The sequence below is a fragment of the Mycobacterium sp. HM-7 genome, from assembly GCF_053852335.1.
Genome location: NZ_CM132657.1, coordinates 4,250,267 through 5,159,247 on the forward strand (window position 1 = coordinate 4,250,267; position 908,981 = coordinate 5,159,247).

878 protein-coding genes, 5 tRNA genes, 8 pseudogenes and 1 riboswitch (2 of these 892 running past the window's edge) are annotated in these 908,981 nt (G+C 66.8%); of the genes and pseudogenes, 335 read left to right on the forward strand and 556 right to left on the reverse strand.

Features of this window, described 5'->3' with window-relative positions:
* The 8 genes from ACWW1C_RS20470 to ACWW1C_RS20505 all read right to left on the reverse strand — a co-directional run.
* Positions 1–1,446 carry the 5' portion of a fatty acid--CoA ligase gene (locus ACWW1C_RS20470; RefSeq protein WP_110797519.1) on the reverse strand. The gene continues 168 nt to the left of window position 1, outside the view, so only the first 1,446 of its 1,614 coding nucleotides appear in the window; its start codon is at positions 1,444–1,446; its stop codon lies beyond the left edge, outside the window.
* Positions 1,447–1,472: 26 nt separating this feature from the next.
* Positions 1,473–2,126 carry a transglutaminase-like domain-containing protein gene (locus ACWW1C_RS20475; protein WP_071289743.1) on the reverse strand — a complete coding sequence of 218 codons (654 nt, stop codon included), beginning with the start codon at positions 2,124–2,126 and terminating at the stop codon, positions 1,473–1,475.
* Positions 2,123–3,577 carry a cytochrome P450 gene (locus ACWW1C_RS20480; protein WP_061001200.1) on the reverse strand — a complete coding sequence of 485 codons (1,455 nt, stop codon included), beginning with the start codon at positions 3,575–3,577 and terminating at the stop codon, positions 2,123–2,125. The genes ACWW1C_RS20475 and ACWW1C_RS20480 overlap by 4 nt, the downstream gene beginning before the upstream one ends.
* Positions 3,578–4,489: 912 nt before the next feature.
* Complete coding sequence (locus ACWW1C_RS20485; protein ID WP_083420679.1) at positions 4,490–5,446, reverse strand: alpha/beta hydrolase; 957 nt, start codon at positions 5,444–5,446, stop codon at positions 4,490–4,492.
* Between the two features lie 5 nt (positions 5,447–5,451).
* Positions 5,452–6,957, reverse strand: coding sequence for a flavin-containing monooxygenase (locus ACWW1C_RS20490; protein WP_083420677.1), 1,506 nt, complete (start codon positions 6,955–6,957; stop codon positions 5,452–5,454).
* Positions 6,958–7,035: 78 nt separating this feature from the next.
* Positions 7,036–8,502 (reverse strand): flavin-containing monooxygenase, encoded by a 1,467-nt coding sequence (locus tag ACWW1C_RS20495; RefSeq protein ID WP_083420676.1) that lies wholly within the window; start codon positions 8,500–8,502, stop codon positions 7,036–7,038.
* Positions 8,499–9,422 carry a reductase gene (locus tag ACWW1C_RS20500; RefSeq protein WP_071289557.1) on the reverse strand — a complete coding sequence of 308 codons (924 nt, stop codon included), beginning with the start codon at positions 9,420–9,422 and terminating at the stop codon, positions 8,499–8,501. Before ACWW1C_RS20500 ends, ACWW1C_RS20495 begins: the two co-directional genes overlap by 4 nt.
* Positions 9,423–9,439: 17 nt before the next feature.
* Positions 9,440–10,291 (reverse strand): SDR family NAD(P)-dependent oxidoreductase, encoded by an 852-nt coding sequence (locus ACWW1C_RS20505; protein WP_071289556.1) that lies wholly within the window; start codon positions 10,289–10,291, stop codon positions 9,440–9,442.
* 132 nt (positions 10,292–10,423) lie between these two features.
* Here ACWW1C_RS20505 and ACWW1C_RS20510 point away from each other — a divergent pair, with 132 nt between their 5' ends.
* Positions 10,424–11,053 (forward strand): TetR/AcrR family transcriptional regulator, encoded by a 630-nt coding sequence (locus ACWW1C_RS20510; protein ID WP_110783688.1) that lies wholly within the window; start codon positions 10,424–10,426, stop codon positions 11,051–11,053.
* A 608-nt stretch (positions 11,054–11,661) separates the two neighbouring features.
* Here the strand turns inward: ACWW1C_RS20510 and ACWW1C_RS20515 are convergent.
* Positions 11,662–12,129, reverse strand: coding sequence for a PaaI family thioesterase (locus tag ACWW1C_RS20515; RefSeq protein ID WP_060999849.1), 468 nt, complete (start codon positions 12,127–12,129; stop codon positions 11,662–11,664).
* A gap of 482 nt (positions 12,130–12,611) precedes the next feature.
* Positions 12,612–13,451 (reverse strand): annotated as a pseudogene (locus tag ACWW1C_RS20520) (IS256 family transposase); the annotation flags it as partial.
* A 364-nt stretch (positions 13,452–13,815) separates the two neighbouring features.
* On the opposite strand from ACWW1C_RS20520, the gene ACWW1C_RS20525 reads away from it, so the two are divergent.
* On the forward strand, positions 13,816–14,847 hold the full coding sequence (locus ACWW1C_RS20525; RefSeq protein ID WP_260939884.1) for a TIGR03617 family F420-dependent LLM class oxidoreductase: 1,032 nt from the start codon (positions 13,816–13,818) through the stop codon (positions 14,845–14,847).
* Between the two features lie 442 nt (positions 14,848–15,289).
* Here the strand turns inward: ACWW1C_RS20525 and ACWW1C_RS20530 are convergent, their stop codons facing one another.
* Entirely contained in the window at positions 15,290–15,880 is a 591-nt protein-coding gene (locus ACWW1C_RS20530; RefSeq protein WP_061004411.1) for a TetR/AcrR family transcriptional regulator, read from the reverse strand.
* A gap of 461 nt (positions 15,881–16,341) precedes the next feature.
* On the opposite strand from ACWW1C_RS20530, the gene ACWW1C_RS20535 reads away from it, so the two are divergent.
* Positions 16,342–18,174 carry a fatty acyl-AMP ligase gene (locus ACWW1C_RS20535; RefSeq protein WP_260939885.1) on the forward strand — a complete coding sequence of 611 codons (1,833 nt, stop codon included), beginning with the start codon at positions 16,342–16,344 and terminating at the stop codon, positions 18,172–18,174.
* 1,041 nt (positions 18,175–19,215) lie between these two features.
* A pseudogene (locus tag ACWW1C_RS20540) lies at positions 19,216–20,453 on the forward strand (IS4 family transposase).
* A gap of 234 nt (positions 20,454–20,687) precedes the next feature.
* On the opposite strand, the gene ACWW1C_RS20545 reads toward ACWW1C_RS20540, so the two are convergent.
* Positions 20,688–21,365, reverse strand: coding sequence for a TetR/AcrR family transcriptional regulator (locus ACWW1C_RS20545; RefSeq protein WP_071286876.1), 678 nt, complete (start codon positions 21,363–21,365; stop codon positions 20,688–20,690).
* A 218-nt stretch (positions 21,366–21,583) separates the two neighbouring features.
* Between ACWW1C_RS20545 and ACWW1C_RS20550 the strand changes: the two genes are divergently transcribed.
* The 4 genes from ACWW1C_RS20550 (at position 21,584) to ACWW1C_RS20565 (ending at position 26,006) form a co-directional block, all read left to right on the forward strand.
* The gene (locus ACWW1C_RS20550; RefSeq protein ID WP_061000995.1) at positions 21,584–22,156 is read left to right on the forward strand and encodes a TetR family transcriptional regulator; all 573 of its coding nucleotides are present in this window, start codon (positions 21,584–21,586) and stop codon (positions 22,154–22,156) included.
* A 90-nt stretch (positions 22,157–22,246) separates the two neighbouring features.
* Complete coding sequence (locus ACWW1C_RS20555) at positions 22,247–22,684, forward strand: DUF6188 family protein (protein WP_061000993.1); 438 nt, start codon at positions 22,247–22,249, stop codon at positions 22,682–22,684.
* Positions 22,681–25,755 (forward strand): MMPL/RND family transporter, encoded by a 3,075-nt coding sequence (locus tag ACWW1C_RS20560; RefSeq protein ID WP_204354752.1) that lies wholly within the window; start codon positions 22,681–22,683, stop codon positions 25,753–25,755. Before ACWW1C_RS20555 ends, ACWW1C_RS20560 begins: the two co-directional genes overlap by 4 nt.
* Positions 25,752–26,006, forward strand: coding sequence for a hypothetical protein (locus tag ACWW1C_RS20565; protein WP_071286865.1), 255 nt, complete (start codon positions 25,752–25,754; stop codon positions 26,004–26,006). The genes ACWW1C_RS20560 and ACWW1C_RS20565 overlap by 4 nt, the downstream gene beginning before the upstream one ends.
* A gap of 506 nt (positions 26,007–26,512) precedes the next feature.
* On the opposite strand, the gene ACWW1C_RS20570 is transcribed toward ACWW1C_RS20565, so the two are convergent.
* Genes ACWW1C_RS20570 through ACWW1C_RS20580 form a run of 3 tightly spaced genes read right to left on the reverse strand, consistent with a single transcriptional unit; the run spans position 26,513 to position 29,940 of the window.
* Positions 26,513–27,331: a hypothetical protein gene (locus tag ACWW1C_RS20570; RefSeq protein WP_061005090.1), complete on the reverse strand. Its 819-nt coding sequence runs from the start codon at positions 27,329–27,331 to the stop codon at positions 26,513–26,515.
* Positions 27,328–29,700 (reverse strand): hypothetical protein, encoded by a 2,373-nt coding sequence (locus ACWW1C_RS20575; protein ID WP_162563563.1) that lies wholly within the window; start codon positions 29,698–29,700, stop codon positions 27,328–27,330. Before ACWW1C_RS20575 ends, ACWW1C_RS20570 begins: the two co-directional genes overlap by 4 nt.
* A gap of 3 nt (positions 29,701–29,703) precedes the next feature.
* On the reverse strand, positions 29,704–29,940 hold the full coding sequence (locus ACWW1C_RS20580; protein ID WP_162563562.1) for a hypothetical protein: 237 nt from the start codon (positions 29,938–29,940) through the stop codon (positions 29,704–29,706).
* A 94-nt stretch (positions 29,941–30,034) separates the two neighbouring features.
* Between ACWW1C_RS20580 and ACWW1C_RS20585 the strand changes: the two genes are divergently transcribed.
* On the forward strand, positions 30,035–30,298 hold the full coding sequence (locus tag ACWW1C_RS20585; protein WP_061005084.1) for a hypothetical protein: 264 nt from the start codon (positions 30,035–30,037) through the stop codon (positions 30,296–30,298).
* Positions 30,299–30,305: 7 nt separating this feature from the next.
* Here ACWW1C_RS20585 and ACWW1C_RS20590 read toward each other — a convergent pair whose 3' ends face one another.
* Together ACWW1C_RS20590 and ACWW1C_RS20595 are read right to left on the reverse strand one after the other, a co-directional pair.
* Positions 30,306–30,608: a hypothetical protein gene (locus ACWW1C_RS20590; RefSeq protein WP_162563561.1), complete on the reverse strand. Its 303-nt coding sequence runs from the start codon at positions 30,606–30,608 to the stop codon at positions 30,306–30,308.
* An 11-nt stretch (positions 30,609–30,619) separates the two neighbouring features.
* Positions 30,620–30,958, reverse strand: a complete 339-nt coding sequence (locus ACWW1C_RS20595; RefSeq protein WP_061005082.1) for a hypothetical protein — start codon at positions 30,956–30,958, stop codon at positions 30,620–30,622.
* A gap of 2,048 nt (positions 30,959–33,006) precedes the next feature.
* Here ACWW1C_RS20595 and ACWW1C_RS20600 point away from each other — a divergent pair.
* From ACWW1C_RS20600 to ACWW1C_RS20610, 3 genes are all read left to right on the forward strand, one after another.
* Positions 33,007–33,681 carry a helix-turn-helix domain-containing protein gene (locus ACWW1C_RS20600; protein WP_083420346.1) on the forward strand — a complete coding sequence of 225 codons (675 nt, stop codon included), beginning with the start codon at positions 33,007–33,009 and terminating at the stop codon, positions 33,679–33,681.
* 177 nt (positions 33,682–33,858) lie between these two features.
* A complete protein-coding gene (locus ACWW1C_RS20605; protein ID WP_226522216.1) occupies positions 33,859–33,999 on the forward strand; it encodes a helix-turn-helix domain-containing protein in 141 nt (46 codons plus the stop codon).
* Positions 33,996–35,309 carry a site-specific integrase gene (locus ACWW1C_RS20610; RefSeq protein WP_083420344.1) on the forward strand — a complete coding sequence of 438 codons (1,314 nt, stop codon included), beginning with the start codon at positions 33,996–33,998 and terminating at the stop codon, positions 35,307–35,309. Before ACWW1C_RS20605 ends, ACWW1C_RS20610 begins: the two co-directional genes overlap by 4 nt.
* 441 nt (positions 35,310–35,750) lie before the next feature.
* Here ACWW1C_RS20610 and ACWW1C_RS20615 read toward each other — a convergent pair.
* From ACWW1C_RS20615 to ACWW1C_RS20625, 3 genes are all read right to left on the reverse strand, one after another.
* Positions 35,751–35,824, reverse strand: a tRNA-Met gene (locus ACWW1C_RS20615).
* 154 nt (positions 35,825–35,978) lie between these two features.
* Positions 35,979–38,969, reverse strand: coding sequence for a UPF0182 family protein (locus ACWW1C_RS20620; protein WP_455980003.1), 2,991 nt, complete (start codon positions 38,967–38,969; stop codon positions 35,979–35,981).
* Between the two features lie 95 nt (positions 38,970–39,064).
* Positions 39,065–40,090, reverse strand: coding sequence for a YlbL family protein (locus ACWW1C_RS20625; protein WP_455980004.1), 1,026 nt, complete (start codon positions 40,088–40,090; stop codon positions 39,065–39,067).
* A gap of 89 nt (positions 40,091–40,179) precedes the next feature.
* On the opposite strand from ACWW1C_RS20625, the gene ACWW1C_RS20630 reads away from it, so the two are divergent.
* From ACWW1C_RS20630 to ACWW1C_RS20640, 3 genes are read left to right on the forward strand one after another with little or no spacing between them, the layout of a single operon-like run.
* Positions 40,180–41,550, forward strand: a complete 1,371-nt coding sequence (locus tag ACWW1C_RS20630; protein ID WP_455980005.1) for a zinc-dependent metalloprotease — start codon at positions 40,180–40,182, stop codon at positions 41,548–41,550.
* A 56-nt stretch (positions 41,551–41,606) separates the two neighbouring features.
* Positions 41,607–42,464 (forward strand): TOMM precursor leader peptide-binding protein, encoded by an 858-nt coding sequence (locus tag ACWW1C_RS20635; protein WP_455980006.1) that lies wholly within the window; start codon positions 41,607–41,609, stop codon positions 42,462–42,464.
* Between the two features lie 46 nt (positions 42,465–42,510).
* Positions 42,511–43,833 carry a macrolide-binding ATPase MABP-1 gene (locus tag ACWW1C_RS20640; RefSeq protein ID WP_455984369.1) on the forward strand — a complete coding sequence of 441 codons (1,323 nt, stop codon included), beginning with the start codon at positions 42,511–42,513 and terminating at the stop codon, positions 43,831–43,833.
* Positions 43,834–43,961: 128 nt separating this feature from the next.
* Here the strand turns inward: ACWW1C_RS20640 and ACWW1C_RS20645 are convergent, their stop codons facing one another.
* The 3 genes from ACWW1C_RS20645 to ACWW1C_RS20655 form a co-directional block, all read right to left on the reverse strand.
* Positions 43,962–44,225 carry a WhiB family transcriptional regulator gene (locus ACWW1C_RS20645; protein WP_043392947.1) on the reverse strand — a complete coding sequence of 88 codons (264 nt, stop codon included), beginning with the start codon at positions 44,223–44,225 and terminating at the stop codon, positions 43,962–43,964.
* Positions 44,226–44,374: 149 nt separating this feature from the next.
* Positions 44,375–44,647, reverse strand: a complete 273-nt coding sequence (locus ACWW1C_RS20650; protein ID WP_455980007.1) for a hypothetical protein — start codon at positions 44,645–44,647, stop codon at positions 44,375–44,377.
* 162 nt (positions 44,648–44,809) lie between these two features.
* Positions 44,810–46,933: an ATP-dependent DNA helicase UvrD2 gene (locus tag ACWW1C_RS20655; protein WP_455980008.1), complete on the reverse strand. Its 2,124-nt coding sequence runs from the start codon at positions 46,931–46,933 to the stop codon at positions 44,810–44,812.
* A gap of 155 nt (positions 46,934–47,088) precedes the next feature.
* Between ACWW1C_RS20655 and ACWW1C_RS20660 the strand changes: the two genes are divergently transcribed.
* Complete coding sequence (locus ACWW1C_RS20660; RefSeq protein ID WP_455980009.1) at positions 47,089–47,325, forward strand: mycoredoxin; 237 nt, start codon at positions 47,089–47,091, stop codon at positions 47,323–47,325.
* Positions 47,326–47,331: 6 nt separating this feature from the next.
* Here the strand turns inward: ACWW1C_RS20660 and nudC are convergent, their stop codons facing one another.
* Both nudC and ACWW1C_RS20670 read right to left on the reverse strand, forming a co-directional pair.
* Positions 47,332–48,258 carry an NAD(+) diphosphatase gene (gene nudC, locus ACWW1C_RS20665; protein ID WP_455980010.1) on the reverse strand — a complete coding sequence of 309 codons (927 nt, stop codon included), beginning with the start codon at positions 48,256–48,258 and terminating at the stop codon, positions 47,332–47,334.
* Positions 48,259–48,266: 8 nt separating this feature from the next.
* On the reverse strand, positions 48,267–49,346 hold the full coding sequence (locus ACWW1C_RS20670; RefSeq protein WP_455980011.1) for a potassium channel family protein: 1,080 nt from the start codon (positions 49,344–49,346) through the stop codon (positions 48,267–48,269).
* A gap of 60 nt (positions 49,347–49,406) precedes the next feature.
* On the opposite strand from ACWW1C_RS20670, the gene ACWW1C_RS20675 reads away from it, so the two are divergent.
* Positions 49,407–49,814 (forward strand): DoxX family protein, encoded by a 408-nt coding sequence (locus tag ACWW1C_RS20675; RefSeq protein ID WP_455980012.1) that lies wholly within the window; start codon positions 49,407–49,409, stop codon positions 49,812–49,814.
* On the opposite strand, the gene ACWW1C_RS20680 is transcribed toward ACWW1C_RS20675, so the two are convergent.
* Both ACWW1C_RS20680 and ACWW1C_RS20685 read right to left on the reverse strand, forming a co-directional pair.
* On the reverse strand, positions 49,797–53,054 hold the full coding sequence (locus ACWW1C_RS20680; RefSeq protein WP_455980013.1) for a UvrD-helicase domain-containing protein: 3,258 nt from the start codon (positions 53,052–53,054) through the stop codon (positions 49,797–49,799). The two genes, ACWW1C_RS20675 and ACWW1C_RS20680, sit on opposite strands and share 18 nt — an antisense overlap.
* On the reverse strand, positions 53,045–56,176 hold the full coding sequence (locus ACWW1C_RS20685) for an ATP-dependent helicase (RefSeq protein ID WP_455980014.1): 3,132 nt from the start codon (positions 56,174–56,176) through the stop codon (positions 53,045–53,047). The genes ACWW1C_RS20680 and ACWW1C_RS20685 overlap by 10 nt, the downstream gene beginning before the upstream one ends.
* Before the next feature lie 58 nt (positions 56,177–56,234).
* Here ACWW1C_RS20685 and ACWW1C_RS20690 point away from each other — a divergent pair, with 58 nt between their 5' ends.
* Positions 56,235–57,041: an alpha/beta fold hydrolase gene (locus ACWW1C_RS20690; RefSeq protein WP_455980015.1), complete on the forward strand. Its 807-nt coding sequence runs from the start codon at positions 56,235–56,237 to the stop codon at positions 57,039–57,041.
* 2 nt (positions 57,042–57,043) lie between these two features.
* A complete protein-coding gene (locus ACWW1C_RS20695; RefSeq protein WP_455980016.1) occupies positions 57,044–57,340 on the forward strand; it encodes an MGMT family protein in 297 nt (98 codons plus the stop codon).
* A gap of 12 nt (positions 57,341–57,352) precedes the next feature.
* Here the strand turns inward: ACWW1C_RS20695 and ACWW1C_RS20700 are convergent, their stop codons facing one another.
* The 6 genes from ACWW1C_RS20700 to ACWW1C_RS20725 all read right to left on the reverse strand — a co-directional run bounded on the left by ACWW1C_RS20700 (position 57,353) and on the right by ACWW1C_RS20725 (position 63,431).
* Positions 57,353–58,312: an isopenicillin N synthase family dioxygenase gene (locus ACWW1C_RS20700; protein WP_455980017.1), complete on the reverse strand. Its 960-nt coding sequence runs from the start codon at positions 58,310–58,312 to the stop codon at positions 57,353–57,355.
* Positions 58,309–58,761 (reverse strand): nucleoside deaminase, encoded by a 453-nt coding sequence (locus ACWW1C_RS20705; protein ID WP_455980018.1) that lies wholly within the window; start codon positions 58,759–58,761, stop codon positions 58,309–58,311. The genes ACWW1C_RS20700 and ACWW1C_RS20705 overlap by 4 nt, the downstream gene beginning before the upstream one ends.
* Positions 58,746–60,140 carry a purine-cytosine permease family protein gene (locus ACWW1C_RS20710; RefSeq protein ID WP_455980019.1) on the reverse strand — a complete coding sequence of 465 codons (1,395 nt, stop codon included), beginning with the start codon at positions 60,138–60,140 and terminating at the stop codon, positions 58,746–58,748. The genes ACWW1C_RS20705 and ACWW1C_RS20710 overlap by 16 nt, the downstream gene beginning before the upstream one ends.
* Positions 60,141–60,197: 57 nt before the next feature.
* The gene (locus tag ACWW1C_RS20715) at positions 60,198–61,052 is read right to left on the reverse strand and encodes a TIGR02569 family protein (RefSeq protein WP_455980020.1); all 855 of its coding nucleotides are present in this window, start codon (positions 61,050–61,052) and stop codon (positions 60,198–60,200) included.
* 36 nt (positions 61,053–61,088) lie between these two features.
* On the reverse strand, positions 61,089–62,267 hold the full coding sequence (moeZ, locus tag ACWW1C_RS20720; RefSeq protein WP_455980021.1) for an adenylyltransferase/sulfurtransferase MoeZ: 1,179 nt from the start codon (positions 62,265–62,267) through the stop codon (positions 61,089–61,091).
* 120 nt (positions 62,268–62,387) lie between these two features.
* Entirely contained in the window at positions 62,388–63,431 is a 1,044-nt protein-coding gene (locus ACWW1C_RS20725) for a DUF3152 domain-containing protein (RefSeq protein ID WP_455980022.1), read from the reverse strand.
* 257 nt (positions 63,432–63,688) lie between these two features.
* On the opposite strand from ACWW1C_RS20725, the gene ACWW1C_RS20730 reads away from it, so the two are divergent.
* On the forward strand, positions 63,689–64,366 hold the full coding sequence (locus tag ACWW1C_RS20730; protein WP_455980023.1) for a TetR/AcrR family transcriptional regulator: 678 nt from the start codon (positions 63,689–63,691) through the stop codon (positions 64,364–64,366).
* Positions 64,367–64,438: 72 nt separating this feature from the next.
* Here the strand turns inward: ACWW1C_RS20730 and ACWW1C_RS20735 are convergent, their stop codons facing one another.
* Positions 64,439–64,675, reverse strand: coding sequence for a DUF3107 domain-containing protein (locus ACWW1C_RS20735; protein WP_455980024.1), 237 nt, complete (start codon positions 64,673–64,675; stop codon positions 64,439–64,441).
* Positions 64,676–65,048: 373 nt separating this feature from the next.
* Here ACWW1C_RS20735 and ACWW1C_RS20740 point away from each other — a divergent pair, with 373 nt between their 5' ends.
* Entirely contained in the window at positions 65,049–66,002 is a 954-nt protein-coding gene (locus tag ACWW1C_RS20740) for a hypothetical protein (RefSeq protein WP_455980025.1), read from the forward strand.
* 36 nt (positions 66,003–66,038) lie between these two features.
* Here ACWW1C_RS20740 and ACWW1C_RS20745 read toward each other — a convergent pair whose 3' ends face one another.
* Complete coding sequence (locus ACWW1C_RS20745) at positions 66,039–66,752, reverse strand: ferritin-like fold-containing protein (RefSeq protein WP_455980026.1); 714 nt, start codon at positions 66,750–66,752, stop codon at positions 66,039–66,041.
* A gap of 297 nt (positions 66,753–67,049) precedes the next feature.
* On the opposite strand from ACWW1C_RS20745, the gene ACWW1C_RS20750 reads away from it, so the two are divergent.
* Together ACWW1C_RS20750 and ACWW1C_RS20755 are read left to right on the forward strand one after the other, a co-directional pair.
* Entirely contained in the window at positions 67,050–68,606 is a 1,557-nt protein-coding gene (locus tag ACWW1C_RS20750) for a DEAD/DEAH box helicase (protein ID WP_455980027.1), read from the forward strand.
* A gap of 20 nt (positions 68,607–68,626) precedes the next feature.
* Positions 68,627–69,841, forward strand: a complete 1,215-nt coding sequence (locus ACWW1C_RS20755; RefSeq protein WP_455980028.1) for an Rv3212 family protein — start codon at positions 68,627–68,629, stop codon at positions 69,839–69,841.
* A gap of 9 nt (positions 69,842–69,850) precedes the next feature.
* Here the strand turns inward: ACWW1C_RS20755 and ACWW1C_RS20760 are convergent, their stop codons facing one another.
* Positions 69,851–70,654 (reverse strand): ParA family protein, encoded by an 804-nt coding sequence (locus tag ACWW1C_RS20760; RefSeq protein ID WP_455980029.1) that lies wholly within the window; start codon positions 70,652–70,654, stop codon positions 69,851–69,853.
* A gap of 98 nt (positions 70,655–70,752) precedes the next feature.
* Between ACWW1C_RS20760 and ACWW1C_RS20765 the strand changes: the two genes are divergently transcribed.
* The 5 genes from ACWW1C_RS20765 to ACWW1C_RS20785 all read left to right on the forward strand — a co-directional run bounded on the left by ACWW1C_RS20765 (position 70,753) and on the right by ACWW1C_RS20785 (position 76,521).
* A complete protein-coding gene (locus tag ACWW1C_RS20765) occupies positions 70,753–71,340 on the forward strand; it encodes an acid phosphatase (RefSeq protein WP_455984370.1) in 588 nt (195 codons plus the stop codon).
* 35 nt (positions 71,341–71,375) lie between these two features.
* On the forward strand, positions 71,376–72,422 hold the full coding sequence (locus ACWW1C_RS20770; protein WP_455984371.1) for an isochorismate synthase: 1,047 nt from the start codon (positions 71,376–71,378) through the stop codon (positions 72,420–72,422).
* 13 nt (positions 72,423–72,435) lie between these two features.
* Positions 72,436–72,927 (forward strand): N-acetyltransferase family protein, encoded by a 492-nt coding sequence (locus ACWW1C_RS20775; protein WP_455980030.1) that lies wholly within the window; start codon positions 72,436–72,438, stop codon positions 72,925–72,927.
* 70 nt (positions 72,928–72,997) lie between these two features.
* Complete coding sequence (locus ACWW1C_RS20780) at positions 72,998–75,124, forward strand: adenylate/guanylate cyclase domain-containing protein (protein ID WP_455980031.1); 2,127 nt, start codon at positions 72,998–73,000, stop codon at positions 75,122–75,124.
* Entirely contained in the window at positions 75,124–76,521 is a 1,398-nt protein-coding gene (locus ACWW1C_RS20785; protein ID WP_455984372.1) for a mechanosensitive ion channel family protein, read from the forward strand. Before ACWW1C_RS20780 ends, ACWW1C_RS20785 begins: the two co-directional genes overlap by 1 nt.
* A gap of 4 nt (positions 76,522–76,525) precedes the next feature.
* Here the strand turns inward: ACWW1C_RS20785 and ACWW1C_RS20790 are convergent, their stop codons facing one another.
* Both ACWW1C_RS20790 and aroQ read right to left on the reverse strand, forming a co-directional pair.
* Complete coding sequence (locus tag ACWW1C_RS20790) at positions 76,526–76,915, reverse strand: hypothetical protein (protein WP_455980032.1); 390 nt, start codon at positions 76,913–76,915, stop codon at positions 76,526–76,528.
* Positions 76,912–77,355, reverse strand: coding sequence for a type II 3-dehydroquinate dehydratase (gene aroQ, locus ACWW1C_RS20795; RefSeq protein WP_455980033.1), 444 nt, complete (start codon positions 77,353–77,355; stop codon positions 76,912–76,914). The genes ACWW1C_RS20790 and aroQ overlap by 4 nt, the downstream gene beginning before the upstream one ends.
* Positions 77,356–77,433: 78 nt before the next feature.
* Here aroQ and ACWW1C_RS20800 point away from each other — a divergent pair, with 78 nt between their 5' ends.
* From ACWW1C_RS20800 to whiB1, 3 genes are all read left to right on the forward strand, one after another.
* A complete protein-coding gene (locus ACWW1C_RS20800) occupies positions 77,434–77,790 on the forward strand; it encodes a YchJ family protein (protein ID WP_455980034.1) in 357 nt (118 codons plus the stop codon).
* A gap of 52 nt (positions 77,791–77,842) precedes the next feature.
* Positions 77,843–78,802 (forward strand): diacylglycerol/lipid kinase family protein, encoded by a 960-nt coding sequence (locus tag ACWW1C_RS20805; RefSeq protein ID WP_455980035.1) that lies wholly within the window; start codon positions 77,843–77,845, stop codon positions 78,800–78,802.
* A gap of 250 nt (positions 78,803–79,052) precedes the next feature.
* The gene (gene whiB1 / locus ACWW1C_RS20810) at positions 79,053–79,307 is read left to right on the forward strand and encodes a transcriptional regulator WhiB1 (RefSeq protein WP_043392449.1); all 255 of its coding nucleotides are present in this window, start codon (positions 79,053–79,055) and stop codon (positions 79,305–79,307) included.
* Positions 79,308–79,441: 134 nt separating this feature from the next.
* Here whiB1 and ACWW1C_RS20815 read toward each other — a convergent pair whose 3' ends face one another.
* Complete coding sequence (locus ACWW1C_RS20815; protein WP_455980036.1) at positions 79,442–80,935, reverse strand: sensor histidine kinase; 1,494 nt, start codon at positions 80,933–80,935, stop codon at positions 79,442–79,444.
* Between the two features lie 29 nt (positions 80,936–80,964).
* Positions 80,965–81,180 (reverse strand): biotin/lipoyl-binding carrier protein, encoded by a 216-nt coding sequence (locus ACWW1C_RS20820; RefSeq protein WP_036421130.1) that lies wholly within the window; start codon positions 81,178–81,180, stop codon positions 80,965–80,967.
* A gap of 137 nt (positions 81,181–81,317) precedes the next feature.
* Between ACWW1C_RS20820 and ACWW1C_RS20825 the strand changes: the two genes are divergently transcribed.
* Positions 81,318–81,392, forward strand: coding sequence for a 50S ribosomal protein bL37 (locus ACWW1C_RS20825; protein WP_085976028.1), 75 nt, complete (start codon positions 81,318–81,320; stop codon positions 81,390–81,392).
* 51 nt (positions 81,393–81,443) lie between these two features.
* Here ACWW1C_RS20825 and rsrA read toward each other — a convergent pair whose 3' ends face one another.
* Positions 81,444–81,755, reverse strand: coding sequence for a mycothiol system anti-sigma-R factor (rsrA, locus tag ACWW1C_RS20830; protein ID WP_455980037.1), 312 nt, complete (start codon positions 81,753–81,755; stop codon positions 81,444–81,446).
* Complete coding sequence (locus ACWW1C_RS20835; RefSeq protein WP_455984373.1) at positions 81,755–82,381, reverse strand: sigma-70 family RNA polymerase sigma factor; 627 nt, start codon at positions 82,379–82,381, stop codon at positions 81,755–81,757. Before ACWW1C_RS20835 ends, rsrA begins: the two co-directional genes overlap by 1 nt.
* 221 nt (positions 82,382–82,602) lie before the next feature.
* On the opposite strand from ACWW1C_RS20835, the gene ACWW1C_RS20840 reads away from it, so the two are divergent.
* Together ACWW1C_RS20840 and ACWW1C_RS20845 are read left to right on the forward strand one after the other, a co-directional pair.
* Complete coding sequence (locus tag ACWW1C_RS20840; RefSeq protein ID WP_455980038.1) at positions 82,603–83,094, forward strand: aminoacyl-tRNA deacylase; 492 nt, start codon at positions 82,603–82,605, stop codon at positions 83,092–83,094.
* A gap of 23 nt (positions 83,095–83,117) precedes the next feature.
* The gene (locus ACWW1C_RS20845) at positions 83,118–83,966 is read left to right on the forward strand and encodes an SDR family oxidoreductase (RefSeq protein WP_455980039.1); all 849 of its coding nucleotides are present in this window, start codon (positions 83,118–83,120) and stop codon (positions 83,964–83,966) included.
* A 14-nt stretch (positions 83,967–83,980) separates the two neighbouring features.
* Here the strand turns inward: ACWW1C_RS20845 and ACWW1C_RS20850 are convergent, their stop codons facing one another.
* The 5 genes from ACWW1C_RS20850 to ACWW1C_RS20870 form a co-directional block, all read right to left on the reverse strand.
* On the reverse strand, positions 83,981–85,144 hold the full coding sequence (locus tag ACWW1C_RS20850) for an NDMA-dependent alcohol dehydrogenase (RefSeq protein WP_455980040.1): 1,164 nt from the start codon (positions 85,142–85,144) through the stop codon (positions 83,981–83,983).
* On the reverse strand, positions 85,141–86,685 hold the full coding sequence (locus ACWW1C_RS20855) for an aldehyde dehydrogenase family protein (protein WP_455980041.1): 1,545 nt from the start codon (positions 86,683–86,685) through the stop codon (positions 85,141–85,143). The genes ACWW1C_RS20850 and ACWW1C_RS20855 overlap by 4 nt, the downstream gene beginning before the upstream one ends.
* Before the next feature lie 80 nt (positions 86,686–86,765).
* Positions 86,766–87,017, reverse strand: coding sequence for a hypothetical protein (locus ACWW1C_RS20860; protein WP_455980042.1), 252 nt, complete (start codon positions 87,015–87,017; stop codon positions 86,766–86,768).
* On the reverse strand, positions 87,017–87,901 hold the full coding sequence (locus ACWW1C_RS20865; protein ID WP_455980043.1) for an oxygenase MpaB family protein: 885 nt from the start codon (positions 87,899–87,901) through the stop codon (positions 87,017–87,019). The genes ACWW1C_RS20860 and ACWW1C_RS20865 overlap by 1 nt, the downstream gene beginning before the upstream one ends.
* Positions 87,898–88,134, reverse strand: a complete 237-nt coding sequence (locus tag ACWW1C_RS20870; RefSeq protein WP_455980044.1) for a hypothetical protein — start codon at positions 88,132–88,134, stop codon at positions 87,898–87,900. The genes ACWW1C_RS20865 and ACWW1C_RS20870 overlap by 4 nt, the downstream gene beginning before the upstream one ends.
* Before the next feature lie 31 nt (positions 88,135–88,165).
* Between ACWW1C_RS20870 and ACWW1C_RS20875 the strand changes: the two genes are divergently transcribed.
* Positions 88,166–88,924 (forward strand): class I SAM-dependent methyltransferase, encoded by a 759-nt coding sequence (locus tag ACWW1C_RS20875; protein WP_455980045.1) that lies wholly within the window; start codon positions 88,166–88,168, stop codon positions 88,922–88,924.
* 15 nt (positions 88,925–88,939) lie between these two features.
* Here the strand turns inward: ACWW1C_RS20875 and ACWW1C_RS20880 are convergent, their stop codons facing one another.
* Positions 88,940–90,409 (reverse strand): DUF7059 domain-containing protein, encoded by a 1,470-nt coding sequence (locus ACWW1C_RS20880; protein ID WP_455980046.1) that lies wholly within the window; start codon positions 90,407–90,409, stop codon positions 88,940–88,942.
* Positions 90,406–91,206: an SOS response-associated peptidase gene (locus tag ACWW1C_RS20885; protein WP_455980047.1), complete on the reverse strand. Its 801-nt coding sequence runs from the start codon at positions 91,204–91,206 to the stop codon at positions 90,406–90,408. Before ACWW1C_RS20885 ends, ACWW1C_RS20880 begins: the two co-directional genes overlap by 4 nt.
* An 18-nt stretch (positions 91,207–91,224) precedes the next feature.
* Here ACWW1C_RS20885 and aroA point away from each other — a divergent pair, with 18 nt between their 5' ends.
* Both aroA and rsgA read left to right on the forward strand, forming a co-directional pair.
* Complete coding sequence (gene aroA, locus ACWW1C_RS20890) at positions 91,225–92,511, forward strand: 3-phosphoshikimate 1-carboxyvinyltransferase (RefSeq protein ID WP_455980048.1); 1,287 nt, start codon at positions 91,225–91,227, stop codon at positions 92,509–92,511.
* Position 92,512: 1 nt separating this feature from the next.
* Positions 92,513–93,490, forward strand: coding sequence for a ribosome small subunit-dependent GTPase A (gene rsgA / locus ACWW1C_RS20895; RefSeq protein WP_455980049.1), 978 nt, complete (start codon positions 92,513–92,515; stop codon positions 93,488–93,490).
* A 1-nt stretch (position 93,491) separates the two neighbouring features.
* Here the strand turns inward: rsgA and ACWW1C_RS20900 are convergent, their stop codons facing one another.
* The 6 genes from ACWW1C_RS20900 to ACWW1C_RS20925 form a co-directional block, all read right to left on the reverse strand.
* A complete protein-coding gene (locus tag ACWW1C_RS20900) occupies positions 93,492–93,950 on the reverse strand; it encodes a hypothetical protein (RefSeq protein ID WP_455980050.1) in 459 nt (152 codons plus the stop codon).
* A 14-nt stretch (positions 93,951–93,964) separates the two neighbouring features.
* Positions 93,965–95,227 (reverse strand): fatty acid desaturase family protein, encoded by a 1,263-nt coding sequence (locus tag ACWW1C_RS20905; protein ID WP_455980051.1) that lies wholly within the window; start codon positions 95,225–95,227, stop codon positions 93,965–93,967.
* Positions 95,228–95,322: 95 nt separating this feature from the next.
* Positions 95,323–96,465 carry a ferredoxin reductase gene (locus ACWW1C_RS20910; protein ID WP_455980052.1) on the reverse strand — a complete coding sequence of 381 codons (1,143 nt, stop codon included), beginning with the start codon at positions 96,463–96,465 and terminating at the stop codon, positions 95,323–95,325.
* A 111-nt stretch (positions 96,466–96,576) separates the two neighbouring features.
* Positions 96,577–97,098, reverse strand: a complete 522-nt coding sequence (locus tag ACWW1C_RS20915; RefSeq protein ID WP_455984374.1) for a DUF6912 family protein — start codon at positions 97,096–97,098, stop codon at positions 96,577–96,579.
* Between the two features lie 6 nt (positions 97,099–97,104).
* On the reverse strand, positions 97,105–97,938 hold the full coding sequence (gene ppk2 / locus ACWW1C_RS20920; RefSeq protein ID WP_455980053.1) for a polyphosphate kinase 2: 834 nt from the start codon (positions 97,936–97,938) through the stop codon (positions 97,105–97,107).
* Positions 97,938–99,350: a WS/DGAT/MGAT family O-acyltransferase gene (locus ACWW1C_RS20925; protein WP_455980054.1), complete on the reverse strand. Its 1,413-nt coding sequence runs from the start codon at positions 99,348–99,350 to the stop codon at positions 97,938–97,940. Before ACWW1C_RS20925 ends, ppk2 (ACWW1C_RS20920) begins: the two co-directional genes overlap by 1 nt.
* A gap of 185 nt (positions 99,351–99,535) precedes the next feature.
* Here ACWW1C_RS20925 and ACWW1C_RS20930 point away from each other — a divergent pair, with 185 nt between their 5' ends.
* Positions 99,536–100,024 (forward strand): Rv3235 family protein, encoded by a 489-nt coding sequence (locus ACWW1C_RS20930; protein ID WP_455980055.1) that lies wholly within the window; start codon positions 99,536–99,538, stop codon positions 100,022–100,024.
* Here the strand turns inward: ACWW1C_RS20930 and secA are convergent.
* The 3 genes from secA to ACWW1C_RS20945 all read right to left on the reverse strand — a co-directional run bounded on the left by secA (position 100,021) and on the right by ACWW1C_RS20945 (position 104,531).
* The gene (gene secA / locus ACWW1C_RS20935) at positions 100,021–102,789 is read right to left on the reverse strand and encodes a preprotein translocase subunit SecA (protein ID WP_455980056.1); all 2,769 of its coding nucleotides are present in this window, start codon (positions 102,787–102,789) and stop codon (positions 100,021–100,023) included. The two genes, ACWW1C_RS20930 and secA, sit on opposite strands and share 4 nt — an antisense overlap.
* 136 nt (positions 102,790–102,925) lie before the next feature.
* Positions 102,926–103,558, reverse strand: a complete 633-nt coding sequence (gene hpf / locus ACWW1C_RS20940; RefSeq protein ID WP_455984375.1) for a ribosome hibernation-promoting factor, HPF/YfiA family — start codon at positions 103,556–103,558, stop codon at positions 102,926–102,928.
* A 343-nt stretch (positions 103,559–103,901) separates the two neighbouring features.
* On the reverse strand, positions 103,902–104,531 hold the full coding sequence (locus tag ACWW1C_RS20945) for a ComF family protein (protein ID WP_455980057.1): 630 nt from the start codon (positions 104,529–104,531) through the stop codon (positions 103,902–103,904).
* A gap of 92 nt (positions 104,532–104,623) precedes the next feature.
* Here ACWW1C_RS20945 and ACWW1C_RS20950 point away from each other — a divergent pair, with 92 nt between their 5' ends.
* The 5 genes from ACWW1C_RS20950 (at position 104,624) to ACWW1C_RS20970 (ending at position 112,960) form a co-directional block, all read left to right on the forward strand.
* Positions 104,624–105,454, forward strand: a complete 831-nt coding sequence (locus tag ACWW1C_RS20950; RefSeq protein ID WP_455980058.1) for a WXG100 family type VII secretion target — start codon at positions 104,624–104,626, stop codon at positions 105,452–105,454.
* Positions 105,455–105,456: 2 nt separating this feature from the next.
* Entirely contained in the window at positions 105,457–105,741 is a 285-nt protein-coding gene (locus ACWW1C_RS20955; RefSeq protein WP_455980059.1) for a WXG100 family type VII secretion target, read from the forward strand.
* 19 nt (positions 105,742–105,760) lie between these two features.
* On the forward strand, positions 105,761–110,761 hold the full coding sequence (locus tag ACWW1C_RS20960) for a hypothetical protein (RefSeq protein ID WP_455980060.1): 5,001 nt from the start codon (positions 105,761–105,763) through the stop codon (positions 110,759–110,761).
* Positions 110,762–110,782: 21 nt separating this feature from the next.
* Positions 110,783–111,703 (forward strand): immunity 49 family protein, encoded by a 921-nt coding sequence (locus tag ACWW1C_RS20965; RefSeq protein WP_455980061.1) that lies wholly within the window; start codon positions 110,783–110,785, stop codon positions 111,701–111,703.
* Positions 111,704–111,835: 132 nt separating this feature from the next.
* Positions 111,836–112,960 (forward strand): hypothetical protein, encoded by a 1,125-nt coding sequence (locus ACWW1C_RS20970; protein WP_455980062.1) that lies wholly within the window; start codon positions 111,836–111,838, stop codon positions 112,958–112,960.
* Between the two features lie 4 nt (positions 112,961–112,964).
* Here ACWW1C_RS20970 and lpqB read toward each other — a convergent pair whose 3' ends face one another.
* From lpqB to ACWW1C_RS20990, 4 genes are all read right to left on the reverse strand, one after another.
* Positions 112,965–114,713 (reverse strand): MtrAB system accessory lipoprotein LpqB, encoded by a 1,749-nt coding sequence (gene lpqB, locus ACWW1C_RS20975; protein WP_455984376.1) that lies wholly within the window; start codon positions 114,711–114,713, stop codon positions 112,965–112,967.
* 8 nt (positions 114,714–114,721) lie between these two features.
* Positions 114,722–116,374, reverse strand: coding sequence for an MtrAB system histidine kinase MtrB (gene mtrB, locus ACWW1C_RS20980; protein WP_455980063.1), 1,653 nt, complete (start codon positions 116,372–116,374; stop codon positions 114,722–114,724).
* A 7-nt stretch (positions 116,375–116,381) separates the two neighbouring features.
* Positions 116,382–117,068, reverse strand: coding sequence for a two-component system response regulator MtrA (mtrA, locus tag ACWW1C_RS20985; protein ID WP_020102929.1), 687 nt, complete (start codon positions 117,066–117,068; stop codon positions 116,382–116,384).
* An 87-nt stretch (positions 117,069–117,155) separates the two neighbouring features.
* On the reverse strand, positions 117,156–117,785 hold the full coding sequence (locus ACWW1C_RS20990) for a dTMP kinase (RefSeq protein WP_455980064.1): 630 nt from the start codon (positions 117,783–117,785) through the stop codon (positions 117,156–117,158).
* Between the two features lie 98 nt (positions 117,786–117,883).
* On the opposite strand from ACWW1C_RS20990, the gene dctA reads away from it, so the two are divergent.
* The gene (gene dctA / locus ACWW1C_RS20995; RefSeq protein WP_455980065.1) at positions 117,884–119,290 is read left to right on the forward strand and encodes a C4-dicarboxylate transporter DctA; all 1,407 of its coding nucleotides are present in this window, start codon (positions 117,884–117,886) and stop codon (positions 119,288–119,290) included.
* A gap of 34 nt (positions 119,291–119,324) precedes the next feature.
* On the opposite strand, the gene ACWW1C_RS21000 is transcribed toward dctA, so the two are convergent.
* Entirely contained in the window at positions 119,325–121,076 is a 1,752-nt protein-coding gene (locus ACWW1C_RS21000) for a DUF222 domain-containing protein (RefSeq protein WP_455980066.1), read from the reverse strand.
* A 92-nt stretch (positions 121,077–121,168) separates the two neighbouring features.
* Between ACWW1C_RS21000 and ACWW1C_RS21005 the strand changes: the two genes are divergently transcribed.
* The 3 genes from ACWW1C_RS21005 to ACWW1C_RS21015 all read left to right on the forward strand — a co-directional run bounded on the left by ACWW1C_RS21005 (position 121,169) and on the right by ACWW1C_RS21015 (position 122,890).
* A complete protein-coding gene (locus ACWW1C_RS21005; RefSeq protein ID WP_418001499.1) occupies positions 121,169–121,513 on the forward strand; it encodes a transposase in 345 nt (114 codons plus the stop codon).
* A 125-nt stretch (positions 121,514–121,638) separates the two neighbouring features.
* Entirely contained in the window at positions 121,639–122,463 is an 825-nt protein-coding gene (locus tag ACWW1C_RS21010; RefSeq protein ID WP_455980067.1) for a transposase, read from the forward strand.
* A 127-nt stretch (positions 122,464–122,590) separates the two neighbouring features.
* Entirely contained in the window at positions 122,591–122,890 is a 300-nt protein-coding gene (locus ACWW1C_RS21015) for a hypothetical protein (protein ID WP_455980068.1), read from the forward strand.
* Positions 122,891–122,898: 8 nt separating this feature from the next.
* On the opposite strand, the gene ACWW1C_RS21020 is transcribed toward ACWW1C_RS21015, so the two are convergent.
* From ACWW1C_RS21020 to ACWW1C_RS21080, 13 genes are all read right to left on the reverse strand, one after another.
* Positions 122,899–124,743: a CocE/NonD family hydrolase gene (locus tag ACWW1C_RS21020; protein WP_455980069.1), complete on the reverse strand. Its 1,845-nt coding sequence runs from the start codon at positions 124,741–124,743 to the stop codon at positions 122,899–122,901.
* A gap of 16 nt (positions 124,744–124,759) precedes the next feature.
* Positions 124,760–125,281 (reverse strand): hypothetical protein, encoded by a 522-nt coding sequence (locus ACWW1C_RS21025; RefSeq protein ID WP_455980070.1) that lies wholly within the window; start codon positions 125,279–125,281, stop codon positions 124,760–124,762.
* Positions 125,282–125,534: 253 nt separating this feature from the next.
* Entirely contained in the window at positions 125,535–126,995 is a 1,461-nt protein-coding gene (gene ahcY / locus ACWW1C_RS21030) for an adenosylhomocysteinase (protein ID WP_455980071.1), read from the reverse strand.
* Positions 126,996–127,115: 120 nt separating this feature from the next.
* A complete protein-coding gene (gene alkX, locus ACWW1C_RS21035) occupies positions 127,116–127,772 on the reverse strand; it encodes a TetR family transcriptional regulator AlkX (RefSeq protein ID WP_455980072.1) in 657 nt (218 codons plus the stop codon).
* Positions 127,769–127,954, reverse strand: a complete 186-nt coding sequence (locus tag ACWW1C_RS21040) for a rubredoxin (RefSeq protein WP_061004460.1) — start codon at positions 127,952–127,954, stop codon at positions 127,769–127,771. The genes alkX and ACWW1C_RS21040 overlap by 4 nt, the downstream gene beginning before the upstream one ends.
* Positions 127,951–128,154, reverse strand: a complete 204-nt coding sequence (locus ACWW1C_RS21045; protein WP_455980073.1) for a rubredoxin — start codon at positions 128,152–128,154, stop codon at positions 127,951–127,953. The genes ACWW1C_RS21040 and ACWW1C_RS21045 overlap by 4 nt, the downstream gene beginning before the upstream one ends.
* Positions 128,151–129,383 (reverse strand): alkane 1-monooxygenase, encoded by a 1,233-nt coding sequence (locus tag ACWW1C_RS21050; protein WP_455980074.1) that lies wholly within the window; start codon positions 129,381–129,383, stop codon positions 128,151–128,153. Before ACWW1C_RS21050 ends, ACWW1C_RS21045 begins: the two co-directional genes overlap by 4 nt.
* 117 nt (positions 129,384–129,500) lie before the next feature.
* Complete coding sequence (locus ACWW1C_RS21055; RefSeq protein ID WP_455980075.1) at positions 129,501–130,412, reverse strand: cation diffusion facilitator family transporter; 912 nt, start codon at positions 130,410–130,412, stop codon at positions 129,501–129,503.
* A 23-nt stretch (positions 130,413–130,435) separates the two neighbouring features.
* Complete coding sequence (gene manA / locus ACWW1C_RS21060; protein ID WP_455980076.1) at positions 130,436–131,662, reverse strand: mannose-6-phosphate isomerase, class I; 1,227 nt, start codon at positions 131,660–131,662, stop codon at positions 130,436–130,438.
* 5 nt (positions 131,663–131,667) lie between these two features.
* Entirely contained in the window at positions 131,668–132,759 is a 1,092-nt protein-coding gene (locus ACWW1C_RS21065; protein WP_455980077.1) for a TobH protein, read from the reverse strand.
* The gene (locus tag ACWW1C_RS21070) at positions 132,756–134,135 is read right to left on the reverse strand and encodes a phosphomannomutase/phosphoglucomutase (RefSeq protein WP_455980078.1); all 1,380 of its coding nucleotides are present in this window, start codon (positions 134,133–134,135) and stop codon (positions 132,756–132,758) included. The genes ACWW1C_RS21065 and ACWW1C_RS21070 overlap by 4 nt, the downstream gene beginning before the upstream one ends.
* 100 nt (positions 134,136–134,235) lie before the next feature.
* Positions 134,236–134,400, reverse strand: a complete 165-nt coding sequence (locus ACWW1C_RS21075) for a hypothetical protein (protein ID WP_455980079.1) — start codon at positions 134,398–134,400, stop codon at positions 134,236–134,238.
* Positions 134,401–134,467: 67 nt separating this feature from the next.
* On the reverse strand, positions 134,468–134,884 hold the full coding sequence (locus ACWW1C_RS21080) for a DUF3499 domain-containing protein (RefSeq protein WP_455980080.1): 417 nt from the start codon (positions 134,882–134,884) through the stop codon (positions 134,468–134,470).
* Between the two features lie 119 nt (positions 134,885–135,003).
* Between ACWW1C_RS21080 and ACWW1C_RS21085 the strand changes: the two genes are divergently transcribed.
* Positions 135,004–135,426, forward strand: a complete 423-nt coding sequence (locus ACWW1C_RS21085; RefSeq protein WP_455984377.1) for a metallopeptidase family protein — start codon at positions 135,004–135,006, stop codon at positions 135,424–135,426.
* 30 nt (positions 135,427–135,456) lie between these two features.
* Here the strand turns inward: ACWW1C_RS21085 and ACWW1C_RS21090 are convergent, their stop codons facing one another.
* Complete coding sequence (locus tag ACWW1C_RS21090; protein ID WP_455984378.1) at positions 135,457–135,720, reverse strand: WhiB family transcriptional regulator; 264 nt, start codon at positions 135,718–135,720, stop codon at positions 135,457–135,459.
* 536 nt (positions 135,721–136,256) lie between these two features.
* On the opposite strand from ACWW1C_RS21090, the gene cofD reads away from it, so the two are divergent.
* From cofD to ACWW1C_RS21105, 3 genes are read left to right on the forward strand one after another with little or no spacing between them, the layout of a single operon-like run.
* Entirely contained in the window at positions 136,257–137,249 is a 993-nt protein-coding gene (cofD, locus tag ACWW1C_RS21095; protein WP_455980081.1) for a 2-phospho-L-lactate transferase, read from the forward strand.
* Positions 137,246–138,595: a coenzyme F420-0:L-glutamate ligase gene (locus tag ACWW1C_RS21100; protein ID WP_455980082.1), complete on the forward strand. Its 1,350-nt coding sequence runs from the start codon at positions 137,246–137,248 to the stop codon at positions 138,593–138,595. Before cofD ends, ACWW1C_RS21100 begins: the two co-directional genes overlap by 4 nt.
* Positions 138,592–139,137, forward strand: coding sequence for an NUDIX hydrolase (locus ACWW1C_RS21105; protein WP_455980083.1), 546 nt, complete (start codon positions 138,592–138,594; stop codon positions 139,135–139,137). The genes ACWW1C_RS21100 and ACWW1C_RS21105 overlap by 4 nt, the downstream gene beginning before the upstream one ends.
* Here the strand turns inward: ACWW1C_RS21105 and manB are convergent.
* Together manB and ACWW1C_RS21115 are read right to left on the reverse strand one after the other, a co-directional pair.
* The gene (gene manB, locus ACWW1C_RS21110) at positions 139,119–140,222 is read right to left on the reverse strand and encodes a mannose-1-phosphate guanylyltransferase (RefSeq protein WP_455980084.1); all 1,104 of its coding nucleotides are present in this window, start codon (positions 140,220–140,222) and stop codon (positions 139,119–139,121) included. The genes ACWW1C_RS21105 and manB overlap by 19 nt on opposite strands.
* 23 nt (positions 140,223–140,245) lie before the next feature.
* Positions 140,246–141,163, reverse strand: a complete 918-nt coding sequence (locus ACWW1C_RS21115) for a glycosyltransferase family 2 protein (RefSeq protein ID WP_455980085.1) — start codon at positions 141,161–141,163, stop codon at positions 140,246–140,248.
* A 135-nt stretch (positions 141,164–141,298) separates the two neighbouring features.
* On the opposite strand from ACWW1C_RS21115, the gene ACWW1C_RS21120 reads away from it, so the two are divergent.
* Together ACWW1C_RS21120 and ACWW1C_RS21125 are read left to right on the forward strand one after the other, a co-directional pair.
* Entirely contained in the window at positions 141,299–142,735 is a 1,437-nt protein-coding gene (locus ACWW1C_RS21120) for an LCP family protein (RefSeq protein WP_455984379.1), read from the forward strand.
* 2 nt (positions 142,736–142,737) lie between these two features.
* Positions 142,738–143,466 carry a TIGR03089 family protein gene (locus ACWW1C_RS21125; protein WP_455980086.1) on the forward strand — a complete coding sequence of 243 codons (729 nt, stop codon included), beginning with the start codon at positions 142,738–142,740 and terminating at the stop codon, positions 143,464–143,466.
* A 9-nt stretch (positions 143,467–143,475) separates the two neighbouring features.
* Here the strand turns inward: ACWW1C_RS21125 and ACWW1C_RS21130 are convergent, their stop codons facing one another.
* The 4 genes from ACWW1C_RS21130 to ACWW1C_RS21145 are packed head-to-tail and all read right to left on the reverse strand — an operon-like array spanning position 143,476 to position 147,242.
* The gene (locus ACWW1C_RS21130; RefSeq protein WP_455980087.1) at positions 143,476–144,636 is read right to left on the reverse strand and encodes an acyl-CoA dehydrogenase; all 1,161 of its coding nucleotides are present in this window, start codon (positions 144,634–144,636) and stop codon (positions 143,476–143,478) included.
* 56 nt (positions 144,637–144,692) lie between these two features.
* Complete coding sequence (locus tag ACWW1C_RS21135) at positions 144,693–145,517, reverse strand: class I SAM-dependent methyltransferase (protein ID WP_455980088.1); 825 nt, start codon at positions 145,515–145,517, stop codon at positions 144,693–144,695.
* Between the two features lie 11 nt (positions 145,518–145,528).
* Complete coding sequence (gene purE, locus ACWW1C_RS21140; protein WP_455980089.1) at positions 145,529–146,044, reverse strand: 5-(carboxyamino)imidazole ribonucleotide mutase; 516 nt, start codon at positions 146,042–146,044, stop codon at positions 145,529–145,531.
* Complete coding sequence (locus ACWW1C_RS21145) at positions 146,037–147,242, reverse strand: 5-(carboxyamino)imidazole ribonucleotide synthase (protein ID WP_455984380.1); 1,206 nt, start codon at positions 147,240–147,242, stop codon at positions 146,037–146,039. Before ACWW1C_RS21145 ends, purE begins: the two co-directional genes overlap by 8 nt.
* A 141-nt stretch (positions 147,243–147,383) precedes the next feature.
* Between ACWW1C_RS21145 and ACWW1C_RS21150 the strand changes: the two genes are divergently transcribed.
* Positions 147,384–148,001 carry a GtrA family protein gene (locus ACWW1C_RS21150; protein WP_455980090.1) on the forward strand — a complete coding sequence of 206 codons (618 nt, stop codon included), beginning with the start codon at positions 147,384–147,386 and terminating at the stop codon, positions 147,999–148,001.
* On the opposite strand, the gene ACWW1C_RS21155 is transcribed toward ACWW1C_RS21150, so the two are convergent.
* From ACWW1C_RS21155 to ACWW1C_RS21210, 12 genes are all read right to left on the reverse strand, one after another.
* Positions 147,956–148,474, reverse strand: coding sequence for a PH domain-containing protein (locus tag ACWW1C_RS21155; RefSeq protein WP_455980091.1), 519 nt, complete (start codon positions 148,472–148,474; stop codon positions 147,956–147,958). The genes ACWW1C_RS21150 and ACWW1C_RS21155 overlap by 46 nt on opposite strands.
* 21 nt (positions 148,475–148,495) lie before the next feature.
* Entirely contained in the window at positions 148,496–149,299 is an 804-nt protein-coding gene (locus ACWW1C_RS21160; protein WP_455980092.1) for a biotin--[acetyl-CoA-carboxylase] ligase, read from the reverse strand.
* Positions 149,289–150,518: a lipase family protein gene (locus tag ACWW1C_RS21165; RefSeq protein WP_455980093.1), complete on the reverse strand. Its 1,230-nt coding sequence runs from the start codon at positions 150,516–150,518 to the stop codon at positions 149,289–149,291. Before ACWW1C_RS21165 ends, ACWW1C_RS21160 begins: the two co-directional genes overlap by 11 nt.
* Positions 150,519–150,555: 37 nt before the next feature.
* Positions 150,556–152,037: a sugar transferase gene (locus ACWW1C_RS21170; protein WP_455980094.1), complete on the reverse strand. Its 1,482-nt coding sequence runs from the start codon at positions 152,035–152,037 to the stop codon at positions 150,556–150,558.
* A gap of 155 nt (positions 152,038–152,192) precedes the next feature.
* Positions 152,193–152,768: a YdcF family protein gene (locus ACWW1C_RS21175; protein ID WP_455980095.1), complete on the reverse strand. Its 576-nt coding sequence runs from the start codon at positions 152,766–152,768 to the stop codon at positions 152,193–152,195.
* Positions 152,755–153,651 carry a sialate O-acetylesterase gene (locus ACWW1C_RS21180; RefSeq protein ID WP_455980096.1) on the reverse strand — a complete coding sequence of 299 codons (897 nt, stop codon included), beginning with the start codon at positions 153,649–153,651 and terminating at the stop codon, positions 152,755–152,757. The genes ACWW1C_RS21175 and ACWW1C_RS21180 overlap by 14 nt, the downstream gene beginning before the upstream one ends.
* Complete coding sequence (locus ACWW1C_RS21185) at positions 153,623–154,861, reverse strand: lipase family protein (RefSeq protein ID WP_455980097.1); 1,239 nt, start codon at positions 154,859–154,861, stop codon at positions 153,623–153,625. Before ACWW1C_RS21185 ends, ACWW1C_RS21180 begins: the two co-directional genes overlap by 29 nt.
* The gene (locus ACWW1C_RS21190) at positions 154,862–156,091 is read right to left on the reverse strand and encodes an acyltransferase family protein (protein ID WP_455980098.1); all 1,230 of its coding nucleotides are present in this window, start codon (positions 156,089–156,091) and stop codon (positions 154,862–154,864) included. It abuts the gene before it with no gap.
* Positions 156,088–157,341, reverse strand: a complete 1,254-nt coding sequence (locus ACWW1C_RS21195) for an alpha/beta fold hydrolase (RefSeq protein WP_455980099.1) — start codon at positions 157,339–157,341, stop codon at positions 156,088–156,090. The genes ACWW1C_RS21190 and ACWW1C_RS21195 overlap by 4 nt, the downstream gene beginning before the upstream one ends.
* Positions 157,338–158,006 (reverse strand): YveK family protein, encoded by a 669-nt coding sequence (locus tag ACWW1C_RS21200; RefSeq protein ID WP_455980100.1) that lies wholly within the window; start codon positions 158,004–158,006, stop codon positions 157,338–157,340. Before ACWW1C_RS21200 ends, ACWW1C_RS21195 begins: the two co-directional genes overlap by 4 nt.
* Positions 158,003–159,286, reverse strand: coding sequence for a lipase family protein (locus tag ACWW1C_RS21205; protein WP_455980101.1), 1,284 nt, complete (start codon positions 159,284–159,286; stop codon positions 158,003–158,005). The genes ACWW1C_RS21200 and ACWW1C_RS21205 overlap by 4 nt, the downstream gene beginning before the upstream one ends.
* Positions 159,286–160,791: an AAA family ATPase gene (locus ACWW1C_RS21210; RefSeq protein WP_455980102.1), complete on the reverse strand. Its 1,506-nt coding sequence runs from the start codon at positions 160,789–160,791 to the stop codon at positions 159,286–159,288. The genes ACWW1C_RS21205 and ACWW1C_RS21210 overlap by 1 nt, the downstream gene beginning before the upstream one ends.
* 132 nt (positions 160,792–160,923) lie before the next feature.
* Between ACWW1C_RS21210 and ACWW1C_RS21215 the strand changes: the two genes are divergently transcribed.
* Positions 160,924–162,342, forward strand: a complete 1,419-nt coding sequence (locus tag ACWW1C_RS21215) for an O-antigen ligase family protein (RefSeq protein ID WP_455980103.1) — start codon at positions 160,924–160,926, stop codon at positions 162,340–162,342.
* A 51-nt stretch (positions 162,343–162,393) separates the two neighbouring features.
* Complete coding sequence (locus tag ACWW1C_RS21220) at positions 162,394–163,932, forward strand: cellulase family glycosylhydrolase (protein ID WP_455980104.1); 1,539 nt, start codon at positions 162,394–162,396, stop codon at positions 163,930–163,932.
* Here ACWW1C_RS21220 and ACWW1C_RS21225 read toward each other — a convergent pair.
* The 6 genes from ACWW1C_RS21225 to ACWW1C_RS21250 are packed head-to-tail and all read right to left on the reverse strand — an operon-like array spanning position 163,923 to position 170,388.
* Complete coding sequence (locus ACWW1C_RS21225; RefSeq protein WP_455980105.1) at positions 163,923–165,065, reverse strand: glycosyltransferase; 1,143 nt, start codon at positions 165,063–165,065, stop codon at positions 163,923–163,925. The two genes, ACWW1C_RS21220 and ACWW1C_RS21225, sit on opposite strands and share 10 nt — an antisense overlap.
* A complete protein-coding gene (locus ACWW1C_RS21230; protein WP_455980106.1) occupies positions 165,062–166,204 on the reverse strand; it encodes a hypothetical protein in 1,143 nt (380 codons plus the stop codon). The genes ACWW1C_RS21225 and ACWW1C_RS21230 overlap by 4 nt, the downstream gene beginning before the upstream one ends.
* Positions 166,205–166,235: 31 nt before the next feature.
* A complete protein-coding gene (locus ACWW1C_RS21235; protein WP_455980107.1) occupies positions 166,236–167,363 on the reverse strand; it encodes a glycosyltransferase in 1,128 nt (375 codons plus the stop codon).
* Positions 167,363–168,040 (reverse strand): acyltransferase, encoded by a 678-nt coding sequence (locus ACWW1C_RS21240; RefSeq protein WP_455980108.1) that lies wholly within the window; start codon positions 168,038–168,040, stop codon positions 167,363–167,365. Before ACWW1C_RS21240 ends, ACWW1C_RS21235 begins: the two co-directional genes overlap by 1 nt.
* Positions 168,041–168,094: 54 nt before the next feature.
* Positions 168,095–169,240, reverse strand: coding sequence for a glycosyltransferase (locus ACWW1C_RS21245; RefSeq protein WP_455980109.1), 1,146 nt, complete (start codon positions 169,238–169,240; stop codon positions 168,095–168,097).
* Positions 169,240–170,388 (reverse strand): glycosyltransferase, encoded by a 1,149-nt coding sequence (locus tag ACWW1C_RS21250; RefSeq protein WP_455980110.1) that lies wholly within the window; start codon positions 170,386–170,388, stop codon positions 169,240–169,242. Before ACWW1C_RS21250 ends, ACWW1C_RS21245 begins: the two co-directional genes overlap by 1 nt.
* Before the next feature lie 444 nt (positions 170,389–170,832).
* Here ACWW1C_RS21250 and ACWW1C_RS21255 point away from each other — a divergent pair, with 444 nt between their 5' ends.
* From ACWW1C_RS21255 to ACWW1C_RS21300, 10 genes are all read left to right on the forward strand, one after another.
* A complete protein-coding gene (locus ACWW1C_RS21255) occupies positions 170,833–171,561 on the forward strand; it encodes a class I SAM-dependent methyltransferase (protein WP_455980111.1) in 729 nt (242 codons plus the stop codon).
* A 59-nt stretch (positions 171,562–171,620) separates the two neighbouring features.
* On the forward strand, positions 171,621–173,249 hold the full coding sequence (locus ACWW1C_RS21260; RefSeq protein WP_455980112.1) for an acyl-CoA carboxylase subunit beta: 1,629 nt from the start codon (positions 171,621–171,623) through the stop codon (positions 173,247–173,249).
* Entirely contained in the window at positions 173,246–173,503 is a 258-nt protein-coding gene (locus ACWW1C_RS21265) for an acyl-CoA carboxylase subunit epsilon (RefSeq protein WP_455980113.1), read from the forward strand. Before ACWW1C_RS21260 ends, ACWW1C_RS21265 begins: the two co-directional genes overlap by 4 nt.
* A gap of 28 nt (positions 173,504–173,531) precedes the next feature.
* A complete protein-coding gene (locus tag ACWW1C_RS21270; RefSeq protein WP_455980115.1) occupies positions 173,532–174,167 on the forward strand; it encodes a Maf family protein in 636 nt (211 codons plus the stop codon).
* A gap of 74 nt (positions 174,168–174,241) precedes the next feature.
* Positions 174,242–175,555 (forward strand): NAD(P)/FAD-dependent oxidoreductase, encoded by a 1,314-nt coding sequence (locus ACWW1C_RS21275; protein ID WP_455980116.1) that lies wholly within the window; start codon positions 174,242–174,244, stop codon positions 175,553–175,555.
* Complete coding sequence (locus ACWW1C_RS21280; protein ID WP_455980117.1) at positions 175,552–176,274, forward strand: DUF1365 domain-containing protein; 723 nt, start codon at positions 175,552–175,554, stop codon at positions 176,272–176,274. The genes ACWW1C_RS21275 and ACWW1C_RS21280 overlap by 4 nt, the downstream gene beginning before the upstream one ends.
* Positions 176,271–177,560, forward strand: a complete 1,290-nt coding sequence (locus tag ACWW1C_RS21285; protein ID WP_455980118.1) for a class I SAM-dependent methyltransferase — start codon at positions 176,271–176,273, stop codon at positions 177,558–177,560. Before ACWW1C_RS21280 ends, ACWW1C_RS21285 begins: the two co-directional genes overlap by 4 nt.
* Positions 177,557–178,195: an ECF RNA polymerase sigma factor SigK gene (sigK, locus tag ACWW1C_RS21290; RefSeq protein ID WP_455980119.1), complete on the forward strand. Its 639-nt coding sequence runs from the start codon at positions 177,557–177,559 to the stop codon at positions 178,193–178,195. Before ACWW1C_RS21285 ends, sigK begins: the two co-directional genes overlap by 4 nt.
* Complete coding sequence (locus ACWW1C_RS21295; protein ID WP_455980120.1) at positions 178,188–178,934, forward strand: anti-sigma factor; 747 nt, start codon at positions 178,188–178,190, stop codon at positions 178,932–178,934. Before sigK ends, ACWW1C_RS21295 begins: the two co-directional genes overlap by 8 nt.
* A complete protein-coding gene (locus ACWW1C_RS21300) occupies positions 178,934–179,887 on the forward strand; it encodes an SDR family NAD(P)-dependent oxidoreductase (RefSeq protein ID WP_455980121.1) in 954 nt (317 codons plus the stop codon). Before ACWW1C_RS21295 ends, ACWW1C_RS21300 begins: the two co-directional genes overlap by 1 nt.
* Positions 179,888–179,902: 15 nt before the next feature.
* Here the strand turns inward: ACWW1C_RS21300 and ACWW1C_RS21305 are convergent, their stop codons facing one another.
* The 5 genes from ACWW1C_RS21305 to ACWW1C_RS21325 all read right to left on the reverse strand — a co-directional run bounded on the left by ACWW1C_RS21305 (position 179,903) and on the right by ACWW1C_RS21325 (position 184,868).
* Positions 179,903–180,334 (reverse strand): SRPBCC family protein, encoded by a 432-nt coding sequence (locus tag ACWW1C_RS21305; RefSeq protein ID WP_455980122.1) that lies wholly within the window; start codon positions 180,332–180,334, stop codon positions 179,903–179,905.
* A 10-nt stretch (positions 180,335–180,344) separates the two neighbouring features.
* The gene (locus tag ACWW1C_RS21310) at positions 180,345–181,709 is read right to left on the reverse strand and encodes a TIGR01777 family oxidoreductase (RefSeq protein WP_455980123.1); all 1,365 of its coding nucleotides are present in this window, start codon (positions 181,707–181,709) and stop codon (positions 180,345–180,347) included.
* Between the two features lie 65 nt (positions 181,710–181,774).
* Positions 181,775–182,533 (reverse strand): DUF4333 domain-containing protein, encoded by a 759-nt coding sequence (locus tag ACWW1C_RS21315; RefSeq protein WP_455980124.1) that lies wholly within the window; start codon positions 182,531–182,533, stop codon positions 181,775–181,777.
* 18 nt (positions 182,534–182,551) lie between these two features.
* Positions 182,552–183,532 (reverse strand): NAD-dependent epimerase/dehydratase family protein, encoded by a 981-nt coding sequence (locus ACWW1C_RS21320; protein ID WP_455980125.1) that lies wholly within the window; start codon positions 183,530–183,532, stop codon positions 182,552–182,554.
* Positions 183,525–184,868, reverse strand: a complete 1,344-nt coding sequence (locus tag ACWW1C_RS21325; protein ID WP_455980126.1) for a nucleotide sugar dehydrogenase — start codon at positions 184,866–184,868, stop codon at positions 183,525–183,527. Before ACWW1C_RS21325 ends, ACWW1C_RS21320 begins: the two co-directional genes overlap by 8 nt.
* 123 nt (positions 184,869–184,991) lie before the next feature.
* Between ACWW1C_RS21325 and ACWW1C_RS21330 the strand changes: the two genes are divergently transcribed.
* Complete coding sequence (locus ACWW1C_RS21330; protein ID WP_455980127.1) at positions 184,992–185,888, forward strand: sulfurtransferase; 897 nt, start codon at positions 184,992–184,994, stop codon at positions 185,886–185,888.
* Entirely contained in the window at positions 185,885–186,337 is a 453-nt protein-coding gene (locus tag ACWW1C_RS21335; RefSeq protein WP_455980128.1) for a SufE family protein, read from the forward strand. The genes ACWW1C_RS21330 and ACWW1C_RS21335 overlap by 4 nt, the downstream gene beginning before the upstream one ends.
* 58 nt (positions 186,338–186,395) lie before the next feature.
* Here ACWW1C_RS21335 and ACWW1C_RS21340 read toward each other — a convergent pair whose 3' ends face one another.
* Positions 186,396–187,127, reverse strand: coding sequence for an acyltransferase (locus ACWW1C_RS21340; protein ID WP_455980129.1), 732 nt, complete (start codon positions 187,125–187,127; stop codon positions 186,396–186,398).
* A gap of 181 nt (positions 187,128–187,308) precedes the next feature.
* Here ACWW1C_RS21340 and ACWW1C_RS21345 point away from each other — a divergent pair, with 181 nt between their 5' ends.
* The gene (locus tag ACWW1C_RS21345; protein WP_455980130.1) at positions 187,309–189,108 is read left to right on the forward strand and encodes an acetyl/propionyl/methylcrotonyl-CoA carboxylase subunit alpha; all 1,800 of its coding nucleotides are present in this window, start codon (positions 187,309–187,311) and stop codon (positions 189,106–189,108) included.
* A gap of 56 nt (positions 189,109–189,164) precedes the next feature.
* Positions 189,165–189,482 (forward strand): hypothetical protein, encoded by a 318-nt coding sequence (locus ACWW1C_RS21350; protein ID WP_455980131.1) that lies wholly within the window; start codon positions 189,165–189,167, stop codon positions 189,480–189,482.
* Here ACWW1C_RS21350 and ACWW1C_RS21355 read toward each other — a convergent pair.
* From ACWW1C_RS21355 to ACWW1C_RS21370, 4 genes are all read right to left on the reverse strand, one after another.
* A complete protein-coding gene (locus ACWW1C_RS21355) occupies positions 189,479–189,829 on the reverse strand; it encodes a hypothetical protein (RefSeq protein WP_455980132.1) in 351 nt (116 codons plus the stop codon). The genes ACWW1C_RS21350 and ACWW1C_RS21355 overlap by 4 nt on opposite strands.
* Positions 189,830–189,868: 39 nt before the next feature.
* Entirely contained in the window at positions 189,869–190,180 is a 312-nt protein-coding gene (locus tag ACWW1C_RS21360) for an ArsR/SmtB family transcription factor (RefSeq protein ID WP_455984381.1), read from the reverse strand.
* A gap of 11 nt (positions 190,181–190,191) precedes the next feature.
* Entirely contained in the window at positions 190,192–190,623 is a 432-nt protein-coding gene (locus tag ACWW1C_RS21365) for an SRPBCC domain-containing protein (RefSeq protein WP_455980133.1), read from the reverse strand.
* A gap of 66 nt (positions 190,624–190,689) precedes the next feature.
* Complete coding sequence (locus tag ACWW1C_RS21370; protein WP_455980134.1) at positions 190,690–191,121, reverse strand: hypothetical protein; 432 nt, start codon at positions 191,119–191,121, stop codon at positions 190,690–190,692.
* Between the two features lie 73 nt (positions 191,122–191,194).
* Here ACWW1C_RS21370 and ACWW1C_RS21375 point away from each other — a divergent pair, with 73 nt between their 5' ends.
* Positions 191,195–191,740, forward strand: coding sequence for a restriction endonuclease (locus tag ACWW1C_RS21375; RefSeq protein ID WP_455984382.1), 546 nt, complete (start codon positions 191,195–191,197; stop codon positions 191,738–191,740).
* Here the strand turns inward: ACWW1C_RS21375 and lat are convergent.
* Together lat and ACWW1C_RS21385 are read right to left on the reverse strand one after the other, a co-directional pair.
* A complete protein-coding gene (lat, locus tag ACWW1C_RS21380) occupies positions 191,726–193,057 on the reverse strand; it encodes an L-lysine 6-transaminase (protein ID WP_455980135.1) in 1,332 nt (443 codons plus the stop codon). The genes ACWW1C_RS21375 and lat overlap by 15 nt on opposite strands.
* Before the next feature lie 49 nt (positions 193,058–193,106).
* Positions 193,107–193,565 carry an Lrp/AsnC family transcriptional regulator gene (locus tag ACWW1C_RS21385; RefSeq protein ID WP_455980136.1) on the reverse strand — a complete coding sequence of 153 codons (459 nt, stop codon included), beginning with the start codon at positions 193,563–193,565 and terminating at the stop codon, positions 193,107–193,109.
* Positions 193,566–193,592: 27 nt separating this feature from the next.
* On the opposite strand from ACWW1C_RS21385, the gene hglS reads away from it, so the two are divergent.
* From hglS to ACWW1C_RS21410, 5 genes are read left to right on the forward strand one after another with little or no spacing between them, the layout of a single operon-like run.
* The gene (gene hglS / locus ACWW1C_RS21390) at positions 193,593–194,792 is read left to right on the forward strand and encodes a 2-oxoadipate dioxygenase/decarboxylase (protein ID WP_455980137.1); all 1,200 of its coding nucleotides are present in this window, start codon (positions 193,593–193,595) and stop codon (positions 194,790–194,792) included.
* Positions 194,789–196,339: an L-piperidine-6-carboxylate dehydrogenase gene (gene amaB, locus ACWW1C_RS21395; RefSeq protein WP_455980138.1), complete on the forward strand. Its 1,551-nt coding sequence runs from the start codon at positions 194,789–194,791 to the stop codon at positions 196,337–196,339. Before hglS ends, amaB begins: the two co-directional genes overlap by 4 nt.
* 26 nt (positions 196,340–196,365) lie before the next feature.
* The gene (locus ACWW1C_RS21400) at positions 196,366–197,175 is read left to right on the forward strand and encodes an SDR family oxidoreductase (protein WP_455980139.1); all 810 of its coding nucleotides are present in this window, start codon (positions 196,366–196,368) and stop codon (positions 197,173–197,175) included.
* Between the two features lie 48 nt (positions 197,176–197,223).
* Positions 197,224–201,720: an ATP-dependent helicase gene (locus tag ACWW1C_RS21405; RefSeq protein WP_455984383.1), complete on the forward strand. Its 4,497-nt coding sequence runs from the start codon at positions 197,224–197,226 to the stop codon at positions 201,718–201,720.
* Positions 201,721–201,753: 33 nt separating this feature from the next.
* The gene (locus tag ACWW1C_RS21410; RefSeq protein ID WP_455980140.1) at positions 201,754–202,302 is read left to right on the forward strand and encodes a hypothetical protein; all 549 of its coding nucleotides are present in this window, start codon (positions 201,754–201,756) and stop codon (positions 202,300–202,302) included.
* 43 nt (positions 202,303–202,345) lie between these two features.
* Here the strand turns inward: ACWW1C_RS21410 and ACWW1C_RS21415 are convergent, their stop codons facing one another.
* Positions 202,346–203,290, reverse strand: a complete 945-nt coding sequence (locus ACWW1C_RS21415; RefSeq protein ID WP_455980141.1) for a MerR family transcriptional regulator — start codon at positions 203,288–203,290, stop codon at positions 202,346–202,348.
* Between the two features lie 220 nt (positions 203,291–203,510).
* Here ACWW1C_RS21415 and ACWW1C_RS21420 point away from each other — a divergent pair, with 220 nt between their 5' ends.
* Together ACWW1C_RS21420 and nei2 are read left to right on the forward strand one after the other, a co-directional pair.
* Positions 203,511–204,482 carry an NAD(P)H-dependent flavin oxidoreductase gene (locus tag ACWW1C_RS21420; protein WP_455980142.1) on the forward strand — a complete coding sequence of 324 codons (972 nt, stop codon included), beginning with the start codon at positions 203,511–203,513 and terminating at the stop codon, positions 204,480–204,482.
* The gene (nei2, locus tag ACWW1C_RS21425) at positions 204,482–205,282 is read left to right on the forward strand and encodes an endonuclease VIII Nei2 (protein ID WP_455980143.1); all 801 of its coding nucleotides are present in this window, start codon (positions 204,482–204,484) and stop codon (positions 205,280–205,282) included. Before ACWW1C_RS21420 ends, nei2 begins: the two co-directional genes overlap by 1 nt.
* On the opposite strand, the gene ACWW1C_RS21430 is transcribed toward nei2, so the two are convergent.
* Entirely contained in the window at positions 205,184–206,329 is a 1,146-nt protein-coding gene (locus ACWW1C_RS21430; protein WP_455980144.1) for a fatty acid desaturase family protein, read from the reverse strand. The genes nei2 and ACWW1C_RS21430 overlap by 99 nt on opposite strands.
* 38 nt (positions 206,330–206,367) lie before the next feature.
* Positions 206,368–207,432 carry a ferredoxin reductase gene (locus ACWW1C_RS21435; protein WP_455980145.1) on the reverse strand — a complete coding sequence of 355 codons (1,065 nt, stop codon included), beginning with the start codon at positions 207,430–207,432 and terminating at the stop codon, positions 206,368–206,370.
* A gap of 145 nt (positions 207,433–207,577) precedes the next feature.
* Between ACWW1C_RS21435 and ACWW1C_RS21440 the strand changes: the two genes are divergently transcribed.
* A complete protein-coding gene (locus ACWW1C_RS21440; RefSeq protein ID WP_455980146.1) occupies positions 207,578–208,258 on the forward strand; it encodes a TetR family transcriptional regulator in 681 nt (226 codons plus the stop codon).
* Between the two features lie 95 nt (positions 208,259–208,353).
* Entirely contained in the window at positions 208,354–209,886 is a 1,533-nt protein-coding gene (locus tag ACWW1C_RS21445) for a sigma-70 family RNA polymerase sigma factor (RefSeq protein ID WP_455980147.1), read from the forward strand.
* 67 nt (positions 209,887–209,953) lie between these two features.
* Here the strand turns inward: ACWW1C_RS21445 and ACWW1C_RS21450 are convergent, their stop codons facing one another.
* Positions 209,954–210,307, reverse strand: a complete 354-nt coding sequence (locus ACWW1C_RS21450) for a hypothetical protein (protein WP_455980148.1) — start codon at positions 210,305–210,307, stop codon at positions 209,954–209,956.
* Between the two features lie 181 nt (positions 210,308–210,488).
* Between ACWW1C_RS21450 and ACWW1C_RS21455 the strand changes: the two genes are divergently transcribed.
* On the forward strand, positions 210,489–210,857 hold the full coding sequence (locus ACWW1C_RS21455; protein WP_455980149.1) for a hypothetical protein: 369 nt from the start codon (positions 210,489–210,491) through the stop codon (positions 210,855–210,857).
* 26 nt (positions 210,858–210,883) lie between these two features.
* Positions 210,884–211,657, forward strand: a complete 774-nt coding sequence (locus ACWW1C_RS21460) for an enoyl-CoA hydratase/isomerase family protein (protein WP_455980150.1) — start codon at positions 210,884–210,886, stop codon at positions 211,655–211,657.
* A 15-nt stretch (positions 211,658–211,672) separates the two neighbouring features.
* On the opposite strand, the gene ACWW1C_RS21465 is transcribed toward ACWW1C_RS21460, so the two are convergent.
* Genes ACWW1C_RS21465 through ACWW1C_RS21475 form a run of 3 tightly spaced genes read right to left on the reverse strand, consistent with a single transcriptional unit; the run spans position 211,673 to position 215,468 of the window.
* The gene (locus ACWW1C_RS21465; RefSeq protein ID WP_455980151.1) at positions 211,673–212,119 is read right to left on the reverse strand and encodes a hypothetical protein; all 447 of its coding nucleotides are present in this window, start codon (positions 212,117–212,119) and stop codon (positions 211,673–211,675) included.
* Positions 212,116–215,025, reverse strand: coding sequence for an MMPL/RND family transporter (locus ACWW1C_RS21470; protein WP_455980152.1), 2,910 nt, complete (start codon positions 215,023–215,025; stop codon positions 212,116–212,118). Before ACWW1C_RS21470 ends, ACWW1C_RS21465 begins: the two co-directional genes overlap by 4 nt.
* Complete coding sequence (locus tag ACWW1C_RS21475) at positions 215,022–215,468, reverse strand: MmpS family transport accessory protein (RefSeq protein WP_455984384.1); 447 nt, start codon at positions 215,466–215,468, stop codon at positions 215,022–215,024. Before ACWW1C_RS21475 ends, ACWW1C_RS21470 begins: the two co-directional genes overlap by 4 nt.
* Before the next feature lie 141 nt (positions 215,469–215,609).
* On the opposite strand from ACWW1C_RS21475, the gene ACWW1C_RS21480 reads away from it, so the two are divergent.
* Positions 215,610–216,218 carry a TetR/AcrR family transcriptional regulator gene (locus ACWW1C_RS21480; protein WP_455980153.1) on the forward strand — a complete coding sequence of 203 codons (609 nt, stop codon included), beginning with the start codon at positions 215,610–215,612 and terminating at the stop codon, positions 216,216–216,218.
* 7 nt (positions 216,219–216,225) lie between these two features.
* On the opposite strand, the gene ACWW1C_RS21485 is transcribed toward ACWW1C_RS21480, so the two are convergent.
* The gene (locus ACWW1C_RS21485; RefSeq protein WP_455980154.1) at positions 216,226–217,371 is read right to left on the reverse strand and encodes a GTP-binding protein; all 1,146 of its coding nucleotides are present in this window, start codon (positions 217,369–217,371) and stop codon (positions 216,226–216,228) included.
* A gap of 125 nt (positions 217,372–217,496) precedes the next feature.
* On the opposite strand from ACWW1C_RS21485, the gene ACWW1C_RS21490 reads away from it, so the two are divergent.
* Positions 217,497–218,042 (forward strand): YceI family protein, encoded by a 546-nt coding sequence (locus ACWW1C_RS21490; RefSeq protein ID WP_455980155.1) that lies wholly within the window; start codon positions 217,497–217,499, stop codon positions 218,040–218,042.
* A gap of 30 nt (positions 218,043–218,072) precedes the next feature.
* On the opposite strand, the gene ACWW1C_RS21495 is transcribed toward ACWW1C_RS21490, so the two are convergent.
* The 3 genes from ACWW1C_RS21495 to ACWW1C_RS21505 all read right to left on the reverse strand — a co-directional run bounded on the left by ACWW1C_RS21495 (position 218,073) and on the right by ACWW1C_RS21505 (position 220,025).
* Positions 218,073–218,711 carry an HD domain-containing protein gene (locus tag ACWW1C_RS21495; protein WP_455980156.1) on the reverse strand — a complete coding sequence of 213 codons (639 nt, stop codon included), beginning with the start codon at positions 218,709–218,711 and terminating at the stop codon, positions 218,073–218,075.
* 122 nt (positions 218,712–218,833) lie between these two features.
* The gene (locus ACWW1C_RS21500; RefSeq protein WP_043397744.1) at positions 218,834–219,100 is read right to left on the reverse strand and encodes a UBP-type zinc finger domain-containing protein; all 267 of its coding nucleotides are present in this window, start codon (positions 219,098–219,100) and stop codon (positions 218,834–218,836) included.
* 28 nt (positions 219,101–219,128) lie between these two features.
* Positions 219,129–220,025, reverse strand: a complete 897-nt coding sequence (locus ACWW1C_RS21505; RefSeq protein ID WP_455980157.1) for a LysR substrate-binding domain-containing protein — start codon at positions 220,023–220,025, stop codon at positions 219,129–219,131.
* Positions 220,026–220,127: 102 nt separating this feature from the next.
* Between ACWW1C_RS21505 and ACWW1C_RS21510 the strand changes: the two genes are divergently transcribed.
* From ACWW1C_RS21510 to ACWW1C_RS21520, 3 genes are all read left to right on the forward strand, one after another.
* The gene (locus ACWW1C_RS21510; protein ID WP_455980158.1) at positions 220,128–221,057 is read left to right on the forward strand and encodes an NADP-dependent oxidoreductase; all 930 of its coding nucleotides are present in this window, start codon (positions 220,128–220,130) and stop codon (positions 221,055–221,057) included.
* Positions 221,054–221,491 carry a cupin domain-containing protein gene (locus tag ACWW1C_RS21515; RefSeq protein WP_455980159.1) on the forward strand — a complete coding sequence of 146 codons (438 nt, stop codon included), beginning with the start codon at positions 221,054–221,056 and terminating at the stop codon, positions 221,489–221,491. Before ACWW1C_RS21510 ends, ACWW1C_RS21515 begins: the two co-directional genes overlap by 4 nt.
* 96 nt (positions 221,492–221,587) lie before the next feature.
* A complete protein-coding gene (locus ACWW1C_RS21520; protein ID WP_455980160.1) occupies positions 221,588–222,769 on the forward strand; it encodes a geranylgeranyl reductase family protein in 1,182 nt (393 codons plus the stop codon).
* Between the two features lie 12 nt (positions 222,770–222,781).
* Here ACWW1C_RS21520 and ACWW1C_RS21525 read toward each other — a convergent pair whose 3' ends face one another.
* From ACWW1C_RS21525 to ACWW1C_RS21540, 4 genes and pseudogenes are all read right to left on the reverse strand, one after another.
* Positions 222,782–223,552, reverse strand: coding sequence for an SDR family NAD(P)-dependent oxidoreductase (locus ACWW1C_RS21525; RefSeq protein ID WP_455980161.1), 771 nt, complete (start codon positions 223,550–223,552; stop codon positions 222,782–222,784).
* Between the two features lie 32 nt (positions 223,553–223,584).
* Positions 223,585–224,448, reverse strand: a complete 864-nt coding sequence (locus tag ACWW1C_RS21530) for a pseudouridine synthase (RefSeq protein ID WP_455984385.1) — start codon at positions 224,446–224,448, stop codon at positions 223,585–223,587.
* A 2-nt stretch (positions 224,449–224,450) separates the two neighbouring features.
* Positions 224,451–226,208: a glycerol-3-phosphate dehydrogenase/oxidase gene (locus ACWW1C_RS21535; protein WP_455980162.1), complete on the reverse strand. Its 1,758-nt coding sequence runs from the start codon at positions 226,206–226,208 to the stop codon at positions 224,451–224,453.
* Positions 226,201–227,698 (reverse strand): annotated as a pseudogene (locus ACWW1C_RS21540) (NAD(P)H-quinone dehydrogenase). The gene ACWW1C_RS21535 and the pseudogene ACWW1C_RS21540 overlap by 8 nt, the downstream one beginning before the upstream one ends.
* Before the next feature lie 60 nt (positions 227,699–227,758).
* Here ACWW1C_RS21540 and ACWW1C_RS21545 point away from each other — a divergent pair.
* Entirely contained in the window at positions 227,759–228,226 is a 468-nt protein-coding gene (locus tag ACWW1C_RS21545) for a gamma-glutamylcyclotransferase (protein ID WP_455980163.1), read from the forward strand.
* Between the two features lie 142 nt (positions 228,227–228,368).
* Here the strand turns inward: ACWW1C_RS21545 and ACWW1C_RS21550 are convergent, their stop codons facing one another.
* The 3 genes from ACWW1C_RS21550 to ACWW1C_RS21560 form a co-directional block, all read right to left on the reverse strand.
* Positions 228,369–229,256 (reverse strand): hypothetical protein, encoded by an 888-nt coding sequence (locus tag ACWW1C_RS21550; protein ID WP_455980164.1) that lies wholly within the window; start codon positions 229,254–229,256, stop codon positions 228,369–228,371.
* Positions 229,257–229,472: 216 nt separating this feature from the next.
* Positions 229,473–230,642, reverse strand: a complete 1,170-nt coding sequence (locus tag ACWW1C_RS21555) for a M20 family metallopeptidase (RefSeq protein ID WP_455980165.1) — start codon at positions 230,640–230,642, stop codon at positions 229,473–229,475.
* Entirely contained in the window at positions 230,639–231,850 is a 1,212-nt protein-coding gene (locus ACWW1C_RS21560) for a M20 family metallopeptidase (protein ID WP_455980166.1), read from the reverse strand. The genes ACWW1C_RS21555 and ACWW1C_RS21560 overlap by 4 nt, the downstream gene beginning before the upstream one ends.
* An 87-nt stretch (positions 231,851–231,937) precedes the next feature.
* Here ACWW1C_RS21560 and ACWW1C_RS21565 point away from each other — a divergent pair, with 87 nt between their 5' ends.
* The 3 genes from ACWW1C_RS21565 (at position 231,938) to ACWW1C_RS21575 (ending at position 234,873) form a co-directional block, all read left to right on the forward strand.
* Positions 231,938–232,744, forward strand: coding sequence for a purine-nucleoside phosphorylase (locus tag ACWW1C_RS21565; RefSeq protein ID WP_455980167.1), 807 nt, complete (start codon positions 231,938–231,940; stop codon positions 232,742–232,744).
* The gene (locus tag ACWW1C_RS21570) at positions 232,741–234,261 is read left to right on the forward strand and encodes a phospho-sugar mutase (protein ID WP_455980168.1); all 1,521 of its coding nucleotides are present in this window, start codon (positions 232,741–232,743) and stop codon (positions 234,259–234,261) included. The genes ACWW1C_RS21565 and ACWW1C_RS21570 overlap by 4 nt, the downstream gene beginning before the upstream one ends.
* A 75-nt stretch (positions 234,262–234,336) precedes the next feature.
* Positions 234,337–234,873 carry a hypothetical protein gene (locus tag ACWW1C_RS21575; RefSeq protein ID WP_455980169.1) on the forward strand — a complete coding sequence of 179 codons (537 nt, stop codon included), beginning with the start codon at positions 234,337–234,339 and terminating at the stop codon, positions 234,871–234,873.
* Here the strand turns inward: ACWW1C_RS21575 and upp are convergent.
* Positions 234,870–235,493, reverse strand: a complete 624-nt coding sequence (upp, locus tag ACWW1C_RS21580; protein WP_455980170.1) for a uracil phosphoribosyltransferase — start codon at positions 235,491–235,493, stop codon at positions 234,870–234,872. The two genes, ACWW1C_RS21575 and upp, sit on opposite strands and share 4 nt — an antisense overlap.
* A 50-nt stretch (positions 235,494–235,543) precedes the next feature.
* Here upp and ACWW1C_RS21585 point away from each other — a divergent pair, with 50 nt between their 5' ends.
* The 7 genes from ACWW1C_RS21585 (at position 235,544) to ACWW1C_RS21615 (ending at position 242,928) form a co-directional block, all read left to right on the forward strand.
* Complete coding sequence (locus ACWW1C_RS21585; RefSeq protein WP_455980171.1) at positions 235,544–235,846, forward strand: hypothetical protein; 303 nt, start codon at positions 235,544–235,546, stop codon at positions 235,844–235,846.
* Positions 235,846–236,943: a C40 family peptidase gene (locus tag ACWW1C_RS21590; RefSeq protein ID WP_455980172.1), complete on the forward strand. Its 1,098-nt coding sequence runs from the start codon at positions 235,846–235,848 to the stop codon at positions 236,941–236,943. The genes ACWW1C_RS21585 and ACWW1C_RS21590 overlap by 1 nt, the downstream gene beginning before the upstream one ends.
* Complete coding sequence (locus tag ACWW1C_RS21595; RefSeq protein ID WP_455980173.1) at positions 236,940–237,146, forward strand: hypothetical protein; 207 nt, start codon at positions 236,940–236,942, stop codon at positions 237,144–237,146. The genes ACWW1C_RS21590 and ACWW1C_RS21595 overlap by 4 nt, the downstream gene beginning before the upstream one ends.
* A 10-nt stretch (positions 237,147–237,156) precedes the next feature.
* Positions 237,157–238,446, forward strand: coding sequence for a protein export chaperone SatS (gene satS / locus ACWW1C_RS21600; protein ID WP_455980174.1), 1,290 nt, complete (start codon positions 237,157–237,159; stop codon positions 238,444–238,446).
* 45 nt (positions 238,447–238,491) lie between these two features.
* Positions 238,492–239,331, forward strand: coding sequence for an alpha/beta fold hydrolase (locus ACWW1C_RS21605; protein WP_455980175.1), 840 nt, complete (start codon positions 238,492–238,494; stop codon positions 239,329–239,331).
* Between the two features lie 199 nt (positions 239,332–239,530).
* The gene (locus ACWW1C_RS21610; RefSeq protein WP_455980176.1) at positions 239,531–239,974 is read left to right on the forward strand and encodes an MmpS family transport accessory protein; all 444 of its coding nucleotides are present in this window, start codon (positions 239,531–239,533) and stop codon (positions 239,972–239,974) included.
* Positions 239,971–242,928, forward strand: a complete 2,958-nt coding sequence (locus ACWW1C_RS21615) for an MMPL/RND family transporter (RefSeq protein WP_455980177.1) — start codon at positions 239,971–239,973, stop codon at positions 242,926–242,928. Before ACWW1C_RS21610 ends, ACWW1C_RS21615 begins: the two co-directional genes overlap by 4 nt.
* Here the strand turns inward: ACWW1C_RS21615 and ACWW1C_RS21620 are convergent.
* Genes ACWW1C_RS21620 through ACWW1C_RS21635 form a run of 4 tightly spaced genes read right to left on the reverse strand, consistent with a single transcriptional unit; the run spans position 242,907 to position 246,674 of the window.
* Positions 242,907–243,998 carry an adenosine deaminase gene (locus ACWW1C_RS21620; protein WP_455980178.1) on the reverse strand — a complete coding sequence of 364 codons (1,092 nt, stop codon included), beginning with the start codon at positions 243,996–243,998 and terminating at the stop codon, positions 242,907–242,909. The two genes, ACWW1C_RS21615 and ACWW1C_RS21620, sit on opposite strands and share 22 nt — an antisense overlap.
* 28 nt (positions 243,999–244,026) lie before the next feature.
* Positions 244,027–244,848, reverse strand: a complete 822-nt coding sequence (locus tag ACWW1C_RS21625) for a dienelactone hydrolase family protein (RefSeq protein WP_455980179.1) — start codon at positions 244,846–244,848, stop codon at positions 244,027–244,029.
* A 51-nt stretch (positions 244,849–244,899) separates the two neighbouring features.
* On the reverse strand, positions 244,900–246,219 hold the full coding sequence (locus ACWW1C_RS21630) for a thymidine phosphorylase (RefSeq protein WP_455980180.1): 1,320 nt from the start codon (positions 246,217–246,219) through the stop codon (positions 244,900–244,902).
* Positions 246,220–246,278: 59 nt separating this feature from the next.
* Positions 246,279–246,674, reverse strand: a complete 396-nt coding sequence (locus tag ACWW1C_RS21635; protein WP_455980181.1) for a cytidine deaminase — start codon at positions 246,672–246,674, stop codon at positions 246,279–246,281.
* A 225-nt stretch (positions 246,675–246,899) separates the two neighbouring features.
* Here ACWW1C_RS21635 and sdhC point away from each other — a divergent pair, with 225 nt between their 5' ends.
* From sdhC to ACWW1C_RS21655, 4 genes are read left to right on the forward strand one after another with little or no spacing between them, the layout of a single operon-like run.
* On the forward strand, positions 246,900–247,337 hold the full coding sequence (gene sdhC / locus ACWW1C_RS21640; protein ID WP_082761931.1) for a succinate dehydrogenase, cytochrome b556 subunit: 438 nt from the start codon (positions 246,900–246,902) through the stop codon (positions 247,335–247,337).
* Positions 247,338–247,396: 59 nt separating this feature from the next.
* Entirely contained in the window at positions 247,397–247,816 is a 420-nt protein-coding gene (locus tag ACWW1C_RS21645; RefSeq protein ID WP_455984386.1) for a succinate dehydrogenase hydrophobic membrane anchor subunit, read from the forward strand.
* A gap of 40 nt (positions 247,817–247,856) precedes the next feature.
* Positions 247,857–249,611, forward strand: coding sequence for a succinate dehydrogenase flavoprotein subunit (gene sdhA / locus ACWW1C_RS21650; RefSeq protein WP_455980182.1), 1,755 nt, complete (start codon positions 247,857–247,859; stop codon positions 249,609–249,611).
* A gap of 1 nt (position 249,612) precedes the next feature.
* Positions 249,613–250,389 carry a succinate dehydrogenase iron-sulfur subunit gene (locus tag ACWW1C_RS21655; RefSeq protein ID WP_455980183.1) on the forward strand — a complete coding sequence of 259 codons (777 nt, stop codon included), beginning with the start codon at positions 249,613–249,615 and terminating at the stop codon, positions 250,387–250,389.
* A 71-nt stretch (positions 250,390–250,460) separates the two neighbouring features.
* On the opposite strand, the gene ACWW1C_RS21660 is transcribed toward ACWW1C_RS21655, so the two are convergent.
* The gene (locus tag ACWW1C_RS21660; RefSeq protein WP_455980184.1) at positions 250,461–251,309 is read right to left on the reverse strand and encodes a hypothetical protein; all 849 of its coding nucleotides are present in this window, start codon (positions 251,307–251,309) and stop codon (positions 250,461–250,463) included.
* Positions 251,310–251,444: 135 nt separating this feature from the next.
* Here ACWW1C_RS21660 and ACWW1C_RS21665 point away from each other — a divergent pair, with 135 nt between their 5' ends.
* Together ACWW1C_RS21665 and ACWW1C_RS21670 are read left to right on the forward strand one after the other, a co-directional pair.
* Positions 251,445–252,437, forward strand: coding sequence for an AurF N-oxygenase family protein (locus ACWW1C_RS21665; protein WP_455980185.1), 993 nt, complete (start codon positions 251,445–251,447; stop codon positions 252,435–252,437).
* A complete protein-coding gene (locus ACWW1C_RS21670; protein ID WP_455980186.1) occupies positions 252,437–253,867 on the forward strand; it encodes an FAD-dependent oxidoreductase in 1,431 nt (476 codons plus the stop codon). The genes ACWW1C_RS21665 and ACWW1C_RS21670 overlap by 1 nt, the downstream gene beginning before the upstream one ends.
* Here the strand turns inward: ACWW1C_RS21670 and ACWW1C_RS21675 are convergent.
* The gene (locus tag ACWW1C_RS21675) at positions 253,843–254,577 is read right to left on the reverse strand and encodes a TetR/AcrR family transcriptional regulator (RefSeq protein ID WP_455980187.1); all 735 of its coding nucleotides are present in this window, start codon (positions 254,575–254,577) and stop codon (positions 253,843–253,845) included. The two genes, ACWW1C_RS21670 and ACWW1C_RS21675, sit on opposite strands and share 25 nt — an antisense overlap.
* 75 nt (positions 254,578–254,652) lie before the next feature.
* Here ACWW1C_RS21675 and ACWW1C_RS21680 point away from each other — a divergent pair, with 75 nt between their 5' ends.
* Together ACWW1C_RS21680 and ACWW1C_RS21685 are read left to right on the forward strand one after the other, a co-directional pair.
* Positions 254,653–255,231 (forward strand): carboxymuconolactone decarboxylase family protein, encoded by a 579-nt coding sequence (locus ACWW1C_RS21680; RefSeq protein ID WP_455980188.1) that lies wholly within the window; start codon positions 254,653–254,655, stop codon positions 255,229–255,231.
* 94 nt (positions 255,232–255,325) lie between these two features.
* Complete coding sequence (locus tag ACWW1C_RS21685) at positions 255,326–256,117, forward strand: 3-oxo-5-alpha-steroid 4-dehydrogenase (RefSeq protein WP_455980189.1); 792 nt, start codon at positions 255,326–255,328, stop codon at positions 256,115–256,117.
* An 84-nt stretch (positions 256,118–256,201) separates the two neighbouring features.
* Here the strand turns inward: ACWW1C_RS21685 and ACWW1C_RS21690 are convergent, their stop codons facing one another.
* A complete protein-coding gene (locus tag ACWW1C_RS21690; RefSeq protein ID WP_455980190.1) occupies positions 256,202–257,107 on the reverse strand; it encodes a sigma-70 family RNA polymerase sigma factor in 906 nt (301 codons plus the stop codon).
* Positions 257,108–257,187: 80 nt separating this feature from the next.
* On the opposite strand from ACWW1C_RS21690, the gene ACWW1C_RS21695 reads away from it, so the two are divergent.
* The 4 genes from ACWW1C_RS21695 (at position 257,188) to nagA (ending at position 262,446) form a co-directional block, all read left to right on the forward strand.
* Positions 257,188–258,897 carry an APC family permease gene (locus tag ACWW1C_RS21695; protein WP_455980191.1) on the forward strand — a complete coding sequence of 570 codons (1,710 nt, stop codon included), beginning with the start codon at positions 257,188–257,190 and terminating at the stop codon, positions 258,895–258,897.
* Positions 258,898–258,941: 44 nt separating this feature from the next.
* The gene (locus ACWW1C_RS21700; RefSeq protein WP_455980192.1) at positions 258,942–259,940 is read left to right on the forward strand and encodes an SMP-30/gluconolactonase/LRE family protein; all 999 of its coding nucleotides are present in this window, start codon (positions 258,942–258,944) and stop codon (positions 259,938–259,940) included.
* Positions 259,941–260,036: 96 nt separating this feature from the next.
* The gene (locus ACWW1C_RS21705; protein WP_455980193.1) at positions 260,037–261,284 is read left to right on the forward strand and encodes a D-alanyl-D-alanine carboxypeptidase family protein; all 1,248 of its coding nucleotides are present in this window, start codon (positions 260,037–260,039) and stop codon (positions 261,282–261,284) included.
* A gap of 13 nt (positions 261,285–261,297) precedes the next feature.
* Positions 261,298–262,446 (forward strand): N-acetylglucosamine-6-phosphate deacetylase, encoded by a 1,149-nt coding sequence (gene nagA, locus ACWW1C_RS21710; RefSeq protein ID WP_455980194.1) that lies wholly within the window; start codon positions 261,298–261,300, stop codon positions 262,444–262,446.
* On the opposite strand, the gene ACWW1C_RS21715 is transcribed toward nagA, so the two are convergent.
* From ACWW1C_RS21715 to ACWW1C_RS21735, 5 genes are read right to left on the reverse strand one after another with little or no spacing between them, the layout of a single operon-like run.
* Positions 262,443–264,008, reverse strand: coding sequence for a radical SAM protein (locus ACWW1C_RS21715; protein ID WP_455980195.1), 1,566 nt, complete (start codon positions 264,006–264,008; stop codon positions 262,443–262,445). The two genes, nagA and ACWW1C_RS21715, sit on opposite strands and share 4 nt — an antisense overlap.
* Positions 264,005–264,430, reverse strand: coding sequence for a hypothetical protein (locus tag ACWW1C_RS21720; RefSeq protein WP_455980196.1), 426 nt, complete (start codon positions 264,428–264,430; stop codon positions 264,005–264,007). The genes ACWW1C_RS21715 and ACWW1C_RS21720 overlap by 4 nt, the downstream gene beginning before the upstream one ends.
* Positions 264,411–265,220, reverse strand: a complete 810-nt coding sequence (locus tag ACWW1C_RS21725; protein ID WP_455980197.1) for a prolipoprotein diacylglyceryl transferase — start codon at positions 265,218–265,220, stop codon at positions 264,411–264,413. Before ACWW1C_RS21725 ends, ACWW1C_RS21720 begins: the two co-directional genes overlap by 20 nt.
* A 29-nt stretch (positions 265,221–265,249) precedes the next feature.
* Positions 265,250–266,377: a sensor histidine kinase gene (locus ACWW1C_RS21730; RefSeq protein WP_455980198.1), complete on the reverse strand. Its 1,128-nt coding sequence runs from the start codon at positions 266,375–266,377 to the stop codon at positions 265,250–265,252.
* A complete protein-coding gene (locus ACWW1C_RS21735) occupies positions 266,374–267,084 on the reverse strand; it encodes a response regulator transcription factor (protein WP_455980199.1) in 711 nt (236 codons plus the stop codon). The genes ACWW1C_RS21730 and ACWW1C_RS21735 overlap by 4 nt, the downstream gene beginning before the upstream one ends.
* Before the next feature lie 84 nt (positions 267,085–267,168).
* Between ACWW1C_RS21735 and ACWW1C_RS21740 the strand changes: the two genes are divergently transcribed.
* Together ACWW1C_RS21740 and ACWW1C_RS21745 are read left to right on the forward strand one after the other, a co-directional pair.
* Positions 267,169–267,708, forward strand: a complete 540-nt coding sequence (locus ACWW1C_RS21740) for a DM13 domain-containing protein (protein WP_455980200.1) — start codon at positions 267,169–267,171, stop codon at positions 267,706–267,708.
* On the forward strand, positions 267,708–268,205 hold the full coding sequence (locus ACWW1C_RS21745) for a DoxX family membrane protein (protein WP_455980201.1): 498 nt from the start codon (positions 267,708–267,710) through the stop codon (positions 268,203–268,205). The genes ACWW1C_RS21740 and ACWW1C_RS21745 overlap by 1 nt, the downstream gene beginning before the upstream one ends.
* A gap of 6 nt (positions 268,206–268,211) precedes the next feature.
* On the opposite strand, the gene ACWW1C_RS21750 is transcribed toward ACWW1C_RS21745, so the two are convergent.
* The 4 genes from ACWW1C_RS21750 to trpS form a co-directional block, all read right to left on the reverse strand.
* Positions 268,212–269,303, reverse strand: a complete 1,092-nt coding sequence (locus ACWW1C_RS21750) for an NmrA family NAD(P)-binding protein (RefSeq protein ID WP_455980202.1) — start codon at positions 269,301–269,303, stop codon at positions 268,212–268,214.
* 63 nt (positions 269,304–269,366) lie between these two features.
* Positions 269,367–269,810, reverse strand: a complete 444-nt coding sequence (locus ACWW1C_RS21755) for a MarR family winged helix-turn-helix transcriptional regulator (protein ID WP_455980203.1) — start codon at positions 269,808–269,810, stop codon at positions 269,367–269,369.
* Between the two features lie 50 nt (positions 269,811–269,860).
* A complete protein-coding gene (gene yhjD, locus ACWW1C_RS21760) occupies positions 269,861–270,889 on the reverse strand; it encodes an inner membrane protein YhjD (protein WP_455980204.1) in 1,029 nt (342 codons plus the stop codon).
* Between the two features lie 75 nt (positions 270,890–270,964).
* Positions 270,965–272,005, reverse strand: a complete 1,041-nt coding sequence (gene trpS / locus ACWW1C_RS21765) for a tryptophan--tRNA ligase (protein ID WP_455980205.1) — start codon at positions 272,003–272,005, stop codon at positions 270,965–270,967.
* Between the two features lie 139 nt (positions 272,006–272,144).
* Here trpS and ACWW1C_RS21770 point away from each other — a divergent pair, with 139 nt between their 5' ends.
* On the forward strand, positions 272,145–273,152 hold the full coding sequence (locus tag ACWW1C_RS21770) for an SIS domain-containing protein (RefSeq protein ID WP_455984387.1): 1,008 nt from the start codon (positions 272,145–272,147) through the stop codon (positions 273,150–273,152).
* Between the two features lie 30 nt (positions 273,153–273,182).
* Here ACWW1C_RS21770 and ACWW1C_RS21775 read toward each other — a convergent pair whose 3' ends face one another.
* On the reverse strand, positions 273,183–273,605 hold the full coding sequence (locus ACWW1C_RS21775; RefSeq protein ID WP_455980206.1) for a MarR family winged helix-turn-helix transcriptional regulator: 423 nt from the start codon (positions 273,603–273,605) through the stop codon (positions 273,183–273,185).
* 51 nt (positions 273,606–273,656) lie between these two features.
* Between ACWW1C_RS21775 and ACWW1C_RS21780 the strand changes: the two genes are divergently transcribed.
* Positions 273,657–274,256: a TIGR03086 family metal-binding protein gene (locus tag ACWW1C_RS21780; RefSeq protein WP_455980207.1), complete on the forward strand. Its 600-nt coding sequence runs from the start codon at positions 273,657–273,659 to the stop codon at positions 274,254–274,256.
* Positions 274,257–274,425: 169 nt separating this feature from the next.
* Here the strand turns inward: ACWW1C_RS21780 and ACWW1C_RS21785 are convergent, their stop codons facing one another.
* The 3 genes from ACWW1C_RS21785 to ACWW1C_RS21795 form a co-directional block, all read right to left on the reverse strand.
* Complete coding sequence (locus tag ACWW1C_RS21785) at positions 274,426–277,743, reverse strand: helix-turn-helix transcriptional regulator (protein ID WP_455980208.1); 3,318 nt, start codon at positions 277,741–277,743, stop codon at positions 274,426–274,428.
* A gap of 58 nt (positions 277,744–277,801) precedes the next feature.
* Positions 277,802–278,605: an exodeoxyribonuclease III gene (locus tag ACWW1C_RS21790; protein WP_455980209.1), complete on the reverse strand. Its 804-nt coding sequence runs from the start codon at positions 278,603–278,605 to the stop codon at positions 277,802–277,804.
* A gap of 106 nt (positions 278,606–278,711) precedes the next feature.
* A complete protein-coding gene (locus ACWW1C_RS21795; RefSeq protein WP_455980210.1) occupies positions 278,712–280,949 on the reverse strand; it encodes an NADP-dependent isocitrate dehydrogenase in 2,238 nt (745 codons plus the stop codon).
* Positions 280,950–281,210: 261 nt separating this feature from the next.
* Positions 281,211–281,331: riboswitch (SAM riboswitch) on the forward strand.
* A gap of 117 nt (positions 281,332–281,448) precedes the next feature.
* On the opposite strand from ACWW1C_RS21795, the gene ACWW1C_RS21800 reads away from it, so the two are divergent.
* The 3 genes from ACWW1C_RS21800 to ACWW1C_RS21810 are packed head-to-tail and all read left to right on the forward strand — an operon-like array spanning position 281,449 to position 284,635.
* Positions 281,449–282,786, forward strand: a complete 1,338-nt coding sequence (locus tag ACWW1C_RS21800; protein WP_455980211.1) for a bifunctional o-acetylhomoserine/o-acetylserine sulfhydrylase — start codon at positions 281,449–281,451, stop codon at positions 282,784–282,786.
* Positions 282,783–283,922, forward strand: coding sequence for a homoserine O-acetyltransferase MetX (gene metX / locus ACWW1C_RS21805; protein WP_455980212.1), 1,140 nt, complete (start codon positions 282,783–282,785; stop codon positions 283,920–283,922). Before ACWW1C_RS21800 ends, metX begins: the two co-directional genes overlap by 4 nt.
* Positions 283,919–284,635, forward strand: a complete 717-nt coding sequence (locus ACWW1C_RS21810; RefSeq protein ID WP_455980213.1) for a class I SAM-dependent methyltransferase — start codon at positions 283,919–283,921, stop codon at positions 284,633–284,635. Before metX ends, ACWW1C_RS21810 begins: the two co-directional genes overlap by 4 nt.
* Here ACWW1C_RS21810 and ACWW1C_RS21815 read toward each other — a convergent pair.
* Entirely contained in the window at positions 284,632–285,141 is a 510-nt protein-coding gene (locus tag ACWW1C_RS21815; RefSeq protein WP_455980214.1) for a winged helix-turn-helix transcriptional regulator, read from the reverse strand. The genes ACWW1C_RS21810 and ACWW1C_RS21815 overlap by 4 nt on opposite strands.
* Before the next feature lie 82 nt (positions 285,142–285,223).
* Here ACWW1C_RS21815 and ACWW1C_RS21820 point away from each other — a divergent pair, with 82 nt between their 5' ends.
* Entirely contained in the window at positions 285,224–285,643 is a 420-nt protein-coding gene (locus tag ACWW1C_RS21820) for a nuclear transport factor 2 family protein (RefSeq protein WP_455980215.1), read from the forward strand.
* Here the strand turns inward: ACWW1C_RS21820 and ACWW1C_RS21825 are convergent.
* Positions 285,633–287,159: an FAD-dependent monooxygenase gene (locus tag ACWW1C_RS21825; RefSeq protein WP_455980216.1), complete on the reverse strand. Its 1,527-nt coding sequence runs from the start codon at positions 287,157–287,159 to the stop codon at positions 285,633–285,635. The genes ACWW1C_RS21820 and ACWW1C_RS21825 overlap by 11 nt on opposite strands.
* Positions 287,160–287,161: 2 nt before the next feature.
* Positions 287,162–287,797 carry an acyl-CoA-like ligand-binding transcription factor gene (locus tag ACWW1C_RS21830; protein ID WP_455980217.1) on the reverse strand — a complete coding sequence of 212 codons (636 nt, stop codon included), beginning with the start codon at positions 287,795–287,797 and terminating at the stop codon, positions 287,162–287,164.
* 121 nt (positions 287,798–287,918) lie between these two features.
* Here ACWW1C_RS21830 and ACWW1C_RS21835 point away from each other — a divergent pair, with 121 nt between their 5' ends.
* The 6 genes from ACWW1C_RS21835 (at position 287,919) to ACWW1C_RS21860 (ending at position 292,255) form a co-directional block, all read left to right on the forward strand.
* Positions 287,919–288,527, forward strand: a complete 609-nt coding sequence (locus tag ACWW1C_RS21835) for a TetR family transcriptional regulator (protein WP_455980218.1) — start codon at positions 287,919–287,921, stop codon at positions 288,525–288,527.
* 129 nt (positions 288,528–288,656) lie between these two features.
* Positions 288,657–290,180 (forward strand): VWA domain-containing protein, encoded by a 1,524-nt coding sequence (locus ACWW1C_RS21840; RefSeq protein ID WP_455980219.1) that lies wholly within the window; start codon positions 288,657–288,659, stop codon positions 290,178–290,180.
* The gene (locus tag ACWW1C_RS21845) at positions 290,177–290,983 is read left to right on the forward strand and encodes an AAA family ATPase (RefSeq protein ID WP_455980220.1); all 807 of its coding nucleotides are present in this window, start codon (positions 290,177–290,179) and stop codon (positions 290,981–290,983) included. Before ACWW1C_RS21840 ends, ACWW1C_RS21845 begins: the two co-directional genes overlap by 4 nt.
* 37 nt (positions 290,984–291,020) lie before the next feature.
* Positions 291,021–291,149: a hypothetical protein gene (locus tag ACWW1C_RS21850; protein ID WP_256370088.1), complete on the forward strand. Its 129-nt coding sequence runs from the start codon at positions 291,021–291,023 to the stop codon at positions 291,147–291,149.
* The gene (locus ACWW1C_RS21855) at positions 291,146–291,835 is read left to right on the forward strand and encodes a hypothetical protein (protein ID WP_455980221.1); all 690 of its coding nucleotides are present in this window, start codon (positions 291,146–291,148) and stop codon (positions 291,833–291,835) included. The genes ACWW1C_RS21850 and ACWW1C_RS21855 overlap by 4 nt, the downstream gene beginning before the upstream one ends.
* A gap of 9 nt (positions 291,836–291,844) precedes the next feature.
* Positions 291,845–292,255, forward strand: coding sequence for a hypothetical protein (locus tag ACWW1C_RS21860; protein WP_455980222.1), 411 nt, complete (start codon positions 291,845–291,847; stop codon positions 292,253–292,255).
* A gap of 61 nt (positions 292,256–292,316) precedes the next feature.
* Here ACWW1C_RS21860 and ACWW1C_RS21865 read toward each other — a convergent pair whose 3' ends face one another.
* Positions 292,317–292,691: a DoxX family protein gene (locus ACWW1C_RS21865; RefSeq protein WP_455980223.1), complete on the reverse strand. Its 375-nt coding sequence runs from the start codon at positions 292,689–292,691 to the stop codon at positions 292,317–292,319.
* A gap of 108 nt (positions 292,692–292,799) precedes the next feature.
* Positions 292,800–294,272 (reverse strand): amidase, encoded by a 1,473-nt coding sequence (locus ACWW1C_RS21870; protein ID WP_455980224.1) that lies wholly within the window; start codon positions 294,270–294,272, stop codon positions 292,800–292,802.
* Positions 294,273–294,342: 70 nt separating this feature from the next.
* Here ACWW1C_RS21870 and ACWW1C_RS21875 point away from each other — a divergent pair, with 70 nt between their 5' ends.
* A complete protein-coding gene (locus ACWW1C_RS21875; protein ID WP_455980225.1) occupies positions 294,343–295,362 on the forward strand; it encodes an AraC family transcriptional regulator in 1,020 nt (339 codons plus the stop codon).
* On the opposite strand, the gene ACWW1C_RS21880 is transcribed toward ACWW1C_RS21875, so the two are convergent.
* Together ACWW1C_RS21880 and ACWW1C_RS21885 are read right to left on the reverse strand one after the other, a co-directional pair.
* Positions 295,359–295,682, reverse strand: coding sequence for a DUF3017 domain-containing protein (locus tag ACWW1C_RS21880; protein ID WP_455980226.1), 324 nt, complete (start codon positions 295,680–295,682; stop codon positions 295,359–295,361). The two genes, ACWW1C_RS21875 and ACWW1C_RS21880, sit on opposite strands and share 4 nt — an antisense overlap.
* Positions 295,679–296,530 carry a bifunctional methylenetetrahydrofolate dehydrogenase/methenyltetrahydrofolate cyclohydrolase gene (locus ACWW1C_RS21885; RefSeq protein ID WP_455980227.1) on the reverse strand — a complete coding sequence of 284 codons (852 nt, stop codon included), beginning with the start codon at positions 296,528–296,530 and terminating at the stop codon, positions 295,679–295,681. Before ACWW1C_RS21885 ends, ACWW1C_RS21880 begins: the two co-directional genes overlap by 4 nt.
* Before the next feature lie 100 nt (positions 296,531–296,630).
* On the opposite strand from ACWW1C_RS21885, the gene ACWW1C_RS21890 reads away from it, so the two are divergent.
* Positions 296,631–299,333: an FHA domain-containing protein gene (locus ACWW1C_RS21890; protein ID WP_455980228.1), complete on the forward strand. Its 2,703-nt coding sequence runs from the start codon at positions 296,631–296,633 to the stop codon at positions 299,331–299,333.
* 4 nt (positions 299,334–299,337) lie between these two features.
* Here the strand turns inward: ACWW1C_RS21890 and ACWW1C_RS21895 are convergent, their stop codons facing one another.
* Complete coding sequence (locus tag ACWW1C_RS21895; protein ID WP_455980229.1) at positions 299,338–299,907, reverse strand: pentapeptide repeat-containing protein; 570 nt, start codon at positions 299,905–299,907, stop codon at positions 299,338–299,340.
* 19 nt (positions 299,908–299,926) lie between these two features.
* Here ACWW1C_RS21895 and ACWW1C_RS21900 point away from each other — a divergent pair, with 19 nt between their 5' ends.
* Positions 299,927–300,676 (forward strand): DUF1906 domain-containing protein, encoded by a 750-nt coding sequence (locus ACWW1C_RS21900; protein WP_455980230.1) that lies wholly within the window; start codon positions 299,927–299,929, stop codon positions 300,674–300,676.
* Here the strand turns inward: ACWW1C_RS21900 and ACWW1C_RS21905 are convergent.
* The 5 genes from ACWW1C_RS21905 to ACWW1C_RS21925 all read right to left on the reverse strand — a co-directional run bounded on the left by ACWW1C_RS21905 (position 300,673) and on the right by ACWW1C_RS21925 (position 305,314).
* Positions 300,673–301,251: a GTP-binding protein gene (locus ACWW1C_RS21905; RefSeq protein WP_455980231.1), complete on the reverse strand. Its 579-nt coding sequence runs from the start codon at positions 301,249–301,251 to the stop codon at positions 300,673–300,675. The genes ACWW1C_RS21900 and ACWW1C_RS21905 overlap by 4 nt on opposite strands.
* Entirely contained in the window at positions 301,232–301,618 is a 387-nt protein-coding gene (locus ACWW1C_RS21910; protein WP_455980232.1) for a DUF742 domain-containing protein, read from the reverse strand. Before ACWW1C_RS21910 ends, ACWW1C_RS21905 begins: the two co-directional genes overlap by 20 nt.
* Positions 301,619–301,626: 8 nt before the next feature.
* Positions 301,627–302,025: a roadblock/LC7 domain-containing protein gene (locus ACWW1C_RS21915; RefSeq protein WP_061001428.1), complete on the reverse strand. Its 399-nt coding sequence runs from the start codon at positions 302,023–302,025 to the stop codon at positions 301,627–301,629.
* The gene (locus ACWW1C_RS21920; protein ID WP_455980233.1) at positions 302,022–304,718 is read right to left on the reverse strand and encodes an ATP-binding protein; all 2,697 of its coding nucleotides are present in this window, start codon (positions 304,716–304,718) and stop codon (positions 302,022–302,024) included. The genes ACWW1C_RS21915 and ACWW1C_RS21920 overlap by 4 nt, the downstream gene beginning before the upstream one ends.
* A 233-nt stretch (positions 304,719–304,951) precedes the next feature.
* Entirely contained in the window at positions 304,952–305,314 is a 363-nt protein-coding gene (locus ACWW1C_RS21925; protein ID WP_455980234.1) for a DUF4345 domain-containing protein, read from the reverse strand.
* An 88-nt stretch (positions 305,315–305,402) separates the two neighbouring features.
* Here ACWW1C_RS21925 and ACWW1C_RS21930 point away from each other — a divergent pair, with 88 nt between their 5' ends.
* Positions 305,403–306,026 carry a TetR/AcrR family transcriptional regulator gene (locus ACWW1C_RS21930; RefSeq protein ID WP_455980235.1) on the forward strand — a complete coding sequence of 208 codons (624 nt, stop codon included), beginning with the start codon at positions 305,403–305,405 and terminating at the stop codon, positions 306,024–306,026.
* 122 nt (positions 306,027–306,148) lie between these two features.
* Positions 306,149–306,553 (forward strand): tRNA (cytidine(34)-2'-O)-methyltransferase, encoded by a 405-nt coding sequence (locus tag ACWW1C_RS21935; protein ID WP_455984388.1) that lies wholly within the window; start codon positions 306,149–306,151, stop codon positions 306,551–306,553.
* A gap of 18 nt (positions 306,554–306,571) precedes the next feature.
* Here ACWW1C_RS21935 and ACWW1C_RS21940 read toward each other — a convergent pair whose 3' ends face one another.
* From ACWW1C_RS21940 to ACWW1C_RS21955, 4 genes are all read right to left on the reverse strand, one after another.
* Positions 306,572–307,213 carry a nitroreductase family protein gene (locus tag ACWW1C_RS21940; protein ID WP_455980236.1) on the reverse strand — a complete coding sequence of 214 codons (642 nt, stop codon included), beginning with the start codon at positions 307,211–307,213 and terminating at the stop codon, positions 306,572–306,574.
* A gap of 95 nt (positions 307,214–307,308) precedes the next feature.
* Positions 307,309–307,878, reverse strand: coding sequence for a TetR-like C-terminal domain-containing protein (locus ACWW1C_RS21945; protein ID WP_455980237.1), 570 nt, complete (start codon positions 307,876–307,878; stop codon positions 307,309–307,311).
* An 81-nt stretch (positions 307,879–307,959) separates the two neighbouring features.
* Entirely contained in the window at positions 307,960–309,513 is a 1,554-nt protein-coding gene (locus tag ACWW1C_RS21950) for a succinic semialdehyde dehydrogenase (RefSeq protein WP_455980238.1), read from the reverse strand.
* A 199-nt stretch (positions 309,514–309,712) separates the two neighbouring features.
* A complete protein-coding gene (locus ACWW1C_RS21955) occupies positions 309,713–313,012 on the reverse strand; it encodes an error-prone DNA polymerase (RefSeq protein ID WP_455980239.1) in 3,300 nt (1,099 codons plus the stop codon).
* A gap of 110 nt (positions 313,013–313,122) precedes the next feature.
* Here ACWW1C_RS21955 and ACWW1C_RS21960 point away from each other — a divergent pair, with 110 nt between their 5' ends.
* Positions 313,123–313,551, forward strand: a complete 429-nt coding sequence (locus ACWW1C_RS21960; protein WP_455980240.1) for a BlaI/MecI/CopY family transcriptional regulator — start codon at positions 313,123–313,125, stop codon at positions 313,549–313,551.
* A gap of 21 nt (positions 313,552–313,572) precedes the next feature.
* On the opposite strand, the gene ACWW1C_RS21965 is transcribed toward ACWW1C_RS21960, so the two are convergent.
* The 5 genes from ACWW1C_RS21965 to ACWW1C_RS21985 form a co-directional block, all read right to left on the reverse strand.
* Positions 313,573–314,001 carry a nitroreductase/quinone reductase family protein gene (locus ACWW1C_RS21965; RefSeq protein WP_455980241.1) on the reverse strand — a complete coding sequence of 143 codons (429 nt, stop codon included), beginning with the start codon at positions 313,999–314,001 and terminating at the stop codon, positions 313,573–313,575.
* Between the two features lie 148 nt (positions 314,002–314,149).
* Complete coding sequence (locus ACWW1C_RS21970; protein WP_455980242.1) at positions 314,150–314,347, reverse strand: Lsr2 dimerization domain-containing protein; 198 nt, start codon at positions 314,345–314,347, stop codon at positions 314,150–314,152.
* 135 nt (positions 314,348–314,482) lie between these two features.
* Positions 314,483–315,724 (reverse strand): GNAT family N-acetyltransferase, encoded by a 1,242-nt coding sequence (locus ACWW1C_RS21975; protein WP_455980243.1) that lies wholly within the window; start codon positions 315,722–315,724, stop codon positions 314,483–314,485.
* Between the two features lie 162 nt (positions 315,725–315,886).
* Positions 315,887–316,537: a DUF998 domain-containing protein gene (locus ACWW1C_RS21980; RefSeq protein WP_455980244.1), complete on the reverse strand. Its 651-nt coding sequence runs from the start codon at positions 316,535–316,537 to the stop codon at positions 315,887–315,889.
* A gap of 31 nt (positions 316,538–316,568) precedes the next feature.
* Positions 316,569–316,985, reverse strand: a complete 417-nt coding sequence (locus tag ACWW1C_RS21985; protein WP_455980245.1) for a DUF2784 domain-containing protein — start codon at positions 316,983–316,985, stop codon at positions 316,569–316,571.
* Between the two features lie 162 nt (positions 316,986–317,147).
* Here ACWW1C_RS21985 and ACWW1C_RS21990 point away from each other — a divergent pair, with 162 nt between their 5' ends.
* The 3 genes from ACWW1C_RS21990 to ACWW1C_RS22000 are packed head-to-tail and all read left to right on the forward strand — an operon-like array spanning position 317,148 to position 320,400.
* On the forward strand, positions 317,148–318,368 hold the full coding sequence (locus tag ACWW1C_RS21990) for an iron-containing alcohol dehydrogenase (protein ID WP_455980246.1): 1,221 nt from the start codon (positions 317,148–317,150) through the stop codon (positions 318,366–318,368).
* A complete protein-coding gene (locus ACWW1C_RS21995) occupies positions 318,365–319,747 on the forward strand; it encodes a MadS family sensor histidine kinase (RefSeq protein ID WP_455980247.1) in 1,383 nt (460 codons plus the stop codon). The genes ACWW1C_RS21990 and ACWW1C_RS21995 overlap by 4 nt, the downstream gene beginning before the upstream one ends.
* Positions 319,744–320,400, forward strand: a complete 657-nt coding sequence (locus tag ACWW1C_RS22000) for a MadR family response regulator transcription factor (RefSeq protein WP_455980248.1) — start codon at positions 319,744–319,746, stop codon at positions 320,398–320,400. The genes ACWW1C_RS21995 and ACWW1C_RS22000 overlap by 4 nt, the downstream gene beginning before the upstream one ends.
* Positions 320,401–320,453: 53 nt before the next feature.
* Here the strand turns inward: ACWW1C_RS22000 and adhP are convergent, their stop codons facing one another.
* On the reverse strand, positions 320,454–321,521 hold the full coding sequence (gene adhP / locus ACWW1C_RS22005; RefSeq protein WP_455980249.1) for an alcohol dehydrogenase AdhP: 1,068 nt from the start codon (positions 321,519–321,521) through the stop codon (positions 320,454–320,456).
* Positions 321,522–321,877: 356 nt separating this feature from the next.
* On the opposite strand from adhP, the gene ACWW1C_RS22010 reads away from it, so the two are divergent.
* The 3 genes from ACWW1C_RS22010 (at position 321,878) to ACWW1C_RS22020 (ending at position 325,339) form a co-directional block, all read left to right on the forward strand.
* Positions 321,878–323,272, forward strand: a complete 1,395-nt coding sequence (locus ACWW1C_RS22010; protein ID WP_455984389.1) for a TIGR00366 family protein — start codon at positions 321,878–321,880, stop codon at positions 323,270–323,272.
* Positions 323,273–323,375: 103 nt separating this feature from the next.
* Entirely contained in the window at positions 323,376–324,677 is a 1,302-nt protein-coding gene (locus ACWW1C_RS22015; protein WP_455980250.1) for a PucR family transcriptional regulator, read from the forward strand.
* Positions 324,678–324,733: 56 nt separating this feature from the next.
* Positions 324,734–325,339, forward strand: coding sequence for a TetR/AcrR family transcriptional regulator (locus ACWW1C_RS22020; RefSeq protein ID WP_455980251.1), 606 nt, complete (start codon positions 324,734–324,736; stop codon positions 325,337–325,339).
* Between the two features lie 4 nt (positions 325,340–325,343).
* Here the strand turns inward: ACWW1C_RS22020 and ACWW1C_RS22025 are convergent, their stop codons facing one another.
* Positions 325,344–326,342, reverse strand: coding sequence for an alpha/beta hydrolase (locus ACWW1C_RS22025; protein WP_455980252.1), 999 nt, complete (start codon positions 326,340–326,342; stop codon positions 325,344–325,346).
* A 145-nt stretch (positions 326,343–326,487) separates the two neighbouring features.
* Positions 326,488–327,039 carry a DUF1707 domain-containing protein gene (locus ACWW1C_RS22030; RefSeq protein WP_455980253.1) on the reverse strand — a complete coding sequence of 184 codons (552 nt, stop codon included), beginning with the start codon at positions 327,037–327,039 and terminating at the stop codon, positions 326,488–326,490.
* Positions 327,040–327,420: 381 nt separating this feature from the next.
* Here ACWW1C_RS22030 and ACWW1C_RS22035 point away from each other — a divergent pair, with 381 nt between their 5' ends.
* Both ACWW1C_RS22035 and ACWW1C_RS22040 read left to right on the forward strand, forming a co-directional pair.
* Positions 327,421–327,804, forward strand: coding sequence for an STAS domain-containing protein (locus tag ACWW1C_RS22035; protein WP_455980254.1), 384 nt, complete (start codon positions 327,421–327,423; stop codon positions 327,802–327,804).
* A 41-nt stretch (positions 327,805–327,845) separates the two neighbouring features.
* On the forward strand, positions 327,846–328,298 hold the full coding sequence (locus ACWW1C_RS22040; RefSeq protein WP_455980255.1) for an ATP-binding protein: 453 nt from the start codon (positions 327,846–327,848) through the stop codon (positions 328,296–328,298).
* Between the two features lie 7 nt (positions 328,299–328,305).
* Here the strand turns inward: ACWW1C_RS22040 and ACWW1C_RS22045 are convergent, their stop codons facing one another.
* The 6 genes from ACWW1C_RS22045 to ACWW1C_RS22070 all read right to left on the reverse strand — a co-directional run bounded on the left by ACWW1C_RS22045 (position 328,306) and on the right by ACWW1C_RS22070 (position 333,286).
* On the reverse strand, positions 328,306–328,749 hold the full coding sequence (locus ACWW1C_RS22045; protein WP_455980256.1) for a response regulator: 444 nt from the start codon (positions 328,747–328,749) through the stop codon (positions 328,306–328,308).
* Positions 328,746–330,323, reverse strand: coding sequence for a sensor histidine kinase (locus ACWW1C_RS22050; protein ID WP_455980257.1), 1,578 nt, complete (start codon positions 330,321–330,323; stop codon positions 328,746–328,748). Before ACWW1C_RS22050 ends, ACWW1C_RS22045 begins: the two co-directional genes overlap by 4 nt.
* Entirely contained in the window at positions 330,320–331,513 is a 1,194-nt protein-coding gene (locus ACWW1C_RS22055) for a PP2C family protein-serine/threonine phosphatase (RefSeq protein ID WP_455980258.1), read from the reverse strand. Before ACWW1C_RS22055 ends, ACWW1C_RS22050 begins: the two co-directional genes overlap by 4 nt.
* A gap of 167 nt (positions 331,514–331,680) precedes the next feature.
* Positions 331,681–332,436 carry a SigB/SigF/SigG family RNA polymerase sigma factor gene (locus tag ACWW1C_RS22060; protein ID WP_455980259.1) on the reverse strand — a complete coding sequence of 252 codons (756 nt, stop codon included), beginning with the start codon at positions 332,434–332,436 and terminating at the stop codon, positions 331,681–331,683.
* Positions 332,433–332,852: an ATP-binding protein gene (locus tag ACWW1C_RS22065; RefSeq protein ID WP_455984390.1), complete on the reverse strand. Its 420-nt coding sequence runs from the start codon at positions 332,850–332,852 to the stop codon at positions 332,433–332,435. The genes ACWW1C_RS22060 and ACWW1C_RS22065 overlap by 4 nt, the downstream gene beginning before the upstream one ends.
* 278 nt (positions 332,853–333,130) lie before the next feature.
* On the reverse strand, positions 333,131–333,286 hold the full coding sequence (locus tag ACWW1C_RS22070; protein ID WP_455980260.1) for a hypothetical protein: 156 nt from the start codon (positions 333,284–333,286) through the stop codon (positions 333,131–333,133).
* A gap of 272 nt (positions 333,287–333,558) precedes the next feature.
* On the opposite strand from ACWW1C_RS22070, the gene mbp1 (ACWW1C_RS22075) reads away from it, so the two are divergent.
* Entirely contained in the window at positions 333,559–333,804 is a 246-nt protein-coding gene (gene mbp1 / locus ACWW1C_RS22075) for a microaggregate-binding protein 1 (RefSeq protein WP_267318314.1), read from the forward strand.
* A gap of 240 nt (positions 333,805–334,044) precedes the next feature.
* Positions 334,045–334,722: a hypothetical protein gene (locus ACWW1C_RS22080; RefSeq protein WP_455980261.1), complete on the forward strand. Its 678-nt coding sequence runs from the start codon at positions 334,045–334,047 to the stop codon at positions 334,720–334,722.
* Between the two features lie 18 nt (positions 334,723–334,740).
* On the opposite strand, the gene ACWW1C_RS22085 is transcribed toward ACWW1C_RS22080, so the two are convergent.
* From ACWW1C_RS22085 to glgX, 3 genes are all read right to left on the reverse strand, one after another.
* The gene (locus tag ACWW1C_RS22085; protein ID WP_455980262.1) at positions 334,741–335,187 is read right to left on the reverse strand and encodes a response regulator; all 447 of its coding nucleotides are present in this window, start codon (positions 335,185–335,187) and stop codon (positions 334,741–334,743) included.
* Between the two features lie 187 nt (positions 335,188–335,374).
* On the reverse strand, positions 335,375–336,034 hold the full coding sequence (locus ACWW1C_RS22090; RefSeq protein WP_455984391.1) for a TetR/AcrR family transcriptional regulator: 660 nt from the start codon (positions 336,032–336,034) through the stop codon (positions 335,375–335,377).
* Between the two features lie 192 nt (positions 336,035–336,226).
* Positions 336,227–338,380, reverse strand: coding sequence for a glycogen debranching protein GlgX (glgX, locus tag ACWW1C_RS22095; protein ID WP_455980263.1), 2,154 nt, complete (start codon positions 338,378–338,380; stop codon positions 336,227–336,229).
* 168 nt (positions 338,381–338,548) lie between these two features.
* On the opposite strand from glgX, the gene ACWW1C_RS22100 reads away from it, so the two are divergent.
* From ACWW1C_RS22100 to mbp1 (ACWW1C_RS22110), 3 genes are all read left to right on the forward strand, one after another.
* Entirely contained in the window at positions 338,549–338,704 is a 156-nt protein-coding gene (locus ACWW1C_RS22100; RefSeq protein ID WP_020104292.1) for a hypothetical protein, read from the forward strand.
* Between the two features lie 134 nt (positions 338,705–338,838).
* Positions 338,839–339,969: an AI-2E family transporter gene (locus ACWW1C_RS22105; RefSeq protein WP_455984392.1), complete on the forward strand. Its 1,131-nt coding sequence runs from the start codon at positions 338,839–338,841 to the stop codon at positions 339,967–339,969.
* A gap of 157 nt (positions 339,970–340,126) precedes the next feature.
* On the forward strand, positions 340,127–340,372 hold the full coding sequence (gene mbp1 / locus ACWW1C_RS22110; RefSeq protein WP_455980264.1) for a microaggregate-binding protein 1: 246 nt from the start codon (positions 340,127–340,129) through the stop codon (positions 340,370–340,372).
* A gap of 63 nt (positions 340,373–340,435) precedes the next feature.
* Here mbp1 (ACWW1C_RS22110) and ACWW1C_RS22115 read toward each other — a convergent pair whose 3' ends face one another.
* The 5 genes from ACWW1C_RS22115 to ACWW1C_RS22135 form a co-directional block, all read right to left on the reverse strand.
* Complete coding sequence (locus tag ACWW1C_RS22115) at positions 340,436–343,573, reverse strand: hypothetical protein (RefSeq protein ID WP_455980265.1); 3,138 nt, start codon at positions 343,571–343,573, stop codon at positions 340,436–340,438.
* 14 nt (positions 343,574–343,587) lie between these two features.
* Entirely contained in the window at positions 343,588–344,034 is a 447-nt protein-coding gene (locus ACWW1C_RS22120) for a hypothetical protein (protein WP_455980266.1), read from the reverse strand.
* A 284-nt stretch (positions 344,035–344,318) separates the two neighbouring features.
* Positions 344,319–345,089 (reverse strand): hypothetical protein, encoded by a 771-nt coding sequence (locus tag ACWW1C_RS22125; protein WP_455980267.1) that lies wholly within the window; start codon positions 345,087–345,089, stop codon positions 344,319–344,321.
* A gap of 7 nt (positions 345,090–345,096) precedes the next feature.
* Positions 345,097–345,417 carry a DUF732 domain-containing protein gene (locus ACWW1C_RS22130; RefSeq protein WP_455980268.1) on the reverse strand — a complete coding sequence of 107 codons (321 nt, stop codon included), beginning with the start codon at positions 345,415–345,417 and terminating at the stop codon, positions 345,097–345,099.
* Positions 345,418–345,558: 141 nt separating this feature from the next.
* Positions 345,559–347,364, reverse strand: a complete 1,806-nt coding sequence (locus tag ACWW1C_RS22135) for a helix-turn-helix domain-containing protein (protein WP_455980269.1) — start codon at positions 347,362–347,364, stop codon at positions 345,559–345,561.
* Between the two features lie 106 nt (positions 347,365–347,470).
* Between ACWW1C_RS22135 and ACWW1C_RS22140 the strand changes: the two genes are divergently transcribed.
* Genes ACWW1C_RS22140 through ACWW1C_RS22165 form a run of 6 tightly spaced genes read left to right on the forward strand, consistent with a single transcriptional unit; the run spans position 347,471 to position 354,053 of the window.
* Positions 347,471–348,961, forward strand: a complete 1,491-nt coding sequence (locus ACWW1C_RS22140) for an aldehyde dehydrogenase (RefSeq protein WP_455980270.1) — start codon at positions 347,471–347,473, stop codon at positions 348,959–348,961.
* A 31-nt stretch (positions 348,962–348,992) separates the two neighbouring features.
* Entirely contained in the window at positions 348,993–350,348 is a 1,356-nt protein-coding gene (locus tag ACWW1C_RS22145; protein WP_455980271.1) for an MFS transporter, read from the forward strand.
* A complete protein-coding gene (locus tag ACWW1C_RS22150; protein ID WP_455980272.1) occupies positions 350,345–351,535 on the forward strand; it encodes an FAD binding domain-containing protein in 1,191 nt (396 codons plus the stop codon). The genes ACWW1C_RS22145 and ACWW1C_RS22150 overlap by 4 nt, the downstream gene beginning before the upstream one ends.
* Before the next feature lie 27 nt (positions 351,536–351,562).
* On the forward strand, positions 351,563–352,000 hold the full coding sequence (locus ACWW1C_RS22155; RefSeq protein WP_455980273.1) for a hypothetical protein: 438 nt from the start codon (positions 351,563–351,565) through the stop codon (positions 351,998–352,000).
* On the forward strand, positions 351,997–352,965 hold the full coding sequence (locus tag ACWW1C_RS22160; protein ID WP_455980274.1) for an amidohydrolase family protein: 969 nt from the start codon (positions 351,997–351,999) through the stop codon (positions 352,963–352,965). The genes ACWW1C_RS22155 and ACWW1C_RS22160 overlap by 4 nt, the downstream gene beginning before the upstream one ends.
* On the forward strand, positions 352,965–354,053 hold the full coding sequence (locus ACWW1C_RS22165; RefSeq protein WP_455980275.1) for an NADH:flavin oxidoreductase/NADH oxidase: 1,089 nt from the start codon (positions 352,965–352,967) through the stop codon (positions 354,051–354,053). The genes ACWW1C_RS22160 and ACWW1C_RS22165 overlap by 1 nt, the downstream gene beginning before the upstream one ends.
* A gap of 120 nt (positions 354,054–354,173) precedes the next feature.
* Here the strand turns inward: ACWW1C_RS22165 and ACWW1C_RS22170 are convergent, their stop codons facing one another.
* Positions 354,174–354,635: a nuclear transport factor 2 family protein gene (locus ACWW1C_RS22170; protein WP_455980276.1), complete on the reverse strand. Its 462-nt coding sequence runs from the start codon at positions 354,633–354,635 to the stop codon at positions 354,174–354,176.
* Between the two features lie 91 nt (positions 354,636–354,726).
* Between ACWW1C_RS22170 and ACWW1C_RS22175 the strand changes: the two genes are divergently transcribed.
* A complete protein-coding gene (locus tag ACWW1C_RS22175) occupies positions 354,727–355,287 on the forward strand; it encodes a TetR/AcrR family transcriptional regulator (RefSeq protein ID WP_455980277.1) in 561 nt (186 codons plus the stop codon).
* A gap of 16 nt (positions 355,288–355,303) precedes the next feature.
* Here the strand turns inward: ACWW1C_RS22175 and ACWW1C_RS22180 are convergent, their stop codons facing one another.
* The gene (locus ACWW1C_RS22180; RefSeq protein WP_455980278.1) at positions 355,304–355,720 is read right to left on the reverse strand and encodes a DUF5313 domain-containing protein; all 417 of its coding nucleotides are present in this window, start codon (positions 355,718–355,720) and stop codon (positions 355,304–355,306) included.
* 188 nt (positions 355,721–355,908) lie between these two features.
* On the opposite strand from ACWW1C_RS22180, the gene ACWW1C_RS22185 reads away from it, so the two are divergent.
* Complete coding sequence (locus ACWW1C_RS22185) at positions 355,909–356,385, forward strand: MarR family winged helix-turn-helix transcriptional regulator (protein ID WP_455980279.1); 477 nt, start codon at positions 355,909–355,911, stop codon at positions 356,383–356,385.
* 46 nt (positions 356,386–356,431) lie between these two features.
* Here the strand turns inward: ACWW1C_RS22185 and ACWW1C_RS22190 are convergent, their stop codons facing one another.
* The 10 genes from ACWW1C_RS22190 to ACWW1C_RS22235 form a co-directional block, all read right to left on the reverse strand.
* Positions 356,432–357,169: a TetR/AcrR family transcriptional regulator gene (locus ACWW1C_RS22190; RefSeq protein WP_455980280.1), complete on the reverse strand. Its 738-nt coding sequence runs from the start codon at positions 357,167–357,169 to the stop codon at positions 356,432–356,434.
* A 109-nt stretch (positions 357,170–357,278) separates the two neighbouring features.
* A complete protein-coding gene (locus ACWW1C_RS22195) occupies positions 357,279–358,877 on the reverse strand; it encodes a GMC oxidoreductase (RefSeq protein ID WP_455980281.1) in 1,599 nt (532 codons plus the stop codon).
* A complete protein-coding gene (locus tag ACWW1C_RS22200; protein WP_455980282.1) occupies positions 358,864–359,883 on the reverse strand; it encodes an NADP-dependent oxidoreductase in 1,020 nt (339 codons plus the stop codon). Before ACWW1C_RS22200 ends, ACWW1C_RS22195 begins: the two co-directional genes overlap by 14 nt.
* Positions 359,880–361,358: a class I adenylate-forming enzyme family protein gene (locus ACWW1C_RS22205; protein ID WP_455980283.1), complete on the reverse strand. Its 1,479-nt coding sequence runs from the start codon at positions 361,356–361,358 to the stop codon at positions 359,880–359,882. The genes ACWW1C_RS22200 and ACWW1C_RS22205 overlap by 4 nt, the downstream gene beginning before the upstream one ends.
* Positions 361,359–361,373: 15 nt before the next feature.
* Positions 361,374–362,270 (reverse strand): alpha/beta hydrolase, encoded by an 897-nt coding sequence (locus tag ACWW1C_RS22210; RefSeq protein WP_455980284.1) that lies wholly within the window; start codon positions 362,268–362,270, stop codon positions 361,374–361,376.
* Positions 362,267–363,247: an enoyl-CoA hydratase/isomerase family protein gene (locus ACWW1C_RS22215; RefSeq protein ID WP_455980285.1), complete on the reverse strand. Its 981-nt coding sequence runs from the start codon at positions 363,245–363,247 to the stop codon at positions 362,267–362,269. Before ACWW1C_RS22215 ends, ACWW1C_RS22210 begins: the two co-directional genes overlap by 4 nt.
* A 139-nt stretch (positions 363,248–363,386) precedes the next feature.
* A complete protein-coding gene (locus ACWW1C_RS22220) occupies positions 363,387–364,247 on the reverse strand; it encodes an SDR family NAD(P)-dependent oxidoreductase (RefSeq protein ID WP_455980286.1) in 861 nt (286 codons plus the stop codon).
* 30 nt (positions 364,248–364,277) lie between these two features.
* Positions 364,278–365,141 (reverse strand): alpha/beta fold hydrolase, encoded by an 864-nt coding sequence (locus ACWW1C_RS22225; RefSeq protein WP_455980287.1) that lies wholly within the window; start codon positions 365,139–365,141, stop codon positions 364,278–364,280.
* A 61-nt stretch (positions 365,142–365,202) separates the two neighbouring features.
* Positions 365,203–366,036: an alpha/beta fold hydrolase gene (locus tag ACWW1C_RS22230; RefSeq protein WP_455980288.1), complete on the reverse strand. Its 834-nt coding sequence runs from the start codon at positions 366,034–366,036 to the stop codon at positions 365,203–365,205.
* A 43-nt stretch (positions 366,037–366,079) separates the two neighbouring features.
* A complete protein-coding gene (locus tag ACWW1C_RS22235; RefSeq protein WP_455980289.1) occupies positions 366,080–367,327 on the reverse strand; it encodes an NADH:flavin oxidoreductase/NADH oxidase family protein in 1,248 nt (415 codons plus the stop codon).
* Positions 367,328–367,425: 98 nt separating this feature from the next.
* Here ACWW1C_RS22235 and ACWW1C_RS22240 point away from each other — a divergent pair, with 98 nt between their 5' ends.
* Positions 367,426–368,010: a TetR/AcrR family transcriptional regulator gene (locus tag ACWW1C_RS22240; protein ID WP_455980290.1), complete on the forward strand. Its 585-nt coding sequence runs from the start codon at positions 367,426–367,428 to the stop codon at positions 368,008–368,010.
* 59 nt (positions 368,011–368,069) lie between these two features.
* Here the strand turns inward: ACWW1C_RS22240 and ACWW1C_RS22245 are convergent, their stop codons facing one another.
* From ACWW1C_RS22245 to ACWW1C_RS22270, 6 genes are all read right to left on the reverse strand, one after another.
* Positions 368,070–368,741 (reverse strand): HAD family hydrolase, encoded by a 672-nt coding sequence (locus ACWW1C_RS22245; RefSeq protein WP_455980291.1) that lies wholly within the window; start codon positions 368,739–368,741, stop codon positions 368,070–368,072.
* Positions 368,742–368,866: 125 nt separating this feature from the next.
* Complete coding sequence (locus ACWW1C_RS22250; RefSeq protein ID WP_455980292.1) at positions 368,867–369,604, reverse strand: cutinase family protein; 738 nt, start codon at positions 369,602–369,604, stop codon at positions 368,867–368,869.
* Positions 369,605–369,880: 276 nt separating this feature from the next.
* The gene (locus tag ACWW1C_RS22255; RefSeq protein ID WP_455980293.1) at positions 369,881–372,778 is read right to left on the reverse strand and encodes an MMPL/RND family transporter; all 2,898 of its coding nucleotides are present in this window, start codon (positions 372,776–372,778) and stop codon (positions 369,881–369,883) included.
* Positions 372,775–373,200, reverse strand: coding sequence for an MmpS family transport accessory protein (locus tag ACWW1C_RS22260; protein ID WP_455980294.1), 426 nt, complete (start codon positions 373,198–373,200; stop codon positions 372,775–372,777). The genes ACWW1C_RS22255 and ACWW1C_RS22260 overlap by 4 nt, the downstream gene beginning before the upstream one ends.
* A gap of 236 nt (positions 373,201–373,436) precedes the next feature.
* A complete protein-coding gene (locus ACWW1C_RS22265; protein WP_455984393.1) occupies positions 373,437–373,901 on the reverse strand; it encodes a DUF5078 domain-containing protein in 465 nt (154 codons plus the stop codon).
* Positions 373,901–374,272: a DUF732 domain-containing protein gene (locus ACWW1C_RS22270; RefSeq protein ID WP_455980295.1), complete on the reverse strand. Its 372-nt coding sequence runs from the start codon at positions 374,270–374,272 to the stop codon at positions 373,901–373,903. Before ACWW1C_RS22270 ends, ACWW1C_RS22265 begins: the two co-directional genes overlap by 1 nt.
* A 132-nt stretch (positions 374,273–374,404) precedes the next feature.
* Between ACWW1C_RS22270 and ACWW1C_RS22275 the strand changes: the two genes are divergently transcribed.
* On the forward strand, positions 374,405–375,073 hold the full coding sequence (locus ACWW1C_RS22275; RefSeq protein ID WP_455984394.1) for a TetR/AcrR family transcriptional regulator: 669 nt from the start codon (positions 374,405–374,407) through the stop codon (positions 375,071–375,073).
* Between the two features lie 206 nt (positions 375,074–375,279).
* Here the strand turns inward: ACWW1C_RS22275 and ACWW1C_RS22280 are convergent, their stop codons facing one another.
* A complete protein-coding gene (locus ACWW1C_RS22280; protein WP_455980296.1) occupies positions 375,280–376,797 on the reverse strand; it encodes an APC family permease in 1,518 nt (505 codons plus the stop codon).
* Between the two features lie 466 nt (positions 376,798–377,263).
* A complete protein-coding gene (locus ACWW1C_RS22285; protein ID WP_455980297.1) occupies positions 377,264–378,760 on the reverse strand; it encodes a gamma-aminobutyraldehyde dehydrogenase in 1,497 nt (498 codons plus the stop codon).
* Positions 378,761–378,873: 113 nt separating this feature from the next.
* Between ACWW1C_RS22285 and ACWW1C_RS22290 the strand changes: the two genes are divergently transcribed.
* Positions 378,874–379,395 carry an Lrp/AsnC family transcriptional regulator gene (locus tag ACWW1C_RS22290; protein WP_455980298.1) on the forward strand — a complete coding sequence of 174 codons (522 nt, stop codon included), beginning with the start codon at positions 378,874–378,876 and terminating at the stop codon, positions 379,393–379,395.
* A complete protein-coding gene (locus tag ACWW1C_RS22295; RefSeq protein ID WP_455980299.1) occupies positions 379,392–380,777 on the forward strand; it encodes an aspartate aminotransferase family protein in 1,386 nt (461 codons plus the stop codon). The genes ACWW1C_RS22290 and ACWW1C_RS22295 overlap by 4 nt, the downstream gene beginning before the upstream one ends.
* A 41-nt stretch (positions 380,778–380,818) precedes the next feature.
* Here the strand turns inward: ACWW1C_RS22295 and ACWW1C_RS22300 are convergent, their stop codons facing one another.
* Positions 380,819–381,709 (reverse strand): helix-turn-helix domain-containing protein, encoded by an 891-nt coding sequence (locus tag ACWW1C_RS22300; RefSeq protein WP_455980300.1) that lies wholly within the window; start codon positions 381,707–381,709, stop codon positions 380,819–380,821.
* A 126-nt stretch (positions 381,710–381,835) separates the two neighbouring features.
* Between ACWW1C_RS22300 and ACWW1C_RS22305 the strand changes: the two genes are divergently transcribed.
* Positions 381,836–382,741 (forward strand): MBL fold metallo-hydrolase, encoded by a 906-nt coding sequence (locus ACWW1C_RS22305; RefSeq protein ID WP_455980301.1) that lies wholly within the window; start codon positions 381,836–381,838, stop codon positions 382,739–382,741.
* A gap of 25 nt (positions 382,742–382,766) precedes the next feature.
* The gene (locus ACWW1C_RS22310) at positions 382,767–384,203 is read left to right on the forward strand and encodes a carboxylesterase/lipase family protein (protein ID WP_455980302.1); all 1,437 of its coding nucleotides are present in this window, start codon (positions 382,767–382,769) and stop codon (positions 384,201–384,203) included.
* 98 nt (positions 384,204–384,301) lie between these two features.
* Here the strand turns inward: ACWW1C_RS22310 and ACWW1C_RS22315 are convergent, their stop codons facing one another.
* The 3 genes from ACWW1C_RS22315 to ACWW1C_RS22325 all read right to left on the reverse strand — a co-directional run bounded on the left by ACWW1C_RS22315 (position 384,302) and on the right by ACWW1C_RS22325 (position 386,835).
* Positions 384,302–385,645, reverse strand: coding sequence for a PucR family transcriptional regulator (locus ACWW1C_RS22315; protein WP_455980303.1), 1,344 nt, complete (start codon positions 385,643–385,645; stop codon positions 384,302–384,304).
* A 252-nt stretch (positions 385,646–385,897) separates the two neighbouring features.
* Positions 385,898–386,356 carry a DUF3237 domain-containing protein gene (locus ACWW1C_RS22320; protein ID WP_455980304.1) on the reverse strand — a complete coding sequence of 153 codons (459 nt, stop codon included), beginning with the start codon at positions 386,354–386,356 and terminating at the stop codon, positions 385,898–385,900.
* A complete protein-coding gene (locus tag ACWW1C_RS22325; protein ID WP_455980305.1) occupies positions 386,353–386,835 on the reverse strand; it encodes a nuclear transport factor 2 family protein in 483 nt (160 codons plus the stop codon). The genes ACWW1C_RS22320 and ACWW1C_RS22325 overlap by 4 nt, the downstream gene beginning before the upstream one ends.
* Before the next feature lie 288 nt (positions 386,836–387,123).
* Between ACWW1C_RS22325 and ACWW1C_RS22330 the strand changes: the two genes are divergently transcribed.
* The gene (locus tag ACWW1C_RS22330; protein ID WP_455980306.1) at positions 387,124–388,173 is read left to right on the forward strand and encodes an NADP-dependent oxidoreductase; all 1,050 of its coding nucleotides are present in this window, start codon (positions 387,124–387,126) and stop codon (positions 388,171–388,173) included.
* A 216-nt stretch (positions 388,174–388,389) separates the two neighbouring features.
* Here ACWW1C_RS22330 and ACWW1C_RS22335 read toward each other — a convergent pair whose 3' ends face one another.
* Positions 388,390–389,889 (reverse strand): long-chain-fatty-acid--CoA ligase, encoded by a 1,500-nt coding sequence (locus tag ACWW1C_RS22335; protein WP_455980307.1) that lies wholly within the window; start codon positions 389,887–389,889, stop codon positions 388,390–388,392.
* 263 nt (positions 389,890–390,152) lie between these two features.
* On the opposite strand from ACWW1C_RS22335, the gene ACWW1C_RS22340 reads away from it, so the two are divergent.
* On the forward strand, positions 390,153–390,863 hold the full coding sequence (locus ACWW1C_RS22340) for a TetR/AcrR family transcriptional regulator (RefSeq protein ID WP_455980308.1): 711 nt from the start codon (positions 390,153–390,155) through the stop codon (positions 390,861–390,863).
* A 48-nt stretch (positions 390,864–390,911) separates the two neighbouring features.
* Here the strand turns inward: ACWW1C_RS22340 and ACWW1C_RS22345 are convergent, their stop codons facing one another.
* From ACWW1C_RS22345 to ACWW1C_RS22360, 4 genes are all read right to left on the reverse strand, one after another.
* Positions 390,912–391,778 carry a mycofactocin-coupled SDR family oxidoreductase gene (locus tag ACWW1C_RS22345; protein ID WP_455980309.1) on the reverse strand — a complete coding sequence of 289 codons (867 nt, stop codon included), beginning with the start codon at positions 391,776–391,778 and terminating at the stop codon, positions 390,912–390,914.
* Between the two features lie 82 nt (positions 391,779–391,860).
* A complete protein-coding gene (locus ACWW1C_RS22350) occupies positions 391,861–392,286 on the reverse strand; it encodes a VOC family protein (RefSeq protein ID WP_455980310.1) in 426 nt (141 codons plus the stop codon).
* Positions 392,283–393,788: a CoA-acylating methylmalonate-semialdehyde dehydrogenase gene (locus tag ACWW1C_RS22355; protein ID WP_455980311.1), complete on the reverse strand. Its 1,506-nt coding sequence runs from the start codon at positions 393,786–393,788 to the stop codon at positions 392,283–392,285. The genes ACWW1C_RS22350 and ACWW1C_RS22355 overlap by 4 nt, the downstream gene beginning before the upstream one ends.
* Positions 393,789–393,839: 51 nt before the next feature.
* Positions 393,840–394,403 carry a cupin domain-containing protein gene (locus ACWW1C_RS22360; RefSeq protein ID WP_455980312.1) on the reverse strand — a complete coding sequence of 188 codons (564 nt, stop codon included), beginning with the start codon at positions 394,401–394,403 and terminating at the stop codon, positions 393,840–393,842.
* A gap of 253 nt (positions 394,404–394,656) precedes the next feature.
* Between ACWW1C_RS22360 and ACWW1C_RS22365 the strand changes: the two genes are divergently transcribed.
* The 8 genes from ACWW1C_RS22365 (at position 394,657) to ACWW1C_RS22400 (ending at position 400,950) form a co-directional block, all read left to right on the forward strand.
* Positions 394,657–395,115, forward strand: coding sequence for a DUF3237 domain-containing protein (locus ACWW1C_RS22365; protein WP_455980313.1), 459 nt, complete (start codon positions 394,657–394,659; stop codon positions 395,113–395,115).
* Positions 395,116–395,242: 127 nt separating this feature from the next.
* Positions 395,243–396,100, forward strand: coding sequence for an alpha/beta hydrolase (locus ACWW1C_RS22370; protein WP_455980314.1), 858 nt, complete (start codon positions 395,243–395,245; stop codon positions 396,098–396,100).
* Positions 396,101–396,238: 138 nt separating this feature from the next.
* Positions 396,239–397,111, forward strand: coding sequence for an LLM class F420-dependent oxidoreductase (locus ACWW1C_RS22375; RefSeq protein WP_455980315.1), 873 nt, complete (start codon positions 396,239–396,241; stop codon positions 397,109–397,111).
* A gap of 160 nt (positions 397,112–397,271) precedes the next feature.
* A complete protein-coding gene (locus ACWW1C_RS22380) occupies positions 397,272–398,732 on the forward strand; it encodes an FAD-dependent monooxygenase (protein WP_455980316.1) in 1,461 nt (486 codons plus the stop codon).
* Positions 398,733–398,784: 52 nt separating this feature from the next.
* Positions 398,785–399,492 (forward strand): DUF899 family protein, encoded by a 708-nt coding sequence (locus ACWW1C_RS22385; protein ID WP_455980317.1) that lies wholly within the window; start codon positions 398,785–398,787, stop codon positions 399,490–399,492.
* The gene (locus tag ACWW1C_RS22390) at positions 399,489–399,974 is read left to right on the forward strand and encodes an SRPBCC family protein (protein ID WP_455980318.1); all 486 of its coding nucleotides are present in this window, start codon (positions 399,489–399,491) and stop codon (positions 399,972–399,974) included. Before ACWW1C_RS22385 ends, ACWW1C_RS22390 begins: the two co-directional genes overlap by 4 nt.
* Before the next feature lie 235 nt (positions 399,975–400,209).
* Positions 400,210–400,665: a DUF5994 family protein gene (locus ACWW1C_RS22395; protein WP_455980319.1), complete on the forward strand. Its 456-nt coding sequence runs from the start codon at positions 400,210–400,212 to the stop codon at positions 400,663–400,665.
* An 81-nt stretch (positions 400,666–400,746) separates the two neighbouring features.
* Positions 400,747–400,950, forward strand: a complete 204-nt coding sequence (locus tag ACWW1C_RS22400; RefSeq protein WP_455980320.1) for a cold-shock protein — start codon at positions 400,747–400,749, stop codon at positions 400,948–400,950.
* A gap of 54 nt (positions 400,951–401,004) precedes the next feature.
* On the opposite strand, the gene ACWW1C_RS22405 is transcribed toward ACWW1C_RS22400, so the two are convergent.
* Positions 401,005–401,457: a DUF5994 family protein gene (locus ACWW1C_RS22405; protein WP_455980321.1), complete on the reverse strand. Its 453-nt coding sequence runs from the start codon at positions 401,455–401,457 to the stop codon at positions 401,005–401,007.
* Positions 401,458–401,677: 220 nt separating this feature from the next.
* Here ACWW1C_RS22405 and ACWW1C_RS22410 point away from each other — a divergent pair, with 220 nt between their 5' ends.
* Positions 401,678–401,809 carry a hypothetical protein gene (locus ACWW1C_RS22410; protein ID WP_455980322.1) on the forward strand — a complete coding sequence of 44 codons (132 nt, stop codon included), beginning with the start codon at positions 401,678–401,680 and terminating at the stop codon, positions 401,807–401,809.
* 28 nt (positions 401,810–401,837) lie between these two features.
* Here ACWW1C_RS22410 and ACWW1C_RS22415 read toward each other — a convergent pair whose 3' ends face one another.
* A complete protein-coding gene (locus tag ACWW1C_RS22415) occupies positions 401,838–402,704 on the reverse strand; it encodes a MaoC/PaaZ C-terminal domain-containing protein (protein ID WP_455980323.1) in 867 nt (288 codons plus the stop codon).
* A gap of 88 nt (positions 402,705–402,792) precedes the next feature.
* On the opposite strand from ACWW1C_RS22415, the gene ACWW1C_RS22420 reads away from it, so the two are divergent.
* Both ACWW1C_RS22420 and ACWW1C_RS22425 read left to right on the forward strand, forming a co-directional pair.
* A complete protein-coding gene (locus ACWW1C_RS22420) occupies positions 402,793–404,805 on the forward strand; it encodes an SDR family oxidoreductase (RefSeq protein WP_455980324.1) in 2,013 nt (670 codons plus the stop codon).
* Between the two features lie 122 nt (positions 404,806–404,927).
* Positions 404,928–405,932 (forward strand): nucleoside hydrolase, encoded by a 1,005-nt coding sequence (locus ACWW1C_RS22425; RefSeq protein ID WP_455984395.1) that lies wholly within the window; start codon positions 404,928–404,930, stop codon positions 405,930–405,932.
* Positions 405,933–406,002: 70 nt separating this feature from the next.
* Here ACWW1C_RS22425 and ACWW1C_RS22430 read toward each other — a convergent pair whose 3' ends face one another.
* From ACWW1C_RS22430 to ACWW1C_RS22440, 3 genes are all read right to left on the reverse strand, one after another.
* Complete coding sequence (locus ACWW1C_RS22430; protein ID WP_133427590.1) at positions 406,003–406,425, reverse strand: organic hydroperoxide resistance protein; 423 nt, start codon at positions 406,423–406,425, stop codon at positions 406,003–406,005.
* Between the two features lie 52 nt (positions 406,426–406,477).
* On the reverse strand, positions 406,478–406,909 hold the full coding sequence (locus tag ACWW1C_RS22435; protein ID WP_455980325.1) for a MarR family winged helix-turn-helix transcriptional regulator: 432 nt from the start codon (positions 406,907–406,909) through the stop codon (positions 406,478–406,480).
* 67 nt (positions 406,910–406,976) lie between these two features.
* Positions 406,977–408,281 (reverse strand): alpha/beta hydrolase family protein, encoded by a 1,305-nt coding sequence (locus tag ACWW1C_RS22440; RefSeq protein ID WP_455980326.1) that lies wholly within the window; start codon positions 408,279–408,281, stop codon positions 406,977–406,979.
* A gap of 88 nt (positions 408,282–408,369) precedes the next feature.
* On the opposite strand from ACWW1C_RS22440, the gene ACWW1C_RS22445 reads away from it, so the two are divergent.
* Genes ACWW1C_RS22445 through ACWW1C_RS22455 form a run of 3 tightly spaced genes read left to right on the forward strand, consistent with a single transcriptional unit; the run spans position 408,370 to position 410,641 of the window.
* Positions 408,370–408,957, forward strand: a complete 588-nt coding sequence (locus tag ACWW1C_RS22445; RefSeq protein ID WP_455980327.1) for a TetR/AcrR family transcriptional regulator C-terminal ligand-binding domain-containing protein — start codon at positions 408,370–408,372, stop codon at positions 408,955–408,957.
* Positions 408,954–409,892, forward strand: a complete 939-nt coding sequence (locus ACWW1C_RS22450; RefSeq protein WP_455980328.1) for a fumarylacetoacetate hydrolase family protein — start codon at positions 408,954–408,956, stop codon at positions 409,890–409,892. Before ACWW1C_RS22445 ends, ACWW1C_RS22450 begins: the two co-directional genes overlap by 4 nt.
* Positions 409,889–410,641, forward strand: a complete 753-nt coding sequence (locus tag ACWW1C_RS22455; protein WP_455980329.1) for an MBL fold metallo-hydrolase — start codon at positions 409,889–409,891, stop codon at positions 410,639–410,641. The genes ACWW1C_RS22450 and ACWW1C_RS22455 overlap by 4 nt, the downstream gene beginning before the upstream one ends.
* Here the strand turns inward: ACWW1C_RS22455 and ACWW1C_RS22460 are convergent, their stop codons facing one another.
* Both ACWW1C_RS22460 and ACWW1C_RS22465 read right to left on the reverse strand, forming a co-directional pair.
* A complete protein-coding gene (locus ACWW1C_RS22460; RefSeq protein ID WP_455980330.1) occupies positions 410,642–412,213 on the reverse strand; it encodes a DNA polymerase Y family protein in 1,572 nt (523 codons plus the stop codon). It abuts the gene before it with no gap.
* Position 412,214: 1 nt separating this feature from the next.
* Positions 412,215–412,910 (reverse strand): hypothetical protein, encoded by a 696-nt coding sequence (locus ACWW1C_RS22465; RefSeq protein WP_455980331.1) that lies wholly within the window; start codon positions 412,908–412,910, stop codon positions 412,215–412,217.
* A gap of 219 nt (positions 412,911–413,129) precedes the next feature.
* On the opposite strand from ACWW1C_RS22465, the gene ACWW1C_RS22470 reads away from it, so the two are divergent.
* From ACWW1C_RS22470 to ACWW1C_RS22495, 6 genes are all read left to right on the forward strand, one after another.
* Positions 413,130–414,524, forward strand: coding sequence for a cytochrome P450 (locus ACWW1C_RS22470; RefSeq protein WP_455980332.1), 1,395 nt, complete (start codon positions 413,130–413,132; stop codon positions 414,522–414,524).
* Positions 414,525–414,549: 25 nt separating this feature from the next.
* Positions 414,550–415,359, forward strand: coding sequence for a hypothetical protein (locus tag ACWW1C_RS22475; RefSeq protein ID WP_455980333.1), 810 nt, complete (start codon positions 414,550–414,552; stop codon positions 415,357–415,359).
* Between the two features lie 31 nt (positions 415,360–415,390).
* Positions 415,391–416,023: a TetR/AcrR family transcriptional regulator gene (locus ACWW1C_RS22480; RefSeq protein ID WP_455980334.1), complete on the forward strand. Its 633-nt coding sequence runs from the start codon at positions 415,391–415,393 to the stop codon at positions 416,021–416,023.
* A 90-nt stretch (positions 416,024–416,113) separates the two neighbouring features.
* Positions 416,114–416,377 (forward strand): hypothetical protein, encoded by a 264-nt coding sequence (locus tag ACWW1C_RS22485; protein WP_455980335.1) that lies wholly within the window; start codon positions 416,114–416,116, stop codon positions 416,375–416,377.
* A 59-nt stretch (positions 416,378–416,436) separates the two neighbouring features.
* Positions 416,437–418,059 carry a S53 family peptidase gene (locus ACWW1C_RS22490; RefSeq protein ID WP_455980336.1) on the forward strand — a complete coding sequence of 541 codons (1,623 nt, stop codon included), beginning with the start codon at positions 416,437–416,439 and terminating at the stop codon, positions 418,057–418,059.
* Positions 418,056–419,966: a zinc ribbon domain-containing protein gene (locus ACWW1C_RS22495; protein ID WP_455980337.1), complete on the forward strand. Its 1,911-nt coding sequence runs from the start codon at positions 418,056–418,058 to the stop codon at positions 419,964–419,966. The genes ACWW1C_RS22490 and ACWW1C_RS22495 overlap by 4 nt, the downstream gene beginning before the upstream one ends.
* On the opposite strand, the gene ctaD is transcribed toward ACWW1C_RS22495, so the two are convergent.
* The 4 genes from ctaD to ACWW1C_RS22515 form a co-directional block, all read right to left on the reverse strand.
* A complete protein-coding gene (ctaD, locus tag ACWW1C_RS22500; protein ID WP_455980338.1) occupies positions 419,938–421,680 on the reverse strand; it encodes an aa3-type cytochrome oxidase subunit I in 1,743 nt (580 codons plus the stop codon). The two genes, ACWW1C_RS22495 and ctaD, sit on opposite strands and share 29 nt — an antisense overlap.
* Before the next feature lie 149 nt (positions 421,681–421,829).
* Positions 421,830–422,114: a hypothetical protein gene (locus ACWW1C_RS22505; RefSeq protein ID WP_455980339.1), complete on the reverse strand. Its 285-nt coding sequence runs from the start codon at positions 422,112–422,114 to the stop codon at positions 421,830–421,832.
* Between the two features lie 131 nt (positions 422,115–422,245).
* Positions 422,246–423,805 (reverse strand): glutamine-hydrolyzing GMP synthase, encoded by a 1,560-nt coding sequence (gene guaA, locus ACWW1C_RS22510; RefSeq protein WP_455980340.1) that lies wholly within the window; start codon positions 423,803–423,805, stop codon positions 422,246–422,248.
* Between the two features lie 9 nt (positions 423,806–423,814).
* Positions 423,815–424,372, reverse strand: coding sequence for a TetR/AcrR family transcriptional regulator (locus ACWW1C_RS22515; RefSeq protein ID WP_455980341.1), 558 nt, complete (start codon positions 424,370–424,372; stop codon positions 423,815–423,817).
* 67 nt (positions 424,373–424,439) lie between these two features.
* Between ACWW1C_RS22515 and ACWW1C_RS22520 the strand changes: the two genes are divergently transcribed.
* The 3 genes from ACWW1C_RS22520 to ACWW1C_RS22530 all read left to right on the forward strand — a co-directional run bounded on the left by ACWW1C_RS22520 (position 424,440) and on the right by ACWW1C_RS22530 (position 428,479).
* Positions 424,440–425,306, forward strand: coding sequence for a TauD/TfdA dioxygenase family protein (locus tag ACWW1C_RS22520; protein WP_455980342.1), 867 nt, complete (start codon positions 424,440–424,442; stop codon positions 425,304–425,306).
* A 71-nt stretch (positions 425,307–425,377) separates the two neighbouring features.
* The gene (locus tag ACWW1C_RS22525; RefSeq protein WP_455980343.1) at positions 425,378–426,112 is read left to right on the forward strand and encodes a beta-phosphoglucomutase family hydrolase; all 735 of its coding nucleotides are present in this window, start codon (positions 425,378–425,380) and stop codon (positions 426,110–426,112) included.
* Positions 426,113–426,118: 6 nt separating this feature from the next.
* Positions 426,119–428,479: a glycoside hydrolase family 65 protein gene (locus ACWW1C_RS22530; protein ID WP_455980344.1), complete on the forward strand. Its 2,361-nt coding sequence runs from the start codon at positions 426,119–426,121 to the stop codon at positions 428,477–428,479.
* Here the strand turns inward: ACWW1C_RS22530 and ACWW1C_RS22535 are convergent.
* The 3 genes from ACWW1C_RS22535 to guaB form a co-directional block, all read right to left on the reverse strand.
* Complete coding sequence (locus ACWW1C_RS22535) at positions 428,466–430,190, reverse strand: GMC oxidoreductase (protein WP_455980345.1); 1,725 nt, start codon at positions 430,188–430,190, stop codon at positions 428,466–428,468. The genes ACWW1C_RS22530 and ACWW1C_RS22535 overlap by 14 nt on opposite strands.
* Before the next feature lie 67 nt (positions 430,191–430,257).
* A complete protein-coding gene (locus ACWW1C_RS22540) occupies positions 430,258–431,397 on the reverse strand; it encodes a GuaB3 family IMP dehydrogenase-related protein (RefSeq protein ID WP_455980346.1) in 1,140 nt (379 codons plus the stop codon).
* Between the two features lie 47 nt (positions 431,398–431,444).
* Positions 431,445–432,986 (reverse strand): IMP dehydrogenase, encoded by a 1,542-nt coding sequence (guaB, locus tag ACWW1C_RS22545; RefSeq protein ID WP_455980347.1) that lies wholly within the window; start codon positions 432,984–432,986, stop codon positions 431,445–431,447.
* Positions 432,987–433,129: 143 nt separating this feature from the next.
* Between guaB and ACWW1C_RS22550 the strand changes: the two genes are divergently transcribed.
* Positions 433,130–433,534: a DUF5319 domain-containing protein gene (locus ACWW1C_RS22550; protein ID WP_020102483.1), complete on the forward strand. Its 405-nt coding sequence runs from the start codon at positions 433,130–433,132 to the stop codon at positions 433,532–433,534.
* 201 nt (positions 433,535–433,735) lie between these two features.
* Here ACWW1C_RS22550 and ACWW1C_RS22555 read toward each other — a convergent pair whose 3' ends face one another.
* The 3 genes from ACWW1C_RS22555 to ACWW1C_RS22565 form a co-directional block, all read right to left on the reverse strand.
* Positions 433,736–434,959 carry an anti-sigma-D factor RsdA gene (locus ACWW1C_RS22555; protein ID WP_455980348.1) on the reverse strand — a complete coding sequence of 408 codons (1,224 nt, stop codon included), beginning with the start codon at positions 434,957–434,959 and terminating at the stop codon, positions 433,736–433,738.
* Positions 434,952–435,530, reverse strand: coding sequence for a sigma-70 family RNA polymerase sigma factor (locus ACWW1C_RS22560; RefSeq protein WP_455980349.1), 579 nt, complete (start codon positions 435,528–435,530; stop codon positions 434,952–434,954). Before ACWW1C_RS22560 ends, ACWW1C_RS22555 begins: the two co-directional genes overlap by 8 nt.
* An 88-nt stretch (positions 435,531–435,618) precedes the next feature.
* On the reverse strand, positions 435,619–436,443 hold the full coding sequence (locus ACWW1C_RS22565) for a hypothetical protein (RefSeq protein ID WP_455980350.1): 825 nt from the start codon (positions 436,441–436,443) through the stop codon (positions 435,619–435,621).
* Positions 436,444–436,855: 412 nt separating this feature from the next.
* On the opposite strand from ACWW1C_RS22565, the gene ACWW1C_RS22570 reads away from it, so the two are divergent.
* Complete coding sequence (locus ACWW1C_RS22570; RefSeq protein WP_029105464.1) at positions 436,856–437,146, forward strand: WhiB family transcriptional regulator; 291 nt, start codon at positions 436,856–436,858, stop codon at positions 437,144–437,146.
* 3 nt (positions 437,147–437,149) lie between these two features.
* Here ACWW1C_RS22570 and ACWW1C_RS22575 read toward each other — a convergent pair whose 3' ends face one another.
* Positions 437,150–438,646 (reverse strand): potassium/proton antiporter, encoded by a 1,497-nt coding sequence (locus ACWW1C_RS22575; protein ID WP_455980351.1) that lies wholly within the window; start codon positions 438,644–438,646, stop codon positions 437,150–437,152.
* Between the two features lie 94 nt (positions 438,647–438,740).
* Here ACWW1C_RS22575 and ACWW1C_RS22580 point away from each other — a divergent pair, with 94 nt between their 5' ends.
* Positions 438,741–439,400, forward strand: a complete 660-nt coding sequence (locus ACWW1C_RS22580; RefSeq protein ID WP_455984396.1) for a potassium channel family protein — start codon at positions 438,741–438,743, stop codon at positions 439,398–439,400.
* Here the strand turns inward: ACWW1C_RS22580 and ACWW1C_RS22585 are convergent.
* Positions 439,397–440,068, reverse strand: a complete 672-nt coding sequence (locus ACWW1C_RS22585; RefSeq protein WP_455980352.1) for a hypothetical protein — start codon at positions 440,066–440,068, stop codon at positions 439,397–439,399. The two genes, ACWW1C_RS22580 and ACWW1C_RS22585, sit on opposite strands and share 4 nt — an antisense overlap.
* A gap of 4 nt (positions 440,069–440,072) precedes the next feature.
* A complete protein-coding gene (locus tag ACWW1C_RS22590) occupies positions 440,073–440,546 on the reverse strand; it encodes a nuclear transport factor 2 family protein (protein WP_455980353.1) in 474 nt (157 codons plus the stop codon).
* 92 nt (positions 440,547–440,638) lie between these two features.
* On the opposite strand from ACWW1C_RS22590, the gene ACWW1C_RS22595 reads away from it, so the two are divergent.
* Entirely contained in the window at positions 440,639–441,250 is a 612-nt protein-coding gene (locus tag ACWW1C_RS22595; RefSeq protein WP_455980354.1) for a TetR family transcriptional regulator, read from the forward strand.
* A gap of 87 nt (positions 441,251–441,337) precedes the next feature.
* Here ACWW1C_RS22595 and ACWW1C_RS22600 read toward each other — a convergent pair whose 3' ends face one another.
* The 3 genes from ACWW1C_RS22600 to ACWW1C_RS22610 form a co-directional block, all read right to left on the reverse strand.
* On the reverse strand, positions 441,338–442,285 hold the full coding sequence (locus ACWW1C_RS22600; protein ID WP_455980355.1) for an aldo/keto reductase: 948 nt from the start codon (positions 442,283–442,285) through the stop codon (positions 441,338–441,340).
* Between the two features lie 63 nt (positions 442,286–442,348).
* Positions 442,349–443,071 carry an isochorismatase family protein gene (locus ACWW1C_RS22605; protein ID WP_455980356.1) on the reverse strand — a complete coding sequence of 241 codons (723 nt, stop codon included), beginning with the start codon at positions 443,069–443,071 and terminating at the stop codon, positions 442,349–442,351.
* 102 nt (positions 443,072–443,173) lie between these two features.
* Positions 443,174–443,767 carry a TetR/AcrR family transcriptional regulator gene (locus ACWW1C_RS22610; protein ID WP_455980357.1) on the reverse strand — a complete coding sequence of 198 codons (594 nt, stop codon included), beginning with the start codon at positions 443,765–443,767 and terminating at the stop codon, positions 443,174–443,176.
* Positions 443,768–443,890: 123 nt separating this feature from the next.
* Between ACWW1C_RS22610 and ACWW1C_RS22615 the strand changes: the two genes are divergently transcribed.
* Together ACWW1C_RS22615 and ACWW1C_RS22620 are read left to right on the forward strand one after the other, a co-directional pair.
* The gene (locus tag ACWW1C_RS22615) at positions 443,891–444,268 is read left to right on the forward strand and encodes a nuclear transport factor 2 family protein (protein ID WP_455980358.1); all 378 of its coding nucleotides are present in this window, start codon (positions 443,891–443,893) and stop codon (positions 444,266–444,268) included.
* 27 nt (positions 444,269–444,295) lie between these two features.
* Entirely contained in the window at positions 444,296–444,775 is a 480-nt protein-coding gene (locus tag ACWW1C_RS22620; protein WP_455980359.1) for an OsmC family protein, read from the forward strand.
* Here ACWW1C_RS22620 and ACWW1C_RS22625 read toward each other — a convergent pair.
* From ACWW1C_RS22625 to ACWW1C_RS22640, 4 genes are all read right to left on the reverse strand, one after another.
* A complete protein-coding gene (locus tag ACWW1C_RS22625) occupies positions 444,756–445,856 on the reverse strand; it encodes a ferritin-like domain-containing protein (protein WP_455980360.1) in 1,101 nt (366 codons plus the stop codon). The two genes, ACWW1C_RS22620 and ACWW1C_RS22625, sit on opposite strands and share 20 nt — an antisense overlap.
* Before the next feature lie 78 nt (positions 445,857–445,934).
* A complete protein-coding gene (locus tag ACWW1C_RS22630) occupies positions 445,935–446,708 on the reverse strand; it encodes an enoyl-CoA hydratase (RefSeq protein ID WP_455980361.1) in 774 nt (257 codons plus the stop codon).
* Positions 446,708–447,991, reverse strand: coding sequence for an adenylate/guanylate cyclase domain-containing protein (locus ACWW1C_RS22635; RefSeq protein WP_455980362.1), 1,284 nt, complete (start codon positions 447,989–447,991; stop codon positions 446,708–446,710). The genes ACWW1C_RS22630 and ACWW1C_RS22635 overlap by 1 nt, the downstream gene beginning before the upstream one ends.
* 38 nt (positions 447,992–448,029) lie before the next feature.
* Positions 448,030–448,398, reverse strand: a complete 369-nt coding sequence (locus ACWW1C_RS22640) for a group I truncated hemoglobin (protein WP_455980363.1) — start codon at positions 448,396–448,398, stop codon at positions 448,030–448,032.
* A gap of 166 nt (positions 448,399–448,564) precedes the next feature.
* Between ACWW1C_RS22640 and ACWW1C_RS22645 the strand changes: the two genes are divergently transcribed.
* Both ACWW1C_RS22645 and ACWW1C_RS22650 read left to right on the forward strand, forming a co-directional pair.
* Entirely contained in the window at positions 448,565–448,735 is a 171-nt protein-coding gene (locus ACWW1C_RS22645) for a hypothetical protein (protein ID WP_455980364.1), read from the forward strand.
* Positions 448,736–448,795: 60 nt separating this feature from the next.
* On the forward strand, positions 448,796–450,106 hold the full coding sequence (locus tag ACWW1C_RS22650; RefSeq protein WP_455980365.1) for a carboxylesterase family protein: 1,311 nt from the start codon (positions 448,796–448,798) through the stop codon (positions 450,104–450,106).
* A 50-nt stretch (positions 450,107–450,156) separates the two neighbouring features.
* On the opposite strand, the gene groL (ACWW1C_RS22655) is transcribed toward ACWW1C_RS22650, so the two are convergent.
* Positions 450,157–451,776, reverse strand: a complete 1,620-nt coding sequence (gene groL / locus ACWW1C_RS22655; protein WP_455980366.1) for a chaperonin GroEL — start codon at positions 451,774–451,776, stop codon at positions 450,157–450,159.
* Positions 451,777–451,854: 78 nt separating this feature from the next.
* Positions 451,855–452,157 (reverse strand): co-chaperone GroES, encoded by a 303-nt coding sequence (gene groES / locus ACWW1C_RS22660; RefSeq protein WP_029367666.1) that lies wholly within the window; start codon positions 452,155–452,157, stop codon positions 451,855–451,857.
* Positions 452,158–452,547: 390 nt separating this feature from the next.
* Between groES and ACWW1C_RS22665 the strand changes: the two genes are divergently transcribed.
* A complete protein-coding gene (locus ACWW1C_RS22665) occupies positions 452,548–453,981 on the forward strand; it encodes a DUF222 domain-containing protein (protein WP_455984397.1) in 1,434 nt (477 codons plus the stop codon).
* On the opposite strand, the gene ACWW1C_RS22670 is transcribed toward ACWW1C_RS22665, so the two are convergent.
* The 4 genes from ACWW1C_RS22670 to ACWW1C_RS22685 all read right to left on the reverse strand — a co-directional run bounded on the left by ACWW1C_RS22670 (position 453,978) and on the right by ACWW1C_RS22685 (position 458,617).
* Positions 453,978–454,751, reverse strand: a complete 774-nt coding sequence (locus tag ACWW1C_RS22670) for a universal stress protein (RefSeq protein WP_455980367.1) — start codon at positions 454,749–454,751, stop codon at positions 453,978–453,980. The genes ACWW1C_RS22665 and ACWW1C_RS22670 overlap by 4 nt on opposite strands.
* Before the next feature lie 5 nt (positions 454,752–454,756).
* Positions 454,757–456,178: a hypothetical protein gene (locus ACWW1C_RS22675; RefSeq protein WP_455980368.1), complete on the reverse strand. Its 1,422-nt coding sequence runs from the start codon at positions 456,176–456,178 to the stop codon at positions 454,757–454,759.
* Positions 456,175–457,164, reverse strand: coding sequence for an Abi-alpha family protein (locus tag ACWW1C_RS22680; RefSeq protein ID WP_455980369.1), 990 nt, complete (start codon positions 457,162–457,164; stop codon positions 456,175–456,177). The genes ACWW1C_RS22675 and ACWW1C_RS22680 overlap by 4 nt, the downstream gene beginning before the upstream one ends.
* A 184-nt stretch (positions 457,165–457,348) precedes the next feature.
* Positions 457,349–458,617: a PucR family transcriptional regulator gene (locus ACWW1C_RS22685; protein WP_455980370.1), complete on the reverse strand. Its 1,269-nt coding sequence runs from the start codon at positions 458,615–458,617 to the stop codon at positions 457,349–457,351.
* A gap of 143 nt (positions 458,618–458,760) precedes the next feature.
* Between ACWW1C_RS22685 and ACWW1C_RS22690 the strand changes: the two genes are divergently transcribed.
* The 3 genes from ACWW1C_RS22690 to ACWW1C_RS22700 are packed head-to-tail and all read left to right on the forward strand — an operon-like array spanning position 458,761 to position 462,468.
* Positions 458,761–459,735, forward strand: coding sequence for a PDR/VanB family oxidoreductase (locus tag ACWW1C_RS22690; protein WP_455980371.1), 975 nt, complete (start codon positions 458,761–458,763; stop codon positions 459,733–459,735).
* Positions 459,732–460,763, forward strand: coding sequence for a Rieske 2Fe-2S domain-containing protein (locus ACWW1C_RS22695; RefSeq protein WP_455980372.1), 1,032 nt, complete (start codon positions 459,732–459,734; stop codon positions 460,761–460,763). The genes ACWW1C_RS22690 and ACWW1C_RS22695 overlap by 4 nt, the downstream gene beginning before the upstream one ends.
* Before the next feature lie 10 nt (positions 460,764–460,773).
* The gene (locus ACWW1C_RS22700; protein WP_455980373.1) at positions 460,774–462,468 is read left to right on the forward strand and encodes a GMC oxidoreductase; all 1,695 of its coding nucleotides are present in this window, start codon (positions 460,774–460,776) and stop codon (positions 462,466–462,468) included.
* On the opposite strand, the gene ACWW1C_RS22705 is transcribed toward ACWW1C_RS22700, so the two are convergent.
* The 10 genes from ACWW1C_RS22705 to ACWW1C_RS22750 all read right to left on the reverse strand — a co-directional run bounded on the left by ACWW1C_RS22705 (position 462,455) and on the right by ACWW1C_RS22750 (position 471,729).
* A complete protein-coding gene (locus ACWW1C_RS22705; protein WP_455980374.1) occupies positions 462,455–462,907 on the reverse strand; it encodes a nuclear transport factor 2 family protein in 453 nt (150 codons plus the stop codon). The two genes, ACWW1C_RS22700 and ACWW1C_RS22705, sit on opposite strands and share 14 nt — an antisense overlap.
* The gene (tsaD, locus tag ACWW1C_RS22710; RefSeq protein WP_455980375.1) at positions 462,904–463,941 is read right to left on the reverse strand and encodes a tRNA (adenosine(37)-N6)-threonylcarbamoyltransferase complex transferase subunit TsaD; all 1,038 of its coding nucleotides are present in this window, start codon (positions 463,939–463,941) and stop codon (positions 462,904–462,906) included. Before tsaD ends, ACWW1C_RS22705 begins: the two co-directional genes overlap by 4 nt.
* Complete coding sequence (rimI, locus tag ACWW1C_RS22715; RefSeq protein WP_455980376.1) at positions 463,938–464,411, reverse strand: ribosomal protein S18-alanine N-acetyltransferase; 474 nt, start codon at positions 464,409–464,411, stop codon at positions 463,938–463,940. The genes tsaD and rimI overlap by 4 nt, the downstream gene beginning before the upstream one ends.
* Entirely contained in the window at positions 464,408–465,031 is a 624-nt protein-coding gene (gene tsaB, locus ACWW1C_RS22720; RefSeq protein WP_455980377.1) for a tRNA (adenosine(37)-N6)-threonylcarbamoyltransferase complex dimerization subunit type 1 TsaB, read from the reverse strand. Before tsaB ends, rimI begins: the two co-directional genes overlap by 4 nt.
* Positions 465,028–465,489: a tRNA (adenosine(37)-N6)-threonylcarbamoyltransferase complex ATPase subunit type 1 TsaE gene (tsaE, locus tag ACWW1C_RS22725; protein WP_455980378.1), complete on the reverse strand. Its 462-nt coding sequence runs from the start codon at positions 465,487–465,489 to the stop codon at positions 465,028–465,030. Before tsaE ends, tsaB begins: the two co-directional genes overlap by 4 nt.
* Positions 465,482–466,573 (reverse strand): alpha/beta fold hydrolase, encoded by a 1,092-nt coding sequence (locus ACWW1C_RS22730; protein ID WP_455980379.1) that lies wholly within the window; start codon positions 466,571–466,573, stop codon positions 465,482–465,484. The genes tsaE and ACWW1C_RS22730 overlap by 8 nt, the downstream gene beginning before the upstream one ends.
* A 5-nt stretch (positions 466,574–466,578) precedes the next feature.
* Positions 466,579–467,724 carry an alanine racemase gene (alr, locus tag ACWW1C_RS22735; protein WP_455980380.1) on the reverse strand — a complete coding sequence of 382 codons (1,146 nt, stop codon included), beginning with the start codon at positions 467,722–467,724 and terminating at the stop codon, positions 466,579–466,581.
* Between the two features lie 23 nt (positions 467,725–467,747).
* A complete protein-coding gene (locus tag ACWW1C_RS22740; protein WP_455980381.1) occupies positions 467,748–469,169 on the reverse strand; it encodes a glutamate decarboxylase in 1,422 nt (473 codons plus the stop codon).
* Positions 469,141–470,553 carry an NAD(P)H-hydrate dehydratase gene (locus ACWW1C_RS22745; RefSeq protein WP_455980382.1) on the reverse strand — a complete coding sequence of 471 codons (1,413 nt, stop codon included), beginning with the start codon at positions 470,551–470,553 and terminating at the stop codon, positions 469,141–469,143. Before ACWW1C_RS22745 ends, ACWW1C_RS22740 begins: the two co-directional genes overlap by 29 nt.
* A 102-nt stretch (positions 470,554–470,655) precedes the next feature.
* On the reverse strand, positions 470,656–471,729 hold the full coding sequence (locus tag ACWW1C_RS22750) for a zinc-dependent dehydrogenase (RefSeq protein WP_455980383.1): 1,074 nt from the start codon (positions 471,727–471,729) through the stop codon (positions 470,656–470,658).
* Between the two features lie 287 nt (positions 471,730–472,016).
* Here ACWW1C_RS22750 and ACWW1C_RS22755 point away from each other — a divergent pair.
* The 3 genes and pseudogenes from ACWW1C_RS22755 (at position 472,017) to ACWW1C_RS22765 (ending at position 476,110) form a co-directional block, all read left to right on the forward strand.
* Positions 472,017–473,918 (forward strand): annotated as a pseudogene (locus tag ACWW1C_RS22755) (PTS mannitol transporter subunit IICBA).
* Between the two features lie 24 nt (positions 473,919–473,942).
* Positions 473,943–474,701, forward strand: coding sequence for a DeoR/GlpR family DNA-binding transcription regulator (locus ACWW1C_RS22760; RefSeq protein WP_455980384.1), 759 nt, complete (start codon positions 473,943–473,945; stop codon positions 474,699–474,701).
* 170 nt (positions 474,702–474,871) lie between these two features.
* Positions 474,872–476,110, forward strand: a complete 1,239-nt coding sequence (locus tag ACWW1C_RS22765) for a DUF222 domain-containing protein (protein WP_455980385.1) — start codon at positions 474,872–474,874, stop codon at positions 476,108–476,110.
* 62 nt (positions 476,111–476,172) lie between these two features.
* Here ACWW1C_RS22765 and glmS read toward each other — a convergent pair whose 3' ends face one another.
* Complete coding sequence (glmS, locus tag ACWW1C_RS22770; RefSeq protein WP_455980386.1) at positions 476,173–478,041, reverse strand: glutamine--fructose-6-phosphate transaminase (isomerizing); 1,869 nt, start codon at positions 478,039–478,041, stop codon at positions 476,173–476,175.
* 85 nt (positions 478,042–478,126) lie between these two features.
* Here glmS and ACWW1C_RS22775 point away from each other — a divergent pair, with 85 nt between their 5' ends.
* A complete protein-coding gene (locus ACWW1C_RS22775; protein WP_455980387.1) occupies positions 478,127–478,978 on the forward strand; it encodes a dienelactone hydrolase family protein in 852 nt (283 codons plus the stop codon).
* Here ACWW1C_RS22775 and ACWW1C_RS22780 read toward each other — a convergent pair.
* The 16 genes from ACWW1C_RS22780 to ACWW1C_RS22855 form a co-directional block, all read right to left on the reverse strand.
* On the reverse strand, positions 478,975–479,232 hold the full coding sequence (locus tag ACWW1C_RS22780) for a DUF7218 family protein (RefSeq protein ID WP_455984398.1): 258 nt from the start codon (positions 479,230–479,232) through the stop codon (positions 478,975–478,977). The two genes, ACWW1C_RS22775 and ACWW1C_RS22780, sit on opposite strands and share 4 nt — an antisense overlap.
* A 74-nt stretch (positions 479,233–479,306) precedes the next feature.
* Positions 479,307–480,680 carry a hypothetical protein gene (locus ACWW1C_RS22785; protein ID WP_455980388.1) on the reverse strand — a complete coding sequence of 458 codons (1,374 nt, stop codon included), beginning with the start codon at positions 480,678–480,680 and terminating at the stop codon, positions 479,307–479,309.
* Positions 480,681–480,682: 2 nt separating this feature from the next.
* Positions 480,683–480,979 (reverse strand): type VII secretion target, encoded by a 297-nt coding sequence (locus ACWW1C_RS22790; protein ID WP_455980389.1) that lies wholly within the window; start codon positions 480,977–480,979, stop codon positions 480,683–480,685.
* Positions 480,980–481,055: 76 nt separating this feature from the next.
* Positions 481,056–482,909, reverse strand: coding sequence for a putative nucleotidyltransferase substrate binding domain-containing protein (locus ACWW1C_RS22795; RefSeq protein ID WP_455980390.1), 1,854 nt, complete (start codon positions 482,907–482,909; stop codon positions 481,056–481,058).
* 19 nt (positions 482,910–482,928) lie between these two features.
* Entirely contained in the window at positions 482,929–484,515 is a 1,587-nt protein-coding gene (locus ACWW1C_RS22800) for a GMC family oxidoreductase (protein ID WP_455980391.1), read from the reverse strand.
* Positions 484,516–484,566: 51 nt separating this feature from the next.
* Positions 484,567–486,087: an APC family permease gene (locus ACWW1C_RS22805; protein ID WP_455980392.1), complete on the reverse strand. Its 1,521-nt coding sequence runs from the start codon at positions 486,085–486,087 to the stop codon at positions 484,567–484,569.
* Positions 486,088–486,099: 12 nt separating this feature from the next.
* Positions 486,100–487,584 (reverse strand): aldehyde dehydrogenase family protein, encoded by a 1,485-nt coding sequence (locus ACWW1C_RS22810; RefSeq protein ID WP_455984399.1) that lies wholly within the window; start codon positions 487,582–487,584, stop codon positions 486,100–486,102.
* A gap of 104 nt (positions 487,585–487,688) precedes the next feature.
* The gene (locus tag ACWW1C_RS22815) at positions 487,689–489,596 is read right to left on the reverse strand and encodes a putative nucleotidyltransferase substrate binding domain-containing protein (RefSeq protein WP_455980393.1); all 1,908 of its coding nucleotides are present in this window, start codon (positions 489,594–489,596) and stop codon (positions 487,689–487,691) included.
* 23 nt (positions 489,597–489,619) lie between these two features.
* On the reverse strand, positions 489,620–490,414 hold the full coding sequence (locus ACWW1C_RS22820) for a metallophosphoesterase (RefSeq protein WP_455980394.1): 795 nt from the start codon (positions 490,412–490,414) through the stop codon (positions 489,620–489,622).
* An 83-nt stretch (positions 490,415–490,497) separates the two neighbouring features.
* A complete protein-coding gene (locus tag ACWW1C_RS22825; protein ID WP_455980395.1) occupies positions 490,498–491,862 on the reverse strand; it encodes an MFS transporter in 1,365 nt (454 codons plus the stop codon).
* A 220-nt stretch (positions 491,863–492,082) separates the two neighbouring features.
* Complete coding sequence (locus ACWW1C_RS22830) at positions 492,083–493,210, reverse strand: aromatic ring-hydroxylating oxygenase subunit alpha (protein WP_455980396.1); 1,128 nt, start codon at positions 493,208–493,210, stop codon at positions 492,083–492,085.
* A gap of 55 nt (positions 493,211–493,265) precedes the next feature.
* Positions 493,266–494,465 carry an NAD(P)/FAD-dependent oxidoreductase gene (locus ACWW1C_RS22835; RefSeq protein ID WP_455980397.1) on the reverse strand — a complete coding sequence of 400 codons (1,200 nt, stop codon included), beginning with the start codon at positions 494,463–494,465 and terminating at the stop codon, positions 493,266–493,268.
* Entirely contained in the window at positions 494,465–494,770 is a 306-nt protein-coding gene (locus ACWW1C_RS22840) for a bifunctional 3-phenylpropionate/cinnamic acid dioxygenase ferredoxin subunit (RefSeq protein WP_455980398.1), read from the reverse strand. Before ACWW1C_RS22840 ends, ACWW1C_RS22835 begins: the two co-directional genes overlap by 1 nt.
* A 353-nt stretch (positions 494,771–495,123) precedes the next feature.
* Complete coding sequence (locus ACWW1C_RS22845; RefSeq protein ID WP_455980399.1) at positions 495,124–495,906, reverse strand: IclR family transcriptional regulator; 783 nt, start codon at positions 495,904–495,906, stop codon at positions 495,124–495,126.
* Positions 495,907–495,957: 51 nt separating this feature from the next.
* On the reverse strand, positions 495,958–496,635 hold the full coding sequence (locus ACWW1C_RS22850) for a GntR family transcriptional regulator (RefSeq protein ID WP_455980400.1): 678 nt from the start codon (positions 496,633–496,635) through the stop codon (positions 495,958–495,960).
* A 99-nt stretch (positions 496,636–496,734) separates the two neighbouring features.
* Complete coding sequence (locus ACWW1C_RS22855; protein ID WP_455980401.1) at positions 496,735–497,415, reverse strand: GntR family transcriptional regulator; 681 nt, start codon at positions 497,413–497,415, stop codon at positions 496,735–496,737.
* A gap of 117 nt (positions 497,416–497,532) precedes the next feature.
* On the opposite strand from ACWW1C_RS22855, the gene glyA reads away from it, so the two are divergent.
* The 5 genes from glyA to ACWW1C_RS22880 are packed head-to-tail and all read left to right on the forward strand — an operon-like array spanning position 497,533 to position 503,808.
* Positions 497,533–498,849, forward strand: a complete 1,317-nt coding sequence (gene glyA, locus ACWW1C_RS22860) for a serine hydroxymethyltransferase (protein ID WP_455980402.1) — start codon at positions 497,533–497,535, stop codon at positions 498,847–498,849.
* Positions 498,846–500,084 (forward strand): sarcosine oxidase subunit beta family protein, encoded by a 1,239-nt coding sequence (locus ACWW1C_RS22865; protein WP_455980403.1) that lies wholly within the window; start codon positions 498,846–498,848, stop codon positions 500,082–500,084. Before glyA ends, ACWW1C_RS22865 begins: the two co-directional genes overlap by 4 nt.
* Before the next feature lie 16 nt (positions 500,085–500,100).
* Positions 500,101–500,379, forward strand: coding sequence for a sarcosine oxidase subunit delta (locus ACWW1C_RS22870; protein WP_455980404.1), 279 nt, complete (start codon positions 500,101–500,103; stop codon positions 500,377–500,379).
* Positions 500,376–503,225 (forward strand): 2Fe-2S iron-sulfur cluster-binding protein, encoded by a 2,850-nt coding sequence (locus tag ACWW1C_RS22875; RefSeq protein WP_455980405.1) that lies wholly within the window; start codon positions 500,376–500,378, stop codon positions 503,223–503,225. The genes ACWW1C_RS22870 and ACWW1C_RS22875 overlap by 4 nt, the downstream gene beginning before the upstream one ends.
* Positions 503,218–503,808 carry a sarcosine oxidase subunit gamma gene (locus ACWW1C_RS22880; protein ID WP_455980406.1) on the forward strand — a complete coding sequence of 197 codons (591 nt, stop codon included), beginning with the start codon at positions 503,218–503,220 and terminating at the stop codon, positions 503,806–503,808. The genes ACWW1C_RS22875 and ACWW1C_RS22880 overlap by 8 nt, the downstream gene beginning before the upstream one ends.
* A gap of 401 nt (positions 503,809–504,209) precedes the next feature.
* Here the strand turns inward: ACWW1C_RS22880 and ACWW1C_RS22885 are convergent, their stop codons facing one another.
* Genes ACWW1C_RS22885 through ACWW1C_RS22895 form a run of 3 tightly spaced genes read right to left on the reverse strand, consistent with a single transcriptional unit; the run spans position 504,210 to position 508,020 of the window.
* Entirely contained in the window at positions 504,210–504,842 is a 633-nt protein-coding gene (locus ACWW1C_RS22885; protein WP_455980407.1) for an MBL fold metallo-hydrolase, read from the reverse strand.
* Positions 504,839–505,924 (reverse strand): S-(hydroxymethyl)mycothiol dehydrogenase, encoded by a 1,086-nt coding sequence (locus ACWW1C_RS22890; protein WP_455980408.1) that lies wholly within the window; start codon positions 505,922–505,924, stop codon positions 504,839–504,841. The genes ACWW1C_RS22885 and ACWW1C_RS22890 overlap by 4 nt, the downstream gene beginning before the upstream one ends.
* A gap of 47 nt (positions 505,925–505,971) precedes the next feature.
* On the reverse strand, positions 505,972–508,020 hold the full coding sequence (locus ACWW1C_RS22895; protein WP_455980409.1) for an oxidoreductase: 2,049 nt from the start codon (positions 508,018–508,020) through the stop codon (positions 505,972–505,974).
* A gap of 164 nt (positions 508,021–508,184) precedes the next feature.
* Between ACWW1C_RS22895 and ACWW1C_RS22900 the strand changes: the two genes are divergently transcribed.
* Both ACWW1C_RS22900 and ACWW1C_RS22905 read left to right on the forward strand, forming a co-directional pair.
* Positions 508,185–509,582, forward strand: coding sequence for an L-serine ammonia-lyase (locus ACWW1C_RS22900; protein WP_455980410.1), 1,398 nt, complete (start codon positions 508,185–508,187; stop codon positions 509,580–509,582).
* 27 nt (positions 509,583–509,609) lie between these two features.
* Complete coding sequence (locus tag ACWW1C_RS22905) at positions 509,610–509,849, forward strand: hypothetical protein (RefSeq protein ID WP_455980411.1); 240 nt, start codon at positions 509,610–509,612, stop codon at positions 509,847–509,849.
* Here ACWW1C_RS22905 and glmM read toward each other — a convergent pair.
* The 9 genes from glmM to ACWW1C_RS22950 form a co-directional block, all read right to left on the reverse strand.
* On the reverse strand, positions 509,846–511,183 hold the full coding sequence (gene glmM, locus ACWW1C_RS22910) for a phosphoglucosamine mutase (RefSeq protein ID WP_455980412.1): 1,338 nt from the start codon (positions 511,181–511,183) through the stop codon (positions 509,846–509,848). The two genes, ACWW1C_RS22905 and glmM, sit on opposite strands and share 4 nt — an antisense overlap.
* Before the next feature lie 87 nt (positions 511,184–511,270).
* Complete coding sequence (gene rpsI / locus ACWW1C_RS22915; RefSeq protein WP_455984400.1) at positions 511,271–511,747, reverse strand: 30S ribosomal protein S9; 477 nt, start codon at positions 511,745–511,747, stop codon at positions 511,271–511,273.
* Between the two features lie 11 nt (positions 511,748–511,758).
* Entirely contained in the window at positions 511,759–512,202 is a 444-nt protein-coding gene (rplM, locus tag ACWW1C_RS22920; protein WP_064859820.1) for a 50S ribosomal protein L13, read from the reverse strand.
* 188 nt (positions 512,203–512,390) lie between these two features.
* A complete protein-coding gene (locus tag ACWW1C_RS22925) occupies positions 512,391–513,665 on the reverse strand; it encodes an HAD family hydrolase (RefSeq protein ID WP_455984401.1) in 1,275 nt (424 codons plus the stop codon).
* Between the two features lie 25 nt (positions 513,666–513,690).
* Positions 513,691–514,467 carry an ethanolamine ammonia-lyase subunit EutC gene (gene eutC, locus ACWW1C_RS22930; protein WP_455980413.1) on the reverse strand — a complete coding sequence of 259 codons (777 nt, stop codon included), beginning with the start codon at positions 514,465–514,467 and terminating at the stop codon, positions 513,691–513,693.
* Positions 514,464–515,873, reverse strand: a complete 1,410-nt coding sequence (locus ACWW1C_RS22935) for an ethanolamine ammonia-lyase subunit EutB (protein WP_455980414.1) — start codon at positions 515,871–515,873, stop codon at positions 514,464–514,466. Before ACWW1C_RS22935 ends, eutC begins: the two co-directional genes overlap by 4 nt.
* The gene (gene eat / locus ACWW1C_RS22940; protein ID WP_455980415.1) at positions 515,870–517,315 is read right to left on the reverse strand and encodes an ethanolamine permease; all 1,446 of its coding nucleotides are present in this window, start codon (positions 517,313–517,315) and stop codon (positions 515,870–515,872) included. Before eat ends, ACWW1C_RS22935 begins: the two co-directional genes overlap by 4 nt.
* Before the next feature lie 204 nt (positions 517,316–517,519).
* Positions 517,520–519,043, reverse strand: a complete 1,524-nt coding sequence (adh, locus tag ACWW1C_RS22945; RefSeq protein WP_455980416.1) for an aldehyde dehydrogenase — start codon at positions 519,041–519,043, stop codon at positions 517,520–517,522.
* Between the two features lie 112 nt (positions 519,044–519,155).
* On the reverse strand, positions 519,156–520,448 hold the full coding sequence (locus ACWW1C_RS22950) for a GAF domain-containing protein (RefSeq protein WP_455980417.1): 1,293 nt from the start codon (positions 520,446–520,448) through the stop codon (positions 519,156–519,158).
* A gap of 183 nt (positions 520,449–520,631) precedes the next feature.
* Here ACWW1C_RS22950 and ACWW1C_RS22955 point away from each other — a divergent pair, with 183 nt between their 5' ends.
* Positions 520,632–522,035, forward strand: coding sequence for an ABC1 kinase family protein (locus ACWW1C_RS22955; protein WP_455980418.1), 1,404 nt, complete (start codon positions 520,632–520,634; stop codon positions 522,033–522,035).
* Between the two features lie 91 nt (positions 522,036–522,126).
* On the opposite strand, the gene ACWW1C_RS22960 is transcribed toward ACWW1C_RS22955, so the two are convergent.
* The 4 genes from ACWW1C_RS22960 to eccCb all read right to left on the reverse strand — a co-directional run bounded on the left by ACWW1C_RS22960 (position 522,127) and on the right by eccCb (position 527,542).
* Positions 522,127–522,423: a WXG100 family type VII secretion target gene (locus tag ACWW1C_RS22960; protein ID WP_455980419.1), complete on the reverse strand. Its 297-nt coding sequence runs from the start codon at positions 522,421–522,423 to the stop codon at positions 522,127–522,129.
* Between the two features lie 12 nt (positions 522,424–522,435).
* Positions 522,436–522,759, reverse strand: coding sequence for a WXG100 family type VII secretion target (locus tag ACWW1C_RS22965; RefSeq protein ID WP_455980420.1), 324 nt, complete (start codon positions 522,757–522,759; stop codon positions 522,436–522,438).
* Positions 522,760–522,833: 74 nt separating this feature from the next.
* The gene (locus ACWW1C_RS22970; protein WP_455980421.1) at positions 522,834–523,973 is read right to left on the reverse strand and encodes a type VII secretion-associated protein; all 1,140 of its coding nucleotides are present in this window, start codon (positions 523,971–523,973) and stop codon (positions 522,834–522,836) included.
* Positions 523,970–527,542: a type VII secretion protein EccCb gene (gene eccCb, locus ACWW1C_RS22975; RefSeq protein ID WP_455980422.1), complete on the reverse strand. Its 3,573-nt coding sequence runs from the start codon at positions 527,540–527,542 to the stop codon at positions 523,970–523,972. The genes ACWW1C_RS22970 and eccCb overlap by 4 nt, the downstream gene beginning before the upstream one ends.
* A gap of 109 nt (positions 527,543–527,651) precedes the next feature.
* On the opposite strand from eccCb, the gene eccD reads away from it, so the two are divergent.
* Together eccD and mycP are read left to right on the forward strand one after the other, a co-directional pair.
* Positions 527,652–528,908 carry a type VII secretion integral membrane protein EccD gene (gene eccD / locus ACWW1C_RS22980; RefSeq protein WP_455980423.1) on the forward strand — a complete coding sequence of 419 codons (1,257 nt, stop codon included), beginning with the start codon at positions 527,652–527,654 and terminating at the stop codon, positions 528,906–528,908.
* A complete protein-coding gene (gene mycP, locus ACWW1C_RS22985; RefSeq protein ID WP_455980424.1) occupies positions 528,905–530,215 on the forward strand; it encodes a type VII secretion-associated serine protease mycosin in 1,311 nt (436 codons plus the stop codon). Before eccD ends, mycP begins: the two co-directional genes overlap by 4 nt.
* A gap of 145 nt (positions 530,216–530,360) precedes the next feature.
* Here the strand turns inward: mycP and ACWW1C_RS22990 are convergent, their stop codons facing one another.
* The 4 genes from ACWW1C_RS22990 to ACWW1C_RS23005 are packed head-to-tail and all read right to left on the reverse strand — an operon-like array spanning position 530,361 to position 533,282.
* Entirely contained in the window at positions 530,361–531,410 is a 1,050-nt protein-coding gene (locus ACWW1C_RS22990; RefSeq protein ID WP_455980425.1) for a zinc-binding alcohol dehydrogenase family protein, read from the reverse strand.
* Positions 531,411–531,442: 32 nt separating this feature from the next.
* Positions 531,443–532,150 carry a haloacid dehalogenase type II gene (locus ACWW1C_RS22995; protein WP_455980426.1) on the reverse strand — a complete coding sequence of 236 codons (708 nt, stop codon included), beginning with the start codon at positions 532,148–532,150 and terminating at the stop codon, positions 531,443–531,445.
* Positions 532,147–533,019: an alpha/beta fold hydrolase gene (locus tag ACWW1C_RS23000; protein ID WP_455980427.1), complete on the reverse strand. Its 873-nt coding sequence runs from the start codon at positions 533,017–533,019 to the stop codon at positions 532,147–532,149. The genes ACWW1C_RS22995 and ACWW1C_RS23000 overlap by 4 nt, the downstream gene beginning before the upstream one ends.
* Before the next feature lie 35 nt (positions 533,020–533,054).
* Positions 533,055–533,282 carry a hypothetical protein gene (locus ACWW1C_RS23005; protein WP_455980428.1) on the reverse strand — a complete coding sequence of 76 codons (228 nt, stop codon included), beginning with the start codon at positions 533,280–533,282 and terminating at the stop codon, positions 533,055–533,057.
* Positions 533,283–533,368: 86 nt separating this feature from the next.
* Here ACWW1C_RS23005 and ACWW1C_RS23010 point away from each other — a divergent pair, with 86 nt between their 5' ends.
* The gene (locus ACWW1C_RS23010) at positions 533,369–533,560 is read left to right on the forward strand and encodes a hypothetical protein (protein WP_455980429.1); all 192 of its coding nucleotides are present in this window, start codon (positions 533,369–533,371) and stop codon (positions 533,558–533,560) included.
* Here ACWW1C_RS23010 and ACWW1C_RS23015 read toward each other — a convergent pair.
* From ACWW1C_RS23015 to ACWW1C_RS23030, 4 genes are all read right to left on the reverse strand, one after another.
* Positions 533,549–534,661, reverse strand: a complete 1,113-nt coding sequence (locus ACWW1C_RS23015) for a glutamate--cysteine ligase 2 (RefSeq protein WP_455980430.1) — start codon at positions 534,659–534,661, stop codon at positions 533,549–533,551. The genes ACWW1C_RS23010 and ACWW1C_RS23015 overlap by 12 nt on opposite strands.
* A 44-nt stretch (positions 534,662–534,705) precedes the next feature.
* Positions 534,706–536,055: a type VII secretion protein EccB gene (gene eccB, locus ACWW1C_RS23020; protein ID WP_455980431.1), complete on the reverse strand. Its 1,350-nt coding sequence runs from the start codon at positions 536,053–536,055 to the stop codon at positions 534,706–534,708.
* A gap of 55 nt (positions 536,056–536,110) precedes the next feature.
* On the reverse strand, positions 536,111–537,577 hold the full coding sequence (gene glpK, locus ACWW1C_RS23025) for a glycerol kinase GlpK (protein ID WP_455984402.1): 1,467 nt from the start codon (positions 537,575–537,577) through the stop codon (positions 536,111–536,113).
* 156 nt (positions 537,578–537,733) lie between these two features.
* A complete protein-coding gene (locus tag ACWW1C_RS23030) occupies positions 537,734–538,288 on the reverse strand; it encodes a CGNR zinc finger domain-containing protein (protein ID WP_455980432.1) in 555 nt (184 codons plus the stop codon).
* Positions 538,289–538,363: 75 nt separating this feature from the next.
* Between ACWW1C_RS23030 and ACWW1C_RS23035 the strand changes: the two genes are divergently transcribed.
* The 5 genes from ACWW1C_RS23035 to ACWW1C_RS23055 all read left to right on the forward strand — a co-directional run bounded on the left by ACWW1C_RS23035 (position 538,364) and on the right by ACWW1C_RS23055 (position 542,253).
* On the forward strand, positions 538,364–539,386 hold the full coding sequence (locus tag ACWW1C_RS23035; protein WP_455980433.1) for an EamA family transporter: 1,023 nt from the start codon (positions 538,364–538,366) through the stop codon (positions 539,384–539,386).
* 15 nt (positions 539,387–539,401) lie between these two features.
* The gene (locus ACWW1C_RS23040; protein WP_455980434.1) at positions 539,402–540,070 is read left to right on the forward strand and encodes a cutinase family protein; all 669 of its coding nucleotides are present in this window, start codon (positions 539,402–539,404) and stop codon (positions 540,068–540,070) included.
* Between the two features lie 111 nt (positions 540,071–540,181).
* Entirely contained in the window at positions 540,182–540,793 is a 612-nt protein-coding gene (locus ACWW1C_RS23045) for a cutinase family protein (RefSeq protein ID WP_455984403.1), read from the forward strand.
* Between the two features lie 114 nt (positions 540,794–540,907).
* Positions 540,908–541,513 (forward strand): cutinase family protein, encoded by a 606-nt coding sequence (locus ACWW1C_RS23050; protein ID WP_455984404.1) that lies wholly within the window; start codon positions 540,908–540,910, stop codon positions 541,511–541,513.
* A 20-nt stretch (positions 541,514–541,533) separates the two neighbouring features.
* Positions 541,534–542,253, forward strand: coding sequence for a cutinase family protein (locus ACWW1C_RS23055; RefSeq protein ID WP_455980435.1), 720 nt, complete (start codon positions 541,534–541,536; stop codon positions 542,251–542,253).
* Positions 542,254–542,255: 2 nt separating this feature from the next.
* Here ACWW1C_RS23055 and truA read toward each other — a convergent pair whose 3' ends face one another.
* The 8 genes from truA to infA form a co-directional block, all read right to left on the reverse strand.
* The gene (truA, locus tag ACWW1C_RS23060) at positions 542,256–543,119 is read right to left on the reverse strand and encodes a tRNA pseudouridine(38-40) synthase TruA (RefSeq protein ID WP_455980436.1); all 864 of its coding nucleotides are present in this window, start codon (positions 543,117–543,119) and stop codon (positions 542,256–542,258) included.
* 16 nt (positions 543,120–543,135) lie between these two features.
* Positions 543,136–543,687, reverse strand: coding sequence for a 50S ribosomal protein L17 (rplQ, locus tag ACWW1C_RS23065; protein WP_455980437.1), 552 nt, complete (start codon positions 543,685–543,687; stop codon positions 543,136–543,138).
* A gap of 62 nt (positions 543,688–543,749) precedes the next feature.
* Positions 543,750–544,802, reverse strand: coding sequence for a DNA-directed RNA polymerase subunit alpha (locus tag ACWW1C_RS23070; RefSeq protein ID WP_020101463.1), 1,053 nt, complete (start codon positions 544,800–544,802; stop codon positions 543,750–543,752).
* 79 nt (positions 544,803–544,881) lie between these two features.
* Positions 544,882–545,487 (reverse strand): 30S ribosomal protein S4, encoded by a 606-nt coding sequence (rpsD, locus tag ACWW1C_RS23075; protein ID WP_043401870.1) that lies wholly within the window; start codon positions 545,485–545,487, stop codon positions 544,882–544,884.
* A 32-nt stretch (positions 545,488–545,519) separates the two neighbouring features.
* Entirely contained in the window at positions 545,520–545,936 is a 417-nt protein-coding gene (gene rpsK / locus ACWW1C_RS23080; protein ID WP_020101461.1) for a 30S ribosomal protein S11, read from the reverse strand.
* A 4-nt stretch (positions 545,937–545,940) separates the two neighbouring features.
* On the reverse strand, positions 545,941–546,315 hold the full coding sequence (gene rpsM, locus ACWW1C_RS23085; protein ID WP_043401867.1) for a 30S ribosomal protein S13: 375 nt from the start codon (positions 546,313–546,315) through the stop codon (positions 545,941–545,943).
* Between the two features lie 156 nt (positions 546,316–546,471).
* Positions 546,472–546,585, reverse strand: coding sequence for a 50S ribosomal protein L36 (rpmJ, locus tag ACWW1C_RS23090; protein WP_003879483.1), 114 nt, complete (start codon positions 546,583–546,585; stop codon positions 546,472–546,474).
* Positions 546,586–546,634: 49 nt separating this feature from the next.
* On the reverse strand, positions 546,635–546,856 hold the full coding sequence (gene infA, locus ACWW1C_RS23095) for a translation initiation factor IF-1 (protein WP_003886926.1): 222 nt from the start codon (positions 546,854–546,856) through the stop codon (positions 546,635–546,637).
* Between the two features lie 265 nt (positions 546,857–547,121).
* On the opposite strand from infA, the gene ACWW1C_RS23100 reads away from it, so the two are divergent.
* Genes ACWW1C_RS23100 through ACWW1C_RS23115 form a run of 4 tightly spaced genes read left to right on the forward strand, consistent with a single transcriptional unit; the run spans position 547,122 to position 552,065 of the window.
* Entirely contained in the window at positions 547,122–548,822 is a 1,701-nt protein-coding gene (locus tag ACWW1C_RS23100) for an FAD-dependent oxidoreductase (RefSeq protein ID WP_455980438.1), read from the forward strand.
* A gap of 12 nt (positions 548,823–548,834) precedes the next feature.
* Positions 548,835–550,313: an ATP-binding protein gene (locus ACWW1C_RS23105; protein ID WP_455980439.1), complete on the forward strand. Its 1,479-nt coding sequence runs from the start codon at positions 548,835–548,837 to the stop codon at positions 550,311–550,313.
* A gap of 57 nt (positions 550,314–550,370) precedes the next feature.
* A complete protein-coding gene (locus ACWW1C_RS23110; RefSeq protein WP_455980440.1) occupies positions 550,371–551,201 on the forward strand; it encodes an LLM class F420-dependent oxidoreductase in 831 nt (276 codons plus the stop codon).
* Positions 551,202–551,216: 15 nt separating this feature from the next.
* Positions 551,217–552,065 carry an LLM class F420-dependent oxidoreductase gene (locus ACWW1C_RS23115; protein WP_455980441.1) on the forward strand — a complete coding sequence of 283 codons (849 nt, stop codon included), beginning with the start codon at positions 551,217–551,219 and terminating at the stop codon, positions 552,063–552,065.
* A 9-nt stretch (positions 552,066–552,074) separates the two neighbouring features.
* On the opposite strand, the gene ACWW1C_RS23120 is transcribed toward ACWW1C_RS23115, so the two are convergent.
* From ACWW1C_RS23120 to ACWW1C_RS23130, 3 genes are all read right to left on the reverse strand, one after another.
* Positions 552,075–552,662 carry a hypothetical protein gene (locus ACWW1C_RS23120; RefSeq protein ID WP_455980442.1) on the reverse strand — a complete coding sequence of 196 codons (588 nt, stop codon included), beginning with the start codon at positions 552,660–552,662 and terminating at the stop codon, positions 552,075–552,077.
* Positions 552,663–552,785: 123 nt separating this feature from the next.
* A complete protein-coding gene (locus tag ACWW1C_RS23125) occupies positions 552,786–554,249 on the reverse strand; it encodes an RNA polymerase sigma factor (protein WP_455980443.1) in 1,464 nt (487 codons plus the stop codon).
* Between the two features lie 202 nt (positions 554,250–554,451).
* Positions 554,452–554,715 carry a hypothetical protein gene (locus ACWW1C_RS23130; RefSeq protein WP_455980444.1) on the reverse strand — a complete coding sequence of 88 codons (264 nt, stop codon included), beginning with the start codon at positions 554,713–554,715 and terminating at the stop codon, positions 554,452–554,454.
* A 151-nt stretch (positions 554,716–554,866) separates the two neighbouring features.
* On the opposite strand from ACWW1C_RS23130, the gene ACWW1C_RS23135 reads away from it, so the two are divergent.
* Positions 554,867–555,580 carry a hypothetical protein gene (locus ACWW1C_RS23135; RefSeq protein ID WP_455980445.1) on the forward strand — a complete coding sequence of 238 codons (714 nt, stop codon included), beginning with the start codon at positions 554,867–554,869 and terminating at the stop codon, positions 555,578–555,580.
* Positions 555,581–555,765: 185 nt separating this feature from the next.
* Here ACWW1C_RS23135 and ACWW1C_RS23140 read toward each other — a convergent pair whose 3' ends face one another.
* A complete protein-coding gene (locus ACWW1C_RS23140; RefSeq protein ID WP_455980446.1) occupies positions 555,766–557,079 on the reverse strand; it encodes an RNA polymerase sigma factor in 1,314 nt (437 codons plus the stop codon).
* 18 nt (positions 557,080–557,097) lie between these two features.
* Complete coding sequence (locus ACWW1C_RS23145) at positions 557,098–557,427, reverse strand: hypothetical protein (RefSeq protein WP_455980447.1); 330 nt, start codon at positions 557,425–557,427, stop codon at positions 557,098–557,100.
* 272 nt (positions 557,428–557,699) lie between these two features.
* Here ACWW1C_RS23145 and ACWW1C_RS23150 point away from each other — a divergent pair, with 272 nt between their 5' ends.
* The 4 genes from ACWW1C_RS23150 to ACWW1C_RS23165 all read left to right on the forward strand — a co-directional run bounded on the left by ACWW1C_RS23150 (position 557,700) and on the right by ACWW1C_RS23165 (position 562,389).
* Entirely contained in the window at positions 557,700–559,232 is a 1,533-nt protein-coding gene (locus tag ACWW1C_RS23150) for a CoA-acylating methylmalonate-semialdehyde dehydrogenase (protein WP_455980448.1), read from the forward strand.
* Positions 559,233–559,247: 15 nt separating this feature from the next.
* A complete protein-coding gene (locus ACWW1C_RS23155; RefSeq protein WP_455984405.1) occupies positions 559,248–560,414 on the forward strand; it encodes an acyl-CoA dehydrogenase family protein in 1,167 nt (388 codons plus the stop codon).
* A 22-nt stretch (positions 560,415–560,436) separates the two neighbouring features.
* A complete protein-coding gene (mmsB, locus tag ACWW1C_RS23160) occupies positions 560,437–561,309 on the forward strand; it encodes a 3-hydroxyisobutyrate dehydrogenase (protein ID WP_455980449.1) in 873 nt (290 codons plus the stop codon).
* 108 nt (positions 561,310–561,417) lie between these two features.
* On the forward strand, positions 561,418–562,389 hold the full coding sequence (locus ACWW1C_RS23165) for a hypothetical protein (RefSeq protein WP_455980450.1): 972 nt from the start codon (positions 561,418–561,420) through the stop codon (positions 562,387–562,389).
* An 87-nt stretch (positions 562,390–562,476) separates the two neighbouring features.
* Here the strand turns inward: ACWW1C_RS23165 and ACWW1C_RS23170 are convergent, their stop codons facing one another.
* Positions 562,477–563,247, reverse strand: coding sequence for an HAD family hydrolase (locus ACWW1C_RS23170; protein ID WP_455980451.1), 771 nt, complete (start codon positions 563,245–563,247; stop codon positions 562,477–562,479).
* A 176-nt stretch (positions 563,248–563,423) separates the two neighbouring features.
* Between ACWW1C_RS23170 and ACWW1C_RS23175 the strand changes: the two genes are divergently transcribed.
* Positions 563,424–564,104 carry a response regulator gene (locus ACWW1C_RS23175; protein ID WP_455980452.1) on the forward strand — a complete coding sequence of 227 codons (681 nt, stop codon included), beginning with the start codon at positions 563,424–563,426 and terminating at the stop codon, positions 564,102–564,104.
* Entirely contained in the window at positions 564,101–565,303 is a 1,203-nt protein-coding gene (locus tag ACWW1C_RS23180; protein ID WP_455980453.1) for a GAF domain-containing sensor histidine kinase, read from the forward strand. The genes ACWW1C_RS23175 and ACWW1C_RS23180 overlap by 4 nt, the downstream gene beginning before the upstream one ends.
* A 1-nt stretch (position 565,304) precedes the next feature.
* Here the strand turns inward: ACWW1C_RS23180 and ACWW1C_RS23185 are convergent, their stop codons facing one another.
* From ACWW1C_RS23185 to secY, 10 genes are all read right to left on the reverse strand, one after another.
* Positions 565,305–565,793 (reverse strand): MarR family transcriptional regulator, encoded by a 489-nt coding sequence (locus tag ACWW1C_RS23185; protein ID WP_455980454.1) that lies wholly within the window; start codon positions 565,791–565,793, stop codon positions 565,305–565,307.
* A 30-nt stretch (positions 565,794–565,823) separates the two neighbouring features.
* The gene (locus ACWW1C_RS23190) at positions 565,824–566,867 is read right to left on the reverse strand and encodes a pyridoxal phosphate-dependent aminotransferase (RefSeq protein WP_455980455.1); all 1,044 of its coding nucleotides are present in this window, start codon (positions 566,865–566,867) and stop codon (positions 565,824–565,826) included.
* Positions 566,864–567,883 (reverse strand): 3-oxoacyl-ACP synthase III family protein, encoded by a 1,020-nt coding sequence (locus tag ACWW1C_RS23195; protein ID WP_455980456.1) that lies wholly within the window; start codon positions 567,881–567,883, stop codon positions 566,864–566,866. Before ACWW1C_RS23195 ends, ACWW1C_RS23190 begins: the two co-directional genes overlap by 4 nt.
* Positions 567,884–567,890: 7 nt before the next feature.
* A complete protein-coding gene (locus ACWW1C_RS23200; protein WP_455980457.1) occupies positions 567,891–568,550 on the reverse strand; it encodes an SRPBCC family protein in 660 nt (219 codons plus the stop codon).
* Positions 568,531–570,246: a thiamine pyrophosphate-binding protein gene (locus ACWW1C_RS23205; protein ID WP_455980458.1), complete on the reverse strand. Its 1,716-nt coding sequence runs from the start codon at positions 570,244–570,246 to the stop codon at positions 568,531–568,533. The genes ACWW1C_RS23200 and ACWW1C_RS23205 overlap by 20 nt, the downstream gene beginning before the upstream one ends.
* Positions 570,247–570,320: 74 nt before the next feature.
* Positions 570,321–571,043, reverse strand: a complete 723-nt coding sequence (locus ACWW1C_RS23210) for a zf-HC2 domain-containing protein (RefSeq protein WP_455984406.1) — start codon at positions 571,041–571,043, stop codon at positions 570,321–570,323.
* Between the two features lie 2 nt (positions 571,044–571,045).
* On the reverse strand, positions 571,046–571,570 hold the full coding sequence (locus tag ACWW1C_RS23215; protein WP_455980459.1) for a sigma-70 family RNA polymerase sigma factor: 525 nt from the start codon (positions 571,568–571,570) through the stop codon (positions 571,046–571,048).
* Between the two features lie 51 nt (positions 571,571–571,621).
* Complete coding sequence (gene map, locus ACWW1C_RS23220) at positions 571,622–572,425, reverse strand: type I methionyl aminopeptidase (RefSeq protein WP_455980460.1); 804 nt, start codon at positions 572,423–572,425, stop codon at positions 571,622–571,624.
* Between the two features lie 28 nt (positions 572,426–572,453).
* The gene (locus ACWW1C_RS23225; protein ID WP_455980462.1) at positions 572,454–572,999 is read right to left on the reverse strand and encodes an adenylate kinase; all 546 of its coding nucleotides are present in this window, start codon (positions 572,997–572,999) and stop codon (positions 572,454–572,456) included.
* Positions 572,996–574,318 (reverse strand): preprotein translocase subunit SecY, encoded by a 1,323-nt coding sequence (gene secY, locus ACWW1C_RS23230; protein ID WP_455980463.1) that lies wholly within the window; start codon positions 574,316–574,318, stop codon positions 572,996–572,998. The genes ACWW1C_RS23225 and secY overlap by 4 nt, the downstream gene beginning before the upstream one ends.
* A gap of 328 nt (positions 574,319–574,646) precedes the next feature.
* Here secY and ACWW1C_RS23235 point away from each other — a divergent pair, with 328 nt between their 5' ends.
* Genes ACWW1C_RS23235 through ACWW1C_RS23250 form a run of 4 tightly spaced genes read left to right on the forward strand, consistent with a single transcriptional unit; the run spans position 574,647 to position 578,378 of the window.
* Positions 574,647–575,576 carry a class I SAM-dependent methyltransferase gene (locus ACWW1C_RS23235; RefSeq protein WP_455980464.1) on the forward strand — a complete coding sequence of 310 codons (930 nt, stop codon included), beginning with the start codon at positions 574,647–574,649 and terminating at the stop codon, positions 575,574–575,576.
* A gap of 21 nt (positions 575,577–575,597) precedes the next feature.
* A complete protein-coding gene (locus ACWW1C_RS23240) occupies positions 575,598–576,530 on the forward strand; it encodes a class I SAM-dependent methyltransferase (protein WP_455980465.1) in 933 nt (310 codons plus the stop codon).
* Between the two features lie 13 nt (positions 576,531–576,543).
* Positions 576,544–577,455 carry a class I SAM-dependent methyltransferase gene (locus tag ACWW1C_RS23245; RefSeq protein WP_455980466.1) on the forward strand — a complete coding sequence of 304 codons (912 nt, stop codon included), beginning with the start codon at positions 576,544–576,546 and terminating at the stop codon, positions 577,453–577,455.
* Positions 577,456–577,460: 5 nt separating this feature from the next.
* Positions 577,461–578,378, forward strand: a complete 918-nt coding sequence (locus ACWW1C_RS23250; RefSeq protein WP_455980467.1) for a class I SAM-dependent methyltransferase — start codon at positions 577,461–577,463, stop codon at positions 578,376–578,378.
* 12 nt (positions 578,379–578,390) lie between these two features.
* Here ACWW1C_RS23250 and sppA read toward each other — a convergent pair whose 3' ends face one another.
* Entirely contained in the window at positions 578,391–580,178 is a 1,788-nt protein-coding gene (gene sppA, locus ACWW1C_RS23255; protein ID WP_455980468.1) for a signal peptide peptidase SppA, read from the reverse strand.
* A gap of 105 nt (positions 580,179–580,283) precedes the next feature.
* Here sppA and ACWW1C_RS23260 point away from each other — a divergent pair, with 105 nt between their 5' ends.
* On the forward strand, positions 580,284–581,516 hold the full coding sequence (locus ACWW1C_RS23260; RefSeq protein WP_455980469.1) for a serine hydrolase domain-containing protein: 1,233 nt from the start codon (positions 580,284–580,286) through the stop codon (positions 581,514–581,516).
* 94 nt (positions 581,517–581,610) lie between these two features.
* On the opposite strand, the gene rplO is transcribed toward ACWW1C_RS23260, so the two are convergent.
* From rplO to ACWW1C_RS23345, 17 genes are all read right to left on the reverse strand, one after another.
* Positions 581,611–582,054 (reverse strand): 50S ribosomal protein L15, encoded by a 444-nt coding sequence (rplO, locus tag ACWW1C_RS23265; protein ID WP_455980470.1) that lies wholly within the window; start codon positions 582,052–582,054, stop codon positions 581,611–581,613.
* Positions 582,054–582,233, reverse strand: a complete 180-nt coding sequence (rpmD, locus tag ACWW1C_RS23270; protein ID WP_020101428.1) for a 50S ribosomal protein L30 — start codon at positions 582,231–582,233, stop codon at positions 582,054–582,056. The genes rplO and rpmD overlap by 1 nt, the downstream gene beginning before the upstream one ends.
* Before the next feature lie 2 nt (positions 582,234–582,235).
* Positions 582,236–582,901, reverse strand: a complete 666-nt coding sequence (gene rpsE / locus ACWW1C_RS23275; RefSeq protein WP_455980471.1) for a 30S ribosomal protein S5 — start codon at positions 582,899–582,901, stop codon at positions 582,236–582,238.
* Positions 582,902–582,935: 34 nt separating this feature from the next.
* Positions 582,936–583,337, reverse strand: a complete 402-nt coding sequence (gene rplR, locus ACWW1C_RS23280) for a 50S ribosomal protein L18 (protein WP_043401775.1) — start codon at positions 583,335–583,337, stop codon at positions 582,936–582,938.
* Positions 583,338–583,339: 2 nt separating this feature from the next.
* Positions 583,340–583,879 (reverse strand): 50S ribosomal protein L6, encoded by a 540-nt coding sequence (rplF, locus tag ACWW1C_RS23285; RefSeq protein WP_455980472.1) that lies wholly within the window; start codon positions 583,877–583,879, stop codon positions 583,340–583,342.
* A gap of 12 nt (positions 583,880–583,891) precedes the next feature.
* Complete coding sequence (gene rpsH, locus ACWW1C_RS23290) at positions 583,892–584,290, reverse strand: 30S ribosomal protein S8 (protein ID WP_138232191.1); 399 nt, start codon at positions 584,288–584,290, stop codon at positions 583,892–583,894.
* Positions 584,291–584,627: 337 nt separating this feature from the next.
* Complete coding sequence (locus ACWW1C_RS23295) at positions 584,628–585,377, reverse strand: class I SAM-dependent methyltransferase (protein WP_455980473.1); 750 nt, start codon at positions 585,375–585,377, stop codon at positions 584,628–584,630.
* An 81-nt stretch (positions 585,378–585,458) separates the two neighbouring features.
* A complete protein-coding gene (locus ACWW1C_RS23300) occupies positions 585,459–585,644 on the reverse strand; it encodes a type Z 30S ribosomal protein S14 (RefSeq protein ID WP_005197641.1) in 186 nt (61 codons plus the stop codon).
* A gap of 2 nt (positions 585,645–585,646) precedes the next feature.
* A complete protein-coding gene (gene rplE / locus ACWW1C_RS23305) occupies positions 585,647–586,210 on the reverse strand; it encodes a 50S ribosomal protein L5 (protein WP_455980474.1) in 564 nt (187 codons plus the stop codon).
* Position 586,211: 1 nt separating this feature from the next.
* On the reverse strand, positions 586,212–586,529 hold the full coding sequence (gene rplX / locus ACWW1C_RS23310; RefSeq protein ID WP_020101421.1) for a 50S ribosomal protein L24: 318 nt from the start codon (positions 586,527–586,529) through the stop codon (positions 586,212–586,214).
* The gene (rplN, locus tag ACWW1C_RS23315) at positions 586,529–586,897 is read right to left on the reverse strand and encodes a 50S ribosomal protein L14 (RefSeq protein WP_020101420.1); all 369 of its coding nucleotides are present in this window, start codon (positions 586,895–586,897) and stop codon (positions 586,529–586,531) included. Before rplN ends, rplX begins: the two co-directional genes overlap by 1 nt.
* Before the next feature lie 292 nt (positions 586,898–587,189).
* Entirely contained in the window at positions 587,190–588,320 is a 1,131-nt protein-coding gene (locus tag ACWW1C_RS23320; protein ID WP_455980475.1) for a YeiH family protein, read from the reverse strand.
* Between the two features lie 4 nt (positions 588,321–588,324).
* The gene (locus tag ACWW1C_RS23325) at positions 588,325–588,450 is read right to left on the reverse strand and encodes a hypothetical protein (RefSeq protein WP_455980476.1); all 126 of its coding nucleotides are present in this window, start codon (positions 588,448–588,450) and stop codon (positions 588,325–588,327) included.
* A gap of 124 nt (positions 588,451–588,574) precedes the next feature.
* Positions 588,575–588,727, reverse strand: a complete 153-nt coding sequence (locus tag ACWW1C_RS23330; protein WP_455980477.1) for a hypothetical protein — start codon at positions 588,725–588,727, stop codon at positions 588,575–588,577.
* Between the two features lie 23 nt (positions 588,728–588,750).
* Complete coding sequence (locus ACWW1C_RS23335; RefSeq protein WP_455980478.1) at positions 588,751–589,464, reverse strand: hypothetical protein; 714 nt, start codon at positions 589,462–589,464, stop codon at positions 588,751–588,753.
* A 9-nt stretch (positions 589,465–589,473) separates the two neighbouring features.
* A complete protein-coding gene (locus ACWW1C_RS23340) occupies positions 589,474–591,825 on the reverse strand; it encodes an arylsulfatase (RefSeq protein ID WP_455980479.1) in 2,352 nt (783 codons plus the stop codon).
* Positions 591,826–591,939: 114 nt separating this feature from the next.
* Positions 591,940–594,498 (reverse strand): LuxR C-terminal-related transcriptional regulator, encoded by a 2,559-nt coding sequence (locus ACWW1C_RS23345; RefSeq protein ID WP_455980480.1) that lies wholly within the window; start codon positions 594,496–594,498, stop codon positions 591,940–591,942.
* A gap of 247 nt (positions 594,499–594,745) precedes the next feature.
* On the opposite strand from ACWW1C_RS23345, the gene ACWW1C_RS23350 reads away from it, so the two are divergent.
* Positions 594,746–597,256, forward strand: a complete 2,511-nt coding sequence (locus ACWW1C_RS23350) for an arylsulfatase (protein ID WP_455980481.1) — start codon at positions 594,746–594,748, stop codon at positions 597,254–597,256.
* A gap of 72 nt (positions 597,257–597,328) precedes the next feature.
* Here the strand turns inward: ACWW1C_RS23350 and ACWW1C_RS23355 are convergent, their stop codons facing one another.
* The 3 genes from ACWW1C_RS23355 to ACWW1C_RS23365 are packed head-to-tail and all read right to left on the reverse strand — an operon-like array spanning position 597,329 to position 600,708.
* Complete coding sequence (locus tag ACWW1C_RS23355) at positions 597,329–598,111, reverse strand: SDR family NAD(P)-dependent oxidoreductase (protein WP_455980482.1); 783 nt, start codon at positions 598,109–598,111, stop codon at positions 597,329–597,331.
* Positions 598,112–598,140: 29 nt separating this feature from the next.
* Positions 598,141–598,902 carry an SDR family NAD(P)-dependent oxidoreductase gene (locus tag ACWW1C_RS23360; RefSeq protein WP_455980483.1) on the reverse strand — a complete coding sequence of 254 codons (762 nt, stop codon included), beginning with the start codon at positions 598,900–598,902 and terminating at the stop codon, positions 598,141–598,143.
* 21 nt (positions 598,903–598,923) lie between these two features.
* Complete coding sequence (locus tag ACWW1C_RS23365) at positions 598,924–600,708, reverse strand: DUF3556 domain-containing protein (RefSeq protein WP_455980484.1); 1,785 nt, start codon at positions 600,706–600,708, stop codon at positions 598,924–598,926.
* A 188-nt stretch (positions 600,709–600,896) separates the two neighbouring features.
* Between ACWW1C_RS23365 and ACWW1C_RS23370 the strand changes: the two genes are divergently transcribed.
* Positions 600,897–602,171: a PucR family transcriptional regulator gene (locus tag ACWW1C_RS23370; RefSeq protein WP_455980485.1), complete on the forward strand. Its 1,275-nt coding sequence runs from the start codon at positions 600,897–600,899 to the stop codon at positions 602,169–602,171.
* A gap of 29 nt (positions 602,172–602,200) precedes the next feature.
* Here ACWW1C_RS23370 and ACWW1C_RS23375 read toward each other — a convergent pair whose 3' ends face one another.
* Both ACWW1C_RS23375 and ACWW1C_RS23380 read right to left on the reverse strand, forming a co-directional pair.
* Positions 602,201–603,748 (reverse strand): DUF1254 domain-containing protein, encoded by a 1,548-nt coding sequence (locus tag ACWW1C_RS23375; protein ID WP_455980486.1) that lies wholly within the window; start codon positions 603,746–603,748, stop codon positions 602,201–602,203.
* Between the two features lie 46 nt (positions 603,749–603,794).
* Entirely contained in the window at positions 603,795–605,384 is a 1,590-nt protein-coding gene (locus ACWW1C_RS23380; protein ID WP_455980487.1) for a DUF1254 domain-containing protein, read from the reverse strand.
* Between the two features lie 278 nt (positions 605,385–605,662).
* On the opposite strand from ACWW1C_RS23380, the gene ACWW1C_RS23385 reads away from it, so the two are divergent.
* From ACWW1C_RS23385 to ACWW1C_RS23400, 4 genes are read left to right on the forward strand one after another with little or no spacing between them, the layout of a single operon-like run.
* The gene (locus ACWW1C_RS23385; protein WP_455980488.1) at positions 605,663–606,838 is read left to right on the forward strand and encodes a lipase family protein; all 1,176 of its coding nucleotides are present in this window, start codon (positions 605,663–605,665) and stop codon (positions 606,836–606,838) included.
* Complete coding sequence (locus ACWW1C_RS23390; RefSeq protein WP_455980489.1) at positions 606,835–608,193, forward strand: alpha/beta hydrolase; 1,359 nt, start codon at positions 606,835–606,837, stop codon at positions 608,191–608,193. Before ACWW1C_RS23385 ends, ACWW1C_RS23390 begins: the two co-directional genes overlap by 4 nt.
* A gap of 1 nt (position 608,194) precedes the next feature.
* Positions 608,195–608,638 carry a hypothetical protein gene (locus ACWW1C_RS23395; protein ID WP_455980490.1) on the forward strand — a complete coding sequence of 148 codons (444 nt, stop codon included), beginning with the start codon at positions 608,195–608,197 and terminating at the stop codon, positions 608,636–608,638.
* 17 nt (positions 608,639–608,655) lie between these two features.
* Positions 608,656–609,093 (forward strand): hypothetical protein, encoded by a 438-nt coding sequence (locus ACWW1C_RS23400; protein ID WP_455980491.1) that lies wholly within the window; start codon positions 608,656–608,658, stop codon positions 609,091–609,093.
* Between the two features lie 5 nt (positions 609,094–609,098).
* Here ACWW1C_RS23400 and ACWW1C_RS23405 read toward each other — a convergent pair whose 3' ends face one another.
* From ACWW1C_RS23405 to rpsJ, 18 genes and pseudogenes are all read right to left on the reverse strand, one after another.
* Positions 609,099–610,781, reverse strand: coding sequence for an ABC transporter (locus ACWW1C_RS23405; RefSeq protein WP_455980492.1), 1,683 nt, complete (start codon positions 610,779–610,781; stop codon positions 609,099–609,101).
* Positions 610,778–612,265 carry a glycosyltransferase gene (locus ACWW1C_RS23410; protein ID WP_455980493.1) on the reverse strand — a complete coding sequence of 496 codons (1,488 nt, stop codon included), beginning with the start codon at positions 612,263–612,265 and terminating at the stop codon, positions 610,778–610,780. Before ACWW1C_RS23410 ends, ACWW1C_RS23405 begins: the two co-directional genes overlap by 4 nt.
* A complete protein-coding gene (locus ACWW1C_RS23415; protein ID WP_455980494.1) occupies positions 612,262–613,755 on the reverse strand; it encodes a hypothetical protein in 1,494 nt (497 codons plus the stop codon). The genes ACWW1C_RS23410 and ACWW1C_RS23415 overlap by 4 nt, the downstream gene beginning before the upstream one ends.
* Before the next feature lies 1 nt (position 613,756).
* The gene (locus ACWW1C_RS23420) at positions 613,757–615,661 is read right to left on the reverse strand and encodes a hypothetical protein (protein WP_455980495.1); all 1,905 of its coding nucleotides are present in this window, start codon (positions 615,659–615,661) and stop codon (positions 613,757–613,759) included.
* A gap of 254 nt (positions 615,662–615,915) precedes the next feature.
* Complete coding sequence (locus ACWW1C_RS23425) at positions 615,916–616,602, reverse strand: anti-sigma factor (RefSeq protein WP_455980496.1); 687 nt, start codon at positions 616,600–616,602, stop codon at positions 615,916–615,918.
* Positions 616,599–617,162, reverse strand: a complete 564-nt coding sequence (locus ACWW1C_RS23430; RefSeq protein WP_455980497.1) for a sigma-70 family RNA polymerase sigma factor — start codon at positions 617,160–617,162, stop codon at positions 616,599–616,601. The genes ACWW1C_RS23425 and ACWW1C_RS23430 overlap by 4 nt, the downstream gene beginning before the upstream one ends.
* A 30-nt stretch (positions 617,163–617,192) precedes the next feature.
* A pseudogene (locus ACWW1C_RS23435) lies at positions 617,193–618,365 on the reverse strand (cytochrome c biogenesis protein/redoxin); the annotation flags it as partial.
* A gap of 123 nt (positions 618,366–618,488) precedes the next feature.
* Positions 618,489–618,785 carry a 30S ribosomal protein S17 gene (rpsQ, locus tag ACWW1C_RS23440; protein WP_020101408.1) on the reverse strand — a complete coding sequence of 99 codons (297 nt, stop codon included), beginning with the start codon at positions 618,783–618,785 and terminating at the stop codon, positions 618,489–618,491.
* A 2-nt stretch (positions 618,786–618,787) separates the two neighbouring features.
* Complete coding sequence (gene rpmC, locus ACWW1C_RS23445) at positions 618,788–619,018, reverse strand: 50S ribosomal protein L29 (RefSeq protein ID WP_455980498.1); 231 nt, start codon at positions 619,016–619,018, stop codon at positions 618,788–618,790.
* Positions 619,018–619,434 (reverse strand): 50S ribosomal protein L16, encoded by a 417-nt coding sequence (rplP, locus tag ACWW1C_RS23450; RefSeq protein ID WP_020101406.1) that lies wholly within the window; start codon positions 619,432–619,434, stop codon positions 619,018–619,020. Before rplP ends, rpmC begins: the two co-directional genes overlap by 1 nt.
* 2 nt (positions 619,435–619,436) lie before the next feature.
* On the reverse strand, positions 619,437–620,252 hold the full coding sequence (gene rpsC / locus ACWW1C_RS23455; RefSeq protein ID WP_455980499.1) for a 30S ribosomal protein S3: 816 nt from the start codon (positions 620,250–620,252) through the stop codon (positions 619,437–619,439).
* Between the two features lie 32 nt (positions 620,253–620,284).
* Positions 620,285–620,719, reverse strand: a pseudogene (rplV, locus tag ACWW1C_RS23460) (50S ribosomal protein L22); the annotation flags it as partial.
* Positions 620,719–621,000: a 30S ribosomal protein S19 gene (gene rpsS, locus ACWW1C_RS23465; RefSeq protein ID WP_043401734.1), complete on the reverse strand. Its 282-nt coding sequence runs from the start codon at positions 620,998–621,000 to the stop codon at positions 620,719–620,721. The gene rpsS and the pseudogene rplV, both read right to left, overlap by 1 nt.
* A gap of 18 nt (positions 621,001–621,018) precedes the next feature.
* Positions 621,019–621,858 (reverse strand): 50S ribosomal protein L2, encoded by an 840-nt coding sequence (gene rplB, locus ACWW1C_RS23470; RefSeq protein ID WP_455980500.1) that lies wholly within the window; start codon positions 621,856–621,858, stop codon positions 621,019–621,021.
* 29 nt (positions 621,859–621,887) lie between these two features.
* Positions 621,888–622,190 carry a 50S ribosomal protein L23 gene (rplW, locus tag ACWW1C_RS23475; RefSeq protein ID WP_029119743.1) on the reverse strand — a complete coding sequence of 101 codons (303 nt, stop codon included), beginning with the start codon at positions 622,188–622,190 and terminating at the stop codon, positions 621,888–621,890.
* Positions 622,190–622,837 (reverse strand): 50S ribosomal protein L4, encoded by a 648-nt coding sequence (gene rplD, locus ACWW1C_RS23480; protein ID WP_455980501.1) that lies wholly within the window; start codon positions 622,835–622,837, stop codon positions 622,190–622,192. Before rplD ends, rplW begins: the two co-directional genes overlap by 1 nt.
* Positions 622,837–623,490: a 50S ribosomal protein L3 gene (gene rplC / locus ACWW1C_RS23485; protein ID WP_455980502.1), complete on the reverse strand. Its 654-nt coding sequence runs from the start codon at positions 623,488–623,490 to the stop codon at positions 622,837–622,839. The genes rplD and rplC overlap by 1 nt, the downstream gene beginning before the upstream one ends.
* 13 nt (positions 623,491–623,503) lie before the next feature.
* On the reverse strand, positions 623,504–623,809 hold the full coding sequence (rpsJ, locus tag ACWW1C_RS23490; protein ID WP_003883485.1) for a 30S ribosomal protein S10: 306 nt from the start codon (positions 623,807–623,809) through the stop codon (positions 623,504–623,506).
* 606 nt (positions 623,810–624,415) lie between these two features.
* Between rpsJ and ACWW1C_RS23495 the strand changes: the two genes are divergently transcribed.
* Positions 624,416–624,889 (forward strand): hotdog fold domain-containing protein, encoded by a 474-nt coding sequence (locus ACWW1C_RS23495; RefSeq protein WP_455980503.1) that lies wholly within the window; start codon positions 624,416–624,418, stop codon positions 624,887–624,889.
* Here ACWW1C_RS23495 and ACWW1C_RS23500 read toward each other — a convergent pair.
* Both ACWW1C_RS23500 and ACWW1C_RS23505 read right to left on the reverse strand, forming a co-directional pair.
* The gene (locus ACWW1C_RS23500; RefSeq protein ID WP_455980504.1) at positions 624,886–625,239 is read right to left on the reverse strand and encodes a nuclear transport factor 2 family protein; all 354 of its coding nucleotides are present in this window, start codon (positions 625,237–625,239) and stop codon (positions 624,886–624,888) included. The genes ACWW1C_RS23495 and ACWW1C_RS23500 overlap by 4 nt on opposite strands.
* A gap of 64 nt (positions 625,240–625,303) precedes the next feature.
* Positions 625,304–626,941 (reverse strand): carboxylesterase/lipase family protein, encoded by a 1,638-nt coding sequence (locus tag ACWW1C_RS23505; RefSeq protein WP_455980505.1) that lies wholly within the window; start codon positions 626,939–626,941, stop codon positions 625,304–625,306.
* Between the two features lie 125 nt (positions 626,942–627,066).
* On the opposite strand from ACWW1C_RS23505, the gene ACWW1C_RS23510 reads away from it, so the two are divergent.
* Positions 627,067–628,317, forward strand: coding sequence for a cytochrome P450 (locus ACWW1C_RS23510; RefSeq protein ID WP_455980506.1), 1,251 nt, complete (start codon positions 627,067–627,069; stop codon positions 628,315–628,317).
* Here ACWW1C_RS23510 and ACWW1C_RS23515 read toward each other — a convergent pair.
* Positions 628,283–628,924: a TetR/AcrR family transcriptional regulator gene (locus ACWW1C_RS23515; RefSeq protein ID WP_455980507.1), complete on the reverse strand. Its 642-nt coding sequence runs from the start codon at positions 628,922–628,924 to the stop codon at positions 628,283–628,285. The two genes, ACWW1C_RS23510 and ACWW1C_RS23515, sit on opposite strands and share 35 nt — an antisense overlap.
* Positions 628,925–629,007: 83 nt before the next feature.
* On the opposite strand from ACWW1C_RS23515, the gene ACWW1C_RS23520 reads away from it, so the two are divergent.
* A complete protein-coding gene (locus tag ACWW1C_RS23520; RefSeq protein ID WP_455980508.1) occupies positions 629,008–630,573 on the forward strand; it encodes an MFS transporter in 1,566 nt (521 codons plus the stop codon).
* A gap of 69 nt (positions 630,574–630,642) precedes the next feature.
* Here ACWW1C_RS23520 and mftG read toward each other — a convergent pair whose 3' ends face one another.
* From mftG to mftA, 7 genes are all read right to left on the reverse strand, one after another.
* Positions 630,643–632,040 (reverse strand): mycofactocin dehydrogenase MftG, encoded by a 1,398-nt coding sequence (gene mftG, locus ACWW1C_RS23525; RefSeq protein WP_455984407.1) that lies wholly within the window; start codon positions 632,038–632,040, stop codon positions 630,643–630,645.
* Positions 632,041–632,045: 5 nt separating this feature from the next.
* The gene (gene mftF, locus ACWW1C_RS23530) at positions 632,046–633,464 is read right to left on the reverse strand and encodes a mycofactocin biosynthesis glycosyltransferase MftF (protein WP_455980509.1); all 1,419 of its coding nucleotides are present in this window, start codon (positions 633,462–633,464) and stop codon (positions 632,046–632,048) included.
* Positions 633,465–633,477: 13 nt separating this feature from the next.
* A complete protein-coding gene (gene mftE / locus ACWW1C_RS23535) occupies positions 633,478–634,248 on the reverse strand; it encodes a mycofactocin biosynthesis peptidyl-dipeptidase MftE (RefSeq protein WP_455984408.1) in 771 nt (256 codons plus the stop codon).
* A gap of 138 nt (positions 634,249–634,386) precedes the next feature.
* Complete coding sequence (gene mftD / locus ACWW1C_RS23540; RefSeq protein ID WP_455980510.1) at positions 634,387–635,562, reverse strand: pre-mycofactocin synthase MftD; 1,176 nt, start codon at positions 635,560–635,562, stop codon at positions 634,387–634,389.
* A 2-nt stretch (positions 635,563–635,564) separates the two neighbouring features.
* Positions 635,565–636,788: a mycofactocin radical SAM maturase gene (gene mftC, locus ACWW1C_RS23545; RefSeq protein WP_455980511.1), complete on the reverse strand. Its 1,224-nt coding sequence runs from the start codon at positions 636,786–636,788 to the stop codon at positions 635,565–635,567.
* Positions 636,785–637,165, reverse strand: coding sequence for a mycofactocin biosynthesis chaperone MftB (gene mftB, locus ACWW1C_RS23550; RefSeq protein WP_455980512.1), 381 nt, complete (start codon positions 637,163–637,165; stop codon positions 636,785–636,787). The genes mftC and mftB overlap by 4 nt, the downstream gene beginning before the upstream one ends.
* Positions 637,150–637,245, reverse strand: coding sequence for a mycofactocin precursor MftA (gene mftA / locus ACWW1C_RS23555; protein WP_020101386.1), 96 nt, complete (start codon positions 637,243–637,245; stop codon positions 637,150–637,152). The genes mftB and mftA overlap by 16 nt, the downstream gene beginning before the upstream one ends.
* Positions 637,246–637,347: 102 nt before the next feature.
* On the opposite strand from mftA, the gene mftR reads away from it, so the two are divergent.
* The 3 genes from mftR (at position 637,348) to ACWW1C_RS23570 (ending at position 639,870) form a co-directional block, all read left to right on the forward strand.
* Entirely contained in the window at positions 637,348–637,977 is a 630-nt protein-coding gene (gene mftR / locus ACWW1C_RS23560; protein WP_455980513.1) for a mycofactocin system transcriptional regulator, read from the forward strand.
* 76 nt (positions 637,978–638,053) lie between these two features.
* On the forward strand, positions 638,054–638,596 hold the full coding sequence (locus ACWW1C_RS23565) for an RNA polymerase sigma factor (RefSeq protein WP_455980514.1): 543 nt from the start codon (positions 638,054–638,056) through the stop codon (positions 638,594–638,596).
* Positions 638,593–639,870 (forward strand): VOC family protein, encoded by a 1,278-nt coding sequence (locus ACWW1C_RS23570; protein WP_455980515.1) that lies wholly within the window; start codon positions 638,593–638,595, stop codon positions 639,868–639,870. The genes ACWW1C_RS23565 and ACWW1C_RS23570 overlap by 4 nt, the downstream gene beginning before the upstream one ends.
* Here ACWW1C_RS23570 and ACWW1C_RS23575 read toward each other — a convergent pair.
* The 3 genes from ACWW1C_RS23575 to ACWW1C_RS23585 all read right to left on the reverse strand — a co-directional run bounded on the left by ACWW1C_RS23575 (position 639,852) and on the right by ACWW1C_RS23585 (position 642,676).
* A complete protein-coding gene (locus tag ACWW1C_RS23575) occupies positions 639,852–640,931 on the reverse strand; it encodes a tellurite resistance/C4-dicarboxylate transporter family protein (protein WP_455980516.1) in 1,080 nt (359 codons plus the stop codon). The genes ACWW1C_RS23570 and ACWW1C_RS23575 overlap by 19 nt on opposite strands.
* Positions 640,932–640,962: 31 nt before the next feature.
* Positions 640,963–642,138: an NAD(P)/FAD-dependent oxidoreductase gene (locus ACWW1C_RS23580; RefSeq protein ID WP_455980517.1), complete on the reverse strand. Its 1,176-nt coding sequence runs from the start codon at positions 642,136–642,138 to the stop codon at positions 640,963–640,965.
* Positions 642,139–642,214: 76 nt separating this feature from the next.
* The gene (locus ACWW1C_RS23585) at positions 642,215–642,676 is read right to left on the reverse strand and encodes an Lrp/AsnC family transcriptional regulator (RefSeq protein ID WP_455980518.1); all 462 of its coding nucleotides are present in this window, start codon (positions 642,674–642,676) and stop codon (positions 642,215–642,217) included.
* A gap of 121 nt (positions 642,677–642,797) precedes the next feature.
* On the opposite strand from ACWW1C_RS23585, the gene ddaH reads away from it, so the two are divergent.
* The 3 genes from ddaH to ACWW1C_RS23600 are packed head-to-tail and all read left to right on the forward strand — an operon-like array spanning position 642,798 to position 645,685.
* Positions 642,798–643,676 carry a dimethylargininase gene (gene ddaH / locus ACWW1C_RS23590; RefSeq protein WP_455980519.1) on the forward strand — a complete coding sequence of 293 codons (879 nt, stop codon included), beginning with the start codon at positions 642,798–642,800 and terminating at the stop codon, positions 643,674–643,676.
* Positions 643,670–644,908 (forward strand): ornithine--oxo-acid transaminase, encoded by a 1,239-nt coding sequence (gene rocD / locus ACWW1C_RS23595; RefSeq protein WP_455980520.1) that lies wholly within the window; start codon positions 643,670–643,672, stop codon positions 644,906–644,908. Before ddaH ends, rocD begins: the two co-directional genes overlap by 7 nt.
* Positions 644,909–644,917: 9 nt before the next feature.
* The gene (locus ACWW1C_RS23600) at positions 644,918–645,685 is read left to right on the forward strand and encodes a hypothetical protein (RefSeq protein ID WP_455980521.1); all 768 of its coding nucleotides are present in this window, start codon (positions 644,918–644,920) and stop codon (positions 645,683–645,685) included.
* A 1-nt stretch (position 645,686) separates the two neighbouring features.
* Here the strand turns inward: ACWW1C_RS23600 and ACWW1C_RS23605 are convergent, their stop codons facing one another.
* The 9 genes from ACWW1C_RS23605 to ACWW1C_RS23645 form a co-directional block, all read right to left on the reverse strand.
* Positions 645,687–646,538, reverse strand: a complete 852-nt coding sequence (locus tag ACWW1C_RS23605) for a mycofactocin-coupled SDR family oxidoreductase (protein ID WP_455980522.1) — start codon at positions 646,536–646,538, stop codon at positions 645,687–645,689.
* An 88-nt stretch (positions 646,539–646,626) separates the two neighbouring features.
* Positions 646,627–647,457: an SHOCT domain-containing protein gene (locus tag ACWW1C_RS23610; protein ID WP_455980523.1), complete on the reverse strand. Its 831-nt coding sequence runs from the start codon at positions 647,455–647,457 to the stop codon at positions 646,627–646,629.
* A gap of 52 nt (positions 647,458–647,509) precedes the next feature.
* Complete coding sequence (locus tag ACWW1C_RS23615; RefSeq protein ID WP_455980524.1) at positions 647,510–648,229, reverse strand: PP2C family protein-serine/threonine phosphatase; 720 nt, start codon at positions 648,227–648,229, stop codon at positions 647,510–647,512.
* Positions 648,230–648,375: 146 nt separating this feature from the next.
* Positions 648,376–649,566, reverse strand: a complete 1,191-nt coding sequence (gene tuf / locus ACWW1C_RS23620; protein ID WP_166555597.1) for an elongation factor Tu — start codon at positions 649,564–649,566, stop codon at positions 648,376–648,378.
* Between the two features lie 83 nt (positions 649,567–649,649).
* Entirely contained in the window at positions 649,650–651,701 is a 2,052-nt protein-coding gene (gene fusA / locus ACWW1C_RS23625; protein WP_455984409.1) for an elongation factor G, read from the reverse strand.
* Between the two features lie 160 nt (positions 651,702–651,861).
* Positions 651,862–652,332 (reverse strand): 30S ribosomal protein S7, encoded by a 471-nt coding sequence (gene rpsG / locus ACWW1C_RS23630; protein ID WP_020101372.1) that lies wholly within the window; start codon positions 652,330–652,332, stop codon positions 651,862–651,864.
* The gene (gene rpsL / locus ACWW1C_RS23635; RefSeq protein ID WP_133759556.1) at positions 652,332–652,706 is read right to left on the reverse strand and encodes a 30S ribosomal protein S12; all 375 of its coding nucleotides are present in this window, start codon (positions 652,704–652,706) and stop codon (positions 652,332–652,334) included. The genes rpsG and rpsL overlap by 1 nt, the downstream gene beginning before the upstream one ends.
* Positions 652,707–653,004: 298 nt before the next feature.
* Positions 653,005–654,129 (reverse strand): SecDF P1 head subdomain-containing protein, encoded by a 1,125-nt coding sequence (locus ACWW1C_RS23640; RefSeq protein ID WP_455980525.1) that lies wholly within the window; start codon positions 654,127–654,129, stop codon positions 653,005–653,007.
* Positions 654,130–654,142: 13 nt separating this feature from the next.
* Positions 654,143–654,784, reverse strand: coding sequence for a TetR/AcrR family transcriptional regulator (locus ACWW1C_RS23645; RefSeq protein WP_455980526.1), 642 nt, complete (start codon positions 654,782–654,784; stop codon positions 654,143–654,145).
* 240 nt (positions 654,785–655,024) lie between these two features.
* On the opposite strand from ACWW1C_RS23645, the gene ACWW1C_RS23650 reads away from it, so the two are divergent.
* On the forward strand, positions 655,025–655,393 hold the full coding sequence (locus ACWW1C_RS23650) for a DUF3060 domain-containing protein (protein ID WP_455980527.1): 369 nt from the start codon (positions 655,025–655,027) through the stop codon (positions 655,391–655,393).
* A 48-nt stretch (positions 655,394–655,441) separates the two neighbouring features.
* A complete protein-coding gene (locus ACWW1C_RS23655; protein ID WP_455980528.1) occupies positions 655,442–655,873 on the forward strand; it encodes a DUF3060 domain-containing protein in 432 nt (143 codons plus the stop codon).
* 3 nt (positions 655,874–655,876) lie between these two features.
* Here ACWW1C_RS23655 and ACWW1C_RS23660 read toward each other — a convergent pair whose 3' ends face one another.
* The 8 genes from ACWW1C_RS23660 to ACWW1C_RS23695 form a co-directional block, all read right to left on the reverse strand.
* Positions 655,877–656,641, reverse strand: coding sequence for a crotonase/enoyl-CoA hydratase family protein (locus tag ACWW1C_RS23660; protein WP_455980529.1), 765 nt, complete (start codon positions 656,639–656,641; stop codon positions 655,877–655,879).
* The gene (locus tag ACWW1C_RS23665) at positions 656,638–657,354 is read right to left on the reverse strand and encodes a PaaX family transcriptional regulator C-terminal domain-containing protein (RefSeq protein WP_455984410.1); all 717 of its coding nucleotides are present in this window, start codon (positions 657,352–657,354) and stop codon (positions 656,638–656,640) included. Before ACWW1C_RS23665 ends, ACWW1C_RS23660 begins: the two co-directional genes overlap by 4 nt.
* 14 nt (positions 657,355–657,368) lie before the next feature.
* On the reverse strand, positions 657,369–658,259 hold the full coding sequence (locus ACWW1C_RS23670) for a crotonase/enoyl-CoA hydratase family protein (protein ID WP_455984411.1): 891 nt from the start codon (positions 658,257–658,259) through the stop codon (positions 657,369–657,371).
* Positions 658,260–658,333: 74 nt separating this feature from the next.
* Positions 658,334–659,962 carry an acyl-CoA dehydrogenase family protein gene (locus tag ACWW1C_RS23675; RefSeq protein ID WP_455980530.1) on the reverse strand — a complete coding sequence of 543 codons (1,629 nt, stop codon included), beginning with the start codon at positions 659,960–659,962 and terminating at the stop codon, positions 658,334–658,336.
* Between the two features lie 51 nt (positions 659,963–660,013).
* Positions 660,014–661,426: an amino acid permease gene (locus ACWW1C_RS23680; RefSeq protein WP_455980531.1), complete on the reverse strand. Its 1,413-nt coding sequence runs from the start codon at positions 661,424–661,426 to the stop codon at positions 660,014–660,016.
* Positions 661,427–661,456: 30 nt separating this feature from the next.
* Positions 661,457–662,206 carry a deoxyribonuclease IV gene (locus ACWW1C_RS23685; RefSeq protein WP_455980532.1) on the reverse strand — a complete coding sequence of 250 codons (750 nt, stop codon included), beginning with the start codon at positions 662,204–662,206 and terminating at the stop codon, positions 661,457–661,459.
* A gap of 69 nt (positions 662,207–662,275) precedes the next feature.
* Entirely contained in the window at positions 662,276–662,992 is a 717-nt protein-coding gene (locus ACWW1C_RS23690; RefSeq protein ID WP_455980533.1) for a sensor domain-containing protein, read from the reverse strand.
* On the reverse strand, positions 662,989–663,717 hold the full coding sequence (locus tag ACWW1C_RS23695; RefSeq protein ID WP_455980534.1) for a sensor domain-containing protein: 729 nt from the start codon (positions 663,715–663,717) through the stop codon (positions 662,989–662,991). Before ACWW1C_RS23695 ends, ACWW1C_RS23690 begins: the two co-directional genes overlap by 4 nt.
* A 359-nt stretch (positions 663,718–664,076) precedes the next feature.
* Between ACWW1C_RS23695 and ACWW1C_RS23700 the strand changes: the two genes are divergently transcribed.
* Genes ACWW1C_RS23700 through ACWW1C_RS23710 form a run of 3 tightly spaced genes read left to right on the forward strand, consistent with a single transcriptional unit; the run spans position 664,077 to position 666,665 of the window.
* Positions 664,077–665,135, forward strand: a complete 1,059-nt coding sequence (locus ACWW1C_RS23700; RefSeq protein WP_455980535.1) for a type III polyketide synthase — start codon at positions 664,077–664,079, stop codon at positions 665,133–665,135.
* A 4-nt stretch (positions 665,136–665,139) separates the two neighbouring features.
* A complete protein-coding gene (locus tag ACWW1C_RS23705; protein WP_455980536.1) occupies positions 665,140–665,649 on the forward strand; it encodes an isoprenylcysteine carboxyl methyltransferase family protein in 510 nt (169 codons plus the stop codon).
* The gene (locus tag ACWW1C_RS23710) at positions 665,646–666,665 is read left to right on the forward strand and encodes an NAD(P)/FAD-dependent oxidoreductase (protein ID WP_455980537.1); all 1,020 of its coding nucleotides are present in this window, start codon (positions 665,646–665,648) and stop codon (positions 666,663–666,665) included. The genes ACWW1C_RS23705 and ACWW1C_RS23710 overlap by 4 nt, the downstream gene beginning before the upstream one ends.
* Before the next feature lie 52 nt (positions 666,666–666,717).
* Here ACWW1C_RS23710 and ACWW1C_RS23715 read toward each other — a convergent pair whose 3' ends face one another.
* The 8 genes from ACWW1C_RS23715 to ACWW1C_RS23750 all read right to left on the reverse strand — a co-directional run bounded on the left by ACWW1C_RS23715 (position 666,718) and on the right by ACWW1C_RS23750 (position 679,775).
* A complete protein-coding gene (locus ACWW1C_RS23715) occupies positions 666,718–670,674 on the reverse strand; it encodes a DNA-directed RNA polymerase subunit beta' (protein ID WP_455980538.1) in 3,957 nt (1,318 codons plus the stop codon).
* Positions 670,675–670,711: 37 nt separating this feature from the next.
* Positions 670,712–674,197 carry a DNA-directed RNA polymerase subunit beta gene (rpoB, locus tag ACWW1C_RS23720; RefSeq protein ID WP_455980539.1) on the reverse strand — a complete coding sequence of 1,162 codons (3,486 nt, stop codon included), beginning with the start codon at positions 674,195–674,197 and terminating at the stop codon, positions 670,712–670,714.
* A 614-nt stretch (positions 674,198–674,811) separates the two neighbouring features.
* Complete coding sequence (locus ACWW1C_RS23725; protein WP_455980540.1) at positions 674,812–675,837, reverse strand: ABC transporter ATP-binding protein; 1,026 nt, start codon at positions 675,835–675,837, stop codon at positions 674,812–674,814.
* A 259-nt stretch (positions 675,838–676,096) separates the two neighbouring features.
* A complete protein-coding gene (gene rplL / locus ACWW1C_RS23730; protein ID WP_455980541.1) occupies positions 676,097–676,483 on the reverse strand; it encodes a 50S ribosomal protein L7/L12 in 387 nt (128 codons plus the stop codon).
* A gap of 60 nt (positions 676,484–676,543) precedes the next feature.
* Positions 676,544–677,068, reverse strand: coding sequence for a 50S ribosomal protein L10 (gene rplJ / locus ACWW1C_RS23735; RefSeq protein ID WP_455980542.1), 525 nt, complete (start codon positions 677,066–677,068; stop codon positions 676,544–676,546).
* Positions 677,069–677,357: 289 nt separating this feature from the next.
* Positions 677,358–678,254, reverse strand: a complete 897-nt coding sequence (locus ACWW1C_RS23740; RefSeq protein WP_455980543.1) for an ATP-grasp fold amidoligase family protein — start codon at positions 678,252–678,254, stop codon at positions 677,358–677,360.
* Positions 678,254–679,210 carry a methionyl-tRNA formyltransferase gene (locus tag ACWW1C_RS23745; protein WP_455980544.1) on the reverse strand — a complete coding sequence of 319 codons (957 nt, stop codon included), beginning with the start codon at positions 679,208–679,210 and terminating at the stop codon, positions 678,254–678,256. Before ACWW1C_RS23745 ends, ACWW1C_RS23740 begins: the two co-directional genes overlap by 1 nt.
* Before the next feature lie 127 nt (positions 679,211–679,337).
* Positions 679,338–679,775 (reverse strand): anthrone oxygenase family protein, encoded by a 438-nt coding sequence (locus tag ACWW1C_RS23750; protein ID WP_455980545.1) that lies wholly within the window; start codon positions 679,773–679,775, stop codon positions 679,338–679,340.
* Positions 679,776–679,854: 79 nt separating this feature from the next.
* On the opposite strand from ACWW1C_RS23750, the gene ACWW1C_RS23755 reads away from it, so the two are divergent.
* Complete coding sequence (locus ACWW1C_RS23755) at positions 679,855–680,283, forward strand: winged helix-turn-helix transcriptional regulator (protein ID WP_455980546.1); 429 nt, start codon at positions 679,855–679,857, stop codon at positions 680,281–680,283.
* Here ACWW1C_RS23755 and ACWW1C_RS23760 read toward each other — a convergent pair.
* Genes ACWW1C_RS23760 through ACWW1C_RS23775 form a run of 4 tightly spaced genes read right to left on the reverse strand, consistent with a single transcriptional unit; the run spans position 680,184 to position 686,909 of the window.
* Complete coding sequence (locus ACWW1C_RS23760; protein ID WP_455980547.1) at positions 680,184–681,092, reverse strand: ROK family protein; 909 nt, start codon at positions 681,090–681,092, stop codon at positions 680,184–680,186. The two genes, ACWW1C_RS23755 and ACWW1C_RS23760, sit on opposite strands and share 100 nt — an antisense overlap.
* Before the next feature lie 9 nt (positions 681,093–681,101).
* A complete protein-coding gene (locus tag ACWW1C_RS23765; protein ID WP_455980548.1) occupies positions 681,102–681,713 on the reverse strand; it encodes a DUF7158 domain-containing protein in 612 nt (203 codons plus the stop codon).
* The gene (locus tag ACWW1C_RS23770) at positions 681,710–685,906 is read right to left on the reverse strand and encodes a glycoside hydrolase family 38 N-terminal domain-containing protein (RefSeq protein WP_455984412.1); all 4,197 of its coding nucleotides are present in this window, start codon (positions 685,904–685,906) and stop codon (positions 681,710–681,712) included. Before ACWW1C_RS23770 ends, ACWW1C_RS23765 begins: the two co-directional genes overlap by 4 nt.
* 40 nt (positions 685,907–685,946) lie before the next feature.
* Positions 685,947–686,909: a helix-turn-helix transcriptional regulator gene (locus ACWW1C_RS23775; protein ID WP_455980549.1), complete on the reverse strand. Its 963-nt coding sequence runs from the start codon at positions 686,907–686,909 to the stop codon at positions 685,947–685,949.
* A 61-nt stretch (positions 686,910–686,970) separates the two neighbouring features.
* On the opposite strand from ACWW1C_RS23775, the gene ACWW1C_RS23780 reads away from it, so the two are divergent.
* Both ACWW1C_RS23780 and ACWW1C_RS23785 read left to right on the forward strand, forming a co-directional pair.
* Positions 686,971–687,498 carry a DinB family protein gene (locus ACWW1C_RS23780; protein ID WP_455980550.1) on the forward strand — a complete coding sequence of 176 codons (528 nt, stop codon included), beginning with the start codon at positions 686,971–686,973 and terminating at the stop codon, positions 687,496–687,498.
* Between the two features lie 2 nt (positions 687,499–687,500).
* Positions 687,501–688,097, forward strand: coding sequence for a DinB family protein (locus ACWW1C_RS23785; protein ID WP_455980551.1), 597 nt, complete (start codon positions 687,501–687,503; stop codon positions 688,095–688,097).
* A gap of 58 nt (positions 688,098–688,155) precedes the next feature.
* Here ACWW1C_RS23785 and ACWW1C_RS23790 read toward each other — a convergent pair whose 3' ends face one another.
* Positions 688,156–688,758 carry a TetR/AcrR family transcriptional regulator gene (locus tag ACWW1C_RS23790; protein WP_455980552.1) on the reverse strand — a complete coding sequence of 201 codons (603 nt, stop codon included), beginning with the start codon at positions 688,756–688,758 and terminating at the stop codon, positions 688,156–688,158.
* Between the two features lie 74 nt (positions 688,759–688,832).
* Here ACWW1C_RS23790 and ACWW1C_RS23795 point away from each other — a divergent pair, with 74 nt between their 5' ends.
* The 4 genes from ACWW1C_RS23795 (at position 688,833) to ACWW1C_RS23810 (ending at position 693,344) form a co-directional block, all read left to right on the forward strand.
* A complete protein-coding gene (locus tag ACWW1C_RS23795) occupies positions 688,833–689,837 on the forward strand; it encodes an oxygenase MpaB family protein (RefSeq protein WP_455980553.1) in 1,005 nt (334 codons plus the stop codon).
* 67 nt (positions 689,838–689,904) lie between these two features.
* Positions 689,905–691,257 carry an ABC1 kinase family protein gene (locus ACWW1C_RS23800; RefSeq protein ID WP_455980554.1) on the forward strand — a complete coding sequence of 451 codons (1,353 nt, stop codon included), beginning with the start codon at positions 689,905–689,907 and terminating at the stop codon, positions 691,255–691,257.
* 51 nt (positions 691,258–691,308) lie between these two features.
* Positions 691,309–692,235 carry an alpha/beta fold hydrolase gene (locus ACWW1C_RS23805; RefSeq protein WP_455980555.1) on the forward strand — a complete coding sequence of 309 codons (927 nt, stop codon included), beginning with the start codon at positions 691,309–691,311 and terminating at the stop codon, positions 692,233–692,235.
* 212 nt (positions 692,236–692,447) lie between these two features.
* Positions 692,448–693,344 carry a cyclopropane mycolic acid synthase family methyltransferase gene (locus tag ACWW1C_RS23810; protein ID WP_455980556.1) on the forward strand — a complete coding sequence of 299 codons (897 nt, stop codon included), beginning with the start codon at positions 692,448–692,450 and terminating at the stop codon, positions 693,342–693,344.
* A gap of 73 nt (positions 693,345–693,417) precedes the next feature.
* Here the strand turns inward: ACWW1C_RS23810 and ACWW1C_RS23815 are convergent, their stop codons facing one another.
* A complete protein-coding gene (locus ACWW1C_RS23815; RefSeq protein WP_455980557.1) occupies positions 693,418–695,067 on the reverse strand; it encodes a cellulase family glycosylhydrolase in 1,650 nt (549 codons plus the stop codon).
* Between the two features lie 273 nt (positions 695,068–695,340).
* Here ACWW1C_RS23815 and ACWW1C_RS23820 point away from each other — a divergent pair, with 273 nt between their 5' ends.
* Positions 695,341–696,285 carry an endonuclease/exonuclease/phosphatase family protein gene (locus tag ACWW1C_RS23820; RefSeq protein WP_455980558.1) on the forward strand — a complete coding sequence of 315 codons (945 nt, stop codon included), beginning with the start codon at positions 695,341–695,343 and terminating at the stop codon, positions 696,283–696,285.
* Position 696,286: 1 nt separating this feature from the next.
* Here ACWW1C_RS23820 and ACWW1C_RS23825 read toward each other — a convergent pair whose 3' ends face one another.
* The gene (locus ACWW1C_RS23825; protein ID WP_455980559.1) at positions 696,287–696,949 is read right to left on the reverse strand and encodes a M15 family metallopeptidase; all 663 of its coding nucleotides are present in this window, start codon (positions 696,947–696,949) and stop codon (positions 696,287–696,289) included.
* A gap of 78 nt (positions 696,950–697,027) precedes the next feature.
* Positions 697,028–697,729 carry a TetR/AcrR family transcriptional regulator gene (locus ACWW1C_RS23830; RefSeq protein ID WP_455980560.1) on the reverse strand — a complete coding sequence of 234 codons (702 nt, stop codon included), beginning with the start codon at positions 697,727–697,729 and terminating at the stop codon, positions 697,028–697,030.
* 307 nt (positions 697,730–698,036) lie between these two features.
* On the opposite strand from ACWW1C_RS23830, the gene ACWW1C_RS23835 reads away from it, so the two are divergent.
* The 5 genes from ACWW1C_RS23835 to ACWW1C_RS23855 are packed head-to-tail and all read left to right on the forward strand — an operon-like array spanning position 698,037 to position 703,843.
* The gene (locus ACWW1C_RS23835; RefSeq protein ID WP_455980561.1) at positions 698,037–698,891 is read left to right on the forward strand and encodes an SDR family NAD(P)-dependent oxidoreductase; all 855 of its coding nucleotides are present in this window, start codon (positions 698,037–698,039) and stop codon (positions 698,889–698,891) included.
* Positions 698,891–699,754 (forward strand): SDR family NAD(P)-dependent oxidoreductase, encoded by an 864-nt coding sequence (locus ACWW1C_RS23840; RefSeq protein ID WP_455980562.1) that lies wholly within the window; start codon positions 698,891–698,893, stop codon positions 699,752–699,754. The genes ACWW1C_RS23835 and ACWW1C_RS23840 overlap by 1 nt, the downstream gene beginning before the upstream one ends.
* 11 nt (positions 699,755–699,765) lie before the next feature.
* Entirely contained in the window at positions 699,766–701,292 is a 1,527-nt protein-coding gene (locus ACWW1C_RS23845; protein WP_455980563.1) for a flavin-containing monooxygenase, read from the forward strand.
* Complete coding sequence (locus tag ACWW1C_RS23850) at positions 701,289–702,818, forward strand: flavin-containing monooxygenase (protein ID WP_455980564.1); 1,530 nt, start codon at positions 701,289–701,291, stop codon at positions 702,816–702,818. Before ACWW1C_RS23845 ends, ACWW1C_RS23850 begins: the two co-directional genes overlap by 4 nt.
* Positions 702,815–703,843, forward strand: coding sequence for an alpha/beta hydrolase (locus tag ACWW1C_RS23855; RefSeq protein WP_455980565.1), 1,029 nt, complete (start codon positions 702,815–702,817; stop codon positions 703,841–703,843). Before ACWW1C_RS23850 ends, ACWW1C_RS23855 begins: the two co-directional genes overlap by 4 nt.
* A gap of 79 nt (positions 703,844–703,922) precedes the next feature.
* Here the strand turns inward: ACWW1C_RS23855 and rplA are convergent, their stop codons facing one another.
* From rplA to ACWW1C_RS23910, 11 genes are all read right to left on the reverse strand, one after another.
* On the reverse strand, positions 703,923–704,633 hold the full coding sequence (rplA, locus tag ACWW1C_RS23860) for a 50S ribosomal protein L1 (RefSeq protein ID WP_455980566.1): 711 nt from the start codon (positions 704,631–704,633) through the stop codon (positions 703,923–703,925).
* 80 nt (positions 704,634–704,713) lie between these two features.
* The gene (rplK, locus tag ACWW1C_RS23865) at positions 704,714–705,145 is read right to left on the reverse strand and encodes a 50S ribosomal protein L11 (protein WP_138232256.1); all 432 of its coding nucleotides are present in this window, start codon (positions 705,143–705,145) and stop codon (positions 704,714–704,716) included.
* 70 nt (positions 705,146–705,215) lie between these two features.
* Positions 705,216–706,067, reverse strand: coding sequence for a transcription termination/antitermination protein NusG (gene nusG, locus ACWW1C_RS23870; RefSeq protein ID WP_455980567.1), 852 nt, complete (start codon positions 706,065–706,067; stop codon positions 705,216–705,218).
* Between the two features lie 52 nt (positions 706,068–706,119).
* Positions 706,120–706,581 (reverse strand): preprotein translocase subunit SecE, encoded by a 462-nt coding sequence (gene secE / locus ACWW1C_RS23875; RefSeq protein ID WP_455980568.1) that lies wholly within the window; start codon positions 706,579–706,581, stop codon positions 706,120–706,122.
* Between the two features lie 63 nt (positions 706,582–706,644).
* Positions 706,645–706,717, reverse strand: a tRNA-Trp gene (locus ACWW1C_RS23880).
* Between the two features lie 144 nt (positions 706,718–706,861).
* The gene (hadC, locus tag ACWW1C_RS23885; RefSeq protein WP_455980569.1) at positions 706,862–707,374 is read right to left on the reverse strand and encodes a (3R)-hydroxyacyl-ACP dehydratase subunit HadC; all 513 of its coding nucleotides are present in this window, start codon (positions 707,372–707,374) and stop codon (positions 706,862–706,864) included.
* A gap of 3 nt (positions 707,375–707,377) precedes the next feature.
* Positions 707,378–707,806 carry a (3R)-hydroxyacyl-ACP dehydratase subunit HadB gene (gene hadB / locus ACWW1C_RS23890; RefSeq protein ID WP_455980570.1) on the reverse strand — a complete coding sequence of 143 codons (429 nt, stop codon included), beginning with the start codon at positions 707,804–707,806 and terminating at the stop codon, positions 707,378–707,380.
* Positions 707,793–708,269: a (3R)-hydroxyacyl-ACP dehydratase subunit HadA gene (gene hadA, locus ACWW1C_RS23895; RefSeq protein ID WP_455980571.1), complete on the reverse strand. Its 477-nt coding sequence runs from the start codon at positions 708,267–708,269 to the stop codon at positions 707,793–707,795. Before hadA ends, hadB begins: the two co-directional genes overlap by 14 nt.
* Positions 708,270–708,278: 9 nt before the next feature.
* Positions 708,279–708,446, reverse strand: coding sequence for a 50S ribosomal protein L33 (gene rpmG, locus ACWW1C_RS23900; RefSeq protein WP_003881823.1), 168 nt, complete (start codon positions 708,444–708,446; stop codon positions 708,279–708,281).
* 36 nt (positions 708,447–708,482) lie between these two features.
* Positions 708,483–708,559 (reverse strand) — tRNA-Met (locus ACWW1C_RS23905).
* A 67-nt stretch (positions 708,560–708,626) separates the two neighbouring features.
* A tRNA-Thr gene (locus ACWW1C_RS23910) sits at positions 708,627–708,699 on the reverse strand.
* 247 nt (positions 708,700–708,946) lie between these two features.
* On the opposite strand from ACWW1C_RS23910, the gene ACWW1C_RS23915 reads away from it, so the two are divergent.
* From ACWW1C_RS23915 to recD, 6 genes are all read left to right on the forward strand, one after another.
* The gene (locus tag ACWW1C_RS23915) at positions 708,947–709,660 is read left to right on the forward strand and encodes an MBL fold metallo-hydrolase (RefSeq protein ID WP_455980572.1); all 714 of its coding nucleotides are present in this window, start codon (positions 708,947–708,949) and stop codon (positions 709,658–709,660) included.
* A 99-nt stretch (positions 709,661–709,759) separates the two neighbouring features.
* Positions 709,760–710,596: a hypothetical protein gene (locus ACWW1C_RS23920; RefSeq protein WP_455980573.1), complete on the forward strand. Its 837-nt coding sequence runs from the start codon at positions 709,760–709,762 to the stop codon at positions 710,594–710,596.
* Positions 710,597–710,673: 77 nt separating this feature from the next.
* Entirely contained in the window at positions 710,674–711,372 is a 699-nt protein-coding gene (locus ACWW1C_RS23925) for a crotonase/enoyl-CoA hydratase family protein (RefSeq protein ID WP_455980574.1), read from the forward strand.
* A gap of 47 nt (positions 711,373–711,419) precedes the next feature.
* A complete protein-coding gene (gene recC, locus ACWW1C_RS23930; protein ID WP_455980575.1) occupies positions 711,420–714,722 on the forward strand; it encodes an exodeoxyribonuclease V subunit gamma in 3,303 nt (1,100 codons plus the stop codon).
* Positions 714,722–718,030: a UvrD-helicase domain-containing protein gene (locus ACWW1C_RS23935; protein ID WP_455984413.1), complete on the forward strand. Its 3,309-nt coding sequence runs from the start codon at positions 714,722–714,724 to the stop codon at positions 718,028–718,030. The genes recC and ACWW1C_RS23935 overlap by 1 nt, the downstream gene beginning before the upstream one ends.
* Before the next feature lie 29 nt (positions 718,031–718,059).
* Positions 718,060–719,781 (forward strand): exodeoxyribonuclease V subunit alpha, encoded by a 1,722-nt coding sequence (gene recD / locus ACWW1C_RS23940; protein ID WP_455984414.1) that lies wholly within the window; start codon positions 718,060–718,062, stop codon positions 719,779–719,781.
* Here recD and ACWW1C_RS23945 read toward each other — a convergent pair.
* Positions 719,778–720,248, reverse strand: coding sequence for a carboxymuconolactone decarboxylase family protein (locus tag ACWW1C_RS23945; RefSeq protein ID WP_455980576.1), 471 nt, complete (start codon positions 720,246–720,248; stop codon positions 719,778–719,780). The genes recD and ACWW1C_RS23945 overlap by 4 nt on opposite strands.
* 81 nt (positions 720,249–720,329) lie before the next feature.
* Between ACWW1C_RS23945 and ACWW1C_RS23950 the strand changes: the two are divergent.
* Both ACWW1C_RS23950 and ACWW1C_RS23955 read left to right on the forward strand, forming a co-directional pair.
* Positions 720,330–721,295: pseudogene (locus ACWW1C_RS23950) on the forward strand (pirin family protein); the annotation flags it as partial.
* An 18-nt stretch (positions 721,296–721,313) separates the two neighbouring features.
* Complete coding sequence (locus ACWW1C_RS23955; RefSeq protein WP_455984415.1) at positions 721,314–721,643, forward strand: GNAT family N-acetyltransferase; 330 nt, start codon at positions 721,314–721,316, stop codon at positions 721,641–721,643.
* Positions 721,644–721,655: 12 nt separating this feature from the next.
* Here ACWW1C_RS23955 and usfY read toward each other — a convergent pair whose 3' ends face one another.
* The 5 genes from usfY to ACWW1C_RS23980 all read right to left on the reverse strand — a co-directional run bounded on the left by usfY (position 721,656) and on the right by ACWW1C_RS23980 (position 725,681).
* Positions 721,656–721,961 (reverse strand): protein UsfY, encoded by a 306-nt coding sequence (usfY, locus tag ACWW1C_RS23960; protein WP_455980577.1) that lies wholly within the window; start codon positions 721,959–721,961, stop codon positions 721,656–721,658.
* A gap of 122 nt (positions 721,962–722,083) precedes the next feature.
* Positions 722,084–723,400: a L,D-transpeptidase gene (locus ACWW1C_RS23965; RefSeq protein WP_455980578.1), complete on the reverse strand. Its 1,317-nt coding sequence runs from the start codon at positions 723,398–723,400 to the stop codon at positions 722,084–722,086.
* A 353-nt stretch (positions 723,401–723,753) separates the two neighbouring features.
* Complete coding sequence (locus ACWW1C_RS23970; protein ID WP_455980579.1) at positions 723,754–724,806, reverse strand: hypothetical protein; 1,053 nt, start codon at positions 724,804–724,806, stop codon at positions 723,754–723,756.
* 120 nt (positions 724,807–724,926) lie between these two features.
* On the reverse strand, positions 724,927–725,397 hold the full coding sequence (gene cynS / locus ACWW1C_RS23975; RefSeq protein WP_455980580.1) for a cyanase: 471 nt from the start codon (positions 725,395–725,397) through the stop codon (positions 724,927–724,929).
* 56 nt (positions 725,398–725,453) lie between these two features.
* Entirely contained in the window at positions 725,454–725,681 is a 228-nt protein-coding gene (locus ACWW1C_RS23980; protein WP_455980581.1) for a hypothetical protein, read from the reverse strand.
* A gap of 104 nt (positions 725,682–725,785) precedes the next feature.
* Between ACWW1C_RS23980 and cynR the strand changes: the two genes are divergently transcribed.
* The 5 genes from cynR (at position 725,786) to ACWW1C_RS24005 (ending at position 728,816) form a co-directional block, all read left to right on the forward strand.
* Complete coding sequence (gene cynR, locus ACWW1C_RS23985) at positions 725,786–726,715, forward strand: transcriptional regulator CynR (protein ID WP_455980582.1); 930 nt, start codon at positions 725,786–725,788, stop codon at positions 726,713–726,715.
* 177 nt (positions 726,716–726,892) lie between these two features.
* Entirely contained in the window at positions 726,893–727,321 is a 429-nt protein-coding gene (gene arr, locus ACWW1C_RS23990; protein WP_455980583.1) for an NAD(+)--rifampin ADP-ribosyltransferase, read from the forward strand.
* Positions 727,322–727,393: 72 nt separating this feature from the next.
* Positions 727,394–727,714: an ArsR/SmtB family transcription factor gene (locus ACWW1C_RS23995; RefSeq protein WP_455980584.1), complete on the forward strand. Its 321-nt coding sequence runs from the start codon at positions 727,394–727,396 to the stop codon at positions 727,712–727,714.
* Positions 727,711–728,187 carry an SRPBCC family protein gene (locus ACWW1C_RS24000; RefSeq protein ID WP_455980585.1) on the forward strand — a complete coding sequence of 159 codons (477 nt, stop codon included), beginning with the start codon at positions 727,711–727,713 and terminating at the stop codon, positions 728,185–728,187. The genes ACWW1C_RS23995 and ACWW1C_RS24000 overlap by 4 nt, the downstream gene beginning before the upstream one ends.
* Before the next feature lie 2 nt (positions 728,188–728,189).
* The gene (locus ACWW1C_RS24005) at positions 728,190–728,816 is read left to right on the forward strand and encodes a maleylpyruvate isomerase family mycothiol-dependent enzyme (RefSeq protein ID WP_455980586.1); all 627 of its coding nucleotides are present in this window, start codon (positions 728,190–728,192) and stop codon (positions 728,814–728,816) included.
* Here ACWW1C_RS24005 and ACWW1C_RS24010 read toward each other — a convergent pair.
* The 3 genes from ACWW1C_RS24010 to ACWW1C_RS24020 all read right to left on the reverse strand — a co-directional run bounded on the left by ACWW1C_RS24010 (position 728,813) and on the right by ACWW1C_RS24020 (position 731,195).
* Positions 728,813–729,982 carry a permease gene (locus tag ACWW1C_RS24010; RefSeq protein ID WP_455980587.1) on the reverse strand — a complete coding sequence of 390 codons (1,170 nt, stop codon included), beginning with the start codon at positions 729,980–729,982 and terminating at the stop codon, positions 728,813–728,815. The genes ACWW1C_RS24005 and ACWW1C_RS24010 overlap by 4 nt on opposite strands.
* 112 nt (positions 729,983–730,094) lie before the next feature.
* Complete coding sequence (locus tag ACWW1C_RS24015) at positions 730,095–731,012, reverse strand: alpha/beta fold hydrolase (RefSeq protein WP_455980588.1); 918 nt, start codon at positions 731,010–731,012, stop codon at positions 730,095–730,097.
* A gap of 100 nt (positions 731,013–731,112) precedes the next feature.
* Positions 731,113–731,195: transfer RNA gene (locus tag ACWW1C_RS24020), tRNA-Tyr, on the reverse strand.
* A 115-nt stretch (positions 731,196–731,310) separates the two neighbouring features.
* Between ACWW1C_RS24020 and ACWW1C_RS24025 the strand changes: the two genes are divergently transcribed.
* Positions 731,311–731,802 carry a YajQ family cyclic di-GMP-binding protein gene (locus ACWW1C_RS24025; protein WP_138250539.1) on the forward strand — a complete coding sequence of 164 codons (492 nt, stop codon included), beginning with the start codon at positions 731,311–731,313 and terminating at the stop codon, positions 731,800–731,802.
* Positions 731,803–731,805: 3 nt separating this feature from the next.
* Here ACWW1C_RS24025 and ACWW1C_RS24030 read toward each other — a convergent pair whose 3' ends face one another.
* Positions 731,806–732,291 (reverse strand): hypothetical protein, encoded by a 486-nt coding sequence (locus ACWW1C_RS24030; protein WP_455980589.1) that lies wholly within the window; start codon positions 732,289–732,291, stop codon positions 731,806–731,808.
* A gap of 28 nt (positions 732,292–732,319) precedes the next feature.
* Complete coding sequence (locus tag ACWW1C_RS24035) at positions 732,320–734,167, reverse strand: alpha/beta hydrolase (RefSeq protein WP_455980590.1); 1,848 nt, start codon at positions 734,165–734,167, stop codon at positions 732,320–732,322.
* Positions 734,168–734,311: 144 nt separating this feature from the next.
* On the opposite strand from ACWW1C_RS24035, the gene ACWW1C_RS24040 reads away from it, so the two are divergent.
* Positions 734,312–735,337, forward strand: a complete 1,026-nt coding sequence (locus tag ACWW1C_RS24040; protein WP_455980591.1) for an NAD(P)H-dependent glycerol-3-phosphate dehydrogenase — start codon at positions 734,312–734,314, stop codon at positions 735,335–735,337.
* Positions 735,338–735,377: 40 nt separating this feature from the next.
* Here ACWW1C_RS24040 and ACWW1C_RS24045 read toward each other — a convergent pair whose 3' ends face one another.
* The 4 genes from ACWW1C_RS24045 to ACWW1C_RS24060 form a co-directional block, all read right to left on the reverse strand.
* Positions 735,378–735,935 (reverse strand): hypothetical protein, encoded by a 558-nt coding sequence (locus ACWW1C_RS24045; RefSeq protein ID WP_455980592.1) that lies wholly within the window; start codon positions 735,933–735,935, stop codon positions 735,378–735,380.
* 49 nt (positions 735,936–735,984) lie between these two features.
* Positions 735,985–736,281: a hypothetical protein gene (locus tag ACWW1C_RS24050; RefSeq protein WP_455980593.1), complete on the reverse strand. Its 297-nt coding sequence runs from the start codon at positions 736,279–736,281 to the stop codon at positions 735,985–735,987.
* Positions 736,282–736,419: 138 nt separating this feature from the next.
* Positions 736,420–737,991, reverse strand: coding sequence for a sensor histidine kinase (locus ACWW1C_RS24055; protein WP_455984416.1), 1,572 nt, complete (start codon positions 737,989–737,991; stop codon positions 736,420–736,422).
* 19 nt (positions 737,992–738,010) lie between these two features.
* The gene (locus ACWW1C_RS24060; RefSeq protein ID WP_455980594.1) at positions 738,011–738,793 is read right to left on the reverse strand and encodes a response regulator transcription factor; all 783 of its coding nucleotides are present in this window, start codon (positions 738,791–738,793) and stop codon (positions 738,011–738,013) included.
* Between the two features lie 455 nt (positions 738,794–739,248).
* Between ACWW1C_RS24060 and ACWW1C_RS24065 the strand changes: the two genes are divergently transcribed.
* Entirely contained in the window at positions 739,249–741,426 is a 2,178-nt protein-coding gene (locus ACWW1C_RS24065) for a SulP family inorganic anion transporter (protein ID WP_455980595.1), read from the forward strand.
* A gap of 90 nt (positions 741,427–741,516) precedes the next feature.
* On the opposite strand, the gene ACWW1C_RS24070 is transcribed toward ACWW1C_RS24065, so the two are convergent.
* The 3 genes from ACWW1C_RS24070 to grcC1 form a co-directional block, all read right to left on the reverse strand.
* Positions 741,517–742,227: a DUF1326 domain-containing protein gene (locus tag ACWW1C_RS24070; protein WP_455984417.1), complete on the reverse strand. Its 711-nt coding sequence runs from the start codon at positions 742,225–742,227 to the stop codon at positions 741,517–741,519.
* A 229-nt stretch (positions 742,228–742,456) separates the two neighbouring features.
* Positions 742,457–743,320, reverse strand: a complete 864-nt coding sequence (gene htpX / locus ACWW1C_RS24075; protein WP_455980596.1) for a zinc metalloprotease HtpX — start codon at positions 743,318–743,320, stop codon at positions 742,457–742,459.
* A gap of 85 nt (positions 743,321–743,405) precedes the next feature.
* Positions 743,406–744,413 carry a nonaprenyl/(2E,6E)-farnesyl/geranylgeranyl diphosphat synthase gene (grcC1, locus tag ACWW1C_RS24080; protein ID WP_455980597.1) on the reverse strand — a complete coding sequence of 336 codons (1,008 nt, stop codon included), beginning with the start codon at positions 744,411–744,413 and terminating at the stop codon, positions 743,406–743,408.
* 21 nt (positions 744,414–744,434) lie between these two features.
* On the opposite strand from grcC1, the gene menJ reads away from it, so the two are divergent.
* Positions 744,435–745,655, forward strand: coding sequence for a menaquinone reductase (menJ, locus tag ACWW1C_RS24085; protein ID WP_455980598.1), 1,221 nt, complete (start codon positions 744,435–744,437; stop codon positions 745,653–745,655).
* Here the strand turns inward: menJ and ACWW1C_RS24090 are convergent.
* From ACWW1C_RS24090 to ACWW1C_RS24105, 4 genes are all read right to left on the reverse strand, one after another.
* Positions 745,648–746,706, reverse strand: coding sequence for an alpha/beta hydrolase (locus tag ACWW1C_RS24090; RefSeq protein WP_455980599.1), 1,059 nt, complete (start codon positions 746,704–746,706; stop codon positions 745,648–745,650). The genes menJ and ACWW1C_RS24090 overlap by 8 nt on opposite strands.
* 78 nt (positions 746,707–746,784) lie before the next feature.
* The gene (ppnP, locus tag ACWW1C_RS24095; RefSeq protein ID WP_020101275.1) at positions 746,785–747,069 is read right to left on the reverse strand and encodes a pyrimidine/purine nucleoside phosphorylase; all 285 of its coding nucleotides are present in this window, start codon (positions 747,067–747,069) and stop codon (positions 746,785–746,787) included.
* Positions 747,070–747,199: 130 nt separating this feature from the next.
* Positions 747,200–748,135, reverse strand: coding sequence for a CobW family GTP-binding protein (locus ACWW1C_RS24100; protein ID WP_455980600.1), 936 nt, complete (start codon positions 748,133–748,135; stop codon positions 747,200–747,202).
* The gene (locus ACWW1C_RS24105; RefSeq protein WP_455980601.1) at positions 748,132–748,818 is read right to left on the reverse strand and encodes a demethylmenaquinone methyltransferase; all 687 of its coding nucleotides are present in this window, start codon (positions 748,816–748,818) and stop codon (positions 748,132–748,134) included. The genes ACWW1C_RS24100 and ACWW1C_RS24105 overlap by 4 nt, the downstream gene beginning before the upstream one ends.
* 85 nt (positions 748,819–748,903) lie before the next feature.
* Here ACWW1C_RS24105 and ACWW1C_RS24110 point away from each other — a divergent pair, with 85 nt between their 5' ends.
* On the forward strand, positions 748,904–749,728 hold the full coding sequence (locus tag ACWW1C_RS24110) for an SDR family oxidoreductase (RefSeq protein WP_455980602.1): 825 nt from the start codon (positions 748,904–748,906) through the stop codon (positions 749,726–749,728).
* A gap of 7 nt (positions 749,729–749,735) precedes the next feature.
* Complete coding sequence (locus ACWW1C_RS24115) at positions 749,736–750,014, forward strand: hypothetical protein (RefSeq protein WP_455980603.1); 279 nt, start codon at positions 749,736–749,738, stop codon at positions 750,012–750,014.
* Between the two features lie 169 nt (positions 750,015–750,183).
* Here the strand turns inward: ACWW1C_RS24115 and ACWW1C_RS24120 are convergent, their stop codons facing one another.
* Positions 750,184–751,311 (reverse strand): glycosyltransferase family 4 protein, encoded by a 1,128-nt coding sequence (locus ACWW1C_RS24120; RefSeq protein WP_455980604.1) that lies wholly within the window; start codon positions 751,309–751,311, stop codon positions 750,184–750,186.
* 122 nt (positions 751,312–751,433) lie between these two features.
* Here ACWW1C_RS24120 and ACWW1C_RS24125 point away from each other — a divergent pair, with 122 nt between their 5' ends.
* Complete coding sequence (locus ACWW1C_RS24125) at positions 751,434–752,117, forward strand: DsbA family protein (protein WP_455980605.1); 684 nt, start codon at positions 751,434–751,436, stop codon at positions 752,115–752,117.
* On the opposite strand, the gene ACWW1C_RS24130 is transcribed toward ACWW1C_RS24125, so the two are convergent.
* From ACWW1C_RS24130 to ACWW1C_RS24185, 12 genes are all read right to left on the reverse strand, one after another.
* The gene (locus ACWW1C_RS24130) at positions 752,114–752,617 is read right to left on the reverse strand and encodes a DUF3592 domain-containing protein (RefSeq protein WP_455980606.1); all 504 of its coding nucleotides are present in this window, start codon (positions 752,615–752,617) and stop codon (positions 752,114–752,116) included. The two genes, ACWW1C_RS24125 and ACWW1C_RS24130, sit on opposite strands and share 4 nt — an antisense overlap.
* On the reverse strand, positions 752,614–754,257 hold the full coding sequence (menD, locus tag ACWW1C_RS24135) for a 2-succinyl-5-enolpyruvyl-6-hydroxy-3-cyclohexene-1-carboxylic-acid synthase (protein WP_455980607.1): 1,644 nt from the start codon (positions 754,255–754,257) through the stop codon (positions 752,614–752,616). Before menD ends, ACWW1C_RS24130 begins: the two co-directional genes overlap by 4 nt.
* Before the next feature lie 21 nt (positions 754,258–754,278).
* Positions 754,279–755,085 carry an alpha/beta fold hydrolase gene (locus ACWW1C_RS24140; protein ID WP_455980608.1) on the reverse strand — a complete coding sequence of 269 codons (807 nt, stop codon included), beginning with the start codon at positions 755,083–755,085 and terminating at the stop codon, positions 754,279–754,281.
* Between the two features lie 22 nt (positions 755,086–755,107).
* Positions 755,108–755,821 (reverse strand): DJ-1/PfpI family protein, encoded by a 714-nt coding sequence (locus tag ACWW1C_RS24145; protein ID WP_455980609.1) that lies wholly within the window; start codon positions 755,819–755,821, stop codon positions 755,108–755,110.
* A 9-nt stretch (positions 755,822–755,830) separates the two neighbouring features.
* Positions 755,831–756,799, reverse strand: coding sequence for a GlxA family transcriptional regulator (locus ACWW1C_RS24150; RefSeq protein ID WP_455980610.1), 969 nt, complete (start codon positions 756,797–756,799; stop codon positions 755,831–755,833).
* Between the two features lie 68 nt (positions 756,800–756,867).
* A complete protein-coding gene (locus tag ACWW1C_RS24155) occupies positions 756,868–757,197 on the reverse strand; it encodes a heavy-metal-associated domain-containing protein (protein WP_455980611.1) in 330 nt (109 codons plus the stop codon).
* A gap of 9 nt (positions 757,198–757,206) precedes the next feature.
* Entirely contained in the window at positions 757,207–761,361 is a 4,155-nt protein-coding gene (locus ACWW1C_RS24160) for an AMP-binding protein (RefSeq protein WP_455980612.1), read from the reverse strand.
* Entirely contained in the window at positions 761,348–761,593 is a 246-nt protein-coding gene (locus tag ACWW1C_RS24165) for an acyl carrier protein (protein ID WP_455980613.1), read from the reverse strand. Before ACWW1C_RS24165 ends, ACWW1C_RS24160 begins: the two co-directional genes overlap by 14 nt.
* Positions 761,586–763,085, reverse strand: coding sequence for a fatty acid--CoA ligase FadD10 (gene fadD10 / locus ACWW1C_RS24170; RefSeq protein ID WP_455984418.1), 1,500 nt, complete (start codon positions 763,083–763,085; stop codon positions 761,586–761,588). The genes ACWW1C_RS24165 and fadD10 overlap by 8 nt, the downstream gene beginning before the upstream one ends.
* Before the next feature lie 14 nt (positions 763,086–763,099).
* Complete coding sequence (locus ACWW1C_RS24175; protein WP_455980614.1) at positions 763,100–763,645, reverse strand: FcoT family thioesterase; 546 nt, start codon at positions 763,643–763,645, stop codon at positions 763,100–763,102.
* On the reverse strand, positions 763,642–764,511 hold the full coding sequence (gene scoE / locus ACWW1C_RS24180) for a (3R)-3-[(carboxymethyl)amino]fatty acid oxygenase/decarboxylase (protein ID WP_455980615.1): 870 nt from the start codon (positions 764,509–764,511) through the stop codon (positions 763,642–763,644). The genes ACWW1C_RS24175 and scoE overlap by 4 nt, the downstream gene beginning before the upstream one ends.
* A gap of 148 nt (positions 764,512–764,659) precedes the next feature.
* Complete coding sequence (locus tag ACWW1C_RS24185; RefSeq protein ID WP_455980616.1) at positions 764,660–766,105, reverse strand: PPE family protein; 1,446 nt, start codon at positions 766,103–766,105, stop codon at positions 764,660–764,662.
* Positions 766,106–766,245: 140 nt separating this feature from the next.
* Here ACWW1C_RS24185 and ACWW1C_RS24190 point away from each other — a divergent pair, with 140 nt between their 5' ends.
* Complete coding sequence (locus ACWW1C_RS24190; protein ID WP_455980617.1) at positions 766,246–767,055, forward strand: class I SAM-dependent methyltransferase; 810 nt, start codon at positions 766,246–766,248, stop codon at positions 767,053–767,055.
* On the opposite strand, the gene ACWW1C_RS24195 is transcribed toward ACWW1C_RS24190, so the two are convergent.
* The 3 genes from ACWW1C_RS24195 to ACWW1C_RS24205 all read right to left on the reverse strand — a co-directional run bounded on the left by ACWW1C_RS24195 (position 767,048) and on the right by ACWW1C_RS24205 (position 771,260).
* Positions 767,048–767,968 carry an o-succinylbenzoate synthase gene (locus ACWW1C_RS24195; RefSeq protein WP_455984419.1) on the reverse strand — a complete coding sequence of 307 codons (921 nt, stop codon included), beginning with the start codon at positions 767,966–767,968 and terminating at the stop codon, positions 767,048–767,050. The two genes, ACWW1C_RS24190 and ACWW1C_RS24195, sit on opposite strands and share 8 nt — an antisense overlap.
* A gap of 77 nt (positions 767,969–768,045) precedes the next feature.
* A complete protein-coding gene (locus ACWW1C_RS24200) occupies positions 768,046–769,620 on the reverse strand; it encodes a long-chain-fatty-acid--CoA ligase (RefSeq protein WP_455980618.1) in 1,575 nt (524 codons plus the stop codon).
* 29 nt (positions 769,621–769,649) lie between these two features.
* On the reverse strand, positions 769,650–771,260 hold the full coding sequence (locus tag ACWW1C_RS24205) for an amidohydrolase (RefSeq protein WP_455980619.1): 1,611 nt from the start codon (positions 771,258–771,260) through the stop codon (positions 769,650–769,652).
* A 108-nt stretch (positions 771,261–771,368) separates the two neighbouring features.
* On the opposite strand from ACWW1C_RS24205, the gene fadD8 reads away from it, so the two are divergent.
* The gene (gene fadD8 / locus ACWW1C_RS24210; protein ID WP_455980620.1) at positions 771,369–772,970 is read left to right on the forward strand and encodes a fatty-acid--CoA ligase FadD8; all 1,602 of its coding nucleotides are present in this window, start codon (positions 771,369–771,371) and stop codon (positions 772,968–772,970) included.
* 12 nt (positions 772,971–772,982) lie between these two features.
* On the opposite strand, the gene ACWW1C_RS24215 is transcribed toward fadD8, so the two are convergent.
* Positions 772,983–773,654, reverse strand: coding sequence for a FadR/GntR family transcriptional regulator (locus ACWW1C_RS24215; protein ID WP_455980621.1), 672 nt, complete (start codon positions 773,652–773,654; stop codon positions 772,983–772,985).
* A 47-nt stretch (positions 773,655–773,701) separates the two neighbouring features.
* Here ACWW1C_RS24215 and ACWW1C_RS24220 point away from each other — a divergent pair, with 47 nt between their 5' ends.
* On the forward strand, positions 773,702–774,970 hold the full coding sequence (locus ACWW1C_RS24220) for a CynX/NimT family MFS transporter (RefSeq protein WP_455980622.1): 1,269 nt from the start codon (positions 773,702–773,704) through the stop codon (positions 774,968–774,970).
* On the opposite strand, the gene ACWW1C_RS24225 is transcribed toward ACWW1C_RS24220, so the two are convergent.
* A complete protein-coding gene (locus ACWW1C_RS24225) occupies positions 774,971–775,714 on the reverse strand; it encodes a hypothetical protein (RefSeq protein WP_455980623.1) in 744 nt (247 codons plus the stop codon). It lies immediately after the preceding gene.
* Positions 775,715–775,785: 71 nt separating this feature from the next.
* On the opposite strand from ACWW1C_RS24225, the gene ACWW1C_RS24230 reads away from it, so the two are divergent.
* Positions 775,786–776,238, forward strand: a complete 453-nt coding sequence (locus tag ACWW1C_RS24230) for a nitroreductase family deazaflavin-dependent oxidoreductase (protein WP_455980624.1) — start codon at positions 775,786–775,788, stop codon at positions 776,236–776,238.
* 74 nt (positions 776,239–776,312) lie between these two features.
* Here ACWW1C_RS24230 and ACWW1C_RS24235 read toward each other — a convergent pair whose 3' ends face one another.
* Positions 776,313–776,588, reverse strand: a complete 276-nt coding sequence (locus ACWW1C_RS24235) for a hypothetical protein (RefSeq protein WP_061004016.1) — start codon at positions 776,586–776,588, stop codon at positions 776,313–776,315.
* A gap of 100 nt (positions 776,589–776,688) precedes the next feature.
* On the opposite strand from ACWW1C_RS24235, the gene ACWW1C_RS24240 reads away from it, so the two are divergent.
* The 5 genes from ACWW1C_RS24240 to ACWW1C_RS24260 all read left to right on the forward strand — a co-directional run bounded on the left by ACWW1C_RS24240 (position 776,689) and on the right by ACWW1C_RS24260 (position 780,143).
* Entirely contained in the window at positions 776,689–777,606 is a 918-nt protein-coding gene (locus ACWW1C_RS24240; protein WP_455980625.1) for a 1,4-dihydroxy-2-naphthoyl-CoA synthase, read from the forward strand.
* A gap of 120 nt (positions 777,607–777,726) precedes the next feature.
* The gene (locus tag ACWW1C_RS24245; RefSeq protein WP_455980626.1) at positions 777,727–778,194 is read left to right on the forward strand and encodes a DUF4383 domain-containing protein; all 468 of its coding nucleotides are present in this window, start codon (positions 777,727–777,729) and stop codon (positions 778,192–778,194) included.
* A 19-nt stretch (positions 778,195–778,213) separates the two neighbouring features.
* Positions 778,214–778,867: a 5,6-dimethylbenzimidazole synthase gene (gene bluB / locus ACWW1C_RS24250; RefSeq protein ID WP_455980627.1), complete on the forward strand. Its 654-nt coding sequence runs from the start codon at positions 778,214–778,216 to the stop codon at positions 778,865–778,867.
* A gap of 9 nt (positions 778,868–778,876) precedes the next feature.
* Positions 778,877–779,749: an SDR family oxidoreductase gene (locus ACWW1C_RS24255; RefSeq protein ID WP_455980628.1), complete on the forward strand. Its 873-nt coding sequence runs from the start codon at positions 778,877–778,879 to the stop codon at positions 779,747–779,749.
* 4 nt (positions 779,750–779,753) lie between these two features.
* Positions 779,754–780,143: a VOC family protein gene (locus ACWW1C_RS24260; RefSeq protein ID WP_455980629.1), complete on the forward strand. Its 390-nt coding sequence runs from the start codon at positions 779,754–779,756 to the stop codon at positions 780,141–780,143.
* A 31-nt stretch (positions 780,144–780,174) separates the two neighbouring features.
* Here the strand turns inward: ACWW1C_RS24260 and ACWW1C_RS24265 are convergent, their stop codons facing one another.
* Genes ACWW1C_RS24265 through ACWW1C_RS24275 form a run of 3 tightly spaced genes read right to left on the reverse strand, consistent with a single transcriptional unit; the run spans position 780,175 to position 782,076 of the window.
* Positions 780,175–780,510 (reverse strand): DUF3349 domain-containing protein, encoded by a 336-nt coding sequence (locus ACWW1C_RS24265; protein ID WP_455980630.1) that lies wholly within the window; start codon positions 780,508–780,510, stop codon positions 780,175–780,177.
* Positions 780,511–780,795 (reverse strand): hypothetical protein, encoded by a 285-nt coding sequence (locus ACWW1C_RS24270; protein WP_455980631.1) that lies wholly within the window; start codon positions 780,793–780,795, stop codon positions 780,511–780,513.
* A 45-nt stretch (positions 780,796–780,840) separates the two neighbouring features.
* Positions 780,841–782,076 (reverse strand): anion permease, encoded by a 1,236-nt coding sequence (locus tag ACWW1C_RS24275; protein WP_455980632.1) that lies wholly within the window; start codon positions 782,074–782,076, stop codon positions 780,841–780,843.
* 271 nt (positions 782,077–782,347) lie between these two features.
* On the opposite strand from ACWW1C_RS24275, the gene ACWW1C_RS24280 reads away from it, so the two are divergent.
* The 3 genes from ACWW1C_RS24280 to ACWW1C_RS24290 all read left to right on the forward strand — a co-directional run bounded on the left by ACWW1C_RS24280 (position 782,348) and on the right by ACWW1C_RS24290 (position 785,650).
* Positions 782,348–782,671, forward strand: a complete 324-nt coding sequence (locus ACWW1C_RS24280) for a DUF3349 domain-containing protein (RefSeq protein ID WP_455980633.1) — start codon at positions 782,348–782,350, stop codon at positions 782,669–782,671.
* A 50-nt stretch (positions 782,672–782,721) separates the two neighbouring features.
* Positions 782,722–783,816 (forward strand): o-succinylbenzoate--CoA ligase, encoded by a 1,095-nt coding sequence (gene menE / locus ACWW1C_RS24285; RefSeq protein ID WP_455984420.1) that lies wholly within the window; start codon positions 782,722–782,724, stop codon positions 783,814–783,816.
* A gap of 133 nt (positions 783,817–783,949) precedes the next feature.
* Complete coding sequence (locus ACWW1C_RS24290) at positions 783,950–785,650, forward strand: DUF4407 domain-containing protein (RefSeq protein WP_455980634.1); 1,701 nt, start codon at positions 783,950–783,952, stop codon at positions 785,648–785,650.
* A 125-nt stretch (positions 785,651–785,775) separates the two neighbouring features.
* Here ACWW1C_RS24290 and ACWW1C_RS24295 read toward each other — a convergent pair whose 3' ends face one another.
* The 3 genes from ACWW1C_RS24295 to ACWW1C_RS24305 are packed head-to-tail and all read right to left on the reverse strand — an operon-like array spanning position 785,776 to position 788,041.
* Complete coding sequence (locus ACWW1C_RS24295) at positions 785,776–786,891, reverse strand: NAD(P)H-dependent flavin oxidoreductase (RefSeq protein WP_455980635.1); 1,116 nt, start codon at positions 786,889–786,891, stop codon at positions 785,776–785,778.
* A gap of 49 nt (positions 786,892–786,940) precedes the next feature.
* The gene (locus ACWW1C_RS24300; protein WP_455980636.1) at positions 786,941–787,717 is read right to left on the reverse strand and encodes an S-methyl-5'-thioadenosine phosphorylase; all 777 of its coding nucleotides are present in this window, start codon (positions 787,715–787,717) and stop codon (positions 786,941–786,943) included.
* Positions 787,718–787,720: 3 nt separating this feature from the next.
* A complete protein-coding gene (locus ACWW1C_RS24305) occupies positions 787,721–788,041 on the reverse strand; it encodes a hypothetical protein (RefSeq protein WP_455980637.1) in 321 nt (106 codons plus the stop codon).
* A gap of 35 nt (positions 788,042–788,076) precedes the next feature.
* Here ACWW1C_RS24305 and ACWW1C_RS24310 point away from each other — a divergent pair, with 35 nt between their 5' ends.
* Positions 788,077–788,949 carry a 1,4-dihydroxy-2-naphthoate polyprenyltransferase gene (locus tag ACWW1C_RS24310; RefSeq protein WP_455980638.1) on the forward strand — a complete coding sequence of 291 codons (873 nt, stop codon included), beginning with the start codon at positions 788,077–788,079 and terminating at the stop codon, positions 788,947–788,949.
* Between the two features lie 15 nt (positions 788,950–788,964).
* Here the strand turns inward: ACWW1C_RS24310 and ACWW1C_RS24315 are convergent, their stop codons facing one another.
* Positions 788,965–789,255, reverse strand: coding sequence for a DUF4229 domain-containing protein (locus tag ACWW1C_RS24315; protein ID WP_455984421.1), 291 nt, complete (start codon positions 789,253–789,255; stop codon positions 788,965–788,967).
* Positions 789,256–789,331: 76 nt separating this feature from the next.
* Between ACWW1C_RS24315 and ACWW1C_RS24320 the strand changes: the two genes are divergently transcribed.
* Positions 789,332–789,475 (forward strand): hypothetical protein, encoded by a 144-nt coding sequence (locus ACWW1C_RS24320; RefSeq protein WP_020101230.1) that lies wholly within the window; start codon positions 789,332–789,334, stop codon positions 789,473–789,475.
* A 7-nt stretch (positions 789,476–789,482) separates the two neighbouring features.
* Here the strand turns inward: ACWW1C_RS24320 and ACWW1C_RS24325 are convergent, their stop codons facing one another.
* The 9 genes from ACWW1C_RS24325 to ACWW1C_RS24365 form a co-directional block, all read right to left on the reverse strand.
* Positions 789,483–790,559, reverse strand: a complete 1,077-nt coding sequence (locus tag ACWW1C_RS24325; RefSeq protein ID WP_455980639.1) for a MinD/ParA family ATP-binding protein — start codon at positions 790,557–790,559, stop codon at positions 789,483–789,485.
* A 9-nt stretch (positions 790,560–790,568) separates the two neighbouring features.
* Positions 790,569–791,537 carry a c-type cytochrome biogenesis protein CcsB gene (ccsB, locus tag ACWW1C_RS24330; protein ID WP_455980640.1) on the reverse strand — a complete coding sequence of 323 codons (969 nt, stop codon included), beginning with the start codon at positions 791,535–791,537 and terminating at the stop codon, positions 790,569–790,571.
* A gap of 31 nt (positions 791,538–791,568) precedes the next feature.
* Entirely contained in the window at positions 791,569–793,065 is a 1,497-nt protein-coding gene (locus tag ACWW1C_RS24335) for a cytochrome c biogenesis protein ResB (protein ID WP_455984422.1), read from the reverse strand.
* A gap of 107 nt (positions 793,066–793,172) precedes the next feature.
* A complete protein-coding gene (locus ACWW1C_RS24340) occupies positions 793,173–793,943 on the reverse strand; it encodes a cytochrome c biogenesis CcdA family protein (RefSeq protein ID WP_455980641.1) in 771 nt (256 codons plus the stop codon).
* Positions 793,940–794,551 (reverse strand): TlpA disulfide reductase family protein, encoded by a 612-nt coding sequence (locus ACWW1C_RS24345; protein ID WP_455980642.1) that lies wholly within the window; start codon positions 794,549–794,551, stop codon positions 793,940–793,942. Before ACWW1C_RS24345 ends, ACWW1C_RS24340 begins: the two co-directional genes overlap by 4 nt.
* The gene (locus tag ACWW1C_RS24350; RefSeq protein WP_455980643.1) at positions 794,548–795,156 is read right to left on the reverse strand and encodes a histidine phosphatase family protein; all 609 of its coding nucleotides are present in this window, start codon (positions 795,154–795,156) and stop codon (positions 794,548–794,550) included. The genes ACWW1C_RS24345 and ACWW1C_RS24350 overlap by 4 nt, the downstream gene beginning before the upstream one ends.
* On the reverse strand, positions 795,153–796,457 hold the full coding sequence (hemL, locus tag ACWW1C_RS24355; protein ID WP_455980644.1) for a glutamate-1-semialdehyde 2,1-aminomutase: 1,305 nt from the start codon (positions 796,455–796,457) through the stop codon (positions 795,153–795,155). Before hemL ends, ACWW1C_RS24350 begins: the two co-directional genes overlap by 4 nt.
* A gap of 90 nt (positions 796,458–796,547) precedes the next feature.
* Complete coding sequence (locus tag ACWW1C_RS24360; protein ID WP_455980645.1) at positions 796,548–796,934, reverse strand: nitroreductase family deazaflavin-dependent oxidoreductase; 387 nt, start codon at positions 796,932–796,934, stop codon at positions 796,548–796,550.
* 15 nt (positions 796,935–796,949) lie between these two features.
* Complete coding sequence (locus ACWW1C_RS24365; RefSeq protein WP_455980646.1) at positions 796,950–798,278, reverse strand: aminotransferase class III-fold pyridoxal phosphate-dependent enzyme; 1,329 nt, start codon at positions 798,276–798,278, stop codon at positions 796,950–796,952.
* Between the two features lie 127 nt (positions 798,279–798,405).
* On the opposite strand from ACWW1C_RS24365, the gene ACWW1C_RS24370 reads away from it, so the two are divergent.
* A complete protein-coding gene (locus tag ACWW1C_RS24370; RefSeq protein ID WP_455980647.1) occupies positions 798,406–798,786 on the forward strand; it encodes a nitroreductase family deazaflavin-dependent oxidoreductase in 381 nt (126 codons plus the stop codon).
* Here ACWW1C_RS24370 and ACWW1C_RS24375 read toward each other — a convergent pair.
* Positions 798,783–799,169, reverse strand: coding sequence for a carboxymuconolactone decarboxylase family protein (locus ACWW1C_RS24375; protein ID WP_455980648.1), 387 nt, complete (start codon positions 799,167–799,169; stop codon positions 798,783–798,785). The genes ACWW1C_RS24370 and ACWW1C_RS24375 overlap by 4 nt on opposite strands.
* Positions 799,170–799,325: 156 nt before the next feature.
* Here ACWW1C_RS24375 and ACWW1C_RS24380 point away from each other — a divergent pair, with 156 nt between their 5' ends.
* Both ACWW1C_RS24380 and ACWW1C_RS24385 read left to right on the forward strand, forming a co-directional pair.
* Positions 799,326–799,667, forward strand: coding sequence for a DUF485 domain-containing protein (locus ACWW1C_RS24380; protein ID WP_455980649.1), 342 nt, complete (start codon positions 799,326–799,328; stop codon positions 799,665–799,667).
* Positions 799,667–801,298 (forward strand): solute symporter family protein, encoded by a 1,632-nt coding sequence (locus ACWW1C_RS24385; protein WP_455980650.1) that lies wholly within the window; start codon positions 799,667–799,669, stop codon positions 801,296–801,298. The genes ACWW1C_RS24380 and ACWW1C_RS24385 overlap by 1 nt, the downstream gene beginning before the upstream one ends.
* On the opposite strand, the gene ACWW1C_RS24390 is transcribed toward ACWW1C_RS24385, so the two are convergent.
* The 12 genes from ACWW1C_RS24390 to ACWW1C_RS24445 all read right to left on the reverse strand — a co-directional run bounded on the left by ACWW1C_RS24390 (position 801,295) and on the right by ACWW1C_RS24445 (position 811,336).
* The gene (locus tag ACWW1C_RS24390; protein ID WP_455980651.1) at positions 801,295–801,891 is read right to left on the reverse strand and encodes a TetR/AcrR family transcriptional regulator; all 597 of its coding nucleotides are present in this window, start codon (positions 801,889–801,891) and stop codon (positions 801,295–801,297) included. The two genes, ACWW1C_RS24385 and ACWW1C_RS24390, sit on opposite strands and share 4 nt — an antisense overlap.
* Positions 801,881–802,738, reverse strand: coding sequence for an oxygenase MpaB family protein (locus ACWW1C_RS24395; RefSeq protein ID WP_455980652.1), 858 nt, complete (start codon positions 802,736–802,738; stop codon positions 801,881–801,883). The genes ACWW1C_RS24390 and ACWW1C_RS24395 overlap by 11 nt, the downstream gene beginning before the upstream one ends.
* A gap of 191 nt (positions 802,739–802,929) precedes the next feature.
* Positions 802,930–804,141, reverse strand: coding sequence for an acyl-CoA dehydrogenase family protein (locus ACWW1C_RS24400; protein WP_455980653.1), 1,212 nt, complete (start codon positions 804,139–804,141; stop codon positions 802,930–802,932).
* Positions 804,142–804,151: 10 nt separating this feature from the next.
* Positions 804,152–804,394 (reverse strand): hypothetical protein, encoded by a 243-nt coding sequence (locus tag ACWW1C_RS24405; protein ID WP_455980654.1) that lies wholly within the window; start codon positions 804,392–804,394, stop codon positions 804,152–804,154.
* On the reverse strand, positions 804,391–804,891 hold the full coding sequence (locus ACWW1C_RS24410) for a DUF3093 domain-containing protein (RefSeq protein ID WP_455980655.1): 501 nt from the start codon (positions 804,889–804,891) through the stop codon (positions 804,391–804,393). The genes ACWW1C_RS24405 and ACWW1C_RS24410 overlap by 4 nt, the downstream gene beginning before the upstream one ends.
* A complete protein-coding gene (locus ACWW1C_RS24415) occupies positions 804,888–805,292 on the reverse strand; it encodes a hypothetical protein (protein WP_455980656.1) in 405 nt (134 codons plus the stop codon). The genes ACWW1C_RS24410 and ACWW1C_RS24415 overlap by 4 nt, the downstream gene beginning before the upstream one ends.
* Before the next feature lie 143 nt (positions 805,293–805,435).
* Positions 805,436–805,918, reverse strand: a complete 483-nt coding sequence (locus ACWW1C_RS24420; RefSeq protein ID WP_455980657.1) for a hypothetical protein — start codon at positions 805,916–805,918, stop codon at positions 805,436–805,438.
* The gene (gene hemB, locus ACWW1C_RS24425; RefSeq protein WP_455980658.1) at positions 805,915–806,895 is read right to left on the reverse strand and encodes a porphobilinogen synthase; all 981 of its coding nucleotides are present in this window, start codon (positions 806,893–806,895) and stop codon (positions 805,915–805,917) included. The genes ACWW1C_RS24420 and hemB overlap by 4 nt, the downstream gene beginning before the upstream one ends.
* 20 nt (positions 806,896–806,915) lie before the next feature.
* On the reverse strand, positions 806,916–808,607 hold the full coding sequence (locus ACWW1C_RS24430; protein WP_455980659.1) for a uroporphyrinogen-III synthase: 1,692 nt from the start codon (positions 808,605–808,607) through the stop codon (positions 806,916–806,918).
* 3 nt (positions 808,608–808,610) lie between these two features.
* Positions 808,611–809,570: a hydroxymethylbilane synthase gene (hemC, locus tag ACWW1C_RS24435; protein ID WP_455980660.1), complete on the reverse strand. Its 960-nt coding sequence runs from the start codon at positions 809,568–809,570 to the stop codon at positions 808,611–808,613.
* A 6-nt stretch (positions 809,571–809,576) separates the two neighbouring features.
* On the reverse strand, positions 809,577–810,947 hold the full coding sequence (locus tag ACWW1C_RS24440) for a glutamyl-tRNA reductase (protein WP_455980661.1): 1,371 nt from the start codon (positions 810,945–810,947) through the stop codon (positions 809,577–809,579).
* Between the two features lie 176 nt (positions 810,948–811,123).
* Positions 811,124–811,336, reverse strand: coding sequence for a glutaredoxin family protein (locus tag ACWW1C_RS24445; protein ID WP_455984423.1), 213 nt, complete (start codon positions 811,334–811,336; stop codon positions 811,124–811,126).
* A 90-nt stretch (positions 811,337–811,426) separates the two neighbouring features.
* Between ACWW1C_RS24445 and ACWW1C_RS24450 the strand changes: the two genes are divergently transcribed.
* Together ACWW1C_RS24450 and ACWW1C_RS24455 are read left to right on the forward strand one after the other, a co-directional pair.
* Positions 811,427–812,335, forward strand: coding sequence for an HAD family hydrolase (locus tag ACWW1C_RS24450; RefSeq protein ID WP_455980662.1), 909 nt, complete (start codon positions 811,427–811,429; stop codon positions 812,333–812,335).
* Positions 812,336–812,377: 42 nt separating this feature from the next.
* Entirely contained in the window at positions 812,378–812,908 is a 531-nt protein-coding gene (locus ACWW1C_RS24455) for an FAS1-like dehydratase domain-containing protein (RefSeq protein ID WP_455980663.1), read from the forward strand.
* A gap of 190 nt (positions 812,909–813,098) precedes the next feature.
* On the opposite strand, the gene ACWW1C_RS24460 is transcribed toward ACWW1C_RS24455, so the two are convergent.
* From ACWW1C_RS24460 to ACWW1C_RS24495, 8 genes are all read right to left on the reverse strand, one after another.
* The gene (locus ACWW1C_RS24460) at positions 813,099–814,175 is read right to left on the reverse strand and encodes a lysophospholipid acyltransferase family protein (RefSeq protein WP_455980664.1); all 1,077 of its coding nucleotides are present in this window, start codon (positions 814,173–814,175) and stop codon (positions 813,099–813,101) included.
* Between the two features lie 15 nt (positions 814,176–814,190).
* Entirely contained in the window at positions 814,191–815,309 is a 1,119-nt protein-coding gene (locus ACWW1C_RS24465) for an SDR family oxidoreductase (RefSeq protein ID WP_455980665.1), read from the reverse strand.
* Positions 815,310–815,348: 39 nt separating this feature from the next.
* Positions 815,349–815,450 carry a 30S ribosomal protein bS22 gene (locus ACWW1C_RS24470; RefSeq protein ID WP_003402602.1) on the reverse strand — a complete coding sequence of 34 codons (102 nt, stop codon included), beginning with the start codon at positions 815,448–815,450 and terminating at the stop codon, positions 815,349–815,351.
* 216 nt (positions 815,451–815,666) lie between these two features.
* Entirely contained in the window at positions 815,667–815,891 is a 225-nt protein-coding gene (locus ACWW1C_RS24475) for a cell division/environmental response transcriptional regulator (RefSeq protein WP_029105159.1), read from the reverse strand.
* 139 nt (positions 815,892–816,030) lie between these two features.
* Positions 816,031–816,894, reverse strand: coding sequence for a pyrroline-5-carboxylate reductase (gene proC / locus ACWW1C_RS24480; RefSeq protein ID WP_455980666.1), 864 nt, complete (start codon positions 816,892–816,894; stop codon positions 816,031–816,033).
* A 29-nt stretch (positions 816,895–816,923) separates the two neighbouring features.
* Positions 816,924–817,769 (reverse strand): sugar phosphate isomerase/epimerase family protein, encoded by an 846-nt coding sequence (locus ACWW1C_RS24485; protein WP_455980667.1) that lies wholly within the window; start codon positions 817,767–817,769, stop codon positions 816,924–816,926.
* 11 nt (positions 817,770–817,780) lie between these two features.
* Positions 817,781–818,935: an FUSC family protein gene (locus tag ACWW1C_RS24490; protein WP_455980668.1), complete on the reverse strand. Its 1,155-nt coding sequence runs from the start codon at positions 818,933–818,935 to the stop codon at positions 817,781–817,783.
* The gene (locus ACWW1C_RS24495) at positions 818,932–819,918 is read right to left on the reverse strand and encodes a Ppx/GppA phosphatase family protein (protein ID WP_455980669.1); all 987 of its coding nucleotides are present in this window, start codon (positions 819,916–819,918) and stop codon (positions 818,932–818,934) included. The genes ACWW1C_RS24490 and ACWW1C_RS24495 overlap by 4 nt, the downstream gene beginning before the upstream one ends.
* 25 nt (positions 819,919–819,943) lie before the next feature.
* On the opposite strand from ACWW1C_RS24495, the gene ACWW1C_RS24500 reads away from it, so the two are divergent.
* Positions 819,944–820,762: a hypothetical protein gene (locus ACWW1C_RS24500; RefSeq protein WP_455980670.1), complete on the forward strand. Its 819-nt coding sequence runs from the start codon at positions 819,944–819,946 to the stop codon at positions 820,760–820,762.
* Positions 820,763–820,772: 10 nt separating this feature from the next.
* Here ACWW1C_RS24500 and regX read toward each other — a convergent pair whose 3' ends face one another.
* The 6 genes from regX to ACWW1C_RS24530 all read right to left on the reverse strand — a co-directional run bounded on the left by regX (position 820,773) and on the right by ACWW1C_RS24530 (position 826,730).
* Entirely contained in the window at positions 820,773–821,459 is a 687-nt protein-coding gene (gene regX / locus ACWW1C_RS24505) for a two-component sensory transduction protein RegX (RefSeq protein WP_455980671.1), read from the reverse strand.
* The gene (locus ACWW1C_RS24510) at positions 821,456–822,673 is read right to left on the reverse strand and encodes a sensor histidine kinase (RefSeq protein WP_455980672.1); all 1,218 of its coding nucleotides are present in this window, start codon (positions 822,671–822,673) and stop codon (positions 821,456–821,458) included. Before ACWW1C_RS24510 ends, regX begins: the two co-directional genes overlap by 4 nt.
* A gap of 124 nt (positions 822,674–822,797) precedes the next feature.
* Positions 822,798–823,541, reverse strand: coding sequence for a phosphoglyceromutase (locus ACWW1C_RS24515; RefSeq protein ID WP_455980673.1), 744 nt, complete (start codon positions 823,539–823,541; stop codon positions 822,798–822,800).
* Positions 823,542–823,592: 51 nt separating this feature from the next.
* Positions 823,593–824,099: a YbjN domain-containing protein gene (locus tag ACWW1C_RS24520; protein WP_455980674.1), complete on the reverse strand. Its 507-nt coding sequence runs from the start codon at positions 824,097–824,099 to the stop codon at positions 823,593–823,595.
* Positions 824,096–825,382 carry a D-inositol-3-phosphate glycosyltransferase gene (gene mshA, locus ACWW1C_RS24525; RefSeq protein ID WP_455980675.1) on the reverse strand — a complete coding sequence of 429 codons (1,287 nt, stop codon included), beginning with the start codon at positions 825,380–825,382 and terminating at the stop codon, positions 824,096–824,098. The genes ACWW1C_RS24520 and mshA overlap by 4 nt, the downstream gene beginning before the upstream one ends.
* Positions 825,383–825,431: 49 nt before the next feature.
* Positions 825,432–826,730 carry an ROK family transcriptional regulator gene (locus ACWW1C_RS24530; RefSeq protein ID WP_455980676.1) on the reverse strand — a complete coding sequence of 433 codons (1,299 nt, stop codon included), beginning with the start codon at positions 826,728–826,730 and terminating at the stop codon, positions 825,432–825,434.
* A 236-nt stretch (positions 826,731–826,966) separates the two neighbouring features.
* On the opposite strand from ACWW1C_RS24530, the gene ACWW1C_RS24535 reads away from it, so the two are divergent.
* Positions 826,967–827,728 (forward strand): SDR family oxidoreductase, encoded by a 762-nt coding sequence (locus ACWW1C_RS24535; protein ID WP_455980677.1) that lies wholly within the window; start codon positions 826,967–826,969, stop codon positions 827,726–827,728.
* 88 nt (positions 827,729–827,816) lie between these two features.
* Here ACWW1C_RS24535 and ACWW1C_RS24540 read toward each other — a convergent pair.
* Positions 827,817–829,094 (reverse strand): annotated as a pseudogene (locus ACWW1C_RS24540) (L,D-transpeptidase); the annotation flags it as partial.
* A 35-nt stretch (positions 829,095–829,129) separates the two neighbouring features.
* Complete coding sequence (locus ACWW1C_RS24545; RefSeq protein WP_455980678.1) at positions 829,130–830,200, reverse strand: UDP-N-acetylmuramate dehydrogenase; 1,071 nt, start codon at positions 830,198–830,200, stop codon at positions 829,130–829,132.
* Positions 830,201–830,226: 26 nt separating this feature from the next.
* Here ACWW1C_RS24545 and ACWW1C_RS24550 point away from each other — a divergent pair, with 26 nt between their 5' ends.
* Genes ACWW1C_RS24550 through ACWW1C_RS24570 form a run of 5 tightly spaced genes read left to right on the forward strand, consistent with a single transcriptional unit; the run spans position 830,227 to position 834,586 of the window.
* A complete protein-coding gene (locus tag ACWW1C_RS24550) occupies positions 830,227–830,733 on the forward strand; it encodes a DUF2505 domain-containing protein (protein ID WP_455980679.1) in 507 nt (168 codons plus the stop codon).
* A gap of 21 nt (positions 830,734–830,754) precedes the next feature.
* Positions 830,755–831,564, forward strand: coding sequence for a class I SAM-dependent methyltransferase (locus ACWW1C_RS24555; RefSeq protein WP_455980680.1), 810 nt, complete (start codon positions 830,755–830,757; stop codon positions 831,562–831,564).
* 24 nt (positions 831,565–831,588) lie between these two features.
* On the forward strand, positions 831,589–832,770 hold the full coding sequence (locus ACWW1C_RS24560; protein WP_455980681.1) for a glycoside hydrolase family 3 N-terminal domain-containing protein: 1,182 nt from the start codon (positions 831,589–831,591) through the stop codon (positions 832,768–832,770).
* Positions 832,771–832,784: 14 nt separating this feature from the next.
* A complete protein-coding gene (locus ACWW1C_RS24565) occupies positions 832,785–833,606 on the forward strand; it encodes a carbon-nitrogen hydrolase family protein (protein WP_455980682.1) in 822 nt (273 codons plus the stop codon).
* Positions 833,603–834,586 (forward strand): LmeA family phospholipid-binding protein, encoded by a 984-nt coding sequence (locus tag ACWW1C_RS24570; RefSeq protein ID WP_455980683.1) that lies wholly within the window; start codon positions 833,603–833,605, stop codon positions 834,584–834,586. Before ACWW1C_RS24565 ends, ACWW1C_RS24570 begins: the two co-directional genes overlap by 4 nt.
* A gap of 73 nt (positions 834,587–834,659) precedes the next feature.
* On the opposite strand, the gene deoC is transcribed toward ACWW1C_RS24570, so the two are convergent.
* From deoC to ACWW1C_RS24600, 6 genes are all read right to left on the reverse strand, one after another.
* Positions 834,660–835,340, reverse strand: a complete 681-nt coding sequence (gene deoC / locus ACWW1C_RS24575; protein ID WP_455980684.1) for a deoxyribose-phosphate aldolase — start codon at positions 835,338–835,340, stop codon at positions 834,660–834,662.
* The gene (locus ACWW1C_RS24580) at positions 835,340–835,771 is read right to left on the reverse strand and encodes a DUF2599 domain-containing protein (protein ID WP_455984424.1); all 432 of its coding nucleotides are present in this window, start codon (positions 835,769–835,771) and stop codon (positions 835,340–835,342) included. Before ACWW1C_RS24580 ends, deoC begins: the two co-directional genes overlap by 1 nt.
* A gap of 3 nt (positions 835,772–835,774) precedes the next feature.
* Complete coding sequence (locus ACWW1C_RS24585) at positions 835,775–836,059, reverse strand: DUF2516 family protein (RefSeq protein WP_020101171.1); 285 nt, start codon at positions 836,057–836,059, stop codon at positions 835,775–835,777.
* Between the two features lie 42 nt (positions 836,060–836,101).
* Positions 836,102–836,782, reverse strand: coding sequence for a heparin-binding hemagglutinin (locus ACWW1C_RS24590; RefSeq protein WP_455980685.1), 681 nt, complete (start codon positions 836,780–836,782; stop codon positions 836,102–836,104).
* 32 nt (positions 836,783–836,814) lie between these two features.
* Positions 836,815–837,270 (reverse strand): helix-turn-helix domain-containing protein, encoded by a 456-nt coding sequence (locus ACWW1C_RS24595; RefSeq protein ID WP_455980686.1) that lies wholly within the window; start codon positions 837,268–837,270, stop codon positions 836,815–836,817.
* A 98-nt stretch (positions 837,271–837,368) separates the two neighbouring features.
* The gene (locus tag ACWW1C_RS24600; protein ID WP_455984425.1) at positions 837,369–838,733 is read right to left on the reverse strand and encodes a DUF445 domain-containing protein; all 1,365 of its coding nucleotides are present in this window, start codon (positions 838,731–838,733) and stop codon (positions 837,369–837,371) included.
* A gap of 74 nt (positions 838,734–838,807) precedes the next feature.
* On the opposite strand from ACWW1C_RS24600, the gene ACWW1C_RS24605 reads away from it, so the two are divergent.
* Positions 838,808–839,512, forward strand: coding sequence for a TetR/AcrR family transcriptional regulator (locus ACWW1C_RS24605; RefSeq protein WP_455980687.1), 705 nt, complete (start codon positions 838,808–838,810; stop codon positions 839,510–839,512).
* A gap of 4 nt (positions 839,513–839,516) precedes the next feature.
* On the forward strand, positions 839,517–840,377 hold the full coding sequence (locus ACWW1C_RS24610; protein WP_455980688.1) for a polyphosphate kinase 2 family protein: 861 nt from the start codon (positions 839,517–839,519) through the stop codon (positions 840,375–840,377).
* Between the two features lie 54 nt (positions 840,378–840,431).
* Here the strand turns inward: ACWW1C_RS24610 and ACWW1C_RS24615 are convergent, their stop codons facing one another.
* From ACWW1C_RS24615 to ACWW1C_RS24630, 4 genes are all read right to left on the reverse strand, one after another.
* Positions 840,432–841,307 carry a cyclopropane mycolic acid synthase family methyltransferase gene (locus ACWW1C_RS24615; RefSeq protein ID WP_455980689.1) on the reverse strand — a complete coding sequence of 292 codons (876 nt, stop codon included), beginning with the start codon at positions 841,305–841,307 and terminating at the stop codon, positions 840,432–840,434.
* Between the two features lie 163 nt (positions 841,308–841,470).
* Positions 841,471–842,286, reverse strand: coding sequence for a 3-hydroxybutyryl-CoA dehydrogenase (locus tag ACWW1C_RS24620; protein ID WP_455984426.1), 816 nt, complete (start codon positions 842,284–842,286; stop codon positions 841,471–841,473).
* Between the two features lie 197 nt (positions 842,287–842,483).
* Complete coding sequence (gene aceA / locus ACWW1C_RS24625; RefSeq protein WP_455980690.1) at positions 842,484–843,776, reverse strand: isocitrate lyase; 1,293 nt, start codon at positions 843,774–843,776, stop codon at positions 842,484–842,486.
* Positions 843,777–844,051: 275 nt separating this feature from the next.
* On the reverse strand, positions 844,052–844,888 hold the full coding sequence (locus ACWW1C_RS24630) for an acyl-ACP thioesterase domain-containing protein (protein WP_455980691.1): 837 nt from the start codon (positions 844,886–844,888) through the stop codon (positions 844,052–844,054).
* A gap of 125 nt (positions 844,889–845,013) precedes the next feature.
* Here ACWW1C_RS24630 and ramB point away from each other — a divergent pair, with 125 nt between their 5' ends.
* The 5 genes from ramB (at position 845,014) to ACWW1C_RS24655 (ending at position 849,376) form a co-directional block, all read left to right on the forward strand.
* Positions 845,014–846,435: an acetate metabolism transcriptional regulator RamB gene (gene ramB, locus ACWW1C_RS24635; RefSeq protein WP_455980692.1), complete on the forward strand. Its 1,422-nt coding sequence runs from the start codon at positions 845,014–845,016 to the stop codon at positions 846,433–846,435.
* Between the two features lie 35 nt (positions 846,436–846,470).
* Positions 846,471–846,764, forward strand: a complete 294-nt coding sequence (locus tag ACWW1C_RS24640; protein ID WP_455980693.1) for a type VII secretion target — start codon at positions 846,471–846,473, stop codon at positions 846,762–846,764.
* 5 nt (positions 846,765–846,769) lie between these two features.
* Positions 846,770–848,248, forward strand: a complete 1,479-nt coding sequence (locus ACWW1C_RS24645; protein ID WP_455980694.1) for a hypothetical protein — start codon at positions 846,770–846,772, stop codon at positions 848,246–848,248.
* 11 nt (positions 848,249–848,259) lie between these two features.
* Entirely contained in the window at positions 848,260–848,787 is a 528-nt protein-coding gene (locus tag ACWW1C_RS24650; protein WP_455980695.1) for a hypothetical protein, read from the forward strand.
* Positions 848,788–848,848: 61 nt separating this feature from the next.
* A complete protein-coding gene (locus tag ACWW1C_RS24655; RefSeq protein ID WP_455980696.1) occupies positions 848,849–849,376 on the forward strand; it encodes a hypothetical protein in 528 nt (175 codons plus the stop codon).
* Here the strand turns inward: ACWW1C_RS24655 and ACWW1C_RS24660 are convergent.
* Together ACWW1C_RS24660 and ACWW1C_RS24665 are read right to left on the reverse strand one after the other, a co-directional pair.
* Complete coding sequence (locus ACWW1C_RS24660; protein WP_455980697.1) at positions 849,356–850,687, reverse strand: DUF5933 domain-containing protein; 1,332 nt, start codon at positions 850,685–850,687, stop codon at positions 849,356–849,358. The genes ACWW1C_RS24655 and ACWW1C_RS24660 overlap by 21 nt on opposite strands.
* A gap of 67 nt (positions 850,688–850,754) precedes the next feature.
* Positions 850,755–851,993: a hypothetical protein gene (locus ACWW1C_RS24665; protein WP_455980698.1), complete on the reverse strand. Its 1,239-nt coding sequence runs from the start codon at positions 851,991–851,993 to the stop codon at positions 850,755–850,757.
* A 59-nt stretch (positions 851,994–852,052) separates the two neighbouring features.
* On the opposite strand from ACWW1C_RS24665, the gene ACWW1C_RS24670 reads away from it, so the two are divergent.
* On the forward strand, positions 852,053–852,601 hold the full coding sequence (locus tag ACWW1C_RS24670; RefSeq protein ID WP_455980699.1) for a carboxymuconolactone decarboxylase family protein: 549 nt from the start codon (positions 852,053–852,055) through the stop codon (positions 852,599–852,601).
* Between the two features lie 66 nt (positions 852,602–852,667).
* On the opposite strand, the gene ACWW1C_RS24675 is transcribed toward ACWW1C_RS24670, so the two are convergent.
* Both ACWW1C_RS24675 and lpdA read right to left on the reverse strand, forming a co-directional pair.
* Positions 852,668–852,877: a hypothetical protein gene (locus tag ACWW1C_RS24675; RefSeq protein ID WP_455980700.1), complete on the reverse strand. Its 210-nt coding sequence runs from the start codon at positions 852,875–852,877 to the stop codon at positions 852,668–852,670.
* Positions 852,878–852,944: 67 nt separating this feature from the next.
* The gene (gene lpdA, locus ACWW1C_RS24680) at positions 852,945–854,351 is read right to left on the reverse strand and encodes a dihydrolipoyl dehydrogenase (protein WP_455980701.1); all 1,407 of its coding nucleotides are present in this window, start codon (positions 854,349–854,351) and stop codon (positions 852,945–852,947) included.
* A 106-nt stretch (positions 854,352–854,457) separates the two neighbouring features.
* On the opposite strand from lpdA, the gene ACWW1C_RS24685 reads away from it, so the two are divergent.
* Positions 854,458–855,321 (forward strand): cyclopropane mycolic acid synthase family methyltransferase, encoded by an 864-nt coding sequence (locus tag ACWW1C_RS24685; RefSeq protein WP_455980702.1) that lies wholly within the window; start codon positions 854,458–854,460, stop codon positions 855,319–855,321.
* 22 nt (positions 855,322–855,343) lie between these two features.
* Here the strand turns inward: ACWW1C_RS24685 and ACWW1C_RS24690 are convergent, their stop codons facing one another.
* A complete protein-coding gene (locus ACWW1C_RS24690; RefSeq protein ID WP_455980703.1) occupies positions 855,344–855,832 on the reverse strand; it encodes a DUF779 domain-containing protein in 489 nt (162 codons plus the stop codon).
* A gap of 35 nt (positions 855,833–855,867) precedes the next feature.
* On the opposite strand from ACWW1C_RS24690, the gene ACWW1C_RS24695 reads away from it, so the two are divergent.
* On the forward strand, positions 855,868–857,886 hold the full coding sequence (locus ACWW1C_RS24695) for a prolyl oligopeptidase family serine peptidase (protein WP_455980704.1): 2,019 nt from the start codon (positions 855,868–855,870) through the stop codon (positions 857,884–857,886).
* Between the two features lie 51 nt (positions 857,887–857,937).
* Here ACWW1C_RS24695 and ACWW1C_RS24700 read toward each other — a convergent pair whose 3' ends face one another.
* From ACWW1C_RS24700 to ACWW1C_RS24730, 7 genes are all read right to left on the reverse strand, one after another.
* Entirely contained in the window at positions 857,938–858,819 is an 882-nt protein-coding gene (locus ACWW1C_RS24700; protein WP_455980705.1) for a hypothetical protein, read from the reverse strand.
* Between the two features lie 27 nt (positions 858,820–858,846).
* Positions 858,847–859,713: a polyphosphate kinase 2 gene (ppk2, locus tag ACWW1C_RS24705; protein WP_455980706.1), complete on the reverse strand. Its 867-nt coding sequence runs from the start codon at positions 859,711–859,713 to the stop codon at positions 858,847–858,849.
* Positions 859,714–859,774: 61 nt separating this feature from the next.
* Entirely contained in the window at positions 859,775–861,292 is a 1,518-nt protein-coding gene (locus ACWW1C_RS24710) for an aldehyde dehydrogenase family protein (protein ID WP_455980707.1), read from the reverse strand.
* A 69-nt stretch (positions 861,293–861,361) separates the two neighbouring features.
* On the reverse strand, positions 861,362–861,937 hold the full coding sequence (locus ACWW1C_RS24715; RefSeq protein WP_455980708.1) for a PA-phosphatase: 576 nt from the start codon (positions 861,935–861,937) through the stop codon (positions 861,362–861,364).
* On the reverse strand, positions 861,934–862,467 hold the full coding sequence (locus ACWW1C_RS24720; protein ID WP_455980709.1) for a mycothiol transferase: 534 nt from the start codon (positions 862,465–862,467) through the stop codon (positions 861,934–861,936). The genes ACWW1C_RS24715 and ACWW1C_RS24720 overlap by 4 nt, the downstream gene beginning before the upstream one ends.
* A gap of 26 nt (positions 862,468–862,493) precedes the next feature.
* A complete protein-coding gene (locus tag ACWW1C_RS24725; RefSeq protein ID WP_455980710.1) occupies positions 862,494–862,877 on the reverse strand; it encodes a VOC family protein in 384 nt (127 codons plus the stop codon).
* Positions 862,878–862,961: 84 nt separating this feature from the next.
* Entirely contained in the window at positions 862,962–863,573 is a 612-nt protein-coding gene (locus ACWW1C_RS24730; protein ID WP_455980711.1) for a hypothetical protein, read from the reverse strand.
* A gap of 134 nt (positions 863,574–863,707) precedes the next feature.
* Here ACWW1C_RS24730 and ACWW1C_RS24735 point away from each other — a divergent pair, with 134 nt between their 5' ends.
* Both ACWW1C_RS24735 and ACWW1C_RS24740 read left to right on the forward strand, forming a co-directional pair.
* Positions 863,708–865,444: an N-acyl-D-amino-acid deacylase family protein gene (locus tag ACWW1C_RS24735; protein WP_455980712.1), complete on the forward strand. Its 1,737-nt coding sequence runs from the start codon at positions 863,708–863,710 to the stop codon at positions 865,442–865,444.
* Positions 865,445–865,468: 24 nt separating this feature from the next.
* A complete protein-coding gene (locus ACWW1C_RS24740; protein WP_455980713.1) occupies positions 865,469–865,819 on the forward strand; it encodes a pyridoxamine 5'-phosphate oxidase family protein in 351 nt (116 codons plus the stop codon).
* 179 nt (positions 865,820–865,998) lie between these two features.
* On the opposite strand, the gene ACWW1C_RS24745 is transcribed toward ACWW1C_RS24740, so the two are convergent.
* The 11 genes from ACWW1C_RS24745 to ACWW1C_RS24795 form a co-directional block, all read right to left on the reverse strand.
* The gene (locus ACWW1C_RS24745) at positions 865,999–867,435 is read right to left on the reverse strand and encodes a hypothetical protein (RefSeq protein WP_455980714.1); all 1,437 of its coding nucleotides are present in this window, start codon (positions 867,433–867,435) and stop codon (positions 865,999–866,001) included.
* Between the two features lie 198 nt (positions 867,436–867,633).
* The gene (locus ACWW1C_RS24750) at positions 867,634–868,641 is read right to left on the reverse strand and encodes a hypothetical protein (protein ID WP_455980715.1); all 1,008 of its coding nucleotides are present in this window, start codon (positions 868,639–868,641) and stop codon (positions 867,634–867,636) included.
* Entirely contained in the window at positions 868,638–869,687 is a 1,050-nt protein-coding gene (locus ACWW1C_RS24755; RefSeq protein WP_455980716.1) for a VWA domain-containing protein, read from the reverse strand. The genes ACWW1C_RS24750 and ACWW1C_RS24755 overlap by 4 nt, the downstream gene beginning before the upstream one ends.
* Positions 869,684–870,748 (reverse strand): hypothetical protein, encoded by a 1,065-nt coding sequence (locus ACWW1C_RS24760; RefSeq protein WP_455980717.1) that lies wholly within the window; start codon positions 870,746–870,748, stop codon positions 869,684–869,686. Before ACWW1C_RS24760 ends, ACWW1C_RS24755 begins: the two co-directional genes overlap by 4 nt.
* A complete protein-coding gene (locus ACWW1C_RS24765) occupies positions 870,739–871,212 on the reverse strand; it encodes a hypothetical protein (RefSeq protein ID WP_455980718.1) in 474 nt (157 codons plus the stop codon). The genes ACWW1C_RS24760 and ACWW1C_RS24765 overlap by 10 nt, the downstream gene beginning before the upstream one ends.
* Positions 871,202–872,101, reverse strand: a complete 900-nt coding sequence (locus ACWW1C_RS24770) for a DUF58 domain-containing protein (protein ID WP_455980719.1) — start codon at positions 872,099–872,101, stop codon at positions 871,202–871,204. The genes ACWW1C_RS24765 and ACWW1C_RS24770 overlap by 11 nt, the downstream gene beginning before the upstream one ends.
* Positions 872,102–872,104: 3 nt before the next feature.
* Entirely contained in the window at positions 872,105–873,115 is a 1,011-nt protein-coding gene (locus tag ACWW1C_RS24775) for an AAA family ATPase (protein ID WP_455980720.1), read from the reverse strand.
* Positions 873,116–873,143: 28 nt separating this feature from the next.
* A complete protein-coding gene (locus ACWW1C_RS24780) occupies positions 873,144–874,391 on the reverse strand; it encodes a hypothetical protein (protein ID WP_455980721.1) in 1,248 nt (415 codons plus the stop codon).
* A 165-nt stretch (positions 874,392–874,556) separates the two neighbouring features.
* The gene (gene groL / locus ACWW1C_RS24785) at positions 874,557–876,182 is read right to left on the reverse strand and encodes a chaperonin GroEL (protein ID WP_455980722.1); all 1,626 of its coding nucleotides are present in this window, start codon (positions 876,180–876,182) and stop codon (positions 874,557–874,559) included.
* 224 nt (positions 876,183–876,406) lie between these two features.
* Entirely contained in the window at positions 876,407–877,243 is an 837-nt protein-coding gene (locus tag ACWW1C_RS24790; protein WP_455980723.1) for an LLM class F420-dependent oxidoreductase, read from the reverse strand.
* A gap of 10 nt (positions 877,244–877,253) precedes the next feature.
* On the reverse strand, positions 877,254–877,820 hold the full coding sequence (locus ACWW1C_RS24795; RefSeq protein WP_455984427.1) for a TetR/AcrR family transcriptional regulator: 567 nt from the start codon (positions 877,818–877,820) through the stop codon (positions 877,254–877,256).
* Positions 877,821–877,922: 102 nt separating this feature from the next.
* On the opposite strand from ACWW1C_RS24795, the gene ACWW1C_RS24800 reads away from it, so the two are divergent.
* Positions 877,923–878,828, forward strand: a complete 906-nt coding sequence (locus ACWW1C_RS24800; RefSeq protein WP_455980724.1) for an SDR family NAD(P)-dependent oxidoreductase — start codon at positions 877,923–877,925, stop codon at positions 878,826–878,828.
* An 82-nt stretch (positions 878,829–878,910) separates the two neighbouring features.
* Here ACWW1C_RS24800 and ACWW1C_RS24805 read toward each other — a convergent pair whose 3' ends face one another.
* Positions 878,911–879,240: a pentapeptide repeat-containing protein gene (locus ACWW1C_RS24805; protein ID WP_455980725.1), complete on the reverse strand. Its 330-nt coding sequence runs from the start codon at positions 879,238–879,240 to the stop codon at positions 878,911–878,913.
* Positions 879,241–879,995: 755 nt separating this feature from the next.
* Here ACWW1C_RS24805 and ACWW1C_RS24810 point away from each other — a divergent pair.
* On the forward strand, positions 879,996–884,603 hold the full coding sequence (locus ACWW1C_RS24810) for a PGRS repeat-containing protein (RefSeq protein WP_455980726.1): 4,608 nt from the start codon (positions 879,996–879,998) through the stop codon (positions 884,601–884,603).
* A 77-nt stretch (positions 884,604–884,680) separates the two neighbouring features.
* Here ACWW1C_RS24810 and ACWW1C_RS24815 read toward each other — a convergent pair whose 3' ends face one another.
* Together ACWW1C_RS24815 and ACWW1C_RS24820 are read right to left on the reverse strand one after the other, a co-directional pair.
* The gene (locus tag ACWW1C_RS24815; protein WP_455984428.1) at positions 884,681–885,358 is read right to left on the reverse strand and encodes a M24 family metallopeptidase; all 678 of its coding nucleotides are present in this window, start codon (positions 885,356–885,358) and stop codon (positions 884,681–884,683) included.
* A gap of 31 nt (positions 885,359–885,389) precedes the next feature.
* A complete protein-coding gene (locus ACWW1C_RS24820) occupies positions 885,390–886,151 on the reverse strand; it encodes a polysaccharide deacetylase family protein (protein ID WP_455980727.1) in 762 nt (253 codons plus the stop codon).
* Positions 886,152–886,286: 135 nt separating this feature from the next.
* On the opposite strand from ACWW1C_RS24820, the gene ACWW1C_RS24825 reads away from it, so the two are divergent.
* Positions 886,287–886,784: a cupin domain-containing protein gene (locus ACWW1C_RS24825; protein WP_455980728.1), complete on the forward strand. Its 498-nt coding sequence runs from the start codon at positions 886,287–886,289 to the stop codon at positions 886,782–886,784.
* A 289-nt stretch (positions 886,785–887,073) separates the two neighbouring features.
* Positions 887,074–888,495 (forward strand): hypothetical protein, encoded by a 1,422-nt coding sequence (locus ACWW1C_RS24830; protein ID WP_455980729.1) that lies wholly within the window; start codon positions 887,074–887,076, stop codon positions 888,493–888,495.
* Between the two features lie 70 nt (positions 888,496–888,565).
* On the opposite strand, the gene ACWW1C_RS24835 is transcribed toward ACWW1C_RS24830, so the two are convergent.
* Positions 888,566–891,316, reverse strand: coding sequence for an AAA family ATPase (locus ACWW1C_RS24835; protein ID WP_455980730.1), 2,751 nt, complete (start codon positions 891,314–891,316; stop codon positions 888,566–888,568).
* A 113-nt stretch (positions 891,317–891,429) separates the two neighbouring features.
* Here ACWW1C_RS24835 and ACWW1C_RS24840 point away from each other — a divergent pair, with 113 nt between their 5' ends.
* The gene (locus tag ACWW1C_RS24840) at positions 891,430–892,071 is read left to right on the forward strand and encodes a TetR family transcriptional regulator (protein WP_455980731.1); all 642 of its coding nucleotides are present in this window, start codon (positions 891,430–891,432) and stop codon (positions 892,069–892,071) included.
* 30 nt (positions 892,072–892,101) lie between these two features.
* Entirely contained in the window at positions 892,102–893,820 is a 1,719-nt protein-coding gene (locus ACWW1C_RS24845) for a DEAD/DEAH box helicase (RefSeq protein ID WP_455980732.1), read from the forward strand.
* A gap of 3 nt (positions 893,821–893,823) precedes the next feature.
* On the opposite strand, the gene ACWW1C_RS24850 is transcribed toward ACWW1C_RS24845, so the two are convergent.
* Positions 893,824–894,639: an HAD-IIA family hydrolase gene (locus tag ACWW1C_RS24850; protein ID WP_455980733.1), complete on the reverse strand. Its 816-nt coding sequence runs from the start codon at positions 894,637–894,639 to the stop codon at positions 893,824–893,826.
* A 67-nt stretch (positions 894,640–894,706) separates the two neighbouring features.
* Here ACWW1C_RS24850 and ACWW1C_RS24855 point away from each other — a divergent pair, with 67 nt between their 5' ends.
* From ACWW1C_RS24855 to ACWW1C_RS24875, 5 genes are read left to right on the forward strand one after another with little or no spacing between them, the layout of a single operon-like run.
* A complete protein-coding gene (locus ACWW1C_RS24855) occupies positions 894,707–895,627 on the forward strand; it encodes an SDR family NAD(P)-dependent oxidoreductase (RefSeq protein ID WP_455980734.1) in 921 nt (306 codons plus the stop codon).
* Positions 895,628–895,631: 4 nt separating this feature from the next.
* Positions 895,632–896,819 (forward strand): molybdopterin molybdotransferase MoeA, encoded by a 1,188-nt coding sequence (moeA, locus tag ACWW1C_RS24860; RefSeq protein ID WP_455980735.1) that lies wholly within the window; start codon positions 895,632–895,634, stop codon positions 896,817–896,819.
* A gap of 29 nt (positions 896,820–896,848) precedes the next feature.
* Complete coding sequence (locus ACWW1C_RS24865) at positions 896,849–897,577, forward strand: phosphatidylserine decarboxylase (RefSeq protein WP_455980736.1); 729 nt, start codon at positions 896,849–896,851, stop codon at positions 897,575–897,577.
* Complete coding sequence (gene pssA / locus ACWW1C_RS24870) at positions 897,574–898,464, forward strand: CDP-diacylglycerol--serine O-phosphatidyltransferase (protein WP_455980737.1); 891 nt, start codon at positions 897,574–897,576, stop codon at positions 898,462–898,464. The genes ACWW1C_RS24865 and pssA overlap by 4 nt, the downstream gene beginning before the upstream one ends.
* Complete coding sequence (locus tag ACWW1C_RS24875; protein WP_455980738.1) at positions 898,461–900,686, forward strand: AAA family ATPase; 2,226 nt, start codon at positions 898,461–898,463, stop codon at positions 900,684–900,686. The genes pssA and ACWW1C_RS24875 overlap by 4 nt, the downstream gene beginning before the upstream one ends.
* On the opposite strand, the gene ACWW1C_RS24880 is transcribed toward ACWW1C_RS24875, so the two are convergent.
* On the reverse strand, positions 900,683–901,261 hold the full coding sequence (locus tag ACWW1C_RS24880) for a TetR/AcrR family transcriptional regulator (protein ID WP_455980739.1): 579 nt from the start codon (positions 901,259–901,261) through the stop codon (positions 900,683–900,685). The two genes, ACWW1C_RS24875 and ACWW1C_RS24880, sit on opposite strands and share 4 nt — an antisense overlap.
* 98 nt (positions 901,262–901,359) lie before the next feature.
* Between ACWW1C_RS24880 and ACWW1C_RS24885 the strand changes: the two genes are divergently transcribed.
* On the forward strand, positions 901,360–901,986 hold the full coding sequence (locus tag ACWW1C_RS24885; protein WP_455980740.1) for a hypothetical protein: 627 nt from the start codon (positions 901,360–901,362) through the stop codon (positions 901,984–901,986).
* Here ACWW1C_RS24885 and ACWW1C_RS24890 read toward each other — a convergent pair.
* The 3 genes from ACWW1C_RS24890 to ACWW1C_RS24900 form a co-directional block, all read right to left on the reverse strand.
* Positions 901,949–903,463 (reverse strand): zinc ribbon domain-containing protein, encoded by a 1,515-nt coding sequence (locus tag ACWW1C_RS24890; RefSeq protein ID WP_455980741.1) that lies wholly within the window; start codon positions 903,461–903,463, stop codon positions 901,949–901,951. The genes ACWW1C_RS24885 and ACWW1C_RS24890 overlap by 38 nt on opposite strands.
* Positions 903,460–904,803: a S53 family peptidase gene (locus ACWW1C_RS24895; RefSeq protein ID WP_455980742.1), complete on the reverse strand. Its 1,344-nt coding sequence runs from the start codon at positions 904,801–904,803 to the stop codon at positions 903,460–903,462. Before ACWW1C_RS24895 ends, ACWW1C_RS24890 begins: the two co-directional genes overlap by 4 nt.
* Positions 904,804–905,073: 270 nt before the next feature.
* Entirely contained in the window at positions 905,074–905,358 is a 285-nt protein-coding gene (locus ACWW1C_RS24900) for a hypothetical protein (RefSeq protein WP_455980743.1), read from the reverse strand.
* Between the two features lie 350 nt (positions 905,359–905,708).
* Between ACWW1C_RS24900 and ACWW1C_RS24905 the strand changes: the two genes are divergently transcribed.
* The gene (locus ACWW1C_RS24905) at positions 905,709–906,335 is read left to right on the forward strand and encodes an LGFP repeat-containing protein (RefSeq protein ID WP_455980744.1); all 627 of its coding nucleotides are present in this window, start codon (positions 905,709–905,711) and stop codon (positions 906,333–906,335) included.
* On the opposite strand, the gene ACWW1C_RS24910 is transcribed toward ACWW1C_RS24905, so the two are convergent.
* Together ACWW1C_RS24910 and ACWW1C_RS24915 are read right to left on the reverse strand one after the other, a co-directional pair.
* The gene (locus ACWW1C_RS24910; protein WP_455980745.1) at positions 906,336–906,785 is read right to left on the reverse strand and encodes an SRPBCC family protein; all 450 of its coding nucleotides are present in this window, start codon (positions 906,783–906,785) and stop codon (positions 906,336–906,338) included. It abuts the gene before it with no gap.
* A gap of 41 nt (positions 906,786–906,826) precedes the next feature.
* Positions 906,827–907,840, reverse strand: a complete 1,014-nt coding sequence (locus ACWW1C_RS24915) for a VWA domain-containing protein (RefSeq protein WP_455980746.1) — start codon at positions 907,838–907,840, stop codon at positions 906,827–906,829.
* Between the two features lie 192 nt (positions 907,841–908,032).
* Between ACWW1C_RS24915 and ACWW1C_RS24920 the strand changes: the two genes are divergently transcribed.
* On the forward strand, positions 908,033–908,981 hold the 5' end (the start) of the coding sequence (locus tag ACWW1C_RS24920; RefSeq protein ID WP_455980747.1) for a Na+/H+ antiporter subunit A. It continues 1,892 nt past the right edge of the window; only the first 949 of its 2,841 coding nucleotides appear in the window; the start codon lies at positions 908,033–908,035; its stop codon lies beyond the right edge, outside the window.

Sequence of the window (908,981 nt, forward strand, 5' to 3'; positions counted from 1 at the left end):
CACCTCAGAGCCCGGGTGAACTACCACAAGAGCCAAGGGCCTCTCCTGCCATTTGTCGTCAGGAACTCCGATGACCGCTGCTTCGTAGATTGAGGGATGACCGATAAGCGCGTTTTCCAGTTCTACCGACGAGATCCATTCGCCGCCAGATTTGATCACGTCCTTTGAACGGTCCGTCAGGGTGAGACATCCGTCCGGATCGATGCGGCCGACGTCACCGGTACGCAACCATCCTTCGTCAAATTTGTCCGAGTCGAAGTCACCGAAATATGAGCCGGTTATCCACGGCCCACGCGCCTGAATCTCCCCAACTGATTGTCCGTCCCACGGCACGTTTTTACCGTCGTCGTCCCGCAGACGGATTTCGACACCGCAGATCGGCCGACCTTGACTGGCCCGCATCTCCCATCGTCTCGTCTCGTCAGCGTCGCGATTCGGACGTGCAACGGTAGCCAGCGGAGACGTTTCGGTCATGCCCCATGCCTGCACGATGGGCACGTTGTACTTTTCTTCAAACCCACGAATCAGGGAAATCGGAACAGCCGATCCTCCGCAAGCGACCAAACGTAGCGAAGATATATCCCGCCCAGGATGCGAATCCAGATATCGGTCGACATCATTCCAGATCGTCGGCACCGCACCAGCGACGGTCGGCCCGGTGTTTTCGATGAGCGATACCAATGGTTCGGCTTGGAGATACCGGTCAGGCAGCACCAGATCCGCACCGGACATCAACGCTGCATAGACAAGCCCCCACGCATTGGCGTGAAACATTGGGACGATGGCCAACAGACGGTCGGCCTCGCTGATCGACAACGCATTAGCGGTGCACGCGGTCAGGGAGTGCAAGTAGGTGGAACGATGACTGTAGACGACGCCTTTGGGATCTCCCGTGGTGCCGCTGGTGTAACACATGGCCGCGGCAGACAACTCGTCGAGAACCGGCCACTCAAATGACTCTTCCTGGCCGGCAAGCACTTCCTCGTAACACAGAACTGTTTTTCCGCTTCCCTGCAACGGGGCAAGGTCGCCCTGTCCTGTAACGATGACGGTGTGCACCGACGTCATTGCAGGGAGCGCGGCAGCCAGCAACGGCGCGACCGACGCGTCTACTATCACAATCTGGTCGTTCGCATGATTGGCGATGTACGCGAGTTGCTCTGGGGCCAAACGAATGTTCAAGGTATGCAGGACCGCACCCATGGAGGGAACCGCACAGTAGGCCTCCAAATGTTCCTGGTTGCTCCATTGGAAGGTGGCCACGCGTTGATCTGCAGTGACGCCAAGGCTGCGCAGAGCGTTGGCGAGTTGAGCTACTCGCGGCAGCATTCCGCGATAGGAAGTCCTGCGATAGCCAGCTCCGGTTTGAGTTATGACCTCGCTATCACCGTGTATGGCTGCCGCATGCTGAACGATTGCCGAGACCGTGAGGGGAACATCTTGCATAGTGCTTTGCATCGTGTAGTGCCCTTTCAGGCGAAGAGGTCGGGACTGCTGTTCGGCTGGTCGATGAAACTGCCATAATGCGATTTCAGTGCTTGCAGGATGTCTGCTAGGGGTAGATCGTCGTAGGCTCCCCGATCGCACAGATACTCCATGTGCTGGGTGCCGTCACCCGTAAACCCATGTAGCAGTGCGTCACTACGACCATCGAAATCTATCGGCGAGACACCGAAACGCGCGCACAACTCACGATTGAACGCCGGAGTGGCCTTCACCCAGGCACCGTTGAGAAACATGAGACTGTAACCGTGATAGACAAAGACGTCTGTACCACCCATCCGCTCGCGCAATGTCTTGGTTTGGAGGTGGTTTCGAACGTCGGCGAACCCCAGCCGCGCCGGAATTCCAGCCGCTCGGCACGCTGCCGTCAACAGCACGGCCTTCGGGACGCAGTAGGCGCGTCCGGATGTCGCGACGGTACTGGCGCGATACGCGTCCGGGTTATCGGTGACTGTGTAGGGGTCATACCAAATGGAGTCACGGACCGCGGTAAAGATGCCTATCGCTTTCGTAATGTCGTCAGCGGCGCCCCGGATCGCCGACGACACGAAGCCACGTACCGCATCATGTTGCCAATCTAGAAATTCCGTGGTTTCGAGATAACGCCTGTAATCGTCAGTCATCGGCGTCTCATCTCCAACGGAAGTCCGTCCACCGGAATAGGAAGCGAGGTGTTGTCCCACCGGACCTGATAGTTCTCCGGAACCGTCCAGATGAACGACCGCAGCATCCGGTGCAGGATCGCTTTGACCTCAAGAGTTCCGAATTGCATGCCGATACACTTATGCGCTCCTCCCCCGAAAGGTACCCAGGCGAATCGGTGGTGTTGATCCTCGCGCCGAGGCTCGTCAAAACGTGAAGGATCGAACCGCTCAGGATCACTCCAGATCGTTCGATCGAAGTGATTCACCGCAGCTGTTATGGCACAAACGGTGCCCACTGGGATGTGATATCCGTCGATGGCGACATCTCGAACCGTCTTGCGCATCACCAGCGGAACAGGTGCAACCAATCTGAGCGCTTCCTTGATCACAAGGTCGATAACCGCCATCTTCTCTAGGGCCTCGATGTCTGGCAACCCGTCACCGACGGCCTCGGCTTCCGCCGCCGCCGCCTCCTGCCACACCGGATTCTTGGCGAGGAAATAGGCGACCGCAGTAGTGGTGATCGTCGATGTGTCGTGAGCCGCCATCATCAAGAAGATCATGTGACTCACCACATCCTCGTCGGAGAACCGCTCCCCGTCTTCGGTGGTGGCTTGACAAAGAGCAGCGAACAGATCGTCCGTTTCACCGGCTCGCGCGGCCGACAGATGCCGGAAAAAGTAGTCCTCCAAGACGCGCCGGCCTCGCACACCAGCGCGGAATCTAGTTCCCGGAAGCGGAACACGCACAAGGGAGCTCGCTGCACGCACCGCAGCGACGAACGCCTTGTTGACAGCATCACTCTCCTCCTTGCCGCGGCCACCCATGAAAACGTCGGTGGCTACATCGAGGGTGAGTTCCTTCAGCAGTGGATAGATTCGAGTCGACGAGCCCGTCGGCCACGCGGGCACTGCTGAGCGAACGCATGGGGTTACTTGCTCGACATATCCGGTCAGGCGCGGACGCGTAAACGCCTCCTGCATGATGCGTCGGTGCATCAAGTGCTCATCAAAGCTCATGAGCATCAATCCGCGATGAAAGAAGGCGTCGATCAAAAAGGACCAGCCATCCTGAGAAAATGCCTTCGCTTCGCTCGTGAAAGCCTGCCGGGTGGCCTCCGGACCGGCGATGACCACCAACTTGGTGCCGAACGCGCCCATCCACGACACAGAACCCAGACGGTCGTAGCGCTCTCGGCTGAAATCCGACCCGAATCGGATGTAGTCGAGCGTATGACCGACAAGAGGCAGGCCTGAATCGCCGAGCACCGGTTTCAAGCCACTTCCGGACGGCACAACAGCGAGTTCACAGACCGGCCAGCCTCGGCACCATCGACGCCAACTCTCGTCAACGACACGCGGCGCGGGCGCAAGCAGGACGGACGACAGACTCTTTCTGGCTTCAATCACAGGCTCAACAAGCGGGTTCACAACAGCTCCTCCCAGTCACGGCGTACCTTGACCGCACTCGCCACCAGTTTTTACATATTGGATGTAAATGTCAATATCTAGACAGATGTGATATTTTGTCATCAGCAGCGGCTGAATCTCGGCCTCGTCACATGCCGTTCGACTGACACCGCCAGGCTGGACTTCAGACCAACGAGCTCACGCTCCAGCAAGAGTGCCAACGCTCGCCTGGTTTCCGAGTCAGGATCCGTTACACGAACGTCGATCCCGGCCTGCGCGCGCCGGAATTTCACCGCTCGGTGCGCGGCGCCGACTGGGCACAGAGTGCCCAAGCTGACCACGGCAATAGTTCCCTCAAACCTTTGCATAGCCAGACTCATCGTCGGGCGTCAGTTTGCCGCAACAATGGGATGGCTACCTACCGATGTATCTGGCATCGCGTAGTAGCACTGATGCGCAATTTCGCAGCTAAGCCTGCCTCCTGATCTGGTGGCGAAATACCACCGACCAGCCTGCCGGCAATCGACAGCGCCGCAATCTCAGTCTCCAAACGACGACGGCGATCAAGCCCACCGCACATCAAAGACGCGTTGCTATATGCCTTCATCCCTGATTAGTCGCGGTAGTCCCTCGCCCATCGGAGATTTCGACAGATACGACGACGAACAATGCACTGATGCCATATCGCTGACCGCCACGAGATTAGACGTTATTCCGACAAACACTACAGATACGCCCAGCATTATCCACGGTGGCAAAATTTCGCAACCGACACTTTCCGAAGGACGAGGTATAGCTACACCGGCAACGCCGACACCCACCACAATCTGCACCGGATCGTATCCATGCCGTTTAGAAAGAAAATTTTCACCATATTTCGACAGAGACCAAAAGGTCACTGAAATTGACATCAAATCACTAGTTCGGCGCTTTTCATTTCGATGCAGCTTCTTTGAGGAATCTACCTGCACATTCAATTGCTTCGCGCGCCTCGGGCAAAACTCTGAACATAGCCTGGAAAACGTGAATTTGTCCTCGATACACCTGGATTTCGACCGATGAGCCGTCGGCTCGAAGATACTTTCCGAGCGTCCGCGAATCATCGATCAGCATTTCTCGACCACCGACTTGAATCAAGGTCGGTGGCATGCCGCAAAGGTCGGCAGTAAGCACGCTAACTCGAGGATCGCTGGGATCTGCCCCAGCTACGTACAACTGGAGCGCCCGTGCCGCCGACCGTGCAGACGCGAAAGGGTCTGAGCGCCGGACTTCGCGTGCTCGCGCTAGTTTGCAGCTGAGGTCCAGCACCGGGGACATCAGGAGCAACGAATCCGGGACTGGCAGCATCTCGTCTCGCGCGCTTAGCGCAGTCGCCATCGAGAGCTGCCCTCCTGCGGAATCTCCAGCCAAAGCCACAGAATCTCGCCCTCCAGATGAACTCGACCGATGCGCAAGCCAGCGGTACGCATTCAATGCGTCGTCAGCTGCGGCCGGGTACGGGTAGCGCGGCGCTAGTCGGTACTTGACGGCGAAGATCGGCCGACCGCTAGCTGAGGCCAGCTCACCGAGAAGTCCGCGATGCGTACCTGGAGAACACATCGAATAGGCGCCGCCGTGAATATAGAGCACAGGCGGTGCGTGAGGATCAACAGCGGACGATGTGACCCATTCCCCGCAAATCCGACTTCCAGCAAACTGGGCATCCACCTGTTCGACTGTCACCCCACGGCGTGGCCACGAGGTGGCAAGTGCGATACGCAGCACTCGATCCAAGACAGCAATTCCATAGGCATTCGGAGGGAGAACTCTGGCCAGCGGGCGAATCGTAATCTGCGACGAGAGAGCGAGCAAGTAGCTCGCAATACTGGGCCGCCAGTCCGGCGCCTTCATATCCGTCACGACGAGGCCACCGACCCTCGCCTGTCAAATCGGTAACTAGACAATGGAAAGGTTCGGCTTCGCAGAGATGTCTCGAGTGTCGTCGACGGGCGGAGCGGCACATCTCCATGTTGGTCGAAATAGTAACTATTTGCCGCCGAACAGGTGGGTTGCCAGAAAACTTGTCGGTGGCGTCGCCGGAGCACATCAGCAAAATACCGATCATTGGCCTCATCAGTGACCTCTATATAATTCGATCCCGACGCGCGAGCATGCCGAAGGCATCGGACAATGTGCCGACTCTGCGCTTCGATTAGGGCGAAATAAGAAGAACCGTTGTAACCATATGGACCAAAGATGTTGAAATGATTCGGAAATCCCGGGACGCTCACGCCCTCAAAAGCCTGGAGGCGGTGCTCGTCCCACCAAGCCGCCTGTTCGAGTCCACCGAGGCCTTTAAGCATATATGTCGGCATGTTGCCCGGCTCCATCACCTTGAAACCCGTCGCGAGTACTAGAACATCAATCGGATAGGTTTCACCGTTGATCGTGTGAATTGATTGGCCATCTATGCATGAGATTCCATCCGTTTCGAGCGAAACATTGCGTCTATTGTAAGTCGCTAGATATGAATTGTGGAAGCTAGGCCTCTTACATCCGAGAGCATATTTTGGAATAAGACTTTCCCTCGTGCGTGCGTCATCTACTTGATTGCGCATATAGCGCTTCGCGAGGTCCTCCATCGCAGTCGACATGGGAAGAATCGTGTGAAAGTGAGCCGCGATCGGAAACGTCAGCTCGACAAATGCTTGACTACCTATGCGCGTCGCAAACTGCACGCCCGGAAAATGGCGTAATGCAGCGCGAGCCCACCTAGGTACCCGAAAATCCGGCTTGGGCAAACAATAGATGGGCGTACGTTGAAACACCGTCAAACTTGCCGCAGTTTTGGCGACTTCAGGAATCAGCTGTACCGCTGAAGCTCCCGTACCGATGACTGCCACTCTCTTGCCCGCGACGTCCTTAGAATGATCCCATCGAGCGGTGTGCAGGGTGACACCAGCAAAGCTTGCGATGCCCGGTATCTGCGGCCATTTCGGGCGACTCAAAACACCTGAACAGTTGATGACGAAACGTGCGGCTAGCTTCTCTCCAGCCGCAGTCCGCAATTGCCATAGATTTACAGACTCATCATAACAAGCTTCAATAATGGTCGTATTGAAGCGAATTCTTTCGGCAAGCCCATACTTCTCTACACACTCGACCGCATAGTCCTTAAGCTCATTTCCGTGTGCATATGTGCGCGACCAATCAGCCCGTTTTTCGTAGGAAAATTGATAGCTATACGACGGAATATCCACCGCGATACCGGGATAAGTGTTCCAATGCCAAGTGCCACCTACACCGCCAGCATCATCTACGATTAAGAAGTCGGAAAATCCCGACTTTTGCAGGCTGATCGCGGTGCCGATACCCGAGAAGCCCGCTCCCACGATTATTATCTCACTATCAAAGACCTGCATATAAATTCATCGCTTCCTAAGACTGATCTATGGGCATTGTCATCCGACGCTTTTTGAGAAGCGCCGAATGATCGGCTTCTATCCATCATTACCAGTGACGATATAGTCATGCATGTCGAATTGAGAGAGTTCTCTTCTGAATTGGGTGGCAAAACCCGGATACATCGTACCGTTGTATCCGTCCTCGGTTAGGTACCAACTTGTGCATCCTGAATTCCAAGTCGTCCGCTTAAGGCGACGTTGGATGTCCGCGTGGTAGGCACTTTGCCGGTCATTTCGAACATCCAGCGTGCGCACACCTTGAGCTTGGAGCACTTTGATCGCCTGGACGATGTAGTCGATGGCCGCTTCCATATAGATAAGAGCTGAATTATGGCCCGGACCGGAATTCGGTCCAAAAGTGAAGAATAGGTTCGGATAGCCGGCGACGTTCACACTTTTATAGGCATACGTTCCCCGAGACCATTCATCGTCTAGCTTTCGCCCGTTTAGACCTCGCACCGGGAAGGGTGTGCCCTGCTTACAGACATCGAATCCGGTTGCAAAAACTATACAGTCGACCTCATGCTCGACACCATCGGCTGTCCGAATACCGTTAGGAGCCAGAGTAGCAATTGGCCAACTAATGAGCTTGCAATTACTAGCTTGCAGGGCTGGGTAGTACTCGCTGGTCATCAGCATCCGTTTGCACCCCGGCCTGAAGCTAGGGGTCAACTGGCGTCGAAGCCAGCCGTCCTTCACCTGCCGACGCAGATTAGATTTCGCCGCTATTTCGATGACTGTCGTTGCAGCCGTATCCCACACCATGCCGACAGCCATGACCTCGTGCGCCCAAAACCATATTTGTCGCCCAGCTTGTTCGAATGAAGACGAACGACGGAACATGGATCGCAACCAGCCCGGGTGCGTGAAATTCGCCCTTGGTAGAACCCAACCGGGCGTTCGCTGAAAGACCTTGACTGATTTAGCGCATTTCACCAATTCTGGCACAATCTGGACTGCACTCGCACCTGTTCCGACCACGGCAACACGTTTGCCTGACAAGTCATAGGCGTGATCCCAGCGAGCGCTGTGCATCTTTTTGCCTTCGTATGAATCAATACCCCTGATGTCCGGGAGACTCACATTCGCAAGTGGCCCACTCGCAATGACGATCGACCGACCCGCGTATCGCCGGCCATCCCTTGTGTCAGCAAACCAGGTAGCGCTTTCTTCATCGAATTCAATCGAACTCACTTCAGAACTAAAATTGATGAATCGAGTAAGATCATACTTTGCAACGATTCTTTCAATATATTGCAGTATCTCGGCGCTACCCGAGTACGCTTGCGACCAGGAAGGGTTCTGTTCAAAGGAGTAAGAATAGAGCAATGAAGGAATGTCGCAAGCCGCTCCGGGGTAGCTGTTATCCCGCCAGGTTCCTCCGATGCTATCGGAACGCTCCAGTATAACGAATTCGTCCATGCCCTCCTGAATCAGCCGAACAGCCGTGCCGATACCAGCGAATCCGGCGCCAATTATTAGAGTGGTCTTTACTCCTGTCATTTCGCTACCGGCTCATAAGTCAGCTCGTCAGTCCATGAAGGTGGTCGACCTAGAACTCGAACGGGGAAAACATCGATTGCGTCGCCCAGGCGCTGTGATATGAAATGCAGGGGTTGGGATCGTTTAATCGAAGACGACATGTGAGCCTTCAGAATGTGATATCCGGGAACCCTCCGAGTGTGTTCACTGCGATCACCGACATTCGCGTAACGTGTTACGGCGTTGTATAGTTTTTCTTCCGACAAGCCCATGGCATTGAGATTCATCAGCATTCGCGTTAGGAGAGGTACATAGAGTAACCCGCCAGCCAGGATTCTTGGATCAATCAGCGCGCCAGCTGTTTGGATTGCGTGGACTCGCATCGGGCTGGCACCCAGATCATTGAGGACCTGAAAACCTACGGCTAGATGCCTCGACTCGTCGCTGTTCACTTTATTGAAAACCTCGGCACAAAGCGGGTCCGCGACCTCGTCCAATAGAAATTTGAGCAAAGCTCCGTCGAGGGCGGTTTCCAGAGCGGGAATCGCGGCACCAATCACCGTTAATGGTAGAGCTTCAGCATATCGATCTAGCCATTCTATCACCAGCCGGATATTTTTGTTCGGAACGGGCTTTTCGTCCCTTTCCAGCATCCCCCACCGCCGCATGAGTGCTAGCTCAACGTTGGCGTGGCGCTGCTCTTCAGCGTGAAAGTACCGGTAAATGTCACCCAGAGCTTCGAACGGAGCTTTTGGTGCCATCGCCGCGAATGCCCGCGCTCCGACATGTTCAATCCATACTACGTCAGCCATGAACTGCTTGAGCTTGGGACGCTGCTCATCCGTGATGAGCTCAGCACCCGGAGCATCCCAATCGATATCCGCCAGCGCCCATTGCTTACTTTTTATAGTTTCGAGCATATCGCTATATGCGAAAGACATTTCCTTACGCGCTTTCTCTAGACGATCTGTTTCCAGGAAGCCACTTGATCCATCAATCCCAATGCACGTGTGAAAGTGCTCGGTAGTGTTCTTTTAATCTGCCACAGCACTTTTGCATCGATCTGAGGCACGACGTAGATTTGCCCCCGGTCATGTGCGTCGAGTGTTTTCCGTGCGACAGACTCCGGCGATACGCCGGTCCACTTCATCAGCGTGCCCGCGAGTCTGGCAGCAGACTCTTGGATTTGAGGATTATCTACGATGTTGGTTTTCACAAATGTCGGACAAAGCACGGTGACATTGACATCGGTACCAGAAAGTTCGGCTGCTAATGTCTCTGATAGAGCCAGAACGCCCGCTTTGCTCACGTTGTAGGCGCCCATACGCGGCGCGGCGCCAAAACTTGCCGCGGACGCAACGTTGATTACACCGCATCGGCGATTCTCGCGCATCCGAGGGACAAAAGTCTCGCAACCGTAGATAACACCCCAAAGGTTCACTGAGATCGCGGCAGTCCAGTCGTTTATCGATGTTGCACCGATAACGTTGCCACCCGCGCCGATTCCGGCGTTATTGATCACCAAGCTGGCGGGCTTTCCGAACCAACTCTCACCCGTCTTTGCCAACAGCCGTACCTGGTCGAGTTCGGTCACATCGCATTCGATGTCGAGGCCTTCGCCGCCCGCCTGGCGCACCAGTTCGGCCGACTCCCGCGCTGTGCTCAGATTTCTGTCCGCACATATCACCCGGCCACCGCGACGCGCGAGCTCCACAGCAAAGGCGCGCCCGATGCCACTGCCCGCCCCCGTCACGACAGCGTCGGCTCCGTAACTCCGACCTGGCGTTCGGCCAAGAACCGACAATTTCATGTGACCTTTCCCTATTTGATTTGGCGGCCGCAGAGCGATTGCGACGCAACTCACTTCTGGTGGCGGCTGCCACCATTGGTGGCAGATGACACCAGTTTGTCCGTCGCTTGTCCCGTTTGTCAAGATGGTGGTGTGCGGTCTCAAAACAAGCGGTGGGGTGGGCGCACAGGCGCGGAACGGCGGGCAGAGCGGCGCCAGAGGTTCATCGAGGCGGCGACTGAAATATGGACCGAGAACGGCTGGGCTGCGGTAACCATGCGCGGCGTGTGCGCAGCCACCGGGCTCAATGATCGATACTTCTACGAAGAGTTCAAGACGCGCGACGATTTGCTCGTGGCAGCGTGGGACGGTGTCCGGAGTGAGGTGCTAGGCGAGCTCTCGACTCTGTTCAACGAGCGGATCGATCGGCCGGCGATGGAGACGATTGCCGCGGCGATCTCCATCGTGGTTGACCGGATCGCTTCCGATCCAGGCCAAGCCCGCATCCTTCTCGCCCACCACGTCGGCAGTTCTCCACTTCAGGATCGCCGCGCACTCGCATTGCAAGACGCAACGCAACTCGTCGTGGAGGCAAGCCGACCCCATTTGCTTGATGACGTAGACGAGGCAGCGCTCCGAATGGATACCTTGGTTGCCGTAGGCGGTTTCGTCGAAGTCATCACCGCGTGGCATTCTGGGCTGCTCGATGTGTCGAAGGACGAGGTGATTGTGCATACGAGCCGACTAGCCGAGATTCTCGCGCAGCGTTACCTGGCTGATTGATGGCACGGTGATGTAGCTGGTCGACTCGTTCTGCTCCGTCGAACTAGGTAGTTCGACGAAGGCGATGTGCGCGACGGGGTCACCAGACACATGGCCTGGGGAACCGTCTGCTTTTGCGATCACACGAATGATGTCGAGTACGATGGACCGCTGCCACCGAACTCCAGCGGCAATCCACCGACAGCACTGTGCGTATTGCTACGGGTCGCCGAGGTTGACAATTAAGACCTCACCAATCGATGGGCGAAGCACCGAAGGTGCCCGGTGGACGAGAATCTGACTAGGCTGGCGCCGATGCCCTGCGCCACCGCAGTCGGGAACCGACCCCGCTCACCAATTGGTCGACCGGGACGAAAGCCCTTGTCTTCGCCTTGATGAGCGTCGGGTTATTCAGTCTCCACCCATAGTCGGCGAATCGGCCGTTCGAGCCGAAGTGCGCGGACCTGTTCATCGTCCCAGTCCAATCAGCGGTTGTCCCTCGGGACTCTAGAGCGCCGCAGCTGCCAGAAGAACGACGAGGCGATCGCATCGATGGTTTCAACTCATACCGATTACGGCTGTCTGTGATCGGGTGCGGAAGGCACGAACGCGGCCTGCCGCAAACAGGTTCACTGCACTTCCTGTTGATGAGCCCCGTTGTCTGCACGGCGAACGAGTTCCGCGAATAGTTCGCCGAATCCCTTGATGTCCCCATGCGCAGCGAAGTGCCCTACTTCCACTGCTATGAAGACCGCTTCAGCAGTGAAGCGCATAACGCCGTCAGCACCAATTCCGGCGCCGGTGACGTGGATGGCACGGCCATTGCGTTCAGTAATACGCGCGGCGATCCTATGGGCATCATGCAGCGGAACCGGCTGCAAGTACTCGACGGTCAGCCTGCGTGTGACAGCCGGCGTTCCGGCGATCCACAACGTGAAGCCAAACAAGTCATCGCACGCGGCGGCGATGGCCCCGCCGTGGGCGAGACCTGGCGCGCCGACGTGCCGTTCATCGAATGTGACGTCCGCGTACACCTCCTCCCCTCGACGGAAGACCGAAAGGTGCAGTCCATGCGGATTGTCTGGCCCACAGCCCATACACGTCGGAGTGTGCGACGGTAACCGCTGCACGTCCGGTGGATTCGAAATGCTCACAAAGACCTCTTCTCGTCACTGGTGGTAAGTACCACGATCGCTGGCGCTCGAATGCGGGCCGGCTGCTCTGCTCGCTATCCCGAAGACGGGCAAGGGCACCGCACCGATGACGCCGAATGGGATTCCCTTGTCGCACAACCGGGCACGAAAACTCCTCGTTACTTCCAGCGGAGACTCATCGACGCGTCTGTCGAACGCGAACGCCCGCCTCGCGACCTGCGAATCCTCACTAAGCCGGAAGCAACATGCTGTATTCAGCGTAGCCAGCAGCGTAATCCACCAGTACTCACGAGAGTGCCGGAACGCTGGCTACCTGACAGTCAATGTTCACATTCCGAGCAGCACAATCCGTACAGTTAGTTTCCCTACGCTACATTGAGTAGCATAGGGAATGCAATCGCTTATTCAACCGGGGCACCGACACAAAACCGCATCGAGTTGCGGCTCAGCTTCGCCGCGCACGTCTGCACCGCGGTGTGTGACCGCATGGTCGCGATCGCGTCCGGGAACCCAGTGAGCCCGCCGCAGCACACGGTCAACACATCCTTGACCCCGCGATTGGCCAAATCGGCGGATACCAACACCTAGAACGAAGCGCCTTCGTTCGGCTGATCCCAGATCCCCCGAACGCGCTTGATCCCGGTCATATCGACGCCCACAGCGATGTGGCGCGGCCTTGTTGGGGGTGTGGCCGCCGTCTTTGACCTTCACAATCATCGCGTCGAGGTAGATCACCGGATACGACGGTTCCAGCGGTCGGCGCTGCCATGCCAGGACCCCGTCGGAGATCTCGTCGACGGTATTGGGGATCGTCTCTCGCGATGCCTGCGTCCCGATCGCCGAACTAAATCCGAAATCGGATGTCCCGCAAATTGATTCCGCACCGCATATCGGGAGATGGCCATGTCATCGAGCCTGCCTTCACCACGCTGGCCGATGGGTACCAGCGTCGGGGTCAACGAACCGCTGCGGTCTCGCGGCACCTCCAAGGGTAACGGGCCGGCCTGGTGAGCACCGTCTTGAGTGGGCCGCCGTTTCACCCGCCTGATCAGATCGCCGTTCTCGTCACCAAGGTGAGCGGTGAGTTCGGCGCCAGCCCACGTTGAAGGACGAGCTTGATCAACCCCGGCAGCAGCCCGCCATCACCGGTCAGCGCCACCTCGCAGTTATCGATCGGCGCCAGCAGTTCATACACTGACCCCCGAAGCACGAAGCGCGTCGGCCATCTCGACCGTAGGGCTGGCGGCAACCAGCGCCGCATCCATTGCCCTTTCATGTCGTCACGTCCTGCGATCCTTCCGTTAAGAGGATTTACACAGTCCATCTAATGCGCCCACGGACCGCCCGCCACGCCGAGCGGGTCTTCGACTCAGTACGCGCCACACGCCAGACTCGTGGACGATGCGCGCCAACGACGCCGTGAACGAGACCCGTTCGAGGCGACCCTCGGGACTGAAGTGTCACCATCAAGACCACCGGAACTGTCATAAATGAGATGTGATCGGTCCCATGGTGAGGTGCCATCACTTGCGGGTCGAAATGCCGGGGGTGCGGGCAGAACTGCGCGACAAGGAGATTGGCGCTCGGCACTTCCCATCGTCGCTAACATCCAACGCGTAGGCTCCCGGTGTGCATGTCGACGTGATGACCGTTCCGCAGCCTTTGGCCCAGATGGGCACGCTTGCCCAGCGCACCCAGGCGGCCGGTTTCTCCGGCCTCCTGCTGACCGAGACCGGCCGAACCGCCTATCTGAGCGCAGCGGTCGCATCCCAGGCCGCGCCCGGGCTCGAGCTGTCGACCGGTGTCGCAGTAGCTTTCCCGCGAAGTCCATTCATCACCGCGGCATCAGCGTGGGAACTGCAGGAAGCCACCGGGGGCAAATTCCGGCTCGGGATCGGCACCCAGGTACGCACGCACGTGGTGCGGCGCTACGGCATGCCCTTCGAACAGCCTGGACCACGGCTGCGCGACTATGTTCGCGCCGTGAAAGCGTGCTTCACGGCGTTCCGGACCGGCAAGCTCGACCATCACGGCGACTTCTACGACCTGGATTTCATCACGCCGCAATGGAGCCCCGGTCCCATCGACGCCCCCGATCCCAAAGTCGATATCGCGGCGGTGAATCCGTGGATGCTGCGCATGGCCGGCGAGGTGGCCGACGGCGTGCACATTCACCCGCTCGGTGAGCCGGGCTACATCGCCCGCCACGTGCTGCCGAACGTCGCCGCCGGTGCCGAGAAGGCGGGCCGCTCCCCTGCCGACATCGACACGATCATCCCGGCCATGACGATCGTCGGCGACAGCGACGAGGAACGGCACAACGAGCGTGAATTCGTCCGGGCCAGCATGAGCTTCTACGGCAGCACCCCGAACTACGCATTCATCTGGGACGAGGCCGGATTCGAGGGCACCACCGCACGCCTGCGGGAGAAGCAGAAGGCCGGCGACATGGCCGGCATGATGGCGCAGATCACCGACGACCACATCGCCGCGTTCGCCACTGAATCCACCTGGGATGAGCTGGCGGACAAGCTCATTGCCAAATATGGCGGCGTCGCCACTCGCATCGTGCTCTACAACGCCCTCGGCGGGTCAGACCGTTTCGAACGGTACGGCGAGATCGCGCGGCGACTGTCGGCGGCCTTGCCCCGGTTTGACTGACATCAAAACAATCTCACGATCGTACCCGGAGACTTCATTTCCGCAATGAGATGAGGTGCCTCTATGCATTCTCGAGATCGGCCTCATAGGTCATTACGACTACACCCACTGCCGCGCTCGAGTCAGGAGATCCTGTTGATTTTCAACATCGGGTTGACGGCGCACCGGGACAGTGCCATTGCCATGCCGCCTAGCGCTCAGCGCTATCAATTGTCTGACAGCGAGAGCCATGTACGGCCGCTGCTCGCCAAGTTCCCAGATCAGTCCGCGCTAGCGCCGAAGGCGCGGCCTCCACTGCCGCCGCTAGTCGGCCGTAATGCCACTACGGGTTTCGTAAACCCCACACCATCTTCGATATCCGTAGGAGCTCCCGAATCTGCCCGGCGCCGCAAGTGCACCACCGCGTCACGAATTCTCGTTTCTGCACCTCACTCCTCGGCGGCTACACACTTCCCGACGGCTTCACAACTGCCGACAGCAAGTTGGGAGTATTTAGCAGATGCTGCGCGTAGTCGAGAAGCACACGATGGAGCAGCTCGTCGGGCACGTCCAGCAACCGCGCATCGGTTACAACGCCGGAAACTCCGCCGATGATCATCGACGTCCCGATATGGTGGGCGACGTCCGCGTCGGGGCCATCTAGCAACGTGATCAGCTTCACGACGGCGTTCTCCAACTCGACATGCGTCTTCGCCAGCGTGCTCATCGCCGGGTCGTTCTGCACAATTGCGCTGAGGCCCCTATGACGCACCGCCAGTTCGACAAAGCCACTGACGGCGACTTCGCGCCGCGAATTGGGGTCGGGAAGCGCGTCGGCGATACGTATTACGCGAGCGATGTCCTCGAGTAACGGCTGCGCGACAGCCCTCACGATCTCGTCTTTGGTGTGAAAGTGGTAGTACACAGCGGCTTTGGTCACCTCAAGCCGATCGGCGATCATCTGCAGGGTAGTGCCCTTGACGCCGTACTCAGCAAACAATTCCAAAGCCGCCTGAACGATACGGTGACGTAGGAAGCCACGTGATGACGTCAAGTTTCCTCTGCCAACCTTTCGGGGAGTTTATGCGGGCTGCGTGCGCACTGGATGAATGATGCTACATCGGCGGATGTGATGTCACTCACCTCCGACCGGGTTGCACATAGTTAGCCATGGAAGCTAAATTAACCTGCTAGTTGGCAAGTTAAATTTGTTATCGCGGCTAGAAAGCAGCACTCAGTCCCGTTGGAGCCGATGTGCGAATCATTCAGACCATTTCGTTACGCCTGAATCGCCTGCTCGACATGTTGGTCGCCCCAAAGCGGCCGATCGCGGCAGTCATCGGGGCGTACTTCTGGTGGCCATACGGTGTTTGCTTACCGCCCAAACGCCAGCAGTCGACCGGACGCGCACCCGCAGCTGATCAGTCTGCAGCACGGCACGTCTAGACAGTAGGAGCGCAGACACTGTGACGCTGTTTCCTTTGGGGCCAACGGCGAGAAAGGCCAAGGGTCAACATGACTTCGAGGACACGCAAAGCGTTGAGCGACAATGCTATTGGACATACAGCGTCAGCCGAAAATTCCCTTCACTCCGATGGCAGCATTGTCATACCGGACGGCATCACGCTGACGTCGTTCCTTGAACGCAACCGCGCAGCGATGGGCGAAGAGCCGTCGTACCGGTTCATCGACTACGCGCAGAACCCCGACGGCGAGATCATCGAACTCAGCTGGAACGGGCTCTGGGCTCAGGTCAACGCCGTCGCCGCCCGGCTCCAACAGGTGACCCAGCCACGCGACCGCGTGGCCATCCTCGCGCCCCAGGGCGTCGACTACGTCGCGGCGTTCTTCGCCGCCGTCCACGCCGGAAACGTCGCCGTGCCGCTGTTCGCGCCGGCCCTCGCCGGGCACACCGAACGACTGGCCGCTGTGCTGTCGGACACCAAACCGTCCGCGGTGCTCACCACGACCGCGGCCGCCGAAGCGGTCCGCGCGTTCATCAAGACACTGCCCGCCGCCGAGCGTCCGCGGGTCATCGCCGTCGACGCCGTCCCCGGCACGCTCGCCGAGATGCACGTCGACCCCGATTCTCGCACCGACGACGTCGCCTACCTGCAGTACACCTCGGGCTCCACCCGCACCCCCGCCGGTGTCGAGATCACGCATCGCAACGTGTGCACCAACGTCATTCAGATGATCCTGGCCGGTGGCCTGGACACCGACATCCGCAGCGTGAGCTGGCTGCCGCTGTACCACGACATGGGTCTGATCATGATCATGTTCCCCGCGCTGTGCGGCGGCCAGATCAGCCTGATGGACCCGATGGCGTTCGTCCGCAGGCCCTACCGCTGGATCCGGCGGCTGGCCGACGAAGCCGCACACGGCCGGACTTTCGCCGCCGCACCGAATTTCGCCTTCGAGTTGTGCGCACAGCGCGGGCTGCCGCCGGCCGGCGAGCCGCTCGACCTCAGCAACGTGGTGACCCTGCTCAACGGGTCCGAGCCGGTGACGCTGCCGTCCATCGAGCTGTTCATGGAGGCCTTCAAGCCGTACGGACTGCCCGAGACGGTGGTCAAGCCGTCGTACGGCATGGCCGAGGCCACACTGTCAGTGGCCAGCATCGGCGCCGACGAAAAGCCAAGCGCCACTTATCTGGACCGTGAGGAACTCGCGGCAGGCCGAGCCGTCGTCGTGGGCCGCCATGCCGACGGCGCAGTCCCCCACGTGTCGTGCGGGCGGGCCATCCCCGACCAGTGGGTGGCCATCGTGACCCCCGACGGCGACGAAGCCGCCGACGGCACGGTCGGCGAAATCTGGTTGCACGGCAACAACATCGGGCAGGGCTACTTCGGCCGGCCCGAGGAGTCCGAGCGGGTGTTCGGCAACAAGCTGCAGACCCGGCAGACCGTCAGCCACGCCGACGGCGCCGAGGACAACGCATTGTGGTTGGCCACAGGCGATCTGGGCGTTTACGTGGGCGACGAGCTGTTCGTCACCGGCCGGATCAAGGACCTGGTGATCGTCGACGGGCGCAACCACTACCCGCAGGACATCGAGGCGACGGTCAGCCGTGCCTCGTCCGCGGTGCGCTCGGGCTATGCGACAGCCTTTGCTGTACCTGGTGATTCGGGTGAACAACTGGTCGTCATCGCCGAGCGCGCGGTCGGAGCGGGCCGCGCGGAATTGGAGCCTGTCGCCGAGGCCGTACGGGCCGCGGTGGCGCGGCATCACCAGGTTCGCGTCGCCGAAGTGCGACTCGTTGCGGCCGGACGGATCCCGCGCACGACGTCGGGAAAGCTGGCCCGCACCGCCTCGCGGGCAGAGTTTCTGAACGGTCAATTCGACTGACGTCCTGCTGAAGAATGACAGCTCCTAGTCAGAGTTCAGCACCGCCCGAACCGATGAAACAGATAGATGGTGACGGATGACTACGGATGACTTCGCTCAGACCGAAGATTTCCATGGCTGGAATCGCTGTTGCAGAATTCAGCCTCGATCACGGACCGACCGCTACCCCTCCCACCGCAAATATGGTGGTCCGCATCTGAGACACGAAACCCCGCCCCGGGAGTGCCCCCAGCCAGCGACGCACCTAGAGCGCGTAGAACTAGCCCATCAAACCGTGACCTGGCGCTCACCCTGGATGGGCAATCGCACGACGTTCGTCGTGAAGTACCTGAACGAGCACTACCGAATACACCTACCTCGAGCGATCGCACGTGGAATCGTCGTCGAGTACCTTTACCTGGTCGCCGACCATTTCAGGATCGACCGCTACCGCGCACAACGATTCTTGACCGACGAAGCCTTGCGCGCGAGCGCTTTCGACATCCTGGGATCACCACGCACCAATGCTCGAGCTTGGACTGATACGAATGAGGACCATGTCGTCGAAACGCACGCTCCCTATAATTCTAGAGACTGATGGGCCCCGGGGTTTCGCGCAGTCAGTTTGCTTGACTTTTGCTCACGACATCCATCGAGGAACCGGCCAGACCATCTACTGCTGCCGCAAATAGGAACTTATGGGGAGCTGCCAGCTGACATAGAACACCACTAGTGCCGATTGCGCGCCCGACTCTTCACACTACCTGGTAAGCCGATCAAATCAAAGACCTCGACCCGTGTCGCAGGCGGACAAGTCCCCCGTCGGACACACGACTGAGCCGAAGGGTGAATCGCCCCGGGTTTGATGCCAATGTCGTTAACTTTGGCGTTGTTGCAGGTCAAGGCGATGTTGTGGCGAAAGCTGTTGCGCCTGCTCTACTTTGATGAGCGTTGATGGGCTGATTCAGCGAAGGTGATGTGGTGGCCGCGCCAGTTTTCGTTCCTCAGATTGGCTTTGAGAAGTATTGTGCAGCAATGGATTACACGTATTTCTTATTACCTGTGGCCGACGCGAATTCAGGTGGCGAATGTGGTCGGTCAGACCAGTTGACCGACCGGATCGGTCTGGGTGTGCTGACGCGGCTGGTGCACCGCGACCTGGTCGACGAGGTGCTCGCTGACACAGGCAAGGTCGAGCGCCGTCGTCGCCTGCTGCCGGCTCGGGTGGTCGTGTACTTCGTGCTGGCGGTGACCCCGTTCTTCGATGACGCCTACGAAGAAGTGATGCGCAAACTCGTCGATGGTCTGCGATTCCTGCGCGCGCGGAATGACGATTGGCAGGTGCCCACGTCATCGGCGCTGTGTCAGGCCCGGGCCCGACTCGGCGCCGAGCCGCTGCGCGAGCTCTATGAACGGGTGGCCCGGCCGCTGGCCGGTGCCGGCACCCCGGGTGCCTGGCTGGCCGATTTGCGCGTGATGGCCATCGACGGCGTTCAACTCGATGTCCCCGACACCGCCGACAACGATGACGAGTTCGGTCGCAGCGCCAGCAAGGGACTCGACGGTCCCTACCCGAAGGTGAAAGTCCTCGGCTTGGGTGAATGCGGCACCCACGCCGTGATCGACGCACACCTCGGTGGTGTCCATGTCGATGAACGCGACCTGGCCCGCCCACTGCTAGCCAGCATCGAACCCGGAATGCTCGTGCTGGCTGACCCCGGTTCTACAGCCGCCAGTTCCGGCAAGAGGCCGCAGCGACCGGTGCCGAACTGTTGGGGCGGGTGCAGTCGACACTGCTCCTGCACCCGGTGACGGAACTGGCCGACGGCTCGTATGTGAGCGTGCTGCTGACCACCATCGAACGCCAACGCATCCGCCGCCACCAGGCCCGCGGGCTGGCCACGGTGCCGCAAGGCCCGATGGTGCGGGTTATCGAGTACGACATCGCCAACCGCGACACCGACGACCGGTCGCCGATCCGGTTGATCACCACCATCTGCGACCCTGAGCGGGCGTCGGCCGCCGAACTTGCTGCGGTCTATCACCAGCGCTGGGAGTTCGAATCCAGCCTGGCCGAGATAGAAACCCGCCAACGCGGCAGCTACCGAGTGTTGCGTTCGCACAGTCCCGACAGGGTGCGCCAAGAGATCTGGGCACTGCTGCTCACCCACTACGCGATCCGGGCGTTGATGGTCGAGGCCACTGACCCCGACGGGCTCGATCCACTGCGGATGTCGTTCATCCGAACCCTGCGCACCGTCCGCCGCCACGTCACCGGGCAGGCAGGAATTTCCCCCTGACCGGCTGGCGACATGCCTGCGTCACGCCATCGCCGAAATGCTCGAGCGACCCAACCCGGCCCGGCGCCACTGCACCTACCCCCGCGTCACCAAACGAGCCGCCGCCACCAAATTCCCACGAAAAACATTCGGCCACAAGAACATCAACCACCGAGGCCCACCCAAAATCAGACTCACCCGCACACAAAGGACCGCCACTACGGGACTCCCTGAGCGTGACCGCGCCGACGCAGGTCAGGCACGTGTGGCGTCGGGACTTTCGGTGGGTGCCGGCGAGGTGCGGCGGTGGGCGGTGAGGAAGTCATCGACGATGGCGGCGCAGTCGTCGTGGCTCATGACGCGAAACCCGGTCATGCGGGCGAATGCCAAGGGGCCGATCAGTTGGCAGAGCACCCGTTCGAGGTCGAAGTCGCCCAGTTCGGCGCGGGCTTGGTCGCTGTGCAGCAGGGCGTCGAACGGTTGGCGGTACTGGTCGATGACCAGGGTCCGGACGGCGCCGGCCGGGTACTGGTCCTCGGTGTCGGGTTTGGTGGTGGTGGGGCCCAGGGCAAGCCAGGCCAGTGTGGTGATGTGCAGCGGGGCGTCGTTGAACAGCGTTGCCTGCCGGGAGAGCAATTCGATGAGCTGCTCACGCAGGGGTCCACTGCGTGGTGCCGGTGGGGTCACCTGGGGCAGCAGCCGCTCGAAGGTCGCGGCCAGCAGGTGCGAGGAGGTCTTGAAGTGGCGATACAGCGTGGTGCGGGCCACCTTGGAGGCTTTGGTGACCGAGTCGACGGTGACCGCTTCCACGCCGCCGGCGTTCAGCAGGGCCGCGGCCGCCTCCAGCAGCCGGTTGCGCGAGCGGATACGTCGCGGATCGACGTCGTCGTCATCATCAGTGCCGTCGGCGTTGACGTCGGGCCACTCACTCACAGTCACTCACTTTATTGTCCGCCGCCTCCGGTGTGGCCAATCGTCGATTCTCCACACCCCAGGGCAGTTATGCTACCGCGTGTAGCGCAGCGAAACCGCCTATACCAGGAGATGTGGGATTTGTCTGATCGCACCTGGCTGTCAGTGTTTTTGGCGCAGCACACCCCGATCCGGTGGGGATGGCGGTCATCGCATCGGCGCCGGCTCGGGGCGCAGCGATGACAGGTGCGCCGGGCCTGGCTGCTCGTGATGGCCGGGACATCGCGATCCTCGATGCCGCCGTGTCGGTCGCCTCGGTCGGCGGCTACGAGGCAGTACGCATGCGCGCGGTCGCCGAGCGCGCGGGTATCGCCGTCGGCTCCATCTACCGCCGCTTTCCCTCCAAGGCGTATTTGCTGGTCTGCGCACTCACCCGCGAGGTCGAGCAGGTCGAGGCCCTGCGCGATTGGTCGGCGGTGCCCGGTGGCCCCCAGCAGCGACTTGTCGCGCTCAGTGACTGCCTGCATGAGCAGTGGCAGCGTGATCTGCCGCTGACCGAGGCGCTGACCCGGGCGCTCGTCGTTGCCGACAGCGCCGCGGCCGCCGAGGTCGAGCGAACCATGACGGTGCTCAACCGGCTGCTCGCGGCCGCACTGGGCGGCCCGTCCCCATCGCTGCGCGACCAGCAACTGGCCTGCCTACTCGGCGACGTGTGGCTGGCCAACCTGGCCGCCTTCATCAGCGGCCGGGTGCCCGCCGCCGCAGCCCGGGACAGCATCGACCGGGCCATGGCCCTCATCCTGCGCGTCTAGCCCGACACCATTGCCCCGAAACGCTACACGGTGTAGCGTTGCGATACTGCTTAGTATCGATTTGCTGGGGCGGAGACAGGGGACGCGATCATGCTCGATCAGTGGATTGAACGGTGCACCCTGCAGCGGGTATCGCTGCATGAAGGCCTGGTGCTCAGCTTCGAGGACTACAACGAGGTGGTCATCTCCCGGCCGCTGCGCCTGGGGTTGCCGCCGGTGGGTCCGTACCCGGCCGAGGTGGTGGTGCTGGACCCGCTGAACATCGCGCCGGCGCACCGCGCCCTTTTGGACCTGGCCGGGTCGATGTGCGTGCGAGCGCACAGCGACGACGATGGGGCCCTGCACCTGCAGTTCTCGGACGGTCACTCCATCGACGTGGAGCCCGACGCGCATGTGGCGGCGTGGGAACTGTACGGAAAGCGCCACGGATACATGGCCTGCATGCCCGGAGGCCAGGTGCGGATGGTCCGTCATGATCTGCCCGCCGCGGACAACGCCGACTACGACACGGCCCCGGCCAGCCCGTGAGCGATCCGCTGCACGGGGGACCGACCCTCACCGCCGCACCCGGGCCACCGCGCCGCCGGCGCGCACGCGCCCAGACCGCGCCGTCGAGTGAATACAGTCCCGCGCTGGCCCGCCTGGGGGCGTTCACCCTGCGCCACAAGGCGCTGGTGATCGGACTGTGGATCGGGACCGCGGTGGTGCTGGCGGTGCTTTTTCCGCAACTGGAAACCGTGGTGCGCCAACAGTCGGTGGACTTGGTGCCCCACGACGCGCCGTCGTTTCTGACCGTCGACCGGATGAGTGCAGCATTCGGCGAACAGGGGTCCAAGACCGTGCTGTTCGTCGCGTTCGAGGACCCCGCCGGCCTCACCCCGCCCACCCGCCAGAAATACGCGCAGCTGGTCTCGGCGCTGCGCGCCGACCCCGGCCATGTCCTGCTCGTGCAGGACCTGCTGGCCGACCCGGTCACCGCACCGCACGCCATCAGCGCCGACCGCCGCGCGTGGTACCTGCCGGTCGGCGTCGCCGGCACCCTGGGCGATCCGACCGCCGCCGAATCGGTCAGCGCCGTGCGCGCCATCGCTGACCGCGTCTTCGCCGCCAGCACCACCACCGTGCGCGTCACCGGGCCCGCCGCCACGTTCAGCGATCAGATCGCCAGCGCCGAACACGATCTGCTGTTCATCTCCCTGGCCACCGCCGGCCTCATCGCCCTGATCCTGCTGCTGGTCTACCGGTCAGCGTTCACCGCGCTCCTGCCCCTGCTGGTCATCGCGCTGAGTTTGGCGGTCGGACGGGGGGTGCTCTCCGCCCTCGGTGAATGCGGCCTACCGGTATCGGAATTCACCGTGGCGTTCATGACCGCGATCCTGCTGGGCGCCGGCACCGACTACACGGTGTTCCTGATCAGCCGCTATCACGAACAGCGCCGCGCCGACATCGCCCCGCCGCAGGCCGCGATCTACGCCACCGCCAGCATCGGACGGGTCATCCTGGCCTCCGCCGCCACCGTCGCGCTGGCCTTCCTGGCCATGACCTTCGCCAAACTCAGCGTGTTCGCCGCGCTCGGCCCCGCCTGCGCCGTGGCCGTGATGGTCGGATTCCTGGCCACCGTCACCCTGCTGCCACCGGTACTGGCGCTGGCCGCCCGCCGCGGCATCGGAGACCCCCGACCCGACCGCACCCGCCGCTACTGGAACCGCATCGCCGTCGCCGTCGTGCGTAAACCCGTCCCGCTGCTCACCGTCAGCCTGATCATCCTGCTGGCCCTGGCCGCGGCCGCCACCACCATCAAAATCAGCTACGACGACCGCAAAGGCCAACCCGCCGACACCGCAAGCAACCTGGGCTACCAGCTGCTCAACCGGCATTTCCCCACCGACATGGTCTTCACCCAATTCCTCGTCGTGGAAAACCCGACCGACATGCGCACCGGCAAAGGCCTCGCCGACCTCGACGAAATCGCCTCCCGCATCGCCCAACTACCCGGCGTGAGCAAAGTATCCGGCGTCACCCGCCCCGCCGGCACCCGACTCGAACAAGCCCAATTGTCCTGGCAGAACGGGCAGATCGGCGACAAGATGGCCACCGCAGCCGCCGACGGCAACGCCCGCAAAACCGACCTGGCCCAACTCACCGGCGGCGCCGACCAACTCGCCAACGGCCTCGCCCAACTCGACCGCACCCTACGCACCGCGCTGACACCCCTGAGCGCCCTGCTCAACCAAGCGCACACCGCCAACAGCCAAATGCAGCGATTCACCCCGCTGCTGCACCAACTGTCGGCCACCGCCCCCGACATCGACCACGCCATCCAAGCCGGACCCGGACTGCGCCCCGAGGCCGAACAAGCCCGCAACGCCATCGCCGCCGTCTCACCACTGCGCGACATCCTCGACACCGCACCCTGGTGCACCACCACACCGCAATGCACCGAACTGCGCGACCAGATGCGGGTCCTCGACGCCCTGCGCACCAACGGATTCTTCGACCACATCGCCGAGTTGGGCGACCACTACAACCCCACCACCAACGCCACCGTCACCGCCACCCTCACCGACGTCCAAACCTCCATCACCACCCTGCAACACGCCCTGGGCACCCTGGGTGACCCCGCCGACATGGCCACCAACATCGCCCGCCTGCAACACGGCATCAGCCAACTCGCCTCCGGCGCACAAGCACTGGCAACCGGCGTGCACGCCCTGGCCGACAGCAACATTCAAATGCTCACCGGGATGAGTCAGATCGCCGCACAACTACAAAACTCCGCCCGCGCCAGCGCCAACTCCGACACCGCCAGCGGCTTCTACCTACCCCCAACCGCCTTCGACAACCGCCAATTCGCCGACGTCGCCAAACAATTCATCGCCCCCGACGGCAAAACCGCCCGCTTCATCATCGAATCAACCTTCGACCCCTACAGCAGCGCCGCCATGGAACTGGCCCACCACATGGTCACCGTCGCCGAAGCCGCCCGACCCAACACCTCCCTGACCAACGCCACCATCTCCGTAGCCGGATTCCCCGCCGTCAACGCCGACATCCAGCACCTACTCCAAGCCGACTTCATCCAACTCGCCGTCGCCACCCTCGTCGTCGTCGGACTCATCCTGGTCCTGCTGCTGCGCGCCGCGCTGGCCCCGCTCTACCTCCTGGGCACCGTCGTGCTGAACTACCTGGCCTCCATCGGCCTCGGCGTCGTGGTGTTCCAATGGATACTCGGCTACCAAATCGCCTGGCCCGTACCACTATTGGCGTTCATCATCCTCGTCGCGGTCGGCGCCGACTACAACATGCTGCTGGTATCACGACTACGCGAAGAATCCGAACACAACATCCGCGTCGGAGTCCTACGCACCGTCGCCAAAACCGGCTCGGTCATCACCTCAGCCGGCCTCATCTTCGCTGCCAGCATGTTCGGACTGATGGCCGGCTCCATCGCCATCATGATCCAAGTCGGCCTCATCGTCGGCTGCGGACTACTGCTGGACACCTTCCTCGTGCGCACCCTCACCGTTCCGGCCATCGCCACCCTCCTGCGCGAAGCCAGCTGGTGGCCCCAAAAACAACCCACACGGCCCCGGCCATGAAAACGCTACTCCCACACCGGCATCAAGCCGCCACGACCCGAACCCAGCCCACCATCGACAGCGCCCCCGCCGACCAACCCACCCGCGCACCAACGAGCACCAACACCACCGCACCGGACAACACCAAGGGCCGCCGCCGCTGCCCGATCCACTGGCCCCGCCTCCTACACGGCAAGTACCCCTACTTCCACGGCGAGCACGAAAAACTATTCCGAGAAGCAGCCATGGAACGCGAAATGTACCGGCTCTAAACATCACAACCCCGAAGCGCCAACCGCCACCACACAACGCCAACACAACCCGCACGCGCCAGCGACCACAACCGCCGCAGACGAAAGCGGGAACACCCCCAACCACGACTGTTCCCGCCTACCTCAAACCCACCACCATCACCTCAGCGGGAACAGCAATACACGGCCGAATTCAACCCCAGATAACCAGCGCGTTGTGGGACGCGATCAGCGCAGTTCTGGACGCACTCGTGGTCGAAGAACGCGGGTAGGGCAGAGAGACGTCGCTAGCTCAACGGCGGTTTTCGGGGGCGCACACAGCGCGCTTCGGAAATGAAAAACCCGCCCCCTGCCGGGGAACGGGTGGTATTTGATCACTATACAACCGGCAGGAGCGTACGGACGGAATCCCTTGCCGACGGGGATGCGCTTCAGGCTTCGTCGATGGGGAGCTTGAGGTCGCCGGGGTTTCTGATGACGATGGTGGCGTCGATGCGTCCAGCCAGACGAACAATGTTTCGTTGGGATCACCACACTGGCCGAAAAGGATTGGTCTCGTCCCGGACTGGCGAATATGTACCCGTTCGCGCCCGAAACGCCGCAATACTCGCCGATCGAATGCGGCCCGCCTCGGCACCATGCGCATACCCGGGCGCCGCGTACGCACGCTCACGTTCACCCAACACCGCATCACGCTCACAGAGGGAGAACCTGGCCTGCTCCAGAGCGTCCATCCACCGAGCGATGGTGTAGGAGCCCGCCAGGGCAGCCGCATCAATGGTCGGCTCCTCAGCGGAAAGGCCCACCAGCAGGCATGATTCGTGCTCACACCGCGCCAGATCACGGTACGCATCGTGAACAGCACGCCAGGCCTTCATCACAGCAACCGTCACCAGCGCGACGCTGAGATTGACATTCGGCTCCACACCCGCGTCGTGCTGTGCCACGCATCGCGCAACGTCATGCAGGCACGACGCATGTGATGCGTGGATCAAATCCAGTTGTAACACAACGCCTTCAGAAAGTGACCCCTCAAGAATCCGGTCACGACTTGCCATGCAGATGTCGGAAAAGACGTCATCGAGTTCGGTCGCTGCGCGCAGATCGAACGTGCCGGCCCAGCGTTCACCGATGATCCAGCGCATGGTGTCCCGCCACCGGTCCGATGCTGCGCGAAACTCAGCGAAAATCTCCACCAACAAGTCGGCGTACCTTGCTCGTATGGGCGGCATCATGTCCACCTGCGCCGCCCACAACTCCGCGGCGCACAACACGGCCGCGATCGACCGCTGCTGCTCCCCGGCCGCCTGCACCAGCTCGAAACACCGCTGCTTAGCGTCACTCACAGCCGCATCTCCAAAACCCGCAGCATTGGGCTGATGAACTCGACAAAATCGCCCGGATAAGCCACTCCCGCCGCATAAATCATGTTCCCCAACGGCTCAGGCTGAAACTGAAATCCCCGCAGCACCTCCATCGTGCGAGCGATCAGCCACTGCTGCTCGTATACGTCCCGAGGTGTTGCGTCATCGCCGGGGTCTACATCTTTAGCACCCGGTCGATATACCGCTGCGGTCCAGTACTGATTGTTCGCCGTCGTGTTAAATTCTTGCCAAATCTCTTGGCTTACAGCTTCATTCGATAGCAGACGCTCCCACATGTCCCGCAACGAGACCGGGCACATCTGCTGGCCACCGAATACTCCCTGCATCATCTGGCCAGCCAAAACCTGTACCACCTCATCGAGGACTCCCTGATGATCAGCCGCACGGAGGCGCTGCACCCGAGCCGACAAGTCGGGATAGGTCGCTTCGAAGCGGTCTACATGCACCGCGTCGAGCACCGGGCCTGTCGGCGGTGACTGCGCATAGTCTTCGCGTTTGCATAGTGCATGCTCGATACCAGCTGGCTTAAACGGTTCGATGCGGTTCGTGGCTGCCGCTGCGACAAGCCGACCGCCCCCAAGCTGGGCTCGCAGAGCGGCGTATTCGACCAAAACCCGGGACGGGTCCGACCAGCCTGTCCACCGCTTCTCAAACCCCGTTTTCACGATGGGATCGCTCGCCAGGAGCCGGACACCGCGCGGCAGAAACACCCCCCACGGGATGTATCCGAACCCCTCGCTGGACATCACCACCGTCTCGGGTGTCGCCGAACTGTCAGCCCGGAACACTCCCACGGCCCATTCGACGACCGGGTAATGGACAAAGTCGCTGTCTCGCCGAAGCTTCGCCGCTAACGCCCGTGCCGTCCGCAGCTCCGCAGACTCAGTGCGTGCAGCGCCCGCAGCCGCCACCGGCGTCAACACACCGGCCGGAACCATCGTCGGCGTATTAGGTACCCCACCCCCAGCCGAACCCGCACCACCGGCACTACCTGACGAACTGCTACCACCGGACGCAGGAACCACCGGCGCCCCAATAGAACCCGCAGCCGCGGGAGCCCCCATCCCTGGCGGCGGAACCATCATCGCCGGACCAGGTGCCGCGGCACCTGTTGGCACACTGACTGGCGCGGGCGCGGATGCGACCGGTGCAACATGTGCGCCTGCAGCGCCAAGCCCCGACGACGGCGCGATACTGGACGCTCCAGCCGCGGGCACCTTTGCAGCACCACCCGCCGAACCGAGCGAGCTCACCCCAGTTGTTGTCGCTGGCGACAATGGCGCCAGCGGTGCCGCGCCGCCACCGACACTCGCAGCCAACGACTTCGCGATCGCAGCCCCCGGCGACTGCCCCATTTGCGCTGCCTGAGCCGCCTGTGCGGCCGCATTCGGCATCGATGCACCGTTGGCCAAACCGCCCAACCCAGCCCCCGGCTGGCCCAAACCAGATGTCAACGACGACAAGGGATTACCGCCGCCCAATAGTCCACCACCGGGCACGCCACTCGGCGCTCCACCCCCGGCAAAAGGGGGTGCACTGACCGATGGCCGCGGCGACACAGCTTGGATAACAGCCGGCATCTCAGCGTCGGAGTGAGTGCCTGCTGCTGTTGGTCCGCTTCCTGCGACTGCCGAATTCCCGCTGGTGTCGCCGTGCATTCCCGTGTGCGGCTGGATGGCTTCTTGCTTCGTACCCTTCGTCGTTGGGTCCGAGTGCGAACCGGCGGTTTCTGTGCTCGTATCTTCTTGTTGTGACCCTTCTGGTTTCGGATCTTTGTGGCTGCCAGAATTATCGAGTGCCTGAGCGCTGTTGTTTTCGTCTTTAGGGATGTCTCTACCGAGAATGGCCGTCAGCGGCTGACTGAGCTGCGCTACGGCCCGGCTGTGGGTGCTTTCGACCGCGGCCGCGAACATGCTGTGCGCAGCTACAGCCCGGGTATAGCCAGCCGCGATGATCGCTGCCCGGACAGCAGGCAGCACCGGACCCGCCGCCTCGATCTCCTGTTGTGTCTCGTGGTGTATCTGGTCCAGCTTCGAGTTGAGCGCACGCCCCAGCCCGACAACCTTTTTCTGGCCCTTGGCTAACTCGTGTTGCACCTCGACGCGCATATCGTGCTTCCGGGCGCGTATGTGGTGCGCGATCACCATTTCATCGATGGTCGCACCGGAGTTCGTCGATTCGAGTTCGGCGGCTGCCCTGCGGTAAGTCCTTGCTCGCTCCTCGTAATACGTTGCAGCGTAGGCGAATTCGTTACCTTGAGCCTCGATGGCATCGAGTCCGGTAGCCCGAAGTTCTGGATAGGCGCCACTACCCCCACCGACATCAGACATATGTCACGACACCCCGCAAGCCGTTCGTATTTTGTCCGCCGCTGCATTGACCCGGCCAGCGGCATCGTTTGACACTGCGGCACGCTGGCGTTGGCCATCTGCTGCAATCATGTCGACATTCGCGGCGATAAAGTCACGGACCTCATCTGCGACCGCAGGTGGAGTGACGGGCACCAAGTGTTGTCGCAGGTATTGGACCTGCGTCAGAATGCCCGCCTGCGCAGCGTTGAAAGCATCCACGATCGCTGGATCGCTCCACTCCCAGGCGCCCTGCGTCCTATCGAGAAATGGTTGCCGGGCGGCAACCATTGCGCTCGAAGCCGCCGCCCACGCGGTGCATGCTTCCGATTTCGCCGCCGCTACAGCGGCCGGGTCCGGGGCCTGCGCCGCCGACGAGGTAGCGGTCGACGACGTGACCGATGCCGGAGAAGTCGTCGGGGTGTGCCGGCCGAGCGCAAACCCGCCCGTCACCGCGCTGGCCACCGCAACGACAAGACCCGTCGCGGCCAACGCCCAGCTGCCACGCGAACGCGGCGCCGGGACGTTCCCCAGCTGGCCCGTGAGCGGCCCTGGCGCCCGAAAACTGGGCGGCGAGTAAGGCTTCGTCATTCGGTCCTCACCGCACTCAGGTCCCCTGCATTCTTCTCGTTGATGCCGTCGAGCACGGTGAATCCCGTTGCGCTGACAGCACTGACTGTCGTATCGCCCCCGAGTGCTTCACCGCCAATCGCCTCATGCACCAACCGTGACCAGGCATCAAACCCGAGGGCAGCAATGTCGAATACAGTCTTTGGCGCTGGCAAGGCGGGCGCACCGGCTGACAAAGGTGCCCGGCATGCCTCAGCGCCAGCGGCCGCCGTCACGCTCGGTGCCGTTGAGTCGATCCGTAGTAAGCGGGTATCGGCCATCATTGGCTCCTTCACCGGTTCTCGTGATGCTCGGTCTGAGCACGGGCAATATCGTCCGGAACCGATACCCCGAGGTGCTCGGCGGTGCGGATCACCTCATCCACGACGGCTACGGTCAGGGCGCGGTCGACCATCACAGACCGGGCCGAGGTCGCTGTCGTGGCTGTGACAACGTCAGTCCACATCGATTCCGGCTGAGGGGCCGACTGGTCGGCATCCGCTATAAGCTCCGTTTTTGCAAGTAGCTGCCGGACCGATTCGAATTCAAGAGCTGTGGATGTCCGGACAACTTCCGGCCACTGTTCGGCGGCTTCGATTCCCGCTCGGATTTCTTCTCCCCCGATAGACATATTTTTACGGTAGCCGGGGGCACCGACATCACGCCAGCAGTAGGCCCAGATTCAACCGGATTCCGCAGCGCTCGTTGATATTCGGAGCTGCGGATAGGTGAGATTGCGTGAATATGAGTGACTTGATGAGTGATTATGAGTGACTTTGGCGCTTATAAACCTGACGACTCAGTATTTGGCGACGACGTAGTCGACCTGGCGGTGCAACTCGTCGATCTCCCCGTGAAGCACCATCGGACTCCCGCGGCGTAATAAAACTCACCCACGCGATTCTGCCAACCGCCACCGATAGTCCCCCGCGCTAGCTCGGCCAACAGTGCGCGGCCCAGTCGGAGCGCTTACTAATCGGAGTGCGTGCCATGCTGTGAACGAAATTCTTGACAGCCCTTGGCGTGTTCCACCATTGAAGGTACCGCTCGGCGGTCCGGTACGCATCGGCCATGGCCATCCAGACTGCCGACACGGTGATAATTCATGTGCGATCTGACCGACGGTCTTGATACTTCAGAAACGAGTCCACGGCCTGCCTGGAGACTCCCAGCTGTCGACCAATCCACCCAAGGCTGCGGCCTCGGTCGACCAACCGCTGTGCTGCAACTCGCCTCCGCTCCCGCGCATCGGCGAGTTCATTAGTCAGGCGGTTCAGCTCCGCGTGAGCTGCCAAAAGCTCCAGCAGCTCGCCGTGTTCATCGTTCACCGGTCTAATCCTGCCCCAATTCCAATGACAAGCCTCGAATCATTCCAGACTGTCGCGAAACACGATGGGGGCTATGAGGTCGCTCGTTCCCCTCCGGACGCAGCGACTTTCACCGCGCGGCGCACAGTGTCATTGATGAGGCGTTCCAACACTGCCCACTCACAATGGGAGGACCATTCTTCAGCCAGCTCAATAGATCGCAGCCGTCCCCGATCATCTACCCACACGGTGACCTCATCCAATTCACTGGATGCACAGAACCATCTGCCCCGTGCGCACCGCTCAAGAGCAATGGTCGTCTCCCGAACCCGGTTCACCTGGTCAAGCACCGCTGCAATCGGTAGTTCGTGAGTCTTCATCGCTGTACTCCCGCTAGAAGTCGATCGTTTGCGCGTATGCCTCAACCTGACCAAAGGTCGGCGTAAATCGTGAATTGCACTGACCATCGAATGCCTCGGCAGTCGACTGCTGGCGTCGCAGATACGCCAACGTGTGCAGTCGCATTATCTGAGCGACCAACTCGACGGCCGAAACTTCCGCCGCGGCTGAACTCAACCTCACCCGCATCGGCGTGCCTTCAGGTCCGACCCAAACCCTGAGTCCACATTCCGCATCTGCAGATTCATAGACGTTCACACGACAACCCTCCATAGCGTCAAGACTGCCTTGACAGTATGGTCGCCCCCCATGCAATGTCAAGACTGTCTTGACGTTGTATGAGGCGACAGTCCGCGGATTCCGCATATTGCCTGTGTCATGTCAAGCCCCGCGTGGACCACTGGCCTCCTCGGAGGTTTTGTCGCCCGGGCCTTTATTACTGAACGAGTTCCATATTCGGCAGAATGCTGTTGCCTACCAGCAGCTTTCCGAATTCTTGGACTGTTCCAGCCCCCAGCAAGAGCCGTTCTCCATGGCACCTGCAGCAGGCATCAGAACATGACGACACCATCGCCAATAGAGGCGTCGAACGCGTAGCCCCAGATCAGATCGATCCAGTTCGGGGTGTAGGGAGCTGTTGGACGCAGGAGCTACCGCTCAAGAAGCCACCGAGCCCAGTCGGCCGCTCACCCGCTTAATTCAACATGTTTCTTCACCCGGTGATGAAACATGTTGGACCTCATCGACTTCCAATTTCGCGTGAATGTGGTCGAGTTGATGGACTGGACGCAGAACACCGACCTACGTTCAGCGCCATGAGAGACACCACGCAACGCGTCAGACAGCTCGCGACCCGGCGGTACGCGGTGGTGCTACAGGCGATGCCAGAGACCCCACAGAACTCAGGGAGCCGAACTATGGAGCGGCCGATTGACGTCCCCAACGTCGCAACACGATCAGCCGGTGCATACGCATGAGTTGGAAAGCAGTGGACTGGGCAACTGACCTGAAGATCTCCAAATCGACCACTAAGTTCATCCTTATCCTGCTCGCGAACAAGGCAGATGAAAACTTCTCCTGCTATCCCTCCATCCAGACGCTCATGGAGGAATCCGGAGCTGGACGAAGCACGGTATTCCGGGCAATCGACGAGCTCGAAGCCTGGGGATACGTTACGCGCCAACCACGATTCCACGATTCCGGTGCACAAAGATCGACTCGCTACTACCTGAATCACCCGCCCGCACCTCATCTCGACCCCGGTCGCAATCCGACACTCCCCCGTCCCGATTTGGCACTCCCCTCGTCTCACAGTGACACCCCCCGGGTCCTAAAGGGACACCCTCCGGGGGTGTCAAATCGAGACTCCTCGAACCCCTCATCAGAACCCTCAACCGAACCACCCACCGTCACAGGAATTTTGGACTTGCTGTCGCCAACGTGGAGACTTCACCGCCCGGCAGGACCAGAACTGACATCCGGCTTGCAAGCGGCTCTCGCGCGGGGCTGGACTCAAGAAAGCCTGACGGCGCACCTCGCCTGCAACCCGCGTGGAGTACGACACCCTGAAAAAGTCCTGCTACATCGCCTGGCTCAACTACCAAGCCCACCATTTCCGCACCTCAGATCCAAGCCGTGGTGCGGGTAGTGCGAAGACCCAACCGCCCGCACCGTCACCATCACCCACCCAGACGGAACAGAGGCCGCCGCCTTCTGCCCACAATGCAGCCCACAGGCTCAACGCCAGTCCCACCTACTGTTCAACGAATCGAGGTGAATCAAATTGGAAAACAACGTATTTAAAGACCTCCCGCTACTCCTCACAGTGCCCGATGCAGCGGCACTGCTTGGGATCGGCCGAGGCGCCGCATACAGGCTCGTGAACTTGGGCGAGCTGCCAGTCCGCCGTCTCGGCGGCCGAATCTACGTCGTCACGGCAGGCATTCGCGACCTGATGGCGTCATGAAAGGGTCCGTCTATCAGCGCGGGAAAACCTGGACCTACCGGTTTCGCGGTCCCCAAAAGGACCCCGCCACAGGGGAATACCCCACCATTTCGAAAGGCGGGTTCGATACCGAGAAGGAGGCATGGAAGGCTTGCCGCGAAGCCATGCGGCAAGCGGACACAGGGCGAGTCGTCAAGCCATCCGCACGGACGGTGTCGCAATTCCTCGACGAGTGGTTTAGCGCTGTCGAGGCAACGTTCGACGGCACCACATGGCAAAACTGGAAAGACTATGCCCGCGTGTATGTCATCCCACGCATCGGCGAGGAGAAGCTACAACGCCTCGATGAACCGCAGCTGCTGAAGTTGTACGCCGCACTTCGCACCGACGGGCGAATCAAGCTGGATCACAACAGCGAGATGTTCGCGTACTGGACGGCGAGTGTTGCGCGAGGTTGCGCCGCCACACCCCGCCAAATTTCGGAAGCATGTGGAACCACAATCCATGCCGCCCGCAAGGCAGTACGGCGGTACCAGTCTGGGATCACGCCGATACCGCAGCCAACAGGATTGGCGCCGAAGACAGTTCGCAATATTCACGCGATGATTCACCGTGCACTCAGCGATGCTGTCGCCTGGAAATATATGGCGTACAACCCTGCGAGCAACATCAAGCCCCCTAAGAAACCGCGAGCCCTACGAACCGTATGGAATCCCGATCAGATCCGGATGTTCCTCCGTTCCATCCGTCATGACAGATTCTCCGCGCTGTTTCTCCTCGAGCTGACCACCGGTGTCCGCCGCGGCCAAATCTGCGGTCTCCGATGGTCCGAGGTCGACCTGGTCGCGGGGGAAATCACCGTCCATAACAACCGCGTCGTCATCGACGGCCATGCAAAAGACAAAGCCGGCGGCAAAACGCGCAACGCCGACAAGACCATCTCACTGGACCGCGCCACCCTCTCCGCACTCCAAAGTTGGCGCGAACATCAAGACAAAGAGCGCGAGTTCTATGGGGCCGATTATCACCCGGGCGGCTACGTGTTCACATTCGAAGACGGCCGACCTCCACACCCTGACACCATCAGGCAAAGGTTCGATCGTCTGGCTGCAGCCGCAGGCCTGTCACGGATCACTTTCCACGACCTCAGGCATTCCTACGCAACGGGGGCCCTGAAAGCCGGCGTCAATCCCAAAGTCATCAGCGAACGAATCGGCCACGCCGACGTCGGATTCTTCCTCCAGACCTATGCCCACGTGATCAAAAACGACGACCGCGAAGCGGCAGAACAGGCGGCAGCATTCCTCATCGGCGACGATTGGCCGGTATGACAGGCCATTGGCCGAAATGACAGAGCGGCAGGGCGCAACAGAATCGATGGCAGCACCGCGTGACTGACTGACCACGCGACCGCAGTAGAGCCGCCATCGAGGTCCACACTGCGCACATGCGCGCCGAACTCCGGAGCATCGTATGGTGCCGTCGCCTACCGCTTCGTACGGGTCGACGTTGCGCTCGACGAGCAGGTCGATCATGTAGTCGAACGCGGTCGATAGCTCGACCTCGTTCTCGCGGTCGTATACCTCCCAGCAGCGAAGTTTCGGAGCGAACAGGTTCGAGTCGACTACGGCCATCAATTCGTCGACAGGGCTAGACCGCAGGATCTGCGCTGAGCCGCCGATCAATTATTAGCAATGCTAACGTTCACAAATCCGTTCACAACCGAATAGAAAACGGCTCCCGGAGAGTCGTCCGGGGGCCGTTTTCGCTAGTAGCGGGGACAGGATTCGAACCTGCGACCTCTGGGTTATGAGCCCAGCGAGCTACCGAGCTGCTCCACCCCGCGTTGGTGAATACAACGTTACCCAACGCTGCCGAATGAACCAAATCGTATGGTCAGACAGGGTTTTTGGAACCGGATGCCGAACTCCACCGGACACAGAACTGCCCAACCCCCGGAGGAATTGGGCAGTTTTGTGATTGTTGACACCGCGACTGGACTACTTGACCTCGCGGTACTTGGCCATGGCGTCGTCCAGCTTCTGCAACGCGGCGCCGTACTGGCCGAAATTGCCGCTCTGCTGGGCCGCACGCAGGCCGTCGAGGGCTGCATTGACATCTTGTAGCGCAGCGGCTTTCGCGGGCGACAGGGTCAGCGGGACACCCGGGGACGCCACGGCTGCGGGCGCCGGAGGCTGCGGTCCCGCGGCTGGCGGCTGGACTGCCCCCGGAACGGCCGCAGGAGGCGGCGTCCCGGCCGGCACGTCGGTCGGGGCCGGACCTGTCGCGGTGGCACCCGCACCCGGCCCGAAGATGCCGTTGAGAGCATCACGGACCGTCGGGCCGTAGCCGACCTTGTCGTTGTACATCATCGCCACGCGAATCAATCGTGGGTAGGACGAGGCCGCGTCACTGGCGCCCGGCGAAGCGTAAACCGGTGCGACATAGAGCAACCCACCCTGGCCGACGGGCAGCGTCAAGAGGTTACCCCACCGGATCCGGTTCTGATTGTCCCGGCCGATGACGCCGAGGTCCTGGCTTACCGCGGTGTCCGTGCTGATCGCATTGAATGCCAGCTTGGGGCCGTTCACCTGACCCGGGATGGTCAACACGGTGATCTTGCCGTAGGTGGCCGGATCGGAGCTGGCGCTGATGTACGCCGCCAGGAAGTCCCGGCGGAACCGGTTCATCGCCGTGGTCAGCTGGAACGACGACGAATCACCACCCGTGGCAAGGTCTTTCGCGACGATGTAGTACGGCGGCTGGAAGCTGCTGGCCGTCGGGTTCGGGTCCAGCGGCACATCCCAGAAATCTGACGTCGAGAAGAACGTCACCGGATCGTTGACGTGATACTTGGCCAGCAGCATGCGCTGGACCTTGAACAGGTCCTCCGGGTAGCGCAGGTGCTCGGAGAGTTCCTTGGAGATCGCGGACTTCGGCTTCACCGTGTCCGGGAACACCTTCATCCACGCTTGCAGCACCGGGTCGTGCTCGTCCTGCTCGTACAGGGTGACGGTGCCGTCGTAGGCGTCGACCGTGGCCTTCACCGAGTTCCGGATGTAGGACACCTGCTTGTCCGGCAACATCCGGTTGACCGCAACCTCATTCGAATCCGCGGTCGCGCTCGACAGCGACGTCAGCTCCGAATACGGGTAGTTGTCCAGAGTCGTGTAGCCGTCGACGATCCACACCATGCGCTTGTTGACGATCGCCGGGTAGACCGTCGAATCGGTGGTCAGCCACGGCGCCACCGCTTCGACCCGGTGGGCCGGGTCGCGGTTGAACAGAATCTTGCTGTTCGGCCCGATCACGCTGGAGAACAAGAAGTTTCGCTCGGCGAACTTCGCGGCGAAGACCGAGCGGGACAGCCAGTTGCCGATGTCCACACCGCCGGTACCACCGTAGGTGTAGTTCTTGGTCTCGGTGTTGGTCTCGTAGTCGTACTCGCGGTCGGCGCCGTTCTTGCCGACGATCGCGTAATCCGATGGCGCGCTGGCGATCACCGGGCCGAAGTACACGCGCGGCTGATCCAGGGGCGCCGGGCCGGGCGACACCGCCGCACCGTTGGCGCCGACCACGCTGGCCAGGAACTCCGGGTAGCCGCCGTTCTGGTTGGGATCGTTGGCGATGCCACGCACCGTGTTGGCGGGCGACGCGATGAAGCCGTTGCCGTGGGTGTAGACCGAGTGCTTGTTGATCCAGTCGCGCTGGTTGTCGATCAGCCGGTCGGGATTCAATTCCCGTGCCGCCACAACGAAGTCACGCAGCTTGCCGTCAGGACCGTTGTAGCGGTCGATGGACAGCTGGTCGGGGAAGCTGTAGAAGTTCTTGCCCTGCTGGAACTGGGTGAAGGCCGGTCCGACAATGGTCGGGTCGAGCAGGCGGATGTTCGACGTCGTGTTCCGGTCGGCCGCGACCTGCTCGGCAGTAGCCGGCGCGTTGCCGCTGTAGTCGCGGTAGGTCACCGCGTCACCGGTCAACCCGTACGCGTCTCGCGTCGCCGTGATACTCCGACTGATGTAGTCGCGTTCCTTCTGCGCGGCATTGGGTTTGACGCTGAACTGCTCGACCAGCATGGGCCAGCCGGCGCCCACGATCACCGAGCTCAGCAGCAACAGGACCAGGCCGATCGCCGGAATTCGCAAGTCCCGCAACACCAGCGCCGAGAACACGGCCACCGCGCAGATCACCGCGATCGCGAGCAGGATCAGTTTCGCCGGCAGCACCGCGTTGATGTCCGTGTAGCCCGCACCGGTGAACGGTTTACCGGCACGGGTGTGGCTGAGCAGCTCGTAGCGGTCGTACCAGTAGGCAACAGCCTTGAGCAGCACCAGGATTCCCACCAGCGCCACCAGCTGCATGCGCGCCGCACGGCTGAGTGCGCCCTGGCGGCCCGACAAGCGGATTCCCCCGAACACGTAGTGACCCAACAGGTTCCCGACCAGCATCAGAAAGACCCCGACGAACAGATAGCCGAGGACCAGCCGGTAGAACGGCAGGTCGAATGCGTAGAAGCCCAAATCCTTGCCGAATTCAGGGTCGTTGATGCCGAACGAGCCCCCGTGCAGGAACAGCTGCACCCGCACCCAGTAGGTCTGCGCCACGAATCCGGCGAGCAGCCCGATGAACGCCGGGACACCGATGGCGAACAGCCGTAGCCGCGACAGCACGGTGGCGCGGTAACGGGCCACCGGGTCGTTGGGTCCGGACGCCGGCACGAACACCGGCCGCGACCGGTACGCCAGTGCCATTCCACCGAACGCCACGGCACCGATGAACACACCGGCCACCAGGAAGACGACCAGGCGCGTCACCAGGACGGTGCTGAACACCGAACGGAAGCCGATCTCACCGAACCAGAGCCAGTCCACGTAGGCGTCGACCAGTCGCGGGCCGACCATCAACAAACCGACGATCAGCAACGCGATCCCGACCAGGATTCGGCTTCGTCGCGTCAGCTTCGGCATCCTCGCCGCAGGCCGCATCCCCACTCGTCAGCTCCAGTCTCTTGAAAGTCCGTTGAAAATCCGAAAAGGCCAGCTTGTGCTTGTGCTACGACTCTACGCATCCAGGCGTGATCGCACGCTCAACAGCGGGGAGGTTCGCCACCAGCGGACACGGCGTGCAGCGCGTCGACCGCGCCGGTGAGGTTCTCGACCTTGATCAGCCCGAGTCCGTCAAGGTGGGCCGACACCGCTTCGGCGCAGTTCTCGGCGGGCACCATGAACACCGTCGCACCCGCCTCACGCGCAGCCAGCATCTTGTGCGTGATGCCGCCGATCGGGCCCACCTTGCCGTCGTCGGCGATGGTTCCGGTACCCGCAACGAACTTGCCGCCGTTGAGATTTCCGTCGGTCAGCTTGTCCACCACGGCCAGGCTGAACATCAGACCGGCCGAGGGACCGCCGATGTTCGCCAGGTTGAAGTCGATGGCGAACGGCGCCCACGGCGCGTTGAGAACAGTGGTACCGAGGTAGCCGTAGTCACGATCCTTGTTCGAGCCCAAAGTGATGGTCGTGACGCCGATCCCGGCGTTCTTGCGCCGGTAGTCGAGCACGACATGGTCACCCGGCTTGGTTTTCTTCAGCAGTGACGTGAACTCTTCGACGTTGGCCACGGGAACGCCGTTGACCATGTCGATGGCATCGCCGGGGCGCAGCTGACCGGCCGAGGGCCCGGGATCGGCGACGGCCTGGACCGTCACGGCCTTCGGGTACTTCAGGTAGCTCAGCGCCGCGTACTCGGCGTCTTCCTCGGAGTTCTTGAAGTCGGCGTTGTTGGCCTTGTCCACCTGGTCCTTGGACTTGTCCGGTGGGTACACCAGATCGCGCGGCACCAACTGTTCGCGGCCCGACATCCACAGCGCCAGCGCCTGCCCCAGCGTCAGCCCGTCGCTCTGCGACACCGTCGTCATGTTGAGGTGCCCCGACGTCGGGTGCACCTTGATGTCGCCCTTGATGTCGACGACCTTCTTGCCGTCGACCTCACCGAGCGTGTCGAACGTCGGGCCGGGACCCAGCGAGACGAACGGCACGGTCACCACTGACACCAGCACGACGAACACGATGATCGGCACCAGAGCGACCACGAGCGTAGAAATCCGCCTGTTCACGCCGCCAACAGTAAGGCTCGTGGCTCGGTTCGCTGACAGCATGACCCGCGAAGGCACCCGTCGGCCGTCCTGGCAGTACCGTTGACGGTATGGCTGACCTGCCTTTCGGCTTCTCCAGCGGCGACGACCCCGACCGCGACAAATCGAAGAAAGAGCCTGGACCAGGTTCTTCCGGTGGCTCTTCGGACCCGTTCGGGTTCGGTGGCGCCGGCGGTGCCGGCATGCCCGACCTGGGCCAGATCTTCACCCAGCTGGGCGCGATGTTCAGCGGCGCGGGCGCGTCGATGAACAACCCGCAGTCCGGCCCGGTGAACTACGACCTGGCCCGCAAGCTGGCGTCGAACTCGATCGGGTTCGTCAAGCCCGTGCCCGAGCAGACCGCGACGGCCATCTCCGATGCGGTGCGGCTGGCCGAAACCTGGCTCGACGGCGTCACTCCCCTGCCGGCCGGTACCACCCGCGCGGCGGCCTGGACACCGAGCGACTGGCTCGACAACACCCTGAATACCTGGAAGCGGCTGTGCGACCCGGTCGCCGAGCAGCTGTCGAGCGTGTGGGTGTCCGCATTGCCCGAGGAGGCCAAGGCCATGGCCGGCCCGCTGATGGCAATGATGTCGCAGATGGGCGGCATGGCCTTCGGCTCGCAACTGGGCCAGGCCCTGGGCACCCTGTCCAAGGAGGTGCTGACCTCCACCGACATCGGCCTCCCGCTGGGGCCGTCGGGCGTGGCCGCGCTGATGCCCGAAGCCGTCGAGGCGTTCGGTGAAGGCCTCGAACAGCCGCGCAGCGAGGTGCTGACATTCCTCGCGGCGCGGGAGGCGGCCCACCACCGGTTGTTCAGTCACGTGCCGTGGCTGGCCAGCCAGCTGCTCAGCGCCGTCGAGGCCTTCGCCAAGGGCATGAAGATCGACATGAGCGGGTTCGAGGAAATGGCCTCCGGCCTGGACCCGGCGTCGCTGATGGGCGACCCGGGCGCCATGGAGAAGCTGCTCAGCCAGGGCATGTTCGAGCCGAAGGCCACCCCCGAACAGGCGGCGGCGCTCGAACGCCTGGAGACGCTGCTGGCGCTCATCGAGGGCTGGGTGCAGACCGTCGTCACCGCCGCGCTCGGTGACCGGCTGCCGGGCACGTCGGCGCTCAGCGAGACGCTGCGCCGTCGTCGTGCCACCGGCGGACCGGCCGAGCAGACCTTCGCGACCCTCGTGGGCCTGGAGCTGCGGCCGCGCAAGATGCGTGAAGCCGCCACGCTGTGGGAGAAGCTGACCGAGGCCGTCGGCGCCGACAAGCGCGATGCCGTCTGGCAGCACCCCGACCTGCTGCCCGGTGCCGCCGATCTGGATGAGCCCGCGGCCTTCATCGACCGGGCGCTCGGCGGCGACACCACGGGCCTTGACCAGGCGCTGGCCGATTTGGAGAAGGATCTGAAGCGGGACTCGGGAGACGACTCAGCCGAGGGCTGAACTTGCCTGTGGATAACTAATTCGCCGAATCTGCGCGCCATTGGCACAGTTGGGCGATGACTGCGCCCCGTCAGACCTTGAACCCGGCCATGCCGGTTCTGCGGCGCCCCGACGGGACGGTGCAGCTCGGCTGGGACCCGCGGCGCGCCATCGGCATTCGGCCCCCGGACGGGTTGTCTGTCGGTGCCCTGGCAGATCTGCTGCGCGGCATGCAGAGCGGCGTCGACACCGAGAGCAGCCGGTCCCTCGCCCTGGCGGCCGGTCTCACGGACGTCGACGGCTGGACCGGGCTCCTCGGCGCTCTGAGCTCAGCGGGGCTGCTGCAGACGGCGCCCGATGCCGGCCGCCGGCCGGTGTCGGTACGCATCCATGGCAGCGGGCCCCTGTCGGACCTGCTGGCCGGCGCCTTGAACTGTTCGGGAACCCGGGTGCGCACCAGCCGATTCGGCCACGTGGCGGTCACGCGGGCGGCCGCCGATCTGGTGGTGCTGTCCGACTTCCTGGTGGCCGACCGGCGCCTGGTGCGCGACCTGCACCGTGCCGGGGTGCCGCATCTGCCGGTGCGGATCCGCGACGGCACCGGGTTGATCGGCCCACTTGTCTTGCCCGGCGCCACGAGTTGTTTGAACTGTGCCGACCTGCACCGCTGTGACCGCGACGCGTCGTGGCCGGTGCTGGCGGCGCAGCTCGAGGGCAGCGTCGGCAGCGCTGACCGGGCCACCGTCCTCGCCACCGCGGCGGTGGCGCTCAACCAGGTGGACCAGGTGATCGATGCGATTCGCGGCGGTGGCGGCCGCGCAGAACCACCGCCGACACTGGACGCCACCCTCGAATTCGACATCGGCTCGCGGACCACCGCCGTGCGCCGATGGTCCCGTCATCCGCTGTGTGACTGGTGCGATCGACCTTCGTGACAACGTGCGTTGCCATGTCGCCGCCGTGCACTCAGCAACGTCGTGGATGATGTTGAACGTGGCTGATATCAAACGGGGCAGTGTGGCACGCAACGCGAAGCTCGCCGGCTTGGCCGGCGGCATGGCGGGACGGGCCGCGCTCGGCTTCGGCAAGCGCCTGGCGGGCAGGTCCAAGGACGAGGTCACCGCCGAACTGATGGACAAAGCCGCCAACCAGCTCTTCACCGTGCTGGGTGAGCTCAAGGGTGGCGCGATGAAGGTGGGCCAGGCCCTGTCGGTGATGGAGGCCGCCATTCCCGAGCAGTACGGCAAGCCGTACCGCGAGGCGCTGACCAAGTTGCAGCGGGAGGCTCCGCCGCTGCCTGCGGCCAAGGTGCACCGCGTCCTCGACGCGCAGCTGGGCACAAAGTGGCGCGACCGCTTCCAGTCCTTCGACGACACGCCGGTGGCGTCGGCCAGCATCGGCCAGGTCCACAAAGCCGTGTGGTCCGACGGCCGCGAGGTCGCGGTCAAAATCCAGTACCCCGGCGCCGACGAGGCGCTGCGCGCCGACCTCAAGACCATCCAGCGCCTGGTCAGCGTCTTCAAGCAGCTGGCGCCCGGCGCGGACGTCCAGGGCGTCGTCGACGAACTGATCGACCGCACCGAGATGGAATTGGACTACCGGCTCGAGGCAGACAACCAGCGCGCGTTCGCCAAGGCCTACGCCGGTCACCCGCATTTCAAGGTGCCGGGGATCGTGGCGAGCGCGCCGAAGGTCGTCATCGCCGAGTGGATGGACGGCATCCCGATGTCGGTCATCATCCGGGAGGGCACCGTCGAGCAGCGCGACCTCATGGGCACCCGACTGTCCGAGCTCACGTTCGACGCGCCCGCCCGCCTGCAGATCATGCACGGTGACACCCATCCCGGGAACTTCATGCTGCTGTCCGACGGCCGGATGGGCGTCATCGACTTCGGCGCGGTGGCGCCGCTGCCGGGTGGGCTGCCGACCGCGATCGGCGAGATGATCAGCCTGGCGCGGGACAAGAACTACGACAAGCTGCTGCCGTTGATGGAGGATGCCGGGTTCATCCAGAAGGGCGAGCAGGTCCCGATCGACGAGGTCGACGACATGCTGCGGCAGTACGTCGAGCCGATCCAAACCGAGGTCTTCCACTACACACGCCAGTGGATCATGAAGATGGCCGCAGGCCAGCTCGACAACGGCGTGGCCCAGATCAAGATGGCCCGGCAGCTTGACCTGCCGCCGAACCTGGTCATCCCGCTGCGCGTGATCGCGTCGACCGTCGCGATCTGCTGTCAGCTGGACGCCCACGTGCCGGTGAAAGCCATTGCCACGGAACTGGTTCCGGGCTTCACGCCGTAGCTCGCGGTCATTACGCGGCCGCTCGGCGCCTGCGAGCGGCCGCGTAATGCACACCAAACGCGGCGTGTCTGCGTACAGACACGGCCGCTCGCGGGAAGTACCCCCAAGGACGGATCGGGGGAAGTGAGCTAGGCCGCGACGACGTCCTTGCGCGGACGGCCGCGCGGACGCTTGCGTGCGATGACGGCACCCCGTTCGAGGATCTCCCCTCCCCAAACACCCCACGGCTCTTCACGTTCCAGCGCCTCGCTGAGGCACTGGCGCCGGATCGGGCAGTCGGCGCACAGCGCCTTGGCCTGTTCCAGCTGAGTGGGGCTGTCCGCGAACCACATATCGGGGTCGCCGACATGACATGGCACCGCCAGCCTTTGTCGGCAAGTCTGGCTAGTCATGTCCTCATCACCTACTTCCTGGTCGTCTTGCGTCTCATCTGTCTGATGGATCGGTGACCAGGTGGTGGTTTTGAGGTTGTGCCCCAAAAACTTTGGCCACGGATCCGGTGGTTTCGGGTCCGTGGCCAGGTGGCTTGCGTGGGCTCTACCTAAGTAGTGCCCCGCTTCACGGACGCGAAGGTCTTGGCGTTGCGCTTGTGCTGCGGGAGGGCGGCGACATGTCCAGACGTCGCGAGACGTGCCGCCGACATAGCGGCGGCGGCGACAGCAGCGGCAGGAACAGCCGGAGCAGCGGGAATCTCAACGTTCTGATGCCAACCTGCACCGACGCGCGATACCGCCTCATAGGCGGCAGCGGTCAACGGCGCACGGGAGCCGGCGACAGCGAGGACAGCGCCTCGGGACGCGTCAAAACTGATCATCGGGGCCACCTCCTCAGCGGTCGACTACGGATTCACACATTGCGAATTCGCGGGATTTCGTTGCGGCTTCGAGGCTAGACGTTACCACCGAAATATGACAAGCGATTTTTTGACCAGCGGTTTTGGCGCAATTTGCGTCATGTTTGGCGCAATTTAGGTGGGCTAATGGGAAGCGTTGACCAACGCCAGCACATCCGCGCCGTATTGCTCGAGCTTGCGCGCCCCGATTCCGGGAATGGCCACCAGCGCCGCATTGTCGGCCGGCAGGGCCTCGGCAATCGCTATCAACGTGTTGTCGGTGAACACCACGTAGGCAGGCACCTTCATCTCCTGCGAGGTACGCAGGCGCCACTCCTTCAGGCGACCCAGCAGCTCCTCGTCGAGGTTCGACGGGCACGATTCGCAGCGCCGCAACAGGATCGCGGTCGACGTCGTCAACGCCGAATTGCAGACCCGGCAACGCGGGGCCGGGCCCCGTTTGCGTTGCGGCTGTTGGGGTTCGCGGCGGCTCTGTGGTGTCAGCCCACTCAGGAACCGCGAGGGCTTGCGGCTCTGCCGACCGCCGGCGGCCCGCGCCAGCGCCCACGAAATCGTCAGATGCACTCTGGCCCTGGTGATTCCGACGTAGAAGAGACGCCGCTCCTCCTCGACCGGTTCACTGTCCGCGCCGTGCGACAACGCATGTGAGATGGGCAGGGTGCCGTCGACCAGACCGACCAGGAACACCGCATCCCACTCGAGGCCCTTGGCCGCGTGCAGCGACGCCAGCGTCACACCCTGCACCACCGGTGGATGCCGGGAGTCAGCGCGCTGACGCAGCTCGACGAGCAGGCCCTGCAGATCCAGGTCGCCGCGTATCGCGACCTCCTGCTCGACCAATTCGACCAAGGCCAACAACGCATCCCAGCGTTCGCGGGCCTTGGTGCCCGACGGCGGCTCGGCGGTCAGCCCCAGCGGTTCCAGCAGATCCCGCACCAACTGGGGCAGCTCGACGCCGGCGACATCACCCTGGTGCCCCGCGGCGCGCTGCAGCGCCAGCAGCGCCTGCCGAATCTCCTGCCGGCTGAAGAAGCCCTCGCCGCCGCGGACCTGGAACGCCACACCCGCCGCGGTCAGCGCCTCCTCGTAGACCTCTGACTGCGCGTTGATGCGGTACAGCACGGCGATTTCCGAAGGGGCAGTACCGGATTGGATGAGCTTCTTGATGGCGGCGGCGACCGCATTGGCCTCGGCGACCTCGTCGGGATGTTCCCGGAACACCGGTTTGGGCCCGGGCTCGCGCTGACCGATGAGCTGCAACCGGCTGGCTGCCATGCGGCCGGAGGCTGCCGAGATCACCTGATTGGCCAGCGACACCACCTGCGGCGTGCTGCGGTAGTCGCGCTCCAGCCGGATCAGCGCCGCATCGGGGAACCTTCTGGAGAAGTCGAGGAGGTACTGCGGGGTGGCGCCGGTGAACGAGTAGATGGTCTGGTTGGCGTCACCGACGACGGTCAGGTCGTCGCGCTCCCCCACCCAGGCGTTGAGCACCCGCTGCTGCAGCGGGGTGACGTCCTGGTACTCGTCGACGACGAAGCAGCGGTAGCGGTCCCGGAACTCGCCGGCGACGGCGGCGTCGTTCTCGATGGCGGCAGCGGTGTGCAGCAGCAGGTCGTCGAAGTCCAGCATTGCCGATCCGTCGCGGCGGGCCTTGAGGCCCTCGTACCCGGCGTACACCGCGGCGACCTTCGCAGCGTCGAACGGGATGTCCCGCTCGATCTTGGCGACCTGCTCCGGGTACTGCTCGGGACTGATCAGGGACGACTTGGCCCATTCGATCTCACCGGCCAGGTCGCGCACGTCGTCGGTGCTCGCCTGGATGCCCGCCCGGTTGGCCGCCTGCGCGACGACCGCGAACTTGCTGTCGAGCAGCTCCCAGCCGGTGTCGCCGACCACCCGCGGCCAGAAGTACCGCAGTTGCCGCAGTGCCGCGGCGTGGAATGTCATGGCCTGGACGGCTCCGGAGCCTGGGGAACCGGCAAAAGTGCCGTCGTCCGCGTGATCCAGGCTGCGGAGCCGGCTGCGCATCTCGCCCGCGGCACGCTGGGTGAACGTCACGGCCAGCACCTGACCCGGCGCGACGTGGCCGGAAGCGACCAGATACGCGATGCGGCGGGTGATGGTCCGGGTCTTACCCGTGCCTGCGCCGGCCAGCACGCAGACGGGCCCGCGGGGCGCGAGGACGGCCTCGCGCTGTTCGTCGTCGAGGTCCTCGAGGAGTGTGGACGGTGGGGCCTCGGCTGGCATGGCCTCCATCATGGCAGGCGGGTGTGACACGTCGGCGGGCCGACCATATGACACAGTGGCGGGCCGACCATGTGACACATTGGCGAGCCGACCATGTGACACACAAGGCACCGCCAGTCGGCATGCCGCGCCCATCGGATACGTTGAGTCGCGTTATGAGTGCACTGATCATGTACAGCACGACCTGGTGCGGCTACTGCAAGCGGCTCAAGACCGCGCTGAAGGCCGAAGGCATCTCTTACACCGAGATCGACATCGAGCAGGACCCGGCAGCGGCCAAATTCGTCGGTTCGGTCAACAACGGCAACCATGTGGTTCCGACGGTCAAGTTCCCCGACGGCTCGACGCTGACCAACCCCAGCATCAAGGACGTCAAAGCCAAGCTGAGCTAGGCGGCGTTACTGGGCGGCCCAGGACTCGATGATCTCCCGGGCGATCGAGATCGAGCCGGGCAGCAGCAGTCGGGTGTCCGACGTGCTGTTCCAGTCCCCGTGCTCGAGCGCCTCGCGCACTTCGGCGCGGGTGAACCAGTCGGCCTCGGCGATCTCGCCGTCGTTGAACGAGAACGGCTGCTCCGGATCGCCGATGGCGTGGAACCCGACCATCAACGAGCGCGGGAACGGCCAGGGCTGACTGCCCAGGTACTTGACGTCGGTGACGGCCAGGCCGATCTCCTCGGAGATCTCGCGCACCACGCAGGACTCGAACGACTCGCCGGCCTCCACGAACCCCGCCAGCAGCGAGAACAGCCGCTCGGGCCAGTTCGTCTGCCGGGCCAGCACGGCGCGATCATGGCCGTCGTGCACCAGACAGATGATCGCCGGGTCGATGCGTGGGAATTCCTCGTGGCCGCCGATGCTGTTGACCCGCGCCCAGCCGCCCTTGACCGACTTGGTGGGGGCGCCGTCGATGGCGCTGAAGCGGGCGCTGTCGTGCCAGTTCAGCAAGGCCGTCGCCGTCGAGACGAGCTGGGCGCTGACGTCGTCGAAGATGGTCCCGGCCCGGCGCAGGTCGAGCACCTCGACGGGATTGTCCGACGGGTCCACTGGGTCTTCTAATGCGCCGCGGATGCCCCACACGTGCCGGCCGTCGGGCATCCGGCCGAGGAACACCGCATGCTCGTCGGGCTTGTCCCCGAGTTCGGCCGCGCGACCGAGCACCACCTGGCCGCCGGAGATCAGCACCTGGTTGCGGCGGTCCACCCGCAGCAGCAGCGCGTCCTTCCAGCCGGCGATCGCGGCATCGACGTCGGTGCGCAGCGTGTCGGCGCGGTCGGCGCCGACCCGGGACAGCAGCGGGACATTGCGCAGGGTGAAATCGCTCATTGTGGCGGTTACCGTTCGACTTCGGCGTTGCGGATGTAGAGCAGCCGGTCCCCGGCCGCCAGGGCGTCGACCTCAGGGGCGTCGACGCGCAGCAGCTGCCCGTCCCGCACCACCCCGAGCACGATGTCCGTCAGATGCCGCGGCGAGCCGCCGAGTTCCTTGACCTCGACCTCGCGCTCGGAGATCGCGAAGCCGGCATCGGGGGTCAGCAGGTCCTCGACCATCTCGACGACGCTCGGGGTCTGGGTGGCGATGCCCAGCAGTCGGCCGGCGGTCTCCGAGGAGACGACGGTCGAGTCGGCACCGGATTGCCGCAGCAGATGCTGGTTCTCGGCCTCCCGGGCCGAGGCGACGATCTTGGCCTTGGGCGCCACCTCCCGCGCGGTCAGCGTGACCAGCACGGCGGTGGCGTCCTTGTCTGTCGCCACGACGATCGACTTCGCGTGCTGGGCCCCGGCCAGGCGCAGCACCTCCGACTTGGTGGCGTCGCCGACCACGGTGACCAGGCCGGCGGCGCGCGCCCGGTCCAGTGCCGCCGGGTTCTCGTCGACGACGACGATGTCCCCTGGGGCGACCTCGTCACCGACCATGGCCTGAACCGCGGTGCGGCCCTTGGTGCCATAACCGACGACGATGGTGTGGTTGCGCACGGTGCTCCTCCATCGCTGAATCTTCAAGGCTTGGCGAGACTGCGTGGTCAGCGTCTCGACGGTCGTACCGATGAGCACGATCAGGAATGCGATGCGCATCGGGGTGATCACCAGGACGTTGACCAGGCGCGCGCTCGGGGTGAGCGGCGTGATGTCGCCATAACCGGTGGTCGACAGCGACACCGTCGCGTAGTAGATGCAGTCCAGGAGCGACATCTCGTTCTCCTGCGCATCGCGGTAGCCGTCGCGGTCGAGGTACACGACGAGCACCGCGGCGGCGAGCACCAGCAGCGCGTAGATCACCCGGCGCACGATCCGGCGCACCGGACTGACGAATCTCTCCGGAATCTGCAGCACATCAACCAGATCCGCGTTCTGGCGGCTGGTGAGGTTCTGTTCCATCGCGGCCATGCGCCGCGACAATCTAACGCGAGCCATGAAGAGCCAATATCTGGCAGAGGCTCACCACGGGACGGCTCGGCACAGCACTATGTAACCATGACCGCTCCCAGTCGCACCGACAACGCCACCCCCAGTCAGGCCCCCGCGTACCGAATGGGCGCGATGCTCGTCGGGATGGGGGCCCTGCATTTCGTCGCGCCCAAGCCGTTCGACGGCATCGTCCCGGAGGAACTGCCCGGCACTACGCGGTTCTACACCTACGCGTCCGGCGTCGCCGAAGTCGCCACCGGCGCCGCGCTACTCCTGCCGCGGACGCGAAAGCTGGGTGCGCTGGCCGCCATCGCGCTGTTCATCAGCGTGTTCCCGGCGAACGTCAACATGGTCCGGCTGTGGTGGCCCAAGGGCTGGCCGGCCCGCATCGCGGCGTTGGCCCGGCTGCCGCTGCAGGTGCCGATGGTGACCCAGGCGCTCAAGGTCTACCGCAATTCACCCGAGGCGAACTAGCGCCGCGAGTTCGTCGGCGCCGGGCAGACCGGTAGGCGCGATCGTCTGTCCGGCGCGCACGTAGTGGAAGACCGCCCGCACCGAATCGACGGGGACGCCCTGGATCGACGACCAGGCCAGGCGGTATACCGCGAGCTGAATCGCCTTGTTACGCATGGTTTCCGGGGTGGTCGGCGGATCACCGGTCTTCCAGTCCAGCACGGTGTAGCCACCGTCGGCATCGGCGAACACCGCGTCGATGCGCCCGCGGATCACGCGGTCGCCGATCACCATGTCGAACGGCACCTCGATGTCGATCGGCGTGCGGGCCGCCCACTCCGACAACGCGAAAGCGGCCTGCAGGTCCGCCAGCTCCTCCGCGACGGCCTGGCCCAGCTCGGCGTCGACCGCCCCGGGAAGGTCGTCCAGGTCGAACAGCCGCTCGGCCGAGAAATACCGCTGCACCCAGTCATGAAACGCGGTGCCCAGCAGCGCCTGCGGGTCCGGGCGGGACGGTAGCCGTCGCTGCAGCCGTCGCAATGCACCGGACCGGTCGCTGCCCAGGTCGACCAATGTGCTGACCGACAGCTGCGGCGGCAGATCGAGGGGCGCGGCCGCCTGGGCCCGCTCGCGTTCAGCGAGTAGGGCATCCACGTCGGCGGCCCAACCGTGCCGGTCGTCGAAATCGTCGACCGCGGCGGTGAGCGCTTGGGCGACCAGGGCCGCACCCCGGTCTACGTCACCGCGGCGGGATCCGGCCGGATCGGTGGGCCATGAACATTCGACGACGTTGTCCCGCAAAGGGTTGACGGCGCTCTCGGGTGGCGCGGGTGCCCACTGCTCGATCTCGCCGCAGGGATCACCGTCAACGGCGGCACGCTCGATGATGTCGCGCATCTCGATCAGGAAGTCGGAAGGCCCCGCGGGCTTCGCGGCCGTCGTCCCCCAGTGGTACCCCGACAACAGCAGGGTGTCCTCGGCACGGGTGAGGGCCACGTAGAGCAGACGGCGTTCCTCGTCGGTGCGCCGCTGGTCGAGCAGGGCCTTGTGCGCGGTGATCTTGTCCGCCAACACCTTTCGGTCGTTGACATCGGAGGTGTCGAGCACTGGAACGCCATGTTCGGACAGCTCGGCGCGGTCGCCGCGCAGCAGCGGCGGCAGGTCCCCCGCGTCAGTCAGCCAGGTGCGCTGCGACGCAGTGGACGGGAACACGCGGGCAACCAGGTGCGGCACCGCGACAACCTGCCACTCCAACCCTTTGGCCGCGTGCACCGTCAGGATCTGCACGCGGTCCGAGGCCACCGTCACCTGCGCCGGTGCCAGCCCGTTCTCCACCTCCGCGGCGGCGGTCAGATACGCCAGCAGTCCGACGATGGGTGCCGACGTCTCGAAGTCGCCGGCCGGCCGGGCGGCGTACCCCGCGACCACGTCGGCGAACGCATCGAGATGCTCGGTGCCGCGCCAGCCCTCGGAGACCCCACTGGCCGCGCGGGTTTCGGCGTCGATCCCCAGAACGCGGCGCACTTCGGCGACCAGATCCGGCAGCGGCTGATGCAGGTGCGCGCGCAGCTGGCTCAGTTCGGCGGCCAGGGCCAGCAGCCGGCGATGCCCTTCGGGTGAATAGCGGTCGGCCGGGCCAGGATCACTGATCGCGTCGGCCAGGCAGGCCTGGTCGGCGTCGGGGGCGACGTGCGCGACGGCCAGCTCGGCGGGCGACCCGGACGTCCGTGCCGCATCGGGCGCATCCAGCTCCGAGGCGCGGCGCCACAGCGCGGCCAGGTCGGCCGCCCCGAACCGCCACCGCGCGCTGGTGAGTACCCGCATCGCGGCGACGCCGGCAGTCGGCTCGGCGACCAGACGCAACATGGCAACGACGTCGGCGACCTCGGGGATGGCCAACAGCCCGGCCAGCCCGACCACCTCGACGGGTACCCCCCGCGCGTTCAACGCCTCCGCGATGGGCGCGGCGTCGGCGTTACGGCGCACCAGTACCGCGGCCGTCGGGACCGGTTCGCCCGCCGCGACGGCGCCGTGGTACCGGCGAGCGAGGTGATCGGCAACCCAATCACGTTCGGCAACAACATCTTCCAACAAGGCGCACTGGACGGTCCCCGGCTCGGCGCCCGGCCGCGGCAGTAGCTCGCGCACGCTCACCGAACGACGACGGGCCTCGGCAGAGACCTCATTGGCCAGCTTCAGCGCCCGCGGCGGGTTACGCCAACTGGTCCGCAGTTCCAGGGTCGGGGCCGGCGAACCGTCCGACAGACGGAAGTCGGTGGTGAACCGGGGCAGGTTGGTCGCCGACGCGCCGCGCCAGCCGTAGATCGACTGGATCGGATCCCCGACCGCCGTCAGCGCCAGACTGTCGTCGGCACCGCCGCCGAACAGCGACGACAGCGCCACCCGCTGGGCATGCCCGGTGTCCTGGTATTCGTCGAGCAGGACAACGCGATACCGCTCTCGGAGCTGCGCGCCGACCTGAGGGAAACGCTCGGCCAAGCGCGCCGCTGCGGACATCTGGGAGCCGAAGTCCATCACCTGCGCATCCCGCATCCGCTGATGCACCGCGTCGATCAGCGGCACCAGTTCAGCCCGCTCGGTCTGGGTCGCCAGCAGATTCAGCAGCCACTGCGTGGGGCCGCCCCGCTGACCCGGACCCCCGGGGAGCGTCAGGATGAGCCGTTCCAGCTCCTGATGGGTGTCCCGCACGGCATCGGTGTCGACGAGATGCTCGGACAGCTGGCCGGCCAGGCGCAGCACCATCTGGGTGATGGCGGCCGGGGACTTGTCGGTCCGCAGCTGCCCCGGAAAATCGGACACGACCCGAAAAGCCAACTGCCACATCTCGGTTTCGGTGACCAGCCGCGTGGCCGGTTCGATGGGCAACAGCAGCCCGTATTCGCGCAGCAAGGTGCCGGCGAAGGCGTGATAGGTGCTGACGGTGGCGTGTTCGTCGGCCAGCGAGACGCCGGGCAGCAGACCCGAGCCGGCCAGGCGCGCCAGCCGGGTGCGCACGCGGCGCAACAACTGTCCGGCGGCCTTGCGCGTGAAGGTCAGGCCCAGCACCTGCGACGGGGTGGCGTAGCCGTTGGCGACCAGCCACACCACGCGCGCGGCCATGGTCTCGGTTTTCCCGGCGCCGGCACCGGCGATCACCACCAATGGTCCCGGTGGGGCGGCGATGACCGCGGCCTGCTCGTCGGTGGGTGCGAACAGCCCGAGCGCCTCGGCAAGATCGGTGGGGCTGTACGTCACGGGCATCCCCCTTTCGTACCTTGCGCCGGGCACATGGCCCGCACCGGGCAGATGGCGCACCCGGCGCCGACCCGCGCGACGAAGTTCGGCCCTGCCGTCGCAGTGGCGGCATCGGTGACCCGCTGCCGCCACTGCGCCTGCGCCGTCTCCCCCATCGGATCCTGTTCGCGCTCGGTGGCGCCGGCCTTGGCGGGTTTCGCCGGATACACCAGCCGCCCCCCGCCCGGCTGATCACCTTGCGGCACAACACCTTCGGCGATCGCCAGCTGATACAGCGCGAGCTGTGCGTGCTGCTGAGCGTCGGCCTTGGTGGCCGGGCTCTTGCCGGTCTTGACGTCGACCACCACGAGGCGGCCGTCGCGGTCACGTTCGAGCCGGTCGATGCGTCCCTTCACCTGCACCCGCGGACCGGCCTCGATGATCGTGCCCGCGACCTCGAGTTCGGTACCGACCTCGGTGAGCTCGCCGCGGCTCTCCTGCCGCCACGTGGTGAACGTGGCCAGCATCTCGCGGTACCGCTCCAGCTCGTTGTCGGCATACCAGTTCGAATCGAAAGGCATTTGCTGCCAGACTTTTTCGAGTTCGCCACGCAACTGGGCCTCACTGCGACCGGAATCGGCGACCAGGGCGTGCACCAGGGAGCCTAGGGCCGAACGCAGGTCGCGGCCATCACTGCCGCCGTGGCGTTCGAGCATCCAGCGCAGTGGACAGTCGGTCAGGGTCTGCACCGTCGACGGCGACACCGTGACGATGTGGTCGTCGCCGGACCACAGCGGCTCGACAGTGGAGAGTTCCGTGCTGCCATACCACTGCGCCGGGTCGGCACCCGGAATGCCGGCCTCGGCCAGCCGGGCCAATTGCGCCGCGGCACAAAGCCGGTCGGTCTCCTCGACGGCACCGTCCGGGGCGCACACCACCGACCGCAACCGGCCGACCAGCGCCGCCGGGGACAAGACCGCGGGCGCATGCACCGGCAGCTCGTCGGCGTCGGGTGCGGTGCCGCCGGCCAGTGCCGCCAGCTCCTCGAAGAAAGTCGACGGCAGCAGCGCCTCGTCGCCGTTGTCACTGTCGACGGCCGTCACCAGCACCCGGTTGCGGGCCCGTCCCAGTGCGGCGACCAGCAGCCGCCGTTCCTCGGCCAGCAGCGGCGCGGTGGCCGACATGCCGCGGACGTCACCCACCCCGTCGACGATGTCGAGCAGCTGCTGGGTCCCCAGCACGCCCCCGCGCGGAACTGTGTTGGGCCACAGCCCTTCCTGTAGGCCTGCGATGACCACGAAATCCCATTCCCGGCCCAGGGCGGCATGCGCACTGAGGACCGCCACCTCGTCGGCCTCGGCGCGCTCGGGCGTCGAACCCGACCAGGACAGGGCACGGACGTGGTCGATCAAGCCGGCGAGAGACGCGGCCGCGGTGCGGGCCACGTACTGGTCGGCGATGTCGAACAGTACGGTGACGGCGTCCAGGTCGGCGCCTGCCGCGATCCCGGCGGAACCCGGGCGGCCGGCCGCGGACTGCCATCTGCGGGACAACCCACTGGTGTGCCAGGCCTGCCACAGCACGAACCGTGGATCCTGGCCCGCAGTCGCCGAGCGGCGCGCCGCGTCGAGGACCGCGCGGACCCGTCGCACCGGACGTGCCAGCTGATCAGACAGCGGGAGCTTGCAGTCAGGGCTCACGGCCTCGACGAGCAGCTCGCCGAACTCACGTCCGCTGCCGTCTGCGCGGCGCAGCGCGCGCCGCAACTGGCGCAGCGACACCGGGTCGACCCGGCCGATGGGACCCGTCACCAGCGCCAGCGCGCGGTCGCCGGTCACCTCATCGGCGACACAGTCGAGCACCGTGAGCAGTGCGCCCACCGCCGGATGCTGGGCCGGCGGCGCGGTATGGGCTTGCTGCTGCACCGGGACCCCGGCCGCGGTCAGGGCCCGGGCCAGCGCGGTGCCGGCCCGCGGCACCGACCGCACGATGACGGCCATCTGTGACCACGGCACGCCGTCGACCAGATGGGCGCGGCGCAAGGCATCGGCGATCAATGCGGACTCGGCGTGCGGCGAACCCGCGACGCGCACCGCGAGCGAGCCGAGCTCATCCGACGTCGCCGAGGTCAGCGCGCGGGACGCGTCCACGCCGGGGAGGCGCCGCGCCACGGCGGCGACCGCGCCCGCCACGGCGGGCGCGCACCGATGCGACTCGGTAAGGACCACCTGCGGCTGATCCTCGGGGCCGTACAGCAACGTCGGCTCGGCACCGCGGTAACCGAACACCGTCTGGCTCGGGTCACCGCCGATGACCGTCAGCTGTGCGCCGGCGGCCAGCACCCGCACCAGTAGGGCGGCCTGCGGATCGAGGTGCTGCGCATCGTCGACGAGCAGCAGCTTGATGCGGGAGCGTTCGGCGTCCAGCAAGGCGGGATCGACGGCGAAGGCCTCGAGCGCGGCGCCGACCAGCTCAGCCGCGCCCAGCGCCGGCACTGTCGCCTGCGGCGCTGCCATGCCGACGGCGCTGCGCAACAACATCACCTGCTCGTAGACCTGTGCGAACCGGGCCGCGGCCACCCACTCCGGGCGGCCGGCCCTGCGTCCGATGCGGCGCAGATCCGCGGCGTCGACGCCGCGTTCGGTGCAGCGCGCCAACAGGTCCCGCAGTTCGGTGGCGAACCCGGCAGTGGCCAATGCCGGGCGCAGGTGCAGCGGCCAGTCCACGCCGGCCTCGTCGCCGTCCTCGAGATCGCCGGCCAGGAGCTCGCGGATGATGCCGTCCTGCTCGGCGCTGGTGATCAGCCGCGGCGGCGGGTCACCGGCGCGCTGGGCCGCCTGGCGCAACACGGCGAATGCGTACGAGTGCAGCGTGCGAACAAGGGGCTCGCGGGTGACCTGGCCGGAATCACCGAGCAGTGCCGACGTGATGGCACCGCGGACCCGGCTGCCGAGCCGCGCCGAACCCGTGAGCAGGAGCACCGACTCCGGATCGGTCCCGGCCGCGATATGCGTTGCCGCCGTGCGGATCAGCAACTCGGTTTTCCCGGTTCCGGGGCCGCCCAGCACCCGCACCACACCGCGCTGGCCGGGCTCGGTCAGGGCATTAACCGAACCGGGTGCGGTGAGTGCGAAGTGCGGGGCGGCCATGGCAGGCATGCAACCACGGGGGTACGACAAACACGGCCGACGACGGCGTTCCACCGTAATGTCTGGCAGCATCAACGGCGTGAGCTTGCAGGTGTACCGCTACGGACCGGCACGGCCGGCACAGATCCTTGCCCTGCACGGCCTGACCGGCCACGGCAGGCGATGGCAGACCTTGGCGGACGAGCATCTGCCCGAATACGCCGTGCTGGCACCGGACCTCCTCGGACATGGCCATTCCTCGTGGGCGGCGCCGTGGAACATCGACGAGAACGTCGCGGCCCTGGCCGCCCTGCTGCACGACGAGGCCGACGGTCCCGTCGTCGTGGTCGCGCACTCGTTCGGCGGCGCGATAGCGCTCAATCTCGCTGCCGCGCACCCGAATCTCGTGTCGGGCCTGGTGCTGCTGGACCCGGCCACCGGTTTGGACGGCAGCTGGATGAGCGAGATCGCCGACGCCATGCTCGGCTCGCCCGACTACCCGGACCGGCAGGAGGCCCACGCCGAGAAGGTGAACGGATCGTGGGGCGAGGTGTCGGTGAAGCACCCCGGGGAACTCGAACGCGACCTCGACGAGCACCTGGTCGCGCTGCCCGGTGGACGCGTCGGTTGGCGGATCAGCCTGCCCGCCATGATGTCCTACTGGAGTGAGCTGGCCCGCCCGATCGTGTTGCCGCAGCCGGGCACACCCACGACGCTGGTCCTGGCGAAACGGACCCACCCGGCCTACGTCACCGGTGAGCTGGTGTCCGCCTTGCAGGCCCGCCTCGGCGCTGACTTCGTGCTGACCGAATTCGACTGCGACCACATGGTGCCGCACGCCATGCCCGCCGAAACCGCCGACGTGATCCGGCGTCACCTGGTCTGATCATGGCCGCTGTCACGGACGAACAGGTCGAGAACGTGCGGGACCTCGTCGCCTCGATACCGTCGGGCCGGGTGTCGACGTACGGCGACATCGCCGATGCCGCAGGACTTTCCAGCCCGCGGATCGTCGGCTGGATCATGCGGACGGATTCCTCTGATCTGCCCTGGCACCGGGTGATCCCCGCGTCGGGCCGGCCCGCGCCGCATCTCGCGACGCGGCAACTGGAAAACCTTCGCGCCGAAGGCGTGCTGGCGGTCGACGGCCGGGTTCCGCTGCGGCAGTATCGGCACGAGTTCTGATGGTGGAGACACTCACCCGACGGTGATGGCGTCCAGCCGTTCCTTGATGAACTCCGCGGAGACCACCGGCGCCAACCCGGACACCGCTCCGATGGGCGGCTGCAACGGGGTGATCAGTGCATCGTGGTTGGCTTCGTAGAAGTAGATCAGCGACACCAGGTCTTCTTCCGGTGCGTGGGGTTGCGGCGGCAGCACGCGATGCCGGCCGGACGGCCAGCGTCGTCCGCTCCAATACTCCAGCAGGTCCCCGATATTCACCGTCAGCGCACCGGGTTCCCAGGGGGCGTCCGCCCAGCCCTCGGCGTCGGAATACGCCTGCAGCCCGCCGGCGCCCGGCTCCCGGTCGAGCACGGTGACGGTGCCGAAGTCCGTGTGCGGGCCGATGCGGAACTGCCCGGGCTCGGGTTCACCCACGACGCTGACCGGCGGGTAGTGGTTGATGTTCATCGTCCACGTGGGCCGATCTGCCAGCGCGGCAAAAGGATTCGCCGGTAACCCGAGCGCGTGTGCGAACAGGGCCAGCAGATCGTCGGACAGCCGGCGCATCTGGGCGGTGTATTCATTGACCAACGTCTGCAATGCGGGCACCTCGGCGGGCCAGACGTTGGGGGCGAACCAGATTCGATCCACCTCCGGCTCCCCCGTCGAGGTTTCCGCGCCCAGACTGAAACTCTCTTTCAGATCGGGTGGCGTCTCGGTGCCTTCGGCGTAGCCGTTGGCCTCGGCGCCGGGGCCGATCCAGCCGTGCCCGCCCACCGGCACCGAATATCGCCGCTTCACCTCGTCGGGCAACGCGAAGAATTCCCGGCTGACCGCGCGGACCGCGGCCGCCAGTCCCTGATCCACCCCGTGGCCGGTGACGACGATGAAACCGGCGCGCTGTAGACCCGCGTCGACTTCGGCGGCCACCGCATCAGCCTCGGCTCCGCCGGCGTACCAGCGGGAGATGTCCACTGTCGCAATGGCACTCATTCGCCGATGTCCTCCGCCCACAATTCCGGACTGGTTCGGATGAACTCGTCCATCATCGCCACGCACCGCTCGTCGTCCAACAGCGTGACCGTCACACCATGTTCGGCCAGCCAATCATGCCCACCGTAGAACGTGCGGGCCTCCCCGATCACCACCGCGCCGATGCCGAACTGCCGAACCAACCCGCTGCAATACCAGCACGGCGAGAGCGTCGTGACCATGATGGTCGAGCCGTAGCCGCGCTGACGTCCGGCCGCGCGGAACGCGTCGGTCTCGGCGTGCACCGACGGGTCATCGCTCTGCACCCGGCGGTTGTGGCCGGCGCCCAGGAGTTCACCATCGGCACGAAACAATGCCGCACCGATCGGAATACCACCTTCGGCCAACCCTTTTCGCGCTTCGGCGACCGCAACGTCGAGCATCTGCTCAGGGGTCACGCGGACGCGCATTCCGCGGCGATTTTCGACCGACACAGCACCAGGTACGCGGCACCGGCGATGAGAAAGCCTACGAAGAAGGTGATATCGCCGAGTTTCGGCACCGCCCGGGCGATAAAGCCGACGAACTTTTCTTGGTTGGAGAACAACAGCACCGATAGGCCCAAGCCCAGCGCGAAGGACAACAGCCCCGGCCAGTTCGTGTACGAGCGGTCGTAGAGATACCCGGCGATCTGTTGTCCGCGGCGCAGATACTGATCGGCGAAGACCACACCCAGCCACGGTCCGATCCAGTAGGCGATCACCAGCAGGAACGCCTCATAGCTGTGCGCGGCATCGGGCAACGCCCACCACGCGATGAGGAAACCGGCCACGCCGAAGAATACGGTCACCAGCGCCCGCGCGATGTGCGGCGGTAACGTTATGCCGATGGTCACGAAAGCCATTGCCCCAGAATAGATATTGAGCGCATTGGCGGCGATCGCACCGATCGCGATGGCCAGCAGGGTCGCCTTGGCCAGCCACGGCCCGAGCTCGGCGGTGAACGACCCGGTCGGATTGCCCAGGCTCGCCGCGCCGAACGTCGTCGATGCGGCCCCGACGATCTCGAGCGCCACACACGAGACGAACAACCCGGTGGAGGCGAAGAACCCCGTCGCGAAAGTGGAGACCGCCGACGGCAGATAGCGGGTGTAGTCCGCGGCGTACGGGGTCCAGCCGGCGGCGTAGCCGAACGCGGTGCCGACGGTGAGCAGGAAGCCCCCGAGCCCGCCAACCCCGCCCGACGGCGCCGGCGCACCCAGATCTGCATGCGCGAAAATTCCCACCGCGGCCGCGCCGAAGACGATGACGAGCGCCGGGAACGACCACCGCTCGAACGCCTGCACCAGATTGTGGCCGAAGAACGCGAACGCGGTCTGCAACACCACGATGATGATCAGGCCGACCAGTGGTCCGAAGCCGAACAAAGTGGACAAGGCAAACGCACCGCTGACACTGTTGGTGGCGAACCAGCCGACGCCCGCGGTGATCGACATCAACGTCGCAGGCAGAGCGTTTCCCTTGAACCCGAACGCCATTCGCCCCAGCACCATCTGCGGCACGCCGTGCAGCGGTCCACGCGCGGACAGGAAATAATGCGCGATGGCACCCAGCCCGGTACCGATGATGATCCCGGCGACCGCCTGCCAGAAGCTCATGCCGAACGCGAGGACGGCCAGCATGCCGACGAACACCGTCGCGAATTCCATGTTGGGTGACGTCCACGTCCAGAACAGCTGGCTCGGCTTGCCGTGTCGGTCCGCCTCGGCGATGAACTCGTTGCCGCCGGGTTCGACCGCAGCGATCCGGTCTTTGTAAGTTCCGTCAGTGGTGGGCTCAACAGCCGTCATGCAGGGTAACTTTCCCACCGAACGGCGCACGCTGCCATTCGAACGCCGGTACGCCGGCTACAGCACCAGACGGACCAAGGCTGCGGTGCGGGCCAGACCCGGGAAGGCCGCCGCGGTCGACCGGGGGTGCAGCGCATGCACCGCGAGCCGGAAGATCAAGGCGCGCAACAGCATCTGTGGCCACTCCGGCAGCGATGCCCAGCGCTCGATGAGACCGTCGTCGGCTTCACCCCACGACAGCGCGTCGACGACGACCACACCGGCGGCCCACGACGCCGGACGCCAGTACGGCGTGATGTCGGTGATGCCCGGCGCGGCGGTGCCGGCGAACAACACGGTGCCGTAGAGGTCGCCGTGGACGAGCTGGCTCGGGTTGCGGGTCGGCTTGCGCAGCGACGCAAGCTGATTGATCAGTTCGACCGAACGGCGACCGTCGGTCGTACCCGGCACCACGCGGGCACCCGGCGGCAACGACTGCAGCGGCCGGTCTTCCCAGGCAGCCCGGTCGGCGGCGATGAACACGTCGACGTCGCTCCATGGCACCGCGGGGGGCTGCGTCAGGAACCGCGGACGCTCGAGCTTGGCGGTCGCCTCGTGCAGCCGCACTGCCGCCGAGACGATCTCGTCGTGCCGCGGTTCGGGGGTACCGGTGACGAACGTGTCGGCGCGCCAGCCGGCGACGACGTAGCGACCGTCGGTCGCGCGCACCGGGCGGGCCAGCCGGACTCCGTCGACGAACAGCGTCTCGCGCACCTTGGCCGACCACGAGGCCCGGGCGTTGTCGGCGACCATGGACAGCACGACCTCGCCACAGCGCCAGCCGCCCTCCCAGCTCGAGCCGAGCGGCACCGGCCGGAGACCGGTCAGGCCGAACGCCGTGAGCACATGTTCGGGAGGACGGTCGACGGTCACCCGATCAGACTAAGGTGTGCCCGGCCGTACCTGACGTCAGTACATGACCATGTCGGGTTCGAGTTGCCTGGCCCAGGCCACGATTCCGCCCTGCAGGTGCAACGCGTCGGCGAACCCGGCCTGCTTGAGGGCGAGCAGGGCCTCGGCCGACCGGATCCCGGTCTTGCAGTACAGCACCGCAATTCGGTCCTGTGGCACGCGGGCCAGCCCGGCCCCGGTGTCGAGCGTCGACTTGGGGATCAGTTCGGCGCCCTCGATGTGGTTGATGGCCCACTCCGCGGGTTCCCGCACGTCGATCAGTGCGATGGGCTTGCCGGAATCGAGCATGTCCCGCAGCTCCAGCGGGGTCACGGTCGCGTCCGCCGCTGCCGCAGCGGCGTCCTCCGAAACCACGCCGCAGAACGCGTCGTAGTCGATGAGCTCGGTGATCTTCGGCGTCGCCGGATCCTTGCGAATCGCGATGGTGCGATAGGTCATGTCCAGGGCGTCGTAGATCATCAGCCGGCCGAGCAGAGAATCCCCGATACCGGTGATCAGCTTGATGGCCTCGGTGCTCATCACCGAGGCGACCGAGGCGCACAGGATCCCCAGCACCCCGCCCTCGGCGCACGACGGCACGGTGCCGGGGGCCGGTGGCTCCGGGTAGAGGTCGCGGTAGTTCAGCCCGCGCCCGTCGGGGGCGTCCTCCCAGAACACCGACACCTGGCCGGCGAAGCGGTAGATCGAGCCCCAGACGTACGGCTTGTGGGCCAGCGCTGCGGCGTCGTTGACCAGGTACCGGGTGGCGAAGTTGTCGGTGCCGTCGAGGATCAGGTCGTACTGCTCGAAGAGCGGCACCGCGTTGTCGGTGTCGAGCCGGAACTCGTGCAGATGGACGGTGACCAGCGGGTTGATCTCCAGGATCGACTCGCGGGCACTCTGCGCCTTGGACTGGCCGATGTCGGACTGGCCGTGGATGATCTGGCGCTGCAGGTTCGATTCGTCGACGACGTCGAACTCGACGATGCCGATGGTGCCGACGCCGGCCGCCGCGAGATAGAGCAGCGTCGGGGACCCCAGTCCCCCGGCGCCGATCACGAGAACCCGCGCGTTCTTCAGCCGCTTCTGCCCGTCGACGCCAAGGTCGGGGATGATCAGGTGGCGGCTGTACCGCGCCACCTCATCGCGGGTCAGTTCGGCCGCCGGCTGCACCAGCGGCGGCAACGGGGATGCCATGCCCTCAACAGTAATCAGCGGGTTCGCATGACATTTCGGGGCCGCTCGGCGGCGACGAGCGGGCGCTGCGTGTACGCGAATTGCGGCGTGTTGCTGTGCAAACACGGCCGCTCGCGGGGGTCAGGGAATGGGGTACGGCCAGGAGTTGACGTGGCAGGTCTTGCCGTCGGCCTTGACCGACTCCGGGTCGAACTTGGCGTCGTCGTTGTTGTTGGTCGAGAAGGTCTGCTGCATCATGATCGGCGCCAGCCCGCCGTTGTCGCCGCACGGCTCGTGCATGCGGAAGCCGAGGGCGTGCCCGACCTCATGGTTGATCAGGTACTGGCGGTACGAGCCGATATCGCCCTGGAACGGCACCGCGCCGCGCACCCAGCGCGCCTCGTTGATGAACACGCGGGACTGGGCCTTGCCACCGTCGGCCGGGAAGTACGCCGGGTTGAAGCACGACGACTCCAGCTGGATGTCGTAGCCACAGCCCTCGCGCACCGTCATGGGCGAGGTCAGCGAGACCCGGAAATCGGGCTTCTCCGGCGAACTCTCGTCGAGGCGGGTGAAGGCGAACTTCCCGTCGTGCGTCCAGCTCTTCGGGTTGGCCAGGGTTTCGGCGACCATCCGTGCGAACGCCTCGTCGCCGCCGAAGCTGGTGGTGTCGACGCCGTCCTCCACCTCGACGGTGTAGGTCACCGCCTTGGTGGTGCCCTGACCGATCTTGGGAGTGGTGCCAGGCACGATGTGCCAGGCCTTGGCGCCGGCCTCGGTGATCGGCCCGCCGTCGGGGAGGATGCCGGTGGGCAGGTTGACGTCGAACTGGGTCAGGCCCTTGGGTGGTGCGCCGACGATCGCGGTGCTCGCCGAATTGGTGGGCTGACCGACCAGCGGGACGTGCGGATGAGTCGGTGCGATCGCCTTGGGGCCGGAGATTCCCTGGTAGACCACGATTCCGGTGACGACGGCAAGAGCCGGCAGCGCGTACGCGCGCCAGCCGTACGTGGAGATGAAGCGACCCAGCCAGGACTGCTTGCGCCACTGCTGGCGGTCGTCGCGGTTCGACCGGAGCCGCCCGGAGTCCTCGGCCACCGGATCCCGCTGCGCGCGCAACGGCTCATGCCACTCGTTGCGCACCACAGGGACGCGACCGGTGCCTCGGCCCGGGTCGTAGGTCACCGAACCAGGATGGCATAGAGCTGCGCGAACGCCTGCCACGGCACGCCACCGGCCGTTCAAGTGCCGCAGACGCAATCGCCGAACCGCTGGTAGCGCGCAAATGCCCGCCAACTAACGGTAGTAGTGTCGTGGCGATAAACTGCCGGGTCGGTCAACCTGAACAGCAAGTTGGGCGGCCATGAACAACGGGGTCCAGGCCGGGCCCTGAACAGTTGGTCACGGACACGTGTGCCGGACAATGCCAGATTGAGGACGTGATGAGCGAGGTTGCCAACACCTCTGACGCCAGGGGAACGCAAGCCGGAACCGACGGCGCGCAGGGCGGCCCGACCACGAGCCGGCGAGGCAACCGACTGCCGCGGGACGAACGGCGCGGCCAGCTGCTGATCGCGGCCAGCGATGTCTTCGTGGACCGCGGCTATCACGCCGCCGGTATGGACGAAATCGCCGAACGTGCGGGCGTGAGCAAACCGGTCCTGTACCAACACTTTTCGTCGAAGCTGGAGCTGTACCTGGCGGTGCTGCAACGGCACGTCGACAACCTGCTGCAAGGCGTGCGGGGCGCACTGAGCGCCACTACCGACAACCGGCTGCGCCTGCGCGCCGCGGTCGAGGCCTTCTTCGACTTCATCGAGCACGACAGCCAGGGCTACCGGCTGATCTTCGAGAACGACTACGTGACCGAGCCGCAGGTGTCGGCGCAGGTCAAGGTGGCCACAGATTCGTGCACCGACGCGGTGTTCGACCTGGTCAGCAGCGATTCCGGGCTGGAGCCCCATCGTGCCCGGATGATCGCCGTCGGCCTCGTGGCCATCAGCGTCGACTGTGCCCGCTACTGGATCAACAACGACCGGCCGATCTCGAAGGACGCCGCGGTGGACGGCACGGTGCAGTTCGCCTGGGGCGGACTGTCACACGTTCCACTCACTCGCTGACGCGGCCCGACCGAACAGAAAAGCTGCCCCCTTCCGAGCGGAAGGGGGCAGCTTTTTGCTTGCGGGCTGGTGTCAGTCCTTGCCGGTGACGCCGAAGCCGACCCGGCGAACGTCGGCCGCGCCGATCTCGACGTAGGCGATCTTGGCGGTCTGCACCAGGAACCGGCGGCCCTTCTCGTCGGTCAGCGCGAGCACGCCCGACTCCTGGCCGAGCGCGTCGGTCACCAGCTTCTCCACTTCCTCGGGAGTCTGCGCGCTGTTGAGGAACAGTTCGCGCGGGCTGTCGGTGACCCCGATCTTGACCTCCACGCTGACCCCTTTCATTCGTTTCAAGACTTCATTCGAGCTGCGATCGAACTCTCCCAGGAGGCTAGTGGACGACGACGGCCGGGGTACCCGGGGGCACGTTCGCCGTAGGCGAACCACGTGCGGAGGCCGCCCGTAGGCGAATCAGCGCGCAGGACCCTTGGACGCCGCCGGCGAGGTCACGACGTCGTCACAGTTGTCGGCACGAAAACACCGCGCGGCGGCACCTCTTTTCGAGGTCGCGGCGGGTCGGCTCGGCACCGTCGACCGAACCGAGTCCCGACCGTTACCGGGCGGCCAGCGAGCCGACCTCATCCGTAACTTCGGCACCATTAGCATCGTTGAGGTAAGTGATACTCGACCGGGGAAAGTCGCCATGAGCAGGACATATTCGCGATATTCAGCACCGTCGGGGGCGTCCACCGGCAGCTACGGGGACACCCCGAGCCACCAGGGCTACGACCGCGGCTACAGCTACGGCTCCAGCTACGGCTCCAGCACCGGGTACGGCAGCACCGACTACGCCAGTGACCGCACCCGCTCGTACGGCTCGTACAGCTCGTACAGTTCAGCCACCGACCTGGCCGACCGCCCGACAGGCGAGTACACGGGCACCTACAGCGACACCGACCGGTTCACCGCGGCCGACGCGGAGTACGCCGGTGGCGATGCCGACGCCGCGTACGACGACTACGACGACTACGACGACTACGACGACGAGATCTACGAGTACGACGACGCCATCGACCGGCGCTGGGTCTGGGTGGCCGGTGTCGCCGGCGCCATCCTGCTGGTCGCGGTCATCTGCACCGTCGTGATCCTCGGCGGCGGCGACAGCGGGCCCGTCACCGCGCCCATCACGCCGCCCAGCACCAGCCAGGCCGCAACGCCGACCGCCTCAGCCGCGCCGTCGGCCGCTCCCCGCCCCCGCGTGACGGCGGCGCCGCCGAGCGCGTCGCTGGCACCCGAGACCGTCACGACGGTCACACCGACCGCGCCGGCCCCGACGGCCGAGGCCGTCCCGCCGGTCGACCCTGCGGCCGTGCCGGCCGCACCGGTCCCGAACACCGTGACGTACCGCGTCGCAGGCACCAAGTCGCTGCTGGACCTGGTGACGGTGATCTACACCGACGGCCAGGGCGCGCTGCAGACGGACGTCAATGTGGCGTTGCCGTGGGCCAAGACGGTCACGCTGAACCCTGGCGTGGCACTGAGCTCGGTGACTGCCACCAGCGTCACCGGTCAGCTGAACTGCTCGATCAGCGACGGGTCGGGCGCAGTGGTCGCCCTGCAGAACAACAACACGATGATCACCACCTGCACGAAGTAATCACCGCAACTGCACCACGGAACCGGGTGCGTGAACTCAGCCGAGGCCGAGTTCGCGTACCCGGTTTTTGTGTGTCTCCTGCAGGCGCTCGAAGAACTCGGTCATCTGGGTCAGGCCCTCGCCGCTGGACAGCACCAGGTCGACGAGTTCGTCGTGCTCGGCCATGACGAACTGTGCCTGGGTGATCGCCTCACCCAGCAGCCGCCGCGACCACAACGCCAGCCGGTGCCGCTGTCGGTCGCTCGCACTCACGGCGGCCCGCACCTCGGCCACCACAAACTGGGAGTGGCCGGTCTCCGACAGCACCGCGCGCACCACGTCGGCGGCCTCGGCCGGCAGCGAGCCGGCGATCTCGAGGTAGAAATCCGCCGCCAGGGCGTCGCCGACGTAGGTCTTGACCAACGCCTCCAGCCAGGTGCTCGGAGTGGTCAGCCGATGGTAATTCTCCAGTGCCGGAGCGTATTTCGTCATCGCCGGGACGACGTCGACCCCGCGGCGCAGCAGCGCCTCGCGCAGCACGTCGAAGTGGCCCATCTCGGCCGCGGCCATCCGCGCCAGGTTGATCCGGCCGGCCAGGTTCGGCGCCATCCGCGCTTCCTCGGTCAGCCGGTAGAACGCGGCGACCTCGCCGTAGGCCAACAAGGCGAACAACTCGTTGACACCGGGATGATCGCCGGACACCGCCGGCTGCACCGGAGTTGCCGTCTGCTCGGGCAGCGCCTGGGACCTCGAAGGCGACGGGGAAGGCATGGCCCCAACTGTAGACCGCGACTCGCATCACAGCCGACCGGCGATGCGACCAGCTACAATGGTCTCGGCTGCAGCCAGATCTATACGAGATCGGGCGCAACCAAGGAAATGTGCGTGCACGTGTTGGCCCGCCTCCATCCGCGACCGACGCGGTAGGCGGTTCTCCAGCTCGCCGGAACACCCGGCTGAATCGGCAGAATCGCCCCGAGGGCCCAGTGTTGATCGTCAGACTCGTGCGCGCGTGGACAAACAGCGAGCACAGACTCCGATGACACTGGAAGGCATCCACGCCACCTCATGACCGCATTGACTGCAAAGACAACAGAAGAAAAAACATTCGCTGACCTCGGCGTCCGGGACGAGATCGTCCAGGCGCTCGCCGAAGACGGCAAAGCCCACCCGTTCGCCATCCAGGAGCTGACCCTGCCCCTGGCGCTGGCCGGCGACGACCTCATCGGTCAGGCCCGCACCGGTATGGGCAAGACCCTGGCGTTCGGTGTGCCGCTGCTGCACCGCGTCGCCTCCGACCCGTCGCTGCCGCTGACCGGCACGCCCCGCGCTCTCGTCGTCGTCCCGACCCGCGAGCTCTGCATCCAGGTGTACGGCGACCTCACGATGGCCGGCAAACACCTGAAGGCCGGCGGAGCCGGGGAACGCAAACTCCGCGTCGAAGCCATCTACGGTGGCCGTCCCTACGAGCCCCAGATCGAAGCCCTGCAGCAGGGCGTCGACGTCATCGTCGGCACCCCGGGCCGGCTCCTCGACCTGGCTCAGCAGGGCCACCTGCAGCTCGGCGGCCTGAGCGTCCTGGTCCTCGACGAGGCCGACGAGATGCTGGACCTGGGCTTTCTGCCCGACATCGAGCGCATCCTGCGGCTGACCCCGGATTCGCGTCAGGCCATGCTGTTCTCGGCCACGATGCCCGACCCGATCATCACGCTGGCCCGCACCTTCATGAACCAGCCGACGCACATCCGGGCCGAGGCCCCGCACTCGGCAGCCACCCACGACTCCACCAAGCAGTACGTCTACCGCGCCCACGCGCTGGACAAGGTGGAGATGGTGACCCGGATTCTGCAGGCCAACGGCCGCGGCGCGACCATGATCTTCACCCGCACCAAGCGCACTGCCCAGAAGGTGTCGGACGAGCTGGCCGAGCGCGGCTTCAAGGTCGGCGCCGTGCACGGCGACCTGGGCCAGATCGCCCGCGAGAAGGCGCTCAAGTCGTTCCGTAACGGCGACATCGACGTGCTGGTCGCGACCGACGTCGCGGCCCGCGGCATCGACATCGACGACATCACGCACGTCATCAACTACCAGATTCCCGAAGACGAGATGTCGTACGTGCACCGCATCGGTCGTACCGGCCGCGCGGGCAAGACCGGTATCGCCGTCACGCTGGTCGACTGGGACGAGCTGACCCGGTGGTCGATGATCGACAAGGCCCTGAATCTGGATTGCCCGGACCCGGCCGAGACCTACTCCCGCTCGCCGCACCTGTACGAAGAACTGGACATCCCGACCGACGTCACCGGCTCGATCGGGGCGTCCCGGGCCAAGCCGGCGAAGAAGTCGGCAGCCGAACCCGAGCTCAAGCGCGAATCGAGCGCCGACAAGGATCGCCCGGCCCGCGGCCGCAGCCGGTCGCGCCGCCGCACCCGCGCCGGAGAGTCGGCCACGGGTCATGTCGAGACGTCCGGTGCAGCCGAGGGCGACACCGCCGACGCCGGTGCGCCGGCGGGCGACAGCCCCGCCGAATCGAGCCACTCCGGCCGCCGCCGTCGGCGTCGTCGTCCGAGCAAGGCCGGGGCTGCTCCTGAAGCCGCGGCCGTCGCAGCACCTGCCGCCGAATAGCCGCAGGTCGTCGGCGCCTTATGGTCAAACCGGAACGACGTACCAAAGCTGATCTGATCGCCGCCACCGCCATCGTGGCGGCGGTCGCGATCGGCGCTGCGCTGATCTGGTGGAACAGCGATGCGCGGGCCACCGTCAGCCGTCCCGCCGACCGTCCCATCCCGGCGTTGCACGCCGCGAAGTCGGTGCCGTCAACTCTGCGCGAACTGTGGACAGCGGCCAGCGGCAAGACCGCCCAGCCGGCAGTCGTCGGCGGCGTCGTGGTGACCGGTGACGGCGATGAGATGCTCGGCCGTGACCCGGACACCGGCAACACCCTGTGGAGCTACTCCCGCGACCGTGAACTGTGCGGTGTCACCACCGTGTACCAGTTCGCGGTGGCCGTGTACCCCGACGGCCGCGGCTGTGGGCAGGCCAGCGCCATCGACGCGAGCACCGGGCGCCGCGGCCCCGCCCGCAGCAGCCTCGCCGACGCCGAGGTGAAGCTGTCCACCGACAGCACGACCATCCTGTCGTACGGCGACAGCCGGCTGGAGCAGTGGCGCTCGGACCTGGTGCGGATGATCAGCTACGGCTACCTCGATGCGGTCGTCAAACCCGGCGTCCCGGCCTCTCCCCTGTGCCGATTGACGTCTGCCGCAGCCAGCCCGGCGTCGGTGGCCGTCATGGAGGCCTGCCCCAAGCAGAACGACCTGCGGCTGACGCTGCTCAAGGCCGGCAAGGAAGAGGACCAGCCCGACGTCAAACGGGTCGCGCTGCCCGGTGTCAGCGTCGACTCCGAAGCGCAGGTGATCGCGGTGTCGGAGACCAAGGCGGCGATCTATCTGCCGACACCGCAGCCGTGCGTGAACGTCATCGACGAAACCGGCAACACCATCGCCAGCACCTTGCTGCCGCGTCCCGCTTCGCCGGTGACGGCGACGACACGCGTCGGTGACATCGTCACCTGGTACACAGGCGACTCGGTGCTCGTCTTCGATGCCAGCGGACTGCGCTACCGCTACACCGTCAGCGCGCAGGGCGGCCAGGCGCCGATCGGCCCGGCCACCATGCTGGCCGGGCATCTGCTGGTTCCGGTCACCAGCGGCTACGACACGTTCGACGCGCAGAGCGGTGCCGGCCAGACGCACATCGCGCTGGCCCGGAAACCAGTCAACACCGCGGTCATCCCCGCCATGGCCGGCCCGACGCTGCTGGAACAGCGCGGCGGCCAGCTGGTCGCGTTGGGTCAGTGACCCGCGGCATCACACCTCGGGGGTGAAGACGGGCAGCGCCTTGTTCTTCTTCCAGTGCTTCAGCAGCGACTCCGCCAGCTCGCGATAAGCGATGGCGCCCTTGTTTTTTCGGCCCGCGAGGACCGACGACCCGGAGGCGCTGGCCTCGGCGAACCGCACCGTCCGCGGGATCGGCGGGGCGAGCACCACCAGGCTGTAGCGGTCGGCGACGTCGAGCAGGACGTCCCGGCTGTGGGTGGTCCGGGCGTCGTACAGCGTCGGCAGCGCGCCCAGCAGCCGCAGGTCGGGGTTGGTGATCTGCTGTACGTCGGTGACGGTCCGCAGGAACTGGCCGACGCCGCGGTGCGCCAGTGTCTCGCACTGCAGCGGCACGACGACGTCGTCGGCGGCGGTCAGGCCGTTGAGCGTCAGTACGCCCAGTGACGGCGGGCAGTCGATGATCACCACATCAAACTGGCCGGCGACCTTCGCCAGCGCACGCTTGAGCGCGTACTCCCGGCCGGCCCGCATCAGCAGCATCGCCTCGGCGCCGGCCAGGTCGATGTTGGCCGGCAACAGCGTCATGCCCTCTGCCGTCGAGACCAGGGCGGTGTCCGGCTCCACGTCACCCAGCAGCACCTCGTGCACCGATACCGGGAGCTTGTCCGGATCCTGGCCGAGGGAGAAGGTCAGACAGCCCTGCGGATCGAGGTCGACGAGCAGAACCCGCTGACCTTCCTCGGCCAGCGCTGCGCCCAGTGATGCCACTGTCGTCGTTTTTGCGACCCCACCTTTTTGATTGGCGACCGCAAGTACCCGTGTCACGGTGCCCATCCTGACACGCGGCCATGTGGCGCCGCTCACCGTGGGGCAGAATCTCGGGCGTGAGTATTGGAGTCGACCCGGCAGGCCAGCTGCTGACACACCGGCTCATGCTGCTTCGGCACGGGCAGACCGAATGGTCCCGCAGCGGCCGGCACACCGGTCGCACCGACCTCGAACTGACCGCGGAAGGCCGCCAGCAGGCCGTCAGCGCCGCCTCGGCGCTGGCCGCGCTGAAGCTCGACGACCCGCTGGTGATCAGCAGCCCACGGCAACGGGCCGTGGTCACCGCAGAACTGGCCGGGCTGGACGTCTCCGAAACCACCGAACTACTGGCCGAGTGGGACTACGGCGACTACGAGGGCCTCACCACACCGCAGATTCGCACGCAGGTCCCCGACTGGCTGGTGTGGACGCACGGCTGCCCCGGCGGCGAGAGCCTGGCCGACGTCAGTGCCCGCGCCGACCGCGCCGTGGCGCTGGCCCTGGAGCACATGGCGACGCGCGATGTCGTATTCGTCGGGCACGGCCATTTCTCCCGGGCCGTGATGACCCGGTGGATGGAGCTTCCGATCACCGACGGGATCCGCATCTCCATGGCGGCGGCCTCGATCTCGGTGTGCGGCTTCGAGCACGGCGTGCGCCAGTTGGTCGCGCTCGGGCTGACCGGCCACCCCAACCCGTGCCTGCCCGAGTGACGCCGCTTTTCGTGCTGGCCGGTCCCGACGGGGTCATGCTGGCCGACGGCCCTGCCGAGGCCTTTCCGGATCTGCGCGTCGCGCGGCAGGCATTGGCCGACGACGAGGTGCCGATCCTGGTGGGCGCCTTGCCTTTTGACCTCGACGCGCCCGCGGCGTTGATGGCACCCGCCACCGTGACCTACGCGCACACGCTGCCCTTCAGCGACGACCGGCTGCCGGCGGTCCGGATCGCCGCCAGCCTGCCGTCGCCCGACGAACACCGGGCTCGGGTGGCCGCGGCGGTGCAGGCCCTGCGCGACCCCGCGGCCGGCTTGCACAAAGTGGTACTGGCCCGGGCGCTGCAGCTCGTCGCCGACGACGCGCTTGACCCGTATGCGGTGCTGAGCCGTCTTGCCGAGGACCACAGTGCCACCGCATTTTTCACCGATCTCAGCGCCGCCGGCGCGCCGTACTCGGGCACCGCGCTGCTCGGCGCCAGCCCGGAACTGCTGGTGGCACGCCGCGGCGACGTGGTGACGTGCAGGCCGTTCGCCGGCTCGGCACCCCGGTCCGCCGACCCCGAGACAGATGCCGCCAACGGCGCGGCGCTGGCGGCGTCGGCCAAGAACCGGCACGAGCACCAGCTGGTGGTCGACATCATGCGTGAGGCTCTCGAACCGCTGTGCTCCGAGCTCGACATCGCTGCCGAGCCGCAGGTGAGCGCCACCACGGCCGTCTGGCATCTGAGCACGCCGATCGTCGGGCGGCTGCGCGACGCCTCCACCACCGCACTGGATTTGGCCATTGCGCTGCATCCGACGCCGGCCGTCGGCGGAGTGCCGACCGCGGCGGCGGCGCGCCTGATCAATGAGCTGGAAGGCGACCGCGGTTTCTATGCCGGCGCGGTCGGCTGGTGCGACAGTGTCGGCGACGGCCGGTGGGTGGTGTCGATCCGGTGCGGCCAGCTGTCCGCCGACCGGATGTCGATCGATGCCCGTGCCGGCGGCGGTATCGTCGCCGAATCCGACCCCGATGACGAAGTCACCGAGACCACAACAAAATTCAGGACCATGCTGACGGCGTTGGGAGTAGCGCAATGACGGGACACCACAAATGACGACGACCATCCGCCCCGCCGTGCCCGGCGACGAAGTCGAGATCACCGCGATGATCCACGAACTGGCCGCATTCGAAAAGGCCGCCGACCAGTGCACGGTGACCGAAGCCCAGATCCGGACCGCGCTGTTCGGGGGCGCCGAGTCGGGACAGGCCGCCGTTTCCGGTCATGTCGTCGAAGTCGACGGCCGGGCGGCGGCATTCGCGCTGTGGTTCCTGAACTTCTCCACGTGGGACGGGGTATCCGGCATCTACCTCGAAGATCTCTTCGTGCGCCCCGACTTCCGGCGTCGTGGCCTGGCCCGCAAGCTCCTCTCGACGCTGGCTCAGGAATGTGTCGAACGTGGGTACTCGCGCCTGCAGTGGGCGGTGCTGAACTGGAATGTCAATGCCATCGCCCTGTACGACGAGGTCGGCGGCAAGCCGCAGACCGAGTGGACCACCTACCGGGTGTCCGGCCCCGAACTGACGGCGCTGGCCCAGGGCTGACCTTTCGAACACCGGGTTGCACCAGCAACTTCGGTGTTAATCTGCGGCCGGGTCAACCGGAGGGACGGCAATGCGATTCCAGCGTCGGCAACTGCTGTCCAGAGTGAGCATCCAGTCGAAGCTCGTGGTGATGCTGGTGCTGTGCACGATCGTCGCGGCGACCGTCGTCGGTGTCATCGGGTTCCGGGCCGGTCGAGCCTCCCTGCGGGACTCGGTTCTCAACCGGCTCACCGAACTTCGGCAGTCGCAGTCCCGCGAGCTGAAGGATCAGCTGTCCGATCTGAAGAACTCGATGATCATCTACGCGCGCGGCGCCCACACCCAGGCCGCGCTCGTGGACTTCACCGCCGGATTCGACGCGCTGGCGGACAAACCCGTCAGTCCGGCGCAGTCACAGTCGATCACCGACTACTACACCAACACATTTCTCAAAGAGGTGCAGCAGTCCAGCGGCGCCAAACTGAATGCCGATCAACTGCTCCCGAGGGACAACGCGCAGCGATACCTGCAGGCGAACTACACCGCCGCACGGAAAGACGACGACACGGCGGTCAAGATCGACGACGCCCATGACGGCAGCACCTGGTCAGCGGCGAACGCCCGATACCAGGATTTCTTCCGGCAGATCGTCACCCGGTTCGAATTCCAGGACGCCATCCTGCTCGACAACCGCGGCAACATGGTCTACACCGCGTACAAGGACGTCGACCTGGGCACCAACATCCTGACCGGTCCCTACAGCGGCTCCAAACTCCGTGGCGCATACGAGAAAGCGATGTCCGCGAACTCTGTCGACTATGTGGGCATCACCGATTTCGAGATCTACCAACCGGCGGAGAACCAACCCACCTCCTGGATGGTCACCCCGATCGTGACGGCGGGACGCGCGATGGGTGTGCTCGCCCTCCAGTTCCCGATCTCGAAGATCAACCGGCTGATGACCTTCGACAAGCGCTGGAACGAATCGGGTCTGGGCAACACCGGTGAGGTCTTCCTCGTCGGGCCCGACGACCTGATGCGTTCGGATTCCCGGATGTTCCTGCAGAATCCGCAGCAATACAAGCGCGACGTCGTCGCGGCGGGAACCCCGGCCGACGTCGCCGACCGGGCGATCCAGTTGGGCGGCACCACACTGGTGCAGCCGGTGCCGTCGGAGACGAACCGGCAGGCCTTGCGCGGCGAGTCGGGCACCCGCCTGTCCACCGACTACCTGGGCCACGAGGTGCTACTCGCCTACGCCCCCATCGTGATTCCCGACGCCGAACTGCACTGGACCATCATCGGCAAGATCGATACCGCGGAGGCCTTCCAGCGGGAGACCGCATTCACCCGGACCATGGTGTTGACGACGGTCGGGATCATCTTCGCCGTCTGCATCGCGGCGATGTTCCTCGCTCAGCTTTTCGTCCGGCCGATCCGGCGGCTCGAAGCCGGCGCGCAGCGGATCAGCGCCGGCGACTACAACGTCACCGTACCCGTCGAGACGCGAGACGAGATCGGTGAGCTTACAGCGGCTTTCAACGAGATGAGCCGAAGTCTGACCGTGAAAGAGGAGCTCCTCGTCGAACAGCGCAAGGAGAACGCCAAGCTCCTGGCGCTCCTGATGCCCGAACCGGTCGCCGAGCGTTACCAGCAGGGCGAGGAAATCGTCGCCGAGGAGCATCAGAACGTCACGGTGATCTTCACCGAGATTCTGGGGCTGGACCGCTTGCAGGCCGAGCTTACGTCCGCCGGTTCACTCGCGGTGGTCAACGAGATCGAGCGCCAATTCGACGCGGCCGCAGACAGTCTCGGCATCGAACGCGGCCGCCCGATCCGCAACGGCTACCTGGGCAGCTGCGGACTCAACGTGCCGAGGCTGGACAACGTCCGGCGGACCGTCGACTTCGCGCTGGAATGCCAACGGATCATCGAACGATTCAACAGTGAAACGGACAACCACCTGAGCCTGCGAGCCGGCATCGACACCGGCACCGTCAGCAGCGGCCTCGGCGGTCAGCACTCCGTCGTGTACGACATGTGGGGCGCCGCGGTGAACGTCGCCTATCAGGTCAAGAGCGGTTCGCCGCAACCGGGAATCGACGTCACCGACCGGGTTTATCAGGCGCTGCAGGCCACCATGACGTTCACTTCTGTCGGCACCATGTCCGTGGACGGGGCGGACGAGCCGATCTGGAGGCTGGTGGCACCGCAATGATCGCCGACGTTTTCACCTCGGCCTGGTTCTACTGGGCCGTGGGCATCGCGGTCGGATTGCCCATCGGGCTGGTCGCGCTCACCGAATGGCAGCACGCGCTGCGCCGCAGACAGAGCTTCCTGCTCCGGCCGGTGACCGTGCTGCGCAACTACCTGCTGCCCCTGGGCGCGCTGCTGCTGCTGTTGACCGAAGCCCGCCAGGTCCCGGCCGAAGCCACCTCGGTCCGCACCGTCGCAACACTTTTCGCGTTCGTCGTGCTGATCCTGCTGCTGTCCGGGGTGAACGCCACCCTGTTCCAGGGCGCCCCGGCCGGGACATGGCGCAAGCGGGTTCCGACGATCTTCGTCGACGTCGCCCGGTTCGTCCTCATCGCCGTCGGCCTGGCGGTGATCTTCTCGTACATCTGGGGAGCGAACGTCCGCGGCCTGTTCACCGCGCTGGGCATCACCTCGATCGTCATCGGCCTGACACTGCAGAATTCGGTCGGCCAGATCATCTCGGGCCTGTTGATGCTGTTCGAGCAGCCGTTCCAGATCGGCGACTGGCTGGACACCACCGCAGCCCGGGGCCGGGTGGTCGAAGTCAACTGGCGTGCAGTGCATCTGGAGACCGGCGCCGGAACGCTGATCACCCCCAACTCGGTCCTGGCCGGCGCGTCGTTCACCAATCTGAGCCGGCCCGCGGACGCGCACTCGATCACCGTGACGACGATCTTCTCGCTCGACGATCCGCCGAACCAGGTGTGCGCCATGCTGACCGGGCTGGGCGCCGAACTGCCCATGCGCCGCCGCGAGGGCACCGTGTCGTCGACCCCTGCCGGCGGGCTCCAATATCAAACCACCATTCCACTGCACTCCCCCGCCGACGATGCACACGCGAAAACACTTTTCCTGCAATGGGTCTGGTACGCCTCCCGGCGGACTGGCCTGCACCTGGACGAAGCCGACGACGAGTTCTCCACGCCCGAACGGCTCGCAGAGGCTGTCAGGCGCGTCATCGCGCCGACGCTGCACCTGAGCGACGAAGAGCAGACCGAACTCGCCCCGGCGGCGACCCTGGAACGCTACGCGATCGGCGAAGCGATCCAGCGTTCCGGCGAGGTGCCGGAAGGCATGCGATTCATCGTGTCCGGTCGCATCCAACTGACCACGGGCACCACCGATGAGCCGGGCGCGGTGATCGGAATCCTCGACGAAGGCGGCTATCTCGGTCAGAGCACGCTGACCCGCCAACCGGTCATCGGCAATGCACACGCCCTCGACGAGGTCACCCTGGTACACGTCGAGCGCGACCACATCGAGATGGTGGTGCAGCGAAATCCGGTGCTGTTACAGGAATTCGGCCGGGTCATCGAGGACCGCCGGGCCCATGCCCAGCGTGCCTTGAGTGCTGACTGAAATCTCAGTCCCGCTTCGAGATCCACTCCACGGTCGATGGGCTGAACAACAACGCGAGCGTGACGATGGCGACGAGCCCGACCACGATGGCGTACTGCAGCTGGCCGGATTGGAAGACGTACCAGGCGACGCCGAGCAGCAGCAGGTTGGCGAACACCCCGATGCCGCGGCCCCAGCGTCGACCGGTGATCAGCGCCCAGCCGCCGGCGAGCACCGCCCCGCCGATGCACACCAGCCAGATCGCATTGCCGTAACCATTGACGATGTGCTGGTCGGCACCGGCCAGCCCGCGCACCACGTACACTGCGGCCCCGATCAGTCCGAGCACGCCTTCGGCCGCGACCAGGAATCCGGCGCGGCGTACGGACGGCGGATGGATCGTCGGTTCGCTCACCGCGACAACCGATCTGCCAGGTACCGCACCGCCAGCTCGTAGCCGATGGGCCCCGCGCCGGCGATCACGGTCTCGGCAACAGCCGAGACATACGAGTGGTGCCGGAAGGCCTCGCGCTTGTGGATGTTGCTCAAATGCACTTCGGCAACCGGCAATTCGGCCGCAGTCAGGGCGTCGGCGATGGCCACCGACGTATGGCTGTATGCGGCGGGGTTGATCACGATGCCGACGCAGTCGGTACGCGCCGCCTGGATCGCATCGACCAGCTCGCCCTCGTGATTGCTCTGCACCGCCCGCACGGAGTAGCCGAGTTGTGCGGCCAGGTCGGTGACGGCCTGCTCGATCTGCGCCAGGGTGGTCGAGCCGTAGATTTCCGGCTGGCGAGTGCCCAACAGATTCAGGTTGGGCCCGTTGACGAGGAGCAGGCGGCGATCGGTCACCTACTCACGGTACCGGCTGCGAACAGGCAGAATTGCCGGGTGCCGACCAACAATGAACCGTGTCGCTGCGATACCGGGATGGCATACGCCGACTGCTGCGGCCCGCTGCACCGCGGCGAGCGGCCCGCTGTCACCGCGGTAGCGCTGATGCGTTCGCGGTTCACCGCGTTCGCTCTCGGCGACGTCCACTACCTGCTGACGACGTGGCACCCGAGCGCCCGGCCGGCAGACCTCGACCTCGATCACGACGTCGTCTGGCGCCGGCTGCAGATCGTCGACACCGAGGCCGGTGGTGCGGACGATCAGGCCGGCGTGGTGCAGTTCCGCGCCCAGTACGTGCGCGACGGCAGTCGGCACATCCTGCACGAGCGCAGCCGCTTCACCCGCAGCCGAGACGGCCGTTGGCTGTACGTCGACGGCGATTTCGTGGAGTAGTACCCCGGCGACCGAGTTGCCGACGGTCGCGACGCGGATAGGCTCGTCACCCGTGCGTGCCGTGCTGATCGTGAATCCGAACGCAACCTCGACGACCCCGGCAGGCCGGGACCTACTTGCCCACGCGCTGGAAAGCCGCGTCGACCTGACGGTGGCGCATACCGACCATCGGGGCCATGCCATCGAGATCGGCCACCAGGCCGCCGCTGACGGCACCGACGTCGTGATCGTGCACGGCGGCGACGGCACGGTGAACGAAGTGGTCAACGGCATCCTCGGGCACGCGGGTGGGGTGCCCGGCGCCTCCAACACCGCCGTCGGCGTGGTGCCCGGCGGTTCGGCGAACGTCTTCGCCAGGGCCCTCGGCATCAGCCCCGACCCGTTGCAGGCGACCAATCAGCTCGTCGACCAACTCAGCGAATACCGTCGAGGCGTGCCCTGGCGGCGCATCGGGCTGATGGACTGCGGTGACCGCTGGTCGGTGTTCACCGCCGGCATGGGGGTGGACGGCGAGGTCGTGGCGGCCGTCGAGGAGCAGCGGGCCAAGGGCCGCAAGGTGACCGCGTCGCGGTACATCCGGGTGGCGATCCGCGAGGCCGTCGGCAGCGCGCGGAAACCCCCGCGGCTGACGTTGCACCTACCGGACCGCGAGCCGATCCCGGGCGTGCACTTCGCCTTCGTCTCGAACGCCAGTCCGTGGACCTACGCCAACAGCCGGCCGGTCTGGACCAACCCCACAACGACATTCGAGACGGGGCTGGGTGTATTCGCGACCACCAGCATGGGCATCTGGGCCAACCTTCGATTGCTGCGACGGATGCTGTCGCGTACGCCACAGATCGAAGGTCCCCATCTGATCCGTGACGACGACCTGCCATGGCTGCGCGTGACAAGTGACACACCTATTGCGTGCCAAATTGACGGAGATTTCGTTGGCCTGCGCGAAAGCATGACGTTCACGTCGGTTCCGGCGGCGCTCAATGTGGTCGCGCCACCAGCGATAGCACAGTGACCAGCGATCTTGATAACACTTTGCAAAATTTAGGGCGCAGGTGGGCCAAGTGTAGTACAACTGGTTTAGGGGCCTGCCAACCCGGGTCCGCAGTGACATTGCCCACGAGTTAACGCGCCGCTATTGACATCTGTCCAGCCTGTGAAAACATCAGATGCAACAGTGCAGAAACATTTCGTGTGCACCCGTTAACAGCCGAAGTGAAAAAACCTTGCGCGCTTTGCTGCGCGCCCAGTGAGGAGTGTTGACCATGGATTGGCGCCACAAGGCGGTCTGTCGCGACGAGGATCCGGAACTGTTCTTCCCCGTGGGAAACAGCGGCCCGGCCATCGCGCAGATTGCTGACGCGAAGCTCGTGTGCAACCGCTGCCCGGTGACCACGGAGTGCCTGAGCTGGGCACTGGAGTCCGGCCAGGACGCGGGCGTCTGGGGCGGTATGAGCGAAGACGAGCGTCGCGCGCTGAAGCGTCGCAACGCGCGCACCAAGGCTCGCACCGGCGTCTAGCCACCACGGCATTCGAAAATGACCCCGGCGACGAGCCGGGGTCATTTTTTGTCTGTCGAGACCAGCCGCACCGCGAAATATATTGCGCGGCTGGGTTATTGCGCCATACCTATTGCGTAGCCCTACCGCGGTGCCTATTGCGCGGCTCGGCCGCGGCGACCGATCGGGACGCGCAACACCACATCCGTACCGCCGCCGGGCGCCGCATTCATGCTCAGCGTGCCGTCGAGCACCGACGACACCTGTGTCTGCACGATCTGCAACCCCAGGCGGTCCGAGTTCTCGAGGGTGAACCCCTCGGGCAACCCGTGCCCGTCGTCATGCACAACGACGTCGAGCCAGCGCGCGGAGCGGTCGGCCTTGATGGTCACGCTGCCGGGCTCGGTACTCGGGTCGAAAGCGTGCTCGATGGCGTTCTGCACCAGTTCGGTGATGACCATGATCAGCGCGTGTGCCCGGTCGGCGTCCAGCACGCCCAGATCGCCCTCCCGCCGCACCCGAATGGGTGTCCCCAGCGACGCCAGGTCGTTCATCATCGGCAGGATGCGGTCGATCACCTCATCGAGGTTCACTTCCTCGTCCACCGACAGCGACAGGGCATCGTGCACCAGCGCGATCGACGACACCCGGCGCACCGAATCGAGCAGCGCCTCGCGCGCCTCGGCGTTGTTCATACGGCGGGACTGCAGCCGCAGCAGCGCGGCCACCGTCTGCAGGTTGTTCTTCACCCGGTGGTGAATCTCGCGGATCGTGGCGTCCTTGGACAGCAGGGCACGGTCGCGGCGCTTGATCTCGGTGACGTCGCGGACCAGAACCGCCGCGCCCACCGCGTTGCCCCCGACAGACAGCGGGATGGTGCGCAGCAGCACCGCGGCCCCGCCGGCGTCGATCTCCATGCGCATGCTGGAGCCGCCCGCCAGCAGGTCGCGGACGTGGTTCGCCAGTTCCTGCGCGTCGAAGGGGTCGGAGATCAACGGACGGGTGACGCTGATCAGGTTCTGGCCGTCGAGCTCGGTGGCCAGCCCCATGCGGTGATAGGCGGAGATGGCGTTGGGGCTGGCGAAGACCACCACCCCGTCGACATCCAGCCGGATCAAGCCGTCGCCGACGCGGGGACTCGACCGCGACATCGGCACATCACCGACGTTCGGGAACGTCCCCTCGGCGAGCATGCGCAGGAGATCGCGCGCACAGTCCAGATAGGCCTGCTCCAGGGGCGCGACCTTGCGACGGTCGGCCAGGGCGGTCTGGTGGGTGAGCACCGCGACGACGTCGTTGCCGTAGCGGACGGGTACGGCCTCGAGATTCAGCCGCGAATCACCTTGTGCGGCAGAATTTTCCTTGCCGCGGCCGATGAGCCCGGTTTCGAAGGCCGCGGTGACGGCGGGCATGTCGGCAGCAGAGTTGGTGGTTCCGACCGCGTCGGCGAACAGCACCGTCAGCGCCGTGTTGGGCCGAATCTGGGCCACGCACACCAGCGCCCCGTCGTCGCGCCGGACCCACATGAGGTAATCGGCGAACGACAGGTCGGCCAGCAGCTGCCATTCACCGACCACGGCGTGCAGGTGGTCGACGGCATTGCCGGGTAGGACAGTGTGCTCGGCGAGCAGGTCACCGAGAGTGGACATGTCGCGCTATCCGCTTTTTTGGGGGGCGCCTAGCCGATGACGGCGATCAGATCGCCGGCCTGGATCACGTCGCCGACAGCCACGTTGACGGATGTCACCGTGCCGGCGACCTCGGCCAGCACCGGAATCTCCATCTTCATCGACTCGAGGAGCACCACCGTGTCACCCTCGCCGATCTGGTCGCCCTCGCGAACCACGACCTCGAGCACACTGGCCACGATTTCAGCGCGAACGTCCTCGGCCATCTTCACCCCACTCGTCTACGTATCTGTCCGCAGGCGGTGCCTGCGGCCTCTATTGCACCACAGCACCACGGTTTGCAATTGGGTGGCGTGGCCGTGCGACACTGTAGGGCGAGCAACCGAACCTTTGGAGGACCATCATGGCCAAGCGTGGCCGCAAGAAGCGTGACCGTAAGCACTCGAAGGCCAACCACGGCCGGCGTCCCAACGCCTGACCCACCGCCTTCCAAAACCGCCCGGCTCCCCAGAGGAACCGGGCGGTTTTTTCAGCCGCGGATGATGGTGGTGCGGCTGATCTCGAGCTTGAGCCGCGCACGCAGGCCCTCAGGGGCCTTCTCGCCGCTGCACTTGGTGGCGATCAGCGCCTTAACCCGCTCCTCCACGCCGTACTGGCGCAGGCAGGTGGGGCATTCCTCCAAGTGGAACCGCAGCTTGTCGCGCGTCTCGCTGGTGCATTCCCCGTCGAGCAGGGTCCATACCTCGGCGATCACCGCGGCGCATTCGGGGTGCTCAGGGTCGACCGGGCCGATCGGCGGCTGGAAATCGTGCCCGTCGGGCCGGGTGAACTCGTCGCCCATCAGGACACCTCCTGGGTGTCGAGGCTCTCCCCACGGAGAAAGCCGCGATCCCGGGCAACGCCCGACAACAGTTCACGCAGCTGCTTGCGGCCACGGTGCAGGCGGGACATCACCGTCCCGATCGGGGTATCCATGATTTCGGCGATCTCCTTGTACGGGAAGCCCTCGACGTCGGCGTAGTACACCGCCATCCGGAACTCCTCCGGCAACGCTTGCAGCGCTGCCTTGATTTCAGTGTCCGGCAGCGCTTCGAGCGCCTCGACCTCGGCTGAGCGCAGACCGGTCGACGAGTGCTCGGCGTTGGCCGCCAGCTGCCAGTCGGTGATCTCGTCAGTCGGGTACTCCGCCGGCTGCCGCTGCTTCTTGCGGTAGCTGTTGATGTACGTGTTGGTCATGATCCGGTACAGCCACGCCTTGAGGTTCGTGCCCTCACGGAACGAATGGAAAGCCGAATAGGCCTTGACCATGGTTTCCTGCACCAGATCCTCGGCGTCCGCGGGATTGCGCGTCATGCGCAGCGCGCCGCCGTAGAGCTGATCCAACAGCGGAATGGCGTCGCGTTCGAAACGCGCCGTCAGCTCCGCATCGCTCTCGACTGCGGAACCCAGCCCGTCTATGTCGGTCATCGTGGTCGAGACCGTCCCTTCTGTCGCGGCGCCACGCAACAGGTCCGGCAACTCGACCGGACGTTCCAGACATGCCGTTGGCACCTGTGTCCCCTTCCGTCCGATCCTAGAGGCTGCGACCGACAAGTACGTCAGCCATTAATTGACCATGCTGACGGGAGTAACAGCAGCGCACCGCCGCGTTGTTCCCAACGAGGTTCCCGCCCCTACCCTTGGACGCCATGGCGAGCGCGGCAACCCCGGCGATCAAGGCCCTGCAGGCCGCCGGAATCAGCTACGAAGTACGGCAGTTCCGGCACGACCCGCGGGCGACGTCGTTCGGCGACGAAGCCGTCACCGAACTCGCCGCGGGAGGGTTCGTCGCAGCCCAGATCTTCAAGACGCTGGTACTGGCGATTCCCGGCGGTCTGGCCGTCGCGGTACTGCCCGTGCCCGCCAAGTTGTCGTTCAAGGCCGCGGCGACCGCGCTCGGCGTGCCCAAGACCGAGATGGCCGAGCAGGCGGCTGCGCAACGCTCGACCGGATACGTCGTCGGTGGCATTTCGCCACTGGGACAACGCAAATCGTTGCCGACGGTTGTCGACGAGTCGGCGCTGGGCTGGGACCGGGTCCTGTGCAGCGCAGGCAAACGCGGACTGGACATCGTGCTGGCCCCGGCGGACCTGGTGGCCGCCACCTCGGCAGTGACCGCCGCGATATGTACTCCGCGGTAACTCCGGCGACATAGGGTGTGCGCATGACACTGTCCGGGAAGACCATGTTCATCTCCGGTGCCAGCCGTGGCATCGGCCTGGCCATCGCCAAGAAGTTCGCGGCCGACGGCGCCAATGTGGCCCTGCTCGCCAAGACCGCCGAGCCCCATCCCAAACTCGAGGGCACCGTGTACACCGCGGCCAAGGAGATCGAAGAGGTCGGTGGCCAGGCGCTGCCGATCGTCGGCGACGTGCGCGACCCCGACTCGGTCACCGCCGCGGTGGCCCAGGCCGTCGAGCAGTTCGGCGCCATCGACGTCTGCGTGAACAACGCGTCGGCCATCAACCTCGGCTCCATCGAGGAAGTGCCGATGAAACGCTTCGATCTGATGAACGGCATCCAGATCCGCGGCACCTACGCCGTCTCGCAGGCCTGTATCCCCCACATGAAAGGCCGCGAGAATCCGCACATCCTGACCCTGTCGCCACCGCTGCGACTGGAGTCCGAGTGGCTCAAGCCGACCGCCTACATGATGGCGAAGTACGGCATGACGTTGTGCGCGTTGGGCATCGCCGAAGAAATGCGCGAGGCCGGCATCGCCTCGAACACCCTGTGGCCGCGCACCCTGGTCGCCACCGCCGCAGTACAGAACCTGCTCGGCGGTGACGAGGCGATGGCCAAGGCCCGCAAGCCCGAGGTGTACTCCGACGCCGCCTACGCCGTCTTCAACAAGCCGGCCCGCGAATACACCGGACAGAGCCTGCTGTGCGAGGACGTGCTGCTGGACTCCGGCGTCACCGACCTGTCGGTGTACAACTGCGTGCAGGGCGGCGAACTCGGCGTCGACCTGTGGGTCGACACCCCCAACCCGCCCGGATACACCGGTCCCTGACCGGCCACTGACGTCTAATCGAACTCGATGATGCCGCGGATGTTGCGGCCTTCCCGTAGATCGGTGATGGCGTCGTTGATCTGATCGAGGCGGTACCGCTTGGTCACCAGCTCGTCGAGTTTGAGGTGACCATTGCGGTACATGTCCAGCAGCATGGGCGTGCTCGCTCGCGGATTCATGCCGCCATAGAGCAGGCCTTTGAACGTCTTGCAGTTCTGCAGCATGTCGACCAGCACCATCGGCACCATGCCGAGCTCGACTTTCGGGACGCCCGTCATCAGGCAGGTGCCGCCCTTGCGGGTCAATGCCAACGCAGGGGCCACCATCTCCGGACGAACCACGCTCGGGGTGAGCACCACGCGGTCGGCCATCACCCCCTTCGTCAGCTGCTGGACGAGCGGTATCGCCTCCTCGATCGACGGGCAGGTATCGGTCGCACCGAAGAACTTTGCCGAATCGCGTTTGAATTCAACGGGATCCACTGCGATCACCAGATTCGCTCCGGCGGCACGGGCACCTTGAACCGCATTGATCCCCACTCCCCCGGTGCCGACGATGACGACGGTGTCGCCGGGCAATGTACCGACGCCCGTGGTCCCTGACCCCCAGCCCGTCGTCACGCCGCAGGACACCAGCGATGCGGCCTCCAGCGGAATCGCATCGTCGAGTTTGATCACCGATGCCTCTGCCAGGACGGCATACTCGGCGAACGTGCCGAGCTGCGCGAAAGCCATCAGGTCCTCGTCGCCCACGTGGCGGCGCACGGTGTTGTCGGTGACCATCTCCTTGGACAACATCAACGCGCCGTTGTCGCAGAGGTACGTCATGCCCGACACGCACCAGCGGCAGGTGCCGCATGCGGCGATGAACGACAGCCCCACGTGGTCACCCGGTTGCACCGACCGAACGCCCGGCCCCACTGCCTCGACGATTCCGGCTCCCTCGTGTCCGCCGAGCACCGGGAAGTAATCCGGCACGGGAATACCCATCGCCTCGTACATCGCGATCAATTCCGGCGGAGCCACCATGTCGCCGGTCGCGAAATGGTCGTCGGAGTGACAGATTCCGGCCACCGCCATCTTGACCAGCACCTCGTCCTCCCGCGGCGGGTCGAGCGTGATCTCTTCGATCTCCCAGTCTCTTCCGACTCCGCGCAGCACCGCACCACGGCATTTCATCGGTCTGCTCGCTTCGGGCTGATACCGACCCGACGCAGGCCGTGTGAGGCCGCCGCGCGCAACAGACCCAGGGCAAAACCGGTGCGCCGGCGCGACGCCGGATACCACATCGGCTCGGTCGCCAGTTCGGGTAGGCGCGCCGAGGTGATCGCCTGGGCGCGGCAGTACTTCCTGATTCCGTGTGCGCCACCGCCGCGGGCGCCGATGCCCGACTGCTTCCAGCCGCCCATGGGTATCTCCGACGCAAAGCCGTTGGCCAGCACGTCGTTGATGTTGACCGCGCCGGTGTCGAGTTGGCGCGCAACCCGTTCGGCCCGTTCCTTGTCACGCGACCACACGGTGGCCGACAACCCGTACATCGAGTCGTTGGCCAGCCGGACCGCCTCCGCCTCGTCGGCCACCTTCATGACGGGCAGGGTGGGGCCGAATGTCTCCTGCGTCATGCAGGCCATGGAATGGTCGACGTCGACCAGCACCGTCGGTTCGAAGAAAGTCCCTGTGCCGCTGGGCTTTCCACCCGTCACCACGCGCGCCCCGGAAGCCACCGCCTCGTCGACATGCCGGGTGACGATGTCCCGTTGCGCCATGGTGGCCAGGGCGCCGACGTCGAACCGCCAGCCCCGATCATCCTGGCCCTGCCGCAGCGCCTTGACCTTGTCGGTGAGCTTGGCGACGAACTCGTCGTACACCGGGGCCTCGACATAGACGCGCTCGACCGACACACACACCTGACCGGCATTGAGCATGCCGCCCCAGACGATGCCGTTGGCCGCCCGCTCCAGGTCGGCGTCGGACAGCACCAACGCCGGATCCTTGCCGCCCAGTTCCAGGCTGCAGGGGATCAGGCGCTCCGCACACGCGACCGCCACCTTCCGGCCCGTCGCCGTCGAACCCGTGAACTGGACGAAGTCCGAGTTGGCGATGACCGCAGCACCCGTCTCGCCGTATCCGGTGGCCAATTCCAGTACCGGTGGCGCACCCACCTCCGACCAGCCGCGCGCGAACTCGACGGCGCTGAGCGGAGTCATCTCCGACGGTTTGATCAGGATCGAGGCGCCGGCCGCCAGGGCGGCGACCCCGTCATAACCCGGCATCATCAGCGGGAAGTTCCACGGCGTGATCACCCCGACCACCGGATACGGCCGGTACACCGTCGTCAGATGCTTCGTCGCGGCGATCGGATTCCACGACCGCGGGTGGTCGTCGGCGAGGTAACGCCCGGCATGCCGGGACCAGAAGTCGAGCATGCCGGCCACCATGGTCGGCTCACTCGAAGCGTCAGCCCGGCTCTTTCCGGTCTCGGACTGGATCACGTCGATCAGCTGCTCACTATGGTCCAGCACCCAGTCCTGGAACGCCAGCAGCCATCGTTTGCGCCCGTCCGGGCCGAGCGCTTCCCACTCCGGCTGGGCCGCTCGAAGACGACGGGCCTTGTCCGCCACCACCTCTGGTCCGTCGATGGGCACCTGGCCGACGGTGGTGCCGTCAGCGGGGTTACCTACCGTGATGGTGGCCGGACGAATGGACTGGACTGCAGTCATGGTTCTACCTCCGCTGGGGACTCGACCTGCAGTTATGAGTGTCCGGCGAGGGTTGTTGCGCGTCTAGAGTAGGCGGCTACTCAGTTCCAGTCGGCCGCCGGACAGATCGCGACGCCCGCGATCATCGGTGGCCACGCCACCGTCACCTCGATGAGCGCGGCCAGCGGCGCGACGGCGGGGAACGCCCGGTCCCACTGCTTCTGCACCTGCTCCACCGCGTGCGGGTGCAGGAACGTCCACACCATGCCCACCAGCAGGTACGGCAGCGCCAGCCACAGCAGGAACTCGGCCATCGCCCCGACGCTGACCCGTCGGCTGAGCAATCGGCGCATCAGATCAACTCCCCATCACGGCGAATCTGCCTGCGTACGTAGGCCAGCAGCACGTAGCTGCCGGCCTGCCGGATGAACAATGGCAGGAACCGGTTGACGAAAGCGACCAGCCGGAACAAGGTTTCGAACAGATACTGGCGGCCGCCTCCCCACGACATGCGCATCGCGTTCCTGAACACCGGCGCCAGGAAGCCGCCGGTCAGGAACTGCAGCAGGGGCCGAAACGGCAGGGCCAGAACAGGATTGATCATCTTGAGCCGTACCAGGTCGGTCAGGTAGGCGCGGACGGTGTCGTCCATGGCCACCTTGGCGCAGGCCGCGGTCCAGTAGTCGTCGAATTCAGCCCGGGTGGGCGGCCACTGATCGTCGGTGACCTGCAACGTGGTGCCGAGCGGGGCCGCGGACCGGTAGAACTGCTCGGACAGCTCAGGGGTCAGCTCGCCACGCAACAGTTGATAGACGTCCTCCATGCCGACGAACAGACAGGCGGCCACCCACATCTGCAGATCACGGTCAAAAGCGTTGTAGCGCACCGGGCTGTCCGGCCCGGACCGCACCTGACGGTGCGCCGTGTCGACCGCCTTGCGCATCGCGGCGCGGTCCTCCTCGGTGCCGAGGATGGCCACCGCGAGGTACTGGAAGGTGGTGCGCGCCCGCTTCCACGGATGCTTGAGCAGGTTCCCCGAATCGACCTTGCTCTCCACCACGCCATGCCCGACACCCGGCCAGGACAGCTGCATGACGACGTTGGCGGCACTGGCCGCGGCACCCCAGAAATCGGCGGCATCGGCGATGCTCACCGGGTAGTCGTCCCAGCGCGCGGTGCGGTGCCGAATCTGGATACGGCAGTCCGCGAGAGTGAGTGCCGGCGTCTGACCGGTCATGGCAGGCACATGCTCGTCAGCAGCAACATCGGCCAGAACACCACGGTCCGAACGAAGACGAGCACGCGCTCTGGGCCGTGCGCCGCCTCGAACGCGCCGGTGTGGGTCACGGCCCACAGCACGCCGAGCACGAGATACGGCGCGGCGAGCATGGCTGCGGTGCCCAGCCACTCGGCGATCGTCATCTCGAAACCGAGTAGGCCGCCGGCCACACGTTCTTCGTCGTCGGTCATGGTGACCTAACCGTAGGCATACAGTGGCGGCATGTCGACGTGGTCAGTCGGACGGTATGAGGCCGTCGCCGAATTCATTGCGCCCATCGCCGCGGAGGTCGTCGCCGCCGTCTCCGCGGGACCCGGCACCGCTCTCGTCGATCTGGCCTGTGGGACAGGTAACGCCGCGCTGCACGCCGCGGACCTCGGCGCGCGCGTCACCGGTGTCGACCTCACGCCGGAGTTGCTGGCCTTCGCCGCCGCCAAGCCCGGTGGCGACGCGGTCGAGTGGCTGGCCGCCGACGCGTCCGCCACGGGCCTGCCCGACGCCGCCTTCGACGCGGCGGTGTCCAACATGGGCACCATCTTCGTAGAGCCGTCCGCCATGGTCGCCGAGCTCGCCCGGCTTCTGAAGCCCGGCGGCACACTCGGTTTTTCGGCGTGGGTCAAGGCCGCGGACAACCCGTTCTTCACCCCGGTCGTCGAGGTGCTCGGCCAACCGCAACCTGGCCCGTACTCACCCGAGCAGTGGGGCGTACCCGAGTTGGTCCACGAACGGCTGGCCGCCGACTTCACCGGTGTGGACATCGAAAACCGAACGCTCGTCTGGAAATTCGGGTCACTGGATGACGCGGTGCGGTTCGTCACCGAGGAATCCCCGGTCCACGTCACCACCTTGACCTACCTCGACGACACCACCCGAGCCCGGCTCGTCGACGCCTTCACAACGGCGTTCACGGCCCACCGATCATCCGACGGCACCGTCGCCTTCGACGCACCGTACGCGGTGATCACTGCGCAGCGCCGGTAAGGGCTGCCACTGAATTCAGCTGGCCTGGTAGAGAATTCCCCGGCCGATCGCCTCCCGGATCTCCGGTAGCGCCGCTTCGGCGAGGGCGTCGGCGTCGACGCCGTGGTGCACGGCCAGCAGTCCGATGAGCGTGCCCAGCGGCACCTCACCGCGGCAGCCGGCCAGTAACGCGGTGAACACCTCGTCCACCCCGAGCACCGCGCCCGGCCCGCCGGGGCGACGGACCGCACACCCGATCTCCTGCCAGCCGTCCGGTCCGGGCAGCGAATGCTGCTCCAGCAGGACCGGCGCGGTGGACAGGCGGGCGGCCAGCAGGGCGTCGTCCGAGGTGTCGCGCAGGTAGGCCCGGCGCGCGAAGAACGCCTCCACCTCAATACCCGTGACGGGTTCATCGGTGATCTCCTCGAGTATCTGCTCGGGCGCCTCACCAGCACGCGGCACCCGCAGCGAGATCAGGCCCATGCCGATCCCGGTGATGCCCTCGGCGTCGAACCAGTCCAGCCAAGCCGCGCCGCGCTCGGCGATCTGTTCGGCGGACTCGCCCGCGTCGGCCAGCCACAGCGACACATAGCTGACCGGGTCGGCGAGTTCCCGCTGCACCACCCAGGCGTGCAGCCCGGTGCCGGCCAGCCAGTCCTGCACCCGGATCCGCCAATCGTCGCCGCGGACAATCCAATTGGCCATGATCTGGGCGGTGCCACCGGGCGTCAGGTAGTTGCCGACGTTCTCGATGATGGTGCGGCACAGCCCATCGCCGGCCACACCCGAATCGCGGTAGATGTAGTCCTGGGCACCCGCGCCCACCACGAACGGCGGGTTGGACACGATCAGGTCGAACCGCTCCCCCGCCACCGGCTCGAACAGGCTGCCGGCCCGCAGATCCCACGACATGTCGTTGAGTCCCGCAGTGGCCTGCGCGAGCTTCAGCGCCCGCGGGTTGGTGTCGGTGGCGACGATGTCGGCGCAGTGCCCGGCGAGGTGCAGCGCCTGGATGCCGCAGCCGGTGCCCAGATCGAGTGCCCGCTGCACCGGGGTCCGGATCACGGCGCGCGCCAACGACATCGACGCGCCGCCGATGCCGAGCACATGCTCGTGCTCGACCGGACCGCTGCGCAGTGCCGCGTCCTGGTCGGAGACGACGTAGAAGTCTCGTTGCCCGTCGCTGTGCGGGCGGATGTCGAGGGCGGCGCGGGCGGTGCCGGTGACGTCCAGGACGCCGGCCGCCGCCAGTTCGCCGAGGGTGGTCGACGGGAACGCCGCCTGCACCTGTTCGGCCGGCTCGTCGGTGCCCAGCAGGAACAGCCGCACCAACGTGGCCAGTCGGCCGCCGTCGGCAGTCGCCCGCAATGCCGGCCACCACACGCCTCGGCCCAGCGCCGCGTTCGCGTCGTCGCCGAGCAGTTCGGCGACCCCGTCGGTGGTGTATCCGGCAGAGCGCAGATCGGCTCCGAGGGCTTCCACCAGCAGCGGGTCCAGGTCGGTCAAAACAGCGTCCCTTCGGGTTCGTCTTCGGCGGGCTCGATCAGTTCGGGGCCATTGTTGCGAATGCTGTTGACCAACTTGGACACCTCGCGGGTGACGATGCGGTCCAGGTCGCCGTGCCCGCGCAGCAGGCCTTCGTCGATGGGCGCGTCGGGGTCCAGCCAGCGGTCCCAATCGGCGGCGCTGATGGTCAGCGGCATGCGGTCGTGGATGCCGGCCAGCGGCCCGACCGACTCCGTCGTGATGATGGTGCAGCTGACCAGTGGGGTGTCCTCCCGGCTCGCCCCTTTCGGTCGCCAGGTCGTCCACAGCCCCGCCATGAAGAGCAGGTCGTCATCGGCGGCGTGCATGTAGAACGGCGTCTTGGTGGCCTTCTTGCCCTCGGCCGCGGGGTTGGGCCGCCATTCGTACCAGCCGTCCATCGGGATGAGGCAACGCTTCGATTTGGCCGATCCCCGGAACGCGGGTGACGTGGTCACCGTCTCGGCGCGCGCGTTGATCAGCAGCGGGCCCTTGGTGTCCGGCGCGCCGTCAGCCGTGGTCTTCACCCACGGCGGGATCAACCCCCACCGCATCGACCGGACGCGGCGGGTGGGCTCGTCGTCCGGCTCGGAATGCCGCCGCACCACGGTGCTGATTGTCGTCGTGGGCGCCACGTTGTAATTGGCAGACGGCATGGTGCTGCCCTGCTCACCGCTGTCTTTCGCGGTTTCGGACGCCTTGGCGGCACTCTCATCCAAGGCCTGGATTTTCTCGGCCAGCAGCGCCGGGTCGGTGGTGACTGCAAATCGCCCGCACATACCAGGCAGGATAGGGGCATGGAACTCTGGCCCGCACCGTCGGTGACCGGTCCGGTGCAGGCCACCGTCACCGTGCCGGGATCGAAGTCGCAGACCAATCGGGCGCTGATCCTGGCAGCCCTGGCGACAACATCAGGCAACGCGCAGGGCTCGTCCATGATCAGCGGCGCCCTGCGCAGCCGCGACACCAACCTGATGATCGGGGCGCTGCAGGCTCTCGGCGTGACGATCACGGGTGACGGCACCGAGCTGACTGTCGGTGGTGCCATCTCCCCCGCCGGCGACGTGCGCATCGACTGCGGGCTGGCCGGCACCGTGCTGCGGTTCGTCCCGCCCGTGGCCGCGGTCGGCCATCGTGTCGTCACCTTTGACGGTGACGAACAGGCCAAGACCCGCCCCATCACGCCCCTGCTCGACGCGATGCGTGGTCTCGGCGTCGACATCGACGGCGACGGCATGCCGTTCACCGTGTCCGGCACCGGCTCCGTCGCGGGCGGCGAGGTTCGCATCGACGCGTCGTCGTCGTCGCAGTTCGTGTCGGGACTGTTGTTGTCGGGAGCGACGTTCCGTGACGGCCTGACCGTCATCCACACCGGCGCGACGGTGCCGTCGCAACCACACGTCGAAATGACCATCACGATGTTGCGGGAGGCGGGCGTCGAGGTCGATGACAGCGCGCCGAACCGCTGGCACGTGTCGGCGGGCCCGATCGCGGCGCGACACTGGGCCATCGAACCCGATCTGTCGAACTCGGTGCCGTTCCTGGCCGCCGCCGTGGTGACCGGCGGCACGGTGCGGCTGGCCCACTGGCCGGAGCAGAGCGTGCAGCCGTCCGGCGACATCCTCGAATTGCTCGGCAAGCTGAATACCATTGTCCAGGTGGTCGATTCACACTTGGAGGTGCGGGGCGCAGAAAGCTACCCGGGCTTCGACGCCAACCTGAAAGCCGTCGGCGAGCTCGCGCCGTCGATGGCGGCGCTGGCCGCACTCGCCAGTCCGGGTTCGGTGTCGACGCTCTCGGGCATCGCGCATCTGCGGGGGCACGAAACCGACCGCCTCGCCGCGCTCACCAACGAGATCAACGGACTGGGTGGCCAGTGCCGCGAGACCGAGGACGGCCTGGTGATCACGGCAGTGCCGTTGCACGAAGGGGTTTGGCAGTCCTACGCCGACCACCGGATGGCCACCGCAGGCGCGATCATCGGGCTGCGGGTGCCAGGCATTCAGGTCGAGGACATCGGCACCACAGCCAAGACACTGCCCGACTTCCCGGGTATGTGGGCAGACCTGCTGGCCGGGAAATAGCTTGCGGGAGTACGACGAATCCGATGTCCGAGTGCGCTCGGGCAAGGGTTCGCGTCCCCGCACCAAGAACCGGCCGACCCATGCCGACGCCCGCGAGGCCATGGTCGTCACCGTCGACCGCGGGCGCTGGGGCTGTGCGCTGGAAGGCAATCCCGACCACATCGTCACCGCGATGCGGGCCCGCGAGCTGGGCCGCACGCCGATCGTCGTAGGCGACTCTGTTGGCATCGTCGGCGATCTGTCGGCCAGGCCCGACACCCTGGCCCGCATCGTCCGCCGGGACGAACGCCGAACCGTGTTGCGCCGCACCGCCGATGACACCGACCCGACCGAACGGGTGGTGGTCGCCAATGCCGACCAGTTGTTGATGGTGGTCGCGCTGGCCGATCCGCCGCCGCGCACGGGGCTGGTGCAGCGGGCTCTGATCGCCGCGTATGTCGGTGGGCTGCGGCCGATCCTGTGCCTGACCAAGAACGATCTGGCGCCGGCCGAGCCGTTCGCCGCCGAGTTCGCCGGCCTCGACCTGACAATCATCACTGCCGGCCGCGACGATCCACTCGACGCGGTGGCGCCACTGCTCGAAGGTCAGATCACCGTGCTGCTCGGCCATTCCGGAGTCGGCAAGTCCACGTTGGTGAATCGCCTTGTGCCGGCGGCGGACCGGGCCACCGGTGACGTGTCGGGCGTCGGCAAGGGCAAGCACACCTCGACACAGTCGGTGGCGCTGCCGCTCGATGACGGCTGGGTCGTCGACACCCCGGGCATCCGGTCCTTCGGGCTCGCGCACATCAAGCCCGACGACGTGCTGCTGGCGTTCTCGGACCTCGCCGAGGCCATCGAGGACTGCCCCCGCGGCTGCGGGCACATGGGGCCGCCGGCCGACCCCGAGTGCGCTCTGGATACGCTCACCGGCCCGGCCGTGGACCGTGTCGCCGCGGCCCGTCGTCTGCTCGTGGTGCTGCACGAGCCGACGTATTAGGTCAGCGGACCACCAGGATCGTGGCCCGGTAATCCTGGAGCGGGATGGTGCCGGGAGTCTCGGGATACGGCTCCAGCGCACGTAATTCGACGGTGTACCCGCCGGCCGTCCCGGTCATGTGGGTCTGCCCCGGCGCCGGGTTGGTGTCGAACTCGATCGTCGTCGGTGGTTGCCCGTCGGGGGTGACGATCATCGCGACGTGGGCGGCACCGGTCCAGACACACGACACCCGCTTCGGGCAGCGCGAATCATCAAGCACCCGATCGAATTTCAGCCGCATCCCGGCGCCGTCGACCACTGCCTGCTGCCCACCGCCGAGCACGAACTCATGCCCCAGTTGCGCAGTCGTGGTGTCGGGCCGCGCCTCCCCCGGCGAGCAGCCGACGGCGATGGCCGCCCCCAGCACCACGATCCAAAGACGCGAAAACCCCCAAAACCGGGTGGTTTTGGGGGTTTTCACCGAGGCACTTACCGCTACACGGCGGCGGCGGCGCGCTTGGCCCGACGGCGGCCGCGCACGGTGGCGATGGCCGTCTTCAGACCGCGCTTGTTACCGGTCGCCGGGTCGACGGCGCCGAAGCTCTCGTCGAGCTCGACGAACATCCGCTCGCTGCGAGTCTCCGGCGCATCGTCCGCGGTGTCCTGCAGGAACTTGTCCGGCAACGACAGCTTGGCGATGGTGCGCCAGGTCTTGGCGTACTGCACCAGGAACGGCCCGGTGGTGTACGGCAGGTCGTACTTCTCGCACAGCGCCCGGACCCGGACCGAGATCTCGGCGTACCGGTTGCTCGGCAGATCCGGGAACAGGTGATGCTCGATCTGGTGGCTCAGGTTGCCACTCATGAAGCGCAGCACCGGGCCCGAGTTGAAGTTGGCACTGCCCAGCATCTGGCGCAGGTACCACTGACCGCGCGACTCACCCACCATGTCGGTCTTGGTGAATTTCTCCGCACCGTCCGGGAAATGGCCGCAGAAGATCACCGCGTTCGACCACACGTTGCGGATGACGTTGGCCACCGCATTGGCCTTGAGCGTCGACTTGAACGTGGCACCCGGCGACAATGACGTGAGCGCGGGGTACGCGACGTAGTCCTTGGTCAGCTGCTGCGCAGCCTTGACGCCGAATTCCCGCACCCGAACCATCGTGGCCTTGCGGTCGTCGCGGCCCTTGAAGATCTTGCCGAGCTCCAGGTGCTGCAGGCCGACGCCCCACTCGAAACCGATCGCCAGCAGCGTGTTGAAGAGCAGATTGCCGTAGAGGTTGAACGGCCGCCACTTCGCATCGCGGGTGACCCGGATGACGCCGTAGCCCACGTCGTCGTCCATGCCCAAGATGTTGGTGTACTTGTGATGCATGAAGTTATGGGTGAACCGCCAGTGCTTGGACGCGCCGCTCATGTCCCACTCCCACGTCGAGGAGTGAATCTCGGGATCGTTCATCCAGTCCCACTGGCCGTGCATGACGTTGTGGCCGATCTCCATGTTCTCGACGATCTTGGCCACGCCCAGCGTGCTCGCCCCGGCCCACCAGAACGACCGCTTCGAGCTGCCCAACAACAGCAGGCGGCCGGCTACCTCGAGAGCACGCTGTGCCGCGATGGTGCGGCGGATGTATCGCGCGTCGCGGACGCCGCGGGATTCCTCGATATCTTGTCGGATCGCGTCGAGCTCATTGCCCAAAGCCTCGATATCAGCTTCGGTCAAGTGCACGAATTCCGGTACATCAGTCACTGCCATTGTCGACCTCCTTCCCAACTACCTACGCTAGCGTAACCTACGGCATAGTAGGTTTCTAGCCAGCTAACTCTAGATTTCTCATATCTGCTGCTGGGTTAAATATCCAACACACAGTCGCCGGCCGCAGCCGAAATGCAGGTCTGCACCCGAGTCCCGGGCTCCCGTTCCTCACCCGTGCGCAGATCTCGCGCGTGACCGTCCAGCAAACTCACCACACACGACTGGCAGATCCCCATCCGGCAGCCGAACGGCATGCGGACGCCGGCCTGTTCACCGGCCTCCATCAGTGACGTCGCCGCATCGGCGACGACGGTCTTTCCGCTGCGCTGGAACGTCACCGAACCACCGGTGCCCTCGACCGCAGCCCGTGAGGCCGCGAAACGCTCCAAGTGCAACCGCACCCCGAGCCCCGCCGCCTCGTACTCCCGTTCCGCGTCGTGCAGCATGGCCTCCGGACCACACGCCCACGCCTCCCGCGTCTGCCAATCGGCGACCTCGTCGTCCAGCTTGGACAGGTCCAGGCGACCCTCGGTCCGGGTGGCCCGCACCCGCAGCTGGTAGCCGGGGTGATCCTTGGCCAGCTGCGCCAACTCGTCGGCGAAGATGACGTCGGCCTCGGTCGGAGCCGAGTGCAGGTGGACGATGTCGGTGATCTGATCGCGACGCGCGAGGGTGCGCAGCATCGACATCACCGGGGTGACACCCGAGCCGGCGGTCAGGAACAGCACCTTGCCCGGCGCCGGGTCCGGCATGACGAACTCGCCCTGCGGCGCGGCCAGCCGCACGATGGTGCCCGGCGCGACGCCACCGACCAGGTGGGTGGACAGGAAGCCCTCGGGCATGGCCTTCACGGTGATGGTGATGGTGTGGTCGCCGCGGGACTCCACCGGGCTGGAGGTCAGTGAGTACGACCGCCACCGCCAGCGGCCGTCCACGAGCAGCCCGATGCCGATGTACTGACCGGGGTGGTAATCGAACGAGAAACCCCAGCCCGGCTTGATCACCAGCGTGGCCGAATCCTCGGTTTCCCGGCGAACCTCGACCACCTTGCCGCGCAACTCGCGCGCCGACCACAGCGGATTGACCAGCTTGAGATAGTCGTCCGGCAGCAGCGGTGTGGTGATGCGCCCGACAAGGGTGCGCAGCGCGTGCCAGCCCGGCCGCTGCTTGGCGCCGGCAACCTTGGGCCGCACCGTATCGACGACATTGGCCGAGACCTTGATGGTGTTCTTGGCCACGTTCACTCCCGCTCAGGTGGTCACTACTGATCGCGTCCCGACCAGCTCGTCCTAACCTACGGTACCGTAACCTACGCGCAGGTAGCTACCCCTGCGAGCCAGGCGCAAGGGCTACAGCAGCTCCAACAAAAACGGTAACTCTTGAGCGGCGTACCACGCCAGATCATGATCCTGGGCATCTCCGACGGTGAGCTCCGCGTCCTCGTCACCGAGGTCGGCAGCATCCACCACACCCACCGCAGCAAGCACCGCAGGCTCGGCGGCCGAGTTGTCGACGTACGCCGCGATCACGTCGACCAGCTTGACCGGCCCGGCCAATCGCACCACCGCGTCATCCAGATCGGGACGCACCGTCACGTCCTCGGCCTCGGCCACCAACACCGCCCGCCGCGGCGGCAACCCGGCTTCCTCGCCGAGCCCTTCGCCGACCCCTTCGCCGGCGAGCAGCCGCAGTGACGCCAGGGCCGCTTCCTGCAGCGCGATCTCGCCCAGCTCGTCCTCGTCGCCGTGCGCATAGGCCTCACGCAGGGTCGGCGTCACCGCGAACGCGGTACCGCTGCGGGCCGGCATCACCCCGTCTGTCACGAGTTGCGACAGCATGGCCAGGGTCGCCGGAATATAGACACGCACCAGGGAACTCTAAAGGGATCTCTCGGGATCGCCCATCAGCTCGGCCACGTGATCTGGCACATACGTGGTGAGCTCACGCGATGGCCGGACGTACGTGCCCGAGACCACGGGACGCTGCGGCAGTTCCACCTTCGCGTGGTCGACCGCGGTATACGGGATCGTCGACAGCAGATGGGAGATCATGTTCAGCCGCGCGTGCTTCTTGATATCGGATTCGACGACGAACCACGGGCTCTGCGGCGTATCGCAATGAACCATCATCTGGTCCTTGGCCCGCGAGTAGTCCTCCCAGCGGTATACCGACTCCAGGTCCATCGGTGAGAGCTTCCACTGCCGGACCGGGTCGTTCAGCCGGGACCGGAACCGCTTCAGCTGTTCACTCTCGGACACCGAGAACCAGTACTTGCGCAGCATGATGCCGTCGTCGATCAGCATCTGCTCGAATATCGGGGTCTGCCGCAGGAACAGCGCATGTTCCTGCGGGGTGCAGAACCCCATCACCGTCTCCACCCCGGCCCGGTTGTACCAGGAGCGGTCGAACAGCACGATCTCGCCTTTGGCCGGCAGGTGTGCGATGTAGCGCTGGTAGTACCACTCGCCCCGTTCCCGGTCACTCGGCGCCGGCAGGGCCGCGACCCGTGCGATGCGCGGACTGAGGTATTCGGTGATGCGCTTGATGGTGCCGCCCTTGCCGGCGGCGTCGCGTCCCTCGAAGACGATGACGACGCGGGCACCGGTGGCGCGGACCCACTCCTGCAGTTTCACCAGCTCCGTCTGCAGCCGGAAGATCTCGGCTTCGTAGACGTCATTCGGGATTTTGCGGGCCTTCTTCCTGGTGGCCATCAGCGCGCCGCCTCCCGCAGTTCGTCGAGCGCTTCGCGCAGCAGACTGGGAAACACGTCGACGTCGCTCATGGCCTCGCGGTCGGCGTTGATGCCGTAGTAGAGGCTGCCGTTGTACGACGTGATGCCGAGCGCCAGCACCTGATTGTTCAGCAGAGGCGGCACCGCGTAGGTGTCGAGCAGCTTGGTGCCCGCCACGTACATCTGCTTCTGCGCCCCCGGCACGTTGGTGATCAACAGGTTGAACTGGCGCGCCGGGAAACTCGTCGCGACCCGGGTGCCCATGGCGTGCAGCGTCGGCGGCGCGAACCCCGACAGGGTGACGATGGTGCGTGCATCGACGGGGGTGGTCGTGGTCGCCTGAGTCTCGGTGGCGTGCGCGATCTGGGACAGCCGGACCAGCGCGTTGTTCTCACCTACCGGCAGATCCACCAGGAACGGCGTCACCTCACTGATCGCCTGCCCAGGGCCGGCGGTCTCCAGATGGTCGGTTTCGGGGTACACCGACATGGGCGCCATGGCCCGCACCGTCAGACCCGTCGACACCGATTGGCCGCGGGACATCAACCAGTTCCGCAGCGCGCCGGTGACCACCGACAGCACCACGTCGTTGACGTCGCACTCGAAGCGGGTCCGCAGCTGGCGGTACTCCTCCAGCTCGTGCTTGGCGACGGTGAACCGCCGGTTGCGGGAGACCGTCGCGTTCAACGGGCTGCTCGGGGCGGTACCGCGCACCATCGTGCGGGCCACGTCGATGACCCGCCTGCCGGCCTCGACGAACTGCTCGGTGCTGGAGATCATGTCCGCCGCCGCGGACTGCACCGCGGCCAACTGCGCCGTCGGCCGGGTGATCCACTCCCCGATGGCGCCCAACAGCAGCGAGACGTCGCTGGGCTCGCGTCCCGGGATCCAGATGTCCTCGCCGAACTCGGGCGGCTTCTGGGTCCGGTCGGCGATGACGTGCCCGACCTCCAGCGCCGTCATGCCGTTGACGAGGGCCTGGTGGGTCTTGGTGTAGATCGCGAGGCGGTTGTCGGAGAGCCCTTCGACCAGGCACATCTCCCACAGCGGCCGCGTCTTGTCCAGCGGCCGCGAGCCCAGCCGGGCCACCAGATCGTGCAACTGGGCATCACTGCCCGGAGACGGCAGCGCCGAGCGCCGGATGTGATAGGTGATGTCGAAGTCGCGGTCGTCGACCCAGACCGGCCGGGCCAGGCCGAGCGTGACCTCGCGGACCTTCTGCCGGTAGCGCGGGATCTGCGGGAGCCGGGCCTCGACGGTCGCCAGCAGCGTCTCGTAGCTCAGGCCGGCGCGTGGCCGGCGCAGGATGGACAGCGTCCCGACGTACATGGGTGTCGATGAGTCTTCCAGCCCGTAGAACGACGCGTCCGACGCCGACAACCGGGTCACCATGCAGCCCGCTCCTCCTTCACCCCTGCCGGAACGACCCCGTCACGGTATCCCCGGGACCCGTCCCCCGCAGCACCGGATCGACGAATTGGCGTCGAGCGCCTGGTGAAACCGGTGCGATGATTTAGCGGTCTGCGACTCTCCAGCAGATGCGCCTCACGTACGTGACCGACCGCTGGAGAGATTTCATGACCGCATCGACCCGCATCGACCTCGATCTGACGGCGCCGATCGTCGACTACGAGCCGCCGCCGCTCGAGACGGACGCGACGGTGCGTGCCCTCGCCCGGCTGCACGTGGTGGCCGGTCCGGTCCCCGGATCGGCTGTCGATCACCAACTCGAGGTCGCCCCGCCCACAGCCGCACTGGTGTTCGCCGATACCGCGCTGCGCCGGGTCCTGGAGGTCAGCGACCGTCGCCGGCCGGCGGCGCAGTTGCGTCCGCTGGTCACCGCCACGTTGTTCGACGCGATGTCGTCATGGCCCCGCCGCACCCGGGCCGACGGCGCGGGCGTGTTGCGGCGCGTACGGCTACGCACCGCCCGCGAACGGGACGGGCTGGCCACGGCGATCGAGGTGTTCGCCACCTTCAGCCGCGGGCCACGACTGCACGCCGCCGCCGGGCGCATCGAAATCATCGGCGGGCGTTGGCAATTCGTGGCCCTGCAGCTGGGCTAGCGCTTCTTCTGCTTGCGCGCGGCCTCGCGACGCTCCCGCCGGGTGCCCGCGCCGGCCGCGTGCCGGCCACCCTCGCGACGAACCTCCGCGGACCCGTCCTCAGCGGGGCCGCTGTAGGTCATGGCCGGCGCCTTGTTGTCAATTCCCTTGGCGCGCAACGCTGCCGGTGCGGCCTGCTCTTCAGCGGCGTTCTGCTCGGCCTCGGCGGCGAACTGCGCCAGCCCCTGCGGCGCGGCGACCGGAGCCACCTGCGGCGACTGCTGCGCCTCGACCTGCACGTTGAACAGGAAGCCGACAGACTCTTCCTTCAGCCCTTCGAGCATGCCCGTGAACATGTCGAAGCCCTCGCGCTGGTACTCGACCAGCGGGTCGCGCTGCGCCATGGCGCGCAGGCCGATGCCCTCCTTGAGGTAGTCCATCTCGTAGAGGTGCTCGCGCCACTTGCGGTCGATGACGTTCAGCAGCACGCTGCGCTCCAGCTGGCGCATGGCGCCGGGGCCCGCGATGGCCTCCAGGTCGGCTTCACGCTTGGCGTAGGCCTTTTCGGCGTCGGCGATCAGCGCCTCGCGCAGCTCATCCTGGGTCAGCTCACCGGGCTCGCCGACCGCGTCGGAGTCGATCAGGCTGTGGTAGTCCAGGCCCACCGGGTACAGCGTCTTGAGCGCCTCCCACAGCTTGGCCAGGTCCCAGTCCTCCGCGTATCCCTCGGCGGTGGCGCCGTCGACGTACGCGGTGATGACATCCACCAGCATCTTGTGCGCCGTGTCCTGAACGTCCTCACCCTCCAGGATCATCTTGCGCTCGCGGTAGATGACCTTGCGCTGCTGGTTCATCACCTCGTCGTACTTGAGGACGTTCTTGCGGACCTCGAAGTTCTGCCCTTCGACCTGGGTCTGTGCGCTCTTGATCGCGCGGGTCACCATCTTGGCCTCGATCGGCACGTCATCCGGCAGGTTCAGCCGGGTCAGCAGCGCCTCGAGGGTGGCACCGTTGAAGCGACGCATCAGTTCGTCGGACAGTGACAGGAAGAATCGCGACTCACCCGGGTCTCCCTGACGGCCGGAGCGGCCGCGAAGCTGGTTGTCGATACGACGGGACTCGTGGCGTTCGGTGCCCAGCACGTAGAGGCCACCGACCTCGCGGACCTTCTTGGCCTCTTCCTCGACGAGCTGCTTGACCTTCGGCAGCTCCTCGTGCCACGCCGCTTCATACTCCTCGGGGGTCTCGACCGGGTCCAGACCGCGCTTGCGCAGGCGTGCGTCGGCGATGAAGTCGACGTTGCCGCCCAACACGATGTCGGTACCGCGGCCGGCCATGTTGGTGGCGACCGTGACGGCCTTCAGCCGGCCCGCCTCGGCGATGATGCTCGCCTCCTGCTCGTGGTACTTGGCGTTGAGCACGTTGTGCGGGATGCGGCGCTTGGTGAACTGCTTGGACAGGTACTCGGACCGCTCCACGCTGGTGGTACCGATCAGGACCGGCTGGCCCTTCTCGTACCGCTCCTGCACGTCGTCGACGACGGCGATGTACTTGGCCTCTTCGGTCTTGTAGATCAGGTCGGACTGGTCCTGGCGGATCATGGACCGGTTGGTGGGGATCTGCACCACACCGAGCTTGTAGATCTCGTGCAGCTCAGCGGCCTCGGTCTCGGCGGTACCGGTCATGCCGGACAACTTCTCGTAGAGGCGGAAGTAGTTCTGCAGCGTGATGGTGGCCAGGGTCTGGTTCTCGGCCTTGATCTCGACGTGCTCCTTGGCCTCGATGGCCTGGTGCATGCCCTCGTTGTACCGGCGGCCGACCAGCACGCGGCCGGTGAACTCGTCGACGATCACGACCTCGCCGTCGCGGACGATGTAGTCCTTGTCGCGCTGGAACAGTTCCTTGGCCTTGATGGCGTTGTTCAAGTAGCTCACCAGCGGCGAGTTGGCGGCCTCGTAGAGGTTGTCGATGCCGAGCTGGTTCTCCACGAACTCCACACCGGCTTCGTGCACACCGATGGTGCGCTTGCGGATGTCGACCTCGTAGTGGACGTCCTTCTCCATGAGCGGCGCGATGCGCGCGAACTCGGTGTACCAGTTCGACGCGCCGTCGGCGGGGCCGGAGATGATCAGCGGGGTTCGGGCCTCGTCGATGAGGATCGAGTCGACCTCGTCGACGATCGCGAAGTTGTGACCCCGCTGGACCATGTCGTCGGTCGAGTGCGCCATGTTGTCGCGCAGGTAGTCGAAGCCGAACTCGTTGTTGGTGCCGTAGGTGATGTCGGCGTTGTACGCGGCGCGACGCTCCTCCGGCGTGAGCTGCGACAGGATCACCCCGACCTCCAGGCCGAGGAAGCGGTGCACACGGCCCATCCACTCACTGTCGCGCTTGGCCAGGTAGTCGTTGACGGTGACGACGTGTACACCCTTGCCCGCGAGTGCGTTGAGGTAGGCCGGGAGCACACAGGTCAGGGTCTTGCCCTCACCGGTCTTCATCTCGGCGACGTTTCCGTAGTGCAGCGCGGCGCCGCCCATCACCTGGACGTCGAAGTGGCGCTGGTCCAGCACGCGCCAGGCCGCCTCGCGGGCGACGGCGAAGGCCTCGGGCAGCAGGTCGTCGAGCGACTCGCCACCGGCGATGCGCTTCTTGAACTCTTCGGTCTTGCCGCGCAGCTCGTCGTCCGACAGCTTCTCGACGTCATCGGACAAGGTGTTGACATAGTCGGCGACCTTTTGCAGGCGCTTGACCATGCGGCCTTCACCGATGCGGAGCAACTTCGACAGCACGCTTTTCCCCTGTGGGTCTGGAACGGTTATACGTCGGCGGGTTAGACGTGACCATCGTAGGTGACCGGCGGAATCGGCAGATAAGAGTGCGCCCCCGGCGGTTCGGCCGGGGGCGCATCGCTGTATCTGCTGGACGTCAGGACAGGCGGATCAATCCGTAGTCATAGGCGTGTCTGCGGTAGACCACGGTCGGCCGGTCGCTCTCCTTGTCGTGAAATAGGAAGAAATCGTGCCCGACGAGCTCCATCTCGTAGAGCGCGTCGTCGACCGTCATCGGGTTGGCAGGGTGTTCCTTGACGCGGACCACCTGACCGGGAACATGGTCATCGAGGTCAGCGGACGCCGCCTGGCCCGGCTCCGCGGGCAAGTCCTCGGGCGGCACGATGGACGTCGCCTCGGCGAGCCCCACCGGGGTCTTGTCGCCATAGTGAATCTTGCGGCGGTCCTTGCTGCGCCTGAGCCGGTTCTCGAGTTTGCCGACGGCCGATTCGAGGGCGGCGTAGAAGCTGTCCGCGCAGCCCTCGCCACGCACGACCGGTCCACGGCCGCGGGCGGTGATCTCGACGTGCTGGCAGTTCTTGCGCTGGCGCCGGTTCTTCTCGTGGTCGAGTTCGACGTCGAACAGATAGATGGTGCGATCGAAGCGCTCCAACCTGGAGAGCTTCTCGGAAACGTAGATGCGGAAATGTTCGGGGACTTCGACGTTACGGCCTTTGACGACGACGTCGGCGTGCGGTTCCGGCGCAGCCTCGGTGTCGTCGGCAAACATGGTCGAGCGGGCAGAATCCACGGATTGGGTTGACATGCTTAGCAACTCGCTTCTCTCTCGCAGTGCACGTGTGGCTCTTCTTGCACACGGTCTGAACTACGCGCCGAGCGGGTCTGCAAGTCGCCGCAGCCCGGCGCAAGGTGTTGAGTACTCACCTCCTACCGCTGTCAGCGATTTGGCACCGAGTGAATATGTCGGTACCGCCGTGAGGCTTCACGGGTGGTTGCAGCCGACGGTAGTCCGAGTTCACCTAGTCGTGCCACCGATTTCGCATACCGGTTTTGAGATCTTCATATCGAGTTGATGTAGGTAGTTCGCGAGCCGTGTCCTCCCCTCGCGAAGCTCAAGCGTGTGCTATCGCGAGCACAGCCGAAACCTGTGCTCCGGATGTTTGCAGGACCCGAACCGCCTCGGCCGCCGTCGCACCCGTGGTCACCACATCGTCGAACACCACCGTCTCCCCACGCACCGGAGTCCGCTGCCGGACCCGGCCGCGGACGTTGCGTTGTCTTTGTGCACTGGAGAGGCCGACCGAGTCGCGGGTGAAGGCCCGCATGGCCAGCGCCGGCTCGACCGTGATTCCGGGCAGTCCCGCGGCCGCGGCGCGGGCGATCTTCGCGACGGGGTCGCCGCCGCGCTTTCGTGCCGCCAGAGATCTGGTTGGCGCGGGCACCACCGTCAGCGGCGGCACGATCAGGCCCCAGGCGAGCAGAGTTCGCAGGGCCGCGGTGACCGCGTCGGCCAGTGGCGCGACGAGATCGGTACGGCCGTGTTCTTTGAGCCCGACGACGGCCCGCCTACGTGCTCCGGCATAACGCCCGAGCGCGAACACCGGCACGCCCGGGTCTTCACGCGGCGTGACCACGTGCGGCTCGTCGGGGCGGACGGTCAGTTCGGCCGCGCAGGCCGGACACCAGCGGGTTGCCGGCGCGCCACAACCACCACATTCGATGGGCAGGACCAGGTCGAGCATGGCGTCAGCATGACTCGGGGGTACGACACCAGTTGGCGTCGGTGCGTCCCCGATTCTGGCCATATCCTGGGAATCAACTGAATGGGGGGCAGATGGGGCGGCTCGAAGTTGAGGTGTCGGCGTTGGCGGCTGCCTCGGCACGGTTCAAAGACGCGGCGCAACAACTGCAGGACGGGCTTTCCAGCGTGGATTTGGAAACCACGCAGTTGTTGGGATCGGGCTGGAAGGGCGGCGCGGCAACGGCTTTCGGGACAGCATGGGACGGCTGGCACAACGGGGCGGGCCAGGTTGTGCGCGGTTTGCAGTCGATGGGTGACATGTTGTCGCTGGCAGGCAAGGAATACGCCAAGACCGACTCGGACAGTGCGGGTGCGCTGAACTCGACGATGGGAGGCGCAGGCAGCGGCGGGGGCAGTGCTGCCGGCGGTGCTGGTCTTGGCAGTAGCTCACCTTCTGGCTCCACCGCGGGCTCGGGTTCGGGTGCCGGTGCGGCCCAGTCCGGCGGAGCCGGTGGAGCCGAGCAGTTGGCGAGTCTGGCCCAGCAGATGGTCGGGGCGCTGGGACAGGTCGGCCAGTTGGGCGAAGGGTTGTCCCAGGCCGTCGGACAGGCCGCCCAGTTGGCGACCGGGATCGTGCAGACCTCGACGCAGGCTGCGGCGCAAGGCCAACAAGGTGGCGCGGATCCCGCCGGCAAGGATGTTGTCGACGAGGGCAAGACCGCCAAAGACGAAGACGGCAGGGACAAAGACGAGAAGGAGAAGGCCGAGGAGGACCGCGACAGCGAAACCGATGGCGCGGCAGGGCCATCGGTAGAGCAACCGGGATTGAAGGCTCCCGTCGATGGCCCGTCCGATGTCGCAGCACCCACTGGACCACTTCCAGCCCGGCCGCAGACACGACCCGCTGACGACCGGGAGGTGTGAGCGTGCTTGTCGTCGATTTCGCGGCAATGGAGGGCGCGATCACACATTTGGAGCAGTTCGGGAAAACCGTCCAGGAAGTCTTGGAGGACGTCGACCAGGCGATGGCGGTGTTGCACGCCACCTGGCATGGCGAGGCCTCGGACGCCCAGGCCCAGTTCCAGCTGCAGTGGGAAGACGGCGCTCGCCTGATGAACGAGCAGCTGACGAAGTTGAAGGACGTTCTGGCCGGAGCGAAGAAGAACTACAACAGCGCCGTCGCTCAAAACGGAGAGATGTGGAAGCAGTAGCGGACTGGGGGGGTGTGCAGTGCCCGGCCGCATTGAAGTTGAACCCGATGCGCTGATCGCCGCGGGCCAAATTGTGCTGGCTGCCGGCGAGCAGTTGGGCGCGCTGTCGGAGGCGGTCAAGCCCATGGTCGCCGAAGGCTTGGCCTCGGGGATCGACCTCGCTGGGTTCAACGTCGGCGTGCAATATGGGCGGCAAAGCCAGGAATTCACCAACGCGTTGGCCGGCGCGGCGAACGCATTCAAAAGTGTCGGCTACCGGCTGATGGCCTCGGGCCACAACTACCGCGATGCTGATGCGGCATCCACCATAGGTGGGGCAGGGCCGTCGGGAGGACTCGGCCCCGCGCCACAGGAATCTCACCCTGGCGACGCCGCGCGGGTGCCACAGAACTTGCTGGTTCCGCCACCGCCGAAGTGGTCGTTGATCACCTTGTTCTTGCCGACGTCGATGTGGCCGAACGGTCATGCCGGGTTGATGAAAGTCACGGCCGCGCAATGGCACAACTTCACCAATGGGTTCAAAGTCTTCGATTCCATGCTCGCCGCGCCGAAGGCCGTGGTCGGCGGCCAACACATCGACGAGTCCGGGAAGATGCAGGACGAGCTCACCAAGCTCGGCAACAACATCGCCTACTTGACGCAGGTTTCCGGCGACGTTGCCAAGTTGGTCGACGATTACGCCAATGGGGTGCAGGAAACCCAGAACGCGATCCGCAGCATTCTGGACCGGCTATCCCTGGACGGCCTGTTCGATGCCGCAAAAGACATCCTCACCGGTGACGGCATGAAACTTGTGCGGGAGGTCGCCAACGACATCAAGGCGTTTTGGAATTACTTCCAGCGGAACGTCAAGGCGGTCACCGGACTGCTGAGCGAGGCGATCACACTGCTCGGCGAAGCGGCCGATGAGTTCCAGAAACTGATCCGCCCGGTGCTGATCGCCGCGTTCGGCGAGGACATCGGCGGCGCGTTGGCCGAAGGGATCAAGTTCTACACCGATGTGCAGGTCGGCCTGATATCAGGGCTGGTCGGGACCGTCTCAGGGCTGGTGTCGCTGGGTGATTTCGACACCTGGAAAGGGATGTACGACGTCGCCACGATGATCGCCAAAGATCCGTCCAAGACCGACGACGTGCTCATCGCCATGGGGAAACAGTTTGTCGCGTGGGACAAATGGTCGGGCGATCATCCCGGGCGCGCGTTGGGTGAAGCAGGCTTCAACATCGGGTCGTTGTTCGTGCCCGGCGGCGCGCTCAGCAAGACCGGATCGGTGGCCAAAGGTGCAAAGCTCGCCAAAGATCTGGCCAGCGGGGAACGCAAGCTGTCCGACCTCGCCAAGTTCGGATCTCGCGGCCGCGGTTCGGTTGATGCCGGGGACCACGACGGTCTAGAAGGCCTCAGCGATCTCGGCAGCCATACCCAGCCCCCACGCTTTGACGCCGGAGCGATGCCCGAGATCGGTGACGCCCCAAGGCCTCCCACGATCGGCGACTCACCTGGGGGTACACCGCGCGGGCTGGGTGGGCCGCCGGACCCACCCGGTCCTGACCACACCCCGGTACGGCCCGGCGGGGACGGACCTGGACAGCATTCCGGCCCACCGGAGCGCACGTCGGGACCCGCCGATTCAGGGCCGTCGCGTCACGAGGGTCCTCAGTCCTCAGGTGGGCCAACACATTCCGGCGACGGGCCGCAATCGAGTAGCGGTCCCAGCTCCGACGGGCCGCGATCGAGTGAACCGCCCGCCGCTGCCCACGCTCCATCTGATTCGTCTTCTGGGCCATCGCAATCGCAGCATTCGCCGCAGAACTCGACGGACACAAGCACACACGATCAGAGCAACAATTCGCCGGCCAACGATCAGCGGGGCAACCACGACACCGCCGACTCCCGCGACACTGGCGGACACGCGCCGAGCGACACCAGCCACCGCGGTGATGCCGACACTCGCTCCGGTGATCACACCTCCGGCGCCGAGCGCCACTCCGGCAGTGGCGAGCATCCCGGTAGTGGCGAGCATCCCGGTAGTGACGAAACGCATTCCCCCACAGATCATTCCAGCACTCACCACTCGCCCACCACCGACGGTGCGCACCGCACCGACCACACCGCGCCGTCGCACGTGACCGATGTTCCTGCTCACCGTGACACTGACACCAACGCCTCCACCAACTCGCTGGCCAACGCGATGAACATGGGCGGCCCCATGGGCCCCGTCGGCCACCACGCACCCGGTGGCCACAGCGCGAACCCGACCAGTAGTCACACTCCCACCCCCAACACGGAGAGACCCGCGGGGACCCCGACACCACGCGACGCGACCGCGAAGAACCCGCCGCCGCAGCGGCCAACCGAACGCGATGCTGCCGGCCCGGCCCGCGACACCAATCCCAGCCCGCCGGTGAAACCCGCTGCGGTGCAGGGAGAATCACATGCTCCCGAGCGCACGCAGCCTGGCTCCGAGCAACCTCAGCGACCCTCGGGCCCGAGAGAGCCTGATCATGATTCGGGCCCCCGCACCGGTCAGGGCGCGGAGAATCTACGGCCCGCGGCCGAACATTCACGACCCGCCGCCGAGCACCCTCAGACCGCACCGACGGGTCCGCACCCGGAGGACCATGCCCCGAGCGCCGCACCCAACCATGCCGGCGACGGACCTGATGCTCCGCGCCCCGACCCGGTTGATGCGGTCACACCGGTACTCGACCGGCACGGGGTGACCCTCGACGAGTTCATCGATTGGCAACGAACAGCCGCGGTCGTCGGCCGCGAACATCTGGCCGAACATTTCACTCGCGAGCAACTTCAGGTGATGTACGAGGCGCGGATGGCCCATCCGCACCCTGGCCCCAATGACACCATCCAGAAGGTCGTTGGCGAAGGAGCCGTCAAGTCGATTCTTGACCAGATCGCCAACCCTGGCTCGAGTTTCGGCGGCGGCGGCGAGTACAGAGCCAATAGTGCGGGTGGGTGTGTTTCGGTCGCCTCCGACGCAACGAGACTTCGTACTCCGTCAGATCTTTTGCACGCCTTGCGGCTGGACTATGGAGACGGGTCGCCCTACGAGGTATTCACTACCACTGATCACGCTTACGTTGTCGAGGGACGAGTAGCCACCGGGGAACTCCGAGTGCCTAACGGTCGGATTACCGATCACCTCGGCATCGTTGACCCTTACACCAGGGACCTACGCTTTGGCGACCCTCCGCATACTGGCACCGGCTACACGGGCGCCGGCCATGGGCTCAACCCGGAATACCAGCTGATCGACGGCCAGTGGGCTCCGGGTGCGGAGTTGGTCCGCATCGATGCCGACGGATCGCGACACACGGTGGCGCGTCTGGCGGACGAGGACAACTGGGTACCTGCCAAGGCCCCAGACGATCACGTCGTCGATGGCTGGCCGCAGCACAAGGGCGGCGACTGGGTCTTCCCGGATTCCACACAGCATGGGCCACACCCAGAACCGCCCGACGCCACACACCGCGGTCCCGAACTGGGCGACACCGGGCCCCCACCTGATCGACATTCCAGCGCCGGCGCCTCAGATGCGTTCCGGCACTACACTTTCGAGACACCCGCGGGCGCCGCATTCTTCGATCCAGCGGATGCACACATGCGGTCTGCGGCCGGCGATGTTCCGAGATTCCCCGGCGAGTTCACCGTCGACGTACACGGCGATCACCACAGCGTCTCGGTGTACGACGGCGCCGGTAATCAGCATCGGCTCTCGCCGCACGATTTCGCCGATGTGATTCGCCACAGCGGATGGGACGGGCAGACGCCAATCCGACTGATGTCCTGTGACACCGGCAGTGGAAACCATTCGTTCGCCGCTGACCTTGCCCGCGAACTCGGAGTGCGGGTCACTGCGCCGGACCGGCCGGTATGGAGCTACCCCGATGGGCGCCAACCAGTGGTCACCGGTTTCGACCGCGGCCCCGACGGCGAACGTGTGCCGCGGATCCCACCCGATGGCAGTTGGCACCAATTCGAACCTGACGGCACCACACGGCGGGTACTCGACTCGCCAGGACCGCAGCACGTCCAGGCAGACACTCATCACGCCGGCGAGAGCGCCGAGGGCGCGGACCCACAGAGCCGCGCCGGGCGGGAGATTCCCGACCATCCGATCGATGGCTTGGAGGGGCGGCACCCACTGGCTGGGCTGCAGGAAAAGGTCGACGATCCACGCTATCGGGACAAGTATTACGACGAGGTGCGCACTCGGGATTCGTTGCGTGAGGGCAGCACATCCGCCGAACCGGAATACCGGCGCAGAAACGAGAACCAACTCGACTTCGACGGTGACCAGGTACCCCTCATCCGCCGCGACGAAGGCGGCGCCCCGGTCGCCGTGCCCGACGGCTACGAGCGCGCCACCTTCGCCGACGGCGAGACGCTGGTCCATGAGGCCAATCCACAAGAACGCCACGCCGCGCAAGAGCTGATCGACCGACGCGAAGCTGCGCGCGAACACGTTGTCACCGCGGATGCCGCTTACCAGGCGGAGCGAGCCGGCGGTGGTGAGGCGTCCCCGGCGGCGATCAGTGAGCGTCAGGCCGCGTTCACCGAGCAGACCGCCGCCGGTGAGGCGTTGGGCGAGCACGCGGCCACCCACGCCATGGAGAACACGTTCCCCGGCAGCCAGTTCGACGTGACACCATTACACGAAGAACTAAAGGGCCCAGGCACTTTCGACCACGTCTACGAAGTTCTGGACCGTGAGAGCGGCGAAACACGTGTCGTCGTCGTGGAGGCCAAAGGGCCCAGCGGACACCTCGGCACACGCCTAGGGTTCGACGGGGTCAGCTACCAGCAAGGACATCGCGAGTATGCCGTGAGTGTCATCGATGCAATGAGGAACCATGGGCCGGAAGGACGACAAATGGCGCGTGATCTGGACGCGGCACTGCAAACCGATCGGCTCGATTACTATTTGGTAAGGGCACGGGTAGATATCACGCCAGATGGCGCCGAGTACGGCGGATTCCGCATGGACCGATTCGCGTTGGACTAGAACGGGGCGAGTGAAATTGCAATGGTAGTGATAACTCGGCACCAGATCGACCTGGATGACATTGAAGAGAGAATCCAAGAACTCGTCGAAGATATCGATTTCACCCGAGGTCTGATCGAATCAAAACCTCGATTGACGGAGCGGCTCTTTAGCTATTCAAGCTGGATCGCGGCCTATTCATCGGTCGACGACCCCGACGCGGCACTGCTACGCATCTGGGATGCAACGTGGATGGCGATGCAGGCCGGCTCAGCCATGTTCCTCAACGCAAACAACAAAGACCGCAAGATCGAGTTGACGATCGGCTTCGACGACAAGGTCACCACCGTCGGCACCGGTCCGAACTCAAGCGCGACAGCCGGAAAATGGCTCGCTGCAATGTACTTCGCGATCGTCTGCCGCCGACATGACCGCATAATGACGCTCTGCGCCACCCCCGTCGAGACACTACGAGCCTCCGGTGCGGTGTACGACGAGTATATCTACGACTGGGTGAACGCTTTTCAGAAGTTCTTCCACCGCGACGAGGACGTTGTTCGAGCGATCATCACCGCAATGGAGGGCGCAGACCCGGAACGCGTGGAGATTGCCAAACCAGAACTGCTCTTGCTATTGCTGTACCCGCCGATCGAATTGCTGTATTTCGTCACCCAGGGCAACGCCGAAGAATTCAACGCCCGGTTGGCTCGAGCAGTCGAAGACCACAAGAAATACTGGTCGAAAACCGCCGACCGGCGCCGAGACGTCGAAGGATTCATCGCGTGGGGCCCGCTGGCAATGGCGTGCATCGCCCACGACATGGGCACGGCGATTACCGTCGAAACGCCGTACCTACCCAAGCACCTCATACTCGGGAACCGCGCAACCGAATCACAATTCATGAGGGAAAGCCGTAAACGCCGAGAATCATCGGCGAATGACCAGGCCGAAGGAGACATGTAGGTGACAAAAGCCTTATCAGTGTCCCGGCCCGATCCCGGTGCGCCAGATGGAGTTTCGCCCGACGCTTCGCTCCCCCGGCTCTCACGCGAGGACGCCGTACGGGTCGCCGACTATCTCGACGCGGGTGCGGTCGTGGCACGCACCACCGCACGGGCCATCGACCCCTGGCTCAACCCGCCCGCAGCCCGAGTTCCATTGACCAAACGCACCGACGGCACCTGGCGCTGGGACGACGAAGTCAGTTACTACGTCCGCAACTACGGGCTCTCCCCGGGAGCCGAATTCCTCGCGTACTTGCACCAACGCAACTTCACCCCACCCACTGTCAGCCCCGAACAGGTCAGCGCCGTCATCGATGAACTCTTCGGCAATCCGACCCAAACGCCACAACCCCGGCTCGCTCTGGACGGCACACAACTACTAGCCCGTAGCTATTACTGCATTTATCAGGGCCAAGCTTTCCGCTGTGACGTCAACGCTTCGCAAGTCACATTATTCGTTCCCCCGGGAGAACCTGTGCCTGAAGGGTTCGAGCACAAGGATGACCGCGATCAGTTTGTTCAGGCGATCGCCCACAAGCGCGTGCCCGCTAATGACGTCGGGGCTCTATACCGTGCGATCACGAGTTGCTGGTACAAGGGCGACCCATACTCAATCCGGCGAATTGACGGGCCACGCCTGCGACTCAGCCTCGATGGCGGACGTCGGATAAAGCGCACTATGCCCGAGCCGCCACACCCAACACTCAAGGAGATCGCGCAGTTCCCGAACACCGAGGTTCTGGGCCAAGGTGACGTCTGGGCCACCATCGACATTCAGGAGGCCGCCCGTCTCACCATGGCGATCGTCCCGTACCACCAAGTCGGTGGCTACTTGAAGCCGGTTCGGGACGTGACAGGCGCAGGGGTAGCCGTACCGAAAGCCGACGAAATCTTCTATTTCCCGTCGCCGCTCGACAGTCCCTTCCTCCCCGGAAAAGACGCCGTCGCCACCGTCTCCGCTCACCTCGCCGTACACGACCCCAGCTACCCAACCTCCGGACTCACGCCCGAACGACTACGCGACGGATGGCGCCTCAACCCCACCACCGAGACACCAACGATCTACTACATCACCGACGACAGCCACATCATCACCGCGCCGGCGACCACACCCACCGCATACATCGCCAGCCAAATGTCCGCAGAATTCCGCAACCGCCACCCCGTCGTGAACCCACCACCAGCCCACGACACGGGAACCGACATCTTCGACTGAACGATCACCCAGGCAGCACCGGCAGCGCGCCGGCGACCATCAGCGGCCGGATATCGGTCCACATCAGATTGTTGTCGGCTGCCGAGCCCGACAGCTGCAGAATCCCGCGCTGGTCGGCGAGGTACACCGTCGAGGTGTTGGCCGCCACGGTCGAAACCGGAACGACCAGGTTCCGGGTGGGACCGTCGGAGTTCACGCCGTCGAGGTTGACGTACGAGACGGGATGCGCGCCGTCGGTGCGGGTCACCACGATGTCGTCGCCGGTGCGCCAGGACAGCGACAGCGCCGTGTTGCCCAGACCGAAACCGAGCCGGCGTGGGTACGTGAGCGCGAGCTGGCCGCCCTCACGCTGCTCGACGCTGGCCAGGATCACCTGGCCGTTGATCACCATGGCGGCGCGGGTGGCGTCCCGGGACAGCTGCAGTGCGCTGATCGGGCCGGGGAATTTGGTGGCCACGGCCGACGAGTCGACGGGGATGCGGGCGGGTTGGCCGGACGCCGCCTCCTGGATCGCCCGCACGACGTTGATGCCGTCGACCACGATCCAGATGGCGTCGTCGAGTGACCAACTGGGGCGCGTCAGGGTGTGCGCGTCGAGTGCTTGCCCGGCGTCACCGTTGATGGGCCCCACCCACAGCGACTGCGCCATGTCCGGCGCACCGGGCCGCAACGTCACGACCGAGGCGACCTCCTGCCCACTGCGTGACAGGGCGGCTGACGTCTGCCCGGGCAATTGGCCGAACGCACCGGCGACCCGCGGCGCATTGTCACCTTCCAGCGACACCAGCGAACCCCCGGCCAGGGCGTGCAGCCCGGCCGCGGCACCCGGGTCGGCACCCGGGTCGGTCGCCGCGACGTCGGAGGTGTTCCAGCCTTCGGCAAAACGATCATCGAGAGCGGCGCCGTCGGCGCTGATCACGTACGGGCCGTTGACTCCGGCCCGGAACAACGTCCAGATGATCTGTGCGGCAAGCAATTGCCGGCTGTGCGGGTCGGTGGTCGACAGGCTCTCGAGGTCGATGCGGGCGCCGCCATACCCGCGTCCGACACCGGTCTTGCCGCCGTCGGCGCGGGTAACCGGGCCCCGCAGCCGCAACGGCGCAGCCATCAGATTCCGCACGCTGCTGGCCATCTCGGGCCGTGGCCCGGACAGCAGCTTGGTGACGAGTTCGGTCGCCAGCTGGTCGGGATCGGAGACCGCGACGTAGCGCGGGTCGGGTACGACGGTCTTGCCGGTCGGGTCGACGAAGTACAGCGTGTCCCGCTTATAGGTGGACTGGAACTGCTGCCAGTCCAGGAAAACCCCGTTGGGCAGCTTGTCGATCCGCCAGCCGCGCGGCGTCTTCACCAGGTCGATGGGACCAGGATCGGGCAGCGCGCCCTCCCCCGTCTCGAACACCCCGACATCCGACAGCGAGCCCAGGATGTCGGCATGCATGGTCACCGAAACCTTGTCCGTGCCACGGGTTTCCACGAAAACGACGCGGTCGATCAGCAGGGCGCTGCCGGCGTCGTCCCAGGATCGGGAGGCCGATTCGGTGAGGAATTGACGTGCTGCCAGGTGCCGGTTCGCGGGATCGGCGGTGGCCTTGAGGAATTCGCGCAGCAGCAGGTCCGGGTCCATGCCGGGCGACGGTGTCGGCAGATTGCGCGGCGCCGGCCGGTCGACGGTGCCCACGGCTTGTGGCGCGGACGAACTCGGCACACCGGCGCACCCTGTCAGCACCAGCAGCAGCACCGCGCAGACCGCCAAGGTGCCTTTCACGACGTCTCCGCCGCGGGCAGTTCCCCGGCCGAGAGGGCGGTGACCGATTTGGGCCCAGTGGGTTTGAGCGGCAGCGGACTCGTGGTGACCTTGTGGCCGCGTACCAGCGGCAGCGTGAGCCGGAAGCAAGCGCCGTGGCCGGGCTCGCCCCAGGCCTCCAGCCGCCCCTGGTGCAGGCGGGCATCCTCGATACTGATGGCCAGGCCCAGGCCGGTGCCGCCGGAGCGACGCACCCGCGAGGGGTCAGAGCGCCAGAACCGGCTGAACACCATCTTCTCCTCGCCCGGTCGCAGACCCACGCCGAAATCGCGGACCGTCACCGCCACGGTATCCACGTCGGCGGCCATCTTGATCTGAACGGGCTTCTTCTCAGCATGGTCGATCGCGTTGGCGATGAGGTTGCGCAGGATGCGCTCGACGCGGCGCGGATCCACTTCGGCGATGACGGCCTCGTCCGGAAGGTGCACGGCGAGTTTGATATTGGCGTCGTCCGCCAGGTGCCCGACGTTGTCGAGCGCGCTCTGCACGGTGTCGCGCAGGTCGACCGACTCCACCGACAGCTCGGCCACACCGGCGTCGTGCCGGGAGATTTCCAGCAGGTCGGCCAGCAGCGTCTCGAAGCGGTCGAGTTCGTTGACCATCAACTCCGTCGAGCGCCGCAGCGCCGGGTCGAGTTCCTCGCTGTGGTCGTAGATCAGGTCGGCGGCCATGCGGACCGTGGTGAGTGGCGTCCGCAGCTCGTGGCTGACGTCAGAGGTGAAGCGGCGCTGCAGGTTTCCGAACTCTTCGAGCTGGGTGATCTGCTTGTGCAGGCTCTCGGCCATGTCGTTGAACGACACTGCCAGGCGCGCCATGTCGTCCTCACCACGCACGGGCATGCGCTCGGTGAGATGCCCTTCGGCGAATCGTTCGGCGATGCGCGACGCCGACCGCACCGGCAGCACGATCTGGCGGGCCACCAACAGCGCGATGGCCGCAAGCAGGCCCAGCAGCACGATGCCACCGGTGGCCATGGTGCCGCGCACCAGCGCGATGGTGCTCTCTTCGTTGCTCAGCGGAAAGATCAGGTACAGCTCGAGGTTGGTGACCTGCGACGACGTCGGGCTGCCGACGATCAGCGCGGGACCCGAGAAGCCATCGGTGTGCACCGTGGCGTACTGGTAACTGACCTGACCGGCTTTGACGAAGTCCCGCAACGAGTTCGGGATCTCTCCCACCGGGCCGGCCGAGGTGGCCGCACGCGGACCGTCACCGGGCACCACGAGCACGGCGTCAAACGCGCCGGCCAGTCGTGAGCCCGAGTCGACCTTGCGGTCGATGAGGGTGTTGCGCGCCAGCTGCAGGCTGCTGTTGAGCGAGCGCGTCTCCTCGCCACCGACGATGCCGCTGACCGTGGTGCGGGCGTGCTCCATCTCCTCGGTGCCGGCGCGAACCTTGGCTTCGAGGATGCGGTCGGTGATCTGACTGGTCAGCACGAAGCCCAGCACGAGGATGACGGCAAGGGACAACCCCAGCGTCAGAGACACCACACGCAGTTGTAGTGAGCGACGCCAGGCGTAGCCGACCACTCGGCCGACAGCGCCCAACCCGCGCACGAAAGCGCCCGAGCCGAAACCGCCACGGATACGCCGTCGGGATCCCCAGATCACCGTCGGATCACGGCGGTCCGGCCTTGTATCCCACTCCTCGAACGGTCAGCACCACCTGCGGGTTCTCCGGGTCCTTCTCGACCTTGGCCCGCAACCGCTGCACGTGGACGTTCACCAGGCGGGTGTCTGCCGGGTGACGGTAGCCCCACACCTGTTCGAGCAGCACGTCACGAGTAAACACCTGGCGGGGCTTGCGGGCGAGGGCGACGAGCAGGTCGAATTCCAGCGGCGTCAGCGAAATCTGCTCACCCTGCCGGGTCACCTTGTGGGCCGGCACGTCGATGTCGACGTCGGCGATGGACAGCATCTCTGCCGGCTCGTCGTCGTTGCGGCGCAACCGCGCCCGCACCCGCGCGACCAGTTCCTTCGGCTTGAAGGGCTTCATGACGTAGTCGTCGGCGCCGGACTCCAGCCCGAGCACCACGTCGACCGTGTCGGTCTTGGCGGTCAGCATGACGATCGGCACACCCGAGTCGGCCCGCAGCACGCGGCACACGTCGATGCCATTCATTCCAGGCAGCATCAGGTCCAACAGCACCAGATCCGGGCGCAGCTCGCGGACCGCAGTCAGCGCCTGGCTGCCGTCACCGATGACGGCGGTGTCGAAGCCTTCACCCCGCAGCACGATGGTGAGCATCTCGGCCAGAGATGGGTCGTCGTCGACGACCAGAATGCGTTGCCTCATGGCGTCCATGGTGTCACCAGATCGCGATAAAGCTGTGATCTCCGATGGGTGTTTTGCCTCTTGCCTGACAACTTGCTGCTAGAGACCCCGGCCCGATCAGCCCAACAGCCGGTCGGCCAGCTCCCCCGGGTCGACGTCCGGAGCGACCAAAGCCCAACGGCCGACCCAGTTTTCAGCGGCCAGCGCGGTGTAGACCGCGCCAGTGCGGCCCTGTAGGCCCCCGTCACGCTCGTAGACGTCGCGGGTCCGGGCCGCATCCTGGGCTTCCCGGCGCGCCGCCCGCTCAGCGGCCAGCTCCGTGGGCACGTTCAGATAGAGCTGCCAGTCCGGCACCGGTAGCGCCAACCGCTCGAACTCCAGGTGCCGCACCCAGGCGACCACCTCCCCGCCCGCGCCCTGATGGAGCCGGGCCGCGCTGTAGGCGGCATTGGAGGCGACGTACCGATCGAGGATCACCACATCATGCGCGTCGCTCAATTCTGCGATCTCGGCTTTGGCGCCGGCGCGGTCGAGCGCGAACAGCATCGCCATGGCGTACACCGACTCGGCGAGGTCGCCGTGCTCGCCATGGAGTGCTTCGGCCGCGATGTCCGCCTCGACCGAGCGGCCGTACCGCGGGAACGCCACGGTGGTCACCGACTTGCCACGGGATTCGAACTGCGCCCGCAGCCCTTGGGTCAGAGTGTTCTTCCCTGCCCCATCGACGCCTTCGATTGCGATCAGCACGTGGCGAGACTAATTGCTGAATTCGATATATCTGCGGCGCGACGTCACAGAAACATCGCAGAAATCGCGCGGTGACGCCCGATCAGTACTTTCGCGCGATGGCGACCAAGATCGAACCACCGAAAAGCGAGATGATCCGGCTCGCCAACAAGCCACCGTGGTACTCGTCGCTCTTCGTGCAACTGCTCGTCGCGATCATCGCCGGAATCCTGGTCGGCTGGCTGCAGCCGAAAGTCGGCGCGGACCTCAAGCCGCTCGCCGACGGCTTCATCAAGCTGATCAAGATGCTGATCGCGCCGATCATCTTCTGCACCGTCGTGCTGGGCATCGCACACGTCGGCGACCTCAAATCAGTCGGCCGGATCGGCGTGAAAGCGTTGATCTACTTCGAGGTGGTGACCACCTTCGCACTGCTCTTCGGCCTGTTGGTCGGCAATATCGTCAAACCCGGGGCAGGTTTCCACGTCGACGCCGGCACGCTGGCGACGGGGGCCGACGCGATCGCGAAGAAAACCCAGAACAAGGAATTGCCGCACACCGTCGACTTTCTGCTGAACATCATCCCGGAGTCGGTGTTCAAGGCGTTCACCGATAACAACCTGCTCCAGGTGCTGTTCTTCGCCGTCTTGTTCGGGCTGGCGTTGGCAAAGTTCGGCGAGAAGGGCCCGCCCGTCATCCTGGACATCGTCGACCACCTGAGTCACCTGTTCTTCACCGTCATCGGCTGGGTGATGCGGCTTGCGCCGATCGGCGCATTCGGGGCGATGGCCTACATCATCGGCCAGTACGGCATCGGCTCCCTCGGCAGCTTCGCGAAGCTGATCGGCTGTTGCTATCTCGCGGCCGCGCTGTTCATCGTGGTGCTCGGGGCCATCGCGAAGGTCTTCGCCGGGGTCAACCTCTACAAGTTCGTCGTGTACATCAGGGACGAGCTGTTCCTTGCGCTGGGCACCGCGTCCACCGAGGTCGTGCTGCCGCGCATCATGGCCAAGCTGACCAATGCCGGTTGCTCACGCACGACAACAGGTCTGGTGGTGCCGACCGGCTATTCGTTCAATCTCGACGGAGCGACCCTCTACCTCGCGATCTGTGTGCTGTTCCTGGCCCAGGCGTTGGGCGTGAACCTGAGCCTCGGTGAGCAGATCACCGCGGTACTGGTGCTGATGCTGACTTCGAAGGGCATGGCCGGGGTCCCCGGCTCGTCGTTCCTCGCGCTGTCCGCGACCGTCGCCGCCATCGGCCACGGGGCGATCCCGGTCGCCGCGGTGGCCCTGCTCCTGGGCGCCGACCGCATCATGGACTCGATGCGCGTGTCGGTGAACCTGCTGGGCAACTGCGTCGCGACGTTCGTGGTGGCCGCGTGGGAAGGACAGCTCGACAAGGACCGGATGCGCAAAGTGCTCGACGGCGAAGACGTTCCGCCGCTCGACGAGTCTGACCCGATGGTGGATACGGCTGCGCTCGGTCATACTCGTCCCGCGAGAGACAAGCGTGAACACCCCTGAAAGTCTTGCTGTTCCAGGGGTATTCACGTGTCTCTCAGAGTGGCGGCGGGATGTCAGTGCCTGCAGGCGGGTGCTCGGTCGTCTGCTGCGATTGCTGTTGTTCTTCGGCTTCGCGGGCAGCTTCGCGTTCTTTGCGTTCTTTGCGTTGGCGGTCGAAGGCTTCTTGTGCGGCCTCGCGTTCGTCGATGTCGGCTTGGTTGAGGGCGCGTTCGTAGGCGATGCGCTGGGCTCGGTCTTGGGCGCGGGTGCGGCGGCGGATGGGCATCATGATGTCCCGGCCGGGAGCCGTGGTGCTATCCAAATCGGCGGCATCCGGTGGCGGATTCGGCAACGGTGTGTCAGTGTCCTTGCGGGGAAACAGGATTCGGCTTCCGGGCACGCTGATGTAGGTGTGGCCGGTGGGTGCGGTCCACACGATGGTGCCGTCGGGTTGTTGACGGTCCTGCCAACCGTCAGGCCCGCCGTAGAAGGTTTTGAGTAGGTGGTGTTTGCGGCATTTCGGGCTCAGGTTGCCCGGATGGGTCGGCCCGGCCGGCCACGGGATCGTGTGGTCAATATCGGAGGCGGTGGCCGGGTGATCGCAACCGGGGAACATGCACGTCATGGCCCGCATGCGGACGAATTCATCCATCGTGGCCGAGGGCCGGTACCGCGGCACCCCAGCCAGATCACTGGCGGAGGCAACGGTGCAGACTTTCGCGCCGCGGGCCACCAGGTCAGCCAACACCGCCGGAGGGACGACGCCGCCGCCGAGGACATAACCGACCGGGGTACGCACCGGCGCCGGAGGCTTCGCGGAGGTCGGCACGGGAGCTGACGCAGGAGGACGTGGCGGCACCGACTCGGACGCGGCACCGGACGCGGGCGCAGGCTGCGGCTCGGGTGCTGGCTCAGGCTGGGGTTCGGGCGCAGGCGTGGGCACCAACGGCGCGGCCGGATCCCCGCTCAGCAGCGGATCAGCCACCGGCGCCGGCAGTGCGCCGGTCAGCACATGAACCAACACCGCCGCCGCCCGCGCGTCAGGCCCGGCCGCCGGGCAATCCGGGACACCACACTGGCAGACCAGTCGGTCGCCGCGGGCCGCCAACACCCCCAAGGCGTCAGCGCGACGTTGCCCGAAGGTACGCGGATCGTTGTCGCACACCTGCCGAGCCATCTCGGTCAACACCCGATCCAACAACTCCGCATCAGTGGCCAGCAGCGCACCCCAGATCGACGCCACCCCGGTCTCATCATCAGGCTTGCCCACCCCGACCCCACGGCGACGGGCAGCCGAGCGCACTTTCAGGACAGCGGCCGGGTCGAACTTCTGCACCCAACCGTCGATCTTCTTCTCGATCTTCTTGCGCGACAACCCCGCCCACTCACACAACGCCCCCGCCAACGCCGCGTCGATCACCGCCAGGGTGTTGGGGTCCTCCACCAGACGGGTACGCCAACAGATCGCGCCCACCGTCCGCGCCGACACCCCACCATCGGCGAACACCGCCGCCACCCGAGGAAGGCGGAACCGCAACGCGACCGCAATCGACAACTGCCCCGACGCTTCACGCTTCCCGATACCCAAGGCAGCTCCGACTTCCGCGACCGCAGCGTCCCAGCCGTCACAGGCCCACCACTGCCGGCCGTCCTGGTCATCGACACGCAACGCCACCAGATCCGCGATGGCCCCGAACTTCCCGGACTCGGCGACATTGGAGACCCGCGCGAAATGAATCAGGGAGTCGACCACGCCGACATCGTGGACCGGCGCACCGCCGGCCCCGATACCAGAATGTTCGAACATACGTTCGAGTATATCGCCATCTACTGACTCAAACTTTTTGGCAGGGTCGCGTTATCCACAACGAGGCCAGGGTTGAGGAGGTTGAGTGAGTCATGGCCAGATCGCGACGGACGAAGATCCCTGCCGAAGAAAAGACCCGACTGGTGCTGGCCGTGTTGGCCAACGAAATGACGTGCGGGGAGGCCGCACGCCGCAGCGGGGTCTGCCGTGAAACCGTGACGAAGTGGAAGCATCAGTTTTTAGCCGCTGGCGCCGAGCGGCTTGAGGAGGTGCCCAGCGGCCCGGCCGGGGCTAAGGGCACACCCGAACAGCGGCGCCTGCAGATCGAAAACGAACAACTCAAACTGGCGCTGGCCGAAGCCACGGTGCAGCTTCGGATTTGGCAGCGCGGTGCGGCGCTGATCGATCAGGTCCCTTCCAAGACCTCGAAGCCCTAAGAGAGGCGGCGGGGCTGCCGGTTTCGAGGTTCGCGGTACTGGCAGACATCCCCGAACGCACCTATCGGCGGCGGTTGGCCCGATTGCGTCATGGCGCCGCGGATAGAGGTCCGTGGCCGGCGCCGGTGGTTGATCGCATCGAAGGCCTGGCTGCCAAATACGCCGAAGCATGGCCAGCCTGGGGCTACCGCAAGATCGCCGCCATGATGCGCGCCGACGGCCACGACGTCACCAATTCCTCAGTGCAACGAGCACTGAAACGACGCGGCTTGTTGCTGCCCCAGGGATTTCGCGCCGACCGCAAATCCTGGGCGATATTGCGCCGCAAAGTGTTCCGCGACCCACCCACCGAACGCAACCGGGTCTGGCAGACCGACTTCTCCGAATTCGAAACCACCAACGGCGGCATCTGGAGGATCAGTGCCGTCATCGACTACGCCACCAAATACTGCCTGGCGATCACCGTCACCCCCACCAGCCGCGGCATCGATGCCGTGCGCTGCATACAACTGGCCATCGACGAAGCCCAACGCATCCTGGAACTCGACCACCTACACGATGACCGCGCCCTGATGGACGTCCTCGACGCCCACGACAACGTCATCGGCCAGACACCCGCACCGATCGCCATCGTCACCGACAACGGCCCCTGCTACCGCGGCAAGGACTTCGGGGCACTGTTCGCCGACCACACCGACCCACTGCTGCGGCACGTGCGAACCCGGATCAAATCCCCACAAACCAACGGCGTCATCGAACGGTTCTTCGGCACCCTCAAATACGAACACCTATTTCGCGGATACATCGGCGACGGCGACGCCCTCGACATGGAAGCCCACCACTTCCGAACCATCTACAACACCATCCGACCCCACCAAGCCCTCGGCGACCGCACCCCCAAACAGGCCTACCTAAACTCGCCGAACCCACAAAACCTGCCAACTTCTTGACGCAAGACAGCCAGATCCGACATTTGTCACGAAAACGCGGGCCGCACCGATAACCCAGTCAGGACACCATCGAACGTTTTCCACCACCCCTACGTGTCATTGGGTATAGGACCGGAAGGACCCTGAGATGCGTACTGCACTAATAACTCTCATAACTCTCACTGCTACTGCCGCCATACTGGCCCCGGCCGCGCCGGCCGCCGCCGAGTCAGCGATCGTCACGATCGGCCAGTTGGAAGCCGAGGGATTCCACGTCAACGTCGACCGGGTCGGCAGCGCACCGCTGGATCGGTGCGTGGTGACCAGTGTCCGCAACCCGCAGGAACAGACCAGGCTCATCAGGGTCGATGGCCCCGGCAACCGAGATCAGATCATCCGCGTGGTGGTCCGACGGACCATCACCGTGTCACTGGACTGCAGCAGGTAACGCCGGCCTCAGTTCCCGATCACCGGCAACGTGATCGACGACGGATGCGCGGGATCATGCAGGATCGTCTGCGTCGCCACGACGGTCGCGGCATCGCGCCCGAACGGTGCGCCAGTGTTGGGATTCGGTGCGAACTGTGGAGAGTCGCTGCTGGAAATCTCCACCCGCACCCGGTCACCCGGGCTGAGTTGGTAACTGGTGGGCCAGATTTGGATGCGGTACTGGTATGCCTGGCCGGGGACGATCGGTGTCGGCGCCGAAAGTGAGTCGCGGAACGACGCCCGGAGAATCCCGTTGTTGAGGTTGATGGCCGTCCCGTCGGGCTTGACCACCACCAGCTTCGCCGTGAAATCGGTATCCACAGCTGAAGATTGGGCCCACAGCGTGACGGTGGCCGCCCCGGTGATCTCGGTCTTGTGGGCTACCGGGTCGCCCGTATAGACCAGCACGTCGGATCGTTGCTCGACCGGCGTCTGGTCATACGGTCCCTGCGGACCGGAGCGCGCGCCGCAACACGAATGCCCGCCCAGGCTCGGTGCCGGGTTCAGCGGATCGTAGGTGTAGGTGTCCGGTGGCTGCGGACCCGGCAGCACCGGCAGCAGCTTCCCGTCCCGGTCCGCGATGCCGCCGGCACCGGACAGGTAGTAGTTGATCCATTGGGTCTGCGGCAGTGGCCAATTGGTGGCCGTCTTCCATGCGTTGGCGCCCATGGTGAAGTAGTCGACGCGCGGCTTGCCCGCCACGCCGTTGTCGACGCCCTTCAGAAAGTGATCGAACCAGGCGAGCATCAGCTCGTTGATCGGGCTGTTGCCCGCCGGCCCGATGTCTTTGAGCATCGGTGCGGGCTCGGAATCGGGCCGCCCCCAAGCCACATGGTCCCACGGCCCGATCACCAGACGCTGATTCTTCCGGGCGAATTCGTTGCCGCCGTGCGCCACCATCCCGGCGAAGTTCTCCACGCCGCCGGCCAGGAAGGCGTCATACCAGCCCTCGAAGTGCAGCACCGGAATGCGCACCGCCGGATATCGGTCGCGAATGCTGAGCTGCTGCCAGAAGGCATCGCGTGTGTTGTGCTTGACCCAGTCGAAATACCACGGCGCCACCGCCGGATTGTTCGGCTGCATCGGCGGAAGGTCCTGCTGCGGACGGAAATTCAGCCATCGAGTCGGGTCAGCCGCAGCGTCCCGCAACAGCCGTTCGGCGACTACGTCCCGGCGGTTCTCGGCGGCACCGAGCGCGATCGACTCGATGGCCCACGGCTGCACGAACGCCAGCCGGAACTCGCCGCCCTCGTAGGTCCAGCCGTCGTAATAGTCGGACGCGGTGTTGGCCGGCGCGATCGTCACCAGATGTGGCGGCGCCGTCACCGCCGCAAGCCATTGCGTCGCACCGACATACGACGATCCGTACATGGCGACCTTGCCATCGGCACCGGGCAGGCCGGCGGCCCATTCGACGGTGTCGTATCCGTCGGCCATGTCGTTGGTGAACTCGCTGAACACGCCACCGGAACTCCCCTGGCCCCGGACATCTTGCACCACAACGAGATAGCAGTGCGAGGCGAACCAATCCGGTGGCTCGTACCGGTCGGGTGAGGTCTGTGCACCGGACTTGCCGTACTGCGTGCGCATGAGCAGCACCGGCACGGGGTCAGAGGTCCGCGGCCGGTAGACATCGGCGCGCAGCACGACACCGTCGCGCATGGTGGCGCCGACGTCGCGTTCGGTATCGACGGCGCACGAGCCGCGACCCGTCGCAGCAGGAAATGGGGAAACAGGCGGACGGTCCGCACCACGGGCAGCCAGCACAGCCAGCACCACCACGAACGCCGTCACGCGGATCAGAGCGCGCACCACACCACGCTAGTGGTTACGACAGCCCGCGCGCACCAGACGTCGTCGTCAGCACCAGGACGTTCTGATCCCGGTCGAGGAACGCCTGGGTGGACATCCCCGGGCTGGAGAAGTGCTTGTTGAGATCGGGCCCTGCCAGGTACGGACCGTCGGGCAGCTCCGACTGCAGAATCTTCTGCACCGCCGGCTGCCGATCGGTGGCGACCGGGTGATATTCCGCCAACAACCGAGTGGTCTCCGCGGGTGACAGCTTGATCACCGCGTCGATCCAGTTCACCTTGCCGGCCACACTCGGATCGGCGCTGTTGTTCCAGGTGACCCACGCGGCTTCGTCGGGCTTGCGCAACTGCGGGAACTGCCAGACCAACTGCTGCACGTCGTGCCGGACCATCTCCGGCGGCACCGGAGGGCCTTTCACCGCCGGCGATGCGGAACCGAGGATGCCGAGACTGCCCAGATTCACGCCGTCGCAACCCGTCAGCGTCGCCCCGACAACAGCCAGCAACGCGATGCGTGTTGCCCATCGGTGCTTCTGCATGGCCGACGTCCCTTCACGAGGGTGCCCTGGTGTGCACAAATTCTAGCGCCGAGATCCGCTCGCCAGCAGATCTTCAGCAAACACCTACATCGCGTTGCGCAAATCGTAATTGTCGCCCGTTACAAAATAATTACCGGCGGTAAAACTCCGATCAGCTAACTCACCGATATGTGCCAGGGCCCGGCAGTCGCAAAAACCCCCAATTCCCGTGAGAATTGGGGGTTTTCGCGAGTGCTAGCGCAGAGCTGGCTACTTAGTAGCGGTAGTGCTCCGGCTTGTACGGGCCGTCGACGTCGACGCCGATGTACTCGGCCTGGTCCTTGCTGAGCTTGGTCAGCGTGCCGCCGAGCGCCTCGACGTGGATGCGCGCGACCTTCTCGTCGAGGTGCTTGGCCAGGCGGTAGACCTCGTTGTCGTACTCGTCGTTCTTGGTCCACAGCTCGATCTGGGCGATGACCTGGTTGGAGAACGAGTTCGACATCACGAACGACGGGTGGCCGGTCGCGTTGCCGAGGTTGAGCAGGCGGCCCTCGGACAGCACGATGATCGACTTGCCGTCCTCGCCGAACACCCACTCGTCGACCTGCGGCTTGATGTTGAGGCGCTTGGCGCCGGAGCGCTCCAGGGCGGCCATGTCGATCTCGTTGTCGAAGTGGCCGATGTTGCCCAGGATGGCCTTGTCCTTCATCGCCTTCATGTGGTCGAGGGTGATGATGTCCTTGTTGCCGGTCGAGGTGACGACGATGTCGGCGTTGCCGATCGCCTCCTCGACGGTCACGACGTCGAAACCGTCCATCAGTGCCTGCAGCGCGTTGATCGGGTCGATCTCGGTGACCTGCACGCGGGCGCCCTGGCCGGCCAGCGACTCGGCGCAGCCCTTGCCCACGTCGCCGTAACCACAGATCAAGACCTTCTTGCCACCGATCAGCACGTCGGTGCCGCGGTTGATGCCGTCGATCAGCGAGTGGCGGGTGCCGTACTTGTTGTCGAACTTGCTCTTGGTGACCGAGTCGTTGACGTTGATGGCGGGGAACGCCAGCTCACCGGCAGCGGCGAACTGGTAGAGCCGCAGCACGCCGGTGGTGGTCTCTTCGGTGACACCCTTGACCGACTCGGCGATCTTGGTCCACTTGGTCTTGTCGTTCTCGAAGCCGGTGCGCACCAGCTCCAGGAAGACCTTCCACTCGGCCGAGTCGTCTTCCTCGGCCGGGGGCACGACGCCTGCCTTCTCCCACTGCGCGCCGCGCAGCACCAGCATCGTGGCGTCGCCACCGTCATCCAGGATCATGTTGCAGGGCTCGCCCTCCCAGGTGAGCATCTGCTCGGCGCACCACCAGTACTCCTCCAGCGTCTCGCCCTTCCAGGCAAAGACCGGGGTGCCCTTGGGCTCCTCGGGAGTACCGTGCGGGCCGACGACGATGGCCGCCGCCGCGTGGTCCTGGGTGGAGAAGATGTTGCACGACGCCCATCGAACTTCAGCGCCGAGAGCGGTCAGCGTCTCGATCAGCACCGCGGTCTGCACCGTCATGTGCAGCGAGCCGGAGATGCGCGCGCCCTTGAGCGGCTGCACGTCGTGGTACTCGCGGCGCAGCGCCATCAGCCCGGGCATCTCGTGCTCGGCGAGCCGAATCTCCTTGCGGCCGAATTCGGCCTCGGACAGGTCGGCAACCTTGTAGTCGATCCCGTTACGGACGTCTGCCTTCAATTCCGTCATGGATAGAGCCCCATTCAGTCGTGATTTGCATATGGGTGCACCGAGTGCACCGGAAACACCCATAGCCTGCGGGCTCGCGGGACAGGCGCCAGGAAAACTGCTCGGATGGCGCGCTGACGGCTACGGCGTATCCCCACTACCGTAACGGTCGGCGAACGGCGTCATGAGCCGGGCCAGGTCAGCGGCCACATCGTGGTCCGCTTCCGGTGGCATTGACACGTAGCTGATCGCCAGCCGGACGATCGCGCGCGCCAGCACCCCGGCGTCGTCGTCGGAAATCCGCACCCAGCTGCCGCGGAACGCCTCGGTCAGGCGCTGCGAGCAGTGCGAGATGATCGGCGCGCTGTCGGTGGTGATGATCTGCAGCAGATCTGGTTTGGCCACGCCGGTCAGCAACGAGATGACGAGCGGGTCGGACGCCGACTCGGTGAAGAACATCCGGAAGCCCTGCAGGAACGCCGACTGGATATCACCGACATTGGCGTAGATGGCGTGCTCGACGGCGTCGACGAGGCGGTCGGCGAGGCGCATCGCGTACCCCTCGGCCAGGCCCTGCCGCGAGCCGAACTCGTTGTAGATGGTCTGCCGGCTGATGCCGGCCGCACGCGCGACATCGGACAGCGTGATCGAGGACCAGTCCTTGGCCAGCAACAACTCTCGCATGCCGTCCAGGATCGAATGCCGCAGCAGGACCCGCGAGGCCTCGGCGTACGGCACCCGAGGTGCCGCGGGCCGCTGCCCCTCGGGTCCGTCCGGTACTGCGGCCGCGGCGGTCACGACGCCACGACCTCCACCATTTCGAAGTCGGCCTTGGCGGCGCCGCAATCCGGGCAGCTCCAGTCTTCGGGGATGTCGGCCCAGCGGGTACCCGGGGCGATGCCGTCCTCCGGCCAGCCCTTCTCCTCGTCGTACTCGAAGCCGCACTGCAGGCAGACGAACTTCTTGAACGGCTCGCTCATGAACTCACTCCTCTGGTCTTTCCCGTCGCTTCGCTCGCCTCGAAAGATTCAAAATCGACCTTCTCGCGCACCGCACAGTCCGGGCAGCACCAGTCGTCGGGGACATCGTCCCACGCCGTGCCTGCCGGGAATCCTTCACGCGGAGCGCCTTTGGCCTCGTCATAGACGTAACCACAGCCCGGGCAGGCGTACGCACTCACGCCGCCACCGCCGCCCCGTACTTGGCCATCACCTTGTCGCGGACCCGCGGGTGGACGTTGACCTTGGTGATGTCGCCGTCGTAGTGCTCGATGACCCGGTGATCCATCATCCGGCGCCACAGCGGCGGGATGTAGGTCAGACCGATCAGGGTCGCGTAGCCGCTCGGCAGGTTCGGTGCGCCATCGATGCTGCGCAGTGTCTGGTAGCGACGCGTCGGATTGGCGTGGTGGTCACTGTGCCGCTGCAGGTGGTACAGGAACAGGTTGGTGACGATGTGGTCGGAGTTCCAGCTGTGCACCGGGGCGCAGCGCTCGTAGCGGCCGCTCTCGGTCTTCTGCCGCAGCAGGCCGTAGTGCTCCAGGTAGTTGACGGACTCCAGCAGACTGAATCCGTAGATGCCCTGGATCACGACGAACGGGATGAGCGCGGGACCGAAGACGGCGATCAGGATGCCGAAGAACACCAGCGACATGAGCCAGGCGTTGAGGACGTCGTTCTTGAGGTAGGTGCGGGGATCCCACGGGCTGCGTCCGAGGCGACGGATGCGCTGGGCCTCCAGCTCGACCGACGACTTCAGAGCGCCGAACACGGTGCGCGGCAGGAACTCCCAGAAGGTCTCGCCGAAGCGAGCCGAGGCGGGGTCCTCCGGGGTGGCGACGCGGACGTGGTGACCGCGGTTGTGCTCGATGTAGAAGTGGCCGTAGAACGTCTGCGCCAGGGTGATCTTGGCCAGCCAGCGCTCCAGGTTCTCCTTCTTGTGTCCCATCTCGTGCGCGGTGTTGATGCCGACGCCGCCCAGGACGCCGACCGACAGCGCGACACCGAGCTTGGCCCACCAGGCGAGCCCGCCCTCGAAGCCGAGCCAGCTCAGGTCCTTGGCCGTGAACAGATACGCACCCAGGATGACGCTGGCGTACTGGAACGGGATGTAGACGTAGGTGCAGTAGCGGTAGTACTTGTCGTTCGCCAGCTGCTCCATCATCTCGTCGGGCGGGTTCTCCCCGTCGGGCCCGAACTTCAGATCGAGGATCGGCAGCAGCACGTAGAGCAGGCCGGGGCCGATCCACAGCGGGACCTGCGCGAGCGCGTGCCATCCGGCCTGGTTCAGCGCCCAGATCAGCGGGAGCATCACGAACAGCGCAGTGGGCGCGATCAGGCCCATGAGCCACAGATGACGCTTGCGATCGCGCCACTGCGGGGCGTTGACGTCGGATACCTCGACTGACACGGGTCCACCTCCATTGGTTGAGCCGACAACTTGTGATCTTGACTATAGACCGCAATTTGTCGCCGGTCTAGACAATGGAGGCGACTTTGTAAAACGGCTTGTGGCAGCCGTCACCGGCTAACCGCGGTAGAGGTCGGGCTCGATGTAGATGATGCGGGCGTTCGGCACCGCGGCGCGGATGGCGACCTCGGCGGCGTCGATCGTGGCGGCGACGGTCGCCAGATCGGTGTTGGGCGCCAGCGCGATCTTCACGCCGACGAGCATCTCCTCCGGCCCCAGATACTGGGTGCGGAGGTGGATGACGCGGTCGATGTGCGCCGTCTGCTCCAGCGCGCCGCGGATGGCGCCCGTCTCGTCGACCGTCGCGCCCTCACCGATCAGCAGACTCTTCATCTCGACCATCAGCACCACCGCGATGATGCCGAGCAGCACACCGATGGCCGCGGTGCCGATGCCGTCCCACACCGGGTCGCCCGTCAACATCGACAGGCCGACGCCACCCAGGGCCAGCACCAGACCGATCAGCGCGCCGGAGTCCTCCAGCAGCACCACCGGCAACTCCGGGTTACGCGAGGTCCGGATGAACCGCCACCAACTGCCCGAGCCCTTGAGCGGACGCGATTCCGTCACCGCGGTATAGAAGCTGTAGCCCTCCAGCCCGATGGCCACGACCAGAATGGCGACGGCGACGACGGGCGACGACAGCGGCTCCGGGTGAGTGATCTTGTGGTAGCCCTCGTACAGCGCGAACATCGCACCCAGGCTGAACAGGACCAGCGCCACCACGAACGAGTAGAAATAGCGGCTGCGGCCGTAGCCGAACGGATGCAGATGGTCGGCGTCTTTGCGCGCCTGGCGCTGACCCCAGAGCAGCAACCCCTGGTTGGACGTGTCTGCCAGCGAGTGCACCGACTCCGCGAGCATCGACGAACTGCCCGTGATCAGGAAGCCGACGAACTTCGCCGCCGCGATCCCGGCATTGGCCAACAGCGCCGCGACGATCGCGCGCGCACTCCCCGAGGCCGACATGACCTGCCCTTTCGTAGGTTTTTCTAAATCCCCACCGTCGCACGGAACACCGTCGACGGCTCGTCAGCCACCAATCGCACGGGGCCCTCCCCCGCGGCGATCCAGGCGGCGGCCCCCTTGTTCAGGGTCACCTCGCCACCTGCGGAATGCACCTGCACCCGGCCCTGCGTACCCAGCAGAATCTGCGGGCCGCCATGCCCCCGGGGCACCTCTACGGCCCGGCCCACCCGGTCGTCGTCGATCCGCAGGATCGATACCGCGAATTCCGGTGCAGGCGTGTCGAAAACCTCCTCGACGCCGTCTTCGGCCGGCCGCGGACGGATCGGCCGACCGTCCGTCGGAGTGAAGTCGAGCACCCGAAGGAGTTCCGGCACGTCCACGTGCTTGGGCGTCAGGCCACCACGTAACACGTTGTCGGAGTTGGCCATGACCTCGAACCCCAGGCCGTGCAGGTAGGCGTGCAGATTGCCGGCGGGCAGATAGATGCCCTCCCCCTCGACCAGGCTGATGCGGTTGAGCAGCATGGCGGCCAGCACCCCGGCGTCGCCGGGGTACCGCTCACCGAGTTCGAGCACGGTCTTGGCCTCGGCCGCGAATTCCTTTGCCCCCGAACGGATGTAGTTCACCGCGCCGTCGAGCACGGCAGGCACCAGCACGTCGAGATCGGGCTGCGGCAGGGTGATCCAGGTGGTGAAGACGGCTCGCAGCCCAGCCGCGTCCGACTGACCGGCGAGCAGGTTGATGTACGGATCGAGGTCGGACACCGCCAGCGCCCGCATCAACTCGACGGTGCGCGCCACCGGCCGGAATCCGGCGAGGGCCTCGAATGGACCGAGGGCCACGATCAACTCGGGTTTGTGGCTGCGGTCCCGGTAGTTCCGGTTGCGCGCGTTCAGGGCAATGCCTTGGCGCTCTTCACGATTGAAGCCCTCGGCCGCTTGCTCGGCACTGGGGTGCGCTTGCAGCGACAACGGCTCGTCGGCCGCCAGCACCTTCGCCAGGAACGGCAATGCCTCACCGAACCTGGCGCGAACGTCCGGTCCCAACTCGCCGGCCGGATCGGCCCTGATGACCTCCAGCAGCGACAGCTCACCGTCGGCCGTCTCCAGCAACGCGGGGTCCCCCGGGTTCGCACCCAACCACAATTCGGCCTCGGGATGCGGTGTGGGACTGGGCCTTCCGGCGAAATCGGCCAAGGCGGTACGCGACCCCCAGGCGTAGTTCCTGACCGCGCCTCGTAGCAGATGCACTATGTCTAACCTCGAACCAGTTTCAGATACACGGCCGTCATCTCCAGCCGGACCGCCAGCATCGCGATCTGTTGTTCCAAGCGGCTACCCGGTACCTGCAGCCCGGCGTCGGGCACGTCATCGGCGCTGAGCACGTCGACATCGCCACCGAGCGCGTCCATCCGGGCGATCACGCCGGGACGCTCCTCGTCGGCACACAGCACCACGGTGCGGACCCGGGCCGGCACCGGCCCGTCGATCTCGGGGTCGTGGAAAAGCGAGTCCTCGTAAGACATTTCGACGGTCTGCCGGCCGAGCCCACCGTGCAGCGCCACCAGGGCGTCGGCCCCGCTCGTCGCGGTCACGAGCTGATGGGCCACCCGTAACAGCACCGTCGCGGCATGGCGCACCAGCGCCAGCATGGCCGCGCCCTCACCGGCCAGCACCACCTGCCGGCCGGACATCCGCTCGGCCAGGTTCTTGGCCGGGTTGGTGAACACCTCGCGGGCCGCGCTGTTGCGCAGGGCCTCGGCATCCAATTCGTCGGCCAGTGCATCCAGGTCGATGCGCAGCGCCGGGTCGACGACCATCATCGTCGCGAGCCCCGCCGCCAGGTAGCGGGTGAGGCCGAAGTCGTCCGGTACCGACAGCCGCGGCGGCAGCACCACCGCGCGGCCGGCGGCTGCGTCGCGCAGCGGACCGTCGTTGGGCGCCACCACGATCACCCGCGCCCCGCGGCGCACCCCGGTCGCGACCGCGGTCACGAGCGCCGGGTCGGCGGCGTCGTCCCCGGCCACGACCACAACGTCCAGCGCGCCGATCCACGGCGGTACGTCCGGGGTGACCACGAGCGGGATCGACGACGTCGCCCCCAGCGCCGCGGCCAGCACGGCCCCCGCCGCACCGGGCGCGCCCGATGCCCCGCGCCCGCACACCCAGGTGACGGTCCGCGGGCGTTGATCCGAGCGCAGGTCGTCGAGTTGGCCTTCGGTGAGTGCCGCGGCGACCGCGCGGGTCTGTGCGCCGGCCATCGACGCGGCCCGCAGCAGGCCGTCGCGGTCGGCCGCGATCAGACCGTCGACATCGTCGAGGTCGAGGGTCGCCGGGGCGGCACTCATGGTGTCGACGCCCTGATCTGCGCTCCGATGTGCTCCACGATCTGGTCGACTTCCACCCGGGTGCGGGCTTCGACGTTGAGCCGCAACAGCGGTTCGGTGTTGGAGGTGCGCAGGTTGAACCAGCGCCCGTCGCCGAGGTCGACGGTCACGCCGTCGAGTTCGTCGGTCGACCGGATTTGTCCGTCGTATGACGTGAGCACCGCGGCAACGCACGCCGGCGCATCGGCAACGGTGAAGTTGATCTCGCCGGACGCCTCGTACCGCTGGTACTTGGCCATCAGCTCCGACAGCGGACGGTCCTGCTCCCCGAGCGCGGCCAGCACGTGCAGCGCGGCCAGCATGCCGGAGTCGGCACCCCAGAAGTCGCGGAAGTAGTAGTGCGCCGAATGCTCGCCGCCGAAGATCGCGTTGCTCTCGGCCATCAGCGCCTTGATGTACGAGTGACCGACGCGCGAACGCACCGCCGTGCCACCACGCTCGGCGATCAGCTCCGGCACGGCGCGTGAGGTGATCAGGTTGTGGATGACGGTGGCGCCGGACTCACGGGCCAGCTCGCGATCGGCGACCAAGGCCGTGACCGCGGACGGCGACACCGGGTCGCCCTTCTCGTCGACGACGAAGCAGCGGTCGGCGTCACCATCGAACGCGAGGCCGATATCCGCGCCGTTCTCGATGACATGCTTCTGCAGATCCACCAGGTTGGCCGGGTCCAGCGGGTTGGCCTCGTGGTTGGGGAACGTGCCGTCGAGCTCGAAGTACAACGGCAGCAAGGTGATCGACCCGACGGTGCCCAGCACGGCCGGCGTGGTGTGCCCGCCCATGCCGTTTCCGGCGTCGACCGAGACCCGCAGCGGACGCAGCGCCGACACGTCGACCAGCGAACGCAGGAAGGTGCCGTACTCGGCGAGCACGTCGCGCTCCTCGACCGTGCCGGTGGCGCCGTCGTGACCGGGCACGCCGTCGATGACCTCATTGCTGATGTCGGTCAGACCGGTTTCCTTGCCGACGGGCTTCGCGCCCGCCCGGCACAACTTGATGCCGTTGTAGGCGGCCGGGTTGTGGCTGGCCGTGAACATGGCGCCCGGGCAGTCGAGGAGACCCGAGGCGAAGTAGAGCTGATCGGTCGACGCCAGCCCGATCCGGACCACGTCCAGGCCCTGCGCGGCGACCCCATCGGCGAATGCCGTGGCCAATGACGGTGAGCTGGGCCGCATGTCGTAGCCGATCGCCACCCGGGTGGCGCCCTCGGCGCGCATCAACCGGGCGAACGCGCCACCGACGTCGGCGACGAACGACTCGTCGATCTCCTCGCCGACCAGCCCGCGTACGTCATATGCCTTGATGACGCGCTGTACAGAGGCAGCAGGCCGAGACATAGCCCTCCCGATCTCATCGTTCGCAGACCGCTGCATTACCGAGGGTCTGTGACAGTCAGCCTATCGGCACACCCATGTGCTCGCGGGTGGTCGGTGGCGTTCAGTGAACATTCATTGCGGCGGTACGGCGCGCGAGGAACTCGTCCCACCCGTGTTCGCCCGTCAAGGTGACGAGGTTCTGCGCCCGCTCGCTGAGCGCCGCCGCGGCATCACGCGAGAAATGCATTGGGTCGGTGGCGGTTTCGGGGGCGGGACAGGTGTTCATCTGGCGACGCTGCAGTGCGCATCCCCAGAGTCCCCGGCCGTCGAGAAATCGGCGGCTGCCTTCGTGCTCAGTCGGCGGGATCGGGCAGAACCCGGAGATGGCCGCGGCGGCGGCCGTTTTGCTGCGTGCGTGGTGCCGGCGGCGCCATGACCGCGCCACCGTGGACACCGGTCGTCGGATCGGTGAATCCGGTGGGGATGCCGCCCCGGGACGGCGAGTCGCGACCTTCGCGCACGGCATCGGCGAGTGCGACGAGGTCGTCGTCGTCAGACGGCGTGGGCAGCGGGCCGGCGTGACGTACCAACTCCCACCCGCGGGGCGCGGTGATGCGGCTGGCGTGTGACACGCACAAGTCCCACGAATGCGGCTCCGACACCGTGGCCAACGGACCTACGACTGCCGTGGAATCCGAGTACACAAATGTCAGCGTCGCCACGGCGTAGTGCGGGCAACCTGGCCGGCAGCAGCGACGGGGAACATTCACTCGGCGAGATTATCGCGCCGCCGACGCGCCCACTGCCGGACACGCGCGTCACGGGCACGTCGATCTCCAACCGTTACTATCGGCCGATGGCCCACTCGCGTGTGCGCCGCCGTCGCGGCATGCGCGGCCCGCTCCTCCCCCCGACCGTCCCCGGATGGCGCAGTCGCGCCGAGCGATTCGACATGGCGGTGCTGGAGGCGTACGAACCCATCGAGCGTCGCTGGAGCAGCCGGGTGTCCGGACTCGATGTCGCAGTGGACGAGATCCCGCGGATCTCCCCCAAGGATCCTGATGCGATTCAGTGGCCGCCCGAGGTGATCGCCGACGGGCCGGTGGCGCTGGCGCGGCTCATCCCGGCCGGGGTGGATGTTCGGGGCAATTCGACGCGGGCGCGAATCGTCTTGTTCCGCAAACCCATTGAACGGCGGGCGAAGGACTCCGTTGACCTCGCCGACCTGTTGCACGAGATTCTCGTGGCGCAGGTAGCCACTTATCTCGGTGTGGAACCGTCGGTCATCGACCCGACCATCGTGGACGACTAGGCCGGTCGATCTACCCGCGGGCGCGGTACGTCAGATGACGCCGCGCTTGATCCGCCGGCGCTCGCGCTCCGACAGACCGCCCCAGATGCCGAAGCGCTCGTCGTGCGCCAGGGCGTACTCGAGGCACGCGTCACGTACCTCGCAGCCCAGGCAGATGCGCTTGGCTTCGCGGGTCGAGCCACCCTTCTCAGGGAAGAAAGCCTCAGGGTCGGTTTGCGCGCACAGGGCGCGCTCCTGCCACTGCTCGTCCGTGAGCTCGGGTTCGGCGTCGATGTGTTCAGGCACCAGACTCAGCTGTGGCCGTCCGGCGACGACGTGCTGAACAGGTCCGGTGTTCGTGTGCGGTGCGGTCCCAATAGAGCCGAGCATCCGCCCGTCGAATGGAACGACATGATCGAAATCCGCGTGTTCGTAAGACATTTGCCGCCTCCTCCCCTGCTTTACGTAGTTCTCAAAACGGAGTCCAACTACTTGCCCTGCGTGCCGTGAGTGGCGATCAAAATTCGAACAAACGGTCGAATCTCAGTCTGCTGCACCGGAACCGGTAAACAAACCGGGAATGACACTGTTGTGATTACACACGGGTTAGCTGCCACGGTCAAGCGGATGAAGCGCATTTCCTACCATCTTGTGACCTGAATACGGCGCGTCGTTACCGCGGCGTGTCGCGATAGTGACCAATAACACGCTGCCGCACAACGTAGTTGGAAATGCCGATAACTGATGCGCCTGTTACTCAAGTGAATAATGAGGTTTAAAGTTTGCTGCGCGCCAAATTGCCCGCCGGGCGCGTCATTCCACCCCCGCGTCATCGCCTAGGGTGAGTCGACGTGAAGGTGACGGTTCTGGTCGGTGGCGTCGGCGGCGCTCGTTTTCTGCTCGGCGTCCAGAAACTGCTGGGGTTGGGTCAATTCGCCGAACCCGGAGCGGACCCCTCCCCGCATGAGCTCACCGCGATCGTCAACGTCGGCGACGACGCGTGGATGTTCGGCGTCCGCATCTGCCCCGACCTGGACACGTGCATGTACACCCTGGGCGGTGGCATCGACACCGAACGCGGCTGGGGCCACCGGGACGAAACCTGGCACGCCAAGGAAGAGCTCGCCGCGTACGGCGTGCAGCCCGACTGGTTCGGACTCGGCGACCGCGACCTGGCCACCCACCTGGTGCGCAGCCAGATGCTGCGGGCCGGCTATCCGCTGTCCCAGGTGACCGAGGCGCTGTGCGACCGCTGGCAGCCCGACGCCCGGCTGCTGCCCGCCAGCGACGAACGCAGCGAAACCCACGTGGTGGTAACCGATCCCAAATCGGGCGATCAGCGCGCCATCCACTTCCAGGAATGGTGGGTTCGCTACCGCGCGCAAATCCCCACCCACAGCTTCGCCTTCATCGGCACCGAGAAGGCAACCGCCGCACCGGGAGTCGCCGACGCCATCGCCGGCGCCGACGTGGTCCTGCTGGCCCCCTCGAATCCGGTCGTGAGCATCGGCGCGATCCTCGCGGTGCCCGGCCTGCGCAGCGCGCTGCGGTCGACCCCGGCACAGGTGATCGGGTACTCCCCGATCGTCGCCGGAAAGCCGTTGCGCGGGATGGCCGATGACTGCCTCAAGGTGATCGGGGTCGACAGCACCTCGGAGGCCGTGGGCACGCACTACGGCGCCCGCAGCGCGACAGGCATCCTCGACGGCTGGCTGATCGACGAGGGCGACCACGCCGAGATCGACGGCGTCAACGTCAAAGCCGTGCCGCTGCTGATGACCGACCCGGCCGCCACGGCCGAGATGGTCCGCGCCGGACTGCAGCTCGCCGGGATCTCGTGGTGACCGAGCATGGCGCCGCGGCCGCCATCGAAATCCTCCCGGTGCCGGGGCTTCCCGAGTTCCGCCCCGGCGACGACGTGGCCGCCGCCATCGCCGCCGCCGCCCCCTGGCTGCACGACGACGACGTGCTGGTGGTCACCAGCAAGGTGCTCTCCAAGTCCGAGGGGCGGATCGTCGCCGCGCCTACTGACCCCGACGAGCGGGACGCCCTGCGCCGCAAACTGATCGACGACGAGGCCGTACGAGTGCTGGCCCGCAAAGGCCGCACCTTCATCACCGAGAACGCCATCGGGCTGGTCCAGGCCGCTGCCGGCGTCGACGGATCCAACGTCAGCACAACCGAATTGGCCCTGCTGCCGGTCGACCCGGACGGCAGCGCCGCCCGGCTTCGCTCCGGCCTGGCCGAGCGGCTGGGCGTGACCGTCGCGGTCGTCATCACCGACACCATGGGCCGGGCCTGGCGCAACGGGCAGATCGACGCCGCCATCGGTGCGGCCGGACTGGCTGTGCTGCACGGATATTCCGGCGTCCAGGACCCCCACGGCAACGAACTGCTGGTGACCGAGGTCGCCATCGCCGACGAGATCGCGGCCGCCGCCGATCTGGTCAAGGGCAAGCTGACCGGCATCCCGGTCGCCGTGGTGCGCGGCCTGTCACCGCGCGACGACGGTTCGAACGGACGGACCCTGGTGCGCGCCGGCGAGGAAGATCTGTTCTGGCTGGGCACCGAGGAGGCGCTGGCGCTGGGCCGCAGGCAGGCTCAGTTGATGCGCCGGTCGGTGCGCACGTTCAGCGCCGAGCCCGTGGCACCGGAACTCATCGAGGAATCCGTCGCCGAGGCCCTCACCGCGCCCGCGCCGCACCACACCCGTCCGGTCCGTTTCGTCTGGGTGCAGGACCACGACGCGCGAATCCGGTTGCTGGACCGGATGAAAGACAAGTGGCGCACCGATCTGACCGGCGACGGCCGCCCCGCCGAGTCCGTCGACCGGCGGGTGGACCGCGGCCAGATCCTCTACGACGCACCGGAACTCGTCATCCCGTTCCTGGTTCCCGATGGCGCGCACAGTTATCCGGACGCGGCCCGCACCGAAGCCGAGCACACCATGTTCACCGTCGCGGTGGGCGCGGCCGTGCAGGGGCTGCTCGTGGCCCTGGCCGCACGGGACGTCGGCAGCTGCTGGATCGGGTCCACGATCTTCGCCGCCGACATCGTGCGCGCCGAGCTCGACCTTCCGGCCGACTGGGAACCCTTGGGCGCCATCGCCATCGGACACTTCCCGGAGAGCGACGAGCCGCGCGGGCCGCGGCCGCCCGTGGCGACCGACGAGCTGTTGATCCGCCGATGACCGACACCCTCCACGCTTCGGTGGTCTCCGCGCTGCGGGACTGGCCGGCCCCGGACGCCGATCAGGACGCCCTGCGGCACGCCGTCGCGGCGTTCGTCGCCGCCCGCCCCGACGCCTGCCGGCGCGCCTGCGAACCCGGGCACATCACGGCGTCGGCGCTGGTGCTCGACCACACCCGGACCAGGGCCCTGCTCACCCTGCACCCGCGACTCGGCCGCTGGGTACAGCTCGGTGGGCATTGCGAGGACGTGGACACCGATATCCGCGCCGCGGCCCTGCGTGAGGCCACCGAGGAATCCGGCATCACCGGACTGGAGATCGCCGAGCTGCCGGCGGCACTGCACGTGCACGCGCTGACCTGCTCGCTGGGCGTGCCGACCCGGCATCTCGACGTGCAGTACCTCGCCGTCGCGCCGGAGCACGCCGAAATTCATTGCAGCGACGAGTCACTCGACCTGCAGTGGTGGCCCCTGGACGCGTTGCCGGGACCCGACCCCGGCCTGGAGCGGCTCGTGCGGGCCGCTCAGACGTCCGTGGAGTAGCGAATACCGCCGTCGGGGATGGTGACTCCCGGCCACACCCGCGCACCGCGCAGGAGCTCACACCGGGCGCCGATGTTGGCACCGTCGCCGATCACACCATCGCGGATCAGCGCGCGCGGGCCGATCCGGGCGCCGAACCCGACGATGGACCGCTCGATGACCGACCCGGCCTCGATCTTCACGCCGTCGAAGATCACCGCGCCGTCCAGCCGGGCGCCGGCGCCGATCTCGGCACCGCGGCCCACGACCGTCCCGCCGATCAGCAGCGCGCCCGGCGCCACCGCGGCACCCTCGTGCACCAGGCTCTCGCCGCGGTGCCCGTCGAGCACCGGCGACGGCGCGATACCCCGCACCAGATCCGCTGAGCCACGCACGAAGTCGTCGGGCGTGCCCATGTCACGCCAGTAGCTGGCGTCGACGTAGCCGCACACCTTGAAACCGTCGGACAGCAGCTTGGGGAACACCTCACGTTCCACCGATACCTCGCGACCGGTGGGGATCTCGTCGATCACCGCACGCTGGAACAGGTAGCAGCCCGCATTGATCTGGTCGGTCGGCGGGTCCTGCGTCTTCTCCAGGAACGCCGTCACCACGCCCTCGGAATCGGTTGGCACACAACCGAATGCGCGTGGGTCGCTCACCCGGACCAGGTGCAGCGTGACATCGGCCTGCCGTTCGCGGTGGCTGGCGACCATCGCGCCGAGGTCCAGCCCGGAGAGGACGTCACCGTTGAACACCATGGCGGTCGGGTGGCGCAGCTTGGGCGCCACGTTGGCGATACCGCCGCCGGTGCCCCGGGCCTCCTCCTCCACCACGTACTCGATCTCCAGGCCCAGCTTGGAGCCGTCGCCGAATTCCGCCTCGAAGACCTCCGCCTTGTACGAGGTGCCCAGCACCACGTGGCGGATGCCGGCCGCCGCGATCCGGGCGAGCAGGTGGGCCAGGAACGGCACGCCGGCCGTCGGCAGCATCGGTTTGGGCGCAGACAGCGTCAGGGGGCGCAGCCGGGTGCCCTGCCCACCCACCAGGATGACCGCGTCGACGTCAACCGGATTCACCGCGTCACTCAACTCGCGTCCTTTCATGCCTCGAGGTCATCGCCGGTAGCCTAGTTCGCCCGACGGCGCTTACGCCTGGAATTGCCCACCACCGCGCGTTCGCGCGCGCCCAGGGCCGACTTGATGGTCCATCGCAGCGGGGCCTGCCACCAGCGCGGATGCCGGTCGGCCAGGAACGTATAGGTACTGCGGTGGTGCGCGGCCAGATTGCGGGCCGGATCGCGACCCGTGGAATGTCCCTTGTCGTGCAGGATTTCGGCGGACGGGACGTACACGTTCTGCCAGCCGCCACGACCCAGCCGGTCCCCCAGGTCGACGTCCTCCATGTACATGAAGTAGTTCTCGTCGAACCCGCCGATCTGCCGGAACGCCTTGGTGCGCAACAGCAGACACGAGCCGGACAACCAGCCGACCGCACGTTCGCTTGGCTCCAGCCGGTCCTGGCGGTAGGCCGCCGTCCACGGGTTGGATTTCCAGAACGGACCCACCACCGCATGCATGCCGCCGCGGATCAGGCTCGGCTGATGCCGGGCCGAGGGATAGACCGAGCCGTCGGGGTCGCGGATCAGCGGACCCACCGAACCGGCGGCCGGCCACCGCGCCGCGCCGGCGAACAGCTCGTCGATACTGTGCGGTCCCCATTGCACGTCCGGATTGACCACCACGAAGAACTCTTGGTCGACGACGCTGTCGGGCGTGTCGAGATACGCCGCCACCGCGCGGTTCACCGCGGTGCCGTAGCCGAGGTTGCCGCCGGTGTGGAACAGCTCGACGTCGGCGTACCGCTCCAGCGCCGCCTCGGGCGCGCCGTCGGTCGACCCATTGTCGGCCATCACCACCAGCAGCCGGCGCTCGGTGGCGTGGGCCAGCGTCTTCAGGAAACGGTCCAGATGCTGCCCGGGTGAATAGGTCACCGTCACCACGAGCAGCGGGCGGTCCGATTCCGCTCCGGATGGCTGCTCGATCACGGCCTAGAGGTTAGCGGGCCGACGGCCGCGCCCGCACCAGGGTGTGACCCGCCGAACCCCGGGCTACCGGCCACGGCAACCGCTCACCAGTAGCCTGTCCTGGTGCCAGGTCGACTGTTCCGCATCCTCGCCGTCATGGCGACGGTGCTCGTGATGGTGGGCACCGGCGTGGCCTGGAGCAGCCTGCGTTCGCTGGAATCGGGCATCAACCGCATCAGCACCGCGGCTCTCGGTGGCGGGGGCGACGACGGTGCCGTCGACATCCTCCTGGTGGGTATGGACAGCCGTACCGATGCGCACGGAAACCCCTTGTCAGAGGACGAACTCGCCACGCTGCGGGCCGGCGATGACGTGTCCACCAACACCGACACGATCATCCTGGTGCGTATCCCCAACAACGGGCGCTCGGCCACCGCCATCTCCATCCCGCGCGACTCCTACGTGCAGGCGCCGGACCTGGGCAAGACCAAGATCAACGGGGTCTTCGGTCAGGTGAAGCTCGAGAAGATGAAGGAGCTCGTCGAGCAGCAGGGCGAGGATGCCGCCACCGCCGAGCCGAAAGCCGTCGAGGCCGGCCGCGAAGCGCTCATCAAAACCGTGGCAAAGCTCACAGGCGTCACCGTCGATCACTACGCCGAGGTCGGGCTGCTGGGCTTCGCCTTGATCACCGACGCCCTCGGGGGCGTCAACGTGTGTCTGAAGAACCCCGTCGATGAACCGTTGTCGGGAGCCAACTTCCCGGCCGGCTGGCAGAAACTCAACGGCCCGCAGGCCCTGAGCTTCGTGCGGCAACGCCATGATCTGCCCCGCGGCGACCTGGACCGGGTGACCCGCCAGCAGGTGTTCATGGCGTCGCTGGCGCACGACATCATCTCCGGGCAGACCCTGTCCAGCCCCAGCACCCTGAGCCGGCTGCGGAACGCCGTGCAGCGGTCGGTGGTGCTGTCGGACGGCTGGGACATCATGGATTTCGTCCAGCAGATGCAGAAGCTCGCCGGCGGCAACGTCGCGTTCGCCACCATCCCGGTGCTGGCCGAGGACGGCTGGAGCGACGACGGTACCCAGAGCGTCGTGCGCGTCGACCCCGCACAGGTGCAGCAGTGGGTCGCCGGTCTGCTCCAGGACCAGGCCGAGGGCAAGACCGAGAAGCTCGCGTACACCCCGGGCAACACCACCGTCGACGTGGTGAACGACAGTGACATCAACGGACTGGCCGCGGCGGTGTCGGAGGTCCTCACCGAAAAGGGCTTCGTCGCAGGCAAAGTCGGCAACAACGAGGCCGACCACGTGACGGCGAGCCAAATCCAGGCCGCCAAGTCGGACGACCTCGGGGCGAAGGCCATCGCCGAGCAACTCGGCAATCTGCCGGTGGTCGAGAACGCCTCGGTGCCGAGCGGTGCGGTGCGGGTGGTGCTCTCGCACGACTACGCGGGCCCCGGTTCCGGCCTGGAGGGCGGCAGCCACACGGTGACGCAATCCGCTTCCGACACCACCGATTCCGGCACGACCACACCGGTCCCGCCGTCGCCGATCATCACCGCGGCCGCGGCCGATCCGAAGTGCGTCGACTGATCATGACCAATCTGTCCAGCGCGATCCTCGACCCGTTGCTGCGCGCCGACCCGGCCGGGCCGCGCATCACCTATTACGACGATGCCACCGGCGAGCGCATCGAGCTGTCGGCGGTGACCCTGGGCAACTGGGCCGCCAAGACCGCCAACCTGCTGCGTGACGAACTGGGCGCGGGCCCGGGCAGCCGCGTCGCGGTGCTGCTGCCCGCACACTGGCAGACGGCCGGTGTGTTGTTCGGCATCTGGTACATCGGCGCGGAAGTGTTGCTGAAAGACACCGTCGGAGAATCGATTACATCCGACTGCGACATCGCGGTGTGCACGGCCGACCGCATCGACGCGGCCGACGAGACCGGCGCCGGCGAAGTCGTGGTGCTGTCCCTCGACCCGTTCGGCAAGCCCGTCCCCGACCTGCCGATCGGCGTCACCGACTACGCCACCTCCGTCCGCGTGCACGGCGACCAGATCGTGCCCGAACGCACCCCCGGCCCGGCGCTCGCCGGCCGCTCGGTCGACGACGTCCTCGCCGAAGCCAAGAACAGTGCTGCGGCAAAGGGATTCACCGCCGGCACGCGGCTCCTGTCGACGGCGCCGTGGGGCAGCCCCGATGACCTCGTGACCAACCTGTTGGCGGTGTTCGCCGGCGGCGCGTCCCTGGTACAGGTGGCCAACCCCGACGCGGGCGCGCTGGACCGGCGCCGCGCGACGGAGAAGGTCACCGCCGACCTGTAGCGCCCGGCCTCAGCGCAGCAGGGCGCGGGACATCACGACCCGCTGAATCTGGTTGGTGCCCTCGTAAATCTGGGTGATCTTGGCGTCGCGCATCATGCGCTCCACCGGGAAGTCGACGGTGTAACCGGCACCGCCGAACAGCTGCACAGCGTTCGTGGTCACCTCCATTGCCACGTCCGAGGCGAAACACTTCGACGCCGCCGAGATGAATCCCAGGTTGCCCTCACCGCGCTCGGCGCGGGCCGCGGCGTTGTAGACCATCAGCCGGGCGGCCTCGGTCTTCATCGCCATGTCCGCGATCATGAACTCGACACCCTGGAACTGGCTGATGGCCTTGCCGAACTGCTTGCGGTCCTTGGTGTAGGCGATCGCGGCGTCCAGCGCACCCTGCGCGACACCGACGGCCTGCGCGCCGATGGTCGGACGGGTGTGATCGAGCGTCGCCAGCGCGGTCTTGAAGCCGGTGCCCGGCTCGCCGATGATGCGGTCACCGGGGATGCGGCAGTTCTCGAAGTACAGCTCGACGGTCGGGCTGCCCTTGATGCCGAGCTTGCGCTCCTTGGGGCCGATGGTGAAGCCCTCGTCGTCGATGTGCACCATGAACGCCGAGATGCCGTTGGCGCCCTTGTCGGGGTCGGTCACGGCCATCACGGTGTACCAGGTCGACGCGCCACCGTTGGTGATCCACGCCTTGGCGCCGTTGAGGATCCAGTCGTCACCGTCGGCCTTGGCACGGGTGCGCATGGCGGCGGCATCACTGCCGGCCTCGCGTTCGGACAGCGCGTACGACGCCAGCTTGCCGTCGACCAGGTCCGGCAGCACCTTGCGTTTGAGGTCGTCGGAGCCGTTCAGGATCAAGCCCATGGTGCCGAGCTTGTTGACCGCCGGGATCAGCGACGCCGACACGTCGACCCGGGCCACTTCCTCGATGACGATGCAGGCGGCGACCGAGTCCGCGCCCTGGCCGCCGAACTCCTCGGGCACATGCACGGCGTTGAAACCCGACGCGGTCAGCGCGTCACTGGCCTCCTGGGGGAACCGGGCCTGCTCGTCGACCTCGGCGGCGTACGGAGCGATCTCCTTCTCGGCCAGCGCCCGGATGGCGGCCCGAAGCTCCTGATGCTCTTCCGGCAGCTGAAACAGATCGAATGACGGGTTACCGATAGACATTGATGGCTCCTTGCCTGCCCATGTGGCGAGATGCGGGTTGCTACTCGCCGGTAACTTTACCGCCCCTGACCCGACACCTTCTGCAGCCCACGGACCAACTCGCGGTAAGTGCGGTGATAGACGGTGCGCAACGTCTCGCTGCGTCGCAGCACGTCGACGGCCGTCACCGGGCCGAGCAGCAGCACCGGATGCCCGGCGAAAACCGAGGTGGTGTGCTGGATCCGCGCCGAGCGGTGCGCCGCCGACTCCAGTTCGGCCTGGTAGTAGTCGCAGTACTCCGGCTGGGTGAAGAACACCTTGTTGAAGCCGATCGCGAACGGGGCCAGCCCGGCTCCGTCGTCGAGGTACTTGAGCGTGCCCACCGCGACGCCAGGCCAGAACTCGTTGAAGACGTCGTCGGCGATCACGATGCCGCCGTCGGCCAGCGTGGCCTCGGCCAGCTGCATGTCGCTGTAGACGATCTCCTCGGTGTGCCCACCGTCGACGCTGAAGAACCGGACGGGCCCGCCGGCCTCCTCCAACAGCACCTCGGGTGCCAGCTTGGTGGAGTCGCCCTGGTGGATCACCACGCCGTCCATCGACGACCAGACGTCGACGTTGCTGGTGAACTTCGCCAGGTCGCCGGCCCCGGAACCGTCGATGTTGAGGTCCTGGTCGCCGAAAATGTCGATGGCGACGGACTTTTCGTCGTCCCGCTGCAACAGGTTCAGACCGATGAACAGCTTGCCGTGGTGCACGCCGATCTCGGCGACCGCACCGCCGACGGACCTCGCCCGCTGGGCCTCGTCCAGCGCGCCGGCGACCAGGAGCACCTCAGGCTCCATGAATCCCGTGACGAGTTTGTGACCGACGCTGCGGTACCGCGCGAATGAAGATTTCATCGTTGGTGAGCTTACTTGCCCAGCAACCGATTCCGTAGCGCCTCATCCTTGTCGAGCACCATCTGCTCCAGCTCCTCCTGGAACCGCTGCATCCGGGCCCGCAACCCGGCATCTGCCGACCCCAGGATGCGTACCGCCAGCAGGCCCGCGTTGCGCGCGCCGCCGATCGACACCGTGGCCACCGGCACACCGGCCGGCATCTGCACGATCGACAGCAACGAGTCCATACCGTCGAGGCGGGCCAGCGGCACCGGCACCCCGATGACCGGTAGCGGAGTCGCCGACGCCACCATCCCGGGCAGGTGCGCCGCGCCACCGGCGCCGGCGATGATCACCTCGACGCCGCGGTCCGCGGCGGTCTTGGCGTAGTCGAGCATGCGCTGGGGGGTGCGGTGCGCCGACACCACGCCGACCTCGAACGGCACCCCGAACTCGGCGAGCGCGGTGGCCGCGTCCTCCATCACCGACCAGTCGCTGTCACTGCCCATGATCAGGCCGACCCGGGGGCCTCCCGCGCGTTCACTCATGTCCACTCCATCCGTCGGTCCACTCAGCGTGCGACAACCAATGCGCGGCCCGGACGGCGCGCTCGCGCACGTCCGCCACGTAGTCCTCGTCGTCGAGCGAGCCGCCCGGCGCGCCGACGATGTTGACGTGGCCGATCTTGCGGCCGGGCCGCTCGCCCTTGCCGTACAGGTGCACCCGCGCCTCGGGCAGCCGGCCGAACAGGTGATGCAGCCGCTCATCCATGGACATCTCCGGCTGTGCCGGCGCGCCCAGCACGTTGGCCATCACCGTCACCGGGGCCAGTGGCGCCGTCGACCCCAGCGGGTAGTCCAGGACCGCGCGCAGGTGCTGTTCGAACTGGCTCGTCGTCGCGCCGTCCATGCTCCAGTGCCCGGAGTTGTGCGGCCGCATGGCCAGCTCGTTGACGACAAGGCCGGCACCGCGCTCCTCATCGAAGGTCTCGAACAGCTCGACCGCCAGCACGCCGACCACACCCAGCTCGTCGGCGATCCGCAGCGCGAGCTGTTCGGCTGCGGTGGCCACCGCGGGGTCCAGCTGCGGCGCCGGCGCGATCACCTCGACACAGATGCCGTTCTCCTGCACGGTGTGCACGACAGGCCAGGCCGCGCCCTGCCCGAACGGCGAGCGCGCGACGAGCGCGGCCAGCTCGCGGCGCATGGCGACCTTCTCCTCGACCAGAACGGCGACGCCGTCGGCCAGGTAGCCCTCGGCGGCGGCGCGGGCCTGCGCCACGTCATCGGTCAGCGTCACGCCCTTGCCGTCGTAGCCGCCGCGGCTGGCCTTCACCACAAGTCCGCCGCCGACCTGAGCGGCGAGCTCGTCAATGGCATCGAGGTCGGCAAGCGAGGCCACCTCCCGATAGCGCGGCACCGGCGCGCCGAGCTCGGCCAGCCGGCGCCGCATCACGAGCTTGTCCTGGGCGTGCACCAGCGCCGACGGCGGCGGAGCCACGTTGACCCCGTCCGCGACGAGGGCCTGCAGCAGCTCGGTCGGAACGTGCTCGTGGTCGAACGTCAGCGCCGACGCACCGGCCGCGACCCGGCGCAGCGCCTCGAGGTCGGTATGGGAGCCCAGCACCACCGCGGGACTCACCTGGGCGGCCGGCTCGTCGGCAGAAACCGCCAGGACCCGCAGGGTCTGGCCGAGCGCGATGGCGGCCTGATGGGTCATGCGGGCCAACTGGCCGCCACCGATCATCGCCACGACGGGGGGTTGCGTCACGGCGCCTAGTTTGTCACGCACAGCGGGTGTCCCCCGAATCTGCCTATGCCGCCTAGCTACCGCCTGCTACCTGCACGGGTACGTGAAATGCAGGTACTTTCCGTAAACTGGCCGCTTATGTCGTTCACCGAGGCCACCATCGCGCGGCTCCCGCGAGTGATCCGGCCGTTTGCCGAACGTCATCACGAGCTCATCAAGTTCGCCATTGTCGGCGCCACCACCTTCGTCATCGACTCGGGCATCTTCTACACACTGAAGCTCACCGTCCTTGAGCCCAAGCCGGTGACGGCCAAGATCATCGCCGGCATCGTCGCGGTCATCGCGTCGTACGTGCTGAACCGCGAATGGAGCTTCCAGAACCGCGGCGGCCGCTTGCGTCACCACGAGGCGCTGCTGTTCTTCGCCGTCAGCGGCGTCGGTGTGCTGCTGAGCATGGCCCCGCTGTGGGTGTCCAGTTACGTGCTGCAGCTGCGCGTGCCGAACGTGTCGCTGACCGTCGAGAACATCGCCGACTTCGTATCGGCCTACATCATCGGCAACCTGCTGCAGATGGCGTTCCGATTCTGGGCGTTCCGGCGCTGGGTGTTCCCGGACGAGATGGCGAAGCACGCGCCCGACATGACGCTCGAGGCGACGATCACCGCCGGTGGTTTCGCCGAGGCCTACGACGAACTCGGCGACGACGATCCTCAGCTGGGCGACTCCTCGGAACCCAAGGTGTCGAAGACTTCGTGATACAGCAGCGAGTGGACCTGTTCCACCCGCGGAATGTCATGGAATTCCAGGGGATCCTGCGATGCCGACTCGATGATCAGGGTGCCGGTGCGCAATATCCGGTCGAGTAGTCGGTGCCGGAACTCCACACTGTTGATGCGTGCCAGCGGGATATCGATGCCCGAGCGCGTCAGCACACCGCGCCGGAACATCACCCGCCGGTCGGTGATCACGAAATGCGTTGAGCGCCAGTTCAGGAACGGCCAGACGGTGAGCCAGCCGACCACCACCAGCCAGACAATGCCGATCACCGCGAAGATGATGTTCTTGGCGTTCGAATCCCAGTTGGTGTGATTGACCACCGCCGCGACGAACGCGGCCAGCGCGGTCCCGACCAGCAGCACCAGCACCGGCCCGATCAGTCGCTTCCAGTGCGGGTGCCGATGCAGCACCACATTTTCGTCGGCCGCCAGCACGTTGTCCGGGTAACCCATACCCCAGACTCTAAGCGGTGCTCAGCTGGTGGCGGGCCGCAAATGAATGACGTCACCGGCTGAGACCGCGACGACGCCGTCGGCCGAATCGATCACCAGTGCGCCATTGCCATCGATGTCGGTGGCCTGCCCGACCACCTCGCGGCCGCCCGGCAGCTCGGCCCGCACCGACTGGCCGAGGGTGGAGCTGTGCTTGCGGTAGACCGCCAGCAACTCGACGTTTCCGCCCACGCGCCACTCGGCGATCCTGGCGTGCAGCCGGTTCAGCAGCGCCACTGCGAGCCGCTGCCGATCCGGTTGTGCCACACCGAGACTCAGCAGCGAGACGGCCGCCGGGTCGGGCAGTTCGTCAGCCGCGAGCGACACGTTCAGGCCGATGCCGACGACGATGACGGGCGAACCGCCACCCGGTGCCGCGACTTCCGCGAGGATGCCGGCCAACTTGCCGGTGGCGACGAGCACATCGTTGGGCCACTTGAGCGCGGCTTGCACGCCGGACACCTCGGCGACGGCCTCGACGGCGGCAACTCCGGTCGCCAGTGACAGCAGTCCCCAGGTCTCGCTCGGCACATTCGTGGTGTCCACGCCGATCGAGACCAGAATCTGCGACCTCGGCACCGCCGACCAGGTGCGGCCCTGGCGTCCCCGGCCTTCGGTCTGGTCCTCGGTGAACAGGGCTACACCTGCGACGTTCTCGCCGGCCTGTGCCCGGGCCGCGAGATCGGCGTTGGTGGAACCGGTTTCGGCGACCACCTCGACCCGCCAGTCCGCGCCGGCTTCGGCCTGGATCGCCGTGGCGTCCAGCGGCGGCAGGTCAGCAGTCATTGGTTACCTTCTTCCCGGCGAACCGATCCGCCATCCAGTCGAGCATCTCCTGCGCCGCGGGCGGGTTGTGTCCGCCCTTCGGGTCGAACACCGTCGTCACCGTGCCACCGAGCGTGCAAGCCCGCCCGATCGCCGCCTTGGTCCAGGCGGCATCGATGAAGGGGTCCTGACCGCCGTACCAAACGTACAGCGGCGCGGTCAGCCTTCGTTGTGGAATCGCCCACGCCTGCAACAGGTTCTGCAGCCGCTGAGCGGCGTCCGGCGAGACCGGGAGGAAATCGCGCGGCCCGAGTTGCCCCGCGGCGACCGCGCGCTTGTAGACCGCGCCGCTACTGCAGTCCGTCAGGACGTTCCAGTAGCGGGCGGCCCCGCCGTGCCGGTAGTCGTCGCGGTTCAGATCCGGATGCAGCCGGGCCAGCGATTCGATCAGCGCCTGCAGCACCGGCCGCTGCTCACTGGTCAACGTGCCCGTCTGCGATTTCGCCACCAGGCCACTGACATCGGCGGCGGGCGCGACGGCGACCGCACCGACCAGTGTGAGCTCCGGGGCGTAAGGCTCGGTCTGCTCGTCGGCCGCCCAGGCCGCGGCACCACCCTGGGAGTCGCCGAAGGCCGCCCATGTCGTCGAGACGTCACCGAACACATGCCGCGCCGCACGGACCGCATCGATCAGGTTGAGTCCGGCGGTACGGGCGTCCGAGTACGGGTGCACGCCCTTGACGCCCAACCCCTGGTAGTCGGGCAGCGCCACGGCGTACCCGAGGTTGATCACCACTTTCGCGATGGGCAGCAGGTTCATCAGGGTCGGTGACAGCGACGGGCCGCAGTTGTTGTCGATGCCCAGGGTGCCGTGGCCCAGGGCCACCACCGGCCAACCGCCCTTGGGCGGCTGGCCCAGCGGGGTGAGCACCGCACCCGAGACGACGGTCGGGGCACCGGTGTCACCCGAGGTCGAGTGGTACACCACGCGTGCCGCGCGCATCCCCTGCCCGGTGAAGGTGCTGGTGACCCCCGGCATGGTCGTCGCCGACAGCACGGTGCCCGGACCGGAGCCGGTGAGATCGGCCGAACCGATCGGCTCGGGAGCGCCCGAGAGCGGGATGAACATGTCGAGAGCCTTCGAGGCTCCGATCAACGCGAGTGGTCGCAGGTAGGTCGCGGCGGTGAGGCCACCGACAACCAGGACGGCCACCACGATCCACGGCAGGGCTTTACGCATCAAAGGGGATTATTCACCGGCGGTCGCCCGCCCGGGCTCAGTAGGCGCCAGAACCGCCGATGATGGTGCGGAACGTCTTGGCCGCGATCAGCAGATCGTTGGTGATGGACCAGTTCTCGACGTACGACAGGTCGAGCCGCACCGAGTCCTCCCACGACAGGTCGGCCCGGCCGCTCACCTGCCACAGTCCGGTGATCCCGGGGAGCACCAGCAGCCGGCGGCGAACCTGCTCGTTGTAGGTGTCGAATTCACGGCGCAGCGGCGGCCGCGGTCCGACGACACTCATGTCGCGGCACAGCACGTTGAAGAACTGCGGCAGTTCATCGATGCTGTACCGCCGCAGGTACTTTCCGACCATGGTGACGCGCGGGTCCTCGTGAATCTTGAACAGCACCCCGCTGCCGCTCTCGTTGAGGTCCAGGCTGATCAGGTCGTCGACCATGCGGTCGGCGCCCTGCACCATGGTGCGGAACTTCGTCATCTGGAACGGCTTGCCGTCCAGGCCGATTCGCTCGGAGCGGTAGAAGATCGGCCCGCGGCTGGTGAGCTTGATGGCGATGGCAGACAGCACCATCAGCGGTGAGGTCACCGTGAGCGCGAACAGGGCGACGAAGACGTCGAAGGCGCGCTTCTGAAGCTTCTTGGTGCCGCTGTACTGCGGCCGCTCGACGTGGATCAACGGCAGCCCGGCGACGGGGCGCATGGTGAGGCGGGGGCCGGCCACGTCGATGACGCTCGGCGACACGACCATGTCGATGCCCAGCTTGTCGAGCTCCCAGGACAGCTCACGCATGCCTTCGGGCCCGAGGTGGTCGGTGGTGGTCAGGGCGACGGCATCGAAGGCGGCCGTGGCGATGGCGTCGGAGACCTGGGCCTCGTTGCCGAGCACCGGCAGCTCACCGACCCCGGCGACGTCGAAGGTGCCGCCCGCCGGGCGTCCGGTGAGGCAGACGCCGCGGACGGAGTAGCCGTACCACCATTCGCGATGCAGGGACTGCACCAGGTTGGTCACGGCGCGCGGGTCACCGACCGCCAGCACCGAGGCGACGCATTTGTTGTTCCGGCGGAGCCGGGCCAGGACCCGCCGGCAGACGGTCCGGCCGACGACCAGGCCGACGAGACCGAGCGGCAGCGCGACGGCCAAGTAGCCGCGGGCGTATTCGGGGCGGAAGATCATCAGTGCGACGGCGATGATGCCGACGGTGGCCAGCGTCGCGGAGAACACCCGGCGGTACTCCTCCACGCCGGCGCCGACGATGCGCGGCGACCGGGTGCGGTACGCGGCCAGCATGGCCAGCCAGATGACGGCGACGAACAGCGACAGCACCGAGTAATACGAGAAGACGTGCAGGTACGTCGAAGTGAATTCCAGAGAGGCATCGGGTGTACCGAGCTTGACGAACTGCGCGCTCGCCAGAGCCAACACGACCACGACCAGATCGAATGCGATCAGGCACCAGCGGTAGCGCGTCTGCCACGCCCGGTCAGCTAAAGGCGCGACAGCCCGTATCGGAGACACGGGAGAAGCCTTTGGAACGAAGAGTTCTTCTGCCACTGACACTGACGGCTACTCCCTCCGATTTGCTGGCTGTTCGCTATAGCCCCCGCTCAGCGAACTGCGACTACTATCGCATCGTTTGCTCGAAAATACCACCGATCAGAAAAATAGGCAGGTCAAGCGCAGCGTCCCTGCAGGACGGCCTTAGCGAACCCGGCAAACTGATAGAAGAACGTCAGCTCCCACCCGATCGGCGAGAAGTCATAGTCCCTGGGCAGGGCCACCGCAACCACCGAACCACGGTCCGCCGAATAGCACTGCCGGAAGATCAGGCGGGCGCGCGGTAGGTGATAGCGCCAGCTGACCACGATGATCCGATGCCAGGAACGGCCCTCGGAGAGCTGGCGCATCATCATGGCCTCGCCGCGCGTCGTCAGGATTTCCGGCTTCGGGCAGATCACCTCGACGTCCTTCGCCGGCGCGCAGGCGCTCTTCATCTGCGGGTCGCCCGGCACGTACGGGTTCGACAGCACGACCGTGCGCGCCCAGCCCTGCCGGGCCAGGCTCAGCCCGTACTGTTCGCGGCCGTCGTGCTCGCCGGCCAGCACGATGATCGCGTCGGCCCGCTGCAGCTGATCGGACTTGGCGTTGGCGAACAGCGCCACCCCGGCGAGCCCGACATCGACGAGCAAGACGATCGTGACCACAGCGATGACACGACGAATGGTGCGGCCGAGTTCACCGCGTGCCATAGTCCGCCAGTTGTTCACCACACATCTCGCTGTACTGCTGCCACATGCGGCGGCCCAGCTCCCGCTGCCCGGCGGCGCTGTAGTGCCGGTCGTCCGGGCTGTTGTACGAATCGCGCGGCCCCGGCACGAAGGTGCTCAGCGGCCACCGGTTCGGGGTGTCGGCGTGCACGGCGTCGATCGCGGCATAGGGCTTGCCGCTCAGCTCCATCTCCTCGGGCACCATCTGCCCGAGGACGAACGGCAGACTCGCGCCGTACCGCGTGCGCATGTCCCCGATCAGCGAGTCGAGCTTGGCCTGATACTGCGCGCCCGAGATCAACGGCACGTCCGTCTCCCCCTGGTGCCACAGCACGGCGGCGATCTCACTGCCGGGAAAACGCGCCAGCGCCGCATCGATGGCGGCCACCGCCCGCCGGTACAGGTTCACCCGGGTCTTCCGGTCGGCCGGATCCCAGGTGTGCCCGTTCTTCGGGGTGAACGACGTGTCACCCCGGGCGCCGGGGATCAGCAGCACCGGACGTCCGGTGGCGTCGGCCAGCCGTTTGGCGAAGGTCGGGCCGAAACCGACGTATTTGCACGGTATTTCGTGCAGCAGCGGTTGCGTCGCGAGCACCGCGGTGCCCTTCGACGGCCCACACATGGCCCACTGGTGCACCAGCGGATGGGGCCGGTCCAACCCGTCGGGCTCGACGGGCAGCCCCATGCCGAACGCGTTGGACTGTCCCAGGATGGGCAGGATCAGGTACGGCCGTTCGGGGTCACCGACGGCGGTGCCGCGGGGCGCGATCAGTCGCTTCACGATGCATTTCGCGTCGATCAGCAACTGCTGATGAATCGGGCTGTCGCCGTCGGGATTACGTGGTCCCCTGCGCAGGACAGTCATTGACCGCCTCGCCTCCCCTGAATCGTTCTGCCAGCCACCGCAATTGACCCGGTCCGTCAATGTCGGCATGTCCACCGTCCGGCTGGAAATTCCAGACCACCGTACCGCCCAGCGAACATGCGCGGGCGATGGCGGCTTTCGTCCATTCCGGGTCGAGGAAAGTGTCCTTGCCGCCGTAGACCACCGACATGGGGGCCGACAACGGCCGCTGCGGCAGCGCCCAGTCCTGCAGGTAGCGACGCAGCCGGTCGGCAGCCGCCGCATCTACCGGCGCCAGGTCGGTCGGCCCGAGGGCATCGATGGCGGTGGCGCGGTAAGCGACATCGGGTCCCGAGCACGCCGACAGCACCTTCCAGTACCTGGCCGCCGCGCCCCGGCGGTAGTCGTCGCGGTTCAGGTCGGGATGCAGCCGGGCCAACGACTCGACGATCGCCTGGAACGCCGCTTGCTGGTCCTTGGTCAGGCTGCCGGAGACGGCCTTGTCGACGATGCCCGCCACATCGGCCGACGGCACGCTGGCGGCGGCGCCGATCAGATCGAGTTCGGGCGCATAGGTGCGCGCCTGCTCGTCGGCCGCCCACGCCGCGCCGCCGCCCTGCGAGCCGCCGAACACGGCCCAGCGGTTCGAGATGTCGCGGAACGTGTGGCGCAGGGCCCGCACCGAGTCGATGACATTGCGGCCCGCGGTGCGGCTGTCGGTGTAGGGATGGACGCCGGGCGCACCCAGCCCCTGGTAGTCGGCGAGGGCTACGGCGAAGCCGAGGTTGACGAAGCCCTGCACGAACACGACGTTGCCGAGCAGATTCGCCGACAGCGACGGCGCGCACGGCTGGTCGATGCCGGTGGTGCCGTGTGCCAGCGCGATCACCGGCCAGCCGCCGTCGGGCGCCTTGCCCCGGGGCGTGAACACCGACCCCGACACCACCGTGGGCGCATCGGTGTCACCGGAGGTGGATCGGTAGACCACGCGCGCGGCCTGCAGGTCCTTGCCCTCCACCGAGTTGGTCAGGGCCGGCATCGTCATGGCGCTGATCAGGCTGCCCGGACCGGACCCGGTGAGGTCGGCGGTCCGGATCGGCACGGGATCCCCGATGCCGCCGTGCCGCAGCTTGTCCAGGGCCCAGCTACCGACCTGCCACATCACCGGCAACGACGCCGCGATCAGGAGCAGCGCGGCGACCGCGGCACCCCACTGGATCGCACGACGCATTCAGGACCACCTGGTGCGGTACCGCTTCGCGAATTTCATGACGGGGTCTTCCACTGCGTAGTACGTGACGGCCGAGACCACCAGTGTCACCGCCAGGACGAGCGCGACGTTGCGCAGCATGCCGGGCAGGTTGTCACCGGCCATCAGGCCCCAGCGACCCATCAGCAGCATGAGCGGGAAGTGCCAGAGGTACGCCGACAGCGAGACCTTGCCGACGAACCGGAACGGCGCGGTGTCCAGCAGCTCGGCCAGCCCGGACCGTTCGCCGCGGAACAGCGGCGCGACGATCACCAGGATGCCCAGTGCGCACAGCACGGCCAGGGCCGACGTAGCGTACGGATTGGCCAGCGCGATCAGCCCGAGCATCACCACACCCGCCGGGAACATCGCCAGGAAGCTGTACAACCGGACGCGGCGGCTGAGCTTCTCGCGAATCACCTTGTGCTCCATGGCCACGACCAGCACCGCGGCGGCCATGCCGAACGCGAAGGTGTCCGAGTTGGTCAGGAACGTCTTGGTGTAGACCGCGACCCAGTTGGCGCCCCAGTTGATCTGCGTGGGATCGGTCAGGTGCAGCGCCGAGATCAGCGACGGTACGAAGGCCCGGCCGATGAATCCGAGCGCGATCAACAGCGCAGGCCCCAGCGACACGACGAGCCACGGCCGCAGGTTCGAGCGCCTGCCGAGGGCGAACAAGAGCATGCCGAGCAGCGGGATCGACAGGTAGAAGGCGTATTCCAGCGTCAGTGACCACGACGGGTTGAGACCCGTCTGGAAGTACTTCGGGATGTACGACTGCGTCAGGGTGAGGTTGGCGATCAGTTGCCACGGGTCGGTGATCATGCCGGTCCCGTCTTCGGTGCGGGTCGGCTGCAGCGACGCGTTCTGGATGTAGACGATCTGCAGCAGGTAGTTGCACAGCAGGAAGATCACCAGGTAGCCGGGCAGGATCCGGGCGATGCGGTGGACGGCGAAATTCGCGGTGCTGGGCAGTTCGCGCTGCTCGATCAGGTTGCGCACGTACGGCAGGAACAGCAGGAACCCGCTGAGTGCGTAGAAGAAGATCAGCGACAGCCCGACCAGGTTCGTCTTCCAGTGGTAGGCGGTCTGGGGTGAGTAATGACCGGTGACGTGCATGACGGCCACGCCCAGGCACGACAGCCCGCGGGCGCCGTCCAGCCCGATGATGCGGGCCCGCGTCCGGACCGGTGCCGAGGTCGGCGCGTTCACTGTCCTGCTCCCTGCGTGGAATTGAACGACGGACAACTGTTCGGGGCGGGAACGCCGTCGAAGCGGTCCTTGATCCAGTCGTAGGACATCGCGACGTCGATGTCGGCGTGCCCCTTGGTCGGCTGGAACATGATGTCGATGACGTCGCCGAGACGGCACGCGGCCGCGAGTGCCTTGTTCGTCCAGTCCGGCAGCAGCAGCGTGTCCTGGCCGCCGTACAACACGAGCATCGGCGCCGACGTCGGCTCCTTGGGCAGGCTCCGCTTGGCCAGCAGTCCCTGCAGCGTCGTCTCCGCCTGCGGGCTCGCGGGCCGCAGGTCGTCGGGCGTGATCTTGTCGATCGCCGCGGCCCGGGCGGCGGCGTCCTCGGTGCGGCACGAGGCGAGGACGTCCCAGTGGTCGGCGACCTCACCGCGGCGGTAGTCCTGCAGGTTCAGCGACGGGTTCTCCGTCGCGAGGGAAGCGAGGATCAGCTGCAGGATGGCGCCCTGCTCCTTCGACAGGCTGCCGGCCGCGGCACCGGTGGCCAGGCCGGTGAGATCGGTGGCCGGCGACAGGCTGACGGTGCCGACGAGCGTCAGCCCCGTGCCGTAGCGTGCGGCGAGTTCGTTTGCGGCCCAGGCAGCTTGACCACCCTGGGATACCCCGACTGCCAGCCAGCGGTCCGACGAATCCGGCACCAGCTTGTGCGCCGCGCGCGCCGCGTCGATGACGTTGTAGCCGACCGTGGTGGCGTCGGCGTACGGATGGCCCGCGGTGCCCGGCCCGAGACCCTGATAGTCCGGCAGGCTCACCACATAGCCGGCCTTGACCAGCGTGGTGATCGGCATGGACAGCCCCTGCAGCGTCGACGACCCGGACGGCCCGCACTCCCGCTGCATGCCCGACGTGGCGTGGCCGAAGACGATGATCGGCCAGCCGCCCTGTGGCGGCGTCCCGTTCGGCACGAACACCGAACCCGACACCTCGGTGTGCTCGCCGGTGATCCCCGACGTCGACGTGTACGTGAGGCGGGCGGCCAGCGAGACCGCCGATTTCAGTCGCAGGTCCAGCGTGGGGAACGTCGAGGCCGACACCAGCGCCCCGGGCACCTCGCCGGCACCCTTGGTGTCAGGTTTGAGATCGATCCCCGGAACCGTAAGTGGCCCGGCCTTTTTCGGCGCCGAGTCACTCTGGCAGGCCGGCGCCGTCAGGCACACCGCGGCGAGCAGGCCCACCGCGGCGACGCGCCGCAGCCGCCACGAGTTCATCCCGACGTCCCGGCACTCGCGTCGCCGATCACCCGCTCGAGGTGCCGGCGACTCTCCACCCGGTCGAAGATCAGGGCCCGGGCGATCACCGCGATGACGCACAGCGCGAAACCCAGCACCGTCCCGGTCATCACGTAGGACGCCACCCCGCCCACCCGCTCGGCGGGACTGGCGTCGTCGATGACGACGAGCGTCGCACTCGTACCGGCGACCAGCGCCAGCCGGTTGCCCACCGCGACCATGTCGTTGACGACCTCGTGCGCGATCTGCGTGGTCTGGTCGGCATCGCCGCCGGTGACCGTGACGTTCAACATCGCTGTGGCACTGGGCAATATGACGATCCGGGCGGCGAGTTCCTTGTCGGACTCGATCAGGCCCAGCTTCTGGATGATCGGCGCGGTGACCTGCGAGCTGGTGGCCAACTGCCGGTAGGTCTCCATGAGGCCGAGCATGTCGGCGTCGCCGTAGTAGGCGTCCAGTGGCGACGCGCTGCCCTCGGTCCGAACGAACACCGATGCCGTCGACCGGTATTCGGGCTTGGCGTGGTCCCAGCCCACCCAGCCCACCAGTGCGCTCGCGATGGTGGTGACCAGCACCAGCATCCAACTGTTCTTGACGAACAGCACGTAGTCGCGCACCCGCGGCACTCCGGTCGGGGTGATCACGTCGCCCCCACACAGACATCGGCCAGGCGCTCGCCGTCGAACCGCGCCTGTAGCCAGGCCAGCGCATTCTGCATCGTCTGGTCGTTGATCTGGCCGGTGTCGCCGACGCCGCGCATCACCACGATCTGCTGGCCGCGGGCGCAGGCGGCCGCGGTGGCCGTCAGCACCCCGGCCGGCGGATTGACGGTGTCGGCGGAGCCGAAGGCCACCAACACCGGTGGATCATTCGGTCCCGCAGCGGAACTCGGCAGCGCGACAGCACCCAGACGGCGCTTGAGATCCGCTGCCGCGGCGGCGTCCTTGGCCTGGAAGTCGTTGGGAGTCAGCTGATTCAGCGCCAGTTGGGCGGATGCGACATCGCGCGGCGCACAGTCGACCAGCAGGTCCCACTGGTCCTTGAGTTTCGCCGAGCGGTGCGCGTCGAGGTCGAAGTCGGGCTGCATGGTTTCCAGGCTCTGCAGCGCCCGAATCTGCAGCCGGTACTGGTCCGCGGTCGCCAGCGCGGCGGTCCGCTCCGGGTCGGCGAGCGGCGCCAGGTCGGCGATCGGGTTGACCGCCACCGCGCCCACCATGTTCATGCCGGCGCCGTAGGCCCCGTTGCGTTCGGCCGCGGCCCACGCGGCCAGGCCCCCTTCACCGGCCCCCAGCGCGCCCCAGTTGGTGCTGGTGGACGGCACGGCGCGATGGATCGCGCGGGCGGCATCGATGATGCTGTTCCCCAGGCTGGCCGCGTCCAGAATGGAATGTTGCCGGGCGCCCGAACCCGGGTCGAGGCCCAGCCCCTGATAGTCGGACAGGGCGATGGCGAAGCCACGCCGCAGATACACCGACATGCCGGTCGAATAGCCCCAGAACTGCGGGGCGAGGGTCGGCGCGCACTTGGGCAGCAGCCCGGTGGTGTCGTGCCCGAACGAGATGATCGGCCAGCCACCCTTGGGCGCCGGCCCCGGGGGCACCGCGATCAGTGCGCTGACCTGCATGGGACGCCCGTCCACACCGCTGGTCGAGCGGTAGACGATGCGCGCGGCGGTGGCGCCGGCCTCATCGAAGCTCCGGTCGCCTTTGACGGGCTTCAACTCCACCAGGGAACCGGGGCCGTCGTCGGTGAGGTCGGGCGCCGGGAGCGCTTCGGCGCCCGGGAACATCGGGGTGAGGTCCCGGGTGGGACGAGCCTCGTCACCCGGTCGCGGCGACACCGGGCCCGACTGGCCGCACGCAGCCACGGTGACCAGCACCGCAGCCAGTGCCAGTACCGTGCGCCGCAACTCAACGTGACGCATCACGGCTTCTGGTGCGCCGCCGTCTTGGCCTCGGACTGGGACGCAGCCTGGGGTGCCGCCGTGGGCGTGGCCTTGGACGTGGCCTTGGCCTTGGCCTTGGCCGAACCCTTCTTGCCGCCACCGGATTTCGGGCCGTCGGCCCCACCGATGTGCATCTTGAACTCGACGGGTTCATCGGTGGCGACCGAGCCGATCAGCACCGCGTTGGCGGACTTCAGCGTCTGCACCGCCCGGGTGAGCGCGCTGCTCGTGGTGTGGCGGATGCGGCCGACCAGCAGTGCACCGTCCGACAGCGCGGCGGCGACGGCACCGTCGTTGTACTTGCCCAGCGGCGGCGTATCGACGACGACGTAGTCGAACTGGCCGGACAGCTTCGCGAACAGGCTCTCGGTGTGGTCGCCGGCCCACAGCTCCCCGGGACGCGGGGTGGCCGGGCCGGCGGGCAACACCGCGATGTGGTGCTGGCCAACGGGAACCTCGGGGATCAGGCCTTCGGCGACGGTGTTCTCGCCGACCAGCACGGTGCTCAGGCCGCGATCGGCCGCCCCTTGGCGGGCCGCCGGGGTCAGGTCCAATCGCTGTGCGACAGCGGGGTTGCGCAGGTCACCGTCGACCAGGACCACGCGTTTGCCGGTCTCGGCGAGCACGGCAGCCAGATCGATCGCAACCGTCGTGCGTCCGTCGGCCGGCGACGGACTGGCCACCGCGATCACCCGGGCGGGTTCATTGCGGTTTGCCGGCACGGCGAACCGCAAATTGTTCCGGAGCTCGCGCAGGGACTCCGCGTAGGCGCCCTCTGCGGTCAGGTCGGCCACCGCGGCCTTGCCGCGGGCCGAGTCTGCGGGCAGCGCACCCATGAGCAGCGAACCGCTGACGTCGGCCACCCGCTCACGGCCGCGCACCCGGCGGTCGATGACGCCGAGCACGATTGCTGCCAGGAGACCGAGGACCGTGCCGCCGGCGATGCCCATGCCGATCCGGGTGATCATCGAGTACCCGAGGGGCTTGGTCGGATAGCCGGCCTCGTCCACCACGATGGCGCCGGCGGCCGGACTGCCACCGCGACGGGAGGTCTCCAGTTCCCCGACCAGTCCGGCGAGCTGATCGGCTACCGCGCTGGCGTAGGTCTGCGCCTGGCCGGGGTCCTTGTCGGTGACCGCGACCTGCAGCAACACTGTCTTCGGCAGCGGGACGGCGGTGACCTTCGCGCGCAGTTCGTTGGCCGAGATGGTCGCCTTCAGCTGGTCCACCGCGCGGGCCGCCACCTGCTCGCTCATGGCGAGGGTGGCGTAGGAGTTCACGCGGTCCTGGGAGAACAGGTTGTTCTGGTAGGCCTCGGTGACCGACGTGCCGTTCTGGGTCGCCACGAACAGCGTCGCGCTGGACTGGTACTCGCGATCGCCGAATTCCCACCACGACCAGCCCGCGACGCCGCCGACAATCGCCAGCGCCACGATCGCCCACCAGTACCGGCCGAATATCCGCAGGTACTCTTTGATCTCCAAGGTCGTGCCCCTTATTTCAGCAATGCGACAGCTCACAGATTAACGGCTGGGAACCGGACCGACCATTCAGACGCGCCACGGGTCCGGGCAACCTGCTTGAGCTTAGCTGGTCGAGCTGAGAACATAGTCGGCATGAACGCCCGTGTGGGTCAACTTCGCAATCTTAAATCATCGGCCGTGATTCTGGCCGGGATCGTGGGGTTGGTCTGGTTGGCAACGTCTTTCGGCCAGGTCACTTTGTTGGGCATTGTCGCTATTGCCGCGGTGGTTGCCGGCATCTATGTCGGTTTGCGGCATCCCCTGTGGTTCTTGTACGTATTGGCGGTCGTCACGGGCGCGCTCCCATTCGGATATTTTCCGGGAGTTCACGTCCCCTTATATCTGCCGTTCGCATTCGGCGCGGTGGTTGCGCTGTTCGTGCATCCCCGACTCGCCCGCCCCATTCACCCGCTGGAATGGTCGATCATCGCCCTGGTGCTCACCTCGATCGCCTCCGTCGCGGTAACCGGCGTCGGCGTGGGCGACATCATCCAGATCGTCCGGTGGTCGGTCGTGACCCTCGTCGCGATCGCGCTGAGCAGCCTCTCCGGTGCACATCTCGAGAAATTCGGCCGCATATTCGTCTACTCGACGTTGGCGAACGCCGTATTCGGCTTGTACATCGTGGCGTTCGACCCCAACCAGACCTCATTCAAATATCTGCGGGTCTTCGGCTATGCCGCGGAATACACCGCCACCCGCTTCGCCTTCGCCGAAGGCGGCGCCGAACGATCGATGCGGCTGGGCGGCACGTCAGTCGACCCGAATGCCGAAGGCATCGCGCTGGTCGTGGCCATCGCGGTCGGCATGGTCGTGCTGGCCGGCTGGCAGCGCATCGTGGTCGAGGGCGTTTTCCTCGTCGCGCTGCTGCTGACCTTGAGCCGGGCCGGCATGTTCACCATCGTCGCGGGCGTGCTGCTGGTGCTGGCCTTCCACAACATGCGGTCGCGGGACCGCGGGTGGGCCCTCGCCGCGATGGTCGCCGCCGTCGGAGCCGCGGCGTCGATACCGGAAGTGCGCACCAGGTTCGCGCATTCGTTCAGCAGTGACGACGTCGGCTCCACTTCCCGAATTGATGCCATCCGCGAATTCCCCGACACCATGGCCGGTTACTGGCTCTTCGGAAAAGGGTGGAATCGCCTCGAATTCCGGGACGGAAACTATGCCTTCGTGCTGAACCACGTCTCCAACGCGCCATTGCTGACGATTTACCGCGGCGGCATCTTCACCGGTCTGGCGTTCTTTGCGATCATGCTGATCGGTTGCGTCATGAGCTACCGGGCCATCCGCTCCAATTCATTTCCCTGGGCGGTGTATGGCGGCGTCTTCATCGGATTCTGCGTTGTGGCGCTCCAACTGGACCACCCAGTGGTGGGTATCCCGCCGGCCACGCTCAAATTCTCGATTTTGCTGGCATTCCTGGTGCATATCGACCGAGAACGCCAAGACGAGATAAGGCGGCGACACGCCCAAGCAGATTCACAGCAAATCCCCATTGCTGCTGCACACTGAGTGCGCGTTTGCGCCTCGCGACGCACTTCATAGGTGAAGGGCGGTTGCGTGATGCCCGGGAAGCGCCCCCGCCGATCTGCCCGCTTCTCGAGCGTGGCATCGGCGATCGCCGGCAGCATGGTCTGCGCCCTCATCGCCCTGACGGGCATCCCCGGCGACGCCCCTGAGCGGGTCGCCATAGCCGAGCGGGCCAATGTCGTCTCCCTGCCGACGACGATCGGATTCGCCGACTCCGACATCTACGGCCTGTCGCAGGACGACGTGAACCGGACCCTGGCGCTGATGGCCAACAACCGGGTGAACACCATCAGGTTGATGATTCCGTGGGCCGGGGTCGAGCCGATCCTGGGCCAACTCGACTGGAGTCTGGTCGACAAGACGGTGAATGCCGCTGCCGCCATGAACATGTCGATCATCGCGTTCGTCAACGCCACCCCGCCCTGGGCCATGTCGCAGGGCGGCCTGCCGCTGAGCAGTCGGCCCAAGGACCCCGACGCCTACGGGAATTTCATGACGAAGGTGGCCACCCGCTACAAGGGAAAGATCTCCGCGTACGAGATCTGGAACGAGCCGAACGCGGTGTTCTTCTACAGTCCCGCACCGGATCCCGCCGGCTACACCGATCTGCTGAAGTCGGCCTACCCACGCATCAAGGCCGTCGATCCGGACGCGACGGTGATCGGCGGCGTCGTCGGCGCCGTGGTGGACTTCGGCTCGTGGTCGATCAACCCGGTGCGCTTCATCGCCGGCATGTACGCCGCGGGCGCCAAGGGCAACTTCGACGCGCTGTCGTTCCACCCGTACAACTACAACCTCAAGTTCTCCGACGGCATGCTGATCGCGAATTCACCTGTCCTGCAACTTGTTCAGATGCGTCAGGTGATGATCGACAACGGCGATGACGAGAAGCGGATCTGGGCCACCGAATACGGCGAGCCCACCTCGGTGGTGAACGAGACCACCCAGGCCGCATACCTGAAGGACATCTACACCAAGTGGCAGGAAATGCCGTACACCGGCCCGCTGATGATCTACACCACGCGTGACCGGAAGACCGGAAGCAACCAGGCCGACGCCACCGTCGGGCTCTACCGCAGCGACTGGACCCCGAAGCCGGCAGCGGCCGAGCTGGCCGCCACCATCGCCGCCGGGGTACCGAAATCACCGGAATTCCAGCGCTTTTCGCAGATCACCGATCCGGCACACGGCTCGGTTCTGAGCCCGGTGTTCAAAGCCACCAAGACGGTGTGGGCGCAGGTGCGCACGATCAACACCATCTACGAGATGCCGAGCGGCTACGTGTCGTCGCCGCGTCCCGTTGCCGACATTGCGATGCAGCGCAATTCAGTGCCCGCGAGCATCTTCGCCAATGGCCAGCAGGACTTCACCGGCGGCTCGGCGTTCCGGGTCTGGTGGTCGCCCGAGACCGGCGCCCACTGGGCGTCCAGCGCTTTCGCGCAGGCCTGGAAGCCGCAATTGGGGCTGGCCACCAGCGACGAGCGCTACGTCAACGGCTCCAACCGCGTCGACTTCCAGCACGGATACATGGTCTGGGCACCGTGGGTCGGCGTGAAGGTCTACTACACCTGACGGTCGCCGCGCAGCAGATCGGCCACCGCCCGGTGCGGCAGCCGGTCCTGCCATCGCTGACGGTTGATCTCGTACAGCTGGTTTCCCAGGTCGACCGCGGCCGGCACATCGGTGAGCAGCCGCCGGCACTCGGCGATGAACGCGGCGTCGTCGTCCAGCGGACGCAGCCCGAAGATCGGCCCGAGTGACCCGATGGCCGCGGTGGTGGCCACCGCCGGCAGCCCGATCCGGATGGTGTCGAGCAGCTTGACCCGGACTCCCCCGCCGGTGCTGATGGGTGCGATCAGGGCACGGCAGGTGCCGAGGAACGCCCCGAGGTCGTCGACGAATCCGAGGTCGCGCACCCCGTCGGGGTAGACGGGGTCGGCCGCACCGGGTTTCTTGGCGCCGATGACGCACAGTTCGGCGCCGGGGATCCCGGCCGAAATCCGCGGCCACAGTTCGAGTGCCCGCAGGAACCCCTCCTGGTTGGGTGGCCAGTCCCGGGTGCCCATGAAGACCAGCCGCGGCGGCGACGCCGCGACGTCGACCTGGGTGCCGGGCGGCATCGTGATGTCCATGAACCGGGCGTCGCGGACGCCGTTGTCGCGGTAGTACTCGGCTTCCTCGGCGTCGTACGTGCTGACGGCGTCGGCATCCCGCGCGACGCGCAGTTCGTCGCGGATCAGCCGCGGTTCCTCGATACGACCGAGCGCGCCGCGCGATGCCCGCCAGACCAGCGATTCACTCACGTTGGTGTTGACGACGAGTCGCTTCTTCCCGAAATGCTTGCTGCGGAAGAATGATTCGGCCATGTAGCTGTGCTCGGCGACGAACACGTCGGCATCGCTGCCATCGATGGCGCGGACCAGTTCGTCGGTGTCGAAGCGGACGTGCACCAGGCTGCGACGGCGCCGCAGAGAGTCGATGAGCAGCCGGTGCGGGCGCACGGCCGGCTTGTGGATCCGCGCCAGCGGCAGGCCGCCGGGAATCAGCTCTGCGGTGACCGTGCCGGGCTCGGGCGACAGCGCGATCGCCGAGACCTCGAACGAGTCGGCGGCCAGCTGCATCAGCATCCGGGCGAGCGCGACGTCACCGGTGTGTTCGAGCACCGGGTCTTTCGACAGGATGAACGCGGTCTTAGGTGTGGTCATGATTCCTGGGTCTCCACCTGGCGCGGCCGGTAGACCGCCCACGTGAACCCGGTCAGCATGATCGCGTCGGCGACGGTGGCCGCGATGGCCGCGCCAACCGCGCCCAGCGGGGTCAGCGTCGCGAGGGCGGCGACCATGCCGAGTTTCACCGGCACCAGTCCGACGGCGATGGTGAGACGGAAGACGTCGCGCCGCTGGGTGTACAGGATCACCTGCAACACGAAGATGCAGATGCGCAGCGCGGCGAAACCGCCCATGATCATCATCGTCGTGGCCAGTTGGGCAGGAGCCCCGAAGGCGAACAGGCAGCCACCGATCACCAGGAGCAGCGAGCCGCCGAGCGCCGCCATCCGTAGGATGTTGCGCAGCGGTGGGGCCGCGGAAAGGTCACCACCGCTCTCCCGCAGCGGCTCGTGGTACGTCATGCCGAAGGACTGGCCGGCCGCAGCGACCGCGGCGGCCACCACCCAAGCGAGCTGGTAGTAGCCCGCGGCCTTGGTGTCCACCAGAGTGCCCAGCAGCAGCACGTCGCCGCCGAGATACAGCGTGGTGCCGAGCATTTCGCCGGTGAGCGCCGCGATCAACCGTGGCGGGCCGGGCTGTGCGGGCCGGTGACCGATGGCCAGCTTGGCCCCGACCAGCAGGGCCAGCACATAGGGCGTGCAGTACAGCAGTGACGCGTGGATCAGCGTCGGGTGCGCCGACGTGTACAGGTACACCGCGCCGACGCCGGCACTGGTGAACTGCCTCGCGGTGTCGAGCCGATACACCTTGTCCGGGTGGCCATCTCGCGCTGATCGGCTCTTGACCACATTCATGGCGATCTCGCCGCCGGCCACCATCAGGCCGAAGCCGATGACGTAGTTGACGTCGAACGTCGCCGCGCCGGCGGCGACCAGCCCGACCGCGATGAGGTAGCGCATGGTGCGCTCGCGCAGGAAGTGCTCCTCGGACTCCCGGATGGCCCGGACCGCGAAGGCGTTGTCGACGGTGTTGCCGACGATGCCGTTGAGCACGGTCGCCATGGCATACAGGCCGTATTCGGAGACGCCAAGGCGCTGAACGAGGATCAGGGTCCACAGCAGGCCCACCCCACGGCCGCCATAGATCCAGACCAGGGAGATGAGCGTCTTCGCCACATTGCGAGTGGGCGCTTCGGGGGCAGTCAGGTCACACGCTCACAGACGATCGGGACAGCAGGTCGGTCCACACGCGGCCGAACGCCTCGGCCGTCCGCGGCCCGGAGCAGGCCTCGCGGTAGGCCTCGACGTGCCGGCCGAACTCGGCCAGCCGCTGATCGTCGTCGACGAGGGACACGATGGCCGCGGCCAACGAAGACGCCACCTGTTCGGCGTTCTGGTCGCCGATCCGGACCACGAGGGCCCCGGCGCGCTCGTCCAGTTCGGCCAGCGCGCCGTAGTCGGTGCAGACCACCGGCGTCCGGTACGCCATGGAGTGGGCCACCGAGCCGGATGCGGGGTAGGTCTCGGCGTAGAAATGGCGCTTGCCGTACGGAATCACCACGGCCCGCACCGAATCGAAGAAGGCATCCTCGGCGGGACCGTCGACGGGGCCGACGATCTCCACGCCCGGACCACCGGTCAGTGCCTCGGTTCCGCGACCCGCCACCCGGATCACGATGTCCTCGGGCAACTCCCGCCGGATCCGGGCGATCTGCTCGAAACCCTTGCCCCGGTACACATGCCCGAAGAAACCCACCGCCTTCGGCCGCTCGGTCAGCGGACGCAGCTGCGGCCGTTCGGAGATGATGTGCGGCACGGCGGCGACCGTGGTGTCGGGGTACGTGGCCTTGATGGAATCCGCGCCGATCTGACTCAGCGCGACCATCGTCCGGTCACCATTGACGACACCTTCGACGACCCGCGACAGCGGACGCAGCGGGTAGTGCAGACCATGCATGACGAGCCGGTGCCGCGCCACGAACCGGGTCCGGGCCGGCCACCAGATGCCCTGCGGCGGGTCATGAACCGTCGCCGTCACCGGCACCCCGCGCAACCCGGCGATGGACCAGAACGCCGACACCGCGCCGGCCGCCAGTTCCGCGTGCACCAGCACCCGGCCCGGCTTACCGCCTGCCACCAGATCGGCGACCGCGCGCCGGTGTCCCCGCACCTGGGCCACCGTCTCGGCGCCCGGACCCAGGGTGCGGCGCTGCACGACCTCACCGAACAGTGGCTGTACGGCGTTGACGAAGTTCTCGGCGTAGTCGCCGACCGCCGTCTGGCCTTCGGCCGGCCCGATGTAGACCAGCCGGTACTCGCGTAGATCGACCGGCATCAGCAGAACAAGGGCCGGTACTTCGCGCTGTAGCCCAATGCATCCGGATTACGCTTGGCGAACACTTTGGCGGGGTTTCCGCCCACCACGTCGAGTGGGGCCACATCCTTGACCACGAGCGCCTGCGCGGCGACGACGGCACCGCGGCCGATCAGCGCCGGCAGCACCATGGCCCGGCTGGCGATCCAGACGTAGTCCTCGATGACCGTCGGGATCGGGATGGGCAGAAAGTCCGGGTGGTTGATGTCGTGGCCACCGCCGAGCAGGTGCACATCGCTGGCGATCGTGACGTTGTCGCCGATCCACAGGCCGGCCCGCGCGTCGAGCAGGCAGCGGAACCCGATGGTGGTGCCGTTGCCGATCGTCAGGAATTCGATGTCCAGGATCGTGGTGCCGCGCATGATGGTCGACCACTCACCGATGGTGGCGCCGAACAGCCGCAGGAAGCCCTGGCGGATGGTGTGCGACGGAATGTGCGTGATGAACATGTTGAACAGCAGTTCGCCAATTCGGTTGCGCGCCTTACGGCGAACATCCATGGCCTGCATCTTGTAGTAGGTGACGCGGCCGTCCTCGCCGAGCTCCCACTCCGGCTCCGGTGGCAATTTCAAAGTCGGCGCGGCGGCTTTCTTGCGTGCCACATCTGCCGGGTCTGCCGTTGCCGGCTCGCCAATCACGTTCTTCGCTCCCGTCGTCCCGGATTCTGAGTTAACCACAGCGTTTCGGCCCCGTCAGCGCAGTCGGCCCTGGCGCGTCAGCATCTCCGACCACTTTGCCGCGTAGGCAGCGGCGACGTTCTCCGCAGAGCGTTCCTGGCGCGTCCGGTCGGCGTTCGCCTCGAGCTGCTTGAGCCGGATTTCGTCGTTGAGCAGCGATGCGATGGCTGCCGAGAACCCGGCGGGCAGCGCCTTCGGGTCGTCGGAGTCCATCGGGACGACGACGGCGCCGGTCTCGGTACCGAATTCGGCCAGGGAGCCGTAATCGGTACACACCACCGGGGTGCGGTAGGCCATGGCGTGCGCGGCGACAGAGGACGCGGGGTAGGTCTCGGCATAGAAGTGCCGCTTGCCATAGGGAATCACGACCGCGCGCACCGAATCGAAGAACGCGTCCTCGGCGGCGCCGTCGACGGCACCGACGATCTCGACGCCGGGCTCGGTCGGCAATGCCTCGGTCCCCCGGCCCGCCACCCGGATCACGATGTCGTCCGGCAACTCGCGGCGGATTCGGGCGATCTGCTCAAAACCCTTGCCCCGGTACACATGCCCGAAGAAACCCACAGCCTTCGGCCGCTCGATCACGGGACGGACCTTGGGCCGGTCGCAGACGAGGTAGGGGGCGTACGCCACATCGGTGTTCGGGTACACGTCGCGAATGGACTGGGCGCCGATCTGGCTGAGCGCGAACAGCGTCCGGTCGCCGTTGACCATGCCCTCGAGCATCCGGGACACGGGACGCAACGGGTAGTGCAGGCCGTGCATCACCAGCTTGTGCCGCGCGACGAACCGGGTCCGACCGGGCCACCAGATGCCCTGCGGCGGATCGTGCACCGTCGCCGTCACCGGCACCCCGCGCAGCCCCGCGATGGACCAGAAGGCCGATATCGCCCCGGCCGCCAACTCCGCGTGCACCAGCACTCGGCCGGGCTTACCGCCGGCGACCAGGTCGGCCACCGCACGACGGTGCCCCAGTACTTCCATCGCGCTGTCCGAGCCCGGACCCAGCGTGCGGTGCTCGACCAGCTCACCGACGTGCGGCCGCAGCGCGCGCGTCAGGTTCTCGGCATAGTCGCCGACCGCGGTCTCATGGTCCGCCGGCCCGACATACACCAGGCGGTAGTCCTTCAGCGTGGCGACCGGGGTCGCGTCTGGTGCCATCAGTACCCGGCCAGCTTGTCGACCGCTTCATGCAGCCGCGCGCTGAATGCGTCCTCGGTGAACTGGGAGACGTGGTGCTTGATCTTCTCCTGGTCCCACGTCGCCGACTCGAATCGGTTGAGTGCCTCGCGCACCGAATCTGGTTGCGGCTCATCGAAGTACAGCCCCGTGACACCTTCGTCGATGGTGTCGAGGAAGCCACCGAAGCGCAGTGCGACACTCGGCCGGCCCCATACGCCCGCCTCGATCGGAGTCAGGCCGTAGTCCTCGAAGCTCGACGACATCAGCGCCCGGCAGTTCTTGTAGAGCCAGGCCATCTGACCGTCGGTGAGGTTGTGGAGCATGGTCACATTGTCGGTCTTCATCGACCGCAGGCGCTCGGCTTCCGGCCCGTTGCCGACGACCACCAGCTGCCGGTCGCTGCCCGCGAACGCCCGCACGATGACGTCTACGTTCTTGTAGGGCAGCAGTCGGCACACCACCAGGTAGAAGCTGCCGTCCGGATCGCTCAGATCCACCTTGTCCTCGAGCTCCTCGACGGGCTCGACCGCGTACGACCGCGACATCGCCACGGGCGCGAACATCACCTCGGCGTCGATGTCGTAGGCCTTCTTGACGTAGCCGCTGATCATCGTCGAGATCGCGAGGTACTTGTCGGCGGCGAGGGCCTGCCGGCGGTCCCAGTCCAGCAGGCGCTTCTTGGTGAGCTTGAGACCCAGGGTCTTGAGCGGGTTGGCGTGGTCGCCGAGGTAGGCCTCGGTCTGGTACAGCCAGCGCGCCGGGTTGTAGCAGTAGACGAGCTTCTTGCCGTTGGTGCGGAAACCGTGCGACCAGCCGCTGCAGCTCGCCAGGACGATGTCGGCGTCGATGTACATCGACTCGGCGACGCGTGGATAGATCGGGAGCGCGGCGCGATGGTACTTGCGGGCCAGGCCCACCTTGTTCAGCGCGGACACCCGGATGTCGAGGTCGGCAAACTCCGGATAGGTCAGCTCCGGGTCATACAACATCGTGTAGAGCGGGGCGTCCGGGAACGCTTTGGTCATGGACAGCACAACTTTTTCCGCGCCGCCGAACTGGGTCAGATAGTCGTGGGCGAGGGCCACCTTCGGCCCGTCCACTCCGTCGTACTTGCGCGTCGAATGCACTGTTGAATATCCCCTTGCGCCGATCTGCTGATCGTTTCGCGGTCGTGAAGTCAGCTGCCCGAAAACAGCGGGCACGCATATCGAACCGCAAACTTACGCAAATGACAAGCTAAATGCATCGCGCCTGCGCAGGACCCACTGGCAGCGGTGCTCACGCGCCGGCTCAGCTAAGCGCAAGTCGGTACCGGGAGTCCGCCTTCGACGGCGCGGGTTGCGGGCGGTGGCACATGCTCACCGCCAGCCCCACCAGGCAATTCACGGCCACCGCCGCCGCGCCGGGCGCAACCGGGCTCACGGCCCGCTCAGCAAATACCAGCCGCTGAACGGTGTTCAACGCGAGTTACGGGCGGGACCACCGCGCGGAGTGTATATTTACCTACCAGCAAACTGCTGACCCAGGACGCGCAAGCCGCGGGGGCGGAAAAATCTATGAACGGTGCGCAGATGAGCGGTACACACGTGGACGTCGAGTACAAGGACCTGGACACCCTCTGGCAGGGCTACGACGATTCCGTGCGGAATCTGGCCGAGCGCGAGGGCGTCAAGGCCGTCGCCGAACTCGGTGGCGGCGCCAACCCGATCATCGGCAGCGACGACTGGAGCTTCGCCGATGAACGCGTCGTCATCGACATCTCGGCCACCGAACTGGCCAAGGCCAACAGCCGGGTCCACACGCGTGTCGCCGATCTCTGCAAACCGATCGACAACGAGTTGAACGCCTACGACCTGGTGTTCTCCAAGATGCTCTGCGAGCACCTGCCCGACGCCCGCACGTTCCACGAGAACTGCTTCAAACTTCTTCGCCCAGGCGGACTTTCGGTGCATTTCTTCCCGACCCTGTTCGCGTTCCCGTTCGTGGTGAACCTGCTCATCCCCGAGCAGGCGGCGCGGACCGTCATCAGCAAGCTGCAGCCCGGGCGGTTGCAGAACCCGCACCACGAGAAGTTCCCGGCCTACTACCGCTGGACCACCGGTCCCACGCAGAAGGCCATCAAGCGCTACGAAAGCGTCGGTTTCGAGGTCGAATCCTGGTCCGGCGCCTACGGCCACGGCTACTACCGGGTGCTTCCGCCGCTCGACGCGCTCGAGCGCGCGAAGAGCCGTTTCCTGCTCAAGCACCCGGTCCCGGCACTCACGAGTTTCGCGGCGGTCGTCCTGCGCAAACCGGCGTGACCCGCCGAGCGAGCACCCCAACTTCACAACTTTCTTAGAGAACCGTTAACATCGTCGCCATGACGAGCGTGACCGAGCCAACGGTGGACAAGGCGATCGACATCCACACCACCGCAGGCAAGCTGGAAGACCTGCGTAGGCGTACCGAAGAGACCCTGCACCCCGTCGGCGAGGCCGCGGTGGAGAAGGTCCACCAGAAGGGCAAGCTCACCGCTCGCGAGCGCATCCTGGCGCTGCTGGACGAGGGTTCGTTCGTCGAGCTCGACGCCCTCGCCAAGCATCGCAGCACCAACTTCGGCCTGGGTGACAAGCACCCGCTCGGCGACGGTGTGGTGACCGGCTACGGCACCATCGACGGCCGCGAGGTCTGCATCTTCAGCCAGGACGCCACCGTCTTCGGCGGCAGCCTCGGTGAGGTCTACGGCGAGAAGATCGTCAAGGTCCAGGAGCTGGCCATCAAGACCGGCCGCCCGCTGATCGGCATCAACGACGGCGCCGGCGCCCGCATCCAGGAGGGTGTGGTCTCGCTCGGCCTGTACAGCCGCATCTTCCGGAACAACATCCTGGCCTCGGGTGTCATCCCCCAGATTTCGCTCATCATGGGTGCCGCGGCCGGTGGCCACGTCTACTCCCCCGCGCTCACCGACTTCATCGTCATGGTCGACCAGACCAGCCAGATGTTCATCACCGGCCCGGACGTCATCAAGACCGTCACCGGTGAAGAGGTCACCATGGAGGAGCTGGGTGGCGCCCACACCCACGAGGCCAAGTCCGGCACCGTGCACTACGTCGCCTCCGGCGAGCAGGACGCCCTGGACTACGTCCGTGACCTGCTGAGCTACCTGCCCCCGAACAACTACGCCGAGCCGCCGCGCTTCCCCGCGCCGCCGCACCCCGGCGCCATCGAGGACAACCTCACCGACGAGGACCTCGAACTCGACACGCTGATCCCGGATTCGCCGAACCAGCCGTACGACATGCACGAGGTCATCTCGCGCATCCTCGACGACGACGAGTTCCTCGAGATCCAGCAGGGCTATGCGCAGAACATCGTCATCGGCTTCGGCCGCATCGACGGCCGCCCCGTCGGCATCGTGGCCAACCAGCCGACCCAGTTCGCCGGCTGCCTCGACATCAACGCCTCGGAGAAGGCCGCGCGGTTCATCCGCACCTGCGACGCCTTCAACATCCCGATCATCATGCTGGTGGACGTCCCGGGCTTCCTGCCGGGCACCGAGCAGGAGTACAACGGCATCATCCGCCGCGGCGCCAAGCTGCTGTACGCCTACGGTGAGGCCACCGTCGCCAAGATCACCGTCATCACCCGTAAGGCCTACGGCGGCGCGTACTGCGTCATGGGCTCCAAGGACATGGGTTGCGACGTCAACCTGGCGTGGCCGACGGCCCAGATCGCCGTCATGGGTGCCTCGGGTGCGGTGGGCTTCGTCTACCGCTCCGAGCTCAAGGCCGCCGCGGCGAGCGGCGAGGACGTCGACGCCCTCCGCCTGCAGCTGCAGCAGCAGTACGAGGACACCCTGGTGAACCCGTACGTCGCCGCCGAGCGTGGTTACGTCGACGCGGTCATCCCGCCGTCGCACACCCGCGGCTACATCGCCAACTCGCTGCGCCTGCTGGAGCGCAAGGTCGTCCAGACGCCGCCGAAGAAGCACGGGAACATCCCACTGTGAGTAATGACGTGCAGACTCCCGAAACCGAAGCACCCGCAGAGGCGCCCGTCGCGCCGCTGTTCCAGGTGGTCAAGGGCAACCCGTCCGACGAGGACCTCGCTGCTCTGGTGACGGTGCTGGCGAGCGCCTCCGGCGGCGGTGCCGCCGACAGCGGTGACCGCAACGACTGGGGTCACCCGGTGTCCAAGCTGCGGTACGCGTACACCAGCTGGCAGCTGGTGACCCTGGTGGAGCGTACGTTCATCCGTCGATGAGCGCTTGCGCGAAGAGCATCCGGCACCGATGAGGCTCGTTCTCGGCTCGGCCTCCGCCGGCCGGCTCGGTGTGTTGCGCAAGGCCGGCGTCGAACCGGTCGTGCTGGTGTCCGATGTCGACGAGGACGCGATCATCGCGTCTCTCGCCGACGCCGGCCCCGGTGACGTCGTGCAGGCCCTGGCGACGGCCAAGGCACAGCGGGTCACCGAATTGCTCGACGCCGACCTGTCGTCGGATTGCGTTGTGATCGGCTGTGATTCGATGCTCGAGTTCGACGGCCGGTTGACCGGCAAACCGGGCTCCCCCGAAGTGGCACGCCAGCAATGGCATTCGATGGCCGGCCGCAGTGCGATCCTGCACACCGGCCACTGCGTCCTGCGTCTGACCGACGGTGCCGTCAGGAATCGGGTCAGCGAACTGGGTTCCACCACGGTGCAGTTCGGCGACCCCAGCCCGACGGACCTGGATGCCTACGTCGACACCGGCGAACCCCTCTGGGTCGCAGGTGCTTTCACGCTCGACGGCCTGGGCAGCTGGTTCATCGACGGCATCGACGGCGACCCGTCCAACGTCATCGGGCTCAGCCTGCCGCTGCTGCGCCGGATGCTGGCTCGGCTCGAGGTGTCCGTCGCCGACCTGTGGGCGGCGAACAGTCCCGGATAGATTTCTCCCGAAGCCACCTATCCGCACCGCAATCCGCACCGAATTCCTGGTGACCAACCAGGAAGGACGGCACGGTGCGGCGGATTGCAGTGGTCGGCAGTGGCATATCGGGACTCACCGCGGCGTGGGTGCTCGCGCGCGACGCGGAAGTCACCCTGTTCGAGGCACAACCGCGATGCGGTGGCCACGCCCACACCCACGAGTTGGCCGCTCGCCACGGCAGTAGCGACACCGTCGGCGTCGACTCCGGCTTCATCGTGCACAACGACCGGACCTACCCGACCCTGCTCCGACTGTTCGCCGAACTCGGCGTCCGGACACAAGAATCCGACATGTCGATGTCGGTCTGCTGCGAAGGGTGCGGCCTGGAGTACGCCGGGGCGAAAGGGCTGTCAGGTCTCTTCGCCGCTCCGGGTTCGTTGTTCTCCCCGCGTTATCTGCGCCTGCTCACCGAGGTCACGCGCTTCCACCGGCTCGCCCGGGCGGAACTCGCGCGCGGCGTGGAGGACGGTCGAACCCTCGGCGAATTCCTCGGCGCGGCAGGCTTTTCCAGCTACTTCGTCACGCACTTCATGGTGCCACTGGTCGCTGCGGTCTGGTCGTGCCCGCCGGACGTCGCTCTCGACTATCCCGTCGGTTATCTGCTGGCCTTCCTCGACCACCACGGGATGCTGACGGTGTTCGGTTCGCCGACCTGGCGGACGGTGACGGGCGGCTCCGCGCGATACGTCGAGGCGATCACCGCGCGGTTGCCGTCGGTGCGCCTCGGGGTGCCCGTGCGTACCGTCAGCCGCAACCCGGACGGGGTGACGGTCCGTGACGATGCGGATCGGGTCGAACAGTTCGACGCGGCGGTGCTCGCGACGCATCCGAATCAGGCCCTGTCGATCCTGGACCAGCCGACGGCGAACGAGATCGGGACTCTCGGCGCGTTGCGGTACTCGATCAATCAGACTGCGCTGCATACCGATACGTCGCTGCTGCCACGGCGTCCCGGCGCCCGCGCGTCGTGGAACTACCGGATGCCGGCCTGCGACGTGACCGCAGACCAGGTCCTGGTCAGCTACGACCTGACCCGCCTACAGCGACTCGACGGAATCACCGACCGCCGCTTCGTGGTGACGCTGGGCGGCGCCGGTCGGGTCGACCCCGACCAGGTCATCGCCACCATGCTCTATGACCATCCGCAGTACTCCCCCGAGTTCCGCGCGGCGCAACAGCGCCTGCACACACTCGGCGATCACCGGCTGGCGTTCGCCGGCGCCTACCACGGCTGGGGTTTTCACGAGGACGGTGCGGTGTCCGGCGTCGTTGCGGCGCAACGACTCGGCGGCAGGTGGAGTGGTCCGGTGCCACCGCTGCGCCATCCGGCGGGGAATGTGGCATGAGCCCACCACAGATCGTGCGAACCCGCATCCACCATGCTCGCGCCGTACCGGTGCGCCATGCATTCACCTACCGCAGCTACAGCTGGCTGGTCGACCTCGACACGCTACCCACGTACCCCCGCCTGCTGCGTCCGCTGGCCGGGTTCCACGCCGCTGACCACGTCGGCGATCCGCACCAGACGCTGCGCGAGAACGTCGACTCCTATCTCGGCGAACACGGAATCGACCTCGGCGGCGGCCACATCCGAATGTTGGCCAACGCCAGAGTGTTCGGCTTCGTGTTCAATCCACTCACGCTCTACTGGTGCCACGACGCCGGCGGCGCACTGGTCTGTGCCATCGCCGAGGTACACAACACCTATGGAGAGCGGCACCGCTACCTGCTGCGCGCCGATCATCGCGGCGAGGTGACGGTGCCGAAGGCGTTCTACGTCTCGCCGTTCAACCCGGTCAGCGGCCGATACGTGCTGCGCGTTCCCGAGCCGACCCGGGACGTGCTCTCCGTGGCGATCACCCTGCTCGATCCGTCCGGCGGGCTCGTCCTGACCGCCACCTGGACCGGGTCGATTCATCCTGCGCACCCCACAACCGTTTTGGCCACCGCACTGGCAGCGCCGTTGGCGCCGCTGCTGGTCGCAGCACGCATCCGCTGGCAGGGTGTGCGCCTCTGGGCGCGCGGACTGCCACTGCACCCCCGCCCCCAGGAGGCCGCCTCATGACGAACCAACTACACGACGGTGCCGCATACGATCCGTTCCTACCGGCCAGGTGGGCCGAAATCGCCGAGGTGCCAGGCGGTCTGCGCACCAGACTCGGCACCCCGGTCGCCCGTGCGTTGTTCCGGGCCGCGGTACGGGATCTGCCGCTGCGGGTCGAGTATCCGGACGGCACCGTGCTGGGCGCGGCCGGTGCGGCTGACCCGACCGCACCGCGAATGTTGTTGCACCGTCCCGATGATTTCTTCGGCCGGATCGCGGGCAGCGGTCTGATCGGCTTCGGCGAGGCATACATGGTCGGCGACTGGTCGGCGCCCGAGCTCACCGCCGTACTGACCGCCCTGGCGTCCCGCATCGACACCGCCGTGCCGGCCATGTTGCAGGGACTGCGCTCGGTCGTGCTGCCGCGGACACCGCGCAACCAGCGCGGGGCGCGGGCGGACACCCAAGCGAACATCGCGCATCACTACGACCTGTCGAACGAGTTCTTCAGCATGTTCCTCGATCCGACGCTGACCTACTCGTGCGCGCTGTTCGACACCCTCGACCCACCACCGGCCTGGCCCGACCTGGCGGCCGCACAGCACCGCAAGATCGACCGGCTGCTGGATGCCACGGGCGTCGGCTTCGGCACACGCCTGCTGGAAATCGGCACCGGCTGGGGCGAACTGGCGATCCGGGCGGCACAGCGCGGAGCGCTCGTACACACCGTGACACTGTCGCGCGAGCAGCAGCTGCTGGCCCGCGAGCGCATCACCGCCGCAGGGCTGTCGGACCGCATCACCGTCGAGCTGTGCGATTACCGGGACGTCACCGGTACGTACGACGCGATCATCTCCATCGAGATGATCGAGGCCGTCGGGTATCGCTACCTACCTGCCTATCTGCGCACGCTCGACAGCCTGCTCGAGGCCGGCGGGCGCATCGGCGTGCAGCTGATCACCATGCCGCACAAGCGCATGCTCGCGTCCCGCGACACCTACACCTGGGTGCACAAGTACATCTTCCCGGGCGGGTTCCTGCCGTCGGTCAAACTCATCGAACGCTCCATCGCAGCGCACACGGAACTCCGGATCACCGACCGCCACTCATTCGGGCCGCATTATGCCCACACCCTCAGACTGTGGCTGCAGCGATTCACCGCCAACAGCGCCGGTGCCGACGCACTGGGATTCGACCGAGTTTTCCGGCGGATGTGGCGCTTCTATCTCGCCTACTCCGAAGCCGGCTTCGCGTCGGGCTACCTGGACCTGCATCAACTGGTGCTCCGCCCGAAGGCACGAGCGTGAGCACGGCATCCGGATCCGACGGGTTACGCCAGACGGACACGGTTCGCGCGCGCTCGTGCGACGATTCCCGAATGGAGGGCGAGGCGGACCGCGCAACACTCCTGGCGGCGATCGCGGACGGCGACGCTGGGGCTTTCACCGAGTTCTACGACCTGACCTCGGCCCGGGTGTACGGCTTGGCCTATCGCGTCGTGCGCAACAAGACACTGGCCGAGGACGTGGTGCAGGAGGTGTTCCTGCAGGTGTGGTCGGCGGCAGCACGGCAATACGACCCGGCGCTGGCCAGCCCCATCGGCTGGCTGCTGACGCTGACCCACCGGCGAAGCGTCGACCGGGTGCGCTCCGAGCAGTCGGCCGCGGACCGCAACCACGCCTACGGCGCCTCGAACCTCGGCCGCGAACACGACACCGTCGTCGACCAGGTGGGCCAACGACTCGATGAGCAGGAAGTCACCGAGTGCCTCGACGGATTGACCGCCATCCAGCGCGAAGCCATCGGCCTGGCGTACTACAGCGGCCACACCTACCGGGAGGTCGCCGAGCGCCTCGACGTCACGCTCCCCACCATCAAGGCGCGTATCCGGGACGGCCTGATCCGCCTGAAGAACTGCTTGGGGGTGGGCACCGATGCCTGACAGCTACACCGACGACGAACAGCAATTACTCGATCTGGCATACGTATACGCGCTCGACGCGGTGTCCGAAGCCGAACGTTCGGACATCGCCGGCCGCCTCGGCGTTGCCGCGCCGCACACCGCGCAGGAATTCGCCCGCATCGTCGGCGACACCCAGGAAACGATGGCCATCGTGACCGCGAGCGACGCCATGGCGCCGCCCGCCGAACTCCGCGTGCGCATCCTGCAGGCCATCGGTATCCAGTCGGCAGGCGACAGTTCAGATGAACTGGCACTCAGGCGCATTCGGCGACGGCGATTGATCGTCCGCGTGGTGGCAGCCGCCGCGGCGGTCTGCGCGATCGTCATCGGCACGACTGTGGTCGCCGAGCGATTCACGAATCACCCGGCGCAACAGACGGTTTCGCAGGTTCTGGCCAACCCCGACATCCGCACGTACTCCGCTGCGGTCGCCGGCGGCACCATCACGCTCAGCGCCTCACAACAGGCGAACGCCGTCGTCGTGGCCATGTCCGATGTGCCTGCGCCACCGACAGGCCACGTCTATCAGATGTGGTTCATCCCGGCGTCCGGGGCGCCGCGGTCCGCCGGGACGATGAGCGCCGACACCATGCCGCCTCCCGGCGGCGAGGTGATACCGGCGCTGAACTCGGCCGCCAAGGTGGCTGTGACCGTCGAGCCCGGGACCGGGTCGAGCCAACCGACGAGCACCCCGGTGGTCGTCGTCTCTCTCACCTGATGACGACCGCCGGGGCGTTCTTCGACCAGCTGCTCGACCGCACCGTCGTGCTCGGGTATTCGCGGGTGGGTTTGGCTGTACGGCAACGGTTCTGGCCGGCACCCGACTTCTCCGCCGACGCACCTGCCGGCGGCACCGTGATGGTCACCGGCGCGAATTCGGGCATCGGCAAGGCCATCGCCGGGCAGCTCGCCGAACTCGGTGCGACGGTCCTGCTGACGGTGCGCGACCGGGACCGCGGCGAGGCGGCGCGGCACGACGTGCTCGCCGCCGCGCCCGGCGCCGACGTGGCCGTCGAGGTGTGCGACGTGTCGAACCTGGCCGCGGTCCGCTCGTTCGCCGCGGACCTGCTGACACGGCGCCCACGACTGGACGCCGTCATCCACAACGCTGGAGTCATGCCGGAGCACCGCACCGAAAGCGCGGAAGGACATGAACTTTCGCTCGCCACCCACGTTCTGGGCCCGCTGCTGCTGACCGAGCTGCTGCTGCCCGCTCTCACCGCCGCGCCCGACCCACGGGTGGTGCTGATGTCCTCGGGTGGCATGTACTCCCAGCCGCTTCCGGTCGACGACATCGAATACCGGCGTGGGCAGTACCGCGGTGCCACGGCCTACGCTCGCAGCAAACGCATCCAGGTGGCGTTGACTCCGCTGCTGGCGCGGCGTTGGTCCGGCATGATGGTGGCCGCCATGCATCCCGGCTGGGCCGATACCCCGGGGGTCGCGCAGTCACTGCCCGGATTCCGCCGCGTGACGCGCCCGATCCTGCGGACGTCCGAGCAGGCCGCCGACACCGCGGTCTGGTTGACCGCAACCAAACCGACCCCGGTCTCCGGACAGTTCTGGCACGACCGACGGATCCGGCCCGCGCACTACCTGCCCACCACCCACTACACCGACACGGAGCTGGAACAGGTGTGGCAGTACTGCACGGCCGCCGTCGGTTTGTGAGGGCTTGTCGCGCAGTCAGATTCGGGCGAGTTCGCGGCGAAGGCCGCGCGCCCCGTCGTCGAGCAGATGCGTCACCGCGAGCCGGAGCAGGGGCTCGAGCCACCGCAGCCAGCCCTGGAACGCAAACCTGATCCGGTAGGTGACCTGAGTGCCGTCCGCGTGCGGGCTCACCGTGATGGTGTCCCGCGCGATCAGGTGCGGATTGACCCCGCGCAGCTCGATCGACTGCCCCGGCGTCAGGCTGGTCACTTCGTAGGTGATCTCCGAGGTACGGCCGGCGAAGCGGGACGTGTTCGCGTAACGGGTACCCACGCCGCCGTCGCCGCCGATCCGTACGGTGCGCACGGTGCCGGGGTCCCACTGCTGCGTGGTGGTGAAGTCGGCCAGGTAGGCGAATACGGCGTCCGCGGGCGCGGCCACCACCACCTGTCGCTGCGCGTCGATCACCGGGCCGCCCTCACGAGGTCTCCTCGAGATGACCCAATTGGTGGCGCAGGCACTGTTCCAGGTCGGGGCGCCGGAACCGGTGCCCGGCCTCGATGAGCCGGGCGGGGACCACCCGCTGACTCGCCATGGCCAGCTCACGGGCGCCTTGACCGCCGAGCAGTAGCGCCGGCCCCACGGCCGGGACGGGCAGCACCGCCGGACGGTGCAGCACCGCGGCCAGCGATCGGGTGTAGTCGATGTTTCGGACCGGTTGTGGCGCAACCGCATTCACCGGGCCGGACAATCCCGCATCGACCAGCGCGCGGTGATACACATCGATGAGGTCCTCGATGTCGATCCAGGACAGCCACTGCCGCCCGTCCCCCAGCGGGCCACCGAGCCCGGCCGCGAACAGGGGCCGCATGAGCTGCAGCGTGCCGCCGCGCGGCGTCTGCACGATCCCGGTCCGGACAGTCACCACCCGCAATCCGGCGGCGGCCGCCGGTGCCGTCGCCGCTTCCCACTCGGCGACGACATCGGCCAGGAACCCGTCGCCCCGCTGCGCCGACTCGTCGAGTTCCTCGTCGGCCCGGTCATGTCCGTACCGGCCGATCGCCGACGCGCTGACGAAGACGGCGGGCCCGTCCGCCGCCCGTACGGCACACTCGGCCAGCCGGCGCGTCGGCTCGATCCGGCTGTCGCGCACCGCTTTCTTGTGCGAGTCGGTGAACCGTCCGGCGATCGATGCACCGGCGAGGTGCACCACGGCATCGATGCCGTCGAGCAGGCCGGCGGCGGGCGACTCGGGATCCCAGCGGCGTTCGGTGTCGTCACGGGGTTCGCGGCGCACCAGCCGGACCACCCGGTAACCGCCCGTCGACAAGAACGCCGTCAGCGCGCTGCCGATCGATCCCGACGCCCCGGTCACCGCCACCGAGCCGGGCCGCTCGCCCAGCCCGCGTGCCCATTGGTGCGCGGTCAGATCGTCGCGCAACTGGCGGTGCCGGTAGCGGAACGTCTGCCGCAGCAGCGGCCCCGGCACCGGCGCATCGACGCGATCGGTGACCCGTGTGCGGCGGTCGTCGACGGCGTCGAAGAGGTGTTCATGCCGCCAGTGCCCGACCAAACCCGTTGGCAGCGAACGCAAGCCGTCGCGAACCAATTCGTCGACGAACCGTGCGGGCGGCGCGTAGTCGGCGGAATTGTGTTGCGCGCTCCAGCGCAAGCCACCGGGCAGGGCGAGTACGGCGCGGCCGTCAGCCAGCGACGCCGCTTCCGCGACCACACTCATCGGCTGCCACGGCGGCAGCAACCGGTGGATGGCCCCCGGCCGCGCATGCCAGGCGAACACCTCGTCGCGCGGCGCGTCGACGACACTGCTGTACTCGATTCCCATGAAACCTCCGACTCGAATCGGCCTCTCGTGGGATTCGGAGCCAACCGCCCGGCGGATGGGTCCGGTCAGTTGACGGGCTTGTAGCTGAACGACACCTTGCCGTCGGCGACATCGGTGACCGTCAGGGTGTAGTCACGGCTCTGCCCGCCGACGACGGCGGTGCATCGCTGGGTCGCGCCGACCTTGCTGTCCACATCTCCGGCGCACTTGACCGCCCCCGCACCCTGGCCCAGTTGCGCCGCAAGGGAACTCTCCGCAACGGACTTCTCCAGCACGGGTGTGAGCCCGTAATTCATTGCGAGCCCGGATACTTCGCTCACCAGCGCGGTACGCCGGCTCGTGAACCCGTCGTCGACGATGTCGCAGAACGCGACCGCACCCTGCTTGCCCTCCAGCCCCGACAGGCATGTCACGGAGTCCGGCGCGGCCTTGCGCGCCCGGGTCACCATGTCCGCCACGGCCGCCTCCAACTGCGTCTTGGAGACCGCCGGGGTCATCGAATAGCTGACCTTGCCGTCGTTGACCCCGGACACCGTGACGGTCGGCTGGATGCCGTAGGCGGGCGACATCGTCACGTCGCAGCGCGTGCTCTGCCCGACCCGGGCGATGAGCCCGCGCTCGCAGATCACCGCCTGCGGCGGCTGGCTCGTGAACGCGTCGTGGATCGCCCGCTCGAGCGACGCCTTGTCCACCATCGGCAGCTGTGCCGACGGTTTGGCCTGCACGGCTTCCTGTTCCGGACGGGTGAGGGTGAAGATCAGCGCCGTCAACCCGGTCACCACCAGCCCGGCGATGACGACCAGTGCCAAGATGCGCGCCCTCATACCGCCATTCTGCCTGGGCTACATCAGGTCATTTGCGGGCACGTCATTTCGGTGCTCGCGGTACCACGCGACGGTGCGCGCCAGGCCATCGTCCAGGGCCACCTGCGGCGACCAGCCCAGCGCCCGCATCTTCGAGATGTCCGGGCACCGGCGCGGGGTGCCGCCGGCCTGCAGCTCGCCGGGCTTGATCTCGAGTTCGACGCCGACAGCCCGGCCGATCCGCGTCGCCAGCTCCCGGACGCTGAGTTCCTCGTCGCTGCCGATGTGGTAGACCTCGCGGTGCCCGCCCTTCTCGTACATCGTCAAGATGCCCTGGACGATGTCGTCGACGTAGCAGAACGAGCGCGTCTCGCTGCCGTCACCCTGGATCGGGAAGGTCGGGTCACCGGCCTCCTCGCAGCCCAGCGCCCGCAGGATGAACTGCGGCTCGACGTGCTTCCACCCCATGTTGGGCCCGAACACGTTGTGCGGCCGGAAAACCTGCACCTGCCGGTAGTGGTCCTGCCCGTAGTTGAAGGCGATCAACTCGCTGACGATCTTGCCGCCGCCGTACGAGTACCGGGGGTTGAGGCTGTCCGGCAGCATCAACGGGATGGTCTCGGGCGTCGGGATGATCGCGGGCGTCTGGTAGACCTCGGCGGTCGAGGCGACGATGAGGTCGGGTACCCCCGCCGCGCGGCCGGCGTTGGTCACGGCGAGCGCGCCGCGCAGGCCGACGTCGAGCACCAGCTCCGGTTGCTTGTAGAAGTTCTCGGTGCCGTTGATGGCGGCCAGGTGCATGACCACCTCGGCGCCGGCGAATGCCTTCTCGAGGGCGTCCTGATCACGGACGTCACACGTGAAAAGCTCGACGTCCGAAGCGACTTCGGCGAATCGACTGGCATCACCGCGGACCATGGAGTCCACCACCGCGACCTGCCAGCCGTCCCGGACCAGCCGCTTGACCAGGTAGGCACCGATGAATCCGCCACCGCCGGTAACCACGACCCGCTTAGACACGCTCGACGACCTTTCCGCTGCGGCCCACCGCGAAGTAGTTGTCGCCGAGTTCGGTGGCCGGCAGGTGGCTGTAGTGGTTCCAGTAGTCGAAGACGAAACCGTCGGGGCTGATGAACTCGCTGATGGTGCGCGGCGAGATGGTGCCGAGCGACGGGTGGTTGTTGCCGAGGACGACGACGTCCGCGCCACTCACCGCGTCACCGAACCGGTTGTAGACCTTGTGACCCGGGAACGCTTCGGCCAGCACGTCATTCGGCGTCACCGGGTCGTAGACGCCGATCTCGGCGTCCGGATGCGCGGCCTTCAGTTCGTTGAACACCTTGATGGACATCGAGCCGCGCAGGTCGCTGGTCTCGGGCTGGCCCTTGAACGCCATGCCGAGCAGGTTGATTCGCAGCGACCCTTCGGCGCCCAGCTTCCGGCGCGCGATCTCGCTGCTGATGAAGCGCACCGTCTCGGCGGGCTGGCGCTCGTTGACCAGACGGCCGGCCGCCGTGATGTCCAGCGTGACGCCGCGCTCGCGCACACTCTCCATGAGGATGTGCGGGTCCTTCTCCAGGCACGGCCCACCCACCAGACCCGGCAGCGGGATATTGGTGCGGTTGTATCCGAGTTTGCCCGCGGAGATCACCTCGTAGGCGCTGACGCCGAATGCGTCGCAAATCCGGGCGACTTCGTTGGCAAACGCGAACTGAACATCGCGGAACGTGTTGCTGACCAATTTGATGATCTCGGCGGTCTCGATATCGGAGACCAGCACGATCGAACTGGTGAGCTTGCGGAATACCGCGGCGGCCCGGTCGGCGACCGCGGGGTCGTCGGCGCCGACAATCTGCGGCAGCTCGCGCAATTCCTGCAGCGCCTTGCCTTCCAGGGTGCGCTCGGGGCACATCGCGATGTCGAAGCTCTTGCCGCTGGCGGCCAGCATCGGCGCCACCACGTCGCGGGTGGTGCCGACCTTGACCGTCGAACGCAGGATGACCAGCGCGCCATCCTGCATGTTCCCGGCGATGTCACGGGCCGCGGCCTCGATCATGTCGACGCGCGCCACCCCGTCCGGCGACAACGGGGTACCGACGGTGATGATGTACGTGTCGCACGAGAAGCTGTCGTCAAACGCGGTGACGGCCTTCAGTTTCCCGAATCGGGTCACGCCCTCGAGCGCGTCGGGCAGGCCGGTCTCGGTGAAATGCGGCAAACCCTGATTGGTCATATCGACCAATTCCTGGCGGGTCTCGATTCCGATTACGGAGTTCCCGGCTTCGGCCAGCACGGTGGCCAGCGTCAGGCCCACATATCCGAGGCCGATGATTCCGACGTCGTATTTCTCTGGCAAATCCTCAATCCCTCCGGTCAGCCCTGTGGGAGACGGCTGATTTCATACCGCAGCGGCTGTCTCGCAAACAAGTTTCGACCTTACGGGTCTGCGGCGCATTTTGGGCCTAGGTACGCTCACTGTGTGCCGCTGCCCGCAGATCCACATCCCGCTTTCGCCACCTATGCGCATCCCGATCGCCTGGTCACCGCCGACTGGCTGTCAGGCAACATCGGACGCCCCGGTTTGGCCATCGTCGAATCGGACGAAGACGTCCTGCTGTACGACACCGGCCACATCCCCGGCGCGGTGAAGATCGACTGGCATACCGACCTCAATGACCCGCATGTCCGCGATTACATCGACGGTGCGCAGTTCGCCGCGCTGATGGATCGCAAGGGCATCAGCCGGGACGACACCGTGGTCATCTACGGCGACAAGAGCAACTGGTGGGCGGCCTACGCGCTGTGGGTGTTCACCCTCTTCGGGCACCCGGATGTGCGCCTGCTCGACGGTGGCCGCGATCTGTGGATCACCAACGGCCGGGACACCAACCTGGACGTCCCGAGCAAGCAGACCACGGGGTACCCCGTGGTCGAGCGCAACGACGCTCCGATCCGTGCCTTCAAGAACGACGTCCTCGAGATCCTCGGCAAAGAGCCGCTGATCGACGTCCGCTCGCCGCAGGAGTACACCGGCGAGCGCACCCACATGCCCGACTATCCGGAGGAGGGTGCGCTGCGCGGCGGTCACATCCCCACCGCGCGGTCGATCCCGTGGGCAAAGGCCGTCGACGACAGCGGCCGCTTCCGCAGCCGCGCCGAGCTCGACGAGCTGTACGGCTTCATCTCCCCCGACGACAAGGCCGTCGCCTACTGCCGCATCGGCGAGCGCTCGAGCCACACCTGGTTCGTGCTGACGCACCTGATCGGCCTGCCCGCCGTCCGCAACTACGACGGTTCCTGGACCGAGTGGGGCAACGCGGTGCGGGTCCCCGTGGCCGTTGGTGAGGAACCGGGGTCGGCACCGGGCTCCGCATGACCGTCCCCGGCCCCATGCCTGCAGCCCTGGCCGAGGTGGTGTCGGATTTCGCCGACGTCCAGGGACAGGACAAGCTGGCGCTGCTGCTGGAGTTCGCGGGCGAACTCCCGCCGCTGCCGGCGACGCTCGAAGAAGCCGCGATGGAGCCGGTGCCGGAGTGCCAGTCGCCGTTGTTCCTGCACGTCGACGCCGAGGATCCCGAGCACGTGCGGCTGTACTTCAGTGCGCCGGCCGAAGCACCGACGACGCGTGGCTTCGCGGCCATCCTCGCGGCCGGTCTGGACGGGCTGCCGGCGTCCGAAATCCTGGCGGTGCCCGACGACTTCTACGCGGACCTGGGTTTGGCCAAGCTGATCAGCCCGCTGCGACTGCGTGGCATGTCGGCGATGCTGACGCGCATCAAGCGCCGCCTGCGTGACGATCAAGCGGCGAGGTACGAGCCGCGTTGAGGAACGCGGCAAATCAGACACCGCCTGCGGGAAGCGGCGTAGGCAACCGGGCCGCGGCTCAGAAGAACGGCAGCTTGAACTTGCCGCTGTAGTGCAGCGCGTCCGGGTTCCGCTGACCGATGATCTTGCCGGGCACGCCGCCGACGATGCCGAACGGCGGCACCTCCTTGTTCACGACGGTGTGCGCGGCCACCACGGCGCCCCGGCCGAGCAGCGACGGCAGGACGATCGCGCGGGTCGCGATCCACACGTGGTCGTCGATCACGATGGGGTCGGGCGGGTTCGGCGCCGGCACGAAGTTCGGGTGATTGATGTCGTGTCCGCCGGCGATGATGTGCGTATCGCTGGCGATGACGACGTCGTTGCCGATCGCGATGCCCGCGCGCGCGTCGAGAACGCACCGGAAGCCGATCGAGACGCGGTCACCGATCACCAGGTAGGGAATGGACCAGACGCTGGTGCCGCGGTTGATCGCGGAGCCCTTGCCGATCTTCGCGCCGAACAGCCGGAGGTAGCCCAGCCGGATGAAGTGGAACGGGATGTGGGTGACGACCGAGCTGTAGAACAGTGCGGCGTAGGTGTCCCGAATCCGGTGCCACAGCGTCTCCCCGGGCAGTTCGTGCTTGAGGATGTTGCCGTCGTCGTCGGTGACCCATTGCATCTTCGGTGGGATGCGGACGTTCGGGTTGACCGCCCGCTTGCGTGCGATCAATTCCGGGTCTGATGCCTGCGGCTCGACGAACAACGGTGTCCCCTTACTCGCGGCTCCCTGGCGGGACCGGTGCCGCATCAGTATTACGCAAGCGGTCGGACGCGGCAGAAAGTGCCGGTGAAACCGGCTGATTCGGTGATTTCTAAGAAAATCTCCTGACGACCCGCTACCCGAATCGGGGATCCACCTGTATTGGCCTTACACTGCACCCGATACATTCTTAAAGACATTTCTTAGAGAACCGCCGTCAGGAGGCACTGTGGCCAACCACGCCAGTTCCAAGATCTCCAAGGTGCTAGTCGCCAACCGTGGAGAGATTGCCGTCCGGGTCATCCGGGCTGCCAAGGACGCCGGACTGGCCAGCGTCGCCGTTTACGCCGAGCCGGACGCCGATGCACCGCACGTGCGGCTCGCCGACGAGGCCTTCGCGCTGGGCGGCCAGACTTCCGCCGAGTCCTACCTTGTCTTCGACAAGATCCTGGACGCCGCTGCCAAGTCGGGCGCCAACGCCATCCACCCGGGCTACGGCTTCCTTTCCGAGAACGCCGACTTCGCCCAGGCCGTCCTCGACGCCGGCCTGATCTGGATCGGACCCAGCCCGCAGTCCATCCGCGACCTGGGTGACAAGGTCACCGCGCGCCACATCGCGGCCAAGGCCAACGCGCCGCTGGTGCCGGGTACCCCGGACCCGGTCAAGGACGCCGACGAAATCCTGGCGTTCGCCAAGGAGTTCGGCCTGCCGATCGCCATCAAGGCCGCCTTCGGCGGTGGTGGCCGCGGCATGAAGGTCGCCCGCACCATCGAAGAGATCCCCGAGCTGTTCGACTCGGCCACCCGGGAGGCCGTCGCCGCCTTCGGTCGGGGCGAGTGCTTCGTCGAGCGCTACCTGGACAAGCCGCGCCACGTCGAGGCTCAGGTCATCGCCGACACGCACGGCAATGTCGTCGTCGCCGGTACCCGCGACTGCTCGCTGCAGCGCCGCTTCCAGAAGCTCGTCGAGGAGGCCCCCGCGCCGTTCCTGACCGACGCGCAGCGCAAGGAAATCCACGAGTCCGCCAAGCGCATCTGCAAGGAAGCCGGCTACTACGGCGCGGGCACCGTCGAGTACCTGGTCGGCCAGGACGGCCTGATCAGCTTCCTCGAGGTCAACACCCGTCTGCAGGTGGAACACCCCGTCACCGAGGAAACCTCGGGCATCGACCTGGTGCTGCAGCAGTTCAAGATCGCCAACGGCGAGGCCCTGGACATCACCGAGGACCCGACCCCGCGTGGCCACTCGTTCGAGTTCCGGATCAACGGTGAGGACGCCGGTCGCGGCTTCCTGCCCGCCCCCGGCCCCGTCTCGAAGTTCGAGGCCCCGACCGGCCCCGGCGTCCGCATGGACTCGGGTGTCGAGAGCGGCTCGGTCATCGGCGGCCAGTTCGACTCGATGCTGGCCAAGCTGATCGTCACCGGCGCCACCCGCGACGAGGCCCTGGCCCGCTCGCGTCGTGCGCTGGCCGAGTTCAACGTCGAGGGTCTGGCCACGGTCATCCCGTTCCACCGCGCCGTGGTCTCCGACGCCGCTTTCATCGGTGACGGCGACAAGTTCGACGTGCACACCCGCTGGATCGAGACCGAGTGGAACAACACGGTCGAGCCGTTCACCGGTGGCGAGCCGCTGGACGACGAAGAGGCCACCCCACGGCAGAAGGTCGTCGTCGAGGTCGGTGGCCGTCGCGTCGAGGTGTCGCTGCCCGGCGATCTGGCCATCGGCGGTGGCGGCGGTGGTGCTGCCACCGGCGCGATCAAGAAGAAGCCGAAACCGCGTAAGCGTGGCGCTGCCGGCGGCAAGGCCGCCTCGGGTGACTCGGTGACCGCACCGATGCAGGGCACCGTCGTCAAGGTCGCCGTCGAGGAGGGCCAGCAGGTCTCCGCGGGCGACCTGATCGTGGTGCTCGAGGCCATGAAGATGGAGAACCCGGTGACCGCGCACAAGGACGGCACCGTGACCGGCCTGTCGGTCGAGGCCGGCGCCGCCATCACGCAGGGCACCGTCATCGCCGAGCTGAAGGACTAGTTCTTTCTGTCCGCCGAGTGGCCAGTCAGCTGGCCACTCGGCGGATTTTTTTACTCATGGAAGCCATCGAGATCAACGCAGGCAACTGGTATCTGCGTGCCCTGCGCGCCGATGACCGGATGGACGACCGGCCGTCCTTGGCCGATCTGGGTGAGTACTCCCCCGATCACGTGGAAACCCGCACGGCGCAATGGGAATCCGACACGTTGTACTCGTGGGCAGTGTGCGAGCCGACGACCGGCGAGCTGCTGGCCGAGATCACCCTGGACCCCGCCACGCGGGAGATTTCGGTGCGGACCCGGGCCGGGTTCGACGAGGCCGCGGCGACGGGGGTCGAATCGGTGCGCCGTTTCGCCGCCGCGATGTTGGATTAGAAGAGCAGCACCGGCAGGCTCATCGTCAGCACGATGGACATGAGCAAGAGCAGGAACCAGCCGGCGCCCTGCCAGGCCCACCACACCTGGTCGCCCCGCCAGGCCCGATAGGTCCGGACGAAGGCCCACACCCCGCTGCCGAACAGGAACAGCGGGCCGGCCAGCGCCAGCACGGTGCGGTACGGCATGCTGCACGCCGCCGTGTCGTAACCACTGCAGTGCCGGACCCACACGGCCGCCAGCACCATGAACCCCACGCCGAGGCTGCCCATCACCAGGCCGAATCGCGCGGCCTGATGCACGCTGGGATCGTCGTCGCGGAAGCGATCGGTTGTCGGGCTGAGCATGAATATCACCGCCAAACCCCAGTATGCGCCCGGTTGACGCTAGGGCGCCAGTCCGTCCTCGGCGATCGTCTTGATCGCAGCGAGGCGCCGATCCCATTGTCTGCCAAGGGTTTCCAGCTCGTTGCCCAACGCGCTGAGCTTGGCCCCCAGCGCGCGGTAGCGAATCTCCCGGCCGACTTTGACGGGCTCGACCAGCCCCGCGTCGGCCAGCACCGACAGATGCTTGGCGATGGCCTGCCGGCTCACCGGTAATCGGCCGGCCAGGGCGCTCGCCGACAGGTCATCGGTTCCCAGCTCGGTCAGGATGCGCCATCGGGTCTCGTCGGCGAGCACCGCCAGCACTGCCGGCATCCGAGTGTCGGTCACACCGACGCCTGCAGGTACACCACCAGGTCGTCGAGTTCGGCGGTCCAGCCGCCGCTGTTCTCGGCATGCGCGGTCTGCGGGTCCGCCAGGTTCTCGAAGCCCGTCTCGCGCAGGTCGAGCCGGGTGCCGCCGTCGATCTCGGTGAGGTCGAAGCGCACGACGGTCGAATTCTGCGGGGTCGGGTCGGCATCGGTTTCGCGGTGCGCCCACCGATAGACCAGCGTGTGCGGCGCCTCGGCGCTTTCGACCACGACCCGGAACTTGCCATGGGCATTCCAGCCGAAGAACCCCGTGCCACCCGGGATCGCCTCGAGTTCGGCCGCATCACCGAACCATTGCGCGATGAGCTCGGGCTTCGTCAGGGCGTCCCAGACCCGCCGGATCGGCGCGTTGATGTCGATGGATCGGGTGATGTCCAGCGTGTCCATGATTCCCCTTCGAGCGGCGGTAAGTGCAACTCCACAGTTGCATACTTACCGCATGTAGTGCAACCCTCAGATTGCAGTTGGGGTCACGCGCCGTTGCCGCAACAGCACCAGGCCGATCGTGCCGAACACCAGGTTGGCGGCGATCTCCAGAATCGCGGTCACCCACGAGAACGCCGTCACCCGCGCCCACGGCGGCGCATTGATGAAGCTGTCGCTGAAGAATCCCCATTTCGGAAGTAGATGTGCCGCAGTGAATCCCACCGCGCCGGCGTAGCCGATCCCGACGGCCGCGAGCGGCGCCCACCTGTTCCGCTTGAACACCAGCGCGATAGTCACCGCCGCGAGGATCAGCTGCAGGGTGCCGCCCACCATCACCGCAGGCGGGATGACGCTCATCCCCCGCCTCATGTGATCAGCGCCGTGCAGCAGTAGCGCCACGGCCAAAAAGCCTGCGGCCCAATCGAAGTTACGTTGCCAATTCCTGGAGTCACCAGTCATCCGGATCACCTCTACTACGCACGGTAGTAAATCAATCGCATCCTGTAAAGACCTGTCAGTGGCTGGCCCTACGATGCCTGGCGTGCGGATGAAACTCTTGGGCGCGGCAGGGCTGATCGCCGGCGGCGCGGCGTATCTGCACGGTTGGATGTGGGAGCCGGCACTGGCCGTGGCCGTCGGCGTCCCGTTGCTGCTCGCCGCCATCCCGCACGTCGTCACCGGGATGCGTACCCCGAGCCGGCACGAGGACCCGGTCCATGACATGTCCGGCACCGAGTTCGAGGACTACGTGGCCCGAATCGCCCGGTCCTGTGGCGTGCCCGTCATCATGACGGAGCTGTCCGGGGACTGGGGCGTCGACCTGATCGTCGGCACGCGGCCCAATCGCCTTGCCATTCAATGCAAGAGGCTGTCCCGGCCCGTCGGTCCCGGCGCCGTGCAGGAGGTGGTCGCCGGCGCGCCCATGCAGGACTGCGCGCACACCATGGTGGTCACCAACAACGACTTCACCCCGGCCGCACGGAAATTGGCCGAGTTGCACGCCTGCACGCTGGTCAGCGGAACCGAATTGACCCGGCTGCGCGGGTTGATCCGCCAGCAGGTCCTAGAGCGTCGCTAGCACGTCCCGCACCGCCTGGACGGCTTCGTCGATCTCACTGCGCGACACCGTGAGCGCCGGCCGGAACCGCACCGAGTCGGCGCCGCTGGCCAGCAGGATGACATGGTGCTGCCACAGCCGCCGGATCACCTCGTCACGCTGGGCAGCCGACGGCATGCTGAACGCGCACATCAGGCCACGACCGCGCGGGTCGAGTACCAATGACGGGAATTCACTTGCCAGACAACGTAACTGACCCACCAGGTACCAGCCCATCCGCACGGCATTGTCGATCAGCCTGTCGGCTTCGATCACCTCGAGAATGCGGCGGGCCCGCACCATGTCGGTGAGGTTGCCGCCCCAGGTGGAGTTGATCCGCGAGCTCACGCGGAAGACGTTGTCGGCGACGTCGTCGACTCGGCCGCCTGCCATCACCCCGCACACCTGAGCCTTCTTGCCGAACGCCACCACATCGGGCGTGACGCCCAATTGCTGGTAGGCCCATGGAGTTCCGGTCATCCCGACACCGGTCTGCACCTCGTCGAAGATCAGGAGCGCGTCGAACTCGACGCACAAATCCCGCATCGCGGCGAAGAACTCAGACCGCATGTGCCGGTCACCGCCCTCACCCTGGATCGGCTCGGCGAGGAAGCAGGCGATGTCGTGCGGATGGGCCTCGAAGGCCGCCCGGGCCTGCCGCAACGATTCGCGTTCCAGCGCAACGATATCCACACCGGGCGCCACCACGGGCGCATCGATGCGCGGCCAGTCGAACTTCGGGAAACGGGCCACCTTGTTGGGGTCGGTGTTGGTCAGCGACATCGTGTAACCGCTACGGCCGTGAAACGCGCCGCGCAGGTGCAGCACGCGCGTACCCAGCGCCGCGTCGATCCCGCGTGATTCATTGAGCCGGCTCTTCCAGTCGAACGCGACCTTGAGCGCGTTCTCCACAGCCAGCGCGCCGCCGTCGACGAAGAACAGGTGCGGCAGCGCCGGGTCCCCCAGCACCCGCGCGAACGTCTGCACGAAGCGCGCCATCGGCACGCTGTAGACATCGGAGTTGCTCGGCTTGTTCACCGCCGCCTGCGCCAGCTCGGCACGGAAGGCGGCATCGGTCAGCGCCGGATGGTTCATGCCCAGCGCCGACGACGCGAAGAACGTGAACATGTCGAGGTACCGGGTGCCGTCGCGCGCGTCGACGAGGTACGAGCCGCCCGACCGGTCGAGATCGAGCACGAGGTCCAGGCCATCGGTCAGGATGCTGCGGCCGAGCATGTCACGGACGTCGCCGGCACTGGCGGCCGACAGTCCGTCAGCAGATGTCAGAACAGCGGTCATGCCACCATCCTAACGTAATATTTACAGTTATGACCACCTTTAACAGGAACTATTCCGGTAGCGACACTTGATCATCGTAAAAAGTCTGTAAGATGACAGTGCTTCGCGTGCGAACGTTGGCGACGGTCCGGATCCGCTGCAGCAGACCCTCCAGCGCCCGCGCGGAGGCGACACGCACCAGCAGGACATAGCTCTCTTCACCGGCTACCGAATGGCAGGACTCGATTTCGGTGAAATGCTGCAGCTGGGCCGGGGCATCATCGGGTTGGGAAGGATCGAGCGGGGTGATTGCGACGAACGCCGACAGCATGTGGCCGACAGCCTCGGGATTGATCCGCGCGGTGTACCCCGTGATCACACCGCGCGACTCCAGCCGGCGCACCCGCGACTGCACCGCCGAGACCGACAGACCCGCGGCCGTCGCCAGATGCGCCAGCGTGGCCCTGCCGTCGGTGATCAGCTCCCGCACCAGGATTCGATCGACGTCGTCAAGCTCCGCTTCGGCCATGGCCGGAGACTACCGTCAGGGGGCGTCATGACGGTCGAAACGTGGCGGCTGCGCGCTGCGTTCGCCGCCGCCCTGTCCCAGATGTACGGCGCCGAGGTGCCCGCCTACACCACGCTGGTGGAGGTGAGCACGGCGGTCAACCGGGATCGCGCCACCGACGGCCGGCTCGGTTCCCTCGACCGCGTCACCGCGGAACGCCACGGTGCGATCCGGGTCGGCAGCCCCGCCGAGCTCGCCGACGTCGCAGACCTTTTCGCGGCCTTCGGCATGTATCCCGTCGGGTTCTACGACCTGCGCGCGGCCGTGTCACCGGTCCCCGTGGTCTCTACCGCATTCCGTCCCATCGACGCAGAAGAGCTGGACCGCAACCCATTTCGGGTGTTCACCTCGATGCTGGCCACCGACGACGCCCGCTTCTTCTCCCCCGGTCTGCGAGCCCGCGTGCAGCGCTTCGTCGGGCAGCGCCGACTGTTCGACCGGGCACTGATCGCCCAGGCCCGCCGCGTCGCCGCCGACGGCTGCCCGGAAGCCAACGCCGACGAGTTCGTGCGACGTTGCACCGCGACGTTCGCGTTGTCCCGAGCGCCGATCGACAAGACCTGGTACGACGAGCTCAGCACCGTCTCCGCCGTGGCCGCGGACATCGCCGGCGTCAGCACCACCCACATCAACCACCTGACGCCCCGGGTACTCGACATCGACGAGCTGTACCGGCGGATGACGGCCCTGGGCATCACCATGATCGACGCGATCCAGGGCCCACCGGCCACCGACGGTCCGCCGGTCCTGTTGCGGCAGACGTCGTTTCGGGCCCTGGCCGAACCGCGCACCTTCCGCAACCCGGACGGCACCGTGTTCGACGGCAGCCTGCGGGTGCGCTTCGGCGAGGTCGAGGCCCGCGGGGTGGCGCTGACCCGCGCGGGCCGGGAGCGCTACGACGCCGCGATGACCGATCAGACACACTGGGACCGGTACTTTCCGGCCACCGACGCCGAGATGGCGGCACAGGGCCTGGCCTACTACCGCGGCGGTGACCCCACGAAACCCGTTGTCTACGAGGACTTCCTACCCGCGTCCGCGGCCGGCATCTTCCGGTCGAACCTCGACCGCGATACGCAGCCGGCCGCCGCAGACGACCACTCCGACTACCGCCTCGACTGGATGGCCGGTGCCATCGGACGGCACATCCATGACCCTTACGACCTCTACGAGAAAGCGGCATCATGACTCCCCTTCAGCCCCAAGTGCGGACACCCTTGCCCACCGCCGATCAACTTCGTGACCGCGTGCGGACCGCGCTGCAGGCCGTCGGTGCTCACGTCACGCTGGGTGAGCCCGGCGACCACGGCCTACCCGCCAGCACGCCCATCACCGGTGAGGTCCTCTTCACCATCCCGGAGAGCACCGTCGCGGAGACGGACGCCGCGATTGCCGAAGCGGCGCTGGCCTTTGTCCCCTGGCGCACCACGCCGGCGCCGGTACGCGGCGCGCTCGTGGCGCGCCTGGGCGAGCTGCTCGTCGAGCACAAGGCCGATCTGGGCACCCTGGTGACCATCGAGGCCGGCAAGATCACCTCCGAGGCACTCGGCGAGGTGCAGGAGATGATCGACGTCTGCCAGTTCGCCGTCGGCCTCTCGCGCCAGCTGTACGGCCGCACCATCGCCTCCGAACGGCCCGGGCACCGGCTCATGGAGAACTGGCACCCGCTCGGCGTCGTCGGTGTCATCACCGCGTTCAACTTTCCGGTCGCCGTCTGGGCGTGGAACACCGCCGTCGCGCTGGTGTGCGGCGACACCGTGGTGTGGAAGCCCTCCGAGCTCACCCCGTTGACCGCGATCGCCTGCCAGGCGCTGATCGAACGCGCCGCGGCCGATGTCGGAGCGCCGAGCTCGGTCGCCCGGTTGGTGCTGGGCGGGCGCGAGATCGGCGAGCAGCTGGTCGACGATCCCCGGGTCGCCCTGCTGAGTGCGACCGGGTCGGTGCGGATGGGCCGGCAGATCGGTCCGCGCGTGGCCCAGCGCTTCGGGAAGGTGCTGCTCGAACTGGGCGGCAACAACGCCACCGTCGTCACGCCGTCGGCCGATCTGGATCTCGCGGTGCGCGGCATCGTGTTCGCCGCCGCCGGCACTGCCGGCCAGCGGTGCACCACGCTGCGACGGGTCATCGCACACCGCAGTGTCGTGGACACGTTGGTGCAGCGCATCGTCACCGCCTACCAGAGCCTGCCGGTGGGCGACCCCGCCGCCGAGGGAACCCTGATCGGGCCGCTGATCCACGAGCGGTCCTACCGCGACATGGTGGGCGCGCTGGAACAGGCCCGCGCCGAAGGCGGCGAGGTCACCGGCGGCGAACGCGTGCAACTGCACCCCAGCTCGTACTACGTCACGCCCGCGGTGGTGCGGATGCCCGGGCAGACGGCCATCGTGCACCAGGAGACGTTCGCGCCGATCCTGTACGTGCTGACCTACGACACTCTCGACGAGGCCATCGCCCTCAACAACGCGGTACCGCAGGGTCTTTCGTCGGCGATCTTCACCACCGACATCCGGGAAGCCGAGCGCTTCATGGCCGCCGACGGATCGGACTGCGGCATCGCCAACGTCAACATCGGCACCTCCGGCGCGGAGATCGGCGGGGCGTTCGGCGGCGAGAAGCAGACCGGCGGCGGGCGCGAATCGGGCTCGGATTCGTGGAAGGCCTACATGCGCCGGGCCACCAACACCGTCAACTACTCGTCCGATCTGCCGCTGGCTCAAGGAGTTCAGTTCGGCTGAAACCGTGATGCGGTAGACATGAGCCCGTGAAGATCGAGGGTGCGGTGGCTGTGGTCACCGGGGCGGGTTCGGGTATCGGGAAGTCCATCGCGACGGCGCTGGCCGCGGCAGGCGCGTCTGTCGTGGCAGGCGACATCAATGCCGAAGCCGCCGCCGAGACCGCCGCGGGATTCGGGGGTGTCGGCGTCGGTGCCGACGCGTCCGCCATCGACGGCATCGCGACCCTGCTCGACACCGCGCGCGAGGCGTATGGGCCGGTAGACATTTACGTCGCCAACGCGGGCATCACCGGGGAGTCCGGTCTCGGGGACGACGAAGCCGGCTGGGACCGCATCATCGACATCAACCTGCGGGCCCATGTCCGTGCCGCCAAAGCTGTTGTGCCGGAATGGGTCGAGCGCGGCGGTGGCCACTTCGTGGCGGTTGCCTCGGCCGCCGGCCTGCTCACCCAGCTCGGTGCGGCCGGCTACAGCGTCACCAAGCATGCCGCCGTCGGTTTCGCCGAGTGGCTGACCATCACCTACGGCGACAAGGGCATCGGCGTCAACTGCGTCTGCCCGATGGGCGTGGACACACCGCTGCTGCGCGGCATGACCGACTCCGACGACGACGCGATCCGGGTGGCCGGCAACGCCGTGACCCACGCGGGGAACGTCGTCAGCCCCGATGACGTCGCCGCGCTCGTGATCCAGGCCATCGAACAAGACCCGGCGGACGGCTCCTTTCTTGTCTTGCCCCACCCCGAGGTCTTGGAGATGTACCGGCAGAAGGGCGCAGACTACGACCGCTGGATCGCCGGCATGCGGCGGTATCAGCGAACCCTCAACCAGTCGTAACTTGTCGGACCCACCAGGCAGGATGGACGCGTGGCCCCGGACAACCCGATGGCCCGGTTCAGTGACCTGACCCGGGAGTGGTTCGCGGCTGCCTTCAGCACGCCTACTCCGGCCCAGGCCGAGGCCTGGCAGGCCATCGCCGACGGTCACAACACGCTGGTCATCGCCCCCACCGGGTCGGGCAAGACGCTCGCTGCGTTCCTCTGGGCCATCGATCAGCTGGCGCAGGAGCCCACCGATACCAATGACGGCAAGGGCACCCGGGTGCTCTACGTCTCGCCGCTGAAAGCCCTCGCAGTCGACGTCGAGCGCAACCTCTCGACGCCGCTCACCGGCATCACCCGGGTAGCTGAGCGGCTGGGCGCGCCCGCTCCCGAGATCACCGTCGGTGTGCGGTCCGGCGACACCTCCCCGGCGCAGCGGCGCCAGTTGATCGCGACGCCGCCGGACATCCTGATCACCACCCCAGAGTCGCTGTTCCTCATGCTGACCTCGGCGGCCCGGGAGACATTGGCGACGGTGCGGACCGTCATCGTCGACGAGGTGCACGCCGTCGCGGCCACCAAACGCGGCGCGCACCTGGCCCTCTCGCTGGAACGTCTCGACGAGTTGCTCGACAAGCCGGCTCAGCGCATCGGGTTGTCCGCCACCGTCAAGCCCCCCGAGGAGGTCGCGCGCTTCCTGTCGGGAGCGGCCCCGACCACCATCGTCAAGCCGCCCGCCGCCAAGACCTTCGACCTGACCGTCGAGGTTCCGGTTCCCGACATGGCCAACCTCGACGGCGGCACCATCTGGCCCGACGTCGAGGAACGCATCGTCGACCTGATCGAGTCGCACAACTCGTCCCTGGTGTTCACCAATTCCCGGCGGCTGGCCGAACGGCTTACGGCCCGGCTCAACGAGATTCACGCTGCCCGCTCCGGCATCGAACTGCCCAACGAGCGCAACCCGCAGGTCGGTGGCGGCGCGCCCGCCACCCTCATGGCCAGCGGCCAGACGTTCGGCGCACCGAGCCTGCTGGCGAAGGCACACCACGGCTCGGTCAGCAAGGAAGCGCGCGCCGCCGTCGAAGAGGACCTCAAGAGCGGCCGGCTCAAAGCCGTGGTCGCCACCTCCAGCCTGGAACTCGGCATCGACATGGGTGCGGTCGATCTGGTCATCCAGGTCGAAGCGCCGCCATCGGTGGCCAGCGGGCTGCAGCGCATCGGCCGCGCCGGACACCAGGTCGGTGAAATCTCCGAGGGCGTGCTGCTGCCCAAACACCGCACCGATCTCATCGACTGCGCCGTCACCGTGCAGCGCATGCGCGCCGGCGAGATCGAGACCCTGCAGGTACCCACCAACCCACTCGATGTGCTGGCCCAGCACACCGTCGCGGCGGCCGCGCTGGAACCGCTCGACGCCGACCGCTGGTTCGACGCCGTCCGTCGCAGTGCGCCGTTCGCCGCCCTGCCGCGCAGCGCCTTCGAAGCGACGCTGGACCTGCTGGCCGGCAAGTACCCGTCCACCGAGTTCGCCGAGCTGCGGCCGCGTCTGGTGTATGACCGCGACACCGGAACCCTGACCGCTCGTCCCGGCGCACAACGATTGGCCGTCACCTCCGGCGGCGCGATTCCGGACCGCGGCATGTTCACGGTGTACCTGGCCACGGGTGACGAAAAGCCGTCACGGGTAGGTGAACTCGACGAAGAGATGGTCTACGAGTCACGGCCGGGCGACGTCATCTCCCTGGGCGCCACCAGCTGGCGCATCACCGAGATCACCCACGACCGGGTGCTGGTGCTGCCGGCGCCCGGACAGCCCGCCCGGTTGCCGTTCTGGCGCGGCGACGCGGTCGGTCGGCCGGCCGAGCTGGGCGCGGCGATCGGCGCCTTCACCGGAAAACTCTCCGGGCTCCCCCGAGCCGAGTTCGACGAGTACTGCGCCACAACGGGTTTCAACGGCTACGCCACCGACAACTTGTGGCAGCTGCTCGACGAGCAGCGGCAGGCCACCGGCACGGTCCCCACCGACACCACCTTCGTGGTGGAAAGGTTCCGCGACGAACTCGGCGACTGGCGAATCGTCCTGCACTCCCCGTACGGGCTGCGGGTGCACGGGCCGCTCGCGTTGGCGGTGGGCCGCCGGATCATGGAGCGGTACGGCATCGACGAGAAGCCCACCGCTTCCGACGACGGTATCGTGCTGCGGCTGCCCGACACCGGGGAAACCCCGCCCGGCGCAGACATTTTCGTCTTCGACGCCGACGAGATCGAGGCCATCGTCACCGCCGAGGTCGGTGGGTCGGCACTGTTCGCATCCCGGTTCCGGGAGTGCGCGGCACGGGCGCTCCTGCTGCCGCGGCGTCATCCGGGTAAGCGGTCGCCGCTGTGGCACCAGCGTCAGCGAGCCGCCCAGTTGCTGGACATCGCCCGCAAGTATCCGGATTTTCCGATCGTGCTGGAGACCGTGCGTGAATGCCTGCAGGACGTCTACGACGTCCCGATGCTCACCGAGGTGATGCGACGCATCGCACAGCGCCGGATCCGGGTGCTCGACGTGCAGACCGCCACGCCGTCCCCATTCGCCGCGTCATTGTTGTTCGGATATGTCGGCGCTTTCATGTACGAGGGCGACAGCCCGCTCGCCGAACGGCGCGCTGCCGCACTGTCTTTGGACGCCACACTGCTCGCCGAGCTGCTCGGCCGAGTGGAACTGCGCGAACTGCTCGACCCCGACGTGGTGGTTTCGACCAGCAGGCAGCTGCAGCATCTGACCGAGGACCGTGCCGCGCGCGATGCCGAGGGCATCGCCGACCTCCTTCGACTGCTCGGACCGCTGAGTACCGCGGAACTCCAGCAACGTTGCACCGCAAGCGACGTCGAGGCATGGTGCGACACCCTGCAGGCCGCCAAACGCGCGGTCCGGGTGACCTTCGCGGGCCAGAGCTGGTGGGCCGCCGTCGAAGACATGGGGCTGCTGCGCGACGGCCTCGGCGTCGCGGTACCGGTCGGGGTGCCGGCCAGTTTCACCGCGGCGGTGGCCGATCCGCTGGGCGAGTTGCTCGGCCGCTACGTCAGGACCAACGGGCCGTTCACCACGACCCAGGCGGCGGCCCGGTTCGGCCTGGGCCATCGGGTTACTGCCGATGCGTTGAGCCGGATGGTGTTGGACGGCAAACTCATTCGTGGCGAGTTCACCGATGTTCCGGACAGTGTCGACCAACAGTGGTGTGACGCCACGGTTCTGAAGATTCTGCGCCGCCGGTCACTGGCCGCGTTGCGGGCGCAGATCGAACCGGTGAGCACCGCCGCGTACGCCCGGTTCCTGCCGGCCTGGCAGCAATTCGGAGACGCCCGCGGCATCGACGGCCTGGCGGCAGTCATCGAACAGCTTGCCGGCGTGCCGATTCCGGCATCCGCGGTCGAGCCGCTCGTGTTCGGCCAGCGGGTGTCGGACTACCAACCGGCGATGCTCGACGAGCTGCTGGCCTCCGGTGAGGTCACCTGGTCGGGTGCCGGCCAGATCGGCGGTAGTGATGGCTGGGTGGTCTTCCACCGGGCCGACACCGCGCCGCTGTCGCTGGCGCCGGGCACAGAGATCGAGTTCACCGACACGCACCGCATGATCATGGATACCCTGAGTGCAGCTGATGGTCCTGGCGGTGCCTACTTCTTCCGGCAGCTCGCATCCGAGGACAACGCCGACGCCAAACAGGCGCTGTGGGAACTGATCTGGGCCGGCTGGGTCACCGGAGATACCTTCGCCCCGGTACGGGCGATGCTCGGCAACGCCGGTCGAAAGCCCGGCGGTGCGCACCGACAGCGACAGCAGCGCCCGCCCCGGCTCAGCCGCTACAGTGTCGCCCGGCCGCAGGCGCGCGCCGTCGATCCGACGGTCGCCGGCCGGTGGTCGGCGTTGCCGCCCGCCGAACCGGAATCCACCATGCGGGCGCATTTTCAGGCCGAGCTGCTGCTGGGCCGCTACGGCGTCGTCACGCGCGGTGCGGCCGACGGTCTGCCGGGCGGATTCGCCACGCTGTACAAGGTGCTGACGGCTTTCGAGGAGGCCGGACGCTGCCAGCGCGGGTACTTCATCGAATCGCTTGGCGGCGCGCAGTTCGCGGTGGCGTCGACAGTGGACCGGTTGCGCAATTATCTCGACAGTGTCGATCAGAGCAGCCCCGATTACACCGCCATCGTGCTGGCCGCCACCGACCCGGGGAATCCGTACGGCGTTGCCCTCCCCTGGCCCGAGGTCGCCGGTCACCGACCAGGCCGCAAGGCGGGCGCACTGGTGGCATTGGTCGACGGCGAGTTGGTGTGGTTCCTGGAACGCGGCGGAAAGTCGTTGTTGTCGTTCGACGCCACGCCGGAACAACAACGCGCCGCAGCCGGTGCGCTGGCCGAACTGGTGAGCACCGGGCGGCTGCAGGGGCTGTTGATCGAGAAAGTCAACGGCGAGCCCGTCCTGGCCCCCACGCCCGATGCCACGCAGGCAGCGGTCCACACCGCACTGACGGGCGCCGGTTTCTCCCGCACACCGCGAGGTTTACGGCTCCGTTAGGCCTCCGGCGGCGCGTTCGGCAGTATCGACCGCATGGACAACGGGTTGTCAGACGCCGCCATCGCCGCGATGACGCCGGCTCAGCGCCACGACCTGATCACGCGGCTGCAGCGTCCGCTCGACGAAGTGTTTCCGCCCGCAATGGCCAGAAGGATGCGGCGCATCCGCCTGACGGTGATGACCGGCAGCTGCATCGTGCTGATCCCGTGGGTCGTCTACCTCGGATTCACGCTTCCGGGCAACTACACCGCGCACAACTGGCCGGCTACCTGGATCGGCTTCGATGGTCTGCTCGTCGCCTTCATGGCCACGACCGCGGTGTTGGGTTGGTTGCGGCGCCAGTTGGTGCTGCTCACCGCGTTCACGACCGGAGTGCTGTTGGTATGTGACGCCTGGTTCGACGTCATGACTTCTGATTTCGGCCACGACGCGACCATCCCATTACTCACCGCGGTGTTGGTCGAGCTGCCATTGGCCGTTCTGATGATGACCGGCGCCATCCGGATTCTGCGCCTGACCGCGACGCGGCTGTGGTTCCTCGAACCCGGCGCGCCACTGTGGCGGCTGCCGCTACTCCCCTGATGCGAAGTGCGCCATGGGGATCCGTCTACACATTTCGGACCCGCTACGCGGGGTGTGCGCGCAACCAGGCGAGCACCTGCTGCGCGTGGGTGTTCGGTGGAAAGATCGGATAGAAGACGTGCTCGATCCGGCCTTCCCGAATCACCAGCGTGAGCCGGGTGTAGAGCCTCGGATGCCCGTCAGCCGCAAACGTCGGCAGGCCCAGAGCGTCCCCCAGCGCGAAAGTCTCATCGGACAGCATGTGGAACGGCAGTCTCAGCCGGCGCACCACTTCTGCCTGATAGTCGACATCCTGACTGGACAAGCCCCAGACCTCTTCTACGCCGGCATCTTTCAGCTCCGCGAAGTGGTCACGGAAATCGCACGCCTCGGTCGAGCAGCCACGTGCTCCCGGAATTGCGTCCCACCCCGCGGGGAGGTCGGCGCCGGGACGACCGGTGAGCGGGTACAGATACAGAATCGTTCGTCCCGCCGGCAGAGTCCCCAGCCGGACGGGGCCACCACCGCTCGACTTCAGCGTGATGTCGGGAACCCACAGTCCCACCAGATGGTCTGCCGCGCCGTCGTTTTCGGGGACCGGAAGACCCGCGGGAAGTGTCGTGTAGTCCGTCACCTGCTGATACTCCTCATCGAATTCGCGGCACGCGGCAGCATTGAGCCGCGCCGTGAGGTCCTGCCGTCGCTGCGTCAACGCCGCGATGGTCTCGTCGAGAACCGCGATGCTGTCCCGGTACGCCGCCAGCGACTCGGGGCACTCGTCGCTGCGTTCGTGGCCGTGCCGAAGACAGTCGATGAACGGCCCGGCCTTCGACGGGGGGATGCCGACCGCGGCGAGCGCTCGCACCTCGCTCACGATCTGGACGTCTTCGTCGGAGTAGTCCCGGTACCCATTGGGCAGGCGCGACGGCTCCACCAGGCCGAGGTCCTCGTAGTACCGCACGGCCTTGGTCGACGCGCCCGTCCGCCGGGCCAGCTCAGAAATCTGCATGGTCATGTCCTCAGCCCAGAGGGTAAACATTGCCGCCGGGGGCAAGGTCAACTTCCGAGCCCGCTGGACCCACTGACGCCGATTCCCGGCCCTGTGGCGAGTGTGCAGCTTTTGTCCGCGTGGACGTACCAGATCGAGCCGAAGCTGCACATTCGCCGTAGGGCCCGCCGCGACACATGACGACTCCGAGCCGTGCTCGACCAAGTCATAGAGTGAAACCATGGCCCTGCACACCCCGCTGACGGATCTGTTCGGCATCGACCATCCGATCGTCCTGGCCCCGATGGGCGATGTATCCGGTGGCCGGCTGGCGGCCGCGGTGTCCGAGGGCGGCGGACTCGGCTTGATCGGCGGCGGCCGCGGTGATCTCACGATGCTCGCCACCGAATGCCAACTGGCCAGGCAGAGCACCGAAAAGCCCTGGGGCGTGGGCCTACTCACCTGGGCGGTGAATCAGGACATCATCGACTGGGTCATCGCGCAGCAGCCCGCCGCCATCATCTTGTCGTTCGGCGACCCGGCCCCGTTCGCCAAAGCCATCCACGATGCCGGCATCCCGCTGCTGTCCCAGGTCCACAGCCTCGACGAAGCCAAGCAGGCACTCGACGCGGGAGTGCAGGTGCTGGTCGCCCAGGGCCGGGAAGCCGGGGGCCACCACGGCGGCCGCTCGACGTTGCCATTCGTCCCCGCGGTCGTCGACCTCGCGCACGGCATCCCGGTGCTGGCGGCCGGCGGGATCGGTGACGGCCGCGGCCTGGCCGCCGCACTGACGCTCGGCGCCGCGGGCGCCATGATCGGCACTCGATTCGAGGCCACCCACGAGTCCCTGCTCAGCGCCGCCGAATCGAAGGTCATGCTCAGGGCGAAGGCGGCGGACACCACCAGCGGCCGCGCCATCGACATCGCCGCCCGACCCGTCGAGACGCGTTGGCCGGCGGAGTATCCGGCGCGCACCTTGCGCAGCGTCTTCACCGACGAGTGGCAGGACCGGGACGCCGAACTCGACGCGGATCCCAAGGCCCAAAAGGAGTTCCGCGACCGCACAGCCGAGCTGGACATGGAATACGTGCCGATTTGGGCCGGCGAGGCCCTCGACCTGATCGACGAGCTGGAGCTGGCCGCTCCCTTGGTCCAGAAGATCGCACATGACGCCGAACGCGCGCTGACCCGGGCCCACGCCCACATCCGCTGATGCCCGAAGGCGATACCGTCTGGCACACCGCAGCCGTCCTCCGCGAGGCGCTGCAGGGAAAGACGCTGACGCGCTGCGATATTCGCGTTCCGAAGTTCGCCACCGTCGACCTCACCGGCCAGACGGTCGACGAGGTCATCAGCCGCGGCAAGCACCTGTTCATCCGCACGGCCGAGGCCAGCATCCACTCGCACCTCAAGATGGAGGGCAAGTGGCAGGTCAACACCAGGCCCCGCCGACCTGACCACAAGACCAGAATCATCCTGGAAGCGGGCGACGTTCAAGCGGTGGGCTCCGAACTGGGCACCCTGGAAGTCCTCCACCGGGACCACGACGAGGAACCCGTCAAGCACCTCGGCCCGGATCTCCTCGGCCCGGATTGGGATCCGCACCGAGCAGCCCAGAATCTCACCCGGGACCCCGACAGGCCGTTGCACGAAGCGCTACTCGACCAACGCAACCTCGCGGGCGTCGGCAACGTCTACGCCAATGAGCTGTGCTTCATCGTCGGCCGACGCCCGACGGCGCCGGCCGGCACAGTGAAAGACCCGCTGCGGCTGGCGCAGCGGGCCCGGGACATGTTGTGGCTGAACAGAAACAGATGGAGCCGGACCACAACGGGCGATACCCGGCCCGGCCGTCAACTCTGGGTGTACGGCCGGGCCGGGCAGGCGTGTCGTAGGTGCGGGACGCTGATCGAATCAGCCGGCCGACACCGGCACGAGAACCTCGACGTCGTCGGCGACCTCGACAACCTCACGGACCGGATCACCTTCTGGTGCCCGCTTTGTCAGCCATGAGTCCGGCAGGGCCAGGCGGCAGATCTTCTTGACCACCGAGAAGAATTGCTTGTGGATCGGCCCGCTGTTGTAGGGCAGGTCGTATTTCTCGCACAGCGCCTTGACCTCCGGCGAGATTTCCGCGTAGCGGTGCGCCGGGATGTCGGGGAACAGGTGGTGCTCGATCTGGAACGACAGGTTGCCGCTGAAGATGTGGAACCACTTGCCGCCGGTCAGGTTCGCCGAACCCAGGAGCTGGCGGTAGTACCACTGCCCGCGCGTCTCGCTCTTGGTCTCCTCGACGGTGAACTCGTGGGTGCCCTCGGGGAAGTGACCGCAGAAGATGATGGTGTAGGACCACACGTTGCGCATCAGGTTGGCGGTCATGTTGCCGGCGAACACGAACGGCAGGAACGGCCCGGCCAGCAGCGGGAACGCCACGTAGTCCTTGACGGTCTGCTTGCGGACCTTGGCCCACATCTCACGCAGCATGTCCTTCTTGTCACGCAGGCGGATTTCACCGGTGCGGATACGCTCGGCCTCCAGCTCGTGCAGCGCGACGCCGTACTGGAAGAACACCATCAGCAGGAAGGCGTAGACCGGGTTGCCCAGGAAGTACGGGCTCCACTTCTGGTCCTCACTCATCCGCAGGATGCCGTAGCCGATGTCACGGTCCATGTCGACGATGTTGGTGTACGTGTGGTGCATGTAGTTGTGCGAGTGCCGCCACTGGTTGGACGGGCAGGCCGAATCCCATTCGAAATTCTGGCCACGCAGCGCCGGGTCACCCATCCAGTCGTACTGGCCGTGCATGACGTTGTGGCCGATCTCCATGTTGTCGAGGATCTTCGACAGCCCGAGCATCACGGTGCCGATGGGCCAGGCCGGCGGCAGGAACAGCAGGGCGCGGCCACCGACCTCGAGCTTGCGCTGCATGGCGATGATGTTGCGGATGTAGTCGGAGTCGCGATCACCGAGGTCGGCCAGGTGGCGTTCGCGGATGGCGTCGAGCGCGCGGCCGAACTCGTCGAACTGCTCGGGGGTCATGGGGGCGGGACGTTGAGCCATGGTTCGTCTCCTTTGGGTGTGTGGGCTGGTGGGGTGGACTAGAGGTCGATCTGGACGTCACCGCACGGGGCGGTCACGCAGATTTCGATGTTTTCGTCGGGCGCGGTCGAGACGGCGCCGGTGATCAGGTTCTTCACCGGGCCACTGATCTTCTTGCGGGTGCAGGTGTGGCAGATGCCCATGCGGCAGCCGCTGGTCGGGTTCAGACCGGCGGCCTCGGCCTGCTCCAGGATCGAGCGGCCGTCGTCCACGACGTCGACCTTGCTCCCGGTGAATGCGACGTTGCCGCCGGAGGCATCGGTCGGGACAGCGATGACCGGCGGCACGAAGCTCTCGGACTGCGCACCCGGCAGCAGGTCCTTGACCGAGTCGACCAGTGCCGGCGGGCCGCAGACGAACACCGCGTCGGGGTTGGGCATCGCGGCGGCCAGGTGATCCGGACCGAAGTGGCCGCTGAGGTCACCGCGGTTGGACCGGGTGTAGCTGTGCAGCACCTTCACGCCGGGAGTCGCCGCCAACTCGGTGGCGTACGCCGCCTCTTCGGGGTTGCGGGCGTAGTGGAGGAACGCGACCTCGCCGTCGAAGTTCTCCTCCCGCAGCGTGCGCAGCATCGACAGCACCGGGGTGATGCCGCTGCCGCCGGAGACCAGCAGGATGCGGCGGGGGCGCGAGTCGGGCGGGCCGCCCGGAAGAGTGAAGTCGCCGCCGACGGAGTCGAGGTGAACGACCATGCCCGGCTCGGCGTGCTCGAACAGATGAGTGGAGACCAGGCCGCCGTCGTGCAGACCGACGGTCAGCTCGATGACCGGGCTGCCCTCGGAGTTGGCCGGCGAGTAGCACCGGGTGCGCCGACGGCCGTCGATCTCGACGGTCAGGTTGATGTGCTGGCCAGCTTTGAAGCCCTGCCAGGCGGCATTGGGCTGCAGGGTCAGGGTGACGCTGCGCGGCGTCTGCCGGCGGACCGCGACCACCTTGGCGCGGGCATCGTTGACAGTCCAGGTGCGGTCGAAAACCTCGGTGTACCGGTCCACGCCATGCGGGCCGGTGAGGATGCCAACCAGGGCGGAGCGCCGAACTCGGCGGCTCAAAGTTTCGGTGAACATGTGTACACAGTGAACGACTTCAACCGTTCGCGTCAAGACTTAAATCCCAGGTTGTTGCTGGGATCACACAGTGAACATCCGTACCCACATGTCATACACATCTGTATCGATCTGCGGTTGCGGCACGCTGTGTAAACTTTGGTCGGTGAACAGTCGTACCCCTGGTTCACGCGACCGGAGGTCCAGCCGCTCATCAAGCTCCCGCGTCCAGGACAACCTCTCGCGCGAAGAGCGCAAGGAAGCCACCCGCCGCGCGATCATCGCGGCCGCCCTCAAGCTGCTCGACGAGGACAGTTTCAGCGCGCTCAGCCTGCGTGAGGTCACCCGCGAGGCCGGCATCGTGCCGGCCGCCTTCTACCGGCACTTCGAATCCATGGACGCCCTCGGCCTCGTGCTGATCGACGAGTCGTTCCGGGCCCTGCGGGAGATGCTCCGCGGTGGCCGCGCCGGCCAACTCGATCCCAAGCGCATCATCGAGTCCTCGGTCGACATCCTGTTCAGCAGCGTCGCCGAACGCCCCGAACACTGGCGCTTCATCAGCCGCGAACGCAACAGCGGCGTCACCGCGCTGCGTTACGCGATCCGCACCGAAATCCGATTGATCACCTCGGAGCTCGCGATCGACCTGGGTCGGCTGCCCGGGCTCACCACCTGGAGCGCCGAGGACCTGAACATCGTGGCCGGACTGTTCGTCAACACGATGATGACCACCGCGGAATCCATCGACGACGCCAACGACGCGAAGGCACTGGACGACGTCAAACGGACCGCGCGCAAGCAGCTGCGCATGATCGCCGTCGGCGTGGCTGGGTGGCACAGCGCCTGATTCGGCGCACAAAAAGTGTGGGATTCAGGGCAGCTGGTTGCTCCTGACTGGTGAGACAGCCATGATGAATTTCTTGACTTTGCCGGGAGTCCGCCGTGACCAGTGCCCACGCGAGGTCGGCAGCAGCCGACGACGACGACGACGCCGCGCTGGCAGTTGCTGCCGCGGCTGGTGACCGGGCGGCCTTCGCCGCCATCTATGACCGCTATGCCAGCCGCTTGTACGACTTCTGCATCGGCATGCTGCGAGACCGCGATGCCGCTGCGGACTGCGTCCAGGACGTCTTCGTCACGGCCGCCAGCCGTCTCGATCAACTCCGCGAGCCCGATCGTCTGCGTTCCTGGCTGTATGCCGTCGCCCGCAACGAGGCGCTCGCCCGGATCCGGGCCCGTCGCCGCGAACAGCCCAGCGACGAGCTGCCCGAAATCGTCAGCGGGGAACCGGATTTGGCGACCCTCGCGGCACGCAGCGAGCTCGCGAAACTGATCGGCGACGCCTGCGGCGGGCTCACCGATCGCGATCAGTTGGTACTCGAGTTGTCCTACCGCCAAGGATTGAGTGGCCCCGAACTTGCTGAAGCGTTGGGAGTTTCAGCGAAAAATGCCAACACGTTGGTCGAACGGTTGCGGGAGACCATCGGCCGATCCCTGGGCGCACTGTTGGTATGTAGGCAGGTCCGCGCCGACCCGCAGCGGTGCCCCGAACTGGCCACGATCCTCGACAAGTGGGATGGCCAGTTCACGGTATTGATGCGCAAACGCGCCGCGCGACACATAGATTCCTGCCCGGTGTGCGAAGAGCAGCGCGCCAAGCTGGTCACTCCCACCGCCTTGCTGGGCAGTGCACCGCTGCTCATCCCGGCGCCCGAGTGGCTGCGCCAGGCGACGCTGGCACCTGCGGGCGACGTCCTTACGGGCGCCGGCTCGGGTGGATCGCCCGCTGCAGACGGCTCGTGGTGGCCACCGCACGACGTGGACGTCTCGGATCTGCCCGATGCGCAAAGAGATTCACGGCCCGGCTATCTCAGACGCCACGCCCTGGCGGTGACGGGGGTCGCCGCACTCGTGGCGGCCGGCGGTGCTCTCTACGTGAGTACGCCGCAGGTCTTCAACGTCGATCACACGAGCGTGACCGGTCGCCCGTCGTCTTCGGCACCGTCATCGGCACCGTCGTCGGCACCGAATACCGCTGGCCGGACACCGCTTTTCAAACCTGCTCCGCCCAGCCCGACGGAGCCGTCGGGCAACACCGAACGGACCGCACTACCAACTGATTCGACCGGACCCGTGGCGCCGCCGGTCAGCCAGGCGCCGATCATTCTGCCGGGCAATCCCGATCCGCCGGTGGCACCTCCGCACCGCTCCCGGCCGGTCCCGCCGGTGCAACCCCCGAGCACGCCGCGTGGTCCTGTCACGCCCTCGGGTGGTGACGAGGGCCCCGTCACGCCGCCGAAATCCGGACCGATCGTCGACCCCGGCCCGCCCAAGCCGCCCAAACCGCCATCGACACCGCCGACGGCGTCGACCGGACGAGCACCGGCCCCCGGACACCTCCCACCACGCCAGGAAGGCGGCTCGAACAACTGTGTCCCGCCGGCCTGCCTCCAACCGTCGGGACCGCTCGGATAGCACTGTCGCACAAACGAATTCGGCCCGTCACCTCGGGGATGGCGGGCCGTCTTCGATCTCGACAAGTTCAGTGGATCACCGCCAGCGGATGCGGCGCGCCGATGGGGTTCTGGATGAAGGTCTGCCGCGTGTAGTCCCCCAGCCAGTTGCCGTTGGGATGAAAACCCGCCGCGCCGTACAGCGAGCAGATCTGGTCCATCTCCTTACCGGGGACGACCTCCAACCGGTACGAGCCGCGGACCGCGCCCGCGGCATAGGCGCCCGGGTTGGTGAGGCACGACTCCTTGAAGGCGTCGAACTGCGCGTCGGCCTGAGCGAAAGGCGACAGCGCCGTGGCACCGGCGGCAACGACGCCGGATGCGATGACGAACTTGGCGGCCGCAGCGAGGATGCGGTGACGGGGTGATGTGGTGCCGGCCATGATGGTCTCCTTCGGGACGTACCCGGCCCTGTCGGCCGCGTTCATGTACTAGGAGCGCCAGGACGCCGGGATTCCCACACTTTTTTTCGGAGGAAGAAGAAAGTGTGGGAATTGTCGAGGCTGTCCGCTCCTACCAGGTGAACGCAGGCCATGGGGCCTGGCATCACACCTGGAGGCAGCCATGACCCACAACAACAACACCCACGCCCGGAAGCTGTCGTTGGCAGCAGTCGCGCTCATGATCGCGACGCTCGGGCTCGGCACCGCGGCGACGGCCGGCGCCGTCGACAACAACCAGGGCGAGGGTGGGTTCCTGGCCTGCTACAAGGAGATGATCAGCCATGCTCCCCACGATCCGCCCACCCAGGAGGACGCCGACATCGCCACACACGACTGCTGCCTCAACACCGGCGGATCGTGGAGTTCGAGCGACTACCACCACGGCTTCTGCATTTGGCCGCCCGCCGACTCGCAGTCGGGACAGCACCCCAAGCCCGGCACCAGGCTGATCCCCCGTGGCGCGCCGCTGCCGACCAGGCAGCTCTCCTAGCAGACGGTGCGGTTAACGTCAGTCGTATGCCGCCGCTGTCGCTCGCGTATCCCCGCCCCGATATCGCCGTCCTCACCCTGGACCGGCCGGAGAAACTCAATGCGCTGAATCTCGAACTGGTCGAAGCCCTGCACAGCACCCTTGAGGACATCCACCGGAACAACGAGTGCCGCGTCGTCGTGCTCACCGGCGCCGGCCGCGGATTCTGTTCAGGCCTGGACCTTTCCGATCCCAACCCGCCGGAAGCCGGTGGTGGCCTGGAATTTCCGCGGTCGGGCATGCGCTGGCAAGAGCGTATCGCCGAACTGACCACCCGCATCCAAAACCTGCGACAGCCGGTGATCGCCGCCGTCAACGGTCCCGCGTACGGCGGCGGGTTCGCCATCGCGCTGGCCGCCGATATCCGGATCGCCGGACCCAACGCCCGGTTCTGCACGCAGTTCATCAAGTTGGGCATCGGCGGCTGCGACATCGGGGTGAGCTACACGCTCCCCCGGATCGTCGGCGCCGGGCAGGCTTTCGACCTGATCCTCACCGCCCGAACAGTGGAGGCCGACGAAGCACTGCGCCTGGGTCTGGTCTCCCGATTGTCGGAGAACGACGTCGTCGCCGATGCCCTTGCGATCGCCGAGACCCTTTGCAGCTATGGCAAATTCGGCGTCGAGTCGACCAAGCAGGTGCTGTGGGCCAACCTCGAGGCCCCCAGTCTGCAGGCCGCGCTGCACGTCGAGAACCGCAGCCAGATTCTCGCCGCCTCGGCCCAGATCGATTTGGCATCAAAGGCGTTCGGCAACCGGTAGCCGCGGCGGTCCGGGTCAGGCCACCAGCGACGGACTCGTGGGCACGCGCTTCTTCAGTCGTGCCACCCGGTGCAACTGACCGAAGATGTTCAGCGAGGTCAGCATCGGGATGCCCCCGACGAAGGTGCGAAACGACGGATGGCCGCCGTGCACCTGCAGCTCGTAGAGACACCCTACGACGTAGAAGAAGCCCATGGTGAAAAGGACTGCCGGTATCGCGTAGGCGAGCGGCGAGCCGGCGTCCGACACCAGTTCGTTCGCATAGTCGATCTCGTCCTGCGACATCGGTTGGCCCTCACGCACTTTGGTCAGCACCGCTTTGTGGGCACCCACCTGTTCGCCCAATACCGCGGGTGGGCGCCGCTCCAGCCCCCGCACGTACACGAAGACACACGCGAGAAAGGTCAGTGCCATCAGCCCGGCAAGGACGGTCAGGCCGCCCCACAGTTCGATACCGGTCATGCCTTTTCTCCGTGACTTCGCGAGCCTGCACCCGATCCACTGACCGCCGGATCGCCGTCCTCCCACAGCAGCAACTGCCGCACCGACTGCCGCGATCCGTAGGGCTGCAGCATCTGGCTGGCCGGTCGCGGCCGGACCTTCAGCGGCCACCAGAACCACCGCCCGAGCAGCACGGCGATGGCCGGCGTCATGAACGACCGCACGATCAACGTGTCGAACAGCAGCCCGAGTGCAATGGTCGTGCCGATCTGACCGAGAACGCGTAGATCCGCGAACACGAAGGACGCCATGGTCGCGGCGAACACCAGTCCGGCCGAGGTCACGACCGCGCCGGAGCCGGCCATCGCGCGGATGATGCCCGTGTTGATGCCGGCGTGGATCTCTTCCTTGAACCGCGAGATGAGCAGCAGGTTGTAGTCCGACCCCACCGCCAGCAGCAGGATGACGGCCAACGCCAACACGATCCAGTACAGGTCGATGCCGAAGATGTCCTGCCAGATCAGCACGGACAGCCCGAACGAGGCGCCCAGCGACAGTGCCACCGTGCCGACGATGACCAAGGCGGCGACGATGCTCCGGGTGATGAACATCATCACCAGCAGGATCAGGCTCAGCGCTGCGATACCGGCGATCATCAGGTCGTACTTGGCGCCCTCCTGAATGTCCTTGTAGGTGGCCGCGGTGCCGGCGAGGTAGATCTTCGAGCCGCCCAGCGGGGTGCCTTTGACGGCCTGTTGCGCGGCGTGCCGGATGGCGGCGATGTGCGAAATACCCTCCGGCGTAGCGGGATCGCCGTCATGCGTGATGATCATGCGGGCGGCCTTGCCGTCCGGCGACATGAACAACTTCATACCGCGCTGGAACTCGGGGTTCGTGAACGCTTCTGGCGGCAGATAGAACGAGTCGTCGGTTTTCGACGCGTCGTAGGCCTGCCCCAGTGCGGTGGCGTTCTGCAACGACGCGGCCGCCTGATCGTTGAGACCCGAGTTGGTGGCGTAGTTCGTCATCGTCAGATCGCGGTTGGTCTCCTGACTCGCGATCTGCGGCGGAATCAAGGCGAGCAGCTTCGGTTGCAGCGCATCGAGTTTCCCGATACTGCCGGCCACGTCTCCCAGTTGATCGGTCAGGTCATCGATGCCGTCGAGCGCGTCGAAAATCGACCGCAGCGCGGCGCACACCGGGATGTCGTAACAATGCGGCTCCCAGTAGAAGTAGTTGCGCAGCGGCCGGAAGAAGTCGTCGAAGTTGGCGATCTTGTCGCGCAGGTCCTTGGCGGTGGCGACGGTGTCCTGAAATGCCCTGGCCTGCTCGTGGGTGAGGGCACCGGATTGCTGTTGCAGCGAATACTGTTGGCGCAGAATATCGATCGACTTGTTGATCACCGCAACCTGCTTGAGCAGGTCAGCGCTACGCGCCTGCTGGAATGGCAGGTTGTTGATCTGCCCGGAGTTCCCGGCGCTGATCAGGAACGGGATCGATGAGTGGTCGAGCGGCGTGCCCAGCGGCCGGGTGATCGACTGCACCTGCGCGATGCCGTCGGTGTGGAAGACCGCCTTCGCGACACGTTCCAGCAGGATCATGTCGGTGGAATTGCGCAGGTCGTGGTCGGCTTGGATCATCAGCAGTTCGGGATTGAGCCGGGCCTGCGAGAAGTGCCGTTCCGCGGCGGCGTAGCCGATATTGGCCGGGGCGTTGGCAGGCATGTACGGGCGGGTGTCGTAGCTCGTCTGGTACCCGGGCAGCGCGATCAGGCCGATGAGGGCCACCGCGACGGTCACCACCAGGATGGGACCTGGCCACCGCACAATGGCGGTGCCGATGCGTCGCCAGCCCTGCGTCTGGAGCTGCCGCGCCGGCTCGAAGAGACCGAAGTGCCTGCCGATGCACAGCAGCGCGGGCGCGAGCGTCAACGCGGCGACCACCGCGACGAGAACACCTGTGCCGGCCGGAATTCCGAGACTCTGGAAGTACGGCAGCCGGGTGAACGTCAGGCAGAAGACCGCACCGGCGATGGTCAGGCCCGATCCCAGGATGATGTGCGAGGTGCCGTGATACATCGTGTGGTACGCCGTCACCCGGTCCTGTCCGGCATATCTGGCTTCATGGAAGCGGCCGAGGATGAAGATCGCATAATCCGTGCCGGCGGCAATGACCAAGAGCGTCAAGAGGTTTGTCGAGTACGTCGACAGTTCGATGATGCCGGCGTTGGCGAGCGACGCAACAACGCCGCGCGACGCCGTCAACTCCATCATCACCGTGAAGATCACCATGATGACGGTGGTGAAACGGCGGTAGAGCGAGAACAGCATCACCATGATCACGCCGATGGTGATCAGCGTGGTTTTCAGCGTGCCGTGGCGGCCCACCTCGAACTGGTCGGTGATCAGCGGCGCGGCGCCGGTGAGATACACCTTCAAACCCGCTGGCGGCGGGGTGTTCTCGATGATCCGGCGGACCGAGTCGACGGACTCATTGGCCAGCGACTCACCCTGGTTGCCGGCGAGGTACACCTGCACCAGCGCGGCCTTGCCGTCGGCGCTCTGCGAACCGGCCGCGGTCAGCGGGTCGCCCCAGAAATTCTGCACGTGCTGGACGTGTTTGGTGTCGGCGGTGAGCTTGTCGATCAGGCCGTCGTAGTAGTGGTGCGCGGCCGCGCCCAACGGCCGGTCGCCCTCCAGGACGATCATGGCCGAACTGTCGGAATCGAACTCGTGAAACACCTGGCCGATCTGTTTCGCCGCCTGCAGCGATGGCGCGTCGGTGGGGCTCAGCGACACGTTGTGTGATTCGGCCACCGTCTCCAACTGCGGCACAAAGACATTCGTGACGACGGCCAGAGCCAGCCAGAAAAAGGCGATGAGCACCGAGTATCGCCTGATGAAGTCCGGAACGCGGTTGGCGCTCATCCCGATTTGTCCAGACAGTAGGTGAAGGCGTGCACGGTGTTCACCGTTCTCTCGTCCTTGACGGCATCGTCAATCGTGATGCGGCAGCCGATCGAGTCGCTGTCGCCCTGGGCCTGGACGTTGACGAACACCGCCGGCTGCGTGGTGGTCGTGTCGTAGGACCACGGCAACCTGACGGCGTCGGCGCGCTGCGGCTGGGCGTTGACGTCCAGATAGGTGATGGTGGCGACGGTGCCCGACGGACCGAAGACCTCGATCACCACATGCTTGGGGTTGAACGGGACGATGTCGTTCACCGCACCGCTCGGGGTCGACGTGACGTCACGGGAGGCGAAGATGCCGTGCAGGCGAAGCACGGTGAAGCCGGCCACCACGATCACCACCACCGCCACGCCATACATCCAGTGGCGACTCAGCTGGCGTCTGACCGAGAAGCGCTGCATCCGTTGCCCTTTCGCTCCGGCATCCGTCGGCTGCACGGAACGTCTCCCTAGCGTGGCTAATCAAGAAGGTTGACGGTATGACAGTAAACCCGGTGAGGCTATAATTCAACACGTAAAGAATTCTGTGAACTTGGGAGTCGAATGACCCAGCGCCCCTCCCGCGGTGGCCGCCGCCCGGGACCCAACGGCACCCGCGAGGCGATCGAGGAATCCGCGCGAAAGCTGTTCGCGGAACTCGGATACGAGCGGGCCTCCCTGCGCCAGATCGCATTGCAAGCCGGCGTCGACCCCGCCCTGGTCAGCCACTTCTACGGCAAGAAGCGGGACCTCTTCCTCGCGGTTGTCGAGCTTCCCGTCGAACCCGCCGTGATCATCGAACGGGTACTCGACGGCGACAAAGACGGAGCAGGCCTCCGGTTGGCGACGTTCATCCTCGACGTTCTCGACGACGAGGTCCGGCGCCGCCCCATGATCGGCATGGTGCGCGCAGCCACGGCCGAACCCGAGGCCGCGAAGCTGGTCCGGGACTTCCTGGCCCGCAAGATCATCGCGCCCATCGCCGAAGGCCTGGGCTCCGCGGACGCCGACTACCGCGCCGCCCTGGTCATGTCACAGGTCAACGGCTTCGCCTTGGCGCGTTACGTCATCGGCCTCGAACCGCTGGCCAACCGCTCGAACGAACAGCTCGCCGCCGACCTCGGCGTGACGCTCCAGCGCTACCTGCTGGGCGATCTCGCGCCCGGCCGGTAGCCACCACTCACACGTGACTGTGCGCCGCCGTCCACGCCGGCAGAGGATCCGCGTAACGCAGCCAAGCACTCGTGCCGGCCGCCATTTCGTCGTCGGTGAGGAGCGCTGAGTCGAGAAGTGCTCGTACCGAACTTGTTTCGAGGCGGATACCGATGAAGACGATCTCCTGACCCGGCTCGATGTCGGTGCTCGTCCAGTACTGAGCGGGTTCGATGGTGAGGTTGGGCCCGGCCTGCGACCAGATGGCGGCGATGTTCGGCCGGGTGGCGATCCAGCAGAAACCCTTGCTACGCAACAGGCCTCGCACCTGGTCGAGGGCCTCGGCGAGACGCCCGGGGTGGAACGGACGATCCGCGCGGAACGTCATGCTGCTGATGCCGTACTCGTCGGTCTCGGGAACATGCCCGTTGGCGATCTCCTCATCCCACCCGGGCGCATCCGCGGCCAGTTCCGGATCGAACAACCCGGTGTCCAAAACGGTTGCCAGCGGGACGATTCCGCGCTCGGTGCGGTCGATCCGCGCCTTGGGGTTGAGGCGTCGAGCGACCGCCTCGACCGTCGCAACCGTTTTGGCGCTGACCAAGTCGGTCTTGTTGATCAGGATCACGTCGGCGAACTCCACCTGATCGACCAGCAGGTCGGCGATGTTGCGCCCGTCGCCGTCGGCCACTGCCAGGTTGCGATCGGTGAGCGCCTCTCCGCGCGCCAACTCGGGCAAGAAGGTGCACGCATCGATGACGGTGACCATCGTGTCGAGTCGGGCGAGCTCGGACAGGACGAAGCCGTCCTCGAACTCCCAACTGAAGGTGGCCGCCACGGGCATCGGCTCGGAGATGCCGGTCGATTCGATCACGATCTGGTCGAATCGGTTCTGCCGCGCCAGCTCCGCGACCGCGGTGATGAGGTCTTCACGCAGGGTGCAGCAGATGCACCCATTGGTGAGCTCGACCAGCTTCTCTTCGGTCCGGTCGAGGTGACCCTGACCCGCGATCAGGGCCGCATCGATGTTCACCTCACTCATGTCGTTGACGATCACCGCCACGCGGCGGCCGTCGCGGTTGGCGAGGATGTGATTGAGCAGGGTGGTCTTCCCGGCTCCCAGGAAGCCTGAAAGCACGGTCACGGGGATCAGATCAGCGGTCGTCGAAGGCATGCCGCTAATGATAATGATTTTCATTAAGGAGCGCGACCCACGGTGCGGAATAATCCGGACTACGGTCCGGTTGGCCAATTCAGGGTCCGGACCAGCCGGCGCTCACACCAACCAAGGACGGGTACATGACCACCGCAACCACTCCCATCAGCGTCGGCACCTGGGCGATCGACACCGCCCACTCCACCGTCGAGTTCTCGGTACGCCACCTGATGGTCAGCAAGGTCCGTGGCAAGTTCGAGAACTTCAGTGGCGCCATCACCGTCGCCGCGGACGGCACCCCGTCGGTCACCGCCGAGATCGACGTGACCTCCCTCAACACCGGCAACGAGCAGCGCGACGGCCACATCAAGTCAGCTGACTTCTTCGACGCCGAGAGCCACCCGGTGGCGACCTTCACCTCGACCGCCGTCCGACCCAACGGCGCGTCGTACCTCCTCGACGGCAACCTGACCATCAAGGGCAACACCCGTCCGGTCACCCTGAGCCTGGAATTCAACGGCGTGAGCCCCGGGATGGGTCAGGGCGAAGTTTCCGGTTACGAAGCCTCAGTTGTCATCAACCGCAAGGATTTCGGCGTCGACCTCGACCTGCCGATGGAGACCGGCGGCGCCGTCGTCGGCGACAAGGTGACGATCACCCTCGACATCGAAGCCGTCAAGCAGGCCTGATCCAGGGACGACGCCGGGCCGGGTGACCATTCACTCCGGCCAGGCGTTGTCCTGAATGAGGTCAACGAGATTCGTCCGCCTGAACGACGGATCGAAGTGCGCCAGCACATCGTCGTTCATGGTCCCGAACGTCGTGTCCGGACGATTGACCATGCCGTCGTTGAACGCCCGCAGGATCCGGTTCTTGAATTCGGGACGCGGATGGGCGGCGACCACCTCGGCACGCTGTGCGACGGAGATTTCGTCGAGACCCAGGCCGATGACATCGGTTTCGACACCCAGAATCACCACAGCGACTTCGGGCGCCAGGTGATGCGGGACCTCCGGCGTGGTGTGCAGGGCGATCGCCAGCCACACGTTCATTGCCTCCTGCTCGCTACGGCCGAAGTCCAGCAACAGTTTTCGAGCCAAGTCGGCTCCGTCGATCTCGAACCGCTGATGGTTGGTGCCGTACTCTGTCGTCAGCCCCAGATCGTGGAACATGCCGCCGACGTAGGCGAGTTCCGGATCGACCTCGAGTCCTCGCGCCGCGGCCTTCAACGACCCCCACAGAAACACCCGGCGGGAATGGTTGAACAACGTGTCGTCGGTCGCCTTCCGGACGATGGAGGTGGCCTCGCGGACCAACTCGGTATCCGGAATCGTCACTCCTGCAATGACTTCGGTCATGGTTGCCAGCTTTCCTCGAACTAAATTGGATACATTCCATTTTGTCCGAGAATCGGCTGCACCCACAGGGCGCGATCCGCCAGGCATCCCACAAATTAGGACATCGAAATCCGCGCGAGAGCTCAGACGTACTTCTCGTGCACGTAGCACCACCGCCAGTTCTCGCCCGGCTCGAACGACTGCACGATCTCGTGGCCCGGGGTCTGCGCATGGGCACTCGCGTGACGCATCGGCGACGAGTCGCAACAACCGACATGGCCGCACGTCAGGCACAGCCGCAGATGAACCCAGCGGGTACCGGCTGCAATGCAGTCCTGACATCCCTTGGTGGTCTGAGGGGTGACGAGGCGGACGTTTTTCAGGTGGGAGTCGCCGAAGATCGATGCCACGCCTCCACGGTAACCCCGCACCGCAGAATTACTGCGCGCCGAGCTGGACGTCGGCCAGGAACATCTCGGCCAATTTCGCGCTGGCCGGTCCGATGTGCGACCGCTCGGCCGATGCCAGATAGACCTGCCACACGATCGCGGGCCGAATCTCTATGGCGCGCAAGTCCGGAAAGCTCGCGGCTTCGCTGCCCGGCATGATGATGGTGCCGAGACCATGCCGAACCAGCCTGGCGGCGATCGCGTACTCGAGCGCCACTTCGTGCGGTGTGCGCGCGGTGACACGAGCCGCAGAGAAGGCTGCCTCGACGAGGCGCCTGAGACCGAACTCGGGCGGAAAGCCGATGAGGTCCTCGTCGCAGAGCTGTTTGATGTCCACCTGGCGATGCCGCGCAAGCCTGTGGTCGGCACGGCACACGAAAACCATCGGTTCCTGGCACATCAACTGCATCTGAATCCGCGGCGGGAATCGATCGGGTGCGGACACGAATGCGAGATCGAGTGAGCCTTCCGCGATTGCAGAAAGGTAAGCGGCCGATCCGGTTTGGCTTTGCCTCAGGCGAATCTGGACAAACGGATAGGTCCGGTGGAACTCCCCCAGCACCTTCGGCACGTCCAAGGTGCCGAACGAGATGAGCGACCCGAGGTCGACCGTACCGGACAGCTCACCGCGGTATTCGCTGAGTGAATCCTTCGCCAGCCGCGCACTCTGAATGACCTTGCGGGCATGCTCACGAAACAGCTCGCCGGCCGGCGTGATCTTGATTTGCTGCTTGGAGCGGTCGAACAACTCGACGCCGAGTTCCTTCTCGAGCTTTCCGATCGACATGGACAGCGCGGACTGAACGACGTGCGCCTGCTGTGCCGCGCGCGAGAAGTTCATCTCGCCGGCCACCGCGAGGAAGTGTTCGAGCTGGCGGAGTTCCATTCCGCCAAACTATCAATGACACTGATCGAACACATCAAATCTGGTCATTGGACTTGATGGGTTGCGCTTGCTCTGATGGAGGTAGACCAAGGAGGAATCGCCATGCAAGCCATGACCGTCAGCGACCCCGATGCGGGTGTCAAAGGCATGTCCATGATGGACCTGCCCTACCCGCACGCCGCCGAGAACGATGTCGTCGTCCGCGTTCATGCCTCCGGCTTCACCCCCGGCGAGCTCGATTGGCCCAGCACCTGGACCGACCGCGCCGGTCGCGACCGCACCCCGAGCGTGCCCGGCCACGAATTTTCCGGCGTGGTCGCCGAATTGGGCTACGGCACAACCGGTCTGACTGTGGGACAGCGCGTGTTCGGGCTGACCGACTGGGCGCGCAACGGGACACTCGCGGAATACACCGCCGTCGAGGCCCGCAACCTCGCGCCCCTGCCGGCCGGCATCGACCACGTCGTCGCCGCCGCATTGCCGATCTCCGGACTGACGGCCTGGCAGGGCCTGTACACACACGGACATCTCACCGCAGGCCAGACGGTCCTGATCCACGGCGCCGCAGGCGGCGTCGGGTCGATCGCGGTTCAGCTCGCCCGCGAAGTGGGTGCATTCGTCATCGGCACGGGCCGCACGGCCGACCGTGACCAGGTACTCGCTCTCGGCGCCGATTCATTTCTCGACCTCGAGACCGAAGAGCTGGAAGCCGCCGGCGCAGTCGACGTCGTGTTCGACGTCATCGGAGGCGACATCCTCGCCCGCTCAGCGTCTCTCGTGCGCGAAGGCGGCACCCTCGTCACCATCGCCGAGCCGGCTCAGGTATTGCCCCGGAACGGCCGCGCGGTTTTCTTCGTCGTCGAACCCGACCGCTCCCAGCTGATCGAGCTCGCCGCCCGGTTGCGCGATGGGCGTCTCAAACCCGTCATCGGCATCGTCCGGCCCCTTGCCGAAGCCATAGCGGCATTCGCTCCGGGCCGGCGCGCCCGCGGGAAAACCATCGTCCAAATCACCGAAGGTGCCGTCGCGTGATCGGAAAATACTGCGCCATGGCACTTTTGGTGGCGGCCACGTTCACCGGGACCACAGGGTGCACGTCGCAGACGAAGCACGCCACCGCGGAGCCGCCCGCCGAAACGCTGAGCCCACTGATCGAGCAGGCGCTGCCCAACGTCCCGGGTAAGACGTTCACCTCTGCGGTCGTCGAGTTCCCGCCCGGCGCACACGCGGCGCCACACCGGCACGGCAACGCATTCATCTACGCCTACGTCCTCGAAGGAGCCGTGCGCAGCCAGGTCGACGACTCACCCGTCACCGAGTATCACCAGGGCCAGAACTGGGTGGAGCAACCGGGCGCCCACCATGTGCTCACCGAGAACACCAGTGCGACGGAACGCGCCAAGCTACTCGTCGTCTTCGTCTCGAACACCGGGGACAAGCTGAAAGTCGATGACCCCCATCAGTAAATAGCCGCTGCCCGGAGCGCGTCAGCTGGCGGCTTCGCGTGAAAACTGGTGAACTGGACCCGATTCGGGACAGATGGGCGGACATGGGCGGACACGGTGACACCACGCTATGACATCGTCGTCGCCGGTGGCGGACCGTCGGGCTCCGCCGCGGCCTGGCACGCGGCGCACGTGGGCGCCAAGGTGCTGATCGTGGACAAGGCGGAGTTCCCCCGGGACAAACCGTGCGGTGACGGATTGACCGCCCGCGCCGTCAGTTACCTGCAGAAGATGGGCCTGGCCGACGAAGTCTCCACCTTCCACCGGGTCAACCGGGTCACGGTGTTCAGCCCGAGTCGGTGGGAGATGTCCTTCCCGAGGCGCCCCGGCATGCCCGACCACGGACACACCGTCAGCCGTACCCACTTGGACGCGGTCTTGCTCCGGCATGCCGAGAAGGCCGGGGCCGAAGTTCGCGAAGGTGCCGAAGTGGCCGGACCGGACCTCGACGCCGACGGTCGGGTGGTCGGCGTGGTCCTCAAGACCGGGGAGAAGATCGCGGCAGATGCGGTGATCGCCGCCGATGGCGCGTACTCACCCGTCAAGCGGGCACTGCACATCGATTCGCGGTACAACGGCTACGCGGCCATCGCGATTCGCGCGGAGATGCACGCCGACCGGCCGGACAACGATTCGCTCGACATCTACCTCAAACTGCAGTTCCAGGGCGATCAGCTGCCCGGCTACGGCTGGGTGTTCCCGATGGGCAACAACAGGTTCAACATCGGCGTGGGCTACGTCAACTGCTACCGGAACTGGCAGGCCATCAACGCCACGCACTTGCTCGACGATTTCCTGCGCTCCCTGCCGCGCGAGTGGCACCTGCCGCCGATTGCGGACCTGAAGAAGAGCAAGAGCGTGCGGGCGTGGCGACTGCCGATGGGTTTCACCGCCTGGCCGCCGTGGCGTCCGGGCGTGGTCTTCACCGGCGACGCACTCGGTGCCGCCAAACCTGTTTCGGGTGCGGGCATCTCGAAGGCACTCGAATCCGGATTGGTCGCCGGCGAAAGCGTGATCGCGGCGCTGCAGAACGGCGGCCCAAACGACTTCACCAACTACACCCAGCGCCTGGAGTCGGCCTGGGGCAGGGAGTACCGCATGGGCCGCTACGGCCACAAGCTCGCCGGCATTCCTGCCATTCCGAACACCGGCATCAAGCTCCTCGACAAAGGGCTCGTACGCGACTGCGCACTCAGGGTGATGTACGGGAAATCGCACGGTCCCCTGCATACGTACTGACAGGCTGCGGCCCTACCGCGGCGTCCCGCCGCCGTCGACGATGACGACCTGCCCGGTGATGTAACTGCCTGCGCCCGAACACAACAGCAGCGCCGTACCCACCATTTCGTCGGGGTTCGCCAGCCGCTTCATCAGGGTGTTGCCGGCCATCACATCGATCACCGCCTGCGGGTTGTTGCGCACCATGTCCGTGTCGACGGGGCCGGGGGCGATGGCATTGACCCGGATGCCGTCGGCCACGTAGGCGGCGGCCATCGACCGGGTGAACGACAGCAGCGCCGACTTACCCGCGGCATACATCGACACGAACGGGGCGAACTGGAACGCGCCGACCGACGACATGTTGAGGACTGCGGCGGCCGGGCTGGTCTTCAAGTGCGGCAACGCTTTCTGCACCAGGAACACCGGACCACGCAGGTTGGAGTCGTACGACTTGGCCCACCCTTCGGGCGTCATCTCCCCCAGCGGTTGGGCGAGCGCGTTCGCCGCGTTGTTTACCACGACGTCGATGCCGCCGAACTCCGCGACGGTCGCCTCCACCAACCGATCGAGGTCGTCGAGGTTGCCCATGTTCGTGGGCACGCCGATTGCCTTCCCTCCCAGTCCGCGCAGGTGCTCGGCCGCTGTCTCGCAGGCGTCGGGCTTGCGGCTCGCGACCACCAGATTGGCGCCCGCGAGCACGAACCCCTCGGCCATCGCGAGGCCGATACCACGCGTCCCGCCGGTCACGATGACGGTGCGGTCGGTCATGTCGAACAGGCGGTCAAAACTGGTGCGGTCCATGACTAGCAGTAGAACACAGGGGTTTGGACCCGTCAGGAGAGCCTGTGCCGCTCCAGTCGGCGCTCGCTCACGAACTCCCGCGCCACCCCGGTCACAGGATCGACGAACGCGAGCCGGTGCGCGAGCAGCTGTAGCGGCGTCGAGAAATCGCCGGGTGCGACGTCAAGCACCGTGGGGTACAAGGGATCCCCGTCGATCGGTAGTCCCAGCGAGTTCATGTGCACCCGCAGCTGATGGGTACGGCCGGTGGACGGCGCCAGCCGGAACAGCCCGTCCCCCAACGGCGAAACCATCGTCACCGCATTCACCTCGCCGGGCTCCACGACAGCCTGTAAAGACCCGCGCCGCTTCACAATTCGGTTGCGTATTTCGACCGGCTCGGCCAGCGTCCCAGCCGACGACCGTGCCAGATACGTCTTGGACACCGCGCCCGCGGCGAACATCGTCTGATACGCGCCGCGTACTTCGCGCCGCGCGGTGAACACCAGCACGCCCGCCGTCAGCCGGTCCAGCCGATGTGCCGGCGAGAGTTCCCACAACCCCAGTGACCGTCTCAGTCGCACCAGCGCCGTCTGCACCACATGCCCGCCGCGCGGCATGGTCGCCAGGAAATGTGGCTTGTCGACCACGACGATGTTCTCGTCGCGGTACAGCACCGGCACGTCGAACGGGACGACGACCTCGTCGGGCAGGTCCCGGTACCAGTAGATGAACGCGCCGGCCGGCAGCTCCGTCATATCGGAGACAACCGAGCCGTCAGCGCAAAGCACCTCGCCGGCAAGCACTTTCGCGGCCGCGTCGGCGCCGAACCGGGACCGCAGCTCAGTCAGTACCGGCCCGCCGTGCACCCGCAGCCGGGCAGGCCCGATCCCCTCGTATCCGGGGCGGACGGGCAGGCTCAATCGAGCGGCACCGGCTCGAGGATCTCCGCGCGGGATTCGGGGGCCGCCGCTCGCAGCGCGTCGGCCGATTCGTCGTCGGGCTGTGTCTGCGACAGCACCTCGGCTTCGACGCGAGCCAGGTACGTCGCGACCTCACGGTCGATGTCCTCGGCGCTCCAACCCAGTACCGGCGCAATGACTTCCGCGACCTCGCGGGCGCAGTCCACACCGCGATGCTGGTATTCGATCGAGATCCGCATGCGGCGGGCCAGGATGTCCTCGAGGTGCAGGGCGCCCTCGGCCGCGGCGGCGTACCAGGCCTCGACCTTCAGGTAGACGGGCGCCTCGGTGATGGGCTCCAAAAGATCAGGCCGGACTGCGGCATTCTCGCGGGCCATGTCGAGCACCTCGCCGATCAGCGACCCGTAGCGGTCCAACAGGTGGCGCACTCGGTACGGATGCAGCCCGTAGTGCTGGCCGACGTGTTCGGTCTGGTTGATCAGCGCGAAGTAGCCGTCGGCGCCGAGCAGCGGCACCTTCTCGGTGATCGACGGCGCCACCCGCGTCGGCACGAACTCACTTGCCGCGTCGATGGCGTCCTCGCCCATGACCCGGTAGGTGGTGTACTTGCCGCCGGCGATGGCGACCAGGCCCGGGGCCGGCACCGCGACGGCGTGCTCGCGGGACAGCTTGGAGGTCTCTTCACTCTCACCGGCCAGCAGCGGGCGCAGGCCCGCGTAGACGCCGTCGATGTCGTCGTGGTTGAGCGGGGTGGCCAGCACCTTGTTGACGTGCCCGAGGATGTAGTCGATGTCGGCCTTCGTCGCCGCCGGATGCGCCAGGTCCAGGTTCCAGTCGGTGTCGGTGGTGCCGATGATCCAGTGCGTGCCCCACGGGATCACGAACAGCACCGACTTCTCGGTGCGCAGGATGATCGCCACCTCGCTGACGATGCGGTCCCGCGGGACGACGATGTGCACGCCCTTGGAGGCGCGGACCCGGAAGCGGCCGCGCTGCTTCGACAGCGCCTGAATCTCGTCGGTCCACACCCCGGTGGCGTTGACCACCACGTGGCCGCACACCTCGGTCACCGCACCGGTCTCGGAGTCGCGGACCCGCACGCCGGTGACCCGGTCACCCTCGCGAAGCAGCGCCACGACCTGCGTCGAAGTGCGGACCACGGCGCCGTAGTGCGCCGCGGTGCGGGCGACGGTCATGGTGTGCCGGGCGTCGTCGACGACGGTGTCGTAGTAGCGGATCGCGCCGATCAGTGAGCTGCGCTTGAGGCCCGGAGCCAGCCGCAGCGCCCCGGCCTTGAGCAGGTGCTTCTGCGCGGGCACCGACTTGGCGCCACCCAGCTGGTCGTACAGGAAGATGCCGGCGGCGATGTAGGGGCGCTCCCAGAGCCGCTTGGTCAACGGGAACAGGAACGGCAGCGGCTTCACCAGGTGCGGCGCCAAGGTGGTCAGGGACAGTTCACGCTCGTACAGCGCCTCGCGCACCAGGCCGAACTCGAGCTGCTCCAGGTAGCGCAGGCCGCCGTGGAACATTTTGCTGCTGCGGCTGGACGTGCCGGAGGCAAAGTCGCGTGCCTCGACCAGGGCGACCTTCAGGCCGCGCGTGGCCGCGTCGAGGGCCGCACCGGCGCCGACGACGCCGCCACCGATCACGATGACGTCGAACTGCTCGGAGCCCAAGCGGTTCCACGCGGTGTCGCGCTGCACCGGACTCAGCAGGGTCTGCCCATTGCCCGGACCGGGAATCGGGTCACTCACGGCGGAACTCCTCGTGGTTACTCGTCGGTAGGCCTTGCCTGACCGAGCCTACGTGGTCGGCCGATATTCGTGCGTCAGTCCAGATCGTCGTGAGCCATGAGCCGGCGGGCCGTTTCGATGATCGAGCCGGACAGCGACGGGTAGACCGACAGCGTCTGGGCCAGATCGGTCACCGAGATGCGGTTCTGCACCGCCAGCGCGATCGGCAGGATCAGCTCGGACGCGATCGGCGCGACCACCACACCGCCGATCACCACGCCGGTGGCCGGACGGCAGAAGATCTTCACGAAGCCGTGCTCGAGCAGCGACATCTTGGCGCGTGCGTTGGTGTTCAGCGGCAGCATCAGGGTCCGCGCCGGGACGGTGCCGGCGTCGATCGCGGACTGCGGCACGCCGACCGCGGCGATCTCCGGGCGGGTGAACACCGCCGCCGCGACCGTGCGCAGCTTGATCGGCGAAACCCCTTCACCCAGTGCGTGATACATCGCGATGCGGCCCTGCATGGCGGCCACCGAGGCCAGCGGGAGCAGGCCCGTACAGTCACCCGCGGCGTAGATGCCCGACGCTTTGGTGCGCGATACCCGGTCGACCGTCAGGTAGTTGCCCGGACCGAGCTCGATGCCCACCTTCTCCAGTCCCAGGCCCGAGGTGTTGGGCACCGAGCCGATGCTCATCAATGCGTGGCTGCCCTCCACCACACGGCCGTCGGCCAGGCTGACCTTGACGCCGGTTTCGGTGCGGACCACCGAGTCGGCGCGGGCGTTCTTGACCAACGTCACACCGCGCTCGGAGAACACCTCTTCCAGCACGGCGGCGGCATCGGAGTCTTCGTGGGGCAGGATCTGGTCGCGGCTGGCGACCACCGTGACCTTGACGCCCAGTTCGGTGTAGGCGTTGCAGAACTCGGCGCCGGTGACGCCGGAGCCCACGATGACCAGGTGCTCCGGCAGGTCGGTGAGGTCGTACAGCTGACGCCAGTTCAGGATGCGTTCACCGTCTGGCACTGCGTTGGGCAGCACCCGCGGGCTGGCACCGGTGGCGATCAGCACCACGTCGGCCTTCAGCACGCCGGAGCGCCCGTCGGGGGTCGTGACCTTGACCCGGTGGTGCGCCATTCCCGGGATGCTGTCGACGAGCTCGCCGCAGCCGGCCACCACGTTGACCCCCGCGCGCAGCAGCTGCCCGCCGATGTCGACCGACTGGCTGCGCGCGAGCGTCTTGACCCGGTTGTTGATCTGCGGCAACGAGATCTTGGCGTCCTCGATCTTGATGTCGAAGCCCAGCCCGTCGGCGCGGCGCAGCTCGGTGCGCACGCCGGTGGACGCGATGAAGGTCTTTGACGGCACACAGTCCCAGAGCACACAAGCGCCGCCGATACCGTCACGGTCGATGACTGTGACGGCGGTTGCCTCAGGGCCGTAACCGGCGGCAACGAGGGCTGCTTCATACCCGGCGGGACCGCCGCCGATGATCACGATGCGGGTAACCACGGCTACATCTAACCCCGAGTTGGGTGTTGGTCGCCGGACAACAAGCCGTAGGCTTGCCCGGTGCCGCTCTACGCCGCTTACGGATCGAACATGCATCCGGAGCAGATGCTTCAGCGGGCCCCTCATTCTCCGATGGCGGCCACGGGGTGGCTGCACGGCTGGCGGCTGACGTTCGCCGGCGCCGACATCGGCTGGGAGGGCGCGCTGGCGACGCTGGTCGAGGATCCGCTCTCGAAGGTCTTCGTCGTGCTCTACGACATGACCCGCGAGGACGAGGACCGCCTCGACCGCTGGGAAGGCTCCGAGCTGGGGATCCACAAGAAGATCCGCTGCCGGGTGCACCGGGTGTCGTCGGACACCTCGACCGACCCCGTGCTGGCCTGGATGTACGTCGTCGACGCCTGGGAGGGCGGGCTGCCCTCAGCCCGGTACCTCGGCGTCATGGCCGAGGCTGCCGAGATCGCCGGCGCCCCCGCCGACTACGTCCACCACCTCCGCACCCGCCCGTCCCGCAACATCGGCCCCTAGCTTTTCCCGCGAGCGTGCGCGCAACCCCCTCCCCGCGAGCGTGCGCGCAACCCCTCCCCGCGAGCGTGCGCGCAACCCCCTCCCCGCGAGCGGCCGTGTTTGTACAGCGACACACCGTGTTTCGCGTGCAATTCGAGGCCGCTCACGCGGCGCGAGCGCGACCGAACTGCGCGTTGATCCGGGCGACGAGATCCTCCGGGCGGTAGCGGACGTCCTCGAACACGATCGAGATCGCGGTCCAGCCGACGTCCATCAGCGCCGAGGCCCGCGCCCGGTCGGCCAACATCGCGTCTGCTCCGCTGTGCCAATCCAAACCGTCGTACTCGGCAGCCACCTGGTACTGCGGCCACGCGAAATCGAGTCGACGCAGCTGTCCCCGGCCATCGACGACCTCGTACTGCAGTTCGGGCATCGGCAAGCCGAAATCGATCATCACCAGCCGTGCCTCGCTCTCCATCGGCGACTCAGCGCGGGGATCCGCGACAGGCAACAACTCCCTCACCACGACGATCCCACGACGTCCGGCCTGTTTGGTCACCGCCCGCGACAGCTCCACCCGGTCGCAGGTACCCGAACGCAACGCGGCGTCCAGCGTCGCCAACACCCGTGGCCGTCGCAGCGAACGTGCGACTTCAATCGCCGTCCACGCCGGCGCAGTAGCGGGCCGCCCCTGGGCGATTGCCATCGGTGCGCCGTCGCGGCGATGGATCACCAGCCCGTCTGCATGCCTCAGATGTGAACCCACCGGGTTCAGCACATGCAAATCCTTCGGCTCCTCGGTATCGAATCCGTAGAGCGCCGCCGCCGTGCCCAGGCAGACGGGCACCGGTTTGCCTGCTGCGAGGTCGAGCCCGCGGAGCCGAGTCCAGTCGTCAGGTTCGCTCCGCGAATAGATGCCTTGCCAAATGCGTTCCAGCGCACCTGTTCTCAGGTGGGCGTCAAAGGTCCTGCGCGACAGCGTCTGCAGAATCTGGGCGCTGGTCGCAACGCCGTCCTGGCGGTCGAGCAGGGCTTCGAGGTCGACGTTCACGACACCGATGGTCGGCGTCCATGGGCCGGACCGAAAGGCGCTTCAGGCGATCTGTGGATCAATCACGAACTGTGCAATTTCACGACCGACGGATCAACGCGCACTTTCGTCGCGCTCGTCGGCCGCGAGCGACCCCGAAATGAACGCGAAATGCGGCGTGTCGGCGTACAAACACGGCCGCTCGCGGGAGGTGTGTCCCCGCGTGCAGGCTCGCGGTTAAAAGGCGGCGGCCTGCTCGATGATGTTGACCAGGACCTGGACGCCGACGCCGAGCGCGCGCTCGTCGAGGTCGAAGGTCGGCTGATGGAGATCCAGCTGCGGGCCGACGCCGGGCCAGACGCCCAGACGCGCCATGGCTCCCGGCACCTCTTCCAGGTACCACGAGAAGTCTTCGCCGCCACCGGATTGCTTGGTGTCGGCCAGGGCCTCCGCACCCAGCGCCTCGATGGCGTGGGTCATGATCCGGGTCGAGAGCTCCTCGTTGACCACCGGCGGGACGCCACGGCGGTACAGCACCGTGTGATCGACGTTCAGCGGCGCCAGCAGCGACGAAACAATCTCGCGGACAATCGATTCCATCTCCACCCAGGCGTCCCGACTGGCGGTGCGGATGGTCCCGGCCAGGGTTCCCGTCTGCGGAATGGCGTTCGACGCGAAACCGGCGTTGACCGCGCCCCACACCATCACGGTGCTGTGCCGCGGGTCGACGCGACGCGACAGGACGCCGGGCACCCCGGTGATCAGTGCACCGAGCGCGTAGACGAGATCACCCGTCAGATGCGGGCGGGACGTATGCCCACCCGGCGAGTGCAGGGTGATCTCCATCTGATCGGCAGCCGACGTGATGGGCCCCGGAATCGTGGCGACCTTGCCGACCTCGAGCCGCGGATCACAGTGCAGCGCAAAGATTCTCGACACACCGGCCAGTGCGCCCGCAGATATCGCGTCCAGCGCGCCACCGGGCATCAGCTCCTCGGCCGCCTGGAACACCAAGCGCACGCCGACCGGCAGCGTCGGCGCCGACGCGAGCGCCAACCCGGTGCCGAGCAGCACCGCGGTGTGGGCGTCGTGCCCACACGCGTGTGCCACGTTGGGGACTGTCGAGGCGAACGGCAGGCCGGTGCGCTCGTCCATCGGCAACGCGTCCATGTCGGCGCGCAGGGCGATCCGCGGTCGGTCCTCGGGGCCGAAATCACACGTCAGGCCGGTACCGCCGGGCAGAATCTTCGGGTTCAAACCGGCCTCGGCCAGCCGCGTCGCGACGAACTTGGTGGTCTCGAACTCCTGCCGGCCCAACTCGGGGTTGGCGTGCAGATGCCGCCGCCACCCGACCAGGTCACCGTAGTTCGTGGCCAGCCAGTGCTCGGCGTGGTCCGAGAGGGTCATCCGCGCCCTGCCTTCACTTGTTGCTGAACCGCTGCCCGGTCCGCCATCTTCTGCAAAACCCGGGCCCGCTCGCCAGGTGCCTGTGCGAGGGCAACCACGGTGCGCGCCAACATGATCGAACCTTCGGTGACGGCCTTGTCCGCACTCGGTCCGGCCGCGGCCGCGGTGAACTCCGGTTGGTGGATCGATGCCCCGTTGGCCTCGATCCCGACCACGGGATGGATACCCGGCATCACCTGCGTGACGTTACCCATGTCGGTACTGCCAAGGGGCACAGACACTTCCAAATCGATCGGCAGCGGGGTGCGGCCGAGGCGCTCCATCTCGGCACGGAACACCGTCGTCAACCACGGATCGGGCGTCAGCGCGTCGTACCGCGGTGACACCTCCGTCACCTCGTGCGTGCAGCCGGCCGCCAGCGCGCCGGCCGCGAAGCACGAGAACATGCGCACTTCCAGTTCGTCCAGCGACGCCGAGTCCGTGGCCCGCATCGTGTAGAGCAATTCCGCATGCGCCGGAATGACATTCGGCGCCTGACCGCCGTCGGTGACGATGCCGTGCATCATCTGGCCGGGCGTCAACTGCTGACGCAGCAGCCCGATCGCCACCTGCGCGACCGTCACCGCATCAGCGGCGTTGATGCCCAGGTAGGGCGCGACGGCGGCGTGCGACTCGCGCCCGCGGTACGCCACCGACACCTCGGACAGCGCCAGGGAACGCGCTCCGGCGATGTCCACCGGACCGGGGTGCAGCATCACCGATGCCGCCACGTCGTCGAACACGCCGGCGTTCAGCAGCAACGCTTTTCCACCACCGGCCTCTTCGGCGGGTGTGCCGATCAATGCCACGGTAATGCCGATGTCGTCGGCGACCTCGGCCAGCGCGAGCGCCGTGCCGACCGCCGACGCGGCAATGATGTTGTGCCCGCACGCATGTCCGATGCCTGGCAACGCGTCGTACTCGGCACAGATGCCGATGACCAGCTCGCCGCTGCCGTAGTCGGCGCGGAACGCGGTGTCCAGCCCTCCGGCGGCCGGGGTGACCTGAAAGCCCCGCTCGGCGACGAGCGCCTGGGTCTTGGCGCAGCTGCGGTGCTCCGCGAAAGCCAATTCCGGCTCGGCGTGAATCGAGTGAGACAGCGAGATCAAATCGGCACGGTGACGCGCGACGGCATCGGTGACCGTCTGCAGTGCGTCGCCAGTGGGCATCATGGAAGTATCGCACCGGCCGGTTCGGCCGCGGCTGGCAACTGTCGGGGGCGAGCGAAGCGACGGGAGAGACCTAAGGTGGACGCCGTGACCGATCCACAGGCCACCCCTGACATCGCCGCCGCTGCGGCCGCCGCCGCCATCCGTGACCGCACCGGAATCGCCGGCTTCGATGTCGCCGTCGTACTCGGTTCGGGCTGGGCCCCCGCCGCCGCGGTGCTGGGCGAGCCGACCGCCGCCGTCGCCATGGGTGACCTGCCCGGATTCACCCCACCGACCGCGTCGGGACACCGCGGGCAGGTGCTGGCCCTGCAGGTCGGCGGCCGCAACGTGTTGGTCCTGCTGGGCCGCATCCACGCCTACGAGGGGCATGACCTGCGGCACGTGGTTCACCCGGTGCGCACCGCCATCGCGGCGGGCGCTCGGACGGTGGTGCTGACCAACGCCGCCGGCGGCCTGCGTGCCGAGTACTCCGTGGGCCAACCGGTACTGATCGGTGACCACCTGAATCTGACGGGCCGCTCACCCCTGGTCGGCGCGCAGTTCGTCGACCTGGTCGACGCCTACTCGCCGCGACTGCGGGCATTGGCCTGCGAGGTCGACCCGACGCTGACCGAAGGTGTGTATGCCGGGCTGCCCGGCCCGCACTACGAGACGCCCGCCGAAATCCGGATGCTGCGCACCCTCGGTGCCGATCTGGTCGGGATGTCGACGGTGCACGAGACCATCGCGGCCCGCGCCGGCGGCGCCGAAGTGTTGGGCATCTCGATGGTGACCAATCTGGCCGCCGGCATGACCGGCGAGCCACTCAGCCACGCCGAGGTGCTGGAAGCCGGACGCCAGTCCGCGACCCGGATGGGGACGCTGCTGGCCGAGGTGCTGGCCCGGCTGTGACGGTGACACCCCTGACCTTCGGCACCGCGGGCCTGCGCGGCCCCATGCGGGAAGGCCTCGACGCCATGAATGTCACCACCGTCAGTCGTGCGACGTGGGCGGTGGCGAAGGTGCTCAAGGATCGTTGCCTGGGCGGGTCGACGGTGGTGGTTGGTCGCGACGCACGGCACCATTCCGACGAATTCGCTGCGGCGACCGCGGAAATCTTTGCCGCCGAGGGGTTTTCCGTCGTCCTCCTCCCCCATCCCGCACCGACCCCGGTCGTGGCTTACGCGGTGCGTCAGCTCAATGCTGTTGCCGGTGTGCAGATCACCGCGTCGCACAATCCGCCGGCCGACAACGGATACAAGGTGTATTTCGACGGCGGCATCCAGATCGTCCCGCCGACCGATCGGGACATCGAACTGGCCATGCGAGAAGCACCGACCGACATCGCCCGGCAGCCTGTCACACCCACGGACGACATGCTCATCGAGCGGTACGCGCGACAGGCGGGGTCGCTACGCCGGACCGAGGGCGACCTTCGGGTGGCACTGACCGCCATGCACGGTGTCGGCGGCACCCTGGCAATCGATGTGCTGAATCGGGCCGGCATCACCGACATCCACACCGTGGCATCGCAATTCGAGCCCGACCCCGACTTCCCCACCGTCGCGTTTCCCAACCCTGAGGAACCCGGCGCCACCGACCTACTGCTTACGCTGGCCGCCGAGAATGACGCCGACGTCGCCATCGCCCTGGACCCCGATGCCGACCGCTGTGCCGTCGGCATCCCGACCGCACACGGCTGGCGCCTGCTGTCCGGCAACGAAACCGGTTGGCTGTTGGGCGATTATCTGCTGTCTAACCTGGCCCCCGAAGACGCCGAGAAGACCGTAGTGGCCAGTTCGATCGTCTCGTCGCAGCTGCTCGCCGCGATCGCGGCCAACTACGGCGCCCACCACGTCGAAACCCTCACCGGCTTCAAATGGCTGGCCCGCGCCGACCAGGACATCCCCGGCGCCACGCTGCGCTATGCCTACGAGGAGGCCATCGGGCACTGCGTCGACCCCGGCACCGTACGCGACAAGGACGGCATCAGCGCGGCGGTCGTGTTCTGCGATCTGGTTGTGGCACTGCGGAATCAACGGCAGACAGTGCAGGACCGGTTGGACACCCTGGCAGCGGAGTACGGCGTCCACGTCACCGGCGCGGTCTCGGTCCACACCGACGCCGACGCGGTGATGGCGCGGCTTCGTGCCGAACCGCCGACTCAGATCGCCGGTATCTCCGTCAGCGTCGACGACCTGGACCAGCTTCGCGGTCAACGCCGCACGGACGCCTTGATCTTCACCGGCGAGGGCTTACGCGTCGCCGTGCGTCCGTCGGGCACCGAGCCGAAGGTCAAGTGCTATATCGAGGTCAGCAGGCAACCGACTGCCGATGTCGCAGCCAGCAACACCGCAGCCGGGTCCGAGCTGCGCGCCGTCGCGGACGTGGTCGCCACCCTGCTGGCACCGCCGGCCGGCAAATCATAGGGAAATCCCTGATATCCGGGGGAGCCGCGCCCACCTAGCGTCGACTCATCACGTTGATGAGAAAGAGGTGTCGGCATGTTGGACAAAGCACTCGCTCGACGTTGCGGTAGCGCTGCGGCTGCCATGATCGGCGGAATCGGCACCGCGGGTATCGCCCTCGCACCGCCCGCGGCGGCCGTCCACGCCGAGCAGTACATCTCGACCTACTGTCGGCCGGCGACCGTCCAGGACTGCCGGCAGCCGGCGGTCCTCAGATTCGACCTCCCGAGTGACGACTGGGTACAGCCGTCGTTCACGAATGCCGCGGACGGTTGTTCCGATATCTCGGTTCGCTTCTCGGTCAGCGCCGCGGGCACCCCGGGCACGCTGAGCAGCAGCTACCGGCTGAGCCCGGGTCAGACCGCGGTGGGCCCGCACGCCCACATGCCGGCAGGCGCAATGCAGGTGAGCGTCTTCGCCACCGGCATCGAAGGCGGCTGCAACACAGGTGCTCTCATGGCCTGGGGCGGCACGGTGTCCGTCGACTCGACCGGCAAGCCGAACCTGCCCGACGCCGGCCCGCGGCCCACCCAAACTCCGATACCGACCCCGACCGGCCCGGTCGTCCACTAGCGCGGACCGAACTGCCGGTCCCCCGCGTCGCCGAGGCCCGGCACGATGTAGGCGTCGTCGTTCAGCTCGGCGTCGATGGTGGCGGTGAACAACTTCAGCGACGGAACTGCCTTCTCCACCAACGCAATTCCCTCGGGCGCACACACAACGCACACGGCGGTGATGTCGTCGGCGCCGCGGTCGACAAGTAGTTGCAGGGTGTACGCCAGCGACCCGCCGGTGGCCAGCATCGGGTCGAGCACCATCACCGGCCGGCCACTCAGGTCGGCAGGCAACGATTCCAGGTACGGCGTCGGTTGGTGCGTGGACTCGTCACGCGCCATGCCGACGAAACCGACTTGAGCCTCCGGAATCAGCGCGTGCGCCTGATCGACCATGCCCAGACCGGCCCGCAACACCGGGACCAACAACGGCGGGTTCGCCAGGCACGACCCGATCGTCGACGCCACCGGCGTCTGCACCGGCAGCTCCGCGCAGGCCAATGAGCGAGTGGCCTCGTAGACCAACATCAGCGTCAGGTCACGCAGCGCCGCCCGAAACCCGGCGTTGTCCGTGCGCTCGTCGCGCAGCGTGGTGAGCCGCGCTGCAGCCAGTGGATGATCGACGACCCGGACGTCCATGGGCGCCAAGATTAGTGGAACCGAACGGGCCCGACGTCCGTCTTATCCACATGATCCGAAATCTGACCGCGGACCTGCCGGCCCTGCACGCTCTTGCCGCGGACTACCGCGGTCACAGCACCGAACTGGCCGCGCATGGCGCGAACCTGACCGCGATCGCGGGACAGTTCGACGTGTTCGGCCCGGTCGGTGCGACCTTCGCCGCCGCCCTGGCACAGGCAACGCATCACCAGGCCCGGCTGGCACACCGCCTCAGCGCGCATCTCGATACCGGAGGTGCAACGGCCATCGCCACCGCGGCGGGTTTCGCGGACAGTGACCGCGACGCGGGCACCCGCATCGGAGCCTGGTGATGACGGGCTCACTGGTGACGGCCCTGGCTGCGCCGATCCGGGAAGTGCAGGCGTTGGTCGGTCCAGGCGGCCCGGATCCGGCCGAGGCCCTCCGCTCGGTGCAGTCCGGACTCGACGGTGTCGCCGCTGCCGCCGACGGGGCGTGGCAGCAGGCTCAGGGCCAGTGGACCGGCGCGGCGGCGGGCAGCGCAGGTCAGTTCGCGAACGCGGCCGTCACGGCCATCGTGGCGATGGCGATGACCGCCGGTCAGCTGAGCACGCACACCGAACTGTCCACTGCCGCCGTGGCACGGGCACGCGAACGACTCGACGCCATTCTGCGAAATTTCGAGGCCAGGGCCACCGAGCTGGAAGCCACCCTCGAATCCCCCACTGACGCCGCAGCACTCATCGACGAAGCCGGCCACGCTCTCGATGAGGCCATCACCGTCGTCGACGAGCTGCACACCGAACTCGCCGCGCAGGCCGGCGAGGTCACCGCAACGGCGAGTACCCCGCCACCTCAGACCTACGGATCCCCGTGGGAGACAAGCGCATCCGGGGCCGGCACCGGCGCCGGCATGAGCCTGCCCGGCCTCGGCACGTCCGCGGGTCAGGGTGCAAATTGGGCCGGTGGACTCGGCGCGCTCGCCACCCCCGCGGCCCACGCGGCCCAGGCCGCGCTCACCAACCGCCGATCGCCCGACCCCGGAAAATTCGGCACCGGTGAAGCCGTCACACTGCCTGACGGCAGCACCGCCACCGCACCCAACAAGGTCGCGGCCGACGCGGTGCGGCACGCCCTCACCCAGCTCGGCGTGCCCTACGTGTGGGGTGGCACGACGCCCGGTGTGGGACTGGACTGCAGCGGCCTGACCCAGTGGGCGTACCGCGAGGCCGGCCTGGACCTGCCGCGGCTCGCGCAAGAACAGGACATCGGCGCAGCCGTCGACCGCGGCTCGCTGCGCCCGGGCGACCTCGCGGTGTGGGACGGCCATGTCGCGATGGTCGTGGGGAACGGCCTCATGGTGGAGGCAGGCGATCCGGTTCAGCTGTCACCGATCCGAACCACCAATCTGAATCAAGGTTTCCACGGCTTCTTCCGCCCGACGGCATGACCACTGCCGAATACGACGACGCAATGGCCCGTGCCCGTGCTGCGCTCGCGGTGTTCAGGCGTGCGGCTGCCGAACTGTCGACAGCCGACGACACCGAAGCCGTGGCAGCCGTCCTCCACAACCTGCGCGACGATCTGCAACACAGCGCGCCCACCACCCGACGACAAGATGCCCCCAGCGTGGCCCGACCCGCACGTCGATAGGCTGTGCCGCATGGCTGCTGACATCGTGCCGGTTCGGCTCGGGTTGACCAATGGCGATCTGTACACCCTGTGGGCGCCGCTGTGGCGTGACTCCGACGACGAGTGGGAAGCGTTCCTCGGCCACGACGAAGACCTGTACGCCTTCGAATCGGTCGCCGACCTGGCCGCATTCGTGCGCACCAACACCGACAACGACCTCGCCGACCACCCGAAGTGGAAGGCACTCGGCGAGGCCAACGCGCACCGCTTGAACCCTGACGACAGCCACCTCCACGACCTCGTCGGCGTGCCGGAACTGGTCGCCGAGAAGCCCACCGAAGAGTCCGTCACCTCGCTGCGACGGACGCTCCAGGTGGTCGGCGCGCTCGGTTCTGTCTGCGACCTGATCGCGGTTGCGAAGTTCTTCAACGGCAACCCCGTGCTGTCGACGCTCGGCGGCGGCGCCGACGCGTACTCGGGCCGTGCCGGCCGCAAGCGCTGGGCCGACATCGAGGCCGCCGTCGGCCGCAGCTGGGACCACGTGCTCGACGCGATCGACGCGCTCGTGACCACGCCCGAGGTCGACGCCAAGGCCGCCGCCAAGGCCCAGGCCGAGCTCGATGAGCCCGCGCCCGAGCCCGAGGAAGACGAACTCGACGAGGTCGAGGCGAGCGACGACTCCGGCGAGGATGTGGTCATCGAAGACGAGGTGGACACCGACACCGAGGAGGCGGCCCTCACCGCACAGGCCGAGCGCCAGCTGCTCGGCAGCGACGAGGACTTCTGGGAGCGCGTCGGCATCGACCCGATCCGCATCATGACCAAGGGCGGCACCTTCTACACGCTGCGCTGCTACTACAACGACCAGCCGCGGTTCCTCGGCCGTAACGGCCGCATCAGCGTCTTCGGCTCGGAGCGCTCCCTGGCCCGCTACCTGGCCGACGAGCACGAGAGCGACCTGTCCAGCTTCGAGGCCTACAGCGACATCCGCACCGCGGCCACCGACGGCTCGCTGCAGATCCGCGTCACCGAGGACAACGTCTACGTGCTCAGCGGTCTGTCCGACGACATCGCCGACGGCCCCGACGCCGTCGACCGCGAGCAGCTGGACCTGGCAGTCGAGTTCGTTCGCGACGTCTGCGACTACGCCGAGGACGGCACCGCCGACAAGTCGCTGACGACCAGCCAGCCGCTGGGCAAGTTCGTCGGTCACGTGCTGGAGCCCGAGACCGTCGGCGCCCCGTCGAAGCCGTACGCCGAGGCCGTCGCGCAGTGGGAGACGCTGGAGCGCTTCGTCGAGTCCCGGCTGCGTCAGGAATAACGCGCCGAACGATGAGTTCGGGGTGCGCACCCGGTCTGCACTGACATGACCCAGACCAGCACCCAGCCGCTCATCCGTCGTCTCGCCGTGCCTGGCGCCACCCTGCACTACGAAGTTCGTGGGTGCGGACCGGTGCTCGCCGTCATCGGTTCGCCGATGACGGCGTCCGAGTTCACGCTGGTGGCCGACGCCCTGGCCGTCGACCACACCGTCGTCACGTACGACCCGCGAGGCCTGGGCGCCAGCCCCATCGACGACCCGGCGCAGGACTCCACGCCCGAACTTCGGGCCGACGACGTCGCCGCGATCCTCGACGACCTGGACGCCGGGCCGGCCGACATATTCGGCTCCAGCGGCGGCGCGGTGACGGGTCTCGCGCTCGCTGCCAGACACCCGGGCCGGGTGCGGACGCTGGTCGCGCACGAACCGCCGCTGCTGGAGCTGCTGCCCGAATCGGAAGCCGCCGAACAGCGCGCGGCGACGCACGACATCATCGCCACCTTCCACAGCGACGGGCCCGGCGCGGCGATGGCGAAGTTCATGGCCACCGCGGGCTTCGACGAGGCCGAGGACGGGGCGCCCGCTCAGCCGGGACCACCGCCCTCCTCCGACGAGATGACCAGGCAACTCGCCGACCTGTCCCGGTTCTTCAACCACGAATTGCTGTGCACCACAACGTATGTGCCGGACACCGAGGCGCTGAAAGCGGCCCGGGTGATCGTGGGTGTCGGCGCCGATTCCGAACACCTCATCACCCACGGCACCTCGACGGCGCTGTGCCGCCTCCTGGGCGTCGAGCCGGTCGTGTTCCCCGGCGATCACTGTGGCTTCATGGCCGCGCCCGCCGAATTCGCCGATGCACTGCGGGCCGTCCTGCCCGACTGAAACCCCGTTCACCTGCCACAACAGGACCCCGGTTCCCAGCAGCTAAGAATTCGCGTTGCAAAATTAGTTAGCAAGGCGTAAGAATTTCCCAAGAATCCGCTGAGTGAGCGGAGCCACCTGCCGACGGCAGGTGAGGGCAGCAGCTTGATCGTCGGGGATTCGGTCAGCGGGTTGAGCGGAAGGTGGTCGGGTGCGGTCGATGTCGTTTGGTCGCCTGCTGAAGAAGGTCTGGATACCGATTCTTCTGCTGATTGTGTTGTCGGTGTCGGGCCTCGTGGTGTCCCGCCTGCACACGAAATTCGGGTCGGAGAACCTCAACGCCCACGCCGGCGCCGGGATCGAGATCGTCCAGTTCAACCCCAAGGTCCTCGTGTACGAGGTCTACGGACCGCCCGGAAGCTCGGCCGAGATCAGCTACTTCGATCCCGACGCCAACGTGCACTCGGTCAGCGCGTCGCTGCCCTGGTCGGTCACCCTGTCCACCACGCTGCCGACCGTCAGCGCGAACTTGATGGCCCGCAGCGACAGTGAGCAGAGCAGCGACCACATCGGTTGCCGCGTCACCGTCAACGGCACCGTCCGCGAGGAGCAATCCGCCGATGGCGTCAACGCCCAGACCTACTGCTTGGTGAAGTCCGCATGACCGAAACACTTGAGGCACAGCACAACACCGCGGGAAAGCGGCCGAAGTTCGCTCATGCGCTGCGCATCCTGTCGGTGCCGATCATCCTCTTCTGGATCGCGATCGCCGTTCTGGTGAACGTGGTCGCGCCGCCACTTGAGGTCGTCGGCGAGCTGCACGCCGCACCCATGGCGCCCGAGGACGCCCCGTCGATGCACGCGATGAAGTTGATGGGCGCCAACTTCAAGGAGTTCAACTCCAACAGCACGATCATGGTCGTCGTCGAGGGCAAGGAACCGCTGGGTCCGGACGCCCACAAGTACTACGACGAGATCATCCGCAAGCTGCAGCAGGATCCCGAGCACATCCAGCACATCCAGGATTTCTGGGGTGACACGCTGACCGCGGCCGGCGCGCAGAGCGCCGACGGCAAGGCGTCGTACGTGATGATCAACCTCGCCGGCGAGCAGGGCATGACCCTCGCCAACGAAGGCGTCGACGCCGTCCGCAAGGTCATCGACGAGACCAAGGCCCCGCCGGGAGTCCAGGCGCACGTCGCCGGCCCCGCCGCGTTGACCGACGACCTGCACGTCATCGGTAATGCGAGCCTCATCATGATCACGGTGATCACGCTGGTCGCGATCGCCGGCATGCTGCTGATCGTCTACCGCTCGGTCAGGACCACGCTGGTCCAGCTGTTCCTGACGTTCCTGGCGCTGCTGACCGCACGCGGCGTGGTCTCGGTCCTCGCCACGCACGACGTGTTCGGCCTGACCACCTTCGCGGGCAACATCCTCACGATGCTGGCGATCGCCGCCGCGACCGACTACGGCATCTTCATCTTCGGCCGCTATCGCGAGGACCGCGGCATCGGCCTGGACCGCGATGACTCGTACTACGCCACCTTCAAGTCCGTCGCACCCGTGATCGTGGGCTCCGGCCTGACCATCGCGGGCGCCACCTACTGCCTGAGCTTCTGCCGCCTGCCCTACTTCACCACCATGGGCGCCCCCGTCGCGATCGGCATGCTCGTGGTGGTGGCCATCTCGGTCACGCTCGGCCCCGCCGTCCTGTACCTCGGCAGCCGCGTCGGCATGTACGAGTCCAAGAGGCCTCCGCAGAGCCGGTTCTGGCGGCGCATCGGCACAGCCGTGGTTCGTTGGCCCGCACCGATTCTGGTGGCCAGCCTGTTCGTCGTGCTGGTCGGGATCGTCGCCATCCCCGGCTACAAACCCGCCTACAACGACCGCTACTACCTGCCCGAGGACGCCAAGGTCAACATCGGCTTCGCCGCCGCGGACCGGCACTTCACACAGGCCCGGATGAACCCGGACATCCTGATGGTCGAGTCCACCCACGACATGCGCAATCCCGCCGACATGCTGGTGCTGAACAAGATCTCGAGCAACGTGATGCACACCGACGGCATCGCGATGGTGCAGAGCATCACCCGGCCGCTGGGCATTCCCATCCAGCACAGCTCGATTCCGTTCCAGACGAGCGTCTCGGGCCAGACCAGCAACATGAACCTGCCGTTCCAGCGCAAGCAGCTCGAAGACCAGCTCCGCATGGTCGACGCGACCAACACCTCGATCAGCATCCTCGAGAAGCAGTACGCGCTGTCCCTCGAGCAGACCAAGCTGACCCAGGATTCGGACCGCAAGTCCCAGGAACTGCTCAAAGTGACCGAGCAGATGCGCGACAACATCGCCAACTTCGACGACCAGTTCCGGCCGATGCGCAACTACTTCTACTGGGAACCGCACTGCTTCGACATCCCCATGTGCGCTGCGATCAGATCGGTGTTCGATTCCCTGGACGGCATCGACGAACTCACCGACCGGACCGCAGACGTCCAGGTCAACACCGACAGGCTGGCCGACCTGGCACCGAAGCTCACGGCGCTGCTCCCGCAAACCATCGCGTCGATGAAGACCAGCAGGGACCTCTCGCTGGCGTCGTACAACTCGCAGAAGGCCCTCATCGACCAGATGCAGGCCATGAACGACACCGCGCTGTCGATGGGTGCCGCCTTCGACGGCGCCAAGAACGACGACCTGTTCTACCTGCCGCCCGAGGCCTTCCAGAATCCGGATTTCCAGCGCGGTCTGAAGATGTTCATGTCGCCGGACGGCAAGTCGGCGCGCATGTTCATCACCCATCAGAGCGACCCGGCAACCGTCGACGGCATCGCCCGGGTCGACTCCGAACGCAAGGCCGCGCAGGAAGCCTTGAAGATGTCGTCGCTCTCGGACGCCAAGATCTACCTCGGCGGCGTCGCAGCGACCTACAAGGACATGGCCGACGGTGCCCGCTACGACCTGATGATCGCCGTGGTGTCCTCCCTGACGCTGATCTTCATGATCATGCTCATCCTGACCCGCAGCGCCGTTGCGGCGTTGACGATCGTCGGCACCGCGGGCAGCTCCATCGCCGCGTCGTTCGGCATCTCGGTGCTGCTGTGGCAGGACCTGTTCGGGATCCAGGTGCAGTGGCTGGTCATGCTGATGTCGGTCATCATCCTGTTGGCGGTCGGCTCGGACTACAACCTGCTGCTGGTCTCCCGGTTCCAGGACGAGATCCACGCCGGCTTGAAGACCGGCATCATCCGGTCCATGGCCGGCACCGGCGGCGTCGTCACCTCGGCGGGACTGGTGTTCGCGGCCACCATGGCCGGCATGATGGCCAGCAAGCTGATCGTCCTGGCGCAGATGGGTTCGACCATCGCCATCGGCCTGCTGATCGACACCTTCATCGTGCGGTCACTGCTGATGCCGTCGATCGCGGTGCTCCTCGGCCGCTGGTTCTGGTGGCCGCAGGTGGTGCATCCGCGCGGCAGGTACAACACCGAGAAGTTCGTGCCGAAGGCGTTCCAGCAGCCGCGCCAGCAGGAGCAGGTGTCCGCGGGCGCCGCCGGGCGCTCCGGCTTCGTCGACGACGCCCCGACCGACAGCTACCCGACCAGCACGGCGTAACGCGGTTTGATGATGTCGTCGATGATCGCCAGCCGCTCGTCGAACGGGATGAAGGCCGACTTCATGGCGTTGATGGTGAACCGCTGCAGGTCGGTCCAGCCGTAGCCGAACTCGTTCACCAGGAGCGCCATCTCCTGCGTCATGGTGGTGTCGCTCATCAGGCGGTTGTCGGTGTTGACGGTGACGCGGAAGCGCAGCCGCGCCAGCCGGTCGAACGGGTGCTCGGCGATGCTCGCCGCGGCGCCGGTCTGCACGTTGCTGCTCGGGCACATCTCCAGCGGAATTCGCTTGTCCCGCACGATGTTCGCCACCCGACCCAGCCGGAAGGCGCCGTCGGGCCCCGCCTCGATGTCGTCGACGATGCGGACACCGTGCCCCAGCCGGTCGGCGCCGCAGAAGGCGATGGCCTCGTGGATGGACGGCAGCCCGAAGGCCTCCCCGGCGTGAATGGTGAAGCGCGCGTTGTTGCCCCGCATGTATTCGAAGGCATCGAGGTGACGGGTTGGAGGGTAGCCGGCCTCGGCACCGGCGATGTCGAACCCGACCACGCCCCGGTCGCGGAACCGGATGGCCAGCTCGGCGATCTCGCGGGACCGGGCGGCGTGCCGCATGGCGGTGACCAGGCACCGGACCGTGATGGGACCGCCGCGCCCATCCGCACTGCAGGCCTTCTCGCCGTCCGCGAACCCGGCCAGCACCGCGTCGACGACCTCGTCGAGCACCAGACCGTCGGCAATGTGCAGCTCGGGGGCGAACCGGACCTCGGCGTAGACGACATTGTCGGCGGCCAGATCCTCGACACATTCGTACGCGACGCGGTACAGCGCGTCGGTGGTCTGCATGACGCCGACGGTGTGTGCGAACGGCTCCAGATAGCGGACCAGCGATCCGCTGTGCGCCTGGGTGCGGAACCACTTCGCGAGTTCGTCGACATCCATGGTGGGAAGGTCGCCGTAGCCGCTCTGCTCGGCCAATTCCACCACCGTGGCGGGCCGCAGGCCGCCGTCCAGGTGATCGTGCAACAGCGCTTTCGGTGCCTGCTTGATCTGATCCAGCGTCAGGGTGGTCATCAATCCATCTTGCGCCGGATGGTGGCTTTTAGCCCGCCGGTTCGTCCGCGTGCAGCAGCCGTGTCCGGAACAGGTCCAGAACCTGGTCCAGGGCGGCTCGCGTGGCCTGGCCCGGCTCGTCGATCAGGTGCTCGGTGACCACCGAGTGCGGGGCGAGGCGCGCATCCGGATTGGCATCCGCGTCCTCGAGTTCGACGGCGATGAAGGCGTCACCCAGCTGCTCGCGCAGGAAGTCGAAACGTTCTGCGGGCACCAGCTTGTCGCTCTTGAACCGCATGCCGATGACGTTGAGCCCCGCGGCGCACCGACCCTTGACGACCTCCAGGTCCGCCGGCGAGATGTCGATGTTGCGGCGCTGCTTGGCGGTCAGGCCCAACGGCAGCGACGGCTGCGACAGCACCGGCGCCAGGATGACGTCGTCGGTGGCCATCGCCAGGGCGTAGCCGCCGGTGAAGCACATCCCGATGGCGCCGACACCGGGGCCCCCGCAGCGCTCGTGTTCGGCGCGGGCCAGTGCCCGCAGCCAGTCGACCACCGGCGAGGTCTTGCCGGTGGCCAGAATGGTGAATTCCTTGCTGATGCACGACGGCAGCGCCGACCCCATGCCTTTGAGCGCTGCCAGGTTGCTGGCGTTGGGGTCCAGTCCGGGGATGCCGAACAGGTGCGGCAGGACGGCGGTACAACCCAGGTCGGCGACCTTGCGGGCGAAGTCGAGGACCTTGGGCGTGATGCCGGGGATCTCGGCGATCACGATGACGGCCGGACCGGTCCCGCGGCGGAACACGGTGCGGGTCGTGCCATCGTGGGTGAACTCGGTGCGCTCGAAGTCGCGGAGGTCATCGTCAGCCATGCGGACGACCCTAGTGGCGGGCGGGGTCGCTGGCCACCGTTGGTTTCGCGGCTATTCGATGCGGTCGAGCACCACGGGTCGCCGCGGTGGCGCCGCGTCGTCGACGGACCAGCCGCCGTCGAGTTCGGCCAGCGCCGACGGCAGCCGCTCGGGGGTCTCGGTGTACAGCGTGAACAGGGTCTCACCCGCAGTGACGGGCTCGCCGCTGCGACGGTGGACGTACAGCCCCGCACCGGCTTGCACCGGGTCGCCGGGCTGGGCCCGTCCCGCGCCGAGCCGCCACACCGCCATCGCCACCGCCATCGCGTCGATGTCACCCATCACCCCTGCACGTGACGCCACGACCGTCTCGGTGTGTGTGCCCATCGGCAGGGACGCCTCGGGGTCGCCGCCCTGCGCCGAGATCAACTGCCGGAAGCAGTCCATCGCGGTGCCGTCGGCCAGGGTCTGCGCCGGGTCGACGCCGTCGATGCCGGCGACGTCGAGCATCTCGCGGGCCAGCGCGAGGGTGACGGCGACGACGTCGTCGGGCCCGCCGCCGGCCAGCACGTCCAGCGACTCGGCGACCTCGATGGCGTTGCCGACCGCGCGGCCCAGCGGCCGGTCCATGTCGGTGAGCAGCGCCCGGGTCGGGACGCCGTAGGCGGTGCCGAGGTCGACCATGGTGCGCGCCAGCTCGCGCGACTCGGCCTCGGTCTTGAGAAACGCGCCGCGGCCGACCTTGACGTCGAGCACCAGCGACCGGGCGCCCTCGGCGAGTTTCTTGCTCATGATCGAGCTGGCGATGAGCGGCAGCGACTCCGTCGTGCCCGTGACGTCGCGCAGCGCGTAGATCTTGCGGTCGGCGGGCGCCAGGTCCCCGGCCGCGAAGATCGCCGCGCCGACATCGGAAAGTTGTTGACGGATACGGGTTTTGGACAGCTCGGCAGTGAATCCGGGGATCGCTTCCAGCTTGTCCAAGGTGCCGCCGGTGTGCCCGAGGCCGCGGCCGGCGGCCTGGGGGACGGCGCCACCGCAGGCCAGGATGACGGGTACCAGCGGGATGGTGATCTTGTCCCCGACGCCGCCGGTGGAGTGCTTGTCCACCAGCGCGAGTGGTCGGCCGTCCCGCCGCAGCTCGGTGAAGTCGAAGCGCTCCCCCGAGTCGACCATGGCCGCGGTCCAGCGGGCGATCTCGGCCGGTGCCATGCCGCGCAGGAAGATGGCCATCAGCAATGCCGACATCTGCGCATCGGCGACGCGCCCGTGGGTATAGCCGTCGATCACCCAGTCGATCGCGGCGTCGGACAGCACCCCGCCGTCGCGTTTGGTGCGAATGATGGACGGTGCATCGAGATGCGACCCGTGATCCAGTGCGTCCGACGACACCATCGAAACCTCCCGTTGAGTTGGTTACCGGCGGGTAACCAGAAGCGTTGCCCCGCTTGGCGTTACCGGCGGTTCAGGTCATCCGGCCCGAACGCGTCGGGCAACAGTTCGGCCAATGGCCGCGGACCCGACGCGTGGTCGATCAACATCGTCGGCCCGCCGTGCTCGAGAAGCACTTGCCGGCAGCGCCCACATGGCATCAGTACCGCCCCCGAGCCGTCCACGCATGCCAGCGCGAGCAGCCGTCCACCCCCGCTGGAATGTAGGGCGCAGACCACAGCACACTCCGCGCAGAGGCCAAGGCCATATGAGACATTTTCCACATTGCAGCCCACCACGATTCGGCCGTCGTCGACCAGCGCCGCAGCCCCCACCGGGAAGTTCGAGTAGGGCGCGTACGCACCCGCAGAGGCAGCTATCGCCTTGTCCTGCAACAGTTTCCAGTCAATTTCCGACATCGCCGACACCCCGTTCCCGCCACCTCGGCACCGCTCCGAAGCCCGACCCGACCACCCAGTAAGTTAATGTAGGCAAACCTAATTTCCGGCGCGGGTTCACCATTCCCCCCACACGCTAGTTCTGACTGTGCGCAAATTGGGATTAGAGTCGCCCCGAGGTTTGGGCTCGGCACGCGAAAAAGTTGCTGCCGGGTCACGCGTCCACCGACGGCGTTGGAGGTCGAAATGAGTACAGCGGCAGCCGCGGAATCCGCCATACCCGCGCCGCGTTCAGCACCACAGAAGAGGCGCACCCTGTATCGCGGAGACCCGGGCATGTGGTCCTGGGTGCTACACCGCATCACCGGTGCCACCATCTTCTTCTTCTTGCTGGTCCACGTTCTGGACACGGCTCTGGTCCGGGTCAGCCCCGAGGCCTACAACGAGGTGATCAACACCTACAAGACGCCGATCATCGGGTTCATGGAGATGGGCCTGGTCGCGGCGGTGCTCTACCACGCCCTCAACGGCGTGCGAGTCATCCTGATCGACTTCTGGCAGCAGGGCCCCAAGTACCAGCGGGTCATGTTGTGGACCATCCTGGCCATCTGGATCGCGGTCGTCATCGCCGCAGTTGGGGTAGAGGGCATGCACATGGTTGAGCACTACGGGTGGCTCAAGTGACCACGCATACCGATTCCGGCGCCGCTGAGGCGCGCCGCGGAGGCCGTCCGGCCCCGGTCATGGAGCGCGAGTACGACCGCCCCGCCGCCCTCGATCACCCGCGCGCCCCGCGGCGCGCCCGTGGCATTCCGTACTTCGAGAAGTACGCCTGGCTCTTCATGCGCTTCTCCGGCGCGGCGCTGGTGCTGCTCGCCCTCGGCCACCTGTTCATCGGGCTGATCTGGGCGAACGGCGTCTACCGCATCGATTTCAACTACGTCGCACAGCGGTGGGCCTCCCCGTTCTGGCAGATCTGGGACATGGCCCTGCTGTGGCTGGCGCTGGTGCACGGCGCCAACGGCATGCGCACCATCATCGGTGACTACGCCCGCAAGAACACCACCAAGTTCTGGCTGAACTCGATTCTGCTGCTGGCCACCGGATTCACCCTGGTGCTGGGCAGCTACGTGCTGGTCACCTTCGACGCGAACATCAAGTAAGCGGCCGGGCGAGCGAAGCGACGGGATAAAGGAACGAAAGATGATTCAGGAACATCGCTACGACGTCGTCATCGTCGGTGCCGGTGGCGCAGGTATGCGCGCGGCCGTGGAGTCGGGCCCGCGCGTGCGCACCGCGGTGCTGACCAAGCTGTACCCGACGCGCTCGCACACCGGTGCCGCGCAGGGTGGCATGTGTGCCGCGCTCGCCAACGTCGAGGACGACAACTGGGAGTGGCACACCTTCGACACCGTCAAGGGTGGCGACTACCTCGCTGACCAGGACGCCGTCGAGATCATGTGCAAGGAAGCCATCGACGCCGTGCTGGACCTCGAGAAGATGGGCATGCCGTTCAACCGGACGCCCGAGGGCCGCATCGACCAGCGTCGTTTCGGCGGTCACACCCGTGACCACGGCAAGGCCCCGGTCCGCCGCGCCTGCTACGCCGCCGACCGCACCGGCCACATGATCCTGCAGACGCTGTACCAAAACTGCGTCAAGCACGACGTGCAGTTCTTCAACGAGTTCTATGCGCTCGACGTCGTCCTCACCGAGACGCCCGGCGGCCCCGTCGCCACCGGCATCATCGCCTACGAGCTGGCCACCGGCGACATCCACATCTTCCACGCCAAGGCGATCGTCTTCGCCACCGGCGGCTCGGGCCGGATGTACAAGACGACCTCCAACGCCCACACCCTCACCGGTGACGGCCTGGGCATCATCTTCCGCAAGGGACTTCCCTTGGAGGACATGGAGTTCCACCAGTTCCACCCGACAGGCCTGGCCGGCCTGGGCATCCTGATCTCGGAAGCCGTGCGTGGTGAAGGTGGGCGTCTGCTCAACGGTGAAGGTGAGCGCTTCATGGAGCGCTACGCCCCCACCATCGTCGACCTCGCGCCGCGTGACATCGTGGCCCGCTCGATGGTGCTCGAGGTCCTCGAGGGCCGCGGCGCCGGACCGCACAAGGACTACGTCTACATCGACGTGCGCCACCTGGGTGCTGAGGTGCTGGAGGCCAAGCTTCCGGACATCACCGAATTCGCCCGCACGTACCTCGGTGTCGACCCCGTCACCGAACTGGTGCCGGTGTACCCGACCTGCCACTACGTCATGGGCGGCATCCCGACCACGATCAACGGCCAGGTGCTGCGCGACAACGTCAACGTCGTCCCGGGTCTGTACGCCGCCGGTGAGTGCGCCTGCGTCTCGGTGCACGGCGCCAACCGCCTCGGCACCAACTCGCTGCTCGACATCAACGTGTTCGGCCGTCGCGCCGGTATCGCCGCCGCCGAGTACGCGCAGAACCACAACTACGTCGAACTGCCGGACAACCCGGCCGACATGGTCGTGGGCTGGGTCGGCGACATCCTGTCCGACCACGGCAACGAGCGCGTCGCCGACATCCGCACCGCGCTGCAGCAGTCGATGGACAACAACGCCGCGGTGTTCCGCACCGAGGAAACCCTCAAGCAGGCGCTGACGGACATCCACGCGCTGAAGGAGCGGTACAGCCGAATCACGGTGCACGACAAGGGCAAGCGCTACAACAGCGATCTGCTCGAGGCCATCGAGCTGGGCTTCCTGCTCGAGCTGGCCGAGGTCACCGTCGTCGGTGCGCTGAACCGCAAGGAATCGCGTGGCGGCCACGCCCGCGAGGACTACCCGGACCGCGACGACACCAACTACATGCGCCACACCATGGCCTACAAGCAGGGCGCCGACCTCCTGTCCGATATCCGGTTGGACTACAAGCCTGTCGTCCAGACCCGGTACGAGCCGATGGAACGGAAGTACTGACATGACTGCTGTTCTGGACAAAGGGACCGACCAGGCCCTGCCCCCGGTGCCGGACGGCGCCGTCATGGTCACGCTGAAGATCGCCCGGTTCAACCCGGAGAACCCGGACGCCGCCGGCTTCCAGAGCTTCCGCGTGCCGTGCCTGCCCAGCGACCGGTTGCTCAACCTGCTGCTGTACGTGAAGGGCTACCTGGACGGCACGCTGACGTTCCGCCGGTCCTGCGCGCACGGTGTGTGCGGTTCGGACGCCATGCGGATCAACGGTGTCAACCGCCTGGCCTGCAAGGTCCTCATGCGCGACCTGCTGCCGAAGAAGGCCGGCAAGGACCTCACCATCACCATCGAGCCCATCCGCGGCCTGCCCGTGGAGAAGGACCTCGTGGTGGACATGGAGCCGTTCTTCGACGCCTACCGCGCCGTGAAGCCGTTCCTCATCACGTCGGGTAACCCCCCGACCCGTGAGCGCATCCAGTCGCAGACCGACCGCGCCCGCTTCGACGACACCACCAAGTGCATCCTGTGCGCCTGCTGCACCACGTCGTGCCCGGTGTACTGGAGCGAGGGCTCGTACTTCGGCCCCGCCGCGATCGTCAACGCGCACCGGTTCATCTTCGACTCGCGTGACGAGGCGGCCGCCGAGCGCCTCGACATCCTCAACGAGGTCGACGGGGTGTGGCGCTGCCGCACCACCTTCAACTGCACCGAGGCCTGCCCCCGCGGCATCCAGGTGACCAAGGCGATCCAGGAAGTCAAGCGCGCCTTGATGTTTGCGCGGTAAGTCTTTCCCGCTGCCGAAACTGAGCTTGTGTACCAAATCTCGCAAGGATTTGGGACACAAGCTCATTTTCGTCAGTAGGGTCCACCGGCAGCGCGTAGTGCCGCCCGGGTGCGAGCAATGATGATCGGTTGGCGGTACCGCAACAGGTCGGCGCCCACCCGGATGATCCGCCAGCCGAGGTCCTCGTACTCGACGGTCTGATCGATGTCGCGGGTGCGCTGACGTGGGTCCTCCCAGTGCTGGATGCCGTCGTACTGGACGCCGACCTTCCACTCAGGCCAGCCCATGTCGATCCGGCCGACGAGGTATCTGCCGTCGTAGACCTCGATCTGGGTGTGCGTCGGACGCATGCCGTGCTCGGTGAACAGCAGTCGTAGCCGGGTCTCCTGCGGTGATTCGGAGCCGTAGTCGGCGCGGTCGAGCACGTTACGTAACTGACGAAGCCCTCTAACGCCGGGATGCCGGTCAATAAGTGCTTGCACGTCAGGGAGTTTCAACTGCGTGGCTTGAACTAGCGCGTCGAGGCGGATGACGGCCTGCGCCTGTCCCTTCCGACGGCCCAGATCGAATGCCGTCCTGGCAGGTGTTGTGGCCCGCATCCCTCGGACCAGGCAAATCTCGTCCTCGGCGAGCTGGTCGCTGTGCAATACAATTCCGGCTTCCCCATGGAGGCTCGCCTGATTGAGTTCCGCAGGCTCGTGGTCGCCGATCCAGCGGGAACCGTGCAGGGCCGACGCCGACAATCCGGCCACCACACCTCGCCGGCCTGACCACAACCAAGCCGCGATGGCCTTGTCGACGGGTGTGATTACTTGCCCGAGCGGGGCGTAGACGTCGCGATAGACGTGCTGGTAGCGGGTTCGCAGTTGATAGCGGTTAGCGGCGCCGGACGCCCGCGCCTCAGAGCCCAAAAATGGCATACGGATATGACGGCCGCGCGACCTGCGCGGTTCCAACCACGCCGAACATGAGCTTGTGTGCCAGATCCTTGCCGCTCGTGACACACAAGCTCATGTTGGGCGCAGGTATTTACTGGGACCATCGTTCCCGGTAAATTGGATCTCATGACGGTCCCCAATGCTGTGGAGCCCAGCTACCAGAACCTGTTGGACGTGTTGTCCGAAGGCTCCGTGCGACGCCGCTTCGACCCGTACCTCGACATCGCGTGGGATTCCCCGGAGATGGCGATTGACCTGCAGGATCGACGCTGGGTGCTCTCCCCCACCATCGACCCGCTGGGCGCCACGCAGTGGTACCAGAGCCAGCCGCTGGAGCGGCAGATCGAGATCGGCCGGTGGCGGACGCTCAACACCGTGAAGGTGGGTGCGGCATTCGAGAGCATCCTGATCCGCGGGCTGATGGCGTTCATCATGAAGCTGCCGAACAACTCCCCCGAGTTCCGGTACGCGCTGCACGAGATGACCGAAGAGTGCAACCACATCCAGATGTTCCAGGAGCTGGTCAACCGCTCCGGGACCGATGTGCCTGGCATGCGCAAGCTGTTCTTCCGGCTGTCGCCGTACATCGGGCTGGTCGGTCAGTACTCGCCGACGGCGTTCATGGCCGGCATCCTCGCCGGTGAAGAGCCCATCGACCACTTCCAGAAGGGCATGATCCGCGAGGGCGCCAGCCTGCCGCCGGCGGTGCTGCGGACCATGCAGATTCACATCGCCGAGGAGGCCCGGCACATCTCGTGGGCCAACGAATTCCTCAAGACCCACATGCCGGAACGGTCGTGGCGCTTCAAGGCGTTCGCCACCGTGGCCTTCCCGCTGACGCTCCGGTGGCTGGCGCACGAGATCATGGCGTCGCCGAAGTCGTTGAGCAAGCAGTTCGACATCCCGAAAGACGTCATGCGGCAGGCATTCTGGCGCAGTCCGCAGTCGCGCAGGATCATGGCGAGCTATTTCGACGAGACCCGGGGCCTGGCCGAGGAGATCGGCCTGATGAACCGTGTCGGCCGCTGGATGTGGAAGCGCTGCGGCATCGCCGGTGAGACGGCGCGCTACCGCAGCGCCCCCGACCGCGAGGCACAGCTGATCTCCTGATGCCCCACGTCATCACGCAGTCCTGCTGCAGCGACGCGTCCTGCGTCTACGCCTGCCCGGTCAACTGCATTCATCCCACGCCCGACGAGCCCGACTTCCACACCGCCGAGATGCTCTACATCGACCCGGTCGAGTGCGTCGACTGCGGCGCGTGCGTGACGGCCTGCCCGGTCGACGCCATCAAGCACGACGGTTCGCTGGACCCGGCGGAGAAGGTCTTCCTCGAGCTCAATGCCGACTTCTATCGGGAACCGCGGCCCCGTCCGCTGCTGGCGCCCGTCGTGCCGCCGCTGCAGGTGCGGGCGCCCGGCGCGCTGCGCGTCGCCATCGTCGGCTCCGGCCCGGCAGCCATGTATGCCGCCGACGAGGTGCTGACCATCCCGGCCGCGCGCGTCCGGATGTACGAGCGGCTGCCCCAGCCCGGCGGCCTCGCGCGGTTCGGCGTGGCACCCGACCACCAGCGCACCCGGGGTGTGTCCCGGCAGTTCGACGCCATCACCGCGAACCCGCGGCTGGAGCTGATGACCGGGGTCGAGGTCGGCACCGACGTCACCCACGAGCAGTTGCTCGCCGACCACGACGCGGTCATCTATGCGGTGGGCGCATCCACGGACCGTCCGCTCGAGGTGTCCGGCGCCGACCTGCCCGCCGTCAGTTCGGCCACCCGTTTCGTGGCTTGGTACAACGGCCACCCGGACTTCGCCGACGCCACGTTCGATCTGTCGCAGCCGCGTGCCGTCGTGATCGGCAACGGCAACGTCGCGCTCGACGTGGCTCGGATCCTGACCACCGATCCAGAGCGCCTCGCCGCCACCGACATCGCACCGCACGCGTTGAAGGCCTTGCGGCAGAGCAAGATTCAAGACGTGGTCGTCGTCGGGCGACGCGGACTCGCGCAGTCGGCGTTCACCGTGCCGGAGCTGGTCGGTCTGACGTCCATGCCCGATGTGGACGTCGTCGTCTCCGATGAGGATCTCCAGGCGCTGCCGGAGACCGACCCTCGCGCCCGCATCCTGCGGGACCTGCCGCGACGGCCCGGCAACCGCCGCATCGTGTTGGAGTACCTGCAGTCGCCTACCACCATCAGCGGCGCTCCCGACGGCGTGGCAGTCGAGTTCGCGCGCAACGAACTGGTGGCGGCGCCCGACGGGACTACCAAGGTGAAGCCGACCGGCGACCTGCACACCGTCACCGCCGGACTCGTGCTGACTTCGATCGGCTACCGTGGCCGGCCCGCGGTCGACCTGCCGTTCGACGACGCGCGTGGCACCATCCCCAACGACGAGGGCCGGGTCGTGGGCGTCGCGGCGACGTACGTGACCGGCTGGATCAAGCGCGGGCCGACGGGGTTCATCGGCACCAACAAGTCCTGCGCGCAGGAGACCGTGCGCAGCCTCGTGGCCGATTACAACGCGGGGTTGCTTGCCTGACGGTTCGCCAGCGCGGCGACCACGGCGACGAGCGGTTCGTCCCGGCTGACCTCGAAACCGATGGCCCGTGCGGCACCGTCGATGACGTACCAGGTGAAGTCGGCCAGGTGCGCGATCATCTGTTCGCGGGTATGTGTCGGCGCCGGACTGCGCACCCACGCGAACAGTGTCTCCTCCACCATGGTCACGATCGCCAGCGGGACGAGTTTGAACGCGCTGTCGTCGACGCCGATGGCGAGCGTGATGGCGCCGATGATGCCGTCCGCGCGTTCGATGATGCGCAGCTTCAGTTCGCCCACGGCGTCGAGCGTCTCGTCGCCCTCGAACGACGGACCGTTGCGGGCGAACTCGTTCAGCCGCGGATGGTCGATCATCCAGTCGGCGACCGCCTCGATGGTGCGGGTCAGAATCTCCCGCAGCGAGCCCTCGGTGATGTCGAGCTTGCCGACCAGGACAGAGCCGAAGTCGTCGATGAGGTACGACCGCACCCGGCGCTCGAGTTCCTCCTTGCCGGAGGTCTGCCGGTAGATCACCGACTTGGCGACGCCCGCGCGCTTGGCGATCGCGGCGACGGAGATGTCGGCGCCCGACGGGCTCTCCTCCAGCAGCTCGATCATCGCGAGCAGGATCTGGGACCGGCGTTCGGCGTTGTGCTGCTCCCACCGCGCCTCGTAGCCACTCACCGACGCGGGGTTCGGGGCCACGGACATGGGCTCTACCGTAGCCGCTGCCGTGATGCGCACCACGCGCCGTCACACCTCGCCACGCTGTCTCGTCCGACAGATATGAACCAGACACCACGCATCGCACCCCTGCCCCCGCAAAAGGCCGGCCTACTGACCCGGCTCATGTACCGCTACGCCAAGCGTGAGTTCGGCGAGGTGCCCGAGCCGTTCGCCGTAGCGGCGCACCACCCACGGCTGCTGGTCGCCAACGCCGTGCATGAGGGCCTGTTGAAGAGCGGTTCGAAGACGCTGCCCGACTCGGTCCGCGACCTGGCCGTGTTGTGGACCGCCCGCACCGTGGGCTGCTCCTGGTGCGTCGACTTCGGCACCATGCTCATGCGCCTGGAGAGCCTGGACACCGAACGGCTCAAGCACATAGACAGTTATGCGACATCCGATTTGTTCACCGGCGACGAACGGGCCGCGATCGCCTACGCCGACGCGATGACCACCGATCCACACAACGTCACCGACGAACAGGTCGACGACCTCAAGCGCCGGTTCGGCGAGGCCGGCGTCATCGAGCTGACCTACCAGGTCGGCGTCGAGAACATGCGGGCCCGGATGTACGCGGCGCTCGGCATCACCGAGCAGGGCTTCAGCTCGGGCGACGCGTGCCGGGTGCCATGGGCTGAGTGAGCCGCACTGGCCCCAAGGACGGAGCAGGTGGTAGAACACGTTACAGAAATAGCGGCAAGGGCCGCTGAAACCACCTGTTCAGCGAGGAACCGCCATGCATTGGTACACCGGCAACACGTTCTATGACACGGTGCTGACCGCGGCGTTCGCGTTCGCCGCGTTCGTGATCATCGGCGGTTTCTTCGCGCAGAGTTCGTACGGACGGTTCTCGACGACAAAACTCGGCCTGAACCTCAACCCGAAGCTCGGCTGGTGGCTGATGGAGATCCCGGCGACCGTCGTGTTCCTCGTCAGCTACCTGGCCGGACCACACCGGTTCGAGCCGACGTCGCTGGTGCTGGCCGGCATCTGGCTGCTGCACTACGCCAACCGGGGTTGGTTCTTTCCGCTCGCGATCCGCCAGGCGCCCGGCAAGCGCGGCACCTTCAACGTGTCGGTGATCGTGATGGGCATGCTCGTCACGTCGATGCACGGCTACCTCAACGGGACCCTGTTCAGCCACGACTTCTTCGGGCAGTACACCACCGCATGGCTGACCGACCCGCGGTTCCTGGTGGGACTGGTGGTCTATCTGTGCGGATTCGCCCTGCTGGTCAACTCGGAATCGATCGTGCGGAACCTGCGCGACAAGAACAACCCGGGCGGAGCTGAATACCGCATTCCCTTCGGCGGCGGCTTCCGGTATGTGACCAGCCCGGCGTACCTGGGCGAGCTCATCGCCTGGTCCGGTTTTGCGCTGCTGACCTGGGCGCTGCCCGGCCTGGCCATCCTGTTGATCACGGCGGGCAATCTGATTCCCCGGGCGCTCGGCACCCACACCTGGTACCACAAGAAATTCCCCGAGTACCCCACCGACCGCAAGGCGCTGATTCCGTACGTCCTCTAACGCGAGCCGCTAGTCAGGCCGCAGCGGCGAGCCGCTAGTCAGGCCGCAGCGGCGAGCCGCTAGTCCGACCGAAGCGGCGAGCCGCTAATCAGACCGAAGCGGTGACGCCGTGAACTTGTCCGGGTTCGCGATGTCCCACAACGCGACGACTTTGCCATCCCGCACGGTCATCGCGGTGACGCGCGGCAGCATCTCGGGGTGCCCGCCGTCGGCGGGCAGGCCAGGGGTGTACGCGCCGAGCTCGCCGTTGATGAGCGCGAGTTGCGACGTCGAAAGCCATTGCGGCCCATAGCGCCTGGCCAAGCCGAACAGGAACCGCGCCACCTTGTCCGCGCCGACGATGGTGCGCGGCGCCGTCGGTGCCCGACGGTTGGAGTCGCCGGTGAACGTCGCGTCGGGGTGCAGCAGTTCGACGACGGCGGCCATGTCGCCACTGGCCAGGGCGGCCATCAGCTTGCCGACGACCTCGTTGTGGCCGGCATCCGGCGGCGGCGCCGGCGCCGCGGACACCGCGCGCCGGGCTCGGGACGCGAGCTGGCGCGCACCGGCATCCGTCACGCCGAGCACCGATGCGATCTCCGAGAACGGCACCGCGAAGCCGTCGTGCAGCACGAAGGCCACCCGTTGGTCGGGCGTCAGTCGCTCCAGCACCACCATCGCGGCGAAGCGCGCGTCCTCGCCCGCGACCACCGCGGCCAACGGGTCGGACGCGTCGAATCCCGTCACCACCGGTTCGGGCAGCCACTCACCGAAATACGCCTCGCGGCGGTGCGCGGCGGACCGCAGCCGGTCCAGGCCGAGACGACTCACGACGGTCGTCAGCCAGGCCCGGGGCTCCACGATGGTGTCGACATCGGCGCTGTGCCAGCGCAACCACGCGTCCTGCACGATGTCCTCGGCGTCGGCGTACACACCGGTCAGCCGGTAGGCGACGGACAGCAGATGCGGGCGCAGCCGCTCGAATTCGTCGGTGTCCTGCGCAGTGGTCACCACACAAACGTACGACGCCGGGTGCAGGCCGGCGAACCCGTAGCATCTTCTGGTCGATCAACCGGATGAGCAGGGAGCAGATGACCACGACAGCGCCAGACATCGTCGCCCGGGACAAAGGCCTCAAACGGGGCGCCCTCGGTCTGGTGTCCAGCGTGGTGGTCGGGCTCGCGTCCACGGCGCCGGCCTACAGCCTCGCCGCGACGCTCGGCCTCGTCATCGCCACCAGTGGCACGCTGCTCGCCGGGGTGAAAGCCCCTGCGATCATGCTCATTTCGTTCGTGCCGATGTACCTGATCGCCGTCGCCTACCAGGAGCTGAACAAGGCCGAGCCCGACTGCGGCACCACGTTCACCTGGGCGGCAAGGGCTTTCGGGCCGGTGGTCGGCTGGCTCGGCGGCTGGGGCATCATCGCCTCCGACGTCATCGTGATGGCCAATCTGGCGCAGATCGCCGGGTCGTATTCGTTCACGTTCGTCGGTGACCTCGGTTGGCATTCGGCCGCCGGCCTGGCGAGCAGCACGCTGTGGTCGACGGTGGCGGGCGTCATCTGGGTCGTCCTGATGACGTACATCTGCTACCGGGGTATCGAGGTGTCGGCCCGGTTGCAGTACGTGCTGTTGAGCGTCGAGGTCGTGGTGCTGATCGTGGTGTCGGTCGTGGCGCTGGTGAAGGTGTACACCCACCACGGGCACGCGTACTCGGTCATGCCGTCGTGGTCCTGGTTCTGGCCTGGCGGAATGGATTTCGGCACGGTGATCGCCCCGGCGGTACTGGCCACGATCTTCATCTACTGGGGTTGGGACACCGCGGTGGCGTGCAACGAGGAGTCCGACGATCCAGGCCGTACCCCGGGCCGCGCCGCCGTCATCTCGACATTCCTGCTGCTGGCCACCTACGCGTTGGTGACCGTCTCGACCATCGCGTTCGCGGGCGTCGGCACCGAGGGCATCGGACTGGGCAACCAGGACAACGCCAAGGATGTGTTCACCGCCATCGGGCCATCGTTGTTCGGCGACAGCGTGATCGGGAAGATCGGAATGCTGCTGCTGTCGGCGTCGATCCTGACATCCGCGGCCGCCTCGACACAGACCACCATCATGCCGACAGCGCGCACCACCCTGTCCATGGGCGTATACCGCGCGCTGCCACAGAGTTTCGCGAAGATTCATCGGCAGTACCTGACGCCGACCACCTCGACCATCGTGATGGGCGTGTTGTCGGTGCTGTGCTACGTGCTGTTCACCGCGATCAGTGCCGATCTGTTGACGGCCCTGATCGGCTCGGTCGGCCTGATGATCGCGTTCTACTACGCGCTGACCGGGTTCGCCTGCGCCTGGTTCTACCGAAAGACGTTGACCCGGAACACTCGTGACTTCGTGATGCGCGGCCTGCTGCCACTGGTCGGCGGCATCACGCTGTCCGTGGTGTTCGGCTACGGCCTGGTCCAGTACAGCAAGCCGGACTGGCTCAAGGACGAAAACCACCACGACGTCACCATTTTCGGCTTCGGCGCGGTGGGTGTGGTCGGCGTCGTCGGGCTGTTGCTGGGCGTGGTCCTGATGTTCGTGTGGCGCGTCGCGCAGCCGGAGTACTTCCGTGGGCTGACGTTGCCCCGGCGCCATGACCTGGTGCTGGACACCGCGGCCTCCGGTCATTCCGGATCGGTGCATTTCGGGTTGCCGGACTCCGGCGACATGCCCACGGTCATCGCGCCCGATCTGTCGAACCTGCCGCCGGGCGAGACCGCGGTGGACTCCGCGACCGGCAAGGAATTCCGTCGCGACTGACGAATCCCGCTCAGCGGTGCACCGATTGGCGATACCGTCAACGCGTGCCGAACAAGCCGTCCATCAATCCCGTGCGCTGGACCCCGCCGCCGGTCGACGCACTCCCTGACTTCCCCTCCCCCGAACTCACCATCGTGCCGATGCCCGGCGACGCCCCGGAGGACGTCGTCGTCGGCGCCGACGGCGCATTGTGGACGGGTCTGGTCGACGGCCGGATCGTGCGGATCTCCCCCGACGGCGACATCCAGGTGGTGGCCGACACCGGCGGTCGGCCGCTGGGTCTACACGTCGCGCGGGACGGGCGGCTGCTGGTCTGCGACAGCTATCGGGGGCTGCTGTCCCTGGACCCCGGCACCGGTGCATTGGAGGTGCTGGTGCCCGACATCGACGGCCGGCCGCTGCGGTTCTGCTCGAACGTGACCGAAACCGATGACGGCACAATCTATTTCACCGAGTCGACGAGTTCGTTCCACTACGAGCATTTCCGCGCGGCCATCCTCGAGGCGCGCGGCGACGGCGGCCTCTACAAGCTGGCGACCGACGGCACGGTGAGCATGCTGCGCGACGGCCTGTACTTCGCCAATGGCGTCACCGTCACCGCCGACGGCACCGCGCTGGTGTTCGCCGAGACCCAGGGCCGCCGACTGTCGAAGTACTGGCTCTCCGGACCGCGGGCCGGAGCCGTCACCCCGTTGGCGGTCAACCTGCCCGGAATGCCCGACAACATCTCGACGGGCGCCGACGGCCGGATCTGGGTCGCGTTCGTCACCCCGATCAATGGCGCCGCCGAGTGGCTGGCCCCGCGGCCGACCATTCTGCGCCAGTTGGTCTGGCGGTTGCCGGAGGCGCTGCAGCCACAGATGCCGCTGGAGGTGTGGGCCGTCGCGTTCGACCCGGACACCGGTGCGGCGGTGGCCGGCGTGCGTGGGAAGCACCGCCAGTTCGGACAGGTCACCGGACTGGTCGAGCACGACGGGCGGCTCTGGATGAGCTCCATCGGGGTCCCCGCGCTTGCTCACTGCGCGCTGCCCGAGCGTCGGTAACCCTCGGTCAGCTAATTCACATTTGTAACTTCAACCCCAATTGTCACAGCGCGGCTACCCCGAATCCGGTGGTCCGTCGCCTAATCTGACGACACCATGGCGACCACCCGATCCACGTCACAACGCGCTGCAGCCCTGGCAGCGGCGTTTTTCCTGACGGCCGCACCGGCGCTGGCCTATGCCGAACCCGATCCGCCCGCCGCCGATCCGTGCCCGTACCGGGTGAATACCCCGCCCGCCGTCGACCAGTCCGAGGTGCCCAAGGCCGGCGACCCGCCGGCCCCGATCCCGGTGCCGGCCACGCCGCTCGGCGGGGACCTCATGGGCGGCTGCGGCGTCGTCGCCGCACCGGACATGCCGCCACTGCCCGGTGATGTCTCGGCTGACGCGTGGATCCTGGCCGACCTCGACAACGGCGACATCATCGCCGCCAAGGATCCGCACGGCCGCCACCGCCCCGCCAGCATCATCAAGGTGCTGATCGCGACGCAGGCACTGCGCGAACTGCCCGTCAACAAGCGCGTCACCGGCACCCCCGACGACGCGGCCGCCGAAGGCACCCGGGTCGGCGTCGACGACGGCGGCATCTACACCGTCAACGACCTGCTGCACGGCCTGCTCATGCATTCGGGCAACGACGCCGCGCACGCCCTGGCGATGCAGGTCGGCGGCATGGACACCGCGGTCGGCAAGATCAACGACCTGGCCTCGAAGCTGGGCGGTCGTGATACCCGCGCCGCCACCCCGTCCGGCCTTGACGGCCCGGGCATGAGCACCTCGGCCTACGACATGGGCCTGTTCTACCGCTACGCCTGGCAGAACCCCACGTTCGCCTCGATCGTCGCGACGCAGAAGTACGAATTCCCCGGGCACCCGGCCAAGCCCGGCGAACCCGGCGACCACCCCAGCTATGAGCTGGAGAACGACAACAAGCTGCTCTACAACTACCCGGGCGCGCTCGGCGGAAAGACCGGCTACACCGACGACGCCGGGCAGACGTTCGTCGGTGCCGCCGACCGCGGTGGACGACGGCTGGTCGCGATTCTGTTGCACGGCACCAGGGTTCCGATCGCGCCGTGGGAACAGGCCGCACACCTGCTGGACTACGGGTTCGCCACCCCGCCGGGCACCAAGGTCGGCACGTTGATCGAGCCGGACCCGTCGCTCATCCAGCGCAAGCCCGACGCCAAGCATCCGGCGGCCGCGCAGGCCCTCGACGGCCTGCCGCCCATCGATGCGGTGCCGATCCGGGTCGGAGTCGGCGTGGTCGGGGGCGCGGTGGTGCTCTCGCTGATGATGGCCGCCCGTTCCATCAATCGGCGCCCACAGCACGCCGACCGGTAGAGACTGACGGGCGATGACGCTCATCTCTGCCGGCACGATGGTGCTCGGCGATACCGTGTGCCGGCCCGGGTGGCTGGAGATCAGTGGTGACCGCGTCGTGGCGTGCGGCAGCGGCGCCCCGCCCCGCGGCGTCGACGTCGACTTCCCCGACGGTGTCGTGGTGCCGGGCCTCGTGGACATGCATGTGCACGGCGGCGGTGGATTCTCCTACGGCACCGACGATCCCGACGATATAGCGCGGGCCGTCGAGTTTCACCGCGCCCACGGGACCACCACGACGCTGGCCAGTCTGGTCACCGCCGCGCCGGATGTCCTGTTGGCTCAAGTTCAGACCTTGGCCGACTCGGTACGCGACGGCGTCGTCGCCGGGATTCACCTGGAGGGTCCGTGGCTGAGTTCGGCGCGCTGTGGTGCGCACGACGTGACGCAGCTGCGTGACCCCGACCCCGCGGAGATCGACTCGGTGCTCGCCGCAGCCGACGGTGCGATCCGGATGGTGACGATCGCCCCGGAACTGCCCGGTGCCGACGTCGCGATCGAACGGTTCGTCGCCGCGGGAGTCATTGTCGCCGTGGGCCATACCGATGCCAGCTACGAAGAGACCAAACGGGCGCTGCAACTGGGCGCCACCGTCGGCACCCATGTCTTCAACGGCATGCGTCCGCTGCACCACCGCGACCCGGGACCGGCGCTCGCCCTGCTGGAAGACACCCGGGTGACGGTTGAGCTCATCGCCGACGGCGTCCACCTACATCCCGCGCTGGTCCACCAGGTGGCCAGCACCGCCGGCTCGGACCGCGTCGCGCTGATCACCGATGCGATGGCGGCGGCGGGCATGCCCGACGGGGCCTACCAGCTGGGCGGGCTCGACGTCGAGGTCAGCGGCTCGGTCGCGCGCCTGCGCGAGCGGTCGACCATCGCGGGTGGCACCGCGACCATGGACGCGCTGTTCCGCACGGCGGCAACGGGTTTGGAGCCCGCGTCGGATGCGTCGCTGCGGCACGCGATAGCGATGACGGCGACGACGCCGGCGCGCACGCTGGGCCTCGGTGATGTCGGCGTGCTGGCGCCCGGTATGTCCGCCGATCTGGTGGTGCTGGACAAGAAGCTGCATGTTCGTGCGGTGGCGAAGCGCGGCGTGTGGATGGCAGGCCGCGGCTAGATCACCGTGAGCGGCAACGCCTTTCCCAGGTCACTACCCGCGGCGATCGACATGCGCTGGCGCCCCAGCGCCGGCCACGCCTGCACCGCACAGAACGGCGCGCACTGGTCCTGGTCGGCGCGGGTGCCGACATGGACACAGCACTGCACCAGGCGCTCTTCGATCATGGTCGAGATGTCCATGAACGGCTTGACGGTGATGCGAACCACCCGCTCGCCCAACAGCTTCCGCACCCGGCTCTTCCCACCCGGCAGGGCCGACGACGCGAGCGCCAGCAAGGTCGGCATGCCCAGATCGCAGTTCTGGCAGATGGTTCGCCAGACATCGCCGATCCCGGGGTGCGACAGCGAGGACTGCTCCGATAGCAGGCCCAGCAGCGACTCCCGGACCGCGAGCTGCAGTTCCTGTGGCAGCTCGCTATCGGCAATCCTGTTGGACACCAACCCGAGTCGGTCTTTGAGGACGTCGTGCCCGATCAACGAGACCAGCGAGCGCCAGTGCCCGGAATCGTCGCGCAGCACGTAGCCGACCGAGCAGCAGTGCGGATGCGAACACGGTAGCGCGGTGAGGTCGCGCCAGGTCATCAGGCCATCGGTCTGAGGGCCGAGCCTGTTGAGCACGCCGGTGTGGGTCAGCCGGTCGAGCGCGTCCAGGCTCCCCGAGCGTCCCGAGCCGAACTGCGGCTGGATGGTGATGCCGCCGACGTAGGGGGTGTTCAGCGCCAGCTGCACCATGTCGCCGATCTCGTTGTCATTCACGCCGAGCGCCGCGGCCATCACCAACGTCGTGAAAATCTGGCGCTCCGAAAGGCGCTGCAACACCTGCCGTTTCATCCTGCGGAGGTCGCCGCCGCGGTGGTGCCGGTGCGCCGCCTCGGACAGCCCGTCGTACTGCAGGTACACCTCGACGCGGTGCCGGTGGGCGCTCAGCAGCTCGAGCAGCGCATCATCCGTGGCGATCCGGATGCCGTTGGTGTTGAGCAGGATTCGGGTGATGGGCCGGCTGGTCAGCTCGTCGAGCAGCTCGGCCAGGTCGGGATGCAGGGTCGGTTCGCCGCCGGAGAGCATCAGCACGTCCAGCCGCCCGTTCTCGCGGGCGAGCCGCTGGTCGACGTTGGCGAGCACCTCGGCGACCGGCACCACGTTGCGCAGATCGGGCGATGAGTCGGTGAAGCAGGTGGGGCACCGCAGATTGCAGACCTCGGCGATGTCTTCGAGCAGGATGCAGGTGTGCTGGGTCTGCATCTCGGGCAGCCCGCGCAGATAGGCGGAGGGGATCGGATCGAAATTGCCTGCGACGTCGGGCATGTGCGCCTTGGTCGGGGCGGTCCACTCCTCCAGATACGACAGAATCTCTGGGCTCTCGTCGTAGAGCGTACTCACCAGGCCGTGCGCCGGACAACCGCGCTCCAGCCACACTCTGCCGTCGCGCTCGACAAGCCGGCCGGACAGCCGCGACACGTCGCGCAGCGGCCGTTCGGGGGCCTCGTGGTGGCAGTGCGGGCAGTAGGCCGTCACATAGCGGAGTATCCGGTCCCCGCGCAGACCCATCCCCGCCGTCATGTGTACATCGCGGGGTTCAGGCCGGTGCAGTAGCCGACGGTCAGGATCGAGGTGAGCGCCCAGCCGATCATCAGGCCAAGCCCCAGCCCCTTGGACCCGGGGTTACCCGTCTTCCACAACGCGTAGCCACCCCCGAAGGCGAGGAGAGCCAGCAGCGCGGCCCCGAAGGCCAGCAGCACCTTCTGCTGATCGGCGAGCATCACCGTGAGGAAGCCCACGCCGACGTTCAGCACCGGAAAGAGGATCACCCCGCAAACCACACCGCCTCCCGAGATCGCCTTGGGGTTCGGCGGTGGATAACCGTACTGCGCGTACTGCGGATGCTGGGGATATTGCGGGTACTGCGGGTACTGGGGATATTGCCCCGGTGGCACGCCATGCGCAGGCTGATCCTCGGGTGGTTCACCTGGCTGCTGGGACATGGTCACCCTCCCTGTCTGCCGACGAAATCCGGTAGTAGCCACGGCAATAACCACGCCAGATCCGAAAACCCAAGAGCGCCAATGATGGCAGCAGCACCCATTGCGGCCGTGTCAGGTCCAGCCACACCGTCTCGTTGGCGCGCACGAACTCCACGAAGAAGCGGAATATCGCGTAGGCCGCCACGTAGATGACGAACAACTCGCCGGGATGCGTGATCCGCGGCCGCAGCCACATGAGGACCGCGAAAGCCGCCAACTGGAACCCGATTTCGTACAAGAACGACGGGTGCATGGCCAGCCCGGCCACACATCCCGGGCACTCGGGGGTACTCGCCGGCGCATGTATCCCCCACGGCAGCGTCGTCGGGCGTCCGGGCGCTTCCGTCAGCAGACACCCGATCCTCCCGATCGCCATCCCCAAGGCGACCGCCGGCGCGAACAGGTCGCCGGTCTTGCCCCGGTACCCCCCGAGACGTTTGGCGATCAGCACGCCCACGTAGGCGCCGAACAGCCCGCCGAGGATGCTCTTGGAGCCGTATTCCCACGCCTGCGAGACGGTCGGGTTTGCGCTGAAATCGAGATGGCGTGTCAGGCCCGACAGGCGCATCCCGATCGCGCCGCCGACGAGCGCCCCGGTGACGGCGACCAGCGACTGTTCGTTCACCGCACCGCGGCGGCGCGCCTCGTGGACGAATACGAGCACCGCGGCCAGCACACCCAGGCCCACGAACAGACCGTGCACCGGGACGTGCACCGGTCCGATTTGCCACTGGGAGATCGCCGGGATCACAGTGGCAAAGCTACCGGCAAGAGGCCGGATCACATCGTCGGAAGCGTCACATCCAACCGGAATCCGCCCGGCACGTGGGCGGCGGACACCTGCCCGCCGTGCGCCTCCACAATGCCCCGGACGATGGCCAGACCGATGCCGGCGCCCGAACCGTCGGCCTCCGGGGTGCGGGCCTGCGTACCGCGCCAGCCCATGTCGAACATGCGCCCGAGGTCGTGGGATTGGACGCCGGGGCCCTGGTCCAGCACCGTGAGCACGATCCGGTCGCCGTCGAGGTGGTGGGTCGACACCTGGATCTCGGAATTCTCCGGCGCATGTCGAATACTGTTGACCAGCAGGTTCGACACCACCCGGGACAGTTCGCCGGGATCGGCATACAGCACTTGATCGGTCATTTCCGCGTGCGTGATGGTGATGCCGCGGGTCGCCGCGAGGGCTTGCAGGTCGGACACGACGTCGGACACCAGGTCCAGGAGCACCACTGGCTCCTTGCTGAGCTTCAGCATGCCGCTCTGAATCTTGGACAGCTCGAACAGCCCGTCCACCATGCCGTTGACGGCGTCCACCTGATCGCGGATCTGCCGGATGTACTCGGCCGGTTCATCGACCACGCCTTCCTCGAGCGCTTCGGCCATCGCCCGCATCCCGGCCAGCGGTGTCCGCAGATCGTGCGACACCCAGGCGACCAGCTGACGGCGTGACGCGTCGAGCTGCTCGACCTCGGCGCGGGCGGCCGCCAATTGTGCTGACGACTGCGCGAGCTGACCGGACAATTCGGCGAATTCCCGGGAACTTTCGACGTCCGCGGTGACGACTTCGCCGCTACCGATTTGTCGGGCCGCGTGCTGCAGCCGCGCCAGTGACCGTCGTAGCCGGCGCAGCAGGAACCCGGCGGCCAAGCCAGCCATGAGCGCCGAGACGGCGATCACCGACAGCAGTACTTGTAAGTCGTGCGACGACAGGTACATCTCGATCGAGATCGCCACGGTGGACGCGACGATGGCGACGATCGTCGCGCAGATCAGGGCCGCCACGTGCGTGCCGATGGATCCGCGCCGATTGAGCTGCATCACGAGGACGGCCGCACCCGTGGCCACCGAGGTACAGATCAGGGCCGTCACCGCGATGATGACGAGGTCCAGCGCGCCGAGGATCATGACGACCTCCCCGACGGTGTGAATCGGTACCCCGTACCCCACTCGGTGCGCAGATACGTGGGATCGCGTGGGTCGGCCTCGATCTTCTCGCGGAGCCGCCGGATGTGCACGGTCACCGTCGACGCGTCGCCGGAGCTCCAGCCCCACACTTCGCGCAGCATCTCGTCGCGCGAGATCACGCGGTCGGGGTTCTTGAGGAGAAAGAGCAAGAGCTCGTACTCGCGTCCGGTCAGCTCGACATCGGCACTGCCGCAGGTGATCCGGCGCACCGTCGGGTCGATCCGAAAGCGGCCGACCACGAAGGGAGCAAGCGGTGACTCGTGGGAGACCCTGTGCCGCAATAGTTTCGAGATACGCAGTTGCAGCTCACGAAGCGCGAACGGCTTGGCCAGGTAGTCGTCGGCGCCGAGTTCGAGGCCGTCGATCCGGTGCCCGCTCGCGCCGAGCGCGGTCAGCATGATCACCGGGACATCCGAGCGGGTGCGGATCTCGCGCAGCAGGTCGTCACCGGACAACCCCGGCAGCATGCGATCGAGCACGAGTACGTCAGGCGTCGAACGCCGCACCGCGTCCCGCGCGGCTTCCCCGTCGGAGAACTCGTCGATCCGAAACCCCTTGGCGCGCAGGTACGCCGCCACCGCGGTCCGCACCCGCTGGTCGTCTTCGACCAGCACGACGTGCGCTCCGCCGCCGTCGTCGGAACTCACGGGCGCACCCACATCGCACCTCTCATGGTGCTGAGCCTAGACAGCCGGCGGCGTGACGGGCCGGTTCTTACGGTTCTGAAATGTTTGTCGAACGCGCCCGGCGCGCTCCCTAACTTCATCGACGACGGGGTGATCGGCACCCCACGACGCTCGAAGGAGTTCCACATGGTCATCAAGCCGATCGCAGCGACAGCAGCTGCGGTGTTCGCCCTCACGCTCACCGCATGCGGTGCGAACGAGATGAAGTCGGCCGGTTCGTCCAGCCCCTCCAGTTCCGTCATGTCGTCCGCGATGACATCCGCGATGACCTCATCGAGCGCCGCAGCGCGCACGGGCCACTTCACCGGCCTCAATGGCAAGCACGTCGCCGGTACGGCGACCGTCAGCGGGATGAATCTCGAATTCACCGACTTCTCCTCCGACGAGGGACCGGACCTGCACGTGTACCTGACCAAGGGCTCCACCGAGTCCGACGTCGCCGCGGGCAAAGAGATCGCCGCCATCAAGTTCGACCAGGCCACACAGTCGTTCCCGCTGACCGGCATCGACACCATGGGCTACACCACCGTCGTCATCCACTGCGACAAGGCGAAGGCAGTGTTCGGCGCTGCCTCGCTGATGTGATGACCGGTCTGATGACCACCCGCGCACTGACCACGCGCGACCGCGCCGACCTGGCCGCGTCGATACTCTTCGGCGCGGTCCGGGTCGGGCTCGGACTACTGTGGCTCCACGAGGGCTATGTGAAGTTCCGGGCGCACTTCGGGCGCGCGGACATCTTGCTGGTCGTCGACGGCGCATCAGCGAATTCGCGTGTGCCGGAGTACTTTCGCTTCGTGGCCGAGCACTTGCTGCGGCCGATGGCAGACCTGGCCGGCATCATGACGCCGCTGACCGAAGTAGTGCTGGGGCTGGTCCTGGTGCTCGGCGTGTTCAGCACGCTGTCCGCGGTCGCGTCCGCGGGATTGCTTGCGGTCTACTGGAGTTCGGACCAGCTCATCGCGCAGTACCCGATCATGGCGGTGCTGAGCGTGGGCGTCCTTGCCGGACAGGGATATTCGTATCGCTGGACGATCAAGGCACTGGTGCACCGCCGGCCGAATCTCGAGAAAGAGGAATGACCGGCGTCAGAGCTTTCCGACGCGCAAGTCTTGGCTGCTCTTCAAAACGGCCGACTCCAGGCTCCAGTTCTCCGGCTGGACCCGCTCCCAGAGGCCGCCCTTGCCGGCCGCACTGCCGAGTTCGTCCTCGCGCCGGAACCACTGCTCTGCGGTGCGAATCCGGTTCGGGTGGATTTCGTCCAGCAATGCGTAGTTGCGCTTGACGATGCCGTCTTTCCACAGCTGCCAGAAACCGGTGAAGTTCTGCCGAAATGTCATGGTGCTCGGATCATTTGGGTCCGCGTTGTATCCGGCAGGACTATCGGCGACGCCGCCGAGCGGCCCCTGCCAGTAGGCGTCCATGGCCGTGTCGACGTATCGGGCGGGATGCCCGGTGACCGTCTCGAACGCCCGGGCCAGCTCGCGATACGAGATGTGGTCAATGGCCACCTCGAGGTCCATGCCGTTGGACCGGTGGGTGTTGTCGAAGAGCCAGCGGACGTAGTAGCCGCAATCCTCGAGTGAGACATGGGGTACTGCGCCGTCGCCGAGTGGCACCCGCCAGGTGACGACGCCGTCCTCCACGCTGGGCGCCATGGGGGTCAGGGGCGAGATCGCCATCTCGATGTACGGCCCCGACGTGAAGATGGCGGCACCCATCCGAGCCGAATTCGCTTGATTCTGCAGCAGGATCCATTCGGCGATGCGCCCCTTGCCGTCGTAGTGGCCGACTCGGTACTTGGAGTCGTAGCCCGCCTTCTTGAGCCCGTAGTCGAGGTTGCCGTACACGAAGAACTTGATGCCTTCCTCGATGGCGATCTCGTAAGCGCGCATCGCCCAATACATCTCGGTCTTCTCACCGGTGTTGAATCCGTCGATGTTGACGAACGCGCCATCGCACCCGCGAAAGCCTTCCCGCAGCACGGTTTCATCGGCGAAGGTGCCTTCGAGTGCCGACACGTTGCCGAGTTCGAGCAACGATTCGGCCCGAGCACTCGTGGCGTCACGAGTGAGAAATCGAACGGAGTACTTCCCGTCGGCGACGAGCGCGCGGGCGACCGGAAGACCCTGGGCCCCGGTCGCTCCGATCATGAAGATCTTCGAAGTGGGATGTGACATGGCAACTCCTCCAGTTGGTGTATATACAACATTCGGGCATCGGCAAAAGCCGATCCCAACCGATTACTGGCCGCCGGGCGACAGACCGACGCTCACCGCGAGGTCCCGGACCGCCGCGACGCCGCCGGCCCCCAGGAGGTCCGCGGCCTCCCGCTGCGCCCGCCGCCATGCCGGCATCACGGTCTCGAGCTTCTTGCGACCCGATGCGGTCAGCGCAACCTCTCGCACCCCTTTGGCGTTCGCAGACACCGCCTCCACCCAGCCGTGTTTCATCAACAGACTCAGGTTGCGACTGACGGTCGACCGCTCCAGCTGCAGCACCTCGCCGATCCGAGCTGGCGAGGACGGACCCATCTTCCCCAGCGCCGCCAGGAGATTGACCTGGGCGATGCCGACGCCGTGCTCTTCGAGAGCCTGGTCGTACAGGCTCGTCACCGCTCGGCCCAGCATTCGAACGCGGACGGCCAGGCAGTTACCGGCGATCTCCTCGACAGCGGCATTGACCATGCCATCATTGTTGCATATACACCATTGTCGAGCAATCGCCGCCCGCCGAGCTATCCCCTGCGGCGTCGCAGCAACCGCGAAAGACCAAGCCCGCCAAGCAGGCCCACCGCCGCACCGACCGCCACGCTGTTCGCATCGACGCCCTCGGGTTCGCGATAGCGAGTGACGATCGCGGCCGGTCCCGGCGGCGCCACAGGTACCAGCGCCATGGTGTCCCGCGCCGTCGCCGCCCACGCCGTCGAGAACAGGATCAGCCGCGCGGTGATGTACGCGAAAACCATCAGACCCAGCACGGGGCCGAACGTCGCGCCCGCCGGTCCGTGCATGACGGTCCGCAGATAGATCGACGCGACCTGCTTGAACAGTTCGAAGCCCACCGCGGCGATCAGGGCGGCGCGGGCCGAGCTGCGAAGGCTCACCTTCTCGCGCGGCAACCGGGCGATGATCCACGTGAACATCAGCCATGCCACGGCGAATGACACCGCGATCGACGCCACCCGCAGCAGCGCATTGAGGCCCGGGACGTGCCCGACACCGAACCAGTGCAGCACCGTCGTCATCAACCCGGTGTCGCCCAGGGCGGTCAGGCCGATGGTCACGACGATGGCCACGAACGCCGAGACCAGCGCCAGCAGGTCGGACAGCTTGGTGCCGACCCAGCCGTCGGGTTCGCTCTGCTGCTCCCACATCTCGGTGAGGGCCTTGCGCAGATTCGCCATCCACCCCAGGCCGGCCCAGGCCGCAGTCGCCAGGCCGATGACGCCCACCGACGTGCGCGATTTCACGGCCGAATCCATCAGCCCCACCAACTGGTTGCCGAAGTCGCCGGCGACCGCCGACCGGATGTGCACCTCGAGCTCTGCGAGCAGGTCAGGACGGGACGCCAGCACGAAGCCGCCCGCGGCAAAACCCACCATGAGCAGTGGGAACAACGCGAACACCGTGAAGTAGGTGATGCCGGCGGCGTAGAAGTCGCCGTTGCAGTCCTGGTAGCGGTCCTGGGCCCGCATGATCCGATCAAGCCACCGATGCCGCTCACGCAGTCGGTCGAGCAGGCCCGGCTGGTCCGAGTCCGTCATTTTCGGCAAACCCCCTTGTTTGCCGAAAAGCCTAGTGTGCGACGCCGCGGGTGTCCCGGTGCGGCGTCCGCAACGTCAGCGCAACCGCGGCAGGAAGCCCAGGCGGTCGTTGACCCGCTGCAGCGTCTTGAAGGCCACCTGCTCGGCGCGCTCGGCGCCCGCGGCCAGGACCGACTCCAGTTCGGCCGGGTCCGCGAGCAGCTCGTCGACCCGGTTCTTGATCGGGGTGACGTACTCGACGACGGCTTCGGCGGTTTCTTTCTTCAGGTCGCCGTAACCGCGGCCCTCGTACCCGGCCACCAGCGTGTCGACGGGGGTACCGGTGACCGCGGACTGGATGGTCAGCAGGTTCGAGATACCGGGCTTGGCCTCGGTGTCGAACCGGATCTCGCGCTCGCTGTCGGTGACGGCCGAGCGAATCTTCTTGGCGCTCTTGGCGGGATCGTCGAGCAGGTTGATCAGTCCGGCGTCGGTGGCGGCCGACTTGCTCATCTTCGCGGTCGGGTCCTGCAGGTCGTAGATCTTGGCGGTGGCCTTGGGGATCATGGCCTCGGGCACCACGAAGGTGTCGGGGAAGCGCGCGTTGAACCGCTGTGCGAGGTCGCGGGCCAGCTCCAGGTGCTGCCGCTGGTCCTCGCCGACGGGCACCAGGTCGGTGTCGTAGAGCAGGATGTCGGCGGCCATGAGCACCGGATAGGTGAACAGGCCGATCGTGGTGGCGTCGGCACCCTGCTTCTGCGACTTGTCCTTGAACTGTGTCATCCGCGATGCCTGGCCGAAGCCGGTGAAACAGCCCAGCAACCACGCCAGCTGGGTGTGTTCGGCGACATGGCTCTGTACGAACACCGTGCTGCGGGCCGGGTCGATGCCGAGCGCCAGGTACTGCGCGGCCGTCACCAGCGTGCGACGCCGCAACGTCTCAGGGTCCTGCGGGACGGTGATGGCGTGCAGGTCGACGACACAGAAGAACGCGTCGTAGCCGTCCTGCAGGTGGGCCCAGTTCTGCACCGCGCCCAGGGCGTTGCCCAGGTGAAGCGAGTCGGAGGTGGGCTGTGCCCCGGAAAAGACGACGCGCTTGTCTACAACTGTCTCGCTGCCTGCACCGCTGTTGCTCATGATGGGTTCGATTTTCGCACTGCTGTCATCCGGTTTTGCCCGGGGCTCGGTCTACGCTGGGGAAAGTGGGTTCCAGTGCGATGCCGACCTCCGACAAGGTGACGAAGTGAGCGCCGATCCAACGCCCCCCGGCCACCTGATGGCGGCCGAAATCGCCGAACAGCCGCAGGTGTGGCGCCGGCTGCTGGACGATGGCCGCGATCCCATCCGGGCCGCCGCCGCTCAGATCGCGGCGGCCGCGCCGCGATTCGTCCTGTTCGTGGCACGAGGCACGAGTGACCATGCGGCGCTGTACGCGAAATATCTCGTAGAGATCAACCATGGCCTGCCCGCAGGTCTGGTCTCCCCGTCAACCATGACCGTCTACGGCGCCCAACCCGATCTGCACGACGTGCTGTATGTAGCGGTGAGTCAGTCCGGGGGTTCACCGGACCTGGTCCGCTCGGTGGAGGTGGCCCGCGACCGGGGCGCGCTCACCGTGGCCGTCACGAACAACTCCGCGTCGGATCTGGCTGCGGCAGCCCAGATTCACCTCGATGTCCTGGCGGGCGCCGAACAGTCGGTGGCCGCGACCAAGTCCTACACCGCTGAGTTGCTCGCCCTGCAGCTGCTGCTCGGCCGTGACGTTCCCGGCGTCGACGCGCTGCCCGATCTCGGTGCGCAGGTACTCGCCGCCGGGGAGCTGGTCCGCGACGTCGCGCAGCGGTACCGGTTCGCACAACGGCTCATCGCCACCGCCCGCGGCTACTCCTACCCCACCGCCCGCGAGGCCGCCCTCAAGCTGATGGAGACCTCTTACCTTTCGGCGCAGGCATTTTCGGGTGCCGATCTGCTGCACGGGCCACTGGCCACCGTCGACCCCCAGGTGCCGGTGCTTGCAGTGGTGCCCGAAGGCGCCGGCGGACAGGCCATGGCGCCCGTCCTGGAACGGTTGGCCGAACGCCATGCCGACGTGTTCGGGGTCGGAGCGCCCTCGGCATTGGCCGGCCTGGCGGCCGGTATCGCGCTGCCCGGCGGAGTCAGCGACGAATTGTCCCCGATGCTGGAAATCCTTCCGCTGCAACAGCTTGCGTTGCACCTGGCGCTCGCCCGCGGCGGCGACCCGGACCAGCCGAGAGGGCTGCGGAAGGTCACGGAGACGTTGTGACGTTCCGCGCCGCACGTCGGGTGGCCACCCTCAATCGGGGGCTGGCGCCAGGCGTTGCAGCACCCTGAGAAAGACGCGCCGCTCCTCGGTGCTCAACTCGCCGAGCCATTGCTCCTCACCGCGCTGAATGTCAGCTTGCACCGCGTCTTTCAGTCGCCGCCCGGCTCCGGTGATCGACAGTAGGCGGACCCGGCGGTCATCGGGGTCGGGTGTGCGCTCGATGTAGCCGCGATCCTGGAGGTCGTCGAGCGTGCGGATGATGCGGGTCTTGTCGGCGCCGATCGCCTGCGCCAGCACAGCTTGCGACCGCATCGGGGTCTCGTCGAGTGCCAGCAATACGACGTAACCCCACATGCTCACGCCGTGGGCGTCCAGCACGGGTTGCTCGGCTGCCATGAGCTCGCGCAGCAGCGGCGCGAGCAGCGCGGCGAGGTCGGGACGCTTGGCGGACATCGACTCATCGTAGGCATTGCAATATCGTATGCACCTACCTACGATAGGTGCATGCCTACATTATCCACCGATCTTCTCGGCGCCCATCGGGTGGCCGTCCTTGCGTCAGTCGACATCGTCGATTCCATCGGAACCGGTGATCTCGCCCTTTCCACCCCGTGCACCGGTTGGGATTTGGCCGACCTCCTGGCCCACATGACCGTCCAGCACCGCGGTTTTGCGGCGGCTGCCCGCGGCGGCGGCCAGGACCTCGCGCTCTGGGATCCGGCCGGTCTCCGCGACACGCCCGATCCCGTGGCCGAATACGCCGCGGCCGCCCACGAGGTACTGGATGCGTTCGCCGCCGCGGACCCCGAGAGTCAGTTCGCCCTACCAGAACTCGGCACAACCGTGCCCGCCGAGATGGCCGTCGGCTTCCACCTGATCGACTACGCAGTGCACGGCTGGGACGTCGCCGCCAGCCTCGGCAGCCCCTTCACCCTGCCCGACGACGTCGTCGCTGCCGCGCTCCCCCTGGCCCTCGCCGTGCCCGACGGCGACTTCCGCAGCATGCCCGACGCACCGTTCGGGCCGGCTCGAAATGGTCTGGACACCAACGACTTCGATCACCTGCTCCGGCACCTGGGGCGCGACCCGCAGTGGAGCGTCTAGGCCGCGGCGTGTCCGGGGTTGGGCCACGATCGGCGTGTCGCCTCTCCCTTGGACGTGTGCGATCTGAACGTGTCAGCTTCGGCTGACGTTGTCAGCCCATGGTGACAACGTCAGCCGAAGGTGACGACTCGGGGCGCGGACTCGTGCGGGAGGCCGCGCGATAATCCGGTCACGCGTGGCGCGCCGATTCCTGCGCGAGCTGCATCCGCGACGTCAGCCCGAGCTTGTTGTAGACGTGCGTGAGGTGAGTCTGCACCGTGCGCGGTGACACGAAAAGCCTTGCGCCGATGTCCTTGTTGGACAGCCCTTCGTTGACGAGTCGGACGACATCCAGCTCGGTCGGCGTGAGCGATGCCCAGCCGCTCGCCGGACGCTTGCGTTCGCCGCGGCCACGTTGCGCATAGGCTACGGCCTCCTCCGTGGACAATGCCGCACCCGAGGCCCATGCAGTCGCAAAGTCGCTCTCACCCATGGCAGTACACAGCGACTCACGAACAGCGTCATGACCGGCCTGGTAGATCTGGAATCGGACCTCGCCCGTGCGTCGCCGCATCGCGGCCGCAGCACCGAAAAGCCTGGCCGCCTCAGAACGTCGGCCGGAGTCAGCAGCCAACTCTGCCAGGCAGTCGATCACGTCAGCGATACCAAGACAGGCTTGAACCTCGACACCACAGGCCAGCGCGGCATGCGCATCGCGCTCGGCCTGCCCACATTGCCGCTGCGCCATGGCAACCCGCGCACGCAACGTCAACGCCACCATCTTGTGCCACCCGTTTGTGGTGCCGACGGCCTCGTCGGCCAACCTGTGGGCAGCGCTCAGATCGCCCTCTATCAGGGCTACCTGGATCATCGGGGCAATGAAGGTTGCTGCGACGTCTGGCTGCGCACTGAGCTCCGGCCAGCCTGCCTGCGTCGCGGAGGCCGCCGCCGCGACATCGCCGCCGGCAAGTGCCGCATAGGCGAACGCACAGTGAGCAACCCCCGGATAGATCCCGCCGGCCGCCGCTCCCGCTTCGATGGCTGCTTGCCCCACTGCGTGGCCCGCGTCGATGTCACCGCGATAGGCCAGGGCCTGCACCTGGCATTCCAGGGCAATTGCCTTCACCACGGCATCCGCACAGGCCTCCGCCTCGGCGGCGACCTCACTGAATCTCGCGATGGCCCCGGTCAGATCGCCGTGCCACAGCAGCACCCACCCGAGGTAGAAGCGGCACATCCGCGAGACGAACGGATTTCCGATCGCGTCCGCGAGCTCACCCCCCTCTTCGGCTGCCTCGCGCACCGCGACCGGGTCGCCCGCGACAAACCCGCCGAGCCCCTGCCACGTCAGGATATGACTCAGCGTCCAGTCGTCACCCAGCTCGCGGACCAGGCCGATCGCCTCGGCGAAGTACGGCCGACCGGCTTCCGAGATGAAACCGCTCGCATACGCGCAGACGGTGAGGGCGCGCGCGAGGAGAGCCCGGTCGCCCACCGACCGGGCCAAAACCAGTGCTGCGTGGGCCCGTTCGACGCTGTCCCCAAAACCCCACTCGCCCATCCAGGTGTCGATCAGCGCCTTGTCGGCGAGGGCGCGCGCCCACACCGCCGTCGAGACGGCGGTGTCATCGCGACCGACTTCGGTGAGGATCGAGTCGAACCACGACATCCCCTCTCTCAGCCGCCCACGACCGAACCAGAGTCGCTGAAGCGACGACGCCAGTGCCAGCGCCGGCTCGATCTGGGCTTGTTCACGACTCCACGCGAAGGCCGCCCGCAAGTTGTCGATCTCACTCTCCACCAGCGCGAGGAGCTGCACGTTGGTGGTTCGCGTCGCCGAATCGAGTTTGGTGGCCAACGCCGTGTAGTAGTCGCGGTGCCGCCCTCGGACGGCTTCCGCCTCACCGGACTCGCCCAACTTTTCCAGGGCGTATTGGCGCATCGTCTCCAAAAGCCGATACCGCGTTCCGCCATTGCTGGACTCGGCCACCACGAGCGACTTGGCAACCAGCAACGCAAGCTGATCGAGTACCTGGAAGCGCTCCAGTTCGCCGCCGGCGACGACAACCTGTGCCGCGCGGAGGTCGAAGCCGCCCATGAACGCGGCCAGCCGGCGGAACACCATCCTTTCGGGGTCGGTCAGCAGGGCATGAGACCAGTCCGCCGAGGCGCGCAGCGTCTGCTGGCGCTGCACCGCGGTTCGCGCACCGCCGGTCAACAGCCGGAAGCGATCATGAAGGCTGTCAACGATTTCCGTCAGCGACAGCGCTCGTACCCGGGCTGCGGCCAGCTCGATCGCCAGCGGCAAGCCGTCGAGGCGTTTACATATCTCCGTGACCGTCGCGGCGTTGTCGTCGGTGACGGCGAAGTCGGGGCGAACGAGACGAGCCCGGTCGGTGAACAGTTCGACCGCTTCGTCCGCCAGCGGCAGCGACGGCAGCTGTCGAGTCATCTCGCCGGGCGCGCCGATGGGCTCACGGCTGGTGGCCAGGACTCTCACCGCCGGACCGGCCCCGAGGACACCGACAGCCAGTGCCGCGCTCGCATCGAGCAGATGCTCGCAGTTGTCCAACACCACGAGAATGTCGCGGTCCGCCACGAAGCGCGTGAGCGTCTCCATCGTGGAGCGGCCCGGCTGGTCCGGCAGCCCCAAGGCACGGGACGCCGCGATGGGCACGACATCCGATTCAGTGATCGGCGCCAGGTCGACGTAACAGACACCGTCACGAAGGCCGGACGCCAGCTCCGCCGCAACCTCGATCGCAAGCCGGGTCTTGCCTGCGCCGCCGGCACCGATGAGTGTCACCAGCCGACTGTCCGACAGGAGCCGCACTACGTCAGCCATTTCGGCCCTGCGCCCGATGAAATTCGTCAGCTGCGCCGGAAGATTAGGTGCACCAACGACTTTCGCTGTACGCAGCGGTGGGAATTCGTTGCGCAGACCGGGATGGCACAGCTGCACCACGCGCTCGGGGCGAGGCAGATCCCGCAGTGCGCACACGCCGAGATCCATCAGGTACGTGTCGGCGGGCAGCCGATCGATCACCACATCGCTTGTCGTGCCGGACAGTACCGTCTGGCCGCCGTGCGCGAGGTCCCGCAGCCGGGCAGTCCGATTGATGGTGGGGCCGGCATAGTTGCCCTCATCACGCAGCTGAATGTCACCGGTGTGCACCCCGATGCGCAATCGGATCGGCGCCACCGATGCCCGCTGCAATTCCAGCGCGCAGGCCACCGCGTCACCGGCGCGGGAGAAGGCCGCGACGAAGCTGTCACCCTCCCCCTGTTCAACGGGGCGCACCCCACCATGGGCCGCGATGATCTCGGATATCCGGTGATCGAACGCAGCCACCGCGACTGCCATCTCGTCCGGTTGGGCCTCCCATAGCCGCGTCGAGCCTTCGACGTCGGCCAGCAGCAACGTCACAGTCCCAGTAGGCAGCAACCCACTCACGGCCAGATCGCTCCAGTTCAACGGCAAATCCGCAGGTGAATCAATCTGGCTCATGCTAGCCAGCATCGCGCCGCGCCGGGCGCATTACATCAGCGCAAGCGCGTAGAAAAGCTCAGCTGTACTCGACCGTGACCGGCGCGTGGTCCGACCAGCGCAACGCATACGCCGCTGCCCGCTCCACGCGCGCCGCAACGGCTTTGGGCGCCAGCTTGGCGTTGGCCAGGTGGTAATCGATACGCCACCCGGCGTCGTTGTCGAAAGCCTTGCCACGCCACGACCACCAGCTGTACGGCCCCGCGACGTCGGGGTGCAGCTCGCGCACCACGTCGATCCAGCCGGCGGCCATCAGTTCTGCCAGCCATTGCCGCTCGCTGGGCAGGAACCCGGACTTCTTGACGTTGGCCTTCCAGGCCTTGAGGTCCAGCTCCGTCGCGCAGATGTTCCAGTCGCCGCAGATCACGACGTCGCGGCGCTTGCGGCTCAGCTCGGCCATGCGGCCGGCGAGCGCCACCATGAAGCGCTCTTTCTCCACCTGCTTGTCGGTCTCCGCCTCGCCGGTGGGCACGTACACGCTGGCGACGGTGGCGCCGTCGGTGTCGGCCTCCAGATACCGCCCGTGCGCGACGAATTCGCAGTCCGGGGTCAGCCCCACCCGCACCGCGGTGATCGGGGCCCGCGACAGCACCGCAACCCCGTTGCGGCCCTTCGCGGACGGCTCAGCCGACGCCAGGTGCCAGCCCGCGTCGAGGGCGGGCGCCAAGGCCTGGGCCAACTGGGCGTCGTCGGCGCGGGTCTCCTGCAGGCAGATGACGTCGGACGTGGTCTCCTTCAGCCACGGCAGCAGTCCGAGGTTCTCCGCAGAGCGCTCTTTGACCGCAGCACGGATGCCGTTGACGTTGATGGTGGTGACGATCACGATGCAGAACTCTAACGTCGGGGTCCGACAGGCCTGAAACGCCGAACGTGAGCTCGCGTGCCAGAAATCGACGAGATCTCGCACACGAGCTCACGCTCGAACCGAATTACCCCTGCGCGGATTCCAGCGCGGCGTTGAAGGTGGCGCTGGGCCGCATCACAGCCGTCGTCTTCTCCGGGTCCGGTGCGTAGTAGCCGCCGATATCGGCCGGGCTGCCCTGTGCGGCAGCCAGTTCCGCGACGATCTTCTCCTCGTTCTCGGCCAGCGTCTTGGCCAGCGGAGCAAAGTGATCGGCGAGCGCTTTATCTTCAGTCTGCTCGGCCAGCTCCTGCGCCCAGTACATGGCCAGGTAGAACTGGCTGCCCCGGTTGTCCAGCTCGCCGGTGCGCCGCGACGGAGACTTGTTCTCGTCCAACAGCTTTCCGGTCGCGCTGTCGAGCGTCTTGGCCAGCAGCAGAGCCTTGGCGTCGTCGGTCTTGTTGCCCAGGTCGTCCAGGCTCGCGCCCAGCGCGAGGAACTCGCCGAGCGAATCCCAGCGCAGGTGATTCTCCTCGACCAGCTGCTGCACGTGCTTGGGCGCCGAGCCGCCGGCACCGGTCTCGTACAGGCCACCGCCGGCCATCAGCGGCACGATGGACAGCATCTTGGCGCTGGTGCCCAGCTCCAGGATCGGGAACAGGTCGGTCAGGTAGTCGCGCAGGATGTTGCCGGTGGCGGCGATGGTGTCCTGACCACGCATGGCCCGCTCGACGGTGTGCCGCATGGCGCGTTCCTGCGACATCACGGAGATGTCCAGGCCCTCGGTGTCGTGATCCTTGAGATAGGTCGCGACCTTCTTGCGCATCTCGGCCTCGTGCGGACGCTCCTGGTCGAGCCAGAACACCACCGGCATGCCGGAGAGCCGGGCCCGCGTAACGGCCAGCTTGACCCAGTCGCGGATCGGCGCATCCTTGACGACGGGCATGCGCCAGATGTCGCCTTCCTCGACGGTCTGGCTCAGCAGCACCTCGCCGCTGTCCACGTCGACGATGTCGGCGACGCCGTCCTCCGGGATCTCGAAGGTCTTGTCGTGGCTGCCGTATTCCTCGGCCTTCTGCGCCATGAGGCCGACGTTGGGGACGGTGCCCATGGTCCGCGGATCGAACTGGCCGTGGGTCTTACAGAAGTTGATGATCTCCTGGTACATCCGGGAGAACGTCGACTCGGGGTTGACGGCCTTGGTGTCCTTGAGCTTTCCGTCGGCGCCGTACATCTTGCCGCCGAGCCGGATCATGGCCGGCATCGAGGCGTCGACGATCACGTCGGACGGCGAGTGGAAGTTGGTGATGCCGCGGGCCGAGTCGACCATGGCCAGTTCCGGCCGGTGCTCGTGGCACTTGTGCAGGTCGTCGACGATCTCGTCGTGCAGCGATTTGGGCAGCGTCGAAATCTTGTCGTACAGGTCGGAGAGCCCGTTGTTGACGTTGACGCCCAACTCGTCAAACAGCTTCTGGTGCTTGGCGAATGCGTCCTTGTAGAAGATCCGCACGGCGTGGCCGAACACGATCGGGTGGCTGACCTTCATCATGGTCGCCTTGACGTGCAGGGAGAACATGACGCCCGTCTTGTAAGCGTCGTCCATCTGCTCTTCGTAGAACTCGATGAGCGCCTTCTTGCTCATGTACATCGAGTCGATGATGTCGCCGGCGTCGAGCTTGACCAGTGGCTTGAGGTCGATGGTCTTGCCCGTCTTGGTCGTCAGGACCATCTTGACGTTGCGCGCCTTGTCGAGCGTCATGGACTTCTCGCCGTGATAGAAGTCGCCGTGCTTCATGGTGGCGACGTGCGTGCGCGAGGCCTGCGACCACTCGCCCATGCTGTGCGGGTGCTTGCGCGCGTATTCCTTGACGGCCTTCGGCGCACGACGGTCCGAGTTACCTTCGCGCAGTACGGGATTCACCGCGCTGCCCAGGCACTTGCCGTAGCGCTCCTTGATCGCCTTTTCCTCGTCGGTCTTCGGGTCGCCCGGGTAGTCGGGCAGGTTGTAGCCCTTGTCCTTGAGCTCCTTGATGGCGGCCACGAGCTGCGGCACCGAGGCGCTGATGTTCGGCAGCTTGATGATGTTGGTTTCCGGCACCTGGGTCAGCCGGCCCAGCTCGCCGAGGTTGTCGGGAACCTTCTGCTCATCGGTCAGGTAGTCGCTGAACTCGGCGAGGATGCGGGCCGCCACCGAGATGTCACTGGTCTGGATGTCGATGCCGGCGGCCCCGGCGAAGGTGCGCACCACCGGCAGGAAGGCGTACGTCGCGAGCAGCGGCGCCTCGTCGGTCAATGTGTAGATGATGGATGGTTTCTCGCCACTCATGGTCACTCTCCCGGCGTCACGGACGGTACGTACGAAATCTATGTCGAGTCCGGCGTCTGCACATGACTACCCCGTCGCACGACGGTTACGAAGTTACCGTGACCGGCGAGGCAAGCTTCCGGTGGTCCGGTCTCAAACGCAGGGAACTGGATCGATACGGAGAGGCCGCCCGCACGCCGGCCGCCAGCGGCATACCGTCTCCCGCCCACGCCGGCGGCACCAGCTAGCAGTTGCCCAGCTACTTGAGATACCCTCGAATCCGGTCATGAGTGCCAGCGTCAAGCCCCGGCTTGCTGGCCGGCAACCCTCCATCCGCGGTGGGGTGCCCCGGGAGACGACCAGGTTGAGCAGTCAAGCATCGGCTGCGAGGCAAGCGCGGGTCCGCCACACGGACCCGGATGACTGGGTGAGTGGAGGCTTCTATGTGTCGCTGTCCGTGATTCGCAGAGTTCGCGAGCCCATTCGTCGTACCTAAAAACTCACAGGAGACACCCCCAACATGACCACTGAGGCCATCGACCCCACCGCGCGCTGGAGCTTCGAGACGAAGCAGATCCACGCAGGTCAGAACCCCGACAGCGCCACCAGTGCCCGTGCGTTGCCGATCTACCAGACGACGTCGTACACGTTCCGCGACACCGACCACGCCGCCGCGCTGTTCGGGTTGGCCGAGCCGGGCAACATCTACACCCGCATCATGAACCCGACCACCGACGTGGTCGAGCAGCGCGTCGCCGCTCTCGAGGGCGGCGTGGCCGCGCTGTTCCTGTCCTCCGGACAGGCCGCCGCGACCTTCGCGATCCTGAACATCGCCGGCACCGGCGACCACATCGTGGCCTCGCCGCGGCTGTACGGCGGCACCTACAACCTGCTGCACTACACACTGCCCAAGCTGGGCGTCGACGTCAGCTTCGTGGCCGACCCCGACGACCTCGAGTCGTGGCGGGCCGCGGTCCGGCCGAACACCAAGGCCTTCTTCGCCGAGACCATCTCGAACCCCAAGATCGACATCCTGGACATCCCGGGCGTCTCCGCGGTGGCCCACGACAACGGCGTCCCGCTGATCGTCGACAACACCGTCGCGACCCCGTACCTGATCCAGCCGCTGGCCCACGGTGCCGACATCGTCGTGCACTCGGCCACCAAGTACCTGGGCGGACACGGTTCGGCGATCGCCGGCGTCATCGTCGACGGTGGAAAATTCGACTGGACCAACGGCAAGTTCCCGGGCTTTACCGAGCCGGACCCGAGCTACCACGGTGTGGTGTTCGCCGACCTCGGCGCACCGGCCTACGCGCTCAAGGCGCGGGTGCAGCTGCTGCGCGATCTGGGCAGTGCCCTCGCGCCTTTCAACGCCTTCCTGATCGCGCAGGGATTGGAAACGCTGTCGCTGCGCGTTGAACGCCATGTGTCCAACGCGCAGAAGGTCGCCGAGTACCTCGAGGGCCGCCCCGACGTGCTCTCGGTGAACTACGCCGGCCTGCCGTCGTCCCCGTGGTACGAGCTGGGCCGCAAGCTGGCCCCCAAGGGCACCGGTGCGGTGCTGTCGTTCGAACTGACCGGCGGTGTCGAAGCGGGCAAGGCGTTCGTGAACGCCCTGACGCTGCACAGCCATGTCGCCAACATCGGCGACGTCCGGTCGCTGGTGATCCACCCGGCGTCGACCACCCACCAGCAGCTGACCGCCGAGGAGCAGCTGGCCTCCGGAGTCACCCCCGGCCTGGTGCGCCTTGCTGTCGGCATCGAGGGCATCGAAGACATCCTCGCCGACCTGGAGCAGGGTTTCGCTGCCGCCGGCTCGGTGGGGGGTGCCGACCGAAAGGCGGCCTTGGTGTGACGATCATCGACGTGCCCGTGTCTGACATTTCCGCAGCGCCGCTGCTGCCTGCCGAAGGCGAGACCGGTGTGGTCAACATCGGCTCGCTGACGCTGGAGAGCGGCATCGTGCTGCCCGACGTGTCCATCGCGGTGCAGCGCTGGGGTCAGCTGTCGCCCACCGCCGACAACGTCGTGATGGTGCTGCACGCCCTGACCGGTGACTCCCACGTCACCGGTCCGGCCGGGCCCGACCATCCGACGGGCGGCTGGTGGGACGGCGTCGCCGGCCCGGGTGCCCCGATCGATACCGACCGCTGGTGCGCCGTCGCCACCAACGTGCTCGGCGGCTGCCGCGGGTCGACCGGCCCCAGCTCGCTCGCTCCCGACGGAAAGCCCTGGGGCTCACGGTTTCCCGCCATCACCGTGCGGGACCAGGTGAATGCCGATCTGGCGGCCCTGGCCGCGCTCGGCATCACCCAGGTGGCCGCGGTCGTCGGCGGCTCGATGGGCGGCGCGCGGGCGCTCGAATGGCTTGTGGGACACCCCGATACGGTGCGGGCCGGACTCGTCCTGGCGGTCGGCGCCCGTGCCACCGCCGACCAGATCGGCACCCAGTGCGCACAGGTCGCGGCCATCAAGGCCGACCCGAACTGGGCCGGCGGCGACTACTACGGGACGGGCCTCACCCCGGACGACGGTATCCAGATCGCCCGCCGGTTCGCGCACCTGACGTACCGCGGCGAGAAGGAACTCGACGACCGGTTCCGCAACACCGCGCAGAACCATGAAAAGAGTTCCACCGACGGCCTTTACGCCGTCGAGAGCTATCTGGAGTACCAGGGCCGCAAGCTGGCCGCGCGGTTCGATGCGGGTACCTACGTGGCGCTGACGGACGCGCTGAGCAGTCACGACGTCGGTCGTGGACGGGGCGGGGTCGCGGCGGCGTTGTCCAGGTGCCCGGTGCCGGTGATTGTCGGGGGCATCACCTCCGACCGGCTGTACCCCATCCGGCTGCAGGAAGAGCTCGCCTCGTTGCTGCCGGGCTGTCCGGGTCTCGAGGTCATCGAATCCGACTTCGGCCATGACGGTTTCCTGGTCGAGACCGACAAAGTGGGTCTGCTGATCCGCCAGACGCTGGACTTGGCCTCGCGGTGACGGGCGAACGCTCGCTGTCCTTTGGGGAGCAGGCCGCCGCCTACGAGCGGGGGCGCCCCTCATATCCGCCGGAGTCCATCAACTGGCTGCTGCCCACCGGAGCAGTCGACGTCCTCGACCTCGGTGCCGGTACCGGCAAGCTGACGGTCCGGCTGGCGGAACGCGGGCTGGCGGTCACGGCCGTCGATCCCATCCCCGAGATGCTCGATGTGCTCAGCGGGTCACTGCCGTCGGTGCCGGCCCTGCTCGGTACGGCCGAGGAAATCCCGTTGCCGGACAACAGCGTCGACGCGGTCCTGGTCGCGCAGGCCTGGCACTGGTTCGACCCGGACCGGGCGGCGGCCGAAGTGGCCCGGGTGCTGCGTCCGGGCGGCCGACTCGGCCTGGTCTGGAACATCCGCGACGAGCGGCTGGGCTGGGTCAAAGAACTGAACCGCATCATCGGCTGCGAGCACGACCCGTCCGCCGAATCGCTGTCGGATACGTTCACCGACATCGAGACTCACCGCTTCGAGTGGACGAGTTACCTTACGCCGCAGGCGCTTCTGGACCTCGTCGCGTCACGGAGCTACTGCATCACCTCGCCCGCCGACGTGCGGCGCAAGGTGCTGGGTGAAGTGCGTGAGTTGCTGAGCACGCATCCGGCGCTGGCCAGCAGCACGGGGCTGGCGTTGCCGTACGTCACGCATTGCGTGCGGGCGACCCTGGCCTAGGCCTCCGGTTCGCCGGGAATCAGAAACTCTCCGATGACCGCGGTACCCGGGCCGACTCGCGCCCCGGGCCCGGGTACCGCGGTCGTCGACAGCGCCTCGAGTTCCCCGCCGCATTCGGAACACACGGTCTTTGCCGTTGTGACACAGCCGCATTCGTCATGAAGCAATAGCGCCGGGGGCCCGTCGTCGCCGGCGGCCCACTTGTCGCCCCACGCGAGCAGGGTCACGATCACCGGGTAGAGGTCCCGCCCCTTGTCGGTGAGTACGTATTCGAAACGCGGTGGCGCGCTCTGGTATTGGCGCCGTGCCACGATCGCGTGGCGTTCCAGCTCGTCGAGACGCGCAGCCAGGACGTTCGAGGCGATGCCGAGATCGCGTCGGATGTCCTCGAACCGGGCCATGCCCGCGAACAGGTCTCGCAACACGAGGGCCGCCCACCGTTGGCCCACGACGTCGAGCGCGCGCGCGATCGAGCAGGAAATGTCGCCGAAGGACTGTTTGGACACCGGACAAGCGTAGTCCATTGCTTTTCACCATGGACTCTGTTTAAGTGGGTTGCAAATCGCAAGCGACCCGCAGGGGGTTCTGATGACGACAAGCACGGATTCGGTCGCGGCGTTCTGCGCCGCCACCCGCAACGGGGATGTCGACAGGTACCTGGCCGCACTGGCTCCCGACGCCGAGTTGACCTCTCCTCTGTCGGGACGCATGGTGTTCCGCGGCCGGGACGACCTCCGCGTCCTGCTGACCGCGGTCTACTCCGGTATGCGAGACCTGGAGTGGGAGAACGCCATCGGCGACGGAACGACGCGCGTCGCGGTGAGCCGGGGCCGTATCGCGGGCCTCACCATCACCGATGCCCTGGTGTTCGAGCTCGACGACGCCGGGTTGATCCGGCGGCTGCGCCCGCACCTGCGGCCCTGGCTTGCGGTGACAATCTTCGCCCTGCTTCTCGGGCCCAAACTCGCCGCCCACCCCGGCGTCGCGCGCCGCGCGCTCAGGCGCTGATCTCGGCCGGACCGAACCAGCGCTCCAGCGCCGCGCGCAGGTTGTCGGCATCCGTCGCGGCGAAATCGTCTGCGGCCCAGGCGACGTAGCCGTCCGGCCGGATCAGCACGGCGGCGGGTCCGTCGGCCATGACGGCGACCACCGTGTCCACGCGGCGACCCCACGGTGTGGCGACCGCCGCCACCGCGCCGCCCGAGAGGTCGAGCAACACACCCCTTCCGCTGTGCAGCAGATCCGTGAGACGACGTCCGTCGTCCAGCTCGGCCTCCGGCACCATGTATCCGGTCAATCGGTGCGGGACGCCACCCATGTCGTAGCGAACGTCCGCACCGGCCAGCAGTCCGGCCATATGGGCGGTCGCATCGGGCAGCTGGAAGAGTTCGCCGAGAAGCGTGCGCAAGGCACGCACCTCGGGCCCGGGCGCGGTGAGCGCGATCTGGGCCAGTGAGTGCATCATGACGCGCTCGCCGACCGGATAGCGCTCGGACTCATAGGTATCGAGCAATTCCGCAGGGGCCCAGCCATTGACGACGGCACCCAACTTCCAGCCCAGATTCAACGTGTCCTGCAGACCGAGGTTGAGTCCCGGACCGCCCATCGCCGAATGCACATGTGCGGCGTCACCGATGAGCAGGACGCGGCCGGCGCGGTACGCGTCCGCCTGTCGGGTGTTCTGGCCGTCGATGCGGCGCATCGCAAAAGGACCCGGCCCAGCCGGCGGTTCGAACGGCACGTCGACGCCGAGTACCCGACGCAGACTCTGCCTCAGCTCGTCGTGCGTCAACTCCCCGGCCGCGCCGTCCGGCTCGGGACGGAACTCCATGGTGCCCAACATCGGCGGATCGCCGTGGGCCTCGAAGAACATCACCATGCCGGTGTCGTAACGGTTGTGCCCGAAAGGAATCGGCCCGAAACCCGGAACGTCGAACGCGCCGTCCGCGGTGCGGAATTCATCAGGAACCCGCACGTGCGCCAACCGCGCGACTGTCGGTGACGTGTGGCCGGGGAAGCCGATACCCGACTGCTTGCGGACAGTGCTGCGGCCCCCGTCGGCTCCGACCAGCCAATCCGATTCCAGCACATAGGCGCCGTCAGGCCCGGCCACCTCGACCGTGACGCCGTCGGACCCTGCCGACAAAGCGGTCACGGCGTGTCCCCATCGGACCTCGATCCCGAGAGCTTGCGCCCGCTCATACAGCAACTGCACCAGGCGCGGTTGCTTCATCAGCACCGCACGCATCGGATTATCCTCGACACCAACGAAATTCAGTGGCAACCCGGCGAACATCCAGCCGTAAGCCGGCTGCGGCGGGTTGGGATCGCCCATGAATGCCTGGTAGAGACCACGCATGTCGAGCTGCCGGATCACCTGTCCGACAAGGCCGTTGGCCTTGGGCTCGTCGCCCGGTCCGGGCAGCGCATCGAGGATGACCGGTTTGATGCCGGCGAGGGCCAGTTCGCAGGCCATCATCAGGCCGTTGGGTCCGGCGCCGGAAATCACGACGTCAGCGGGCATGGTCACTCCTTCGTTCTGGTCGGTTCAGGCAGTCCCGCGATGACGGCGTCGAAACCCGCACGCATCAGGCCGGTGATGGCCACCGGCGGATCGGCGTTCGCGTACGCCTCCATCGCGGTGTCCCCGATGGCGCGCACCACGGCCACCACGAGGCGCGGGTACATGTCGTCGGGGCCGAGACCCGTGCGCTCGGCGATGGCCGCCACCCAGTCCTGGTAGAGGATCTGCGGGACCGCGTTACGAACTTCGGTTCGCATCATGAGTTTTCGCACTTCGACGAGCTCGCGGCGGTCTGGGATGAGATCGGCACCGGTGATGTCGACCATCTCCTCCTCGAGGGTGCCCGTCACCGCCTCGATGATCGATGTCCACAGCGGCTCGTCGACCGGCCGCGACCGAAACACCGCGACACTGCGCCGCATCCGCTCGGCGATGCGGTAGGCCAGCGCCTCGTACTTACCGGCGAAGTAGTTGTTGAACGTCCGCAACGACACTCCTGCCAGCGCCGCGATCTCCTCGCGCGTGACGGCGTCCAGCCCGCCGCGGTCGAACGCCAGTTGCAGCGCCGCGTCACTGAGCGCCCGACGGGTGTCGAGCTTCTTTCGTTCGCGCAGACCAGTTTCAGCTGATTCGGGCATGCCGCCACCGTACAGATAATTTTGCACACCGGGCAACTTTGCCCAGCAGGCAATTTCCTGTGAATATGACTGACTCAAGTCATTGACTCAGGTCAGTAAAGCGGGTACAACTTGAGCCACCATGACCCGCGCCACCGCCAAACCGTCGCTGCGAGAAGCCAAACGTCTCGAAACCCGCCAGCGCGTCCTTGATGCCGCGATCACCGAGTTCAAGCGCGCGGGTATGGCAGATGCCGACGTCGGAGCCATCATCAGATCGGCCGGCGTCGCACACGGCACGTTCTACTTCCACTTCCCGACGAAGGAGCACGTGCTCTTCGAGCTCGAACGTCAAGCCGAGGAATCCGCCGGCCGCGAGCTCGCCGCGTTCCTGCAGACGCCGCACACCCTCGAAGAGGCACTGAACGAGGTGGTCCGGGTCATCGTGGCCGTCGAACAACGGCTCGGCCGGCTGCTCTTCAAAGACGTACTGGCCCTGCACTTCTCCTCGAACCGCCCGCTCGACGATGAATGGACCGACCACCGGGTGATCGTGCTGGTCGTCCAGGAGATCGAGCGGGCGCGCCAGGCCGGTGAGGCAGACGCGGATGTCGACCCGTTCCACAGCGCGGTGTACTTCCTGCTCAGCCTCTATGCCCTGCTGACCACGAGCCGTGGCGCGGACCAGATCCGCACCGCGCTGCTCGACAACTTCGTCAACACCGCGCTGCGAGGTATCGCAGCCCGATAACCGGAGGAGACAGCATGTGGCAGGAGATCGCCCGGCTCGCCATCGCATGGGGAGCCATGGCCGCCCTCATCGCGTTCTGGTACTGGATGTTCTCGAACATCGGCACCTTCTGAGCCGGCCGGTCCACAAGTGTCCCAGTCGATTACTGCCGCAGAACTCGAACGTGCCTGCGCGCTGACCGCGGTGGCGCTGTCCGAGCGGCGGCGGGCCGGCGTGCGGCTGATCTCCGGCGAGCAGCGGCGCTTCGGGCTGAGCGCGAGCCGCGCTGTCGTCCACGTCCCGTACCCGGCGCTCGTCCCCGACTGGTCACTGCGGACCTACACCTGTGGTGTCGCCCTACAGTGCGCACCGTCGAAGGACCGGATCGCGCGGTACCCGCTGCACCGGTTGTCGCAGCGCGAACTCGGTGCGCTCCGCCAGGTCGAGGGTGGGGTCGCGCTGGGCTGGGTGGCCGCGCGCTGGCCCGGCCTGCTCCCCGAGGCACGTCGGGTACTGCCCGGACTGGAGCCGGCCGCTCCTGAACTCGACGTGAGCGAAATCCTCAGCCGAACAGACACATTGGCGCGATCCGGTGCGCGCCTGGCGGACTACCCCCTACTCGGGGCACCGCCCCTGAGCGCGGCGGCGGGCCGCACGCTGGCGAGCGCGATGCGGCGGACGCTCGGGCGCATGCCGTGGTCCTCGTCCCGCTCGGACACCCAGCGCCTCATGTCGATCCCCGTCGGCGGCGAAGGCGGAGTGCGCAACGCCAACCTGCCCCCGGCCAGCCGGCCCGAGGACGACGACCTCGACGTCCGGCCCGGGCAACGCGCCGGAATCCCCTACCCCGAATGGAATTCGTGGCGCGGGGCGTTCTTGCCCGACCACGTCGCGGTCCTGGAGCGCCGGCAGACCCGGCACGACCGGCGCGGCGGCGCGTCGCCCGACATCCGGCGCTGGTTCGACGAACCGACGCATCGCACGATGGTCAACCGATTGGAGGACGGCAGCGACCTCGATGTCGACGCCTACGTCGCGGCCTACGCGGACGGACGGGCCGGGTCGCAGCAGGACCCGAAGGTGTTCCGCGCCCTGCTGCCGAGCACACGCGACACCGTCACCGCGGTGCTCATGGACGGCAGCTCCTCGTTGGGCGTCCATCAGGGCCGGGTTTTCGACCTCGAATTGTCCTGCGCCGACGCGCTTTCGCGGGCCATGACGGTCGCGCGCGAGCGCCACGGGATCTTCGTCTTCAGCGGCAACACCCGGCACCGCGTCGAGGTTCGGTGCCTGAAAGACTTCACCGACAACCACTTTGCGTTACCCAGCCGGTCCGGCCTGACCACAGGCGGGTACACGCGCCTCGGCGCACCCATCCGCCACCTGACCAGCCGCCTGCTGAGCCAGCCCGCCGGGCGTCGGCTTCTCATCGTGATCGGCGACGGCCTGATCTCCGACGAGGGGTACGAAGGCCGATATGCGTGGGCCGACGTCGCACACGCTGTCGATGAGGCCGCCGACGCCGGCGTCGGCGTCTACTACCTCGGTCTGGGACCCGTGCGGGTCGATCCGTTGCCCGAGGTCTTCGGGCCGCGGCGGTCCCGGCGGATTCGCCACATCGAGGAACTCCCCCGCGTCCTGGCGCACGTCCACCGAGAGTTGGTATCCGCATGAAGGATTGGGCCGCAACCGATTCGCCGTACCTGCCCGCAGGCAACGAAGTGACCACCTTCAGCCAGGCGTATCAACGGCGGCTGCCGGTCATGCTCACCGGGCCGACGGGCTGCGGCAAGACCCGCTTCGTCGAGCACATGGGCACTCTGCTGCGACGCCCCGTGGTCACCATCAGCTGTCATGACGACCTCACAAGTTCGGACCTGGTCGGCCGGTTCGTCGTCGCCGGTGGCGACGTCCGCTGGACCGACGGGCCATTGACCCGCGCCGTCAAAGACGGCGCCATCTGCTACCTCGACGAGGTGGTCGAAGCGCGCCACGACTCACTGGCGATCCTGCACTCGCTCACCGATCACCGACGCACCCTGTATCTGGATCGCGCCGGTGAGGTGGTGCCCGCACCCGAGTCTTTCCTTCTGGTCTGCTCATACAACCCGGCTTACCGGCATTCGCTCAAGGACCTCAAGCCGTCGTTCCGGCAGCGGTTCGTCACCATCGCGATGACGTACCTGGCGCCCGATCGCGAGGCCGAGGTGCTGGTGGGCGAAACCGGTGTCGATATCGGAACCGCACAGCGGCTTGTGCAGTGCGCCAACAGCATTCGCCAGGCCGACGACGCCTTCCATTTCGAGCCGCCGTCCACCCGGGTGTTGGTCACGGCGGCGCATCTGATCGCCGCCGGCGCCGACGAGATGTCGGCCGTCGAAACCGCGGTGCTGGCCCCACTGAGCAGCGACGGGGCGATCGGCGACGGCCTGCGCGAGGTCGCCGCGGCCTGCCTGCAACCAGCGGGCATCCGCTGACCACGAATATCCCCGTCAGAAAAGGAGTTTCACGGCCATGAACGAGCAGGATCGCAAACGCAAACGGGCATTGATCGTCTTCCAGCTGTTCGCCTACGGCTGGCTGCTGGCGATGTTCCTGATCCAGCTGCACATGTCGATCGTCCGGGGCTGGTGGTCGCTGTGAGTACGACGGCGGTCCCGTCGGTCAGTTACGACCAGCACCACGACGAATCCCGGCTGGCGCAACGGCAGGCGGACCGCTGGCTGATCACCGGCACGCTGTTGATGGGGTCGATGTTCATCGGCTTCGTCGGGCTGCCGTTCTTCCTGCGCGGCGTGTGGCTGCAACGGCGCGCGCAGAAGGCCGGGCTGTCGGTGCGGCCCATCATCGTGACGCTCATCGGCTATCTGGTCATTCTCGACGCCGCGCTCAACAGCATCGGGTGGTCACTGGATCTACTGGCCAACCACACGCTGCTGAACCGCACCATCATCACGGCATGGGGCAACATGTTCGACGCCGGCTACTTCTGGCACTACAACGAACTGTGGATCGGCGGGGCCGGCGCGCCGGGCGAAAAGGCCTGGGAGGTGGCGCTGATCCTGACGGTGTTCACCATGCGCATCGCCGCCGGTATTGCGTTCCTGCAGATGAAGCGGTGGGGCCATCAGTGGCTCATCATCACCTGCTGGTTCGGCATCGTCATCTGGATCGGCTACACGTTCAACATGACGATGTTCGCCGACATCCGTTACGCCGGTGTGGTTTTCCCGGTCGTCGGCTGGTGGCTGTACGACATCTTCTACATCACGCCGTTCCTGGCCATCCCGTATCTGCACACCGTCAATCGCGAAATCTTCAGCGACTAAAGGAATTCCATGACCACTACCGAAGCAGAATCGACGGATGCCCTCCCCCTGGGCACCACACCGGTCTACGCCAACATGCACAAGTGGCTCAAGCGCGGGCTTTTCGTATGCCTGTTCGGACTCGTCATCGAGGGGTCGTTCACCATGCCGGCGCTGGCCGTCTGGTACGGCTGGCCGACGCTGTCGTTCAGTCAGATCTGCAGCGAGCTGATGAAGGTGCGCTATTCCGACGACACGGTGGAATGCAAGTTCCCGTATGACTTTTCGGGTGCGCCGTTCGGTGGACCCGCAGAAGCGACCGGGCAGAAAACCGCGCAGGACACCTGGGGCGTGCAGCCGGTGCCGCACTATCATCGACTGGGCTTCCGCGAGCTCGTGAAGATTCACGAAGACCGGCTCGCTCGCACCGGCGGCCACTGACAGCGATTTGTGCACGATTTTCCGCGGCAACCGCGGAAAATCGTGCACAAACCCCGGTGGATCAGAAGGCGTAAGCGCCGAACCGGCCCCAGGCCACGAACAGCGCCAGGCCGAGCAACACCACGTTGACCGCGACGTTCGGGTACTCCTTGCGCCGACCGTGCGTGACAATCGCACCAACCATCACCAGCGCCAGCCCGACCGCGGCCAGTGGGGCCAGCACCGGAAGGACGTGCACCAGCGGCGGCACGATCAGACCGATCGCACCGAGAACCTCGGCCACGCCGATTCCACGGATGGCGTTCGGATCCACGTCGGCAAGTCCGCCCAGGCCCTGTGCCACGAGCTTTTCCTTGGGGACGACCAGCTTCATGACGCCGCTTCCGGCGAAGACGAACGCAAGTACGCCGGCGACGATCCACAGTGCTGTGTTCATGACGAGCTCCTCAGGGCTGAAGTTTCACGGTCGGAATGACCCGACCGATTTAAACGGACTTTAGTCCGATTTCATTCCCTGTGCGAGCGCGGCGTGAACGCGTCGCCGCTAAAGCGGCGCCACCCGGTCGGCCCACGGCACCGCCTGCTCGAGTTGAGCGGCCAGTTGGATGAGTAGCGATTCACCTCCGAGTGGAGCCACGAACTGGACACCCAGTGGCAGCCCGTCCGCGGTCCAGTGCAGCGGCAACGAGATGGCCGGGCGGCCGGTCAGATTCGCCAGTTGCGTATACGGCACCCAGCCGAGGTTCTTCTCCACCATGTCGTCGACGATCTTCGTGTATCGCAGTAGGGATGCGGTGCGGGTCTTGAGCAGTACGTCGACCGCGGGCCGCAGCGCGGCCGGCAGATCGAACTCGCCGATCTTCGGGGGCGGGGTCGCCAACGTCGGCGTCAGTAGCAGGTCGTAGGACCCGAAGAACGTGGTGAGCCGGCGGGCGTGGTCGTGACGGCGCTGGACTGCGTCGACGTAGTCGACGCTGCTCGTCGCGCGACCGAGCGCGGCCATGATCAGCGTCTCGCGCTCGAATGAATCATCGCCCGCACCCGTCAGTCGTTTGGCATCTGCGACCTCCCAGGCCAGGAAGACGAACCAGGTGAGCAGGAAGTCTCGCGCCAACTCGCTGTCGTCGAACGGCGCCTGTGGCAGTTCCTCGACGTGGTGGCCGAGCTCGGTCAGGGTTCGCACCGTTGCCGCCACCGCCGCGAACGCCTCAGGGTGCGGCGCCGGCGTGATCGCCGACGGCACCCGTACGCCGATTCGCAGTTTCGGAGGGTTCTCGCCCACAGCCGACGCGAACGACGACGGCGGCAAACCTGGAACGTAGGGCCCCCAGGGCTCGCCGCCGGTGATCACGTCGAGCATCGCGGCGGTGTCACGCACGGTCCGCGATACGACGCCCTGCACCGCGGCACCGTGCATCAACTCGCCTCCTGCGGGACCAAACGGTGTCAGCCCGCGTCCGGGCTTCAGCCCGACCAGTCCGCAGCACGCCGCCGGGATACGCGTTGATCCGCCACCGTCATTCGCGCCGGCGCAGGGCACGATTCCCGCGGCAACCGCGGCAGCCGAACCGCCCGACGATCCGCCCGGCGTTCGCGTCAGGTCCCATGGATTGCGGGCGGGACCCCAGACCTCCGGTTCGGAAATCGCCTTCGCGCCGAACTCCGGCAGGTTGGTCTTGCCGAATATCACCAATCCCGCGTCGATCCAGCGCTGCACGATTGTCGCGTGTTCCTTGGCCGGCAGCGACTTCAGCGAGCGGGATCCGTGTGAGCTCGGCGTGCCCGCATAGTCCTGCGCCAGGTCCTTGATCAGGAAGGGCACACCCGCGAATGGACCACTGAGCTCCTCGGACGGTTTCGTGGCAGGCACATCGCGGACGATGGCATTGATCTTGGGGTTCACCGCCGCGGCCCGTTCCCGGGCCAGCGTCAACAGTTCCGCCGCCGATACTTCTTTGTCGGCGACCAGCTTCGCCAGCCCGGTGGCGTCGTATCTGCGGTACTCATCGAAGTTCACGGACTGATCTTCGGTCCGGCCGGGAACTCGCTCTTGACATATCGAGACACTGATTTCGACACTGACGAACGTGGACGAGTCGATCAGAGCCGGTGTGTTGCGGGGTTTCGCCCCGTTCATCCGGGACCTTGGCGGCGATCCCGACCGGTTGTACACGCAAAGCGGACTGGACCCGGACGCATTGCATGATGCCGAATCCATGGTGCCCCTCGCCGCGGTCGCGCTCCTGCTCGAGAATGCCGCCCGGCAGCACCGACTGCCCACGCTCGGCCTCCGGCTGGGAAGCCGCCAGGATTTGTCGATACTGGGCCTGCTCGCCGTGGTCGTGCAGAACAGCGACACAGTGTACGAGGCGACAGCCAACGCATCCCGGTACCTGTTCTTTCACAGCCCCTGCTACGAGTTGGTCATCGAGGACCCCAGTCCTCATCTGCCCGGCTGCATCACGGTGCGTTTCGACGTCCAACTCGAGCGCGCGGTCCCGCAGCGACAGCTGATCGATGCTTACCTGTCGTCGACATACCGGATGGCACAGACTCTTTCGCCGATTCCACTGCGCCTGCGAGGCGTGTCCCTCCCGCACTCGCCGGTGGGAGAACGCAGTGCCTACCGCGCGCATTTCGATGCACCCGTCGCTTTCGAACAGCCCTACGCGGCAATACATTTGGATCGCGATCTGCTACAGGCCCGGATCCAGTCCATCAAGCCGCACCTGCGCAGCCAGGCGATCGCGTACATCGCCACGCGTCATCCCGCACCCGGACAAAGCCTTTCGGAATGCGTACAGCGCACATTGAAGAGCACCATAGGTGCCAATCGGGGCACGAAAGCAGAGATCGCGGATCTTCTCAACATGCATCCGCGGACGTTGCAGCGACGACTGTCGGACGAGCACGCCACTTTCGAGGACATCCGAGCCGATGTCTACCGGTCGGCGACGCGCCGGCTTCTGCTCGAAACCGAGCTTCCCCTGAGCCAGGTCGCCGCCGTCCTCGGCTACTCCGAACATTCGTCCATGACGAGGTCGGTCAAGCGATGGTTCGGTGTCACCCCGGCACAGCTGCGCAAGGACGGCCCGGTGGCAACCTAGGCAGTACCCAGTGGGTTGATGGTCCACGCGACGTACAGCATCACGGCGCTCACCGAGGCTGTCGTCGCGATGTCGATGATCCGGCTGCGCACCACGAGGAGACCCGCGCGGTCATCGGTCAGCAGCAGCCGCATGGCCGCGGCGATCCCGACACCGATCGCCATCACCAGCGCGCCGCGGCGCCAGTAGCCGCCGATCACCAACGCGAAGGCCACCACAAAGAACACGCCCACCGACAGGATCGGCCACTGGCCGCGGAGCACCTTTCCCGTCGCTCCGCTCGCCTCGACCACCTTGCGGGCGAATTCTTTTGCGGTCAAGACAGTTTCGCCTCTTCCGCCTCGACCACATTGGCCAGCAGGAAGGCTCGGGTAAGCGGACCGACGCCGCCGGGGTTCGGCGAGATGGCACCGGCCACCTCCCACACATCGGGGTGCACGTCGCCCGCGAGCTTGCCGTCGACCCGGCTGACGCCCACGTCGACGACGGCCGCGCCCGGCTTGACCATCTCAGCGGTCAGCATGTGCGGCACGCCCACGGCGGCGATGATGATGTCGGCCTGCCGCGTCAGCGCGGCCAGGTCGCGAGTTCCGGTGTGGCACAACGTCACTGTCGCGTTCTCCGAACGCCGGGTGAGCAGCAGGCCCATCGGCCGGCCCACGGTGACGCCGCGGCCGATCACCACGACGTGTGCGCCGGCGATCGGTACGTCGAAGCGGCGAAGCAAGTGCACGATGCCGCGCGGCGTGCACGGCAGCGGCGCGGGCTCGTTCAGGACGAGCCGGCCCAAGTTGGTCGGGTGCAGTCCGTCGGCATCCTTGTCGGGATCGATGCGCTCCAGCGCGGCGTTCTCGTCGAGGTGCTTGGGCAGCGGCAACTGCACGATGTAGCCGGTGCATTCCGGGTTGGCGTTCAGCTCGTCGATGACGGCGTTGAGCTCGTCCTGGCTGATGTCGGCGGGCAGGTCCCGGCGAATCGAGTTGATACCGACCTTCGCGCAGTCGGCGTGCTTGCCCCGCACGTAGGCGTGCGAGCCCGGGTCGTCACCGACCAGCACGGTGCCCAGACCCGGCGTCCGGCCGGCAGCGGTCAGCGCCGCCACCCGCTTGGTCAGGTCGGTGAAGATCTCGTCGCGTGTGGCCTTGCCGTCCAGCGTGATTGCACCCACGACGAACATTGTGTCAGGCACTGCGTGGTCACCGGCAAGCCGGACTCCTGACCCAGCGGGTCCCCAGGAAAGTCGTCGGCAACAGATAGAGTTGCCTTCGATGACTGGACCAGCCGCATTGCCAGCGCTCACCGTTCGCCACGACGCCACCACGCGTACGTTCGCTCCGGGAAACGACGTCGTCGTCGGCCGCGATCTGCGCGCCGACTTCCGTGTCGCACACCCGCTGATCTCGCGCGCGCACCTGATGCTGCGCTTCGACCACGGCCGCTGGGTCGCGGTCGACAACGGCAGCCTCAACGGCATGTACGTCAACGGGCAGCGTGTCCCGGCCGCCGACCTGCACAACGGCTCGGTGGTGAACATCGGTAACCCCGACGGGCCGCTGCTGACCTTCGAGGTCGGCCAGCACCTCGGACCGGCCGGCACGCCGCCGACGACGTCCATGCCCGTCACCCCGGCGCCGTCGACCAACCACCGGCCCAGCGCCACCTGGCCGAGCCAGCAGCCGTACACCCCGCCGTCCGCGGCGCAGCAGCGCTACCCGAGCGGCCCCCAGACCTTCAGCCCGTCGGGTCCGCAGCCGCAGTACCCGAGCGGGCCGCAGCCTCAGTACGGCCAGCCTCAACAGCCCCGTTACCCGTCCGCGCCCCAGCAGTACGCGCCGCCGTCGGCGCCGATGTCCCGACCCGCGCCGGCACAGGTCGCGCCGACCCACGACGAATCGAGCGCGCCGGCCACGCAGTTCGGGCCGACTGCCATGGCACGGCCGAGCGAGAACAACCTCGGCACGACGATGCTCAAGATCCTGCGGCCCGGCCGCAACGCCGAGGTGCCGGCGGGCGCCATCAAGATCGGCCGCGGCACCGACAACGACATCGTCATCCCGGACGTCCTGGCGTCCCGGCACCACGCGACCTTGATTCCGTCTGCCGCCGGCGGCGCGCAGATCATCGACAACCGGAGCATCAACGGCACCTTCGTCAACGGCCAGCGGGTCGAGGAGGCGATGCTGCGGGACGGCGACACCGTCACCATCGGTAACGTCGACCTCGTCTACAGCGGCGGCACCCTCGCCCGCCGCACGGTCACCACAGCCGATACCCGCACCGGCGGTCTCGAGGTCCACGGCCTGACCTGGACCATCGAGGGCAACAAGACCCTGCTGAACAACATCTCGCTGGACGCGCGTCCCGGCACCCTGACCGCGGTGATCGGCCCGTCGGGCGCCGGCAAGTCGACGTTCTCCAAGCAGGTCGCCGGCCTGACGCACCCGACCAGTGGCACCGTCACTTTCGAGGGCCACGACATCCACGCCGAGTACGCCTCGCTGCGATCCCGAATCGGCATGGTGCCGCAGGACGACGTGGTGCACGGTGATCTGACCGTCCGCCAAGCCCTGATGTACGCCGCCGAGCTGCGGCTGCCACCGGACACCACGAAGGAAGACCGCGAGCAGGTCGTCATGCAGGTGCTCGAAGAGCTCGAGATGACGAAGCACCTGGATACCCGGGTGGCGAAGCTTTCCGGCGGTCAGCGCAAGCGTGCGTCGGTGGCCCTCGAGCTGCTGACCGGGCCGTCGTTGCTGATCCTCGATGAGCCGACGTCAGGCCTGGACCCGGCGCTCGACCGGCAGGTGATGACGATGCTGCGCCAGCTGGCCGATGCCGGCCGGGTCGTTCTGGTGGTCACACACTCGCTGACCTACCTGGACGTCTGCGATCAGGTGCTGCTGTTGGCGCCTGGCGGCATGACGGCATTCTGCGGCCCACCGAGCCAGATCGGTCCCGAACTCGGCACCACGAACTGGGCCGACATCTTCTCGTCGGTGGCCGGCGATCCAGAGGCGGCCCACCAGCAATTCCTGCAACGTTCCGGGCCACCCCCACCGCAGCCACCCGCGGCGACACCGGCCGATCTGGGCGCGCCGGCGAAGACGTCGCTGCTGCGACAGTTCTCCACCATCGCGCGGCGACAGGTGCGGCTGGTCGTGGCCGACCGCGCCTACACCGCGTTCCTGCTGTTCTTGCCGTTCATCATGGGCGTGCTGTCACTTTCGGTGCCCGGTGGCGGCGCGAACAAGTCCGGTGTGGGCTTCGGCAAACCACTCGCGGCCGGCCCACCTGATTTCGGCGCCGCGCCGAGCGAACCGGGCCAGATCCTGGTGATGATGAACGTCGGCGCCATCTTCATGGGCACCGCGCTGACCATTCGCGCGCTGATCGGTGAGCGGGCGATCTTCCGCCGGGAACAGGCCGTCGGCCTCTCGACCACCGCGTACCTGGGGGCCAAGGTTGCGGTGTTCACCGCATTCGCGATCGTCCAGTCCTCGATCGTGGTGGCCATCACGATCATCGGTAAAGGCTGGGGCCCCGGCTCGGTCACCAACGGTGCGGTGATACCCGGACGCAGCCTCGAGATGTTTGTCGACATCTCCATGACGTGTGTGGCCGCGGCCATGACCGGTCTGGCGTTGTCCGGTTTGGCCAAATCCGCCGAGCAGATCATGCCGTTGCTCGTCGTGGCGGTGATGAGCCAGCTGGTGTTCTCCGGCGGCTTGATCCCGGTGACCGGCCGGGTGGTGCTCGATCAGTTGTCCTGGCTCACCCCGGCACGATGGGGTTTCGCGTCGTCGGCCTCGACGATCGATCTGACCAGATTGGTCCCCGAGCCGGTGCTGCCCAATGACAAGTTCTGGCACCACACCACCGGCGCTTGGTGGACCGACATCGGCGCCCTGCTGCTGCTCTCGGCGTGCTATCTCGGCTTCGTGCGCTGGCGCATCCGCCTCAAAGCCGACTGACGCGTCAGGACGACAAATCCAGGCCGTGGGCGACCGCGTAGGCGATGGCCTGGTCGACATCGATGCGCGCGCCCCGCACCGCGGCGGTGGTCCAGAACGTCGCGTCGGTCCGTGCCGCACGCAGGTCCGCCTGTTCGAACTTGGCGTTCTGCACCCGCGCGCCGCGTAGATCGGCGGCACGCAGGACGGCCTTGCGCAGGTCCGTGCCGACCAGCGACGCCTCGGACAGCCGGCAGTCGGTCAGATCCACCGCTCGCAGATCGCAGCCGGCCAGCACCGCGAGCCGCAGGTCGACCTCGACCATGGTGATGGGGCGCAGGGTGCACTCGGTGAACGTCGATCCCAGCATGGTGCAGTGCCGGAAGGTGCTGTGCGCCAGCGAGGTCCGCCGGAAGGTGCAGTTGCGGAACGCCGAGCCGGAATGCTCGGACTCGGTCAGGTTGACGCCGCTGAAGTCGCAATCGGTGAAGACGACCCGCTCGGTGCGCAGCCGGCTCAGGTCGCCGTCGTACTCGTCGCGAAAGACGACTCCGGTGAATTCCTTGTCTTGCCAGTGCTCGTCGGGAACCGTCACGAGTTCGTACGATAGCCCGATGCAGGTATCGCGCCGCGGCTTCCTCGCGGTATCAGCCGCCACATTGGCCGCGGGGCTCGCGGCGCCGACGGCCAAGGCCGACAACGGCAAACTGATCGACTTCACGCATCTGCAAGTGCCCGTCGACCAGGTCGTCGCAGCCGGCTATGCCGGCGTCATCGTCTACGTCTCCGAACTACGGCCCGGCGCCACCTTCGACTTCAAACCGGTCGCCCGCAGCTACGCCGACGCCTTGCGGGCCGCGGGCCTGCACGTGGTCAGCGTCTACCAGTACGGCAAGCCCGGCTGGGTGAACAGCCCGTCGGACTACACCCGCGGCTTCGACGGCGGCGTGGCCGACGCCCGCACCGCGCTGAGCCTGCACGCCGCAGCCGGTGGGCCGGACACCGCGCCGATCTTCTTCAGCGTCGACGAGGACATCTCCACCGATACGTGGAAAAACGTTGCGCTGCCATGGTTCAAGGGCATCAATTCGGTGCTCGGGGTGCAGCGCACCGGAATCTACGGTGGTGCCCGCCAGGTCACCTGGGCGGCCGACGACGGCGTCATCGGCCGCTCCACCACCCCGGGTCACCGCTGGGCCTGGCAGACGCGGGCCTGGTCCGGCGGCGCCCGGGCGCCGATGGCCGTCCTGTATCAGGCGACGGTGGTGACAGCCTCGGACCCAGGCACCATGATCGGCGACTACCACGTCGACGAGGACGACATCCTGGCCGCTGACTACGGCCAGTGGGACCTCAGCCGTTAGGCCGGGGCGCCCAAACTCGTCAGCGCGTATTCGGTGACGGTGATCAGTGCGTCGCGCGCCGACTGCCGCTGCCGCGCGTCGACGGTGACGACCGGGATGTGGTCGGGCAGGGCCAGCGCCTTGCGCACCGCGTGACCGGGATGCCTTGGTGCGCCGTCGAATTCGTTGACGGCGATGATGAACGGCAGACCCCGCGCTTCGAAGAAGTCGACGGCGGCGAAGCTGTCCTGCAGGCGGCGCACGTCGACGAGGATGATCGCGCCGATGGCGCCGCGGACCAGGTCGTCCCACATGAACCAGAACCGGCGCTGCCCCGGCGTGCCGAACAGGTAGAGCACCAGGTCGTCCGCGAGGGTGATGCGGCCGAAGTCCATGGCGACCGTGGTGGTGTTCTTGTCGGGCGTGCCGGCAAGGGCGTCGACGCCGACCGAGGCGTTGGTGACGATGGCCTCGGTGCGCAGCGGCATGATCTCGGAGACCGCGCCGACGAACGTCGTCTTACCGGCACCGAACCCACCCGAGATGACGATCTTCGTCGACGCGGGGGCGTGCCGATTAGAGAGCCCGTAGGCCACGCAGTGTCCTCCCGATCAAGTCGCGCCTGTCGTCGACGTTGGTCGTCGTGCCGAGCGTGGCGTGTACTTGAAGATAACCCTGCGTGACGAGGTCGCCGATCAGCACACGCGCAACACCGAGTGGTATTGCTAACTTTGCCGCGACCTCGGCCACCGAGGGCCGGGTGGAACCGAGCTTGATGATCTCGCCGCGGACGTCGTTGCCGGGCCACTGCGACACCGGGGCGGCCGCGAGCGGGTAGATCGGCGCCTCCATGGGCAGCTCGATCTCGGTGGTGGTTCGGCCCGCGGTCAGCGTGTAGGGCCGCACCAGGCTGGGTTGCTCCGCGGTGAACGCGGACTCCCAGGCGTCAGATGTCGGCTCCATGAGGTGTCCTATCGGGTCCTGCGGGCGGACTGGACGACGGTCCCCACCCGTTCGACGAGTATCGCCATCTCGTAGCCGATCTGGCCGATGTCGCACGAGCGGGTTGCCAGCGTCGCGAGGTTCGATCCGTCGCCGACGCGCATCAGCAGCAGATAGCCGTGCTCCATCTCAACGACGGATTGCAGCACGTGCCCGCCGTCGAACAACTGGGAGGCGCCGGTGGCCAGGCTCGCGAGCCCGGAGGCGACGGCGGCGAGCTGGTCGGCGCGCTCGGTCGGCATCCGCGAACTGGCAGCCATCAGCAGACCGTCGGCCGACACCAGGATGGCGTGCGCCACCCCCGACACCTCGTCGGCGAATTTCGTGACGAGCCAGTCCAGGGACTCGCGCTGAGTGGTCCGCGTCATCGCCGGTCCCCCGTGTCCCGGGACTGCGACCGACCGGCGTGCACGCCACCGAAATGCCCGCTGATGCTGGCCCGGACCGCGGCCGGGTCACGCAGTGGCTGCTGCCCCGCTGCCGCCGGGTCGCCCTGGACATCCTCGTCAGGCGAACCGGGGATCAGGCGGGCACCGGGCTGCCGGACCGGCAGGCCCGCCTCGGTGTGCTCGACGACCGGCGCGTTCTGCGCGGCGGCCGCCGCCGACCAACCCTGGTCCCACACCGTCTGCCAATCGAGATCGGTGCTGTTGGCCAACTGCGTGGGATCGTCGATCAGCCATTCCGAGAGCATCTTCTGGTAGATGGCGTCCTCACTTCCGGCGGTGGTGCTCGGCTGGGGCGTCGGAGCGGGACGGACCGGCTGCACGGGTTCGGGAGCCGGACGCACCGGCTCGGGCTGCGCGGGCGGTGCCGCCGGCGGCGTCTGAGCCCGGGCCGCGAAGAACGACGACGTGTCGGACGGCGCCGGCGCGGGCCGCTCGATGGGCGACTCGGCGTGGCCCGCGATGCCGCTGGCGCCCGGATTGCGCTGTGGGAGGTGGACGCCGCTGAGGTCACCGGCATCGGCGGGTCCGGCACCGAAGCCGTTGCGCTGCTGGGGCTCCACGAACGCCGGTTCCACCGGCGGAGTGGGCGGCGCCGGCGGCTGAGCGAAGGGCTGCTCGACCGCGCCGAACGTCGCGAATCCGCCGGTGTCGGGACCCAGACCCGGCAGGTCCGTCACCCCGGTCTCCGCGGTCGACGAGCCATCCCAGTAGGTACCGAAGTCCGGAATCGCGGGCAACCCGGTCTGCAGTTCGACGGGGATATAGATGCCGGCGGTGGTGCCCGAATCGGGATCACCCTCGACGGTGTCGCGCAGCCGGACGACCAGACCGTGCTGGGTGGCCAGCCGGCCGACCACGAACAGGCCCATGTGCCGCGCGGTGTATGTGTTGACCTCGCCGCCCGAGCGCAGTCGGCTGTTGGCCATGCGGAGATCGGCTTCGGTCATGCCGAGGCCGCCGTCGCTGACCTCGACCACCAACGCGCCGTTGGGCGCATGCAGCGCGGAGACCTGCACCTCGGAGCTCGGCGGCGAATACCGCAGCGCGTTGTCCAGCAGCTCGGCCATCATGTGCACCAGGTCGCCGGCGATCGATCCGTGAATCTCGGTGTCGGGGGCGGCGACGATGGCGATGCGGGTGTAATCCTCGACCTCGGAGGCCGCGGCGTTGATCACCGCGGTCACGGGTACCGGTTCGCCCTGCTCATGCGGCACATTCGTGCCGGCCAGCACCAGCAGGTTGGCGCCATTGCGCCGCATCCGCGCGGCCAGGTGGTCCAGCCGGAACAGCTTGGCCAGGCGCTGCGGGTCCTGTTCGTCGCGCTCGAGCTGGTCGATGACCGTCAGCTGCTGGTCGATCAAGGAACGACTGCGCCGGGACAGCGTCTCGAACATATCGCTGACCTGCAGCTGCAGCCGCGCCTGCTCGCCGGCGAGCAGCACGGCCTGTTCGTGCAGCTCGTCGACCGCGTGCGCGACCTGGCCGATCTCCTCGGTGCTCTGCACCGGCAGCGGCCGGACCGTGACGTCGGCGCCGGACCGGACCTCGTCGAGCTCACGGACCAGGTCCTCGTGGGCGACCTTGAGTGCACTCGTGCGCAGCCGGCGCAGCGGCCGGATGAGCGTGCGGGCCATGTACAACACGATGAGCAGGGCCAGCACCATGACCGCGCCGACGATCGCCGAGTCACGGATGGCTTCGGTGCGCTTGGCGACGGCCTGGTCGTCGACCGCCGAGGTGACCTTCGCGGACACGCCGTCGATCAGTTTCCCGGCGACGCTGCTTGTGGTCTGGATCGACTCGCTGAGCTCGGGATTGTTGACCAGCTGCACGTTCGGATCGGACATCATGGACATCCGTTTGACCATTTCCTGAGCCAGCTTCAGCGCTTCGGGCGAACCGACACCCAGCACTTCACTCATGCCGAACAACGTCGACGGCTCGGTGCCGGCCAGGGTCGTCATCGAGCTGCGCAGTTCGGCATCCGGCAGTTCGCCGCCGAGGGTGACGAGCAGCTGCTGCATCATCATCTGGCCGCGGGCGCCGACGGCCCGGCTGAGGCCCTGCGTCTGAGCACGGATCTTCTCGTCGTCGATGCGTACCGAGCCGGTGATGGTGTCCTCGGCGGTCAGCAGGATCGGCGCGTACAAAGTGACACGCTCGCGCAGCCCGATGCTGTTGGCCGCGACCTTGTTGAGCAGGCCCTGACCGCCGTCGAGCAGGGTCTTGATGCCGGTTCGGACGTCGGTCGCGACGTCGGTGTCCGTCAGCCGGTGCTGTAGCCGCCGTTTGCTCTCGTCATAGGCGCTCAGTGCCTGTTGGGCGTCGCCACCGGTGGAACTGGCGAGCATCGCCGCGTCGAAGGTCGCCATGTAGTTCTCGATGACCGGCACCATTTCGGCGCGGTCGGCCGCGCGACGCAAATCCGCCGCGTCGGTCCAGCCCGAATAGATACGCATTCCACCGAACGTGCCGGCGAGCACCAATGGCACGAAGGCGATGGCGAAAACTTTCCAGGCGACCGGCCAATTCGACGGGGCGAAGCGCGACGGTCGTTTCGCGGGCGCGCGGGTGATTTGATCAGCTGCCGAAAACTGTTGCGCAGCAGTCATCGCGGCTCGGCTTTCCCGCCGGCCATGGGGCCGCAATCAGTTAAAGGCGCATGTTTCATATTGGTGTTCCCCGCCGGATCATCAGCCCACTCGGGCACGGGAAATCCGCCTGGCAATCTGTCGCAGTATGACAGCGATGAGCAGCCGTTTCCATGCTTCACATCCAACGGACAGTGTTCGTGACCGATGTGTTGCACAGTTGTGTGGTAAAAGCGCGCTATCCGATGTGCCGCTCAGCCAATTCGCTTGAGCAGAACCCAGTTGAGTGCCGGGACAGCGATCTCGACAACGATCAGCAGCAGATAGAAGGCATTGGGCGCCCCGGTCTGCCAGATCGCGAGTAGTCGAGCCACGCCGCCGGCCAGGAACAGCCCGCTCAGCACATGCACCAGCGTCGAGCGCCGGGCAAGATCGGCGGCGGCCCAGATGAATCCCGCACCGAAACCGATGAAGAGCACGGCATAAAACCGCAGTTCACTGTCGATGGTGGCGTTGACCAGGCCGCCGGCGATGATCGATGGCGGGCCGAACAACGCGTGCACGAGCCCGATCGCCATGCACGCGACGCCGAAGACTCTCAACCACCACTTCGTCACCACACCCCACCACCACTATTAGATGTAATCTAATAGCAGGCTAGCGGGCATGCGCGGCCGTGGTCAACAGGTGAATTACAGTGCCTGAATGGCACGGAGTCGGTTAACCCCCGACCAACGCCGGGATCAGATTCTCGATCTCGGTATGGCGGCGTTCTCGGTCACGCCTTTCGAGCAGGTGTCGATGGAAGACATCGCGGCGCAGGCCGAAATCTCGCGGGCTTTGATCTACCACTACTTCCCCAGCAAGAAGGAATTGTTCGCGGCGCTCTGGGCGCGGGCCCACGAGCAACTGGCCGCGGGTTCGCATTTCACCTCGAGCGGCACGGTGCGAGACCAGGTTCGCGCCGCGCTTGTTACTTACTACTTGTTCTACGAACGCAACCTGACCCTGGTCATGATCGCGAACCGCAGCGCCATCGCCGCCGATCCCGTGGTGCGCGACCCCATCACCATGGAGCTCACGGGCCTGCGCGACCGCATCGTGAACTCGCTGGACCTGACCGAGAGCGGCCGCGACGTGATAACCGTCGCCCTGTCCGGCTGGCTCGCACTCGTCCGCGAGGTCGCACTGGAATGGCTTGGGCTACAACAAATTTCTCGCGATGCCGCGGTCGACCTCTGCATGTCGGCGCTCGAGGGCCTGGTGAGCCCGCACGCCGATCTGAACCAGCTGCCCCGCGGAGTGGCCGGTTCCGCCGCCGCGCAGTAACCCACCTCAGCCCGTGGTTGACTCTCTCCCGACGACACCGACGCAAGGGAGGCAGCAGGGTGGCACTGAAGGTGCTGTTCTACTCACCGCGCATCGCACCGAACACCGGCAATGCGATCCGGATGGTCGCCGCCACCGGCGCCGAACTGCACCTGGTCGAGCCGCTCGGCTTCGACCTGTCCGAGCCGAAGCTACGTCGTGCCGGCTTGGACTACCACGATCTGGCATCGGTGACGGTCCACCCTGATCTGCCGACCGCCTGGCGGGCACTGATGCCGGCGCGGGTGTTCGCCTTTACCGCACATGCGAATTCGTCGTTCGCCGACGTGACCTACCAGGGGAACGACGTCTTGATGTTCGGACCCGAACCCACCGGCCTGGACGCCGAGACCCTCGCCGACGCGCACATCACCCAGCAGGTCCGAATCCCGATGATCCCGGGCCGGCGGTCACTGAACCTGTCCAACGCCGCGGCCGTCGCGGTGTACGAGGCGTGGCGTCAGCTCGGCTTCGCCGCAGGCAGCTAGCCGAGCTGACGCGTCAGCTCACCAGGTGTCCCAGTGCGCGAGCTGCTCGGCCGGCAGCCGCTGCGCCTTCTTGAAGTCGGTGCCCTTGGTGTAGGCGATCGGGAACAGCCCGGCCTGCGTGTACCGCTCGAATGGGATGCCCAGGAGTTCGGCAGCCTGCCGCTCCCCGTCCCCGAGCAGGTGCAGCGTGGTCCAGGCCGAGCCCAGACCCCGTGAGCGCAGCGCGAGCATGAAGCTCCATGCCGCAGGCAGGATCGAGCCCCAGTACGACGCCTGCATGCCGGCTTCCGCGCGGTCGGGCCGGCCCTCGAGGCACGGAATCATCAGTACAGGAGCCTTCTCGAAGTTCTCGTTGAGGTACTCCGCCGAGCTCTTCACCGCGCCGGCCCGGTCGTCCCGCATGTCGCCGCGCTGAGGGGCATCCATCGCGAGGTACGGAGTGCCGTTGGTCCGGTAGATGTCGGCCAGCGCCTTCTTCTTCGCCGCGTCCTCGACGAAGACGAACTGCCAGCCCTGGTTGTTGGAGCCGGTCGGCGCCTGCAGCGCCAGATCCAGACACTCCATGATCACCTCACGCGGCACGGGCTTCTCGAAGTCGAGTCGCTTGCGCACCGATCGGGTGGAGGTCAGCACTTCGTCAGCGGTGAGGTTCAGCGTCATAGCCGCACCTTACCGCCGGTCGAATTGCAGCGGTTCGGACCGTGGTCGATCCGTCGCGGGCATCACCAGTCAACTTGGTGGGCAACGACTTTCAGCTACCCCGGAGCGACGGCGCGGCACACCATGTCGACCAGCGTCCGGCGGTACTCCTCGTCGACCGGCTCGTGGGTGAGCAGCAATCGCATGTTGATGGGTGCCATCAGCATCTGCAGGACTATCCGCGAATCGAGGTCGGCCCGCATTTCATCGCGGGCCACGGCCCGGTCGAACACGTCCTGCATCGCCGACGCCCGGCGCTGCCATACCTTCTGGCGAACGTCGACGCGCATCCCCGAGCGATTCGGAATCACCAATGCGCTCTGAATCCGGCGCCCTGAGTCCGAATTGAGGTAGGCGGCCATGGCGAGCACAAGAATCGCCAGATCGCCGGCGAGCGAACCGGTATCCGGCGGGCCCAAGGTACGTCCCGGCCAATCGAGCAGCACGTCAAGGAGCAACTCTTCATCGTCGGGCCAATGTGCCGCGATCGCCGTTCGGTCGATGTCCCTCCGTGCCAGCAGGTTTTCCACACTGAAACGCTCGATGCCCCACTGGGTCACCTCGTCCAATGCGGCGGCAAGTATCTGCTCACGCGTCGGAGCTGAGACGGTCCCCGGATTGTCCACGACGGCCCCTCCCCGACACGTGTGTCAATAATCGACACAGTGATACCACAACGCGTCGCGACCGCGACGGCGTTGTTGCGCCTAATGCCGGGGCAGCTTGGTCACCGCGCGCACGATGGGCACCAGCGACTTCTGCCACAACGACTTCGACAGACCGAACGGCGGGTCGAGGTTCAGCACCTTCGACGTCGAAATAGTCTGGGACTCGGTGTATTTCAGCAGGCCTTCGGCGCCGTGCCGGCGACCCACACCCGAAATCCCCATACCGCCCATGGGCGCACCGAGGCTGCCCCAGGCCAGGGCGTAGCCCTCGTCGACGTTGACCGTGCCGGACCGCAGGCGGGAGGCGATCTGCTCGCCCTCCTCGATCGAGGCGGCCCACACGCTGGCGTTGAGCCCGTACTCGGTGTCATTGGCCTTGGCGATGGCCTCATCGACGTCGGCGACGGGGTAGATCGACACCAACGGACCGAAAGTCTCGTTGTTGGCGCACTCCATGTCGGAGGTGACGTCGGTGAGCACGGTCGGCTCATAGAACAGCGGACCGATGTCCGGGCGGGCGTTGCCACCGGCAATCACCTTGGCGCCCTTGACCTTTGCATCGTCGACGTGGCCGGAGACGGTCTTGAGCTGACCTTCGGAGATCAGGCTGCCCATGTCGACGGTGAAGTCGTACGTCGTGCCGAGCTGCATCTTGCGCACCTGGTCGCCGAACTTGCGGGTGAACTCGTCGGCGATGTCGCGGTCCACGTAGATGCGCTCGATCGAGATGCAGAGCTGACCGGCATTGGAGAAGCAGGCGCGGGTGGCAGCCTTGGCGACCTTGTCGAGGTTGGCGCCGCGGGCGACGATCATGGCGTTCTTGCCACCGAGTTCGGCAGAGAACCCGATGAGGCGACGGCCGGCGTGCTCGGCGAGGTGGCTGCCGGTGGCCGACGAGCCGGTGAACATCAGGTAGTCGCAGTTGTCGGCGATCGCGGTGCCGACCACCGAACCCGGCCCGGGGACCACGGCGTAGAGCGCGCGCGGCAGACCGGCGCGGTAGAGCAGTTCGGCGCAGGCGAGCGCGCAGTACGGGGTCTGGCTGTCCGGCTTGAGCACCACGGCATTACCCGCGAGCAGGGCAGGCACGGCGTCGGACACGGTCAGGGTCATCGGGTAGTTCCACGGCGAGATGACGCCGACGACGCCCTTGGGCTGGTAGGCCACGGTGGTCCGGTTCAGGCCCGGCAGCAGGGGTGCGACCCGGCGGGGCTTGAGCAGCTTGGCCGCGACCTTGGCGTAGTAGTCCGCGTTGGCGAAGAGGTCGATGATCTCTTCCTGGGCCGCCCACCGCGCCTTGCCGGCTTCGGCCTGCAGCAGGTCCATCAGGAACTCGCGGTTCTCCAGCACCAGGTCGCGGTAGCGCGCGATCACCGCGGCCCGCTCGGCTACCGGCCGCTTGACCCAATCCCGCTGTGCCGCACGCGCTTTGGCGAACGCCTTCTCGGCGTCTTCGGCGGTCGCGACCGGGATGGTGGCCAGCGGCTTGCCGGTGAAGACCTCATCGATGGTGCGGGTCGGCCGAGCGTCGACGTTCTCAATGGCGGCCAGTTGGCGCAAACGATCGAAAACCTGCGCTGACGGTGCGGGCATACTGGCTCTCCTGAGTCGATCACGGGTGCGCGGTAATTTTGCGGTACCGGCGGTCTCGGTAAGACTACTCGACAGCCTGCGGCTGCCATAGATCCAGCTTTTTACAAATCGGCCGATATGTCAATGAACTGGGCAAAATTACCCACTTCGTCCGACAGTGGGTCAGTCATCGGGGTGATGCCGGCGCGGATCATGGCTCTCAACGGAAGTCCCGGGATTTGGCCGCTACCCGCAGATCGAGACGGCCCATCCGGTCCGCGATCACGGTGACCGCCCCGCTGGCGTTCTGGACGATGCCGCGCACCAGCAGCGCCGGTGCCGTCTGTGCCAGTTTGCGGTGCCGGGACCACACCCCCGGTGCGCACAGCACGTTGACCATCCCGGTTTCGTCCTCCAGGTTGATGAACGTCACCCCCTGCGCGGTGGCCGGACGCTGCCGGTGCGTCACCGCACCGGCCACCACGATGCGGGTGCCGTCGGGCACCTCCAGCAGCCGATTTGCCGGGACCACGTCCAGTGCGTCGAGGCCTTCCCGCAGGAATTGGGTCGGGTAGCTGTCCGGCGAGATGCCTGTGGCCCACACATCGGCGGCCGCCAGCTCCAGTTCCGTCATGCCGGGCAGCGCCGGAATGCCGCCGGCCGACCCGACGCCGGGCAACCGGTCGGGGCGTTCCGCGGCCGCCGCCCCGGCCGCCCACAACCCCTCCCGCCGGGTGATACCGAAACACCCCAGCGCACCTGCGGTCGCCAGCGCCTCGGCCTGCGGCACCGACAATTGCACCCGACCGGTCAGGTCGAGCAGAGACGTAAACGGCCCGCCCGTTTTTCGTTCGTCGACGATGCGCTGCGCCAGCTCGTCCCCGATGTGCCGGACCGTTCCCAACCCCAACCGCACCTCGGTGCCGCGGTTCTCGCACGTCGCGTACGCCAGGCTGGCGTTCACATCCGGCCCGTGCACCAACACCCCGTGCCGGCGGGCGTCGGCCACCAGCGACTGCGGCGAGTAGAAGCCCATGGGCTGGGCCCGCAGCAATGCCGCACAGAACACCGCGGGATGGTGCAGCTTGAACCACGACGAGGAGAACACCAGCGACGCGAAACTCAGCGCGTGACTCTCCGGAAAGCCGAAATTAGCGAAGGCTTCGAGCTTTTCGTAGATCCGCTCGGCTGTCGGTCCGGTGATGCCATGCAGTTCCCGCATGCCGTCGTAGAACCGCCCGCGCAGCTGCCGCATCCGTTCGGTGGATCGTTTGGACCCCATGGCCCGGCGCAGCTGGTCGGCCTCGGCCGGCGTGAAGCCGGCACAGTCGACGGCCAGTTGCATCAGCTGCTCCTGGAACAGCGGCACGCCCAGGGTCCGGTCCAACGCGGGCTTCATCGACTCGTGCTCGCAGTCCGGCTTCTCCAGTCCGTTGTGCCGCCGGATGTACGGGTGCACCGAGCCGCCCTGGATCGGGCCGGGCCGGATCAGCGCCACCTCGACCACCAGGTCGTAGAACTTCTTGGGCTTCAGCCGCGGCAGGGTGGCCATCTGCGCCCGGGACTCGACCTGAAACACCCCGACTGAATCAGCGCGCTGCAACATCTCGTACACCGCGGGTTCGGTCAGATCCAGCTTGGCCAGGTCCACCTCGAGGCCCATGTGTTCTCTGGCCAGGTCGATCATGTAGTGCAGCGCCGAGAGCATGCCCAGCCCGAGCAGGTCGAACTTCACCAAACCGATTGCCGCACAGTCGTCTTTGTCCCATTGCAGCACGCTGCGCTTTTCCATCCGCGCCCACTCCACCGGACACACGTCGGCGATCGGGCGGTCGCAGATCACCATGCCGCCGGAGTGAATTCCCATGTGCCGCGGCAGATTCCTGATCTGCAGTGCCAGGTCGATCACCGCCTCGGGAACGTCCTCGACATCCGGGGAGTCGGCCAGCCCGTTCCACCGACTGATCTGCTTGCTCCAGGCGTCCTGCTGCCCCTGCGAAAAGCCAAGGGCCCGAGCCATGTCCCGCACCGAACTGCGGCCGCGGTAGGTGATGACGTTGGCCACCTGCGCCGCGTAATCGCGGCCGTACTTCTCGTAGACGAACTGGATGACGTTCTCGCGCAAGTCCGATTCGATGTCGATGTCGATGTCGGGTGGACCGTCGCGCGCCGGGGACAGGAACCGCTCGAACAGCAGCTCGTTGGCGACCGGGTCGACATTCGTGATCCCCAGGGCGTAGCAGACCGCCGAGTTGGCGGCCGATCCCCGACCCTGGCACAAGATGTCGCTCTCCCGGCAGAATTCGGTGATGCTGTGCACCACCAGGAAGTAGCCGGGGAATTCCAGCTGCTCGATGATTTTGAGCTCATGCTCGATCTGCCGGTACGCCTTCTCCCTGTCCGCATCCGGCTTCCAGCCGTAGCGACGGGTCGTCCCCTTCGCCACCAACTCGCGCAGCCAACTGATCTCGGTGTGCCCTTCCGGCACGTCGAACGGCGGCAATTTCGGTGCGATCAGCCGCAATTCGAACGCACACTGCTCCCCCAGGTCGGCGGCGTTCGTAACCGCACCCGGATGGTGCGCGAACAGCCGGGCCATCTCTGCCCCGGACCGCAGATGGGAACCGCCCAGCGGGGCCAGCCAGCCTTCGGCCTCGTCCATCGAGTGGCGGGCCCGGATGGCGCCCATCGCCATCGCCAGTTTCCCCCGCGACGGTGCGGCGAAATGCGCGGCAGTGGTGGCGATGACGTCGAGACCGAACCGCGGCGCCAGCGCAGCCAGCGTGGCATTGCGTTCGTCGTCGAGCGGGTGCCCGTGGTGTGTCAGTTCGACAGTCACCCGGTCCGCACCGAACCGGTCCACGAGGTCTTTCAGGGCAGCCGCTGCCGCATCCGGGCCACCCACCGACAAGGCTTGGCGGACATGACCTTTACGGCAACCGGTGAGAATCTGCCAGTGTCCGCCGGCGGCCTCGGTGAGGGTATCCAGGTCATAACTCAGCACCCCCTTCTCGCCGCCGGCCAGATGCGCCCGGGCCAGTTCCCGGGACAGCCGCCGATACCCCTCGGGTCCGCGGGCCAGGACCAGCAGATGTGGACCGGGCGGGTCGGGCAATTCGGTGCGAGCCGTGTTGCTGAGCGAGAGTTCGGCGCCGAAAACCGTCGCCATGTCGAGTTCTTTGGCGGCCTCGGCGAATCGCACGACGCCGTAGAGCCCGTCGTGGTCGGTCAGTGCGATGGCCCGTAGATCGAGCCGGACGGCCTCCTCCACCAGTTCCTCCGGAGTGCTGGCGCCATCGAGGAAGCTGTACGCGGAATGGGCGTGCAACTCGGCGTACGGCACCGACGGAACCGGCCGCGCCGGGCGGTTCACCGGTTGATAGTCACCGCGTTTGCGCGACCAGGCCGGGCTGTCACCGCCGTCGGCCGGCGATTCCGGAGAAGCACCGGCCACCCGAGGTTTACCCTCGAGCACCCGCTGCATCTCCGCCCAGCTCGGCGGCCCGTTGTGCCAGCCCACCACCCCACAATATTCGAAACTTTGTTCGACCGCCAGATGCGCAAGCCCACGGGAACTCCGACCGGCTCGCGCGCGACTAAATCCCCGAGGGCGTCGGAGAGGGACGGAAGATGACCAGGCTGAAGCACTTGGGCAATCTGGAACGTGAAGTGATGGATCACCTCTGGGCCGCGGACGGGCCGCAGACCGTCCGCGAGGTTCACCAAGCCATCTGCGCGGAGCGCAGACTCGCGTACACCACCGTCATGACGGTGCTGCGCAGACTTGCCGGCAAGGGCGTGGTCCTACAACTGCGCCACGATCGCGCGCACCGCTACGTCGCCGCGCACAGCCGCGATCAGCTGGTGGCCGGTCTCATGGTCGACGCGCTCGGACAAGCTGCCGAGCAGAGCGACCGGCACGCGGCGCTGGTGCATTTCGTCACGCAGGTCGCGGCCGACGAGCTCGACGTACTTCGCCGCGCCCTCACCGCCGTCCACCCCAACGCACACGAAACCGACAGTCGCCCAGCGCGTTTGAGTCCCCGACTCAGCGCCTGACCGGGCGACGTCCGTATCCGCTCAGTCGGTGAAGTCGATCCGGACGGATACCGGAGTGGTTTCCAGCGCCTTCACCATCCCGGCCCCCATTCGACCGAATTTCCGGCCGCGCGCGACGACATCGTCATCCGGCCTGAATTCCGCAACGCCGGTGCGCCACCGATTCCCTTGGCGCACGCGGACATTCGGATTGCCGGTGATGTTGCTGCCCCAACCGGACCGCGTACCGTGCTGACAGATCACCCAAGCACCGTCGCCGTCGAACTGGGCTGATACCGGAACCCGACGCAACTGTCCGGTCTTGCGACCGATCGTCTCCAGTTCCGTGGCCAACGCAGTGTGCACACCCAGCCTGGTGAGCCCCTTCACCACCGGGTTGAGCACATAACGGCCGATGGCACGTTCCCTGCGGAACTTGCGCAGCGTCTTGTCCGGGCTGGCATTACTCATGACCGTCTCCGTACTCGAAGGCCCGACCACCTGTTGGTGACCTCCCGAGCAGCTTAGTAGACCGATCGGTATACATCAACGTTGGTCATGACGCCCGATCTCATGGCCGTTCATCCGCAGGCACTCCACATGACGGCTGTTCCAGACGTCAGCTCGTTCGGACGCGCCGACGGCTGGCCTTGCTGGCCACCCGGATGTAGGGCTCGAACGTGCCGCGCATCCGTAGCGCGTTCGCGTCGGACAGATCAATCGCGTACGTGACCCCATCGATGGAAAACTCGATCGTCTCTGCGGCGGCCGAGCCGTCCAGATCATCGGTCCATGTCGTTGAATATCGTTTCGCCACCGGAACATTCACCCCTGTAAACCACGACAGCCTGCAACGTCTCCCCGGAGAAGCTAGCGGAGCGTCACGCGACGGACTACGCGCTTTCGCCTCTTTTATTTCGGCTGGTCAGGTGGTAAGGGCACGGGCACCGGACTAGAAGTCGTCGGGCACGCCGGGTGCGACAGGCCAGCCGAACGCCACCGCGATCCGGTGCACGGCACCCGGGGTCAGCTCTTCCACCAGGCCCGCGGTCGCCAGCGCCTGCAGACTCACACCGCCGAGGTAGACAGCACCGAGCTCACGCGTGGCGATCGCGATATCGGCCGGCGCGGTGGTGGTTTCGCATTCGGCACCGTCAGGGCCGCCACGCAGACGCCACCGACCGGTGTTCCACGCACAGACCTCGTCGACGACATCCAGCACCACATCGACAGGAGCGGCGTAAGCGCGCAACGTCAGTGCGCGAGGCACGTCGACCAGCCTGACGTAAACACCGTCTCTGACTTCGCACGCCAGGGCGCGCTGGTCGGCCACCAGACTGCGGAGCGGCTCATCGACGGCAGCACCGTCGTAAGTGACGGTCCTGACCAGATCCATATCCAGGAGATAACGCCAAATCTTGGCGTACGCACGGTGATTGGTCGCCTGTACTTCTTGAACCTGGAGTTCACTGTTGGGCTGGCCGCGGTCTGTCCACCTGTTTTTAGGCCGGTAGATGGCGAATCCGCTCGCGGTGCCGTCGGCCTCGTGATGCAGGAGGAAGCGAAGCTTGCCGGCATCCTTGCGCCGCACCTCGTTGTCGTGGATCCAGTTGTCCCACCACGGGCGCGGCCGCTCCATCAGTCCGGGCCGCCGCATCATCGCCCGCTGGTGGATCTCGGGTCCCCTCGCCATCAATGTCTCGGCGTCGACGTGCGTCACCGAGCCGTCGCCCAGCTGGACATCCGGCCGGAATCCCAGTTCACGTACCTTGCCGGAAAGCTCCGCCACCGGCACTGCCATCCCATAGCCGAAGCGCCCATAGATGGTGGCCTCAGACGCGAACAGCATTGCCAGCGCCTCGGTTCCACGCGCCCGGATGTCCTCGAGCTGGTGGCGCATCATCGCCGAGAGCAGGCCGCGGCGCCGATTGCTGGGCGAGACGGTGACCATCGTGACGGCGGCCACTGGTGTTGTGCCACCACCGGGCAGTACCACTTGCTTCCTGAACGCCCCGGCAGTGGAGACCCAGTTGGTGCCGTCGTGGAAGCCGAACGTGCGGTCGTACTCGGTGAAGGCGCGCATCAGGTCGATCTCATCCTGCTGCGGATCCTGCAAGAACACCCCGTAGGACGTCGCCATGAACGCATCGAAATCATCGCTGTCGCTCACAGAGCGCAGCGTCAAATCAGTCATGCACCAACGGATATCACAGGGGCGCATGGCGAGTCATCTGAATTTCCTTGCAGCAAAGAAAGACTGAGCGCGCAGTCAAGCCGGTGACGCATACCCAGCACGGCCGACAGCTATGAGATGCCGATGATTGCATCGCGACCGCAATCCCCAATCGCGCGCCGGCTACGCCGCGTCGGCGTGTGACCCCACTTCCGGTAGCGATCTCGAATCGAATACGTTTGCGCGGAAGGGGATTGGGGTAACGGCGTTTCCGGCAGCCGTGTATGTGTTCCGCTGCCTCGCAAACACCACGACCACCAGCGGCCACGCCAGCTCCGCCACCGCCGTCAGCCGTTCGGCCAGGCCGAGAAAGACACCGTGGTTGGCCTCGAAATACACCCACAGAACCAGGGCACACAGCACCAGCGTCGCGGTCAGCGCCCAACGAGGACGGCATACCAGCGGTGTGGTCGACGCGCTGCTCATACCCAGAATCGGCACCAGCGCCAACGCGATGAGGCCACTCGCGGCCGCCAGCAGATGGGTACTTTCATTGGCGCTCACCGTGACCGGGAAGGCTGCGACGACAAGCCCGCAGCACCCGGCGATCGCCAGTGCAACCCGGGCAGACAGTCGCAGCACACGCAGCCCCATGGCTGTCGCGATCTGACAGACCGCGCTCAACATGAATCCGGCAGTCATAATCCCTTGGCCACTGCCTCGTCCCGCGAGAACACTCAGCGTTTCCGACAGCGGGTCATAACTCGTCGTGAGGACGTCCCTGGCGACGACTGCTGCCGCCACCAGTACCGCAGGAGCCCCCGCGGCGGTCACCAAAGTCCACCCGGCAACTCGGCGTTCTTGCTCAAGCAACATGAGAACGGCTCGGCATTCGATTGTGGCGGCGCCACAGTCCGAGCCATGACACCAAAATGACCGCACACACTGCCATTCCGGCAAGGACCCCCCACCCGCGGGGATACAGCACACCCGCGACGTGGTCGTCGATGAACCCCGCGCGCGGTAGCGGTGCCATGCCGCCGGCGTCGCGCGCCCACCGTTCGATGGCGGTCAACGGACATTCGACGACACCGGTGAGGATGATCAGGGTCCAGCCGACGATGAGCGCGTGCAGCCAGATCGTCACGGGCCAACGCCACGCCAGGAACCCGCCGGCGACGAGATAGCCGAGGAAGGCGAAATGCGCGGCAACCGCCGCTACTGCGATCGCGGAATACGGCATCGTCCCGACCTCTTCGAACTGGCGTAGCTGCTGCGACATGGATACCCGGCCGGCAAACCGGCAAACCGGCAGAGCAACCACCGCGCCCGTCGACCCGCGCTACCTACCCGATCGGGTAGGTACTGACCTACCCAGGCGCACATTGGTCCAGACCGCGGCACGCCGTAGGCTGGGCGTGTTACCTGGATCACAGGATGAGGGATGGGTCTGGTGAGACTCGATGTGGTGGCGCCCGCGCAGATCGCGGCGACGACGGCGGCGACGGCTGTGCCGACGCGGCTGTTGAAGTTCCACGCCCCTGAGATTGTGTTCGGCATCGACTCGATGGCGGAGGCGGCGCACGCCGCCGTCCGCCTGGGCGGGCTGCGGCCCATGCTCGTCACCGATCCCGGCCTGATCGAGGCCGGCTGGGTGGCCGAGCTGGTCGGGCACCTGCGTGCCCAGTGCGTCGAGGCGCACGTGTGGAGCGCTCTGACCCCCAACCCCAAAGACCACGAGGTCACCGCCGGCCACGAGTTCTACCGGTCGCACGGCTGCGATGTGCTCATTGCGCTGGGCGGCGGCTCGGTGATCGACGCGGCCAAAGGCATAGCGATCCTGGCGGCCAACGGCGGCCACATCCTCGACTACGCCGGCGTCGACAAGGCGACCGCGCCGATCCCGCCCCTGGTGGTGCTGCCGTCCACCTCGGGCACCGGCGCCGACGTCTCGCAGTTCTGCATCGTCACCGACACCACCCACAACACCAAGATCACCATCCTGGGCCGTGCCCTGGTCCCCGACATCACCGTCATCGACCCCCGCCTGCTCACCACCATGCCCGAATGGCTCAATGCGGCAACGGGTCTGGATGCACTGACGCACGGCATCGAAGCGTTCGTATCGCTGGGCCACAACCAGCTGACCGACCACCACGCACTGCGGTCGGTCGTGATGGTCACCGAAAACCTGGTCAGCACCATCGAGCGACCGCAGGACATGCCGGCGCGGGTGCTGATGGCGCAAGCCGCGTTGGAGGCGGGCCTCGCGTTCACCAACGCCATCCTGGGCGCCGCGCACGCCATGAGCCATCAGGTCGGCGGGCTTCTCGACTTGCCGCACGGCGTCATCAACGGCGTGCTGCTCCCCCACGTCGTGCGGTTCAACGCCGAGGCCGATCCAGCACCCTTCGCCACCATCGCCACCTGCCTCGGAATCGCCGACAAGCGGGCGCCGGAACTGGAATCCGCGCTGGCACTTGCCGATCGGCTCCAAGAGCTGGCCAGGCAGGTCGGCGTGCCGCGCGGACTGGCCGAGCTGGGCGTGCGCGACACCGACGTCCCGGTGCTGGCCCGCAACGCCCTTCAGGATGCGTGCCTGACCACCAATCCCCGCCCCATCGACGAAGCGCAATTGCGCGCGCTGTTCCGGGCTGCGCTATGACGACACTGCCCGGCAACCCGGTGGTGGCGCGACGCGCGTCCGCACCGGATCTGGACCAGCTCACCGGCGTGCGGTCGGGCAAAGGGACGTTCTATCCCGAGTTCCGGGTGGCCGCGCAACGCACCGAACGGGTGGTCGCGGCGCTCGACGCCATCTCCCGCGCTCTGGTGCAGACCGTCAACGGGCCCGAGAATCTGGTGCGGGCCGTCGCCGAGGCAGCCCGCACCCATCTCGGTGCCGAATGGGTACTGCTGGCGCTGGCCGACGGCGCTCTGCCGGAGGCCCGGCCCCGTCACCTCATCCTCGACGCCGACGGGCACGCGTATTCCTTCGAAGGCCTGTCGGGCACCAAACATCCGGTGCCGCACCTGCCCGATGCGGTCCTGAACCGGCTCAACGACGTCCTTCGCGGTCAGCTCGCCCAGTTCCGGGTGCCGGTGATCGAAAGCCACCATTCACATGTCCCGATCGAACTCGACGGCGGTGTCGTCGGAGCGTTCGCGGCCTGGACACCACCGCACCGGCTGCTCGACGGTATCGACGAGGCGGTGATGCGAATCCTGGCCAGTCAGACCGCGGTTGCGCTACAGAACTGTGAACTGTTCCAGCGCTCGCAAACCCTGCTGGCACAGTCCGAGGCACGCAATGCACAGCTGCTGGCCACGCAACGCGAACTCGGTGCGGCACAACGCCACCAGGTGCTGGACTCCGAGCGACAACGGATCGCGAGGGAACTGCACGACAGCGTCACACAAACCGTCCTGTCGGCGGGCATGCAGATCGAGGTCTGCCGAAGTGAGGTCGAATCACGTTCCGGTCCAGCAAGTCTCGTCGAACGGCTGGACACGGCCAAGACGTTGACCCGATCCGCGATCGACCAACTCCGGTCGGCCATCTACGCGCTCAACCATTCCTCCGACGCCGACCGGTCCAGCCTCCCCGAACTGCTCGAACAGCTCGCCACGGTGCACATGCCGAAAGATCTACGGGTGACGCTGCGCGTCAACGGAGATATCACCGAACTGCCCAGCGCTGTGGAACGGAGCCTGCTGCGGATCGCCGGGGAGGCACTGTTCAACACTGCGATGCACGGCCGCGCCTCACGCGCCATCGTGCGACTGAATTACCGCGCCGCCGGGGTCACCCTGTCGGTGTCCGACGACGGCACCGGTGACCCGGACAAACTCCGGCTCAGACTCCGGCTGGCCGACGTCGCGGACCTCGACGGCCATCATCGCGGGCTGGCGAACATGCTGGCACGGTGCCGCGAATACGGCGGCACCTTCACCGTCGGCCGGTCTCGCATCGGTGGCGTGCGGGTGGTGGCCACCATCCCGCGGGACCCAGAAGGAATTCGGGGCGAAGGAGTCGTGCCATGACCGTAGAAACCAGAACCGGGACCATCCGCCTCGCACTGGTGGACGACCACGCGATCCTCCGCCAGGGGCTGCGATCATTACTGGAACGCGAGGACGATCTCGTAGTGGTGGGTGAAGCTTCCAGCGAGCCGGAAGCAGTGGCCATGGTCGCGGCGACACTACCCGATGTGGTGCTGGTCGATCTCAAGCTCTCGGCAGGGTCGGACTTCGAGGGATTATCTTTGTGCACCAAGCTTTCTGGAGCCCACCCTGACGTCGGTCTGCTCGTGCTGACCACATTCCTCGATGAAGACCTCGTGGTACGCGCGGTACATGCCGGAGCGCGCGGCTACGTGGTCAAGGACGTCGACACCACGGAACTGGTGCGGGCGATCCGGGCCATCTCCGCCGGGCAGAGCGCGTTCGACTCGCGCAGCGCAGCCGCCGTGGTCCGTTCGCTCGGCGGGCGCGGCGATCAACGCGAGAAACTCACCGACCGAGAGATCGAAGTGTTGCGGTTGCTCGCGACGGGCCTGTCCAACCACAAGATCGGTGAGCAGCTGTACATCTCGGCGACCACCGCCAAGTTTCACGTCAGCAACATCATGCGCAAACTCGACGTCAGCCGGCGCGCCGAGGCCGTCTACGCAGCCAGTAAACGCGGGCTGATCTAGGCCGGCGATCATCGCCGGCCTAGATCAGATGTGCGGAACGCCCCTATGTGCCGCTAAGCATTTCGGTAATCGATGACGACGCGGCCGTCGATCTGTCCGTGCTCCATCCGCGCGAACACCTCATTGACCTCATCGAGGCGCGCACTGGTGACGGTCGGCTTGATCAGGCCCCGCGCGTAGAAGTCGAGTGCTTCGGCCATGTCCTGCCGCGTTCCGACAATCGATCCCCGAATGGTGAGCCCTTTGAGCACGATGTCGAAGATCGGTGCCGGGAAGTCGCCCGGCGGAAGTCCGTTGAACACGATGGTGCCACCGCGACGGGCCAGGGCGATTGCCTGACCGAACGCCTGCGGGTGCACGGCGGTGACCAGCACACCATGCACACCGCCGGTGGCCTGCTGCACCGACTCGACGACGTCGGCGGTGCGGGCGTTGATGGCGACCTCGGCGCCGAGTCGGGTGGCGAGTGCGAGTTTGGCGTCATCGACGTCGATCGCAACCACACGTAGACCCATTGCGCGGGCATATTGAACTGCGATGTGCCCCAGCCCGCCGATGCCGGAGATCGCTACCCACTGGCCCGGCCGGGTATCGGTGACTTTGAGACCCTTGTAGACGGTGACGCCGGCGCAGAGGATCGGCGCGATCTCCAGCGGATCGGCGCCGTCGGGGATCCGTGCCGCGTAGTCCGCGTTGACCAGCATGTAGGTGCCGAAACTTCCGTTCACGGAGTACCCGCCGTTGCGCTGGCTCTCGCACAAGGTCTCCCAGCCCGTCCGGCAGTATTCGCAGCGGCCACAAGCCGACCACAACCAGGCGTTACCGACCTTGTCCCCGACCGCCAGGTCGACCACGCCCTCGCCGAGCGCCACGACCGTGCCATAGCCTTCATGCCCCGGCACGAACGGCGGCTGCGGCTTGACCGGCCAATCGCCGTGCGCGGCATGCAGATCCGTGTGGCAGACACCGGACGTCTCGAGCTTGACCAGGGCTTCGCCGTAGCCCGGTGTCGGCAGTTTCAGGTCGTGCACCTGCAGCGGCATGCCGAAGTCCGTGACGACGGCGGCCCGCATGGTGTCAGTGTGTCCCGCCACGGTTTCAGTGGCCAGTGTCTGTGTCATCGATTCGCTCCATTCGTGAGAATTGTTCCAGGAAAAGGTCTTTGAGGATCGCGGTGGGGTAAAGCTGATAACACACAACGCTATTGACGGCTACGTGCCGGCGCATGCCCCGATCGGGCCGAGTACCGGACCCGCCCGGGCGGGTCCGGTACTACCCATTCGGACAGGGCCCTCGGGCGTCGACCAGACGATCCCGGACGGACGAAGCCGTTGCACAAAGGCGCCACCCTGACGCCACTCGCCCGCCATGATGAGTGCCGTAACCAGATACTGCGAAGGTGGATCACGTGGCAGCGAGCGAACATCCGAAGGGCCCGGGTACCGCGTCGGACACGAAGCCCGAACGCCGCGGCGTCATGCAGGCCCTCACGGCACTGTGTGTCCGCTACGTCGAACGGCTGATGCCCGACCCGTATCTGTTCGCCGTCATCCTGACCATCCTGGTCGCCGGAATGGTTGCACTTCTGGTGCGCGGCGCCACCCCTGGCGGCATGCTCAAGGCCTGGTACGGCGGAGTGTGGGGTTCGCAGAACATCTTCACGTTCGCCTTCCAGATGGTGCTGATCCTCGTGACGGGCTACACGCTCGCTGAAGCGCCCATCCTCAAGCGGGCCATCGTCCACATCGCGGGCAAGCCGAACAACCAGGTCCAGGGCGCCCTGCTCTGTTTCAGCGTCAGCGCCGTGCTGTCCCTGCTGAACTGGGGCCTGGGCTTGGTCGCCGGAGCACTGGTCGCGCGGCAGGTCGCAAAACGTTTCGCCGATGCACATTTCGGCTACCTGATCGCGGCCGCCTTCATGGGCTTCATCGTCTGGACGCAGGGACTCTCGTCATCGATCGCCCTCGCCAACACCGACAGCAGCAGCCCGATCAACGTGATCCACAAGTTGACCGGCGTCACTGTTCCGTTGAGCCAGACCATTTTCCAGCCCTACAGCTGGCTGTCGGTGATCGCGGTGCTCGCACTGCTCGCGCTCGCGATCTGGCGGATGGCTCCGGCGCAGAGCCTGGCACCGGATCCCGCGGTGTTCGAGGACGAAGACCTGTCGGACGCCGCAGCCAAAGCCGCATCGCCGGCTTCGCCGACAACGCACAAGAGGACCTTCGCCGAGTGGCTCGAGAACCTCTGGATCCTCAACGTCCTCGTATTCGCCGCCGGCATGGCCTATTTCGTGCTCAGTGGATTCGCCCTGAACATCTCGTCGATGATCATGCTGTTCACCATCACCAGCGCGCTGCTGCACCACACACCGATCCGCTTCATCCGGGCGTTCACCGGCGCCGCCAAGGTATCCGGCCCACTGCTCCTGCAGTATCCGCTGTACGGCGGCCTGGTCGGCCTGCTCGGTTATCAAGCGACGAAGACCGACAAGCCGCTGCAGACGCTGCTTGCCGAGGCCCTCGTCAACGGCGCGACGGAGCACACGCTGCCATTCCTGACGTTCATCGGTTCATTGATCATCAGCCTGTTCGTCCCGTCCGGCGGCGGGCACTGGGCGGTGCAGGGCCCGATCGCGGTCGACTCGGCGCTGGCGGTCGGCCGGGATTCCCCGGCGTACCTGGGGTTGATCTCCATGGCCGTCGCCGTCGGTGAGGGAGTCGCGAACATGATCCAGCCGTTCTGGTTGTTGCCCCTGCTCGCCATCGCAAAACTGAACGTCCGCCAGGTCATGGGCTTCACCGTCGTCGCATTCCTGATCGGCGTGGCGGTGTTGGGCGCCACCACCCTCATCGCGCCGTATGTGATCTGACGCCGAAACGCCGCGCGGGTGGTGACAAAAATCGGCGGCACTTTTGGTGCCGGAAACAAAACTTGATGCGATTTGTCCCACCATCTTCCGCGACCCTGTTGTGATGGATCACAATCGGCACGTGCCGTCCCCCGCCGAACTGCCGCCGATCCCGGCGGACGCACCGTTGCGGAAGGTGATCGAGGACCGGATCGACGAGATCGCCACGTCACTTCTCCACGAGGCCGTCCAATCCATCGAATGGCCCACGCCCATGCCGATCGAACATTTCGACGGCGAGGTCACTCCGTACATCATCAGCGGATTCCTGTACGGGCTTGACCTGATCACCGAAGGACGCAGAGTGACCCGTACCGACGCGGCGACCTTCGTGCTGCCCGTCGCGGAGCGGCATGCCGAGGACGGGATCCCGTTGCCTTTCCTCTTCACCGCGCTCCATGCCGGCATCCGAAAACTGTGGGAGATCGTGCTGGAATCGGCCTCTGAAGGCGACTCGGAAACGATCGCCGCGCTGGGCATGTACCTCGCCGACTTCACGGGGACCATCAGCGTGCTGATGACCGAGGTCTACCAGGACTCGGATTTCGCGCTCCGGGCCACCGCCCGCCATCAGCTCAGCGCCCTCTGCGCCGGCCTCATCGACGGCGAGCCCGGCAGCGACGTGCTCGCCAAACAAGTAGGTATCAAGCTCAGCGACCACTACGACGTGTTGGTGATCCGGGTGGACGCCGACGAACCGCGCACCACCCATGAGACATTGGCGGCGCGCCGGCGGTTACGGCTCGCCAACCAAGTGTTCTACGGGCGCGGCGCCGGCGAAATCCTCAACACGTTCGACGGTCACACGGGCGCCATCTTGCTGCCCTCGCCCATCGTGGAACCGCGCGACGACGCCGCCATGGACGCACACCTGCGCGCTCTGGTCGACGCGCTCAGCGACCGACTCGATGTCGCGATCTACGCTGCGTATCATCCCGGCGCCACGCTGGGAACCATTCCTGCTGCGGTCTCGGAAGCCGACGAAATCACTCGCCTGGCAAGGCAACTGAACAGAGAACCCGGCATCTATCAACTGGCCGACGTCTTGTTCGAGTACCAGTCGACACGCCCCGGGCCCGCCCGCGACCTGCTCGCCCGCCACATCGCGCCGCTGCGCGATCACCCGGGGCTACTCCAAGCACTCCAAGCACATCTGCGGCACGGGGCCGACCGGAAGGCCGCCGCGGCAGAGCTTTTCATTCATCCGAACACCTTGACCTATCGCCTGCGGCGCGTCCAGGACATCACCGGAGCCGACCCCACCGATCCCCACCAATCCCGCTTGCTTGCTGCCGCGATGACCATCTACGCCGTCGACCATGCCGGCCCGCCGATCACCGCGACCGACGCAGACAACCCCGGCTAGCACGACCAGACATCGGTCATCGAACTCGAGTCATTCGTATCCCTACGGAACGAGATGTGAATCCAGTAGTGAACTATCAAGAGTTGGAGCGCACCCATATCCTGTGCACCGCAAGGGAACTGGTTGACCACTCGGGCTGGCAAGTGGTGCAGCTCGAGGACGTCCTGCGGCACGCCGGCGTGTGCGACCGGAGCTTCCGTCGGCATTTCAGTTGCCTGGACAGCCTGTTTTCCGAGTTGCTGGCAGACGAACTCCGCAGCGCGGCAAGACAGTTGCGGCACGCGGCCATGCCGGGCAAGCGCCCGATCGAACGCGTTCTGTCGTACACCGCGACGATGATCGACTACGCCTATCCGGTGGAGCGCCGCGGCAGAGCCTCCGCGCTGGCGACCATCTGGCTCGAGCGTTCCGGACACCACGTCGACCAGAACGATGCGCTGGTGGACGAGTTGATCGAGCCGCTGCGCGAGGCGATTCACGCCGGATGCCGGACCGGCGAGATGTCGTCACAGTGCCCGGATGACGATTCGCAGTCGATCTTTCATCTGGTCACCGGCGTGATCCTCACCCAGGCGGCGCTCGGCAGGTACGCCGTTCCGGAGCACCTCAAGGAGGCGACGATGGACGCGGTCGCGCACGCTCTCGGATTCACCGAACAATGAGCGTCTAGGCAGACTGCTCCTGCGTTGCGCTTCGCGCGAAGGCCGACTCGACGAACTCCGTCACCTCACGAAGGGCACGCGCCGCTTCCGGGACGATCGAAGCCGCGGCCTGGAACACGTGGACCTGGTCCCGCCACACCTGTAATTGATGCGGCACACCGGCCTTCGTCAGTTCGACGGCCAGTTGCTCGGCGTCAGGGCTGAGCAGTTCAGTAGAACTCACCTGGATCAACGACGGCGGAAGCCCACCCAGGTCGGCGTCGAGCAACCGATGATCCTCTTCGGGCGGGCTGTGCCGCATGACGAACTGATGGAACGCGCGGGCAAAGGCCTTCGAGAACAGCACATCGGTTGATCCCGAGGGCGCGTCGATCTTGGCCTGCAGATCGAAGTCGGTCAGCGGCGCCATCGAGACGATGGCGCCGGGCATCGGCAGTCCACGCTGAGCCGCGAAAAGGGCCGTGATGAAGACCAGGTAGGCGCCGGCCGAGTCACCGATGAATGCGATGTTCTCAGGCGCGATGCCTCGTCCGAGTGCGAACCGATAAGCATCGATGCAGTCCTCGATACCGTCGGCGATGGTGTGCTCGGGCAGTTTGCGGTAGTCCACCGCAACGATCTCGCTCTGCAGCGACGCGGCGATCCGCGAGATCATCTGTCGGTGCAGGTGCCGGCCACCGACGAGAAAGGCACCGCCGTGCATGTACACGACGTAGCGGTCTCCGCGCATGGACGCCGGGCGTGTCGTCTCGGCAGCGCAACGCCCCAGCCTGACAGGCCTTCTGGTGGTGCCCGCGACCGACCGCAACACGCGACCGACGTGATCGACCGCGCGGTACGGCCAGGGCAGACCGGGCGCCATCGCCCAGACCGTCAATACCGGCTTGACCGTGGCGTTCAGCGTCAACGCGAGGAGGCGGGACTGGATGCTGCCGCCTTCGAACTCGACGCGACGGGGGTGACCCAGGTCCAGCGGGAACAGATTCTCGGGTGCGGCAACCACGTTGTAGCCCTCCTGTATCAACGAGCCCCGTTCGGTGGCTGCGGCAGCGCCGATGCTGCCTCGTTGTCCGAACCAGTATCGACGTCCCGGTGACCGCCGTCTCTACACCGAGGGCAGAAGTATCAGACTCGTCGTTTGTGACGAGTCACAAACGACGAGGTAGGCGGTCGGACGCGGTGCCGCAGGACCGCCGCCGGGCGGCCGGCGCGGCCGCCTTCGAACCTCCTCCGGCCTGGCTCCCACCACTGGCCAGTACGCCAATTGCACTGGGAATCAACAACGCGCATCCCCAGGGGACGGCGACCCAGAACGGCCAGAAGTAGCCGGCGCCGGTGCTGAGCCAGATCGCGACGCACAGGATGTTCACCGCGACCCACGGCAGCCACATGATGACGACCCATGCCGGAATCGTGTACTTCCGTTCCTGTTTCGGCTCACCGCGAGCGTCGGATCGCGGTAGGTCCGAGACGATTTCGGCGAGCTCGCCACGGGTTTCGGCCCGGTAGAGCGTTTGCAGGCGGGTGTCGTACTCGGTGAGGTTCAGCCGGCCATCAGCGACCGCATGGCTGAGCCGGCGGGCAATGACGTCGCGCTCGGCATCGCCGGCGCGGATGTGATGGCCCAGGGTGTCGGTCGCGGCGCCGCCGGCGCTGGGGTGCGCCGCCTCGGGCATCGGGAAGTACTCATGGTGGTGCATGGTGCAACTCCATTCGCCATAACGGTGTTATGGACATTCATAACACCGTTATTTCCAGATGGCAAGGGGAATTCAGCTCCCGACGCCCACGCACACCCCGCAATACAATCCGCAACGGCGACCAACTCACGCTGCCTGGGCAATCGATTTGCGGCACAATCGGATTGAGCATCGGTCCGGCCCGCGGTCGCGGTGGTTCAGGGACGGCACCGGCCCACAAAATCGGCCAATATCAATACCCGCCGATGATCCGGGCGAAACATGTTATTTGCCACACCGACGGACAGGCGGTGTCCTACTAGGTTTGGTGCAGCGGGCAGCAAAAGCGCCGATAGTATTTGGAACTGTCGGCTCACGTGTGTGAGCCCCTCGGAGGTGACAATGACAGGCCAGCCAGTCCAGGGAAGCGGCAACCCTGCCGCGGCGAGCTGCGCAGTCGAACAGAGCCAGATCGGCGCGGTCAGCGTGGTCACGGTATCCGGAACGGTGGACATGCTCACCGCTCCGCAGCTCGAATCCGCGCTGAACCCGGCGGCTGTCGGCACAGCCCAGGCGGTCGTCGTCGATTTGAGCGGCGTGGACTTCCTGGCCTCGGCCGGGATGGGCGTGCTGGTGGCGGCGCACGCGGACTTGTCGCCGGCGGTAAGGCTCGTCATCGTCGCCGACAGCCCCACCACCAGCCGGCCGCTCAAGCTGGTCGGCATCGCGGACCTGATCGAGCTGTTCGCCACGCGAGACGAGGCCCTCGCGGCTGTCACCGCCTAGCGCGGTCGTTGTCAATCGGAAGGTAGGTCGAGCAGGTCGTTATGACGGAGCCGGACCAGTCGAGCAGCGGGGCACGTTTCAGTAAGAAGGACGTGGTGGCGATCCCCGAACATGCCGCATCCGTCCGTCAGGAGTTCTCGACCTGGTTGACGGGCCACTTCGCACTGGACCGCGTCAAAGCCAGCGACATCGTGCTCGCCGTCAACGAGGCATTGGCCAACGCCGTCGAGGCCGCGTATGCCGATGCACCGTCGCCCGGTGTCATGCACGTTCGCGCCGACTTCGACCGCGAGTCACGACGGCTGACCGTGACGGTGACCGACGAGGGCACGTGGCGCCCCGCCACAGCCCAGCTCGCGAACTCTGCCCGCGGACGCGGAATTCCATTGATGCGGGCGCTGACCGATCATGCCTCGATCGAACCGACCGACGCCGGTACCGAGGTGCGCCTGCAATGGGATGTCATCGACGCCGTGCCCGCCGGCGGCGGGTGACCCTCGCTTACTGCGGCAGCCGCACCACCTGGACGAAGAACTCGTCGATCTCCCGCACCGCCTTCATGAACTGATCGAGGTCGACCGGCTTGGTCACGTAGGCGTTCGCATGCAGTTTGTAACTGCGGAGGATGTCCTCCTCGGCCGACGACGTGGTCAGGACGACGACCGGGATGTGACACAAATCGGCGTCGGACTTGATCGCCTCCAGCAACTGCCTGCCGTCGTACTTCGGCAGATTCAAGTCGAGCAGGATGAGGTCCGGGGTCGGGGCGTCCGCATGGACGCCGCGCCGGTAGAGGAAATCCAGACCTTCTTGACCGTCGCGAGCGACATGCAGAGTGTTCTTGATCTTGTTGTCCGCGAACGCTTCACGGGTGATCAACTCGTCCCCTGCATCGTCCTCGACCAACAGGATGTCGACCACTCGGCCGGCTGACGACGCATTCATGGATTACTTCCTCCCGGCTGCTCTGATGCGATGACGTTCGGTTCGGTGATCGGGGTAGCCGGCAAGGTGAACACGAACCGCGTGCCATCGGTGTACGACGTGTCGATCCCGATGGTGCCGCCGTGATGTTCGACGATCTTCTTGCACAGCGCCAAGCCGATGCCGGTGCCGCTGTAGGCGTCGCGGCCGTGCAAACGCTGAAAGATGACGAACACCTTGTCCACGAACTCCTCGGCGATCCCGATACCGTTGTCCGTCACCGTGAATACCCAGTTGTCGGCGTCCTCACCCGTTCCCGGTGTGCATTCGATCACGATCCGGGGCGATTGACCCTCGCGCCGGAACTTCACCGCGTTGCCGATCAGGTTCTGCCACAGCATCGTGAACAAGGTGGGGTCGCCGTCGACGCGCGGCAGGCCCGCGGGTGGCATCAGCACCTCTGCTCCCGACTCTGAGATCGAGGTCGCGAGGTTGTGCATGGCCGACGCCACAGCCTCGCCCAAGTCCACCTCGGTGTGCCTGGCGTTGAGCCGGCCGACGCGGGAGAAGGTGAGCAGGTCGTTGATCAGCACCTGCATACGTTTGGCGCCGTCGACCGCGAAATTGATGTACTCGATCCCGCGGTCATCGAGCTGATCGCCGTACCGCTTCTCGAGCAGCTGGCAGAAGGACGCCACCTTGCGCAGCGGCTCCTGCAGGTCATGCGAGGCGACGTAGGCGAACTGTTCGAGTTCGGCGTTGGATCGACGCAACTCCTCGGCTTGCTCGTCGAGAGCCAGGCGGGCGAACTGGGAGGCGTCGAGTTCCTCGACGATGCGCTGCCGCATCTCCTCGACGTCAGCGGCGATCGCACGAATGTCCGTGGGCCCCTGGGGAACTATTCGCTCATCGAAGTTACCCTGCGTGATCCGGCGGCACGCGGCAGCGAGTGCGCCCAGCGGGCGGGTGACCGAGCTGCGCACCAGCATGGCCAGCACCACCGCCATGACGACAAAGGCGCCGACCATGGTGGCCAGCACCCGGTCGCGCCATTGGCGTATCGACTCCAGCCGAGCGGTGTCGACATCGCGCGCCTGCGCCAGGTCCCGGTTCTGCGCGTCGAAGAGCGCGCGGAGATTGTCGAACTCTTTCTTGCCGTACTCATTGGTGCGGCTGTCGACGACGGCAGGATGTCCCACGACGACGCTCGCGATCAACGGCTGGGCATAGGTGGCGCGCCAGGTACCGGCAGCTCGTTCGATGGCATCGAGGTCGGCCATGAGGTCAGCGTGACCGCCCAGCAGCCGCCGAATATCCTGCACCGCAGCAGTTTCAGCGCGTTGTCCGTCCTCATACGGCGCCAGGAATTGGCTGTCGGCGGCGCTCGTATAACCACGAACCGCGGTTTCCTGATCACGCAATCCGGCCTGCAAGCGGTAGGCGGCCACGCGCGCTGGTTGCAACTGCTCGATCAGTTCGCTCGACACCGTGTCGGTCCGGTTCATCAGAAGCGCACCGCCGACGGCACCGGAGAGCACCACCACACCCATCGCGGACAAAACCAGGTTCTGCCAGCCCTGCACCGTCAACTTCATCGAACCGAGCGCTCCACCCGTATAACGGCGATGTCGTCGGTGAGACCCCCGAACGGCTCGGCCCGCGCTTCCACCTCGCTTATCAGCGCCTTGACGAACTCGGTGCCGGGCAGGCGCGCCAGTGAGCGGGCCGTCGCCAGCAGTCCTTCCTCGCCGAGGCGTTCACCCCCATCCCCTGCGGCTCCCTCGAACAAGCCGTCCGTCAACAGCATCAAACCGTCGCCCGGCCGCAACTGCAGACGGTTGACCGGCCATTCCCTGGCTCCGAGGCCGAGTGCCGGACCGGCGGTCGGTTCGAGCCAGTCGACGGTACCCGTCCTGTGCATGAGCAAGCCGGGATGACCTGCCCGCACCACGTCGAACTGCCCGGTATCGGGTGTCAGTGCCACACTCAGCAGGGTCGCGAAGGTGCCGCGGCTCGGACGCTCGGTGGTCAGGATGCGGTCGAGCTGACGCATCCGCTCGTTGCCCCGCAGGCCAGCGAAAGTCAGTGCGCGCCAACCGATTCGCAGCGCCACCCCCAATGCGGCCTCGTCCGGTCCGTGGCCGGCCACGTCACCGATCATGACGTGGACGGTGCGGTCGGGCGTCTGCACGACGTCGTAGAAGTCACCGCCGATCAGCGCGTCACGCCGGCTCGGCAGCGACTGAGTGACGATCTCGACGCCCGGACTGTCCGCGAGCAGGGGCGACGGCAGCAGACCCCGCTCCAGTCGGGCATTCTCCTGAGCACGCAGTCGACTGGCATGCAGATCCACCGCGGTGACCTCGGCACGCTTGCGTTCGATCGCGTACAGCACCGCACGGCGCAGCGTGTCCGGGTCCACCCGGCCCTTCACGAGGTAGTCCTGCGCACCGGACGCCATGGCAGAAACGCCGAAATGCTCGTCGTTCAGACCCGTGAGAACGACGATCGGCAGGCTCGGCGCCAGGGCGCCCAAGCGATCGAGAGCGTCGACGCCCCCGGCATCGGGCAGGTTCAGGTCGAGCAGCACGCAGTCCGGCCGGATAGCCTCTAGCGCGGCCGCCGCCTGGGTCAATGTGGACGACCAGTGGAAGTCGATCTCGATCGCCGCATCGGCGATCAGCTCCTCGACCAGCAGGGCATCGCCCCGGTCGTCCTCTACCAGCAGCAGCGACAGCGGCCGGTCTCCGGGAGGCCCCGCCTTCGGGGAAGTGGAGCGGTTCATCCGCGGATCCGCCGGCATGGACAAGTGGTCACATCCTTCGCCAAGGGGCCACCTACCTCGTGCTGACCTTCTTGTTTCGCTTGTGCTTACCGTCGCGGACGTTACCAGTTGGTCCACACCACTCCGGGCCATTGACGCGCAGCACGTCGCGGGGCGCAGCCCGCGGACTACTCCAGCTTCTCCCGAAGCTGCGCCAGGGTTTTCGCCAGCAACCGCGAGACGTGCATCTGGGAGATGCCCACCTTGGCCGCGATCTGAGACTGCGTCATCGATTCGAAGAATCGCAGCACCAGCACGGTCCGCTCGCGCTCCGGCAGTTCCGCCAGCAGCGGCCGGAGCGCCTCGCGGTACTCGACCTTCTCCAGGCCGGGGTCGACGTCGCCGAGCGTCTCCGCGAGTGACGGGCGGTCCTCGCTGCCGCTCCCTGCGGCCCCATCGATCGAGGTCGTTTTGTACGAGCTCCCGGCGATCAGGCCGTCGAGGACCTCATCGCGCTCGATGTCCAACTCGGCGGCCAGTTCAGACGCAGTGGGTGCGCGCCCGAGGCGTTGCGACATCTCGGCGCTGGCCGTGCCGATCTGCAGGTGCAGCTCTTTCATGCGCCGTGGGACTTTGACCGACCAGCTGTTGTCGCGGAAGTGGCGACGCAGCTCTCCCATGATCGTCGGGACCGCGAAAGAGGCGAAGTCCGAACCCATTTCGACGTCGAAACGTTTCACCGCGTTGATGAGGCCGATGCGCGCCACCTGCAGCAGGTCATCGCGCGCTTCGCCCTTGTTCTCGAAGCGCCGCGCGATGTGGTCGGCCAACGGTAGGCAGCGCTCGATGATCGCATCGCGCTGCTCGATGTAGTCAGCTGAGCCCTCGGTTGTCCGCTGGAGCTGACGGAACATCTCGAGAACGTCCGCATACTCCGCCGTCACCGCTGCAGACTCACTCGCCTCGAAGTCAACGAAACACCCAGCACCTGGGTGCCGTCGATAGCCTGCTCGTCGGCGAACGTCGACACCTCGTCGGCCAGCGAGTTGAGCACGTGCCAACTGAAGCTGTCCGGCTTCACGACCGCACTGCCGCGACTGTCGTCGGCTGTGCAGCGTGCCGAAGCGCGAATCATCACAGCATCATTCGCCGGATCGACGACGACCCGCAGGCTCGACCCCGGCACCGCAGCCCGGATGAGCCCGGTACAGGCCTCGTCGACCGCCAGCCGGATATCGGCGATGGCGTCCAGATCGAAATCCTCGAAGGCGGCCACCGCTGCCACGAGGGTCCGCAGGACAGCCAGGCTTTCCGGAGACGCCGCCACGATCAGTTCCACGGACCGGTCACCGGACGCCATGTTCCCCTGTCCTACTGCCTCAACCACGTATTTCCTCCAGCGTCCCTGTGCAGGCCACTCCACGTCGCACTTTGTGTACCCATTGTCCATGTCTGCTCAAACAAACGTGCATCGCCCGCCGCCGCCTGTTGTCGGCGGGGGCAATACCCGAAGGCGACTGACCGCGTCAGCACGCTTCGCGGCTTGCGCGGCCGTCCGATTCATCTTGTACCGCAAGCCATCTCGCCGATCCGCGGCGGCTCTCGACCGCCAAGGTGAACGCACGCGGGCACAGCCCGCTAGTACCAGTAGCGGCGGCGGGCGATCGGCCGTCCTGTCGCCCCAAGCAGCCAAAAAACCGCGCCCACCACCAACACGACAACGCCGGCTACCCACAAGGGGTAGATATTGAAGATCAGCCCGAGAGCGAGCAGTACAGCCCCGACCAGAATCATGGTGCCTCTTTCCGTTGTGGGCAGCGCACGCGCGAAGTCGTGGTGCCTGCCCCGTCTGACCTAGCCGGCCAGCGGCAGTCCTTCCGTACCCACGGGGATCAGCTGCCCAAACATTTCCGAACCGAGCACCGGAATGCCCTGTGGGGCACCCACATCCGTGTGGCGCATATCGCAATACCCGCCGTTTGACGTGCGCCCGAGCTGGGAATTCTCGGCAGGCGTGGGGAACGGTTCTCCGTGCGATCATCCGATCCGTGAGCGGAAGGGCAGCCATGAGCGAGGACAAGAACACCGGACCCGAAGAAGCCATCCGGGGCGTCGTCGAAGGCGTCAAGGGCAAGGCCAAGGAAGTCATCGGCACCGTGGCCGGACGTGACGACCTGGTCCGTGAAGGCCAGGCTCAGCAGGACAAGGCCGATGCGCAGCGCGACGCCGCGAAGAAGGAAGCCGAGGCCGACGCCGCACGCGCGGGCGCCAAGGCCGCTGAGGCGCGCGAGCGAGCCGAGCAGCAGAACTAGGCGACGGGCAAGACTGCAGCGCAGTTCCACGGCCCAGTCCAGCGGCATGCTGGACTGGGCCGCTCTCGTCTGTGTGGGCTTTGCCCGGAAGCCCCAGCGTTGAAAGAGCTTTCGATACACCAAGGACAACGGCACCCACAAAGCCCGCCGCACCATCTGAGTGTTTGCCGCTCCGATGGACTGGGTAACTGTGAAGTCAGCTGACGCACTCGCGCGTTGCCCGACTCGAAGGAATCAGGGATGGCAATCGAACTGATGGCGGCGCCACGAAGTGCGGACGAGACGGCGGTGAGGGTTGAGCCCGTGCCCGGCGAGGCCGCAGCACCCGGCGTGGCTGTCCACCTGCCGGTATTGCTGGTGGGCCTGCGCTGGCTGTTCGACACCGAGCAGCCGGCGGGCGCCGTCCAGTGCCCCGCCGGGGACAGCCTGCCGTCGGTGGACGGACGCGCTTTCCGGTTCATTCCCGTCGACCGCGACGGTCGGGCGGCCCTAGGCATAGCGGTGACCACCGGCATCGCCGGCGACGCGATCGGTGGCCATGAGGCGGCCGACTTCATCGATCTGCTCGAGGGTATGGGCGAAGAGGTTCTCGCCATCAATTCCGTCGCGGCGGGGGCGTTCTACGTGCTGACCTTGGCACGACCCGCGCATCCGACGTTGCGAAGCGCGGTCGTCCGCTACCGCGCTCGGCACCATGCCGACTCCACCGCCTCACCGTTCGGCCCGGCGCAGCATCCCAATGACGTCAGCCCGCTGAGCGCGACGGACCTGCAGCGACAGCTGGCCGCGAGCGCTGCCGAGCAGCACAGTGAGCCATTGGCCGGCGACACCGGCGACGTGGAGTGGATGGACCGCTTCGGCTTCCCGACGCCCGCAGCGCTACCGGGCACCGAGTTGTGTCTGGCCATGCAGGTCTAGAGACCGAGCCGGCCGCTGTCAGGCCCGCGGCAACCGGACCACCTGAACGAAGAAATCGTCGATCTGGCGTACTGCGCGCAAAAACTGCTCGAGATCGACCGGCTTCGTCACGTAGGCGTTCGCATGCAGCTTGTAGCTGCGCAAGATGTCTTCCTGAGCCGACGACGTGGTGAGCACGACGATGGGAATGTCGCACAGTTCGATGTCCGACTTGACCTTCTCGAGCAACTGCCGGCCGTCATATTTCGGCAGATTCAAGTCGAGCAGGATCAGGTCCGGTCGCGGCGCCCCCACATGGGCACCGCGTCGATAGAGGAAGTCCAGGCCTTCCTCACCATCGTGGGCGACATGCAGAACATTCTTGATCTTGTTGTCCGCAAAGGCTTCCCGGGTGATCAACTGATCGCCGGGGTCGTCCTCGATCAACAAGATGTCGATCGCCCTGCTGTCGCGCGGCACGGTCACGTGCACACCTTCCCCACCTATACGTAGATGACGTTCGATCCATCGTCGGGCCGCGCCGGGAATGTGAAACACGGCGGGTTCGGCAGCTCCTACCGACAGCCTCCTGCCATGGCGCACATCCCCGAACACCATCAGTTTACATTGTAAACAGGCCTGCCGTCCCCCGGGCTGCCGTCGTACGCCCGCTTCAGTGTCGCGGCAGGTTCGACTCGATCCGATCCAGCAACGCTTCGAGCGCTTCCTCGAACTCGGCCTCCCCGTAGTCCTCCGACAGCAAGGGTTGCAGCCGCTGCAACTGCGGAAAGTCCGACAGCTTGGCCCTCGGGCGGTCGGCTTCTTCGAGGATCGCCTCCGCGGGACTCAACTGGGCGCCGAGGGCCGACACCTCCAGCAAGAGCTGCCCCACCAAGAACGTCGTGTAGGCCCGATAGGCCGCCACTGCAGCGGCATCATCGAACCCGTAAGAAAGCAAGGTGTCGAGGAAACTCTCCATCCAGCGCATGCTGCGCAGCGGGGGGCGCACCCAAGGCGCTTCCGGTGCCTGCGTGGCCACCAGCGGGAAGAGTTCGGGATGCTGCAGCGCGATCTGGCGCACCCCGTGAGCAAGCCGGATCAGATAGTCCTGCCAGCCGTCTTCTTGCCGACGGGCCGCCAACTGCTCGGCGTACAAGCGGTCGACGACATGTTCGACCACGCCGGTCAGCAGGTCGCCCCTACTGTGTACATACCGGTACAGGGCCATCGCTTCCACACCGCATGCCGCGCCCAACCGGCGCATGGTCAGCTTGTCCAGCCCATGCTGGTCGATGAACTCGATCGCGGTGTCCAAGATGAACTCGCGGGACAACGATGCCGGGTGGCCGTCACGCAAGCCGTCACCCGGCACTGCGTCAGAGTCGCCCGCAGCTGCGGAGACATCAGAGTCACTGGTTCCCGTCACCGCGCCCGACCTCCCAGCACTTCGTGGATACCGGCAGCAACGCTAGCTGGCGGACGCGACCAAACGGTGAAGCGTCACCGCAGGCTGCGCTTGTTCGCTTCACGAAACAGACCGAAATACCGTGAGGGCACGGCCCTCGACCGTCACCGTGGCCTCCGCCGCCAGCGGCGTCGTGTCGGCGTCGACGTCAGCCAAACCACTGGCGGTGTCGAGTACGAGTTGCCAACTCGAGCCGAATTGTCCTGGTGGCAGCGTGAATTCGATGGCGTCGTGGTGGGCATTGAAACACAGCACAAATGAGTCGTCGACGACCCGCTGCCCACGCTCGTCGAGGTCCGGTATGCCCTGTCCGTTGAGGTACACCGCGACGGACTTGCCGAAGGCGGTGTTCCAATCGTCGTCGGTCATCTCGGAGGCGCTCGGGGTGAAGAAGGCGACATCCGGCACGTCCTGCGAGCCCCGGGCTCGCACCGGCCGACCGGTGAAGAAGCGACGACGCCGAAAAAGCGGGTGCGCGGTGCGGATGGCGGCGACGCCACCGACGAACGCGGTCAACTCGGCGTCGGCGGATTCCCAATCGATCCAGGTGATTTCGTTGTCTTGGCAGTAGCCATTGTTGTTTCCCCTTTGCGTGCGGCCCAGCTCGTCGCCGTGGGAAATCATGGGCACGCCCTGGCTCAGCAGCGTCGTGGCCAGAAAGTTGCGCTCCTGGCGCCGACGCAAGAGCTCGATGTCAGGATCGTCGGTCGGACCTTCGACGCCGCAGTTCCAAGATCGGTTGTTCGATTCGCCGTCGGCGTTGTCGTCGCCATTGGCCTCGTTGTGTTTCTCGTTGTAGGAAACCAGGTCCCGCAACGTGAAACCGTCATGGGCGGTGACGAAATTGATCGAGGCGACCGGCCGGCGCGAGGTGTGCTCGTAGAGGTCCGCCGATCCCGTGAGCCGCGAGGCGAACTCGCCGAGCGTGGACTCCTCACCGCGCCAGAAGTCCCGAACGGCGTCGCGGTACTTACCGTTCCATTCCGTCCACTGCGGTGGGAAGTTCCCGACCTGATAGCCACCGGGCCCGACATCCCACGGCTCGGCGATCAACTTCACCTGGCTGATGACCGGATCCTGCTGCACCATTTCGAAGAACGTCGAGAGCCGATCCACGTCGTAGAACTCCCGCGCCAGCGTCGATGCCAAATCGAAACGGAAGCCGTCGACATGCATCTCGGTGACCCAGTAGCGCAACGAGTCCATGATGAGCTGCAGCGCGTGCGGATGACCGGCATTGAGACTGTTGCCCGTGCCCGTGTAGTCCATGTAGAACTTCTGCTCTCCATCGACCAGTCGGTAGTAGGCGGCGTTGTCGATCCCCCGGAAGGACAGCGTCGGGCCCAGATGGTTGCCTTCCGCGGTGTGGTTGTAGACCACATCGAGGATCACCTCGATGTCCGCCTGATGCAGGTCGCGGACCATGGCCTTGAACTCTTGGACCTGCCCTCCGGGAGTCGCCCCCGACGTGTACTTGGGGTCGGGTGCGAAAAACCCGATCGTGTTGTAACCCCAGTAATTCGACAGGCCTTTGTCGATCAGCACCGAGTCGTTGGCGAAGTGGTGCACCGGCATCAACTCGACGGCGGTGACACCGAAGCTCTTCAAATGGTCGATTATCGCGGGATGTGCGACGCCCCCGTACGTGCCGCGGTCGCGGTCGGGAACATCGGGGTGAAGCTGCGTCAGCCCCTTCACGTGGGTCTCGTAGATCACCGAGTCGGCGTACGCGCGCTGCGGCGGCCGGTCCGTCCCCCAGTCGAAGTACGGGTTGATCACCACCGACTTGGGCATGCGGGCGGCAGAGTCATCGTCGTTCCGGCTGTCCTCGTCACCGAAGTTGTACCCGAAGAGCGTCTGGTCCCAACGGAATTCGCCGTCGATCGCCTTCGCGTAGGGATCGATCAGTAGTTTGTTCGGGTTGCAGCGCTGCCCCGCGGCCGGATCGTACGGCCCATGGACCCGATAGCCGTAGCGCTGTCCGGGTACGACGTCGGGGAGAAATCCGTGCCAGATGAACCCGTCGACTTCTGGCAGCACTACCCGCGTTTCGGTGCCGTCCTCGGCGAACAGGCAGAGCTCCACCCGCTCTGCGGCCTCACTGAAGAGGGCGAAGTTCGTTCCGACGCCGTCATAAGTCGCGCCCAGCGGGTATGCCTTGCCCGGCCATACCTCGGTGCGACGGTTGTCCTCCGAGCCGGCGGACTCTGTCATGTGCTCTCCTCGAGCGAGAGGGGTGAGTGGGAGGATAGCCCGGATCACCGCCATCCAATCATCGCTGCGGTCCGATTGCTCGGTTGGTTTGACGGAGCACCGACATGGGTACCTGAAAGCCGCCGGCCTTGACGAACCCGTCAACGCCCTGAGCGAGGAGCGCAGCACATGATCATCTTGGGCATTATCTTGCTTGTTCTGGGATACGCCTTGGCGGTGCCGATTCTGGAGACCATCGGTGCGATCTTGGTCGTGATCGGCGCGGTCCTGTGGATCCTGGGCGCCGTGGGGCGGCCGGTCGCAGGACGCAAGGTGTGGTTCTAGCCGGGTCTTAACCAGGCCTGTACACCGCGGGCACTGTGGTGACGCGTGCCAGCCCCGACGCCAGGGGCCAACCGAGCAGCAACGCGAAAAACGTTGAGACAGTAGACGATGCCGGCCAGCCGGCGCACCACGACATGGTGGCGCAGCCGCACGGCACAGCCGAGGAGCCCATAGCGGCCGCCGAAGCTGTCGCCGCGGAGATGAAAACCGATGCGCGTCCGCATGGCGAACTGGGCCGGCGGTTCGATCGGCATTCGCCCTTCTTCGTCGGGATGACGGCGGCGGCGGGCGTTGCCGTGATCTACGGCGCCGTGCACATGCTGGTCGCGGCGCAGTCGGTGCTGGTGCTGATCGGCGTGGCATTCTTCCTGGCGTTGGGGTTGGAGCCCGCCGTCTCCTGGTTCGTCAACCACCGTCTGCCGCGCTGGCTTGCCACGACAACCGTCTTCGTCATCTTTCTCGCGCTGATGGCGGCTTTCGTCGCAGCGGCCATTCCGCCGCTGTCGCAGCAAGCCACCCAGCTGATCCATCAGGCGCCGCAGTACATTCAGCAAGCCCAGAGCCATTCGTCCACGATCGGAAAGCTCAACGACCGCTTCCATATTCAGCAGCGGATCACCGACACGATGAACGGATCGGGCGGCTCGATACTCAACGAGATCGTCACCGCCAGTTCGGCTGCTTTCGCCGCATTGGCCGATGTGCTCATCGTCATCGTGCTCACCGTGTACTTCCTCATCGACTTTCCCCGCATCCGCGCAACCCTCTATCGCCTTGTGCCCCAGACCCGTCGACCGCGGGCGATCCTCATCGGTGACGAAGTCTTCGCCAAGGTGGGTGCCTACGTACTGGGCAACGTGGCGATATCCGCGATCGCCGCAGTGGCCACCGCGGTGTGGCTGACCGCGTTCGATGTGCCCTATCCGCTGTTGCTCGGCATCTTCGTCGGGCTTTTCGATCTGGTGCCGGTCGTGGGCTCGACCATCGCCGGAGTGGTGGTGGCGGCGGTGGCTCTAACGGTGTCATTACCCGTATGCCTCTCTACCGCAGTATTTTTCATCGTATTTCGAGCTCTCGAGGACTACCTGCTGGTCCCCCGCATCATCGGGCATGCCGTCAAAGTGCCCGCATTGGTCACCGTGGTGGCGGTACTCATCGGAGGCGCGCTGCTCGGCATCGTCGGGGCCTTGGTGGCCATTCCGGTCGCTGCCGCCGTACAGCTGATCGCACGCGAGGTGTTGTTCCCGCGTCTCGACGCCACCTGACGACCAGATGTCCCCTCTCACCCGGAACACACGATGTACGGCAGGTCACAACGCCGCCGCGTTTCGAGTCCGGGCAGACCGGAAACTCTGCTAGCAGGGCGCGGCACACGGATACCGCTCCTGACGAATCCATCCATCGGTAGTGGAAGGGGAGACAATGACCGACAAGCAGAACACTGGACCCGAGGAAGCCGTCCGCGGCGTGGTGGAAGGTGTGAAGGGCAAAGCCAAGGAAGTCATCGGCACGGTGACGGGCCGAGACGACGTGGTTCGCGAGGGCCAGGCCCAGCAGGACAAGGCCGACGCGCAACGCGACGCCGCGAAGAAGGAAGCCGAGGCGGACGCCGCACGGGCGGGCGCCAAGACCGCGGAGCAGCGACAGGAAGCTGAGCAGCGCCGCTGACCTGACGTTTCGACGATTGGCCCAGCCGGGATTACCCGGCTGGGCCAATTGCGCTGCGCACGCTCATGTTCCCTTGCAGCCCGGCGGCTTCCCGGTTTCGTGGCTGAACCAGCGTCCGACGATTTCCACGGAGCACCGGTTGTACTTGTTCTCCAGTTGGTGGCCCAGAGATCTCTGCGACCGCTCGGACAGGGTCCAGCCGAGCGGGGCTTCGACGCCGGGCTGTGCGACGGGATAGAAGTCGACGACGTTCGGCAACAACCAGTCGGGCCGCGCCGCGCCAGGCGCTGTGTCACCACCGCACCGGCCAGGCGGGAAGAACTTCTCGAAATCCAGGGCTGCGGTCTGCCGGGCAGCAGCCGAGCGAGCATTGCCCACCGCCCCGAACGCGGTAAGCGGCGCAATGAGCCCGGGCGGTCGATTGGGTACCTCTGATTTCGTTGACGTCACATAACCGTTGTCGATGAGGATCAGCTTGGGAGCGAAGCACTTTCCGTTCCGCTCCGCACGCGCCAACCACTTCACGACCTCCGGCCACGCCAGTGCCAGCGGGGCCGCCGCGGACGCGTCGATCAGTCCCCCGTCAAGGTCGAACGTCCGTACCGCCCGGTCCTTGCACCAGTACAACGTCCCGTTCGGCGACACGTACGGGAACCGTGCGCTGAGCAACGCCGCCGTCGACAATGCCAGGTCTTTCGGTTCGCCGGGCTTCTTGGCGTCCGACGGACACATGCTGTCGAACGCGTCCTTGGTGGCAGCCAGCGTTTGCAGTTGAGTGTGCGCCCCGTCGATCGGCGTCACCACGCGATCGAGCGACAAGCAATCGCGGGACGCGGCGTCCGTGTCGGCCAACTTGACCGCTGACACCGTCACTCGGCAGCCGTCGGTGACCGAGGTGCCGCTGAGCGCCAAGACCGGAAAGTCAAGGCGGTCAGGTGTCGACCACGCCGTGGCCAGGAATCCCGACTCCAGATCACCCTTCGCGTCGCGAACCGATTTCTCCCACGACTTTTCCAACACCGCCGCACTGTCGCGGCCGTCCACCCGTAGGCGCAGAAAGGCGTTGGGCAGGTCGCGAAAGGCGACGCCGGCCACCGTAGGTCCGAGGAAATCCTTGCCGAGAGGCTCCGACCACGGGCGCCCGGGGGCGTCCTTGAACGCCTTGGTCACCGCGAGGCCGAGACTTCCGCCCGAAATTCCACTGGCGAGAAAGATCGAATCCATCGACATCGGTTGGGTGCAAACGTTGTTCATGTCCATACCGATCGGCTTCCAGCCGCCGACACTCTGGCCTTTGACAAGACAATTCAGCACGATCGTCGTCCAGTAAGCAGCTCGAATACCGCCGCCGGCGGAGGCGACGAACACCAACGGAATCGGCTCAGGCTTGGCCGGTTGGGTTGGGGTGACCTCCGTCTGCCTTCTGCCCCATTGATCGAGCGCCTCATCGATGGTCACCCGGCTGCCGGCAGCTGCATCCTTCAACCGGACGGAGTGGTACGTGGACTGGTCATCGGTCAATGACGTCGCCACCGCGCTGATCAGGATGATCGCGATCACCGGCAGGCGGCGTAATCCACTGGCGGCAAGCACGTTTCCGGGATAGTAGGCATCGCTGAACAACACCAGCGCGGTGACGCCGAGCGTCAGCGCGAAGACCAGGGCGAACAACACGCCCCAGGGCCCGAGCGCATTCCCCGTCATCTGCGGCGAGTAGCCAAGGACCACAAACGCCATCGCCGATGCCGCGGCAAGCGCCAGGCATCGACACAGGGACGGATCCTTCGTCTGGCCGGTGTCGTGGTCACACAGGTTGGGCGACCAGTGGACAATCGCCGCCACCACCACGATGCAGACCACCATGCACAGTGCCAGCCACCATCCGGTGCCGTCCTTGACGGCGAACAGACGAACGCCGTTGCGCATCGACAGCGCGAACAGCACTGCGAATGGGGCCGCCGACAGCGCGCCGGCAACCCGCGCACCCCACTGGGTATTCATGGGAATCTCGTCCAGCCGGTCGTCGACGGCAGCGTCGCGTTTGAACCCGAACAATCCGAGAAGGAGTGCGATGGCCCCAGGTACGAACGCCACCTGCCCGAGGGGCCAGTGGAGAGCAATGGCGGCGCCGCCAATGACCATGGCGCCCAACCCAATAGAAAGGATGATCTTGTTGGCCTTCTTGGTCTGGGCAGCAGTCGGCACCGACGGTGCCGACTGATATGCATGCAGGACCGAGCGAGCGGTGAGTACGAGCGTGCCGGTGGCAACGACCGCAGCGACCAATGTCGCGATCACCAAGTACGCATGGTGAGGTTCGAACAGCAGGAGAAATGCGTCATCGAGCTGGCGGCCCAAGTCAGAGCCCAGGGCAAGTAGCGCGATGAGGATCAGGGCGAGACCCAGATGTGCGCGCAGCGCGACCACCGCACGGCGGCGACTCACTTTCTTCGGGTAAGCCGGCGGTTCAAGCGTTCCAGCCAACCCTGCGGCACAGCCGAGGGCAGCAGTGAACAGGAAGAGAAGTTTCGCTGCCGACATCATGCCTGCGGCCGGGACCGCCCAGTCGACATGCTGAATGAGCCAGTGGACCCCAAAGGTGTTCGGCCCCTTCGCCAGATCGGGATTGAGGAGCACCGTGATACCCAGCAACACAACGTCTTCGATGACGTCGAAAGCCAGATACACAGCCGTGGCGTACGAGGCGAACCGCAGCGGCTGCGCCAGGCCGGCGCGCCAGTCGGCGGTAGACGCCAATGCAAGGTGGTCTTCGGAATATCTCACCGCGCCGAGCAGCAGTAGCGTGACCGGAAATGCGATGAATACGACGTCCACGGCCAGGTACATGAAGGCCAGGCCGAACGGGGACACCACGTCCTGACCGAAGTGGTCGTTGAAGTATGTATTCCAACCCCACCATTCGCCGATCGCCGTCGCATTGGTGCTGGCGTTGCTGTGCGCGATCGATGATGGCGACAGAATGGCAGACGCCGATACCGAAGCATGGCCCGGCTTGTGCATGAGCGAAAGCGTGTCGTCGATGACCGACAGGGCGCCGAAGCCTGCGTACAGCAGGAACAACGCCATCAGGGCAGTCCGCACCCCCGGCTTCGTGAGTCGGGACAGCAGTGTCCGCTTGTCTTGGTCGCCCGGACCCGCTGGTGCATCGTCAGGTTGAGTATCCGGCGTTGTGGTCGTCATACCGCGACTCCTGATCAGAACTTGCACACACGGGTGTAGGTGGCGCCGTAGTCGCGTGTCGCGGACAACGCAGACGCGACCCGATCCACTGCCTTGTCGACGACCGCCCTACGGAGCTTTCCAGCGGTCAATTCGGGTGTAGCGGCATAGATCTGGGATCTCCACTGATCGGTCGTTTGTGTCGAATCGGTGGACTTGCGCATGGCGGTACACGTGGCGAACTTGACCACCCGCTCTTCCTGGCTTCCGGTTGCGAAGCGGGTCAGGAGCTGGTCGAGCGATCCGGTGGGCGGCAGGACGGCCGGCACTCCGACAGCCGGCAAGTCGGGATGCCCGGGTCTCGGCAGCCCGGACGGCACTTCGATCTTGGGCACCGGCACCGGATGGAATTCGTGGGCCACTTCGGTGCCGACCTGGGCGGCGCGCTGACATCCGCCAACCAACGTCAGGACGGCGGCCACCGCTGCCAATAGTGTTGTACGAGAACGTATGCGGCCAACGGAACCGGTCATGAGGCGCCTCGCCTTGCCGTGGATGCCTACTGTGGGGCCGCCGGCCCCGGATTCAGGACTGCCAGAAGGGTTTCCAGCACAGAACCAGCCCCCCGCCCCGTCGTCCACCCTGCGCGAATCACTGCAAACGCATCCACCATCGTAGGACTCCCACAGCAGCTCCTACGAGAACCCGCAGCAAATTTCATACGTTCGACGTACACGGCGCGGGTCGCGCGCACCGCGCCGCGGCCTCAGTCGACAAGTTTGGTCAGGCAGTACACCCGCTTCGGGGATGTGAAGACCATCGCCTTCGCCGCAGTGGCACAGGCCGATTCATCGATGCTGCCATCGATGCGCTGGGCCACCTTGAACACGCCGGTGTGCGAATTGGCGATCGTCGGAGCCTGCGCGCAGTCGATGTTCCGGATGCTCTTGCCGGTGAGATCCAGCGCGTAGCAGTCACCCTCGTGCAGGTTCAGCGCGAAGCACAAACTTGCGGCCTTGGGGTCATCCTGATTGCTGGTGGCGTAGAAGTACGGGCCCTCCGACGGCGCCTTGCCGTCCGGGCACAGTCCCTTCGAGGTCTCGCCCGCCAATTCGTAGACAGCATCCGAGGATTCGCAGCTGGTCGAGGTGAAATGAAACTTCTCGTAGTCGGCGGTGGTGACGCACTGCCCCGTTTTCAGCTGGGCGCCGAAGGCCGTGGTGGTGTGCAGTCCCTTGCGCGCAACGTTGCCGATGCCGCCGAGCACGATCAGTAGCAGCACCACACCCACAATCCACATCCACGGCTTGAGCCCCGACTTACGCGGTGGCGGCGGATAGCCCGGCAATGGGGTCTGCGGACCGTAGTACGGCTGCTGTTGGCCGGCCCAGGGTTGCGGGTTCGGCGCCGGCCAGCCCGGCTGAGGCTGCCATGCCGGCTGCCCCGGTGCGGGCGGGACGGGTTGCCCGGGTGCACCGGCCGGCGGTCGGTGCTGTGGGTCGCCCGACGGGCCGTGCTGCGGTGGTGGCTGCGTCACAGGCTGGTCAGTTCGGGGCCGACGTGCACAGGATGCCGTGCGCAGCTTTCGCGAGCGCCCCGGCCGGACCCGCGTCAGCGCCGTACTGCCCTGCCAGCGCGCCGATGACATCGGGACGCGACTGGCCACTGAACGCCATCTGGCATGCCTGCAGCCCCGCCTGCATAACCGCGTCGTCGTCACCGGGGAAGCCCGCATTGCGGGCCTGGTTGATGAACCGCTGCTGTTCCGGCGTGACCGGTATCGGCCATGCCGATGCAGACCCCGCGCCGGCGACGGACAACACCGAGACTGCGGCAACCGCGCCGGCTGCCAGGCGAATTCTCACGGACATCTCTCCCCCAAGTGTCTGATCCCGCGGGTCACGGAACGTCAACATGACTGAGCCTAATGGCCTCGGACCAGTCCGCGGGACCGATATTCTCCGCTCCGCCCGCGGGCGGACCTCACACGTCGGATGCACGGACGGTCAGTATCCGCCTTGGCCTTGCTCCGCGATGTCGTACACGATGAGCGCGGACGAGAACTGGACGCTGATGGCCGGATCGGCCAGGTGCACTGCGCACAGCGACTCGATGCGCCGCAGCCGCTGGGCGACCGTGTTGGGATGAATCAACAGCTTCTCGGCCGTCGCGGTGCGGTCTTGTTTGCCGGCGAAGTGGGCTCGCAGCGTGGCAATGAGGTCCGTGCGGTGTTTGGCGTCGTAGTCGACGATCGGCGCCAGCGTCCGGTTGGCGAAGGCTGTCAGCTTGGCCGGGTCATCGAGCTGCAGCAGTAGACCGACGATACCCAGATCTTCAAGGCTCACAACGGAATCGGTGCGGCCCGAGCGCAGGGAGATCTCCAGTGCACTCTTGGCGATCCGGTAGGCGTCACCGTAATCGGAGCCGTGGACGGGCGACACCGCGACAGTCGCGGAGATGTTCGGCGCGATCCTGGACAACTCCCGCTGGACGACGACACCCGCAGACTCATGGCTGTCGCCGGCTTCGGGCCAGAGCGCGACCAGCGTCCCGCCATGCATCGCCACCAGCGGGCGCGGCTGATGTCCCGATGCCAAATCGGTGACAACGGAGAGCGCACGTTGCCACGCACGGCGGGTGACCGACTCGCTGGGACCGGCCAGCGTGGCGACGACGGCGACGTGAGCGGCGGACAGATCGTGGCCCAAGCGTCGGGCACGCTCCCGAATCTGGCCCGACGGCTGACCGCTGCCGGTCAGCACATCGGTCAGCAGCTCGCCACGTACCCGTCGCTCGACCTCGGCCGCGGTCTGTGTCCGCAGCAACTCCACCGAGATGACGATGGAGGCGTGCTCTACCGCCCGAATCTGCAGGGGGTCAAGCAAATCGGCGTCTCCGGGGAACCAGATGCGGGCTGCGACCTCGCTGCCCAGACGCACCCGCGCGACGAGCCAGCCAGTCGAAACGCCCTGATCATCGACGGCCTCACCGACCGTCGCCGAGGTAGCCGCGGACTCGGCATCCGCCGTCGCGTTCCGGGTCGCAACGGCCGGGTAGTCGATGCCGTCGCCGGAGTGCGCGAGCTCGGTCTGGCGGGCGTCGTCGATGAGCACGGGCCGGCCGATCAGATCGCTCAGCGCCGCGGCGATCCCGCTGACGCCTCCCGAGCGCAGGGTCACCGCGAGCAGACGTTCGTGGATCTGTTCCGAACGCGCGAGCGCATCGCGTTGCTCGCGTAGCGATGTGGTCAGGGTGCGCAGTTCATCGAGCCGGCGCGCCGACGTCACCGCGATGGCGGCATGATTGGCGAGCAAGGTCAGCCGCTCGATCTCATAGCGGGTGAAGGTGTGCACCGAGGCGTAGTAGCCGTTGAGTGTCCCCAGCACCTCGGTGCCGGCGATGAGCGGCACGGCAATGATCGCCCGGTAGCCCTGCTCTTGCGCCACGCCGGCCCAGAGGGCGAATTGCGGTTCGATCCGCACGTCGCGGATAGCCACCGGTTCGCCGGTGTGGAAAGCGCGACTCGACGGCGAGGTGCTGTCCAGCCGGATGGGGCGGTCGGAGTTCACCCGTCCTACGTACTCATCCGACAATCCGCTCCAGCCCCGCACGAGCAGTTGGTCGCCGCTGTCGTCGGGGATGAGCACGCCGCAGAAGTCGAAGCCCAGCAGCGTGCGTGCGGTATCGGCGACGAGGCAGAGCACCTCGGCCAGATCGGTCTCGGCGCAGGCCAGGGCACTGAGGGTGCGCAGCGCTGCCAGCCACGTGACCAATTCCGCGCCCGGCCGTTCGCGGCCCGTCGACGTCGTCATCCGATCAGTGTGCACCACATTCGTGTGTAGCTACACACATATTCAGCCAAAAAATATGTCTTGCACGACATTGAACGCGGGTGGCGCTGTGATGAGACTCATTGGCATGACCCAAGTCTCACCGGCCCCCACCGTGGTCACGGATGCGCCCCTCAGCCCTACCCGCCAGATTCTCAGCCCCGCCACCGGCGCGGTGATCGCCACCGTCCCGGAGCAGGGGGCGCGTGAGGTCGATGCCGCGGTGGCCAAGGCCCGCGCGGCGTTCGAAGACGGGCCGTGGCCGGCCATGGTCCGGAGCGACCGCGCCAAGCTGCTGCTGCGCATCGCCGACGCCATCGAATCCGCGAGCGAGAAGCTCTACACCCTCGAGGCGCAGAACAACGGACGGCCGATCACCGAGACCCGGGCCCAGCTCTCCCGCGTGCCGGAATGGTTCCGGTACAACGCCGGACTGCTGGCCGCCCAACGCCAGGCCGTGCTGCCGGGCGACGGGCCATACCTCACCTACCAACAGCGGCTACCGCTCGGTGTGTGCGGCATCATCACGCCGTTCAACCATCCGATGCTCATCCTGGCGCGGAGCCTGTCGGCCGCACTCGCCAATGGAAACACGGTGGTGGTCAAGCCATCTGAGCTGACACCACTGACGACGCTGGCCCTCGCCGAGATCGTCGCCGCCGCCGGGCTACCCGACGGCGTGCTCAATGTGGTGACGGGCGCACGTGAGGCGGGCGTGCGCCTCACCGGTCATCCCGACATCGCCAAGATCACTCTCACCGGCGGCACCGAGGCCGGGAGATCGGCAGCGGTCGCGACGGCGTCCCGGTTCGCGCGCATCACCGCCGAGCTGGGCGGCAAGACGCCGGTGCTGCTCTTCGACGACGTCGACCCCCAGATCGCCGCCGAGGGCGCGGCCTTCAGCGCGTTCGTCGCGGCCGGCCAGTCGTGTGTCGCCGGATCGCGATTCCTGGTGCAGCGCGGCATCTACGACGAGTTCGTCACCGCCCTCACCGCGCGGGCCCGGGCCATTCGGGTCGGAGACCCGGCCCTGCCGGACACCCAGATGGGACCGCTCATCAGCGCCCGGCAGCGCGACAAGGTCACGGCGCTGATCCAGACCGGTGTGGATGAAGGCGCGACGTTGCAGGCCGGCGGCCAGATACCCACACTGCCAAGCCCTTTCGACGGCGGCTTCTATCTCGAACCCACCGTGTTGTCCGACGCCACCATGGGCATGACGGTCGCCCGCGAGGAAATCTTCGGGCCGGTCGCCGTGGTCATCCCGTTCGACAGCGAGCACGACGGCGTGCAGATGGCCAACGACAACCCGTACGGACTCGGCGCCGGAGTTTGGACCACCGATGTGAGCCGCGCCCACCGCGTGGCGGCGAGCATCAACGCGGGCATGGTCTGGGTCAACGACCACCACCGCCTGGAACCGTCCCTCCCCTGGGGCGGAATCAAGGAATCCGGCTCCGGAAAAGACGCCGGCACAGAGTCTTTCGACGACTTCTCCTGGATCAAGACGGTCGTGGTGCGCACCGCTGCCGAGCCCGTCGACTGGTACGGCGGGCAGCCCCAGCGCCGCCTCAACTGACCCCCGTTCCGACGGCCCGAAAGGCACACCCATGTCCGCAGCACGCTGGCATCACGAAATCACCCGAACGCAATGGCTGGTCCTGGCGGGCACCACACTGGGTTGGGGCCTGGACGGCTTCGCCGGCAGCCTCTATGTCCTCGTCCTGGGCCCGGCCATGAACGAGCTGCTCCCCAACAGTGGCGTCGGCACCGACGCCGCTGCCATCGGGTTCTACGGCGGCCTGACCGTCGCGCTCTTCCTCATCGGATGGGCAACCGGCGGAATCCTTTTCGGCATACTCGCCGACTATTTCGGCCGCACCCGGGTGTTGTCGGCGGGCATCCTCACCTACGCGGCGTTCAGCGCGCTCGCCTTCTTCGCCGACACATGGTGGCAGCTGGGCATCCTGCGATTCATCGCAGGCCTCGGATCGGGTGTCGAGGCGCCGGTGGGTGCCGCCCTGATCGCCGAGACCTGGCGCAACCGATTCCGGGCCCGCGCCGGCGGAGTGATGATGGCCGGATACGCCGGCGGCTTCTTCATGGCGGCCGCCGCCTATGCACTGCTGGGTGACCACGGATGGCGCGCCATGATGCTGCTCGCCGGCATCCCGGCCCTAGTGGTGTGGTTCATCCGCCGCTATGTACCCGAGCCACCCGAGATCGGCGCCCACTTGCAAGCACGTAAAGAGCGGAAAGCACTGGGCCACAATCATGTCCACGATCGATTCGTGCTGCGACGCCTGTTCGGCCCGCCACTGCTGCAGCCCATGCTGGTCTGCACCGCACTGGCCACCGGCGCGCTCATTGCGTTCTGGAGCGTGTCGACCTGGTACCCGCAGATCATCCGGCAGGCGACCAAGGCCGAAGGCCTCCCTTCCGGCGTGGCCGATCACCGGGTCGCGGTGGCCGCGATGCTGTTCAACGCCGGCGGCATAATCGGCTACGCCGCATGGGGTTTCGTCGCCGACGCGATCGGGCGCAGGAGCGCCTTCGCGATCAGCTTCACGGTGTCGGCCGCCACCATCGCGTGGACGTTTCCGTTCGACCGCAGTCACACCGAGCTGCTCATCGCGATGCCGCTGTTGGGCTTCGGTTTGTTCGGCGCCCTGTCGGGCACCTTCATCTACGGTCCGGAACTGTTCCCACCCAGTGTGCGTGCCACCGCGCTGGCCGTGTGCAACAGCGTCGGCCGTTACGTCACCGCTCTCGGGCCTCTCACTGCCGGGGTGATCGCCTCGTCGTGGTTCGACGGCAACCTCGGCATCGCCACCGCCTCGGTGTCAGCGGTAGGCCTGATCGCCGTCATCGGCCTGGCCTTCGCCCGCGAAACCCGCGGGGAACCCATGCCCGTCGACCACCCCACCACCCAAACCAGCCGGTTGAGCGAAAAGAGCGCGTCATGACCGAATACTCCACTGCCTCGGCGATCGTCGTCGGCGGATCCATCGGCGGCCTCACCACAGCACTGTTGCTGCGCGACTTGGGATTCCACGTCGACGTCTACGAACGCACCCCCACTCCCCTCGACGGTCGCGGCAGCGGCATCGTCCTGCAACCGGACACCGTGCGCTGGTTCGCCGAACGCAGCCGCCAGCCCGTGGCCGACCTGCACACCGCCACCTCGTACGTGCAGTACCTCGACCATAGCGGCGCCACCGTGCACCGGGAGCCCGCCCGCTGGACCTACACCTCCTGGGGCACCTTCTACCGGGCGCTGCTCGCAGACTTCGGCACCGAGCACTACCATTACGGCGAATTCGCCTGTGGTTTCAGTCAAGACGAGCACACCGCCACGGTGCGGTTCGTCAGCGGCAAGACGGCCAGCGCCGACCTCGTCGTCTTCGCCGACGGCATCACCTCGCCGGCACGCGAACATTTCGATCCCGATGCCGCGCTCACCTACTCCGGCTACGTGGGCTGGCGCGGAACCGTTCCGCTGTCCGAACTGACCGCCAGCACGCGTGATGTGCTCGGCGACGCCATCACCTACACCGTGATCCCGAACTCCCACATCACGATGTACCCGATCCCCGGCGAACAGAGCCTCGACGACGCCGACCGCCTGATGAACTATGTCTGGTACCGCAACGTCCCGGCGGGGCCCGAACTCAGCGAATTGCTCATCGACAAAAGGGGATTCGCCGGATCGGTGTCTGTCCACCCCGGCCAGGTGCAGGACCGCTTCGTCGACGAACTGCGCACGGCGGCGGCTGCACAGCTGGCGCCCGCGGTGGCCGAAGTGGTCGTCAAGACTCCGCAGCCCTATCTGCAGGTGCTATCGGACGTGCGGTCCTCGCGGATGGCTCTCGGCCGGGCGGCGCTGATCGGCGACGCAGCGTGCGCCTCGCGGCCTCATGCGGCCGCCGGCACCGCAAAAGCCGCCGCCGACGCCTGGGCGCTGGCCGAGGCACTGTCCACCGCGGCGGGCGACATCGTGTCGGCCCTGGCCAAATGGGAACCGGCGCAGCTGCAGCTCAGCGACAGCTTGCTGCGCCGCGTGGTGGACATGGGCGAACGCTCACAGTTCCGGAATAGCTGGACACCAGGAGACCCCGATCTGCGATTCGGCCTCTACGGCCCCGGACGCTAAAGCCCTTACGAAGAAAGGAATTAGACGATGACCGACAACAACTATCTGACCGACCTGCCGCTCGCCGGTGAACTGGTGGCCACCGACTTCGAGAGCTGGCCAGGCTGGCTCAAGACCGAGTTCGCCGAGCATGCCTTCGACGGAAACGTCGGATCCCGCTTACTGAGCGAGGACTCTCGGGTTCGGGTGTGGGAGATCCGGCTGGCGCCCGGCGAGCGCTGGCACGCACACCGGCACGTGCTGGACTACTTCTGGACCGCCGTCAACGCGGGCAGCAGCCGCCAACACACCCACGACGGCACCGTCCGCGAAGTCTCCTATCAGGCCGGCGAGACCCGCCACTTCCATTTCGGCCCAGGCGAATTCCTGCTGCACGACATCGAGAACATCGGCGAAACCGAGCTCGTCTTCACCACCGTCGAGCACCTCGACAGCGACAACGCCGCGCTGGAGATCCCGCGATGAGCCCGCGCATCCCCGACGGGGTCATCGACGTCCACGCCCATTGGTTGCCCCGTACCCTGTTCGCGTTGCCACCCGGCGCCCCGTACGGCCCGTTGAACGACCGCGACGGCCGGCTGCACCTCGGCGACCTCCCCCTGTCGATCGCCACCGATGCCATGAGCGACGCGGCCGCGATCACCGAGGACATGGACCGCGCCGGCGTCGCGGTTCGGGTACTTTCCGCGCCACCGTTCGCTTTTCCACTCACTGGCGCCGGAGCCGAGTACGCCGGCGCCTTCAACACCGCACTGGCCGACGTCGTCGAGACATCGGGCGGACGGTTCCTCGGGCTGGGCATCGTGGCCCTGGGCGAACCCGAGGACATCACCTCGCAGTTGACGGCGCTGCGTGGCATCGCAGGCATCGGCGGCGTAGCAATACCGCCGGTGGTCGACGGCGACTCCCTGCATCGGGGAGCGTTGCGGCACATCGTTTCCGAGGCCGCGCGCCTCGATCTCGCCGTGCTGGTGCATCCCATGCAGATCGGCCGGTCGGAGTGGAGCGACTACTATCTGGCCAACCTCATCGGCAACCCCGTCGAAACCGCCACTGCGGTGGCCAATCTCGTGCTGAGCGGTCTCAAAGACGAACTGCCCGCGTTACGCATCTGCTTCCTGCACGGCGGCGGCTGCGCACCAGGCCTGCTCGGCAGGTGGGACCATGGCTGGCGGGCCCGTGCCGATGTCCGCGCCGCAGGCAGCCGATTGCCGTCCGACGTCGTGGCCGAGCTGTATTTCGACACCGTCACCCATGACGCGCCGCAACTCGAACTGCTCGGGAAGGTCGCCGGTAAGGACAAGGTGGTCTGTGGCAGCGACTATCCCTTCGACATGGCCGAATCGGACCCGGTACGGTTCGCGGTCAAATACGGACCCGATGAGGAGGCGTTGGCCCGTGCGGCCCGAACCTTCTTGGGAATGAACTGATGTCGACGCTCTTCACACCGTTGACCCTTCGCGATGTCACCTTCGCGCACCGCGCATGGATGTCGCCGATGATGCAGTTCTCCGGCGTCGCCGACGGACCGGAAGCCGGCACCCCGACCGACTGGCACCTACAGCACTTCGGTTCGCGAGTCGTCGGCGGCGCCGCCCTGGCGATGGTCGAGGCGACGTCCGTGGACCCCGTCGGACGCAGCAGCGTCTACGACCTCGGATTGTGGAACGACCGGCAGATTCCGGCATTTCGACGTTTGACGCACTTCATCACCGCGCAGGGCTCGGTGCCCGGCATCCAGATCGTGCACGGCGGCCGCAAGGCGTCCACCGGGCGCCCCTGGCCGGACCCCAGCCGGACTCCCGAATCCTGGACGACACTGGGCCCCAGCGCCATTGCGTTCGGACATCGTCCCGTACCCGCCGAACTCGACGTCGATGACATCGAAAGAATCGTGGCAAGCTTCGCCGATTCCGCCCGACGAGCCGCCGCGGCCGGCTTCCAGGTCCTCGAAATCCACGGTGCACATGGCTATCTCATCCACCAGTTCCTGTCGCCGCAGTCGAACACGCGCACCGATGCGTACGGCGGGTCACTCGCCAACCGGATGCGATTCGCACTACAGGTCGCCGAAGCAGTGCGCGCCGCGTGGCCACAGCATCTGCCGTTGTTCTTCCGGGTTTCCGCCACCGACTGGCTTGCCGGTGACACTGACGACCCGCGCCCGGGCTGGACCGTCGAGGACACAGTCGCCCTAGCCGCCGGTTTGAAGAAAGCCGGCGTCGACCTCATCGACGTGTCGACCGGCGGCGCTGTTCCCGACGCCCGCATCCCGGTCGCCCCCGGCTATCAGGTGCCATTCGCGAAAAGGGTTCGCGCCGAGGCAGATATCCCCGCCGCGGCGGTCGGAATGATCACCGAGGCCGAACAGGCCGAAGCGGTCGTCTCCGGCGGCGAGGCCGACGCCGTCTTCATCGCGCGTGCCCTGCTGCGCAATCCCAACTGGGTCCGCGACGCCGCACAACACCTCGGGGTGACACTGCCGCACCCGCCTCAGTACTCACGGGGATTCGCGTGAGTCCCCGCGGCGGGCAGGTTCACCTGCCCGCCTTGCCGGCCAATCTGGCCCACGTGCTGGCCTGGGGCGTTTCTCTCGCCTCGGCATGCAGCGAGCCGGCGAACGACGGCGGCACGGCACCTACTGGAGCGGAAGTTCGACTCCACGCTCGCCCTCGGGCCGGGGGCCGAAGATGCGCCGATCGCTCTCGTTGATCCGCATGTCGTTGATGCTCGCCTCGCGGCGTTCCATCAAACCGTCGGTGTCGAACTGCCAGAGTTCGTTGCCGTAGCTGCGCCACCACTGGCCCGTGGCATCGTGCCACTCGTACTGGAACCGCACGGCCATGCGGTTACCGCGGAACCCCCACAGCGCCTTGCGCAGGGCGTAGTCGTGCTCGCGCTCCCACTTGGCGGTCAGGAACTGGACGATTTCTTCGCGACCGGTGACGAACACGTCCCGGTTACGCCAGACCGAGTCCGGCGTATACGCCAGGGCGACGCGCTGCGGGTCGCGGGTGTTCCAGGCATCCTCGGCCGCTTGCACCTTCTGGAGTGCGGTTTCTGGGGTGAATGGCGGGACGGGCGGGCGCTGTTCGCTCATGGTTCCTTCTTCCAGCTATCGAGAACGTGCGTTCTCTACGTGACTCGACTATCGTAGGGAACGAACGTTCTCAACGTCAAGGATGGATTCGATGCCCGCGCCGATCAGCGACGAACAGAAGTCCCGCGACCGGGAAGCGCTGCTGGACGCCGCCGAGGCGCTCTTCTACGAGCGCGGCATCCAAGCCGTCGGCATGGATGACATCCGCGCCGCAGCAGGGATCGCGCTGAAGCGAATCTACGGATTCTTCGCGACCAAGGAAGATCTCGTCGTCGCCGTGCTGCAGCGCCGCGACCGGCGATGGCGCGGCAGCCTGACCAACTACGTCGAACAGCACGCGGACCCACGAGAACGAGTTCTCGCGGTCTTCGACTGGCTCGGGAGATGGTTCGCCGAGCCCGATTTCCGCGGCTGCGCGTGGATCAACGCGTACGGCGAACTGGGCGCCAGCTCTCCCGCCGTCCTGACCGAGGTCCGTGCCCACAAACAGGCGTTCCACGAACAGATTGCCGGCTGGGTCGCCGCCGCCACCGACGCGCCGGCGGAGCCCTTGTGCCTGTTGGCCGAAGGCGCGATGGTGACCGCCGCCATCAGCGGAGACGTCACGGTGGCGCAGCGCGCCCGGGAAGCGAGCAAAGCCCTCCTGGGATGACGACGCCCGCCGGCCGTCAGAACGGCCGGCTGTTCGCCTGCCATTTGGCCGATTCCGGCCGCGGGCCGAAGCGTTCGGCATAGCGGTCGTGCATCTGCGACTGCTTCTGCCGCAGGACTTCGTCGATCAGGTTCGGGTCGAGACCGTGCTGGCTCAGGCGGTAGCGGCGCCACACCTTGTTGAGCACGAATGCCATCACCAGGGCCCAGAAGTAGATCGGCAGCGTCATTTCAGAGTGCACGTACACCGACGCCGGCAGCAGCCACAGCGGAGCCAGTACGAAGATCGGCGGGATCGCGTATCGGATCATGTGCCGGCGCACGGCGCCGTCGTCGGTCAGGTCCTGACGAACCCATTCCCGCAAGTGATCCGGTAAGCGACGGCCGTAGGCATAGGTGATGCGCTGCCAGAACGTCGGACTGTCGGCGACCATGACGACTCCTTTGACTGATCGGATCGACGAGCACCATGCTCTTCGTACCCTAATAGTTAGGACACTATCAGTTAGCTCGCTATTCCACCGCGGCCGAAGTCCAGGCGGATCGACACCCCACACCGAACCGGCCCCTGACATCACGGGCGCAAACAGTTAGGGCCCTAATTGGTAATAAGCTGAGCAGCATGACCGCTGCCTCCCAAGATGTCGACCCCCTGGCCCTGGAACGGCAGGTCTGCTTCGCGCTGGCCATCACCAACCGTGCAGTACTTGCGATCTACCGGCCGCTGCTCGAACCACTCGGGCTGACGCATCCGCAATACCTGGTGCTGCTGGCGTTGTGGGACAACGCGAAAGCCAAACAGGAACCGTTGACCGTCAAGCAGATCGCCGCGCTGCTGCAGATGGATTCGGCCACCGTGTCGCCGATGCTCAAACGCCTCGAGACGCTCGAGTTCATCCGCCGCACGCGCAGCGCCACCGATGAACGCACCACCCACATCACGCTGACGCCGAAAGGCGTCGCGCTACGCCGCCGTGCCCTGAAAATTCCGCCCGCGGTTGTCGAACAACTCGGCGTGGGTCTCGACGAGCTGGAACGCCTGCACACGGTGCTGACCAGAATCAACGCGGCTGCGGTCGCCGCCGGCACGTTGAGCTGACGGTTGGGCAGCGAAACCCATCGCTGCTCGCTATTGATCGATCAGATTAGAACGGGTTGGGATTCGACCGGCGCGATGCCTCAATGGCGTCAGCATTCGATGCGGTTGCCCGCTTCGGATCGTCGCCCAGCCCTACCACGAGGTTGACCATCATCGGCGAGAAGACCTGGCGGACAGGGTCTTTGAACGTAGATAGGTGGCCGCCAAGGTCAAGGGTGACGAAGCCGTGAACGGCACTCCACAGTTGTGGCGCAATCACTTCGGGGTCCTCATCCGGACGTACTCGGCCACTGGCGACCAGCCGGGTGCAGCCTTCGGTCAAATGTGCGTACGCGTCCTCGAAGCCGGCGGAACGGCCACGGTCGGTGGCCGTCACCGGCCGGTAGCTACCGCGGGCGGACAGCCCGAACATGAGGTCGTAGAGGTGCGGATTGCCTTGGGCGAACCGGTGAGCCTCCAGCGCCATCGCGAACAGTGACGTGACCGGGTCATCGCTGGCAGGTGCGCCGAGGAAGACATCACCGAGATCTTTGAAGCCGCGATCCACCACGGCCTGGATCAGTTCCGGTACGCCACCGAGGTGGTGATACACCGCCATCGTCGAGAGCCCTGCAGCGTCAGCGACGGTCCGTGCCTTGACCGCGGCGGGCCCGTGCTCGGCCAACAGTGCGGTTGCGGCGCCGACCAACTGAGCGACAGCCTGCTCACGGTCCAACCGCGGCGCCGCCTCTTTCTCGGCCTTGGATGTGACACCGGCCTTGGCAGGTCGGGGCATCGCGCTCATGCACCTCCGTTCAGTTGACGTCGCCAGTTGAGAGTACAAGCGACCGCCCGGTGCGAATGGTCATGCAAGCCCTCTTCCATCGATCGTGTTTGCGCTGCGCTGAAGGTGTTCACGCGGTCCCGGTGCGTGCGCGAATCTGTGCCATGGCGTATTCGGCGAGCGCGGTGATGGTCAGGGCCGGGTTGACACCGGGGTTGGCCGGCATCGCCGAGCCGTCGCAGACGAGCATGTTGTGATACCCGAATACCCGTAGGTTCGCATCAACCACTCCCATGGCGCGACTGGCGCCGATGACGGCCCCGCCCAGCAGGTGCGCGGTGGAGGGGATGTTGCCCAGAGCCTCCAGGACGTTGCTCTGGGCGATGCCTCCGGTGCGCTCGGCCAGCCAGCGCGCAGCTTGATTGCCTTTGTCGATGAAGGTGGGGGCGGGGTTGTCCGTGTTCTGGACGGTGGACAGTCGATAGCCATTGCCCCATCGGTGTTTTCGGGCACGAAAGGAGATCGCGTTGTCGCGCGACTGCATCACCAGCAGCATCGTCATGCGTCGGCTCCAACCCACCGGCCACAGCGTTGCCAGCCAGCGTCGTGGGTGTCGCGCGATCGCCGCAATCCATTTCAGTGGCCTGGTGATCCGGGTACCGTCACCCACCAGCATGGTGTAGAGCAGGCTGAGCATGTCGGCGTTGGGCCCGTAGGTGAGCAGTTCGATGTGCGTGTCGGCATCGACGTGCACGCTGCTGCTCGCGGTGACATCGCGCCAGCTTTCCTGATCCTCCGGCAGCAGCACGGTCAGCACGGATTCGCTGTTGGTGCGCACCAATTCACCCAGGCGGTCGCTGAGGTTCGGCAGTGAACCGCCGCGCTTGCAGTTGGCCAGCAGTTCGTTGGTGCCCAAGGCCCCGCCGGCGAACACGACGCCGCGTGTGGTGTAGATCTGGCGGTGCCCGCCGGCAGGATGGATGGTGGTGACGTGATAGCCGTCGCGTCCGTCCGGGTCGCCGACGGGGGTCACGTCGATCGCCTGATGCTCGGGCAGGATGTGCACGCCGTTGCGTTCGGCGAACCACAGGTAGTTCTGGGTCAGCGAATTCACCGCTCCGACGCGGCAGCCGACCATGCAGGCACCGCAGCGGGTGCAGCCGGTGCGGTCGGGCCCGGCGCCGCCGAAGTAGGGGTCGGGCACGGTTTTCCCGGGCTCTCCGAAGAACACCCCGGTCGGTGCACGGCTGACAGTATCTTCCGTGCCGAAGTGTCGGCCCATTTCCCGAATCCATTGTTGGTGAACCGAATCGAACGGGACCAGTGCCGCACCGAGCATCCGTTCAGCGGTGTCGTAGTGCGGCCGCAGGCGCTGCTCCCAGTCCCCAAGGTCGCGCCACTGGGCGCCGTTGAAGAACTCGTCCTTTGCGCGGTACAGCACACCGCCGTAGACCAGGCTACCGCCGCCGACGCCGCTCTGGGAGGGGAAGAAGATGTGTCGGAACATCGAGATTCGCATGATACCCAGCTTGCGCAGCCGCGGCGCCCAGAGATATTTGCCGGACTGCCACGCCGACGCGGGTAGGTCCTGTGGGGCGTATCGGCGCCCGCGTTCGACTACACCGACCCGGAACCCCTTCTCCGACAGGCGTAATGCCGATACGCTGCCGCCGAATCCCGACCCGATCACCAGCCAGTCGTAATCGAAGTCCCGATCAGGACTGTTCACGGTCACCCGTGACAGTGATGACGACTTTTCCTGTCGCGCGGCCATTCTCGACATATGCCAAGGCGTCGAGGGTGGCGTCGAACGGGAACAGCCGATCGATGACCGGACGGATGACACCATCGTCGACCAAGGCGGCCAGGTCTTGGAGCTGGTCTCCATTAGCGGTCATGAACAGGAACGAGTAGTTCACAGAACGTCGTTTGGCCTTGCGTCGCACCGAGAAACTCAAGGCGCGCATCCCTTGGACCAGCAGCCAGTTGGCCCCGAACTCGCGGGCGAATCCGGGGTCGGGCGGCCCGGCTACCGAGATGACCGCGCCGCCGGGTTTGACGACCGAGAGCGACTTCTCCAGGGTCACACCGCCCTGAGTGTCCAAGACGACGTCGTAGTCGCTCAGTTCGGCCGCGAAATCCTTTGTCTTGTAATCGATCACGATGTCGGCGCCGAGTGCCTTGACCCATTCCACGTTCTTGGTACTCGTGGTGGTCGCGACCGTGGCCCCCAGGTGTTTGGCCAATTGAATGGCGATGGTGCCCAGGCCGCCGGAGCCGGCGTGGATGAGCACCTTCTGTCCGGGCCGCAAGTGCGCCTTGTCGACCAGCGCCTGCCAGGCGGTCAGGCCGACCAGCGGCAGCGCGGCGGCTTCGTTCATGGTGACGGTCTTGGGTATACGCGCGACGTCGTCCTCGTTGACGGCGAGGTATTCGGCGAAGGTGCCGATGCGGTCCTGGTTGGGTTTGGCGTACACCGCATCGCCAACAGCGAAGCGTCGCACTCGCGGCCCCGTCTTGACGACGACACCGGCCAGGTCATTACCGAGGACAACCGGAAGTTTGTACGGCAGTAGTGGTTTGAGTTCGCCGTTCCGAATTTTGAGGTCCAGTGGATTGACGCTGGTGGCGTGGATCTGAATCAGGACGTCATCGTCGCGCAGGTCTGGCACCGCACGTTCCATGACGCTGACGTTGTTCTTCTTGCCATAGCGGGTGAGTGCAAAAGCTTTCATGACATTGCCTTTTCGGTGTTCTTGGTGGCCGCCAGGTGGGCGGCGCGCAGTGGCGCCTTGTCGGTTTTTCCGACCGGATTCTTGGGGATCGCGTCCAGAATCAGGATTTCGGTCGGCCGTTTGTAGCCGGCCAGGTTGAGCGCGCACAGCGCCTGCAGGGCGTTGATGTCGATAGCGGTACCGGGACGTGGCGCGACGTATGCCACCACCACTTCACCCCATTTTGCGTCAGGGACCCCGATGACCGCGACATCAAGGACATTCGGCTCGCTGGAGAGGACGTCCTCGATCTCGCGGGGATAGATGTTCTCACCGCCCCGGATGATCATGTCTTTGGACCGCCCGGCCAGGGTCAAGTAGCCCTCGGCGTCGAGGTGACCGATGTCGCCGGTGTGCAGCCAACCACCGACGATGGTGTGGGCAGTGGCTTCAGGGCGCCCGAGGTAACCACGCATGACGTTGGGTCCGGCGATGATCACCTCACCAGTTTCCCCGGTGGGAACGTCGTCACCACGGATGTCGATGATCCGAATCCGTTGCCCGGGAAAGGGCTTCCCCGCACCTCGACGCGGGCCGTCGATGGGGTTGATGGTCGATGCGCAGGTGCCTTCCGACAGTCCGTAGCCTTCGACGAGCGGGAACCCGAAGCGAGTTTCAAAGCGGTTCAAAAGTTCCGGCGATGCCGGTGCGGCTCCGCAGATCGCGAAGCGCAACGAGGACGTGTCGGGGATGACGTCGCCGGGCAGGGCGACAAGCATGGTGTAGACGGTGGGCACCGCACTGAAATAGGTGGGTCGCTCGCGTTCGATGACGTCGAAGAAGGTACCGGGCGAGAAGCGGTCGGCGATGACGACGCTGGCGCCGGCCAGCAGTGGCGTGATCACGCTGACGACAATGCCGTTGACATGGAACAACGGCAGGATCAGCAAGCATCGGTCGGCCGGCCCGATCTGCAGCGCCTGACGTCCCATCTGGGCCATCGCGTCGAGGTTGGCGTGATCGAGCATGACACCTTTGGGTGCGCCGGTGGTGCCGCTGGTGTAAATCAGTAGCGCCAGGGCCGAGACATCCACGTGCGGCGGCTGATCCGCTCCCCCGGGCTCAGTGTCCAAGTCAGCGACGGCAAGGGTGGGCACCACGGTGGTGATGGTGAGGTCGTCGTCGATGACCAGCAACCGGGCCCCGGAATCGGTGAGTTGGCGATTGACCTCATCGTCGGTGAGGCTGGGGTTGACCGGTGTGATGGCGGCGCCCACGCGCCAGGCGGCGAACAACAGCACAACGAACTCGACGCGGTTACGCAGGGCAACGGCCACCACGTCGCCGGTACCGATCCCCATGCCACGCAATTGCTGTGCGGCAGCCTGCACGCGGTCGCGCAGTTGGGCATTGGTCAGCGCTTGGCGTGCGTCGGCCAGAGCGGGCCCGTGCGGATCGTGCTCGGCCCGGCGGTCGGGCAGTGCGGGGAGCTTCATAGGTGTCCTGGTTGCTCAGAGGTGCCGGGTCAGGAAGTCGATCTGATCGGTGACCAACTGCTCGAAAGGATCGCCGTGGTAGAACGCGAAATGTCCGGCGCTGTAATGCTTGATCTCACCTCGGGGTGCCGAGCGTGCATAGCGTTCGGTCTCCGCGGGTGGGGTGACGGTGTCGGTGTCGCTGATGCAGAACAGGATCGGAAATGCGACTTTCTTGGCGGCCCGCCCCGGCCGGTACATCATGATCGTGGGTGCCACGCGCGCGGCGACCTCGTTGCGGAAGCTCGAATTCGCCGGCAGGAGGGCCTGATAGCCGGGCAGTGCATCCGGCGCGTTCATCAACGCCAGCGTCCCCGGGGCGCCCGCCAGCGGAATCATCACCGGCTCGCGTCGTCTCACGATCGAGGCATAGTCCCGGGCCACCAACGGCAACACATTGATCGTGGCGGCCGGGCCGAGAGCCACTGCGGAAGCCAGCCCGTCGGTGAACGGGCATTGGGCCACCGCAGCTTTCAACTCAGGATGCCGCGACGCAACCGTGATGGAATGGCCGCCGCCGAACGAACTGCCCCACACCGCGATCCTGGTGCCGTCGATCTCGCGCCGGCCCTTCGCGTAGGCTATCGCGGAATCCCAGTCGGCGAGTTGACGTTTGATCGACAGGAGCTGGCGGGGTTGACCGCTACTGTCACCGAAGTGCCGGTAGGTGAACGCCAATGCGGCGATGCCGGCCCGCGCGAAGCGCTCCGCGTAGGCGTCCAGACGCATCTCCCGTGTCGCGCCCAGGCCGTGGCCCAGGATCACCACCGGCGGCGAGGTCACACCGGTGGGCAAGTAGAGCCATCCGGCACAGGTGTCCTTCCCCGAGGTGAAGGAGATATCTTGGCGCGTAAACGGCTGTGCCGAAATCATTTCCGCGCCACCGCCGCTCCGTTCGTGCCGACGGCGGGCACCGCGCCCGCTTCGAGCGCGCGGTCGTAGACGTCTTCGTGATACAAGGGCAGTTCGCCCGAGGACTCGATATCGGCGAGGTACTGCAGCATCAGTTGCTGGCCTTCCGTGGATTGATCAGTACCGAGGAACTCCGTGCGCTCGACGTGCAGGCCCTCCTGCAGTGACATCGACCCGCCGAAATAGACCGACCGTTTGATCGCCTCGACCGAGCCTTTGGCGCGTTTGCCGAAGTACTCAGCGACTTCGATGGCCCGCGTCACGACATCCTCGGTGGCCACGACCTCGTCGACCGCACCGTTGGCCAAAGCCTGCGCCGGAGTGAACGGCCTGCCCTCCAAAATGGCGACCAGTGATTTGTGGGTGCCGATGAGGCGGGTCAGGCGTTGGCTGCCGCCCCCACCGGGCATGATGCCCAGCAGCACTTCGGGTTGGCCGATGAAGAAATCGTCGTCGGCCATGATCCGCAGATCGCATGCCCACGCGAATTCGGCGCCCAGCCCGAGCGCCGAGCCGTTGAGGGCGGCCACGAAGATGACGCCGCTGGCATTCATCTTCAGGAAGGTCGCGTGGAGTCGATCGAGTTGTGCGACGCCGCGCAGCGGCGTTCTCTGCACAACCGGGTTCAGGACCCGGACGCGGTCCATGCCGCGGGCCACGCGCAGGGCGGCCGACGCGCTGCGTCTGCCCATCTCAGGTACGGCAGCGCCCTCCGCCTGTAGCCATCGCACGTCGGCGTGGCTGACGAACCGACCCGGACGTGCGCCGGTGAACACCACGGCATGCACTCCCGGGTCGCGATCGACCCGATCCACCAATGCCTCGAGCTGATCGGCGATTTGGACGCCGAACAGGCTGTGCGGGCCACCATCCACTCGGGCGACGAGCACCCGCCCGCGATCCTCGATCACCAGATCGCCTCGTACCTGCTGCGTCATCGCCATCCTCTCGAGCGAACGTTCTATAACGAAGTTATATTCAGACTATAACGAGGTTATAGTCGATAGGCAAGCTTTGCCGCAGATCCGAATATATTGCGACTCAGCACTTTTCGCCGACAGCCAGCTATGCACGACGCTATCCCCCACGTCGTGCATCGAGTTCGGACAACGCGCGTTGCACTCCGACGTCACGCGCCAGTCGTCCATCGACCAAAGGACCGAGGACACCGCGCAATGCCGATACGGGGCGCCAGCGCGCCGGCGCAGAGACGGTCCGTCGACGTTGCTCGAGGCCATTGACAATGGCTGCTGCGGCCGTGGTCGGCTGGATGCGTTTGAGAATGAACTTCGGCATCGCCGAGAGCAGGGCCTGTACGTGTGGATCTTCGTCGATGCCGTGCTGAATCATGCCGGTCTCGATGAGCGAGAAGTATGCGGTCATTGCCGCAGCACCGTGGTTGGCCAGTTCGACGGCGAGGGCGCGGCCGGCTTGCTCGACCGCGGCCTTGCTCATCGCATAGGGCATGGCTCCGGCACCATTGAGGTAGGCGAAAACCGAACTGATGAGGGCGATCTGGCCGCGGTTTTGGATGACCGACTCGATCGTCGCCGACACCGTGTTGAGCACGCCGGATACGTTGACCGACAGCACGCGGTCGACCTCATCGGTCGACAAGGTGCGCAATGTTCCGCCGCGTCCCATCAAGCCCGCATTGGCGATGGCGACGTCGACGGGCCCGAACCTGTCCTCGACCTCGCGCACGGCAGCGTGGACGGAGTCGATCGCCGTGACGTCGCAGTGCACGGGTAGGACTTGTCCCGGTGGCAGCATTCGGGCGGTTCGTTCTGCGGCACGTAGGTCGATATCGGCAAGGGCAACCCGTGCGCCGCGCTGGGTCAGTGCCGAGGCGGTCGCCGCGCCGAGACCGCCGGCGGCGCCGGTGAGGAACACGGTCTTGTTGTTCAATGAGTAGCGCCGCTGACGCGGATGAGCCATTGCGAAATTCTTTCTGCTGGATCAGATTCGCTACTTTTCGCCGTCGGCGAGGAATGCCGCGGCGACGGGGGCGAACTGCTGGTGGTACTGGAAGATGCCACCGTGCCCGGAGTTGGGATAGATGATCAGTTCTGATCCCGCGATGCGGCGATGGAGATCCTCAGATAGCGCCGTTGGCACCATGCGGTCATGGTCGCCGTTGGCGATCAACGTCGGCAGGGTGATCTTCGACAGATCCGACGGCCTGGACCGGCCGTAGGCCTTGATCGCTTTGAGCTGAGTCAGGAGCGCACTGATTTTGATGTCCTTGTCGCGATCGGTGGTGCGCTCCTTGAGCCGGTTGACAAACTCCTTCCCGGCGCGCTTACCTACTGCGTCTCGGTTGAAGAACAAGAACTCCTTGGGGTCGGAACGATTCAGCTTGGCCCGCAGCATGTCCCAGTAGGTGACCCCCGCGACCTTGTCGATGTCCTTGCCGCCGCGCGGCCCGGTCCCGGTCAAGACCAGCCTGCGCACCAGTTGAGGGTGCTTGAGCACCAGATCCTGCGCGATCATGCCACCCATCGAGAACGAGAACACGTCAATGGTGTTGAACCCCAACGCCGTGATGAAAGTGTAGGCATCGTCGGCCGCTTCTTCGATGGTGCCGGGAACCGACCCGCTGGACCCGCCGACGCCCTTGTTGTCGAAGGCGATCACGTGGCGGGTCTTGGCGATCGGGTCGATGATGCTGGGATCCCAATTGTCCAGGGTCGCGGCAAGGTGCACGAAGAACACCACCGGGACGCCGCCTTTGGGACCGAGTTCACGGTAGGCGTAGGTGGTGCCGCCGGCGGTCACGGTGCGCGACGGCGCCTGGGCGTAGGAGGTGACGGCTTCACTGATGTTGTTCATGAGGTACTCGATTCTTCGATGGTGCTGCTATGCAGGAGATTTACGTCTACCGAACTGACACTCAGCCAGCGAGGAATTCGAGCGCGTCAGGGACGAAGGTCGTGTGATGCTGGAAGATGCCGCCGTGTCCCGAACTCGGATAGATTTTCAACTCCGAGTTGGGGATTCGGCGCGCCATATCCGCCGACAGGCTGCTTGCCACCATGAGGTCGTTATCGCCGTTGGCTACCAGGACGGGTACCGCGATCCGCGACAGGTTGTCGGGTGCGGCCTTGCCGCCGTTGACGATTGCTTTGAGCTGCGCCAGCCGCGCTTGCATCGAGATCTTCTTGTCCCTGTCGAAGGTTCGCTCCTGCAAACGGGTGAAGTAGTCGGAGGCGGCCCGTTTACCTTCCGCGGTTCGGGGAAAGAACAGGTACTCGCGCGGGTCCTTGCGCGTCAGGAACGCCTTGGCGTAGGCGACTGCGACTATCTTGCGCATCGCGTCGATCCCACCGCCACCGCGAGGGCCGGTGCCCGCCAGGATCATTCGGCGAACCAGGTCGGGTGACTTCAGTGCCACCACCTGGGCGACGGCACCGCCGAGCGAGAACCCGAGCAGATCCACCTTCGTCAAGCCGAGCGCTCGGATGAACGCGATCGCATCGTCGGCCATCTGATCGACGTTGTCCGGGACCTTTGATCCAGATGCCCCGATGCCCCGGTTGTCGAAGGCGATGACGCGATGACGGGTCGCAATACCGTCGACGACTCTCGGGTCCCAATCGTCGAGCACAGCGGTGAAGTGATGCAAGAACACGACGGGGACGTCGGATTCGGCGCCGAGTTGCCGGTATGCGAACGGCACTCCGTTGACGTCGATTGTCTTGGTGGGTATGTCTTTCCAGGCGAGCATGTGAATCCTCATTGCGTTGGTGGGAGTCGGGAGATCGGAGGTGTTACCGGATGCCGCGTTTGGGACGCATCGATGCCGTTCCGTTGCGCTTGAGCATCGCGAGAGTGGTGGCAAGTCGACCGCGGTTCGGATCCGGCTCGAGCCCGGCGCCGAGCCGGTGGAGCTGATCGGTGCTCCAACTGATGTTGAGCACACCGTCAAGAGCTTTGACATCGACGAATCGACCTATCAGACTTCGCATTCCGTACTTGAGTTCGCGCGTCGGAAGGACGTCGAGCCGGCCGGTCAGTATTGCCTCGGCGGCATCGGGCATGGTCACCGTCGGGCGGGCCAGGCCGACCACGTCGCAGTCTCCCGATTCGACCGCCTGTGTCATGGCCTCCTGCGACCGGAAGCCGCCGGTGACCGCGAGCGGTACCTGCCCTGCCGCGGCGCGTACGGTACGGGCATATTCGAGGAAGTAGGCTTCGCGGGCTCGTGTGCTGGCCGCTGCCGATCCCGACATGGCCGGCGATTCGTAGTTCCCGCCACTGATTTCGATCAAGTCGATGGCCTCATGAGCCAGGGTGCTCACCACGTCGCGCGAGTCGTCCTCGGTGAATCCACCCCGTTGAAAGTCAGCCGAGTTGAGCTTCACACTCACTGCGAATGCCGGTGAGACGCGGGCTCGGATACCGCGGATCACTTCCAGCAGGAAACGCATTCGGCGCTCACTGTCACCGCCCCACTCGTCATCACGCAGATTGGTCAATGGCGACAGAAACTGGGTGACCAGATATCCGTGCGCAGCGTGGATCTGCACGCCGTCGAATCCCGCCGCCTCGCACACCGACGCTGCGGTCGCGAAGCGTTCGACGATGTCCTCGATCTGCGGCCCGGTCAGTGCGCGCGGCGTGGGCGCGCCCGGCAGGCTCAGAGGCACGGCACTGGGCGCGACAGGCGTATGGCCGATCGCCAGCGGATTGGATTGCCGCCCAGGATGGTTGAGCTGCGCCCAGATCGGCACCCCCGCGTCATGAGTGGACTTGACCCACCGCGACAGCGCCCCCAGATCTCGGTCGTCCTCGATCACCACGTTCCCCGGCTCCCCCAACTGGGTGCGGTCGACCATCACGTTGCCGGTGATGAGCAGCCCGTAACCACCGCGACTCCAGCGGTCGTAGAGCCGCACCAATCGCTGATCGGGCGCGTGATGCGCATCGGCCAGCGCCTCGCTCATCGCGGCTTTCATGATCCGGTTGGGCAACACCAGGCCGTTGGGTAGCTGAAGTGGTTCGTACAGTGCGTTCATCAGGGCCTCTCGCCGCGGTGCTTGATATTACGATCATAATATTATGACTGTATTATCATCGTCAAGAGACGTCGGCAACACAAGCGGAGGTGGGTTCCATGGCCAGGTATGGAGCGGAACACAAGATGGAGACGCGTCGGCGCATCATCACGGCGGCCAGCCGGCGGCTCAAGCAGGACGGCATCGACGGCTCGGGGATCGCGGCGGTGATGTCCGACGCCGACCTCACCAATGGCGCGTTCTACGCACACTTCGGTTCCAAGAACGATCTGGTCGCGAACGTCGTCGCCGATCAACTCGAAGAGCAGCGTGCCGCGCTCAGCGCCATACCGTCTGATCGGGACTCACTGGAGGGCTACATCCGCGGCTATCTGTCCACCGAGCACCGGGACAACCAACCCGAAGGCTGCCCGACGGCGGCCTTACTGAGTGAGATCGGACGTTGCGATGACGTCGTCAGGAACGCCTACTCCGCGGGGGCACAGTCGATCGTTCAGGAGATTGCCGTGCATCTGCCAGATCTCGCCTCTGAGGCGGATCGAACACAGGCAGCGTGGGGCCTCTTCAGCATTCTGGTGACGTCTCTGCAACTCTCCCGAGCGATCGCTGACCCTGACGTTTCCGCTCAAGTGCTCGACGCCGGGATCAACAACGCGCTTCGGCTACTCGATACTCTGCAGTGACGCCGCGAGGACCGCAGGCGATCAGTCACCACGGTGCGGAGCCGGCGATTCGCTGCCACTCAGGCGAGCAAGGCGCCGATGGCGCTCTCCGGCAGGTGGGCCAGTAACGCACGAGGGTCATCGAAGACCTCGACCACCCCGGCCGCACGCAGTTCATCGTCGCCCACTCCGCCGCTCCGGACGCCGATGCACCTGACCCCTGCTCGCGCACAAGCCTCTGCATCCCAGACCGCGTCCCCCACAAAGACCGCCTGCGCCGGACCGACACCGGCCTTGTCGAGCGCCACCTCGATGATGCCTGGCTCGGGCTTGGCCGTATCGACGTCGTCGGACATGGTCACTGCCGATACGACGTCGTCGCAGTCGAGGACCCGACGCGTCAGCTCCAGCTCGTCCTCGGGCGCTGACGTCGCCAGGACCACCTGCAGACCGAGGTCGGCCACCTTGTGTAGGAGTTCGCGCGCGCCCGGCAACGGCCGCATCAATCCAGCCGCCTGACGGTAGTAGCGACTGTGCAGTTGCTTCAGCCGCTGCCCGATCTCGTCGGGCACATCGCCACACAGGTCATGGATCAGTGCCGTCCCGTCCATGCCGATGCGCCGGTGCACGCGCCATGCCTCCACCGGCAGTTCTTCCTCGGCAAACGCGCAGAGCCACGCGTGTACGTGCAGATAGTTCGAATCAACCAAGGTGCCGTCGACATCGAACAGAACCGCGGGGGGTTGCGTCATGCGGGAGGGAATACCCCGTTTGTGGCCGCCTACGCAACAACGAGACATCAACGTCGACAGACGGCCCGTCCGGTTACCGAGCCTCCCACCGATTGCCTTGGCACTGTTGCGATTACGACGCTCGGTTAGTTGAGCCCGGAGGCCTGCGCGGTCGCCTGGGCCGGCCTGGCGGTGCCGCCGAGCCGGCTCACCGCAAAGTCGGCGGCCCGGTCGGTCAGTCCGCGGGCCGGGTACGCACCGTGGGCGCCCTGATCGTTGCCGGTCGGCGAGCACACCGGATCCTCGGGGATGCACACGTCGTCGGTCTTGCTCGTGTAGCGCGGGCCAACGGTGATGGGCGGCGCGCCCGTGTAGATCATCTGCAGGAAACCGCTGGACGGCTTCCCGAACAGGACGACCGCGGCCACATGGTCGGCCGTCGAGGCCGGCATCGGCCCGGTCAGACCCGGCGGCAGAGTGAAGCCCTGCGGCACGCTGTCCTCGGTGATGTACGCGGCGACCGCCGCACCCTGCGAGTAGCCGCCGAGCACGACCTTGGTGTTCGGGCAGGCGTTCGCGGTGGCGGTGACCTTGTTCCGCGCGTCGATCACGCCGTCGGCGGCGGTCGCGAAATCGAGCGACGCAGGGTAATCGACGGCGTAGACGTCGACCGACTTTCCCGGCGTCTTGGCGCGGAGCGAATCCACGAACGCCTGCCCGACGCCACCGACGCCCGCGGGCTCGAAGGTGCCTCGGGCGAACACCACCTGTACGTCGGGGCACGCCTCCGCGGCAGCGTGCCCGGCAGTGGCGACGCCGCCTGCACCTGCCGCGATCAACGCCGCCGCACCGACAGCCATCAACGATCGATCATTTCGCTTCATCTGGACGCGCCCCCAACTCGACATGAAAGTCGCAGGGGCGATGCCCCCGCGGTCACCTTATTCATCTCTACCCCATCTGCATCGGTCGAATCCTCCGCGGTCGCGTGATTCACACCACGCACCCCCGGGCCGCCGAACGAAACCGGCTGGCCCGAACCAGGACTCACCATGACCGACCCTTCGAACTATCAATGCGCAGCATTGACCGCGTGTATCGCCGTAGGTCTACAGCTACCCCGTCAGATGTCACCGACGGGGTAGCTGTAGGCACGGGCCTCAGACCGACGCCAGGTCGGATTCGCGCGGGACCGGCTTCGGCCAGGGCTGCGGAATCGGGCGCTGACGCACGCGCTGCGGCCACCAGAACCAGCGTCCGAGCAGGCTGGCGATCGACGGCGTCATCAGCGACCGCACCACCAGCGTGTCGAACAGTAGCCCCAGACCGATGGTCGTACCGACCTGGCCGATGATGATCAGCTTGCTCACTGACATGGACATCATCGTGAAGGCAAACACCAAGCCCGCCGAGGTGACCACAGAGCCGGTACCGACCATGGCGCGGATGATGCCGGTGTTCAGCCCCGCATGGATTTCCTCCTTGATGCGGGAGACAAGCAGCAGGTTGTAGTCCGCGCCCACCGCCAGCAGCACGATGACCGACATCGGTAGCACCATCCAGTGCAGCGGAATACCCACGATGTGCTGCCACAGCAGTACCGAAAGACCGAAGGCCGATGCCAGGCTGAGTACCACGGTGCCGACGATCACCGCCGATGCGACGACCGCACGGGTGAGGACGAGCATGATGATGAAGATGAGGATCAGCGCAGCGGCCGCGACGATCATCAAGTCGTAGTCGGCGCCGATCTGCATGTCGTTGTACATGGCTGCGCTGCCACCGAGATAGATCGAAGAGCCCTCGAGCGGCGTGCCCTTGATCGCGTCGGCCGCCGCGACCTTGAGCGGTTCGATGCGCGAGGTGCCCTCCTGCGTCAACGGGTTGCCCTGGTGAATGATGGTGAACCGCACCGCATGTCCGTCGGGCGACATGAACAGCTTGAGGCCCCGCTGGAAATCTGCGGTCTCGAAGGCTTCCGGCGGCAGGTAGAACGAATCGTCGTTCTTGGCTGCGTCGAACGCCTCGCTCATCGCGGTGCCGGTCTGCTGCATCGCGATGGTCTGATCCTGCTGTGCCTTCTGCATCTGGTACTGGTTCAGCAGCACCTGCTTCTGATGCTTCATCGACGCGATCTGCCTGGGCATCGTCGCGACCATCTTCGGCATGAGGTCGGCCATGCGCTGCATGTCGGGCACCAGGTCCTGGAAGTCATCGGACATCAGGCTGATGCCGTCGATGCTCTCGAAGACCGACCGCATGGACCAGCACACCGGGATATCGAAGCAGTGCGGCTCCCAATAGAAGTAGTTGCGCATGGGCCGGAAGAAGTCGTCGAAGTCCGACAAGTGATCCCGAGTGTCAGCCATGTCATTCGAGGTCGTCTTCATCTTGTCGGCCATGCGTTGCGATACCGCTGCCAGATCTTTCTGGACGCTCATCATCTCGGTCATCGCATCGATGCTGGTTTGCAGGTCGTCGGCCTGAGAGAGCAGATTGTCCAGGTTCGTCTGCGTGTAATCGTTGTTCATGAGCTGCGTGGAGCCGCTCTGTCCGACGGTGTACGGGATCGTCGAGTGCTTGATCGGGTCACCGTCAGGTCGGGTGATGGTCTGCACCTGTGCGATTCCGTGCACGTTCTTCAGCGCCTTGGCGATCTTGTCGATCACCAGGAAGTCCGCCGGGTTCCGCAGATCGCGATCGGACTCGACCATCATCAGGTCCGGGTTCATCTTGGCCTGCGAAAAGTGCCGGAACGCAGCGTCATAGCCGACGTTGGCGGGGATGTCCTTCGGCAGGTAGATCCGGTCGTCGTAGATGGTGTGATAGCCCGGTAGCGCGATCAGACCGACCAGTGCCGCCACCACGGCGCCGACCAGGATCGCGCCGGGCCAGCGCACCGTCGCGGTGCCGACCCGATGCCAGCCGGCGGTTCTCGTGTTCATTCGGGGCTCGAGGACCCGGCGGAAGCGGGTTGCGACCGAGATCACCGCGGGCCCGAGGGTCAGCGCCATCGCGACCACCATCACCATGCCGATGGCCAGCGGGAAGCCCATGGTCTGGAAGTACGGCAATCGGGTGAAGTGCAGGCACAGGGTAGCGCCGGCAATGGTCAGGCCGGAGGCCAGCACCACGTGCGCAGTGCCGTGAAACATGGTGTAGTAGGCCGATTCTCGGTCTTCTCCGGCCCGCCGGGCTTCTTGATAGCGACCGATCAGGAAGATGACGTAGTCCGTCGCCGCGGCGATCGCCAGCGTCACCAGCAGGTTGGTGGCGAAGGTGGTCAGCCCGAAAACGTTGTGGTAGCCCAGGAATGCCACCAGACCTCGCGCCCCGGAGAGCTCGAGCACCACCATCACCAACACGATCAGGGTCGCGATCACGGATCGATAGACCAGCAAAAGCATGACCGCGATGACGCCGAAGGTGACGAGTTCGATCAGCTCCATGCTCTTGTCGCCGACGACGTTCTGGTCGGTGCTCGTCGCTGCGGGACCGGTCACATAAGCCTTTACCCCTGGCGGAGCGGGACTTTCGGTGGCGATGTGGCGCACCGCGGCGACCGAGTCGTTGGCCAGCGTCTCCCCTTGGTCGCCGGCGATGTAGACCTGAACGTAGGCCGCCTTGCCGTCGCGGCTCTGCGCACCCTTGGCGGTCAGGGTGTCACCCCAGAAGTCCTGGACATGCTGGACGTGGGTGGTATCGGCGCGCAGGTCGGCGACCATCTTGTCGTAGAAGGCGTGCGCGTCGGCTCCCAGCGGATTGTCGCCTTCGAGCACGATCATCACCGAACTGCTGGTGCTGTATTCGTCGAACACCTTGCCGACGCGTTTGGTGGCGATCATCGACGGCGCGTCGTTCGGGCTCATGGACACCGCGCGCAACTTGCCGACTTCCTCGAGCTGCGGAACGACGGTGTTCAGTGCGGCGATGACCCCGATCCAGGCCAGGATGATCAGCACCGCGAACCGGCGGAGGAATCGCGGTATCCCCTTGTGCCCCTTGTTCTCTACCACCGGGATGGCGTCGGTCTGGGCCTCGTCGGCCGGCGCGCTCATGCGGCCTTCACAAAGCAGAAGGTTTCGGCGTTCATACCGGTGGCGGTCCTCTCTTCTTTGACCACGTCATCGACACTGACCCGGCAGCTGATGCTGTTGCCGTCGCTCTGGGCCAGAATGTTGGGCTGCACCGAGGGCAGCGTGGTCGACAGCGTCAACGTCCACGGCAACGAAACCCCTGCGGCGCGCTGGGGCTTGCCTTCGAGGTCCATGTAGTTGACGACGGCTGTGCTACCCGTGCCGAAAATCTCGTACTTCACGAATTTCGGGTTGAAATCCTCGGCGTTGTCCGAGCTCTTCTCGGTGATCACAACAGGATTCGAGCCGAATACCTGGCGCACGTTCGACACGATCACCACACCGGCAGCGACCGCGACGATCACCAATAGCGGTAGCCATGCCCGCCGAAACACTGTTGTCATCGCTGCCTTCTTCAGAAGTTGCCGACCGCGCGGTCGTCGGGCATGCGGAGACGCACCACCATTGGCGGGCCCCGTACATCTAGCTAGGTAACCTAACGGAAAAAGTGGATAGAGTCCATCCATTTAAGTGTCGTCTTCGTTACAACCCGACGCAGGCCTGCCGCATTCCTGCCGTGGGCGAGTTGGCGTGAATTGCGCCGGAAAACACGTGGCCCGAAAACCCAGGCCCACGCCACTCAGCTATTGGACGCGAAGTCCCAGACCTGCATGTTGCCGGCCGGGTAGCTCAGGCACACGTCGGTGGCCTTGGCGACCACGCCCTTGTTGTTGAAGAACACCTTGGCCCAGTTACCCCAGTGGGTGGCCACCTGCTCGTAGTAGACGTTGGTGGCGGTGTCCTCGGAGTACTGCCGGCGGGCGGCCGGATCCAGGGAGAAGAACCAACGAATACGATCCTCGGCCATCTGCTGGATATCGACGGGCCGGTTGTTCCGATCGATCATGTAGCGCTGGTAGTACACCGGACTGGTGTCACGCACCGCCTGCAGGTACTGCTCGGCATCGCAGGTGGTGACGATGATCCGGTGCGGGATCGGGTAGTCGTCGCTCGCATCAGCGGCAGCGGGACCGGCCAGCGGCAGAGCGGCCGCCGCAAGGCCAAACATCATGGCAGCCAACCCGATACGGAGCGAGGGCGACATCATGCGGGGGCTCCCATTTGCGACTGATGCGCGGCAGCTTCCAGCACAGAGCGCTTATCCGGGCAGTAGTAATCTATTGCGGCACCGAGGAACTGCCAGTTCTGCTGAGTAGCGTTCTGCCGGGACAAGTTGGCGGCGAGGAACTTCGCCGACTGGTAGGCGTCATGGTCGACGTTGTTACTCAACCGCTGGCAGGCGATCTTGCCCAGCCAGGCGTTGTAGTCCTTCGGGCCATAGATCCCATAGGTATGTAGCTGATTGGCGAAGTCTGTATCGGGATCAGCGTACGCAGGTCCTGAATTGGCCACTGCCACAAGAAGTCCGATACCGGCGGCGGCCAACGCAGGTACGGCCCGGTGATGTCGCGTCATGCTGCGCGCCCTCCTGATCGCGGAGCACCACAACCGTGAGTCGATCGCAGCGTCCGGCATGAAGTTATTCAGGCAAGTGGATGAAGTCAATCCACTTACCGTAAGAGTGTCTCGGATTACACTGCGTAGGTGATGACCCGCCCGACCACAGATCGACCGCTGCGCAAAGATGCCGTGCGCAACCGTCAGCGCGTGATCGACGCAGCCCGCGATCTGTTCGCGACGCAGGGCCTGAGCGCGACGCTCAACGAGGTGGCACATCACGGCGGAATCGGCGTCGGCACGGTATATCGCAGGTTTCCCACGAAAGAAGAGTTGTTCGAGGCCATCTTCGAGGATGCGATCGACGAGATCGCCGCGGTGGCCGACGAGGCATTGGCATTCGACGATTCCTGGCAAGGCTTCGCCTGGTTCGTGGAACAGATGTGCCAGCAGACGGCCACCGACCGCGGTCTGAGAGAAATCCTGTACAGCCAGAACGGCTGCGGCAATCGGGTGGACGCGGCACGTACCCGCCTGGTCCCGAAGATCGCGAAACTTGTTGAGCGCGCGCAGAAAGACGGCTATCTGCGACCGGGCATCTCCGACAGCGACATGCCGATCCTGGGTCTCCTGGCGGGCACCGTCAGCGAATTCGCCGGGCACGTCGACGCCGATCTCTGGCGGCGGTATGTGGCGATCTTCCTCGACGGCCTGCGCGCTCGCGATGGACAGGACAAGCTGCCGGTCGATGCCCTTGATGACGACCAGGCCGCGATCGCCATGACCACGTCACCGCCGGGGTCCTGCTTCGACAGGTAGCCGCACACCGGGGCAATGCGGCGACTGGCCGGATCGTTGCGCGATGAGCGCCAAAACAGCGCCGCCCTAAAGGGTTCAGCGCTGAGATGGCGGACATCGCTTGCGGCTTCACCGACTTGGCTCCCGACCCCTTCCGGAGCAATGGAGTTGGTCACGCTGTTACCCGGAGGCCTCCTGTCTCCGTATCCGATGGAGTGCCTTGAGCCTCACCTCGCGGGCTCGGGCGCCGGCTCCGCTGCCACCGACGATTCGCGGGTCTGCCTGCGGGCGATGCGGGCCGGTCCGGCGACATACCACGCGGCCGCGGCAAGCAGCACTGCCAAAAAGATCCACGGCATCAAGGCTGCGGGCCAGGCCGGGAGCGGATACACGTTGCGGTAAAAGACATACCCGAGGCAGCACGTGACGGTCATCCCGATTATGACGGCGGCACCAATGCCGGCCTGTGGGGTCAGGCGTCGCACCAGAATCGGAATACCCAATCCCATCAGCATGTAGGCAATCATGTAGCCAAAGGTTCCCAAGGTACCGGTGTAGGAATACACATCGAGTTCGTTGATTCCGCTGATTCCCAGGCCAAGTGCCGCGATCAGGGCCGCCACACTGAGCAAGATGATCGCAACATGCGGGGTCTTGCGAATGGGATGCGTCGCCGCCATCTTGCGGTGCACCAGCTGCGACTCCCCCATCGATCGCAGTACCCGACTGGCCGCCGTGAGCGAGCCGGTGACGCAGGCGAAGTTCGAGGCCACCGCGCCCAGATCGATGCCCAACGCAAGCCAGTGGAAGCCAAGGCCATCGGCCAATGTATTCAATGGCGTTGCATCGGCGGCCAGGTTGTCAGCACCGCCGAATCCGACAATCTGCGCGTAAGACGCGTACAGGTAGAGCGCGCCGGCTAGGAGCGCACTGCCCGTGACAGCCCGTGGGATTGTGCGCTGTGGGTCTTTGGCCTCGACGGACAAACACGCGGCCGACTCGAACCCGACGAAACCCAAGGTCGCCAAGACCATGCCGCTGACCACCTGTTGCACCGTGATTCCGGTGGGCATGAGCGGCGCGAGACTGAACCCATGATGAAGGAGAACCATGGTGCACACCAACAGAATTGCTCCGATAGAAAGCACCTCGAGCACCACACCGGTCCATGCGGAGATCCGGACGCCGCGGATCATCATCCATGCCGCGCAGACCACGCACAGGATTTCCAAAACCACCGTGACCGAAATCGAGGTAGCGGGCGCTCCGGCGCTCACCGGTGGAGCCACTCCGAGAAGGGGTTTGGTGTACTGGGAGAATTGGGCGACGCAGCCGACGGAGATGAGCAGGTACCCGAGAGCGAGACCGGTCGACCCGACGAACCCGACCGCTCGACCGAACGCGGCGGTGATATGTGAGAGCAAGTCCTCTCCCGGACGCAACCGCGCGGCCCGGGATACACACCAGCCCACCAAGAGCAGCACGCACAATGAGACGGCGTAGGAATACAAGGTGCCTGCGCTGGCGCTGGCAGCCACAAGGGTTGCGCCGGAGACCATTACGGCACTTGGCGCGATGCCGGCAGTCGACTGCGCGACGAGCTCGACACCGCTCATGCTGGCAGCCGCAAGTCCGGTATCTGCATTCTGCTGAGCGTCTCTGAGTTCCTCGAGCCGCTCGACATTGGATATTGACGGCATTGATCGCCTCCTCAATGATGATTGGTCGGTCCATGAAGACGCCACGGATCGCATGCCGGCTACGGCGCCGACGGCTGATGTTTGTACAAGGCGGAGCGACCAAGCGGGACAGCCACTTTCGGTTCACCATCACCCTTGGAAGACTTTAGGGTCGGGGTGTTACAGGAAGCGGCAAAGAATGTTACATGCACTAACGGAATCGCCGGCTTGCGTAACAGTCGTGAGAGAAATCCGTCATTGTTGGTCAGCCTTGAGCGCATTCCCGATCACATTCGCCCACCGACTATCAGGACGCTAAACAATCCAACCGAACATGGCACTCAAACCATTGATCTGATTAGCCCTCAGCTGGTTCAGCAGAGACATTGGAGACCAGTGACCACAGACTGAATAGCGTTACAACACAGCCATATCCGGACAGAGTCCGTCGAGTCTGAATTCCGTGGAATTTATCGCGTGAAATGCTCCGCAGGGCTTTGCGCCCGCAGTTGGCGTCGACAATCGCGCGGGGCTATTGCCTCTTGGCGAAAATAATTCGATGCCAGTCTTTTGCGGCAACCGAGGTGATGTCGCTCATCACGTGTTTGATGGTCAGGTATTCCTCAAATGAGTAGGCGCTCATGTCTTTGCCGAACCCGGAAGCGCCGACACCACCATGTGGCATTTCGGAGATGATCGGGATGTGATCATTGATCCACACACAGCCGGCATGGATTTCACGCGCTGCCCGCTGGGCCCTGTACACGTCGCGAGTCCATGCCGATGCCGCCAGCCCGTACTCGGTGTCGTTGGCCTGCCGCAGCGCATCGTCGTCACCGATGAAGGGCCGCACGGTCAGAACGGGGCCGAAGATCTCGTCGCGGTACACCTCGGAGCCCTCGGCGACATCGGCGATCAACGTGGGCGGGTAGAACGAACCGGGCCCCTCCGGCAAGGCACCGCCGGTGACGATCCGGCCGCCCTGCTGCGGCGCCCGGTCCACCATCGCTGCGATCTTGGTCCGGTGTGGCGTCGAGATCACCGGTCCCAGATCGGTATTCGGGTCGTACGGGTCGCCGGTCACGACCTTGCCGAACAGTTCGGCGACGCCGGCCACAAAATCGTCGTACAACGGTTGCGCCACGATGGCGCGCGTCGCCGCGGTGCAGTCCTGGCCCGTGTTGATCAGGGACGCCGCCACCGCGCCATGAATGGCCGCATCCAAGTCTGCGTCGTCGAACACCACGAATGGCGCCTTGCCACCCAGTTCGAGCTGAGTGCGGTGGCCGTGTGCCGCTGCCGTCGTCATCACTCGGCGACCAACTGCCGTCGAGCCGGTGAACGTCACCATGTCGACATCACGGTGCCCGGCGAGGGCTGCGCCGACGTCCGCGCCCAGCCCGGTCACCACATTGAGCACGCCTTCAGGCAGCCCGGCCTCGATTGCCAGCCTGGCCAGCGTGAGCGTGGTCAGCGGGGTGATCTCGGCAGGCTTGATCACCACGGCACAGCCAGCCGCCAACGCGGGCAACGCCTTCCAGACCGCCATCTGCAGCGGGTAGTTCCACGGCGTGATGGTGGCGATCACGCCGACCGCCTCACGTCGGATGCTTGACGTGTGATCGGCCGAGTACTCGGCAGTGGCCTTGCCCTCGAGATGCCGGGCGGCACCGGCAAAAAAGTCGATGTTGTCAACGCTGCCCGGCACGTCGAAGTTTGCCGCCAGCCGGACCGGTTTACCGGTCTGGCTCACCTCCTGGCCCACGAACTCGTCAGCGTTCTCGGCGACCAGTCGGGCCAACCGAGCCAGAACCGTGGCCCGCTCGGCCGGAGTTGCCCGGGCCCAGCTCGGCTGTGCGGCACGGGCCGCGGCCACTGCAGCGTCCACATCAGCCGGCGTCGCCAGCGCATATGACGCCGCGACAGCACCCGTCGCCGGGTTGATCACTTCGAATGGCCTACCGCCCGTTGTCACGGACCTCCCGTTGATGAAACTACCGGCGACGACCTGGCCTGCACCTGCGCTCACGATCTTGCACGCTACCTCAACATTGTTGCGGTTTCCACTTGAAATCAGAGCTATGACGATTGATTCCGTCGTACATCTTGTCTTCAACAACGAAATCCGTGCATGATGGACCTATGGCCATCCCAGACGCACCTCCTGATGCCACGGCGATGTCTGGGCGAAGCAACCCAACTCGTGGCAGCGCCGCATTCCAACTCGACGAGCTCTCGAAAGAGATCATCGAAAAGCTGCAGCAGGATGGCAGGCAGTCCTACGCCGCCATCGGCAAAGCGGTCGAACTGTCGGAAGCGGCCGTGCGCCAACGTGTTCAGCGCATGATCGACGCCGGTGTCATGCAGATCGTCGCCGTGACGGACCCGGTTCAGTTGGGCTTCGGACGCCAGGCCTTGATCGGCGTTCGATGCACCGGCGATACCACCAAGGTCGCCGACAAACTGGCCGCCATCACGTCCGTGGACTACGTGGTGCTGACCGCCGGAACCTTCGACATCATCATCGAGGTCGTCTGCGAAGACGACAGCCACCTGCTCGACCTGCTCAACAGCAAGATTCGAGCGGTACCGGGGGTGCTGTCCACTGAAACGCTGGTCTACCTCAAACTCGTCAAACAGCAATACAACTGGGGCACGCGATGACAACAATCAATGCAGCGCAATCACTTTCAACCGACCTGGCGGCCAAGGCCAAACGGCATCTGTGGGGTCATTTCGCCCGTCATGGGACCGATATCGCCCCGCCCATCATCACCCGCGGTGAGGGGATCACGATCTTCGACGACCGCGGCAAAAGCTACATCGACGGGCTTTCGGGCCTGTTCGTCGTGCAGGTCGGGCACGGCCGCGAGGAACTTGCGGCGGCGGCTGCCCGCCAGGCCGAGCAACTGTCCTTCTTCCCGTTGTGGTCCTACGCGACTCCGCCCGCGATCGAACTGGCCGAGCGCATCGCCAACTATGCACCGGGCGACCTGAACCGAGTCTTCTTCACCACCGGCGGCGGCGAAGCAGTGGAGAGTGCGTGGAAGCTGGCCAAGCAGTTCTTCAAGTTGACCGGAAAACCCGGTAAACACAAGGTCATTTCGCGCTCCATCGCCTATCACGGAACCCCTCAGGGCGCCCTGGCGATCACCGGCATCCCGGCATTCAAGGCGCCATTCGAACCGCTCACCCCCGGCGGCTTTCGCGCACCCAACACCAACTTCTACCGTGCGCCCGACGCCTACGCACACGACCAGGAGGCATTCGGCCGGTACTGCGCCGACCGCATCGCCGAGGCCATCGAATTCGAAGGCCCCGATACCGTCGCCGCGGTATTCCTGGAGCCAGTGCAGAATGCAGGCGGATGCTTCCCCCCACCACCGGGATACTTTCAGCGAGTCCGTGAGATCTGCGACCGGTACGACGTACTGCTGGTGTCCGATGAGGTGATCTGTGCCTACGGCCGCATCGGTTCGATGTTCGCCTGCGACGATTTCGGCTACGTCCCCGACATCATCACCAGCGCAAAAGGTTTGACATCCGGCTACTCCCCGATCGGCGCGATGATCGCCAGCGACCGCCTGTTCGAACCCTTCAACGACGGCAAGACGATGTTCGCCCATGGCTATACCTTCGGCGGGCACCCGGTGTCGTCCGCCGTGGCGCTGGCCAACCTCGATATCTTCGAGCGTGAGGGCATCAATGCCCACGTGAAAGCGACCGCCCCGATGTTCAGGGCAACACTCGAGCAGCTGTACGACCTTCCGATCGTCGGCGATGTCCGCGGTGAAGGATTCTTCTACGGCATCGAACTCGTCAAAGACAAGGACACCAGGGAGACCTTCAACGGCGAAGAGTCCGAGCGCCTGCTGCGCGGCTTCCTGACCCCCGCACTGTGGGAGGCGGGTCTGTACTGCCGCGCGGACGATCGCGGCGACCCGGTGATCCAGCTGGCTCCACCACTGATCAGCGGCCAGAAGGAGTTCGACGCGATCTACGACATCCTGCACAACGTCCTCGAGGAAGCCGGGCGTCGCCTCTAGACGCTTGTGGCGTGGGTGGCCGGTTCGCCGACCCGTGAGCCTCAGGGGCGCGACTTCTCGGGCAGCTCACGCTCATGCACGGATGTGCCCAGAGTCCGCAGCAGCGCCAGCGCCCGTTCCGATGGTGACCCCGCGGTCGTGGTGACCACGATCAGGCTCTGCCCGGGCGAGCGCGCGATGGCCAGCGTCTGCTGGGTGACAGTCAGGGCGCCGACTGCAGGATGGTGCAGGTCGTAGGACGCGGCGTCGCAGGGAGTGATCCGATGATCGCCCCACATGTTGACGAACTCCGGGCTCTTCATCGTCAGCTCACCGATAAGGGCGGCAAGGTCACGGTCGTCCGGGTACCGACCCACGGCGATACGCAGATTGCCCACCACCGCCCGCGCCTTGCGTCGCCAGTCTGTGTACAGCTCGCGCTTGTGTCGGTCCAGGAACACCATCCGGCTCATGTTGGGCCGGTTCGCCGGATCGTCTACGGCGGACCGGTCCACATGTCCAGCCAGCAGTGCGTGCCCCAGGTGATTCCAGGCCAGGACATCGGTGCGCCGGCCCAGAACCAGCGCCGGCGTCCCGTCGAGGGCACGCATCAGATCCCGCGTCTCGTCGCTCACCTTCTCTGACCGCGGGCGTCGCGGCCGCGGTGTCCGCCGGGCAGCCCCGGCCAACCGTTCGAGGTGGTCACGTTCGTGCGTATCTAGTTGCAGCGCACCAGCGATCGCTTCCAGGACCTCAGGTGATGCGCCGCGGGAGATCCCCTGCTCGAGCCGCGTGTAGTACGACACGCTGACTCCCGCCAGGTGTGCCACCTCGTCGCGTCGCAGACCCTGCACGCGCCGGCGCGTACCGAGGTCCTGCACGCCGATGTCTTCAGGGCGGGTACGTGCGCGCCGTGCCTGGAGGAACTCTCCGAGCGGCCCAGGTCCGTGCATTTCTTCAGTATCCGTGCGCAGCCGGATCCCAGCCACCCCCTGCCAGGGATAGGACCGACGAGGTGTGGCCGCCCCCCGTGCGCGTCGACAGACTCGGGTGAGCACCGCGATGTCCAAGGGAGTCAAATGGAACAGATCGAATTGGGCGACGTCACCGTCACCCGTGTCAAGGAGTACTACGGCTCCGTGCAGATGGGGCCCGACGAGTTCTTCCCGGACAGCACCGACCACGATTGGGAAGCCAACAGGAACTGGCTGGCCCCGGATTTCTGGGATCCTGTTACCGATCAGTGCATCTCGGCGATCCAGACCTGGGTGCTGCGCAGCGAGGGACGCACCATCCTGGTCGACACCGGCGTCGGCAACCACAAGGACCGGCCGTATGTCCCGGTATGGAACCACCTCGACACCGCGTTCCTCGACAACCTGGCCGCCGCAGGCGTCGCACCTGAGGACGTCGACCTGGTCATCAACACCCACCTGCACATCGATCACGTGGGCTGGAACACCCGACTGGACGGTTCGACGTGGGTGCCCACCTTCCCGAAGGCGACTTATCTGATGCCACAACGGGATTTTGACTTCTGGAACCCGGCCAATGGCCACCAAGCCGCCGCCAGCCGCGGAAGTATGAATGTGTTCGAGGACAGTGTCGCCCCGATCCACCAAGCCGGGTTGACCCAGTTGTGGGACGACACCTACCAGATCGACAAGAATCTGCGGCTGGAGCTCGCGCCCGGACACACCCCCGGTTCGTCGGTCTTGACATTGGCATCCGGCGGAGACCGTGCGGTGTTCGTCGGCGATCTCATCCACACCCCGCTGCAGATCGTCACACCGCACACCAACAGCTGCTTCTGCGAAGACCCCGCGGAAGCGCGCAACACCAGGCACAAGCTGTTGGGCCGCGCCAGCGACGAGCATGCGCTCCTCTTCCCGGCGCACCTCGGCGGACACGGCGCGGCCGAAGTGGTGCGGGACGGTTCGAGTTTCGCCATCAAGGGCTGGGCCGACTTCGCCCGTATCAGTTGATCGACCCATCATCTCAGGAGAACCCTTGTCTCAGAACAACACTCCCGTCGTCCGCACTCCTTCCGGCGCGGTGCGCGGCGTCCGCGACCAGAGCGGCGAGCACTACCGCGGCATCCCCTATGCCGCCACCCCGACCGGAGCGGCCCGCTTCGCTCCGCCGGCACCGCACCCGGGTTGGCACGGCGTCCGCGACGGGACGGGTCCCGGGGCGACGGCGCCCCAGCCTGTCCGCGACTTCGGTGCACTCGACATGCGCCCGTACTTCGGCCCCGGGTGGGTGCGCGGCACGGACTATCTGACGCTCGATGTGCACACTCCCGCCGCCGACGACGACGCGCGACCGGTGATGGTCTTCGTCCACGGCGGCGGATTCGTCACCGGGTCGTCGCGGGCCGCGCTGTACGACGGCCGGACATTCGCCCGCGACGGCGTCGTGCTGGTCACCCTCAACTACCGCTTGGGGGTATCGGGATTTCTCGATGTCCCCGGAGCGCCGCGCAATCGTGGCCTACTCGATGTGCTGGCTGCACTGAGGTGGGTACGCGACACGATCAGCGTCTTTGGCGGTGACCCGGCAAATGTCACCCTATTCGGTCAGTCCGCCGGCGCCACCTTGGTGGGAGCCCTGCTCGCCACACCGGAAGCCACCGGATTGTTCGGCCAGGCTGTCATGCAAAGCGGTAGCGGCACAGGTGCATTCACGCCGGAGCAGGCTGCCCGAGTCACCCGCGCGGCGGCCGCCGAATTGGACGTTGAACCCACCGTGGACGGGCTAGCGGGCATTCCTGACGAACAGTTCGTCGCCGTGATTCCCACGCTGGCAGGCCTTGACCTGCGTACCGCCACCGCCACAGACCCACTGGTGGGCCTGAGCCCGTTCAGCCTCGTCCTCGACCGGCAGCCCGCCGACGCACTGACTCTCGGCCCGGCGGCCGACGTCGCCCTGCTCATCGGCACCAACGCCGAGGAGGGCAACCTCTATCTCGTACCTCAGGGCTCCTTCGATACGTCGCAGCACGGCGATGTCGTGGCCGTTGCGGCCCAGGCACATTCGGACTCCCAGGCCACGGTGGACGACCTGGCCGCCCGGCTGCCCCGTGCCACTCACGGCGAGCTGCGTTCGGCCCTGCTCACCGACGCGCTCTTCGGCTCCGGCTCCGCGCGGATGGCGCGGGCGCACTCGCTGGTCTCGGTGCGCGGTACCTACGTCTACCGTTTCGGCTTCCGCTCGAGCGCGCTCGACGGCAAGCTCGGAGCTGCGCACACCGTCGAGCTGCCCTTCGTCTTCGACATCGCCGATTCACCGTGGCTGCACGGGAAGACGGGTCTGCTGGGGCCCGATCCGGTTCCGGAGGATCTGGCCCGCCGGATGCACAGTTCGTGGGTGTCGTTTGCCCGCAACGGTTCTCCTGGATGGGATGACTATCGCGTCGATGGCACTGCGGTGCAGCACTTCGAGTAGTGGAAGCTCACTGGAGCGTCACCGTCGCGAATGTTCCCGGCCGCCTGCGTGCGCAGCCCGGACCCCGCTCGACGACCGGCCGTAGGGCGCCGCCTGGCTTATGCGGTCGAGCTACGCAATGTCGCAGTTGTTGCAGCTGGACGTCCGCCACTGTTCACGGGCTTGGCCGGGCTCAGAACTGCCCTGCCGTACCAATGGCATAGCAGCAGCGCGACTTCCACATCAAGGTGATCGTTCTCGATCGGCCTACCCCGCCGTTCGAGGGCGCGGTGTACGCGATACTTCACCGAATTGACATGGATGTGCAGCTCGTACGCACTGGCTTTGAAGCTCGATCTGTTGCGCAGGAATTCGGACAACGTGTCCCGCAGCCGCTCGTCGCTGTCATTGTCCGACGCAAGTGGGCCCAGGACCTGCGCCACCCATGAACGGGCGTTTTCCAAGTCGGAGCTGAACTGTGCTGCGACGACGAGGCCGGGTTCGTTGGCCGCGGTCACTCGCCGTAGCGGTGCGCCCGGCGCGAGCGCCACGGTGCGGGCAGCAAACGCCTGGCGATGTGACTGTCGGAACCCGGCGAGACCAGGCAACGCATTGCCGGCGGCGAGCCACGGAGGGTTCGAATGCAGCCGTACGAACTCTTGGAGCCGGCCCATCGCATCGCCGGCCGCTGCGTCGGCAGTGAGCGGAATCCACGCCCACCCGGTGATGCGATCGGAGGCGACAAACACCGGACGCTCCCGAGCGCCCAATGCGACGGACAACTCGACGACGAACCGCTCCATGGTGTCCAGTTCCTCGCCATCTTCCTGTTCAGGGCACCAGAGAACGAGCGCGAGATGAACCCGGCGCAACGGATAGCGGATAAGAAGGGACGTTTCGTCGATATCGAGATCGTCGTCGCCGTCGAGCACCTCGCGTACCCGCAGTGACCGCGTCTGGTTTTGATTGGCCAGCCACCGATCACGTTCTTCCTGATAGGCGTTGACTACTTGATGCGACACGCGATCCAGATAGGCGAATGAGCTCGCCGATAACTGCGCGAATACCAGCAATCCCAGGTGGGCCTCAAGCTGTGCCGCCTGAATTTCATCGAGGATGATGGTGAGGAAATCTTGGTAGCCGAGCCAATAGGCCCGGACCAATTCTTCGACATGGGTACCGCGTTGCGCCATCCGACGCGCATGCTCGAGGGCTGCGGTAGGCGCCACTATGCGGTCAATGGGAATCCCGTGGCGGATGGCGGGGAAGAACGTTTCAAGGTTGCTCTGGACCGTGTCGTAGAGCAATGCCAGCAACTCGCCGTCGCCCGCCATCTCCGACTGTTCCCGACACAGCATCTCCTGAATGGACAGCGACGTCGCCGGGAGTTTCTGGCTCAACCGATCCATGATCATGGCGGCGGCCTCCGCGGCAAGCGTCCCAGTAGCGGTTATTTGCAACATGATTCGCCCCTCTGCGCGGCTATGTACCGACAGCCATCCGCCGCAGTTCGTGCGACAACGTCGTAATCAACTGCAGTCCAATCAGCTTGGGAACACAGCGCCGCCGAACCGGACGCGGTCGCCCGCGCAACGACGTACGCCCGGTCGGCGTGCACGCAACAGCGTAGGCATCCGCCGATTGGGTTCCAGCCTCGGCAACAACGGTGGCAGAGCGGGCGCCCCACCGTTACCGCGTTGATGAAACCCGTTCTGTTACAGCGCGACTCGGAAGACCTGGAATTCGACGACGGGTCCGGGTTGGATGCGTCCCTGTCCGACGAAGATGGTCTGGTTGACCCAGGCGTACCTGGGGTCTCCGCATTCCAGGCGTGGGGTGGTGACGAAGTAGTGGTCACCGAAGTCGGTGCCGCCGCCGGCGCCGCCGAGGGCGGCTGCGGCTGCTTCGTTGACCTCGACCAGTCCCTGGTAGCTCATGTAGATCACCGCGCCGTCGTCGGTGTAGAACTGGGCCCGTACGTCGAGCCGGCCGTAGCCGTCGTCGCCGGCCAGCAGCCAGTCTCCGCCGCCGGGGGCGGCGGTGCCGCTGAACCGGTTTCCGGTGACCTTGCCTCCGGTGACGGCGAGGACCTGCCGCAGTCCGTACGGGCCCGGGCCCACGATCTGCGGTTCGGCAAGCTCTGCGGTGTAAGCGAACTCCGGCTCCAACTTCACTGTGCAGCCCCCACTCCGGCGGCTGCCATCACAGCAGACATGCCCTCGGCGATCACGTCGCGTCCAAATGCTTCCAGAACCACATTGGGATTGAAGTACTCGCGGATCAACACGACCTTGCCGTCCCGGATGCGCATGTGTGTGCAATAGGTGTTGGCGTAGATCTTGCCGGTCTGCGTGACCGTCGCCTTTCCGTGCAGTTCCAGAATGAAGAGTTCCGGGTCGGTCGTGTCGTGCACGACAAGTGAATCGATCCGGAGGTCGGGCACCGAGGCGAAGAACCAGTCGATGAAATGACCGATCAGGTGTCGGCCGGGAACGGTATCAGCGAGCGGCTCGGGTGCGAACGGCATCTCCCAGACGCCGTCTTCGGCAAAGTTCTCCTTCCACACCTCCAGTGCCTCACCGCGAGGCGGACCGTCATCGAGGGCCCCCCAGAATCGCTCAACCGTCGCGCGGTTGTCCGTTTGTACGCTCATGCGCCCGCCTCCATCTCTCGGTCGACTGCGATCACAGTCGGATGCCAAGATCGAGAGTGCACCACATGTCGTTGATAGTCAACACTATGTCGATACCACTGTATCCGTTGGCCCCGAACGCGACTGGCTACAACCGACGCGAAAACCACTCACCTATTCGACAGAGCGTTGATTAATAACGACTATGCGTTTACAGTCGATACAGGGCCTTGCCGTCATCCCTGCCGATGCGGTGCCGCACGCCCCGACGACCACCATTTCAGTCACCGCCGACGATGAGGATTCGCCATGACAACGCCCACCAACCGACTGTTCCGTCTACGGAGGCGGCCGCAAGGCCAGGTCACCGAACAAGATCTCGAGTGGGTCGAAGAGTCCATCCCCGATATCGCGGAGGGACAGGCATTGATCCGCACGCTGTACCTGTCACTCGACCCAACGAACCGCGTTTGGATGAGCCAGTTGCGTTCCTACATCCCGCCGGTCGAACTGGGTGCCGTGATGCGTGGCCTCGGCGTCGGACAGGTGGTCCAAAGCAGGCGAGACGATCTGCCCGTGGGCGCAATTGTCCTGGGCTTCACCGGCTGGCAAGACTACTGTGTCGCTGACGATTCCGTTCTGGAGATTCCGTTCACGGTTCTTCCTGACCCATTGCCGGCGCCGCTTCCCGCGTTCCTCGGAGTACTTGGCCACACCGGTATTTCAGCGTTCGTCGGTATCGAGCTGGGCGATCCCCAGCCCGGCGAGACGGTCGTCGTTTCTGCCGCAGGAGGCGCCGTCGGTTCAATCGCCGGTCAGTTGGCAAAACAGCGGGGCGCCCGCGTGGTCGGCATCGCCGGCGGCGCCGAGAAGTGCCGACACCTCGTGGAGGAACTGGGCTTCGACGCATGCGTCGACCGACACTCGGACAACTGGCGTGAGCAGCTCGACGAAGCTACCCCAGCGGGCATAGACGTGGACTTCGAGAATGTGGGCGGCCCGATCATGGATCACGTCCTGGGCCGGTTGAATATCGGGGCACGGGTATCGCTGTGTGGCCTGATCTCGGAGTACGACACCTACAACGACGACGGCGACCAACCGGGCCTGCGCAACGCAAACCAGTTGCTCATGCAACGGGCCACCCTGCGCGGCTTCATCGTCACCGACCACATCGACCGCTACGCCGAGATCATCGGTAAGCTCGCCGCGGCGCTGGGCGAAGGTTCGTTGACTTACGACGAGACCATCGTCGAAGGACTGGAGAACGCCCGGGACACGCTCAACCAAGCATTGTCCGGCGGAACACGAGGAAAAGCGGTCATCAAGGTCGCGTCTGACCCCTCTCCCGTCGGTTGATACGGCGAGAACGCTTGACCCGGTAGAGGATTCACCGGTTTGGCGTACACCTGGAGTCGTTGTCGTCCACAGATCCGCAGTACCCGGAAGTGGAAACCCGACTGCGCGAGCTGCTACCGGCAGTTCGCGCAGTCGGGTTGTTCGACGTACTCCAGCCCCGCTCTCCCACGCTCGCAGCGCTGGTCGACTACGATTTGAGACGAAAGCTACACTCGCTCAATCGATTCTGGTCGGGCTCTGAGGTTTCACCTCGCGTCGGAGGATCTTTCCCGTCGGGCCCTTGGGTACGGAGTCGACGAGCCATATCTCGCGCGGGTATTTGTATGCGGCGAGTCGGTCTCGGACAAAGGCCTTCAATTCTTCGGGTTCTGCGTGCGCCCCGCGTTTGAGGGCGACAGCCGCGCCGATCTCCTCGCCGAGGGATGCGTGCCTGATGCCGATCACCGCCGCTTCGGCCACAGCGGGATGTTCGTAGAGCACTTCCTCGACTTCGCGGGGATAGACGTTGTATCCACCCCGGATGATCAGATCTTTCTTCCGGTCGACAATGGTGTAGTACCCGTCGCCATCACGGGTGGCGATGTCCCCGGTCCGGAACCACCCATCGGGAATGGCTTCGGCCGTCGCCTCGGGCCGGTTCCAGTACCCCTTCATGACATTTTCACCCCGGATGGCGATCTCGCCGGGCAGGCCGTCAGGGACGTCCTCGCCGTGATCGCCGACGATCCGCAGCGCACAGCCCCGCACAGGTACGCCGATGGTGCCGGGCCTGCGCTGACGCCCGGGTTGGTTGAAGCAGGCGATGGGTGCCGTCTCCGAAAGCCCGTAGCCTTCGTAAATCTCGCAGTCGAACTTCTTCTCGAACGCCTTGAGAATCTCGACAGGCATGGGTGCGCCGCCAGTGATACACGTACGTAGCGAGGACATGTCGGTGTCATCCGCATCGGGTGAGTGCAGCATCGCGGCATACATGGTGGGCACGCCCTCGAGAACGGTCACTCGATCGCGGGACACAACCTGCAACGCCTTGACGGCGTCGAAGCGGGGTACGAGGGTGAGGAGGGCGCCTGCCTTGACCGCCGCATTGAGTCCGCAGGTGAGGCCGAAGACGTGGAACAAGGGCAAGCAACCAAGGATCACGTCTTCGGGCCCCACGTGGATCAATGTGTCCACTGTCGTCGCGGCGTTCGTCGACAGGTTCCGGTGGGTGAGTTCCGCTCCCTTGGGTTTCCCGGTGGTCCCGGAGGTGTAGAGGATGACGGCGGTGTCGTCGTCGCTTCGAACGGTCGCGTCATGGATTGGGCTGCCGGACAATTCGATTGGACCCGTGGCGGGTACTGATACCGAGCGAATCCCGACCTTCGCCGCCGCGGCCGCGACGACGGCATCGCCGTTGTCCAACCCGTACACCACTGTCATGCCCGAGTCGGTGAGGTAGTACTCGATCTCGCGCGCATTGAGCAGCGGATTCATGGGTACTACGACTGCGCCGGCCAGGAGAGCGCCGTAGAAGAGCACTGGGTAGGCAGGGACGTTGGGAAGCACGAGGCCCACCCGGTCGCCCGGAAGCACACCATGGGCTCGCAGTTCTCCGGCCACCGCCGCGGCCTGATGATGCAGCTGCCGGTAGGACAGGACGTAGTCGTCGAGTTTGACGGCCGGCCGGTCCCCATATTCGTGCGCAGTGGCGACGAGATTGGCTGCGAGATTAGTCACAGGTGACCCCTATTTCGAAATCGAGAGCGCGCATGCGATTTCCCACCCGGGGCGCGAATCTCGTTTGAGCGCAGGCAGAACGGCCGAATACGGGTAAGTCGGTTCGGGTCCGCGTGGCCTTCGAAGGCGAAGGCCGTTACAGCCAGCTTATACGGCATGTGCATTATAATCAACACGATGTCGATTATGGGAACTTGCGCGGCTGGTGCCGCGCGGTACACACCACCGCCGGTGTACCCCCTGCGAGGAGGACCTGACCTATCATGCTTCCTATGGCGTCCACTTCATCTTTCAGCCTGAGTGCAGCAGAAACGCGGGTGGGACGACGAAACATCAAGGGCGATAAACGCGAACAAGCCATCCTCGAAGGCGCTTACGACATGTTGCGCACGGTACCCCTGCGCAACATCTCCATCGACGATCTCACCAAGCGTGCGGGGCTTTCGCGGTCATCGTTCTACTTCTACTTCGAGTCCAAGTGGCAGGTCCTGTCTGCGCTGCTCTCGCGGGTCACAGCCGATGTGTTCCAGGCGTCGCAACTGATTTTCGAGCGCCCGGCCGGCATGCCGCCGGAAGCGGCCATCGAGCATGCCGTGAACGAGGTCATTCAGGTCTGGGAGCGGCATGGTCACGTCCTTCGTGAAGTAGGCGACGCCGCCGCGGCCGAGCCGGACCTACAGACGCAGTGGGACACGATTCTCGGTCGGTTTATCGATGCCGCCGCCGCAGGCATCGAGCGAGACAGAGAGACCGGCGTGGCCATCGACGGGCCACCGGCCAGGTCGTTGGCTGCCGCGTTGATGTGGATGGGTGAACGCAACCTCGGATTGATGAGTCTGCGCAGCGAGAACGCAATCCCGTTGGAGGACATGGCCGAGACGGTGACCACGATCTGGCTGCGGACGGTGTACGGCCTGGAGTGGAAGCCGCGTAAGGCCGCCAACAAACGCCGCAAGCCCTCTCCGAAGGCGTGATCGACGTCTGGGGAGAGGGCCTGCTGGACTTCTGGTGTTGCTCGGACCTTACTGGTTGTCCAGCGCCATTTTCGTCATGTTCAGCCCGGGCATGAGCATGTGGCCGCCTTCGACCAACATCTCCAGGCCTGTCGTCCAACGTGAGTCGTCGGAGGCAAGCCACAGCACAGCTTCGCTCATGGCCTCAGGCGGCAGCAGCCCCACGTCGCGCAGCAGCGCCCAGTACCTCGCGCCCTGCAGGTCTTCCTTCACGCCGTTGCCGGGTCCCTTTCCCGCACAAAGGTCATAGCCACCTTGCCAATCCAGGGCGGGCGTGTCGGTCGGTCCGGGAAGCAGCGAGTTGACCCGGATGCCGTACTGACCGAACTCGAGTGCCGCGCTCTTCGCCAACCCGAGCACGCCGTGTTTCGATGCCACGTAGTGGACGTAATGGGGAGATCCCTCGACGCCATTGCCCGACGACGTGATGATCACCGAACCACCTCCGCGCTCCTTCATGGCGGGAGTTACCGCCTTCAGAGTGCGCCAGGGTCCCATGATGTTGACGTCGAGCACATCCAGGAATTCGTCCTCGGGAATGTCCGCGAACGGGTGCACAGTCCAGATGCCGGCATTGGCGACTGCGACGTCGAGTCCGCCGAAGGCCTTGACGCCCTCAGCGACCAATTTGTCCAGCGGCGCCTGCTCGCGGACGTCGCCCTGGTGCGCGATGATTCGCCGACCCAGTGACTCGACTTCCTTGACGGTGATCTCGAGATCGGCCGCCGTACCAACGGGATACGGGACCCCTCCGTTGGCCGGGCAGTCGAAGGCGAGGATGTCCGCGCCTTCCTGGGCAAGGCGGATGGCGTGTGCTCGCCCCTGTCCCCGCGCCGCTCCGGTGACCAGCGCGACCTTTCCTTCCATGCGTCCCATGTCTACTCCTTTTCCTAGTTGTTTTATGTTGCGTTTCGTCCGGCGAGATCAGCTGTGGTGCAACGGATATCGGGCCAGCACCTCACTGGCTCGGCCGGATCAGCTGGAGCAGAACATCGATTCCGGGAGGCTCGGTCCAGACATGGGTGGCATCGCCCATCGGGATCGGCGCCGCGATCGGCTCTGGCCGCCCGGGCCCTCGGATGGCACAGCCCGCAAGTTCGGGACCATCGGCGTGGAGTAGCCGAAGTGCCAGGTGATCAAGTTTTGCCGGTGCTCCGCCCAGCGCCAGGTCAAGCGCACCCACATCGTGCATCGTGTACAGCTCGACCTCGGCGCCGGAAACGTTGAGGAATGCCGCGCTGAGGTTCATTGCCGGAATCTCGACCGCCCGAGCAACCTCGACCCCAAACCGATTGCACCAGTGCGTGAGTGCCGAGTCCAGGTCGCGTACCAGGATGCCGACATGGTCGAGTCGAGGGAGGTCGGCATCGGAAGGCGAGGTCATTGGCGGCCGGCCGCAACGAAGTTCGGAGCGAGGCCGCGCTTGGGTTCGGTCCAACGTTGGGTCACGACTTTGGACCTCGTGTAGAACCGGTAGCCGTCGTAGTTGAGCCCGTCGTCTCCGAAGCGCGAATCACCCCATCCGCCGAACCCGAACCAGGAAATCGGCACCGGGATCGGCACATTGATCCCTACGCTGCCCGCCAGGACGCCCCGGCTGAATCGGCGAGCAGCCGTCCCACTACCTGTGAAGATGACAGCGCCGTTCCCGTACGGATTGTCGTTGACGATCCGCAGCGCCTGGTCGAGATCTTCGGCGCGCACCACACTCAGGACCGGTCCGAACACTTCGTCGCGGTACAGATCGCTCTCGACGCTGACACCGTCGACCAGACTCGGGCCGATGAAGTAACCCGCTCCAGGTGTAGGCCGTTCGCGGCCGTCGACGACCAGTCGGCCGCCTTGTTCGACGGACCGCTCCAGCGCCCCACGGACCCGATCGAGAGCGCCCGCGGAAATCAACGGACCCATGTCGGTACCCAGCGCCGCACCTGGCCCCACCCTGAATGTGGTTGCGCGCTCGGCGATCTTGGCCACCAATGCATCTGCTGCCGAACCGACGGCGACCGCGACCGTCACGGCCATGCATCGCTGACCAGCGGCCCCGTAGGCCGCCGACACCAGCGCATCGGCGGCAGCATCGAGGTCGGCGTCGGGCAACACCACCAGATGGTTCTTGGCGCCTCCCAGTGCCTGCACCTTCTTGCCGGCCTCGGCCGCGCGCCGGTAGATCGCCCGCGCGACGGGGGTCGATCCGACGAACGACACCGCCGCGACATCTGGGTGGTCGATGAGCGCTTCGGCCGCCTCTATACCGCCGTGCACAACGTTGAGTACGCCGTCGGGCAATCCCGCATCGCTCGCGATTTGCGCCAATCGCACCGCTGCCGACGGCACCTGCTCACTTGGCTTGAGCACGAACGTGTTCCCGCACGCAATGGCGGCCGCAAACATCGACACCGGCACCATCACCGGAAAGTTGAACGGTGTGATACCGGCACACACGCCGAGCGGTTGCCGGAAGGAATACGTGTCCACGCCGTTCGCGACCTGCTCGGCGTACTCCCCTTTCAGCTGCTGCACAACGGAAAGCGACACGTCGACAGCTTCGATCGAGCGCGCCAACTCTCCCCGGGCATCGTCGAGCGTCTTGCCCTGCTCGGCCGTGATGATCCACGCCAAGTCGTCGATCTGCTCATGCAGCAACACCCGGAAGCGGTGCAGTATCGATGCGCGAGCAGGGCCTGGCGTGTCGCCCCAGGCCACCGCCGCGGTTCGCGCACTGGCGACAGCTTCGTCCACGACATCGGCACCTCCCAACGCCACTGTGCCGATCACGCGCCCCGTAGCGGGATCGTGGATCTCGGTTCGCGGCCCCGCTGCCGAGGAGACGGCCGCGCCGGCGATCCAATGCGGCACGGTGTCAAGGGAAATGTCGATGGTCACTGCAACTCCAATGGTCGAATGGCTGGAAACTGCTAGATACTCGAGACCGACTCACGCCTGCTGGGCGCGCGGGTGCGGCAGCTCCGGGAACATCTCCAGGCCGTAGTTGACCTTGAGGTTCTCGACCTCGGCCTGCACCTGCTCGGGCGTGCGAAGCTCACGGTTGCGCGCTTCGTAGAAGTACTTGTCGATGCCGCCGTTGGGCTCGAAGCCGTTGCTGTCGGGGCCGGGCACGAACACCACCAGAATCCGGGCTTCGTCACCGACCACCTCGTAGGTGTGCCGCTGATCCTTACGCCCCCAGACGAATTGGCCCTTTTTGGCGTTGTATGAACCGGCCTCGGTGTGAATCTTGATTTCGCCGTCCATCACGAAGAAGCCCTCTTCTTCGCGGTGGTGGATGTGCCACACCGGCTCGGTACCAGCCACCCAATTCGTCTCGATGACGATCAGCTGGCCGTTGGTGGATTCCCCGGTCGCGTGAATCCAAAAATCCACGCCCGTCATGAAGTCACCGGTCATGTTGAAGTGGATGTCCTCCCGGTGGGAGACGTAGCTCTCGCCGTCACGCGAAGTGGTCGGCTGGATCTGGTCGACGTCCGATGTCGTGGTCATGTCAATCCCTCTTCTGTCGTGTCGCTCCGTGCGCCGGTGCTCGGCGTCACGGCTTGGCAAAGTTGAGACTAGACTCACAGTCGATAGTAGTCAACGTAGTGTCCACTTTTGACGATTGCGCGGCCGCGGGCAGACGTCGGCTTGTCGCATCATCCTGCAATTCGACAATGTGTTGACTATTACAGACGCTTAGTGCACTCTCGGATCTATCGCGGGACGGAAAGCGGTCCCGCTCGAAAATGAGGATGAGACAATGAAGTTGGAGCCGGAGTTCGCTTACACCGCAGAGCTTGCCGAACCACAGATCGTGGGACCGGGCCCGTACGGACTGCGTCAGGTCCTCGCCGTCACCGGAGGCAAGGTCACCGGAAACCGGTTCAGCGGCACCGCCGCCCCCGGCGGCGGAGACTGGCTACTGGCCGGCGAGGACGGCTACGGCCGGCTCGACGTACGGGCCCAGTTCTACACCGACGACGGCGCGGTGATCTACATGAGCTACCAGGGACTGGTCGAGGTCAACGAAGCAGCCGCAGCCGCCCTCGGCGGCGCCGGCGGCGGCACCGACTTCGGTGACCACTACTTCGTCACCACCCCACGCCTGGAATGCGGAGACCCCAGGTACGCCTGGGTCAACCAGACCATCTTCGTCGGACAGGGACGCATCCAACCCGGACCCGTCGTCGAATTCCAGGTCTTCCGAGTCGCGCTGTGACATCGACCGACAGCCCGTCCGACTCTGGCGCACGCGGAGGACGACGGCGCGTATGAATGGGCTCCATCCGCAGGCCCAGCAGCTCGTGGACTCCCTGTCCGCACGCCCATCCGTACCACCTTGGGAGATGTCGATCGCGGCCTACCGGGAGGCCGGCGAGAGATTGATCGCGTTGGCGGGCACCGTCGATGAGCGTTGTACGGTAAAGGATTTGACGATCCCGGTGCGCCACGGGTTCGTCGCGGCACGCAGCTACCACCCACTCGGCAAGGCTTCCGCGCTGCCGGGCGTCGTTTATCTGCATGGGGGCGCTTTTGTCCGGGGCAGTCTGGACACGCACGATCGGTTCTGCCGAAAACTGTGTGTGCAGGGTGAACTCGTCGTTGTTTCCGTTGCATACCGGCTGGCACCAGAAGACAAGTTTCCCGCCGCCCACCACGACGCTGTCGACGCCACCTCTTGGGTCAGTGAGCATGCCGACAGACTCGGCATCGACGTCGAATCGCTTGCGATCGCGGGCGATTCGTCGGGAGGTGCACTGGCGGCAAGCGTCGCGCTCACGTCGCGGGAACAGGGCACCCCGATCAAAGCCCAGGGTCTGCTGTGTCCCGCACTCGATGCGACGATGAGCAGCGACTCCGTCGCGCGGCACCGCGAGGGCCCGTTCCTGACCCGGCCCGCACTGCAATGGGCGTATGACATGTACGTGCCTGACGTCGACGACCGTCATTCGGAGCTTGCCTCACCATTGCTGACGCGCGACCTCGTGGGTGCCCCGCCCGCGGTGATCGTCAGTGCTCAGATCGATCCTCTTGCCGATGACGCAGACCGCTACGGCAAAAGACTTGCCGCGGCAGGCGTCAAGGTTCGCGCCCACGAGTACGAGGGGATGCCACATGCCTTTCCGTTGCTGGCGGGCGTGCTCGACGCGGGCGATCATGCCATCACCGTATTCGCCAGAGAACTCGCAACGTTGCTCAGATAACAGTCCGTACGACTCGTGCCAAAGAGTCGCCGACTGATCAAACACGCACCGACACCGGGATTTACCGCACACGGCGTTGCGCCATTCTGGGCGCGGCGTCCCCTCAAACGGTAGTCCTGCATACAAAACGGAGTATCTGTGAGAACACGGCACGTTGATCGAGCCACGACCAAACCCGCTCTGGGCGCCTATGGCGTATTCGGGCTTTTGCAGCAGTGGAAACAACTGACCGCCAAACAGCTGCGGGAGATCGAGGCGCTCGGCTATGGCGCCATCTGGGCAGGCGGCTCACCGCCGGCCGAACTCGACTGGGTTGAGCCGATCCTTGAGCGGACCGAGAGGCTGACGGTGGCAACCGGCATCGTCAACATCTGGTCCTCGCCCGCCGGTCCGGTCGCCGAGTCGTTTCACCGCATCGAAGCAGCCCACCCAGGACGATTTCTGCTCGGTATCGGGGCCGGACATCCCGAGCTGATCGCCGAGTACAAGAAGCCCTATGACGCGCTCACCGAGTATCTGGACAAACTCGACGAATACGGCGTGCCCAGGGACCGGCGCGTCGTCGCCGCACTGGGCCCACAGGTGCTCAAGCTGGCCGCCCGCCGCAGCGCGGGAGCCCACCCCTACCTGACCACCCCACACCACACCGCTGAGTCGCGCGCATTGGTCGGACCGGATGCCTTCATCGCCCCGGAACACAAGGTGATCCTGACCACCGACGCCGCCGAGGCAAGGGCCGTCGCCAGCAAGGCGCTCGATGCCTACCTCAAAGGGACCAACTACGTGAACAACTGGAAGCGGTTGGGGTTCAACAACACCGACGTCGCCCCGCCCGGTAGCGACGCCCTGATCGACGCGCTCGTTGCCTATGGAAACACCGATGCCGTCGCAGCCAGACTTAGGCAACATCTGGCCGCCGGCGCAGACCACGTGCCCGTGCAGGTCCTCACGGGGGTCGACAAGCTGATTCCTGCGCTCGCCGAACTGGCCGGACCGCTGGGCCTCAACTGATCGAGCGCAGTCCCGACTCCGTGAAGGCGAGCCCGAGAAGTAACACCACCCCTCAGCTTCAACATATAGCGCACCCCGGGGCTTGTGGCAAGACCCCCCTCATGCTTCAGAATCGCTGGGCTGCAACGTAACTGCAGCTTGATCGTCTTGAGGGGGACGCATGACTGATACCGACGTGATCATCGTGGGCGCGGGACCGACGGGCCTGACGCTCGCCACCGAACTCTGCCTGGCCGGGGTCAAACCGCTTGTGCTGGATAGGCTCGCCGACATCCGCGAGGTCGCCAAAGCCGGGGGCATCGGTGGCCAGATCCTGAATCTGCTGCGCTACCGCGAACTCGGGGACCTGCTCAATGACGCGGCCGGCGAACCCGTCACCGCCAAACTTCCGTTCGGCGGTATCCACGTCGATCTCACGCAGCTGGACGAGTCACCGATGCAGGTGCAGCGCCTTCCCCAGCCTCAGCTGGAAGCACTCCTGCAGAACTACGCGCAAAATCTCGGCGTCGAGGTCCGACGCGGCCACGAAGTCACCGGTCTGAAGCAAGACGACGAGGCCGTGCACCTCGACGTCGTAGGCCCGGACTGTCCGTACCGCATCAGTGCGCAATACGTGGTCGGCTGTGACGGGGTCCGCAGCCGCATCCGGGAGCTGGCCGGCATCGGATTCCCGGGCACCGTCTATCCCGAGATCCACCGGCTGGCCACGGTTACCTGGCCGGCCGAGATCACGGTCCGCGACGATGACGCCTACGACGTCCCGGGTTACGGCCGGCTGCCGTGGGGCTACAGCCAGTTCGAGGGCGGCATCTTCGCCGTCGCGTCATCGGAACCCGGGCAGCTGGGGCTGTACACCAGCGAGGCCCCCGACCGCGAGTACGACGACGCCGTCCCGATGACACTGGAAGAATTTCGCGACAGCGTCCGCCGTGTACTTGGTGCCGACATTCCGCTCGGCGAGCCGAAACGGCTGACCCGCTTCACCTACGCGGCCCGGCACACCGAACGCTACGCGGCGGGCCGGGTGCTGCTGGCCGGTGACGCCGCGCACCAGATTCCGACCGGTGGCGTGGCGGTCTCGGCCGGAATGCTCGACGGCGTGAACCTCGGCTGGAAACTCGCCGCCACGCTGCAGGGCTGGGCACCGCCCGGGCTGCTCGACACGTACCACTCCGAACGCCACCTCGCCGGCGAGCGCCTACTGCTGCACTCCCAGGCGCAGGTGTCGTTGCGGCGTGGGCACGATCCTGCCGACGAGGCACTGCGAACAGTATTCAGCGAATTGGTTGCTGACGCGCCGGCCCTCGCACGGGTCGGCGCGATGATCGCCGCCTCCGACGTCCGTTACCCGATGCCCGGCACCGAGCCGCACTCCCTGGCCGGAGCCTTTGCGTCGGGCCTGCCCGACGACGTCGTACAGGCCCTGCGCGCGGCGCGACCCGTCTTCGTCGGGCCGCCCGAACTGTGCGAGGTCGCGGCGCCATGGGCGGACCGCGTCGACATCCTCACCAGCGATGCCGAGGCCCAGCTGATCCGCCCGGACGCGCACATCGCCTGGGCGGGCGCCTCGGCTTCGGGGCTGCGGGAGGCGCTGACGTATTGGTTCGGCGAACCGCGATGAATATTCGGTTCCGCCCCGGTCTACCCAATGAACGCAACCCTCAGGAGGCAACATGACGGAACAGACCGCCCTGCCACCGGTGGTCGACCAGGACACCTGGCGGGCCGCCCTCGACGACCTGCGCCGCCGCGAAAAGGCCGCGACGCGCGAACTCGACGCCATCGCCGCGCAACGACGCAAGCTGCCGATGGTCGAGCTGCCGGAGTACACGCTGGTCGGCGCTGACGGTCCGGTCCGGCTGGCCGATATCTTCGACGGCAGGTCGCAACTGATCGTCTACAACCACATGTGGACCAACGGCGCCGAGTGGCAGTGCTCCGGATGCACCGGCTACACCTCGCAATTCACGCGCCTGGATTTCCTGGCCAACTACGACGCCCGGTTCGTCGTCGTCACCAACGGACCTATCGAGGAAGCCCTGGCCTACAAGGCGAAAGTGGGCAACAAGATGGACTGGTACTCGTCGTCCGAGAGCAGCTTCGGGTCCGACATGGGCGCCCCGCCCGGCGCGGGCTTCGCCGTCAATGTGTTTCTGCGGCATGGCGATACGGTGTACCGCACCTGGCACACCGATGGCCGCGGCTGCGAACAGCTGGGCCACAGTTTCGCGTTGATCGACGTTCTGCCCTACGGCCGCCAGGAGCAGTGGCAGGATTCGCCCGACGGCTGGCCCCAGTCGCCGACGTACTCCAAATGGGCCAGTTCGCAGGACATTGCCCGCGCATACGGATCGAACGCACAGAACGGACAGAACCGATGACCAGCAACTCGACGACACAGGAACGCTACGTCGCCACCCGCACCATCGCCGCGCCGCCCGCGGCGGTCTTCGCCGTGCTGGCCAACCCTGCCCGGCACAAGGAGACCGAACCGGGCGACTGGGTCCGCGACGCCGTCGACTCCGCGCCGATCACGGGTGCGGGACAGGTGTTCGCCATGAACATGTACCTCGATCAGGCCGGCGGCGACTACGTCACCTACAACCGGGTGACGGAGTTCGACAAGGACACGACGATCGGCTGGTCGACCGGCACCCTGAACGAGTCGGGTGAGCACAACCCCGGCGGTTGGTGGTGGCGGTACGACCTGGCCCCGAACGGCGACGGCACAGACGTCACCCTGACCTACGACTGGGCCGGGACGCCGCAGGCCTTCCGCGACCAGATCGGCGGTATGCCGCCGTTCCCGATCGGATTCATCGAGGAGTCGCTGGCCGCCCTCGATCGTGCGGTGACGGGCTAGAACCCGAGGTCCTGCGCTGCCCGCCTGTGTACGACGCGACCCCTTGTGCCACAAGGAATTCGCCGGATCAGGCGGGCAGCTTCATCTCGCGTTCCACCCGACGACATTTGGACAGCCACGAATTCCGGGTATGCTTGTGACCGTTGGCGGTATTTCGTCGCGTGGCTGGTCAAAGCCACGCCGTCGCCGATTCGATGAAGTTTGACCGGTTCGCGGTCAAGGCAGGAGCGTCGGAATGGCGCCGCAACATGACCAAACGACCCTAACCCACCGCACATCACCCGAACACACACCGCGATTACGGTTGAAGCCCAAGGCTCCCCACAGCGGATATGTGGACGGGGCATGGTGGCCCCACACCAGCAATCTCAGCAACGAACTGCCGGACCTGTTGGCCGTGCTGTCTGTTCGCCTCGGAAGGATCGACCGCGTCTTGTACAACGTCGACGAGTGGTCGGCCACCCCCGCCAAACTCGCGACCGGCGGACGACGCGTGCACCTCGACGGATACCAACGTCAGCCGCGGAACACTGTCGAAGTTGTCGGCCTCGACCGCGACAAGATCGTGCTCCTGACGGTCCCAGCCAACACAGATGCGGCAGAAGCCCATTCAGCGCTCATGAGCGCCGCGCGGCCCGACAACCGCTCAAGGGTGCTGGACATCCTGGCAACGGCGCAGCACGCCGACTGACTCTCCCAGGGATTTTTCCTGTGGCGCAATAGATTTGGATGCAAAAAATCGCATTCATCATGAAAAGAAAGCAGTTATCGCATGACCGAAGGAACCGTGAAGTGGTTTAACAACGAAAAGGGCTTCGGCTTCATCGCCCCAGATGGCGGTGCGCCGGACGTTTTCGTTCACCATTCCGAGATCCAGACCGGCGGCTTCCGCTCGCTGGAAGAAAACCAGCGCGTGAAGTTCGAGGTCACCGCAGGAGCCAAGGGCCCGCAAGCCGTAGGCGTCACCGCTCTCTGAGCGTCACTGACTGAGCAACACTGAACCCTTGGATTGATACGGCGTTATCCCGTATCAATCCAAGGGTTTTTCCACAATCCGCTGCCGCCGCGCGGCGGTCAAGATTTCTTCCGCAGTCTGCAGCATCGTGTCTTCGCCGCGACGTGGCTCAACCGGTAGTCCGGCCGCGCGCCGCAACACCATGCCGGCCAGCGCGCTGTTGGTTGTGCTCGGCACGATAAGCAGATTCGCACTGGCGTCCGATCCACCAACGACAATGATGTGTTGCGGCTTGGTGCGCCAGTCCCGCCAGTTGAGATTCGGCGGATTGTGCAATGGCGACCAATTGAGGCTGACGTCAACGACTTTCCCCAATCGGCTTTCCAGAACCCCGATCATGCCGGCCAATTCATCGGCGAGGGCCGCGGTGTACGGCCACCACGCACCGTCGATCCGACGACCGAGATCGTATGCCAGGCATAGCCGAATGGGTTTCTCGGGCCGACGTCTTTGCGTGAGATACGCCATCAGATCACCGTGGAACGCGGGAGCAGGTGGGCGCGCCATCTCATGGAGAATCCTTACTTCGATGCCGCGACCACCCCACCGCCAGCATGGCGACCGGCAGTCACACGACTTCCATCACCAACGCTACGCCGCATACGTCAACGCAATGCTCAACCCACGCCCCGAGTAGACGTAGACTCAACAGATGGCGCCGAAATGCCCCCGATGCGGCAGCACCGGCATGTATCCACTGACAAACATCATCCAGAAACCCGCCGCCACCGGCGGGCGGCGATGGGAATGCGTTGATTGCGGCAAGAACGTCTACCGCAATGGGCCCGACCCCGATACGCCCGCGGCAGACGGCCACTGAGACTTCACGCCGCTGACGCGCGGAGTTATCAGTCGCTGTACTCCGCAGTCCCGTCCTCGAGAACCAGCCGGGCGTTGCTGCCGTCGGCCCCGGCCGCCTCGGTGCGGAACACCGCGTGTCCGGGCTCGGTGCGCCAGACCGATGTCGTCAACGTCTCGCCCGGGAACACCGGAGAGGTGAAGCGCGCTCCGACGGCCTTGATCTTCGACGCGTCGCCACCACCGAGTTCGGCGACCAACACCCGGCCGGCCACGCCGTAGGTGCACAGGCCGTGCAGGATCGGCTTCGGAAAACCGGCCAGGGTCTGTGCGAACCACGGGTCGCTGTGCAGCGGGTTCCGGTCGCCGGACAGCCGGTAGATCAGCGGCTGGTCCTCGGTGGTCGCCAACGCCACCACCGCGTCGGCCGGACGGTCCGGAATCTCCGGAGCCGGAGCCCGTTCCCCTGGCTGTCCACCGAAGCCGCCCTCGCCACGGATCACCGCGGTCGACAGGGATTCGGCGATCACGTTTCCGTCGTCGTCGGTGCCGGTGCCCTTGAACGTCAGGATGGCGTTCTTGCCCTCACCCTTGTCCTGGATGTCGACCACCTCCGAGGTGACGTTGAGCCGTCCCGACGGTGGCAGGGGCGCATGCAGCCGAATCTGCTGGCTGCCGTGCAGCAACTTGCCGAAATTGAAGCTGCCGACCTCTCCGACAGCACCCCAGGCCGGGCACGCGATCACCGCATAGGTGGGCAGTACCTGCTGGTCGATGTCGTGGCTGTTCTCGGTGGTGAAGGCCAAATCCTTCGTCCCGCAACCGACTCCGAGTGCATAGAGCAGGGTGTCGCGTTCGGTCCATTCGAAAGGCTGCGGTGCGGTCTTCGCTCCGACGGCATCGGGGTTGATCGGCATTCGGCGGTTCTCCCTCAAGAGTGCGTGTGACAAATTCGGACCCTACGCGCTATTGACCTCGGCGCGCGACAGGTTCACGATGACTCGCATGCGATATGTCGTTACCGGCGGTACCGGGTTTATTGGTCGCCGCGTCGTCAGCCGGATTCTGGCTCAGCACGACGAAGCCGAAGTGTTCATTCTCGTCCGTCGGGGCTCACTGGCCCGATTCGAGGAACTGGCCGCGGACTGGGGTGACCGGGCGAAACCGCTGGTCGGCGACCTCACCTCCGCGGGTCTGGGCCTGTCCGATCTCGCCGATCTGGGCCCGGTCGACCACGTGGTGCACTGCGCCGCGATCTATGACATGACCGTCGACGCCGCCACTCAGCGGGCCGCCAACGTCGAGGGCACCCGGGCGGTGATCGAGTTGACCCGCGCCCTGAATGCGACCCTGCACCACGTGTCGTCGATCGCGGTGGCGGGCAACTACCCGGGAATTTTCACCGAGGACGACTTCGACGTCTCGCAGGAGCTGCCGACGCCGTACCACCAAACCAAGTTCGAGGCTGAACAACTCGTGCACGCCACCCCCGGCCTGCGCTACCGGGTGTACCGCCCGGCCGTGGTGGTCGGAGACTCCCGGACCGGTGAGATGGACAAGGTCGACGGTCCGTACTACTTCTTCGGGGTGCTGTCCCGACTGGCGGCGCTCCCCAAGTTCACGCCGATGATGGTGCCCGACACCGGCCGTACGAACATCGTGCCCGTGGATTACGTGGTGGACGCCTTGGTCGCGCTGATGCACGCCGACGGCCGCGACGGCCAGACATTCCACCTGACGTCGCCGAAACCGATTGGGCTCAAAGATATCTACCGCGGCGTTGCTCAAGAGGCCGGTCTGCCACCGTTGCGCGGCACGCTGCCGAAGGCCACCGCAGCCCCGGTACTCAAGGCGACCGGCCGGGCCAAGATCCTGCGCAACATGGCGGCCACCCAGCTGGGCATCCCCGGCGAGGTGCTCGACGTCGTCGACCTGGCGCCGTCGTTCGCCTCGGAGAAGACCATTGCAGCGCTGCAAGGCACCGGCATCGTCCTGCCCGAATTCGCTTCGTACGCACCGAAACTGTGGCGTTACTGGGTCGACCACCTGGACCCGGACCGGGCCCGCCGGGACGATCCGCGTGGCCCGCTGGTCGGCCGCAACGTGATCATCACCGGCGCCTCGAGCGGCATCGGGCGGGCCTCGGCCATCGCCGTCGCCGAACGCGGCGGCCGCGTGTTCGCGCTCGCCCGTAGCGCCGAGGCGCTCGATGAGCTGGTCACCGAGATTCGCCAATTCGGTGGTGAGGCATATGCTTTCACCTGCGATGTGGCCGACGGCGGCTCGGTCGAGCACACCGTCAAGGACATCCTGGGACAGTTCGGCCACGTCGACTACCTGGTGAACAACGCCGGCCGCTCGATCCGTCGTTCGGTGGTCAACTCGACCGACCGCTTCCACGACTACGAGCGCGTGATGGCGGTCAACTACTTCGGCGCGGTCCGGATGACGCTGGCGCTGCTGCCGCACTGGCGCGAACGCCGGTTCGGTCACGTGGTCAACGTGTCGAGCGCCGGCGTGCAGGCCAACAGCCCGAAGTACAGCGCGTATCTGCCGAGCAAGGCGGCGCTGGACGCCTTCTCGGAAGTGGTTGGCACCGAGACCCTTTCGGATCACATCACCTTCACGAACATCCACATGCCGTTGGTGGAGACGCCGATGATCGCACCGTCGAAGCGGCTGAACCCGATGCCGCCGATCACCCCGGAGCACGCCGCGGCGATGGTGGTGCGTGGCCTGGTCGACAAACCGGCCCGCATCGACACCCCGATGGGCACGCTGGGTGATCTCGGAAACTACTTCACCCCCAAGCTGTCTCGCCGCGTCCTGCACCAGCTGTACCTGGGTTACCCGGATTCGGCGGCGGCCCGCGGTGTCACCGAAACCCCGCCTCCGGCGCCGGTGGCCGACCGTCCGCGCAGTCCCCGCCGACCCAAGCGGCCTCTCGCGGTCAGGAGGGTCAGGGTGCCCCGACCGGTCAAGTCCGCGGTGCGCCTGATCCCCGGCGTGCATTGGTAGCCGGCGTGCACCGGTAACGGCCCGGCTCTAAGGTTGGCGACGTGACAGGGGGCCTACTTCCCGCCGGCCGTGCGAGGGTGCAACCGGTTTTTGCTGACGTCGACACCGGCGTAGACGACGCGATGGCGCTGGCCTACCTACTGGCCAGCGCCGACGCGGATTTGGTCGGCATCGCATCGACGGCCGGCAACGTCCCGGTCGACCAGGTATGCGTCAACAATCTCGGGTTGCTGCAGCTGTGCGGCGCCGGCCCCATCCCGGTGTCGCGGGGCGCGAGCGTCCCACTGGTCGCGCCGCTGCGGACTGCCGAGGACACCCACGGCCCGCAGGGTCTCGGCTACGCGGAACTACCCGAGCCCAGTGCCGAGCCGGAATCCGGCGGTGTGCTCACCGAGTACGACGCCGCCGAGGCCTGGATCCAGGCCGCACGCGAATACCCGGGCGAGTTGATCGGTCTCGTCACCGGTCCACTGACCAACTTCGCATTGGCGCTTCGCCTGGAACCGTCGCTCCCCCGACTGCTACGACGGCTCGTGATCATGGGCGGGGCCTTCGACTACCGGGGCAACACCACGCCGGTGTCCGAATGGAACATCAGCGTGGACCCCGAAGCCGCGGCCGAGGTGTTCTCGGTCTGGGGCGCGGCGTGGGGTCTGGAGGTCCCGGCTCATCTGCCAATTGTGCTGGGGCTCAACCTGACCGAGAACGTCGCGATGACGCCGTCACTGCTGAGCCGGCTGTCGACCGCCGCGGGGGGACCGTCATCGCCGATGAGCGTGTTGGATGATCGCGGCACGCGGTCGACGTCGTCCAATCCGCTGATCCGGGTACTGGAAGACGCCATGCGGTTCTACTTCGAGTTCCATTTCGACCAGGGCGAGGGCTATCTGGCGCACCTGCACGATCCGCTCGCGGCAGCGGTCGCCCTGGACCCGGACATCGTCCGGTACCAGCGGGCGACGGTCGACGTGGAGCTACTGGGCACCTTGACCCGCGGCATGACGGTCGCCGACTGGCGTGGGCACTGGGGGCGCCAGCCCAACGCCTACATCGGGGTCGAGGTCGACCCGGTGGCGTTCTTCGACCGGTTCATCGAGCGCGTCGGGGCCTTCGCATTCAGTCTGTAACGCCGAAAGGCCACCTATGACACCGAAGTTCGCGATTCTCGTGTCGTAGGTGGCCAGTCGGCGCCGAAGGTCAGTCGTCGGTGACGGTGATCTTGACGTCGATGTTGCCGCGGGTGGCGTTGGAGTAGGGGCAGACCTGGTGCGCCTTGTCGGCCAGCTCTTGCGCGGCGTCGTGGTCCAGGTTGGGCAGGGTGATCTCCAGTTCTACCGCCAGGCCGAACCCGCCGTTGTCCAGCTGTCCGAGCGAAACCCGGGCGCCCACAGACGAATCGGTGACATCCGCCTTGGCTTCGCGGGCGACCAGCCGCAGCGCCGAGTGGTAGCACGCGGCGTAGCCGATGGCGAACAACTGCTCGGGGTTGGTGCCGTTGCCGCTGCCACCCATCTCCTTCGGGATGGCCAGGTCCAGGTCCAGCTTGCCGTCCGAGGTGCGGCCGTGGCCGTCGCGGCCTTCGCCGGTGGCCAGGGCTTCTGCGGTGTAAAGGGTCTTCATGTCGATCTCCTTGCGGTGGTTGGTGCACGGTGACGCGGGATGCGTCGGTGAATCAGTGCGATGCGGTGAGCGCATCGGTCAATCGGCGGATCGCGTCGCGCAGGTCCGCGGCGTCCTGCTCGGTGATGCCGGCCCGGGCGCCCAGCTGTTCGGGAATGCACTGGGCCTTGGCTTCGAGCTTGCGGCCGGCCGGGGTGAGGCTCACCTCGACCTGACGTTCGTCCTGCAGCGACCGTTCACGACGGATGAATCCGCCCGCTTCCAGCCGTTTCAGTAGCGGTGAGAGAGTCCCCGAATCCAGCTGCAGCCGCTCGCCCAACCGCCCGACCGTCGCCCGATCCTCTTCCCACAGCACCAGCAGCACCAGGTACTGCGGGTAGGTGAGGTTCAGCTCGGACAGGATCGGCCGGTAGGCCGCCGTCATCGCCCGCGACGCCGAGTACAAGGCGAAGCAGAGTTGGCGGTCCAAGGCGAGTGCGTCCACATGAAGAACTATAGACCACGATTTAGTTGTGCACAACCATTATCTCTCGGGCGGCCCGGCGCGCACCTCAGCCGAGGTGCCGCTGGAGCCAATCGACGCTCGTGGCGAGCCATTCGCTGTAGTGCCCCATGGCGCAGTGGTCGTCATTGGGATACAGGATCAGTTCGCCGTTCGGCACCGCGTCGGCGAGGTCGACGGAGTCTTGCGTCGAGACGAGGGTGTCGGTGTCACCGTTGATCACGAGCAGCGGCACCGTGAGGTCGGGATAGAGGGCTTCGAGCGACAAGGCGTGCAGTCGCCTACCCAGATCGATGAGACTCGTTGCGCCGGTGGTGTTGCGCAGGGTTTCCAGAATGATCGCGGGCTTACCGAAGGTGGCCGTCGGCCTGAAGCTGCGGTGATAGAGGCCGCCGTTGGCGACCGCCGCCTTGATTCGCTTGTCCCGCGCGGCCATTCGCGCCGACCAATGTGCGCCGAAGCTGACGCCGACCATGCCGATTCTGTCGGCGTCGACGCGAGGGTGTGCGGCCAGGTGATCAAGCATTGCCGCGTATAGGTTTTCAGATTCGACAGAGAGCGGCTTACGGTAGGCGTAGGTGCTGGGCATCTCCATCGTGACGACCGCCATGCCGTTGTGGCGGTACTTCAGGATCGGGATCGCGACCTCCTGGATGGCGCCCTCCAGACCGTTGGTGATCAGGACCGTCGCCGCGGGTTCGCTCCCGGCCGGGAACGCCGCGTAGCCCTTGATGGTTTCCCCCTCGGCATGCAGCGTGATGACCTCGACGTCAATGCCCATGGCCGGCGCCAGCGCGCGGATCAGCGAGTCGAACAGGCAGTGCGACTCGGCGTAGGCCTGCAGTCGCCGCGGCGTCCAGCCCGGCCACGACGCGACGAACAGGTAGGTCATGGCTTTGACCAGTTCGTCGATGACGACGGCGGCATCGACGTGGTCGGGGTTGCCGGCGATGAACGACGTAACCACTTGCCCGACGGTTTCCGGTGAGCGTTCGGCGAAGACATCGACCGCCGGCGCCAGCACGTCGCCGAGCCGAGCGACCAGGTCATCGTCGGCCGGTACGAGCAGCTCGCTTGGGGCGGGGCCACCCAACCGCTCCAGCGCGGGCGCGGCGATATCGAGGTGGTCGACGGCGAGTGCGCGCCAGTAGTCCGACCACGCTTCGTCGTCGAACGAACGACATTCCCGCAGCTGGATTGCAAAGAGCCGCTTGTCGATTCCACCCATGTTGGCGAACCGGTCGACGGTCAGCTCCGGTAGGAAATAGCCGACACCGAATCGCCGCGCGGCTTGTTCGGTTGTGCCTGTCAGCGCGCAGAGGCTGACGATCAGATTCTTGGCAACGCGTGACATGAGGGGCCTCCGGTCGGGGTGTGACAGTGCACCGATGGTAGACAGACATTTCCCGTTAATGCAATGATCTTTGCGTTACACTGGGGGCATGGAGGAACCGAATGAGGTCTCACGCCGCCCCGGTGGACGCTCCGCGCGCATCCGCACCGCAGTCCTCGAAGCGGCCCTCGGCCTACTGGAGACCGGTGTCACTTCATCGAGCCTCCCCGAGCTGGCAGCCCACGCCGGGGTGGCGCCGTCGTCGATCTATCGCCGTTGGGGCACCTGGGAAAACGTCGTCGCCGACGCCCTGCTGGCCAGCAGCGAAGCCGCGATTCCCGTCTCCGACACCGGCCACGTGCGCCAGGACCTGATCGAATTCGCCACATCGCTGGCGAAATACCTGGAATCGCCGCGCGGATACGCGTTGACCCGCGCGGCCAGCTCCGTCGGCGCGGACTCCCCGGGCGTCGCCGAGGCCCGGGGACGGTTCTGGGCCGAACGGTTTCAGGTCGCCGAGGCGATCATCACGCGCGGCATCGACCGCAACGAGCTGCCCGCGACCGCCGACGCGGCGCTCATCATCGAAACCATCATCGCGCCACTGCATTTCCGGCGTCTGGTCACTCACCACGACGTCGCGCACGGACTTGTCGCGCGGATCGACCTGGTGCTGAAAGGAGCACAGACCACATGATCGACGAAACCCAGGTACAGGCCATGCGACGACGGCATGCCGACGGCGCCACCATCGTCGAGGTGCGGTTGGACGATGACTGGCACCGATGGACGAATGACCAACTACCGCTTGGACTTCCACCGGTTCCCGAGTGGCGCGACGTGGCGTTGGACGGTCTGGCGACCGATCTGCGACTGCCATTCGCCCCCGTATCCTTCCGGGACTTCATGCTCTACGAACAACACGTCATCGACGCGTCACGCGCGATGGCACGCCGATACCTGCCTGGCCGCTACCGGGTGACGGCAGCGTATGAGCGCATCACCGGATCGACGTTCCCGATGTTCAAACCGAACCGGCTGTGGTTCGAGCAGCCGATCTACTACATGAGCAACGCACTGACGTTCATGCCCAGCGGAACCCCGGTCACCGCACCGGCTTACACCCGTGACCTCGACTATGAGCTCGAGCTCGGTTTCATCATCGGCCGCCCGCTACGCGACGCCACGCCGGCCGAAGCCGCCGCGGCGATCAGCGGCTACGTCGTCCTCAACGACCTGTCCGCTCGTGACGTCCAAATCGCCGAGATGCGTAGCGGTTTCGGACCGCAGAAAGCCAAACACTTCGCCAACTCCATGTCCGACACCGTGGTCGCGGCGACGTCGGACATCGACCCCGCTGCCCTGGACGCCGAAGTCAAGATCAATGGTGTCACCGTGACGCGAAGCTCCACGAGGGGCATGCGGTACTCACTCGGCGAAGCTCTGGCCCACGCCTCAAAGGGCGAACAGCTCTATCCAGGAGAGCTTTTCGGCACCGGCACGTTGCCGGGGTGCTCGGGCATCGAGTCCGACCATCTCCCCCAAGACGGCGACAGAATCGAGCTGACGATCCACGGCATCGGCGCCATCACCCACGAATTCCGGTGCGACGCCGAACGACACCACGCATGAACATCATCCAGGTGAATGACCAGGCGCACATGGTCACCGGCACCAACGTCAACTGGGCGCTGGTCACCGACGGTGACGCGGTGACGGTCATCGACAGCGGCTATCCCAACGACGGTGCCCTCCTGCTCGCATCCATCGAGCACATCGGACGCCGGGTCGAGGACGTCCAAGCCATTCTGCTCACCCACGCACACCTCGACCACGTCGGTGGCATTCCCGCCCTGCGTGCCCGCCACCACGTGCCGGTGCTGACCGGCGCCGAGGAGGCACGTCATGCACGACGCGAATACGTTGAGCAGATCACGCCACGTCACATGCTGCAGCAGTGCACTCGCCGCGCAGGCCGACGGTGGGTACGGCAGACGCTGTGCGCCGTCCTGCCGCACATGTCGATCACCATCGGCGACGTCGAGCCTGTACCTGCCGATGTGCCCCTCGACCTGCCCGGCGCCTTGGTACCGATCGCCACACCCGGCCACACCAGCGGACACACGGCGTGGCTGATGCCCGCCACGGGTGTGCTATTCACCGGCGACGCCCTCGTCACCGCGCACCCGCTGTCCACACTCGGTTCAGGCCCGCAGCTGCTGCCCGCGGTGTTCAACGAAGACGAGCCCACCATGCGCGCCAGCCTGTCTCACATCGCGCAATTGCCCGCCGACACAATCATTCCCGGCCACGGACCGCTCTGGCGCGGGCCCTTGCCTGAACTGGTCGAACAGGCTGTCGCCGCCGGCCAGACGAACTAACTATTCATAAACCCCCTCCACATACCACCGCCGCTGCCGGTAGCACAGCAGCAGCGCACGGCTCTCTCCCCCGCCGCCCCCGAGCAGCACCTGAGCCCGAGCCGTGCGGCCCTTCCCCCGCTCCGGATCCCACCAGCGTTCGTCGACCGGCCACGGCCCCGCCCACCACCGCAACGCCCCGCGATAACCCGAACCCGTCAGCCGCACCGGATCGGTGGAGAACATGCCCCGGTCCGTCACCCGAACCGAATCACCGCGTACGTCAACAAGTTCCACCGGGTCGTCCAGCAGGATCACCGGCGCCGGCTCCGGCAGCCGTCCCGGCCAAGGCTGGGTCGGATCACTGCGCGGCACCACCTCATCCCCCAGCGGGGTGAGCGTGATGCGCTCGGCCGGCCCCCGCCCACCACTGAGCACCGGCACCTGCACCGCCTCCGGCCCGAGCAGACCCTGGACCCGCACCAGAGCCCGTCGCGCGCGCATCCGGTCGTCATCTCCGGAAGATCCCCACAACGGCAACTGCAGCGCCGCGGCCGAGACCACCTCGACCGGATGCAGCCGCAACACCGTGATGGGCCCGGTGGGCCCAGCCCCGCCCAGCCCCCGTCGGGTCAGCCAACCGTCCAACTGCCACCGCACCCGGTCCGCGGTGGCGTCCTCGGTCAGCGGCTCGGCACACCGCCAAACTCGTTGCAGTTCCTCACCATTGGCGGTCACCGCATCGATGGCCAGCCGGGTGCACCCCACCCCGGCAGACTCCAAGCTGCGGTGCAACCGGCCCGCCAGCGAGCGCCCGGCGAACGCCGCCGCATCCACCCGGTCGATCGGCGGGTCGCAGTCCATCACGGCATCGAGGTCCGCCGGCGTCTCCGGCCCCGACGGGCGGCGCGCCGGTTCACCCCGCGAAAACCGGTGCGCGACCACGGCATCGGTACCGAACCGGGATGCCACATCCGCCCGGGACAGCGCAGCGAACTGCCCGATGGTTCGGATACCCATGCGCCACAACAAATCCGCCAGTTCTTCCCGCCCCTCGCCGGACAGGCTCGGTTCCGTCGCCAACTGCCGGATGGACAATTCAGCGAGAAATTGCGCATCCTCACCCGGCGCGAGGATGCATCCCGCCCGGGCCGCGAAGACCGCGGTAGGCAGCTGATCGGCAACCCCCACCTGACATTCGACCCCGGCCGCGCCCACCGCATCGACCAACCGCTCGGCCGCGGTCTGTTCCGACCCGAAATACCGGGCAGCTCCACGCACCGGCAACACCAGCAGCCCCGGTCGCAGCACCTCCGCGCGCGGCACGACCTCGTCCACCGCGGCCGTCACCCCCTCGAAATGACGGGCGTCCCGCGCCGGATCGGCTGTGGCGACGTGCAATTGAGGACAGCGGGCCTGAGCTTCCCTGCGCCGCAAACCCCTTCGCACCCCCGATGCCCGGGCCGACGCCGAGCAGGCCGCCACCCGGTTCGCCAGAGTGACCGCCACGGGCTCGGTCACCGGCAGCCCGGCCGCCACTGCTGCCGCCACCGCGGGCCAGTCCATGCACCAGATGGCCAGTACGCGGGACATCTCATCCACCCACTGCTCGGAGCGGGCGCATCGAGCGGCCGCGAGCCCGCGTGTCCAGCTGCACCCGGCCGATTCGTCCGCACCCCGGCACCGGGTCCCCGGCACCCGCGCCGACCACCTCATACCCGCGGACCCTGGCCTCCAACCGGGCCGTCGCCCCGGGCCAGTCGCCATCGGTGACCAGCAGAGTGCACTCACGCTGGCGGGCCCGGGACGCCACCACCCGCGCCCGGCCGGCCGGGACGGCTTTGCCGCCCAGGCCGAGCAGCACCAGGTCGAGCCCGTCCATGAGCACCGCGGCCACCTCGACCGGGTCCGGACCCGGATCCGGGATCAGCGCGATGCGTTCCAGGTCGGCCCCCATCTCCACCGCCGCCAGGAGCCCCACCTTGGGCTGACCGACGATGGCCGCATAACCACCGGATGCCGTCACCGCCGCCACCATCCGCAACGGCAGCGAGCGGGCCCCGGAGAGCACCGCGACCGTACCGCGGGGCAACACATCGGGCAGCAGCTCAGACTGCAGATCCGACGGTTCCAGCAAACTTTCAACCACCTTCGGGGCCGGCTCCGGCCGCCCCCGGTCCCGGCCACGCAATCCCGCCGGACCGGACATCTCGGCGATCTTGCGCCGGAGCTGTTCCAGCTGGTCAGCACGGTCAATCCGACCGTCCGCCAGGCTAGTCACAGCCGCCACAACAACACCTCCCACACCATCAGTCGCTATCGCTATTCGAATATTTGTTCGATACCGTGAGTAAACACCCACCCACCGACACGGTCAAGCCGCGGCCACCCCGTCCCGCCTCAACCCTTGCGATACCCATAAGGCGTCGATAGTCTCATTTGAGACTTTTGATCTATCTAGAGTCTCATTCGACCAACCGGCACCTTGCCCAACGGAAGCGAGCCACAGATGACGCGATCCATGCAACGACACCCCCACCCCGGGAAGGGAACGTCACCGCGTGCGACCAAGCTGCCACCCGGGCCGCGCGGGATCCCCGGACTCGGGATCGCGCCACAACTGGTTCGCGACATCTACGGCTATCTGCCATCGGTGGCACGCAAGTACGGTGACGTCGCACGACTACCGGTCCCCGGCCAGGACCTCATCCTCGTCAGCCATCCCGATCACGTCCATCACGTGATGACCCGCAATTCCAGCGGTTACGGCAAGGGCTCGATGAACATGGAGCTCATCGACGGCGACGACCACGCCCCGCTGCCGGTCGCCGACGGCGAGCAGTGGAAGCGCATGCGCAGGCTGCTGAGCCCGAAATTCACCGCCCGAAGCATGCAGGAACTCAGCGACAAGGTCGTCGTCGACATCATCCGCCATCTCGACGACACCTGGGATCCCGCAGCAGCATCCGGTCAACCGGTAGACCTAGAAGACAACCTGGCCACGATGGCGCTGTCCGTGCTGCTGCGCGGCGCCTGTTCCCAACCGGACCTCGATGACCACACCATCGAGCGACTGGCCGAGGAGATCCGCAGCTATGCGCTGTACGCCGGGTCGCGCATGGTCATGCACTCGATGCCGGCCGCGCTACCCAGGCCATTCACCAAGCGCGGCAAGGCTGCTCGCCACTATCTGGACGAATTCTCCGAGGCCGCCATCAACGAACGGGTCGCCAATCCCCGGCCCGACACCGACATGATCTCCCTGATTCTCGAGGCCCGGTTCGACGACGGGAGCCCGATGACTGTCACGCAACTGAAATCAGAACTGGGCGGCCTGATCTTCGGCGGCTTCGAAACCACCTCGTCGGCCTTGGCCTGGACGTTCACCCTGCTGGCCCAACACCCGGATGTCGAAGCGCGTGCACGCGCCGAAGTCGACGTCCTCGGCCTCCTGGGCCGCAAACCCGGCTACGCCGACCTGGCCCAATTACCTTTTGTCCGGGCTTGTTTCGATGAATCGATGCGCATCCAGGGCGGACCCATGTACCTGCGGGAAGCTCTCGCAGAGGACGAAATCGGCGGATACCGGATTCCCAAGGGCGCCACGGTGATCGTGTCGCCGACCGTGCTGCACAACGATCCCCGATTCTGGAATGCACCTCAGCGATTCCACCCGGACCGTTTCCTCACCGACAACATCGACAAGAACGCGTTCATCCCGTTCAACATCGGGCAACGCAAATGCCTCGGCTACCAGATGGCATACATGGAAGCGATATTCACCATTGCACTGGTTCTGGCGCGGTACCGGCTGCACCTGCCCGCCGGGTTCGAACTACGCCCCGCGTTCCGCGTCTCGACCGGCATCAAAGGCGGCGTCGCCGCGAAGATCACTGACCGCTGACCACACAGACAAGGACTCACCGAGCATGTTCCATCACCCCCGCGTGCCCACCGAAATGGTGGCCGATCAAACCGCATCGTTGCTCTTCCTCGCGTTCACCGCGCTGTCATTCCTGGGCGTACTAGCCTGGGCCACAAGGCATTTCCTTCGTACACAGGACAGGCTGCCCCTCATCTTGATGATCGGCGGCGCACTCTGCGGATTCCTGGAGCCATCCGGCGACCTTCTCGGCGCGACCTTCTACCCGCGGAACACGCCGCTGCTGGTGTTCGAAGCATTCGGACGACAAGTTCCGCTCTTCGTGTTCGTCGGGGAATCGATGTTCTTCGCCTCCGCGGTCTACATCGCCTATCGGTTCCTGCGCAGCGGCATGCCCACCCGCAAACTGCTCACCATCATCGTGGCCTTCAGCGCGTTCGACGCCGCGATGGAGATGACATGCATCCACTTCCATGTCATGACCTACTACGGCAACAACCCGCTGCTGGTCCTGGGACTGCCGTTGTACGTCATCGTGCAGAACGGTGCACTCGCGGTGGTCGGCGGCTGGACCATCCTGGTCCTCGAGCCGAAACTCCGAGGCCGCCGAGCCTGGTGGCTGGCCCCGATCGTCCCCATCAGCTTCGGCCTGCAGGCGGTCGTCGCCACCTGGCCCATGTACCTCGGATTGAACAGTGACTTCTCGCGGCCCACCATGCTTGCGCTCGGCTTGGTATCGACCGCGTTGAACCTGGCGCTGCCGATGTGGTGTATCTATTCGCCACAAGCAACGGCCGCACGACGATCCGCCCCGGCACAAATCGATCTCGGCGAAAGGCTGCCGTACGTGAGCTGACCCCCGATGAAGCACCTAGGGTGGTCAGATCATGACGACGTCGCAGCCGAGCACGACGGAGCTGGCCGCCCAAGGCCAGCTTTTCGTCGAGCTGCTCGCCACCGAAGACGACGCCGTCGACGCACGCGTCCTGGATGCCGCGGCCGAACTGATCGGCGAGTACGGCGAGCAGGTCGTGACCATGACCGACATCGGCGAGCGCTCCGGCGTGGGACGCGCCACCATTTTTCGGAGGTTCGGTTCGAAACAGACCGTCATCGACCGCATGTTGCAGCGTGAGCTCCGCAAGTTCGTCGTCGACCTGATCAACGCCTCCGCGGAGTGTGAAACACGCTCCGATGTCCTCACCGAACTGCTCGTCCAGGCCGTGTCATTCGCCCGCACCAATCCGGTCGTCCGGCACCTCGTCGCCAGTGAACCCGAAAGGCTCGTGCAATTCGCCCGGTCGGAAGAGTCTGCGTCGATGCTGATCGCGCGTGCGCTGATCCTGGGCCTGGTCAAACGCTTCGAAGCCCCGTCAGCCGCAGCCAACGACATGGAACACGTGGCCGATGTCGTCGCACACCTCGCGATCGGTTACGCCCTCGTACCGAATTCCAGCATCGACCTGACCGACGAGGACCACCTGCGCCGGATCATCCGCGCGATCCTGTCCGGGCTCTGATGCGCTGAACAGCGCTCCTGAGCCGATGAAGCGGTACGCTCGAATCTGGAACCGATCAGAAGTTCGCGTCAGTTGAAGGGACACACCGACATGCGATCAACCCGTCTGGTACACCGGATCGCCGCCGCTGCCGGTGGCACCGCCCTCATCGCGATGATCGGCCTCACCGCCGGCTGCGGTGAACAGAAGAAGGCCCCCGAGCCGTCGTCGACGACCACCACGACCACGTCCACGACCACATCGGCGGTCACCCCGACCGAGAAGTCGCTCAGCCCGAACGGCGGCAACCTCTTCACCCCGTCGGTCACCGCCAACCCGGCGCCCACCGCCACCCCGGGCACCCACCGCAACTGACACCCGACCCCGGTAATCCAAGGGCTCAACAGAATCCGGGTTGGCGCTACCGTTGCTACATGCCACCGCCGACTCGGACACCGTCAAAGCGATGGCTGCTGGTCCTGGCCCTGGTCGCCACCCTGACCCTGGTCTTCAACCTGCCCATCCCGAGTCGGCAAACAGACCAACCGTCAGATGCCATCGACGGCCCCTTCGCGTCATTGCTGGCCGCCTCGACCGATCTCGGACTCGCCCATCCGCAACGCGTCCAGCTGACCGCCGCCCTCGACGACGACTACCGGCCGGATGCGCTGATCAACTGGGCTGAGCTGCAACGGCTTTCGGTGCGCTGGCGGCCGGGCGACAACTGGGCCGTCGTCGAAGGCGATCCCGATCGCATGAGCGCCGCATTCGGCGTCGAGGTGCACGATTACCGAAGTCGACGGGGGCAGGAGTTCTACGCCGCACCGCAACAGCCCCGGATCCCCACCGAGTTGCACGGCACCGTCAGCGAATTGGGCCGGATCCTCAGCTACACCCCGCACCACAATTCCGCACCGCCGGACCCACCACTGGGCGTCCCGGAACGCGGTCTGACCCCGAGCCACCTGCTCAGCGCCTATCACGCCGACAAGTTGGCCGCCGCCGGCTACACCGGCAAGGGCACCACGGTGGTGGTCTTCGCTTTCAACGGCTACGACCAGGCCGACCTGGACCAGTTCTCCACCACCTTCGGCCTGCCCAAATTCACCCCGACCCTCGTCGGCGGGCAGCCCGGCGACGAGCGGGGCGAGACCACCATGGACCTCGAAGTGATCCATGCCATCGCCCCCGACGCCCGGCTGGTCGTGGTCAACGCGCGCCCCACGGTCACCGGCGACGGCGCGTATCTCAAGATCGGCGAGATGTTCGAGAAAACCGACCGTGATTTCCCCGGCGCGATCTGGAGCCTGTCGATCGGCTGGGGCTGCGACAAATTGACCACCGCAGCAGACCTCGCGCCCGTCCGGTCCGCGTTGGCCGCCGCGGAAGCGCACGGCACCACAGCTTTTGACGCCAGCGGCGACCTGGCCGGACTGGAATGCAAGGGCGGCGACGACTGGGATTCCCCGCCCGGCCCGGCCGACATCGGACTCGATTCGGTGGCGTCGCTGCCCGAGATGACCAACGTCGGCGGCAGCACCCTGTCCACCGATGCCGACGGCAGGTGGGTGGACGAACAGGCCTGGTTCAATGTCCCGCTCTCCCAGGGCACCGGCGGCGGGGTTTCCGCTCTGTTCGACCAGCCACGCTGGCAGGATGCCGCGGCCACCCAGGTCGACCCGAAACGCAGTGCCGGGAAGCGCATGACACCGGATATCTCGGCGGTCGCCGATCCCTACACCGGCGTGCGGATCGTGGTGGACAAAGAGATCGTCGTCGGTGGCGGCACCTCGCAGTCCGCACCGATCTGGGCCGGACTGACCGCCGTCATGACGCAGTACCTCACCGCCAACGGCGGGCGCCCCATCGGTGCGCTGAACCCCCTGCTGTACCGCATCGCCACCGGTGCCCCACGACCGGCATTCCGCGATATCACCCTGGGCGGCAACGCCATCGACACCGCAGGCCCGGGCTACGACCTGGTCAGCGGCCTCGGTACCCCGAACCTGGAGAACCTGGCGGAAAACCTGTTGTTGCTGCAGAAGGTGACGCAATGAGCACCCAGCTCGAAGACCGACCGATGATGGAGTGCGAGGTCTGCCAGCTGGACGTGCCGGCCGGCGAGTACTGCGGGCTGTGCGGCGCACCGTTGAGCCAACACAGCCACGACGGACCGCATTGGTTGCGGGCGCGGTCGTTCAGCGCCGCGCCGGGCCAGCACCTGCTCCGCCTGTCGATCACCAGCTCGCTGTTCCCGCACCTGTCCCCGCGGTCGCGGACGTCGTTCATGCTCGGGCTCATCGCCCTGGTGCTCGCTTTGGTCGCCACCGCGATGCTCCGCCTGCCCGGCGCGCTGGTCGCGGTCGCCGTCCTCGGGCTGCCCGTGATCTTCGGAATCTATCTCCGGGAATCCGAATTCAACCGGGACGCACCCCGCGGCAATCTGTGGATGACCGCCGGCCTCGCCGTCGCCCTGGGCGTCGGGTGGGCACTGCTCACCGGAGCGGTGGCCGCCCGGTCCTATGGCATCCCCCTCGGTGCGGGTATCGCGGCGGCCCGCATGCTGCGCACCGGCCTCGGTGCCACGCTCGGTGGCCTGATCCTGATGCAGGTGCCCGCGCTGGTGATCCGCCTGGTCCGGCCAGGCCATCGAGAAGCTCTGCACGGCTACGCCATTGGGGCCCACGCCGCCATCTATTTCACCGCGGCCGCAACCCTGACCCGACTGGCCCCGCAGTTCGGCACCGGCATGGTCAACCGCGATCGCCCGCTGCAGGGCCTGTTGGTCGAAGCCGGCATCCGCGGCCTGTCCACCCCCATCATCGCCGCCACCGTCGGCGGCCTGATCGGTGCGGCGCTGTGGTTCATCCGGCCACCGAACAAGGCACACCAACATCGCGGTTACGTGCGGCTGACGCTGACCCTGATCGCGGTGATCGTCGCCGTGGTCTATGCCTTGCTCGGCCTGATCGATGTGGTCCAGCTGCCTCAGTTGGTCCAGCTGGCAATGTATTTCGCGCTCACCCTGGTGGCGCTGCTGGCGTTGCGCGTCGGACTGCACCTGGCGCTCCTGCACGAGGCCCACGACGACTACAACATGGACGAGCCGCTGCTGTGCACCCAGTGCGGCCACGTGGTGCCCGACGCGCCGTTCTGCGCGGCCTGCGGCGCCGCCACCCGGGCTTCGTCACGGGCCTCGCGGCACGGCCAGCGCGCCGACCGGCCGGCACCCGCCGACACCATGACGGTGGGGCTCCTGCCCGGCTACTCGCTGCATGCCTCCGCCTATTCGGCAGCGCCGACCCGAACCACGAAACGCGTTCAGGTGACACTGATCTTCGTCCTGGCCGCCGTGGTGATGGCCGCGCTCCTGGTCGGGGTGTCCGGACTCCTGGAGAAACCAGCCGTGCGGTACGTGTGCCCGCCGGAATGCGGCCATCCGCCCATGGGCCAACCGGTGACCATCAACCCCCGGTTCACCGCACCCGACGGCTCGTTCAGCGTCGCCTACCCGGCGACCGGATCGGCGTACGACGTCACCAAGGACGACCACGGCGTGCTGGCCAAACTACTCGCCGGCGACGGCGGGATGCTGCAGTTGTTCAGCCGGCCTGCGGCCGGACGTCAGCCGAAAGACATTGCGGCCGAACTGGTCACGTCGACCTACCCGGACGCCAAGACCGCGTACGAGATCCCGAACGCCATGGTGGGCTACCAGTCGGGCTACGGCATCGTCGCCGACTGGTATCCGCAGGGCGCGAGCCGCCAATTCGCCCGAATGCGGCTGCTGGTGCTCGTCGCCGTCAAGAACGACCTGGCACTGATCGCCGCGGCCTCGGGTCCGTACCACCGCTTCGGGCCGGAATTCGGGTCCGGAAAGCCGTCCGCCGTCGGTCTGCAACTGGCCCTCGACATGGGCCAGTACGTCAACAGCTTCAGCTGGCGGGGCGACCCGCCGCGGTGAGCGTCGACGGTTCATCGGTCGAGTGGCGCCGGCCCACATGGGCTTCTGCGCGCATCCGCTCGACCATGTGCGGGTAGTGCAGCTCGAACGCCGGGCGCTCCGAACGGATCCGGGGCAGCTCGGTGAAGTTGTGCCGCGGCGGCGGGCAGCTGGTCGCCCACTCCAGGGAATTGCCGTAACCCCACGGGTCGTCGACCAACACCGGTTCGCCGTAGCGCCAGCTCTTGAAGACGTTCCACACGAAGGGCAGCGTGGATACGCCGAGGATGAACGCCCCGATCGACGAAACGATATTGAGCGTGGTGAAGCCGTCGGTCGGCAGGTAGTCGGCGTAACGACGCGGCATACCGGTATTGCCCAGCCAGTGCTGCACCAGGAACGTGGTGTGGAAGCCGATGAAGGTCAGCCAGAAGTGCAGCTTGCCCAGCCGCTCGTCGAGCAGACGGCCCGTCATCTTCGGGAACCAGAAGTAGATGCCCGCGTAGGTGGCAAACACGATGGTGCCGAACAGCACGTAATGGAAATGCGCCACAACGAAATACGACTCGGTGACGTGGAAGTCCAGCGGCGGGCTGGCCAGCAGCACGCCCGACAGACCACCGAGCAGGAAAGTCACCAGGAAACCCGCGGTGAACAACATCGGCGTCTCGAAGGTGAGCTGGCCCTTCCACATGGTGCCGATCCAGTTGAAGAACTTGATACCGGTCGGCACCGCGATCAGGAACGTCATGAAGGAGAAGAACGGCAACAGCACCGCACCGGTGGCGTACATGTGATGCGCCCAGACACCCATGGAAAGTGCTGCGATGCTCATGGTGGCGTAGACCAACGTCGTATAGCCGAAGATCGGCTTGCGGGAGAACACCGGGACGATCTCGCTGACGATGCCGAAGAACGGCAACGCGATGACGTACACCTCGGGATGCCCGAAGAACCAGAACAGGTGCTGATAGAGCATCATTCCGCCGTTGGCGGGGTCGTAGATGTGCGCGCCCAGGTGGCGGTCGGCGGCCAGGCCGAGCAGCGCGGCGGTCAGCAGCGGGAAGATCATCAGCACCAAGATCGAAGTGATGAAGATGTTCCAGGTGAAGATCGGCATGCGGAACATGGTCATGCCCGGGCAGCGCAGGCAGACCACGGTGGTGACCATGTTGACGGCACCGAGGATGGTGCCGAGACCACCGATCGCCAGGCCGACGATCCACAGATCGGCGCCGGCGCCCGGTGAGTGGATCGCATCCGACAGCGGGGTGTATGCGGTCCAGCCGAAGTCAGCGGCGCCCGTGGGAGTGATGAATCCGGAGAGCGCGATCAAGGCCCCGCATACGAACAGCCAGAAAGACAGTGCATTCAGGCGCGGGAAAGCGACGTCCGGCGCGCCGATCTGCAGCGGGAGCACCAGGTTGGCGAAGCCGAACACGATCGGCGTCGCGTAGAACAGCAACATCGCCGTGCCGTGCATGGTGAACAGCTGGTTGTACTGCTCGTTGGACAAAAACTGCAGTCCGGGCAGCGCCAGTTCCGCGCGGATGAACAGCGCCATCAGGCCGCCGATGAAGAAGAAGATGAAACAGACGACGCAATACATGATGCCGATCATCTTGTGATCGGTGGTCGTCACCAGCTTGTAGATCAGGTTGCCTGTGGGTCCCAGACGTTCCGGGAATGGCCGGCGCGCCTGAAGTTGTGCGACCGGAGGCGCTTCGGCCGTCATGAGAGCCCACCAGCAACCGGACTACCGCTGCGACCTCGACCACTATCCCATCGCACCACCACAACCACCCTTTCTGAATCGCGCTACCGAGAACGCTATTGAGCGATTGGGCAGTCGGGGCAGGGTCAAAAGTCCCAACACGAGTCAGATCAGAAGTTGTGATGCACTCCGGGCAGCGCCGTTTGCGGCGGCGGCGCCAACACCGAGGGCGTAAACGAATTCGGTCCCGACGGGTCGATCGACTTCTGGGTCGGCGACACGGAGACGGGCGACGTGGTGGTGGTGGTCGTCGTCGTCGACGTGGTGTTGCCCGGCGGGGATTGGTTGCCGCCGCAAGCGGTGGTGAGAACGCCTAGCGCGACAACCGCGACGGCCTTGGGCGCGTAGCGTCGAAATCCGCTTGCCGGACAAGCAAATTCAGCAATTTGACCCATCGGAACACCTCGACCTCCCGCGTTGCCCGCAGTGCCATCGGCACGGACACCAAGCAATGCCTCTTCATGGTTCCGCCAACGAGAACGACACTGAAAGGGAAGAAGGTCATCAACCCGATAGAGCTAAGACCTCACTCCCACTCGATGGTGCCCGGCGGCTTGCTGGTGATGTCCAGCACCACGCGGTTGACCTCGGGTACCTCGTTGGTGATCCGGGTCGAAATGCGTTCCAGCACTTCGTAAGGCACGCGAGTCCAGTCGGCGGTCATGGCGTCCTCGCTGGACACCGGACGCAGCACGATCGGATGTCCGTAGGTGCGTCCGTCACCCTGCACGCCGACCGAGCGCACGTCGGCGAGCAGCACCACCGGGCACTGCCAGATGCTCTGGTCCTGGCCGGCCGCGGTCAGCTCCTCGCGCGCGATCGAGTCGGCGCGGCGCAGCGTATCGAGCCGGGGACCCGTCACCTCGCCGACGATCCGGATACCCAGACCGGGCCCCGGGAAGGGTTGGCGCCCAACGATTTCCTCGGGCAGGCCGAGCTCGCGGCCGACAGCACGCACCTCGTCCTTGAACAGCAGCCGCAGCGGCTCGACCAGTTTGAACTTCAGATCCTCGGGCAGTCCGCCGACGTTGTGGTGGCTCTTGATGTTGGCGGTACCGGTGCCGCCGCCGGATTCGACGACGTCGGGGTACAGCGTGCCCTGCACGAGGTACTCGATCTCGGATTCGCTGCTGCCGAGGGCGCCGCGCACCGCGCCCTCGAAAGCGCGGATGAACTCGCGGCCGATGATCTTGCGCTTGCCTTCGGGGTTGGTCACCCCGGACAGCGCGTCGAGGAAGCGGTCGGCCTCGTCGATGGTCACGAGCTTGGCGCCGGTGGCGGCGACGAAGTCGCGTTCCACCTGCTCGCGCTCGCCCGCCCGCAGCAGGCCGTGGTCGACGAACACACAGGTGAGCCGGTCACCGATGGCCCGCTGAACCAGCGCGGCGGCCACCGCCGAGTCGACGCCACCGGACAGGCCGCAGATGGCCTGGCCGTCGCCGATCTGCTCACGCACCTGCTCGACCAACTGGTCGGCGATGTTCGCGGCAGTCCAGGTCGCGCCGATACCGGCGAAATCGTGCAGGAAGCGGCTGAGCACCTGCTGCCCATGCGGCGAGTGCAGCACCTCTGGGTGGTACTGGACGCCGGCCAGCTTGCGGGCCCGGTCCTCGAAAGCCGCGACGGGAGCGCCGGGGCTGCTGGCCACGACGTCGAATCCGGCGGGCGCCGCGGTGACCGCGTCACCGTGGCTCATCCACACCGGCTGCGACGCGGGCAGTCCCGAATGCAGTTCTCCGCCGGCGACTTTCAGCTCGGTCCGGCCATACTCACTGGTGCCGGTGTGCGCGACCGTCCCGCCGAGTACCTGCGCCATGGCCTGAAATCCGTAGCAGATACCGAACACCGGTACGCCGAGATCGAAGATCGCCGCGTCCAGTTGCGGAGCGCCTTCGTCGTAGACGCTGGACGGCCCACCGGACAGCACGATGGCCTGCGGGTTCTTGGCCTTGATGTCCTCGACCGTCGCGGTGTGCGGCAGCACCTCGGAGAACACCCGAGCCTCGCGGACCCGGCGAGCGATCAGCTGCGCGTACTGCGCACCGAAGTCGATGACCAGAACGGGCTGTGAAGCTGGTGTTTGCACCCGCCCAGTCTAGTGGTGGGCAGCCGGAGGCTCTGCCAACCGCTCGACGGCCGCGCCCACGGCGGTGCGGACCTCGTCGTCGGTCATCGCACCGAGTCCCAGTGCCGACCGCAGAAATGGTCCGAGCAGTCGCCAACCAAGCTGCAGCGCAATGATGTTGCCCACCGCGAGCCGGGCCTGGTTCTCGTCGGCGTACCGGGGCAGGAAGTCGTCGAGCAGGCGCGTCATGTTGGGAAACGTGGTCTGCAGCTCCCCCACCGGGTAGCCGTCGAGAGCGGCCCGGGCGATCACGCGCAGCTGCTGATCAAGCGCCGCGTCGATCACCTCAGCCGGCGCGTCCGCCTCGATCAATTCTTTGAGCCGCTGCCCCAGATGGTCCAGCACCGCGCCGACCAGCTTGTCCTTCGAGCCGAGGTGCCGGAAGACCAGACCATGGTTGACGTTGGATTTCGCGGCGATGTCCCGGATCGACGTGGCCGCGGGTCCGCGCGCGGCGAACAGCTCCGATGCCGCCTCGAGGATGGCGGCGACGACCTCGTCCCGGCCCACTGGCACGCCTGTAGTCATATGGCTACACTAGTCCTCATGCACCGTAGTCAACTGACTACGGTGCGCATCTTCCGAAAGGCTTCCCATGAACATCACCAAACTGACCAGCAAGATCGGCGCCGTCGTCGACGGTGTGCGGCTGAGTGGTGAGCTGTCCCCCGAGACCGTCGCCGAGATCCGTGCCGCGCTGCTGGAACACAAGGTGATCTTCTTCCGCGGCCAGGACCACCTCGACGACGCACAGCAGCAGGCCTTCGGGGAACTGATGGGTGATCTGGTCGGCCATCACTCGATGAAGCGCGCCGGCGCACCGAAGATCACGCCCATCGATTCCGAATACGGCAAGGCCAACCGCTGGCACACCGACGTCACCTTCATGCCCGACTACCCGTCTGCCTCGGTCCTGCGGGCCGTCACGCTGCCGACCTACGGCGGTTCGACCCTCTGGGCGTCCACCGTCGCGGCCTACGACGGACTGCCCGCGCCGCTCAAGGCGCTCGTGGAGAACCTGCGGGCCGTGCACTCCAACCGGTTCGACTACATCAAGGACGTCACCGTGGATACGGCCGACCTGACCGACGAACAAAAGGGCTACCAGGCCGAGTTCCAGAAGCCCGACTTCCGAACCGAGCACCCCGTGGTGCGCGTGCACCCGGAGACCGGCGAGCGCGCCCTGGTGGCCGGCCAGTTCGTGCGCGGCTTCGTCGGCCTGGACAGCTACGAGTCAGCCGCCCTACTGGAGCTGCTGCAGCGCCGAATCACCTTGACCGAGAACACCGTTCGCTGGGATTGGCAGCCGGGCGACGTGGCGATGTGGGACAACCGGGCCACCCAGCACCGCGCCGTCGACGACTACGACGGCCAGCACCGGCTGATGCACCGCGTCACACTGACCGGTGACGTCCCGGTCGACGTGCACGGAACACCGAGCCGCGTCATCAGCGCGGCGTAGCGTCAACGAATAACCGGCGCGAAAAACGGGAAAGGACACAGCAGCACCACTCCCCGACCGAAAGAGCAACCATGCTGGGTCTCCCCGACGCCGTGCACGCCTGCCTGTTCGACCTCGACGGTGTCCTGACCGACACCGCGAGCGTGCACAAGAAGGCGTGGAAGGCGATGTTCGATGACTACCTGCGGCAACGCGCCGCACGCAACGACGAACAGTTCGTCCCCTTCGACAGCCACGACGATTACCTGCAGTACGTGGATGGGAAGCGGCGGGAGGACGGCGTCCGGTCGTTCCTGCGGAGCCGCGGTATCGACCTGCCCGACGGCGACCCAGATGATCCGCCGGACGCCGAGACGGTCGCCGGCCTGGGGAACCGCAAGAACGACATGTTCCAGAAAGTGCTGCACGACGAGGGTGTCGAGGCGTTCAGCGGGTCCCGGCGATATCTGGAGGCGGTTACCGCGGCGGGACTCGGCGTCGCGGTGGTTTCATCGAGCGCCAACACCCGTCAGGTACTCGATGCCACCCGGCTGGCTCCGTTCGTCCAGCAGCGCGTCGACGGACTGACCCTGCGGGACGAGCACATCGCGGGTAAACCGGCGCCGGACTCGTACCTGCGGGCGGCGCAGCTGCTGGGCGTGGAACCGGGAGCGGCCGCTGTCTTCGAAGACGCGTTGGCCGGCGTCGAAGCGGGACGGAACGGCCGGTTCGGATATGTCGTCGGCGTGGACCGGGCCGGGCAGGCCGCCCAACTGCGCGACAGTGGCGCCGACGTCGTGGTCACCGACCTGGCCGACCTGCTGTAGGCGACCATGATCGCCCAAGACACCTTTCCTGTCGAGCCATGGCAGGTCCGGGAAACTCAGCTGGATCTCGATCTGTTGGCGCAGTCGGAGTCCGTGTTCGCCTTATCCAACGGACACATCGGCCTACGCGGAAATCTGGACGAAGGGGAACCGCACGGCCTGCCCGGCACCTATCTCAATTCGTTCTACGAGACCCGGCCGCTGCCCTACGCCGAGAGCGGATTCGGTTACCCGCAGGGCGGCGAGACCATCGTCGACATCACCAACGGCAAGATCGTGCGCCTGCTCGTCGACGACGAGCCGTTCGATGTCCGGTACGGCGAACTCCTCGACCACGAACGAACACTCGATCTGCGCGCCGGAACGCTCTCCCGTACGGTCCACTGGCGCTCCCCCGCCGGAAAGCAGGTGCAGGTCAAGTCGGTCCGGCTGGTCTCGCTGGCCCAGCGCAGCGTCGCGGCCATCGAGTACGTCGTCGAGGCCATCGACGAGTTCTCCCGCGTCACAGTGCAATCGGAGCTGGTCGCCAACGAGGACCAACCGCAAACGGCGTCGGATCCACGCGTCGCGGCAGCCCTTGCCAATCCACTGCAGCCGATACACCACGAACACAACCACCATGGCGGCCTGCTGATCCACCAGACAAAGCGCAGTGGCCTGATGATGGCCGCCGCGATGGAACACGAGATCGAGGTCCCGGGACGCGTCGAGGTGGCCACCGACTCGCGCCCAGATCTGGCTCGCACCACCGTGATCTGTGGGCTGCGACCGGGACAACAACTGCGCATCGTCAAGTACCTGGCCTACGGCTGGTCGAGTCTGCGGTCGCGACCCGCGCTGCGCGACCAGGTCGCCGGCGCGCTGGCCGGCGCTCACTACAGCGGGTGGCAGGGTCTGCTGGACCTGCAGCGCACCTATCTCGACGAATTCTGGGACAGTGCCGATGTCGAGGTCGACGGCGACCCTGACTGCCAGCAGGCCGTGCGGTTCGGGCTGTTCCACGTGCTGCAGGCCAGTGCCCGCGCGGAATGCCGCGGCATCGGAGGCAAGGGACTTACCGGGACCGGCTATGACGGTCACGCTTTCTGGGACACCGAAGGTTTCGTGCTCCCGGTACTCACCTACACGAAACCGCATGCCGTCGCCGACGCCCTGCGGTGGCGCGCGTCGACACTGGAAATGGCGAAAAGCCGTGCGGCAGAACTCGGTTTGCGCGGCGCCAGCTTCCCCTGGCGCACCATCTCCGGCCCCGAGTGCTCGGCCTACTGGCCGGCCGGCACCGCGGCGTGGCACGTCAACGCCGACATCGCGATGGCGTTCGAGCGCTACCGCAACGCCACCGGAGACGAATCCCTGGAACTCGACTGCGGACTGTCGGTGCTGGTGGAGACCGCTCGGCTGTGGATCTCACTGGGACACCATGACCGGCACGGGGTTTGGCATCTCGACGGCGTCACCGGACCCGACGAATACACCGCGATGGTGCGCGACAACGTCTTCACCAATCTGATGGCGGCACACAACCTGCGGGCCGCCGCCGACGCGTGCTCGAGGCACCCGGACAACGCCTATGCCATGGGCGTGACCACCGAGGAGACTGCCGCCTGGCGCGATGCCGCGGCCGCCGCGCACATCCCGTACGACGACGAACTGGAAGTGCATCCGCAGTGCGAAGGCTTCACCACCTTCGCGGAATGGGAATTCTCGCCCGACACCGCATATCCGCTTTTCCTGCACAACCCGTACGTCCGGCTGTACCCGGCGCAAGTGATCAAGCAGGCCGACCTGGTGCTGGCCATGCAGTGGCAGAACCACGCGTTCACCGCCAAGCAGAAGGCACACAACGTCGACTACTACGAGCGGCGCACCGTTCGGGATTCGTCGCTGTCGGCATGCAGCCAGGCAGTGATGTGCGCCGAGGTCGGTCACCTCGAACTGGCGCATGACTATGCCTATGAGGCCGCCCTGATCGACTTACGCGATCTGCACCACAACACTCGCGACGGGCTGCACATGGCGTCCCTGGCCGGCGCCTGGATCGCTCTGGTCGCCGGTTTCGGTGGTCTGCGCGACGACGAAGGCGTGCTCGCGCTCGACCCTCATCTTCCCGACAGCCTGTCTCGACTCCGGTTCCGGTTGCGGTGGCGAGAGTTTCGGCTCACCGTCGACGCCACACACGATGAGGTGACCTACACCCTGCGCGACGGTCCCGACTCGACCCTGAGCATCCGGCATGCCGGATCGGACCTCAGCCTGAGCACCCGCGAGCCGACCGTCGTCGACGTGCCGCCACGAAAGTCCCTGCTACCCCCGCCGCCGCAGCCGCCGGGCCGGGCGCCCACGCACCGGCGATTCAGACCGGGGTGATAGGCAGTCGGCGCAGCGCGCCGGGCGCGTCGGCCGGCACGACGGGACGGTCCGGTGCCACCGGCTCGATCCGCCGGTACGGCTCGCCCTGGGCCGGCCGCGCGTCGTCCTGGCCCTTATTCGGCCACAGCGACGCCGCGCGCTCGGCCTGCGCCGCGATCGAAAGCGACGGATTCACACCGAGATTCGCCGAGATCGCGGCACCGTCGGTGACGAACAGCGTCGGGTAGTTGTAGACGCGGTGGTACGGGTCGATGACGCCCGTCGCCTGGCTGTCACCGATCGCCGCGCCACCCAGGAAGTGCGCGGTCAGCGGGATGTTGAACAGCTCGCCCCAGGTGCCGCCGGCGATGCCGCCGACCTTTTCGGCCATGCGCCGGGTCGCGTCGTTGCCGACCGGGATCCAGGTCGGGTTGGGCTCGCCGTGGCCTTGCTTCGACGACATGATCCGGATGCCACCGGGCCCACGCTTGGTGAAGGTGGTGATCGAGTTGTCCAGGTGTTGCATCACCAGCGCGATGACGGTGCGCTCGCTCCACCGCTGCGGGTTGAGCAGCCGGATCAATTCACGCGGATCCTCACCGGCCTGGTTCAGGAACTGCTTCCACCGCGGCACGTCGGTGCCCTGCGGGCCGGCGCCGTCGGTCATGAGCGTCTGCAGCATGCCCATCGCGTTGGAGCCCTTGCCGTACCGCACCGGCTCGATGTGGGTGTCGGGCGTCGGGTGGATGGACGACGTGATGGCCACACCGTGCGTCAGGTCCATGTCGGTGGGCACCTCGCGGGTCTGTGCACCCACGATGGACTCGGAGTTGGTGCGGGTCAGCACACCGAGCTTGTCCGAGAGCTTGGTCAGGCGTCCGGTGTCGCGCACCTTGAACAACAGCTTCTGGGTGTTGTACGTACCGGCCGCCACGATCAGGTACTTGGCGGTGAAGGTGCGCTTGCCGCGCCGGATCCGGCCGTTGGTGCGTCGGGTCGACACCTCCCACAGCCCGTCGGCGCGCTGCTCGAAACTGGACACCGTGGTCAACGGATGTACCTGTGCCCCAGCCTTTTCCGCCAGGCCGAGGTAGTTCTTCACCAAGGTGTTCTTGGCACCGTGCCGGCAGCCGGTCATGCACTCGCCGCACTCGATGCAACCGGTGCGGGCCGGGCCCGCCCCGCCGAAGTAGGGGTCCGGCACCGTCTTGCCCGGGGTCTTCTCGCCGTCGGGCCCGAAGAACACGCCGACGGGTGTCGCCACGAAGGTGTCGGCGCAGCCCATGTCCTCGGCGACCTCTTTGATGATCTTGTCCGCGTCCGTGAAGGTCGGGTTCTTCACCACGCCGAGCATGCGCTGAGCCTGCTCGTAGTGCGGCATCAGCTCGGCGCGCCAGTCGGTGATGTCCTTCCACTGCGGGTCGTTGAAGAACGGGTCCGGCGGGATGTAGAGGGTGTTGGCATAGTTCAACGAACCGCCACCGACGCCCGCGCCGGCCAGGATCATCACGTTGCGCAGCAGGTGAATCCGCTGGATGCCGTACATGCCGAGCTTGGGCGCCCACAAGAACTTTCGCAGGTCCCACGAAGTCTTGGCGAAATCGGCGTCGGAATACCGGGGGCCGGCTTCCAAAACGCCGACGCGGTAACCCTTCTCAGTGAGTCGGAGGGCACTGACGCTGCCTCCGAAACCCGAACCGATGATCAAGACGTCGTAGTCAGGCTCCATGGCAAAAGTATGGACCTACCGCTCGGTAACCAGCTACCAAGGTATGCCTAACTCGCTACCGCCGGTACTAGCTACCGACGGTGAGTCCGACCTTCTGGAACTCCTTGAGGTCGCAATACCCGGCCTTGGCCATCGAGCGGCGCAGACCACCGACCAGGTTGACCGAACCGAACGGGTCATCGGAGGGGCCGTTGAGCACGTGGTCCAGCGACGGACGCTCGCCGAGCGCGACCCGCAGCAGGGCGCCACGCGGCAGCGACGGGTGCGCGGCGGCGGCCGGCCAGAACCAGCCGTCACCGGCCGCCTCGGCGGCAGCGGCCAACGGGGTACCCAGCAGAACGGCGTCGGCGCCACAGGCGATGGCCTTGGCCAGGTCGCCCGAGGTGTGGATGTCGCCGTCGGCCAGCACGTGCACGTAGCGGCCGCCGGTCTCGTCGAGGTACTCGCGGCGCGCGGCGGCGGCGTCGGCGATCGCGGTGGCCATGGGCACGCTGATGCCCAGGACCTCGTCGCTGGTCGTCGCACCGTAGGTCGAGCCGTAGCCGACGATGACGCCGGCCGCGCCGGTGCGCATCAGGTGCAGCGCGGTGCGGTGGTCGAGCACCCCACCGGCGACCACGGGCACATCGAGCTCGGAGATGAAGGTCTTCAGGTTGAGCGGCTCGCCGTCGGAAGCGACGCGCTCGGCCGAGATGATGGTGCCCTGGATGACCAGCAGGTCGATCCCGGCCGCGATCAGCGTCGGAGTCAGGGCCTGGGCATTCTGCGGGCTGACCCGCACCGCGGTGGTGACGCCGGCCTCCCGGACGCGTGTCACGGCGGCGCCCAGCAGCTCCGGGTCCAGCGGGGCCGCGTGGAGCTGCTGCAGCAGCCGGACGGCTTCCCTGGATGCGAGGTCGGGGTCACTTTCTTTCGCCGCCAGCTCGACCACCTGCGCGAGCTTGTTCTCGACATCGCGGTGCCGGCCGATCAGGCCTTCACCGTTGAGCACGCCGAGGCCGCCGAGACGGCCCATCTCGATGGCGAACTCGGGCGACACCAATGAGTCGGTCGGGTGCGCCAGGACCGGAATCTCGAACCGGTAGGCGTCCAGCTGCCAGGCCGTGGACACGTCCTGGCTGGAGCGGGTACGCCGCGACGGCACGATGTTGATGTCGTCGAGTTCGTACGTACGACGAGCGGTCCGGCCCATGCCGATTTCAACCATGTCGCGCATTGTTTAGTCGTTTCCCTGTTAGTAGGTGCGCCTGGCAGTCAGCGCGAGGAATAGTTCGGTGCTTCGACGGTCATCGTGATGTCGTGCGGGTGGCTTTCCTTCAAGCCCGCCGCGGTGATCTGCACGAACTGCGCCTGCTGCAGTTGTTCGATGGTGGCCGAACCGGTGTAGCCCATGGCCGCCCGCAGACCGCCGGTGAGCTGGTGAATGACGGTGGACAGCGGACCGCGGAACGGCACCCGGCCCTCGATGCCTTCGGGCACCAGCTTGTCCTCGGAGAGCACGTCGTCCTGGAAGTAGCGGTCCTTGGAGTAGGACTTGCCCTGACCACGGCCCTGCATGGCGCCGAGCGATCCCATACCCCGGTAGCTCTTGAACTGCTTGCCGTTGACGAAGATCAGGTCGCCCGGCGATTCGGCGGTTCCGGCCAGCAGCGAGCCCAGCATCGCGGTCGACGCGCCGGCGGCCAGCGCCTTGGCGATGTCGCCCGAGTACTGCAAACCACCGTCGGCGATCACCGGCACGCCGTAGGGCTTCGTCGCCGCTACAGCTTCCAAGATCGCGGTGATCTGCGGAGCGCCCACACCGGCGACCACGCGGGTGGTGCAGATCGAGCCGGGCCCGACACCCACCTTGACCGCGTCGGCACCGGCCTCGCACAGCGCGGCGGCCGCGGATCGGGTGGCGACGTTTCCGCCGACGACCTCGATCTTGTCGCCGACGGCCTTCTTCAGGCGGGCCACCATGTCCAGCACGCCACGGTTGTGGGCGTGTGCGGTGTCGACGATCAGCACGTCGACGCCGGCGTCGGCCAGCGTCATGGCGCGGGTCCAGGCGTCGTCGCCCACGCCGACGGCGGCGCCGACCAGCAGTCGGCCGTCGCTGTCCTTGGTGGCCAGCGGGAACTGCTCGGTCTTGACGAAGTCCTTGACGGTGATGAGGCCGGTCAGCTTGCCGTGTCCGTCGACGATCGGCAGCTTCTCGATCTTGTGCCGGCGCAGCAGGCCCAGCGCGGCCTCGGCCGACACGCCCTCCTGGGCGGTGATCAGCGGCGCCTTGGTCATCACCTCGGCGACGGCCTTGTCCTGGTCGACCTCGAAGCGCATGTCGCGGTTGGTGATGATGCCGACCAGCTGGCCCCCGGTATCCACGACCGGCAGGCCGGAGATGCGGAACCGGGCGCACATCGCGTCGACCTCGGCCAGGGTGTTGCTCGGCGAGCAGGTGACCGGATCGGTGACCATGCCGGCCTCGGAGCGCTTGACGGTCTCGACCTGCGCGGCCTGCTCGCTCAGCGGCAGGTTGCGGTGCAGCACGCCCATCCCGCCGGCACGGGCCATCGCGATGGCCATCCGCGACTCGGTGACGGTGTCCATGGCCGAGCTGACCAGCGGCACCCGCAGCCGGATGTTGCGCGTCAACTGGCTGGACGTGTCGGCGGTGGCCGGGATGATGTCCGATGCCGCGGGCAGCAGCAGGACATCGTCGAAGGTCAGCCCGAGCATCGCAACCTTGGTCGGATCGTCACCGCCGGTCGGCACCGGAACGGAGATGGGAACGCTGCTTTCAGCGATCGACATGGGTGGGGCCTCCAGGGCAGACACAGTCGTGGAACTAAAAAGCCATCCTATCGGCCCAGACTGTGTGCATCGAACCCCACTCTGCGGCGGCACGCCGGGGTAACGGCTGGCGCATCGCCCGGGGTGATAAGTAGGGTGGACCTGTGCGTGACCACCTGCCGCCGGGCTTGCCACCCGACCCGTTCGCCGACGATCCCATGGACCCGTCGGCTGTTCTGGACGCGCTGGAGCCGGGACAACCCCTTGACCCGCAGGAACGCATGGCCGTCGAGGCCGATCTCGCCGATCTGGCGGTGTACGAAACGCTGTTGGCACACAAGGGCATTCGCGGCCTCGTCGTCTGTTGCGACGAATGTCAGCAGGACCACTACCACGACTGGGACATGCTGCGGGCGAACCTGCTGCAGCTGCTGGTCGACGGCACCGTCCGCCCGCACGAGCCCGCCTACGATCCCGAGCCTGATGCTTACGTGACGTGGGACTACTGCCGCGGCTACGCGGATGCGTCGCTCAACGAAGCGACCTCCGAGCACGACGGCTACCGCTGATTTTTTCTGTTGACGTGCCGGGCATCACGTCTGGCTGTTGATATTGCGCTGAGGGCGAAATTCGCCGAGCGCACAGCGCCGCGATTACAAGGTCAGCGCCGGACCCCGCCGAATTCCGTTGACCCTGCACTCAGGGCGCAAAAAGTCGAGTAAGCAGCGCCGCCATTACTGGATCAACGACCGGATGACCGCCGCATGGCTTCAGTGCTGCCCGCGGCCCGATCCCGATCCCGACGGCGCTTGCGTCGTCGTCACGACTGACCGTTCCCGTGTGGGCTCCGGCTGCGCTTCCTTGGTTGTCGGAGCGACGGTTGGCTGCACTGCCGGGACCGTCGGTGCCGGTGTGGTCACCGAGGGCACTGTGGCTGTCGGGGCGACAGTCGTCACGGTCTGCGCGGGCTCCGGGTTCGGCGTCGGCGATGGCGCGACGGTGGCCGTCGGCGACGCCGTGGCCGGGTGGGTGACGACCGGTTCGGTGGACGGCACCGTCGACGGGGCCGAGGTCGCCGTTGACACCGAGGACGACGACGTCGACGTCACGGTCGAACTGCTCGAGGCCGTCGACGACGGGGGCTCCGTCGCGGATGTGGCGCTCGATGAGGTCACGGTCGACGAGGCAGACGTGGTCGTCGGCTCCGAGGGCGAGGTCGACGCACTGGTCGACGTCGTGGACGTGTCGGTCGAAGTGGCCGTGGTGGACGACGAGGTGGTCGTCGACGTGCTGGACGACGTGCTCGACGACGACGTCGTCTCGACCGCCGGGACCGGCAACAGGGTCAGCGGCGAGGACGGCAGGATCGGCAGCGGCTCCCCCGGCGGCGGCAGGGTGGCCGCAGGATTTTGCTCAACCACCTTGTAGGTCAAGGCATTCCACTGCTGGATGAGCTGTTGCTTGTGCTCGGGAGCGTCGACGCTCTGTACGGTCGGGCTCAGCGCCTGGAGCTTGTCCTGCGCCTGCTGCCACTGCCCGTTGTCGATCAGCTGCTGCACCTGTTGCATCTCGGTCTGCGCGGCGAGCATCACCTGGTCGTCGCGGCTGGCCTTCTCGGCGCCGAACATGGCGGTGTGCAGGCCGTACAGCGAGGAGTCCGGCCCGGCCGCATAGATCGCGGTGCCGAAGCCGCCGAGGCACAGCAGCGCGGCCGCAACCGAGCCGACGATCGTCAGCGAGGTCCGAGACTCCTTGCGGTGCAACCCGTTCTGCAGCGCCGCCACCGCGTCGCGAGCCGTGACGGGTGTCGTCACCGCGGGTTCGCGGATGCCGTCGCGCCAGTCTGCCAGCAGGAAAGCCAGCTCGGCTTCGGTGGAATCGGTCGAGTACGCGTGCTGGTCAGCGGCGAGCGCGTCGAAGAATCGGTCGACACGTCGAATCTCGTTGAGCGAGGGGTCGCCGCCGTTTGGCGACCATTGTCCGGAGTCAGGCATGGCCGCGCTCCGTCGAACCGATCTCGGTCTTCAACCGCGCCAACGCCCGGTGCTGCGCGACCCGGACCGCGCCGGCGGTGCTGCCGACGGCCTCGGCGGTCTCCTCGGCGCTCATGCCGACGACGACACGCAGGATCAGGATTTCGCGCTGCTTCTCGGGCAACACCGACAGCAACCGGTTCATCCGGGCGGCCGCGTCGGCGTCGATCGCCATCTGCTCCGGACCCAGTTCCGTCGACGGGCGGTCCGGCAGATCGTCGGTGGCCTCAGCCCGGTTGCGGCCGGCGGCACGATGCGCGTCAGCAACCTTGTGAGCGGCAATGCCGTACACAAAAGCCAGGAACGGCCGTCCCTGATCCTTGTACCGCGGCAGCGCCGTGATCACAGCTAAACACACCTCCTGAGCCACATCGTCTGCGGAAACACCCTGTCGTTCGCCGACCCCGAATCGCGCACGGCAGTACCGAACGACGATCGGGCGGATGGTTTCCAACACCTTGCGGAGCGCGTCGCGATTGCCGGCAACTGCGTCAGCAACGACAGCATCGAGACCATCTCCCGAAAATGTCATCGTGTGCGCAATCTCCAGCGTTACGGACGTGGCAGAGCCGTGGTTGGTATGTCAGGACAACATTAATGACTACTGCGGGCGGTCAGATTCATCCCGCCCATCGCCCGCCGCGCTCAACGACGGTGGCGGCCGCGACGTCGCGGATCAGCGCCATCGCTTCCGGGCTGTGCTCAGCGCTCCCGATATCGCTCAACAAGCAGCCCAACGCCCAGGTCAGCGGCACCAATCCGAATTGCCGCGTCCGCGCCAACGCGGCGTCGGCGACGCGGCGGGCCTCGTCGAACCGGCCCGCGCTGCACAGTGCCGCCGAATACACGACGTCCGTCTTCACGGCGTGGCGCGGCGAACCCAGGTCACCGACGAGCTCACGGGCGCGTTCGGCATGGGCGACGGACTCCTGGCCGCGACCACTGACCATGGCCAACTCGGAACTGACCCAGGCCAGGCGGACTCGTTGACGCGGCACCCCGCTGTTCTCCGTGTCGGCGGCGGCCCGCTCGAGCAGCCGCTGCGCGACCGCGAATCGGCCGATCCCCAGGGCGTCCGCCGCCAGACCGACAAGCGCGTCGGCCCGCGCCTCCGCGGCGTCGGGCTGCTGCGCGACCAACGCCCAGGCCCGGCCGTCGGCGACCCGGGCCGAGCGATGCCAACCGAGCTGCCGGAGAAACGACGCACGGGTGCTCTGCGCCAGCGACAGCAACGAACCGCGGCCTCGCCGGGCCACGGCGTCGAGGTCCGCCGTCGCCGCGGCGTACCGGCCCTGACCGCCCGCGGCCACGGCGTGCAGCCACAGTTCGCCGACCGAGCGGGCCGCAGGGAGCGGCCAACACGGCAGATCGTTGCCAAATGCGGCGTCGTACAGATCGACGGCTGGCTGCTCATCGGGCAGCGCCCTGGTCCCGGTTGCGGTCATCGACTCAGCACGGTATCAATGCCGCCCTTTCGGATGGCCGCCTTCTCTCGCCGTGCGAGTTCGGCAGCTTTCGTTAATAATTAATGCTGGCCGTGTTAACAACATGTCAATTTGAATCAATTCCGCCACATATTGACAGACGTGGCGAACTGCCGCGAACAGCCGAAACAGGTAACCTCCGACAATTTCGCCACCACTCGTTTCGTTTCCAAGGCATCGCGCAGATGAACGTGATGTAAATTCTTGACCTGCGCTTATGGTGTTTCGCACAGACGGTGGCTATTGACGGAATTTGCCCAATCCTTCTACGTTGTGTGCACGAGTTGTCATCGGCGACAAGTTCTCGGGTCATTTGCACATCAACGCGCATCCACAGATTGCGAATAGGGCGCGCGGGGAGGAGTCATTCCCAATGCCACAGCCGCAGCAGCTTCCCGGACCCAACGCCGATATGTGGGATTGGCAGATGCACGGCGTTTGCCGTGGCGTCGACTCCGCGGTGTTTTTTCACCCCGATGGCGAGCGTGGTCGCGCTCGGGCGCAGCGTGAAATGCGCGCCAAGGAGATGTGCCGGGCCTGCCCGGTGATCACCCAGTGCCGCTCGCACGCACTGGCAGTCGGCGAGCCCTACGGCATCTGGGGCGGGCTCAGCGAAGGTGAGCGCGAACTGTTGCTGAAGCGGGGCATCCGTCGCGCGTCGTAGCCGTCAGTCCGGCTCACCATATTCGTCGAACCAATAGGCAAGCTTCCCCCGACGGCTCACCGCGCGCAGTCTGCGCTCGGTGGCCTCGCGGGTGGTGCTGGTGCTGACGATCAGCAGTTCATCACCGGCTTCCAGACGAGTGTCGGGCTGCGGCACGAAGGTATTGCCGTTGCGGATGATCAGGGTGATCACGCTCGGGTCGGGTAGCCGCAGTTCCAGCACCGTCACGTTGTGCAATCGCGACTGGGGCAGCACCGTGAGCGTCAGCAGCTCCGCGTCGAGCACATCCAGCGGCGCGGCTTCCACCTGAATCTCCCGCGTGACGTCCCGACGGATCAGCCCGAGCCGGTGCGCGATCGGCTTCAGACTCGGGCCTTGAACCAGCGTGAACACCACCACCAGCACGAACACGATGTTCAGCAGCCGCTGACTGTCGGGCACTCCGGTGACGATCGGGTAGGTGGCCAGCACGATCGGGACGGCGCCGCGCAGTCCGGCCCACGACAGGAATGCCTGCTCCCGCCAGGGCACCCGGAAGCCGATCAGCGACAACACCACCGACAGTGGCCGGGCCAACAGCAGCAGAACCAGACCGATGACGACGGCCGGCACCAGATCGTCGCCGAGCTGGCTGGGTGTGACCAACAGGCCGAGCAGCACGAACAGCCCGATCTGCGCCAACCAGCCCAGCCCTTCGGCGAACGACCGGGTGGCCGCGCGGTGCGGCAGCCCGGAGTTCGCGAGCACCAGACCGGTCAGATAGGCGGCGAGGAACCCGCTGGCGTGCGTGACGCCACACGCCGCGAAGGCCACCGTGCCCAGACCGAACGTGGCGAGGGGGTACAGGCCGGACGCCGGTAGCGCGATCCGGCGCAGCGTGACGGCGCCGAGGTAACCGCACAGCAGGCCGATCGCCGCGCCCACCGCCAGTTCGTAAACCAGGTTGACCAGCCCATGCCCCGGGTCGAAGGCCAGCGGAACGACGCTGAACATCAGGACCAGGATGACGGCGGGGGCGTCGTTGAGGCCGGACTCGGCCTCCAAGAGTCCCGCCAGCCGACGGGGCAACGGCAGCACCCGCAGCACGGAGAACACCGCCGCGGCGTCGGTGGACGAGACGATGGCCCCCAGCAGCAGCGCCAGCTGCCAGTCCATGCCCAACAGCAGATGCGCGCCCGCCGCGGTGACGGCCGTGCTGACGGCAACGCCGAGCGTGGCCATCACCGCGGCCGGCGCCAGACTCTTGCGGACGTCGCCGAACTTGGTGGTCAGACCACCTTCGATGAGGATGATCGCCAGCGCCGTGGTCCCCAGGTCCTGGACCAGCGCGACGTCGTCGAACCGTAGCCCGAGGCCGTCTTCGCCGACCAGTACGCCGAGGCCGAGGAACAGCAGCAGACTGGGCAGGCCGACGCGGGTCGCGAGTCGTGTGGCCACGATGCTGGCCAACAGCACCAGGGCACCGATGAGCAGCACCCGGTTCAGCTGCTCCAGTGTCATCCATCCCCCATTCCGGTGTGCGGCCGAAGCAAATGTATCTGGGAACCTGCGACGGGCGGCGGTAGGCGACAATGACTGCGTGAGCACCCGGGGCATGCGCGTGGCGATCGCCGGCGCCGGCGCGGTGGGCCGGTCGGTGGCGCAGGAACTCGTCGCCAACGGACACAAGGTCCTGTTGATCGAGCGCGACATCAACAAGTACGAGCCCCACACCGTCCCCGAAGCCGACTGGCTGTGGGCCGACGCCTGCGAGGTGGCCTCACTCGAGGAATGCAGCGTCGAGATGTGCGACGTCGTGATTGCCGCGACCGGCGATGACAAGGCGAATCTCGCGATGGCCCTGTTGGCGAAAACCGAGTTCGGTGTGCCGCGCGTGGTCGCGCGCGTGAACAACGTGGCCAACGAGTGGTTGTTCACCGACGACTGGGGTGTCGACGTCGCGGTGTCCACGCCGCACGCGATGGCCGCCGGGGTCGAGGGGGCCATCGACGTCGGCCACCTGGTGCGGCTCATGGGGCTACGGCAGGGTCACGCGAATCTGACGCAATTCACGCTGCCACCCGACAGTCCGTTGGTCGGACGGACGATCCGGGACATGACCCTGCCGCAGAACACGATGCTGGTGACGGTGCAGCGCGGCTCCAAGATCATCGTGCCGAAATCAGGAGACCGCTTCGAGGGCGGCGACGAATTGCTTTTCGTCGCAGACGAATCCGTCGACGGCGACATCCACGACCTCATCCACGGCAGCTAGAGCGCGTAGCAGTACCTGCTCGTCGGCACCGAGTCGAGATTGGTGTGGGCGCCGAAGCGCGTCACGCTCTCGATCATGAGAGTCATGCGGCGCTGCAGTTCCGCGTCGTCTCCCCCGCTGCCGTAGAACGCGTGCACGTCCGTCATGGCGGCCATGTGGAACAGTTCCTCCACGACGGCGTCGACCCGCTCGCTGCCGTGCACCGTCCGCAGGACGCGGTTCTGCACGTAGCCGAACGTGTCCTGGGTGTCGATGGCGACGCTGGTGTGCTGTCCCTGCCAGATCTGCAGCCAGTCCGCCGGATCCAGATCGGCCGGGATGCGCAGGAAACCGATCTGCGCCAACGCCGTTGTCCGAACCCCGTTTTCCACGGCAGGCGGGTCCAGTCGCACCGTCTCTTCGACTTCCCACCCGGCGCTGCGCTGAGAGATCGCGGCCAGCAGGTCGGAAATGGGTTCCGGATCGACATCGGCGTCGGTCCACACGCTGACCACCGCCGGGACCGGGTTGTCGAAGGTGGTGATGCGCAGCATGGCCGCCTCGACGTCGACGTCGTCGACGTTGATCTGCAACCGGCGCACACCCGCGGCCTGCAACAGTACGTGCAGTTGTGTCGACTGCAGAGCAGTGTCAAAACCCGAGCCCCACAGGGCGTAGATGAGCTTCACGTCGTCAGCCGTGCTTCGCTGCCATGGGCTCGGCCTGCATGACGCCGCCGGCCTGGAGCCACTCGCCCACCGCGCGGGGTGCGTCCCGCACGGGGTTGTAGACGTCCTCCTCCGAGGAGAACAGGTTGTCCCCCGCGTAGACCAGGCGGGTGATGTTGGGGAAACCGAATACCTTGCCGGGCTCCGTCGGATGGTCGAGGGCGTTGATGATCTCGGTGACGATTGCGCCGTTCTCCTCGTCGACCGCGACCCAGGTGTGCGGGAATCGCATGTGCGGGAACGGCTTCATCACACCGACGATCCATTCGCGGACCACCTCGCGGCCATGCATCTCGCCGTAAGCGTGCTCGATGTAGTGCACGTCCTCGGTGAACAGATCGGCGAACGGCGCCCAGTCCCCCGTGCTCGAACAGACCTCGACGACCTTGGTGTAGTGATCGAGTGCGGCCATCAACTCGTCGCGGCTGAATCGTGGCATGTGCGGACCTCCCAGATAACTAGAATCAATTTCAGTTTCCGGACTCTACCGAACAACTAGAATTCGTTCCAGACCCAGAAAGGAGTTGCGCCGTGGCAAGAATCGCCGATCCGCGCCCCGCCGCCGAGCCGGGCTCCGCGGTACAGCAACAGCGTCGTGCCGCGATCCTGCAGGCCACCGCAGCCCTGTCTACGCAGAAGCCGGCCGACCAGGTCCAGATGAACGAAGTAGCCCGCGCCGCCGGGGTCGCCCTGGGCACCCTGTACCGCTACTTCCCGTCCAAGACCCACCTGTTCGTCGGCCTCATGGCCGAGCGGGTGGATCGGATGCAGGACGGCGTCCACCGCCGCAAGGCACCGGCCGGCACCGCCGCCGACCGCGTCTTCGACGTCCTGTCCCGCGCCACCCGCCCGATGCTGCGTCAACCCCACCTGACCGCCGCCATGCTCAATTCACTGAACACCGCCGACGCGACGGCCGTGGCCGAGGTCGGACACATCGACCGCCAGGTCCGCAGCATGCTCCTGACCATCTGCGGAGTGGATGATCCGGGGCCGCAGGAAATTTCGCTGATGCGGTTGGTCCAGCACACCTGGCACGGCATCCTGCAGTCCAGCCTCAACGGCCGGATCGACGCCGACGAGACCGAGGACGAAATTCAACTGGCATGCCAGTTGATCCTGGCCCCGCTGTCCGGCGCCTAGGCCCGAAAGCAACCTTCGATATGGCCGTTCTCGATTCCCGCTGCCTGCATGAACGAGTGCGCAACCACTGCCAGCCGCATCGATCTTTCATCTGACGCCTGAGGGGACTTCGACAAATCCCGGTTCTCCGCCATCGACGACGGAATTGAACCGGATGCGCGTATCCAGCTCGTTGATTTCCTCGATCGCTCTGTCTGGAAGCGCTGTGACATCGAAGTTCTCGGCGATCCGAGAGGGCGTGACCGATGCGGTGAGAACCGCGCTGCCGCGCTGAATCCCCCAGGCCAACAACACCTGCGCCGGCGTGCTGCCGAACCGGTTCGCCAGCGAGACGATCAGCGGGTCGTCGAGCAGACGCGGTTCCAGAGCATGCCCCAGCGGCGCGAAGGCCAACAAGATGGTTCCGTGCGCCTTGGCGAGCTCGTGCAACTCCGATTGGGGGTGGTACGGATGCGACTCGACCTCGACAACCGCCGGTTTGATCCGCGCGTAATTCAGGACCTGCGCGGTCTTTTCAGCGCCGATGTCCGAGAGACCGATCGCTCCGACGAGTCCCTCATCGACAAGGCTTTCCATGGCGGCCCAGGTTTCGGCCAAGGTGACCCCGTTGTCATAGATCACGTTTCCGTGGGCATCGCGCGGATCTTGGTCGTCGCCGGGTTGGAACGCGAATGGGGTGTGCACCAGATACAGGTCAAGCGTGTCCAGCCCCAGCCGATTCAGGCTGGCCTGCAAGGCAGGCTTCACCCGTTCCGGGCGGTGATTGTTGTTCCACAGCTTGCTCGTCACGAACAAGTCTTCGCGGCGGACGGTGCCGTTCGCGAACAGCTCCCTGAGCGCCGCGCCGACCTGCGCCTCGTTGCGGTACCGCTCGGCCGCATCGAGGTGGCGAAAGCCTGCTTCAACGGCAGCCTTGACCGCAGTCTCGGTCTTCGTGCTGTCGGACAGTAAAGTCCCGAATCCGAGGGCCGGCATTGCGCCGCCGCCGTGGTTCAACGGGAAGCGGCGCTGCCGTAACTCGTCGTTCGATGTCATGTTCTTGGTCTCCAGGTTCGATCACGATTTTGGAAAGTGTTCGGGGGAAAGGTGTTTCGAATTTCAGCGACTGCCATCGGCACTCCCGCCGATGACGGCGACCGCCTGGGCGGTGGTCCATACCGCGCTGGCCAGGTAGCGAAAGTTCACCAAGGCAGCCAGGTACCCGTCGCCTTCGGGCAGGCGCGGACCGGCCGTCGCGTCCTTGACCACGGCGACCTCGAAGCCCTGTTCGACGAGTTCGCGCAAATGGCCTTCGACGCACAGGTTGGCGGCCATGCCGGCCAGGATTACTTGCGCCACTCCGCGCTTACGTAACTGCAGCACAAGGTCATTCGACTCAGGACCCACGATCTTGTGCGGTGAGGTGATGACGGTACGGCCGTCATGGATGTGGTGCCGGTACGACGGCAGGAAGTCCGCGCCGGATTCGGCGAAGCCGTCCATGGTGTAGGCACCGGCGCGCGCGAACATGCCGACACCGCCCATGAATTGCTCGAGCGGGTCGCCGAACCGCCACTGCCCATCGGTCGGATAGAAGTAGTGCGGCGACACCGCGACGGTGAGCTCCGCACGCTTGGCCGCATCGAACAGTTCGCCGATATGGGTGCCGGTGTTGTTCTCTTCGACGCTCGCGCCGAACACCGACCACGCCACTCCGCTCGGACTGAGGAAGTCGATCTGCGGATCGGTGACGACGAGCGCCGCGCGTGCGTGGTCGAGCACGAAGCCGGAGTTCGGTAACGCGGGATGGAGCGGCTCGGCGTAGTTCGCCTGGTCTGCCATGGGATGGCCCTTGCGGTCGGGGATGTGGGTACTCCTCAAATATAGATGACCGGTCGTCTATATATCAACAGTCGCCGATGGTGGTGTGCGCAACAGATCAGCTCAGCGCAACAACAACGCCGGCAGCGTGACAGCTTCGAATCGGTCGTACGGACCGCGGCTACGGGTGACCTTGCCCCGTAGGGCGGCACCCTCCCAGGCCTCGATCAGCGCCGACGCCAGTTCGGACGCTCCGACATCCGTGACGATCTCACCAGAACTCCCCTGCCCCGATCGCACAGTGTTCGCAAGCGCGTCATCCCAGCGGCCGAGGATGCGGGTCAGTTCGGCGCGCACCGGCTCGCTGGAGCCGCCCAGCTCCAGCGACATGTTGCCGACCAGACAGCCGAGCAGGAAGTCTGCGGATTCATGCTCATCGGCAAGCGCGTGAAAAAACCGGCCGATGCGCTCGTGCGCCGATCCATCACCGTCGAGCAGCGGCAGGATCCGCGCCTCGATATCGGACCAATAGTGCTCGAGGATCGCGGCCGCGAACACTTCCTTGCTGGGGAAGTACGCGTAGAACGAACCTTTCGGCACGCCCGCGGCGTCTGTGATCTCCTTGACGCCACTGGCCGCGAAACCCTGCGCATGCACCAGATCGAGTCCCGCGGCCAGCAAGCGGCGGCGGACTTCGGGGTTCGATGGGCGGGGCACTCCCGCAATGTTAGTCGACCGGTCGGCTATAGCGCCGAGCCGCAATTGGCGATTGATCGAAGGCGGCAAGGAAACCGGCATCCCGCGGCTAATGTCGTCGCCGAAGCACTAAGGAGAAGCTCGATGCGAGACGACGACGTGGAAGCCGCACTGCGGGAACACTGGGCTGCATCCGACGTCAACGACTTCGAAGCGGAGCACGAAATCTACCGTGACGACGCAGTTCTCGAGTATCCGCAGTCGGGTGAGCGAATTCGCGGACGGCACAACATCCAGGCATCGCGAGCCGCACAACCGAACGTCAAGCACTTCGAGGTGCGGCGCATCGTCGGTGCAGGCGAGCTGTGGGTCACCGAGCTGGTGATGACGTATGACGGGCAACCGTTCTATACCGTCAGCATCATGGAGTTCTCCGGCGCCGAAGTCGTGCGCGAGACCCAGTACTTCACAGAGGCTTTCGAACCTGGTCCGTCGCGCGCCCAATGGGTCGAACGAATGTGATGCCAACCGACCGATGAGGAGACTCCCATGACCGAACCAGCCGACCAGACCGACTCACCCGAAGGCACCGTCACCGTTGCCGAGAGCGGAGCAGGAACCTACACACAGGAGATCATCGCCGGCGGACACCGGTTGGTCGCCGACGAGCCAAAGCCTTTCGGCGACGACGCCGGGCCGTCGCCGTACGACCTCCTGCTGTCCGCTCTGGGCGCGTGCACCTCGATGACGGTGCGGATGTACGCAGACAAGAAGGGCCTACCGCTCGAACAGGTGCGAGTCTCACTGCGGCACTCGCGGATTCACGCGAAGGACTGCGCCGACTGTGACACCTCGGCCACGGGCATGATCGACCACATGGACCGCGAAATCGAATTGCTCGGCGCCCTCGACGATGACCAGCGGGCGAAGCTGCTCGCGATCGCCGAACGCTGCCCCGTGCACCGGACGCTGACGTCGACGGTGCACGTCACCACGTCGTTGCGGCCGGCTAGCTCGCCGCCTGCGTGATGATGTCGTCGACTTCGGCTGCCCGGACGGCCATTTCGGCGTGGGCCTTGTCGAGCGCTTCGGCCTGATCCTCGTCGGCCTTCATCATCGACTCGATGTCGAAGCCCGCCATGTCCAGCACGCCCATGTCCGCGAACGCCTTCTGCACCTTCGGGCCCCACAGTCCAATGTCCTTGACAATGGGTACGATTCGGCTGAACAGATGCGACCGGAACTGGCTCAGCATCGGCGCCGTCTCGACCCAGTCGACGCAAGCTTGAACATCGAGGCCGAGCGTCTCGTAGACCTCGTCACCCCGAAGGCGGTCGCGCATCAGGTAGCAGGCGTCCACGACGAAGTCTTCGCGCTCGTTCCGCTCGGCGTCACTGAGTTGGGAGTAGTAGTCCTTCAACGAAATTCGGCCGAAGGCGACGTGCCGGGCCTCGTCCTGCATGACGTAGGCCAGCACCTGTTTGGCCAATGAGTTTGGCGCCGCCAGGTCGCGCTGCACGCCGAACGCGGCGAGCGCCAGGCCTTCGATGAGCACCTGCATGCCGAGATACGGCATGTCCCAGCGGGAGTCCCGCAGGGTGTCCTCGAGGAGCACGGACAGATTCTTGTTGACCGGGTAGACGAGGCCGACCTTCTCCTGCAGGAACCGCGAGAACGTCTCGACATGCCGGGCCTCGTCCATGGTCTGGGTGGCGGCATAGAACTTCGCGTCCAGGTCGGGCACGACCTCGACGATCTTCGCCGCACACACCATCGCCCCCTGCTCGCCGTGCAGGAACTGTGAGAACTGCCAGGCCTGCGAATGCTGGCGCATCTCGGCGCGCCGTTTCTCGTCGGCCGACTCCCACATCGGGCTGCCGAACAGCGGATGGAACTCGTCTGGCAAGCCGATCGGGTTCATCGGATCGACGTCTTGCGCCCAGTCGATACGCGACTGGGCGTCCCACTGCTTGTCCTTGCCCTTCTGATACAGGGACAGCAGGCGCCCGCGGCTATCGTCATATTCCCAGGTGAAGCGCGCGTCGCCGCCACTAGGCACGTCCCAGGAGAGGGGCGAGGGCACCGTCGTGTACTTGTCCTTGGTCGTCATGAACGGCCGCCTCTCTGCGCGCATGTGTCCGGACGGAAATATGACCTGTATCACAGTGCGCCGCAGACGGCCGGACCGTCAACTACCGGGTTGGCGTTTCTCGATGAACGCCAGCACGCCCTCCAGCGCGCTCGGGTCCATCATGTTGCAGGCCATGGTCGATCCCGCATCCGCATACGCGGCTTCGATGCCGACTTCGATCTGGCGGTAGAACAACGACTTGCCCATCGCGACGGCGACGGCGGGCTTGGCGACGATGCTCGTGACGATGGCTTCGACCTCGCCGTCGAGAGCCTCCGGCGCGGCGACCCGGTTGACCAACCCCAGCGCTTTGGCCTCGTCCGCTGAAATGAATTCGCCGGTCACGAGCATCTCGAAGGCGGCCTTCCGCGGGACATTGCGCGACAGCGCGACTCCCGGTGTCGCACAGAACAATCCGACGTTGATGCCGCTGACCGCGAACCGCGCGTCATGGCTCGCCACCGCGAGGTCGCACATCGCGACCAGCTGGCAGCCGGCAGCGGTCGCGATCCCGTGCACCCGCGCGATCACCGGCACTGGTAATCGCTGGATCGCCAACATCACGTCGGTGCACTGGGCGAACAGTTCCTGGTAGTACTCGAGAGATGGCTCGGCGCGCATTTCCTTGAGGTCGTGGCCGGCGCAGAACGCCTTGCCGGATGCCCCGAGCACGACGGCCCGCACCGCCGCGTCACCCGCGAGTCCGGCAAAGGCCTCCCCCAACTCCGTGAGCATCGCCTCGGACAATGCGTTGAAGGCCTGCGGACGGTTCAGCGTCAGCGTCACGACACCACGGTCATCGCGGTCGCAGCGCAACAGTGGTTCGCTCATCAGCGCGCGCCCTCAAGGAAGTACGTCGTCATGGGTCCTTTGCCTTTGACATCCACCAGCTGCGGGTCGCTGAATTCATAGCGGTGCGCGAGCAACGAATGCGTGGATGCCGACACCTGGATGCGGTGCGGGAGGCCGCTGGACTCCATGCGGCTCGCTGTGTTCACGGTGTCGCCCCACAGGTCGTAGATGAACTTGCGCTGCCCGATCACGCCCGCGACCACCGGGCCCGACGAGATGCCGATCCGCATCGAGATCGGACTCGGCCAGTTCGACGACAGAGCGGTGACGGTGCGTTGCATGTCGAGGGCCAGCTCGGCCATCGATGCCGCGTGGTCGTCATCGGGATTGGGCAGACCGGCAACCGCCATGTAGGCGTCACCGACCGTCTTGATCTTCTCGATGCCACGCCGGTCGCAGAGCTCGTCGAAAGCCCGGAACAGCGTGTCCAACAGCTGCACCAGCGCCTCCGGTGTCAGCGTCTCGGACAAGGGCGTGAACCCCACGATGTCGGAGAACAGCACGCTGACGCTCGGCGCCGAGTCGGCGATGGTCGGCGCGCCGTCGCGCAGCCGGTCGGCGATCGGGGCCGGCAGCACGTTATAGAGAATCTCTTCGGTCCGGGCCCGCGCCTGTTCGACTTCGCGCTGCCGGAGGAAGTCGATACGCCGTAGCCGCTCCAACGCATAAGCGATGAGCACGCTGATCGCCGCCAGTCCGGCGATCTGCGGCGCCATCGTGCCCAGATCGTCCAGGCTCCCCCGCGCGCTCGGCAGCTCCAGGCACACCGCGACGAACACCACGGTGTTGGCGACCGCCGCGTGCATGCGCAACCTCAGCAGACCGACGGCGCCCAGGAGGGTGACGGTCGCCGAGGTCATCAGGTACTGGGTCGGGAAATCGCCGACGCGGGCCAGTACCGGCACCAGCAGCACCTGCACGACCGTCAGTTGCGCGACAGTGCCGACCTGCAGATGGTCCTGGAGCGTTCGAATCCGGCGGATTGCCACGATCCCCAGCAGGAAGATGCCGATGGTGATTGCGCGGACGATCAGGGCGCCGGGGACGAAACCGCGCAGGACCAGGAAGTCCACGGCCGCGTAGACGACGGTGAAGAGGATGCCGACCACTTGCGCGAAGGTCGCCGCGCGCAGCCCGTTCGCGTCGTCGTGCGCCCGGAACGCCCGCTCCGCGTCCTGGTCGTCGAACTCCAGCATCCACTTGCGCATGTGGAGCTGGGCATGCGTGTGCTGCACCCAGCACCGCACCGCTTGCGCATCCACAGGGCGAAAATAGCGGAGACGGGGGTCGGCCGAGACCGCTATTCGACGATGTCGCCGCGGTAGCGCTCGAAAAGCGCCAGGAATTCCGCTCTTTCGGTCTCCGCCGCGCCATTCTTGATCAGCGCGGCGTCGGCGTACTCCATGTTGGTGTCCCACTCCGCGGCCGAGATCGCCAGGCCCGCATGCGAAGTCTTCATGTCGCGGCCGATGTAATAGCACGGCCCGCCGGTGAGCTCGCACATCTGGTCGACGAGGAGCTGCCGGGCCCGCAGGTGCGAATCCGCGCTACGACCCGACGCGAATCGCGCAAACGCCGGGTCGGCCCGCAGCGTCTCGAACAGGTCATCGATGATCGCGGCGATCACGTCGTAGCCGCCGAGCCGTCGATACAGCGATGGCGTCGTCATGAAACAAGCATCGCGCTGCGTGCACAGCCTAGGTAGGGAATCGGCCAGATTTCGCCAAAGAGTTAATTCTGCCAACCGTGCATCAAATCCTGCCGATCGGAATGCTTCTGCCGCACAACCGGTTTCAACGATCAGAGCACCACAACAACCGAAAAAGGGGTTCAAAATGAAGAAGTTCGGCTTTGCCACACTGATCGCATCGAGCATGACCGCCGCAGTTCTGGGCCTGGCCGTTCCCGCTCAGGCCACCACCGGAACCCCGGTCGGCCCGCACTACAGCGTCGACAACCACGGCAACACCTACACCACCAACGGGTTCTACGACCAAGCGTTCTGACGACCCGTTGAAGGGACCCCCGATCCGCTCGGACCGGGGGTCCTTTCATATCGTGACCTCATGGCGGTCAGGCGTATCGACATCGACGGCACCACCCTGCGGGCGACCGAAGACGACGGCGTGGTCGTCGCGCGCGGCATTCTCTACGCCCGCGCCGACCGGTTCGCCGCCCCGGAACTGGTCTCCGCCGGCGCGGTGGTGGTCGACGCAACCGAGCGCGGGCCTGCGTGTCCGCAACTGCCCTCCCGTCTGCAGTCGGTCACCGGCCCCGTGGTCGACGGCCTCACGATCAGCGAGCAGTGCCAAGTTCTCAGCGTCACCGCACCCACGAATGCCGACGGACTGCCGGTGATGGTTTGGTTCCACGGCGGCGCCTACGTGTCGGGCGGCGGTGAATCCCCGAAGTACGACCCGCACAGACTCGTGACCGAGGGGCAGGTCGTCGTCGTCACCGTCACCTACCGGCTCGGCATCTTCGGGTACTTGAACATCCACGACCCGGACACGCAGAACCTCGGGCTGCGTGACCAGATCTGCGCGCTGCAATGGGTCCGCGACCACATCTCGGCGTTCGGCGGCGATCCTCACCGCGTCACGGTGTTCGGCCAATCCGCCGGCGGCGATTCCGTTCTGTCGCTGATGTTGTGCCCGGAAGCAGCGGGACTTTTCGACCGGGCCATCCTGCAGAGCGCTCCGCTCGGCCTGCCACGCGAGCGCACTGCGATGGCCGCGGCGATGCGCGAAGCGGCGCTGGCGTCGTTGAAGGACGTGCCGGCCATGGAAGCCGACATCGACCAACTGCTCGCGGCACAGCTTGCTGCATTGACCGCCGCCCAGCGGTTCGGCCGGCTCGGCATGATGGCCTTCGCGCCGATTCTCGGTCACGCTCCGCTGGTTTCCGCTGAACACTTTGAGTCGCAGATCGCTGCTGCGGCAGCACATATCGAGATCCTCGTCGGCTACACACGCGACGACGGTCGGCCTTTTGTGGCGATGGATCCGCGCGGCGCCCGCGTCCAACGGTTCGGACCGCTTGGCGCCGCACTCGCGGCGCTGATCGGGCGCAACCTGACGCGCACCGAATTCGCCAGGCCGGCAACCGATCTCGCGCGCACCTGGGAGCGAGCGGGCGGACGATCGGCGACATTCCGCGTCGACTGGGCACCACCGGGAGCGCCGCTGGGCGCATGCCATTGCATCGAGCTTCCGTTGCTTTTGGGCGCGGTTGGCGCGTGGCGGGACGCACCGATGCTCGGCCCCGAGCCGCGCACCGTTGACGAAGACCTGGGGCGTGAGATGCGTTCCACCTGGGCAGGTTTCGCGCATGACGGCGTCGCCGCCCTCGGGCAGAGACGGCTTGTCTTCAAGTGAGACGAGAACACCCCCGGTCCTCGGGACCGGGGGTGCTTCGTTGGAACTACTTAGTGGGCGTGGCCGTGATGGCCGTGCCCGTGATCGGCTTCCTCAGCCGGCTTCTCCACGACGGCCGTCTCGGTCGTCAGGATCATCCGGGCCACCGAAGCGGCGTTGAGCACCGCGGACCGGGTCACCTTGGCGGGGTCGACGACACCGTCGGCCAGCAGGTCACCGTAGGTCAGCGTCGCGGCGTTGAAGCCGTGGCCGACGGGCAGCTCCGACACCTTGTTCACCACGACGGGGCCATCCAGGCCGGCGTTGGTGGCGATCCAGTACAGCGGGGCCGACAGCGCCGAGGAGAAGACCTCGAGGCCGAGCAGCTCGTCGCCGGTCAGCGAGCCACGCAGGCTGTCCAGAGCGGTGCGAGCCTGGACCAGAGCGGCGCCACCACCGGTGACGATGCCCTCTTCCACCGCAGCCTTGGCGGCGGCGACGGCGTCCTCGACGGCTTCCTTGCGCTTCTTCAGGTCGGTCTCGGTGGCCGCGCCGACCTTGATGACGGCCACGCCGCCGGCCAGCTTGGCGAGGCGCTCTTCGAGCTTCTCGCGGTCCCAATCCGAGTCCGAGGCCTCGATCTCGCTGCGCAGCTGCGCCTTGCGGCCGTCGATGGCCTCGGCGGTGCCGCCACCGTCGACGATCACGGTGCTGTCCTTGCTGACCACGACGCGTCGGGCGGTGCCCAGCACGTCCAGGCCGGCGTCGCGCAGGACCAGGCCCACGTCCGGGTTGACGACCTGGCCACCGGTGACGACGGCGAGGTCCTCCAGGAACGCCTTGCGGCGGTCACCGAAGAACGGCGCCTTGACCGCCACGGCCTTGAGGGTCTTGCGGATGGCATTGACGACCAGGGTCGACAGGGCCTCCCCCTCGATGTCCTCGGCGATGATCAGCAGCGGCTTGCCGGCCTGGGCGACCTTCTCCAGCAGCGGCAACAGGTCGGGCAGCGAGCTGATCTTGTCGCGGTGCAGCAGCACCAGCGCGTCCTCGAGGACGGCTTCCTGGGCGTCGAAGTCGGTGACGAAGTACGCCGACAGGAAGCCCTTGTCGAAGCCGACACCCTCGGTGACATCGAGCTCGGTGTTCAGGGTCGAGGACTCCTCGACGGTGACGACGCCATCGGTACCGACGCGGGTCATGGCCTCGCCGACCAGCTCGCCGATCAGTTCGTCGCGCGAGGAGACGGTGGCCACCTGCGCGATGGCGGTCTTGTCGGAAACCGGCTTGGCCGCGGCCAGCAGGGCCTCGGACACCGCGTCTGCAGCCTTCGAGATGCCCGCGCCGAGCGCGATCGGGTTGGCACCGGCAGCGACGTTACGCAGGCCGGCCTTCACGATGGCCTGCGCCAGCACGGTGGCGGTGGTGGTGCCGTCGCCGGCGACGTCATTGGTCTTGGTCGCGACGGACTTGACCAGCTGGGCACCCAGGTTCTCGAACGGGTCTTCCAGGTCGATGTCGCGGGCGATGGTGACGCCGTCGTTGGTGACCTGCGGGCCGCCAAAGGCCTTGGCCAGCACGACGTTCCGGCCACGCGGGCCGATGGTGACGCGGACTGCGTCGGCAAGCTTGTCGACACCGGCTTCCATGGCCCGGCGCGCAGCTTCGTTGAATTCAATCTGCTTGCTCATAAGAGCCTTTCGCTGATACGCATACCGCCCCGGACATCACCCGCGCATGCGGGGATGACCGGGGCGGGACACGAATGCTTACTTGGAAACGACAGCCAGCACGTCGCGGGCCGAGAGAATCAGGTACTCCTCGCCGTTGTACTTGATCTCGGTGCCGCCGTACTTGCTGTAGATGACGGTGTCGCCCTCGGCAACGTCCAGGGGGATCCGCTTCTCGCCGTCCTCATCCCAGCGGCCGGGGCCAACTGCGACGACGGTGCCTTCCTGCGGCTTTTCCTTGGCGGTGTCAGGGATGACCAGACCGGAAGCGGTCGTGGTCTCGGCCTCGTTGGCCTGAACGAGGATCTTGTCCTCGAGTGGCTTGATGTTGACTGCCACGATGGAAGCCCTCCACTTGGTTGGTATGTCGATCCAGGGCCAATCCCCGGATGCCAGGTTGTTCGGCAAGCGTCCTGGCCACACACCGTCGTCGCGGGTGCCGGAGCGCGGTTGGCCGCGTGCCACCTAGCACTCTATACACGCGAGTGCTAGCGCTCAAGGGTGGGGCAGTGCCGGGTTCACCGAACTCGCTGTGGGCTGAAGAAGTGGGCGTCGTCGACGCTTAGCCAGGCTGCGCAATTCCGGGGGCGCGGAGGGGGAAGGAGTCCAGCGAGATTAGGTGACCTAAGCGCATCGCACAGAAAATCGCCGCCGTCAGCTAGCTGCCCTAATCACATTCGACCGACACCTGGAGCAGGTTTCGACGCCGCCGCAACGTGTCACACCCGCGGTATAAAATCGCACACATGTTCGAATCGAGGAGCGCTCGCGACCGCCGCGGCCGCGGCGGTCGACGCGATCACCGCTGCTACGCGGGAAGAGAACGCCGCCGGCGCCCGCCGACTGACGGCGATCGGGGACCTGTACGCGTTGCGAGCGCCCGACGACGATGTGGAGAGACAGCACTGGGTGATCGATGGATTCACCGGCCTGGTGGTCGAGGTCGCAGCGGCATTAGGAGTATCGCGGTGCCGGGCCCGCGCGCAGGTCGAGCGAGCGGTCACGCTGCGTGAGCGGCTCCCCAAAGTCGCTGAGATCTACGCGCGCGGTCTGGTCGACGCGGTACTGATCGCCATGATCGTCTCCCGCACCGATCTGATCATCGACGACGAGGCGGCCCTCCAGGTTGATGCCGAGCTGGCAGCGAAAATGGTGCGCTGGGGCCGGTTGTCGAAACCGAAGATGGAGCAACGGATCGACGCGATCATCGGCCGTATCGACGAATTGGCCGTGCATGGCCCGCGACCGCCGTCGCAAGCGCGCTATCTGGACTTCCGGGCCTCAGGCCCGGGGACGGCCTCGGTGTGCGGTGCGCTGGACGCGGCGACCGCCGCAGTGGTGGACGCCGCGCTCGACACGCTGGCCCGCGGGGTCTGCGCCGATGATCCGCGCAGCCATGATGAGCGTCGCGCCGCCGCTCTCAAGGCGTTGGCCACCGGCGCCCGGCTGCGCTGCGACTGCGGACTACGGCACTGCCCGGCCGCCGACGACGCCGAACGCACTGCCGGACTCGGCGCGAAAGCGGTCATCCATGTGATCACCAATCCCGACGCCGAGGCGGCAGGGTATCTGCCGGGGTACGGACAAATCCCTGCCCAGCAGGTCCGGCAACTCGCCGACGGCGCGTCGGTGCGACCGGTGCAGACCCCACCCGATACGGCCGAAGCCAGGTACCGGCCCTCGGCCAAGCTCGCGGAGTTCGTGCGCTGCCGAGACCTCACCTGCCGATTCCCCGACTGCGACCGGCCCGCCGAGGACTGCGACATCGACCACACCGTGCCCTACCCGGCAGGGCCGACGCATCCGTCGAACCTCAAGTGCCTGTGCCGATTTCACCACTTGCTGAAAACTTTCCACGACTGGACCGACCACCAATACCCCGACGGGACCGTGGTGTGGACAGCCCCGACCGGACACACCTTCATCACCAAACCCGAAGGAGCGCACTGGTTCCCAGCGTTGGGGCAACCCACCGGGGTGCCGGATGTGGCCGAAGCGCCGGCCGGACAACCAGGGCGGGGGCGCTGCATGCCCACCCGCAAACGCACCCGAGTTCAGGAGCGCGGCGACCGCATCTACCGAGAGCGGTACCTCAACGACGTTCGCATCATCGAAGAATTCTTCGATCAAGAAATGGCCGCCGACGCGGACCCGGCACCGTTCTAACTACCGGTGTTGACCAGGAGCAGGTTGGAGGTGGCTCGATGAGTAATGGTGTTGGCCGTGGACCCGAGGACCCGGGCGAAGCCCGCCATGCCACGGTTCCCGATCACAACGAGGTCGTATTCGGCGGCCGAGAGCACGTCGGCGGGGTCGCCGACCAGCGCATGCCTTTCCAACGAGCCGGCGATTACCAGCTGGCTTTCGACGTTGTTCAGGGTCTCCTCGGCCGCGTCGGCGTCGCCGGCGACAGTCACGAGCGTCGGCCGGGCACCGAGTGCGGCCGCCAGGTCGTAGCCGGCACGAACGGCGCGCACCGAGGTTTCGGAGCCGTCGGTGGCCAGCGCGATCGTCTGTATTGCCGCGACCGGCTTGCGCACGAAGAGGACGTCCACGGGACTGTGGTGCGACAGCTCGTTCGAGGTACTCCCCCACAAGCGGCTGGCGGTCTGGCCGAGGCCTGCCGCACCGACGACGATCAGCGGGCGCTCCGACTGGGCCGCGGCGTCGACCAATGCGTCGAACGCACTGCCCTTCACCGGAATCTTCTCGATCACCGCGACCCCCAACGCGGTGAGATCGACATCGGCGCCCTCTGCCGTGAGGTCCGCCCACGGTTGTTCCCGTCCCCCTGGCACCGAAACGCTGGGCTTCCAGGCCGTGACGACGGTGACCGGCGCGCCGAGGGCAGCCGCCACCACACCGGCGACGCTGACCGCGTCGGTCGCCTCGTCGGACCCGTCGGTGCCGACGATGATTCTGGAATAGGTGGTCATGGCGGTCACGCTCCGAAGATGAGGATGTGGACGGCACCGACGAGGATGCCCAGGAGTCCACCGTGGGCGTACAGCAGCCAGGCGTCCTGCTCGATGGCCGAGTACAGCATCTCGCCGAACTTGTCGGGCGGCAGCGCCCGGAACTTCTCTGTCGCGAACGTCTCGATCTTCTTGGCCTGGGTCTTGTTGAACCCGGGGTCGTAGAGGACGCTCGGGGCGAAATCGACCAGCTTGTCGCCGGCGCCGCGTTGCAGCCCTTCGACGTCGACGACACCGAACGAGTTCCGGGCGACGACCAGGTACGGACCCAGGATGCGCTCGGCCTCTTCGCCGACCGCGGTCTGGATCAGCGCGCGGGTCTTGTCGGCGCTGGCACCGTTCAGTAATTCGTGCGCGAAGTTCTTGACCGTGAGGACCTGCAGCGACAGCATCGTGGCGAGTTCGTGGGCAGCCTGGTGCTGACGCCGTGCGAAAAGCCCTTGCTTCCAAAGGTATTTGTAGCGGGGCTGCGGTTCGCCGGGCTCGAACACCACCTTGATCGCGATGATGTTGACGATGATGCCGATCACCGCGGCACCGCCCAGGACCCACAGCCACGTCGGCAGGAAGTGCAGGATCGAGTCGAGGACTCCCGACAGGTGGATGGCGAAACCGCCATGGGCCGCAGCGTGTTCGCGCGCCTCATCGCTGGAGTAGTAGATCAGCGACAGCCACAGGGCGAGCAGCACACCGAAGGGGAAGCCCAGCGCGCCGATGCGCACCATGAACCGCAGTTCGGGCACCGCCATGCCTTTGATGATGTCCCGCAACACTTCTGGGTTGCGGCGCAGGAAGTTGACGGTCATCAGCTTGACGTTGAGCAGCTGGTCGATGTTCTCGCCGATCTTGGCGAAGGCGCGCTTCGAAATGGTCGGCAACTCGGCGTCGACGGTCTGCAGCACCTCGTCTTTCAACGGCTGCGGAAGAGACCGCCACATCTGCGGATGCCGGGCTTCGATGATCTCGGTGGTCAACCGGCCGATATCCGGTCTGGCCGCCACCGCAATGGCTTTGGCGAGTTTGTCGGGATTGAGCTGTTCATAGAAGTCCGAGATCTTGCCGATCCGGGCTATGGAGGTGTCGACGATGAGGCTGGCCATCTTCTCGGCGCGACAGGGAATGAATCCCTGAAAACCCAGAATTCCGTTGGGCGCGAAGGTGGGCAGAATCTGGACCTTGCGTGGCAGAAAGGGAAATATCCGTTTCAGGCCCGGCACATAGAACCCGGTGAACCGCACGGGCGCGAACAACATGATGACGCCGGTCCAGTTGGTGATCAAGCCGGCGATCGCGCTGAAGATCGGCACGCTGATGATGTCGACGATGAATTTCGATTGTCCGGTGAGCTCCTCCCAATCAAGAAAGGGACCGGCGGCGAGCGTTGTCATGGAATGTTCCTATGTGCGGCGGGGTTGGGCGGGCCGTTGCCGATGATCTTGTCGCCACGCTCATCGGTGGCCCATCCGCCGGCGTTGTAGCCGTCGGTGTCGATGCAGACCTCGCAGAACTGTTCGCCGAATTCCGACAGATAGATGCTGCGGTACACGCTGATCGTCTTGGGTATCACCTCGGCCACCTCGAGCGCCCGCGGTTGCACCTCGAGGAGCGCATAGCGCCGGTAGTCGGCCACCGGCTCTGACGAAAATCGCACCAGGCCAAGACGATTCAAATTTGCGAGATAGCGCTGGTCGGCCTCCGGCCAACGGCAGCCGGCCATGTCTGCGATCATGTTGACGCCGCTGACGAGCCGCTCCGAACCGACCTGGAACATCGTCTTGGTCCGGATGTCGATGGACGGCTGGACACCCGCAACAGCCAGGAAGCGCAGCATCCGAACTTCGTCGGGCGCCAGTTCGCTGAGGATTTGCTCGAATGCCGGATGCCGGTGCGCCGGTTTATGTGTCGGCTTCTGCGACTTCGCGATCAGTTCGTCGCCGTGCCGGCGGAGGTCGGCGTCGTTGTCGTGTTTCGCGGCCTTCTTGTCACCGTCGCGATGATCGGACTTTATCTTGCCGGCGTCCCCAGGGCCGCCCATTACCCGTCGCACCGGGGTGACGGCCGCGCGCTTCAGGCCGCCGAGGATTCCTGGGTTCTCGACAGGCAGCACAGCGGTTGGGGCAGCGGCATTTTCGTCGTCATCGTCAATATCTACGGTGTCGTCGGCCGGCTCCGGACGTGCCTCGCGTCCGGGCAGCCGGCTCAGAATATTGACGACCTTGAACAGATCGCCCGCGGCGGCCCGGGTCGATTGCACAGCGGCGGCGATGTCACGCGCGGTGTCGATGCCCAGCTTGGTGAGCGGATCGACGATGGCCCCCAAGGGATTACCGCTCTCCTCTTGACCGCGCTCATCGGACTTTGGATCATCGCCCATAATTCGCCTCCGTCGGACTGTGCGAGTAATTATCCAAAGGACCGGCTCGCTGACATGCGTTTCGCAGTGATCCAAAAGCTACTCACGGCACGGCAAGCGAACTACGTCGCAAACAGCCAAAGTTCGTACAGCACGCAGGGCGTGCGTTGTCGACGGTCCACAAATGGCCCGCCGCCACGAATTGTCAGTTCAGAACTGCCTGCCCGAACCAGTGGCACAACAGCAATGCGACCTCGACCTCGATGCGGTCGTCGACAATGGGAGTGCCCCGGCGACTGATCGCGCGGTTCACCCGGTACTTGATCGAATTCGAATGCAGGTGCATTTCGTCGGCGGCCGCCTTGAAACTCGAGCCTGTCCGCAGGAATACCCGCAACGTCTCGCGCAGCCGTTCGTCGTTCTCGGTGTCGCTCGCGAGCGGACCCAGGATTTCGGCCACCCACGCGCCGACCGCGCCGACGTTGTCTCCGAGCAGCGTCGCGACGGGCAGACCCGGGTCGCTCGCCGCGATGATGCGACGTTCCACCGAGCCCGACACCACCGCCACCGCGCGGGCATCTACCGCCTGCTCATGCGAACGCCGGAACCCCTCGATGCCTGGCAACGGATTTCCCAGCGCGATGCATGGCGAATCCTGTTGTGTCGCAGCGAATTCACGGATCCGGTCCGATGCACCCCCCGCGCCCCGCGCCGACAGCGGCAGCCAGACCCAGGCGGTCAGGTGGTCGACCGACAGGAACAGCGGCGGCTCATGGGTGCCCAGCGACGTGGCGAGGTGGTTGGCGAAACGCTCCATGCGGACGAGCTCGTCGCCGCTGTTGCCGGCGGGGTACCACAGCGCCAGCGCCAGATGCACGCGCCGCAGCGGGTAGCGGATTTCTTCGGTGAACTCGTCGACATCACCGCTGGCGGCGGTGAGAATGGCGCGAACCCGCTGCGCCCGCATGCTGTTGCGGTTTTCCACCCACCGGTCGTACTCCTGCTGGTAGGTGGTGAGGATCTGCTGCGAAATCCAGTCGATGTAGCCGAACGACACCGTCTGGAAGTACTTGAACACCTCCAGACTCCACCGCGGGTCCAGGTCGGAGGCCGCGATCTCGTCGAGTACGAAGTTCAGCACTTCCTGGTGCCCCAGCCGGTAGGCGCGCACCATCGCATTTGCGGGCACGCCGCGCTGCGCCATCCGCCGCGCATGTTCGAGCGACTCCGTCGGCGGTTCGACGTCCTCGATCGGAATTCGGTGCCGAATGGAGGCGAAGACAGTTTCGACATTGGCTGCGACGGTGTGCGCTTGCAAATCCATCAGTTGCGCGTCCTCGCTGAGCTCGGCAATCTCGGTGAGGAGGATCTTCTGGATCGACTGCGTGATGTCGTTCAGCTTTCCGTCGAGCGCGCCGATCACCTCCGCTGCGCGCGCGACGACAGCAGCCTCGTCGACGCGTCTTTCCGGCATGAAACGACGGTAGATCACCGGGCGCTGAAGTTGCTGCAAATCGGGCTTTGTCGCCGCAGGACAACGACGCTCCGGAAACGCCCCGAGAGTTGGTCGTCGCGAGACGTCGATCCGAACCGCCCCGGTGAATAGCTTTCGTACCCATGAACAACGCCGCATACCGGGAAGTCGAGGTCGACCTCGAGGTGCGCCGGCGCGAGCAGTCCGCGGACGGTGTAGTCACGCTGACCCTCGCCGACCCCTCGGGCGCCGACCTGCCTGAGTGGACCCCCGGCGCTCACATCGATCTCGTCATGACGCCGTCACTGACGCGCCAGTACTCCCTGTGCGGCAGCACCGCCAGCCGCACAGAGTGGCAGGTGGGCATCCTGCTGGACCCGAACAGCCGCGGTGGCTCGCAGTTCGTCCACGACAAGCTGCACGAAGGCACCACGGTGCGGGTGCGCGGGCCGCGCAACCACTTCGCGCTCGTGAACTCGCCGCGCTACCAGTTCGTCGCGGGCGGGATCGGCATCACGCCGATGCTCCCGATGATCGAGGCCGCCGAGGCCACCGGCGCCGACTGGCAGCTGATCTACGGCGGCAGCGCCCGCTCGTCGATGGCGTACCTGCAGGCGCTGGACCGCTTCGGCGACCGCGTCACCATCTGTGCGCGCGACGAGGAAGGCGATGCTTTCCGGACAAAGCTGGCGGCGGTGTTGGCGGCTCCGCAGGCGAACACGCTGGTCTACTGCTGCGGGCCCGAGGGTCTGCTGGACGCGGTCGAGAAGGGTTGCGCGGCATGGCCCGACGGCAGCCTGCACCTCGAGCGCTTTTCGGCCAAGACCGTCGAAGCGCCGTCGGACGCACTCGACACGTTCGAGGTCGAATGCCAGCGGTCCGGCATCACGCTGACCGTGCCGTCGGACAAGACGATCTACGACGTCGCCGAGGAAGCCGGCCTCGACGTGCTGGGGTCGTGCATGGAAGGCGTCTGCGGCACTTGTGAATGCGAAATCATCGCCGGCGACGGCGACCACCGCGACTCGGTACTCACCGACTCGGAGAAGGCCGCCAACCAAACCATCATGATCTGCGTCTCGCGCTCCCGGTCCGAAAGGCTGGTGCTCGACCTATGAGAACCAACTATCCGTTGAACTGCTGGTACGTGGCCGCACTCAGCGACGAGGTCGGCGACGGGCTGCTGGCCCGCCGTCTGCTCGGCAAGCACGTGGTGCTGTATCGCCGCACGTCCGGTGAGGTGGTGGCCCTCGAGGACCGCTGCGCGCACCGTGCGTATCCGCTTTCGGAGGGCCGGCTCGACGGCGACCGTCTGGTCTGCGGCTATCACGGCCTCAGCTACGAGCCCGACGGCTGTCTGGCCGCCGTGCCGTCGCAGGAGAACGTGCCGCCCGGCGCCAAGGTCGCGTCGTATCCGGTTATCGAGACCGCCCCGTTCGTCTGGATCTGGCTCGGAGAGCCGCGGGCCGCGGCTCTGCGTCCGCCCCCGCGCGTGCCGTGGTACCTGGACGGTTCCGGGTGGACCAGCTCCACCGAGGTACTGCGGGTGGAGGCGAATTACCTGCTGCTGCACGAGCATTACCTCGATCTGACCGATGTGTTCGTGACGCATCCCGAGGTCGTTCCGCCCGACATTCAGCAACTGCCGCCGCTCAACGAGGTCGAGATCTCCGAACGGTCGGTGGCGTACACCCGGTCGACGCCCCCGAGCCGACTGGCGCCGTGGGAATCCGCGGTCACCGGGTTGCCGGAAGAGTCGGTTGCCACCCGCCGCGAAGAGGGGACTTTTGTGTCGCCGGCCCTGCACGCGCAGCACTACGCCATCGAACTCGAAGACGGAGAATCGTACGGGCTCTTGCGCATTCACGGGTTCACGCCCGAATCGCCGGGCTCGACGCACGTCTTCCTGCAGATGGCCCGCAATTACGCCGGCGCCGAGGACACCGTCACCGAGTACCTGCGAATCATGTTCCACGAGTGGGCCGTTCGCGATGCAGCCATCCTGGAGACGATTCAGCGACGGCTCGATGAACCCGGCGCACGCCGACGCGACCTCAACGTCAAGGCCGACCGGGCCGCACTCCGGGCACGGCGCATCGCCATGGACATGGTCGACGACGAAACCAGCCGTTTCACCGCCAATTGAGGAGAAGTACATGTCCAACACCGACTATGACGTGATCGTCGTCGGGTCCGGATTCGGGGGCAGCGTCACCGCGCTGCGGTTGACCGAGAAGGGCTATCGCGTCGGTATCCTGGAGGCCGGGCGCCGGTTCACCGACGACCAGTTTCCGAAAACCAGTTGGGACGTCCAGAAATTCGTGTGGGCGCCCAGGCTGGGGTGCTTCGGCATTCAGCGCATCCACATGCTGCGTGACGTCATCATCCTGGCCGGAGCGGGCGTCGGTGGTGGGTCGCTGAACTACGCGAACACCCTTTACAAGCCGCCCGCGACATTCTTCAACGACCCGCAGTGGGCTCACATCACCGACTGGTCCGAAGAGCTGTCGCCCTTCTACGACCAGGCCAGGCGCATGCTCGGGGTGGTGATCAACCCGAGCATGACTCCGGCCGACGACATCATGAAATCGGTCGCCGACGACATGGGTGTGGGCGACACGTTCGTCCAGACGCCGGTCGGGGTGTTCTTCGGCGAACCCGGCAAAACGGTCCGGGATCCGTTCTTCGGCGGCGCCGGGCCCGACCGCACCGGGTGCATCGAATGCGGTAGCTGCATGACGGGCTGTCGCTACGGCGCCAAGAACACGCTGCTGAAGAACTACCTCGGCCTCGCCGAGAATGCCGGCGCCACAGTGCATCCGCTGACGACGGTCGACTCCGTACGGCAGAGCCCGAGCGGCATCTGGGAGATCGACACCGTGCGCACCGGCCGCACCCTGCGTACGAACCGTCGTACCTTCACCGCGCGGCACGTCGTCCTGGCGGCCGGCACCTGGGGCACCCAGAACCTGCTGCACAAGATGAAGGACAGGGGCACCCTGCCCCAGCTGTCGGACCGGCTCGGGGTGCTCACCCGCACCAACTCCGAATCCATCGTCGGCGCAATGAAATACAAGGTCGACCCGGCGCTGGACCTGACGCGCGGCGTAGCCATCACGTCGTCGTTCCACCCGACCAGCGACACCCATATCGAGTCGGTGCGCTACGGCAAGGGCTCCAACGCGATGGGTCTGTTGCAGACCTTGATGACCGACGGCGGCGGCCGGTGGCCGCGCTGGCTGAAGGCCCTCGGCCTGGCGGTGAAGCATCCGCGCGCGCTGCTGCGGGTGCTGACGGTCGGCAATTGGAGTGAGCGCACGGTGATTTCGCTGGTGATGCAGAACCTGGACAACTCGATCACCACGTTCACCAAGCGGGGGCTGCGCGGCCGGCACCTGTCGAGCAAACAGGGACACGGCCAGCCCAATCCGACATGGATCCCGGCCGGCAACGACGCGACCCGCAGGGTCGCCGAGAAGATCGACGGCGTCACGGCAGGCACGTGGGGTGAGCTGTTCAACATCCCCATGACGGCGCATTTCCTCGGCGGTTGCGCCATCGGCTCGGACCCTTCGCAGGCCGTCATCGATCCGTACCACCGGGTCTACGGCTACCCGACCCTGAGTGTCGTTGATGGGTCGGCGGTTTCAGCGAATCTCGGGGTGAACCCGTCGCTGACCATCAGCGCTCAGGCGGAGCGGGCGGCGGCGATGTGGCCCAACAAGGGCGAGGTCGACCCGCGCCCCGAGCAGGGGCAGCCCTACCGCCGGGTCGAGGCCGTCGCGCCCGTCAAACCCGTCGTACCTGAAGGCGCTCCGGGGGCGTTGCGCCTGCCGCTCATCCCAAAGTGATGTTCAGGTGGTCGGACACGTTGCCGACCATCTGAACATCCACGACGCGTTCGGTGAAGTACCAGCCGGCGTCGTCGCGCGCGAACGTGTCGACATACCGGCCCACCACGATGGGTTGCAGCGGCACCGTATCGGTCTCCTGCACCACGCAGAACGTCGACCGCGCATGGGCGGTATCACCGTCGAGTTCGACGATCGGGTTGAGCACCAGATGCCGGGTCCGCGGCGTGTTTCCGTGCTCGGGGAACCGGCGGGTGGTGCGGGCGAAAGTGTTGGCGATCAAGTGCCGGCCCTCGACGCTGCCGGACGTCGGCCCGCCGAACCGGCTGCGTCCCAACAGCTCTCCCACCCCGTCGAAGTCGCCGGCATCGATCAGTTCGGCATACCGGTACAGCAGTTCGGTGATGGCCAGCTTGTCTGCCAGATCTTGCAGGCTCACGCGATCTGACCCTTCACGACCGGTAGCCCCGGGTCGCTCGGCACGTCGAGACGCGACGGCTTGGCTCCCGCCGCGATCAGGTGCGCGGCGAACGAGGCGATCATGGCGCCATTGTCGGTGCACAGTCGCGGCCGCGGCACCCGAAGCGTCAAACCGGCCTCGGCGCAACGCTCTTCGGCCAGCTCACGCAGACGCGAATTGGCGGCCACTCCCCCGGCGATCAGCAGCGTCGACACCCCGAGGTCAGTGGCCGCGCGAACGGCCTTGCGGGTCAACACATCCGCGACAGCCTCCTGGAAACCGGCCGCCACGTCGGCATGCGAGGCGTCCGGGTGTTTCTCCATGTGGCGTGCGACGGCGGTCTTGAGACCGGAAAAGCTGAAGGCGTACGGGTCATCTCGCGGCCCGGTCATGCCGCGCGGGAACACGATGGCGTCCCGGTCGCCCCGGCGGGCCAGTTCGTCGAGTACCCGGCCGCCGGGGTAGCCGAGGCCAAGCAGTCGGGCCACCTTGTCGTACGCCTCACCGGCTGCGTCGTCGACGGTGCTGCCGAGCTCCTCGATGGGCTCACCCAGCGATCGGACGTGCAGCAGATGCGTGTGGCCACCCGATACCAGCAGGCCGACGCTCTCGGGCAGCGGGCCGTGGTCGTAGACGTCCGCAGCCAGGTGCCCGCCGAGGTGGTTGACGCCGTAGAAGGGCACACCCCACGCCGCCGAATAGGCCTTGGCCGCAGCCACACCCACCAACAACGCCCCGGCCAGGCCGGGTCCGATGGTGGCCGCAACCACGTCGGGCCGGTCGATACCGGCGGTTTCCAACGCCCGGCTCATGGTGGGTCCCAACGACTCCAGGTGCGCGCGCGAGGCGATCTCGGGAACCACGCCGCCGTAGCGGGTGTGTTCGTCGACGCTCGATGCAACCTCGTCGGCCAACAACGAAACGCGTACCGACCCGTCCTTCTCTACGGCCAGCTCGCAGATGCCGACGCCTGTTTCGTCACAAGAACTTTCGATTGCCAAGATGATTGTCATGAGACTGAATCGCTCCTCACATCCGCGTCCCGCCGCATGGTGTACGCGTCCGCGCCGCTGATCCGGTAATACCGCTTGCGCACACTCATCTTCACGAACCCGACGCTTTCGTACAGCCCGATCGCCGCATCGTTGTCGGTGCGAACCTCCAGGAACACGGTGCCACCGTCGGCGATGGTCAACAGCCGCGCCAGCAGCGCCCGGCCGATCCCCTGCCCCTGATACGCCGGATCGACGCCGATGGTGTGCACCTCGTACTCGAACGGCGGTTTCCGGCCCAGCCGGCTGATGCCGGCATATCCCACCAGAAGCTTGCCGTCCCGCGCCGCGACGTAGTGGTTGTGGTCCGAGTCGAGTTCGCGGATGAACGCCACGGCCGGCCACGGGTCGTCGCCCGGGAACAGCAGCGCTTCCAGTTCGCCGCACCGGTCGGCGTCACCGACCGTCAACGGCCCGTATTCGGCGGTCACGAGAGTCCCCGCTCGGCAAGCGTTTTCGCGTCGGGACGGCGCAGGTACAGCGGCACCAGCGCGGCGGGCGGCTGGTCCCAGCCGGCGGCGGTCACCAGGCCGGTCACGGTCGGGTACTCGACCGCCAGCGACGGCAGCGAGAACAACGCGGCCTGCGTGGCCGGACCTGCGACCGAACCCGACCCCGGGGCGACGTCCGCCGCGGCGCTCACGGCTGGCCCGTCGACGCGTACGCCGTCGCGGTACCGCGCCCAGTACACCTCACGGCGACGGGCATCGGTTACCACCAACAGTTCTCCGGGCGTCTCGGGGGCGATCGCATCCAGGCTGCACACGCCGTACACCGGGATACCGAGTGCCTGTCCGTATGCCGCCGCGGTGGCCATGCCGACGCGCAGCCCGGTGAACGGACCCGGCCCACACCCGACGACCACGGCGTCCAGGTCGGCGAACGTGATACCGGCATCAGCAACGGCGGCAATCACATTGGGCGTCAGCTGCTCGGCGTGCGCGCGGGCATCGACGGTGATCCGTTCGGCCAGCACGTCGACGCCGGCCGCGGTGCGCCGAGCGACTCCCGCGGTCACCGCGGGGGTCGCAGTGTCGATAGCCAGAATCATGCGCGGCTCCAATGCCAGACAGCGGTGCGGGTGTCGTCGTCGGCGCGCTCCAACCGGATGTCCAGATGGCTGGCCGACAGTCGCTCGGCCAAACCCTCGCCCCATTCGACGACCACCACGGCGTCATCGAGGTCGGTGTCGAGGTCAAGCGAGTCGAGTTCTCCGAGCAGGTCGGTGCTGCCCGAGTCGAGCAGCCGGTACATGTCGACGTGCACCATCGCGGGGTGCCCGGCGCGACGGGCGGGATGCACGCGGGCCAACACGTACGACGGTGACGTCACCGCACCCTCGACGTCCATACCCTGCGCAATACCCTTGGCCAGCATGGTCTTTCCGGCGCCGAGCGGGCCGGTGAGCACCACGACGTCGCCGACCCGCAGCTCGGCGCCGAACCGGGCACCGAGGGCCTTGGTGTCGGCCTCGGTCGGCAGGTGCACGGTGCCGTGCGAATCATCCATTGCGCTTGGCCTTTCCACGCAAATGCCGGGTCAGCGCCACCAGACGTGATGGCGTGGCGTGCTCGACGAAGCGCTCCAGCGCCTCGTTGATCAATTCAGGTTGCTCCATGTGCACCATGTGTCCCGCCCCTTCGACGATCACCAGCTCGGACTTCGGCAGTTGCCGGGCCATCGCCTGGGACTTGGCGAGCGGGGTGAGCAAATCGTGGTCGCCGCAGGCGATCAGCGTGGGTACGTGCTGCAGCACCGGCAGCGCACCGGCCTCGTCATGGGTTTCCAGTGCGTGCAGGAACTCGACGGTCGTCCGGATCGACGTGTTGTGCGTCATCTTCTCGACATACCGCGCCACCGACGGGCTGACAGCGTCATCACCGAACGACGCGGCTTTGAGCACCGGGCCGATGACGGCCTTTGCCGCACCACGGCCCGCACTGACCGCTCCGGGCGCGAACCGCACCGCCGCCTTTGCCGCCTCGAGCGCCGGGTTCTGCAGCACCTCACCCAACGGCGATCGGGTAACCCCTTGTGCGGCAGAAGCGAGGATCGCCACGCCACACACCCGTGCCGGGTAGTTGTGCGGGAATTGACGGGCGTGGGACAGGACCGTCATACCGCCCATCGAATGGCCGACCAGCACCACGGGACCACGCGGCGCCATCACCCGCATCACCGATTCGAGGTCCTGCCCCAGTTGCGGCACGGTGTACGAATCGGTGGGGCCCGCCGAGGACCGGCCGTGACCACGCTGGTCGTAGAACACCATCCGGACCTGATCGCCCCACCGCTCGGCCAGCCGGGCGCGCTGAAAATGGAAGGAGCCCATGCTGTTACAGAAACCGTGCGCGAAGAGCACCGTCAATCGGGCCTCTTTCGGGCCGACCTCGCGCACCGCCAGTGGCACGCCGTCGGTGGCCGTCACGACGTATCCGCGGTCGGCATCCAGCGTGGCGAAATCCTCACCGGCGTAGGGGTCTTCGCCACCACGTCGGCGCAGTGAACGAGCCACGCTGATCCCGGCGACCGACCCCACGGCAGTGAGACCGGCCATGCCCGCCAGCCACCGGGCATTATTGTTGTCGCTCATGGACGTCAGCCTGTCGACTCACGGTAAGTCCGGGCGATCCTGCCGCGTGGACTGGTCACGACTTCGTAGTTGATGGTGCCCAGCAGTTCGGCCCAGTCCTGCGCCGTCGGCTCACCGGAAGCGCCCGAGCCAAACAGCACCGCCTCGTCGCCCACCTCGACGCCGGCACCGTCGGGCCCGAGGTCAACGACGAACTGGTCCATACAGATTCGCCCGACATTGCGGTACCGGGTGCCGTTGATGCTGACGTCGATGCGTCCGCCCAGGCCGCGGAAAACCCCATCGGCGTAGCCGAGCGGGATCAGCCCGACGGTGGTGTCGCGATCGGCGATCCAGGTGTGTCCATACGACACCCCGTCACCGGCCTTGATCGAACGGACCGCGGCGACAGGGCATTTCAGCGTCATGACGGGCCGCAACCCGAAATCCCCGAGTGCGGGAATCGGCGTCTGCCCGTACACCGCGATACCGGGCCGCACCACATCGAAATGCAGATCGGGCCGGGTCAGCGTCGCGGGCGAGTTGGCCAGGTGCGCCACCTCGAAGTGCACGCCGGCGGCCGCCGCCTGTTCCCGGGCCGCGGTGAGGCGGGCGGCCTGGGTGTCGTTCATCGGGTGCCGCGGGTCGTCGCCGCACGCGAGGTGGCTCATGATGCCGCGGGGGCGCACCGCACCGTCGGCGGCGGCCCGCGCGATGGCGTCGAGCAGATCCGGGTACTCCGCCGGGCTGACCCCATTGCGGCTGAGGCCGGTGTCGACCTTGACGGTCAGGGTGGCAGGCGCGCCGCTGCGGCGCACCGCATCGAGCACGTCGCCGAACTGACGCACCGAAGAGACCGCGACTTGTACATCGGCGGCGAGCGCCGGGGCGAAGTCGGTGCCGGGCAGGTTCAGCCAGGACAGCACCGGCGCCTCGATCCCGGCCTGTCGCAGTGCCAGCGCCTCAGTGACGTTGGTGACACCCAGTTCGGCGGCCCCGGCGGCGAGGGCGGCGCGCGCGACCTGCGGCGCACCGTGCCCGTAACCGTCGGCCTTGACCACCGCCATCACCGCGGCGCCGGCTGCGCGCTCCCGCAAAAGGCGCACGTTGTGCGCAATTGCGCCCAGGTCGATGACGGCCTGGGCAGCAGGTTGGGGATCGGGCGAGCTCATATCGCTTCCGATTCTCCCAGACGCTAATGCGCGAAGGGCTGCACGTCGTCGAACTGGCCTTTCGGCTTGAGCTCATCCAAGCTGTTCAGGACCGTGATCAGGTCGTCTCGCAACGCACGGGCCAGATCCGCGGAGAAGCCTTCCCGCACCACCACGCGCAACACCGCGATGTCCGTCGCACCCTCGGGCATGGTGTAGGCCGGCACCTGCCAGCCGTAGGCGCGCAGCGCGTGTGACACGTCGAACTCGGTGTACGGCCGCCTGCCCTTGAGCCGACAGGCGAGCACCGGGATGGCCGAGCCGTCGGTGATCACCTCGAAGTGCTCGCTCTTGCGCAGCTCGTCACCGATCCAGCGCGCGGTGTCCGACAGGCAGTGCATGATCTGCGAGTAGCCGGCCCGGCCGAGACGCAGGAAGTTGTAGTACTGGCCGACCACCTGGTTGCCCGGCCGGGAGAAGTTCAGCGTGAAGGTCGGCATATCGCCGCCGAGGTAGTTGACCCGGAAGACGAGGTCCTCGGGCAGGTGCTCCGCGCTGCGCCAGACCACGAACCCGATGCCGGGGTACGTCAGCCCGTACTTGTGGCCACTGACGTTGATCGACACCACCCGCGGCAACCGGAAGTCCCACTGCAGATGCGGGTGCAGGAACGGGACCACGAAACCACCGCTGGCGGCGTCGACGTGCACCGGCACGTCCACCCCGCCGTCGGCGGCGAGCTTGTCCAGGGCCTCGCAGATCTCGGCGATGGGTTCGAGCTCACCGGTGAAGGTGGTACCCAGGATGCCCACGACGCCGATGGTGTCCTCGTCGACATTGGCGAGCACCTGTTCGGGGGTGATGACATAGCGGTCCTCGGCCATCGGCAGGTACCGCGGCTCGACGTCGAAGTAGCGGCAGAACTTCTCCCACACCACCTGGACGTTGGCACCCATCACCAGGTTGGGTGTGCGCCCCTTCCAGTCGCCCACCTTCTCTCGCCACCGCCACTTGAGGGCCAGACCGGCCAGCATCACCGCCTCGCTGGAACCGATGGTGGACACCCCGCACGCTGACGACGGGTCGTCGTCGCGCAGGTCGTCGGCGTGGAACAGGTCGGCCACCATGGACACCGTCCGGGCCTCGATCGCCGCGGTGGCCGGGTATTCGTCCTTGTCGATCATGTTCTTGTCGAACGTCTCGGCCATCAGCTTCTCGGCCTCGGGGTCCATCCACGTGGTGACGAACGTGGCGAGGTTGAGTCGGGAGCTGCCGTCGAGCATCAACTCGTCGTGGATGAAGCGGTAGGCGGCCTGCGGATCCATCGGATCGTCGGGCAGGCGCAGTGACGGAACCGGCGCCGTGGAGAGTCTGCCGGTGTAGGCGGGGCTCATCACGGATGCGCGAACATGCTTGTGCGACACAAAAATTCCCTTCTCAGAGCGATGCGATGGCAGCCCGGACATGGGCCAAGATGCGGTGCGCCGATGTCGGCGCGGGGCGAGGACCCGGATCATGCGCGGCGAGATCCGCCGCGCGGGCGTGGACGAACGCCGCCATCGCCGCCGCCTCGCCGGGTGCGATGCCGGACGCCAGCAGGGCGCCGATGATGCCGGACAGCACATCTCCGGATCCGGCTGTGGCCGCCCAGGATTGGCCGGCCGGGTTCAGGTACGTGGCGCCGTCCGCCGCCGCGATGACCGTGACGTTGCCCTTCAACAGGACCGTTGCTTTGAGACGGTCGGCGAGTTCACGGGTCGCGGCCACCCGATCGGAGCCCGGCGGATGCCCTGCGAGCCGGGCGAATTCACCGGCATGCGGGGTCAGCACAGTCGGCGCTGTGCGGTCGGCGACCAGATCGAGATCAGCGGACAGCAGCGTCAAGGCGTCGGCGTCGACGATCACCGGCAGATCGGTGGCCAGCGCGAAGCGCAGTGCCTCATCGCCGGCGGTATCGGTGCCCAACCCCGGGCCGACCACCCAGGCCTGCACCCGCCCCGCTGCCGTCGCATCCGGCGCCGCAACGACTTCCGGCCAGTGTGACACCACCTCGGCGTGCGCGGAGCCGGCGTACCGGACCATGCCGGAAGTCGCGGCTACGGCGGCGCCGGTGCTCAGGATCGCCGCGCCCGGATACGTCGCCGACCCGGCGAGAACGCCCTTGACGCCCTGGCTGTACTTGTCATCCGACGGGTGCGGCACTGGCCAGCGACTGCGGACGTCATGCGCGTCGAATCCGAGGAATGCCGGCTCTGGCAGGTCCAGACCGATGTCGATCAGTTCGACGCGGCCGCAGTCGGCCAGTCCGTGCACGGGTTTGAGCCCCCCGAAGGTGACGGTCAGCGCGGCCCGCACGTGGGGGCCGTCGGCTGCGCCGGTCTGGACGTCGATGCCACTGGGCAGGTCAACGGCGACGACGGGCGCGGTGTTGGCGTCGAAGACGGCGGCGGCAGCCGGCCGCAGTGGTCCGGTGGCGCCGATACCGACGACGCCGTCGATCACCAAATCCGTTGTCGGCTGGATGGTTTCAACGATGCGGCCACCGGCCTCACGGAAGGCTGCCAGCGCCTTGGCATGCGTGCGGTCGGGGCTGAGGAGCACGGCGGTCGCCGCGGCACCGCGCCGACGCAGGAAGGTCACCGCCCACAACGCGTCGCCGCCGTTGTCCCCCGAGCCCACCACGGCGCAGACCTGACGGCCCGCGACGCCGCCCGTACGGGCCTTGAGTTCGGTGGCGATCGCGGTCGCCAATCCGTACGCGGCCCGGCGCATGAGCACGCCGTCAGGCAGGGACGCGAGCAGCGGCGCCTCGGCCGCGCGAATCTGTTCGGCGGTGAAATAGTGCCGCATAGCTCCGAAGGTTACGCAGATCCGCCCGGCAGGGGTTGGCATGTGCGTCAAATTCGGGCACCGAGCCCGAGCCGACGGCCGTCTGCCGTCGGCGACTCAGGCTCAGACGAGCACCGCGCTGGGCTCCACCGTCACCTTGATCGCCTCGCCATGTTGGACGATCCGGAACGCATCGAGAACCTCGTCGAGCGCGATGTGCCGGGTGATCAAGTCCTTCACCGGTACCTGACCGGTCGAGATGTAGTGCAGCGCACGCTTGTTGTGCTCGGGCGCAGAGCCGTTGGCGCCATGGATGTGCAGCTGCCGGTAGTGCACCACGTTGGAATCGCAGGTGATGGTCGGGTTGGTCTTGGGCAGGCCGCCGAAGAACGAGATGCGGCCGTTGCGCGCGGCCATCGCGATGGCCTGCTCCTGGGTGATGTTGGCGGCGGTCGCGGTGATCACCACGTCGGCGCCTCGTCCACCCGTCAGCTCCAGCACCCGCGCCACCACGTCGGTGTCGGCCGCGTTGATCACCTCGTCGGGGTGTACCGCATCGGCCGACATCTTCAACCGGGCGTCGTTGACGTCGACGAGGTACACCGGCCCGCAGTCGTGCACGCCGCGCGCGATGCGGATGTGCATGCACCCGATGGGGCCGGCACCGAACACCACGACGGTGTCGCCCGGCTCGATGCCGAGCAGATCCTGCGCATTGATGGCACAGGCGAACGGTTCCGCCGCCGACGCCTCGTCGTATCCGACATTGTCCGGAATCCGGTTCAGCCCATCGACTTTGAGCACCTGGCGCGGCACGATCATGTACTCGGCGAACCCGCCGTCGTACTGGTAACCCATGGACGTCTGGTTCTGGCAGACCGCCATCCAGCCCTTGGCGCATTCGTGACACTCGCCGCACGGCACGGCGGCGATCACCTGAACCCGGTCGCCCTCGGCCCATTCGGTGCCGTACGTGGCGTTGACGTTGGCGCCGACGTCGACGATGTCGCCGGCAATCTCATGCCCGATGGTCCGCGGCGGGGTCAGGTTCTGATGCCCGTTGTGCAGGATTTTGACATCGGTGCCGCAGGTCGAACAGTTGCGAACCCGGATCTTGATCTCGTCGGGCCCGCACACAGGCTCGGGCACATCCTCGAGCCGGACGTCCTCTGGTGCGTAGTAGCGCAGCGCTTTCATGGCGTTCCTTCCGGTTCTCCGGCCTGGCCGGCGGGTGTGTCGTGGTTCACGCTGCGGTCACTCTAACGGCAATTCGGGCAGAAATACAAACATTAGTCTGCCCACTTTTGCCCATTTCCTTGCGATCATGCCCACATATGGGCTTTACTCATAGCACACGGTGATGTGACGGGCATCACCTTCAGGTGGTCAGGCGGAGGTCCAGCACAGTGACTGCAACGACGGAAACACCGCAGCGCGTCAGTCTGCGCGTGCGTGTACAGCAGCTCGGCACCGCGCTGTCGAACATGGTGATGCCGAACATCGGTGCCTTCATCGCGTGGGGCTTGATCACCGCACTGTTCATCAAGACCGGCTGGCTGCCCGGCCTCTTTCACACGCTCCAGAACCCGGATGGCTGGGTGGCCCACATCGGTGGCTGGGGAGCCTACGAAAAGGGCGGCATCGTCGCGCCGATGATCACCTATCTGCTCCCGATCCTCATCGGATCCACCGGCGGCCGGATGGTGTACGGCACCCGCGGAGCCGTCGTCGGCGCCATCACCACCATGGGAGTGGTGGCCGGAGCCGATGTTCCGATGTTCATGGGCGCAATGATCATGGGGCCCTTGGGCGGCTGGGTCATCAAGAGGCTGGATGCGTTGTGGGACGGAAAGATCCGCCCCGGCTTCGAGATGCTGGTGAACAATTTCTCAGCCGGGATCGCCGGCCTGGCGATGGCCGTCATCGGGTTCTTCGGTGTCGGTCCGGTGGTATCGGCCTTCACCCGCGGCGCCGGCCACGTTGTCGACTTCCTCGTCGGCCACGACCTGCTGCCACTGACCTCGATCTTCATCGAACCTGCCAAGGTGCTGTTCCTCAACAACGCCATCAACCATGGCGTGCTCACTCCACTCGGCACCACCCAGGCGCTCGCCACCGGCAAATCCGTCCTGTTCCTACTGGAAGCCAACCCCGGCCCCGGCCTGGGAATCCTATTGGCGTTCATGGTGTTCGGCCGCGGCGCCGCCAAGGCATCGGCGCCCGGCGCCGCAATCATCTAGTTCCTCGGCGGCATTCACGAGATCTACTTCCCCTACGTTCTGATGAAGCCGAAGCTGATCGCCGCCACCATCCTCGGCGGGATGACGGGCGTCTTCGTCAACGTCCTGTTCGGCTCCGGCCTGCGCGCCCCGGCCGCGCCCGGTTCGATCATCGCCGTCTACGCCCAGACCGCGACGGGTAGCTACGTCGGCGTCACATTGTCGGTGCTCGCGGCGGCAGCCGTCTCGTTCGCAGTGGCCTCTGTACTGCTCAAGACCGACCGCGCCACCGATGAGCCCGACCTGGCCGCCGCCACAGCCGAAATGGAAACACTGAAGGGCAAGCGGTCCAGTGTCGCCGCGGCGCTGGTCGGTGGCTCGACCGCGCCCATCACCAATATCGTGTTCGCCTGCGACGCCGGCATGGGTTCGTCGGCGATGGGCGCCTCGGTGCTACGCAAGAAGATCCGAGACGCGGGATTCACTGGCGTGACGGTGGTCAACCAGGCAATCTCCAATCTCACCGACACCTACGGGCTGGCTGTCACCCATCGTGATCTCACCGACCGCGCCCGGCAGAAGACGCCGTCGGCGATCCACGTCTCGGTCGACGACTTCATGAACTCGCCGCGCTACGACGAAATCCTCGAACTGCTGGGCCGCACCAATGGCGCCCCTCAGCCCTCCGGCGAATCCGCCACGCCCCCAACCGAACCCGCCGCTGCCGACGCTCAGTCCGACGATGTGCTGTCACTCGATTCGATCGTACTGGCCGGCTCGGCCACCACCGCCGAGGCCGCGATCACGGAGGCGGGCCGACTGCTGGTCGCCGCCCGGGCCGTGGACGAGGCCTACGTCGACGCCATGCACGAGCGGGAGAAATCGGTATCGACCTATATGGGCAACGGCCTGGCGATACCGCACGGCACCAACGAAGCCAAGGGCGCGATCCGCCACTCCGGGATCTCGTTCGTCCGCTATCCCGAACCCATCGACTGGAACGGCAAGCCCGCCGAGTTCGTGGTCGGAATCGCCGGCGCCGGCAAGGACCACATGGCGCTTCTCACCCGGATCGCCCAGGTGTTCCTGGACAAGGACGAGGTGGAGCGGTTGCGCCGGGCCGGCACCCCCGAGGAGATCCGGGCGGTGCTGAGCGAAGCCCGGTGAGCGAGGACCGCAAGAATGTCATCCGTGGATTCAGACAGCCGCCAGCGCCGCATCGTCGAGTTCGCCCGCACCCGCGGGCGGGTCGAGGTGCTGGCCCTGGCCGAAGAACTGAACGTGGCGTCGGAGACCATCCGCCGCGACCTGAAGGTGCTGGCCGGACGGCGCATGCTCAAACGGGTCCACGGCGGAGCCATACCGCTGGAGACCGCAGCGTTCGAATCGACGGTGGAGTACCGGAGCCAGATCGACCTGGCCCAGAAACACCGGGTCGCGGCCGCGGCCGCCGATCTGCTCCACGGAGCCGAAACCGTTTATCTGGATGAGGGTTTCACCCCGCGACTGATCGCCGAGCGGCTGGCGGACCAGGAGCTGACTGTGGTGACGTCGTCGCTGTTGGCCGCCGAAGCACTCGCCCACAGCGAGACCGTGACGGTGTTGTTGCTCGGCGGACGAATGCGCGGACGAACCCTGGCCACGGTCGACAACTGGGCAGTGGAGCGATTACGCAGCCTGGTCATCGACGTCGCCTACCTCGGCACCAACGGCATCACCCCCGAGCACGGGCTGACCACCCCGGATCCCGCTGTGGCGGCGGTCAAGCAGACGGCCGTTTCAGTCGCGATGCGCCGCATCCTGGTGGCCGCGCACTCCAAGTTCGGTGTCACCAGCTTCTGCCGGTTCGCCGACGTCGGCGATTTCGAAACCATCGTGACCGGCACCGAGTTGCCCGCCGCAGACGCACACCGTTACGAAGCCTTGGGGCCGTCGATCGTGCGTGCCTGAGCATCGCAACCGAACCGCAGGCGACCGAATGGACACCGTCGGACCGGACGGCCGCTACCGAGCCCGCGGGCAGGACTGCCTCCACCAAGATCGCCCAACCTGTCACCGATGTGCTCATCTGGGGCCGAAAAATTGGTTGCGATTCGAACATTTGTTCGATACAATGTGTTATGGGAATCGCACCGGATCTCCACCCCCTTCTCGACCGCCTGCGTGACGTCGTCGTCCCCGATGACATCGACGGGAACGACGCCGTGGAAGCGACGAAGTGTGTGATGACGCTGCGGAATGTGGTCGATCATCTGGCGGCGGTGCTGACCGGAGTTCTGGACCGCAGTGGTGTTGCAGCGGCGCAGGGCCGCACGGTGCGGGAGCTGTTGATTTCGTTGGGGTGTGCACCGTCGGTGGCTGACCGGCTGGTGCGTGTCAGTGGCGCGCTGCCGTTATTGCCGACCCTGGCGGCGCATGCCGGCGATGGGGTGGTCTCCGGTGAGCATGTCGATGCGATCGTGAAGGGCATCAACCACATTCAGGCGCGTGCACCAGGTCCGGTCAGCGAGGAGGCCAGGTTCGCGCAGGTGACGGATTTGTTGGGGCAGTTCTTCTCAGGTGCCACTCCGGCCGCGATCGGTGACCGAGCCCGGCGCCTGGGCAACCGGCACGCGGCCGCCGAGGGTGGGTTGCCGGCGGCGGAGGACCGCTCGATCAACACCCTCGATCACCGCGTCACCAGTGACGGCCGCCTGCAGGTGCGGGCCGATCTGGATGCCGAAGTGGGCGCCAAGTTGGTGGCCGCGGTCGAAGAGCTGTCGGCGCCGCGCCCCGAACCGGACGGCACCCCCGACACCAGGTTGGCTTCCCGGCGGCGGGCCGACGCCCTCGAAACCGTGTTGGACATCGCCGCCCGCGGCGGTGACATCGCCTCCGCTCCGCGGACCCAGCTGTTGGTGACGGTGCCCGCCGACACCCCGGACCTCGCTCAGTTGGAGTTCATGGGGTCGATCAGCACCATGACCCTGGAGCGGTTGACCTGCGACACCGCGGTGACAACGGTGATCGTGGACGGCGAGCAGGTACCCCTCGATATGGGCCGGGACAAGCGCCTGTTCCCGGCGCCTCTGCGTAAAGCCCTGTACCTGCGGGATCAGTGCTGCATCAAATGCGGCGCCCCACCCGGGCGTACCCACGCCCACCACATCGTGCACTGGACCCACCACGGCGAAACATCACTGGCCAACGGATGCCTACTGTGCCCGGCCTGCCACGCCAACGTCCACCACGACGGCTGGGACGTCGTCATGGGCCTGGACAAACACCCCTGGCTCATCCCACCCGCGACCGTCGACCCACAGCGACAACCCATCCCCGCCTACAACCGCCGCACCATGCGACTGGACGTAGCTGCCTAGCGCGCAGCCTGAAAGCGTTGTGCACCTTGACAACTCAACAGTGACGGCGCCGATTCGGCGACCTACTCGACAGTGACCGACTTCGCCAGGTTGCGCGGCTTGTCCACGTCGTAACCCCGCTCGCGAGCGACCGACGCCGCGAACACCTGCAGCGGGATGGTCGACAGCAGGGGCTGGAACAGCGTCGAGGTCGACGGCAGCTCGAAGATGTAGTCCGCGTACGGCCGCACCGTCTCGTCGCCCTCCTCGGCGATCACGATGGTGACCGCGCCGCGGGCCTGAATCTCGCGGATGTTGCTCAGCAGCTTGGCGTGCAGCATCGACGAGCCCTTGGGCGACGGCATCACCACGATCACCGGCAGATCGTCGTCGATCAGCGCGATGGGGCCGTGCTTGAGCTCGCCGGCGGCAAAGCCCTCGGCGTGCATGTACGCCAGTTCCTTGAGCTTGAGCGCACCCTCGAGGGCCACCGGGTAGCCGACGTGCCGGCCGAGGAACAGGATGGTCGGCGACTGCGCGAACTGCCGACCCAGATCGGCGATCGGCTGCAGCCGCTCGAGCACCTGCTCGACCAACGCCGGCATGGACTCCAGCTCGCGGTACTCGCGGGCCACCTCATCGGGGTACTTGGTGCCGCGGGCCTGCGCCAGCGCCAGGCCGACCAGGTAGTTCGCGGCGACCTGCGCCAGGAAGGTCTTGGTGGCGGCGACGCCGATCTCCGGCCCGGCCCGGGTGTAGAGAACGGCGTCGGCCTCGCGCGGAATCTGCGAGCCGTTGGTGTTGCAGATGGCCAGCACCTTGGCCTTCTGGCCCTTGGCGTGCCGGACGGCCTCCAGGGTGTCGGCGGTCTCGCCGGACTGCGAGATGGCGATCACCAGGGTGCTGCGGTCCAGCACGGGGTCGCGGTACCGGAACTCACTGGCCAACTCGACCTCGACCGGCAGCCGGGTCCAGTGCTCGATGGCGTACTTGGCGAGCAGGCCGGAGTGGTACGCGGTGCCGCAGGCGACGATGAAGACCTTGTCGACGTCGCGCAGCTCCTGGTCGGACAGCCGCTGCTCGTCGAGCACGATCTTGCCGTCGATGAAGTGACCGAGCAGGGTGTCGGAGACGGCCGTGGGCTGCTCGGCGATCTCCTTGTACATGAAGTAGTCGTAGCCACCCTTTTCGGCAGCCGACAGGTCCCAGTCGATGTGAAAAGGACGAGCGCGGTCGGACGCGTCGTTGCCGTCGAAGTCCAGCACCTGGTAGCTGTCCGCGGTGATCACCACGGCCTGGTCCTGCCCGAGCTCGACGGCGTCGCGGGTGTATTCGATGAACGCCGCGACGTCGGAGCCGATGAACATCTCACCGTCGCCGACACCGACCACCAGGGGAGTGGACCGGCGGGCCGCGATGATGGTGCCAGGGTCGTCGGCGTTGGTGAACACCAGCGTGAAGTGACCTTCGAGCCGGCGCAGCACCGCGAGCACCGACGCGACGAAGTCGCCGGCCGTCGGCCCGCTCCGGTAGGCCTGCGCCACCAGGTGGACGGCGACCTCGGAGTCGGTGTCGCTCTGGAATTCAACGCCGTCAGCTTCCAGCTCGGCGCGCAGTCCCGCGAAGTTCTCGATGATGCCGTTGTGGACCACCGCGAGCTTGCCGCTGGCATCGCTGTGCGGATGCGCGTTGCGGTCGGTCGGGCGGCCATGGGTCGCCCAGCGGGTGTGCCCCATGCCGGTGGTGCCGCCGAGATCGGCGGGGTCGGTCTCGGCCAGCGCCTCTTCCAGATTGGCGAGGCGGCCGGCGCGCCGCCGGATGGTCAGGCCCCCGTGGCCATCGGCCAGCGCGACGCCGGAGGAGTCGTAGCCGCGGTATTCCATCCGTCGCAGCGCGTCGACCACGATGTCGCGGGCGGGACGTTGCCCGACATAGCCGACGATTCCACACATGGTTATCCAGGGTAGTGCAGCCGCCCGAGTGCCGGACCGTGCATGCGTGACGCACAAACCAGGGCCACTGCGCTAACGTCATCGCGTGGCCAAGACGAAGAAGCTCTTCGGCGCCCTGACGCGCCGCGGCCCGCACCGCGTTCTGCGCGGTGACCTGGGTTTTGCCGGTCTGCCGGGCACTGTTTACACCCCGGAGTCGGGGCTGAATCTGCCCGGCGTGGCATTCGGCCACGACTGGTTGCAGGGTGTCGGACGTTACAACGGCATGCTTGAGCATCTGGCCTCGTGGGGCATCGTCGCCGCCGCGCCCAACACCGAGACCGGCATCGCGCCGTCGGTGCTGAACCTGGCGTTCGACCTGGGCACCACCCTCGACATCATCACCGGAGTACGGCTGGGTCCCGGCAAGATCAGCGTCCACCCGACCAAGCTGGGACTGGTCGGGCACGGTTTCGGTGCGTCCGCCGCGATCTTCACCGCCGCTGGTCTGGGGTCGTCGGCCAACCCGCTCAAGGCCGTCGCCGCGGTGTTCCCGACCGCCAGCAAGCCCGACGCCGATCAGCCCGCGGCCGGTCTGCGCGTCCCGGGCCTGATTCTGAACGCGCCGGGCGCCGAGGTGACCATCCAGTCCAACGCCACCGAGCTGGCCGCCGCGTGGCGGACGGCCACGGTGCGGACCGTCGACAAGGCCGTCCCGGGCGGGCTGGCCGAGGGCTTCCGGCTGTCCAAACTGGTGGGGATGCCCGGAGCGGATCGCCGCACCCAGAAGACGGTGCGGGCCCTGCTGACCGGCTACCTGCTGTTCCAGCTGACGGGCGACAAGGCGTACAAGGATTTCGCCGACGCCGACGTAGTGCTGCCGAAAACCACCGTCGCCGATCCCGACGCCGAGAGCCCGGCCCTCGAAGACAAGGTCGCCGCCCTGCTGAAGGGCTAGTGGTTGCGCAGCGCGCTGATCAGTTCCCGCTTCTTCAGCGACGAGTACCCCGTCAGCCCCAGCTCTTTGGCGCGCTTTTTCAGATCCTGCACCGTCCAGTCGTCATACGAACCGGACTTTCCGCCTTTGCGGCCGACCGATGAACCGCCGCGTGCGGCCGCAGCATTCGAAATTCGCGCTGCTTTTTCTTTCGAATCACCCTGCTTGCGCAGTTCTTCGTACATCTTCTCGTTCTTGATCGAGGAATTGGGCACGGCCATGGCTCCTTCGCTGTGAATTGCACAGGCAGAATGCCCTGGCCGCATGCGATTGAAACGCCGGACGAGTTTCACTCCCCCACTTGTGGCAACTCGTCAGCGGCGATCTCACACGGTGTCTTGGCCGTCGGGTTCTCCTGTCCGGCAACAGGTTCCGGAGGCAAGGAGACCGGCGCCGGAGGTGGGGTGGGCGCCGGCGTTGGCTGCTCCGGATCGGCCTGGGGTTGTGCGACAGCCGGATCGCCCGCTTCTGCGGCTACCTCGCCGGCGCTTTCGTCTTCTGCTTCGACCTCATCTTCGGCTTCCTCGTCGGCCTCGTCTTCTGCTTTGTCCTCGTCCTCGTGGTCCTCGTCCTCGTGGTCCTCGTCGAGGACGCCGTCATCGCTGTCGGCGGTCCCGTCCTCGATGCCGTCGAGCCCGTCCAGTCCGGACGCGCCGGGCGACAGACCGGCCATCGAACCCAGCGCTCCCCCGACGGCGTCGGCCAGCTGCTGGCCCAAACCGCCCACAGTCGAACCCAATCCGGGATCCCCGGCCAGGCCGGCCGCGGCGGGGGTCGCCGCGGCGGCCCCGAGAGCCGGCTCGGGAACTCCGGACGTACCCATCGAGGGAGCCGCAACGGGTTCGGCCGGCGGGGGCGGCGTGGCCGGCGCGGGTGGAGCCGACGGCGCCCAACTCGCCGCGTTGCCCAATGTCCCGAGCGGCGCTGCCGCAGCGGCCTGATATGCCGGAGGGCCGGCGCTGAAAGACGCCGCCGGAGGCGCCCATCCCGGTGTCATCACGAATGGCACGGCGAACGACACCCCCGCCGGGGTGACCGTCGCGATCGCCGAACCATACGCAGCCGCAACAACATCGGAGGCCTCCTCCAGCGTGGGCACCAGGTCCCCGGACACCACCTGCAGAACGAAAGGCTTCACCTGCTGATCGACGATCTCGCTGGCGGCCGCGACGTCGCCGGCCCCGCCGAGGACCGCGCGGGCTGCCGCGCTCCACTGGTCGCGGTGCGCGGCGGCTTGCGCATCGGCCCGCAGCACCGCGTCGACCTTGGTGTCCACGGCGCGCCACAATTCGTCCCGCAGCGTCGTCAGCGCCTGTGCGCTGCGTTGCAGATGTGCGACCACGTCCTCAGCGGCGACCGTCAGGGTGCGCAGAAACCCTGCGGCGCCGTCCCCACCCATACCGGACCACTGCGACGCCAGCTCCCGATATCCGTTGCCCTGCAACCGTAAAGCGTCGTGCCCGGCGACCACCGCGGCGTCGAGCGAGCGGGCATCGGCGGACAGCGCGGCAAGGTCCAAGCCGCTCTCGGCGCGATACAACTCGGGCAACGACGCGGCAGACGGCAAGCCCAGCACCTGGCACGCCGCCACGTACTCGTCGAGGACCGTCAGCGCCCGGTCACCCTCCGAGAGCCGCCCGGCGACATCGAACGCAGCTGCCATCATCAGACCAACCGGCCGGCAAGATCGGCGTCGGCGTCCTCGTAGCGCGCCGACGAAACCCGCAATGCCGCTGCGGCTTCCGTCGACGCGGACGCCCACGCGCGAAGCTGGTCGGCCGACTGGTCCAGCGCGGCGCGCAAGGCGGCGGCGCGGGCCGCGTGGTCACGGCCGCCACAGAACCCGTCGAAGTACCACCGCAACAGCGGCGCCACCGCCAGGGCGTCGGCGACCGATTCACACCGCTGCGCGATGTCCCGCACCGCCGAGGGGTCTATCCGAGCGGCATCACGTTCTCCCATGACTTGCTATGACGCACAGCAGGGCCGTTCGGTTCCATCGAAGTCGAAAAAGCGGTGGATTGCCGGTCGAGCGAACTCAGCGCAGCCCGGGATGCGTTCCCGATTGCCGCGCCCGCCGCTGTACCGCGGCGATCTCGCGCAACCCGTCACCCAGCAGGCTCCGGTTGAGTGGCGAGAGGTCACCGACGGTGACGACGTCGTTCGGCGTGCGACCGTCGGCGATCAGCTCGACCTGGTGCGCCAACCGGATTCGCTGCAGCATGACGAAAACCTCTGTGAGAGTTCGAGAATCCCGTTCCGTCAGCGCGCCTGTGCTGGCTGCCGCGGCAAGCCGCGCCGGAGTCGACGCCGAGGTCACGTCGGCCGTGAGGCCACCCCACCGGGCCAGATTGACGATCGGCGTCACCGCATGCGTCTTCAGGTCGAAGGTGCCACCGCGCCGCGCCAGCACATCACGCAGCGACCAGGTGCGCACCTTGCCGGACAGCGCGTCCAGCAGCTGCAGGCGTAAGGCGTTCGGATGTTCGTCACGCATCCTGCGGAACACCGTGGGTACGGTGTGCAACGCCCGGTTGCCCCACACGACGCGGCCGTCGATCAGCAGCGAGGACAGGATCAAACCCTTGCCGCGCAACGGGTCGTCAAGCCAGCCTTCGGCGGCCTGCACCCAGTCCGTGGCCGAGCGCCCGAAAGCCTGGTGCGACGCGACCGCACCGTTGCTGTCCGCCGGCAGACCACAACCGTCGAGGATGGCGTGCGCACGGGCCGCGATGGCCCGCAATTGCGCGCATTCGGTATCACAGCTGTCAGCCCAACTGAGCGCACTGTCCACATCGGAGGACGGCATGGCCTCCCGGCGGGCGATGCTGCCCAGAGTGAGCCACGCGAACTGGTCCTGTGTCGGCCCGGGGCCGGCTTCGGCCAGGGCGAGTTCCAATGCCTTACGTACCAACGCGTCCAGCACGATCGATGCAATGCTGCTCGCGGCCGACGCCTTCGTCCCGGTACGAAACAGATCGACCGCGATGTGGGTCACCTCGCGGCCATGGCGTTGGAGCGCAGCGGCATCGGGCGCCTGCGCGATCGCCCGGCGCAGCACGAAGCTCTGGCGAGCCGACGCGGCCAGCAGGTCGACGTCCTCCAGGACGCCCAGCACCTCACCGCGTGGCGACAGCACCGGCATGTGGCGCATGCCGCTCTCCAGCATGTCCAACAGCACGGTCTCGGCGGTTCGATCGGCGGTCACCGTCTGGGCGGGCGCACTCATCACCTCGGTGATCGGGGCATCGACGGGCAGCCCTGCCGCGACCACGCGAGTCCGCAGGTCACGATCGGTGAAGATGCCGATACCGCCGTCGCGCAGCCGGATCAGCGCGTAGGACACCCGCTGATCGCTCATCTGCACGACAGCGTCGCGCACCGAGACGCCGGGGTCGACGATCAGCACGTCGCCCCGCACCAACTCGCTGACCGATCGCGAATCGGCGGCGAGGGCCGCCGGTGCGTGCGGCGCCGGCGAGGCGGACGAGGCCAGAAACCGGAGTCCCGCGGGCTTGGCGAACTGCGCGCGGACCAGTTCGCCACGAAGTCGCAACGTGGTGGTGGATTCCGTTGCGCGGGCGAGGAATTCGACACCGCCACCGGTCAGCATCGGAACATAGCCGAAGATGCCGCCCGGCTCGATGGTGTCGAACACCTGCCCACCGCCCGCCCCGCCGGCCTCCTGCAGGTTTACCGAGCCGGTCAGGACCATCCAGATGTCATCGGGCACGTGGCGGGAGAAGTCTGCGATGACCACCCCGGTCGAGTGCGGTTCCAGGGTCGACTGCGCCACCAACTCGAGCAACTCGGCGTCACCGGCCGTCTGGAACGGCGGATGCGCGCGGAGGAAATCCACCAGCTCCACAGCCGATGCGGGAGATGCGGTCACCCCGCCATCGTGCCCCAACTCAGGTCGTACGAAGCAGATCGACGCATTTCTCCGCCATGGTCATCACGGTGATGTTCGGATTCACCACCGGCAGCTTCGGCATCGCCGAGGCATCGACCACCCGCAGCCGGCGCACACCCTTGACGCGCAACTGGGGGTCGAGCACCGCCATCGGATCGTCCACCGCACCCATGCGCGCGGTCCCGGCCGGGTGGTACACGGTGTTGTGCGTCTTGTAGATGTACGCGAGCAGCTCCTCGTCGGTCTGCACATCCGGTCCGGGCGCGAGCTCGCGGCCAATCCACTCCTGCAGCGGTTCCTGCTCGGCGATCTTGCGGGCCAGCCTGATACCGGCCAGCATCACCTTTTCATCGTGACCTTCCGGGTCGGTGAAGTAGCGCGGGTCGACCTTCGCCCGGTCCCGGAAGTCCCGCGAGGCCAGCCGGACGGTTCCACGTGAACGCCCTTGTGTCACATTGGGAGTCAGACAGAATCCGTTGTCGGTGGTGGGGTAACCGTGCCGCAGCGTATTCATGTCGAACGGGACGCTGCCGTAATGCATCATCAGGTCGGAGTGATCGGCGTTGTCGCCGGCGACCTCGGTGGTGGCGAACAGCCCGATCTCCCACCACTGCGTGGAATCGGTGACCATCGGCTTGGCCGCCTGCCAGAACACCAGGCCCTCGACGTGGTCGTCTAGGTTCTCGCCGACACCGGGCGAGTCGACCCGCACCGGCACCCCGACCTCGTTCAGGTGGTCCGCCGGCCCGATTCCGGAGAGCATCAGCAGCTTCGGGGTATCGATGGCCCCGGCCGTGACCACGACCTCGCGGGTCGCGTTCACCACGTCGTAGCCGGTGAGGTCAGGGCGCTGATACCGCACGCCCGTCGCGACCGGCTCGTCCCCGGAGTCGTCGAACAGGACCTCGGCCACCCAGCAGTTGGTCAGCACCGTGAGGTTGGGCCGCGACTCCAGGATGGGGTGCAGGTACGCGTGCGAGCTGGACATCCTCTCGCCGGCCTCGTTGGCGTTGATCTGCAGCCAGCCGGCCGCATTGAGGGTCCAGTCGCCACGGTTGAACTGCACGGTCTCCAGGCCGACTTTGGCCGCGGAGTCGATCACCGCCTGGCCGCACGGGTCGTTCGGCGGCACGTCGCGAAGGCGGACCGGTCCCGAATCCCCGTGCGGTACACCCTGATACGTGCCGGTGGCGGTGTTGTTCTCCACCTTGGCCGTAAATGGCAGTACGTCCTGCGGTCCCCACCCGGTGGCGCCCATCGCCTCCCAGTCCCGCAGCCCCTGCGCCAGCGGCCAGAACGCGATGCAGGAGTTGTGCGACGAACATCCGCCGAGCACCTTCGCCCGCGCGTGCCGCATGAAGCTGTTGCCCTTCTCCTGCGGTTCCACCGGGTAGTCCCAGTCGTAGCCGGAGTCGAGGAGGTGCATCCACTCCGACAACTCCAGGATGTTGCGGTCACCCACATCCGACGGCCCGGCCTCCAGCAGACACACGCTGACATTCGGGTCCTCGGACAAGCGCGCCGCGACGATACAGCCGGCAGTGCCGCCGCCGGCGATCACGTAATCGTAGGTGTCATCGGACATGTGCGAACTCCTCGAAAAGTGGTCAGGCTGAAGAGAATCAGGAAGAGCGGGTCACTCGGCGGTGAATGCCGAGTGGGAGGCAAGTGTGCCAATGTGCTTGCGGCCCTTGACGAAATACCAAAGCAAGCCCAGCCCGAGGATGACGCCGATGTAGACGAACGCGCCCCAGGTGTTGTACCACGGGTCACCGTAGATGGCGACGCGCGGCCAGGCCAGGTTGATCGCCATGCCGACGCCCCACACCACCGCGAAGATGTTGACCGGCAGGCCCCACTTGCCCATCGTGAAGTAGCCACCCTCCGCGAGGTCCTTCGGCGGCCACTCTCCCCGTAGCCGCTTCTTGAGCAGTGGGCCCGTGACCATCAGGTAGGCCAGGTAGATCATGATGATCGCGATCGAGGTCAGCACGGTGAAAACCTTTGGCTGCCCGAGATTGATCACGAGGATCAGGGCCGCGATGATGCCGATGACGACGGCCGGCACGATGGGCGCCTGAGTCTTGGGGTGCACCTTGGCGAGCTTCTCACCGAACGGCAGCGCGTTGTCGCGCGCCATCGCGAACGTCAGCCGGATTGCCGCGGTGTGCACCGCCAGCGAACACACCGTCACCGCAACCACGATGCACACCAGGAAGATGGTGCCGAGCGGTCCCCACATCACCTTCTCGACGATGGACTGCAGGCTGCCGTCGGGACTGCCCAGGGCCGGGTCGTTCAGATCCGGGGTGGCCATGATGGCGCCCGCCAGGATTGCACCGCCGATCACGAACGAGGCCAGGATCGCGCGGAGGATGGCCTTGGGCGCGGTGCGCCGGGGTTCGACCGTTTCCTCGCCGAGCGAGCTTGCCGTGTCGAACCCGTACATCACGTACAGCGACGCCACCGAGGCCACCAGAAAGGCGCCGAAATATCCGCCGGGCAGCCCGGCGCCGTGGCCCTGGGTGTCGAAGAACACGCTCGGCCCGCGCTTGATGTTGAACAACAGGATGACCGCGATGAGCACGGCCGCAATGAGTTCGATGAATACGCCGGCGCTGTTGATCATCGCCATCAGCCGCACCCCGAAGGCATTGATGACGGTCGTGAACGCGATGAGGACGGTACCTAGCAGGATCGCGTTGCCGGCGAAGTCATAGGGCCCGGTGCCGTCGCCGATGATCTGGAATCCGTGCCAGAGCCGCGGCAGGTTCAACTGCAGGGCCAACACCACCGCCGACAGTGTGACGATGGAGGCCGTCAGCATCAGCCATCCCGAACTCCAGCCCACGATGCGACTGCCCAGCTTCTTCGACCAGTTGTAGACCGAACCCGCGACGGGATACTTCGCGGCGAGTTCCATGAAACACAATGCGACTGCCATCTGCCCGATGAAGACCATGGGCCACGACCACAGATAAGCCGGGCCGCCGTTGCCGTAGCCGACATAGAACAGCTGGAAGGTACCGGTCAGGATCGAGATGTAGCTGACCCCGGCCGCGAAGCTCGCGAATTTTCCGATACTGCGGTCCAGTGATTCCTTGTAGCCGAAATCTTCGAGTCCGCCGCTGTCGGTGTCAGTGAGGTTCTGAGTCATGAAGTTGTGTCCCTAGCCTTCGCTGGCAGCGTCGAACCAGCCGGCCGGCGTTGGCGCGGTGTTGTGCCAGATATGTTTGAGCTCTTGATATTCCGCGAGGCCCGAGGGACCGAGCTCGCGGCCGTTGCCCGACTTCCCGAAACCGCCCCACTCCGCTGCCGCGGTGTAGTAGCCGAAGTCGTTCAACCACACCGTCCCGTGCCGCAATGCGCGCACCACACGTTCGCCCCGCGCGGGATCAGAGGTTCGCACCCCTGCCGCGAGACCATACTGCGTGTCGTTGCCGAGTCTGATCGCCTCGGCCTCGTCGGTGAACCGCTCCACCGTCATGATCGGCCCGAAGGTCTCCTCCGTGACGATCCGCATCGAGCGGTCACAGCGGTCGAAGATGGTCGGCAGGAAGAAGTAGCCGTCCGCCAGCGCCGGATCACTGGGCCGGGTCCCGCCGGTGATCAGCTTTGCCCCTTCCGAAATACCCAGGGCCACAAACGATTCGATCTTGTCCAGTTGTTGTTTGGACACCAGCGGGCCGGTCTCGCTACGCGGGTCGGTGCCGTCGCCCATCCGGATCTTCTCGGCGCGCTCGGCGAGCTGTGCGACGAAGTCGTCGGCGATCGACTCCTCGAGGATCACCCGGGTGCCTGCCGAACAGACTTGACCCGAGTGCAGGAACACGCCGGTGAGGACCTGGTCGACGGCGGCGTCCCAGGCCTCGCCCCGTCCGATGTCGGCAAAGACGATGTGCGGGTTCTTCCCACCGAGTTCCAGAGCCACCTTGCTCACATGCGTGGCCGCGCTCCTGGCGATGTTCTGTCCCGTGCTCAGACCGCCGGTGAACGAGATGAAGTCGACGTCGGGGTTGTCGGTCAGCGCCGCCCCCACGGCGGCGCCACTGCCCTGGATCAGGTTGAGCACGCCGGCGGGCACCCCCGCTTCCTGGGCCAAGCGGACGAAGGCGATGGTCGAAAGCGGTGTCACTTCACTGGGTTTGGCCACCATGGTGCAACCGGCCGCGAGTGCCGGCGCGATCTTCCACGAGATCTGCAACAGCGGATAGTTCCACGGGGCAATCAGCACGCACACCCCGATGGGCTCGTGCACCACCCGGCTGATGACGGTCGGATCGCCCACGTCGACCAGCCGGTCGGCCTGCGTCGCCACCAAGCGGGCGTAGTAGCGGAACACCGAGATCACATCGTCGATGTCGATCCGACTCTCCGCCAAGGTTTTTCCGGTGTCGGCGGTCTCCACCGCAGCCAACGACTCCTTGTCGCGGGCCAGCAGATCGGCGATGCGCTCGAGTAGCGCGGCGCGCTCGGCGACCGGCGTGGCCGGCCAGTCACCGGCGTCGAAGGCGGTGCGGGCCGCGGCTACAGCCGCGAGCGCGTCGCCGTGGGTGGCCTCGTCAACCGTGGCGAAGACCTTGCCGGTTGCGGGATTGACGATTTCGCGGATACCGCCGTCGGCCGAATGCCGCCAGTCCGATCCGATGAGCAGATCCGGTGCACCGTCCACGTTGCCTCCTCGTCGCAAACTAATATATTACAGGTTGATCAGAAAATCCGCGTGTTCGAGATTTTGATTCGACGAGTTTCCGGGCGCTATCTGACCTTCCTCGACGGCGACCCCGGTTGGCCCCGTTTGACGAGTTCGGCACCCGAATTCATGTGCGCGACGCGGCCCATGCGGCGCTGCACATCGGCGATCTCTTTGACGGTCTGCTCGATGGTGCTGCGGTCGATGGGTGAGAGCTCGTCGAGGTCGATGATGTCGTCGGGACGCTGGCCTGCCTCGATCTGGCGCAGCTGGTGTTCCAGCCGCAGAAGTTGGAGCGCGTCGAACGCTTCGATCAGTCGGTTCGCGGAACGGTTGGTGAGCACCTCCGATCCCGCGGCGACGCGGAGCCGGTCGACGGTGTGCAACTCCGGGGATCCGACGCTGAGCGAGGCCCACCTCGCGACGTTGACGATCGGCAGCAACCCGCGGCCTTTGATGTCGAACTTCTCGTCGCGCCCGATGATCCGGTCCCGCACCGAGAGCAGGCGAGCGCGGCGCGAGAGCGAATCCTGCAGCAGGAGTTCGACGGTCGCGGGATGCCGATTGAAGTCGCGGAAGACGCGCGCGGGCTCCGGCAGCGCCGGGTCGCCGAAGATCGGCCGGGCGTCGACGAGCAGCGAGGCCATGATGGTGCCCTGGTTCTGCTGGGGCTTGCTGAGCCAGCCTTGCGCCGCCTCCCGCCACTGCGAGTCGGTACGCGAGAACCCCGGGTGCGACGGGAACGCATGATGAGCGTCGACGCCGATGCCACAGAGCTGGAGCACGTCCCCCACGACGCTGAAGGCTTCGCGGTAACGCGGGATCTGACTCTCGTACGAATCCGCGAAAGTCACTGCGGCATCGACGTCGGACGAGGGCACCGCTTCCCGCCGGCCGATGCTGCCGAGGGAGAGCCAGGTGAAGGCGTCGATCGACAGGTCGTTGAACTCCTCGTGGTCGAAGACCAAGAAGATCGCGCGGCGGGTGATCGAGGCGATCAGCGCCGAATGAACGGCGATCACCCGATCGGCCGTCAGGCCGCGCGCCAGGATGTCGGCAAGCATCGCCGGAACCCGAAGCGCATACGTGATCAGGCCATCGATGCTGCGGGCCTGCCGGATCTGTGCGTTCAGGCTGACACCGGCAGTGGTGGGCGCGAGCATGAAGTCACGCTCACCCACCGCGCCTTTCAGGCGGCCGTCATCACCGGTGACAAGCAGGAACGAGACGCTGTAGTCGAGCAGCATGATCAGGGCATCAGCCGACGACATACTCGCCGACGCGGTGATCGCGGGAAAGTCCATCACTGCACTCGCGGGCGATTCCCGCGGCAGGCCTTCCCCAATCACCTTGCGACGCAAGGCTTCATCTGTCACCAAACCGAACTGGCCGGCACCTGCATCGACGGCGGCGTAGGGCAGGCCCAGCTCGGTCATGCGCGCTGCCAGCGCGGTCACCGACTCGTCGGCCCGCACGACGAGTGGGTCTCGGTAGACCAGGTCGGACAGCAGTGTGTACCGCGGCTGAGCGGCGGTGAGCCCACGCACGTGCGCGATTTCGTCAGCCAGGAAACGTGCGCCGCTGCGGGACGCAAACGCCGGAAGGACGATCTCGGACGGCAGGCTCGCAACGACCGCCTTGGTCTTCGCCTCGACCCGCGGGCCGACGGGTCGCCCCGCCAGCGCTGAGGTGAATCCGATCGGCGCGCCACGGGTGAACTTGTCGGCGGGCCCCTCCCCGATTCGTTCGGGGTCGAACCAGAGATTGATCTCTCCCGACATCACCAGTCCGATGCTCGTCGGCATCGTGGTGAAGGCATCCAGGATCAGGTCGCCCGGCTGGTATTCCTCGATGTGCGCCGCGGCCAACGCGCCGGCGCGATCGGCTGGACTCAGCGAATCGAACGGCGGGCATTGCGCCAGCAGGTCGGCCAAGTCGGCCAGCTCGGCCTCGGTCCCGGTCTCAGTCGACATGCCGCAGTCCTCTCAGGGGTCGCTCACGCGACCGTGGGCCGGGAGGCGGTCGCGACGACGAAGGCGCCCCACACCGGGGTCGCTTCGGCGAGGTGGCCGGGGTCGATGCCGATGAGACGGCCACCCGGGAAACGCGTCTCTTCATGATGCAGCCGCGCATCGTAAGTGGTTGTCGGGTGGTCGGACTCACCATGCGAGCCACTGTGCCCGTGCACCTGACTGAACGGGAGGGTCGTGCCTTCCCACCCGGGAACCAACTCATCATTGCGGCTGGCCCATAGCGGGCCCGCCATCGGATTCGGCGGGCCGAGCATGGCACCGCCGCCGTACAGCGTCGGGCATCCCGTGCGGGCCAGGCTGTTGATTCGGCGCGCGGCCTGCCGCGCGGTAGCGGGAGCCAGGAGGTGCTCGCGCCAGAACTGCTCGGTGACCCCGGCGTGCGTCACCAGGAAATCCTCGTCGCGGGTCTCGACGGCGACCGCGGCGTGCAGCTTGCCGTCGGCCCACCACTTCTTCAGGATGCGCTGTTCCAGGTAGCCGATCCGGTCCTCCCACAGAAAGCTGTTCGGCCGCAGATACAGGGCCTCGTGATTGCCCGCCAGCTGAACCCACTGCCCGGGATAGGCATTGAGGTAATAGTTGACCAGACGAACGACCGCTTCGGAGTCCGGCCCGCGGTGCACCAGGTCCCCCACCTGGATCACCACGAGATCGTCGGGCAGCACGCCGGTTTCGGAGGCGCCGAGTGCCCGCAGTTCTCGACGCAGCTCCTCGACGTGCCCACCCACGTCACCGATCACGGCCACCCGGATCGTCATGTACCGAATTGTCCTCCCGCCTCGCGCCGCACCTGGCCGAGTCCGCAGAGGCGTGACCGAGACCCGGCCTGTACGGCGTGCGCTCAGTGGCTCATGTCCAATTCGCTCAGCGACTTGCCGCTGGTCTCCGGAGCCAGGACCTGCGACACGATCGCGCCGGCGAAGGCGATGATTCCCGCGAAGACCATGGTCCAGGTGAAACCGAGGTGCTTCATCGAGAGCGGGATCAGGAACAGACCCGCAGCGGCACCGAGGCGGCTGATCGCCGCCGCGAACCCGGTACCGATCGCCCGGACCTCGGTCGGGAAGACCTCCGCGGGATAGATTTGAGTAAACGCGGTGTACATCGCGTTGACGAACGAGTACGCCAGGAACAGCGCCAACATCAGCATCGACATCACACCGACCTGCTCCACCGGAAGCACGAAGCTGCCGAGGACGGCGATGGCGACCAGCAGACCGCCTGCGATCCACTGGGTCGGAACGGTCATCTTGCGCCGCCCCCAACGGTCGATCATGAACATCGTGAAGATCACGCCGAACCAGGCGACAACCGAGAGAACCACTCCGCGCATCAGGCCCTTCATGCCGATATCGCCCAGCAGGCCGTCGGCGAAGGTCGCGATGGCGAAGTACGGTGTCACCGCGCAGGCCCAGAACACGGACATGAAGACCGTCGAGCGCCACACCGCCGGTGAGAACAGCATCTTGAAACTGCCCTTCGCGCCGCCCGCAGTGGCTTTCATCATGTCGGTCTGGTACGCGGTGTCCAGATACCCGACGACCAGTCCGTGCGCCTCTTCGGTCCTGCCCTTTGCCCACAACCAGCGCGGCGACTCGGGCAACCCGAGCCGGCCGATCAGCAGCGCGGCTGCGATGAACGTCGTAGTGCCCAGCGTGACCCGCCAATCCACACCGGCCTGGTCCATGAAGTAGCCGATGACGAACGCGATCATGAAACCGCCGTACCAGGCGACCAGGGTCAGGGCCAACAGTTTGCCGCGGAGGTGGGTCGGCGCGAACTCCGCCAGCATCGGCAAGCCGACCGCGTACTCGATGCCGACGGCCAGGCCCATCAACAGACGAACGGCGAAAAGCTGTTCGGGTCCGTCGACGAAGAACTGCAAAGCCGAAAAGGCCGTGAACAGCGCCAGATCCCAGAACAGAATCGGCTTACGGCCGAACTTATCGGCCAGCCACCCGCCCAAAGGCGAGCCGACGAGAATGCCGAACATCGCCGAAGCGGCCTCCAGCCCGATCCAGACGGTGGTAAACCGGGGGTCCAATTCGATGGTGTGCGTGACCGGACCGATGCTGCCCAGGATGTAGCCATCAAGGAACATGCCGCCGACCAACACGACGATCATCCGCGTCATGAACCGGCGCTTACGCGCCAGCACGGCCGGGTCGTCGGAGAACGCCGTCTTGGCGCCGTCGCTCACAGACATGGGACATGCTCCTGGGGAATCGGTGTGCAGGGCATCGCTACTCCTTTGATCGAGATTCCCGAATGGGGAAGTCGTGGGCCTGACCGCGCTGCCCGGCCTCGGTGTGGTGGTGTCCCGGTCCGCCGCGGCCGCCTCTCCAGCCGGCCCGGCGGACCGGGACCCGCGCCGACTCCGCGAGTATTCGACGCCCGGCCGGTTGCCGGGAGCCGAATGCCCGCATCTAGTCGGCGAGTTTGTTGCGCAACCAGTCATGGAAGTCGCCGAGATGATGTTCGCTGGGCACCAGCACACCGCCCTCGCGATAGACACGTGAACTCATGGCTGGCTGGCAGCGCTCGCACGCGTCGAAGTCCTGCTGGTTGACGCGGTGGAACAGCTCCACCGACTTGCTGACGTCGCGCCCGGATTCGACGACGCCGGGCAGGTACAGCCAGTCGCATTCGACGATGGTGTGGTCCGCCGCAATCGGGAACATCCGGTGGATGATGACGTGGTCGGGCACCAGGTTGACGAACACCTGCGGACGTACCGTGATGGCGTAGTACCGCCGGTCCTGATCCTCGGTGACCCCGGGGATGTGCTCGAAACCTTCTGAGCCATCGATGGTGAAGCCGGCGACGTCGGCACCGAACTCCGCGCCGTGGCCGACGTAGAACTGGGCGGCGTAGCCGTCGGCGAACTCCGGCAGCACCTCGGTGAGCTCGGGGTGGATGGTGGCGCAGTGGTAGCACTCCATGAAGTTCTCGATGATGAGCTTCCAGTTGGCCTTGACGTCGTAGACGATGCGGCGACCGAGGCTGAGGTTGGCCACCGTGTAGTGGTCGATCGACTCGACGTCGCCGAGGCGATCGACGATCTCCTGCATGACGGTGTCTTCGAACGACGGTGGCTCGTCGGCCAGGCACACCCAGACATAGCCGAGCCACTCCCGGACCGAGATCTTGCGCAGGCCGTACTCGACGCGGTCGATGTCGGGCATCTTGGTCAGGTTCGGCGCCGCGATGAGCTTGCCGTCCAGATCGTAAGTCCATGCGTGATAAGGACATTGGAACGCGCGCTTGACCTCACCGCTGTCCTCGGTGCACAGCTGCGCGCCGCGGTGCCGGCACAGGTTGAAGAATGCGTTGATGTCGCCCTTGCGGGACCTGGTCACCAGAACGCTTTCGCGACCGACCTGGACGGTCTTGAACGCACCCGGCTTGTCCAGATCCGCGGCGCGCACAACGCAGAACCACATGGTCTCGAAGATCTTCTCCTGCTCGAGGGCGAAGACCTCCGGATCTGTGTAGTAGTGCCCTGCCAGAGTGGAAATGAGGCTTTCCGGCAGACTTGGCACGGTGGCGGTCATCGAGCTCCTTTGCGGTGTCTTGTTGTGAGTTTGATTGGGGTGCAACAACTTCGGTTCAGACCGCAGTCGGCGTCGGGACCAACTGGCGGCGCCACCGGGTGAAGAGGCGGGGTTGATCGATACCGAGGACCGCGACCAGGCGGCCGTCGCGCCGATAGGTGGCGAGCAAGCAACGGTCCGCGCAGCTGCCCTCCTCGATGGTGACCTCGTCGTCAGGGCGGGCGAGGCCGGCGAACTGGATGCGGGAGCCGTATTGATCGGACCAGAAATACGGCGGCTTCACCGTCGACTCCTGCCGGAGACCACTTCCCAGCAGCGCGGCGACAGCCATGGCAGGACGCTCCAGCGCGCCGGTCCAGTGTTCGACCCGGTGGTGGGCACCGGTGGCGGCGTCGAGCCATCCCGCACAGTCCCCCACAGCGACGACATTCGGCAGGGCGGTCTGACCATGGGTGCCGCACAGCACGCCGTTGCCGAGTTCGAGCCCACTGCCCTGCAGCCAGTCGATGTTGGGCACGCCGCCGATACCCACCACGACGACGTCGGCCGGCAGATGGCGTCCGTCGGTGAGGTCGACGCCGGCCACCCGCCGCACGCCGTTGGGTGTGCGCAGGGCGCGCTCCTCGCCGACGAGTCCGGCAACGCCCACACCGCAGATCAACGTCGTGCCGTTGGCGGTGTGCGCACCGGCGACGACACCGCCGAGCCACCTGCCGAGCTGCATCTGCAACGGAGTCGGGGCGGCCTCGACGACGGTCACATCCAGGCCCAGCTTGCGGGCCGTCGAGGCGACTTCGGCGCCGACGAACCCGGCACCGATGACGACCAGTCGAGCGCCAGGCACAAGTTCTGCACGCAACGCAACGGCGTCGTCGATGGTGCGGATGACGTGCACGCCGGCCATGCCCTCGCAGCCGGGCCAGCGGCGCGCGCGGGAACCAGTAGCGATCACCACGCCGTCGGCGTCGATGCGCGTTCCGTCCGCGAGTTCGATTGCGCCACAGCGGCTATCGAGCTTGGCCGCGGCGACGCCCAAGCGCCAGTCCGCCTGCAGATCGTCGTCGTCGGATTCCAGGGCGAGATCGGCTTCGGAGACGTTGCCGCAGAGGAAGTCCTTCGACAGCGGCGGGCGGTCGTAGGGCCGCTGCGCCTCGTCGCCGATGACGGTGAGCTGTCCGTCGAAGCCCTGCGCCCGCAGCGCCCTGGCCGCGGACAGGCCCGCGAGGGACGCTCCCACGATCGCGACGTGCTTCATCACTGCCCCGCGCCCAGTCGAGCCCGGATGTCGGGCGGCAGGTTGGGCTTCTCGGTGCTCAGCTCGACGTGGACGACTCCGTCGGAGATCACGACGGTGTGCGTGCGGACCGGCAACTTGGCCGGCGGCGCGTCGACCGCTCCGGTGCGGAGGTTGAACCGCGAGGCATGCAGCGGGCACTCGACATCGCACCCCTCCAGCCAGCCGTCGGCCAGCGAAGCGTCCTGATGCGAACACGTGTCGTCGATGGCGAACACCTCGCCGTCCTCGGTGTGGAAAACCGCGATGGGTGGGTCCGTTTCCACCCGCCGAGCTTCGCCGGGCGGGAGTTCGGAGAGCGGACAGATCTCAAGCATCAGGTGTGTGCCCTCTCAGATCGTTTGACGCGACTGACGCAACAGCATTCGTATTATGCAACAGTGTGGCGACAGTCACATGCCCCTGTCAAGAGCAGAACCGCACCGTTTACACAGTCGGAACAACTGCCTCGAGGTGACCGAAAACCCAGGTCAATTCGATTTGCGCCGAACCGGCGGACGCCGACTTGAAGTTCGCCACCGGGGACGGGGACCTCCCGGCGGCGAACGGTTGATATATTAGATCGCGACGATCTGATATGCAGCGTGAATCGAAAATTCCCGCAGCGGGGCGCGAACGATCAGCCCTGGTATCCCATCCGGCGGCTGACATCGTCAGCCGCCGAGACCACCACCGGCGCAATATCCCGCGTGCGTTCCGCGGTGAGTCGATACGCCGGACCGGAGACGCTCAGCGCCGCGATCACCACACCGCCGTGATCGCGAATCGGGGCGGCGACCGCGTTGAGCCCCGGCTCGAGCTCTTCCAACGACACCACGTAACCGTCCCGTGCCACGTCTCTCAGCTGGGCTTCCAACTTCTCGGACGACGTGATGGTGTGCTCGGTGAGCCTCTGCAGCCCGGCTTCGGCCAACAGGTCCCGGCGCGCATCCGCAGCCATGAAGGCGAGCAACACCTTGCCACTCGATGTCGCATGCAACGGCGTGAGCTCACCTACCCAGTTGTGCGTACCGATGGCGGACGGCCCGCGTGCCTGGTCGACGTTCACCGCATACTCCGACCGCAGTACCGCGATGTTGACGGTCTCACCGACCTCGAGGGCCAGCCGCTCGCAGATCTCCCGCCCCTGCCGCGTGACGTCGAGGCGGCCCGACACCGCGTTGGCCAGCCGCAGGATGCCGAATCCAAGTCGATACTTGCCGCGCTCGAAGGCCTGCTCGACGAGTTCGCGATCCTCCAGCGCCGCGAGTAGGCGCGAGACCGTCGATTTGTGTACCCCGATGTCCGACGCCAGCTCGGTTACTCCGGCCTCACCCCGGCGGGCGAGGAGTTCCAAGACCGACAGCGCGCGGTCGACGGACTGCACGCCGCCATTGCCAGAATCAACACCGCTGTTGCTCATTACGCAACAATAACCACATTGTGAATCGTGTGGTCGCCTTCGTCGGACGCGTCAAACGATGGCGCGGATCGCTTTCTCGAATCCCGTGACGTGGTCGAGCGCTATCTGCGCGGCGGCATCCCCGTCGCCGCCCGCAATCGTCCGCAAGAGTTCGGCGTGCTCGCCCACGTGCTGGGCCACGGTCGGCAAGCGGTCGAGAAACAAGCAGAAGATACGGGTCGCAAGGTTGTCGTAGCGGATCAACACGTCTTCGAGATGGGGGTTTCCGGTGGCCCGGTAGATCGCGCGGTGCGCCCGCAGGTCCCACCGCATCAGCTCGTCGCGCTGAATGTTCTCGACATCGAGCGCTTCGGTGAGATCGGCCAGCTTGAGCAGGCCCGCACGTACGTCGGCAGAGGCCCCCTCAGCGGCCGCGCGCGCAGCGACGGGTTCCAGATTGACCCGAATCTGCGAGATATGACGGAGGTCGGCGACGTCGACCCCCGTGGCAAACGTGCCCCGGCGCGGAAACGACACGACCAGTCGGTCCACTTCCAAGCGTTTGAGGGCCTCCCGGACGGGCGTCCGGCCCAGCTCGAGCTCCGCGGCCAGATCGTTTTCCACGATGGCTTCATTCGGGCGGATGTCCAGCATGATGAGCTTGTCGCGGATCACCAGGTACGCCCGGTCGGCAAACGACATCTCCTCGGAGACAACGTCATCGAGCTGTTCCACACCCGCAACACTCATGCCCGCCCCGCCTTCCCGACATCGCCGACCACACAAATCGGCAACTGACCTGATCCGGTCAGGTCAATGATATATCAGGGCCGGTGGCCTTCAAGGACGTCACAGCAACGCGCGGATCGCTTTCTCGAAGCCGCAGACATGGTCCAGCGTCAAGGCCGCCGCCGTGGCCTCGTCGCCGCCGACGATGGCCTCCAACAGCTCGATGTGTTCGCGGACATGGCCGGCAACGCCCGGCAGCCGGTCCAGGAACATGCACCAGATCCGGGTGGCATGCGCGTCGAGGCTGACGAGGATCTGTTCCAGATGCGGGTTGCCCGAGGCCCGGTAGATCTCGCGGTGCACATGGACGTCGTGCCGCAGCACCTCACGGGGATCGTCGGTGTCCTCGATCCCGGCGATCGCCTGCGCAAGTGCCGTCAGCCGGGTCCGGGTGTCCGGCGCCGCGACCCGGGCGGCACGGGCGGCCGCCGTCGGCTCCAGCAGCTTGCGAATCTCTGAGATGTCGGCCAGGTCCGTCATGTCCACAGCCGCGGCGAACGTGCCCCGGCGTGGGTAGGCAACGACGAGACGGTCGCGCTCAAGGCGTTTGAGGGCCTCTCGCACGGGAGTACGGCCAAAGCCGAGCTCGGCCGCCAGCCGGTCGTCGTTGATGGGCTCCCCCGGCCGGATGTCCAGCATCACCAGCCGTTCGCGCACGATGTCGTAAGCGCGGTCGGCATTGGTCTCGGCAACAGCCGGCGAGCCGTCGGGATCGCCGAACGACAACTCCGTCAGGGTCATCGCCACTCCTTCAAAAGTGTCTTCGGCCTACCTATTGACGTGGCCACGAGCTGATCCTAATCTAACCTACAGCTGATATATTAGTCCACCACACACTGCAATGTCAGAAAGGTCCAGATGACCCTCGACACCGCACCGACGGCCACGAACCCCACGCTGAGCGCCAGCCTCGCCGAACTGGATCCAGAAGTGCACCAGGCCATCGCCGCCGAGTTGCACCGTCAGCAGAGCACGCTCGAGATGATCGCCAGCGAGAACTTCGCGCCGGTCGCCGTGATGCAGGCGCAGGGCTCGGTGCTGACCAACAAGTACGCCGAGGGCTACCCCGGCCGCCGGTACTACGGCGGCTGCGAATACGTCGACGTCACCGAACAACTCGCCATCGACCGCGTCAAGAGCCTGTTCGGCGCCGAATACGCCAACGTGCAACCGCATTCCGGGGCGCAGGCAAATGCCGCGGCCATGGCGGCGCTGCTCTCCCCCGGCGACACCATCCTCGGTCTCGACCTCGCGCACGGCGGCCATCTCACGCACGGGATGAAGCTCAACTTCTCCGGCAAGCTCTACGACGTCGCCGCGTACCACGTCGGGGAAAGCGACCACCGGGTCGACATGGCCGAGGTCGAGCGGGTGGCCCGGGAGCGCCGTCCGAAGCTGATCCTGGCCGGCTGGTCCGCCTACCCCCGGCAGCTCGATTTCGCCGAATTCCGGCGCATCGCAGACGAAGTCGGCGCGTACCTGATGGTCGACATGGCCCACTTCGCGGGCCTCGTCGCCGCCGGCCTGCACCCCTCCCCCGTGCCGCACGCCCATGTGGTCACCTCCACCACGCACAAGACACTGGGCGGCCCGCGCGGCGGCATCATCCTGACCAACGACCAGGCACTGGCCAAGAAGTTCAACTCGTCGGTGTTCCCCGGCCAGCAGGGCGGGCCGCTCGAGCACGTCATCGCCGCGAAGGCCGTGTCGTTCAAGCTCGCAGCCGCGCCGGAATTCCGTGAGCGCCAGCAGCGCACCCTGGACGGCGCGGCGATCCTTGCCGAGCGCCTGCTGCAAGAGGATTCACGCACCGCGGGCATCAACGTGGTGTCCGGCGGCACCGACGTCCACCTGGTGCTGGTCGACCTGCGGGAGTCCGAACTGGACGGCAAACAGGCCGAGGATCGGCTGCACCGCGTGGGAATCACGGTGAACCGCAATGCCGTTCCGTTCGACCCACGACCGCCGATGGTCAGTTCGGGCGTGCGCATCGGTACCGCCGCGCTCGCGACCCGCGGCTTCGACCTGGACAGCTTCCACGAAGTCGCCGACGTCATCAGCCATGCACTGCGACCCGACACCGACGACGCCGCCCTGGACGCGCTGCGCGCCCGCGTGGAAGTGCTTGCCGACCGTTTCCCGCTGTACCCCGACCTCACGGAGGCCTCGCTGTGAGCGCGCCAACGATCCCACCGGGTGCACACCTGCCCGACCACCCCGAATTTCTCTGGCGCACACCGGAACCCAAGAAGACGTACGACGTCGTCATCGTCGGCGGCGGCGGTCACGGTCTGGCGACCGCGCACTACCTCGCCAAGAACCACGGCATCACCAACGTCGCGGTCCTCGAACGGGGCTGGCTGGCCGGCGGCAACATGGCCCGCAACACCACCCTGATCCGATCCAACTATCTGTGGGACGAGAGCGCCCAGATCTACGAGCACGCACTGAAGCTCTGGGAGGGCCTGGAAGAGGACCTGGACTACCCGATCCTGTTCAGCCAGCGTGGCGTACTCAACCTGGCGCACAGCCTGCAGGACGTCCGCGACAGCGTCCGACGCGTCGAGGCCAACAAGCTCAACGGCATCGACGCCGAGTGGGTGGAACCCAAAGAGGTCAAGGACCTCTGTCCAATCGTCAACATCTCGAGTGACATTCGCTATCCGGTGCTGGGTGCCACCTATCAGCCACGAGCCGGCATCGCCAAGCACGACTACGTCGCCTGGGGCTTCGCCCGCCGGGCCGACGAGGCCGGCATCGACATCATCCAGAACTGCGAGGTCACCGGATTCGTCACCGATGGCGACCGCGTCACCGGGGTGCGCACCACCCGCGGCGACATCGGGGCCGGGCAGGTGGCGCTGTGCGCCGCCGGGCACACCTCCACGCTGACCGACATGCTCGGCATCCGCACACCGCTGCAGAGCCATCCACTGCAGGCGCTGGTGTCCGAACTGCTCGAGCCGGTGCACCCGACCATCGTGATGTCGAATGCGGTGCACGTGTACGTATCTCAGGCCCACAAGGGTGAACTCGTGATGGGCGCAGGCGTCGATTCGTACAACGGCTACGGCCAGCGCGGCGCGTTCCACATCATCGAACGCCAGATGGCCGCCGCGGTGGAGTTGTTCCCGGTCTTCGCCCGGGCGCACCTGCTGCGGACCTGGGCCGGCATCGTCGACGTCTGCCCGGACGCGTCACCGATCGTCGGCCGGGTCGGCTACGACAACCTGTACCTCAACGCCGGTTGGGGAACCGGCGGTTTCAAGGTGACACCGGGCATCGGCTGGTGCCTGGCCGACACCATCGCCACCGGCCGCGAACACGACTACGTCGCCCCTTTCAGCCTCGACCGGTTCGTCACCGGAGCCCTGGTCGACGAACACGGCGCCGCCGGCGTGGCGCACTAGAACCAGAGGAGCCCCAATGCAACTCATCGAGTGCCCGTGGTGCGGGCCCCGCGAGGAAACCGAATTCCACTACGGCGGCCAGGCACATGTCGCCTACCCCGAAGACCCGCAATCGCTGACCGACGAACAGTGGGCGCACTACGTGTTCTTCCGCGCCAACCCCAAGGGGCTGTTCGCCGAACGCTGGACCCACAGCGCCGGCTGCCGGCGCTGGTTCAACGCCATCCGTGACACCGCCACCTACCGATTCGACCGCGTGTACCGACTCGACGAGCAGAGGCCGACGATCAAATGAGCACATCGCTGCGTACCGAAACCGGTGGCCGGATCGACCGGAACACGGTGCACACCTTCACTTTCAACGACCGGCAATACATCGGCCATGCCGGCGACACGCTGGCGTCCGCGCTGCTGGCGAACGGGGTGCATCACGTCACCTCGAGCATCAAGATGGGCCGGCCCCGCGGCTTCACCTCGGCGTGGGCCGAGGACACCGGCGGTCTGGTCCAGATCGAGTACCCCTTCCCCGAGCCCATGCTGCTGGCCACCACCGTCGAGCTGTACGACGGTCTCGTCGCGCGCGGTATCCCAGGGCAGGGCCGACTCGCCGAGATCGCCGACACCGCGCGCTACGACTCAACCCATGTGCACGCCGACATCCTGGTCGCCGGGGCCGGGCCCGCCGGTCTGGCAGCCGCCTTGACGGCCGCCCGCGCCGGCGCCCGCGTCGTGCTGATCGACGAACAGAACGAGGCCGGCGGCGCCCTGCTGGGCAGTGCCGACACCATCTCCGGGCGTCCCGCGTCGGAGTGGGTCGCCGACGCGGTCGCCGAGCTCGCCACCTATCCCGACGTGTTGCACCTGCAGCGCACCACCGCGTTCGGACACTACGACGACGGCTTCGTCCTTGCGCTGCAACGGCGTACGGACCACCTCGGCGCCACCGCGGCCGCCGGAGCCAGCCGTCAGCGCGTGTGGCGGATCCGGGCCCGGCACGCCATCGTCGCCGCCGGCGCGCACGAACGTCCGGTGGTGTTCACCGACAACGACCGGCCCGGCATCATGCTCGCGGCCGGTGCCCGCACCTTCCTGCACCGCTATGGCGTCAAGGTCGGCGAGCGGGCCGTGGTGTTCACCACCAACGACAGCGCCTATCAGGCCGCGCTGGATCTGCACGACGCCGGCGTGGCGATCACCGCGATCGTCGACGCCCGGGACGCGGTCGCCACGGACCTGCGCGAGGCGTGCGCCACCCGCGGCATCGAATTGCGAACGGGATCGGTCGTCAGCGGCACCCGCGGTGAGAACCGGGTCAGCGCCGCCGTCGTCATCGGTGCGGGCGGCACGTCCGATGAGCTGGCGTGCGACGTGCTGCTGATCAGCGGCGGCTGGAATCCAGCGGTCCATCTCTTCAGTCAGGTGCGCGGGCCCCTGCGGTACGACGCCGCCCTCGGCGCGTTCGTTCCCGGTGCCGAACTCGACGAGGTGAGTGTCGCCGGCTCGGCCGCAGGCACCTTCAACCTGCCCGGTTGCCTGCGCGACGGTCGCGCCGCCGCTACCCGCGCCCTTTCGGGTCTCGGCTTCACCGCGGCGGCCGATCCGATTGCCGGAGAATCGGATTCGATTCGAGCTACGGGTGCACCCCTGGTGCTGTGGCGGGTCCCCGACGCCGACGGAATCACGCAGTTCGTCGACGTCCAGCGCGATGCGACGGTGGCGGACCTGGTCCGCGCGGTCGGTGCCGGCATGCGATCGATGGAACACATCAAGCGCTACACCACCATCGGCACCGCGCACGATCAGGGCAAGACCTCGGGCGTCGTCGCCTCGGGCATCACCGCCGAACTGCTCGGCGTCCCCGTGGCCGATCTCGGCGTCACCACGTTCCGCCCGCCGTACACGCCGGTCGCGTTCGCCGCGCTGGCCGGCCGCAACCGTGGCCGGATGTTCGACCCGGAACGCGTTACCGCAGTGCATGATTGGCATGTCGCCCGCGGCGCCGTCTTCGAGGATGTCGGCCAGTGGAAGCGTCCCCGCTACTACCCGCTGCCCGGCGAAGACATGGACACCGCCGTGCTGCGCGAATGTGCCGCCGCCCGAACAGGTGTCGGCATCCTCGACGGCTCGACGCTGGGCAAGATCGACGTCCAGGGCCCCGATGCCGGCGCATTCCTCGACATGCTCTACACCAACCTGATGAGCACGCTCAAGGTCGGCATGCTGCGGTACGGCGTCATGTGCGGCGTCGACGGCATGGTGATCGACGACGGCACCGTCATGCGTCTGGCCGATGACCGCTTCCAGGTGTTCACGACTACGGGCGGCGCCGCCCGCATCCTGGAGTGGATGGAGGAATGGCTGCAGACCGAGTGGCCGCACCTGCGCGTGCGCCTCACGTCGGTCACCGAGCAGTGGCACACCTTCCCGGTGGTCGGCCCGCGTTCGCGGGACGTCATCGGCACGGTGTTCCCGGGAGTCGACGTCAGCAATGACGCGTTCCCGTTCATGGCCTGGCGCGATACACAGCTTGACGGAGTCCACGTCCGGATCGGCCGAGTCAGTTTCTCGGGCGAGCTCGCCTACGAGGTCAACGTCATGGGCTGGTACGCAACGGCGGTGTGGGAGAGCCTGATCGACGCCGGCGAACCCTTCGGCATCACGCCCTACGGCACCGAGACCATGCACGTGCTGCGGGCCGAGAAGGGTTACCCGATCATCGGCCAGGACACCGACGGCACCGTCACGCCGCAGGACCTCGGGATGAACTGGGTGGTGTCGAAGAAGAAGCCCGACTTCGTCGGGAAGCGCTCATTCACCCGCGCCGAGAATCTGAATCCTTTGCGCAAGCAGTTCGTCGGACTCCTCCCGGTCGATGCGCGGACAGTGCTGCCCGAAGGCGCCCAGATCATCGAGACCCCGGCCGACGGCACGTTGCCACCCCCGCCGGTTCCCATGCTCGGGCACGTCACGTCGAGCTACCGCAGCGCCGAGCTGGGCCGCCCGTTCGCGCTGGCATTGGTCAAGGGCGGTCACGCCCGCATCGGAGACACCCTCACCGTTCCCGTGGACGGTGCCCTGGTGGCCGTCGAGGTCACCGGTTCCGTCCTCGTCGATCCCGAAGGAGCACGCCGCGATGGCTGAAACCCTCACTCGCCGTAGCCCATTGCAGGAATGGTCGGCCCCGTTCGCAGCGACTTCGCTGGCTGCGAACCTCACCGAGGAGCCGTTCGTCACGATGGTCGATCTGTGGGTCGACCCGGCCGGAGCCGGCGGCGCCGAAGCCGCCCGGCTCCTCGGCCTGGCCGCGCTGCCGACGACACCGGGCTCGTGTGCCACCGGTCCCGATTCGACGGTGATCTGGTTCGGCCCGCAGGAGTGGCTGGTGACGTCCACGCAGCGCGGCGGGGAGGCGCTTGAGGCGCAGCTGCACGAGGCGGTGGCCGCCGACGGCGGCGCTGCCGTCGACGTCTCCGCACAGCGCACCACGATTCGGCTGCGCGGGGCAAACGCCCGCGACGTACTCGCCAAGGGTTGTTCGCTGGACCTGCACCCGCGGGTGTTCGGTCCCGGTGCTGCGGCCCAGACGATGCTCGCGTTGGCGGCCGTCGTGCTGATTCCGTTGGACGACAAGGGAACCGACTACCGGATCATCGTCCGCTCGTCGTTCGCCGGCTATCTGGCCGACTGGCTGCTCGATGCCGCGGAGGAATTCGGCGGCAACTGATAGGCCCGCACCACGAGCGTGCACACAGATCGCAAACCTGTCTCGCGGAATGCTCTGTGTGCACGTTGGTGGTGCGCCTTGCGCGTCTGCCGTGCCTTCGCGCCGGCCGCTATCGTGCCCTGGTCGCAGGGTCAACGGCCGCCTTGTTGACTCTGCGTCAGCGGCGTTCGGCACTCGACCTTTCCCGCCGCAACCGCTGGATCAACCCGACACCCGGATCGACTCTGCGGCCAGGGCAGCGTCCACTCGACATTCGTAACACTCAGCACAGGATCAACCCGAACACGAACGTGCACCTGGCTCTGCCCGTTCGACACACAAATATGCGGCGGCAACTCAGCAGAGTTGCCGCCGCACAGTGCTTTTGATTCAGTGCCCGGCCGGATGGGCCACTTCCTTCGTCAGTGGCCGCGGGCGATCCATTCCGCCAGGTGCGGAGCCTCGGCACCGACCGTGGTGTGGTCACCATGGCCGGTGTGCACCCGGGTCTCCTCCGGCAGCGTCAGGATCGAATCCCGGATGGAGTCGATGATCGTCGGGAAATCGCTGTAGGACCGCCCGGTCGCACCGGGTCCGCCGTTGAACAGAGTGTCGCCGGAGAACAGCGCACCGGCCTCCGGCAGGTACAGGCACACCGACCCCGGCGAGTGCCCGGGCGTGTGGATGACCTCGATCTCGGTCCCCGCGACACCGACCCGCTGGCCGGCGTCGAGATTCCAGTACTTCTCGTCGGGATGGCTGGCCTTCCAGAGCATGTCGTCGCCCGGGTGCAGCAGGATCGGAGCATGCAACTCGTACGCCAGATCCGGGGCCACGGTCACGTGGTCGTTGTGCCCGTGGGTCACGACGACGGCCACCACGTTACGGCCGGCGACGGCGTCGATGATCTGGGGCGCGGTGTGGGCGGCGTCGACGATGACCACCTCGGAGTCATCGCCGATCACCCACACGTTGTTGTCGACGTCCCACGTCCCGCCGTCGAGGCTGAAGGTGCCCGAGGTGACGACGCGGTCGATGCGGAGCTGTCCACTCACAGCACGACCACCGAGCGCAGGACGTTGCCCGCGTGCATGGTGTGGAACGCGTCCTCGACCTCGTCGAGCTTGATTCGTTCGGAGACGAAGCGCTCCAACGGGATTCGCCCCTGTTGGTAGAGGTCGACGAGCATCGGGAAGTCGCGCTCGGGCAGGCAGTCGCCGTACCAGGAGGACTTCAGCGAGCCACCGCGGGAGAAGAAGTCGACGAGCGGCATCTCCAGCGTCATGTCCGGGGTGGGTACGCCCACGAGGACGACGGTGCCGGCGAGGTCACGGGCGTAGAACGCCTGCTTCCAGGTTTCCGGGCGACCGACGGCGTCGATCACGACGTCGGCACCGAATCCGCCGGTGAGTTCCTGCACCGCCTCGACGGTGTCGGTCTCGGCGGCGTTGACGGTGTGGGTGGCCCCGAGTTCCTTGGCCCACTCCAGCTTTCGCGGATCCCGGTCGACCGCGATGATCTTGCCGGCACCCGCCAGCCGGGCACCCATGACGGCAGCGTCGCCGACGCCACCACAACCGATCACGGCCACCGAGTCGCCACGGGAGACGTTGCCGGTGTTGACCGCCGCGCCCAGGCCGGCCATCACGCCGCAGCCCAGCAGGCCGACCACCGCCGGATCCGCGGTGGCGTCGACCTTGGTGCACTGCCCCGCGTGGACCAGCGTCTTGTCGGCGAACGCGCCGATGCCCAGCGCCGGGGTCAGCTCGGTGCCGTCCTCCAGCGTCATCTTCTGGGTGGCGTTGAACGTGTCGAAGCAGTACTGCGGACGACCGCGCTTGCACGCCCGGCACTGACCGCACACCGCGCGCCAGTTGAGGATCACGAAGTCGCCGACCGCCACCGATTCCACACCGGGCCCGACCTCTTCGACGATGCCGGCGGCCTCATGGCCGAGCAGGAACGGATACTCGTCGTTGATGCCGCCCTCACGGTAGGTCAGGTCCGTGTGGCAGACGCCGCACGCCTGGATGTTCACCACCACCTCGCCGGGGCCAGGGTCCGGGATCACGATGGTGGTGACTTCGACCGGTGCTCCCTTGGAGCGGGCGATGACACCTCGAACTTGCTGCGGCATAGAGATACTCCTTGTTTGGTCAGGGATGTTTCAGGGGACGTGGGTGATCAGAGAACGAGGCAGAGCCGGAACGCGTCGTAGATCGCGGCGTGGATGTTGCGGCTGGCGACGGCGTCACCGATCCGGAACAGCTGGTAGCCGCCGTCGGTGTTGCGGACGACGTCCTGCGGTTGCAGGTTGAGCAGGGCCTGCTGGTCGACTTCGCCGAGGTTGGTCGAGCCGGCGACGAGCCCGAAGTAGAGCTCGTCGGACGGCAGGGTGCCGTGTTCGACGACGACGTGGTCGACCATCCGCTGCCGGGTGGCGTGCGCATATTCGTTGTAGAGGTCCACTTCGAGCCGACCGTCCTTGCGGCGCACCGCGGTCAGCCGCTCGTTGAGCGTGACGTGTACGTCGTGCTCGGCGAAGACCTTGAAGTAGCCGGGGTAGTTCACGCCGCCGACGTCGGGCGCCAATGTCCGTTCGGGAGTGACGAACTCGAGGGCAACGCCGCTGCGGGCCAGCACCTCCGCGGCATCCAGTCCCGGGTGGCCACCGTTGTCGTCGTAGAGCATGACCTCGCCGCGCGGATGCACCGCACCGCATAACACATCCCAACCATCGGTGACCAGATTGGCTCCCTCGGTGAGGAATTCGGTGTTGGGGACACCGCCGGTGGCGACCACCACGATGTCGGGGTTCTCGGCCAGCACTTCGTCGACATCGACGTAGCGGTTGGTGCGGATGTCGACGTCGAGCAGCTTGCACTCGTCCAGCCGCCACTCGATGATGCTGATGAGATCGCGCCGGCGCGGCGACGAGGCCGCGATCCGGACCTGACCGCCGGCCACGTCGGCGGCCTCGAAGACGACGACGCGGTGGCCGCGCTCGCCGAGCACCCGGGCGGCCTCCAGGCCCGCCGGTCCCGCGCCGATGACCACCGCCGTGCGCGCCGGCCCGGTTGCCTTCGACACGCGATGTGGCAGCCGATCCTCGCGGCCGGTGGACGGATTGTGCACGCACTTGGCGTCGCGGTTCTGGTAGATCTCGTCGAGGCAGTAGGTCGCGCCGACGCAGGGACGAATGCGATCCTCCTCGCCCGCTTGGATTTTCGCGACGATGTGCGGATCAGCGATATGCGCGCGCGTCATGCCGACGAGGTCGAGCAGGCCGTCGCGGATCGCATGCCGCGCGGTGGCCACATCATTGATCCGGCTGGCATGCATGACCGGGATTCCGAGCTCCTTCTTGACCTGCCCGGCGAAGGACAGGTGCGGGGCGACCGGCGTACCCATCGGCGGGATCACGCGCGACAGCGCCTCGTCGCTCGCCATATAGCCCTTGATCACGCTGATGAAGTCGATGCCCTCGGGCACCAGGCGCTTGGCGATCTCGATGCCGTCTTCGTACTGCAGCCCGCCGGGCAGGTCCTCGTCGAGCGACATCCGGATGCCGACCGCGAAGTCCGGTCCGGCGGCCTCGCGCACCGCGCGAATCACCCTCAGCGGGAAGCGAAGTCGATCCTCCATGCTCCCCATGCCGTACTCGTCGTCGCGGTGGTTGGTCAGCGGCGACCAGAATGCATCGAGCAGATGGGTGTAGGCCTCGAGTTCGATACCGTCCAGGCCGGCCGCCCGGCACCGCGCGGTGGCGTCGGCGTAGGCCTTGACGATGCGGTCCATGTCCCATTCCTCGGCCACCTTGGGGAAGGACCGGTGGGCGGGCTCACGGATCGCCGACGGGTACACGACCGGCAGCCAGTCGCCGTCGTAATTGCTCGTGCGCCGGCCCAGGTGGGTGATCTGGCACATGACGGCGGCGCCATGCTCATGGACGCCGTAGGCCAGCTCGCTGAGCCAGGGCACGATCTCGTCCTTGTACACATGCAGATTGCCGAACGCGGACGGGCTGTCGGGCGCGACCACCGCGGAGCCGCCCATCATGGTCAGCGAGATGCCGCCCTTGGCCTTCTCCTCGTGATAGAGCCGGTAGCGGCGCTTGGGCATGCCATCTTCGGTGTAGGACGGCTCGTGCGATGTGCTCACCACGCGATTGCGCAGGGTCATGTTCTTCAGCCGGAAGGGCTGCAGGAGCGGATCGATGAGCTGATGCGCCATGGGCGAGTCCATTTCTTTCCGATGGTTCGGACGTGGTTCACACGGCGTCTGCGACCCCACAAGTACCGCTTGACCAGGTACAAATGCTGATCTACCGTATGTGACGTAACTAATATATCACTCGTCTATCAGCCCGTCTATGGACATCGAAAGGGGAAATTCCGATGACCATCAGCGTGTTCGACCTGTTCTCCGTCGGCATCGGTCCGTCGAGTTCACACACCGTCGGACCGATGCGGGCCGCCGCCCGCTTCGTCGACGATCTGCACACCATCGGCGCCTTCGGCGGTGCTGCCGGGGTGGCGGACGTCCGGGTCGACCTCTTCGGCTCACTGGCCGCTACCGGCGCCGGCCACGGCACCATGACCGCCATCCTGCTCGGACTCGAAGGCAACCGCCCCGAGGAGATCCGGACCGACATCATGGAACGGCGCGTCGAGGAGATGCGGGCCAGCGGCCACATCATGCTCGGTGGATTGCGGGCAATCGCGCTCGCCGAATCCGACATGATCCTGCGCCCGTTGACCGTACTGCCGTTCCATCCCAACGGCATGACGCTGACCGCACGCGATGCCCACGGTGCCGAGCTGCACAAGCAGACCTACTTCTCCATCGGCGGCGGGTTCGTCGTCACCGAGGCCGAAAGTCTGGAACCGGCCGCACGAGCCGTCACGGCCCAGACGCTGTCGTTTGACTCCGCCAAGGAACTGCTGGAACTCTGCCGCCAACGTGACTGCCGCGTCAGCGATCTCATGATGGCCGTCGAATGCGAGACCCGAACCGCCGACGAAGTCCGGGCGCGGCTGCTGCACATCCGCGACGTGATGGTCGAGTGCGAAGTGCGCGGCATCGCGCGCGACGGTTACCTACCCGGACCCATGCGAGTGCGCCGCCGCGCGAGAGACTGGTTCGAGCGTCTCAATGCCGAGGACTGGAACAAGCAGCCCGAGTTCGCCGAGGACTGGGTCAACCTCGTCGCACTGGCCGTCAACGAGGAGAACGCATCCGGCGGACGCGTCGTCACCGCTCCCACCAACGGCGCGGCAGGCATCGTGCCCGCGGTGATGCACTATGCCGTGCACTACACCCGGGCAGGCAAGCAGGATCCCGACGGCACCGCGGTGCGGTTTCTCCTGACCGCGGGAGCCATCGGTTCGCTCTACAAGGAGCGGGCGTCCATCTCCGGCGCCGAAGTCGGCTGCCAGGGCGAGGTTGGGTCCGCCGCATCGATGGCCGCCGGCGCACTCGCCGAAATCCTCGGTGGCACAACGGAACAGGTCGAAAACGCGGCCGAGATCGCGATGGAGCACAGCCTCGGACTCACCTGCGATCCCATCCAGGGGCTCGTCCAGGTTCCGTGCATCGAGCGCAACGCGATATCGGCCGGCAAGGCGATCAACGCGGCCCGCATGGCGCTGCGCGGCGACGGCGCCCATTACGTCTCGCTGGATCAGGTCATCGAGACCATGCGGACCACCGGCGCAGACATGCTGTCGAAGTACAAGGAAACCTCCACCGGCGGCCTCGCGGTCAACGTGCCGGTGAACTATGTCGAATGCTGAATCATGTTGCAGGAGAGGGAGACAACGATGCACCTTGATTGGTACGACCGCGGAATCCTCACCTTTGTGCTGGGCTGCGCATCGGGTGCCGAACCATCCAACGACGCGTCCCTGGCGCAATTCGGGATCACCACACCTCGGGTAATGCGTCGATTCGACGCCGTCCTCGATGCCGTGAGATCACATCAGTTCCCGCTCGATGACGCCGACCTGACGCTCGTGGATCAGGCGGCCGACTACCGCGACCACATGCCGCGCACCGGCTAGGGCTGGTCGCTCACCGACTCGGCCACCCGGAACGCCACCATCCGCGCGGTGTCCTCGTCGGCCGCCTCCACCATGACCCGGACCACCTGCTCGGTTCCGGAGGGCCGCAACAGAATTCGGCCGGTGTCGCCGAGTTCGGCCTCGGCCTCGGCGACTGCGGTCTGCACCGCCGGCGCCTGCGCGACCGTGGCTTTGTCGGCCACCTGGACGTTGATCAGCACCTGCGGCAGCGTCTGCATGGGCGCACACAAGGCGGCCAGCGACTCCCCCGTCTGCGCCATCCGCGACATCAGCCGCAAGCCGGTGACGATGCCGTCGCCGGTGGTACCCAGCTCGGGCATCACGATGTGGCCGGACTGCTCGCCGCCCAGCGAGAAGCGGCCCGCGCGTAGTTCTTCGAGCACGTACCGGTCGCCGACGCCGGTGGTGCGCACCTCAATGCCTGCCTCGCGCATGGCCAGGTGCAGACCGAGATTGCTCATCACCGTGGCCACCAACGTGTTCGAGACCAGCTCACCGGCGTCGCGCATGGCCAGCGCCAGCACCACCATGATCGCGTCACCATCGACCAGGGCGCCAGACGCATCGACGGCCAGACAGCGGTCGGCGTCACCGTCGTGGGCCAGACCCAGGTCGGCTCCGTGCTCGATGACGGCCTGCTGCAGCTGCGCCATGTGGGTGGAGCCGCAGCCGTCGTTGATGTTGAGGCCTGTCGGCTCGGCGTTGATCGCGATGACGGTCGCGCCCGCGGCCCGGTACGCCTGCGGTGCGGCCGTCGAGGCGGCGCCGTTCGCGCAGTCGACGACCACGGTCAGCCCGGCCAGCGGGGCGACCGCGGCCTTGGCGGCATGCGTGAGGTAGCGGTCCAGTGCGTCGGGGGCGTCGAGCACGCGGCCGATGCCGGCACCCGTCGGCCGGGTGCCTGGACCGGCGGCGACCAGTTCCGCGATGCGGTCCTCGGTGTCGTCGTCGAGCTTGTGTCCGCCGGTACCGAAAATCTTGATGCCGTTGTCCGGCATGGGGTTGTGCGAGGCGGAGATCATCACGCCGAGCTGCGCGTCGTACGAGGCCGTCAGGTAGGCCACCGCCGGGGTCGGCAGCACGCCAACCCGCAACACGTCGACGCCCTCGCTCGTGATGCCGGCGATGACCGCGGCCTCCAGCATCTCGCCGCTGGCCCGGGGGTCGCGTCCGACGACCGCGACGCAACGGCCGGCTCCCGAGGTCGAGCAGAGCCGACGAGCGGCGGCTGAACCCAGCGCCAGCGCCAACTCCGCGGTCAGATCACGGTTTGCGACGCCACGGACGCCATCGGTGCCGAACAGCCGACTCATGGACCTTCTTTCTCCAGCGATGCCCTCATGAAACGCCGAAGGCGGGCGTGTCCAGACTGCGACACGCCCGCCCACGAGCAGAAACGATCAGCGCTTGCTGTACTGAGGCGCCTTACGGGCCTTCTTGAGGCCGTACTTCTTGCGCTCGATGGCACGCGGGTCACGGGTCAGGAACCCGGCCTTCTTGAGTGCCGGACGATCCTCGGGCTGAACCAGGATCAGCGCACGGGCGATGGCCAGACGCAGCGCGCCGGCCTGACCCGAGGGGCCGCCACCGTCGAGGTGGGCGTAGATGTCCACCGTGTCGACGCGGTCGACGGTCACCAGCGGAGCCTTGATCAGCTGCTGGTGCACCTTGTTCGGGAAGTACTCCTCGAGCGAACGGCCGTCCAGGTTGAACTTGCCGGTGCCGGGCACCAGGCGAACGCGGACAACGGCTTCCTTGCGGCGGCCAACGGTCTGGATCGGGCGGTCGATGTAGACGGGCTCGCGGGGAGCCGACTCTTCGGTCGCCTCGAACTCAGGAGCCTCGGCAACTTCGGTCACCTCGGTCACTTCAGTCACGTCAACTTCAGTCACTGGGCCACCTGCTTGATCTCGAACGGAATCGGCTGCTGCGCGGCGTGCGGATGGTCGGGACCCGCGTACACCTTCAGCTTCTTCTGCACCTGGCGGGACAGCTTGTTGTGCGGGAGCATGCCGACGATCGCGTTCTCAACGGTGCGGGTCGGGTGCTTCACCAGCTGTTCGCCGATGGAGCGCTTGCTCAGACCGCCCGGGAAACCCGAGTGACGGTAAGCAAACTTGTCGGTGAGCTTCTTGCCCGACAGGGCAATCTTCTCGGCGTTGATGATGATGACGAAGTCACCTTCATCGGAATTGGGCGTGAACGTCGGCTTGTGCTTGCCGCGGAGCAGCTTGGCTGCTTCCACGGCGAGCCGGCCGAGCACCACGTCTTGGGCGTCGATGACGTACCACTTACGCGTGGTGTCACCCGCCTTCGGCGTGAATGTAGGCACAGCTATACCTCTTCTTCTCGGGTTGAGTCCCGGTGCTATCCGGGTGCCGGCCAAGTGCGCGACCTGGTATTTCCCGGCGACCGACGGTGACCCGGGAACCACTGGCCTGACGGCCTGCAGCGCACCAACGATGGAGCTTACCTGCGGGCGTCACCGCAGGTCAAAACGCGGGTGGCGGCCGCGAGGCCTCAGTACACCCGGTCCTGCTGATCGGGCACGACGCTGCCGTCCGGCCGGTGCAGCGGGGCTTTGACTCCCGACGGCTCGATGTACCCCTTGGTGGCGCAGGCGTACGGTCCGCCCTGCTTCTTCGGGTCGATGAACATCGGGTTGACCAGCCAGTTTCCGCCCGCGTTGTCGTAGGCCGTGCACATCAGCTCGGTCTTGTTCCGGTTGAGCACCAGGCGCAGCGCGGTCGCGTCGGTCAAGAACGTGACGTCGGTGTCGGAATCACCCGCGGCGAACGCGGCCCGCTTGGGCTCGGGCTGTTGATCGAACGCGGCCGGGCCGCTGACCCCGAACACCTCTTCGTTGACCCGGCAGCGCTTGCCCTCGATGTAGGTGATGGCCACTTCGCCGCCGCACGGCACCAGCCGCGCGGTCAGCACATCGCCGTCGTGCTCGGTCCGCACACCCATCACGTGATCGGCCGGGATCCCGAGCTCTTCGGCCCATACCCGGGCCACCGGCTCGGCCGAAGCCGAGATGATCCGCACGTCGAAACCGTTGGCGTGCAAGGTTTCCACCAGGTCGCGCATCTGCGGGTAGTAACGGACCCACCCGGTCTGCATGCCGCTGCCGACCTTCTGTTCGGTGCCCTCGGCGGCATCGAGGTTCTCCTTGCGGGCAGTCTGCGCGAACCCGATCACATCGGATTCGCGCCACCCCGCCTGCATCTGCGCCGCCCAGGCGTACGCCGGTTCCATGCGGCGCGCGTTGAACCCGGCGAATGCGGGCTCTCCCGCCGTCGTCTTGGCATCGGTGTAGATCGACACGAGTTCGTCGGCGCAAGCGGTGTCGGTGTCGGTCGGCATCGGCTGCCCCGGCTTGGCCGCGGCGCAGGCGCGACTCAAAGCCGATGCGGCCTGCGGCGTCAGGTAGGGGCTGGTGCCGACCCAGCTGCCGCCTGGGCCGTCTGCGGGGGCCCGCAACTTGCCGTTGCGCACCATCCAGAAGAACGTGGCGTCGCCGATGTCGTTCTTGACGATGGTGTTGTCCCAGTCGAACAACGCCAGCGGCGCACCGGCGGTCACCGAACCGGCGGCGCCGCAGGTGCCCAGTTTGGCGAGCATCGCGTCGATCCGATCCCGGTTGTCGCCGTACCAGGCCGAGTTCTGCGCCAGCGTCCGGCAGGAGGCCTTGCTGGTCGACGACTGTGCCGCCGGGGTGCTGTCGTTGCTGCTGCTGCAGCCGGACACGGCGAGGAGGCCGGCCAGCGCAGCGGCGGAGGCCAGTCGGGTCATGCGGGTCACGCTTCTCCTGTGGGTGTCAGGTGAGTTCGGCGGCGCCGGGCGCCTCGAGCGAGGTGTCGCGGGAGGTGTCTTTGAGGTCGACGCCGGAGCGGCCGAGGGCACGGGCACCGGACACCAGCCCCGCCGCGACCTTCGCGGCCTCGGTGTAGCCGAGCCCCTCGGGCGGGTGGATGTTCGAGATGCAGTTGCGGTCGGCGTCGGTGCGCCCCGGCATCGGCAGATGCGTCAGGTAGATACCCAGGCTGTCCGCGACGGACAGGCCGGGCCGCTCCCCGATGATGACCAGCAGGGTGCGCACCTTCGCCGCCGCGCCGACGTGGTCGCCGAGGGCCACGCGGGCCTGCGTCGCGATGACCGGCGGCGCCAGCGTGTAGTCGTCGCGCAGCACGGCCACCAGTTCGGTGAGGAGCGCCGGACCATGTTTGGCGAGCGCGTACGGCGAGAGTCCGTCGGCCAGCACGAACCCGATGTCCGCCGGGGTCTCCGGCACGTCCATGGGCTGGGCCGGGAGCCGGCCGAGGTCGGGACGGCGCAGGTACTCGCTGCGGGACTCGGCCTGGCTGGAAACCACAGCCGGTTCGCCGATGCCGATCTCCCGGACCCGCGCCGCGAGGGCTTCGACGTCGAGCGGCTCGTGCACGGCGTCGCGGGCCGCGGCATGGGCCGCGGCCAGTTCGAGGACCTCGCGGGTGGGCAGTGCGTTGCCGGCGCGGCCCAGCCCGATCCGGGCCTGGGTGGTCTTGCGGAGCTCGTCCCAAAACTCTTGGATTGCAAGATCTTCGGTCATCGTCATCCCGCCGCGGTGAGCGCCCGCAGCGCCGAGCGCTGCAGATCGAACTTGGTGAGCTTGCCAGCGTCGTCGGTCATCCCGACCTTCTTGAGCCAGGCGTCGAATTCCGGAGCCGGCTTCAAACCGAGGGTGCGACGGACGGCCACGACGTCGTGGAAGGACAGGCTCTGGTAGCCGAGCATGACGTCGTCGGCACCCGGCACCGTGATGACGAAGGCGCAGCCCGCCGCCGCCAGCAGCGTGAGGAGCGTGTCCATATCGTTCTGGTCGGCTTCGGCGTGGTTGGTGTAACAGACGTCGACGCCCATCGGCAGGCCGAGCAGCTTGCCGCAGAAGTGGTCCTCGAGCCCGGCCCGGATGATCTGCCGGCCGTCGTACAGGTACTCGGGTCCGATGAAGCCGACGACGGTGTTGACCAGCAGCGGGTCCAGAGCGCGGGCGACGCCGTAGGCGCGGGTTTCCAGGGTCTGCTGATCGACGGGCCGGCCGCCGGTACCGAGGTGGGCACCCGAGCTGAGCGCCGAGCCCTGCCCCGTCTCCAGGTACATGACGTTGTTGCCGACGGTGCCGCGGTTCAGGGACCGGCCGGCCTCGTTGCCTTCACGCAGCAGCGCCATGTCGACGCCGAAGGCCTTGTTGGCGCCCTCGGTACCCGCGACGGACTGGAACACCAGGTCCACCGGGGCGCCGGCCTCGATGAGGCCGATGGTGGTGGTGATGTGCGACAGCACGCAGGACTGCGCGGGGATGTCGTAGCGGCTGCGGATGTTGTCGAGCAGGTGCAGCAGGTCGGCGGTGGCCTGCGGCGAATCGGTGGCCGGGTTGATGCCGATGACAGCGTCGCCGCAGCCCATCAGCAGTCCGTCGAGCACGGCGGCGGCGATGCCGCGCGGATCGTCGGTCGGGTGGTTCGGCTGCAACCGGGTGGCCAGCGTGCCCGGCAGCCCGATGGTGCTGCGGAACGCCGCGTGCACCTGAGTGGCCGCGGTGACGGCGATCAGGTCCTGGTTCCGCATGATCTTCGAGACCGCTGCCGCCATCTCCGGCGTGATACCGGGTGCGACGGCCGCGATCTTCGTGGCGGCGTCGTCGCCGGCCACCGCGTCGAGCAGCCAGTCCCGGAAACCTCCCACCGTCAGGTGGGAGATTTCGGAAAACGCCTGCTGGTCATGGGAATCCATGATCAGGCGGGTGACCTCGTCGGTCTCGTAGGGCACCACCGCGTCGTTGAGGAAGGTGTCCAGCGGAAGCTCGGCCAGCGCCCACGCCGCGGCAGCCCGTTCGGCGTCGCTCCGGGCCGCGCACCCGGCGAGTTCATCACCGGAGCGCAGCGGCGTGGCCTTGGCCATCAAGTCCACAAGCCCGTCGAAGGTGTAGTTCACCCCCGAAACCCGCTGGTGGTACTTCATTTCAGCTCGTCCTCGGCTTCTGCGAGCATCGCGAACTCTTCATCAGGAGAGTTTGCCACCAAACGGTGCCGGCTGTAGACCGCGAAGTAGAGCATGAAGGCGCAGAACACCAGGAGGCACAGCCCCGCGGCGACCGGGTTCACCAGGAAGGTCGCGATGACCGCGACGACGGCGATGACGAGAGCGAACGACGTGGTCGCGATGCCGCCCGGGGTGCGGTAGGGCCGCGGCATGTTGGGCTCACGACGGCGCAGCACAATGTGGCTCACCATCATCAGCACGTAGCTCACGGCAGCGCCGAAGACGGCCATGTTCAGCAGCAGGTCGCCCTTGCCGGTCAGCGACAGCAGGAAGCCGATGACGCCGGGGACGATGAGCGCCAGCGTCGGCGCCTTGCGCGAGTTGGTCACCGACAGCTGGGTCGGCAGGTAGCCCGCCCGGGACAGGGCGAACAGCTGGCGGGAGTACGCGTAGATGATCGAGAAGAAGCTCGCGATGAGGCCGGCCAGGCCGATGTAGTTGACCAGCTTGGCGCCGGTGCCGGACCCGAGGGCCTCGACCAGCGGGTTGCCCGAGGCCGACATCTGTTGGGCGCCACCGACACCCGTGGTGAGGAACAGCACGACGGCGCAGGTGACCAGCAGGATCGCCATCGCCGCGATGATGCCGCGGGGCACGTTCTTCTCCGGGTTGGCGGTCTCCTCGGCGGCCAGCGGCACGCCCTCGATGGCCAGGAAGAACCAGATCGCGAACGGGATGGCCGCCCAGATGCCCAGGTAACCGTGCGGCAGCACCATGGATGATCCGGCCGCTCCGGTGTCCACCACGATGTTGGTCAGGTTGGCCATGTCGAATTGCCCGATGGCACAGACCGCGAAGATCACCAGGCCCAGCAGCGCGATGGCGGTGATCACGAACATCACCTTGAGCGCCTCACCGACACCGGAGAGGTGGATGCCGATGAAGAGGGCATAGGCCGCCAGATATACCCACCAGCCGTTGTGAATTCCGAAGAGTCCCAACGATTCCACATACGCGCCGATGAACGTCGCGATGGCCGCCGGGGCGATCGAGTACTCGATCAGGATCGCGGTGCCGGTGGCGAAGCCGCCCCATGGGCCGAGGGCGCGGCGGGCGAAGGTGTAGCCGCCGCCCGCGGCGGGCAGTGCCGAGGACAGCTCGGCCATACCGAGCACCAGAGCCAGGTACATGCCGGCGATGATCACGGCAGCGATGGCCAGGCCACCGAAACCGCCTTGTGCCAGACCGAAATTCCAGCCGGAGTAGTCGCCGGACACCACGTAGCTGACACCGAGGCCGGCGAGCAGCAGCCAGCCGGCCGTGCCCTTCTTCAGCTGCCGCTTCGCGAGATATTCGTTGCTCTCGACGTGCTCTTCGACACCGCGAGCGGAGTGCTCACTGGGTGGGTTGGTGATGGACACTGGAAACTCCTGAAAATGGGATGGCTGATGCCGAACTGGCCTGCCCCCAGGAGTCGTCTGGTGCTGGCCTTGATCATTATGTCGCCGAACGTATTTGAGATACGCCGACCGGAGAATAGAAGCGAGCGCCCGCGCATTCGGGGGGTACGCGGGCGCTCGCGGTTCGTGGGAGCTACGCGCTTCGTTTGCTCGCGCGCAGGCTCATCAGAAGAAGCCCTGGGCCTTCGTCGAGTACGAGACGAGCAGGTTCTTCGTCTGCTGGTAGTGGTCCAGCATCATCTTGTGGTTCTCCCGGCCGATGCCGGACTGCTTGTAGCCGCCGAACGCGGCGTGCGCGGGGTACATGTGGTAGCAATTGGTCCACACGCGGCCGGCCTTGATGTCGCGGCCCGCCCGGTAGGCGACGTTGCCGTTGCGCGACCACACGCCGGCGCCCAGGCCGTACAACGTGTTGTTGGCGATCGAGATCGCGTCGTCGTAGTCCTTGAACGACGTCACCGACAGCACGGGTCCGAAGATCTCCTCCTGGAAGATCCGCATGCCGTTGTGGCCGGAGAACACCGTCGGCGTCACGTAGTAGCCACCGTTGAGGTCGCCGCCGAGCTCGGCCCGCTCACCACCGGTGATCAGCTGTGCGCCTTCGGATTTGCCGATCTCGATGTAGGACAGGATCTTCTCGAGCTGGTCGTTGGAGGCCTGCGCGCCGATCATGGTCTCGGTGTCCAGCGGGTCGCCCTGGCGGACGGCCTTGGTGCGGATCGCGGCCAGCGCCAGGAACTCGTCGAAGATGTCGGCCTGGATCAGGCTGCGCGACGGGCACGTGCAGACCTCGCCCTGGTTCAGCGCGAACATCGTGAAGCCTTCGAGCGCCTTGTCCTGGAAGTCGTCCTCGGCGGCCATGATGTCGCTAAAGAAGATGTTCGGGCTCTTGCCGCCCAGCTCCAGGGTGACCGGGATCAGGTTCTGGCTGGCGTACTGCATGATCAGCCGGCCAGTGGTGGTCTCGCCGGTGAAGGCGATCTTGGCGATGCGGTTGCTCGACGCCAGCGGCTTGCCGGCCTCGACACCAAAACCGTTGACCACGTTGACAACACCCGGCGGCAGCAGGTCGCCGATGACCGAGAACAGGAACATGATCGAGGCCGGGGTCTGCTCGGCGGGCTTGAGCACGATGGCGTTGCCGGCGGCGAGCGCGGGGGCCAGCTTCCACACGGCCATCAGGATCGGGAAGTTCCACGGGATGATCTGGCCGACGACGCCGAGCGGCTCGTGGAAGTGGTAGGCGACGGTGTCGTCGTCGATCTCGGAGATCGAGCCTTCCTGCGCCCGCAGCACGCCCGCGAAGTAACGGAAGTGGTCGACGGCCAACGGGATATCGGCGTTCAGGGTCTCGCGGACCGGCTTGCCGTTGTCCCAGGACTCGGCGACGGCGATGGCCTCGAGGTTCTGCTCGATGCGGTCGGCGATGAGATTGAGGACGCGGGCGCGGGCGGCCGGCGAGGTCTTGCCCCAGGCAGGCGCGGCGGCGTGCGCGGCGTCCAGCGCCTTCTCGATGTCGGCTTCGTCCGAGCGGGCAATCTCGATGAACACTTCACCGGTTACCGGGGTACGGTTCTCGAAGTAACGTCCGGCAGCGGGGGCCACCCATTCGCCGCCGATGAAGTTGTCATAGCGGGCCGGGTAGGTCATCACCGAACCCTCGGCACCGGGACGCGCGTAAACAGTCATGGGTTCACTCCTCGCAGTGGGTCAAACACAAATGTGCTGCTGGTCACTAACGCTACGCAGAAGTGGGTTGCAACACAGTTGCATCGTTGAACGCGGCGGGGCAGAAACCGCATCAGCCGAGGTCGGCGTCCAGTCCGGCCAGATGCCCGACCGCTTGCGCCCGTACCACGGCATCCGCCGACGGATGGTTGCGCAGCAGCTGCCAGCCGTGCCGATCGTCGCGGCCGTCGGGCAGGGCCAGCCAGCGGCGCAGCAGGCCGACCTGCCCGGCCGCGGACGCCGACAGCACCGCCGTGCGCAGGCTCTCCCCCAGCTCGGTACGCAACCGGGCGATCGCCGGCGACACCGACTGCGGCAGGAGCGCACCCGAGTAATGGGACAGGGCGGCGTCGACGTCGCCGCGATGCAGCGCGGCGAAGACGTCGGCGACGTCACTGCCGATGGGGGTGAGCAGCCGGTAGGGCCGCGAGGCGACGTACTGCGCGCCGATCACGCGGCGCAGGCGGGACATCTCGACGCGGATGGTCACCGAGTCAAGGTCGTTGTCGTCCAACAACATTGCGAGATGATCAGCGCTGAGGCCCTCGGGATGACGGCTCAGCAGGACGAGGATGTCGGCGTGCCGGCCGCTCAGGGTGTGCTGGTGCGGCTGTCCGTCGTCGCCAGTGGCCACCCAGCGCGGACGGTCACCGCCCAGCACCGTCAGGCGGGCCATGGTCGTCGGGTTGGGTGCCGGCTGCAGCAGGCGTTGCAGGGCCAGGTGGTTCTCGATCGCCATCACGGTGGCGCGCACCAGGCCCAGGGTCTGCGCCGAGGCGATCTGGCTGTCACCGGTCAGGTCGACGCAGCCGATCAACTCGCCCGTCGTCGGGTCGTGCACCGGCACCGCCGTGCAGGTCCACGGCTGCACCAGGCGGGCGAAGTGCTCCGAGCCGTGGATCTGCAGTTCCCGATCCAGGGCCAGCGCGGTGCCCGGGGCGTTGGTGCCGGCGCTGCGCTCGCTCCAGTTGGCGCCGGGCACGAAGTTCATGGCCTCGCCCTTGCCCAGGGCCGTCTTGTCGCCTTCGACCCACAACAGGGTGCCGTCGGCCGAGGCCACTGCCACCATGACGCCGCTGTCCCTGGCATCCTCGACCAGCAGCTTGCGGATCACGGGCAACGCGGCGGCGATGGGCTGTTCAGCGCGGAGCTGGTCCAGGGTCTTCGGCACGACGGGCGTGAACTGCGCACCGCCCAGGTCCGGGTCCACCCCGGTGGCCAGGCTCCGGCGCCAGCTGTCCGCGATGACGGGACGCACGGCCGCTGGGTCCAGGTGCTTGGCGTCGATCTCGCCGGTGACGAACCGCTGGTGTACCGCGCGCAGCGTCGAGCCCGCCGGCGACCCCTCGGTGCGGCTGGTTCCCACGACACTCACACTCCTCGCAGGTCGGATACACACCTGCGTGGCCGCCAGGGTAGTCGACCTGGGTCTTTCGCGGTACGCGCTTCCTCGTTCAGGGCAATACAAAGGCTGCATACTCGGTGTGCTGCGGGCCGCAAAAATATCGATCGCCGTCATTTCGACTGGTCGCTGTGGGACCGTGACGTGGTGTCGGATATTCCGCGGCGCACGCTCGGGCGAGGCGCAAAACTGGCTGGACTGTCGGTAGGTGCGGCCGGCCGGGCGGTGCTGGGCTGGGGTCAGCGACTCGGCGGCGCCGACCCGGAGTTGCTCTCCGAGCAGTGGTCTGCACGTAGCGCCGAACAGGTATTCGCGGTGCTTGGTGAGCTCAAAGGCGGAGCAATGAAGTTCGGCCAAGCGATGAGCATCTACGAAGCAGCGATACCCGAGCAATTCGCGGCACCGTATCGGGACGCGTTGACCAAGTTGCAGGCATCGGCGCCACCCCTTGCCGCCGACCGGATACATCGTGTGCTCGACCGCCAACTGGGAGTGGCGTGGCCGGACCGGTTCGCCGAATTCGATGACGAGCCAGTCGCAGCGGCCAGCATCGGGCAGGTCCACCGCGCGGTGTGGCACGACGGTCGGCCAGTGGCAGTCAAAGTTCAATATCCCGGGGCCGATACCGCCCTGCTGTCCGATCTACGTCAACTCGGCCGGTTCAGCCGGCTCATCGAGCCGCTGTTCCCCGGCCTTACCGTCCGCCCGATGATCGACGAGCTACGCGCACGGATGGCCGAGGAGCTTGACTACCGGCACGAAGCCGACAACCAAAGGCGGTTCGCGACCGCCTTCGCCGACGATGCGCGGTTCCTGGTACCCAAAGTGGTGGCGTCCGCGCCGAAAGTGCTGATCTCAGAGTGGGTTACCGCACGCCCGCTGTCCGAACTGATCACTCACGGGGACCAGGAATCTAGGAACGAGGCTGCGCGCCTATTGTTCGATTTCTGCGGCGCCTCGATGTCACGACTCGGGTTACTGCACGCTGACCCACATCCCGGCAATTATCAGGTGACTACCGACGGCAGGCTCGCCGTAGTCGACTTCGGGGCGGTCGCAAAGACCCACCGCTCGGCCCTGACATTTCTAGACAGCTTGCGCCTGGCCGAAATCGCCCGTTCGGTGGAGCTGTCGGCAGTGCGAGATCCGGAGCTACAGGCACTCGTGCTGGACGAGCTCGCCATCGCGATGCACACGATCGGGTTCTCCGACCCCAACACCCAGGTACAGCCTGAGGACGTGCTGTCCTATTTCGGCCCGTTCGGAGAACCATTGTGGGCCAAGCGATTCCAGTTCAACCGGCAATGGATGGAGAGCGTAGCCCCGCGCATCCCAGGTTTGGCGCGCGGCCAAGACTTTCTCGCCGGCTCAGCGCTGGCCATCCCGTCCGAGCACGTGCTCATGTTCCGCACTCTCGTCGGCATCGTTGCGGTCACCTGCCAGCTCGAAGCCGAAGTTGCACTCCGCGAAATCGTCACCCGGTGGTACCCCGGATTCGAAGACCTGAAGATTCGCTCAGAGCTCGCGCATGCGCTCGGCCTCCCCAACTAGCACTGCGCACCAGCATCTCCCGGCCGAATGACTGTGTGGCCCTGCCCCCGGCTCTCCTCCAGGGGCAGGACCACACAGGGCTTGTGGCGGTCTAGAAGACCCAGTCGCCGGCCGCGCGCCGGTCGGTCGCCGCGATATCGTCGGCGCCGTCGCGGACGGCGTTGCCGAGGCTGTGCAGAATCTCGTTGAGGGCGGCCGCCGACTGGTTCCAGCGGGCCTGCTCGGCCTGGAATGCTTCGGCCGCCTGGCGGGTCCAGGTCTGTTGCAGTGGCGCGACCAAATGCCGGAGTTCTTCCAGCGACGTGTTCATCCGCGCCGACGTGGCATGGATCTGTTGGCGGACGGTGAACTCGATCTCGCCGAAGTGGTACGACAGTGCCGGTTGCATGCGTCTCCCCCGTCAGATCGCGTGGCCGGTGGCGCCGATGCGCTGGGCGTGGGCGTCGGCTGCCTGGCTCAGCACCGCGGCATTCGATCGGATGGTCTCGGCGATGCGCAGAAGTGACGCGTGCAGTTTCATCGACTCGCCGTTCCACCGATTCACCACGTCCTGGAATCGCGTCGCTGCGGCACCGCCCCACACAGTCGGCGGGATGGCTGTCATCTGACCGATGAAGTTTCCGAGCATGGCCCGGATCTCCTCGTTTCGGACCTCGACCTTGCCGGCGATCCCCGTCATCAGATCGAAGTCTGTGGCGAGAGTGCCGCTTTCCGGAGCTGTCATGATTTCCTCTCCATTGGGTTTGATTGTTCAGACGTTTGCGGAGAGCATTCGGTTCCATTGCCGCCCAATATTTTTCAATCTGTTCGGCGGGCCGAACGAATCGCGGTGTCACAGGCTGAGCGGACTGACACACCCTCGCAACCCACGGCGATCCGGACCGATCCGTCGAGCACCACCGACCACTCGACCGTCCGCCCGGCTCGCACCTCGCGATACCACACGGCCGAGCGTCCGGCGCTGATCCCGGCCTCCTGGAAATCCATGATGACCCCGTCGGGCAGCTTCCTCGCCGCCTCCCGCAACGACCGCGCCGCCCCTTCGAGCGTCTGCTCCCGGGGCGCCACCGATTGGGTGAGGTGGATGATCTGGCCGCGATCCTCGGGCGAAATGATCTGCAGCCGAGCTGATCCCGCGCCTGCGAGCGCCCGATCGACCGTCCAGCGCGCCGGGACCTGCACCGCCACCCGGCCCTCGACGAGCCACGTGAATTCCCGATCCATGGCAGTGGCGATCGGAGGCGCCGGGCCGTCACGGTTGGAAAGACCCATGGCAAGGGCGCCGACGATCGAGACGGCCGCCGCAACGGCAATCGCGATACGCGCCCGCGAGCGGGTTCCGGTCGCGACGTGGGTGCTGTCCGCGTCAGCATCGTCGAGCAGGTCGTCGCAACTCAGAATCTGCGTCGTGACGCCTCGGTCCCGCAGCAGCACTTGGATTTCAGCGGCCAGCGCAGCGGCGCCGGGCACACCGATCGGTGCGTCGATCGCGGCGTGGGTGCCCCACGTGGTGCGTGCAATGACGGTCTGCCCGGTCGCACCGTCGGTGCGGCGCACGACGATCCGCGCCGTTCCCGGCCGGGAGATCGTCACGAGGTCCTCCCCCAGTTCGATGACCGCGCAGTCCGGTTCGCCGGCGGCCGCACGCAACGCAGCGGTCCTGCGCTGCAGGACGACGTACGCGGCGCTCGCGCGGGCAGCTGCCCGGACCCGGTCGACTCGCGACGCCGACCACCACGTCGGGCACACCACGGTTACCGCTGGTGCGCCACCGATCACCGCGGTCATGGCATCGCGCCAGATGCGTTCGGCGGGACGGACCGTCTCATCGAGCAGGCCCAGCTGCTCATCGATACATTCCAGCGCCGCCGAAACCAGTTCGGCGTCAATGTTTCCCGGTCCGCGGATGGCAGCCGGACCGACCACCACGACCGTCACGGCGGATCGGTCCAGCCGAGCTGGACCAGCTGGTCGGGTTGGCCGCGGCGTACCACGACGGCGCGGCCGGGTGGCAGCGTCATCGGCCGCGCGGAGCCCAGTAGCGGTCCTTCTTCAGGGCTGGTGCTCATGATGATGCCTGTTGCGCCCAGGTCCCGCATGCGTGCCAGGAGCGGGTCGAACATCGCGCGTGCGGCACCGCCCGAGCGGCGAGCGACGGTCACTTGGAGCCCGATGTCCGACGCGTGCGGCAACAGGTCGAGCAAGGGGCTCAATGGGTTTCCCGCGGCACCGGCGACCAGGTCGTAATCGTCGACGACGACGTGGAGTTCGGGGCCGGACCACCAGGATCGGTCACGCAACTGCTGCTGCGTGACCCCGGGCCCCGGCAGCCGGGCGGAGAGCAGGGACAGCGCGGCGCTCAGCTCTGCTGTGGTCGTCACGGTCGACATCGCGTAGCCGCACAGGTGCGGCGGCTCCACCACACCCAACAACGTCCGCCGAAAGTCGACGATCAGCAACCGGGCCTGAGCCGCATCGGCCTGCCCGATGATCGCGCGGCACAGCGTCCGCAGCGCGGAGGTCTTCCCGCATGCCGTGTCACCCAACAGGATCAGGTACGGATCAGCGCCCAAGTCCAGCGCGAACGGCTGCAGATCCTCTTCGGACATGCCGATGACATAGCGCGGCGGTCGTTCGGCGACGGCCGCCAGTTCGGCGTAATCCACGTGCAGTGGCAGCAATTCGATCGCGGGTGCCGCGGCCGCGGGATGGTCGGCAGTTCGGTCGAGCTGCGGCCGCGCGATCACGAACTCCTTCCCGTCTTTGGTGAGACCTCTGCCCGGCGGGCGGGTGGCGAGCAATTGGGCGCGGCGACGGTCCATTTCGGACTCGGCCGGATCCCCGAGCCGCAGTTCGATGCGGGTGCCGATGTGGTCTTTCAGCATCGGCCGTAGCTCCGCCCACCGGTTCGCGGTGAGTACCACGTGGACCCCGACCGACAGGCCCTGCGCTGCCATCACGGTTATGGGTTCCTCCAGCGCATCGAATTCACGACGCAGGGTGGCCCAGCCATCAACCGCCAGGACGACCTCATCGTAATTGTCCGGAAAGGGCACCTCGGGTCCGTGCTGCTGCCGAAAGTCCTGGCGACGGCGGCACAGGGAAAAGAGCTGGGACACGATGCGGCGCAACAATTCCGGTTCGTTCCGCCCGGCGACCGTCCCGACCCGAGGATGCCGCCGTAGCGCCGTCAAGGCACCGTCACCCAGATCCAGGCCGTAGACGCTCGGCCCGCCCGCCGACGCGGCGGCCAGACCGAGCAACAGCGTCTGCAACGCAGTCGATTTTCCCGAGCGCGGGCCGCCGACGATCGCCACGTGTCCACCGGCCCCGTTGAGGTCGACGACCAGCGGGTCGCGGCGCTGCTGAAACGGATTGTCCACCAGGCCGACCGGGGCCCGCATCGGACCACGCTCGGCGTCGACCGCCAATAGCTCGGACAATGCGGGCGAACCCACCAGGGGCGGCAGCCAGACCGGATGTGCTTTCGCACCGAGACCGGTCAGCCGGCGCAATGTCGTATCCATCAGGGTCGGTCCGGACGGCGGTTCGGATGTCACGGCCGGGACGTCAACGGTGAACAGGCGAGACGCCGGAGGACCGTCGTCGCTCGCCGGGACCGGCCCCGAGACGAACTCCGCGTGGAAGCGCACCAGTTTTCCGTCTGCGGTCCGCAGCAATCCCGCGCCCGGTGTCCCGGGCAACTCATGCGCGTCGGTGACCCCGATGACCGCCCGGGACTCCGTCGCCGAGAACGTCTTGAGGCAGACCCGGTACGAGAGGTGCGTATCGAGTCCCCGGAGGCGGCCTTCGTCCAGCCGCTGGCTGGCCAGCAGGAGATGTATACCCAACGAACGGCCGAGCCGTCCGATGGCGACGAACAACTCAGCGAAATCCGGATGTTGACTGAGCAATTCGGAGAATTCGTCGACCACGATGAACAAGGCGGGCAGCGGTGGCAGCCCGGCGTCCGCCGCGCGCGCCCGCCGATAATCGCCGATACCGGACAGGTTTCCGGCCGCCCGCAACAGCCCTTGACGCCGGGTCAGCTCGCCGGCGAGTGCGTCGTGCATCCGGGCGACCAGATGTGCCTCCTGCGCCAGGTTGGTGATGACGGCCGCGACGTGGTTGGCCTGTTCGAAGCCGAGAAACGTGGCGCCGCCTTTGAAGTCGACGAGGATCAGGTTCAGTTCGTCCGGCGAGTGCGTGCTGATCAGGCCCAACGTCAGGGTCCGCAGAAATTCGGATTTGCCGGAACCTGTTGCGCCGATACACAAGCCGTGCGGCCCCATGCCGTGCTCGGCCGGTTCCTTGAGGTCGAGTTCGACCGGCGCCCCGGTGGCATCGGTGCCGATCGGCACGCGCAGGCGATGGCGAGCCGGCCGAAGCGGCCAGCTGTCCCCGGCGAGGGCAGTGCTGACCGGCGTTGCCCAATCATGTTGCCGCCGTGCATCGTCCACCCTGCCGGCCGGTCGGTAGCGCGCCAGTCGGCGTGCGCAGGTGTCCGCTTGCTCGACCGTGAGCACGTCGGGAGTCGAGCACGACGGCAGCGTCGACGCCGAACCTGGAGCACCGACCACCAGCAGTGTCACCGCGTCCGTGTCCGCGAACACGGCGGCAGCCGAAGTGTCGACGAGCACCACCACATGACAACCAGCGACGGGAGAGACGGCACCGAGTTCCGCGAAACGCAGCGACGGCCCGCCGACGACACCCGAACAGTAGTGATGCGGTAGCCATTTCAGCCAGTCCCACTCGGCCGATCCGGTGACTGCGGCGATCCTCAGCTGGTCGGGTCCGTGCGACACCGCCAGCTGGCACACCATGGCTCGTACTCGTCCGCGCGGATCGTCACCGCCGACGTCGATGCGCCGATGCTGATTCACGGCGACAGTCATCGGGACATCGGGCACGGTAGCGAAGGTTCGCAGCAGCCGATCGAGCGCGGATTCGGTCAGCGGGTCAGGTGCACCGTCACCAGCGGCCGGTGTCGGGACCAGCCTGGTGCGGAGCGGACGCTCGCCGATCCCGATACGGATCTCGGTGAAATCGGCGTCGTTGCAACGGCGTTGCCACATCCGGTCGGTGCCGACCAGGGTCCACAGCGCGTCGGGCGGCGGGTGGTTCTCATGGAGCCAGCGATGCTGTTCGACTGCGGTTCGGCCCGCGCACGCGTCGATGGACTCGAGATACACCAGGTATTCGCGCCGATCAGCGTCGATCTCGCCCGCCCGGCGCGCACCGCGCGACCCGAGGACGGTGCTACCGACCAGCGACAGCACCATCATCGCCGGAAACAGCAGGAACATCGGATTCCGGCCGGCCACCGAACCCGAACGGAAATAGAACACCATCATCCCGGCCATCGCCAGCAGCATGACCAGGGGTGCCACGCGGGTGACGACGTTGCCCGACGACAGTCGTGGCACCTGTGGTGGCGTCCGGACCTCGATGTCCCCGTCAGCCGGTTCGGCTACCGGAGGTCGTGCGGCTCTCGTGAATTCCATCGAACTATCAGACGTATCCGAGCACCGTTCGGTTCCATCAAATTTCGTGTCAGGCAGGGCGCCCCGGTGCGGCTACCGTGGGATCGGGCATGTCGATCCGGGGGGTGCGATGTCCGAATCTGTATGTCGTCTCTCAGTACGGTCCGACAGCGAGATCACAGATCTCGTCGTGCCCGCGGTGGCCGCCGTCGACTCGCTACTACCCGACATCGTCGCGCTGGCTCATCCGCAAGCGCCCGACGGCGTGAGTTGGTGTCTCGATCGAACCACCGGTGGTCCGATCGACGGGTCATTGTCGCTGCGGCAAAACGGAGTTCACGACGGCGACGTCCTACAGCTGCTGCGAGGTACGACGCCCGAACTCGGCGCGCAGCGGGCGCACACGGCGACGATGGCCGCCGGCCAAGCACCCGCCGACCCGACCGGCCACCTGGTCGGACCGGTACTCGGATTGTGGGCGGCGATCGTCGCCGCCCTCATGCTCATCTCGTCGGCCCTGCACGGCGATCACACCACGGCAGCCGCCATCAGTTGTGGTGGCGTGCTGGCGGCCTTGATGATGTCGTGGCGGACCGCCGGGGCGGCATGGCCTGCCGCCGCGGTCGTACTCGCTTTCGCGGCCGGATTCTCGGCCGTACCAGGCGGGCCGGCCGCTCCGAACGTCCTACTCGGATCCGCGGCGGCACTCGCGGTGGCTCTCGTTCTTCTGCGGGTCAGCGCCTATCGCATATCTATTGCGGCGGCAGCATTTTCGGTGCCGATGATCGTGGCAACGGCAGTGGCGAGCTCCTGGTCGGTTCCGCCGACCAGTACCGGCGTCACCGCCACCGTGGTGGCGTTGGTGGTGTTGTCGGCCGCGCCCCGGTGCGCGATCACCGTCGCGGGTCTCGCGCCACGGTCAGCGAAGGTCGTCGACGGCGACGGTCAGCGGGTCGAGGTGGCGCATCTGGTGCTCACGGCGACGGTCATCGGTGCGGCCGCTGCCACGGCGGTCGGCGCGGTCCTGGTGGCGGTGGCCGCCGTCCACCAGTCCAGTACCTCGACCTTGGTGTTCGGCTGGGTGGTGGCCGCGGCGATCGCGCTACGGGCACCGTCCTATCGGCATCCCGTACGCCGGTGGGGCGTCCTGATCGCGGGACTGGTGTGCGTCACTGCCGCTTTGGCCATCACCGTGATGATGTTCCCGCCCTGGACGGCCTGGTTCGGCGCCGGCGTCATCGCGACAGTTGTCGGCACCCGACGGTTAGGGCAGGTGAACGCCACGGTGGCCCAGCGCCTGGTGTATTTCGAGTACGCGGCCCTGGTTGCCGTGCCGCCGTGCGCGTTCTGGGCCGCCGATGTCTTCCGATTGGTGCGTGGCGGATGAGCACCCTGCGCCGGGCCATCGCAGTCGCGTCGACGATTGCGCTGACATCGGCCGCGCCATGTGCGTACGCCATCGCTCCGAAGCCGGTCGACCACGCGCAGCTTCCCGGGCCTGCGGCGCCGGCACCGCCCGGCCGGACCGAACAGTCGGAGCGGTGCGCAACGGCGAAACCCGTCGCTTCCCGTCCCGCACACCAACTCGACATGCTCAATCTGGCTGCGGCGTGGCCGCTTTCGCGTGGTGGTGGGCAGGTGGTGGCGGTGATCGACACCGGCGTGGCCCGGCACCGATTGCTGCCGCATTTGGTCGCAGGCGGGGACTACGTGTCGTCGGGCGACGGCACGCAGGACTGCGACGGCCACGGCACGGCGATCGCCGGCCTGATCGGTGCCACCGCCTCGGACATCGCCCCCGGCACCTTCAGCGGCGTGGCACCCGACGCCACCATCATGGCGATTCGCCAGTCCAGCAACAAGTTCCGACTGTCCGACGATCACGAGATATCCGGCGTCGGCGACGTCGAGACCCTCGCGCGCGCGGTCCGCTCGGCCGCCGACGCGGGCGCCACCGTCGTCAACATCTCGTCGGTGGCCTGCATGCCCGCCGCCGAACCACTCGATGACCGGTCGTTGGGCGCCGCACTGGCGTACGCGGTCGATGTCCGCAATGTGGTGGTGGTTGTCGCGGCCGGCAACGCCAGCGGTGAATGCGCGGGGCAGAATCCGCTGTCCGATGCCAAGCGCCCGGGCACCCCGGACTGGGACGCCGTCCACACCGTGGTCAGCCCAGCCTGGTACGACGACTACGTGCTCACCGTTGGGTCGGTCAGTCCGACCGGGACGCCTTCGGAATTCAGTCTGGCCGGACCATGGGTCGACGTCGCCGCGCCCGGCGAATCGGTGGTGTCACTGAGCGCCGAGGGCGACGCGCTCGTCGACAGCCGGCCCGACGGGCGGCCGCTGTCCGGCAGCAGCTACGCCGCGCCCGTCGTCAGTGGTGTTGTCGCACTGGTCCGTTCGCGACTACCTCAGCTCTCGGCCCGACAGGTCATGGCCCGCATCGAAGACACCGCGCATCATCCGACCGACGGTTGGAATGCCCAGGTGGGACACGGGCTGGTCGATCCGTTGGCCGCGGTCAGTGGCAGTGCGCCGACGCCCGCCCCGGCGCTGCTCGGCGCTGCGCCGGCAGCGCCGGTATCCGGCCCCGATCATCAGCCGTCGCGGCGCATCGCCTTTCTCGGCACCGCCATCTGCATCGCGGTGGCGACCTTGTCCGTCACCGGGCGCCGGCGGTCACGGCGATAGCGGTCGGCTCTGACATGGTGTCATCGCTGGGGCCCTGAAGTGCGTGGATGGATCCATTGTCGTTTCTCCAAGCTGTGTCACCTTTCGTGGCTGCCGGGCCGTAGCCGTCGGTGGAATTGGTCCGCAGGCGGAGCGGCCGGTGACTTCAATCGACAACGACGACCATCTTTCCACCGGCCTCCGCTGCCTCCATGACCTGGTGCGCCTCCTGGATTTGGTCAAATGAGAAGATGCGCGTTGGCGCGGCATCGAGGCGGCCGTCGCGCACTTTGTCGGCAATCTCCTGAAGCGGTACATCCGACAACGGGAATCCTTCGGTGCCAAACACGAAGCTGCCGAAGAACGTCAGGTTGACGCCGCTGGACATCTGCAGAAGAGGGTTGAAGTCGGCGATCGGATCGAGGCCTCCGAGCCAGCCGGCCAAACATGCGGCGCCACCGCGGCGCAACATCGTTAAGGAGTCCAAGATGGTGCTGTTTCCGACGAGGTCGAGGACAGCGTCGATGTGCTTGGCTTCGGTGATGTGGGCGCCGAGATCGGGAACTTCCTGCTCGACTCGGTCGACACCGAGGGCGTCAAGCAAACCAAACCGTTCTCGTTTACGGGTGGTGGCGATGACGTGTGCTCCCGCCTCCACGGCCAATTTGACGGCAGCTTGGCCGAATGATGATGTCGCTCCACGGATTACGATTGTCTGGCCAGCGACAAGGTTGAGATTGCGGAACAGGCAGGTCCACGCGGTTGCGTAGGTTTCCGGCAGCGCCGCCAGTTGGTCCCAGGGCAGATCTGATTCGATCAGCGCAACGTTCCCGGCGCTCACACGTGTGTATTCCGCGTAGCTGCCGTTGACGGTTCGGCCCAGCCCGCCCATCAGTGCCGCAACTTTGGCGCCGACGGGGAATTCCCCGCTGGGACAGGCATCGACGATTCCGACGCATTCGATTCCGCTGACTTCGGCCGCCTCGGCCCATTCCCCGCGACGCATGTGCATCTCGGCGTGGTTGATTCCGAACCCTTTGACCTTGATGACGACTTCGCCGGGCTTGGGAAGCGGCTTGGGAATGTCGGTGTAGGTCAGGACGTCCAGGCCGCCGAACCCGTCGAGCACAATGGCACGCATGGTTGGTCCGCCGGCCTGCTCGCGTACCACGGCGGGTGTGGTGGGAATGGCCGGCGAGTTTGTCGTGGCGTTCATTTCAGTATCTCCTTCGAATTGATCAGCGTTGTCTATTTTTCGAATACGTGTTTCAGCTGCTGCGCCAGATCGATGACATCTCGCGCGATGAACTCTGGCTGGTGAACTCCCCCGGTACGCAGGGGTGCATTTCCCTCCCGGGTGATGAACGCGCCGCCAAATCCGGCGGCTTGTGCGCCTATGGTGTCCCAGGCGTGTGCGGCGACCATCATGCAGGACGAGGGTGGGACGCCGAGCTCTTGCGCGGTGTAGCTATAGAGCGATGTTGAAGGCTTGAATGCCCGCAAGGTATCGACACTGAGTTGTCGTTCGAAATACCCTGCCAGGCCGGCGTTCTCCAGAGGGGTGGGTCGCCCCGGGCGGGGCGGGGAGTTTGTCAGAGCGACCAGCCGATATCCGTCGCTCTGTAGTTGCGAAAGCCCCTGTGCGACATCGGGGTGCGCGGGCATGGTGGCCATCTTGCTGGTCAGCGTGGCGATATCTTCTGCGCTTAGTTTGATGCCGTGTATCTCGGCGAGCATCTGCAATACAGCTTCTCCGAGGGAGAAGAAATCGATGTAGCAGTCTGACAAGGTCAGGGTCATCGAGTACATGATGAGCAGTCCGAACCACTCCCTGAGCACGTCGCGATCGCCGAAGAGTTCTGCGAAGTGAGGCTTTAAGGCCTCAATGTCGATGAGCGTTTCATTGACATCGAAGACGAGCACGACGGGTCGCTGCCGGACAGAACGGCCGCTCATTTCGCGGCAACCCGATACAGGAAGTCTTTGACCAAGCCGGCGACTTCATCGACTGCGGTCTCCAGGAGGAAGTGGCCACCGTCGAGCAGGTGAATTTCGGCGTCGGTGGCATCGCGCTGAAATGCCAGAGCACCTTCGGGCGCAAAGATCGGGTCGTGCCGCCCCCACACGGCGAGCACTGAGACGCCACTGGTGCGCAAGTACTCGTGCAAGCTGGGGTACATCAGCGGATTGGTCGCGTAGTCCCGGAACAAGGTGAGCTGAATTTCGTCGTTGCCCGGTCGAGACAGCAGTGCGCTGTCCAAAGTCCAGGTGTCCGGGCTCACCTGAGCTTCGTCCGGTGCGCCCGTGACGTACTGCCATTTGACAGATTCGATATCCAGGGCGGTCCGGATGGCCGCCTCGGTCTGCGGGGTCTGCTCGCGCTGGTAATTCCAAACGGTTTCCCAGAAGCTGTCGATGAATCCCTCGTTGTAGCCGTTGCCGCTTTGGGTGACGATTGCCGTGATGGCGTGGGGATCACGCAATGCCAGCCTCCAGCCGATCGGTGCGCCATAGTCCTGGACGTAGATCGCGTACCGGGTCAGGCCGACCTGATCCAACAATCTTTGCGTGAGGTCGGTGAGTGCGTCGAACGTGTAGTCGAATTCGGACACGGTTGGCATGTCCGAGTATCCGAAGCCCAGATGATCCGGCGCGATGACGTGGAAGTCAGTGGCCAGGCGTCCGATGAGGTCGCGGAACATGTACGAGCTGGTTGGAAAGCCGTGCAGCAGAACGATCGCGGGCGCATCGCGGTGGCCGGCTTCCCGGTAGAACAATCGGCGACCTTCGACTGTGGCGTAGAGGTGTCGGACAGAAGCAACCATGACTAACTCCTTATCGCAGTTTTACTGGTTACAAGTCAAGCATCGGCAGCATAACCTGTCAATACGCTTTTGAAGGTTAGGTAAATCTGACGGTGGCAGGACCCGACGACGAGCAGTTCCTGCTTGATCTGCTCAACACCACCCCCGTGATGGATGGCGTGCCACGGCGGCCATGGGCTCGCCCGCCGGACATCCCCCTTTTCGGCGAAGTGCTGAAAATTCCGCGATCCCGGATCCAGATGCACGTCAGCGACGACCGTCACGCAGGACCAAGACACACACGTAGGTCGCCAGTGATGTTGTCGGACTGGTACGTTCGCGACTACCGGAACTCTCGGCCCGGCAGGTGATGGCCCGCGTCGAAGACACCGCGCATCATCCGGCCGAGGGTTGGAATGCCCAGGTGGAGCCCGGAGTGATCGATCAGTTGGCCGCGGTCAGCGGCGGTGCGCCAACGCTTGCCAAGGCCTTCCTCGGCACCGCCATCTGCATCGCGGTGGCGGCCGTCGCCGTCACGGGACGCCGGCGGTCACGGCGATAGTTGGTCGAACGTCGTTGTTGCCCCGGCCAATTCGGAGATGACGTCGGCGACCTCTCCGCGGCGTCGCCAGGCACGGCGTTGCCGCATGGCGCCATTGCCCTGCTCAGCGATCCGCGCCAACTCGTCACGCGCCATGTCATAGTCGCCCAGCGCCTCGAGGGCCGGGCGGAGACGCTCGATGAATCCGGCGAGCAGAACCCGGGCCGGTGCCGTCGAACAGTCGCCCGCCAGGTCGATCGCCTCGCCGTCGAGGCCATCGCGTGCGGCCTTCCAGTGCGCGGCGCGCAGCGTCCAATCAGCAAGGTGTGGCACCGGTTCCCCGCGCTCCTTCGCGTCCAGCGCCATCATCACCGCGGCCCGGGTGAGCGTCGCCAGCAATACCGTCTCGGCCACTGTGGCGGGTACATCCGCCACCCGCACCTCGACGGTCGGAAAGTTCGTCGACGGCCGCACATCCCAATAGAGCATGCCGTCGTCGAGCACCGCACCGGCCCGCGACAGCGTGTCGGCCACGGCGTCGTAGCTCTCGACCGAGTCGAAGTACGGCGGCGGCCCCGCGCTCGGCCAGCGGGTCCACAACACGCTGCGGAAACTGGCGTAACCACTGTCGGTGTTGCGGTAGATCGCCGAGTTCGCGCTCAGCGCGAGCAACAGGTGCAGGTAGGGCCGGAGCCGGTTGCTGACGTCGACGGCCGCGGCCCGGTCGGGCACTTCGACGTGCACGTGGCACCCGCAGATGCCCTGTTCATGAGCGATCATGCCGAACCGATCGGCGATGCGACCGTACCGCTCCGTTGTCGTCACCGGGAACGCGTGCGGCACCGTGGGCGGCAGCGCGACGGCCAGTAGCCGCGCCCGCTGCGCCTCGGCCGACTCGGTGGCGATGCGGCGCAACCGGGTCAGTTCGGCGCGCAGATCACCACTGCTGCTCATGACCGCGGTCGTGGTCTCGACCTGACACCTGGTCAACTCCAGCTGTAGGTCGACGCCGCGCGCCGCCGCATACTCCGCGACTGCCTGATTGCGCGGGGCGGGTTCACCGGCACGGTGGTCGACGAGGAGAAACTCCTCCTCCACGCCAAAAGTCGGAAGGTCGGTCATGCCCCCTGGGATGCCCCGCGTACGCCTGAGCAAACCCGCTGCCGTCAGGAACCGAGACCGTCGCGCAAGACTTCCGCCGCCGCGACGCTCAATTCCGGTCCGCCGGGCAACCGGGCCAGCAACGGCCACGGCGCGGGCAGCGGCGCACCCTCCACACCAAGGTATTTCGCCGTCTCGGCGTCGTGGATGCCGTACCGGACGCCACTGTCTGCCACCAGATACAGCGGGCCGGTCACCGTTCCGCCGGTGATCCCGGTGGCGTGGACGTACGCGTACCGTCCCGGCGGTAGCGCCGCGGCGTCGATATTCGGGCCGTTGCCGTCATCTTGCGCCAGCACCACCGCACTCGCCGCCGGTTTCCCTTGCACGACAACGGTATCCGCGTGTCCGTCGTCCGATCGCCATCGTGCGCATACCGGAACGTCAGTCGGCAACGGCGGACGCGCCTGGTCCGGAAAGGTCGACAGCGCAAGATCATGGACAGCGGGAATCGCCGTGATGGCCGCCGGCGGCACGGGACGAAGGTCGCCGTCAGCCACACCATGGGTGAACCGGATGACGTCGGCCGCGACGTCGCCGACACGCTGCAGGCCGCCGCCGAGGACCACGTGGTGCTCCGGAGCGTCAGCGCGGCTCACCCGCAGGACCTGCCCGACGACGAAACCGCCCGGCCCCTTCGCGCCGAGACCCGGGATCGGCGGCGCCGTGATGGCGGGCAGCTCGGGCAGCAGGTCGAGAAACGACCGCGACACCTGCCGGGGCGTGACGCCGTCGAGTCGCAGCGCCCGCACCACCGCGAGGTCCCGCAGGTCCACCGCGGCCCGCTTGCCCCCGTACAGGAGATAGGTGGTGGCCAGCTGCTCGCCCGCTGCCGTCGCCAGGATCGGCCGCGCGCCATCAGGTCCGCCGAAGTCTGCACCGGCGATCAGTACCGTGCGCCCACTGTCGCAGACCTGCCAGGATACCGCCCGCAGCGGCCGGCCCAATTCGGCTGGGGCACCGGGGATTCCGACGAGCGGACCGCGCGGTGCGGCGGCGATCGCGTCGGCGGTGACCGGCACAGGGTTGACCGCGGACTTCGCCACCAGCCGCGCCGACGCCAGGTTCAGTGCGGGATGCCACGTCGATCCGATTCGCACGTACAGCGCGCCGGTGTCGCGGACCATGACGACCGGCGCGTCGCCCAGCCCACCGGCCGGTGCCGCGATCGCGATGACCGCGCACACCGCCACCGCCAGCAGGCCGGCGAGCCATCCCGACGCGTACGAAATCGATTGCGCGCGAATCGGTTCATCGACCATCGCGGCGTCACCACGCACCAGTGCGTGGATCAACCGTCGCGTTTGAAACCGCCGGCCGCTGGCCTCCAGCTGCGCACCCTGCCCCCGAGCCATGTCCATCCCCCGGCTAGCAGCCTAACCGCGGGCGGGCGCAGGCCCCGACACCAATTCAGTCGACGTCGACCCAGTCCAGGGTGCGGCCGACGGCCTTCTGCCAGCCGGCATACCCGGCGGCGCGCTGCCCGTCGTCCCACGACGGCGCCCAGCGCTTGTGCTCCTGCCAGTTGGCCCGCAGCTCGTCGGGATTCGACCAGAACCCGACACCCAGACCGGCGGCATAGGCCGCGCCGAGCGCAGTGGTCTCGGCGACAACGGGTTTCACCACTTCGACGCCAAGCACGTCGGCCTGGATCTGCATGCACAATTCATTTGCGGTGATGCCGCCGTCGACCTTGAGCACCTCCAGGTGCACGCCGGAGTCCGCGGCCATGGCGTCGACCACGTCGCGGCTCTGGTAGCAGATGGCCTCGAGCGTGGCCCGCGCCAGATGGGCGTTGGTGTTGAACCGCGACAGCCCGACGATCGCGCCGCGCGCATCCGAACGCCAGTACGGCGCAAAGAGTCCCGAGAACGCGGGCACGAAGTACACGCCGCCGTTGTCCTCGACCTGCCGGGCCAAGGTCTCGCTGTCGGAGGCGCCGGCGATGATGCCCAGCTGGTCCCGCAGCCACTGCACCGCCGACCCGGTGACGGCGATCGAACCCTCAAGGGCGTAAACGGGTTTCGCGTCGCCGAAGCGGTAGCACACCGTGGTCAGCAGCCCGTGCTCCGAACGCACGATCTTCTCGCCGGTGTTGAGCAGCAGGAAATTGCCTGTGCCGTAGGTGTTCTTGGCTTCTCCCGCGGCCAGACACACCTGCCCGACCATGGCCGCCTGCTGGTCGCCGAGGATGCCGGTGACGGGTACCGGCGCACCGAGCGGGCCGTCGGCCGCGGTCAGGCCGTACGGCTCCGATACCGACGACGACGCTATCGTCGGCAGCATCTGGCGCGGAATCCCGAAGAACGACAACAGTTCGTCGTCCCAGTCGAGAGTCTCCAGGTTCATCAGCATGGTGCGACTGGCGTTGGTGACGTCGGTGACGTGTACGCCGCCGCGGGTGCCGCCGGTCAAGTTCCACAGCACCCACGTGTCGCAGGTGCCGAAGATCGCGTCGCCGCGTTCGGCAGCTTCGCGCACGCCGTCGACGTTCTCGAGGATCCACTGAATCTTGCCGCCGGAGAAGTAGGTCGCCGGGGGCAGCCCGGCCTTTCGGCGGATGACGTCACCGTGCCCCTCGCGTTCCAGAGCCGAGGCGATCCGGTCGGTGCGGGTGTCCTGCCAGACGATCGCGTGGTAGTACGGGCGCCCGGTGCGTTTGTTCCACACCATCGTCGTCTCGCGTTGATTGGTGATGCCGAGCGCGACGAGATCGGACGCCGACAACCGCGTCTTGTTCAGTGCGGTCTGCAGTACGGAGCCCGTGCGTTCCCAGATCTCGACGGGATTGTGCTCGACCCAGCCGGCCCGCGGCAGGATCTGCTCGTGTTCGAGCTGGTGGCGTCCGACCTCGCGACCTGAGTGATCGAAGATCATCGCCCGGGTGCTGGTGGTGCCCTGGTCGATGGCCGCCACGAATTCGGCCAATGGCCCGTCCTTCCGCTCAAACGCTGCATCCGCTGTCGGACATCACGGTAGGAGACGCAGCCCGGTCATGCGCTGCATTCGTAGGGCGCGTCGGACCGCCGGGCGTCAGTTGTCGCGCGCGCGGCGTTCGCGGTACGCCGCGACGTGCTGGCGGTTCCCGCAGTTCCCGGTGTCGCAGAAGATGCGGGATCGGTTGCGCGACAGGTCGATCAGCACGGCGGTGCAGTCCGACGCCGCGCACGTCTTGAGCCTGCGTAGTTCCCCGGCGCGGATGAGGTCGGCGAGGGCCATCGCCATCTCGGCCCCCATGCGCTGGACCAACGGGTCCTGATCGGCCGCCAGGTGCAGGTGCCACTCCGGATTCTCGGGGTGCCGCGTCAGCCAGGGCATGGCGCGGTTGTCACTGAGCAGGGCGTTGACCTGGCCGACCACCGCCTCCTCGTCCCCCGCCGCGGCCCACAGCTCGCCGAGACGCTCGCGCAGACCGTGCACCGCGGCCAATTCGGCGGCGTCGCGGTCGCGCCGCCCGGTCCAGCCGAAGTCGTTCAGATACCCATCGAGGGCAGCCAGATCGGCCAGCTGGTCACCGTCGATCCGGTCGCTGTTGATCAACACGCACGCGGCGCGCAGCGTGAGCTCCGTGTCATGACTGAAATTCATTTGACTCGTTACACCCGCCCTCCGTAGCGTCATGAGCAATCTCAACTTCACTCATTACATCATCGGAGGTGGCCCGTGACTGCGTCGAACGGCACCACGGCCGGCCACTTCCGGACCGGCATGATCTTCGCCGTCACGTCCGCCTTCACCTTCGGGATGGCGGGCGCCCTGGGCAAGTCCCTGATCGAGGCGGGCTGGACCCCCACCGCCGCGGTGGTCGCCCGGCTGACCGGCGGCGCGCTCGTCATGGCCGTCGTCGCGACGATCCTGCGCCGGGGCTGGGTACGCGAAGCCCTGAACCACAAGGGGACGGTCATCGCTTACGGCGCCATCCCGATCGCGGGCGCCCAACTGTGCTACTTCAACGCCGTCACCTACCTGCCGGTCGGCGTGGCACTACTGCTCGAGTACGCCGCACCCCTACTGGTGGTCGGCTGGGTGTGGGCCACGACGCGTCGCCGCCCCAGCACCCTCACGCTCGCCGGCGTCGCGATCGCCATCGCCGGCATCACGCTGGTGCTCGGCCTGTTCGGGCCCGGCAGCCACACCGGAGCTCAGATCAGCTTGGCGGGCATCGCCTGGGGCATGTGTGCCGCCGTCTGCGCCGCCTGCTACTTCGTCATGTCCGACAAGGCCAGCGCCGACGGCACAGGCCTGCACTCCATCACCCTCGCGACCGGCGGACTCGTGGTCGGCGCCGCGACGGTGGCCCTGCTGGGCGTCTCCGGCGTCATGCCACTCGCCTTCACCAGCCACGACACCGTACTGGCAGGTCTGACGACGTCCTGGCTGGTACCTGTGATCGCACTGGCCATCGTGCCGACCGCGATGGCCTATACCTTCGGCATCATGGGCATCGCCCGCCTACAGCCCCGATTCGCCTCGCTGGTCGGCCTGTCCGAGGTGATGTTCGCGGTGCTGTCGGCCTGGGCCCTGCTGGGTGAGGCCATCACCGGAATCCAATTGCTGGGCGGCGCGGTGGTCCTGGCCGGTCTGGCGCTTGCCCGCCAGGGCGACCGCGGCGAAGCGACGTGGCACGACGACTGGCCGGACAGCCCCGAGGGTTTGCCAGCAGGGCAAACAATTGGCCGTAGCTGAGCCCCATATGTGAAGATGGCCCGCGTGACCTTGCTCAGCACGTCGGTCCGAGTGGCCGCAATCGCCGCCGCCGTCATCTCCGGAACCGCGCTGCTGCCGTCGGCACCCGCCCAGGCAGACCCCTGCCCGAACATCGAGGTGATCTTCGCGCGCGGCACGCACGACGACCCCGGCATGGGCCGGGTCGGCTCGGTCCTGGTCGACGCGCTGCAGCCGCTGGTCGGTGCCCGCACCGTCACCGGCTACGCCGTCGAGTACCCGGCGTCCTACGACTTCCTCACCGCGCAGGACGGCGCTACCGACGCACAGAACCGCATCGCCACGATGGCGCAGCAGTGCCCCAGCACCAAGATCGTGCTCGGCGGGTACTCGCAGGGCGCCGCGGTGGTCGACATGCTGGCCGGCGTTCCTCCGCTGGGCGACCGCATCGGCGATGTCGGCTCGGCACCGCCGCTGCCCACGGAACTCGCGAACCGGGTCGCGGCTGCCGCCGTGTTCGGCAATCCGTCGGCCAAGTTCAGCCATCCGCTGGACTCCATTGGCCTGTTCTCGAACCGCTCGGTCGATCTGTGCCTGTGGGGCGACCCGATCTGCTCGCGCGGCCGAAACCCGTTCGCGCACTCGCGCTATGAGTCGTCCGAGTACATCGGGCAGGCCGCGCAGTTCATCGCATCCCGCGTCTGACCTGCCGCTGAGTGCCTGTCGGAGAACCACATCCGCCGGGCACGGTTAAGATTCGGTGTGATCATCAGTGCACTGCGCCGGGCCTTCGCCGGCACCGCGACCACCGTAGTCATCGCCGGCGTCACCGTGCTGACACCGCCGGCCCTGGGCGCCGTCGGTACCGCCGCCGCGGCCAACTGCCCCGACATCGAGGTGACGTTCGCCCGCGGCACGTCCGAGGACCCCGGCCTGGGCCGGGTCGGTGGCGCGTTCGTCAACCAGCTGCGCAACAAGGTCGGCGGCCGCTCGGTCGGGGCCTACTCCGTCGTCTATCCCGCGTCGTACGACTTCCTCGCGGCCGCTGACGGCGCCAACGACGCCAGTGCCCACATCCAGTGGATGGCGGACAACTGCCCGGGTACCCGGCAGGTGCTCGGTGGCTACTCGCAGGGCGCCGCCGTGATGGACGTCATCGGCGCCATCCCGGTTCCGGGTGTCGGCTTCAACAACCCGCTGCCGCCCGAGGCCGCCGGCCACGTCGCGGCGATCGCGGTGTTCGGCAACCCGTCCGCCAAGTTGGGTCTGCCGTTGACGGCGAGCCCGGTGTGGGGCGGCAAGGTCATCGACCTGTGCAACGCGGGTGATCCGATCTGCCAGACCGACGGTCAGAGTGTGCCCGCGCACAAGACATATGCGGGCGGCCCGACCAACGAAGCAGCCAACTTCGTCGCCGGATTGTTGTAAGGCTGGCATCTTTTCTCGACGAGACCGTCAATTCGTCGGGATACCATCGGATTTGTGATTGGCCGCCGGACGCTCTGTGTGCTGATCACCGCTCTGACTGTCGGCGCCGCACCAATGTCCGTGCTACTCACGGACATTGGTGTGGCGAACGCCGCTGCCACGTGCGCTCCCGCGGAAGTCGTGTTCGCGCGCGGCAGGATGGAACCGCCCGGCCCCGGGCAGGTCGGCGCCGCCTTCGTCACCGCGCTGCGTCAGCTCCGCGGTCCGAATATCACGCTGTACCCGGTGAATTACCCGGCAGACACCCAGGTCGACATGGGCGCCAACGACATGAGCCGGCGCGTGCAATGGCTGGCCCGTAACTGCCCGGCCACCAAGATCGTGCTCGGCGGCTACTCATTGGGCGCCGCCGCCACCGATCTGGTTATCGCGGTGCCGATTTCGGCGTTCACCTTCAACAGCCCCTTGCCGCGCGGCACCGATCAGCACATCGCCGCCGTCGCGCTCTTCGGCAACGGCGTCAACTGGGCCGCGCCCATCACGGCGTTGAGTTCGACGTACCAGAACCGGACCATCGACCTCTGCCATTCCGATGACCCGATCTGCAATCCGAGCAGCCCCTACAAATGGCGTTCCGAGTGGCAGGATCATCTCGCGCCGGGCTACATCAAGTCGGGCATGGTGACCCAGGCCGCGAAGTTCGTCGCGGCGCGACTGTGACGCGCCGCTAGACTCCAGCCATGGCCCCCCGCTTCGTCATGACGTCCGTCCGGTCTGCAGTCGCCCTGATCGGCGCGGCAGCGTCCGTTGCCACCGGGCTGGTGGCTGCGACGGCCGCAGCCCCCGCAGATGTCATCGGCGCCGCGGCCGCAGACCCCTGCCCCCAGGTGGAAGTGGTCTTCGCGCGCGGCCGCAACGAGCGACCGGGCGTCGGCCGGGTCGGAACGGCGTTCGTAGACGCGTTGCGCGCCAAAACCCCCCTGAACGTCGGGGTCTACGCGGTGAACTACCCCGCCAACGTCGAAATCGCCCAGGGCGCCAACGACATCAGCTCTCGCATTCAGGACATGGCGGGCCGGTGTCCCGATACCCGACTGGTCATCGGCGGGTACTCGCTGGGCGCCGCATCGGCGGCCGTGGCATTGACCTCCGACAACCCGGGCTGGGGATTCAACAGGCCGCTGCCGCCGGGCATGGACTCCCATATCGCCGCGGTAGCGCTGTTCGGCAACGTCACCCACCGCATGGGCGGCTCCAACATCAGCCCGATCTACCTGGATCGCACCATCGACCAATGCAACGGCGCCGATCCCGTCTGCATGGACGGACTGCCGCAGACCATCGCCCAACTACAGGGCGACTGGCAGAACCACCTGCAGGACGGCTACATCGGGTCCGGCATGGTCAGTCAGGCCGCCGATTTCGTCGCCGCCCGGCTCGCTCCGCCGCCCGCGCCGTGAGCTCAGTCAAGGGTGCGTAGATCCCTCGTGACGGTGATCCGCGACGCCAGCTGATCGTCGGGCGGGTAGTCCACCGACACCAGGGTCAGGCCCCGCGCCGGCGCCGCGGCGTACTCGCTCGACCGGCTGTCGGCCGCCAAAAGGCCTGCGATCCAACCAGGTTCACGACGGCCCACCCCGACCGCGAGCAACGCGCCGACCAGTGAGCGCACCATGTTCCAGCAGAAGGCGTCCGCCGTCACGTAGGCGGTGACCAGGTCGCCGGCGCGCCGCCACTCCAGGCGCTGCAGGTCCCGGATGGTCGTCGCGCCCTCCCGGAAGCGGCAGAACGCGGCAAAATCCTGCAGTCCCAACAGCTCTTGTGATGCATCGTTCATCGCGGCCAGATCCAGCGGCCGCGACCACGGCGTCACGAACCGGGCCTGTTGCGGCTCTACTCCGAAGGGAGCCAGTGACAACCGGTACTCGTAGTGCCGGCGTAGCGCGGAGAACCGGGCGTCGAAACCCAGAGCGGCGCGGACGATCTCACGCACCCGCACATCGGCGGGCAGGAACCGCGCGAGCCGGCGCACCAACGGCAGGAACTCCGGGTCACCGGGACGGGGCGTGCGCGGATACGCGAAACTCAATGCGGCAGAAGGCACGTCGACATGCGCCACCTGACCGGTGGCGTGTACCCCGGTATCGGTGCGGCCGGCGGTGACCAGACGCACCGGCTCCCGGAACACCGTCGACAGCGTCTCCTCGATGACGCCGGCGACCGTGCGCTGTCCGGCCTGCGGTGCCCAGCCCGCAAATTCGGTGCCGTCGTACGAGATGTCCAGGCGCAAACGAACATGCCCGCTACCTGAGTCGGTAGCGGGCATGTCGTTCACAGCCTGATTAGGACTTGGCGTCATCCTCGGTCGCCTCAGCCTCGGCCTCAGCGGTCTGAGCGTCGGCGATGCCCTCGTCAGCAGCCTCGACCTCGGCAACCGGAGCCTCGGCAGCAGCTTCCTCAGCAGGAGCCTCCACCGGAGCGGCGGCAGCCTGAGCCGCGGCCGAACGACGGGCGCGGTCGGCCTCGGAGACGACGGTCTTCTCCCGAACCAGCTCGATCACGGCCATGGGGGCGTTGTCGCCCTTGCGGTTCTCGACCTTGATGATGCGGGTGTAGCCGCCCTCGCGGTCCGCGAAGTGCGGTGCGATCTCGGCGAACAGGGTGTGCACCACGTCCTTGTCGCGAATCTTCTTCATCACCTCGCGCCGGTTGTGCAGCGCGCCCTTCTTGGCGTGGGTGATGAGCTTCTCGGCGTACGGACGCAACGCCCGGGCCTTCGCATCGGTGGTCTTGATGCGGCCGTGCTCGAACAGCGAGGTGGCCAGGTTGGCCAGGATCGCCTTCTGGTGCGAGGACGATCCGCCGAGGCGAGCACCCTTGGTGGGCTTGGGCATTGCACTATCTCCTAATTGGGGCCGGCCCCCGTATCAGGTAGGGCCGGGACGGAATTTTCTTGTTAGAGCTGTTCGGTTTCGGCGTAGTCCTGGTCAGCGTCCAGGTCGTAGCTGGCGTCGCTGTTCCAGGTGCCGGTGGCCACGTCGTAGCCGGCGACCTGAGACGGGTCGAACGTGGCCGGGCTGTCCTTGAGTGACAGACCCAGCTGGTGCAGCTTGATCTTGACCTCGTCGATGGACTTCTGGCCGAAGTTACGGATGTCCAGCAGGTCCGACTCGGTGCGCGAGACCAGCTCGCCGACGGTGTGCACACCCTCGCGCTTGAGGCAGTTGTACGACCGCACGGTCAGCTCCAGGTCGTCGATCGGCAGCGCGAACGAGGCGATGTGATCTGCCTCGGCCGGCGACGGGCCGATCTCGATGCCTTCGGCCTCGACGTTGAGCTCACGGGCCAGACCGAACAGCTCGACCAGCGTCTTGCCGGCCGAAGCCAGGGCGTCGCGCGGGGCGATCGAGTTCTTGGTCTCGACGTCGAGGATCAGCTTGTCGAAGTCGGTGCGCTGCTCGACGCGGGTGGCCTCCACCTTGTAGGTGACCTTCAGCACCGGCGAGTAGATCGAGTCGACCGGGATCCGGCCGATCTCGGCACCCGAAGCCTTGTTCTGCACGGCGGGGACGTAACCGCGGCCACGCTCGACGACGAGCTCGACCTCCAGCTTGCCCTTGTCGTTCAGGGTGGCGATGTGCATGTCCGGGTTGTGCACCGTGACACCGGCCGGGGGCACGATGTCACCGGCGGTGACGGCGCCCGGACCCTGCTTGCGCAGGTACATGGTGACCGGCTCGTCCTCTTCCGACGAAACGACCAGGCCCTTGAGGTTCAGGATGATGTCGGTGACGTCTTCCTTGACCCCGGGGACGGTGGTGAACTCGTGCAGGACACCGTCGATACGGATGCTGGTGACCGCTGCGCCCGGGATGGACGACAGCAGCGTGCGCCGCAGCGAGTTGCCCAGGGTGTAACCGAAGCCGGGCTCCAGCGGTTCGATGGTGAACCGGGACCGGTTTTCGGCCAGCACGTCCTCGGACAGGGTGGGTCGCTGAGAGATCAGCATTTTCTATCTCCTTCTCGGCACCCGCTATTTGATGCCGGTTTGGTAGGGGCCGGCCGGATGGCCGGCCCCATGACTCGAATTACTTCGAGTAGAACTCGACGATGAGCTGCTCGGTGAGCGGCACGACGATCTGGGCGCGCTCGGGCAGCTGGTGCACGAGGATGCGCTGGCGCTCGCCGACAACCTGCAGCCACGACGGGACCGGACGGTCGCCGGCGACCTCGCGAGCGATCTGGAACGGCAGGGTGTTCAGCGACTTCGACTTGATGTCGATGATGTCGTACTGCGACACCCGGTAGCTCGGGATGTTCACCTTGACACCGTTGACGGTGAAGTGGCCGTGGCTCACGAGCTGACGGGCCATCCGGCGGGTACGGGCCAGACCGGCGCGGTACACGACGTTGTCCAGACGGCTTTCGAGGATCTGCAGCAGGTTCTCACCAGTCTTGCCGGCCTTGCGGTTGGCTTCCTCGTAGTACTTGCGGAACTGCTTCTCCATGACGCCGTAGGTGAAGCGAGCCTTCTGCTTCTCCTGCAGCTGGGTGCGGTATTCGCTCTCCTTGATCCGCGCGCGGCCGTGCTGGCCGGGCGGGTAGGGGCGCTTTTCGAACGACTGATCGTCACCGACGAGGTCGACGCCGAGGCGGCGCGACTTGCGGGTGGCGGGTCCGGTATAACGAGCCATTTTCTTTTACCTAATCCTTTTCCCGAGCCGACCTAGACCCTGCGCCGCTTGGGCGGGCGGCAGCCGTTGTGCGGCTGCGGAGTGACGTCGGAAATCGCGCCAACCTCGAGGCCGGCGGCCTGCAGCGAACGGATCGCGGTCTCGCGGCCCGAACCCGGACCCTTCACGAAGACGTCGACCTTCTTGACACCGTGCTCCTGCGCCTTGCGGGCAGCGTTCTCGGCGGCGAGCTGCGCGGCGAACGGGGTGCTCTTGCGAGAACCCTTGAAGCCGACGTGACCCGACGAGGCCCAGGCGATGACGTTGCCCTGGGGATCGGTGATCGAGACGATGGTGTTGTTGAACGTGCTCTTGATGTGAGCGGCGCCGTGCGGGACGTTCTTCTTTTCCCGGCGACGAGTGGGCTTGCCGCGCTTGGAAGCAGCGCCGGCTTTCTTGGTGGGTGCCATTTACTTACCTGGCCTTCTTCTTGCCGGCGATGGTGCGCTTCGGGCCCTTGCGGGTACGCGCGTTGGTCTTGGTGCGCTGGCCACGCACGGGCAGGCCACGACGGTGGCGCAGGCCCTGGTAGCAACCGATCTCGATCTTGCGACGGATGTCGGCCTGCACCTCGCGGCGCAGGTCACCCTCGACCTTGAGGTTGCCTTCGATGTAGTCGCGCAGCTGGGTCACCTGATCGTCGGTGAGGTCCTTGGTGCGCAGATCCCGGTCGATGCTGGTGGCGGCCAGGATTTCCTGGCTGCGGGTACGGCCGATGCCGTAGATGTAGGTCAGCGCGATCTCCATGCGCTTGTCGCGCGGGAGATCGACGCCCATGAGGCGTGCCATCAGGCAGTGTTCCTTTTCGTTGCGGAGGTCTGATCCCAGTCCGTTCCCCGTCTATCGGGGTCCGGCCTCCGTGCCGGACGTGGTTGAGCGGCCAATCCGCTCAGTGGTACTGGGAGGTCTGCATTCAGTTTTGGGTGGTGGCTCAGTGGTACTGAGTTAGCCCTGCCGCTGCTTGTGCCGCGGGTCAGAGCAGATCACCATGACCCGGCCGTGGCGGCGGATCACCCTGCACTTGTCGCAGATCGGCTTGACGCTCGGGTTCACCTTCACGACTTAGCGATCCTTTTCTCGGTTCTGAATTGGTGGTGCTGCTGGGCGCTTACTTGTATCGGTAAACGATGCGGCCACGGGACAGGTCGTACGGAGACAGCTCCACTACGACACGGTCCTCCGGCAGAATGCGGATGTAGTGCTGCCGCATCTTGCCGCTGATATGGGCGAGCACCTTGTGACCGTTCTCCAGCTCAATGCGGAACATCGCATTGGGCAGGGGCTCGATCACGCGACCCTCGACCTCGATGGCGCCGTCTTTCTTGGCCATACTCTTTGGTAATCCTCTGGTTCTTCGGTTTCGTATCTCATACGCCCGTGCTCGGCGCAGACCCCACCCCGGCTACAAGAACGTGGACTTAATGCCAGGAAATTCCGGGGAACTTCAGAACAGAGCACGCAAAGAGCCGGCGCAGAAGCTGCACCGTTGGTCCACGATACCCGCTCGGACCCCAGGTACCAAAATCAGCGAAGCGCCCCGCCAGACCCCAGGTGGGCGCATCGTCTTCGCAAGTCAGGGCGCATAATGAACAACGATGACTGGACCCGCTTCCCCGGCCCGCAATCCGGTGATTCTCACCGTCGATGACGATCCCGCAGTGTCCCGGGCTGTCGCCCGCGACCTGCGTAAACACTACGGCGAGCGCTATCGCATCGTGCGCGCCGAATCTGGACAGGACGCGCTGGTCGCGATCAACGAGCTACAGCTGCGGGGCGACACCGTGGCGATGTTCATCGCCGACTACCAGATGCCGGAGATGAACGGCATCGACTTCCTGGAACTGGCCATGGACGTGTTCCCGCTGGCCCGGCGCGTGCTGCTGACCGCATACGCGGACACCCACGCCGCGATCAACGCCATCAATCTCGTCGACCTCGACCACTATCTGCTCAAGCCGTGGGACCCGCCCGAGGAGAAGCTGTACCCGATCATCGACGGCCTGCTGGAGGCCTGGCACGAGGTCGGCGATCGCGCCGTCCCGCACACCAAGGTGATCGGCCACCGCTGGAACCCCCGGTCCTGGGAGGTCCGGCAGTTCCTGGCCCGCAACCAGCACTACTACCGCGCGTACGCGTCGGACGAGCCCAAGGGCAAGCAGCTGCTGACCGCCGCCGGTCTCGACGGACTGGAGCTGCCCGTGGTGATCTCCGAGCAGGGCGAGACGCTGGTCCAGCCGACCGATGCGCAACTGGCCGGGATGCTCGGCCTGGCCACCACCCCATCGCTGGAGATGTACGACCTGGCCGTCATCGGCGGCGGCCCCGCCGGCCTGGCCGCCGCGGTGTACGGCGCGTCGGAAGGGCTGCGAACCGTCCTGATCGAGCGCACCACCACCGGCGGCCAGGCAGGCCGCAGCTCGCGGATCGAGAACTACCTGGGCTTCGAGACCGGCATCTCGGGCGCCGAGCTGACGACGTCGGCGCGACGGCAGGCCGAACGCTTCGCCGCCGAGGTCATCACCACCCGCGAGGTCGTCGAGCTGGACGTCTCGGCGCTGGCGAGCAAGACGCTGACCTTCGACGACGGCCGGAGCATCACCGCCCGGTCGGTCATCCTTGCCACCGGCGTCGACTACCGGCACCTGCAGGTGAGCGGCTGTTGGGAGGACCCCGACAGCGTCGGCAACAGCTATGTCGGCAACGGCGTCTTCTACGGTGCGTCGGTGTCGCAGGCCTCCGAATGCGCGGGTGAGGACGTCTACATCGTCGGCGGCGCGAACTCCGCCGGCCAGGCCGCCATGTTCATGTCGCAGCAGGCCAAGTCGGTGACGCTGTTGGTGCGTGGCAAGTCGCTCGAGGCGTCGATGTCGTACTACCTGATCCAGCAGATCGAGAACACTCCCAACATCAGCGTCCGGACCTGCACCGAGGTGGTCGACACCTGTGGCGAGGACGGGCACCTGACCGGGCTGTGGCTGGTGAACAACAGCACCGGCGAGCGCGAGAAGGTCGACTGCTCACGGCTGTGCTGTTTCATCGGCGCCACCCCGCGGACCCAGTGGCTGGAGCAAGCCGGCATCGCCCGCGACGACCACGGTTTCATCCTGACCGGACCGGATCTCAAGGACGTCTGCGGCTGGAACCTGGACCGGCCACCGCACCACTTGGAAACAAGTGTGCCCGGTGTGTTTGTTGCAGGTGATGTCCGCGCTGAATCGGCCAAACGGGTCGCGGCCGCGGTCGGCGAAGGCTCGATGGCCGTGATGCTGGTCCACCGGTATCTGGCGGAAACGTAGGAGGAGACCGGTATGGGCGAGACGTGCGCGCGTAGTGAACTGAAAACGCTGTTCCTGTTCGAGGCACTGACCGATGAACAGTTGGACACGCTCTGCGCCAACGGTCACATCGCGACGTTCGAACCCGGCCCGGTCTGCACCGAGGGCGAGCCGGCGACGTGTTTCTACGTGATGCTCGACGGTGAGCTCGTCATGTCGATGAAGTCCGGCGGGATCGACATCGAGACCAACCGCACCTCGATGCGCGGCGTGTACTGCGGCGCCTGGTCCGCCTACATCCCCGACGAGCAGCCGGTGTACGAGGCGTCGGTGCGGGTGACCAAGCCGTCGCGGTTCTTCGTCCTGGACGCCAACGCCTACGCCGACTTCATGCGCAAAGAGTTCCCGATGGCGGTGCACCTACTCGAGGGCCATAAGGTCGGCGGCCGCCGCGGACGCCAGATCGTCGGCCAACGGGAGAAGCTCCTCGCTCTCGGCCAGCTCTCGGCCGGCCTGACACACCAGCTGAACAACCCGGCAGCCGCGACCGCCCGCGCCGTGGCGGACCTGCACGACCGGATCGGCAAGATGCGGCACAAGCTGGCCATGCTGGCCGACGGTCAGGTCAGCCCGCAATCGCTCCGCGTCCTGGTCGGCATCCAGGAGGGCATCGCCGATCAGGTGCTCAAGGCCAGAAACCAGGAGCTGTCGGCCATCGAGGCTTCCGACCGCGAAGACCAGATCGGCGAATGGCTCGAGGATCACGGCATCGCGGCCGCCTGGGACTACGCCCCCACCTTCGTCGACGCCGGCCTGGATGTCGCTTGGCTGGAAGGCATTTCGTCATCCCTCGGTGACGGCGACTCGTCCGCGACGCTGCAGGGCGCGCTGGGCTGGTTGAAATACACCATCGACACCGAGCTGCTGATGTGCGAGATCTCCGAAGCGAGCAAACGGATTTCGACACTGCTGGCCGGCGCCAAGCAGTACTCACAGATGGACCGCGCCCCGTACCAGAGCGCCAACGTGCACGACCTCCTGCGCAGCACGCTGATGATGTTCGGTGACCGCATCGGCAAGGACGGCACCACCTGCGTCAAGGTGGTCAAGGAGTACGACCCGGCGCTGCCCGAATTGCAGTGCTACCCAGCCGATCTGAACCAGGTGTGGACGAACATCATCGACAACGCCCTGCAGGCCATGAAGGGCTGCGGTGTGCTGACGATCCGAACCAAGCGGGCCGGCGACGACACCGTCCGGATCGAGATCAACGACAACGGCCCGGGCATTCCGTCCGACGTCATCGAGCGCATCTTCACCCCGTTCTTCACGACCAAACCATTCGGCGAGGGCACGGGCCTGGGGCTCGACCTGGCGTGGCGAATCATCTGCGAAAAGCACCACGGGAACATCTACGTCGAATCGAAGCCCGGCGACACCACCTTCATCGTCACGCTGCCGGTACACGCCCCGGCGCCGGAAGAATTTCCGGCGGCGGCGGCAGCGGGATAGTTCGGCTCACCGCGCGCCGAACGGAATAGCCACCCGCGCCCGGGAGTTGCCGCAGAGGTGACCAAACCAGACCTCGGGCGCTACGGCGTATTCGGACGCGGCGCGACGCCGCAACAGGCAGCAGAAATCGAAGCGCTGGGCTACGGCGCGATCTGGGTCGGGGGATCCCCGCCCGCGGAGCTGGACTGGGTCGAGCCACTGCTCGGCGCGACGGAGCGGCTCAAGGTCGCGACCGGCATCGTCAACATCTGGACTGCGGCGGCCGGACCGGTGGCCGAGTCGTTCCACCGCATCAACACCGCGTATCCCGGCCGCTTCCTGCTCGGCATCGGCGTCGGGCACCGGGAGGCCATCGCCGAATACAAGAAGCCGATCGATGCGCTGAACGAGTACCTCGACAAACTCGACGAGTACGGCGTGCCGAAGGAACACCGCGTGGTGGCCGCGCTCGGCCCGCAGGTACTCAAGCTGTCGGCCCGGCGCAGCGCCGGCGCGCACCCGTACCTGACCACACCGGAACACACCGCCCAGGCGCGTGAATTGACCGGGCCGGACGCGTTCCTGGCGCCCGAGCACAAGGCGATCCTCACGACGGACGCGGACCAGGCCCGGGCGGTCGGCCGCAAGGCGTTGGAGATTTACCTCAATCTGAACAATTACCTCAACAGCTGGAAGCGGTTGGGGTTCAACGACTCTGACGTCGCCAAGCCGGGCAGCGATCGGCTCGTCGACGCGGTGGTCGCCTACGGCACGGTCGACGCCATCGCCGCCCGGCTGAAGCAGCACCTCGATGCCGGCGCCGACCATGTACCGGTCCAGGTGCTGACGTCGCCCGAGAACTTGGTGCCCGCACTGACCGAACTCGCCGGCGCCCTGGGCCTGCGGTAACTGGAGGGATCACGCATGAGCAAGCTGGACCTGGGCCGCGTCGGCGTGTGGACGTTCGGCGCCCCGAAACCCGAGCAGGCCGCCGAGATCGAGAAGCTGGGGTACACCGCGGTGTGGCCGGGCGGGTCCCCCGCCGGCGACCTGGCGTTTGTCGAGCCACTGCTGGCCGCGACGGAGAAGCTGCAGGTGGCCACCGGCATCGTCAACGTGTGGACGGCCCCCGCGGCTCAGGTCGCCGAGTCGTATCACCGGATCGAGGCCGCGTACCCGGGACGGTTCGTGCTGGGCGTCGGCATCGGCCATCCCGAGCACACCAAGGAGTACCGCAAGCCCTACGACGTTCTCGTCGAGTACCTGGATGAGCTGGACGCGGCGGGCGTCCCGGTGGCGCGCCGGGTGGTGGCGGCCCTCGGCCCGAAGGTGTTGCGACTGGCGGCCGATCGCAGCGCCGGCGCACACCCGTACCTCACCACCCCCGAGCACACGGCCGAGGCGCGCAAGGTCATCGGACCGGATGCGTTCCTCGCTCCCGAGCACAAGGTGGTGCTGACCGATGGTTCGGCGGAGGCCACCGAGGAGGCGCGGGCCATCGGCCGTGAGACCGTCGACTTCTATCTGAATCTCAGTAATTACCTGAACAATTGGCGCCGGCTCGGCTTCTCCGAGGACGACATCGCCAAGCCGGGCAGCGACGCGTTGATCGATGCGGTGGTCGCCCACGGCACGCCCGACGCCATCGCCGCGCGGCTGACCGAGCATCTCGACGCCGGTGCCGATCACGTGACCGTCCAGGTGCTGGGCGGCTGGGACAAGCTGGTGCCTACCTTGACAGCGCTGGCGGGGCCGCTGGGCCTGCGCGGATAGCCCTGGCGCTCAGCGCTTTTGACCCTGGCCGTCCTGCTGGCCGTCCTGCTGGCCGTCCTGCTGGTGGTCCCGCTGCTGCAGGCTGCGGCGCAGCCAGTACCAGTGCTGCCGTTGCAGCGGGGGCTTCGGAGTCTCGGTAACGGGCGGCGCGGCAACCGGCTGATTGGGCGGCACGGCCTTCGGCGGCGCGACGGCCGGGACGGCGGCCGCAGTGACGACGACCTGCGCCGGAACGGCCACATGGTTGGCGGTCGGCAGCGGGCCCGCATCCTGCGGGACGTACTGGGTCGACTTCGTATGGTCGGCGACAGTCAGAGGCGTCGATGGAGAATCGTTGCCGCCCAACATGATTGCGCCGGCCGCGGCAGCGACGGTGACACCGCCGAACAGCATCGCGACGATCCGCACGCGGCTGTTTCGTGGCTTCGCGGCCGCCACAACCGGGACGGGCGCAGGCTGGGCTACGACTTCTTCCGGTTCCACTGCCGACCAGGCCAGCGCGCCGAACGGCAGTGTCGGTGCCCCGTGCAGCGTTCCGCTGGCGGGGTCGGACGAGTACTCCAGGTTCGGGAAGGTGTCGGTCATGGCAGTGGACATGGCGTGCTCCTGTGTCGTTCTCGCGGTCCCGTTTCGGGCTGCCCTCATAGGTAGGAGCAGCGCAGTACCCGCGTCGGGACAACTTTTTGGCGAGCTTTTCTTCTCGGCTCGAGATCGGCCGGACTAGTAGATGATCGGCGGCTGCGTCGTCGTCACCGGTGCGGGCTCGATCGGGCCCACGGGGCCCGGCGGCAACGGCCGCGGCCGGGGTGGTTTCGGCGTGCCGCTCGGTGTCGTCGGGGTCGGCGATGGGAGCGGCTCGGTGATGACGGGCGGCGTCTGGCTGGGTGACGGCTGTTCGGAGACGACGGGCGGCCGCGGATGGTGCGGCGGCAACGGCCGCGGCGACGGCAGGGGCGTCACGACGGGCGGCGGGGCGGGCGGCAGCGGGACCGGCGACTGCTGCGGCGGCTGCACTGTCTGGGGCGGACGGGCCGTCGGTGGCTCGACCGGAGCGGTGACGACGGCGGTCGGGGTGGCCGGCGGCGGGGGTGCGACCGTCGTCGTCGCCAGGTTTTCGGTCGTGGTGCCGGGCGAGGTGGTGACGGAGGTGGTTACGCCTTGCGGGGTGACGGGCTCGTTGGTCTCGTACCGCCAGCCGATGGTCAGCGCCAGCACGATCAGTGGGATGCCGATCAGCAGTGACATCGTCAGCATCACGCGACCGTTGGGCGGGGTCGTCGCGGGCTCCGGGCCGGCCTCATCGGCGACGGGGAACTGCTCGGTCGACGCATCTAGCAGGGCACTCTGCGCTTGGGTGGGTGCGCTGCTCAGATTCGCGGTGGTGGACGTCAGCTGAATCCGATGCAGCGTGCGGTCCCGCAGCCAGGTGGGCGCCGGGATGAACAGCGGTGTGCCGCCGAGCAGCGCGACCGGGTTGACCATTCGGCGACGGTCCTGATCGCAGGTCGGGCAGCTTTCGATGTGACGGGCGATCCGCTTGCGCATCAGGATGGTGAAGGTCCCGTCCCATCCCGCGATGATCGCGCCCAGCTCCGCGCAGTTGTTGCCACTCTGGCCACGGCGGGCGACCAGCAGCGCGCCCAGCGAGCGCTCCATGGTGTCGCGGAGCCGCTGCATGATCTTCTTGGCGCTGGCGGTGCTGACACCGAGCGCCTCGGCAAGTTCAGGCCCCTCCAGTCCGTGGCGGTAGCCGAGCTCCAGCACCGCCCGGTCCCGGTCGGACAGCCCGCCGGCCGCTTCGGCGACCAGTTGTGCCAGTTCATTTCGGGCCGCCAGGGTGTCCGGTCCGGCGTCGCCGGACGCCTCGTCGGGCAGCTCATCGGACGGTTCTTCGCGGCGCCGCTGCCGGATCCGGCGCAGCGCCTCGTTCCGGGCGATGGCGTACAGCCAGGGCCGCAGTTTGTCGGGTTCGCGCAGCTTGTCCAAAGCTGTTGCCGCGGTGCAGAACACGTCTTGGACACAGTCCGCGGCGGCGTCGCGATCCCGGACCATGCCCACGCAGAAGTCGTGGAGCCGGTCTGCGTAGCGGTCATAGATGCCGGCAAACGCCATGCGATCGCCGGAAAGCGCGGCGCCGACCAAGTCGGCGTCGCTGACGATGTCCCAATCTGGTACTGCGGTCATGAGACGGGCTCCCGTACCGAATCGATCGCCGGTATGCACTGATGCTAGTCCGGCGAAGGCGAGCTGATTTGCCGAATCAACGAGCATCGGCGCTGGCTTCAATGTTGGCTTCAACGAGGAGAACGAGAGCAGCCCGGACCCGGTTCAATACGGGACCCGGCTGCGTCTCGAATCCGCGCAGGCGGTGTGCCGTCACGGCCAGTCAGTGGTGGTCGTGATCGTGGTCGTGGTGCTTCCAGTCCCAGTTGTGCCAGTAGTAGAAGTCGTGGCAGTGGTCCCAGTCCCACCACGCCCACGAGCAGTACTCGTAACCCCAGTGCTGGGGCACCGGGACGGAGGGCTGCGCCTGTGCGGTGCCCGCCGTCATGCCCAACGCGGCGAGGGCCATGCTGCCGGACAGCAGCGCTGCCGCGGCGGCCCGCTTCGCGAGGGACTGCCGTTTGGCGGGGGTGTTGTCGATGCTCATTTCGTGCTCCTTTGGGTGTCGCAGGCGCCCCGTGCGGGCTCTGTCATAGGTAGGAGCGCGACCCCCGGAAGCCGGGGACACTTTTTTCGGAAGAAACCGAATCGCCACGAAAAACTTGTCAGACTCTGCTGCCGACACTGCTCATACAGGCATGAGCAACCATTCGAATACCCCGTGGAACCCCGACACCGACAACACCATCGCAGCCGACGTCATAGCCGCCGCCCCGCGTTCGGTGACCCTCACTCGGCTCGCGTACAGCGACCAGCTCGACCTCCCCGATGCGGCGGAGGACGACGCCACCGTTGTCGTCAGCACCGACGACGGCCGCCGGGCCCGACGCTGCGTCGCGCTGGCGATGGGCGGCGCGGCCAGTGTGATCGTGGCATCGGCCGCCGTGGCATTCGCCGCGATCAGTTCACTTGACGCCGGCACCTCGGTGACTGCCGCCGGCGGGTCGACTGCCCTGCCCGCGGCCGCCCCGGCCGTCCTGATGCCGCCGGGGGCGCGGCCCGCGCCCCCGGCTCCGCAGGCGGCACCGGCCGCTCCGGTGGTCACCGATCACGTGCCGGCGGCCGTCCCCCAGCGACCGGCAGCACCCGTCGTCACCGCGGCGCCGAAGGCCGGCCCCGCCCCCGAGATGGCACCTCCGGCTCCCGCCCCAGAGGCGGTCCCGGCCCCGCCCGAGCAACTGCCATTGCCCACGTTCCCGCCGATCGTCATCAATCTGCCGGTGCCGCCGGCGGCACCGCCGAAGGAGCCGCCCACCAAACCCGAAGGGCCGGTGGTGAAGGGCCCGCTCGCCATTCCGAGCCCCGGGAAGACGCCTCCGGTCAACCCGAACCTGCCCCTGGACGCCGGCTGACATCCGTCAGACGTACAAGCCCGCCACGGTGGTCATCGCCACCGTGGCGGGCTTTCGCGTTGACCCTGTACGCAGGGCGTACTTGTTCGAGTGACGAACGCCCTCACGTCAGAATCAACGACTCAGCGCACCGAAGTTCCGCTGACCCTGAGCCCAGGGCGCACGGTCAGGCCCCACGCCGTGGTTCATCTCCGGCCGCCTGAACCCGGATCACCGGTGGGAGGCGTCGGCGCTTCGAACGAGGGCGGCGCAACCGACATCGGCGGACGCGTCACCGGGCCGGGCCTGCTGACCGGGTGATCCGGCGGTGCCGGTTGCGGTGCGGGCGTCGGTTCGGCAGCCGGCGAATCCTGCGGAGGCTGAGGTTGCTGACTCGGTGCCACCACCGGTGGTGCGACAGATTTGGTCGAGACCGGCACCAGCGTCTCCGGCGCACCGGACGACGGCGGCGGGCTCGGCGGTGCCGAAAACGGCGTCGTCGCAGGCGTTTCCAGCGGCACCGTGACACCGCTGTCAGCCGGTTCCCGCTCATGGCGGCCCGGACCGGCAATCGTCCAGGCCAGACCCCCCAGCAACAGCACGAGCGCCCCGACGGCCAGGCTGATCGGCAAGGCCGGCCGACGGCGTCGTTCCTCAACCGGCGCGGCACCGGCGACCGTCCCGGTGTCGGCGCTGTCAACCAAATCGGTTGTCCGACAGACCAGCTGAATGTCCGCGAGCGTTGTATCCCGGAGTTCCTTCGGGGCCGGGATGAAGGGCATGGCACCCAGCAGCGCCGCCGGACTCACCCGGCGGCGCCGTTCGGATTCACACTCGGGGCAGGATTCGATGTGCCGGGCGATGCGCTTGCGCATCAACACCGTCATCGTCCCGTCCCAACCATCAAGCACCGCAGCAAGATCCGGGCATCGCGCCGGGTCCTGCCGGGTCTGCCGGGCTACCAGCAACGCACCGAGCGAACGGCCGACCATCTCCCGCGCCCGGTGCGTCAGGGTATTTGCGGTGGCCGGGCTGACGCCGAGTGCTTTGCCCAGTTCCGGTCCGTCGAGCCCGTGGCGGTAGCTCAGTTCGATGACCTCGCGGTCGCGATCCGAGAGACCACCGCAGGCCTCGCGGATCAACTGCGCCAGGTCGTCCTGCTCGGCCAGGGCATCTGGGCCGGCTTCTGCCGATGCGCTGTCCAGGTACTCGTCGTCGGCCGGTTGTTCGAGCTTGCGCCGCTGAATGTGCCGCAAGGCCTGAGAGCGCGACACCGCGTACAACCACGGCCGCAGCTTCTCGGGCTGACGGAGCTTCGACAGCCCCGTCGCCGCGGTGCAGAACGCCTCGTGCACGCAGTCGGCAGCGGCGTCACTGTCGCGGACCATCCGCACGACGAAGTCGTTGAGGCGGTCCGCGTAACGGTCGTAGATCGCGGCGAACGCCGCGCGGTCGCCTGAGGCTGCCGCGCGGGCGAGTTCCTCGTCGGGTGCTTCGTCCCAATCGACAAGCGCGCTCATCGGCGCGTTCCCCTCAAATCAGTAGTAGTAGTTGTTGTAGAAACCGCTGTCGCCGTTGTCGCAGTTGACGTTGACGTCCCAGGTCCTGTTGAGCGGAACGCCCGGTACGAAGAAGGCCGCCTTGCCGGCGGGGTCCTGGTACGCCCTGGTGGTGAACCAGTCCGACGTGTAGGTGCACCAGGTGCCGCCACCACCGCCCTGCCAGCTGACCCAGATGCCACCGATCTTCGGCACGAAATTCAGTCCCACCTGGTTCGCCTGCGCGGTGCCGGCACCCATCAGCGCAACCGGAATCGATACCGCTGCGGCCATTCCAGCAACGAGGCGCTTCAGCCTGGCAGTTGACATGTGCTCCACCTTTCCTCTGCTCGGCCCGGTTGGCCTCGCTTGTCTGTAGGAGCATTTCGCCGCCTCAATCCTGACAACTTTTTCGGCACTTGGTCAGGCATCGGCAAAGAAGTCGGGTATTTCGGAAAGCCCGCTGAGCTACCACGGCGGGGTAACCGCCCCCAGAGCACTGTCGGCAGCCCCTTGCCAACACCGGTCGACAATTACTAGGATATGCAAGTATCTCGCCTAGAGCCGAGAACCCGAACTCTCCATACCTTTGGACGGACGTCATGACCACCCAGATTCCGCACTTCATCAATGGCCAGCGCACCACCGGCGAATCCACTCGCACCGCCGACGTGCTCAACCCCAGCACCGGCCAGGCCCAGGCCGAGGTGCTCCTGGCATCGGCAGCCGACGTCGACACCGCGGTCGCGGGTGCTGTTGTCGCACAACGGGAATGGGCGTCGTGGAACCCGCAGCGCCGGTCGCGGGTGCTGATGAGGTTCGTCGACCTCGTGAACCAGAACAAGGAGGAACTGGCGCGCCTGCTGTCCCTGGAACACGGCAAGACCTTCGACGACTCGCTCGGTGACATCCAGCGCGGCGTCGAGGTCATCGAGTTCGCCGTCGGCATCCCGCACCTGATGAAGGGCGAGTTCACCGAGGGCGCCGGAGCAGGCATCGACGTCTACTCGATGCGGCAGCCGCTCGGCGTCGTCGCCGGCATCACGCCGTTCAACTTCCCCGCCATGATCCCGCTGTGGAAGGCCGGACCGGCCCTGGCTTGCGGCAACGCCATCATCATCAAGCCGTCCGAGCGCGACCCCTCGGTACCGCTGCGCCTGGCCGAGCTGTTCATCGAGGCGGGCCTGCCCGCGGGCGTCCTGCAGGTGGTCAACGGTGACAAGGAAGCCGTCGACGCCATCCTGGCGCACCCGGACATCAAGGCAGTCGGCTTCGTCGGCAGCACCGACATCGCGCAGTACATCTACTCGAACGCCGCCGCGAACGGCAAGCGGGCGCAGTGCTTCGGTGGCGCCAAGAACCACATGGTCGTGATGCCCGACGCCGACCTGGACCAAGCCGTCGATGCGCTGATCGGTGCCGGTTACGGCAGCGCCGGTGAACGGTGCATGGCGATCAGCGTCGCCGTGCCGGTCGGCGAAGAAACCGCAAACCGGTTGCGCAACAAGCTCGTCGAGCGCGTCAACCAGCTGCGGGTCGGCCACAGCCTGGACCCGAAGGCCGACTACGGCCCACTGGTCACCGGTGCGGCCCTGGAGCGGGTGCGCGACTACATCGGCCAGGGTGTGGATGCGGGCGCCGAGCTCGTGGTCGACGGCCGCGAACGCGCCAGCGACGACCTCACGTTCAGTGTCGATGGAGCCGATGCTTCCCTTCAAGGTGGCTTCTTCCTCGGCCCCACCCTGTTCGACCACGTCACCCCCGACATGTCGATCTACACCGATGAGATCTTCGGCCCGGTCCTGGTGATCGTCCGCGCCCACGACTACGAGGAGGCGCTGCGCCTGCCGTCGGAGCACGAGTACGGCAACGGCGTCGCCGTATTCACGCGCGACGGCGACACCGCCCGTGATTTCGTCTCGCGCGTGCAGGTCGGCATGGTCGGCGTCAACGTGCCGATCCCAGTTCCGGTGTCCTACCACAGCTTTGGCGGCTGGAAGCGGTCCGGATTCGGCGACCTCAACCAGTACGGGACGGCGTCGATCCAGTTCTACACCAAGGTCAAGACCGTCACCGAGCGCTGGCCGTCGGGCATCAAGGACGGGGCCGAGTTCTCGATCCCCACCTTCAAGTAAGGGCCGGCGTTGAGCATCGACCTCTTCGGACTGGACGACGACGAACGCGTGATCGCCGAGACGGCGGCCGCGTTCGCCGAAAAAAGGCTGGCACCAAACGCTTTGGCGTGGGATGCCGACGAGCACTTCCCCACCGGCGTCCTGCGGGAAGCGGCCGAGCTGGGCATGGCGGCCATCTACTGCAATGACGACGTGGGCGGTAGCGGGCTACGACGGCTGGACGGGGTGCGCATCTTCGAGCAGCTCGCCACCGCCGACCCGACCATCGCGGCGTTCCTGTCGATCCACAACATGTGCGCGTGGATGGTGGACAGCTACGGCACCCCGGAGCAGCGCAAGACCTGGCTGCCGAAGTTGGCTTCGATGGAGTCCATCGCCAGTTACTGCCTCACCGAGCCGGGCGCCGGCAGTGACGCGGCGGCCTTGCGCACCAAGGCCGTTCGTGATGGCGACCACTACGTGCTCGACGGAGTCAAGCAGTTCATCTCCGGCGCGGGCGTCTCCGACGTCTACGTCGTGATGGCCCGCACCGGGGCCGACGGACCCCGCGGCATCTCCGCCTTCATCATCGAAAAAGACACGCCGGGACTGAGTTTCGGCGCCAACGAGGAGAAGATGGGCTGGCACGCCCAGCCGACCGCCCAGGTGATCCTGGAGGGTGTACGGGTGCCCGCCGAAGCCATGCTCGGCGGCACCGACGGCGAGGGCACCGGTTTCTCCATCGCGATGAACGGCCTCAACGGCGGCCGCATCAACATCGCGGCGTGCTCTCTGGGCGGGGCGCAGGCCGCTTACGACAAGGCGCTGGGCTACCTGGCCTCGCGTGAGGCATTCGGCGGAGCCCTGATCGACGAGCCGACCATCCGTTTCACGCTCGCGGACATGGCGACGACCTTGGAGACTTCGCGAAACATGTTGTGGCGGGCGGCAACCGCGCTCGACACCAATAATCCGCGCAAGGTCGAACTGTGCGCCATGGCCAAGCTGCACGTCACCGAGGCCTGCTACACGGTGGCCGACCAGGCCCTCCAGTTGCACGGCGGCTACGGCTATCTGCGCGAGTACGGACTGGAGAAAATCGTCCGCGATCTCCGGGTGCACCGCATCCTGGAGGGGACGAACGAGATCATGCGCGTGGTCATCGGGCGGGCCGCCTCTGCCGGCGCGCGTAAACCCGCATAACGAAACGAGAAGAGGACCGTCGATGGCGACGATTGCATTCCTGGGCCTGGGCCACATGGGCGGCCCGATGGCGGCGAACCTGATCGCGGCCGGGCACACCGTGCACGGCTTCGACCCGGTCCCGGCCGCGGCGCAGGCGGCACGGGACCACGGCGCGGCCACATTCGACAGCGGCGCCGAGGCGGTCGCCGGCGCCGACGTCGTCATCACCATGCTGCCCAACGGCGACCTGGTGAAGAGCTGCTACGCCGACATCCTGCCCGCCGCGGCGCCCGGCACGCTGTTCATCGATTCGTCCACCATCTCGGTCGACGACGCCCGTGAAGTACACCGCCTGGCCGGCGAGCACGGCTTCGCGCAACTGGACGCCCCGGTGTCCGGCGGCGTGAAAGGTGCGACGGCAGGCACCTTGGCGTTCATGGTCGGCGGCGAGCCCGAGGCCTTCGAGCGCGGGCGCGCTGTGCTCGAGCCGATGGCCGGCAAGATCATCCACTGCGGCGACTCGGGAGCCGGCCAGGCCGCCAAGGTGTGTAACAACATGGTGCTCGCCGTCCAGCAGATCGCGATCGGAGAGGCGTTCGTGCTCGCCGAGCACCTCGGCCTCGACAAGCAGTCGCTGTTCGACGTGATCACCGGGGCGACCGGCAACTGCTGGGCCGTGCAGGTGAACTGCCCCGTCCCCGGTCCGGTACCGACCTCGCCTGCGAACAACGAATTCCAGCCCGGTTTCGCCACGGCCCTGATGAACAAGGACCTCGGTCTGGCGATGGCTGCGGTGCGCTCGACGGGATCGTCGGCACCCCTCGGTAGCCACGCCGCGGACATCTACGCGAAGTTTGCCGCCGAGCATGCCGATCTCGACTTCAGCGCGGTAATCAACCTGCTGCGTCAATGACGTCGCCTCACCATCACCGCACGTCACAGTGGTATTCGTTAGTTAACTGTGACATCGCGCGCATTAGGGCATAGGATGCGTGGGTCGCACAGGGAGGATTCGCGCCGCATGACTTTCAAATATTCCGCCAAGGGGGCCGCGGCCTCGGCTACGGCGATTGCTGTGGCGTTTTTCGGAGCGGGCATCGCCTTCGCGTCGCCCGGTCCGGTGAACCCCAACAACCCGGGAACCGACCCGTCGCAGCCGACGCAGACTCAGCAGGCCAGCAAGAACAACGAGTCGGCCACCACCCCGTCGGGTGACGTCGGCACGGCCAGCAGCAAGACCGTCTCCAGCTCGACGTCGAGCTCGACCGCCGGCCACACCGGCAAGACGGCGCGCAACAACGACAACGGTCTGGACTGGGGTGACGACTGGAGCCTTGGTGGCTTCCCGCCGATCAACCTGTCGAGCATGCAGCCGCCGGAGGCCACCGTTGCGATTCCGCTGTCGCTCGGCCTGCCCGGCCTGAGCCTGCCCAGCCTGGTGCTCGACGCCGGTCTCGGTGGTCTGGTCAGCGGAATCGGGGCCCTGCTCCTGAACGGCGCCGCAGCCGCCGTGCCGACGGGCGCAACGCTGGGGGCCCCGGTCGCCGCGGCCGCAGCTCCGGCCGCGACCGCCGCCACCTTCGGCACCCTGTCCGCCGTCGGCGACATCGCGAAGGTCTCCTCCGCGGCCGCCGCTCCGGCCCTCTCGGTTCCCGCCATGGCGGCTCCGGCAGTGGCTGCCCCCAGCCTCGGCGGACTGCCGGCCATCGGCGCGCCGGCCATCGGTTCGCTCGGCGCGCTGGCCGCTCCGAAGCTGCCCGGCATCAGCATGCCGAAGCTGCCGAGCGCCGGCCTGCCGGAAATGCCGGACTTCACCAAGTTGGGTGCCCCCAAGCTGCCCAAGCCGGAAGACCTGCCCCACCCGGAGATCGGTCTCCCGCAGGCCCCGAAGATCGGAATGCCGGACATCCCGCACCCGAAGATCGGCTTCCCGCCGCACCCGCGGATCTTCCCGAAGATCGGCCTGCCGAAGGTCAGCCTTCCGTGGTTCTGAGCCGCTGAAAGGCCGCTGAAAGACCGTTGAGAGAGGCGGGGCTCGGCGCCCCGCCTCGACAATTGAAAAGCTGTGAAGAACTGGTGGTCAGCCCTGGGCTGACCACCAGTTCTTGTGTAGGCGCTCGCAACCGGCGGCCAGCAGGCCGTCGTACTCCGCGCGCACCTGGACCGCCCCGGGGAAATCCTGGCCGGCCGAGTAGCCGGTGGTGACCACCAGCGTCGCCAGCTTGGCGGCACGCGCTGCGCGGAAACCACGAACACCGCCCGCCACCGCCAGCGCGCTCTCCGGCGCCAGACCGAGCTCCCACAGTGCGTGGCCGTGCAGATCGGGTTCCCGGGTCGGCCGCGGCAGATCGTCGGGCGTCACGATCGTGTCTGCGATGCCGTCGCCCAGCAACTGACGAACCAGCGGCTCCACCCACGACCGGCTACCGGTGCTGACCACGGCCACCGCTACCCCGGCGCCGAACAGCCCGGCCGCGAGATCGGCGAGGCCGTCGCGCGGGCTGACGTCGCCATCGAGGACCGCTGCCTCGAACAGGTCGGTCTTGGTGCGGTACACGTGCGCCGCGATCTCGGTGCTGACGCGCCCGTAGCCGCGTCGGCGCAGTGCCGAAGCGACGCGTCGCTGTTCGTCGGCGATGCGGACCAGCCGGCCGTATTCGGTGACCGACCAGGAGATATCCAGTCCATGCTCGGCGAATGCGGCGTTGAACGCCACCCGGTGTGCGTCGCGCTCGACATCGGCCAGCGCACCGTCCAGGTCGAAGATCACCGCCCGCAACGGTTCGATCACGGCATGGGCCGGGCGCGCCACATCCCACCAGAACGTGCGCTCCGCACAACTCACCGACATGCCACCAGCGTGTCCCACGTCACACGTTCCTGGCCTCCCCCCAATGGGGGATTGGACGGGCGAGATTACGGATCAACTTTCTCCGGCAGTCCACAGCCGGTCCTCCCGACCAGCGCCGAATCGCCGCTCTAAGGTGTTGCCATGACCACCAGCGAGAAGCCGAAGGCGGATCGCGCATGACGGCAGAGCCCCGAGCCGATGCCGCCGCGCCCGTACGGCTGATCCTGGTTGACGACCACGAGATGGTCATCGAAGGGCTCAAGGCGATGCTGGCCGCGTTCAGCGACCGGGTGCGGGTCGTCGGCCAGGCGGTCGGGGCCGAACGTGCTGCCGCGGTGGTCGACGAGCTGCAGCCCGACATCGTGCTGTGCGACGTGCGGATGCAGGGCGCCAGTGGCCTGGACCTGTGCCGTGAGCTGCGGGAACGCGACCCGGACCGCAAGGTGGTCATGCTGTCGGTGTACGACGACGAGCAGTACCTCTACCAGGCGCTGCGGGTCGGCGCGTCCGGTTACCTGCTCAAGAGCATCAGCAGCGACGATCTGGTCCGTCAGCTCGAGCTGGTGCACGGCGGGGCGACGGCCATCGACCCCGGGATGGCGGCGCGGGCCGCCGACACCGCCGCCCGCATGCAGCGCGACGAGTTCTGGCCCGGCGCCCGGCAGGGCCTCACGCAGCGGGAAAGCGAAATCCTGTCGTTCGTCGTCGACGGCCTGTCCAACCGGGGTATCGCGACCCGGCTGGTGATCGGCGAGGAGACCGTCAAGAGTCACCTGCGGTCCATCTACCGCAAGCTCGATGTCAGTGACCGCGCCGGCGCGGTCGCCACCGCGCTGCGGGAAGGCATCTACCGATGACGCCGCGTAATGAGGTGGTGCTGACCGCCGACCGCGAGCTGGCCCTACTGCGCGAGTTGATCCAGGCCGCCTCGAGCGGACCCGGCGTCGAGCCGCTGGCCGCGGCGGCCGCCCGGATGATCACCGCGGCCACCGGCACCGACGTCTGCTTCGTCCACGTGCTCGACGACACCGAGCGGTCGCTGACGTTGACGGGTGCGACCCCGCCGTTCGACCAGGAGGTCGGCAAGATCCGGCTGCCGCTGGGCGAAGGTGTCTCGGGATGGGTGGCCGGCAATCGCGAGCCCGTGGTGATCACCCATGACAAGGAGTCCGACCCCCGCTACCGACCGTTCGAATCGCTGCGCGGCAGTGATTTCGCGTCCATGGTGTCGGTGCCGATGGAGACCGACCCGGGCGGGCTGGTCGGAGTGCTCAACGTGCACACCGTCGACCGCCGGGAATTCACCGCCCGCGACGTCGAGCTGCTGCTGGTCATCGGCCGGCTGATCGCCGGGGCCATGCACCAGGCCCGGTTGCACCGCCAGCTCGTCGCCCGCGAACGGGCCCACGAGAACTTCGTCGAGCAGGTCATCGAGGCCCAAGAGATCGAGCGCCGCCGGCTGGCCGGCGATATCCATGACGGCATCTCGCAGCGGCTGGTGACGCTGTCCTACCGCCTCGACGCGGCGAGCCGGGCCGTCGGGTCGGACACGGCCGTCGCGGCCGAGCAGCTCACGTTGGCGCGGGAACTGGTGGACCTCACCCTCGGCGAGGCCCGCGCTGCCATCGGCAACCTACGCCCGCCGGTCCTCGACGACCTCGGGTTGGCCGGCGGCCTGGCCAGCCTGGCGCGCTCGATCGGCCAACTCGACGTCGATGTGGAGTTGGCCGATGTCAGGCTGCCCGATCACATCGAGCTGGCGCTGTACCGCATCGCGCAGGAGTGCCTGCAGAACGTCGTGAAGCATGCCCACGCCAGCAATGCGCTGTTGAAGTTCTCGACCGACGCGGAGCACGCCCGGCTCGAGATCATCGACAACGGAATCGGTTTCGACACCTTCGAGCGTCCGCTGGGCGCCGACGAGACGGGCGGCTACGGGTTGCTATCGATGTCCGAGCGCGCGGAGATCGTCGGCGGCCGGCTGAACATCCGGTCCCGGCCCGGCTCGGGAACCATCGTCACCGCCACCATCCCGCTGACCACGGTGCGCGAGTAGGTCAGAAGTCTCCGGCGGTGCGTCGCAGGGTCTCGATGGCTTCGACCAGGGCCGCGGACTGCGTGTCGGACATCCCGACGTCGGCGAACACTTCCTTGTTCAGCGTCACCGTGGCGTCCTCGACCGTCGAGCGGCCCACCTCGGTCAGCTGCACCAGGGTGGTCCGGCCGTCCGTCGGGTGCGGCACGCGCTCCACGAGACCGTCGGCCTCGAGCCGCCGGATCGCATGGGTGACGCTGGTGACGTGCACTTGCAGCCGGTCGGATGCCTTGGTGATGGGCAGCGCACCACTACCGCTGAAGGCCAGCAGCCGCAGCAGTTCGTAGCGGGAAAAGCTCAGGTCATAGGGCCGCAGCGCCGTCTCCACGCGAGCCAGCAGAATCTGGTGGGCCCGCATCACCGACGTCACCGCGACCATGCCGTCGGCGACGTCGCCCCAGCCGGCCCGCTCCCAGTTGGCCCGGGCCCGGGCGATGGGGTCACTGCTCACGACTTATTCATACCGCACAGGGCCGCGCTGTCAGGCCTTGGCGCTCGTCCCGTCCACTGCATGGCGGATGGCTGCCAGCACCGCGCGCGAGGACCTGCGGTCCCCGACGGTGATCCGGACGCCGCCGTCGGCATAGCTGCGCACCCGCGGGCCGTCGGCGCCGAACTCCCAGGACCGCGCCCCGCTCGGCAGATAGACGAAGTTGGCGTGACTGTCGGTGCAGTACACCCCCATCGACCGCAACCGCGCCCGCAGAAACGCCCCTTCCGAAGAGATCAACCGGATGCGTTGGCGCAGTTGGTCTTCCGCGTCGTAGGAGGCGGCGACGGCCACGAGCCCGGTGATGCCGATCCCGAACGGCAGCTGCATCCCCCACAGCTCGCGCGCCAGCGACGGCGCGCACACGCCGTAGCCGATGCGCAGGCCGGCCAGCCCATAGGCCTTCGAAAAGGTCCGAACCACAACAAGATTGGGATAGCGCTCTACCAGCGACGGGAGGTCCAGGCACAGCTCGGGGGCCAGGAACTCGACGTACGCCTCGTCCAGCAGGACGACGGTGCCCGACGGCACCCGGTCCAGAAATCGATAGAGGTCGGCGACCGATTCGACCGTTCCCGTCGGGTTGTGCGGCCGGCAGATCACGACGACCCGGGCCCGCGCCGCGGCCGCCGCCATGGCGTCGAGGTCGTGGTGACCGTGCCGGTTCAGTGGCACGGTCACCGACCGCAGTCGCGCCATCTGCGCGAAGATCGGGTAGCCGTCGAAGGTCGGGGACGCCGTCACCAGCACGTCGCCGGGGCGGGTGACGGCCTGCAGCACCTGCAGGATGACGCCGGTGGCGCCCGCGCCGACCAGCACCTGGTCATCGGCGACGCCGGCGCGCCCCGCGATCAGCGACCGCAGCCGCTGCGGCAGGAACTCGGGGTACCGGTTCACGACGCCGATCGACGCGGTCAGGGCGGCCCGCACCGCCGGCAGCGGCGGGAACGGATTCTCGTTGAGCGCCAACGCCAACGGGTCGTCCGCGGCGGGCAGTGCACCGACCGCCTCGGCCAACGCGCACGTGGGCGTCATCTCTGTCCGCCCCAGCGCACCGCGGCCGCACCGGCGAAGTCGCCGGCGTGCGCGAAGGCCGCCATCATCACCACGTCACCCTCGCCGACCTGTCCGTCGGTGATCGCCCGGTCCAGGTTGACCGGCACGCCGGCGGCGAACAGGTTGCCGCACTCATCAAAAGTATCGCGATGTTTCGACTCGGGCAGCTCCAGCGCCTCACGCCAGTTCCGCAGGAACACCCGGTTCGGCTGGTTGGTCACCAGCAGACCGATGTCCTTGGGCGCCAAGCCGATCCGGTCGCACACCGCGTAGGCCACCTCGGGAACCTGACGGTTGCCCCGGGCCAGCACCTTGGTGATCTTGCTTTCGGTGAAGCCGATGCACCCCTCGCCGGGCCCCGCCTGCCACCATTTCCGCGGCGGATCGACCGACATGGTCATGTCGCCCGCGTACTCACCGTAAGTGCGGCATTCGACGTCGAGGATCGGCGAGACATCGGAGGCCGCAACGAGCCCCACGGCGGCACCATCACCGGGCACCGCGGCCTGCGCCTTGGGCCGGATGGTGACCTGGTCGAAGACCTGACCCGCCGCGTTCTGCGCCACCGCCACCAGCGCGGTGCGTCCCTCCCCCGACGCGATCAACTGCCGGGCCAGCTTCAGGCCCAGGATGAAGGCCGCGCATCCGCCATTGTGCAGGTCGATCACCCAGTTCGGTTTCATGCCAAGCCGATTCGCCATGCCGCCGCCACCGCCGTAGAACGGCATGTCGGGCAGCTGCGTGTGGGTGATCAGGATGTCGACGTCGGCCAGCACGTCCGAGCCGTGCCGGTCGACGATGCCCGCCGCGGCGCGCTCGACCATGTCGATGGCCGTCTCGTCGGGGGCTACGTGATGCCGGAACTTCGGCGCCCGGAACATCAGGTTGTCCCGCAGGTCATCTGAATCGGCGAACTGCGCGTAGTAGTCGGCGCTGATCGGCTCGCCCGGGAGATAGGTCGAGACGTCAAGCAGGCTCACAGTTGGTTGGCTCATGTGTCGCTCACTTCATCCAGGCCGGGGTGATCGGCAGGCCGTTACGGTGCCGGTATTCGGCGATCGCCTTGAGGTTGTCCAGTTCGAGGCGGTGGCCCGCCCCGAACATGTCCCAGAAGTCCCCCACCCACACGGGTCGCTGCGCGGGCGCGGTCTCCGGGTACGGGTTGTTGTCGTAGAACGGGTGGTGGCAGTTGGTCCACAGCACCACCGAGCCGGGCTTGTTCAGCACCGTCTGCGCGTCGACGACGCGCATCAGGTAGATCATCCACAGGTGCCGGCCCTGGTCCCAGGCGCAGTGGTAGTCGACGGTCCTCGCCTCGCGGTTCGCCACGGTGCGCGTGTAGATTTCGGTCTCCGAGCCCAGCCGGTCGTAGGCCAGCCACAGACCCGGTTCTTCGGTTTCGGTGAATCCGCGCAGGCTGTAGGTCCACTCCTCGAGGCTGCGGGTGTCCGACAGATACTCGAACAGTTCGTCCGGCGGGCAGTCGACGTAGTCGTTGACGGTGCAGTAGTCACCGAAGACCATGTCGTGCGGGTACACCGACCGCATCATCTCCATGATGATGGGCGTGGCCTTCTCCCGGGGCGCATTCTCGATGCGCGTCACCCCGGCCAGGGCCTCCGAGTTGGGTAGGGCGATGTCTTCAAGCGCGGGCAGCGACATGCTGGGAGCTCTCTTTCTGCGTCTGTTGGGTGGCTGTATCGAGAAATGGTGCGAACGTGGGGATTTCGTCGGCGGAGCATTCGATGCTGACCACCGATGGCCCGTGCCGGCCGAGTGCGTCGGTCAGCGCGCCGGCCAGCTGCGGCAGCTCGGTGACATCGGTCGCGTGCAGACCGGGGAACATCGCGGCCAGACCGGCGCCGAGGCGGGCCGGGGTGAAGCGGTTGTAGCTGTAGCGATCGCCGTAGAACAACTGCTCGCGGGTGACGCACATGGCGTGGGCGTTGTTGTTGAACAGCACGAAAGTGATCGGCAGCCGGTGCTCCACCGCGGTGTGCAGCTCCATACCGTGCATGAAGAACGAGCCGTCGCCGGCCACCACGACGGTCCGGTATTGCGGCCCAGCGGTTTTCGCCCGGGCAAAGCACATGCCGATGCCGGCGCCGAAGCTGTAGCCCATACCGCCCATCCCGAGCGCCACCACGAAGCGCCCGGCCCGGCGCACCGGCAGTCCGTGCACTGTCGAGGCACCGGTGTTGCCGGCGTCGACCACGATGTCGGTGCCGTCGGGCAGCAGCTCGTCGAGGAGCGTGACGGTGTCGCGGTAGCGGATGCCCGGGCCCTCGTGCAGCGGCGGCTGAAGTTCGGTGTGCGGCAACGGGTCGAGGACCCGAAGCCCGTGGGGCCGGCCGGCTCCCGTCAGTGATCGGGTCAGCGCCGTCAGCGACGCCCGCAGATTCGTCGAATTCACGTGTGTTGTAGGGACATACGGACGTTCCGCGCCGAGCGAGACGGTCTGCACCCCGGCGAGGGCACCGTCGAGACCAGCACGTGCCGTGACCGCCAGTCGCGTCCCGATCACCAGGCAGACCGCGCTGCGGGAGATCGCGTCGACGACCCGGGGGTGACCCATCACGCCGGTGACGCCCAACCACGACGACTGCCCCAGGCCCGGTGAGCCGCTGACGTCCTTGGCGTCGGGCACCGTGGCCACCCAGGCCCGTAGGACCGAGCGCAGTTCCTCGAGCTCACGGCGGGCGTCATCGCGGGCCACCTGCTCGCCGGCAATGATGGTGACCGGTCCCAGCGCCCGGCGTAGCACCTCGGCGATCGGGCTCGGCTCGGCCAGCAACGAATCCTGCACAGCAACAACAGGATTGACCACATCTATCATCGCCTGCTGAACGTCCTTCGGCAGCAGCAGCACCGCTGGGCCGCCACTCTCGGCTGCGGCCAGGGCCTCCGCGAGCGCCGGCACGATGTCGTCCGGTTCCGTCACGCGACGGCAGTACACCGACACCGCGGAGAACAATGCCACCGCGTCGAGTGACCCGGAACGTCCGCTGGTGTCCTGGAAGCTGCCGCGGCCGTCCATGGCAGCGGGCGCCTGTCCCACCAGGGCCAGCACCGGCACTCGACTTGCCAATGATTCACCCAGTCCCGCAATCAGATTCAGCGATCCACCGCCGGAAGTCGCGGCCACCACCCCGACGCGGGACACCGCACGGCTGTAGCCGTCGGCCATCGTGGCCGCGGAGAACTCGTGCTTTGCCAGGATCGCGGTGATGTCATCCCGAAGGAACGCCGCGTCGAACAGGTCCTCGATATTGGCCCCATCGACACCGAAGAAATGCTCGGTGCCCGACGCCGCAAGTTGCGTGATGATGTGGTCCACCACCCGATGCCTGCCGACCATCTGCCACCTGCTTCCGCTCGTCTAACCAAAGACACGAAGCGGATCGGCGAAAGGTTCAATGCCGGCGGCACAAATTACAGATTGCGCTCCAGCAGGACCTTGCCGTTGTCGGCGGAAACCAGTTGTACCGCAGCAATTTCCGAAACCTGCATCGGCGTGTTACCACTCGGCAACGCAGTGGCGCCGGACATGCCGAACCACGTGGCGATCTGGTTGCGGCTGCCGTCGCGGCCCACCACCACCATGCCCAGGTTGGTCGGCGGCGCGGCCGGTCCACTGGACCAGTCGCCGTAGCTGCAGGCCATGTCGATCCGGGTACCCCAGCCGAAGCTGCTCAGTGCGATGGTGGCGTTGAACGGAGTGGGTGCCACGTGCTGCATGGGCAGCTGCGCAACCTGCTCCTGGCTCTGACCACCGCCGAAGAACTCGGGCCGGACCACGGCCACCGCCCCGATCGCCAGTACCGCCGCGGCCAGGCCGGCAACTGCCGTCGTCACCCAGCGGGTCCGGCGCCGGCGCCACCGCACCTTGGCCAACACCGAATCGAGCACCTCGGGCCGCAACGGCGGTTCGGGCTGCTCGGCGCCGATCTCCTGCACGTCCGCCAAATCGAGCAGGCCCAGCAGAGCCGGCATGCCGCTGAGTTCGCCGACGGCGTCCCGGCACCGGGCGCAGGTCTGCAGGTGCGCCTCGTACTCGCGGCGCTCCGCGCTGGACAGCGAACCCAGCACATAGGCGGCGTCCCAGGTTGCGTACCGGTCGCCGTCAAAGGGTCCAATGGACTCGACCACATGCATGCTCACCGAGTCACCCCCATTTCCTGCAGATTCAGGCGCAGTGCCCGGACCGCGTAATGCAGCCTCGATTTCACTGTGCCCTCGGCGATCTGAAGCTCCGCCGCGATCTGTGCGACGCTCAACTGCCGGTAATACGCGCGCTCGATCACGGCACGATGGTCGACGGAGAGCTGGCTCAGGGCGCCCCCGAGCAGCATCCGATCCAGAGCGGTGTCCACTTCATCGGTAGCTGCCGGGTCCGTCCGGTCGTCGGCCTCCACCACCTCCGACGAGGTGGTCTCGTGCCGCCGCCGGGCGCTGCGCTGCTCGTCGATGATGAGGTTGCGGGCGACGGTGTAGAGCCAGGCCCGTGGAGACTGGTCGGTGTCGGACACGACATCGGGGTGCCGCCACGCCCGCAGCAATGTTTCCTGCACGACATCCTCGGCCCGCGCCGAATCCTGTGTCAGTCGCAGGGCATAGCGCCAAAGGGCGCCTGCGTGCTCGTCATAAAGCACCCGCATCATGGCGGCCTCCGGATCGCTCATGCACCAACCTCCGTCATTGACACGAGATCAGGGGCGATCCGGTTCACCGGATCAGTCGCGTAACAGCGTCAAGATTCGGGGTCCGTCCTCGGTGACAGCAACGGTGTGTTCCCAGTGTGCGGCACGCGAGCCGTCCTTGGTGACAACTGTCCACTCGTCTTCGAGAATGACCGTCTTGGTGCTACCCAGGGTCAGCATCGGCTCGATCGCCAGCACCGAGCCGGGCTCCAGGAACGGGCCCCGCCCGGGTGATCCCTCGTTGGGCAGGAACGGGTCCATGTGCATCTGCTGACCGATACCGTGGCCGCCGTAGCCTGCGACGATGCCGAACTTGCGGTCATAGCGGGCAGACGCGGCGTGGGTCGCCACCTCGATGGCGTGCGAGACGTCGGTCAGCCGGTTACCGGGCACCATGGCGGCGATGCCCGCCTCCATGGACTCGCGGGTGGCGTCGGACAGCTTCTGATCGGCGTCGATCAGCGGGCCGACCCCGAACGTCACGGCCGAGTCGCCGTGCCAGTCGTTCAGGATGGCGCCGCAGTCGATCGAGACCAGGTCACCGCTGGCGAGCACCTCGTCGGCGGTCGGGATGCCGTGCACCACGCGATCGTTGACCGATGCGCAGATGGTCGCGGGGAACCCGTGATAGCCGAGGAACGACGGGATGCCGCCGCCATCGCGGATGACGGACTCGGCGATCTGGTCCAGCTCGAGAGTGGACATTCCGGGCGCCGCGGCTTCACGAACCGCTTTCAGCGCTGCCGCCACCAGGGCGCCGGCAGCCGCCATCGCGTCCAATTCGCCGGGAGTCCGCTGGGGGACGACCTTGCGGCCGCGTCGCGGTAGACCAATCATCGATGACTACTTCAGCTGGGTAGGTGGTTCAGCTACCGAGCGCCTGCAGCGCGCGGGCGAAAACTTCATCCAGGCTGCCGACGGCGTCGACCGACACGAGCTCGTCCTGGTAGTAGTCCAGCAGCGGGGCGGTCTCGTCCCGGTACACCTTCATGCGGTTGAGGATGACCTCTTCGGTGTCGTCGGCGCGGCCCCGACTCTTCAACCGGGTCAGCAGCTCGGACTCCGAGACACGGAACTCCAGCACCGCGTCGAGCTTCAGGTTGCGCTTGGCCAGCATGTCGCGCAGCGCGACGGCCTGCTCGACCGAGCGGGGGAAGCCGTCGAGGATGAACCCGGCGGCGGTGTCGTCGGCGTCGAGGCGGTCGTCGACCAGCGCGTTGGTCAGCTCGGCCGGGACCAGGTCACCGGCGTCGAGGTACTTCTTGGCCTCGACACCGAGCGGGGTGCCCTTGCTGATGTTGCTACGAAACAGATCGCCCGTGGAGATCTGCGGGATGCCGAACTTCTCGGCCAGCTTCTCGGCCTGAGTGCCCTTGCCTGCTCCCGGCGGTCCCAGCAGAACCATTCTCATTTCAGGAACCCTTCGTAGTTGCGCTGCATCAGCTGGCTCTCGATCTGCTTCACCGTGTCCAGACCCACGCCGATCATGATCAGCACGGCCGTACCGCCGAATGGCAGGTTCTGGGCGCTGCTGCCGCCGCTCTGCAGGAACAGATTAGGCAGCACCGCGATCAAACCGAGGTAAATCGAGCCCGGCAGCGTGATTCGGCCGAGGACGTACCGGAGGTAGTCCGCCGTGGGCTTGCCCGGCCGGATGCCCGGGATGAACCCGCCGAACTTCTTCATCTCGTCGGCCCGCTCGTCGGGGTTGAACGTGATGGATACGTAGAAGTACGTGAAGAAGATGATCAGGCCGAAGTAGATGGCGATGTAGACGGGGTCGGCCGGGTTGGTCAGGTACTTGGCGATCGCCTTGGACCACCAGCCGTTGGACGCGTTCGGATCGCCGGCGGTGACCAGCTGGGTGATCAGATGCGGGATGTAGATCAGTGACGACGCGAAGATGACGGGGATGACGCCGGCCTGGTTGACCTTCAAGGGCAGGTAGGTCGAGGTGCCGCCGTACATCCGGCGGCCCACCATGCGCTTGGCGTACTGCACCGGGATGCGGCGCTGACCCTGCTCGACGAAGACGACACCGACGATGATGAGCAGCGTTGCGCCCACGACCGAGGCGAACACCACGCCACCACGGCTCTCCAGGATGGACTGGCCCTCGGACGGGATACGGGCGGCGATGCCGGCGAAGATCATCAGCGACATGCCGTTGCCGATGCCACGCTCGGTGACGAGCTCGCCCATCCACATGACCAGGGCAGCGCCCGCGGTCATGACCAGCACGATCACCACGAGGGTGAAGATGCTCTGGTCCTGGATGATGTTCAGGGTGCAGCCCTGCAGCAAGTTGCCACTGGCGGCCATCGCGACGATCGACGTGCCCTGCAGAACTGCCAGCGCGATCGCGAGATAACGCGTGTACTGCGTCATCTTGGCCTGACCGGACTGGCCTTCCTTCTGCAGCTGTTCGAAGCGCGGAATGACCACGACCAACAACTGCACGATGATGCTCGCGGTGATGTAGGGCATCACGCCGACCGCCAGCACCGACAGGTGCAGCAGCGCACCGCCGGAGAACAAGTTGATCAGCGAGTAGACCTGCGCCGCGTCACCGCCGCTGACCTGCTCGATGCACTTCTGCACGTTCGGGTAGTTCACCCCGGGGGACGGCAATGCGGCACCGGCCCGATAGAGGATGACTACACCCAGCGTGAAGAGGATCTTGCGTCGCAGATCGGCCGTCCGCAGGGACGAGATAAAAGCCGAAAGCACTCTTCCTCCTGCGCAGCCGAGCTCGGGCCGCGGCGTGCTGATGGGGCTGGTCAGGTCCAGCGTTTGGTTAATTCCGTGCGCGACCAGCAGCAGGTACCCGACCTGCCTGGACGCGCCGTCAAATCAGTCTCCGAGAATAACAGTTGCCACCCCCGCGACCTGCATCCGCTCGGCGCCGAACGCTTCCCACCCGGCCCGGACGGGTCGAAACGTCTCGCCACCCGGCATTTCTGCCGAGTTCAGGAACGGCGCGTACAGTCGCCGACAGGTTGTTACATGAGCTAACTACCAGCCCGCTCACCGGGTAACCGACGACAGGAACGACGCGATGGCACGCACTGACAACGACACCTGGGACCTGGCCTCGAGCGTAGGGGCGACCGCGACCTTGGTCGCCGCCGCGCGCGCCCTCGCCACCACATCCGAAGACCCGATCATCGATGACCCGTTCGCCGCTCCCCTGGTCCGTGCCGTCGGGGTCGACTTCTTCACCAAGCTGGTCGACGGCGCCGCCGACCCCGCCCAATTCGGCGGCGCAGGCCACGGCCCGAGCATGTCGCAGCTGACCAACGGAATGGCTGCCCGCACCCGGTTCTTCGACGACTTCTTCCACGACGCCGGCCGGGCCGGCATCCGGCAGGCCGTCATTCTCGCCGCCGGACTCGACGCCCGGGCCTACCGCTTGTCCTGGGCGCCGGGCACCGTCGTGTACGAGATCGACCAGCCGGACGTCATCGAGTTCAAGGCCAAGGCCCTCTCGGATCTGGGCGCCGCACCGACGACCGAGCGGCGCACGGTGGCGATCGACCTGCGCGACGACTGGCCCGCCGCACTGCGCGAAGCGGGCCTGGACCCCGCCCAGCCCACCGCCTGGATCGCCGAAGGACTGTTCGGCTACCTGCCGCCCGAAGCTCAGGACCGGTTGCTCGACCAGATCTCCGAACTCAGCGCACCGGGCAGCCGGATGGGCGCCGAAGGCGTACCGACCACGCCCGACGTCGACGAGGACGCCGTGCGGGAGCGGATGAAGGCGGCCTCGGAGCAGTGGCGCGAGCAGGGCTTCGAACTGGATTTCAGCGATCTGGTCTATCTGGGCGACCGGGCCGACGTGGACACCTATCTTCAGGGCCATGGCTGGCAGACCACCGCCGTCACCTCCAATGAACTGCTCGTCCGCAACGGTCTGCCCGCCGTCGCGGCCGACCCGAACGGCCAGCCCTCGATGGGCGAGGTCAACTACGTCACCGCACTGCGCTGATCCACAGACAGGAGTGAACCGATGACCCGCACCGACAGCGACACCTGGGATCTGGCCTCGAGCGTGGGCGCCACCGCCACGATGGTGGCGACCGCTCGCGCCCTGGCGACGAAGGAAGCGGAGCCCCTCATCCGCGATCCGTACGCCGATCCGCTGGTGCGGGCCGTCGGTGTCGACTTCTTCGTCAAACTGCTCGACGGGCAGATCGATCTCACCGGCGACGTCGGGACGGCCGCCACGATGATGACCAATCTGATGGCGGTGCGGACGAAGTTCTTCGACGACTTCTTCACTTCTGCCACCGGAGGTGGCGATTCAGCCGGAGCGACTGAGTCCTCTGAAATCCGGCAGGCCGTCATCCTGGCCGCCGGCCTGGATTCGCGCGCCTACCGGCTGGACTGGCCGGCCGGCACCGTCGTCTATGAGATCGATCAACCCGAGGTGATCGCCGCCAAGACCGGAACCATGACGCAGCTCGGGGCCACGCCCACCTGTGAGCGCCGCACCGTGGCGATCGATCTGCGCGAGGACTGGCCGGCCGCACTGCGCGCCGCCGGGTTCGATCCCGCTGCGCCGACGGCCTGGATCGCCGAGGGACTGCTGATCTACCTGCCGCCCGAGGCACAGGACAAGCTGTTCGACAACATCACCGCGCTGTCGGCGCCCGGTAGTCGCCTGGCCACCGAGTTCCACACCGACCACGGCGCCGGCATGGCCGAACGGGGTGCGGCCATGAGCGAGCGGTGGCGCGGTGCCGGCCTGGACCTCAACCTGACCGATCTCTGGTACCAGGGCGACCGCACCTCGGTGGTCGAGCACCTGGATGCCAGTGGCTGGAATACCACGGCCCGTCCGCGCCTTGAAGTTTTCGCCGAGTACGGCCGCCCCCTCGCCGAGACCGAAGACACCGCGGCGCTGCGTAATTCACTGTCCGTGACGGCCATCAAGAACTAGGAGCTGGACCCATATGACACGAACTGACGGAGATTCCTGGGACCTCGCGTCCAGCGTCGGTGCCACCGCGACCATGGTTGCGGGACAGCGTGCGCTGGCGCACCGCGAGCAGCTGATCGATGACCCGTACGCCGAGCCGCTGGTCCGGGCCGTCGGACTGGACTTCTTCACCAAGGCGCTGGACGGCGAGATCGATCTCGGCGACGTGAACCCGGCCTTCACCCCGCGGCGCGCCGCGGAGGGCATGACGGTGCGCACCCGCTGGTTCGACCAGTTGTTCCTCGACGCGGCCGCCGCAGGTGTCAGGCAGGCGGTGATCCTGGCCGCCGGTCTGGATGCGCGCGCCTACCGGCTGCCCTGGCCGGACGGCACCGTCGTCTTCGAGGTCGACCAGCCCGAGGTCATCGAGTTCAAGTCGACGACGCTGGCCGGCCTGGGCGCCGCCCCCACCGCAACCCGGCGCACCGTCGCCGTCGACCTGCGCGACGACTGGATGCAGGCGCTGCGGGACAACGGTTTTGATCCCGAGGCGCCCACCGCATGGATCGCCGAAGGGCTGTTGATCTACCTGCCGCCGGAGGCTCAGGATCGACTGTTCGACAACATCACCGCGCTGTCGGCACCCGGCAGCTTCGTGGCGACCGAGCAGGTCGGCGACCTCAGTTCCGCGTTCGACGACGAGCGGATGCAGCAGATGCGCGACCGGATGAAAGCGCTCGGTTCGAACATCGAGATGGCCGACCTGATCTACCAGGGCGACCGCAACCACGTCACCGACTACCTGACGAGCCTCGGCTGGGACGTCACCGCGCGGTCGGTCGAAGAAGCCCACGGCGACAACGGGTTCCAATATCCGGACGACGAATTGTCCCGCGCGTGGACGCAGCTGAAGTACGTCCGCGCCGTGCTGGGTCAGAAGCGATAGCCGCGATGGCACGCGAACACGGGGACACCTGGGACCTGGCGTCGAGTGTCGGCGCCACGGCCACGCTCGTCGCGACGGGGCGGGCGATCGCCAGCACCCATGAACACGGTTTGATCGACGATCCGTTCGCGGCGCCGCTGGTGCGGGCCGTCGGGATCGAGGTGTTCACCAAGATGGTCGACGGCGAATTGGACCTGGCCGTCCTCGAGACCGTCGCGCCCGATGCCGCGGCTCGCGCCCGGGCCAACATCGACGAGATGGCTGTGCGCACACGGTTTTTCGACGACTACTTCATCGCGGCCGCCGAAGGCGGCATCCGGCAGGCGGTGATCCTGGCGTCCGGTCTGGACTCCCGCGCCTACCGGCTGCCGTGGCCCGACGGCACCGTGGTCTACGAGATCGACCAGCCCGAGGTCATCGAGTTCAAGACCCAGACGCTGGCCGGACTCGGCGCGGCCCCGACGGCCACGCGCCGGACCGTCCCGATCGATCTGCGCGAGGACTGGCCGGCGGCGTTGCGGGCAGCGGGCTTCGACCCCAGCCGGCCGACGGCGTGGCTGGCCGAAGGTCTGCTGATCTACTTGCCGCCGGAAGCCCAGGACAAGCTGTTCGACAACATCCACGAGCTCAGTGCGCCCGGTAGTGCCGTGGCCACCGAATTCGTGCCCGGGCTCAAGGATTTCGATCCGGAAATGGCCCGCGAAGCGGCAGCCGGATTCCAGCAACTCGGCCTGAACCTGGACATGCCGTCGCTGATCTATCACGGCGAAAGGCATTCCGCCGCAGACTATCTGACCACCAAGGGCTGGCAGATGTCCGGGATCGGCCGGGTGGACCTGCACAGCCGTCACGGGTTGACGGCCGAGGTCATCGGCGACGATGTGATGAGCGAAATCGTCTACATCAGCGGCACTCTCGGCTGAGTCGGCCGGACGCTAGAAGCGGCAGTCCCCCAGCCACAGCGCGCTGACCCCGGTCAGCGACCGCTCGGCCTGGCCGAGCGCGCCGACCAGCGACCGACCGAGCACCGCCGCCACCGCGTCCGGCAATGAGGCGGCGGCCGGTTGCGAGGAAGCCTTGGGCCGCACGCGGTCCAGCAAGGACGAGCCGGGGTAGTTGACGGTTCGGACGGGAGCTTCAACATCGATGCCGGCCAGCACCTTGGCCCGGCGCACCGCGGTCCGCAGCCCACCGAGCTCGTCGACCAGGCCGTGTTCCAGCGCGTCGGCGCCGGTCCAGATGCGGCCGCGGGCCACCTGCTCGACGGCCTCGACCGGCAGGCTGCGGCCCTCGGCGACGCGTTCGACGAAGTCGGTGTAGAACAGGTCGGCCTCGGCCACGACGTGCGCGTGCTGGGCCTCGGTGAACGGCTGGTTGGCTGACCAGGCGTCGGCATTGTCGTTGGTACGCACGGCATCTGAGCCGACACCGAGCCGTTCCTTGAGACCCTTGGTGACGAGCTTGCCTGTCACCACCCCGATGGATCCGGTGATGGTGCCGGCGTTTGCGACGATGTGGTCGGCCGCCATCGACACGTAGTAACCGCCCGACGCGGCGACGGCCCCCATCGACGCGACGACGGGTGTGCCGGCCTCCCGCAGCCGGACCACCTCGCGCCAGATGGTCTCCGAACCGGTGACCGCGCCACCGGGACTGTCCACGCGGAGCACGACGGCCGCGACATCGTCATCGGCCGCCGCCTCGCGCAGCGCCGCCGCGATGGTGTCGCCACCAACACTCGACGGCCCGGGCGGGAACGCGCTCGGACCGCCGCGGCCGCTGACGATCGGTCCGGCCATGGTGACCACGGCGATGGTCGGCTTGTGCTTGATGCCCGGCAGCGGCGGCACCTCGGGCAGCGTGTGTCCGGCAGTGGCCTTGGCATAGCGGGACAGGAACAATCGCGGCGGCGCGTCGTTGCCGTCGGCTTCCGCTGCGCCGCCGACCAATTCACCGACCCGGGCATACGCCTCATCCCGGAAGCCGATGTGGTCCACCAGGTTGGCGGCCAGCGCGTCGTCGCGCAGCAGCGGCGCCCGGTCGACCAGGGTGTCGAGTTCGTCGGCGTCAACACCGCGCGATGCGGCGATGGCGGTCAGCACCTGAGTGTGGAGGCTCTCGATGAGACGGCCGTCGGCCTCGCGGTGCGGCTCGGTGTAGCGGTCCTGCGTGAACATGTTGGCCGCTGACTTGTATTCACCGCGGGCCACGAACTGGGCCTCGATGCCGGCCTTGTCGAAGGCGTCACGCAGGAACATCGGGCTGGTGGCGAAACCCACCAGCCCGACCGTGCCCGACGGCTGCATCCATACTTCCCGGAACGCCGAGGCCAGGTAGTAGGACATGGTGCCGGGGTACGTCTCGGCCCACGCGACCGACGGTTTGACGGCGCTGAACGCGGCGATGGCGTCACGCAGCTCCTGCACCGGACCGGCTGCGGCAGCGGGCAATTGGACCCGGGCGATCAGCCCGGCGACGCGCTTGTCGTCGGCGGCTCGGTGGATGGCGGCCACGGCGTCGCGCAGCACGAGTGGCCGTGAGTTGCCCATGACGAAGGCGATCGGGTCGAAGCCCGCGGTCTCCGGCGGCACGGCCTGCAGGTCGAGTTCCAGTACGCAGCCGCCAGGCACGCCGTGGTGACGCGCGGTGTCGACCTTGCGGACAAGGGCACGCAACTCATCGGGGCCGGGAAGACCGGGCAGGCTGGGCCGGAAAGCAAACATCTTTCGAGCGTACCGACTCGCCTGCACTGGCCGAGCAGCCGCAAACCGCCGTTCTCCGCAGGAAAACGACAGTTTTGCGGCTGCTCGCGGGAGAAGATCAGGGCTATGGTGCTCAAAGTCTCCGTCTCCCCCGACCAGGTCCACGGTGATGCCGACGACGGCTACGGCAAGGTCGCCGACGCGTTCCGGGCGAACTTCGCAGCCGGAATCGAGGTCGGCGCGGCGCTGTGCGTGTACCGCGACGGCCGCAAGGTGGTGGACATGTGGGGCGGCTACCGCGACGGGATCAGCAAGGCGCCGTGGCAGGCCGACACCATGGTGAACATGTTCTCGTCGACGAAAGGTGTTGCGGCCCTTGCCGTCGCACACGCGGTGTCGAAGGGGCTGTTCGATTACGACGAGCGGGTCGCCGAGTACTGGCCGGAGTTCGCGGCGCAGGACAAGGGGAAGATCACCGTGCGTCAGCTGCTCGCGCACCAGGCTGGGCTGTGCGTGTTGACTCCCAACCCGCTGTTGTCCGACATCGCCGATCCGGTGCGGCTCTCCGCCATCCTCGCGGCGCAGAAACCCGCTTGGACGCCCGGCACCCAGCATGGGTATCACGCCATCACCATCGGCTGGTACGAGTCCGAACTGATCCGGCGTACCGACCCCGCGCGCCGGACGCTGGGCCGCTACTTGGCCGAGGAGATCGTCGACCCGCTCGGGCTGGACCTGCACATCGGCCTGCCCGACGAGCTGGACCGAGCACGGGTGGCCACGCTGCACCACTGGAAGCGGTCCGAGCCGCTCCGGCACATGAACGTGATGCCGCTCGGATTCCTGGTCGGCAGCCTCAACCCCCGCGGGCTGCTGGCACGGACCGCGGCCATGCCCGCAGACATCGACCCCTACGCCGGCGACTACAACACCGACCGGGTGCGCCGCGTCGAGATTCCGTCGGCCAACGGCACCGGGACGGCCCGCGCGCTGGCTCACCTGTACGGCGAGGCAGCGGGAGGCGGGGCCGGAATCGGGTTGAGCCAGAACGTGTTCGACGCGGTGACGGCGCCGGCGCGCATCCCGTCCGGCGGCACCCGCGACATGGTGCTCCGCCTGGACGGCGCGTACTCCCTCGGTTTCTGCAAGGAATTCCCGCGCATGACGTTCGGCTCGTCATCGCGGGCGTTCGGCACGCCCGGGTTCGGCGGCTCGTTCGGTTTCGCCGACCCCGACACCGGCGTCGGCTTCGGCTACGTGATGAACCGGCTGGGCTTCCATCTGGTCAGTGACCCCCGCGAACTGGCCGTCCGCCAGGCGCTCTTCCGCGACGTCCTCGGCGCCCGGCCGCAGACGTAGTGCCACCCGACGTGAAGTAGATCGCGAGATTCCGCCCGCCAGCCACAAAAAAGAAGGGCCCCCGCCGAAGCGAGGGCCCTTCTCCGTAGAGCTCTTACAGCTCGGTCGTGCTACCACCGGCAGCGGTGATCGCCTCACGGGCGCTACCGCTGAACTTGTTGGCGGTGACGTCGACCTTGACGGCCAGCTTGCCGTCGCCGAGCACCTTGACCAGGGTGTTCTTGCGAACCAGGCCCGCGGCCACCAGCTCGTCCACGCCGACGGTGCCGCCCTGCGGGAACGCCTTGGCGAGGTCGCCGACGTTCACCACCGCGTACTCCGTGCGGAAGCGGTTGCGGAAGCCCTTGAGCTTCGGCAGACGCATGTGGATCGGCATCTGGCCACCCTCGAACGTCACGGGGACGTTCTTGCGGGCCTTCGTGCCCTTGGTACCGCGACCAGCGGTCTTACCCTTGGAGCCCTCACCACGACCGACGCGGGTCTTGGCCTTCTTGGACCCCGGGGCAGGCTTCAGGTCGTGCAGCTTGATGACACTCATTACGCCTCCTCAACGGTGACGAGATGGTTGACCACCGCGAGCAGACCACGGGTCTGCGCGTTGTCCTCGCGAACGACGGACTGGCGGATCTTGCGCAGTCCCAGCGTCCGCAGGCTTTCGCGCTGCTTCCACCGGGCACCCACGGTGCCACGCACCTGGGTGATCTTCAGTTCAGCCATGTTTATGCCGATCCTTCACGCGCTGCCGATGCGGCCAGCGCTTCTGCCTCACGCCGGGCCCGCAGCATGCCGGCCGGCGCAACATCTTCGATGGGCAGGCCACGACGGGCTGCCACTTCCTCGGGACGCTGGATCATCTTCAACGCGGCAACGGTGGCGTGCACCACGTTGATCGCGTTGTCGCTGCCCAGCGACTTGGCGAGGACGTCGTGCACACCGGCGCATTCCAGCACCGCGCGGCACGCGCCACCGGCGATGACACCGGTACCCGGGCTTGCCGGACGCAGCATCACGACACCGGCAGCGGCCTCACCCTGAACCGGGTGGACGATGGTGGCGCCGATCAGCGGGACCCGGAAGAAGCTCTTGCGAGCTTCCTCGACACCCTTGGCAATGGCGGCCGGAACTTCCTTGGCCTTGCCGTAGCCCACGCCCACCATGCCGTGGCCGTCACCGACGATCACCAGGGCGGTGAAGCTGAAGCGCCGACCACCCTTGACCACCTTCGAAACGCGGTTGATGGTGACAACGCGCTCGATGTAGTTGCTCTTCTCACCACGGTCGTCGCCGCGGCCACGGCCACCACGGTCGTCACGGCCGCGGCCGCCACGATCTCCGCGGCCACCGCGATTGTCCTGCGCCGAACCGGCGCCAGCCTGGTCGGCCATCATGCAGTCCTTCCGGTCATCTTCAAGTAAGTCATTAGAACGTCAACCCGCCTTCGCGAGCGGCGTCGGCGAGAGCGGCGATCCGGCCACCGTAGGTGTACCCACCGCGGTCGAACACCACCTCGGAGATGCCGGCTGCCTTGGCGCGTTCAGCGATCAGCTGACCCACCCGGGTGCTGACGGCCTTCTTGTCGCCGTCGACGGCACGCACGTCGGCCTCGATGGACGACGCGGCGGCCAGCGTGGTGCCGGTCAGGTCGTCGATCACCTGGACGTGGATGTGCCGCGAGGAGCGGTTGACCATCAGACGCGGACGCTCGGACGTGCCGGCGACCTTCTTGCGCAGACGGGCGTGACGACGCAGACGGGCCACCCGACGGGTCTCAGAAATGTTCTGGCCCAACGGCTTACGCTTGTCAGTCTCAGTGTTGGCCATTACTACTTACCTGTCTTTCCGACCTTGCGGCGGATCTGCTCACCCTCGTAGCGAATGCCCTTGCCCTTGTACGGGTCAGGGCGACGCAGGCGGCGGATGACTGCCGAGATCTGGCCGACTTTCTGCTTGTCGATGCCGGACACCGAGAACTTCGTCGGGGTCTCGACAGCGAACGTGATGCCCTCAGGGGCTTCGATCAGCACCGGGTGGCTGTAGCCGAGCGCGAACTCCAGGTTCGAGCCCTTGGCCTGCACGCGGTAACCGACGCCGAAGATCTCCATCTTGGTGGTGTAACCCTGGGTCACACCGGTCACCAGGTTGGCGATCAGGGTGCGGGACAGCCCGTGCAGCGAGCGGTTACGACGCTCGTCGTTCGGACGGGTCACCACAACGGCGCCATCGTCGTTGCGCGCGACCTCGATGGGCTCGGCGACATCAAGCGTCAGGGTGCCCTTGGGGCCCTTGACCGCGACGTTCTGTCCGTCGATGGTCACATCGACACCGGCCGGGATGAGAACCGGCTGCTTTCCAATACGCGACATGTTTTCTGCCCCCTACCAGACGTAAGCGAGGACTTCGCCGCCCACGCCTTGTCGAGCTGCCTGGCGGTCGGTGAGCAGGCCAGTGGACGTGGAGATGATCGCCACGCCAAGGCCACCGAGAACCCGCGGCAGGTTGGTGGATTTCGCGTACACCCGCAGACCAGGCTTGGACACCCGGCGGAGGCCGGCGATGCTGCGCTCGCGGCTCGGGCCGTACTTGAGGGACACAACGAGGTTCTTGCCCACGCGGGCGTCCTCGGTGCGGTAGTCAGTGATGTAACCCTCCTTCTTGAGGATCTCGGCGATGTTCGCCTTGATCTTCGAGTGGGGCAGGGTCACCTGGTCGTGGTACGCCGAGTTGGCGTTGCGCAGACGTGTCAAGAAGTCTGCGATCGGATCCGTCATTGTCATGACAGCGTTGATCAACCTTTCTCGCTGCGGTTCCCATACATCACGCCCGTGCTGGTCCCACCTCTCGGTGGCTCGGCACGTCACATCGTGGGCCTGCTACGAAGTGTTTTCCCGTATCTGACCGAGTGCGGTCAGGGGCCGTGCATCGGTAGTGCAATCCACCTTCAGAAGGCACATACCGATCGGCCATTGGGCGAAAACGCCCATGGCAACCTGCCCAGTGTAGACAATCCGCAGCTCAGGGCCAAATCCGTCCGGATCGCCGTCGAGAGTGGGGCTGACGCGACTTTCGCGCCGAAATTCCGCGTCAATCCCCGCTCTCGACGCAGAAAAGCCCCTACCGGCGCGCCTCGATGAGATGCCGCGACGAATGAGCGACGAATGGCGTGCCGGCGCGCATGCCACGATCGAGCGCGACAAGCTCATCGCGATACCGCTCGACCGTGAAGCCGGGGACCCACCACGGACATTTACGCAGAATCCAGACGACCGCGCCGACGTCGTAGAACTCCATCCGGCAGCGCGCCGTACGCAGGTCGGTGACCACGAGGCCGGCTTGCGTCGCAGCGTCCGCCTCGCGCTGCGGGTTCCTGTGCCTGCGCTCGGCAGGAAGAGGACCGAGGAAGTACTCGATGAGTTCGAACGCTGAAGCCGGACCGACGTGCTGCGCGAAGTAACACCCTCCGCGCCTGAGCACCCGGGCTATCTCCGGCCAGTCGGGAGCGACGGGATGACGAGACGAGACCAGGTCGAAGGTGCCGTCGTCAAAAGGCAACCCCACGATTCCTGCGGTCTCGACAACCTGCACGCCGCGCGGCGCCAGCCGTTCACGCGCGGCGCGCGCATTCGGTGGCCAGGATTCGGTGACCACCAGCCGCGGCGGCAGGACAGGCATCTCGTCAATGACCTCACCGCCGCCGGTATCGAGGTCCAAAGCGGCACGGGTGGTCTCGAACCGGCGCGCCAACAGCTGGACGTAGCTCCACGGCGGCCGCTCCTCAACCGCGCGGCCCGCAAGCCAGCGGAAGCCCCATCCGGTCACGTCGGCACTTGCCGCTTCGTGCACCAGGTCGTCGAAACTTCGCATCTCAGTTCCCCCGGACGACGCAAAAGCCGCCCCGGTCACGAGGACCGGGGCGGCTTCTACAGCGTCATGAGACGGGCAGAGTCACCAGCTGGACTTCTGCACGCCGGGCAGCTCGCCGGCGTGAGCCATCTCCCGCAGGCAGATTCGGCACAGGCCGAACTTGCGGAACACCGAGTGCGGGCGACCGCACTTGTTGCAGCGGGTGTAGCCACGCACCGCGAACTTCGGCTTCTTGTTGGCCTTGTTGACCAGAGCCTTCTTTGCCATTGTCAGTTCTCCTTGAACGGGAAGCCCAGGGCCCGCAGCAACGCACGGCCTTCGTCGTCAGTGTTGGCCGAGGTGACGACCGTGATGTCCATGCCGCGGGGGCGGTCGATCGAGTCGACGTCGATCTCGTGGAACATCGACTGCTCGTTGAGGCCGAAGGTGTAGTTGCCGCTGCCGTCGAACTGCTTGGCCGACAGACCGCGGAAGTCGCGGATACGGGGCAGCGCGATGGAGATCAGGCGGTCCAGGAACTCCCACATGCGGTCACCACGGAGGGTGACGCGGCAGCCGATCGGCATACCCTCACGCAGCTTGAACTGCGCGATGGACTTGCGGGCCTTGCGGATTTCCGGCTTCTGACCGGTGATCAGCGTCAGGTCGTTGACCGCACCGTTGATCAGCTTGGCGTCGCGGGCAGCGTCACCGACACCCATGTTGACGACAACCTTGACCACGCCGGGGATCTGCATGACGTTGGCGTAGTTGAATTCGTTGTTGAGCGCGTCGCGGATCTCTTCGCGGTAACGCGTCTTCAGCCGGGGCTGAGTGTTTTCCACAGTGGTCATCTCAGATGTCCTTGCCATTGCGCTTAGAGATACGGACCTTCTTGCCGCTCTCCTCATCGACGCGGTAGCCGATGCGGGTCGCGTTGCCGTCGGAGTCGACCACCATCACGTTGGAAACGTGGATCGGCGCCTCCTGGGTGACGATGCCACCCGACGATGCACCGCGCTCGTTCTGAGACTGCGCAGTGTGCTTCTTGATCCGGTTGACGCCCTCAACGAGCACCTTGTTGCGGGTCGGGTAGGCCTCGATGACCTTGCCCTTGGCACCCTTGTCCTTGCCGGCGATGACCAGCACGGTGTCGCCCTTGTGCACCTTCATCACAAAACCTCCGGGGCCAGCGAGACGATCTTCATGAACTTCTTCTCGCGCAGTTCGCGACCGACCGGCCCGAAGATGCGGGTACCGCGGGGGTCATTGTCGTTCTTGATGATGACGGCGGCGTTCTCGTCGAACTTGATGTAGCTGCCGTCCGGCCGGCGGCGCTCCTTGACGGTGCGCACGACGACGGCCTTGACCACGTCACCACGCTTGACGTTGCCGCCGGGGATGGCGTCCTTGACGGTCGCCACGATGATGTCGCCGATGCCGGCGTAGCGCCGCGACGAGCCACCGAGCACGCGGATGCAAAGGATTTCCTTTGCGCCCGTGTTGTCGGCGACCTTGAGTCGCGATTCCTGCTGAATCACTCGATCTCCTGACCTGGGTTTTGTATGCACGCCAGATACCGACCTGGACGTGCGCGGTCTTGTTGTCCAATGACACCCTGAGCCACGCAGCAATTAACCTGCGATGACCGGGGTCTGCCCTGGGCAACCCCTACATACTAGGCGAGCAGCCATAACGCTCCAAATCGCTGCCCATCTCCCCGCGAGCGCCCGTGTTTGTACGGCAACACGCCGCGCCGGACGTGCATTCAGCGGCCGCTCATGCGCGACGGGGGCGACGTTTCCGTCACCCCCGTCGTTGTTCAGCCGTTGATCAGCCGGTGACACCCCAACCCAGGACCCGCGACGTCAGCAGGACCAAGGCCAGCGACACCGTCGCCACCACGACCAGGCCGATCACCGCGACGACGAGCGGCCGCCAACCGGTGCGGGCGATCTGCCGGAAGTCGGTGGACAGCCCCACCCCGGCGAAGGTCAGCAGGAACGCCCACTTGGACACCGCGGCCAGGTTCGCGACCTGCCCCTTGCTCAACAGCCCCGCGGTGACGACGGCCGAGACCGCCAGGAAGCCGAGCACGAACTTCGGGAACTTCTGCCAGACGAACGCGGCCTTGGCGCGCACGCCGGCGGCGACGGCGTCAGCCTCTCCCCTGGCGGCCCAGTAGATGGCGAAGCCCAGGACGACGAAGCCGATCAGCGCGTTGCGCACCGACTTCACCAGGACCGCGGTCTTGCCGGCCTCGTCGGAGAAGAGGTAGCCGGTGGCCGTGGTCTCGGCGGTGTTGTCCACGGCGAGGCCGGCCCACAGCCCGAACTCGTGGTCGGTCAGGCCGATGGCATGACCCAGCGGCGGCAGCACGAACAGCGCGACGGCGCCGAGCGCCAGGATCGAGGCGATCGCATAGCTGACGTCGGAGTTGCGGGCCCGGATGGCGCCCTTGGCCGCGATGATCGCCGACACCCCGCAGATCGACGTCCCGATGGCCAGCAGGGAGCCGAGCTTGCCCGACAGTCCGAACCACCGGGCCGCGGCCATGATGATGGCGCCTGCGACGGTCATGTCGATCAGAATCTGCACCAGGCTGGTGGCACCGAGCTTGAGGACGTCGCCGAGGACGAACCGCGCACCCAGCAGGACGATGCCGACCTTGAGCCAGAACTCGTAGGTGGCGACGCCGGGGCGGAAAATCCGGTGCAGGCCAACAGTATTGGTGATGATCAACCCGAAAACGATGGCCCACAGGACATATTCGATGTCGGGCACCCGCCAGTGCTGGTGCTTGGCCAGCGCGAGCCAGCCGATTTGGGCGTATTTGCCGGCCAAGCCGACTGCGACGAGCAGCAGCAGGCCCGGGAGGTAGTCGAGGAACCGCCGGGCACTCGTGGATTCGGGGCGGTCGCCCGATTCGACGTGGTCTGCGGTATCGGCAGCTTCGACGGTCATCGCGTCACCAACCGATCTTCGGCAGCACACCGGCCACCGCCAATGCGGCGACCGCGAGGCCCAAGATGGTTGCCCACCAATCAGTTCCGACACGGCTCACCCAGCCGTGCGTCGTCCCGGACTCAGTCATCACAGTTCTCCCGTCACCCGATGTCGGCTCATCGTGGCGTGCGTCGCGCCGACTGCACAGGGATCTGCTCGCGCTGAATCTGAACTCGCACCCTTCGGCCGCGGACAGCCGCATTGCGCGGAGGTCAGTCGAGAATCGCGTGCGCCAGCCGCGTGAGCGCGCCGCTGATCTGCGCGACGGACAGGCCGCGTGCGCGTTGATGCAGGAAGTTCTCGGCAGCCAACGGCGCCAACAGAATGTCCACCAGCGGGTCCGGCTCGGTGACGTCACCCTGCACCAGCAGGGCGCGAACGTGAGCGCTCAGCCCATCCGGATTCCGAAGTCCCCCAGCAGAACCGACTTGGCCGCATCAAGTCCCTTCGAACCGGCGGGCCCCTGCAGCTGCAGCGCGATGAGGTAGTCGCCGTTGTTGGTCCACACGTGCACGACGCGGTCGGCGTAGTCGTTGCCGGAGCCCGGCTTGTCGGCGAGCACGCCCATCAGCTTCTGCCCGCTGTACCCGCACAATTCGTCGGGCAGGATGCTGACGCTGTTGAATTCGTGGCCCGCGGTACGCGCGTCCGCGTACTGCTGGAACGCCGCCCCGGCGTCCAGGTGCGTCGGGCTGACTTTCACCGTGCCGGTCAGGCCGTCCGGTCCGATCAAGTTCAGCGCGACGTCACCGGACGGCGGCGCCGCCTGACTGAATCCGTCGGGCACTGCGACGACGACGGTCGGCGAGCCGGGTGCTCCGGTGCTCGCCGTCATGGTCTGTGCGGGCGGACCCGGCGGGTCGCAAACCTGCTCCCCCGCCGCGACAGCACGTTTGGTGGTCTCGACCACGCCGTACACCGGCAGGTCCGGCATCTTCGACCCGGACGCTGCCGCCGACGACGTTGCCGACGAGGTGGTGGTCGTTGATGTCGTGGTGGAGGTCGTTGTGCCGGTCGGCTTGTCGTCGGCCTTGCCGCCGCAGCCCGCCAGCAGCGCCGCCGCCGCCGCCAGGACAGCACACCGGATGATCGTTCCGCTCATCACCAGCCCCTAGTCCTTCGAAAACGCCTGGGCCAGTTCCCGTTCGACGTCGATGTACGGCGTCCCCGAGATGTCGACGACGACCTTGGCGATGGTGCCGCCGACGAACGGGTAGGGCGCCCGGTACCGGTTCGACACCGGCTGGCCCGCGTTGCGTCCGACCGCCACGCCGCCCCCGGCGAGCCCGAAGGTCCCCGGGTGGGCGCGAACGTCCGGGCGGGTCGCCACCACCGCGTCGTCGATGCGCAGTTCGACGGTGCCGAGCGGGGTGTGGCTGCCTTCCACGGTGCCGGTCCGGTCGTAGTGGACGCCGAAGACATGCCGCCCCAGAGGCAACGGATCGAGCGCGGATACCACCTGCTCGTCTTCGCCCATGAAATTGTAGACGTACTGCAGCCGGCCGTCCTGAACGAACAAGACATGCCCGCCGTGACCGGCGCCCTGCTTGAACAGCACCCCTTCGGCGCCCATTGAATCGACGTCCACCTCGGCCAGGACGGAGAACGACTGTCCCCGCAGTTCGACGCCGGCACCGATGCCCACCTCGGCGGTGCCCGGGTAGTAGGTGAAGGTCTGCCGGTCCCGCATCAGGTAGGGCCGGTCGCGCAGCAGGGTCTCGAAGACGTTCAGGTCGGCCAGCGGCAGACCGTTGTACTTCGCTGCCTCGGAGAACCAGAGTTCCTGCATTTCAGCGAGTTTCGCCGGGTCCTCGGCCGCCAGGTCATGACACTGACTGCGGTCGGATTCGATGTGAAACAGTTCCCAGCGGTCCTTGTCGAAGTGCGACCAGCCCGACGGGGTCGCGGCGTGCACGGTATTGGCGAACCAGCCGTTGTGCCAGATGCCGCGGGTGCCGAGCATCGCGTAGAACTGCGTTGCCTTTCCGGTGTCGGCCGCCGAATCCGCCAGGGCCGCTTTGAAACTCACGCCTTCCAGCGGTCGCTGCGGCACGCCCCGCACCTCTGCCGGCGGCTCGATGTCCAACAGGTCGTACACCGTCGGGGTGATGTCGGCGACGTTGACGTAGTTGTCGCGCACCTCGCCGTGGGCCGCGATTCCGTTGGGCCAGCTGATGATTGCGGTGTCGGCGATGCCGCCCTCGTGGGAGGCGTAGCGCTTGAACAGTTTGTAGGGCGTGTTGAATGCCATCGCCCAGCCGATCGGATAATGGTTGTAAGTGTCCGGTGAACCCAGGGTGTCGAAGTACCGCATGCTCTCTTCGACGGTGTCGATGTAGCCGTTGAAGAACTTGTTCTCGTTGACCGAGCCGTTCGGGCCGCCTTCGCCGCTGGCCCCGTTGTCGGAGATGACGACGACGAGCGTGTTGTCCAGCTGACCCGACTCCTCCAGGTAGTCGAGAATTCGGCCGATCTGCGCATCGGTGTAGGACAGGAACCCGGCGAACACCTCGGCCATGCGGGCGAACAGCCGCTTCTCGTCGTCGTTCAGTCCGTCCCAGGGACGCACCGTGTCCTGCAACGGCCACGGTTCGCCGTTCGGCCCCTTGACGTCCAGGTACGGATTCATGGGCGAGAGTTCGGTGTCGGGCGGCACGATGCCGAGGCGCTTCTGGTTCTCCAGCACCAGGTCGCGGTACGCCTCGTAGCCCATGTCGAACTTGCCCGCGTACTTGTCGGCCCATTCCTTGAAGACATGGTGCGGCGCGTGCCCGGCGCCGGGGCAGACGTAGGAGAACCACGGTTTGTCGGGGGCGATGACCTTGGCGTCGCGGATGAACTCGATGGTCTTGTCCGCCAGGTCTTTCGACAGGTGATAGCCCTCTTCGGGCGTGGCCGGCGGGGCGACCGGGTGGTTGTCGTACACCAGCTCGGGGTACCACTGGTCGGTCTCGCCGCCCATGAACCCGTAGAAGCGTTCGAAGCCGCGGGACAGCGGCCAGTGCCGCTTGGTGGACGCGAGGTTCGATTCCTCCAGCGGAGTCAGGTGCCACTTGCCGACGCAGTAGGTGTTCCAGCCTTGCTCGGCCAGCACCTCGGACAGGAGTGCCGTCTCGAAAGGTATGCGGCCGTGGCAGTTCGGGAAACCGTCGGTGAACTCCTCGATGGTGGCCATGCCCACCGAGGTGGCGTTGCGTCCCGTCAGCAGTGACGCCCGCGTCGGCGAACACAGCGCGGTGGTGTGGAACTGCGACAGACGCACGCCGCGGTCGGCGATGCGGCGCATGGCGGGCATGTCGACGAGGCCGCCGAAGCAGTCCCAGGTGGCGATGCCGGTGTCGTCCCAGACCAGGTAGAGCACATTGGGCGCACCGGCCGGGGCCGTCGGCGCGGCGTACGGAGTCCAGTCGGGCTCCGAGTCGCGGATGTCGAGTTTGATCGTGCCCTGGAATTCAGTTGCCATGACGCCTCGTCCCGGTCAGCGTTCGCCGCTCTCGGCGATCGCCCGGAGATTACACCCGGGAACTGTCCAGCAGGTCGGATATTGACGTACATGCCGGCGGTCATCAGCCCCGACTCAGGGGCGGACCGCCCGGATCGCTTCGCGTCGATTGGCAACGGCCAGTTTCCGGTAGATCGACCGCTGGTGGGTTTTCATCGTATTGAGGGACACCCCCATACCGTCGGCGATCTCCTGCGACGTCATTGCGGTCCGAAGGTGGGCGAGTACTTCCAGTTCTCGTGGGGTGAGCACCGACACCTGCGACAGTGACTTCGGTCGTTCACTCAACACCAGCGACTCTTCGAGGAACTGCCGGTAGCCGGTGGTCGGCAAGTGCGCGGCAAGCAGTTCCCGGCAGACCGGGTCGGTGTTGTCGATGAACTGATATCGAATCAACTGGCGATGCGCCACGGCCAGCACGGCCTCGAGGTCACGATGAGCCTGGTCGCGGTCACTCCGCTGCCAGCCGAGCACCGCCAGGGTCAGCAACGCGTATGCCTCGGCGTAGCACGGTACCTCCGGCACCAATGCCTGCCGGGCGAGCCGTTCGGCAAGGTCGGGCTCATCGAGACGGCGGCACATGCCGGACAATACCGCCGAGATCATCGGAACATGTTCGCGGCCAACAATACTGGCGGCAGCCTCGATCGCTTCTGCACGCCGACCGCGGGCCTCGCACAAGCGGGCTCTGCTGGCCGTTTTGTAGCTGTTCCAAGGGACGCCGTGGGTATCGACGTCCGGCATCCGGGTCAGGGCAGCCTCGGCGACGGTCAGCACCGAATCCAACCCGACGGTAGAGGCCGAGAACGCGAGCATCATCCGCCCCAAGTCCGGGTAACCCACGCCCACCGAGGCGCTCACCGAAGACAGCGTGTCGATGGCGGCGTCGGTCTGCCCCCGCCAGAAGCTCACCCAGCCCGCCGAAAGTCGTTCGATGCCATCACCGTCGTGCGACAGCCACAGTTCCGGCGACACCCCACCCATCTCAGCGGTCTCCCTCAGCACGTCGAGTGCGCGCTCGAACTCACCGACATGCGCAAGCGCGAAAGCCAAACTCTGGCGTGCCCGGTGCGCGACTTCGGTCAGCCCGAGAGCGGTGCACTCGTGCACCGCCGATTCGAGCAGTTCCGCCCCGCGGGTCAGTCCCCGCCGCATTCGAGAATCCGCCCAACCGATGACGAACAGCGCACACGCGTAAATCCGAGGCGCCACCACCGCACGGTCGGCGAGAGCGGCGGTCGCGCCGGCAGCCGCCCGGGCCATCGCATCTCGGTCATCGGACACCAGGAGCGTCGACAGGTCGGCGATGAAAGCCAGCCGATTCCGGGCCGCCACGGCTTCGCCCCCCGCTGCTGCCCGCTCGAAAAGTATTGTGGCAGTGACGTTGTCCCCTGCCGTGGTCCGGCAGCAGGCACGGACCATCAATACTTCCGGATCTTCCCCGAAGGCAGCTTGCAGCCGCACGCAGGCCTCATCAAGGGCACGGCTTCGCGACTGCAGCAACAATTCGAGCCAGTGCTCGGCGATGATGTCGAAACCGGCCCGCCGATCGTCGCCGCGAATCGCGCACTCGACCGCCTCCAACGGGAAGTCGGCAGCGAGTTCACGGGCGGCAATGCGGTTGAGGCGTTGCCACTCACCGGGATGGCCTCGCCGCAGAATTCCCCGGCAATGCCGTACGAATATCGAATGCCACTGGTAGTACGTCGTGTCCCCGGCACCGAACTGTTCCAAGAACAGACCCGAATCCACGCACTCGCGCAACAATGACGCCGCGTCATTCCTGCCGGACAATGCAATGGCCATTCGCTCATCGAGGCGAGCGCAGACGGTCGTATACAGCACGAACTCGGCGAGGTCGGGGCGCAGCCGGGACAGCACCGCGGTCTCGATGTAGTCGGTGAGGTCGGCTTTCGAAGCCACCATCGGCGCACCACCCGACACGAGCATCAACTTCACCGCGCCGGGCCAGCCTGCGGTGGTTGCCGAAAGCTGTTCGACCTGGCCGGGTACCAATTCGACACCCGATTGGCGGGCCAAGGCCGCGATGTCGTCGCGGGTGAACGCCAACGCGGTGGGGCCGATCACGGCAACCTGATCGTGAACCCGAAGGCGGGACCACTCGGGCCCGACGGACTCTGTCGTCGCCAGCACAAAATTGAGCCACGGCGGGCCGACCTCGATCAGCTCCAGCATGTCGACGCCGGACCACGCCGCCCGCGCCTGCTGAAAGTCATCGATGATGACCGTCAACGGCCCCAGCGGATCGATCTCCATCAACGCCGCGATCACAGCGTCGTACGACGGCGCTTCCAGCGCCTCGGCCAGTTGCCGCCACAGCCCCTCATCACCGCCGGTCCGCGCGGCGTTCCCCATGGCGGTGAGCAGTCCACGTATCACGTCCTCACGGCCGGCCACGCGTGCGGTCAATGTCAACCACGCAACTGACCCCGGCACCTCACCCGACCGCTGCGCGGCCCACTGCGACAGCGCAACCGTCTTCCCGTAACCCGACGGCGCGGCGACAAGGACTGCCCGTTTGCGGTCGCACTCGGCGGCGAGGAGCCGAATGATCGACGATCGGTCGAGCATGTCCGGCCGCGCAACCGGGATGGTCGCGAGAAACCACGGCACCGGCCGCATCGTGGATGTTCCAGACGGCGGCACTGCTCAAAAATACCGGAATCCCAAAAGCCAATCCATGTCACCCGAAAAGGGTGACATCGATGGTTTCAGCATTCACTTTTCCGTCGGATCGCATAAGCCGGCATTGACGCGCGCGGCGAAAATCGGTGTGACACCTTGGGATCGGAATCGGCAACCCACCATACCGATCTGCAGAATTACTGCGAACGACGCGACTTGTCCCAATAATGGCGCCATGGCACCTGATACCGATTCACCGTCCGAATTCACTCCCGAACCGGACGGACCGAAGCTGTCGCGCCGATCCGTGATCGGTGGCCTCGCAGCCGCCGCGGGCGTCGCGGCCGGATCATCGTTCATCGCCGGGTGCGACGACAAGGGCGCGACGCCCAGTGAGGGCGACGGCGGCGCCGCGGCCAAGGAAGTCATGGACAAGTTCCACGGCGAGGTCAAACTCGACGTGCGGGACTCCAAGGAGGACTGGAGCCAGTGGGAGCTCAAGCACGCCCCTGAGGGCGCACCCAACGTTCTGGTAGTGCTCTACGACGACACCGGAATGGCGTCGTGGTCTCCCTACGGCGGCCGGATCAACATGCCGACGTTGCAGAAGCTTGCCGACAACGGCCTCATCTACTCGCAGTGGCACACCACCGCGCTCTGCTCCCCCACCCGGTCCTGCATGCTGACCGGCCGCAATCACCACGTGAACAACTTCGCGTCGATCGCCGAAGGTTCCGAGGGATTCCCCGGAGCCTCGGGCCGGTTGCCCGACGAATGCGCGACAATCGGCCAGGTGCTGCAGGAGAATGGCTACAGCACCTTCTGGCTCGGCAAGGACCACAACGTCCCCGAGGAAGACCTCGCCAGCGGCGGCAGCAAGTCGCAATGGCCGGTTCAGAAAGGCTTCGACCGGTTCTATGGTTTCCTGGGCGGCGAGACCAACAATTGGTACCCGGACCTCGTCGAGGACAACCGCTACATCGAGCAGCCCTACTCTCCCGAGCAGGGCTATCACCTGTCGAAAGACCTTGCCGATCAAGCTCTTCGGATGCTCCGCGATCAGCGGGCCACCAATCCGTCGAAGCCCTGGTACATGTGGTTCTGCCCGGGCGCCAACCACGCCCCGCACCACAGCCCGGCCGAGTATGCGGCCAAGTACAAGGGCCAGTTCGACGACGGCTATGAGGCCTACCGCGAGTGGGTGCTCCAGCGGATGAAGGACAAGGGCATCATGCCCACGGACACGAAGATGACGCCGATCAATCCGCTGCCGAAAGATGTTGCCGCGGATGCGGATATGGTCCGGCCGTGGAACACCCTCAACGCTGACGAGAAGCGGCTGTTCAGCCGGATGGCCGAGGTGTACGCCGGGTTCTCTGAGTACACCGATGCCCAGGTGGGCCGCATCGTCGACTATCTGCAGCAGACGGGCCAACTGGACAACACGCTGATCTTCTACTGCGCCGACAACGGTGCCTCCGGCGAGGGTTCCCCGAACGGCTCGGTGAACGAGAACAAGTTCTTCAACGGGTATCCCGATGACCTGGCCGAGAACATGGCCATGATCGACAAGCTCGGTACGCCGGCCACCTACAACCACTTTCCGACCGGCTGGGCGACTGCGTTCTCCGCGCCGTTCCAGATGTTCAAGCGCTATTCGCAGTTCTCCGGGGGCACCTGCGACCCGATGATCATCCACTGGCCCAAGGGCATCAAAGCCAAGGGCGAAGTCAGGCATCAGTACCACCACGCGACCGACATCGTGCCGACAATCCTTGATGTCACCGGGATCAAGATGCCCGAAACCTATCGGGGCACACCGCAATTCCCGCTCAATGGGGTGTCGATGAAATACACCTTCGACCAAAAGGATGCGCCCACCACCAAGAAGCGGCAGTACTACGCCATGCTCGGCACCCGCGGTATCTGGCAGGACGGGTGGAAAGCCGCCGCGCTACACGCGCCGATCAGCGGCAAGGGGCACTTCGACCAGGACAAGTGGGAATTGTTCCACGTCGACGAAGATCGCTCGGAATCAACGAATGTCGCAGACAAGTACCCGGACAAGCTCAAGGAACTGCAGGACACCTGGTTCGACGAGGCCAAGAAGAATTTCGTGCTGCCGCTGGATGATCGCACCGCCACCGAGCTGCTGACGCTCCAGCGGCCGCAGTTCGAGCCGCCACGTGACCGTTACCTCTACTACCCGGACGCGTCCCCGGTGCCCGAGGCCGTCGCGGTGAACATCCGCGGGAAGTCGTACAAGATCATCGCCAACACCGACCTCACCCCGCAGGCGCAGGGCGTGATCTTCGCGCACGGTTCCCGATTCGGTGGACATGCGCTGTTCATAAAGGACAACAGGCTGTTCTACGTCTACAACTTCCTCGGTATCCCGCCGGAGCAGGTGTTCACCTCGCCACCATTGACGCCGGGCAAGCACGACCTTGGCATGGAGTTCATCCGCGAGCGCAGCGGTGAACATGGTGAATCCATCGGCACCACAAAGCTTTACGTTGATGGCAACGTCGTCACTCAGGGTCCGATGCGCGCGCAGATCGGTAAGTTCACCCTGGCCGGCGACGGGTTGTGCATCGGTTTCGACAGCGGCGACAACGTTTCGGGCCTCTACCAGAATCCGGGCCGGTTCACCGGCGGCACCATCAACGTGGTCGCCGTGGACGTGAGCGGTAAGGCGTACATCGATCTGGAGAAGGAAGCACAAGGCGCATTCGCCCGCGACTGACCATCATGACGTAACTGGGGTACCGGTGCGGCCGGTACCCCAGTTACGTTGCTGGACAACGTCGCGGGTGAATCACATCAGACTGGCTGTCAGTCCCCCGTCGACCACATACTCGCTGCCTGTACAGAACGCTGACCGGTCGCCGGCCAGGAATGCGGCGACCTCGGCCAGGTCGTCGATGTTGAGATAGCCGCCTTGGCGCATGGCCATGACCTCGTCGAAATCCACGCCCAGCATGTCGACGAACTGCTGTCGGTTGGCGGTGACCAGTACCGTCTCCGCAAAGCCGGGAAGAATCGAATTGACTCGAATACCTTTCGGGCGCAGCTCGATTGCCGCGGTCTTCGTCAGATTCACCACCGCAGCCTTGGACGCCGAGTAGTGCGCCAGCAACGGCGTGCCGGCCGTTGCGGTGATCGAGCCGATCGTGATTATCGATCCCTTGGTGCCGGCGGCGGACATTGCGCGTGCGCCGTGTTTGACGGTGAGGAACGCACCGTCGAGATTGATGGACATCAGGTTCCGCCATTGCCCGAGCGGCATTTCGGTCACCGGTGCCAGGGTGGCGATGCCTGCGTTGGCGACGACGATGTCGACCTTCCCGTGCATCGACACGGCATGGTCGATCAGCGCGGCCACGCTGTCCTCGCTGCGGACGTCACAGGCGAAAGAGGAAGCCCCGCTCAGTTGGCCTGCCGCGGCCGCGGAACTGTCCGCATCCAGGTCGGAGATCACCACGGTGGCGCCCAGTGCGGCGTACTTGGTGGCGATGGCCAGCCCGATGCCCCGGGCGGAGCCGGTGATCACCGCGACCTTGCCGGCCAGCGAATCATCTTGCGTCGTAATGTTGGTCATGAATTGCTCCTCGGGGGTATGTCGGTGGCTCAGATGAGGCTCGCGGTCAGGCCACCGTCGACCAGGTAATGCGATCCGGTGATGAACGACGAGTTCTGGGATGCCAGGAACGCCACCGTCTCGGCGACGTCCTCGGGAGCGGCCAGCCGACCCTGCTTGACTGCCACCAGTTCCTCGAACGTGATGGGTGCGACGGCTTCCAGCGGTGCGGCCAGGCGAGCCGCCATCGGGGTGTCGGCGAGGCCCGGGCATACCGCGTTGACGCGAATTCCTGCGCCACGCAACTCGATCGCCGCGGATTCGGTGAAGCGCAGGACCGCACCTTTGGATGCGGAGTAGGAGCTCAGCAGCGGACCACCCGCCACTGAGGCGATCGAGCCCAGGTTCACGATCGAGGAGCCACCGGCAGCGGCGAGCGCGGGCACCGCGGCCCTGGTGAAGCGGAAGGTACCGACGACGTTGATGTCGAGGATCGAGATGAAGTCGTCGTCGGTGAGTTCGGTTACCGGCTTGGCGATTTCGATGCCGGCGTTGTTCACCAGCAGGTCCAGGCCGCCGAATGCCTCGGTGGCCGTGGCGACCGACGCGTTGACCTGCTCGGTCGAACGCACGTCGCAGGTGAGCCCGATGCATCCACCGCCCAGCTCGGCAGCTGCGGCCTCGGCACCGCCGCCATTGATATCCACCAGCGCGACGCGAGCACCACCGGCCACGAGCCGCTTGGCGATGGCCAGGCCGATGCCCTGGGCGGCGCCGGTGACAATGGCGCGGCGGTCCTGTAGGTCATTCATGTACGTCTCCTGATGATGTTGTTACCGAGTGAGATTCGATTGCAGATGGTCCCGGCTGCCGCGCCACGTGACCTCGATGGGTATCGGTCCATCGGGCAGCCACGGCTGCGCCTCGACCGCGTCGGCGACCTTCCAGGTACCGGTCTCGACAACCCCGACGGCGGCGTCGATCAACTTGTAGTGCTGCACCTTGCTGCCCCAAGCCTGCGATTCGACCCAGACCACGATCAGCTCCCCCGGTTCGAATCGAGCCTGTCTCTGTACGGCGGCGATCATGCTCTCGTCATGCAGATGGCCGTCACCAAAGTTGAAGCCGATCAATGAGTTACACGCGAACTCGGCCTCGCGCACCACGCGGGACTCGATGTCCGGCACCGAACGCAGCAGCACCGAGAAGAGGCCACGGCCCTGGCTGTGCATGGACCGCCAGGCGACCGGCTGATTCATGGTCACCTCGGCCCACAGTGGCTCGTAGCCGAATCCGACGAACTGGTCGACGGTGTTGGACGTCGGCCGCACCACCCGGTTCAGCTTGGCCTCCGCGCCCGGGGTGAACGCCCACGTCGCCGAAGCCCAGTTGCCGGCGTACTGGCGCATGGACGGCAGGAAGGACACCTTGTCGGGCCGGAAATTGCCCAAGATGGGGAAGAAACACAGGCCGGCCACGATCGCGGCGGTCAACCACGGCGAGGACATGTCCGACACCGCGTAGCCGTGCCATGCCGGGAAGCCGAGGAACAGAAAGATCGATGCGTAGGCGAACAGCACGTTCCATTCCAGCGGCACGGCCAGTGGGAATGTCGAGACGATGAACAGGTGGAAGGCGACCATCAGAATCACTGCGGCGATGACGACGGTCCTGTCCGGGCACAGCAGCAGGGTCAGTGGCGCGAGGATTTCGACGGTGGTGCCCATGACATGCGCCATGAATTCGGCGGTCTTCGACGGCCGCAGGTCGTGCGGGAAGTTGCGATACTGCGCGTGTTTGAGCCACGTGAACGGGATCAGTGGGCTGTTGCACACCATGGGTGGAATGACGTTTGCGAAATGCCGGCCGAACTTGGAGATTCCGGCACCGACCCACACCACCACGATCAGCAGCTTCAGCGCGATGATCATGTCGGTGAACGGCAACACCGTGAAGAAGAACATCGCCGGCAGGTACTGCTCGCCACGAGCGCCCAGGAAGATCGTCTTGTCACGCAACCCGATCAGGACCAACAGCACCATCGGGGCGATCATCATCTTTGGATCGACCACGCCGGATATGTTGTGCGGCAAAGCTTTCAACAGCGATTCGCTGGAAATACCCGGCGTGAACAACGGGATGGCGACCGATACGATCAGTGCGAGGTAGATCAGCACGTCAGCGAAGGTGCGCTGATCCCCCGCGGTGAACGGCATCCATGCGTAGGGCCGCAGACGGATGGTGCCCGGCCGGGCCCAGAACAGGATGCCACCGGTCATCGGCTTGACCTTGCCGGCCAGCGGCCCCCAGGAACCGGCCACTCCGATGGTCTCCAGCAGCACCGTCCACAGGACGGCCTTCTGGTAGACGATCGGCTGGTCCCACCATTGCGACACATGCCAGAACGCCGGCAGCCCGGACGTCAGTGTGGCCACCACAATGCCGCCCAGCGCATAGAAGAACGCCAGCTTGGTCAGGTAAATGGCGTGCACCAGGTAGGGCGAGCCGAATCCGTGGTCCACCCAGTTGACAGCAAGAATGCGCAGCCGCTCCATCAGCGGTTTGCGCAGGAACTCCTCGGGATCGACAGCGGGTAGGTCGGGTTGGGTGAATCCCATCTCGTCGCTCCTTGTTCGGGATGGTCGCGCGCACATCGCGATGCCCTTTTGTGATGAACACCAGAAAGGTATTTCGACAGTGATGGGCTCCACATCGTGTCCGCGCGCCGAAATCACGCAGCGGTTTTGGAGTCCGAAAACAAAAACTCGCGATACAGCCGCGCAACTGCGCACTACCGTTGTCGACCATGAACAGTCGCGATGAGGACAACATCGCCGGCGTCGGCGCAAACGTCGCGCTCATCATCGATCGGCTCAGTGAGCAGGCGGACGCTGTCGTGGACTTGATCACCGATCGGCTCGTCTCCGAGATCGCAGAGCTCTCGGGCGACTTGCAGCCGCTTGAGTTGCTGCGCGCAAGTACCGCCGGCAACGTCGAAACCGTCCTGGACGCGTTGCGCTACAACATCAGCATCGAACGAGTTGAGCCACCAACCGCAGCACTCGAATACGCCCGCCGTCTCGCCCAGAACGGCACCCCGGTTGCGGCATTGGTCCGTGCGTACCGGCTTGGACACCGGGCCATGCTGTCAGCGGTTTACACCGAAGTCAGGCGCGCCGATTTCAATGCCGACGACGCACTGGCCACCTACGAAGAGATAAACGGCGTCACGTTCCGGTACATCGACTGGATCTCCCAACAAGTCATTGCTACGTACGAGACCGAACGCGAGCAATGGCTGAACAACCGCAACAGCATTCGGGCCATCAGGGTGCGTGAGCTTCTGGCCAGTGACGACGACACCGATATCGACACCGCGACGACCGCCATCCGGTACCCGCTACGGCAGCAGCATCTGGCACTGGTGCTCTGGTCCGACGGCAAAGTCGCTGCCGGCGGTGACCTGATACGACTCGAACGATTCGTCAACGATCTTGCCGAGGTGCTCGAAGTCCGCGTCGGTCCGCTGTTCGTACCGGCGGACCGGGCCAGCGGATGGGCCTGGTTTGCACTGCACGACAACGTCGTTGATGGTGCGGTACAGCGGATCAAACGCTTCGTCGAGCAGGCCGACGACGCGCCGGCGGTGGCCATTGGCACACCTCAATCAGGCTTGGCCGGTTTCCGGCGATCGCACCAGCACGCGCAGCTCGCCTACCGTGTCGCACAGCTCGGCAGGCAAGCTCATTACATCATCGCCGCCGGCGACCCCGGCGTCGGAGCCACCGCATTGCTGACCGAGAACGTCGGGCAAACCCGTCGATGGATCACCGAAATCTTGGGCGCTCTGGCCTCCGACACCGCCAACGACGCCCGCCTCCGGGAGACGCTACGAGTGTTCCTCGCCGCAGGATCGAGTTACAAGGCTGCGGCGGAACTTCTCAACTTGCACCATAATTCGGTCAAATACCGCGTACAACGAGCCGTCGAACGGCGCGGCCGACCCATCTCTGACGACCGGCTGGACGTCGAGCTTGCACTGCTGGCGCGGCATATGCTCGGACACCCGCCGACTGCCTGATCGGCCCACTGCCGGTCAGTACGACCGCGCTACGGAATGACCTCCACCGCAGGCGGTTTCCAACTGCCGTCGAGGATGGCCTCTTTGCCCCAGTACGCTCGGATGTACAGCGAAAAGTGCCCGTCGGGCGCCGGCAGCCAGTTCGATTCCTTGTCCGGCCCAGGCGATTTCGACCCCGCGTAGATGGTCAATGAGCCGTCCGGTCCCCGCACCAGGTTCTTGTTCTTGGTACCCAGCGAGTACCGATTCAGCTGGTTTGCGTGGAACAGGTGCTTGTCGTTGTACAGCGTGAGCGATGTGAAGCCGTTGACCGGCGGCTCCTGCCCGGCCGGGAACGTCACCTTGTAATTGCGCACACCCACCAGAGCGACACCACTGGCGTCGTTGTCCGTGTAGAAATACTGGGTTTCGGTGGGCCGGTTGTCGAACATGTTCGACCTCGCGGTACCGGTGCGGTTGAAATAGTCGACACCCCACTGGGCATTGTTGGTCGAGCGGTTCCAGCCGTTGCCGGCCGGGCGGCCGTTGTGCACCCACTCGAAAAACGGTGCGATGACGTCGCGCTCACTCGCCACGGCCGTGTCGACCAGCACCTGGTGAATGGCCGGATCCTGTTTGGCCGCATCGAGCAGAGACCGGAACTGGGCGTACAGCGCTTCCTCACCAGGCAACGGCGCGATGGTGTCGAGCGCCTGCGGAAGCTGATCGAAAAACTTTTCCGGCACAACCCATTTGGTCTCACCGGCAGCTGGATCAGCGGGCGGGGCCGGAATGGTCGGCAGCTTGGCCCATTCGACGTTCTTCATCTTGCCGTCGAATTCGCTGAGCGGATAGATGTTGATCTGGTTGATCACCGACTGGATGGCCACCCGATCCTCGGGCGTGTCGTCCATGAAGACACGGGGCAGCGCAATGGCCAGCGGCGTCGACGACCGGATGACCGCCTCGACACCGCCTGGCTTGTCACCCTTCCAGTTCGGCCCCGCCAGCAGATAGAAACCCGGCTTGGTCCCGTACGGCTTGCCCAGCTCGCCGAACTGGTCGGTGCGGGCATCACTGAGCGCGTACACCCAGAACCGGTCACCGAAATCGGGTACCTGGACGATCACCGGCTGCTCGTCCAGCGACATGTATGACAGTCCGTACACCACGTCCTGATTCGGACAGGTGACGAAGGTTTCGCTGGGCTCGATGTAGTTCGACAACATGGCCAGCCGCCCTTGGGGGGCGATCGGCAGCACGCCGCCCAGCAGCCCCGGGTGCGGCGCCTTGGTGATGGTGTCGTTTCGGTTGATCATGTTGACCAGCGGCCAGCCCCACACATAGGCCATCTGAGCGACGGTCCTGGCATACCCGGGTGTCATGGCAACGCCCGACGCCGGTTGCGTCACCGGGGAGGCTTGGGCACCATTGGTGCCGGGGGCCGCGGCAGTCGACGACGCACCGGACGATGTCTCGCCGGCGCCACCCTTCTGTTCGGTGCCGGAGCAAGCCGCGGCAACGACGACCGCGCCCGCCGAAGCTGCGGCCAACCCCGCGGTACGCAGTGCCGATCGACGGGACAGTTCATTGATCATGGCGAAAAATACCTTTCTGCAAAATGATTCGACCGGCCGCTGACCGCTATGACACTTTGACGAAGTCTCCGGGCTTGTACTTGTGATCGAAGAACTCTTGTTTGGGGCCGTACCAACGGATCAGGCTGAACCAGCCTTTGCCGGATACCGTCTTGAGCCAGTTGGTGGCTCCATCGGGCGGATTGGGTCCGATATGGAAAGTGACCGATCCGTCGGGATTGAACTTCAGATTGTTCATCGAGTTGAGTGACGGGTACGACTGCCCTGGAACATCCACCCCGGAAGCGGTTTCGGCATCGTAGACAGTCACCGACCACAGGATATTCGCCGGCGGGTTGGCCGGCAGATCGATGGTGTAGGTGTTCTCGCCGCGAAGATACTCGCCCTTGCTGTCCTTGTATGCCGCCCCATATTTGGCCCCTGCTCCTACGATCGAGCTCATCATTCCGGTGCTGATCGAGTAGGCATTGATGAACATATGCGCCTTGGCGTTGACATCGGTATAGCCCGTCTTCCGGTCGCGGAACTGCTCGTCGAGCAATGTGTGCCAAAAGTCGTCGAGTTCCGTCTTGGCGTGCGCCACCCAATGCCGGTCGGACCACCACAGCGCATTGGTCTCCTGGTCGAAGTGCGCGGCAATGTTTTTCGCCATCTTCCACGCGGTGCGCGCACCGAGATCGAGCAGTTCGCGCTGCCGCGCGCTGGGTTCGAATTTGCCGCCCTTGGCGATTCCCAGGGCGGCAAGAGTGCCATGCATATACGGATCGACGGAATCCAGCCGCTCACTCTGGATCAGCTCGTTGAGCATGTCGAAGTAACTGGCATCGTGCGCGAAAAGCGCGTTGGCCGGGAGATCGGAAACGTGCTGGAACTTCATCGGCTCGGCGGCGCCCTTCAGCGGTCGGACAACCAATCCTTCAACCGCTTTGACGCCGGGTGTCAGGTCGTCGACAGACTGGAAGAAGCCGCGCTGAAAAATGAACACCCCGTTGGTCGAGCACTCATAGAGGTAGTAGTCCTTCGGGTCGACTCCGAGGTCTTCGATCGTCTGACCGGTCGGAACCACCAAGTACTTACCACCGTTGCCCCGATCCGGGCCGGGGATACCGATATCGCCCAGATACTGCACACCGTTGATGTTCGGTCCGGTCAGCGGTCGGTGCCAGAAGTCGTCCATCAGGCCCTGGATCTTCGGGGGCGCCTCCAGCACCAATGGCCCGGTTTGACTCAGATCCGCAAAACCCATGCAGTAGATGACATCCGAGTTCGGTGTGGTGATGACGGTGTTGGGCTTGAGCCGCTTCTCGTACACAGACATCACGTTGTAGCCGGTACCGGCGACCGCCCCGAGGCCCTTCTTCATGGCGTACATGTTCACGGCCGGCAGCGCCCACAGGTAGGCCTGCACCGCCCGCTGGAAGTACAGCTCGTCGCTGAGGAGGCTGGCGGCCTGCTCCGTGGGGTACCCACCCTGGAATTCAGCATCGGCCAGCGCCCTGAAACGGCCGGGCGAGTTCGCCTCAGGAGGTGGGGCCTCCTCCTTTGTTCCGCACGCCGCCACTCCGATTGCGGCAGTGACGGTCGCCGCGGTCACGCCGGTCGCCTGAAGAAGCTGCCTACGGTTCAAGTCGCTCACGGTGCGGCAATCCCATCTTCGCATCACAGTCTCGGCTGCAGACATTTCCACTTGATTCACAAACTACCGCCACTGCCGCGGCTCCGGGACGGTCCAGCGGAATCGAATTGGATTGCTGCCCTTGAGGCTTTGCCTCTCACCCATTTTGGGTGAGAGGCGTTGATGGCCATTCGACCGGCGTGAATGGACGCGCGGATGGATCCGTTTGCGCGTTTCCACGGCTTGGACACGGTCGCCGCCTACGATCGAATTGGGATGTCGGCTAAGGGGATCGGTTGATGATTCGGACGTTGGCGACGCTGTCGGTCGCGATGGTATTGCTCGCCAGCTGCAGCGGCACGGCCACCGACAACGCCAGCAAACCGACAGAGGATAGCGCCGACGAGCGACCGACAGCTGTCCCGGTCACCGCTATCGACCCCACCCTGCGGGACGTCGCCGCATCCATCGACACCGTCACCTACGTCTCACGTTCGGGAGTCAACGATGGCGGCACCCATGTGAGCGCGGTCGTGTTGGTCCCGAAAAGCACACCGCCGGTTGGCGGCTTCCCCATCGCCGCGCTGGGACACCCGGTCACCGGAATCAATCCTGATTGCGCACCATCGCAGTCTCCGACGTTGCTCGGCCTGGCTCCGACCGTCGCCACATTGCTGCGAGCCGGTTACGTGGTGGCCGTTCCGGACTATCAAGGCCTCGGCAAGCCGGCCGTCACCGACGACGACTACAACCACTACTACCCGTACCTGGATTCAACCACCGCCGGCTACAACATGATCGATGCAGTCCGGGCCACGCACACCATCGTGCCGCAGTCGTCGACATCATGGGTCGCACTAGGGGCGCGCGAAGGCGGACAAGCCGCGTGGGCCGCGAACGAGCTGGCCGATGGCTACGGATGGGGCATGAAACTCGTTGGTGTGGTCAGCATTTCACCGATGGCGGACGTCATGGGGTTGGCCGACGCCGCGCAGGCGGGCACCCTCAGCGACGGCCAGAAGGTGGTGTTCGCCCGGTATCTGGCGGCAATGCATCGTGAGTATCAGTACGACGTAGAACTGGATGACTTCAGGCGTGGCACCGCCCAACAGCAATGGGATGCTTTGATGGGTTGCCGATCCGACAAACTGGAAGTCATCGCATCGACGATCGCGCCCGCGGACCTCAAACCGTCCGGACCCGACGCACTGTCCACCTTGCGCGGGTACCTCCGGAAGACGAACCTGCCGCAGGGGCCCGCCCTGGCGCCCATGCTGGTCAGCTACCACACCGCTGATCAGGTACCCCCGTTCGAGTGGACCAATCGCGCACTGGCAGCGGCGTGCAAGATGGCAGACACCATCACCATCCAGCAGCGTCCCGACCCACAAACCGACATCACCACCGCACTGGCGTGGATCAATGCCAGATTCAAATCTGTTCCCGCCACCAACGATTGCGCGGGGCGCAAATGACGAACCTGTCACTGACCAGCGGCTTGATCCCTACGGCGTTGCAGGTACTCGCCATCGCGGCGATCGCCGGCGCGGTCGGACGGCACCGGTCCACAACATGGCTCCGGCACTGGGTACCCGCAGCGGTGCTGACCGGAACCGGGCTCGCGGCCGCAATGCGGCTGTTCGTCAACGACCAAGGCTGGTCCGCCGATGCCGTCTCGTTCGGCACGGTGTTCTGGGATTTCATGGTCGGCTTCGCCACGGCGATTCTGGTTTTCGGCTGGCGAGGCGGCTCATGGTGGCAACGAGTCGTGTCCGTACTGGCCATCCCGCTTGCGGTGCTATGCGCGTTCGCGGCCCTCAACACTGCAACCGGCTACCTGCCCACCGTGAAGGCGGCGTGGCACCGCCTCACGCAGGCGCAGCCCGACCAGTGGATCGACCAAGATCAACTCGCCGCGATGATCGCGCGCGGTGAACAGCCCATCCGCGGCACCGTAGTAGCAGTGACCATCCCCGGTGACGAATCAGGATTCGCGCATCGCACGGAACTGGTCTACCTGCCACCTGCATGGTTCAGAAGCAGCCCACCCCCGAAATTGCCCGCGGTCATGATGATCGGGGCCGAGTTCAGCCATCCCAATGACTGGCTGGAATCCGGCGATGCGCTCAAGACTCTCGACAGGTTTGCCGCCGTGCATTACGGCAACACCCCGATCGTCGTGTTTCCCGACACCACAGGCAAATTCGACAATGACACCGAGTGCGTCAACGGTCCCCGCGGCAACGCTGCCGACCACCTCACCAAAGATGTGGTGCCGTACCTGGTCTCACACTTCAACGTCAGCCCGAAAGCGGCCAACTGGGGGCTGGTCGGTTGGTCATCGGGGGGCACCTGCGCGCTGACCACCGCGGTACGCAACCCGGACAAGTTCAGCGCCTTCGTTGCCCTCGATGGTCAATTGGGACCCAATGCGGGGACCAAACCGCAGACCATCGGTCGGCTGTTCGGCGGTGATGCAAGCGCCTGGGCCGCTTTCGATCCCCGATCGGTGGTGCTTGCGCACGGCCGGTACGACAAGATGGCAGCCTGGATGGGCGTATCGGGCCATGTCCCGACTGTCCATCGCCCCGGCACAGACACCCCATCGGATCCTGCTGCGGACTGGGATGCGTACAAGGATGACCACGAAGCCAACGCCGACAAGTTGTGTGGGCTGCTGAGCGGGCACAACATCGAGTGCGCGGTGGTCGGGTATGGCGGACAGCACGACTTCCAGTCCGCGGGAGCGGGTTTCGCGGCCGCACTGCCATGGCTGGCGTACCAGCTCGGGACACCCGACGTCCGAGCCAGAGCGCTGCCGGGCGGCTGAGATGGGCGCCCCGCCGCAGATGAGTCTCGTCATCGCCCTCGCGCTCATGGCCGCGTACCTGTTCGCGCTTGCGGCACACCTGCAGCGGAGGGGCTCGCAAGAGGTCATGGCCGGCGCCGCCAAGACGTCGGTGCAGGAATCCGCCGGCGCCAAGCACCTGCTGCGAGGCCTGCCCGGGAACCGAACCTGGCAATGGGGCGTCCTGGCCAACTTCGGCGCGTTCGCGTTCCACGCCGCGGCACTTGCCGTCGGCACCGTCGCGACAGTTCAACCGCTGATCGCGACGCAGCTGCTGTTCGTGCTCGCGCTGGCCTCACTGCAGCGCCACCGCTGGCCCGCCGTCCGTGATGGCCTGTCCGCCGTCGCGGTATGCGGCGGGATCACGTTGCTGCTGTCCACCGAAGGCCGGATGGGTTTAACCGGGCGCCCCGACCGCCGCGCATAATCCTCACCTTGGTCTGCGTGCTGTGCGCGACCGCGGTGCTGGTGGCGGTGAGCCGCCGCTCCCCCAGTTGGCTCGCCAGCATGCTGCTGGGCACCGGCACCGGGTTGTTCCAGGCGATGAGCGCGGGATTCATGAAGCTGGCGCTGCGCGACTACGCGCACGGCGGCCTGGCCGACATGTTGACCGACTGGCCGCTCTGTGCGGTCCCTGTCTCTGTACTCGGCGGTGTGGTGTTGGGCCAGCTGGCTTTTGCTTCGGGCACCCTGCCTCCGGCCGTGGCCGCCATGAGCGTCACCAATCCCGTTGCCAGCCTGGCCTTTGCCTTGTTCGCGTTCGAGGTGTTCCCGCGGGAACCGGTCCTGCTGGCCCAGATCGCCGCGTCGGCCGTCATCATCACGGTCGGCATCATCGGGCTGGCGACCGGGGGCAGCACGCGGGAATACCTGACCGAGTAGTCGTTTCAGGACGCCGGAAGCGCCTCGTGGACTCGGTAGAGTCGCCAAACCGGTTGGTCTTTACCATCATTGGGCACTTCCAGCTCCAAGGTGGCAACGCTGCCGCCAGTTTCGTAGAGCGTCGGATAGCGCAGATTGAGCGCGTCCGCGGTACCGCGGCCCTTGTTCGGCACCGCCAGCATGTACCGGATCCTGTTCGCGGTCGGATCGTTGAGAATCGCGACGAAATCGGGGTCCGACGGCACCACGAACATTCGTGGGTGCCGCGACGCGACGATGATCGAAAAGGCGTATACCGGGTCCGCCAGGATCGACCCGTCGGGCAGTTGCATCCGGTCGAGATACGCGGCGATCTCCCGCTCTGTCGAGAACGCCGCGGCCAACCTGCGTTGGTCCAGGTTTCGTTGCCCCGTCGCGTCCGGCGACGCGAACAGTGCGCCCAGCCCGTACTCCTGCGGCGCGTACTTCTGTGACGACATGCCGAAGCCCGCGACAGGCGCGCACACCGCGAGGATCAGGACGGGTGCCACGTACGCCCAGCGCCGCGGCCGCTGCGGCGGGTCAGATTCAGGCACTGCGTAATTGCCGCGCCGGGTGGGCTCCCGCAGCGGTCCGTTGGGCACACAGAAGAAGGTGATCGCCGCCGCGAACGGGATCGCGATGATGTAGTACCGCAGGAAAGGGAACGTCGCGCCCTTCGAAAAGGTATAGACCTGGAAGGCCAGTACGGCGCCGAAGATCGCCAGCGGAGCGACCAGCATGGGCCACCCGGGCCGGCGCCAGCGGGCCACCACCGCCCAGATGACCAACGGCGCCAGTGCCACCGCGAGCAGGGAGAAGGACGCCATCGAATAGACGGTCCCTTCCCACATCGACGATTTGGGCGCGCCACCCTCCTGCGCCAGGATCGCGCTGTTGCCGTACTGCGAACTGAATTGCGCGAATGCCAGTCCCGTGATGAGCCAGCTGGCCACCGCCCAACCGATGAACGACAGGAACCCCGGCCCACTCACCAAGACCATGTCCATCAAGGCTCGCTTGAACCGCGGCGACTTCGCCGCTCGCGCGAAAGTGGTGACGGCAACCAGGAACCCGGCAGCCGCGATCACCGCCGCCGCGTCGTAGCGCGTCAGATAGGCCAGGCCCATCGCGACGCCCCCGGCCACGACGAGGTGATGCACGTCGTCGTCGACCATCCACATGATCAGCCGCCGGGCGGACCACACGATGAAGAAGATGAACGGCGCCTCACTCATGCCGTTGGAACCGTAGAAGATGATCATCGGGTTCAGCGCGAACAACGCAGCGATGGACAGCGTGAAGCTGCGCGGCACACCGCGATCCATTCCGATGCCGAGAATCTGGTACCCGGCGCCGGCCATGAAGGCAGCCGACATCAGGGACCCGGTGAACGCCCGGGCCACGGCGTCCGGCCACAGCGGAGCAAGGGCGACGAGCGGAATCTGGACCGCCGCCGTCAGCGGAGTGAAGATGAATCCGATTGCGGCCACGTGCGGAGACCGGCTGAACAGCACACTCTGTGCGGCTGCCACGCGGGCCAGCGCATCACCGATGATGAAGCCGTGCCGTACCTGCAGCCAGTACCCGGCCGACGCATAGCAGACGAAGGCGACCGCGAACGCGAGCCACCGCACCCGACTGTCGGTCAGTGCAGCGAGCCGCCTCATGTCGTGTCATCCGCGCCAGGTTGATCCGCCAGTCCGTGGAATGTCTTCTCCCAGTACGACGGTTTGCGGATCAGCTGGTAGGTGCCCTTCGCCGCGGCGACGCTCATCATCAACCAGAAGAGCGGCACGCTCAGCGCTGGCCACAGCAGGTCGGCGCGGTCGTCCTCGCGCAGCGCGATGAGACTCATGTAGATGGTTGCGATGTTGCCGATGGACAGTGCAGCGAGCGACGGAAAGTAGATGTACCAGGGGAACACGGCCTCGATGGCGGACGGCTGCCCGAGGAACCACAGCACCGTGATGAGCCAGAACAACAGATTCATCACGGCGATGATCGGCGTCCCGAACAACACCACGTTGAACCGCACGAAATTCCGGAAACCCAAGGTGCGCAACAACTGCCACGGACGTCGCATCTGGACCAGCCACGTCTGCAGGTACCCCTTCAACCAGCGGGAGCGCTGGCGCACCCAGTTGATCGGATCGCTGTTCGCTTCTTCGAGCGTCACCGAGTCCACGATGGCGGTCTGATATCCCGACGCGGCGATCCGCAGGCCGAGGTCGGCATCCTCGGTGACGTTGTGCGGGTCCCAGGCGCCGATCTTGTCCAGCACCGGGTGCAGCAGATGATTCGAGGTGCCGCCCAACGGAATCGGGGAATTGCTGCGCATCAGGCCGGGCAACAGGTAGCCGAACCACAGGCCGTACTCGGCGGTGAACCAACCGGTCAGCACGTTCTGGTGACCGTTGTAGTAAGCCAGCTTGGCCTGGACACATGCGGTGTTGTCGGGCAGCTGACGGAACGCCGCCACCACCCTGCGGAGCTGCAGGGGCTCTGGCACGTCCTCGGCGTCGTAGATGGTGACGATCTCGCCGGTGGCGAACTGCAGCCCGTAGTTGCAGGCCTTGGGTTTGGTGCGCGGCTCGGCCGGCGGCACCAGCAGGATGCTCACGTAATCGATGTCCGCGCAATCTTTTGCGGCCGCGATGGTGACATCGTCGTCCGCCTCCAGCAGCAACAGCACCTGCAACTTTTCCCTCGGGTATTCAAGGGCGGCCATCGAACCCACCAGGTTGGCCACGACTTCCGGCTCGTTGTACGCGGGTACCAGAATTGTGTAGTCCGGCAGGTCCGCATCGGAGATGGCGCGCGCCGCGTCATCGGAGATGACGATCGCTCGCGCCGCCAGGCCGGTCCGGAAGGTCAAGATGCGGTCTACCATCGACACCACGTAAGCCAGCGTGCACAATCCTACGAAGGTAACCGCGGTGATCTTGGGCCACAGCGCCGCGCACACCACGGTCGCCGCGAGCAGACCCCACAACGCGGCGCGTTGCCAGCCGAGCACCGGCACCGACGCCGAACGGAGCGGGTCGTCCTCGCGCAGACCGTCGACGGCGCGGTGCAGCGCCCGCTGCTTCTGGGCCTCGGTCGCCGACTCCACCGACAGCAACCGATCGCGGTGTTCGTACTCGACTCTCATGCGCGCGCCTCGAGTTGGGCCGCAACGACTTTGCGGCCGACCTCGGCCAGCATGTCGGCGTCCTTGAATTGTGCGGCCTGGTTGGAGACCGCGGCGTTACCCCGGAACAGCACCACCAGCAGTGAGTTGAGCACGCTGGGCACCGAGTGCCCGGGCTCGGGGATGGGCGCCCCGTCTTCGTGAAAATCAACCGAGAACATCAGGATCCGCTGTGCCGCCGATCGGTGGTGCCAGGTCCACACCATGACGTTCCAGGTGACCAGCAACTGGTCATCGGTCGCCGAAAACAATTGGGCGACGACGCCGGCACCGAGATCGACCGCCCGCGGCGGGCTGACCCGTGATCGGGGCAACGGATACAACGTGATGCTCGGATACACCTCGAAGGCGAAAGGATTGCGTGTCGAGATGGAGTCGATCACGACGAGGCGCGGCTGAGACCACTTGTCCCACTTCGGGTTACCTACATCCGCTCGGATCTGTTGACGGATGAAGGCCGCATCCGCCCCGTAGAGGCGGGCCACCCTCGGGTATTGGGCCTCCTGCTCCTCATGCCAGCCGGGCGGCACCCGCAGCGGCTTCCAGAATCCGGTGCCGGACGCCGCGACGTCGTTCGGAAGGGACATCCGCGGCAGCGGCACCAGGGCCAGGAGTACTGCCACCACCGCGACCATCGGCACGGCCGACCACACCTGTTTGGTTGCCAGCGGGACCAAGTCCCGCGCAGGTGGCCGCCGAATCGAACCGCGCCGACACCGCACGGCCACCGTCACCACGACCGCAGTCAGCGACGGGATCACCTGGTAGGCGAACAACGACGCCTCCGGTGTGGCCGCCACCATCACCGCAACCACAGCCAGCCCCACGCCGAACGCCATTGCCGCGCCGGTGAGTGCGCGACTGCGGGTGCTGCCCACCCATATCCCCGCCGCCCACGCCGGCACCACGAGGGTCGCCAGCGCTGCGGCCGCCCGGTTACTGCCGAGGGCTACGACCAGCACGTGATAGGGCAACGGGAAGAGCAGCAGGAGGATGATCCACACCGGCGCGTACCGGATCACCGGGCGTAGACCGAACAACACGATGGTGCACCCGAGGACGAACCACCCCATCGCCACCAGATCGAGCCGCAACAAGCTGAAATAGACCGGGTAGCGCGCCAGCAGCACCCCGTGCAGCAGCAGTGCGACACCCAGCACCATCGCGCCCACGATGATGTCGGTCTCCCGGTCGTGGATCGGTAATTCGCGGCGCTCGCGGCTCGCGATCCCGATGGTCGCCAGCAGACCGGCCACCAGCACCATCCAGATATAGCCGTTGAGCGTGTCACCGACGGTGGCCTGCACCAGGATCGCCAGGCTGCGATGGAAGGCAACGACGGTCAGGAGCGCGATGTAACTCCAGCGCAGCGCCAACCGTCCGGTGGTGCCGCGAAACCACGCCGGGGCCGGCCCCGGCGGATCGATGACCGGTGACATCGCCTCTGGCACGTCAGCGGGCCGCCTTCCGCCGGCGCAGTACCGTCAGCGCCGCCGCCCCGACGAGCACGACGACCACTCCCCCGCCCAGCCACGGCACCCAGGCGGGTAGCCCGCCGCGCTCATCCGCCGGCAGTCCGGTGTCCGTCTTGACCACCACTGGTGGGTGGCCCGGCATGGCCACGACTGCAGTACCGTCGAGATCGCGCCAGCGCCGAACATCGCTGCCGAGCCAGCCGAGCAACGAATCCAATTGAGCCGTACTGCCGTTCGACGTGGCGACCAGCAGAACGCGACCGCCGCTGTACAACGTCTGCAGCGAACCGAACGGTTGCGCAGGCTCCAGCGTCAAGGTGGCGGCGCCGCCCTTGCCGTCACTGCCGGCAATGGTCAACGGACCGGTAGCGCCGGCAGCGACCGGCAAGGTGATGTCCTTGCGGTCCCAGCCGTCGGCGGAGATCAGTACGGCGGGCAACCGTGCGCCTGACGCACGGTCGAACGGCACCACCTCGGAGTCCAGGGGACGTTGGCTCACATGCTGCAGCCCCGTCATGATGCCGACCGCGCGTGTCGTGTCGGCAAATGCGTTGGGCCCCTTCATCCCGATGAGCACCTTCGGCATCAGAGCTTGCGGCAATGCCTGAAACCCGAGCGGAGACGGCGGGTCGGCCAACTGGCTCTGCACCTCGGTGGCGCCGTCAATGGTCAGGGTGATCGGCTGGAATTCACCACAGCGCCCGGTATTTCCGGCAGCTTCGACGGCGACGTCGAGGTTGGTGAACCGGGTCACCAACCGGTCCGGCACGTCGACCCAGCGGTCGATCGCGCCGGACGAATCAGTGGGCCACCGCGTCAACGTGTCGTCGCCCACCTTCACCGTGACCTGCCCACCAACCGTCGACGGCAACGGCGTGTAGGAACCCTCCAAGTGCACCCGCAGTCCACGCGCGATCCGGCCGAGACGAGTCTGATCCAGCGGGATGGTGACCCTGGGGTTGATCAGTGCCGTCGCGTTCACACCCGGCTGCCCCAGCTCCCGGATTGTGGTGAGGTTCGTCGGCAGTTGGGCGACCGTGGCCAGCGGTCCGGCAACAGCTTTCGAGGCCAGCGCCAATCGCGAGAGGTTGCTGCTGAGTAGTCGCACTTGATCGGCGATCGCTCCGGCGGGCCCGGTGATCAGCAGGGACGGCATGCCTGCCACGGGCTGCAGCGCCACCGACGGAGCCTGGCTCTCCCGGATGACCACCTGCCGCTCGAAGGCCGCTGCGGGCGGCGGCGGAACAGTGGCACCATCGAGCGCCGCGACCACGACGGCGACATTTTGCGAACCGTAGTGCGCCACAACGGAAGTCGCGAGCTTGATGGCGGCATCTGACTCAGTCGGCGACGGTGTACCCGGAAGAAAGATGGTCAGCCGGTGCAAGATCGGCGGTAGGAACTCCGCCACGGTGGCAGGAACGGATTCGACACCGCTGAACGACACCGCGACCGTGCTGAGCCGCAAAGGATTTGCCGGGTCGTAGACGCAATTGTCGAGAACCGGGATGAGGTTGACGCGCAACCGAACGGTCAGTGAGTTGTCGACGATCTGCGCACCGGCGAGGGGAATCGTGACGCTGCCTCGGTCCGGCGGCAAGTCGGTGCGAGATATGGTCCGGTCGTCCTGGATCACGGTGACCGCACCACGCTGGATGTAGGGCGGCACGTCCACCGCCGCCGTCAGCGCCATCGGCGCCAACCCCACGGGAACCGGGATCGACAGCGTGGTCTCGGCTTGCAGGCCGTAGAAGCCCAGCGACGAACCCAAGCCGAGCGACTCCAGGCTCAAACTTCCCGAGCCCGTGGCGCCGACAGGCGCCACGTCCGGAGCAGCCTGGACAGCTCCTACCCCACCGAAACCCAGAGCCAATACCGACATGCCGCTTACGAGAGCCCCCGACAAACGAATCCGCAACGAATTCATGACTGGAGAGTATTCGTTGGGCGCAGCCGAATACGGACGATCCGGTGTAATCGCCACGCAAACCGAAATCGCCGAGAACAACTCGATGACCTCACCCGAATCGGGTGAGAGATCAATTTCCTTCGCGGTCAGACGCAATACGGCCTATTTTTGGCAGCTGACGAACAGTTTCGCGACTGTCCGAAAAATAACTGGACTGCGCTTCCATCTCAGGGCAGCATCACCCGGCCGACCATGTCGCCAGGCGACGAACCTCCCGCCCGCCCCACGGGCTCAACCGTCAAGCCCAGCGCCGTGGCCCGCCCGATATCCGAAACCATCACCGTGCGTGCATCTGTGATCGCCGCCCCGGAGGGAACCGCGACACCGTCCTTCATCAACCACACCTGGTAGGCCATTCCTGGCGGGGGCGGGGCAGCCCCGTCGAACACCACCATCCCGTCACCACGTTCCCGCGAATAGACGACCGTCGCCGTCCCACCGGCGCGCAGGCCCGTGGACACGCTGCGCACGTCGGGCGCGGTCATCACCTGTTCGGCGACCGGCGGCGCGGGTGGTGGGCGCAACATCCAGCCCGCCACGAACGCGCCGCCCCCGACAACAACCACGGCTGCCGCCGCCAGAACGACTTTACGCCAACGGGTTTCGCGAAGCGGAGTACGGCTGACAGCCAGGCTCCGATCGCGAACCACGGCGCGTGGCGCGACAGCCGTCGTCGCGGACAGTTCCGCCAGCGTCTCCCGGACCTCCGTCACCTGCGCCCGGAACGCCGCGGCGACAGGTCCCGGAGCCCGGGCCAGCTGCTGTTCGATATCGGCACGCTCGGCATCGGAAACGGCGTCCATGGCGTAGGGCACCACCATGTCCAACAGCTCGAAATCCGACGGTTCGCTCATAACCCACCCAGACAATCACGGAGTTTGCGCAGCCCGTCCCGCATCCGCGTTTTCACGGTGCCGAGGCTCGCGGCCAGCCGCTCGGACACCTGCGCGTAGGTCAGACCGTCGTAGTACGCCAACTCGATCGCCTGACGCTGCGTGTCGGTGAGCGCATCGAGGCAACCCACCACCCGGCGGTGTTCGTCACGCAGCACGGCCGTGTCGGCCACAACATCCACCGCCGGATCGATATGCATTGCCCCATAAACACTTTCGCGGCGACTGCTCGCAACCTCCGCGCGCACCCGGTCGACGGCCCGCCGGTGCGCCAGTGTCATCACCCAGGCCAGTGCCGACCCCTCGGCGGGATCGAACCCGGCGGCAGAGCGCCACACCTGCGCGTACACCTCCTGCGTCGTCTCCTCGCTGTAGCCGGGGTCCCGCAGGACCCGCAGTACCAATCCGAAGACGCGGGCACAGGTCACGTCGTAGAACGACGCGAACGCGTCGGCGTCCCCGTCGGCAACGCGGCGCAACAGGGCGCCGAGATCCGGAGTTCGCTCAGACGACGGGGCCATCGTCGAGCAGCCTAACCGCATCGGTCAGTGCTTCGCCTGGGCCAGCAGCTCCCGGATCATGCCTTCGGTCACGTCGTAGTCGCCTTCGCCGAACTTGAGGTGCCGGACGACGCCGGTGGCATCGATCAGATAGCTCGCCGGCCAGTACTGATTTTGGTAGTTGTGCCAGCTGTCATACGAGTTGTCCAGCGCGACGGGGTATTTGATGTGCAGGTCGGCCGCGCCCTTGATCACACCGGATCGCTCATGCTCGAACTGGTACTCCGGCGTGTGCACGCCGATCACGGTGAAGCCCTGCTCCTTGTACCGGTCATACCAACCGGTGACGTGCTCGATCGCGCGTTGGCAGTTGATGCAGGTGTAGGTCCAGAAGTCGACGAGAACCACCTTGCCGCGCAACGCTTTCAAATCGAGCGGTGCGTCACCGGGCGTGTTGAACCAGCTGTCGATGCCGACGATGTCCGGTGCGGTGCCGCAGTCCTGCAGGACGCTCGCGCCCTCAGCGCAACTCGACAAGCCGACACCGGCCGGCGCGATGCGCGCCTGCAACGTCGCGGTGTAGTCGGGGATCTTCCTTTGCACCGCGGCGGGCAGGTTCAGCGCCAGCGCCACCGCGGCCACCAGCGTGACCACCCCGGCGGCAATCCGAACCTGCCGCTGCCGCTGCTGAAAAGCCTTGACCCGCTCGGCAACTCGCTGCCCGCCCACGGCGAAAAGCAGCAGCGGCAGCGCGGTGCCGACCGCGAACGCCGCGGTCAATGCGACGGTGTCCAGCCCGACATGGCCGGTCGCCCCGGCCACCACGATCGCGGCGAGCACGGGTCCGGCGCACGGCGCGTAGAGCACACCCAACGCCAGCCCGAGTCCGAAACCCTTTCGGCTACCGACGATGTCCCGTTGCGGCAGGCGCGCGAACGGCGCTTCCAGCAGCCGCTCGACGCGCGGGAAGATCAAGCCGACGCCGACGGCCGTGAGCGCCAACAGGCCGACCCACCGGATGAGGTCTGCCGGCAGGTGCAACTGCTGCAGCACGACGGCCCCGAGCAGCGTCACCACGCTGAAGCTCAGGACCAGTCCGGCGATCACCCGGTAGGGCTCGCGGCTGGTGCCGGAGAACAGAACCACGGGCAGGACCGGCAGGATGCACGGTGAGATGCCCGTGATCAGTCCGCCGAGAAATCCGATGAGGACGAGTGTGTACATGCCCCATATTCGGAGCCGGTGTCGATCCGGATTGGATTGCGACGTAGGAATTTCCCGCCGAACGCAGAACTGCCCCTCTTCCGAAGAAGAGGGGCAGTTCTAGGTAAGTAGAAGGAGCCTTCGCTACTTCGCTTTTTCCAACACCTCGACCAGACGCCAGCGCTTGGTGGCCGACAGCGGGCGGGTCTCCATCAGCGAGACGCGGTCGCCGATACCGGCATCGCCGTTCTCGTCGTGCGCCTTGACCTTCGTGGTGGTCCGGATGATCTTCCCGTAGAGCGGGTGGCTCTTGCGGGATTCCAGCTCGACCACGATGGTCTTTTCCATCTTGTCGGACACCACGTAACCGATGGCGGTCTTGCGACTGCCGCGCTCGGTCTCGGTGGCCGGCGTGTGCTTGGGGCCTTTAGTTTCTGCCATGACTAATCCTTACCAACCGGCCCGGACGCCAGGCCCAACTCGCGTTCACGCAGGATCGTGTAGACCCGCGCGATCTCCTGCCGCACGGTGCGCAGCCGGCGGTTGTTCGACAGCTGACCGGTGGCCATCTGGAAACGAAGGTTGAACAGCTCTTCCTTCGACTCACGCAGACGGGTGGTCAGCTCTTCCTCGGTCAGCTCGCGGAGCTCACCGGGCGAGGTTCCAACTGACATCAGAACTGCTCCTCTCGGGTGACGATCCGAGCCTTGATGGGCAGCTTGTGGATGGCGCGGGTGAGCGCCTCACGAGCGATCTTCTCGTCGGGGTAGCTGAGCTCGAAGAGCACGCGACCCGGCTTGACGTTGGCGACCCACCACTCCGGCGAACCCTTACCGGAACCCATGCGGGTTTCGGCAGGCTTCTTGGTCAGCGGGCGGTCCGGGAAGATGTTGATCCAGACCTTGCCGCCACGCTTGATGTGCCGGTTGATGGCGATACGAGCGGACTCGATCTGCCGGTTGGTGATGTAGGCGTGGCCGAGGGCCTGGATGCCATAGTCACCGAAGCTCACCGAGGTGCCGCCGCTGGCGATGCCACGCTGCTCCGGGTGGTGCTGCTTGCGGTGCTTGACCTTGCGGGGAATCAGCATGATTAGCTCTCCGTTGCTTCCGAAGGCGCGTCGGCAGCGGGAGCCTCAACAGCGACGTCCACAGCGCGGCCGGCCTCGGTGCTCGTCGCGGTGGTACCCGACGAACCGCTGCGACGCGGACGGGTACCGGACGGACGATCCCGACGGGGACGGTCGGCGGCGGGAGCGGCAGCGGCGAGCTCACGCTTGCCACCGACGATGTCGCCCTTGTAGATCCACACCTTCACGCCGATACGGCCGAATGTGGTCTTGGCCTCGTACAGGCCGTAATCGATGTCGGCGCGCAGCGTGTGAAGCGGCACGCGACCTTCGCGGTAGAACTCCGAACGGCTCATCTCAGCACCGCCGAGGCGGCCCGAGCACTGCACCCGGATGCCCTTGACGTTGGGCTGGCGCATGGCCGACTGGATGGCCTTGCGCATGGCGCGACGGAACGCGACACGGTTGCTCAGCTGCTCGGCAACGCCCTGCGCCACCAACTGGGCGACGCCCTCGGGGCTCTTGACCTCGAGGATGTTCAGCTGAACCTGCTTGCCGGTCAGCTTCTCCAGGTCGGTGCGGATGCGGTCGGCCTCGGTGCCACGGCGACCGATGACGATGCCCGGACGTGCGGTGTGGATGTCCACCCGGACGCGGTCACGCGTGCGCTCGATCTGCACGTCGGCGATGCCGGCGCGCTCCAGGCCGGTGGCCAGCAGCTTACGGATGGCGACGTCTTCCTTGACGTAGTCCGCGTACTGCTTGTCGGCGTACCAACGGGACTTCCATTCGGTGGTGATACCGAGGCGGAAGCCGTGCGGGTTGATTTTCTGGCCCACTACTCCGAGCCTCCCTTCGTCTCGGTCTTCGCAGAGGCAGCCTTGCTACCCTGCGCACGACGGGCGCGAGAAGCACCGGCAGACGTGGCTGCCTTGGCACCCTTGTCCTTCGCCGGACGGCTCTCGACGACCACGGTGATGTGGCTGGTGCGCTTGCGGATTCGGTACGCACGCCCCTGGGCGCGCGGCCGGATGCGCTTGGCAGTCGGGCCCTCGTCGGCGAAGACCGTGGCGACCACGAGGGTCGTCGGGTCCAGGCCCTCGTTGTTCTGCGCGTTGGCGGCAGCGCTGGCGATCACCTTGGCGACCGGCTCGCTGGCAGCCTGCGGTGCCCACCGCAGGATGTCGAGCGCCTCTTCGACGCTCTTGCCGCGGACCAGGTCGATGACCCGGCGGGCCTTGCTCGCCGACACACGCACGAAGCGCGCTTTGGCGCTCGCGGACGGGTATTCAGTAACGGTAGTCATTAGCGGCGCTTGCTCTTCCGGTCGTCCTTGATGTGACCCTTGAAGGTCCGCGTCGGGGCGAACTCGCCGAGCTTGTGCCCAACCATCGCTTCGCTGACGAACACCGGCACGTGCTTGCGACCGTCGTGGACGGCGAAGGTGTGACCGATGAAGTCGGGGATGATGGTCGACCGACGGGACCAGGTCTTGATGACCTGCTTGGTGTTCTTCTCGTTCTGGACGTCGACCTTCTTCAACAGATGGTCGTCGACGAACGGACCCTTTTTGAGGCTACGAGGCATCGTCTATTCCTTTCCGGCCTAGCGCTTGTTCTTGCCGGTGCGCCGGCGGCGGACGATGAGCTTGTCGCTCGGCTTGTTCGGCTTACGGGTGCGGCCCTCGGGCTTGCCCCACGGGCTGACCGGGTGGCGACCACCGGAGGTCTTACCCTCACCACCACCGTGCGGGTGGTCAACCGGGTTCATCACGACACCACGGACGGTCGGGCGCTTGCCCTTCCACCGCATACGGCCGGCCTTACCCCAGTTGATGTTCGCCTGCTCGGCGTTGCCGACCTCGCCGACGGTGGCGCGGCAGCGCACGTCGACGCGACGGATTTCACCGGACGGCATACGCAGCGTGGCGTAGGCGCCTTCCTTACCGAGCAGCTGGATGCTGACACCGGCCGAGCGGGCCAGCTTGGCGCCGCCGCCCGGACGCAGCTCCACAGCGTGGATGACGGTACCGGCGGGGATGTTGCGCATCGGCAGGTTGTTACCCGGCTTGATGTCGGCGTTCGGCCCCTGCTCGATGACGTCGCCCTGCTTCAGATCCTTGGGGGCGAGGATGTAGCGCTTCTCGCCGTCCACGAAATGCAGCAGCGCGATGTTCGCGGTGCGGTTGGGGTCGTACTCGATGTGCGCGACCTTGGCGTTGATGCCGTCCTTGTCATGGCGACGGAAGTCGATGACGCGGTAGGCACGCTTGTGACCGCCACCCTTGTGACGAGTCGTGATGCGACCGTGCGCGTTACGACCACCAGTGCTGTGCAGCGGGCGGATCAGCGACTTCTCCGGAGTCGAACGAGTGATCTCGGCGAAGTCGGAGACGCTCGAACCGCGACGACCCGGGGTCGTCGGCTTGTACTTGCGAATTCCCATTATCAGTTAATCCCTTAACTCCCGGCCGATCAGGCCGGAGCTCCGAACAGTTCGATCGGCTTGCTGCCGGCGGACAGGGTCACGATCGCGCGCTTGGTGCTCTTGCGCTGGCCGTAACCGGTGCGGGTGCGCTTGCGCTTGCCCTTCCGGTTCGCGGTGTTCACCGAGTCGACCTTCACGTCGAAGATCTTCTCGATAGCGATCTTGATCTGCGTCTTGTTGGACTCCGGCGCCACGATGAACGTGTACGTGTTGTCCTCGATGAGTCCATAGGACTTCTCCGAGATGACCGGGGCCAGGATGATGTCGCGAGGATCAGTCACGGTTGCCATCAGGCCGACACCTCCTCTTTCGTGTTGGCCTCGATGTACGCGTTGAGGGCCTCGACGCTGAACACCAGGTCATCGGCGTGCAGCACGTCGTAGGTGTTCAGCTGATCCGGCGAAATCACGTGCACGCCAGGCAGATTGCGGACGCTCTTGGCGCCGACCACATCGCTGCGGCCGATCACGACGAGCACCTTCTTGTTTTCGGTCAGCGACGACAGGAACGACTTGGCGCTCTTGGTCGACGGGTTCTGACCGGCCACCAGTTCGGTGATCGCGTGGATGCGCTCGTTGCGGGCCCGGTCCGACAGCGCGCTGCGCAGGGCAGCGGCGATCATCTTCTTCGGGGTCCGCTGGCTGTAGTCACGCGGCTGCGGGCCGTGGACGACACCACCACCGGTGAACTGCGGGGCGCGGGTCGAACCCTGGCGGGCGCGGCCGGTGCCCTTCTGGCGGTACGGCTTCTTGCCACCACCGGACACCATGGCCCGGGTCTTGGTGGCGTGGGTGCCCTGGCGAGCGGCGGCCAGCTGGGCCGTCACCACCTGGTGCATCAGCGCGATGTTGGGCTCGACGTCGAACAGCGCGGCGGGCAGCTCGACAGAGCCGTCCTTCTTGCCGTCCGGGGTCTTGACGTCAATCTTGAGAGTCATTACTTCTCGCCTCGCTTAACTGCGGTGCGGACAACCACCAGTCCACCGTTGCGGCCCGGGATGGCGCCCTTGATGAGCAACACACCGTTCTCGGCATCGACCTTGTGAACCTTCAGGTTCTGGGTGGTGACGCGGTCACTACCCATACGGCCGGACATGCGGGTGCCCTTGAAGACACGGCCCGGGGTGGCACAGCCACCGATCGAGCCGGGACGACGGTGCACAGCCTGAGCGCCGTGCGCGGCGCCCTGGCCCTTGAAGCCGTGACGCTTCATCGTGCCGGCGAAGCCCTTGCCCTTGCTGGTGCCGGTCACGTCGACGTACGCGCCGTCGGCGAAGATCTCGGCGGTCAGCTCCTGGCCGACCTCGTACTCAGCAGCGGCGGACTCGTCCTCGAGACGAAGCTCGGCCAGGTGCCGGCGCGGGTTGACGCCTGCCGCGGCGAACTGACCGGTGACCGGCTTGTTCACCTTGCGCGGGCTGATCTCGCCGTAGGCGAGCTGAACGGCGCTGTAGCCGTCACGCTCGGTGGTGCGGATGCGGGTCACCACGTTGGGGCCGGCCTTCACGACCGTGACCGGGACGACTTTGTTGTTCTCGTCGAACACCTGCGTCATGCCCAGCTTGGTGCCCAAAATGCCTTTGCGTGCCATTTTTCTGGGTCTCCTACTGGATGTTGACGTCGACGCTCGCCGGCAGATCGATGCGCATCAAGGCGTCAACGGTCTTCGGCGTCGGGTCGAGGATGTCGATAAGGCGCTTGTGGGTACGCATTTCGAAATGCTCCCGCGAGTCCTTGTACTTATGGGGAGACCGGATAACGCAGTACACGTTCTTCTCGGTCGGCAGCGGCACCGGGCCGACCACGCTTGCTCCCGTACGGGTGACCGTCTCAACGATCTTGCGCGCAGAGGCGTCAATCGCCTCGTGGTCGTAGGCCTTGAGCCTGATGCGGATCTTCTGTCCCGCCACGCTTCTCCTACCTAACTGTCACGGGCCCGTGCTCGGGCCTGGTCTTCAATACGCACGCCCCGGGATACCCGTATGACGCGCGCTGGCTATGCCGCCGCTCTTTACGTTTCTGTGGTTCACCGACCCCCGCGCTCGGGCGTGTCGCCTTTGCGCACAGTCGTCCGCGCTGGAAATTCCATCTCGGGCGATGCTGGGACCGGATGCGCCCGTGATGGGCGCCGGTCGTATGCCCGCAGCGGGCGAACCCGGCGCAAGGCAACCCGAACAGTATGCCCCAGATCCGGGCTCGCTCCAAATCCGCTGCGGAGCCGTTCGGCGCGCCCGGGTTCTGCCGCCGGTCCTGCGGCGATCTTGCATTGATTCTGTCGCACAGGCGCAGATATCCGAGTCGATCGCGCCTTGGTGACAGAGTCAACCGGGGTGCCCCGATGAGCCTGCCATGGCGGCGCAAAAGCGCGAGTGGGGTGTGCCCGGGTTACAGAGTCAACACTGCCTGGGCGTCGGCCGCGTTGAGCCTGCGGCTACGGCGGAAAAGTGCGAGTGACGGACACCCGAGGCCACAGAATCAGCGTCGGCACCGAACTTACTTCCAAGTAAGGTAGAGCCATGTCGACACTGAGCCCCACCTACCGCGCCTGGAAGCAGCTCTCCGGACGGCCCGGCGGCAGCCTGATGTTCTCGGCCGCCGCAATGGTGCGGGTGCCGTACTTCGCGTCGGTCCTGCCCCGCGTGGTGACGATGGAGCCGGGCTACGCCGAGGTGGCGATCCCGAAATGGTTCTTCATCTATAACCACCTGCACACCGTGCACGCGATCGCGTCGTGCAACGCCGCGGAGGCCGCCATGGGCATGGCGATGGAAGCGACAGTGCCGACGACCCACCGCTGGATCCCCAAGGCCATGAACGTGCAGTACCTCGCGAAGGCCACCACCTCACTGCGAGCGCACGCGCGCGTCGACGTCCCCGACTTCGATGCCCTGACCAGAGGCACCGACGTGGTGGTATCGGTCTCGGTGGTCGACGCCTCGGGCGAGGAGGTCGTGCACGCCGACATCACGACGTGGGTGACGCCCGCCTAGTCCAGGTAGGTGCCGTGACCTTCGCGGACCAGATCGCCGTCGAAGATCAGTACCTCGTTGACCAACTGTCCGCGGTGGTTGCGGTAATTGATGACGAGGGCCTGCGTTCCGGCATAGGTCGCCACTATCTCGAAGTGCAGTTCGGGCAGCGCCGCCAGCGCAGTGGTCCAATACCGCCGCAGCGCGTCTTTGCCCCGCACCACTCCCCCGGACTCCGGTACCACCCGCGCCGCGACCGGTGAGGTGAAGACGACGTCGTCGTGGAAATGCGCGAGCACTGCCTCGACGTCGTGGGCGTTCCACGCTTGGCACCAGTCGCGCGCGAATCGGTCGGCATCGGGAATCGTCATGCCGACCCATCGAAGTCGACCCGGGACGACGTCGGCAAGTGATTTCCGCCAGTACGCCGAGTACTCAGTGCTGCAGACCCGCCCAGAACGCGCACTGGTGCACCTGGTCATAGTCGGTGACCACGCGACTTCCGTCGGGGCGCAGCGACATTCGGGGGTCACGATCACCGCCGGCCAACGGCGGCCAGTCCGGTGCACCCTCCGCGCTGGGCTTGCCCTCACGGACGAACGAACTCCAGTAGTCGATCATCTGATCCGACAAGGCGACCTGCGCCGGCATGGGCGGCGGCGCGCCGCCCATGTTGAAGATGTAGCGCAGGTCGAGTGAATGGCTGGCGCCGACCGGGAAAGGCAACTGGCGCAGCGGATCCGGCGTCGGCGGGGCCGGATCGGCGAACTCGTAGCCATATACCGGCGCATCGGCGACCAGCGCGTCACCGATCCGGTCGGCCACGCAGGCGAATGCCCCGTCGGTCACGGCGGTCGAATAAGCGATGGCGGCGCTGCCGTTGTAGCGGTTCAGCGGGTACTGCTCGGCCACCGCGGCGGCGTCGGCCCCGAACGTGGACTGCAGCAGGTGCGGATAGGCGTCGGCGTGGAATCGCTTGCCGGCGCGCAGATATTGCAGCGCCACGAAGAGGGTGAACTCGTCACGGGTGGTACCGATCATCACCGGCACCCGGGCGGCCGCGCCGGTGCTCATGGCCCGCATGGGGTCGACCGGGAGCAGCGTCGTCCCACTGACCGGTCCGCTCAGCATGTTCTCGCCGATTCCATAGTGCCACACCGGTTTTCGCAACTTGTCCACGGGCAGCCGGCGCAGGCAGTCCGCCGCGTCCGCCGGATCGCCGCACCCCGCGGCATCGGCGTAGGCCAGACCGGCGCGGGTGGCTTCAGGTAGCGCACCCTGCGCCTGGCACGGCCCGCTGGCGATGATGGCGCCCCGGAACAGGCCGTCCGACGCGGGAGCGACGAGGTGATCGCACACCGACATCCCGCCGGCGGATTCGCCGGCGATGGTCACCTTGCCGGGGTCACCACCGAACGCGGCGATGTTGTCGCGCACCCATCGCAGCGCCGCCTGCTGGTCGGCCAGGCCGTAGTTGCCGACGTCCGGTCCGGCGCCCAGCGCGGGATGCGCCAGGAACCCCAGTGCGCCGAGCCGGTAGTTGACCGTCACCACCACGATGTCGCCGCGGGAGGTCAGCCGGGTCGAGTTGTAGATGCTGCTGGAGCCGTTGATGAACCCGCCGCCGTGCAGCCACACCAGCACCGGACGGCTGTCACCCGACGAGCGCACCGGCGGCGTCCACACGTTGAGGTTCAGGCAGTCTTCGCTGGTGTTGCGGCCCATCTCCAGGTCGCCCTTGGGGTCCTGGATGCAGCGCGCCCCAGGTTTCGCCGCGTCACGCGCCCCGTCCCAGGCGGGTGCAGGGGCCGGCGGACTGAAGCGGAGAGGGCCCAATGGAGGTGCGGCATAGGGGATTCCACCAAAAAAACGAAGTTCCGGATTGACCGTCCCGCGGACAGTGCCCGACGCGGTGTGCACCAGCGCCGGATCCGACGTCGCCGCATCCGGTGCGGCGGCGGTGGCACCGTCACTGTGGGGATCGAGGCCGCAGCCGGCCACCAGCAGCACCGCGGCAGCCACCGCTGCAGCGCGCTGCAGCGGTCTGCGCAGATGGCTGGACGACACGAGCACCCAGCGTACTGACCGCCCGGCGAATGCAGTTCACAAATTGATCCGGCGACCCCCTCCCCATCGGGCACCGAACGACCTACACTCCACTTGACAGCTGTCAAGTTCGTGCCCGTGTGAGGAGTTCAATGAGTGCACCCACCACCGACGAGGCCGCCAAGGTCCTCGCCGATCCCACCGCCTACGCAGACGACAATCGGTTGCACACCGCACTGACTCACCTCCGATCCACCAATCCCGTTGCCTGGGTTGACAATCCGCCATACCGGCCGTTCTGGGCGATCACCAAACACGCCGACATCATGGCGATCGAACGGGACAACAACCTGTTCGTCAGCGAGCCGCGTCCGCTGCTGATGCAGGCCGACGCCGAGGACCTGCTCAAAGCCCAGGCCGAAGCCGGGATGGGGCTGCGCACCCTGATCCACATGGACGACCCGCACCACCGCAAGGTCCGTGCCATCGGTGCCGACTGGTTCCGGCCGAAAGCCATGCGTGACCTCAAGGTCCGGGTCGACGAACTGGCCAAGCGGTATGTGGACCGGATGCGCGACATCGGCCCGGAGTGCGACTTCGTCGAGGAGATCGCGATCCAGTTCCCCCTGTACGTGATCATGTCGCTGCTCGGATTGCCCGAGGAGGACTACGACCGCATGCACACGCTCACGCAGGAGATGTTCGGCGGAGACGACGAGGAGTACTCCCGCGGCCAGTCACCTGAAGAGCTGTTCGCCGTGCTCCTCGACTTCTTCCAGTACTTCGCCGCGCTGACCGCATCCCGGCGCGCCAACCCCACCGAAGACCTGGCCTCGGCGATCGCCAACGGCCGGATCGACGGCGAACCGCTCAGCGACATGGACACCGCGTCCTACTACGTGATCGTGGCCAGCGCCGGCCACGACACCACCAAGGACGCCATCTCCGGTGGGCTGCACGCGCTGATCCAGAACCCGGGTGAACTGGCCCGCCTGAAGGCGAATCCGGAACTGATGCCGACCGCGGTCGAGGAGATGATCCGGTGGAGCACACCGGTGAAGGAGTTCATGCGCACGGCCACCGCCGATACCGTCGTCCGCGGCGTACCGATCGCGGCAGGCGAATCCGTCTATCTCGCTTACGTTTCCGGTAACCGCGACGAGGAGATATTCACCGATCCGTTCCGGTTCGACATCGGCCGCGAACCGAACAAGCACTTGGCGTTCGGTTACGGCGTGCACTTCTGCCTGGGTGCCGCGCTGGCCCGCATGGAGATGAACAGCCTGTTCACCGAGCTGCTCTCCCGACTGGACTCGATCGAACTGGCCGGTACCCCCGAGCTTTCCGCGACGACGTTCGTCGGCGGCTTCAAGCACCTGCCGATTCGGTATTCGCTCCGCTGATCCTGTGGGTCGCCAGGAATCCGTCGACGGCGGCGATGGCGATCTCGTGGTAGTCGAAATTCGGCAGCGTGCTGAGCTTGCCCAGCACGATGGGGCCGAGGAGCAGCACGGTGGCACGGAATCGGTCGACGTCGCCGATTTCGGCTACCGCTTGAGGACTGGAGAGCACGACGTCGAACGGGACGGCGTACTGCTCGGCCACCCGCTCTCGTAGGTTGCGCACCTCGGCGCTCTCGGTCCCGGCCGCGCCAGAGGGCGCGTGTTCGAGGTTGCCGCCGAGCGCCAGCCACGACATGGCGGTCAGGCTGACGGGCGCTTCGGCGATCAGTTCCGCCTGCGCGTGCACGAGCGCGATCAAGCGGTCGCGCAAGTCCCCCTCGGCAAGCGGCACCGGGGCCGGCGGGATGAGCGCGTGAAAAGCCGCTGCCAGCAGGTCATTTCCGCTGGGATAGTGCCGATAGAGCGTGGCCCGGGCGACGTTGGACGCGCGGATCACCGCGTCGACCGTGACGGCGCTCGGGCCACCGGAGCGCAGCAATGCGGTCGCCGCTTCCAACAAGCGCGCCCGGGAGCGCGCCGGCCTGGGATCACCGTGTTCGCCGGCCATCGCCGAATCACCTCCCCATGACAAACGAGACTGTTAGTCTCGTTCGGAGACCATCAGTCTGAAAACTACCGGAAGGTGGACGCATGGTCGACAAGGCGAGCGCGGTGAGTCCGGCGGACGCCAGCACCTGCCCGGAAATCGCGCCCACGACCGCCACCCCACCCACCGCGGATCGCCGGACGTGGACCCTCTGCGTGGCGTGTTGCAGTGTGCTGGTGGTGATTTCGTCGATGGTGGCGCTCAACACCGCACTCGGTGACGTCGCCATGGCAACCTCGGCGAACCAGACCCAACTGACCTGGATCATCGACAGCTACACGCTGGTTCTGGCCTGCCTGCTGCTGCCGGCCGGGGCCATCGGCGACCGCTACGGCCGCCGCGGCGCGCTGCTGTTCGGCCTGGCCATCTTCGCCCTGGCCTCGATCGTTCCCGCGCTGAGCACCGAGCCCGTGCACATCATCGCCGCCCGCGCCGTGGCCGGCGTCGGCGCCGCGTTCATGATGCCCGCGACCCTGTCCCTGATCACCGCCTCGTACCCGGCGGACCAGCGCACCAAGGCCGTGGGCATCTGGGCCGGAATCTGCGGCTGCGGCGCAGTGGTCGGAATGCTCGGATCCGGTGTGCTGCTGCACTTTTGGCCTTGGCAGTCCATCTTCTGGGCCTTTACCGCGTCCGGCCTGGTCCTCATGGCGCTGACGACGACCATCACAAGCTCCCGTGACGCGGAGGCCCGGCCGTTGGACGTCACTGGCGCCGTCGTCATCGCAGCGGCGGTGGCCTCGCTCGTCTACGGCATCCTGGCGGCACCGGACCGTGGCTGGACCCACCCGGTCGTATTGGGCGGCATCGCCCTCGGGCTCATCCTGGCGACGGTGTTCGCGGTCATCGAGATGCGTTCCCGGTACCCGCTGCTGGACGTCCGGCTGTTCCGCGATCGCCGGTTCGGTACCGGCGCGGCCGCCATCACGGTGTTGTTCATGGTGCTGTTCGGCTTCTTCTATCTGTCGATGCAGCTCATGCAACTGGTCATGGGATACAGCCCCCTCGGCATCGCATTCGCCTTGACGCCCCTCGCCGTGCCCCTGCTGATCCTGTCCCCGTTGTCGGCGTGGTACCTGCCCAGAGTGGGGTTGCGCGTGGTGGTGTTCGCCGGCATGTGGCTGCTGTCGGCCGGTCTGCTGCTCATGTGTCAGGTGCGGGTGGACTCGTCGTACTGGGACGTGGCGTGGCCACTTCTGGTGATCAGCACCGGAGTCGGATTATTCACCGCACCAACAACTTCCGTGATCATGACGGCGGTGCCCGACGACAAGCAGGGCGTGGCCTCGGCGGTGAACGACACCACTCGGGAAGTGGGTGCGGCTCTGGGCATCGCACTGACCGGCTCACTCCTGGCAGCCGGTTACACCAAGCACATCGTGCCCGCGCTGGCCGGTTTCCCGCCCCCGGTGCGCGACGCCGGCCGCGGCTCACTGGCCGGCGCGGTGGCCGCCGCACCCCACCTGGGCCCGCTCGGCAACCAGCTCGTCGCGGTGTCCAGGGTCGCGTTCCTGCACGCCATGCAGACATCGCTGGTGGTACTGGCGACGATCACCGCGGTGGCCGGAGTGCTGATCGCGATCTGGGCACCCGGACGCGACCGTACATGACAGCCACCGAAAGGTCAGTTTTTACAGGCGTTTTCGATGCCGTGTGCAACAACCCGCCACTCCGGGGGGCTAGGACAGGATGAACTGTGCGGCCCGGTGCGCCAGCATGACGATCGTCGCGTGCGGGCCCCGGCCGGTGATGCCGGGCAGCGCGGCGCCGTCGGCCACCCACAACCCGTCGACGCCGCGCACCCGGCACTGCGGATCCAGGACCGCGCGCTCGTCGCCGTCGCTGCCCATCGGCGCAGTGGCCGCCAGATGCTGCGCGGTGGTCCAGGCCGGCTCACCGTCGGCGACGGCGTCGCCGAACAGGTCGCGACACAGATCGTGGCCGGCCTGCAGCGCGGCGGCATCGGCCGGGTCGGCGTCGTAGTGGTGCTCGATGGTGGGCCGCACGTCGGGATCGTCCGACACCAGCAGGACCCTGCCCTGCGCGCGCGGCCGCATCAGCGAGATACCGAGATGCACCGGATCCAGGTCATCAGCGACCCCGCCGGTCATCGCCGCGAATCCCCAGGTGTACGGCCGGATTTCCAATTCTTCAGTGGTGAGCAGCAATTCGAGCGGCGGCCGACCGGGAGCCGCGGGCCAGACGGTGGGCACCACCCATTCCGGATGGTCGGCGCACGCAACGCCCACCGGCAGGTCGGCCACGACCGGCACACCGACATTCCGCAACTGCCCGGCCGGGCCGATCCCGGACAGCATCAACAGGTGCGCGGATTCAATTGCCCCGGCGCACAACACAATCCGATCGGCATAGTGATCCACAGTGCCGTCGGGCCCGAGGCACCGCACCCCCACCGCGCGGGCACCGTCGAACAACACGCGCAGCGCACGCGTCCCGGTCAGCACCGTCAGGTTGTCCCGGCCACGTGCGGCCGTCAGATAGATCTCGCCGGGTCCGTGCCGGTGTCCGGTGTCGTCGATGTTGAGCGGCACCGCACCGAGGCCGGGCCGCGCCCCTGCCACGACGTTGAGGTCATCGATCCACGGGTACCGGGCTGCGGCCGCATCACGGAAAGCCTGTGAGGATGCTGCGAATTCGCTGATACGCCGCACCGGCACCGGGCCGGCCGATCCATGTTCGGCACCACCGAAGTCGTGGTCCGTCTCGATGGCGCGATAGTGCGGCAGGACATCGGACCAGACCCAGCCCGGCACCGCCCAAGCTTCGAAATCCGAGGGCCAGGCCCGGCAGAAGTATCCACCGTTGATCGCCCCGGACCCGCCCAGCACCCGCCCCCGCACGATGTCCACGGACCGTGCCGGATTCTGCGTCAGCGTCGTGCGGTGCTGCCGCGCCACGACGCTGTCGATCCCGATGGGCAGCACCCAGCCGGGCTCTGGGAGAACCGTCCCGCCCGTCTCCAGCAGCGTCACCTGGCAGGCGGGATCGGCCGAAAGACGCTCGGCCAGAACACAGCCGGCGCTACCGGCCCCGACGATCAGGACGTCATCGCGCAGCGGGATCAAGTCCGGATCTGCGGCTTGAGCGCACCCAGATGCCGCTCGCGCACCACGCCGCCCCACAGCCCCAGACCGTAGGCGATGTCATCGAGACGCTTGAGCAGCAGGTAGGCCAGCAGGCCCACCCGCTGGGTGTTGTCGTCGACCGTGTGGTGGCGGCGAGCCCAGTCGACGACGCCGTCCACGATCGCGGCGATCAGCACCACCTGCCGCCAACGCCGGAAACACACCGCCAGCACCAGCGCCACCGGCCAGTAGTGCCGGCACAGCGCCGCGGCGAGTTGCAGCGCCGCGGCCCAGAGTCCCTGCGCGGCCACCGCGGCGACTTCGCGCGGTTCGGTATCGATCGACCGCAACGAGTTCGCGATGCGCCGGCCGGTGATGGCGGCGGCGATGGTCGAGGCCAGGTAGCCCACCCCCGAGCCCATGCCCAGCAGCACCCAGACCACCAGAGTCCAGCCGGAGATCACCAGCGGCGCGGTCTTGCCCGGGTGCCGCACCGACAGGGGCGCGGCCGAGGAACCGTAAAAGGCCTTGCGGGCGAACCACTCTCCCAATGCGGTGCGGTGATCGTGGCCGACCAGCGCAATCGGTTCGTACCGCAGCCGGGCCCCGGCCTCGATGAACCGCCAGCACAGGTCGACGTCCTCGCCGGACTGCAGCGACTCGTCGAAACCGCCCACCTGGTCCAGCGCCGCGCGCCGGCAGACGATCGCCGCACTCGGCACGTAGGCCACCATGCCGTACGGCACCACCGGCGCTTCCCGCATGCCGAGGTCGAGCGACGAGCGCACGGCCTCGTAGCGCGCGATCAGATTGTCGGGCTCATGGAGGCCGACGATGCGCGGCGCGACCAAGGCAACCGCGGGGTCGCAAAAGTGCCCCAGCAGCGCTTCCAGCCACCCGCGACGTGGCACCACGTCCGAGTCCAGGAACGCCACGAAGTCGGTCTCGCAGGCGGCCAGTCCGGTGTTGCGCGCCGCCGCCGGGCCCCGGCTGACGTCGTGCCGGAGGACCCGGACGTCACAGTGGCCGGCCAGGTCGCAGAAGTCCGCGGCCTGCAACGGCACCACGGAACCATCGTCGACGACCACCACGCGCATACCGCGCAGCGACCGCACCAGCCGGGTGACGCCAACTGCGTTGTCGCGTACCGGAACAACGACGGTGACGTCGAGGTGCGACGGACCGGTCGCGGGCCGCGGGTGGGCCACCGTCGCATCGAGCAGAGTGCGGGCCAGTTGGGCGCTCTGGGCGTCGTGCACCTCCAGCCGGCCGCGGTCGAGCATGGTCTGCGCCGCCGGAGCCAGGCGCAGCAACCGCGTCGGCGAACCACCGAGCAGCGCGGCGCCCTCACCCAGCACCTTGACCCGGCGATCCACTTGGACGGCGAAGCCGTCGGGCAGCCTCGGCCCAGTCACTGTCCCACCCCCGTCACGCGAGCATCCCCCCAGAGCTCGGCCGCCATGCGCCGATCCGGCGCACGGAGCTTTCGACCATTTCTGCAAAGATACGGGACCCCTCGGCCGCAGTCGCAGTCGTCGGATCGCCCAGCACCCCGACCGGGCTGACCGCCGCCACTCCGCCGCTGCGCAGCGCAGGTAACAGCTCCCGCAACGGCGCGGTGTTGCCGACGACGCTTTCGTCGACCCAGACGTCGGCCGGTGAAAGGTGCAGCAGTACAGACGTTTCGGTATGGCCGGCGTGGGCGTCCGCACCCGCGGCCGTGCAGGGGCACCAGGCCACGTCGCGTCCCTCGGCCCGGAGCAGCGTGGTCGCCGCCGTCAGCGCCGCCACATTGCCACCGTGACCGTTGACGAACACGATCCGACCGGCCCAGTTACCGGCCGATCGCCCGAATTCGACCAGCAGATGTTCCAGTGCGGCCAGCCCGATCGAGATGGTGCCGGGAAAGCTCTCGTGCTCGCCGCTCGCGCCGTAGCTGATGGCAGACGCGACCAACCACGTGGGCTGATCGGCGCCAGGCGTCGTCTCACGCAGCTGCGCAGCCACGGACCGCGACACCGCCTCGGCGATCCGGGTGTCGGTATCCAGCGGCAGGTGCGGCCCATGCTGCTCGGTGGAACCAAGTGGGACGATCAACGAAGGCCGCATGGCTTGCAACTGCCTCGACGTCGAGTTCCCGAGCTCGCTGGGAAAAGGCACCCGCCGATGGTAAGCCGAATTTGCCCGTTGTGCGCCAATTGTTGCCGTATACGCAACAATTCGTAGCGAATGGTCAAATGGCGGCGGTTGTCAAGACCCCGGCGACCATCACGCCAGCCACGTCAGCACCGCACGTATCAGCGGACCCGTCGAATCACACCTGATCGTCGGACGGCGTCAGCCGCCCAGCCGCCGGATGAAGCCCTCCGGCACCAAGACGTCGTCCGGTCCGAGGTCGTGGATCGAGCCCTTGCCCAGACCCCGCAGCGCCGAGTCGATACCGCCGTGCATGATGTCGAGCACGTTCTCGACGCCGGCCTGTCCCTCGGCCGCCAGCCCCCACAGATAGGCCCGGCCGAGCATGACCGCGCGGGCACCCAGCGCCAGCGCCTTGACCACGTCGCTGCCGCGGCGGATGCCGCCGTCCAGCAAAACCTCGACCTGGTCGCCGACGGCCTCCGCGATGGCGGGCAGCGCCCGGATCGACGCCGGGGTGCTGTCCAGGTTGTTACCGCCGTGGTTGGACACCGAGATCGCCGAAACACCCGCGTCCACAGCACGTTTGGCGTCATCGATGCGCATGACGCCCTTGAGCATGAACGGTCCGCCCCACAACTCACGCAGCCAGGCGATGTCTTCCCACGTCGGAGCCGGCGTGCCCATCCACTCGCCATAGGCGTGGAAGAACGGCGGCGCGGCCTGACCGTTGATGGCCTGGTTCGGCACCGACAGCTCCGGCGGGCGCAGGGTCTTGCCCCAGGTCCACATGTAGCGGGGCTTGGTCATCACCTCGGGGCTCATCTTGAGGATGGTCTTGAGGTCCATCTTCTCGGGGATCTTGGGACTGCCCCAGTCCCGGCCGTGGCTGAAGCTCCAGTCGGTGGTGACGATCAGGCCCTTGGCGCCGGCCGCGCGGGCGCGCTCGGCCCGGGCTGCGATGTCGTCGCGGCTGCCGAGCCAGTAGATCTGGAAGAACGTCTTGTCGTTCGCCGCGATGACCTCTTCCATCGGCTTACTGGCGAACGACGACAGCCCCATCGCGGTGCCGCGGGCTGCGGCCGCGCGCGCGACGGCGACCTCCCCATCAGGGTGGATCGCCTGCACGCCGGTCGGCGAAATGATCACGGGCAGCGAAATGTCTTGACCCATAACGGTCGTCGCCATCTCGCGCTTGTCCAGCGCACCGATGACGTGCGGCGCGAAGCCGAGCTCGCCGAACGCCGCGACGTTGTCGGCGACCGTCAGCCCCTTCTCACTCGCCGAGATCAGCGAGGAGTAGGCGGACTTGGGGAGCCGCTTCTTCGCGCGCTCCTGCGCGACGGCGACAGTTTCGAACCAGGTATCACGGGCCATGACTAGACAGGACTTTCGTTACAGAACTTTTGCGGGGCTTTGGCCGGCATGGCCAGGAGTTTGAGGGGTATCGGGGCCCTGGCGGAGCGACGGGAAGGATCGGCGCCGCCACTACGGGAGTGGTCGAGGTGCGACTTGGGCTTGTCGCGGTCCTGCGCCAGGGCGGGTTCACCGAAGCCCTGGACGCATTCGGGGTCCGGTCCGTCCATCGGCAGACCGGTGAAGAACTTGGCCGCCATGCAACCGCCGCGGCAGCTGTCATAGTGCCCGCAGCTGCCGCAGGCACCGGCCGACTGGGGCTCGCGAAGTTCGCGGAACAGCGGTGCGTTCTGCCAGACGTTCTGGAATCCGGCCCCAAAACCTGTGTCACTCAGGATGTTTCCGGCAAGGAAGCGCTCGTGGATGGCGAACGGGCAGGCGTACACATCGCCCACCGGGTCGATCAGGCACACCACGCGGCCGGCGCCGCACAAGTTCAGACCGGCCAGCGCACCAGGCTCGCCGAGGCCCGACAGATGGAAGAACGAGTCACCGGTGAGCACGCGCTCGCCCTTGGCGACCAGCCAGTTGTACAGCTGCACCTGCTGCTCGGCGGTGGGATGCAGGTCGTCCCACACGTCGGCGCCGCGACCGGACGGACGCAGCCGGGTGATGCGCAGGGTGGCGCCATAGTTGTCGGCCAGGGCCTTGAAGTCGTCGAGCTGGTCGACGTTGTGCCGGGTCACCACGACCGAGATCTTGGCGTCCTTGAAACCGGCGTTTTTCAGGTTCTCCAGCGCCCGGATCGCCATGGCGAACGAGCCCGGTCCACGCACCGCGTCGTTGATCTCCGCGGTCGCGCCGTCGAGCGAAATCTGAACGTCCACATAGTCACTCGCGGCCAACTTGGCGGCGACCGCTTCGTCGATGCGCACGCCGTTGGTGGAGAACTTGACGCCGACGTGGTGCTCGGTGGCGTAGTCGACGAGTTCCCAGAAGTCCGACCGCACCGTCGGCTCGCCGCCGCCGATGTTCACGTAGAACACCTGCATGCGCTCGAGTTCGTCGATGATGTCCTTGCACTGCCGGGTGCTGAGCTCGCGCGGGTCCCGCTTGCCCGACGACGACAGGCAGTGCACGCAGGACAGGTTGCAGGCGTAGGTCAGTTCCCAGGTGAGGCAGATGGGTGCGTCGAGGCCGTGCTCGAACTGCTCGATCAGCCGGGGCACGGGTGCCGTTGCGGTCATGAAGCGGTGGATCCTTCTTGGCTGTTCTGGTCGGCCGGGATCAGCATCTTGGACTGGACCAGCACGCCGAACGCGTGCAGATACGGCCCCTGCTGGTCATCGTCGATACCGGCGGCGCGGCAGGCGCTGCGAACATCCGGATGGTCGGCCAGCGAGTTGACGATCTCGACGATGATGCGGTTCTTCAGGAACGAAAGTTTGCGTGTACCAAAGTGATACAGCAGCGCACCGAATGGTTCGGGACGGACGGCGACTTGGTGGTGCAGCTGCCAGCCGCGGTCCGGATCGAAGGCCGACGCCGGCGGAGCCGGCAATCCGGCCTCTGCAGGCCCGGTCCGGGCCGCGGCTGGTGCAGACACGGTCAGTAGACCCCGCACATACCGTCGATCGAGACCTCTTCGACCAGAGTCTCGGTGACCAGTTCGGTATCGGAATTCGCCTGCTGATTCGAGTCCATGGATCGCCCCTTTCGCTACCGTGGCAGTTGTCGGGAACTCGACAACTGTGATCCAAGTCGCAAGAATATGGCATCGAGTGCCGAAAAGGAAGGGCGGGTCTGATGCGGACCGATTCGGAGCGTCCCGCGCACACCGGGACCGCCCCACAGCACGGCCGCGTGGGCCGTCGCCGCTCCACGACGCGCGACCACATCACCCACGTGGCGCTCGAACTGTTCGCCACCCGCGGCTTCGACGACGTCAGCGTCGATGACGTCGCCCTGGCCGCGGGAATCTCCCGGCGCACCCTGTTCCGGTACTTCTCGTCGAAGAATGCCATCCCGTGGGCCGACTTCGACGCGAGTCTGACCAACCTGCGGGACCTGCTGAACGCCGTCCCCCATGACGTGCCGCTGGACGCCGCTCTGCGGTCAGCGCTGCTGGAATTCAACAGCTTTGACGAATCCGAGACGCCCCGGCACCGACGCCGGATGCAGGTGATCCTGCAGACCGACGCGCTGCAGGCCTACTCGATGACGATGTACGCGGGCTGGCGCGGCGTGATCGCGGCATTCGTCGCGCGCCGGCTGAACTCCAAGCCGACCGAGCTGGTGCCCCAGACGGTGGCGTGGACGGTGCTCGGCGTGGCGCTGACCGCCTACGAACAGTGGCTGGCCGACGAGACCGTCTCGCTGCCCGATGCCCTGGGCGAAGCCTTCGACATCGTCCGCGACGGCATCAGCGCCGTGTGATTCGTGCACGCTTTTCCGCGGTCAGAGCGGATAACCGTGCACAGATCACGGGAATTTTCGTTCGGGGCGTCGGAAAATGACCGCCCGGCGCGACGATAAGGGTGTGAGGGGCGAATCAGACGGTGATGCTCCGCAGACGCTGCTGGCGCTGTACGACTCGGCGCTGCCCGTGGTCTACGGGTATTTCGTGCGGCGCTGCGGTGATCGGGGCACCGCGGAAGACCTGACGTCGGAGACGTTTCTGGCGGCGATGGACGCCGCCCGGCGAGAGGCGCCGCCGGTGATCTCGGTGCCGTGGCTCATCGGTGTCGCCCGGCACAAGCTCGCCGATCACTACCGCCGCAGGCACGACCGCTTCACCGTGCCCGTATCCGAAACGCCCGAGCCCGCAGAGCCTTTCGACGACTGGGACGCCGAGTTGGACCGGATCGTCGCCGAGGCCGCGCTGGCCCGCTTGCCCGAACAGCACCGCATGGTGCTGACACTGCGATATCTCGATGACCGCCCGGTGCCCGAATGTGCCGAATTGATCGGACGCACCGTGCACGCCACCGAGGCCCTGCTGGTGCGCGCCAAGAGGGCATTCCGAACCGAATACCAGGACGGAGGTGCGTCATGACCGGGCACAACAGTCACGACCCGCTGACGGTCCTGGCCGGCGATGAAATCCCGGTGCAACCCGCCCCGGCCTTCGCGGCCCGGCTCCGGGCGCGCCTGGAAGCCGCCGTCACCCTTCCGAAAGGAGTTGTCATGAGTGGAACCGACACCGCCATTGCCGACCTGAACGCGCCCGTCGCCGTTCCGGTAGAGGTGCCCCGACCGGCGGCCCTCCCCTATCTCGCCGTCGCCGATGCGCGGGCTGCTATCGCCTGGTACGTCGATGCGCTGGGTGCCACCGTCGTCGGTGACCCGGTCGTCATGGACGACGGCCGGATCGGCCATGCCGAGCTGACCCTGGCCGGCGGCGTGCTCTACCTCGCCGACGAATTCTCCGAGCTCGGACTGAAAGCACCGGCACCCCAGTCGGTTTCGGTCAGTCTCATGATCGCGGTACCGGACACGGACGCCGCTCTGGCGCAGGCCCGGCAACACGGCGCACAGGTGCAGCGGGAACCCTACGAAGCCCACGGCTCGCGAACCGCTGTGGTGATCGATCCGTTCGGTCATCGCTGGATGCTCACCGGACCGGTCCCCGTCACGGTCCCGATCCGGCACGGCGACATCGGCTACATCTCGGTGCAGACGCCCGACGCGCAGCGGGCGGCCGCCTTCTACGGCCACGTGCTCGGCTGGACGTACGACCCGGGCACGCACAAGGTGACCGGCAACCGACTGCACACCGGCATCTTCGAGACCACCGGCCCGCAGACGGTGTTCTGCTGCTACGCGGTGCGCGACCTCGACGCGGCGCGGCAGGCGATCCTGGCCGCGGGCGGTCAGGTGGGCACGCCGGAGGACCACGAATGGGGGCCGACCCTGGATGCCACCGATGCCCTGGGCACCGCTTTCGCGGTGTTCCAGCCGACGCCGGACATTCCCCGCCCCGAGCTGAACGGTGCTGGGCCAGGCGAACTTTCGTACCAGACATACGAAGTGACCGACTCGGCCGCGTTCCGGCAGTTCTACGGCCAGGTACTGTCCTGGACGTTCGAACCCGGCCGCATCGAGGACGGGTGGGCCGTCCAGGACTGCCATCCGATGTCCGGTCTGGCCGGCGGCGCCGCCCAGACCGTCACCGTCCCGATGTGGACCGTGACCGATATCGACGCCGCCGTCGTGCGAGTCGTGGAAGCCGGCGGTTCGGTGATCGAAGCGCCGTCCCGACAGCCGTACGGGATGATGGCGCACTGCACCGACGACCAGGGCGCCCGCTTCTACCTCGGAGCTTTCTGAGGGGTGCGCGAAGGCCCGCGTGCCGCGCGGGCATTCGCGCCCACCGAGCCACACATCGCAAGGAACGTCAGCGTCCACGCACCCAGTGCGACCCAGCCCGCGAGGTCACCGATATCGGTCAGAGCGGGCAACCCGTCAGCCAGTCCGAGGTAGTGCCCCGCCACCGCGTACATCCCCAACGGGAACACCATGCTCCAGAGCGCCGCGGTGTAACGCAGCGGCACCCGTCGAATGAGGTGCCGCCAGAACCCGGCCGCGATCAACACCGGGATCAGCCAGGTACCGAACGCGAAGAACAGCACGGCGACCCCGGCGATCAGGCCCCGCGTGGCAACGACCACCGGGGTGTCGGCCATCTGCGCGATGCGAGCGCCGGCGAAGACCGTGATTGCGGTGGCACCCATGGCAATCCAGTAGGGCGGGGTGAGTTCTTGCGCGGTGACCGGATACATCAACATGCGGAGCGCGACCAGAATCCCGGCGGCCGCGTACAGAAAGACACCGACCGACCAGCAGAGCACCGCGAGCAGCGCCAGCGGCCGGTTGGTCTCGCCGAGCAACGGCTGCAGTCCCGCGGCCATGACCGCCACGGACTGGGCGGCGACCACCGCGAGAAACCACGTACCGTTCACGCGGGAGAGGGCGGGCTGCTCCGGATGGCTGAGTACCGCCGTCCACGGAATCAGGTACCCCAGTACCAGCCAGGCCCCGACCCCGACGATCGACAGCCAGACCGACGGTGCGACGTGGCCGTCGAGCAACAATCGGGCACCCAGGACATCGGTACCTGCGACGAACGTGAACAGCGTGAAACTGCGTTCGGGATCGGTCAGGCCATCCCGAAACTCTCTACCGAACAAGACGATTCGCGCGACATTGCCTGCCACCAGCACTGTGTAGGCGATCCCGGCGATCCACAGCAGTACCGCCGACAGCGCGTGCAGTTTCAGTAGGCACGTCGCCGTCGACACGATGCCCGTCGCCATGACCACCGCGAAGTAGCCCGGCTCGAGGGTGCGTACCGCAGCACGCAGGCCCCCGGCCCGAACCTCAGAAGTCATATCGACAGCCAAGCACGCCGCCCCCGGGAACTCAGCCCAAAACGTCGGCGATCGGCACCGCGGCGGCGACCTTGGCCCGGTTCTTCATCACCTTGCCCGGCATGCCGCCGCCAACCACACCGCTGACCGCGCCGTCACGCTCGTAGAAGGCCAGGAACTTGCGGCCGTCGTCCTCGATGATGTGCACCGTGTCACCGGCCTTGGGCTCACCCAGGCACTGGATCTTGACGTCGTACTGGTCGCTCCAGAAGTAGGGCACCACCACGGCGGCCGTGGCATCCTGGCCCAGCATCGCCGGCACGATCACCCGCGCCTGCTCGGCCACGTTGCTCCAATGTTCTACGCGCACTTGGTGTCCCGCCGCGTCGCGCCAGGAGGCGACGTCACCGATGGCCCACACGTTCGGCGCACTCGTCCGGCCGGCGGCGTCGCACACGACACCGTTATCGACGGCGATGCCACTGCCTTCGAGCCAGTCGGTGGACGGGCGCGACCCGATACCGACGACGACGACATCGGCATCGAGCTCGGTGCCGTCGGCCAGCTGGACCTTCTCGACGTGGCCGGTGCCGGTCACGCCGGTGACCCCGACCCCGCAGCGCACGTCGACACCTTCGGCGCGGTGCAGCCGCGCCACCAGTTCACCGATCTCGGTACCCAGCACCGACGCCAGTGGCGTGGGCTGCGGCTCGACGATCGTCACCTCGACACCCATCTTGCGCAGGCTGGCCGCCACCTCGCAGCCGATGAACCCGGCGCCGATCACCACCGCGCGCTTGGCGGCACCGGCGTGCGCGCGCAGCGCCAGCGACTCGTCATACGTGCGCAGCACCCGGATGCCGTCGAGGGTGGGCAGCGACGGGATGGTCCGGGGCACCAGGCCCGTGGCGATGACCAGCTCCTCGTAGGCGACGACCTCACCGTTGGCGAGGGTCACGGTCTGGGCCTCCGTGTCCAGCGCGACCGCGCCCGAACCCAGCAGCAGCGTGATGTTGTTCTCGGCGTAGAACTCGGCGGGCTTGAGCGTCGTGTCGTCGACCTCGGCGCGCAACACGTCCTTGGACAGCGGCGGCCGGTCATACGGCAGATGGACCTCGTCGCTGATCAGCGTGATCGGCCCGGCGTACTCCGCTTTGCGCAGTTGCTCGGCGGTACGTGCAGCGGCCAGACCGCCACCGACAATGACGATGCCTCCGTTTGTAGTCACGTCGGCTTTCTTACACGATGCGGCCGGTGCGAGGTAGGCCACCCTGCGCTTGGTTGCTCAGCAACCCGCCAGGTGTTCAGGCCTGGCCCCAGCCCCCGACCCGGCGCTCCACGATGTTCGACAGCACCACGATGCTTTCGCTGCGTTCGATCGCCGCACTGCCCCTGATGCGCTCGAGCACCGCCTCCAGATGTCTCATGTCGCGGGTCAGGAGATGCAGAATCGCGTCGGACGTGCCGGTCACCGTGGCTGCCGACACCACCTCGGGGATACCCTCCCAGGCCTGCCGCAACTGCGCCGGCGTGATGGTGCCGTGGCAGTACACCTGAACGTATGCCTCTGTCCCCCAACCGATCACATTCCGGTCGACGACGGTGGTGAAGCCGCGGATCACGCCCGTGGCGAGCAGCCGGTCGACGCGCCGCTTGACCGCGGGCGCCGACAGGCTCACCCGCTCACCGATCTCGGCGAACGTGGCGCGCGCGTTGTCCGCCAATTCGGCCAGGATGCGCTCGTCGGTCTCGTCGACGCTTTCCACCGGCCGCACACCTCCATCACGCAATAGATTGTTGAATCGCGAGTGATCACACAATAGATCTGTTACATATGCGCAACAAGCATCGATTGCTTGCGCGCAGTAGTGCTCCTACCATCGAATTATGACGATTACTGATGTCGTCAAGATGGCGACACCGAATTCAGGCTGGCGACCAGACCGGGTGGCCCGCCCCCGGCACTATGTGATGACCCGGCCCACGCATTTCGCCGTCGAGTACGCGATAAATCCGTGGATGGACACCTCCGCCAGCGTCGACACCGCGCTGGCGGTGCGGCAGTGGGAACAGCTGGTCCGGACGTACCGGAGCCTCGGGCACACCGTCGAACTGGTCGAACCGATCCCCGGCCTGCCCGACATGGTGTACGCCGCCAACGGCGGACTGGTCCTGGACGACGGGTTCGAGAAGGTGGCCATCATCGCCCGGTTCACCTATCCGCAGCGCACCGGCGAATCGATCGCCTACGCCGGGTGGATGATGGACCACGGCTACTGCCCGCTGTACACCGAACACACCAACGAAGGCCAGGGTGACCTGCTCATCGTCGGGTCAAAGATTCTCGCCGGCTACGGATTCCGCACCGACCGACAGTCGCACGACGAGGTCGCCAAGCTGTCCGGGCTGCCGCTGGTGAGCCTGCAGCTGGTCAACCCCCGCTTCTACCATCTCGACACCGCATTGGCCGTGCTCGACGACGACACCATCGCGTTCTATCCCCCGGCGTTCGGCGCCACGTCAGTCGCGTTGCTGCGCAAGATGTTTCCGGGCGCCATCGAGGTAGCGGACGCCGACGCCCATGTGCTCGGCCTGAACGCCGTGTCCGACGGACTGAACGTCGTGCATCCGGCCGCCGCCACCGGCTTCGCCGCGCAACTCACCGCCGCCGGTTTCCGGCCCGTCGGCGTCGACCTGTCCGAGTTGCTCAAGGGCGGCGGGTCGGTGAAGTGCTGCACCCTGGAGGTGTACCCGACGTCATGCTGAATGCCGTTGCGGGAGCGCCGCAAAGCACGGCTCAGCTGATCGACCTCGACGACCGCTACGCCGCGCACAACTACGCTCCGCTACCAGTCGTCGCCGCGGCCGCCGAGGGGGTGTGGATCACCGACCCCGAGGGGCGGACTTACCTGGACTGTCTGGCGGCGTATTCGGCGGTGAACTTCGGCCACCGCAATCCCGAGATCCTCGCGACCGCGCACGCCCAGCTGGACACCGTGACCCTGGTCAGCCGCGCGTTCCACTCGGACCGTCTCGGTCCGTTCTGCGCCGCCCTCGCCCAGCTGTGCGGCAAGGATCTGGTGCTGCCCATGAACAGCGGCGCCGAGGCCGTCGAGAGCGCGATCAAGGTGGCCCGCAAGTGGGGCTCAGATGTCAAGGGACTGGACGAACCGAACATCGTCGTGGCACACAACAATTTCCACGGCCGCACGACGACGATCATCAGCTTCTCCGACGACGAGTCGGCACGGCGGGGCTTCGGTCCGTACACGCCGGGTTTCCGGACGGTGCCGTTCGGGGACGCCGACGCGCTCGCGGCGACAATGGACGACAACACCGCCGCCGTGCTGATCGAGCCGATCCAGGGCGAGGCCGGCATCATCGTGCCACCCGATGACTACCTGCCCCGGGTGCGGGCGCTGTGCACCGAACGCCGCGCGCTGATGATCGCCGACGAAATCCAGTCCGGCCTGGCCCGCACCGGCCGCACCTTCGCGTGCGACCACTGGGGCGTGGTGCCCGACGTCTACGTGCTGGGCAAGGCACTGGGCGGCGGCGTCGTGCCACTGTCGGCGGTGGTGGCCGACCGCGAGGTGCTCGGTGTGCTGCACCCCGGCGAGCACGGATCGACGTTCGGCGGCAACCCGCTGGCCACGGCCATCGGCACCACCGTCGTGGGCATGCTGCAGCGCGGCGAATTCCAGGCCCGGTCAACCGAACTCGGCCGCCATCTGCGCGCCCGCCTCACGGCGATGACCGGGCATGGCGTGACGGCCGTCCGCGGGCTGGGCCTGTGGGCCGGCGTCGACCTCGATCCGGCCGTCGGCACCGGACGGGAGGTCAGCCTGCGGCTGGCCGAGCGCGGTGTGCTTACCAAGGACACCCACGGCCCGACCCTGCGGTTCGCCCCGCCACTGGTGATCACCCCGGCCGAAATCGATTGGGCGATGGACCGATTCGCCGAGGTGCTGGCCGAGCCGTCGACGGTGCGGTGGTAGACCCATAGGATGCGCTTCAATCCGCCACCCAACTGGCCCCCGTTCGCGCCTGACTGGCGACCGGGTCCGGACTGGCAGCCGGATCCGTCCTGGCCGCCGCCGCCCCCGGGATGGGCGCTCTGGGTTGACGACCAAACCCGTTATGCCCCAACAGAACCAGGTCCGCCGCACCGGTCCGGCGCGCGGAAGTGGTGGATCATCGGCGGTGCCGTGCTGGCCGTCGTCGCCCTGGTGGCGGGCGGCACGGTGGTCGCCACCAAACTCTCGCGAGACAACGCGGCATCACCCAGCGCGACGACGACACCGTTCAACGGCCTGACCATCGTGCCGACACACCCGCCGGAGCCGACGGACTTCAACGTCTGGACGCCCGTCGGCGGCGTCGACGCCACGTTCACCAACAACGGCCGCACCGCGCGCCTCGACGCGCATGACACACCGACGGCCGCGTGGGCCGGTCTGATCCAACCCGGCGCTCCGGCGTGCTCGCTGCGCTTCACCGGTCGCGTCCGCACCGCGGCGGGTGGGTACGCCGTCGGGCTCACGACCGTCGCCGACCCCGCCGACCCGGGCTCGGGTCCGATCCCGGCATCGCCCGACAACGACTGGCACACAATCGATGTGACGATCACGACGGCCGGCGAGGTCTCGGTCGACCTCGACGGCCAATCCGCCCTGCGGCGCACGACGGCACCCACCTGCGGCCGGCCCGCGATCAGAGCAACAGCCGGCGCAACGGAATTCGCGGACGTACTGGTCGGGCAGGTGTCCGCGTAGGTCAGTACTTCATGACGCCGCGGTCGACGGCGATCTGCGAACCCGAGATGGTCCCCGCGCCCGGACCGGCCAACCAGGTCACCACGTCGGTGACCTCCTCCGGCGTCATGAATTCCTGCAGACCGGCCTTGCCGTCGTGCGCGACGGGCTTGTACGGCATCGGCGCGAAGCTGTGCAGGTAAGTCGGGTACTTGGAGAAGATCGCGCCCATGGCCTCCGGCTCGATCATCGGCGTCATGATCGAGTACGGGTGGATCGAGTTGACCCGGATGCCGTACTCGCCCACTTCGAGCGCCAGTGCATTGGTCAGGCCGACCAGGCCGAACTTCGAGGCCGCGTAGTGACCATTGCCCGGCGTCGCCTTGAGGCCCGCCGAGGAGCTGACGATGATGATCGACCCGCCGTTACCGGCCTCGATCATCGCGGGCACCACGGCCCGGATGGTGCGCCAGGTCCCCGACAGGTTGACGTTGACCACGCTGTCCCACTGGTCTTCGTCCATCTCGAACAGCCGGCCCCAGCTCAGGACGCCCGCATTGGCCACCAAGATGTCGAGGCGACCGAACTGCTCGACGGCGTCGGCGACGACCTGCTTCTGGGCGGCCAAGTCGCGGATGTCGACCTCGCGGGCGAGGACCTTGCGGCCTTCGGCCTCGACCAGCCGTGCGGTCTCGGCGAGATCCTCCGACGTCGGCATCGGGTAGGTGATGGTGTCCGAGACGGGACCACAGATGTCGATGGCGACGATGTCCGCACCCTCGCGCGCCATCCGGATGGCGTGCGCCCGCCCCTGCCCGCGGGCAGCCCCGGTAATGAACGCCACCTTGCCTTCGAGTGCTCCGCCTGCCGTCATTGCCAGTCCCTTCATCGCGCCGGAATCAACCGCCACGCTAGCAGCCAAACTAGAACGCGTTCTAGTGGCTCCCGAAAGGCGGCCTCGGCTACAGCTCCGCGATGATCTGGGCGCGCTTCGCCGTGTACTCGGCCTCGCTGATGGTGCCCATCGCACGCAGCGTCTCGATCTCCTGCAGCCGCTGCGCGGTCGACGGTGCCGGCGGCTGCGGCACGACGGGCGCGGCAGCCGCGGCCGGTGCCGCCGCGCGCTCACGCTCGGCGGCCGTCGCCCGCCGGACCACGTCCATGACCTGTTGCCGCACGACCGGATTCGACCGGAGGTCGGCCATACCCTCGAGCGCCACCCCGTTGGCCTTGAGAATCTGCAGGATGTCCATGATCGGACCCGAGCGTCCGGTGAGGTCGTAGGTTCGGCCGTCCTGCTCCGACGTCAACCGCACCGGCATCATGCCCGACACCAAAGCGCTTCTCTGCCAGTCGATATGGAACTTGTTGGTCGCCGGATCGACCACGACGACGAGCTTGCGGCTCGTGAGCATCGGCAGCCGGCTCACGGAGGCGAGCACTTTGTCCTGGGCATCGAACGGTGCCAGGCCCGGTCCGGTGATGTGCAGGTTGAGCTTCACCAACGGCTGCTCATTGACCCGGGTGCCCGTCTCCCCCATCCCGGTGACCTCGGCGAGACCCAGCACCCCGCCGACCTCGAGCGCCTCGCGCTCCGCCGACCGCATCTCACCGAACCCGGCCAGCGCGAGCGCGACCAGGACGTCGATGGCGGTGACGACCAGGCCGGTCCAGAACATCCACTTCATCAGCTCGTCTTGCCCGGAGTAGAAGTACACCGCCAAGAAGATCGGGCCCACCAGGCCGCCACACAGCAGGACCATGGCCTGAGCCTTGAGGTAACGCACCAACATTTCAGCCACGCTCCTTGATCAGCCGAACCGCTGCGAGGAACTCTAGTGCCGGTCAGTCGGCAAGGACGTCCAACAGGACGAACGAGAAATTGTCGGCGGCGCCGTTGGCCCGCGCCGTCCCGATGATGATGGCCGAACCGTCGCCCCGGTCGTTGCACGCCGTGGCCGCCTGCAGGTCGTGATGCTCCATCTGACCGTGCACACCGTCGGAGCACATCAGGTAGCTGCCGGGCTGCAGCGGCGTCGCGGAGAGGTGCGCGGCGATGGGCACGCCCTGGCCGAGCGACTGGGTGATGATGTTCGTCGGACGGCCCGCGGCGTCGAGCACGGCGTCGTCGACCGACACCTGGGTCAGCGACTCCCCGGCGACCGAATACACCCGGCTGTCCCCGACGTTGAAGACGATCACCTCGTCGGCGGTCAGACAGACACCCGCGATGGTGGTACCCATCCCGGCGAGCTCGGTGTCGCGGCCCATGTCGTACAGCCAGTCACTGACGTACGACAGCGACGACGTGATGTCGTCGCCACCGGTCCAGCCCGGCGACATGGTCGCGATCATGCTGAGCGCCGTCCGGCTCGCGACGTCGCCACCGACGTGCCCGCCCATGCCGTCGCACACCGCGCACACGAACGGGGACCCGGGCTGCATCCGCATGTCCACCAGGACACCGTTGTGCATCTGGCTGACCCAGCCGCCGACCATCACGGCATCTTCGTTGCGCTTCCGACGTAGTCCGGTGTCGGTGAATGCGCGCACGTTCACCCGCACGACAGGCCACCCCTCATCGTGTTCCCCTCCATCGCGGATGATCCTGCCATCTTTCCTGCAACTACCACGCGCCGACACCTCTTCTCACGGCAAAAACAAAGCGCCGCCCACCCGAAGGTGAGCGGCGCTCCGCTGGAAAAACTAGATCACTTGATGATCTTGGTAACGCGACCCGCGCCGACGGTACGACCGCCCTCACGGATGGCGAAACGCAGACCCTCGTCCATGGCGACCGGCTGGATCAGCACGACGGAGATGTCGGTGTTGTCACCGGGCATAACCATCTCGGTGCCCTCGGGCAGGGTAACCACGCCGGTCACGTCCGTGGTACGGAAGTAGAACTGCGGGCGGTAGTTGTTGAAGAACGGCGTGTGGCGGCCGCCCTCGTCCTTGGACAGGATGTAGACGCTGCCCTCGAACTCGGTGTGCGGGGTGGTGGTGCCGGGCTTGACGACGACCTGGCCACGCTCGACCTCTTCGCGCTTGATACCACGAACCAGCAGACCGACGTTGTCGCCGGCCTGGCCCTGGTCGAGCAGCTTGCGGAACATCTCGACGCCGGTGACGGTGGTCTTGGTGACGGTCGGCTTGATACCGACGATCTCGACCTCTTCGTTGACGTTGATCACGCCACGCTCCACACGACCGGTGACAACGGTGCCACGGCCGGTGATGGTGAAGACGTCCTCAACGGGCATCAGGAAGGGCTTGTCGGTCTCGCGAACCGGGTCCGGGATGGACTCGTCGACGGCCTCCATGAGCTCCTCGACCGACTTCACCCAGGTGGCGTCGCCCTCGAGCGCCTTCAGCGCCGAGACGCGGACCACGGGGGCGTCCTCGTCGAAGTCCTGCGCGGCCAGCAGTTCGCGGACCTCGAGCTCGACGAGCTCCAGGAGCTCCTCGTCCTCGACCATGTCGGACTTGTTCAGTGCGACCAGGATGTAGGGCACGCCGACCTGGCGGGCGAGCAGCACGTGCTCACGGGTCTGCGGCATCGGGCCGTCGGTGGCGGCGACCACGAGGATAGCGCCGTCCATCTGGGCAGCACCGGTGATCATGTTCTTGATGTAGTCAGCGTGACCGGGGGCGTCCACGTGGGCGTAGTGGCGCTTGTCGGTCTGGTACTCAACATGCGAGATGTTGATGGTGATACCGCGCTGACGCTCTTCGGGCGCGTTGTCGATCTGGTCGAACGCACGCGACTCGTTCAGGTCCGGGTACTTGTCGTGCAGAACCTTGGTGATTGCTGCAGTCAGCGTGGTCTTGCCGTGGTCAACGTGACCGATGGTCCCGATGTTGACGTGCGGCTTCGTCCGCTCGAACTTCGCCTTCGCCACTGTGGTGTCCTCCTGGACTTGTTGGTGCTTTTACTCAAAGCAGATGTTGATGTGTTCAGTTGTGGTTTTGCTGGACCAACGACCTACTGGCCGGTGGCCTTCGCGATGATCTCCTTCGACACGTTCGCCGGAACTTCTGCGTACGAGTCGAACACCATGGAGTAGTTTGCCCGGCCCTGGGTCTTCGACCGGAGGTCGCCGACGTAGCCGAACATTTCGGACAGCGGAACCTGTGCCTTGACGACACGCGCACCGCTGCGCTCCTCCATGGCCTGGATCTGGCCACGGCGGGAGTTCAGGTCGCCGATCACGTCGCCCATGTAATCCTCGGGCGTGGTGACCTCGACGGCCATGATCGGTTCGAGGATGACCGGCTGCGCAGCCTGCGCAGCCTTCTTCAGCGCCTGCGAACCGGCGACCTTGAAGGCCATTTCCGACGAGTCGACGTCGTGGTAGGCACCGTCGAGCAGCGTCAGCTTCAGGTTCACCAGCGGGTAGCCCGCCAGGATGCCGTACTGCATGGCGTCCTGCGCACCGGCATCCACCGACGGGATGTACTCGCGCGGGACGCGGCCACCGGTGACCTTGTTCTCGAATTCGTAGGTCGCACCGTCTTCGCCGATGAAGGGCTCGATGCTGATGATGACCTTCGCGAACTGGCCCGAACCACCGGTCTGCTTCTTGTGGGTGTACTCCACGTTCTGCACGGCCTTGCGGATGGTCTCGCGGTAGGCGACCTGCGGCTTGCCGACGTTGGCCTCGACCTTGAACTCGCGACGCATGCGGTCCACCAGGATGTCCAGGTGGAGCTCGCCCATACCGCCGATGACGGTCTGGCCGGTCTCCTGGTCCAGGTGCACCTTGAAGGTCGGGTCTTCTTCGGCGAGCTTCTGGATCGCCGTACCCAGCTTCTCCTGGTCGCTCTTGGTCTTGGGCTCGATGGCCACCTCGATAACCGGGTCCGGGAAGGTCATGGACTCCAGGACGATCTGGTTGCTCGGGTCGCACAGGGTGTCACCGGTGGTGGTGTCCTTGAGGCCGATGACCGCGTAGATGTGACCGGCGGCAGCCGAATCGACCGGGTTCTCCTTGTTGGAGTGCATCTGGAACAGCTTGCCCAGACGCTCCTTCTTGCCCTTGGTCGAGTTGATGACCTGAGCACCGGAGTCGACCTTGCCCGAGTAGACGCGGACGTAGGTCAGCTTGCCGAAGAACGGGTGCGTCGCAACCTTGAACGCCAGGCCCGAGAACGGCTCGTCGGCCGACGGCTTGCGCGAGATGATCTCGTCTTCCTTGCCCGGGACGTGGCCTTCGGCGGCCGCGACGTCCAGCGGGGTCGGCAGGTAGTCGATGACCGCGTCGAGCATGGGCTGAACGCCCTTGTTCTTGAACGCGGAACCACACAGCACCGGGTAGGCGGCGCTGGTGACGGTCAGCTTGCGCAGGCCGGCCTTGATCTCGTCGACGGTCAGCTCTTCGCCGCCCAGGTACTTCTCCATGAGCTCGTCGTCGGTCTCGGCGACGGCCTCGATCATGGCGGTGCGGTACTCCTCGGCCTTCTCCTGAAGGTCGGCGGGAATCTCGACGACGTCGTACTTCTCACCGAGCTTGGTCTCGCCGCGCCACACCTTGGCGTTCATCTCGACCAGGTCGACGATGCCCTCGAAGTCGCCTTCGGAGCCGATCGGCAGCTGGATCGGGATGACGTTCGCGCCCAGGCGGTCCTTCATGGTCTGGACCGAGAAGTAGAAGTCGGCGCCCAGCTTGTCCATCTTGTTGACGAAACAGATGCGCGGCACGTCGTACTTGTCGGCCTGACGCCACACCTGCTCGGACTGCGGCTCCACGCCTTCTTTGCCGTCGAACACGGCAACGGCACCGTCGAGCACGCGCAGCGAACGCTCCACCTCGACGGTGAAGTCGACGTGGCCCGGGGTGTCGATGATGTTGATCTGGTTGTCGTTCCAGAAGCAGGTGGTGGCAGCGGACGTGATGGTGATACCACGCTCCTGCTCCTGCTCCATCCAGTCCATCGTGGCGGCGCCGTCGTGGACCTCACCGATCTTGTACGAGATACCGGTGTAGAAGAGGATGCGCTCGGTCGTCGTCGTCTTGCCGGCGTCGATGTGCGCCATGATGCCGATGTTGCGGACCTTGTTCAGGTCGGTCAGCACGTCCTGTGCCACGGCTAGATTCCCACTCTTTCAGTTGCTTTAAGTAAATCCGCGTCGCCCGGAGGGCGGTCAGTTGTGAATCAGATGCGCCGGCCGCCGGCATTGGCGGCCGGCGATTGAGTCACCAGCGGTAGTGCGCGAAGGCCCGGTTCGCCTCGGCCATCTTGTGGGTGTCCTCGCGTCGCTTGACGGCGGCACCCAGGCCATTGCTGGCGTCCAGGATTTCGTTGGCCAGACGCTCGACCATGGTCTTCTCGCGGCGAGCCTTCGAGAAGCTGACCAGCCAGCGCAGCGCCAGGGTGGTCGAGCGGTCCGGACGGACCTCGACCGGCACCTGGTAGGTCGCGCCACCGACACGGCGGCTGCGGACCTCGAGGGACGGCTTGACGTTGTCCATGGCGCGCTTCAGCGTCACGACGGGGTCGGTGCCGGTCTTCTCACGAGCCTGCTCCAGGGCGCCGTACACGATGCGCTCGGCCAGCGACTTCTTGCCGTCCAGCAGCACCTTGTTGACGAGCTGGGTAACCAGCTGCGAACCGTAGACCGGGTCGTTGACCAGCGGCCGCTTCGGCGCGGGGCCCTTGCGTGGCATTAGCTCTTCTCCTTCTTGGCGCCGTAACGGCTGCGTGCCTGCTTGCGGTTCTTCACACCCTGGGTGTCCAGCGAGCCGCGGATGATCTTGTAACGCACACCGGGGAGGTCCTTCACACGACCGCCACGCACGAGCACCATCGAGTGCTCCTGCAGGTTGTGGCCTTCACCCGGGATGTAGGCCGTGACCTCAACCTGGCTCGTCAGCTTCACGCGGGCGACCTTGCGCAGAGCCGAGTTCGGCTTCTTGGGGGTGGTGGTGTACACGCGGGTGCACACACCACGGCGCTGCGGACTGCCCTTGAGTGCCGCGGTCTTGACCTTGGTGGTCTTGTCGTGGCGACCCTTGCGGACCAGCTGGTTGATGGTTGGCATCTATCGGCTTTCTCTATTGCGTGTCGTACTGCGGTTTAAGTCTCTGTACTGCGGTTTCCGCCTGATCGCGTACCCGCGTCCGGGCGTGTCGCACGAGGCCAGGTACAGACCTTGCGGTGCACCACGGACATGCGAATTGGCCCGGCGTGCAGGCTTGCCCGCAAACACAATGAATGCAAGCGCCCAGTCGGCCAGGCACGAACCACCACGATACCAGTACGGACCGCCACGATCCAAACCCGCCAGGAGGACTCAAACCGCAGGTCAGAGCCGTGCAGCCGGGAGCGTGATCAACACCTTACAGCTGGCGGGACGTCCGTCGGCCCATCAGGAGGACTCCGAGAATGACCGCGAAGATCACCACCACCCCGCCACCGAGGACCGCGATTCGTGGTACCGACCAGAACGCCGGAGCGAGCTGACCAGTGTGCGCCGACCGGACGGAAACCGGCAACGGTAGCGGCCCGCCGGCCACCACCGCGGCGAACGACTTCGCCGAATCAGAGGTGAACTGCCCATGGATCTGGGTGCGCCCGGTCGTGATGGGCTCCAGCAGGGCCGGCGCACTGACCACCTGCGTGTCGACGGTGAAGGCGGTCCGGGCGCCGGTGTTCGCCGCGGTGAACGTCGACCAGACATCGGCGGCCTTGTCGTCGAAGGTCACGAAGACGACATAGTCGCCGCGCTGCCCACCCTGCCGGGCCGAGGCGTCTTTGATCTGGTCGCCGCTGATGATCGACTTGTCCAGCAGATACACCTGCTTGTGGTCGTCGGAGCATGTGATGAGCGGCAGATTCGGGTCGTCGTGGTCGGCGAGCTGGTCCGGCTGATCGCAGCGGGTCGCCTGGAACTGCAGCGCCAACAGCTGAATCTGCGGTTGCGCACTCTGCCGCAGCGCCTTTTCATCGGCGATGCGCTGGCTGGCGGCCACCTGCGGGGCCGGTGGGGTCTGCGACGGGTGCGATGGGTCCGTCGCGTCGAGCTTCGCCGGGATCACGTGGATGACCGGCCGGATATAGAGGCGGCCGACGGCGGTGACGCCCTTCAGCTGCGCTTCGGTCACGTCGGTGGCGCTGACCTCGAGGGCGCTCCCGTCGAGCCGGACGGCGACGTCGTGTCCGCCCAGGTGACCGATCCGCGATGCGACGACCTTGCGTGTCTGCGCGAGGGCGTCCGGCGTCGTACCGGGCGGTGCCTGGATCTCGAGCGAGGCCTGGATCGTCGGGCGGGGCTTGCCCGGGCGCCAGATGTCCCTGGTGGCGAAGACCGTCGCGCCATAACTCAGCAGTAGAACCGCCAGCACCAGGCCGACGAGCCAGCGGGGCACCCGGGACGGCGCGGGCTCGGGCCGCGGCGGCGGCCAGGTAATCGGTATGCCCGGCGGCGGTTGGGGTGGCTGCCAGCCGGTGTGGTCGTCAGACATCAAGCCTCCCCGATCAGGCCGAGTCGCGCTCGTTCATCCCCCGCGCCAGTCGAACCACCATGTCGGTGAACACCGCGTCGGTGTCGACGCCGTCCATCACGCCCGTCATCTCCAGCAACACGAAACCATGCAGGGCCGACCAGAACTCCAGCGCCGCGTAGAAAGCGTTCTCACCGTCGAGCCCGTACGACGCCAGGACCGCGATCACCGGGCCGGCCGCCGCGTGCGTCGCCGCGGTGTACTCGGGATCGTCGCCGCCCAGCGGCATCCGCGTGAATGCGGAGTACCGGCCCGGATGATGATGGGCGTAGCTGCGATAGGCACTGGCCATCGCCATCACCGCATCGTCCCGGCTGCGGCCCTCGCCGACGGTGTTGAGCATGCCGATGATGTCGTCGATGACGCGCATCCGGACGGTGCGGCGCAGGTCGTCGAGACTCTGCACGTGGTTGTACAGGGATGGACCCTTGGTGCCGAGCTGGTTGGCCAGCGCATTGATGGTCAGCGAATCCCAGCCCTCGCGGTCGAGGAACGTCAGGGCCGCGCCGACGATAGAGTCCCGGCTGAGCTTGGTGGTGCGCGCAGTGGTCCGCGACCGCGCCGGCGCAGCCGGTCGGGCATCCCCAACCGCTTGCGACTCTGGCCGAGGTGCCATCTGCTCGATCCTCCGGTGTTCTGTTGGGGTTCCATCGACCGCGGCGCGGTCAGTTAACTAATGACTCTAACCTCTAGACGCTGCACATACGTCGCCATTTGGGCGAATCTTGTAACCGCGTCTCACGGCAAGTCCCACAGAACGGACCAACCTACTCCGCAGCACCTGCCCCGCAACGTAGGCTCCCAGATACCGCACCGCGGTGCACGTCATCGCCAGCCCAGAACGAAGGGAACCATCGTGAGTCGCAAAGCATGGGGAACCGCATTGGTTGCCGGACTGCTCACGGTCCCGCTCGCCGTCGGCGCACCCCACGCCGCCGCGGTCAACGGCGACACCCACATCGTCGGCACCGGCCTCACGCAGACCATCGACTGCCACGACGGCACCCTGTTCGTCAACGGGAGCGGCAATACCATCACCGCTTTCGGCTCCTGCTGGGCGGTGACCGTCCAGGGCTCGTCCAACACCGTCATCGCCGACACGATCGTCAATGACGTCACCGCCTACGGCTTCAATCAGACGGTCATATTCCACAATGGAGATCCGGCACTCATCGACATCGGTCACCAGCTGGGATTGGGCAACCGGCTCAATAAGATCCCCTGACCGGGTCCCGCATCAGGTGCCGGTAACGCCGACAGGGAGGGACACCGTATGAACCCCAACCGAATCGTGACGGCGGCGGGCGTCGTCGCCGCCACCGCTCTGGTGCTGACCGGCTGCGGATCGCAGGACAGCCAGCCCGGCAGCAGCAGTTCGAGCGCCGCGGGCTCGCCAGGAACCTCGGCGCTGCCGACGACGGCCCAGGTCGAGGTCGGCAACACCATCAACTACAGCGCGGTGGGCACCACCCGTGAAATCGATTGCGGCAACGGCAAATCGCTGACCGTGGGCGGCGCCAACAACACCCTGACCGTCAAGGGCACCTGCGCCAAGGCGAACATCGGGGGCACCGACAACAAGGTCACCTTCGCCAAGGTCGACCAGGAGCTCGACGTCGTCGGCATGCACGCCACCGTCACCTACAAGGACGGGTCGCCGAAAATCACCAACACCGGGACCGGCAACACCGTCACCAAGGGTTAGCTCTCACGCCTTCGCCCCGTGCCGGCCCGCGCCCCCGGCGAACCGCTGTGCGCCCGCGATCGACTCCTCCGCCACCCGCACCAGGCTGGCGAACTCGAATTCCATTGCGGATTCCTCGGATTCGCCCCATTGACGCAGCGCGGACATCCGGTCGGCGCGCAGACACAACTGCGGCAACGCGGCCAGCTGGTGGGCCAGTTCTTCGGCCTTCTCGCGGGCCTGCCCGTGCGGCACGACCCGGTTGGCCAGGCCGATGTGCAGCGCCTCGGCGGCGTCGACCGCCCGGCCGGTGAGGATCAGATCCATGGCACGGCTGTGCCCGATCAGACGGGGCAACCGGACCGTGCCGCCGTCGATGAGCGGGACACCCCAACGCCGGCAGAAGACACCGAAGGTGGCGTCCTCCTCGACGACGCGCAGGTCGCACCACACCGCCAGCTCCAGTCCGCCGGCGACGGCGTAACCGCTGACCGCGGCGATCACCGGCTTGGACAGCATCATCCGGCTCGGGCCCATCGGTCCCGGCCCGGTCCGATGCGTCTGATTCATCTCCGGGGTGCCGAATGCCTTGAGATCGGCACCCGCACAGAAGGTTCCGTGGTCGCCCCACAGCACCGCGACGGCCGCGGAGTCGTCGCGGTCGAACTCGTCGAACGCCTGGTACAGCGCTGCCGCCGTCGGCCCGTTGACGGCGTTGCGGGCACCGGGCCGGTCGATGATGACCGTCGTCACCGGTCCGTTCTTCTCCACGCGCACGGGTTCGGTCATGGTGCCTCCATCGGTTCATCGCGCCGCGCTACCAGTTCGGCGGCGAAGTCTGCATAGGCCTGCCGCAACCGCTCGCCGGGCCAGTCGCCCGGGAGCAGATCGGCAGGCAGTACGGGGTCGGACAACAGGTGCCGGACGATCGCGGCCGCGGCTACGAAGCGGCCGGGAACGTCTGTGGCCGAGTCGATTTCGTCGAGCAGCCGCCGAGCGGTCGCGATCCAGGCGGGCAGATCCCACAGGACGGCGGCCAGGCCCGCCGGATCGTCGTCGCGGCTGGTCAGGATCCGGGCGTTCGCGGTGATCTCTTCGGGCAGTTCACCGGCAAGATTGGCCGGACGTAGCCACAGGCCCTCGCGCAGCTCGCCGAACCTGTGCTGCAACAGGTCGTTTCGCAGGTCGGCCCGGGTCCGGGCATCGGCCCCGATGGTGGTGATGACGACCGTCATCCAGTCGCCGCGCCAGGGCCGGGTCTTCGGGTCGATGGCGGCGTCCTGCCGTCGTTGCCGCGCCAGCAGACGGTCGGCGAGCCGGTAGCCGTCGGCCGAACGCACCAGGTCGCCGGCGCTGACCATTCTGGTCAGCGCCACCCGCAGCGTCTGTTCCTTGATGTCGAAATCCGAAGTGAGCCGGACCAACTCGGCCGCCGAAGCCCACGCCGGGTGGGCACCCAGCAGCACGCTGAGCACCACCGACCGGGCGGTCATCCGCTTCAGGTCAGCCACAGTGGTCAGACCCCGGAGGCAACCCGGCCTGCATCCCCGAACGGATCGTCGCGATGGCGCACCGCCTGCCGGAAGCCGTGCTCGACGGCGTCGGCGACGAACGCGTGACCTTCGGGCGTGTGCCGGGCGATGCCGTCGAACACCGTGCTGACCATTCGGCTGGTTGAAACCCCCTGCTGCAGCAACGACGTGTTACAGGCCAACTTCGCCATGATCAGCTGGTTGACCGGCATGGCCGCGATGCGGGCGACGAGGCGCTCGGTCCGTTCGTCGAGGTCCTCGGGCTCGGGCGCCTCGACAGCCAGACCCCACTCGGCGGCCTGTGCACCGGTGATGCAATCCCCGGTGAACAGAAGACGTTTCGCGCGCTGGTCACCCAGCCGGTGGGCCCACAATCCGCCCGCGGGCACGCCCCACACGCGCATGGGCGGGTAGCCGATCTTGGCATCGGAGGCCGCGATCACCTGGTCGGCGTGCAGCGCGATGTCGGTACCGCCGGCCACGCAGTAGCCGTGGATCTTCACGACCGTCGGCTTGTCGCAGTGCATCAGGCTCGAGAAGCCACGGACGAAGCGACTCATCATCTGATAGTCGATCATCGGGTCCCAGGGCTGATTCGGCAGATGGTTGACGGCCTGGGTCTTGCCGTCGAGCACGGTGCCCTGGTGCTCCGCGCCGCCGGCCGCTCCCGTGCCGTCCGCGTAGGCGCTCAAATCGAAACCGGCACAGAACCCTTCGCCCCGGCCGGACACGAGGATGACGTGCACGTTCGGGTCGAGGTCGGCCCGCTCGACGCACGCCGCCAATTCCAGCGGGGTGTCCGCGACGATCGAGTTGCCCTTTTCCGGACGGTTGAACGTGATCCGGGCGACGCGATCGGCGACCTCGTACGTCATCGTCTTCAGGTTGTCGAAATCCACAAACTCACCTTTCCAAGAGCTGGAGGCACCCCAGCCCTGAAGTAGAAAACTCAGCCCTTGACGAGGGCGCGTTCGATGATCGGGGCCAGGTCCAGGCCCGTCGGCAGCGTGCCGAAGGCACCACCCCACTGGTGGTCGAGGCGGCTGACGAGGAATGCCTCGGCGACGGCCGGGTGCCCGTGCCGCACCATCAGCGCGCCCTGCAGGGCCAGCGAAATGTCTTCGGCCACCTTGCGACCCCGGTATTCGAGGGTCTGCAGATCGGTGAGTTGCGCCTTGAGCGCGGCGACGTGCGCGTCCAGGCGGGGGTCCTGCGCCTGCGTTTGTGCCAGTTCGTCGAACAGCACCTCGACGCATTCGGGCTTGGTCGCCATGGCGCGCAGCGTGTCGAGCGCGCTGACGTTGCCCGAGCCTTCCCAGATGCCCATCAACGGTGCCTCGCGGTAGAGCCGCGGCATACCGGACTCCTCGGCGTAGCCGTTGCCGCCGAAGCACTCCATGGCCTCCGCGGCATGCGGAGTCGCACGCTTGCACACCCAATACTTCGCCGCCGCCAAACCGATTCGGCGGAAGAGGCTTTCCCGGTCGTCGCCGCGGACGGCCCGGTCCGTGGCGCCGGCCATGCGCATTGCCAGCATGGTCGCGGCCTCTGCTTCGACGGCCATGTCGGCGAGCACGTTGCGCATCAGCGGCTGGTCGATCAGGTAGGCGCCGAACGCCTTGCGGTGCTGAGCGTGGTGCACGGCCTGGGTCAGCCCGGTGCGCATGCTGGTGGCGCTGCCCAGCGTGCAGTCCAGGCGGGTGAGGTTGACCATCTCGATGATGGTCGGGACACCGCGGCCCTCCTCGCCCACCAGCCAGACCGTCGCGCCGTCGTACTCGATCTCGCTGGAGGCGTTGGCGTGGTTGCCGAGCTTGTCCTTGAGCCGCTGGATGAACATGCGGTTGCGGGTGCCGTCGGGCAGGACCCGGGGCAGGAAGAAGCACGACAACCCGCCGGGTGCCTGCGCCAGGACGAGGAACATGTCACCCATGGGCGCCGAGGTGAACCATTTGTGCCCGCGCAGTGAGTAGGTGCCGTCGCCGTTGGGGGTGGCCTGGGTGGTGCCGGCGCGCACGTCGGAGCCGCCCTGCTTCTCGGTCATGGACATGCCCGCGGTGATACCTGCTTTGGTGGCAGGCACTTTCAGCTCGGGGTCGTACACCCGGCTGGTCAGCAGCGGCTCGTAGACCTTGGACAGTTCGGGGTTGAACCGCAGCGCAGGGACGACCGCGTAGGTCATCGAGATCGGGCAGACGTGCCCGGGCTCGGGGGCCCAGGCCGACATCTTCGCCGCGCGGACGACGTGGGCGCCGGGACGGTCGTCGGCCCACGGCGCACCGTGCAGGCCGTGCGTCACCGCGGCGTTCATCAACTGGTGGTAGGCGGGGTCGTATTCGACCTCGTCGACGCGGTGCCCGTAGCGGTCGTGGGTGTGCAGGATCGGGACGTTGCGGTCCGCGAGTTCACCCCAGCGCTGCGCGACCGGGCTGCCGCCGAGCGCACCGACCTCGTGGACCTCGTCGACGCCCCACTCGCCGCCTTCACGGATCAGCGCCTCGGCGAGCGCCGGGAAGGTGGCGGGGTTGTAGTTCTCCAGCGGCGGAACCTGATTGGTGACGACATGCGTATCAGCCATGTCCCCACTATTACACTTTTCCGACAGTCGCACAAGAACTGTATATATCTCCTAGTGACGCACCACGACCTCGGTGGCGCGATCGCCGCGGTGCACGAAGTACCCCAGCGTCACGATGACGAACCAGATGGCACCCACCAGGATCGCGGTCCGGCCGTCGTCGGTGAAGAACAGCAGCACGACCACGAGCACCAGGAACCCGAGCGCCAAGACGTTGGTCACCGGCGCCCCCGGCAGGCGGTAATCCGACGCCGGCAACACTCCCTCGGCGACCCGCCGACGGTAGATCAGGTGCGCCACCAGGATCGAGCCCCACACGAAGATGATGCCGATGGTCGACACCGAGGTGATGTACGCGAACGCCTTGTCCGGTGACAGATAGTTCACCAGGACACCGACACCCATGGTCAGGACCGAGAAGCAGATGGCGAGCATCGGCACGTGCCGGCTGCTCAGCGACTGCAGTCCGGCGGGCGCGTCACCGCGCTGGGCCAGGCTGCGCACCATGCGGCCCGTCGAATAGATGCCCGAGTTGCACGACGACAGCGCCGCCGTCAGGAGGATGAAGTTCACGATGCCCGCGGCCGCAGGGATGTTCAGGTACTGGAACACGGCGACGAACGGGCTCTGGCCGGCGTGGTAGTTCCGCCAGCCCTGCACCGACAGGATCACGATCAGCGCGCCGACATAGAACAGGCCGATGCGGAAAGGCAGCGTGTTGATGGCCTTGCGCAGCGTCACCTTCGGGTTCTCGGCCTCGCCCGCCGTGACCCCGACCAGCTCGACGCCGACATAGGCGAACACCACGATCTGCAGGCTGAGCAGTGCCGAGCTGAACCCGGTCGGGAAGAAGCCGCCGTCGTTCCAGAGATTGGTCAGGCTCGGCCCGGTGGCCGGGCCGAAACCGGCGATCGGCAGCAGCACCCCGATGCCGATGAGGATCATGCCGATGATCGCGGTGACCTTGATCATCGAGAACCAGAACTCGGCCTCACCGAAGATCTTCACCGAGATCAGGTTCGCCACGAACAGCACCAGCAGGACGACAAGCGCCGTCACCCACTGCGGGATGTCGTGCCCCCACGGCCAGTACTGCACGTACTTGCCGGCGACGGTGATCTCGGCCATGCAGGTCGTGGCCCACACGGCCCAGTACGTCCAGCCGTTCGCGAACCCGGCGAACCGGCCCAGGAATTCTTCGGCGTACTCCGAGATGCTGCCCGACACCGGGCGGTACACCAGCAACTCACCGAGCGCCCGCATGATGACGAACACGGCCAGACCGGCCGTCAGGTACGCCAGGATCAGTGCCGGGCCGGCCTTCTCGATGGCGCCACCCGCGCCATAGAACAGGCCGGTGCCGATGGCGCCGCCGATCGCGATCATCTGCACAGTTCGTGCAGATAGACCGCGCTCGTAACCGGCGTCGGGTGTCTCTGCTACCTCAGTGTTGGCGTCTTGCACCCGAGGTGTCTATCACAGATGGCGCGCCGACTAAACGTTCTCGCGGAGGAACGCGATGTCGTCTTTGCGGCCGTCCTCGGACGTCTCGCAGATGACCGGAGCATCCGCGGCGCGAACCACCGCCGCCAGCAACTGCGGGTCGATCTGGCCCATACCGAAGTTGGCGTGCCGGTCGGCCCCGGAGCCGGCGGCGTCGCGGGAGTCGTTGCAGTGCACCAGATCGATACGGCCGGTGATGGTTTTGATGCGCTCCACCGCGTCGACCAGAGCCTCCCCCGCCGCCCAGGCGTGGCAGGTGTCCAGGCAGAAGCCGATGCCCTTGTCGCCGATGCGGTCCCAGAGCCGGGCGATGGTGTCGAAGTGCCGCGCCATCGCGTGATCACCGCCGGCGGTGTTCTCCAGGTACACCGGCATGTCGGTCTCGAGCGCGTCGAGCGCCTTCACCCACCGCTCGAAGCCGGCGTCCATGTCGTTGTCGTCGGCGTGCCCGCCGTGCACGATCACGGCCGTCGCGCCGATCTCGGACGCCGCGTCGCACGTGTCCTGCAGGATCTTGCGCGACGGGATGCGCACCTTGTTGTTGGCCGACGCGACGTTGATCAGATACGGCGCGTGGACATACAGCGGCACGGTCGACGCGCGCAGAACCTCGGCGTCCTCGCGCGGTGCGGGCTTCTTCCAGCTCTGCGGGTTGCCGAGGAAGAACTGCACCACATCGGCACCGTCGGAGGCGGCCGCGGCCAGTGGATCGGTGTTGTCGACGTGCGAACCAATCAGCATGTGGCCCAGCCTAGTTGCGCCGCCCGACAGTCCGTCGGCCCGAGGTCTGCCGCACCGCCCGGTCGCGGCCTACCGCGGGATCCTGTCGAGCATGCCATTCGCGATGGCCGTCGCGGCACCTGCGGGATCCGCCGAGCACACCAGGTTGTCGACGACAACGCGATCCCTGGCCGCCATCGTTCGCGTGCATTGGGGACCGCCACCCGCCACCGCAGCCTGAAGCGACAACGCGTCCCCGTTGACCTGGAGCGCGCTGGTGTGTTGGGTACCGGACTGACCGGCGACCGTCAGTCCGACGTCGATGTTGGCGCACTGCTGCCAGACGGCCTGCTGCGCTCCGACCCAGGCGCGTGCCGCGCCGGCGTCAGGGAACCCGACCGCGCCCGCGCTCACCTGCACCATCGGGGAAGCGGTGCTGATGTAGTTGACGTAGTAGACGCCGGTCTGCCCGCTCCCGTCGAGTGCCGCGTGCAAGCCGTTGGTGGCGACGACACCGCACTGCGGCGGGGTGAACGTGATGCTCAGACCAACGCCGGCGTGCCGCCAGGTAGCGGTCTTGACCAGAGTCGGGTCGTTCATGAGGCGCCTGAGTTCGTCGACGGGCAGGACGACGCGCTGCAGGTCCGCACCAGGGGGCGGTGCCACCGTGGTCGCCGATGACGTGCCGGCCTGCGGCGCCGCAGTGGGCTCCCCGCCGACGGATTCGCTGCACGACGCGAGCAGCGTGACGACCGCACCGAACGCCAAAACCATTGGTGCACAACGCGTTACCGAAAATTTCGTCATGCCGGCACCTTCGCGGCGATGAGGTTTACCAGCGCCCCGGTTCCGGCGCCGACCGCAGCAGGGTCACTGCCACACACCGTCAGGTCGATGACCACATTGCTGCGGGAACTGATACCGCGACCGCAGGCCCAGCCCGGCTCCGGCGGCGCCGTGCGATTGTTGACCAGGGTTTGCACTCCACCGGCCACGGCCGGCGAGCCGAGCACAAAGGTTGCCGGCGGCAGCTTGACCTGCACCGACTTGCCCGCACACGTCTGCCACCCCTTGACGGTCGCAGTTACCCGATCCTGGGCATCCTGGGCCGTCTCGTAAAGGATCGCCGACGCGATGGCAGAGAAGCTGCCGGAGCCGTCGGCCGGCGCATAATCCTCGGTGCGCACCAGCACGACCGGCGTCTCCGAGTACGACTGGATGGCAGCATCGACCACCGCATCCACGCACGTCATGTCCGAGACGTAATCGTCGGGCAGCAGCGACAGAGAATCGTGGCTCTCACTGATTCCGAGATTCGGCACGTTGACCGCGGTGCTGACCTGATTCGCGGCGGGCATGAGGCCTTTGAGTTGGTCCATCTGCACCAGCGGGCCAGGCGGTGGCGGCGATGACGGTGGCGGCGATGACGGTGGCGCACTCGTGGGCGCCGCGGCGGTCGATGCCGAAGGTGATGTCGTCGTCTCGCGTGAGCCGCTGGTGTCATCCGAGCCGCAGCCCGCAGTCGGTGCCACGAGAACGATGGCAGCCGCGAAGATGTGCAGTCGCAAAATAGTCCCCTCCCCCAGGGACAGTCTCGCACGCGCGGGCGGACGTCCCCGGCGCTGAAAGTCGGGGGCCGCGGATCGTCACACCTTGCGCGCGCCCACAGGTAGCCAACACAGGCGCTCCCAGGTGTGATATTGGCAAACTATTGCAGCCGTTGACAATCCACCAACGAGTCGCTTGGCCTGGCGAAATCCCCTGGCACGCAACCGCTTACCGAATCTCCGGCAACCATCACCGCCTCGCCACCGAACCTCGATCAGGTGACCTGCGTCACCATGTGAACCGATCGAAACCTGGTCTCGTGACCAAGGTGAAGGGAGAGACCATGACTGTAATCGCAAGTGTCCGTGGCGAACTGCCGCCCAATCGCTACACCCAGGAGGAAGTGACCGATGCGTTGCTGGCACTGCCCGGCTACGCCGAACACTCCGAGGCGATCCGCAAATTGCATCGCAGCGCGAAGGTCTACAGCAGGCACACCGTGCTGCCGCTCGAGGACTACGCCGCGCTGAACGACTTCGGCCGCGCCAACGACATCTTCATCGAGCACGCGGTGAAGCTGGGTTGCGCCGCGGTGCTGGGCGCGCTGGAGGACGCAGGCCTCGAGCCCACGGACGTCGACGTCATCTACACCACCACGGTGACCGGGGTGGCGGTCCCGACCCTCGACGCCCGGATCGCCACCCTCATCGGCATGCGCCCCGACGTTCGTCGGGTACCCATGTTCGGACTGGGCTGTGTGGCGGGCGCCGCCGGTGTAGCCCGGGTCCACGACCACCTGCGCGGCGCGCCCGACGGTGTCGCGGTACTGCTGGCTGTCGAACTGTGTTCACTGGTGCCCAAGAACGAGCCCTCGATGGCCACCGTCGTCGGCTCCAGCCTGTTCGGCGATGGCGCTGCCGCGGTGGTCATGGTCGGCGACCGCCGTGCCCTGCAGCTCCCCGAGACCGGGCCAGAGGTACTCGATTCACGCAGCCATCTGTACCCCGATTCGCAACGCACCATGGGCTGGGACATCGATGCCAGCGGCTTCCGGTTGGTGCTCTCCCCCGACGTGCCGAAGGTCGTCGAAAAGTACCTCGGCGACGATGTCACGAAATTCCTTGCCGCACATGACCTTCAGATCGACGACATCACCACCTGGGTCAGCCACCCCGGCGGCCCCAAGGTCATCGAAGCCATCACCGCAACGCTCGGCCTTCCCGACGACGCGCTCGAGCTGACCTGGCGGTCCCTGGCCGAGGTGGGCAATCTGTCGTCGGCCTCGGTCCTGCACGTCCTGCGTGACACCATCGCCAAGCAGCCCCCATCGGGTAGCCCTGGACTGATGCTGGCCATGGGGCCGGGCTTCTGTTCCGAGCTCGTCCTGTTGCGCTGGCGGTAGGCCGATGACCTGGTATCTGCTGTTGATAGCCGCCGTCGCCGTGGAGCGCGGCGTCGAACTCGTCGTCTCCAAGCGCAACCTCGCCTGGTCGATGCAGCGCGGGGCCGTGGAGTTCGGCTTCGGCCACTACCCCGCCATGGTCGTCCTGCATATCGCGTTCCTGGTGGGGTGCGTGGCCGAACCCCTGCTACTGCACCGGCCGTTCATCCCCGCGCTCGGCTGGCCGATGTTCGCGATCGTGGTCGCGGCGCAGGCACTGCGGTGGTGGTGCATCACGACACTGGGCCCGCAATGGAACACCCGCGTCATCGTCGTGCCGGACGCACCGCGCGTGGTCGGCGGCCCCTACCGCTGGATTCCGCACCCCAACTACGTGGCTGTGGTGATCGAAGGCTTCGCCCTGCCGCTCGTGCACTCGGCATGGGTGACCGCGATCGCCTTCACCGCGCTCAATGCCCTGCTGCTGCGGACCCGGCTGCGCGTCGAGAACGCAGCTCTGGCGAGCCTGTCGTGATCGACCTGCTGGTGGTCGGCGGCGGTCCCGCGGGACTGGCGACCGCGCTCTATGCGGCGCGCGCCGGTCTCGAGGCCGTCGTCGTCGAACGCCGGCCGGGCGTCCTGGACAAGGCCTGCGGTGAGGGCATGATGCCCCACACCCTGGCTCACCTGGACCGACTCGGCGTGACGGCGCCGGGCTGCCCACTTCGCGGGATCAGCTATCACGCGGGCGCCACCCGGGTCGAGGCGAGCTTCGCCGACGGCGGACTCGGCCGCGGCGTGCGCCGGACCACGCTCCACGCGGCGATGACCGATGCCGCCCGCGCTGCCGGGGTGAAGTTCGTGCAGGGTGCGGCCGGCGAGATCACCCAGGATGCGACCAGTGTTCGCGCGCGGGGCATCCAGGCCCGCTATCTGGTTGCCGCCGACGGGTTGCACTCCCCGATCCGCCATGACCTCGGGCTCTCGCGGCCGGCGGCAGGACCACGACGCTGGGGCATCCGCCGGCACGTGCAGATCGCGCCGTGGACCGACAAGGTCGAAGTGCACTGGAGCCACGACGCCGAGGCGTACGTGACGCCCGTGGCCGAAGACTGCGTCGGTATCGCGATTCTGTCGGCAGGACGCGGCGGCTTCGAGTCGAAGTTCGGAGGATTCGACGAACTTCGGCAGCGCGTCGCGGGACACGAAGCAGGACCAGACAGGGCGGCCGGACCGTTGCGCCAGCGGGTCCGGGATCGGACCGCCGGCCGGGTGCTCCTGGTCGGCGACGCGGCCGGCTACATCGATGCGCTGACCGGTGAGGGAATGGGACTGGCATTCGGCGCGGCCGAGGTGCTGGTCGACTGTGTCCTCCGGGACCGGGTCGACGCGTACGACCGCCGGTGGCGTCAGCTCACCCGGCGCTACCGGGTGCTGACCGAAGCTCTGGTGCAGGCAACGGCACGGCCGACGGTGCGCAACCGCATCGTCCCGGCCGCCGCCGCCCTGCCGCGGGTGTTCTCCGCGGCGGTCAACCTGCTGGCCAACTGACGGCTCGGCAACGAAAAAGCCCCCGCCGAGGCGGGGGCTTTTCCGTGACTGGCTAGCGGTAGTCGCTGTAGCCGTAATCGTCCAGCGGCACGGCAGCACCAGTGGCCTGACCGAAGTCCGGGCTGTAGTACTGATCCTCGTAGGACGGGATCGTGTACGCCGCAGCGCGGGCTTCCTCGGTCGGCTGGACCTGGATGTTGCGGTACCGGTTGATGCCCGTACCAGCCGGGATCAACTTACCGATGATCACGTTCTCCTTCAGACCCTGCAGCTTGTCGCTACGGCAGTTGATCGCCGCATCGGTCAGCACGCGAGTGGTCTCCTGGAACGACGCCGCCGACAGCCACGAGTCCGTGGCCAGCGATGCCTTCGTGATACCCATCAGCACCGGACGTCCGGCCGCGGGCTCGCCGCCCTCGGCCACGACGCGACGGTTCTCGGTCTCGAACTCGCTGCGCTCGGTCAGCGAACCGGGCAGGAACTCCGTCGAGCCCGAGTCGATGATCGTCACGCGACGCAGCATCTGGCGAACGATGACCTCGATGTGCTTGTCGTGGATCGACACACCCTGTGCGCGGTAGACCTCCTGGACCTCCTTGACGAGGTGAATCTGCACCTCGCGGGGACCCTGGACGCGGAGCACCTCGTGGGGGTTCGCCGAACCCTCCATGAGCTGCTGGCCGACCTCGACGTGGTCACCATCGGCCAACAGGCGCTCGGTGCCGTCGTCGTGCTTGAAGACGCGCAGGCGGCGGTTACGACGCGGCAGCTTGTCGTAGACGACTTCCTCGCCACCATCGTCGGGAACGATGGTGATCTTGTAGAACTTGTCGTCCTCTTCCAGCTGCACCCGGCCGGCCACGTCGGCGATCGGAGCGACGTTGCGGGGCACGCGGGCCTCGAACAGCTCCTGCACGCGCGGCAGACCACCGACGATGTCGGCGCCACCGGTAACACCACCCTGGTGGAAGGTACGCATCGTCAGCTGGGTACCGGGCTCACCGATGGACTGGGCGGCGACGATACCGACGGCCTCGCCGATGTCGACCAGCTTGCCGGTGGCCATACTGCGGCCGTAGCACTTGGCGCAGACGCCGGTGCCGGTGGCACATGTCAGCACCGAACGCACCTTGACCGTCGAGATACCCGCGGCCAGCAGGGCCTCGATCGCCGGGTCACCGAGATCGTGGCCACGCTCGACGACAACGTTGCCGTTCGCGTCGACCGCGTCGGTGGCCAGGGTCCGCGCGTAGGCGGAGGTCTCGACGTGGGCGTCGCGCACCAGCGAACCGTCGGCCTGGACCTCGGCCAAGGTGACGATGACGCCGCGCTCGGTCTCACAGTCGGTCTCGCGAACGATGACGTCCTGCGACACGTCGACCAGACGACGGGTCAGGTAGCCCGAGTCGGCGGTACGCAGAGCGGTATCGGCCAGACCCTTACGAGCACCGTGGGTGTTGATGAAGTACTCCAACACCGTCAGGCCCTCGCGGAAGGACGACTTGATGGGCCGCGGGATGAACTCACCCTTCGGGTTCGTCACCAGACCCTTCATGCCGGCCAGGGTGCGGGTCTGGGTGAGGTTACCCGTGGCGCCCGACTTCACGATCGTGATGATCGGGTTGTCCGCCGGGTAGTAGTCCTCCAGAGCCTTACCGACCTCTTCCGTGGCCTGCTGCCAGATCTTGACCAGCGACTCGTTGCGCTCGTCGTGGTTCAGACCACCGCGCTGGTACTTCTTCTCGATCGCGTCGGCCTGGCTCTCGTAGCGCTCCAGGATCTCCGCCTTCTGCGGCGGCACCAGAACGTCGGCCATCGAGACCGTCACGCCCGAGCGGGTCGCCCAGTGGAAGCCGGCATCCTTCAGCTTGTCGACGGTCTGCGCCACGACGATCATCGGGTAGCGCTCGGCGAGATCGTTGATGATCGCCGCCTGGACCTTCTTGTGCATCTGCTTGTCGACGAACGGGTAACCCTTCGGCAGCAGCTCGTTGAAGAGCACGCGACCCAGGGTGGTTTCCGCAGTCCACGCGTCGCCCGGCTTCCAGCCGTTCTCGAACAGCTGCTGCTCGATCTCGGCCGGCGGGCGCAGGTGCGTCAGCCGGATCTTGATCTTCGCGCGCACCGACAGCGCACCGCGGTCCATGGCCATGATGGCCTCGGCCGGGCTGCTGTAGACGCCCTGCTCGGCGCTGTCCTTCGTGGCGGCCACGAACTCGCCGGTGTCCCCGGGGATTTCGGTGGTCAGGAAGTACAGACCGGTCACCATGTCCAGACGCGGCATGGCGAGCGGACGGCCCGACGCCGGCGACAGGATGTTGTTCGACGACAGCATGAGGATGCGCGCCTCGGCCTGTGCTTCCGCGCTGAGCGGGAGGTGCACGGCCATCTGGTCACCGTCGAAGTCGGCGTTGAACGCCTCACACACCAGCGGGTGCAGCTGGATGGCCTTGCCTTCCACCAGCTGCGGCTCGAAGGCCTGGATACCCAGGCGGTGCAGCGTAGGTGCACGGTTCAGCAGCACCGGGTGCTCGGCGATGACCTCTTCGAGGACATCCCACACCTGGGGACGCTGACGCTCGACCATGCGCTTGGCGCTCTTGATGTTCTGCGCGTGGTTCAGGTCGACGAGACGCTTCATCACGAACGGCTTGAACAGCTCGAGGGCCATCAGCTTCGGCAGACCACACTGGTGCAGCTTGAGCTGCGGGCCGACCACGATGACCGAACGGCCCGAGTAGTCGACGCGCTTACCCAGCAGGTTCTGACGGAAGCGACCCTGCTTGCCCTTGAGCAGGTCGGACAGCGACTTGAGCGGACGGTTGCCCGGACCGGTGACCGGCCGGCCACGACGGCCGTTGTCGAACAGCGCGTCCACAGACTCCTGCAGCATGCGCTTCTCGTTGTTGACGATGATCTCGGGCGCACCGAGGTCGATCAGTCGCTTCAACCGGTTGTTGCGGTTGATGACGCGGCGGTACAGGTCGTTCAGGTCGGAGGTCGCGAAGCGGCCACCGTCGAGCTGAACCATCGGGCGCAGCTCCGGCGGGATCACCGGAACGGCGTCGAGCACCATGCCCATCGGCGAGTTCCGGTTGGTCTGGAACGCGGCGACGACCTTCAGGCGCTTGAGGGCGCGGAGCTTCTTCTGGCCCTTGCCGTTCTTGATGGTGTCGCGCAGCGACTCGGCCTCGGCATCGATGTCGAAGGTCTCGATGAGCTTCTTGATCGACTCGGCACCCATGGCGCCGGTGAAGTACTCGCCGTAGCGGTCCTGCAGCTCGCGGTAGAGCACCTCGTCGACGATGAGCTGCTTCGGCGCCAGCTTGCTGAAGGTGGTCCAGATCTCGTCGAGCCGGTCCAGCTCACGCTGGGACCGATCGCGGAGCTGACGCATCTCGCGCTCGCCACCGTCGCGCACCTTGCGGCGGACGTCGGACTTGGCGCCTTCCTTCTCCAGCTCGGCCAGGTCCTGCTCGAGCTTCTGGGCGCGCTCGGCCAGGTCCAGATCCCGCTGGTCCTCGACGGCCTTCTTCTCGACGACCATCTCGGCCTCGAGCGTGGACAGCTCGTTGTGCCGCATCTCGGTGTCGACCGAGGTGATGACGTAGGCCGCGAAGTAGATGATCTTTTCCAGATCCTTCGGGGCCAGGTCCAGCAGGTAGCCCAAGCGCGACGGAACGCCCTTGAAGTACCAGATGTGGGTGACCGGAGCGGCCAGCTCGATGTGGCCCATGCGCTCACGACGCACCTTGGCGCGAGTCACCTCGACGCCGCAGCGCTCGCAGACGATGCCCTTGAAGCGGACGCGCTTGTACTTACCGCAGTAGCACTCCCAGTCGCGAGTCGGTCCGAAGATCTTCTCGCAGAACAGGCCGTCCTTTTCGGGCTTGAGCGTGCGGTAGTTGATGGTCTCCGGCTTCTTGACCTCGCCGAAGGACCAATTACGGATGTCTTCCGCGGTGGCCAGGCCGATGCGGAGTTCATCGAAGAAGTTGACGTCTAGCACGTAACTCCCTTTCCCCTTGCGGGACTAGATTTTTCGATCAGGCCAGGTCTTCGACAGAAGCGGATTCGTTGCGCGACAGGTTGATACCCAGGTTCGCGGCAGTGCGCTCCAGGTCCTCGTCGTCGCTGTCACGCATCTCGATCGCGGCGCCGTCCGAAGACAGCACCTCGACGTTGAGGCACAGCGACTGCAGTTCCTTGAGAAGCACCTTGAACGACTCCGGAATGCCCGGCTCGGGGATGTTCTCGCCCTTGACGATCGCCTCGTAGACCTTCACGCGACCGACGGTGTCGTCGGACTTGATGGTCAACAGCTCCTGCAGCGTGTAGGCCGCACCGTAGGCCTGCATGGCCCAGCACTCCATCTCACCGAACCGCTGGCCACCGAACTGCGCCTTACCACCGAGCGGCTGCTGGGTGATCATCGAGTACGGCCCGGTCGAACGCGCGTGGATCTTGTCGTCGACCAAGTGGTGCAGCTTCAGGATGTACATGTAGCCGACGGTGACCGGGTACGGGAACGGCTCACCCGAACGACCGTCGAACAACTGCGACTTACCTTCGGCGTTGACCATCACGTCACCGTCACGGTTCGGCAGCGTCGAGCCCAGCAGGCCCTCCAGCTCACCCTCGCGGGCACCGTCGAACACCGGGGTGGCGACGATGCTGTCCGCCGGGGCACTGTGCATGCCCTCGGGCAGCTTGGCTGCCCACTCCGGCTCGCCTTCGATGTTCCAGCCCGCCTTGGCGACCCACCCGAGGTGGGTTTCCAGAATCTGGCCGATGTTCATACGACGCGGCACACCGTGGGTGTTCAGGATGATGTCCACCGGGGTGCCATCAGGCATGAACGGCATGTCCTCCTGCGGGAGAATCTTGCCGATGACGCCCTTGTTGCCGTGGCGGCCGGCGAGCTTGTCACCGTCGGAGATCTTGCGCTTCTGGGCCACGTAGACGCGGACCAGCTCGTTGACACCGGCGGGCAGATCGTCGTCGTCCTCACGCGAGAACACACGGACGCCGATGACCTTGCCGGACTCGCCGTGCGGCACCTTCAGCGAGGTGTCGCGGACCTCACGGGCCTTCTCACCGAAGATGGCACGCAGCAGACGCTCTTCCGGGGTCAGCTCGGTCTCACCCTTCGGGGTGACCTTGCCGACCAGGATGTCGCCGTCGCGGACCTCGGCGCCGATGCGGACGATGCCGCGCTCGTCGAGGTCAGCCAGCACCTCGTCGGAGACGTTCGGGATGTCCCGGGTGATCTCCTCGGCGCCCAGCTTGGTGTCGCGGGCATCGATCTCGTGCTCCTCGATGTGGATCGAGGTGAGCACGTCCTGCTCCACGAGCCGCTGGCTCAGGATGATGGCGTCCTCGTAGTTGTGGCCTTCCCACGGCATGATCGCCACGAGCAGGTTCTTACCGAGGGCCATTTCACCGTTCTCGGTGCAGGGACCGTCGGCGATGACCTGGCCGGCCTCGACGCGCTGCCCCGAGTCCACGATCGGGCGCTGGTTGGCGCACGTGCCGTGGTTCGAGCGGTTGAACTTGCGCATGCGGTAGGTGTGCCGCGAGCCGTCGTCAGCCATGACGGTGACGTAGTCCGCGGAGACCTCTTCGATGACACCGGACTTGTCGGCGACGACGACGTCACCGGCGTCGATCGCGGCACGGAGCTCCATGCCGGTACCGACCAGCGGCGCCTCGCTGCGCACCAGCGGAACCGCCTGACGCTGCATGTTCGCACCCATCAGGGCGCGGTTGGCGTCGTCGTGCTCCAGGAACGGGATCATCGCGGTCGCGACCGACACCATCTGGCGCGGGGAGACGTCCATGTAGTCGACGTCGGTCGCCGAGACGAACTCGACCTCGCCGCCCTTACGACGGACGAGGATCTTCTCCTCGGTGAAGTGACCGTTGTCGTCCAGCGGCGAGTTGGCCTGCGCCACGACGTGGCGGTCCTCCTCGTCGGCGGTCAGGTAGTCGATCTGGTCGGTGACGATGCCGTCGGTGACCTTGCGGTACGGGGTCTCGATGAAGCCGAACGGGTTCACCCGCGCGTACACCGACAGCGAGCCGATCAGACCGATGTTCGGGCCTTCAGGGGTCTCGATCGGGCACATGCGGCCGTAGTGCGACGAGTGGACGTCGCGGACCTCGAGGCCGGCGCGCTCACGGGACAGACCACCGGGGCCCAGCGCCGACAGACGACGCTTGTGGGTCAGACCCGACAGCGGGTTGTTCTGGTCCATGAACTGCGACAGCTGGCTGGTTCCGAAGAACTCCTTGATCGCCGCCACGACGGGACGGATGTTGATCAGGGTCTGCGGGGTGATCGCCTCGACGTCCTGGGTGGTCATGCGCTCACGCACGACGCGCTCCATACGCGACAGGCCGACCCGGATCTGGTTCTGGATCAGCTCGCCAACGGTACGCAGACGACGGTTACCGAAGTGGTCGATGTCGTCGACCTCGACGGGGACCTCGACGCCGCCGGGGGCGGTCATCTTGGTGTCACCGTCGTGCAGGCGCACCAGGTACTCGATGGTGGCGACGATGTCCTCTTCGGTCAGCGTCGTCGCGGTCACCTGAGCCGGGTTGCCGTCGTGCAGGCCCAGCTTCTTGTTGACCTTGTAGCGGCCCACGCGGGCCAGGTCGTACCGCTTCTCCTTGAAGAACAGGTTCTCCAGCAGGGTCTGCGCCGACTCCTTGGTCGGCGGCTCGCCCGGGCGCAGCTTCCGGTAGATATCCAGCAGGGCCTCGTCAGGACCGGCGGTCGGGTCCTTCTCGAGGGTGCCCATCATGATCTCGGAGAAGCCGAAGCGCTCGCGGATCTGCTCACTGGTCCAGCCCAGCGCCTTCAGCAGCACGGTGACCGGCTGGCGACGCTTGCGGTCGATGCGGACACCGACGGTGTCGCGCTTGTCGACGTCGAACTCCAGCCACGCGCCACGGCCCGGGATGACCTTGACGCTGTGCAGGGTCTTCTCGGTGGCCTTGTCGATGGACTCGTCGAAGTACACACCGGGCGAACGGACGAGCTGCGAGACGACCACGCGCTCGGTGCCGTTGATGATGAAGGTGCCCTTTTCGGTCATCATCGGGAAGTCACCCATGAAGACCGTCTGGCTCTTGATCTCGCCGGTCGTGTTGTTGATGAACTCGGCCGTGACGAACAGCGGGGCCGCGTACGTCTGGTCCTTTTCCTTGCACTCGTCGACCGGGGCCTTGACCTCGTCGAAGCGCGGGTCGGAGAAGCTCAGCGACAGGGTGCCGGCGAAGTCCTCGATGGGCGACAGCTCGGCGAGGACCTCTTCGAGGCCACCGACGGGGTTGATGTCACCACGATCCACTGCCTTCGCGCGCCAGCGGTCGGAACCGATCAGCCATTCGAAGGAATCCGTCTGTACGTCGAGCAAGCCCGGAACCTCAAGCGGTTCGCGCAGTTTCGCGAACGAGACTCGGTTCGGCGCTCCTGGGACGGAGTTGTTGGAATCTACTGACTTGCTCTCGCGAGAGGCTGCCAAGATGCGTCCTTCCAGCACCTGATGCGAACATTTCGATACCGGTCGAAACCGTGTCGAATTGCCGCTGTATCTGCTTCGGTCCGGCTGGCGTTCTCACAGTCCGGGCCTAACAGACACACGGCACGCGTCTAGATCACTGAGCGACGCTCAGGCTAGAAGGTGTCAGGTGCGGGTGAGGTGGGCAGGATGCAGCCAGCGCAACGTCCAACATTAGCGTAGGACGGCGCATTCCTCAACCACGGCATGGTGAATCAAGGGTTTGATCGGCTGACGCTGGCTGGCGTCCGGAACCCTCGAATACATGCTGCCCAACAGATTGGCTCGTTTGCGGGCATCAGTCAAGACTTGCCACGGTGTTTGGTGTGGAGTTTTGCCGGCAGATGGCGAACCGGGGCGCTCACATCGTGTCGCAGCTGGCCCCGCGGCGCCACCCGCACGCCGCCGCCCACAGACGCACCGTGAGCAAGATCACCGACTCCCCCGCGCCGGAATCGCGCGCGAGCGTGCGCACAGCCGCTACTGACCGGAGATTTTCGCGATCTGTCTGCACACCGGCTGAAAGAAATCGCGCCCGGGCTGGTTCAGCCCGGGCGCGATTTCTCTGGTTCTGCGGATCAGGCCCGCGGAATCTGAGCGGTCACCGGGTCGTCGGCACCACGGCCGTTCTTGTTGAGGTCTTCGAGAATGGCGGCCTGCGCGGCGGGCGGCAGGGTGTGCAGGATCGAGCGCACGCGGGCCTGACGACGAGCCACCGCCTGGCGGACCGGCATACCCGGGGTCACCTCGATCTGCGGCGGCACGCCCTCGATCTCCTCGACACCACCGTCGGCGTGACCGGCGTCGATCGCGGCCTGCTCGGCGGCCGCGGTGGCGGCGTCCTTCTCCTCGGACATACCGATCGGACCGATACGACGACCGTTGAGGAACTGCTTGACCGCGGGCTCCTCACTGGTCAGCAGCACCTCGCGGGGGCCGAACATGACCAGGTGCTTGCGGTAGAGCATGCCGATGTTGTCGGGCACGGTACGCACGATGTTGATGTTGTGCGTCACGATCAGGACCGTGGCGTCGATCTGGGCGTTGATGTCGATCAGCAGCTGCGACAGGTAGGCGGTACGAACCGGGTCAAGACCGGAGTCCGGCTCGTCGACCAGGATGATCTTGGGGTCGAGCACGAGGGCGCGGGCCAGGCCGGCACGCTTGCGCATACCACCGGAGATTTCGCCCGGGAACTTGTGACCGTCGTTGGGCATACCCACGACGTCCAGCTTCTCCATGACGATCTTGCGGATCTCGGACTCGGACTTCTTGGTGTGCTCGCGCAGCGGGAAAGCCGTGTTGTCGTAGATGTTCATCGAGCCGAACAGCGCGCCGTCCTGGAACAGCACACCGAACAGGGTGCGGATCTCGTAGAGCTCCTTGGCCGAGCACTCGATGATGTTGGTGCCGTCGATGACGATCGAGCCACGCTCGGGGCGCAGCAGACCGATCAGCGACTTCAAGAACACCGACTTACCGGTACCGGACGGGCCCAGCATGACGCTGACCTCACCGGCGGGGATGGTCAAAGTGACGTCTTCCCAGATCTTCGACGATCCAAAGGACTTACTCAGTCCCGTTACGTCGATTTGGACGCCCATGTGAGATCCCTTCCGCCAGCGCTCGCGCGCCATCTGCTGCCCTGCCTGTGGCTTGAGTCACTGTAGCGCATCGATCGCGAGCTGATGCACCTTGTTCCAACTATCGGACGGCCCGCCCAGAAGTCACCCCGATGGACGCGGAGCCAACTACTCCAGGGTCCCCCGAATGGTCCGCGATGCCCCGATTTATATCCCCTGAAAAGCGAAATCCCCCGGAGTCCGCAATGGACTCCGGGGGAAAACGTCAGTTCTGGCGAACTTACTTGACGGACACCGAAGCGCCGGCGGCCTCGAGCTTGGCCTTGGCGTCGTCGGCGGCCTCCTTCGAGACCTTCTCCAGCAGCGGCTTGGGGGCGCCGTCGACCAGGTCCTTGGCTTCCTTCAGACCCAGGCCGGAAACGATCTCGCGGACGACCTTGATGACGCCGATCTTCTTGTCGCCGGCACCCTCGAGGATGACGTCGAACTCGGACTGCTCTTCAGCAGCCTCGGCGGGAGCAGCAGCGCCACCGGCGGCGGCAACGGCGACCGGAGCAGCAGCGGTGACGTCGAAGGTCTCCTCGAACTGCTTCACGAACTCCGAGAGCTCCAGCAGGGTCATTTCCTTGAACGCGTCGAGCAGTTCTTCGGTGGACAGCTTGGCCATGTGAATGGTCCTTCCTTATTACTTCTTTGGTGATTGGGGGGTTTGTTGTGAAGTCCAGCCTCAGTTTTCTGAGGCAGCCTTCTTGTCCTGCAGAGCGGCCGCCAGGCGCGCAACCTGGGACGCGGGCGCAACGAACAGCGCCGCGGCCTGGGACTGCTTCGCCTTGAGGGCGCCGGCCAGCTTGGACAGCAGCACTTCGCGCGACTCGAGGTCGGCGATCTTCTCGACCTGGGCCACGGACAGCGCAGCGCCGTCCATGTAGCCGCCCTTGATGACGAGCTGCTTGTGATCCTTCGCGAACTTCTTGAGTGCCTTCGCGGCATCCACCGGCTCACCGGTGATGAACGCGATGGCGGTCGGACCTGCGAACAGGTCGTCGAGGCCTTCGATCCCGGCCTCCGAGGCGGCGCGCTTGACCAGGGTGTTCTTGGCGACGGTGTAGGTCGCGGAAGCACCAAGGGAGCGACGCAGCTCGGCGAGATTGGCAACCGTCAGACCGCGGTACTCGGTCACGACAGTGGCCGTCGAGGCCTTGAACTGTTCGGCGATGTCAGCGACCGCAGTGGCTTTTTCAGCCGTGGCCATACATGCCTCCTTGTGGTTTATTCATTCGCCCACTGGAGACTGCCGGGGATTCGGTCCGGAAATGCAAAGCGCCCCGACACAGAAAGGTCGGGGCGCGCAGAATAAAAACTCTGAAAACCTCGTCCTCCTGCGTGGGCCGCCCGGGAATCCGGAACCTTCAACCGATTACCGAGCTACTTACTCTTCGCGCAAGCGGCTCATCGGTGACCGACGGTCTTCGGTGGAACTGGAACAGACTAGCCGATGGCCAGCCGATCAGCCAAAACGGCGACTCTGCGAACTCTGCAGGCTAGGGCTGCCCGCGGCGAACCGCCTCCGGGTTCGGCAGCTGCCACTGCCGGCCCTGCTCAAGGTCGAAGCTCATGGGCTGGTAACGCAGCATGCCGGTACCGGGATAGGGCGTGTACTCGCCGAACCACACGTCGCCGTCGACGGCGTAGAGGTCGATGCGGATGAAGTCCCAGTCCGCGCCGAGGATGCTCGCGATCTCCAGCATCTTGTCCAGCTCGAGCGGCCGTTCTTCGACGGCGACCGGATGGATCCGCCAGCGGACCGGCAGCGGGCGCCAGTCGGCGTCCAGGAAGGTGGTGGTCTGTTTCTTTCCGAACCGGCCGCGATTCACCTGGATGAGTTCGACGCGGCCGTCGAAGACGAAGAACTTGTAGTCGACGGGCGCTTCGCCGTCCGGGGTCGGGATGCGTTCCTCGATCAGCAGCTGCGGACGGGCTTCGCGGTATCCCCACTCCCCGAGCTCCAGCGGCGTCCGCTCGAACCAGCGCCCGGTTCGCTTGCGCAGCTCATCGAGATCGACCTGCGGATCCGGGCCGAACACCGCGTGCCCGCTGCTGTGATTGGGCTTGAGGACCCACGGCGGCAGCGTCGCCAGATCCGGGGCGTCCCGCAGATCGGTGCCCGACCAGTAGGTGGCCGGGATGCGCAGATTGGTGCCCGGGCAGGCCGCCCGCGCCATCTCCTTCATCCACATCTTGTCGCAGGCCTTGACGATCCGGTCCCGCCGATCGTTGAAGATGCGCCAGTTCACCTTCTCGTTGAAGGTCGACGGCTCGGTGAAGTTGCCCCACCGCCGGATCATGAAGAGGTAGAGCACCTTGCGCATCATCAGCAGCGGGATCAGGGCGACCAGGCGGCGGCGCACGGCCGCCGCCCAGGTGTTCAGCTGCGACATCACCTGGCTCCGGCCGGCTCACGCCGGCTGGTCAGGTAGCCGCCGCGGCGGAAGAAGTCTGTTCCGTCGTGCTCCACTCCGTCGGCCGTGCGGAGTCGGGCGATGACCAGCCCGCGGTTCCCGCCGCGGTGGGCGTTCGAACCGCACACCACGGCGCCGCCACCCTCCTGCACGATCACGCGGCCGGGGGTGCCGCCGTAGCGGATGTCGGAGACTTTGGCTTCGAGCACTTCGAGCCGCTCACCGCGGTAGAAGGTGAACGCGCGGGGGTAGGGGTCCGACAGTGCGCGGACGAGGCGCTCCAGGTCCTCTGCCTGCCAGCTCCAGTCGATGAGGCTGTCGCGCTCGGAACGCTTGTGGAAGTAGGTCCGCTCGGCCTTGTCCTGCGGCCGCCACTGCGCGGTGCCGGCCTCCAGCGCGGTCAGCGCCTCGTCGAGTGCGCCGGGTATCAGGTCGATGCCGCGCATCACCAGTTCGGTGCCGGTGTCGTCGGGTCCGATGGACATCGAGCGCTGCACCAGGATGTCGCCGGCGTCGAGTTCGGCGTTCATCCGGTGGATGGTCAGGCCGATGTGCGATTCACCGCTGATCAGCGACCAGAGGACCGGGGAGAAGCCGGTGCCCTTCGGCAGCAGGGAGTCGTGCAGGTTCAAGGTGCCGTACGGGGGCAGGTCGTACAGCTCCTCGGTCATCCGGGTGTACCAGCTGTTGACGACGATGACGTCGGGTTCGGAGCGCTTGACGAGGTCGATCGTCTCGTGGTCGGCACGCATGGTCAGATGGACCGGGATGTCGTGGGCCTGGGCGAGTTCCTCGACCGAGTCCGAGAAGATCGCCTTGTACGACTCCGTGCTGGTCGGGTGGGTCACGACCAGCGGCACGTCGTGTCCCAGATCGATCAGCGCTTGCAGCGTCTTGACCCCCCACGTCTGGTAACCGAAGAAGACGACGCGCATGCCATTACCTCACTAAGTCTGATTCCGCTGGCGATCGGAGCGATGTTCACCGATCGTTTATCAAGATCAACTTAGCTAAGACTTACCTAAAATTGTGAGTTACCTGTACGCGCAAGGGTCGACCGCCTCATCCGGGCAGTGTCACCAGGACAAACGCCGCGAGCAGGAGCGCCACCCGGAGCCAGTGCAGCCGGTCCCAGCGCCGGGCGAGTTCCCGATCGGTCGGCGCTTCGTCGGGACCGGCACCCGCCCATGCGGAGACCCGGTTGTTGATCGGCACCAACGTGGTCAGCGTCAGGACCATCACCGCAGCCATCAGCACCACGGCAGCGATGGCGAGCGGCGCCGGCGCGAGAACCGCATCGGCGACCAGCAGTGCAGCCGCGGCGGCGTACCAGAACGGCATCAGCGTGCCGAGGAGTCGGCCGCCGGCGGCCCGCGCCTGGCGGTAGGCGTCGTCGGGCAGCTGTTCCAGGAGCGGGTTGGTGAACGCGGCGACACCGAACTCGACGCCGACCAGCGTGCCGACGACGATCACGGTGAGAATCTGCGCAATGTGTTCCATGACATCAAGGCTGGTCACTACACTGACAAATAACAAGGTACTGACAAATTAGTCAGTAGCGGGACCGAGGAGCGCGACCATGGCGGTGTCCAAGAAGGAGATCGGCGAATGCCCGATCGATGCCGCCCTGTCAGTGATCGACGGCCGGTGGAAAGGCACCATCCTGTGGCGGCTCGCCGACGGGCCGATGCGTACCGCCGAGCTCCGGCGCAGCATCCCCGACATGACCGAGCGCATGCTCATCCGGCATCTGCACGAACTGGTGGCCGACGGCATCATCGAGCGCCACGATGCGGGCACGGTGCCGCCGTGCGTGCATTATTCGATCTCCGAATACGGCAAGACCCTGGCACCGGTGCTCGGCGCGCTGTGCGACTGGGGCCGAAAGGACATGGCGCGCCGCGCCGCTCAGGACCGCCACAACGCGGCCGCGCCGACGAGCCCGGCATCCCCGCCGAGTTCGGCGGGCACCACCCGCAGGTCGCGCAGGAAACTCAACCCCGCGTAGCGGGGCAGCGCCGCCCGAAGCGGGCCGAACAACACCTCCCCCGCATTGGCCACCCCGCCGCCGAGCACCACCAAATCCAGATCGCAGACTGCCGCCGCCGAGGCGATAGCGACGGCGATCGCCTCGGCGCCACGCGAGAACGCCTGCACCGCAATCGGATCCCCACGGCCTGCGGCCTCGGCCAACGCCTTGGCATCGGCATCCGGTGGCGCGTCCCAACCGTGCTCGTGTGCCCATCGCGCCAGGTGCGGGCCCGAGGCCACCGCCTCCACACAGCCCCGCCCGCCGCACGCGCAGCGCGGACCGCCGGGTTCGACGATGACGTGCCCGATGTGTCCAGCGTTGCCGCTGCGGCCGAGATACGGCGCGCCGCCCTGGACCAGACCGCCGCCGATGCCGGTCGACACCACCATGCCGAGCAGGAACTGCGTTCCCCGACCGGCCCCACGCCAGTGCTCGCCCATGGCCAGGCAGACGACGTCGCCCGCCAGCCGAACCGGCAGGCCGGTACGTTCGCCGATTCGCCGGACCAGCGGAAACTGTTGCCAGGCAACGATATTCAGTGGACTGACTGTCCCCGCGACCACATCGATGGGACCGGCTGAGCCGACGCCCACGCCGCGCAGCGGGTGGCCCACAGCCGCGGCGAGCGCGTTCCCGATCAACGCATCGACCGCCGCCCATACCTGCTCACTGTCCGCGTGCGGTGTCCGCAGCTGCTCGCGGTGCACGAGCGCACCGTCGGGGCCGACCAGCGCGGCGGCGATCTTGGTGCCGCCGATGTCGAGAGCCAGGGTCAGTTCGGACATCGAAGACCTTCAGTGCCGGTGAACGTGGTCGGGCTGGCGCGGGTCGCCGGGATGCTCGTAGCCCGGCGCCAGCTGCACAGACTCGGCGCGCCGGGCGTCGAGCCAGTGCCGGAAGGCCCGCCGGCGCGCCGAACCGAGCAGATGTGCGGTGATCTGCGGCCGCACCTGATCGAGCTCCGGCGCCGCGGTCGGCGCGGTGGACCAGCCGCCGGGCCCGGGGACGGGCGGGGCGAACCGCAGGGGGTTTCGCGCGTGGTAGCGCTCGACCTCGTCGTCGGCGATCTGGACCACCGACGTGACGCGGACGAACAGCGCTCGCGCCGCCGACTGTTCGAGGGCAGCTGCCGCGATGCTGCCGAGCTCCATGCGGGCCGCCGCGTCGGGAATCAGGTCGGCTTCACCGGGGGCATCGCGGTCATCGACGCCGAGTTGTTCGACGGCCGCGCGCACCACCTCGTCGGCGACGAGCAGTTGGGTCAGCCAACGCCGCAGCTGGCGACCCTCACTGGTCCCTGACACCGGTAGCGACGGGGCCAATGCGCTTGCCCGCAAACGTGATTCACGCTCGTCGAGTGCGGAGACGGGGATCATGCGTCCCGCGACGTTGGCCACGCATTTCATCGGACCCGCACCGATACCGCAGGGGTGTAGACCACCCGGCCGGCCGCGGCGATCCTGATCAGCGCCCACCACTGCCCCGGCTCGACCCACGGCGGCGGCGCCACGTCGAAGTCGAACGCGACGGTGCCGCCGGCCGGCACGTCGGCACCGAGCACATTGGGCCCCAACCATTCCCAGGTCCCCCACGGACTGATCAGGTGCGCTTCCAGACTCAGCGACGCACCGGCGGTAGAGCCGACGACGACACTCAGGTCGGCGTGTCCGCCGGCGACGACGTCGACCGGATGGGGCTCCCCGGCCAATCTCAGTAATGGAGCCGTAGCGGGTTCTCCGACGGTGACGACGCAGACGTCCTCGACCAGCTGGCGCCACGCGGCCGGAATCTGATGATGCTTGTCACCACCGGTGACCGCCAGCTCGACCCGCACCGGGTACCGGCCGGCCGGGGCGTCGGCCGGAAGTTGCAGCTGCACTTCGGTTTCCAGATACCCGCCTGGCGGCAGCACGAAGGGTAACTCGTCCGGGGTGGCCGACCAGCCGTCGGGGCACAGCACCCGGACCCGGCCGTGGAGCGCGGCGTCGGTGCAGTCGCTGGCGGCAGTGACGCGTACCTGCACGGGCGCGCCCGGTTCGCCCGATACTTCGGTGGGGTGCACATGTGCCACCGCCGGCAGTCCGCCCAACGGCGCCGGACCACGATTGTGCAGCCAGTATCGGGCGTAAACCGGCTGGGCGACCTCGGCATCCGGCGCCAGGGCGGCGTGGTCACCGTTGAGCACGTGCGGCAGGTCGAGGCGCGCCCGCACGGTGGCGATCTCGAAACCGTGCAACCGCAGGTCTTTTCCGTCGGCCGCAACCGGTTGTTCGAGGAGGTCCAGTCTTTCGACGTCCTCGAGGTGCCGCAGTCCCGAGGTGACATTGACCTCGGTGGGCCGTCCCGAGGTCTGGACGAGGCGCAGGGTGATGCCTGAACTCGGGTCGACGGCCGCGCCACGTCCGGTGGCGATCGGGTTACCGGTGGCCTTCAGTGCCGCCAGTGCCACGTCGGAAGCGGGTTCGACGGCCAACAACGAGCCGGCGCAGGGCAATCCGCCGGCCACCGCCGGGTGGTCGGTGTGCACCGCGAGTAGCGGCTGGGAGTACTCGGCACTCCGGCCCGGGATGCCCGCGGCCCGCCAGTCACCGTCGCCGGCCACGACGGCGTAGTCGAACGTGTGGGTCCAGTGCTGCAGCTGGAAGTTCGAGCCATCGGGCGCGGTCCGGCGGGGCGGGTCGATCCAGGTGCCCGACGGCCAGCCCGTGCACGACCGCATCAGCGAGGTGTGCAGGACCCCGTCCGGTTCGACGGCGAAACCCGGTACGCCGCGGTTCAGCACCGCCACGCTGCGGGCGTCGAAGGGCCCGATCCCCGCCGGGGCGTCCTGCTCGACGGCGATCTCGGCGGCGGCAAGATCGGCGATCAGGCCTGCGGTGGCGTCGGGTCCGGCGACGATCAGGACCGGGAGGGCCCGCACCCCCGTCAGGTCGGCGCCGGGGATCCACCGCTGCGCCAGGTCGGCGTCGGCGGGCACCCAGAGCCGGACACTTGCCGTCGCCAGGCGCCGCCGCAGTTCGGCGCCGTAGGCCGGGTCCGCTGCCGCCAATACCGCTGCAGTGAAAGGATTCTCGTCGGGACCGCCGAGCGCGATGCGGGCGTCGGGCAGGTTGGAGTCGACGGCGAGGTTGCCGTAGCGAGGCTTGTCGGCGCTGCTGCACGTGGCCGTCACGCCGGACCGGACCAGCGCGACCATCAGCTCACGGGCCGGCGTCCCGGGATCGGCGGCGTCCGGCACCACGACTTCGGCCACCGACACCGCCCGCACGCACTCCCCCTGCGGGTCGCGTACCCGAACCCGCACCGCCGACGACAGCCCGAACCATCCGTAGGCGGGGTTGTCCAAGGTATAGGGGTGATCCGCGGTGTCCACGGCGTCGTGCGAATCCCGTTGGTGCAGCAGCCCGAAGCCCCGGCCGATCACCGCGTCACCGACCTCGCTGACCGGCATCGCTCCCGGCACGGGGCAGGGCCAGCGCAGCCTGAGCAGCTTGTCGGCTCCGCTGAACTCGTCGATCACGGTGCGGCAGTCCACCCGGTCCACGCCGTGCCACAGCGTGATGGTCTGGGTGTAGCGCAGCACGTCGCCGATGCGGCCGGTGACCACGAGTCGCTCACCCAGCGCACTGCGGTAGGCCTGCACCGAGCCGGCCGCACGTTCGGCAGAACCCACCACCGGTCCCTTGGGCAGCAGGTGCCACGGGCCTTCGTGTTCGGTGGGATGCGCGGAATGTTCGTCATAGACCGCGATCTCGTTGCCGAACCGGCCCACCCCGATCAGCTCGACACCTGCCCGCAACAACGACGACACCGCGCCGCCACGGTCGGGGTCGACGGTGCAGTCGTAGCGATCGCTGCTGATGGTGGTGCCGGACTTGGGTTCCCACGCGGCCGCTTCCCGCGCCGGCTCCGCCATGTCCCCGCCGAGCGTGTACCCCCGCCACCCCAGCGACGGCACGTCGTGGGCCAGCCAGGTGACCGTCCGGCCGTTGTCTTCGACCAGGACCGGGACCGGTGTGCCGTCCGCGTCGCGGACCGGGCCTGTCAGCGGTTCGTCGAGGTGGACGGTGACGATGTCGGTTCGACTGTGTGCCAACGGGTTCCACACCACGATGTCGCCATCGACGGCGCGCGACAGCAGCGCCACGGAGTTGTCGCGGGCGGTCCGGCCGAGTTCCCAGGCGTCGCGCCAGCCGGTGAGCAGGTCGAGGTACACCTGGTCGGATTCCGATCCGGTGATGGCATCGTGGTGTGCGCCGTAGGCCAGTTGCACCCAGGCTTTGGCCAGGGCGGCTTGCGGATATGTGGCACCGGTGAGTAATCCGGCGAAGACCGCGAACCGTTCGGCCTCCAGCACGACGTTCTCGGCGGCCCGGTTGGCCTGCTTGGTGTCGATGTACGACACGTCCTTGCCCGTGTAGATCGGGTTCATGTCGCGGGTCTGCGGCGACGGCCGGGTGCCACCGGCTTGGAGTTCCGCACGCACGGCAGCGAAGAACTCCCGGGGCAGCGCGCACACGAAGCGGGGCCAGGCGTAGCGGGCGGCCCAGTCACGGTGAATCTCGGTGACCCATTTGTTGGGCGGCGTGTAGTCGGTGCCGACCGGCAGGAGCACATTGCGGGTCAGCGCAACCTTTTTCAGCTTGGTGAACGTCGCGTAGGTGGCCGCTTCGGCCTCTCGCAACGACGCCGACGAATCCATCCACCACCCCGCGGCGTAGTGCGCCGGCATGTAATGGGTGAGAAGGCCGCGGCCCGACGGTGCGATCCAGTCGAATTCACTGGCGAACTGCATGCGCTCGGGATCGCCGTCGCGGTGCATCGGCCCCCACTGGTGATGCGGGCCGCGGGCCCACGAGCTGGAGGTCAGGCCGGCGTCGGCGGCCATGCCCGGGAACTGCGGGTCGTGACCGAACACATCGAGTTGCCAGGCCGTCGCCGGGTCTGCGCCCATGACATCGCGCTGGAAACCGATGCCGTGCACGAAGTTCCGGATCGCCGTCTCGGGACTGGTCAGGTTGGTGTTCGGCTCGTTGTAGGTGCCGCCCATGATCTCGACCCGGCCCTCGGCGAGCAGCGCGCGCAGCTGGGCACGCTGCTCAGGGTGGGTGTCCCAGTAGGGTTTGAGGTAGTCGACCTCGGCCAGCACGAACTTGTATTCGGGCTCGCGCCTTGCCATTTCGAGGTGCGCGGTGACCAACTCGAAGCCGTTGGTCTGCCGGCACCGGCCGGGCGGGTCCTCGGTCCAGACGCTGGTGTAGGCGGCCTGGGTGTTCCACCACACCGGGTCGTAGTGGAAGTGGCTGATCATGTGCATGGTCCAGCCGGGCTCGGCGACGACGAACTCGAACGGCGTCTGTTCGCCGCCGATCTCGAGGTGCGCCGCCCGAATCTGCCCCGGTTGGCCGGCCCGCACCGCAACCGGTATCTCCACCGCGCCGTCACCGGGCAGCGCCACCGCCTGGCCGCGCAGTCCGTCCCCCGCGACCCGGACCTCGGTGGCCTGCGCACATCCGGCGTAGTCCACCTTGACGATCTGCAGCGGTTCATCGGCCGGCCCGACGAACAACTCGGTGGAAACCACCGCCGTCACTTGCAGGAGTCGTCCCGTCGACACCCCTGCACCATACGGCGCAGCGTCACCGATCGGGCTGCATTGCGGCACGCAGCCGGTCCGCCACCACACCGGCCGCGGCGACCACCTCTGGCGGCTCGAGCACCTCGAACCGATAGCCCGGCATCGCCAGATGCAACACGATGCGCTCCGGATCGTCGCCCCCGGCGGTCACGATGCAGCGGCCCGGTCCGTCCGCCTCGATCTGCGCCGAGGACGCGGAAAATACTTGCGCGAGTTGAGTTTCGGACGCCTCATACCGAACCCGTGCGACGTAGCGGTACGGCGACGCCGTGATGGCCCGGCGCACGAACTCCGCCGGATCGGGCGCCGGGCGCGGAACGAACGTCGCCCCCGCGGCCGTGACGTCGGCCATCCGGTCCAGCCGCAGCGTCCGCCAGTCCTGCTTGTCGCGGTCGTACGCCAGCAGGTACCAGCGGCGTCCGGTGGTGACGAGTTGATAGGGCTCGAGCCGCCGCTCGGTGCTGTTGCCGCGGATGTCGGTGTAACCGAGTCTGACGTGTTCGTGGTCCCGGCAGGCGCGGGCCAGCGTCATCAGGTCGTCGGGTGACACTGCTTCGACCGAACCGCCGCCGGTCAGCGTCACCGTCGAATCGTGCACGGCGGACACCTGCGACCGCAGCCGCGCCGGCATCACCTGGTCGAGCTTGGACAGTGCACGCAGCGCCGACTCGCCGACACCCGCGACGCTGCCCCCGGCCGCCAGCCGCAGACATACCGCCATCGCGACGGCCTCCTCGGGGTCGAGCAGCAGTGGCGGCAACGCGGCACCGGCGCCCAATTGATAGCCGCCGTCGCGGCCCTTGCTGGCGTGCACGGGATAGCCCAGGTCGCGCAGTCGTTCGATGTCGCGGCGGACGCTACGGCCGGTGACGCCGAGCCGGTCGGCCAGCTCCTGGCCCGTCCACACCCGGCGTGCCTGTAGCAGGCCCAGCAGTTGCAGCACGCGGCTCGTCGTTTCGGACATGGCAACACTCTGCCGCATTCATAGGACAGAAATAGTCCTAATTACATGTCAGGCTTTCGATGTGACCGAAGAACGGACCGAAGAACTGGCCGACCAACTCGACTGGCACTGGCAACACCAGCTACGCCCCCGACTCGAGGGACTGACCGACGACGAGTACTTCTGGGAGCCGGTGCCCGGCTGCTGGACCCTCCACCCCGACGGCTCGATCGACTTCAGCTATCCCCCACCGCAACCCGAGCCGTTCACGACCATCGCCTGGCGGCTGGCGCACGTCATCGTCGGCGTCCTGGCCATGCGCAACCATTCACATTTCGGCGGCCCACCGGCCGACTATCAATCGTGGCCCTACGCCCGCGACGCGCGCACCGCGCTGGACCAGCTCGACGGCGCGTACGCGAACTGGATCACCGGGGTCCGCGGCCTGGATGCCGCCGCACTGGCCAGGCCGTGCGGACCGGCCGAAGGTCCCTACGCCGACTACTCCATGGCCACGCTCGTCCTGCACATCAATCGCGAAGTCATTCACCACGGAGCGGAAATCGCCTGCATCCGTGACCTTTACACCCACACCAACAAGGAGAACTAAGCATGCCCGGACAGCCCGCACCCGCCGGCGACGAGCGCCAGACCCTCATCAACTTCCTGGCGTTCCAGCAGGACGCGTTCGCCGCCGTCGCCCACGGCCTCACGGACGAGCAGGCCCGCTCCACTCCGTCGGTCAGCGCCCAGTCGGTCGGCGGCCTGATCAAGCACGTCACCGCCGTCCAGGCCGGCTGGGTCGAGCGTGCGGTGGCCGCCCCCGGCTTCCCGCCGCCGGACCCGCGGCCGATGGCCGAGATCATGGCCGAGTACGCCGACCAACACGTCATGCGCGACGACGAGAAGCTCGGCGACCTGCTGGACGCGCTGCGCGCACAGAACGCCGAGACACTGCGGGCCTTCGCGGAACTCGATCTGGACACCCTGGTCCCGATTCCGCACGACGTGCCGTGGTTCCCGACCGACATCGACCACTGGACGGTGCGCTGGGTCGGCATGCACATCATCGAGGAGCTGTCGCGGCATGCCGGCCACGCCGACATCATCCGCGAGTCCATCGACCGCGCGACCATGTACGAACTGCTGGCCGCCGAGGAGGAATGGCCCGAGACAGACTTCATCAAGCGCTGGCGGCCGACCGCCTGACGGCATCGCCGAGATGACCGAAGTGGCTGCCCGCGGACATCCCCGGGCAGCCATTTCGTCAACCTCGAGGCAGCACCAACGCCAGCGCGGCGTCGACCACCGCATCGAGATCGGTCCCCAGCGCACCGGAGAGCCACTGCTGGGCGAGCTCCGCCATCGCGCCGGTGTACATCGCCGCACCGACGCGCGCGGCGACCGGGTCCGAGTCAGGGTGCAATCGACCGCCCTCGGCCAGCACCGCGTCGAGCAGCAGATCCTGGGTGACGACGCGGCGCGCGGCCAGCACGGGGTTGGCGCGCGCTTCGGTGAACAGCACCCGCCCGCATCTCGGATCGGCGGAACCGAAGCCCAGCACCGCGGCGATGCCGGCGCGGGTGCGCGCCCGCACCGAATCCCCCGCGACGGTGATCGCGGCGTCGACCACCGCGGCCAATTCGAGGCCCACCCTGTCGTAGACGGCGCCCAGCAGATCGTCGATGCCGTCGAAGCTCTCGTAGAAGTAGCGGGTGTTGAGTCCGCACTCCCGGCACACCGACCGCACCGACAACGCTGTCTCGCCGCCGGAGCCGAACAACTCGAATGCCGCGTCGATCAGCAACCCGCGCCGCTCGGCGCGGCGGTCGTCGAGCGGAACCCCCGCCCACCTGGTCGGTGTCGACATGAATACAGCCTAGGTCTGGTCACACGCGTCACCAAATACTATTCTGGTTACAGTCGTGACCAGAAGGGGTTGACGTGTACCTGCCGCACCAGTTCATCGAGCACCAGCTTCAGCACCGATTCGACGAGACGATCCGGCGGAACTATTTCCGCGGTATGGATTTCGCCGGCCCGGCCGGCGACCCGGGGTGGTTCGGTCCCGGCAGCGCCGTCTGGCATGTGCATTCCCACACCGAGGCGCTGGTGTTCGGCCTGCAATGCGCCGCGTTCATCGAGCGCCTCGACCCGTCCATCTACTGGATGGGCATGCACCATTCGCGCCTGGTCCAGCGCGACGACAACGGCACCGCCATCCCCGTCATCGACCCCAAGGGAGCGGTCGTCCGGCTGGGCCATTCCATCGCGTTCTTCATCGGCACCGCGTACGGCAACACCGAGACCGCCGAGAACCTCGCACGGACCGTGCGCGCCATGCACCACACCATCAAGGGCGTCCGCCCGGACGGCGCCGCCTACGACGCCGACGACCCGGACTGGCTGCGCTGGAACTACGCGACCGTCGTGTGGGGCCTGGCCACCGCCCACGAGCTCTACCATCCGAACCCGTTGCGCGGCAAGAAACTTGACCGCTATTACGGCGAGTTCATCCGCGTCGGGCAGGCCCTCGGCGGCACCGACCTCCCGACCACCAAGGCCGAGACCCTGGACTGCCTGAAGTCCTACCTGCCCAAGCTCGCGCTGACCCACGGCGCCGCGATGGCCACCGGCCCGAACCTGCCGATGCCGCAGAGCGCGGTCGACTGGGCGGTCCGCGACACCATGCCGAAGTGGGCCAAGCAACTGCTCGGACACACCGACCCCAATCCGGTCGAGCGGGCCGCTCGCCGCGCGGTCGTGTGGTCGATCATCAACGGCCTGCACACCGCCGCCGGACCGTTCCCGGAATTCCGGCAGGCCAAGGCCAGGGTCAAGAGCGGGGTCGATCCGGAGCTGGCTCCGTACACGGTGCCGAGGTACGTGCCGGGCAGCGATCCGGTCCGCAGCCGCGCCGACATCGAGTCGTCGTTCGCCTCGGTTTGAGCGAACTCGGAACGTGACGCGGGGCACACCTTTTTGGCGGTACTCGCGGTTTTGAGACACTTCACCAATGAGTTCAACGCGGAAGACCCCGCACCGCGAAGGTGCCAGGCTGGATCGGGTGCCGCTGCCCGTCGAAGCCGCCCGCATCGGGGCCACCGGCTGGCAGCTCGCCCGGACCGGCGTACGCGTCGTCAGCAACGCCTTCTCCAAGGGCAGCCTGCAGCAAAAAGTGATCAAGCAGGTCCCGAAGACGTTCTCGGATCTGGGTCCGACGTATGTCAAGCTCGGCCAGATCATCGCGTCCAGTCCCGGCGCCTTCGGCGAGCCGTTGAGCCGCGAATTCCGCAGCCTCCTGGACCGGGTTCCGCCCGCAGACAAGGACGAGGTCCACAAGCTGCTGCGCGAAGAACTCGGTGGCGATCCGGCCGACCTCTTCGCCAGCTTCGACGACGAGCCCTTCGCTTCAGCGTCCATCGCCCAGGTGCACTATGCGACGCTGCACTCAGGCGAAGAGGTCGTCGTCAAGATCCAGCGTCCCGGCATCCGCCGGCGCGTTGCCGCCGACCTGCAGATCCTCAAGCGCGGCGCGCAGATCGCCGAGCTGGCCAAGTTGGGCCAGCGGCTGTCCGCGCAGGATGTCGTCGCCGACTTCGCCGACAATCTCGCCGAGGAACTCGACTTCCGGCTCGAGGCGCAGTCCATGGACGCCTGGGTGGCGCACATGCACGCCTCGCCGCTGGGCCAGAACATCCGGGTGGCGCAGGTCTACTGGGATCTGACGAGCGAGCGCGTGCTGACCATGGAACGCGTCGAGGGCATTCGCATCGACGACGCCGCCGCCATCCGCAAGGCCGGATTCGACGGCGAGGAACTGGTCAAGGCCCTCCTGTTCAGCGTTTTCGAGGGTGGCCTCAAGCACGGCCTGTTCCACGGTGACCTGCATGCCGGCAACCTCCACGTCGACAAGGACGGCAAGATCGTCTTCTTCGACTTCGGCATCATGGGCCGCATCGATCCGCGGACCCGGTGGTTGCTGCGCGAACTGGTCTATGCGCTGCTGGTCTCGAAGGATCACGCCGCGGCCGGCCGAATCGTCGTCATGATGGGCGCCGTCGGGACGGTCAAGCCGGAGGGGCAGGCCGCCAAGGACCTGGAGGCGTTCACCACGCCGCTCACCATGAAGTCGCTGGGCGACCTGTCCTATGCCGAGATCGGCAAGCAGCTCTCCACCCTCGCCGACGCGTACGACGTCAAGCTGCCGCGCGAGCTGGTCCTGATCGGCAAGCAGTTCCTCTACGTCGAGCGGTACATGAAGCTGCTGGCACCGAGGTGGCAGATGATGGGTGACCCTCAGCTGAAGGGGTACTTCGCCAACTTCATGGTGGACATCAGCCGCGACCACAAGAACGCCGAGGAGTAGGCCGGAGGCCGCATCCGACCATGAACCACGAAGAATCCGAGGACTAGGCCCATGCAGCCCGAACGAGACACCGCCCCTGAAGTCCGCACCGGCTTCGCCCGCTCGGGCGACCTGGACATCGCTTACGAAGACATGGGCAATCCGGACGATCCGGCGGTCCTGCTCATCATGGGCCTCGGGGCGCAGCTGTTGCTCTGGCGTAAAGGCTTCTGCGACAAGCTTGTCGAGAAGGGCTACCGCGTCATCCGGTTCGACAACCGCGACGTGGGCCTGTCCACCAAGATCGAGGGCAAGCATTCCGGTTCCGGGCTGCTGCCCCGGATGCTCCGCTCGTACGCCGGCCTGCGCAGCGACGCGGTTTACACGCTCGAGGACATGGCCGACGACGCCGCGGCGCTGCTGGATCACCTGAAGATCGAGCAGGCGCACATCGTCGGCGGCTCGATGGGCGGCATGATCGCGCAGGTCTTCGCGGCGCGCTATCAGCATCGCACCAAGACGCTCGGCGTCATCTTCTCCAGTAACAACCAGCCGCTGCTGCCGCCGCCCGGCCCGAAGCAGCTCAAGGCCATCACCACCCGCCCGCAGGACACGTCACGTGACGGCGTCATCGCCAATGCCGTCAACGTCGGCCGGATCATCGGCAGCCCCGGTTACCCGACACCGCTCGACCAGGCCGAGGCGGACGCGGCCGAAAGCTACGACCGCTCGTACTACCCCGTGGGGGTCGCCCGGCACTTCGGCGCCATCCTCGGCAGCGGCAGCCTGCGCCACTACAACGCGATGATCACCGCGCCGACGGTTGTCATCCACGGTCGGGCCGATAAACTGATGCGACCGAGCGGTGGTCGAGCAGTGGCCAAAGCCATCCGGCGCGCTCGGCTGGTGTTGCTCGACGGCATGGGTCATGACCTACCCGCGCCACTCTGGGACAAGATCGCCAGCGAACTGGCCACGACATTTGCCGAAATTCGATAGACGTATCAGTCCGATCACAGACCCCGCCGCGCTGGGGAATGAACACGGAAATCGTGTGCGCCGGCGCTACGTTTGCCGCACGAGCTGAACGTGACGACGCGTCACACCAACGTCAAGGCACCGGTCGGCGACCAGGTATTGTGCGGTCACAATTGTGAGAGTTAGTGACCGGCATCACCAGCTAGTGAGGAAGGTCAAGTTAGGTGTTACAGATGATTCAGGATTCGACTGGCGCCAAGGACATGCGGCCGCATTTCGAGGACATCCAGGCCCATTACGACCTGTCTGACGATTTCTTCGGGTTGTTCCAGGACAACTCCCGTAAATACAGCTGCGCCTACTTCACCGGACCCACCGTCACGATGGAACAAGCCCAGCTCGCCAACGTCGACCAGCACCTCGATCAGTTGGACCTCAAGCCCGGCATGACGCTGCTGGAAATCGGCTGTGGCTGGGGCCTGACCATGCAGCGTGCCATGGAGAAGTACGACGTCAACGTCATCGGCTTGACGCTGAGCAAGAACCAGCAGGCGTTCTGCACGGAACTGCTGAGCAACAGCGAGTCGGACCGTTCGCACCGCGTGCTGCTGAAGGGCTGGGAAGAGTTCCACGAACCGGTGGACCGCATCGTGTCGATCGAGGCCTTCGAGCACTTCGGTTTCGAGCGCTACGACGACTTCTTCAAGAACTGCTACGAGATCATGCCCGCCGACGGCCGGATGACAATCCAGAGCAGCGTCAGCTACCACCCGATGGACATGGCAGCACGGGGTAAGAAACTCACGTTCGAGATGGCCCGGTTCATCAAGTTCATGGCCACGGACATCTTCCCCGGCGGCCGCCTGCCCAGCACCCAGATGATGATCGACCACGGCGAGAAGGCCGGCTTCAACGTCCCGGAGCCGGTGTCGCTCCGTAACCACTACATCAAGACGCTCGGTGTCTGGGCGGCCAACCTGGAGCACCACAAGGAGCAGGCCATCGCGATCTCCGGCCAGGTGAACTACGACCGGTACATGAAGTATCTGACCGGCTGCCAGTACTACTTCCTCGATGAGGTGCTCGACGTCAGCCTGGTCACCTACACGAAGACCAAGGAAGCCGCGTAAGCATTTCCGACGAGTAGCGGGGGGGGGGGGGGGGGGGGGGGGGGGGGGGGGGGGGCGCTACTCGTTTACGGGATCAGTGGGCGGACACCGACGATTTCGAACCCGCGTCACGGTGCCGGTGCGACCGCTTGTCGACGACGGGCGGGGTGGTGTCCGGCGCCGCGGCGCCCGTCTTGTCCGGCTTGGCCGCCTTGCCGGGCGTCCCCTTCGAGGGTGTCGGCAGCGCTGTTGACCCGCCGCCTTTGGCATGTTTCTTCACTTTCGTCGGCGCCGGCGTGGTATCCGCGGATACCGCTGCGGCGGTCGCGGTCGCGGCACTGGTCTTCGCGGCGGTGGTGGTCTTCGCGGCGGTGGTCTTCGCGGCCAATGGCGTGGCGGTCGGCAGGACGCCGCTCAGCTTGGAGCTGACCGCCGTGACCCAGGCGTTGACCGCCTTGCCCAACTGCTGGAACTCACCCTGGATTGCCAGACTGATCGATTTCACCAGGCTCGCTAGTGACTGGGCGATCGCCGTGACCCCTGAGACGATTCCACCGACCGCCCCACCGACGCCGCCGGCCGCATTGCCGGCGTACTCCTTGATCGCCTGCGCGATCACGGCGACCGCCAGCTTCGGCGTCCAGTCAGCGTTGTAGATGCCGTAACCGTCGGCACCCGGTACACCGTCCTGCGCCGTGTAGATGAACGCCGGCCCGGCATAGGCCAGGGTCTGCCAGGTGTCGAGCAGATTCTTGATGAGGTCGGCCTGGGTCTGCTCGCTGACGTCGTTGGTCGAGGCACCGAACTCGCTGATCCAGATTTTGAGGTTGCCGTCGCCGTACTGCTGCAGCAGCTGATAGATCGAATTCAGCTGGGTCAGTGGAGAGTTCGCAACGCCGGCGCCCGACGAGAAGGGCAGTGATTCCTGATACGGGTGGAACGACAACGCGTCGAAGTACCCGGCGGCGCCGGCGGCCAGCATCTGCTTGACGAACGTCACCGGGTCGAGCGTGATGCTGCCGAAGCTGATGACGCTGCCGAGCGCGCCGGCGACCACAGTGGCGGTCGGGTCGATCGCCTTGATCGCCGGATAGGCCGCCTTGAGCAGCGCGGCATACGCGGTGGCGTCGATGGGGTCCGAGGACAGCACATAGTTCGGCTCATTCCAGATCTCGTAGGCCGAGATGGTCGAGCCGTACCGCTTGGCCACCGCGGCCGCGAACGACGCATAGGTGGCCGGGTCCGGCGTACCGGCACCAGTGATGGACGTCGACGAACCAGCCCACGTCGGCGTGCTGGCGATCTCCGCCATGACGCCCATGTTCCGCGCCGCGGCAGCCTGCATGACCATGTCCAGATAAGACCAGTTGTAGGTGCCCTGAACCGGCTCGACGAATATCCACGGGACGAACACCCGGACATCCTGGACCCCGATTGACTGCAGGGTGTCGAGCGTCTGATCGATCTGGGCCTGCGTCTCGCCGTACAGTCCCGAGTCGGCGATCCCGATGGTCGACGGCGCGGACACGATCTCCGCCGCGGGCTCGATCTGCGTCATCAGACTCGACGACACGCTCGGCGACGGCGCGTACGCACAGATCAACGCGAGTGGAAGCATCGCGATAGTGCCACGAAATGCACAGGCACGGACGAATCCGCGCATCGACGAGTACATGCCGGCCTCCTTATCGAATTCGACCGGCCAGCGAATTATTACGAGGCCGTCGATGAATGGCGCAGACACTACCGCCATTCAGCCGGGGACACCCGCAAAACCATTGCCGAAATAAACATACCTATGGTCAAAAACCTTTCACAACAGCTATTTTCGTTCACAGTTTCTTGATAGCCTACTGACAGACGATTCTAATGAATCGATGAGTTCTTATCGACCGACCCACAAAATTGCCGAACTCAGCAAATACGAATTATCGTTGCCAAACTCACCATCGACGAGCCAAAACATACGTGCGGTAGATTTTTCGGATTGACTCGACGACGGAGAGGAATCGTCGCGATGTGGCAGTCGGTCCTGATATGCGCAGGCGCCACCGCGCTGTGTGCTGCCGCGGCCGGGCTCGCGGTGCGATGGGTTCCGATCGTCAACAGGTCGTTGTTGGCGCTGGCCGCCGACGCGCCATACGCGGCCATCGGCGCTCCGGTGGCCGCAATCCTGTTCGGTGTCATGAGAAATTGGCCGCTGACAGCGGTCGCGGTCGCGGTCACCATCGCCGGGGCCGTCGTGCAATTGCCTCTGTTCCGGCGCGCGAAGGCGCCGTCGGGCACCGCGCTGCGGTTCCTGTCGGCCAACCTGCGCTACGGGCGGGCCGAGGCCGAAGCGGTCGTCCGCTACGCCGAGGAGAGCGCGGATATCGTTGCGCTGCAAGAACTTACCCCGGCCGCGGTGGTGCGGCTGGAGGCCGCCGGACTCGACCGGATGTTCCCGCACCGTGCGCTACGCCAGATGGAGGAGCCCGGTGGCGTCGGCCTCTGGAGTCGCCACCCGATCAGTGCTGTCCGCATCGACGACGGCTTCTGGCTGGGCATGCTGGCCGCCGACGTCCACATCCCCGATGCGCCGACCCCCATCCGGGTGCTGACCGTGCACCTGTCCGCGCCGTGGCCCGACCCGCTACAGGGCTGGCGCGACGACCTGGCGCGACTGGCCGACACGTTGCTGAAGACGGCCCAGGCAAGCTCCGGCCCCGTACTCCTGGCCGGTGATTTGAACGCGACTCCGGACATGCGGGAGTTCCGCCGGCTGCTGCGGCAGGGCTATCGGGATGCCGGCGCGCAGGCCGGCGCCGGAGTGGTGCGCACGCATCCGTCCGACATCGTCACGCCGCCGGTCTTCGCCGTCGACCACATCCTGACGCGCGGCTATGTGGCCACATCGGTGCGGACGCTGCACGTACCCGGTTCCGATCACCGGGCGTTACTTGCCCAGTTGGTCGCCGGCTGACTCAGTTCACCGGCACGTCCAGAATCGGGCGCGGCTCGGACGCTCCCGGGCCGTTGAAGTGCCACCACTCCCCCGGATACACACTGAGCCCGCCGGCGACCATGGCGTCGCGCAGCCGGGCACGGTTGGCCTGCTGTGCCGGAGTGACGCCGGTGGTCGCGTAGGCCGTCGCACGCGGGGTGAAATCGTCGAAATCAGTCCCCATGTCGACACCGGTGATCGTCACATCCACCGAAAGACCGGACTCGTGGCTGCGCGCGAACTGGCTGGGTTTGGCGACCCAGTTCGGATCCGGCACGGCCTGGAACATTCGGACCTGCACCTCATGCGGGCGGTAGCAGTCCCAGAACGTCAGCACCTCGCCGTGCGCACGCAGAATTCGGGCGGCAGTGGCCAGTCCCGGCGCCATGGATTCGTGGACGAGGCACCGCGCGTCGGCCGGATACAGCGGACGCCCGACGAAGTTGTTGGGGGTGGCGTAGCGCAGGTCGATCACCGCGTCGGGAACGACGGTCCGGACGTCGATCAGTCCCGCCGCGGCGGCCTGCGGTGACACGGGCGGCGGCGCGGGCTGCGGTGCCGCCGCGGCCGTGCCGAGGTCTGGCCCGAAGTTTCCGACCGCCAGCAGGGCGCCCAAAGTGACGGCGAGCGTTCGCACGAACATGTGTCGAGGTTGCCAGATCCCGGTACCAGACAACTACGGGATCGCGGTATGTCGCGACACGATGGCCGCCGACGGGGCTCAGTGCGTGCGCGCGGGCGCCGCCTTGGCCGGCGTGGACCTCGTCGGCTTGGACTTTGTTGCGGCGGGCTTGTCGTCTACCGCCCCCGATGTGGCCAGCCTGTCCATCCACATCTGCAATGTGGTGACCAGCAGTGCCGCGCTCCGATCAGCATCGGCCATCCCGATGGCTTGTGAAATCGCCAGTCCACTTCCGGTGGCCACGATGGCATCAATCGCTTCGTCCAGGCGCGAGTCGGCGGGATCGACGCCATCGGGTATCAGATCCTCGACCATCACGCGGACCGAATCCCGGAACCGATCGATGGTTTCCATGGTCCCGGCGGTCTGCTCGGAGTCCCCCAAAGTACTCAACAAGTACTCCGATCCCAGCACAGTGAGCGGGATGTCCGAGGACAACCGGGACCACCAGATCGCCAGCACCCCGAGCCTGGCATCCGTCGAGTCCGATTCGCCGCCAAGCATTTCCAGTAGTTTCGCGGTTTCCGCGAGGTATCTGATGCGAAGAACTTCGAGACAGAGCGCCTCTTTACCCGCGAAGTTGCTGTAGACGGCGCCGATGGTGCGCCCGGCATCAGCCGCGATCGCCGCGATGGAGGTGCCGTGATAGCCGTTCGCGTGAAACAGTCGCGCCGCCGAATCGAGCACGTCCTGGCGCGTTTGCGCCTGACTCTCCGCGCGTGTCAACACTTTCCGGGCCACCGCTGCCCCCTCCACCCGAACGTCGCTGACACGATGAGACCACCGCTACTCGAATAGCGCAACTATTTCGAGCCACCGATGTTCGAGGTGCGCCAACCGGCGCTACCGGAAAGCGCTACACACCAACACTTTTCACGACCGCCGGAATCGGCGTCCACACAGCCGAACCACCGCTCCCACCGGCCACCAAATTAGAGATTGCATCGCTCTTTGAATATCACTACTATCCGAAATGCAGTCTCGAAGACAAGGGAGTCGACATGACCGGTGCGCATAGACCGACCAGCACAGCCGAAGGGTGTCGACCATGGCGTTGACAGTGGTGACAGGTGCCGGCAGCGGCATCGGACGTGCGACGGCTGTGCGGTTCGCGCGCAACAGCTCCGCAGTCGTGGTAGCCGACATCAACGAACAGACAGGTCAGGAGACGGCCGAGCTGATCGAGAAGTCCGGTGGCCGCGCGGTGTTCCGGCGGCTCGACGTAGCCGACCTCACCGACTGGGAAGACTTCGCCGACTGGGTGTGCGCCGAGCACGGTGTGCCAGACGTCGTGGTCAACAACGCGGGCATCCTGATCGGCGGTGGATTCGTGGAACAGACCAACGCAGACTGGCGGCGAATGATCCAGATCAACATGATGAGCCCCCTGGTCGGGTCTCGATTATTCGTGCAGCGCATGACCGACGCCGGGGTGCGCGGCCACATCGTCAACGTGTGCTCCGTCGGCGCGTTCATGCCGACGCCCATTGCCCCTTCGTACGTGGTCGCCAAGGCCGGTGCGTGGTTCGGCACGCAGGCGCTGCGCGCCGAGTTCGGAGACAAGGGCATCGGTGTCAGTGCGATCTGCCCCGGATTGATCCGGACAAGCCTGGCCGCCAACGGAACTCGCGGTGGCGTCAGCGACGATGACAGCTCGGATTGGTCGTCGAAGCTCGCCGCGGGGCATCGATACCTCGGCCGTTCCCCGGATCGCGTGGCGGCCGCGATCGAACGCGCGGTACGCCACAATCTGTCGACGGTCCCGGTCGGCATCGAGGCATGGGCCGGCTGGTACCTGTACCGGCTGTCGCCGAGTGCCGCACGCGGCCTATACGGACTGATCACGATGTCGATCGCCGACAAGGCGGTTGCCCTGTCCGGCAAGGTCTTCGGAGGCAGGTGATGAAGAACGTCATCATCACCGGCGCGGGCGCCGGGATCGGGCGGGAGACTGCGAAGTTGTTCGCCGCCAAGGGCAGTCGAGTCGTCGTCGCCGACAACAACATGACCGCCGCCAAGGAGACGGCCGAGCAGATCGTCACCGCGGGCGGCCAAGCAGCGGCGTACCAGCTGGACGTGTCGAGCGCGGAGGAATGGGAGGCCTTCGGCGCGTGGATGTTTGCCCACTTCGGCGCACCACACGTGCTGATCAACAACGCGGGCGTCATGGACCTCGGCGGGTTCGTCGAGATGAGTGCCGCACAGTGGCAGCGCGAGATCGACATCGACCTGATGAGCGTGATCTACGGATCGCGGGTGTTCGCGCAACAGATGATCGACGACGGGATTCGCGGCCAGATCGTGAACCTGTCGTCGGCAGCGGCGTACTTCCCGTCCAGGCTCGAGCCCGCATATGGCGTCGCGAAAGCGGCGGTTCTGATGGCATCGCAAGCGTTGCGAGTGGAGTTGCGCGGCAAAGGGATCGGCGTCACCGCGATCTGCCCGGGCGCGATCCGCACCAATCTGCTCGCCAACGGCGAACGGGCCGGGCTCACGGCACAGGAGCAGGCCGCCTGGCGTGAGAGCGCGAGCGGTATGCAGCGATATGCCTACACCTCGCCGCAGAAGGTGGCCAGGGCGATCGACCGGGCCGTGCGGTGGAACTCGGCCATCGTGCCGGTCGCACCGGAAGCCTGGCTGCTGTACGGGCTGTTCCGATTATCCCCCAGTCTCACGCGCGCAATATTCGCGCGCGCGTCGTTCGATCGCATCGAATCCGTGATCCCGGTGGCCGGCAAGGCGCTCGCGCGTCTCACCGGGAAATAGGAGGTATGGCAATGACATCCGTCGAGACCCCCGAGTTCGAGGTCGTCGTCATCGGTGCCGGCTTCGGCGGCATCAACGCCGGGGTCCGGCTCCGCCAGGCCGGCATCGAGAACTTCGTCATCCTCGACAAATGGGACAAGGTCGGCGGGACGTGGAACGCCAACCACTACCCCGGTGTCGCAGTCGACATTCCGTCCTTCATCTATCAGTTCAGCTATCACCAAAAAGGCGACTGGTCACGGCTGTTCGCGCCGGGCCACGAAATTCAGGCTTACGCCGAAGAAGTCGTGGACGCCCACGGACTGCGGCCGAAGTTGCGCTTGAACACCACCGTCACCGGATGCCGGTTCGACGAGGCGAACGACATCTGGCACGTCAGCACCGACACCGGCGAGTTCACGACCCGTTTCATCATCGCGGGCATCGGTGGCCTGGAGGTGCCGAACCTGCCTCACATCGCGGGCATCGACAGCTTCGGCGGGACGGTGTTGCACACCGCAGCCTGGGATCACAGTGTTGATCTGCGGGGCAAGCGGGTCGGTGTGATCGGCACCGGAGCCAGTGCGCTGCAATTGATTCCGGAGGTCGCCAAAGTCGCCTCGCACCTCACGGTGTTCCAGCGCACTCCGATCTGGGTCGCACCCAAGCCGGATTGGAACACCGGTCGGGTCACCAAGGCGGTGCTGGGCACCCCGATACTGCGGGCACCGTTGCGCGCGGTCGGCTTGGTGGGTGTCGAGCTCGGTGTCGGCGCGGGCATGCTGCACGGGCGGCGGATGAAACCACTCATCCGCGGCGCGGAAGCGGCGCTGAAACTCTGGATGCGCACACAGGTCAAGGATTCGGTGACGCGTGCGAAACTCACGCCGAAGTACCTGCTGGGCTGCAAGCGGCCGTCGATGCACAACGAGTACTTCAAGACCTACAACCTGCCCCACGTCGACCTGGTGACGGACCCGATCGAAAAGGTCATCCCCGATGCGGTGGTCACCGAGGACGGCAAGGCGCACGACATCGATGTGTTGGTCTGCGCCACCGGATTCAAGGTAATGGCAAAGGGCAGTACCCCGCCCTTCCCGACCCTCGGCCGCGGTGGAGTGGATCTCAACGAGTTCTGGGAAGCGAACCGCTACCAGGCGTACCAGGGTGTCTCGGCACCGAAGTTCCCCAACGCGTTCCTCGTCATCGGACCCTACGCCTATGCGCCGGGCTCGTATCTGGTGCTGATCGAGTCGACCGGGGACCACGCCGTGCGCGTGATCACCGAGGCGCGGAATCGCGGGGCCACCTGCGTAGAGGTCAAGCAGGAGCCGCACGACCGCTTCTTCACGGACATGCAGAAACGCGTCGCCCGGACTCCGCTGATGACCTCGGCATGCGGCGGTTCCAACACCTACTACCTCAACCATCACGGCGACGCCGCGGCATTCCGGCCGACCACCGTCCTCGAGATGCGCTGGGCAAATAGGCATTTCCCGCTGTCCGACTACCGATTCACCCGGAATACGAGACAACTGCATGAAGGTACGAGCGCATGAGCGGGGCACCACAATTCGAGGTTGCCGTCATCGGCGCCGGGCCCGGCGGGATCGCCGCCGGGGTGAAGCTCCGCAAGGCCGGCATCGACGACTTCGTCATCATCGAGCGTGCCGATGACGTCGGGGGCAGCTGGCACGAGAACCATTACCCCGGTCTCGGCGTGGACATTCCGACCATCGCGTACCAGTACTCATTCGCGCGCAACGCGAACTGGGATCGCTTCTTCGCCAAAGGCGCGGAAGTCAAGCAATACCACGTCGACGTCGCCCGGAAACACGGGCTGTACGCGCGAATTCGGTTCAACACCAACATCGAACGGGAGGAGTGGGACGACGCCGGCAGCTTCTGGAAGCTGCACGCTGCCGACGGCTCGGTCGTCACCGCGCGGTTCGTGATCAGCGCCGTCGGTGCGTTCGTCCGCCCCAAGGAGGACATCGGGATAGCGGGTGCGAAGTCCTTCAAAGGCAAAGTGCAGCGGCCGTCCGATTGGGATCACGACTATGACATGACCGGCAAGTCCGTCGGCATCATCGGTACCGGGGCCAGTGCGGTGCAGATCATTCCGGCGATCGCACCGGACGTCGGTCAGCTCACGGTGTTTCAGCGCACCCCGGTCTGGTCCATCCCGAAACCGGACTTCCGAGTGCCCGCGGCGATGAAGAAACTGCTCGCGATCCCTGGTTTGCAGGCCACGATCCACGGGTGCGTGCTGGTCGTGGTCGACCTGATTCTTCGTGGCGCGCTGCGGACCTCGCATTCGACGCTGGACCGAGCCGACGCGTTCTGTATCCGCGGCTACCGCAGATTCGTGGCCAGGACGGTTCACGATCCGGAGACCAGCGCGAAGCTGACGCCGAACTTCGGTCTGCTCGCCAAACGGCCGACGATGTCCAACGGATACCTGCAGGCGTACAACCGTGCCAACGTGTCGCTGGTGACCGATCCGATCGAGAAGATCACGCCGACAGGTGTCCGGACCCGTGACGGCGTGCTCCATAAGTTGGACGTCCTGATCCTGGCCACCGGCTATGAGGTGTTCTCCGACCCGGAGACGTATCGGCCCGGAACGATCCTGGGGCGCAACGGTTTCGATCTGGCCAAGTTCTACAACGACGAGGGGCTGCAGGCGTACCAGAGCGTTTCCGTGCCCGGGTTACCCAACCGGTGGACGCTGTGTGGCCCGTACTCGTGGACCGGGTCGGGCTGGCACGCGTTCGTGGAGATGACCGCGGACCATGCGATCCGCGCGATCAACGAAACCCGGCGTCGCGATGCGCAGGTTTGCGAGGTCCGTAAGGAGGCCGCCGAGGCCTATCACCGCACGATCTACCAGCGAGCCGATTTGTTGCGCTATTACCTGGCGGATCTCAACGGTCACGTGCCCACCTACTACCGCAATTCGCAGGGCGATACCACGTACATCCGCCCCTCGGGCTTCTTCGAAGCGAGCCGCGGCAACCGCAGGTTCCCGCTCGACGACTACCGCTACGAAATCCCGGTCACGTTCGAAGGGGCCGGGGCATGAGTGCGATCGACTCCGTGACCATCGAGCTGCCCAGCCGCGCAAGCATGTCGCTACGCGTCGCCGATGCATTTGGCCGCCGAATGATCCGGCCCTCGTTGGACGCGATCGCACGGTTGGCCTGCCGCCGTCCGCTGCGCGGCGCCCCTGCCTTCCGCATCGCCAACCTCGCCGCTCTGGTCACTGTCCCGCTACGGGCACCTCGCGGCACTCGACGCCGTGCGTTGCGCTTCGCCGACTTCCGCGCGGAATGGCTGTGGCACAAGGCGATCGCCGGCCCGGACGATGTCACCGGCGGAGCGATTCTGTACTTCCACGGCGGCGGCTTCGTCACCGGCGGACTGCACAGCCATCGCCGGATCGCGGGACGTATCAGCGGCGCCGCGGGCATCCCGCTGCTCAACGTGGACTACCGGCAGCTGCCGGCAGCCCACATCACCGAGACGGTTGCCGACGCGCTCCACGCGTACGAGCACCTGCTCCGGATAGGCTTCGACCCCAACAAGATCGTGTTTGCCGGTGATTCCGCGGGCGGCGGCCTGACCTTCGCCGCCGCGTTGGCGGCCCGCGAGCGTGGATTGCCGATGCCCGGCGGTATCGCTGCCATCGCACCGTGGGCCGATCTCGATCCGGCCCGCAGGCTTGCCCACCCCAACGATCGGAAGGACGCCGTGCTCTCAGCTTTCACGCTCTCGGTCCCGGCGCTGATCGGTTTCGCAGCCGGCGGCGATCTGGATCCCCGGTGGTCGCCGGTGAACCACGACTTCGCCGGGCTCCCACCGGTTTTCATCCAGGTCGGCTCTACCGAAGTGCTCCTGGCCGACGCCGAGCAACTGGCTCAGCGCTGCCGCGATGGCGCAGTGCCCTGCACCGTGCAGATGTGGGATCGCGCATTGCACGTCTTCCAGGCCGGCGCCGACATCCTGCCGGATGCCCGGGCGGCGATAGCGGACATGGGTCGCACCATCCGCGCGTTCGTCGACGCCGATGCTGTGCCGCTGCCGACCGGCCACAGCACGGCGGCGTGATCGCCCGACCTACGAAAAAAGGGACCCCCGTACGACCGAAGTCGTACGGGGGTCCCTTTGAAGAGATTCGGCTTGGGGCCTAGGCCTCTTCGGTGAAGTTGCGGGTGACGGCCGGGTCGACCGGGATGCCCGGGCCGGTGGTCGTCGAGACGACGACCTTCTTCAGGTAACGACCCTTCGACGACGACGGCTTTGCGCGCAGCACCTCGTCCAGCGCGGCACCGTAGTTCTCGGCCAGCTTGACCTCGTCGAACGACGCCTTGCCGATGATCAGGTGCAGGTTGGCCTGCTTGTCGACGCGGAAGTTGATCTTGCCGCCCTTGATGTCGTTGACGGCCTTGGCCACATCCGGGGTGACGGTGCCGGTCTTCGGGTTCGGCATCAGACCACGCGGGCCGAGGACGCGGGCGATCTTACCGACCTTGGCCATCTGGTCCGGCGTCGCGATCGCGGCGTCGAAGTCGGTCCACCCACCCTGGATACGCTCGATCAGGTCATCGCTACCGACGGCATCGGCGCCGGCGGCCACAGCGGCCTCGGCCTTTTCACCAACCGCGAACACCACTACGCGGGCGGTCTTACCGGTGCCGTGCGGCAGGTTGACGGTGCCACGCACCATCTGGTCTGCCTTACGAGGATCAACACCCAGCCGGATCGCGACCTCGACGGTCGAATCCTGCTTCTTCGAGGACGTCTCCTTGGCCAGTTTGACGGCCTGGAGCGGGGTGTACAGGTTGTCGCGGTCCACCTTCTCGGCAGCTTCGCGGTATGCCTTGCTGTTCTTGCTCATTTGAATCTCCAGTTCAGAGGTGTGGTTAGCGAGCCGAAGCGGGCTCTTCCACGTGTTGCTTCAGGGTCGAACTAGTCGAACTATTCGACGGTGATACCCATCGAGCGCGCGGTGCCGGCGATGATCTTGGCAGCGGCGTCGATGTCGTTCGCGTTGAGATCTTCCTTCTTGGTCTCGGCGATTTCGCGGACCTGGTCCCAGCTGATCTTGGCGACCTTGGTCTTGTGCGGCTCGGCCGAACCCTTCGGGATACCCGCAGCCTTGAGCAGCAGCCGGGCAGCCGGCGGGGTCTTCAGAACGAAGGTGAACGTGCGGTCCTCGTAGACGCTGATCTCGACGGGGATGACGTTTCCGCGCTGGCTTTCTGTCGCGGCGTTGTACGCCTTGCAGAACTCCATGATGTTGACGCCGTGCTGGCCGAGCGCCGGACCCACGGGCGGGGCGGGGTTGGCCGCGCCGGCCTGGATCTGCAGCTTGATCAGCCCGACGACCTTTTTCTTCTTCGGGGCCATTGGTGTGGTGTTCCTTTCTAGGTAGCCGCGGCGCGACTACGTCCTGCTAATCGCGAGTTCGCAATCGCGATTAAATCTTGCTGACCTGAGTGAAGGTCAATTCGACCGGCGTCTCGCGTCCGAAGATGGACACCAGCACCTTGAGCTTCTGCTGCTCGGCGTTGACCTCGCTGATCGACGCGGGCAGCGTCGCGAACGGGCCGTCCATGACGGTGACCGACTCGCCGACCTCGAAGTCGACCAGGATTTCCGGACGCGCCAAGCTGGCTTCGCTGTCGGAGCCCGACGCAGCGGCGGCCGAGGTCGCCTTGGCGGGCTTCTTCGCGGCGCCCTGCGGCAGCAGGAACTTGACGACGTCGTCGAGCGACAGCGCCGACGGCTTCGAGGTCGCACCGACGAACCCGGTCACACCCGGGGTGTTGCGCACGGCGCCCCACGACTCGTCGTTCAGGTCCATGCGGACCAGGATGTAACCCGGCAGCACCTTGCGGTTGACCTGCTTGCGCTGGCCGTTCTTGATCTCGGTGACTTCTTCGGTCGGCACCTCGACCTGGAAGATGTAGTCGCCGACGTCCAGGTTCTGCACGCGGGTCTCGAGGTTGGCCTTCACCTTGTTCTCGTAACCGGCGTACGAGTGGATGACGTACCACTCGCCTGCCTGGCGACGCAGCTGCTTCTTCAGCGCGACCGCGGGATCCTCGTCCTCGGGCTCCTCGGCGGCGGCTTCCACCGTCTCGTCGACAACCGCGTCGGTAGCCTCGGGCGCTTCTGCAGCGTCGGCCGAGTCGGCCTGGGCGTCGTCGGCACCGGCGGTGTCGTCAGCGTCCACGGTGTCGGCTGCTTCTTCGAAGGTCTCCACCGACTCGACTGCCTCGGCGGTCACGTCGGACTCATCCGAAGGTGTCTCGCCATCGAAAGTCACGGTAGTCAGTCCTCTCTTACGTTCTTGAGCTCGTCGCGGCGGGCGCTCGGCGTCAGCCGAACACCCACATGACGAGCTTGGCGAGACCGAAGTCGACCCCACCGATCAGCGCCACCATGAAGACCAGGAACACCAGCACGACGGTCGTGTAGCCGATCATCTGCTTGCGGTTCGGCCAGATGACCTTGCGCAGCTCGGCGACGACCTGCTTGAGGTAATTCCAGACGAACACGAATGGGTTCCGAGACGGGCCGGTCTTGGCGGCCTTCTTCGGCTTGTCGCGCTTCTTCGATTTCTTGTCAGTGTCGACCGCGCCGTCTTCGGTGTCGGCGTCCGTCTCGACGGTGTCGGATTCGGACTCGTCGACCTCGACGGCCCGCCGGGCCCGCTTTCCGGTCGGACGCGCCGGGCGCGTCACAACTGCGGTCTGGCCCTGCGACTCGCTTTCGCCCGCGTCGGTGCCCGCTTCAGTACCGGCGCCTGCGGAGCCGGCACTATCGCGCTCGTCGCTCACCGCATGCCTTTCGTCTGTTCCAGGTGGTCACATTTCCAGTGTCCACATCGGTATTCAGTTGAGCAGGGGCGACAGGACTTGAACCTGCAACCTGCGGTTTTGGAGACCGCTGCTCTGCCAATTGAGCTACGCCCCTTCAGCACCGACATCGTCGGCACTTCCGGTTGGGTCCTCACACAGTTCGCGCGCTCTCCGATCGGCCGATCTGTAACCGACGGACAGCGCGCTGAAAAGGGTGGATCCCCGAGGACCGAGTGTACAACGGCCCCAGTCTGAGTTACTAATCCGCCTTTGCCGCCGACCGCAGGACCTGGCCGGTCTCGCGGTCGTAATGCACCCCTACCGAATTGTCGCCCTCGTGACCCATCAGCGTGGTGAACGCCTCCATGATGACGCCACCGTCATCGTCGGTGAGGGTGTTGCGGGTCACGACGATGTCTGCACCGAACTTGTGGTCGACCGAGATGAACTCGACGGTCGCGTGCAGCCGGTCGCCGACCTTGATCGGGCGGTGGTAGACGAATTTCTGGTCGACCTGGATGATCTGCATGGTCTCCATGCCGACATCGACGGTCCGGAAAAAGTCCTGCTGAACCAGCAGCGCGACGATCGACACGAACGTCGGTCCGGCAACCAGGGTGTCGTGGCCCAACTCGGCCGCGGCCGCTTCGTCCATCGATGCCGGATGTTCCGATTTAACGGCCTTGGCGAACTGGCGGACCTGCTCGCGCCCCACCGTGAACACCTCGGGGTATTTGTGAACCATCCCGAGGATGTCGGCTTTCAACGCCATGAGCTACGCCAACTTCGCGGTCGCGACAGCGCGGCCGAAGATCTTCTTGCCGCCGGTGGTGGCGGAAATCGCGATGGTCACCGACTTAGCGTCCTCGTCGACCGACTTCACGCGGCCGCTGAAGACCAGCTCGGCGCCGATGCCGTCGTTGGGGACCGGGACGACCGAGGTGAAGCGGACGTTGTACTCGGTGACCGCAGCCGGATCGCCGACCCAGTTGGTGATGAAACCGCCGCCGAGACCCATGGTCAGCATGCCGTGCGCAATGGCGGTGTCCAGACCGACCTGCTTGGCGATCTCGTCGTCCCAGTGAATGGGGTTCAGGTCGCCGGAAACGCCGGCGTAGTTGACCAGGTCCTGCCGGGTCAGCTTGATGATCTTCTCGGGCAGCTCGTCGCCGACCTTGACCGATCCGAATTCACGAAGCGCCATCTGAGAACCCCTTATCTCCGTCTTCACCCGAGCGACCCGCCAGGGTCGTGTAGGCCTCCTGCACAACTTCACCACGATCGTTGGTGATGATGTTCTTGGTCACGATGATGTCGGTGCCGTGCGCCTGGCGGAACGAGTCGACGTACACGTCGTAGAACAGCTTGTCGCCGGCCTTGATCGGAGCCAGGAACTTCAGCTCTTGGTCGACGTGAATGATCTGGGCATCGGAAATGGCGATGCCGGCGTCCTCGAACATCGCCAGCTGCGCCTGATAGCCGAAAATGCTGATGAACGTCAGCGGCGCCAACAGCGCGTCGTGGCCGAGTTCAGCGGCCGCCGACTCGTGGTGGAAGCACGCGTCGTCGTTCTGGACGGCGGTCGCATGCTCACGAATCTTCTCGCGCCCGACCTCGTAGCACTCGGGATGCCGGTAGTGATACCCGACGATGTCCGCCAGACCCACGACGAGTGGCTAACGCGACTCTTTGTGCGGCTGATGCGTACCGCAGTTCGGGCAGAACTTCTTGATCTCAAGACGATCCGGGTCGTTGCGCCGGTTCTTCTTGGTGATGTAGTTACGGTGCTTGCACACCTCGCAGGCCAAGGTGATCTTCGGCCGTACGTCGGTACTCGACGCCACGTCTCTGCCTCTTTCGCTTCGAAATCTTTTACGTGCTGGTAGCGGTGGGGAGGCTCGATCTCCCGACCTCACGATTATGAGTCGTGCGCTCTAACCAGCTGAGCTACACCGCCCCGACAGACACAGGCGGCGCAGCGGCGGATTTTTACTTCCGTCGCTCCGCTCGCCATATGTCCACCGAGCCCCCTAACGGAATCGAACCGTTGACCTTTTCCTTACCATGGAAACGCTCTGCCGACTGAGCTAAGGGGGCCTGACCCGCGGTTTCGAACTGTCGGTTACGACCGTCTACCCCGTGGGCCTTAAAGAGGTTACCGTCTCGCTGTTTCACCTGCCAAAACGGCAGCTTAACCGCACTATTTTGACTCACCGAAGTGTGCCTGTCGCAGGTTTGCGCCTGTTTTGCCCCTCGCTTCGACCAGAGCCGCCTCGATCACCGCATCTGGGAGATTGAAGCCACGCACTTCATCGCGGGCCGGCCACCCTCCTAGGCTGTCGGCATGCCTGATGACCGCCTGTATTTCCGTCAGTTGCTCGCCGGCCGCGACTTTGCGGCGACCGATCCGATCGCCGCGCAGATGCGCAACTTCGCCTACCTCATCGGCGATCGCGACACCGGCGACTGTGTGGTGGTGGACCCGGCCTACGCCGCGGGCGATCTGGTCGACGCCCTGGAGGCCGACGGCATGCACCTGTCCGGCGTGCTCGTCACCCACCATCACCCCGACCACGTCGGCGGCTCGATGATGGGCTTCGAGCTCAAGGGCCTGGCCGAACTGCTCGAGCGCGTCAGTGTGCCGGTGCACGTCAACGCCCACGAGGCCGACTGGGTGTCCCGGGTCACCGGCATCGCGCCGTCGGAGCTGACATCCCACCAGCACGGCGACGTCGTGCAGGTCGGGGCCGTGCCGATCGAGCTGCTGCACACCCCCGGTCACACCCCGGGCAGCCAGTGCTTCCTGCTCGACGGCCGCTTGGTGGCCGGCGACACCCTGTTCCTGGAGGGCTGCGGGCGCACCGATTTCCCGGGCGGCAACGTCGACGACATGTTCCGCAGCCTGCAGGCACTGGCCGCGTTGCCCGGTGATCCGACGGTCTTCCCCGGCCACTGGTACTCGGCCGAACCCAGCGCGCCGCTCGACGATGTCCGTCGCACCAATTACGTCTACCGGGCCCGCGACCTGGACCAGTGGCGCATGCTCATGGGCGGCTAGCGCCGCAGCTACCTTTCGCTCTCCGTTGTACAAGTCAACCAGCGAAAATTAGTATCTGTGTCGGATAACCGATCGGTGACTTGACGACTGGATGGCGCGGTGGACTGGATATCTCAACGCTGGGACGATCTGACGGGCCTGGGATCAGGCGGCTGGCTGGCCATCGCGGCCTGGGCGGCGCTGGCGTTCGGCATCGTCGTGCTGATCGCGGTGAACCGCCAGCTGTCCAAGAATCGCCAGCTCAAGCGGGATCAGGTCCGTCCGCAGGTCACGATGTTCATGGAGCCGCACGCGTCGGACTGGCACGTTATCGAGCTGGTCGTCCGCAACTTCGGGCAGACCGCGGCGCACAACATCTCCTTCGATTTCACGAACCACCCAACCGTCGCCATCTACGAGGACTCCGACCACGACGGCGAGCTCGACGTCACCGAGCTGCGGCTGCCCAGCGAACTCTCGATCCTGGCTCCGGGCCAGGAGTGGCGAACCGTATGGGACTCGGCGATCAGCCGTGAGGAGCTGGGTGGGTCGATCCGGTCCCGGTTCGAGGGGACGCTCACCTACTACGACATGCCGGCGCCCGCGGCCGGAAAGAAGTCCCGGTTCGGACCGCAGCCCCGCGAGTTCGAGTCGAAGGCGGTGCTCGACTGGGCGGCGCTGCAGCCCGTGCAACGGCTGGAGCTGATGACGACGCACGACCTCGCCAAGCGGGAGAAGCAGAAGCTCGAGCTGCTCCGCAGCGTGCTGACGTACTTCCACTACGCCTCCAAGGAGACGCGGCCCGAGGTGTTCCGCGCCGAGATCGACCGCATGAACCGGGCGGTCCGGGAAACCCAGGACCGCTGGCGCAGCCGGGAAGCCGACGAGACCACCGAACTGGAGATCACGTGGTTCGATGACGGCCCCAAGGGCCGGCACCGCAACGCCGTCCACTGACGGCGGCCGCCGCCTGAGGCCCGTCTAGCATCGGCTCACACCCGTTCCCGGCGAGGGAACCGACCGAGGGAGAACCGATGAGCACCGTCACCTACTCCGTGACCGATGCGGTTGCCACGATCACGCTGGACGACGGCAAGGTCAACGTCCTGAGCCCGACGATGCAGCAGAACATCCACGCCGCGCTGGACCAGGCCGAGCAGGCCGACGACGTGAAGGCCGTCGTTTTGGCCGGCAACAACCGGGTGCTCAGCGCCGGGTTCGACCTCGCCATCTTCGGCTCCGGAGACGCGGCGGCCGGGTTCGCCATGCTGCGCGGCGGCATCGAGTTGATGGACCGGATCCTGCGTTTCCCCGTCCCCGTGGTGGTCGCCGCCACCGGGCCGGCCGTCGCCGGCGGATCGTTCCTGCTGTGCTCGGGCGACCACCGCATCGGTTCGGAGAAGACCCGCTGTCAGGCCAACGAGGTGGCCATCGGCATGACGGTGCCGCAGTCCTGCATCGAAATCCTCCGCATGCGGCTGACGAATTCGGCCTTCCAGCGGGCGGTCGGCCTGGCCGCGACGTTCACCGGTGAAGAGGCCCGCGCCGGCGGCTGGCTCGACGAGGTCGTGGCGCCGGACGAGGTGCTGAGCCGCGCCCAGGAGGTGGCCGCCGGATTCGCCGCGACGCTGCACACCCAGCACCACCTCGCGAGCAAGCTCAAGGCCCGCGCCGACGGACTGGCCGCGATCCAGGCCGGCATCGACGGCCTGGCCGCCGAGTTCGGCGGGTAACGCCACACAGCGACAAAGCTGTCGGTCGCCCGACCTAAGGTGAGCCGATGGCGCTACACCTGCACCGAGCCGAAGACACCGGCGCGCTGGCCGCCGGGCTGGGTGCGCTGCTCGCCGAGCCGCTGTCCGACCCGTTCGCCGCCGAGCTTGTGCTGGTGTCCGCGCGCGGCATGGAACGCTGGCTCAGCCAGCAGCTGTCACATGTGCTCGGCAGCGGCGCGGCGCACGACGGCGTGTGTGCGGGCATCGAATTCCGCTCCCCCACATCGCTTCTCGCCGAGATCACCGGCACGGTGGACGACAACCCGTGGGAACCCGACGCCCTGGTGTGGCCGCTGCTCGAGGTCATCGATTCCGTGGTGGTGACCCGTCCGGCGTGGGCGAACACTTTGACCGCGCACCTGGGCTGCGCAGAACTGGGCAATCCGGAGGAAACTCAGCTGCGGCAGGGCCGTCGGTACGCGGTGGCCCGGCGGCTGGCAGGTCTGTTCGACACCTACGCCAAAGCCCGGCCGGCGATGCTCGCCGACTGGCTGGCGGGCGGCGACTCCGACGGAGCGGGCGGCCGGCTGGACGACGACCTGCTCTGGCAACCGCACCTGTGGCGGGCCACCGCCGAACGTGTCGACGCCGATCCGCCGCCGGTTCGTCAGGCGAAAACCCTTGCCCGGCTGATCGATTCGCCGTCCGAGCTGCCACCGCGACTATCGCTGTTCGGGCATACCCGGTTGCCCGCGGCAGACCTCGAACTGCTCGGCGCCTTGGCCACCCACCACGATCTGCACCTGTGGCTGCCGCATCCCAGCGACCCGTTGTGGCAGTCGCTGTCCGAGTTGCGCGGCCAGGAGCCGCGGCGCGCGGACACCAGCCGGTCGCGGGTGGGCCACCCACTGCTGCAGACCCTCGGCCGCGACCTGCGGGAGCTGCAACGCGGCCTGCCCGCCGCACAGACCGATCAGTTCCATCCCCGCACCGGATTCCCGGACACGCTGCTGGGCCGGCTGCAGTCCGACATCTCGGCCGACGAGGTGCGGCCCGGCGGGCGAGGGCTCGCGAAGGACGACCGGTCCGTGCAGATCCATCGCTGTCACGGTGCGGCCCGGCAGATCGATGTCCTGCGTGATGTGCTGCTGGGCCTGCTCGACGACGACGAGACCCTGCAGCCGCGCGACATCCTGGTGATGTGCCCCGACATCGAAACCTACGCACCCCTGATCACCGCGGCATTCGGAGCGGGTGAGCACGCCGACCTCGGCCACCCGGCGCAGAGCCTGCGGGTCCGGTTGGCCGACCGCGCGCTGACCCAGACCAATCCCCTGCTCGGGGTACTGGCCGAACTCCTCGACATCGCCGACGGCCGGGCCACCGCCAGTGCGGTGCTGAGCCTGGCGCACAGCGAGCCGGTGCGCCGCCGCTTCGCGTGGGGCGACGACGACCTGGTGGACCTCACCGAATGGGTTGGCGCAGCCGGTGTCCGGTGGGGTTTCGACGCTGCGCACCGCACCCCGTACGCATTGCAGCGGTACCCGCAGAACACCTGGCAGTTCGGGGTCGACCGACTGCTCGTGGGCGCCGCGATGTCCGACGACTCGCAGGACTGGCTCGGCACCGCGCTGCCGCTCGACGACGTCGACTCGAACCGCGTCGAGCTGGCCGGCCGGCTGGCGGAATACGTGCAGCGGTTGTGCGGCGTCGTGGACCACCTCACCGGCGCGCAGCCCCTCGACGGCTGGGTCGAGGTGCTGCGGGACGGCATCGCACAGCTCACGCGCGTCGGCCCGGATGACCAGTGGCAGCAGGCGCAACTCGATCGCGAACTGGCGAAAGTGTTGACCCACGCGGGTTCTCGGTCCGGCACGACGCTGCGGCTGCCTGATGTGCGGTCCCTGCTGCACCGGCAACTCGCCGGGCGGCCAACCCGCGCCAACTTCCGCACCGGCACGCTCACGGTGTGCACCATGGTCCCGATGCGCTCGGTGCCGCACCGGGTGGTGTGTCTGGTCGGGCTCGACGACGGCGTCTTCCCGCGCACCAACATCGCCGACGGGGACGACGTCCTGGCCCGTCATCCGCTCACCGGCGAGCGCGACATCCGGTCCGAGGACCGGCAGCTGCTGCTCGACGCCATCTGCTCGGCCACCGACACCCTGGTCATCACCTACACCGGGACCGACGAGCACTCCGGTGAGCACCGGCCGCCCGCGGTCCCGGTGCAGGAGCTGCTCGACGCGCTGGACCGGACCACCACCGAACCTGTCCGCGACCGCATCGTCGCCGAGCATCCGTTGCAGCCCTTCGATATCCGCACCGTCGCCCGCGACCGGCTGGTGCCGGACCGGCCGTTCACCTATGACCCGGCGGCTCTGCGCGGGGCGAGGGCCGTCCTCGGGGAGCGCCGGCCGAAGCCGCGCTTGATCGACAGCCCGCTGGACGAATCGCCATGCGGCGATGTCGAACTCGCCGAGCTGCTGAGGTTCTTCGCGAACCCGGTGAAGGGCTTCTTCCGGGCGCTGGACTACACGCTGCCGTGGGACGCCGACGAGTTGTCCGATGCCATCCCGGTCGCGATCGACGGCCTCGGCAAGTGGGCAGTCGGGGAGCGCATGCTCGACGACCTGAAGATCGGCCGGGACCCCGACTTCGTCATCGGTGCGGAGTGGCGGCGCGGCACGTTGCCGCCGGGCCGGCTCGGCTGGCGTCAGGCCAACGAAATCCGCGGTGAAGCCATCGAACTGGCGACCGCCGCCCGGTCGCTGCAGCGGGGCGACGCGAGTGCGCTGGACATCAGTGTCGACATCGGCGACCTGGGCATGGGCCGCCGGCTCACCGGCACCGTCGCCCCGTTGTGGCAGGACCGCACCGTGACGGTCACGTACTCGAAGCTGGGCGCCAAGCATCGGCTGCAGTCCTGGGTCACCCTCATGGCTCTGGCTGCGGCCGCACCGGAGCGCGAGTGGGAGGCGTACTGCATCGGTCGCGGTCCGCGGAACACCATGCAGGCCATGGCATATCAGCCTCCCGAGCAACCGCTTTCGGTGTTGCGTGACCTGGTCGCGATCTACGACGCGGGCCGCCGCGAACCCCTGCCGCTGCCCTTGAAGACGTCGCTGGAATGGGCCCGGGCACGACAATTCGACGACCCGGTACCGGAGCGGGGGGCCGAGTCGGAGTGGCGCTGGGAGAAAGACAGTGCCGAGTACGTCGAAGTATGGGGCCCGGGCGCGCCGTTGCACGTGCTGCTCGATCCGCCGCGGCCCGACGAAGTCGCCGTCCGGGGCGAGACCAGTCGGCTGGGCGCCTACGCTCGCCGGCTGTGGCAGCCGCTGCTCGACGCGGAACGGCGGATCTGATGGACGCGTTCGATCTGCTCGGCCCGCTGCCCGACCGCGCGACGACGACGGTGCTGGAAGCCAGCGCCGGTACCGGCAAAACCTATGCCCTCGCCGGTCTGGTGACGCGGTACATCGCCGAGGGCGCCGCCACGCTGGACGAGATGCTGCTGATCACGTTCAGCCGGGCAGCCACTCGGGAACTGCGTGAGCGGGTACGTGCACAGCTGGTGAAGACTGTTGCCGCGCTGGATGATCCGGCTGCGGAGGACAACGATCTGATCCGGCACCTGGCCGACGCGACGCCCGACGAGCTGGTCCTGCGCCGCGCCCGGCTACGCGACGCACTGTCGGATTTCGACGCCGCGACCATCGCCACCACGCACGAGTTCTGCGGGCTGGTGCTGCGTTCCCTCGGCATCGCCGGCGACACCGACTCCGGGTCCCAATTGGTGGAGAGCCTCGACGATCTGGTGGCCGAGATCGTCTCCGACCTGTACCTGACGGTCTACGGAGACCAGCGTGACGAGCCCGCGCTGAGCTTCGCCGATGCGCTGGACCTGGCCAAACGGGTCGTCGGCGATCCCGGCGCGCAGCTGCGGCCCGTGACGGCCGACCCGGACAGCGTTGCGGCGCAGCGGCTGTCGTTCGCAAGGGCGGTGCTCGAAGAACTCGAACGCCGCAAGCGCCGGCTGGGCGTACTGAGCTTCGACGACCTGCTGAGCCGGCTCGCCACCGCGCTGGAGGAGCCCGATGCGCCCGCCCGCGACCGGATGCGTCGACGTTGGCCGATCGTCATGGTCGACGAGTTCCAGGACACCGACCCCGTGCAGTGGCAGGTGATCTCGCGGGCCTTCGTCGGGCACAGCGCCGTCGTCCTGATCGGCGATCCCAAGCAGGCCATCTACGCGTTCCGCGGCGGCGACATCGTCACCTACCTGGATGCCGCGCGCAGTGCCGGCCAGCGCCTGACGCTCGCCGAGAACTGGCGCAGCGACAAGGTTCTGGTGGACCGACTGCAGACCGTGCTCAAGGGCGCGGCCCTCGGCGACGCCGACATCGTGGTGCACCCCGTCGAAGCACGTACCGACAGCCACCGGCTCACCGGAGCCCCGCATAACGATCCGTTCCGGTTACGGGTGGTGGCGCGCACGGAATTCGGGACGCCGCAGCGCCGGATGGTCCCGATCGGCCAGTTGCGGCCCTACATCGCCAAGGATCTCGCGGCCGACATCTCGGTGCTGCTGGCCAGCGGCGCACAGTTCGATGGCCGGCCACTGACCGCCGGCGACGTCGCGGTGATCGTCGATAGTGGCCTGGACGCCATCCCGTGCCGGGATGCGTTGCTGGACTTGGGTATTCCGGTGGTCTACTCGGGCGATACCGATGTGTTCGCCTCGGCCGCGGCGGCGGAGTGGCTGCGGCTGCTCGACGCGTTCGACACCCCCAACCGCAGCGGCGTGGTCCGGGCCGCCGCGACCACCATGTTCTTCGGGCACCGCGCGGCCGACCTGGCCACCGGCGGCGACGAGCTGACCGATCAGCTCACCACCACCATCCGACAGTGGGCCGGGCTGGCCCGGGATCGCGGTATCGCGGCGGCGTTCGAGGCGGCCGTGGCAATGGGTCTGCCCGAACGGGTCCTCGGACATCGAGGCGGTGAACGTCACATGACCGATCTGGCGCACGTCAGCCAACTCCTGCACGAAACCGCCCATCGCGAGCGCTATCACCTGCCCGCCCTGCGTGATTGGCTGCGCCGCCAGATGAAGGACCGCGGTGGGCCGGCCGAACGCAACCGCCGACTGGACAGCGACGCCGCCGCGGTTCAGATCATGACGGTGTGGCGCAGCAAGGGGCTGCAGTTCCCCGTGGTGTACCTGCCGTTCGGGTTCAACCGATTCGTCAAGGCCGACACGGTGCTGCGGTTCCACGACACCGACGGCACCCGCTGCCTGCATCTCGGTGGCGCCGGGGCCACGGACCGGGCCGCGGCGGAGCAGGCGGGCCTGGCCGAGACGGCCGGGGACAATGTCCGGCTCACCTACGTGGCGCTCACCCGGGCACAGTCGCAGGTCGTGGCGTGGTGGGCGCCATCGCGGGACGAGCAGAACGGTGGCCTGTCGCGGCTGCTGCGCGGCCGCCGGCCCGGCGCCGCCGCGGTGCCGGATTGCGCCACGCCACAGACACTTTCCGACGACGATGCGCTGGCGTGTTTCACCGCGTGGGAGCACGCGGGCGGTCCGGTGGTCGAGGCGGCCGACCCCGTGATCCCGATGCCGCCGCCGGCGCCGGAGACCCCGGCGGACCTGGACGTGCGGCACTTCCATCGCAGTATCGACACCCATTGGCGACGGACGTCGTACTCGGCGCTGGTGCGCGTCGTGCACGACGACGGGCAGGCGGTGAGCAGCGAACCGGACACCGCGCTGCGGGACGACGAGTCCGCCGGTGTCGTCCCCGAGGCGCCGTCGCCCTTGCCCGGCGACCTGCCGTCACCGATGGCACAGCTGCCCGCCGGCGCCGCCTTCGGCTCGTTGGTGCACGCCGTGCTGGAGCGCGCCGATCCCCTGACCTCGGATCTCACCGCGGAACTGGCGGCCCGGATCGACGAGCAGGCGGGGCTGTGGAACGTCGAGGTGCCCACGGATGAGCTGGCCTCGGCCCTGGTGCCGATGCACGACACCCCGCTCGGTCCGCTGGCCCCGGGCCTGACGCTGCGGCAGATCGGACTGCGGGATCGGTTGCGGGAACTGGATTTCGAGATGCCGCTGGGCGGTGGCCAGAACCGGCCCGATGCCGCGCTGGACATCCGCCTCGGCGATGTGGGCGCGGTGGTGAGTGAGCTGCTGCCGGCGTCGGATCCGTTGTCCGCGTATGGCGCGCGCCTGCAGGCCGAGCCGCTGGGACACCAGCGGTTGCACGGCTATCTGTCGGGGTCCATCGACGCGGTGCTGCGGGTGCCGAGCGATGGCGGCCACCGATATCTGGTGGTCGACTACAAGACCAACAGGCTGGGCGACTTCGGCGCCGAGAACACGGCGGCGGACTACACCGCACCCAGGCTCGCCGAGGCCATGATGCACTCCGACTATCCGCTGCAGGCCCTGCTGTATTCGGTTGTGCTGCATCGGTTCCTGCGGTGGCGCCTACCGGACTACGAACCGGGGCGGCACCTGGGCGGTGTGGCCTATCTGTTCGTCCGCGGCATGTGCGGTGCGGCGACCCCCGTGGTCGACGGTAACCCGTGCGGGGTGTTCAGCTGGCAGCCGCCGGTCGAGCTGGTGGCCCGGCTGTCCGATCTGTTGGACCGGGGGACGGCGGCATGACGGCAGCGCTCGAAACAACACCCGACCCCATGGACTGGCGTCAGGTACCGGCGGCCACGGGCCTGCTGGCGATGTTCAACGCCGCCGGCGTACTGACTGCCGCTGATGTGCATGTGGCCCAAAGGTGTTGTGTGTTGGTAGAGGAGGCGAGCGAGGTCGTCGCACTCGCGGTCGCACTGACGGTCCGGGCGCTGCGCGAAGGCTCGGTGTGCGTCGACCTCACCACGGTCGCCCGGGACATCGGCGCCCCCGCCGGCGGCGGCGACCTGCCCTGGCCGGCACCTGACGAGCTGATCGCCGCGGTCGCGGGTAGTCCGTTGCTGGGCAAGGCCATCCGGCTGGACCACGAGCGGTTGCTGTACCTGGACCGCTACTGGCGCGAAGAGCAGCAGGTGTGCACCGACCTGCTGGCACTGTCGGCGCGCGCGTCGCAGTCGGTCGCCGACGCCGAGCTCGACCGGCTCTTCCCGCCACCGGATTTCGCCGAGCAGCGGGCCGCCGCGCAGCTCGCGCTGACGCAGCCGGTGACCGTGCTGACCGGTGGTCCCGGCACCGGCAAGACGACGACCGTGGCCCGGTTGCTCGCGCTCCTGGCGCAGGCCGCGCACCCGGGCCGGCTGCGGATCGCGCTCGCGGCGCCGACCGGAAAAGCTGCCGCCCGACTGCAGGAGGCGGTCTCGGCCGAGGTGGCCAGACTCGAGGCCGCGGATCAACAGCGGCTCAGCGGGCTACGGGCCGTCACGCTGCACCGGTTGCTCGGCGGGCGTCCCGACAGCGCCTCGCGGTTCAAGCACCACCGCGGCAACCGGTTGCCGCACGACGTCGTCGTCGTCGACGAAACCTCGATGGTGTCACTGACTCTCATGGCCCGGCTGCTCGAAGCCGTTCGGCCCGACGCCCGGCTGCTGCTCGTCGGCGACCCCGACCAGTTGACCTCGGTCCAGGCGGGCGCCGTGCTGGCCGACCTGGTCGACGGGCTCGCTGACCATCCCGCCATCCAGATCGCCGCGCTGCACACCACACACCGGTTCGGGGCGGCGATCGGCGGGCTCGCCGAAGCGATCCGGGCCGGTGACGCGGACCAGGTGCTGACCCTGCTGCGGGCCGGCGAGGCCGCGATCGAGTTCGTCGAGGATGCCGAGCCGGCCGCGGTGCTGCGCCCGGTCCTGGTGGGCCACGCGCTGAAAGTGCGTGAGTGTGCGTTGCTGGGCGCCGGTGACGACGGTCTCGCGGCGATGGATGAGCACCGCCTGCTGTGCGCACACCGCGACGGGCCCTACGGGGTGCGGCATTGGAACCGTCAGGTCGAGCGCTGGCTCACCGACGAGACCGGACAGGCCACCTGGTCGCCCTGGTATCCCGGTCGGCCGCTGCTGGTCACTTCCAACGACTACGCGCTGGGCATCTACAACGGCGACACCGGCCTGGTGGCCGCGGGGCCGGACGGCGTCCAGGTGTACATCGCGGGTGCGACTGCGACGCAACAGTTCTCACCGAGCCGCATCGTCGACGTCGAGACGATGTACGCGCTGACCATCCACAAGAGTCAGGGTTCGCAGGCCGACGAGGTGACGGTGATCCTGCCGCCCGCCGACTCCCGGCTGCTGACCCGCGAGCTGTTCTACACCGCGGTCACACGCGCGAAGAAGAAGGTGCGCATCGTCGGGTCCGCTGACGAGGTGCGGGCCGCGGTCGAACGCCAGGCGCTGCGCGCCTCGGGCCTGCGGGACCGGCTGCGGGCCAGTACCTAGGGCCGCACCGGGTGGCGACTCAGGATCGACACCCGGTTGAAGGCGTTGATCGCGGTGGCCACCCAGATCACCGCGGACACCTCATCGTCGTTGAGTACCGCCCGCGCCCTTGCGTATTCACGCTCGGCGATGTCGTGGTCGGGCAGCGTGGTCGTGATCTCGGCGAGCCGCAGCGCGGCGCGTTCCTGCTCGGAGAACAGCTCGGTGTCCCGCCAGGCGCGCAATGTCGCCAGCTGCTTGTCCGTCACGCCGGCCTTCACCGCGCGGCGGTGGTGAATCTCCAGGCACGACGGACAGCCGTTGAGCAGGGAGACGCGGGTGTTGATCAGCTCCACGAGCGCCGGCGGCAACCCGGCCTCGGCAGCGGTCCTGCCGACCGCGGTGGCGACCGCCACCAGCGTCCGGTAGGCATGGGGCGACTGCTTGTCGACGTGCACGTGCGCGGGAACCGGTTCGGTGGTGTCCATTGCCTGCTTTCAGGTTGCGCAGGACGGCGCGGGTATGGTCTGAGCGAACGCGACGATGGTACGCAGCCGGGAAGGCGAATCGTGAGCAATCTTGAGGCAGACCCCATCGAATACGACTGTGCAGCGGGGCCTCCCAACCGAATCGAGATTCTCGAGCCGCGTGAGGTGCCGCTGGGCGGCCCGCGCGCCATGATGGTCCGTCGCACCTTGCCGCAGCGCGAGCGCTCGCTGGTCGGAGCCTGGTGTTTCGCCGATCACTACGGTCCGGAAGACGTGCGCACCAAGGCCGGGATGGATGTCCCACCGCACCCGCATACCGGTCTGCAGACGGTCAGCTGGCTGTTCAGCGGCGAGATCGAGCACCGCGATTCGCATGGCGTTCACGAGATGGTGCGGCCCGGCGAACTGAATCTGATGACGGCCGGCGCCGGTATCTGCCACTCGGAGGTCTCCACTCCGGGGACGACGATCCTGCACGGTGTCCAGTTGTGGGTCGCGCTGCCCGAGGCCGCGCGCCACGGTTCCCGCAATTTCGATCACTATGCGCCACAAGCTGTTTCATTCGGCGATGCCACGGTGTCGGTGTTCCTCGGCGCGCTGGCCGGGCAGCGCTCCCCCGTGCACACGCACACTCCGCTGCTCGGTGCGCAGGTCGATCTGCCGGCCGGTGCCACGGTCGAATTCGACGTCGACCCCACCTTCGAGCACGCCGTACTACTCGACCAGGGTGCGCTCACCGTTGCCGATACCCCGGTGCGGCCGTACGAAATGGCTTACCAGGGCGTCGGATCCACGCGGCTGACGCTCGCGAACACCGGTACCGAACCGGCTCGCGCCGTCATCCTCGGCGGCACGCCGTTCACCGAGGAACTGCTGATGTGGTGGAACTTCGTGGGGCGCACGCACGAAGAAATCGTCGAGTACCGCAATCAGTGGCAGGCAGAGTCGGAACAGTTCGGCGAAGTCCTCGGTTATCAAGGGGAGCCGGCACGGCTGCCCGCTCCCCCGCTACCGACCACCCGCCTGGTCCCGCGGAAACCACCCACCGGAGGAAAGGCCCCAGTGATGCTCACCGACAAGAACGGCGAACCGGTCGAGGTGACCCAGGAGGCCGACCGGTTCAGCATCGCGGTCGACGGAAAGCCGGTGGGGCTCACCGCTTTCGTCGAGCACGGTGAGCAGCGGGTGTTCTACCACACGGAGGTCGACCCGGCGTTCGGCGGGCGCGGACTGGCCAGCGTGCTGATCGCCCAGGCACTGGCGACCACCCGGCAGCAGGGCAAGCGCATCGTGGCGATCTGCCCCATGGTCAAGGCGTACGTCGAGAAGCACCACGACTTCGACGACATCCTCGATCCGCGGACGCCGGAGATTCTGCGGCTGCTGCCGCGCTAGACCGCCAGAGCGTCAGCCTGCGTGCAGGCGTCGCTCGGGATGGTCTGCCAGCCACCGCTCCTCGACTCGCTTGACCCGCAGGTGCTCGAACGTGATGATCAGCGCTCCCGCGGTGACCAGCGCGCCGGCGATCAGGCCCAGCGGGAGCTCGAGTCCCGTGTGGCCGAACGCGGTTGCGAAGACGAAGCCGGCGATGGTGACGATGCCGAGTGCGATCAGGCCCAGGCCAGGTAGCCACAACGTGTCGATGAAGGATTCACCGGCATGCGGTTGCGTGGTTCGGGAATGGTCCACCGGATCGTGAAACGCGCCCTTCATTCGCATCTCCCTCCTTGCCGAAGATGCCCTTAGGCTACGCCCAAATACGGACCATTGTGAGATAGTTCACACTCGGTCCGACAGTTCTCGGCGAGCTCGGCGCGCACCCGGGCGCGAAGTAACTAGCGCGGCGGCAGCGATGCGGCGGCGGGCGCGGCCGGGACGGGCGGCGGCGGCAGGGCGGAGCCACGGACCCACTGATCCCACGGCATGCTCCAGTCGCCGTTCTGGCTCAGCATCTGCGGCGGGCCACCGGTGAACTTGACCTCGACGACGTCCCCGGGCACGGAGAAGTCGTAGAACCATTTGGCGTTCTCGCTGTTGAGGTTCAGGCAGCCGTGCGAGGTGTTCTGTTTGCCCTGCGCCCAGATGGTTGCGTTCAGCTGGTGCAGGTAGATGCCGTCATGGCTGATCCGCGTCGCCCACGGGATGGTCTCCTTGTAGCCAAGGCGGCTACTGGTCGGCAAGCCGAACGTCGAGGAGTCCATGATCACCGGGTTGGCCTTGTCCATCACGGTGTAGACGCCCGGCGGCGTCCAGAAGGAGATGACGGTGTTGCCGATGGTCTCCGTGCCGCCCATGCCCATCGAGGTCGGCATGGTGCGCACCAACTGGCCGTTGTCGAAGACGCTCACCTGGTGCGTGTGGTCGTCGGCGACGGAGATGTGGGCATTGCCGATCCGGAACGAGACGCGTTCGTCCTGCTGTCCGTAGGTGCCGTCGCCGAGCCGGACGCCGTAGATCTTGGCCGCGACGGTGACCGTCGTGTTCGGGGCGTAGTACTTCTCCGGGCGCCAGTGCGCGTTGGCGTCGTCGACCCAGTGCCACGAGCCGGGAACCGGCGGGTTGGTGGTGACGATGAGGTTGCGCTCGGCGGCGGCCTTGTCCTCGATCTTTTCGTCGAAGTGCGCGGTGACCACGACGCCGATGCCGTAGGTCCCACCCTCCTGCAGCGACGCGCCGGACACGGTGTTGAGGTACACCGCGGTCTGGTAGTCGGGGTTGAGCGTGGTGAAGCTCGACGTCTGCCGTGACGGCATGCCCGAGGGTCCGCGTGCCTCGATCGTCATCGTGTACTTGCGGCCGTAGCCGAGCTGCTCGGCCGGCGTCCAGGTCTTGGCGTCGGGTGCGAGCGTCCCGGGAATCTCTTTTCCGGCTCCGTTGACCATCGACACCGCGGTGATGGTGCCGCTCTCGGCGGTGACGTTCACGGGCGCGGCCGGGCTGACGTCCTTCGCCCCGCCGGCCGGCGTGACGCGCACGATGGCGGGCTCCGGTGCGGCCGGCTGCGAGACGGACAGATCGCGTGCCGCCGCGACCACCTTGCAACCCTCCTGGCAGCGCGACGTCGACGACACCACAGTCCCACCGAGCACGGCGAGGACGGCCAGCGCAGCGGCCAGCCAGGCGCCACGGACACGGCGAGATGAGGTCAACACAGCTCCAAAGTTCGGCGTCGGCCAGGGATTGTCGGATGGACGTACTCGAGGTACTGCATCAGACTAAGCGGTCGGCCGGGTTCTTTGCACGTCGGATGAAGCTCGTCTCGATTTCGCCACAGCACCACTTCGGCGTGTCGGCTGGCAAACGCCGTCCGATGTGTGATAGTCGCCGAATTCCGGTCATTTCGCCGGCGCCGGACCGCGACGCACTGACCAGCGCTTTCAGTCAAAGATACTGCATGCCAACATCTTTGAGCAGCGCTGCCGCATCGAAACCGAAACATGTCGGGCCACAAAACAACTCACGACACAGGGCGTGCCCTGCTACGTGAGTTCACCCTGAGTGGCGGCTACTGACTCGCGAATCGGTTGAGGGTGCCCCCGTGCATCGCACGACCGGCGCGGGCCTGGCGGAAGCCGATCAAGCCACCCGCTCCGGTCAGCACCAACAGGCCGGTGAAGCCCGGAACCGCGACGGCGGCGACCTCACCGAGGCCGGCCGCGCGGAGGTCGTCCGAGTACCCCGCGCGGTATGGCGCCGCGGCGACGATGGCGTTGTCGGCCGCGAAGGTCCGGTCAGCCGGTTGGGGTCCGCGCACCGGCAGTTCCCCGGTGACGCCGGTGTGGCCCGCGAAACGTGAATCCGTCTGCGCCCCAACGGATGCCGGAGGCTGGATGCGGGTCCCGAGGCCACGTTGGAAGGACACGGCCTGCGACGCACCGGAAGGCGACGTGAGGGCGGCCGACGACAGCGAGGCCGCTGCCGCGGTCAACCCGTCGACGACCGGCAGCGCTTGCGCGACAGCAAATCCCGGTAACGCGGCCACGCTCCGGATCGGCTCCGCCACTGCCGCGGGCAGCGGCCCGGTCAGCGCCGTCACCGGCGCCATCGGCGCGTCCGCCACGACGAGGGCGGTCTGACCGGCCGCGGCGCTCGCCTGGACCAGCGGAGCGGAGACCGACTGGACCACCGGCACAGTGGCCGGAGTTTCGGCAATGTTCGCGGGTTCGCTGGCAGCTTCACTCTGGGTTGTGTTGACGACACCCGAGGGCAGTCCGGCGGACGTACTCGAGGACGGGTTCGCCGAGGAGATGTTGGAGCCGTTGCGACCGTCACCGAACTTGGGCGCCAGTTGCTGGCCTGCCGACGACGTGACACCGAAGCCGGTGAGTGCACCGGTTCCGACCGTGGTCGCGGTGGATGTCAGCCCACCGAACGCCTTGCGCAGATCGCCGATGGCGGACAGGCCCGGGCGGGACGTACCTGAGCTGTCCCCACCAGCATCACCTGAAACAGTCGGCGAAAGCGGCATATCGAAGGGTGCGGCGTGCGCTACGCCGGCGCCGAAAACCGGCGCGGCGACCAACCAGGTCACCGCCGCCATGCGCAGGTGCGTCGCCACGCTGCATCCATCCTCTCGAAGCCGGCCGTAAGGGGCCTTGGTCTAGTTTGCCACGAGAATTTTCTATTGCGAAAATTTTGGTGGCATCAGTCACCATATTAGGGCAGTCGGCGCCAGTTATCAGAACGGAACAGTCGGCAGGTACTTGCCGTCGAGCGTAATGACGGCACGTTCGCCACCATCGGGGTCAGCAACCTTCTTCACATCCAGCCGGAAGTTGATGGCGGAGATGATGCCGTCGCCGAACTGCTCGTGGACCAGGGCCTTGAGCGTGGTGCCGTAGACCTGCAGCATCTCGTAGAAGCGGTAGATGGTCGGGTCGGTGGGCACGCCACCGGGAATGGAACCGCGGGTGGGGATGGTCTGCAGCAACCGCACCGCGTCGTCGTCCAGCCCCAGCAGGCCGCCGACGGCCTTCGCCGACTCCTCGGGAAGCGCGTGCTGCCCGAGCACGGCGGCCGTCGTGAAGGCCACCGACAGGCCTGCGGCGTCGGCGATCTGCTGCCAGGACAGGTCCTTGCGGGTCTTGGCTTCGACAGCCGCGGCGGCGAGGAGCTGGCGGGCGGTGGGGTCGAACTGGGCGTGGATCATGGCGGGGCTTCCTTTCAGGGGACGGGTTGGTGCCGGGGATCGAGGTCAGGGCCGGGTCAATGCTGCGCCCACGCGCCGTACGGCACCATCGGGTTGGTCCCGAAGGGCACGTACGGGTTGGCGCCGCCGAGGAACGAGTCCTGCGCGTACACCGGCGCCGGCCCGGGCAGCGCTACGGACCCGCCGCCGTCGGCCGGCGCCGGGGCGGCCAGTGCGATGCCGAGCGCCGCGAGTGCGCCGACGGCCAATCCGGTTGCCACGGCACCGAGGCTGTTCTTCTTCATGGTGATACTTCCTTTCTTGCTGCATTCACCATGTACGAACAGCATGTATAACGTCCAATAGCTACTTTTCTATCTAGCTATAAACAGAATCTATAGTTGGTCGTATGGCTGGACTCGAACTCCGTCACCTGCGGTATCTCCTCGCCGTCGCCGAACACGGCAACTTTTCCCGCGCCGCCGAAGAGCTATATGTGTCGCAACCCACGCTCTCGCAGCAGATCAAACAGCTGGAAACGGCGCTCGGCGTCCAACTCCTCGACCGCGGCGGCCGCACCGTGCGGCTGACGGATGCCGGCGCCGCCTTCGCCGAGCGCGCACGAAGCGCACTCCGCGAACTGGCCGCCGCCGAACGTGCCGTCGAGGACGTCCAAGACCTATCCCGCGGGCATCTGCGCCTGGGCATCACGCCCACGTTCATCACCTATCTCATCGGACCACTGACCGCCGAGCTGTACGCCCGCCATCCCGGGATCAGCCTGACCGTGGTCGAGATGTCTCAGGACAACATCGAAGCGGGGCTGCTCGCCGACGATCTGGACGTGGGCATCGCGTTCGTCGGCTCGCCCGTCGCCGGCATCGAGGCGGCCGCGCTGTTCACCGAGCACCTCGGCCTCGTGACGAGTGGCCCGCGGGCCGGGAACCTGGCCGCCCCCTTGCCGGTGCGCGCGCTGGCCGACGTTCAGCTGGCGCTGCTCAGGAGCGACTTCCTCACCCGGACCCATATCGACACCTATTTCGCGGCACACCATGTGGACCCGCGGATCACCGTCGAAGCCAACTCCGTTCAGGCCCTCACCGAGATCGTGCAGCGCACGCCGCTCGCGACGGTCTTGCCGGATGCCGTCACCCACGACCATCCGCACCTGACACCGGTCCCGCTGGACCCGCCCATACCGACCCGGACCGTCGCCCTCCTGCGACGGGACGGCGGCTACCACAGCGCCGCCGCCTCAGCATTCGTACGGCTCACCCATGAACTCGTCGCGAGCCGGGGCTATGCACCCGCGGGTGATCGGCAGTCCATCCAGGAATAGGGCTGAAGATGTTGCAGCGCCGGTGGTTTCATCGAATCGGCGCCTCCGGTGGCTGCCGGAGAACGGAGGTGGAAGTCCCTCCCACTCTCAATTTATGACAGACACCGGGGCTTGCCGCAAGGCCCCGGTGGTGCCGCACAATCGTCCGGCCAGTCGATACGACGAATGGGGGATGTCATGACGAACACGCCGAAACCTTTTGAAGTGCATGAGTCGGGCGCGCTGCTGCACGGCACCAAAGCCGACCTTGATGTGGGCGACCTGCTGCGGCCCGGGCGAGAGTCGAACTACGAGACAGGCCGGGTCTCGAACCACGTTTACGTCACGCGGACGCTGGACGCCGCGGCCTGGGGAGCCGAACTCGCAGCCGGCGACGGCCGGCCGCGCATCTATCTCGTCGAGCCGGTCGGCGAGGTGGAGGACGACCCCAACGTGACGGACAAGAAGCTGCCGGGCAACCCGACCCACTCCTACCGCACGCGTGAGCCGGTGCGCATCGTCGGCGAACTCACCGACTGGGTCGGCCATTCACCCGAGCAGCTTCAGGCGATGCGCGACGGGCTGGCCGACCTCCAACGCCGGGGACTCGCCGTCATCTACGACTGACCGGCCGGCGGCACGGATGGGAACGCCAGAGGTCTTCCCCATCCAACATGCGTAAGTTTAGACTTACCATTAGTGGCTACTTACGAAACCGCCGACCCGTGGGGCGCACTCGCCGACCGCACCCGTCGGACGATATTCAAGCGGTTGGCCGCCGGGCCGCTCGCGGTCGGCGAACTGGCCGAAGGGCTGCCGGTCAGCCGGCCCGCGGTGTCGCAGCACCTCAAGGTGCTGCGCTGCGCCGGGCTGGTCACCGACCGGCAGGTGGGCACCCGGCGCATTTACCAAGTAGACCCGCGCGGCGTCGAGGCCCTGCGGGCCGAGCTCGACATGTTCTGGGACAACGCATTGACGGCGTTCAAGTCGATCGCCGACGAAGAAGGGAGGCAGTCATGACCGAGGTGGCACCGATCCGCAAGAGCGTCGTCGTCGAGGCGCCGCTCGACAAGGCGTTCGCATTGTTCGTCGGCCGCTTCGACGCCATCAAGCCCCGCGACCACAACCTGCTGGCGGTGCCGATCGCGGAGACGGTCTTCGAAACCCGGGTCGGCGGCCACATCTACGACGTGGGGACCGACGGCAGCACGTGCCGGTGGGCGCGCGTGCTGGCCTACGAACCGCCGAGTCGAGTGGTCTTCTCGTGGGACATCGGGCCGACGTGGCAGATCGAATCGGACCCGGACAAGACCAGCGAGGTCGAGGTGCGCTTCATCGCCGAATCCGACGAGCGCACGCGCGTCGAACTGGAGCACCGGCACCTCGACCGCCACGGGGCCGGCTGGCGGTCGGTGGCCGACGGTGTCGACGGCGAGGCCGGTTGGCCGTTGTACCTGGATCGGTACCGCGGCCTCGTCTCCGAGGAGGCATGACGATGTCGGCGCAGCATTCGATGCTGGACCTCGCGTACGAGGAGCGTCGCGACCTCGCCGCGTATCTGCGGACGCTGTCCGACGCCGACTGGCGGGCCCCCACCCTGTGCACCGAGTGGACGGTCAAAGACGTTGTCGCCCATGTCGTGAGCTACGAGGAGCTCAGCGCGGTCGGGCTGCTGAAGCGCTTTGTCCGGGGCCGGATCGTGCGTGCCAATGAGGTCGGGGTGCAGGATTTCGCGACCTACAGCCCGGCTCAGTTGATGGACTTCCTGGAAGCCCATCTGCGCCCGCAAGGGCTGACGTCGGGTTTCGGCGGCATGATCGGGCTGGTGGACGGGACCGTTCATCACCAGGACATCCGCCGGGCACTCGGCCACCCGCGCACCATCCCCGCCGAACGCCTCGAACGCATCCTGCCGGCGATCCCGGGCAATCCGAGACTCGGCGCGGGCAAGCGGATCCGGGGATTGCGCCTGCGGGCCACCGATGTCACCTGGGAGCACGGAAAGGGCCCCGAGGTGCTGGGCACGGGTGAGGCATTACTGATGGCGATGACCGGACGCCCAGCCGCCGCCGATGAACTGGGCGGTCCCGGTCAGCCGATCCTCGCGCAGCGGCTGACCTAGTGCGAGTGATGATCGTGGTGGCCCTCGTGGCTGACGTCAGGTGACCCGCCCATCATGCGCAGCATCGGGATTCCGCCGGTACGCACGAATCGGATGATCAGCACCGCGGCCAGCAGCAGGAAGACGATGTTGAGCCAGGTGGTGTAGTTCCACGTGATGCCGCCCTCCATCACCATGGCGTTGCGCTGCGTGGGGATGAGACCGGTTGCACCGAAAAGCAATTCGACGACATATCCCGCCGCGACCATCGACACGTAGAAGGTGGCGAGCAGCGTCAGCATCATCCGGGTGCCGTAGTACTTCCGGTAGATGTTGAGGATCGGCAGGATCAGCAGGTCGGCGAAGATGAAAGCGACCACGCCGCCGAAGCTGATGCCGCCGTTCCACAGCACGGCCGCCAGGGGCACGTTCCCGATGGAGCAGACGAACGACACGATGGCCACAACCGGCCCGACGATCGGTCCCCAGATCGCCGCCCAGGTGGGGTCGTCGGCGAGGAAGAAGTTCTCCCAGAACGTATTTGGCACCCACGCGCCGATGGCGCCGGCGATGAGCAGACCAAGGATCAGGTCTCGCAGGATCGCCGCCCACTCCATGACGAACACGTGCGAGACGGACGTGAAGCCGGGCGCCGAGAACAGGCGCTTGGTGAACGAGCCCTCGCCCTGCACCGACATGTCCATGGCGGCATGGCCTTCCATCGAGCCCGCGATGCCGTGGTCCGCCTGCGCGCGGGCCTCGTCGATGAGTCGGCTGCGGACGAACAACCGGAACAGCACCGCCAGGACGACGATCATGATCGGGCCACCGACGAATTCGGCCGCGGTGAACTGCCAGCCCATCAGCAGCGCCAGGATGATGCCGAGTTCGACGACGAGGTTGGTGGAGCCGATCTCGAATGCCATCGCGGCGGTGAAGTTGGCGCCTTTGCGAAACAGCGAGCGGGCCAACGCCACTGCCGCATACGAGCACGACGACGATGCCGCGCCCAGACCCGCGGCCACGGCAAGGGTTTTCGGCTTGTCGTCGCCGAGCAGCCGCACGATGGTCGACTTCCGGACGACGGCCTGCACCACCGCCGAGAGCGCGAACCCGAGGATCAGCGCCCAGAGAATTTCCCACGTCATCGAACCGGCCAGCGCCAGTGCATGTCCGATCGCGCTCATCGCGGAGTCCACCCCAGTGACGTTAACCCGTCAGCGGCGTTCCGGATCGTCGAGCGTGGGGGTTTACGCGGAATTCGGGCCAGCTCTCGTCGGCAGGCCCGACTCTCGATGACTAGCCGGGGCTACCGATGAATTCGATGCCCGCGTTGATGGCCGGCCGGTGCCGCAGCATGCGGTAGTGCGCGAGCTTGCCGAGTCCCTTGGTGGTGAGCAGCTCGGACCCGGGCCACGAGGCGGCGAGCTTCTCGCTCGACGAGTACGGACTGTCGGGGTCATCGGGATCATGGATGAGCAGCACCGGCGGGTGGTTGGCGCGGGCCGCGAGGTTGACCATGTCGGTGTCTCCCAGAGACATGCCGATCCGGCGGACCAGGCGCCGTTGCAGGCCCGCGCGGATCCGCCGGCCGAAATTGTGGCGCGCGGCGAACAGGTCCAGATACATCGGGTAGTCGCCCATCGGCGCGAGCAGCACCAGTCGCCCGACCTTCGCGCCGTTCAGCGCCGCGGCCATGGTGGTCGCGTTGGCCCCGAGCGAGTGGGCGACCACGGCGTGGGCCGGTCCGTGCTCGCGGATGACGGCCGCGACGGCGTCGGCACATTCGATGGCGGTGGTCCGTCCCGGCGCGAGCGCGCCCGGGTCGGACTCGTTGTGGCTGGGCAGGTCGAACGCGATGACCCGGTACCCGGCGGCCACGAGCGGCTTGACGAACATGCCGAGATGCGGACGACGCCCGCCCCAGCCGTGCACCAGATACACCGGCGGCCCGTCGCCCCAGGATTCCCCAGCGATGCGGTGGCCGTCCCAGTGCGCTTCCAGCGGCTCACCGGGGCTGACGCCGGGCGGCATGCGCAGGCTCTGCTCGATGATCGGCGGGGTGCACCACAGCTCGGTGGCCCACCGGGATCCGACGGGCGGTGCGAACCGCTCGAGCAGCGCGAACTGCTTGCGAATCTTGGGATCGACCGGTGGCTGCACACCGGAACCCTCGACGTCGAGCACGACGTCACGGTCCGAAGACGACTCGACCATGCGTCGAATCCTAACGACCGCCTTCGATTCGGCCGACGACGAGCCATGGCGGAGGCCCGAGAAACACGTCAGGCCCCCTCGAAAGGGGGCCTGATCAGTGTGGCAGGTACAGGATTCGAACCTGTGTAGGCTTCCGCCGACGGATTTACAGTCCGCTCCCATTGGCCGCTCGGGCAACCTGCCGGGTTCGTCGCCTCCCGGTGACCCCGGGTTTGGCGCGAGTAGCAGAGTACAACGAAGATGTACCGAACACGAAAACGGGACCCCCATCAGGGGCGCAGATACGGAGGGCAATCCAATGGCGGATTCATCGTTCGACATCGTCAGCAAGGTCGACCGGCAGGAAGTCGACAACGCGCTGAACCAGGCCGCCAAGGAGCTGTCCACCCGCTTCGACTTCCGCGGCACCGACACCACCATCGCCTGGAAGGGTGACGAGGTCATCGAACTGGTCTCCTCGACCGAGGAGCGCGTCAAGGCCGCGGTCGACGTGTTCAAGGAGAAGCTGGTCCGCCGTGACATCTCGATGAAGGCGTTCGACGCCGGCGACCCGCAGCCCAGCGGCAAGACCTACCGGGTCTCGGGCACGCTGCAGCAGGGCATCAGCAGCGAGCAGGCCAAGAAGATCACCAAGATCATCCGCGACGAGGGCCCCAAGGGCGTCAAGGCACAGATTCAGGGCGACGAGATCCGGGTCTCGAGCAAGAAGCGCGACGATCTGCAGGCCGTGCAGGCGCTGCTGCGGGGCGCCGATCTGGACGTGGCACTGCAGTTCGTCAACTACCGCTGACGTTCAGCTGTCGCTGTTCAGCTCTTTGGTCAGGTTGGTGCCGTTGTTCTTGCTGTCGCCGTAATGGTTGGTCACGTTGCGGCATTCGCCGTAAATCTTGAACCGGAGCCGATTCTCGCCCTGGTAGTACTCGATGTTGACCGCTACGCCGTCGCGGTTGATGGTGCCGCCGTACATGTGTTGGGAGGGCAGCTTGTCTGACCATCCCGACGCCAGCATGGCCGCCTTGACCTGCTCGGCATAGTCGTGACCGCTGACGCCCGACGGCAGCGACGCACTCATCTCGATGTAGCCCTTGTTGAGCGGCGATCCCATGTCGTTGCAGAACTCCAGATAGCCGCCGCCTTGAACGTCTTGCAGCCCGGCCGCTTTCCGTAGTTGCCTGCCGGCGTTGATGACTTGGGCCATGGACTCTTCATCGGTCATGGGGTGCGCTGGACGATCGTCGTGGGGAAGCAATCCACATCCTCCTAACATCAGGGCGATCACGGCAGCCGCTGTACCGACGCGATATCGACTACTTGTAATCATGGTCGTTCTTCACCGTCTCACCTGGGCGATTGGATTCGGGATCCGAATATGCCGGGGTCCCGGGAATGGGGATGTCGACGTGCGGCACCGGGACCTCGATGCCGAACGGCAGATCGACGTGGTCGGGCGTCGAGAAGGTCGGCTGATGCCGCTCGGCGGCCAGTAGTCCGTCGGCCGCAAGGCGTTCACTGTGCCCGCTCGCGATGTCGGTCATCGCCCGCAATGACTCACTGCCCATGTCGTAGTACTTCGAGTGGTCGTGGATACTCCAGCCGGTTTCGCCGGCCACCTCGGCCCGGAACCGGGTGGCGCCGAATCCCTCTGCCGATGGATCGGTTCCCAGCCCGGCGACCGGCCCCAGCGGGTTGCCGAGCTCGGTGTTCAGCCATTGCGCCGCCCCCGGACCGCCCATACCCAGCCGGGCGACCGGGTCGGTGGATGCCGCCCCGACGTACACCTGGCCACCGTTGACGTGGAAGTCGGCGGCGCTGTGCGCCAAATCTGTCCCCGGACAACCGATCAGCACCACATCATTGACTTTCATGCCGCTGCCCGCGCACGCATCGGCAACCGTGGTGGACCCGTAGGAGTGGCCCATCACCGTGACGTGCGACGAGCCGAGATGCGTCGCAGCCAGCCCGTTGACGTCGGCGGCCAGCAGGTCGCCGCCCTGCCGGGCCAGGGTCGGGTTCGCGATCCGTGGATCGGTGAAGCTGTCAGGCGCGTCGTAGCCCATCCACATCATCACCGCGGTCGATCGACTCGGGTCCGCCAGCGCCGCCTGGTCGTACACGTGGATCGCATCGTCGTGGCCGTCGGCCAGCCAGCCGTCGTGGACGCTGCTGCCGGTGCCGGGCACGATCACCGTCGTGTTGTTGGCCGTGTCGGGGTTTCCGAGGCAGATGGCGGCCCGGCCCTGCCCGCCGTCGGCCTCTGGTTGATAAGCCCAGAGCATGACCGGGCGTTGCTTGGTCGGGTCCAAGGTGGAACCGCGCTGGTGCGCCAACCCCTCGCTGGTCCGCCGCGCGTTGTAGAACCGCGTGGCGTCCGTTTGCGTCAGCCCGAACCGGCCGGGGTCCTTGAGGACGTCATCCTCGGAGACGTGATTGCGGCCCGCGATGTCGCGGACCCGGTTCAGGTCGTCGTTCAGCACCTGCTGATTGACCGCGTCCCGAGCACTCGCCGGGACGCCGTTGAGGTTGCCCAATTCCGGCGGATGCCGGGCGATCAACTGCTGTCTCTGCTCCGGCGTGAGCGCGGTCCACCATTTGTCGACGTCCTCGGGGTTGGTCCCCGGGGGCGGAATCTGGATCTCCTGCCCGCCGATGTTCACCGGCGCCGAGGGCTTCTGGCCTTGTACTGCCTGGTCGATCGCCGTGGCTGTGAGAGTGTCGGTGGTCTCGAAGGCCTTCAACTGCTCCTGAATGGCCTTAGTGAAGAACTCCGCCGTTTTCTTGACGGGCCCCAGGTCTCCGATCAGCCACTGTTGCGGTGTGACCACGCCGTCGTCACCGACCGAGAACCCGAGTTCGAGCGCGGTGTCGACGAATTCGAGAAGGGTGCTGCGCAGCGAGGTCAGCTGGTTGCCGCCATCGGTCAGCGCCTTGGTCAGCTTGTCCAGCCGGGCGCGGTAGGCCTCCTGCTCATCGATCAGCTTCTGTGCCTTGGCGATTGCGGCGTCGCTCGCCTGCCCTTGCCAATTCGCTTTCAAGTTGGCCAGCTGGCCGCGTTCGACGCCGACGACGATCTCCAGGGCGGCCGACGTCGTCCGTACGTCAGCGGCGGCGTCGAGCATCGCCCCGGGCTTGGCCGCGCGCACACGCGATACCGTCACCACTGCCGCACCCCCTCGGCGATCGCTCCTCCGATCGTCGCACAGCTCGCGGGTACCAACCGACACAACATGCAATCCGCACCATCGACCGGACACTCCGCCAATCCCGTCGCTCCGCTCGCCCAGGCGACATAACCTGTCGCCATGGCATCAGCGCAGCGCGTACCGACCGTCGTCGTCCTCGGTGGCGGGTCCTGGGGCACCACGGTGGCCTCGATCTGCGCTCGCCGCGGCCCGACGCTGCAATGGGTGCGGTCCGCGGAGACCGCGGCCGACATCAACGAAAAGCACTGCAACAGCCGCTATCTGGGCGACGGGGTGGCACTTCCCGAATCATTGCGGGCGACCACCGACTTCTCCGAGGCAGCCAACTGCGCCGACGTCATCGTGATGGGTGTGCCGTCGCACGGCTTCCGCAACGTGCTGGGCGAGCTGGCCAAGGAACTGCGGCCGTGGGTCCCGGTGGTGTCATTGGTCAAGGGCCTCGAGCAGGGCACCAACATGCGGATGAGCGAGATCGTCGACGAGGTGCTGCCCGGGCACCCGGCCGGAATCCTGGCCGGACCCAACATCGCCCGCGAGGTCGCCGAGGGATATGCCGCCGCCGCGGTGCTCGCGATGCCGGACCAGCACCTCGCCGCGAATCTGGCCGGCCTGTTCCGCACCAGGCGTTTTCGCACCTACACCACCGACGACGTGGTCGGTGTCGAGATGGCCGGGGCGCTCAAGAACGTGTACGCCATCTCCGTCGGCATGGGGTACTCGCTGGGCATCGGCGAGAACACCCGAGCGATGGTGATGGCGCGCGCGGTGGCCGAGATGTCCAAGCTCGGCGTGGCGATGGGCGGCAACCGCGACACTTTCGCGGGCCTGGCCGGCATGGGCGACCTGATCGTCACCTGTACCAGCCAGCGCAGCCGCAACCGGCACGTCGGTGAGCAGCTGGGCCAGGGCAAGACCGTCGACGAGATCATCGCCTCGATGAACCAGGTCGCCGAGGGCGTCAAGGCCGCCAGCGTGATCATGGAGTTCGCCGACACGCACGGGCTGAGCATGCCGATCGCCCGCGAGGTGGACCGGGTGATCAACCACGGCTGCACGGTGGCGGACGCCTACTCCGGCCTCATGCTCGAAAAGCCCGGGCACGAAGTTCACGGCGCAGGATTCTGACCTCCGCGCCCGCGCGGGGTGCGCGCGGTCGGTTGGCGTATCAGTTGGCGAAGGGGCTGCGGTCCTTCGGCCTGTCCAGCAATGGATTCGACTCGTTGACGATGAAGCTGCCCGCCGGGCTGACCACGAATCCGGACTGATCGAAGCTGTTGACGCACGCCGTCATGGTGCCGTCGGTGCCGCACGTGATGTTGCGGTAGGTGATCCGGGAGCCGGCCGGCAGTGTCTGCACCGCGCCGGGCATCTCGCCGACATACTTCGGCCCGTTCAGGATGTTGAACGCCGGCGCGCCGACCTGTTGGCCGACGACCACATTGGAGCCCTCCGGGGCGCCAGGCAGTGGGCCACTGCAGCCGTACTCCCCCTCGTTGCGGCGCATCACGCACGTGAGCCCGCCGGGGGCCTGGAACATGTAGAACGTCCCGTCCTTGCTGGCGTACACCGATGGGCTGACGGGCTTGAATCCGTTCAGGTTCGGCGCGGCGGGCCCAGGCGGCGGGGGCACCGGCTCCGGCGGCGGGGCGGCCGCGGCAACGCCCGGCACCAATGAGATCGCCCCAGCGGCCGCGACCACACCGATCAGGATTCTGCTGAACACCCGCTCAGAGTAGAACCCAGTGACCATGCCTCGCAGCGTCAGCCGCAAATCACTTGCAGCCGAGGTCGACGTAGACCGTGGTGCTCTGCCCCCGCAACTTGCCTTCCTGGCTCGACAGCTCACGGCCGTGCCGGACGGCGGTGACGGTGCATTTGTCGATGCCCGCACTGCCGACCCGGGACTCGATCACCCGGTAACCCTCGTTCTGCAGCCGATGGATGGTCTGCGTCGCGGACTCCCCGGGCGCGGGCGGCACCACCGGCCGCGCCGCCGCCGGTGCGGCCAGCGCAACCATCAGGGCCAGGACGATTCCGGTTCCGCCTGAGATCTTCGTGGGATTCTTCATGTTTTTCCCTCTCCGCATCCAGCACAGATAGCACTGGATCAATAACTTCGACGGTAGTCGTGAAATAGCGCGAGAAAGGAATTCTCAGGTCGAACACATACTGGTACCCGCATGAGTCATGCGAAATTCAGGCGGAATTCAAATGGTCGACTCGGACGCATGCGGGTTGTACGACTCGCTCATCGTCACGTACTCCCCGACCTCCCGGAGCATCGGCAACCGCACCCGGAAAACCGTTCCCGCAGTGTTCGATTCGACTTTCACCCGGCCGCCGTGCGCCTTGACGATCGTCGACACGATCGCCAGCCCCAGCCCCGTACTGCCGAGGACGCGAGACCGCGATTTGTCGGCAACCACAAATCTGTCGAACAAATTCGGCAGCAATTCTTCCGGAATTCCCGGACCGTCGTCGGCGACCGTCAGTTCCACATATCCGGGGCCGGGAGTCAGGCTCGTCGTGACCGATACTCCGGCCGGCGTGTGAACGCGTGCGTTGGCCAGCAGATTGCCGATCACCTGATGCAACCGGGCCGGGTCGCCGCGTACCCACACCGGCACGTCGGGCAGGCGCGAGCGCCAGCGGTGCACCGGCGACGACACCGCGGCGTCGTTGACCGCGTTGATCACCAGATCGCACAGCTCGACGTCGTCGGTCTCGAGGTCCTGATGCTCCTCGAGACGCGAAATCAGCAGCAGGTCCTCCACCAGGCCGGACATCCGCTGCGCCTCGGACTCGATCCGGGCCAGCGCATATTCGGTGGTCTCCGGCAGTGCGGCGCTGTCCTGGCGGGTCAGCTCGGCGTATCCACGGATGGCGGCCAGCGGCGTCCGCAACTCGTGGCTGGCGTCGGTGAGGAACTGCCGGGTCCGACGGTGCGACGCGGCGAGTTCGGCGAGCGCGCTGTCGACGTTGTCCAGCAGCTTGTTGAGCGTGTCCCCGACGATGCCGACCTCGGTGCGCGGGTCGGTGTCCTCGGGCCGGACCCGTTCGGTGATGCGATGGTCCTCGCTGCCGAACTGGCGCGTCGCCACCTTGGCCGCGGTCGACGCGACCCGGCTCAGTGGCCGCAGCGCGTAGTTCACCACCGCGATGGTGCCGACGGCCGTCAGCGCGATGGCCAGTAGCGTCATGACCGCGACGGCGACGGTCTTGCGCGCCACCACACTGTTGGCCTCTTCCATGGACACCCCGGAGACCAGGACATCGCCGCCCCCGGCGTCCTGTCCCGCCAATCGGTACCAGCCGAGTCGCGGCAACTTCACCGTCCGCGGCCCCAGGTTGGTCCACTGCTGCCCGCCGACGGCCTTCACGACGTCCGGCTGGACCGGCTTCGGCTCCCCGTCGGGGAACACCGCCGACTGCACGACGACACCCTTGTGCACGACGGCGATGAGATTTCCCGGGGCCTGGCCGCCGAACGCGGTCAGACCGTCCTCCCCGGCGTCGATCGGATGCGCCGGGTCACCACGCTTGATCTCGAGCCGGTCATAGGAATGCCCGAGAGCATCGAGGGAGCGGTCGAGTTCCGCGTCGCTCATCGCCGACACGTAGCTGTGCAGGCTGTACACCGACAGCACCCCAACGGCCAGCAGCACCACCGTGACCAGAGACGTGACGCCGAGTACGAGACGTCTGCGCAGGGTTCGTGGACGCCACCACGGGACCCGGGCCGGATTTCGGGCCAGCACTCGAGTCGGTACCCGGGTCACACGCGTCACCTCGGGCAGGTTAGTCCTCCGCGTCGGCAGGTCGCAGCATGTAGCCCACGCCACGCACTGTGTGGATCATCGGATCGCGATCGGTGTCGATCTTCTTGCGCAGATACGAGATGTAGAGGTCGACGATGCTCGACTTGCCGCCGAACCCGTAGTTCCACACCCGGTCGAGGATCTCCGCGCGGGCGATGGCCCGTCGCGGATTGCGCATGAGGTAGCGGAGTAGTTCGAACTCGGTGACGGTCAACGAGATCGGCTCACCGGCCCGGGTCACCTCCCGGCTGGCGCCGTTGAGGACCATGTCGCCGACTTTGAGCACCTCGTCGGACTCCGGCGCCAGGTGGCTGGACCGGCGCAGCAGCCCACGCAGCCGCGCCACCAACTCTTCGAGGCTGAACGGCTTGGTCATGTAGTCGTCGGCACCGGCGGTCAACCCGGTGACCCGGTCCATCACCGAGTCCCGCGCGGTGAGAAAGAGCGTCGGGGTATAGCCCTCGGCGGCCCGGACCCGCTGCAGCAACTGCAGACCGTCGGTGTCGGGCAGCATGATGTCCAGCACCACGAGATCCGGTTCCATCTCGCAGAACTTGGTCACCGCGTCGCGGCCGTTGTGCGCGACCTCGACAACCCAGCCTTCGTAGTGCAGCGCCATCTTGACCAGGTTGGTCAGCGCCGGCTCGTCGTCGACCAGCAACACCCGGATGGGGGAACCGTCGGCACGTTCCATGCGCGGCAGCTGGCCGAGCACGGCGGCCCGGGGGTGACGCTCGCGTGGTGGTACCGACATCGTTGTCATTCTTCCATTGTGTTGAAAGCACCGAAACTTGTCACTGTGTTCATACCGAGTTCAAATGTTAGTCCCTACATATGACTCACGTCACTCATAACGACAGATGTGATGCACGAGAATCGTTGCAATACAGCCATTTTGACTGGTCGGACCGACATTCCCGAGCCTACCGACGAGATCGATTCGAGCCAGTAACGCTGAATGCGAAATCGATCAACCGTCCGGCACGGCAAGAAGATTTGCGTTCTCTATGGGAAGTCTTCCTCGCCTTGCGACCCCGCTGGACCATAAATACTCTCGCACTTAGCAATTGACGCCGTCTCTCGTCGACGGCCAGCAAATCAATGTTAAACATGTTGCTGCGCAACATGTTTAATCGACAATGGTGTCGGCGGCCGAAACTCGCGCAGCGATCTGCACACGTGTCCATCGGACAACAATCGGAGAACGGAAAACCAGGCATGCTAGAAACCGCCCCGCCGGCAAAGGGTTTGCGCGCCATACTGCGCTACGACCTGCCGGCATCACTCGTCGTATTCCTGGTGGCGTTGCCACTGTCGCTCGGCATCGCCGTCGCATCTAACGCCCCGGTCCTGGCGGGCATCATCGCCGCCGTCGTCGGTGGCATCGTCGCCGGCGCGCTCGGCGGCTCGCCCCTGCAGGTGAGCGGACCGGCCGCGGGCCTCACGGTCGTCGTGGCCGGACTGATCGCTCAATTCGGCTGGGGCGTGACGTGCGCCATCACCGTCGGCGCCGGCATCCTGCAGATTCTGTTCGGCCTGAGCCGCGTGGCCCGGGCCGCCCTGGCAATCTCGCCGGTTGTCGTGCACGCCATGCTCGCGGGCATCGGTATCACCATCGCGCTGCAGCAGCTGCACGTGTTGCTGGGCGGCAAGTCCAACAGCACCGCGTGGGAGAACATCCACGAACTGCCGGCACAGTTGATGAACATCCACGGTCCCGGCTTCCTGCTCGGCATGCTCGTCATCGTCACGCTGGTGGCGTGGCGCTGGGTGCCGGCCCCGATCAACCGGGTCCCCGGTCCCCTGGTCGCCATCGTGGGTGTGACGGCGCTGTCCGTCCTGCTGCCGTTCGACGTCAAGCGCATTCAGCTCAACGGCTCGCTGCTCGATTCGCTGTCGCTGCCGACCATGCCCAACGGACAGTGGGCCGCCGTCTTCGCCGGCGTCCTGACCGTCGCCCTGATCGCCAGCGTCGAAAGCCTGCTGTCGGCGGTGTCGGTGGATCGCATGCACAACGGCCCCCGCACCAACTTCGACCGGGAGCTGATCGGCCAGGGCACCGCCAACGCCATCTCCGGTGCCATCGGCGGCCTGCCCATCACCGGCGTCATCGTCCGCAGCTCGACCAACGTCCTGGCCGGCGCCAAGACCCGCGCCTCGGCGATCCTGCACGGCGTCTGGATCCTGGCGTTCGCCGTACCGTTCGCCGGCCTGGCCCAGATGATCCCGACGTCGGCGCTGGCCGGCCTGCTGATTGTCATCGGCTGCCAGCTGGTCAAGAAGGCGCACATCGAAACCGCCCGGCGCACAGGCGATATCGCGGTCTACGTGATCACCGTTCTCGGTGTCGTCTTCCTCAACCTGCTCGAGGGTGTGCTGATCGGTCTCGCCCTGGCGGTCGCCCTGACCGTGTGGCGCGTGATCCGGGCCAAGATCGTCACCGAGCACGTCGCGGGCAACGACTGGCGCATCGTGATCGAGGGCTCCGTCAGCTTCCTGTCGCTGCCGCGCCTGACCTCGGCGCTGGCGTCGGTGCCGACCGGCTCCAACGTCACCATCGAGCTGTCGGTCGACTTCATCGACCACGCGGCCCACGAGACCATCGATGAGTGGAAGCGCCAGCACGTGGCCGCCGGCGGCAGCGTCGAGATTCACGAGCACGGCACCGCGGAGCTGCACAGCGCGACCTCCGGTCCGCCGACCCGCAGCTTCACGCCGTTCGACAAGCGCTCGGGTGTCGTCCCGTGGAAGTCCCAGCCGCAGACCTCCTCGGTGATGGAGGGCCTGGAGACCTACCACCGCCGCACCGCTCCCGTGCTGCGCCCGCACATGGAAGACCTGGCCCACGCCCAGAAGCCGGAGACGCTGTTCATCACCTGCGTCGACTCGCGGGTCGTGCCCAACGTCATCACCAGTAGTGGCCCCGGCGACCTGCTGACGGTCCGCAACGTCGGCAACCTGATCCCCGAGGGACGCGCCGACGCGTCGGTCGAGGCGGCCATCGCCTTCGCCGTCGACGTCCTGGAGGTCTCGTCGATCGTGGTGTGCGGCCACTCCAGCTGCGGCGCCATGACCGCGGTCCTGGGCGGCGGTCATGGCCACGACGCGCACCTGCACACTTGGCTGGAGCACGGCGATGCGACGCTGCGTGCCTTCGACGACGGCCGCCACCCGGTGGCACTCGCGGCTGCCGCAGAAGGCTTCGGCGTCGTCGACCAGCTGTCGATGGTCAACGTCGCGCTCCAGGCGCAGACCCTCGCCGCCCACCCGCTGGTCCGGGCCCGGCACCGCGCCGGGGACCTCGAGGTGATCGGCCTGTTCTATGACATCGGCACCGCGGCCGCCCTCCGGGTGACGCCGGTCAGCGTGGACCGTCTGGTCGAGGTTGCCGAGTAGTACCTGATTGATCCTGCGCCCAGGGCCGTAAACCGCGAGAGCGGCGGGCCCTGGGCGCAGTGTCATTTCCGGTTCCTGTTCCTGTTCAGCTCAGCCGCAGCAGCATTCGCCCGACGTCTGCGCGGCGGACGGCAGCTCGACGTTCGGCAGTTCGCCGTCGGGCCGCCAGTCGAACGGGAAGTGCTTGCTGGACTTGCCCACGTACTCGTGGGAGAAGTCGAAGCCGACGGCGTCGGCCTTCTTGACCACGCCCCACGTCGCCACCTGCCCCGGCCCCACTTCCGCGCCCGGGGCGTTGACCGTCGTGACGCGGCGGTTCGGGTCAGCCGTCGGCCCGGTGAGCGCCTCCACCCGGACGTCGACCTTGCCCGGAATCTCTGCCCGCCAGTACGCGAGATCGTCGGCGGCCGAGAAGGTGATCGGTGCGTACTCGACGCCTCGGAGGTCGCTGATCAGGCTGCCGAACTCCCCCGGCCAGCCACCTTCGTCGCCGCGGAAGATGCGCTCCAGGGCCGCGCGCTGATCGGCGTCGGCCTTCTCGTCGATGTAGAACATCAGCTTCATGGTCGCGTCGGGGTCCCCGACCCACATGTTGCCACCGAACTCGCCCAGGGCCACCACCCCGAGGCCGCTCAAATCGGTTGTGCCGTAATACCCTTCGTGAATCTGCCAGACAAGCGTGAACAGGCAGTCGCCGTGCGTGGGCTCCTGCGCGAAGCTGCACGGGCAGGGCAGCTTGCAGCTGCACACATCGAACCACTCGCCGCGTAGCTGCCAATCGTTCTTCGGGGTCGCTGCCACCGTCATCGCCGAATCCCTTCTCGTTTACATACCCCCTGGGGGTACCTGACGCAGACGACGTTACGCAGCGGGCGACGGCGTCGTCAAGTACCCCCAGGGGGTATCTTCCGATGAGTTTCGGATGAGCGGCCCACGCTGCGTTGACCCTCGTCCGTTGACCGTGCAACCACGGCGCAAAAGTGCGAGAAGCGACAACCCTCAACGCAGGGTCAACGTGGGAAAGCGTGCGCTACCGCCCGGCCATGCGCTCCAGGCGGGCGATCCGGTCCTCGATGGGCGGATGTGTCGAGAAGAGCTTGCCGATCTTCTCGCCGGCGCGGAACGGGTTGGCGATCATCAGGTGGGCCTGGTCGGCCAGCTGCGGCTCAGGGGGTAGCGGGGCCTGCTGCACGCCGTCGGTGATCTTGCGCAGCGCGCTGGCCAAGGCCAGTGGGTCGCCGGTCAACTCGGCGCCCGACTGATCGGCCTGGTACTCGCGCGACCGCGACACCGCCAGCCGGATGATCGTCGCCGCCAGCGGCCCGACGATCGAAAGCACCAGCAGGACAAAGGGATTGGGCCGGTCGTCGCGGTCGCCGCCGAACATGCCGATGAAGTAGGCGACGTTGACGAGCGCGGTCACCACCGAGGCCATGGCGCCCGCGACGCAGGAGATCAGGATGTCGCGGTTGTAGACGTGCGACAGCTCGTGCCCCAGCACGGCGCGCAGCTCGCGCTCGCTGAGGAGGTTCAGGATGCCCGTGGTGCAGCACACCGCGGCGTTGCGGGGATTGCGTCCCGTGGCGAACGCGTTGGGGGCGGCGGTCTCGCTGATGTACAGCTGCGGCATCGGCTGCCGCGCCGTGGTGGCCAGCTCGCGGACGATGCGGTACATGGCCGGCGCCTGCATCTCGCTGACTGGCTGCGCGTGCATGGCCCGCAGCGCCATCTTGGCGCTGTTGAAGTAGACGTAGGCATTCATGCCGATGGCGAACAGCACCGCCAGGTACATGATGTTCTTGCCGAACAATGAGCCGATCAGCACGATGAGCGTCGAGAAGCCCACCAGCAGCGCGAATGTCTTCGCGGTGTTGGCGTGGGGATTCCACGTCATCGGCTACCTCCTCCAAGCGCAGTCAAACTCACTGAATTGAACGCTCGGCAACTGGCGCCTGGTTCCACGGTGTCCCGATGGGAGGTCAGCCGTGGCGGTCGGCGGTGTACTCGACCAGGTTGAGCAGAGCCAACCGGCCGGGCAGGTCCGGAAGGTTGTCCAACTCGGCGCGAGCATCCGCGGCGAAGCGCCGCACGGTGCGCTTGGCCTCGACCATGCCCTGCGACGCGCGCAGCAACGCCAGCGCCTCGGCAAGGTCGGCGTCGTCGTCGACGGGCTTGGCCAGCAACACCCGCAGCCGGTCGGCGTCGGGCCCGGTTTCCCGCAGCGCGTACAGCACCGGCAGGGTGTGCACGCCTTCGCGCAGGTCGGTACCGGGCACCTTGCCCGACTCATCGGGGTCGCTGTCGATGTCGATGATGTCGTCGGAGATCTGGAAGATGGTGCCGACGATGCCGCCGAGCCGGCTCATCCGCTCGATCTGCTCCTCACTGGAGCCGGAGAACGTGGCGCCGAACCGCCCGGACGCCTCGATCAGGCACGACGTCTTCTCGTAGACGACCTTCAGGTAGTGCTCGACGGGGTCGGCGCCTTCGACGGCGCCGCGCGTCTCGCGCATCTGGCCGGTCACCAACTGGGCGAAGGTGTCGGCGATGACGCGGACGGCGTCGGGTCCCAGCCGGGACACCAGGCGCGACGCGGTGGCGAACAGGTAGTCGCCGGCCAGGATCGCGATGTTGTTGCCCCAGCGCGCGTTGGCGCTGTCCGCGCCGCGCCGCACCTGGGCCTCGTCCATGACGTCGTCGTGGTACAGCGTCGCCAGGTGCACCAGCTCGATGACGGCACCGGCGATCGCGACGTCGTTGTTGTCGGGATCGGGCCCCAGCGACGCAGACAGCACGGTGAACAGCGGCCGGAACCGCTTGCCGCCGGCCTGGAACAGGTGCTGGACCGCCTCGGCCATCAGCTCGTCGGCTTTGCCCAACTCGGTCGACATCAGGTCTTCGATGCGCGCCACCGCGTCACGAACCTGCGCGGCGAAGTCGGCGTCACCAAAGTCCACGCCCGCGACCACTGTCGCTGGTGTCTTCATGGGTCCAACATACTGGGCGACATGGTCGTGCACGCAGATGTGGTCGTGGTCGGAGCCGGGCCGGCAGGTTCCGCCGCTGCCGCCTGGGCAGCGCGCCGTGGCCGCGACGTCTTGGTCATCGACTCGGCACAGTTCCCCCGGGACAAGGCGTGCGGCGATGGGCTGACCCCGCGGGCCATCGCGGAACTGCGTGAACTCGGGCTCGGCGAGTGGCTCGAGGGCCGCGTCAGCCATCACGGGCTGCGCCTGGCCGGCTTCGGCGCCGAGCGCGAAGTGCGGTGGCCGGGGCCGTCGTTCCCGGCGACCAGCAGCGCGGTGCCCCGCACCGAGCTCGATGACCGGATCCGGCAGGTCGCGGCCGATTCCGGCGCGAAGATGTTGCTGGGTGTCAAGGCCGTCGGCGTGGCACACGACGCCGCCGGCCGAGTGCGCACGGTGAAGCTCGACGACGGCCAGGAGATCGGCGTAGGCGAACTCATCGTGGCCGACGGTGCCCGGTCGACACTGGGCCGCGTGCTGGGCCGCGAGTGGCATCAGGAGACGGTCTACGGGGTGGCCATCCGCGCCTACCTCGAAACGCCGCGGCACGCCGAAGCGTGGATCACCTCGCACCTGGAGTTGCGCTCCCCCGAAGGTGAAGTGCTGCCGGGCTATGGCTGGATTTTCCCGCTGGGCAACGGCGACGTGAACATCGGTGTAGGTGCGCTGGCCACCGAGAAACGTCCGGCCGACGCCGCGCTGCGCCCGCTGCTCGCGCACTACACCGACCTGCGGCGCGAAGAGTGGGGCTTCGAGGGTCAGCCGCGGCTGGCCAAGTCGGCGCTACTGCCGATGGGCGGCGCGGTGTCCGGGGTGGCGGGGCCGAACTGGATGTTGATCGGCGACGCGGCGGCCTGCGTCAACCCACTCAACGGTGAAGGCATCGACTACGGCCTGGAGACCGGGCGGCTGGCCGCCGATCTGCTCGGCTCGGGTGACCTCAGCGTGGCCTGGCCTGCGGTGCTGCAAGAGCACTACGCCGCCGGGTTCTCCGTCGCCCGGCGGCTGGCGATCCTGCTGACCGTGCCGAGGTTCCTGCCGCTGACGGGACCGGTCGCGATGCGGTCGCAGTACCTGATGACGGTCGCGGTCCGCGCCATGGGCAACCTGGTGACCGAAGAGGACACCGATTTGGTTGCCCGCCTCTGGCGACGGGCCGGACGAGGCTCGCGCCGGCTGGATCAGCGCAAGCCGTTCAGCTGAGCGACCGCGCGAACCCGACGATGTCGCGGACGGTGGCGGCGAACACGTCGGGCATGGCACCGGCCAGCAGGATGTCACCGGCGTGGCAGGTGCCGGCGACGATGCGGCCGACGACGCTGACGCCGGCCGCGGCGAGCCTGCGGTAGTAGATCAGGCCCTCGTCGCGCAGCGGGTCCAGCTCGTTGACCGAAATGACATGCGGCGGAAGGCCTTCCAACTCCAGATCGGTGGCCGCCGCGGCCCAGCAGGTGCCGTCGTCGTCATGCTCGCGGTCCGGGTCGTAGACCGAGCCCAGCAGGGCCAACTGCAGGCGGCTGATGAAGTACTGGTCGTTCTCGCGCAGCGACGGCAGTTCGTCGGTGTCCTCCAGCCAGCGGTTCGAGATGTAGGGGCACTGGGCATAGACGCCGGCGATCTCGCCGATCCACCCTTCCCGCTTGGCTTTCAGCGCGACCGTCAGCGTGAGGTTCCCGCCACCGGACTCCCCCGCCACGATCAGATGGCTGACGCCGAGTTCGTCCTTGTTGGCCGCCGTCCACCGGACAGCAGCGGCGCAGTCGTCGAGGCCGGCCGGGAACGGGTGCGGGCCGAGCGCGCCGCCGGAGTTACGGAACTCGACGCCGACGACGACAAGGCCTGCAGCCGCGAGGTTTTCGCGCAGCCGGACGTATTGGATGTCCGCGGCACTACAGATCGCCATGCCGCCACCGTGCAGGTGCACGAGAGCGGGCAGCGGACCGTCGGAATCGGTGGGCCGGCTGATGAACAGCGTGATCTCGTTGCCGTCGGCGCCGGTGATGGTGGTCGTTGAGCTGGTGACGCCTTCAGCGATGGGGGCCTGCGCCCCGAACATCTTCAGCACCGCGCCCGTCCCCAATTCGGCGAACGTGACGAACTCCAGGCGCTGTGCCAGGGGTGCGTCGACCGTCAGGTCGGCCTCGGGAAGACGGCCGTCCATCCCCAACGCGGCGAGCGCCTTGACCATGCGCGGATCCGCGCGCGGATCGGTGCCGATGGTGCGGTCAGGATCAGCGAGGCGTCCGTAGGGCATGGCCCCATCTTGGTGCCGAAAATGAACTTGGTCGCGACTTTCCGAAAAGTCGCGACCAAGTTCACCGTGGGCGGAAAGTTACCGGTATTCGCAGAGGTACGCGGTCTCGACCTCCACGCGGACGCCGAACTTGCTGTCGGCCGGCACGGTGAATTGCGTTCCGGCGGCGAAGGTTTCCCACTCGTCACTGCCGGGCAGCTTGACGGTCAGGGCGCCGGAGACCACGTGCATGATCTCGAGGCTCGAGGTGCCGAATTCGTATTCGCCCACAGCCATGACGCCGACGGTCGCGGGGCCCTCGGCGGGCGCGAACGCGATCGATGCGACCTTGCCATCGAAGTACTCATTGACCTTGAACAACACATCTCCTCGAACTCAGGTGAGGGGTCAGGATATCTGGCGCGACTGCGGGCGTTGACTGCGAACCCACGCACACTCGCACTCGATCTTTTGCGACGTCAGTTCGCAGTCAACGTCGATCTCGCGCCCGCGGCTACTGCACGACGTACTTGTGGACCCCGAGGATCGCGTTCTCGTCGGCCGGTTCGGTGGTGCACGCGTGCAGCGCCGCGTGCACCTCGTCGGTGTCCATGCCGGTGCCGATGCACACCAGTTGGGTGCCGGTGCCCCGCCGTTTCTGCAGCCGAAGCGACCCGCCGACCAGCTGCAGCAGGTACCGGTGTCCCTTACCGAAGTCGACGAAACCCTTTGCCCGGTAAAGGCCTTCGGGGCGGTCCCGCAGCAGCGCAAGCAAGCGGCGGGGGTTCAGCACGTCGTCGGTGGTGTATTCGACGGCCTGGTAGACGGGGTGCTCGTGGTCGTGTTCGTCATGCAACAGCTCATCGAAGGACAGCTGCGCCTGCGGGGCGCGCTCCGGGACATCGATGAGCAGCGCCGGGTCGATCCGCGCGAAATCGGTGGGCTGCACCGGGACTCGCGGATTCTGCGCGCGAATCCGGGCCACCACGTCATCGACGTCGGTGGTTTCGCCGGCCCGGTTAAGCACCACGAGGTCTGCCACCGGCAACCCGTGCCCGAACTCCGGCTCGCATCCGTTCACCACCAGCACCAGACCGGCGTAGTGGAAGTCCGCCGAGTCGGCGGTCATGATGGTGCGCGCCACGGCGGGCGGTTCGGCGACGCCGCTGGCCTCCACCACGATCAGGTCGAGGGCCGGGCGCACCGCCGCGAGCTTGCCCAGCATCTCGGCAACCTCACCGTCCTCGGCGACACAGCAGATGCACCCGTTGGACAGTGACGCCATGGCGTCGACCTGGCCGGCGACCAACATGGCGTCGATGTTGACGGATCCGAAGTCGTTGACCAGCACGCCGATTCGCGCGCCCCGCCCGTTGCGCAGCAGATGGTTCAGCAGCGTGGTCTTACCCGCGCCGAGGAAGCCGGCGACGGCGAGCACGGGGATGCTCAAGGCTTGACTGCGGCGTGCAGCGCGACGATCCCCCCGGTCAGGTTGCGCCAGCGCACCTGCGACCAGCCGGCCGCCTCGATCTGGCGGGCCAGGTCGTCCTGATCGGGCCACGCCCGGATCGACTCGGCGAGGTAGACGTACGCATCGGGGTTGGACGACACCGCGGTCGCCATCGTCGGGAGCGCCTTCATCAGATACTCCTTGTAGGCCGTGGCGAACAAGCGGTTGGCGGGAGTGGAGAACTCGCACACCACCAGACGGCCGCCCGGCCGGGTCACCCGGGCCATCTCGCGCAGGCCTGCGCTGAAGTCGACCACGTTGCGCAGCCCGAAGCTGATGGTCACCGCGTCGAAGACGCCGTCGTCGAACGGCAGCTTGGTGGCGTCGCCGGCCACCTTCGGGACGTTCCGGCCCGCCCCGGCGGCCAGCATCCCGACCGAGAAGTCGCAGGCCACGCACCAGGCGCCCGACGTGGCGAGCTCGACGGTCGACACCGCGGTCCCGGCGGCCAGATCCAGCACCTTGTCACCTGGGCCGATGCCCAGCGCGGCTCGCGTCTGCCGCCGCCAGAACCGGTCCTGCCCCAGGGACAGCACGGTGTTGGTGATGTCATAGCGACGGGCGACGCCGTCGAACATCGACGCAACCTCGTGCGGATCCTTCTCCAATGACGCGCGACTCACGGATATGACGCTACCGGCTGGTCCTGCGCCCCGCGTCTGCGGCGGGGTTGGGAATGGAACGGCCACCGCGGGAGCTGTAAGCCGCATGGGTGCAAAAGTCTGGTTCATCACGGGGACATCGCGCGGCTTCGGACGCGAGTGGACGGCAGCGGCGCTGGAGCGCGGCGACAAGGTGGCCGCGACGGCGCGGGACGTGTCGACGCTCGACGACCTGGTGGCCAAGTACGGCGATGCGCTGCTTCCGATCGCACTCGACGTCACCGACCGGGACGCCGACTTCGCCGCGGTGCAGGCCGCGCACGAGCACTTCGGCCGCCTCGACGTCGTCGTGAACAACGCGGGCTACGGCCAGTTCGGCTTCGTCGAGGAGCTGTCCGAGGCGGACGCCCGGGACCAGATCGAAACCAACGTCTTCGGCGCGCTGTGGATCACTCAGGCCGCGCTGCCGTACCTGCGGGCGCAAGGCAGCGGGCACATCATCCAGGTGTCGTCGATCGGCGGCATCAGTGCGTTCGCGGGCCTCGGCGCGTACCACGCGTCCAAGTGGGCGCTGGAGGGTTTGTCGCAGTCGCTGGCCGCCGAGGTGGAGCGCTTCGGAATTCACGTCACGCTGATCGAACCGGGCGGATTCTCGACGGACTGGGGCGGCGCGTCGGCGAAGCGGACCGCGGAGCTGCCGGAGTACGACGGACTGCGCGCGGACGTCGCGCGTTGGCGCGGCGAGCGCAACGCGGTGCCGGGCAATCCGGAGGCATCAGCGGCCGCGGTACTCAAGATCGTCGACGCCGAAAAGCCGCCGCTACGAGTCTTTTTCGGCAGCGCGCCACTGCAGATCGCCAAGGCCGACTATGAAAACCGGTTGCGCACCTGGGAAGAGTGGCAGCCGGTGTCCGAGTTGGCGCAGGGCTGAGGACGAGATGGCGGGACTGAAATTCGTCCGACGGGTCGATGGGGTGACCTACGAGTTCGTCGAAGACGGCGAGGCGCACGGCTTCCCTTCGTACAAGCGCGTCGACCTGGATATCTGGGTTCGGCGGTTGCCGCACTTCGGCTGGGCGGTGTGCACGGAATCCGATGTGGTGTCCAGTCGCCCATTCGATTACGCGGGGCTCGGCTACCGGCCGCCCGAGGGCGTCTGGGTGAGCCGCAAGGACGACCGTTCGTACGTCTACGACCTGGTCCACGTGAGCGCATAACCGCGAGCGGCCGTGTTTGCACACGACACACCGGTCAGTATGTGCAAATACGTTGCGCTCGGCGGCCGCGAGCGTGCGAATAGTGCACGCGGACCACGGCGTGTCGCCGTACAAACACGGCCGCTCGCGGGAGGTACCCCCAGGCCGGCTCGCGGAGATCAAGCAGCGACTAGGCAGCGAGGGCGCGGCGCTCGCCGAGCACGGCGGCGTAGTGGCCCAGCAGCTCGTCGCACACGGCGGGCCAGGTGCGGCCCAGCACGCTGCGCCGTGCGGCCAGCGAATAGCGGGACCGTTCGGACAGCAGATGATCCACCGCGGCCGGCAGCGACGCCTCGAAATCCGGTACCGGCAAGAGCAATCCGGTGTGCATGGGCGTCACCAGGTCGCGTGGGCCGCCCGCGTCCGGGGCGATCACCGGCAGACCCGACGCCATGGCCTCCTGGACCGCCTGACAGAACGTCTCGTGCTCCCCCGGGTGCACGAACACGTCCATGCTGGCGTAGGCGACCGCCAGCTCCCGGCCGTACAGCGCACCGGTGAAAACCGCTGTGGGCAGCAACTTTTGGAGCTTGGCCTGGTCAATTCCCTCGCCGACCACCACGAGTTGCAGGTCATCACGGCCGGCCAGCGCGGCCAGGCGTTCCACGTGCTTCTCGGGCGCCAGCCGGCCGACGAAGCCCACCACCGGCTTGCCGTCGGGTGACCACTGCGCCCGCAGCGCGGCACTGCGCGCCGACGGCGCGAAACCGGTGACGTCGACGCCGCGGCCCCACTTGTGCACACGCGGAATCCGATGGGTGACAAGGTCTTCCATCGTCGCGCTGGACGGGGCGAGGGTCCGGTCGGCACGTGAGTGCAGGTGCCGGTTCCAGGCCCATGCGGTTTTCGTCATCATGCCGACGCCGTAGCTCTGCGCGAAACCGGCGATGTCGGTCTGGAACACCGCGACGGTCGGGACGCCGAGGAAACGCGCGGCGTGCAGCCCGCCGTAGCCGAGCAACGCCGGCGAGGCCAGGTGCACCACGTCCGGACGAAAATCGCGCAGCACCCGCACCATTCGCGGCCGCGGCACCCCCAGCGGCAACGACGTCACCTTGGGGAACATCCGCGACGGGATGCGATGCACGGGAACATCTCCGTGGCAGGTGTCTGCGGGTCTTTCACCCCGCGGGGTGTCCGGTGCAATGACCAGCGCCTCATGGCCGTTCCGGCGGAGGTGCTCGAGCACCCGGAGCACCGAATTGGTGACGCCGTTGACATTCGGGAGAAAGGACTCCGCCACGATCGCAACTCGCACACCTGCAGGCTGGCAGCGCAGCCTGACCGTCAGGTGACCGACAGGGGTACGCGACGCGAAGACACGCACAACTCGGGTACCCCCGGTATCGTCTTCCGCACCGGGGCGAGAAAGGGGTCGCCATGCGTCTACCTCGGCTGATCCCTGTGTTGGCCAACGCTTTGGTCGTCCTCCTCGTGTTCACCGGCTGTGGTCGCACTGTCACCGGATCGGCGCAGCGGGACCCGGATCTGCCGGGCGTCTCCATCACCGCGGACGGCTTCGGCATCATTGCGGGCCGGCCCGACGCCCCGGCGCAGATCGAGGTGTACACCGAGCCGCAGTGCACCCATTGCGCGCACCTGCAGGACACCGACGGGCCGGAGATGAAGAGCCTGATCGCCCTCGGCCTGCTGACCGTCACCTACCGCCCGGTGACCTTCCTGGACACCGAGCACGGCTATTCGGCCAAGGTCGCCAACGCGATGTTCCTGGCCGCCGCGCACGGCACGTCGGCGCCCGCGCTGCAGGCGTACGTCGCGACGCTGTGGGGCCACCAGAATCCGGGCGGGTCGGCACCGTCGGACGGCCAGCTCGCGGGGTGGGCCGCCGACTCCGGCGTCAGCGCCGAGTCCGTGGCCAGCATCCAGGCCGGTGAACGCGCCGTCGACGTCGACGAGATGACGCTGACCAACGAGGGCCGGCTGCAGGAAATCCGCGACGGCGACGCGGGTACCCCGACGGTGTACGACCTCTCCGGCAACACCGTGGTGGACATCCAGGAGGCCGGGTGGCTGGCGAAGCTGACCGGAGGCCGGCAGACCTAACCCAGCCGGCGCTGCACGAGCGTCACGATGCCGAGCAGCGCACCGGCGACCAGCCAACCCACCACGGCGATCGATCCGGCCGGGATGACGGCCAGGGACGCGTTGCGGTTCTGCACCCGCACCAGGTCCGGGTTGCTGCGGTCGTATTCGACGTAGATGCGCATCCCGGTCTCGAGCTCGGACGGGTACAGCACGCCGAGCTCGGGCCGGTAGGTGACCCGGTCGGGTGTCACGAATTCGATGGTGGAGCGCCGCGGACCCGCCGAGAGCACCTCGGCCGCCGCGGTGCCCATGTGGTGCTCGATCTGTTGGTCATTGCGCCACGCACCGAGAACCAGCAGCACCGATTGCAGGGTCACCAGGCAGGCCGTGATGACGATGCCGATCCGGATCCGGCGGATGACGCGCTGCGACCGGGTTTCCTTGCCGTTGCCGAAGACACGCAGAATCAGGTTGTCCCACAACGTGTTCAGCCTGCAGCGCAGGTTTTCCGGGATCACGGAACGCCCTTGATCGCCGCCCGTATCGATGCGTGCAACGAACGCAGGGTGGACCGGTCGGCCTTGACCTCCAGCACGCGCATCCCCTCGAACGGTTCGCGCAGCGCGGCGGCCAGTCCGTCGGCCTCCACCTGCCGGCATTCGACGTGGTACGCCCGGCACAAGGCCGCGACATCGACGTCGTGCGGCGTGCCGAAGATGCGGGACGACACGTCGGAGAACCGGGGATCGCCCTGCTCGAGCAGCTCGAAGATGCCGCCGCCGTTGTCGTTGGAGACCACGATGGTCAGCGCCTTCGGCGTCGGCTCCGTGGGGCCGATCAGCAGGCCCGAGCTGTCGTGGACGAAGGTCAGGTCACCGATGAGCGCGACGGTCCGGCCGCTGGTGTGGGCCAGCGCGGCGCCGATGGCGGTGGAGACCGTGCCGTCGATGCCGGCGACGCCGCGGTTGGACCGCACCGAGATGCCATGCGCGTTCAGCCCGACCAGTGCGGCGTCACGCACCGGGTTGGACGCACCGAGCACCAGTTGGTCGCCGGGCTGCAGACCGTCGGCGACCGCGGCCGCCACGTGCAGGCCGGTGGTCAGTTCATAGGCCGCCAACTGGTCGCGTACAGCGTCTTCGGCACGGGTGTTGGCTTCGGCGCAGCGCCGCAGCCAGTCCGGGTCCGGGGTGCCGGAGGTGATGGCCCGGGTGCCGGTGGCCTGCGAATTGCCGGACACGTCGGGCCAGCGCGGGCCGGTGGTCAGCGCGTAGACGGGTACCGACGGGTCGGCGAGCAGCGTCGACACCGGCCGGTGCAGCGTAGGCCGGCCCAACATGATCACCTGGTGCGGCCGGACCAGCGACAGCGCCAGCGGGTGCAGCGGGTTGTCGGCCGGGGGCGCGGTCGGTTCGGCGACGGTCGGCAGGTGCGCCAGGTTCTCGTGGCGGCCCGCGCCGTGACCGGCGATGACGACGGTGTCCGCCGTCAGGTCGATCTCGAGGGGCTGGTCGAACGTGACGGGCGGGGTGAAGGTCCACGGCCGGCCGCCGGGACGGCCGTCCGGGCAGTACGGTTCGTCATCCCCGGTGTCGGGCACCAGCGGCTCCCGCAACGGAATGTCGAACTGCACGGGCCCGGCATTGGCGGTGCGAGAACCCTTGGCGGCCGCCAGGACCCGGCACGTCGCCGACCGCCACTGCGCATTGGAGTGAGCCCAGGCCGCGGCATCTTCCGGCTCGGCGAGGCCGAGGCTGATGGTGGCCCGCACCTGGTTGCCGAAATAGCCCAGCTGCTCCATCGTCTGGTTGGCGCCGGTGCCGAGCAGTTCGTAGGGGCGGTTGGCGCTCAGCACGATCAGCGGCACCCGGGCGTAGTTCGCCTCGATCACCGCCGGACCGAGATTCGCCACCGCGGTGCCCGACGTCATCGCGATGCACACGGGCGAGCCGGCGGAGACAGCGAGACCGACGGCCAGGTAACCGGCGGTGCGCTCGTCGATGCGGACATGCAGCCGCAAGCGGCCGGCACGGTCGGCGTCTGCCAGCGCGAACGCCAGCGGTGCGTTACGCGAACCGGGGCACAACACCACGTCGCGGACGCCGCCGCGAATCAGTTCGTCGACGACGACCCGCGCCTGAATCGTCGACGGGTTCATAACTACAGCGTGTCACAGGGCCTAACCGGTCGGCCCTGCCGACGTCGGGTTGGCGGCGAAGAACTCCAGCACGGCCGCGTTCACCGCATCGGGACGCTCGATGAATCCGAGGTGGCCGGCGTCGGGGATCTCCAGGTAGCGGCCCAACGGGATGGCATCGGCCACCTCCTTCGACAAGTGCGGCGGCAGCACGACGTCGTCGGCGAATCCGATCACCTGTACCGGCACCGCGATCTGACGGTAGGCCGGCAGCCGGTTGGTCTCCGGCGCGACGGCCAGTTGAGCGCGCAGGCCCGGCGTGGCCTTGGTCGGCCACATGGTGAACATCTCGATCCAGTCCTGGACCGCTCGGTCGTCGTTCAGGGTCTTCGGTGAAAAGTTCTCCAGCAGACGGTTTTTCGCGTCCACCTCAGGTGGGAGCTCGATACCGGCGGCAAGCAGCGCGCGCTCCGCCTCCCGGAAGAATGTGCGGGCGCGGTCCTCCCGGCCGCGCGTGGCCATCAACACCGCCGAGGACACCAGCTCCGGCCGGGCGACCATGAGCTCCTGGGCGATGAACGACCCCATCGACACCCCGACGACGCGCACCGGGCCGCCGACGACCTTGTTGATCAACGCGGCGGTGTCCGCGACCACCTGGTCGGTCGAGAAGCCGATGGCGTTCTCCGTGGCGCCGATACCGCGATTGTCGAAGGTGATGCAGCGGAAGCCGGCCCGCTGGAACGCCGGCACCTGGTGCAGATGCCAGGTGCGGCCCGCGCCGCCTCGTCCGGCGATGAACAGCACCGGCTCGCCGGATCCGCCGCGGTCGTCGTATGCCAGATTCACCCGGCCGAGGTTACTGGACCCGTCAGCGGCGGGAACGGACGCGCTTGAGGGCCTGGTCCCAGAGCAGCGCCGTGGTGGCCTTGAGCTGTCCGGGTTTGAGCAGCTCACGGGACATCAGCGCGGTCGCGCTGGCCTTGGTGGCCGCCGAGGCCTTCGACATGTGGCCGGAGTCGAACGGTGGCTGCGGGTCGTACTCCATGGACAGCTGGATGGCCTTGGCCTTGTCTTCGCCACCGATCTGCGCCGCCAGCCACAGGCCGAGGTCGATGCCGGCCGAGACTCCCGCGCAGGTGACGATGCGGTCGGCCGACTGCACGATCCGCTCGTCGGTGACGGGTTCGACGCCGAAGGTGCGCAGCAGCTGCACGGCCGCCCAGTGCGATGTCGCACGCTTGCCCGCCAGCAGCCCGGACGCGCCCAGGATCACCGATCCCGAGCAGACCGACGCTGTCCATTGGGTGGTCTCATGCGCCCGCCGGAGCCAGTCCAACAGCTTCTCGTCGCGGGCGTGCTCCATGGTGCTGAATCCGCCGGGGATCAGGATGATGTCGGGCGACGGGGTCTCGTCGAACGAGTGGGTGGCCCCCACCAGCAGCACGCCGGAGTCCGCGACGATCGGGCCGGGCTCGTGCCAGACGAAGCGGACCTCGGTGTCGGGCAGCCAGCGCAGACACTCGTACGGCCCGATGAAGTCGAGGGCCGTGAATCCCGGGTACACGACGATGGCAACTTGCATGATCTCTCCCTAAGCGAACGTCTTGCGGTACTGGTCTGGTGAAACCCCAACGCGCCGAACGAAACTGCGGCGCAGCGTCTCGGCGCTGCCGAAACCGCAGCGGGCCGCGATGGCGGTGACGGTGTCGTCGGTCTCGGTGAGTTGCCTGCGGGCGGCGTCGGTGCGGACACGCTCGACGTAGGCGGCGGGCGGCTCTCCCACCTCGGCGGTGAAGGTGCGGGTGAAGTGCCGCGGGCTCATCGCGGCGACGCGCGCCAGCTCCGGAACACTGTGCGCCCCGGCAGGTTCGGCTTCGATGAGCTCCTGCACGTCGCGGATCGGTTCCCGCTTGGCGCGCGGCATCCAGACCGGCGGCGCGAACTGTGTCTGCCCGCCGGGCCGGCGCAGGTACAGGACCAGCCAGCGGGCCACGTCCTGGGCGACATCGGTGCCGTAGTCGTCTTCGACGAGGGCGAGCGCCAGATCGATGCCCGCGGTGACGCCGGCCGCCGTCCACACCCGATCAGAACTTCGGATGAAGATCGGGTCGGGATCGACTGCGATGCAGGGAAACTCGCGGGCGAGTTTGTCAGCGGATGCCCAGTGGGTGGTGGCCGGGCAGCCGTCGAGCAGACCGGCCTCCGCGGCCAGGAACGCGCCGTTGCAGACACTGACGACCCGGCGCGCGTGCGGTGCGGCGGCGCGAATCCAGTCGATGACGGCAGGGTTCCCCCGGGCCTCGTCGACCCCCATACCGCCGGGCAACACGATGGTGTCGATCGGCTCTTTCGGATCGGGCGGCGGCTTGGCGACGAACTCGAGCCCGGTCAGGGTCGCGACGGGACCGCCGTCGGCCGCCGCGAGGATCGGCGCGTAACCCTCGCCTCCTCGGCCCATCGCGGCCAGTTGCAGCGTGGCTCCGGTGAACACCTCGAAGGGGCCGACCACGTCGAGGGCCTGCACCCCGCGAAAGCCGAGCACCACCACAGATCGCGTCACGCATCCATCGTGCGCCGCCATCCCCAATGGCGTCTACGCCACGGACCCCACAAATTAGGACAGAACAGTCATCGGGAGATGATCCAGTCGAAGGCTTCGCCCAATCTGCGCCGAAGCGGACCCGGTGGGTCGGCCGTCACCTCAGGCGCGGTGAGCCGCGGCTCCGCACCGTAGCCGGCGGCCTGCACCGCCTCGCACAGCACGGCCGAGCCGACGTCACCCTCGATTTCCACGGTCGCGGTCTTCGTGGCGAAGCTGACGGTGGCCCGGACCCCGTCGATCTTGTTGAGTGCTTTGGTCACCCGTCCGGAGCACATCACACAGGACATGCCGGTCACGTCGAGATGGATCAGTCGGGTGCCCGATGCGTCGGGGCGCGGTGTGGTCAATTCAGTCAACGTGATTCCTCACTGTCCGGAGCGGTGCCCGCTCGTTGTCCCGATCAGTTCGTCGAGCCGCGGCACGGCGGTGCGTACTTCGGCGACGGACCCGAAGTCGAGGTCGATCGTCGGATACCCGCTCAGGTACTCGGCGTACGTGCGGTCCCGCAACCTGGCGCCCAAGCCGGCCCACGCATCGATCACCGCCCACCGCAACGGATTTCGGACGGCCCACGCACTGCGATCCAGCCGTTCTCTCCACTCCGCCATATCGATGGCATCGAACCCGTGGCCGCGGAGGAACTCGGTATAGGGCACCTTCTCGCCGCGCAGTACCGTCATGCCGCGGCCCAAATCGACGGCCTGCGACAGCTCGGGAACCAGCCCGAGAATGCCGTGTGCGGCGGCCACGCCGGTGGTGACCTCTTCGGTCAATGGCACCACGGGACAGGCCCCCAACGCGGCACAGGCATCCACGATCGCGACCAGGATGTCCGAGGACCGCTCGAGTTGGCGGGCATCGCCGAGCACCCTGGGCAGCCGTACGACCGTGAAGTCCAGTTCGTCCGTCCGTGCAACGATCAGCTCCGCCAACGACTTCGAGGCGGCATAGGGGTACGGCGCGAAGCGGGGGTCGGTCACGCGGGCCGCCGTCACATCGGCATCCACCACGAAGGTCGACAGGTGCACCAGCCTGGTGCCGCGCTGCGCACACGCTTCGGCGATCGACGCCACCGCGGAAACGTTGGCCGCGCGAAGGCGGTGGTAGGGCGCCAACACGTTCGTGTTGCCGACGCAGTTCACCACGGTGCCGGCGCCGACGGCGTCCAGGAGGGCGCCCAGTCCATCGGCACCGAAGTCGTCGTGGTGGTCGACGATGTCCACGCCGGCGACCGATCGCATGGTAGACCACGGGTCATGTTCCGGCAGTAGCGATCTCGCGGCGAACACCACGTCGGGACAGCGTTGCCCGGACTGCTTTCGATCGAGGACCGCCCGGGCGAATCCGGTGCCCAGAATTCCCGAGGCGCCGAGGACCACGACGGTCCGTGCGTCATGGCCGAATGGTCGCCGACGGCCGGCAACGGTCCGTCCTGGCTGTTCGAGCGCGGCCAGATCGTGGGCTATCCCGGCCGCGGTTTCGTCGTCCATCCAGGCATCGACGTCGGGACGACAGCCGACCACGTTGGCGGCGGTGTCGGCGCCGATCAGGTCGAGAATGGACAGCTGCCAATCGAGGAACTTCCGGGTTGCGGGCAGGATTCGGATCAGGTCCAAGGAACCGATCCCCGCATCCAACAATGACGTGTCCGGCCGGATCGGGCGTTCCAGCGTGCGACTCCAGAGCTCGGCCAGCGCGGCGGCCCGCGGATCGCGATTGCCTTCGTCGCCCGCAATCTCAATCACCGCAGTCAGTTTCGCGCGGTCGACTTTGCCGTTGGGCTGCCGTGGGATGGCCGGTACGCCGGTCACCACGAACGCCGGCACGCCCAGCGCTCGCGCGATGCTCCGCAGCCGGGCGGCGGCCGCCGGGTCGTCGTCGCCGGCCCGGGACTGCGGGGTTTGGAACCAGATCCCCAGCCCGTTTCCGGCTGGTTCCACCGCGACGTCGGACACCGCCGGATCAGCCGATAACCGGCGCAGCAGCTCGGCGACGTCGAAACGCTTGCCGGCGATCTTGACCACCGCGTCACGGCGCCCGGCCAGTACCGGGTAACCGGCAGCGTCCCTGATGACCCGGTCGCCGGTGGCGAAGGCCCGACGCCGGCAGCCATCCGGCGCGAGCACCGTGCCGAAACTCGTGCTGTGCAGTCCGAGATAGCCCGCCGACACCGGCTCCCCCACGACGACGACCTCACCGAAACCGACGAACACCGAGTCGGGCACCAGCGGGTGCCCGAGTCTGACCCGATCCTGGGCGGGTTCGTCGGCACCGATCGGCAACCGGGTCACGACGACGGTGGTCTCGGTCGGGCCGTACGTCGACAGCAGGGAGATGCCTTGGCCGGCACCGGCACCCAGCCACTTGTCGACGGAGGTGGAGCGAACCGCCTCGCCGCCGATGATCACCTGGCGCAGCGCCGACGCACTCAGCGCCGCCAGCGCATCGTCGTCCTCACACAACAGGTGCCAGACCGCCGTGGGCAGATCGAGCACCGTTGCGACGTTCACCGCGACGTCGCGGATCAACGACGGCAGGTCGCCGGCACGCATCGCGGCGGACCGCACCACCCGCGCCCCACCCGACAGTGCGCCGAACACTTCTTCCACACTGATGTCCGATGTGAGTGGGGCGCACTGCAGGACGGTGTCCGCCGGCCCCCACCGGTATGCGTCCCGCGCTGCGGCACAGAAGGTGGCCAACGCACCATGCGTCACCGGAACCAGTTTGGGTCGTCCGGTCGAACCCGATGTCGGCATCACATACGCCAGGCGCGACCCCAGCCGGTCATCCTGTGCGACAAGGCCGATGCGGTCCGTCACGAGTTGCCGCGCCACGGTGTCCAACTCGCGAAGCGGTGCGGCGAGGTCGACCGGGTGGGCGCGGACAGCGCAATGTTCGGCGACGGCGCCGACCCGCACGGCCACGTCGTCGGTCGTCGCACAGACGCTGTAACCGCAACCCGCCAGATGGCACGCGATCAACAACTCCACCGCGCGCTGCGAATCGTCGTCGACAAAAACCAGGACGTCGCCAGGATCGAAACCGGCACCGGCGATCTCGGCGATCCACCGGTCGACTCCGGGGCCCCGGCACTGGTCCAGTTCCACCGCGCGGTCCTGGAACCAGGCCTGGGCGGCAACCGCAGGCGGCACCGGCACCGTGGTGGCGGCCTCGAGCCTGCCGTCGGGTCGGAGCCCGAACCAGTCACCGACCGTCGACGCTATCGGCTCGTCCCAGTGGGCGCCCATCGATTGCAGTGCCGCCACGATGCGGTCCGCGATGCTCGCTCGCTCTGCGGGTTCCGGTTGATCGAGCCGCATCCAGATGCCGATGTCGATGGTGTGCTGCGCTTCATCGTGGACGCAGGCCACGGTCATCCCCTCGACCGGACCGATATCGGTGACCGCCGGCGGTTCGGAGAGGTACCGCCCGAGTTCCGCGGCGCAGCGGCCACGCATGAAATTCACCGTCAGTGCTTCGACCTGCGCGCTCCGGGTGATCGCCAGATACATTCGGCGGTACCGCTCTTCACGAAACCACCGGCGGCGCACCGCCTTGACATAGCCACGGTCGATCGCCGTCACCACGTCGCGGACCGAGGCGAACGGCGGGAAGTGCACCGGCTGGGCGACCGAATTCACCAGGCAGGTGGCAACATTCAGCTCCGGTGCGCCGAACCGGTTGTCAACCGGATGCACGAGCAGTCCGTCGGTACTCTGGCGCAGGCTCGCCTGTACCGCCACCGCTGCAGCCGACACCAGGATGTTCAGCGGCACCTGCTCGGCCTCGGCGAGCGCGATGATCTCGTCGTAGGCCGGCCCGGCGACGCGGCGTGACTCCCGCAATACGCCCCGGCCTGCGGTGCCGAGTGCCGCGTCGACCCCGCCCACGGCGGGATTGCCGCGCAGGGCCTCTTCGGTCAGCTCGCGATGTACTGCGGCGACATGACGGTCGGTCGCCCCCGTCACGTGCGCGCCCTCGCTGCGGTGCGCCGCGGCGAGCGCTTCGAAAGCCGCTGCGGGGCCGGGCTTCTGACCGGCATCACCCAGATGACGCGCCAGGTCGGCCTCGATGATCGCCGTCGCCGCGCCGTCGAGCAGGATGTGATGGGTGTGCACATCCATGCCGACGACGCGATCGTTGGCGTCGGTATGGACCACGTAGCGCACCAGCGGCGTCTGCACGATGCCATCCGCCCACAGCTCCGCGAGCGCCCGGTCCGGCGGGTCTGTCTGCGCCCGCACGTGAACGATGTCCTGAAACCGCAGCCGGGCAACAAGATCCGGATACCCGGCACCGGCCGGCGGCGGTGCCAGTACGCACAGTTGAATGGGGTTGTCCAGCACGGTTGCTTCCAGCGCGGACAGGAATGCCGCCGATGCCAGCGGCCGGAATCGATAATTCTTGCCGATCAGGTACAACGACGGATCAGGGTCCTGCAGCACGCCGTGGTAGATGTTCTGCTGAGAAACGCTCAAGGGAACCCGGTCGATCCGGCCACCGTCAGCTGCCGCCACCGAGAACCTCCAACTCGCGCGCCCAGCCTGCGATCGTGAGGTCATTCGCGAAGCGCTTCGGCAGGTCCGATTCCCGGTCCACGCCAAGACGTTTCATCAGCAGGACGAATCGAACCGAGTCCAAACCGAGTTCCCGCAGATCGGTCGCGTCACCGTCGAACAGATCGGATTCATCGATATAGAGCACCTCGGCCACGGCGGCCAGCACCCGTTCTCGGGCCGCCTCAGCCATGAACCGCCGCTGCCAGGGCAGCCCGAATCACCTTGCCGGACTGTGTTCGCGGAATCTCCGATACCACCGTGATGGTCGACGGCCTGGCCATGGGCTCCGACTCGGTCCGGTACCGCGCCGCGATGGCGTGCTTGAGCGCGCGGACCTGAGCGTCGTCGAGTTCTCCGGCCGGGATCACCGCGAGACCGATCAGAGCACCGAATTCGGCATCGGGTATCTCGAAGCAGGCGGCCGCATCGACACCGGGAACGCTCTCGGCAATCCGGTCCACCTCGTCGGGCGCGACGTTGACGCCACCGGAGATGATCATCTCCGATGACCGGCCCTTGATGTAGAAGTAGCCGTCCGCACCATGCTCGAAGATGTCTCCGGTGTCGACCCAGCCGTCGACCAGGACTTCCGCCGTGCGTTCCGGATTGTTCCAGTACCCCAACATGTTCGCCGGTGATTTGATCAACAACGTGCCCGACTCCGCGCTGTCACCGCCGGCAAGGCGGACCTCGACCCCCGGGTAGGGCCGTCCCACCGCACCCGCCTCGATCCGGGCGATCGACCCGTCAGCTGTCGGCAGGCACAAAGCCGTACAACCTGTTTCGCTCAAACCGAAGACCTGGGCCGTGTGAATGCCTGCCGCTTCGACGAATTGCACGTCGGCCGCGCTGGCGCGCGAGCCGCCATAGCCGATCATCCGCAGCGGCGGCAACGCCGTGCCGGCCCTCACCTCGGCGACCAGGCGCGTGAGCAGGGTCGGCACCAGACAGGTCGAGGCGATCTGGTTGGCGTTCAGGATCTCCGCCAGCGACGTGGAATTCTCACCGCCGGTGACACATTCGCTACCGTGCAGCAGGCAGTTCACGATCCACCAGAGTCCGCCGATATGGCTGGCCGGCAGCGGTGAGTAGGTGGCCTCGCCCGCCACCCAGCTGATCCAGGACAGCTGTTCGCGCGCCAGGATGTCGGAGACGGCGAAGAAAGTCCGGTTGGGCAGCAGCACGGCTTTCGGCTCACCGGTGGTCCCACTGGTGAAGATCATTGCCAACGGGTCATCGGCGGTGAGTTCCGGTTGGATGACGGCAGGCGCAACGTCGGCGGGCTGCGCAATGTCACCGGTGAAGTCGACGGCGATCAGCGGGATGGTGCGCAGAACGCTGGGCAGCGCCGTGGACGCCGTCCCCGGGGTCAGCAAAATCGCGCTGGGACTGGTGATCTCACCGAATCGTGCGACGGCCCCGGCCGGCACGCCACGATCCACCAGCACTGCGATGGCACCGAGCCGCGCGCAGGCCAACACCGCGACATAGGTCTCGGGGCCGTTGTCGGACATCACGAACACCCGGCAACCGCGAGACACCCCGTGCCCGTCCAGCTCGGCCGCCAGCCGATTCACCACCGACGAGAGTTGGCCGTAGCGGATGACGCTGGTTCCATCGCAGCGCCGCAATGCGATGGCCTCCGGGTGCCGCTGTGCTTGCGCGAGCAGCCGTCCCAGCACAGTGGTCACGGTGCTCACGGTATGTTGAGGATCGCGAGTTCGAACTCGCCGAATGCGGATCCGCCGGCGTCGTCGTGAAACTCGATGGCACATGGGACTTTCAGATACCGCCAGCTCCGCTCGACGACCTCGATGCCCTCGCACGTCAGCCGGGCGGAGAACTTTCGCGCATCGATCTGCCGCTTGTAGCGCGACGCGGTCGACCGGATCAGCATGCTGGACAACTGGTTCTCGAAATAGTCGTCGAGCGACCAGCCCCGAAAGCCGTCGATCTCGCCGCGGCCGACTGCCGGCGCGAACGCGGAGTACGCGAGTTGGTTGAAACACAACACCAGTTCGACGGCGTTGAAATGCCCGGTGCTGCGGATGTACACCGACTCGGGAATACTGAAATTTCCCGTGGCGAACATCGCGTCGCCGGTGGCGCGGTACGTCGCGTCGGTGAGATACCGGCAACCTTTGTAGGAATACGGCTCCAGTACCCTGGCCAGGAGCTCTTCCGGAATCTGCTCAGTGTCAACCGATTCGGTGACGGGTGCCGTCAGCTCGATGGCGCTCACGCCGCGAACCCCGGCGTCACCAGGCCGTCGAGCATCGTCAGCCGGTACGTCGTCAGCGTGCCTGTCGTGGTGCCGTGCTTCGCCCGGTGAATCAGCGCCCGGTTGTCCCACAAGATGATGTCGCCGACTTCATAGTGCTGCGTGTGGATGAACGGCGACGCGAAGTCCGCGTCGAGCTGACCGGTGGCCGTGAGGAGTTCGTGCAGCACCGACGGGTCCAGTAGCTCGCCGTCGCCGTCTTCGATCTTGCTGGTACCGGTCGAGCAGATGTAGAGGATTTCCTGTCCGGTGTGCGGGTGCCGGATCACCGTCGGCCATTTGATCGGTGGCGTGGCGCGGTTGATCTCGTCCCACACCTCTCCGATCGGTTTGTAGACGTCACTGGGACGAATCTTGATGTGGCGCCGCGGATCATGCGTGCTGAGGGTTCCCCGAACCGGCTCCTGCCGGGCCGGCGGCAGGGATTCCCACACCTTGCTGAGGTCGATGAAGTACGTACCGCGGTCAGCGCCCGGCACCGTCATCGGCATCACCATGGAGAACGCGAACGGTTCCGGCATGAACATGTAATCGATGTGCCAGAACGCGCCCGTACGTGGCACGCCCTGCCCCTCCTCCGTGGAGGAGACGAAGATCTCAGGGTGCTCGTGGTGGTGGTAGACGGGCTCGTAGTAGGTGACGATTTCACCGAGAATCCGGCCGAGTTCGATGAACTGCGCAGGCGAGGGCTTCACGCCTTTCAGGACGACAAGCTTGTTCTCGTAGACGATTTCGCGGAGTTCGTCCGTCGAGATGTTGCTCAGATCGTTCGGGTCGATTCCCACGACCTGCGCTCCGAGCCCTCGACCCTGCACATTGAGCGTCATCGACGCGCCTCCCCAAGTTTGCTGCACTGCGACTGCGGGCCATCGAAATACCTTGCCCCACAATGCAGAAAGTCGTTCAATATGTTGCCTTCATCTGTTGTAGTCGCCGGGGCATGCAGAAAAGTTCCGCGCCACTGGGCAATTCGCGCTATCGCTGGTGAAGGTGACCTTCGGCGTCGGAGTTCCAGGTGGCCGGAAGCAGTGGCGCCGAGGCGCGCTCACCCACCGGCATCCGCTCCACCATTCCGGTCGGTGCTGTGCTCGCTTCAGTCACCGCAGCGGTGAAGCCGATCGGGCCGGCACCGTGCCGGCCGGGCACGATGACGGGCGGATCACCGCCCGCACCAGTCAGATCGGCTTTCATCTCGGGCAGCTCATCGCGATAGCCGCGCGCTCCGCGCCGGCCGCGGCTCACCCTCTTGGCGCGGTCGCGGACCGCAGCCACTGCGCGCGCGGCCGCCACTGCGCCGACGCTGTCGGTGGTGATGTCGGGAGACTCGCTGCCGGACTCCGGCCCCGGCCCCACCCCATGTCGCGGCAGCCCGGCCACGGCGTAGACCAGGTTGGGTGTGGGTGCGGTACCGGCACCGGCTGTGGTCGGCGTCGGTGTGGCCGGCCCGGTGGCCTGCGGCAAACCGGCCTGGATGGCGGGGACGAGAGGGACCGCCTGGGCGTGCGTCGCGGCAGCCGCGGGCTCGACGGCCGAACGTACGGCAGGCACCGGCGCCGCGTCCACAACCGGCGGCACCGGCGACTTCACCAGGGCCAGCGCCGCGAGCGCGCTGAGTGCCGGCGCGAAGAACGGGGCCAGCAGCAGCGCATAGGAGGCGTAGTACGGGTACCAGAGCATGTCGTAGAGCGTGAGCGCCACGAGGGCCAGCACCGCGGATGTAGCGGGATTGAAGCCCAATTGCTCGAAGAAGCGCGTGAAGTTCCCGAGCAGCTGGTCGACCTGGCCGGTGGTGCCGAGCTGCGAGATGAACTGCCAGAGGTCGCTCAGCGGTTGACTCGGCGCGGCGGACGTGTTCGACATCGACTGCCGGACTTCACCGCCGGGCGCGACGATGGACGGTGCAGGCTGCGCGGTCGGTACCGCCGCCGTGGCCGCCCCACTGACCTCCTGATAGACGATCATGGTGTCGGCTGCCTGCACCCACATGCGCGCATAGTCGGCTTCGTTGACCGCGATGGGAATTGTGTTGATGCCAAAGAAGTTCGTCGCCACGAGCGCGGCGTTCGTCACATGATTGGCGGCCAGTTCGGCCAGTGTCGGCATGGTCGCGACGGCGGTGCCGTAGGCGGCGGCCACCGTCTCGTGCTGTGCGGCCGTGGCGGTCGTCGCCAGGGCGGACTCCTCCAGCCAGGCCAGGTAGGGCACGTGCGATGCGACGTACTGAGCGGCGCTGAGTCCCTGCCAACTGCTCGCGTGCACGTCGGCCAAAATGGCCGACAGCTCGGCGGCCGCCTGGCTGTATTGCTCGCTGAGCTGGTGCCACTGCGCGGCGGCAGCCAGCAGCGAACCCGGCCCCGGACCGGCTGCCAGTAACGCCGAGTGCACTTCCGGCGGTAGCGCCAGCCAAATCGGTGCGGTCACCGAGAGCTAGTCGGGCGCCGCAGCGGGAAAGTTCCCGATCCACCGAAATCTCCTATGCCACAGCTGGTTATCGCGACGTCACGGCAAGCGGTTGCCGGGGCCGGTGCGGCCGGCGTGATCACCGGCCGTACGGTGGGGCCATGTCAGTCATCGACGCCCGCCATCTCGACGGCGTATCTGAAACCGCGCTCCTCACCCTGCACCAACGCGCCACCGAGGCCGCTCGTCCGGACGGCATCATCGATGACCCGGTGGCGATCGCCCTGCGGGACGGCCTCGATTACGACTACGAGCATTTCGGCCGTACTCACCAGGCGACCGCACTACGGGCCCTGGTGTTCGACGAGATCACGCGCGACTATCTGGCCCGCCACCCGCGCGCGACAGTGGTCGCACTGGCGGAGGGGCTGCAGACCAGCTTCTGGCGCGTCGACAACGGCGAAATGACTTGGTTGTCAGTGGATTTGGCGCCGATCATCGCGCTTCGGCAGCAGTTGCTCCCCGCGTCCGATCGGCTCGGACAGTGCGCGCAGTCCGCGCTGGACCACTCGTGGATGGACGCTGTCGACCACGCCGGCGGGGTGGTCATCACCGCCGAAGGTCTCTTCCAGTATCTGACCGAGGATGCCGTCTTCAACCTGATCGCCGCGTGTGCCGAACGTTTCCCCAACGGCCAGTTGGTCTTTGACAGCGTGCCCCGGTTCCTGAGCTCGTATTCGCAGCGGCGCGGCTTCCGGCTCAGCGCGCACTACACCTCGCCCCCGATGCCATTCTGGTTCACCGCAGATCAGTACCCGCGATTGCGTTCCATCCCCGGTGTCAGAGCGGTGCGCGAACTGCGCTATCCGGCCGGCCGCGGCAAGCTCGTGCCGTGGATCACCCGGCAGTCCTACCGCTCGGCTCAGTTGGCCCGATTCCGGGCACCGGTCACGCTCGTCGAATTCAGTTGACGGACAACGTCCCCAGTAAGGGGTAGCACTCCCGGACCCGATCGATCCACCACTGCCGGCGCGCCGGCGCTGCTGCCAGATCAGTCAGGCGCGCCGGGTCCGGCGCTACCGGCCCGACCGGCAGGAACCCGTCGACCGAAGTCGCCATCTCCGCTACGTCTGCCAAGAACAGCCCACCGGTACCCAGGCCGCAGGCGTGCTGCAGGGTCGGCAGGCAGCCGGCGGCCAGCAGCCCGCGCGTCATGCCGACGGCGGAATCCAGGGCACTCGACACCACGATCGGGATGTCGATCTCCGCCGCCACTGCCAGCAGCCGCGTCACCCCACCCATCGGCGCCACCTTGACCACCGCGACGTCCGCCGCGCGCTCGCGCACCACCCGCAAAGGGTCCGAGGCCTTGCGGATGGATTCGTCGGCTGCCACCGGCACGTCGACCAGGCGGCGCACTTCGGCCAGTTCCGGCACTGTGGCGCAGGGCTGCTCCAGGTACTCAAGAGGCCCCGAGGCAGTCAGGGCCCGCGCCGCCGTCACCGCTTGCGCGACCGTCCAGCCGCCGTTGGCGTCCACCCGAACCACCGGCACCACGGCGCGGACGGCTTCGACGCGCGCCACGTCGTCGGCCAGCGTCTGACCGGGTTCGGCAACCTTGACCTTGGCGGTCCGCGCCCCTGGGAAGCGGGCCAGCACCTCGGGCACACGCACTGCGTCGACGGCGGGCACGGTGGCGTTGATCGGGATGCGGTCCCGCACCGGCGCAGGCGACGGCCGGTAAGCCGCCTCGACGCCGGACGCGAGCCAGTGCGCCGCCTCCGCCGGGCCGTACTCGACGAACGCACCGAATTCGCCCCAGCCGTACGGTCCCTCGATCAGCGCGACTTCACGAACGTCGATGCCGCGGAACCGGACCCGCATCGGCAGTGAGACGACGTGCAGACGCTCGACCAGTTCGTCGAGAGCGGGCAGAGCGGGCGACACCCCTCCATCGTGCCTCACACAGTCGCGCGGTCTCGACCGTCCCAGTACGGCTTGCGGAGTTCCTTCTTCAGAATCTTGCCCGTGGGATTACGGGGCATGTCGTCGACGAAGTCGACGGTCTTCGGGCACTTGTAGGCGGCGAGGCGTTCCCGCGCGAAGGCGATGAGGTCGGCGTCCGTCACTCCTTCTTCCGAGCTATCAAGCGTCACAACGGCTTTCACCGACTCGCCCCACTTCTCGTCGGGTACGCCGATGATCGCGACCTCGGACACCGCGGGGTGTTCGGCGAGCACGCGCTCCACCTCGATCGAGTAGATGTTCTCGCCGCCGGAGATGATCATGTCCTTGAGGCGGTCCTCGACGAAGATGTAGCCATCGGCGTCGACGCGGCCGATGTCACCGGTGCGGAACCAGCCGTCCTCGGTGATCGCCTCGGCCGTCGCATCCGGCCGGTTCAGGTATTCCTTCATCAACGTGGGTGTGCGGAACCACAATTCGCCCTGCGCACCCGGCTCCACGTCTTCAAGGGTGTCGGGGTTGACGACCCGCACCTCGGCCTCTGGCACCAGCACGCCGGCGCTGACCAACCGTTCCTCGTTGTCGGCCCGGTGGTCTTCGGGCATCAGCCTGCTGACGACTCCACAGACCTCGGTCAACCCGTAGGCCTGGATGAACTCGGTCTCGGGCCAGGCGGCCAGCGCCTGGCGCAGCAGTGGCAGCGGCATGGGTGAGGCGCCGTAGGCGTAGGTCTTCAAGGCGCTGAACAACTTCACCGCATCTGGGCCGGTGTCCAGGACCTTGGCCAGGACGGCGGGCACCAGGAACGTGCGGTTCGCGCCGTTGAGAATGCCACCGGCCAGCGACGCCCCGTCGGCGTCGCGCGTCATGTAGCTCGGGGCCCCGTTGTGCAGCCCGTATTGCATGTACGACGAGCCGCCGACGTGGAACAGCGGCATCGCCACCAGATTCTTGTCCTCGGAGGTCATCTGCCAACCCGAGAAGGCGTTGATGGTGTGCGCGATCATCGCGGCCTGGGTGAGTGCGACGCCCTTGGGGCGGCCCGTGGTGCCCGAGGAGTACATGATGATGCACACGTCGTCGGACTGGACGTCAGGCGAGCGGTCCGCCGGGGTCGCGCCCGCGAGCAGTGCTTCGTACTCGTCGCCGTCAGCGCCCTCGGGCGTCACGCTGACGATGTGCTCGACAGCGGTCAGCTTGTCGGTGATGTTGTCGACGGCAGCCCGAAGCTCGGCGCCGACGATGAGAACCTTTGCGCCGCAATCGTTCAGCACGAAGTCCAGCTCGTCGGCAGCCAGCCGGAAGTTGATGATGGCCGTCGCGGCACCCAGCGACGCCGCGGCCAGCGTCAGCTCGACGCAGGCCGGGTGGTTCTTGTCCAGGAACGCCACGACGTCCCCGCGTTTGATACCCCACGAATTCAGTGCGCCGGCCAGTCGACGAACGCGGTCGTTCCACTCCGACCAGGTCCAGGTCCTGCCGAGGTAGGTGATCGCTTCGTCGTCCGGCTTGGTCGCTGCCCAGTGGGCAACACGTTCATCGAGAAATCGGGGTGCCGACAGTTCAGTCATGTGCTGAGCCTGCCATGTCCGCCGCGCGCTCAGTCGGCTTTGGCGTGAACCTGTTGTCCCGCCAGGTATGTCGCGAGCACCTCCAGGTCAGCGACCGCTTCCGGCGGTACCGAGCGCGGGTCGGCGGACAGCACCACCAAGTCCGCGTACTTGCCGACTTCCAGCGAACCGATCACGTCGTCGGAGAACAGTTGCCAGGCGGCGTCGATGGTCTGGGCCCGGATCGCCGCCTCGACGGTGAGCCGTTCCTGCGGCGCGAGCACACGTCCGCTGGGTGCGGTCCGGGTCGCCGCGACGCTGATGTTGCGCAGCGGCTCCTCGGGCGTCACGGGTGGGTCATTGTGCAGGGAAATGCGCATGCCGGTCGCCACCGCGGAACCGGCCGGCATCCACACGTCGCCCTTTTCCGGACCGAACAGCCCGTCGACGATGACGTCGCCCCAGTAATGGATCTGGTCGACGAACACGCTGCACGTGACGCCGAGATCGTGGGCGCGCCGCAGCTGCGCCGGCGTGATGGCGCCGACGTGCTCCAGCCGCAGCCGGTGATCCTCGCGCGGCCACCGCCGCAGCGCTTCCTCGTAGACGTCGAGGATGGTGTCGACGCCATGGTCACCGTGCACGTGACAGGCCATCTGCCAGCCCTGCGGAAAGAAGGTGTTGACGATCTCGGCGAGCTGTTCGCGCGTGTAGTTGGCGTGGCCGCACGACCCGGGCACCACGCCGATGGTGCGAGTGGCCTCGGTGTCCAGGTACGGGAAGGTGAGGTCGATGTTGCCGACCCACGGCGACCCGTCGACCCAGATCTTGATGCCGGCCTGCCGCACCATGTCGTCACCGTTGTCCGGCGACGCGTCGGTGTGCAGGGCCGCCGTGGACATCTCGTAGGTGCGCAGCCGCACCGTGAGCTTGTCGCGCATCTGCTCCAGGACCGGCCGGAACATCGGGTCGAACGCCATCTCCGAACACGTCGTCAAGCCGGCCTGGTTCAGCCGCGCGCATTCGGCGAGCAGCAGGGCCGGATAGTCGGTGGGCGTCAGCACGCCGCTCATCAGGGGGAACACCGCGCCGGTCTCGATCGCGGTGCCGTCGAGCTCGCCGTCGGCGTCGCGGCCATACAGCGCGCCGTGCGGGTCCGGGGTGTCGCGGGTCAAGCCGGCGTTCGCCGCGGCGGCCGAATTGAAGTACGCCTTGTGCCCCGAGTTGTGCACGATCACCAGCGGGGTGTCGGGCGCAGCCTCGTTCAGCCAGGCCAGCGTCAGCTCGGGCAGCCCCTGCTGCAGCAGCGGATCCCAGCCGTTCAGATAGGCACCGTCGGCGCCGCGGGCGGCGACCTCGGCGTGGATCGCAGCCACGACATCGTCGGCGTCCGGCATCGTGACCGGCCGGATGTCGACCATGCGGCCGCCGAGGACCACGGCCTCCATCAGCGGGTGGCCGTGCGCCTCGACGAACCCGGGCAGCACGCAGCCACCGACCTCCCGCACCTCGGTGTCGGCGCCGATCCACGGCTGCACGTCGTCCCGGGATCCGATGGCGACGATCCGCCCGTCGGTGACGGCGAGCGCGTCGGCGGTGGGCCGGCCGGGGTCGACAGTCACGATGTTTCCGACGATGACGAGATCCGCAGGGCCGGCCATGAGTTGGATGCTAGGGGCGCGGCGGAGCCCCTGGTAGTCGAACCGGCACCGGATCCCAGATTCCGCAGGGCTTGACCTTCGGACTAGAACACGTTCTAGTCTTAGGTCATGAGTGACGAGCTGCTTCGCCATCCCCTGCATTCCGGGCACTTGACCGTCGGCGCCCTCAAGCGCAACAAGGACAAGCCGGTCCTGTTTCTCGGCGACACCACCCTGACCGGCGGCCAGCTCGCCGACCGCATCAGCCAGTACATTCAGGCCTTCGAAGCGCTGGGTGCCGGCTCCGGCGCCAGCAGCGGCCTGCTGGCCCTGAACCGGCCCGAAGTGCTGATGATCATCGGCGCCAGCCAGACCCAGGGCTACCGCCGCACGGCACTACACCCTCTCGGTTCGCTGGACGATCATGCCTACGTCCTCACCGACGCCGGCGTCACCACGCTGATCATCGACCCCACCGAGGCGTTCGTGGAGCGGGCCATCGGTCTGCTGGAGAAGGTGCCGTCGCTCAAGCAGATCCTGACGATCGGTCCGGTGCCGGATGCGCTGACGGGCTCGGCGATTGACCTGGCCGCCGAAGCCGCGAAGTACGAGCCGCGGCCGCTGAAGGCCGCCGACCTGGCACCTGATCACGTCGGCGGGCTCACCTACACCGGCGGCACCACCGGCAAGCCCAAGGGCGTCATCGGCACGACGCAGTCCATCAGCACCATGACGACCATTCAGCTGGCCGAGTGGGAGTGGCCCGAGCACCCGCGGTTCCTGATGTGCACGCCGCTGTCACATGCCGGTGCGGCGTTCTTCGTGCCGACCATCGTCAAGGGCGGCGAGCTGATCGTGCTCAAGAAGTTCGACCCCGCCGAGGTGTTGCGGGTGATCGAGGAGCAGAAGATCACCGCGACCATGCTGGTGCCGTCGATGATCTACGCACTGATGGACCACCCTGATTCGCACACCCGCGACCTGTCGTCGCTCGAGACCGTCTACTACGGCGCCTCGGCGATGAACCCGGTGCGCCTGGCCGAGGCGATCCGCCGGTTCGGCCCAATTTTCGCGCAGTACTACGGCCAGTCCGAGGCCCCGATGGTCATCACCTACCTGGCCAAGGGCGAGCACGACGAGAAGCGGCTGACGTCGTGCGGCCGGCCGACCCTGTTCGCGCGGACCGCGCTGCTCGGTGCCGACGGCCAGCCTGTCAAGCAGGGCGAGGTCGGCGAGATCTGCGTGTCCGGACCGCTGCTGTCGGGCGGCTACTGGAATCTGCCGGAGGCCACCGCGGACACCTTCAAGGACGGCTGGATGCACACCGGCGACCTGGCCCGCGAGGACGAGGACGGCTTCTGGTTCATCGTCGACCGGACCAAGGACATGATCGTCACCGGCGGCTTCAACGTGTTCCCGCGCGAGGTGGAAGACGTTGTCGCCGAACATCCTTCGATCGCCCAGGTCTGCGTGGTCGGCACCCCCGACGAGAAGTGGGGCGAGGCGGTGACGGCCGTCGTCGTGCTTCGTCCGGACGCCGACCGCTCCGAGGAGGCCATCGCCAAGATGACCGCGGAGATTCAGGCCGCGGTCAAGGAGCGCAAGGGCTCGGTGCAGTCGCCGAAGCAGGTCGTCATCGCCGATGCCGTGCCGACCACTGCGCTCGGCAAGCCGGACAAGAAGGCTGTCCGGGCGCAGTTCTGGGCCGGCTCGGAGCGTTCCGTCGGCTGAGATTTCCTCGCGCTAGGTGGGCAATCCGGCGAGCAGCCGGTCGAAGAGCACGGCCGCGGCAGCGGCTGCCCCGTCGGGATCTCCGGCGACGATGTGGTGGAGCAGCCGGTGGTGATCTTCGAACTCGGTCTCCACCGGCGTCTCGTTCATGACCGACACGCTGGCGGTGATGACCTCGATGAGCCCGAGGTACAGGTCGATCAGCATGGTGTTGCCCGATGCCCGCATGACGGCGCAGTGGAATTCGGTGTCGGCGTGGACGAATTCGTCGTGATGCCCGGCGCGTTGCTCGTTGTCGCGCCCTTCCAGCAGTCGCCGCAAGGTGGCGATGTCGTCGTCGGTCCGGTTGGTGGCGGCCAGCCGGGCGCCTTCCACTTCCAGACCGCGGCGGACCTGCAGTACGTCCCGCAGCTCATCGCTGCACAGCCGACGCAGCGCCCCTGACACCTCGCTGGTGGCGCGGACGTATGTGCCGTCACCCTGCCGCACCTCGAACAGTCCGGCGTGCGCCAACGCCCGGACGGCCTCCCGCACGGTGTTACGGCCGACGCCGAGAGCCTCGACGAGATCGGTCTCGTTCGGGATGCGATGCCCGACGGGCCATTCGCCGTCCGCGACCGAGCCCCGGAGCTGTTCGATGACCTGCTCGACCAAACCGGCACGGCGGGCTGTGTTCAGCGCCACGCAATCATCCTTTCAACCAATCATAGGATGTATGCCATCATAGCAGGATGAGTGCTGCCGTGAACGGATCCGAACACGCCCGTTACGAGGATGAACTGGCACTCGAACTCGACGGCGCCATCGAGATCACGGGCGTCCCGCCGAGCCCGAACACCCGCATCGCCAGCGGTGTCCTGCTGGCCCTCGCCGTCGTCGTCACCGCATTGAATCTGCGGCCCTCCGTCACGAGCGTCGCTCCCCTGCTCGGCGAGATGCGTACCGCGCTCGGGGTGTCATCGGTCTGGGCCGGCATCCTGACCACGCTGCCGGTGCTGTGCTTCGCCGCCGCCGGGGCCACCGCACCGTTGCTCGCCAAACGCCTCGGCCTGGGCCGGACCGTCACGCTCGCATTGCTGGTGGTGGCCGTCGGACTGGCGGTGCGGCCGTACGGCAACGGCGGTCTCATGCTGGGCGCCACGCTGCTCGCCTCGTCGGGAATCGCGCTGGCGAACGTGCTGATCCCGGTGGTCATCAAGAGTTCGTTCCCCGCCCGGGTCGGCCTCATGACGGGCATCTACACCAGCGCGCTGCAGGCCGGCGGAGCCTTGGGCGCCGCCATCACCCCGGCTGTCGAACACCACGTCGGCGGCTGGCGTCCGTCGCTGGCGATCTGGGCGGCACTCGCGCTGGTCGCCCTGCTGCTCTGGGTCCCCGCGGCCCGGCGCCATCGCGCCGACTGGGCCGCCGGCGCGGCCCGGGCCACCGCGCGCCGCTCGCTGCTGCGTAACCCGCTGGCGTGGACGGTGACGCTTTACATGGGCAGCCAGTCGTTCCTGGCCTACATCATGATGGGTTGGCTCCCACAGATTTTCATCGACAACGGCATGGACAAGACCAGCGCCGGCGTGATGTCGGGCGTGATGTCACTGGTCGGCGTCCCGGTCGCGCTGCTGATCTCGCCGTTGGCTGCCCGCAGCGCGAACCAGAGCCTGTGGAACGTCGGTCTCGGCGTCCTGGGTGTGTCCGGCGCCATCGGTCTGCTCGTCGCGCCGAGCGCGGCGCCGGTCTTGTGGAGCCTCATGGTCGGTATCGGCATGAGCGCGTTCTCGCTGGCGCTGACCGTCATCGCGCTGCGCGCCCGCAACGCCGAGGACACCGCACAGCTCTCGGGCATGGCACAGGGCTTCGGCTACCTGTTCGCCAGTACCGGACCGTTCCTGTTCGGGCTGTCGCACGACGTCTCGGGCAACTGGCAGGTCCCGTTCGTGTTGTTCTTCAGCGTGTACGCGGTGCAGTTGACGGCCGGCTGGTTCGCCGGACGCAACCGCTACGTCTAGCTAGTACTGCTGCGGATAACCCGGATAACCGACGGGAGCTGCAGGCGCCGACTGCCCGCTCTTCCACCGGCACCACTGCTGCGTCGAACTCAGGGCGGCCAGCACACCGGTGACGAGCGCGAACACGATCGGCACCGCGGCGGACATCACCGACAGACCCGCCATCCCCTGCATCCCCTCGTAGCTGCCGCCGACCACGCTATCGAGCCGCTTGAGGATGGTGAGCGAGGCGAACAGAGCGACCACGTTGGACAGCACCACGACTGCGCAACCGCCGATGACGATCCAGCGTCCCACCCCACGCCCGATGACCAACAACACGCCGCCGACGAGCAGCGTGATCGCCACGATCGTCTGTACGACGGCCATGACGCTGGTCAGGCCCATCAACTCCGACCGGGTGTCGCTCGCGTAGGAACCGGACAGCTCGCTCAACGTCGCGACCGCGTACCAGCTGGAGAACGCCTGAAACGCCGTCGACGCGGCGCCGAGCATGCTGAGCACCGCGGCGATGATCGCGGTCACGCCCGACGGTCCGGCCGGTCCGGCCGGCATGGGCATGCCGTAACCCGTGGGCTGTGGGTATTGCGGCTGGGGGTACTGCGACGGTGGGTACTGCGGGTAGGGCACGTTCGGCGGCACGCCGGGAGCGCCGTACGGGTTGGCCCCATATGGCTGACCCGGTGGTTGACCGGCTCCGAACTGTCCGGGCCCGGATTGCCCGGGGGGCCACTGATTCGACATCGAAACCCTCCTTCAGCTGGGCGAACATAGCACGCCAGCGCAAGTTTCGGCGCCTCGTCTAGCCTCGAACCATGGCCCAGGACAGCGACGCGAACCTCAAGCCACCATGGTGGCTCAAGCCGATGAACAAGGTGATGATGGCGGTCATGCGGGTGATCCCGATCAAGGGTCCCGTCGTCCTGACCGTGCCTGGCCGCAAGTCCGGTGAACCGCGGTCGACGCCCATCACACCGTTCGAGGTCGACGGCCACCGCTACGTGGTGGGTGGATTTCCGAACGCCGACTGGGTGCGCAACGCGCGTGCCGCCGCCACTGCCACCGTGACTCAGGGCCGGGACCGCGAAGAGGTCCGCCTGTTCGAGGTGCCCGCCGAGCAGGCCCGCCCGCTACTTCGACAGTTCCCCATCCTGGTGCCGACGGGCGTCGGGTTCATGAAGAACGCCGGCCTGGTGACCGGGCCCAACCCCGACGAGTTCGAAGCGCTGGCCGGACGCTGTGCGGTGTTCCGGTTCGATCCGGTCTAGACGTCAGCGAGCGTGGGGGCGCACGAGAAATTCTGGCCGAATTTCCGCGTGAACCCCCACGCTCGACAGGTCTGCTAGATGTGCGGCGCGTTCTTGATCGGGGCGTCCTGCTGCCCGACCGTCTGGCACCACGCCAGCGCTGAGGCGCGGGTTCCCGACACCTCGAGCGACGACGGGTCGGCGCCCTTGCGGTCCTTGATCATCTTGTTGACCGCTTCGTTCTGCGTCTTCTCGTCGGCACCGACGAAGTCCTTGCACTTGGTGTCCCCGCCCTGAACTGCCGGCGAGCATCCGACCAGCATCAGTCCGGCAATGACACCCGACACCACCACGCCTGCTGACCGCTTCATCAAGGTCCTCCTGTTTCGGGCCGCAACCGGCCGCCAATTGTCTGCGATCTAGTACCCCTGGGTGGCGCGGGCCAAACACAGACAGCTCTAAGGTCGAGGCGTGAACGCAGAGAATCCGTTTGACCCGCAGCTCTGGCAGCCGGTGACCGAACTCGGTGAGCTCACCGACATCACCTACCACCGCCACGTGCTGGACGGTAAGCCGCAGCCGACGGTCCGGATCGCCTTCGACCGGCCCGACGTCCGCAATGCCTTCCGGCCGCACACCGTCGACGAGCTGTACCGCGCGCTCGACCATGCCCGGATGAGCCCCGACGTCGGCGTCATCCTGCTGACCGGCAACGGGCCGTCGCCCAAGGACGGCGGCTGGGCCTTCTGCTCTGGTGGCGACCAGCGCATCCGTGGCCGCAGCGGCTACCAGTACGCGTCCGGCGAGACCGCCGAGACCGTCGACCCGGCCCGCGCCGGGCGGCTGCACATCCTCGAGGTCCAACGGCTCATCCGGTTCATGCCGAAGCCCGTGATCTGCCTGGTCAACGGCTGGGCGGCCGGCGGCGGCCACAGCCTGCACGTGGTGTGCGACCTGACCCTGGCCAGCCGGGAACACGCGCGGTTCAAGCAGACCGACGCCGACGTCGGCAGCTTCGACGGCGGCTACGGCTCCGCGTACCTGGCCCGGCAGGCCGGGCAGAAGTTCGCCCGCGAGATCTTCTTCCTGGGCCGCGCCTACGACGCCGAGGCCATGCACAAGATGGGTGCGGTGAACGAGGTCGTCGACCACAAGGACCTGGAAACCGTTGCGCTGCAATGGGCCGCCGAGATCAACGGCAAATCGCCGCAGGCCATCCGGATGCTGAAGTTCTCGTTCAACCTGATCGACGACGGCCTGGTGGGTCAGCAGATTTTCGCCGGTGAGGCCACGCGACTGGCGTACATGACCGACGAAGCCGTCGAGGGCCGGGACGCGTTCCTGCAGAAGCGCGACCCGGACTGGAGCGAGTTCCCGCGCTACTTCTGACCCGCCTCCGGCGACCAGTCGGTCAGTCGGACGACGCATCGCTGTGTGCTTTCCCATGAGTGCGCTGTGTATCCGCTTGGGCGCGTGTCGATGTGGGCCGCGGCGCGTCAGACTGAGCACGTGAAGGTCGGGACACGGGCGCGGATCGGCCGGTGGGCGCTGGGAGCCGAAGGCTTCGCGCTGGGCGTTTTCGGCGGCGCCGGCCTGGCCTGGTCCATGGCGAACCCACATTTCGGCGCCGCCGGTGCGCCGATCATGTGGCTGCGGGTGACTCCGCTGCACTGCTCGTTGCTGCTGGTGGTGGGCGTGCTCACCGTCTTCGCATCGTTCGGCCAGACCGCGGCGATGTTCAACCGGGTCGCCGCCGTCGGCTGGCTGGTCGTAACGGCGGTGTGCGTGGCGGCGACGTCGAGCCACAGTCCCGGACCGCTGGGCTTCGACTCGCGTGACACCGTGCTCTATGCGGTACTCACCGTCTACAACGTCGCCCTGCTGGCGTGGTTCGCGCTCGCGACCCGCCCCACGTCCGCGACTCCCTCGTCCCGCCGCTTCCACCGGGGCCACTCGGACGCGATCGGATCTCGCTGATCCCTGTTAGCCTCCCGGGGTGAGCGAGCCGAGTTACTCCGACGCCGAACGCGCAGCCGTCTACCGGGTTATGTCCGAGCGTCGGGACATGCGGCACTTCACGCCGAATTCCACAGTGCCCGAAGATGTTCTGCGTCGTCTCTTGGCGGCCGCGCACATGGCGCCGAGCGTGGGCTTGATGCAGCCGTGGCGCTTCCTCCGGATCACCGACCCGGCCATGCGGACCGCCATCAAGGAGCTGGTCGACGCCGAGCGGATCCAGACCGGGGAGGCCCTCGGGCCACGCGAGGCGGAGTTCCTGGCGCTCAAGGTCGAAGGCATCGGCGACTGTGCCGAATTGTTCGTGGTGGCGCTGGGCGAAGACCGCGAACGCCACATCTTCGGCCGGCGCACCATGCCGCACATGGATCTGGCGTCGGTGTCCTGCGCCATCCAGAACATGTGGCTGGCCGCGCGCGCGGAAGGCCTTGGACTGGGCTGGGTTTCGCTGTTCGAACCGGCAGAACTGGCCGCCCTGCTCGGCATGCCCGAGGGCGCCGACCCGATCGCGGTGCTGTGCGTCGGCCCGGTGCCGGAATTCCCGGACCGCCCCGAACTCGAGATCGTCGGCTGGACGACGGCCCGCCCGCTCGACGAGCTCGTATACACCGATCGCTGGCCCGTCACACCCTAAGCTCGAGGCGTGAGCAAGAGTCCGCTACAGCGCGTCACCGAGAGCCTGCTGCTCGCAGGCATGCGACCACCCCTGATCGAACGGTTGTCGGGCCGCGGCGACGTGGACCTGGCCGGGAAACGCATCGTGCTGACGGGGGCGTCGTCGGGCATCGGCGAGGCGGCCGCGGCCAAGCTCGCCCGGTTGGGGGCGACGGTCGTGATCGTGGCCCGCCGGGCCGATCTGCTGGACAAGGTGGCCGCCCGGATCACTCACAGCGGCGGCGACGCCATCGCGCGGCCGTGCGACCTGTCGGACCTGGACGCCATCGACAAACTGGTCACCGACGTGCAAGCCGAGCTGGGTGGCGTGGACATCCTGATCAACAACGCCGGCCGGTCCATCCGCCGGCCGCTGGCGGAGTCCCTCGACCGCTGGCACGACGTCGAACGCACCATGACACTGAACTACTACTCGCCGCTGCGGCTGGTCCGCGGTTTCGCCCCCGGCATGCTGGAGCGCGGCGACGGGCACATCATCAACGTGTCCACCTGGGGTGTGATGAACGAGTCGTCGCCGCTGTTCGCGGTGTACAACGCCTCAAAGGCAGCGCTGACCGCGGTCAGCCGGGTCATCGAAACCGAGTGGGGCGCAAGCGGAGTGCATTCCACGACGCTGTTCTACCCGCTGGTGAAGACGCCCATGATCGCACCGACCCGCGCCTACGACGGGCTGCCCGGCCTCTCGGCCGACGAGGCCGCCGACTGGATGGTCACCGCGGCCAAGACCCGCCCGGTGCGGATCGCGCCCCGGATGGCGGTGACGTCGCACGCGCTCAACAGTTTCGTGCCCGGCGTGGTCGACAAGATGATGAAACGCCAACGCGCACAACCGGCCGGGTGATCCGGTGGAGATCCTGGCCAGCCGTGTCCTGATCCGGCCCGTCGACTACCAGAAGTCGGTGGCGTTCTACCGCGATGCCATCGGCCTGGCGATTGCCCGCGAATACGGTGCCGGCACAGTGTTTTACGCCGGGCAGTCACTGATCGAACTCGCCGGCCACGGCCGCGACGGCGACGGACCCACAGCGCCGTTCCCGGGCGCGCTGTGGCTGCAGGTGCGCGACGTCTATCAGACGCAGGCCGAACTCGAGAGCCGTGGGGTGCCGATTGCCCGGGCGGCGAGGCAGGAACCGTGGGGCCTGCACGAACTACACGTCACCGATCCCGATGAGGTCACCTTGATCTTCGTGCAGGTGCCCGACACGCACCCACTACGACGCGACACCCGGAGTTAGCACTCCGGGTGTCGCGTGTGGTGAGTGTCTGTCAGCGGGCCGGCGTGGCGAGCGGCCAGCCGACCGATGCCAGGCGCGCGGACACCTGCTGGATGTCCTCGGGGCTGGGCGCCGAAGCGGTGACCTGCTCGATGGCGTGCTGGATCGCGGCCTCGGTGACCGGGGTCTCGCCGTCGTTGCTGCGCAGGATGGACCGGGCCGCCTCGACCACCTCGTCCTCGCTGAGCGAGCGCTTCAGCAGTGCCAGCACCGGGTAGTAGTCCTTCGGCGGCACGCCGTCGGGGTATCCGGCCCGCAGCCAGGTCAGGATGTTCTGAAACAGCGCGGCGGTGTTGTTGGGGGCGGGGACGACGATCGGGTCGTTCATTTATTTCAGCCCCAAGGGTGCGAACACGTGAACGCCGGTGTGGTGTGCGATCACATCTTTGGTGATCCACAGGACGGCGAGCAGCACGATGGATCCCACCAGAACGAACAGCAGCAACCCGAAGTACTTCAGCAGTGCGTTGGGCGCGTGCGTCGTGCCGTCGTCACCGACCCCGCCGGCGCCGTTGGAGTAGGCGACCAGACCGCCGGCGAACACCGCGGGCAGGCCGGCACCGAAGATCAGACCCACGACCAGAACTTTGAAGACGGCTTCCAAATAGTGCATCGAACTATTTCCTCAGTCTTTGCTAGAGATTCTTCGATACCGGCGTCAGACGGACGCGGTGTCCTTGGTCGACTTGGCGGCGCGGACATCGGCCGGAACCGTCGAGTTGGTCGATTCGTCCCAATCGGCGTTGACGTTGTTCTGGTCGACCTTCTGCTGCTGGGCGCGCCAGTACATGAAGCCCGACGCCGCGATCAGGATGGCGAAGATCACGATGTCACCGACGAGCGGGGAGCTGGCACTGGCGATGCCATTGGCGAGCAGGAACGACAGCGCACCGACGAGACCGGCAGCCGGAAGCGTGATGAGCCATGCGGCGGCCATGCGGCCAGCGACCGCCCAGCGCACCTGGGCGCCCGGCTTACCGACACCGCTACCCAGGATGGAGCCGGTCGCCACGTGGGTGGTCGACAGCGCCATGCCCGCGACGCTGGAGGTCAGGATGACCGCGGCCGACGAAGACTCAGCGGAGAAGCCCTGCGGCGATTCGATCTCGACCAGGCCCTTGCCCAGCGTGCGGATGACGCGCCAGCCACCGATGTAGGTGCCCGCGCCGATGGCCAGTGCACAGCTGGCGATGATCCAGAACGGCAGCCCGTCCTTCTTCACGTCGCCGGTGAGGTGGCCGCTGCTGATCAGCGCCAGCGCGATGACACCCATGGTCTTCTGTGCGTCACCGGTGCCGTGGGCGAGCGACAGCAGCGAAGCGGTGGCGATCTGGCCCCAGCGGAAGCCCTCTTCGCGGCGCTTACGCGTCACGCCCTTGGTGATCTTGTAGACCAGCCAGGTACCGGACATCGCGACCACACCCGCGATGAACGGCGAGGCGACGGCCGGGATCAGGACCTTGTTGGTCAGGCCGTCCCAGTTGACGCCGGCGAAGCCGGCGGCGGCGATACCCGAGCCGATCAGGCCGCCGAAGAGCGCGTGCGAGGAACTGGACGGGATGCCGAACAGCCAGGTGAGGAGGTTCCACAGGATGCCGCCGATGAGGCCGGCGAAGATCACCGTCAGCGCGACGCTCGCGTCGAGCTTGATGTGACCAGTCTTGGGGTCCTGAATCTTCAGGACGTTGGTGGCCACCGTGACGGCCACGTTGACCGAAAGGAAGGCGCCGACGAGGTTCAGGACGCCCGACAGGGTCACCGCCGCCTTCGGCTTGAGCGCCCCGGTCGCGATCGAGGTTGCCATGGCGTTGCCGGTGTCATGGAAGCCGTTCGTGAAGTCAAATGCCAGGGCTGTTGCGACCAACAACCCGAGGATGACCAGCTCTGCACTCATGGCGCTCATTCTGATGTAACGGTGGTGATTTTTCCTAGTTACGGAAGTCCCTAATTGAGGCGTCGACCTGGCACTTTGCCAAGCCGGCAAAGGTGTTCATGCAGTGTTCACCTGTTAGCTTCGTCTAATTAGTTTGGCGAAGTGTTCCGCGCAACGCTGCGGGTTACCGTGGCGATATGTCCACGTCACAGCCTGGGCATAGGATTTGGTCGCGCATTTGGGGCAACGAGGCGCAGAGCTGCGCCCCTTCCCGAGATCTGGAGGTGACGCCGTGAACGCTTTTCTGACCAAGATCGTGGCGTGGCTGCAGGCCGGATATCCCGAGGGCGTTCCCGGACCGGACCGCGTGCCACTGTTGGCTCTGCTGTCGCGACGTCTGACCAATGACGAGGTGAAGTCGGTCGCGCGGGGATTGATGAACCGCGGCGAGTTCGACCACATCGACATCGGGGTATTGATCACCCGCGTCACCGATGAGTTGCCCCGCGCCGAGGACGTCGAGCGCGTGCGAGCACGACTGGCCGCCAAGGGCTGGCCGCTCGACGACCCCCGCGATCCGGGCGACGGCGGCCCTGCCGATGGAGGCACGTCATAGGCGTTCTACGCCCGGTCGCCGTCGGGTCCGGCACGGCGGCCCTCGCCCTCATCCCCGAGTTGGCGCACGCCCTGGAGGGCGCCGGCGCGCTGCTGCCGGTACCGGCCGACGACGACCGCCAGGCCGCGCTGCTGACCGCGACATTGCGCGCCGGCGAATCCGTCGACGACGACGTGACGCTGGTCGTCTCGACGTCCGGTTCCACCGGAACCCCCAAGGGCGCCTTGCTTTCCGCGGCGGCATTGCATGCCAGCGCCGACGCCACGCATGAGCGGCTCGGCGGCCCCGGCCGATGGTTGCTGGCCCTGCCCGCCTACCACGTCGCCGGATTGCAGGTCCTGGTGCGGAGCCTGCGGGCCGACACCACGCCGATTGCCCTGGACCCGGGATTCGACGTCAATGAATTGCCTTCTGCGGTAAGCGCTTTAGGACCGGGCCGCCGCTACACGTCCCTGGTTTCGGTGCAGCTGGCCAAGATTCTGGCCGATCCCGCCGCGACCGAGGCACTGGCCGAATTCGACGCCGTCCTGATCGGGGGCGGTCCGATGCCCGCGGACCTCGGCGAAAAAGCCGCGGCCGCAGGGGTTTCCGTGGTGCGCACCTATGGCATGAGCGAAACCTGCGGCGGCTGCGTATATGACGGAAAGCCGCTGACCGGTGTCGAGCTGCAGATCGACGACGCCGGCCGGATCGCGCTGGGCGGCCCCACGCTGGCGTCGGGCTACCGGAATCCCGTCGACCCGTCCCCGTTCGTGGACGGCTGGTTCGTCACCGATGACATTGGCGCGGTGGATGATTCGGGCGTGCTGCGGGTGCTGGGCCGGATCGACGACGCCATTGCCACCGGTGGGCTGAAAGTTCTGCCCGCCCTTGTCGAGTCGGCGTTGGCGGACCATCCGGCCATCGCCGAATGCGCGGTGTTCGGCGTGCCGGACGAACGGCTGGGCCAGCGGGTGGCCGTCGCCGTCGTGCTCCATCGGGACGCAGCCGCGCCCACCATCGCTGACCTGCGGGAACGGGTGAGCGCCACGCTGGCCGCCACCGCTGCACCCCGCGAGGTACATGTGGTGGACGAACTACCCCGCCGTGGGATCGGCAAGCTGGACCGCCGAGCCCTGACGCGCAAATATCAGAAGAACGCCTGATCGTTCCGTGATGCCGGTCACAGCATCGGCGCTTGATTCGGTGACGGGCCCGGCTCTCTGGGACCCTGGAACGCGGACCGGAAGAGTTGGAGTTTCCATGCCTGCCCACAGACAGCCTGACAACCATCCTGCGGTGACCGCCCTGACCTGGTCAGGAGGCGTGCTGGCCTGGCTCGTCGCAGCTGCCGTCGCGACCCCGTCCACCGGCCTGCCACTGGCCGTCGTGCTGCCCGTGACCCTGGTTTTCGGCGCGCTCGTCGTCGTCGCGATCCGCAGCACCGTCGCCAGCGCCCGCGGTACCGCCGGCCGGGTGGCCCTGGCCGTGGCGATCGGTCTCCTGGTCGGCGAACTCGCCGCGATGACTCTGTTCAGCAACGCCATCTCCCAGCGCATGGCCGCCGACGCCATGGCCCGCGCCGCGACGACACCGGCGGTGGCCACCGCGCAGGGGCAGCTGACCGCGCTGCGCGCCGACCGTGGCACGCTCGACGCCGCCGTCGACTCCGCCCGGCAGCGGCGTGACGACGCCCAGGTCGTGGCCCGCTGCGAGTACCACCCGACACCGTCCTGCGCCCAGCAGCCGGTCACCGGCGTGCCCGGTGACGGTCAGATCACCCAGAACACCCAGGACACCCTCGCGCAAGACCAGCGCGAGCTCGACGCCGCTCTGGCCGCCCGCAATGAGCATGCCCCGGCCCTCGACGCACGGATCGCCGGCGCCGAGCACGCGGTCACCGCGGCCCGCGACGCCGCCGGTGTCGGCGCCGACCGCGGCTTCGGCGCCCGCTGGGTCGCGATGAACGGCTACACCATCGAGACGCCGGCGGCCCTGGTGGCGCGGATCGCCGTCATCGGGGTCTGCGTGCTGCTCTACCTGCTGCCGATGCTGCTGCACGCGCGCCAGGACCGGACCCTGCGCGAGCGCCACGACGAGTCCCGGCTGCGGGCCGAGCTGCGCGCCGAGACCGCGATCGCCGTCAAGCAGGCCGAGGTGCGGGCCGAAGCCGAGATTCTGAAGGCCGAACACCAGCTGGCCGCCATGCGTCTGGCGCTGGAAGCCGACGCCGAGATCAACCGGGAATACCACCGCCAGCGGGTGGCCGGCCTCAATACCTCGGCGCTCACCGGCGAGCCCGTGCCACCTGCGCTCGCGGCGTCCACCGCCGAAGTGCTGCGGCCGGCCGATTCGCAGCCGGTGTACTCGGACTGGGATGAGCTCATGGCGTTCCCCGACCCGCACCGACGGTCGCTGAGCGCAGGCGCGGCACCCGCGCCCGAATCCGACACCGCCCCAGCCGAACCTGTCGTCACCGCCGAACTCGTCCCGGTGCACGACGAACCCGCGGCCGAGAACCTGCCGGTGCCCGCGACCTCGCAGCCCACCGGTGGCTTGACGCTGCCGCAGCTACCCGACCTCACGAAGGTCGCGGCCCGCCTGCTGCGTCCGCTGATGGCGCCGGTGGCGCCGGTCGTCGACCGCGTCATCGACACGTCGGTACAGCAGCTGCGGTCGGCACAGAAGGTCATCGAGGAATTCGAGGAGATCACCTTCACGCTGCGGCGGACGTCCCGCACGACCGTCAGCGACACCGAGCAGGAGCAGTCGTCGGGTCCGCGCGCCGCGGACCGGGCCCAGGCGCTCGGACACGGGCAGGGTGTTCCGCCGCGCGCCGAACCGCAGTGGGCCGCACCTCAGATGAACGCGACGTTCGCGCCGACCGCTCCACTGCGGGGCGTCGACCACACCGCGCTCAGCGGCACCGAGACCACCATCATCGACGCCGCCGACGAGCGCCGTCAGCTCAAGGAAGGCCGCCGCGCCATCGAGCCGTAACTCGCGGCATTGACTGCGAACCCACGCAGGTGGTCACTCGACCCTTTGTGACGTCAGTTCGCAGTCAGAGCGAAGGCCCGCCCACCCGGCACCTTCGAGCCAGAGCTGTCACCGTCGCTCAGCGTCTACGGCAGCGATCGGTTCAAGCGCTCCGTGGCGGCCAGATAGTCCTCGATGAATTCGCGGACCACCTCGCGGGCGGGCTTGACCTTGTTCATCAGGCCGACGCCCTGGCCGACGAAGTAGGTCGCCAGCTGCTGCGCACCGGGATGCCCCTGGGCGGCAAGCCGATCGATGCGACGGATCACCGGCTCACTGAGCATGTTCTGCAGCGGCAACGGAAGTGGCTTGCGGCCACCGTCTTTCGGCGCCCAGGCGTCGGTCCAGTCCGAAACCAGTTGGCGGGCAGGCTTGCCGGTGCGTCCCGCCGACCGCACGGTGTCCCGCGAGGTGGCGGCGAGCATCTTCTGCTTGGTGGCCGGCGCGGTCTCGGCCTCCTCGGTGGTCAGCCACACCGAACCGGTCCACGCCCCGGCGGCCCCCAGCGCGACCGCCGCGGCCATCTGCTGACCGGTGACGATGCCGCCGGCTGCGAGCACCGGCACCGAATCATCAATGGCGTCAATCACTTCCGGCACCACGACAAGCGTCGACACCTCACCGCAGTGCCCGCCGGCCTCGGTACCCTGCGCGACGATGAGGTCCACGCCGGCGGCGACCTGTTTGACGGCATGCTCCTTGGCGCCGACCAGCGCGGCCACCGGAATCCCCCGCTCGCGGCCCGCCTCGATCATGTAGTCCGGCGGCACCCCGAGGGCGTTGGCGATCAGCTTGATGGGGTGGCTCAGCGCCACGTCGAGCAGGTCGTGCCCGGTGTTGCCGGACAGCACAGACCCGCCCGTGCGGACCCGCTCCTCCGGCTCGATCCCGTGGTCGATGAGCAACTGGGTGACGAATTCCCGGTATTCCGAAGGGATTCGGTCGGCCAACTGGCCGTCGGACAGGTTCTCGCCCTTGCCTTCGAATTTGGCCGGCACGATGATGTCGGCACCGTAGGGCCGGCCGCCGACGTGCTCGTCGATCCAGGCCAGTTCCCGGTCCAACTGCTCGGGGGTGTACGCCGTCGCGCCCAGCACGCCGAAACCGCCGGCGTTGGTGACCGCGGCGACCACGTCGCGGCAATGGCTGAAGGCGAAGAGCGGAAAGTCGATGCCGAGCTGTTCGCAGATACGGGAAGTCACCCCGTCAGTTCTGCCACCCTTACTTGACGGGTGTCAAGAGCCGGCCCGATCAGGGCAGTTCAAACGGCAGGTTCACCCCGGCATGGGCGAGGCAGTGGGTGCAGGCCCGTTCGGCGGGAACCGTGGCGAGTGCCTGCTGCACCAGCGCCTTGAACATGGGGGTGTTCCGCTCGAACTCGGCGAAGACGTCGACCGTGGTGACGCCGGCGCCCGCCTCGATACCCGCGTCCAGATCGGTCACCAAAGCTATTGCCGCATAACATATCTCGAGTTCACGGGCCAGCACCGCCTCGGGGTAGCCCGTCATGTTCACCAGCGTGAACCCCTGGGTCGCGAACCACCGGCTCTCGGCGCGGGTGGAAAAGCGTGGCCCCTGGATGACCACCATGGTGCCGCCGTCGATGACGCCCGGCTGCTCGGCCGCCACGGCGCGCAGCGTCGGACAGTACGGATCGGCGAACCCGACGTGGATGCCGCCGGCGTCGAAGTAGGTGTCCTCGCGGCCGCGGGTGCGGTCCACCAGCTGATCCGGCACGACCACCGCGCCGGGGCCGAGGTCCGTGGTGAGGCTGCCGACGGCGCACGGCGCGAAAATCCGGCGCACCCCGAGCTTCCGCAGCGCCCACATGTTGGCGCGATACGGCACCGTGTGCGGCGAGTACTCGTGCTTCAGCCCATGCCGTGGCAGGAACGCCACCTCATGCCCGCCGACGTCCCCCATCGTGATCGGCGCGCTCGGCGCACCGTAGGGCGTGTCGACGCTGACGGTGCGCGAGTCGTCCCCGAAGAACGTGTAGAAACCGCTACCGCCGATGACTCCCAGCATCCGTTATTCGGCGTCGGTCTTGGGAGCTTCCACGGTTTCCGGCGTCACGGCCGTGACGGGCGCGGGTGCCTCCGCGTCGTCGGCCTCCGCGGCTTCCGCGGCCTCGTCGGTGTCCTCACCGTCCAGTTCCAGTTCTGCGCGGGCGCGCCGGGCGCCGTCGCGGATCTCGAACGCGTCGGTGGCCAGGGCACCGATGGAGCTGGCCACGTCCTTGACCGCGGTGACGACGATGTTCATGACCTCACCGACGGTCCCTGCGACTGCTTCGACGGATTCCTGGACGACGTCTTTGCGAATCTCGTTCTTGCTGAGTCGATCCTTCATGCCGATAAGTGTAGGGGCGTGGGACGATTGCGCGCGTGGCCAGTCTTTCGCAGTGGATAGAGGGTGCCCGACCGCGGACTCTCCCGAATGCCGTCGCTCCGGTGCTGGCAGGTACCGGCGCCGCCGCTTGGGTCGGCGGCGAGGTGTGGTGGAAAGCGGCTCTGGCCCTTGTGGTTTCGATATCGCTGATCATCGGCGTCAACTACGCCAATGACTACTCCGACGGCATCCGCGGCACGGATGACGACCGGTCCGGGCCGGTCCGGCTGGTCGGGGCCAAGCTGGCTTCACCGCAGGCGGTGTTGGCGGCAGCCGTGATCAGCCTGTCCATCGGGGCCGGCGCCGGCCTGGCGCTGGCCCTGGTAAGTCAGCCGTGGCTGATCGCCATCGGCGCGGCGTGCATCGCCGGGGCCTGGCTGTACACCGGCGGCACCAATCCCTACGGCTATCGCGGCCTCGGTGAGGTCGCGGTCTTCGTGTTCTTCGGCCTGGTCGCGGTGCTCGGCACGCAGTACACGCAGGCGCTGCGGGTCGACTGGGTGGGACTCGCGCTCGCGGTCGCGGTCGGGTCGTTGTCGTCGGCGGTGCTGGTGGCCAACAACCTTCGCGACATCCCCACCGATCAGGTGTCCGGCAAGATCACCTTGGCGGTCCGCCTCGGCGACGCCCGCACCCGGCAGCTGTTCCAGGCCCTGGTGACGGTGCCGTTCCTGCTGACCGCGCTCCTGACGCTCGCCACACCCTGGTGCCTGGCCGGCTTCGCGGCAGCTCCGCTGGCCGTGCGCGCGGCCAAGCCCGTGCGCTCGGGGCTCGGCGGCCGCGAGTTGATCCCGGTGCTCAAGGACACCGGGCTGACGATGCTGGTGTGGGCTGCCCTGGTGGCCGCGGTGCTGGCGATCAAGCCCTAAAGCCGACCGTCAGGCTCAGTCGCCGGACGAATCATCGCCGTGCAACCGGGCCTGCAACTGCTCGCGCTCGGCACGACGACGCTCGTCGACCGCGGCGATCCCGGCGGTGGCCCGGCGGCGCAGCGGCGCGAACAGCCAGATGCCCAGCGGCATGCCGAGAACCAGCGCGAACAGCAGCGCCACCATGGCCGGGAAATCACGAATACCCAGCAACGCAACGACGCCGAAGATCGCCCCGGCAATCGCCGCTACCAGCAGCAAGCGGGCAAGCGCGTAGAGAAAGACATCGAGCAGCAAACGTGGCATGGACGGGGTAGCTGGCGCATCGGACACCGCACGAGTTTACCGACGTACGCGTATATTCGAATAAAGGAGGTTTTACGTGCAGTTCCTGCTCCTGATCACGCTGCTGGCTCTGTTGGCCTACGTAGGCTGGCGCGCCACGCGTGCTACCGCCGCGCGCCCGACGACCCGCGTCATCGGCCCGGACGACGATCCGGAATTCCTGCGCCGGCTGGGTTCCTAGCGACGCTCTACAGCGACAGCGGAAATCCGTCGGCGACGGCCACGGCCAATTCCAGCAACGCATCCCTGGTGGCCGGCCGGAGCCGGTCCAGACTGATCTCGGCGCCCTCTTCCAGGTGCGGATCGAACGGCACCACCTGCACCGCCCGGCAGCGGCGGCCGAAATGATCGACCACCTTGCGCAGATCGACTTTCCCGGACCGCGGCCGCACCGCGTTGACCACCGCGACGGCGTTGCGCACCAGCTCCTGATGGCCGTGGGCATCGAGCCAGTCGAGCGTGGCCGCGGCGCTGCGGGACCCGTCGACCGAGCCCGAGCTGATCACGACGAGCACGTCGGCGTTGTCGAGCACCGCCCCCATGGCCGAGTGCAGCATGCCCGTGCCGCAGTCCGTGAGCACCAGCCGGTAGTACGGCTCCAACACGGCCAGCGTGCGCGAATAGTCCTCTGAGCTGAATGCTTCCGACACCGCCGGATCGCTCTCCGAGGCCAGCACCTCGAGCTCGCTCTCGCCGCGTGAGGTGTAGTTGCGGACGTCGCTGTAGCTGGAGATGCCCTCGGCGTCGCGCAGCAGATGCCGGACCGTCGCCGGCGTTTCCAGCGGCACTTTCTGGCTGAGGGTGCCACGGTCCGGGTTGGCGTCCACCGCGATGACCCGGTCACCGCGGATCGATGCGAACGTCGCCCCGAGGGTCGCGGTGATGGTCGTCTTACCGACGCCGCCCTTCAGGGACAGCACCGCGATTCGGTAGCAGTCCCGCAGCGGGCGGTTGATCTGCGCCGTCAACCGGGTGCGGTGCAGGTTCTTGGGGCTCTCACCGGGATTGAGCAGCGTGCCCGTCGCGTAGTACACCGCCTTGCGCCAGCCGGTCGACGGCGCGCGACTCGGCCGGCTGAGGAGCGCGACGGTCGCGGGGTCCAGGCTCCGCGGCTTCGCCGGCTTCGGCGCCACGACGGGCGTCACCGCATGCGCGATGACGATCCGCGCCGGCGGCGCCGCAGCGGGCGCGGCGGCATCGGCTGGATCAGCCGGATCCCTGAACCGGCCCTGCGCGCGGAAGGAAGGCACGAGCAGCCCCGACATCTGTCCGGCTCAGCCGACGCCGGCGTACGAATGCAGGCCGACGGTCACCAGGTTGATGAAGAACAGGTTGAACACCATCGCGACGAAGCCGACGACGTTGATCCACGCGGCCTTCTTGTCGCGCCAGCCCGCGGTGGACCGGGCGTGCAGGTACGCGGCGTAGACGACCCACGCGACGAACGAGACCGTCTCCTTGGGGTCCCAGCCCCAGTAGCGGCCCCACGCCTCCTCGGCCCAGATGGCCCCGAAGATGACGCCGAACCCGAAGATCGGGAACGCGAAGATGGTGGTCCGGTAGGCGATGCGGTCCAGGGTCTGGGCATCGGGCAGGCGCTGGATCATCCGGCCGAAGCCGTTGTCCTGCAGCGCCAGTGGCGACATCTTCAGCAGGAACAAGATGCTGGCGACGCCGGCGACCAGGAAGACCCCGGAGCCCAGGCTGACGACCGAGACGTGGATGGGCAGCCAGTACGACTGCAGCGCGGGCATCACCGGTGCGGCGTTGGTGTACAGGTACTTGACCGACACCGCCAGCAGGATCAGTTCGGGCACCAGGACGAAGACCCACAGCGCCCGGAACTGCGGCTTGCGCAGCACGATCGAGGCGGCGACCAAACCACAGAAGCTGGTCAGGTTGATGAACTCGTACATGTTGCCCCACGGCACGCGCATGGTGGCCAGACCGCGCAGCACGATGCAGACGAACAGCATCGCGATGCCGACGTACACCAGCGCGAGCCCGACGCGACCGATCCGCTCGTCAACCGTGCGGGTGGATTCGTCGACGATCACGCCGGGCGTGGCGCTGTTCGCACCCACGCCCGCACCGACGAGCTCCCGCGACTCGACCTTCCGGCCACGGCTCGACGCCAGCTCGACGGCCAGCAAGACGAAAGCCAGGCACAGTACTGTCCAGGAGCTGAAGAACGCCCAGTCCGAGTACCGGGCCAGGTCTACGTCGATGTGCTCTGTATTCACGCGCGATCCGCCTTCGCTACTCGCCGGCCATTCATCGCTTGGCCTCAATCAACCGCTCTGTGAGCTTCTCGAACTCATCGCCCCACCCCGAGTTGTCCGTCCGGGCCAGCCCGCCGAGCTCGACGTTGACGGTACCCGGCTCGGCCGACACGATCCGAATCCAAACCCGGCGGCGGCGCACCACCAGCGACACCAGCAGCCCGGCCATCATGGTCAGCGCGAACACCAGGACCCACACCTGCGCCGGGTCGTGTGACACCTGCACGTTGATGAACGGCACGGCGCCGTCGAACTTGATGACGGTGCCGTCGTCCAGCCTGGTCTGCTCCCCGGCCTTCAGGTTGACGCGCGCCTGCTTGGTGAGTCGCTTCTGTTCGATGAGGCTGGGGTCCAGCGAGAACAGGGACTGGGGCTTCCCGCTGTCCAGGCCGCTGTCACCGCGGTAGATGTCGATGGCCACCGCAGGCGCGTTCATCGCCGGGAAGCTCGAGGACAGCAGCTTGCCGTCGAGTTCGGCGGTCGGGGCGAACAGCCCCTGAATGGCGATCTGGTGCTTGCGCCGCTCGCGTTCGTCGGGGTAGCTGCCGCCCGGTGGGTCGATGCGCGCGACGCCCGAGGACAGCAGCGTCAGCGCGTTCTCCGGCTTCCACTGCACCGTCGACGTGCGGGTCTGCCCGTTCGGGAACGTGACGGTGAACGTCGGCGCGTAGCCGTGGCCCTGCAGGTAGATGCGCTCGCCGCCGATCCGCAGCGGGTGGTTGACCTCCAACCGGTACGGCCGCCAGGTGCCGCTGACGAGGTCGGCGCCGTCCTGGTAGTCGATGTTCGCCGCGAACGCCGTGGCCTGGCCGCTGGGCAGGTATCGGGCGTCGAAGTCGTGGACCCGCAGGCAGCTGGGGTGCAGCGCGGTGCCGTCGACGACGTTGCCGGCGCGGAACGAGTCGAACGCGGCGGGCGACGCCGAGCAGAATCCGGGCCCGCCGTCGGCGATGACGATGACGTTGCCCTCGTAGCCGAACAGCTTGCCGAACGCGATGGCCACCAGCAGGCCCAGCAGCGAGAAGTGGAAGACGATGTTGCCGAATTCGCGCAGGTAGCCCTTCTCCGCGGAGATCTCGCGGGTGCCGTCCTCCAGCGTGCGGGTGGTCTGGCGCCAGCCCTTGAGCCGCTTGACCATCCGCTCGGCCACGGCGTCCGGCTCACCGGCGACCGTGGCTTCGGCGTGCTTGGGCAGGCGGGTCAGATTGCGCGGTGCCGGTACGGGAACGGCGCGCAGGCTGCGGACGTGCTCGAGCATCCGCGGTGTCAGGCAGCCCACGAGCGAGATGAACAGCAGCACGTAGATCGAGGTGAACCAGAAACTCGAGAACACCGAGAACGCCTGGACCTTGTCGAGCCACGGGCCGATCGTCGGGTGCTGCGCCAGGTATTCGTCGACCTTGCCGGCGTTGAGCGAGCGCTGCGGCAGCAGTGCACCCGGGACGGCACCGAGGGCCAACAGGAAGAGCAGCACCAGCGCGGTGCCCATCGACGTGAGCGTGCGCCAGGTGTTGCGGAACAGCGCGACCACCCGCGAGAGCGGGCCCGGCTTGCGGGTTTCGGTGCTCTTCACATCCTCGGGCGAGGAAACATCGGTCATATCGGGAGCCTCACGTTGCTGACGAAGGCGTCGCGCACCCACGAGGTGAAGTCGTTCCACACACCCGTGACCAGTGCGGTGCCCACCACGATGAGCAGCAGCCCGCCGAAGATCTGGATGGCGCGGGTGTGCCGGCGCAGCCAGCCCAGCCCCTGCACCGCGCGGGCCGACCCGAAGGCCAACAGCACGAACGGAATTCCGAGACCCAGGCAGTACGCGATCACCAGCGCGATGCCGCGGGCGACGCTGGCGCCGTCGCTGGCCGAGGCCACCGCGATGACACCGGTGAGCGTCGGGCCCAGGCACGGGGTCCAGCCCAGCCCGAACACCGCACCCAGCAGTGGAGCGCCGACCACCGTGGACACCTGGCGCGGGGTGAAGCGGACCTGGCGCTGCAGCGCGGGCACGAGCCCGATGAACACCAGACCCATGAGCACCGTGATGACGCCGCCGATGCGTTGCAGCAGAAGCTGATTGGCGATGAGGGTCGTGGTCAGGCCGAGCACCGCGACCGCGCCCATCAGGAACACCGCGGTGAAGCCCGCGACGAACAACGCCGCCGCGCCGGCCACCCGCCAGCGGGCGGTGCGGACCTTGGTCTGGCCGGGCTCGTCGTCAACTCCGACCACCGCCGCCAGATACGACAGATACCCGGGCACCAGCGGCACCACGCACGGCGAGGCGAACGACACCAGCCCGGCCAGCACGCTCACCCCGAGGGCCACCAACAGCGGTCCGGCCGCCGCGGTTTCGGCGAAGGAGGTCATGCCTTGGCCTCGTTGGCCAGCCGCTCGACAACCGGCTCGAGGTCGTCGGCCAGCAGTTCCCGCAGGAACACCGCGGCCACCCGATGCTGACGGTCCAGCACCAGCGTCGACGGAATGACCGTTGTCGGGTACTTGCCGCCGAACGCGATCATGGTGCGCATCGCCGGGTCGTAGATGGACGGGAAGGTCACCTTGTGGTCGGTGATGAAGTCGACCGCGGCCTGCCGGTTGTTGTCCCGCACGTCGATGCCCAGAAAAGCCACGCCGCGACTCTTTGTGGCGTCGTACACCTTCTGCAGTTCGGAGACCTCCGAACGACACGGGCCACACCACTGGCCCCAGACATTGATCACCACGACCTGGCCCGAAAAGTCGTCCAGGGAAAGGGTTTTCGACGGGTCAGTGAGCGACGGCCCGCGCACCGCGCCCGGCTTGCCGCGGCTCGACGGCGGGTCGTAGAAGATGTCGGTCTTGCCGCCGGGAGCGACGAACTCGAACGTGCCGCCCTGCGCGACGGCGTCGTCGCCGGTGGAGCAGCCGACGAGCAGCACGGCCGTCGTCAGGACGGCCGCCAGCACTGCCCCGGCGCGGGCCACCAGCGAAGTCACTGTCCGGCCAGCTCCGAGTATCCCCAGCCGACCATCTCGTCGCCGTGGAAGTAGAACGACGTCACCGAGGCGAGGTTGCACATCCGCTTGGTCGGGAAATGGTGCAGCTTCTTGCCCAGCATCGCGCGCCGCAGCGTCTCGACCGGCAGCTGGTGGCTGACGCACACCGCCTCGTGGCCCATGCCCTTGATCCGGGCGCGGTCGACGGCGCCGGTCATCCGCTCCGCGATGTGCTTGTACGGCTCGCCCCACGACGGGGTCTTCGGGTCCCGCAGGTGCCACCAGTTGCGCGGGTCGCGCAAGGCGCCGTCGCCGGGCGAAACCCGTTGCCCCTCAAAGACATTCTCCGACTCGATGAGGTGCGGGTCGGTGTCGATGGGCAGTCCGTGCCGGGCCGCGATGGGTGTCGCGGTCTCCTGCGCGCGCTCCAGCGGCGAGGCCACGACGTAGACGATGTCGCGCTCTGCCAGCCAGCCCGCGACCGCCTCGGCCTGCGCCTGCCCGCGCTCGGACAGGTGGAAATCGGGCTTACGGCCGTAGAGGATCTTGTCGGGGTTGTGCACCTCGCCGTGGCGCATGACGTGCACGATCGTTCTGTCGGTCATGCGGGCTCCTGAGCTTGGGCGGCGGCCCGCGCGGCGGCGGGCAACGCAGAGGCGATCCGGTCGAACGCAGCGTCGTCGAGTGCGGCCGAGACGAACCAGGTTTCGAAGGCGCTGCACGGCGGGTACACCCCGGCGTCCAGCAGCGCGTGGAAGAAGGCCGGGTAGCGCCAGGTCTCGGTGGCCTTGGCGGACGCGAAGTCGGTGACGGGCGCGTCACCGAAGAACACCGTCAGGAAGTTCCCGGCCCGGGAAATCCGGTGTGCCACAGACGCTTCGGTGAGCGCATCGGTCAGCAGGCCGGACAATCGATCGGCGTTGACGTCGAGGGCCCGGTAGACGGCGTCGTCGGCGGCGCGCAGCGTGGCCAGGCCCGCGGCCATCGCCACGGGGTTCCCCGACAGCGTGCCGGCCTGGTACACCGGCCCGAGCGGGGCCAGCCGTTCCATCACCTCGACTCGACCGCCGAACGCGGCGGCGGGCAGGCCGCCGCTCATCACCTTGCCGAAGGTGAACAGGTCCGCGGCCACCGGGTCGAGGCCATACCAACCGCCACGGCTGACGCGGAAGCCCGTCATCACCTCGTCGAGGATGAGCAGCGCACCGTGCTCGGCGGTGATCTGCCGCAGCGCGGCGTTGTAGCCCGCCGCCGGCGGGACGGTGCCCATGTTGCCGGGGCTGGCCTCGGTGATCACGCAGGCGATCTCATTGCCGGCCGTGGCGAAGGCCTGGCGCACGGCGTCGAGGTCGTTGTACGGCAGCACGATGGTGTCCGCGGCAGCAGCGCCGGTCACACCGGGCGAGGACGGCAGGCCCAGCGTGGCGACACCGGAGCCGGCGTCGGCCAGCAGAGCGTCGCTGTGGCCGTGATAGCAGCCGGAGAACTTGATGATCTTGGGCCGGCCGGTGAAACCGCGGGCCAGCCGGATGGCGCTCATGGTGGCTTCGGTGCCGGAGTTCACGAAGCGGATGCGCTCGACGGGAGCGACCCGATCGATGATCTCGCGCGCCAGTTCCGTCTCCCCGGGCGTCGGGGCGCCGAACGACAAGCCGTTGACCGCCGTCGTCTGCACGGCCTCGACCACTGCCGGGTGAGCGTGGCCCAGGATCATCGGGCCCCAGGAGCACACCAGGTCGACGTAGCGATTGCCGTCGGCGTCGGTCAGCCAGTAGCCGTTGGCCGAGGTGATGAATGCCGGGGTGCCGCCGACCGAGCTGAAGGCCCGCACAGGCGAGTTGACCCCGCCGGGGATCACGGTCGACGCGTCGGCGAACAGTTTCGCGGAGACGTCGGTAGAGCGCATGGCCACCAGTGTCCCAGCCGCGCGCGAATGGACCAACTACAGGGTGTAGGAGCTGGCTCACGTTGGCCGCGCGCCGAACCCCCGCGCCCCCTAGTTCTGCGGCGTCAGCTTGAACACCGGGTGGTCGGCGTCGTCGGGCAGGTCGCGCCAGTACTGCTCCACGACCTTGCCCGCCAGCGGCCGGTACGCCGCGATGATCGGCGCCCGGTCCGCGACCGGTACCTCACTGGCCAGGTAGTTCGCCTTGCCGAGCGCAACCACCGGGTTCTCCCGGACGTTCTTCACCCAGGCCGACTCGCCGCGCGTCGACACCAGGTACTTCACCCCGTCGACCGTCGGCACCACGACCGGGATGCGCTGCGGCAGGTGATTCGAGCTTCGGGTGACGGTCAGGGTCTGGCTGCCACCGATACCGGTGAGCCGCGCAATCGGGTTGAACACCTTGACGACGAACCACGGCGGCTTCAGATAGGCCATCACCGAAGCGTATGGCTATACCGCGCTCAGCGCATCGTCCAGAATGTCCAGCCCGCGCTTGGCGTCGTCGATGCTGATGTTGCACGGCGGCACCAGGTGGAAGCGGTTGTAGTTCATGAACAGCAGCAGGCCGTTCTGCTTGGCCCGCGCGTTGATGGCGCCCATCTCCGGCGACGACCCGCCGTACGGTGCCAGCGGCTCCTTGGTGGCCCGGTCCTTGACCAGCTCGACGGCCCAGAACACACCGAGACCGCGGACGTCACCGATGATGTCGTGCTTCTCGGCCAGCGCCGCCAGGCCCGGACCGAAGACGTCGGTGCCGATCAGCTCGGCGTTCTCGACGATCTTCTCGTCGTGCATCGCGGTGATGGTCGCGACGGACGCCGCACACGCCAGCGGATGGCCCGAGTAGGTGAGCCCGCCGCCGTACGGCTGGTCCAGGAAGCGCTCGAGGATCTTGTCGCTGACGATGACGCCGCCGAGCGGGACGTAGCCGGAGTTGACGCCCTTGGCGAACGTGATGAGGTCCGGGGTGACGCCGTAGTTGTCCAGCGCGAACCACTTGCCGGTCCGGCCGAAGCCCGCCATGACCTCGTCGAGGATCATCACGATGCCGTACTGGTCGCACAGCTCGCGCACGCCCTGCAGGTAACCGGGCGGCGGCGGCATGATGCCGACGGTGCCGGGCACCGACTCCAGGATGATCGCCGCGAACGCGGTCGGGCCCTCGAATTCGATGACCGACCGCAGGTGCGCCAGTGCGCGCTCGGACTCCTCCTCCTGCGTCAGCGAGCCGAACTGGCTGCGGTACAGGAACGGGCCGAAGAAGTGCGTGGTGCCCTCGGTGCCGTAGTCGTTGCCCCAGCGGCGAACGTCGCCCGTCAGGTTGACCGTCAGCGCCGTGCCGCCGTGGTAGCTGCGGTACGTCGACAGCGTCTTGTAGCGGCCGGTGTACACGCGGGCCATGCGGATGGCGTGCTCGACGGCGTCGGCGCCACCGTTGGTGAAGAACACCCGGTTGAAGCCCTCGGGGGCCACCTGGCAGATCAGGTCGGCGGCGGTGGCGCGGGCCTCGTTGGCGTGCTGCGGCGCGATGGTGCAGAGCTTGGCGGCCTGCTCGGCGATGGCGGCGACGACCTTGGGGTGCTGGTGGCCGATGTTGGTGTAGACGAGCTGGCTGGAGAAGTCGAGCAGCCGGTTGCCGTCACCGTCGATGAGGTAGCTGCCCTCGGCGCCGGTGAAGACCATCGGGTCGAGCTTTCCCTGGGCCGACCACGAGTGGAATACGCGGCTGCGCTCCAGGTCATAGATCCGGCGGGCGTCAGCATTGGCGGGCGCAGGCATGCATTCCTCCTCGGAGATGATTCAGCGGGTTACGGGCTGGTGTGCGACACAGCGTCGTCGCCGCTACCGGTCGGTAACTTTACTCGCTTCCCTAGCCGCCCCAACCACGATGGCGCACGATGGGGATATGCAGATTCCGCAGTCGGTCGCCCGGTTCAACCGTCGAGTCACCAACCCCATCCAACGGCTGTGGGCCGGCCGCGCGCCGACGTTCGGCATCCTCGAGCACGTCGGGCGCAAGTCCGGCACGACGTTCCGCACGCCGCTCACGGTGTTCACCACCGCCGATGGCTTCGCGATCCTGCTGACCTACGGCCCCGACCGCGACTGGCTCAAGAACATCACCAAGGCCGGCGGCGGCAAGCTCACCCGCCGTGGTCAGACGTACGACGTCGTCGACCCGCGCGTGGTGAGCAAGGAGGACGCCGCCCCGCTCATCACCGGATCGCTGCGTAAGGTGTTCCCGCGCTTGCCTTTTGAGCAGGCCGTGCTGTTGCGGCGGGCTTAGGGAGTCTCGTCGAGCACCTGCTGGACGACGCGCATGGCGCTCAACGCCGCGGGCGCCCCGCAGTAGCCCGTGGCGTGGATGATCGCCTCGACGATCTCCTCGCGGGTCAGCCCGTTGTTGAGGCCGCCCCGGACGTGGCCGGCGAGTTCTTCGTGGGCGCGCAGCGCGGTCAGCATGCCGAGGTTGAGCAGGCTGCGGTCGCGGCGGCTCAGTCCCGGCCGGTTCCACACCGCGTCCCAGACGTGCTCGGTGACGAAGCGCTGGATCGGTTCCGATTCGGTGCCGGCGGTGCGGGCCAGCGCGCGGTCGACGAACTCGTCGCCCATCACTTGGCGGCGGGTGGTGATTCCGGCGTCGAACGCCGAAGCTGGCTCGCTGGTCATCTCTGGACCTTTCTCTCGATGCGGCTGCGGCCGACCGTAGCGCAGCGCCACCCAGACCGAATTCGGTGAACAGAACGCGATACCGGTCGCGAGTGACGCAGCTCTCAATTAGGTTCTGCGCTATCTGTTCACAGTCAATTGCCAGGAGTGTCCTCGGTGCCCGAAACCGACCGTCCCGAGAGGGTTGCCCCCACCGGGGAGCAGTTCCTCGCCATGCAGGCCAGCCCGGAATTCCAGGAGTTGCGTAACCGGCTGCGCCGCTTCGTCTTTCCGATGACCGCGTTCTTCCTGCTGTGGTACGGCCTGTACGTCGCGCTCGGCGCCTTCGGCCACGACTTCATGGCCACCCGGGTGTTCGGCAACGTCAACGTCGGCCTGCTGATCGGGTTGGGCCAGTTCCTCACGACGTTCGTGATCACCGGCCTGTACGTGCGCTTCGCCAATCGGGAGCTCGACCCGCGGGCTGCCGCCATCCGCGAAGAACTGGAAGGTGCCTGATGACCAGCACCGTCCTCGCCGCCGCGACCGTCGGCAACCCCGTGGCCAATATCGGCATCTTCAGCGTGTTCGTCGTCGTCACGATGGTCGTGGTGATCAAGGCCAGTAAGCGCAACGCCACCGCCGACGAGTTCTTCACCGGCGGTCGCGCTTTCTCCGGTCCGCAGAACGGCATCGCCATCGCCGGCGACTACCTGTCGGCCGCGAGCTTCCTCGGGATCGCCGGTGCCATCGCCGTCTACGGCTATGACGGTTTCCTGTACTCCATCGGCTTCCTCGTCGCCTGGCTCGTCGCGCTGCTGCTCGTGGCCGAATTACTGCGCAACACAGGCAGATTCACCATGGCCGACGTGTTGAGCTTCCGGCTGCGGCAGCGCCCGGTGCGGTTGGCCGCGGCCACCTCGACGCTGACGGTGTCGCTGTTCTACCTCCTGGCCCAGATGGCCGGGGCCGGCGGCCTGGTCGCTCTGCTGCTCGACGTGAAGAGCCGCGGCGGGCAGTCCATCGTGATTGCCGTCGTCGGTGTCCTGATGATCGTGTACGTACTGGTCGGTGGCATGAAGGGCACCACGTGGGTGCAGATCATCAAGGCCGTACTGCTGATCACGGGCGCCGCGCTGATGACGGTCATGGTACTGAGCAAGTTCGGGTTCAACTTCTCCGACATCCTCGGCTCGGCCCAGTCGGCGATCTCGCACGCCACCACCAAGGGCGTCTCCAGCCGCGACGTCCTGGCGCCCGGCGCGCAGTACGGCGGTTCGCTCACCTCGAAGATCAACTTCGTCTCGCTGGCACTCGCGCTGGTGCTCGGCACCGCGGGCCTGCCGCACGTGCTGATGCGCTTCTACACCGTGCCGACCGCGAAAGAGGCTCGGCGGTCAGTGGTTTGGGCGATCGCGCTGATCGGCGCCTTCTACCTGTTCACGTTGGTTCTCGGCTACGGCGCGGCCGCCCTGGTGGGTCCGGACCGCATCCTCAAGGCGGCCGGCGGTGTGAACTCCGCGGCTCCGCTGCTGGCGTTCGAACTGGGCGGGGTAATCCTGCTCGGCGTCATCTCGGCGGTGGCGTTCGCGACGATCCTCGCGGTCGTGGCGGGCCTGACGATCACGGCGTCGGCGTCCTTCGCGCATGACATCTACGCCTCAGTTCTCAAGTCCCACAAGGTGACCGAGGACGAGCAGGTGCGGGTGTCACGGATCACCGCTGTCGTGCTGGGCGTGTTCGCGATCGGGCTCGGCATCCTGGCCAACGGTCAGAACGTGGCGTTCCTGGTGGCCCTGGCATTCGCCGTGGCGGCCGCGGCCAACCTGCCGACGATCCTGTACTCGCTGTACTGGAAGCGGTTCAACACCCGCGGTGCGCTGTGGAGCATGTACGGCGGTCTGCTCTCGACCATCGTGCTGATCGTGTTCTCCCCCGCCGTGTCGGGCAGCAAGACCGCGATGATCCCCGGCGCGGACTTCGCGTACTTTCCGCTGGCCAACCCGGGCATCGTCTCCATCCCACTGGCGTTCGCGCTCGGCATCATCGGCACGCTGACGTCATCCGACACCGGCGATCCCGCGCGCAACGCCGAGATGGAGGTGCGGTCGCTGACGGGCGTGGGCGCCGAGAAACCCGTCGCCCACTAGCCAAGCACGGGCGAGTTCGTCCGCAACGCGGCCGGCAGGCTCGGCACGAAATGCCGTGCCGCGAAAGCACGGATGTCCTCGGCGCTGTCGAGCGCCTCGACGCTCGGCAGCAGCAGCACCATCGCGGCGTAGCGCAGGATGGTGTCGGCCAGGTCGTTGACCGCCTGCTCGCCGATCCGGTCGGCGAAACCGTCCGGGAAGATCACCCGCAGCGCGGCCGCCATCCGGCCGACCGCCGCACTGTAATGGCGTTGCATGAGTTCGATGACGAGCGCGGGTTCGTCGGTCATCATCCGGTTCAGCACCCGGTGCCGGCGGAATCGCAGGATCGACAGCGTGAACGCCTCGACGTACAAATTTGACTGCGGCCCAGCGGTTTTCAGCTCATTGGCGATGTCGTCGAACAGCACCACGTTCTCGCGTTCGACGACGGCGGCCACCAGTTCGTCGCGGTTCGCGAACCGCCGGTAGATGGTGGTGCGGCTGACGCCGGCCCGGCGCGCCACGTCGTCGAGCGCGACGCGACGGAAGCCGTGCTGCTCGAACTCGACGAGCGCGGCGTCGAGGATCGCGGCCGTCGCGTCAGCGGGCACGCGCGTAGCCCTGCTGGGCAAAGCTGTTGTACCGCAACGACATCGGCAACCGGTCCCACAGCCAGTTCACCGGCTTGCTGCGCCAGGCGGCCGCGAACAACTGGTAGGCGCGTTCCTGCCGGGCGGTCCAGGGCAGCTCCAGCAGGTCCCGTGCCCGCGGCGGAAGCCCACCGGTGGTCAGGAAGGCCGCGACCGGGTTGAACGCCGGTGCGATGACCCGCCACACGGCCGGGTTGACGGCCTTGGGCGCCGGAAAGCCTTTGGTCACATAGCCGACGCCGTACCGGGCCGTCTTGTGCGGTACCGCGACCTCGTTGATCATCCGGTCCCAGTACTCCTCGAATTCGGCGTAGGTGGCCGGCATCGGCCGGTCACTGACGCCGTAGCGGCGGTACCAGGTCTTGGACTCGAGGTAGATCTGTTCCTTCTCGGCATCGCTCAGCCGTTTGACGAAGGTGTCCGCGAAGTACAGCACCTGCTCGACGAACGTGGCGTGCGCCCAGTAGTAGGTCTCCGGATCGAGCGCGTGATAGCGGCTGCCGTCGGGCATGTCGCCCTTGATCTCGCGGTGGAAGTCGCGGACCTCCGTACCGGTGTTGGCGTCATCGCTGCCGTACACGGTGCGGAAGATCGGCGGTAGCGAGCGCTTGATCCGCGCCGATGTGTCGGCGAAGAACACCGAATGGTCCAGTACGCCCTGGCCGAGCTGGGCCAGCATGTTCTGCAGGACCGCCGGCCGCGGGCCGATCAGGTACATCCGGTTGTCGCCGAAGTACTTCCACACCAGCGATTCCGGCCCCAACGGCAAGGAGTCGACCAGCTCGGGCTGTTCCGCAAGTTCGGTCATGCGGAACAGTGTTACAAATTTTGCACTCTGTAACAACCCCTGACCGCGAGCCCGCGCTGCACGTACTTCCCGCGAGCCGACCTGGGGGTACCTCCCGCGAGTGGCCGTGTCTGCGGTCGACACGCCGTGCGTTCCGCGCAAAAACGTCCCCCTCAGGCCTGCCGAGCGGGACGTCCGTGTACATCGCAGACTTACTTGAGCGGCAACCCGGTGATCGCACGGGACATCACGAGCCGCTGAATCTCGCTGGTGCCCTCGAAGATCGTGAAGATCTTGGCGTCGCGGTGCCACCGCTCCACCGGGTAATCGCGGGTGTAGCCATTGCCGCCCAGAATCTGGATGGCCTCGTCGGTCACGTAGACCGCGGTCTCGCTGGCCACGAGCTTCGCCATCGACCCTTCGGCGTTCTCGAACGGCACGTTGTTGCGCGCCATCCACCCGGCCCGCCAGACCAGCATCCGCGCCGCGTCGATGCGGGCCTTCATGTCCGCCAGTTTGAACGCGACAGCCTGGAAGTCACCGATCCGGCGGCCGAACTGCTCGCGCTCCTGCGCGTATCCCAGCGCGTATTCGTACGCCGCGCGAGACACGCCCAGCGCCATGGCCCCGACGGTCGGACGGGTCCGCTCGAACGTCTTCATCGCCACCTGGCCCGCCGAGCTCTTACCGTCGCGGGTGCGGGCCACCCGCTCCTCGAACTTCTCCCGGCCGCCGACGATCAGCCGGCCCGGCAGGCGGACATCGTCGAGCACCACCTCGGCGGTGTGCGACGCCCGGATACCGTGCTTCTTGAACTTCTGCCCCTGGCTGAAGCCCTTGGTGCCCGGCGGGATGATGAAGCTGGCCTGCCCGCGCGACCCCAGTTCCGGGTACACCGACGCAACAACGATGTGCACGTTGGCAATTCCGCCGTTGGAGGCCCAGGTCTTGGTGCCGTTCAGCACCCACTCGTCGGTGGCCTCCTCATACCGCGCGCGGGTGATGATCGACGAAACATCCGATCCCGCACCGGGTTCCGACGAACAGAATGCCGCCAGCTTGGGGTCGTTGATGTCGCCGTACATCTGCGGCAGCCATTCACCCATCTGCTCCATGGTGCCGTTGGCCACCAACGACGCCGCCGCCAGACCGGTGCCCATGATGGACATCGAGATGCCGGCGTCACCCCAGAACAGCTCTTCGACGGCAACGGGCATACCCAGCCCGCTCTCCTCGGCGCTCTGGGTGGCAAAGAACTCCATGGAGTACAAACCGACCTTGGCCGCCTCCTGGATGATCGGCCACGGCGTCTCCTCGCGCTCGTCCCACTCCTCGGCAGCCGGACGGAGCACGTCAGCAGCGAACTCGTGAACCCAGTCGCGGACCTGGCAGACGTCAGGAGACAGTTCGAGCGAAAAAGACATGGGCGACACACTACTTGGCGCGTCGCCACCTCGCCGTACCCACTACGGCGAGCACCCCGGCCAGGGTCGCCAGCAACAACGACAACGCGATGAACGACGGGTCATAGAGCACCGACGTCTTCACCGGCTCGCCGGGAATCACCGGCGCCACGTCGGCGACCGACGACGCGGCCAGCCAACTCACCACCGAGCCGGCGGCAGCCAACACCGCCACCACCAGCGCGCCGGCCGCCAGGATCTTGTCACGGCTCATTCGTCGTCGTCTTCGCCGATTTCGCGCACGCCCAGCGCTTCCAGCTGGGCGCGCAGCCCGCGATGGCGCCGTGCCCAGGCCTGCCCGCTGCGCTCACCGGTCAGATTCAGCCCGATCCCCGTGCGTCCACGAGGGACGCCCGTCAATTCCCCGAATGCCCGGTACGACTGCCAGCGTGGTACGTCGGCGCCTCTCGCCTCCGGGAACATCCCGATCATGTCCGCGACGCGGACGGACTCCGTGCCCTGGCGCAGGTATTCGGGTGTCAGCTCCACCGACGTGTGCAGGCGGGCGGCCTTGATCTGCAGTCCGATGAACCCCGTCACCAGCACCAGGAACACCACCGGGACCAGTGGGTCGACCCGATGGGCAGACCACAACTGCATCGCCGCGATGGAGCCACCGGAGAACGGGCCGAGCAACAGCCACCACCAACTGGCCCCGACCTCGTGGAAGAGAACCTGCTCGGCGTCGGTGTCTGTCGGCGCATCCGTCATGCATCGGCCTTTCCGTCGAACCACGTTTGCGCGGCCGGCCGCGTGATCGAGACCGTCCCGCCGATCAACGGCAACAGCGCCACCAGAGACAGCAGCTGTGCCACGCCCAGCAGCGCGAGGAGGCCGACGACGATCACGATCGCCATGGACAACGCCACCGCGGCCCGGCGAAACCTGTTGTCGCCCGCCCGGGCACGGCCGGCGGAAAAGGCCATGGCCGCGCCGGTCACCATGGTGATGGCGCCGAAACCCACGACGAGGGTCCGGTAGGCCGAGGGCACTGCCGCGGTGGCGGTCAGCATGCCACCGACCATCAGCAGCACGGCGGCCACCACCCAGCACCAGAAGGCGACCGTGACGGCCTGCGGTCGGGCGGGCGGGGCAGATGTGGGCTCAGTCATATCCGGGCCAGCCTAGCGGGCCGGGTGCGCAGGAACGTCGCCCTGGCCGCCGACGAGCGGCCCAGAACTGCACGCTGGTGGCGGCGTGTTGCGTGCAAACACGGCCGCTCGCGGGAGGTGCCCCCAGGCCGGCTCGCGGGTGGTCAGCGGACGAAGTAGGCGTTCGCGTCGGGACGGTGCAGGAGGTACACGCCGCCGCCGATCAGCACCGCACCGCCGATGCCGCACACCGCGTAACCGAGCGCCGCGGCCGCGCCGTGGAAGTTGGCGAACAGATTGGTGGTCAGATACAGGATCGTGGCGGCGGCGCCGCCGGTCAGGATGCTGCGCGCCCACCGGTAGCCCTGCCGCAGCAGCACCAGGAACGTCGCCACCAGGACCGCGATGATGAACAGCATCAGTCCGGACACCGCGTACGCGTAGCCCGACACCTCGCGCTCGGGTGTGGTCAGCAGGTTGATGAGGTAGCCGATCACCGACAGCGGCAGCGCCGCCGTCCACAGCCAGAAGCCGGTCACCACATCCTGCGGCATTTCCTGCGGCTCGGCCCCGGAGTCATCCGGTCCCGCGCCCTGATACGGCGGGTACTGCGGATGCTGCGGGTCGTGCGGGTTGAGAGGGTTCACCGCAGCCAGCCCGCGACGTCAGTCGCCCAGTACGTCAGGACGATGTCGGCGCCCGCGCGCCGAATGCTGATGAGCGACTCCAGGACCGAGGCGCGCAGGTCGATCCAGCCGTTGGCCGCGGCCGCGCTGATCATCGCGTACTCGCCCGAAATCTGGTATGCCGCAACAGGCACCGGAGAAATCTCGGCGGCGGCGCGGACCACGTCCAGGTAGCTCATCGCGGGCTTGACCATCACCATGTCGGCGCCCTCGGCGAGGTCGAGTTCGATCTCGCGGACCGCTTCGCGGGCATTGCCCGGATCCTGTTGGTAGGTACGACGATCGCCCTGCAGGCTCGAGCCCACGGCCTCGCGGAACGGTCCGTAGAACGCCGACGCGAACTTGGCGGCGTAGGCCAGGATCGCGACGTCGCTGTGCCCGGCGTGGTCCAGGCCGTCGCGGATAGCCGCGACCTGACCGTCCATCATGCCGCTGGGACTGACCACGTGCGCACCCGAATGCGCTTGCGCCACAGCAAGTTTGATGTACTGCTCATTGGTGGCGTCATTGTCGACCCGGCCCGCCGCGTCCAGGACGCCACAGTGCCCGTGATCGGTGAACTCGTCCAGGCAGGTGTCGGCCATCAGCACCGTCGCGTCGCCGAGGTCCGAATTCAGGTCGCGCAGTGCCACATTCAAGATGCCGTCGGGGTTCACGCCTTCGGAGCCGGTGGCGTCCTTGTCACCGTCGCACGGGACGCCGAACAGCATCAGCCCGCCGACACCGGCCTCGACAGCTTCCGCGGCCGCCCGGCGCAGCGACTCCCTGGTGTGCTGGACGACGCCGGGCATCGAACTGATCGGACGCGGCTCGGCGAGCCCGTCCGCCACGAACATCGGAAGCACCAGATGCCGTGACTCCAGGGAGGTTTCGGACACCAGCCGGCGCAACGCCGGGGTCGTACGGAGTCGCCGCGGCCGCTGTCGTGGGAAAGCCATATGAAGAAGTTTAGCGACCGCTATCTTCTGCGGCTCTTCTTGCGCGGCGGCGGCAACGCACCCTCGGCGCGCAGCCGGGCTGCGTGCTCGGCCAGCGCCTCGACCAGCGGGCCGACGGCGGCGGTCTCCGGCTGCACGTCCACGCGCAGGCCGAATTCGGCTGCGGTTTCAGCGGTTTTCGGGCCGATGCAGGCGACGATGGTCCGGGCGTGCGGCTTGCCGGCGATGCCGACCAGGTTGCGCACCGTGGAGCTCGAGGTGAAGCAGACGGCGTCGAAACCACCGGTCTTGATCATCTCGCGGGTGTGCGCCGGTGGCGGTGCCGCACGGACGGTGCGGTAGGCCGTGACGTCCTCGATCTCCCAGCCCCGCTCACGCAGGCCCTCGGCCAGCGTCTCGGTGGCGATGTCGGCACGCGGCAGCAGCACCCGGTTCACCGGGTCGAAAATCTCGTCGTAGTCCGGGAATTCGTCCAGCAGGCCCAGCGACGACTGCTCACCGGCAGGCACCAGCTCGGGGTTGATGCCGAACGCGCGCACCTTGTCCGCGGTGGCCTGACCGACGCACGCGATCTTCACACCGGAGAACGCGCGGGCGTCCAGACCGAACTCGTTGAACTTCTCCCACACCGCACGCACCGCGTTGGTGGAGGTGAACACGACCCACTGGAAGCGGCCGTCGACCAGACCCTTGACGGCACGCTCCATCTGGGCGGGGCTGCGCGGCGGCTCGACCGCGATGGTCGGCACTTCGATCGGCAGGGCACCGTGGCCCACCAGCCGGTCGCTCATCTCGCCGGCCTGGTCCTTGGTGCGGGGCACCAGCACGGTCCAGCCGTACAGCGAGCGACTCTCCCACCAGTTCAGCTTGGCGCGGTGCGCGACGGTCTTGCCGATGGTCACGACCAGCGGGCCCGCCAGCGGACCGACCGGCTCGGGGCCGACGGGCTTCTCCAGCACAGCCTTGTCCAGCAGGCCGGCCAGCGTGGTCTCGATGGACCGCTGCTGGCAGGTGGTGCCGTTGGCGGTCACGACGCACGGGGTGTTGTCGGTGAGGCCGTATTCGATCAGGGTGCGGGCGGCCTCCGGCAGGTGCGACACCGTCGCGTGCAGGATCAGCGGCCCGGGGGCGGCGGCCAGCGCGGCCCAGTCGACGTCACCGCGGACGTCGGCCACGGTGTGCGACGACCCGACGGGCAGACCCGCGTAGGTGGGCACCGCCGTCGACGACGGCAGGCCCGGCACCAGCTCGAAGTGTGCCGCGGTCTTGGCCAGCGCGTTCACCTCGGTGATCACGGAGTCGACCGACAGCGGGTCGCCGGCGACCAGACGCACCACGTCGACGCCGGTCTTCGCCTCGGCGATCAGCAGCTTGGCCACCTCGGTGGGGTCGCCCAGCGCGGGGCGCACATCGACGCCGTGCGGGAAGGTCATGGTCGGCGCCGCGACGGGAGCCGCGGTGGCGGCGTCGGTCTTCGCGTCGGCCGATTCACCGGCCGGCTCGGCGTCGGCCGGGTGCGGCCCGGAGGTCGGCGGCAGATCGGTGCCGATCAGCGCCAGCACCGCCTCGGGCACATCGGGATCGGTGAAAACCAACGCCGCATGTGCCAATACGTTCCGCGCACGCGTCGTCAACAGGCCCGGGTCACCGGGTCCGGAACCGACAAAGGTGATGCGGCCGGGCTTGTGCTGTTTACGCACTCGGGTCGTCATCTCTCACTCCCGCTCTACAGTCCGCTGATCCAACACGTCGCGCGCCCCCAGGTCGAACAACTCCGCGGCCAGCGAGAGCCCCAGCTCTCGTGCCCGTTCGGGTGTCCCGATCCCGGACGCCCGGATCACGTCGGATCCGTCCAGCGCCGCCACGCAACCGCGCAACGACAGCTCTTCGAAGACTCGGCCGTCCTCGTCGATGGACTCGACCACTTCAGCGATCGCACCCACCGGCGCGGAACAACCCGCCTCCAGTTCAGCCAACAGGACTCGTTCGGCAGTGATCGCGGCGCGCGTGTCGGGATCGTCCAGCTTTCCCAGCAGCGCGGCCAACTCGGTGTCCCCCACCCGGCACTCGACCGCGAGGGCGCCCTGCGCCGGCGCTGGCAACATCTGCACCGGCTCGAGGCTCTCGGTGACGACATCGAGTCGTCCGATACGGGCCAGACCCGCTCGGGCGACGACAACAGCGTCGAGATCACCACTACTTACCCTGTTCAACCTGGTATCTAGGTTGCCTCGTAGGGGGCGGATTTCCAAACCGAGACCCAGTGCTCTAAGCTGTGCCGCCCGCCGCGGGCTCGACGTGCCGATCACCGAGCCGACCGGCAACTCCCCCAGCACCAATCCGTCACGCGCCACCAAGGCATCCCGCGGATCTTCACGCGGCGGCACGGCGGCGATGACGAACCGCTCGTCGGGCGCCGTCGGCAAATCCTTGTACGAGTGCACCGCGACGTCGATCCGGCCGTCGGCCATGGCGTGCCGCAGCTCGGCGGTGAACACCCCGATGCCGATCTCGGCGACTGGCGCCTGGGAGCGGTCGCCGTCGGTGCTGATGATGACCAGCTCCGCGGGCTGCCCCAGAGCTACCAAGGCGTCACGGATGGTGCCGGCCTGCGTGGTAGCCAGAAGGCTGCCCCTGGTGCCGATCCGGACAACGTTTTCGAGGGTGGTTACCAAAGGAGATTACTCAGCCTTGTCGTGAAGGGATTGCGGCTCGCCTGCCGCCAAATCTGGTGCCATCAAAGGCAATTCGCCGGCTGACACCGCGTCGATGGCCTGCGGGTCGAGCTCGAACAGCTCCCGCAGCGCCTCGGCGTAGGTGTCGCCGCCGGGCGCGCTGGCCAGCTGCTTGACCCGGACCGTCGGCGCGTGCAGCAACTTGTCGACCACCCGGCGAACGGTCTTGGCGACCTCGTCCCGGTGGGCGGCGTCGAGTCCCGGAACCCGGTTGTCGAGCCGCAACAACTCCGCCTCGACGACGTCCGCGGCCCGCTGGCGCAGGGCGGTGACAGTCGGGGTGACCTCGGCCATCCGCTGACCGGCCAGGTAACTGGCGACCTCGGCAGCGACGATCGAACGGGCCGCTTCGGCGTCCGAGGCAGCGGCCCGGGCCGAGGGTTCCCGCTGAATGCGGTCCATGTCGATCATGTGCACGCCGGGCAGGCCGGCAATCGCGCCGTCGACGTCGCGGGGCATGCCGAGGTCGCAGATCACCAGCTGGCGGTGTTCCGGACGGTTCATCAGTCCGCGGTGTGCATCGGCCAACGACACCACCGGACGCACCGCGCCGGTGCACGCGACGACGACGTCGGCATTACCCAGCGCGACGGCGATGTCCTCCAAGGTGTGGGCGGCCGCGTCGACGCCCTGGGCCTTCAAGTTCTCGACCATGCGCTCGGCCCTCGGCAGCGAGCGGTTGACCACCTCGACGCGGGCGATCCCGGCGCGCGTCAGATGCGCGGCGGCCAGCGCGCCCATGGAGCCGGCGCCGATCACGGCAGCCGTCAGCCCGGTGAGCGACGTCAGCTTGTTCTTGGCCATGTCGAGGGCCACCGACACCACCGAGGCGCCCGCGGCGTCGATCCCGGTCTCGGAATGGACCCGCTTACCGACCGACAGCGCCCGCTGCGACAGTTCATGCAGGGTCCGGCCGACGGTCTGGTGGGCCTCCGCCGAGGTGTAGGCCCGGCGCACCTGGCCCAGCACCTGCGCCTCGCCGATGACAGCCGAGTCCAGGCCGCTGGCCACGGCGAACAGATGCTCGACAGCTGCCTCGGCGTACCGCACGTAGGCGTATTTGGTGAGATCCTGCAGCGACATGCCGGACCGCTCGGAAAGCACCGAGCCGATCACCGAAAGGCCGCCGTGGAACGCATCCACCACCGCGTATACCTCGACCCGGTTACAGGTGGAGAGCACCATGGCCTCGGTGACCAGAGAGGACTGCAACAGCAGCTCGATGATCTTGGCCTGATCGGCCTCATCGGTGCTGAGCTGCTCGATCACCGATACCGGCGCACTGCGGTGCGAAACCCCGAACAGCAGGACGCTCACGGCCTCATCACCTCGTAGCACCTCCGTCGTGCAGGAAGGTTTCCCGGGCCTCTTCTGGCCGCAGGAACGCATTCAAAGCTAGCCGCTCACCAGCCCGCCGACCAAATTTGCTATACGCCTGCCGGATCCCCGGGCGCGCACGCCGAGACGCCTGACGTAGAGGTCAAGCCGCTGCGTCAACCTGCCAAGTCGGCTCGCAGCTGCTCCTCGTCGACCTCCCAGTAGCTGTGCTCGACGTCATCCAGGAGCACCACGGGCAGCCGATCGCCGAATTCCGCACGCAGTGCGGTGTCCCCGGCCGCGGCCAGCACATCGACATCCGTGCTCGTCAGGACGAATCCGAGCTCTTGGGACAGCGCCACGAGCTGAGCCGACGCGCGCTCGCACATGCTGCAGCCGGCCCGGGTGAGCAACGTCACGCGATGGCTGTTCCCTGATCGATCCACGCGCAACAGTATGGCGTGACCTACTGTTGAACCGTGTCCGAATCCAGCCCCGTGACCGCCGACGAGTCCACGGGCACGCCCGTGCCCTCCGAAGCCGATGACGCCGCTGAACTCGATGCCGCCGAGCTTGATTCGGAATCCGACGAACCCGCCACCCCGACGCTCCCGCCGCCGCCGGACCTCACCGCGGCGGCGTTCTTCGACGTCGACAACACGTTGGTGCACGGCTCGTCGCTGGTGCACTTCGCGCGCGGCCTGGCCGCCCGCGACTATTTCAAGTACTCCGACCTGGCCCGTTTTGCCTACGCGCAGGCCAAGTTTCAGGTGACCGGCAAGGAGAACAGCGACGACGTCGCCGCCGGCCGGCGCAAGGCCCTGTCCTTCATCGAGGGCCGGCAGACCGCGGAGCTGGAAGCCCTCGGCGACGAGATCTACGACGAGATCATCGCCGACAAGATCTGGCAGGGCACCCGCGCGCTGGCACAGATGCATCTCGACGCCGGACAGCAGGTCTGGCTCGTCACCGCGACGCCCATGGAGCTGGCCCAGACCATCGCCCGCAAGCTGGGGCTGACCGGGGCGCTTGGCACCGTCGCCGAATCGGTCGACGGCATCTTCACCGGCCGGCTGGTCGGCGAGATTCTGCACGGGGTCGGCAAGGCGCACGCGGTTCGCCAACTGGCCATCAGAGAGGGCCTGAACCTGCGCCGCTGCACCGCGTACTCGGACAGCTTCAACGACGTGCCGATGCTGTCGCTGGTCGGCACGGCCGTCGCGATCAACCCTGACGCCGCGCTGCGCGACGTCGCCCGCGAGCGCGGCTGGGAGATCCGCGATTTCCGGACCGCCCGAAAGGCCGCCCGCATCGGGGTGCCCTCGGCCCTGGCGCTCGGCGCGGTCGGCGGGGCGCTGGCGGCGATGGCGTCGCGCAAGGGCAACTAGGCTGCCAGGTCCTCCACTCGAACGCTGATAGGCTCACCCGCCATGGGCATTGCGGACGACATCATCGGAACCCACTTCCGGTACCCGGATTACTTCGAGGTCGGCCGCGAGAAGGTCAAGGAGTTTGCGCAGGCGGTCCAGGATGACCACCCGGCGCATTTCACCGAGGAGGCGGCCGCCGAATGCGGCTCGGACACCCTGATCGCGTCGCTGACGTTCATCGCGGTCGCGGGCCGGCGGGTCCAGCTCGAGCTGTTCAACCAGTTCGACGTGCCGATCAACCTGGAGCGCGTGTTGCACCGCGACCAGAAGCTGATCTTCCACCGCCCCATCAAGGTCGGCGACCGGCTGTGGTTCGACTCGTACCTGGATTCGGTGATCGAGTCGCACGGCACGGTGATCGCCGAGATTCGCGCCGAGGTCACCGACGACGCCGGTGAGCCGATCATGACGAGCATCGTCACCATGCTGGGCGAGGCGCAGAGCGACGACGAAGCCGGCGAGGTCAGCGCCCAGATCGCCGCGGCCCGCGACGCCGCCATCGCGAAAATGGTTGCCGCACAAAAGGGTTGAGAGCCCTTACATCCTTAACGCCAGCCGAGCTGGGTGCGCTCCAGCGCGAGCGGCCGTGTCTGTCCGGCAACACGCCGGGCACACCGGTCATTATCGTGCCGCTCGCACGCGCTGAGCGCGACGAAATTGCACGCGTGAGACGGCGTGTCTGCGTACAGCCACGGCCGCTCGCGGGAATTGGATTGCGGAACTACAGGAACGTGCCACGGCGGTTGGCCAGCAGCTGGTACAGCGTCTGCTGAATGGTCGCGCGCACCTGGTCGGTCAGTTCGAAGGTGACCATCGGGTCGTCGGCGGCGGACTCGTCGTAGTCGGCCGTCGAGATGGGCTCGCCGAACTGGATGTACCACTTCGACGGCAAGGGCAGCAGGCCGATGGGCCCGGCGAGCGGGAACAACGGCGTCAGCGGGAAGTACGGCAGTCCGAGCAGCCGGGCGAGCAGCTTCACGTCGCCGATCTTGGGGTAGATCTCCTCGGAGCCGACGATCGAGCACGGCACGATGGGCGCCCCCGAGCGCAGCGCCGCCGACACGAAGCCACCACGGCCGAACCGCTGCAGCTTGTACCGGTCCTTGAACGGCTTGCCCAGACCCTTGTAACCCTCGGGGAACACGGCGGTCAGCTCGCCCGCCTCGAGCAGGCGGTGCGCGTCGGCGGTGCAGGCCATGGTGTGCCCGGCCTTGCGCGCCGCTTGCCCCACCACCGGCAGGTCGAAGACGAGATCGGCGGCCAGCAGTCGCAAGTCCCGGTGCTTCGGGTGCTTGTCGTGCACGGCGACCGATGTCATGAGTCCGTCGAACGGCAGCACGCCGGCATGGTTTGCCACAATCAACGCGGCGCCGTCATCCGGCAGGTTCTCGATACCGGACACCTCGACCCGGAACCAGGAGTTGAAAAGCGTTCGCAGCAAAGGAAGAAAGACCGCGTTGTTGAGATGCTGGTCGAAGCCGAATTCATCGACCAGGTAATCGCCGGTCAGTCGCTTACGGATGAAATCCGAAGCGGCGCTTATGCGTTGGGCGAGTTCATTGGGCCCCTCGGCGGCCGCGGGGCCGGCCGCGCCGAACCGGTGCTGGTCGATCTCCCGGACCACGGCAGCAATCTGCTCGGCCGATGCGCGCGTCCCGGGGTCGGTCAACAGCGAAGGATGTCGCAGCGTTGCATCCCGCCTCGACGCACGACGTTGCGCGGCAGCACGTGTCGAATTCGAATGTAGCGGAATGACTTTGGCTTTAGATTCGCCCGCCACGTCAATATCTCCCACCATCAAAAACTTGCGAAATCAGCGTCCCCACCGCTGCGCTGCGGCCACTGCACGACGCTCCACTGAGCCTACCCACCCTGGACCGATAATGGGCGTCAGCGCGCGGCCTGAAACGTAATCGTCAAAAGCCTCCAGGGTCGTCCACTTTGGGGTATAGCCGAGTTCCCTCGTCATCCGTGTGGTGTCCATGACTCGGCCGTAGCGCATGTAGTCGGATTGTTCGCGGTCCAATTCGACGCCCGCGGTCGCTCGTCGCCACGCATCCAGGGCCCACATCGTGGGTCCGGCGAGCGGCAAACCGATCCGGCCGGAACGCCGAATGGCCTGGCTCATCAAGATGACGCCCGACGCCCCGATGTTGAAGGTGCCGGCCCGTCCCACCAGGGTGGCCCGTTCCAGCGCCCCGAGAGCATCCTGCTCGTGCAGTAGTTGCAATCGGGCGTCGTGCCCGAAGGCGGTCGGCACCAACGGGCCCGCCAGGTACCGCGACAACGCGGTGTCCATGGCCGGACCGATCATGTTGGCGAGCCGCAGGATGGTGACCGCGATGTCGGGCCGCCGTCGTGCGAGACCGCGGACGTAGCCCTCGATGTCGATGCTGTCCCGGGCGAAGCCCTCCCCCGGCGGCCGGCGGGCGCTGCTGTCCTCGGTGAACATCACGGGATCACGCGGGCTGGCCCCGTAGATCTCCGATGTCGACTTGAGAATCACCCGGCGGACCGAAGGGGCCTTCTGACAGGCTGCGAACAACTGCATCGCACCCATCACGTTGAGCTCTTTGAGCGCAGCACGACCGGACTGCGGCACGTACGACGCCGCCGCCGCGTGGACGACCGTGTCGACGTTGCCGTTCCGGATCACCTTGGCGATGAAGGGATTGCGAATGTCCGCGCGGACGAACTCCGCGCGGCCCATCCGCCGCAACATGTCCTTACTGGGCGTGATCGCGTCGACCGCGATCACATGCTCGATGAGCTGGTTCTGCGCGAGCCTGGCGGTCAGATATCCGCCCAGGAACCGGCACGCCCCCGTGACCAGAACCACCTTGGGGTGGTGCAGGGTCTCGGGGATGTCCGGGCCGGAATCGCTTCCGCCCGGCGCGGTGGGCCGGCTTCCGGGGCGTCCGTCGGCATCCATCTGGTCAGCCTAGTGGGCGACGCAATGGCGCGCGGAGAACTACTTACCGAGTTTTCTGCGCTGAACCCGGGTGCGACGAAGCAGCTTGCGGTGCTTCTTCTTCGACATGCGCTTACGCCGCTTCTTGATGACTGAACCCATAGACTTTGGAGTCTCCGCTACTAGACGTCGATCCGTGAGGATCGGTGTGAAACCAACCCCGCCACTTTACCCGGCGGGGTTTCCCGCCACGAAAACGCCTGCTGAAGCCAAGCGATTTCGGCGTACTCCGTCTCGCTGACGGGTACGGCGCACGCCGAACCCCTGCGTCAACGCAGGGCGCACGCAGGGGTGTCGCGGCAGGCAGACGCGCGGCGGTTAACCCGCGTCGTGGTAGGAGGACTCGAGGAGGTCGTGCACCGCCTTGGCGTGCACCCGAAATGACCGGCCGACACGCACCGCGGGCAACTCCCCGTTGTGCACCAGCCGGTATACCGTCATCTTGCTCACCCGCATCAGGCTCGCAACCTCGGCAACAGTCAAAAACTGCGTTCGTGGTTGATCGCCACCGTCACGCGCCGATGGCCCGTTCATAGACGTCATCGCAACCCAATCAATCAGGCACGGCCAGCTCCAGCGGCTTCCCCTCCGCTGGCACCAACGCGTGCTTACGAGAAGGAGAATAGCGTGGCCAATGTGGTTATTGCGACGGGTGTGGGGTAATCAATCTGAAATCTTAGAACTACTCGGATGTAATTCTTAGCTGCTCAGACCGTGTTTTTGCGGCTTCGACGGCACTCGCGACCGCGGACCGCAGGCCACCCCGTTCGAGTTCCCGCAGACCAGCGGCGGTAGTGCCCCCCGGAGAGGTCACCGAGGCCCGCAATTCCGCGGCGCTGGTGTCCAGCGGACCGACCACCGAACCGGGGCCGGATTCGGTCATCCGATCGAGCAACATCGCGGCCGCACCGGCCATCGTCTGGGCCGCCAACTCGGTTGCCACCGGCCGCGGGAGGCCCGCCGCGACGCCCGCGTCGACGACGGCCTCGACCATCAGGAAGAAGTACGCAGGGCCCGAACCGGACACCGCGGTCACCGCGTCCATCTGCTTCTCCGGCACCGTCAGCACCGCACCGACGGCCGAGAAGATCTCCGACACCTCGGCCAGCTGGGCCTCGTCCGCGAACCGGCCGCGCGACAGCGCGGTGATGCCCGCACCGACCAGCATCGGGGTATTCGGCATCGCGCGCACCACCGGCGCACCGGCCGGCAGCTTGGCCTCGTAGAAGGACGTCGGGACGCCCGCGGCCACCGACACCACGACCTGCTCGACGCTGCTGCTGTCGGCGTCCGAGGCCAGCTCGGCCAGCACCTCGACGACACCCTCGACCGCGTCGGGTTTGACGGCCACGATCACGTACGCCGCGGTCTCGGCGGCATCCGCGACATCGGTGACCCGGACCGAATACTTCTCGGCGAGCAGCGCGGCGCGCGCCGGATAGGCCTCGGCGACAACGAGATCCTTGACCTGCCGCCCTGACTGCAACAGCCCCGCCAGCAGGGCCTCGCCGATATTTCCGCCACCGATGATCGCAATTCTCGCCACGGGAGACAGCATGCCAGGACGGCACGGGGTCAGCGCAGCAGGTGCCGACGCGCGAATTCGAGCGACTCGACGAGCAACGCCTCCCGCTCGGCGTTGTTGCGCGCCGCCGATGTGGTGACCTCGAGGATCACGTGCCCGGAGAATTCACTGGCGGCGAGCATCTGGCAGATCTGCACCGTGGGCTGACTGCCGCGCCCCGGCACCAGATGTTCGTCGGTGGACGCGCCGTTGCCGTCGCACAGATGCAGGTGCACCAGTCCCTTGCCCATGCGCCGCGCCATGTCGACGGCGTCGGTGCCCGCCGTCGCCGAGTGCGACAGGTCCAGCGTGTAGTGCGCGTGGTTGCCGTCCAGCGGGTCGTACGACGGCGCGAACGCCGAGATGCCGGGTCCCGGAGCGCCGCCGCGCTTGCGCATCCGCTCGATGGACGGCTGGCCGGTACCGAAGAACCGGTCGGTCCGGAACGGGAACATGTTCTCGACCGCGACCAGCACGTCGCTCGCGGCCTCGAGCTCGATGACCTGGTCGGAGAAGCCCTCGGCATAGCGGCGCTGCCACCGGAACGGCGGGTGGACGACGACCGTCTGCGCTCCCAGCTGCTCAGCGGCCCGCACACTGCGTTCCAGCTTCGGGATGGGGTTGGAGCCCCACACCCGCTGCGAGATCAGCAGGCACGGCGCGTGCACGCTGAGCACCGGCACGCCCCAGCGCTGCGACATGCGCTCGACAGCGTCGATGTCCTGACTGACGGGCTCGGCCCACACCATCAGCTCGACGCCGTCGTAGCCCAGGCGGGCGGCGTACTCAAAGGCAGCTTCGGTCCGCAGGGGATAGACCGACGCGGTGGACAGACCTACCTTGATGGCGGGACGCACAGGCCTCCGGTTCAGGCTGAGTAGAGCAGTGCCAGGGGTCCGAACGTGACGAGACCGCCGACCAGAATCGCGATCAGCGTACTGGCCAGGTCGTGATCCTTCCGGATCACCCGAATCCCGGCGACCAGACCGAGGATCACCAGCATCGACAGCATCAGCGCCACGATCTGGTTCCAGCGCCACAGCTGGTCGAACGCGAAGAACATGCCGGCGCCGAACACCACGGCCAACAGGCTCTGCCCGACGACCCAGGCGCCGCGCTTCAGGCCGGAACCGGACTTCTCGTCCTCGTCGTCCGCGGTCTCGTGGTCGACGTGCTCCTCATGCGCGTCATCCGCGCCGTGGTCGGCGACCAACTCTTCCCGGCGCGTGTCCTCGTCCGCCGCGAAGCCACCGAAGAGGGCGTCGTAGCGCGAACTCCGGTCGTCCCGTGACGTCTCGCGCGCGGGTGCCGCGTCGACGGGCCCGGCGGCCGCGTCAGCGACCTCGACGGCCGCCGCGTCGTCGACGACGGGGATGACCCCGGTATCGACCTTGGCGACAGGCTCCGCGTCCTTGAGTGAGAGCAGGTCGTCGTCGGTGTCGGCGTCGGCCGGCACGTCTTCGTCGACGAGGTCGGGGCTCATCTCCTCGGCGCCGCGAACCGGCTTGAACGACCAACGGAAGGCCGGCTTGCGCGACGGCGCCACGAACTCCAGCGGGTCGGCCTCGACGTCGCGGCGGCGCAGGTGGTCCTCGTAGTCGTCCGCCGCGGTATCCGCGGGCGCGGGGTCGACGAGGTCGGTGTGCAGCATGTCCTCGTCGACGACGTAGTGGGCGCCGGTGTCGTCGGGCTCCATCTCGTCGGCCGCGGACGGAGTCTCGTCCTCGACGGGGGCGACGGAGTCTTCGGCCGGGGACTCGGGCTCGGCGGCGGGCTCGAGCTCGGGCTCGGGCGCCGTTTCCTCCGCCGTCTCCGGTGCGGTTGCCTGCGGCGTCGGGTCGAGCGCGTCCGGCCGGATGATGGGGATTTCGCCGGTCAGTTCGGCGACGGTCACCGCGTCGCTGTTGCCCCGCCGCCGACGCCGGCGGCCGCCGACCGGCGGTGCGCCGATGGTGCCGTTCTTGGCCAGCAGCTCGGCAACCGAGATCGGTCGCGTCGAGGAGAAGTCGTCTGAATCTGTCATCGTGTCTCGCCTTTGGCGGGAGCCAATCCCGCGAACGTTTCCACCAAGTCGGTGCCATCGGCTTCGCTGTCGAGTTTCCGCAGGATGACCCCCTCCCGCAACGCCCACGGGCAGATGTCCACCGCGTCGAGCGACAGCGCTCGCATGGTCGCCTCGGCCACCAACGCACCGGCCACGATCTGTGGCGCGCGGTCGGCACTCACCCCTTCCAACTCGGCTCTATCGGCCGTGGTCATCCTAGAGATGAAAGATATGAGCTGTCTGAGGCCCGCGGCGGTCAACGTGCGCTTCACCCGCGGTCCCGCACCCGACGGCGCCGCACCGGTGAGCCGGGCCAGCGACCGGAACGTCTTCGAGGTCGCGACTGCCAACTCCGGGGTCCCCGCCGCCAGCACCTTGGCGGCCGAGACCGACAGCTCGTTGTCCAGCCAGTCCCGCAGCACCGCCACGCGCCGGCGGCCGGGCGGATCCTCCTGCAGCCATTCCCGCGTCAATCGGCCCGCACCCAGCGGCATCGACAACGCGACGTCGGGTTCTTCGTCGATGCCGCCCGACAGTTCCAGCGATCCGCCACCGATGTCGAGGTTGATGATGCGGCCCGCGCTCCAGCCATACCAGCGGCGCACGGCCAGGAAGGTGAGCCGCGATTCGTCGACCCCGGAGAGGACCTGCAGCTGGACGCCGGTCTCGGCCCGGACCCGCGCCAGCACCGCTTCGGAGTTCGTGGCGTCGCGGACCGCAGATGTGGCGAACGCCATAAACTCCGCGCAGCCCGAGCTGGTGGCGATCTTGGCGAACTCGTCGACCGTCGCGACCAAGCTGTCAGCGCCCTTGCGGGTCAATTTGCCGGTGTCATCGATCGCCTCGGCCAGGCGCAGTGAGGCCTTGGTCGAACTCATCGGTGTCGGGTGCCCGCCACGGCGCGCGTCGACTACCAACAGATGAACGGTGTTACTGCCCACGTCGAGGACGCCCAATCGCACGGAAACCACGGTAACGGGTCTACGGTTGCGTGCTGTGACCGCATCACAGATCAGTGCCGGCGAGCCGCCGAAGCCCGGTTCCCACGAGGTCGGACTGGACTTTGCCCGCGAATGGGTGGAGTTCTTCGACCCGGAAAACTCCGAGCACCTGATCGCGGCCGATATGACGTGGTTGCTGTCGAAATGGACGTGCGTTTTCGGGACGCCGGCGTGCCAGGGCACGGTCGAGGGCCGGCCCGACGACGGCTGCTGCAGCCACGGCGCCTTCATGGCCGATGACGACGACGTCGCGCAGCTCGAGGAGTCGGTCAAGCTGCTGACCGACGAGGACTGGCAGTTCCGGGAGAAGGGCCTGGGCCGCAAGGGCTACCTCGAGATGGACGAGTACGACGACAAGCCCAACCTGCGGACCCGCAAATACAAGGGCGCGTGCATCTTCCTGAACCGGCCGGGTTTCGCGGGCGGCGTCGGCTGCGCGCTGCACAGCAAGGCGCTCAAGCTCGGCGTCGAACCGCTGACCATGAAGCCCGAGGTCTGCTGGCAGCTGCCGATCCGCCGGACCCAGGACTGGGTGACGCGGCCGGACGGCACCGAGATCCTGCGCACCGTCGTCACCGAGTACGACCGGCGCGGCTGGGGCGAGGGCGGCCACGACCTCGTCTGGTACTGCACCGGCGACCCGGCCGCGCACGTCGGCGCCAAGGCCGTGTGGGAGTCCTACGGACCCGAGCTGACCGAGCTGCTGGGCGCGAAGGTGTACGCCGAGCTGGCCAAGCTGTGCAAGCGGCGGGCCGGGCTGGGGCTCATCGCCGTGCACCCGGCCACCGAGGCGGCAGAGAAGTAGCCGGAGGGAACTAGCCCTCCAGCTTGTAGCCCAACCCTCGCACGGTGACGAGGTGCACCGGGTTGGCCGGGTCGGATTCGATCTTGGACCGCAGCCGCTTCACGTGCACGTCCAGGGTCTTGGTGTCACCGACGTAGTCGGCGCCCCACACGCGGTCGATCAACTGGCCACGGGTCAGCACGCGACCGCTGTTGCGCATCAGGTACTCGAGCAGGTCGAACTCCTTGAGCGGCAGCGTGATGGGGTCCCCGTTGACCGACACGATGTGCCGCTCGACGTCCATGCGGACCGGCCCGGCCTCCAGCACCCCGTCGGCGCCGACGACGTCGTCGGACTCGCCGCCGCGGCGCAACACGGCCCGGATACGGGCGATGAGCTCGCGGGCCGAGTACGGCTTGGTGACGTAGTCGTCGGCGCCGAGTTCCAGGCCGACGACCTTGTCGATCTCGCTGTCGCGGGCGGTCACCATGATGACCGGCACGCCGGACCGCGAGCGCAACTGCTTACACACGTCGGTACCGCTCATGCCCGGCAGCATCAGGTCCAGGAGCACGATGTCGGCCCCGGCCCGGTCGAACTCGGCCAACGCCGACGGACCATCGGTCACGACGGTCGCTTCGAAACCTTCCTTGCGCAACAGGAATGCCAAGGGATCGGCCAGGGACTCCTCGTCCTCCACGATCAACACACTGGTCATTGGTTCTGTCGCCCTCCTTGTGATGGCACTGAGTGGTCGTCTCCCTCGTCGACATCCACGTCGTCCGAGTCGAGATAGGCCGGAATCGACAGCGTGAACGTCGATCCGGTCCCCGGCTGACTCCACAGCCGGATGGTTCCGTTGTGGTTGGCCGCCACGTGTTTGACGATGGCCAACCCCAGCCCGGTGCCGCCGGTGGCCCGGGACCGCGCCTTGTCGACGCGGAAGAATCGCTCGAAAACCCGTTCCTGATCGGCTTTTTCGATTCCGATGCCGCGGTCGGTCACCGCGATCTCGATGTTGTCGCCGTACCGGCGCCGACTGACCGACACCTGGGAACCCTTGGGCGAGTAGGAGATTGCGTTGGACACCAGATTCGCGAGCGCGGTCGCGAGCAGGGTTTCACTGCCCAGTACCTGGTAGCCGCGGGGCGCGTCGGTGGCGATCGCGATGTCGGCGTTGTCGGCGGCCACCTTGTGCCGGGAAACCACTTCGGCGACAACCGAATCCACGTCCACCGCATCCAGGTGCGGCAGCGGTTCGGCGCCCTGCAGCCGCGACAGCTCGATCAGTTCACCGACCATGTTGGCCAGCCGGTTGGATTCGGTGACGATCTTTTCGGCGAACCGGTTGACCATGTCCTGGTCCTCGGACGACGCCAGCAGCGCCTCGGCCAGCAGCCCCATGGCGCCGACCGGCGTCTTGAGCTCGTGGCTGACGTTGGCCACGAAGTCGCGGCGGCTGGCCTCCATGCGGGCCTGTTCGGACTGGTCGTTGACGTAGACCACCGCGAAGCGGCCGTCCTCCTCGGTCAGCTGGCGCGCCAGGCCGCGCACCGCGAGCCGGGAACGGCCCGGGGTGGCCCGTTTGGCCGGCGACAGGTCGAACTCCACGTCCTCCCCGGTCGCCAGGGTCCGCTGCGCGGCCTCCCAGGCCCGGTCGTCGAGCAGCCGATCGCGCACGAGGCCGAGCTCGCGGGCCAGGCCATTGGTGTAGACGACGTCGCGGTACGTGTCGACGACCGCCATCCCCAGCGGCGACATCGAGACGATGTGGGCGAACATCTCCGAAACCGTCAGGCCGGACTGCTCCGCGGTGCGGCGTTCGCGACGCTCGTTGCGCCGTGGCGCCCACCGCAGGCCGATCGCGATGCCCAGAGCCAACGCGAGCAGCGCCGTGGCGGCCACCAGTGGCAGCGCGGACGACAAGCTCACGGCCAAATCGTACGCATCAGGTGAACGTCATCCCAGCAGCGAGCGGCCAGAACGGTACAAGTCACACGTTTAAATCCAGGAGTTGGGCCGGCGTTTACCCGAGTTCACCCGATTGTTTCCGCGGTCAGTGCTTCTTGGCACCCTGAGCGGCCACCGCGGCCGCACCGGCGGCGGCTGCCTCGGGGTCCAGATATTCGCCACCAGGCACCGTCGGCTTCAGATTTTCGTCCAATTCGTACCGCAGCGGGATGCCCGTCGGGATGTTCAGGCCCGTGATCTCGTCGTCGGACATGCCGTCCAGGTACTTCACCAGCGCGCGCAGCGAGTTGCCGTGCGCGACGATCAGGACGGTCTTGCCGGCCTTCAGATCAGGCACGATCGCCTGCTCGAAGTAGGGCACGAACCGCTTGACGACGTCGGCGAGGCATTCGGTCAACGGCGCATCGATGCCGGCGTACCGCGGGTCGCCGTCCTGGCTGTAGGTGCTGCCGGGCTCGATCGGCGGCGGCGGGGTGTTGTAGCTACGACGCCACGTCATGAACTGTTCCTGGCCGTACTTGGCCAGGGTCTCGGCCTTGTCGAGGCCCTGCAGCGCGCCGTAGTGGCGTTCGTTGAGGCGCCAGTCGCGCTGCACGGGGATCCAGTGCCGGTCGGCGGCGTCGAGCGCCAGATTGGCTGTGGTGATCGCGCGGCGCAGCAGCGACGTGTAGAGCACGTCGGGCAGCACGCCCTGTTCGACCAGCAGCTTTCCGCCGCGGACGGCTTCGGCCCGGCCCTTGTCAGTGAGGTCGACGTCGACCCAACCGGTGAACAGGTTCTTCTCGTTCCACTGGCTCTCGCCGTGACGCAACAGGATCAAGGTCGGCATCGGCTGATCTTCTCACGTGCGGGTTTGTGGCTCTCGCCGCACCCGGGACTGCTATTCCGGCCGCAGGTGCTCGAACGCCTGCAGGTTCTTCAGCGACTCCCCGCGGGACAGCCGCCACTTCCACTCTTTCTCGATGGACGTGCGGAACCCCAGCTCAAGGAGGGTGTTGAAGTCGAAGTCGACGGCCTCGATCACCTGGCCCATCAGCCGGTCGATCTCGTCGGCGGTCACGGCTTGCAGCGCCATCCGGCCCACCAGATAGATGTCGCCGACGTTGTCGAGCGTGTACGCCATGCCGTACAGCCGCCGGTTGCGGCGCAGCAGGTACTTGTAGACGCCCTCGAAGTTCTCGTCGGGCTTGCGGCAGACGAACGCCTCCAGGCGCACGCCGTGCTCGCCGACGCTCAACAGCGTGTTGGTCGTCAGCCGGCGCTCACCCGGCAGCGCCACCACGATCCCGGGCCGGCCGGCCGTTCCCCCGTCATGATGGGAGAACTCGAGTTCGTGTGCGGTCAGGGTCTCTTCGATCAGCTGGGTGACCGTGGCCGAGTCCGTCACGCGCGCACTCCCCGACGGATCAGGAACCGGCGGCTGCGGCGTGCCGCGGCGTCGCGACGGGGCCGACGGCCGCGGTAGTCGGCGATCGCCCGCGTGTAGCCGGCCAGCAGCGAGTCGACGGTGTGCACCCACGAGAAGGTCGCGGCGTGCTGTAACGCGCCGTCGCGCAACGTTTCCGGGCCCAGTTCGAGCGTCCGCCCGATGGCGTTGGCCCAATCGCCGGGATCGTGGCCGTCGACCAGGACGCCGCTGACGCCGTCGCGCACGGCGACGGGCAGCCCGCCCACCTTGGCGGCCACGACGGGCGTGCCACAGGCCTGCGCTTCCACCGCGACCAGTCCGAAGGATTCCGAATAGCTCGGCACCGCAACCAGATCCGCGGCGCGGTAGACGTTCACCAGCTGTTCGCGGGACTGCGGCGGCAGGAATGTCACGCGATCGGTGATACCCAACTCGTCGGCCAGGGAAACCAGGCCGTCGGGAACGGCGAGGCCACTGCCCGACGGGCCGCCTGCCACCACGACGCGCACGTCGGGCAGCTTGGCCGCAGCCCGTAACAGCACGTCGGGCGCCTTCAGCGGCTGGATCCGGCCGATGAAGGCCACTACCTGCTCATCGCACGAAAGCCCCAGCGCCGCACGGGCTTCGGCCTTGTCGCCGGGCGTGAAGGTCGTGAGGTCGACGCCAGGGTAGGCCACGTCGATGCGGGCCGGATCCGCGTGATGCAGCGAAACCAGTTGCTGTGCTTCGTCTTCGGTGTTGACGATGAGCCGGTCGGCGGCGTCGACCACCTGTTGCTCACCGACCGCGCGCAGCGCCGGCTCCGGGGTGTCACCTTCGGCCAGCGACAGGTTCTTCACCGCGGCCAAGGTGTGGGCCGTGTGCACCAGCGGGACGGCCCAGCGGTCCGAGGCCAGCCAGCCCACCTGACCGGAAAGCCAGTAGTGCGAATGCACGATGTCGTAATAACCCGGCTCGTGGTTGGCCTCGACGCGCAGGACGCCGGCGGTGAACGCGCACAGCTGGGTCGGCAGGTCGTACTTGTCCAGACCCTCGAACGGGCCCGCGACGATGTTGCGCACCAGCACGCCGGGCGCCACCCGAACCACCGGGGCGTCGGTCGACGACGTGGCCCGGGTGAAGATTTCGACCTCGACGCCGCGGCGGGCCAATTCGAGGGCACTCTGCAGGACGTAGACGTTCATACCGCCCGCATCGCCGGTACCCGGTTGGGCCAGCGGCGAGGTATGGACCGACAGGACGGCAACACGCACGCCCTCCATCCTTACACCGCTGCCCGCCGGACCTCCCGTCCGGTATCCCGAGCTGGCGTTACGCGGCGCGCAGCGCGCGGCGCATGGCACCGATCGGGTCGGCGTACAGGCCGCCGAGGGACACCACACCGGCGCCGGCTTCCTGCACCCGGTTGCCGAACGTGGTGACCCGGATATCCCGGGCACCGAGCACGGTCCGCTCCGCGAAGGCCTGCTCGACGAGCGGCAGACCCTCGGGGTACTCGGAGAACGCCTGGCCGCCGACGACCAGGTCGTCGGGGTTCAGCAGGTCGCGCAGCAGCGCCACCGCACCACCGAGCACCCGGGCCCGCTCGGCCAGCAGTTCAACAGCGGCGGCATTGCCGGAGCGCGCCGCACGCAGCACCGCGGCGATGGTCGACGACGGTCCGTCGGCCGGCACGATCCGCTGCCTGCGGGCGGCTGCCAGTACCGCCTCGTCACTGACGGTGGACTCGAGCCGGCCGCTGCCACCGAGCAGTTCCGACTGGGCCGGCAGTCCCGAGATGGTGCCGGGTCCGCTGGCCGGCGAGTGCACCTTGCCGCCGATCGACAGCGCGTAGCCGACGGTCTCGCGGGCGTAGACGTACAGGCTGGTCGCCGATCCGGACGCGGCCTCGGCGCCCACCAAACCGCGCCGCGCGCCCAGCAGCAGTTCGGCGCCGGCCATCGCGTCGACGTGCGACGCCAGCGACACGGGCAGCCCCAGGGTCTGGGCGAGCACCGGGCCGACAGGGGCGTCCACCCAGCCGAGGCGCGGGTGGTCGACGTGACCGGTGGCACTGTCCACCACACCACCGGAGGCGACGCCCACCCACAGCGGCCGGCGCCGGTGCCAACGGCTCAGGTAGCGCTGGGCGCTGCCGGCAAGGGAGGCCAGCGCGGCGTGCTGGTCGCCGCGCGGCGTGGGCGTCTCGACCACGTCGAGGGTGCGGCCGAACAGGTCGGTCGCCACGATCGCGGTGGTGCGGGCGCCGACGTGCAGGCCCAGGGTCAGGAACGGTTCGTGGTTCACCTCGACCGGAATGCGCGGGCGGCCGATGGCGCCGGCGACGGCCAGGTCGGCCCGCTCGCGCAGCATCCCGGCGTCCAGCAGGGCCGTGACCTGGCGGTTCACGGTGGCAATGCTCAGGCCGGTGGCCTGCGCGATCACGTCCCGGGCGATGGGGCCGCGCAGCCGGGCCGCGCTGAAGACCGAGCCGGCGGCGGCGTCGGCGACCCGGAGCGACGGGGCGACGATGTGGTGCCGGGCCAGCAAGGTGCGCTTGGCGTGGGCGTTGGAGTGCACAGCAGGGCGGACGCCGGGACGGGTGGCGACGGTGGAAACGGGAGCAGACATTTGAGGGTCCTAGGGAAGAAGTCGGGCTGGTGGGTCCTGAGGCCACACCTGCCGACAGCTAGGACGAAGAGATCCGTGTCGTGAGTCAGGCGCAGCGCGAAGCGCGACAACAACAACACGAACGTCGCACGGCGACGCCGGATGCCTGACTGATGATCACGAGAGGAACTTAGCACGCCTGCGGTGCCGCACAATGCCCGCGATGAGGAGGGCGGGCAGTGACTAAAGTCGGCCACATGCCAGCTGAAGAACGCTCCGCTCGCGTCGCGGTGGTCACCGGCGCCAGTTCCGGAATCGGCGCCGCCACCGCGAAAACCCTTGCCGCCCAGGGATTTCACGTGGTCTGTGCGGCCCGTCGCGCCGATCGGGTCGCCGCCCTCGCGGCGGAGATCGGCGGCACCGCCGTTGTGACAGACGTCACCGACCAGGCGTCGGTGGACGCTCTCGCGGCCACGGTCAGCGATCTGGGCCCGGTACACATCCTGATCAACAACGCCGGTGGCGCCAAGGGTCTGGCGCCCGTCGCCGAGGCCGATCTGGACCATTGGGACTGGATGTGGCAGACGAACGTGCTCGGCACGCTGCGGGTCACGCGCGCGCTGTTGCCCGCCCTGATCGCATCAGGGGACGGGTTGGTCGTCACCGTCACGTCCACCGCGGCGCTGGAGACCTACGACAACGGCGCCGGGTACATCGCCGCCAAGCACGGCCAGGGCGCGCTGCACCGCACCCTGCGCGGCGAGCTACTGGGAAAACCGGTGCGGCTCACCGAGATTGCGCCGGGGGCCGTCGAGACCGAGTTCTCGCTGGTGCGGTTCGACGGTGACGCCGAGCGGGCCGACGCCGTGTATCAGGGCATCACGCCGCTGGTCGCCGAGGACGTGGCCGAGGTCATCGGTTTCGTCGCGTCACGCCCGCCACACGTCGATCTGGACCAGATCGTCATGCGGCCGCGCGACCAGGCGTCTGCCAGCAGATTCAACCGGCAGCCGAAGTAGTCGTCGGGGCCACCGACGTCGTGGTCGACGTCGACGTCGTGGTCGACGTCGACGCGGTCGTCGAGGTGGTGGAAGTCGGCGTCGACGACGTGGCCGGCCCCTGCGGCGGCGGTGTCGTGGTGGTCGTCGGGGTGCCCGAGTACGTCGGCGCATCCGTCGGGGTGGCCGGCGCACTCTGCGGGATGGACGTCTCCGGCGGCGCGGCATTCGGCCGCGGCAGCGCGGACATCGACAACCAGGTGTCCCAGTCGACCGCCCAGTCCCAGATGTCGCCGTCTGCATAGGACAGCTGGATCGACGTGCCGGTCACCTCGACCGGGTCGCCGTAGATGGCGGTCTGGAAATACTGCTGGGCGTTGTCGGTGGACAGGTTTATACACCCGTTGGTGACGTTGGTGTTGCCCTGCGCGCCCGAGCTGGCCGGGTTGGCATGGATGAACTCGCCGTTGTTGGAGATCCGCACCGCCCAGCGTTCGTGGACGTGGTCGTAGCCGGCGGCCGGGTTGGACATCCAGAAGTCCGCGTACTTCTCGGTGACGACGTGCGTACCGCTGCGCGTGACGTTGCGTGGCTTGTCGGCCTCGCCGTAGCTGCACGGGAAGTCGAACAGCACGCCGCCGTCGGTGATCACCTGGATGCGGTGGCTGGTCGCGTCCGCCTTGACGACCTGGCGCCGGCCGATGGTGATCTCCAGCGTGCTGTCCTGCGCACCGTAGGCGTCGTCCCCGAACGGCACGCCGTACAACTTCGCCGAGACGCTCACCTTGGTGCCCGGCGGGTAGTACTCGCGGGTGCGCCAGTGCATGCGCGCGCCTTCGCGCTCGTCGGGCAGCCAGGCCCAACTGCCCTCGACCGGCGGGTCGGTGACGACCTTGACGTTGCGCTCGACGGCGGCCTTGTCGCTGATCGAGGAGTCGAACTGCAGGATGATCGGCGCCGCGACCCCGACGGTCTGCCCGTCGGCGAGCTGGAACTGGCCGTTGACCTGCTTGGTCGGGTTCACCGTCGTGAACGTCGCGGAGACCGGCACGGCTTTGCCGTCACGGCCGACGACGGAACCGGAGAACGTGTACGTCGCGCCGAAGCCGAGCGGCTCGGCCGCGTTGAACGAGGTGCGGTCCTTGTTGAACACCGCGGCGACGACCTTGCCCTCGCCGTTGGTGAGCGTCGCCTTCTGGAACCAGCCGTCGGTGACGTCGACGCCGATGCTGCTGGTCGGCACCACGTCGGTGGCGCCGTTGGCGGGCCGGTAGGTGATGACGGGCGCCGCGGTCTCCTTGGCGGGGCCCGACGAGCCCGATCCGCCCGAGGTTTCGGAGCACGCGGCAAGCACGCCGGAAGTGCCGACGGCAATCGCGGTCAGCATCTGTCGCCGGTTCACACTCACAGGTTTGAATTTACCTACAGCGAACAGCCGATTAAGCACGGTTCCGGTGTGAGATCTATCCCGAAAGCGGCCTTGACGCCGTCCCGAACCGTCCTGGCCAGCGCTAATACGTCCGCGCTGCCAGCAAATCCCCGGTTCGTCAGAGCCAGCGCATGCTTGGTGGAAAGCCGGGCCGGAGCCCCTTCACCCGGGTAGCCCTTGCCGAAACCGGCCTGTTCCACCAGCCAGCCGGCGGCCAACTTGACCCCGTTCGGCGCGGGGTAATTGGGCACCGGGCCCGCCGCCGCGTCCCTGATGTGTTCGAAGACGTCCTGCGGAACCACCGGGTTGGTGAAGAACGAACCGGCGCTCCACGTGTCGTGGTCGGCCGCGTCGGTGTCGTCGAGAATGACCATGCCCTTGCCGCGCCGCAACGCCAGCACCGCCTCGCGGACCGCCAGCGCGTCGACGCGCGTACCCGCCTCGGCGCCGAGCCGGGACGCCAGTTCGCCGTACCGCAGCGGGGCACTGAGCCCGTCGGCGTCCAGGGTGAACTCCACCTCCAGCACGACGGCATGGTCGGAGTTCTTCAGCACGCTGTGCCGGTAGCCGAAATCCAGCGTCTCGGGGCCGACCCAGTGGTCCGTACCGGTCTCCCGGTCGAACAGCCGGACGCGACTGATGGTGTCGGCGACCTCGGCCCCGTAGGCGCCGACGTTCTGCACCGGCGTCGCCCCGGCCGAGCCCGGAATTCCGGACAGGCATTCCAGGCCGCCGAGCCCGTGCGCCAGCGAGGCCACGACGACGTCGTCCCACAGCGCGCCGGCCTCGGCCCGCACCACGTTGCCCTCGACGGTGATCTCGGTGTTCGCCAGCAGCACCACGGTCAAATCCACCAGGTCATCGGCGATCAGCACATTCGACCCGCCCGCCAGGACCAGCAGCGGCCCCGGTTCATCCCGCAGCGCCGTGAGCACCCCGATCACCTTGGCGGTGGTATCGCAGGTGATCAGGCGGGCTGCCACCGGTCCGACACGGAACGAGGTCAGGGGTGCCAGCGGCACGCCATACTCGACCGCCGCGCCCCCGATATCCGAACTGACCACGGCCGCTAACGGTAGCGTGGCCGATTATGGCCCGTTCTTTCGACATGGTTGCCGAGTACGCCGGCACCGTGGCGCAGGTCCATCGCGCTTTCTGCAGCAAGGACTACTGGCTGGACCGGCTGGCAGAGGGCCGCGCCGACGAGTCGACCCTCGATTCGTTCGCCGAGGACGGCGCCGGCGGCACCGACATCACCACCACCCAGACCATGCGCGCCGCGGGTCTGCCCAGCGTCGTCACCCAGTTCCACTTCGGCGACCTCAGCCTTGTGCGCGAAGAGCATTGGGGCCCGCTGACCGACGACCGTGCGGTCGGCACGGTGCGCAGCCGCGTCCCCGGCGCGCCGGCGACCATCACGGGCACCGGTGTCCTGATGTCCACCGCAGCCGGTGCGCGACTCGCCTTCTCGGCGAACGTCGAGGTCCGGATCCCGCTCGTCGGCGGCAAGCTCGAGGCGATGCTGGGCCAGCAGCTCCGATATCTGATCGAGCTGGAGCAGAAATTCACGACCGACTGGATCGCCGCCCGCCGGTGAGCCGCCCATAAACTCAGGGCCATGAATTCGCCCGCCGGCCGGTCGCGGGGCACGCCCCTCGGTCAACTGACGCGTGGCACAACGGGATACAACCGCCTGCGCCGCAGCGACCGCTGGCTGGTGCACTCGCCGCGGGTCCGGGCCCTGTTGCGCGCGGCGGCGGAGCCATTGGTCGTCGACCTCGGGTACGGCGCGTTGCCGGTGACCACCGTCGAGCTGGCTTCCCGCCTGCGCACGGTCCGGGCCGACGTGCGGGTGGTCGGCCTGGAGATTCATCCGGAGCGGGTCCGCCTGGCCCGCGAACTGGCCGGCGACATCGTCGAATTCGGCCTCGGCGGTTTCGAATTGGCCGGGCACACACCGGTTTTGGTCCGCGCGTTCAACGTGCTCCGGCAGTACGACGTCGCCGACGTGCCCGCGGCATGGGCGGAGATGACGGGCCGGCTCGCACCGGGCGGGCTGTTGGTCGACGGCACGTGCGACGAATTGGGACGACGCTGCTGCTGGGTGCTGCTCGACGCCTCGGGGCCGGCGAGCCTGACGTTGTCGTGCGACCCGTTCGCGATCGACCGGCCCTCCGACTTGGCGGAGCGGCTGCCGAAAGTGCTTATCCACCACAACGTTCCGGGCCAGCCGATCCACCGCCTGCTGCAAGCGGCGGACCGCGCCTGGGCCACCACGGCCGGGCACGGGGTATTCGGCCCACGGGTCCGCTGGCGAGCCATGCTCGATCTGCTGCTCGACGAGGGCTACCCGCTGGAGCCGCCGCGACGGCGGCTCCGCGACGGCGTACTGACCCTGCCGTGGTCGGCCGTCGCGCCCACACCCTGACGACGAGCGAATAGGGTTCGCCCCATGCCATCACCCCGCAGCCGGCTGCGCTCGCCGGTCGTCCTGGCCTCGGCCGCGGCGGTGATCGTCGTCGCCCTGATCGTCGCGGCCGTCATGAGCAAGCCGCGGCCTGTCGACGCCCCGCCACCGGCTCCCGACCATCCCATCGCGGTCCCGGCTCCCGTCCCGTGCCGGCTGGACACCGTCGTGGCGGCCCTCAGCGTGCGTCAGAAACTGGCCCAGCTGCTGATGGTCGGGGTCAAGAACCTGGCCGATGCGCAGGCCGTCGTCCGGGAGCAGGAGGTCGGTGGCATCTTCATCACCAGCTGGACCGACTATTCGATGCTCGGCGCTCCCCTTGCCGCCCTCGCGCAGGAACCGCGACCACTGCCGCTGGCCGTCAGCGTCGACGAGGAGGGCGGCCGGGTGCAGCGGCTCAAGAACCTCATCGGCAGCCAGCCGTCACCGCGTGAGCTGGTCGCCGCCGGGAAGACACCCGAGCAGGTTCGGGAGATCGCCAAGCTGCGCGGACAGGCGATGAAAGAACTCGGCATCACCATCGACTTCGCACCCGTCGTCGACATCACCAACGCGGCCGACGGCACCGTCATCGGCGACCGGTCCTGGGGTAACACCGCCGACACCGTCACCGCCTACGCCGGCGCCTACGCGGCCGGCCTGCGCGACGCCGGCCTCTTGCCGGTGCTCAAGCACTTCCCCGGCCACGGTCACGCCTCCGGTGACTCGCACCAGGGCGGCGTGGTCACCCCGCCGTTGGCGCAACTGGAGACGCTGGACCTGGTCCCGTACCAGCCCCTGACGACCCAGCGACCCGTCGCCGTGATGGTCGGCCACATGCAGGTGCCCGGGCTCACCGACACCGACCCGGCCAGCCTGTCCAAGGCCGCCTATGACCTGCTGCGAAGCGGCAGTTACGGCGGCCGACCGTTCGACGGCGCGGTATTCACCGACGACCTCTCCAGCATGGGCGCCATCACCCAGCGCTACAACGTGCCGGAGGCGGTGCTCAAAGCCCTGCAGGCGGGCGCAGACACCGCGCTGTGGATCACCACAAAAGAGGTGCCCGCCGTCCTCGACCGGCTGCAGCAGGCCGTCGACGCGCACGAGCTGCCGATGGAACGCGTCGACGACGCGGTGCGCCACATGGCCGTGACCAAGGATCCGTCCCTGGCCTGTACCGGCTGATTACGCTGGGGCGCATGCGCATCGCATTGGCCCAGATCGGCACCGGCACCGACCCCGAAGCCAACCTGGAACTGGTCGCCGAGCACACGGCGCACGCCGCCGACGCCGGTGCCGACCTGGTGCTGTTCCCCGAAGCGACGATGTGCCGGTTCGGTGTGCCGCTCGGACCCGTGGCGCAACCGCTCGACGGATCCTGGGCGAACGCGGTCCGGGACATCGCCGCACGGTCGGGCGTCACCGTCGTCGCCGGGATGTTCTGCCCAACCGCCGACGGCCGCGTCACCAACACCCTGCTCGCCACCGGCCCGAGCCTCGACACGCACTACCACAAGATCCACCTGTACGACGCCTTCGGATTCACCGAATCAAGCACTGTCGCAAGAGGTTTCGAGCCCGTCGTGATCGACGTCCCGACGGCCGACGGCGCTGTTCGCGTCGGCCTCACGACGTGTTACGACGTCCGTTTCCCCGAGCTGCACCTCGAGCTCGCCGAACGCGGCGCCAAGCTGCTGACCGTCCACGCGTCGTGGGGGTCGGGCCCGGGAAAGCTCGAGCAGTGGACACTTTTGGCACGCGCTCGCGCGCTCGACACCGGCTGCGTCATCGCTGCGGTCGACCAGCCCTACCCCGGTGACGAGCTCGCCAGGAAGGGACCGACCGGCAGCGGCGGCAGCGTTGTGGCCTCCCCCACCGGCGACATCGTCGCGCAGGCCGGCCTCGACCCGGAACTGCTGGTCACCGACGTCGACCTGACCGCCGTCGAGCGGGCCCGCGAGACCATCGCCGTGCTGCGCAACCGCACCGCCATTCCGCGTAAGGCACAATCGCAAGGGTGACTGACCCCTGGGCCCGCCCCGCCAATGAGGACGCCGCACCATCTGCCGAGCCCGCGCCGCAGGCGCCGGATGCTCCGGGTGCCCAGCCCACCGAGGTGCTGACGGCCTCGACGCCCCCGTCGACCGATCTCCCCGCCTACGGCGCCGACGCGGCGGCTCCGGCCTACGGCGCCGACGCGGCGCCGACGTCGTACCCGGCTCCCCAGCAGGTGCCCGCCACCGATCCGCCCAAGAAGCGCCGCGGCGTCCTGGAACTGCTGCGCGACCCGATGTCGCTGATCCTGATCATCGTGATCGCGCTCGCGCTGTCGGCGGCCGGTGTCGTCGGTGGCGAGTTCTACGCCCGCAGCCGGGGCAACGACGTCGTCTCGTCGGCCGTGCAGTGCGTCGTGCAGGACAAGGTCGACGTGCAGTTCGGCGCCACCCCGTTCCTGTGGCAGGTCGCCAACAGCAACTACGACCACATCACGGTGACCACCGCCGGCAACCAGCTGCGCTTCGCCAAGGGCATGAAGGCCCAGATTCAGATCGACGACGTCAAGCTCGAGAAGACGGACAAGTCCGCAGGCACCATCGGTTCGCTCGCGGCCACCGTCACGTGGTCGTCCGACGGCATCAAGCAGACGATCGCGGACACCGTCCCCGTGCTGGGCGGTCTGGTCTCCGACGTCACCACCGATCCGTCGTCGGGCACCATCGTGCTGGACGCGCCGATGACCCAGATCGTGGCCAAGCCGACGCTGACCGACGGCACCATCTCGCTCAAGGTGGAGCAGCTGACCGGGCTCGGCTTCCTGCTGCCGCGCGAGTCGATCCAGCCGGCGCTGGACTTGTTCGCGTCGCAGCTCACCAAGGACTACCCGATGGGCATCCACCCGGAAGGCCTGCAGGTGACCGGCACCGGAGTGACCGCGAAGTTCGGCACCAAGAACGCCACCATCCCCCTGGCCAAGCAGGACACCTGCTTCTCCGGGCTCTGATTTCCCGGCGATTTGTGCACGATTTTCCGCGGTGACCGCAGATTTTCGTGCACAAATCGCTGACTGTCGCTGACTAAGCCAGCCCGTCGAGGACGGCTCGGGTCCCGGACAGGCCGAGCCGGGTGGCGCCCGCGTCGAGCATCGCCACGGCGGCAGCAGCCTCGCGGATGCCGCCGCTGGCCTTGACGCCCAGCGCAGGGACGGTCTGCGCCATGATCTCCACGGCCTGCACCGACGCGCCGCCCGCCGGGTGGAATCCGGTGGAGGTCTTCACGAAATCGGCGCCGGCGTCGGCGGCCGCGCGGCAGACATCGGCCAGCGTCGGCGCGCCGGCCATGTTCAGCAGCGCCGCGGACTCGACGATCACCTTCAGCACCGCGGTCGGGGCGGCCCCGCGGACCGCCGCGATGTCCGCGAACACCGCCGAAATGTCGCCGGCGATGGCGGCGCCCACGTCGATCACCATGTCGATCTCGTCGGCACCGCGCCGGCCGTCGGCCCCGACGACCGACAGCGCCGCCTCACGGGCCTTGATCTGCGAATCATGCTTGCCCGACGGGAATCCCACGACAGTGGCGATCTTGACGCGCTCGGGCACCTCGACCGCCCCCAACATCGACGGCGACACACAGACCGCGCAGACCCGCAGATCGGCGGCCTCCCAGCACAGGCTCGCCACGTCCGAGGCGGTCGCCTCCGGCTTGAGCAGCGTGTGGTCGACCAGGGCGGCCACCTGCTCGCGGGTCCAACTCATCAGAACGGCTCCTCTGTGCCACCGGGATTGCAACGCGCTTTCAACATCTGGTTGTCGTCGACCACCGGGCGCCACGGCTCGAGATTCCAGCTGGTCTTGCCGGGCGCGGCGGCTTCGGCGAAATACCAGTGGCACATGAACTGGGCACGCATCCCCGGGGCGTCGGCGTCGGGCGCCAGGTTCAGTACCTCGGACCAGGCCTCGTCGCCCGGTTGCGTGGCACCCAGGCCGGACGCGCGCCGGCCGGCCCACGTCGGGTACACCCGCAGGCTCGACTCGCCGTCCCACTGCGTCCACCGGGTGTGGTCGACGTAGGGCGGTGGCGGAATCGGTTGTGATGTCGGTTCGGGGGGATCAAACGGGTCGGCCGAAGCCTGCGGGGCCAGCGCCACCGCGGCGGCAGCCAGGACCCCGCACAGGATCGCGCGCACCAATTACCGGGATTTCCCTTGAACCTCAAGCAGTTTGGGCTTCACGTCGACCAGGTACACACCCGTGGCGCAGGCCGCGATGGCCGCGCCGACCGGCGGCCCGATGATCCAGCCCAGGACCGCGCCGCCACCCAGGATCGCGAGCCACACCGGCTTGGTCAGTTTGTCGACCGCCGTGTAGGCGTCCGGCCGCTGCATGGCGGCATGCACGAACGCGTACACGGTCGTGGCCAGCACCGCGATCTGCAATGCGAAAAGGACGTAACCCACCAGGCTTCCGAGGTACACGCCCTCAGCCTATGTGGGTTACGTCCTTGACGTCGAACCTGCTTACTTCTGGGTGACCTTCTTGGCCGGAGCGGCCTTCTTGGCCGGAGCCTTGGCAGCAGCCTTGGCCGGGGCGGCCTTGGTCGCAGCAGCCTTGGCCGGGGCGGCCTTCTTGGCCGGGGCGGCCTTCTTCGCGGGTGCCTTCTTGGCCGGGGCCTCTTCCTTCTCCGGCAGTTCGACACCGACCAGCTTGGCGGCGCGCTCACCGACAGCGCGGGTCTGGCTGGCAACGTTGCCCAGGGCGTCCTGGGTCAGCTCGGAGACCTGGTCGGTGTAGTTCTCGACGCGGCCACGGACGTCCTCGACGCGCTCACGGACGCTCTCGATCGACGACTGGGCGCGCAGGCGCTCCAGCGCGGCCTCGCCACGCTCGACCAGCTTGTTGTAGGTGTTCTGAGCGTTCTCGGCGTAGGTCTCGGCGGCCTTGCGCAGCTCTTCGGTGCTGAACTTCTCGCGAAGCTCCTCAACCTGGCCCGGCAGTTCCTCCTGCAGCTTGGTCAGGCGGGCGCGGCCCTCTTCGACGCGCGCGTTGGCATCGGTGCGGGCCTCTTCGGCACGCTCACGCAGGCTCGCGACGATCTCGTTGACGGTGGCCAGCGCCAGGTCCGCAGCGCCGACGGCGGCGAACAGGGGGGCCTTCAGGTCTTCGATGGTGGGCTGGTTGGTCTCTTTGTTCTCTGCCATGTTCGGGTTTCCTTTCTCGGGTACTGCGTTGGTCAGTTCGCTACTCGGTGAGTGTCAGTCGTCGTTGTCTGCTCCTCACTTGCGGCTTCCAATTCAGGCTGATCAGGAAGCGATTTGGACTCGGCATCGTTCTGCTGCCGGAAGGATGTGTAGATGTCGAGCAGCACCTGCTTCTGCCGCTCGGTGATCGAGAGGTCGGCGATGATGGCGTCACGCACCTCGCCGGCGGCGCTGGGCTCCAGAATTCCGGCCCTTACGTAGAGCACCTCGGCCGAAACCCTGAGCGCCTTGGCGATCTGGTTCAGCACATCGGCCGACGGCTTGCGCAGGCCACGCTCGATCTGGCTCAGGTAGGGGTTGCTGACGCCCGCCTTCTCAGCGAGTTGGCGGACCGAGACCTGCGCAGCTTCCCGCTGGGTGCGGATGAAGCTGCCGATGTCCTGGGCTGCATTCGACACGACGGCGGCGATATCTGCATCCTGCGCCATGCCGTTCCCCTGTCCTGGTCGACCGCTTTTGGTTGGGCGGTCCGTACCAAAACAACGGTACGAGGGGGTGCTAACTATTGCAAGCGCTTGCTAGCGGATCAGACGAACAGCTCGGCGATCGTGTAGATGACCAGCCCCGCCAAAGATCCGACGACTGTGCCGTTGATCCGAATGAACTGCAGGTCACGACCCACATGGAGCTCGATTCGCCGGCTCGCCTCGTCGGCGTCCCAGCGCTCGATGGTCTCGGTGATGATCGCTGTGATCTCCGTCCCATATTGCGCAACAAGGTGTTTTGCGCCCCTGACGAGCCAGTCGTCCACCTTGTCCCGCAGCTCCGCGTCGTCCCGCAGGGACTCCCCGATCCGCACCACCGAATCTGCAATCCGGGTGCGCAAAACTGACGACGGATCGTCGACCGATTCGAGGATGATGCGCTTGGCGGTACTCCACGCCGTCTCCGCGGCGCGGGCCACCTCGTCGCGCGCCAGGATCTGCTCCTTGATCCGTTCGGCCCGCGCGATGGTGTCCTCGTCGTTCTGCAGATCGTCGGCGAAGTCGAAAAGGAACTTCGTGGCCGACATCCGCAGCTCGTGTTCCGGGTTGCGCCGCACCTTGTCGGTGAAGTCCATCAGCTCGCGGTGGATTCGGTCGCCCACGAGATGGTCGACCCAGCGCGGCGACCACGTCGGCGAATCCCGCTCGATGACGCGCTCGATGATCTCACCGGCGTTGAGCGACCACTGGAACGCCCGGTCGGCCAGCAGCTGCAGCAGTGCCTCCTGCCGCCGCTCGGCCAGCAGGCTCTCCAGCACCCGGCCGATCGGCGGACCCCATTGCGGTTCGGCGATCCGCTTGACGATCATCCGGTCCAGGACGTGCTGGACGTCTTCGTCGCGCAGCAGCTCCACCAACACGCGCAGCACTGTCGACGCTTCGGCCGCCACCCGTGTCGCGTGCGCCGGTTCGGACAGCCACTTGCCCAGCCTGCTGGCCACCTGGGCGTCGCGCAGCTTGGTCTCGACGACTTCCGGCGACATGAAGTTCTCGCGGACGAAGGTGCCGAGACCCTCACCGAGCTGGTCCTTCTTGCGCGGGATGATCGCGGTGTGCGGGATGGGGATTCCCAGCGGGTGGCGGAACAGCGCCGTCACGGCGAACCAGTCGGCCAGTGCGCCGACCATGCCGGCCTCCGCGGCCGCCCGGACATATCCGACCCACGGGCCGGTCCAGCTGTATGCGCCACCACGGGCCTGCAGCCACGTGCACACGGCAAACAGCACCGTCGCGCCCAGCAGGAAGCTCAGCGCGACCGCTTTCATCCGGCGCAGGTTGCGGCGCCGCTCTTCGTCGGCCGTCCGGTCGGCGCCGGCAAACGACTCCGCGAGACTGGCGTGCGGTTCGACGGGTGCCTGGTGCGTCGGATGGGGTCCAGGTCCCGGCCTGGGTCGGTGTGCCACCACTCCATCATCCTGTATGTGCGCCATGGTCGCCCCGTATTATTAAGCAGACCTAGCGGAATGGACGTACTGCGACCGTGGCACAGCAAAACGCACCCTCGTCGGCAAAAGCCGACGGGCGTAAACGACGCTGGCACCAACATAAGGTCGATCGCCGCAACGAGCTGGTCGACGGCACACTCGAGGCCGTCCGACGTCGCGGCAGCAACGTCAGCATGGATGAGATTGCGGCCGAGATCGGCGTGTCGAAGACTGTGCTGTACCGCTACTTCGTCGACAAGAACGATCTGACCACCGCGGTGATGATGCGCTTCGCGCAAACCACGCTGATCCCCAACATGGCGTCGGCGCTGTCGTCGAACCTCGACGGCTTCGAACTCACCCGCGAGATCATCCGGGTCTACGTCGACACCGTCGCCGCGGAGCCCGAGATTTATCCGTTCGTCTTCGCCAACAGCTCGGCGAGCAAGAGCAAGGCCATCGCCGACTCGGAGCAGATCATCGCGCGGATGCTCGCGGTCGTCCTGCGCCGCCGGATGGCGCATGCCGGCATGGACACCCGCGGCGTCGACGCGTTTGCGTTCCACACCGTCGGCGGCGTGCAGCTGGCCACCCACTCCTGGATGTCGAATCCCCGGATAACCGCGCCCGAGCTCATCGACTACCTGACCATGCTGTCCTGGAGCGCGCTGCGCGGCATCGTCGAGGTGGGCGGGTCGCTGGCGGAGTTCAACTCGCAGTCACATCCGTCCCCGACCATCCCGCCACATCTGATTCACTGATCGCGTGACCTCCGATCTGCCGTCGCTGTGGACCCACGAACCGCATAAGCACCTCGAGTTCAAGCCCGGCCGCCGGGTGTCCGACATCGACCCGGACGCCACCCCCGGATTCCGCGGCAGCAAGGGCGACGCCCCCGATCTGCAGACCGAACGCAACGAGCGGTTCGCCGAGCTGCAGGAGATGCTGTACGCGGGCAGCCGGGCCGGGGACCGGCGTTCGATCCTGCTGGTCCTGCAGGGCATGGACACCGCAGGCAAGGGCGGAATCGTCAAACATGTTGTGGGAGCCGGTAATCCGCAGGGAATTCGATACTCCAGCTTCGGTAAGCCCACCGCCGAAGAGCTGTCCCACCACTACCTGTGGCGCATCCAGAAGGCGGTACCGCCGGCCGGGCACATCGGCGTCTTCGACCGCTCACACTACGAGGACGTGCTGATCGTGCGCGTGCACGACCTGGTGCCACCGTCGGTGTGGGAACGCCGGTACGACGAGATCAACGCCTTCGAACGCGAGCTCACCGACGCCGGGACGACGATCATCAAGGTTGCGATGTTCGTCTCGCTCGAGGAGCAGAAGAAGCGACTCTCCGAGCGACTCGACCGGCCCGACAAGTACTGGAAGTACAACCCCGCCGACATCGACGAGCGGCTGCTGTGGCCGAAGTACGAGGAGGCCTACCAGGCCGTGCTGGACCGCACCTCCACGGACTACGCGCCGTGGCACGTCGTGCCGTGCAATCGCAAGTGGTACGCCAGGTTGGCCATCACCGAGCTGTTGATCGAGGCCCTGGAACGGCTCGATCTGTCTTGGCCCCCAGCCGATTTCGATGTCGAGGCGGAGAAGAAGCGGCTGGCCGAGGCGTGACGCAGAAAGCACGAAGCCCCCGACACCGCGTCGGGGGCTTCGTGCTTTGAGAACTTACTTGACCAGCGTGAACTGGCCGATGTTGGTGATGCCGCGACGGAAGAAGTCGGCGCAACCGGTCAGGTACTTCATGTAACGGTCGTAGATCTCCTGGCCCTGCAGGGCGATGGCCTCGTCCTTCTTGGCGGCGAGGTTGGCGGCCCACATGTCCAGCGTGCGGGCGTAGTGCGGCCGCAGCAGGTGGGTGCGCTCCAGGGTGAAGCCCGAGCCCGCGGCGAGCTGTTCGATGTCCTCGACCGCCGGCAGCTGCCCGCCGGGGAAGATCACGTCACCGATGAACTTCATGAACTTCAGGTCGCTGATGGTCAGCTTGATGCCGTTCTCACGGAAGAACTGCTGCGTGTGCGCGAGGATCGTGTGCAACAGCATCCGGCCGCCGTTTTCGGGCAGGATGCTGTAGGCGCGCTCGAAGAAGATCGGGTAGCGCTCCTGCTTGAAGGCCTCGAAAGCGCCGATCGAGACGATGCGGTCGACGGGCTCGTCGAACTCTTCCCAGCCCTGCATCCGAATCTCGATGCTGCGGTTGGTGTCGATCTTGGCCAGCCGCTCGCGGGCGTACTCGGACTGCTCCTTGCTGAGCGTGATGCCGATGACGTTGACGTCGAACTGGGTGATGGCCCGCTCGAGCGCGCCGCCCCAGCCACAGCCGATGTCGAGCAGGGTCATGCCGGGCTTCAGGTCCAGCTTGCCGAGCGCCAGGTCGAATTTGGCGTTCTGCGACTCCTCGAGGGTCATGTCTTCGCGCTCGTAGTACCCGCACGTGTAACCCATGGTCGGTCCGAGCCACAGGGCGAAGAACTCATTCGAGATGTCGTAGATCGACTGCGACTCCTCGTAATGGGGGGTCAAATCGATGTCGGCTTGTGACATATCGGTATCTATCCTTTGCGTTTACGTCCGCTGGCGCGGGCGGCACGACCGCTTACTGCGGCCAGCTGACATACCCGTACGTGCGCACCCTGACGGGCCCAGCGAAAAACAACCCGCACGCAAGGTTAACGAAAATTACTGCCAGGCTCCAACCCGGCATCTGTCAGTACGTGTAGAAGCCCTTGCCGGACTTCTTGCCGAGCTGCCCGGCTTCGACCATGCGCAGCAGCAGCGGCGGGGCCGCGTACAGCGGCTCCTTGTACTCGTCGTACATGGAGTCGGCGATCAACTTCATGGTGTCCAGGCCCACCAGGTCGGCGAGCTTCAGCGGACCCATCGGGTGCGACAAACCGGCGACGACGGCGGTGTCGATGTCCTCGACCGTCGCGAAGCCCGATTCGGCCATCCGGATGGCTGCCAGCAGGTAGGGAACCAGCAGGAAGTTGACAACGAACCCCGAGCGATCCGCGGCCCGCACGACCTTCTTGCCCAGCACCTCGCCGGCGAAAGTCTCGACGCGCGCGGCGGCTTCGGGGGCGGTCGTCACCGAGGAGATGAGCTCGACCAGCGGCAGCACCGGCACCGGATTGAAGAAGTGCAGACCGAGCACCCGGCTCGGGTTCTTGGTGGCGGCGGCGATGCGCATGATCGGGATGGACGACGTGTTGGAGGCCAGCACCGCATCGGGGTCGGTGATGATCTCGTCGAGCTGAGAAAAAACCTTCGCCTTGACGTTGACGTCTTCGACGATGGCCTCGATGACGAGCTGGCGGTCGGCCATGTCGGCCAGGTCGTTGGTGAAGCTCAGGCGACCCAGGGCGGCGTCGCGGTCGGCCTCGGACAACTTGCCCTTCTTGACGGCGTTGTCCAGCGACTTGGTGATCCGCTCCCGACCGGCGGTGGTCAGCGCCTCGGTCGGTTCGAATGCCAGGACCTGCGCACCGGCCTTGATGCAGACCTCGGCGATACCGCCGCCCATCTGCCCGGCCCCGATGACCCCGACTCGTTCGATTGCGTTGCTCACCGCTGTCCTCTCCTCGTGACTACTGATGAAGATATGCGACAGGCCCCGCCCAGTTTCTGAGCGGGGCCTGCCGTATCTAGCTTTCGCGGCCGTGAGGGCTGTGCACGGAAATCACTCCCGATGCGTACACCGCACTCACACTCGTGGCCGACTTAGTGGAACTGGCCCTCTTCGGTCGAGCCCTTCAGAGCTGCGGTCGAGGTGTTCGGGTCCACGGTGGTGGCGATCTTGTCGAAGTAGCCGGCGCCGACCTCACGCTGGTGCTTGGTGGCAGTGTAGCCACGAGCCTCAGCGGCGAACTCGCGCTCCTGCAGGTCGACGTAGGCCGTCATGCCCTCGCGGGCGTAGCCGTAGGCCAGGTCGAACATGGAGTAGTTGAGGGCGTGGAAGCCGGCCAGGGTGATGAACTGGAAGGTGAAGCCCATGGCACCCAGTTCCTTCTGGAACTTGGCGATGGTCGAGTCGTCCAGCGCCTGCTTCCAGTTGAACGACGGACTGCAGTTGTAGGACAGCAGCTGGTCCGGGAACTCGGCCTTGACGGCCTCGGCGAACTTACGGGCGACCTCGAGGTCCGGCACACCGGTCTCCATCCAGATCATGTCGGCGTACGGGGCGTAGGCCTTGGCACGCGCGATGCAGGGCTCGATGCCCTTCTGGATGTTGTAGAAGCCCTCGGAGGTGCGCTCACCGGTCACGAACGGCTTGTCGCGGTCGTCCACATCCGAGGTGATCAGGGTGGCGGCCTCGGCGTCGGTACGCGCGATGACGACGGTGGGGGTGCCCGCGACGTCGGCAGCCAGGCGAGCCGAGGTCAGGGTGCGGATGTGCTGCTGGGTCGGGATCAGCACCTTGCCACCGAGGTGGCCACACTTCTTCTCCGAGGCCAGCTGGTCCTCCCAGTGGGTACCGGCGGCACCCGCGGCGATCATGGCCTTCTGCAGTTCGTAGACGTTCAGGGCGCCACCGAAGCCGGCCTCACCGTCGGCGACGATCGGCACCAGCCAGTTGTCGACGCTCTTGTCACCCTCGACGCGGGCGATCTCGTCGGCGCGGAGCAGGGCGTTGTTGATGCGGCGGACGACGGCCGGCACCGAGTTGGCCGGGTACAGGCTCTGGTCCGGGTAGGTGTGGCCCGAGAGGTTCGCGTCACCGGCGACCTGCCAACCGGACAGGTAGATGGCCTTGAGGCCGGCGCGGACCTGCTGCACGGCCATGTTGCCGGTCAGGGCGCCCAGCGCGTTGATGTAGGAGCCGTCGCCCTTGGTGACGCCGTCCCACAGGATCTCGGCGCCACGACGCGCGAGGGTGTTCTCCTCGACGACGCTGCCCTGCAGCTCCTCAACCTGGGCTGCGGTGTAGTCGCGGGTGATGCCCTTCCAGCGGGGGTTGGTGTCCCAGTCCTGCTGAATCTCAGCGGCGGTACGTGGCTTTCCGACGTTGGACATTGTGCTCCTTCGTATAGGGAGGGTTAGCCGCGTCGCCGTGGGCGCCAAGATTCAAACTGATTGTTAACGCTTTGGCGACTTCGCTTGTGTGCTGCCAACGACGATGACACAGCACATACCCGCAGGTCCAGCGGTTACTGGTGCCAACTTTCGCCAAGACTCGTAGCCAAGTTGCGAAGATTGCGAATTTGCTGAGGAGCTTGACCGGTTCAGTAGCTACTGATTGGTAACCGAAATGCGCTGGTCAGTACGCTCGTACTGTTAAATCGGCGCACTCAGAGCGCGAACAGGCAGGCGACCGCTTTGACCTCGTCACCGACCACATATGTGAGCGTTGTAACACTGCGGTCACATAGCTCCGGACCGAATTTGTCGGTCGATCCGGCCGGGTACTCGTGGGTGATGATCTCCAGCCGCTCCCCCAAAGCCACCGCGGCGTCGTGCTCGATGGTGACCCGCAGCGGCGCTTCCAGCAACTCGGGGCGGTAGGTCTGCAGGTAGTCCTCGACCACCGACCAGTAGACGGAGTTGTTCATGTGGTCGAACAGGTCGATGTCGCTGACCCGGACCGGGAAGTCGACGATCCGGACGGCGTCGTCCCGACCACCCGCCTTGAGGTGGCCCTTCCAGCGCAGCCGGTCAGTGGAAGCAGTTCGCTTCAGGCCGGCGAGGAAGTCGTCGGAGATCCGCGCCGGCCCCTGCGTATCCAGATTCATGTTGATCCAGAACGCCTCGGACTCGATCAGGCCGCCCTTACGGCCGTCGATCCGCACCCGCATCTCACACCACCGGTTCGACGTGCCCGAACACCAGCGGCGCAGCCGCAGGATGTCGCCGCGCTCGAACGGACTGATCAGATCCACCATGGTGCGCCGGACGACCCACGCGGGATGGACCTCCTCGTAACCCATCTGGCGCAGCTGGTCCTGGCCGACGTCCTGGATGTGCCGGCACGCGCCGTCGAACCGCAGTCGGCCGTTCCGGTCGACGTCAGCCATCCGCACCGGCCAGCTGGTATCGAAGACGTCGGGATGACCCTCCGGGACCGGCTGCAAAACCTTCGTCAGACCCGTCGTCACAGTGGTCTTTTCGGCGATCTCCGCGGTGCTCATGACGCCCCTTTCCCAGCGGGTCCACACGGCTGGATCGCCCAGCTCACCCGCGGGCCCGATCCTGCCACAGCCCAGATTTGCCAATTATGCGAAGACGGTATTCACATAGTTGTTAGGCTGGTGTCATGGCGAAGACCTTCGTTGGCTCACGGGTGCGACAGCTCCGCGGCGAACGCGGCTTCAGCCAGGCCGCGCTGGCGCAGATGCTCGACATCTCGCCGAGCTACCTCAACCAGATCGAGCACGACGTCCGGCCGCTGAGTGTCGCCGTACTGCTCCGCATCACGGAAGTGTTCGGGGTCGACGCGACCTTCTTCGCCTCCCAGGACGACACCCGCCTCGTCGCGGAGTTGCGCGAAGCGCTGATGGATCGAGACCTCGGCGTCGACGTCGACATCCCCGAGATCGCCGATCTGGTCAGCACCCACCCGACCATGGCCCGTGCGATGGTCGATCTGCACCGCCGCTACCGGCTGTCCACCGCGCAGCTGGCCGCCGCCACCGAGGACCGGTTCTCCGACGGCAGTGGCAGCGGCGCCATCACCATGCCGCACGAAGAGGTCCGCGACTACTTCTACACACGCCAGAACTACCTCCACGAACTCGACACCGCCGCCGAGGAATTCATCCTTCGCATGCACATGCGGAGGTCCGAGCTGTCCCGCGAACTGGCCGAACGGTTGAGTCGCGTGCACCACGTGCGCATCGTGCAGCGGCTCGAACTCGGCGACAACGTGCTGCACCGGTACGACCCGGAGACCAGGACGCTGGAGATCGGCGGTCACCTGTCGTCGGGCCAGTACGTGTTCAAGCTGGCCGCCGAACTGGCCTACCTGGAATTCGGCGACCTGCTGGAAAGCCTGGTGTCCGAGGGCAATTTCACCAGCGAGGAGTCGGTGAAGCTGGCCAGGATGGGACTGGCCAACTACTTCGCCGCCGCGGCGGTGCTGCCCTACGGCCAATTCCACGCTGTCGCAGAGGAATTCCGCTATGACGTCGAGCGCCTGTCGGCCTATCACTCGGTGAGTTACGAGACCATCGCGCACCGGCTGTCGACGCTGCAGCGGCCGTCGATGCGGGGCGTACCGCTGTCGTTCGTCCGTGTCGACCGGGCCGGGAACATGTCGAAACGCCAGTCCGCCACCGGTTTTCACTTCTCCTCGTCGGGCGGCACCTGTCCCCTGTGGAACGTCTACGAGACATTCGCGAACCCCGGCAAGATGCAGGTCCAGATCGCGCAGATGCCCGACGGGCGCAACTACATGTGGGTGGCGCGCACCGTGGAACGACGGGCCGCGAGGTACGGCCAGCCGGGCAAGACGTTCGCCATCGGGCTGGGTTGCGAACTGCGCCATGCCAATCGGCTGGTCTACTCCGAAGGGCTGGACCTGTCGGGCGGCGCGGCGACGCCCATCGGCTCGGGTTGCCGGGTGTGCGAGCGGGACAACTGTCCGCAGCGGGCGTTCCCCGCGTTGGGCCGGGAACTCGACCTCGACGAACACCGCAGCACCGTGACGCCGTATGTGGTGAAGCGCGCGAATCAGTGACCGGCCGGGTGCCGGCGCGGGCATAGGCTTGATGCGTGGCTCCCTCTACGTTGAAGGTCGATCCGGCCGGCCTGCGGTCGCTCGCCGGGGAATTCAGCGACATCGCCGGCGGATTGAAAGCCGCGTCGTCTCCGGTCGCCGCCGGCTCCGCGTGGCAGCCGAGTGCGGCTGCCGTCGGTGATGTGTCCGCTGGGATCGATCACGTCGATGGTGAATGCGCGACGGCGCTGACCGAATTCGGCGGCAATCTGACCAAGGCCGCCGCTGCCTACGAGGCCGCCGACGCCGCGGGTGGCGCGGCTGTGTCGCGGGCAATGCCGGGTCGGTAGGAGTCTTGTCCGCACCGGTGTCGATGCCGACGAAATCGCAGGTCCAGGGGTGGAGCACGGATGCACTGGAGGCTGCGGCAAAGGCGTGGGGCCAGCGCGCCACGACGTTGAAGGACGCCTACGACAAAGCCCAGCACGGACTCGAGAACGCCGACTGGAGCGGCACTGCGGGTGAGCAGGCCCGGGCGCGTCTGCAAGCCGACGCGGCCAAAGTTCGTGCGGCACTGGAACAGATCGAGCACGCTCAAACGACGGCAACCAAGGGTGCGCAGGCAATCGGCGCAGCGAAGCGGGACGCGGTCAAGGCGATTACGGACGCTGAAGATGACATGTTCGCCGTCAGCGAGGACCTGGTGGTCACGGACAAGTTGACGCAAATGCCCAACGGGCCTCAGCGGGTGCTGCGCGATTTCGCGATTCAGCTTCACCAGGTATCCATCTGCGGCCACGCGATGAAACTCGCAGCAGTGGACCAACAGTGGGCCGCCGAGCTGAAGCGGTGCGCTGCCGACCTCGAGCGATTCAAGCTCGGCGGCGGGCCCGCCACTGGTCCCGGGGACGGTGCCGGTCCGGCCGGACCAACGATCAATGGCCCGGCCGGCCCTCTGAAGTACGAGCAAAGCCAGTACGACCTACAGGACGGCTATCCCGACGGGAAGGGGCCGACCTTCGGCGGTGACCCCCGGTCGGCCACCGATGACGGACACAAGTACCCGCCTGGGCCGAGGAGCCCTGAAAGCGAAAGGGCCAACGACCCAAGCCAACCCGGCACCCGACCGATCCCAACGGGCACGGCGCTCGGCCCCAACGGGGAGAGGTATGGCTTCTTCAGTTATCCCGACGCCGATCACATTCCTCCGGGAAACAACCCGTTCAGCACAGCTGGCAAAGCCTGGGATTTCACCGACCCCAATCATCCAACCATGCTCGGCGCCTTGCAGGATACGGGTGGCAACCTCATCTACCAGGCCAGCGGCGCCTACGACCCAAAGACCGGCCGCATGGCAATAGTCGGAAACACCGGCCCCAAGAACATGGACACCCAGCGCGTCCTATGGCAGTCCGACCCGATCAAACCCGGAGACCCTCCGGGTAAGTGGCTCGAGTCGTTGCATCCAGTAGGAACGGTCCAGGGATTGCCCGGAGCACGCGAGAATCAACTGGTCGCACTTCAAGGTGGCGGCTTTGCCTTGGTTGGGTCCGACAATTTCGACCCCGCACATCCGCAAGCGAACCCAGCGGTCTCGGCAGTCACCGCGTCGACGCCTGAGGGCCTACTTACAGCCCGCCCAACCGTCTTGATCCCGCCGCAGAACTTTCCGGGTGGCGCGCCGTACGGACCGACAATCGTCGGCACGCATCTTGACCCGGTGACCCACGTCGAGACACTCGATGTGCGGGTCAGCACGTGGGACCGCGTCGTGGATCCTGGACAGCCTTACAACCCCAAGACGTTCACGACCACTTTCGGTATCCAGCATTGACGGAGGTGCGCATGAATTCGGCAGTAAGTGGTACGGCGACAATGCTGTCCTTATCGCTCGCGCTTGTTTTGGCCCCATCCACGGCGGCGGCCCCACCTGCTGGGTTTCCCGACCTCAACAATTTTGTTTCGGTCGATAGTCGTCCCTACGACGTGGTGGAACATTCGGGCAGCACCCAAGAATTCAAAACCGAGAGCGGAATTCGCTGCTACATCAACGGCTATGCGGGGATGAGTTGCACTGCCCCGTTCGCACTGTCCGATCAGGCACCCGCCGGCACCGGGTCGGGCTGCACGTTCGTCGCCAACAAATCCATACCTGCCGATCCCAATAATCCTCACCCTTACCAGTTCAAACAGCAGCCAGCCCCGTGTGTATCCGATGACAACCCCAGACGCTTGTCCGCAGGCAGCAAGATCAATTACGACGCCGACGGCGCGACGTACTTCACGTGCGCAACCGACTCCAACTTCGTTGCCTGCGTCGATCGACACGATCACGGCTTCGTCCTGCAGCCATCGAGCAGTTGGACGTTCTAGTCCAGTGCGACAACCGCTATCCACGGAACGGTGCATCATGCCTGCCAGGCAACTAATAACTATGTCGCTCATTGCCACCGCGTTTGCGGGTGCCGCTTGTACCAGCAACCCGGCCAGCCCCACGCCGACTACTGCCCGCGCCGAACTCACGAATTTCCCGAACCTGGACAAGTACGTTCTGGTCAACAGCCACGACTACGATGTCAAGGAGCACACCGGGACAACCGAGGAGTTCTCCACCGCGGACGGCATCCGTTGCAGCATCAACGGATACACCGCGATGAGCTGTTCGACGCCATTCGCGCTGCCCGGTACGAGCTCGGGCAGTACCGACAGCAGCTGCACGTCGGTCGGGCCCAACAGTGTGCCGCTGCGGGACGGGGATCCGCAGCCCTACCGCTTCCGGCAGTCCACCACCTCATGTACGTCGGGCCCATTGGAAAAGCGACTTCCGAACGGCAGCAAGATGACCTACGACGCGCAAGGGGTCACGTACTTCACGTGCGCTGCCGACGTCAACCTCGTTGCGTGTATTGACGACAAGAAGCACGGCTTCGTCCTGCAGCCGTCACGCAGCTGGACTTTCTGACGCCTCGCCGGGCAAGCGCTCGATCGCCGGCGCAGGTGCGCCCGGAGGCGAGAAGAACGTGCCGTAGAAGCCGTAGACCAGCGTCGCGAGCGCCCCAATGATGAGCAGCCCGAACATGATCGGATAGTGCGCCATCCACTCGGACAGATAACGGACGCACAGCATCAGACCGACGATGATGGCCACGCCACCGGCAATCAGTCGCAGCCTCGCATGGGGTGCCGGCCGAACCCGTTCCCGCAGAGCCGATTCCACCGTCAGGCACAATGCCGCACCGACGACGAGGTCGACGCCGTAGTGGAAGCCGAAGCCCAGCGTCGCGGCGAGGGTGCCCACGAGCCAGCAGGTGCCGCCCATGCGCAGCCACCGCGGACCCGACCGCGAGTGGATGAACACGGCCAGCGCCCACGCCGTGTGCAGCGACGGCATGCAGTTGCGCGGGGTCGACGTGTCGAACGCGATGGGAACCGCAGATCCGTCAACCGGCGGCAGGAGCGCGGGCCAGAAGTCGCCGACCTGAAAGCCGCCCCCGGCCGAACCGAAGGCGTAGGTCGGCCCGACCAACGGGAACATCAGATAGATCAACGGGCCGACCAGGCCGAGCACCAGAAAAGTCCGCACGACGAAATGCTGCGGCCACCGTCCGCCGGTGGTGACGTTGCGCAGCTGGTAGATGGCCACCACGGTCGCGGCGGCGGACAGTTCGAGGTACACCCAGTGCAGCACGAAGTAGAGGACCGAGTGGTGCTGAACCAGCTGCCCCAGCACCCAAGACGGCTGTCCGAGCGCAACGTCGGCCCGCGCCGCGAACTCATCGAGAACAGTGGGACGCGTCAGAGATGTGATGGTCAGCCAGGCGTCACCGGCTTTGGTGGCCAGGACGAGCAGGAGGCCGGTGGCGACGCCCTTCAGCGCGGTGTCACGCTGTGGGCCCGTCCACCGCAGCAGGGCAAACACCCCCAGCCCGGTCAGCACGACCAGCGCGCCGCTGCCCATGGCCGAAGGCAGACCAAGAAACTCGCGGCCCCCGAGAAATGCCACATCGAGCCCCACCGCCACGCCCGCCGCCGGCAACCGGTACTGCCGCGGCACTGCGACCAAAGCCACCACCAGAGCTGCCCAGGGCACCGTGAACCCCGCAGGCGCTCCGACGTAATCACTGATCAGGCGCTCAAGGGGACCCCGGAAACCGCACAGCATCGCCGTGATCTGCAGCGCGCACATGAACGTCGCGACCAGCGCAATGCCGATCGCGACCTTCGTCCGGGGCGGTACACCCTCCTTAAGGAAGGGTGAATGTTCGGTGAACACGCATAGACGATAGGCCGTCGGCCGCCGCTACCAGCAATTTGCGACCAATTTGCGACTCAGCGAAACGTCAGCGCGCCCGCTGCACATGGAGGATCACGTAGGCCAGCTGTTGGCGCTGGTCGTCGATCGCGCGCCGGCGCGCTTGACTTCGATCCTCACCCTCGGCGCGCTGCACCACCAGCGGCGCCGCCCGCAACAAGATTCCGCGCACCCGGACCATCTGGGCCACCACAGAATCCGGCTGGCAGTACTTCGTGGTCTTCACATAGCTCTCGCCGAGCACGACGCCCTGGTAGCCGGACACCAACTCGCCTTCGATCCGTACCGGCGGCGTGGCTTCCAGGTGTGCCTCCTTCGCTTTGTCAGCGCAGACCTCGGGCACGAACGGCTGTGTGCTGCAACGGTTGACCCATTCATTCACGGCCGCGATGCCGTCGTACCCGTCGTGCTCGCGCAAGACCGTCGCGACTTCGAGCGCATCCACCAATCGATCGGCGCCGGATCGGGACGACGAGAGTGGGTCGGCTGAGCAGTCCGCAGGCGCGTCGCCCCTCGGCTGCGGTGACAATCGCACCACTCGATTGCCGCTCTTGACCGGTGGTGTCATGACCAGTGCCGAGAGCTGCGCCGCGGGCCACGGCGCAATGCTCGACGTCTGGATGGCATCGGACGGTTGCGCAGCCGCATGCCTGACGAAAGCGTTGACCACCTGCGCGAGATCGTGGTCCGTTGGTGGATGCAATCCGGAGGGCGCGACACGGGCCCGCAGGACCACCCCGTCGCGCTCCAGAATGACGGTCCGTTGGTAAGGCCCAGTCGAGTCGGGGTCGGGGTCGTGCAGCTCGCGCGACGTCTTTATCGTGTCGAATTGGATTGCATCGGTGGGTATTCCAGGAATGTTGCGAAATGTCCGGACGGCCCAGGTGCCGTATACGTCGCGGTAGGTGGCGCAGCGGGTCCCCCATGTCGCCATCTCGTCGACGACGTTCTCTCCGGGGCGGGTTCGCCACAGCTGAACGTTGATCACGCTGCCGTTGCGATCGGTGTCCTCCCAGTAGGCGGCAGAAAGTTGCGGCCCGTCCGGGTCACCCGGTTCGGGATACCACGAGCACTCGGTTCGACGATGTGCGGAGAATTCATCATTGCGCGGCACTTCGTAGCCGACCTCGACCATCCCCGGCACGTCGGCCAGCGTCGGCAGGTACCGCAGCAGCGGGTGGTCGGCGGCCCGCGACACCACCACATCCGTCACCCGGTCACTACAACCAACGACCATCAACGCGACCGCGAAAATCACGGCCCCCACCCGTTGCCACCCCATCGCTCGACCCTAAGACCCCGCCGCCTGTGCCAGACTCGGGAATTGTGAACAGCATCGAGCCGGCCCGCATCGAACCCGGCGGCTTCCGTGAACTGGGACCGCTCAACTGGGTCATCGCCAAGATCGGTGCCAAGACGATCCGGGCCCCGAGATTCGCGCTCTTCAACGTCCTTGGCCAGCATCACCTGCTGTTCCTGACGTTCCTCCCCTACTCGGGCATGCTGCTGGGCCGCAGCAAGCTGGGGCTCAAGGATGCCGAGCTGGTGATCCTGCGCGTCGGGCATCTGCGCGGCAGTGAGTACGAGCTGCAGCAGCACCGCCGGCTCGCCCGCAGCCGCGGCGTCGATGCCGAGACGCAGGCCCGGATTTTCGAGGGACCGGACGCCGAGGGGCTCACCGACCGGCAGCGCGTCCTGATCACCGCGACGGACGAGTTCGTCATCACGCGGTCGGTGTCGGACCAGACGTGGAAATCGCTGGCGTCCTACCTGGACCGCAAGCAGCTCATCGAATTCTGCTTGTTGGCAGCGCAATACGACGGACTGGCGGCCACCATCGCGACGCTGCGCGTGCCGCTGGACTTCCCGGACTAGGCGCTCGAACATGAGCTTGTGTGCGAAGTTCCAGGAGAATTTGACACACAAGCTCAGTCTCGACGGCTAGAGGTAGGTGACTCCGAGCACCGCGAGCGTCATCAGCACCGGCGCGACGGGCAGGCACCACAGGAACGCGGACTTCGCAAAAGCCTTGCGCTCCTGAAACTTTCGCGCGAAAAACACTGCGACGCCGGCCACCACGAACACCACGCCGGACATCACCAGCACCCAGAAACTGATGCTGGTGGTGTCCAGCGCGAGCGAGATGGCCACCAGCCAGAGCATGTGACCGACGACCAAACCGCCTATCGCGGCAACAACGTTCGCGCGCAAGACCGACTCAGAAGTTGATCATGTGGCCGGCCAGGCCGTGGATGGCTTCCTGCAGCGCCTCCGACAGCGTCGGGTGGGTATGCACGTTGCGGGCCAGTTCGGTGGCCGTCAGGTCCCACTTCTGGGCCAGCGTCAGCTCGGGCAGCAGCTCGGATACGTCGGGGCCGATCAGGTGCCCACCGAGCAATTCGAGGTGCTTCTTGTCAGCGATCAGCTTCACGAAACCGGTCGGGTCCGCCAAACCATGTGCCTTGCCGTTGGCCGTGAAGGGGAACTTGGCGACAACAATGTCGGACCCTCGTCGTGCCGCTTCTTCTCTGGCCTGCTCCTCGGTGAGCCCGAAGCTCGCGACCTGCGGCTGGCAGAACGTGGCGCGCGGCATCATCCGGTAGTCATCGAAGGTCAGAGTCTCGGCGCCGGCGATGGTCTCGGCGGCGACGACGCCCATCGCCTCGGCGACGTGCGCCAGCATCAGCTTGGCCGTCACGTCACCGATGGCATAGATGTGCGGGACGCTGGTGTGCATGTGGTCGTCGATGTCGATGGCGCCGCGTTCGGTGAGCGTGACACCCGTCGTCTCCAGGCCGTAGCCCTCGACGTTGGGCCCGAAACCAATGGCCTGCAACACCTTGTCGGCTTTGAGTTCCTGGGTGGCGCCGTCCTTGCTGACCACGACGGTCACGTCCGAACCGTTGTCCTTGATGGACTCGACCTTGGTCCCGGTGAGGATCTTGACGCCCAACTTCTTGTACTGCTTCTCGATCTCCTTGGAGACCTCGGCGTCCTCGTTGGGGAGCGCGCGCGGCAGGAACTCGACGATGGTGACGTCGACGCCGTAGTTCTTCAGGACGTACGCGAACTCCATGCCGATGGCGCCCGCGCCGGCGATGATGATCGAGCCGGGCAGCTCCCGCGTCATGATCTGCTTCTCGTAAGTCACGACGTTCTCGCTCAGCGAGGTGCCGGGCACCAGCCGGACCGACGAGCCGGTCGCGATGATCGCGTTGTCGAAGGTGAGCTCCTCGGTGCCACCTTCGTTGAGCTTGACCGACATCGACTTGGGCCCGGTGAAGGTGCCGTATCCGTGAACCTCGGTGATCTTGTTCTTCTTCATCAGGAAGTGCACGCCCGCGACGCGGCCCTCGGCGACCTTGCGGCTGCGGTCGAATGCCGCGCCGAAGTCGAAGGTGGCCTCGCCGCTGATGCCGAAGGTCTTGGCTTCCTTGTTGAAGATGTGCGCCAGCTCAGCGTTGCGCAGCAGGGCCTTCGACGGGATACATCCCACGTTGAGACAGACGCCGCCCCAGTACTTCGGTTCGACGATGGCGGTGGTCAGCCCCAGCTGGGCTGCGCGAATTGCGGCGACATATCCGCCGGGACCGGCTCCGAGAACGACGACGTCATAGTGAGTCACATGCACACCTTATAGGCGACTCGGCGTGGAGGGTCGGGAGACCGATTCAACGAACCGAAACGGGGTATTCGGCGGAGACCTATCGTCAGAAAAGGGTCGGTGCCTGATGTCCAATTCCCTGACGCCGCACTTCAGCGATGTGCAGGCGCACTACGACCTGTCTGACGAATTCTTCCGGCTCTTCCTCGATCCGACCCAGACCTACAGCTGCGCCTACTTCGTGCGCGACGACATGACGTTGCAGGAGGCCCAGCTCGCGAAGATCGATCTGGCGCTCAGCAAGCTCGGCCTGCTGCCGGGAATGAAGTTGCTGGACATCGGCTGCGGATGGGGCTCGACGATGCTGCGTGCCGTCGAACGGTACGACGTCGATGTGATCGGCCTGACGCTGTCGAGGAACCAGGCGGCCCATGTGCAGCGCACCTTCGACCGGATGGCGACCGCCCGCAGCTGCGAGGTCCGGCTGCAGGGCTGGGAGCAGTTCGACGAGCCGGTTGACCGGATCGTTTCGATCGGCGCCTTCGAGCATTTCGGACCGGACCGCTATCCGGAGTTCTTCCGGCGGACGTACGCGGCCATGCCACCCGACGGCGTGATGCTGCTGCACACCATCTGTGGCTTCGACTTCCGCGACGCGAAGGAACTCGGCATACCGCTGACCTTCGAGTTCGCCCGATTCGTGAAGTTTCTGTTGACGGATATCTTCCCGGGCGGCCGGCTGCCGATCATCCCCGTGGTGGAGGAGCTCACGACCGCGGCCGGATACACCGTCACCCGGAAACAGTCACTCCAGCCGCATTACGCCACGACCCTCGACATCTGGGCGCGGAACTTGGCGGCACACCGGGACGAGGCCCTGAAAATCCAGTCCCAGGAGATCTACGACCGCTACGAGAAGTACCTGACCGGGTGCGCGGAATTGTTCCGCAACAAGCAGGCCGACGTCGTCCAGTTCACCTTGCAGAAGTAGCCGCGGTGGACGAAGCCACGACCTACGTCGAATCCTGACGCGCAGCCGGCACGGGGCACGCCTCTTCGACGTGGTCGACGATCAACGTGCCGTCCTGCACCGGCCTGGCACCCTGCACGTACTGCGCGCCGGTGACGGGGGGCCGTGCATTGAGCTCGGCGTTCTCCGTCTCGGTGAACACCCGCCCGCGCGACAGGAAGCGCTTGCCTTCGGGCGCCTCCAGGCTGAACCCGCTACCCCGGCCCGCGACCACGTCGATGATCAGCTGGGTGTGCTGCCAGGCCTCGAACTGCGGCCCTGAGATCCACACCGGGACGCCGTCGGGACCGACGTCGAGGACGGCCAGCAGCACGTCCCGGTCCCCGACGATGAAGTCGCCATCGGGGTAACACATGGGCGAGGAACCGTCGCAGCATCCGCCCGACTGGTGAAACATCAAGGGGCCGTGCTGGTTTTGCAGCGCGCGCAGCAGCTCGGCGGCCTCGGCGGTGATCAGTGCCCGAGATGGCATACGGCCACCCTACGCCGGGGAGTAAGAATGACCGGGTGAGTTCTGAATCCGCCGCCCCGGAAGATCCCTACCTCTGGCTCGAGGACGTCACCGGTGACGACGCCCTCGCCTGGGTGCGCGAGCACAACGAGCCGACGATCGCCGAGTTCGGTGGCGAGCGCTTCGAGCAGATGCGTGCCGACGCCCTCGAGGTGATGGACACCGACGCCCGCATCCCGTACGTCCGCCGGCGCGGTGAGTTTCTCTACAACTACTGGCGCGATGCGGAGAATCCCCGCGGGCTGTGGCGGCGCACCACGCTGGACAGCTACCGCACCGAAGTCCCCGAGTGGGACGTGCTGATCGATCTGGACAAGCTCGCGGCCGACGAGGACGAGAACTGGGTCTGGGCCGGCGCCGACGTCATCGAGCCGGGGCTGAACCTGGCGCTGGTCGCGCTGTCGCGCGGTGGGGCCGACGCTTCCGTCGTGCGCGAGTTCGACATGGAGACACGGCAATTCGTCGAGGACGGGTTCAATCTGCCGGAAGCCAAGTCCAGCGTCTCCTGGGAGACGCCCGACACGGTATTGGTGGGCACCGATTTCGGGCCGGGCGCCATGACCGAGTCGGGGTACCCACGGATCGTCAAGCGGTGGCACCGCGGGCAGCCACTGTCCGAGGCCGTCACGATCTTCGAAGGCGCGGCATCCGACGTCAGCGTCGGCGCCGGCTACGACAGCACACCGGGTTTCGAGCGGTTGCTGGTGTCGCAGTCCACCGACTTCTTCAACCGCGAACGCTACGAAGTCCGCGGCGGCGAACTGATCCGCATCGATGTGCCCACGGATGCCGCCATCTCCATCCACCGCGAGTGGCTGCTGATCCGGCCGCGCGTCGAGTGGACCGTCGGTGAGACGACGTACGCCGCGGGCACGCTGCTGGCCACCCGGTACGACGACTACCTCGCCGGAAACCGGGATCTGAGCGTGGTTTTCGAGCCCGACGAGCACAGCAGCATGCAGAACTTCGCGTGGACCCGCGACCGGCTGCTGCTGCAGACGCTGGTCGACGTCATCGGTCACATTGAACTGGTCACGCCCGGTACCTGGGAGCGCGAGGACATTCCGGGCGTGCCGAAGCACGCCACCACGGTCATCGTCGACGTCGACGAGTACGGCGATGAGATCTTCCTCGACTCAAGTGGATTCGACAGCCCGTCGCGGCTGCTGTGGGGACACGCCGGCGGCGCGGTCACCGAGATCAAGCGCGCACCGGCATTCTTCGACGCCTCCGAGGTCGAGGTGTCGCAGCATTTCGCAACATCGGCCGACGGCACGCGGATTCCGTATTTCGTTGTGGGACAACGTGACGTGACCGAGCCACGCAAGACGCTGCTCAGCGGATACGGCGGCTTCGAGTCGTCGATGCTGCCCGGCTACGCCGGCGTGCTCGGTCGGCTGTGGCTGACGCAGGGCGGTACCTACGTCGAGGCCAACATCCGCGGCGGCGGTGAGTACGGACCGCGCTGGCACACGCAGGCCATGCGCGAAGGCCGCCACCTGGTGTACGAGGATTTCGCCGCCGTCGCAGCCGATCTGGTGCGCCGCGGCATCACCACCGTCGAACAGCTCGCCGCCGAGGGCGGCAGCAACGGCGGCCTGCTCATGGGCGTCATGCTCACGCGGTACCCGGAGTTGTTCGGTGCCCTGGTGTGCAGCGTGCCGTTGCTCGACATGAAGCGGTATCACCTGTTGCTCGCCGGCGCGTCGTGGGTGGCCGAGTACGGCGACCCCGACAACCCCGACGACTGGGAGTTCATCTCGAAGTACTCGCCGTACCAGAACATTTCGGCCGACCGGAAGTACCCGGCCCTGTTGATGACGACGTCGACGCGCGACGACCGGGTGCACCCCGGCCACGCCCGGAAGATGACGGCGGCCCTCGAGGCCGCCGGGCACCACGTCAGCTACTACGAGAACATCGAGGGCGGGCACGGTGGAGCCGCGGACAATTCGCAGGCCGCATTCAAAGCCGCGCTGGTCTACTCGTTCCTGGAGCGCACCATCGGCTCGTGATTTGTGCACGATTTTCCGCGCCGGCCGCGGATTTTCGTGCACAAATCACTGTCAGGCGGCGGGGGCTGCTACAGGCTTGGGCTTGCGCACCACGCGCCGGCCGACGTTGCCCACCAGCGTGACGAGCACCCCCAGCACCACCAGCCCGCCGCCGATGGCCAGGGTGATGTTGAGCCATTGGTGGGCGTTGGCGATCGCGGTGTCGACCATGACATCGGCCACCTGGCGGACGTTGCCGGTGGTGCGGTTCAGGCCGTCATTGATGTAACGGCGTCCGACCTCGATGCCGGCCCAGCCGGCGGCGCCGACGATCATGGTCGAGATGCCGAGGGCGGCAACGGTTTTCCCGCGGGATCGGGTCACCGCCAGAGTGAGGAGGGCGAACACGCCCGTCAGCACGCAGATACCGACCCGCGCCCACGGCCCCCACGTCGTCGCCGCACGGAACTGGCCCGGTCGCACGGATTGGGCCGAATCGGTGATCGGCACTTCGATTTTCGACGGGACGCGAATCCCCAGCGCCGACAGCGTCGCCTTGAACGACCGGTCCGACAGCATCGGCGACAGGTCGACGACCCACCGGCCGGACGCGTCCGAGTGCGCCATGGTGTCGGTGAACAGCCAGTCGTGCGCATAGCCGTTCGCGGTGCCGAACTGCCCCGGGAACGCCGAGCTGGACGTGTAGAGACCGGCGGCGTTCGACATGGTGCTGGTGCTCAGGTCGTATCCCGCGCTGGTGGCCAGCTTGTTGATCTGGATGCCCAGCTCGCTGGCCGTGGCCTTCTGCAGTTCGTGGTTCTTGGCTGCCGTGGTCGCCAGCGCGACGTAGCCGCCCCGGTCGACAAGTGTGTGCTGCGCCCAGCAGACCGGCACAGCCACCGCCACAGCGACGGTGGTGACCAGCCACAACAGCAATGTCGCGACGAATCGCAAGCGCCCTCCTACGTTGGTGGGCGCCACTCAGTCAGACAGCGCCCGTCCCACGATCAGCGGGTCGGCGTGCCCGACCACCTCATGGTCCTTGTTGTCGTAGTCGAACTTACCGAGAACATGCCGCATGGCGTTGATCCGGGCGCGCTTCTTGTCGTTGCTCTTCACGACAGTCCACGGCGCGACCTCGGTGTCCGTCCAGGCGAACATCTCTTCCTTGGCCGCGGTGTAGCCGTCCCACTTGTCCAGCGAGGCGAGATCGGTCGGCGAGAGCTTCCACTGCCGCACCGGGTCGACCTGGCGGATGGTGAAGCGCGTGCGCTGCTCGGCCTGGGTCACCGAGAACCACAGCTTGGTGAGGCTGATGCCGTCGTTGGCCAGCATCTGCTCGAAAAGCGGTGCCTGGCGGACGAATTCAGCGTGCTGCTTCGGCGTGCAGTAGCCCATCACGCGCTCGACACCGGCCCGGTTGTACCAGGAGCGGTCGAACAGCACGATCTCGCCGGCGGCCGGCAGGTGCGTGACGTACCGCTGGAAGTACCACTGGGTCCGTTCCTTCTCGGTCGGCTTCTCCAGCGCGACGACGCGGGCGCCGCGCGGGTTGAGGTGCTCCATGAACCGCTTGATGGTGCCGCCCTTACCGGCAGCGTCGCGGCCCTCGAAGACGATGACGTGCCGCAGCCCGTTGGCCTGGCTCCACTTCTGGAGCTTCAGCAACTCGATCTGCAGCAGGCGCTTCTGCTCCTCGTATTCCTGCCGGTTCATCCGCTCGTCGTACGGGTAGCCCTCGCGCCAGGTGTCGACCACTTCCCCGCTGGGCAGCAGCACCAGTTCGGGGTCGTCGTCGTCATCATCGCGGACGGTGTAGGTGTCGGCGGCAGATGCGTCCAGGATCACCGGCTGAACGTAACCGCCGGGCCGAACCTGGCGGTGACGTCACGGTGAACAACAGGTGGCGCTACTTGGCGGTGCGCTTCGACCGGATCAACGACACCTTGGTCAGCACGTTGTTCATGCGGGCCAGGGCCTTCATCGAGTTGTGGTAGTAGTTGCCGCCCGCGCCCTTGCTGGTACGCGGTTCCACGACGGTCTCCTGGCGACAGAACTTGCGCATCCCGTCGGCTCCGCCGAACCGCGCGCCGATGCCCGAGGTCTTCCAGCCACCCATCGGGGCGGTGGTGCACATCAGGTTGGCGAGCACGTCGTTGATGTTCACCGCGCCGCAGTCGAGCTGCAGTGCGACGTCTTTGGCCCGCTGCACGTCACCCGAGAACACGGTGGCGCTCAAGCCGTACTGGCTGTCGTTGGCGAGGCGAACCGCGTCACCTACGGTGGCGACCTTCATGATCGGCAGGGTCGGGCCGAACGTCTCCTCGGTCATACACGCCATCGAGTGGTCGACGTCGACGAGCACCGTCGGCGGGTAGAAACTGCCCGGGCCGTCGGGACGCTTGCCGCCGGTCAGCGCGCGGGCACCGGCCGCCACGGCCTCGTTGACGTGCCGCTCGGTGATGTCCACCTGGCCGGCGTCGATCTGTGCGCCGAGGTGATAGCCCTCGCCGGCGCCCACCTTGAGGTTCTGCACCGCCTTCACCACAGCCTCGACGAAGGCGTCGTAGGCCGGCTCCAGGACATACACCCGCTCGACGGACACGCACGTCTGACCGGCGTTGAACATCGCGCCCCAGACCGCGGCGTTGGCAGCCAGCTCGACGTCGGCGTCTTCGAGGACGATCATCGGGTCCTTGCCGCCGAGCTCCAGGCTGACGGGGGTGAGGCGGCGGGCCGCGCGCTCCATGACCTTGCGGCCGGTGGCCGTCGAGCCGGTGAACTGGATGAAGTCGGAGTTGTCGATGACGGCCTCGGACACCTCGCGGGCACCCTGCGCCAGCGCCAGCACCTCGGGTGCGCCGGAGTCGATCCAGCCGCGCAGCAGCAGCTCGGCGGTCAGCGGGGTCCGCTCGGACGGCTTGAGCAGCACCGCGCAGCCCGCAGCGAGCGCCCCGATGGCATCCATCAACGCGTTGGCCACGGGGTAGTTCCACGGTGCGATGACCCCGACGACCGGACGCGGCCGGTAGTGCACGGTGATCTTCTTGATCGACAACATGGGCATGGGCGCCGGCCGGGTCTCCGGCGCCAGGGCCTTCTCCATGGTCTTGACGACGTACGAGATGATCAGGATCGCCAGCGGGATCTCAACCTTCGCGTCGACCATCGACTTGCCGGTCTCGCGGATCAGCATCGCCTCGATCTCATCGCGATGGTCGTTGAGCCACACCGCGAAACGCGCCAGGACTTTCGCCCGACCCTGCGGCCCGCGGGCCTCCCACTCGCGCTGCGCGGCGCGCAGGCCGGCGGCGATGCGGGGCACGTCGGCCGGGTCCGTCCAGCTCACAGTTCCCGCGATGGCACCGGTGGCGGGGTCGTAAATGGTGCCGGAACCGGGCGATTGGACGTCAGACGTAGCAGTCATAGGGCCATGGTAACGACCAGGTGTGACACGGGTCGCACCCGGCTTGACGCGTGTCAAATCTTGGGCGTGTCAGCGGCGCTCGGGAGCGACAGTACGGACCGGCACGACACCGGCGCCCCACGCCGCCAGGCACACCAAGCTGGACGCGAACAGCAACGCGCCGATGGTGTCCGTGAAGTAGTGATAGGTGAACGCCTGGCCGAGCATGCCCAACGGAACGAAGATGCCCGCCAGCACCCGCGACCACAGCACCGCGCCGGCCGCCACGACGATCACGCCCAGCACGCTCACCATCAGCACCGTGTGTCCACTCGGATAGGCCAGTGCCCCACCTTTGTGACGGCCGAACAGCTCCTTGAGTCCGCGCTCGATGAACACCGCCAACTGCGGCGTCAGCGCGACGATCGCGGCGAGGCGCCAGCGCTTGTGCCACAAGGCGATTCCGACCGCGATCACCAACATCACCATGAGCACGCGCGGATCGGTGAAGAACAGCAGCCAACCCGAATACGGCCGACCGGCCCGGCCCGCGCGCTGGAAGACGTCGTCGACCGGCGTGGAGGCCTTGCCGACACCCCACCCCAGCAGCGCCATCATCACCAGCCCCACCGGCGGCCACCAGCGGACGAACTTCTCGGCGGTCATCTAGGCGCGGCGATGCCCCGCACATACGCGGCCTGACCCAGGTGTTGGGCGCAGTCATCGACGATGCTGACCAACCGTGCGCTCGCGGTGACCGGGGGATCCCAGCGCCGGTCCACGATTCGCTCGAGTTCTTCGGCAGTCACGCTCGCGACATATTCGAGCGTGACTTTGTGCACCGCGCGGTAGTAGCCGACCAGCAGTGCGACGGGCGGCCGCACCTTGCCGACGTCCTCGGCGGTGTGGCCGTATCCGATGTCGTAGCCGGGCGCGTCGCTGTGCGGCAGGTCGAGAGCGAACCGCTGCTCCCAGCCGGCACTCGTCCAGACCTGCTCGATGCCCGCGACATCGCACAGCTGCATGTCCTGGCAGCGCGCGCTGTGCCACAGGAGCCACGCGATGCTGTTGGCCTCCGGCGTCGGCCGCCAGCACGAAACCTCGTCGGTCAGGCCGTCGGTGACCTCGTCGACGTGCTCGATGAGCCGAGTGAACGAGTCGCGCAGCAGTTCCCGCGCCGCAGCGGTGTCAGACATATCGCCGACGCTACCGGAGCTCACCGCTATCCGGCCGCGCCGTGGAAGACCGCCTCGACGTTGTTGCCGTCGGGGTCGCGGACGAAGGCACCGAAGTAGCCGGGATGGTATTCGGGCCACAGTCGGGGTGCGTGCAGCGACTCGGCGCCGAGTTCGACGGCCGCGTCGTGGAACGCGGTGACCGCATCGGTGTCCGCGGCCTGGAAGGCGAAGTGCACCTCACGGTTCGGACCCGAGGCCTCGCCGGCGCTGGCGTCCGCGATCCAGAAGTCCGGCTTGCCGTCGCGGCCATAGCCGATGGCGATGCCGAAATCCATCTGCCGACTGAAGCCGAGCACGCCGAGCACGGAGTCATAGAACTGCTGGGATTTGGCCCAGTCACTGCAGTTGATACCGAAGTGGTCGATCATGCCGAGATCGTGCCACGGGGCACCGACAAGAATCGGAGCGACGAACCCGAATGGGCCCGCCGCTCCGATTCGGTCAACGACCCGTCAGTTGTCGGCCAACGTGCGGTAGAGCGCCTTCTTCGCTTCGGCTACCGCCGCGGACAGCGTCGCGACGGCCGTACCGAGGTCGGCCTTCTGCGCGTCGTTGCCCGTGAACTTGATGGTGCGCGCCAGCCCGGCAAGTTCGAACAAGTCCTTGCGCAACTTGATCACATCGCCGAACTTCCCCGCCTGCCCGAGGAACGCCTGCACCGTCTCGCTGCTGACGCCGCGCCAGGCGAGCAGCTGCTCACCGAACTCCGTCAGCGTCGCGACGCCGTCCTCGACAGTGGCCACGCCCCGGGCGGCGAGCAGCGAGATGACGAACTCGACCTTGTCGACCGGCGGCTCGAACGCGCCATCGGTGATCTCCGAAACCCGCTGGGACAGCTGCTCGGCCGTCGCCGGGCCTTCCTGTAGTAGCGCAGCCGCCGCAATCGCGGCACGCTTGATACGACCCCGGAAGAAGTGGTGTCCGGCCCCCGGCCCGAAGCCGCCGCCGAAACCACCGCCGAAGCCCGGGCCGCAGGCGCCGGGACCACCCGCGCCGGGACCGAAGCCGCCGAATCCGGGGCCGAAGCCCCCACCGAAACCGGGGCCAAAACCAGCTGAGAACATCGCAATTCCTTTCGTTTGATTCGATGCATCTTGTACCTATCACGATACATCGTTTTTGCAATGCCTAGCCGTTCTAACTTCAACTCAAAGCCAACTCACAGATCTGATGACGGCCTGAGTCGTACGTTGTTCACATGAACGCAGCGGGCGCCGCCTACGACATCGTCATTCGCAACGGCCTCATCGCCGATGGGTTGGGCGGCGCGCCCTTCCGAGGCGATGTCGCAGTTCAGGACGGGTTGATCGCGGCGGTCGGCACCGTGGACGGGACCGGCGCCCGGGAGATCGACGCCACCGGCCTGCTCGTCACCCCGGGCTTCGTGGACCTGCACACGCACTACGACGGACAGGCCATCTGGTCCGACCGGATGACCCCGTCTTCCGCTCACGGCGTAACCACCGCGGTGATGGGCAACTGCGGCGTCGGCTTCGCGCCCTGCCGTCCGGACGATCACGACGTACTGGTCGACGTGATGGCCGGCGTCGAGGACATCCCCGGCGTGGTGATGGTCGACGGCCTGCCGTGGACCTGGGAGACCTTCCCCGAGTTCCTCGACGCCGTCGATGCCGGACGCCGCGACATAGACGTGGCCGCGTTCCTCCCGCATTCACCGCTGCGGGTGTACGTGATGGGCGAGCGTGGCGTAAATCGAGAGCCCGCAAGTGCGGAAGACCTGGCGCTGATGCGCAAGCTCGCGGCCGAGGCCGTGGAGTGCGGTGCGCTGGGCTTCGCATCCTCGCGGCTGACGCTGCACAAGACCTCGGGCGGCCAACCCATCCCCAGCCACGACGCGGCACAGGTCGAGATCGAGGCCATCGCGCGCGGTGTGCAGGACGGCGGCGGCGGACTGATCCAGTTCGTGCCGGATCTGCTGGCCGGCGACTACGAAGTCGCGCTGAAGACGGTGTTCGACGTCGCCGCCGACGTCGGCCTGCCCGTCACGTTCACGCTGGCCGTCGGCAATGCCGGGCCGGCCACGTTCGAAGACGCGCTGCGGATGGTCGAGAAGGCCAATAGCGATGGCGGCTCGATTTCCGCGCAGATATTTCCCCGGCCCATCGGCCTGGTCATCGGCCTGGAGTTGTCCGGCAATCCGTTCGTGCTGTACCCGTCATACCGCGAGATCGCCGACCTGCCGTTGGCCGAACGCGTCGCCGAGATGCGCAAACCCGAAGTACGCCAACGCATCCTGAACGACACGGCCGCCGCGGACGGCCACCCGCTGATGTTCGCGGCGCAGGCGTGGGACTACATGTTCCCGCTGGGCACTCCCCCGAATTACGAACCGGCACCGTCGGATTCGATCGCCGCGCGGGCCGCCGCCCGCGGCGTCAGCCCGCTCGAAGAGGCCTACGACCGGGTCCTGGACGACGACGGTCACGCCATGCTCCTGGTCACCCTCGCCAATTTTCGCGACGGTTCCCTCGACACCGTCGCCGAACTGATCCAGCGCGACGACGTCATCCTGGGCCTCGGCGACGGCGGCGCCCACTACGGAATGATCTGCGACGCTTCATTTCCCACGTACCTGCTGACGCACTGGGTGCGCGACCGCGCCGCCGGCCGGCTGGACCTGGCACACGCCATCAAGGAGCTGACGTCGGTGCCGGCGCGCGTCGCCGGCCTGAACGACCGTGGCCGGATCGCGGTGGGCTACAAGGCCGATCTCAACGTGATCGACCAGGGCGCGCTGACGCTGCACAAGCCGACCATCGCACACGACCTGCCCGCCGGCGGGCGCCGCCTGGACCAGACCGCCGACGGCTACGTCGCGACCATCGTGTCCGGCGAGATCATCGCCGAGAACGGCGTACCCACCACTGCCCGGCCGGGACGGCTGGTGCGCGGCCGGCAACCCGCACCGGCGTGAGCAACGGCGACCTATCCTGGCCTCATGAGCGCGAAGGTCGATCTCGAAAAACTCGGCGACACCCTGGCCGACTTCCCGGTCGGCTTTCTGATCACCGTCGGTGACGATTTCCGCCCGCACACCGTGGCCGTCACGCCGGTATTCGTGGGCGGGTCGCTGGCCATCGAACCCGTCGGAAACACCACGCAGCGCAATGCCGGCGCCCACCCGGCCGTGACGGTACTGCTGCCGCCGCGGGAACCCACGGGCTACTCGCTGATCGTCGACGGGACCGCCGAGGCGACCGAAGCCGGCCTGCGCGTGGTGCCGACTCGCGCCGTGTTGCATCGCAGCCCCGACGGCGTCCACGACTGCGTCTCGCTCAAGGAAAGCTGAGTTATCCACAGGCTGACGCCGCGGGGACTGTCGCCGTCTGCCGCTTTCGGCTGCTATTGAGCGATGACAGAGATCGAACGCATCCGTGCGGCCGGTGGCGGGGTGGTTTCCGCGGCACAGCTTCGCACGGCCGGCTGGTCTCACCTACGGATCAAGAAGCTGCCCGGCAATCGCGGAGGTCAGGCAGCCGCATCCTCGCCTGCCGAACCCGAGGGGGCACCGCCGGCAGGTTTGTCGGGGCCGCCGGGCGCCGGTGCAGGAGTCGTTGACTTGTCGGGTCGCCCGATGGCCGCCTCGGTCTGAGCGGACTTGGTACCCGGCCGAACCTTGTTGCCCGACTTGACCTTTCCGGCCTTCTTGTCCGGCTTGCCGGTCGCGCTACCCTGCGTGTCCGGCTTTGCCTCCGGAGTGTTCGCGGTCCCCTGAGTCTTCGAGGCATCCGGAGCCTTGGGGGCCTCCGGGTCGGTCGGCGCTTCCGGCGCTTTCGAAGTGTCCTGGGGCTCGGGAGTTTTCGCGCCATCCGGAGTCTTGGGCGTGTCCTGAGTCTTCGCGGCATCCTGAGTATTCGCGGCATCCGGGGTCTTCGCGGTATCCGGGGTCTTCGCGGTGCCAGCGACTGTGAGCGTGACCGCGTCGGCACTCGGCCCGTCGGCCGCCGGGATGTCGCCGGCAGCTACCCCCTGAACCGCGGCAGTCGGTGCCGCCCCGGTCGCCGCAGTGGTTTTCGCGGCCGCGGTACTCGCCAACGCCGGCGGTACCGGCACCGGAAGGTTAGCCAGCAGATTGTCGAGCCCCTGCTGGATATTCGCGACCAAGGTCGTCGCGAATTGGCCGACGGGACCGGGGAGGGTGGTCAACGGATAGCTGAGATCGTGGATCAGATAGCCGGCCAATCCGCCCTCGGTGTCGGAGCCGAGGAGCCCGTAGACGAGATTGCTGAGTAAGCCGGGGAGGTCCTGAGGAGTCTTGATCGCCGCCTCGATGGTCGCTGCCACGTTGTACGGCAGGAAGCCGACATAGTCGACCAAATCCCACGCCGCCCACACCGGGGCAAGCGGAACATTGTTCAGCGAACTCACGATGCGTCCGGCAGTGGTGGCCCAGAAGGCATCGGTCGCGGCGACGCCGGTGGCCGGGTCGGGCAGCCCGCCAAGGGCGCTCCCGATGGCGTTGGCGATGCCGTCGGCGATGCTGTTGATCAAGCCCGGCTGGGTGGTACCGGGACCCACCGGATACGGCAGCCCGAATGCGATGTTGCCGATGGCGTTGGCTTTGAAGTCCCAGGGGAACGTGTAATACGGGTAGGACTCGGCCGGATTGATGTACCGGTTGACCAGCCAGCTCAACACCGAAGGCGCATAGTCCGGCCGCTGTACCGAGACGGCGATGGCGGTCAGCGCGTCGAACGGCAGCGAGACCAGCGCTTCGATCGGGATGGCGACGCTTCCCGCCAGTCCGTCGACGATCCAGCCGGCGCCCGCCAGCGCATCGGTGATCAACGACGTGGGAACGACGTTGACCTCGACGGTCGGTACGGCACGCTCCGCCGCGCCGATTGACGCGCCGGCCGCGACCACGCCGGCCGCCAGTGCCGCCGCGGCCAACCTGGTGGGCATCAGTCGAATAGAAGCGTTCATGAGAGCGACCCCCTCGGTGGCGTGGCGGGCACCGAAGGTGATGCAGCGCCACAACGGAACCACTATTGACATTCATGTCAATTAGTAGCAGGTTCCCCGCATTCGCGTAGGCCGATCAGCAACCAAACCCAAAGCGGAGTCGATCGGGCCGGCGGCCGCCGCGTTGGCCGCGGCCGGTCACTCGCGGTCGATACCGGTGGCGCCGGAATCCTCCAGCAACCTCTTGAGCACGTCACCCGGATCCCCCTGATTCGGATGCAGCTCATGCGTCGCCACGCCGCCGGATTCGGTCGCCACCCGGTCTGCACCGACGGTGTCCGGCGCCTGCGTCGCCGGTCCGCCGGCAGGGGCCTGACCATCCGTACCGCCTGACGCCGGCCCCTGATCTCCTGGGCCGGACGGCGGGTTGCCGGGGCTGGGCGGCGGATTCCCCGGACCGGCCGGCGGGTTGCCCGGACCGGACGGCGGGTTGCCCGGGCTGGGCGGCTGTTCACCCTGGCCCGACGAGTCGCCATTCTGACCGGAGTCGCCATTCTGACCGGAGTCGCCCTTGCCACCGGAATCGCCCTGACCCCCCTGACCGGACTTCGGCTCCGGATCCTTCAGCTTGTCCTGCAATCGTTTCGCCGTTTCGTTCCGGTGCTTACGCTGCTCCTCATCGGGCTCGGTCGAGGCGTCGAAACACCCGGCGGGCGCCTGCTGCACGACAGTCAGCGCCTCTTGCCACAGCGGCTTCGCCTGGTCGCGGTGCTTCTCCGAGTTCTTCACATCGCCGCGGGCCTCCAGCACCACGGCGAGGTTCACGCGCACCGGGCACGACTCTGCCTGGTCGACCAGTGCCAGCGCTTTCTTGAACTCGCCCTCCGCGTCTGTCAGTTTCCCTTCCAACAGAAGGCGGTCGCCGTCGGCGAAATAGGCCTTGTAAGAGTCGATCACGTTGAAGGACTTGAGTTTCCGTACATCGCCGGCCATCCCGTAGGAGTCGTACGCGGCGTAATCCGACTTCGCGGACTGCCCGTAAGCGACCATCATGACCAATTTGACGGCGATCCCCAACACCAGCAGAGCCGGCAGCACCGAGATCACCAGCAGCTTGCGCCGCAATACTTTTCGGTGCGGGCCGGACGAGAAGTACCCGCCGACCGCCGCGACGGCCGTCTGCCACACCGCTGGCATCTGCATCATGCGCCCCGCACCTTCGTCATGCGCGAGACCCGGTACTCACGCGCCATGGCGAAGAGCTCATAGCCCAGCAACAGCATCGCGATGGCCGTGAAGATCCAGTAGAACTCGGTGCGCTCGCCCGGCAGCGAAACCTGTTGCCGCTCGGCGGATGCCTTCGCATCGATCGCGGGGACGATGGTGGCCGTCGAATCGCCGGGCGACCGGTGGTAGTACGGCAGTTTCAGCTGGCCGGCGACGGTCTTCAACGACGCCTCGTCCAACACCGAGAGGAACTGTCCGCCACTCGCGTCCGGGAAATAGGACATCTCACCGTTCGCCGCGAGCCTGCTGGCCACCCGGCCACCGCCCGTCGTGCCGTAACCGAGCACCGCGCCGCCGGCGATCAGCCCCGCGGGGATGTCGAACTTCGTCGCCGACCGCTTCGAAACACCGGCCCCCTCACCGAGATAGAAGACCACGTTGCTCGAACCCGGGTACTGGCGGTGGGCCAGCTCCAACTGTCGCTTGAGCTGCTCGTCGGCCGCACCGACGTCCACCTGATACACCGAATCGAAGTCCGACTGGTAGGCCGAATAGCCCTTGAGCAGTGCCCGCAGACTCCAGACGTCATCCGACAGCGGCCAGTCGACACGGGCCTTCGTCGCGAACGACGTGATCGAGAACCGCCCCGACGGGTACTGGTCGACAATCGACTGCATGTCGGCCCGAATCCCGGCCATCCGGAACTGGTTGTTCCCGTAGTCCTCGGCCTTGGAGTTGAGGGAGCGATCGACGACGAAGAACACGTTGACGTTGCGGCCGGCCGCCGCTGCCGCCGCGGCAGACTGGTCCGAAACATGTTTGTCGCCTTCGACTCCCGGCCGTGCGGCCGCCGCGAACAGGCACACAATCACCAAGGTCAGCAAGCTCCAGCGCAACACCACCTTGCGCTGGCTGCCTTTCCCGACGACCACCAGCACCCGGTAGAGCGTGAACATGCGCAATATCAGGGTCAGCCCGGCAAGGAGCAGGAAGACCCACCACGCCACCACGGGTTCGAACGTCACCGGCGCACCCCCGCCAGGCTGATCGAGAAGACGATCACGAGGGCCAGCGCCACGGTCAGCACCGTGTTCGGCCGGTCGCGCACCTGCTCGACCAGAATCGTTCCGTCAGAACGCGTGAGCCCGGGCGGGTGGGCCCGGATGTCATCCAGATGGCTGCGCAGTGCCGCGTCCATCGCGTCCTGCTGGGTTCCGCTGTTGCCGCCCTTGGGATCAGCCGCGACATAGCTGATGAACCGTCCCCCGGTGGTCTCCGTGATGCCGCTGAGGGTGCCGGCGGCATCACGCGTCGTCGGGGTCAGCACATTCAGCTGAATACCCGAGGACCTGGCCAGTGACCTCAGCGCGGCGTCGGTGTAGATGGGCGTCGTCGAACCGCCGGCCGGGCCGAGGTAGATCACCGAACGACGGGCATCCGACGTCTTGCCCACGCCTGGAAAACCCTTCATACACAAGGCAAGAGCGTCGTTGACCGTCAACCGGTAATCGGAGTAGTTGACGGCCCGGCCGAACTCGTGTTGCGCACGTTGCAGCGCGGCGACGTCCTCTGGCGAGGGCTTCTGCTCGGCCTTCAGCCGCTCCAGCCCGGCATAGCGGCCCAGTTGTTCCTGGAGATAGGAATAGTCCCGGGTCAGCGGGATCACCCGCAGAGTGCGGGAAGTCAGGCCGAGGCGCTGCGTCTCGAACCTGGCGGCCTGGTCACGGAAATACGACAGCACGACGGACGCGTCATGGGCGGTCGGATCGTCCTCCACGCACAGCATGATGTCCTCCGGGTGTGCCCGGTTGACGTCCGCGGCGGTCGCTTGTGCGCTGACGGGCCGCGCGGTGGCGATGATCGCGCACAGTGAGACGGCAACCGTCGTTGCGGCGATGGCCGCCAACATGATTCGGTACCGGCGATAGGCGCGCGCGTACTCGGGCAGCTCGGTCAGGCGACCGACCCACGCCAGCGGGCGCAACCGCCGCTGCTGTTGCCGAAGCGGCCAGAGGAACGCGACGGCCACGATGACGCCCAGGACCGTCAGTCCCACGACGACGACCCACCACCATCTCAGCTCCATGATCGGATCGCACTCCGCACCTGTGCTGCCGCGACAGCGACGTCGGGATGGTCGACAACGTCGAATTGCCGGGTGTACAGGGCCTGCACGATGGGCGCCGCCGCGGCCGCGGGCCCGCGCTCCACCTCACCCAACGTCATGTACTGGGCCCGTACCCCAGTGCGGTAGAACACGAAATTCCGGAGTATGCGGCTCATTTCGGCATACGCCTGGCGGCTGCTCAGCTCACCGGCACGGTATCGGTCGGCCACCTGCCCGACCGCGGAACCGAACTTGCGCTGCAGCACCCGAGCGCTGATGTCGCGGATCACCGGGATCGTGCGCAGTCGTTCCACGGGGAGTGTCCACACCACCACGCCGCCGAACCATCCGATCACCCCGAGGATCAGCAGGATGCCGAGCACCAGCCAGAGCGCCGAGTACGGCAACGGCGCCACGATCCACTTCAGAAAGTCATTTGCCACGGCCGGCCTTCTTCAACATCAGGGTGACGGCGTTGAACAACTCACCGCTGCCGGAGACGCGGGCGCACGGAATCGCGGAACTGTTGACGTACTGCTCGAAGGCCGCCTCCCGCGCCGCCTCGGCCCGCCGGTAGGCCTCCAGTACCCGGTGTCCCAGAATCTCCTCGCGCAGTAGCGTTCTGCCGCTGTCGACGTCATATCCCTCACCGCCGAATCCCGGCGCTCCGATCAGCGGGGCATCGCGCACCGTCACCCAGTACACGTCGTGCCGCGCCGCCAGTTTGCGGAACTGCTCGTCGAGTGCCGACCCGACGTCGGGTTCGTCGGAAATGACGAAAACGATGTGCCTGCGCCGGAAATGGTGCTGCACATAGTCCAGTTGCGCGCAGATATCGCTGCGGCCGCTGTCCGCCACGTGGTGCCGGTTGACGCGTTCCAGGATGTGTTCGAGGTGTGCCTCGCCACGCCGGTTCGGCATGTGCGCCGAACCCGTCGCATCTCCGTACACCAAACCCATCTCGTCGCCCTTGCTGATGGCGATGAGCCCCACCAGCCCAACGGCATTGAGCACCACCCGCTGCTTGACCTCACCACCGGCCGCCAGCGCCAGCATGTTTCGGCCGAGGTCCGTGACCATCAGGATTCGCTGTTGGCGGTACGAGACGAATCGCTTGACCAACACCTCCGGCGAGCGCGCCGACGCTTTCCAGTCGATATCGCGGACGTCGTCACCCGGGACATACGGGCGCAGATCGTCGAACTCGAGACTCCGCCCCTGGAACATCGAGCGATGCTCGCCTTCGAGCAGCCCGCGGGACACCCCGTTCGGACCCGACAGCCGATTACCGGCCAGGGTCTGCGCCTTGACCTCCTGCAGTAGAACGCCCATCGGCTAAGGAGTTCGGACTGCCTGAATGACGTTGTCTATCAACACTTCCGGGGTGACGTTCTGGGCCACCGCCTCGAACCCGAGAATCAGCCGGTGCCGCAGCACCCGGTGCGCCAGTGCTTTCACGTCGTCGGGCAGCACGTGGTTGCGGCCGGACAGGAGTGCCAACGCCCGCGCCGCCTTGCAGAAGGCGATGGTGGCGCGCGGACTGGCGCCGTACTCGATGAGCCGGGCCAGATTCGCCGGCAGGTACTGCTGCGGGGTGCGGGTCACCGCGACGATCTGGGTGATGTAGTTGACGATCGCCGGATCAAGGTAGACCCGCCTGACCACGTCCCGGATGTAGAGGATGTCGTCGAGCGAAGCCACCGGGGCGGTCCGGTGATTGGTGTAGACGCCGGCGTCGATCCGGAAGACCATCTCCGCCTCTTCACGCGGATTCGGATAGGTGAGGATTTCCTTGAACATGAACCGGTCCATCTGCGCCTCGGGCAGCGGATAGGTCCCCTCCTGGTCGACCGGGTTCTGCGTCGCGAGCACCAGGAACGGCTCGGGAATCTTGTAGACGTCGCCCGCGATGCTGGTCTGGCGCTCCTCCATCGCCTCGAGCATGGCGCTCTGGGTTTTCGCACTCGACCGGTTGATCTCGTCCAGCAGCACGATGTTGGCGTGGACCGGACCCAGCTGGGTGTGGAAGACGCCTTTGGACGCGTCGAAGATCTGGGTTCCGATGATGTCGCTGGGCAGCAGGTCCGGTGTGCACTGGATGCGCCGGAATTTGGCCTGCACCGCGTCGGCGACCGCCCGGGCCGCCGTCGTCTTGGCAAGTCCCGGAACGCTTTCCAGCAAAACGTGGCCACCGGTGAACAGCCCGATCAACAGACTCTGTTGCAGCCCGGCCTGCCCCACCACCTTGGCCGCGAATGCCCCGGATACCGCGTGCACCACCGTACGGGCGCGGTCGAGCTCTTCCCGCGTCGGCTGCGGCTGCATCGTGTTCGTCGGGGCGCTCATCCGTGCTCAATTCTCTTCGTGCAAGCGCTCATCGGCCGAACCACTTCACGGTCAACGGATCCTGTGACATGTCGATCTGGCCCATCAACGGGACGAACTGCTTGCCCTGCACCGTCGCGCCACTGGTGCTCGTCGCGGTGATGGTCCACTGTGACGTCCCCATGGTGCGCACCGTCAGATCGAACGGGGTGAACGTGTACTTGACCTGGCTCAGATCGGCCGGCGCTTCCCAGTGCACGGTGCCGTCGACGAGCGTCGGATTCGGCATGGCATTGGGGCAGCCGGGCGTCGACAGCGCTGTGGACTTGGCACATTCGGCGATGGAGGCGGCCACCGCCTGTTTGGCCGCCTCCGAGCCGGCCTCACTGAGCTGCATCTGTGCGCCGACACTGAGGCCGACGCCGGAGGCGACCAATCCGTCGAGCAACACCGGCCGCGCCGTCGACACCGTCAGATACTTGCTCGACGAGCCCAGATCGAGCCACCCCGGAAACACATACACCGGCGCATTGCTCGGCGCGGGCTTGCCGAACAACGTGAGCGGCGCGGCCGGCAGCGGCTGGCCGGTGGCGGGGTTGTTGATCTGGATACCGCCCGTCGCACCCAGATTCACCTTGACGCTGGCCGTGGCGAGCTTCCAGCCGCTGTCGTCCTTCTTCACCATCAAGGTCTGGTCGGCGGTCTGCTCACCGAAGTTGACGGAGACGTGCACCTGGGCCATGGGACCGGTCTCGTTGGCGCTCAGAATCCGGATGTTGGTGATGGGCCATTTCGCCGTCTGCTGCTTCAGCACATCGTCGGTGAGGAAGTCCTTGGATGCGGGCTGGTCGGCGCCGAATGCCAAGGCGGCGCCCGCATCTCCCTTCGAGAGCGCTTCCAGGTATCCCTTGACCGCGGCCTCCGCGGAACTCGCGCCGCCACCGCCGGGACCGCCCGAGCCGCCGCCGGAAAACGACACGATCGCCACGACGATGCCCACCACCAGGAGCACCGCGAGGGTGGCGCCGCCGGTGATGAACAGTGCCTTCTTGTTCTTGGCCGGCTGTGTCGGCTGCGCGTATCCGGGTTGCGGAAAGTGCTGGAACTGCTGCTGCGGCGCACCGGGCCAGCCCACCTGCGGCGGCGGACCCTGAGGCCCTGCCGACTGCGGCGTACCTACCGGAGCCGGTCCACCCCACTGCGGCGCGGGCGGCGGCTGCCGGTAACCGTGGTGCTGCGGTGTCGGTCCATCAACCGGATTGGGGCCCCCGAACTGCGACTGCGGTGGTTGCGTCACGCGACGAAGCCACCTTCACGAAGCGTCACCAATTGAACCTCCCCCTCTCCCCGTGCCGACTTGCGCCGGCGACCCGACGGTATCACCTCTCCAGGTGGACCTCCGACGCACGAAAAAGCCCCGACTCGCAAGCGAGCCGGGGCTTTCCCGTAAAGAGAGCTGGACTTAGAAGTCCATACCGCCCATGCCACCGGTCGGGTCGCCCGCGGGTGCGGACGCCTTCTCCGGCTTGTCGGCGACGACGGCCTCGGTGGTGAGGAACAGCGCCGCGATGGACGCCGCGTTCTGCAGCGCCGAGCGGGTGACCTTGACCGGGTCGGCAACGCCGGCGGCCAGGAGGTCTTCGTACACGTTGGTCGCGGCGTTCAGGCCGTGACCGGCGGGCAGGTTCGACACCTTCTCGGCGACGACGCCCGGCTCCAGACCACCGTTGAAGGCGATCTGCTTGAGCGGAGCCGACAGCGCGACACGCACGATGTTGGCACCGGTCGCCTCGTCACCCTCGAGCTTCAGCTCGTCGAGCGCCGGGGACGACTGCAGCAGGGCCACGCCACCACCGGCGACGATGCCCTCTTCGACGGCAGCCTTCGCGTTGCGGACGGCGTCCTCGATGCGGTGCTTGCGCTCCTTGAGCTCCACCTCGGTGGCAGCTCCGGCCTTGATGACTGCAACGCCACCGGCCAGCTTGGCCAGGCGCTCCTGCAGCTTCTCGCGGTCGTAGTCGGAGTCGCTGTTCTCGATCTCGGCACGGATCTGGGCCACCCGGCCGGCGATGGCATCGGAGTCGCCCGAGCCCTCGACGATGGTGGTCTCGTCCTTGGTGACGACGACCTTGCGGGCGGTACCCAGCAGCGTGATGTCGGCGGTGTCGAGCGAGAGGCCGACCTCTTCGCTGATGACCTGGCCACCGGTGAGGATCGCCATGTCCTGCAGCATCGCCTTGCGACGGTCACCGAAGCCCGGGGCCTTGACGGCGATGGACTTGAAGGTGCCGCGGATCTTGTTGACCACCAGGGTCGAAAGGGCTTCGCCCTCGACGTCCTCGGCGATGATCAGCAGCGGCTTGCCCGACTGGATGACCTTCTCCAGCAGCGGCAGCAGGTCCTTGACGGTCGAGATCTTCGACGAGACGAGCAGGATGTACGGGTCCTCGAGGACCGCTTCCTGACGCTCGGCGTCGGTCACGAAGTAGCCCGAGATGTAGCCCTTGTCGAAGCGCATGCCCTCGGTGAGCTCCAGCTGCAGGCCGAAGGTGTTGGACTCCTCGACGGTGATGACACCCTCGTTGCCGACCTTGTCCATGGCCTCGGCGATCAGGTCACCGATGGACTGGTCACCGGCCGAGATACCGGCGGTGGCAGCGATCTGCTCCTTGGTGTCGATCTCCTTGGCGGACGCCAGCAGGCGAGCGGTGACCGCCTCGACGGCCTTCTCGATGCCGCGCTTCAGGCCGAGCGGGTTGGCGCCCGCAGCGACGTTGCGCAGGCCTTCGCGAACCAGGGCCTGGGCCAGCACGGTGGCGGTGGTGGTGCCGTCGCCCGCGACGTCGTCGGTCTTCTTGGCGACCTCTTTGACCAGCTCAGCGCCGATCTTCTCGTACGGGTCCTCCAGCTCGATCTCCTTGGCGATGGACACACCATCGTTGGTGATCGTGGGGGCGCCCCACTTCTTCTCCAGGACGACGTTGCGACCCTTGGGGCCCAGCGTCACCTTTACCGCGTCGGCGAGGGCGTTCAGCCCGCGCTCGAGGCCGCGACGGGCCTCTTCGTCATACGCAATTGTCTTGGCCATTGCGAAGTAATTCCTCCGGTTGGGAATTGCACGTCTTTGGTCAGGCGCAGCGCCCGCGACGGACGACCTGGGCTGTGCTCGCAGATGCGGCCCCGGCCTCACTGTCCCGACCTAGCACTCACCTATCGAGAGTGCCAAGGTTGTTTTTAGCACTCTGGCAGTGCGAGTGCAAGGTCGTTCGCCATCCGCGCAAGCGCCAGGGCAACGGCGGGTAACAGGGTGGATCAGGAGGCCGACCGGTATTGCGCCACCTGCGTCACGTATTCGTCGAGCAGTCGCAGCGACTCGCCCTCATCCACCGAGGGCAGGAACAATCCGAGCTGCCCGTAACCGAGGGCTTCGGCGGCCTGCCAGTAGTCGGCCTTCACCGGCGCCCCGAACATGGCCAGCGGAACGTCGCGACCGGCGGCCTCACGCATCTGTCCGATGCGTTCGGCCAGCACATCCCGGGGCAGCGGGTTGGAGATCCAGCCGGCACCGTGCCGCACGACCCGTTTGACGGTGGCATCCGAATTCCCGCCGACGTAGATCGGCGGGTGCGGCTTCTGCACCGGCTTCGGGCGGCAGTACGACGAATCGAAGTTGACGAACTTCCCGTGATATTCGGCGGGTTCCTCGGTCCAGAGCTCCTTGATCGCCTCGATGCTCTCGTCCAGCCGGGCGCCCCGCGTCTTCGGATCGGTGCCGTGATCACGCATCTCCTCGAGGTTCCACCCGGCGCCGACACCGAGGGTGAACCGGCCGCCGGAGATGAGGTCGATGCTCGCCGCTTCCTTTGCGGTGTGGATCGGGTCGCGCTGGATCAGCAGGGCGACGCCGGTGAACAGTTCGATCGTGGAAGTCACCGCGGCGGCAGCGGCGAGCGTGACGAATGGGTCGAGGGTGTTGTAGTACCAGGGCGGCAGGTCACCGCCGTTCGGATACGCGGATTCCCGGCTCGCCGGGATGTGACTGTGCTCGGCGACGATCAGCGACGCGAAGCCCCGGTCCTCGATCGCCCGCGCCAAGGTCACCGGGTCGATGGTGTCGTCGTCCACGAACGTGGCGATTCCGAACTTCATGCGGCCGACGCTACTCCCGACGCGGCCGCAGGCCATCCATCATCAACTCGACCACCCGATCGGCAGATTCGGGGTTGTAGCGCTGTGCGGCCTGCGCCGCCACGAGCAGCGTCTTCACGTCAGCGGCCGTGACATCCACACGAACGGCGCCGGCCCCTTGGGCAGCCGCCAGCAGCTCCCCCAGCATCGCCCGGAATTCCTCCTCGACGTCAGGCACCAGCGTGTTGACGTCGATCCCGAGCCCGGCGAGCGCGTCGACCAGACCCTGATCGGTTTCGCCCCACCGGACCATCGAACGCAGGAAGTCGAACAGCGCGTCGCCCGGCGCGTCCGACGCCAGACAGGCGCGGCCGGCACCCATTACGACTTCCAGCCGATCCTCGATCACCGCGCGGTAGAGGTCGTCCTTGGTCGGGAAATGCCGGTAGACGGTGCCGGCGCCGACGCCCGCCCGGCGGGCGATCTCGTCGATGGGCACCGAGAGGCCCTCGTCAGCGAAGGTCTGATAGGCGACTTCGAGCACGCGAGCCCTGTTCCGGGCCGCGTCGGCACGCAGCGGACGCTTCGGCTTGCAGATCATCATGCTCCCGGGAACAAATAAAACGGGGCGACCGTTCCGGATATGTGAAGCATCCGGGGCGCTCGCCCCGGATAAGGCCAAGGCTACCGAGGAACCGTCATGACCAAGTGGACAACCGCCAGCATTCCCGACCAGACCGGACGCACTGCCGTCATCACCGGAGCGAATACCGGACTCGGCTACGAGACCGCCGCGGCACTCGCGGCCAAGAACGCACACGTCGTGCTCGCCGTCCGCAATCTCGACAAAGGCAAGGACGCCGTCGACCGCATCCGGCAGGCCACCCCCGATGCCGACGTCGTTCTCCAGGAACTCGACCTCAGCTCGTTGCAGTCGGTTCGGGAAGCCGCCGAACAGCTGAAAGCGGAGTACCCGGCGATCGACCTGCTGATCAACAACGCCGGCGTGATGTGGACACCGAAGCAGACCACCGCCGACGGCTTCGAGATGCAGTTCGGCACCAACCACCTGGGACACTTCGCGCTCACCGGGCTGCTGCTCGACCAACTCCTGACGGTCCCCGGTTCTCGCGTCGTGACCGTCAGCAGCCTGGGCCACCGGATTCGCGCCGCCATCCACTTCGACGACCTGCAGTGGGAACGGCGCTACAACCGGTTGGAGGCGTACGGCCAGGCCAAGCTCGCCAACCTGCTCTTCACCTATGAACTACAGCGACGACTGACGGGCGCGGAGACCGTCGCCCTCGCCGCGCACCCAGGCGGATCGAGCACCGAACTGATGCGGCACATCCCCATACCGCCTGCCGTCGTTGCGCCCGTCGCAGAACGGCTGTTCCAGAGTGCGGCCATGGGGGCCCTGCCCACCCTGCGCGCCGCGACCGACCCGGCCGCATACGGCGGCCAGTACTACGGGCCGGATGGACGGTTCCAGCAGACCGGGTACCCGAAGGTCGTCGGCTCGAGCGACCAGTCGCATGACACCGAGCTGCAGCAGCGGCTGTGGACGGTGTCCGAAGAACTTACCGGTGTGACGTTCCCGGTCTGAGCAGAACGAAGTCCTGTGGGTTGCGCGACAGGAGGTTTCGCGCAACCCACAGGACTGCCTGGCGTCTCGGCCCCGAAGAGTCTCAGTAGCCGATATTCAGCAGACCGTTGCGGCCGTCGCCCACGGTGACGACGCCGCCGCTCCCGTTACCGATGTTCAGGATCCCGGTGCTCCCGTTGCCGATATTGGCGACGCCGGTGTTGCCGTTGCCCAGGTTCAGGATGCCCTTGTTCCCGAAACCAAAATTGAGGACGCCGGTGTTGAGGGCGCCGCCGTTGAGCACACCGTCGTTGCTGCCAGGCCCGAGGTTGATGCCAGAGTCGGCGGAAGCCGCGCCTGCACCGAGCAGCGCGATTGCGCCAGCACCGACCACTGCCGCCCCCAACAGGACGGTTGAACGGATCATCGACATGACTTCTCCTTCGCTAGCCTGAATGTGGATGCACCAAGAGTAGACAGTTATCGAGCCGATGAGAAGCGATTTCAGCAAATAACGCTACTTGCTCACGCGAATCCACAAGCCGACACCGGCAACAAGTCCGCGCAAACATCTCACAACGAGCGCGTACCTCCAATAATCATTCAATCTGACTAATTTTCAACATAATTCACGAACTACTCGACGCGCGAGAATTGACGATCCGCACGAATTTCAGACCGCCCGATCGATGGACTCGCGCGCTACGGCCGCAAATACAACGACTACGGCAAATATAACTCTGCGACTGGCCATTTACGCGCTCGAGCAATTGCGTAACATCACCGAGCCCTCAAGGTGGTTTGCTGCTGGATCACGGCAAACCCACCCTCGCCCCGAGGCCGGCGATCCTTCGCGATCCCGCGAGGCGCCCGGAGAACGTCAGATCGGTTGCGCACCACAGAACTGAACGTGTTCTAAATTTCTCCCACGCAGCAACCATGCCGACCGCCCGACGGCGGACCGCGACCACGGCGCCCCGGAACCGATGCCTCGTCAAAATATGCACGACAGCCGACTTTTCCGCAGGTGAGAATGCCTTTTCCACGATGCATCCGGTACCCACGGTCCGTCGATATGAACGGGCGCACACTTTCCCCAAGATGTTCACAGCTTTCGATTACGAGTGTTAGTCTCGCCACGTTTATTTACGGGGGTGTTGTTTCTCACACCCATGCGCGAGGAGGATCGTGGGCAAGCACAGGGCAGTGGGGACGAACAGCTGGTGGAGCGCGGCAGGCCCGCTCGCGGCCGCGGGGTTGACGAGCGCGGCATTCGCCAGCGCCGGCGTCATGCTGCTACTGGGGCCCGATTCTCCGACGATGCAGTCCGTCACCGCAGACATCAGGCTGGTCAACACCGAGAGCTCCACCGGCGACGGTGGCGCCAAGTCGGGCAACGCCGGCGCCGCCAAGGCGAGCGACGGCAAGACCAAGAACCCGAGCAAGCCGAAGCCGTCGACCAAGCCGTCCACGAAGCCGTCCACGAAGCCGAAGCCGTCCGCCGAATCCGGTGAGACGCCGTCGTCCGGCAGCGCGACCGACACCCCGCGCACCCCGCGCCAACAGGCCCAAGACCGCATGCGCCAGTACGCGGACGACGCCAGAAAAGCCCTGAACGACATCACCCGGGGCATCAAGCCGCCCAAGCACGCCACCCCCGGCACGGGCAGCCACTCGCGGGGTCCGCGCCCCACGGCCGCACAGAAGCCCGATCCGGCGGACAAGGCGAACTCCGCCTCGGCCGTCGGCCCCAAGCAGCAGCCCCACACCGGCACAACCGCGGGCACCTCGGCCGGCGCCGCGACCCCGACGGTCCCGAGCGGCCCGTCCACTCCGGCAACCCCGTCCGCGCCGGCGGCCCCGGGAGCCGGCGCGGTCATGACGGCGCCCACGACCAAGACGTTCAACCCGATCACCGGCCTGCTGTCAGCGGTCGGCCTGGGCACGATGCTGGCACCCGACGCGCCGACCCACCCCGATCAGATGCCCGGCGTCTGGGCCTTGATGGCCTGGGTGCGCCGCCAGGTCGAGTACGGCGCCCCCAAGCGGTTGCACCCGGGCGCCCCGCAATCCGTGGCTGCCACCGCCCCGCCGACCACGGCCAACCCCCTGGGCACTGTCAACCCCCTCTCGGCGACCAACCCGCAGACTGCACCCGCTCCGCAGGGGCCCGTCAACCCGCTCGCGGCCGTCAACCCGCTGGCCGCTGTCGGCCCGCTGGCCCTGCCCACGTTCGTCGACCCGACGGTGATCGTCGCCAACTGGATTTACCAGAACGTGCACTTCGGCGTGCAGGCCTGGATCAACAGCCCCATCGGCTTCGTGGTCGACACCGGGATCAACCTCCTCGCCGGCCAATACCTGATCGGCAACGGCACCAACGGCAACCTGATCACCCCCAACGGCGGCAACGGCGGCATCTGGTTCGGTGACGGTGGTAAGGGCTACTCGAGCGGCCTGCCCGGAGTAACCGGCGGCAACGGCGGCAACGCCCGCGGCTTCGGCAACGGCGGCTCGGGCGGCGCCGGCTACTCGGGCTTCGGCATCTTCACGCCGACTGCCGGTGGCAACGGTGGCGACGCCGGAGGGATCGGTCACGGCGGCGCCGGCGGCAAGGGCGGCGACGGTGCCACCGGCGCCGACGGCCTTGCCGCGCTGGGCCAGAACGGCGGCAACGGCCAGACCGGCGCCAACGGCGGCGACGGCGGCAACGGCGGCCACATCTTCGGCATCGGCGGACGCGGTGGTGCCGGCGGGAAGGCCGGTAACGGCGGTCACGGCGGCTCGGGCGTGCTCGGCGGCGGAGCACTCGGTGGTGGCGGAAACGGCGGCAATGGCGGAAACGGCGGCGTCGGCGGCAAGGGTGGCAAAAAGGTCGGGCTCATCGGAACCGTCGGCGCCGGCGGCACCGGTGGCGCAGCCGGATTCGCCGGAAACGGCGGCAACGGGTCCGACGGCAGTTCCTCGCTGATCCCGGACGGCGGCAAGGGCGGTGACGGCGGCAACGCCGGTACTGCGGGCGCCGGCGGGTTCAACGGCAGCGGCACGAAGCAGGCCGCCACCGGTAACGCCAGTGCCACCGGCGGCAACGGCGGTAAGGGCGGCAACGGATTCGACACCATCACCGCGATCGGCGTCGCGGGTAACGGCGGCGCCGGCGGTAACGGCGGTTCCGGCGGAACCTCGGGCAACGGCGGTAGCGGCGGCGCCGGCGGCACCGGCGGTAACGGCGCGAATGGTCTTGCCGCGCTTGGCGAAAACGGCCCCAACGGTGGTCACGGCGGTAGCGGTGGTAACGGTGGCGCTGGCGGCACGCAGGCCGGGAACGGCGGCAAGGGCGGTGTCGGTGGCGACGCCGGCAACGGTGGCAGCGGCGGCTCGGGCGTGCTCGGCGGCGGAGCCCTCGGCGGCGGCGGTAGCGGCGGCAACGGCGGTAGCGGCGGCGTCGGCGGTAAGGGCGGCGCAGCAGCCCATGGCACCGTCGGAGCCGGCGGCCAGGGCGGGGCAGCCGGCAGTGGCGGCGACGGCGGTAACGGCTCCAATGGCAGCTCGTCGCTGATCCCGGACGGCGGCAAGGGCGGTAACGGCGGTAATGCCGGCACCGCGGGTGCCGGTGGCTTCAACGGCAACGGGCAGAACCAGGCCGCGACGGGCAACGCCAGCGCACACGGCGGCAACGGTGGCAAGGGCGGCAACGGATTCGACACCATCACCGCGATCGGCGTCGCGGGTAACGGCGGCGCAGGCGGTAACGGCGGCTCCGGCGGATCCAACGGCAACGGGGGCAACGGCGGCGCCGGTGGCACCGGTGGCAGCGGCGCAGATGGTCTTGCCGCGCTTGGCGAAAACGGCCCGAACGGCGGTAATGGCGGCGCGGGCGGCACCGGTGGTGCCGGCGGAACCAGCGCCGGCAACGGGGGTAGCGGCGGCGTCGGCGGCAACGCCGGTAACGGCGGCAGCGGCGGCTCGGGCGTGCTCGGCGGCGGAGCCCTCGGCGGCGGCGGCAAGGGCGGAAACGGCGGCAGCGGCGGTGTCGGCGGTAAGGGCGGCGCAGCGGCTCACGGCACCGTCGGTAGCGGCGGCAAGGGTGGCAACGCCGGAAACGGCAGCAACGGCGGCAACGGCTCCGACGGCAGCTCGTCATTGATCCCGGACGGCGGCAAGGGCGGTGACGGCGGGAACGCCGGCACCTCGGGCGCCGGCGGCTTCAACGGCGCGGGTGCCAACCAGGCCGCCAGCGGCGCGGGTGGCAATGGCGGCAACGGCGGTAAGGGCGGCAACGGATTCAACACCATCACCGCGATCGGCATCGCGGGTAACGGCGGCGCAGGCGGCAACGGCGGCTCCGGCGGATCCAACGGCAACGGCGGCACCGGCGGCGCCGGCGGCACCGGTGGCAGCGGCGCCAATGGTCTTGCCGCACTTGGCGAAAACGGCCCGAACGGCGGTAATGGCGGTGCCGGTGGCACCGGTGGTGCCGGTGGCACCAACGCCGGCGACGGTGGTAGCGGCGGTGTCGGTGGCAACGCCGGTAACGGCGGCAGCGGTGGCTCGGGCGTGCTCGGCGGCAACACCGGCGGTTCCGGTGGTGCGGGCGGCACCGGCGGCGCCGGCGGCAAGGGCGGCGCGGCGGCCCACGGCAACGTCGGTGCCGGCGGCCGCGGCGGCAAGGCCGGAAGCGGTGGCACCGGTGGGGCCGGTTCGGACGGCATCTCGTCGATCCAGCGCGACGGAGGCAAGGGCGGTACCGGTGGCACCGCGGGCGGCGCCGGGGCCGGCGGCTTCAACGGCAACGGCGCCAACCAGGCCGCCAGCGGAGCGGGCGGTGTCGGAGGTGACGGCGGCAAGGGCGGCAACGGCTTCGACGCCCTCACCGTCCTCGGCACCGCGGGCCGCGGCGGCGACGGCGGCGCAGGCGGTTCGGGCGGCGTGACCGGCGACGGTGGTGCGGGCGGGGCAGGCGGAACCGGTGGCGACGGCGCCAACGGAACCATCGGGGCCTTGCTGGGGGCCACCGGCCTGTCGGGCACCAGCGGCGGTGCCGGCGGTAACGGTGGCATCGGCGGTGCCGGCGGCACCGTCTCGGGCGTCGGCGGCGGAGGCGGTGCCGGCGGCATCGGCGGTACCGGCGGCAACGGCGGCGTCGGTGGGCTCCCTGCCTTCGGTTCCAACAACGCGGCCGGTATCAGCGGCGGTGGTGGCTTCGGTGGCACGGGCGGCGCAGGCGGTGCCGGTGGCACCGGTGGTGCAGGCGGAACGTCCGTGAACGGCCTCGACGGCGCCGGCGGTACCGGCGGCACCGGCGGCAATGGTGGTCTCGGCGGCGACGGCCAGACCGGCGCGAACGGCATCCCGTTCATCAACGGCAATGCTGGTGCCACCGGCGGCGTGGGTGGCCACGGCGGCGCCGCGGGCGCCGGCGGCAACGGCGGCAGTTCCGGCGACAACGTCGGTGGTGCCGGCGGTGGCGGTGGCATCGGTGGAGCGGGCGGCACCGGCGGCGACGGCGGCAACGGTTACAACGACAACATCACCCAGTGGGGCAATGGTGGCAACGGTGGAGCGGGCGGCACCGGCGGCACCAGCGGCAATGGCGGTAACGGCGGCACAGGTGCGACAACCGGCGCCGGTGGCGACGGTCCCGCCGGCGGCGCCGGAGGCGCGGGTGGTTCGGGCGGCACCAATGGCGGTCACGGCACCCACGACGGCTCCGCCGGTGCCGGTGGCAGTGCGGGCGCCGGCGGTACGGGAGGCACCGGCAACCCGGCCGGCGGCACCGGGATCATCCTGATCTAGTCACAGATGACGAATGCGGTGTGGCGCCGGTCGGCGCCACACCGCATTCGGCTGTTCAGGACGGTCGCGGGAGGCTGTCACCTCCGTAGGTCCAACAGCTCCTCCTGGAACCCGCCGAACCGCCGGCCCGGCTCGACGAGGTGCACTTCGAGAATCCAATGACATTGCCGCCCTTGGGAATCCAGGCGCCGCATCGGTAGGTCCGAGCCGGGCGCAACATAGGAGTCGATCTCGTGGCCACGGATCTTCTCGTGCGGGAACTCCCCCACGAGGTGTCCGGCGATCGCGCCACCGAATTCCCAGCCGGCAGCCCGACTCAACTCGACGACCTGATCGAACAGCTGGGCGCCGGTGATATCCGGAGTCGATTCGAAGTGCCCCCGAGCCGCCTCCCATATCTTTGGTAAGTCGTTACGCAAGGCCAACTTTCGCGGGTCATCACCGAGCACGAAGGTCCGGCCGAAGTCGGCCTCCCACTCCTCGAACAGCGGGCCGAGGTCGACGAACACGATGTCGTCGTCGGCGATCACCCGGTCGGGCGGGTTCTCGCGGGCGGTCGCCAGCGTGTTCTCGCCGCCGTGCACGATCCGTTTGTGCCAGTGCCGCGTGACGCCGAGGATTTCGGCCGCCAGATCACGAATCTCGTCGGTCACGTGCCGTTCGCCGACGCCGGGCCGGATCAGCCCACGCTCTTCGATGGCCACGAACAGTTCCGCCGCCTTGTCCTGGGCATCCAGAAGCCGCGCGGCCCGCATGCCCTCGTCAAACTTCTCCACCGCACCGATGTTAGGCGGGCCGCACGAACTCCCACCCCGCCGCCCGCATGTCGGGGATCGCCCCGGCGTAGCCGGCGGCCGTCCCCGAACCCGGGTGGTTCATGTGGGAGATGACAACGGAACCAGGCTGCGCGCCAACGAGATTCGCGCGCACCCGGGCGGCCGGCAGGGTGGCGCCACAATCGCCGTTGACACTGAAGCCCAGCGGCTGTAGCCCGAGGTCGCGGACGATCTGCACGGCGACGTCGTCGTAGTGGGCGGTACCCGGGCGAAACCAACTGGGCGCCCGGCCCGTCAGTGCGGTGAGCTTCAGCTGGTTGCCCCACACCTCGTCGACGACCTCGGCCGCCGAGCGGGTTCCGGCGATGCCGTAGGCGGCACGGCCGGTCACCGACAGCGGCACGTGGCGGGTGCCGTGGTTGCCGATCTCGAACAGCGGATCGGCCGCGAGCTGTGCGGCACGGTCCGGGTGTTGGTCGACCCACCGTGAATTGAGGAAGAGCACCGCGGGCACTTTGTGGCGCTGCAGCGTGTCGAGCAGCGCGTCGTCGACACCGCCGCGGCAGGCATCGAATGTCAGGGCGATCTGGCGCCCGTTCGCCGGTACCGAGGTGACGATCCCGGGCAGTGCCATCCCCCACTGGGTCGGCACCCGGCGCGCGTACTGGCCTGCGACGGCCGCCGGATCCAGCGCGGCGGCGCTCCTCGCAGCCAGCGCCAGCGAACCGGCGGCCATGGCCCCAGCAGCCAGGAAAGCGCGTCTGGTTATCACCGCTCGGACGCTAGGCGGGAACTCTGAACAAGGAGTGTCCGGAGCCTGTGAATTCGCCGCGAACCAGGACAGAGGCAACCGTCCTATGGTGGGAATCGAGAAGCCGCCGATCTCGATGGCCACCGGGAGCCGACCATGTCGCTGGTAGTACCGCCATATCCGCCGGCCCGCTACACCGCCGACCAACCGGAGGTCAGCGCCACGCTGCGGCGTGGTGACGAGCCGCCCGATTACGACTCGCACGGCGTGATCCAGTACCACTACCTCGCGAACCAGAACAAGACCGCGGGTGACTACGGCCTGTACCGCGTCGACATCGCACCCCACGGCGGTGGCCCGGGCCCGCATTTCCACCGCGCCATGTCCGAGGCGTTCTTCGTGTTGTCCGGCACCATGACGCTGTACGACGGCACCGACTGGATCCAGGCCGGCCCCAACGACTTCCTCTACGTCCCGCCGGGCGGCATCCATGGTTTCCGCAACGAGGCCGACGAGTCCGCCTCAGTTCTGATGCTGTTCGCCCCGGGCGCACCCCGGGAGGCCTACTTCGAAGGGTTCGGCCACCTCGCCGACCTGACCGACGACGAACGTCGCGAGTGGTTCATCAAGCACGACAACTTCTTCGTGGAGTGACGCGGGGCGGTCGGGTCCGGACCGGCACCGCCTCGCACCGTGCACATTGAGTCATTTGTCTCTACCGGCCAGTAACCCATACATCCCATGATGTGCGTTGCCGTCAATATTTGTTCGATCCGTGATCGAACCGACGGAAAAGTCAGGTAGGCGCTGCCGCCGCTGTCCGGCCGCAGCGAATGAGAGGAAACCCATCTTGCACGCCGTCGTCCGATCGTCCGTCCTTTCCGGAGCCACACTGCTGACGGCGGGAGCCATCGCAGTCACTCCCATCCAACCGCTGGCTCACATGCCGTCGCTCCCGTCGATCAGTCACGCGGTGTCGACTGCCGCCGTCAACCTGACCAGCAGTCCGTTCGACCTGTACGGCCAGGTTCTGAAGACCGCCGCAGGCAACCTGCAGGCGGACGTCAAGTCCTACCTGGACATGGGACTGTTCCCGATCCTGCGTCAGATTCTGACCAACCAGGTGGGCACCATGACCGGTCTGGTGGACGCCCTCGGCGAGAGCGGTAAGGCCGTGGTCACCGCGCTGACCAAAGACGTGCCCGGCTACCTCGGGGCCGCCTTCGGCGACCTCGGCAAGGCCAACATCGAGGGCGCGCTGAACAACCTCCAGCTGGCGATCGTGCTCCCGATCTTCGCCGCGATCAACCCGATCGGGCCCCTGCCGAAAGCCCTGGGCAATCTCATCTCGCGGCCGCTGCAGAGCGTGATCAACATCGCCAACGACCTGCCGAACATCATGCTCGAGCTCGGCGTCGGCCTCATCGGACCGGTCGCCAGCACCGTCGGCGCGATGGGCACCGCGGTCCAGAACGTCATCAACGCGGTGAAGGCAGGCGACCTCGGCAAGCTGGCGACGGCCGTCATCCAGGCGCCCGCCACCGTCGTCGACGGTCTGCTCAACGGTGGCTACGGACCCAACCTCGGCGCGCTGCTGGGACTCAACATCCCCGGCTTCAACATCTATGGCGGCGGCCTGTTCGGCGGTGGCGCAACCGTTCCCGGTGGCACGACGATCGCCGGCACGTTGCAGGCCATTGTGGCCGTCGTGAAGTCGATCCTCACCGACATCACTCCCGTCAAGCCGGCGGCTGCGACTGCCGCGACGACCGCTGCCAAGGCCGTCTCCGATGTCGCCTCCGTGCCCTCCACCACGGCCACGACGGTGACGCTGAGCACCGCCGCGACGACCAAGGCCGTGGCAACCGACACCGCGAGCACCGACAAGGCCAAGGCGGCAACCGACGCCACCACCAAGGCCAGTGGCTCGACGGCCGGCGAGACCACCGGTTCGGCCACCGAAACATCGAGCGACGGCAAGTCGCCCAGCTCGACTACCGACGGCACCACCAAGACCGGCACCTCGGCGGGCTCGAGCAGCGACGGCAAGACCACGGGCTCGACCGCAGCGGGTGACAGCAAGACCGGGGAAACCAAGGCCGGCGACACCAAGACGGGCTCCAGCTCCAGCAGCTCCGGCTCGGCCTCGGGCAGCGATGGCACCAAGACGACCACCCCCGGCAGTAAGGGCCATCAGGGCAAGTCGGGCTCCGACTCGGGTTCGGGCGCCGGTGCAGGCGCGGGTTCGACCTCGAGCTCTTCGGGTTCGGACTCGGGCACCAAGGGCGGCAACACCAAGGGCGGCAACACCAAGGACTCGCACACCGGCTCGAAGACCAAGTCGAAGTCGCACAGCGCGGCCTGACGAATGAGACCAGTCGGCGGCGACGGATTTTTCCGTCGCCGCCGACTTTCCGTTTGGGGCCGTAACTCCCTTACTCGGTCCAGGTCGCGGGACGCGCCACGTCATGAATCTGATGACGGCTGGTGACGCCGAGTTTGGGAAACGAGCGATAAAGGTGGTTGGACACGGTCCGCACCGACAGATTCAAGATGGTCGCGATCTGCGGATTGGTGTACCCCTCGCTCACCAGGTAGACCACGTTGTGTTCCTGCGAGCTCAACGTGCCGGTCTGCACCGACGACGACTGCGGACGCACGCCGGCCGCTCGGAGTTCACGGGTGCACAGGTCAACCCACGGCGCCGCACCGAGATCCTGCATGACGGTCAGCGCCGCGGCCAGCTGATGCTGGCAGTCCCGGCGCCGGCGCTGCCTGCGGAGCCATCCGGCGTAGCTGATGCGCAACCGCGCCCGCTCGAACGGCCAGCGGTTGCCTGCCGGATCGGCGAGCGCCTCGACATAGCGCGCCCCCGCGGTGTCCGGGTTGAGTACGGCGTCCGCATGAGCGATCAGCTGCGCCAAACGCGGTGACACGGATCTGGGCAGATGACCCACGATCCGGGCCAGTTGTTCACGGGCGTGCGCGATTCGTCCCGTCGACACCGCGGCCTCGGCGTAATCCGCCAGGGCCAGATACGACGCATACGCGTGCAGCGGCAATCCGGACTCGTCGAACAGCTCAGCCAATTCGGCATAGGCGGTGGTGTCCTGGTTCTCGGCCAACGCGATCGAACCCGCGACGTGGTGTATCCACGCCGCCACCGCCGGCCGGTCCCGGAAGTCGGCCGGCCCGGCGGCGGACTTGAGGTGCGCCCGGCTGGTGGCGGTCTGCCCGCGGCGGGCAGCGACCGTGGCGATCACCAAATCTGCGATCCGTGCGACGACGAGGACGTCGGCGACGGCCGCCGACGAACTCATCGTGGTCGCCGCGTCGACGGCCTCGTCCCAGCGGCCCGACTCGACGAAGGCCCAGCACAGGGCGGTTGAGGCCAAGCCGCCGAAGCGGGGGGCCAGCACCCCGGTGTGCGCGCCGCGCAGGCAGCGCACCGCCAGACCGGGTTCCCCGGCGAGCCAGGCCGACGCACCGACCGCGGTGAGCCCGACGGAGTCGCCGACCCGGCCGGCCAGCCCGATGATCTCCGGCAAGTTCACGTGCGCCAGGTGCGGATCGGTGGCGGTACGGATCCACATCCGGTCGGCGAGCGCAGGCACGTCCGTGGGCGGCTCGGCGTCCTCCAACTGCCTCAGCAGCCGCGTGACACCACATCGTCCGGCGGCGTCGTCGGCGATGAAGGTGACCGTCGCAGCGACCCGAAGCGACTCCCACGCGACCGCGGGGGCAATATCGACCGCCAGGCCGGCCGATTCCAGAAGCATGTCCAGAACCGGCTGATTGTCGGCATCCCAGCACCGCGCCGACCCCAACTCGGTGTGGGCGCGCATCCGGGATATGACGTCGTCGACGCCGTTGAGCGCGCACCGGCTCAGGGCCGCTGCCCAGTGCGGGTCGCCTGCGTTGCGAGCCAGGGGCGCCGCGCGTACCAGATGGCGGGCGTGCTCACCGACATCGGTGGTCAGCATCGCCGCGCGCTGCATGACCACGGCGGCGGCCAGATAGCCGTCCCGGCGCAGCACCTCGTCGCGGGTGTCGGCCAACTGTGCGGCCAGCGCATCGTCGGGTTTGAGCGCCGCTTGCGCGCGGTGCCAGACCTGCCGGTGCGGCATCGCGGCCAGTGCGTCGGCCAGGCGGAGATGCGCTGCCGAGCGGGCCGCCGACGGCGCCCGGTGGTACGCCGCCGACCGGAGCAGCGGATCCAGGAACCGCACGCCGCTCGACTCGACCCGCACGATGCCGGCGACCTCGGCCGGCGCGAGGGTCTGCGGATCGGCCAGCACCGCGGGCATCAGCTGCCGCAGATCCTGGTCGGAGGCCGCTGCGAGAACGAGCAGCGCGGCCCGGGTCTCCCCCGGCAGCAGCGCCAGCCGGCGGCTGTAGATACCCAGGCTGGCGGCGGGCAGTGCCAAGGGCTCGGCGGCCGGGCCCACCGTGGGGCCACCGGCCGCAGCTGTCTCGGCGAAGGCGATGACGGCCGCCGGGTTACCCGCCGCCGCCGTCAGAACCTGCTCGCGGCGCAGGCCGCGCGGTACCGACGGCTGCCGATCGAGCAGCACCGCAGCGTCGGCGCGCGCCAGCGGCGAGAGTTCGATCTCGACGGCGCGGCCGTCGCCACTGAGTACTTTTCCGGCCGTGGCGGGGATCGCCAGCACGACGGTCAGCGATCGCCCGGCGCTGCGACGGGCGGCGAACATCATCGCGTTGCGCGACGGCGCGTCGAGCCATTGCCCGTCATCGATACAGACCAGAACCGATTGCTGCCGTTCAACGTGGCCGAGGAGTCCGAGCAGCGCCATGGCGACCCGGACGGTGTCGAGTTGCTCGCCGCTCGGCGACCGCAGCGCCGCGTCGATGATGTGGTGGTACTGCTCGGCTTCGCCGCCCCAATATCCGAGCGCGTGGATCAGCTGGTGTACGCCGGCGAACGGGGTGGCGGATTCGCCCGGCGTTCCGGCGATCGGCACCACCCGGAAACCGACGGCCCGGGCGTGGCGGCAGGCCACGTCGAGCAGGGCGGTTTTGCCGGACCCGGCGGCGCCGGAAACCACCACCGTGCGCCCGCGCGGGGTATCGCTGATCGCGGCCATCAACCTCGAGAGTTGCTCGCCGCGACCGACGAGCTCCGGTGGCGGCGTGGCCGACTGCTGCTGACAGGGCTCAGCGACCACACCACCTCCTGTGATCCACATCCCACCCGATGCCGAACGTTAGGCAGGCCTCACTCACCTGTCAACTAATTAGTTAGTTAGCAAACGTCGGCCTACCAGCTAAAATCTCCGAAATGGGTCACCCGCGAGATTCCGACGCCACTCGGGCGCGGCTGCTCTGCGCGGCGACCACCGAATTCGCCCAGTACGGCATCGCCGGGGCCCGGGTTGATCGCATCGCCGCCAACGCGGGCGCCAACAAGGCGCAGATTTACCACTACTTCGGCAGCAAAGATCAGCTGTTCGACTCCGTGTGGGCGGCGATGACGCAGCGATTCTTCGCCGACAGTCCGGTGGTTGCCGACGACCTGCCCGGTTACGCCGCGCACCTGATCGACGTCTACGCCAGCCAGCCCGAAGTCGGTCGGCTGATCGCCTGGCACCGGCTGGAACGAGCCGACGATTCCGCGGCGGGCTTTCCCGGCGAGACCATGCACGAGCAGATTGCGTCGATCGCCGCCGCCCAGGCCGCAGGCAAGCTCACCGCCGAACTTCCCGCGCCGGTGCTGTTCACCCTGGTCCTCACCATCGCGTCGATGTGGCACAACCTCAGCCCCACCCTGCTGGCCGTGATCGGCGTCGACGACCACGCCCAGCGCAAGGCCATCGTCTGCGATGCGGTGACGCGCCTGATCACCACGCCGGCCGGCGACACCGCCGGGCCGAGCGCCAGGACACGCCGGGCAAATGTGCATCCGCCAAACCCGTTGCCCTAGACTGCCCTTCGACCAAGGAGGAGTCTTCGGGTGCGGGCATATGCAGCGCCCAGCACCCAGGCTTTGCGGGGCTGGCAACGTCGGGCTTTGGTGCGGTATCTGACCGCCAAACCCCGGGATTTTCTTGCTGTCGCGACCCCTGGCGCAGGTAAGACGACTTTCGCTCTGCGGATCGCCGGCGAGTTGCTGACCGAGCGCACCGTCGACCAGGTCGTGGTCGTCGTCCCGACCGAGCACCTCAAGACCCAGTGGGCCGAGGCGGCAGCGCGTGTCGGCATGTCCCTGGACCCCAAGTTCAGCAACTCGACCGGCCAGACGTCGTCGGACTACCACGGCATCGTCGTCACCTATGCCCAGGTCGCGAGCCACCCGACCAGGCACCGGGTGCGCACGGAGAACCACAAGACGCTGGTGATCTTCGACGAGGTCCACCACGGCGGCGACGCGAAGAGCTGGGGCGAGGCCATCCGCGAGGCCTACGACGACGCGACCCGGCGGCTGTGCCTGACCGGTACCCCGTTCCGGTCGGACGACAGCCCCATCCCGTTCGTGCAGTACGAGCCCGACGGCAGCGGCCATCAGCAGTCGGTGGCCGACCACACCTACGGTTACTCCGACGCGCTCGCCGACGGCGTGGTGCGCCCGGTGGTGTTCATGGCCTACTCGGGTGAGGCCCGCTGGCGCGACAGCGCCGGCGAGGAGCACGCGGCCCGCCTCGGCGAACCGCTCACCGCCGAGCAGACCGCCCGGGCCTGGCGCACCGCGCTGAACCCCGAAGGTGAATGGATGCCCGCGGTGATCGCGGCGGCCAACAAGCGGCTGGGACAGCTGCGGCAGAGCATCCCGGACGCCGGCGGCATGATCATCGCCACCGATCAGACGACGGCCCGCGCCTACGCCAAGCTGCTGCACACCATCACCGGCGAGGAAGCGACGGTCATCCTGTCGGATGACCCGACCGCGTCGGCGCGCATCTCACAGTTCTCCGAGGGCTCCAGTCGCTGGCTGGTCGCGGTCCGCATGGTGTCCGAAGGTGTCGACGTGCCGCGGCTCGCGGTCGGCGTCTACGCCACGAGCGCGTCGACTCCCCTGTTCTTCGCGCAGGCCATCGGCCGGTTCGTGCGCTTGCGGCGCAAGGGCGAGACGGCCAGCATCTTCCTGCCGTCGGTGCCCAACCTGCTGGAGCTCGCCAGCGAGCTGGAGCGCGAACGCAACCACGTGCTGGGCAAGCCGCACCGCGTGTCCGACGGGCTCGACGACGAACTGCTCGAGCAGGCGCAGAAGAAGGAAGACGAGAAGTCGGAGCTGGAGAACGGCTTCGAAATGCTCGGTTCCGACGCCGAGCTGGATCAGGTGATCTTCGACGGCTCGTCGTTCGGTACCGCGACGGAAGCGGGCAGCGACGAGGAAGCCGACTACCTGGGTATCCCGGGGCTGCTCGACCCCAACCAGATGCGCGATCTGCTGAGCAAGCGCCAGGACGAGCAGCTGCAGAAGCGCAGCGCCAAGGCCGCTGCCACCGGTGCACCGCCCCAACCCATGACCACGCACGGTCAGCTGCGCGAGTTGCGCAAGGAGCTGAACCTGCTGGTGGCCGCCTTCCACCACCGCACCGGACGGCCGCACGGCTGGATCCACAACGAGCTGCGGCGCCGCCACCCCGGCCCTCCGGTGGCCGCGGCGACCCGCGAGCAGCTGCAGGACCGCATCTCCGCGATCCGGAACATGCAGCGCGAGCTGACCGCCTGACAGCTAGAGCCCGAGCAGCTCCGGCAGCTCAGCCACCGAATCCACGACGTAGTTCGGCTGCATCGCGAATTCGTCTGCGGCCCAACGGTCCAGCGTGTCCTGCCGGAACTTGCCGGTGCGCACCAGCACACCGGTCATCCCGACGACCTGGGCGGCGAGGACGTCGTTGTTGAGGTCGTCGCCGACCATGTACATCTCTTCGGGTTCGACGCCGAGCCGCGCGGCCGCGGCCAGGAACCCGGCGGGCGCGGGCTTGCCGACGGCGGTGCCCTGATGGCCGGTGGTCTGTTCCAGGCCGGCCAGGTAGAGCCCGGTGTCCACCCGCAGCCCATCGGCGGTGGTCCAGGCGTTGCTGCGATGCATGGCGACCACGGGAACCCCGCGCGCCATCCAGTCGTACACCCAGCTCAGGGTCAGATGGGTGTATTCGGGTCCCGCGCCACCGAGGAGCACCACGTCGGGTGCGTCAGGCTGCTGCGGGCCAGCGAAGTCGGAGGCATACACCAGGTCGACGCCGGGCATGTCGGCACCGATCTGGCCGTTGTTCACCAGGAAACATCGGGCGCCCGGGTAACGGTCGCGCACGTAGTCGGCGGTCAGCACGGCGGCGGTCACCACCTCGTCGGCGGCGACATCAATGCCTGCCGCACAAAGCAATTCGGCGATCTGGTGGCGGGTCCGGGTGGTGGTGTTGGTCAGGAACGAGCGGGCGATCTGACGCTCTTCCAGCACCCGCAAGGTCTCGGCCGCACCGCCGATCGGACGCCACGAGGTCACCAGGACACCATCGATGTCGAAGAGGACCCCGCCGATTGCCATGGTGCCGACAGTAAACGCCCGCCGCTCCCGCGCAACTCAGGCGGTCCGCTCGGTAGTGTCTTCGGCCATGACGACCAAATGGACCGCCGACGATGTGCCGGACCAGACGGGTCGGGTGGCGATCGTCACCGGCTCGAACACCGGGCTGGGTTACGAGACGGCGCGGGTATTGGCGGGCCGGGGCGCGCGCGTGGTGATGGCGGTGCGCGACACCGCCAAGGGCGACGACGCGGCCGCCCGGCTCCGGGCGAGCACCCCGAACGCCGACGTCGTCGTGCAGAAGCTGGACCTGGGTTCGCTGACCTCGGTGCGCGCCGCGGCCGACGACCTGCGGGCGGCCTATCCGCGGATCGACCTGCTGATCAACAACGCCGGCGTGATGTACCCGCCCAAGCAGACCACCGCCGACGGCTTCGAATTGCAGTTCGGCACCAACCACCTGGGCGCGTTCGCGCTCACGGGCCTGCTCATCGAGAACCTTCTGGGCGTCCCCGGCTCGCGGGTGGTGACGCTCGGCAGCATCGCGCACCGCATCCTGGGGAAGATCGACTTTGCCGATCTGCAGTGGGAGAAGCGCCGTTACAACCGCGTCGCCGCCTACGGTCAGTCGAAGCTGGCCAACCTGATGTTCGCCTACGAGTTGCAGCGCCGGCTCGTGGCCACGAACGCCGAAACCATCTCGGTCGCCGCGCATCCCGGCATCTCCAACACCGAGTTGATGCGCCACATCCCCGGCTCCGGCCTGCCCGGCTTCAACCAGATCAGCGGACTCGTCGCGAACAGCCCCGAGGTCGGCGCCCTGGCCACCTTGCGCGCGGCCGTCGACCCGCAAGCCCGCGGCGGCGAGTACTACGGCCCGTCCGGTTTCCTGCAACTGGTCGGGCATCCGGTGCTGGTCCGGTCGACCGCCCAGTCACACGACGCGAGCATCCAGCGCCGCCTCTGGGCAGTGTCCGAAGAGCTCACCGGCGTCACCTTCGCGATCTAGCGTCATGCGGACCGTCGAGCAACATCAGCAGGTCGTCGCCGGGTTGATCAGCGCCCGGCCGGCCGTCACCGTGCCGCTGGCCGACGCCCTCGGGCTGGCCCTTGCCGAGGACGTGGTGGCCCCACTGTCGCTGCCCGGCTTCGACAACTCGGCGATGGACGGTTACGCCGTCCTGGCCACCGACGTGGCCACCGCCTCTGCCGAGAATCCCGTGAAACTGCCTGTCGCCGAAGATATTCCGGCCGGTCGCACCGACCTGTTGACGCTGGCACCCGGCACTGCGCACCGGATCATGACCGGCGCGATGCTGCCGGCCGGGGCCACCGCGGTGGTCCAGGTCGAGGCCACGGACGCGGCGACCGACGTCGTGTCGATCTACTCGGCGGTCGCCGAAGGCCGGAGTATCCGGCGCGCCGGCGAGGACGTCACCGCCGGGATGACGGTGCTGTCGGCCGGCGAGGTGCTGTCCCCTGCAGCCCTGGGCCTGGCCGCGGCGCTGGGCTTCGCGGAGCTGAAAGTAGTTCCGCGGCAACGGGTCCTGGTGCTGTCGACCGGAACGGAACTGGTCACGCCGGGCACCCCGCTGCAGCCCGGCCAAATCTACGAGTCCAACGCCGTGATGCTGGCCGCCGCATTGCGGGAGGCCGGGGCGGACGTCGTCACCGCACCCGCGACGTCCGACGACGTCGCGCTGTTCCGCGAAACCCTGGCCGGTCATGCCAAGAACGTCGACCTGGTCGTGACCACGGGCGGCGTCAGCGCCGGCGCGTACGAGGTGGTGAAAGACGCTCTCGCCCGTGACGTCGAGTTCGTGAAGGTCGCGATGCAGCCCGGCATGCCGCAGGGCGCCGGCACCGTGAACGGCACGCCCATAGTCACCCTGCCGGGCAACCCGGTCTCGGCGCTGGTGTCGTTCGAGGTGTTCATCCGGCCGCCGCTGCGCGCCGCGATGGGCCTGCCGGCGCAGCGGCCGCGCCGCTCGGCGACCCTCACCGAGAAGCTGACGTCCCCCGCCGGGAAACGCCAGTTCCGCCGCGGCGTGCTCGGCCCCGATGACGAGGTGAGCAGCTATGGCCCGCCGGCCTCGCACCATCTCCGGTGGCTGGCGACGGCAAACTGCCTGCTGGACATCGGCGAGGACGTGGTCGAATTACCGGCTGGATCGCCCGTGCCCGTCTGGGATCTCAGTTAGAGCCCCGCAAACCGTAGAATCGAGTCCCCATGGCCAGACCTGCGCGCCCCCCAGCTGACACTCCAGAGTCCGAACTGTCACGTTTCGTCGACCTGGTCCGTTCCACCGTTCCCCCGGTTCACCCGGCCGGCCTGCCGTTCATCGGCGGTGCCCTCGGTGTCGCCGCGATCGGCCACCGTAAGCGCTGGCTTCGGGCGGCCGGTCTCACCGCGGCCGCCGCGTGCGCCGGGTTCTTCCGGCATCCGCCGCGGACGCCACCGAGCCGGCCCGGCGTCGTCGTCGCCCCTGCCGACGGCCAGGTGACGCTGATCGACGAGGCCGTCCCGCCCGCCGAGCTGAACCTGTCGGACGAGCCGCTGCCGCGGATCAGCATCTTCCTGTCCCTGTTCGACGCGCATGTGCAGCGTGCGCCGGTGGCCGGTGAGGTGATCACCGTCAAGCACAAGCCGGGCCAGTTCCTGTCCGCCGACAAGGCCGAGGCCAGCGAGGACAACGAGCGCAACAGCATCTGGTTGCGCACCGCCGACGGCCATGACGTCGTCGCGGTGCAGCTCGCCGGTCTGCTGGCCCGTCGCATCGTGTGCAACACCCACCCGGGTGCGCACCTGGCGCTCGGCGAGACGTACGGCCTGATCCGGTTCGGCTCCCGCCTGGACACCTACCTGCCCAAGGGTTCGGTGATCGGTGTCGAGATCGGGCAGCGCGCCATCGGCGGCGAGACGGTGCTGGCAGACCTGCCGAGCGGGTCGCCGGCATGAAACCCCGGATCAAGACTCCGCAGGTGAGCCTGCGGAAGCTGGTCCCCAGCGCCCTGACGGTCGCTGCCATCTGCCTCGGTCTGTCGGCGGTCAAGTACGCCCTCGACCACCGCCCCACCGAGGCCATGGCGCTGCTGGCGGGAGCCGCGATCCTCGACGCGCTCGACGGCCGCGCGGCCCGCATGCTGAACGCCACGTCCAAGATGGGCGCCGAGATCGACTCGCTGGCCGATGCGGTGAACTTCGGGGTGGCGCCGGCGTTCATCGTGTACGCCACGCTGCTGGAGCACAACACCTCGCCGCTGGCGTGGATCGTGGTGCTGCTGTACGCGGTGTGCATCGTCCTGCGGCTGGCACGTTTCAACGCCATGCTCGACGTGGAGGGCCCGGCGTTCGAGAAGGAGTTCTTCACCGGCATGCCGGCCCCGGCCGGCGCGATCGGCGCCATCGGCCCGCTGGCGGCCAAGATGCAGTTCCCCGGCCCATGGTGGGATTCGCACTGGGGGCAGGTATTCATCTGCCTCTGGCTGATCGGCGTCTCACTGTTGGTGGTCAGCACCGTCCCGATGCGCAAGGTGCACACGTTCGCCATCCCGCCGAACATGGCGTTGCCGCTGCTGGCGCTGCTCGCGATCCTGGTGGCCGCGTCGGTGATGTACGGCTACATCGTGATCCTGGTGATCATCGTCGCCTACGTGTTGCACATCCCGTTCGCGATCCGGACCAAGGCCTGGCTGCGTGAGCACCCCGAAGTCTGGGATGACAAACCCAAGGAACAGCGACAGGCACGCCGCGCCATCCGCCGCGCGCAGCCGCGTCGCACCGACCGCGGGCAGCGCCGCTCCACGGCCCGACTCCGGTTGCGCAGGCCGGGTCCTCGTCGATGACGCCTGCGGACGCGAGGAGCAATCAGGCATACGCCCTGCGGGCCACCTCCGAACCCCCACCGGGCCAATTGCGGCTCACCGCACGGCTCAACACCTCCGCACTCGACGCCCGTCGTGGCGTGGTGCTGCTGCACCCGGAAGCGATTGCCGCCCTGGGTATCCGCGAGTGGGACGCGGTGTCGCTGACCGGCACGCGCACCACCTGCGCGGTGGTCGGCGTAGCCGCCACCGGGACTCCCCCGGGCACCGCGCTGCTCGACGACGTGACGCTCTCCAATGCCGGTGTGCGGGCCGATGCACCGGTGCTGGTGTCACCGGCGACGGTGTACGGCGCCCGGTCGGTCACGTTGAGTGGTTCGCGGTTGGCCAGTGGCTCCATATCGCCCGCGACCTTGCGAATGGCATTGCTGGGCAAGGTGATGACAGTTGGCGACACGGTGTCGCTGCTGCCACGGGATCTGGGTCCGGGTACCTCGACGTCGGCGGCCACCTCGGCGCTCGCCACCCAGGTCGGCATCACCTGGACGTCGGAGCTCCTCACCGTGACGGGTGTGGACCCGGCCGGCCCGGTCAGCGTGCAGCCGAATTCAGTGGTCACCTGGGGTGACGCGACGGTCGTCACCGCGACCACGCAGTCGGTGATCTCGCGAGCGGAAACCGTTGCTGCCCAAACTGTCTCGATCGACGACCTCAAGGGCATGCAACCTCAGGTGACCCGGCTGACCGAGTGGCTCAAGCTGGCCCTGGATGAACCCAAGCTGCTCGAAACGTTGGGCGCCACCGCCAATCTGGGTGTCCTGGTGTCCGGCCCGGCGGGCGTCGGGAAGGCCACCATGGTGCGCGCGGTGTGCAGCGCACGCCGCCTGGTCGAGCTCGACGGGCCGGAAGTCGGGGCGCTGCGGGCCGAGGACCGGCTGGCCGGCGTGGCCGCCGCCGTGAATTCCGTCCGCGATGGTGGGGGTGTCCTGCTGATCACCGACATCGACGCCCTGCTGCCCGCGGTTCCCGAACCGGTGGGCACGCTGATCCTGACCGAGCTCCGCAAGGCTGTCGCCGGCCGGGGGGTAGCTTTCATCGCGACGTCCGCCGTGCCGGACGGCGTGGACGCCCGGCTGCGCGCCCCGGACCTCTGCGACCGCGAACTCGGACTGACCCTGCCCGACGCCGCCACCCGTCGGGCCCTGCTCGAGGTTCTGCTGCGGTCGGTTCCGGCCAAGGAGCTGAACCTCGATGAGATCGGGCAGCGTACACCGGGATTCGTCGTCGCCGACCTGGCCGCTCTGGTGCGTGAGGCCGCGCTGCGAGCGGCCGCCCGCGCCAGCGCCGACGGCGCCGAACCGGCGCTGACCCAGGGTGATCTGACGGGCGCGTTGTCGGTGATCCGGCCACTGTCCCGGTCGGCGACCGAGGAGGTTGCGGTCGGCTCGGTGACCCTCGACGACGTCGGCGACATGGTGGCCACCAAGCAGGCGCTGACCGAGGCCGTGCTGTGGCCGCTGCAGCATCCCGACACTTTCGAGCGTCTCGGTGTGGAACCGCCACGTGGGGTGCTGCTCTACGGGCCACCCGGCTGCGGCAAGACGTTCCTGGTGCGGGCCCTGGCCAGCTCCGGCCGGCTGTCGGTGCACGCCGTCAAGGGCGCCGAGCTGATGGACAAGTGGGTGGGTTCCTCGGAGCGCGCGGTGCGTGAATTGTTCCAGCGCGCACGCGATTCCGCGCCGTCGCTGGTGTTCCTCGACGAGATGGACGCGCTGGCGCCGCGACGCGGGCAGAGCTTCGATTCCGGCGTTACCGACCGCGTGGTGGCCGCACTGCTCACCGAACTCGACGGCATAAATCCGTTGCGCGACGTCGTGGTCGTGGGCGCCACCAACCGACCGGACCTGATCGACCCCGCACTGCTGCGGCCGGGCCGGCTGGAGAAGCTGGTGTTCGTCGAGCCGCCCGACGCCGATGCCCGCCGCGAAATCCTGCGCACCGCAAGCAAATCCATCCCGCTGACGCCCGAGGTCGACCTCGGCGAGTTGGCCGGAGAACTCGACGGCTACAGCGCCGCCGATTGCGTCGCCCTGCTGCGGGAGGCCGCGCTGACGGCCATGCGCCGGTCCATCGACGCCGCCGACGTCACGGCGGCCGACGTCGCCAAGGCCCGCGAGACGGTGCGGCCGTCGCTGGATCCGGCTCAGGTGCAATCACTTCGGGAATTCGCCGAAGGGCGCTAGGACCCCAGCAGACTCAGGACGGCCCGCATCACCGCCCGGACGCGGCGTTCCAGCTCACCGGAATCGGCGCTGTCGAACTTGCCGTCGAGGAACAGGAACGCCAGGCCGTGCACCAGCGCCCAGACGGCGTCACTCAAGGCATCGGGATCGGCGTCCGGGAACACCCGGGTGATGTTCGCCCGCAGGTAGGCCGAGATCGCCTCGACCGCCGCGACCCGCTCAGGGCTCCCGGCGTCGTACTGCTCACTGAACATCGCGCGGAAGAGGGCCGGACGGCGCAACGCGAACTGGACGTAGGCGATGGCGACGTCGGAGATCTCATCGGCGGTCGACGGGGCCGGGCTGACGGCGATCAGGTCCTCGGCCAGTTCGCGATAGCCGACGGCCGCGACGGCTGACATCAGCGCGTCGCGGTCCTGGTAGTGCCGGTAAGGGGCGGCGGCGGTGACCCCGGCGTGCCGGGCGACGGCGCGCATCGACAGCGCCGCGGCGCCCTCCTCCTCCAGCAGTGCCAGCGCCGAGTGCACGAGCGCGGTCCGGAGGTCGCCGTGGTGGTACGTCACTTTCGACGTCATCCTGAGTCCCGCCTCACAAATGTTGACACTGTTTACATTGCCCATTAGAAATGTGAGCAGCGTTTACATCTTACCGACCCGAAGGCAGCCGACCACCGATGACCCAGCACGTCCCCCACCACCACGTCGCGATCCTGGGCACCGGCCCCGGCGCGCTCGCGGCAGTGGTCCGGCTGCACCAGGCCAGGGTCGGCGACGTCGTGCTGATCGAACACGACACCGACGACGTGACCGCATTGCACTGGCAGGCGGACCGGCAGCGCTGGCTCGTCACGGCCGCGAGCGGCGAACAGACGGCAACCCACATCGTCGTCGACTCCGACGCGCTGGCCGACCGGCTGTTCGGCACCGACGGCGTCGCGCTGGCCGAACGCTGGGACGGTGAACCCGCCGCGTATCTGGGGACGTCCGTCCACGGTTTCCCGAACTGCTTCTTGGTGCACGGCCCGAACATCGGCCTGCGACACCGGTCCGGCGAGCAGCTGCTGGAGTGCCAGGCGAACTACATCGCCGCAGCAGTGGCCTACGCCCGCGACTTCGGCTTCGCCGTCGTCGAACCGACACATGCCGCCCAACAGAAGTACGCCGGCTTCCGTGCGAGCGGCGCCGCCGACTTCCGCCGTCGCACGAACCGCTTCACCCCGATCGACCATCGGGTCCAGCGGCCGGTGCGCGAACTCACCGCGGTCAGCGCGGCGGCTCGTCGCGCCACCGAAAGCTGTTGACGTACTTGCCCATATCCGCGGCGAGCTCCAGGCTGGCCCCGGTCGGCGGTCCCGAACCGGGACCGAATTCGCTGAACGGCCCCGCTGCGGCGGCGACGAGCGCCAGATCGTCCTTCACCGCCACCATGATCAGGATGCGGGTCCGCGCCGCGACCACGTTCTGACCATCCGGCCAGTCGTCGGCCGCGACGCCGTATCCCGGCCGGTATCCCACCAACGTGTTGGGCAGCTCGTAGGCCACTCGGGAGTCCGGGAAGGCATCGGTGAGCAGCGTTGTCGTGATGTCCTTGGCGTCGCGTCCCCGGGCCGGTTCACCCCAGAGGCGCATCACCCCGCCACTGCCCCCGGTGTATTGGGCCGTCACGCCGGTGTCGGTCATCGTCACCGAATAAGCGGTGCCCGGCGCCGGATAGGAGACGCTGAACGCACCGTCGGGCGCGGTGAATCTGGGGTTGATCACGACGGGCTTGCCCATCAGCGGGTGACCACAGTTCGGCGGGCACTGATACCGCGCCGTCGGTTGGGTGGTCGCCGCGGCAACCCCGACCAACCCGAGGGCAAGCACCACGATCACCGCGGTCCAGGTCGCGACCAATCGCGGCGCGGACAGTGCGCGCGGGGTGCGTGCCGTTTCGTCGGTATCTTCGTGCCGCAACACCAATCGCAGGACCAGCCGCAGCAGCAGCACGCCGAGGACGGTGAACCCGACGTGCCAGGCCAGCTTCGCCCACTGCGAAATCCCGGCGGAGTCCTCATCACCGAGCCACACGTGCGCCAGTATTGGCACGACCGCGACCAGCAGCACGCGCAACCAGATCCGCCGGCCGTGCGGCCTGAACCACAGTGCGGCGCCGAGCATTCCAGCGCCCGCGGCCGCGGTGATCGGCATGGTGATGCCACGGATCACGGCCTCGATCAGGAAATCGGCCAACGGCTGGTCGTGGTCGATCAGCCCGGAATCCAGCTGGGCGAACATCCGGACAGTCGTGGTGGCGGCCGTTGCACCCAAGGCGCCGGCCGCGCCGATCACATAGCCGTACAACGCCTTTCGGTCGCCTGGGCTGACCACCCGGATGAGTAGTGCGGGGGCGATTACCAGCAGCGCCTCCACCGCCGAGAGGCCGGCTTCGACCGTCCGCAGATGTACTGCGGCCACACCGCTTTCAAGTGGGACACCGTATGCTCGTGCGACCATCGCGCCGGAACCGAAAGCGAACGCGACGCCGAACCCGATGCCCAGGCTCACGCCGACGAGCAGTCGAGTCCGCGCCGATCCCCGGTACTCCAGCTGCCGGACGTACAGCGCGAACAGAAGCGGAATCCCCACGGCCACAGTGGAGATGAAAAGACTCGACAGCCGCAGCGTCGCCGCCGCCGCCAGCCAGGCGACGTAGACGGCAAGACCGATCTGGAACGAGCGGTGGGTGCGCGCCGGAAGGTGGGGAAACAGCGCGCTCACCAATCCGATGTCGCTCATCCGGATGTCCCCTGCGCCACCAGCAGACTGCGCGCCAACCTGTCGACATCGGGTGTACCCAGGCCGGTGACAGAATCGAAGCCGGGGCCCGCCATCGCCACCGCGTTGCCGCCGACGGTCACGTCGTGCAGCGCCGGCAGTCGCCCGGCCCGCTGCACCCGGTACAGCAGTGGATTCAGATCGCCGAGCAGTCGTCCGCCGTGATCGAGCAGGTACTGGTCGATCACCGCGGCCATCCCGGCCCAGACCGGCGCCGACATCGAGGTGCCACCGGCCAGCACCGTTTCGCCGTCGAACACCATGCGCGCGCCCGTGAAGAAATCCGCGACCGCCGAGACGTCGGGGATGAGCCTCTTATTGCGGCCGCGGTCCGACGGCACACCCCGCTGCCAGGCCGGACGATCGAACAACGCGGACACCCCGCCGCCACTGCCGTGGGTCAGCGGCACGTCGAACCAGGCCAGCTCACCGAGCCACTGGCCGTGTTCGTCGGTCGACAGCGTGGTGCCGCCGACGGCCGTCATCTCGGGCACCGAAGCCACCGAATCCAGTCCGATGTCGTCGATACTCGGCGGTGCCGACCAGTCCTGTCCGCCTTTGCATTCCAGCCCGGCCAGGTCGCCACTCGCGTCGAAGGCGGTGGTGCCGCTGCGGTGCGCCCGCGCCAATGCCGAACGCACCGGCGCGAGATCAGCTGCGGTCAGCATCTTGTCGCAACCCCAACCGATCGACAGGCTCCACTCGGCGCCGGGGAAGCGCCGGTCGGCGTCGGCCATCATCTCGCCGATCTTGCGGTAGGCGCCGTCGCCGGACACGGTCGGCCGCGCGTTGACATAGACGGTCTGGGCATCGGGGGCGATGGCGTGGGCCATCTGCAGATCCATCGTCGTTTCGCCGGTGCGCTCGGATGGCATGTCCCCCACCACGATGGGGGTGAAGCGCGGCAACTGGTTCAGTTCGGCGAACTTGTCGAGATCGGATTGGTCGAAGCCGTCGAAACCGAAGATGACGATGGTGCGGCCCTTGCCGGTGTAGCCCTGGTCGGTCAGCGGCATGACGTTGTAGGCCCGGCGCAGATCCTGCGCCGTCAGCCCGCCGGCAGGAACGTCACGGGACACGATCAGCGGCCGCGACTCCCGGAACGGCGTGTAGCCGAGGAGCCTGCCGAATCCGCTCAACTCGGGGAGCAGCGACGGTGGTGGTTCAGGTTGGCTGGTCGCCGCATAGAAAGTCTGCCCGCGGCGCCCGCGGTAGTCGCGGACGTCGACCGCGAGGGCGCCGGCCATGGCGCGCGCCGTGCCCTCGACGGTGGCCCAGTCGTCGCCAGGGCGCCACTGCACCGAAAGCCCTGCGTCCCTTGCCCATTCGATCAGACCGTGGGGCCGGGTGGCATGCGTCAGCGCGGCGGTGAGTTCGACATGCGCGGCCGCCGACGGCCCCAGGTCGACCGACGCCGTCAGCAGATGGGCCAGCGGACCCGACAGGGCCGGCGGTCCACTCCGCTCAGCAGGCGGGCCCGCGGACGCCAGCGCCGTCAGCCCGGCCGCTACCAGTACTGCGCCGATGCGCCATACGGCGCATCGGCGACCTACTGGGATGGAACTCTCGTTCTAGTGCGGAGCGGTGACGACGTTGCCCGGCAACGCAGTTTGCGGTCCCGGAGCCTTCACCGTCGGGGAGAACGAGTTGCCACCCTTGGTGGGCCCGCCCTTCTCGCTCGGTGTCACCGGCGACGACGAGGCCGGTGCCGACGTCGTGGTGGTGGTGCTCGTGGTGGTGGTCGGTTCTTCCTTGGCCTTCTCGCCACAGGAAGAGAGCAGGCCCATCGCGAGTCCGGCGGTCACGGCCAGGCCGGCCACCATCTTCTTGCGGGTCGAGTTCCGAACGGTGGTCATACCGATTCTCCTTATTGTCCATTCCGTTCGCCCCGACAGCCAAAGCTACGAAGAAACGGGCATCGCGATCGTAAACCCGATTCGCTACTCACAGCATACCGAGAGAACAATTTCACCGCTGGGACATCTAGCCCATTCGCGGGACATAGGGCCCCGCCGGCAAACAACCGACCGACCCCTGTCGTCGCACGCCGGCGCGACTACTGAGGTTGATGCGACAGCAGTTAACTGTTGTCGATAAACATTCGCCCAAAGTAGTACGAGGCGTACCAGTGACTAATACGGTCGAAGGCGTTCGGACTTCAATGGCGAAGTCGTTTCACCTGTCGAATTCATAGAGGAAGTCTCACGTGAAAAACGAATTGCTCATCCGCCGTACCGCCGCCGCAATCGGCATCGCCGCACTCTCCGGAGCTGCCGTCGTCGGCTGCTCACAAACCAAGGACATCGGTTCCACCGCATCGTCGGCCGCCAGCTCGGGCGCCAGCGCGGCCTCATCGGTTGCCAGCTCCGGAGCCAGCGCGGCATCGTCCGCCGCCAGTTCCGCGTCGAGCGCCGCGTCGTCGGCGATGGCCGGGTCGCCGACCACCATGAACGTGCCGGGCGTGGGCAGCGTGCAGCTGGACGGCCCCGTCGCCGACGCCTACCAGAAGGCCGGCGGCGAGGCCGCCCTCGGGCTGCCGACCGGTCAGCCGCAGAAGGTCGGCGACGGTACGGTGCAGGCCTTCGCCAAGGGCACCATCTTCAGCTCGCCGGCGACGGGCGCGCACCTTGTGCAGGGTGAGATTCTGCGCGAGTACACCGAAAAGGGTGGCGCCGGAGGCGAATTGGGCTTCCCGACCGCCGACGAAGCCCAGACCGCCGGCGGCCCGGACGCACCCAAGGGCGGCTGGATCAGCGAGTTCCAGAAGGGCACCATCACCTGGCTGAACCAGGGTGACGGCACCTTCAAGGCGACCATCACGCCCAAGCAGTAATCACTGTTCCTCGGCGAGCGCGGCGAGCCGGGCCAGTGATGCCTGCAGCCAGTCGGCGGAGGTCTGCCTGGCCCGGTTCAGCCGCTTCTCGTCGGTCAGCGCCGTCCAGTCGTAGGTGTGCGTGACACGGGTGTGCCCGTCATCGATGGGGTCGAGTTCCCAGCGCCACAGGTGCCCCGGCTGCGGCAGTCCGGGTTCGGACGGCTTCCACGCGATGCGCCGCCCCTCGACGAATTCGACGACGTGGTTCTCTCGCGTCGCGCCGATGGTCAGTCCCATGACGAACACGTCGCCCACCGCGCGGACGCGCTGGCCCGCGGACGCCTCCGTCAGGTTGTCGTTGCCGTCCCAGCGCGGCTGCTGTGCGGGGTCGGCGATCAGCTCGAAGATGCTTGCCGCCGGGGCGGCGATGTCACGGCTGGCGCTGACGACCCGAATTTCGTTGTCCACGAGTCGTATTCAACCCGACGGACACGCAACGCGCGAGGCGATTACGTCGGCAGCCGCCGGTTGATCACCAACGCGGAGATCACCGCACAGGTCAAGGCGAACACACCGAGGCGCAACCACGCGGTACCACCGGGCCCGCGGATGATCTCGTAGCCGATCTGCTGCTGAATGGCGTCGTAACTCTTGTTGAGGTCCTCGATCTTGGCTGCCGTGTACATCTGCCCGCCGGACAGCTCGGCGACCCGCTTCATCGTGGTGTCGTTGACCGGGACGTTGACGCTCTGATTGTCGACCTTGATCTTGCCGCCCTTGGTGCCGAACGCGATGGTCGAGATCGGGGTGTCCGACTCCTTGGCGGTCCGCGCCGCGGTATACGCGCCGTGCGGACTGTCCGGGTTGCCCGGCCGGTTCTCCGCTCCGTCGGACAGCAACACGATGCGTTTCGGCGGCTTGTCGGTGTTACCGCTGCCGCCGAGCACGTCCGCCAGGGTCGAGATCGCGCGCAGCGCCGCGAAGATGCCGTCGCCGGTCGCAGTGCCGTCGTCGACCGTCAGGTGGTCGAGCGCGGTGATGGTCGCGTTGTGGTCGGGGGTCGGCGACACCAGCAGGTTGGTGTTCCCGGAGAACGTGACCAGCCCCAGGTTCACCCCGGGGGTCAGCTTCTTCGCGAACTGCTTGGCCGCATCTTTGGCCGCGGCCAGCCGGCTCGGCGAGACGTCGTCGGCCTCCATGGACCGGGAGACGTCCATCACGAGCATGATCACCGCGCGGTTGCGCGGGGTCTTGATCTCGTGGGTGGGCGCGGCCAGCGCCACGGTCAGGGATAACAGCGCCGCCACCGAGAACACCATGGGCACGTGCCGCCAGCGGGACGGTTGCAGCGGTACGACGTCGGTGCGCGGCTGGTCGCCGGCATAGCTGCGGAGCCGGCTGGCGCGGTTGCGCTGCGCCGCGAGATAGACCGCCACCAACGCGACGGGTAACAGCGCGGTCAAGAGCAACCAGGGGTGGGCGAAGCCCGACAATGACACCGATCCGATTCCCGGAAGACTCATCGGCGCCCCGTCGCGTTCGTCACCATAAGTGAAAAGTGTAGGAGTCGGTGCATCGTGCACCTGGTGGCGGGCCTGTGGCCTGCGAGAACCGCCAGACCACGGCAGTCACAGCCGCCCCGTAAGCTGGCCGGACCCTCTCCCGTCGCTACGCTCGCCCCCAACGGACCGCCCCCCGACACCTGCCGGAGGCCCATGCTCACCGTTCTGTACGTGCACGCGATCGCCACCGTGCTCGCTCCGCTGTTGGTACGACGCTGGGGACAGCGGGCGTTCTATCCCCTCGCGCTGGCCCCTGCCGGCTCGCTGATCTGGCTCGCGCTGAACTGGCCCGGGACCGGCGAGCAGACACTGCACATCGACTGGGTGCCGCAGCTGTCCATGGACATCACACTGCGCCTGGATTCACTGTCGGCGATCATGTCGGTGCTGGTGCTGGGTGTCGGCACCCTGGTGCTCCTCTACTGCGCCGCGTACTTCCACCACGCGGACGGGCACACCGAGAATCGGCTGCCCAGCTTCGCCGCCGAGCTCGTGGCGTTCTCGGGCGCCATGTTCGGGCTGGTCTGCAGCGACAACACACTCCTGCTGTACCTGTTCTGGGAGCTGACGACCGTCCTGTCGTTCCTGCTGGTCGGCCACTACGCCGAGCGCGTCGCCAGCCGCCGCGCGGCCACCCAGGCGCTGCTGGTCACCACTTTCGGCGGGCTGGCCATGCTGACCGGCATCATCATGCTGGGCACGCTCGCCGGCACCTATCGGCTGTCGGATCTCGTCGCCAATGCACCGACCGGCACCACCTCGTCGGTTGCCGTCGTGCTGGTGCTCATCGGCGCACTGTCCAAGTCGGCCATCGTGCCGATGCACTTCTGGCTACCGGGCGCCATGGCGGCGCCGACGCCCGTCAGCGCCTATCTGCACGCCGCCGCCATGGTGAAGGCCGGCGTTTACCTCATCGCCCGGATGACCCCCGGATTCGCCGACCACCAGCCGTGGCGGCCGACGGTCGTGACGCTGGGGCTGGTGACGCTGCTGCTCGCCGGCTGGCGCGCGGTGCGCGAGTACGACCTCAAACTGATCCTGGCGTTCGGGACGGTGAGCCAGCTCGGGCTGATCACGGTGATGGTCGGGGCCGGCGGCGGTG

What these genes read in the sequence shown, in the direction of transcription:
- ACWW1C_RS24725 (WP_455980710.1), bottom strand. Translation starts at nt 862,877, where the DNA reads ATGATCGACCACTTCGGTATCAACTGCAGTGACTGGGCCAAATCCCAG.
- ACWW1C_RS20845 (WP_455980039.1), top strand. Translation starts at nt 83,118, where the DNA reads ATGACACTGTCCGGGAAGACCATGTTCATCTCCGGTGCCAGCCGTGGC.
- ACWW1C_RS24000 (WP_455980585.1), top strand. Translation starts at nt 727,711, where the DNA reads ATGACCGAGGTGGCACCGATCCGCAAGAGCGTCGTCGTCGAGGCGCCG.
- ACWW1C_RS22330 (WP_455980306.1), top strand. Translation starts at nt 387,124, where the DNA reads ATGACAACGCCCACCAACCGACTGTTCCGTCTACGGAGGCGGCCGCAA.
- ACWW1C_RS24275 (WP_455980632.1), bottom strand. Translation starts at nt 782,076, where the DNA reads ATGAGTGCAGAGCTGGTCATCCTCGGGTTGTTGGTCGCAACAGCCCTG.
- ACWW1C_RS22685 (WP_455980370.1), bottom strand. Translation starts at nt 458,617, where the DNA reads ATGCCGGAAAGACGCGTCGACGAGGCTGCTGTCGTCGCGCGCGCAGCG.
- ACWW1C_RS23745 (WP_455980544.1), bottom strand. Translation starts at nt 679,210, where the DNA reads ATGCGCGTCGTCTTCTTCGGTTACCAGACGTGGGGGGTCAAGACGCTG.
- ACWW1C_RS24655 (WP_455980696.1), top strand. Translation starts at nt 848,849, where the DNA reads ATGTCGCTCATTGCCACCGCGTTTGCGGGTGCCGCTTGTACCAGCAAC.
- ACWW1C_RS23205 (WP_455980458.1), bottom strand. Translation starts at nt 570,246, where the DNA reads ATGGTCGGCAGGCATCGGGTGGTGGACCACATCATCACGCAACTTGCG.
- ACWW1C_RS22540 (WP_455980346.1), bottom strand. Translation starts at nt 431,397, where the DNA reads ATGGTTGAAATCGGCATGGGCCGGACCGCTCGTCGTACGTACGAACTC.
- ACWW1C_RS24195 (WP_455984419.1), bottom strand. Translation starts at nt 767,968, where the DNA reads ATGCGGGTCCGGTTCCGCGGCATCGACGTTCGTGAAGTCGCGCTGATC.
- ACWW1C_RS20645 (WP_043392947.1), bottom strand. Translation starts at nt 44,225, where the DNA reads ATGACTAGCCAGACTTGCCGACAAAGGCTGGCGGTGCCATGTCATGTC.
- ACWW1C_RS24430 (WP_455980659.1), bottom strand. Translation starts at nt 808,607, where the DNA reads ATGACGACCCGAGTGCGTAAACAGCACAAGCCCGGCCGCATCACCTTT.
- ACWW1C_RS20745 (WP_455980026.1), bottom strand. Translation starts at nt 66,752, where the DNA reads ATGCCTTCCCCGTCGCCTTCGAGGTCCCAGGCGCTGCCCGAGCAGACG.
- ACWW1C_RS24650 (WP_455980695.1), top strand. Translation starts at nt 848,260, where the DNA reads ATGAATTCGGCAGTAAGTGGTACGGCGACAATGCTGTCCTTATCGCTC.
- ACWW1C_RS20930 (WP_455980055.1), top strand. Translation starts at nt 99,536, where the DNA reads ATGACCGCATCGACCCGCATCGACCTCGATCTGACGGCGCCGATCGTC.
- ACWW1C_RS23660 (WP_455980529.1), bottom strand. Translation starts at nt 656,641, where the DNA reads ATGACCGAACCCGTGCGCGTGGAGAAGAACGGACCGGTGACGACGGTC.
- ACWW1C_RS22560 (WP_455980349.1), bottom strand. Translation starts at nt 435,530, where the DNA reads ATGACATTTTCGGGAGATGGTCTCGATGCTGTCGTTGCTGACGCAGTT.
- ACWW1C_RS22000 (WP_455980248.1), top strand. Translation starts at nt 319,744, where the DNA reads ATGACCGTAGAAACCAGAACCGGGACCATCCGCCTCGCACTGGTGGAC.
- ACWW1C_RS20800 (WP_455980034.1), top strand. Translation starts at nt 77,434, where the DNA reads ATGGCATACGCCGACTGCTGCGGCCCGCTGCACCGCGGCGAGCGGCCC.
- ACWW1C_RS21490 (WP_455980155.1), top strand. Translation starts at nt 217,497, where the DNA reads ATGACCACCGCAACCACTCCCATCAGCGTCGGCACCTGGGCGATCGAC.
- tsaD (WP_455980375.1), bottom strand. Translation starts at nt 463,941, where the DNA reads ATGACAATCATCTTGGCAATCGAAAGTTCTTGTGACGAAACAGGCGTC.
- rplA (WP_455980566.1), bottom strand. Translation starts at nt 704,633, where the DNA reads ATGAGCAAGAACAGCAAGGCATACCGCGAAGCTGCCGAGAAGGTGGAC.
- ACWW1C_RS22805 (WP_455980392.1), bottom strand. Translation starts at nt 486,087, where the DNA reads ATGACTCAGAACCTCACTGACACCGACAGCGGCGGACTCGAAGATTTC.
- rplX (WP_020101421.1), bottom strand. Translation starts at nt 586,529, where the DNA reads ATGAAGGTGCACAAGGGCGACACCGTGCTGGTCATCGCCGGCAAGGAC.
- ACWW1C_RS21750 (WP_455980202.1), bottom strand. Translation starts at nt 269,303, where the DNA reads ATGTCACATCCCACTTCGAAGATCTTCATGATCGGAGCGACCGGGGCC.
- ACWW1C_RS24720 (WP_455980709.1), bottom strand. Translation starts at nt 862,467, where the DNA reads ATGTCTGACACCGCTGCGGCGCGGGAACTGCTGCGCGACTCGTTCACT.
- ACWW1C_RS20835 (WP_455984373.1), bottom strand. Translation starts at nt 82,381, where the DNA reads ATGACCGACATAGACGGGCTGGGTTCCGCAGTCGAGAGCGATGCGGAG.
- ACWW1C_RS22080 (WP_455980261.1), top strand. Translation starts at nt 334,045, where the DNA reads ATGGCAATCGAACTGATGGCGGCGCCACGAAGTGCGGACGAGACGGCG.
- ACWW1C_RS23375 (WP_455980486.1), bottom strand. Translation starts at nt 603,748, where the DNA reads ATGATCAATGAACTGTCCCGTCGATCGGCACTGCGTACCGCGGGGTTG.
- ACWW1C_RS23165 (WP_455980450.1), top strand. Translation starts at nt 561,418, where the DNA reads ATGACTTTCAAATATTCCGCCAAGGGGGCCGCGGCCTCGGCTACGGCG.
- ACWW1C_RS20865 (WP_455980043.1), bottom strand. Translation starts at nt 87,901, where the DNA reads ATGACCGGTCAGACGCCGGCACTCACTCTCGCGGACTGCCGTATCCAG.
- ACWW1C_RS21105 (WP_455980083.1), top strand. Translation starts at nt 138,592, where the DNA reads ATGACCGACACCCTCCACGCTTCGGTGGTCTCCGCGCTGCGGGACTGG.
- rplD (WP_455980501.1), bottom strand. Translation starts at nt 622,837, where the DNA reads ATGACTCTCAAGATTGACGTCAAGACCCCGGACGGCAAGAAGGACGGC.
- ACWW1C_RS20535 (WP_260939885.1), top strand. Translation starts at nt 16,342, where the DNA reads ATGACTTCGAGGACACGCAAAGCGTTGAGCGACAATGCTATTGGACAT.
- ppk2 (WP_455980053.1), bottom strand. Translation starts at nt 97,938, where the DNA reads ATGGCCACCAGGAAGAAGGCCCGCAAAATCCCGAATGACGTCTACGAA.
- ramB (WP_455980692.1), top strand. Translation starts at nt 845,014, where the DNA reads ATGGCGAAGACCTTCGTTGGCTCACGGGTGCGACAGCTCCGCGGCGAA.
- ACWW1C_RS24840 (WP_455980731.1), top strand. Translation starts at nt 891,430, where the DNA reads ATGGGTCACCCGCGAGATTCCGACGCCACTCGGGCGCGGCTGCTCTGC.
- ACWW1C_RS22205 (WP_455980283.1), bottom strand. Translation starts at nt 361,358, where the DNA reads ATGAAGCTCCCCGCACTGCCCGACCGCCGGGCCGAGCACGATCCGCAC.
- ACWW1C_RS21800 (WP_455980211.1), top strand. Translation starts at nt 281,449, where the DNA reads ATGACCACTGAGGCCATCGACCCCACCGCGCGCTGGAGCTTCGAGACG.
- ACWW1C_RS21175 (WP_455980095.1), bottom strand. Translation starts at nt 152,768, where the DNA reads ATGGCACGCGGTGAACTCGGCCGCACCATTCGTCGTGTCATCGCTGTG.
- ACWW1C_RS23495 (WP_455980503.1), top strand. Translation starts at nt 624,416, where the DNA reads ATGTCGACACTGAGCCCCACCTACCGCGCCTGGAAGCAGCTCTCCGGA.
- ACWW1C_RS22295 (WP_455980299.1), top strand. Translation starts at nt 379,392, where the DNA reads ATGACAACAATCAATGCAGCGCAATCACTTTCAACCGACCTGGCGGCC.
- ACWW1C_RS23980 (WP_455980581.1), bottom strand. Translation starts at nt 725,681, where the DNA reads ATGAAGAAGAACAGCCTCGGTGCCGTGGCAACCGGATTGGCCGTCGGC.
- ACWW1C_RS24800 (WP_455980724.1), top strand. Translation starts at nt 877,923, where the DNA reads ATGACCAAGTGGACAACCGCCAGCATTCCCGACCAGACCGGACGCACT.
- rplW (WP_029119743.1), bottom strand. Translation starts at nt 622,190, where the DNA reads ATGGCAACCGTGACTGATCCTCGCGACATCATCCTGGCCCCGGTCATC.
- ACWW1C_RS23130 (WP_455980444.1), bottom strand. Translation starts at nt 554,715, where the DNA reads ATGAGCATCGACAACACCCCCGCCAAACGGCAGTCCCTCGCGAAGCGG.
- ACWW1C_RS23175 (WP_455980452.1), top strand. Translation starts at nt 563,424, where the DNA reads ATGACGGCAGAGCCCCGAGCCGATGCCGCCGCGCCCGTACGGCTGATC.
- ACWW1C_RS24040 (WP_455980591.1), top strand. Translation starts at nt 734,312, where the DNA reads ATGGCATCAGCGCAGCGCGTACCGACCGTCGTCGTCCTCGGTGGCGGG.
- ACWW1C_RS22015 (WP_455980250.1), top strand. Translation starts at nt 323,376, where the DNA reads ATGGATCACAATCGGCACGTGCCGTCCCCCGCCGAACTGCCGCCGATC.
- ACWW1C_RS22835 (WP_455980397.1), bottom strand. Translation starts at nt 494,465, where the DNA reads ATGAAGCACGTCGCGATCGTGGGAGCGTCCCTCGCGGGCCTGTCCGCG.
- ACWW1C_RS21965 (WP_455980241.1), bottom strand. Translation starts at nt 314,001, where the DNA reads ATGAGTAATGCCAGCCCGGACAAGACGCTGCGCAAGTTCCGCAGGGAA.
- ACWW1C_RS22475 (WP_455980333.1), top strand. Translation starts at nt 414,550, where the DNA reads ATGTTCCATCACCCCCGCGTGCCCACCGAAATGGTGGCCGATCAAACC.
- ACWW1C_RS21055 (WP_455980075.1), bottom strand. Translation starts at nt 130,412, where the DNA reads ATGTCGGCCTCGGGGAGTGCGCGCGCGATCGTCGCGGCGCTGTTGGCC.
- ACWW1C_RS21610 (WP_455980176.1), top strand. Translation starts at nt 239,531, where the DNA reads ATGTCGTTTGGTCGCCTGCTGAAGAAGGTCTGGATACCGATTCTTCTG.
- ACWW1C_RS24325 (WP_455980639.1), bottom strand. Translation starts at nt 790,559, where the DNA reads ATGTCGGGGCTGCTCGTGCCTTCCTTCCGCGCGCAGGGCCGGTTCAGG.
- ACWW1C_RS21300 (WP_455980121.1), top strand. Translation starts at nt 178,934, where the DNA reads ATGACGACCGCCGGGGCGTTCTTCGACCAGCTGCTCGACCGCACCGTC.
- fusA (WP_455984409.1), bottom strand. Translation starts at nt 651,701, where the DNA reads ATGGCGCACATCGACGCCGGCAAGACGACGACGACCGAGCGCATCCTC.
- ACWW1C_RS21005 (WP_418001499.1), top strand. Translation starts at nt 121,169, where the DNA reads ATGGCCAGATCGCGACGGACGAAGATCCCTGCCGAAGAAAAGACCCGA.
- ACWW1C_RS22590 (WP_455980353.1), bottom strand. Translation starts at nt 440,546, where the DNA reads ATGCCACGATTCAGCCGCGACGAGTTGATGGCCGCACTCGATCACTAC.
- ACWW1C_RS24025 (WP_138250539.1), top strand. Translation starts at nt 731,311, where the DNA reads ATGGCGGATTCATCGTTCGACATCGTCAGCAAGGTCGACCGGCAGGAA.
- ACWW1C_RS22670 (WP_455980367.1), bottom strand. Translation starts at nt 454,751, where the DNA reads ATGACCACCTATTCCAGAATCATCGTCGGCACCGACGGGTCCGACGAG.
- ACWW1C_RS23210 (WP_455984406.1), bottom strand. Translation starts at nt 571,043, where the DNA reads ATGCATGTGGTCGAGTCCATTGGACCCTTTGACGGCGACCGGTACGCA.
- ACWW1C_RS23105 (WP_455980439.1), top strand. Translation starts at nt 548,835, where the DNA reads ATGGGCGAGACGTGCGCGCGTAGTGAACTGAAAACGCTGTTCCTGTTC.
- ACWW1C_RS20695 (WP_455980016.1), top strand. Translation starts at nt 57,044, where the DNA reads ATGGCCGCTGTCACGGACGAACAGGTCGAGAACGTGCGGGACCTCGTC.
- ACWW1C_RS21975 (WP_455980243.1), bottom strand. Translation starts at nt 315,724, where the DNA reads ATGACTGATTTGACGCTGCGCTCTGTGAGCGACAGCGATGATTTCGAT.
- ACWW1C_RS24465 (WP_455980665.1), bottom strand. Translation starts at nt 815,309, where the DNA reads ATGGATGCCGACGGACGCCCCGGAAGCCGGCCCACCGCGCCGGGCGGA.
- ACWW1C_RS23355 (WP_455980482.1), bottom strand. Translation starts at nt 598,111, where the DNA reads ATGACCAACATTACGACGCAAGATGATTCGCTGGCCGGCAAGGTCGCG.
- eccB (WP_455980431.1), bottom strand. Translation starts at nt 536,055, where the DNA reads ATGGCTCGGGGGCAGGGTGCGCAGCTGGAGGCCAGCGGCCGGCGGTTT.
- ACWW1C_RS21605 (WP_455980175.1), top strand. Translation starts at nt 238,492, where the DNA reads ATGACCCAGACCAGCACCCAGCCGCTCATCCGTCGTCTCGCCGTGCCT.
- ACWW1C_RS24060 (WP_455980594.1), bottom strand. Translation starts at nt 738,793, where the DNA reads ATGACAACGATGTCGGTACCACCACGCGAGCGTCACCCCCGGGCCGCC.
- ACWW1C_RS22225 (WP_455980287.1), bottom strand. Translation starts at nt 365,141, where the DNA reads ATGAACAACATCAGTGAAGCCGTCACCTCCTACGCCCAGGCGCCGTCG.
- ACWW1C_RS20650 (WP_455980007.1), bottom strand. Translation starts at nt 44,647, where the DNA reads ATGATCAGTTTTGACGCGTCCCGAGGCGCTGTCCTCGCTGTCGCCGGC.
- ACWW1C_RS23430 (WP_455980497.1), bottom strand. Translation starts at nt 617,162, where the DNA reads ATGGCCCCGTCGTCTGAGCGAACTCCGGATCTCGGCGCCCTGTTGCGC.
- ACWW1C_RS24490 (WP_455980668.1), bottom strand. Translation starts at nt 818,935, where the DNA reads ATGACAGATTCAGACGACTTCTCCTCGACGCGACCGATCTCGGTTGCC.
- ctaD (WP_455980338.1), bottom strand. Translation starts at nt 421,680, where the DNA reads ATGACGGCCGAAGCGCCTCCGGTCGCACAACTTCAGGCGCGCCGGCCA.
- ACWW1C_RS21285 (WP_455980118.1), top strand. Translation starts at nt 176,271, where the DNA reads ATGACGAACCAACTACACGACGGTGCCGCATACGATCCGTTCCTACCG.
- ACWW1C_RS22315 (WP_455980303.1), bottom strand. Translation starts at nt 385,645, where the DNA reads ATGTTGCAAATAACCGCTACTGGGACGCTTGCCGCGGAGGCCGCCGCC.
- ACWW1C_RS21070 (WP_455980078.1), bottom strand. Translation starts at nt 134,135, where the DNA reads ATGTCTCGGCCTGCTGCCTCTGTACAGCGCGTCATCAAGGCATATGAC.
- ACWW1C_RS22520 (WP_455980342.1), top strand. Translation starts at nt 424,440, where the DNA reads ATGAACATCACCAAACTGACCAGCAAGATCGGCGCCGTCGTCGACGGT.
- ACWW1C_RS23040 (WP_455980434.1), top strand. Translation starts at nt 539,402, where the DNA reads ATGGCCCGCGTGACCTTGCTCAGCACGTCGGTCCGAGTGGCCGCAATC.
- mbp1 (WP_267318314.1), top strand. Translation starts at nt 333,559, where the DNA reads ATGAGCGAGGACAAGAACACCGGACCCGAAGAAGCCATCCGGGGCGTC.
- ACWW1C_RS21040 (WP_061004460.1), bottom strand. Translation starts at nt 127,954, where the DNA reads ATGAGCGAGCCGTTCAAGAAGTTCGTCTGCCTGCAGTGCGGCTTCGAG.
- ACWW1C_RS20675 (WP_455980012.1), top strand. Translation starts at nt 49,407, where the DNA reads ATGACCGCTCCCAGTCGCACCGACAACGCCACCCCCAGTCAGGCCCCC.
- ACWW1C_RS23150 (WP_455980448.1), top strand. Translation starts at nt 557,700, where the DNA reads ATGACCACCCAGATTCCGCACTTCATCAATGGCCAGCGCACCACCGGC.
- ACWW1C_RS21125 (WP_455980086.1), top strand. Translation starts at nt 142,738, where the DNA reads ATGACCAATCTGTCCAGCGCGATCCTCGACCCGTTGCTGCGCGCCGAC.
- ACWW1C_RS22605 (WP_455980356.1), bottom strand. Translation starts at nt 443,071, where the DNA reads ATGGCAGACCAGGCGAACTACGCCGAGCCGCTCCATCCCGCGTTACCG.
- ACWW1C_RS23015 (WP_455980430.1), bottom strand. Translation starts at nt 534,661, where the DNA reads ATGACCGACCTTCCGACTTTTGGCGTGGAGGAGGAGTTTCTCCTCGTC.
- ACWW1C_RS22815 (WP_455980393.1), bottom strand. Translation starts at nt 489,596, where the DNA reads ATGTCGACTGAGACCGGGACCGAGGCCGAGCTGGCCGACTTGGCCGAC.
- ddaH (WP_455980519.1), top strand. Translation starts at nt 642,798, where the DNA reads ATGACGATTACTGATGTCGTCAAGATGGCGACACCGAATTCAGGCTGG.
- ACWW1C_RS24005 (WP_455980586.1), top strand. Translation starts at nt 728,190, where the DNA reads ATGTCGGCGCAGCATTCGATGCTGGACCTCGCGTACGAGGAGCGTCGC.
- ACWW1C_RS21835 (WP_455980218.1), top strand. Translation starts at nt 287,919, where the DNA reads ATGACCCGCGCCACCGCCAAACCGTCGCTGCGAGAAGCCAAACGTCTC.
- ACWW1C_RS20925 (WP_455980054.1), bottom strand. Translation starts at nt 99,350, where the DNA reads ATGGTGACCCGGTTGTCGGCGTCGGACGCGTCGTTCTACGGGCTGGAA.
- truA (WP_455980436.1), bottom strand. Translation starts at nt 543,119, where the DNA reads ATGCCCGCTACCGACTCAGGTAGCGGGCATGTTCGTTTGCGCCTGGAC.
- ACWW1C_RS24470 (WP_003402602.1), bottom strand. Translation starts at nt 815,450, where the DNA reads ATGGGTTCAGTCATCAAGAAGCGGCGTAAGCGCATGTCGAAGAAGAAG.
- rplR (WP_043401775.1), bottom strand. Translation starts at nt 583,337, where the DNA reads ATGGCCAACACTGAGACTGACAAGCGTAAGCCGTTGGGCCAGAACATT.
- ACWW1C_RS24225 (WP_455980623.1), bottom strand. Translation starts at nt 775,714, where the DNA reads ATGTCGAATCAGTGGCCCCCCGGGCAATCCGGGCCCGGACAGTTCGGA.
- ACWW1C_RS22395 (WP_455980319.1), top strand. Translation starts at nt 400,210, where the DNA reads ATGGCGCCGCAACATGACCAAACGACCCTAACCCACCGCACATCACCC.
- ACWW1C_RS21245 (WP_455980109.1), bottom strand. Translation starts at nt 169,240, where the DNA reads ATGGCACCAGACGCGACCCCGGTCGCCACGCTGAAGGACTACCGCCTG.
- ACWW1C_RS22750 (WP_455980383.1), bottom strand. Translation starts at nt 471,729, where the DNA reads ATGAAAGCGCTGCGCTACTACGCACCAGAGGACGTCCGGCTCGAGGAT.
- glpK (WP_455984402.1), bottom strand. Translation starts at nt 537,577, where the DNA reads ATGATCTTCGATCACTCAGGTCGCGAGGTCGGACGCCACCAGCTCGAA.
- ACWW1C_RS21375 (WP_455984382.1), top strand. Translation starts at nt 191,195, where the DNA reads ATGCCTGGCGTGCGGATGAAACTCTTGGGCGCGGCAGGGCTGATCGCC.
- ACWW1C_RS22145 (WP_455980271.1), top strand. Translation starts at nt 348,993, where the DNA reads ATGTCCGCAGCACGCTGGCATCACGAAATCACCCGAACGCAATGGCTG.
- ACWW1C_RS23325 (WP_455980476.1), bottom strand. Translation starts at nt 588,450, where the DNA reads ATGACTGAGTCCGGGACGACGCACGGCTGGGTGAGCCGTGTCGGAACT.
- ACWW1C_RS21015 (WP_455980068.1), top strand. Translation starts at nt 122,591, where the DNA reads ATGCGTACTGCACTAATAACTCTCATAACTCTCACTGCTACTGCCGCC.
- ACWW1C_RS21150 (WP_455980090.1), top strand. Translation starts at nt 147,384, where the DNA reads ATGTCGTTCACCGAGGCCACCATCGCGCGGCTCCCGCGAGTGATCCGG.
- ACWW1C_RS21075 (WP_455980079.1), bottom strand. Translation starts at nt 134,400, where the DNA reads ATGAACACCTGTCCCGCCCCCGAAACCGCCACCGACCCAATGCATTTC.
- ACWW1C_RS23805 (WP_455980555.1), top strand. Translation starts at nt 691,309, where the DNA reads ATGCAGCCCGAACGAGACACCGCCCCTGAAGTCCGCACCGGCTTCGCC.
- ACWW1C_RS21575 (WP_455980169.1), top strand. Translation starts at nt 234,337, where the DNA reads ATGTTGGACAAAGCACTCGCTCGACGTTGCGGTAGCGCTGCGGCTGCC.
- ACWW1C_RS21505 (WP_455980157.1), bottom strand. Translation starts at nt 220,025, where the DNA reads ATGGAACTCCGCCAGCTCGAACACTTCCTCGCGGTGGCCGGCGAGATG.
- ACWW1C_RS23705 (WP_455980536.1), top strand. Translation starts at nt 665,140, where the DNA reads ATGACCTGGTATCTGCTGTTGATAGCCGCCGTCGCCGTGGAGCGCGGC.
- ACWW1C_RS24385 (WP_455980650.1), top strand. Translation starts at nt 799,667, where the DNA reads ATGACCAGCACCGTCCTCGCCGCCGCGACCGTCGGCAACCCCGTGGCC.
- alr (WP_455980380.1), bottom strand. Translation starts at nt 467,724, where the DNA reads ATGAGCTCGCCCGATCCCCAACCTGCTGCCCAGGCCGTCATCGACCTG.
- ACWW1C_RS20575 (WP_162563563.1), bottom strand. Translation starts at nt 29,700, where the DNA reads ATGTCTGATGTCGGTGGGGGTAGTGGCGCCTATCCAGAACTTCGGGCT.
- rplB (WP_455980500.1), bottom strand. Translation starts at nt 621,858, where the DNA reads ATGGGAATTCGCAAGTACAAGCCGACGACCCCGGGTCGTCGCGGTTCG.
- ACWW1C_RS24455 (WP_455980663.1), top strand. Translation starts at nt 812,378, where the DNA reads ATGGGCATTGCGGACGACATCATCGGAACCCACTTCCGGTACCCGGAT.
- ACWW1C_RS21360 (WP_455984381.1), bottom strand. Translation starts at nt 190,180, where the DNA reads ATGCCGGCAGTGCTGGCGGTGCTCGCCGACGAGACCCGATGGCGCATC.
- ACWW1C_RS24090 (WP_455980599.1), bottom strand. Translation starts at nt 746,706, where the DNA reads ATGCCCTACGGACGCCTCGCTGATCCTGACCGCACCATCGGCACCGAT.
- ACWW1C_RS21065 (WP_455980077.1), bottom strand. Translation starts at nt 132,759, where the DNA reads ATGAGTGCCGCCCCGGCGACCCTCGACCTCGACGATGTCGACGGTCTG.
- ACWW1C_RS24395 (WP_455980652.1), bottom strand. Translation starts at nt 802,738, where the DNA reads ATGACCGAACTTGCGGAACAGCCCGAGCTGGTCGACTCCTTGCCGTTG.
- glgX (WP_455980263.1), bottom strand. Translation starts at nt 338,380, where the DNA reads ATGACAGAGTCCGCCGGCTCGGAGGACAACCGTCGCACCGAGGTATGG.
- dctA (WP_455980065.1), top strand. Translation starts at nt 117,884, where the DNA reads ATGGCGACCAAGATCGAACCACCGAAAAGCGAGATGATCCGGCTCGCC.
- ACWW1C_RS22640 (WP_455980363.1), bottom strand. Translation starts at nt 448,398, where the DNA reads ATGACGACGCCATCGCTGTATCGACGGCTCGGCGGCTACGACGTGATC.
- ACWW1C_RS23050 (WP_455984404.1), top strand. Translation starts at nt 540,908, where the DNA reads ATGTCCGTGCTACTCACGGACATTGGTGTGGCGAACGCCGCTGCCACG.
- adhP (WP_455980249.1), bottom strand. Translation starts at nt 321,521, where the DNA reads ATGACACAGACACTGGCCACTGAAACCGTGGCGGGACACACTGACACC.
- ACWW1C_RS22490 (WP_455980336.1), top strand. Translation starts at nt 416,437, where the DNA reads ATGCCACCGCCGACTCGGACACCGTCAAAGCGATGGCTGCTGGTCCTG.
- whiB1 (WP_043392449.1), top strand. Translation starts at nt 79,053, where the DNA reads ATGGATTGGCGCCACAAGGCGGTCTGTCGCGACGAGGATCCGGAACTG.
- ACWW1C_RS21185 (WP_455980097.1), bottom strand. Translation starts at nt 154,861, where the DNA reads ATGCGTCGTGCGATCCAGTGGGGTGCCGCGGTCGCCGCGCTGCTCCTG.
- ACWW1C_RS22040 (WP_455980255.1), top strand. Translation starts at nt 327,846, where the DNA reads ATGACGGAGCCGGACCAGTCGAGCAGCGGGGCACGTTTCAGTAAGAAG.
- ACWW1C_RS23055 (WP_455980435.1), top strand. Translation starts at nt 541,534, where the DNA reads ATGGCCCCCCGCTTCGTCATGACGTCCGTCCGGTCTGCAGTCGCCCTG.
- ACWW1C_RS21085 (WP_455984377.1), top strand. Translation starts at nt 135,004, where the DNA reads ATGCGCGGCCCGCTCCTCCCCCCGACCGTCCCCGGATGGCGCAGTCGC.
- mycP (WP_455980424.1), top strand. Translation starts at nt 528,905, where the DNA reads ATGAGCACCCTGCGCCGGGCCATCGCAGTCGCGTCGACGATTGCGCTG.
- ACWW1C_RS24190 (WP_455980617.1), top strand. Translation starts at nt 766,246, where the DNA reads ATGTCAGTCATCGACGCCCGCCATCTCGACGGCGTATCTGAAACCGCG.
- aceA (WP_455980690.1), bottom strand. Translation starts at nt 843,776, where the DNA reads ATGTCCAACGTCGGAAAGCCACGTACCGCCGCTGAGATTCAGCAGGAC.
- rsrA (WP_455980037.1), bottom strand. Translation starts at nt 81,755, where the DNA reads ATGGGCGACGAGTTCACCCGGCCCGACGGGCACGATTTCCAGCCGCCG.
- ACWW1C_RS22765 (WP_455980385.1), top strand. Translation starts at nt 474,872, where the DNA reads ATGGGAATCGCACCGGATCTCCACCCCCTTCTCGACCGCCTGCGTGAC.
- ACWW1C_RS21155 (WP_455980091.1), bottom strand. Translation starts at nt 148,474, where the DNA reads ATGGGTTACCCGGACAACGTGCTGGCGGCCGACGAAAATGTGGTGCTG.
- ACWW1C_RS21450 (WP_455980148.1), bottom strand. Translation starts at nt 210,307, where the DNA reads ATGGCCGGCACCACATCACCCCGTCACCGCATCCTCGCTGCGGCCGCC.
- mbp1 (WP_455980264.1), top strand. Translation starts at nt 340,127, where the DNA reads ATGACCGACAAGCAGAACACTGGACCCGAGGAAGCCGTCCGCGGCGTG.
- ACWW1C_RS24590 (WP_455980685.1), bottom strand. Translation starts at nt 836,782, where the DNA reads ATGGCAGAGAACAAAGAGACCAACCAGCCCACCATCGAAGACCTGAAG.
- ACWW1C_RS24530 (WP_455980676.1), bottom strand. Translation starts at nt 826,730, where the DNA reads ATGTCTGCTCCCGTTTCCACCGTCGCCACCCGTCCCGGCGTCCGCCCT.
- ACWW1C_RS24565 (WP_455980682.1), top strand. Translation starts at nt 832,785, where the DNA reads ATGCGCATCGCATTGGCCCAGATCGGCACCGGCACCGACCCCGAAGCC.
- ACWW1C_RS23610 (WP_455980523.1), bottom strand. Translation starts at nt 647,457, where the DNA reads ATGTTGGTGCGTTACCTCAAGGCTCAGGCCATGGTCCTGCTGTGTGGC.
- ACWW1C_RS22555 (WP_455980348.1), bottom strand. Translation starts at nt 434,959, where the DNA reads ATGCCTGACTCCGGACAATGGTCGCCAAACGGCGGCGACCCCTCGCTC.
- ACWW1C_RS20515 (WP_060999849.1), bottom strand. Translation starts at nt 12,129, where the DNA reads ATGGGCTGTGGGCCAGACAATCCGCATGGACTGCACCTTTCGGTCTTC.
- ACWW1C_RS22615 (WP_455980358.1), top strand. Translation starts at nt 443,891, where the DNA reads ATGCGAGACGACGACGTGGAAGCCGCACTGCGGGAACACTGGGCTGCA.
- ACWW1C_RS23945 (WP_455980576.1), bottom strand. Translation starts at nt 720,248, where the DNA reads ATGGACACCACCGAACCGGTTCCCGCGCACGTGCACGTCGACAAGCAG.
- ACWW1C_RS24770 (WP_455980719.1), bottom strand. Translation starts at nt 872,101, where the DNA reads ATGGGCGTTCTACTGCAGGAGGTCAAGGCGCAGACCCTGGCCGGTAAT.
- ACWW1C_RS21365 (WP_455980133.1), bottom strand. Translation starts at nt 190,623, where the DNA reads ATGGACACGCTGGACATCACCCGATCCATCGACATCAACGCGCCGATC.
- ACWW1C_RS24690 (WP_455980703.1), bottom strand. Translation starts at nt 855,832, where the DNA reads ATGCCATCTCGGGCACTGATCACCGCCGAGGCCGCCGAGCTGCTGCGC.
- ACWW1C_RS20490 (WP_083420677.1), bottom strand. Translation starts at nt 6,957, where the DNA reads ATGCAGGTCTTTGATAGTGAGATAATAATCGTGGGAGCGGGCTTCTCG.
- ACWW1C_RS23845 (WP_455980563.1), top strand. Translation starts at nt 699,766, where the DNA reads ATGACATCCGTCGAGACCCCCGAGTTCGAGGTCGTCGTCATCGGTGCC.
- map (WP_455980460.1), bottom strand. Translation starts at nt 572,425, where the DNA reads ATGATTGGTCTACCGCGACGCGGCCGCAAGGTCGTCCCCCAGCGGACT.
- ACWW1C_RS22390 (WP_455980318.1), top strand. Translation starts at nt 399,489, where the DNA reads ATGACCAGCAACTCGACGACACAGGAACGCTACGTCGCCACCCGCACC.
- ACWW1C_RS20505 (WP_071289556.1), bottom strand. Translation starts at nt 10,291, where the DNA reads ATGAAATTGTCGGTTCTTGGCCGAACGCCAGGTCGGAGTTACGGAGCC.
- grcC1 (WP_455980597.1), bottom strand. Translation starts at nt 744,413, where the DNA reads ATGAAGACACCAGCGACAGTGGTCGCGGGCGTGGACTTTGGTGACGCC.
- ACWW1C_RS22405 (WP_455980321.1), bottom strand. Translation starts at nt 401,457, where the DNA reads ATGGCGTATCTCACGCAAAGACGTCGGCCCGAGAAACCCATTCGGCTA.
- ACWW1C_RS24065 (WP_455980595.1), top strand. Translation starts at nt 739,249, where the DNA reads ATGCTAGAAACCGCCCCGCCGGCAAAGGGTTTGCGCGCCATACTGCGC.
- ACWW1C_RS21825 (WP_455980216.1), bottom strand. Translation starts at nt 287,159, where the DNA reads ATGCCCGCTGACGTCGTGATTTCCGGCGCCGGACCCAACGGCCTGATG.
- ACWW1C_RS24365 (WP_455980646.1), bottom strand. Translation starts at nt 798,278, where the DNA reads ATGCCTGCGCCCGCCAATGCTGACGCCCGCCGGATCTATGACCTGGAG.
- ACWW1C_RS24880 (WP_455980739.1), bottom strand. Translation starts at nt 901,261, where the DNA reads ATGACGTCGAAAGTGACGTACCACCACGGCGACCTCCGGACCGCGCTC.
- ACWW1C_RS21775 (WP_455980206.1), bottom strand. Translation starts at nt 273,605, where the DNA reads ATGTCCGCCAAGCGTCCCGACCTCGCCGCGCTGCTCGCGCCGCTGCTG.
- ACWW1C_RS22245 (WP_455980291.1), bottom strand. Translation starts at nt 368,741, where the DNA reads ATGACGCAACCCCCCGCGGTTCTGTTCGATGTCGACGGCACCTTGGTT.
- ACWW1C_RS21310 (WP_455980123.1), bottom strand. Translation starts at nt 181,709, where the DNA reads ATGGGAATCGAGTACAGCAGTGTCGTCGACGCGCCGCGCGACGAGGTG.
- ACWW1C_RS22240 (WP_455980290.1), top strand. Translation starts at nt 367,426, where the DNA reads ATGGCCAGGTATGGAGCGGAACACAAGATGGAGACGCGTCGGCGCATC.
- ACWW1C_RS22425 (WP_455984395.1), top strand. Translation starts at nt 404,928, where the DNA reads ATGGCGCTGGCCTACCTACTGGCCAGCGCCGACGCGGATTTGGTCGGC.
- ACWW1C_RS24560 (WP_455980681.1), top strand. Translation starts at nt 831,589, where the DNA reads ATGCCATCACCCCGCAGCCGGCTGCGCTCGCCGGTCGTCCTGGCCTCG.
- ACWW1C_RS20635 (WP_455980006.1), top strand. Translation starts at nt 41,607, where the DNA reads ATGACTGCGCCCCGTCAGACCTTGAACCCGGCCATGCCGGTTCTGCGG.
- purE (WP_455980089.1), bottom strand. Translation starts at nt 146,044, where the DNA reads ATGAGTGAACGCGCGGGAGGCCCCCGGGTCGGCCTGATCATGGGCAGT.
- ACWW1C_RS24830 (WP_455980729.1), top strand. Translation starts at nt 887,074, where the DNA reads ATGCCGTCGCTCCCGTCGATCAGTCACGCGGTGTCGACTGCCGCCGTC.
- ACWW1C_RS23800 (WP_455980554.1), top strand. Translation starts at nt 689,905, where the DNA reads ATGAGTTCAACGCGGAAGACCCCGCACCGCGAAGGTGCCAGGCTGGAT.
- ACWW1C_RS23410 (WP_455980493.1), bottom strand. Translation starts at nt 612,265, where the DNA reads ATGAGAGTCGAGTACGAACACCGCGATCGGTTGCTGTCGGTGGAGTCG.
- ACWW1C_RS20590 (WP_162563561.1), bottom strand. Translation starts at nt 30,608, where the DNA reads ATGGCCGATACCCGCTTACTACGGATCGACTCAACGGCACCGAGCGTG.
- ACWW1C_RS21280 (WP_455980117.1), top strand. Translation starts at nt 175,552, where the DNA reads ATGAGCCCACCACAGATCGTGCGAACCCGCATCCACCATGCTCGCGCC.
- ACWW1C_RS20485 (WP_083420679.1), bottom strand. Translation starts at nt 5,446, where the DNA reads ATGAAGGCGCCGGACTGGCGGCCCAGTATTGCGAGCTACTTGCTCGCT.
- ACWW1C_RS22445 (WP_455980327.1), top strand. Translation starts at nt 408,370, where the DNA reads ATGGAGGAACCGAATGAGGTCTCACGCCGCCCCGGTGGACGCTCCGCG.
- ACWW1C_RS24515 (WP_455980673.1), bottom strand. Translation starts at nt 823,541, where the DNA reads ATGCCGACCTTGATCCTGTTGCGTCACGGCGAGAGCCAGTGGAACGAG.
- ACWW1C_RS22170 (WP_455980276.1), bottom strand. Translation starts at nt 354,635, where the DNA reads ATGAGCGAACAGCGCCCGCCCGTCCCGCCATTCACCCCAGAAACCGCA.
- rplP (WP_020101406.1), bottom strand. Translation starts at nt 619,434, where the DNA reads ATGCTGATTCCCCGCAAGGTCAAGCACCGCAAGCAGCACCACCCGGAG.
- ACWW1C_RS21935 (WP_455984388.1), top strand. Translation starts at nt 306,149, where the DNA reads ATGGTCGCCGCCACCGGCGCCGAACTGCACCTGGTCGAGCCGCTCGGC.
- ACWW1C_RS21215 (WP_455980103.1), top strand. Translation starts at nt 160,924, where the DNA reads ATGAACGCCCGTGTGGGTCAACTTCGCAATCTTAAATCATCGGCCGTG.
- ACWW1C_RS22325 (WP_455980305.1), bottom strand. Translation starts at nt 386,835, where the DNA reads ATGAGCGTACAAACGGACAACCGCGCGACGGTTGAGCGATTCTGGGGG.
- groL (WP_455980722.1), bottom strand. Translation starts at nt 876,182, where the DNA reads ATGGCCAAGACAATTGCGTATGACGAAGAGGCCCGTCGCGGCCTCGAG.
- ACWW1C_RS23140 (WP_455980446.1), bottom strand. Translation starts at nt 557,079, where the DNA reads ATGAGCGCGCTTGTCGATTGGGACGAAGCACCCGACGAGGAACTCGCC.
- ACWW1C_RS23775 (WP_455980549.1), bottom strand. Translation starts at nt 686,909, where the DNA reads ATGTCCGAAACGACGAGCCGCGTGCTGCAACTGCTGGGCCTGCTACAG.
- ACWW1C_RS23640 (WP_455980525.1), bottom strand. Translation starts at nt 654,129, where the DNA reads ATGTCTGACGACCACACCGGCTGGCAGCCACCCCAACCGCCGCCGGGC.
- ACWW1C_RS20965 (WP_455980061.1), top strand. Translation starts at nt 110,783, where the DNA reads ATGGTAGTGATAACTCGGCACCAGATCGACCTGGATGACATTGAAGAG.
- ACWW1C_RS24405 (WP_455980654.1), bottom strand. Translation starts at nt 804,394, where the DNA reads ATGAGCCGTGACAAGATCCTGGCGGCCGGCGCGCTGGTGGTGGCGGTG.
- ACWW1C_RS23215 (WP_455980459.1), bottom strand. Translation starts at nt 571,570, where the DNA reads ATGAGCGATCCGGAGGCCGCCATGATGCGGGTGCTTTATGACGAGCAC.
- ACWW1C_RS20700 (WP_455980017.1), bottom strand. Translation starts at nt 58,312, where the DNA reads ATGAGTGCCATTGCGACAGTGGACATCTCCCGCTGGTACGCCGGCGGA.
- mftD (WP_455980510.1), bottom strand. Translation starts at nt 635,562, where the DNA reads ATGGCCCGTGATACCTGGTTCGAAACTGTCGCCGTCGCGCAGGAGCGC.
- ACWW1C_RS22515 (WP_455980341.1), bottom strand. Translation starts at nt 424,372, where the DNA reads ATGACTACAGGCGTGCCAGTGGGCCGGGACGAGGTCGTCGCCGCCATC.
- ACWW1C_RS21480 (WP_455980153.1), top strand. Translation starts at nt 215,610, where the DNA reads ATGACCCAGCGCCCCTCCCGCGGTGGCCGCCGCCCGGGACCCAACGGC.
- ACWW1C_RS24475 (WP_029105159.1), bottom strand. Translation starts at nt 815,891, where the DNA reads ATGACGTCTATGAACGGGCCATCGGCGCGTGACGGTGGCGATCAACCA.
- ACWW1C_RS21460 (WP_455980150.1), top strand. Translation starts at nt 210,884, where the DNA reads ATGCCGCCGCTGTCGCTCGCGTATCCCCGCCCCGATATCGCCGTCCTC.
- ACWW1C_RS24630 (WP_455980691.1), bottom strand. Translation starts at nt 844,888, where the DNA reads ATGAGCACCGCGGAGATCGCCGAAAAGACCACTGTGACGACGGGTCTG.
- ACWW1C_RS22535 (WP_455980345.1), bottom strand. Translation starts at nt 430,190, where the DNA reads ATGGAGCCTGACTACGACGTCTTGATCATCGGTTCGGGTTTCGGAGGC.
- ACWW1C_RS21995 (WP_455980247.1), top strand. Translation starts at nt 318,365, where the DNA reads ATGACGACACTGCCCGGCAACCCGGTGGTGGCGCGACGCGCGTCCGCA.
- ACWW1C_RS21420 (WP_455980142.1), top strand. Translation starts at nt 203,511, where the DNA reads ATGGCCCTGCACACCCCGCTGACGGATCTGTTCGGCATCGACCATCCG.
- ACWW1C_RS22495 (WP_455980337.1), top strand. Translation starts at nt 418,056, where the DNA reads ATGAGCACCCAGCTCGAAGACCGACCGATGATGGAGTGCGAGGTCTGC.
- ACWW1C_RS21720 (WP_455980196.1), bottom strand. Translation starts at nt 264,430, where the DNA reads ATGTCCCAGCAGCCAGGTGAACCACCCGAGGATCAGCCTGCGCATGGC.
- ACWW1C_RS22460 (WP_455980330.1), bottom strand. Translation starts at nt 412,213, where the DNA reads ATGTCCCGCGTACTGGCCATCTGGTGCATGGACTGGCCCGCGGTGGCG.
- ACWW1C_RS23320 (WP_455980475.1), bottom strand. Translation starts at nt 588,320, where the DNA reads ATGACCGTCGAAGCTGCCGATACCGCAGACCACGTCGAATCGGGCGAC.
- lat (WP_455980135.1), bottom strand. Translation starts at nt 193,057, where the DNA reads ATGACCGCTGTTCTGACATCTGCTGACGGACTGTCGGCCGCCAGTGCC.
- arr (WP_455980583.1), top strand. Translation starts at nt 726,893, where the DNA reads ATGACGAACACGCCGAAACCTTTTGAAGTGCATGAGTCGGGCGCGCTG.
- ACWW1C_RS22380 (WP_455980316.1), top strand. Translation starts at nt 397,272, where the DNA reads ATGACTGATACCGACGTGATCATCGTGGGCGCGGGACCGACGGGCCTG.
- ACWW1C_RS20685 (WP_455980014.1), bottom strand. Translation starts at nt 56,176, where the DNA reads ATGGCCGCCCCGCACTTCGCACTCACCGCACCCGGTTCGGTTAATGCC.
- ACWW1C_RS23350 (WP_455980481.1), top strand. Translation starts at nt 594,746, where the DNA reads ATGGCACCTGATACCGATTCACCGTCCGAATTCACTCCCGAACCGGAC.
- ACWW1C_RS23385 (WP_455980488.1), top strand. Translation starts at nt 605,663, where the DNA reads ATGATTCGGACGTTGGCGACGCTGTCGGTCGCGATGGTATTGCTCGCC.
- ACWW1C_RS20655 (WP_455980008.1), bottom strand. Translation starts at nt 46,933, where the DNA reads ATGCCAGCCGAGGCCCCACCGTCCACACTCCTCGAGGACCTCGACGAC.
- ACWW1C_RS20475 (WP_071289743.1), bottom strand. Translation starts at nt 2,126, where the DNA reads ATGACTGACGATTACAGGCGTTATCTCGAAACCACGGAATTTCTAGAT.
- mmsB (WP_455980449.1), top strand. Translation starts at nt 560,437, where the DNA reads ATGGCGACGATTGCATTCCTGGGCCTGGGCCACATGGGCGGCCCGATG.
- ACWW1C_RS21000 (WP_455980066.1), bottom strand. Translation starts at nt 121,076, where the DNA reads ATGTTCGAACATTCTGGTATCGGGGCCGGCGGTGCGCCGGTCCACGAT.
- ACWW1C_RS21985 (WP_455980245.1), bottom strand. Translation starts at nt 316,985, where the DNA reads ATGTCGCAGCAGCTACGCCAGTTCGAAGAGGTCGGGACGATGCCGTAT.
- ACWW1C_RS23335 (WP_455980478.1), bottom strand. Translation starts at nt 589,464, where the DNA reads ATGAGCGGAACGATCATCCGGTGTGCTGTCCTGGCGGCGGCGGCGGCG.
- ACWW1C_RS22565 (WP_455980350.1), bottom strand. Translation starts at nt 436,443, where the DNA reads ATGACCGCAACCGGGACCAGGGCGCTGCCCGATGAGCAGCCAGCCGTC.
- ACWW1C_RS22155 (WP_455980273.1), top strand. Translation starts at nt 351,563, where the DNA reads ATGACCGACAACAACTATCTGACCGACCTGCCGCTCGCCGGTGAACTG.
- ACWW1C_RS23760 (WP_455980547.1), bottom strand. Translation starts at nt 681,092, where the DNA reads ATGTCCGAACTGACCCTGGCTCTCGACATCGGCGGCACCAAGATCGCC.
- ACWW1C_RS22385 (WP_455980317.1), top strand. Translation starts at nt 398,785, where the DNA reads ATGACGGAACAGACCGCCCTGCCACCGGTGGTCGACCAGGACACCTGG.
- eccCb (WP_455980422.1), bottom strand. Translation starts at nt 527,542, where the DNA reads ATGGAATTCACGAGAGCCGCACGACCTCCGGTAGCCGAACCGGCTGAC.
- ACWW1C_RS22690 (WP_455980371.1), top strand. Translation starts at nt 458,761, where the DNA reads ATGAACAACGCCGCATACCGGGAAGTCGAGGTCGACCTCGAGGTGCGC.
- ACWW1C_RS21645 (WP_455984386.1), top strand. Translation starts at nt 247,397, where the DNA reads ATGGAGCGCGAGTACGACCGCCCCGCCGCCCTCGATCACCCGCGCGCC.
- ACWW1C_RS23340 (WP_455980479.1), bottom strand. Translation starts at nt 591,825, where the DNA reads ATGGCAACTGAATTCCAGGGCACGATCAAACTCGACATCCGCGACTCG.
- ACWW1C_RS21340 (WP_455980129.1), bottom strand. Translation starts at nt 187,127, where the DNA reads ATGCGGCACCGGTCCCGCCAGGGAGCCGCGAGTAAGGGGACACCGTTG.
- ACWW1C_RS24535 (WP_455980677.1), top strand. Translation starts at nt 826,967, where the DNA reads ATGCCAGCTGAAGAACGCTCCGCTCGCGTCGCGGTGGTCACCGGCGCC.
- ACWW1C_RS21470 (WP_455980152.1), bottom strand. Translation starts at nt 215,025, where the DNA reads ATGAGCGCCAACCGCGTTCCGGACTTCATCAGGCGATACTCGGTGCTC.
- ACWW1C_RS20550 (WP_061000995.1), top strand. Translation starts at nt 21,584, where the DNA reads ATGACAGGTGCGCCGGGCCTGGCTGCTCGTGATGGCCGGGACATCGCG.
- ACWW1C_RS20855 (WP_455980041.1), bottom strand. Translation starts at nt 86,685, where the DNA reads ATGACTGCAGTCCAGTCCATTCGTCCGGCCACCATCACGGTAGGTAAC.
- ACWW1C_RS22620 (WP_455980359.1), top strand. Translation starts at nt 444,296, where the DNA reads ATGACCGAACCAGCCGACCAGACCGACTCACCCGAAGGCACCGTCACC.
- ACWW1C_RS23295 (WP_455980473.1), bottom strand. Translation starts at nt 585,377, where the DNA reads ATGCGAAGTTTCGACGACCTGGTGCACGAAGCGGCAAGTGCCGACGTG.
- ACWW1C_RS23935 (WP_455984413.1), top strand. Translation starts at nt 714,722, where the DNA reads ATGGACGCGTTCGATCTGCTCGGCCCGCTGCCCGACCGCGCGACGACG.
- ACWW1C_RS22370 (WP_455980314.1), top strand. Translation starts at nt 395,243, where the DNA reads ATGTCGATCGCGGCCTACCGGGAGGCCGGCGAGAGATTGATCGCGTTG.
- ACWW1C_RS24220 (WP_455980622.1), top strand. Translation starts at nt 773,702, where the DNA reads ATGAGTGCTGCCGTGAACGGATCCGAACACGCCCGTTACGAGGATGAA.
- ACWW1C_RS22265 (WP_455984393.1), bottom strand. Translation starts at nt 373,901, where the DNA reads ATGTCGCCCTCGCTCCGTATCGGGTTGGCTGCCATGATGTTTGGCCTT.
- ACWW1C_RS22785 (WP_455980388.1), bottom strand. Translation starts at nt 480,680, where the DNA reads ATGGCAGCTGCGTTCGATGTCGCCGGGCGGCTCTCGGAGGGTGACCGG.
- ACWW1C_RS21820 (WP_455980215.1), top strand. Translation starts at nt 285,224, where the DNA reads ATGACGACAAGCACGGATTCGGTCGCGGCGTTCTGCGCCGCCACCCGC.
- mshA (WP_455980675.1), bottom strand. Translation starts at nt 825,382, where the DNA reads ATGGAGGGCGTGCGTGTTGCCGTCCTGTCGGTCCATACCTCGCCGCTG.
- ACWW1C_RS22675 (WP_455980368.1), bottom strand. Translation starts at nt 456,178, where the DNA reads ATGACAACGCTCGCCGCCGGTCCCTTTCTTGATTGGGAGGAGCTCACC.
- rocD (WP_455980520.1), top strand. Translation starts at nt 643,670, where the DNA reads ATGCTGAATGCCGTTGCGGGAGCGCCGCAAAGCACGGCTCAGCTGATC.
- ACWW1C_RS24710 (WP_455980707.1), bottom strand. Translation starts at nt 861,292, where the DNA reads ATGACTGCTACGTCTGACGTCCAATCGCCCGGTTCCGGCACCATTTAC.
- ACWW1C_RS24050 (WP_455980593.1), bottom strand. Translation starts at nt 736,281, where the DNA reads ATGAAGAATCCCACGAAGATCTCAGGCGGAACCGGAATCGTCCTGGCC.
- ACWW1C_RS22480 (WP_455980334.1), top strand. Translation starts at nt 415,391, where the DNA reads ATGACGACGTCGCAGCCGAGCACGACGGAGCTGGCCGCCCAAGGCCAG.
- nei2 (WP_455980143.1), top strand. Translation starts at nt 204,482, where the DNA reads ATGCCCGAAGGCGATACCGTCTGGCACACCGCAGCCGTCCTCCGCGAG.
- mftA (WP_020101386.1), bottom strand. Translation starts at nt 637,245, where the DNA reads ATGGACTCGAATCAGCAGGCGAATTCCGATACCGAACTGGTCACCGAG.
- glmS (WP_455980386.1), bottom strand. Translation starts at nt 478,041, where the DNA reads ATGTGTGGAATCGTCGGCTATGTCGGGCAACGTCCCGCCCGCGACATC.
- adh (WP_455980416.1), bottom strand. Translation starts at nt 519,043, where the DNA reads ATGACTGTTTACGCGCGTCCCGGTGCCGAGGGTTCGGTGATGACCTAC.
- ACWW1C_RS23405 (WP_455980492.1), bottom strand. Translation starts at nt 610,781, where the DNA reads ATGAGGCGGCTCGCTGCACTGACCGACAGTCGGGTGCGGTGGCTCGCG.
- ACWW1C_RS22235 (WP_455980289.1), bottom strand. Translation starts at nt 367,327, where the DNA reads ATGAACGCACTGTACGAACCACTTCAGCTACCCAACGGCCTGGTGTTG.
- ACWW1C_RS21795 (WP_455980210.1), bottom strand. Translation starts at nt 280,949, where the DNA reads ATGAGTGGCGAGAAACCATCCATCATCTACACATTGACCGACGAGGCG.
- ACWW1C_RS22800 (WP_455980391.1), bottom strand. Translation starts at nt 484,515, where the DNA reads ATGTCCGATGACACCTACGATTACGTGATCGCCGGCGGCGGCACTGCC.
- ACWW1C_RS23250 (WP_455980467.1), top strand. Translation starts at nt 577,461, where the DNA reads ATGGCACGCGAACACGGGGACACCTGGGACCTGGCGTCGAGTGTCGGC.
- ACWW1C_RS21625 (WP_455980179.1), bottom strand. Translation starts at nt 244,848, where the DNA reads ATGGCTGACGATGACCTCCGCGACTTCGAGCGCACCGAGTTCACCCAC.
- ACWW1C_RS21940 (WP_455980236.1), bottom strand. Translation starts at nt 307,213, where the DNA reads ATGACGCTGAACCTCACCGCTGACGAAGTGCTGACCTCCACCCGATCG.
- ACWW1C_RS21405 (WP_455984383.1), top strand. Translation starts at nt 197,224, where the DNA reads ATGGCCCGGTTCAGTGACCTGACCCGGGAGTGGTTCGCGGCTGCCTTC.
- rplO (WP_455980470.1), bottom strand. Translation starts at nt 582,054, where the DNA reads ATGAGTGTCATCAAGCTGCACGACCTGAAGCCTGCCCCGGGGTCCAAG.
- ACWW1C_RS22365 (WP_455980313.1), top strand. Translation starts at nt 394,657, where the DNA reads ATGAAGTTGGAGCCGGAGTTCGCTTACACCGCAGAGCTTGCCGAACCA.
- ACWW1C_RS24400 (WP_455980653.1), bottom strand. Translation starts at nt 804,141, where the DNA reads ATGTCTTTTTCGCTCGAACTGTCTCCTGACGTCTGCCAGGTCCGCGAC.
- ACWW1C_RS24360 (WP_455980645.1), bottom strand. Translation starts at nt 796,934, where the DNA reads ATGGCCTATCTGAAGCCGCCGTGGTTCGTCGTCAAGGTGTTCAACCCG.
- pssA (WP_455980737.1), top strand. Translation starts at nt 897,574, where the DNA reads ATGAAACCCCGGATCAAGACTCCGCAGGTGAGCCTGCGGAAGCTGGTC.
- sdhC (WP_082761931.1), top strand. Translation starts at nt 246,900, where the DNA reads ATGAGTACAGCGGCAGCCGCGGAATCCGCCATACCCGCGCCGCGTTCA.
- satS (WP_455980174.1), top strand. Translation starts at nt 237,157, where the DNA reads ATGGCTGCTGACATCGTGCCGGTTCGGCTCGGGTTGACCAATGGCGAT.
- ACWW1C_RS21680 (WP_455980188.1), top strand. Translation starts at nt 254,653, where the DNA reads ATGAACCAGACACCACGCATCGCACCCCTGCCCCCGCAAAAGGCCGGC.
- ACWW1C_RS22340 (WP_455980308.1), top strand. Translation starts at nt 390,153, where the DNA reads ATGCTTCCTATGGCGTCCACTTCATCTTTCAGCCTGAGTGCAGCAGAA.
- ACWW1C_RS22350 (WP_455980310.1), bottom strand. Translation starts at nt 392,286, where the DNA reads ATGACCTCGCCTTCCGATGCCGACCTCCCTCGACTCGACCATGTCGGC.
- ACWW1C_RS20950 (WP_455980058.1), top strand. Translation starts at nt 104,624, where the DNA reads ATGGGGCGGCTCGAAGTTGAGGTGTCGGCGTTGGCGGCTGCCTCGGCA.
- ACWW1C_RS23395 (WP_455980490.1), top strand. Translation starts at nt 608,195, where the DNA reads ATGGGCGCCCCGCCGCAGATGAGTCTCGTCATCGCCCTCGCGCTCATG.
- ACWW1C_RS22855 (WP_455980401.1), bottom strand. Translation starts at nt 497,415, where the DNA reads ATGACCCTGACGGAGTTGTCGTTCGGCGATCCCGACGGCTCGCCGGCT.
- ACWW1C_RS21585 (WP_455980171.1), top strand. Translation starts at nt 235,544, where the DNA reads ATGATCCGAAATCTGACCGCGGACCTGCCGGCCCTGCACGCTCTTGCC.
- ACWW1C_RS23170 (WP_455980451.1), bottom strand. Translation starts at nt 563,247, where the DNA reads ATGTCGGTGAGTTGTGCGGAGCGCACGTTCTGGTGGGATGTGGCGCGC.
- ACWW1C_RS22180 (WP_455980278.1), bottom strand. Translation starts at nt 355,720, where the DNA reads ATGGTCGCCGACAGTCCGACGTTCTGGCAGCGCATCACCTATGCCTAC.
- ACWW1C_RS21335 (WP_455980128.1), top strand. Translation starts at nt 185,885, where the DNA reads ATGACCGTCCCCGGCCCCATGCCTGCAGCCCTGGCCGAGGTGGTGTCG.
- ACWW1C_RS22270 (WP_455980295.1), bottom strand. Translation starts at nt 374,272, where the DNA reads ATGACGCGACATCACCGGGCCGTACCTGCGTTGGCCGCCGCCGGTATC.
- ACWW1C_RS24735 (WP_455980712.1), top strand. Translation starts at nt 863,708, where the DNA reads ATGAACGCAGCGGGCGCCGCCTACGACATCGTCATTCGCAACGGCCTC.
- ACWW1C_RS22150 (WP_455980272.1), top strand. Translation starts at nt 350,345, where the DNA reads ATGACCGAATACTCCACTGCCTCGGCGATCGTCGTCGGCGGATCCATC.
- ACWW1C_RS21830 (WP_455980217.1), bottom strand. Translation starts at nt 287,797, where the DNA reads ATGCCCGAATCAGCTGAAACTGGTCTGCGCGAACGAAAGAAGCTCGAC.
- ACWW1C_RS22440 (WP_455980326.1), bottom strand. Translation starts at nt 408,281, where the DNA reads ATGTCACGCGTTGCCAAGAATCTGATCGTCAGCCTCTGCGCGCTGACA.
- sppA (WP_455980468.1), bottom strand. Translation starts at nt 580,178, where the DNA reads ATGTTTGCTTTCCGGCCCAGCCTGCCCGGTCTTCCCGGCCCCGATGAG.
- ACWW1C_RS23835 (WP_455980561.1), top strand. Translation starts at nt 698,037, where the DNA reads ATGGCGTTGACAGTGGTGACAGGTGCCGGCAGCGGCATCGGACGTGCG.
- ACWW1C_RS20710 (WP_455980019.1), bottom strand. Translation starts at nt 60,140, where the DNA reads ATGACGGCTGTTGAGCCCACCACTGACGGAACTTACAAAGACCGGATC.
- ACWW1C_RS24375 (WP_455980648.1), bottom strand. Translation starts at nt 799,169, where the DNA reads ATGACCAGCGAGCCAGCTTCGGCGTTCGACGCCGGAATCACCACCCGC.
- ACWW1C_RS23030 (WP_455980432.1), bottom strand. Translation starts at nt 538,288, where the DNA reads ATGAATTTCAGTCATGACACGGAGCTCACGCTGCGCGCCGCGTGCGTG.
- ACWW1C_RS24200 (WP_455980618.1), bottom strand. Translation starts at nt 769,620, where the DNA reads ATGACTGAACTGTCGGCACCCCGATTTCTCGATGAACGTGTTGCCCAC.
- ACWW1C_RS22905 (WP_455980411.1), top strand. Translation starts at nt 509,610, where the DNA reads ATGCACCTTGATTGGTACGACCGCGGAATCCTCACCTTTGTGCTGGGC.
- ACWW1C_RS21195 (WP_455980099.1), bottom strand. Translation starts at nt 157,341, where the DNA reads ATGAACTCGTGGCGGCTGCGGCGCGTCGCCGCGGTGGGCCTGCTCGCC.
- ACWW1C_RS23655 (WP_455980528.1), top strand. Translation starts at nt 655,442, where the DNA reads ATGAACCCCAACCGAATCGTGACGGCGGCGGGCGTCGTCGCCGCCACC.
- ACWW1C_RS21475 (WP_455984384.1), bottom strand. Translation starts at nt 215,468, where the DNA reads ATGCAGCGCTTCTCGGTCAGACGCCAGCTGAGTCGCCACTGGATGTAT.
- ACWW1C_RS22650 (WP_455980365.1), top strand. Translation starts at nt 448,796, where the DNA reads ATGGCGGTCAGGCGTATCGACATCGACGGCACCACCCTGCGGGCGACC.
- ACWW1C_RS24460 (WP_455980664.1), bottom strand. Translation starts at nt 814,175, where the DNA reads ATGGTGGGAGATATTGACGTGGCGGGCGAATCTAAAGCCAAAGTCATT.
- ACWW1C_RS24370 (WP_455980647.1), top strand. Translation starts at nt 798,406, where the DNA reads ATGCAGATTCCGCAGTCGGTCGCCCGGTTCAACCGTCGAGTCACCAAC.
- hadC (WP_455980569.1), bottom strand. Translation starts at nt 707,374, where the DNA reads ATGGCGTTGAAAGCCGACATCCTCGGGATGGTTCACAAATACCCCGAG.
- ACWW1C_RS21255 (WP_455980111.1), top strand. Translation starts at nt 170,833, where the DNA reads ATGAGCGGTACACACGTGGACGTCGAGTACAAGGACCTGGACACCCTC.
- ACWW1C_RS22600 (WP_455980355.1), bottom strand. Translation starts at nt 442,285, where the DNA reads ATGACATCGAACGACGAGTTACGGCAGCGCCGCTTCCCGTTGAACCAC.
- ACWW1C_RS22625 (WP_455980360.1), bottom strand. Translation starts at nt 445,856, where the DNA reads ATGACGACCAAGGACAAGTACACGACGGTGCCCTCGCCCCTCTCCTGG.
- recC (WP_455980575.1), top strand. Translation starts at nt 711,420, where the DNA reads ATGGCGCTACACCTGCACCGAGCCGAAGACACCGGCGCGCTGGCCGCC.
- ACWW1C_RS22830 (WP_455980396.1), bottom strand. Translation starts at nt 493,210, where the DNA reads ATGACCGCCACCGTGCCAAGTCTGCCGGAAAGCCTCATTTCCACTCTG.
- recD (WP_455984414.1), top strand. Translation starts at nt 718,060, where the DNA reads ATGGACTGGCGTCAGGTACCGGCGGCCACGGGCCTGCTGGCGATGTTC.
- ACWW1C_RS21145 (WP_455984380.1), bottom strand. Translation starts at nt 147,242, where the DNA reads ATGATCGGTGGCGGCCAGTTGGCCCGCATGACCCATCAGGCCGCCATC.
- ACWW1C_RS24825 (WP_455980728.1), top strand. Translation starts at nt 886,287, where the DNA reads ATGTCGCTGGTAGTACCGCCATATCCGCCGGCCCGCTACACCGCCGAC.
- ACWW1C_RS23360 (WP_455980483.1), bottom strand. Translation starts at nt 598,902, where the DNA reads ATGAATGACCTACAGGACCGCCGCGCCATTGTCACCGGCGCCGCCCAG.
- ACWW1C_RS23725 (WP_455980540.1), bottom strand. Translation starts at nt 675,837, where the DNA reads ATGGGCGTCCAAATCGACGTAACGGGACTGAGTAAGTCCTTTGGATCG.
- ACWW1C_RS21655 (WP_455980183.1), top strand. Translation starts at nt 249,613, where the DNA reads ATGACTGCTGTTCTGGACAAAGGGACCGACCAGGCCCTGCCCCCGGTG.
- ACWW1C_RS24620 (WP_455984426.1), bottom strand. Translation starts at nt 842,286, where the DNA reads ATGGGCGGCGGTATCGCCGAGGTCTGCATCAAGGCCGGTGCGCAGGTC.
- hemL (WP_455980644.1), bottom strand. Translation starts at nt 796,457, where the DNA reads ATGCGCTCTACCGACGTCTCCGCGAAACTGTTCGCCGACGCGTCGACC.
- ACWW1C_RS22580 (WP_455984396.1), top strand. Translation starts at nt 438,741, where the DNA reads ATGCGCGTGGCGATCGCCGGCGCCGGCGCGGTGGGCCGGTCGGTGGCG.
- ACWW1C_RS22575 (WP_455980351.1), bottom strand. Translation starts at nt 438,646, where the DNA reads ATGACACTGGAGCAGCTGAACCGGGTGCTGCTCATCGGTGCCCTGGTG.
- aroA (WP_455980048.1), top strand. Translation starts at nt 91,225, where the DNA reads ATGGAACTCTGGCCCGCACCGTCGGTGACCGGTCCGGTGCAGGCCACC.
- ACWW1C_RS23145 (WP_455980447.1), bottom strand. Translation starts at nt 557,427, where the DNA reads ATGTCAACTGCCAGGCTGAAGCGCCTCGTTGCTGGAATGGCCGCAGCG.
- ACWW1C_RS23370 (WP_455980485.1), top strand. Translation starts at nt 600,897, where the DNA reads ATGAACAGTCGCGATGAGGACAACATCGCCGGCGTCGGCGCAAACGTC.
- ACWW1C_RS21685 (WP_455980189.1), top strand. Translation starts at nt 255,326, where the DNA reads ATGCATTGGTACACCGGCAACACGTTCTATGACACGGTGCTGACCGCG.
- ACWW1C_RS21675 (WP_455980187.1), bottom strand. Translation starts at nt 254,577, where the DNA reads ATGTCCGTGGCCCCGAACCCCGCGTCGGTGAGTGGCTACGAGGCGCGG.
- hadB (WP_455980570.1), bottom strand. Translation starts at nt 707,806, where the DNA reads ATGGCGCTTCGTGAATTCGGATCGGTCAAGGTCGGCGACGAGCTGCCC.
- ACWW1C_RS23925 (WP_455980574.1), top strand. Translation starts at nt 710,674, where the DNA reads ATGAGCACCGTCACCTACTCCGTGACCGATGCGGTTGCCACGATCACG.
- ACWW1C_RS20775 (WP_455980030.1), top strand. Translation starts at nt 72,436, where the DNA reads ATGACGACGACCATCCGCCCCGCCGTGCCCGGCGACGAAGTCGAGATC.
- ACWW1C_RS23190 (WP_455980455.1), bottom strand. Translation starts at nt 566,867, where the DNA reads ATGACGCCCACGTGCGCGTTGGCCGAGGCGGTCGGTGCACTGCCCGCC.
- rpsM (WP_043401867.1), bottom strand. Translation starts at nt 546,315, where the DNA reads ATGGCACGCCTCATGGGCGTCGATCTCCCGCGCGACAAGCGCATGGAG.
- ACWW1C_RS22105 (WP_455984392.1), top strand. Translation starts at nt 338,839, where the DNA reads ATGGTGGCGCAGCCGCACGGCACAGCCGAGGAGCCCATAGCGGCCGCC.
- ACWW1C_RS22255 (WP_455980293.1), bottom strand. Translation starts at nt 372,778, where the DNA reads ATGAGCGCGCCGGCCGACGAGGCCCAGACCGACGCCATCCCGGTGGTA.
- groL (WP_455980366.1), bottom strand. Translation starts at nt 451,776, where the DNA reads ATGAGCAAGCAGATTGAATTCAACGAAGCTGCGCGCCGGGCCATGGAA.
- ACWW1C_RS22850 (WP_455980400.1), bottom strand. Translation starts at nt 496,635, where the DNA reads ATGAGTGTTGCGGGTGTGGAACAGCTCGATGACGTTGTCTCCGAGGAG.
- ACWW1C_RS20840 (WP_455980038.1), top strand. Translation starts at nt 82,603, where the DNA reads ATGGCGAGCGCGGCAACCCCGGCGATCAAGGCCCTGCAGGCCGCCGGA.
- rplK (WP_138232256.1), bottom strand. Translation starts at nt 705,145, where the DNA reads ATGGCCCCGAAGAAGAAAAAGGTCGTCGGGCTGATCAAGCTGCAGATC.
- ACWW1C_RS22050 (WP_455980257.1), bottom strand. Translation starts at nt 330,323, where the DNA reads ATGAAGTTGACGGTGCAGGGCTGGCAGAACCTGGTTTTGTCCGCGATG.
- ACWW1C_RS23425 (WP_455980496.1), bottom strand. Translation starts at nt 616,602, where the DNA reads ATGAGCGAACCGTCGGATTTCGAGCTGTTGGACATGGTGGTGCCCTAC.
- ACWW1C_RS22680 (WP_455980369.1), bottom strand. Translation starts at nt 457,164, where the DNA reads ATGGGCGATGATCCAAAGTCCGATGAGCGCGGTCAAGAGGAGAGCGGT.
- ACWW1C_RS21780 (WP_455980207.1), top strand. Translation starts at nt 273,657, where the DNA reads ATGCCTACATTATCCACCGATCTTCTCGGCGCCCATCGGGTGGCCGTC.
- ACWW1C_RS21900 (WP_455980230.1), top strand. Translation starts at nt 299,927, where the DNA reads ATGCAGGTATCGCGCCGCGGCTTCCTCGCGGTATCAGCCGCCACATTG.
- ACWW1C_RS21850 (WP_256370088.1), top strand. Translation starts at nt 291,021, where the DNA reads ATGAACGAGCAGGATCGCAAACGCAAACGGGCATTGATCGTCTTCCAG.
- ACWW1C_RS21745 (WP_455980201.1), top strand. Translation starts at nt 267,708, where the DNA reads ATGACCGGTCTGATGACCACCCGCGCACTGACCACGCGCGACCGCGCC.
- ACWW1C_RS21025 (WP_455980070.1), bottom strand. Translation starts at nt 125,281, where the DNA reads ATGCAGAAGCACCGATGGGCAACACGCATCGCGTTGCTGGCTGTTGTC.
- ACWW1C_RS21635 (WP_455980181.1), bottom strand. Translation starts at nt 246,674, where the DNA reads ATGTCGGAAATTGACTGGAAACTGTTGCAGGACAAGGCGATAGCTGCC.
- ACWW1C_RS22645 (WP_455980364.1), top strand. Translation starts at nt 448,565, where the DNA reads ATGAAGAAGTTCGGCTTTGCCACACTGATCGCATCGAGCATGACCGCC.
- ACWW1C_RS22430 (WP_133427590.1), bottom strand. Translation starts at nt 406,425, where the DNA reads ATGAAGACCCTTTACACCGCAGAAGCCCTGGCCACCGGCGAAGGCCGC.
- moeA (WP_455980735.1), top strand. Translation starts at nt 895,632, where the DNA reads ATGCGGACCGTCGAGCAACATCAGCAGGTCGTCGCCGGGTTGATCAGC.
- ACWW1C_RS22345 (WP_455980309.1), bottom strand. Translation starts at nt 391,778, where the DNA reads ATGGGACGCATGGAAGGAAAGGTCGCGCTGGTCACCGGAGCGGCGCGG.
- rpsL (WP_133759556.1), bottom strand. Translation starts at nt 652,706, where the DNA reads ATGCCAACCATCAACCAGCTGGTCCGCAAGGGTCGCCACGACAAGACC.
- ACWW1C_RS24685 (WP_455980702.1), top strand. Translation starts at nt 854,458, where the DNA reads ATGTCCAATTCCCTGACGCCGCACTTCAGCGATGTGCAGGCGCACTAC.
- ACWW1C_RS22230 (WP_455980288.1), bottom strand. Translation starts at nt 366,036, where the DNA reads ATGCTCGCCTGGAAAGACATACCCACCAAGACAATCGACGTCAACGGA.
- ACWW1C_RS20765 (WP_455984370.1), top strand. Translation starts at nt 70,753, where the DNA reads ATGCTGCTTCGGCACGGGCAGACCGAATGGTCCCGCAGCGGCCGGCAC.
- ACWW1C_RS21560 (WP_455980166.1), bottom strand. Translation starts at nt 231,850, where the DNA reads ATGCCCACTGGCGACGCACTGCAGACGGTCACCGATGCCGTCGCGCGT.
- ACWW1C_RS21785 (WP_455980208.1), bottom strand. Translation starts at nt 277,743, where the DNA reads ATGAGCCAGATTGATTCACCTGCGGATTTGCCGTTGAACTGGAGCGAT.
- rpsE (WP_455980471.1), bottom strand. Translation starts at nt 582,901, where the DNA reads ATGGCCGACCAGGCTGGCGCCGGTTCGGCGCAGGACAATCGCGGTGGC.
- ACWW1C_RS21135 (WP_455980088.1), bottom strand. Translation starts at nt 145,517, where the DNA reads ATGAAATCTTCATTCGCGCGGTACCGCAGCGTCGGTCACAAACTCGTC.
- ACWW1C_RS23390 (WP_455980489.1), top strand. Translation starts at nt 606,835, where the DNA reads ATGACGAACCTGTCACTGACCAGCGGCTTGATCCCTACGGCGTTGCAG.
- ACWW1C_RS21860 (WP_455980222.1), top strand. Translation starts at nt 291,845, where the DNA reads ATGACCACTACCGAAGCAGAATCGACGGATGCCCTCCCCCTGGGCACC.
- ACWW1C_RS23685 (WP_455980532.1), bottom strand. Translation starts at nt 662,206, where the DNA reads ATGCTGATTGGTTCGCACGTCGACAACACCGATCCACTGGCCGCGGCC.
- ACWW1C_RS20640 (WP_455984369.1), top strand. Translation starts at nt 42,511, where the DNA reads ATGATGTTGAACGTGGCTGATATCAAACGGGGCAGTGTGGCACGCAAC.
- mftR (WP_455980513.1), top strand. Translation starts at nt 637,348, where the DNA reads ATGCGGACCGATTCGGAGCGTCCCGCGCACACCGGGACCGCCCCACAG.
- ACWW1C_RS22210 (WP_455980284.1), bottom strand. Translation starts at nt 362,270, where the DNA reads ATGATTTCGGCACAGCCGTTTACGCGCCAAGATATCTCCTTCACCTCG.
- ACWW1C_RS21315 (WP_455980124.1), bottom strand. Translation starts at nt 182,533, where the DNA reads ATGAGGGCGCGCATCTTGGCACTGGTCGTCATCGCCGGGCTGGTGGTG.
- ACWW1C_RS23100 (WP_455980438.1), top strand. Translation starts at nt 547,122, where the DNA reads ATGACTGGACCCGCTTCCCCGGCCCGCAATCCGGTGATTCTCACCGTC.
- ACWW1C_RS22820 (WP_455980394.1), bottom strand. Translation starts at nt 490,414, where the DNA reads ATGACGATCCGGGTGGCCGTGATCGGTGACGTGGGTGGGCACGTCGAG.
- ACWW1C_RS21465 (WP_455980151.1), bottom strand. Translation starts at nt 212,119, where the DNA reads ATGACCGGTATCGAACTGTGGGGCGGCCTGACCGTCCTTGCCGGGCTG.
- ACWW1C_RS20780 (WP_455980031.1), top strand. Translation starts at nt 72,998, where the DNA reads ATGCGATTCCAGCGTCGGCAACTGCTGTCCAGAGTGAGCATCCAGTCG.
- ACWW1C_RS23300 (WP_005197641.1), bottom strand. Translation starts at nt 585,644, where the DNA reads ATGGCAAAGAAGGCTCTGGTCAACAAGGCCAACAAGAAGCCGAAGTTC.
- ACWW1C_RS22030 (WP_455980253.1), bottom strand. Translation starts at nt 327,039, where the DNA reads ATGCACCACCATGAGTACTTCCCGATGCCCGAGGCGGCGCACCCCAGC.
- ACWW1C_RS21630 (WP_455980180.1), bottom strand. Translation starts at nt 246,219, where the DNA reads ATGGTGTCGTCGGACGCACTGGATCACGGGTCGCATCTCGATGCACCG.
- ACWW1C_RS23700 (WP_455980535.1), top strand. Translation starts at nt 664,077, where the DNA reads ATGACTGTAATCGCAAGTGTCCGTGGCGAACTGCCGCCCAATCGCTAC.
- ACWW1C_RS24115 (WP_455980603.1), top strand. Translation starts at nt 749,736, where the DNA reads ATGGCGGGACTGAAATTCGTCCGACGGGTCGATGGGGTGACCTACGAG.
- rplJ (WP_455980542.1), bottom strand. Translation starts at nt 677,068, where the DNA reads ATGGCCACGGCTGAAAAAGCCACTGCGGTCGCTGACATCGCCGAACAG.
- ACWW1C_RS20905 (WP_455980051.1), bottom strand. Translation starts at nt 95,227, where the DNA reads ATGGCAGTGACTGATGTACCGGAATTCGTGCACTTGACCGAAGCTGAT.
- ACWW1C_RS24865 (WP_455980736.1), top strand. Translation starts at nt 896,849, where the DNA reads ATGGCCAGACCTGCGCGCCCCCCAGCTGACACTCCAGAGTCCGAACTG.
- ACWW1C_RS22185 (WP_455980279.1), top strand. Translation starts at nt 355,909, where the DNA reads ATGACCGCTGCCTCCCAAGATGTCGACCCCCTGGCCCTGGAACGGCAG.
- ACWW1C_RS24745 (WP_455980714.1), bottom strand. Translation starts at nt 867,435, where the DNA reads ATGCCCACCAGGTTGGCCGCGGCGGCACTGGCGGCCGGCGTGGTCGCG.
- ACWW1C_RS20850 (WP_455980040.1), bottom strand. Translation starts at nt 85,144, where the DNA reads ATGAAATGCCGTGGTGCGGTGCTGCGCGGAGTCGGAAGAGACTGGGAG.
- ACWW1C_RS20770 (WP_455984371.1), top strand. Translation starts at nt 71,376, where the DNA reads ATGCTGGCCGACGGCCCTGCCGAGGCCTTTCCGGATCTGCGCGTCGCG.
- ACWW1C_RS23785 (WP_455980551.1), top strand. Translation starts at nt 687,501, where the DNA reads ATGCCCGGACAGCCCGCACCCGCCGGCGACGAGCGCCAGACCCTCATC.
- tsaB (WP_455980377.1), bottom strand. Translation starts at nt 465,031, where the DNA reads ATGATTCTGGCTATCGACACTGCGACCCCCGCGGTGACCGCGGGAGTC.
- ACWW1C_RS20730 (WP_455980023.1), top strand. Translation starts at nt 63,689, where the DNA reads ATGAGCGAGGTTGCCAACACCTCTGACGCCAGGGGAACGCAAGCCGGA.
- ACWW1C_RS20760 (WP_455980029.1), bottom strand. Translation starts at nt 70,654, where the DNA reads ATGGGCACCGTGACACGGGTACTTGCGGTCGCCAATCAAAAAGGTGGG.
- ACWW1C_RS24550 (WP_455980679.1), top strand. Translation starts at nt 830,227, where the DNA reads ATGGCCCGTTCTTTCGACATGGTTGCCGAGTACGCCGGCACCGTGGCG.
- ACWW1C_RS21705 (WP_455980193.1), top strand. Translation starts at nt 260,037, where the DNA reads ATGGCGACCACCCGATCCACGTCACAACGCGCTGCAGCCCTGGCAGCG.
- ACWW1C_RS24615 (WP_455980689.1), bottom strand. Translation starts at nt 841,307, where the DNA reads ATGTCACAAGCCGACATCGATTTGACCCCCCATTACGAGGAGTCGCAG.
- ACWW1C_RS23840 (WP_455980562.1), top strand. Translation starts at nt 698,891, where the DNA reads ATGAAGAACGTCATCATCACCGGCGCGGGCGCCGGGATCGGGCGGGAG.
- ACWW1C_RS24850 (WP_455980733.1), bottom strand. Translation starts at nt 894,639, where the DNA reads ATGGCAATCGGCGGGGTCCTCTTCGACATCGATGGTGTCCTGGTGACC.
- glyA (WP_455980402.1), top strand. Translation starts at nt 497,533, where the DNA reads ATGACCCTCGACACCGCACCGACGGCCACGAACCCCACGCTGAGCGCC.
- ACWW1C_RS24110 (WP_455980602.1), top strand. Translation starts at nt 748,904, where the DNA reads ATGGGTGCAAAAGTCTGGTTCATCACGGGGACATCGCGCGGCTTCGGA.
- ACWW1C_RS20495 (WP_083420676.1), bottom strand. Translation starts at nt 8,502, where the DNA reads ATGACAGGAGTAAAGACCACTCTAATAATTGGCGCCGGATTCGCTGGT.
- ACWW1C_RS22790 (WP_455980389.1), bottom strand. Translation starts at nt 480,979, where the DNA reads ATGGGAGAACGTGATGCCGCTCGGATAGACCCCTCGGCGGTGCGGGAC.
- ACWW1C_RS24265 (WP_455980630.1), bottom strand. Translation starts at nt 780,510, where the DNA reads ATGAACGACCCGATCGTCGTCCCCGCCCCCAACAACACCGCCGCGCTG.
- ACWW1C_RS22875 (WP_455980405.1), top strand. Translation starts at nt 500,376, where the DNA reads ATGAGCACATCGCTGCGTACCGAAACCGGTGGCCGGATCGACCGGAAC.
- ACWW1C_RS20875 (WP_455980045.1), top strand. Translation starts at nt 88,166, where the DNA reads ATGTCGACGTGGTCAGTCGGACGGTATGAGGCCGTCGCCGAATTCATT.
- ACWW1C_RS20660 (WP_455980009.1), top strand. Translation starts at nt 47,089, where the DNA reads ATGAGTGCACTGATCATGTACAGCACGACCTGGTGCGGCTACTGCAAG.
- ACWW1C_RS21165 (WP_455980093.1), bottom strand. Translation starts at nt 150,518, where the DNA reads ATGCGTAAAGCCCTGCCGTGGATCGTGGTGGCCGTCCTGGTTGTCGGT.
- ACWW1C_RS21350 (WP_455980131.1), top strand. Translation starts at nt 189,165, where the DNA reads ATGGAAGCCATCGAGATCAACGCAGGCAACTGGTATCTGCGTGCCCTG.
- ACWW1C_RS20610 (WP_083420344.1), top strand. Translation starts at nt 33,996, where the DNA reads ATGAAAGGGTCCGTCTATCAGCGCGGGAAAACCTGGACCTACCGGTTT.
- ACWW1C_RS23915 (WP_455980572.1), top strand. Translation starts at nt 708,947, where the DNA reads ATGCCTGATGACCGCCTGTATTTCCGTCAGTTGCTCGCCGGCCGCGAC.
- ACWW1C_RS20690 (WP_455980015.1), top strand. Translation starts at nt 56,235, where the DNA reads ATGTCTGGCAGCATCAACGGCGTGAGCTTGCAGGTGTACCGCTACGGA.
- hpf (WP_455984375.1), bottom strand. Translation starts at nt 103,558, where the DNA reads ATGTTTGCCGACGACACCGAGGCTGCGCCGGAACCGCACGCCGACGTC.
- ACWW1C_RS21385 (WP_455980136.1), bottom strand. Translation starts at nt 193,565, where the DNA reads ATGGCCGAAGCGGAGCTTGACGACGTCGATCGAATCCTGGTGCGGGAG.
- ACWW1C_RS23510 (WP_455980506.1), top strand. Translation starts at nt 627,067, where the DNA reads ATGAGTGCACCCACCACCGACGAGGCCGCCAAGGTCCTCGCCGATCCC.
- ACWW1C_RS23010 (WP_455980429.1), top strand. Translation starts at nt 533,369, where the DNA reads ATGGCCCGCGTCGAAGACACCGCGCATCATCCGGCCGAGGGTTGGAAT.
- ACWW1C_RS21950 (WP_455980238.1), bottom strand. Translation starts at nt 309,513, where the DNA reads ATGCCCGCACCGTCAGCGCAGGTTTTCGATCGTTTGCGCCAACTGGCC.
- ACWW1C_RS24305 (WP_455980637.1), bottom strand. Translation starts at nt 788,041, where the DNA reads ATGAAGGATCGACTCAGCAAGAACGAGATTCGCAAAGACGTCGTCCAG.
- rpsD (WP_043401870.1), bottom strand. Translation starts at nt 545,487, where the DNA reads ATGGCTCGTTATACCGGACCCGCCACCCGCAAGTCGCGCCGCCTCGGC.
- ACWW1C_RS20820 (WP_036421130.1), bottom strand. Translation starts at nt 81,180, where the DNA reads ATGGCCGAGGACGTTCGCGCTGAAATCGTGGCCAGTGTGCTCGAGGTC.
- ACWW1C_RS22825 (WP_455980395.1), bottom strand. Translation starts at nt 491,862, where the DNA reads ATGTCTGTGAGCGACGGCGCCAAGACGGCGTTCTCCGACGACCCGGCC.
- rpsQ (WP_020101408.1), bottom strand. Translation starts at nt 618,785, where the DNA reads ATGGCAGAAACTAAAGGCCCCAAGCACACGCCGGCCACCGAGACCGAG.
- ACWW1C_RS21620 (WP_455980178.1), bottom strand. Translation starts at nt 243,998, where the DNA reads ATGACCACCCTGACGCTGGATCAGATCAAGCAGGCACCGAAAGCGCTG.
- ACWW1C_RS20740 (WP_455980025.1), top strand. Translation starts at nt 65,049, where the DNA reads ATGAGCAGGACATATTCGCGATATTCAGCACCGTCGGGGGCGTCCACC.
- ACWW1C_RS21370 (WP_455980134.1), bottom strand. Translation starts at nt 191,121, where the DNA reads ATGACTGGTGACTCCAGGAATTGGCAACGTAACTTCGATTGGGCCGCA.
- ACWW1C_RS20750 (WP_455980027.1), top strand. Translation starts at nt 67,050, where the DNA reads ATGACCGCATTGACTGCAAAGACAACAGAAGAAAAAACATTCGCTGAC.
- ACWW1C_RS22115 (WP_455980265.1), bottom strand. Translation starts at nt 343,573, where the DNA reads ATGACGACCACAACGCCGGATACTCAACCTGACGATGCACCAGCGGGT.
- ACWW1C_RS21430 (WP_455980144.1), bottom strand. Translation starts at nt 206,329, where the DNA reads ATGGCTCAACGTCCCGCCCCCATGACCCCCGAGCAGTTCGACGAGTTC.
- rpmC (WP_455980498.1), bottom strand. Translation starts at nt 619,018, where the DNA reads ATGTCAGTTGGAACCTCGCCCGGTGAGCTCCGCGAGCTGACCGAGGAA.
- deoC (WP_455980684.1), bottom strand. Translation starts at nt 835,340, where the DNA reads ATGAGTTGGACCCGCGAGCAGGTGGCCGCCCTGGTCGACCACACGCTG.
- ACWW1C_RS20885 (WP_455980047.1), bottom strand. Translation starts at nt 91,206, where the DNA reads ATGTGCGGGCGATTTGCAGTCACCACCGACCCGGCGCTGCTGGCCGAG.
- ACWW1C_RS21755 (WP_455980203.1), bottom strand. Translation starts at nt 269,810, where the DNA reads ATGGTCAATGCCGCTGTCGAGGAGATCGCCGGTAACTGCCTGGCCGTC.
- ACWW1C_RS24145 (WP_455980609.1), bottom strand. Translation starts at nt 755,821, where the DNA reads ATGCAAGTTGCCATCGTCGTGTACCCGGGATTCACGGCCCTCGACTTC.
- ACWW1C_RS22925 (WP_455984401.1), bottom strand. Translation starts at nt 513,665, where the DNA reads ATGACCCGACTGGCCTCCGCCGCTGCGCTGGCCGGCCTCCTCGCCGTG.
- ACWW1C_RS24235 (WP_061004016.1), bottom strand. Translation starts at nt 776,588, where the DNA reads ATGAAGCGGTCAGCAGGCGTGGTGGTGTCGGGTGTCATTGCCGGACTG.
- ACWW1C_RS22525 (WP_455980343.1), top strand. Translation starts at nt 425,378, where the DNA reads ATGCTGGGTCTCCCCGACGCCGTGCACGCCTGCCTGTTCGACCTCGAC.
- nagA (WP_455980194.1), top strand. Translation starts at nt 261,298, where the DNA reads ATGACGCTCATCTCTGCCGGCACGATGGTGCTCGGCGATACCGTGTGC.
- eccD (WP_455980423.1), top strand. Translation starts at nt 527,652, where the DNA reads ATGTCCGAATCTGTATGTCGTCTCTCAGTACGGTCCGACAGCGAGATC.
- ACWW1C_RS21730 (WP_455980198.1), bottom strand. Translation starts at nt 266,377, where the DNA reads ATGATCCTCGGCGCGCTGGACCTCGTCATCATCGCGGTGACGGCCCTG.
- ACWW1C_RS22470 (WP_455980332.1), top strand. Translation starts at nt 413,130, where the DNA reads ATGACGCGATCCATGCAACGACACCCCCACCCCGGGAAGGGAACGTCA.
- ACWW1C_RS22900 (WP_455980410.1), top strand. Translation starts at nt 508,185, where the DNA reads ATGACCATCAGCGTGTTCGACCTGTTCTCCGTCGGCATCGGTCCGTCG.
- ACWW1C_RS22990 (WP_455980425.1), bottom strand. Translation starts at nt 531,410, where the DNA reads ATGAACGCCACGACAAACTCGCCGGCCATTCCCACCACACCCGCCGTG.
- ACWW1C_RS24350 (WP_455980643.1), bottom strand. Translation starts at nt 795,156, where the DNA reads ATGACCGACAGAACGATCGTGCACGTCATGCGCCACGGCGAGGTGCAC.
- ACWW1C_RS23765 (WP_455980548.1), bottom strand. Translation starts at nt 681,713, where the DNA reads ATGAAATGCGTGGCCAACGTCGCGGGACGCATGATCCCCGTCTCCGCA.
- ACWW1C_RS21510 (WP_455980158.1), top strand. Translation starts at nt 220,128, where the DNA reads ATGCAAGCCATGACCGTCAGCGACCCCGATGCGGGTGTCAAAGGCATG.
- ACWW1C_RS23605 (WP_455980522.1), bottom strand. Translation starts at nt 646,538, where the DNA reads ATGACGGCAGGCGGAGCACTCGAAGGCAAGGTGGCGTTCATTACCGGG.
- ACWW1C_RS21695 (WP_455980191.1), top strand. Translation starts at nt 257,188, where the DNA reads ATGACCACGACAGCGCCAGACATCGTCGCCCGGGACAAAGGCCTCAAA.
- ACWW1C_RS23135 (WP_455980445.1), top strand. Translation starts at nt 554,867, where the DNA reads ATGAGCAACCATTCGAATACCCCGTGGAACCCCGACACCGACAACACC.
- ACWW1C_RS22530 (WP_455980344.1), top strand. Translation starts at nt 426,119, where the DNA reads ATGATCGCCCAAGACACCTTTCCTGTCGAGCCATGGCAGGTCCGGGAA.
- ACWW1C_RS23225 (WP_455980462.1), bottom strand. Translation starts at nt 572,999, where the DNA reads ATGAGAATGGTTCTGCTGGGACCGCCGGGAGCAGGCAAGGGCACTCAG.
- ACWW1C_RS20630 (WP_455980005.1), top strand. Translation starts at nt 40,180, where the DNA reads ATGGCTGACCTGCCTTTCGGCTTCTCCAGCGGCGACGACCCCGACCGC.
- ACWW1C_RS20670 (WP_455980011.1), bottom strand. Translation starts at nt 49,346, where the DNA reads ATGGCTCGCGTTAGATTGTCGCGGCGCATGGCCGCGATGGAACAGAAC.
- ACWW1C_RS22360 (WP_455980312.1), bottom strand. Translation starts at nt 394,403, where the DNA reads ATGACCACGACATCGGACGTCGACCAGATCCAGCCGACCACTTCGCGT.
- ACWW1C_RS23180 (WP_455980453.1), top strand. Translation starts at nt 564,101, where the DNA reads ATGACGCCGCGTAATGAGGTGGTGCTGACCGCCGACCGCGAGCTGGCC.
- ACWW1C_RS20755 (WP_455980028.1), top strand. Translation starts at nt 68,627, where the DNA reads ATGGTCAAACCGGAACGACGTACCAAAGCTGATCTGATCGCCGCCACC.
- ACWW1C_RS21220 (WP_455980104.1), top strand. Translation starts at nt 162,394, where the DNA reads ATGCCCGGGAAGCGCCCCCGCCGATCTGCCCGCTTCTCGAGCGTGGCA.
- ACWW1C_RS23565 (WP_455980514.1), top strand. Translation starts at nt 638,054, where the DNA reads ATGACCGCCCGGCGCGACGATAAGGGTGTGAGGGGCGAATCAGACGGT.
- ACWW1C_RS23070 (WP_020101463.1), bottom strand. Translation starts at nt 544,802, where the DNA reads ATGCTGATCTCTCAGCGACCCACCCTGTCCGAGGACGTGCTGGCCGAA.
- ACWW1C_RS22160 (WP_455980274.1), top strand. Translation starts at nt 351,997, where the DNA reads ATGAGCCCGCGCATCCCCGACGGGGTCATCGACGTCCACGCCCATTGG.
- ACWW1C_RS23000 (WP_455980427.1), bottom strand. Translation starts at nt 533,019, where the DNA reads ATGGTTGCTTCTGTCCGACACCTCTACGCCACAGTCGAAGGTCGCCGA.
- ACWW1C_RS23740 (WP_455980543.1), bottom strand. Translation starts at nt 678,254, where the DNA reads ATGTCGCAGCTGAACACCTGGGCGGCGGCCGTGCGCCGCCGCCTGGTC.
- ACWW1C_RS22165 (WP_455980275.1), top strand. Translation starts at nt 352,965, where the DNA reads ATGTCGACGCTCTTCACACCGTTGACCCTTCGCGATGTCACCTTCGCG.
- ACWW1C_RS23120 (WP_455980442.1), bottom strand. Translation starts at nt 552,662, where the DNA reads ATGTCCACTGCCATGACCGACACCTTCCCGAACCTGGAGTACTCGTCC.
- cynR (WP_455980582.1), top strand. Translation starts at nt 725,786, where the DNA reads ATGGCTGGACTCGAACTCCGTCACCTGCGGTATCTCCTCGCCGTCGCC.
- ACWW1C_RS21205 (WP_455980101.1), bottom strand. Translation starts at nt 159,286, where the DNA reads ATGCGTCACGTTGAGTTGCGGCGCACGGTACTGGCACTGGCTGCGGTG.
- ACWW1C_RS24010 (WP_455980587.1), bottom strand. Translation starts at nt 729,982, where the DNA reads ATGAGCGCGATCGGACATGCACTGGCGCTGGCCGGTTCGATGACGTGG.
- ACWW1C_RS24815 (WP_455984428.1), bottom strand. Translation starts at nt 885,358, where the DNA reads ATGCGGGCCGCGCGGCTTCTGGATGCCCAGGACAAGGCGGCGGAACTG.
- htpX (WP_455980596.1), bottom strand. Translation starts at nt 743,320, where the DNA reads ATGACGTGGAATCCCCACGCCAACACCGCGAAGACATTCGCGCTGCTG.
- ACWW1C_RS20595 (WP_061005082.1), bottom strand. Translation starts at nt 30,958, where the DNA reads ATGTCTATCGGGGGAGAAGAAATCCGAGCGGGAATCGAAGCCGCCGAA.
- ACWW1C_RS22190 (WP_455980280.1), bottom strand. Translation starts at nt 357,169, where the DNA reads ATGAGCGCGATGCCCCGACCTGCCAAGGCCGGTGTCACATCCAAGGCC.
- rpsG (WP_020101372.1), bottom strand. Translation starts at nt 652,332, where the DNA reads ATGCCACGCAAGGGCCCCGCGCCGAAGCGGCCGCTGGTCAACGACCCG.
- hglS (WP_455980137.1), top strand. Translation starts at nt 193,593, where the DNA reads ATGACGGTCGAAACGTGGCGGCTGCGCGCTGCGTTCGCCGCCGCCCTG.
- ACWW1C_RS24740 (WP_455980713.1), top strand. Translation starts at nt 865,469, where the DNA reads ATGAGCGCGAAGGTCGATCTCGAAAAACTCGGCGACACCCTGGCCGAC.
- ACWW1C_RS23850 (WP_455980564.1), top strand. Translation starts at nt 701,289, where the DNA reads ATGAGCGGGGCACCACAATTCGAGGTTGCCGTCATCGGCGCCGGGCCC.
- ACWW1C_RS22275 (WP_455984394.1), top strand. Translation starts at nt 374,405, where the DNA reads ATGACCCGCCCGACCACAGATCGACCGCTGCGCAAAGATGCCGTGCGC.
- ACWW1C_RS20600 (WP_083420346.1), top strand. Translation starts at nt 33,007, where the DNA reads ATGAGTTGGAAAGCAGTGGACTGGGCAACTGACCTGAAGATCTCCAAA.
- ACWW1C_RS23420 (WP_455980495.1), bottom strand. Translation starts at nt 615,661, where the DNA reads ATGTCGGTATTGGCTCTGGGTTTCGGTGGGGTAGGAGCTGTCCAGGCT.
- rplF (WP_455980472.1), bottom strand. Translation starts at nt 583,879, where the DNA reads ATGTCGCGTATTGGAAAGCAGCCGGTTCTCATCCCGGCCGGTGTCGAT.
- ACWW1C_RS22175 (WP_455980277.1), top strand. Translation starts at nt 354,727, where the DNA reads ATGCCCGCGCCGATCAGCGACGAACAGAAGTCCCGCGACCGGGAAGCG.
- ACWW1C_RS22070 (WP_455980260.1), bottom strand. Translation starts at nt 333,286, where the DNA reads ATGATTCTGGTCGGGGCTGTACTGCTCGCTCTCGGGCTGATCTTCAAT.
- ACWW1C_RS22140 (WP_455980270.1), top strand. Translation starts at nt 347,471, where the DNA reads ATGACCCAAGTCTCACCGGCCCCCACCGTGGTCACGGATGCGCCCCTC.
- ACWW1C_RS21960 (WP_455980240.1), top strand. Translation starts at nt 313,123, where the DNA reads ATGACCAGGCTGAAGCACTTGGGCAATCTGGAACGTGAAGTGATGGAT.
- eutC (WP_455980413.1), bottom strand. Translation starts at nt 514,467, where the DNA reads ATGACGATGACCGAAGATCTTGCAATCCAAGAGTTTTGGGACGAGCTC.
- ACWW1C_RS24855 (WP_455980734.1), top strand. Translation starts at nt 894,707, where the DNA reads ATGACGACCAAATGGACCGCCGACGATGTGCCGGACCAGACGGGTCGG.
- ACWW1C_RS20860 (WP_455980042.1), bottom strand. Translation starts at nt 87,017, where the DNA reads ATGCGCCGATTGCTCAGCCGACGGGTCAGCGTCGGGGCGATGGCCGAG.
- rpsK (WP_020101461.1), bottom strand. Translation starts at nt 545,936, where the DNA reads ATGGCACCCACCAAGAAAGCCGGCGCTGCTTCCAAGCGCGGCAAGCCC.
- glmM (WP_455980412.1), bottom strand. Translation starts at nt 511,183, where the DNA reads ATGAGTCGGCTGTTCGGCACCGATGGCGTCCGTGGCGTCGCAAACCGT.
- ACWW1C_RS21845 (WP_455980220.1), top strand. Translation starts at nt 290,177, where the DNA reads ATGAAGGATTGGGCCGCAACCGATTCGCCGTACCTGCCCGCAGGCAAC.
- ACWW1C_RS23600 (WP_455980521.1), top strand. Translation starts at nt 644,918, where the DNA reads ATGCGCTTCAATCCGCCACCCAACTGGCCCCCGTTCGCGCCTGACTGG.
- ahcY (WP_455980071.1), bottom strand. Translation starts at nt 126,995, where the DNA reads ATGACGGAATTGAAGGCAGACGTCCGTAACGGGATCGACTACAAGGTT.
- ACWW1C_RS22260 (WP_455980294.1), bottom strand. Translation starts at nt 373,200, where the DNA reads ATGACAACAGTGTTTCGGCGGGCATGGCTACCGCTATTGGTGATCGTC.
- ACWW1C_RS21910 (WP_455980232.1), bottom strand. Translation starts at nt 301,618, where the DNA reads ATGGAGCCGACATCTGACGCCTGGGAGTCCGCGTTCACCGCGGAGCAA.
- ACWW1C_RS21990 (WP_455980246.1), top strand. Translation starts at nt 317,148, where the DNA reads ATGGGTCTGGTGAGACTCGATGTGGTGGCGCCCGCGCAGATCGCGGCG.
- menJ (WP_455980598.1), top strand. Translation starts at nt 744,435, where the DNA reads ATGGTCGTGCACGCAGATGTGGTCGTGGTCGGAGCCGGGCCGGCAGGT.
- ACWW1C_RS24125 (WP_455980605.1), top strand. Translation starts at nt 751,434, where the DNA reads ATGCGTCTACCTCGGCTGATCCCTGTGTTGGCCAACGCTTTGGTCGTC.
- ACWW1C_RS23245 (WP_455980466.1), top strand. Translation starts at nt 576,544, where the DNA reads ATGACACGAACTGACGGAGATTCCTGGGACCTCGCGTCCAGCGTCGGT.
- ACWW1C_RS22065 (WP_455984390.1), bottom strand. Translation starts at nt 332,852, where the DNA reads ATGGCGTCCGGTGACCGGTCCGTGGAACTGATCGTGGCGGCGTCTCCG.
- ACWW1C_RS21160 (WP_455980092.1), bottom strand. Translation starts at nt 149,299, where the DNA reads ATGACTGCTGACCTGCCGCCGCTGGACGCCACGGCGATCCAGGCCGAA.
- ACWW1C_RS23125 (WP_455980443.1), bottom strand. Translation starts at nt 554,249, where the DNA reads ATGACCGCAGTACCAGATTGGGACATCGTCAGCGACGCCGACTTGGTC.
- ACWW1C_RS22995 (WP_455980426.1), bottom strand. Translation starts at nt 532,150, where the DNA reads ATGAGCGGCCGTTCTGTCCGGCAGCGACCCGTCGTGCTCGTCTTCGAT.
- ACWW1C_RS24875 (WP_455980738.1), top strand. Translation starts at nt 898,461, where the DNA reads ATGACGCCTGCGGACGCGAGGAGCAATCAGGCATACGCCCTGCGGGCC.
- ACWW1C_RS23115 (WP_455980441.1), top strand. Translation starts at nt 551,217, where the DNA reads ATGAGCAAGCTGGACCTGGGCCGCGTCGGCGTGTGGACGTTCGGCGCC.
- ACWW1C_RS21455 (WP_455980149.1), top strand. Translation starts at nt 210,489, where the DNA reads ATGACCCACAACAACAACACCCACGCCCGGAAGCTGTCGTTGGCAGCA.
- ACWW1C_RS20565 (WP_071286865.1), top strand. Translation starts at nt 25,752, where the DNA reads ATGAAAACGCTACTCCCACACCGGCATCAAGCCGCCACGACCCGAACC.
- ACWW1C_RS21670 (WP_455980186.1), top strand. Translation starts at nt 252,437, where the DNA reads ATGCCCCACGTCATCACGCAGTCCTGCTGCAGCGACGCGTCCTGCGTC.
- ACWW1C_RS20680 (WP_455980013.1), bottom strand. Translation starts at nt 53,054, where the DNA reads ATGCCCGTGACGTACAGCCCCACCGATCTTGCCGAGGCGCTCGGGCTG.
- ACWW1C_RS22200 (WP_455980282.1), bottom strand. Translation starts at nt 359,883, where the DNA reads ATGAAAGCTTTTGCACTCACCCGCTATGGCAAGAAGAACAACGTCAGC.
- regX (WP_455980671.1), bottom strand. Translation starts at nt 821,459, where the DNA reads ATGACCAGTGTGTTGATCGTGGAGGACGAGGAGTCCCTGGCCGATCCC.
- infA (WP_003886926.1), bottom strand. Translation starts at nt 546,856, where the DNA reads ATGGCCAAGAAAGACGGCGCCATCGAGGTCGAGGGTCGCGTGATCGAG.
- ACWW1C_RS21235 (WP_455980107.1), bottom strand. Translation starts at nt 167,363, where the DNA reads ATGCCGGTCGATCTACGCGAGTACCGGCTGGTCTACATCGGGCCGGCC.
- hemB (WP_455980658.1), bottom strand. Translation starts at nt 806,895, where the DNA reads ATGGCTTTCCCACGACAGCGGCCGCGGCGACTCCGTACGACCCCGGCG.
- ACWW1C_RS23690 (WP_455980533.1), bottom strand. Translation starts at nt 662,992, where the DNA reads ATGACGAAATTTTCGGTAACGCGTTGTGCACCAATGGTTTTGGCGTTC.
- ACWW1C_RS24410 (WP_455980655.1), bottom strand. Translation starts at nt 804,891, where the DNA reads ATGACGGATGCGCCGACAGACACCGACGCCGAGCAGGTTCTCTTCCAC.
- ACWW1C_RS23855 (WP_455980565.1), top strand. Translation starts at nt 702,815, where the DNA reads ATGAGTGCGATCGACTCCGTGACCATCGAGCTGCCCAGCCGCGCAAGC.
- ACWW1C_RS23520 (WP_455980508.1), top strand. Translation starts at nt 629,008, where the DNA reads ATGGTCGACAAGGCGAGCGCGGTGAGTCCGGCGGACGCCAGCACCTGC.
- sdhA (WP_455980182.1), top strand. Translation starts at nt 247,857, where the DNA reads ATGATTCAGGAACATCGCTACGACGTCGTCATCGTCGGTGCCGGTGGC.
- ACWW1C_RS22505 (WP_455980339.1), bottom strand. Translation starts at nt 422,114, where the DNA reads ATGGGTCAAATTGCTGAATTTGCTTGTCCGGCAAGCGGATTTCGACGC.
- ACWW1C_RS22215 (WP_455980285.1), bottom strand. Translation starts at nt 363,247, where the DNA reads ATGACGCAGCAGGTACGAGGCGATCTGGTGATCGAGGATCGCGGGCGG.
- scoE (WP_455980615.1), bottom strand. Translation starts at nt 764,511, where the DNA reads ATGACGCTCAATGTGCAGGGTCGAGGGCTCGGAGCGCAGGTCGTGGGA.
- guaB (WP_455980347.1), bottom strand. Translation starts at nt 432,986, where the DNA reads ATGTCGATCGCTGAAAGCAGCGTTCCCATCTCCGTTCCGGTGCCGACC.
- ACWW1C_RS21295 (WP_455980120.1), top strand. Translation starts at nt 178,188, where the DNA reads ATGCCTGACAGCTACACCGACGACGAACAGCAATTACTCGATCTGGCA.
- ACWW1C_RS21555 (WP_455980165.1), bottom strand. Translation starts at nt 230,642, where the DNA reads ATGACCCTCTCGGACCACGCCGAGCACTGGCTGGCCACGAACTACGGT.
- ACWW1C_RS21595 (WP_455980173.1), top strand. Translation starts at nt 236,940, where the DNA reads ATGACCACTGCCGAATACGACGACGCAATGGCCCGTGCCCGTGCTGCG.
- ACWW1C_RS22455 (WP_455980329.1), top strand. Translation starts at nt 409,889, where the DNA reads ATGAACATCATCCAGGTGAATGACCAGGCGCACATGGTCACCGGCACC.
- ACWW1C_RS21415 (WP_455980141.1), bottom strand. Translation starts at nt 203,290, where the DNA reads ATGCAGATTTCTGAGCTGGCCCGGCGGACGGGCGCGTCGACCAAGGCC.
- ACWW1C_RS21525 (WP_455980161.1), bottom strand. Translation starts at nt 223,552, where the DNA reads ATGGACCGCACCAGTTTTGACCGCCTGTTCGACATGACCGACCGCACC.
- ACWW1C_RS23365 (WP_455980484.1), bottom strand. Translation starts at nt 600,708, where the DNA reads ATGGGATTCACCCAACCCGACCTACCCGCTGTCGATCCCGAGGAGTTC.
- ACWW1C_RS24805 (WP_455980725.1), bottom strand. Translation starts at nt 879,240, where the DNA reads ATGTCGATGATCCGTTCAACCGTCCTGTTGGGGGCGGCAGTGGTCGGT.
- yhjD (WP_455980204.1), bottom strand. Translation starts at nt 270,889, where the DNA reads ATGACGGACTCGGACCAGCCGGGCCTGCTCGACCGACTGCGTGAGCGG.
- rplQ (WP_455980437.1), bottom strand. Translation starts at nt 543,687, where the DNA reads ATGCCCAAGCCCACCAAGGGTGCTCGCCTCGGCGGATCGTCCTCGCAC.
- ACWW1C_RS24915 (WP_455980746.1), bottom strand. Translation starts at nt 907,840, where the DNA reads ATGAGTCTTCCGGGAATCGGATCGGTGTCATTGTCGGGCTTCGCCCAC.
- ACWW1C_RS22960 (WP_455980419.1), bottom strand. Translation starts at nt 522,423, where the DNA reads ATGCAACCGGCACTGTCGTACCACTTCGGCGAGATCGAGTTCACCGTC.
- ACWW1C_RS22305 (WP_455980301.1), top strand. Translation starts at nt 381,836, where the DNA reads ATGGAACAGATCGAATTGGGCGACGTCACCGTCACCCGTGTCAAGGAG.
- ACWW1C_RS23200 (WP_455980457.1), bottom strand. Translation starts at nt 568,550, where the DNA reads ATGTCGCTGCCCGCGCTTGAAGACATCGCCCTACCCAACTCGGAGGCC.
- ACWW1C_RS23810 (WP_455980556.1), top strand. Translation starts at nt 692,448, where the DNA reads ATGATTCAGGATTCGACTGGCGCCAAGGACATGCGGCCGCATTTCGAG.
- ACWW1C_RS24415 (WP_455980656.1), bottom strand. Translation starts at nt 805,292, where the DNA reads ATGACTGAGCCCACATCTGCCCCGCCCGCCCGACCGCAGGCCGTCACG.
- ACWW1C_RS24750 (WP_455980715.1), bottom strand. Translation starts at nt 868,641, where the DNA reads ATGATGCAGATGCCAGCGGTGTGGCAGACGGCCGTCGCGGCGGTCGGC.
- ACWW1C_RS22300 (WP_455980300.1), bottom strand. Translation starts at nt 381,709, where the DNA reads ATGCACGGACCTGGGCCGCTCGGAGAGTTCCTCCAGGCACGGCGCGCA.
- ACWW1C_RS24270 (WP_455980631.1), bottom strand. Translation starts at nt 780,795, where the DNA reads ATGCACTATTTGGAAGCCGTCTTCAAAGTTCTGGTCGTGGGTCTGATC.
- ACWW1C_RS22220 (WP_455980286.1), bottom strand. Translation starts at nt 364,247, where the DNA reads ATGGCTCATCCGCGTCAGCGGCGCTACTCATTGAACAACAAGACCGTG.
- ACWW1C_RS22880 (WP_455980406.1), top strand. Translation starts at nt 503,218, where the DNA reads ATGGCTGAAACCCTCACTCGCCGTAGCCCATTGCAGGAATGGTCGGCC.
- ACWW1C_RS24715 (WP_455980708.1), bottom strand. Translation starts at nt 861,937, where the DNA reads ATGACCGCCGAGAAGTTCGTCCGCTGGTGGCCGCCGGTGGGGCTGGTG.
- ACWW1C_RS23755 (WP_455980546.1), top strand. Translation starts at nt 679,855, where the DNA reads ATGGCGGTGTCCAAGAAGGAGATCGGCGAATGCCCGATCGATGCCGCC.
- ACWW1C_RS22055 (WP_455980258.1), bottom strand. Translation starts at nt 331,513, where the DNA reads ATGAACCGCTCCACTTCCCCGAAGGCGGGGCCTCCCGGAGACCGGCCG.
- ACWW1C_RS22400 (WP_455980320.1), top strand. Translation starts at nt 400,747, where the DNA reads ATGACCGAAGGAACCGTGAAGTGGTTTAACAACGAAAAGGGCTTCGGC.
- ACWW1C_RS24315 (WP_455984421.1), bottom strand. Translation starts at nt 789,255, where the DNA reads ATGCCACGTTTGCTGCTCGATGTCTTTCTCTACGCGCTTGCCCGCTTG.
- ACWW1C_RS23260 (WP_455980469.1), top strand. Translation starts at nt 580,284, where the DNA reads ATGGTGCTCAAAGTCTCCGTCTCCCCCGACCAGGTCCACGGTGATGCC.
- ACWW1C_RS21130 (WP_455980087.1), bottom strand. Translation starts at nt 144,636, where the DNA reads ATGTCTATCGGTAACCCGTCATTCGATCTGTTTCAGCTGCCGGAAGAG.
- ACWW1C_RS22740 (WP_455980381.1), bottom strand. Translation starts at nt 469,169, where the DNA reads ATGTCCGGGCTGCCATCGCATCGCTCTGAGAAGGGAATTTTTGTGTCG.
- ACWW1C_RS24730 (WP_455980711.1), bottom strand. Translation starts at nt 863,573, where the DNA reads ATGTTCTCAGCTGGTTTTGGCCCCGGTTTCGGTGGGGGCTTCGGCCCC.
- ACWW1C_RS20705 (WP_455980018.1), bottom strand. Translation starts at nt 58,761, where the DNA reads ATGCGCGTCCGCGTGACCCCTGAGCAGATGCTCGACGTTGCGGTCGCC.
- ACWW1C_RS24900 (WP_455980743.1), bottom strand. Translation starts at nt 905,358, where the DNA reads ATGACCACCGTTCGGAACTCGACCCGCAAGAAGATGGTGGCCGGCCTG.
- moeZ (WP_455980021.1), bottom strand. Translation starts at nt 62,267, where the DNA reads ATGGCATCCCCGTTGCCGCCGCTGGTGCAGCCGGCGGCCGAACTGACC.
- ACWW1C_RS20815 (WP_455980036.1), bottom strand. Translation starts at nt 80,935, where the DNA reads ATGTCCACTCTCGGTGACCTGCTCGCCGAGCACACTGTCCTACCCGGC.
- mtrA (WP_020102929.1), bottom strand. Translation starts at nt 117,068, where the DNA reads ATGGACGCCATGAGGCAACGCATTCTGGTCGTCGACGACGACCCATCT.
- menD (WP_455980607.1), bottom strand. Translation starts at nt 754,257, where the DNA reads ATGAACCCGTCGACGATTCAGGCGCGGGTCGTCGTCGACGAACTGATT.
- ACWW1C_RS22965 (WP_455980420.1), bottom strand. Translation starts at nt 522,759, where the DNA reads ATGACAGCTCCGGAAAGCGGCACTCTCGCCACAGACTTCGATCTGATG.
- ACWW1C_RS23570 (WP_455980515.1), top strand. Translation starts at nt 638,593, where the DNA reads ATGACCGGGCACAACAGTCACGACCCGCTGACGGTCCTGGCCGGCGAT.
- ACWW1C_RS23235 (WP_455980464.1), top strand. Translation starts at nt 574,647, where the DNA reads ATGGCACGCACTGACAACGACACCTGGGACCTGGCCTCGAGCGTAGGG.
- ACWW1C_RS20555 (WP_061000993.1), top strand. Translation starts at nt 22,247, where the DNA reads ATGCTCGATCAGTGGATTGAACGGTGCACCCTGCAGCGGGTATCGCTG.
- ACWW1C_RS22045 (WP_455980256.1), bottom strand. Translation starts at nt 328,749, where the DNA reads ATGAATGCGTCGTCAGCCGGCCGAGTGGTCGACATCCTGTTGGTCGAG.
- ACWW1C_RS22035 (WP_455980254.1), top strand. Translation starts at nt 327,421, where the DNA reads ATGACAGGCCAGCCAGTCCAGGGAAGCGGCAACCCTGCCGCGGCGAGC.
- trpS (WP_455980205.1), bottom strand. Translation starts at nt 272,005, where the DNA reads ATGAGCAACAGCGGTGCAGGCAGCGAGACAGTTGTAGACAAGCGCGTC.
- fadD8 (WP_455980620.1), top strand. Translation starts at nt 771,369, where the DNA reads ATGAGTGACGAGCTGCTTCGCCATCCCCTGCATTCCGGGCACTTGACC.
- ACWW1C_RS23670 (WP_455984411.1), bottom strand. Translation starts at nt 658,259, where the DNA reads ATGACGTACGAGGTCGCCGATCGCGTCGCCCGGATCACGTTCAACCGT.
- ACWW1C_RS21590 (WP_455980172.1), top strand. Translation starts at nt 235,846, where the DNA reads ATGACGGGCTCACTGGTGACGGCCCTGGCTGCGCCGATCCGGGAAGTG.
- ACWW1C_RS21180 (WP_455980096.1), bottom strand. Translation starts at nt 153,651, where the DNA reads ATGACTGTCCTGCGCAGGGGACCACGTAATCCCGACGGCGACAGCCCG.
- ACWW1C_RS24335 (WP_455984422.1), bottom strand. Translation starts at nt 793,065, where the DNA reads ATGGGCACCGCGCTGGTGCTGCTCTTCCTGTTGGCCCTCGGTGCCGTC.
- ACWW1C_RS21915 (WP_061001428.1), bottom strand. Translation starts at nt 302,025, where the DNA reads ATGACGCGGACCACTCAGCGCGAGTCCCTGGACTGGCTCGTCACGAAA.
- ACWW1C_RS21615 (WP_455980177.1), top strand. Translation starts at nt 239,971, where the DNA reads ATGACCGAAACACTTGAGGCACAGCACAACACCGCGGGAAAGCGGCCG.
- manB (WP_455980084.1), bottom strand. Translation starts at nt 140,222, where the DNA reads ATGAAAGGACGCGAGTTGAGTGACGCGGTGAATCCGGTTGACGTCGAC.
- ACWW1C_RS22845 (WP_455980399.1), bottom strand. Translation starts at nt 495,906, where the DNA reads ATGAGCAACAGCGGTGTTGATTCTGGCAATGGCGGCGTGCAGTCCGTC.
- ACWW1C_RS23515 (WP_455980507.1), bottom strand. Translation starts at nt 628,924, where the DNA reads ATGGCCGGCGAACACGGTGATCCCAGGCCGGCGCGCTCCCGGGCGCGC.
- ACWW1C_RS21865 (WP_455980223.1), bottom strand. Translation starts at nt 292,691, where the DNA reads ATGAACACAGCACTGTGGATCGTCGCCGGCGTACTTGCGTTCGTCTTC.
- ACWW1C_RS22010 (WP_455984389.1), top strand. Translation starts at nt 321,878, where the DNA reads ATGCAGGCCCTCACGGCACTGTGTGTCCGCTACGTCGAACGGCTGATG.
- ACWW1C_RS24205 (WP_455980619.1), bottom strand. Translation starts at nt 771,260, where the DNA reads ATGGCCGGCCCTGCGGATCTCGTCATCGTCGGAAACATCGTGACTGTC.
- ACWW1C_RS22700 (WP_455980373.1), top strand. Translation starts at nt 460,774, where the DNA reads ATGTCCAACACCGACTATGACGTGATCGTCGTCGGGTCCGGATTCGGG.
- ACWW1C_RS22420 (WP_455980324.1), top strand. Translation starts at nt 402,793, where the DNA reads ATGCGATATGTCGTTACCGGCGGTACCGGGTTTATTGGTCGCCGCGTC.
- mftC (WP_455980511.1), bottom strand. Translation starts at nt 636,788, where the DNA reads ATGACCGCAACGGCACCCGTGCCCCGGCTGATCGAGCAGTTCGAGCAC.
- ACWW1C_RS23195 (WP_455980456.1), bottom strand. Translation starts at nt 567,883, where the DNA reads ATGAGCCAACCAACTGTGAGCCTGCTTGACGTCTCGACCTATCTCCCG.
- ACWW1C_RS24300 (WP_455980636.1), bottom strand. Translation starts at nt 787,717, where the DNA reads ATGCTGGGAGTCATCGGCGGTAGCGGTTTCTACACGTTCTTCGGGGAC.
- upp (WP_455980170.1), bottom strand. Translation starts at nt 235,493, where the DNA reads ATGGACGTCCGGGTCGTCGATCATCCACTGGCTGCAGCGCGGCTCACC.
- ACWW1C_RS22450 (WP_455980328.1), top strand. Translation starts at nt 408,954, where the DNA reads ATGATCGACGAAACCCAGGTACAGGCCATGCGACGACGGCATGCCGAC.
- amaB (WP_455980138.1), top strand. Translation starts at nt 194,789, where the DNA reads ATGACTCCCCTTCAGCCCCAAGTGCGGACACCCTTGCCCACCGCCGAT.
- ACWW1C_RS24445 (WP_455984423.1), bottom strand. Translation starts at nt 811,336, where the DNA reads ATGTGCGAGCGCGCGTCGGCTCAGCTCGTGGCGCTGTCCCAAGAGCTC.
- ACWW1C_RS24165 (WP_455980613.1), bottom strand. Translation starts at nt 761,593, where the DNA reads ATGGCTGAGGCGGCCCGAGAACGGGTGCTGGCCGCCGTGGCCGAGGTG.
- ACWW1C_RS21485 (WP_455980154.1), bottom strand. Translation starts at nt 217,371, where the DNA reads ATGCCTTCGACGACCGCTGATCTGATCCCCGTGACCGTGCTTTCAGGC.
- ACWW1C_RS22290 (WP_455980298.1), top strand. Translation starts at nt 378,874, where the DNA reads ATGGCCATCCCAGACGCACCTCCTGATGCCACGGCGATGTCTGGGCGA.
- ACWW1C_RS22415 (WP_455980323.1), bottom strand. Translation starts at nt 402,704, where the DNA reads ATGCCGATCAACCCCGATGCCGTCGGAGCGAAGACCGCACCGCAGCCT.
- ACWW1C_RS24595 (WP_455980686.1), bottom strand. Translation starts at nt 837,270, where the DNA reads ATGGCGCAGGATGCAGATATCGCCGCCGTCGTGTCGAATGCAGCCCAG.
- ACWW1C_RS22895 (WP_455980409.1), bottom strand. Translation starts at nt 508,020, where the DNA reads ATGGCGCATCAGCTCATCGATCCGCTCCTGCAGCCCTTCCGGCTGAAG.
- ACWW1C_RS23675 (WP_455980530.1), bottom strand. Translation starts at nt 659,962, where the DNA reads ATGGCTGATACGCATGTCGTCACCAATCAGGTTCCGCCGCTGGAGAAC.
- rpsH (WP_138232191.1), bottom strand. Translation starts at nt 584,290, where the DNA reads ATGACAATGACGGATCCGATCGCAGACTTCTTGACACGTCTGCGCAAC.
- ACWW1C_RS21495 (WP_455980156.1), bottom strand. Translation starts at nt 218,711, where the DNA reads ATGACCGAAGTCATTGCAGGAGTGACGATTCCGGATACCGAGTTGGTC.
- ACWW1C_RS20500 (WP_071289557.1), bottom strand. Translation starts at nt 9,422, where the DNA reads ATGTCTTTCGCATATAGCGATATGCTCGAAACTATAAAAAGTAAGCAA.
- ACWW1C_RS22630 (WP_455980361.1), bottom strand. Translation starts at nt 446,708, where the DNA reads ATGAGCGAACCACTGTTGCGCTGCGACCGCGATGACCGTGGTGTCGTG.
- ACWW1C_RS24890 (WP_455980741.1), bottom strand. Translation starts at nt 903,463, where the DNA reads ATGAGCGACATCGGATTGGTGAGCGCGCTGTTTCCCCACCTTCCGGCG.
- ACWW1C_RS24760 (WP_455980717.1), bottom strand. Translation starts at nt 870,748, where the DNA reads ATGGAGCTGAGATGGTGGTGGGTCGTCGTCGTGGGACTGACGGTCCTG.
- ACWW1C_RS22870 (WP_455980404.1), top strand. Translation starts at nt 500,101, where the DNA reads ATGCAACTCATCGAGTGCCCGTGGTGCGGGCCCCGCGAGGAAACCGAA.
- ACWW1C_RS24230 (WP_455980624.1), top strand. Translation starts at nt 775,786, where the DNA reads ATGGCCCAGGACAGCGACGCGAACCTCAAGCCACCATGGTGGCTCAAG.
- ACWW1C_RS21890 (WP_455980228.1), top strand. Translation starts at nt 296,631, where the DNA reads ATGACTGGACCAGCCGCATTGCCAGCGCTCACCGTTCGCCACGACGCC.
- ACWW1C_RS21225 (WP_455980105.1), bottom strand. Translation starts at nt 165,065, where the DNA reads ATGACCACACCTAAGACCGCGTTCATCCTGTCGAAAGACCCGGTGCTC.
- ACWW1C_RS22730 (WP_455980379.1), bottom strand. Translation starts at nt 466,573, where the DNA reads ATGAGCGACAACAATAATGCCCGGTGGCTGGCGGGCATGGCCGGTCTC.
- ACWW1C_RS23750 (WP_455980545.1), bottom strand. Translation starts at nt 679,775, where the DNA reads ATGGAACACATTGCGCAGATTCTCACCGTGATCGTCGTCGGCACGCTG.
- ACWW1C_RS24775 (WP_455980720.1), bottom strand. Translation starts at nt 873,115, where the DNA reads ATGAGCGCCCCGACGAACACGATGCAGCCGCAGCCGACGCGGGAAGAG.
- ACWW1C_RS24340 (WP_455980641.1), bottom strand. Translation starts at nt 793,943, where the DNA reads ATGACCTCCTTCGCCGAAACCGCGGCGGCCGGACCGCTGTTGGTGGCC.
- ACWW1C_RS23820 (WP_455980558.1), top strand. Translation starts at nt 695,341, where the DNA reads ATGTGGCAGTCGGTCCTGATATGCGCAGGCGCCACCGCGCTGTGTGCT.
- ACWW1C_RS23955 (WP_455984415.1), top strand. Translation starts at nt 721,314, where the DNA reads ATGCTCACCGACAAGAACGGCGAACCGGTCGAGGTGACCCAGGAGGCC.
- rplL (WP_455980541.1), bottom strand. Translation starts at nt 676,483, where the DNA reads ATGGCCAAGCTGTCCACCGAAGAACTGCTCGACGCGTTCAAGGAAATG.
- ACWW1C_RS22410 (WP_455980322.1), top strand. Translation starts at nt 401,678, where the DNA reads ATGTATCCACTGACAAACATCATCCAGAAACCCGCCGCCACCGGCGGG.
- ACWW1C_RS21355 (WP_455980132.1), bottom strand. Translation starts at nt 189,829, where the DNA reads ATGCTCAGCCCGACAACCGATCGCTTCCGCGACGACGATCCCAGCGTG.
- rpmD (WP_020101428.1), bottom strand. Translation starts at nt 582,233, where the DNA reads ATGGCTGAACTGAAGATCACCCAGGTGCGTGGCACCGTGGGTGCCCGG.
- ACWW1C_RS22485 (WP_455980335.1), top strand. Translation starts at nt 416,114, where the DNA reads ATGCGATCAACCCGTCTGGTACACCGGATCGCCGCCGCTGCCGGTGGC.
- ACWW1C_RS21260 (WP_455980112.1), top strand. Translation starts at nt 171,621, where the DNA reads ATGACGAGCGTGACCGAGCCAACGGTGGACAAGGCGATCGACATCCAC.
- ACWW1C_RS20870 (WP_455980044.1), bottom strand. Translation starts at nt 88,134, where the DNA reads ATGACCGACGACGAAGAACGTGTGGCCGGCGGCCTACTCGGTTTCGAG.
- ACWW1C_RS22890 (WP_455980408.1), bottom strand. Translation starts at nt 505,924, where the DNA reads ATGCCGCAGCAAGTTCGAGGTGTCATCGCCCGCTCCAAGGGAGCACCG.
- ACWW1C_RS23645 (WP_455980526.1), bottom strand. Translation starts at nt 654,784, where the DNA reads ATGGCACCTCGGCCAGAGTCGCAAGCGGTTGGGGATGCCCGACCGGCT.
- ACWW1C_RS22570 (WP_029105464.1), top strand. Translation starts at nt 436,856, where the DNA reads ATGCCACAGCCGCAGCAGCTTCCCGGACCCAACGCCGATATGTGGGAT.
- ACWW1C_RS24790 (WP_455980723.1), bottom strand. Translation starts at nt 877,243, where the DNA reads ATGAAGTTCGGAATCGCCACGTTCGTGGACGACGACACCATCGACCCG.
- ACWW1C_RS21920 (WP_455980233.1), bottom strand. Translation starts at nt 304,718, where the DNA reads ATGACTGCTGCGCAACAGTTTTCGGCAGCTGATCAAATCACCCGCGCG.
- ACWW1C_RS22100 (WP_020104292.1), top strand. Translation starts at nt 338,549, where the DNA reads ATGATCATCTTGGGCATTATCTTGCTTGTTCTGGGATACGCCTTGGCG.
- ACWW1C_RS22695 (WP_455980372.1), top strand. Translation starts at nt 459,732, where the DNA reads ATGAGAACCAACTATCCGTTGAACTGCTGGTACGTGGCCGCACTCAGC.
- ACWW1C_RS24885 (WP_455980740.1), top strand. Translation starts at nt 901,360, where the DNA reads ATGACCCAGCACGTCCCCCACCACCACGTCGCGATCCTGGGCACCGGC.
- ACWW1C_RS23575 (WP_455980516.1), bottom strand. Translation starts at nt 640,931, where the DNA reads ATGACTTCTGAGGTTCGGGCCGGGGGCCTGCGTGCTGCGGTACGCACC.
- tsaE (WP_455980378.1), bottom strand. Translation starts at nt 465,489, where the DNA reads ATGGATGATTCGCACGGCACCGTGCACCTGCCGACCGAGGCCGACACC.
- ACWW1C_RS20945 (WP_455980057.1), bottom strand. Translation starts at nt 104,531, where the DNA reads ATGCTCGACCTGGTCCTGCCCATCGAATGTGGTGGTTGTGGCGCGCCG.
- ACWW1C_RS24015 (WP_455980588.1), bottom strand. Translation starts at nt 731,012, where the DNA reads ATGGTCGAGTCGTCTTCGGACCGTGACGTCGTGCTCGACGTCGAGGGT.
- ACWW1C_RS23240 (WP_455980465.1), top strand. Translation starts at nt 575,598, where the DNA reads ATGACCCGCACCGACAGCGACACCTGGGATCTGGCCTCGAGCGTGGGC.
- ACWW1C_RS21120 (WP_455984379.1), top strand. Translation starts at nt 141,299, where the DNA reads ATGGCGACGGTGCTCGTGATGGTGGGCACCGGCGTGGCCTGGAGCAGC.
- ACWW1C_RS23825 (WP_455980559.1), bottom strand. Translation starts at nt 696,949, where the DNA reads ATGTTCGTGCGAACGCTCGCCGTCACTTTGGGCGCCCTGCTGGCGGTC.
- cynS (WP_455980580.1), bottom strand. Translation starts at nt 725,397, where the DNA reads ATGATCCACGCCCAGTTCGACCCCACCGCCCGCCAGCTCCTCGCCGCC.
- rplE (WP_455980474.1), bottom strand. Translation starts at nt 586,210, where the DNA reads ATGACCACTGTGGAAAACACTCAGCCCCGGCTGAAGACGCGTTACCGC.
- rplC (WP_455980502.1), bottom strand. Translation starts at nt 623,490, where the DNA reads ATGGCACGCAAAGGCATTTTGGGCACCAAGCTGGGCATGACGCAGGTG.
- ACWW1C_RS22935 (WP_455980414.1), bottom strand. Translation starts at nt 515,873, where the DNA reads ATGAAGTACCACCAGCGGGTTTCGGGGGTGAACTACACCTTCGACGGG.
- ACWW1C_RS21930 (WP_455980235.1), top strand. Translation starts at nt 305,403, where the DNA reads ATGGCACGGAGTCGGTTAACCCCCGACCAACGCCGGGATCAGATTCTC.
- ACWW1C_RS23790 (WP_455980552.1), bottom strand. Translation starts at nt 688,758, where the DNA reads ATGTCGACACCGACCAGGTGGGCGGGGGTTCCGCTCGACGACCGCCGC.
- ACWW1C_RS21770 (WP_455984387.1), top strand. Translation starts at nt 272,145, where the DNA reads ATGGCGGCCGAAATCGCCGAACAGCCGCAGGTGTGGCGCCGGCTGCTG.
- nudC (WP_455980010.1), bottom strand. Translation starts at nt 48,258, where the DNA reads ATGAGCGATTTCACCCTGCGCAATGTCCCGCTGCTGTCCCGGGTCGGC.
- ACWW1C_RS22745 (WP_455980382.1), bottom strand. Translation starts at nt 470,553, where the DNA reads ATGCGGCACTATTTCACCGCCGAACAGATTCGCGCGGCCGAGGCGCCG.
- usfY (WP_455980577.1), bottom strand. Translation starts at nt 721,961, where the DNA reads ATGAAGGGCGCGTTTCACGATCCGGTGGACCATTCCCGAACCACGCAA.
- ACWW1C_RS24555 (WP_455980680.1), top strand. Translation starts at nt 830,755, where the DNA reads ATGAATTCGCCCGCCGGCCGGTCGCGGGGCACGCCCCTCGGTCAACTG.
- ACWW1C_RS21715 (WP_455980195.1), bottom strand. Translation starts at nt 264,008, where the DNA reads ATGACGGCGGGGATGGGTCTGCGCGGGGACCGGATACTCCGCTATGTG.
- rpsS (WP_043401734.1), bottom strand. Translation starts at nt 621,000, where the DNA reads ATGCCTCGTAGCCTCAAAAAGGGTCCGTTCGTCGACGACCATCTGTTG.
- ACWW1C_RS21435 (WP_455980145.1), bottom strand. Translation starts at nt 207,432, where the DNA reads ATGTTCACCGAAACTTTGAGCCGCCGAGTTCGGCGCTCCGCCCTGGTT.
- ACWW1C_RS22250 (WP_455980292.1), bottom strand. Translation starts at nt 369,604, where the DNA reads ATGAAGCGAAATGATCGATCGTTGATGGCTGTCGGTGCGGCGGCGTTG.
- ACWW1C_RS23500 (WP_455980504.1), bottom strand. Translation starts at nt 625,239, where the DNA reads ATGACGATTCCCGATGCCGACCGATTCGCGCGCGACTGGTGCCAAGCG.
- ACWW1C_RS21270 (WP_455980115.1), top strand. Translation starts at nt 173,532, where the DNA reads ATGAGGCTCGTTCTCGGCTCGGCCTCCGCCGGCCGGCTCGGTGTGTTG.
- ACWW1C_RS22135 (WP_455980269.1), bottom strand. Translation starts at nt 347,364, where the DNA reads ATGACGACGTCGACGGGCCGCGAACGGCCGGGCGCGGAATTGGTCACG.
- ACWW1C_RS21410 (WP_455980140.1), top strand. Translation starts at nt 201,754, where the DNA reads ATGGACAACGGGTTGTCAGACGCCGCCATCGCCGCGATGACGCCGGCT.
- ACWW1C_RS21660 (WP_455980184.1), bottom strand. Translation starts at nt 251,309, where the DNA reads ATGCCATTTTTGGGCTCTGAGGCGCGGGCGTCCGGCGCCGCTAACCGC.